This window comes from Pseudosulfitobacter sp. DSM 107133 (genome assembly GCF_022788695.1).
Classification (GTDB): domain Bacteria; phylum Pseudomonadota; class Alphaproteobacteria; order Rhodobacterales; family Rhodobacteraceae; genus Pseudosulfitobacter.
In genome coordinates this window covers 56,334-968,148 of record NZ_CP085154.1, presented here as the reverse complement: position 1 = coordinate 968,148, position 911,815 = coordinate 56,334, and the positions used below count along the sequence as shown (strand labels likewise).

The following is a 911,815-nucleotide window of genomic DNA, read 5'->3' as shown; positions in this document are numbered from 1 at the left end:
CTGCCCCGAAACGGTACAGGCCGCTGCCCTTATAAGACAGCGGCCTGTTTTAACTTGGTTTTTTACCCGCATGACTGTGCGGGTAAAATCAGATCAGAATTCGACAACCGCGCGGATCGACTTGCCCTGATGCATCAGCTCGAAACCGTGGTTGATCTCGTCCAGCGTCAGCTTGTGGGTGATCATCGGGTCGATCTCGATCTTGCCGTCCATGTACCAGTCAACGATTTTCGGCACGTCGGTGCGCCCCTTGGCCCCGCCAAAGGCGGTGCCTTTCCAGACGCGGCCAGTAACCAGCTGGAACGGACGGGTCGAGATTTCGGCCCCCGCAGGCGCCACGCCGATGATGATGCTTTCGCCCCAGCCCTTGTGCGCGGCCTCCAGCGCGGTGCGCATGACCTTGGTGTTGCCGGTCGCGTCAAAGGTATAGTCCGCGCCGCCCTTGGTCAGCTCGACCAGATGGGCAACCATGTCACCTTCAACCTTCGACGGGTTCACAAAGTCTGTCATGCCGAAGTAACGGCCCGTTTCTTCCTTGTCATCGTTCAGGTCGACGCCGACAATCTGGTCCGCTCCGGCCAGACGCAGGCCCTGAATCACGTTCAGACCGATGCCGCCCAGACCAAAGACCACGCAGCGTGCGCCTATCTCGACCTTGGCCGTGTTGATCACCGCACCGATGCCTGTGGTCACACCGCAGCCGATGTAGCAGATCTTGTCAAAGGGCGCGTCCTTGCGGACCTTGGCCAGCGCAATCTCGGGGATCACGGTGTGGTTGGCAAAGGTCGAGCAGCCCATGTAATGGTGGATCGGCGTGCCATCCATCATCGAGAAACGGGTGGTGCCATCCGGCAGCAGGCCCTGGCCCTGCGTGATGCGGATCGCCTGACACAGGTTGGTCTTGCCCGACAGGCAGTATTCGCATTCGCGGCACTCGGGGGTGTAGAGCGGAATGACGTGGTCGCCCACTTCCAGCGTGGTCACGCCTTCACCCACTTCCAGAACAACGCCCGCACCTTCGTGGCCCAGAATGGCCGGAAAGATGCCTTCGGGATCGTCGCCCGAACGGGTGAACTCATCGGTGTGGCACAGGCCTGTTGCCTTGATCTCGATCAGAACCTCGCCCTTGCGGGGGCCTTCCAGGTTCACGTCCATAATTTCCAGCGGTTTGCCTGCCTCGACGGCAACGGCGGCACGGGTTTTCATCATCTTTCTATATTCCTTCGGTTTTCACATTCGGGTTGGTTTTCACATTCCATCGCGCGCATGAACGCGACGCGGGTGGTATTAGTCAAGCAGAACGTAGGCCCAAAAGCGCACGCGCCTGCGCGGGCGTGGCAATGGGGCGGCTGTGTTTCTGCGCAATCTCGACGGTGCGTTTCACCAGTGCCGCGTTCGACGCGGCCAGCGTGTCGCGGTCCAGCCGCACGTTGTCTTCCAATCCGGTGCGCGCGTGGCCACCGGCCGCGATCGACCATTCGTTCAGCACCGCCTGTTGCGCTCCGATCCCCGCTGCACACCACGGCGCGCCGGGCAGCAGACGGTTCACGGTTTCGACGTAATAGTCGAACACATGCTTGTCCGCAGGCATCGCGTTTTTCACACCCATCACAAACTGGATATATGGCGTGTCCTTGATGCGCCCGTCGCCGTGCATTTTCACCGCTTGCAGGATATGTGACAGATCAAAGGCCTCGACCTCGGGCTTGACCCCGTAAGTGACCATCTCGGATGCCAGCCAGTCCACCAGATCAGGTGGATTCTCATAGACGCGGGTGGGGAAATTGTTCGACCCCACCGACAGGGATGCCATATCAGGACGCAACGACAAACTCGCCCCGCGTTCCTGTCCGGCACCAGAGCGGCCACCGGTGGAAAACTGGATAATCAGCCCCGGACAGTGTTTTTCCAGCCCTTCCTTGAGGGCCGCAAACTTGTCGGGATCGCTTGAGGGTGTTTCATCGGCGTTGCGCACATGGGCGTGGCAGATGGTGGCACCGGCCTCAAACGCCTCATGGGTGCTTTCCACCTGTTCCGCTATGCTGATCGGCACGGCGGGATTGTTCGCCTTGGTCGGCAACGATCCGGTAATAGCGCAGCAAATAATCAGTGGATTGGTCATTCGAACGGCCCTTCTGTGACGTAGGGTCGTTTATGCCAAGCCATGCCTTCGGGGGCAATGGGCTCAGCAGCACCAAGCTTCTTGATACACCGGGGAATATTGAAGTCAAAAAATCTGAAAATATGAAAATTTCTGTGCAAGTAATCAAACGCAGTCCCAAAATTGAACCGAAAATCCGCGCAATACTGCGCTATGATGGTCACCTGTTGCCAGCACCGGAGCCCCCCATGAGCAAGCTTGATCCTGCCTTTGACACCTACCAGCTATCCGACCGCTATACCGCGCAAACGGGCCGCGTGTTCCTGACCGGCACGCAGGCGCTGGTGCGCATCATGCTGGATCAGGCCGCCCGCGACCGTGCAGCGGGGATGAACACCGCCGGATTCGTCTCGGGCTATCGTGGCTCACCGCTGGGCGGGGTCGATCTAGAAATGTGGCGGTCGAAGAAACTGCTGGCTGAAAATGCCATCGAATTCCTGCCCGCCGTGAACGAAGATCTGGGCGCCACCGCAGTTCTGGGCGCGCAACAGGCGACGCTGGACCCCGATTGCACCGTCGAGGGCGTGTTTTCCATGTGGTACGGCAAGGGGCCGGGCGTGGACCGCTCGGGCGATGCGCTGAAACACGGCAACGCCTACGGCTCCTCCCCCAAGGGCGGCGTGCTGGTGGTGGCGGGGGACGACCACGGTTGCGTGTCCTCGTCGATGCCGCACCAGTCCGACGTGGCCTTCATGTCGTGGTTCATGCCCACGCTGAACCCCGCATCGGTCGCGGAATATCTGGAGTTCGGCGAATACGGCATCGCCCTGTCGCGCTTCTCGGGCACTTGGGTCGGGTTCAAGGCGGTGTCGGAAACCGTCGAAGCGGCGCAGTCGATTGACCTGAAGCCCGCGCGCGCATTCAACCAACCCGATTACACAGCACCCCAGGGCGGCTTGCACGTCCGCCCCGCCGACCTGCCCAGCCCCGCGATCGAAACCCGTATCGGTGCCAAGCTGGACGCGGTCGAGGCCTTTGTTCAGGCCAACCCGATTGACCGGCACATCTATGACATCAAGGACGCCAAATTCGGCATCGTCACCACCGGCAAGGGCCATCTGGACCTGATGGAGGCCCTGCGCCTGCTGGGCGTGGACGAGGCCGCCTGCCGCCGGTTGGGCATCGACATCTACAAGGTCGGCATGGTCTGGCCACTGGCCCGCCGCGACGCGCTGGATTTTGTGCGCGGCAAGGAAGAGGTGCTGGTGATCGAGGAAAAACGCGGCATCATCGAAAGCCAGTTCAAGGAATATTTCTATGACTGGCCCGGCGACAAACCCGCGCGCATGGTCGGCAAGCACCGCGCGGCGGGTGATCCGCTGATCCCGTGGACCGGCGAATTGTCACCGCTGCTGCTGGCCCCCATCGTGGCCGAGCGGCTGGATGCGTTTTTCCCTGATGAAAACCTCCCCGCCAAGGCCGCCGCCCTGACCGAAACGCCGCCCCCCGTGCTGTCGCGTCCCGGTGCCACGCGCACGCCCTATTTCTGTTCGGGCTGCCCGCACAACACGTCCACCAAAGTGCCCGAAGGCTCGACCGCGGCCAGCGGCATCGGCTGTCATGTGATGGCGTCCTGGATGGACCGCAACACTGTCGGTTACGCCCAGATGGGCGGCGAAGGTGTGCCATGGGCCGCTGCCAGCCGGTTCAACGGCAACAAGCATATCTTCCAGAACCTGGGCGAGGGTACGTGGTATCACTCCGGCTCGCTGGCGATCCGCCAGTCGGTCGCGGCGAAATCGAACATCACCTACAAGATCCTGTACAACGACGCGGTTGCCATGACGGGTGGCCAGCCTGTTGACGGCCCCGTCAGCGTGCTGGGCATCGCCCAGACCTGCCGCGCCGAAGGGGTCGCGCGGATCGCGCTGGTGTCGGACAACATCGAAAAGTTCACTGCGGGCGAATTCCCCCACGGCACCACCTTTCACGACCGCGCCGAGATGGACGGCGTGCAGCGCGAACTGCGCGAGGTGAAAGGCACCAGTGTCCTGATCTATGAACAGACCTGCGCCACCGAAAAACGCCGCCGCCGCAAGCGCGGCACCGCCGAAGACCCGCCGCGATTTGCCTATATCAACGATCTGGTCTGCGAAGGCTGCGGCGACTGTTCGGTCGAAAGCAACTGCCTGAGCGTCGAGCCGAAAGAGACCCCGTTCGGCCGCAAGCGCAAGATCAACCTGTCGTCGTGCAACAAGGATTTCTCGTGCCTGAACGGCTTTTGCCCCAGCTTTGTCACCGTCGAGGGTGCCACCCGGCGCAAGCGCGAGGTCAGCATTGACCTGAGCGGCCCGCTGGCGGCACTGCCGCAACCGCAGGTGCCGCGTCTGGATGCCCCTTACGGCCTGCTGGTCGCCGGCGTCGGCGGCACCGGCGTCGTCACCGTCGGCGCGCTGATCACCATGGCCGCACATCTCGAGGGCAAGGGATCGAGCGTGCTGGACTTCACCGGCTTTGCGCAGAAATTCGGCACCGTTCTGGGCTATGTCCGGCTGGCCCCCACCCCCGCCGACATCCATCAGGTGCGCATCGAAGCAGGCCGTGCCGATGCCATGATCGCCTGCGATGCGGTTGTCGCCTCCTCGCCCAAGGCGTCGGTGCATCTGCGCTCTGGCACCCGCGTCGTGATCAACCGCGCCGAAATGCCCACCGGCGATCTGGTGTTGCGCCGTGATGCCGATCTGGAGATTGACGAACGCGAGGCGATGATGCGCGGCGTTGTGGGCACTGACAACGTGTTGGGCATGGATGCCAACAAACTGTCCGAGGATCTGATGGGCGACGCGGTGTTCGCCAACATCATCCTGCTGGGCGCCGCGTGGCAACAGGGGCTGGTGCCGGTCAGCGAGGTCGCCTTGAAACAGGCAATGCTGCTGAACGGCGTGGCCGTGGACAAGAACAAACAGGCCTTTGACATCGGCCGCGTGCTGGCGGTGAACCCGGATGCGCTGGGTGTGGCGGAGGAAGTAGAGGCTGACGAAACCCTCGAACAGCTCATCGACCGCCGCGCCGATTTCCTGACCGACTATCAGGACGCGAAATACGCCAAACGCTACCGTGACCGGCTGGCGCGTCTGGCCACGGACCTGCCACCCGAAATGGTCGCACTGGCCGCGCGGTCGCTGTTCAAGCTGATGGCCTACAAGGACGAATACGAAGTGGCCCGCCTGATGACCCAGACCGGGTTCGCGGCAAAGCTGGCCGAGGAGTTCGAGGGCGATTACAAGGTGAACTACCACCTTGCCCCGCCGTTGCTGCCGCTGGGCAAGGATGCCCGTGGCCGTCCGAACAAACGCGCCTTTGGCCAGTGGATGACCCCGATGTTGCGCGGCATGGCCCGCTTCAAGGGGCTGCGCGGCACGCCCTTTGATCCGTTCGGATACAGCCACGACCGCAAGCTGGACCGCGCCCTGCTGCGCTGGTTCGACGAAGTCATGGACCGCGTGGCTGCCCGCCACACCCCCGACACCGCCGCGGCCTGTGCCACGCTGCTGGCCCTGCCGATGGATGTGCGCGGCTATGGCCCGGTGCGCGAAAAGGCGGCGGCGGATGTGATGGCGCAGGCAGACAAGGTCTCGCTGTAAGGGGCAGTACCGAGACAAGGGATGATGCCCGATCGTGGTTGGGCATCACGCCCCCAGGATCATCTGAAGTCCGGATTCTACAGGTATATTCACAGGGCGTCAGGCCGCCGAGCATCTTGAGGCGGCGTGCAAGATTGTACGCCGCCATGAACAGAGCCTACCAGATCATAATGCTTGATTGTCCGGGACTCGACCAACTCAGCCTCTGCCGGATCAATATGCGGGCTCTGGTAATCATCCCCGACAAAAGCTTTCAATGCGTCCAGGCTTTCCCACACCATCACAAAGCTGAACTCTCTTGGCGACTCGGCACGCGGCGCACCGGGGAGTACCTGCACGATACCCTTTGTTCCCTTCATCAACGGGATCGCCGTTTCATGAAAGAAGCGTCCAAACTCTTCTTCTTTGCCAGGTCGTGTTACAACCTGAAAAATGCGCATTAACATCTAACCGTCCTCCTTATGGGTCGGCTCTTGGAAGTATGGCTGCCTCACGCCGCATGATCCTAGCACATTCCGGCAGGCTTTTCTGCTTCAGGCTTCGGGTCTGGACCCTAGGACCCGAGGATTTCTTGGGCGCAATGCGGCCACCACGCATGCGCCTGCCATTATCTCCGCCCCAGTTGTTTCCACCAACGCGCCGCCCCCATCCCCAAGCCTGTCAGGTTCGGCGATCTGGCCTTGCAGGTCACACGGGCACTGGACACGCCCCCCGTCTTGCCTTCAAGATGGTATACCAAACACAAACGCGCTGAATCACGCCCCGAAGGAGCCACCAGATGTCCAAGATACGCCCGCAGGATTTACGTTCGCGAAAATGGTTCCTGAACCCGGACAACATGGAAATGACGGCGCTCTACCTGGAACGCTATCTGAACTACGGGCTGACCCGCGAAGAGCTGCAATCGGGCAAGCCGATCATCGGCATCGCCCAGACCGGCAGCGACCTCAGCCCCTGCAACCGCCACCACCTGGAACTGACCAAGCGCGTGCGCGACGGCATCATTGCCGCCGGTGGTGTGCCGATGGAAGTGCCGGTGCACCCCATTCAGGAAACCGGCAAACGCCCCACCGCGATGCTGGACCGCAACCTGGCCTATCTGGGTCTGGTCGAGGCGCTGTACGGCTATCCGCTGGACGGCGTGGTGCTGAACATCGGCTGTGACAAGACCACTCCCGCCCTGCTGATGGCCGCCGCCACGGTGAACATCCCCGCCATTGCCCTCTCGGTCGGCCCCATGCTGAACGGCTGGTTCGAGGGCGAGCGCGCAGGCTCGGGCACCGTGATCTGGAAGGCCCGCGAACGGCTGGCCTCGGGCGAGATCAACGACGAACAATTCATGGAAATCGCCGCCGCATCGGCCCCGTCGGTGGGCTTCTGCAACACCATGGGCACCGCGACCACGATGAATTCGCTGGCCGAGGCGCTGGGGATGCAATTGCCCGGTGCCGCCGCGATCCCCGCGCCCTACCGCGAACGCGGGCAGATCAGCTATGAAACCGGCAAGCGTATCGTCGACATGGTCTGGGACGATCTGCGCCCGTCCGACATCATGACCCGCGAGGCGTTCGAGAATGCCATCGCCGTGAACTCGGCCCTTGGCGGCTCGACCAACGCGCCGATCCACCTGAACGCCGTGGCGCGGCATCTGGGCGTGCCGCTGGACAATGACGACTGGCAGGCACACGGCCACCACATCCCGCTGTTGGTCAACCTGCAACCGGCGGGCACTTATCTGGGCGAGGATTTCCACCGCGCGGGCGGCGTGCCTGCGGTGATCGGTGCGCTGCTGCGCGCGGGCCTGCTGCCCAACCCCGATGCGATCACAGCGAACGGTCAGACCATGGCCACCAACTGCACGCAAAAGGCGTCGGTGAACGACGACGTGATCCGCACGGTCGAGGCACCGCTGATGCAGAACGCGGGCTTTATCAACCTCAAGGGCACGCTGTTCGACAGCGCGATCATGAAAACCAGCGTGATCGACGCGGCCTTTCGCAAGGCATACCTCAGCAACCCCGACGACCCCGAAGCGTTCGAAGGCCGCGTCGTGGTGTTCGACGGACCCGAGGATTATCACCACCGCATCGACGATCCGGCCGAGAACATCGACGCGAATTGCATTCTGGTGATGCGCGGCGCGGGGCCAAAGGGCTATCCCGGCGGCGCCGAAGTCGTGAACATGCGCGCGCCGTCCTATCTGTTGAAACAGGGGATCAAGGCGCTGCCCTGTATCGGTGACGGTCGGCAATCGGGCACCTCCGGTTCGCCCTCGATCCTGAACGCCGCGCCCGAGGCAGCGGACAACGGCGGCCTTGCCCTGCTGCGCAACGGGGACCGGCTGAGGATTGATTTGAATAAATACACCGCTGATATCCTGCTTTCGGAAGAAGAACTGTCAGCCCGACGCGGCGCCCTGATGGCCGATGGCGGGTACAAATACCCCGCCAGCCAGTCGCCGTGGCAGCAATATTTCCGCGAATTGGTCGAGCCTTTCGACAAGGGCATGACCCTGCGCGATGCGGCCAACTATCAGGACATCGCGCGCAGCAAGGGGACGCCGCGCGACAACCACTAAGCGGCGGCGCTAGCGGCGCCTGTGACGCGCGCCGGGCGCGGGCGGATCTTCGGGCGGGCCCGCAAAACACTGCGCCATCGCCATCCACTGGGCCGCCACGGGTCCGGTGGTTTGCAGCGCCGTGTCGGCCACGTTGCGGGTCTGGCAAACAACTTGCGCGAACTCTACTGCCGTGCCTTCGACGCGGTTGTCGGCCTGATCATCACCCCATTCCCATTTGGCACCGGAGGGTCCGGTCAGTTGGACAAAGGGAGCAGGCGTCGGCACCTCAAGCCCGCGATTGGCAAAGGTCCAGCCAAAAGTCGCCACGCCCAGATGCGCAATGCTGCGGACCCGGTCGTGTTCGATGCGGGTCTGGCCCAGCAGGTCGAACACCGCCTGCCCGTGCGCCCATGTTTCCATCAACCGTGCCGTGACTGACGACAGCGCGCTCATATCCGGGCCGGCCCATTTCAGGCGCTTCTTCGGATCGGCTGCGGCAAAGGCATCGGCAGTGGCGTGGGCGGTACGCACCCATTCCTCCATCAACGCGCGACCTCGCAATCCCGCGAGCCAAGGGTATTGCAACTCGCGCAACGAGATACCCTTGGCCATGCCCCGCCCTATGGGGGCAAAGAACTCTGCAAAAGCGGCGTCGCTTTCCAACGACTTGGCGGCGGCCACGTTGAACATGTGCAAATGACCGATGACATCGTCGATAGTCCAGCTCTTGAACAGGGTCGGCTGGTCAAACTCGGCATCCGACAGCGGTTGCAGGATCGCGGCCAATGCGTCGGTTTCGTCGCGGAAATCTTCGGCTTGCTGCATGGGACCTCTGTGGGGTTGGGATGCGGGCAGGTTGGTCAATCTGATTGCCGAAGGCAACCGCGACGGCGCGTCCCCTGCCCGCCCGTTACCGCCAGCGCGTGATCCTGACCGCAGCCGCAGTGACCACGCCGTAAACCACCGTCCCGCAAGCCACCCCGACAAACACCGCCTCCACACCAAGATCGGTCAGGCCGATCAACACCAGTGCCACGCCAAAAGCCACAGCCATGCGAAACAGGCTGGCGATCACCGGCCACGCCATCCGCGCCGCCCCCTGGCTGGCAAAAAACAACGCCAGCCCCAGGCCGAAAAACGCATAGAACGGCGCCACGGTGCGGAAATAGGCGCGCCCGACCTCAAGCGTCGCGGTGTCGGAAGCATCGAGGAAGATGCGCAGCCACAGGTCGGGAAAAACCGCCAGCAGCAGGCCGATGCCTCCGACAATGACAGCGGCCGCACATGCGCCCGTCCACGCCACCCGCAACGCGCGGGGCGTATTGCCCGCGCCAATACTGGCACCCACCATTGCCGTCATGGCGGTGCCAATTCCAAATACGACAGGGATCATCAGAAACTCCAGCCGCGCGCCAAGGCCGTAGCCGGCCAATGCCGCCGTGCCAAACCGTCCGACCAGCGCCACCATCAACACAATGGTCAGAACCGACTGGACCGAGTTTACCGACGCGATGATGCCCACGCGCAGGATGTCGCGGAACATCTCGCCCCGCAGCCGCGACAGTGCGCCGCCCATATCCAACCCGGCACGCCCCGACAGCACCCATCCGATGGCAATCAGTCCTGCCGCACCGTTGGCCGCGATCAACCCCAACGCCAGCCCCGCCATGCCCAGCGCCGGAAAAGGCCCCCAGCCCAGCGCCAACGCGCCCGAGAGCGGGATCGACCCCAGCGAGGCCACGAACAACAACACCGACGGCGTGCCCATGTTGCCTGTGCCCCGGATCACGCTGAGCGTGCCGTTGCACAGCCACAGCGCCAGACAGCCCGGAAAGAACACGCCCGCATAGGACAGCGCCGCCGCCACGGCGGTATCATCGCCACCCAATGCGACAAAGATCGTGCGCCCGAACAGGGCCATCAACACCGCAGATCCCGCGGCAAAGCCGATCCCGATGATCCACGCGGCCACGGTCAGCCCGCTGGCCCGCGATGTGTCACCGCCGCCCAGTGATCGCGCCACCGCCGCCGAAATCGCACCGCCTATGGCCCCTGTCGACAGCATCTGTGTCAGCATCACCAGCGGAAACACCAGCGCCAGACCGGCCAGTGCATTCACCCCCATTTGCCCTGCAAAAAACGCCTCGGCGATGCTGGTGACCGAGGTCACGAACATCGCCAGCACATTGGGGGCCGCCAGCCGCGCCAGCGTACGCCCGATGGGGTCATGCAACAGGCTGTGCGTGCGCGCAGCACGGGCCGCCGCCGTCGGGTCGGGCGGGTTCATCGCGGGACGCAGGGGCGTGGCGGGGACATCGCCCACCGGATCAGCCCTTTCGCAGCGGGAAAATGAAACAGGTGGTCGAGGCATGGGCATACAGCTTTCCATCTTCCACCCCCACCATGCGCGCCTCGGCGGTGGCCATCTGGCGTCCGCGGTGAATCACCGTTCCCGTCGCCCGCATCCGCCCCGCATTGGCAGCCATCGCACGGGTGTAATTCACCTTAAGCTCGGCCGTCGAAAACCCCTCGCCCGCCGACAAGGTACTGTGGACCGCAAGCCCAAGCGCCGAATCCAGCACCGTCGCGGCAAAGCCGCCGTGCACGCCGCCCAACGGGTTCAGCACAAAGTCACCGGGTGTCGCATCCAGCACCACCCGCCCTTCGCCCACCTCATGCGGGATGTGCATGCCCATTGTCGGCCCGATGGACGGCTCGGCCCCGATCCGCCCCGCCGTCAGTGCCTGCAAATAGGCCAGCCCCGAAAGCTCCATCGCCGCAGCGACATCAAACGCAGCGACCGGATAGTCATAGCTGCGCGTCTTTCGCGCAGCCGTTTTCGCCTGGGTCGCAACAGTCATGAAGGAATCCTTTGCAGAAGCAAGTCAGTTCTATTTTAGAACCCATTAGTAAGTTCTCTTTCGGAACCTGTCAACTTGGTGTATGTTCGGCGCATGAAATGGAATGATCTCGGAACCGATCCCTGTCCCGTTGCCCGCAGCCTCTCGGTCATTGGCGACCGCTGGACAATGCTTGTCGTGCGCGAATGTTTCTTTGGCATCCGCCGCTTCGACCAGATGCAACAGCGGCTGGGCATCACCCGCCATGTGCTGGCCGACCGACTGCGCACACTCGAAACCGCAGGCGTGCTGGGCCGCGAAGCCTATCAGGAGCGCCCCGTGCGCTACGAATACCGCCTGACCGAGCGGGGCAAGGCGCTCTATCCGGTGCTCGTGGCGCTGATTGACTGGGCAAACGAGGCCGTACCACTGGACGGCCCGCCCTCTGTCGTGCTGGTCTCACGCGAAACCGGTGCCCCCATCGACCCGCTGTTGATCGACGCCACCACCGGCACGCCCGTCACCACGCGCACGGTCACCGCTCAAGCCAATTGAGACAGACAGGTGTCGCCCCTTCATCTTGCCAGATAAACTCCGGGGGAGGCCAAAGGCCGGGGGCAGCGCCCCCATGTCGTGCCCCTCAATCCGCCCCATGGCGGATATTTAACCATTTACACCTGTTTCCCACCGGCTTGCGCTTTCACAGCGGCGCGGCACCGACTATGATAGCGCCATCATTTCCCAAATCCGCGCCGCCCGAACCGGCCACATAAACCGAGGTGCCATGAAGCCGTTTTCCAAGATTGCCTGTATCGGCGAAGTCATGATCGAAATCGTAGGCCAGCAGGCCGGCGATGCTGCGCTGAACGTGGCGGGCGACAGCTACAACACGGCGGTCTATCTGGCGCAACTGGCGCGGGGGACGGACTGTCGGGTGTCCTATGTCACCGCTCTGGGGCAGGACACGTTTTCGCAACGCGCCGTGGCCCACATGCAGCGGTTCGGCATCGACACACAGCACATCGAACGGCGCGCCGACCGTAACATCGGACTTTACGCCATCGACACCGACGACGCCGGCGAGCGCAGCTTTACCTATTGGCGTTCGGAAAGTGCCGCGCGCACGCTGTTCAGCACGCCCTGCGCCGTGGGTCTGGATCTATTGGCCGATTTTGATCTGGTCTATCTGTCGGGCATCACATTGGCGATCCTGCCGCCTGCCGTGCGCGCCGCCCTGCTGGATGCGCTGGCCACCTACCGGCGCAATGGCGGTACCGTGGCCTATGACAGCAACCACCGCGCCCGCCTGTGGGAGGATGCGCGCACGGCGATCGAGGTGAACAACGCCATGTGGGCCGTTACCGACATTGCGGTGCCTTCGGTCGATGATGAAATGGCCATTCACGGCGACACCTCCGAGGACGCGGTTCTGGCGCGGCTGGCGGCGGCGGGCCTGACCGACGGCGCACTGAAACGCGGGCCATCAGGGCCGTTCGATCTGACACGCAGCACAGCCGGGATAACTTTTGCCCCCGCCACCCGCGTCGTTGACACCACCGCCGCCGGCGACAGTTTCAACGCCGGCTACCTGTTCGAGCGCGCACGCGGCGCGGGACAGGCCGCGGCCTTGAAGGCGGGGCATGATCTGGCGGCACGGGTGATCGGCCACAAGGGCGCGATCATCGACGTTTAGGCTCTGGACCCGAACACCACACCAAGCGGAGGATGCACAGATGAGCAAACCAGGAATCGGATTTATCGGGCTGGGCCTGATGGGCAACGCCATGGTGCAGCGCTTGCTGGATCAGGGTTATGAACTGACCGTCATGGCCAACCGCAGCCGCCCCCACGTCGATGCCGCCATTGCGCGTGGTGCGCGCGAAGTGCAAACCGCACGCGCCGTGGCCCAAGCCAGCGATATCGTGATGCTGTGCATGGACACCTCGGCCTCGGTCGAAAGCCGGATGCGCGGCGATGACGGGGTGATTGCAGGCCTGTCGCGCGACGCGGTGGTGATCGACTTTGGCACCTCGCTGCCCGCATCGACCAAGGCATTGGCCCAGGAGGTCGCGGCCAAGGGCGCGACATACCTCGACGCGCCGCTGGGCCGCACGCCCGCGCACGCTGAAAAGGGGCAACTGAACATCATGGCCGCAGGGGATGAAGCCGCTTTTGCCCGCGTCAAGCCGGTGCTGGCGGATCTGGGCGAGAATGTTTTTCACCTTGGACCCGTCGGCAGCGGCCATACGATCAAGCTGATGAACAACTTTTTCGGCATGACCGTCGCCAGCGCCATGGCCGAGGCCTTTGCCATGGCCGACCTTGCGGGCATCGACCGCAAGGGGCTGTATGATGTGATGTCTGCCGGTCCGCTGCATTCGGGGATGATGGATTTCGTCAAAGGCTATGCCGTGGACGGTGATCCCGACCAACTGGCCTTTGCCATCAAGAACGCGGCCAAGGATGTGGGCTATTACAGCCAGATGACCCGCGATCTGAACGCCGCCAGCGTCATGTCCGGCGCCACCAAAGCAGCGCTGGACAGCGCGGTTGATCAGGGCATGGGCGACCAGATGGTGTCACAGATGACCGACTATTTCGCGCAGCAGTTCAAGCGGGATTAACCCTCAGCCCCGCCCGCGATAGGGCGGCACACCCTGATCGGGAATCCACACATCCGCAGGCATGGCACCCGTTTGCCAGAACACGTCAATCGGGATGCCCCCGCGCGGATACCAATAGCCCCCGATCCGCAGCCAGCGCGGCGCCAGAAAGTCGACCAGCCGCCGCGCAATCGACACGGTGCAATCCTCGTGGAATGCCCCGTGGTTGCGGAATGCGCCCAGAAACAGCTTGAGAGATTTGGATTCGACCAGCCAGCCATCTGGTACATAATCTATCACAATATGTGCAAAATCGGGCTGCCCCGTCATCGGACACAGCGAGGTAAATTCAGGCGCGGTGAAGCGCACGCAATAGGACACATCCGCCTGCGGATTTGCCACACGCTCCAGAACCGCCTGTTCCGGTGAAGCGGGCAATTCGGTCGCACCGCCCAGTTGCGTCAGGTCGCTGTAAATCGTTTCCATAAGTTTTCCTCAGGCGGGTCAAACCCCGCGTTTGTTGCCCCAAAGCAAGACGTGAAGTTGCGGCAGCACGCGCGGTGCGAACCAGCCGTCGGCGGTGACCTTGTCCACCAGCCACAACAGCCGGTCCGACAGGTCTTGGGGATTGACGGGCAGCGCCGGATCAACCTCGGGGTTGCCAGGTTGCAGATACAAGGGCAGCGCGGGATAACGTGCCGCCACCTGCTGCGCCCAGTCATAATCGATGTCGTCAAAGATCACGATTTTCAGAACGCTCTGCCCTGCCCCGGCCCCTGCCGCGATGCAGGCGTCAAAAGCATCCCAATCCACCGTTTCACCGCTGGAGGGTGGCTTGGGACTGAGCACCAGCGTATCAAGGTCGCCAAACCACGGCTTTGCCACCGACCCTTGGGTTTCGCAGGCAAAACGGTAGCCCTCGGTGTGCCCCCGCGCGATCAGGGCGGTGAAATCCTGAATCGCCGGATTGCCCCCCGACAGCGATACCGTCAGCGGCCTGCCCCGCGACAGACGGGTGATTTCGGCCCAGACGTCATCACTGGTCATGCGTGCCCAACTGTGGCGATGCACCGGATCGACCGCGTGCATACTGTCGCACCAGCTGCATCGATAATCACAGCCCCCCGTGCGCACAAAAACTGTCGGCTCTCCGATCAGCGCGCCCTCGCCCTGAATGGTCGGGCCAAAGATTTCCGCAATCCGCAAATTGCTCATGGCCGGTACTCTGCCCATGTCTTGGGCGTCTCGCTGACCTTGACCGCGCTGGTTTCCGGCCAGCGGGCCGCACACCAGTCAAAGAAATGGCGCGCCATGTTCTCTCCGGTCGACGGTTCTTGCATCACGTCGTTCAGATGGCGGTGGTCAAAGTGCGCGTCGATGTATGCCTTGAGCGGTTTCAATTCGCCGTAATCGCGCACGAACCCGTCCGCGTTCAATTCTTGCGCTGCCAGTTCCACAACCACCACATAGTTGTGCCCGTGCAGGCGCGCACATTGGTGCCCCTCGGGCAGATGCGACAGTTGATGCGAAGCCGAGAAATGGAATTCCTTGGTGATCCGGTACATCACGCACCCGCCTTTTGCGCCACGGCCTGCACCCAAAAATCGGGGTCTTCGTATATGGTAGGGTCACTCACCCCCGCCAGATCAAAAGCCTCGCGGCGTTCAACGCAGGTGCCGCAGCGCCCGCAATGATGTTCCCCGCCCTTATAACACGACCATGTCTCGCCAAAGGGCGTGCCAAAGCGCTGGCCTGCGGTGACGATATCCGCCTTGGTCCGGTGTACGAACGGTGTGTACAGCGCCACATCGGCGTAACCGTCCAGCGCCATTTTCTGCATGGTCTCAAAGGCTTGGGTGAACGCCGGACGGCAATCGGGGTAGATGAAGTGATCCCCCCCGTGGACCGCCGTCGCCACCGCGCCGTCGCCGCGCGCGGCCGCCACGCCAAAGGCGACGGTCAGCATGATCGCATTGCGGTTGGGCACGACGGTGACGCGCATAGATTCTTCGGCGTAGTGACCGTCGGGCACATCAATGTCGTCGGTCAGGGCCGATCCCGTCAGGGCCGCCCCAATGGCACGCAAATCAATGATGTCATGCGGCACGCCCAGACGCGTGGCGCACAGGGCGGCATAGTCCAGTTCCTTGCGGTGCCGCTGACCGTAGTCGAATGAAACAAGGCGGGTCAGTTCGTGTTGCTGCGCGACCATGTGCGCCAGCGAAACAGAATCGAGTCCGCCAGAGCAGATAACGATGGTTTTCATTTTGTACCCTTGTTTTGTTACCCGGGTAGGCTGCGACCGGGACCGCCCCTGTAACCGAGCGTGCAGCGGGAGCCAAGGGCAGTCAGGCAGAAAATTGCCAAGGGCCGCGACGGGCGGTCCCCGTCGCGGCCCTGTGGTGCCTGTCGGTTTGAGCAGGTCGGTAGCGTTCAGCGGACGACAAGAACCGACATATGCGCGTGCGAGGCAAGATAGCCTGCATTCGAGGAAAACAGGTGCTCTGCGGCCCCCGGCACATGGCTGGACATCACCACCAGATCAACCTTCAGCGCCTCGGCAGCACGTTCAAGAGCATCATCCAGATCGACAGCCGGATCGTGGCTGACTTCAACATGGGGTACAAATTCCACGCCCAGCGCCTTGGATTTCTCGGCTGCGAATGCGGCCAGCTTTTCCGCAAATTGCGCCGGAGTGCGCGCCACTTCGGTCGGCAGGTTTTGCCCGACACCGACGACGTGCGCGCGGGCACCATAAAGTTTCGCAAGATCTGTCGCCACGCCAAACGCCTTGTCCAACCGGTCGGCGTGGTTCAGGTCTACGGGGATCATGATATTGGTATACATTGCAGTCTCCTTTTGTCTGTCTTGGAAAGTAACAGACACTACACAGGTAGACTTTGCGCTGGATCAATCCAGTGCGGTCGGCTGATCTTGGCTCAGAATCCCAAGCCGCAGTGCAAACGGCCCCGCGCGTTGAACACAGGGCCGTTTCGGTCCGGTTTTGGGTCAGGCGTCCTGCCCGACCTCCTGGCGCTGCACGCCCAGGCCGTCGATGCCCAGTTCCATCACGTCGCCTTTTTCCAGATAGACCGGCGTGGGTTTGATCCCCATGCCGACCCCCGGAGGGGTGCCGGTCGAGATCACGTCACCCGGCTGCAAGGTGAACAATCCGCTGAGATGTTCGATAATCTCGGCCACGGTAAAGATCATCGTGTTGGTGTTGCCGGTCTGCATCCGCTTGCCGTTCACATCCAGATACATCGCCAGCGCCTGCGGGTCCGCAACCTCGTCACGGGTCACCAGCCACGGGCCGGTGGGGCCGAAGGTGTCGCAGCTTTTGCCCTTGGTCCACTGGCCGGTCAGCTGCGTCTGATAGTGCCGTTCGGACACATCGTTGATCACGCAATAGCCCGCGACATAATCCAGCGCGTCCTCTTTCGAGACGTATTTGGCCGCCTTGCCGATGACCACGCCCAGCTCGACCTCCCAATCCGTGTGGGTCGAGCCGCGCGGTTTCATCACCATGTCGTTGGGGCCGACGACGGCGCTGCTGGCCTTCATGAACAGGATCGGATGGTCCGGGATCGCGGCGCCGGTTTCGGCGGCGTGGTCGGAATAGTTCAGACCGATGCAGCAGAATTTGCCGATGTTGCCGACGCAGGGGCCCAGACGGGGATTGCCGTCGACCTTGGGCAGGCTGGCGGGGTCGATGTCGCGCAGCTTGGCCAGACCTTCGTCAGACAGCACATCGCCCGCGATGTCGCTCACAACACCCGACAGATCGCGCAGCGTGCCATCGGCGTCCAGCATCCCCGGCTTCTCGGCGCCCGCGTCACCGTAACGTAGCAGTTTCATATCGTTGTCCTTCTTCCTGTTAGTGTCTGTTTAGCCCGACCAGCCGCCGTCGATGATGTGGGGCTGTCCGGTGGTAAATCCGCTTTCGTCGCTGGCCAGATACACGACCAGTGCGGCAATTTCTTCCGCTTTCGCCACGCGGCCCATGGGCTGACGCGACACGAAGGCTTCGAGGGCGGCCTCGTAGCTGCCCATCTCTTCACCCAATGCCTTGACGCGGTCGTGCCAGCTTGGGCTTTCGACGGTGCCGGGGCAGATGCAATTGCAGCGCACGCCGGTCTTGATGTAATCCACCGCCACCGATTTTGTCAGGCCGATCACTGCCGCCTTGGTGGTGCCATAGATGAACCGGTTCGGCGCGCCGATGATGGACGAGCAGGCCGACGACATGTTCACGATCGACCCCGATCCGCGCTCGACCATGCCGGGCAAGGCCGCGCGGATGGTGCGGAACATCGCCCGTACGTTCAGATCAAAGGCAAAGTCCCATTCGTCGTCGCTGGCATCGAGCACCGTGCCGTGGTGCACAAAGCCCGCGCAGTTGAACAGCACGTCGGGTCGCGACTTGGCCACGCCTGCGTTCACGCTGTCGGTGTCGCGGGCGTCCAGGACCATCGTCTCGATCCCGTCGCCCTTCAGTTCGGCCAGCGCCTCGGCGCTGATGTCGGTGGCAAAGACCTGCGCCCCTTCGGCGGCCATCGCCAATGCGCTGGCGCGGCCAATCCCCTGCCCTGCGGCGGTGATCAATGCGCGTTTCCCGTCCAATCTGCCCATGTTCTCTCTCCCTTGATGAATTCAATGCGGTGCGATGTTGGCGGCCTTGTCCGCCGCGGCGCGCTTGCCCAGAATGCGCTCGCGCTGCCAGATGTAGAAACCTGCGGCGATGATGATCAGCCCGCCCGCCAGCGTCCAAAGCGTGGGCCACTGGTTGAAAAACACGATCCCCGCAATCGAGGCCAGCACGATCTGGATATAGACCACAGGCGCCAGGATCGACGCATCGGCCATGCGGTGCGCCCAAGTGGCCAGAATATGTCCGGTGCCGCCAAAAATGCCGATCAACCCGAAAAACACCCAGTCGGCAGGCGCTTGCGGCCAGACCCACGAGGACAGCGCAAAGGGTGCGATGCACACTGTCGCCAGCCCCGAGGACCAGGTCTGGCTGGTCGCGTTGCTTTCCACCCCCGCCAGCAGGCGCGTCATCAGGAAATAGAGCGACGCGCAGACCAGCGCGCCAAGGTTGAAGAACATCGCGGGATGAAACTCGGCCCCCCAAGGCTGCATCACCACCAGCACGCCGACAAAACCCACACAGACCGCGATGATCCGGTGCATCCCCACCCGCTCGCCCAGCAGGGGGATCGCCAACAGCGTCACGACGATGGGACCGGCGAACATGATCGTCGTGGTCACGGTGATCGGCAGATAATACAGCGCGTTGAAATTCAGCGCCGTGCTGCCCAGCAGGAACGCGGACCGCAGTATCTGCTTGCCCGGTGCCATCGACACCAGCGCCTCGCGGCCTTCACGCGGGACAAAGACAGCAAGCGCCAACAGGAAATGCACCGCATAGCGTACGAACACCACTTGCAGCGCAGGCAGGCCTGCAAGCACCAGCCACTTGGCGGATGTGTCGATCATGGTGAAAAAGACCACAGCGCCAGCCATGGCGGTCAGGCCCATGGCCGTGCGGTCTTCGCGGGGCAGAACGTTATGGGGCATTCAGATCGCCTTGACAGGAGTTGCGCGCATCGACACCGGCAGAGGCGCCAGGGTGTCGACCTGCGCGGCGGTGCAGTCAACCGATGCGTAAGGCGGCGCCACCAATAGGTCCAGAGCACGGCCCCGATCAATGCGGCTTTCGAAGAGGGGCGCACATCTTTGCCGCGCCTGCGCGCAAACGGTCCCGCTTGGCCCGTGCAGGACATGCGGCCCGCGCGCCGCGCCTGGTGAAAAACGGTCGAACATCACACTTCAGGCACAGGCAGACGCATCCGACGAGCAGCGGAACGCATCGGACAGGTTTTGCGGTGTCAGCGGGCGGAAATTCACCGCGCCGCCCGCCTTGACCGCCAGCGGCCGGGCCGCGTCGAGAACCAGAAACCCGACATCGGCAAACTTGCGATGGTCGTCTGCGGTCAATCGCATCGGAAACTCCTGAAGTTATCTGAAACCTCGGATCGGGGCGCGCACGCCCCGGTCCTCTAGAGAAAGATCGTCACGATCGGTGGCCACGCCAGCAAGACCGTCAGCGCCAGCAATTGCAGGGCGATGAATGGCAGGAAGCCGCGGAAGATGTCGGTCAGCGAAATCTCGGGCGGGGCCACGGATTTCAGGTAGAACGCTGCGGGACCAAAGGGCGGCGACAGGAAGCTGACCTGCATGTTCATACAGAACACCACGCCGAACCAGATCGGGATATACCGCGCATCGACGCTGCCGAGAAAACCGATCTCTTCGGCGGGCAGACGCACCACGATGGGCAGGAAGACCGGCATGATCAACAGCACGATGCCGACCCAGTCCATGAACATCCCCATGATCAGGAACACGACCATCATCACCAGAATGATGCCCATGGTCGGCATGTCTGCCCCCACGATCAGGTTGGCCACATAGGTCGGCCCGCCCACCAGCGTATAGGCCGCCGCCAGTGCGGCCGCACCGATGGTCACCCAGATAATCGTGCCGGTTGACCTCAGCGTGCGGATCAGGCTGTCCCAGACGATCTCGAATGTCATCTCGCGGCGCAGCATCCCTATGACGAACACCGCGATCACGCCCATGCCCGCCGCTTCGGTGATACCGGTGATACCGCCATAGATCGACCCCAGCACAACGCCGATGACGATGATCGGAGCCACCAGCCCCTTGCCCATCGCCCATCCCCTGGCGGTGCGCTCGCGCCCCACCACGAAGAAGATCAGGATCAACGCCAGCACGAATGTGCCCGCAATCCACGGAATATCCGACACCATGCCCAGCGGGATCGGGTCCAGCCCTTCGCGAATGGTGTTCTCTCCGGTGATGGTGAAAAACAACGCCCGCACCATCAGAACGCCCGCCAGCCACAGGGTGAACCGTGACAGGAAGCCAAGGAACATCAGCCCCTTGTCGCGTCCTTCCGGCTCTCCGGGAACCGGGGCCGGCAAGGGGGCCAGCGACGGGTTCAGCTGCGTGCGCACCACGATGTAGATCAGGAAGAACGACGCCAGCATGAAACCGGGCAGGAATGACGCGGTGAACAGCGCCTTGATCGAGGTTTCGGTGACCAGCCCGTAAAAGATCAGAACGATCGACGGCGGAATCATCGTCCCCAGCGAGCCCGAGGCGCAGATTGTGCCAATGGCAAGGTTGCGGTCATAGCCCAGCCGCAACATCTGCGGCAGTGCGATCAGACCCAGCAACACGACCTCGCCGCCGATGATGCCGGACATGGCCGCCATGATCACCGCCATGATCGAGGTGACAATCGCGATGCCGCCGCGCACACGGGACAGCCAGACGTTCAGCGACGAATACATGTCGCGCGCAATGCCGGATCGTTCCAGCAGCGCCGCCATAAAGATAAATAACGGGACAGAGATAAGAACATAGTTCGTCATCTGTCGGTACACCGCCTGCCCCAGCACCGACAAGGGGCCGCGCCCGAAGGTGCCGAACAACAGATCGGGCGGAAATTTCAACGCCAGCGTGACAACAGCCAGAAAGGCCGAGGCAAAGCCAAGCGGCATGCCAATCGCCAGCAGCGCAAACATCGCCAGCAGGATGATCAGGGACAGGGTGCCGATATCGACCATTGTCTTCAGTCCTCTTTCAACGTGGCGCGGATGTTTTCGATCTCGGTTTCGTCGATCTCATCCATCGGAGTGTGTGCTTCGGGGTCTTTGTGCCAGTCCGCGATCAGGTTCGACACGGCCTGAATGGCCACCAGAACGATGATCAGCAAAACGGCCGGTTTGATGATGCCGGGAATGGGTGGATCCCAAGCGGTGCCGAATGTCTCCATCCGCAGGAACCGTTTGGCCGCATCCGAATAACCGCCCCAGACCAGCGCAAAGGCAAAGCCCACGATCAACAGCACCGAAACGGAATCCGACGCCTTTTGCGCCCAACGGGGCATCATGTTGTAGATGATATAGATACGGATGTGGCTGCGTTGCTGCATGGCGTAAAGCCCGGCCAGCAGGAACACGAATGCCGCGATCCACAACGACAGCTCGTTCGCCCACAGGGTCGGACGCGCAAAGACATAGCGCGACACCACCTCGTAAAACATGACCAGCACCACGAATGTAGTCATGATCATCGCCAGCCGCCCCAGCACCACAGACACCAGATCGAAATATCCGTCAGGCGGCGTTTCAATCGCGCCTTTGCTGTCGGACAGGAACAAAGAAGCAAACAGCAATGCCGCGACCAGACTGACCAGCATCATCTGCACCAGCGGCCTGCCGGCAGGGCGGATCATCTCGTACATCCCGTAGGACTCTTCCAAAAACAGCCGTTGCCCGACCAGCAGCGCATACAGCACCACCGTCAGCCCGACGCAGCCGATCATTGCCGTCTTGATCGGTGCCCGCATCCGGCCCAGCCAAAGCGAATTTTCCTGCATCACTTGCCTCCCCACACAATATGCCCGAACCTGCCTGTCGGGTGAAAGAAGGCGGGCCAAACAGGCCCGCCCCGATCTCAGCTTCAGACGTCTGCCTGCAACGCGATCACTCGCTCAGCAAACCCAACTGTTTGAGGTATGCCTTGTGGCTGGCCAGCAATGCAGCCGCCTCGGGCGAACGTGTGCCCCAGTCTTCCCATGCCACTTGCGCCGCGCGACGGAATTCGGCGCGGTCTTCAGGCGACCAGTCATACAGTGTCACGCCCTGCGCCTTCAGCGCTGCGGCCGCTTCGGCGTTGGCTTTTTCGTTGGCCAGAGCGACGTGGAACGACAGCTTTTGCCAGGCGGTGTCGATGATGCGACGCTGCTGTTCGGTCAGCCCCTCCCAGACATCCTGATTGCACGCCAGATGGTCGGATGGCATCGAGTGGAAGCCGGGATAGGTGGCATGTTTGACGATGTCATACAGGCCGAGACCCACGTTGTTGGCCAGACCCGAAGCGTCGGCACCGTCAATGATACCGGTTTCAAGTGCGGTGAAAATCTCGGTAAAGTCCATGACGATGGGTGACGCGCCCAGTTCCTGGAAAATCTCCGTCTCCATGCCGGGAGGCGAGCGGAATTTCCAGCCTTTGACGTCTTCAAAACCTGCAATCGGCTTGGACGACGACAGTGATTCCTGACCGTAAATCGACCAGCCAATCAGCTGCATTCCTTGGGCGTTGTACAGTTCTTGGGCGGCGGCATAGCCGTCACCGTAGTACAGCCAGCTGTATTGCTGCCACGGCGTGTCATAGCCGCCCATGATGTCGCCAACAAACTGGAACGCTGGGTTCTTGCCGGTCTGATAGGCACCGCCCGTGGCGTCGCAATCCAGAATACCGTTGATCGCTGCGTCAAATGTCTCGGTGGTTGCAACCACCGAAGAAGAATAGAACATTTCAATCGAAATACCGCCGTCAGACATGGTCTGAACGTCGTCAATCCACTGCGCCAGCAACTTTCCCATGGGGTGCTCGGTGGCATAGTGGGTCTGGATACGCAGAGTCACATCTTCGGCAAAAGCGCTGCCCGCAACCATGGCCGCAGCCGCAGTCGACAGCAAAAGTGTCTTAAGTTTCATCAGTCTTTCCTCCCTAAGCGACATCAGGGCCGCCCTCTTTTTCATGCCAGCTTCTGCAACCAGAAGTTGGTCAGGATGGTATACCATCTGTGCAGACCCTAGCGGGTCGCATATCGACAATCAACAAATTTCGGTATACCAAATTGACAACAGGGTCATGTCGCGCAGAACATGCTATGCGCCCTTTGACCCCTTCAGGTGATGGACCCTTTATGACCGAAAACCCACTGTCCGAGCAGATCGCAAACCAACTGCGCCGCAACATCCTGCGCGGCAAACTGGCGCCCGGCGCCAGCATCAAGGAACGCGACAACGCCACCGAGATGGGGGTCAGCCGCACGCCATTGCGCGAAGCGGTTCGAATACTGGCCAAGGAAGGTCTGGTCGACCTGCGCCCCGCCCGCAGCCCGATCGTGTCGATCCCGTCGATCAAACAGGTCTCGGACGAAGTCGAGGTGTTGCTGGCGGTCGAAAAACTGTCAGGCGAACTGGCCTGCCAGCGCGCCACGGACAAGGACATTACCGAGATCAGCAAAATCGTCGACGTCATGGCCGAACGCTTTGACAGCGCCGACCCGCTGGACCTGTTCGAAATCGACATGAGCTTTCATTCCGCCATTGCGCGGGCGTCGCACAACGCACCGCTGGCCGAAATCCACCGCACCTTTCTGGCGCGTCTGTGGCGTTCGCGGTTTCTGGCGGCGGTCAAACGGCGCAACCGCGAACGGGTCATCACCCACCATTGCCAGATCGTCGCTGCCTTGCGCGCACGCGACCCCGACGCGATCCGCACAGCCATTGGCGTACACCTCGACAATCTCGGTGAGGACATCATCGGCGTGATCCGTCAGGAACTGGAAGCCAACACGCCGACCACCGGCACAGACTGAGCGCGGCCGCCATGAGCCGCGCCCCCAACCTGCACGCCCTGCCCTATTTCGAAGCCGTCGCGCGGCGTGGCAGTCTGGCCCGCGCCGCCGAGGAAATGTCGGTCTCGCCTTCGGCCGTCAGCCAGCAGATCAAGCTGTTGGAGCAGCAACTGGGGGTCAAGCTGTTCCGCCGCACGGGGCGCGTGCTGAGCCTGACACTGGAAGGCGAGTTGCTGGCCCAGACCGCAGGCACCGCCTTGCGGATGCTGAGCGACGCACAGGCCAACCTTGGCCGCACCCGCACGTCGCACCGGCTGAACCTGCGCGTTTCGCCCAGCTTTGGCGTGCGCTGGCTGGGGCCGCGACTGGCCGATTTCCTGACCCGCTATCCCGACTGGGACCTGCGCGTTGACGCCGCCCCCGATCCCACCGATTTCGACCGCGAGATCATGGACATGGACATCCGCTATGGCACCGGCGACTGGCCGGGGCTGTGGTGCAAGCCGCTGGTGTACGATCACATCCTGCCGCTGGCGCATCCTGACTATCTGGCGGGGCTGCCTGCGGGTGATCCCCTGTCACAGGCCCGCCTGATCGACAGCCCGCGCGCCCATGTCCAGTGGGACTATTGGCTGTGGCACAACGACGTGACGGGGGCCAACAACCGCAAGACCTTGCTGATGGACCGTTCGTCGATGGCGATCCAGCTGGCACTGGACGGCGCGGGCGTGGTGCTGGAATCGATGGCGCTGGCGACGGCAGAGATGCAGGCGGGCAACCTGGTCCCCGTCTGCCCCCAGCTCCCCGTCCTGCGCTTTGCCGCCCACTGGGTCCGCTGTCCCGCCCGCTTTGTCAGACGCCGCCCGGTTCAGCTGTTTCTGGGCTGGGCCGAGGCGCAGGCCGCCGCCCATGCCCAGGATATGGCGGTGCTGATGGCGGCACACGGGATGCAGGTGGAAGACATCATTCCACAAGCCGCATGGCAACAGCGTCCGGTTTGACACCGCGACGCGGCGTCTTTCACCCAAGCCCTGTCTCAAGGAGCAAATATGACGGCCCCCTATCATTTACCCAACGCATTCCAGACTGCCCGTTTCAACCTTCGGCGGGTGGTCGAAGGCGATGCACCGGCCCTTTTCGAGGCTTATACAACGGATGCCGAAGTCATGCGATATCTTGGCTGGAAACCGCATCAATGCGTCGATGAAACAGCGGAGTTTCTAAGGGGCGCATCTGCCGAGTGGGACAAGGGAACAGGCTTTGCTGTTGTCGCATCCCGCCGTGATCAACCGACCGACCTGATCGGCATGTTTCACCCTCGATTGATCGGGCATTGCGTGCGGTACGGTTATGTCTTGAAATCGTCTGTATGGGGTCAGGGGATTGCATCGGAAATCATGATTTGGTTGGTAAATCATGCCTTGGCGCATCCCGAAATATTCAGAGCGGAAGCCTTTTGCGATGTCGACAATCCAGCCTCTGCGCGCGTCATGGAAAAGGCAGGAATGACCCAAGAGGGCACCTTGCGGCGCTACTTTCGACATCCGAACATTTCGGACGAACCCCGCGATTGCGTTATTTATTCAAAGGTCTTGTGAGCACGATTCCTGTCCAAGCGAGCCCCTGGCAACGGTCACCTGGTTCTGCATGCGGAGCAGGATGGTGAACGTCAGAGGGATGTAGCCTTTGCGTCACAAGCAGACCCAAAAAGCGGAAAACCGGAACTTCGCGCAGAGTGCAGAGAAAGACGGGTTTGAGCTCAAAGTCCCCGATACTGCAATATGCGCGAAGGTCTGCTAAGCTAAAGAGATCAGACCCAACATCCTGCATAGGAAATCGTTTTGACTGCTAACCAAATAACCTTTCTGCTTGTGCCATTGGTTGCCTGCATTCTCGTTGTCTACACCGTTCTGCATGTTCGAAAGCTCAAGAAAAATCAGCCGCCAAAAGTCCACGGGCCACATACTCCGGGTGCCGGCTATGATGCCAAAGAAATCGCTCGCAGCAAAGGCAATGGCATGGCAGACGGCGGCGTCGGCTGAGCCAACCTGCAGACCTTCGCGCAACTACAGTGAAAGCTCACTTTGTCCGCTCAGCGGACCCTGACCCGCGCCACGTCTAAGGTCCGGTTAAAGCCCTGCCCCCCCTCCCCCCGCGCGTGTTCAAGGCCGAAGGCCGCCGCGCATCATGCCTCCGGCCTGTCTGCGACATGACGGGCCGCGCCACGGCGCGGCGATGCGCGACTTGGCGTATGATGCTGAAAGGCAGAACGAAATGATGCTTTTCTAGACCCTTTGTGGTTCACTGGGGCACAGACCCTAATGGATCAGCGACCCGCCGTTTACATCAACCTCGGACCCCGTGACATAGGCCGACAGCCCAGACGCCAGAAACAGCGCGCAGCCTGCCACATCGTCCGCCGTCCCCGCGCGGCCCATCGGGATGCCTTCCAGCACCTGCGCGCGCATCGCGTCGGTCAGCTTGCCCGCCGTGATATCCGTGGCGATGAACCCCGGACAGATCGCGTTTGAGCGCACGCCCGCAGGGGCCAGTTCACGCGCCATCGCCTTGGTCAGCCCCAGTATCCCCGCTTTTGCGGCAGAATAATGCGGCCCGCCAAAAATCCCGCCGCCCCGCTGCGCCGACACCGACGACAGGTTGACGATGCTGCCCTGCCCACGGGACCGCATATGCGGGATCACGGCCTGGGACATATACAGCGTTCCTCGCAGGTTCACATCCAGCACCGCGTCGTAATTGTGCGGTGTGATCTCCATCAGCTTCAGCGGCTGGGTGATGCCCGCGTTGTTCACCAGAACATCCACCTGCCCCCATTGTGCTATGATGTCCGCCACCACCGTGTCGCAGGCGGCCTTGTCCGTCACGTCGCACACGCCCGAGGTGTGCCCGTCCCCCGGCAGGTCTGCCGCCGCCTCTGCCGCCTCGTCCGCGTCCAGATCCAGTATCGCCACCCGCGCCCCATGCTGCGCAAACAGCCGCGCCGTGGCCTTGCCCAGACCGCGCGGACTGGCAGCCCCCGTAATGATCGCCGTCATGCCATCCAGTAATTTCATCGCCCGTTCCCCCTCACAGCCATGATTTCACCGCAGCCGTGACTGCGCTGACCGAAATCCCGTATTGATCGTGCAGCGTCGGCAGCGCCCCCGCGTCCAGAAACGCATCGGGCAGGCCGATCTGGCGGAACGGCACATGCACACCGGCCCGCATCAGCGTGGCAGCCACCGCCTCGCCCAGACCACCGGTGACCGAATGGTTTTCGGCCGTCACCACCAACCGCCCGCCTTTGGACGCCTCGGCAACAATCGTGTCCGCATCCAGCGGTTTGATCGTCGGCACGTGCAGCACCGCGCAATCCACGCCGTCTTTCTGCAGTGCCTTGGCCGCGTCCAGCGTGCGCATGGTCATCAGCCCAGACGACACGAACAAAACATCGCGCCCGTCGCGGATCACCTGCGCGCGGCCCGGTTGGAACCGATAGCCGTATTCGCCCAGCACATTCGGCACCTGCCCGCGCAGCAGCCGCATATAGACCGGCCCCGGCGTATCCGCGATGGCGCGCGTGGCCTGATCAATCTCGACCGCGTCGCAGGGGTCGATGATCGTCAGGTTCGGCATCCCCCGCATGATCGCCAGATCCTCGGTTGCCTGATGGCTGGGGCCATAGCCCGTGGTCAGGCCTGGCAGCGCACAGACGATCTTGACCGGCAGGTTTTCCTCGGCAATCGCCATGATGATGAAATCATAGGCCCGCCGTGATGCGAACACCGCGTAAGTGGTGGCAAAGGGGGTGAACCCCTCGCGCGCAAGACCGGCGGCGGCGCTGATCATCACCGCCTCGGCCATGCCCATCTGGTAGAACCGGTCGGGGTAGGCTTTGGCAAAGACATGCAGGTCGGTGTATTTCGACAGATCCGCCGTCAGCCCGACAATATCCTCACGGGTTTTGGCGATGTCCACCAGCGCGTGCCCGAACGGGGCCGCAATGGTGTCGCGCCCTTCGGCGTCCAGCGAGGCGATCATCGCCGATGTGGCCACCCGTTCGCCCTGTGGCACGCTGCGGGCAGTGTATTTCGACTGGCGGCGGGACAAATCTTGCGGTTTCATTGTGGTTTCTCCCCGTCCAGTATCTCCAGCGCCTTGGCCCATTCTTCGGGCTCGACCCGCACGAAATGGGTGATCTCGCGGCGTTCCAGAAACGGAATGCCCTTGCACATGGTGGTGTTGCAGATGATCACACGCGGCTGCGCGCCGTCGTGGCTGCGCGCGGCGTCAAAGGCCGCGACGACCGCGTCCAGATCGTTGCCGTCCACCTCTTGCGCGTGCCAGCCGAAAGCCTGCCATTTGGCCGCCTCGGGCACCTGAGCCAGCGCGTCGCGCGTGCGCCCATCCGCCTGCTGGTTGTTGAAATCAACAATGGCAATCAGGTTGTCCAGTTTCCACTGCACCGCCGACATCACCGCCTCCCATGTCGACCCTTCGCCCAGTTCGCCATCGGACAGCATGTTGTAGATGAATGCGGGGTTCTGTTTGCGTTTCAGCCCCAGCGCCATGCCCACCGCGATGCCCAGACCGTGGCCCAGCGAACCGCCGGTGATCTCCATGCCGGGCGTGTAGGCGGCCATGCCCGACATCGGCATCCGGCTGTCGTCCATGCCATAGGTTTCCAGTTCGTCCTCGGGCAATATACCTGCCTCGATCATCGCGGCATAAAGCGCGATGGCATAATGTCCGATCGACAACAGGAACCGGTCGCGGCCCTCCCATTCGGGATCGTCCGCGCGGTAGGTCAGCGCGTGGAAATAGGACACCGCCAGCACATCCGCCACGCCCAGAGCCTGCCCGATGTACCCCTGTCCCTGCACCTCGCCCATGCGCAGCGCATTGCGCCGGATCGCCCAGGCCCGCCGCGCCAGGCTGACGTTCGATCCGTGTTTGGCCGTGCCCGTCGTCATGGCTGTGTCCTCCCCCTTGGTCCGGGATCAGATGGCACCATGCGGGGGCCTCAAACAATTAAATATTCTTAACTATATCATAAGAACAGCTTCAATGTTGTGTCCTGCCCCCCGTGCTAGCGTCGGCGCAAACAGCACGAAAGGACGCACGCCCATGAACCTCAAATCCCTTCTCGCCGCCCGCCACGACGCGGGCCGCCCCGTGCGTGTCGGCCTGATCGGAGCGGGCAAGTTCGGCTCGATGATCCTGGCGCAGGCGCGGTTCATCAAAGGCTACCACATTGTCGGCGTCGCTGATCTGGACGTGGACAAGGCGCGCGGATCGTTCAAACGCACAGGCTAGGATGACAGGCAATACGCCGCCCCCACCATGGCGCAGGCGGTCCTGACCGGCACCACTTGCATCACCGACGACGTGGCCGACCTGCTGGCCTGTGGCGACATCGAATGCATCATCGAGGCCACCGGCCAACCCCTTGCCGGCACACGCCACGCGCTGGCCGCCATCGACGCGGGCAAACATGTCATCATGGTCAATGTCGAGGCCGACGTGCTGTGCGGTGCCGTTCTGGCCAACCGCGCCGCGCAACAGGGCGTGGTTTACTCCATGGCCTACGGCGACCAACCGGCTGCGATCTGCGAGCTGGTGGATTGGGTCCACGCCTGCGGGTTTGAGCTTTGCGCTGCGGGCAAGGGCATGAACTTTGCCCCGCCCTACCGCTATTCCACCCCCGACACGGTCTGGGGTTACTTCGGCTGGAGCGACGAGGAAGTGGCCGCAGGCGACTTTAATCCCAAGATGTACAATTCGTTCACAGACGGCACCAAGGCCGCCATCGAAATGGCCGCCGTCGCCAATGCCACAGGGCTGGACTGCCCCGAGGATGGTTTGGCCTTTCACCCCGCCGGGCTGCACGATCTGGCCACGGTCTTTCGCCCCGAAAGCGAAGGCGGCAGGCTGGCGCGGGCAGGTCTGGTCGACATCGCCTCAAGCCGTGAACCGGACGGGCGCGTGGTGCTGAACAACATCCAGTACGGCATGTTCGTCACCTTCCGCGCCCCCGATGAATACACCCGCGCCTGCTTTCAGCAATACGGGCTGTTGACCGATCCGACGGGCTGGTACGGGTCGATGTGGCGTCCCTTCCATCTGATCGGGCTGGAAACTTCCGTATCGGTTCTGAACGCCTGCCTGCGCGGCGAGGCAACGGGGTCATCCACCCGCTGGCGCGGCGACGCGGTGGCCACCGCCAAGGGCGACTTCGCGGCAGGTGACACTCTGGACGGCGAAGGCGGCTTCAAGGTCTGGGCCAAGGCGATCCCCGCCAGCCAATCCCACCGCCTGAACGCCCTGCCCATCGGGTTGGCGCATCATATCCGGCTGAAACGCCCGATCAAACGCGACCAGATCGTGTGTCTGGATGATGTGGAGATCACGGACGATCAGGACATCTTCGAGATGCGCGAGGCGCAGGTGGCGTTTCTGGAGGGGTGAGAGATGGTGCTGCCGTCTTTTGTCAGATTTACGGCTTCTAAGGCTAACCGTCTGCGCGTGCTGGCAACCTTGCTTCGTTGACACCAATAAGTTTAGCTTTCAGACTTGGATTGTAGCGAAAAGGGGCGCGCGATTGAAAAGCAAGGGAAACTCAAAAAGCGCATTCGCGATGGCGGTTCTGGTTTCTATGGCGCTGACTGCAATAGCTGCAAATTTCGTGCTAAATGACCAGCAAAAGCAGGCCATTAAACATCAAGCCCTGATCCTGAAGAACAAAGCCGCTGATCTGGCCGTATCGGTTGGCTTATCCACATGCCAGATCAAGGGCAACGTCAGCTACAATTCGGGTGAACGTATTTATCATATGCCCGGACAGGAAGACTATCACAGGACCAGGATCAATTGGGTTGAAGGAGAGCGGTGGTTCTGCACGGAAGCGGATGCGCGAGCGGCAGGATGGCGCAGGGCGCGAAACTAGGGTCTGGACCCATTAATCTGTATCACCTTTCTCGAAAACTGGCTTAGGCTCTTCAATGAGGAAGCCCGTAGCAAATCACTGCCTTCTACATAGCTCAATAAACTATAATCAGCACGAATGGCGGGTCTTGGGAAGAAGGCAGGGGATCTGAAAAAACGCTGGATGTCACCTATGGGCCGGTGCCCCTCTCACATCCACCCCAACGTCGCCTCAGTCGGCCCAACGGGCCGATACTCCGCCCCAACGGGCGTATCCCAGCCCAGCCGCGCCAGCACCTCCCAGACATGGGGATAATTCAGCTCCCCATGATCCGGCGCACCGCGGTCGGGGACCGAGGCCACCTGCACATGGCCGATCAGCCCCAACAACCGTTCCAGCCGGTGCGTTACGTCGCCTTCCATCAGTTGCACATGGTAGCAATCGAACATCAGCTTCAGGTTCGCGGCCCCCACTTCGGCCAAAATCGCCTCGGCCTGCGTGGTGGTGCGCAGGAAGTACCCCGGCGCGTCGTAATGGTTCAGCGGCTCGATCAGGATCGTGCGCCCGTCCGCCCTGTCGCAGGCATAGCGCAGGGTCTCGACAAAGGCCGCATGGGCCGCCGGACCTTCGGCAAAGCCTGCCATCACATGCACGGCCCCGGTGTCGGTCGCGTCAGCATAGGCCAGCGCCTCGTCCACCGCCGCGCGGGCATCTGCGCCGCGACCGGGCAGCGCGGACAACCCGTTTTCGCCCGCCGCCCCGCGCCGCGTGTTCAGGCCCAGCATCGGCAGGCCCGTTTCGTGCAGCGCATCCGCCACATCCTGCGCAGGGACATCATAAGGCCAGTGACATTCCACCGCATGAAACCCCGCAGCCGCCGCCGCACGGATCGCATCGGGTAGCGCCAGTTCGGTCCACAGAAACCCCAGGTTTGCCGAAAACCGCATCACATCACCGCCCCGATCTGCCAGGGCACGAATTCATAATCGCCCAGACCCTGCGCCTCGGATTTGCTGGCCTCGCCCGAGGCCATGCGCAGCCACATTTCGTAAATCTCGCGCCCCACCTCTTCGACGCTGCGGCCTTCGGACAGGATGGTGCCGGCGTTCACGTCCATGTCCTCGTGCAGGCGGGTGTACATTTCGGTGTTGGTCGCCACCTTCATCGACGGCGACGGCTTCGCGCCAAAGGCCGAGCCGCGCCCTGTCGTGAAACACACCAGCGTGCAGCCGCTGGCGATCTGGCCGGTGACCGAGGCGGGGTCATATCCGGGGCTGTCCATAAACGTGAACCCGCGCGCCGTCACCGGTTCGGCGTATTTATAGACCCCCATCAACGGAGTCGTGCCCCCCTTGGCCACGGCCCCCAGCGATTTTTCAAGGATGGTGGTCAGCCCGCCCGCCTTGTTGCCGGGGCTGGGGTTGTTGTCCATCGAGCCACGGTTGCGCGCGGTGTAATCCTCCCACCAGTGGATCAGGTCCACCAGCTTGTCGCCTGTGGCGCGGTCATGGGCGCGCGCGGTCAGCAGGTGTTCGGCGCCGTAAACCTCGGGCGTTTCGGCCAGCACGCCGGTGCCCCCCTGCGCCACCAGCAGATCACAGGCGTGGCCCACGGCAGGATTCGCTGTCACCCCCGACCACGCATCCGACCCGCCGCATTGCAGCGCCACCATCAGCTCGGACGCAGGCGCAGGCGCGCGCGTGGCCTTGTTCACCTCGGGCAGCATGGCAGTGATCTTCTTCACCCCCAGCGCGACACAGCGGCGCAAACCGCCCACGTCCTGAATGTTCATCGTCTGGAACAGCGGCCCCGGCGTCAGCCCATAGGCTTCGATCAGCCAGTCGATCTGCATCATCTCGCAGCCCAGCCCCGCCAGCAGCACCCCGCCCACATTCGGGTTGCGCGCATAGCCCCACAGCGTGCGCTGCAACACCTCGAACCCCGTACCGTCACCGCCCATCGCACAGCCGGTGCCGTGGACAAAGGCCACGACGCCGTCGACATTGGGATAATCCGCCAGCTTGTCCGGCGTGAAATGCGCCGCGATCTGGCGCGCGGCGGTGGCCGAACAATTCACCGAAGTCAGCACCGCGATATAGTTGCGCGTGCCCACACGGCCATTGGCGCGGTGATAGCCCTGAAACATGTCCTGCGTTTTCGCAGGGGCCACGGGCCGCAGGTTGGTGGCGAATTCATAGTCTGTGTCGACCGCCCGAAATTCCAGATTGTGCGTGTGCACATGGGCACCCTGCGCGATGTCCTCGGCGGCATAGCCGATCAGGTTGGCGTATTTGCGCACCGCTTCGCCCTTGGCAATCGGCTGCGTCGCCATCTTGTGCCCGCGCGGGATCAGCGTGGTCGCCCCCGCGTCGCCCACTTGCAGGGGCACGATTGCGGTGACGACATTGTCGTCGGCAGACAGGCGGACGGATTTCATGGTCTTACTCCCAGTCCACGTCAAAACGTGTGACGATGTCGTTGATTTGCACATCACTCAGCGGGCGGCGCGGCAGCCCGTGAGTCAGCAGCGCCAGCCGTGCGGTGTCTTCCAACTCCTCGATGGCGTAACAGGCGGCTTCCACATCGCGGCCCGCCACCACCGGTCCGTGATTGGCCAGCATCACCGCCGAGCGTTTGCCCGCCAGCCCGCGCACCGCGTCGCCCATCGCCGGATCGCCGGGCAGGAACACGGGCAACAGCTTGACCTTGCCCAGCTTCATGATCGCATAGGGCGTCAGCGGTGGCAGGAAATTGTCTGGGTCCACGCCCTCAAGCATCGACAGGGCAACGGCATGGCACGAATGCAAATGCACCACCGCGCCCGCCGTGCTGCGTGTCTCGTAGAACGCCGAATGCAGGGGCATTTCCTTGGTCGGCCTGTCCCCGCCCACATGGGTGCCTTGCGCGTCAAACCGCGACAGGCGCGCAGGGTCCAGACGGCCAAAGCTGGACCCCGTGGGCGTCACCAACAGCCCGCCGTCATCGGTACGGGCCGAAATATTCCCCGACGACCCGCCGGTAAGACCGCGATCATACAGGGATTTGGCCAGCGTGCAGATCAGTTCGCGCAGGTCGGTTTCAGCACTCATTGCGCCAGCCTTTCCAATGCGGTGGCAAAGAAATCCTCTGTCCCGAAATTCCCCGACTTCAGCGCCAGCGCCACGTCATGCCCGCCGCTGACCGCCGCGCACCACGGCACACCGGGGGCAATCTCGGGGCCGATGTCCAGCCGCGCAACGCCCAGCGCCTGCGTCACCGCGCCCGAGCTTTCACCGCCCGCCACCACGAACCGGCGCGTGCCTGCGTTGCGTGCGGCAATGGCGATCTGCCCCAAGGCTTCTTCGACCACCGCGCCGGCCCTGTCGCGGCCCAGTCTGTCCTGCGCCGCCCGCACGACCTCGGGGGTGGCCGTCGCGTAAATCATCGGCGCGCCCGATTGTGCGGCCAGCCAGTCCAGCACCGGTTGCACCCCGCCCTGCACCAGCGTCAGCGGGTCCAGCTGATAGCTGGGGTTGGCAGCGCCATAGCGCGCCACCTGTGCCTGCGTCATCGCGGAACATGACCCCGACAGCACCAGCGCAGGACCGTCCGGAGCCGCCCATGCCGCAGCCGCATCGCCGTCCTGCAACAGCCCCGCCGCGCGGTAGAGATCGGGCAGCGGCATCGCCACCGCACTGCCACCGGTCATCAGAACCGCATCGCGGCACGCCTCGGCAATCACATATAAATCGCTGTCGGCCACCGCATCCACCACCACATGTGGCGCCGCCTGCGCAAGCGCCGCGCGCAGCGCGTCGACCCCGCGCGCCACCGTCAAACGGTCGATCAGCCCGACATCCCGCGTCACCTGCGGGGCCAGCAGCCGCATCAGATTGCTGTCGCGCATCGGCGTCAGCGGGTGGTCCTTCATCGGGCTTTCGGCCAGCGGCACCTGCCCCACGAACAGATTGCCCATGAAAATCGTGCGCCCGTTCTCGGGGAAAGCGGGGCAATAGATCGTCTGCTGTGCGCCTGTCGCCTCCATCAACGCCTCGGCCACGGGGCCGATGTTGCCCTGCGCCGTGCTGTCAAAGGTCGAGCAATACTTCCAGAAAAACCGCCCTGCCCCTGCCTGCGCCAGCCATCCCTGCGCCGCGCGCGCCTGTACCACGGCATCAGCCACAGGGGCCGTGCGGATTTTCAGCGCGATCACCTCGAACGGCGCGGCATCTTCTACCGGCCCCTCAGGCACCCCGATGCGCAAAGACACCCGCGCCCCACTGCGCGCCAGCAATCCGGCCAGATCGGTCGCTCCGGTAAAATCGTCGGCAATCGCGCCCAGTATCGTGCTCATGCGTCCCCCGGCAGGGTGATCCCGGCATTGCGGGCGTAAACCTTGGCCACCGCCGCGTCATCCTCGCGGCCCAGACCCGAGCCTGACGCCGCCAGCCATTGCTGCAAGGCCGCCGCCGTGATCGGCGCGCCGAACTTGGCCGATTTGGCAATGTCCATGACAATGCCCAGATCCTTGGGCCAGATGTCCACCGCGCTCAGCGGAGTGTAATCCCCGTCGCGCACATGCGGCCCGCGACTTTCCAGCGCCCAGGACGTTCCAGCACATTGCGAGATCACCTCGAGAAACTGATCCGGCTCAACCCCTTGGGTCATCCCGAATGTCATCGCCTCGGCCATGGCGGCGATGTGAATGCCCACCAGCATCTGGTTCACCGCCTTCATCGACGACCCCGCGCCGACCGTATCGCCCAGCTCGAACACCTTCTCGGCCATCGCCTCCAGCGCGGGCCGCGCACGGGCAAAGGCCGCCTGCGACCCCGACGCCAGTATCGACAACGTGCCCTCTGCCGCACGGATCGTGCCACCGGACACCGGCGCATCCAGATATTCCAGCCCCAGCGCCGCACACCGCGCCGCCATGTCACGCGCAAACTCCGGCGGCACCGTGGCACAGGCAACCACAACCGTGCCCTTGGCCAGCTTGCCCGCGATGCCATTGGACCCGAACAACACATCCTCGGTCTGCGCCGCGTTCACCACCACAACCACAACCGCGTCCAGCGTGCCGGCCACCTCTTCCAGAGCGCCATCCGCCCCACCCGCCGCGCGAAACCGCGCCACGGCGTCAGCGTTCACGTCAAAGCCGTGCGTCACCAGACCGGCGCGCAGCAAGGCCCCCGCCATGCCGCCGCCCATCGCGCCCAGACCAAAAATCGCCACTGTCCCTCGTGTCATCCGACATCCCTTTCCTTGATTTCAGCGCCCGCGCACCGTCAGTAGGTCGCGCGCCCGCCGGACAGATCGAACACCGCTCCGGTGGTAAAACTGTTCTCGGGCGACACCGCCCAGACGATCATCGCCGCCGCCTCGGTCAGTTCCAGAAACCGCCCGCGCGGAATTTTTGACAGCATGTAATCAATATGCTCCTGACTCATCTGATCGAAAATCCGCGTGCGCGCGGCCGCGGGCGTGATGCAGTTCACGGCGATATCCATTCCCGCCAGTTCCTTGCCCAATGACTTGGTCAGCCCGATCACCCCTGCCTTGGAGGCGGAATAGGCCGAAGCATTCGGATTGCCCTCTTTGCCTGCAATCGACGCGATGTTCAGAATGCGGCCATAACCGCGCGTCTTCATGCCCGTCACGCAGACCTTGTTGGTATAGAATGTCCCGTTCAGGTTCAGATCAATCACCCGCCGCCACGCTTCCGGGTCATAGTCTTCCAGCGTGGTGTTCGGGCCGGTAATGCCCGCGCTGTTGATCAATATGGTTGGCACGCCCGCGCTGTCGCAGGTGCGCGCATAGGCCGCCGACACCGACGCCATATCGGACACGTCGCATTCCACCGCCACACCCGGCACCGGCAAAGCGGCCATCGCATCGGCATTGCCCGCGTCGATGTCCCAGCTGACCACCGTCACCCCCTTTTCGGCCAACGCCAGTGCCGCCGCATAGCCAATGCCCTGCGCGCCGCCGGTGATGACCGCAGCCTGCCCCTGCATCTGCATCAGCCGCGCCCGATATAGGGCATGTTCGTCGCCATCACCGTCATGAACTGCACATTCGCATCCAGCGGCAGGCTGGCCATATGCAGCACCGAGGACGCCACATTGGCCACATCCATCACCGGCTCGATCGCGTTCGACCCGTCGGCTTGCGGCACGCCCTTGGTCATTTTCGCGGCCATGTCGGTCAGCGCGTTGCCAATGTCGATCTGCCCGCAGGCAATGTTGAACGGCCGCCCGTCCAGTGAAATCGTGCGTGTCAGCCCGGTGATCGCATGTTTTGACGCCGTATAGGGCGCCGAGCCCCAGCGCGGCACATAGGCGCTGACCGAGCCGTTGTTGATGATGCGCCCGCCCTGCGGGTCCTGTTTGCGCATCTGCCCAAAGGCGGCGCGCGCGGCGATGAACGCGCCCATGATGTTCACATCCAGCAGGGCGCGAATATCCGCCACCTTCAGCTCGTCCAGCGGCGCACCGCCCAGCGACACGCCCGCGTTGTTGAACAGCGCATCAATGCGCCCCCACGTCTGTGCCGCCCTGGCAAAGGCCGCTTCGGTTGCGTCCTCATCTGTCACATCACAGGCCAGCACCAGCGCACCGCTGTCCCCCGCTGTCTCCTCCAGCGGTGCGGTCCGCCGCCCGATCAGTGCAACCTCCCAGCCCGCTCCAATAAAAGCCTGTGCCGTGGCGCGCCCAACGCCGCTGCCGGCGCCTGTGATGATAATGGATGGCATGTTCTCTCTCCCGATGTCCGCAGTGCTTGCCGCACGTTGGCAATTTGGTATACCATTTGCAAGTGGAATGCGCAGGAAAGGCAACACCAATGAAAACTATGATCTGCGCGGCAGCCCTTGGTCTGCTGTCCGCCCCGCTTTGGGCGCAGGTGCCGGGGGCAGAAGCCTGCCTTGCCAGCGCCGTCAGGAACGGCACCGACCCCGCCCTGTGTCTGGACGCTTCGGACGCCGCCTGCATGGACAACGCCCCCGAAACCCCCGCCGTCAGCACCGCCTGTTTTGCCGAAAACCGCGCCCAATGGGGCGCTGCCATCGGCAAGCGTATGAAAATCCTGCCCGATGACACCGCGACAACCATCGCCCGCATCGAAGCCAAATACGACGTGATCGGCGCGATGGTGCAATGTGACCGGATCGAGGCACTGGCCAAGGCCGCCTCCGATCTTGATGGCCCGCAAATCGCCCTGCAAAAGGAACGCTGTCTGGCCCGCGCCACCGCCCTGACCTATGTGCGCCTGTTTGTGCGCACCTACCCTGCCAAAGAGGCTTCTCAATGATCCACGAACCACCCCGCCTGACCATCCGCACCGGCTTTGCCCGTCCGACACCCGCGCAAATCGACGCCTTTCGCGATGTGCCCACTGGCTTTGTCTGTGACGCCATGCAGGGGCGCGGCGCACTGGCCACCGAAATTGCCCCGCTCAGCGCCAGGTTGCCCGGTCATGCGGTGGGTGTCGCTCTGGTGGCCGACAACGGCCCCGAAGAAATCCTCGCCACGATGGGCGCGCTGCATGTGATGCAGCCGGGCGACTTCATCGTCTCGGCGGTGCGCGGTTTCACCCAATGTTCGGCGGCAGGCGACCAGTTCATGGGGATGCTGAACAACAAAGGGGCCGCAGGCTTTGTCACCGACGGCGCCATGCGCGACCTTGAAGGCATCGAAGAGGTCGGATTGCCCGCGTGGTGCGTTGGCCTAAACCCGAACTCGCCTTTCTCGAACGGTCCGGGCTATGTCGGCTTCGGCGCTGTGGTCGGCGGCCAGATGGTCAACAGTGGCGACATTCTGGTGGGTGACAGCAACGGCGTCGTGGTTGTCCCCTTTGCACAGATCGACACGGTTATCGCAGCGCTTGCAGCGGTCAAAGACGCCGAAGAAACCCTTGAGGCCAATGTAAAGGCCGGCGGCGCGGATATGCCCGCAATCGAAGAGATGCTGGCCGACGGTACAGCCGTTATGGTCGACTGACCCCGCCCCTTCTCTGGTTCAAAAAATCCCCGCCGGAGGCTCCTGCCCTTGCAGCGCAGTCCGGCGGGGCGATGGGAACAAAGCCCGGAAACCAAGGTGCACAGCAGCGTCGGCCTCTGGGTGCGCACAAAGCGGACACCTGCCAGGAGGGGCGGACGCTGCCCTGATGAGGGAAGGGCGCGCAGGCCCCCCTCACCCCGCAGGCTTATCATCCTCCAGATAATAGCGGATATTGTCTTCGAACGACGCATCGGCCTCCAGCCCAAGCGCCTCGGCCTTGTCGGCGTGGATGTCCCAGCGCCAGCCCGAGACAATCGCCTGCACGTCGGGCTGGGCCTCCCAACGGATCAGTTTGGCGGGTTCGGGGCCGGCCACGGCGGTCATGGCGGCAATCACCTGATCTATCGACCAGACCTTGCCCGGCATCTGCATGGCGCGGTTTTCGCCGATGGCGGCGGCGTCCAGCTCGGCGGCTTTCACAAGGTTCTCGGCGCATTTGCGGGGGCTGAGGTAGTAGTGCAGGAAATCACCGTCGACGGGGCACACCGCCGGTTGCCCGTTCAGCGGTTCGCGCAGGATCGACGACATGAACGACGAAGCCGCGCGGTTGGGTTTGCCGGGCCGGACCGAGATCGTGGGCAGCCGGAAGGCCCGCCCGTCGATAAAGCCCTTGCGCGAATAGTCGTTGATCAGGATCTCGCCCATCGCCTTTTGCCCGCCATAAGAGGTTTGCGGGTTGGGATAGCTGTGATCACCCAGCGGGTTCTGCGCCTCGCCGCCATAGACGGCGATGGAAGAGGTGAAGACCACGACCGGCGTGTTGCCCAATCTGCGGCAGCGTTCCAGCACGTTGTAGGTGCCGAACAGGTTGATCTGCATCCCGGCGTCAAAGTCCTCTTCGGCGTGGGCCGACACGATGGCGGCCAGCAGGTAGATCACGTCGGTGTCTGCGGTCACGACCTGTGCCACCGAGGCCGCATCAGCGATGTCGCAGCGCGTTGTGTCGACCGTGAACGGGGCATCAACAGGGGCCGGATCGACCACGTCGGCCAGCACAAGGCGGCTGATGGGTTTGCCGCGCAAAGCGCCTTTGGCCGCCAGTGCTTTGGCCAGTTTCTGCCCGACGACACCGCCGCCGCCTATAATCAGAATATTCATCTCTCTCCCTTTTCTCGATCAGTCGTCCTGCGGCAGCATTTTGCCGGGGTTCAATATGTTGTGCGGATCAAACGACGTCTTGATGCGGCGCATCCAGTCCAGCGCGGGGCCGTGTTCGGCGGCCATGTATTTCTGCTTGCCGATGCCGATGCCGTGTTCGCCGCTGACGGTGCCGCCCAGACGCAGGGCGGTTTCGGCCAGCGCGCGTGTGAACCGGGCACCGCGCGCCATTTCGTCGGGGTCGTTGGGATCAACGCTGATGCCCGCGTGAAAGTTGCCATCGCCCACATGGCCGACAATCGTGCTGGTCAGCCCAAGGGCCACGGCATCGTCCTGCGCCTGCACCACGGCCGTCGCCAGTTGCGAGATTGGCACGCAGACGTCCGTGGGCCAGATGTGCTTGCCCTTGCCCAAGGCCGCCGAGGCATAATGCGCCTTGTGCCGCATGGCCCACAGGGCACTGCGTTCCTCGGTGGTGGTGGCCTGTTTCCAGCCGGTCGCGCCAAATTCGTCCGCGATGTCACGAAAGCTGTCCGCCTGTTCGGCGGTGCCTGCGGGGGTGCCGTGGAATTCCAGAAACAGGTGCGGTTTTTCAGGCAGGCCCGCGTCGGCATATTGGTTGAACCCGCGCACCATCATGTGATCCAGCAGCTCGATCCGCGCCATCGGCAGGCCCGACTGGATCGTCAGGATCACACAGTTGACCGCGTCGGCGACACTGTCGAACCGGCAGGTTGCGGCCAGCGTGCTTTCGGGCAGGCCATGCAGGCGCAGGGTCAGTTCGGTGATGATGCCAAGCGTGCCTTCCGAGCCGACCAGCAGGTGCGTCAGGTCATAGCCCGATGACGATTTGCGCGCCTGTGTGCCGGTGCGGATGATGCTGCCGTCGGCCATCACGGCCTCCAGCGCCAGCACGTTTTCGCGCATGGTGCCATAGCGCACGGCGGTGGTGCCGCTGGCGCGGGTGGCGGTCATGCCGCCCAGCGATGCGTCGGCACCGGGGTCGATGGGAAAGAACAGGCCGGTGTCGCGCAACTGCGCGTTCAGCCCCATGCGGGTCAGACCCGGTTGCACGGTCACGTTCAGGTCTTCGGGACGGATCTGTAGCACGCGGTTCATCCGGTTCATGTCCAGACTGATGCCGCCCCGGGTCGCCAGATGCTGCCCTTCAAGCGAGGTGGCAGCGCCCACCGCGACCACGGGGCATTTGTGCTGACCGCAGATGCGGATGATCTGCGCCACCTCTTCGGTGGTTTCGGGATAGGCCACAGCGTCGGGCGGGGCGTCGGGGTAATAGGTTTCGTTGCGGCCATGTTGGGCGCGGTCGGCGTCGGACGTGACGAGCCGGTCGCCCAGCAGGTCGCGCAGGGCGGTGATGGCGGTGGCATGTGCCGTCAGGGTATCGCTCATCGGGAGACTCCGGCAATCAGGGCAAGGGCGACGACACCCAGCATGGCGGCGGCCATCGCATAATTGATGCGGCGCTGGGCGGTGTCGGACAGGTTCAGGCGGTGCAGGCTGGCCCCCGCCCAGAGCCAGCCCAGATGGATTGGTATCCAAAAGGCGTTGACGATCAGCAGCTTGGTCACGGTTTCAAAGATCAGGCTGTCAGGCGCATAGGGAAAGCCTGCGAACAGGGTGGTGTTGACGGCATAGGCCTTGGGGTTGATCGCCTGCAACAGGATGCCCGCACCGATGCCCGGCGCGGTGGCGGCAGCAATAAAGGCCACCTTGCTGCCGGCAAAGGCGATGCGGGCGGCCAGATACAGAAGGTAGAGGATCGACGCCCCCATCAGCACCCAGCGCACCACCGGCACCGCCAGTATCACCGCCGCCAGCCCCGAGATCACGCCGAAGGCCACGATATTGGTGCCGATGAACAACCCCGTCAGATAGCGCAGCCCGGCGCGAAACCCGTGCCCCGCGCCGATGCCCGCCGTGGACAACACGCCGGGGCCGGGGGTGATCAGCAGGAAGAAAACCGCCAGGGCAAAGGTGATCATGCGCCGAACACCAACTGGACCTTCATCGCCTGCGCGCGGTCACCGGCCATGGCAAATGCGGCGGCAAATTCTGCCAGCGGATAACTGTGGGTCAGCAGCGGGGTCACGTCGATCAGCCCCTGTTGCATCATCTGCACCGCAAGGGGAAAGGCCGCGTGAAAGCGAAACGAGCCGTTTATCGACAGCTCTTTGGCGGTGATCTGCATCATCGGCAGGGACATGTCGCCCGACAGACCCAGCTGGATCACCTGACCGCGCGGACGCAGCGCGCCGATGCCCGCGACCAGCGCTGCCTGTGCGCCAGAACATTCGAACAGCACGTCAAGGCAGCCTTTGTCCAGCGTGTAGGGCAGCAGCGCCTCGGGGTGCGTGGCGGTGTTCAGGGTGATGTCGGCGCCGGCGCGGCGGGCGATGTCCAGCACGGGGGCGGCGATGTCGGTGGCGATGATTTCGGCGGCACCGGCGCGGCGTGCGGCCAGGATCACAAGAATGCCGATAGGGCCGCAGCCGGTGACCAGCACCCGTTTGCCCAGCATCTCGCCCGCACGGCCCACGGCGTGCAGCGCGACGGCCAGCGGCTCGGCCATGGCGGCCTGCGCCGCACTCAGACCATGGGCGGGCACGCATTGGCTGGCGTCGGCCACCAGCGTGTCGCGAAACGCGCCCTGAATGTGGGGAAAGGGCATGGCCGAGCCGTAAAACCGCATGTTCAGGCATTGGTTGGGCAGGCCGCGCAGGCATTGTGTGCAAGCTCCACAGGGGCGCGACGGTGACACCGCCACCAGATCGCCCACAGCCAGCCCGTCAACACCATCGCCAAGCGCATCGACCACGCCCGAAACCTCGTGGCCCAAAATCATCGGTTCGCGCAGGCGTACCGCGCCAAAACCGCCGTGATTGTAATAATGCAGATCCGATCCGCAGATGCCCCCGCGCTGCATGGCAATGCGCACCTGACCCGTGCCGGGTGTTTCAACGGGCACCTCGGCCAGCCGCAGATCGCGGGCGGCATGGGCGAACAGGGCGTGGGGCATGGCGGGCCTTTCGGTGGGTTCTTGCAACTGGGGTGGAATGGTATACCATTTCATCAAATGCGGATTCAGGCGGGGTGTCAATGGCACCGGTGTGCCTTTGAGAGGGGATATATGGAACTGTTCGATCTGGGCGGGCGCACGGCGCTGGTTACGGGCGCGTCAATGGGCATTGGCGCGGCGCTGGCGCGTGGTTTGGCCGAAGCGGGCGCGCGGGTGGTGCTGAATGCACGCAATGCCGCGCGGCTGGAAGAAGCGGCGCAGGGGCTGCGGGATGCGGGCCATGATGTGGACACGCTGGCCTTTGACGTGACCGATGCCGATGCGGTGCGCGCGGCGGTTGACGGCTATGTGCAGACGCGGCCCATCGACATCCTGATCAACAACGCAGGGATGCAGCATCGCGGGCCGCTGGAGGATTTCGAGGTCGAAGCCTTTGACCGGCTGATGCGGACCAATGTGAATTCGGCCTTTTATGTGGGTCAGGCCACGGCGCGGCACATGATTGCGCAAGGCCACGGGCGGATCATCAACATCGCTTCCGTGCAGACCGCTTTGGCGCGCCCGGGCATCGCGCCCTACACCGCGTCCAAGGGGGCGATTGCCAACCTGACCAAGGGTATGGCGACCGACTGGGCGCGGCACGGGCTGAACTGCAACGCCATCGCACCGGGCTATTTCGAGACACCGCTGAATGCGGCGCTGGTGGCGGATCCCGCATTCACCGAATGGCTGGAAAAACGCACCCCCGCAGGCCGTTGGGGGCGGGTCGAGGAACTGGTGGGGGCGGCGATATTCCTGTCGTCCAAGGCGTCAAGTTTCGTAAACGGACAAACCATTTTCGTCGACGGCGGGATCACCGCCAGTCTTTGAACAGAGCTTTTGGAGGAGCATCACATGAGCAAGAGCATAATCGGTTTCATCGGCGTCGGGTTCATGGGGCATGGCATGGCCAAGAACCTGCTGCAAAAGGGCTATCCGTTGTGGGTCAAGGGCAACCGCAACCGCACGCCGGTGGACAATCTGGTGGGCATGGGCGCGCAAGAGGCCGCGACGGCGCGCGAGCTGGCGCAGAATTGCGATATCATCCATCTGTGTTTGTCGAATTCCGAACAGGTGGAGGCGACGTTTCGCGGTCCTGACGGAATTCTGGCAGGCGCGCGGGCGGGGTTGATCGTGATCGACACCACCACGGCTGACCCGACCTCGACCGCCGTGCTGGCCGCAGAGCTGGCACAGACGGGCGGCACGCTGGTGGATGCCCCGCTGGGGCGCACGCCCAAAGAGGCCGAGGCCGGCACGCTGGACGCGATGGTGGGCTGTGACAATGCCACCTTTGACAAGATCAAGCCGGTGCTGGACTGCTGGGCGGGCAATATCACCCATGTCGGCAGCACCGGCGCGGGGCACAAGATGAAGCTGCTGATGAACTTTATCTCGATGGGCTATGCGTCGCTTTATGCCGAGGCGACGGTGCTGGGGGCCAGTGTGGGCATTCCGCCCACCAAGGTGCGCGAGGTGATCGGATCGTCACGTCTGACCAACGGGTTTTTCGAGACCTTCATGACCTATGCGGTCGACCGCGAAGAGGTGCACAAGTTCACCATTTCCAATGCCGCCAAAGACCTGCGCTATGTCAATGCAATGGCGGACAGCGCGGGGATCATGACGGTGATGGCGGCGGCGGCCAAACAGTATTTCGCTCATGTCGAGGCCAGCGGGAACGGGCAGGATTATGTGCCCAAAATCACCGACCATGTGGCGGCGCTGAACGGGATGGATATGGAAGAAGAAGCGAAGAAAGGGCGGGGGTAACGGGGCCACGAAGGGCAGTGCCCGCCCGTCCGGGCTTTTGCGCTCCCTTTCCGCTTGCGCCCCGCGCGGAGCCAGGGCCGCAATCCGCCGTGCATCATGCCAGAGGCCTGTCTGCAACATGACGGACCGCCCCAAGGCACGGCCCGTCAATGCGCGGCCAAGCGCGCCAATGCGCATGGCAGTAAAGTCCCGATAGCGGGCCTACCCCGCTCAGTTCACCGGCGTCAGCAGATCATCCCCCGCCAGAAACGCCGCCACGTTGTCGCGTTGCAGCCTGGCCATCGCGGCGCGGGTTTCGTGGGTGGCCGAGCCCTGATGCGGTTGCAGCACCACGTTGTCCAGCGTCAGAAAACGCGGGTTCACCTTGGGCTCTCCCACGAACACATCCAGACCGGCACCGGCCAAAGCGCCGCTTTCCAGCGCGTCCAGCATCGCCTCTTCGTCAATCGTCGTGCCGCGCGAAATGTTGATGATGACGCCGCGCGCGCCCAGCGCCGCAATCACCTCTTTCGAGACGTATTTTTCTGTTGCAGGGCCACCCACCAGCGCGACAAACAGGAAATCGACAGCCTTGGCCAGATCGACCGGGTCGGCGTGATATGTCCAGCCCGGTGTCTCTTTTTCCGAGCGCGCGTGATAGTGAACATCACATCTGAACGCCGCCAGACGGTCGGCAATGTCACGGCCAATGCGTCCCATCCCCATGATCCCGACCGAGCCGCCGCTAAGCTTGCGGTTCAACGGCAAACCGCCCTTTTCCGCCCACGACCCGTCGCGCACCCACGCGTCGCCCTGACGCATGTCGCGGCCCTGCATCAGCCACATGGCAATCGCCATATCGGCCACATCATCGTTCAGCACATCCGGCGTATTCGTCACCTTGATCCCGCGCGCGCCGGCCGCATCCACGTCAATCGCGTCATAGCCCACGCCATAATTCGCAATCACCCCGAGGTTTGCAAACCGGTCCATCTCGACCCCGCCAAAGGGCCGGTGCCCCTTGTAGGCAATCGCCTTGACCGCAGCACAGGCCGCATCGTCCAGCGCGTCCAGTTCGGCGCGTGTGCCGATGAAGGTCGGCTTCAATTCGGCGGCAAAGGCTTCGCGTTCGACGTCGGTGTAGGGGCCGATGGCAAGGGTGGCAGACATGTGGGGCAACTCCTGAAAAATGGTATACCAACGTGTCGCGACATTTCCCGCCCATGTCAACCACGCGTCACCGCCCCTTTGAACGCATCCAGTGCCGCCGCCAGTTCGGGGTGATCCGCCGCATAGGTCCGCACGTCCACGCCTGCCGCCTGCGCTGCGGCTGCCTGCCGGAAACTGGTGATGCCCGCCGCCGGACCTGCGGGGTGGCTCATGATCCCGCCGCCCGCGCAGATCAGGAAATCATCATTGCCCAGCGCATCGGCACTTGGCCCCACCTGCCAGGCTGTCTGCCCCGAGGAGAACACCGGCAGCGCCCCGTGATCGTGGCCGTCCGAGACCGGCGCCTGCACCGCCCGCGCGGCTTCGATCACAACCGCATCCGGTTCGGTGAACTTGCTGGCCAGCCCGTTCACATGCAGATGATCCGCCCCCGCCAGCCGCCACAGCTTTTGCATCGCGGGGTACGCAATCCCGATGTGCGGCGAGCGCGACAGCAGCCCCCAACCGTTGCGATGCGCATGGATCGGCAGGGACGAACGGTCGCGCACCGCGCGCAGCCCCGCCAGCCCGACCGAGTTCAGCGACACCATTGCACAGGTCGCTCCCAGCCCTTCCAGCATTTCAAGATGCCGCCACATATCGGTGATTTCATCCGTGATGTTGAACGCATACATCGCCTTGCGGCCCGTCACCTGCGCCGCTTCATCCAGCGCCTGCATCACCAGCCGCGCGCGCGCGTCCAAGGGGCACGCAGGCCCGTTGCCCTGCAATTCGTCGTCCTTGATGAAATCAATCCCCGCCCGCGCGAGATCACCGGCCAGTGCTGCGGTCTCCGCCGCACTCAGCCCCACGCTGGGCTTGACGATGGTGCCGATCATCGGCCCCGTTTCCACCCCCATCAGCGCCCGCGTGCCCGCCACCCCGAACTGCGGCCCCGGACAGGCGGCGGCGATGCTGTCGGGGATCTCCAGCGACAGCAACCGGATGGCCGAGACTTCGGCCAGTTCGAACAGGTTCCCCGCCACCGTCGCCAGAATGTTCGGCAACGACGGCCCGAACGTGTCCACCGGCCAGCTTAATGTAATACGCCCCTGCTCGTATCGGTCGGCCTTGAGCCGACACGGCAACGCCGGTTGGTCCGAAGCTCCCGTAATCTCGACCATTTCAACCCGCGCTGCCGAACGTGCGCGCAAATCATCCGTCTCCGAGGCCAGCCGGATGAACGTCCCCGTCGACTGCTCCCCCGCGATCACCTCTGCTGCGCGGGCCACGCCCACCGGGCTTTCAATTTCATATGTTGCTTGCAACCGTGTCATCGCGCGCCGCCTCCGTCCCGCACCCATCCAAAATAATCGCGGCTGCCCATCTGCCCGCCCTTCAGCGCCAGATGCAGCCCGTCCATCGCCCCCGTCGCATGGGCACGGCATATCGCGGCGCCCGCAATCGTCGGTGCCACCGCCGTCAGCGCGTCGATGCCCAAAGCGTGGCACACATGCCCCGAGGTGTCGCCGCCCGACACCACGGCGCGGGTCAGCCCGCCCCGTTCGATCAACGCCCGCAACACCCGACCCAGCGCAGCACCAATGCGGTCGTTGACTGCAGGCAGGTCCGCCCCCGCCGCTGTCCGCAAAGCCGCCACCGCCGGATCATCCGGCCCGCGCGCGGTATAGATCAACGGCACCTGCCCTGCGTCCAGCGCGGCCAGCCCAGCCGCCACCGCCGCCGCTTCGGCAGCGGGCAACCCGTCGCCACAGGCCGCCAGCACGTCAAAGGCCACGCCTGCAAATCCGTTCCCGCAAGCCCACGCAATCTGGTCTGCCGTGGTGGGCGAAACCGATCCGCTGACCACCGCCATCCGTTCGACCCGCCCCAACCCGGCAACTGGCGTCGCCTCGGGCAACCATCCCTGCGTGCGGAAATAGGCCACCAGCGCATAGGCCGTCCCTTGCGAGCCCACCACAAACCGGTTGGCCGCGCGGTTTTCCCACAACAGCCGCCCCACGGCGACCTCGTCCGCGGGTCCCATCATGTCCACGGTCACACCATGCCCCGCAACCAGCGCCGCATCGGCACGGCCCGCATCGTGCAACCCTTCCAGATCCAGACAGCGCAACGGCATATCGGTCTGCGCCGCCAGATGCCGCGCCACGTCGGCCTCGTCCATTGGCGTCACAGGATGGCGCGCCATCACCGGATGCCGGTCCAGCCGGAACACGCCCGCATCCGTGCCCGCAAACAACTGCCCAAACGCCTGATACCGGCGCATCTGCGGCGCTGCGACCACCACCGGAACCGCGCCGCCAAAGCGGGCCTGCCCGATGTCCATCGCCCGCCCGATGCTGCCCACATGCGGCGCGGAATCCAGTGTTGAGCAGACCTTGTACTGCACCAGCGCCACCCCCGTGGCGTCCAGCGCGTCGAATAACGCAGGCAATTCCGCGTCCATCCACGCAGGCGACCGTGTTCGCGCCATGCTGGCAATGCCGATCCCCCGCAGCCCCGGAAACTGTGCCAGCCGCGCCGCATCCGGCACCTGCAAGAACAGCGTGGTCGGCAATCCGGCAAAGGCCAGAACCTCCATCACCGCCGCAGCGCCGGTGAAATCATCGCCCAGCCACGCCAGCACAGGTGTATCCAAGTCTTGACCAATCATCGCTTATCTCATCATACCAGTTGCAGCACCCAGAACACCGGAGCCGCCATGTCCACACCCACCGACCCGATCCCGCGCCGCAAGCTTTCGGACGAGGTCTTTGACCGCCTGCACGCCATGATCGTCGAAGGGGCCGTTGCCCCGGGCGATCCGATGCCGTCCGAACGCGCGCTGATGGACCGGTTCGGCGTTGGTCGTCCCGTGGTGCGCGAGGCCTTGCAGACCCTGAACACCATGGGCCTGATCACCGTCAGCCACGGCGAACGCAGCCGCGTCAACGCGATCACCCCGCAAAGCGCGCTGGCGCAGCTGGACGGCATGGCGCAAACGCTGCTGTCCATCGCGCCCGAGAACCTCGGCCACCTCAAGGACGCAAGGCGCATGTTCGAACTGGGCCTTGTCCGCGTCGCCGCCCTGCAACGGACCGAGGACGACCTGACCGCCCTGCACCACCTGATCGCCATGCAGGCCGCCGCCCGTGACCAGCCAGACGACTTCGTCGCCGCCGACATCGCCTTTCACGCGCGCATCATCGCCATTGCGGGCAATCCGGTGATCACCGCGCTGGCCGATGCCATGCTGAAATGGATTTTCCACAACCACGGCACCCTGCTGCGCTGGTCGGGTCACGAGGACACCACCCTTTCCGAACACCGCCAGATCGTCGCTGCCATCGCAGCCCGTGACGCCGACGCGGCGGTGGCCCATATGGCCACCCACCTTGACCGCTCTGCCGGATTGCAACCGCGCGACTGACATTCAGGTGATGCGCTGGATACTGGCGGCAATCTCGTCAGGCTCGAACACCCGCTTCCAGTCGTCGCGCATCAGCATCGGCTTGCCGAATGTGATCGCCTTGTTGCAGGCATCCGAGAACACGCCGTCGATCTCGTCAAAGATCACGGCACCCAGGATATTCATGTGTCCCAGCAGGAAATCGCGTGCGGCCTCTTTCGGCACGCCGCGCCGCACGACCTCGTCCATCGCCTCGCGCATCACGTCCAGCAGCGATGCACAAACGGTTTCGGACAGGCCCGGCTCCAGCAGCGCCATCTGTTCGACCGTCACACGGTGACTGCGCGCGACGGGTGCATAGATCGCACGGCCCACTTTTTCGCCCAAGGCATAGTGTTCTTCCGGCCCCTGCATCAGCGCGTTCACGATGCCCTGCTGCGCGGCAATCCCGCCAAAATAATCCTTGCGGCCTGCCTCGGTCTGTTCATCGTTGTAGATCGGCGGATGGCACGGGTGCGTCACGAAATAGGTCACGTCGTCCCGCTTGGGCAGATGCCCTGCAAAGGGGCCCGCCGCGTCCAGACAGACCACCATCGCGCCCGCTGGCACCATGTCGATGATCGACGCCGCCACCGCGCGGATGGCCGTATCCGGCACCGCCAGCAGCACCACATCGGCACCTTTCAGCGCCTCTTCGACAGGAACGCAGTCGACGCCGATGGCATCCTTCAGCCGCGCGCGGCCTGCCTCGGAAATCTCGACGTGGGCCACGTCAAAGTCTGATTGCAACAGGTTCGTGGCACTGCGCACGCCCATCTTGCCGCCCGCGCCCATCAACGCCAGTTTAGGTGCCATTTGTCGATCCTCATATGCCAAATTCCAACTGGTATGATGAGATGATCTATTGATGGCTGCGAGTCAAGTGGCCACACCTGCGCGGCCCCAGAAGTCAGAGGACAAGGCGTTCAATGTGATCGCTGGATAGGCCGCCCCGCCCGCATCTGCGGCGTACTCTGTGGGGAAAGGTCGCCCTTAGGACCCTACGCCGACCTATTCGTATTTTTCCAGAAACGCCTCGGCAGAGAGGCTTCGGAAATCGTCCAGCGTTTCGCGCAGGCGGGCGTGGGGCCAATCCCACCATGCCAGCGCCATCATCCGGTCGGCTATCTTGCGGGTATGGCGCGCGCGCAAAGGCACCGCCGGAATGCCCGCCACGATCATATAGGGCGGCACGTCGCGGGTGACGATGGCACCGCCTGCCACAACCGCGCCGTGGCCGATGCTGACCTCGGGGCGGACCTGTGCGCCGTGGCCCAGCCATGTGTCGTTGCCAATGCGTGCACGGCGGCTGCGGCGGTGGTCGAACCATGCGGCATCCGGTTCGGCGTCGTCAAAGTAGTCGGCCGAGCGGTAGTGAAAATGGTGCAGGCTGGCCTTGTCCATCGGATGATCGGTGGCCCCGATCCGCACGCAGCTGGCGATATTGCTGAACTTGCCCACTTCGGCATTGGCGATGTCGGCCATCCGGTCGCAATAGGAATAATCCCCGATCACACTGTGCGCCACGCGACTGGCGCGGCCGATCTCGACATAGGCCCCGAATTGCGCATCCGTGATCTCGCAGTCGGGGTGGATAAACGGCGCGTCGGCGTTCAGGCGGGCCATCAGTGCGTGCCTTCGCCGGTGCCCTGGATCAGACGGCGGCGCAGCCAGCCCGAGAAGCTGTCCATCGCCATGACCATCAGGATGATCAGGATGATGTAATAGGACACCTCTTCCCAGTCCTTCTGGGTGATGATCGCCTGTGTCAGCAGCAACCCGATGCCGCCGCCGGTGATGGCACCGATGATGGTGGCGCTGCGGGTGTTGCTTTCCAGATAGTATAATATCTGGCTCAGCAGCACCGGCGTGATCTGCGGGATGACGCCGAAACGGTAGCGTTGCATCGGCTTGGCCCCGGTCGAGGCGATGCCTTCGATCTGTTTGTCGTCGACGTTTTCCAGCGCCTCCGAGAAGATCTTGCCGAAGGTGCCGGTGTCGGTCAGCATGATCGCCAGCGAGCCGGTCAGCGGGCCGGGGCCGAATGCACGGCTGAGCACAATCGTCCAGATCAGCCCGTCGACCCCGCGCAAAAAGTCGAACACGCGCCGCGCGGCAAAGCGCAGGCTGCCCAGAGGGGTAAAGTTCCTGGCCGCGAGAAAGCCCAGCGGCAAGGCAATCATCGCCGCGCCGAATGTGCCAAGGAAGGCCATCAGCACGGTTTCGAACAGCGCCCAGGCCACGTCGGCATGGCGCCACATCTTGTTGCTCCAGAAATCGGACCAGATCGCGCCGTACTGGCCCGAGCCGAGCAGTTCGGTCACGCTTTTGCCGTGGAACGGACTGTCGAGTGTGAAGAAAAACAGCTCCCAACCGTAGAAATAGCGGAACACTTCGGTGTTGTTGCGGGTGATGGTCAGACGGCCCGCATCGGTGGTGATGGCCACACGGTTTTTCGAAGCGTTGATCCAGTCGGGCATCTCGCCCGCCGGAAAGGTCGCGTTGACGCCGCTTTTGCCGGGGGTTGCGGTGATGGTGCCATAGCCGGGCACGTCATAGGTGACAGTCTCGCCCATGGTCACAACCGACCCGTCGCCCAGCGTGACGCGGGTGGCGTCCGACAGGTCGACCCAGTCGGGGCCGGTGCCTGCGGGGTATTCACCCTTGCGCTCGCCCTCGATGGCAACGGTTGTGTCCCCGTCGCGGTTGTCGCGGGTGACGTGCACCTTGTAGCTGTAGGTGTCGGACACCAGCGTCTGCATGTTGCGCAGGCTGATCCGGTCGGCCAGTCCGGCAACGTCGAAAGCGACAAAGACATAAGCGAGATAGGCAAGGATCACCGCGGGTGCTGCCAGCGCGATCAGGCGTTTGCGGGTCAGCGAACGGGTGGCGGTGGCATAGATGGCAGCGTCACTCACAGCACGGCCCCTTTGTCTTTGTACGCCTTCCCATGGGTCAGGCGGTTGCGGAAAGTGCTGGAAAGCTGGTCGACGACGACGATGGCGGCGAACAGCAGCAGGAAGATCGCGGCGGCTTCGTCGAATTTGCCCTGTCCCCAGGACATCGTGTTGCGCAGGTCATAGCCGATGCCGCCCGCCCCCACGAACCCAAGGATGGCCGAGGCGCGGATGTTGATTTCAAAGCGCAGCAAGGCGTAGCTGAGGTAGTTCGGGGCCACTTGCGGCACAACGCCCAGCATCATCTGCTGCATCCACGACCCGCCGGTCGAGGCTAGGCCCTCGACAGGTTTCAGCGAGGCATTTTCGTTCACTTCCGAGAACAGCTTGCCCAATGCGCCGACCGTGTGCAGGGCGATGGCGATCATGGCAGGCACCGGGCCGCCGCCCAGCAGGAAGATCAGCACCAGCGCAATGACGATTTCCGGCACCGCGCGCAGGATATCCAGCAGGCGGCGCACAGGGGCAATCAGCCAGCCCGCAGGGGCCAGACCCCGGGTGGCCAGCATCGACGCCACCAGCGCGAGCATCGCCCCGATCAGGGTGGCAGCGCCCGCAATGTTGATGGTTTCCAGCAGCGAGGGCAGGTATTTCACGAAATACCCCGGCAGCAGGTTGGCACGCTCATAAGCTTCGCCAACCACGTCCGCGGGAAAGTCCAGAATGTGCCGCCAGCCGTTCCAGAACCCGCCGGCGTTGCGCTGGTCGGCGGTGTAGAAACCGGCCACCATCAGGGCGGCGAAGATCAGCAGCAGGATCATGTTCAGCATCCGCTTCTGACGCATCTGCGCGAGATAGTCGGTGCGGATGTCTGCGGGGCTGGGGTCTGTGTCAGCGGCGGATGTCATGGGGTGTCCTTCATGTGGTGCAGGCCCCGACGGGATGTCAGGGCCTGCAAAAGATCATGAGAGCCAAAGGCTTAGTTCGATTTCGCTTTGCGCGCTTCGACGATGGATTCGTAAGCCTCGTGGGTGATCGGATCAAAACCCAGCGTGTCGCCCGAGGCCACGCCATAGGCGCAATCGGGATCAACGTCATACAGACCGTCAACCAGTGCGGTCATCTTGGCCTTGACCTCGGCGGGCAGCGCCTTGCGCAGGACGACGGGGCCTTCGGGGATCGGCTTGGAGCGCCAGATTTCGACCAGATCGTTCATGTCGACCAGACCGGCATCCACAGCCTTGCGCAGCGCGCCCGAGTTGTAACCGTCTTCCCAGTTGCCCTGACCGTCGGCCCAGGTCACGCCTGCGTCGATGTCACCGTTGTTTACTGCAACGATGGTCTGTTCGTGGCCGCCGGTGAATTTGACCTCACCGAAATATTCGCCGCTTTCCATGGTGATGCCGTCGCCCGCTTGCGGGATCTCGATCGAAGGGATCAGGTAGCCGGATGTCGAGTTCGGGTCACCAAAGCCAAATGTCTTGCCCTTCAGGTCGGCCAGCGACGTGATGCCGCTGTCGGCGCGGGCGAAACCGATCGAGTGGTAGCCGTAAGAGCCGTCGAGGTTGATCTTGATCAGCACAGGCTCGACCGCATCGGGGTCTTGCAGGTAGACGGCGGCATAACCCGACGCGCCCAGCCATGCCATGTCCAGCGTGCCGCCCAGCAGGCCCTGGATCACACCGTTGTAGTCGGCGGGGGCAAACAGTTTGGTGGGAACGCCCAGCTCTTCGGTGGTGTAATCGGCCAGACACTGAAAGCTGTTCATGCGGTCCTGGGCGTTTTCGCCACCCAGGATGCCGATGCGGAATTCGGTGATGGGGGTTTCGTCGGCCAGCACGGGTGTGACGAGAGCAGTTGTGGCCAGTGCGGCCGCGAGGATGCGTTTCATGAGATGTCTTCTTTCCTGGTGTGAAACGAAAAGCCCCGACCGTTGAGTGCGGCCGGGGCGGTGATCTGTCAGGCGGGTACCTGTTCGAGGGTCTCGATGGCGGTCGATGTGGCCGCTTCGGAGAACGAGGCGTCCGCGCCATAGATGTCGCGGGCGGCACCCACGGTCAGTTGCTCGGGCGTGCCGTCAAAAACGATACGCCCGTCGCGCATGCCGATCACGCGGTCACAATAGCGGCGTGCGGTGTCCAGCGTGTGCAGGTTGGCGATGACCATGCGGCCGTCTTCTTCGTGGATGCGGCGCAGGGCCTCCATCACGACCTGGGCGTTCATCGGGTCGAGCGAGGCAATAGGCTCGTCCGCGAGAATGATCTTGGGGTCCTGCATCAGGGCACGGGCGATGGCGACACGCTGTTGCTGGCCGCCCGACAGCGCCTCGGCGCGTTTCTGGGCGTGCTGGACGATGCCCAGCCGGTCAAGGATGTCGATGGCGCGGTGCACGTCAGCGGTGGGATACATGTTGAACATGGTCGCCATGGTCGAGCGGCGGTTCAACGTGCCGTGCAGCACGTTCGACACCACGTCCATGCGCGGCACCAGATTGAACTGTTGAAAGATCATCGCGCATTGCGACTGCCAGCGGCGGCGGGCCGCGCCGCGCAGGTGGGTCATGTCGTGACCCTCGACGGTAAAGCTGCCGGACGAGCTGTCGGTCAGCCGGTTCAGCATCCGCAGAAGGGTCGACTTGCCGGCACCTGACCGTCCGATGATCCCGATCATGCACGAGCGCTTGACCGACAGCGTGGCGTTGTCCACGGCGGTGTTCGCGCCGAAGGTTTTTGTCAGGTTGGTGATTTCCAGCATCTATGCCCCCAAGGCTTGTTGAGGGCGACCTACGGTGCGCAGGATTCAGAAATGTTTCAGATTTGCGAAACTTCTGTGACAGGAGGGAAAGTCGGGCACGACGGCGGATGTTGTGCTACTTTTGGTTGAAATTCCTATATTTGGTACTGCGCAAGTGATTGCATTAATCGTCTCAACATGTCCCCAAAGGGCAACTCCCGACCGCGGTGGGCATCGCAACATTTGTGGAGGCCCGTTTATCTATCGTCTTTGGCCTGTGGCTGATGCATCGCGCTACAGTGAGAAAGCGCCCGCCCGTCGAACCTTGTTCCAAGCTTAGCCGAGAGGGTGCAGATGTTCACCTGCCTTGCCCCCGCCGCCCCTTCCCGCCTTGTCCCCGACGCGCCGCCAGCGCCACAAGACGGCGAAATGTGGGGCATTCGCTGTGCGTGGGGGCCGGACAGTCGGCAACATGGCGCAGGATATCGCGCATCGTCTCAAGCTCGACAATCTGACGTTCCAGCGTATCCGCCTTGTGATGCAAGACATCGCGAGGCAGATCGGGCTGCCCGTTCTCGCCGAACATGGATGCGATTTCCTCGAGCGTGAAACCAGCCGATTTGCCCATCGCGATCAGCGCCAGTTGCGTCACCACATAGGGGTCATACTGCCGCCGCAGACCATTGCGCCCAAGGGCCACGATCAGCCCGATTTCTTCGTAATACCGCAGCGCCGAGGGGCGCAATCCGGTGCGGTCGCAGACCTCGCCAATGTCCAGTAACTTCATGCTTGACCTCAAGTCGACTTCAAGTGGCAAAGTGACTCCCTGCTTCGAATTTGACAAGGGTCGCATAGAAAATGAACCACTCTGCAACACGAGACCACTGCGCCAAAACCCCGCTGGCTGTCGCCGCACTGGCGCTGTCGATGGTGTTGGCGTCGCTTGGCACCAGCATCGCGAATATTGCGCTGCCAACGCTTTCGTCAGACCTCGCCATCCCCTTTTACAGGGTCCAATGGGTCGTCACCGCCTATCTGGTGGCGCTGACCCTGTCGGTTGTCGTGGTCGGGCGGCTGGGGGACCGGTTTGGCCTGAAAAAGATGTTGCTGTTCGGGCTGGGGCTGTTCGCGCTGGCCTCGTGTCTATGCGGGCTGGCCCCGTCGTTGCGGGCGCTGGTCGCGGCGCGCGCATTACAGGGCGTGGGGGCGGCGTTTCTGATGACGCTGGCAATTGCGCTGGTGCACGAGGCTGCGCCCGAAAACCGGATCGGGCGGGCAATGGGGCTGCTGGGTACCATGTCGGCGCTTGGCACCGCGCTTGGCCCGTCGCTGGGCGGCGTCCTGATTTCGGTGACCGGCTGGCAGGGGATATTTCTGGCACTGGTCCCGTTCAGCGCGCTGTGTTTCGCGCTGGTCTATCGGGTCTTGCCCGACAGCGGCCGCGCGCCCGCACCGGCGGCGTTGCGCATGAGTGCCCTGCTGCGCCCCGGCCTGCTGCCACGGCTGGTTGCAAATCTGTGCGTGGCCGCCACCATGATGGCAACGCTGGTGGTCGGGCCGTTCTACCTCGGGTTTGCGCTGGGGCTGGGCACGGCGGCGACCGGCATTGTCATGACGGTCGGGCCGGTGATTTCCATTGCCAGCGGCGTCCCCTCTGGCCGGTTGGTCGACGCATGGGGGGCTCCGCGGGTGATACTGGCGGGACTGGGGGCGCTGGTCAGCGGCGCGGTGGCGCTTGTGCTGTTGCCGATGGTTTGGGGCCTGTGGGGCTATCTGGTGGCCATCGCCATCCTGACACCGGGATACCAGCTGTTTCAGGCCGCCAACAATACGGCCATTATGGCCGATGTCGCACAGGCAGAGCGCGGCGTGGTGTCGGGGTTGCTGGGGCTGTTTCGCAATCTGGGGCTGGTGGCGGGCGCGTCGGGTCTTGGGGCGGTGTTTGCCTTTGGCGCAGGCACCGATGTGCTGGAAAGCGCTGCACCTTCCGCAATCGTGGACGGAATGCAGATGACATTCCTGCTGGCAGCCGCGCTGATGGCGGGCGCAACTTGCCTTGTCAGGGCACGCGCAGGTGATGACGCGACGGTCAAATTCGGCCCCAACCCTTGAAAACTCCGCCCCATTGCCGCACTGAAACAGCAAGCCATCAGATCATGCACATCAGGGAGGATACGATGATCAACTTCAACCGCCGCCAGACACTGGGTCTGATCGGGGCCGCAGCCGCCACCGGACTTGCCGCCCCCGCCATCGCGCAGAACAAGAAAATCGTCGTGGGCGCGCTGCGCTTCACCTCGCATTCCGCCAGCTTCGTCGCGGTCGAACGGGGCTATTTCGCCGAGGCCGGACTGGACGTCGAACTGCGGTTCTTCCAGGCCGCGCAGCCCATGGCCGTGGCCATTGCGTCGGGCGATGTGGACTATGCGGTCACGGCTGTATCGGGCGGCCTGATCTCGCTGGCGGACAAGGGCGCGATCAAGGTGATCGGCGGCGGCCTGAGCGAAGAGCCGGGCATTGACGGGCAGAAAATCCTGGCCTCGGATGCGGCGTTTCAGGCCGGTCTGACCACGCCTGCGGGTCTTGCGGGCAAGAAGTTCGGCATTTCCACCGCCGGATCGTCCTTTCACTACATGGGGTCCAAAGTGGCGCAGGCCGAAGGCATCGAGATGTCGTTCACGCCCCTGCAAAAGGTCGGCGCGATCATCGGCGCGCTGAAGTCGGGCCAGATTGACGCATGGTCGATCGTGCCCCACATCGCCAAGCCGCTGGCCGGTTCGGGTGCTGTGCACATCATCGGCAACATCTCGGATTATCTGCCGAACTATCAGGTGACGACAGTCTTTACTTCGACCGACAACGCCGACAACCAGCGTGACCAGACGCAGGCGTTCCTGAACGGTTTCTCGAAAGGGGTGGCCGACTATAACGCTGCAATGATCGAAAAAACCGGCGGCGAAGAAGGCGTAAACGAGATGGTCGAACTGATCCACAAATATGTCTACGCCGACCAGCCCATCGAAAAGGCGTCCAAGTCGATCATCAACGGCACGATGCGGCTGAACGAGGGGGCCAAGATGAACGTGGCTTCACTGCGTGACCAGCTTGAGTGGTTCCAGTCCGAAGGTCTGGTCGATGCGTCGATCACACTCGACACATTTGTCGACACATCCTACGTCGAAACCTACGAGGCCTAACCGCCCGATGCGGCGGGCGTACCAGCCCGCCGCATTCCATTACCCAAGGACAGCCTCATGGACATCCGCCTCGACGCGATCAGCCACAGCTATGGCGACACCGAAGTGTTGCGCGACATCAGCCTGGACATTCCGGCAGGGCGCATCGTCTGTCTGGTTGGTCCCTCGGGCTGTGGCAAATCCACGTTGCTGCGTCTGATCGGCGGGCTGGAACGCGCAGACGCCGGCCGCGTGTTGCAACTGGGCACGCCCCCTGCCGACAGCCTGAACCCGCTGACTTACGTCTTTCAGGACTTTGCCCTGCTGCCCTGGCGCAGCGTGCATGGGAACATCTCGCTGGTGCTCGAGGATCACGGGATACGCGGCAAAGCCGCCGATGCGATCATCGGTGACGTTCTGGCCCGCACCAAGCTGACCGATTTCGCCCGCGCCCTGCCCCGCCAGCTGTCGGGGGGCATGAAACAACGCGTCGCCATTGCACGTGCGCTGGCGGTGAACCCTGCGGTGATGCTGATGGACGAACCGCTGTCCGCGCTCGACAGCCAGACCCGCGAGCTGCTGATGGACGATCTGGTGGCGCTATGGATGCGCCAGCCGTTCACATCCGTCTATGTCACCCACAATCTGGCCGAAGCGGTGCGGCTGGGTCACAAGATCGTGGTGCTGTCGCGCCGTCCGGGGCAAATTTGCGAGGTCGTCGAGATCGACAAGCCGCTGGACCAGCGCGGCTATGGTGATCCCGAACTGGAGCAGGTGCAAAAACACCTGTGGACCCTGATGCGCGACGAAGCCCGCGCAGCCGATGCGGAGCTTTTGAATGTCTGACACCACCACACCCGAGACAGCCGCCCCCCAATCTGCTGTCGAAGTCCGCTTTCGCGGCGGCGGCTTTGCCCCTTCGGCCCGGCGCGGTGTTGGCGTGGCGGTGTTCGTGGTGCTGGTGCTGCTGGTGGAATGGGGCACGCGGGCGGGCTGGATCTCGGCGCTGACGCTGCCCCGCCCCTCGGACGTGGCCGCCACATTTGTCGAGCTGTGGCAAAGCGGGCTGTTGTTCAAACACCTTGCTCCCTCGCTTAGCCGTCTGGCAGTGGGGGCGGCGCTGGGGGCCAGCCTTGGCATCGGCGTCGGAATCCTGATCGGCCTGTTTTCCTATGTGCGCGCGGGGCTGGTGCCGCTGGTCGCCGCGCTGTTCCCGATCCCCAAGATCGCCCTGCTGCCGCTGTTCGTCATCTGGTTCGGCATTGACGAGACATCAAAATACGCGCTGATCGCCTTCGGCACCTTTACCCCCACGGTCGTCGCCACCTATGGCGCGGTGGACAACGTCGACCGCTCGCTGATCCGCATGGGCCAAAGCTTTGGCCTGTCGTGGCTGTCCATCGTGCGCAAGATCGTGTTGCCCGGCGCCATGCCCGGCATCCTGTCGGGTCTGCGGATTTCGCTGGCGATTGCCATCATCCTGCTGGTGGCGGCGGAAATGCTGGGCGCCGAATACGGCATCGGCGCTTATATCCTCGAAGCCGGATCGCTCTATGATCTGGAACGGCTGTTTGCAGGGGTGCTGATCCTGTCGGTGCTGGGCGTGCTGCTGAGCACGGTCATCGGACAGATCGAAAAACGCCTGCTGTCCTGGCGCGGCTAGGGTCGGCTTCGAGCCCAATTGGACCGATGCTGCGCTCTGCGCGAATGTCGGCTTGGCTTTGGTGATCAAAAAGCCTAGACTGCATGTCATCATCTTGGAAGATGAAGCTCCTGCGTGACACCGAAAGCCACGGCAAGGAATGTCCTTCTTCAGTTCAACTGTGGAGGACTCTTTTTGGCCCATAGCCTGAATGTGAAACTCGTTGCCGGGCGCTATGCCGTTTCCCAAGTCGCCACCGATACTGACATTCCGCAGTGGTTTTGTGGGCCGGGCTTCAAGGCTGCTATCTACTCGGACGACGAGACAACCCTGGTCTGCCTCGAAGATCGTGTTCCTGCTGAAATCCCGACAGAAAAGGGTTGGGCCTGCTTGCGTACTGTGGGGCCCTTTCCTTTTGATGCTGCCGGAATTGTCCAATCTCTGATTGCGCCGTTGTCCTCCAATAATATCGGCGTCTTTGTTGTCTGCACATATGACGGCGAGCATGTGCTGATCCCGGCCACAGATACTGACAAGGCAATTCGCTGCTTGAGAGACGCGGGGCACACCATCAACAAGAAGAACCCAACGAAATAACAAACTGAAAAGGTTGAGAGAAAATGTCGACCGGACTTACTGGAAGCTGCCTGTGCGGGAAGGTGACTTACGACACAGGTAGCGATCCGCTGTGGATCACCATATGCTATTGCAAGTATTGCCAACGCGCTACCGGGTCTGATCGAATGATCGAGCCAGTTTTTGAAAGACATCACTTCAACTTCACTGCCGCCTCACCTGCGGTCTTTACGCAACCCTCTGAAGGAAGCGGCAAAGACATTCATGCGCACTTCTGTTCAGATTGCGGCACTAAGTTGGCGCTGACCTTCGAAAGGTGGCCAGACAAAATCGGAATATACATCGGGACGCTGGACGATCCGACCCGGATCAGCGTCAGGCCGGAAAACAGCAAGCACATTTTCGTTTCCGAGGCTCCCTCAGGGACCCTCTTGCCTCCCGATGTCAAAATCTTCCAGCGTCATGCCGCGGAAAATGATGGAACCCCAATCGAGCCAACCATTTATTCCAAGCCAGTGGTCAAATAACGGAAGCGGCCGTTCGCGCAAGCGCGGTGAACGGAAGGTATGAGCCCTAGGTCACCTTGCCACTGAGGGCAGCGCCCGACCGCGGGTGGGCATCGGAACCTCAGTGGGCGCCACTTTATTTCTAATCTTTGGCGTGTGGGTGATAAACCGCAATACGGTGAGAAAGCGCCCGCCCATGGGGCGGTCGGGCGCTGCCCGGCGGTGCTACGCACCTTGTCTCAGACTTTCCGTGGCTCTTCTGCGAAGGTGGAGCCGGTGCCAGCCACCTTTTGGATCGCAGGCACCGGCGACGGGTGGATCGTCTGCGGCCAGGTCTTCGAGGACCGTAATCAAGTGAGATCGCCCGTCGTCTTCGCATGAGGCCTGAACGGATACGCAGCAGCTCACAGGCTCTGCACGACAAGCAAAGGACATGACGAAGATGATCAACGATACCATCGGCATCGACATCTCGAAAGCGCATCTTGACGCGCACCGGCTCAGCACCGCAACCCACGCCCGGTTCGACAATACCGCGACAGGCCTGCGCGCCTTCGAGCGCTGGTTGGGGCAGACAACGCCGGAGCGCGTGGTCTTCGAGCCCACCGGCCCCTACCACCGACGCCTCGAGAGCCATTTCTCAGGCCGCCTGCCGCTCGTCAAGGTGAACCCGCTGCAGGCCCGCCGCTTCGCGCAGGCCCACGGCACACGCGCTAAGACCGACGCGGTCGATGCCCGCATGCTCGCGCTCATGGGGCGCGCGCTGGAGCTGGTTCCGGACCAGCCAACCGACCCCAAACAGCGTGAAATCAAGGAGTTGCATGTCGCCCGCACCGGGCTGGTGCGGGATCGTACCGCGCTGATGAACCGCCTTGGCACGCAACAGCTCGACGTGACCCGCCGCCTGACCCGGGCACGCCTGCGTCAGGTCAACCACCAGATCGACAGGCTTAACGCCGAAATCGAACGGCGAAACCGCGATTGCCCGGAACGCGCCAGGGCAATCGGCATTCTCACCTCGATCCCCGGGATCGGTGCCATCACCGCACGGGCGCTGCTCAGCGAATGCCCCGAGATCGGCACTCTGGGGTCAAAGCAGATCGCGGCGCTCGCAGGTCTCGCGCCGATCACGTGTCAGTCCGGTCAGTGGAGCGGAAAGGCCCACATCCAGGGCGGGCGCAGGCTCCTGCGCGAGAGCCTGTTCATGCCCGCCCTCGTCGCCATGAAGCGAAACCCCGATCTGAGCCAGAAATACGATGCCCTCAGAGCCGCCGGAAAACCCCACAAGGTCGCGCTCGCCGTCCTCATGCGAAAACTCCTGATCCTCGCAAACACTCTCATAAGCGAAAACAGAGAATGGACACCAAAACACCCTTGACCAAGACGGATACTTGATTCCGGGCTTTGGTGGGTGGGTTTGCGCCCGCCCGTCGCACCAAAGGTGCGCCGATACTATCAGGCACGCCTCTGGCGTGACGGGCGGTCGGGCGCTGCCTCTCACACTTTGCAAAGCAATGTGTTGCCGGCAGGTGTTCGCTTTGCGAACACCGAGAGGCCGGCGGTGCTACGCACCTTGATTCCGGGCTTGGTGAACGGCAGCTTCGTCAGCACTGCCGCCGGTCGACCGGGCAACATGCCGCACTCGCGGCGAACGTCAGCTCCTGCGGGTGGCACCGCAGCAAAAATCTGCGGCGGGTCTTGTCCATTCACAGAGCTTGCAAATGGCGCTTCCCGCGCCAAGCGAACCTCTATGCAGATCACGGTGAACGGCAGGTATGAGCCCAAAGTTCCGGATGCCGCGTTGTGTTTGAATGGCGGCTTTCCACTAAGCGCGACCGCTCGCTATACTGAACTTGCCTGAAACCCAGGTCTGCGATCGAAAAGGCTTGCGATGAAAAATCTCACGACTGCCCCCGTGCTGACAAGCCAACGGTTGGTTTTGCGTGGACCCGAACGGAGTGATCTACCGGAGTTTACTCGCTTCATGACCAGTGCCCCGTCGATGGCGGCTCAGGGCGAGACGGTCACAGCGGAACAGGCTTGGTTCGGGTTTCTGACTGGAGTTGGCCACTGGCATTGGCACGGCTTCGGCTTTTTTATCGTCGTTGAACGGCAAACGGGCCACCCGGTCGGCAGAGTGGGCCTGATCAAGCATTCCAACTGGCCGGACGTAGAACTGGCATGGCATCTGTTCGAAGGCGCGGAGGGAAAAGGCTTTGCAACAGAAGCTGCAATGGCCGTCAAAGAATGGGCCCGTGAGGAGTTGGGGTTAGATCGGCTATACAGCTACATTGACCGGGAGAATGCCCGTTCACAGGCTGTGGCGAAGAGGCTTGGTGCCATCACGGACGGAACGCGGGCCCCGCATGAACCAGAGGCGGAGGTATGGGTTCACTCGATGGAAAGCCATTGAGACAAGCCGGGGTGAAGGCGCTGACCCGATGCACCAAAAGCGCCAGCAAAAACTTAGAAACGCGAAGCGCGATCAATCGCCTAAGGTGAAGACGTGCGCAAGATAGCACGACACATGCACGAGGATGCACGTGAACGGGCGCGCGAAATCGCCAAAACTGACACCTATGTCTCTTTCGCTTGCGCCAGGAAGAAAGTCGAGATGCTGTTCGCGCACTTCAAGCGCATTCTAAGGCTCGACCGTTTGCGTCTGAGAGGACCAAACGGCGCGAAGGACGAATTCCTGCTTGCAGCCACCGCCCAAAACCTCCGAAAACTCGCCAAACTGGTTCCCCAACGCCATCAACCGGCGTGAAGGTGAAGAATTGCCGAGTGCGGAGCACATGGCGTCAAGCTCAGAACTAAGCCTTTTTCAACGGTATCTGCGCATTACTGCCGTTCGTCCTGTGCGCAGCGAAAGGCAGCAAAGTCCCGCACAGCGTGTCTTGGAGCCTGGCGCAGAGAACGACCGCTCTCCCCCCATACCCCCCCTCACCCTTCCAGCGTCAGCGTGATCCGGTCCCCCGCAAACCAGGTATTGCCGAACTCCACCGGCACCCCCTCTACATCCACGTTGATGCTGGTCGCGTGCAGCACCGGTGCGCCCTCACTGATGCGCAGGTGCAGGGCTTGGGTTGCTGTGGCCAGTTTCGCCTTTAGCCGGGTCGAGGCACGGGTGTAATCCGCCACGCCGCCGCGTTTGAGGGCGGCGGTGATCGAGCGCAATGCGTGCAGATCGGCAGGCAGGTTGGGAAAGCGTTCGGCGGGAAAAACGCTGCGCACCAGCCCCAGGGGCTGGCCGTCGGCCAGCGACAACCCTTCGTAGTCATGCACCGTGGCCCCCGCCTCCAGCCGCAGCGCCTTGCAATCCGCAGCCGTCGCCGTGCGGGTCTCCAATGACAGGATTTCCTTGGCCGGCACCCGCCCCGCCAGCGTCAGGTTCTGGTGAAAGCGCACCCGCTTGCCGATGGGGTAATCCGTCGGCACCTGTGTCACGAACACGCCCGCGCCGCGCCTTGCATAGACCACGCCGTCCTCGGCCAGTGCGCCCAGCGCGTGGCGCACGGTGTGCCGGTTGACGCCAAAGCGCGCGGCCAGCGCCGCCTCGGTCGGCAGCTTGTCACCCTGGGCGAACTGACCGGCGGCGATTTCGTCGCGCAGATGGGTGGCGATGGATTTCCAGATCGGGGTGCGGGCCATGGGTGTCACCAAAACTTCACAGAAGGGGGGATTGCGGTGCGGAGTGGAATCAGCGATTATTTGTCTAGTTGTATAGGACTCTAGACAAATCGGCAAGGTGTCTACATGAATGAAATGACCGACCCAAACGCTGCCCGCAAAGCCTGGCTGGGCCTGCTCGCCCGCTGCCGCGCGGCGGATCTGGATGCGCTGTGGACAGGGGCCGCGCTGGTCCCCGATCACACCGTCTTGCGCAGCCCCGAAGTGGGCAGCGTGATGGTGCGCGGGCGTGCGGGGGCTGTCGGCAGTGCCTTTAACCTTGGCGAAGTCACCGTCACCCGCGCCTCGGTCCGACTGGCCTCGGGGCAGGACGGGCACGGTTATGTGCAGGGGCGTGACAAGGTCAAGGCGACGCAGGCGGCGTTGATTGATGCGCTGATGCAGACCGATCAGGCCGGTGCGATCCGTGCTGCGGTGCTGGACCCGCTGCAGGACCAGATGGCCCGGACCCGCGCCACCCGCAGCGCCAAGGCAGCGGCCACCAAGGTCGAGTTTTTCACCATGGTCAGAGGAGAAGACTGATGCAGGCCGATGCCCTCTCTGGCGGTTTTGCCAATGCTGCGATCGACGCCGCCCACGCGTTTCGCCACATCATGCAGGTGATGGCGCAGCCGGGGCGGATTGAAACCGTGACCGGCGGCACGCCGCCCGCACCGCTGTCTCGGGCGGCCGGGATCGTGTTGCTGACGCTGTGCGATCCCGAAACGCCAGTGTTCCTGGCGCCCTCCCGCGACACAAAGGCGGTGCGCGACTGGATCACCTTTCACACTGGCGCGCCGTTTTGCGGGGCCGAGGATGCAGCCTTTGCCGCGGGCACATGGGACGAACTCAGCGGCCTGCCCTTTCCCATCGGCACGGCGGAATATCCCGACCGGTCCACCACGCTGATCGTGGAATGTGACGCCCTGAGCAACACCGGTGCGACCCTGCGCGGTCCGGGGATCAAGGACAGCGCCATGCTGTCCCTGCCCGAAACCACAGCCTTTCAGGCCAATACCAAGCTGTTCCCGCTGGGCCTGGACCACTTCCTGACCGCAGGCGACCAAGTGGCCGCCCTGCCCCGAACCACGAAAGTAAGCTGATGTATGTAGCCGTCAAAGGCGGAGAGCGGGCGATTGACAATGCCCACGCATGGCTGGCCGAAGAACGGCGCGGCGATGCGTCGGTCGAGGAACTGTCAGTCCCGCAAATCCGCGAACAGTTGAAGCTGGCCGTGAACCGCGTCATGGCCGAAGGGTCGCTCTATGATCCCGATCTGGCCGCGCTGGCGATCAAACAATCGCGCGGTGATCTGATCGAGGCGATTTTCCTGATCCGCGCCTATCGCACCACCCTGCCGCGTTTCGGTGGCTCGGTCCCCATCGACACCGAGGCCATGGCCTGCGACCGCCGTGTCTCGGCCACGTTCAAGGACGCGCCGGGCGGGCAGATGCTGGGGCCGACATTCGACTACACGCACCGCCTGCTGGATTTCAAACTGGCCGCAGAAGGGGACGTGCCTGCCGCCGAAGAGGCCCCCGCCAGCACCGCGCAGACACCGCATATCATGAGCTTTCTGGACCGCGAGGGGTTGATCCAGCCCGAGACGGACAGCGATGCGACGCCACCCGATCTGACCCGCACACCGCTGGAGCTGCCCGCCACCCGCGATCTGCGGCTGCAATCGCTGACCCGTGGCGATGAAGGGTTCATCCTTGGCATGGCCTATTCCACCCAGCGCGGATACGCGCGCAACCACGCTTTTGTGGCGGAATTGCGCATCGGGGTGGTGCCGGTGGAGATGGACATTCCCGAACTGGGGTTCGCAATCGAAATCGGCGAGATCGAAGTGACCGAATGCGAGACGGTGAACCAGTTTCAGGGCTCAAAAACCCAACCGCCACAGTTCACCCGCGGCTATGGGCTGGTGTTCGGCATGTCGGAACGCAAGGCGATTTCGATGGCGCTGGTGGACCGCGCACTGCGCTGGAAAGAGCTGGGCGAGGACAACCTTGGCGCGCCGGCGCAGGACGAGGAATTCGTGCTGTACCATGCGGACAACATTCAGGCGACAGGGTTTCTGGAGCACATCAAGCTGCCCCATTACGTCGATTTCCAGTCGGAACTGGAGTTGATCCGCAAGTTGCGGCGTGAGGCGCAGGCCAATACTGCCCAGCAAACTGATACCTCAGATGCCTCCGGCGGGAGTTTATCTGGCAAGATGAAGGAGGCGGCAGAATGACTGACTATAACTTTGCCTATCTGGACGAGCAGACCAAGCGGATGATCCGCCGTGCGATCCTCAAGGGGTTGGCGATACCGGGTTATCAGGTGCCCTTTGCCAGCCGTGAGATGCCGATGCCATATGGCTGGGGCACCGGCGGGGTGCAGGTATCTGCCGCCGTGCTAACGCCCGAGGACACGTTCAAGGTGATCGACCAAGGGGCCGATGACACCACCAACGCGGTGTCAATCCGACGGTTTTTCCAGAAAACCGCCGGCGTGGCCGTGACCGAAGCGACGGCAGAGGCCAGCGTGATCCAGACCCGCCACCGCATCCCCGAAGAGGAGCTGCGGGCGGATCAGATATTGGTCTATCAGGTGCCGATCCCCGAGCCGCTGCGCTTTCTGGAACCGTCCGAGGTGGAAACCCGCAAGATGCACAGTCTGGAGGAATACGGCCTGATGCATGTGAAGCTGTACGAGGACATCAGCCAGCACGGCGCGATTGCCACGGCCTATGCCTATCCGGTGAAGGTCGAGGGGCGCTATGTCATGGACCCCTCGCCCATTCCGAAATTCGACAACCCCAAGCTGGAAATGGCCGCGATCCAACTGTTCGGCGCGGGCCGCGAGCAGCGGATTTACGCGGTGCCGCCCTATAGCAAGGTGGTCAGTCTGGATTTCGAGGATTTCCCCTTCGAGGCCAGCAAGGCGGACCACCCTTGCGACCTGTGCGGGGCGACCGACAGCTATCTGGACGAGTTGATTGTCGATGACGACGGCGGGCGTCTGTTCATGTGTTCGGACACCGATTACTGCCAGGGCCGCCGCGCAGCGGGGCATGTGGGCGCGCAGGGCGTCCCGATTGAGGAGGACGCGGCATGACACCGCTTTTGCAGGTAGAAGGCGTGGCCAAGTTCTATGGCGCGCGGGTGGGATGTACGGACGTGTCGTTCGATCTGTACCCCGGCGAAGTCATGGGTATTGTGGGCGAAAGCGGGTCGGGCAAGTCGACCTTGCTGAACTGTCTGGCGGGGCATCTGACGCCCGACGCGGGTGCCGTGCGCTTTGACACCAAGACCGATGGTTTGCGCGACACCGTGACCATGCGCGAGCCGGAACGGCGGATGCTGGGGCGCACCGACTGGGCGTTCGTCCACCAGCACGCCCGCGACGGGCTGCGGATGAATGTCAGTGCGGGCGGCAACGTGGGCGAGCGGCTGATGGCTGTGGGCGCGCGCCATTATGGCAGCATCCGCGACACCGCGACCGACTGGCTGGGCCGTGTCGAGATCAACGCCGACCGCATCGACGACCGCCCCACTGCCTTTTCGGGGGGCATGCAACAGCGGTTGCAGATCGCGCGCAATCTGGTCACCGGGCCACGGCTGGTGTTCATGGACGAACCCACCGGCGGTCTGGACGTCAGCGTGCAGGCGCGGCTGCTGGATCTTTTGCGCGGGCTGGTGCGAGAGATGGGGCTGAGCGCGATTATCGTGACCCATGATCTGGCCGTGGTGCGGTTGCTGGCCGACCGGCTGATGGTGATGAAAGACGGCCATGTGGTCGAGACCGGGCTAACCGATCAGGTTCTGGACGATCCGCAACATGCCTATACGCAGTTGCTGGTGTCTTCGGTGTTGCAGGTATAATGAGAGGTTTCGCGGCGAAGCCTTTTCTGTTTATTAACAATAGGTTAAGAAAATGATCCAAGTTGAAAACCTGTGCAAATCCTTCACCCTGCACAATCAGGGCGGCACGGTTATTCCGGTGATGGAGGGTGCTGCCTTTGATGTGGCGGCGGGCGAATGCGTGGGGCTGATCGGCGCGTCGGGCGCGGGGAAATCCACGCTGATGCGGATGCTTTATGGCAATTATCTGGCGGCCTCGGGGCATATCCGCATTGGTGGGGTGGACGTGGCCACGGCCCAGCCGCGCGAGATACTGGCGCTGCGGCGGGACACGCTGGGCTATGTCAGCCAGTTTCTGCGGGTGGTGCCGCGTGTGTCCACGCTGGACGTGGTGGCCGAGCCGCTGTTGCGCACCGGCCATGACCGCGCCATGGCCGAGGCGCGGGCGCGCAACCTGCTGGCGCGGCTGAACATTCCCGAACGGCTGTGGGGGCTGAGCCCGACCACGTTTTCAGGGGGCGAACAGCAGCGGGTGAACATCGCGCGCGGCTTTGCCTATGATTATCCGGCGTTGTTGCTGGATGAACCCACCGCCAGTCTGGACGCCACCAACCGCGAGGTTGTCCTGTCGCTGATCGAAGGCGCCAAGGCACGGGGGGCGGCGATTGTGGGGATTTTCCACGACGAGGCGGCGCGGGACCGGGTATGCGACCGGGTGATTGATGCGGCCGCCTTTACTCCGGGCATGGCGGCATGAGCGGGCGGATGATCGCCGTGGTCGGCCCGTCCGGTGTGGGCAAGGACACGGTGATGCAGGCGCTGGTCGATGCGGCACCGCAACTGTCGCTGGTGCGCCGTGTGATCACGCGCGAAGCGGATGCGGGCGGCGAGGATTTTGATGCGGTGAGCGTGCCGATGTTCATGGGCATGCAGGCGGCGGGCGAATTTGCGCTGAGCTGGCAGGCGCATGGGCTGCGCTATGGCATTCCGGCCACCGTGGACAAGGAGCTGAAGCAGGGCCGTGACCTGCTGGTGAACCTGTCGCGTTCCGTGCTGCCGGCGGCGCAGGCGCGGTTCGGGGCGATGCCGGTGCTGTTGCTGACCGCCAGCCCCGCCGTGCTGCGCGCCCGTCTGATGGCGCGGGGGCGCGAGGCGGGTGCCGAGATCGACGCACGGCTGGCACGGGCGGGCTTTGCCCTGCCCGGGGGCATCAACGCAATCCATATCGACAATTCGGGTCCGCTGGCAGACACCGTGCAGCGTGCGCTGGCGGCCCTTTACCCACAGAAAGACGTGACACTGACATGACCCAAGAGACCGTATTGACCAACGCCCGCGTGGTGCTGCCTGACGATGTGATCACCGGCACCGTGGTGCTGCGCGATGGCAGGATTGCCGATGTGGCCTCGGGCGGGACCGGCGTTGCGGCGGCGCAGGATTGCGCGGGGGATTTCGTGGCCCCCGGTCTGATCGAGCTGCACACCGACAATCTGGAACGCCATATGGTGCCGCGCCCCAAGGTCGACTGGCCCCACCGCGCCGCCATCCTGGCCCATGACCGCGAGCTGGCGGGCACCGGCATCACCACCGTCTTTGACGCCATCCGCGTGGGGTCGATCCTGTCGGGGGATCACAAACGCTATGGCAAATACGCGCGCCAGATGGCGGATGAGATTCTGGAGATGCGCAACCGGGGCGCGTTGAAGATCAGCCATCACATCCACCTGCGCGCCGAGATTTGTTCGGAGACGCTGGAGGAGGAGCTGGGCGAGTTCGGAACCGACGACAAGGTGGGGATCGTGTCGCTGATGGACCACACTCCGGGGCAGCGGCAGTTCCGCGACGTGTCGAAATTCGAGACCTATGTGCGTGGCAAGCACAACATGCAGGCCGAGGGTTTCGCCGAATATGTCGAATTCCTCTACGGGCTTCAGGCGCAGCTGGGCGCGAAACATGAGGCGGCGGCGGTTGCGGCGGCGGCGCGCTATGGTGCAACGCTGGCCAGCCATGACGACACCACGGCGGAACAGGTCGCGGCCAGCCATGCGCATGGGGTAGCGATTGCCGAATTCCCCACGACGGTCGAGGCCGCAGCGGCCTGCCGCGCGTCGGGCATTGCCAACATCATGGGCGCGCCCAATCTGGTGCGTGGCGGGTCGCATTCGGGCAACGTGGCCGCGCAGGAACTGGCGCAGGCCGGGCTGCTGGATATCCTGTCGTCGGATTATGTCCCTGCGGCGCTGTTGCAGGCGGCGGTGCAGCTGGCGGGTGTCTGGGACGACATGGCGCGCGCGATTGCGACCGTGACGGCCACGCCCGCGCGGTCCGTGGGTCTGGTCGACCGGGGCGAGATTGCGGTGGGCAAACGGGCCGACCTGATCCGCTTTGGCGTACTGGACGGCGCGCCGCTGGTACAGGCGGTGTGGTCGGAAGGGCGGCGGGTGGCCTGAGGCGGGCTGGAGAAGAGTGGACCTTGGTGGCCGTTGAAGGACTGTGCAGCGGCCCAAGGTATCTTTTGTGGCGAACGGCAGGTTCGAGCCCTTGCCGCATTCCACCCGCGCGGAATCAAGTATCCGTCTTGGTCAAGGGTGTTTTGGTGTCCATTCTCTGTTTTCGCTTATGAGAGTGTTTGCGAGGATCAGGAGTTTTCGCATGAGGACGGCGAGCGCGACCTTGTGGGGTTTTCCGGCGGCTCTGAGGGCATCGTATTTCTGGCTCAGATCGGGGTTTCGCTTCATGGCGACGAGGGCGGGCATGAACAGGCTCTCGCGCAGGAGCCTGCGCCCGCCCTGGATGTGGGCCTTTCCGCTCCACTGACCGGACTGACACGTGATCGGCGCGAGACCTGCGAGCGCCGCGATCTGCTTTGACCCCAGAGTGCCGATCTCGGGGCATTCGCTGAGCAGCGCCCGTGCGGTGATGGCACCGATCCCGGGGATCGAGGTGAGAATGCCGATTGCCCTGGCGCGTTCCGGGCAATCGCGGTTTCGCCGTTCGATTTCGGCGTTAAGCCTGTCGATCTGGTGGTTGACCTGACGCAGGCGTGCCCGGGTCAGGCGGCGGGTCACGTCGAGCTGTTGCGTGCCAAGGCGGTTCATCAGCGCGGTACGATCCCGCACCAGCCCGGTGCGGGCGACATGCAACTCCTTGATTTCACGCTGTTTGGGGTCGGTTGGCTGGTCCGGAACCAGCTCCAGCGCGCGCCCCATGAGCGCGAGCATGCGGGCATCGACCGCGTCGGTCTTAGCGCGTGTGCCGTGGGCCTGCGCGAAGCGGCGGGCCTGCAGCGGGTTCACCTTGACGAGCGGCAGGCGGCCTGAGAAATGGCTCTCGAGGCGTCGGTGGTAGGGGCCGGTGGGCTCGAAGACCACGCGCTCCGGCGTTGTCTGCCCCAACCAGCGCTCGAAGGCGCGCAGGCCTGTCGCGGTATTGTCGAACCGGGCGTGGGTTGCGGTGCTGAGCCGGTGCGCGTCAAGATGCGCTTTCGAGATGTCGATGCCGATGGTATCGTTGATCATCTTCGTCATGTCCTTTGCTTGTCGTGCAGAGCCTGTGAGCTGCTGCGTATCCGTTCAGGTCTCATGCGAAGACGACGGGCGATCTCACTTGATTACGGTCCTCGAAGACCTGGCCGCAGACGATCCACCCGTCGCCGGTGCCTGCGATCCAAAAGGTGGCTGGCACCGGCTCCACCTTCGCAGAAGAGCCACGGAAAGTCTGAGACAAGGCCGCAGGCCGCCGCGCATCGCCGGGCCGTCCGCCGGCACGGCGATTTGGCTTCTGTAGTGTCTGACAGATAGTTAGGATGTGCTTGGCTGCCATTAACTGCCAGTCACTGAGGTCGGATCGCCGCACCACGGCCCGACGATGCGCGGCTTCACACTCCATTTCAAACGGCAGCTTCGTCCGTTCAGCGGCCCTTGGTGCAGATCACCGCAAATGTCCGCAATCCAACCGCCGCGCCGCCCCCTCAGTAATTCACCGTCACCACCACATTGTCCGTATAGACCCCGACAAAGGCGTTCTGGCCTGCATGGATGCGCCCGTAAACGGTAAAGACATTGTCGGTGCCGGTGCCATATCCTGCTGCCGTTGTCCCCGAAGTCTCCCCCCACAACGCCGAGCGGGCGGCGTCGCGGTAGAGGCCGTAGGACAGGGTTTCGGTACCATTGCGCAGGATACGGTTGGCGGGGTCGTTGCTTTGGCCGCCGCCCAACGCCACGGAATAGTTGGTGTCGGACGTGCAGCGTACCGTGATCGACGCGGCGGCGTCCTTTGGTTGGGTCAGGCTGCTGGACACGATGCCGAAAGCCAGCGGGGACACCAACAGTTCGCAGCTTGGCACAACCTGGGCGCTGACGCTGAAAGGCGGCACCGTGGCCGTCTGCCCGGGCAGGTTGCAGGCCAGCACACCGTAAACCATCTCGATGTCGGCACTGCCTGAAAAGGTCGAGCTGTAATCACCGCTGCCCACCGATACGCTGCGGCTGATGATGTCGCCATAGATCGGCACCTGTGCGCTGCCCGCGCCCAGCACGATCGGGACCGGCACATAAAGCGTTTCGAGCACGCCAAAGCCGCTGCCATGCCCCAGCGGGCGCAATTGATAGGCCAGCGCCTCGTTCCCCGGACCGCGCATGTAGCGCGGGTTGTTGCCGCTGCCGGCCCCGCCCTGCCCTGCGCCAAAGCGCAGGCAGACGCCCAGCACATTCACCAATGCGCCCCGGCAATTCACCGTCAGCGTGCCCGAGGTGCGGTTCACCGCCCCGCTGCGCACCGAGATTGCACCGAAATTGATATTGCTGACCGAGGCGTCGCAGGTGGCTGCCTGTGCGGTGCGCGCGCCAAACAACGTCAGGGACAGCAGGGCTGCGGCCAGTATGGTCAACAGGCGATTCACTTGCAGGTCACCGGATCGATCATGTCCTGCATCGCCGCCGTGGCGCGGTAGTCAAAGCGCGCGGTGCAGCTTTGGCCCTGATAGCGGGCCTTGACGGTGTTGGAACGCTTCACGTCTTCCAGCCAGACCACGCCGTCATAGCCGACGATGAATTCCTCGTCGGACCCGTTCAGAAAGGCCGCCGCCCCCGTGGGCAGCACCGCGCCGCTGGCATCGCGCAGCACCGCCAGAACCGACGGCGTGTCGTTGCCATCAAAGCTGACCAGTTGCCCCGCGTTGCGCGCCGGTACGATGTCAACAGCTGTGACCCCCACGCTGGTGTCGGCAGGCAGATCGTTGACGTTGATCGACACCCGGCTGCGCTGGTGCGAGGCGGCGCCGGTGATCACCGCGATGCCGTTGCGGTTGGTGCGGGTGACGGGGCGGTTTTGCAGATAGACGGGCACATCCCCCACGCCCACATCGACAATGGCAAAGCCGTCGCTGACGGTGTTGCCGGCCGCAAAGCGTCCGCCGGTATAGACAAGCGACCCTTCGATATCGCCACGAATATAAGTGGTGCTGTCGGACAGTTTGATGTCGGCGCCGGCCTTGCCATAGCGGCCCCGGTAATCGCCCCGCGCGCCTGCAAGGAAGGTGCTGCCGCGATGTTCGAGTTGTCCGGCATAGCCGATGTCGCCCACGTCTTCGCCCAGCGGTTTGGCGATATAGACGCTGGCGGTCTGTGCGCCCGTCTGGTCGCGGCCCACGCCCGCGCGGGCATGGGTGCGGTTGCCCAGCGGCATTGACAGGTTCAGCGACAGTTGCTTGTCATCGGTGTCGAAATTTCGCGACCCCGAGAGGCTGAGTGCGCCGCGTCCGCGTTTCAGCCTGTGACCGACCGAAACCGATACGATCCGGTCGGTCGAGGTGGCACGTTCGGAATGAACATAGTTGATGCCCAGCTTGGAACCGGTGCGCGCCAGTGGCATCGACAGGCTGATGACATCCAGCGCCTTGGGCGTTTCCAGCAGCGGGCTGGCTCCGGCGGCAATCAGGTCGATCCCCGTCACCGAGGCCAGATCGGCAAAGCCGTCTTGCGACCGCAGGGTCGAGGCGTTCAGATCGACGCCTGCAACGGTGGTGCGCAGTGTGGCGTGGACAAATCCTGCGGTAACATCGTTGTACTGGCTGGCCCCTGCGGTCATCGACACTTCGCCCAGCGAGAAGGGCACGAAATTCGCCCCCATCCCCAGCAGGGTCAGCCCGTCGGTGGATTCAAAATGCCCTTCCAGCGTGATTTTGTCGGACAGCCCATAGCGCAGGCTGCCCGAGACGATCAGATCGTCGCCATAGCTGTTGCTGCGCGCGCCGAAGTCCTCGCGGGCATAGCCCACTTCCAATGCATAATCGGCCATGCCGGGTTTGATCAGGTTGCGCGCGGTAAAGAACGACACGCGGCGGCGTTTCTCGCGGCCCTGTTCGTCGCGCACGACGATGGTGGCATCGCCTGCGCCGGTGTGCAGCGGCAGGTCTTCGATGCGAAACGGGCCGCTGTCGACATTGGCGGAATAGGCGCGGTTGTTGTCGATGAACACATCAACGGTCGACGGCACAGCGGCGGCGCCCGAAAAGGTCAGCAGCTGATCCTTGACCAGATCGCTGCGCAGGCTGAAATCACGGCGGACCTGAAAGCCGCCCATGCGGATCGGGCGGCTCCATTGCAGGCCCGAGTTGGTCAGATCGCCAAAGGTATAGGTCAGCGCGCGTTTGGTGTCGGCCACTTCGAAACTGGTTTCGTGACGCACAAAGCTGGTGGGATTGGCGGCCCCATGGGAATATCGGTAAAGTCCGGTGCTGTTCAGCGTACCATAGGGCGAGAAAACGCGTGCATCCAGCGCCGCGCTGATGCTGTTCATGGTCAGCCCCGACAGCCCGTCCACGGCGCTGAGGTCGGTGGCGATGCTGTAGTTCAGAACGCCGCCAAAGCTGCGATCCGGTTCTTCGAACGTGGGGGCGTTGGCGGCCGAGATCACGCTGGGTTCAAGCGCCTGAAACGGCGCTTCGATAAAGATTTTCTGATCGGCAGCCTGATAGTTGAACGACAGCCCCGGAATATCGTCAAGGTAAACCGTCTTGCCCAACCCGGCAGTGGCCTTGATCCCGATCTGCGCCAGTTCACTGCGGGTGGAGGACAGGCGGTTTTCGCCCGGATGTGCGGTAAATTCGGCGACAAGACCCGTTTCATTGCCGTTCACGATGGCAAACAGGAACAGCGGCGTGTCCTGCCCCAGCTCGGAAAACCCGTCTGAAATGACCGCGCTGACATCGACGGATGCCGCCTGTGCCACTACGGCACCGGGCGTGTATCCGTCGATGGTGGGCGCGGTCGCGAGCGCAGGCCCGCAGATCCCGCCCATCATCAGCGCGAGTATAAGGCGTTTTTGCGCCATGACATAGGGTTCCCGTTTGCCTGTGCGGCCTTACCGGCTCTGCGTGATTGGGAGGTCTTGTCGGTGTCGGGGATTCAGCTAAAGCACAAGGGCACCGAATGGCGCACCTGAAGCTTAACCGCCTGACCGCTTTGCTCTTTTCCGGGCAGGCGGTCGACCAGAACGCGGTAGCATTCGCGCCCGCGCACGGCGCGTTTCTTGGTGCGCACCACGCGCACGGTCAGTTCCTGACGCGGGTTCAGACGCGCCGCTGGCGGGCTGATGACCACATCGCGGGTGGCTTGCAGCTTGCCGGGGTCTTGCCCCTCTTTCCACTTCATCACCCGCAGTTGCAGAACCGAGGCCTCTTTGCCGTCGGCCTTGAGCGTCAGGGTGGTCTGGTTCGATGCGGGCACTTCCATGCGTGTCGGAGAGACCGACAGGCTTTCGGCCAGTGCGACGGGGGCGGCGATGGGGCTGAGCGACAGCAGGGCCGCGCCAAAGCCGACTGAGCGCAGGGTGTTTGATTTGATGCTCGAAAGTTTCATGTCCCGTCCTCCTCTTAGTATGTCAGCGTGACAAGGATGGTGTCGGAATACAGACCGGCGTTGTAGCTGCCTGCGGGGATCTGGCCATAGACGGGAATAACCAGCGGCACGGCTGCGGTCACGTCGCCCGAATAGACGTTTTCGGCAGCACCGACAGCGCTGGAATGGCCTGCATCGGAATAGACCGAGTAGGGCAGAAAGTTGCCATCCGTGCTGATCATCCGGCGGGTGCCGCCGCTGGCGTTTTCACCCGCCCCCAACGAGACCGAGATATCGCTGCGCGAGGAAGTGCAGATCACGGCAAGCGAACCGGGTGTCACCTGCGAAGTGGCCGCGCCGGTGTCGATGCTGGCAAAAGACAGCGCGGTGGCTGCGTTCAATGTGCAGGTGTCAAGAACGACAGCCGAAACGCTGAGATTGGAGGTGACGGGATCAGCCGCAAAGGCCGGCGCCGCGGCTGCCAGAAGCACGCCGATCAGCGCGCCGGATTTCAAAGTGGTGGTGTACATATTAACCTCGTTTAACTTGTTCAAGCCCGCCCCTTTCGCAGTGGAAAGGCACGGGCAACTGTTGACGTTTTCGCTGAAGTTTGAGGCAGAACTTTGCCGCCGAGAGGGAAATTACCCGAAGGTTGATCGCACAAATACCCATAAAAACAAGGGGGTTGAACAAATCCCGGCAGCACACCCCTAAGTTGCGAAGATGGTGAAAACTTCCGTAAATTGAGGCAAATTTGCGCATTGTTTCGAAATGCGCTTTGGAAATTCTGCGGTGCACACCGACAGAATAAGGCGGAATTGGTACATTCGGTGCGGATTTTGCCCCATGGTCAGGTTCTGACTCAGGTGTCAGGCGAAACCGGCCTATGTGTCAGATCGCTGCCCGGGTTGCGGTGCCATGAGTCGCTGACGCTTGATTGCGAGCCAAGAGAGCGGCAAAATGCAACCCGCGCGTTCTACCTGAAAAGACCTGACTCAAAGGAATCCCAATCAACAAGGAGCGACGCCATGAAACTTGGCGCTTTTTCAATCAGCCTTCCGGTTAAGGACATCAATGTCTCGATCGCATTCTATGCGAAACTTGGCTTTGTGCCCAAGATGCCGGTGGAGGACGGTGCAAAGTGGGCGATACTGGTCAATCCTGACGACCACATCATCGGTTTGTTCGAGGGAATGTTCGATCAACCTATGCTGACGTTTAATCCCGGATGGAACCAGGAAGCGGGGCCGGTTGATCCGTTTGAAGACGTGCGCACCCTACACGCCCAGATCACAGCGGACGGCGTTGAGGCCATGCAGGAAACTCTCGGTGGCGAGACGGGCCCTGGCAGCTTTGTGGTGATTGACCCGGACGGCAACCCGATCCTGATTGATCAGCACAGGTAGGTTTTATCCAGGGTCTGGACCTTTATTCAGTTTGCGCGTGCTGGGTCCGCCCCCCCCCGGTCTTGCGGCAGCGTCACCCGAGCTGCAAACCCGCGTGTGCTGTCGGGGCGCGGTGAAAAGATTTCAAGTCGGCAGCCCGACTGGCTGCACAGGTCCTGAACAATCGACAGGCCCAGACCATAGCCGTCAGACAGGGTTGCACGGCGGATAAACCGCTGTTTGATCGCATCCAGGTCGGCTGCGGCCAGCGGATCGCAGTCGTTCGACACCACCACGCGGCCCGGTTCGCTGGCGTCGATCACGGTGGGTTCAGGCCCCGAGGCATATTTCAGCGCGTTGTCGAACAGGTTGTTCAGGATGATGCCCAAAGCGTCGGGATCAATGCGGCTGGACCACTGTCCGGTGGGATGTTTCAGCACCAGCGCACCGGCGTCCGCGCGGCGGCCCTGCACTTCGTTCATCAACAGGGAAATCACCGGATTGATGTCTGCCGCAACGGCGTTCAGGCCCAGCCCCGACTGCGCCCGCGACATTTGCAACAGGCGTTCGATCAGGCGCACCAGCCGTTTCAGTCCGGCTTCGATCTCGGCGGCGCTGCTTGCCTGCGTCGGATCACTCAGTTGCGCGCGCAGCCGTTGGGCGTGGGCCAGCGAAATGGCAACCGGCGTGCGCAATTCATGGGCGGCATTGGTGGCAAAGGCCCGTTCCGCCGCCAACACCACATCCAGCCGCGACATCAGCGTATCAAGCGTGTCAATCGCGGGGGTGATTTCGACAAAGGCGTTTTTGCGATCAATCGGAGACAGGTTGTATTCGTTCTTTTGCGCAATGTTGTCACTGAGCTTGGCAATCATCGCGACCGACCGGCGTACCGCCCAGAAGGATGCGGCGGCAAACATCAGACCCAGCAGACCAAAGCCGACAACCACGCCGACCACCACGTCGGTGATGGCCTCGTTGCGTTCGATCATCGGTTCGGCCACGATCACGGTGCCTGCCCGTGGGCTGTCCGAGCCGAGCACCATATAGCGGTTGCCCTGCACCGTGCTTATCCCGTCGGCAAGATCGGGGGGCAACGCCCTGTCGCCCACAGAGGCGGATTGCACACGAATGATGCCCGCACTGTCGAGATACCAGAACAACGTGCGTTCGTCCGGTTGGAGCAGATCATTTTCAAAGGCCAGCAGATTGGCCACGCCGCGTTCGACTGCGCCGGTGCCCTTTTCTGTGGTTTCGATAAACTCAAGCAGCAGATGCGCCTTGCCGACAAGGCTGGCATCGAGCAGTTCGTCGTATTCGTCCTTGAACACATGGTAGACGATGAACACGCTGATCACCATCACCACAAACCCCGGCAAGAGCAGCGAGGAGAACAGCGATTGCAGCAGGCTTTTGCGACGGCTTCTCATGGTGTCAGAGCGTAGCCCATGCCGCGGTGCGTGACGATCAGGTCTTTGCCCAGCTTGGCGCGCAGGCGGCTGATATGCGCTTCGAGCGCGTTGCTTTCGACCTCGTCGCCATAGGCATATATCGCCGCTTCGAGGCTGTCTTTGGGAACGATCTGCGGCTTGCGGCGCAGCAACACCTCGAACACGCCCCATTCCTTGGCCGTCAGGCGCACGGGCTGGCCGTCGCGCATGACGCTGTGGTCGGACAGGTTGATCACAAGGTCGCGGATCAACACCGTTTGCGCGATCTGGTCGGCGCTGCGGCGGCACACGGTGTGAATGCGGGCTTTGACCTCGTCCAGATCAAAGGGCTTGATGACATAGTCATCGGCCCCCCTGTTCAACCCGTCAATGCGGTCTGACACCTTGTCGCGCGCGGTCAGGATGATGATCGGGGTGCGCAGCGCCCTGCCCCGCAGTTTGCTGAGAAACAGCAGCCCGTCGCCATCGGGCAGTTGCAGGTCCAGCAGGACCACGTCGTAGTCCAGCGTGCGCAGGGCTGCGTCGGCCTCGTCCAGCGTGCCGAACCATTCGACAATATTCTGGTCGGCCTCCAGATGCTCTTTAAGCGGTCGCGCCAGCGCCGCTTCGTCTTCAATCAGCAGAATGCGCATGATCCGGCTTTTTCTTTTCCTGCTTCAGATAGGAATAGGGCAAGGACGCCAGATAGAGACAGTTGGCGACAATCAACGTGGGCCACGGGTACACCATCAGGCACACCAAAAGCGCCACCGCTCCAACCAAAGCGAACGACAGGTGCGCGCGTTTGATGCTGGCGTGTTTGATCGAGATCGTGGGGATCGTGCTGATCGCCAGAAAACCGACGCCGATGATATAGGCCGCGCGCAGGAACGGGAAATCGCTGTCGGGCCAGCCGTAGAGGTGGATAAACACCGGCATCAGCGCCAGACAGGCCAGCGCGGGGGCCGGCACACCGACGAAATGGTCGTCTTTTTTCAGGGCGACATCGGTGCTTTTGACCGACAGGTTGAACCGCGCCAGCCGCAGCGCGCAGCAGACCGCCAGAACCAGACAGGCCAGAAAACCCAGATTGGCATCGGGCGTCCCAATATACAGGGTGTTGTACAGCAGCAGGCCCGGCACGATCCCGAAGTTGAAGAAATCCGCCAGCGTGTCCAGTTCGGCCCCGAACGGGCTGGCGGTGTCCAGAAACCGCGCCAGTTTGCCGTCGGCGGCGTCCAGAAACACCGCGATCAGGATGAAATACAGTGCCATTTCGATGCGCCCGTCCAGACTCATGCGGATCGAGGTCATGCCCGCGCAGATGGCAAAGACGGTGACCATGCTGGGCACGATATGGCGCAGTTTCAGTCGGGGGGCGGGTTCGGTCATTCGGCGATACCACCACGCTGGCGTGTGGGGTCGGCCAGATCGGCCAGAATGGTTTCACCGGCCACGGCTGTCTGCCCGACGCTGACCAATGGCGACACGCCCGCGGGCAGGTAGACATCCAGACGGCTGCCAAAACGGATCAGGCCAAAGCGGTGACCGGCCTCAAGGCTGTCGCCCTCTTTCACGAAACAGACGATGCGGCGCGCCACAAGGCCCGCGATCTGCACCACGCCGATGCGGGTGCCGTCGGGCGCTTCGATGGTCAGGCTGTTGCGTTCGTTGTGAATGCTGGCCTTGTCCAGCGAGGCATTCAGGAATTTGCCGTGATGGTAGATGATATGCAGCACCTTGCCCGCGATGGGCGCGCGGTTCACATGACAGTTGAAGACGTTCATGAACACCGACACCCGCGTCAGTGGCTCGGTGCCAAGGCCAAGGCCCTCTTCGGGGACGACATCCTGAATCAGCGACACGATGCCGTCGGCGGGCGACACCACAAGGCCGGGCTGTTGCGGGATCACCCGCACCGGATCGCGGAAGAAGTAATAGCACCAGACGGTCACGCCCGCGCCGATCCAGAACAGGGGGGCCCATAGCAATCCAAGGACCACGGCAATCGCGGCAAAGATGGCCACGAATTTGCGGCCCTCTTTGTGCATGGGAACCGCGACAATCTTAAGCATATTCATCGGTAAACTTTCAGGTCAGAGCATAGGAACGTAAAACCACCGCGCCCAGAAAAACACCATTGGCAAACAGCAGACACATCGTCGCAAGGGACCCAAGGTCTTTTGCATCGCGTGCGAACTCCTCCCATTGGGGGGCCAGATGGTCGACAATACATTCGATTGCCGTGTTCAACGCCTCGACCGCAACGAGGCAGGAAAACAGAATTAACAAGACGCAGTAGTCAACAAGATTTGCGCCCACGACGTACAGCAGCACACCGCAGACGGGCAGAGCCGTCACGATATGCCGAAACGCGGTTTCCTGCCACAGTCTTCGTATGCCCCCGACAGAATAGCCTGCGGCAGCGAACAGATGCGCCACACCGGTGACGCGCGCGGGTTTGGGGCGGGGTGATGTTGTGTCGTTGTTCATTTGGCGGCCAGGGTTTGTGTGGTTTTGCAGGACGCAAAGATATCCAGTTCGGGATTGCGCTCGGTGGTTTCGATGTCAAGCATGCCCAGCAGCGAGTGGAACAGGTTGTCGTGCGACATGCGCTGGTCTTTTTTGTCGGCCACGCAGCTTTCATCAATGGCAAAGCGGGTTTTGAAGTTGTCCGACATCCACAGGATCATCGGTATGTGGGTTTGATAGTCGGGGGCCATGAAATAGGGCGATCCGTGCAGGTACAGCCCGTGTTCACCCAGCGATTCACCGTGGTCGGACATATAGATCAGCGATGTGTCCAGCCGGTCCTGTGCTGCCAGCATGTCGATGGTCTGCGCCAACAGGTGGTCGGTATAGGCAATGGTGTTGTCATAGGCGTTGATGATTTCCTGAGGTGCGCATTTTTTGAACTCGGCGGTGCGGCAGGCCGGTGTGAAACGTTCGAATTCAGCTGGATAGCGCTGGTAGTAGGTTGGCCCGTGGCTGCCCATCTGGTGCAAGACCAGCACCGTGTCCTGAGTGATTGAGGCGATGTAGTCTTTCAGCGGATCCATGAAAATTCCGTCCATACATTCGCCCGAGGCGCAGAATTCGGGGTTTTTCAGGTCGGTAAAGATGCGCGTATCGAAACGCTCGGCCACGCCTTTGTCGCCTGTGTTGTTGTCCCACCAATCCACATGCAGCCCCGCGTGGCCCAGCACGTCCAGCACGTTTTCGTTGGATACACCCTTTTCAAAGGAATAGCTGTCGTGGGTGAATTTCGAGAACATGCAGGGCAGTGACACTGCGGTGGCGGTGCCGCAGGAATGGGCGTCACTGAAGTTGACGATAGGCAGCTTTTCCAGCTCGGGGTTGGTGTCGACGTCATAGCCGTTCAGGCTGAAGTTGGCGGCGCGCGCGGTTTCACCGGCCACCACGATGGTCAGCATCGGCTTGTGCGGCCTGTCATAGGTCGGCCCCTTCTTGGCATCTGCGCCGGTGCTGGCCACCACCACATTGGCCGAATGCGACATCATTCTGGCATAGCGGATCGCCCCCACCAGCGGCGCGCCAGGCTGATAGCTGCTCATGAAATCCTTACGTTCGCGCAGTATCGAGGCGTAGGATTTGAAGTCGCCCATCAGAAAACCGGCGGTCAGGGCAAAGCTGAGTACGCAGGTGACCACGGGCATCATCGCGGCCCTGATCCGCCCCTGCGGTTTGATGCGCACCCAAAGCAGCACAAGTGCGGGCAGGATGCCGAAGATCACAATATGGATGACATAGCCCGACGTGATCAGATGACGCGATTCCGCAAATGTGGTGACCATGATGTTCTGGATCATGTCTCGGTCGATGATCACACCCAGCGTATCAACGTAATAAGAGGTCATCGCAGACAGGATCACGATGAAGATCAGGAAGGGTTTTACTGTCCACGGAAAGGCAAACAGGCTGAAGGCACCCAGCGTCAGAAAGAAAACAGCCGCCATGTAGCCCGCATATGACAACGGGTGCCCCGCGAACACGTCGCTGGCAATGGTCCAGAAGCTGCCGTTGTCGGCGCAAAGGACAAAGGCGATTGTCAGCGCGGTCAGCACGACCGGCGTAACGCTGAACCGTTCGCGCAGTGCAGCGGAACGGTGTTTGAGAGATTGAATTGGGGTCATTATAGGGAATCCGCACAGTTGTTTGTGGGCTCATGACCACCACAAGCTTACGCGAAGCTTACGGTCGGGGATTTTACTGCGACTGTCAGACGTCAGACGAAATTGACCTTCACGTCGGCAACTGCCCTAAATTGGAACGCCGGGCCTTCGCGCATGGTGCAGCGAAGGTCGGCTTCGAGCCGATTTTGTGGAAAAACACCCGTTCGCGACCGCAGCAGATAGCGATCTGAAGAATGCGCAAGCGCCTTTCTGATCAGGCTTTTCGTGTTTGCTGCGGTGCAGGAAGGATCTTGGCTAGTTTGCGGAGATTTTGGGCGGTGGCGGCGAGCAGGAATTCGTCATTTGCGCCGCACGGCCCGCGTAATCGTAGTCGTCCCAGCCCGAGAATGCGTTTGAGGTGGGCGAAGAGCATTTCGACCTTCTTTCTGAGCTTCATCGCGATCTGGTATTCTTCGGTCTTGGCCAGATCCCTGGCGACCTGACGCGCATCTTCGTGCTCTTCGCGGGTGATCTTGCGCGCATCAGCGTTGGGGCAGCATTTTTGCTTGGACGGGCAGACCTGGCAGACTTCTTTCAAGGCGCGATAGCGGGCTGTGCCCTTGCCCGTCGGTCCCCGGTTCGGATCAGAGTAATTCCGGCGGAACTGCTTGAGCGCGTGACCTTCGGGGCAGATGTATTGATCATTCTCGGCGTCCCATTCGAACTCTGCGCGTGTCCAGGTGCCGTCGGGGCGTCCGGCCTTATCCCCTCTCGGCAGATTGCTGCGCAATCGCCTGCCGGGCAATGGATCACCGGGATGTAAGGATCGATCTTGCGATCTACGAGCCAGCCAAGCATTGGGCCTGAGCCATAGGCTGTGTCCACTGCCCGGCAGTGCATTGCGCAGCAATGTCACGAGAGGGGGCGATCATCCAGTCAGGGACCAGACCGAACTTGTCTTTCACCCGTGTCAGCATGGTCTTCGTCGATCCAACCTCGGCTTGCCGGATCGAACGGGTGCCTTCGACGTCCAAAATGACACCGTGATCCGTGTCGATGAGATAATTGTCGGAATAGCTAAAGAATGCAGGGCCTTTGCGGGCTGCTGTCCACTGACTAGCAGGATCGGAATGCGAGGTGAACTTGGGTTGAACATCGCTCGCCGCGCCGAAGGCTGCCTTGTCGAGCGTGTCGAGATACTCTCGGACTGCGCGGGGTGCATCTACGGCATCGATGGACGACGCATCCCATTCTTCCTTCGGTGTTGAGTTTTGCTTGTTCGCATCCGCTTCACCTCTCGGGACATCGCTGCGCAATGCCCTGCCGGTCAGTGGATCAGGCTGGCGTCCACTGCCATGCGCTGCCCGCTGGCAAGTCCTTCTTCGATGCAACGTGCAACTGTCTTCTCGAACAGATGGCGCAGCAGCTCGCTCTCGCGGAAACGGCCATGGCGGTTCTTTGAGAAGGTCGAATGGTCTGGAATGCGATCGTTCAGATCGAGACGGCAGAACCAGCGATAAGCCAGGTTCAAATGCACTTCCTCACAGAGCCGTCGTTCCGACCGGATGCCAAAGCAATATCCGACCAGCAACATGCGGATCAGTAGCTCAGGATCGACGGAAGGGCGGCCCGTGTGGCTGTAGAAATCCGCCAGATGGGCGCGAATGCCGCTCAGGTCAACGAAACGATCAATGGATCGCAGCAGGTGATCTTGTGGGACATGATCTTCCAGCGAAAACTCGTAAAACAGTGCCGCTTGCGCTTCTTGCCTCGGTCCCAACATCGCCAAATCCCCCCACAATACGGGAATTGAATCAGTAGTTCAGGCCGCAATCAAGGAAGAGTTTTTCAACAAAATAAGCCCCAAAGTGACTTAACCACACAGGGCGGCGCCTGACCGCGGGTGGGCATCACCACATGGGTGGATGCCACTTAATTTCTATGCTTTGGTGTGGGGATGAAGAAACGCGCTGCGGTGAGAAAGCGCCCGCCCATGGGGCGGTCGGGCGCTGCCCGGCGGTGCTACGCACCTTGATTCCGGGCTTTGGTGGATAGGGTTGGCGTTTGAGCGCGTTGCGACGGGTGGCTCATCGAGCCTTGACTTCAGGCTTTGGTGAATTGCCACAAAGTCCCGCACTGCCGACCTTGCCCCAAGCTGTTCCGAAGGACCGCTTTAGGTCAGAAATGCTTGGCATTTGGGCCAATCTTACGTGACGCGGCCCCTTGATTGGATACAGAAAATCAGCGGTATCGAGTCAAAGGTTCGCGACGTTCGACAGCGACGCGCGCTTCAGGGCAGTGACATGTTCAAAGCCGACGGAGCAGGCTGGTCTCAAACCCGTTCTACTGCTTGGCAAAGGCGCGGCTTGAAATGGAAACCGAATTTTGCGCCGGATCTTTTGCGTTCGCAAAGCTGTATCCGTCGGCCTGATGGATGGCCCCGAATTGCAAACCCTTTTCGCTGGCCTGACGGCAAAAGGCGGCGACATCCTGGACATCGAAAACCAGTTTCACAAGCGTTTGCCCTTCCTTGCGCCCCTTTGGCAGGGGATGCAAAAGTATATGCGCGCCAGTGCCTTGCGCGACCAGTTCAACGATCCTGTCGCCCTCAAGCTGGCGCCGCTCGAACCCGAAATACCTGCAATAAAAGGCCGCCACCTCATCGAGTTTCCTGGTGTAAATGATGATGCGTCCTAGTTGTGCAGACATGCGGACCTTCGCCTTTGCTGATTGCGTCACCCTAGCGCAGGGGTGCGGCGTCTCCAATGGCGACCCTCGGAAAACACTGGACTTTTCACCGCAGGCTGGAAAAATTGCACCATCCGTTGAAAATACACGCACCGTGTTTGCAACAGATGCAGCAATACTTCGGGGCCGCCATGAAAATTCTTGCCGTCGATGACAATCTTCTGACCCTTGATCTGCTGGGCACATTGGCGGCGCAACTGGGCTTTCGTGACCTGAACACCGCATCCTCGGGACACGAAGCGTTTCAGATATTGCGCAGTGAGGGCGAGATCTATGACTGCCTTCTGTTCGACATCAGCATGGCGGGCATGGACGGGATCGAGCTGTGCAGCCTGGTGCGCGCCCTGCCGGCCTATCAGATGACACCGATCATCATGCTGACCTCGATGGTTGAAAAGGACTATGTCGACCGCGCGTTCAAGGCGGGTGCGACGGATTATGCCACCAAACCGTTCCACATCGCGGAACTGGGCGCGCGATTGCGCATGGCGCAGGAACTGATTGCTGCGCGCCGCAGCAAGGCATTGGCCAGAACGGCCGCCGCCAAACCGGTTTCCAGCCACAGTTTCGGGCTGGCCGACGACATTGCAATCGACGGCTTTGCGGGGCTGATCCGCTACACCGCGTTGGGCAACTACCTGCTGCAACTGTCCAAGGCCAGACTGGCCGGCACGCAAGTGCTGGCGGTGAAGATCGACCAGATCGAGACCATCTATGCGCAGGCCACATCGGCGGAATTTGTCTATGCCATCAGCGAGGTCGCCGACGCGCTGTGTGGCAGGCTTTGCGCGGTCCAGCCGATGATGGCCTATGCGGGCAACGGCGTGTTCCTGATCGTGCTGAGCGGGACCGTCAACGTGTCCCCTGACGTGTTGGAGCTGGACGTGCAGAACTTGCTGGACGAGCGGAACAGCGAACATGATAACGGTACGCCGCTGGATCTGGATGTCTCCTTTGGCAACCCGATCGTGCCCCATATCAACAGCACCCTGCCCGCCTGGAGCATCTTTGACCGCGCCATAGCCCGCGCCGAAAGCCGGTCAGCGCAAAAGCAGAACCAAAGCCCGAAAACGCTGTTGCAGGTTCTCTGAGACCGCAGCGTCAGGCCCTGCTGCCATAAATTTTGCAACTGTCACATTTGTGAAGTCTGACCGCGCTATGACGCGTCCAACAGACACCAGATGTGGACGGTTCAGTGCGACACCGGACGATATTCATTTCCGACGTTCACCTTGGAACGCCCGGCTGTCAGGCAGAAATGCTGCTGGATTTCCTTTCGAAGAATCAGGCCGATACGATCTATCTGATCGGAGATATCATCGACGCATGGCGGCTGCGGCGCGGCTGGTTCTGGCCGCAAAGCCACAATGACGTGGTGCAGGAACTGCTGGCGCGCGCCCATGACGGGGCCAAGATATACTATGTTCCGGGCAACCACGACGAGGTGCTGCGCGGCTATCTGGGCACCCATTTCGGCGGTGTCGAAGTGGTGAAATCTGCCCCGCATGTCACCGCCGACGGGCGGCGGTTGCTGGTCACCCATGGCGACCAGTTCGACAGCATCGTGGTCAATGCCAAATGGCTGGCCCATCTGGGGGACCGTGCCTATGAATTCGCACTGTGGCTGAACACCTGGCTGAACCGCATCAAACGGCTGTGGGGCGGGCAATACTGGTCGCTGTCGAAATGGGCCAAGCATCAGGTCAAACAGGCGGTCAGCTTTATCAGCGAATACGAACATGTGCTGGCCGACGAGGCGCGCCGTCACGGCTTTGACGGGGTGGTGTGCGGGCACATTCACAGTGCCTGCATCCGCAAGATCGACGGGCTGGACTACGTCAACACCGGCGACTGGGTCGAAAGCTGCACCGCCGTTGTCGAGGATATGAACGGCAGGCTGAAACTGATCGACTGGACCGCGGTTATGCGCACCCGCGACGCCCGCGCGCGCAAGCTGAAACAGGCGCGCCGTTCTGAAATTCCGACCAAAGACAAAGAGGTGGCATAAGCCCCATGACCCACACGCCCGACATTGCCAAACAACTGGGTGCCGCCGTGCACCAGAATCATGCAACCAACTCCACAGGGCTGTTAGAGCGGGTGTTCTCGCGGCTGTTTCGCGGGCTGGTCTATCCGCAGATCTGGGAAGATCCGGTAGTGGACATGGCCGCACTTGCGCTTGAGCCGGGACAGGATGTGTTTTGCATCGCATCGGGCGGGTGCAATGCGATGTCTTACCTGACCGCTGCGCCGGGATCGGTGACCGCGGTGGACCTGTCACCGGCCCATGTGGCGCTGGGGCGGCTGAAGGTGGCAGCGGCACAGCATCTGACGCAGGCCGAGTTCTTTGCCTTTTTCGCACGCGGCGACAGTGCCGCGAATGTGGCGCTGTATGATCGCAAACTTGCGCCGCATCTGGACCGCGACACCCGCGCCTTTTGGGAGGGGCGGACCCTGGCCCGCCGCCGGATCACCATATTTGCCAAAGGTGTGCATAAATACGGGCTGTTGGGGCGGTTTCTGGGGCTGGTACACGGCGTGTCGTGGTTGGCCCGTCTGGACTATGCGCCACTGCTGGCGGCAAAAACCATGGCAGAGCAAAAGCAGTTTTTCGACACCCGCATCGCACCGCTGCTTGAGTCGCGCCCGGTGCGCTGGATGGCGCGTCGCCGCGCGTCGCTGTTTGGTCTGGGCATTCCGCCCGCGCAATATGACAAGCTGGCCGCAGACGGGGACGGCGACGTTCTGGTGGTGCTGAAAGAGCGCGTGCGCAAGCTGGCCTGCGATTTTCCGATCCGTGACAATTATTTCGCGTGGCAGGCCTTTGGCCGCGGCTATGAGCCCGGCACGCCGCAATCCCTGCCCCCCTATCTGGAGCCCGCGCAATTCGAGACCGTGTCCAGGGGTGCTGCCAATGTGGCCTTTCTGAACCGTTCGATGACCGATCTTCTGGGCGAACGCGATGCCGCCTCGCTGGACGCTTTTGTGCTGCTGGATGCGCAGGACTGGATGAGCAATGTGCAGCTGAACGCGTTGTGGCAACAGATCACCCGCACCGCCCGTCCCGGCGCGCGGGTGATCTTTCGCACCGGTGGTGCCAGTGACATCCTGCCCGGACGGGTCGCCCCCGAAGTGCTGGGTCTGTGGCGCTACGACCGCGACACCTCGGCCCGCTGCTTTGCGCAGGACCGTTCCGCGATTTACGGCGGGTTTCATCTGTATCGTCTGGAAGGTGTACAGCCATGAGCGGCACGGTGTCCCATGCGGAACTGATGGACAGCACCTATCGCTATCAGCGGCTGATCTATGACGTGACGCGGCGCTATTACCTGTTGGGCCGCGACCGGCTGGTGCGCGATCTGGCACCGCCGCCAGGGGGGCGGGTGCTGGAAATCGGCTGTGGCACGGGGCGCAATCTGGCGCGTATTGCGGCGCAATATCCCGAATGCGCGCTGTTCGGTCTGGATATCTCGCAGGAGATGCTGCGTTCGGCCAGATCCAAGCTGGGCGCGCACGCGACGCTGGTGCGGGCGGATGCCTGTGATTTCGACGGCACCGCATTGTTCGGCGCGGGCGGCTTTGACCGTGTGGTGCTGTCCTATAGCCTGTCGATGATCCCCGACTGGCACCGCGCCCTGCACATGGCCGCTGCACAACTGGCGCCCGGCGGGGAACTGCATGTGCTGGATTTCGGAGACCAAAGCCACCTGCCCCGCGGGTTCAGACATCTGTTGCAGGCGTGGCTGGCGCGATTTCATGTGACCCCACGGGTTGATCTGCACGCGCACATGCAGGCTGTGGCCGCAAAGCAGGGTCAGAAGCTGCGGTTTCAGTCGCTTTATCGCGACTATGCCCGCTATGGGGTTTTGAGCCGTCCGCTGTGAAGATCAGAGGGCTTTGGCCATTGTGTCCTCTGCTCTGGGGTGACATCGCCACACAGGGCACCGCCCGACCGGCTGGGTCGTGATGCAACATTTGGCACTGTACTGAACCGCCCGCTTGGGTGATCCTGCATGCGATAGGAAGGCGTTTCAGGTGGGGATCAAAACTGTGTCCAGAAGAACAACCTTTACACGGCGCGCGGCCCTGTTGGGGGGCGGTGCTGTGGTGGGCGGGCTGGCGACACATGCGCTGTCGCCCGCAAACCCGACGCTGGACGGCACCCGCTTTATCAAGCCGACCGGCGCGGCGGGAATGTTGAACGACGCCAGCGGGCTGAGCGAGACTCCGGTCTTTCGCCACATCATAATGAAGGACGATCCCGGCGACACCATGATCGCCGCCATCCGCGCCGAACTGGCCGAGGCGCGGGCGAACGGGCGGGCGGTGAATGTCGGCGCGGCGCGTCATTCGATGGGCGGACAGGCAATCCCGCGCGACGGCCATGCCATCACCTTTGACAACGCCTTGGTCGAAACTGACACCGCCAACCGGCAAATGCAGGTCCATGCGGGGGCGCGCTGGAGCGATGTGATTGCCACCACCGATCCGCTGGGGCTGGGGCCGCGCGTGATGCAGTCGAACAACGATTTCGGGGTTGCGGCGACGTTTTGCGTGAATGCGCACGGCTGGCCGGTCAGGCAGGGGCCGATGGGCAGCACGGTGCGCGCCTTTGACATGATTCTGCCCGATGGCGAACTGGTAACCTGTTCGCGCACCCAGAATGCCGAACTGTTCGGCCTGACCATGGGCGGCTACGGGCTGACGGGGATCATCACCCGTCTGGACGTTGATCTGGCCCAGAACCAGCGGCTGGAACCGACCTATGAAGAGATGCCTGCCCGGGCCTTCGCAGACCGCTTTATCGCCACCCTTGCCGATGACAGTGTCACGATGGCCTATGGCCGGCTAAGCGTGGATCGGGCCGAGTTTATGGCCAAGGCGCTGATGGTCACCTATCGCCCGACCGGGGATCAAAGCGATTTGCCTGCGGCCAGCGGGTCAGGCGCGGCGGCGCAGATTGCCAGCCGCATTTACCGTGCACAACTGGGCAACGAGCGGATGAAGCGGCTGCGCTGGTGGTTTGAATCCGGTCTGGCCCCGAAACTGGCCAGTGGCCCCGTCACCCGCAACAGCCTGATTAACGAACCCGTCGTCACGCTGGACGACCGCAACCCCGACCGCACCGACATTCTGCACGAATATTTTGTCGCGCCCGACCGCTTTGCGGATTTCGTGGCCCTGTGCCGCGCAGTGATCCCGGCATCGTTTCAGGAATTCCTGAATGTCACCCTGCGCTTTGTCGACAGTGACCCCGACAGCTGGCTGGCCTATGCGCCGGTGCCGCGCATCGCGGCGGTGATGTCGTTCAGTCAGGAAATGACCGCCCGCGCCGAGTCCGACATGCAGCGTATGACCCGGGAACTGATCGACGGGGTTGTCGCCATTGGTGGCACCTATTACCTGCCCTATCGTCCCCACGCGACGGTTGACCAGATGGCGCGCGCCTATCCGCGCGCCGCCGCATTCGCCGCTGCCAAACGGCGCATTGACCCCGACCTGCTGCTGCGCAATGCCCTGTGGGATACATATTTGAGGACGCTATGACTTTGATCCGGAAATTTGCCCTTGGGTATTTCTTTATTTTGCTGGGCGCGGCGGCGCTGAACTATGTGCCGGGGATCACCGACAAGGACGGGCTGGCCTTTGGCATATTCGCGCTGGACCTGTTTGACGACGCGCTGCATCTGGTATCGGCTCTGTGGGCGCTGGCCGCGGCGCTGCTGGGCGCGCGCGCCAGCAAGGTGTTCCTGGTGATATTCGGTGCGCTTTACCTGGGTGACGGGGTGTTCGGGTTTTTCACCGGCTGGGGCTATCTGGATTTCGGGATATTCACCAATCCGTCGGCGGGCCTGTCATTCACCCTGTTCCGGGTGCTGGCCAACCTGCCGCACATTGCCCTTGGCGGTGTGGCACTGGTGGCCGGGCTGCGGCTTGGGCGGGGCTTGTGAAACGGGTTTTCAAATGGCTGGGCGCGTTGGTTCTGCTGGTGGTGGCCGGGTTGTTGGCCCCTGTGGGCTATGTCGAACTGGCCTGCCGCCCCACGGGGGATCTGCGCGCCTATGATCCGATCCTGCCCCCCGCCCATCGCCGCGCCGAGGGGCGCACACTGCTGACCTATCCCGAATGGCATATCGTCCATGCCTATGAGGACTATGCCCGCGTGATCCGTGACGGTGACCCGCACGATTACCGTTATGCGGCGTCCATCGGCGGGTTCTGGTCATCGCTGTGCAGCCTGTCGCGCGGCTCTGGCCCCTATGGCGGCTTTCCGGGTGAGTTCAAATCAACCGCCTATACCATTGGCGTCAGCTTTACTGCCGAACTTGCCGCCAAGGCGCTGTACGAGGAAACGCTGGGGCGCGTGGCGACATGGATACGCGGCGCCGAACATGCGCCGCTGGACGATCTGTCTGCCCAACAGGCCGCGCGCTACAGCCGGTTCCTGCAACAGGTGCCTTGGTATCGCTGGGAGTTTGGCAGCGATGCAGCGGCCCTGACTGCGGCAGCAACCGGCGCTTTTCGCGACCGCGAACGCCGCTGGGCGCTGGGGCTGGAATACGGCGCAAAGGCGCAATATGCCAAGGTGATTGCCGCCGCCGTCGCCGAAATGGAGCCCGACGCGCTGCGGTTGCGGATGATCGTGACGGGGCTGGGCGACGCGCAACTGGCGGATTACACCGATGTCACAGTGATCGCCCGCCACGCCCAAGGCACCGAGGTGGAAACCCCGCGCTATCGCGCGCTGACACATCTGCTGGCGCAAATGGCGCTGGACGGGGGCGATTTTGTCGAAATTGCCGGAAATGACGATATTCTGTTCACCGTGACATCACAGGCACCCAAACTGGACGGCGCGCTTTACAGCGTCGCGCGACAGGGGTTTGACGACACCCGCCATCTGGTCATGGTGCCGGTCAGCACATTGGCCGACAGGCTGCGCGGACTGTCGGCACAGGGCCTGCACCTTGAGCATGTCCATGACTACTAGAGGCTGGATCCTGGCCTTTGCCCTGGCCATTTGCGGCTGGCTTGGCGTGCAATTGCTGCTGGTGCGGTTCAGTGATGCAGCGCCGGGCGCGGTGGCGCTGTTTCCGGCGGCGGATTTTGTGGCGCGCCTGCCGGCAGGGGTGTCGGTGGTCGGGGGCGGGGCACACTGGATCGCAGTGAAATCAGATGCGCCGGACCTGGGCCGTGATCTTTATGCGGCGGGCGCGCGGGTGGTTCTGCCCGCCGGATTGCCCGGATGTTTGCCGCTGCGCGCGCGTGCAGAGGGCGGGTGACAGACAAGGGGCGCGCACGGAATTTACGCCTGTTTTACACCTCAAACCGGACACAGCGATTTGACGTGCTATTTCAGAGGAAGCCATCCATGATTATTGTCGCCAAAACCAAACGAAAGCCCCGTTGATGAAAGCCCTGCGCCAGATAATTCTTTCGCTTGTTCTGCTTGCTGCGGGACTGTTCGTCTGGATCGCCTATGTCCCGGCCGCGCAACCGTTTCTGGCCAAGACCGGCGTGCTGGACCTGCTGGGCGTGGAACCGGCTCCATCGCAAGCGGGTGGCGCCCAACAGGACCGGTCCCGGCGCGGCGGCGCGGTTCCGGTTGTGACGGCCCGCGTTGGCGAACAGAACCGCGCCGACAAGATCACGGCAATCGGTGACGGCCGCGCGCGCCGGTCGGTTACGGTGCGCTCGAACGCCGGGGGCACCATCACCGAACTGGCCATCACCTCGGGGCAATATGTGCAGGCGGGGACTGTGATCGCCCGTCTTCAGGACGAGGCGGAAAAGATCGCGCTGGAGCAGGCGCAGATACAGTTTGAAGACGCCCGCACCGAAGCGGCGCGCATCGGGCAGCTGGAAACCTCGGGCGCTGTGACCGAAGTGCGCCTGCGCGAAAGCGAACTGGCGCTGCGCAGTGCCGAACTGGCGGTGCGGCAGGCCGAATTCGATCTGTCCCAACGCCGGATCGCGGCCCCGATCAGCGGCTGGATCGGGATCATTGATCTGGAAACAGGTGATCGGGTGAACGCGCAGGATGTGCTGGTAACCATCACCGACCGCGCGGACATATTGATTGATTTTCGTGTGCCGGAGCGCGTGGTCGGCATGATCGAAGTCGGCCAGCAGATCAATGCGACCCCGCTGGGGCAACCCGACACGGTGCTGCGCGGCGAGGTCAGCGTGATCGACAGCGTCGTCGACCGTGCCAGCCGCACGCTTCTGGTGCAGGGGCGTGTGGCCAATGACGACGATCTGCTGCGCGCGGGCATGGCGTTTTCGGTCAACCTGTCGTTTCCCGGCGAAACGCTGTTGTCGATTGCACCGCTGGCGGTGCAATGGTCCAGCGATGGCCCCTTTGTCTGGGTGGTGCGCGACGGCAAGGTCAGTCAGGTGGCAGTGTCAATTGCCCAGCGCAACAGCGATGCGGTGCTGGTGCGTGCCGATGGGTTGATGGCCGATGACCTGGTGGTGACCGAAGGCGTTCAGGCCCTGCGTGAGGGGGCCGAGGTGACCCCGCAGGATGATGAAGCCGCCGCATCGGCGCAAGACCGGCCCACGCAGGGCGACACGCTATGAACGGGCAATCCGCTGCCGGCACGGCGCTGTTTGTACGTCGGCCGATTCTGGCCTTCGTCCTGAACGCGTTGATTGTACTGGCTGGCCTTGCCGGACTGTTCGGCGCCGAAATCCGCGAGTTGCCGAATGTGGACCGTCCGGTGGTGACGATCACGACCCGCTTTGACGGCGCCTCGCCCGAGACCGTGGATCAAGAACTGACGGGGCGCATCGAAGGCGCGGTGGGCCGGGTGTCGGGGGTGCGGTCGATCTCGTCGAACTCGCGGTTCGGGCGCTCTCGGGTGACGTTGGAATTCAACGACAGCGTCGACATCGACGTTGCCGCAACAGACGTGCGCGACGCGGTGGCGCGGATCGTCAACCAGCTGCCCGAAAGCGCTGAGCAGCCGGAAATCGTCAAGGCCGACGCAAATGCCCAACCGGTGATGCGCATTGCCGTCACCTCGGCGGGGCGCTCGCCGCAGGAACTGACTGCCATCGTGCAGGACCGCATCGAAGACCGGCTGATTTCGATTGACGGGGTTGCCGATCTGCAAATCTACGGCGACCGCGAGCCGATCTTTCGCGTTGACATCGACCAGCTGAAGCTGGCCAGTCGGGGGCTGACGCTGGGCGACATGCAGCGCGCCCTGTCCAATCTGGCCTTTGACACGCCGGCCGGTGATCTGGCGGGCGACCGCCAGTCGATCAACGTGCGCACCACTGCCACCGTCGCCACCACCGCCGCCTTCGAGGCGCTGGAGATCAAGCCCGACGTCAAGGTCGGTGACGTGGCACAGGTGACACTGGGCCCTGCCCCCGGCGAGACAGTGCTGCGCGCCAACGGCCAGCAAGGGCTGGGCATGGGCATTATCCGGCAGGCCACGTCGAATACGCTGGAAATTTCCGCCAGCGTGCGTGCGGTCGTGGACGAGCTGAACCAGACCCTGCCTGATGACGTCACTGTACGGGTCACTTCGGACGACGCGATTTTCATCTCGGGGTCGATTGAAGAGGTGCTGAAAACGCTGGGCTATGCCGTGGCCATCGTGGTTGCGGTGATTTTCCTGTTCCTGCGCGATTTCCGCGCGACCTTGATCCCCACGCTGACCCTGCCCGTGGCGCTGATCGGCACATTGGCGGCGATCTATCTGGTGGGGTTTTCAATCAATATCCTGACGCTGCTGGCGCTGGTGCTGGCCACGGGGATGGTGGTGGATGACGCCATTGTGGTGCTGGAAAACATCGTGCGCCAGCGCGCGGCGGGCATGGGGCCGCGCGCGGCGGCGGTGAATGGCACGTCGCAGGTGTTCTTTGCGGTCGTGACCACCACGGCGACCCTTGCGGCGGTGTTCGTACCGTTGTCGTTCCTGCCCGGACAGGCAGGCGGGCTGTTCCGCGAGTTCGGCTTTACCCTTGCGATGGCGGTGTTGTTGTCCTCGGTTGTCGCGCTCAGCCTGTGTCCGGTTCTGGCCAGCCGCCTGCTGACCAAGGCCCCGGACCCGAACGCGCGCGGGCCGCTGATCTGGCTGGGCAACCGGCTGATGCGGCTTTACGAAACCTCCCTGCGGGGCGCGCTGGCGATGCCCTTTGTGATCGTGTTGATTGCGGTCTTTGTTGCGGCCACAGCCGCGATGTTGGCAGGCGGTATCCGTCAGGAACTGACCCCGCCCGAAGACCGCGCCGTCGCCTTGCTGAGTGTCACCGCGCCGCAAGGCGTGTCGCTGGATTATACCCGCAGCAAGATGCGCGAGATCGAGGGTATTGTCGCGCCGATGCAAGAGCGCGGCGAAGTCACCAATGTGTTTTCAATCACCGGATTTGGTGCCGACAACCGCGGGTTCATGGTGTTCACGCTGGCCAAATGGGACGAACGTGCGCGCAGCCAGCAGGACATCGTAGGCGAGATCAACGGCAAGCTGCGCGGGATCATCGGCGTGCGGGCCTTTGCCATCCAGCCGAACTCGCTGGGTATTCGCGGCGCGGGGCGCGGGCTGGCATTTGCGATCACCGGTGACAGCTATGACCAGCTGAGCCACGTCGCCGAAGAGATGGTTGCGCGGCTCAGCCAGAACCCCGAGATGGGACAGGTGCGGCTGGAATACGAACGCACGCAGCCGCAACTGTTCGTGCAGATCGACCGTGCGCTGGCTGCCGATCTGGGCATCGACATCACCGGACTGGGTCAGGCGTTGCAGGCAATGCTGGACGGGCGCACCGTGGGGGCGGTGTTTATCGACGACAAAAGCTTTGACGTGAAAATGCTGTCCACGTCAAATCCGGTGAACGATCCCGGCGATCTTGAGAATATCTTTGTCCAGTCGGGCAACGGCCTGATGGTGCCCCTGTCCAGCTTTGTCACGCTGGAAGAACGCGCCGTGGCCCCCGAGCTGGACCGCGAAGGGCAGAACCGGTCGGTCGAGCTGACCGCGGGGCTGACACCCGCGCTGTCGCTGGGCGATGCGCTGGAACAAGTGCGCGCGATTGGCGACGACGTGCTGGCCGAGAACAACCGCATCGTGCCACTGGCCGAAGCGGCAACGCTGGACCAGACAAATGCGGGGATGTTCCTGACTTTCGGCTTTGCCATCGTTGTGGTGTTTCTGGTGCTGGCCGCACAGTTCGAGAGCTTTATTTCGGCGGTGGTGGTCATGGCCACGGTGCCGCTGGGGCTGGCCTGCGCGGTGTTTGCGCTGTTGCTGACAGGGCAAAGCCTGAACGTCTACAGCCAGATCGGGCTGGTGATGCTGATCGGGATCATGGCCAAGAACGGCATCCTGATTGTCGAGTTCGCCAACCAGCTGCGTGACAAGGGGCAGAACGTGCATGATGCCATCCTGAGCGCGTCAACGATCCGCCTGCGGCCTGTGATGATGACAATGACATCAACCGTGGTCGGGGGCGTGCCGCTGATCCTGTCGGCAGGTGCCGGAGCCGAGGCGCGCGAGGCTTTGGGCTGGGTGATTGTGGGCGGCCTGGGCATGGCCACCCTTTCGACCCTGTACCTGACTCCGGTTGCCTATTTGCTGCTGGCCCGTTTTGCCACGCCCAAGGCCCACGAAGAGGCGCGGCTGCAATCCGAGCTGAGCGCGGCGCAGGGGCTTTAACTGCGTTTCTTCGTGAACACGCCCTTTGGGCTGGTGGCCACCAGACGTTCGAACACCCGCGACACAAAGGGCAGCGACGACAGGTTAAAGACCCGGGCCCGCAGCCAGACGCGGAACGGCGAATGCGGCACGATCCAGTCGGCGGCCTTGCGCCCTGCGGCCTGTTTCTTCACCACTTCGGGGCGCAGGATGGTGTCGTATCGGGCAAGCGCGGTTGGAACATCCGCCTGCGATGCAAGCTGTTGCGCCAGAACATGCGCGCCGCCCATGGCAAGCGACGCCCCCTGCCCCGCCAGCAATGACACCGCAAAGGCAGCATCGCCCAGCAAGGCCACGCGCCCGTTGCACCATTGGTCCGCCTCGATCTGGGCGACCACATCATAGTAGATTTCAGCGTTCGGCGGCATCGCCGCCAGTGTTTCGGGCACCAGCCATCCCAGATCGCCAAAGTTCTCCCGGATTGCCGCCGCCGCATCATCCGCGCGTTCAGGTCGCGTATCGCGCCAGATAAAGTAGACCGCAACGCTGTCGCCCTCCATCCGGTAAAGACCCGCCTGCCGGTCGGGCAGCGACAGCATCAAGAACCGGTCCTGCACCGCCTTGGCCACTGCGCCAGAGCGGAAGATATAGGCGGCCGTGTGATAGCCCAGATATCTGAGCACGCGGGGTTCGGGTGTAAACAATTGCGCCCGCAGCGGGGAATGTATCCCGTCGGCACCGATCAGCACATCGCCGTGCAACCGATCCCCTGCCGAGGTGACGATGTCGACCGACGCGGGGCCATTGTCCACGGTTTCGATCCGGGTGCCAAAGCGCAGATCGACATTAGGCCCCAGCGCGTTGAACAGCACCCGCTCAAGATCGCAGCGCATCAGCGAAAACAGACGCCCGCCCAGCGGAGCGGCGAAGGATCTGTAGCTCATGTAACCCTGACGCGACCCGTCAGCATTGACCAGCTCGACGCCTTCGACCTTTCTGGCATGTCGGGCAAAGGCATCCAGCAGCCCGTTGGCTTCGGCGGCGTCATAGCCGGGGCCGAAAAAGTCGATCATATAGCCGCCGTCGCGCAGGCTGTCGGCTTTTTCAAGCACCACGACATCCCACCCCGCGCGGCCCAGCTCATAGGCCGCCGCAAGTCCTGCAATGCCCGCGCCGGAAATAATCGCTTTCATCTGCCTCTCCTTTCCTCAAACAGGCCGACGCGGCGCTGCTTTTCCAATTGGAGCCCTGTGGCAGCGCGCTGTGCCGGTTACAGGGTGATGTGATGACGCAAGGCAGCCGATGCAACGCTGCCCTGCCTGTATCGGCCAAATGCAGCCTGTGCCTATTTCGGACCGCCCTGTCGCTTAAACGCATCGGCAAGGGCCGAGCCAAAAGCACCCTGGTCGGTCCCGCGCGGTCTTGGTGCGGCAGAGGTTGGCGCCTTGCCGCGTGGTTTTGACTGTGCAGCGGGGCTTGGGCGTGCTGCGGGCTTGTCGCCGCCGTCCTTGCGCATGGTCAGACCGATCCGTTTGCGCGGCACGTCCACCTCGGTGACACGCACGCGCACCACGTCGCCGGCCTTGACCACCTCGTGCGGGTCCTTGACGAAACGGTCGGCCAGCTGGCTGACATGCACCAACCCATCCTGATGCACCCCGATGTCCACGAAGGCACCAAAGGCGGCCACGTTGGTCACGGTGCCCTCCAGCGACATGCCGGGTTTCAGATCGGTGATGCTGTCGATGCCTTCGGCAAAGGTGGCGGTCTTGAACGCAGGGCGCGGGTCGCGGCCCGGTTTTTCCAACTCGGACAGGATGTCGCGCACGGTGGGCAGGCCAAAGCTGTCATCGACGAACTGTTCCGCCCGCAGACCGGCCAGCGCGCTGCTGTCGCCCATGATCGCCCGCACATCACGCCCGCAGGCCTGTACGATCTTGCGCGCCACGCCGTAGGCTTCGGGGTGGACGGATGAGGCATCCAGCGGCTCGTCACCCTGCGGAATGCGCAGGAAACCCGCGCATTGCTGGAATGCTTTGGGGCCAAGGCCCGCGACCTTCAACAGCGCCTTGCGGGTGGGAAATGCGCCGTTGGCGTCGCGGTGGCTGACGATGTTTTGCGCCAGCGACGGGCCCAGCCCCGCGATATGCGACAGCAAGGGGGCCGAGGCCATGTTCAGGTCAACCCCAACGGCGTTCACCGCATCCTCGACCACCGCCGCCAGCGATTGCGCCAGTTGCCGCTGGTCGACGTCGTGCTGGTACTGCCCCACGCCAATCGCCTGCGGTTCGATCTTGACCAGTTCGGCCAGCGGGTCCTGCAAGCGCCGCGCAATAGACACCGCCCCGCGAATGGACACGTCGATGTCCGGGAATTCCTGCGAGGCCAGTTCCGACGCCGAATAGACCGACGCGCCGGCTTCGGAGACGATCACCGGCGTCGGGCGTGCAGTGCCTGCGGGCAGACGTTTCAGCACGTCGCCCACCAGCTTTTCGGATTCGCGGCTGGCGGTGCCGTTGCCGATGGCCACCAGCGCCACGTTATGTTTGCGGATCAGGTGCAACAGGGTTTCTTCGGCCCCGCGCAGATCGTTCTTGGGCTGGAACGGATAGATCGTGGCGGTGTCGACCAGCTTGCCGGTTTCGTCCACCACGGCAATCTTGCAGCCGGTGCGAATGCCGGGATCAAGGCCCAGCGTGGCGCGCGCACCCGCCGGCGCGGCCAGTAGCAAATCTTTGAGATTGCGGGCGAAAACCTCGATCGCTGTGGCATGGGCGCGGCGGCGCAGGTCGCTGAGCAGGTCCATGAACATGGTGCCGCTCAGCTTGATTTTCCATGTCCAGGCCGCCGCCTCGCGCAGCCATGCATCACCCGCCCCGTTTCCGGGAATGCCGATTTCAGAGGCAATAATGCCGACAACACGCGCCAGACCGGTGTCGGCGTCGGGGGCCACGTCGATGGAAACGATGTCTTCTTTGGCCGCGCGCAGGATCGCCAGCGCGCGGTGCGACGGGATGGCCGCCCATTTTTCCGAATGGTCGAAGTAATCCGAGAATTTCGCCCCGACCTCTTCCTTGCCCTTGTTCACCTTGGCGGTAATCAGCGCCTCTTGTTGCATGACCTGCCGCAAGCGGCCCAGCAGGGCGGCGCTTTCACCCAGCTCCTCGGCCAGAATATCGCGCGCGCCGGTCAGCGCGTCTTTTTCGGTTGCGACCGCGTCGGACAGATAGCCCCTGGCCAGTTCCGCAGGGTCGGCCGAACGGTTGGCCAGAATGGCGCGCAGCAGCGGTTCCAGCCCGTTTTCGCGGGCAATCATCGCCTTGGTGCGCCGCTTCGGTTTGAACGGCAGATAAAGATCCTCAAGCACCGACTTGGTGTCGGCCTTGGCAATGTCGCGGGCCAGCGCGTCGGTCAGTTTGCCCTGCCCCGTGATCTCGGCCAGAATGCTGGCGCGCCGCTTTTCCAGATCGCGCAGATAGTCCAGCCGCTCGGACAGCTTGCGCAATTGCGCATCGTCCAGTCCGCCGGTGGCCTCTTTGCGATAGCGTGCGACAAAGGGCACCGTGTCGCCCCCGTCCAGCAAGGCGACCGTCGCGCTGACCTGTTCGGGACGCGCCCCGATGTCGGTGGCAATGGTGCGGGCGATACGATCTGCAACAGCGGTCATGGCGGGATTCCCTTGATTGTCGGAGGTCCGTGATAACGCCGCAAAGGCGCGCCGCCAAGCGGCTACCGAGCAATCCCGGCGCGAATAGCGAAAGCATCGAACAGATCGGCCTGCCCCATCTGCCCGCCCTTCAGCAGAACCCGCATACGATCAAGGCGCCCCTGTTGGTGCCGCCCGATGCAAATACAGGCCCCCGCGCCAAGGCTGTGTTCAAATTCCAGTGCATCAAACCCAAGGCGGGTCGCGATCCGGCTTGAGGTGTCCCCCCCCGCCAGCCCCAGATACCCGACATCGGCCCGCGCCAGCACATCGGCCACGAACCGCGCCGAGGCATCCGCCAGCGCATCGGGGGACAGGCCATAATCCAGATCTGGTTGCAAATGGACAAGCACGGGGGTGTTGGCCGCAAGCAAGCCAGCGGTTTGGGTGCGGAATGTATCAGTGTGAAATGCTGCAGGCGTCAGCGGCAGCTTGTGAAACCCTTGCGCATTTTGCACCTGCGTTTGCGTGTTCAGCGACCGGCTTCCGGCAAAGACCAGCACCGCGCCTGCGTCAGGCGGTGCGACGGGGTCCGGTTGAGCGACGGATTGCGCCCCCGTCGTCAGGATTTCCGCCACCGTGCTTGCCCCGATCAGCAATTGCCGCCCGCCCACCGCGCGCAGGGCAGCGGCAATCAGGGATTGATCGTGGGGCGTTGTGACATCGAACAGAACCGGCCCGCGTTTCAGACGGGCGGCAACCTCTGCCGTATCCGCCAGCGCGGTGAACGGGATAAGATCAAGGTCGCTTAGCCCCTGGTCTGCCATATGCAGGCGCAGGTCAGCCTCGGCCATGGGCGTGACCGGATGGCGGCCCATGACCGGATGGCGGTCGATCCGGTACACTCTGCCGTCTGGCCCTGACGCGAACAGGTTGCCGAAAATACAGTAGCGCCGCAGGCTGGGCTGCCCGCCGATCACCGCGACCACGTCGGGTTTGAACCTGCCAATCAGATCAGCGGCCACAGCCCCGATCGAGCCGGTCGCAGGGCTGGAATCAAAGGTCGAGCACACCTTGAAGTGCAACACACGCGGGTTGGCAGCGGCAATCCGGGGCCACAGCCGCGCGATATCGGCAAGGGCGGCCTTGGGCGCGCGCGAGCGCAGGTCAGTGGGCAGGCCCAGCGCGGCCAACCCTTTGGTCGCGCCCGCCGCATTCAGTTCAAGCCGCGCGGGCCAGCCATTCAGCGCATAGGTCGCCAGCGAATCCGAGGCACCGGTGAAATCATCACCCAGAAAGACAACCTCGCTCATCTCAGCGCGGTCCGAAAAACCGCATCGCCGCGGCCAGCGCCGGACGGGTTGCGGCGGCCTGCTCCAGCGCCTCACCGGCTGCCACGGCCTCATAGGCCTCGCGCAGCGATTTGATACCGGCGGCGGGCCCGTCGGGGTGGGCCAGAATGCCACCGCCGCACATGAACATGAAATCCGCCCCTTCGGCGGCTGTGACCGTATGGGGCAAGGTGCCCGCCCATTGCCCCGAGGAAAACGCAGGCATCACCCGGTCATCCGCGCCGCCATAGGACAGCGGACGCAGACAGGCGCGGGCGGCTTCGGTGACTTCAGTTGCGGAATCCACAAACTTGCCGCCGATCCCGTGCACATGCATGTGGTCGATCCCCGCCAGACGGTAAAGCGCGTGATAGGCGGCGAAATCCATGCCCAGCAAGGGGTGGCGGCTCATCGCGCCAAAGCCGTTGCGGTGGGCGTGGATCGCCAGCGGCGTGTGGGCGCGCAGTGTTTCCATGCCCGACAGACCGCACCAGTTCAGGCTGGCCATGACACAGCTGCCGCCCTCGGCGGCCACCAGATCGGCGTGGCGGCGCATGGCGTCGGTTTCATCGGTGATGTTAAAGGCCATCATCACGCGGCGGCCCGTGCGGTCCCGCCACTTGCGGATCACCGCCATGACGGCAGGCACACGTTCGGTCAGCGGCGCGATGTCGGGATTGGCGCACACCTCGTCATCCTTGATGAAATCGACACCGGCGGCGCAAAGCTGGTCGACAAGGTCGGCTATCTGGTCCGGGCGCATGCCCACATTGGGTTTGATGATGGTGCCAAAGATCGGGCCTTCGGGCACGCCAAGACTGTCGCGCGTGCCTTGCAGCCCCACGGCAGGCAACGCATAGCGCAGGCGATAGGCCGCAGGGATATCAAGCGACAGCAGCTTTAGCCCCGTAATCTCGCCAATGTCATAGAGGTTGCCCGACACGGTCGATGCCAGCGTTGCCAGATTGCGCCCGATGTTGCCCGTGGGATAGGCAATGCGCACACGGGCGCGGCGGAACGGACCCGCAGCCCCCTTGCGCGCGACATAGGCCGAGGGCAGCGTTTGTGCGGCAGCTTCGCCCTCTTCCACAATCGAAACCACCTGCGCCGCCGCTCGGGCGCGCAATTCGTCGGTTTCACCGGCAACCCGCACAAAGGTGCCGCTGGATTGCTCGCCCGCCATCATGGCCGCGACTTCGGCCAGCGGAAACGGCGTTTCAAGAAGGTATTCGGCAACTACGTGGTACATGGCGCCCTCAGATGGCCGAAAGATCGGGAAAGGGGCGCACCGGGTCAGAGCCGTCCCAATCGACCGAGGCGTCGCGGATCAGGTCGAACATCTTGCCCTTTGGTCCCAGAACTTCAGAGAGTTCGATGCATGTGCCGGGGTGCTCCTGCTGAGCGAAATAGACAAACCGCCCGTTCTTGCCGACACAACCGCTCATCTGAACGGTGAATCCGCGGCCCAGCATCCTGTCCAGATCGGCCTCGAAATCGGTGGTCCAGAACGCGACGTGCTGCAATCCGCGCAGACCTTTTTCGCGGAAATCACGGTACATCGACGGCACATCGTTGCGGATCTGGATCAGCTCGACCTGCATCGCGCCGGAATTGGCCAGCGCCACCGAATTGTGCGGCTCGTAGCGGGTTCCGTCATAGGTATAGTCTTCGATCGGCACGCGCGGATTGTAGAACCACGGGCCAACGCCCATCACCTGCGCCCAGTGTTTCATACCGGCTTCGATATCGTCGACCACATAGCCAAGCTGGCGGATCGGCCCCAAAAGGTTGCTCATTTCAGTCCTCACTTCATCAGTAATTCAGGCAGCCAGGTCGACAGTGCCGGAACGGCAGAGACCACAAGCAGCGACAGCAAAAGCGGGATAAAGAACGGCATTACCCCGGCAATGACACGCCCGATGGGCATACGGGTAATAATGGTGATCATGTACAGGCTCATGCCGACGGGGGGCGTCAGCAGGCCGATCATCAGGTTCAGCACAAAGACGATGCCCAGTTGCAGCGGATCGACCCCCGCCGCCGTCAGGGCGGGCGCAATGATGGGTGCGATAATCAGGATCGCGGCGATGCTTTCCAGCACCATGCCGACCAGCAAGAGCAGGATGTTCACCAGAAACAGCAGCACCAGCGGATTGTCCGACAGGCCCAGCAGCAGGCCCGACACTTTCATCGGCACCTGATCCAGTGTCAGCACCCATGCAAACAACGCGGCTGTGGACACGACAAACAGGATATTCGCGGTTGATTCAGCGGTTTCGCGCAGCGCACCCAGAATGCCGCGCAGGCTGAGCGAGCGGTAGATGAAAATGCCGATCAGCATGGCATAGGCCACGGTCACGCCCGCCACCTCGGTGGGGCCGAAATAGCCGCTGACCAAGCCGCCAATCAGCAACACAGGGGCCATGAGTGCAGGAAAGGAAATCAGCGCCTTTTGCGCCACCGCGCGCGGGCTGACCCGCACCTCGTCACGCGGCAAACCTTTGACTCGTGCGATGATCGCAACCTGTATCATCAACAGCGCGGTCAGCAGCAGCGCCGGAATAATCCCTGCAATCAACAGTTTCACCGCCGAGACATTGGCAACCGAAGCATAGATGATGATCGGGATCGACGGTGGAAAGATCGGGCCGATGGTGGCGGCGGCAACGGTCAGGCCGGCTGCGAATTCCTCGCGGTAGCCCTGCGCCTTCATCTGGTTGATCTGGATTGCACCCAGCGCGCCGATATCGGCAAGTGCTGCGCCCGAGATGCCCGAAAAGATCAGCGACACAAAGATGCTGACCTGCGCAACGGCACCGCGAATGCGGCCAAACATCATGCGCACCAGTTCGAACAGATGGGTGGTGACACCGGTGGCGTTCAGCAGGCTGGCGGCAAAGATGAACAGCGGCACCGCCAGCAGGGGCGAGCTGTCCAGCGCGTTCAGGCTGCGTTGCGCGACAACCGACACGGGTAACCCATGGGTGACAATGACGATGGCGGATGACAGACCCAGACAGACGGCAATCGGCGCACCGAGGATCAGCAGCATCACAAAAATGGAAACAAGGATCAGGCTCATAGGGGCAATCCGTCCGCGTCGCGCGGGTCTTGGTAAGGGGCGGTCGGGTCGCGGCGTTGCAGCGCATCCAGCACCCGCAGGGCCGCGATCACCGCCAGCAACAGGCATCCGGCAAGGGCAAAGCTGTAGTACACCCAGTTGGGCACACGCATCGCCGGTGTCAGAAACTTGCCCGCGCGGGGCAGAAATTCGGCAAAGCTCCAGATCATCAGCCCGGCAAAACCCAGCGTGGCCAGATCTGCGACCAGTACCAGCCAGCGACGAGGCGCAGGGGGTATCATGTCGGGCAGCATCGACACCGCAACCAGCACCTGACGGCCTGCCAGACAGGGCACCGCAAAGAACACCAGCGCGATGCAACTGAAGCGGGCCAGTTCGTCTGCCCACGGCAGGCCCGCGTCAAAGAAATTCCGCGCCGCGACCTGAAGCACGACCAGACTGGCAATCAGCGCCAGCAGGGCCATCCCGAAACCGACGCCGAAACGGGCGAGCCGCGCAAGAAATGCGCGGCCCGGGCTGACCTGTGGCATCAGGATACAGCCGCAATCTTGGCATAAAGATCGCCGTATTCGGCGCCAAAGCGTTCATCGACCAGCGCCTTGACCGAGGTGCGGAAGGCATCGACATCCAGCCCGTCTTCTGCTCCGATCACGGTCATGCCCAGATCGCGCAATTGCTGGGTTTCGGATTCCTCGTTGTCGAGGATCGCCTTTGTCGCTTTCTCGCGGGTCTGGTTGGCGGCTTCGCGCACCGCGTCCTTGCCCGCATCATCCAGCGCCTGCCATGCGTCTTCGTTCATCACGACAACTTCAGCGTTGGACATATGACCCGTCAGCATCAGGTGCGATTGCACTTCGTACAGCTTCACGTTCAGCACCACGTTGACCGGATTTTCCTGCCCCTGCACCACGCCGGTGGCCAGCGCGGTGGGCACTTCGGACCAGTCGACAGGCACGGCAACCGCGCCCATGCCTTCAACAGCAGTGGTATAGATGGGGAAGGGAACGGCGCGGATTTTGGTGCCGGCCAGATCGGCAGGTGTCATCACCGCCTTGTTGCAGGTCAGGTTGCGGCGGCCAAAGTAGTGGGCATAGATCACCCGCACGTTGGCGGCGGCAATCAGACCCTCGTTCAGTTCCTGCATCACCGGGCTGTCCACATCTGTCACCGCCATCAGGTGATCGACATCACGGTACAGATAGGGCGTATCGAGCGCCGCGAAGGGCTGGTAAAGCGAGCCCAGCGCACCGGCGGTGTTGTGCGAAAATGCGATGGTACCCAGCGAAACCGCTTCGGCCAGTTCCTGTAACTTGCCCAGCTGGCTGTTGGGAAACACCTGTACGTCGATGTTGCCGTTCGAGGTCTGGCCAAGCGCCTCGGCGAACCAGTCGGCCTGCGCGCCTGCAACCGAGGAAACCTCGTTGTTGTGCCCATAACGCAGCTGCGTCGCCGCCCATGCCGGACGCACCAGAAACGGCGCGGCAAGGGCACCGGCCCCGGCGGCCAACATCGTGCGACGGTTCATCAAATTCGATTTTTTCATCTTTTCCCCTCCCAGAGATTTTGATGTATTTTGAGGGTTCGATTGACAGACCTGTCTCGGAAACCCAAGTAAACAATGTATTGACGTAAAGTAGGATTTCGGGTCACCCTTCGTCAAAGCATTAAGCTTGATGGGTTTTGAGGTGCGTCAGAGGTGAATACCCCTAAAGATGACAGTCAGCGGCCACAGCTGGCCGAGGTGGCCCGTCGCGCCGGTGTCTCGCTTGCGACTGTTGACCGCGTGATTAACCGGCGCAAGGGCGTCAAGGACCGCACGCGCCGCCGGGTGCTGGATGCCGCGCGCGATATCGGGTTCCTCAGCCCCGAAGATGCCGCGCGCTATGGCGCGGAACGCCCCCTGAACATCACCGTGTTGCTGCCTGCGGGCACCAATCCCTATCTGCGTCTGCTGGGCGAACGGGTGAAAGAACGGATCGGCCAGTCGGGCGTCGACAATCCGTTCCTGCGCTGTTTTTTCATTGAAAGCTTTAACGCGGCGGCACTGGTCGAAGCACTGCACAAGAATGCTGGATGGTCCGACGCGATCATCTTTTTCGCCATCGAACACCCCGAAGTGCGCAATGCAGCCGCTGAACTGGCCGCCGCCGGAACCCGTCTGGTCACCATCGTATCGGATCTGGGCAACGCGCCCGAGGTTGGCCATCTGGGGCTGGACAACAGGGCGGTGGGGCGCACGGCGGGGCTGTTGATCGGGCGGCTGGCCAAATCCACCTCGGGCTCGGTGGCGCTGGTTGCCGGATCGCGCCATTACCGCGCGCATTCGGAACGCGAGGCGGGGTTTCTCAGCATTCTGGACGAAATGTTTCCCGCCCTGCGGGTCGTCGGGATGCGCGAGGGGCATGATGATGCGGCCGAGAACTACCGGCACGCCCTGGATCTGTTCGAACAGGTTCCCGATCTTGTCGGCATCTACAATGTGGGCGGCTCGTCGGGTGGCATCACCCGCGCCATCCGCGAGCGGCAACGCGAAACGCTGGTGTTCATCGGCCACGGGCTGACCCCCGACACCCGCCGCGCCTTGCTGGACGGAACCGTGGATGCCATTTTTGATCTGGACCCGGATACATTGATCGACAGGGCCATCACCCTGCTGTCACATCCCGGCACCCGCCCCCGTCCGCTGAAGCTGGATATCTATTTTCGTGAAAACCTGCCCTGAAGCGCCAGCCCTGTCCGCAAAACCGACGCGGCACATGGACAGGTCGCGCTGTTTTGTGTTTCCTGAAGCAAATTCAGACAGGCAGGCATGTACAACATCCGACGCGAAATTCTGGCCGCTCTGGCGGCGATCGCCACGGGGTTGATCCTGTGGCGGGCGGCAATGGCCGTCGCGAAGCTGGTGGGGGGCGATGCAACTGCGTTTCTGGCCTTTCCGCTGAGTGTGATGCTGCCCGCGCTGGCCTTCGGGTTTCTTGTGACGCTGCGCGATCTGGCCTCGGATGAAGGGGCGCTGATGCAACTGGGGGCAATTATCCACCTTTTGCTGATCCTCGCCCTGCCCGGCTTTGCGCTGTATCTGGCCCTTGGGTTTCCGGTGGTGTTTCTGGTTGTCGAACTGTTCGAGGTTCACATGCCCAAGCGCCTCCGCGACATGCTAAAGCGCGGCGTTCTTAGATGATTTCCCTAAGCCTGCCCGAACCGTTCATGCTGGCCTTGCGATGGGGGCTGTTGCTGGGACCCATTGCCCTGGTGCTGGTCATTGTGCGCCTGCGCAACCCGTCGCAACGTGCGCGGATCGGCGGGCTGTTCGCATTTCTCTATGGTGTTTCCATGGTGTTTGTGACCCATTCACTCGCCATCTGGCTGGGCTGGTGGACCTATGGCTGGGAGTCCCTGATGCTGAACGGCTTGCCGGCGGATATCGTGATTGGTGGAGCTGTTCTGTTCGGGCCGGGGCTGTATTTTGCCTTTCCCGACACCCGACCAATAATGATTTGCCTGCCCATCGTGATCGGCCTGCACGCAACGATCTTTTCTTCGCTTGAGCCGCTTGTCTCTGCCGGCCCCTATTGGTTCGCGGGTGTTGTGTTTGTCTTTGTCACCGCCCATATCCCGGCCATCTATCTGGCGCAGTGGACAGCAGAAGACCGTTTTTTGCCGCTGCGCTGTATCTTGCTGGCGATCATGACCGGCGGGATGATCTTTGCGATCCTGCCGTCGCTGATCCTGCACGCCATGGGTGGATCGTGGGACCTGTCGGACCGCTCGGTGCTCAGCCTGACGCTGACTGCCGTTTTGCTGTGTGGCACCATTGTGATCGGTCTGTCGGCCAACCAGATGCTGTGCATTCAGGGCGCGGGCACGCCGATCCCGCTGGATCCGACACAGCGATTGGTGCGCACGGGGGTCTATGCCTATGTCTCGAACCCCATGCAGCTTTCTGCGGCGCTGGCCTGGGTGTTTCTGGGGACAATACTGGGCAATATCTGGATCATCCTGGCGGCACTGATGGCTTGGGTCTTTGTGCAGGGCATGGTGCGATGGCATCACCGGCACGACCTGCTGAAACGTTTCCCCGAGGGCTGGCCCGAATACAAGGCCAACGTGCCCGAGTGGATGCCAAGGTGGCAGCCATGGCTGCCCGACACGGCGGTGCTGGTCCTTGCTCCTCGTCACCGCAGGCTGCGCGCGCTGCTGTCGCACGCCACTGCGCTGGAGATCAGAACCGGCGAGGGGCGCGCGCGCTATGACAGCCCTGCCGAAATCCGGGGGTTTGACGGGGCGGCGGCCTGCCTAATGGCGCTGACGCATATCAACTTTGCATGGATGCTGGTGGCACAGACGGGGTTGTTGCTGGTGCTGGGGGTGCAATATTTTCGCAGCCTTCTGCCCAAACGTGCAGGTGCAGTTGCATGAGCGCCCCGCGCAGTACCGGAACCCAACCGGCACCCTGGCTGATTGGTATTGACCATCTGACCCAACTGAAACGCGATCAACTTGGCCTCTATGCCAGATTGCGGGCCACCCACGGCGATGTTGTGCGCCTGCGGCTTGGTCCCTACCGGTCGCATCTGCTGTTTCACCCCGACCACATCGAAGCATTGCTGACCCGGCAATGGGCCGCGTTCATCCGGTTTCGCAAGCTCACAACCGTGATCCGGCAATGGAACGGTGACAGCCTGTTGCTGGCCGAGGGCGATGCATGGCGCGCGCGTCGGCGCAAGGTGATGCCTGCGTTTCAAACCCGACGCCTGCCCGACTACGGCCAGATGGCCGTGCAGCAAACCGAGCAGCTGTGCGCAGAGCTGGCCCGGCGCGCCGAAAACGGCAGGGTCACATTTGACACCGATGCCACGATGGCGCGGCTGACACTTGATATCGCCGCGCGCACGCTTTTTGGCGCAGAGCCACGCGCCAACGGGGCCGAGATTGAACGGGCGATTCAGACGCTTTCGGAAACGGCGTTTCGCGAGTCGACCTCGCCAACAACCTTGCCCGACTGGCTGCCGATGGCCGCCAAACGGCGCAAGCGGTGGGCGATACAGGTGATGGATGATCTGGTGTCGGGGCTGGTGCGGGACCGGATCGAACGGGGCGCCAGCGGCGATCAAAGCGATTTGCTGAGCACTTTGATTGCCGAACATGACGGCGATTTCACCGAAGTGCGCAACGATGTGATGAGCCTGCTGATTGCGGGCCACGAGACCTCTGGCGCGCTGCTGAGCTGGCTTTTTGCGGCGCTTGCCACAGAAGCCGCATGGCTGGATGCTGTTCAGTCAGAGCTGGCGCAGGTGCTGTCGGGTCGGCCACCGAGCTTTGAAGATCTGGCCAAGCTGCCGATCCTGCGGGCGACCATAGACGAAACATTGCGGCTGTATCCGCCGGCCTACACGTTGTTTCTGCGTCAGGCGACAGAGCCTGTCGAATTGTTGGATCTGTCGCTGCGCACCGGCGATCTGGTGCAGATTATTCCCTATCTGACCCAACGCGATCCACGGTTTTTCGACGCGCCCGACCAATTTGACCCCGCGCGCTTTTTGCAGCCGCCAACCTGGCCGCAATTTGCCTATCTCCCGTTCGGGGCCGGACCGCGTGTGTGCATCGGGCAAAACTTTGGACTGATGGAAGCCTGTCTTGTGGCCGCGACCGTCTTGCAGCGGCTCACTCCGATGTCGCTGGAGGCAATGCCCCCGCCACTGGCCCGTTTTTCGTTGCGCCCCGATGGCGGCCTGCCGATGTCGTGGCAGGTGACGCCCTTGCTTTGACGCAGCCTGCTCGCAGCTGAAAAGTAGAGACACAAGGGCCATTCTCTGCAAGCTTTGGCGTTGCAACACGCCAACACAAGAGGGACCACCAGACGCCATACACCGCCCCGTCGGTGACCTCGGTCAAGGCCGCTGACGGGGGTTCTATTGCAAGGTTGAGATACAGGAGGGTCAGGGGGCCGAAGTGGCCAGCATCTCTCCGCCATAGGCATCCATCAACTCTGCTCCGAACTCCTCGGCACCTTCGGTGCGCAGGGCAGAAATATGGGCGATGGCGTCATCGCGCACCTGGCGGCTTGGATACACTGTTACGATGGCAAAACGGTCCAACTCTGCGTCAACAAGCATCGAGTGTTGCGCGCCCAAGGCCAGCAGACCCGGAAAGTACTTTCTTTCCATCAGGCCTTTTACATGTTGCAGGGTCTCAGTCTCGCCTGTGATCCGCCATGTGGTAATTGAAACGAAGCTCATTTGATCTTCCCCCACTGTAAAGATTCATACCACAGAACGGCGGCCTCGTCTTGTAAGACCGTCCTCTGAAAAGCATTTTTCGGAACATGGGCGTCGTTCAGACCTTTTCAACGCACCAAAAGGATGAATCGGATTGACGTATTCGGCCGAAACAACGGCGCATGAACGCCGGATTAATCCGTGGATACAGATCAGACAGAAATCGAATTCATACAAATATATTAAGTGGTTACAAAAAAATCAGGTCACAACACATCAAACCGTGACAGGTCCGGACCAAACTCTCGGCAAGACGTTTCTGAATCAGCGAATTTCTCGGGTTTGAAAGGATTGCCTCTTGCCTCTTGCCAGATTTTTTTTCTAACTTTCGCCAAAGATTTTTCACGGCTTCGAACAGATTAATAGGTGAGGTTTTCGGTATGCCAGTACTTTCTATTTCAAATGCCACGGTCGAAGAAGGCTATAATAACTTTCTGAGTTTTGAAGTTACCCTGTCAGAGCCTGCTCTCGATACCGTCTCGTTCTTCTATCGCGCGCTCGAAGGGACCGGCACCAGCGATGACCTCAATTACGGATTTGACTACAGCGACCGGACCTACGGCACCGTTGTTATGGCGCCGGGCGAGACCAGCGCGACGATCAGGATCGGCGTTACTTCCGATACATTGGATGAACGGGATGAAAGCATCATCCTCCAGCTGACCAATCTAAGCGAGAATGCCGAATTTGATGGCGGCGAGGCTGCGCTGCGGGCCACTGGTGTCATTTTTGATGATGACGGGGCTGGCTCGAACCTTTCGCTTCTTGTCTCGGACCCTGCCATCAAAGAGGGGGATCAGGGGACCAAAGAGGCCGTTTTCGAGGTGCGCCTGTCGCAGCCCGCAACAAGCGCATTCTCCGTCAATTACAGCACGAAGGATATTTCAGCCGCAGCAGGCTCTGACTATGTTGCGCGTTTCGGCACGCTGGATTTTGCGGTTGGCGAACAGGTCAAACTGGTCAGCGTGCAGGTGCTTGGCGATACCACCGCCGAGCAGACAGAAAGTTTCGCGCTTGTCCTCGACAGCCCGTCGTCTCCGTCGGTCGGCACTGACGGCCTTGTGGGCGAAGCAACGATCCGCGACGATGATTCCGGCGCGGGGCCCGTGGTTTCGGTGTCCAACGCGGTCGCGGTCGAAGACCATAACGAGTATCTGAGTTTTGAAGTGACCCTTTCAGAGGCTGCTCTGGACACCGTCACACTTAGCTATCGTGCGTTAGAGGGCACAGCAAACAGCGATGATCTGAACTATGGCTATGATTACAATGGCCGGACATATGGCACGATCGAATTCGCACCGGGTGTCACCAGCAAGATTATCTATATTCAGGTCGAAGGTGACGGTGCCGACGAACGCGACGAAAGCGTTGTCTTGCAACTTACCAACCTGAGTGAAAACGCCAGCTTTGCCGGCGGCGAAGATGTTCTGCGCGCCACAGGCGTTATTCTGGACAACGACGGGACAGGCCCCAACCTGTCTGTTCTGGTGTCTGATCCCGTCCTTGTCGAAGGCGACAGCGGCGCCAAAGAGGCTGTTTTCGAAGTGCGTCTGAGCCGCCCTGCGACCGAGGCTTTTTCCGTCAGCTACGAAACCCGTGATATCACCGCAACGGGCGGCACCGATTATGTCATGCGCAACGGTCTGTTGAACTTTGCCGCCGGTGAAGAGGTGAAAACGGTCAGTGTCTCGGTGCTGGGCGACGCTTTGGCCGAAGCAACCGAAAGCTTTGCGCTGGTGGTTGGTCAACCGTCTACGGGAACCGTCAGTGTTGATGGACTTGGCGGTGTGGCAACGATCAGGGATGATGACACCGGCACCGGGCCCGTCGTTACAGTACACGATGCCGTCGCGGTTGAAGATCACAACGAATATCTGAGCTTTGAAGTCACGCTGTCCGAAGCATCGTTGCAGCCTGTCAGCATGAATTACCGTGCACTCGCAGGGACCGGCAACAGCGACGATCTGAATTGGGGGTTGGATTACAATGATCGAACTTCTGGCACGATCGAATTCGCACCGGGTGTCACCAGCAAGATTATCTATATTCAGGTTGAAGGCGACAACGTCGACGAACGCGACGAGAGCATTTATCTGCGATTGACCGACCTGAGCGAAACCGCACGATTTGCCGGTGGTGAAAGCCGCATTCAGGCCACGGGTATCATCCACGACAATGACGGCGCAGGGTCAAATCTGGCGTTACTGGTGTCTGATCCTGCTTTGATCGAAGGCGACTCAGGGTCCAAATACGCTGTGTTCGATATTCGCCTGTCCAGTGCCCTTTCCGACCCGCTGACCGTCAATTATCAGACCAAGGACATCACCGCCGTGGCGGGGTCGGATTATTTCGCCAGGATCGGATCGGTGAACTTTGCACCGGGCGAGCTTGTAAAATCCGTGCGTGTCGAGGTGATCGGTGATGCGACAGCCGAGTTGAATGAAAGTTTCGCCCTGATCGTCGAAGCCCCCGACACGCTGAGTCTGGATGCAAACGGGTTGGTCGGCGAAGCAACCATTATGGACGATGATACCACGCCCGGACCTGTGATCTCGGTCGCGAATGCGTTCGCCCTTGAAGGGCATAATGAGTATCTGGCTTTTGAGGTGTCCCTGTCCGAAGCCTCGACAAGCGAGGTTACAGTTGACTACCGCGCGCTGGAAGGGACCGGAGAGGGCAGCGATCTGAACTATGGTTTCGACTATTCCGGTCGCACCGTGGGGTCGATCACCATTGCACCGGGTCAGACCACGCGCCGGATTTATATCCAGACCGAAGGCGACAGCGACGACGAACGCGACGAGACCATCATGATGGAATTGTCGAATGCGGTCGGCGCCAGTTTTGCGGACGGAGCCGCGAGCGTGCAGGCGGTGGGCTTTATCCTGGACAATGACGGGCTTGGCCCGAACCGCGCGGTTTCGGTGGCACCGGCCATCACCCGTGAAAAAGGCGGTGACGTTGCCGAGTACGAGATTCCGATCCTGATGTCTCAGGCTGCCTCTGTCGCACTCAGCTTTGATGTTGCGGCCGTCGACCAGACGGCGGTTCTGGGGCAGGATTACCGGCTGCTCGACAGCAGCATCACCTTCCTGCCCGGTGAAACCAGCACTGCCGTGCGCGTTCAAATCCTGGGGGATGCGCTTGACGAAAACACGGAGACATTTGCCCTGTCCGTGACCTTGCAAGAGGGCATGCCCTTTGTCGGCTCTGTCCCAGCGGGCATTGTGACCATTCTGAACGGCCCGAGAATCCCGACCCCCGGCGACGATGTGCTGGAAGGCACCAGTGGCCCGGACGTGATTGATCTGCTTGCCGGAGACGATTTTTACAACGGGCTGGGCAGCGACGACCTGGTGCGTGGTGGCAGCGGCAATGACACGATCATAGGTGGCGAGGGATCAGACACGCTGTACGGTGAGGCCGGAAATGATCTCCTGATTGGCGGGCAGAGCACAAACGCCGTGAGCACGCCGGGTGGTCAGGTTTACCGCATCTACCGCGCCACCCTGGATCGCGCACCCGATACCGGCGGATTCGAAGGCTGGGTAGATCGCCTTGAGAGCGGCACGAACAGCATCGTGGAGATTGCCACCGGCTTTGTCGCCTCGCGTGAATTCCAGAATGTTTATGGCAGTCTGGACAACACCGGCTTCGTCAACCTGCTGTATAACAATGTTCTGGGGCGCGCCGCAGACAGCGCGGGACTGGCGGGTTGGCTGCAACAACTGGATGACGGAACATCTCGACAGCAGGTCGTGATCGGATTCTCGGAAAGCGCCGAATTCAAGGCAGGAACGGCCACCGAAGCCAATACCTATACCAACGCTTTGTCCGGTCGGGCACAGTCGGAATTTCTTGACGATGTGTTCCGTCTGTATCGTGCGACGCTGGACCGTGATCCCGACCAGCGCGGGCTAGAAAGCTGGAGTACGCTGCTTTCTGAAGGTCAGGCATATCCTTCCATTGCGGGCGGTTTCACCAATTCAACCGAGTTCCGCAACACCTATGGGGCGCTCGACAACAACGGATTCGTTGATCTCTTGTATCAGAACGTGCTGGACCGTGCCGCCGATGCAGGCGGTCTGGAGGCGTGGCTTGAACAGATGTCGAATGGGCTGTCACGCGAAGGCGTGGTTCAGGGCTTTGCCCAAAGTCGCGAATTCATCAACAAGACGGCGGCCCCATTCACAGCCTATATGAAAGCTGTTGAGGGCGACGTATTTGATGGCGGCCCGGGGAACGACAGAATGGCAGGTGGCATCGGCGCCGATACCTTTGTCTTTGACGCCAGTGAAAAAGGGTCAAATGTCATTCTTCAACTGGATGATTGGGATACGCTTCAATTCGACAGCTTTGGTTACAGTTCCGCGCAAGACGTGCTTGCCAACACCACCTTCTCTGCGGCCGAGGCGCAGTTTGCCGATCAGGGGGTGGTGATCAAATTTGCAGGCGCTGATCTGGAGACCATGCAAAACGTTGATTATCTCTTTGGGTAAGAGCGTTGCTTGCTTGGGGTGAAAGGAACGGCTGTCAGGGGCCGTTCCAGCACCGATGACCGCAGTCAGCTTGCTTGAACAATGCACAAACTGTTGATTTTCGCCCGACAAGACCTGTTCTGGTGTGATTTGTCTCGTTCAACATGTGTCAGGACGCACCACATCGCCAGGCAAGCGGCAAGGGTGGACGGAAGGATGGATGAAAAAGTCATCGACGCGATAAGCGCCTGAAATTTATCTATTTTTTGAAAAATAGTGGTGCCCGGGGGCGGAATCGAACCACCGACACGAGGATTTTCAATTTTCCTTAGCCTCTGTGCAGACCGAAGCGCAGCACCCCATTCTGACGCAAAAATGGATTGAAGTCATGAAGTTGAGCGTTCCAGCCTATTCTACCTTCTTTCAAGTCGAGGCAATCAAGCGCAGGAATATTTGCCCCCATGAGGCACCCAGGGGCGCGGCTCCCTTCTCAGCTCTTTGGTGAAGTCCACGTATTGATTGGTCCATTTGCCTTTTCCAACAAGGAAATGTTCAAGGCGCTGAGGTATTGGTCCAAAAAGCACTCGATGGACTGAAGGTGGTGCAACTCAACTTGCAAGGGTTCGCCCTCTTTGAAATCGAACGTCATTGCCGTTGGTATGGAGCAGTAATCCGCTAGTTCTGGCGACACGCTTGGCGCGCTGTGCACAATCAGGTTACGTAGCTCCGAGAACATCTTTACCGTGGCACACCAATCGCTCACATCAGTGTGTTTATACGTGCTGGGGCGAAGCAATGAGGCCTCTTTCCAGTAGTGCTCCATCACCGAAAAAAGGCCATTGTAAATCTTCTTTCTGCGCCAGTTCTTGTACCTTTCGTCCCAAGCTGTTTCCCACGCCTCGGGGTTCTTTTCTCGGTCACGAAACAGCTTTCGCATTGGTTTGTTGTCTGGCCCCTTGATGAAATTTTCAGGGTTGTGACGTAGGTAAATTTCGAAAGCCTCGAAGACGATGTCTTCAATTGAACCGACCAAATCCGCGACGCCATACGCAGCAACCAGTTCTGTAGATTGCTGGTAATGAGAAGCAGCTTGTTTGCCGGACCAAACGGCTAGAGGTACGTGAACAGCTTTGCCGTAAACACTTCTCATAGTGACGGTCTGGAGAGCCTTCTCATCTGGCAAAGCACTGTAGTGGTCCTCAGCGATGCACATCGCATTGATGGTGATGGCCCAACGCAAGTAGATGCTTCGTGACAGGTTTTTCCAATCACCGATTTTCGCGGTTGTTTCTTCTATCCACTTTTCTGCTGGGTCATCTGTGCGATGGATGAAGTTGGTGACGCCACCTTCCTCGTCGGAAGGTAGTTTCTCAAAGTGCTTTTGCGGGACAAAAAGTGCTCTCTGTCTAATGCTCGTCATTGGTCACCTAATACTTCCTTTGCGTCAGGTTTGCAGACTGCTTCACACAGTCAAGAGCAGTTTCAGAAAAGGCTATTGCACTTCAAACCATACCCTGACACGCGGATTCTGGGTGTCTTACGATGTCTGCATGAAACAGATGCTGACAACCAAATCGCTCGACGCGATGCCCCCCGCGACCATCAAACGGTACGAGGTCCGCGACCAGAAAGTAAATGGCCTGCATGTGCGTGTGTCGACCACAGGTGCCAAGGTGTTCTACACGTTGGTCCGACCGAACGGTGCGCGCAGACGCGTTAAAATCGGCCCCTATCCTGTGGTCTCCCTTGCCGATGCTAGACGCCGCGCGATGGAAATCGCCCGTGATGTCGAGTTGGGCGAGTTCGACAAGCCCCCCGAAGTTTCCGAGGCATCGGCCCTGACGCTGGGTGAGATGATCCCCAAGTTCATCGAGCTTCATGCCAAGCCCAACACCAAGGACTGGAAGCGCACCGAGACCCGTCGCGAATTCGCGTTCAGGGTGATTTCCTGTCGCTCGACGAGAAGGGGCTGAATGCCCTCATGCGCGAGGTGAAGCGCAAGCCACCGGACCTTCTGATCCTTGACCCCTTGTTCGCCTACATTCCGGCAGGGCAGGATATCTACAAGCCAAATGTGATCCGACAGCTTTTGTCTTTCCTAAAAGACATAGCGGAGGCTGGTGAAACAGCCGTGGTGATCATTCGGCACCTGACGAAGGCCAAGCACAACAAGGCCATATATCAGGGGGGTGGTTCCATGGATGTGATCGGCGCGGCGAGATCGGCGTTTCTGGTGTGCGAACACCCCAACGACAGTTCGACCAAGCTGATAGTGCACATCAAGCACAACATTGCCGTTCGCGGGCAAACGCAGAGTTATGAAATCGTCGGAGAAGATGGCGGCGGGGCATCCATTAATTGGCTGGGGCCGTCAGACATCACGATTGACGACTTGATCTCTTCCGAAGGCGCTCCGCGAATTTCGGCGCTGGACGAAGCGACCCAGTTTCTGCGCGTGTTTCTCAAGAACGGGCCGGAACCGTCAACCAAAGTGGAGAAAGAGGCTGCGGCACGCGACATAGCCCCTAAGACCTTGGAACGCGCAAGGCGCGCTCTAGGAGTCAGATCTAAGAAGAAGGGGAAAGGCTGGTTCCTATCCTTGCCAGACGAAGAATGACCACAGGTAGGAAGTGAAGTGCGCCAAGAACGCCAACATCGCCATCGATAATTTCGGCGCACTTCGCCCCCAAGATCGCCACGATCATGCATGACGCCCTTGGCGATCTTGACGATCTTGATATCGGCTAGGGGCCGAAAATCTCGGCAGTCCGTATGACCGCTTGTCCGTCCACAGGGTGCGCGCTGATAAAAAAAGGCCTCCCCCTATCCCCCTGTGGTCACCTTTCACCAATGCCTCAACAGACGAGGCCAAAAGCGCCCGAGACCGACACGCGGACTATTGATCAGGCTGTTGGATGGGAGACGGACCCAAATAGCTGAGTCTTTTCAATCGGTCCGCATTCGGGTTCATCTGAGTGGGTGCTTTCGGGTGCCGCATGGGTGGGTTTACTCATTGGCTAGACTGTCCACGGCGGCATTTTGCAATTCGTTCGACCACGTGAATGGGCCATGCAGCGTTGGCACTAATTGACGGAATTCTACCATCGAAGTATTGGGTGCTGCTTGGGTGGATCGGCACCCCATGTTTGCGCGCTTGTGACATCAGTTTTGCTCCCAGCCTTTGCGGTGGAAATGGCGCAGTACGATGGCACGGTTGTACAGGGGAAAGCCGATCCACAAACCATTGGCTGTGATTAGCGATAAGATCGACCACAGGAACATCCCTTTGAACAGATAGTAGAGCGGACCGAAAAGTAGACACCACAGCCTGTGCCAGTTGCCGAGAATGACCTTGTCCTGCCCGTTGAATTTCCATGTTGCCCGAATGACCATTGTGGTCTCCTTTGCTGGTTGCGGTTGCAACAGCGCAATAAGATCGAGCAGTGGTGGGCGTCAGGGTAATTCCTAGATCATTGAACGTCTGAGCAGCGCACAGGGGCCAGCACTGGCGTCAGCGGCGCTTTCATCGCAACACGTCGTTCGTCACGGTCACGAGGCCCTCTGGCTCAATGTAACACGGCCACGCGCGCTTATCGCTGTGTATGCTGGGGCTTAGTTAGGGCTGCTGTTCGAACGGTGAAAACTACGAAAACCTATCCGCCACGTACTTTTCTTTTCTGTCATTAATCAAATTGAGACTGTCAAAAATATTCTGGCTAGGTTGTTCAGTACCACAACCAGCGACAAGCAAAATTAGTTGTCCGTAATCGATAGCGGCTACTAACAACCGCTCCGCTTGAAATGAATCTCCACCGTAAACCCCGGCCAAATTCAGTCCAACCATTCCATCGGTACGCTGATCGTCAATTTTCAAGCCGGGTAGGATTGACTTCGGATTGGGATGGGCACCAAAATCAATAGATTGGCTGTATGCCGTATTGATCCAGTCTTCTGTTCCCGACCATACGAAAGAGCGCTTAACAAGATGCTTTGCAGTGTCTTTTACAGCTGATGTGAATGCCCTTCTTGATTTTCGATGCGCCTTCTCTTCCCTATTTCTATCTAACCAGACTTGTTCCAACTCTGGTTGTGCCCAAATGTTGTACGCATAGCAGGCAGCCTCTAGGGATGTCCGAAACAGTGGGAAAGCTGACGCTGAGTGCCCGGTTGTTGCCACACGTATTGAGGTTAGCCATGTCATCAACGACGAGATGTTGAGCAAACCTTGGCTCGGCCCCCAGCCATCGCTGATCGACGGCAATTCAGTGACAAAAATTGTATGTATCTGCTCCAATATTCGCATGGCATCGATGTGGGATGTTAGAGCCAATTGAGTGCTGGCCTCTGCCAGATTGAAATAGCTTTCAAATGACGGTGTGGTTTCAAATTTCACGACGAGTGTACCTTGGTAACCGCGCCATTGGCACCGCCTGCCTGAGGCTGGGGCGATGATCTAAGAGACGTCGTTAAAGACGTCATTAGCGACGTCTCTTATGCGGGGTCTGGAATGCGTGGCGAAATTCTTGGGGCGGAGCGGCGACGCTTTTGGCATGACGACGACAAGCTTGAGATTGTCGGGTCGGTTGGGATTGCCGGGGCGAGCGTGACGCAGGTTGCGCAGCGCCATGAGATTAAGCGACAACAGATTTACGCGTGGCGACATGAACTGAAGAAAAAAGGCTTGTGGTCGCCCGATGCCGGGGCGCTTTTCTTGCCGTTGGACATGCCCGTGACTGCAGGGGTGCCGGTGGCGCAGGCACCGGTCGCTGAACTGCCGCCTCCAGTTGCTGTTGAATTGCGCCTGCGTGGCGGGCGCAGTTTGCATTTTGAAAGCACGGTCGATCCGGCTGCGCTGTCGGGCCTGATCCGCGCGGTGGAAGGGGCATGATCGGCCCGGGCACCGGTGTGCGTGTGTATCTGGCCTGCGGTGTCACGGATATGCGCAAGGGGATCGCAGGGCTGGCGGCGCTGACCCAGGACGTGTTGCGACAAAAGCCTACCAGTGGGGCGGTGTTTGCGTTTCGAGGCCGTCGGGGTGACCGGATCAAGCTTCTGTTCTGGGATGGGCAAGGGTTTTGCCTCTATTACAAGGTGCTCGAACGAGGCCGTTTCCCTTGGCCAAATGCCCAGGATGGGGCGATGCGGCTGACCTCGGCGCAGCTTGCGATGTTGTGGGAAGGGATCGACTGGCGGCGTCCCGATTGGGGTGCTCCGCCGGCGCGCGTGGGGTGATTGTGCGCTAGGATTCACGTTATTTATATGGCGTTTTAACCTGACTTTTGGTAGTCAGGCGCATGTCGAAACACGCCGAAAACCTCCCCGATGACCCCGCTGTGTTGAAGGCGATGATCGCGGCTTTGCAAGCGGAGAATGCCAAGATATCGGCTACGTTGCGGGTTCATGACCAGCTGGTTCAGGCGCTTCGCCTGCGGATCGCCAAGTTGCAGAAACTGGCCTTTGGCAAATCCTCGGAAAAGATCGAGCGCGAGATCGAACAGTTGGAACTGGCGCTGGAAGATTTATTGGTCGCGGTGGCTGAAGGCGATGAAGCCCCCATCGACGAAGGGCAGGATGAACCGTCACCAGACACTGCTGATGCGCCCGCTTTGCGCCGCCGACCACGGGTTTCGGATACGACCCCGCGCGAGCGTCGTGAACTGGACCCCGGCACCTGCTGCCCTGACTGCGGCGGCGACCTGCGCGTGGTAGGCGAGGATGTCAGCGAATTGCTGGACATGATCGCCGCCCAGATGAAGGTGATCCAGATCGCCCGGATCAAGAAATCCTGTCGCCGTTGTGAGCGGATGGTGCAGGAACCGGCCCCCAGCCGTCCGATCCCGGGCAGCATGGCAGGGCCGAACCTGCTCGCACATGTGCTGGTCTCGAAGTTTGACGACCACCTTCCGTTATATCGCCAACACGAGATCTTCGCGCGAATGGGGGCAGACATTCCCGAAAGCACGCTGGTAGGCTGGTGTGGCCGCGCCATGAAAACCCTGTCGCCGCTGATCGAGCGGATCGAGGCTGACATCATGGCCAGCGACCTGCTGCATGCGGACGACACACCCATCCGGGTGCTGGATCGCTCTTTGCGCGACAAGGGGCTTGGCAAAGGGGTTAAACAAGGCCGGATCTGGGCCTATGTGCGCGATCAACGCCCTTGGGCGGGGGCATCGCCACCGGGTGCTGTCTATCGCTTTGCGCCAGACTGGAAGGAAGAGCATGTTCTCGGCCATCTGGCCAACGCCCGCGGCATCCTTCAGGCTGACGGCTACAAGGGTTATGCCAAGCTCTATGAGCCTGACCCCGATGGCACGCGGCGTTTACGCTAGGCGGCCTGTTGGGCTCACCTGCGCCGAGACTTCCACGATTTTTGGGCCTCGACCAAGTCCGAGATCGCCCGCGAGGCACTCGACCGGATCGGCAAGTTCTACGATATTGAACGAGACATCAACGGTCAGCCCGCTGACGTCCGTTATGCGACGCGTCAAAAGCTCAGCCGCCCACAAGTCGAGGCCTTCTTTGTCTGGTCCGAACAACAGCTTCTGCGCATCCCGGGTAAAAGCGACCTGGCCAAAGCCTTCCGCTACGGCCTCAGTCGACAGGAGGCCTTCAGCCTATTTCTGACCGATGGACGTGTGGCCATCGACAACAACCCTGCTGAACGTGCCCTGCGACCGATTGGAATTGGACGTAAGAATTGGTTATTTGCAGGGGCAGATACCGGTGCGGAAACCTTGGCCCGCGCTATGACCATCATCGAAACGGCCAAGCTCAACGGCCTTGACCCGCTGGCCTATCTGGCTGACATCTTCGACCGTATCCACGATCACAAGATCAACCGGCTGGATGAACTGCTGCCGTGGAATTGGGTGCCGCTGGCAACTGCACAATCAAAGGCCGCCTGATGGCTGCGGTGACCCATGTTTGCACTATCGATTACGTCGCCAGAATGTTGGGTGAGGATGCCGAACTTCTTGAAGCGATCATCTACAACGACGACAACCTGACCTATGGAAACATCGTCAGCATCTACGTCGGACCCGACGAAACAATCACCGCACTGACCGATGACGGGATCGAAGAGTTGAAGGAAATGATCCGCGCCGCTCGCATCACCAACAAAACATGGCATGAGTTCCTTGATAACTTCGTGGATGACACCGATCTGGTGACACGCATCAAAGCTAAATCACTGCGGTAGCAATGGGGCGGTTACGTACCTTGGCGTGTTTACGTACGTCCAATTATCGCTTTCTTGAGTTCTTGACCATCCCAACAAGTGCAACATTCAATACCTCAGTATACTCTACGGATTTTGTGGGGTTATCCCTGACATGCCTGCCGACCTCGTCTTATCGATCCGCATCAGAAACCTAGGAGATCGACATGTCCGACATCATCACGCTGAAAACCCTTTGCGAAGAACTCAAAATCGACCCACGAGAAGCTCGCGAAAAGCTACGCGCCGCCGCAAGAGACGCTAAGTCACATCCCGAACTAGCAAAGGCTCGCACGCCACGTTCTCCTTGGCAGTGGTTGAAGGGATCCGCTGCGCACAAGGAAGCGGTTGTAGCGCTAGAAAGATAATGAGAAACGAAACCCACATAGAATTTTTGGTTAGGCGGCTTGGAAAAGCCTCCTGATTTCTTTCGCTGAAGCAGAGGGGATGTCCAGAGCTTCAATATTTTGACGTCTTATCCATATTCGCGCTTCATCCTGAGACATATCCACACGCCTTCCCTTTTTTGCTTTGATAAAGAGGCTGCGAGCGCGCTCATGCAACTGTGTCGAAATTTGATTGACCAAAACGGCATCGCTGTCAGCAAGAGCTCGTTGAATCCTGTCGTGAGCGGATGTGATCTCAGACCGGGGTAGGCAAAAGGAAACGATCTGATGATACAAGACCTCAAGGAACTCGTCGAACGTCTGTTTTCCGTCTTTAAATGCAATGTAACTACAGCGGACGTCAATGTGATCACCAAGTGCATCGGTATCATAGTTCAGATGGCGTATTCGGCTCGATAGCCTATTAAAGTTACCTAAGAAAGTTTCAAGTTGTTCTGTTAATAACATTGCTGCTCAATGGAGCCTGCCTGCAATGAGACTTTCTCCGCTCATGGTTGAATTCCATGTCAACACTTCAACAGTTTCGCTTAGTAATCAAGAGAATAAGCCCAAGCGGCTAACCGTATGAGAAATATTTGGACGGGCCTGCTGAGATGGAGGCACGAAGTTACACCCATACGGCACCCAAGTTTATGAATGCGATAATCAACCCGCAGTCTAGATCTGCAATGTTACTTTAATAACAGGTAGTTAAATGGTGCCCGGGGGCGGAATCGAACCACCGACACGAGGATTTTCAATCCACTGCTCTACCCCTGAGCTACCCGGGCACGGGTGATTGCATTGCAATCTGGGTGAGGCGGTTTCTAGGGGGGTTGGCGCGTGGTGTCCAGAGGCTTTTTGACCAATCTGGTCAATGAGGTTTCCGTGTCTCTTGTTCCAGCGCATCCAGCGCTTTTTCAATGTCCTCAGGGTCGTTTGATGGCAGGGCATAGTCGCCGCTTACCCAGCGGCCCAGGTCGATGTCTGCGCAGCGGCGCGAACAGAAGGGGCGGTATTTGTGGACGGTTTCGGATTTGCAGATCGGACAGGTCATGCGGCCTCGGGTGGCAATGGCGCGCGGGCGCGCTTGCGTTGCAGTTCCATGTGGCCCAGCGGGGTCCATCCCACCAGCGCCGTTTCAATCGTGTCGCCGCGCAGGGCGGCCCGCAGCGCACTTTCAAAGGTGCGGCGGTCTTTCTTGGGCATGGGGGCCAGATCCATCACAATCTGACCACCAAGGCCACGCACCCGCAGCGCTGTGGGCAGGGCGCGGGCCGCGGACAGGTTCGCCTTTAGCCCTCCTGCCAGCGAGGCGTCGTTGCCGGTGTTCACGTCCACTGCGACCAGCGCGCGGGTTTCCTCGACATACATCGACGCACCGCCGCCCAGATCGACCCAGGCCCCACGGGCCGCGTCGATCGCATCCAGCACGCTGTGCGTCTCAAAACCGCCCGCGTCGGTGACCACATCCGCCGGATCGGTCCAGTCGCGCCAGGCCAGAATATGCGGGCCGTCGCCTTCGCTCAGCACTTCGGCTCCGTGGCCATCATCGCCCAGCACGGTTTCGGCCAAATCTGCCATTGCCAGAATATCGTCCGCAATGTCGTCGGCCTCTGCCCCCACGCAGCTTGACCGCAGAATCAGACCCATTTCGCGGCCTTCCATCGCCTCGTGGGCGATTTCCAGCAGCGTGTCACGCAGGTCATCCTCGCGAATCGACCGCGAGATGTTCAGGCCCGGCGCATCGGGCGTGACAATCGCATAGCGGCTTTTGAACAGCAGCTTTTGTGTCACCGGTATCGCCTTGCCCGGCTCGGCATAGCCCGATACCTGCACCAAGATCTCCTGACCCGGTGCCAGCCCCTTGATCTGGCGCAGGTATGCGCTGCCATCCGGGGTTTTCAGGAACATGCCGCCCTGCCCTTTCACGGGCTTGTCGGCAATCGCACGGTACACCGTGCCGGGGCGCGGGGCGTCGCTGTCGATGATCAGGTCGTGCAGCTTGCCATCAACCATCAGCGCGGCGGCTTCGGCCCCGTCCAGATGGTCCAGAATGATCGTATTGCCCTTCATGTGCTCCCCCAGAGCTTGACGCCGGCCGCGGTCAGCAGCCCTGCGGTTTCGGCCAGCGGCAGGCCGACAATGCCGGTGAACGACCCGGAAATCCACGGAATCAGCGCACCGGCCGGTCCCTGGATGCCATAGCCGCCCGCCTTGCCCTGCCAGTCGCCGGTGGCAAGGTATCCGTTCACTTCCTCGTTCGACAGAACCTTCATGCGCACGATGCTGACCACGTCGCGTTCCCACAACCGGTCGCCCCGGCGCACGGCCACAGCGGTAACCACACGGTGGCGGCGGCCCGACATCGCCCACAGGAACGCAGCCGCCTCGGCCGCATCCGCAGGTTTGCCCAGAATGCGCCGCCCCAGCGCCACGGTGGTGTCCGCACACAACACGACGTCATCCGCATCCGCTGTGACGGCGGCGACCTTTTCACGGGCCATCCGCTGACAATACGGGCGCGGCAGTTCGCCAGCCATTGGGGTTTCATCGATATCCGGCGCGCGGATGTCGTCAGGCACAACGCCAATTTGTCCGAGAAGCTCTTTGCGTCTCGGACTGCCTGATCCCAGTACGAAGGCCACGTTGGCCTTACTTGAAGCGGTAGTTGATCCGACCCTTGGTCAGATCGTAGGGGGTCATTTCGACCTGTACCTTGTCGCCAGCCAGAACACGGATGCGGTTCTTGCGCATCTTGCCTGCCGTGTGTGCGATGATCTCATGGCCGTTTTCAAGCTCGACCCGGAACGTCGCATTGGGCAGGAGTTCCTTCACAACACCGGGAAATTCGAGCGTATCTTCCTTGGCCATGGTCTCTCCATATGCAGTCCATCCGCTGAAAATGCGGACATGGGGGTAAATGCGCCGATTGAGCCCTGTTTTCAAGGGCTATTCGCGCAATTTACACTCAGGTGCGGCATCGCTGCGCGAATCCTGGCGTGTCCAGTTGCGCCGGTTCAGCACCACACCGTCGGTTCGGGCGTGCGCAATGGCCTGTAAATCGACCTCGGCATAGGTCCATCCGGGCTGGTTGATCGCGCCCACGGCCAGCACGCCGGTGTCGGGAAACCCCGTGTCGGGCGGGCCGTAGATGCCGCCGGCGCCCACGCTGATGTCCACAGCCGGTGACCAGTCCGCAGGACCAACCACCGATGACATGACGGTAACGCACTGCGTTTCCAACGCACGGGCCATCGCGCCGATGCGCACACGCCAGTAGCCCGACAGCGCCTCGGTCACCGAGGGGATCAGGATCAGGTCGGCATCGCTCAAGGCACGGGCCAGCAAGGGAAATTCGCTGTCATAGCAGATCAGGACGCCCATTTTGCCCAAGGCCGTGTCGAACAGTTGCAACGCGTTGCCCGGCACAACGTCCCACACCTCTTCCTCGAACCGCGTCATGATCTGCTTGTCCTGCACACCCACCTGCCCCGTCGGTGCAAACAGGCGCGCGCGGTTCACCGGGCGCTGGCCGTCGGCGGGCACATAGGGGGCCGAGGCCGCAAGGATATGCACGCCGAAATCTGCCGCCAGCTTCACATGCAGCGCATCGGCTTGGGGCAAGCGTTCAGACACCGCGTGCAGCGATGCCTCCAGATTGCCCGCAACCTCCAAACCGGCCAAAGTCGCCAGCTCCATCGCGCCGTATTCGGGAAACACCAGCAGATCGGCCCCCTGCCCTGCGGCCTCGGACACCCATCGGGTCAGCTTGGCCTCGTAATCGGCCCAGGTCTGGAACACGTCCAGCGGATAGGATGCGGTTGCGATCTTCATAGGGTGCTCCGTGGGCTGTGTGGACAGGTTTCAGCCGAAGTGTCGCGCGATTTAAAGGGCGCTGCAAGGCGATGCAAAAACAGGCCTTACATCACGAAATCCAAAGATATGAATTGTAAAAGTTCTATGAACGCTTGACCTGTGCGCTGTGAAGTTTCACAAAACCGAAAACCGGAGACAATGGCGATGATCAGCAAAGGTGTCACCCTGCGCGGGCTGGAAGTGTTCGAGGCGCTGGCATCAACGGGATCGGTGGCACAGGCCGCCGCGGTCACCGGCCTGAGCCAGCCCGCGGTCAGCCAGCAGTTGCGCAATCTGGAAACGGCGCTGGCGACCGATCTGATCGACCACGGCAAGCGTCCCATGCGCCTGACCCCCGCAGGCCACAGTTTCTTGGGCCGCGCCGAGGCAGCACTGGCGCAGTTGCGGCTGGCACAAAGTGAGCTGGCGGTGATGGATCTTGCGCATCTCAGCGCGCTGAGCATCGGGCTGATCGACGATTTCGACAATGACCTGACCCCGCGTCTGGTAACGATTCTGGCCGACAGCCTGACCCATTGCAAATTCAAGCTGATCACCGCCCCCAGCCACAAGATTTTGGAAGATATCGCGGACAAAAAGCTGCATCTGGCCATTGCCGCCAGCGCGGGCACGGTGATTGACGGCGTACTGGAATATCCGCTGGCGCGCGATCCGTTCATTCTGGTCGCGCCCAAGGGCACGGTTAAGGGCAGCGACGACGTGATGGCGCAATTGGGCACCCTGCCGTTCCTGCGCTACGAGAAGAACCAGATGATCGGACGGCTGATCGAGGCGCATCTGGCGCGGCAAAAGCTGGACCTGCCCGAGCGATTCGAAATCGGCAGTCATCTGGCGCTGATGGCGATGGTGGCACGGCGCATCGGCTGGGCGGTGACGACGCCACTGGGCTATATGCGTGCGGTGCGCTTTCACGACGAGGTCGACGCCTTTACCCTTCCGTTCACCCCCTTTGCGCGGACCATTTCACTGTTTGCCGGCACCGACTGGGTGGGCGAAGTACCCGCCAGCGTGGCGCAGACCATGCGACGGTTGATTGATGCGCATATGATCACGCCCGCGCTGGCGCAGCTGCCGTGGCTGGCGGGCGATTTGCGGGTGCTGGACGGTTGACCGGCGCGGCCTTGCCATTCCAGACTGCGCCGACCCCAAGACGAAAGGTGCCCGCCATGCCGAAAATCGTGATCCTGACAGGTGCCGGCATATCTGCCGAAAGCGGATTGGGCACCTTCCGCGACGAAGGCGGCCTGTGGGCGCAGCACCGCATCGAGGATGTCGCCACCCCGGAAGGATTCGCGCGCAACCCGCAACTGGTTGTCGATTTCTACAACGCCCGCCGCGCACAGGCGGCCGAGGCCACCCCCAATGCCGCCCATATGGCGCTGGCACAGCTTGAGACGGCGATGCCCGGCGATGTGTTGATCGTCACGCAGAACGTCGACGGGCTGCACGAAAAAGCGGGCTCGTCCAATGTGTTACACATGCACGGGCAACTTGATTCGGCGCTCTGCGCCGCTTGCGACCATCGGTGGCAGGCATCGCTGAAAATGACCGCAGGCCAGACATGCCCCGCCTGCACCCAACCCACGGCCCGCCCCGACATCGTCTGGTTCGGTGAAATTCCGTATTACATGGAAGAAATCGAAATGCGCCTGAGCGAGGCCGACATTTTCGCCGCCATCGGCACCAGCGGCAATGTCTACCCCGCCGCAGGTTTTGTGCAGGCTGCGGCGGCATACGGCGCGCTGACGGTCGAGTTGAACCTCGAGCCGTCCCTGGTGGTCTCTCAGTTCGACGAAACCCACTTCGGCCCCGCCAGCGAGACGGTGCCGAAATGGGTCGAGGGCCTGCTGAACGCCTAGTCTGTCTTTTCCGTGCCGTGATCCATTTGGGAATGGTCCATTTGCGAATGGTCCATCGCACCGTGACCCGCCCCTTCGGCTTTGCGTTCGTTGTCAACGGGTATGGTCACCTCGACCTCGCCCGCCTTTTCGAACACCAGCGTGACCTTGACTTCGTCACCCTGCACCAGTGGCCGGTTCAGCCCCATCAGCATCACATGATCCCCGCCACGCGCCAACGCATGTGTGTGTCCGGCAGCGACGGGAATGCCGTCTTCGATCTGCGTCATCGACATGACGCCGCCGCCTTGATCGACATGTGTGTGCAGCTCGACCTTTTTGGCGATGTCGCTGCGCACGTCGATCAAACGGTCGTCGCTGTCGCCGTGGTTCATCAGCGTCATGAACGCCGCAGCCGTCGGCGCATTGGGACGCGAGGTGCGCACATAGGGATCCTGCACCATAATGCCGTCGGCAAAGGCAGCTGTGGACAACAAGGCGGTGACCGCAGCAGTAACTAGGTATTTCGTCAGAGACATGTGGATATGTCCTTTGTTTTGATCAGTGAAAGATAAAAGGGTTTCACAGCAAAACAGGCGGCGCGCGCGACAGATAGGCGGGCGCAGACGCCAAGCGCGTCACAGACACATGGCCCACGGCATATTCGGCGCGCCGGATCTCCACGGCACGCGCGGGCATCCAAACAACCACATCATGCCCCAGCAGCGTCAGCGCGGCATCGGGACAAATGTGTGGCGCGCCAACAGGTTGGCCATCGGCATCAATGTTCACGGTGACGGACCCGGTGCCGATACACAGCACCATCTGCCCCGCAACCGGCGCCGCGCCACGCGCCAGCGCAAAGGCTTGCGCGGTGACAACCAGCGTCAGCATCGCAAGAACAAGGGTGATTTGGCGCAGCACGATCATGGGCGCAGCTTTAAAGCCCGCCCGATCCGCGCGCAACCATCCCGCCCTGCGCCAAAACGCCCTGCACCGCAAACGAAACGACCCCGCCTGCGGATGCAGACGGGGCCAAATTCGTGAACCTCAAAGGCTTCAGGCGGCGTTGGCGGCCAGAGCTTTTGCGATTTCTTTTTTCACTTTCAGCGCGTTGGCCGACAGTTCGTCGTCTTTCGACTTGGCGAAAAACGCGTCCAGACCACCACGGTGGTCAACGGTGCGCAGTGCCGCAGCCGAGATTTTGAATTTGATCGCGCGGCCCAACACTTCGGACTGCAGCGAGACATCGTTCAGGTTCGGCAGAAACCGACGACGTGTTTTGTTGTTGGCGTGGCTGACATTGTTGCCAGACATGGGGCCTTTTCCGGTCAGTTCGCAACGACGCGACATGGGATTATCCTTTTGTTCTGGTCGCTGTCAGGGCGGTCCCCGAAACGACAACAAGCGCCGCTCGCAGCTGCGCCCCTAATTTCGTCTGGTGGCAATAGGGGGAATCGCATCAAGGGTCAAGCGTGATTGCGCAGGTTTCACTGCCTTATTGCGCGATCAGCTGCGTGTGTGGCCCAAGCTGGCCAGCATCTGCCGTGCCGCCAGCGCCGGATCGGTGCGCCCCTGCGCCACCTCGGCCCCCAGCCGCGCCATATCGGCACGCGCCTGCGCCCCGTCCAGCTGCGCCAGCAGGGCCGCGCGCACATCCTGCTCGAACCAGTATTGCGCCTGTTCCGCACGGGTCCTGTCGAAAAACCCGTTCTCGCGCCGCCAGCCTGCCAGCTCCTGCATCGTCTCCCACGCCGCGCTCAGGCCGGTGTCTTCCAGTGCCGAAACCATCATCGCCTTGGGAAAGCCCGCCGGGTCCTGGGGACGTTTGCGCAACAGCCGCAGCGCCCCGGCATAATCGGCACAGGTGCGTGTGGCGGTCGCTTTCAGGTCGCCATCTGCCTTGTTCACCAGAATCACGTCGGCCATTTCCATGATGCCGCGTTTGACACCCTGCAGCTCGTCACCACCCGCCGGCGCCAGCAGCAGCAGGAACAGATCGGCCATCTGCGCCACCACGGTTTCCGACTGGCCCACGCCCACGGTTTCGATCAACACCACGTCAAAGCCTGCCGCCTCGCACAGGGCAACAGCTTCACGGGTGCGCCGCGCGACGCCGCCCAGATGGGTCTGGCTGGGGCTGGGACGAATAAACGCCTTGGGTTCACGCGCCAGCCGGTCCATCCGCGTCTTGTCCCCCAGGATCGAGCCGCCCGAGCGCGCCGAGGACGGATCGACAGCCAGCACCGCCACGCGCAGCCCCTGCCCTGTCAGCATCATCCCGAAGCTTTCGATAAAGGTGCTTTTTCCCACGCCCGGCGTGCCCGACAAACCGATGCGCAAGGCTTGGCGTTCTCGCGGCAAGGCGCCCAGAAGTTCCGCCGCCTGCGCACGGTGATCGGCCCGCCCGCTTTCCACCAGCGTAATCGCGCGGGCCAGCGCGCGGCGGTCGCCCGATGTGATGCGTTGGGCGGTGTCGGTGATGTCCATCTGCGTGCCTTTCGTGCTTGGCCCCGTTTTTCCGGTCTATACGCCGATTTGTCCAGCCTTGGCCTTGGCCTCGGTTTCGCAGATAAGCACAGACATGACAGTTGCCCTGCCCATTGATGACGTGCTGGACGCGGTTTGCACACAGCTTGCCGCGCACAAACGGCTGGTCCTGCAAGCGCCCCCCGGTGCGGGCAAGACCACGCGCGTGCCGCTGGCGCTGATGGAGGCGGGTTTCACGGGGCGCATCGTGATGCTTGAGCCGCGCCGGCTGGCCGCGCGCACCGCCGCCGAGCGTATGGCCGAAACACTGGGCGAGCCTGTGGGCGAAACCGTCGGCTACCGCGTGCGCGGCGAGGCGAAAGTGGGCAAATCCACCCGCATCGAGGTTGTGACCGAAGGCATCCTGACCCGCATGATCCAGTCCGATCCCGACCTGCCCGGCGTCGGCGTGGTGATCTTTGACGAATTTCACGAACGCAGCCTGAATGCCGATCTGGGGCTGGCGCTGTGTCTTGAGGTGGCCGAGGCCTTGCGCGACGACCTGCATCTGGTGGTGATGTCCGCCACGCTGGATGCCGCCCCCGTGGCCGAGATGCTGAATGCGCCGCTGGTCACATCCGAGGGCCGTGCATATGAGGTGACACCCCACTGGTTGGACCGCCCCCGCGGTCAGGCGCGGCTGGAAGGGGCGGTTGCCGATCTGATCCGCGACGCCCTGCGTGCGCAAACCGGCAGCGCGCTGGTCTTCCTGCCGGGTGAGGGCGAGATCCGGCGCGTTCAGGGGCTTCTGGACGGCAGCTTTGGCAGTGACGTGGCGGTGCATCCGCTGTTCGGGGCCATGGACTTTGCCGCCCAGCGCGCCGCGATTGCGCCTGCGAAAACGGGGCGCAAGGTGGTGCTGGCCACGGCCATTGCCGAAACATCACTGACCCTGCCCGACATCCGCATCGTGGTGGACGCCGGATTGGCGCGGCGCGCGCGCTTCGATCCCTCCAGCGGCATGTCGCGGTTGGTGACCGAGCGCGTCACCCGCGCCGAGGCCACCCAGCGGGCCGGCCGTGCGGGGCGTGTGGCGGCGGGACATTGCTACAAACTGTGGACGCGTGGAGAGGACGGGGCGCTGGCCGCTTTCCCCCCCGCCGAGATCGAGGCGGGGGACCTGACCGGCATGGCGCTGGAACTGGCGCTGTGGGGGGCCACGCCGGAGGAGCTGAGCTTTGTCACGCCGCCGCATCCGGGCCGCTACGGCGAAGCGGTCGAGGTGTTGCGGATGCTGGAGGCCTTGGACGCCGCGGGCCGCATCACGGCCCATGGCCGCGCGCTGTCGGGGCTGCCACTGCACCCGCGTCTGGCGCATATGCTGGTGCGCGGCGGTGCGGGTGCTGCGGAACTGGCGGCCCTGCTGGCCGAACGCGACATCCTGCGCGGCATGGGCAGCGACCTGCGGTTGCGGATGCAGGCCCTGCGCAGCCCCGACCGGTTCGGCAACGCGGTGCAGCGCGGCGCGCTGGCAAGGGTGCGGCAAGAGGCGAAACGCCTGAAATCCCGCACCTCGGGCAATGCGCAGTCGATGGGGGCGATGGCGGCGCTGGCCTACCCTGATCGCATCGGTCTGCGCCGCAAGGGCGATGCGCCGCGCTTTGTCCTGTCAGGTGGCAAGGGCGCGGTCCTGCCCGATGGCGACGCGCTGGCTGGCGCGCGGCTGATCGTGGCGACCGATCTGGACGGCGACCCGCGCGAGGCGAAGATCCGGCAGGCGATCGAGATCAGCGACGCCGACCTGCGCGCCACCTTTGGCGATGCGATTGCATGGCATGACGTCTGCCTGTGGTCCAAACGCGAGGGCCGCGTACTGGCGCGCCAGCAGGAACGGCTGGGCGCGCTGGTGCTGGAGGACCGCGCGTGGCGGGATGCGCCGCCCGAGGATATCGCCGTGGCGATGCTGGATGGCATACGGCAACTGGGCCTGCTGCCCTCGGCCAAGGCGGCACGGTTTCTGGCACGGGCGCGGCTGGTGGATGCGGATAACTGGTCTGATGATCACCTCATCACAACACTTAAGGACTGGCTGCTGCCGCATCTTGGCGGCGTGCGGACCGCTGCCGACTGGAAGGCCTTTGATCTGACCCCTGCGTTGAAGGCGCGGCTGGGCTGGGACGAGGCGCAGGCGCTGGACCGCGCGGCCCCCTCGCATTTCACCACACCGCTGGGACGGAATGTGCCGATCGACTACAGCGGCGACGCGCCGGAAATCGCGGTGCGCTTGCAAGAGATGTTCGGCGTCACCCGTCACCCGACCGTGGCGGGCAAGCCGCTGAAGGTCACACTGCTGTCGCCCGCGCACCGGCCCATCCAGATCACCATGGACCTGCCGGGGTTCTGGGCCAGTTCCTATGCCGATGTGCGCAAGGACATGCGCGGACAATACCCCAAGCATCCCTGGCCGGAAGATCCGACGCAGGAAGACCCGACGCTACGCGTCAAACGTCGCCTCTAACGCAACCACTCCCCGTGGTGCGCGCCGTCCTGATCCATCCGCTCGAACCCGTGCGCGCCGAAGTAATCGCGCTGTGCCTGGATCATGTTCGCAGTGCCACGGCCCAAGGCCATCGTGTCATGCCACGCCAGCGCCGCTGACAGTGCCGGCACCGGCTGTCCGCTGAGTGCCGCCGCCGCAACCACACGCCGCAGCCCCGGCAGGGCCGCCGTCAGACGGGTGCGCATCGCGGGGGCAAGGATCAGGTGGCCGTGCGGCAATCCGGCGCGCACTGCGCCCGCAAATTCGTCCAGCAGCGCCGAGCGGATGATGCAGCCCGCCCGCCAGATTTCGGCAATGCGGGCAAGGTCCAGATCCCAGTTGAACTCTTCCGAGGCCGCAGACAAAACGCGGAAGCCCTGCGCATGGCCAAGGATGCGTGCGGCCAGCAGGGCGTTTTCCAAATCATCCATTTCAGGCAAGTCGGCAGCCTGTGTTGCAGGGTCCAGAAGGTCCTGCGCCGCGCGACGCACATCGCCCTCGGACGACCAGCCGCGTGCCCCCACCGCGGCCTCGATGGTCGAGGCGCTTTGACCCATTTTCAAGGCTTCGATCAGGGTCCAGCGGCCTGTGCCCTTTTGCCCCGCCTGATCGCGGATCACGTCCACGATGGGTTGGCCCGTGGCCGCATCGGACGAGGCCAGCGCCTTGGCCGTAATGTCAATCAGATAGGACGCCAGCGGCCCGTCGCGCCAGCCGTCAAAGACCTGACCGATCTGGCCCGCGTCCATCCCCGCCTGATCGCGCATCAGGCCGTAAACCTCGGCGATCATCTGCATATCGGCGTATTCGATGCCATTGTGCACCGTCTTGACGAAATGGCCCGCACCATCGGGGCCAAGGTGGGCTACGCAAGGGTCACCGTGGAACTTGGCGGCAATCGCCTGTGCCATCGGTTTGAGCTGCGCCCAGGAATGATCCGAACCCCCAACCATCATAGACGGACCGTGGCGTGCGCCTTCTTCCCCGCCCGACACGCCCATGCCGACAAAGTGGATGCCCGTGCCGTCCAATGCGGCACTGCGCCGCCGGGTGTCGTTGAAATCGGCGTTGCCACCGTCGATGATCGTGTCGCCCTCGGACAGGTGCGGCGTGATCGCTTCGATCATCATATCCATCGGCCTGGTCGAAGGGATCATGAACAGGATGGTGCGCGGAGCGGCGATGGCGGCGACGAAATCGGCCAGATCGGCGTGGCCGGTGACGGTGCCAGCCAGACCTGCGGCCTCGGGAAGAAAGGTTTCGATCCAGTCAGCCTCGCGGTTTGACACCGCCACATCAAAACCGTGATCCGCCAAATTCAGAGCCAGGGCGCTGCCCATTGTGCCCAGACCGTAAACCCCGATCTGCGCCCGCCTGTCCTGTTGCGCCATATGCCCTGCCTGATGTTATTGAACCTGCCCCGAAACATACCTGCCCGCAGCGTGGGGGCAAGCCATGGCGCCGTGTTTTCGACATGTTCCGGCTTGTTCCGCAGACGCGACGCGGGCTAGATGCCTGCATGAAGATATGTGCAATCACCATGGTTTACCGCGATTACTGGGCGCTGGCGCAGTGGTATCGCCACTATGGCGCGCTGTTGGGGGCTGAACATCTGGTGGTTGTCGCCCATGGGCCCGACCCCAAAATCGCGCAGATCTGCCCTAAGGCCAGCATCCTGACCGTGCCGCGCGACGACCTGTCCGGCTTTGACGGGGTGCGCGGGCGGATGCTGAACGGCATTCAGGCGGGTCTGGCCGAGGTATATGACTGGGTGATCCGCACCGACGCCGACGAATTGATCTGCCTTGATCCGGCCCAACACGCCGGTCTGGAGACCGTGTTTGCAGGCCTGAGCGGACAGGCGTTGTTTGCACTGGGGCTGGAGTTGGTGCAGACCGATGACGGCACCTTTGGCGTGTTTTCAGGACATTACAGCAAAGCATGGGCCGTGCGCGGCGGGGTGGCGATGAAACGTCACGGGGTGCAGGTACGGCCCCGACGTGTGGCGCAGTTCGACTATGTGTTGCCCGACGGGGTGTTTCTGGCCCATCTGAAATTCGCGAACCGCGCGGCACTGTCCGAGGCGAATGTGCACCGCGCCGCGGTGGCAACGGGCCCCGGCAAGGGGCTGCCGGGCAAGGCCTGGGAAGACCCGGCCCATGAAGCGCGCAAGGTGCAGACACAGGTGACGCGCATGGAGGCGGTTGACTGGCAACAGGGCGTGCGTATGGCGCGCACCGAGCTGGCGGCAGGGCCGACGGTGGATGCCAGGATCGGACTGGTGCGGTCGCGCTCGTTCAAGCTGGACAGCAAGTGTGCGCTGCCCGACTGGTTTCCCGATCTGGGCTGAGGGTCTTAGGGGCTTTGCCCCCGACGCTGCGCGTCTCCCCCAGGATATTTCGGGCCAAAAGAAGGCTGTCCCGGGGGAGATTACATTATTTTCCGAGGCACCAGCGCATGACGGCCTTTTGGGCGTGCAGGCGGTTTTCGGCCTCATCAAAAATCACCGAGTTGGGGCCGTCCATGACTTCGGAGGTGGCCTCGTCATCGCGGTGGGCCGGCAGGCAGTGCATGAACAGAGCGTCGGGCTTGGCCTTGGACATCAGTGCGTTGTTCACCTGATAGCCGCGCAGCTGGTTGTGTCGGCGCTCGCGGGCCGATTGCGGATCGTGCATCGACACCCAGGTATCGGTGACCACCAGATCGGCCCCCTGCACCGCTTTGTTGGGGTCGCGCTCGGTGGTGTAGAGACCGTTCAGCGCCGCCTCGGGTTGCAGGGTTTCGGGGCCGGTGAAGACCAGGTCGAAATCAAACTGCTTGGCCGCGTGGGCGAAGGAGGCAAAGACGTTGTTGCCGTCGCCGGACCACACAACCTTGCGGCCCTTGATCGGGCCTGCGTGTTCTTCAAAGGTCATGATGTCGGCCATGATCTGGCAGGGGTGCGTGCGGTTGGTCAGCCCGTTGATCACCGGCACCGTGGCATATTCGGCCATTTCCAGAAGGGTTGCCTCTTCAAAGGTGCGGATCATGATCAGGTCGACATAGCGAGACAGCACGCGGGCGGTGTCGGCGATGGTTTCGCCGTGGCCCAGTTGCATGTCGGCCCCCGACAGTACCATGGTTTGCCCGCCCATCTGGCGCACGCCCACGTCAAAGCTGACGCGGGTGCGGGTGGATGGTTTTTCAAAGATCAGCGCGACCATGTGGCCCGCAAGGGGCTGGTCATCGTCGGGCGTGCCCTTGGGGCGGCCTGCACGGGCGTCCTTGATGGCGCGGCCGGTGTCGATGATGCTGCGCAATTCGGCGGGGTCGGTGGTGTGGATATCAAGAAAGTGTTTCATAAGTCATTTTCTGTATTGGCCGGCGACGGGGGCACTGCCCCCGGACCCCCGGGATATTTAGAGCCAAAAGAGCCCGTCAGGACAGGCTGGCGGCTGCGGCATCGAGACGGGTGACCGCCTCGGCAATGTCCTCGTCGGTGAGGTTGAGCGGGGGCAACAGGCGGATCACATTGTCGGCGGCGGGCACTGTGATCACGTGGTTTTTGTAGCCAGCGGCGACAACATCGGTGTTGGCGGCCTTGCACTTGAGGCCCAGCATCATGCCTGATCCGCGTACGCTTTCGAACACGTCCGGGTGGCTGGCAATCAGCCCTTCCAGCTTTTGGCGCAACAGGCCTGCCTTGCGGTTGACCTCGGCCAGGAAAGTGGGGTCGGACACGATATCCATCACGGCGCAGCCCACGGCACAGCCCAGAGGGTTGCCGCCATAGGTCGAACCGTGTGTGCCTGCGGTCATGCCGGATGCGGCGTCTTCGGTGGCCAGCACCGCGCCCAGGGGGAAGCCGCCGCCGATGCCCTTGGCGACCATCATGATGTCAGGCGTGATGCCCGCCCATTCATGGGCGAACAGCTTGCCGGTGCGGCCGACGCCGCATTGCACTTCGTCCAGGATCAGCAGGATGCCGTGTGCGTCACACAGATCACGCAGAGCCTTGAGGTCCTGATCGGGAAGCGGGCGAATGCCGCCCTCGCCCTGTACAGGTTCGATCAGGATCGCGGCGGTCTGGTCGGTGATGGCCGCCGCCACGGCGTCAATATCGCCCCAGTCAAGGTGGACAAACCCGCCAAGGATCGGGCCGAAGCCTTTGACCATCTTTTCGGAGCCTGCAGCGGCGATGCCGGCCGCGGACCGGCCATGGAAAGAGCCGGAGAAGGTGATGATCTCGACCCGCTCTGGCTGGCCTTTGTCATACCAGTACTTGCGCGCCATCTTGACGGCCAGTTCGCAAGCCTCGGTGCCCGAGTTGGTGAAGAACACCGTATCGGCAAAGGTGGCATCGACCAGCTTGTCGGCCAGCGCCTGCTGTTGCGGAATCTGGTAGAGGTTCGAGGTGTGCCACAGCGCCTGTGCCTGATCGCTCAGCGCCTTGACCAGTGCCGGATTGGCGTGGCCCAGCACGTTCACGGCAATGCCCGCCCCAAGGTCGAGGTATCGCGACCCGTCAGCCTCGATCAGCCAGGCGCCTTCGCCTTTGACAAAGCTCAGCGGAGCGCGGGAATAGGTCGGCAGAACGGAGGGGATCATGGTGATCGTCCTTTGATACGGGCGGTGCGAAGCACTTTGGTGCATGACGCAAGCCGCAGGGTCAACAGATTTGAAGGATTGAGGTGCCGTTTGGCAATGGACAAGCGGGAAAAACCCGCGACACGAGGGACGTTACGCGGTGCGTCGTCGGATTGAATTGATATGTGCCGTTGCTGTCATGGGGCGGTGTTTAGCGCAGGTCTTTTGCGAAAGAAAGAGATTTTAGCGGATGCAGACACTTGTCTTGCCCAAGCCACTGCCGCATTGATCTGCCATGTTCTCACCCCGCGCCCAGAATCCTGCCCTTGCGGCCACGTTGATCTGCACGGCCTGTGCGTTCATCGCGGCAACCATGCTGATTGCCAAGGCGCTGGGATCGGACCAGTTCGGCCCGGCGCTGCACCCGCTACAGATCAGCAACGGGCGCTTTGTGTTTGCCTTTCCTGGCCTGTCACTTGCAGCGGCGGTGGTGCGGCCCAAGGTCACGCGCCCGCATATGCGCTGGCACCTGGCGCGCACCTCGGCGGGTTGGGCCGGGGTGACGCTGATGTTTGCCTCGGTTGCCTATATTCCGCTGGCCGATGCCACGGCGATCACATTTCTCAATCCGGTCTTCGGCATGGTGCTGGCGATTCCGCTGCTGGGTGAACAGGTCGGGCGCATTCGCTGGACAGCGGCGGCCATTGCGCTGGCGGGGGCGATGGTGCTGTTGCGCCCGACGCCGGACAGTTTCCAGCCTGCGGCCCTGCTGGCGCTGGGGGCTGCCGCCATCATGGGGCTGGAGCTGATCTTCATCAAACGCCTGTCAGGGCGCGAGGGGGCATTCCAGATTCTGTTGATAAACAATGCCCTTGGCGTGGCAATCTCGACGCTGGCGGTGATCGCATTCTGGCAGCCGCCCACATTGGCGCAATGGGGATTGATGGGGGCGCTGGGGCTATTGATGGCCTGTGCACAGACCTGTTTTGTAAATGCGATGGCGCGCGCCGATGCCAGCTTTGTTGCGCCGTTCAGCTATTTGACGCTGATCTTTGCCGCATTTTACGACGTGATCTTTTACGATGTGATCCCTGACGGGGTGACAATTGCCGGCGCCTGTATCATCGTTGCGGGCGCTTTGCTGCTGGCCCTGCGCGAGGCGTGGTTGCGGCGCAAAGGCCGACCTGTTGCAGTTTCCGGCACCGGATCAACACCGGTGCCTGCGCCAGATCGGCGGTAAGTGGGTTCTTGCCTTGTAACTCCATGCTGAGTGATTAGAATAGGGGCCTGATTTTGATATTGGAGCGGCCATCAGAGATGCGCCGCTTTTTAGCTAGGAAAAGCCTGCATGTCCTGGACAGACGACCGTGTTGAACTTCTGAAAAAGATGTGGGGCGAGGGCCAGTCGGCCAGCCAGATCGCCAAGGAGCTTGGTGGCGTGACCCGCAACGCCGTGATCGGAAAGGTCCACCGTCTGGGCCTGTCGAACCGCGCAGGCTCGGGTGCGGCCGCGGCCAAGCCCGAACCCAAGGCCAAGCCCGCGACCCCCAAGGCCGAGGTCAAGCCCAAGGCAGAGGCCAAGCCAAAGGTCGAAGCCAAGCCCCAGCCCAAAGAAGAGCCGGTGCCGGAAACCCGCGTTGCGGTGATGCCTGCGCGCGCCAAGATCATTCCCGCCGGTCAGCCGCTGCCACCGCAGCCCTCGGCCAACGAGATCAGCCCCGAGGCCTTGGCCAAGGTCAGCGAAATCGAGAAAAAGGCCAAGCGCCTGAGCCTGATGGAACTGACCGAGCGCACCTGCAAATGGCCGGTGGGAGATCCTGCGACCGAAGATTTCTGGTTCTGCGGCCTGCCGGTGCAAGCGGGCAAACCCTATTGCGAGGCGCATGTGGGCGTGGCGTTCCAGCCAATGTCGTCACGGCGCGACCGCCGCCGCTGAGGCGCGACAGATTGCACGATTTGAAACGGTCCGACAGTGTCGGGCCGTTTTGCGTTTGATGGCTTGCTGTTTTGATGGCTTGCTTTGTTGTGTTGATCCGGTGAACGCTGAGGCGTGACCAAAACCCGCCTCACCCGCATCCCGATTTCAAATCGACGTGGTCAGCCGACTGTCAAAGTCGTTCAGGCGTCCTTTACGGGGTCATTTGCACTGGTCTTTGGCGCGTGTTCCCGCTAGGGGCGCGCCAATGCGAAAAGTCCAAACAGGAGAAGTTTTCATGTCCGAGCGTCCAGCCATTCGTCATGTCGTTTTCTTCAGCGCGAAAGATCCGGCAGATGTCACGCGCATCATCGAAGGATTGTCGTTGCTGGCTGATATCCCGCACGCCGACGTGTTCGAAGTGCGCCGCAATATCCGCGATGATGCGCTTTCGGGCGAAGCGGATGTGGTTGTCTACGCCGAATTTGCAAGTACCGAGGCGCTGACGGCCTACAAGGCCCATCCGCTGTATCAGGAGTCGATCAACCGTGTGCGCCCCCTGCGCGAGCTGAGAATTGCGGCGGATTTCTGAGCTGAACCGCGAAGCCATGCAGCATCAGGTTATCTTTGACGGCGGGCCTTTGGCGGGGGGGACGGCCTTTGCCGATCCGCTTCGCGTCATTCGTGCCGACACCCCCGACGCGGTGCCCGCCGCCTTTGCCGCGATGGAAGCCGCCAAGGCGCAGGGCTGCTGGCTGGCGGGCTATGCCAGTTACGAATTGGGCTATGTGTTCTCGCACAAGCTGCATGACCTTATGCCACCCGACCGCGCCACGCCGTTGCTTGAATTCGGTGTCTTTGACGCACCTGCACCGGCAAGGGCTGCGCGGGCTGGCGGCGGGGCAGTTCTGAGCGCGCCGCAACCGGTTTGGGATCAGGACGCCTATTCAGCCGCATTCGACCAGATCAAAGCCTATATCGCGGCGGGGGATATTTATCAGGCCAATCTGACCTTTCCCATCAACGCCCGCTACGCCGGCACGCCGCTGGAACTGTACGCTGCGCTGTGCAGCAGGCAGCCCGTGCCACATGGTGCCTTTGTCGATCTGGGCGGGCCTGTGCTGTTGTCGCGCTCGCCCGAGCTGTTCTTTGCCATTAACGAAACTGGCGGGATCGAGGTGAAGCCGATGAAAGGCACGGTCGCGCGCGGGCCAACCACGGATGAGGACGCGGCGCAGGTCGAATGGCTGCGCGGGTCTGCGAAAAACCAGGCCGAGAACCTGATGATTGTGGATCTGATGCGCAATGACATCAGCCGGTTGGCACAGGTCGGCAGCGTGCGGGTGCCCGATCTGTTCCAGGTCGAAACCTATGCAACCCTGCACCAGATGACATCGCGCATCGTGGCGCAATTGTTGCCCGATGTTACCTTGCGCGACATCTTCGGAGCGTTGTTTCCCTGCGGGTCGATTACCGGTGCGCCGAAAATCCGGGCGATGCAGATCCTGCGCGCGTTGGAAGCGCAGCCGCGCGGCGCTTATTGCGGGGCAATCGGCTGGATCGCGCCACAGGGTCACATGCAATTCAACGTGGCCATACGCACCGTGCTGTGCCACCCCGACGGCACAGCACAGCTGAATGTCGGGGGCGGCGTCGTGCACGACAGCACCGCGGTCGAGGAATATACCGAGGCGCTTTTGAAATCACGCTTTGCGTTTTAGGGTCTGGACCCTAGGTCAGAACAGACCCGCGGGGCCTTCATCGCCCTGTTCAACTCTTGGCCAACCTGTCGATGATCGGGCAGTCGGGCCTGTCGTCCCCTGCACAGCAGCTCACCAGATTGGCCAGCGTGTCGCGCATCTGGTGCAACTCGGCCAGCTTGCGGTCGATCTCGGCCAGATGATCCATGGCCAGATTGCGCACGTCACCACTGGCGCGGCTGCGGTCTTCCCACAGGGCCAGCAGGGTGCGGCAATCCTCGATGGAAAACCCCAGCGACCGCGCCCGCGACAGAAACGCCAGCTTGTGCGTATCCTGATCGGAAAAGGCACGGTAGCCGTTGGCGCTGCGGGCGGGACGGATCAGGCCGATGTCCTCGTAATAGCGGATCGTTTTGGCGGGCAGGCCCGAGGCGGTGGCGACTTGGGAAATGTTCATGAGGCGGTTCCTTGATAGCCCGGGGGCATTGCCTGACAGATGGGTTCCCAAGACTGGAAGGTCAAGCCCGCCCCTCTGACACAAAGCTGGCGGTATGGTGAATTGCGCCCCTCGCCCGCCCAATGCACTGTTGCGCCAACAAGCGATGAGGGTGTGATGACCAAGACGATCAGGGCCGCCGATGCGGTGGCGCGCAGGCTGTATGACGCCGGGTGCCGGATGGCGTTCGGGATGCCGGGGGGCGAGGTTTTGACCATGGTGGACGCGCTTGAGGCGGCGGGTATCACCTTTGTGCTGTGCAAACACGAAAACGCGGCGGCCTTTATGGCCGAGGGCGCGTGGCACCGCACCGGCGCGCCGGGGGTGCTGGTGGCCACGGTCGGTCCCGGCGTGCTGAACGGGGTCAACGCGGTGGCCAATGCGTTGCAGGACCGCGTGCCGCTGATCGTTCTGGCCGGTGCGGTCGATGCGGACGAGGCGCAGAGCTATACCCATCAGGTGCTGGACCAACGGGCGGTCTTTGCCCCGATCACCAAGGCCACCTTTCTGCTGGACACCGGTGCCGCCCATGTGATCGCGGACAAGGCCGTGAGCATCGCCACCGAGGGCCAGCCCGGTCCGGTGTTCATCGACATCCCCATTCGCGTGGCCGAAGCGCAGGTGCCTGCCGACGCCGCCACGTCCCGCGCCGTGGCCGCCGATGTTGTGCCCGATGCTGCGACGCTGGCGCAGATCGCAGGCTGGCTATCGCAGGCCGCGCGGCCCATCATCATTGCCGGGGTCGATGCGCTGAACGAATGCGCCGATGTGGCCGGGCTTGCACGGCGCTTTGGGGTGCCGGTCATTACCACCTACAAGGCCAAGGGGATGCTGCCCGAGGACGACCCGCTGGCGCTAGGGGGCGCCGGCCTGTCACCGCTGGCGGACAAGACGCTGCTGCCGCTGGTCCAAAACGCCGATCTGGTGCTGTGTCTGGGCTATGATCCCATCGAGATGCGCACCGGCTGGCGCGATGTCTGGGACAGTACGGCCCAGCGTGTGGTCGAGGTGACAGCGGTGCCGAACCACCACTACATGCATCAATCCACGGTCAACATTGTCGGATCAGTGCGCGCCACCGTGGCCGCCCTGATGCTGGCCGCGACACCGCGCGCAACATGGGCGGGTGGCGAAGTGGCCGCCGCGCAAGCCGCATTGGCTGCAGCCTTTCCCACGGATGAGGATTGGGGACCCGCCGCCATCGTCGCCACATGCCGCACCGCCCTGCCCCGCGACACGCTGGCCACCGCAGACAGCGGCGCGCATCGCATCCTGCTCAGCCAGATGTGGCAGTGCTACGCGCCGCGCGGGCTGATGCAATCCTCGGCGCTGTGTACCATGGGCTGTGCCGCGCCGCTGGCCATGGGCGCGGCGCTGGCGTCACCCGACCGCACGGTGGTCAGTTTCAGCGGGGATGCCGGTTTCCTGATGGTCGCGGGCGAACTGGCGACGGCCAGAGAACTGGGTCTGCGCTGTATTTTCGTCGTGTTCGTCGACGCATCGCTGGCGCTGATCGAGTTGAAGCAACGGCAAAGACAGCTTGGGAATCACGGGGTCGACTTTGGCACCCACGACTTTGCCGCGATTGGCCGCGCCTTTGGCGGGGCGGGCGTGGATGTGCGCAGCCGTGCCGAACTGCAGTCAGCGCTGCAAGATGCCCAAAGCGCCGACACCTTTACCGTGATCGCCGCCCATATCGAGAAAGGAGCCTACGATGGCCGAATCTAAGGGCGCGCTCGACGGGTTGTTTGTCCTCGACCTGAGCCGCATTCTGGCCGGTCCCACGGCAACCCAGATGCTGGGTGACTTGGGGGCCACTGTCATCAAGGTCGAGAACCCGAAGACCGGTGGGGATGACACACGGGGATGGGGGCCGAACTATGCCCGCGATGAGGATGGCGCGCCAACGGACCTGTCCGCCTATTTCATGGCCGCCAATCGCAACAAGCTGTCGGTTGCGGTCGATCTGTCCACCGAGGCGGGCCAGCAGACCGTGCGCCAGCTGGCTGCGCGGGCCGATGTGGTGGTTGAGAACTACAAGCCCGACGGGTTGGTCAAATACGGGCTGGACCACGCCACGTTGCTGCAAAAGCACCCCGGACTGGTCTATTGTTCAATCAGCGGCTTTGGTCAGACCGGGCCGAACCGCGCCCAGCCGGGCTATGACCTGATGGCGCAAGGCTATGGCGGGATCATGTCGCTGACCGGCGCGCCAGACGGGGCACCGATGAAGGTGGGCGTCGGCATCGCGGATGTCATGTGCGGCATGTATGCGACGATTGGCATTCTGGCCGCCCTGCGCCACCGCGACAAAACCGGCGAGGGCCAGCACATTGATCTGAGCCTTGTGGATGCGCAAATGGCGTGGCTGGTGAACGAGGGCACCAACTTTCTGACCAGCGGCCAGGTGCCCGAACGGCGCGGCAATGCGCACCCCAACATCGTGCCCTATGACGCCTTTGAATGCAGCGACGGCCATGTGCTGCTGGCCGTGGGCAATGACGCGCAGTTTGCTCGGTTCTGCGACGCGGTGGGGCTGGCGGGGCTGAGCGACGATCCACGCTTTGACACCAACCAGCATCGCATTGAAAACCGTGCGGCGCTGATGCCGCTGATGGCTCCGGCACTCAAGACTCTGAGCCGCGCAGAGGTCATGAACCGTCTGCATGCGGTCAAAGTGCCTGTTGGCCCGATCCACAATGTGGCCGAGGCGCTGACCTCGGATCAGGCGCAGGCGCGGGGCGCTGTGGTCGCGGTGCCCTGTGACGGCGTGGCAGATGGCCATGTGCGCTTGCTGGGCAATCCGCTGAAACTGTCGGCCACGCCGGTCAGCTATCGCCACGCGCCGCCGTCCTTTGGCCAGGACACCGCCGCAGTGTTACAAATGCTGGAGACACCACCCCGCCCCAAGCCGTAGTTGCACGCATGTTGTGCCGTTTTCACCGGATTTGTTGCAAAAACGGCCTGTGTTCTCACGAAAGGCGGCGGCGCGGTCACACCTGCGTGTAGCGCCCCCGTTTTGCGCAATACATGGGTAAATTAGAGGCATCGCACGGGATCGTCCCGTGCCACAACAAAGGTGCCTTTCATGCGCAACGACATATGCGACAGCCCTGTTTCCCTGAACGATCCGGTTCTGGTGGACCACTGGAACGGCGTTATCTCCGGCTTTCTGTCGCACGGCACACAGACACCTGTGCATTTGGGCAAGGTGCTGGAAGGCGCTCCTGATTTCGCCATGGGGCACGCCGCACGCGGGCTGTTTTCGCTGATGATGGGGCGTGCCGAACTGGTGGCCGTGGCGCAGGATGCGCACAAGGCGGCGCGCGCTGCCGCCGCCCGCGCGGGCGCTGCACCGCGCGAAAAGCTGTGGGTTCAGGCGTTGGGCGAATGGCTGCAAGGGCGGCCATCGGGCGCGGTGGCGGCAATGGAGGCCGCGTTGCGCCTGCAACCGCGCGACACGCTGTCGGCCAAGGTCAGCCACGCCATCCGCTTCGTGCTGGGCGATGCTGCCGGGATGCGCGCCTCGGTCGAGGCGGTGATGGATGCACACCGCGACCATCCCATGCGCGGCTATCTGCTGGGCTGTCATGCCTTTACGCTGGAGGAAACCGGCGATTACGCCGCCGCCAAACGCGCCGGCCTGCAAGGGTTGGCCCATGCGCCCGACGATGCATGGGGCCTGCACGCGGTGGCCCATGTTTTTGACATGACAGCGCGCCCCGACGCAGGCATCGCCTTGATCGAAGATCACAAGGCCGCATGGGATCACTGTAACAACTTTCGCTACCATGTCTGGTGGCACAAGGCGCTGCTGCATATGGACCGCGGCGAAATGGATGTGGCGCTGGCGCTGTACGACAGCCAGATTCGCGCCGACAAGACCGATGACTACCGCGATATCGCCAATGCCACGTCGCTGTTAATGCGGCTGGAACTTGACGGTTTGGACGTTGGCCCGCGATGGGAGGAGCTGGCCGCCTTTTCCGAGGCACGGGTCGAGGACGGCTGTCTGGTTTTTGCCGACCTCCATTACATGCTGGCGTTGTCGGGTGCACAGAACGGCGCGGCCGCCGATGCGATGTGCGCCCGCTTTGCACGCGATTCGATCCGCCACGGTGAAGTGGCCCAGCGCATTGCCGAGCCCGGACTTGCCGCAATCGCGGGGCTCAATGCCTTTGCCGAAGGGCGTTGGGATCAGGCCTTTCAAAACCTTGCCGCTGCACGCTCGTCGATGCAGTCGATCGGTGGCAGCCATGCCCAGCGCGATGTCTTTGAACGTATGACGATAGATGCCGGATTGCGCGCCGGTCGGGTTGAGCGTACAGCCCAGATTCTGGCGCAGCGGACGGCCAAGCGGGGCGGTCACGAAGACCGGTTTGCCCAGACCCGCGCGGCGTCGATTTCCCGCGCACGGCGTATTGCCGCCCAATGAGAAAAGTCAATGAAGACAACTGTCACGATGCAGATTAAGAGGCGCGGATGACCTATTCCGAGACCTCACCCGCCCCTATGTTCAAGACCCGCAATAGCTCCTTGACAGCCGCCCCATCCGGCACGCAATCCGTAGCCGCTTCCAAGCCTGCGCGCGTGCGTGATCTGCGTCTTGATTTCTTTCGCGGTATCGCGATGTTCATCATCCTGATCGCCCACACGCCCGGCAACTTTCTGGCCAGCTGGATCCCCGCACGCTGGGGCTTTTCCGATGCAACAGAGATTTTCGTGTTCTGCTCGGGCATGGCCAGCGCCATCGCCTTTGGTGGCGGGTTTGACCGTGTCGGCTGGCGCTTGGGCAGTTCGCGGGTGCTGTTTCGGGTCTGGCAAGTCTATTGGGCCCATGTCGGACTGTTTTGCGCAACCATCGCGCTGACCGTCTGGCTGACCAATCTGGACATCACCGGAATGAACTATTGGGGGCAGCTGAACCTGTGGCCTGTCTTTGTCGAAAGCGAGAAATGGGCAAATCCCGATATTTTTCTCAGCTTCATGACGCTGCGCTATGTGCCTAATTACTTTGACATTTTACCAATGTATATGGTCGTCTTGCTGTTCATGCCGGTCATAATGTTACTGGTGCGTGTGAACCTTTTCGCAGTTGCAGCGTTCGTGCTTTGCGTGTGGCTTTTGGCACAGGAGACGTTGATGCAATCGGTGGGACTTGGTGCATGGCATTTGACTTTGCCGGCAGAGCCGTGGACCGAGCGGAACTGGTTTTTCAACCCCTTTGCCTGGCAGCTGCTCTTTTTTACCGGCTTTGCCTTTATGCGCGGCTGGCTGCCCAAGCCGCCGGTGTCCATGCCGTTGATGATCCTGGCCGCTGTGATCGTGCTGGGCAATGTGCCCTTGTCAAACATCGGCGTGCGCGTGTTCGGGTTGGAGTGGGCGGCAGACTGGCGCACTGCGCATGCAGCGTGGTTCGACAAGTCGTCTTTTGCCCCGCTGCGCTATCTGCATTTTCTGGCGCTGGCCTATCTGGGCTGGGTCATTGCGGGTGACAAGGGCAACCGGCTGCTGGCTTCCGGCACCGGTGCGCTGGCGCGGGGCTGGGGCGTATTGGTGACGATCATCCTGAAGGTCGGGCAGCAATCACTGGCGGTATTCGTGGTCAGCATGTTCACCGCGCGCCTTATGGGCTTTGGCATGGACGTGACCGATCACCAGATCCTGCCGGTTCTTTTGATCAATCTGGCCGGAGGCGCGGTGCTGGTTGCCACCGCTTACGGCGCTGGCTGGTTCAAAGGCCAGCCATGGAAGAAAGAGGCTGTCTAATGTTGCGGCGAGAACTTCTGGCATCTATCGCGGCTTTTGCCGCTGCGACCCCCACCCTTGGCTGGGCGGACGAACCCGGCCTGCAAGTCGGCGCACCTGCGCGCTTTGACGCCCGCAGCCTGATCCAGCGCGCCCGTGAAATGGCTGCTGAAAGCTATACACCACGCCCGAAGATACCCAAAAGCTGGCGCGATCTGACCTATGACCAGTATCGCAAGATCTGGTTCGATTCGCGCAACGCGCTGTGGGAGGGCACCGACGCTCCGCAACGTGTCGATGTGTTCCCGCCGGGTCTGTATTTTCCGCAAGCCGTGGCCATGTTCGAAGTTGAAGACGGCATTGCCCGTCCGCTGCTGTTCGACATGGACGTCTTTGACAAAACCGACAAATTTCCCGACGTCGAAATTGACGATACCCTGGGCTACAGCGGGCTTCGGCTGCGCGCCGAATTGCACAAACCGCGCATTTTCGAAGAATACGCGGTGTTTCAGGGCGCCAGCTATTTCCGTGGCATCGGCGCGGGCGAAAGCTATGGCCTTTCCGCGCGCGGGCTGGCCATCAAAACCGGCGACCCCGAGGGCGAGGAGTTTCCCGACTTTATCGGCCTGTGGCTGGAACGCCCCACCCATGGCGACGATACGATTGTGGTGCATGCCCTGCTGGACAGCCCCTCGGTGACCGGTGCGTATACATTCCACATCACACCCGGCGAGGTGCTGCACATGCACGTCAGCGCGCATCTGTTCGCGCGGACCGAGCTGCGCCACATCGGCATTGCGCCTTTGACCTCGATGTTTCTGTTCGACGACACCAACCGCCAGCGCTTTGACGATTTCCGCCCTGCGGTGCATGACAGCGACGGGCTGTTGATCCACAACGGCGGCGGAGAGATGATCTGGCGGCCGCTGGCCAATCCGAAAACCTTGCAGATCAGCTCCTTTGTCGATGTGAACCCCAAGGGCTTCGGCCTGATGCAGCGCAAGCGCGCGCTGGAAGATTACAACGATCTTGAGGCGCATTACCACAACCGCCCCAGCCTGTGGGTCACCCCCGGCGAAGGCTGGGGAAAAGGGGCGGTCGCGTTGGTCGAAATTCCCGCCGATCTTGAGGTCTATGACAATATCGTCGCCTATTGGCGGCCCGCCGAGGCGATCCCGGCAGGCAGCGAATACCAGATGACCTATCAGCTGGATTGGGGGGCCGACCCTGCGCCGACATCCGAAGCCGAGCCGATGCGCGTGATCAACACCGCCGCCGGTGCGCGTCCCGAAGGCGGTCGCGTCTTCGCCATCGACTTTGCGCCGAATGACCACATGCCCGAAGACCTTGATACGATCACCAAGGTTGTGACGACCAGCGCAGGCACTGTTACCGAGGGCATCTTGCAGCGCAATCCGGCCACGGGCGGGCTGCGCCTGGCCTTCACCTTTATGCCCGAAGAGGCCAAGCTGGCCGAGTTTCGGGTGCAATTGCGGCTGGGCGACGCGGCCCTGACCGAGCTTTGGCTTTACCGTTGGACCACCACATGACCAAGACCGATCTGACCTATATGCCCCCGCGTGCGCCGCTGGCCATGCCCGAACAGGACCTGCACCGCGCCCCCGGCGCACCGCGCGGTGCGCAGGACGGTTTTGGCTGGCGTCTGGCGGTCTTTGCCCCTGCGCTTGTCATCACCGGCCTGCTGTTGTGGGGCTTGCACGGGGTCTTGCAACAGGCCGGAATGAGCTTTGTCGAATGGGCGCTTCTGGCGATGATCGGGATGACCTTTGTCTGGGTTGCCCTTGCAGTCAGCACGGTTGGTGTGGCGCTGGTCGGCCGGTTCGAGGCGCGGGTGCCTGCGCGGCGCGGCGCGCCGCTGGACGTGGCCCTGCTGGTGCCGGTCTATAACGAAGTCACCTGGGATGTGTTCGGCAATGCAGCCGCGATGCTGAACGACGTGGCCGGGCGTGACCCGATGCACCGCTATTCCCTGTTCATCCTCAGCGACACCCAGAACCCCGAGATTGCCCAGCGCGAAGTGCAGGCTTTCGAAGCGCTGCGCCGTGGGGTGCCTGCGGGCATGTCGGTCTATTACCGCCGCCGCGCGCAGAACGTGGACAAAAAGGTGGGCAATCTGGCCGACTGGATCACCGGTTGGGGCGCGGCATATGACGCTATGCTGGTGCTGGATGCCGACAGCCTGATGACAGGCCGCGCCATCGTGCGCCTGTCCGACGAAATGGCCGCCGATCCACAGGCCGGGCTGATCCAGAGCTTTCCGCAGCTGATCGGAGCCGAGACGGTTTTCGCCCGCATCCAGCAATTTTCCAACATGGCCTATGGCTGGTTGCTGGCCGAAGGGCTGGCACGTTGGGCCCGCGCCGAAGGCAACTATTGGGGGCACAATGCGATCATCCGCGTGCGCGCCTTTGCCAGCGCCGCAGGTCTGCCGCACATCCGTGGCGGGCGCGATCTGATCCTGAGCCATGACTTTGTCGAAGCGTCGCTGCTGCGCCGTGCAGGCTGGACCGTGAAATTCCTGCCGCGTGTCGCGGGCAGTTTCGAAGAAACACCCGGCACGCTGGTCGATTATGTCCTGCGCGACCGCCGCTGGTGCCGTGGCAACCTGCAACACCTGCGCTTGCTGGGCACCAAGGGGCTGCATCCGGTCAGCCGCTTTCACCTGTTCCAGGGCGCGATGGCCTATCTGATGAGCCCTGCGTGGTTCGTGCTGCTGGTGTTCTGGACCCTGTTGGGCAAGGACGCGGAAACCAACGTGATCCGCTATTTCAACGAGGCGAACCCGCTGTTCCCGTCGTGGCCGCCCGAGATGAGCCACATCGACAGTGTCGCCTTTCTGGTGATCATGTATGCAATGCTGCTGACGCCCAAGATCACATCAGCGCTGGTCATCGCCATGCGCCCCGGCGCGGTGCGGATGTTCGGCGGCAAGCGCGCCTTTGGCACCGCGTTCCTGACCGAAGTGGCCCTGTCGGTGGCCTATGCCCCGATCCTGATGATCCAGCAAACCAAAGCGGTGCTGCGTGCGTTGTTCACGCGACGTGAAGCCTGGGCACCGCAGAACCGTGAAGGCACCCGCCAGCCGCTCTCGGTCCTGATCAAGTTCCATTGGGTCGAGACCACGCTGGGCGTGCTGTTGTCGGTGGGGCTGATCGCGGGGCTGATTTCTTGGTGGCTGGTGCCGATCGTGGCCAGCCTGTTGCTGGCGGTGCCGCTGTCGGCGCTCAGCTCGCTGAACCTTGCACGTCACGCCCCTGCGGGGCTGCGCATGGACAGCCCGCTGACGCTGCACGAGCCTGCGATTGTGGGCCGCGCACGGGTGCTGCGCGCGGCGCTGCGGGCCGATCTGGAAGGCGGCAGCAAGCTGGCGGCGGAGTAAGCGCACTACAGAGGTCAACGCCAACCGCAGGCGGGCAACGAGACGCCCGAAAAGGCCGCTTGATTTCTGGTCTTTAGCCTGTGGCCGCCGCGTTCCAGAGAAAACCCTGCCGATTGCGACGCTCTTGAACCGTACCCCGATGCCTTCCCTACAGCCCCTCACGCCAGTCCAGCGCCATGTCGATCCAGCCGTCCGGCACCTGATGCCCACCCGTGAACAGCGCGAATTCAAGTGCGGTGCCGGGGGCGCAGCGATCCCATGCGCGGCGCAGGAACGGCCCCTTGGTCACAAAGCGGTCGGCGCGCAGCTGCACGCAACCGTTGACCTGCCGCCACAGTTGCATTGCATAGAACACATCACCCTGCACAAAGGCATTGGGGTCGTTCACGTCCCGCCCCGCGATGACCCGCCCCTCCAGCGGCACGGTGGTGTCGGTCCAGCCATGGGTGTGCAGCAATTTCACCGGCCCCGCGCAGGTTTCGGGATGGGGCCGCCAAAAGGCACCCGCAACGGGCAGATAGGCGGCAAAGGCGTCTGGCGCTGCGCAGGCGGTGTAGTGGGTCATTGATCCACCGATCGAGAAGCCGCCCAGCACCATCTGCGCAGGATCAAGATCAAAGCGGGCCGCAGCGTCATCCCGCACGGCCTTGAGAAAGGCGACATCATCGCGGTCTCTTGGAAAATCGGGATGGAATGACCAGTTGCGCCCATTGCGGCCCGGCATCGGGGTGCCATCGGGGCCGATCACAGCATAGCCGCGCGCCAGCGCGGTGCCCGCCCATCCGCCGGGGCGCAAGGAGGCTGCGCCATTGCCACCATAGCCGTGCAGAAACATGATCGCCCCTTTGGGCGGGCCATCCGGCAGGGTGATGTGATAGCTGCCATTGGCTATTTCGCAAGCTTCGGGCGCGGTGCCGCATCCGGCCTGCGCTGTCTGGGCCGTCACGAACAGCGCGACGGACGCGCACAGGGATTTGAAAACTGTCATTGGATGATGCTGCTCTATCGTGTGTCTGCCGCCAAGAGGTTTTCCGTCACAGCTGCGTGAGAGGCAGGCCGCGCTTGATCCAGCCCGGACCTGCGCCCGAACCCAACATGCCCTCGGGCACGTCCAGGACGTTGTCAAAGCCGGCACGTTGCAGTTTCAAAGTCATCAGCCGCGAGCGAACGCCACGGGCGCAGATCAGGGCGACGGGTCGGTCGGGGTTGCCCTGGACAAGGCTGCCCAGCGCTGCCATGAAATCGGCGCGCCGCATATCCAGCGGATGAGCGCCCTGCCCCACACCCGTCAGCGCCCATTCATCGGGACGCCGGATGTCGATCAGCAGCAGCGTGTTCCCTTGCACCTGCGCATAGGCTTGCGGCGGCGTCAGTGTGCCCGCCCCGTTGCGCGCGGTGATATTGTACCAGCGTGCACCAAAGGCCGCGCCGCCGCCCAGCAGGGCAGCCGCGCCAAGGCCGATCAGGCGGCGGCGGGTCAGACTGGGTTTGGAAACGCGCATGGGGCCTGTTCTGGGTTATGAGGGCATGGGGGCGCTGCCCCCGGCGCTGCGCGCCTCCCCCGGAGTTTATCGGGCAAGATGAAGGATGGGCCTAGTTCTTTTCAGGCGCTGTGGATTTGAACTTGGGAATACGGCTGTGCGAAGCCGGTTTGGGGTCAAGTGACACCCAGTTGGCCTCGCTTGCAGTCAGGTTGCCGGGAATGTCTTCCTCCCAGAAGCCGACCACGTCGGGGGTGATGTTGAGGTACAGCTTGCCATCGACAATACGCCACAGGTTCGGGTTGCCCGGTACCTTGCCGCCCTGAGCCACGCCGTAAGCGCAATGGCCGTCGTACTGCGGCGCGAACGCGGCGGGGTTTTGCTCAAAACGGGCGCGGTTGGCCTCGGTGGCAAAGGCGAAGGTGGCCCCGTTGTAATCGGCCGTGATGTCGGCGCGCCCGGGCATGGCGGGGGGCTGGTCGACCCCGACGGGGTTCTGATCAAGGTCGAAATAGGCGACCACATCATAGCCCGAAGCGGCATAGCCGGTGCCATCGACATATTGCGGCCCGGCAAAGGCTGAAGTGGCCAAGGTCAGGGCGGTGGCGGCGACCGAGATCGCGAGGGTAAAGCGGGTCATGGGAAGCTCCTTTGCGGGACGGGTGCGCAAAGTTAGCCACAGATCGCTGTGCAAATCATCCCGCCTGACGCGGTTGTGAGGCGCGGAGCGGTTTTCGTGAACGAAGTGGGCGATTGTTGCACTTGGGCGCTGTGGGGCGCGCCAGGACACGGGCGATTATTTCAGGATCGGCGGTTTGGTCGGGTCTGAACCGGGTGCAGGGCGGGTGCGCTCGGACAGGTCCTCGGGCTGTGGCAGGTCAAACCGCAGGCCGGTGCGGGCCAGACGTTCTGCCATTGGATCATCCGCGCGGAAGAAAGCAACATCCATGGCCCCCGCTTCGATACCCGAAAACGTCAGCGCCTCGGATGCGACCTGGGCCAGCGCGCTTTCGGCATGGGGCACGGCACCGACAAAGCCCAGCATGTGGCCCGCGCCGCCCCCCGCATAGGTCACACCCACAAGGCAGGCATAGCGGGCCAGACCTGTGGCCGTGGCCAGTTTTTCGTCGATCGCTTCGATCAGGCTGTCGGGAAGCCCCCTGGGCGCGGTCAGGCTTTCGATTTTGGCCTCGACGTCCTGCGGCGCGTTGCCCAGCGTGTTGTCCAGCCATGCCATCGCATCGGCGGGCAGCAGGATCGCCGAGGGCGCGACCTCGATATTCAGCCCCAAACCAAGGCTGTTGGCGGCCAGCAAGCCCGCTGTCACGCGCCCTGACAGGGCGGCATAGGCGGCCGCGGGGCCTGCGAATCCGGCCAGCCGTTCCTCGCGGTCGAAGGCCAGCACATATTGCGCGCCTTCGGCCTCGAACAGTTGGGGGGTGATCTTGTCGCCTTCGGCCTCGCCCTCGAGCAGGACGTAAAGCTCGCTGGCGGCGAGACGTTCATAGAACCGCAGGCGCAGGGTGTCGTCATCCGGCGCAGCGGTCATGGCCGCATAGGCGGCGTCGATGGGGGTATGTTCTGTCATGTCAGCGCCTTTTGAACCGCTTTGCGCAGGGCTGGCAAGAGGTCGGTTTCAAACCACGGGTTTTTGCGGATCCAGCCGGTGTTGCGCCATGACGGGTGCGGCAGGGGGAAGACGGCGGGCGCATGGGCGCGCCAGCCAGCCACGGTGTCGGTGACCGAGGTGCCTGTGCCAAGGTGCCATTTCTGCGCATAGCCGCCGATCAGCAGCGTTAACGGCACAGGTCCGATGTGGTCCATCGCGGCGCTTCGCCATGTTTTGTGGCAAAGCGGCGGCGGCGGCAGGTCGGACCCTTGCGCGTTATAGCCCGGAAAGCAGAAGGCCATCGGCAGGATGGCGATACGGCGCATGTCATAAAAGGTGGCGGGGTCGATCCCCATCCAGTCGCGCAGGCGGTCACCCGACGGATCGTCAAAGGGCTTGCCCGAAGCATGGACCCGCGCGCCGGGGGCCTGCCCTGCAATAAGAATGCGCGGCGCGCTGTCAAACCAGACCACCGGGCGCGGATGGTGTCCGGTGGCGGTGCCTGCGAACCGCTGGGCACACAGGGTGCAGGTGGCAATGTCGTCAGTGATGGCCATGACGCATGGTATAAGGCCAGCAGCCGCGCCGACAAGCGGCAGGCGCTTTCATTTCGCATTTTTTCGAAATAAGACTTGGCAGGATACATTCATTTCTATAATTCTAGAAATATGAAAATAGAATCGCACATCCCCGCTCCCTCTGATGATCTGGACCTGACCCTTGCTGCCAGCAGCTTTGCAGCCCTTGGGTCTGAACAACGCCTGTGCGTGCTGCGCGCGCTGGTACGGGCCGGCCCCGAGGGGCTGAGCATCGGCGCACTGGGCGAACGCGCAGGTGTGACCGGAAGCACGCTGACCCATCATGTCAAAGTTCTGGCACAGGCCGGACTGGTGACACAGGCCCGTCAGGGCCGTTCGATTATTTGCGCCGCCGTGGCCTATGACCAGGTGCGGCACCTGTCTGAATTTCTGCTGAATGCCTGCTGCGCGGACAGCACCGCCCCCTGCGAGGACCACAATCATGGCTGATCTTACACATACGCCCCCCCCTACCCCGCGCCGCTGGCTGAAACCCTTGCGCGGCGCATGGGGGGCGGTGCTGGCCCTGCTGGCATTGGTCGCGCTTCTGGATATGCCGCAGTTTGTGCCAACGGTGCGCTTCGCCGCCCAAGCACTGCTGAACACAGCCCCGTTTATCCTGTTTGCGGTGATGGCCGTGGCCTATCTGAAAGCAAGCGGGGCCGAAACCATCCTTGCCAAGGCGTTCGAAGGCAACACCGCACGCATGATCGTGATGGCGGCGCTGCTGGGCGGGCTGTCGCCGTTTTGCAGCTGCGAGGTGATCCCCTTTATCGCGGCACTGCTGGCCGTGGGCGCGCCGCTGGCGGCGGTCATGGCGTTCTGGCTGGCCTCGCCGTTGATGGACCCGGCGATGTTCGCCATTACCTCGGGCACGCTGGGGTTCGAATTTGCCATGGCCAAGACGCTGGCGGCGGTTGGTCTGGGCATGTTCGGCGGCTTTGGGACATGGGCGCTGGCGCGGTCCCCGATCTTTGCCGAGCCGCTGCGTGAACGCCCTGCGGTTGGCGGGTGCTGTGGTGTGAAAAAACCGTTCTCGGGCGCGCCGGTCTGGAAATTCTGGACCGAAGACTCACGCCGCGAGACCTTTCGTGAAACCGCATTGGACAACGGGCTGTTCCTGCTGAAATGGCTGACACTGGCCTATGTGATCGAGGCGCTGATGCTGACCTATGTGCCTGCATCGCTGATCGCGGGTCTGTTGGGGGGCACCGGTCTGGGGCCGATCCTGATGGGGGCGCTGGTGGGGGCGCCGGCCTATCTGAACGGCTATGCCGCCGTGCCGCTGGTGGATGCGCTGCTGGCGCAGGGCATGTCACAGGGGGCGGCCATGTCCTTTGTGATTGCAGGCGGGGTCAGCTGTATTCCTGCGGCGATAGCGGTCTGGGCGCTGGTCAAGCCGCGCGTCTTCGCGGCCTATCTGGGCTTTGCCATCGTCGGCGCAATGCTGGCCGGTGTGGTCTGGCAGGCGGTGGCCTGACTGACGGCCCTGCACCGCAGCACCGCACTCACCCTTTGATGTGGGTGCGGCCAATTCCCGAATATCTACAGGAAAGACCGAATGCCCCATGACCACAATCACGCGCACGGCAGTGGTGGACACCATCACCACATATCCCCCGACGCAGGCGACGCAAGGGTTGCAGGGGCCATCGCGGTCAACCTGCTGCTGACAGTGGCCCAGATTATCGGCGGGCTTCTGGCTGGCAGCCTGTCGCTGATTGCCGATGCGCTGCACAACCTGTCGGATGCTATTGCGCTGATCATCGCCTTTGGCGCCCGCAAGATCGCGCGCCGACCTGCAGATGCACGGATGACCTTTGGCTATGACCGGATCGAGGTGGTGGCGGCGCTGATCAACTATACGACGCTGATCATCATCGGGTTCTATCTGGTCTACGAAGCGGTGCTGCGGTTTTTCGAACCCACAGCGGTGGCAGGCTGGATCATCGTCTGGGTGGCAGGCTTTGCGCTGCTGGTCGATCTGGTCACGGCAGCACTGGTCTGGCGGATGCAGGCAGGCAGCGTGAACATGCGTGCTGCGTTCCTGCACAACGTGGCAGATGCGCTGGGGTCGGTCGCGGTGATTATCGCAGGCACGGTGATCCTGCTGTTTGGCTGGGTGTGGGTAGACCCGCTCGTCACCTTGATGATTGCGGGATACATCCTGTGGCAATCTGCGACCGAAATGCCCGGCGTGGTGCGCATTCTGATGTTGGGCAGCCCTGCGGAACTGGACACCAACGCGGTGATTGACGCGGTCGAAGCTGCTCCCGGCGTGGCCTCGGCGCACCATGTGCACCTGTGGATGATGGGCGAGAACGCCCCCGCGCTGGATGCGCATCTGGTGCTGGAAGCCGGTGCATCAGCGGCCCCGACCCGCAGGGCGGTGCGCGACGTGCTCGCCGGATTCGGCATCGGGCACAGCACGCTTGAGATCGAAACCGTCGAAACAGCCTGTGCTGACAGCGTTCGGATCGGGCACGGCTAGACAGATCGCAGCCGCGCCCGGCGCTGCCTGCCAGAGGCGTTTGTACAATCGGTGCCCACCGTTTTGGCGCGCACCTTCCCCGCAACACGCTAATCCTGCACCTCGCATTGCCCAACAATTCACAATCGGTTAAGCCATGACGACAAATCTGATGGTGGAGGCCTCATGTACCGCGTCTGGAATTTTCTGACAAACTACTCACTGTTGTTGATATTTGGCGCGCTGATTGCGTTGGTATGGGCGAACATAGACGCGGACAGTTACCATCACTTCATACATTTCGTGATCTGGGACCATGCCCCCATCGGGCACCTGCACGCGGCAACCGACGGGCACGAAGCCTATCGCACACTGACCCTGCACTATCTGATCAACGACCTGCTGATGGCGTTGTTCTTTGCCATCGCGGCCAAGGAAGTCTGGGAAGCGGTGATTTTGCAAAACGGATCGCTGCGCGGCAAAAAGGCCGCCACACCGCTGTTTGCCACACTTGGGGGGATGCTGGGGCCGGTAACGGTCTATCTGGGTCTGGCTGCCATCATCGGGTCATCGACCTATGACGCCGTGGCAAACGGCTGGGCGATTCCCACTGCCACGGACATTGCATTCAGCTATCTGGTCGGGCGCATCGTCTTTGGTGCGGGACACCCCGCGGTGCGTTTCCTGCTGTTGCTGGCGATTGCCGATGATGCGGCGGGGCTGATCATTCTGGCGGTGTTCTACCCCAGTGGCGAACTGGCCCCCGAATGGCTGCTGCTGTCGCTGGCGGCCGCTGTAGGTGTTTTCATGTTCTTCAACTGGCTGCCGCGCAAGCTGGACCGGGGCAATCAGGACCGCCCCGCGTCGACCTGGGTGCGCACCAAGCTGACGTTCTTTCCCTATCTGCTGGCGGGCTGTGCCAGCTGGTACGGCTTTATGGCGGCCGGCTTGCACCCGGCACTGGGCCTGTTGCCGATTGTGCCAACCATCCCCCACGCAGACCGCGCCTTCGGGCTGTTCTCGGAAGCCGAACAATATCTGACCGACCTGCTGAACCAGATAGAACATGCGCTGAAACACCCGGTGGAAATCATCCTGTTCTTCTTTGGCTTGCTGAACGCAGGCGTCGAGATGAGCTCGATCGGCGAGGCCACATGGCTGGTGCTGCTGGGCTTGATCGTGGGCAAACCAGTGGGGATTTTCCTGTTCGGCTGGCTGGCCGCGCGACCGCTGGGCCTGGGCATTCCCGAAGGGATGCGCATTGTTGATCTGATCGTGATCGGCTGTGTCGCCGCCATCGGGTTTACCGTATCGCTGTTTATCGCTGCGGTTGCCTTTGATGCAGGCCCCGTACAGGACGCCGCCAAAATGGGCGCGCTGTTCAGCTTTGCCGCCGCGCTCATCAGCATTGTCGCGGGCAAGCTGCTACGCGTTCAGAAACAAGAGCTGTAAGCCAGGGCTTGCAAGCTATGCCCCACTTTAGACCAAGTTCCCCCGCGCCGACCGCGCGCCGGGGGAACAATCCTTGCCTGAGGTATACTTTTGTTATTGTTCAAGACATAATATGGCCAAAATCTGTGGCTATTTCGCCAACAACCCCTGACAAAAAGGGGCGGGCGTGACCAAATTGGGGACGCTCTCCAACCGGAGCAGCGGGACCGGAGCAGGCGATGCTTGAGTTTGAAAATGTCAGCAAGTCCTTTTGGACGGGCAGTCAACGCAAGGTGATCCTCGACCGCGTGTCGTTTCGCGTCGATCTTGGCAATTCGCTGGGCATTCTTGCCCCGAACGGCACCGGCAAGACCACATTGATCAACATGATGGCCGGACTGGAAAAACCAGACGAAGGCGAAATTCGCCGGGGCTGCAACATCTCGTTCCCGCTGGGTTTCATGGGCGGTGTGGTGCCCAAGGTGTCGGCCATGGAAAACGCGCGCTACATTGCGCGGCTCTACGGGCTTGACCCGGACTATGTCGAAAGTTTCTGCCGCTGGCTGTGCAATCTGGGCGAATATTTCGATCAGCCGCTGGGCACCTATTCGTCGGGCATGCGCGGACGGTTTTCATTTGCACTGATGCTGGCACTGGACTTTGACATCTATCTGATCGACGAAGGTATGCCGGGGTCAACCGACGTCGAGTTTAACCGCAAGGCGGGCGATATCCTGCAAGAACGGCTGCGCACCACGACGATCATCATCGTGTCACACCAGGCACAAACGCTTGAAAAGTTCGCCCGCTCTGCCGCAGTGCTGCTGGACGGACAACTGCATATGTTCGATACGTTGGAAGAGGCGAAAAGGCTTTATGACTACCAAACCAAAAGCTAGAAAGTTCCGCATCAAGCGGACAACGCCGCAGTTCAGTGGCACGTCTGACAGCGTATCGCAACTGGCAAGCGCGGCTGCGCCGCTTGAACGCGACCCCGAGGCGAAAGAAACACCGCGCCCAGCGTCAGAAACGCCAACCGCTCAACCTCGTCCGTCCTCACCATCTCCCGCCGCCCCGGCAAGCGCAGCACAGACCCCGCGCCCGGCGGCTTCGTCTGAACGCCCCCAGCCGACAGCGCAAGCCCAACAGCGGCCCGAACCACAACACTCCGCAGCCCCGCAGCCGCGCCAGGGCGAGGTGTCGTCAGCCGGCGAAGTCGCAGGCGAAAACGACATGGATGCGATCCGCCGCGAAGGGCTGACCGGCCGCCAGTTGCGTATGGCCCGACGCGTCGCGCAAAAACACGGATTGGCCCCGACATCCGATTTCGACGCGGTGCGCCTGTTGCGGGCCAGGGGCATCGACCCGTTCCAGCGCGCAAACATGCTGGATCTGGTTGTGCCCAGCGAAAGCGGCCGCCAGCCAGGCGAGCCGGACGGCTTTGAAAACCTGCCCGCCCGCACCGACCAGAACCGCCACCAGTTGCCCCAAACCGTACCGGCGGGGCGCAACCTGCCGTCCACCGAGCTCAGCCCTGCCGAGCGGCGGGTCAAGGAAATTTCGCAGATCCAGCGCGACATCGGCAAGCGCCGCCGCAAGAAGCTGGGGCTGTTGCTGGTCCGGCTGGCATTCTTCGTGGCGCTGCCGACCTTTCTGGCCGGTTGGTATTTCTACCAGATCGCCACGCCGATGTACGCAACCAAGGCCGACTTTCTGATCATCCAGAACGAAGGCAGCGGGGGTGCCGGTCCCTTGGGCGGCCTGTTGCCTACACAATTCGCCACCAACTCGGATGCCATCGCCACCCAGGGCTACCTTCAATCCAAGGATGCGATGCTGCGGTTGGACGATGATCTGGGATTCAAGGCCCACTTTTCCCAGGACTGGATCGACCCGATCCAGCGCCTGAACCCCGACCCGACCAATGAAGAGGCCTATAAGATTTTCAAAAAGAATGTGAAAATCGGATATGATCCCACCGAAGGCATGATCCGCATGGAAGTGGTCGCCGCCGAACCCGAAGTGTCTGCCGAGTTTGCACGCCGCCTGATCAGCTATGCCGAGCAGCGGGTGAACAATCTGAGCCAGCAAAAGCGCGAAGACCAGATGAAAGACGCCCGCGAAGGTTTCGAAAAAGCCGAAGCCGAACGGCGGGCGGCGCAAGAGGCACTGGTCAAGTTGCAAGTGGAAACCAGCACGCTGGACCCCGAAGCCGTGATTGCTGCCCTGCGCACCCAGATCACCAACTATGAAACACTGAAGCTGGAAAAAGAACTGGAGCTGGCCGCACTTGAAGACAACGCACGTCCCAACCAGGCCAAGGTGGACGGTGTAAAGGGTGATATCCGCCGCTTGAACGACCAACTGGCCAAACTGAACCAGCGCATGAACGATGCCTCCGAAGGTGAGGATTCGCTGGCGCAGATGGCCGTGAACCTGCAATTGGCACAGGCTGACCTTGCCAGCCGCGACATGATGCTGCAATCGGCCCTGCAACAGATGGAACAAAGCCGCGTCGAAGCCTCGCGGCAGGTGCGCTATCTGACGGTTGCGGTAAAACCGGTGGCCAGCCAGGAGCCCAGCTATCCACGCAAGTTCGAGAACACCATTCTGGCGTTCCTGATCTTCTCGGGCATCTATCTGATGATCTCGCTGACCGCCTCGATCCTGCGCGAACAGATCACCTCGTAACGACAGAAGGTCGCCATTCCTGGCAATGGCGACCTGTTCCCGTGACGCACAGAAAGACCATTTCTTTTGGCGAGAAATATCCCCGCCGGAGGCATAATATCTGTTGGGCGCTCCAGAAGGACTTCTTGCCTCCGGCGGGGATATTTGGGGCCAAAAGAAGCCTGCGCTACTCGAATATTTTCAGCAGTTCCTTGGCGATTTTCTCCTTCGCCTTGGCCTTGGCCGCATCCTCGACGCTTTGGCCGTCTTCGGCTTTCACGCCCAGTTTTTTCTCGACCGCTGCTTTCAGCTTGGCCTCGGCGGCGTCTTTCAGCTCTTCCTTTTTCGCGCCCAGGTTCAGGTCGATTGCCGCCTCGATGTCCGGGATAATGCGCAGGTTTGCCCATGGGCCGGTGATGCGCACGGGAATGGCGATGCCGTTGCCCTCGTTTGCGTTCAGGGCGATGGGAGTAAATGTATAGTCCATGTCCTGCTGCCCCAGCCCGATCCGTCCCTTGCCCCGCGCCTGATAGCTGGCCAGTGTGAACAGAAGGTCGTCGTTCTGGACGTTGCCTGCGGCCATCTTGAACGTGGCCCCCAGACTGTCGAACACTGTGGTGCCGCTGCCGGTCGCGCCTGAGCGCATCAGCTTGTCCAGATCAATCCCCTGAATGGTCCCCTTGCCAATCGCGATGGCTCCTGCGCCGGACAGAGACTTCATGATGGCGTCAACCGAATTGCCGGAGCCCAGGAAATTCAACTCGGCATTGGCGCCACCCGTCAGGCGGGTCAGGCCCAGTGCGTCGTTCAGCAAGGGCTGCATCGAGATGTCATTGGCATACAATTTGCCGCCCACGGACAGGCCGGCGCGGTTGTTCATGATGAACTGGCCGGTGATCGTCCCCTCGTATGCATCGACTTCACGCAGTTCAAAAACGGCGCGCGAGTTGTCATTGGTCAGAAGCGCGCGGGTCGCCCCCAGTTTGAAACTGCCCAGATCGACCGACGTGGCCCTGAGCGCAATCTCGCCGTTGAAGGCAGCCAGACCCGACGCATCTATCCTATCCTTCGGCCAGCCGGATGCCGCGCTGTCAGCGCCGCCGCTTGGGCGGTTCTCTCCACTGCCCGTCACGCCAGTCAGGTCCAGCGCGCCCGCGTTCAGTTGGGCGTTCACCTGTGGCGTGCCGTTCAGCGCGATGTCTGCCGCCCCTGTCAGCCGGTTCCCACCAAGGTTCGCGACCAGTTCGCGCAACGACAGGCGGCGGTCCTTGGTCAGGGTGATGTCGGATGCCATGTCGATGCTGCGCCCCAGCCCTTTCGGGAGGTCAACAGCGCCCACGCCCAAAGCCTGCATGAACGCGCCGGTATCGGGCAGGTCCAGCGTCAGCTTGCCCGCAACCTCACCCGCCGTGCTGGCGCGACCGTCCAGCGATACAGTGCCTTTTCCTGCGCTCAGTTGCAGCGTTACCGGTTGCACCTGCCCTGCAAGGAAACCGGCAAAGCTGCCGATCGTGGCATTGACCTTTACCGCTTCGCCCGCCGGGCGCAGGGTGGCACGGATGTCCGCAGAGCCTGCACGCTCGGGCCAGTCCAGCGCCAGATCGACACCCTTATATTGCACAAGGTCAGCGCCTTCGGCGTCATAGATCAGCGTGGCGTCGGTGATGTTCATCTTCTGGATCGAGAACGGACGCGGTGCGGTGTCGGGCGAGGTTTGCGTTTCGATCGTCGCAGCCCCAGAGGCATCGGTGAACTGCCAGCTGGCGCGGCCGTCCTTGCGTTGTTCCAGCCGGATCGTGGGGCTGGTGGCGGCGATGTTGGTGATGCGGATCTCGCCCGACAGCAGGGCTGCGGCGTCAATGCCGATGGCGGCGTTCTGCGCGGTCAGCATCGGTCCCTGTTCTGACCATTTGGCGTTGCCGATCTCGATGCTGCCGACCGAGGCCCCCAGTACCGGCCAGATCGACAGCGATACATCGCCCGAAATCGTCACGTCACGCCCGGTGGCGTTGCGGATCTGGTCCGCGGCAATGCGCGCGATCCGGTCGGCAGGCAGGAAAAACAGCGACACGCCGGCCACAACCACGATCAAAACGATCAAAACGATCAGACGCCCGATCCATTTCATGCTAAAAATCCTTTGCTAATCCACACCCGATTGCTACGCGTCTTGCCGCCCATTCTCAATCAAGAACCCTTTCCGCCGCGCACCGGTTGCACTAAAGGAGCGATCATGAGCACAAACCCACCCAATCTGCGCCCCGACATCGCCCCCGCCGCAAGGCTGGATGGCAAGACACGCCCCGGCCAGCCGTCCATCGGCATGGTCAGTCTGGGCTGCCCCAAGGCGTTGGTGGATTCCGAACGCATCCTGACGCGGCTGCGGGCCGAAGGCTACGGGATTTCGCCCGACTATTCCGGCGCGGATGCGGTGATTGTGAACACCTGCGGATTTCTCGACAGCGCCAAGGCAGAAAGCCTTGAGGCGATTGGCGAGGCCTTGTCCGAAAACGGGCGGGTGATCGTGACGGGATGTCTGGGGGCAGAGCCCGAGTATATCACCGGCGCGCATCCCAAGGTTCTGGCCGTGACCGGTCCGCATCAATACGAACAGGTTCTGGACGCGGTGCATGCCGCCGTGCCGCCGTCGCCCGATCCCTTTGTCGACCTGCTGCCCGCCCGCAGTGTCAGCCTGACGCCCCGGCACTACAGCTATCTGAAGATTTCCGAAGGCTGCAATCACAAGTGCAAGTTCTGCATCATTCCCGACATGCGCGGCCGCCTGGCCAGCCGCCCGCACAAGGCTGTGCTGCGCGAGGCTGAAAAGCTGGTCGAAGCGGGTGTGCAGGAACTGCTGGTGATTTCGCAGGACACATCCGCCTATGGCACCGACTGGGACCGCGAAGTGCGGCGCGGGTTGACCGAACAGCCGATCACCACGCTGGCGCGCGATCTTGGCAGCTTGGGCGCGTGGGTGCGCCTGCATTACGTCTATCCCTATCCGCATGTGCGCGAGATGATCCCGCTGATGGCCGATGGTCTGGTGCTGCCCTATCTGGACGTCCCGTTCCAACACGCCCATCCCGACACACTGAAACGCATGGCCCGCCCCGCCGCCGCCGAGGCGACGCTGGACCGGATCGCCGAATGGCGCGACATCTGCCCCGACATCGTTTTGCGTTCGACCTTTATCGTTGGCTACCCCGGCGAGACCGAGGCCGAATTCCAGACGCTGCTGGACTGGATGGACGAGGCGCAACTGGATCGTGTCGGCTGTTTCCAATACGAAAACGTGGACGGTGCGCGGTCGAACGCCCTGCCCGATCATGTCGCCCCCGAGATCAAGCAAGAGCGCTGGGACCGGTTCATGGAGAAGGCACAGGCCATCTCCGAGGCCAAGCTCGAAGCCAAGGTCGGCACCCGCATCGACGTGATCGTGGACGAGGTGGACGCCGATGCCGCAACCTGCCGGACAAAGGCCGACGCGCCCGAGATCGACGGCAACCTGTTCATCGACGAAGGGTTCGAAGCGTTGACCCCGGGCCAGATCGTCACAGTCGAAGTGGACGAGGCGGGCGAGTACGATTTGTGGGGGCGTTTGGTCTGATCGCGATGACGTGAAGGGGGCAAAATCACGTCCCTCTTGAAAATGTTCCGCATTTGTTCTAATTTGTTCTTAACAGGAACAAAGGAACGCCGTCATGGCCCATGCATCTGTTTATGAACCCGCCCTGCCCGGACTGTTTGTGCCGGTGCAATCCGACCTGCCGCTGAACGCGCCCGAACCTGCAACGGAAAAGCAGGTGGCCTATGCCATGGCAATCGCCAAGCGCGCGGGCAAGGATTTGCCGCAAGGCACATTGCGTGACCGGCGGGCGCTGTCGGCGTGGATTGATGCGCATAAGGTCAAGCCGGTCGAGGGTAAGTTTTCGAACTATCCTTCCGGCAAGCAGGTCGCCTTTGCCGAGCGGATTGCACGGATCAAGCGGCAGGACGTGCCGCGCGAATGCTTCAAGGACAAACAGCTGATGTCGCGCTGGATCGACGGGAACAAGCCGCGCTGAGATGTGCGGCTTTGTCCCATGTTGCGGGGCCGGTTTGCGCCCTATCTTTTAGAGCATGGAACAGAACACCACGGAAGACACCAGCGTTTTGTACAACGGCGAATGCCCTGTCTGCCGGTTCGAGATCGACCATTACGCCGGATACAGCCGTGACAACGCCCTGCCGATCCGCTTTGACGATCTGAACAGCGATGCGCTGGCAGGCTGGGGTGTCAGCGCCGATGACGCGGCCAAACGGTTGCATGTGCGCAAGAACGGTCAGGTCTATTCCGGTATCCCCGCGTTCATTCTGCTGTGGCAGGACATGCCGCGTTTTCGCTGGCTGGCGCGGGTGGTGTCCTGGCCTGTGATGCAACCTGTGGCGGTTGTGTTGTATGATTGGGTGCTGGCCCCCGTTTTGTATCGCTGGCATCTGGCGCGTGGGCGCAAAGCCGCCAAGCTCCAGTAACGTCAACCATATTGTTACACATCTGCCATAGCCTGTGGACTGAAACAGGTTAGTTTGAGCGCATGGCTTATCCACGATCCCTTTCAGAAACGCTTGTCGACGGGTCGGTGCATGTCCTCGGGCTGACCGGATCGCTGATTGGCGCCGCGGTCCTGCTGGGACATGTGACAACCCATGCACCAGCCGCGACCGTGGCTTCGGTCAGCGTTTATCTGGCGGTTCTGGTCTTTGCGTTCGCGGCATCCGCGGCCTATCACCTGCTGCCATGGGACCGCTCGCGGCCCGTGTTGGCGCGGGTGGATCATGCGGCGATTTACCTGAAGATTGCGGGCACCTACACGCCGCTCGTTGTCGTTCTGGGGTCCGTCTCCGGTTATGTGGTGCTGGGGTTCGTCTGGCTGGTGGCCTTGGGCGGGGCGATTGCGAAACTGTCGTTCTGGTCGACGGAAGGACGCGGGTCGCTGGCACTGTATCTGGCGTTGGGCTGGGCCAGCGTGCTGCTGATCTGGCCGATGTGGTCCAGCCTGAGCGGCGCGGCCATGGCATTGGTTGCAGCGGGCGGGCTGACCTATTCGGCGGGGGCGGTGTTCTTTGCCATGCGCGAATTCCGGTTCCAGATGGCGCTGTGGCACGTTTTTGTGCTGGTAGCTTCGGGCTGTTTCTTTGCGGCCATAGCACTCAGCGTCTAAAGCGCGTCCAGATAGGCCCGCACACAGGTCTGCACATGGCGAAAACGATCGCCGCCCAGATGTTTGCCGCCATACCAGCGCGTTACCACAATCAGGTGATCGGCCAGGTCCTCGCGCTCCAGCATGCGGATGATCACCATGCCCGCTCCGGCTTCGCCGTCGTCGCCCTTGATCGGGCCGCCCTCGGTCAACAGCGCCGCCCATGTGTTGTGCGTGGCCTTGGCATAGGTCTTGTCCCGCTTGAGCTGTTTCAACGCGGCATCAATCTCGGCGCGGCTGCTGACGGCCATACCCGACACCGCGTATTTTGACCCGCGGTCGGTCAGGATCTGCCCCAGCAACCGCATCAGCTCAGCACCAGCCTGCGCCGTGCCGCCGCCCATTGTCGGTGGGCGGTCTCTTCATGTGTCATTTGGAAATACACGTAACCGTTCAGACAGTCACAACGCCGCAGCGGTGCGCCGCACGGTTTCCAGACGCGCCGCGTTGGGCGGGTGCGTGCCCAGAAAGCGGTTGCCGGGATCAGGGATGCGCGTAAAGAATTCGGCCCCGCGCAAAGGATCATAACCTGCGCGGTGGGTGATGATGGTGCCGAGCGCGTCCGCCTCCAATTCGAATTCCTTGGAATAGGTGCGCGCGCCCACCTGCTCCCCCAGACGCTGCGCCGATTCAACCGCGCCGGCGTCACCGCCTGTCAAAGTTGCCAGACCGGCAAAAATCACCGCACCGGCCACCGCATTCTGACGTTGCCGTGCCAGATGCCCGGCGATGTGGTGCGCTGCCTCGTGGCCCATGACAAAGGCAATCTCGTCGGCGTTATAGGCGTCCTGAATCAGCTGGAGCGTAAAGAAAATCACCGGACGATTGGTTTTGTCCAATGTCTGATAGGCATTGGCAGGCTGGTTCGGCCTGTCGTCGACAACGATGCGGAAATCACAGTTCACGCCGGTGGTGCGGTTGCGACACTCGCGCTCGGCCACGGGTTCCAGCCGTTGCAGAACCTGCACAAAGGCGCGTTCGGCCTGATCCTTGCCGCGCAGTTCATCGTTTCCGGCGCTGCTGTTGGTAGGCGCATTCGATTGCGACGGGGGGGTTGATACGGTTGTGGGCACGTCACAGGCCGCAAGCAGGGCCAGCGGCAGCAGAACCTGTACCAGTTTCTTCAGCATGCGTCAGTTCCTTGGTCTGTGCGGCCCAAAAACACCGCAAACGTCGCCTTGCAACTTAGCATGTCCACCGCCCGCTTCCAGCCCCGATCCGACCAGATCACAGCACGCAGGTGAAGACGCGCCGATCACCGCTTGCATGTGCAGCCCGTGCGGTTAGGCTCTGGACATGTTTACAATTGAACACGAATTTGACTCGACTGTGATCACCCTGGTGGACGACGGCGGCGTGCCTTTGCAGGAAGATGTGATCGTCAACAGTTTTACCGAATGCGTGACCGTCGAACAGTACGATGCGCGCACCGACACAGTCATGAAAATCACCCTGAGCCATGCACAGGTGCGCGATATGGCCGCCGCACTGGACCTGCCCGAAGGGGTTTATGCCATCCGCGAGCGCGGCGACTGAGACAGGTCACAATTTGGTCTTTGCGACTGGACCCTCCGGCCTATCCTGATAACGTCCCGACAATTCCAGGAGGGTAAGAGATGGCTGTAGGTACGGGAATCAGAACGTTTTTTGACGGCACATGGCACGACGGTGACGTCGCTGTGATGAAGGCCGCCGATCATGGGTCGTGGCTGGGCGGAACCGTGTTCGACGGCGCGCGGTTTTTTGACGGGTACACGCCGGACCTGGCGGCCCATTGCGCGCGCGTGAACCGCTCGGCCAAGGCGCTGATGATCACCCCTACGGTCAGCCCCGAAGACATGATCGCCATCGTGCACGAAGGGCTGAAAGCCTATGACCCTGCGGAACCGGTCTATATCCGCCCGATGTACTGGGCGATTGACGGCGATCCTTCCGGCATCGTGCCGATGCCCGAAAAGACCGGATTTGCCATTTCGCTGGAAAAAATCCCGATGGCGGCCCCCGATGCGTCAACCACGCTGACACGCACCAAATTCCGCCGTCCGGTGCTGGAAGATGCAGTGGTGAACGCCAAGGCGGGCTGCCTGTACCCCAACAACGCGCGGATGCTGGTCGAAGCGAAATCCAAAGGGTTCGGGAACGCGCTGGTGGCCGATGCCCTGGGCAACGTGGCCGAAACAGCCACCGCCAACGTCTTTATGGTGCGCGACGGCGAAGTATTTACGCCGGTGGCCAATGGCACCTTTCTGTCGGGCATCACGCGCGCCCGCCATATCAGCAATCTGCGCGCCGACGGTGTGACGGTGCATGAAACAGTGCTGGGCTTTGATGACTTTCACAACGCCGACGAGGTATTCCTGAGCGGCAATATGATGAAAGTCACGCCGGTCACCGCTTTTGACGACACCCAATACCAGATTGGCCCGGTCACACGCCGGGTACGGCAATTGTATTGGGACTGGGCCGCATCCGAAGGATAACAGCATGACGAAACCATTGGAATTCTGGTTCGAATTCGCCAGCACCTACAGCTATCCCGCCGCGATGCAGATCGAGGCTGCCTGCGTTGCACGCGGGGTGACGCTGGTCTGGCGTCCGTTCCTGCTGGGACCGGTGTTCGGCGCGCAGGGTATGACGGATTCGCCGTTTAACCTTTATCCGATCAAAGGCGCCTATATGTGGCGTGACATGGCGCGCATCTGTGCCGCAGCCGAACTGCCCTTGCAAAAGCCGTCGACGTTTCCGCGTGGCAGCATGCTGGCAGCGCGGATTTGCGCGGCCAATGCCGGTGCGGACTGGATCGGTGATTTTGTCCGCGCGGTCTATTCTGCAAACTTTGCCGAGGATCTGGACATCGGCGCACCCGAGGTAATCGGGCCGGTGTTGCAGGCGCTTGGACAGGATGCCGCTGCGCTTGTCGAACAGGCTGGCACCCCTGAAACCAAACAGGCTTTACGCGCGCTGACCGACGACGCCATCGCACGCGGCATCTTTGGTGCGCCCAGCTTTACCGTCGGTGACGAACTGTTCTGGGGCCATGACCGGATGACCATGGCGCTGGACGAAGCGGCCGCTGGGAACTGAACAACATTGCGCGCTGCCCTGCCTTGGGCCATGCTGCTGCTGAAAACGGAGGAAGTGATGCGCAAATTTCTGGTTGTGCTGGATGACACGCGCGAGTGCCTGAACGCCATGCGCTTTGCCGCCATGCGCGCTGCCAAGACCGGCGGCGGCGTGGCTGTGCTGTCGGTCATTCCGCCGGACGAGTTCAATCACTGGATCGGCGTTGGCGATATCATGCGCGAAGAGGCCCGCGAACGCATCGAAGTGCATTTCGAGGTGTTCGCCAAGTGGATGCGCGACAGGCAGGGGGTGAACCCCGAACTGGTCATCCGCAACGGACAGGTCGCAGACGAGATTATCGCCCTGATTGGCGAAGACCCCGAAATCGGCGTTCTGGTTCTGGGGGCGGGCACCGATAAAAAGGGCCCCGGTCCGCTGGTCACGCAGCTGTCGCGCAACGCGGGATCATTGCCCATTCCGATCACAATCGTCCCAGGCGATCTGAGCAAGGAAAAGCTGGAAGCGATCACCTGACGCCCCCGACAGCGCCCAGTTTAGAATCGTTCCAAACCTTGACTTATAGCGCGCTGATCCGCATATCTGATGCAACAGCCCATCAGGAGCAACTGCCATGTTCATCCAAACCGAATCTACGCCGAACCCCGCCACTTTGAAGTTCCTGCCCGGCCAGACCGTTCTGGACATGGGCACCGCAGATTTCCCCACAGCCGATGCTGCGGCCAAATCGCCCCTGGCGCGCCGCATCTTTGCGGTTTCGGGCGTGACAGGCGTGTTCTTTGGCACCGATTTCGTCACCGTAACCAAGGATGACGCGACCGAATGGGACCACATGAAGCCCGGCGTTCTGGGTGCGATCATGGAACATTACCAATCGGGCGACGCTGTGATGGACGAGGGCCACGCCCCCGCCTCGGGCCATGCCGAGCACAGCGGTGAAGACAGTGCCATCGTTGGCCAGATCAAGGAACTGCTGGACAGCCGCGTGCGTCCCGCCGTGGCTCAGGATGGTGGCGACATTACCTTCCACGGCTTTGACCGCGGTGTTGTATATCTGCACATGCAGGGGGCCTGCGCCGGTTGCCCATCGTCCACGCTGACGCTGAAAATGGGCATCGAAAACCTGCTGCGCCATTACATCCCCGAAGTCACCGAAGTGCGCCCCGTCGCGGTCTGATCTTTGTGACCGATACATCAAGTTTCTACGGGCGCTGCATCTGCGGCGCCTTGCGCATTTCTACGCAACGCGGTGTCCTGATATGAGCATTGTCCTGGGCTTTGATACCGCGGGCGCTTGGTGCGCTGCCGCCTTGTGGTCGGATGGTGCGGTGGTTGAAGCCGTGGCCGAAGAGATGGCACGCGGACAGGCCGAGCGCCTGATGGACCTGCTGCAAGAGCTGCTGGCGCGCCATGATCTGACATGGCGCAATCTGGATGCGCTTGGCGTGGGCGTCGGCCCCGGCAATTTCACCGGCATTCGCATTGGCGTTTCTGCTGCACGGGGTCTGGCCTTGGGGCTGGATGTGCCGGCCTATGGCATCACCGGTTTCGAACAACGTGAAAGCCTGCAAACGCCACCTGTCTGCGTGCCCGCCCCGCGCGAATCGGTCTATGTGATGCAGGCAGATGGCCCCGCGTTGGTCTCCCGTTCCACGCTTGAGGCTGCCGGCACCACCCTGCACCCCGATCCGGCCCCCGCCGATCTGGCCGCCAGCATTGCAACGCAGGCCGCAGCCCGGTTCCCGCAAGCGGCCCCTGCCCCGGCACCCTATTACCTGCGCCCCCCCGATGCCGCGCAAGGCCGTGATGTACCGCCTGTGATCCTGCCCCCAGACACGCCATGACCCGGCAAGACATGCCCCCCTTGGTCATGGCCCAGATCCACGCCGCCGCCTTCACCAACGCACGACCCTGGACAGCCAAAGAATTCGCGTCGCTTCTCGACAGCCCCCACGTCTTTGCCGCCACGCTGCCGCGGGGCTTTGCCCTTGTGCGCGTCGTCGCAGGCGAGGCTGAGTTGCTGACCATCGCCGTTGCCCCCGACCATCAGGGCAAGGGCATCGGGCGGTTGTTGATGGCCAAATGGATGGCGCAGGCAGGCGCAACCGCCAATGAGGCGTTTCTGGAAGTCGCAGCCGACAACGCCTCCGCCTGCGCATTGTACGCAAGTAGCGGTTTTGCCCCCGCCGGACTGCGACGGGCATATTACCCCCGCGCGGGGACCAAAGCCGTTGATGCGGTGCTTATGCGCGCGCCATTGGGTTGACTTCACCCTAGGTAAGCCACGCAAAACCACCCCTCCACACAGAAAAAGCGGTTGACCCGGCACCGACGGTGCGGCCTTATTTGCATCTGATCAATCTGATCTGCCTGTTTTGCACACAGAAATGCACGGGCGTCGGGCCCCACTGCCCCAAAGCGGGCGGCAGGCTCCAAACACGAAAACTGGGAGATATTAAATGACCCTTATGCAAAAATTTCTGGGCGCCGCTGCCGGGCTGGCCCTGACCGCCGGTGCTGCGATGGCCGAACCCGCCCTGATCTTTGACCTGGGCGGCAAATTCGACAAATCCTTTAACGAAGCGGCCTTTAACGGCGCAACGCGTTGGGCCGAAGAAACCGGCGGCACATTCGCCGAAATCGAAATGCAGTCCGAGGCCCAGCGCGAACAGGCCCTGCGCCGCTTTGCCGAATCCGGCGCCAATCCGATTATCACCATGGGTTTTGCCATGGCCGATCCGCTGGCAACAGTGGCCCCCGATTACCCCGACACCAAGTTTGCCGTGATCGACGTAAGCTGGCTCGACATCCCCAACGTGCGCCAGGTCAGCTTTGCTGAACACGAAGGCTCGTATCTTGTGGGCATTATGGCCGCGATGGCGTCGAAAACCGGCACTGTTGGATTTGTCGGCGGCATGGACGTACCGTTGATCCGCCACTTTGGCTGTGGCTATGCCCAAGGTGTCAAATCCGTGAACCCCGACGCCACTGTAATTGCCAATATGACAGGCACCACGCCTGCCGCATGGAACGATCCCGTCAAAGGGTCCGAAATCACCAAGGCGCAGATCAGCCAGGGCGCGGATGTGGTCTTTGCCGCAGCGGGCGGCACTGGCGTGGGCGTGCTGCAAACTGCGGCTGATGAAAACATTCTGTCGATCGGCGTGGACAGCAACCAGAACCACCTGCACCCCGGTCAAGTTCTGACATCCATGCTGAAGCGCGTTGACGTGGCCGTTTATAACGCCATGAAAGCAGGGACAGATCTGGAAACCGGCAAGGTCGTCACATTGGGTCTGGCCGAAGATGGTGTTGGCGTTGCGATCGACGAAAACAACGAAGCCCTGGTCACCGACGAGATGAAGGCTGCCGTGGCAGAGGCACGCCAGAAAATCATTGATGGCGAAATCAAGGTTGTTTCCTACTACGAAAACGACAGCTGCCCCGCTCTGGACTTCTGATCGTTTCTTGAAACCACTCAGGGGCCGCGCTGTTCGATCTGGCGCGGCCCTTTCGCAAGACAAAGGGTTCGCCAGCCATGACAGCAACCACCGTTGCCCCCGCGATTGAACTCAAAGGCATATCCAAGGCCTTTGGACCTGTGCAAGCCAACAAGGACATCTCGATCCGCGTGATGCCCGGCACCATCCACGGGATCATCGGCGAGAACGGCGCAGGCAAATCCACCCTGATGAGCATCCTCTACGGCTTTTACAAAGCCGACGCGGGCGAGATTTTTATCTCGGGCACCAAAACCGACATTCCCGACAGTCAGGCCGCGATTGCGGCGGGCATCGGCATGGTGTTCCAGCATTTCAAGCTGGTCGAAAATTTCACCGTGCTGGAAAACATCATTCTGGGCGCCGAAGACGGCTGGTCGCTGTCCACCTCGCTGGGCAAGGCCCGCAAGGAACTGGTGGCGCTTGAGAAAGAATACGGGCTGAACGTGAACCCCGATGCCGTGATCGAAGACCTTGGCGTGGGGATGCAACAGCGCGTCGAAATCCTCAAGGCGCTGTACCGGCAGGCCGATATCCTGATCCTGGATGAACCCACGGGCGTGCTGACCCCCGCCGAAGCCGACCAGCTGTTCCGCATTCTGGGCCGGCTGCGCGAAGAGGGCAAGACGATCATTCTGATCACCCACAAGCTGCGCGAGATCATGGAGATCACCGACACCGTCAGCGTTATGCGACGCGGGCAAATGACCGCCACGGTCAAAACCGCCGAAACCACGCCCGAGCAGCTGGCAGAGCTGATGGTGGGCCGCAAGGTGCTGTTGCGCGTCGACAAGGCCCCCGCTGCCCCCGGCGATGTGGTGCTGGACATCCAGAACCTGCGGGTCACCGACGACACCGGCGTGGAACGGCTCAAGGGCATCAACCTGCAAGTGCGTGCGGGCGAAATCCTCGGCATTGCAGGGGTCGCAGGCAACGGACAGTCCGAACTGCTGGAACTGCTGGGCGGTTATGCACGCGGCACCGGCACCGTGTTGCTGAACGGAGACCCGATTGACCTTAGCGGCAAACATTCCGACGGCCAGTCGCGCCGTGCCCGCGGCATTGCCCATGTCCCCGAAGACCGCCAGCGCGAAGGGCTGATCATGGATTTCCACGCCTGGGAAAACACCGCCTTTGGCTATCATCACGACCCGTCCTATCGCGCCGGTCCGCTGATGGACAATGCCGCCATCCGCGCCGACACCATCGCAAAAATGGAACGTTTCGACGTGCGCCCACCCGACCCGAAACTGGCCGCCAAAAACTTCTCGGGCGGCAACCAGCAAAAAATCGTCCTCGCCCGCGAAATCGAACGCAACCCCGATCTGTTGCTGGTCGGCCAGCCCACGCGCGGCGTCGACATCGGCGCCATCGAATTCATCCACCAGCAAATCGTCGCCCTGCGCGATCAGGGCAAGGCGATCCTGCTGGTCTCGGTCGAGCTTGAGGAAATCTTTTCGCTGTCAGACCGCATTGCAGTGATGTTCGACGGCCATATCATGGGCGAACGCATGCCCGAGCAGACCGACGAAAAGGAACTGGGCATGTTGATGGCTGGCATGGAGGTCCCACAATGACCCTGCTTTCTTTTGGCCACAAATATCCCGGGGGAGTCCCGCAGGGACGGGGGCAGCGCCCCCACACCCCTGCCCGCCAGACAGGAGCCGCCCCATGGATGTGATGCCCAAATGGGCCGAGGTCATCCTCGTGCCGCTGATTTCGCTGATCCTCGCAGCTATCATTTCGGCACTGGTGATCCTTGCCATCGGCGAAGACCCGGTTGCCGCCGTCAAACTGATGGTCTCGGGGGCACTGGGATCAACCTATGGCTGGGGCTATACGCTGTATTACGCCACAAACTTCATGTTCACCGGCCTTGCCGTTGCCGTGGCCTTTCACGCGCGCCTGTTCAATATCGGCGGCGAGGGTCAGGCGGCCCTGGGCGGCCTGGGCGTTGCGCTGGCCTGTCTTTACGTCCCGTGGCCGCATTGGTCGCTGGCGCTGCTGGGCGCGATTGTGATGGCGGGCCTGTTCGGCGCGATCTGGGCTGCGGTTCCGGCCTATCTGCAAGCCAAACGCGGCAGCCACATCGTGATCACCACGATCATGTTCAACTTTATCGCGGCCTCGCTGCTGAACTACATCCTTGTGAACGTCCTGCGCCCTCGCGGCAGTATGGACCCTGCCACGGCCCGCTTTCCCGAAGGCGTCCACCTGCCGTCGCTGCACGAGGTTCTGGCCCCCATTGGCATCGGCTTTTCCAAGGCCGCACCTGCCAACATCAGCCTGCTGGTGGCCGTTCTGGCCTGCGTGCTGGTCTGGGTGCTGATCTGGCGCACCCGTCTGGGCTATGAGCTGCGCGCCTATGGCCATTCCGAGAGTGCGGCAAAATATGCGGGCATCTCGCCGTTCAAGATCACCATGATCACCATGATCATTTCCGGTGCTCTGGCCGGGCTTATGGCCATCAACAACGTGATGGGCGAGGCCGAGCGTCTGGTGCTGAACGCGGTCGAGGGGGCCGGATTTATCGGCATCGCCGTGGCCCTGATGGGGCGCAGCCACCCCTTTGGTGTCTTCCTTGCCGCGATCCTGTTCGGGTTTCTCTATCAGGGCGGGGCAGAACTGGCACTGTGGACCAAGATCCCGCGCGAACTGATCGTTGTCATTCAGGCGCTGGTGATCCTGTTCACCGGTGCGCTGGACAATATGGTGCGGATGCCGCTGGAACGCATGTTCCTTGCGATGCGCCGCGCCCGCGCGCCCAAACCTGTAGAGCCGGCGGAGTAACGTTATGGATTTCCTGACCCTGATCCAACTGCTCGACAGCACCGTGCGTCTGGCAACCCCGCTGCTGCTGGCCTGCCTTGCCGGCCTTTTCAGCGAACGCGCTGGTATTTTCGACATCGGCCTTGAAGGCAAGATGCTGGCCGCCGCCTTCTTTTCCGCAGCTGTTGCTTCGGTCACAGGCTCGGTCTGGCTGGGCCTGCTGGCGGGCATCGCTGCCTCGCTGGCACTCAGCGCGCTGCACGGTGTCGCCTCGATCACCTTTCGGGGCAACCAGCTGATTTCGGGTGTTGCCGTCAACTTTCTGGCTGCGGGACTGACAGTGTTGATCGCTCAAAGCTGGTTTCAGCAGGGCGGGCGCACCCCTTCGCTGATCGGTGGCGGACGGTTCACCCCGATCACCCTGCCCTTTGCGGATGCGGTGGCTGATGTCCCCTTTCTGGGGCCGATCTACGCCGAACTGATCTCGGGGCATTCCATTCTGGTGTACATCGCCTTTGCCGCCGTTCCGCTGACCTGGTTCATCCTGTTTCGCACCCGTTTTGGCCTGCGTTTGCGCGCTGTGGGTGAAAACCCTGCCGCGGTGGACACCGCAGGCGTTTCGGTCGTGGCGCTGCGCTATGCGGCCGTTGGGATCTGCGGGGTGTTGTGCGGCATCGCGGGGGCCTATCTGTCCACCGCGCTTCAGGCCGGTTTCGTCAAGGATATGTCCGCTGGTCGTGGCTATATCGCGCTGGCCGCACTGATCTTTGCCAAGTGGCGGCCGTGGTATGCGCTGTATGCGACCCTGCTGTTCGGCCTGTTCGGTGCGCTGGAAACGCGGCCCGATGTCATCACCGCACTGACGGGAATGCGGGTCCAGGGTCAGCTGCTGGGCGCGCTGCCCTATATAATGACGGTGATTATTCTGGCAGGCTTTGTCGGCCGCGCCACACCGCCGCGCGCAGGCGGAGAGCCCTACGTCAAGGAACGATAGGTCCAGAAGTTCGAAAAATGTCGCTCCTGACATATTATGCTGCGGTGTAGCATATTGCTTTCGTCCTGTTACGCGGCCTAAGAATAGGGATGCAAATATACCTGCCCATCGCTGAAGTTTCCGTAAACGCGTTCTTGCTGTTGGGGCTGGGCGGTCTGGTTGGCATCTTGTCCGGCATGTTCGGGGTTGGCGGCGGGTTTTTGATGACGCCGCTGTTGTTCTTTATCGGCATCCCCCCCGCCGTGGCCGTTGCCACGGGTGCGAACCAGATCGTCGCCTCGTCCTTTTCCGGTGTCCTTGCCCATTTCCGGCGGCGCACGGTCGACCTGCGCATGGGTGGTGTGCTGCTGATCGGAGGCTTGATCGGCGCGGCCGCCGGTGTCGCCGTGTTCAACTACTTGCGCTCCATCGGACAGGTCGACCTGATGGTGCGTCTTTGCTATGTGGTGTTTCTGGGCATTATCGGCACCCTGATGTTTGTCGAAAGCCTGGCCGCATTGCGCCGGTCTTCCTCGGGGAACAACAAGCCGAAACGGCGCAAACACGGCTGGGTACACAAGATGCCGTTCAAGATGCGGTTTCGCGTCTCGGGACTGTATATTTCAGTGATACCGCCCTTGCTGGTGGGGCTGTGTGTCGGGGTTCTGGCCGCGATCATGGGTGTGGGCGGCGGCTTCATCATGGTGCCAGCGATGATCTATATTCTTGGGATGCCCACCAAGGTGGTGATTGGCACCTCGCTGTTCCAGATCATTTTTGTTGCCGCTTTTACCACCATGCTACATGCCACCACCAACCTTACCGTTGACGTGGTTCTGGCGGTTCTGCTGCTGGTCGGTGGCGTCATCGGCGCGCAGATCGGCACGAACATCGGCATGCGTATGAAAGCCGAGCAACTGCGCGTTCTGCTGGCACTGCTGGTAATGATTGTCTGCGGCAAACTGGCGCTTGAACTGCTACTGCAACCTTCCGAGCTGTATTCCATTGCCGCCACGAGGGCGCGCTGATGCTGGCCCGTCTGCTTGCCCTGCTGACCCTGTGCGCTGCTCTGCCTGCACAAGCCGAAGAGGTGGTGCTGGGCCTGTCCCGGGACGAGGTTGCAATCACGGCCAGCTTTGACGGATCCGAGATCCTGATATTCGGTGCTGTACGCCGCGAAACGCCAATCCCCGACGGCCCTCCGCTTGAGGTGGTCATTACGGTTTCCGGCCCCTCGCTGCCGGTCACGGTACGGCGCAAAGAGCACCGCTATGGCATCTGGATCAACACGGATTCTGTCGAAGTAGACCGCGCGCCCAGCTATTATGCCGTCGCCACCAGCGGCCCCCTGCGCGAGGTTTTGTCAAACATCGAAGACCTGCGGTACCGCATCACTGTCCCACGGGCGATCCGCTCGGTCGGGGCTCCGATGACCATTCAGGACTCGGCAAATTTTACCCGTGCACTGATCCGTATCCGGGGCAATGCAGGCCTGTATCAGGTGCTTGAAGGAAATGTGGCGGTTGACCAGCAAACGCTTTTTCGCACTTCGATTCAGCTGCCCTCGGCGCTGAACGAAGGTGGCTATATCACCCGCATTTTCCTGACCCGCGAAGGCAAGGTCGTGTCGCAATATCAAACCACCATCGACGTGCGCAAAGTGGGGCTTGAGCGTTGGCTGCACGCCCTGTCGCGCAATCAGCCGATGCTGTACGGGCTGATGTCGATTGCCATCGCCATTGCCGCCGGCTGGGGGGCGTCGGCAGCGTTTGCGCTGTTGCGGCGGTAGCTACAGGAACGCTTCGGGTTCGGACAGATTGAGCGGTGCGACCGGCACTGCCTTCAAGTCATCCACACGCAACGGCTCGGTCGGTTTCGACAGCCGGTTGCGCACCACCCAGATCAAACGGTCTTGCGCACGGGTGATCGCCACATAGGCCAGACGCTTCCACAGGGGTTGTCCCGCCTCGACACGCCCCATGCGGGCCGCGACGAACAGATCGGGCGCGAACACCTGCACCGTATCCCACTGGCTGCCCTGCGCCTTGTGAATGGTCACGGCGGCCCCGTGCAGGAACGTCGCCCCCATGCGCGCGGCAAAGGGAATGAACGGCTCTTCTTCGTCCGGCTTTTCGATCTTCACGATCGATGCCGCAGAAATCTGCGGATCTTCTGCGCCCATAACATGCAGACGCGAAAACCCCGGCTTGCGTCCCGCCCCCAAAAACACCACCTGCGCGCCCTTGATCAGGCCGCGCGCCTCAAGGTCCAGCCGCTTTTTGCGGTGTTTCAATGGCAGTTCGATCCCGTCACAAATCAGCGGCTCGCCCTCGATCAGCGCATCTTCGGGCGCGCCGTAGACGGTGCGAAAAGCGTTGATCAGTCGGATGCGCGTGGCGTTGCGCCAGACCAGAACAGGGCTGCGCGCCATCAGGTCGACCTCGACCCGCTGCCCCCAGACCACACGTTCGTCGCGCCTGGAGGCGTCTTCAATCATCTTCTCGAAGTGGTGGAATTCCAGCGCCGGATCGACCAGCGCGTGCGCGAGATCCAGAATCGGGTTGTCGGCGGCCTGACGGTGGACACGGCTGAGGTTCAGCACACGCGGGGCTGGCAGTTTCTCAAAAACCATCGTGCCGGACTGGCCCACGGGGGCCAGCTGTGCGGGGTCGCCGAACAACAGCAAGGTGGGAAAAATTTCCTTGAGATCTTCGAACTGCTTGTCATCCAGCATCGAGGATTCGTCAATAAAACCGATATCCAGCGGCTCTTCGCGGCGTTTCCAGCCGGTGATGAAATCGCTGCCGCGCAGGCCCGCAGCGGCCAGCGCGCCGGGGATGGATTTGTTGTTGGCATAAAACGCCGCAGCGCGGTCCAACGCCAGCTCGGTCAGCTCGGCAATTTCGGGGCGTTCGCCGTTGCCCGCCAGCCATTCGGCGATGCGTTCGTATTCGGGGTCGTAGACCGGCGTATAAAGGATGCGGTGGATCGTCGTCGCCGGCACCCCGCGCAGGCGCAACACGCTGGCCGCCTTGTTGGTCGGAGCAAGGATCGCCAGCGTGCGCTTTTCCTTGCGCTTGCGCGATTCGTAATCGCCCGAGACCACCTCGACCCCCGCTTCCTCAAGCGCCTTGTACAATTCGGCCAGCAACAGGGTTTTGCCTGACCCAGCCTTGCCGGTGACTGCCATCACCGCACTTGCCGAAGATTGCGGAGGCCTCAGCAATTGCGCGTCCAGATCAATGCCCGCGCTGCGCAGCATCTCGGTCACTGCGTCATGGGCAACGGCTTGATCGTCGGAATATGTAAGGGCGGTATCTGTCATTTCGCGACCCTAAAGCCGGGCCGCGACGGGGGCCAGAGGGAAGGCGCGGATTAACCGGTACGGGCCAGATTTTGTCGCCCCGAAACACCAAAGGACTGCTCGAACCACTGACGCGACAGGGCAGACGAAACCCCTGCACGCTGCGCCACCGTGGCCTTGGCCTCGGGATCAAACTGCCACAGTCCCACGCTGATCCGGTCGCGGCCCTGCCCTTCGCTTCCCAAGACCTCGGGCGACGATCCGATCATGCGATAGATCCGCACCATACGCGCATCGAAAACGCCGACAAAATGATCGACGTCAAAGTTTTCCATGATCTCGCCGCCGCCCAGCATCAGCGCAGCCGCCACATGGCTGCCCGCCCCTCGCGCGAGACAAAAGCGTGTGCACTCCCAGATACGAGGGCTGGAAATCGGCGCGCCGCACGTCAGGTGGCCAAAGTGGTCGTTCACCATGACCTGCCCCGTGGTCGGCAAAAACCGCATAGAACCGCCGTGGCTGCCGTCCGGTTCTTCCCAGATCACATAAAGCGGGTTGAGCGTGTCGTAATGATCCCGCTCGGCCCCGGTGTCGTCCACGCTGACCTCCCATCCCAAACGCGCTTTGAACTGGTCGGCCCGGTCGCGGAACATGGTATCGCGCAGTTTGGGAAATGAATGGAGGTCGTTGCCATAGATGTAACGTAGCATGTGTGCGGCTCCCCTGTGGTCTGAATGACCATTGGGGTAACCGCGCAATCGTTAATGTCGTGAAAGCCGGGCGCACGGTCCCAGGGGCGCATACGCAACACTAGACAACAATCAACCCCCGGCTCATGGCGCGGGCGACCGCATGGGTGGTGTTCATCGCGCCCAGCTTGAAACGCGCGCTTTCGATATAGACCCGCAGCGTGTGTTCCGAGATCGACAGCGTTTCGGCCACCTGCGCACGGCTGTAGCCCATCGCCAGCAGCGTCATCGAATCCACTTCGCGCGGGGACAGGCCACATGCCTGTTCCGGCTGACGGTCGGGTTCGAATTCCAGTGCCTTTTGGTTGAATGCATGGGCAATCAGGATCAGTGCGCGCCGGTGGGTTTCAGTGAACTTTGCCCATGTGGCGTCGTCACATGTATGCGACACGGTAAAAAGCGCAAACTGACCGTTCGGTCCGCGGATCGGAACGCTAAACCCCTGATTTCCAACTCCGTATTCAATGGCTTCGGCCTGGAATACCCGCGCGGCCTTGCTGGACCAGTCCAGCCGTTTCCAATCCACGGGATGAAACCGCTGGTAGCACCCGATCACAACCGGGTCGATGCGCAGATAGTTCTGTTCAATGTATCGGTCGCGCCACGCATCGGAATATGTGCCGCAGCCATATTGATCGCCCGCGCTGTCGACCCAATGATAGATCATGTGATCGACTGCAAAAAGGTGGCAAAATTCTTCAATGACAATCTGGAGAACGTCCAGCGTGTCAGACTGCTCCAGCTTCTCCAAACTTGTTTCCATCTGCGCATTCAGCGTCATAGGCCCCGCCCGTTTTAGGGTCTGCTCTTGAGGAAATCTCGGCCATTGCAACGATTGCGGTGTCGTCCAGCTGTTCTGCCAAAAGAGGCAGCCCGTTTTCGTAGGCAAAGGCCCTGAGATCTGTCAGAACATCCAAAATCCATTCACTTTTCATGGTAGGTTCGCCCTCAGTTGGTTAACAGTCGGTTAATTCAACTATAGCATGAGCGATATTTCTTAAGAAATTCGCCTATTGGTACTCCCCCGAAATGGTGAGGGGCGATTTTCCAAGCCTTTGGCAGACAACAACTGTGTTCCAGACAGCAAGACGCCCGCGAACCTATGCATGATTCGCGGGCGTCAGTTTCGCCAAAAACGTGCGCTTTGGTTACTTACCTGCTTCCAAAGCGTCCTCGAACGTGCGCAGGCCGGTCTTGGGCGCCTGTACCAGAACCGACATGTTGCCGGGTTTGTGCTCGTTGCGCATCATTTTCATGTGCGCGTCGGGCAGGTCGTTCCATGTGAACACTTCGGACATGCACGGATCAAGACGGCGCTCCAGCATCAAACGGTTCGCCGCCGAAGCCTGCTTGAGGTGGGCAAAGTGGCTGCCTTGCAGACGCTTCTGGTGCATCCACATATAGCGCACGTCAAAGGTAAGGTTGAAACCCGATGTGCCGGCGCAAATCACGACCATGCCGCCCTTTTTCACCACGAATGTCGACACGGGGAACGTCGCCTCGCCGGGGTGTTCAAACACCATATCGACGTTCACGCCCTTGCCGGTAATATCCCAGATCGCCTTGCCGAATTTGCGGGTTTCGTTGAACCATTCCTTGTATTCAGGCGTGTTGACTGTCGGCAACTGACCCCAGCACTTGAAATCCTTGCGGTTCAGAACGCCCTTGGCGCCCAGATCCATCACGAAATCGCGTTTGCTTTCGTCCGAGATTACACCGATGGCGTTGGCACCGGCGGTGTTGATCAACTGGATCGCGTAAGATCCCAAACCACCCGAAGCGCCCCAGACCAGAACGTTCTGGCCCGGTTTCAGATCGTGCGGCTCGTGACCGAACAACATACGGTAGGCGGTGGCCAGCGTCAGCGTGTAGCACGCGCTTTCTTCCCATGTCAGATGCTTGGGGCGCGGCATAAGCTGTTGCGCCTGCACGCGGGTGAACTGGCTGAACGAACCATCGGGCGTTTCATAGCCCCAGATGCGCTGGCTGGGCGAATACATCGGATCGCCCCCGTTGCATTCCTCGTCGTCGCCGTCGTCCTGATTGCAGTGAATCACAACCTCGTCGCCAACCTTCCAGCGTTTCACCTTGTCGCCCACGGCCCAGATGATGCCAGCGGCGTCAGAGCCTGCGACGTGGTAAGGTTGCTTGTGGCCGTCAAAGGGGCTGATCGGCTGCCCAAGAGCCGCCCAGACGCCGTTATAGTTGATGCCTGCGGCCATCACCAAAACCAGCACATCCTGGCTATCAAGCTCTGGAACATCCACGACTTCTTGCAACATGGCCTTGTCAGGCTCGCCGTGACGTTCACGGCGGATCGCCCATGCGTACATCTGTTTGGGAACATAACCCAACGGGGGCATTTCGCCCACTTCGTACAGGTCTTTTTCGGGTGCGTCGTATTGCGCGATGCCAGTGTCCAAAGCCATGCCAGTCTCCTTAACCATAGATGAAACGCCGCAGTGCAGAATCACGGCTGTTTAGGGTGAAATATTGACCCTTGCGCAATATTGCAACCTCATTTGACCCATTTTTGTAATTTTATGACTTTGCGCGCGCAGAAATTTCGGGCGCATGTGCAGCATTGTTGTAAAAATGCTCGATCGAGTTGGCATAGAACACCAGCAGGTCCCGCTCATCAGGGTTCATCGCGTACAAGCCGTCGGTTTCAACGATCAACCCGCGCAGCAACATATGCTTTTCGGCTTTCAGACTGATTGCCCTGATCGAATCCCGCGAGGCCAGCACGTTGGTCTTGGCGGCGCGGATTTCTTTCTGCATCGCCTGCTGCAACGCTTCGTGGTCCAGCGGCGCCGTGGCCCGCAGCATCACCCGCGCCAACACCGGCACAAAGGACAGCGGCATTTCGCTTTCGATCCGGCGCATCAGATCGGCCCCCAATGTGTCGATATCAGGCTTGGGCGCATAGCTGGACAGGGCAACGGGCTGGCCGAACACCACGGCTGCCTCGCCAAAACGCATGTGTTTGCCAAACAGGCGCAGCCAGCCCTTGCGCATGATATAGAACAAGATCACCGAAATCCGCGCCCGAAACCGGCGACCGCCTTCCTTGTGGGCGGCGATCAGAATGCGGTCTTCCAGCACGCGGTCATAATTGATGGCAACCGGCACAAAGACCACCTCGCGGCCCGATTCTTCCCAGGCCTCGACCACATAGGACAGCAACCCCAGCTTGGCGGGCATCACGCGGCCGGTCAGCGACAGCCCCCCTTCGGGAAAAATCGCCTGCGTGGCCCCACCCGCAGTCGCCATTTGCACATAACGCTGCAAGACACCGCGATAAAGCGAGCCGCGTGATTTGCGCCGGATGAAATAGGCTCCCATCGACTTGATCAGAACACTCAGCGGCCAGACCCGCGCCCATTCGCCCACTGCATAGGACAAGGCCGACGCACGCGCGGCCAGATAGGTCACCAAAACATAGTCCATATTGGACCGATGGTTCATCACGAAGATAACCGTTGCATCGGGAGCGACGTTCTTTAGCGCGGTTTCGTTCAACAGGCCGGTACGCACGTCATAGACGGTGTTGGCCAGAAACCGCGCAGCACGGATGCCAAAGCCGAAATAGGCGAAGGCGGAAAAGCTTGGCACGATTTCGCGGGCATAGCGCTTGGCCTGCTCAAAGGCGACGTTTTCCGGCACACCCTCCTTGCGGGCATGTTCGACAATCGCCTGCGTCACCTTGGGATCGTAGACAAGACGCTGGATCATATCGTGCCTGCGCGCCAGCTTGAACGGTTCGATGGGACGGGTCAGCCGCGTGTTCAACCGCGCCACCGCCTTTTCAAACCGCCGCCGGAAAAACCACCGCACCGAAGGCAACAAAAAATGGCTCAGCGCAGTGACCATTGCGAACACCACAATAACAATGAACAGCCATAAAGGAAGTTGTATGGTTTGGGTCATAGACACACAGTTGCAGTTGGACGCGACCAAGAACAACAACCATCTGCATATTTGCAAGGACGGTATCTTATGGAGTTCACCATTTCAGCCGGGTTTGACCCACAAGAACGCGCGGCGGTCGCTGCGCTGTTCTGGCAGGCGTTCGGCCCCAAACTGCACATTCTCCTGGGCCCACCCGACAAAGCACTGGCGTTTCTGTCAGCACAGGTGAACCCGGACTTTGCACTGGTGGCGCGCACCAATGACGGCAGGCTGGTGGGGCTGGCCGGATTCAAGACCAGCGACGGCGCGTTGGTCGGGGGAGAGTTGGCCGATCTTGCCGCAATCTACGGCTGGCTTTCGACCCTGTGGCGCGCCCCGCTTTTGGCGCTCATCGAACGGGATCTCGACAGCGGCGTTTTGTTGATGGACGGTATTTCTGTTGATGCAACAATGCAGGGGCAGGGTGTGGGCACTGCATTACTGAACGCGATCAAGGTCGAAGCACTCCGCCGGGGGGCAACGGCGATACGGCTGGACGTGATCGACACCAATCCGCGCGCCCGCGCCCTTTACGCACGTCAGGGCTTTGAAGCGACCGGAACCGAACAACTGGGCCCGCTGCGCTGGATCTTTGGCTTTCGCAGCAGCACAAAAATGATCTGTAGGCTGCGTTGACGGCCGCCCAATCAGGCACATGTGGCAAAATCCGGTTACGCCGCGTTGCAGCGAATTGACACTACCCGAAAGTTTCGTATAGCAAGTCCATGACGCAATAATATTGCCCACGCAGATTCACGAGGCCTTTCGATGACACAAAAAGATCGCCCCTGGCTTATCCGTACCTACGCAGGCCACTCGACGGCCAAGGCGTCGAATGCGCTGTACCGCTCGAATCTGGAGAAAGGGCAAACCGGCCTGTCCGTCGCCTTTGATCTGCCCACGCAGACCGGCTACGACAGCGACCACATTCTTGCGCGCGGCGAAGTGGGCAAGGTCGGCGTGCCGGTAGCGCACCTGGGCGACATGCGGGCGCTGTTTCAGGACATTCCGCTGGAACAGATGAACACGTCGATGACCATCAATGCCACCGCCCCCTGGCTGCTGGCGCTGTATATCGCTGTGGCCGAAGAACAAGGCGCGGATGTGGCGGGGCTGCAAGGCACCGTGCAAAACGACCTGATCAAGGAATACCTCAGCCGCGGCACCTATATCTGCCCGCCTGCCCCGTCTCTGAAGATGATCGCGGACGTGGCCGAGTATTGCTATACCAATGTGCCAAAATGGAACCCGATGAACGTGTGTTCCTATCACCTTCAAGAGGCAGGCGCGACGCCCGAGCAGGAGTTGGCTTTTGCCCTGGCCACTGCCACCGCTGTTTTGGATGCTTTGAAACCCCGCGTTCCTGCGAAAGACTTTCCCGTATTGGTTGGGCGTATTTCGTTTTTTGTTAATGCCGGAATCCGGTTTGTGACCGAAATGTGCAAAATGCGCGCCTTTGTCGATTTGTGGGACGAAATCTGCGCAACACGTTATGGCGTGGAAGATGCAAAGTACCGCCGTTTCCGCTATGGCGTGCAGGTCAATTCGCTGGGGCTGACCGAACAGCAACCTGAGAATAACGTTTACCGCATTTTGGTCGAAATGTTGGCTGTCACCCTTTCCAAAAAGGCGCGCGCCCGCGCGGTGCAATTGCCCGCCTGGAACGAAGCGCTGGGCCTGCCCCGCCCCTGGGATCAGCAATGGTCGATGCGGATGCAGCAAATTCTGGCCTTTGAAACCGATCTGCTGGAGTTTGACGATCTATTCGATGGCAACCCTGCGGTTGACGCCAAAGTGGAAGAGCTGAAAGCAGGTGCGCGCGCTGAATTGGACAATCTGGACGGCATGGGCGGCGCGATCGATGCGATCGACTATATGAAGGCGCAGCTGGTGCAATCCAACTCCGACCGTCTGAGCCGGATCGAAGCAGGCGAAACCGTGGTGGTGGGTGTGAACAAATTCACCAATACCGAACCGTCTCCGCTGATGACAGAAGACGGCGGCATCATGGTCGTGGACCCAGCCACCGAAGCCGAGCAAATCAGCCGTCTGCAAGAATGGCGCGACACCCGCGATCAGGCTGCTGTGGACGCGGCGCTGGCCGATCTGCGCGCGGCGGCCGCGGCGGGTGAGAACGTTATGCCTGCGTCGATCACTGCCGCACGGGCCGGCGTGACCACCGGCGAATGGGCTGCGCAGATGCGCAGCGTTTACGGCGAATATCGCGGCCCCACCGGCGTGTCGGCGTCGGTGTCGAACAAGACCGAAGGGCTGGACGATCTGCGCACTGCCGTCGATGCGGTCAGCGACAAATTGGGCCGCCGCCTGAAGTTTCTGGTGGGCAAACCTGGCCTGGACGGCCATTCGAACGGCGCCGAACAAATCGCCGTTCGGGCACGCGACTGCGGCATGGACATCACCTATGACGGTATTCGCCTGACCCCCGAAGAACTGGTGGCCACGGCACTGGAACAAGACGCCCATGTCGTCGGCCTGTCGATTCTTTCGGGCAGCCATGTGCCACTGGTCGAGGACCTGATGGAAAGAATGCGTTCAGCGGGAATTGGCCATATTCCTGTTATCGTCGGCGGAATTATTCCTGAAGACGACGCCAGGCGGCTGAAAGAATTTGGCGTGGCGCGGGTCTATACGCCGAAAGACTTTGAATTGAATACAATAATGAAAGACATCGTTACTTTGGTCGACCCCAAAGCCGTAGCTGCGGAATAATTGCCAATACGCTTCCAGCGGGAATAGCGACAGTTTCCCCAATTACGAGAACGGGTTGATTAATTTTGCTATCTTGCTAAGTGCACGTTTACGCGCAATACAAAAATGTACGCTTCAGAAAGGCACAGCAATGAACATTGACCTCAATACAATGTCGCACAAAGATCTGGAAAAACTTCTGGCTGACGTCAAGTCCGCCATGAAGAACGCCCAGACACGCGACCTTCGCGAGGCCCGTAAGGCCGCCGAAAAAGCGGCTGCCGAATTCGGATTTTCGCTGGACGAGCTGTCTGGCAGTGCCGGCACCAAAAAGTCGGGAAAGGCAAAGCGCCCGTCCGAGCCGAAATACGCAAACCCTAACGATCCATCGCAAACATGGACCGGAAAAGGCCGTCAACCCAAGTGGTATGTCGAAGCAATTGAATCAGGCAAAACACCGGCTGCTCTGGAAATCTGAACCAAACCGCCCGTTACAAGTTTCGCAACTGTATCTCGGCATGCCACGAAATACAGTTGCACGTTACACTCCCTGACTTCCCCAGGGTATGGACCCTAACCTAACGTGTCCTCTTGCCCCTCCGCGCCCATGCGGGCACTCTGCGCAAGACACATATTAGGAGCCCCCCATGACCGTCCACATCGGAGCCAAACCCGGCCAGATCGCTGAAACCGTGCTGATGCCCGGCGACCCCTATCGCGCCAAATGGGCCGCGAACACGTTTCTGGACGGGGCCGAGCTGGTCAACGAGGTGCGCGGGATGCTGGGCTTTACCGGCACCTACAAGGGCAACCGCGTTACCATTCAGGGGTCGGGCATGGGCATGCCGTCGCTGTCGATCTACGCCAACGAGCTGATCCGCGATTACAACGCGCAAACCCTGATCCGCATCGGATCCTGTGGTGGGATGCAACCGCATGTCGGCATCCGCGACGTGATCGTGGCGATGACGGCCAGCACCATCACCTCGCCGTCATCGGGCATCTTCCGCGAAATGAACTTTGCGCCCTGTGCCGACTACGGGTTGCTGGCCGCAGCGGTGAAAGCAGCCGAGGCACGCGGGACCAAGACACATGTGGGCGGCATCTATTCCTCTGATGTGTTCTATGCCGAGCGCCCCGATCTGGACGAACAGATGGTGCGCCACGGGATTCTGGGCGTCGAGATGGAAGCCGCCGAACTCTACACGCTGGCCGCGCGACACGGGCGGCGGGCGCTTGCGGTGCTGACCGTCAGCGACCATCTGCAAACCGGTGAGGCGCTGCCGTCGGAAGACCGCGAGAAGACCTTTGGCGATATGGTCGAGATTGCGCTTGAGGCGGCCTTTGCGTGACGGCCTGAGCGTTTGCGCGGGGGCTTCTGAGGGAGCCTCCGGCGGGGATTTTTTGAACCAGAGAAGCTGGAGCCGGGTGTCCGTTAGCAGCCGTGGGTGCGGTTGTAGCCGTTGGGTTCAGGTGCCTGCCAGTTGGTCAGTGCCTGGGCCCGTGGTTTGAACACTTCGACCAGAAGCGGGTAGCAGGCGGCCGTATCACTGGAGTGTTCCGACGAACAATCGCCGCCCGGGCAGGCGCTGAGCGCGCCCAGCAGGTCGATCTCTGCGAAAAAGTCGATGTGATCGCCAGGGCGCACCGGGCTGGCCTTCATGAAGTATTGGCCGGTATCGCGGGTAAAGCCGGTGCACATGAACACGTTCAGCACGTCGTGGACATGGGGCTCCGCCTCTTGCGGGGATACGCCCAGATGATCCGCTAGGGCGCGCGTCAGATTCGAGTGGCAGCAGTGGTGGTACTGCCCGCCTGCCAGCAGGTTGTGGGTATAGGGGTCGCAGCGGGTGCCGATCACGTCGTGGACCGACCCGCCAAAGCTGTCGATGCCGTACCAGTCCAGCGTGTCGTGGATGACCGTGGCCATGGAGCGCATCGCGGGGAAGCTGGACCACATGCGGTCGCCCGTCGAGATGTGGGTGCCGTGCAGGGCGCGGGTTTTGCCGGAATAGAACCGCTCGGACAGGTCACGGGCGTTCCACAGGTTCAGATCACCAACCTGCGGGCCCTCTACCGATGAAATGCGGAAAATGTGGCCCGCAGGAACAGAAAAGGTCGCCGCATCGCGCGGTGGTACGGTCACCGCGTCTACCTTGGTCATGACTGCGCGCGCACTTGCGTATAGCGCCATGTCGGGCTGCGGCAGGGTTTCAACCGGATAGCAGATCACCGGCGCTATGGCGCGGCGGGCGTCGGCATCATCGGGCGGGTTGGGCATGGGACGCGACCTCGGGTCAGAGGGCAATGGGCGCGCCCGGCAGGGGCGCGCCACAGATGGATCAAACGGCGCGTTCGACCATCATTTTCTTGATGTTGGAAATCGCCGCAGCAGGGTTCAGGCCCTTGGGGCATGTCTTGGCGCAGTTCATGATGGTGTGGCAGCGGTACAGCTTGAAGGGATCCTCAAGGTCGTCCAGACGCTCGCCCGTCGCCTCGTCGCGGCTGTCGATGATCCAGCGGTAGGCGTGCAGCAAGGCGGCTGGCCCAAGATAACGGTCGCCGTTCCACCAGTAGCTGGGGCAGGATGTCGAGCAGCACGCACACATGACGCATTCGTACAGGCCGTCCAGCTTTTCGCGATCCTCGACCGACTGTTTCCACTCTTTCGCGGGGCGGTTGGTCTTGGTTTCCAGCCACGGCATGACCGATGCGTGCTGGGCGTAGAAGTGCGTGAGGTCGGGAATCAGATCCTTGACCACCGGCATGTGCGGCAGCGGATAGATCTTCACGTCGCCCTTCACCTCATCCATGCCATAGATGCAGGCCAGCGTGTTGATGCCGTCGATGTTCATCGCGCAGGACCCGCAAATCCCCTCGCGGCACGAACGGCGGAAGGTCAGCGTCGGGTCAATCTCGTTCTTGATCTTGATCAGCGCGTCCAGGATCATCGGACCGCAGCTGTCCAGATCAATCCAATAGGTGTCAACCTGCGGGTTTTTCCCGTCGTCGGGATTCCAGCGGTAAATCTGGAACTTGCGCAGGTTGGTGGCACCTTCGGGCTTGGGCCATGTCTTACCGGTCTTGATCCGGCTGTTCTTGGGAAGCGTCAGTTGAACCATCTGGTGTCTCCTTTACGCGGTCAGAGCCGAAAGGCCCGCCTTGGTGATGCATTGTTGAGTCTCTGGCCGTTCAAGGACACCCCGAACCAGCACAGCGGTTGTTTCACGAACGCCAATCACGGCGTCCTTGGCGAATTCGCCGATTTCACGGGCCGATGCATTGTCGATGATACAGTCGGTAAAAGGGGTCACATAGGCTTTGGGCACCATCGGGAAACGGGTCACGATGGTTTCAGCCACCGCCGCCTTGGCCGATTTGCGCGCCACACCGTCCACGGCCTGGGTGGTTTCGGCACAGGCGGTCAGCGCCAGCAGCGATACGATCAACAGCGCCCTCATGCCGCCCACCGCGTGAACATCACGTCCATGTGGCGCGGTTGCGCGCGTTTTCCGGGACCGTCCGCGATGGCCAGAATGTCGCGCAGTTCCAGACCGGCCTCGGCCAGCAACGTGATGGCCGACGAGGGAGGTGCAGTGTTGGTGAACCGTTCGGTCACGCTCAGCTCCAATATGACAAATTCGCAGCGTTTCAATGTTTCGGGACCACCCGCCAGCACAGCGGTCTCGAACCCTTCGGTGTCGACTTTCAGACCACAGCGGCCATCATAGCCCGCCGCCACGTCGTCCAGCCGTTTCACCGGCACGTCAATTGTTTCAACCTTGTTGAAGGTATTGGCCAGATTGTCTGTCCGTTCCATCAAAGAGGCCATGGCCCCGCCCTTGCCCCGTGCCGTTTCGGGCAGGTTCAGCCTGGCGGTGCCTGCTTCGGCGCCAAGGGCGACCGCGTGAAAGTCGAAATCATCAAGCTTTCCCGAGGCGCGCACCATATCGCCGCAATCTGCCTGCGGGTCGATCAGCACAAAGCGCGCATCGGCAAAGGATTTGTACAGCCACGGCGTGCCGTCATGCACCCCGACATCAAACACGACATCGGGGGAAAATCCGTATCCTTTCAGATAGAACGCACGCGTCTTGACGGGATGGACAGCCAACCCTTCGGACTTGAGCGTGCGCCGGATTTCACCAAGCATGGTTCAGAACGTCCGTTTCTTCGGCGCGATCTTCTTGGGGTCGATGCCGCCTTCGCTTTCGTTGGTCAGCGGGTCCATGTGCACCGCGCGATAGCCCAGCGTCGCCTTGTTGTCGTCGAACCATGTCAACGAATGCTTGCGCCAGTTCTCGTCATCGCGCTCCGGGTAATCCTCGTGGGCGTGTGCCCCGCGGCTTTCCTTGCGCGCCGCCGCTGCGGTGATCGTTGCCACAGCGTTGGGGATCAGGTTGGCCAGTTCCAGCGTTTCCATCAGGTCCGAGTTCCACACAAGGCTGCGGTCGGTGACCTGGATGTCAGACCACTTGCCCGCGATCTCGTCCATGGCAACCTTGCCCGCCTGCAACGTCTTGTCCTCGCGGAAGACAGCGGCATCTTTTTGCATCGTGTGCTGCATTTCCAGACGCAGTTCTGCGGTGGGTGTATTGCCCTTGGCGTAACGGGTGTTGTCGAACCGGTCCAAGGCCGCCTGAACCGACGCAGGGTTCGGCTTGGGCACGGCGCTGTCGGGGTTCACGATCTTGCCTGCGCGGATCGCCGCAGCACGGCCAAAGACCACAAGGTCGATCAACGAGTTCGAGCCAAGGCGGTTCGCCCCGTGCACCGATGCACAGCCCGCCTCGCCCACAGCCATCAGGCCGGGTGCGACGCGGTCGGGTTCGTCCTCGGTCGGGGACAAGACTTCGCCCCAATAGTTCGTGGGGATACCGCCCATGTTATAGTGCACGGTCGGGATGACCGGGATCGGTTCCTTGTTCAGGTTCACACCGGCAAAGACCCGTGCGCTTTCCGAAATACCCGGCAGGCGCAGTTTCAGCGTCTCGGGCGGCAGGTGCGACAGGTTCAGGTGGATGTGGTCACCGTTCTTGCCAACGCCACGGCCTTCGCGGATTTCCATCGTCATACAGCGGCTGACATAGTCGCGGGGCGCGAGGTCTTTATACTGGGGCGCATAGCGCTCCATGAACCGTTCGCCTTCGGAGTTGGTCAGATAACCACCCTCGCCGCGCGCACCTTCGGTGATCAGGCAGCCCGCACCATAGATGCCGGTGGGGTGGAATTGCACGAACTCCATGTCTTGCAGCGGCAGACCCGCGCGCGCCACCATACCGCCACCGTCGCCGGTGCAGGTGTGGGCGCTGGTTGCGCTGAAATAGGCACGGCCATAACCACCGGTGGCCAGCACGACCATCTTGGCGCTGAACAGGTGCAGCGTGCCGTCATCCAGCTTCCAGCACATCACGCCCTGGCATTCGCCCTCTTCGGACATGATCAGGTCGATAGCGAAATATTCGATGAAGAACTCGGCCTTTTGCTTCAGCGACTGACCGTACAGCGTGTGCAGGATCGCGTGGCCGGTCCGGTCGGCAGCGGCGCATGTGCGCTGCACGGCGGGGCCTTCACCGAATTCGGTGGTGTGGCCGCCGAAGGGACGCTGGTAAATCTTGCCTTCGTCGGTGCGCGAGAACGGCACGCCGTAATGCTCCAGCTCGTAAACCGCCTTGGGCGCTTCGCGGGCCAGATACTCCATCGCGTCCGTATCACCCAGCCAGTCCGACCCTTTGACGGTGTCGTACATGTGCCATTGCCAGTTGTCGGGGCCCATGTTGGACAGCGACGCGGCAATGCCGCCCTGTGCGGCAACGGTGTGCGAGCGGGTCGGGAACACTTTGGTCACGCAAGCGGTGCGCAGGCCCTGTTCGGCCATGCCCAGCGTCGCACGCAGACCAGCGCCACCGGCGCCTACGACGACAACGTCGTATTCGTGTGTTTCATATTCATATGCAGCCATTGAAATGTCTCCTCTGACTGGCGTTTTAAAGTGCGATGCGGGCGATGGCGAAAAGGCCCGTCGCCGCGATGGCGTAGCAGACGCAGATCATCACCACGATCGAGATTTTTTCGGCAACACCGTGGACATAGTCCTCGATCAGCACCTGAACGCCGTCCTTGAAGTGCTTCATGGTCACGGCAAAGGTCAGCGCGGCGACGATGGCCGGGAACGGACGGCTGAAGTATTCCAGCACCTCGGCGTGCGGCTTGCCCAGCATCGGACCAAAGGTAAAGACGAACAGCGGGATCAGGATCAGCAGTGCAAAGGCGCTGACTTTCATTGCCCAGAAGTGGGCCGTGCCGGATTTGGCCGACCCCATGCCAGTGGCGCGCTTGCGGTCTGTAAGATAACGCATCGGTGGCCCCCTTAAATAATGATGATGGTCAGGATGGTCAGAACGACCGATCCACCGATGACGGCCCAGCCGAGTTTCTCGGCGGTGTGGATCTCAAGACCGATGCCGTTGTCCCAGATCAGGTGCCGGACACCGGCCAGCGTGTGATACCAAAGGCCCCACAGCGACAGCGTCATCACCAGATCACCGAACCAGCTGGTCAGGAAACCGTCAGCCGTTGCAAATGCCTCGGGCGATGTTGCGGCGGCGATGAACCACCAAGTGATCAGGAAAGTGGAGACCAGCAATGCGTTGCCTGTGATCCGTGTCAGGATCGACGTCATCGACGTCAGCTGCGGGCGGTAGATGGTCAGATGCGGTGAGAGCGGGCGGTTGCCCCGGTTCACGTCGGCCATGACGACTCCTTTGGCTTGGTGCTTGTTCTCTTACTAAACCGTTTTTTGGCGCTGTCACCTAGATGCGCGGGTTTGTTACCCCTATCAGGGCCGGTTTTTTGGCGGATATTGCCAAAATATGCACTTTGTGATCACAGCTTCTTGCGCTGTGATCACAAGTTAATTCATGAGTGATTTTGTCGGATTTATCGCGCATTTCCGCCCTGAACCTACAGTGGAACCAGCGCCCAATAGTCCAGATCCAGCAGAACGTCCGGCAGATACTTGCCATCTTCGCCGCGCAGTTTGAACGGATCACCGCCCTTGGTCGCCACCAGCCTCAACCGCAGGGCGCCAACCCCGGGAGCACTTGTCTCGGCCTTGTCCAGAACCTCGGACCATGCACGGATCGTGTCGCCCGACAGACACGGGTTGGCATGTGCCCCGCCGTTCAGGCCCACAACCATCTGCGCGTTGGCCAGCCCGTTGAACGACAGCGCCCGTGCCATCGAAATCACATGCCCGCCATAGATCAGGCGGCTGCCATCGGGCCGTGCGGAGGTGTCGAAATGCACCTTGGCCGTGTTCTGCCACAGGCGCGTCGCCATCATATGTTCGGCTTCTTCCACCGTCACACCATCGACATGGTCGATCTGTTCGCCAATCTCGTAATCACCCCAGCGGTGCGGTTCGCCTGCCAGCGTGAAATCATAGTTGGTGAAATCCAGCCCCTTGGGGATCACCAGCGCAGCAGGGGCCACCACATTGGTCAGCTCTGGCACCACGGTCTCGGGCGCAGGTGCATCAACGTCACCTTTGCGCACCATGACCCAGCGCACATACTCCAGCACTTCCTCATCATGCTGGTTCAGGCCGGTGGTGCGCACATAGACCACGCCTGTTTTGCCGTTCGAGTTCTGCTTCAGCCCGATCACTTCCGAGCGCGCGCGCAGCGTATCACCCGGCCACACCGGCATTTTCCAACGCCCCTCGGCATAGCCAAGGTTCGCGACAGCGTTCAGCGATACATCGGGCACGGTTTTGCCAAAGACGATGTGAAAGGCGATCATATCATCCAGCGGCGAGAACGGCAGACCGCTGGCCTGCGCGAACTGGTCGGAGGAATACAGCGCATGTCGCGCCGGATACAGCATGTGATACAGCGCGCGTTCGCCCATCTTGACCGTGCGCGGCACCGCGTGGTCAATCACCTGCCCCACGGCATAATCTTCAAAGAAGCGGCCCGAGTTGGTCTTCATCACTGCGCCCCCAGCTTGATGTCGGGCGTGTAAGTGCCTGGCGCGTCTTTCACCACAGCCTGACCGCAGCGCATGACGCCTGTGGCGTGGTCCCATGTCTGGGTGGGGCTGCCGTGCAGTTCCCACCCCTTGTTCAGTGCGTCGGTCACCTTGTGGCAAAAGGCCGACGTGTCCTCTTCGGACAGAAAACGGTATAATTTCATAACTTTATCCTTACCCGAACGGGTTATAGCCCAGCCATGTGTGGATCGCACCGATCACGCCCAGCAGCACGAAAGAGATACCAAGGAACATGAAGTCCTTGGAAATCGACCCTTTGGCAGGCGGTGTCCATGCAGGTGCGGCACGGTTGATCACCGCCATTTCGGCCAGCGCCCAGACCAGCAGACCGCCGAACAGTACAAACGACGGCACGTCGCCGTTGACCAGCAGGTGCGCAACCGCCCACAGCGAAAAGCCAGTCAGCATCGGGTGGCGCATCTTGTAGAAGATCGCGCCCTTCTTCGGGCCGGGGCTGGTGAAATACAGGGCGGCAACCATCAGCAGGTTGTTGATCCCCGTCGTCGCCGGATGGCGGCCCCAAAAGAACGCACCATCAGCCGCGCGATAGCCGAAAATCATCAGCAGCACAGAGACCACGAGCGCAATCGCGACAACGCCTTTTCCGGCGTTGCCCATGGCGGCGCGCTGTGCAGGCATGGCACGTTGAAAGAAATGGGCCGCTGCCCACAAAAGAACCCCGAGAATAAGCAGTGTCATAGGTTTAGTCCTCTGCCATGGCCGCAATGGCCTCGGCCTGTGCGATCAGTTTGCGTGCGGTTTCAACATGCAGATTCTCGACAATCTTGCCGTCAACCACTGCCACACCCTGCCCCGAGGCTTCGACCGCGTCAAAGGCTGTGATCTGGCGGCGGGCTGTGTCGATCTCGGCCTCGGAGGGCGAATAGGCGGTGTTGGTCACGTCAACCTGCGCGGGGTGGATCAGGGTTTTGCCGTCAAACCCCATGTCGCGCCCCTGTTCACATTCCAGCGCCAGCCCCTCGTCGTCCTTGAAGGCGTTATAAACCCCATCGACAATCGCCAGCCCGTGCGCCTTGGCCGCGAGCAGACACAGGCCCAAGCCGGCCTGCAATGGCAGACGGTCGGCGCGCGCGCGGGTGTTCAGCTCTTTGGCCAGATCGTTGGTGCCCATCACCAGCCCTTGCAGCTTGGGATGGGCTGCGATGGCGGCGGCGTTCAACATGCCGGCGGGCGTCTCCATCATCGCCCACAGCGGCGCATCGCCGGTGATCGCGGCCAGCGCGTCCAGATCGGCCGGGCTGGACACTTTGGGCAGCAGGATCGCATCGGCCCCCATTTCGGCTGCGGCGCGCGCATCATCAGCGCCCCACGGCGTGTCGAACGCGTTGATACGAATGATCTTCATCCGCGCGCCATAGCCGCCCTGGGCCAGCGCATCGGCCAGAATTCCGCGCGCAGTGACCTTTTCTTCGGCTGTGACTGCATCTTCCAGATCGAAAATGATCGCATCGACGGGCAGACCGCGTGCCTTGTCCAACGCGCGCGGTTTGGATGCGGGAATGTACAGAACGGAACGCAACGGACGATCAAGAGCCATGGGCCTGCCTTTCGGGTCGGGTAATATTGTTGCGCGCAAGGAGGCATTTTTTTACGAAAGGTTCAAGGGGAAACACGCCGCAACGCAGCAATACTCAAATTATCGGCAGCTGCGCACGCCAAGTTAACCAATATTTACCCTTCTGGTCGCAAATTTGCAGCGTCCGATATCACCGGGAGGGCCGTTTCGGCAGGGCCGCCGAACCTTTGCGGAAGGGATAGCGAGACAGCATTTGAACCGGGGCTGCCCGATCATCTCCGGGCAACCGGATCAGGCCAGATGACTGCGGGTGACGTCTTTTTGACCAAAGGCTGAACAACATGACACGCAAAAGCAAATTCCTGCATCTGGGCGCGCTGACCATCGCGGCCACTCTGTATCTGGCCATGGCAGGTCAGACCGCGGCCCAGTCAAACCCACGCAATTGCGGCCCGCGCGCACTGGTGGTTGACCGGTTGGCATCGGGCTATGGTGAAACCCGCCAGTCGATGGGGCTTGGGGCAAACAATCAGGTGATCGAGGTCTTTGCCTCGACCGAGACTGGCACATGGACCATTACAGTAACCACACCAGCGGGCGTCACCTGCCTTGTGGCCTCCGGTCAGGCGTTCGAGGAACTGGCCGAGGCGCTGCCAGCCCCCGGCAACGACGCATAAATATCGACGCACAGATATAGCGTAGACAAAATGACAGGCGGCCGCACGGGGCCGCCTTTTTCGACTGATCAAGTCAGGCCATCCCAGATCAATTTCATCCCTGTCAGCACCAGCAGCACATAGGTCAGCGCAAAGAACGCCTGCTCAGGCACCAGCTTGTGGGCCTTTACTCCCAGCCACGCCCCTGCAAGGGCAAAAGGTGCCAACGCCAGGTTTGCCAGCCCGGTTTGCAGCGTGAACATGCCCAGAAAGGCATAGGGCACAAATTTGGCCACGTTAATGGCCCAGAACAGCAAGACCGTACTTGCCTGATACTCGGTCTTGGTCATGCCGCGTGACAGCAGATAGACCGCTGCCGGTGGCCCCCCCGCGTGGCTGACAAAGCTGGTAAAGCCCGCAAACACCCCCACCACAGCTCCGGCGAACAATCCAAGAGGACGCGTCGCCACGCTGATCCAGCCGCGCGCGCGCCCTATCTGCCAGACCACGAACATCACCGAAATCACACCAATCAGCACCCGCAGCACATCCGCATTTGCCACCTGATACAGTGCCGCCCCCAGCGCCACACCGGGCAAGCCGCCAAGGATCAGCAACCGCGTTTCCGGCCAGCGCCATTTGCCCCAGAACGGGCGCAACGTGGCCACATCAATCAGCATCAACAGCGGCAGCATCACCCCCAGCGCCAGCCCCGGCTCGACAACCAAAGCCAGAATCGAAGACGCCGCAAAGGCCGCCCCAGAGCCGAAACCGCCCTTGGAGATCCCGGCAAACACCACAGCAGGACCCGCCACCGCAAAGAAGGCTAAATCCAGTTCCAGCACGTTAACTCCTTGGAAATCTTTGCATTGCACTAAGGGTTAGCGTGTAAATCCGTGCACCACCAGTGGCAGGTTGCCCGCGTGCCGCGCCGCAGCAGCCTTGCGCGCCGCGCAGATAAGGACTAGGCAAACCGCAAATTCACAGCAACCCTGGAGACTACTCATGGCCAGACCCAAGATTGCGCTGATCGGCGCAGGTCAAATCGGCGGGACGCTCGCGCATCTCGCAGCCATCAAGGAATTGGGCGACGTTGTCCTGTTCGACATTTCCGAAGGCACCCCCGAAGGCAAGGCGCTGGATATCGCCGAATCCGGCCCGTCCGAGGGTTTCGACGCCAAGATGAGCGGCACCCAGTCCTATGAGGACATCGCAGGCGCAGACGTGTGCATCGTCACCGCCGGCGTGCCCCGCAAGCCGGGCATGAGCCGTGATGACCTGCTGGGCATCAACCTCAAGGTCATGAAATCCGTTGGCGAAGGCATCCGCGACCACGCGCCGAACGCATTCGTGATCTGCATCACCAACCCGCTGGACGCCATGGTCTGGGCCCTGCGCGAATTCTCGGGCCTGCCCCATGAAAAAGTCTGCGGCATGGCCGGTGTTCTGGACAGCGCCCGCTTCCGTCACTTCCTGGCCGAAGAATTCCAGGTGTCCATGCGCGACGTGACAGCATTCGTGCTGGGCGGCCACGGCGACACCATGGTGCCGCTGACACGCTATTCGACCGTTGCAGGCATCCCTCTGCCCGATCTGGTCAAAATGGGCTGGACCACGCAAGAGAAACTGGACGCCATCGTTCAGCGCACCCGTGACGGCGGCGCCGAAATCGTCGGCCTGCTGAAAACCGGCTCGGCTTTCTATGCGCCTGCGACCTCGGCCATCGAAATGGCCGAAGCGTTCCTGAAAGACCAAAAGCGCGTGCTGCCCTGCGCGGCCTACGTTGACGGCGCGTTGGGTCTGAAAGGCATGTATGTCGGCGTGCCCACAGTGATCGGTGCCGGTGGCGTCGAAAAAGTGGTCGACATCCAGATGAACAAGGACGAACAGGCGATGTTCGACAGCTCGGTTGCAGCTGTTCAGGGTCTTGTTGACGCGTGCAAAGGCATCGACAGCTCGCTGGCATAAGCCGCATCATGCTGTCATGACTAGGGCCGGGCACGCGCGACGTGTCCGGCTTTTTATTGGCCCCGCGCCGGGGTATCCAAGAGGTGCGCCGTGTCCCAGTTGCCTGACATCAAACGCAAGCTGACCACGATTCTGTCAGCCGATGCCGCGAATTATTCGGGCCGTATGGCGCGCAACGAAGTGGACACCGTGCAAGCCCTGCGCCGCGCCCGTCGGGTGATCGACGCCGCCATCCTCATCCGTGGCGGGCGTATCGCCAACACCTCGGGTGACGGGCTGATTGCCGAATTTCCTTCGGTGGTTGAAGGGGTGGCGGCTGCCGTCACCATCCAGCGCGAATTGAACGCCACCGCGGACGCGCTTGACTTTCGCATCGGCCTGCATCTGGGGGACGTCATTGTCGAAGGCGAAGACCTGCTGGGCGACGGTGTAAACCTTGCCGCGCGCTTGCAGGAAAACGCGGTTGTGGGCGGGATATTGGTGTCGCAGCAAATCGTCGATCATGCGCGCGGTCGGCTGGACGTTCAATTTCGCCCCCTGGGCCCCGCCACGCCCAAGAACCTGATCGAAGAGGTCGCCTTGTTTGCCGTGCTGGCCGATGGCGTCACCGCCCCCTCGGATCTGGCGGCCGTTGCCCCCCGTGTCGACCCGTTACAGCCACACCATACTGGCCCCTCCCCCCGCGCATCCTTTCGCAAGTCCTGTCGCCGCGCGGGTCTGGCCTCTGCAGCTCTGGTCATTGCTGACATTGCCAACGGCGGAGGCCCCGGCTGGTCGGCATTGGCCATTGCCGCCATCGGCGTGTCGCTGCTGATCAAGTGGCGCAAGCTGCCCGCTTCGAGCGGCTGAACATTCGGCAGACACAGGAGAATCTGCGTCACGGGTCCTGAAAACCCGTTAGCGCACATAGCCCGCTACATTTGTGATCACACAAAAAATCGTGTGATCACAAATGTAGGATTTTCTGCGCAAATCCCTGCCTGCCGCACCTTTTCAGTTTACCATCCGTTCATGCATGGTCGTATACAGCCAATTGAACCGCAGCTAATCAGGACCGCTTTGTCATGAACATCCACGAATACCAGGCCAAGGCCTTGCTTCGCTCTTACGGTGCCCCAGTTTCCGACGGCCGTGTCGTGCTGAAAGCCGAAGATGCCAAAACCGCAGCCGGCGAAATGGACGGCCCACTGTGGGTGGTCAAAGCGCAGATCCACGCAGGTGGGCGCGGCAAGGGCCACTTCAAAGAGGCCGACGCCGGTGAAAAAGGCGGCGTGCGCCTGACGAAATCGGTCGAAGAAGCTGCCGAAGAAGCCAAGAAGATGCTGGGCCGCACATTGGTCACGCACCAGACCGGCCCCGCTGGCAAACAGGTGAACCGCATCTACATCGAAGACGGCTCGGGCATTGAAACCGAACTGTACCTGGCCCTGCTGGTCGACCGTCAAACCAGCCGCGTCAGCTTTGTCTGCTCGACCGAAGGTGGCATGGACATCGAAGAGGTCGCAGCCTCGACTCCTGAAAAAATCCTCAGCTTCTCGGTTGATCCCGCATCCGGCTATCAGGCCTTCCACGGCCGCCGCATCGCTTTCGCCCTTGGGCTGGAAGGCAAGCAGGTCAAACAATGCGTCGGCCTGATGTCTTTGCTGTACAAGGCGTTTTTGGAAAAAGACATGGAAATGCTGGAAATCAACCCGCTGATCGTCACCGACGGCGGTGATTTGAAAGTGCTGGATGCCAAGGTCAGCTTTGACGGCAACGCCATATACCGCCACGCCGACATCAACGAGCTGCGCGACGAGACCGAGGAAGACCCCAAGGAACTGGCCGCCTCGAAATACGACCTGAACTATATCGCTCTGGACGGCGAGATCGGCTGCATGGTGAACGGTGCGGGTCTGGCGATGGCCACAATGGACATCATCAAGCTGTACGGCGCCGAGCCTGCCAACTTCCTTGACGTGGGCGGCGGTGCCACCAAGGAAAAAGTAACTGAAGCGTTCAAGATCATCACCTCGGACCCGCAGGTCAAAGGCATTCTGGTGAACATCTTCGGCGGCATCATGCGCTGCGATGTGATCGCCGAGGGCGTTGTTGCCGCGGTGAAAGAAGTGGGCCTGAAAGTGCCGTTGGTTGTCCGTCTCGAAGGCACGAACGTGCAACAGGGCAAGGACATCATCAACAACTCCGGCCTTGATGTCATTGCCGCAGAAGACCTGAAAGACGGCGCGCAGAAGATCGTGAAAGCGGTCAAAGGCTAAGGCAAGTGATGCACCAAGCCGCACATGTCTATGACAGCCCCGTGCTGTATGTCGCCTGTGATGCACCGGCGACCCCATCTTTTATCAAAAAGTTGGGGTCACCGGCAGGCGGGCATGTCATTTGTGCCGCAAGGGCTTTCTTTTGATCTGATGCATAGCGTGTCAACATATCGTCCCTGCCCACTGTGCGAGAGCACGCAATGCGTGCCACTGCGGGCCTATTCGCCCGATCCGTGGCAAGTGGTCACTTGCGATGAATGTAGCATGACTTATCTGCGCAATCCTGTGGTCTATGAGGCCTTGGAGCAAGATTTTGCTTGGGAAAAGACCTATGCTGCCAAGGCTGAGGCATCAAAAGGGTCAACCTTTGCAAGCAAGTTCGTGCGCAAGCTGCGCACAAACCTTGGTGTTATACATCGGGACAAGCAGGCGCACTTCCGGCGTTGGTTCTCCGACGGTCATGTGCTTGACATCGGCTGTGGTGCGGGTGCGCGCATTCTGCCGCCAATGACCCCCTTTGGCATCGAACTGAGCACCGCCTTGCATGCGCAGGCCGACGACATCATGCGTTCACGGGGCGGGTATTGTCTCAAGGGTGCAGGAGCAGAGACCATTTGGGAATTTGACGAGGCCCAATTCGATGGCATCGTAATGTTCTCGTATCTGGAACATGAAACCAATGTCATGGGCGTTCTAAATGGTGTGTACCGCGCACTGAAGAACACAGGCGCGGTATTTGTGCGGGTGCCTAATTTCAACAGCCTGAACCGCAAGATCATTGGCCCGAAATGGTGCGGCTTTCGCTACCCTGATCATGTGAACTATTTTAGTTTGCGCACATTGCGCAAAGCTGCCGCTGACGCAGGGTTCACCACAAAACTGGTCAACAGTTTCAGCCTGCCCGTTGACGACAACATATCGGTCTTGTTGCGCAAGGTGGCCGCATGAGACGCGCGATCAATACCCCATCCGCTGTCGCGCGGCCTTTCGGAGAAGCCAGTGCAGGCACCGCCGATACGCAAGCTGTACAGACCGCAAACCTCTTCACTGGGAGCTGGCCCACCCGCGGCAGCCAGTCACCCGTCATTCCAACATCCGAAACAACCGACAGATCGTAAGCAAGGAAACCAAACATGGCCGTTCTTATCGACGAAAACACAAAAGTCATCTGCCAGGGCCTGACCGGCTCGCAGGGGACATTCCACACCGAACAGGCAATCGCTTACGGCACCAAGATGGTCGGAGGCGTGACACCGGGCAAAGGCGGCCAGAAACATCTGGACCTGCCGGTCTTCAACTCGGTCCACGAAGCCATGCATGTCACCGAAGCCAACGCCTCGGTCATCTATGTGCCGCCCCCCTTTGCCGCGGATTCGATCCTGGAAGCGATTGACGCAGAAATGCCGCTGATCGTCTGCATCACCGAAGGGATTCCGGTTCTGGACATGATGCGCGTCAAGCGCGCGCTGGAAGGGTCCAAATCGCGCCTGATCGGCCCCAACTGTCCCGGCGTGATCACGCCGGACGCTTGCAAGATCGGCATTATGCCCGGCCACATCCACAAACGCGGCTCGGTGGGTGTTGTTTCGCGCTCGGGGACGCTTACCTATGAGGCTGTGAAACAGACAACCGACATGGGACTGGGCCAGTCTTCGGCCGTGGGCATCGGCGGCGACCCCATCAAGGGGACCGAGCACATCGACGTGCTGGAAATGTTCCTGGCCGACCCTGAAACACAGTCGATCATCATGATCGGTGAAATCGGCGGCTCTGCCGAGGAAGAGGCGGCACAGTTCCTGGCAGATGAGCGCAAAAAGGGCCGCTGGAAGCCCACCGCCGGTTTTATCGCCGGCCGCACCGCCCCTCCGGGCCGCCGCATGGGCCACGCAGGCGCCATCGTTGCCGGTGGCAAGGGCGACGCAGAAAGCAAGATCAACGCAATGCGCGAAGCCGGTATCGTGGTGGCAGACAGCCCCGCAACACTGGGCGAAGCCGTGCAAGAAGCGATCAACAAAGACTAACCTGTCTCAAGGCGGGGCACCCCCCCGCCTTGGTATCTTTAACCATTATGCGGCCACGTCTCACATCCGAGGTATCTCGCCATGACCGACCACCCAGCCAACGACCAGTTCCACGCCTCGTCCTTCATGCAAGGACACAACGCGGAATACCTTGAACAGATGTATGCCCGCTATGCCAACAATCCCGGCGCGGTAGACGAAGCCTGGCAGGCCTTTTTCAAGGCGATGGGCGACGAGAACAGCAACGTCAAAGCCGAGGCCGCAGGCCCCTCTTGGGCGCGCAGCGACTGGCCGCCGATGCCGGGCGACGACCTGACCCAGGCGCTGACAGGCGAATGGGCCGCTCCGGCTGAGGTCAAAGGGGCTGGCGACAAGATCAAGGCCAAGGCAGAGGCCAAAGGCGTAGAGTTGAGCGACGAGATGGTCAAACGCGCCGTGCTGGACAGCATCCGCGCGCTGATGATCATCCGCGCCTATCGCATCCGTGGTCACCTGGTGGCCGATCTTGACCCGCTGGGCATGCGCGACAAGACCCCCCACCCCGAGCTGGATCCGAAATCCTACGGCTTTACCGACGCCGACATGGATCGTCCGATTTTCATCGACAACGTGTTGGGGCTGGAAATCGCCACCATGCGGCAGATTGTCGAAATCGTGAACCGGACCTATTGCGGCACCTTTGCGCTGCAATACATGCACATTTCCAACCCTGATGAAGCCAGTTGGCTGAAGGAACGGATCGAAGGGCTGGGCAAGGAAATCCAGTTCACCCGTGAGGGCCGCAAGGCGATCCTGAACAAGATGGTCGAGGCCGAAGGATTCGAAAAATTCCTGCACGTCAAATACATGGGCACCAAGCGCTTTGGCCTTGATGGTGGCGAAAGCCTGATCCCCGCGATGGAGCAGATCATCAAGCGTGGCGGCGCCCTGGGCGTCAAGGAAATCGTCATTGGCATGCCGCACCGCGGCCGCCTGTCGGTTCTGGCCAACGTGATGCAAAAACCCTACCGCGCGATCTTCAACGAGTTTCAGGGCGGCAGCTTCAAACCCGAAGACGTCGATGGCTCGGGCGATGTGAAATATCACCTTGGCGCGTCCTCGGACCGTCAGTTTGATGACAACACCGTCCACCTGTCGCTGACCGCCAACCCGTCGCACCTCGAAGCGGTGAACCCTGTGGTTCTGGGCAAGGCACGCGCCAAGCAGGACCAGTGGAACGATGCCGAGCGCACCTGCGTCATGCCGATCCTGCTACACGGCGATGCGGCCTTTGCCGGTCAGGGTGTCGTGGCGGAATGTTTCGCCCTGTCGGGCCTGCGCGGCCACCGCACCGGTGGCACCATACACGTCGTGGTGAACAACCAGATCGGTTTCACCACCGCGCCGCACTTCTCGCGGTCTTCCCCCTATCCCACCGACAACGCGCTGGTGGTCGAGGCGCCCATTTTCCACGTCAACGGTGACGACCCCGAAGCCGTGGTTCACGCCGCGAAAGTGGCCACCGAGTTCCGTCAGAAATTCCACAAGGATGTGGTTATCGACATTTTCTGCTACCGCCGTTTTGGTCACAACGAGGGCGACGAGCCCATGTTCACCAACCCGGTGATGTACAAGAAGATCAAAAAGCAAAAGACCACGCTGACGCTGTACACCGACCGTCTGGTCAAAGACGGGCTGATCCCCGAGGGCGAGATCGAGGACATGAAGGCGGCGTTTCAGGCCAAGCTGAACGAAGAGTTCGAGGCCGGAAAAGAATACCGCCCGAACAAGGCCGACTGGCTGGATGGCAAGTGGTCGCATCTGGATAAGATGAAGCAAAAGAAATACCAGCGCGGCAAGACAGCGATCAAGCCCGAAACGCTGGCCGAAGTTGGCAAGGGGCTGACGACAGCCCCCGCCGGTGTTCCCCTGCACAAAACTGTCGAACGTCTGCTGGACGCCAAAAAGGCGATGTTTGAAACAGGGACCGGATTCGACTGGGCCACTGCCGAGGCCATCGCGTTCGGCTCGCTGCTGACCGAAGGCTATCCTGTGCGTCTGTCCGGTCAGGACAGCGCGCGCGGCACCTTCAGCCAGCGCCATTCCGCCCTGATCAACCAGGACACCGAAGAACGCTACTATCCGCTGAACAACATCCGTGAAGGTCAGGCACAATACGACGTCATCGATTCGATGCTGTCGGAATATGCGGTGCTTGGCTTTGAATACGGGTATTCGATGGCAGAACCCAACGCCCTGACCCTGTGGGAAGCGCAGTTTGGCGATTTCGCCAACGGTGCGCAGATCATGTTCGACCAGTTCATCAGCTCGGGCGAAAGCAAATGGCTGCGGATGTCCGGCCTGACGGTCCTGCTGCCCCACGGCTTCGAGGGGCAAGGCCCCGAACACTCCAGCGCCCGTCTGGAACGGTTCTTGCAGATGTGCGGTCAGGACAACTGGATCGTGGCCAATTGCACCACGCCTGCAAACTACTTTCACATCCTGCGCCGCCAGATCCACCGCGACTTCCGCAAGCCGCTGATCCTGATGACGCCGAAATCGCTGCTGCGTCACAAGCTGGCCGTCAGCAAGGCCGACGAGTTTACCACCGGATCATCCTTCCACCGCGTGCTGTGGGACGATGCCCAGCACGGCAATTCGGACACCACTTTGGTGGCCGATGACAAGATCAAGCGCGTGGTGATGTGTTCGGGCAAGGTCTATTATGACCTGCTGGAAGAACGCGACGCCCGTGGCATCGACGATGTCTATTTGATGCGCTTCGAACAGTTCTACCCTTTCCCCGCGCAATCCGCGGTGAAGGAGCTGGAACGCTTCAAGGATGCCGAGATGATCTGGTGTCAGGAAGAGCCCAAGAACCAGGGCGCCTGGACCTTTATCGAGCCCAACATCGAATGGGTTCTGGGCCGGATCAAGGCCAAACACCTGCGTCCCGAATATGTCGGACGCGCCACATCGGCGTCGCCGGCCACAGGTCTGGCCAGCCAGCACAAAGCACAACAAGCCGCCCTCGTTGACGAGGCGCTGACCATCAAAGGATCGAAATAATGACTGATGTCCGCGTGCCCACCCTGGGCGAATCCGTGACCGAAGCCACCGTTGCCACATGGTTCAAGAAACCGGGCGACACGGTGGCCGTTGACGAAATGCTGTGCGAACTGGAAACCGACAAGGTCACCGTCGAGGTGCCCAGCCCCGTTGCGGGCACCATGGGCGATATCATCGCCGCCGAAGGCGAAACCGTGGGTGTCGATGCCCTGCTGGCGACAATCACGGAAGGTGGCGCAGCCGCAGCAGATGCCCCCAAAGCCGCCGAAGCCAAAGAAACCCCCGCCGCAAAATCGTCGGGGGACGACAGCGTTGACGTGATGGTCCCGACCTTGGGCGAATCCGTGACCGAAGCGACCGTCAGCACCTGGTTCAAAAAGGTTGGTGACACCGTCGCCCAAGACGAAATGCTGTGCGAGCTGGAAACAGACAAGGTCAGCGTCGAAGTGCCCGCGCCCGCCAGCGGTGTCTTGACCGAGATCACAGCGCCCGAAGGCACCACCGTGGACGCCACTGCCAAGCTGGCGGTCATTTCAGGCTCGGCTTCGGGTCAGGCCGCAGCACCGGCCCAAGCCGCCAAAGCGGCACCAGCAGCAAGCACCTCGGGCAAAGACGTGGAAGACGCGCCCTCGGCCAAGAAAGCCATGGCCGAGGCCGGCATCAGCCGCGATCAGGTCTCCGGCTCGGGCCGTGACGGGCGTATCATGAAGGACGACGTGGCCAAGGCCGTGGCTGCCGCTGGTTCGGCCCCTGCCCCGCAGGCCGCCGCAGCCCCGCGCGCGCCGGTCTCTGCCGACGATGCATCGCGCGAAGAACGGGTGAAAATGACCCGTCTGCGCCAGACCATCGCGCGCCGTCTGAAAGACAGCCAGAACACCGCCGCGATGCTGACCACCTATAACGAGGTCGACATGACCGAGGTGATGGCGCTGCGCAAAGAATACAAGGACCTGTTCCTGAAGAAACACGGCGTGAAGCTTGGCTTTATGTCCTTCTTCACCAAGGCCTGCGTGCACGCGCTGAAAGAGGTCCCCGAGGTCAACGCCGAGATCGACGGCACCGACGTGGTCTACAAGAACTTCGTTCACATGGGCATCGCCGCAGGCACGCCCACGGGTCTGGTTGTTCCGGTGATCCGCGATGCCGACGCGATGTCCTTTGCCGAGATCGAAAAGGCGATTGCCGAAAAAGGCGCGCGTGCCCGTGACGGCAAGCTGTCGATGGCGGAAATGCAGGGCGGCACCTTCACCATCTCGAACGGTGGTGTCTACGGCTCGCTGATGTCCTCGCCCATCCTGAACCCGCCGCAATCGGGTATCCTGGGGATGCACAAGATCCAGGACCGCCCGATGGCGATCAACGGTCAGGTGGTGATCCGTCCGATGATGTATCTGGCGCTGTCCTACGATCACCGCATCGTTGACGGCAAGGGCGCGGTGACCTTCCTGGTGCGCGTCAAGGAAGCGCTGGAAGATCCCCGCCGGTTGCTGATGGATCTGTAAACCAAAAACAGGTCAGCGCCCTATGGCTTGGGCGCTGGCCGGCACTCCCGCACTCCTGCATCTTCCGATTTGGACACGATGACATGACGCCCCTCCTCCTCACCCTCGCCCTCGCCGGCCTGTTGCACATCGCGCAATTCGTCACGGCCTCAACAATGGCGAACATGGATGTGGGGCCGGGCTATACCACCAGCCCGCGCGACCGCGCGCCCAGCCGCCCGATGCGCAATGCCACGGCGCGGATGCTGCGGGCCTATGACAACAACGTGCAGATGTTCCCGTTCTTTGCCGCCGCCGTGTTCCTGATCCACCTGACGGATCAGGTCAGCGCAGTGACACTGGGGGCCGCTTGGGTCTATCTGGCCGCCCGTGCGCTTTATATCCCCGCCTATGCGCTGGGATGGCGGCCGTGGCGGTCCTATATCTGGCTGGTGGCCATGGCCTGCGTCACCGTACTTTTCATCGCCGCCCTGATCTAGGAACGCGCCCGCAAAACACATGGCACCCGCGCCATACTGAAAGCCGTCAGCGGTCTGACACAGGCCACAGCGGCGCACACGACCAAGGAGAAGACCTCATGGCATCCTACGACGTTATCATCATCGGCTCCGGCCCCGGCGGCTATGTCTGCGCCATCCGTTGCGCGCAACTGGGCCTGAAAGTGGCCTGCGTCGAAGGGCGTGACACGCTGGGCGGCACCTGCCTGAACGTCGGCTGCATCCCGTCCAAGGCATTGCTGCACGCATCCCACATGCTGCACGAGGCCGAGCACAACTTTGCCGAAATGGGCCTGAAGGGCAAAAGCCCCTCGGTCGACTGGAAGCAGATGCTGACCTACAAACAGTCCACCGTCGACACCAACACCAAAGGCATCGGATTCCTGTTCAAAAAGAACAAGGTCGACTGGCTGAAAGGCTGGGGCTCGATCCCCGAGGCGGGCAAGGTCAAGGTTGGTGACGAGGTCCACGAGGCCAAGAACATCATCATCGCCACCGGCTCCGAGGCGGCGTCGCTGCCCGGCGTCGAAGTGGACGAAAAGGTCGTCGTGACCTCCACCGGCGCGCTGGAGCTGGGCAAGGTGCCGAAATCCCTCGTTGTGATCGGCGCGGGCGTGATCGGGCTGGAACTGGGCAGCGTTTATGCGCGTCTGGGGTCCGAGGTAACCGTCGTGGAATATCTGGACGCGATCACCCCCGGCATGGACCCCGAGGTTCAGAAAACCTTCCAGCGGATGCTGACCAAGCAGGGCCTGAAGTTCATCATGGGCGCTGCCGTGCAAAAGACCGAAGCGACCAAGACCAAGGCAAAGGTGCATTACAAACTGCGCAAGGACGACAGCGAACACGTGCTGGACGCCGATGTGGTTCTGGTGGCAACAGGCCGCAAGCCTTACGTCGACGGGCTGGGCCTCGAGGGTCTGGGCGTCGAGATGACCAAACGCGGTCAGATCAAGGTGGGCAAGGACTGGCAGACCAGCGTGCCGGGCGTCTACGCCATCGGCGACGTGATCGAAGGGCCGATGCTGGCGCACAAGGCCGAGGACGAAGGCATGGCCGCCGCCGAGCAGGTCGCGGGCAAGCATGGGCACGTCAACTATGGCGTGATCCCCGGCGTGATCTACACCCACCCCGAAGTCGCCAATGTCGGCGAAACCGAGGCCACGCTGAAAGAAGCGGGCCGCGCGTACAAGGTCGGCAAGTTCAGCTTCATGGGCAACGCCCGCGCCAAGGCCGTGTTCGCAGGCGACGGTTTTGTGAAGATCCTGGCCGACAAGGAAACCGACCGCATTCTGGGCTGCCACATCATCGGCCCCGGTGCCGGCGACCTGATCCACGAGGTGTGCGTTGCGATGGAATTCGGCGCGTCGGCCGAAGATCTGGCCATGACCTGCCACGCGCATCCAACCTATTCGGAGGCCGTGCGCGAAGCGGCGCTGGCCTGCGGCGACGGTCCGATCCACATGTGATCTGAATCGTCGGCAACAGACAAAAAGATGTGCCCTCTTGCGCACCTCACGCGTGACAGCACAGAATCAGTGATGCACGGCAGGGCTAATTGACGCCCTGCCGTCTCACGATACACAGCCTGTGCTTGCAATACTGGTCCCTATTTCATGTTCCGCAATACGCTTCCGTTGCGGCCGTAAATCCGATCAAAAGGAACGGCTTCGCACAGCGGCAGACGCAAAAAGCGTGAAAACAGGCACAAATTGGCCTTGGTCACAGCCCAAAACACAATTTTCACAACCGGCATCCTGCTTCGGCATTTGCACCACGAGGAGCCGGTTTGCTTGCGTGGCGGCTGCACGAAAGTGAATGAATCCGATTGATGGCATACTAAAGATGTGGTTACATACTTTAGATTGCAACCAATGCCGCCCTCTTTGTGGGGTGCGAAGAGGACATACCCCATGGCCGATACCGTTCTACAAGCCGGACCACAGATCAACATTCGCATCGACGCGGTTCAGTCAGACATCGCACGCTACAGCCGAAAGGGTGATACGCTGACGGTCGAGCTGAAAAATGGCGATAACATCGTCATTAAGGATTATTACAAACCCGCAATGGACGGATCTTTGCACAGCCTGACGCTGGGTGATGATACTGAGAGCGGGGTTCAGGGTGCGGCGCAGACTGATGGTCTGACTGACGAAGAGATGGCGGGTCTTGTGGCAGCCGGTTTGGCTGGCCTGGGTGTGGCGATGTCTGCCGGCGGTGGAAGTGATGATGGGGATGCCGACGCTGATGCTGATGCTGATGCCGACGCGGATGCAGATGCCGACGCCGATGCCGACGCCGATGCTGACGCCGACGCGGATGCCGATGCTGACGCGGATGCAGATGCAGATGCCGACGCCGATGCTGACGCGGATGCTGATGCCGACGCGGATGCTGACGCCGATGCGGATGCTGACGCCGATGCGGATGCCGACGCTGATGCGGATGCCGACGCGGATGCGGATGCTGACGCGGACGCGGACGCCGATGCTGACGCCGACGCGGATGCGGATGCCGACGCTGATGCGGATGCCGATGCTGACGCGGATGCGGATGCGGATGCCGACGCGGATGCCGACGCTGATGCGGATGCGGATGCGGATGCGGATGCGGATGCGGATGCGGATGCGGATGCGGATAGCGAACAAGGGTTTCTTGATCCGCTTATCTCAGACGACGGGCTTCTTGGCGGCCTAACTGGGAATGGCGGGCTTCTTGGCGCAGTCACTGGCTCGGATGGTTTGCTGGGTGACCTGCTCGGTAGCGATGGCGTCCTGGGTGACGCCGGCGAAGAGTTGTTGGGTCAACCGGTAATCGGTGACGGCACAATCTCCGACGACACCGGTCTGCTGGATGGTGTTGTCAACGATGAAGGGCTGCTCGGAGCGGTCACCGGAAACGACGGCATCCTGGGCGATATCACAGGTTCGGACGGCTTGCTTGGCGATCTGGTGGGCAACGAAGGTGCCCTGTCGGATGTGACCGGCGCTGATGGTCTGGTCGGCGATCTGCTGGGAACCGGACTGCTTGGCACCACCGACGGGGACGGCGGCGAGGGTGGCCTGCTGGATGGCGTGATCGGTGAAGACGGCCTCGTTGGTGGCCTCCTCGGTGGCGACACTGGTCTGCTCGATGGTGTCATCGGTGAGGACGGCCTCGTTGACGGCCTCCTCGGCGGCGACACTGGTCTGCTCGACGGTGTGATCGGTGAGGACGGCCTCGTGGGCGGTCTCCTCGGCGGCGACACTGGTCTGCTCGATGGTGTCATCGGTGAGGACGGCCTCGTTGGTGGTCTCCTCGGTGGCGACACTGGTCTGCTCGACGGTGTCATCGGTGAAGACGGCCTCGTGGGCGGACTCCTCGGTGGCGACACTGGTCTGCTCGACGGTGTCATCGGTGAGGATGGCCTCGTGGGCGGACTCCTCGGTGGCGACACTGGTCTGCTCGATGGTGTGATCGGTGAAGACGGCCTCGTTGGCGGCCTCCTCGGCGGCGACACTGGTCTGCTCGACGGTGTGATCGGTGAGGACGGCCTCGTTGGCGGTCTCCTCGGCGGCGACACTGGCTTGCTCGATGGCATTGTCAGCGATGAAGGATTGCTTGGTGATGTCACCGGGAACAATGGCATCCTTGGCGATATCACAGGTTCGGACGGCTTGCTTGGCGATCTGGTGGGCAACGATGGTGTCCTGTCGGATGTGACCGGCGCTGATGGTTTGGTCGGCGATCTGCTGGGAACCGGACTGCTTGGTGATGTCACAGATGGGGACGGCGGAGAGAGTGGTCTTCTGGATGGCCTGCTTGGCGGTGACAGCGGGCTGCTGGATGGCGTCATCGGCGAAGACGGCCTTGTGGGCGGCATCCTCGGCGGCGACAGTGGGCTGCTCGACGGTGTCATCGGTGAGGACGGCCTCGTTGGCGGCATCCTCGGCGGCGACAGTGGGCTGCTCGACGGTGTGATCGGTGAAGACGGCCTCGTTGGCGGCATCCTCGGCGGCGACACTGGGCTGCTCGACGGTGTGATCGGTGAAGACGGCCTCGTTGGCGGCATCCTCGGCGGCGACACTGGGCTGCTCGACGGTGTCATCGGTGAGGGTGGCCTCGTTGGTGGCCTGCTTGGCGGTCTGGGCGGTGTCCAGGACGACATCGTCTGATCACTAGATCAACCAATCAACCGCAAGCCCCACATGCATTGTGGGGCTTGTTTCATTTACAGGCGTCCCTGCCCCGTAGCTGTCGGCAGTCAGGTTAGGGTCTTCTAAACTTCGAAAGGCGTTGAAACAGGCCCGTGCTGTTCGAGCCTTTCACCAGGATGACATCCCCCGGGGAAACCTGTTCGCTCAGGATGGTTCCAAAATCTTCCAGATCCAAGATTTTGAACCTGCCGTCATCGCCGTCCGAAAAAAGGCTCGCCTTCAGCTCTTCCCCTACCAGATAAACGACGTCCAGCGAAGTTTCCTTGAGAAGACTGATAAGCGCATCATGTTGCGCCCGACTTTCTTCGCCAAGCTCTGCCATATCCCCAAGGATCGCCATCCGTTTGCCATTGCAGGGCGTCGCAATCAGTTCGTTCAGCGCCGCCCGCATCGAAGCCGGGTTCGCGTTATAGGAATGGTCCAGTATTTTCGCCGGTCGCCCGGTTGTGGCCAGTTCGACAATCTGGCCGCGCCCGATATCTTTTGCAAAAGTTGTCAGACGCCCTAGCACCGGCGCGATCGGCTGCCCCAACACACTGGCGAGAGCACTGACAGCCATCGTGTTTTCAACCGCGTAGCGCCCCGCACCAGGGATAGGCACGACATGGTGTTCCCCCATAACGCTTAGCGTGACCTCGGTTGCCGTCGGGTCCGGGGATGTCGGAAAAATATCTGAGGCATCCGACCACCCGTAGGTCACAATCTTCAGCCCCCTGGCTTTTGCAGCAGCCTCAACAATCTCATATTCATTCATATCACGATTCAGGATTGCCACGCCGTCGTCAGGCATTGCGGAAAAAATGCGCGCCTTTTTCTCTGCTATCGTGCCCGTATTCTTGTGATGGACCAGATGTGCGGGATGAATGTTGGTGAACACAGCGACATCTGGTCGTGCCAGCCGCGTGTTTTCCTGCATCTGTCCGATGGCCATTTCCAGAACACAATATTGCGCATCCGTGGGGGTGCAACACAGGTTCCAGGCAAGCCCGCGCACCATATTGGCGCTGAACCGGGTTGCGTGAACCTTACCGACCGCGCCAAGACAATGCGCAATCATTGACGTAACACTGGTCTTTCCAGCACTCCCCGTCACACCGATGACCGGCCCGTTGAACGATCTGCGCGCATCTTTCGCCAAAGCAATCAACGCCGCGCGCATATCGGGAACGCGCAAGACTGAATCCGCGTCAACAGAAGCCCCGTCGTTGTGACTCACAATCGCGAGGCGTGGAACAATCTGTTTTTCTTCAAGCTCTTTGTACGGAATGCCGAACCTGTCGTCAGGATGCCGCGCAAACACGATATCATCCGCGCGAAAGCTTGGCGCGAAGGTGGAAACACCGTTCAGTTCCAGCGCGGACGTGGGCGGGCGCAGCCATTCTGCGCCTTGCAGAAGGTCGGTGATGTATGTTGTCGACCATCGGGCATGGCGCACGGTGCTGTCGGCCAGTCGACGTTTTTGCTGATCGCAAAGGTCGATAAAGCTGTCGCGCTCTTTCAGATAGGACCGATAGGCAATCAATCCGGAGAGGTAGTGTTCCACATCGTCGATGCGCACCCGAAACCCGTGATGGCGAATAAAAAAGCTTCCGGTGACAGAGGCCGGGTTTCGGAAGTGCATCGCAACTTCGGGGAAAAAGAAGCCGTTTGTCAGATACTGGGCCCTATGTTCCATCGCCGCGCGGAACCTATCAAGATCCAGCGTGTCAATCACCGGGACCAGCGACGCATCCTGCAAGGATCGTTGAACCAGCAGACGGGTGGCACAACACAGTTCCAGCAGGGTCGGAAAGGTGGTGATCCTTTCGCGGATAAAGGGCAAGTAATCCCGGACGTTGCGTATACCAAAAGCGATGTACTTCGGGTCGGTGTGATGACGCGACAGTTCGTTAATACAATAGCCCAGCCAATGATCGTTGTACTGCCAATAATCCTTGGCAATAAAATAGTCGACGGCGCTGCGGGCCGCATCCAGCCACCGCACATCGCCCGTGGCACCGTACAGACGCATCAGCCCGAACGCGGCCTCTCCGTCATAATATACCGTGCGAAAATCCTGTTTCAGGGTCAGCGTATCGGCATCCAGAATGTGACCAAAGCTGCCGTCCGTTCGTTGCATCGACAGAATGCCGTTGCCCAGCCGACGCGCCAGTTCAAGTACGGTTTTATCCCCCGTCACCTCGAAAAATTTACAGCAGGCCAGAATGGCGACGGCGTTGCCGCCGAGTTTTACCTCTTTGCCTGTGTCCATCAGAAAAGCAGCGACACCGCCCGGCCCCTTGCTGTATTTGACAAGGTTTTTCGCGATCCGCCTTAAAGACCGATCAATGGCCACACGCAGGTCATCGCTTTGGAGCAGTTCATAGGCTTCGCACAGCGCATAGGTGCTGCTGGCATGGCGAAGCGTGTTGTAATGGTCGATCGGACGGTCAAAGCACGGATGCCTGCCATAGTGAAACATCCCGTTCTCGTTTACCTGCGCCGCAAGATAACCGGCGCTTTCACCTATCAGAAAATCGAGATTGCCGGATTGGGCCAGATCAAACATGCGCCGCCCACCATCGGGGCCAGAAGGCATGAGCCTGTGAATTTCATCGCTGTCACGATCACGAAACAGACCATCAGACGAAAAAAGATAAACGGTGTCAGACTCTTTTGGGGTTTCAAAGGTCTTGCCAAAACGTCTTTTCCAATAGAGCTCGATATTCTTGAGATTCATTTCACAGTGCGGAACCTGCGCACCTTTGTAAAACAAAGCACTTCCGTTCAGCTCACCTTCGGTTATCGCGTGCTGAAAATCCGCATCCAGCGATACCCCTTTGCGGCTGTAGTTGCGCTTTACCTTCCGCAACGCGGCTTTGTAGGTGGCAAAGGAAACCGCCTGCACCGAGGTTGCCCAGTCCAGACGCACATGACGCGCGCCAAGCAGTTGCCGGGGCCCCTTTTCCTGTAACCGCGCGCGCAGTTCAGCCAGCGTAGAAGCCGTGACCGTCCTGACACGGGCGCGGCTATTTCCATCAGTCGCGGAAACAAAGACTACAAAACGCGGATAGGGCGCGGGCAATGAAACGACGCGCACAGCGAGCGCATCCAACAATTGAGGCAGGTCGTTGTTTTTCATAAGAATCCAGCCCCTATCGGGTGTGCCGTGTTGCCGGGCGAGCGCAGCGCCAGCAGAGCCGCCTCGTCGAAAGCATGCAAATCGCCCTCAAGCATCTCCGCAGCAATAGCTACAAAGGTCCAGAGCGCAGCAGCGATGAACAAAATGACTATTAGAGTGACGGTCTCAGCCCGACGGAACAGGACTGCAATCGCGGCTGGAAATGGCATCGGACCTCGTCTTTGATGGGATTTTCGGTGTAAACGTGACGTCTTAACGTAGCCAGCTGGCCTGATCAGGCAAGGGAGGGATTGCCAGAAATCCGCGCCCATTCCGGGATGCGCGACCAGCGGTCAAACTGAACTTCCAGGATTCGTGGGTCCAGGGCCTGACTGCGTTGTGATATCGTCGTTTTGAGTCCGATGCCTTGATGTTATCCGTGGACGTCCGGCACCGTCAGTTGGACGGATAACCCAGTGGGTCCCGAGCGGTAGGCGATGGTGCCGTTGACCCGGGCGGTCAGAGTTTCAACAATCCGCAATCCCAAACCCTGTTGTTTAACCGCATCGGGTTGCGTCTTGAGGCCAGGCCCGTTGTCGCAAACCTCGATCACAATCGAGCCCGAGGCGTCATGTCGGCAGGAGACACGCAGGCTCACTTGGCCGGACGGATCCTTGCCGTGCTTGATCGCGTTGGTCATCATCTCGGTGACGATCTGGGATACAGGCAGAAGATAGCTCGGCGGAATCACGCAGGTTCTGTCGAAACTCTCGATGATATCGACATCTCCATCCACCGCTGAACGCAATGCGGCGCAGATCGTCGCCAGATAGGTGCAAAGCTCCATTTTATCGGATGTATCATCCCGCGCCAGAAACCGGTGCAGATGGGATACGGCATCAATCTGCAGGCCGATGGCCTTGACCACAACAAGAGCCTCTTCGGACGTGATCGTTGGTTTGCGCTGAACCAGTTTAGAGCTTTTCAACCGGACATAGCTGGCCAACATCGCGAGATGGTTCGCAATGCGGTGATCGGCTTCTGCGACGCGAAGACAGGCATGGCACTGCGTATCAGTGATTTTTGTATCCACATCCATCTGTTCGTTTCCTGATTGCATCAGATAAACCTTGCCATGCCCTTTTGATCCCGCGTGCCCTGTTGGGTCAGTTGGACCACCGCAGAGTACGCCTATTCTCTTCGCGAAATATGCGCACAGTCCTGAGCGCGCGTGCTGATACAGATCAGGGTCGAAGAATGGAGCTTTCCCGGATTCCATATTATTTAGACCATGCTGATGTGGATCAGTATGCAAAGCCCCCATTTCGTCGGCAAACTGGCCTTTGTCGCTGACAAACATACGCAGACATTTGATGGGACTGCTGGTTTTCGGATTGGGCGCCAGCGCTTCAATGCGCCATCAAGGCCCATCGCTGTCCGGCCTTCCGGCGAGAACATCTCAAGAAGGCCGCTGCGTGCAGCGCTGCAGCGATCTCGTCTGCCTCGTGCTCGGTCACGATCCGGGTAACCGGCAGACCGTCGCGCAACGGCGTCAGCAAAGCCGCGTCGCGCTCTGGCAGATGCTGGGTTCCGGTGGAGCTATGCAGCCGCTCGAGATACCGCATCGCCCGCCGCCTGATCCTGGCCGTATCGGCGCCGACGATCAGGACATGAGAGCTATGCGGTGTCCCGTCGGACATCCTGTGGGGTTCATGACGGTTCTGCTCAATGCGGATCTGCCAGAGCTTCTGCGTGAGCCGTTCGGTCAGATCCGACAGGCGCGGAACTTTGTCGATGAATCTGATCTTGCTGAACGGGATCGTGGTTGTTGCTCGGGTCATTTTGGAGTCCTTTCAAGGCGCGGCACGAGGGCCGCGGCAATGCTCTCGGGCCGGTCAGGCCTGAAAGACTGGGATGAAAGGCTCCGGAACCTTGAAAACACATAGGGAACAAATAGCCCGCGGTTCAAGCCGGTGCTGGACGTCTGCCTGGTCTCAGCTCCAGTCAGATACGATATCTGCGAAAATCTTATAAGTCATTGATAAAAATAGAAAACCACCGAAAGCAGCGCTTCCGGTGGTCATTTGATCTGTGTCGAGAGGTCAAGAAACCCCGGGAATGGACATTATTTCATGGGGCCTATGAAAAAACGGCCTATTGAAGGACATTCCCGGAAAAACGGGCATTGATTTCATTGAGTTTTTTTCATGCCTGACAGACACAGGCGCCACTCGGGTGGGTATAAAACTGCCAAAAAAATTTCGCAAAAAACCAATAAACAAAGCCGCCCGAAGGCGACCTGGATTGATCTGGACTATGTTTTCAGGATCAGAAGATCGGCAAGTCCTTGCGCCGATACCATACTCGACCAAGTTCATATCTGGGTGCCAGGGGCACTACGCCATGAACATCCAATTTCATTTTCATAACCTTAGAAGAAAATGATTGCTGCTCCGCAATCTCTTTCAATGAGACATGATCCAAGCGGAAGCTTTCAAGGCTTTCCAAATCAAACAACCGGATCGTCGTGCCCTTGGAGTTCTCCACGAAGTGCTCAACCACAAAGGGAGACCCATCCACATTGCGCATCTTGGCCAAAGCCGAGAGGCCATGATTTGGCATACCGATGATCCGCGCACCTTCATCAAGACCGCCCCGGCCCTCCGACTTTTCACGCGACAAGGCTTCGCGAACCTCCATGGGGTCAACAAGGATCCCTTTGAATTTCAAACTTGGATCAACGAGCTCAACTGTGCCGAACAACCCTGCCAAGATGCCATTGACGATATCAATGACTGGCCAGCGCGCAATCTCGGATGCCGACACGATATCCATTACCCCCTCGGATGCCAGCTCAGTCTCTGTCGCTGCTCCCATCAAGTCCGCGAGAAATGCGTCTGCATCCTCTAAGGCGACCTGTTTCAGCACGCCGTTAGCGTTTTCGGTGTCGGGAACAAGGCGCGGAATGACCCCCGTACGCACCAGTTGCTCGGCTTGAACCCGATTGCAATTGAAGTATTCTGGCAAGTGTTTGACGGGGATTGACGTCCGAATACGCTCCATCAGGCATTCGCCCGCTTTGGCGTCGAAGACATTGTTTGCTGATGGTCTTTCGGGATCACCGTCCAAGAGCCCGGCCAAGATCATCGCGCGGTTGATGGTCTTATGATGACCTCCGGTCAGTTTTGCGAGGGAGTGAACGGAATGTACACGTTGGCGTACTACAGTTTCCCCAAAAAGATCACTGCCAACTTCGAGTGGAAAGTTGTCCGAGATGAATTCGCGCACAATACCACGGATAGGACCAACCGCCTTGTTGGTCTTACTGAACTGCAGCCACTGATAAAGACGTCCGAACACCTTCTGCGGCCCACCACGAAGACCCGCTTGGTTGAAACGATCCATAGCCAGTTGGAGGGCTTCCATAATCCCTGCCTCCCCGCGCGCAGCATAGCCAAAACCGACATGCCCTGCGTCGTTCCATTCAGGATCGCTCAGCAGTTTCAGGTTCACATGAGTTCCGGCCGAGAAAATAACACCCAACATTTCACAGGCACGCGCGGCCAGATCAATCGGCTGTCCGTCGAGCCACGTCGGCCCTGGCTTCCCTGCCAAACGTTCGGTGATGTAGGTCTGGAGGGCTGACACATTTTGTTTGGGGGCGTTTTTAACCATCGACGACAATGCCTTGTCATCGGGTGCAACGGCGGACATAAGTTGAAACTTCTCTGTGTGATTTGTGTTTTTACGACGCACCAATCCGATCCCGTGCGCTTCGCAAGTGCGGATATGTTCAATCCGCCAATGGATCCGTCCCACCCGAAAACCGCCAGAAGGGCTGTTGGATTTGCCATCTTCGAGCAAGCAGGCAGGGCAATAGCTCGTCTTGTCCAGGTTGGCGAATTCGGAATGAACCTCTTCACCGCAAAAATTGCGCATTCGACCACCCAACGGCACGAAAGTCATTTTCTCAATCTCGCGAGATGGCAACCCGAGCAGAAACGACAAACGTCCCCTTACCTCCGCTTTGGGGGCCATGACCGCTCCCTGAGATAGCTCAATGAAAGCGAGGAACTTGAAAACATCCATATCGGCATGGAAACTTGCGACACGGTTCACATAGGACGTCAGACTTTCACCGGTGATCGTAGGAAGCGCAGGGAGCATCGTCATAATCAGGCAGCCTTCTTCCGATTGATTTTCTTTTTGACGACTGGCATCTCGGTAATCTCTTCACCCTGATCTTCAAGATCGATCGCCATCCAATTGGTTGAAGTGAATACGTTCTGGTCGATGGAACAGCCCTCACGCGTGCCCCATGCATCCTCGAAATGCTTTGCCTCCAGTGTAGGGGCTCCATCGTACAGCGCACACTCAATGGCCTCGATAATGCAAACGACACACCGACCAAACCGATAGCGGCTGCCATGGATCAGCCGGTTGATAGTATCGTCGTCGATGGCGACCTGCAGCCCGGCCTTCTTGGAATAACCCTGAATCAAGCCTTTGATGCGCGCATTATCCACACCGAAAGCCATTGGCGCAGGCCGGATCTTAGAAAACCGGCGGTTTACTTGCGGATCAATGCTCGTAATTGCTGACAGACGTTCCGTCCCACTCAAAACAAGGACTACGGGATGATCACCCTGCATCAGCCCCTTCAGCATTTTGAACATGTTTTCTGTCTCGGCTCCCGATCCGGATTTGAACAAATCATGTGCCTCATCGATCCAGAGCAGGGTTACGCCCGCCACTTTCAAGCGATGACGTACCATGTCCCAAACATCATAGACGCGAGCGCGGTCAGATACCGTGTCCACACCTAACTTCTTGAGCAAATCGACGCCAAGGCTGCGAAGGGTCGCTGGAGACTCCACTTTCACATGAAGATAGCGCGGCGCATCCGTCTCGGGATTGAGGGCCAAAGGCGCAAAATTGCGCAAAACCTCCAGAATCGCCGTGGTCTTGCCACCGCCCGATCCTTCGATGAAGGCGATGCCGCCGGTTTCAGTGCCCCCGGTGACGCGCACAGGTTCGTGGGTGATTTCGCCTTCCTCATCAAGCTCGAACTTGAGACGCAGGTGTTTCTCAAAGGCCTGGTCGCGGTCGGTGACGATGTGGGTGCTGCGCAACGATTTCATTGCCGCGGCGATTTCTTTGCTCGAAAGAGACATAGTCTTACTCCTATTGTGATGGGGTTCAGTCGCGCATGATCCAGCTATCGGCAGGCGCCTCAGTCTGCGCTGTCCCAGCGTCCGTATCCTTCAAAACCGAAGGCTTGGGCTGCGAAACGGGTACCACAGAGCGGCCGAAGCCATCGGAAGCAGGTGTTTTGGTCTCGCGAGGAACAACAATACTGAAGCTGGCCATGGCTTCGTTATCGACAGCCTTGAAGCGATCAGGAGTCCAGCCGTGGTCAATAATCTTGCACGCAGCTTTGCGCTCGGCGTTCAAAGCCTCGATGTCAGCGATCGTCTGAGCGATGACATCCTCTTCCCACTCCATGCGCTTCTCATCTCTCTGACGCAGAGCCCGGCGGGTTGCGACCCAGGTCGTTGCGTCGACCCCCTGAAACTTGTCACAGACCGCTGGAACGGAAATCCATTCGTCACCCAATTCCACCTCGATGGTACCGATGTCCTCTTCGAACCACCGCACATTCACCGGATGCTTGTCATGCTTAAGATACTCGGCCGCCAAGTCGCCGGTCTGGTAACGGACGTTCAGGACGCGGATGCCGTCTTTTTGCAACTCGCGTTGCAGTGGCAGCCCAAAAGCGATACGTTTGCGACGGACCGTAGGGGCAGACATCAGAGGGTAGTTGCCATCCTCAAGATCTTTCTGCCATTGCTCCAACGGTGTGCGCAGACCAAGGGACTCCTGCGGGGTGTTGTGGTAAACATCTACAACCCAGCGGACCAATGCGTAGATCAGATCCTCGATGGCATGGCAGGCGAGCTTTTCCGATGGATGCGTTCCCCGCTCGACGACACTCCCGAAGGTACGACCGGACAAGCGCGGCAGCAGGGTGGTGCTCAGTGTGCCGAAAGTCCGTTCGATCTTGCCCCGCATGGACGGCTGACCAGCAATCGTCTGGATCTTGGTAATTCCGAGGTCAGCACAGACGTTTGTGAAACGAGCTGACCTGAAAGCGCTGCCGTTATCGACATAGAGCGTTTCAGGTGTGCCGAACATCGACCAAGGTTCCAAAGTCCCCATTTCGTCGGCAAACTTACCCTTGTCGCTGACGATCATACGCAGACATTTGATGGCACTGCTGGTTTTCGGATTGGGTGCCAAGGCCAGGCCAACGATGCAGTTGGTCCGGCAGTCAATGGCGCCTACCATCCACCAGCGCTTCAATGCGCCATCAAGGCCCATCGCTGCCAGGTCTTCCGGCGAGAACATTAAGTGAAGCTTGCTTTCTACCAAAATCGTGAGAAGGTCGATTCTCCACTCGTCCATTTCCACACGTTCGAACGGACGAAGGGTTTCCAGTCCCTTGTTTGTCGGGCGCATCTTCTTCATGGCTTCTTCGCGCCCGTGACGTGCAACCAGCATGTGAAATTTGTTCAGTCGCTTGATAAAGTTTCTAAGCGCATCCCGACCTGGAGCGCGAAGTTTGACCTCCCCTTCCTTTTCCCGACGGTCATTTTCCGTTTTGAACGCCGCTTTAACATCAGCCAAAACCACTGGAATGCTTTTCCGCTGGCGAGTCATGTACTCTTTGTTCACCACCTTCGCGAGCAATGCCATTTCGTCCATTGAGAAATAGCTGTTGTGGTTTCCGCGCTTGTTCCAATTATCGATAAGTGCCTTTCTTCCGCCGCGCTTGTACGCAGCCGCCCATTTGCGGAGTGTGCTGGCCGAAACTTTATCCGGGAGTTCGACGCTGCCTTTCGACTTGGGCTTGGGCCCTTCACCGCGCTCATACACAGCCCATTTCTTACTAACTTCCGGATCGGGAAGCGTTTCCGCCAGGTAGACCTCGGCCCTATCACGGATTGTCGGCATCGCTTTATTGATTGCGTCGTCATTCACTTTGAATGCCTTACGCGCTTTCATTTCTTCGTAGGAAAGCACCATTGCCACGCAGTGATTAAGGCGCTTCCGTTTGGCAGGGCTGAGTGCAGAAATAAACACATCATCGAGTGTATTCGCCTGAACCGGGCGAAGGCTTTCCGGCAATAGGGCATAGGGCCGGACTTCGATTTGGCCGCTGGCGTTCATCCGATTTAGCGTGCCATAATCGTAGGTGACCTTTTTGTGGGGATCATCGATGGCATAGAAGGTGACAGTACCATTGGTCTGGTAGGCGTAGCCCCAGTTCGCAGCGCGCATGAGGTACTCATGGTCTTTGTCGAGGCTGAAGACGAGGGAGGTTTGTTCGATTTTAGCCATGGGAATTCTCCTATTCTGGCGAAGGTTGGTGCCCGTCATTGGGCAAGGGGATGCCGGTCCCGCGCACGGAGGTGTGCGCAGGTGGCGAAATCAATCGTTTAGGTTTCGGTTTTAAGCCGCTGTCTGGTACGGCTGCGGTTGCGCGAAAAGCATTGGGCGATCTGGCATGTGGTCGATCATCTTGCTGCCAGCAACGTTCACAATCACTGCTTGGGGACCAATACGCCCCAGTGCTTGAAGACGCGCTTCCCCACTACGAAGAAGTCGGATCAGGGCACGGTAACCGCGTGCGCCCATGCCAATGGCGAGGGTAAGTTCACGCAAGCTCAAGCCGCCTCCCGAGGGCAGTTTTCGCACCTCGTTAATGGCAGCGAGATCCGCATCTGAATCACGCTCCCGAACAGCAGCCAATACTTTCGCATTGTGCAATGCCACTGGGTCGAGATCCGCTTCGGTCAGAATGCGGACATCATCCGCGAAGTCCTTCTCAAAGACCCACCAAGCCACAGCCTGCATGTGCTCTTCGAAATCCTGCTTTTCCTTGTTCGTCGAATTCAGGCGGATTTCCGGCTTGATCGCAAAGGCGATACGTTCCTTGTTTTCGAGAACCGTAAACACATCAAAAATATGCTGCTTTTGCTTCTTGGGATCCCAGCCGAAGTAAAACCGCACCTGCTCTTGCATCTTTACGATGTTCTTCACCGTGTTCAGGACGTAGAAATGATTGATCTCCAAGCCGCTTTCACCTTGCATGCGAAATCCATCATTGTCGCCCAAAACCGTGTGCCCAATGCAATGCGCAGATGAAGCGCGCTGCACATTTCGGCCAGCCTGAGATGCACCTGGCAGAACAATGCCCGAAGGCGTGTCAGGCAGGGCAGCAATCCCATGCTCTTCAGCGGTCTTCCAGTTGAACTCGACACCAAGTGGCTTGTGCTCGAATACAGAAGAGGGTTGAGCCAAATCACCCATGAGATTTTCGTTCAGATCAGTGTTCTTCGACATGGCTCAAAGCCCCTCTTTACGTGCAGTATGGTGTTCACCGGGCGGAACCGAAGCAGCCAATTCCGCCAACAGAAATTCGTCGAACTGAGAGAAGAAACGCTCTACCGTCGCCATATTTTTAAACAGTCTCTTCCCGTCGAAGACGCCATGTTGATCCGAGGCATGAAAAGCCTCGACTAGAGGAGCTTCCGAAGTAGGGTGCGGGCCAATAGCCTGTTGCGGCCGGACGTTGCGAAAATGAATACACATCGTGTTTTTCTTCCGTGATCAGATTGCACTCCCCGGTCGGTCGGAAAGTGTATGACCCTCAAAATCTGCCGTTCGGACCCAAGGTGGGGCGGGACTCCGCATCACCAATTCAAGGACCATTTGGCAAACCTGTCCCATTGGCCATGGAGGATGGCCGGGCAGAAGGTCTGCATGTCTCGGGAAGATCCTTGTCCTTGAAACTGTCGCACACAGGTGCTAAGGTTTCTTTGAGTAAGGGGGGACTGTGGTCTTCCCGTGAGGGGGCGATCTGTTGACGCAGATCGCTCTCTTCGTTTCAGGGCTACATGATCGTGTTCTCCTTCGTTCCGTGGTTGCCGTTTCAGCGATGACCAATACCTAGGCAGGTGTTTCGGTGGTCACCAGATCTTACATAAATTTAGCTACGGGTTATTGTGGTGGGTGGGAAATAGCGCGAAAAGGAAAACCAATGTCCTTTTTCGCAATTCGAATACCGCACTCCCTTGTAGTCGACTGCAGCTTTCACTTCCGGAATACACAAAATACGGTTTAGTCCCTTCTTGTTTTCGCAATGCCATTCGCATCTTGAACCGCCCAAATCTGATTCTGAACACAGCCATTGGCAAACGAACTTCAAAGCCGAAAGGCTTCTAAGATAAAGAATCACCATCCATTTTTGGCAGACTGATTCCGCAGGATGCCAGGCCAGGATTCGTTTCAATCCAAGACACAGCAAGATCACTTCAGGGCAAAATCGGAAAAACGCTTTGGTCGGGTGTTCGACAGTCATAATTACGCTCATCATTCTCGGAATTCGGAGACCAACCGCGTTGCACACAGCTGGACGGGCTCAAGTTATATGAGCGGTATGACCCGAAGCGAGATATGTGAGTGTTTTTGCGTCATTGGACAAAACATAGAGAAGCCCTTAGCCACCCGACAAGGTTAGGTGAGCTGGGAAATCACGCCCGATCCACAGCCGTGGCCCGTGTGCAACAATCTTGAACAGACTGAATTCCGAGGATTGCGCCCTCTTGCAGCGATGGGGCAGAAGTTTCCCTGTCAGGTCGGTCGCTCCCAACCAGTCCCTGGCAGGGAAGTTCGCCAGTTTCTTTTCTTAGGTTTTTGGTTTTGCGAAAAACGGTCGAAAGCTCCGGAAAATTATTTTCCTGAAATTCTTGAAAAGGTTGGGATCTCACCATTTGGGCCGCGAAGTTCTTGTCTGGAAGGACAAGGTCATTGCACGCCCACTTGAGACAAGGATCGTGTCCGTCGAGCTTACAAATTCGCAAGCGCAGCCAAAGCCCTGTCTTCCAGACCGTACCGCGACGGGCGGGATCCATAATTTAAGGCGGCATAGGGTCTGTTGACGGGAGATGGAATCTCAGGCAACCTATCCGTGGCATTCAGTGCATGCCGGTGTGCCCGCCACGCAAAGCTATGCAGCACTTCAACATTGAATGAGCACCCAGACCAATAGCCGGATCTGGTTAGTAGCGGGCACCTAATCGGATCCCTGTTTGGGAACTGAACCATGATCAACAAGAATGAAATCGACAGATTAAAATTGCTGGCAAAGCGATTTGCACATGCCTCGCGTTCAAATCACATCGACGCTCTCAATGTGATTGCGACGAAGCTGAGCTTTCCGCATTGGAAGGCACTTGCCGTCAAGGCCGACCAAGGCTGGAGGCCCGATGAGGACGAGCTCGGAAAGGTTGATGCTTTTGTTCGCGAGCATTTCCCTTCTCTTGAGGGCAGGCCACATTTCATTGAGCAGAGTATGTCGCGGCCAGTTGGAGAGCCGATCCAGGTCGGTGAGATCGACGGTCACCCTTATCAGGTTTTCGAATTCCTCGGTGATATTCGCATGGAAGGCGAAGGGTGGCGCATTCTCATAGGCGAAGCTGATTTATCGCAGCCAGTGGTCGAGATCGAGACAACGCACAAAAAGATCAGTCCAGCCAATGATCCCGGGTTTGTCGGCAAAGCGGTTGAAGTTGCCGGCACACAGGCCGCGAAGGCCCGCGCTGGAATCGCCTCGGATTGGCCGCGGCGCTCTACCAAGCCAAACGCCAAAGGCGAAGTTATTCATCCCCTTTATGGCGATGGCGCAGCAGAGTGGTTTTGCCTTCACTGCGACAGCAAGATCACGGGGGCGCAAATCGCTAAGAATTTGTGGCATTGTCCAAGATGCAATGCGTCACCTATGGATATTTTCTCGTCTCCATGGTGGCTGGACGGCAACGATCAGAAACCGACCGCATTTGAACATGCCAAGGACAGCAAGCTGCCAGAGCCAAAAGTCGAAGTGGTGGACTCTCGGCCAAACCTACGGCTGGATGAGCAGAGCATTTCCTTGCTACTTCGCATCGCCCTGCTTGAAGATGCGAACACGCCAGGGGAGCGTCTCGGTGCCATGCTGGCGGAGATCAATGTCGACGATGATAATGATGCCTGGATCACCTTCGACGAAGACCTTTGGTCTGAAGACAAAGACCCTGAAGCCGCGATTGCAGTTGCAGACAAGCTCGGTGTGAGCTTGGAGTTCGCGGTGACCAGTATGACGTTTCCCTTCGCCTGGCCTGACTTGGGACACATCACGACGAGCACAAGCGAGTATGTGCAGATGATGCTCGATGCCTACGAAGAGCACGGAGTCGTTCTTCGTGCAACCGGGCGCGATCAAAGTAAGTGAGCATTGGGCTTCGCAGCAAACTAGAAGCAGCGAGGCCCATTTGCGGCCCCAATGCCAATGGTGCATTTCGCCTACCTTCACAACATGGCGGAACTTAACTCGAAAGACGGTATCCACAGGCTTGAGAACTTCCTCGCAACAATGCTTTGCAGAATGGAAGTATGAGCCGCAGCTCTCACGGGGCTGCGGCCGATGCCAACTGAGGAGCGGCGGGGTAAGAGGTTGTATTGAGGCTGAAATAGGAGACCCCGTTCCGGGTCTGTTGCGTGATATCGAACCGCAGTTACAGACCCAGCGCGCCGTATCAGCGGGACAGCTTACGCTGCTCAAGTGTCTCGTCGTCGCCATCCGACTTCATGACATCAGCAATTAGGTGATCGACCATATCGCCGAAATATGTGGTAAGTTCCCTGTGCAGTATGCGGAACTCCTCTCCAACGGTGCTCTCGAAGGTTGATTGATTTACTCGGACCATCACTGTTGTGCGTCGTTGCCGAGGATAGCGATAAGGCTTGATGTCATGCTTGCGGCAGAGCGCCACAAATATCCGGACCGACCAGACATCCGGAAGCGAATACTGCAGTTCGGTCTCGGCTTCACCCTCTCCGCCTCGCTCAATGTCGATCCAGGCCTGTAGGCGATCGCGCGCCGCACCCGCCGCCGCGCGTTCGCCTGCTGTAGCACCCCGTGCAAACAGCGTCTCAAGCTTTGCCAGTTTGTCCTGGATGTCTTTTTCTCCGACCATCAATACGTTCTCCTTCTGCTCGCACCTTGAAATCCACGACAGACGGCACGTCAATAGATCCCTTGTGTCAGAGCCGCCTACTGCGACCGGGCAAAGCGGATTCAGTTAACCCGCCGGATCGCGTCAAAGCTGCCCACTCTCGCAGCAAGAACTGCCAGTTTCGGCGCCTACATAATTGCCCTCACAAAATTTAGTTAAATCCTGACTATTGATTTTTGCCTTGACAACAAAGAGAGGTTCGCTTTATACATGCCTCATGAGCCTTGGAGGCACCACATGCACCTGACCCACCACATCACCACCAGGATGAACCAGCGCGGCATCCGCAAGGACCTGATCGACCTAACACTCGACCTCGGCGACATAGATGGCGACAGGTTCGTCCTCTCTTCGAAAATCATCGACAAAGAAATGAGTGACCTTCAGCGCAGGCTGAAGATGCTCTCGGACGCCCGTAAGAAGGGCGGCATCGTTGTGGTGGCAGATGGCGACCACCTGATTACGGCCTACCACAAGAACAGCTTTAACGCTAAGCTCGCCAAAAATAGTTAAGCCCTACCTCTGAGGTAAGCATGAAAATCCAAGACCTACTCCACCAAACGCGTGACGCCATGCGACCCGAAGAGGCCTACGCGCTTCTCGTCGCCATAACCGCTAAACTGAAGTCCGGCGGATCGTTGGACGAAATCACAGTCAGCCAGCCCCGCCACAGGGAGGTTCTGCCGCTCCTCGAAGGGTCCGCGAAGGCCCTCCTGGCCCTGGAGCCGGTGGAACGCTTTCGCACCCTGACCAGCTTCTTCGCGTCTCCCGCGGCGGAGCGAACTGATCTTGGCTGGCTCCGCGAGGAAGCGGTAGAGCAGATCATCGACATGATCGATGGCGCGATGAGCGTGCGTTTCTCCCATGTGGCAAGTTTCGTACCCTGCCTCACCTATGCACACCGCATGTCACTTGCAGGGAAAACCCCGAGCGTCCGGTTCACCTGGATCAATGAGAGAGAATGCCAGTTGATGCGGGACATGGCTACGGCGCTTGACCTGGAGGACATCATCACGGTCGAGCTCGCATGGCCTTGGGAACGCAAGGTATCTGGCGACGCAGATGTTGAGGTCGTGCTTCCCCCATTCATGATGCCGATCAAGCACCTGGCAACCGTTCCCAATCGTACACTCGGGCTTCTGGGGCTCGAAGAAGGGCGGAAAGCTCGTCTCAATGTTGAAACCGTCTCAATTGCAGATGCCATCGAGAACACCCGCGGTCGCGTGATCCTGTGCGTTCCAGAGGGCGAATTGTTCCGCATGGTTGGGACTGAGCCAGTTGCCAGACGCGCCCTTCTCGACAGCGGCCGGTTGCAGGCCGTCATGGGTGTACCGTCGGGCATGATATTTGCCAATACCTGGGTCAAAACCAGCCTTCTTGTCATCTCTGCCGCAGATGCGACTTCCAATGCCGTGCGCTTCATTGATCTGGGGCACGGAACACTGTCTCAGAAAGGCCGGCGCGGTCGCGCAGAAATTCTGGATGACGTCTCGTGGAGCGACATCCTGAAGGGCGAGGCACCGGATGACAGGACACTCGCACGGGATGTGACACGCGACGAGATCATCGAAAACAACACCGTTCTCGTGCCGGAGCGATATCTGAACGTCGGCACGCGTGAACAAATCGATGCGCTGCTCGCCCAATGCGATGTAGCCGAGCTCTCGGAGGCGGTTGACCTGGTCCGCCCAGTCACGATCTCTGCCGACGAGGAGGGAGAATACAAGTTATTCGAGGCCGCACCCGGCGACGTGAATGAACGAGGCTTCATCTCAACTCCCAAGCGAGAAATCACCGTAGATCGGGCGAAGTACAACAAGGCCTTCAATCAACAACTCCGCCCTGGTGATGTGCTCCTGTCGATCAAAGGCACCGTCGGTGTCGTGGGCCTGGTGCCCAATGATGTCCCGCGTGAAGGGGAAAAGACGATCTGGACGGCTGGTCAGTCTCTGATGATCCTCCGCCCGAAGAAGCGCGTGAACATGAGCAGCTTGGCGCTTTACGAGTATCTCTCGAACGACACCGTCCAGGATTACATCAAGTCGATCGCCGGCGGCGCTGCCATCCAGACGATCGCGATGAAGGACCTCAAAAGCTTCGCCATTCCAGTGCCTGATGAGAAAACCGTTCGGGCAATTGAGGAAAGCTTTGCCGAGAGGCAAGCCATCTTCAATCGGATTGATACGCTGAAAATGAAACTGGTGGATGTGCGGGGCCGAGGTTGGCCGCATCGTCTACTGAACCGCTCAAACCCAATAAAGGATTCATAATCCACAGTTTCTTGCAGATGGGGCATTTCAATCTATCAGCGAGTACCCCTACATTGAACATGGAAACGCCGGACTGTGGATTTGGGCCAGCAATAAATTGCAGAAATAAGAAAGACATATAGGTAAAATGGCTGACAAGATCGAAAAGACCCTCTTTGCTGCAGCGGACAAGATGCGCGGTGCCATGGATCCCGGTGAGTATAAGCACGTGGCCCTGGGCCTGATCTTCCTGCGCTACGTCTCGGCGGCCTTCGAAGCGAAACGCGAAGAGTTCTCCAAAGACGAGTATATCGATCTGGAAGACCCCGAGGAATACGCCGCTGAAAACATCTTCTGGGTTCCAGAAAAGGCCCGTTGGTCACGTCTGGCGGCCAATGCCAAGGCAAACGACATCGGCGTGCAGGTCGATGACGCCATGCGCGAGATCGAGAAGTCGAACCCTACGCTGAAGGATGCCCTTCCGAAAGTCTATGGCAAGGCTGATCTCGACCGGTCTATCGTCACTGGCCTGATCGAGATGTTTACCAACCTGCAACTGCATGGCACCCGGTCGGACTTCGACCTGATCGGTCGCATCTACGAATACTTCATCGGCGAGTTCGCGACATCCGAGGGCAAGCGCGGCGGCGAGTTCTACACCCCGCGCTCCATCGTCTCCATCATGGTCGAGATGATGGAACCCACCTATGGCCGCGTCTATGACCCCTGCTGTGGCTCCGGTGGTTTCTTCGTCCAGTCGGAAAAGTTCATCTCTGCCCATCAGGGACGGGTGGATGACATCGCAGTCTACGGGCAGGAACGCAACCCTGCCACCTTCCGCCTGGCACGGATGAACCTCGCCATTCGCGGGATCTTTGGTGATATCCGTTGGAACTCCGAAGGCACGCTGTTGAAAAACGCCTTCCCGGATGATCGTTTCGACTTCATCCTTGCCAATCCGCCGTTCAATATCTCGGATTGGAACGGTGATATGCTGCGCGAGGATCAGCGGTGGGCCTTCGGCTCCCCGCCGGTGGGCAACGCGAACTTCGCATGGATGCAGCATATCCATCATCACCTGTCGGCCAACGGCATTGGCGGTGTGGTCATGGCTAATGGGTCGATGTCGTCCATGCAGTCAGGTGAGGGCGACATCCGTCAGGCCATGGTGCAGGGCGATGCGGTGGATGCCGTGGTGGCTCTGCCAGGGCAACTCTTCTTCGGAACGCAGATCCCCGCCTGTATCTGGATCCTCGCCAAGGACAAATCCAACGGCACCGCCAATGGGGAGAAGCTGCGTGATCGTCGCGGCGAGGTGCTCTTTATCGACGCCCGCAGGATGGGCGCCCTGGTGCCCGGATCGCGCAAGCAAAAAGAGCTTTCCGACGACGAGATCAAGAAGATCGCCGATACCTACCATGCGTGGCGCGGTGAAAAATCGGCCGGAATGTATGTCGATGAGCCGGGGTTCTGTGCCTCGGCTGACATGGAGGAGATCCGCAAACACAACTTCGTCATGACGCCGGGCCGCTATGTTGGCGCGGGGGCGGTCGAGGATGACGGTGAGCCATTTGAGGAAAAGTTCGAGCGTCTGATGGGCGATCTGCGGGAGCAGTTCGCAGAAGGGCGGCGGCTGGAGGCCGAGATCGAGGCGAAGCTGGGGGAAATGGTATGACATACCCCCGCAGCATTCTTGGTGAGCATGTAAATTTCAGCAATGGAAAAACATCTCCAGAACGTGACTTAGAAGGAGGATTTCCGGTCTACGGCTCAAACGGCCTGATTGGATTTTCAGACATCACAAACTCACCCGCACATACTTCAGTCATTGGTCGTGTCGGATCGTATTGCGGGAGCATTCATTTTTCGAAAGAGCCGTGTTGGGTTACTGATAACGCAATCAAAGCGACGGCAAAAACTGAGAACGAGTCCCGTTTCTGGTACTATGCAATGTCATGCCAAGATCTGCATGATCTGCGTTCCGGGTCAGGGCAACCACTGATCAACCAAACCGCACTCAAAGCTGTTGAGTTGCCCGTGCCCAGTCCCAGTGAACGGCTGGTAATCGCCTCCATCCTCGGCGCCCTCGACGACAAGATCGAGCTGAACCGCCGCATGTCGGCCACTCTCGAAGAGATGGCGCGCAGCCTTTATCGGTCTTGGTTTGTCGATTTCGATCCCGTGCATGCCAAAATGGAAGGCCTCCAACCCGCCTTCATGGACGAGGCCACCGCCGCGCTCTTCCCTGATCGGTTTGGGGAGGACGGGCTGCCGGAGGGCTGGGAACGGGGCTGCATAGGCGACATTGCCCAACTTAATCCTGAAAAACACACGAAAAAGAGCCACCCGGATGCTGTCGAATATGTCGACCTCTCAAACACGAAATGGGGCATTATCGAAACGACAACGCAGTATTCTTGGGAGGAAGCACCATCTCGGGCGCGAATGCTACTTCGGGAACAAGATACAATTGTGGGAACGGTAAGACCCGGGAACGGATCGTATTCATATATTGGAAAAGTTGGATTGACGGGTAGTACTGGTTTCGCAGTTCTCCGACCTACGGACACTGCCGATGTTGCATTGGTCTATCTATCTGCAACGGACACTGACACCATCGACGCCTTAGCCAATCTCGCGGATGGAGGGGCGTACCCTGCAGTTAGACCAGATGTTGTTGCGTCCCAGCCGGTGGTATTGTCCAGTCATGATGTGCGCACTGCTTTCCAGGAATTGGTAGCGCCGTTGATAGGGATGATTGAAGCATCAAAGGCACAAAGCCAAACCCTCGCCTACCTCCGTGACACCCTCCTTCCCAAACTCATGTCCGGCGAAATCCGTGTAGGCGAAGCCCGTGAACATATCGAGGAGGTTGCCTGATGGCCTTTGCATCCGAAGACGACCTTGAACAATGGGCCTTGGGCGAACTCCAAGGCCTCGGCTTCACCTATCTTCATGGCTCGGCCCTTTCACCCGAAGCCGACGATCCCGTTCGTGACAGCTTCCATGACGTGCTGATCCTCGGCCGGCTGGAGGCCGCGATCCGCAGCTTGAACCCGCATTTGCCCGATGACGCGGTCCGTACGGCGATCAACGAAATCCGCGACACCAAGTTCGCGGGCGATCTTCTGTCAGAGAACCGCCGTATCCATGATGTGATCGTCGGAGGCGTGCCCGTATCCTGGTTCGAATGGGGAGAGCAGAAGAACGACGTCGCGCGTATCGTGGATTGGGAAAACACCGACAACGACTGGCTTGTGGTCAATCAGTTCGAGGTGGTGGGCAAATCTGCCCGTCGGCCCGACGTGATCATCTTCCTCAACGGCCTGCCGATCATCGTGATCGAGCTGAAAGGGACTGAAACCGGCAGCCTGAAAGGCGCCTTCAACCAGATCGAGACCTACAAGTCCCAGGTGCCGGATCTGTTCCGCACCAACGCGATAAACGTCATCTCCGAGGGGGTGACCGCTCGCTACGCCTCTCTTTCGGCCAACTTCGATCGCTTCATGCGTTGGCGCACCGTCGATGGCGAAACGCTGGTCGAGGATGGAACTGCTCTTGCTCTTCAGACTTTGATGGAGGGCCTGCTCAACCAGGATGTCATCCTCGAGATGATGAGGTTCTGCACTGTATTCGAGGACGAGGGCAAAGGCCCGATCAAGAAGATTGCCGGCTACCATCAGTTCCATGCCGTCAGGAAGGGTATGAAGGCCGTTCTGGGCGCGCGAGGCGAGGATGGGCGCGGTGGTGTCATGTGGCACACCCAGGGCTCTGGAAAGTCGCTTCTGATGTCTTTCCTTGCCGGCCGCCTGATGCGCGATCCCCGGCTCGAGAACCCGACCCTTGTGGTGATCACGGACCGGAACGATCTCGACAACCAGCTCTTCGCGACCTTCTCGCGCTGTGCAGCCCTCTTCGGGGAAGTGCCGGTTCAAGCCGAAGATGTGCCTGACCTTCGCAAGAAGCTTGCCGACCGCCAGGTGGGAGGGGTGATCTTTGCCACCATTCAGAAATTCCGCCCGCCGAAAGGGGAGATTGACTTCGGCGAGCTGACCGATCGCTCCAATGTCATCGTCTTTGCCGACGAGGCCCACCGGTCTCAGTACGGGTTCGACGCCAAGGTGAACAGGGAGACCGGTGAAACCAAATACGGCTTTGCCCACCATCTGAGAACGGCGCTGCCAAATGCGGTCTACGTTGGCTTCACCGGAACGCCCATCGACCTTGTGGGAGCAGACACCCAAGCCGTCTTCGGGGATTACATCGATGTCTATGACATCGCCCAGGCGGTATCGGACGGTGCAACCGTGCCGATTTACTATGAAGGCCGCGTCGCCAAAATCGAATTGGCGGAGGACATCGGCGAGATTGTCGATGCCGAATTCGAAGAGATCATCGAGGAGGCCGAGGCGGACGGTGTCGAGTTCGACGAGGCGAGCCGCGGTGCAATGTCTTCGAAGTGGACACAGCTTGAAAAGCTCGTCGGCGCCGAGCCCCGTCTGGATGCGGTCGTCCAGGACATCCTGACGCATTTCGATGCACGCCTGGAGGCCATGGATGGTGGCAAGGCGATGATCGTCTGCATGTCCCGTCGGATTTGTGTCGAGGTCTATGAACGCATCGTGGCTGCACGCCCTGACTGGCATTCGGATGAAGATGCCAAGGGCGCTGTCAAAGTCGTCATGACTGGTGCTGCCCAGGACCCGGCGGAATTCCAACCTCACATCCGGTCCAAAGCACGTCTTGAAACTCTGCGCACCCGCTATCGCGACCCTTCGGATGAGTTGAAGCTCGTGATCGTGCGCGACATGTGGCTGACCGGCTTTGATGCCCCCTGCATGCACACGCTTTACGTGGACAAGCCGATGAAGGGCCATGGTCTCATGCAGGCCATCACCCGGATCAACAGGGTCTTTGGCTCTAAACCCGCCGGCCTTGTCGTGGATTACATCGGCTTGGCGGCGGATCTGAAGAAGGCATTGAAACACTATTCGAATGCCGATCAGAAGCAAACGGGCGTCAGCCAGGATGAGGCAGTCCATGCCCTGCATACGCAGATCGACATCATGCGCGGAATGTTCTTCGCCGTTCCCTACATGGATGCGGTGAACGGGACGGCGGCCGACCGGATCAAGATCTTGCCCATTGCGATCGAGCATGCCCTCACCTTGAAGGTTGACGGCAAGGAGGCGGTGAACCGCGAGGACTCCAAGAAGCGCTTCATGAAAGCCGTCGCAGGATTGGTTAAAGCCTTCCGTATTGCCGCCGGGACGCACGAAGCCGCGGCTGCCAAGGATGAGGTCGGCTTTTTCGTCGCCATCCAGTCCGCCATTCGCAAAATGGATGCTTCGACCAGGACGGCGCGCACAGCCGAAGACGCAGAATTGGCAATCTCCCAACTGCTGAATCGCGCCGTGGCCTCAACGGAAGTGATCGACATCCTGGAGGCTGCCGGCATCGACAAACCGGATATCAGCGTCCTGTCAGAAGACTTCCTTCTGGGTTTGCAGAATACGCCGCACAAGAACCTGGCTGTAGAAGCCCTGAGAAAGCTTCTGAATGGCGAGATCCGCTCCCGCACCCGGACCAACAGGACGCAGAACGAGGCGTTCTCCAAGCGCCTGCAGGACGCCATGGCGCGGTATCACAACCGCAGCATCGACGCGGTGCAGGTCATCAAGGAAATGATCGATATGGCGCGACAACTCCAGGAGCAGCCAGAGGACGGTCTGACCGCCGAGGAAGTCGCCTTTTACGATGCTCTGGCGCAAAACGAGAGTGCGCGTGATCTTATGGGCAATGAGGAATTGCGAGTGATTGCCCAGGAGTTGGTGAACGCCGTGCAGGCAACGTCATCGGTGGACTGGTGGCGCAAGCAGAATGTCAGGACGAAGATGCGTGTCACGATCCGCAGGATCCTGAAGAAACACGGATTCCCGCCTGATCTTCAGGCAGAATCCGTGAAAAAGGTTCTGCAGCAGGCGGAAGTGTTGGCAAAGGAATTTGCGTGAGCGAGGGGCAGTTATGACGCAAGAGGATAATCCACAAAGTGAGCCGAGCCACGGGCCGGAACATCTTGAAAGCATCAAGATTGCTCACCTTACCATGCTGCAGGGTGTCATTACTCGGATGGGCGCGAACTCATTTACCTTGAAGGCCTTGGCAGCCACCTTCGGTAGTGCAGCCATCGCCGCTTTGGCAAGCTCCAGCGAACCGTCGGTGTTCTACGCTGTCGCAGCCCTGATACCAATCTTTATGTTCTGGCTCATGGACGCCCAGTATCTCCGAATTGAACGAGCCTATCGCAAGCTTTACGACAAGGTCAGAACGGGTGAGCAGGTAGAGCCCTACTCCCTGGACGCAACGGCATTCATGTCCCACTTCGGTGTCGCGCTCAGAATTGCAATCAGCTGGTCCGTTGCCATCTTTTATCTCGCGATTCTGATCTCCCTGGCAGTCGTCGCATCTATTATTTTTTGCGGAGCATAGCACTCACCGATGTTCTCACCCACACCATCCAAGAGAAGAGTATTCTTCTCGTTCCATTACCAAAACGACATCTGGCGTGTGAACCAAGTTAGAAATTCGTGGCGCTACGCAAAACCAGACACTCGTGAAGGGTTCGGATTCTACGACGCAAGCATCTGGGAGAGCGCGAAGCGGACAAGTGATGATTCACTTAAAAATCTCATTCGAAATGGGATTTCCAACACTTCGGTGACATGTGTCTTGGCAGGTGAACAGACCTACGCACGGAGATGGGTTCGCTATGAAATCGCCCGAAGTGTCTTGAAGGGAAATGGCCTTCTGACGGTCAACATATCGAGTCTGCGGGATAGACTTGGATATCAAGCAACACAGGGCCCGAACCCTTTGGACTACATGGGGCTCTACAGGGACAATTTTGGTCAGATCCGCTTGGCAGAATTGAAGACAGGCAAGTGGTACCAGTACCAGGATTATCAGCAGGTAGTCACGCCACCTGAAACTTGGTTTGTCCCCGCAGGAAATGTTGTTCACAAGCTCAGCAATTATGCCCTGCACTATTGTTACGTCGCACACAGGGGGAACGACAACTTCGGAATTTGGGTCAGGAATGCAGCAAGTATAGTGGGGCGGTAAATGGTAAACCAATCGACAATCATGAATTACAAGGCGGAACCAGCGTTCCAAGACCGAAGCCGTGTGATCAACGAAGCCTTGGAAAAGAACCGCCAAACCGCCTTTCTGTCACACAGCCACAAGGACTATGAACTCGTCAGGAGGGTTCAGGCGTTTTTGCGAGATAACGGCTGGAATGTGTACGTCGACTGGCAGGATGAAAGCATGCCTACGAGCACCAACCGCGAGACAGCAAGAAAGATCAAGGACAAGATCCGGAAGTTGGATTGGTTCCTCTTTCTGGCCACCCAGAACTCAATGGTAAGCAGATGGTGCCCCTGGGAGATCGGGTATGCAGACGGCGTGAAACCAATATCCAGCATTATCGTGATCCCAACAACTGATCAGTCCGGAAAAACGCATGGGAGCGAGTATCTGGACCTCTATCGCCGAATTGAGCATGGCTCCTCTCCCACTAAGAGTGCCTACGCCGTCTTCGATCCTCGCGCCCAGAGAGGCACCTTCCTTGAGAGTCTCCAGCGGTGATCAGGCGCATTGGTTGAAAATCTGACTATATCAGATTTTATAGGATTGCACCCGAGCACCCTCGCTGAGCGCGAGTTTTCAGCTAGCGGGCGCAACGTTCCTACGGCCTGGCCAGCGAGGGCCAGGCAAGATAATTTGGAAATGCATAACCATAGTAGACGGAAATTTTTTGACTATACCCTTTCTACCTGCCGCCAAGAGAAAAGTGTGCGACGGTATCAGTTTTTCCACCCCGTATAGCACGCCAACTCGACGCCATTGCGGAAGTTTGCAATTGCCTCTCTCTGATACACTTCGGTCGAGAACCGTGGCTGCTCATAGGCAGTAAGCAAAATCTTGTAGGTTAATGTATTTCTCTGAATGCCAGAGACTTTAAGAAGCCTTGAAAGCGGTATGCCGTCCTGACTCGACCTCATAAAAGTGGCGGCAGCTTCTCCATAGAGCGTAAGCGTTGCCTGGACAACACCTTCCCAGTTTTCGCCTGAGCTGCGACTCCGTTTCTGACGGATATTGGGCGGGAGTTTCGCGATGGCGACTACGGTAGAGTTTCTCATGGACTACGGGGTGGAGATACGGGCCAATGGCCAGAAGCGGTGGCCCAATGAGGTCAAAGCACGGATCGTGGCTGAGAGTTTGCAGCCGGGCGTGAGCGTGAATGCAGTTGCGGCGCGGTATGGGCTTCGGGCGAACCATTTGTCGGAATGGCGGAGTCAAGCACGCGATGGCCGGTTGGTTTTGCCTGCGGGCGATGACGACGCCTTTAGTTTTGCGCCACTCGTAGTCTCGGATGGTGGCGGCTGTGCGCATATGTCGGCCGTTGCGGGGCGGTCCGCGAAGCCTGACGAGTCATCCCATACCTCCATCGAGATTGCGATTGGTCGTGTGACAGTCCGGCTCGATGGCACGACCAGTTCGACCCGGGTTGCCGAGATCGTGCGGGCAATCGAGGGTCAGCCATGATGTTCCCATCAAACCGTGTGCGGGTTCTGGTCTCGACGCAGCCTGTGGACTTCAGGAAAGGTCATGATGGGCTGGCGTCGATCGTGTCGTCGGTGCTGCGCAAGGATCCGTTCACCGGCACGGTTTTTGTGTTCCGCTCGCGCCGGGCGGATCGGCTGAAGCTTTTGTATTGGGACGGCACCGGATTGGTGATGGCTTATAAGCGGCTGGAAGAAGCGACCTTCACCTGGCCGGCGATCAAGGACGGGATGATGGCGCTGAACCACGCCCAGTTCGAGGCCCTGTTTGCCGGTCTGGACTGGCGCAAGGTCAAGGCTCTGGAGATGCGCCCACCTGCTGCGGCAGAGTGAATCAACCGCTGTCTTTTGTGTGTTTTTAATGGGGTTTTATCGTATCCTGATGGCATGATCACGACACCCGCCATTGACCTATCCACCATCCCTGCTGCGCAGCGTGCGGCGGTTTTGGCGTTGATGGAAAAGGTAGCGGCGCTTACGGAAATCACCCAACGGCAAGAGCACCTGATTGCGGAGCTGAACCATGCCCTACATGGCAAACGGTCGGAAAAGCTGACCGAGGATGAGCGGCAGCTGGCGTTCGAGGATCTGTCCATCGCCCTGGCTGAGGTCGAGGTGCAGAAGGACCAACTGGCCGCTCAGACAGGTGACAAGACGACAACCAAATCTGCGCCAAAGCGCACCATCGGCAATCTACCGGCCGCACTGCCGCGCATCGAAGAAGTCATCGAACCTGACAGCCTGAGCTGCCCTTGCGGCTGCGGCGTCATGCACAAGATCGGGGAAGACCGCAGTGAGCGGCTGGACATCGTGCCGGCGCAGTTGCGCGTCATTGTCACCGTGCGCCCGAAATACGCCTGCCGGACCTGCACCGACGGCGTGACCCAGGCTCCCGCACCATCGCATCTGATCATGGGTGCCCTGCCGACCGAGGCCACCATCGCCAATGTGCTGGTCAGCAAGTATGCGGATCATCTGCCATTATACCGCCAAAGCCAGATCCTGGCGCGTGCGGGTCTTGATCTGCACCGCGCTGTGCTGGCGGACTGGGTCGGCAAGGCGGCCTTCCACCTCAAGCCCGTCGTCGACCGGCTGGCCGAACACCTGAAACGATCCAACAAACTGTTCATGGACGAAACCACGGCCCCGGTGCTGGATCCGGGGCGCGGTAAAACCAAAACTGGCTATCTCTGGGCACTGGCCCGCGATGACCGACCATGGGGCGGTGAAGATCCGCCCGGTGTGGTTTACTTCTATGCCCCCGGTCGGGCGGGCGCGAATGCCGAAACCTTCCTGACAGGCTTCGACGGCATCCTGCAGATCGACGGCTATCAGGGCTATAACCGGCTGACCAAACCCACGCGCAAGGGCGGTGCCCCCATTCGGGTGGCCCATTGCTGGGCGCATGCGCGCCGCAAGCTGAAGGAAGTCTTTGACCGCGATGGCTCAGAGATCGCCGCCGAAGGCCTGCGCCGCATCGCTGAAATCTATATCGTCGAAGCTGACATTCGTGGCATCTCCCCCGGCCAGCGATTGTCTGCCCGTCAGGCCCGCAGTGCCCCGCTGGTCGCAGCATTCGGTGAATGGCTGGAGGCTGAGCGCCGCAAGATCTCCGCCAAATCCCGGCTGGGTGAAAAGCTGACTTACATCCACAATCACTGGGACGGACTGCAGACCTTCTTGGCCGATGGGCGCGTCGAGATCGACAACAACCGCGTCGAAAACCTGATCCGCCCCATCACCCTCAATCGGAAAAACGCCCTCTTCGCTGGGCATGACGAGGGTGGTATCGCCTGGGGCCGCATCGCCTCACTGATCGAAACCTGCAAGATCAACGGCGTCGAGCCCTTCGCCTATCTCAAGGCAACCCTCACAGCGATCGCCAATGGTCACCCACAGAGCGCCATCGACGATCTGCTCCCGTGGAACTCCAAGACGTCAAGCTGAACCGACAGTGCCCTCCTGGGAACGCTTACCATAGAGCTCACATGAGATAGCGTCATCTCTACGGTCAGAGGTCACGGCCTGATCAGACTCATCTGCGTTTGATTGCGATGCAATCATAATCGATATTGCGAAGGCTATCATTGTCGCAATCTTTTTCATGCTCTTATCCTCTCGATGTTGACAGGATGATAGCACGGCCCCGATCGTCCACATATATGTCGAAGACATTCAGATGTGGATAACCCATTTGGGTCTAGTGGGTTGCCTGGAAATACTTAATACATAGAAATTACTCTTCAGCCAGCGGCAGCCATGACCTAAGTATCAGTGCTGCGTAGTCTTCCGATCCATTTCATCCGTTTCGAGTCGTAACACCTCGCCCCAAAGCGCCGTCTTGAAACACATCCAGTCCCGCCGACCGCCGCCCTCGACCTCATGGATCGATATCAACCCGGCCCACTCCAGGGGCTTCAGAACGTAGCTGGAGAACGCTGCCAATTCTCGCCACCCGGCATTATCCCAATCCGGCCCATCCCCATAGAACAGACCACACAGCTGTTTTTCCGTCAGCCCCTGCTCCAGTTCGACATTCATCACGTTGAGCCAGACATCCCATGTCCCGAAGGGGCGCTCATCCAGGCGACCGTACGAAGTGTGGTCAACCTCCAGCAGGAAGAACGGGATCAACTGGTCGAACAGTGCCCCTGGGGAATTCAGCAGGTCCTTCCCCTTCTTCGTCAAAAGGAATTTCCCCTTGTAGTGACGCCCCAGCTTCCGATGCAGCAACAGGAAATGCACGACTTGGATCGGCGGAAACTCGTACTCGTTGACCACCTTGCTGACGCTGAACGCCTCCTCGGGCCCATATCCCGGCCAGTCAACGTGCTCGACGGCCCAGTGAACGAACTTGCGCTGAAATGCCTTTGTGGCGGTCAGGCCGATGCCATTGTTCTCGGCGGCATACTGCATGGTGCGGTGCGCAGCCCGGAGCAACGGAGACAACTGTAGGGCGGGTTCGACGTCAGTGAGTTTGCGAAAATCGATCATGGATCGTTTCTCGCATCCTCGACGGAAGCTGACGAGGCACATTTCCATGTAAATCTACCACCCCCAATGGCGACGCACCGCCCCGTCAACAGTTCGGCTTGCATACCGCTCTTCACACCAAGGCTTTGTTTTTTAGAGATTTTAAGCATCCTCACTCCCCGTTTCCCTCCGATGGCCACAAGAATCAACCACATGACGGAGTGACACGAAGGAACCATGCGGCCTTTAAAGGCATCCCCACTTTTCGCAACAAATACAGATACTTAAATGACATAATCTTCGGATTATCACTTGCCACAGGGCACGTCCTATACATACCTTCGAACGTGACTCGACAGACGATCAGCTTCGACCACACACCCAAACGACCACATCCACACCTTAAGAATGTTAGGCTACCCCCCATGAACCTCTCCGATTTCGCCAAGCAACTTCCCCAAGAACTTCACCGAACAGGAGTTCGTCGATTTGATGAACCAGGTGATCGACCTTAAGACAATCGTTGACCTTCCCGCGGAAGAGCGCAGCGCCTTGTTCGATGGCGTTCAGTATCTCGTCGACTACATCATGCTGGCCCAGGAAGTGAATGGGGAACTGCGCACTCATGAAGGCCATCCTGTGTTGGATTACAGCGGCCCCTTCATCCCGCACGTGTTGGCTCGGCCGGAAGGCATGGAGCTGGACCGTGGGGCACTGGAGACCTTCGGCGTCGGAGAGGGTGAGAAGTATTTCGGGAATGAATAAATTCACTGAATGAAAACGCCCATATGGCCGGTGATCCTGACGTCGTCGGCCACAACTTGCGGAGGAGCGCCATGTGCATCAACAATTCAGAACGGCATATCATTCTGTCGGGATGCTCAGGTGGCGGCAAATCAACGCTATTGGTCGAACTGAAACGCAGGGGCTACGAGACCGTTGAAGAGCCAGGCAGGAGAATTGTCGCGACCGAAATGCAAGGTGAAGGGAAGGCCCTTCCCTGGGTCAATCTCGAACTGTTTGCCAGGCGCGCCATCGAGATGGCCGCCCGGGACAGAGAGCGCGCCAAAGACTTGAATGGTTGGGTTTTCTTTGACCGCGGACTCGTCGATGCAGCCGTTGCCCTGGAGCATGCGGCCGGGGTCGCTGTTTCCGAAACCCTCGCCGATCAGGACCGTTTTCACCACCAGGTATTCCTGACTCCGCCGTGGCTGGAAATCTTCCTGAGCCATAAATGCACTGGAGCGCTGCAAATCCAATCTGGCATTCATGCGTAAACCCTGTTCGGGCCTGACAAGTGTTTCGCCGATGCGCAGGCCTATGGCGCTCCGCCAGGTCACCTGCCGTGAAAATGGCTGACAGAGTTGACCTGGTCGCCAAAATCGAGATCATCGCTATAATCGTATTGGTGGCCAAGCTTACCAAGGGGAGGCGACAGACAACTCATGAGTGACCGTCCCACGTTTGAAGACATCCGGCGAGAGCAAGAGAACTTCATAGGCCCTCGTGAACGCCCTCAAGGCCCCAAGATGCAAAGGAAGTTGACGGAGGCTGACGAGATTTATGTTGATACGATTGTCACTGTGTCGATCATCCGCACTGCACTTGAAACGGGGCAGCCTGTCGACCCAGAGCACCTACCCGACAAGATTCTCGAGATCATCGAGGCGACTTGCACGAGCTCGAACATGCCCGTGGTAGATGGGCGGCCGCACTACCATGTTGATGATGTCGTAAAGGCATTGGATATTCGCAACGGGGGCAAGGGCGTACAATAGCGGTGGGCTCATTGGGAACCGGCATGGTTTCAAATGTGGCGGAACGGAACCACCATTGTAAGGTAGGCTACTCTTTTAATGGTAACTATAGGTCTCGACCGAAAAAACGGCGGGGAGCATGCGTAATTGGGCTGACCCTGCACTTTGGTCGAGCTCCCGATAGTATCACAGCATAGCTGTGAACAAGGGAGACAGATGATGGAATACTATGCTGGTTTAGATGTGTCGCTTCGGTCGTGTGCTTTGTGCATCGTCGATAGCAAAGGCAAGGTTTGGCTGGAGCGAGAGCTGCCATGCGAAGTTGCGGACATTGCTGCGTGCCTTGAAGCCTTTGATCACCCCGTTGAGCGCGTCGGTTTTGAAGCCGGTGCCTTGAGCCAGCATCTTTACTTTGGCTTACAATCCTTGGGCTTCGATATCGTCTGTATGGAGGCCCGCCAGGTGAATGCTGCCTTGTCAGCGATGCGGAACAAAACAGATAAGACCGATGCGAAAGGGATTGCGCAGATCCTACGCACTGGGTGGTTCAGTCCAGTACATATGAAAAGCCGCGAAGCTCATGGCCTTCGGGCGCTGCTTAGCACACGCAAGGCATTGCTGAAGAAGACGATCGACCTTGCAAACGAAGTGCGGGGTTTATTGAAGATCTTCGGGGTACGACTGCCCAGAACGGTAAAGCACGGTTCCTTCGACGCCCTCGTTCGACCTATGATTGAGATGGATGAAGTTCTCGCGCACGCGGTTCTTCCTTTACTTGATGCCCGTACGGTCCTCTTTCAAAACTATCTGGAACTGGATCGACGCGTGAAGCGCGCGGCATCGCAAGACGCGGTGTGCATGCGGATGATGACAGTGCCAGGTGTGGGACCTATTGCAGCTTTGACATTCAAAGCCGCAATTGATGACCCCAATAGATTCAAAAAATCCCGCACTGTCGCAGCGCATTTTGGTCTCACGCCGCGAAGATATCAGTCAGGTGAACACGATAACCCCGGCCGAATATCGAAGGCAGGAGACCGAGATGTTCGTGCAACGCTGTATGCTGCAGCCAACGCAATGTTGATGCGAACCATGGCAGGGTCGCAGATCAAATCATGGGGCATGCGATTGATGCGCACCAAAGGTCGCCGTCGCGCTGTAGTCGCTGTCGCACGCAAACTCGCTGTCTTACTGCATCGAATGTGGGCCGATGGCACAGAATTCCGTCAGGAACAGGCAGGAGGCACGGCATGATCTAAAAAACCCCCAACCAACCTGACGGGATCGTCCAATCCGGACGAGGTCTGTGGATGAAGACGAAAATGTCTGCTGCGCAACTTGAAGCGCGCCGGGAAGCAGGGCTCTCCACTACCAATCCGACACATGCATGCAGCGGTGCCATTCGAACACCAAAACAGACTGCGAAGAGAAGCGTGACCCGGATAAGCGATCACCGATCACATAGAACAAGGAAAACGAGCTTGACCCAGACACCCAATTAGAGAAGCGGTCATTCGCTGCGGCTTGAACCAATGTCGGCATTGTAGAGCCTCACACGCCGGGGGGACAACGCGCTCGATCAGAACCTACGCCAGATCGCGACCGTGTCGGCGCGTCCCCACCAACACGTTCATTTCTTTACGACCAATGCCGGATGTCTACCTCGCCAATATCGTGTTACATTGACAATGGAATCACGAGGAGGGGCGGGGTTTTGCTGGAACATGCACTTGTTCTGGATTCGTTAGGGGCGCCGATCAGGCACCGGCAGAAAACCCATTCAGCTGATTGGGACGAAGTGGAGGACTTCTGCCGGTCGGTCTATATGCGATATCGGGTGCGGCCTTTGGATCGCTTGTCCCTGCCGGATGCGACCATGATTTCGGCGAAGGCGGGCTGTGTGACCATGACCCGGTTTGCCTACGGCACCGGCATTCACCTTGACCGTTTCGATCCTGATGCCGGAAACATCCTTGTTCTTAACACCCTGCGCGGGGCATTGGATCATCAAACCGATGGTGGCTCTATTGCAACCGCTGCCGGGGAAAGCTTTGTCGTAGATTGCTCCCGAGCCGAATATTGGCTTGAGGGTGATCCCGACCATATGCAGCTGAACCTCACGATCCCGCATCAGGCGATGGTTGATACGGCCGAGAGGTGGTTCGGTTTCGTGCCGGATGACCGCCTGTGGACGAGCCGTGTCAAGATCGGCGGCCCCAACTCAGCCTGGCCCGCGCTTCTCGATTATGCCACCCGTGCCTTAACGCGCGCGGGCGAAGTCTCATCCGACGCAGTCTTGGTGCGGCATATCGAAGAGATGCTTTGCGTCGAACTTCTGCGACAGTGGGCATCGGCCGCTGGGTTGAGCCTTGAGACCGGGGCCCGCTGTGCAGCCCCCGGTTACGTTCGCGCGGCCGAGGAGATCATGGAAGCCGAAGCGCGCGAAGCACCTTCAATCGGCGATGTGGCCAAGCGTGTCGGCGTTTCTGCAAGGACACTGTCCGGCGGATTTCAGAAGTTTCGAGGTATTTCGCCTCGGGCATTCCTCGTGGCGCGGCGGCTTGACGGCTTTCGCCGGGATCTTGAAACTTTGCCAGCCAATGTGACCGTCACCGTGATCGCCGCAGACTGGGGCTTTTCGAACTTCGGCGCTCTGGCCGGCCGGTATCGAGAAAGGTTCGGAGAAACGCCGTCGCAGACGCGTGGTCGGGTCGCACGACGCGTCCGCCCGCACTGACTTCGTTTCCGAAATCGGACAGAACATACCGGTTGCGAACAGCGCGGCCGATCAGTGTTCCGCATTCTTCTCTTCACATCTTCAAGGGAGGAACCAATGAAGGACATCAACCCAAACGATCTGAAAATCCGGTGTGACGCCGTTCTGAACGGACTGGGCACCGGTCCGTCGCGTGTGCCCGGGGTTGTCGCGATGGCAACGGACCGCAATGGCGATATCTACGCCGGCGCGGCCGGAGAGCGGCGGCTGGACGGCGACGCAATGACGGAGGACACGGTCTTCGCCATCTTCTCGACCACCAAGGCAATCGCTGGCACCACAGCCCTGCAATGTGTCGAGGAGGGTTTGTTGGACCTCGATGCGCCTGCGAAAAACTACGCCCCGGCCATCGGTGAGTTGAAGGTGATCGACGGGTTCGACGCGGACGGCACCCCCAGACTGCGCGCCCCCAAAAGTGATGTCACGACCCGCCAACTGATGCTGCACACGGCCGGTTTTGGCTATGATTTCTTTAACGAGACCTATAAGCGCCTCGCCGAAGAGCAGGGCCAGCCCTCTGTCGTCACCGGCAGCCGCGCCTGCATCGAAACCCCGCTGCTATTCGATCCGGGCACGAAGTGGGAATACGGCACGAACATCGACTGGGTCGGACAGGTCGTCGAAGGCATCCGCGGCAAACGCCTGGGCGAGGTTATGAAAGAGAGGATCTTCGACCAGCTCGGCATGCAGGATATCGCCTTTACCCGGACGCCCGACATGAAGGAGCGGACCGCGACCATCCACGCGCGGGGCGAGGATGGCGGGCTGACCCCGATGGACGACTTCGCACTACCTGATGACCCTGAGGTCCACATGGGCGGCCACGGGCTCTACGCGACTGTGCCGGAATACATGAAGTTTATCCGCATGTGGTTGAACGACGGTGCCGGTCCGAACGGGCGGGTCCTGAAACCCGAAACCGTCGAATGGGCCGTGCAGGGCGCACTTGTCCCACCGCAGAAAGTCACCATGCTGCCCGGCGTCATTCCCTCGCTTTCGAATGATGCAGAGTTCTTTCCGGGCATACCCAAGGACTGGTCCTACACCTTCATGGTCAACACCGAAGACGCGTCCACCGGGCGCCCGGCCGGCGCCATCGGCTGGGCCGGGCTGGCGAACAGCTACTATTGGATAGATCGAAAGAATGGGATCGGCGGCTACTGGGCAACGCAGATCCTGCCGTTCGCAGATGGGGTCTCCTTTCCAGGGTATATGGATTTCGAGAGCGCGGTCTACGCGGCCCTCTCGGGGCAATAACGGCATTTTCCTGCTATGCCAAAGGGCGGGGCGCATGCGCGCCCCGTCGGACTTGCCGGTTTTCACGCCTTAGATAGGTTATGAGATAAAGAAGCCATTGGACGGGTTTGGACCGAACGTCCGCTAAGGGCCGTCTGTGCTGGCGCGATCTGGGTTGATCCGAATGGATGCTGCGAAGCGGAGAATGGCGGCAACGAGCCGATTTTGTGGAAAAACTAACGTTTGCGGGCGCAGAAATATCCGTTCTGAATTCGGCGCGAGCGCCTTTCTTGTCAGGCTTTGCGCATTTGCTGCGGTGCAGGAAGGATCTTGGCCAGTTTGCGGAGGTTTTGGGCGGTGGCGGCGAGGAGGAATTCGTCATTTGCGCCGCACGGCCCGCGTAATCGCAATCGTCCCAAACCGAGAATGCGTTTGAGGTGGGCGAAGAGCATCTCAACCTTCTTTCTGAGCTTCATCGCGATCTCGTATTCTTCGGTCTTGGCCAGATCCCGAGCGACTTGGCGGGCATCTTCGTGCTCCTCGCGGGTGATCTTGCGCGCATCAGCGTTGGGGCAGCATTTTTGCTTGGACGGGCAGACCTGGCAGACGTCTTTCAAGGCGCGATAGCGTGCGGTGCCCTTGCCCGTCGGTCCCCGGTTCGGATCGGAATAATTCCGGCGGAACTGCTTGAGCGCGTGACCCTCGGGGCAGATGTATTGGTCATTCTCAGCATCCCATTCGAAGTCTGTGCGTGTCCAGGTGCCGTCCTCTCGTCCGGCCTTGTCGATCACCGGGATGTAAGGATCGATCTTGCGATCTACGAGCCAGCCGAGCATCGGGCCGGAGCCGTAGGCGGTATCGGCAATCATCCAGTCAGGGACCAGATCGAACTTGTCTTTCACCCGTGTCAGCATGGTCATCGTCGATCCAACCTCGGCTTGCCGGATCGAACGGGTGCCTTCGACGTCCAAAATAACACCGTGATCCGTGTCGATCAGGTAATTGTCGGAATAGCTGAAGAAAGCAGGCCCTTTGCGGGCCGCAGTCCACTGGCTGGCCGGATCGGAATGCGAGGTGAACTTGGGCTGGACATCGCTGGCAGCGCCAAATGCAGCATCGTCGAGCGTGTCGAGATACTCGCGGACCGCGCGACCCGCGTCTGCCGGATCGATGGTCGACGCATCCCATTCTTCCTTCGGGGTTGAGTTCTGCTTGTTCGCATCCGCTTCGATCAGGCTGGCGTCCACTGCCATGCGCTGCCCGCTGGCAAGTCCTTCTTCAATGCAACGTGCAACTGTCGTCTCGAACAGATGGCGCAGCAGCTCGCTCTCGCGGAAACGGCCATGGCGGTTCTTTGAGAAGGTCGAATGGTCTGGAATGCGATCGTTCAGATCGAGACGGCAGAACCAGCGATAAGCCAGGTTCAAATGCACTTCCTCACAGAGCCGTCGTTCCGACCGGATGCCGAAACAGTATCCGACCAGCAGCATCCGGATCAGCAGCTCGGGATCGACGGAGGGACGGCCGGTGTGGCTGTAGAAATCCGCCAAATGGGCACGGATGCTGCTCAGGTCGACAAACCGGTCGATCGATCGCAGCAGGTGGTCTTGCGGGACATGATCCTCAAGCGAGAACTCGTAGAAAAGTGCTGCCTGTGCTTCCTGTCTCGGCCCCATCATCGTCAAACCCTCCCGCTCGTCAGAAGAATTGAATCAGCAACCTACGCTTCGATCAAGCACGAGTTTTTCAACAGAATCAGCCCTTTCAAGACATTCCCGGCGTAAGCACAGTCCCCTGATCAGACGGCGTCCTGGAGCAGCGGACGCAGCGCCACCTCGACCCTTTCGCGGGAGGCAGGCTCGAGCGGCAGGATCGGACGCGGCGGGGTGATGCGCCCGAGACCGAGGATCTCCGCGATGGTAAACATCACGCGGAAGCTGCCGAACTCGCGGAACAGCGCCCAAAGGGGAGCGAAAGCGTGATCGATGCGCTCGGCTTCGGCCGCATTCCCGGCCTGAGACGCGCGGGTGAGCGCGAGAGCGGGTTCCGGCAAGAGGCCGGCCACGACGCTATACCAGCAGGCACCGCCGGCGAGCAGCGCGTCCTTCGCCCCCCAGTCGCCGCTATAGCCCACGGCGAAGCCATCCGGCGTCACGGCCCGCAGGCTCCGCATCTCGCCCGCGTAATCGCTGTCCGCCGGCAAAGGCATCTTGACCGCGGCCACGTTCGAGATTTCGGCCAGACGCGCGATCAGGTCCGGGCTGAAGGTGAATTTGGTGGTGCCCGGGTTGTTGTAGATGCACAGGGGCAGCTCGCCGGCCGCGGCGACGGCCTCGAAATGGCGAAAGACCTCATCATCGGTCAACGGCTGATAGGACATGGGCGCAAGAAGCAGGCCGTCCGCCCCGGCTTTCCGGGCGTCTCGCGCGAGGTCCTCGGCAACATCGGTCGTGAGAGCGCCGACACCGACGACAAGCGGTGTCCGTCCCGCCACGCAATCTACGGCGGCCCGGAGGGTCCGCTTGCGCTCTTCCGGTGTCAGGTAGGCGTATCCACCGGTGCTGCCGAGCAGTCCGATGGAATCCGCTCCCGCAGCCACGATCCGCTCGAGGAACCGTTGCAGAAGCTCGGATTTCAGCTGCCCCTCGTCATCAATGGGCGTGAGCGGGAAGGCCGAGAGGCCGGTGAACAAGGTCATGTGAACATCTCCTTCAAAAGCGTGACATGAGCAGGCGCAGGCCGGCGAACCCGAAGAAGGCGGCCAGAACGCCCTCGATTCCGCGTCGGGCCCGCCGGTAGAGGCGGATCATCGGTTCCGTGGAAAACACGACCGCGTAGCCGGTGAAGATCATCACGCTCAGGATTGCGCAACCTGCCAGAATGGTGGCCACATCATGCCAGGATGGCTCAGCACCGAGGCCAAGCGTGACGAGGGCGATCCAGGCCAACACGGCTTTCGGGTTCGCCAGATGCATGATCAATCCATGACGGTAGAGCGCGGCCGAGGACGGAGGAGTATCGGATCGTGCCGGTCCGGTTGAGGTTGCCGGGTTGGAAGACAGCGCATTCTGGGCTGCGCGCCCCGCGAGGTAGAGCAGGTATAGGCCGCCGCAGATCTTCAGGAAGATCAGGGCCTCGGCATAGCGCGCGAGCAGCGCGGAAACACCGGTGGCCGCAGACAGCCCCCAGAACAGCGATCCGGAGATGACGCCCGCCGCCAGGGCCAGCCCGGCCCGGCGACCATGGTTCATCGCCACGCCCATGATCCGAAGGGTGCTCGGACCGGGGCTCCCGGCCGGGATCACATAGGCGGTGAAGACGACGAGCAGGTGGTTGAAATTCTCCATGACGTGTCCTATCAGGTTCCGGCCAGCAGCTTGAAGGCGATGAGCCACATTACCAGCGCGATGAGCGTCTCCAGGACGCGCCAGGCCGCTGGCCGCTCGAACACCGGTCTCAACTTGGTGGCACCGTAGCCGAGAGCGAAGAAGAACACGAACGACCCCAAAATCGCGCCGATCGCGAAAGACCCTTGGCTGTCGGTGAACTGCGTGGAAATGGTCCCCAGCAGGACGACCGTGTCAAGATACACATGGGGGTTCAGCCAAGTGATCGCGAGGCAGGCGATCAGCGTGCGGAAGAGATCGGTCATCGGCAGCGAGGAATCCGCGGCCAACGCCTCATTCGAGCGCAACGCGGACAGAAGACTCTTCACGCCATACCAGATCAGAAAGGCCGCGCCGCCGTAGCGCATCACCGGCTCGAGCCAGGGCAACCACTCCGAGACGGTGTGGAAGCTGGTCACCCCGACGGTGATCAGGATCGCGTCCGAGACCGCGCAAGTGAGACAGACAGCCAGGACGTGCTCGCCGCGCAACCCCTGTCGCAGCACGAAGGCGTTCTGCGCGCCGATCGCCACGATGAGGCTGAGGCTCATCATCATGCCGGTGAAAAAAACTGCGATATCCATATGTGGGCCTCTGGTTCAAAAAAACTGCCCTTGGACTATTCGGTCGCAGTAGATTAGACAAATTAAAGACGCTAATGCCAATAAAGGAAAACTAAATGGCTGTGGACTATGCAGCTCTTCGCGCCGTCGCCGCGGTCGTCAGGACCGGCAGCTTCGAAAGAGCCGCCGCTTCTCTCAACGTGACCCCGTCGGCTGTCTCGCAGCGCATCAAGCATCTCGAGGAACGCCTCGGCGCGGTGCTCATCGAGCGTGGAACGCCATGCACCGCCACGGACAAAGGCCTTGCGCTTTGCCGGCACATGGACCGCGTGGGGATGCTCGAAAAGGATCTCATGGAACATCTGCCTGAACTTTCCGGGGCGGAAGGTGCCGGACAGGTAACCCTCAACGTGGCGACGAACGCCGACAGCCTCGGGACCTGGTTTCTCGAGGCCATCGCCTCCTTCACCAGGGCCACCGACTATCTCGTGAATGTGGCGATCGACGACGAGGACCATACCGCCGACTGGCTGCGGCGCGGTCGCGTGCTTGCCGCCGTTACCTCGCTGGAACGTCCTGTGCAGGGGTGTCGTGTCACGCCGCTCGGTGCGCTGCGCTACCAGGCGACGGCGAGCCCCGACTTCGTTGCCCGATACTTCCCTGACGGCCTCACGAAGGAGGCGTTCCAACGCGCGCCCGCTCTCACCTTCGACCAGAAGGACCGGCTCCAGAACGTCTGGGCGCGCGAGGTTTTCGGGCAAGACATGTCATTCCCCACGCACTGGCTTCCTTCGACGCAGAGCTTCCTTGAGGGAAGCCTCGCCGGCATGGGGTGGGCGCTCAATCCGGTACAGCTCGCCAGACGCCATCTCGAGCGCGGAGATCTGGTCGAGCTGGCCCCCGGACAGATGCTGGAGCGGCACCTGTTCTGGCAGATCAATCGGCTGGCCGCCGACCAGCTTCACGAGCTGTCCCGGTTAATACTCACGGTAGCGCGGCGGGAGCTCAGCTCGCAAGCATGACGCTCATTGGAAACGACAGCTTGGTCCGCAAAGCAGTCACCCGACCAGCCGAATATGCCGCGCCCAACACGAACGGCAGCTTTCGGGAAGGCAACCTGTTGAATTTTGCTAAGCTCGAATGTCCGGTTAGGGCCGTTCGCTTCAAGCGTTTGGCTTGCTTACCGCACGGATCTGAACCTCGCCTTTGCCTTCGCGGGTCCTAAAATGTGCGAACGCCAATTGAGGTCTGTACGCGGCACCAATATCGAGTGCTACCGTTCGATAGTCATCGACACCGTCACAAATATCCAAATCCCTGGCTTCGACGAGGTCCTGGCGCACCGCTGGCGTGTGGCCATGCACGACGACCGTCGGCTTTTGTGCGCGCCGCTCCGGATCAGGATCGTTGACGTCCCACCCGCCGCGGTGGGTCAAAAAAGTATGACGGATATTCGCCCAGTGATCTTCCATTTTGATGAAGCGGCGGGACAACCCCAGAAAAGCTGTGCGGTTCTGAAATGGGTGTATGCCTGCATGCACAAACAGGAGGTCGCCAAGATAGAGATGTGTCGCCCCCGAAGCCATTGAGTTCAGATATTCAGGGTGCAGATTATCTTTCAGCTTTGCCGCTATCTCGTCCCAGCTGTGCGTTTCTGCCGACAGACCAAGCTCGGCCATGACTTTGTCACCGCCGAGCCTGGCCCAGAAGTCGAGATACTTTGGACCTTCGAGTGCCAGCATCAAAACAAGATCATGATTGCCGGGCAGAACATGTAGATCACCCACATCCGCAAGCTGCCCGGCTCTCATCGCCAGATCAACAGCGCGGATGGATGCAGGTCCCCGATCAATAAGGTCGCCCAAAAAGACAAGATGCCGTTTAGGCGCTTCGCGTGGGGTATTCCTGATTTCGCGGATAACCTGCTCAAGTAGATCTGCCTGCCCATGGACATCGCCGACAGCAAAGATATCGATGTCTTCTGGAAGAGAACCGGGAAGGTCTCGCCATGGCAAGTAGAAGGAATTGAAGGCTGTCAGTCCATCGGGCATGTTGATCTTGTCCATACTGGTTGTAGCTTCATAGCGGCCCCCGGCGATGTCAATCGTAGGCGGAATCCGGTCTCCTTCTCGAACCCAAACTGCGGTCTTTTCATTGAACATTTCAGTCCCCTCCCGTGTCGTCCTGCCGGATACGGTCACGCCAAGCCATCAAAAGCTCGTCGAGCAGCGACAAGTCATCCAGCGGCCGATACCCAGGTACGTCCATCTGTACGAACCCGGGAGGGGCCTCTCCCATCCCGAGACCCTTGGCTATGGTCCTCTCATAGTCGGAGAATGGACGACCCAGCGCATACCACCGTGATGCCGTGCGCGCCCAACCCTGGTCGACGTCAATCGCGACAAGCTGGGATGTCGTGATCCAGCCGCCTTTCAGCCTTGGGTGACCAGACGCGATCCCCCAGAGTATGGGGGCGCCATGGCGAGATACATGTGGACGCCAATATGTCAGGATTGGTGCGCCGGCGAGGTCGGTTTCGGAAGGTCCGGCGTCAGCAGCGGTGATGGCAGTACGTATTTTCTGAGCCCAGAAGTCTCTATTGTTCATGGGGAACTCCATTATGAATCTGATAGTTTGATTGAGGGACGGGCATTAAGGTCATTCGGACGAGACACACCTCGGCCCCGCCGACATTGTTCAATGCAAGGCGGGCCGGTGCATCAACTGATCCACGGCATCCAGCATTCGGATGACCGAACGCAGACTGACGTTGTGCGGGGTCTTGATCGCCATGATGACGTCCTTGACGGTATCAACGGCATCTGGGGGAAGGTCACGTCGTAACCCTTCCCGTTCCGCAAAGCCGAACAGGTGTTCTTGCGTCAGGGCGCGCAGTTCGATGGGAGGGCATCGGCTCAGGAACGGGGCTGGCAGACCGTTCACGCTGTTTGCTGTGAGAATCCACGTGATCCATGACATGTCGAACTGCACCCTGTAATAGGGACAGCTCCAGCTTTGTGCAGTCAATCGCTCGAGGAGCGGCAATAAGCCTTGAGACAAATCATAGGATTGCCCCTTCGTAGAAACCGATGGCCCCGCCTTCTCGATCTCGTCGACCACGACCACAGGATTCGCAATCTGAGACGCCATGATCCCTTCCAGAACCTTTCCCGGGCCCGCCGATCCCCATCCCTTTTGAGACCCCGTGACAACGAATGAGGCGGGCTCACCCGTGGCTTCTATGATTGTCGTCGGCACGGTGAGCTGCGCGCCCAGCAGGCGGGCAAAGTGGCTTTTGCCGATCCCGGGCGGACCGACCAGGAGCATTGGCCGGACAAGGGGCGCAGGATCGCCGTTGCGGACTGAGGCCCGCATGTCGTGCCAAAGACGCTCTGTTGCAGGAGCCATCCACGGCATCTCAGTGTGGAGACAACTGGCGATTTCGTCGGCGCGGTGCTCGGTCTCCACTGGTTGTATCTGTGCGCCATTGCGGAACACCTCGAGTCGCGCACGCTCCTTCGGGTCAAGATGGTCCATGCCTGATCGGCGTGAAACTGCGCTGAGATATGCTGCCGCCCTTCGCCGTACTTTTAGCCGGTCGGCTTCGGACAGCGCGTAGTCAAATTTTGGGCTCCCGATTTGTTCTCTGAAACGATCCAGGAACTTCCTTAGACGAACTTCGATGTCGTGTGCCGAAGGCAGGTTGTGATCCGGGAAAGCGACGTCGGCAAATTTTATGCGTGGCATTTGGTGTCCTCTCTGAACCGGCCCGCCCATCTTTTGGGCGGCCAGCATCTGGCAGCGTGGAGCTGCCATGTTTCAACAAGAGGATCCGGATCCTTGAGAACGTAATGAGAACATTTTGCGGGGTCGGTCAACCTCAGCGCCGGGAGTTCAGCCCTGAAACGAAAATGCCGACCCTCTCGGATCGGCATTTCTCAACGTCAACAATTTCAATGGCTTAGCTATCAGTGGTCACTAAAGCCCCACCCAAAGGTCGTTTTTTTGGGCCAAATGGCTCTCAATTACCCCCCATAACAGCCTACAAAAAAGCCACTTCTACCCATCACCCGCATTTGCTGAACCCGCAGGATGCACAGGTCATGCACCCTTCGACCATACGCAGCTCGTAGCTGCCGCAAGAGGAACAGGCTTTGCCGCGCGGCGCGGCGTTCTCCATTTCGACGACTTCCGCAGTCGGGTCCGATTTCAGCCCCATACCTTCGCCCGCGATAAAGCCGGTGACAACCATATGCTGCTCGATCACGCCGCCAATCGCGGCAAGAATCGACGGAATGTATTTCCCGCGCATCCATGCGCCGCCGCGCGGGTCAAAGACCGCCTTAAGCTCTTCCACTACGAACGACACATCGCCCCCGCGCCGGAACACAGCCGAAATCATCCGTGTCAACGCCACGGTCCATGCAAAATGTTCCATGTTCTTGGAGTTGATGAACACCTCGAACGGACGGCGGCGCCCGCCGATCACCACGTCGTTGATGGTGATATAGATCGCATGTTCGCTGTCGGGCCATTTCACCTTGTAGGTGTTGCCCTCCAGCGTTTCGGGGCGGTCCAGCGGATCGGCCATATAGATCACGTCGCCATGCGGCTGCATCGGTTCGGCGTCGGAATTGGCGATGACTTCGGGGGCCTGCTTGTCTTCCGACACGCTCAGCACGCTGCCGGTCACGTCGTTTGGACGGTAGGTTGTGCAGCCTTTGCAGCCGGTGTCCCACGCCTGCATATACACATCCTTGAACGCATCAAAGCTGATGTCGGCGGGGCAGTTGATGGTTTTCGAGATCGAACTGTCGATCCATTTCTGCGCCGCCGCCTGCATCTTGACGTGGTCTGCGGGGGCCAGCGTCTGGGCGTTCACGAAATAGTCGGGCAGTTCGGCATCGCCTTTCAGGTCGCGCCACATCTGCACGGCGTAATCGACAACCTCTTCCTCGGTGCGCGATCCGTCCTTTTGCAGCACCTTGCGGGTGTAGGCATAGGCAAAGACCGGCTCGATCCCCGAACTGACGTTGCCTGCGTACAGCGAGATGGTGCCGGTGGGCGCAATCGAGGTCAGCAGGGCGTTGCGGATGCCGTGGGTGCGGATCGCGTCGCGCACGTCCTCGTCCATGTTCATCATGTTGCCGGATGCCAGATAGGCATCGGCGTCGAACAGCGGGAAGGCACCCTTTTCCTTGGCCAGGTCGACCGAGGCCAGATAGGACGCCCGCGCAATCGCCTTTAGCCAGGCTTCGGTCTGGGCCGCGGCCTCGTCCGAGCCATAGCGCAGGCCGACCATCAGAAGCGCGTCGGCCAGACCGGTGACACCCAGACCGATACGGCGTTTTTGCTGGGCCTCACGCTGTTGTTCGGGCAGCGGAAACTTCGACGTGTCCACCACGTTGTCCATCATGCGGATGGCGGTGGCAACCAGACGGGTCATCTTGTCCTCATCCAGACCGGCATTCGCGCCGAACGGATCGGCCACCAGCCGTGCCATGTTGATCGACCCCAGCAGGCAGGCGCCATAGGGTGGCAGGGGCTGTTCGCCGCAGGGATTGGTGGCGGCGATGGTTTCGCAATAGCTCAAGTTGTTGGCCGCGTTGATCCGGTCGATAAAGATCACGCCCGGCTCGGCATAGTCATAGGTCGCCTGCATGATCTGGTTCCACAGGTCCTGCGCCTGCACGGTCTTGTAGACCTTGCCATCAAACACCAGATCCCAGGACGCATCGGCCTTCACGGCTTCCATGAACGCATCGGTGATCAGAACGCTGACGTTGAACATGCGCAGACGGGCGGCGTCGGATTTGGCGGTGATGAAATCGCCGATATCGGGGTGATCGCAGCGCATGGTGGCCATCATCGCACCACGACGGCTGCCTGCGGACATGATGGTGCGGCACATCGCGTCCCAGACGTCCATGAATGACAGCGGGCCGGATGCATCCGCCGCTACGCCCTTCACATCCGCACCCTTGGGACGGATGGTGCTGAAATCATAGCCGATGCCACCGCCCTGCTGCATGGTCAGCGCGGCCTCTTTCAACATGTCAAAAATACCGCCCATGCTGTCGGGGACCGTGCCCATGACAAAGCAGTTGAACAGGGTCACCTTGCGCGCGGTGCCGGCCCCTGCGGTGATGCGGCCTGCGGGCAGGTACTGGAAATCCTCCAGTGCGCCATAGAAGTTCTCTTCCCATGTGGACGGGTCCGATTCGACCTGCGCCAGATCGCGCGCAATGCGCCGCCAGGTGTCTTCCACGGTCGCGTCCTTGGGCGTGCCATCGGCCGCCTTGAACCGGTATTTCATATCCCAAATTTGTTCTGCGATCGGGGCAGCAAAGCGTGTCATGGCGTCGATTCTCTGGCTAATGGAAAGATGATCAAGATGCCTCAGTCGGGCTCAGATCACAACCGCAAACACCACCTATTGAAGCCTGACCTGCAAAAGCTACATCATAGAGTGTGGGGGATGTGATTCTGTGGGTAAATCTGTGAACAAACCATGTGTAAACCTGATCAAGCTGAGCGTTGGCACCGAGAACGTCGATGATCTGTTCGCATGGCAGTCTGGCCAACAGGCGCAAATGGCGGATGGCCTGCCGCGCCACGTCACCCGGATGTTTCCCAAAAGGGTCGACGAAATCCTGAACGGCGGCTCGATCTATTGGGTGATAAAGGGCGTGATACAGGCCCGCCAGCGGATCCTGCGCCTTGACGAGGTCACGGGCGGCGACGGTATCCGCCGCTGCGCCATCGTGCTGGACCCGGACCTGACCCGCACCCAAACCAGCCTGCGCCGCCCCTTTCAGGGCTGGCGCTATCTGACGCCCGCCGACGCGCCCCCCGACCTGCCCAAGGGCCGCGAGTCAGAAGAGCCCCTGCCTGTTGAGCTGAACCGCGCACTGGCAGAAATCGGGGTGCTTTAGGGTCCAAACCCTAGACGCGTATTTCTTTTGGCCCTTAAATATCCCCGCCGGAGGCTCCCGCCCCCGCAGCGCGCACAAACCTCATCCCAGGCGCGCCAGAACCTCGGCCATCGCCTTGCGATCCTCATCCACCACGCTGGCCACGCGCGACCGCCACAGCGTCGCCTGCGAGCGCAAGATCAGCCCGTCGGACAATATCTTCAGGTGGTTGGCGCGCAGCGTCTCACCGCTTGAGGTGATGTCGGCAATGGCTTCTGCGGTTTCATTGGCCACGGTGCCTTCTGTGGCGCCCTGACTGTCGACGATGGCATAGTCCGCAACACCTGCGTCGCGCAGGAACTCGCGCACCAGACGGTGATACTTGGTGGCAATCCGCAGCCGGAACCCGTGGGTGGCGCGAAACGCTGCTGCCGCCGCATCCAGATCGTCCAGCGTGTCCACATCGACCCAGGCCTGCGGCACCGCCACGATCAAATCGGCCTCGCCAAAGCCCATCTCTTCCAGCGGTTCCACCTGCTGTTCCCACAGCGGCAGCTTGTCCTGCACCAGATCCGTGCCGGTCACACCCAGATGAATCCGCCCTGCCGCCAGTTCGCGCGGGATCTCGCCCGCGCTCAGCAACACCAGCGACACACCGTCGATGCCGGTCACGGCACCAGCATATTCACGGTCTGATCCTGTTCGGCTGAGCCGGATGTCGCGGGCCGCGAACCAGTCAAATGTCTTTTCCATCAGCCGCCCCTTGGACGGCACACCCAGCTTGATCATGCGCCTGTCTCCAGTTCGGCCATCAGGCCGGGGCGCAGCACGGCCCCCACGGCCGGAATTTCAGCGCCGCCGCCCAGCCTGCGGGTCAGCGCGTCATAGCGCCCGCCGCTGACCACGGCAGGCAGGTCGGCCCGGCCTGCAGCGTAAAAGCCAAAGACGAAACCGTCGTAATATTCCATCGACGTGCGGCCATAGCTGGCCTCGAAATCCAGCCCCTCTACATCCACTCCACGCGCCAGCAACGCATCGGACCGCGCGGCCAAACCGTCAACAGCCCCTGAAATCGACGGCATGTCCACCTCAAGATCGCGCAATTGCGACAGGGCAAAGGGCACCGTTTCACGCACGTTCATCAATGCATCAAGCAACTCCATCTCGGAACCGCTGATCGGCTTTGCAGATGCATCGGCATGCAGCGCGTCAATACGCGTCTCGATCTCGGCGTCCGAACGCAATCCGATCAGCGGGGCCGCGCCCAGCCGGGGTTGCGGGTTGGCCAGCAATGCCTTGCGGCTGGCAGGCACGGGCGCGCGACCCGCGAACCGGTCCAGCAGCGCGCGGAACCGACGCGGCCGCCAGATGTGGCGTAACAGGGCCGCGCGTCGCGCCTCGGTGGTGCGCAACCCGTTGACCGCAGCCGTCAGAATACCGATATCACCGGTGGCTGCGCGCAGATTCAGCCCCGCGACGGCTTCGGCCATCAGCGCGAACACTTCCGCATCCGCCGCTGCCGGATCGGCACGGTCGAACACCTCGAAGCCGACTTGCAGGAATTCATTGGCGCGGTCCGGGTCATCCTCTTGGCGGCGAAACACCTCGCCCGCATAGGTATAGCGCGCGGGATCAGCCCCATGCGCCATGTGCATCTGCACCACAGGCACGGTGAAATCCGGGCGCAGCATCTGTTCGCCGCGCAGCGCGTCGCTGGTGACATAGGCGCGTGCGCGGATGTCTTCGCCGTAGAGGTCCAACAGCAGCTCGGCGCTTTGCAGCATCGGCGGCTCGACCACCTGTGCGCCTGCGGCCTCGAAACGTTCGCGTAGGGCAACCGCCTTGGCGCGGCCTTCGCGGGTGATCATGGTTCTTGTCCTTCGAGGATTTCACGCACCTTGGCCAGCATCTGGTCACGGGGCACTTCGAACTGGCTGGGCCGGTCCTTCCATTCCTCGTGGGTAGCTGTTTCCGCGATCTTGGCGCCAAGGATCAGGTCCTTGATCTGCACCACGCCACGGTCCTTCTCGTCGCCACCTTCGATGATGGCCACGGGGCTGCCGCGTTTGTCGGCGTATTTCAACTGGTTGCCAAAGTTCTTGGGGTTGCCCAGGTAGACCTCGGCGCGAATACCGGCCTGCCGCAGCTCGGCCACCATGGCTTGGTAATCGGCCATGCGCGCGCGGTCCATCACGGTGACGACCACGGGTCCCTGCACGTCGCGTTCCATCCGTCCCTTGGCGGTCAGCGCAGCCAGCAAACGGTCGACGCCAATCGACACGCCTGTCGCGGGCACTTCCTGTCCGGTGAAGCGTTTGACCAGATCGTCATAGCGCCCGCCGCCCGCGACCGACCCGAACTGCCGCTTGCGGCCTTTTTCGTCAAAGATTTCAAAGGTCAGCTCGGCCTCGTAGACGGGGCCGGTGTAGTAGCCAAGGCCACGCACCACCGAAGGATCAATCTCGATCCGGTCGGGGCCATAGCCGCCCGCCGCCAGCAGCGCCGCGATCTCTTCCAGCTCGTCCACGCCGGTCTCGCCGGTTTGCGATCCCGCGACCAGTTCACGCAGCCGCGCCACGGTGGCGGCACCGCTGTCGCGTTTGGCCTCCATGAACCCCATGACCACGTCGGCCTGCGCATCGCTCAGACCCGCGCCATCGGTGAAATCGCCGCTGTCGTCCTTGCGCCCTGCCCCCAGCAGCGCGCGCACGCCGTCCACGCCCAGACGGTCCAGCTTGTCGATGGCGCGCAGGACGATGCCGCGTTCGTGTTCCATGGCTTCGGGGTTGGCGGGGTCCAGAACGCCCGCGACCTCCATCACGCCGTTCAACACTTTGCGGTTGTTGACGCGAATGATGTAATCGCCGCGCGGAATGCCGACTTGTTCGAGCGTGTCGGCCAGCATCGCACAAATTTCGGCGTCGGCGCCCATGCTGGCGCTGCCGACGGTGTCTGCGTCGCATTGATAGAACTGGCGGAACCGGCCCGGTCCCGGCTTTTCATTGCGCCAGACCGGACCCATCGCATAGCGGCGATAGGGGTTGGGCAAATCGTTGCGGTGCTGGGCATAGACCCGTGCCAGCGGCGCGGTCATGTCATAGCGCAGCGCCAGCCAGTCGCCGGGCTTGTCGCCCTCGCCGTCTTCTTGCCAGCCGAAGACGCCCGCGTTGGGGCGGTCCACGTCGGGCAGGAACTTGCCCAGCGCCTCGACCGTCTCGACCGCACTGGTTTCCAGCGCATCAAAGCCATAGCGATGATAGACCCCGGCAATCGCCTGCAACATTTCAGCGCGGGCGGTGACTTCGGTTCCGAAATAGTCGCGGAACCCCTTGGGCGTTTCCGCCTTGGGGCGTGGGGTCTTTTTTGGCTTTGCCATGACAGGCTCCGATCGGATCAGCGTTCGCGCATGGGCTTACGATATGGGCCAGATGGGGGCAAGCACCTCGCGCCCCATTGCATGCGGTGGCATGATGGCCCACATGGGCACCAAAGGAGATCCCGCATGGAACAGCTCGAAGAACAGATCGCCCACCTGATCCGCACCGTCGACGACCTGTCGGATGTCGTCGCCCGTCAGGAGGGGGAAATCGCCACGCTGACACGCCGCGTCCACATGCTGATGCAGCGCGAAGGCGAACGCGAATCCCAGACCACCGGCGGCACGGTGATTGGCGACGAACGCCCGCCCCATTACTGACAGCTCCGGCAGGGTGGCTGCCCGGCCCTTCGGGGAGAGTTTAAGGGCAAGATGAAGCAAAGACCGCGCTTTCATGCGCAGACCCGTCGCTTCTCTGGTTTGAAAAATCCCCCCCCGGAGGGCCCGCAGGCCCCAAGCGGCTCAGGGTGTTTTGATCGCCGCCGCCATCACCTGACCATCATGCAACAGCATATCCGCCCAGCGGGCGTTGTCGCCGAAGTGTTCGTAGGTGCTGATAAAAACCGTGTCGCGTTCCAACCGCCCGATGGCTTTGCCGCAGGGTTTGCGTTTGCCGACGCGACAGACCTGCGATTTCACCTTTTCATAGGCTTTGTCCGTGTCACTATATGGATATTCCTCGGCCGGTTTACCATAGCGCAGCTGTTCGTGCATCGATGGCGCCCCGAACATGGCAAGCGCTGCGGTAAACTGGCGCGGGCAGCCGTCCGAAAAGCCGGTGACGTAGAAGGTGCGGGCTCCGGTGCTTTTCGGGTTGCTGTCGTAGAGGGCAAAGCCGTTGCCCCGCGCGGGTGCCTTGTCAATCCTGGTGCCCAATGCGCGGCGACCTGCATCGCAGACCCTTGCGATGGCCCCATAGGGCAGCACCGCGCCAACGGGCACATCCAGCGTATCGGGGCCGGTGCGTCGACTGGCGTGACCGCCACCAAAGAGGCCGCTGCGCTTGCGTTCCGAAACCCGCGCTTGCGGGGCGCGATCAGGAATATCGGGGGAAAGCGATGCGCTTTGTACGCTTGCATCTGATGCAGTCTGATCTTTGGCGGTTGTGCGCGCACCCAACAGGCCGAACAGCCCGCGCCGCTTTTCCGGTTCGACCAGTGGGGCCTTGTCAAAGGCGGCCTCTGCCGCTTTGGGATCAGCCTGCGCGGGGTCAGGTGTCAGCGCGCCATCACCGGAGCCATCCTCTGCACTGTCGCCCGCATCGGGCGTCGCATCGCCGCTGTTGTTCAGCAACGCACCAAAGAGTCCACCTTCACGGGCCAGCTCTTCGGGGGATGGCAGTGCGGCAGCGACCGGTTGTTCGTCCGCCAGTTCCACATCAGCGATATGTTCGACCTTGTCCAGCGGATCACCGCAGCCTGCCAATGCAAGCGCCATCGCCAATCCTGCCAAAGTCTTGTGCACGCCGCACCTCCTGCGTTTGCGTGCGCAAGTGTTAACGCAAGCAGCGCGCCCCTGTCCACCAAGTTGGCCCCGGCCAGCAAAGCCGTGCCTAGGCGGCGCTGCGCCTCAGACCCACTTGGCCAGCGGCGGCAGGCTCATCAACACCGCGTTTGCGTCATGGCCGGTTTCCAGCCCGAACTTGGTCCCGCGATCATAGACCAGATTGTATTCGGCATAGAGCCCGCGATGCACCAGTTGCGCGTCTTTGTCCGCGTCATCCCACGGCATTGCCCGCCGCGCAGCGACCAGTGGCACAAAGGCCGGCAGAAAGGCGCGGCCGATGTCCCGGGTCAGGGCAAAGTCCGCCTCCCAGTCGCCGGTACAGTGATCGTCCATAAAGACGCCGCCCACGCCCCGCGCCCGTTTGCGGTGGGGGATGTAGAAATAGTCATCCGCCCAGGCCTTGAGACGCGGGTACAGGTCAGCGCCGTGCGGATTCAGATGCGTCTGTTGTGTGGCATGGAAATGGGCGGTGTCCTCGGCATATTCGATGCAGGGGTTCAGATCCGACCCGCCTCCGAACCACCAAGCATGCGGGGTCCAGAACATGCGGGTGTTCATATGCACCGCAGGCGCGTGGGGGTTCTGCATATGCGCCACCAGACTGATTCCAGACGCCCAGAACCGCGGATCGTCCTTCATCCCCGGAATGCCCTTGCGCGCGGCCATCGCCACCTGCGCCCGCTCGCCCAAGGTTCCGTAGACGGTCGAGATGTTCACCCCGACCTTTTCGAACACACGCCCGCCACGCATCACGCTCATCAATCCGCCGCCCGCGTCTGATCCGTCGTCCGAGGCGCGCGTGGTTTCTGTCACCTCGAAGGCGCCGGGGGCTTTGTCGGACAGCGGCCCGGTGTCGTGGCTTTGCTCAAGTCCTTCGAATGCGGCAACGATTTCATCGCGCAAGCTGCGGAACCACGCGCTGGCCTGCGCCTTTCGGGCTGAAAAGTCTTCGGTCATCAGAACGCCTTAATGTGCAGGTGCGCGGACCGGGTCCAACAGGCTGCGCCCGCCGTCGACCGTGATCGTTTCGCCGGTGATAAATCCCGCCCCTTCAGAGGCCAGAAACTGAACCGCGTCCACCAGCTCGCCGGGGCTGGCAATGCGTTCCAGCGGGGTGTGGTTTTCAATGTCCTCGCGCCATTCACGGTGGTCCATGATCGACGACTTGAGCGAGGCCGACATGACCGACCCAAAGGCCACCGCATTGACCCGAATGCGGTCATGCGCCAGTGCCAGCGCCATTGAACGGGTCATCTGTTCCAACGCGGCTGAAGCGATGGAATAGCCCAACAGTTCGGGGCGGGTGTGCCGTGCGGCGATGGACGACAGGTTGATGATCGATCCGACCTGCCCCTCGGTCTTGCCTTCGGCTTGTTTGATCATCCGGCGCGCGACCTGTTGGGTCAGGCGCAGCGATGTCATCAGGTTCTGCTCCAGCAGGATTTCGACGCTGGTATCATCCACGTTCAGCGCGTCGGTTTCCATGACCTGACGCGACGCGTTGACCAGAATGTCGACCTCGTCAAAGGCATCAATCGTGGCCGAGACCAGATTGGCAATGGTCAGACGCTGGCGCAGGTCGCCCGCAAAATAGCGGATGCTGCCCTCGTCCGTCTTGTCGCCATGCTGCTGGATCAGCGCCTTTTCATCCATGTCGGCGCACATCACGTTGGCGCCCTTGTCGGCAAACTGTCGCGCGATGGCCAGACCAATACCGTTGGCCGCCCCCGTCACAATCGCCGTCTTGCCTGAAATCGAAAATGACATCGCCTGATCCTTATGTCCTGCGTTTGGGCTTGGTCGCCCGCGTCAATTTGAATCGTCCGTCCCCGCCCACATCCTCGACGCGGGCAAACTGCTGCTCCAGCGCCGTCTCGTATGGCAGATGACGGTTCGCAACCATCCACAGGGTTCCCTGCGGGGTCAACACCCGTGCCGCCGCGGCGACAAAAGCCTGCCCCAGCGACGGATCGGCATTGCGTGTGGTGTGGAACGGCGGGTTCATCACCACCGTGTCGATACGCCCCTTTGGCGCCCAGCGTGTCGCATCCGCCCAGTGAAACTGCGCGCGCGGATCGGTGACGTTGCGCCTGGCGCATTCCAGCGCAAGATGGTGCGCCTCGACCAGATGCACCGCCTCGACGTCGCTGCGGGTCAGAATGTGAGCTGAAAGAAAGCCCCAGCCCGCCCCCAGATCAGCCACCTGCTTGCCCAGCTTGTCAGGCAGCGCCGCCGCCAGCATTTCCGAAGCGGGATCAATGCCATCTGCCGAAAACACGCCAGGCCCTGTCCAGAACCCGCCATCGGTCAGCGCCGGGCCTTGCGCCCAATCGGCAAACGCATCGCTGGCTTGCATCCAGAACAGCTTGCCATGCGCCTTGTTGATCGCCTCGGTCACATCGGTGCGCTTGCGTGTTTCCTTGCGAATGCTGTCGATCCCGTCGGTTTTCTGCCCGTCGATCACAACCACACCATCCGTCGCGGCACAGGCCTGCGCGATCAGCACATGGGCCTCGGCCTTGGCGCGCGGCACGCAGACCACAGCGGCCGCATAGCGCCCTTCGGCGGCGGTGCGGCAGGTCAGGCCCAACGCTTCAAAATGATCGTGCACTGGGCGCAGGGGCGAGATGACCTCGCAAGGCCCCAACGCGCTGAGGTCTGCACCAGCGGCGGGCGCAAAAACCGCAATCCGCCCGGAAACGTCAAAGCCCACCGCGACCGCCAGCGGCAAACGCGCGCCGATCACAGCGCCGACACCCGAAGTTTTTCCAAAACTCGATATCGTTTCCCCGTCAGGGAAACGTCCCAATGACCCTGCGCGTGCATCGTTGTCAGTCTTCTTTTTCCATGGTGCATTGCAGCGGATGCTGGTGCCGACGCGCAAAATCCATCACCTGCGCCACTTTCGTCTCGGCAATCTCGTGACTGAAGACACCGACCACGGCCAGCCCCTTTTTGTGGACCGTCAGCATGATTTCGAAGGCCTGCGCATGATTCAGCCCGAAGAATCGCTCAAGCACCAAAACGACGAATTCCATCGGCGTATAGTCATCGTTCAACAGCATCACTTTGTACAACGGAGGCCGCTTGGTTTTCGGCTTGGTGTCTGTGATGACAAAGGTATCTCCGTCATCATCTGACTTGCCTGCCATTATATGCGTCTGTCGCAGTATCAAAACGTCACCCAAATCCGTTGTCTGTCTGTCAACCCACTATATAACGCCCGGACGGCCCATGAAAAGAGGCAGACCCTGCGATGCATCAAACCTTAACCACTATTGCCTTCGATGCGGACGACACTTTGTGGCACAACGAACGTTTCTTCAAGCTGACGCAAGAGCGGTTTGCCGATCTGCTGGCACCCCACACCGATTCTGACGCGCTGATGCGCCGTCTTCTGGCGGCGGAACGGCGCAACATCGGCCACTATGGATTCGGCATCAAGGGCTTCGTGCTGTCGATGATCGAAACCGCACTTGAGGTCACGCAGAACGCCGTACCCGGCGCGGTGATTGCCGAGCTGATCGCTGCGGGGCAGGACATGCTGCAACACCCCATCGACCTGTTGCCCCACGCCACCGACGCCCTGCGGGCCGCGCAGGCCGTTGGTCCGGTGTTGTTGATCACCAAGGGCGACCTTTTGGATCAGGAGCGCAAAGTGGCCCAGTCCGGCCTGGGCGATATGTTCGACGCGGTCGAGATTGTGTCAGCCAAAACACCCGCAACCTACACGCAGATTTTTGATGTCTACGACGGTGCCGCGCGCAGCATGATGATCGGCAACTCACTGGCATCAGACGTGCGCCCGATGCTTGAGGCCGGCGGCTGGGGCGTCCATGTGCCCCACGATCTGCTGTGGGATCTGGAACATGCCGAAACGCCCGACAGCCACCCGCGATTTCGCGAGATTTCGGATCTGGGCGGCCTGCCCGACCTGCTGGCGCAGCTCGGCTGAGTCTCGCTGACCAAAGCGCCATATTCCTGACACAATACAGGGTGTGGACAACCTTGACACCTCAACCCCTAAATGTGGCCATGCAGACGCGGTGGATTTCGATATTCCCCTTAGAAATAAGGGTTTATTACACCCACAACCTATGCTAGCCTCGGTCTCATAATCGGCCACTCGAAATAATCGGGGGTCACGAGGCAGATAAAAGGCAGGTTTCCAGTGAAGGTTCGGCGCATTCAGCCGGCCCGTTTCGGGCTATTCGTTTTCGTGGCGCTGTGGATGCTGGTGGTTCTTCCGCTCAGCGCCCTTGCAGCCCCATATGCGGCCTATGTGATCGACGCCCGAACGGGCGAGGTCCTGCATGAACACAATTCCAACGCCCGCCTGCACCCTGCATCGCTGACCAAGATGATGACGCTGTACATCACCTTTGAAGCGGTCAAGAAGGGCGAGATCACGATGGACACGATGGTGACCGTTTCGAAAAACGCTGCCTCGGAAGAACCGTCCAAGCTGGGCCTGCGGCCCGGTCAAAAGATCAAACTGCGCTATCTGGTGCGGGCCGCTGCGGTGAAATCCGCAAACGATGCCGCCACCGCAATTGGCGAGGCCATTGGCGGATCAGAGGCGGCTTTTGCGCGCCGCATGAACCGCACGGCCAAAGCAATGGGTATGACCCGCACAACCTTCAAGAACGCCAACGGGCTGACCGAAGCAGGGCACCTGAGCACCGCCCACGACATGACCATTCTGGGCCGCCACCTGCTGTATGACTATCCAGAATATTACAACCTGTTTTCACGCACCTCGGCCGATGCGGGCGGCAAGACAGTATACCATACCAATCGCCGCTTTCTGGCCTCCTACAAGGGCGCCGACGGGATCAAGACGGGCTATACGCGGGCGGCGGGCTTCAACCTGACAGCCTCGGCCCAGCGCGGCAACGAACGGATCATTGCCACTGTATTCGGCGGAAAATCCACCGCCTCGCGCAATGCCAAAGTGGCCGAACTGCTGGACCTCGGCTTTCGCCGCTCGCCCAGCAATGCTCCGGTCCGCAAACCCGCCAGCCCGTCCTATACTGACGAACCGGTTGTTGTTGCCGGAAACGGGCAAGCCCCGCAAGGCGCAGGCAAAACCATCCGCGTGACTGGCGCTGTTACACGCAGCCTGCGCCCCAGCCTGCGCCCGGGCGAGACAGGGCAGCCGGTTCTTGTCGCCCAGGCGCCGCCACCGATTGTCACTCCCGACGACATCTCGGCAGCGCTGGTCGAGGCGCAGGCCGCATCGCTGGCCGATGCAAAGCCAACTGTCGCACATAAAACCGCGCCCAAATCCACATCGGTACGCCCGGAACCGCGCCCCGAGGATCTTGTGCTGGCCAGCGTCGACACCTCATCTGCCGCCACGACCAGTATCGTCGAGACGCCCGAACCCGAAGTTGTCACCCGTCTGTCCACTTCGGGGGGCCGCCACTGGGGCGTCAACGTGGGCCGGTTCCCCAGCCGGTATCAGGCTGAAAAGGTTCTGCTGAAGACAGCGCTGACCGAAATGGCCACGCTGGATGGCGCACTGCGCAAGGTTGTGCGCCGCCCGCAGGGCTTTGACGCGCATTTCGTCGGCATGACCCGCGACACCGCCGATCTGGCCTGCCGGCGGCTTCAGGCGCGCAACATGACCTGTTTCATGGTCGGCCCTGCGTCATAAATCGCCCAGCGTCGGAACCTGACGCGCCAGCCAGCGCACAAAGGTGCGCAGACCCGGACGCATGACACCAGGCCGTGTGACCAGATGATAGCCCGCTCCGGCCTGCGGCTCTTCGAACAACTGAACCAGCCGCCCCTCTTTGATGTCTGTCGCCACAAAGGCACGCACGGTCACCGCAATGCCCTGCCCGCCCCGCGCCGCATCCAACACCAGATTTCCCGGCATCTGCATATAGGCTCCCACAGCCCCCTGTTCGACACCGTGGCGACGCAGCCATGTTGTGCTTTCGGTGGTGCCAAGCTCTTCGAGCCATGGCAGACAGGCCAGATCGGCGGGGCTGGCCACTGGCCGGCCTGCGATCAGCGCGGGCGCTGCAACCACGACAATCGGTGATTCAAGCAACATCTGACTGTCGTGACGCGGCCATGGCCCGACCCCGTAGCGAATCGCCAGATCAATCCCGCCGGGACTCAGCTCGGCCAGCTTGGGCGTCGGATCGATCAACAGCTTTATCAGCGGGTTATCAGCCTGAAAGGCAGGCAAACGCGGCATCAGCCACGCGGCGGCAAAGGTCGGGGTGGTTGAAACATGCACCGCGCGCGCATCGCTGACGCCGGTGATATCCTCGACCGTGCGCGCGATGTTGCCGAAGCCTTCGCTGCATGCCTGCGCGAGTACAGCGCCTGCCTCGGTCAGTTCCAGATTGCGCCCTGTGCGGTCGACCAATGACACACCCAGGTGGCCCTCAAGACTGCGTATCTGCTGGCTGACGGCCGCGTGGCTGACACCCAACGTGCCCCCTGCGCCCACCAGCGTGCCCCGTTCCGCAAAGGCCGCAAAGGCCCGCAGCGCGGCCAGCGGGGGCATATAGCGCCAATCCATATGAAATCTCAGCTTACATAATGAAAATCCAATTGAGTCGCATGATCAGTCGTTTCTTTCCATATTACAAGGACACAAGCGTAACTTAGAAAGGACACGCCATGTTGAATATCTATGCAGATACTTTCAGAACTGCGACGCGGACCAACACAACACGCGTATACGACGCGCCTGCCAAAGCGCCGCGCAAGCGCTGGCTGCCCAAGGGTCACTGGTTCGTGCGGCCAGCGCGCGACATTGACCTGAACAAACTGTGAGCGCCGCCATGAACACCGTCACTGCCCTGGTCCTCGTCGATATCCAGAACGACTATTTCGACGGGGGCCTGTGGCCGCTGCATGACATGGACGCAGCCGCCGAGGTCGCCGCCAGCGTGCTGGCCCATGCGCGCAGCCGTGGGTGGCCTGTATTCCATGTCTTTCACCACGGTGCCGAGACTGCACCGTTTTTCCGACCCGATACCGCGGGGGCCGAAATTCACCCTTCGGTCACGCCGATCGCGGGCGAAGCAATGATCCTGAAACACCGCCCCAACAGCTTTCTAAACACCGACCTGCACAGGCTATTGCAAACCAAAGGCGTCACCCACCTTCGTCTGATTGGCGCGATGAGCCAGATGTGTATCGACGCCACGGCCCGCGCGGCCCGTGATCTGGGCTATACTGTCGAGATCATCGCCGAGGCTTGCGCATCCCGCGCGATCAACTGGAACGGCACCGAAGTGCCTGCGCCGCTGGTACATGCCGCCTTTATGGCTGCGCTCGACGGCACCTATGCGACTGTCTATCCGACCCTGGATGACGCCGCTTAATGCGTCGCTTGCAGCAGGGTCCGGGTGTATTCCGTTTGCGGGTTGTCGAACATTTCGGCCGCACTGCCATGTTCGACCACGTCGCCCTGCTTCATTACCATCACCTGATGTGACATTGCGCGCACGACCTTCAGGTCGTGGCTGATGAACAGATAGGCCAGCCCGTATTTCTTTTGCAAATCACGCAGCAGTTCGACGATCTGCACCTGCACTGTCATATCCAGCGCGCTTGTCGGTTCGTCCAGTACCACCAGCTTGGGCCGCAAGACCATGGCGCGGGCGATGGCGATGCGCTGGCGCTGCCCGCCGGAAAACTCGTGCGGATAGCGGTCCATCGTGGCCGGATCGAGGCCCACTTCAACCATCACCTCGCTGACCAACTCGCGGCGATCGCGGTGGGCATCGACCTTGTGCACCGTCAGCCCCTCGGCGATGATCTGGGCGCAGGTCATGCGCGGGCTGAGCGACCCGAACGGGTCCTGGAACACGATCTGCATCTCCGACCTCAACCGGCGCAGCTCGCGCGTCGACCATTTGCGCACGTCCTGCCCCATGTAGACGATCCGCCCCTCGGACGAGATCAGCCGCATGATGGCCAGCGCCAGCGTCGTCTTGCCCGAGCCGCTTTCGCCCACAATGCCCACGGTTTCGCCTGCGCGCACCGTCAGGCTGGCGTCGTTCACGGCCTTTACATGGCCGGTGGTGCGGCGCATCAGTCCGGTCTGGATCGGGAACCAGACTTTCAGATGCTCTGTCTCGGCCACCACGCGCGCATCTGCGGCCACGGGGTCCGGCGCGCCCGAGGGTTCGGCGCTGAGCAGCATCTTGGTGTAGTCATGTTGCGGGTTGGCGAAAATTTCTGACGTGGGGCCGCTTTCGACCACTTCGCCGTGGCGCATGACGAACACACGGTCTGCAATGCGGCGCACGATGCCCAGATCGTGGGTGATGAACAGCATCCCCATGTTCTCGGTCTGCTTGAGGTCGGCCAGCAGGTCCAGGATCTGCGCCTGAATTGTCACGTCCAGCGCCGTGGTGGGTTCGTCCGCGATCAGAACGTCGGGCTGGTTGGCCAGTGCCATTGCGATCATCACCCGCTGCCGTTGTCCGCCGGACAGCTGGTGCGGATAGGCGCCCAGACGGCTTTCGGCGTCACGGATGCCGACCTTGTCCATCAGTTCGAGGATACGTTTGCGCGCCGCCTCGCCCGCCAACCCCTGATGCAAGGCAAGGCTTTCGGTCAACTGCTTTTCAATGGTGTGCAGCGGATTGAGCGAGGTCATCGGTTCCTGAAAGATGAAGGAAATGTCGTTGCCCCGCACCTTGCGCAGCAGCGCATCACTGGCGCCGATCATCTCTTGCCCGTCATAGGTGACAGACCCCGAAACCTGCGCGCTGTCCCCCAGCAGCGATACGGTGGAAAGTGCCGACACCGACTTGCCCGACCCACTTTCCCCCACCAGCGCCACGGTTTCACCACGCGCGACGCTGAACGACACGCCCTTGACGGCATCGGTCAGCGCGCCGTCCTGCCGGAAGGACACGCGCAGGTTTTCCACCTTGAGGATGGGATCAGTCATGAAAACGTCTTTCGCGGATCAAAGGCATCGCGGATGCCCTCAAAGATAAAGATCAACAGCGACAGCATCACCGCGAACACGGTGAAGGCGGTAAAGGCCAGCCACGGCGCCTGCAGGTTCTGTTTGGCCTGCAAGGTCAGCTCGCCCAGCGAAGGCGCTGATGAGGGCAGGCCAAAGCCGAGGAAATCAAGGATCGCCAGCGTCGAAATGGTGCCGGTGATGATGAACGGCAGCATCGTCAGCGTCGCAACCATCGCGTTGGGCAGCATGTGGCGGAACATGATGGTCATGTTGCCGACGCCCAAGGCGCGCGCCGCACGCACATATTCCAGGTTGCGGGCACGCAGGAATTCGGCGCGCACCACGCCGACAAGGCCCGTCCAGCTGAACAGCACCAGCAGGAACACAAGCAGCCAGAAACTGCGCCCCAATATCGCGAACATGATGATGATGACATACAGGCTGGGCGTCGAAGACCAGATCTCGATGATGCGCTGAAAGATCAGATCGACCCAGCCCCCAAAGAACCCCTGCACCGCGCCCGCGACGATCCCGATAATGCTGGCCGCACCCGTCACTATCAACGTGAACAGAACCGACAGCCGGAAGCCATGGATGACCCGCGCCAGCACGTCGCGTTTGGTGCCGTCTGTGCCCAGCAGGTTCTGACGGTTGGGCGGCAGCGGCGCCGCGCCGGGGCGGTCCACGGCGGTGTTGAACGAATAGGGGATCAGGGGCCAGATGGCCCAGCCCCGGTTGATCTTCTGCCCGTCAATCTCGCCATCTGCCGCGTCGGCAATCAGCGCGTCGGGATCGTCAAAGCAGGCCTCCATGCCCCCCGTGGCGATCAGACATTTGACCTCGGGGTCGCGGTACACTGCCTCGGTCTGGAAATCACCGCCAAAGTCGGTTTCGGGGTAAAAGTGCCAGATCGGCGTATAGAATTCGCCCTGATAGCGCACGAGTATCGGTTTGTCATAGGCCAGAAATTCGGCAAACAGGCTGAGCCCGAACAGCACCGCGAAAATCCACAGCGACCACAGGGCGCGACGGTTTTTCTTGAAATTGCTCCAGCGGCGTTTGTTCAGCGGCGACAGGGCAAAGATGCGACGGGGCGGGGCCGTCACAACAGCGGAATCATGATCCATCAGCCTTCCCTCCGCTCGAAATCAATGCGCGGATCGACCAGCACATACATCAGGTCCGACAGGATGCCGACCACCAGCCCGATCAGGCCAAAGATGAACAACGTGCCAAACACGATGGGATAATCACGCGCCACCGCCGCCTCGAAGCCCAGACGGCCCAGACCATCCAGCGAAAAGATCGTCTCGATGATCAGCGAACCGCCAAAGAACACGCCGATGAACACCGCAGGAAAACCCGCAATGACGATCAGCATGGCGTTGCGGAAAACGTGGCCATACAGCACACGGCGTTCCGACAACCCCTTGGCGCGGGCGGTCATCACATAGTGTTTCTTGATCTCGTCCAGAAAGCTGTTCTTGGTCAGCAGGGTCAGCGTGGCAAAGGCCCCGATGGTGCTGGCCAGAACCGGAAGGGTGATGTGCCAGGCGTAATCCTTGACCTTACCCCACAGGCTGAGCGTGTCGAAATCGTCCGAGGTCAGGCCGCGCAGGGGGAATATCTGCCAATACGATCCACCGGCGAACAGCACCAGCAGCAAAATCGCGAACAGGAATCCGGGGATGGCATAGGCGGCGATAATCGCCCCCGATGTCCAGGTATCGAATTTCGACCCGTCCCTGACCGCCTTGCGGATGCCCAGCGGGATCGAGATCATATAGGCGATCAGCGTCGACCACAGGCCCAGCGTGATCGAGACGGGCAGCTTTTCGATAATCAGATCAACCACGCTGACCGACCTGAAATAGCTCTCGCCGAAATCAAAGCGCATATAGTTCCAGACCATCCGCAGAAACCGTTCCAGCGGCGGCTTGTCAAAGCCGAACTCTTTCTCAAGCTCTTTGATGAACTCGGGCGGCAGACCACGGGCACCAACATATTTGCTGTCCGACGCGGTGTTCAGCGCGTCCATGCCGCCGGCGTCGTTGTTGCCGCCGGCAAAGCCCTGAAACACATCGCCGCCGCCCTGGGCGCGGGCGATGGCCTGTTCAACCGGCCCTCCGGGCACGAATTGCGTCAGCACGAAGTTGACCAACAGGATACCCAGCAGCGTCGGAATGACCAACGCCAGCCGTCTGAGAATATAGGCGCCCATCTGCTACCTCAGCGCGCCCGACGCGCGCAGGGCGTCGGCTTTGTCCTGATTGTACCACCAGAAATCCATGTAGCCCAATTCAAAGGGCGGGATCGTGTCGGGGTGTTCGTACTGGTCGTAATAGGCAACCCAATGGCTGGGATTGTACCAGACGGGAATCATGAAGAATTCGTACCGCAAGGCACGGTCCAGCGCGATCAGGGCCGTTTTCTCGTCGGCGCTGTTCTGCGCGTTCAGGCCCGCGCTTATGATGGCATCGACCAAGGGGCTGGACAGGCCCGCAGGGTTGAACAGTGAAAACGCCGAAGTTTCCGACCCGTAAGCTTGCTGCAAACCGGTGTGGGCAATCAGGAAGGTCAGGTAGCTGTCATAAACCAGATCATAATCGCGGTCCCGTTCGCGGCTGGTGTATTGTGACGAATCGACTTTTTCCAGGGTGATGTCGACGCCCAACTTTTTCACGTTCGAAACATAGTTCTCCATCACCCCGGACAACGTACCCGACGCCGAAGAGTTGAACAGGAAGTTGAGTTTCAGGACCTCGCCCTCGGCGTTGCGGCGAATGCCGTCATCGCCCACGGCCCAACCCGCATCATCCAGCAATTTCATGGCTGTACGGGTGTTGCGCCGGTCCAGCAAACGTTCGGGGCTCGAGGTGTGGGGCACCAGTGCCGGTTCGCTCAGCATCTCGGGCGGCACCAGATCGCCCAGGCTTTGCAACAGGTCCAGCTCGGCGCCTTCGGGCAGCCCGTTGGCCATCACGTCAGTGTCTTGGGAGAACGAAGCGCGCTGTTTGAACAATCCGTATTGCAGACTTTCGTTGGTCCATTCAAAATTGAACGCAAGTGCCAGTGCCTGACGCACACGACGGTCTTTCAGCGGCTCTGAGTTCAGATTGAACACGATGCCGGCAGGTGTCGGGGGCGCGCCGTCGGGCAGGTCTTCGACCTTGATCGCACCGCTTTTCACCTTGGGGAAATCATAACCCGTCGCCCATTTCTTGGAATCGCTTTCGCGGCGGAACGTGTATTCGCCCGCTTTGAAGGCCTCGAACGATGCGGTGTCGTCACCGAAAAATTCGACGCGGATCTGGTCAAAGTTGTTGCGCCCGACGTTGAACGGCAAATCCTTGCCCCAGTAATCGGGGTTGCGTTTATACACGATCCGGCGGTTCACATCGACGCTGTCGATCACATAGGGGCCGGAACCGGGGGAAACCTCCATGCGGCTTTCGTTCAGGCCTGCGCCGGTTTTTTCGTACCAGGCCTTGGACCATGCAGGCACCGCGCCGACCTGATCAATCAATGTGCGCCGCGAAATGCCGGGGGCGAAATAGAATTTGATGGTGTGATCGTCGAGCACCTCGACCTTGGGGATACGCTTGCGCACCGCGTCTGCATAAGATTTCAGCCCCTCATCCAACAGCAGGTTGTGCGAAAATTCGATGTCATAGGCGGTGACAGGGGTGCCATCCGAGAACTTGGCCTCGGGGCGCATGTGGAAAATCACCCAATTCTTGCCCTCGTCATACTCAAGGCTTTCGGCCAGCAATCCGTAGGATTCGGCATAGACATCGGCAGGCACAGCGGCACCCGTCGGCCCCTCGCCCAGCAGGCTTTCGTACATCATCGACGACAGCGCGCCGGCACGGCCCTTGCGGGTGTAGGGGTTCATCGAATCAAAGGTGCCCACCACTCCAAGCGAGATTTCACCACCCTTGGGGGCGTCAGGATTCACATAGGAAAAGTGTTTGTAATCCTCGGGATAGCTTAGATCGCCATAGAAAGAGTAGCCATAAGTATCGATAATCCTGTCATCCGCCGCAGCGTCGGCATCGGTGGCCGCCGCGTCATCGGCCCAAACCGGCAACGCGAGCATCAGCGCCAACAACAAAGCCAGACCAACGGCCCAGACACCTCTGTCCGGCGTGGTGCTGCGGGCCCTGGCGATAACGCGGGCCTTTTGGCTGCGGTGGTGGCGTGACATCATGATACCTGTCCTCCTTGGTGGGGGTCGTTTTTGGCGTTGGTTTCAACGCAATATGGCACATCTACGCGAAAGGGCCAGCCGCACCAGACACAAGTTGAGTTTCCGTGAACGACGGTGAAACCTCAGCAACAAAAGGCCGGCCGCACAAAAAAGGCCGCCTGCGCGATGCAAGCGGCCTTTTGAAATCTGGAATTGGCGCAGATCAGTTCGTAACGCTTTGAATGTAAGCGATCACGTCGGCGCGCTCTTCCGGTTTTTTCAAACCGGCAAAGCCCATTGCGGTGCCCGAAATAAAGCCGCGCGGGTTTTCGATAAAGTGGCTGATCTCTTCAGGTGTCCAGACGCCACCGTGTCCCGCCATCGCCGCCGAATAGCTGAAGCCTGCAACCGCCCCGACATCGCGGCCTACAAGACCGTCCAGGTGCGGGCCGGTGCCGTTGCTGCCATCAAGCTTGTGACAAGCCGAGCACTTGCGGAAAACCTTGGCGCCTTTTTCAACGTCGGCGTTGGCCATCAGCTCGTCAAAATTGACTTCTTCGGCGGGCGCGGCATCACCACCACCGTCAGCCACTTCGATGACATAGGCCGCCTCGCCGTGGCTTTCGGGATGATACAGCCCCTCGGCTGCCCACTTGCCCAGCAGGAAAATAAGAAGCGCGCCACACAGCGCCCCGGCCACCTTTGTCGTCGTCATAGTGTCGAACATTTGTCTCGCATCCACGTCTATGGGTTTGGCGCGGTTTCTACGGCTTCCCCTTGGCTGTGGCAAGGTGTAGTTACCGCGACCAATCGCCCTGCCCCCGGTAAAGTGCAGCGGGGCCAGTGACAAAGGACCGATCATGCCCGAACGTATTGCATTTCAAGGCGACCTGGGCGCCTACAGTCACGAAGCCTGCCTGAACGCGCGGCCCGGAGCGATTCCCGTGCCTTGCACCACCTTTGACGACGTGATTGACGCCGTGAACAGCGGCGCTGCCGATCTGGCCATGCTACCGGTTGAAAACACGACCTATGGCCGCGTGGCCGACATTCACAGGTTGCTGCCGCAATCCGGCTTGCGCATCGTCGGCGAAGCCTTTGTGCGCGTGCGCATTGCCGTGATGGCAAACCCCGGACAGACGCTGGACGATATCAAACATGTGCGCGCGCATATGGTGCTGATTCCGCAGGCGCGTGCCTTTTTGAATGCCCACGGAATGACCGCCGAAACCGCAGCCGACAGCGCCGGTGCCGCCGCCGATATCGCGGCCTCCGGCGAAATGGGCGTGGGGGCGCTGGCCTCGGCTGTCGCGGCGGAAATTCACGGGCTGACCGTTCTGGCCAATGGCATCGAGGATCAGGGCCACAACACAACGCGGTTCCTGCTGATGGCGCCGCAAGCTGATTACAGCCGCCGCGCCGATCACATGATCACCACCTTTGTGTTCGAGGTGCGCAACATTCCCGCCGCGCTGTACAAGGCGATGGGCGGCTTTGCCACCAACGGCGTCAACATGACCAAACTGGAAAGCTACATGGTGGGCGGCGCGTTTACCGCCACCCAGTTTTATGCAGATATCGAAGGCCACCCGGAAGATCCGGGTGTGGCCCGCGCGTTGGAAGAGCTCGATTATTTCACCAACATGATTGATATTCTTGGCGTCTATCCCGCAGCCCCCGGACGCGACTAGCGTCCGTATCCAATTGCCACCCATAACGGTACATCGTATGTCAATTCACGGGAATTTGCTTTTGCAGCATTTCGTAAGATTTTACGCTGCTGAACCTTCTAAAAACTGAGCGCGTCCAATGCCGGATTCTTTCGAGAAATACAGCCTGACTTGGCATGTCACCCCCGAGCTTTTGGGCGTGCTCAGTGCCAGTGGAAAATTTGAAAATACCAATCCGGCCTGGTACAAAATTCTGGGCTGGCGTGCAGCTGATGTCGAGACAAGACAGTTCTTTGATTTTATCCACCCCGATGATTTCGCAAAAACCGAACGCGCCTTTGAACTTGTCCAAAAGGGCAAGCCGATCATGGGGTTCGAAAACCGCTATCGACACCGTGACGGCAGTTATCGTTGGTTGTCATGGAACTGCGTGCCGGAAGGTGGCCGTTTCTTTTGCTCGGCCCGCGATGTCACCGAAGAAAAACTGAATCGGGCCAATTTGAAAAACCGCGAAGAAGAAGCACGCTTTCGCGAGCAATTCATCGCAATCCTTGGCCACGACCTGCGCAACCCGCTGGCGGCAATCAATGCCGCCACCCGCATGTTGCAGCGGCGCGAAGACGACCCCGAAAAACTTCAACTAATGAGCTCGGTTCAGGATTCAGTCGGACGCATGTCGGCGCTGATCAACGACATGATGGACTTTGCCCGCGCCCGACTGGGCAACGGCATCAATCTTGCGACCCGGTCAGACACAGAGCTGCACGCGGTTCTGGATCAAACTCTGGATGAAATCCGTCTGGCCCACCGCGAAACAGAATTTGAAGCTGATTTCGATTTTTCCGACCCTGTACAGGTTGATGGCCAGCGCATTTCACAGCTGGTGTCGAACCTGCTGTCCAATGCCGCAACCCACGGCGACAACCTGAATCCCGTGCGTTTGCAGGCCCGCGATGAAAACGGGAACCTGGTTATTTCCGTGCAAAACAGCGGCGCGCCGATCCCCCCCGAACGGTTAAGCGGAATTTTCGAACCGTTTTCGGGCTCGGAACCGGACGCAGAACAGCGCGGGCTGGGTTTGGGATTGTACATCGCAGACCAGATTGCGCGCGCGCACAACGGGTCTATGCACGCCACATCGGATGAGACCGGCACCAGCTTTGTTTTCACAATGCCGCGCACGACCGAAGCGGAACATAGCAGCGCCTGATCCTGTCAGGCCAGGCGTTTGTAACGCTCTTCCATCGTTTTTGCATATTCCGCCACACGCAGCTTGAATCGTTTGGTCAGTGAGGTTTTGGCCAGTTTCAGCGACTGGACCAGCAGCCGCGAAGACAGGTTCAACGGCGTGACCTCAAGTGAAATGGCGACGCGCGTGCGACTGCGCGACAAGGACATAAGTTCAACCTGAAACGTCCCCTCAAGACCAGGAGAGCGATAGGCCAGCAGCATATCCTGCGGCCGCTCGAACCGGGTCATTTCCAGCTGCACCTTGCGCATCTTGCCACGCATTGAAAACACTACGTCCCACATCATACCGATGCCGGGGCTTTTCAGCCGGTCCACCCGCTGCACCTCTGCGCCGCGACGCATGGCAGACCGTTCGAACCCCTCGAAATCGCAGAGCATGTCAAACACGGCTTCGATAGGAGCCTCGATATCTTCGCGGGTCGAGAATTTCATGGTGCGGCCTGTGCTCTTTTGCTTTTTTCAGCAGTTTCTTCTTAATCCAGCGTATCCGCAAGCCAGTTCTCTAGCAAAAAATGTGCAATTGCACCTTTGCGGGCGGGCAAAATGTGCGGATGTTCACCGGCAAAGACCTGAACCATGTCTTCACGACTGACCCACATCGCATCCTCGATCTCGACCGGATCAATCTGGATTTCCGCGCTCAGCGCCTCTCCGTGACACCCGAACATCAGCGATGCCGGAAAGGGCCAGGGCTGGCTGGCAAGATAGTCCACCTGCCCCACCCGCACGCCGCTTTCCTCAAACACCTCGCGGCGCACGGCGGCTTCCAGTGTCTCGCCCGGTTCGACAAAACCGGCCAGCAGGGAATACATGCCCTCGGGCCAGCCCGGAGAGCGCCCCATAAGAACCGCATTTCCATGGGTAATCAACATGATAACAACCGGATCGGTGCGCGGAAAGTGGCTGGTGTGGCAGGCCGGACAGTCGCGTTTCCATCCACCGTCTGCAATTTGGCTGGCGACGCCGCATTGGGAACAGAACCCGTGACTGTCATGCCACCCGATGATCGCCTTGGCGGTGGCAGCCAGTTCGGCATCACGCGGGCTGAGCCAGGTCATGATGCGGCGCAACTCGGCAAAGACCTCGATGCCTTCCAACGTCGGGTGGTGCTGTTCGCTGGGGTCCAGAAAACTGCCAAGCGCGGCCATTTCGGCCGGGTCCGGCTCCCAGTTCGACAGATCAAAGGCAAAGCGCGGCGCGCCGTCCTCGCGGCCCAGAAAAACCGGTTCACTCACTGCATCTTGCAAAATCGGGTGATCCATAGGCAAACGCATCAAGATGGCGGGCCGGATACGCACAATCAGGGGCTTGCCCCGCCACAGCACGATAGCGCGGGCATCGGGATGGGCACGCGCGGCGGCAATGGCAGCCGGGTCGGCCCGTATTTCGCCCGCACGGTCCAGTGCCGAACCTCCGAAAGTCACCTGTTCCGCATGTCGCATATCTGCTGTCTCCCTCGTATGTGCTCACCTTTGGCATGCACAACTAAAGTGTTCAATCCCGCGAAAAATCTTGCGGGCCACAGGAATTGCAACCTAAGGTGTGACTTGTGAATTTGTTCCTCCCTTAATGATTGCCCCCAATGGTCTCCAGTTCCCCGTCCGACGCAGACCCGTTTATCACACCCCCTATCACCGCCGGTCTGCGTATTCTGGCCACCACCGACATGCATATGCAGTTGACCGCGCACGACCACATTCAGGCCGTGACCCGCCCCACCGGCGGGCTTGCGCGGGTGGTCACGCTGATGGAACGGGCCCGTACCGAAGCAGGCGATGCACTTGTACTGACCTTTGACAACGGCGATCTGCTGCAAGGGTCTGCAATGGCCGAGGTAATGGCGTCCCCCGCCCATATTGCACAGCACCCCATTGCAGAGTGCCTGACCTTGGCAGGCTACGATGCCATCGGTCTGGGCAATCACGATCTGGACCACGGCCTGTCTGTTGCGCACCGCTTGCTAAGGGGCATTTCCTGTCCTGTTCTTAGCGCCAACTTCGAATCCAGCGCGCTGCCATTCGTGCGCCCCTACACCTTGCTGCATCGCGAGGTGCGCGGCAGTGACGGCGTTTTGTATCCTTTGTGCATTGGTGTCACCTCTGCGCTTCCTGAACAGACAAAACTTTGGAATTATAGACAACTGGGGCAATCATCGCGCTTTGTCAGCCCGGTCCCGCGACTGGCGGAACTGATCCCACGAATGAAAGCCGAAGGAGCAGATCTGATCGTTGTTCTGGCCCACGCAGGAGCAACGGCAGCCAACGCGCCGGACCGGAAAGAGAACTTTGCACTTGCCGCTGCACGTCTGCCCGAAGTGTCGGCAATTGTCTGTGGCCACACCCACCTGAAACTGCCAGGCCCGGATCATCGGGGCATTCCAGGCGTCGACGCCGACGTCGGGCTGTTGCACAATGTGCCTGCTGTGATGCCCGGTTTCGCTGCCAACGCTCTAGGATTGATTGACATCAAGCTAGAGCGCGCGCCCGCAGGCTGGCAGATACGCGACAGCCGCAGTAGCCTGCGTACCGCCGGTGCAGCCGTCCCTGAACACCCTGCCATCCTGCGCACTGTCTCTGACGCCAACAAACTGACCCAATCCCATATGGCCGAACCTGTGGGCCACACAAACATGTACCTGCACAGTTTTTTCGCACATGCGCGCGCAGATCACGCGACGCAAATGCTGGCACTTGGCATGCAGCACGCCATTCGCACAGCCGCGCGTGGCACTGGCTTGGGGCATCTGCCGATCCTGGCGGCCTCCAGCACAGTCGCCAAAGGGGGGATGCCCGGACCACAAAACTATCTGGACGTACCACCCGGCGCGATTTTGCGTCGTGATATGTCACGGATATTTCCCTATTCCGACAGGGTCTGGGCGATTTGCGCAACCGGTGCACAGATACTGGAATGGCTTGAACGCAGCGCTGTCGCCTTTACCCACCTCACCCCGGACAGGCCCGATCAGGCGTTGATACGCCCGGATGTGCCAGGGTTCCAATTCGATGTCATATGCGGCCTGAATGTTACCTTCGACCCCACACAGCCCGCCCGTTATTCGCCAACAGGCCAGCTGATCGCCCCGCGGGCACGCCGCGTTGCCAGTGCCCATTGGAACGGTACACCGCTTGACCCGAAGCAACAGTTTCTGGTCGCGGCCAACAGCTTCCGGCTGTCCGGTGGCAGCGCCTTTCCCGGCCTGTCACCCGACAAGGTCGCAGTGCGCACCGAGGTTTCGGTTATCACCGCCGCAATAAACGCCCTGGCCCACGACCCGATACCCGCAAAGAATCCCGATGCGTGGCGTTTCAAACCGGGACTTGGCGTCACTGCACGGCTTGAAACCGCACCGCAAGCGGAACGCCATCTGGAGCATATCGCCGAACTTGCCCCCATACCCATCGGCCTGACGGACCGCGGATTTCTGAATCTGCGCCTGACCCTGTAGCCAAATGGTTGCCATGGCGCGACACGCCCCCTATATGGGGAATCGAGAGGTTGGCGCGGGCGAGCGCCTCGCCAACCCGGTCAGATCCGGAAGGAAGCAGCCGTAACGAGTCCCGCTTGGGTCGTTGTCCAATCTCTCACCTCAGCCCTTGCGTGGCAAAGCGGCTTTCCCCCTCACAATTATCGCGCGGCGAAGGTATCGCATTGATCCACCAGCCCGCTGTCGTATCCGCGCCGGAACCACCCCGCGCGCTGTTCAGACGTGCCATGGGTAAACGTGTGCGGCTGCGGCACTTGCCCGGCCTGACGTTGCAGGTAATCATCCCCGATCTTGCGCGCCGCATTCAACGCCTCTTGCAGATCGCCCCGCTCCATCAATCCCTGCACCGATTGCGCCCAGACACCTGACAAACAATCCGCCATCAGCTCCAGACGCACCGTCAGCGCATTTGCCTCGGCGGTGTTGGCCTTTTGGCGGGCCGCGTTCACCTGCCCCAGAATGCCCAACTGGTTCTGCACATGGTGCGCAACCTCGTGCGCGATGACATAGGCGGCCGCAAAATCACCCTCGGCACCAAGCTGCTGCGACAACATCGTGAAAAAGGCCGTGTCCAGATAGGCCTTTTGATCCACAGGGCAGTAAAACGGCCCCGTCGCACCTGACGCGCCGCCACAGGGGCTTTGCGTGACACCGTCAAAGACCACCATAACCGGCGGTGTATAGGTGCGGCCCAACTGTTCGGCAAAGATACGGGTCCAGACCTGCTCGGTTGTGGCAAGCACCTGCCCTGCAAATTGCGTGGCTTCGGGATCGGCGGGCTGCGCCTGCGTGGTTTGTTGCGACCGGGGCTGGTTCGTCCCCTCCAACAGTGGCGTCACGTCAATGCCGGTAAAATACCCGATGGCCAGAACCACCAGCAAACCCACAATACCGATGCCACCCGCAGCCCCCGCGCGTCCACGCCCGCGCACCTCGACGTTCCGGCTGCCCTTGATTCCCCGCAAACGCATGATGTCTCTCCCTTTTGGCATCCGGCTGATCTTCAGGCGAACGTTCCTGCCCCAGATTAGTTCAATGCCAAACAGAAATGAATTGGCTGAATATCGCACCAACCGGACGCAAGATTGCGCCGGCATGGGCGTGATCGGCGCTATCCTTTGGTCATTGTCGGCTTGGGCGGTAGACGTTGCCCCCGCCAGCACATAGGTTTACCCGGTCACTCGAATCCAGCAAGGTTGCCATGACCGACACAGCTCCCGCCCAATATCAGGTACTGGCCCGCAAATACCGGCCCGAAACCTTTGCCGATCTTGTCGGTCAGGATGCGATGGTGCGCACGCTGAAAAACGCATTCGATGCCGATCGCATCGCCCAGGCGTTCATCATGACCGGCATTCGCGGCACCGGCAAAACCACCACGGCGCGTATCATCGCCAAGGGCATGAACTGCATCGGCCCCGATGGCAACGGCACGCCGACGACCGAACCCTGCGGCACATGCGAACATTGCATGGCGATCATGGAAGGCCGCCACGTGGATGTGATGGAAATGGACGCCGCTTCGCGCACCGGCGTGGGCGACATCCGGGAAATCATTGACTCGGTCCACTATCGCGCGGCCTCGGCCCGCTACAAGATCTACATCATCGACGAAGTGCACATGCTGTCAACCAGCGCGTTCAACGCGCTGCTGAAGACGCTGGAAGAGCCGCCAGCCCACGTCAAGTTCATCTTCGCCACCACCGAGATCCGTAAGGTGCCCGTAACGGTGCTGTCGCGCTGCCAGCGGTTTGATTTGCGCCGGATCGAACCCGAGGTGATGATCGCCCTGATGCGCAAGATTGCCAGCGCCGAAAGCGCCGAGATTGCCGATGACGCGCTGGCCCTGATCACCCGTGCCGCCGAAGGATCGGCCCGCGATGCGACCTCGTTGCTGGATCAGGCCATTTCCCACGGTGCGGGCGAGACCACCGCCGAACAGGTCCGCGCCATGCTGGGGCTGGCCGACCGGGGCCGTGTGCTGGACCTGCTGGACATGATCCTGCGCGGCGACGCGGCAGCGGCCCTGACCGAATTGGGCGCGCAATATGCCGACGGGGCCGACCCGATGGCCGTGCTGCGCGATCTGGCCGAGATCACCCATTGGGTCAGCGTGGTCAAGATCACGCCCGAGGCCGCCGAAGATCCCACCGTTGCCCCCGATGAGCGGCAGCGCGGGCAGACCATGGCCGAGAACCTGCCGATGCGGGTACTGACGCGCCTGTGGCAGATGCTGCTCAAGGCACTGGACGAGGTCGCCGCCGCCCCCAACGCGATGATGGCCGCCGAAATGGCGATCATTCGCCTGACCCATGTGGCCGACCTGCCCACGCCCGAGGAACTGGTACGCAAGTTGAACAGCAAGCCACCGCCCGCACCGGGCGGAAACAGCGGGTCTGTCGGGGGCAGCGCGTCGGGCGGTGCCACGCAGGCCTATGCCCATGCCGCCCGACCTGCCGCCCAAAGCAGTGGCGGCCCGACAGCGGCATTGGCAATCGACGCCGACAGCGCACTGGCCCGGTTTCCCAGCTTTGAACATGTGATCGAACTGATCCGCACCAACCGCGACGTGAAACTGCTTGTCGAGGTGGAAACCACACTGCGACTGGACGCCTATCAACCGGGCCGCATCGAATTCGTCCCCACAAACGACGCGCCGCGCGATCTGGCGCAACGGCTGGGCGCGCGCCTGCAAACATGGACCGGCAACCGCTGGGCCGTCAGCATCGTCAACGACGGCGGCGGCAAGACCATCGCCGAAGTCCGCGATGCCGCCGAACTGGAACAACGCGCCGAGGCCGAAGCACACCCGCTGGTACAAGCTGTCATGGCCCAGTTCCCCAAGGCACGGATCACCGCGATCCGCACCCCCGAAGACATCGCAGCCGAGGCCCAGGGCGAAGCCTTGCCCGAAGTCGAAGACGAATGGGACCCTTTCGAGGAAGACTGACTCTTGCCCCTAAGGGCACGCGACATCACATAACAGATCAACGACACACCCAAGGAGACACCAATGCTTAAAGGACTGGGCGGGCTGGGCGACATGGCCGGCATGATGAAAAAAGCCAAGGAAATGCAGGACAAGATGGCACAAATGCAGGACGACCTGCAAAATGTCACCGTCACCGGCGAATCCGGCGCGGGTCTGGTCAAGGCGACCGCCACCGCCAAGGGCGAGCTGACCGCTCTGGACATCGACCCCAGCATCTTCAACAGCGACGACAAGGAAGTGGTCGAAGACCTGATCCTCGCAGCCGTCAAGGATGCCCAGGCCAAGGCCGCAGCAAAATCGCAGGAAGAACTTTCGAAAATGACCGAAGGCCTCGGCCTGCCCGCAGGCATGAAACTGCCATTCTGAACAGGCTTCATCTTGCCCCTTAAACTCCCCCCGGAGGGTCGGCCTGCCAAAGGCCCCCACCGGGCAGGAATGCAACCCAAGGACCCCGCGTGAGCTCGACCGACGACATTGACGCCCTGATCGAGATGATGGCGAAACTGCCCGGCCTCGGCCCCCGGTCGGCACGGCGTGCGGTGTTGCATCTGATCCGCAAGCGCGCATTGCTGCTGACACCGCTGGCCGACGTGATGCAGACCGTTGCCGCCACCGCACGCGAATGTCTGAACTGCGGCAATGTCGGCACATCAGATGTCTGCGATATCTGCACCTCGAACAAACGCCAGAACGGTGAACTTTGCGTGGTCGAGGACGTGGCCGACCTGTGGGCCATGGAACGCTCGGGCGTGTTCAAGGGGCGCTATCATGTGCTGGGCGGGACCCTGTCGGCGCTGGATGCCATAGGCCCCGAAGAATTGCGGATTCCCCGTCTGATCGACCGGATCGGCGCCGAAGACGTGCGCGAAGTCATCCTTGCGCTGAACGCCACGATCGACGGCCAGACCACCGCACACTATATCGCAGACCAGCTTGAGGGCAGTGTCACGCTGACCACATTGGCCCAGGGCGTGCCCATCGGCGGCGAGCTGGACTACCTGGACGACGGCACAATCACCGCCGCACTAAACGCCCGCAAACCGGTTTGAACCCGCTGTAATAAAACGAAAAAGGCCGCCTGCTCCTCCCAAAGCAGACGACCCTATTCCGCGCGATCTATCGTTCAGAGAACGATCACATCCAGCGGCGGAAATCCGTTGAACCCGATGGACGCATAGGTGGTGGTATAGGCCCCACAGTTGCGAATCATCACCTTGTCTCCGGCACTCAGACTGACAGGCAACATCATTGGGCGCTTTTCGTAAAGCACATCTGCACTGTCGCAGGACGGGCCGGCCAGAACACAGGGACCCATTTCGTCGCTGTCGCGTCCGGTTTCAAACTGGTAACGAATGGCTTCGTCCATGGTTTCGGCCAGACCCGAGAACTTGCCGATATCCAGATAGACCCAGCGGTGCATGTCGTCATCCGACTTGCGCGACACCAGCAGCACTTCGGCTGCGATGTGACCCGCTTCGGCCACCAGACCGCGACCCGGTTCTGCCATGACATAATCAACCGCGCCAAAACGGGCGCGCACTGCGTGCATCACCTCGGACGCGTAGCTGCGCGGTGCGTCAATGGTTTCACCATAGAACGCAGGGAATCCGCCGCCCAGGTTCAGGACGGTCAGGTCATGGCCTGCTTCTTTCGCCATGGTCCAGACTTTGGCCATTTCATCCAGAACAGGGTTCCAGAACGCCGCACGGCGAGTCTGGCTGCCAACGTGGAACGAGATGCCAACAGGGCGCAGGCCCAGTTGCACAGCCATATCCATCAACGGCACGACCTTCGCCGCAGAGCAGCCGAATTTACGGCTGAGCGGCCAGTCGGCTTGCGAATGCTCGACGATCACGCGGATGTAGACACGCGCGCCGGGGGCATATTCGGCCAGTTTCAGCAGTTCTTCTTCCGCATCGGCGGCAAACAGGTCAATGCCCACGCCATAGGCGAACGCAATGTCCGACACTTTCTTGATGGTGTTGCCGAACGAAATGTCACAGGCTTCGGCGCCCTGGCTCAGGCACAGTTCGATTTCCGCCCGGCTCGCAGCGTCAAAGCGCGATCCACGGGCCACGAGTGTGCCAATAATTTCGGGTTGCGGGTTTGCCTTCACGGCATAGTGGATGCGGGCACCGGACAGGCCCTCGGCCAGCGCATCATACTGTGCTGCCACCCGCATAGGGTCCAGCACCAGTGTCGGGCGATCAAATCGGCGGCTGGCAATGTAATCAGCCGCTCGGTCATGTGAAATAGCATCAGATGCGCGGGCAATGCCGCGGTATGTAACGTTCATGGTCATCTCCAATGGCAACCGCCCATCTAAGGGCGGGGTTGAGTCTCAGAGACGTTACCGTCGCTACATAAACGCGGGTCAGTCAGTTGGACTGACCGGCCAGAGGCGCGTGCGTTGGCGTCTGTGAAGGCGCGTGTATACGCATTGCGGATTCGTGCAATACAGAAAATGCGATACGAGTCATTTTGTTGTTTCCCTCGCATTTTCGCATCAGGGCAAGACAGTAAAAAAGGGCGGCAGGATCACTCCTGCCGCCCAAAAGCCAAAATTTACCAGAAGCTTACGGCTGTTCGTCGTCCTCGCCGCTTTCGGGCAGGTTGAACAGGTTGTCCGCGTCCAGGTGCGCGCTTTTCTTGTGGTCATCGTCGTCATCATCATCGTCATGACCCGACAGGCTGAATGTCTCCAGACCTTCGATTGCCGTCGGGATCTTGGGCTCGGCATCCATACCCAGGCTTTGCTCCGTGCTGACCAGCTTGCGACGTTCGTCGTCGGTCATCACAGCACCCTCGGCTGCCTTTTTGGCAGCGGCCTTTTGCACGGCGGCGTCCAGCTCGGATTGTTTGGTCAGGCCCAGCGCCACCGGATCGACCGGCTGGATGTTGGCAATGTTCCAGTGCGTGCGCTCGCGAATCGCCTGAATGGTCGGTTTGGTTGTCCCCACCAGCTTCGAAATCTGGCTGTCAGCCAACTCGGGGTGGAACTTGACCAGCCAATAGATCGCCGCAGGGCGGTCCTGACGTTTCGACAGGGGCGTGTAACGCGGACCGCGGCGTTTTTCTTCGCCTTGGGCAGCCGCGTTGAATTTCAGCTTCAGCTTGTGCAGCGGGTTCTTTTCCGCCGCGTCGATTTCGTCCTGTGTCAGCTGGTTGTTCGCTACGGGGTCAAAACCTTTGACGCCTGTGGCAACGTCGCCATCTGCGATGCCCTGCACTTCCAGCTCGTGCATTTCAACAAAGTCGGCAATCTGCTTGAAGCTGATTGTCGTATTGTCTACCAGCCAGACGGCTGTCGCCTTGGCCATAATCGGTTTTGCCATTGTCTCGCTCCTTTAAGCATAACTTTCCCGTCGCCTGAAAGAGGCTGTCCTGCGGGGCAGAACGGTTTCCATTGTCGGGGAACTTGGGCGCTATATAATGCCCTGCAGTCCATAAGGAAAGAGGCGAATGCGCGCAGCACTGATCTGGCTATTGTTGGCCCTGCCCGTATGGGCCGGAAATGACCGCGCTGGCACCTTCGACTATTACGTTATGGCGCTGTCCTGGTCGCCCAACTGGTGCGCGCTGGAAGGCGACGCGCGCCACTCGCCGCAATGCGATACCAGCAAGGACCACGGGTGGATCTTGCACGGACTGTGGCCACAATACCATCGCGGCTACCCTTCTTATTGCAACACGGCAGAACGCCCGCCGTCGCAGGGCATGACCGCGCAAATGGCGGATATCATGGGCACATCCGGTCTGGCCTGGCACCAATGGAAGAAACACGGGACCTGTTCGGGGCTGAGCGCTGCCGACTACTATGCTCTGTCCCGCGCGGCCTTTGCCACCGTGGTGCGCCCGCCGGTCTTTCGCAAAATCACCAAACGCATGAAGCTGCCCGCCTCGGTCATCGAAGCGGCCTTCCTGCAAGCCAACCCCGGTTTCGAGCGCGACGGCATCACCATCACATGCCGGGACGGCATGATCCAGGAAGCGCGCATTTGCCTGTCTCGCGACCTGAAACCGGTGCCTTGCGGGCAGGACGTAGTGCGCGATTGCCGGATGAAAGACGCCATTTTCGATCCAGTGCGATAGTGGCGATTGCGGATGCCTCCGGCGGGGATATTTAGGGCCAAAAGAGACATCACGCGAGCACGAAGAAGGGGCGGATCACCGTAACGTCCGCCCCTTCTCTGGTTCTCATAAATCCCCGCCGGAGGCTCCCGCAGGGGCGGCACGCGCTAGAGCGTGAGTATGGTGCTGCCTGTCGTCTTGCGCGCCTCAAGCGCGCGGTGGGCGTCGGCCACGTCGGCAAGGGCAAAGCGCTGGTCGATGCGAATATCCACGTCGCCCGACAGTACCTTGTCATACAGATGCTGCGCCATCTGCTGACAGCTGGCGTGGTCCGCGATGTGGGTAAAGATCGTGGGGCGTGTGATTTTCAGTGATCCTTTGGGCCCCAGAATACCCAGATTAAAGGGCGGCACGGGGCCAGAGGCATTGCCGAAAGAGATCATCATGCCCAGGGGTTTCAGGCTGTCGAGTGACCCATCAAACGTGTCTTTGCCAACTGCGTCCATCACGGCATCAACCCCCTGACCATCGGTCAGCGCCCGCACTTCCGCGACCCAGTCTTGCGTGCGGTAGTTGATGCAATGGGTGGCGCCATGTTCCACTGCCAGCGCACATTTTTCATCTGTTCCAGCGGTGCCGATCAGCTTGATCCCTTCCGAGCGCGCCCATTGGCAGGCGATCAGCCCGACACCACCGGCAGCAGCGTGAAACAACACCGTGTCGTTCATCTGCAAAGGCGTTGTGCGGTTCAGCAGATATTGCGCCGTCAGCCCTTTCAGCATCATCGCGGCGCCCTGTTCAAAGCTGATATCGTCGGGCAGCGGGCAAACCTGCGCGGCCGGCATCACCCGTGCCTCGCAATAGGCACCGGGCGGCTGCGCGGCATAGGCGGCACGATCCCCCGCCCTAAGGTGGGTCACCCCCTCGCCAACCGCTTCGACGATGCCCGCAGCCTCCATCCCCAAGGCGTGCGGCAGTTCCATCGGATAAAGACCGCTGCGCTGGTATACGTCGATAAAGTTCAGGCCGATGGCCTTGTGTGCGATACGCACCTCGCCCGGGCCGGGATTGCCGACAGGACGGTCTTCGAGGAGAAAGTTCTCGGGGCCGCCGTGTTCCTTGATCAGTGCTGTCAGTGCCATGTTCCGCTCCCTCTTATGCGCTGCCGATTTCAAGGACGATCTTGCCGATATGCGTGCTGGTTTCCATGCGCGCATGGGCATCGCTGGCCTGTTCAAAGGCAAAGGTGCTGTCCATCACCGGTGCAATCTTGCCCGCAGCCAACAGCGGCCAGACCGCCTCGCGCAGGTCTTGTGCGATGCGCGCCTTGGCCAGATCGCTTTGCGGGCGCAGGGTGCTGCCTGTCATCGTCAGGCGGCGTGTCATCAGCTGCGCAAAGTTCATCTCGACCTTGGGCCCTTGCAGAAAGGCGATTTGCACCAGCCGCCCGTCATCGGCCAGCGCCGACAGGTTGCGCGGGATGTAATCGCCGCCCACCATATCCAGGATCAGATCGGCACCGCCCGCCTCTTTCATCACTGTGACGAAATCCTCGTCCTTGTAGTTGATCGCCCGCTCGGCGCCCAGATCGACGCAGGCGGTGCATTTTTCGGCCGAACCGGCGGTGACAAAGACCCGTGCCCCAAAATGTTGCGCAAGCTGGATCGCTGTCGTGCCGATCCCGCTGGACCCGCCATGGATCAGGAAACGTTCGCCGCCTTTCAGCCCGCCGCGCGTGAACACGTTGGACCAGACGGTAAAAAAGGTTTCGGGCAGGCAGGCCGCCTGTTTCATATCCATGCCGTCGGGCACCGGCAGGCAATGTGCGGCAGGTGTCGCCACATATTCGGCATAGCCACCGCCGGGCAGCAGGGCGCAAACCTTGTCGCCCACGGCCCAGTCGCTGACACCGGCGCCAACGGCGGAAATCACGCCCGAAGCTTCCAGTCCGGGCAGGTCGCTGGCGGTTTTGGGCGGGGCGTACATGCCTGCGCGTTGCAGGGCATCGGGGCGGTTCACACCAGCAAAGGCCACTTTGATCACAACCTGACCATGGCCGGCCTGCGGCACGGGGCGGTCTGTGGGTTGCAGCACCTCGGGTCCGCCGGGCCTGGTGATCTCAATCGCGCGCATGGTCTGTGTCATAGGGCCTCCTGAATGTCATTTGCACATGCCTAACAGGCCGCAGCCGACGACGGAACCGATACCGTATGGCGCGCCAGACATGGCACGTCGCGTCAGTTGCGCGGCTTGCTCCAGCGACCGGGAAAACCGCCTGTGTCGGAGGGGCGCCTGATCGTCTCCATCAACTTGTTCGGCCCTGCCATCAGCCTGGACAGCACCGGATTGTCACGCACCTGCGCCTTGACCTTTTCGATCTGCATGACGTTGTCGATGCGCCTGTCCAGAAACGCCCATGTCGCCTGATGGTCGACACTGTCATCGCCCAGCCAATACAGAACGGTCGAACCATAGACACCCGACAGCGTGGCCCGCTTGGTGTACCAGTTCACATCGTCCGAGGTGTCCCCCAGCGCGGTCCAGATGGCATCGGCGGTGCCCCAGATCGCCTTGGCCCCGTCGGCGGCATGGTTCGGCAGCGCAAACAGCGTGGTGCCACGGCGCACGGCTTCCTTGTCCTCGACCGCCTCAAGCCGGTAACGGACAGCCGCAGCGATACGGTCACGAAAGCGCAGGGCGCTCAGGTCTTCGGACTGCAACCGCGCGACCATCGCCTGATCGCCCGCCGCGTGATAGGCCAGCGCCAGATCGACCGCACCACGCGGGCACACAGCGCGTGCAACCGCCGGAGCCACGTCCGCGTCGCGGATGGCGGCCTGAAACGTCACATCGGTCCAGCCGTCGAATGCGACATGCGGCAAGGCGGCTTGCAACAGCGCCTCTTTGGTTTCGGCATAGTTGGCGTTCATCTCGATACCTCCTTGTGGCGGGTGCGTCCGGGTACTGGACAAACTAGGGCACAGTTGCTATATGCCCACTTCCTGCAAATCCTTGCAACTCAACTTAGAAAGGTGGTGAAAACCACATGCAGGTTAGTGTTCGCGACAACAACGTCGATCAAGCGCTGCGCGCCCTGAAGAAAAAACTTCAGCGCGAAGGTGTGTTCCGTGAAATGAAGCTCAAGCAGCATTTCGAGAAACCCTCCGAGAAAAAAGCACGCGAGAAAGCCGAAGCGATCCGCCGTGCCCGCAAGCTGGCACGCAAAAAGGCTCAACGCGAAGGTATGATGTAAGTCATCCCCGGCGTAAGCTGCTTTAAGATTACGGACCCCCGCATGGCAGCGCCTGCGGGGGTTTGTTGTTTTCAAGGGCTGGCGAATCGCCCTCAGCCCCGCGCTGCGGCCAGGATCATGTCGCTGGCCTTTTCCGCCATCATGATCGTCGGTGCATTGGTGTTGCCGCTGGGGATCGCTGGCATAGCGCTGGCATCCACCACGCGCAGGCCGCCCACCCCGCGCAGGCGCAACTCGGCGTCCAGCGGTGCATCATCGCCACCCATGCGCACGGTACAGGTGGGATGAAAGATCGTCGTGCCCACATCGCCCGCTGCCTGTGCCAGTTCCGCATCGGTCTGCGCCTGCGCGCCCGGCTTCATCTCCTTGGGCGCATAGCGCTGCATCGGCGTCTGGGCCATGATCGCCCGCACCTGCCGGATGGCATCCCGCGCCACCTGCCGGTCGCCTTCGGTCGACAGGTAGTTGGGCGCGATCTCCGGTGCCTCGTGTGGGTCCGCCGAGGTAATCTGCACCGTTCCACGGCTTTCGGGGCGCAGGTTGCAGACGCTGGCGGTGATGGCGGGGAAATTGTGCAAGGGCTGGCCAAACGCCTCGAGCGACAGCGGCTGCACGTGATATTCCAGATCCGCCGTTGCCAGATCCGGGCGCGACTTGCTGAAGGCCCCCAACTGGCTGGGCGCCATCGACATCGGCCCGCTGCGGCGCAGGGCGTATTCCATGCCGATCATCGCCTTGCCCCACAGGCTGTTGGCCATGGTGTTCAGCGTCTTTGCTCCTGACAGGCGCCACGCGCAGCGCAATTGCAGGTGGTCTTGCAAATTGGCCCCCACTTGCGGCGCGTCCTGCTGGACGGCAATGCCATGATCTTGCAGCAGATCGCCCGGTCCGATGCCCGACAGTTGCAGGATTTGCGGGCTGTTGACCGCACCAGCGCACAGGATCACCTCGGCCCCGGCCCGCGCCTGACGGGTCACACCGGCACGGTCGTATTCCACGCCCACGGCGCGCCCGTCCTCGATCAGGATTCGGCGGGTGTGGGCCTGCGTTTCGACTTTTAGCGTCTTGCCTGTCGCGGTGCGCAGGAAGGCCTTGGCCGTGTTCATCCGCCAGCCGCCCCGCTGGTTGACGCGGAAATATCCCACACCCTCGTTGTCGCCGGTGTTAAAGTCGCTGACCTTGGGCAGCCCCCAAGCCGCCGCCGCCTCCATCCAGTCGTCCAGCAGGTCCCAGTGCAGGCGCTGGTTTTCCACCCGCCATTCGCCGCCTGCCCCGTGCATGTCCGACGGTCCATCAACGTAATCCTCGGATTTCTTGAAATAGGGCAGCACGTCATCCCAGCCCCAGCCGGTCAGCCCCATCTGCCGCCAGCCGTCATAATCCGCCGCCTGCCCGCGCAGGTACAACATGCCGTTGATCGATGAACAGCCGCCCAGAACCTTGCCGCGCGGATAGAGCAGCGACCGCCCGTTCAGACCGTCTACCGGAGCCGTGCGGTACATCCAGTCGGTGCGCGGATTGCCGATGCAATAGAGATAGCCCATCGGGATGTGCACCCAATGGTAATTGTCCTTGCCGCCTGCCTCCAGCAGCAGCACGCGGTGCCCCGCATCGCTCAGCCGTTTGGACACCACACAGCCGGCGCTGCCTGCACCGACGACAATGTAATCCCAATCGCTCATTTTTCCCCCCAGACCGGCAACGCCGTCGTCTTGAACACCGTGCGCAGGGCAAAACTGGACTGCATCTGCGCCACACCGGGCAGACGCGCCAGATGCTGACGATGGATGCGTGCAAAATCCTCGGTGTTCTCGGCCACGACTTTCAGGATGTAATCGGCGGTGCCCGCCATCAGGTGACATTCCAGCACATCAGGAATACGCCGCACGGCCTTCTCGAATGCGTCCAGCACCTCGTCGGCCTGCCCTTGCAAGGTGATTTCGACAAAGACAGTGGTCGACACGCCCATCTTGCGTGCATCCAGCAGAGCAACATAGTCTTTGATGTACCCTTCGGCCTCAAGACGTTGCACACGCCGATGGCAAGCCGAAGCGCTGAGATTGACCTGTTCGGACAGGTCTGCATTCGACATCCGCCCCTTGCGTTGCAGCGCTTCGAGAATACGCCGATCGGTCGCGTCAACTGACATTTGCGCACATTCCTTCGAAATAATAGCGTTTCCACGCCAGACTATTCGACGAAAGGGGCAAATGGCGAGGGGCCTTTCGTGGGTTCTTGCGGACGAAAGGCAATAAACTGTGCGTCATACTGCAATACAGGGAATGGCAGATGAAAATCGGATGTCCAACAGAGATCAAACCACAGGAATTCCGCGTCGGGATCACACCCAACGCCGCACAAGAAGCCGTGGCGCACGGCCACACCGTCCTGATTCAGGCGGGCGCAGGCGTAGGCGCGGGGTTTGAAGACACGGCTTACACGGCTGCGGGCGCGCAGATCGTTGGTACGGCGGAAGAGGTCTTTGCCGCCGCTGACATGATCGTCAAGGTCAAGGAGCCCCAAGCCATCGAGCGCAAGATGCTGCGCGAGGGGCAAATTCTGTTCACCTATCTGCATCTGGCACCGGACCCGGACCAGACCCGCGACCTTATGGCCTCGGGCGCGACCTGCATCGCCTACGAAACCGTCACCGACCGCTCGGGCGGCCTGCCACTGCTGGCGCCGATGTCCGAGGTGGCCGGTCGGCTGGCCCCGCAAGTGGGCGCGTGGACGCTGCAAAAGGCCAACGGCGGGCGCGGCGTGCTGCTGGGCGGTGTGCCGGGTGTCAGCCCCGCCCGTGTGGTCGTGATCGGCGGCGGTGTGGTCGGCACCCATGCGGCACGTGTCGCCGCAGGCATGGGTGCGGATGTGACCGTGCTCGACCGTTCGCTGCCGCGCATGCGCTATCTGGACGATGCCTTTGCCGGTGTGTTCAAGACCAGCTATGCCAGCGCAGGCAACACCATCGAGTTGGCGCGATCCGCCGATATGATCATCGGCGCGGTGCTGGTCCCAGGTGCCGCCGCGCCCAAACTTCTGTCCCGCGCGCAACTGTCCGAGCTGAAGCCCGGTGCGGCGCTGGTGGACGTGGCGATTGACCAGGGCGGGTGCTTCGAGACCTCGAAAGCCACCACTCATCAGGACCCGATCTATGACGTGGACGGGATCATGCATTACTGCGTGGCCAATATGCCGGGGGCCGTGGCGCGGACTTCGACCCTTGCCTTGGGCAATGCGACGATGCCCTTCATGCTGGCGCTTGCGGACAAGGGGTGGAAACAGGCCTGTGCCGACGATCCGCACTTGCTGGCGGGGCTGAACGTCCACGCGGGCAAGCTGACCTATGCCGCCGTGGGCGAGGCTTTGGGGCTGGATGTAATTACGCCCGGGGATGCGCTGAAACTGTAAGCGGCAGAAGGGGCTCTGCCCCTCGGCGCATACGCGCCTTCCCCGGAGTTTATCTGGCAAGATGAAGCGAAAAGGCCCGCGCGGAGCGATCTGCGCGGGCCTTTGCCTGCTTAACGCTTGGCCAACTGGTCGCGGATTTCCAGCAGCACGTCCAGCTCGGACGGGCCTGCGGGCACATCGGGGGCCACCTCTGCGGGTTTTTCCGCGGCAGATTTGATACGATTGACCGTCCTGACCAGCATGAACACCACGAAGGCGATGATCAGAAAGTTAATGACCGCCATCAGGAACGAACCATAGGCAAAGACCGAAGCGCCAGCCTCGCGCGCCGCTTCCAGCGATGCGCCTGTGGGCACGTCGCCGGACAGAACCGCGTAGTTGTTGGTGAAATCGACACCACCGGTGAACAGGCCGATGATCGGGTTGATCAGATCCGCCACCATCGAGCTTACGATGGCGGTAAAGGCAGCGCCCACGATAATACCAACGGCCATGTCCATGACATTGCCCTTGGCGATGAAAGCTTTGAATTCGTTCAGCATGACTGATCCCTCGTTAATGATGGCGCGCTTTTTCGTTTTCCACACACCGACGTTAACCTGTTACCACAGCTTTTTGTGCGCGGCAGTCATTTTTTACGGGGAACGCAGGGCGTTAGCCGAAATTGGAAACAGCCGGTCAGGCTCAGCCCGGCAGTTTGCCGGTAAGGACATAGCGCAGGATGTCGACCACCTGGCGTGGCTCTTGGGCAACGGCCAAAGCCGCAGCGTCGACCTCTTTCAGCGCATGGGCGTGGTCAGGACCGTGCAGGACGATCAGCGATTTGCCCAAGGCCGCCGCCTGCCCCGCGTCAAATGCCGCGTTCCACTGTTTGTATTGGTCACCGAAACGCACCACCACAACGTCGGCATCGGCAATGCCCTTGCGGGTGCGGATGGCGTTGACCAAAGCCCCCTTGCGGTCGTGCCAGAACTTGTCCGGCTCGGCCCCAAGGATTTCCACACCGCAATCGTCACTGGCGGCATGATCGGTGACTGGGCTGTCAAAGGACACGTCCAGACCTTGCGCACCCTGAATGATCTGGTCGCGCCAGTCCGTGTGGATTTCGCCGGATAAGTAGACCTTCAACATAAGAAACTCCCTAGAGACAATTTGGTTTGAGTAGATATAGCCCATCAGCGCCGCGCACCAAGATGTCGGTGCGGTTGGGCAGGTCGCTGACGAACTCTTGCACTTTTACGGCCGTCCCGTCCGTCAGTTGCTTGAAGGTTTCGCCATCAGAGCTGTGCCAGATTTGTCCCTGTGATACGAAGACCAAGCCAAGAGAGTCACTTGCCGTGATCCGCATATCGACCGGCGAGCGACCAAGTGGCACGGGAAACGGGATGTCACGCAAGCTGAGATCAGGCATCAGTTCGGCCCATCCCGTCTCTTTAACCACGAAAACACGGCTTCGCCAGTTCACCCACCGGGCAAATTTGCCCAACGCCTGCATCGAGAGTTGCGGGGACGGAATACGGGACCTACCGTCGAAAAAGAAGGCTTCTGTTCCGATGTGAAAAATCGGCGGGACATGATAGACACTTTGGCGAAACGACCCGTAGCCTAATGTCCAGTTCGTGAGATGTGCCCCGTCAGCGGGCCGGTCTGACAGTGGCAGATCGAAAACCTCCATCGGACCGGACGGCGTGATTACCTGCATGACCTTGCCAAACCGCGACAACCCGCGAACACGCCCCCAAAGGGTTCTGCTTGTCCCATCGGCTTCGATCATAGGCAAAACGACGCCATCCAGCCAGATCGTGCCCACCTCATCGACCCGGTACAAGAACCGTGGCAGCCCGGTATCATCCATCAGGTAGACCAGAACGTACCTGCCAAGTTTGATGGTCAAGGTCGCGGTGTCGCGCTCAAAGTGAAGAGGTGCGAACTCAAGTTGATAAAGCGCCGCGCGGGTTCTCCAGCCCTTTCGAAAGGGGCGCCAGTCCTCCCCAGACTTCGCTATATAAAGCTGCCCCGGTGTCGCTGCCACCCAACTGTCCAGTTCGGGCACAAAACGTGGCATCGCGCCGTTGCGTATATCTGGCAGCTTGCCAAAATTTGCGGGGACAAGCCCATCGTCAGTGACCTCGGAAAAGGACTGATCCGCTTGTTTCCACACCAATATCCGGTCGCTGGCCAAATCATAGTGGATGTCGTCAAAATCCGGCAAATCCAGCTTTTCGAACGCAGCGCCGCCTTCGGGCAGCACAAACAGCTCGCCCGGACGGCTCCCGATCCCGAAAACCTGCCCATTGGGGCGGACAAAATAGTGTCCGTAACTCCACAGGTCTGAGCGCGGCCAGTCCGCCTGCAACCGCTCATAGCGCTCATCCCGGATCGTATAAAGACCGCCCCGGTTGGTGGGATGAATCACCAACCACGGATACCCTGGATAGATCAGTGGGTCAGAGGCCAGCCGATGGGGTTGCCTTATTTCAAGACCTGAACGGGGCGGGTCGTAAGACACCGGCTTCAGGCAGTAGCCCCCCGCGTTTGCACCCCCTCCGGTCAGAAGAGTTGCAAACAGCAGGGCGGCCAGCTGACGCATCACCCCCGCAGAATCCCGCCAGTCGCCTTTGTCACCTTCTCGACCACCTTGGCGCTGACCGCCTCGATGTCGGCCTCTTTCAACGTCTTGTCGGTGGGTTGCAGGCGCACGGTGATGGCCAGCGATTTCTTGCCCTCGCCCAGGCTGCCGCCGATGAACTCGTCGAACACGCGCACGTCTTCGATCAACGCCTTGTCAGCGCCCTGGGCGGCGTTGACCAGCGTCAGCGCCTCGACTTCGGCATCGACCACAAAGGCAAAGTCACGCTCGACCGCCTGCAGGTCGCTGATGGTCAGCGCGCCCTTGCTGGCACCGGATTTGCGCGGCATCGGAACTTCGTCCGGCCACAGGGTAAAGGCCATTGCGGGGCCTTTGACGTCCATGGCTGCCAGAACGCGCGGATGCACCTCGCCAAAGATGCCCAGCACCTTTTTCGGACCCAGGCAGATCTTGCCGTGACGGCCCGGGTGCCACCAATCGGCCGCGCCGCGCAGAATCTGCACCTTGGCAGGCGCGCCCATGGCGGCCAGAATGGCCTCGGCGTCGGCTTTGACATCATAGACATCTACAAGGCGCGAAGCGCCGTGCACGTCCTTGGGGCCGGTGCGTCCGACCAGCAGGCCGCTGACCAGCGTGTGCTGCTCGCCCGGCTCGCCACCGTGGAAGGCAGGCCCGACCTCGAAGAACGCCAGATTGGAAAACCCGCGCGCCTGATTGCGGGCCGCGGCGGCCAGTAGGCCGGGCAGCAGCGCGGGGCGCATATGGCTCATGTCGGTGGAAATCGGGTTTTCCAGCCGCGTCAGGTCATCGCCGCCGCCGAACAGAGCCGCACTGGCCTGATCGATAAAGCTGTAGGTGACCAGCTCATTATAGCCCAGTGCCGCCGTGGTGCGCCGTGCGATCTGCTCGCGGCGCTGGCCGGGGGTCATGACGGGACGCGGCACGCCGGGTGTCAGGCGCGGCAGCGGCTTGCCTTCCAGCTTGGTCAGGGACGCGATGCGCGCAACCTCTTCAACCAGATCGGCCTCGCCCTGAACATCTGGGCGCCAGCTGGGCACATGGGCCATGTCACCGTCAAGCCGGAAGCCCAGCGCCGTCAGAGTCTGGCGCTGCTGGCTTTCGTGGATTTCCATGCCCACCAGCGACTGCACCCGCGCCGCGTCCAGTTTGTAGGCACGCGCGGTGTCGGGGACAGCACCGGCATAGACCGGCTCGGAGGCTTCGCCGCCTGCATGCTCCACGATCATCCGTACGGCATGTTCCAACCCTTCGGGTGTGAACGCTGGGTCAACGCCCCGTTCAAAGCGATAGCGCGCGTCCGAGTTGATTTTCAGCGCACGGCCCGCATAGGCGATCTGCACCGTGTCCCAATAGGCGCTTTCGACGAAAACATTGACCGTCTCGTCAGTACAGCCCGAGGCCGCGCCGCCCATGATGCCCGCGATGCTTTCGACGCCATTGTCGTCGGAAATCACCATCTGGCCCGCTTGCAGGGTATAGTCCTTGTCATCCAGCGCAGTGATGGTTTCACCACCCGCCGCACGGTGCACGCGCAGGTCACCGGCAACCTTGTCCGCGTCAAAGACGTGCAAGGGGCGGTTCAGATCGTAGGTGAAGAAGTTGGTCACATCGACCAGAAAGCTGATCGGACGCAGGCCGATGGCACGCAGACGGTCTTGCAACCACTGCGGGCTGGGGCCGTTTTTCACACCCTTGATCACACGGCCACAGAACAGCGGGCAGCCGTCCAGCGTGTCGTCGTCAATGCTGACCTTGATGTCACTGGCAAACGTGCCCTCGACCACATCGACCGCGCTGGGTTTCAACGTGCCAAGTCCACGCGCCGCCAGATCGCGGGCGATGCCGCGCACGCCCAAGGCGTCGGGGCGGTTGGGGGTAATCGCAATCTCGATCACAGGATCGACCTTGGCGGGATCATTCGCGGCCAACCAGTCGGTGAAGGTTTGCCCGACCTCGCCCGATGCCAGCTCGATAATACCGTCATGCTCTTCCGACAGCTCAAGCTCGCGCTCGGACGCCATCATGCCATAGCTTTCGATGCCACGGATCGTGCCGACACCGATGGTGGTGTCGATGCCCGGCACGTAAACACCCGGCTTGGCCACAACCACGGTGATGCCCTGACGCGCGTTGGGGGCGCCACAAATGATCTGTTTGACGCCCTCGTCGGTCTGCACCTGACAGACGCGCAAACGGTCCGCATCAGGATGTTTTTCCGCGCTTTCCACGTAACCGATGGTAAACGCCGCCAGCGCCGCCCCGCGATCTTCGACGCCTTCAACCTCAAGCCCGAGGTCGGTCAGCGCATATGTGATCTCATCCAGTGTGGCATCGGTTTCCAGATGCGACTTGAGCCAGGACAGCGTGAATTTCATGGTCTTTTACCCCTGCGGAATATGCCGCCCTGCAATGACAAGAAATCCGGCTGGGTGCAACACCTGCGTGGGCGCGTGGCTGACGCAAAGGACCACCGAACAGTTTGCATGTCAGTCTTTTTCGAACCGCTTGCCCAGATCTTTCGCATCCCCTGCCGCCGCCAGCCGCAATTCACGGATCAGGCGCAGCGTGGGCTTGGTGGCAAACAGCACCGATCCCACGATGAACAGCCATGTGCCGGGAGTCTGCCACGCCTCGGACAGGAACATGACCGACCCGATCAGAAACAGGCCCGCCGCCGCAAAGTCGATCAGCGTATAGATGATTTCAAACGCCGCATACCGGCGCAGGTCGTCTTCGCTATAGGTGTGCTGGTCGGGTCTGAAGAGCATGGGGCCTCCGCGTGCGTATTATTTTCTTGTCTCCGTGCGCCCTAACGATACGAGCTTCTTCGTTCGAAACGCGCCAGATATCTGATCTGCCTTGATTTTTGCTGCATGCCTGCGGTGCTGATCCGCGGCGAGTAGACCGGGAAGGCAAAGCCAGCCAAACGGCCAAATCGCAAAGCCCCAATTGCCGACAAGAACCGGCAAAAAGGTCAGGATAAAACCGCCAAAACCAAGCCCGACTTCCCAACGAAATGGGTACTTCCGAGTGCGACGCTGCCACCAATGATAATAGTCAGCGCCCCAACCGCTAAGGCTGTACATCCAGTCCATCAGGCGTTTAGCGGCTCAACCCACCATGCAACGTCGGCACATCCAACGAAGCAAAGCCGTAATGCCGCAGCCAGCGCAGGTCTGAATCAAAGAACGCGCGCAAATCGGGGATGCCGTATTTCAGCATCGCGATCCGGTCGATCCCCATGCCAAAGGCAAAGCCCTGCCATTCGTTCGGGTCGATCCCGCCCGCTTGCAAGACCTTGGGATGCACCATGCCGCTGCCCAGCACTTCGAGCCAGTCGTCGCCTTCGCCCACTTTGACGGTGCCGTTTTCCCACGAACATTGAATGTCCACTTCGGCCGACGGCTCGGTGAAGGGGAAGTGCGACGCGCGGAAGCGGGTCTTGATCGTGTCGACCTCGAAGAAAGCGGCAAAGAATTCCTCAAGCACCCATTTCAGGTTGGCCATCGAGATGTCCTTGTCGATCGCCAGACCTTCGATCTGGTGGAACATCGGCGTGTGCGTCTGGTCGTAATCGGCGCGGTACACACCGCCGGGACAGATGATGCGCAGCGGCGCGCCCTGGGCCTCCATCGTGCGGATCTGCACGGGGCTGGTGTGGGTGCGCAGCACGTTGGGCGCACGGTCATCGCCCTCGGCGCGGTGCATATAGAACGTGTCCATCTCGGCGCGCGCGGGGTGGTGGCCGGGGATGTTCAGCGCGTCGAAGTTGTACCAGTCGGTGTCGATGCGCGGCCCTTCGGCGCTCGCAAAGCCCAACTCGCCAAAAATTGCGGTGACCTCTTCGGTGACCTGGCTGATCGGGTGGATCGTACCAACACGGCGGCCACGCCCCGGCAGCGACACGTCCAGCCATTCCGAGCGCAGACGTTCGTCCAGAGCAGCATCGCCCAGCGCGGCCTTTTTGGCGGCCAGCGCGCTGTTGATCTCGTCCTTGAGCGCGTTCAGCGCAGGACCGGCCACTTGCCGTTCCTCGGGGGTCATCTTGCCCAGCTCGCGCATTTTCAGCGCCACTTCACCCTTTTTGCCGACCGCCGTTACGCGGATGTCTTCCAACGCGGATTCATCGGCCGCATTGGCAATCTGGCCAAGGTATTTTTGCTTGAGATCATCCATCGTCAACCGTCCTTCAAATGTCGCAGCCGTGCTATCAGAAAAGCCGCTGATTACAAGAGAGGCAACGCCATATGCCCCCCGCAACGCAAAAGGCCCCGCCGGATGGCAGGGCCTTTCAAATCGGTTCAAACGTCAAAGGTTACGCGGGCAGCGCGCCTTTGGCCTGATCGACGATGGCTGCGAAAGCCGCCGGTTCGTTCACGGCCAGATCGGCCAGAACCTTACGGTCAACTTCGATGCCTGCCAGGTTCAGACCATTGATGAAACGGCTGTATGTCAGCGATTCATCATGGGCGCGAACGCCGGCGTTGATGCGTTGGATCCACAGTGCGCGGAAGTTGCGCTTGCGATTCTTGCGGTCGCGGGTTGCGTATTGGTTGGCCTTGTCGACGGCCTGCGTTGCAACTTTGAATACCGCTTTGCGACGTCCGTAATAGCCTTTTGCGGCTTTGACGATCTTACGGTGACGTGCGTGGGTGACTGTTCCGCCTTTGGTGCGTGACATGTTTCAGGCTCCTTCTTATCGGTCGTAGGGCATGAAGCCCTTGATGATCTTGGCATCGGGCGCCGACAATGCTGTCGTGCCGCGTGCGTTACGCAGGAATTTGTTGGTCCGCTTGATCATGCCGTGCTGTTTGCCAGCCTGGCTGCCGATGACTTTGCCTGTGGCACTCACCTTGAAGCGCTTTTTGGCGCTCGACTTGGTCTTCATCTTGGGCATTTCCGTCTCCTTCTTGAGTTCGGTAGACGCGCGACTCGGCATGCCACTGTGGGCCGGACGCGCAGAACGAGAGGTGCATATAGGAGGCATCAGCCCACGAGGCAAGCGCTAATTGCCACGCCCGTGCCCGCAGCCGGTTGCACCGGCGCTCAGGGCATAAAGCGCGCGACGACAGACACAAAGGCGTGGGGCACGTCACCAATGCTATAGCCGCCGGGATTGGTTTGAATTGCGTACAGGATCAACCCCCCTGCAATCAGGATCGTCAGCGCCGAGGCGCGTGGCGAGCGGCCGTCTGTCACTGCCGACAGGATCGACGGAATCGACAGCAAGGCAAAGACAACCCCAAGAACCAATGCCAGTTCCGAATCCAGATATTTTGAAAGTTGCCCCATATGGGGCAACGCTATTCCGGATCGGTGCTAAAAATCAAACGTTCATCGCAGGGGGCAACCCGCAGGATGTTTGTGGTTCCCGGCACATTGAACGGCACACCGGCGGTCACGACGATCTGGTCGTTCTCGTCGGCAAAGCCTTCGGACCGCGCCGCCTTGGCCGCGCCGACCACGGCCATCTTGAACCGCTCCATCGTTTCGGTGATCACGCAATTGCACCCCCAGCTCAGCGCCAGCCGCCGCGCGGTGCCCACCAACGGGGTCAGCGCGATGATCGGCACGCGGGGCCGTTCGCGCGCGGTCAGCAGGGCGGTCGTGCCACTGTGGGTAAAACAGCAGATCGCCTTGATATTGGTTGTCTCGGCAATCTCGCGGGCGGCAGCAACGATCCCGTCGGCAACGCTGTTGCGCTTGGCGACGCGGCTGCTTTCGATGATCTGGGTATAGGTCGGGTCGCGTTCGACCTCGGTGGCGACATTGTCCATTGTACGCACGGCTTCGACCGGATAGCTGCCTGCGGCGCTTTCGGCACTGAGCATGACCGCATCGGCCCCCTCGTAAATGGCGGTGGCCACGTCCGACACTTCGGCGCGGGTCGGCATCGGGCTTTCAATCATGCTTTCCAGCATCTGCGTGGCCACGATCACCGGCTTGGCAGCACTGCGGCACTTGCGCACCAGACGTTTCTGGATCGGCGGCACGTTCTGCACCGGCAGTTCGACCCCCAGATCGCCACGGGCCACCATGATACCGTCGCTGACGGCCAGGATTTCATCGAACCGCTCGACGGCACTGGGCTTTTCGATCTTGGACAGGATCGCGGCACGGCCCTTGGCCAGCCCGCGCGCCTCTTCCACATCGCCTGCGCGTTGCACAAAGCTGAGCGCAAGCCAGTCAACACCCAGATCGCACACAAACTCAAGATCGGCGCGGTCCTTGTCACTGAGCGCGGCAAGGGGCAGTTCCACATCGGGCACGTTCACACCCTTGCGGTTGGAAATCACACCACCTGCAACGACTGTGCAATTGGCAAAGTCCGCGCCGCAATCTTCGACCTTCAGACGGATCTTGCCATCATTGACCAGCAGCGAAGCGCCGGGCTTCAAAGCTGCAAAAATCTCGGGGTGCGGCAGGCAGACGCGCGCGGCATCGCCCTCGGCCTTGTCCAGATCCAGACGAAAGGATGCACCCTCTTCCAGCATCTCGCTGTCGCCCGCAAACACGCCGACACGCAGCTTGGGGCCCTGAAGGTCGGCCAGAATGCCGATGGTGCTGCCCAAGTCTTCTTCGACCTGGCGGATAATCTTGTGCTTTACCGCAATCTCTTCGTGGCTGCCGTGGCTCATGTTCAGACGAAATACATCTGCACCGGCTTCGTGCAGGGCACGGATCATGTCATAGCTGTCCGAGGCAGGCCCAAGTGTGGCGACAATCTTAACATTCCGATTACGTCTCATTTTAGCGCTAACCTTTTCTCTCAGTGCATCTGTGCGTCAACCGCAAGCCGTTTCAACCGTTATTGCCCAGTTCGGGCGCAATAACAACTGACCAAGACCTAGAAGCAAAAAATGACGCGCCCGTGAACGCCTGAGCGATGAAGCGAAAGCCATCAGAACGTCCTGCGGCCCATTCAACCGGCACAGTTGCTTGCGCCACACCTTGAAGCCGCGCACAAAGAGGCCAGTCTTTGACCCAAAGCCACGGCACACAGCAGCAGACCACAAAGGATACATACCATGGACGCACAAACCCAGATCGAGCTTGAAGCCGCTGCCTTTCGCCGTTTGCGGCAACACCTGATGCAAGACCGCACCGACGTCCAGAATATCGACATGATGAATCTGGCAGGCTTCTGCCGCAACTGCCTGTCGCGCTGGTACCAGGAGGCCGCCAACGAGCGCGGCATCGACATGACGAAGGACGAAGGCCGCGAGGCGTTCTACGGCATGACCATGGACGAGTGGAAAGCCAACTATCAAACCGATGCCTCCAGCGCCCAGCAGTCCGAGTTCAAGCAAGCCTTTGCCGAGAACGTCACCGGCAAATCCTGATGCAACTTCCGTGGCGGCGGCCCGCGCCTTCGTGACTGGACAAGGGCCGTGCGCCGCGACACCCTCCCCGCACGTCAGGGAGGACATCAATGACCGAAACACGCCGTTACCACGTGGGCACCCGCGCCGACGCGCCGCCCGCGCCCACCCAATACACCCCCAGCCCGTTCAAAAAGGGCCGCCCTCCCGAGCCACTGCACTTCGAGGTAAACCTCGTGGCCGAGGCCACGGGCCGCCAGAAGAAAACCGGCACGGTACAGGTCAACATTCCGGGCTTTTCACCGCTGCGCCTGTACTGCGACGAACAGACACCGGTGGGCGATGACACGGCCCCGCCCCCGCTGGCGTATTTCTGTGCGGGCATCGGCTTTTGCCTGATGACCCACCTGACCGACATTTACACCGCCCGCAAAATCGAAATCACCTCGTTGCGGCTGGAACAAAGGGTGCGTTTCAAAACCAACCTCAGCACCATGCGCGACATGGGCCACACGACCGAGGGCGAAACCGAGATGGTGGAAACCCATGTGCTGATCGACAGCCCCGAGCCGCATGAGCGCATCCAGGAACTGCTGGACGAAGCGGAAAGTGCCTGCATGGCCCACTTTGCCCTGCGCAACCCGATCCCGTGGTCGACCCGGCTGGTTCACAACGGCACCGAAACCATAAACCGCAAAGGGTAACCCATGATCTTTTACGACTGCTCTACCGCCCCCAGCCCGCGCCGGGCACGCATGTTTCTTGCAGAGAAGGGGCTGACGCCCGAGACCCACGACATCTCCATCGCCAAGGGCGAACAGCTGGGCGAGGCCTTTCGCGCGGTGAATCCCCGCGCTACCCTGCCGGTGCTGATCACCGATGCAGGCACCACGCTGACCGAGAACCTGGCCATTGCCATGTATCTTGAGGACACGCACCCTGAACCGCCGCTGATCGGCACCTCACCGGATGAACGCGCGGAAATCCTGCAATGGAATGCAATCTGCGAAAGCCAGGGGGCGGCGGCCGTGGCCGAAGTGCTGCGCAATTCGAACCCCCATATGAAGGACCGCGCGATTCCGGGGCCTGCAAACTTTGAACAGATCCCGCAGCTGGCTGAACGCGGTCGGGTCCGGGTCACCCTGTTCAAGGAAATGCTGGAAAAACGTCTGGGCGAGTGCGCCTATCTGGCCGGTGACACCTTCACTTTTGCCGACATCTCGGCCTTTGTGTTCAGCGACTTTGCCCGCGTGATCAAGATGGGCGTGACGGATGAAACGCCGAACCTGCTGCGCTGGTACGAGGCGATCAAGACCCGCCCCAGCGCCCGCACCTAGGCCTTTTGCCCGGACAGGCAGCAGACCGCCCGTTTCTGGGCGGCTAGGCTCTGGACCCATTAATTCTATATACTCAGTTTGACAGATTTTTTCGCAGACAAGAAGCATTTGCGCAAGAATAGTGGTTCTATTCTAAGCAGATGCGCCGCAGGCTGCGGCAAAATCCGTCAAACCCGAAGGGCGGCGATTTCGCTTCATTTCAACGTCTTGGGTCGCTTGCAAATAGAACCACTATTGGCTGCACGCCCCAAACCTTTGAAATTTCGCGAAATCGCCGCTGAGTATATAGAATTAATGGGTCCAGAGCCTAACTGTCTGCCGACCTTCTATTGCACGCAAATCACAGCTATATCCAAGCGGCCCCTTTAACCGCCAACCAAAGGCCCGCCTCTTGGACTTTACCAGCCTCGCTCGTGAATTTGTCACCCTGTTCGTGGTTATTGACCCCGTCGGCACCATTCCGGTGTTCCTCTATGCTGCGGCCCGCGCACCACGCCACCTGCACCGCCGGATTGCCCTGCGTGCCACGCTGATCGCGGGGCTGGTGTTGCTGGCCTTTCTGGTCGGTGGTCAGTTCCTGCTGGAAGGTCTGGGCCTGCGGTTCGGCTCTTTCCAGATTGCGGGCGGCATTGTGCTGTTCCTGTTCGCGCTCTCGATGATCTTTGGCGATTCCAAATCCGACAACGAAATTACCGCCGCCGGACGCGACCCGATGGCAGGGGCCGTGTTCCCGCTGGCGATGCCCTCGATCGCCTCGCCCGGCGCGATGCTGGCCATCGTTGTCCTGACCGACAACCACAGCCAGACGCTGGCCGAACAGGCCATTACTGCCAGCGTTCTGCTTTTGGTGCTGGCAATCACGCTGGCCCTGCTGTTGGCTGCAACCTACATCCACAAACTGATCGGCAATACCGGCGCCAGCGTCATCAGCCGTGTCATGGGCATCATTCTGGCCACAATCGCTGTGGATTCGATCATGGGCGGGCTGGACGCGTTGGGGGTGCTCAACCTTGCGCCCCCTGTTGCGATATCCGCGCCGCTGGATTAATCTGGCGACATGGTTGGCAGCCACCAAGGCGTCGCAGCCCCGCAAGGGGTGCTAAAGCTGCCGCACCGCCACGACACGCATATGACATTCCGTCCAGTGCCGCGTTCGTCAAGCCTGCGACCCACGGACAGCTTCGCGGCACGCTAGGAATTGCCATGTCGAAAACTCCTATCCCGCTGGTCACAGCGGACATCTCGAAATTTGCGCGCAGCCTGTCGCAGCAACTGACCGGCACCGATGCGCCGCCGTCCCATCTGACTTTGCTCAATATGCTGGCGCGTGCAGCGGGCTTTCGCAACTTCCAGCACCTGAATGCCGCCAAAGCCGCACAGGCACGCCTGCACCCTACCCCGGCCGAAACATGCGACTTTCGCCGCGTCGAACGCGCACTCGCGCAATTCGATGCCACCGGCCGCCTGCGCCAGTGGCCCGCACGCAGGGCCATTCAGGATCTGTGTCTCTGGGTGCTGTGGGCCAACGTGCCGGCCCATGCCACGCTGCACGAACGCGACGTGAACGGTGTGCTGAACCACGGCCACAGCTTTGACGACCCCGCGCAGCTGCGCCGCGGCCTTCTGAGCATGGGCCTGCTGACCCGCAACCGCGACGGGTCCGATTACCGCAGGATCGAACAACGCCCCCCGCCCGAAGCGCGCGCCCTGATCCGCCACATCGCAGAGCGCCGCACCGAGGCACGCAAAGCGCTGTGACAGGACAGGGTCCCGCCTGCCCTTCGGAGAGGTTTTTGCCCCGAAAAGGCATGGACCTGCCTTCATCTTGCCAAGCAAACTCTCCCCGAAGGGTCGCTCTGAAACAGGAGCGAAGGTCGCGGGTTACACCGCGACCTTGCGGCTTTCTTCCAGATAGATCTCGCGCAGACGCGGCGCGACGGTGCCGGGCGTGCCGTCACCGATCTGCGCGCCGTCGATCTCGACCACGGGCATCACGAAGGTGCTGGCCGAGGTGATGAATGCCTCGTCCGCGTCCTGCGCTTCCTCGATGGTAAAGTTGCGCTCTTCCACGGTCATCTGCGCCTCTTGGGCAAAGCGCAGCACGGCGGCGCGGGTGATGCCGTGCAGGATGTCGTTGGTCTTGGGGCGGGTGATGATCTTGCCGCCCTTGACGATATAGGCATTGTTGCTGGTGCCTTCGGTCACGAAACCGTCCTGCACCATCCAAGCGTCATCGACACCCGCAGCCTTGGCCATCATCTTGCCCATAGAGGGGTACAACAGCTGCACCGTCTTGATGTCGCGGCGGCCCCAGCGGATGTCTTCGATGCTGATGACCTTGATGCCCTTTTGCGCCACCGGATTGGCGGCAAGCCCCGGCTTGTTCTGGGTGAACAGAACCACGGTGCAGGGCACGGCTTCAGGGTCAGGAAAGGCAAAGTCGCGGTCATCGGGCGCACCACGGGTGATCTGGAGATAGATCATACCCTCTTCGATCCCGTTCAGACGCACCAGTTCGCGGTGCACTTCCAGCAGGTCGTCCTTGGTGATCGGGTTCTTCATGTCCAACTCGTCCAGCGAGCGTTGCAGGCGCACCGCGTGGCCGTCAAAGTCGATCAGCTTGCCGTCCAGCACGCTGGTCACCTCATAAACGCCGTCGGCCATCAGGAAACCGCGATCAAAAATCGACACTTTCGCTTCGGTCTCGGGCAGGTAGTCGCCGTTCACATAAACAGTACGCATGTGCATCATCCCCATAGTTTCGCACTGGGGGGATGCACCCCAGCGGCGTCAAAAATCAAAGGTTCGTCGCGGTCTTCGGCCAACAGAAGCGGCCCGTCAAGGTCTACAACCTCCGCACCCTGTGCAACCAGGGTTGCCGGGGCCATCGCCAAGGACGATCCGACCATGCAGCCAACCATCACGCGATAGCCTTGCGCCAGCGCCTCGTCGCGCAGGGCAAGGGCTTCGGTCAGCCCGCCGGTCTTGTCCAGCTTGATGTTGACCACATCATATTTGCCCTTCAGATGCGGCAGCGAGGCGCGGTCATGGCAGCTTTCGTCGGCGCACACGGGCACCGGACGGTCCATACCGATCAGGGCATCGTCCTCGCCTGCGGGCAGCGGCTGTTCGACCAACTGCACGCCCAGCCGCACCAGATGCGGTGCCAAATCGGCATAAACATCAGCGGACCAGCCTTCGTTGGCGTCCACGATAATGCGCGCGTCGGGCGCACCTGCGCGCACAGCCTCAAGCCGTGGCATGTCGTCCGGTGTGCCAAGCTTGATCTTCAGCAGTGGACGAAAGGCGTTCTTGGCCGCCTGCGCCTGCATCGCCTCGGGGCTGTCCAATGACAGGGTATAGGCGGTGATTTCCGGTCCCGGCTTCACCAGCCCGGCCAGTTCCCACACCCGCTTGCCTGCGCGCTTGGCTTCCAGATCCCACAATGCGCAATCCACCGCGTTGCGCGCCGCACCGGCGGGCAGCAGATCATAAAGCCCCATCCGCGAAATATCCGCAGGCAATCCGTTAATCTGCTCCGTCACGCTGTCCAGCGTTTCGCCATAGCGGGCATAGGGCACACATTCGCCCACACCCGTCACATCACCGTCGGACACCCGCACGGTCAGCACTTGCGCCTCGGTCCGCGACCCCCGCGCAATGGTGAAAACCTGTGCCAACTGGAACACATCCCGCGTCACATCAATGCGCATACATCACCTTCATCTTGCCAGAAAAACTCCCGCCGGAGGCTCCTGCCCCCGGCAACAGGCGCAGCTTACAAAGCTGCAATCGCATCGGCCAGCCGTTCGGCGCCGTGACGATAGGGATCGACTGCGGGCAGACCGTATTCCGCCTCAACCTCGGCCAGATAGGCGCGCGCTTCGTCGTCGCCCATGTGCTGCGTGTTCACCGAAATGCCCACGACCTTGCAGTCCGCATTCGCCACCTTGGCCAGCGCCAGAGCCAGTTCGCTGACCTGACCGATGCTGGGCGGCGTATAGCTGGGCAGGCCGCGCATGTGTTTGCGGGTCGGCTCGTGGCAGATGATCAGCGCGTCGGGCTGGCCCCCATGGATCAGCGCCAAGGTCACGCCGGAATAGCTGACGTGGAACAGGCTGCCCTGCCCCTCGATGATGTCCCAATGGTCGGCATCGTTGTCGGGCGTCAGGTATTCGATCGAACCGGCCATAAAGTCGGCCACGACCGCGTCCAGCGGCACGCCTTCACCCGTGATCAGGATACCGGTCTGCCCCGTGGCGCGGAAGGTGCTTTTCACACCCTTGGCTCGCAGCGCCTCGTCCAGCGCCAGTGCGGTGTACATCTTGCCGACGGAACAGTCGGTCCCCACGGCCAGCACCCGCTTGCCGGTGCGCTTTTCACCGTTGGCGATGGGATAATCCACGGATGCGACGCGAACGTCGTGCATTTCGCGCCCGAATTTTGTGGCAGCAGCAACCAGTTCGGGTTCGTCCTCCAGCAGGTTGTGCAAACCGCTGGCCAGATCATAACCCGCTTCCAGTGCGGCCAGCAGGACTTCTTTCCACGCCTTGGAGATGATCCCGCCACGGTTCGCCACGCCAATGACCAGCGTTTTGGCGCCGGCGGCCAAACCCTCATCCAGCGTCATATCGGTCAGTTTCAGGTCTGCGCCGCAGCCGTCCATGCGATATTGGCCAACCGCGTTGTCGGGGCGCCAGTCCTTGATGCCTTGTGCCACTTTGGCAGCCAGTTGGTCAGGCGCATCGCCCAGGAAGAGCAAATAGGGGGTCTTGATCATTGTGGCAGTCCTTTGGTCTTGCGTTTCGTCGGCCCAAGCCGCTTTGAACGGATACTGCGCAAAAACCGCTGCAACTTCATACGAAGTCCAGCGCAGAATGCGGGAAATGAACATATTTCTTCGAATAAATGCTGCAAAATTAGAAGAAACTCCCGCCGTCTCTCACTTGAACACACCGCAATTGCTGCACTTGCGAAATCAAGCTTGCGAAGCGCAGCGTAATTTAATACCAGCTAAACCCAGATGTGACGCAACAATATTACCCGAAAGGTTCGCAGATGAGCTTCCGCCTTCAGCCCACGCCCCCCGCACGCCCCAACCGCTGCCAGCTTTTCGGCCCCGGCTCGAACACCAAGCTGTTCGCCAAGATGGCTGCCTCGGCCGCTGACGTAATCAACCTGGATCTCGAAGACAGCGTTGCCCCTTCGGACAAGGACAGCGCGCGCGCCAACATCATTCAGGCAATTTCCGAATACGACTGGGGCACCAAGACGCTGTCGGTACGGATCAACGGTCTGGACACCCCTTACTGGTATCGTGACGTCGTCGATCTGCTGGAGCAGGCAGGCGAGCGTCTGGACCAGATCATGATCCCCAAAGTGGGCTGCGCCGCCGACATCTATGCGGTCGATGCACTGGTCACCGCGATTGAGACTGCCAAGGGGCGCACCAAGAAGATCAACTTCGAGGTCATCATCGAATCGGCCGCAGGCATCGCCCATGTGGAAGAAATCGCCGCATCTTCGCCGCGTCTGGTCGCGATGAGCTTGGGCGCCGCTGATTTTGCCGCCTCGATGGGGATGCAGACCACCGGCATCGGCGGGACGCAGGAAAACTATTACATGCTGCGCGACGGGGCAAAACACTGGTCCGATCCGTGGCACTGGGCACAGGCTGCGATTGTTGCCGCCTGCCGCACCCACGGTGTGCTGCCGGTCGATGGCCCCTTTGGCGACTTTTCCGACGACGAAGGTTTCCGTGCGCAGGCGCTGCGGTCGGCCACGCTGGGCATGGTCGGCAAATGGGCCATCCACCCCAAGCAGATCGCACTGGCCAACGAGGTGTTCACCCCCTCGGAAGAGGCCGTCGCCGAAGCCCGCGAGATTCTGGCCGCGATGGAACAGGCCAAGGCCAACGGCGAGGGTGCCACCGTCTACAAGGGCCGTCTGGTCGACATCGCGTCGATCAAACAGGCCGAGGTTGTCGTCAAACAATACGAGATGATCACCGGCTGACGCGCTCGTGACTGGATTTGCGGGGCGCATTCGTGCCTCAATGGGGCCTCCACCTATCGTGAGAGGCCCCATGCGTTTTCTGATTGCCCTGCTGATGCTGTCCCTGCCCGCCTTCGCCGAGGTCGCGGACATCACCCCGCGTGACGGCTGGACCGTAATCCGCACCGCCAAACCCTATGACCAACTGGTTGCGGACGTGAAAACAGCCGCCAAGGCGCATCAGATGGGTGTCGTCACCGAGGCCGGCCCCACCGGTGCCGCCGCCGCCCGAGGCATCACCATCCCTGGCAACCGTGTGATCGGCCTGTTCAACAATGCGCTGGCCGTGCAGATCCTGAACATCGACTCCCACGCGATGATCGAAGCGCCGATTCGCGTCTATGTCACCGAGAATGCGGACGGCACGGCCACGCTCAGCTATAAACTGCCCTCTGCGATCTATGCGCCCTACAGCAGCAACCTCAAGCCCGTCGCGACAGAGCTGGACGCGACATTTGCCGCCATCGCGGCGCAGGCCAGCAACTGACGCACACTACGCCCGTTCATCCTTGGGCGAGCCGATGACCACATATGACGTGATCGCATTCACCTGCGGCAAGTCGCCCAGCATGTCGGTGTGAAACGCCTTGTAGCTCTGAAGATCGGCACATTCGACACGCAACAGATATTCGTAGGTGCCCGTGGTGTTATGACATTCACGCACCTCGGGCGCGCGGGCGATGGCACGCTCGAACGCCTCTTGCGCCGCCTTGGTGTGATCGCGCAGGCCGACACCGATATAGGCGACAAAACCTGTCCCCAGCGCCGTGCGGTCCAGCACCGCGCGATAGCCTTTGATCAAGCCGTTGCGCTCCATTTCCTGCACCCGCCGCAAACAGGCCGAGGGGGACAGCCCCACGCGGTCGGCCAGTTCCAGATTGCTGATCCGACCATTGCGGCTCAGCTCTTGCAATATCTGTTCGTTTTTTGAATCCAGCTTGGCCATAAATTGCAAAACTCCGTGACTATGCACCAAGTTTGCAATTTCAAACCGCCAATACAACGTCATTCATTGCGCATGACAGTTGATATTCTCCTTGCCCTTGCGGCCTTTGCTCTGGTGAGTTCGATCACGCCGGGGCCGAACAACCTGATGCTGATGGCGTCGGGCGCGAATTTTGGCTTTGCACGCACGGTGCCGCACATGCTGGGTGTGGGGCTGGGCTTTGTCCTGATGGTGGTCGTCGTGGGCATGGGACTGGCGCAGGTGTTTGACGCCTACCCTGTCAGCTACACGGTGCTCAAGGTCGCCTCGATCCTCTATCTTGGCTATCTGGCGTGGAAAATTGCCAATGCCGCACCGATCAAACGGGGCGAGGCGACGGGCACGCCGATGACCTTCCTGCAAGCCGCTGCCTTCCAGTGGGTCAATCCAAAGGCGTGGGCGATGGCCCTGACGGCCATATCCGCCTATACGCCGGACACCACATTTGCGGCCATCGCACTGGTGGCGGTGGTCTTTGGCGCGGTCAACCTGCCCTCGGTCAGCCTGTGGACGGTAATGGGCCAACAGATGGCGCGCGTCCTGACGAACCCCACCCGGCTGAGGGCGTTCAACTGGACCATGGCCGCCTTGCTGATCGCATCGCTTTACCCGGTCCTGTTTCCCTAAGATTGCATTCGCCGCCCACCCCCGCCATATATCGGACAAAGCCGAAGCGGAGCGAGCAGATGACTCAATATATGGATTTCGAGAAGCCACTGGCTGAAATCGAAGGCAAAGCCGAAGAATTGCGCGCCATGGCCCGCAACAATCCCGACACCGACACCAGCGCCGAGGCCGCAGCACTGGACGCCAAGGGCAAGGCGATGATGCAGGATCTGTACGGGTCGCTGACGCCGTGGCGCAAATGTCTGGTGGCGCGCCACCCCGAGCGGCCCCATTGCATCGACTATGTCAAACGCCTGTTCACCGATTACACGCCGCTGGCAGGTGATCGCAACTTTGCCGACGATCATGCGGTGATGGGTGGGCTTGCTCGGTTCAACGACACGCCGGTGATGGTGATCGGCCATGAAAAAGGCAACGACACCAAATCACGCATCGAACGCAATTTCGGAATGGCCCGCCCCGAGGGTTACCGCAAGGCAATCCGCCTGATGGATCTGGCGGGCCGCTTTGGCCTTCCTGTCGTTACGCTGGTGGACACGCCCGGCGCCTATCCCGGCAAGGGTGCGGAAGAACGCGGCCAGTCCGAAGCGATTGCTCGGGCCACCGAGAAATCGCTGCAAATCGGCACGCCGGTTGTCTCTGTGGTGATTGGTGAAGGCGGATCGGGCGGGGCTGTGGCCTTTGCCACGGCGAACCGTGTCGCGATGCTGGAACATGCGGTCTATTCGGTGATCAGCCCCGAAGGCTGCGCGTCGATCCTTTGGAAAGACGCCGAAAAGATGCGCGAAGCGGCCGAAGCCCTGCGGCTGACGGCGCAGGATCTCAAGCAGCTGGGCGTCATCGACAAGATCATCCCCGAGCCGATGGGCGGCGCACACCGCCACGCACACCAGGCGATTGATTCGGTCGGCAAGGCGATTGCAGAGATGCTGAAAGACCTGAAAGGCATGGATGCCAAGGCGCTGATTAACGACCGCCGTCGCAAGTTTCTGGATTTGGGCAGCAAGGGGCTGGCGGCGTAAGGCGTCAGCCACCACCGCAACGGACTGGCTGGCGGCGCGCCTGTCAGCTCAGCGCGCCAGCATCCGCAAGCCCTGCGTCACATCCGTGCGAACGGCCAGCCGCAATCCCGGCTCGTCGCCCGCCCGCAAGGCCGCGATAATCAGCTTGTGGTAATGCGGCGGCTCGGTCCGGCGCAGCCGCCCGTACAGCGCCCGCATTGTCGGCCCCATTTGCAGCCACACGGTTTCGGCCATCGCCAGCATCGCAGGCGCCTGGGCGCGCAGATACAGCGTGCGGTGAAACTCCAGATTGGTGCGAATATAGCCAACCGCATCGCGGTGGGCCACAGCCTCGGACACGGCACCGTTGATGGTCTGCAACCGCTCGATCAGCGCCATATGCGCGCGCGGCAGGGCGCGGCTGGCCAGCTCGACCTCGATCAGGGCGCGCAGGGCGGCCAGCTCCTCGATCCGCTCGGCGGACAGCTCTGGCGTGCCCATGCGCCCCGACGATGACATCGTCAGCGCCCCTTCGGCCACCAGACGGCGCACCGCCTCGCGTACAGGCGTCATGCTGACCTCGTAATCTTTTGCGACCCCGCGCAGGGTCAACGCCTGACCGGGGGGAATATCGCCATGCATGATTCGGCTGCGCAACTGGCGATAGACCCGATCATGGGCGGCTGGCGTAACTTCTGTGGCGCGTGCTGGTGTTGTCATGCCGCCTTGTGATCACAAAATTCGAAACGGTCAATCATCAAAACGAAAGCGGTGATATTCGGACCCGTGCTGACGCAGCCACGCACGCGCTTCGCCGTAGGGGCCGTGGATGCGTGTCACAGCGTCCCAGAACGCCTGTGCGTGGTTCATCTCTTGCAGATGGGCCACCTCGTGCGCTGCGACATAATCCAGCACCGTTTGGGGCATCATGACCAGCCGCCACGAATACATCAGCGTGCCGCGTGTCGAACAGGACCCCCACCGCGAACGGGTGTCGCGAATGCTGATCCGCTGATAGGGCCGCCCCAAACGTGCAGCATAAAAATCAGAGGCCGCCGCCAGTCGCGTCCGCGCCAGCGCCTTCAGATGCGCCTGCAAGCGCGCGCCCACTTGCTCAGGCGCGCCGGGCACAGTGATCGAACTGTCACCCACAACGACGCGCCGCCCGGCTCCCGGCACAATCAGCCGCGACTGACCCAAAAGCGGCACTTCGACCCCGTGGGTGATGACAACGTTCTCAAGACGGCTCTGCAGATGGCCGCGAATCCAGTCTTCCTTGGAACGGGCAAAGGCCATCGCTTCGCGTTCGGCCACGCCTTTGGGCAGCGTCAGGGTCACCCGCCCGTCCAGGGACGACACCCGCAACGAAATCCGCCGCGCCCGCGCCGACCGGCGTAAAACCACCTCGACAGGCGGTCCTTCTTGCAACAGATGCATGGCCATCCTATCTGCTCCTTTACCCACTTATCACGAAGGCTTTGACTCCGGGCACACCATATGGCACTTGCCCTGAATCGCCTAGATGCAACAGAGATTTCAAAGGGGACACCATGCCCAACGAAGAATGGGGTACGAAACGCCTTTGCCCGACCACCGGCAAGCGGTTTTACGACCTGAACAAGAACCCGATCGTCAGCCCCTACACGGGCGAAGTGGTTGAGCTGGACGCCAGCAAATCCCGCATGATTGCCGCCGACGCCGAAGACGCCGTCACGGCCAAGGCAAAAGCAGCGGATAACGACGACGATGACGTGGTACTGGACGATGACGACAGCGATGTTGATGTCGATCTGGATGATGACATCCTCGAAGACGATGACGACGACGATACAGTTCCGCTGGAAGAAATCGCCGACGTGGCGTCGGACGACGACGATTTGTAAAGCTTTTGGCAGGCGTGATCTTTTCGCTTGATCCCGCCCGCCAAACCGCCTAATCAGCGGCGCACGGACCCAAGAGGGTCGCCAAGGATGGGGCATTAGCTCAGCTGGGAGAGCGCCTGCATGGCATGCAGGAGGTCAGCGGTTCGATCCCGCTATGCTCCACCATCCCTTTTTGAAAAGGAGCAGATAGTTCTGCCTTTCTCGTCAGAGCAAATGCCTCTCCTGTGCGGAGAGGTGCTGTTTTCCTTGCGAAAATCTATGCTGCTTTGATCCACGCCCATTGCGTGTTGATCGCCTCGCAGCCCTAACATGTCGTTGGTTATGAAAAGCGCCGCATAGCTCTTCCATTTACGACAATGGTTTTTCCATTTTGTTGAAGATTGGGCGTTATGAGCTAGAGAAAACCCAAACCCGATTGATCTGCCTGCCGACTGAGTTTGAAGAGCTTTATGGCCAGATTGCGCTTCCGCCTAAACCTTGTCCAAATACTCGATCGCATTTCGGACGCCGACTACGGAAGATTTCGTCGCGTAGGGCTTCTCTTCGAACACCTCCAGCTAATCCGACCAATTTGCGAAACAGATGGTCTTCACTCCCAGAGGACATGAACCGCGTCCTCCTTGCCTCCTTGTCGGAGACAGTGACAGCACATATATTAGGGGTACGGGCGGTGGCCTCATGCCACCAACGATAAATGTCCCCGGGGATCCGTCCTCGGTAAGGAACCTGGATCTAAGCCGGGCCTGCATTCTCGCTTTAGCGGGATGTTGGCTCATTCACGAGATCTAGGGCCACGGATGCAGGTCCTCATATCAGAATGGAGACGGCATCATGTCGAACATCATCAACTTCCCCGCCATCCGCCGCCTTAAGCGCCTCAGCGGCGAGGTCTTCCAGATTGCAAAGCATCCGCTTCACGAGGTCAGGCTGCGGATCAACCTGCCTAATAATGGTCGGCCTGAAGCCGAGGATCTGCTTTATGGCCATCTCTTCCGCCTTCTTCAAAAGCTGCATGGCTTCGATCAGACTAAGGGCTTCACTCTGGATGTCCTGCGTGGCGGCGAGTGGCACGAGCTGCCGCACTCGGTGCGTCCGAAGCTTCTCAAGAACTTCTTGATCAATGTTGACTACTATTGCGAGCGCGGTTGGCTCGAGGTCGAGGTTGACGAAGTTCTCTTCGCAAAGTCGAAGCAGGCGTGACCACGAATGGGGCGCTGGAACCAACTCCGGGGCCTTCCTGTGCAGTCCCGGCATCGCACGTAGACTGATCCCACGGCCTATGCCTGTGCGGTGCTGAAGTGGGACCTGCACGCCTACAGCACCGCACAGGCGCTCTCAGGGCCAGCAATCTAGACCGCGGCAATTTCTCCCGACATCATTCGCTGAACATGCACTTGGGGCGACACTAGAGCCTGACAGGGCTACAATGGAGAATGAAGTCTTACACCGGTGGACCTATCGTTGACCGGTCTAATTCAACTAATTGACGGCAACTCGGTAGCTTCTCTACTGCTACCGCACTAAACTCAGTTCGATCTGCCAAGCAGCGAGTCGAGCTTGTTCTTTTAAGGCCGCTGCCAGAACTTTACGCACTTCGTAGTGCGGTTCACTAGGCAACAAGTCTGCCTCCCATTCCTCAACGAACAAAAGAATTTCGTTTTGTGAGTAGCCGGGCTTGGCGGCCTCAAATCGACGTCTAGCCCTGTTGAGCAGAACGTCCTTCTGCTTGCTATACTCCGCCTTGAATTCGCGCGTCCAACGCAAAGACAGGTTTAGTAGGCCGTCTATATTGGCGACTTTGCGTTGATCGACAAGTGTCGCAGCATCGCAGCGGACGGAGCTCCTAGGGTGCAGCTCGTAGGTAATTTGCATAGCCTCATTGCCTGGATTCAGATAGGGGTGAAACCAATCAGTAAAGCTGCCATCTGAATGCACAGGCTTTTGCCCTTTATTCGCCAGTGAATTGCAATCCCCACAAATCGGCAGCAAGTTTTCAGCACAAATACTAAGCAAAGGGAATGCGCTCTTTGCAATCCAATGATCGACTTCCGGAGTCTGTCCTAGCGGGCCACCACACAGCACACAAACCTCGCGGGCCTCGAGATTAGTGCTCTGACGGTGTGCTTCGCGGAACTCGCTCACATAACGGGCATAAGTCACGCCACCTACGGTCGTTGGAGTGCCATCCGGCAGGAATGGCAAGCCATTGCGAAACCCGACTTTGTAAAACGCCTCCATCAGCTCCTTAAATGCTTTCCAATCAGTGTGGCTTGGAATCGGGCACTCGACCGGCCATTGAATTGGCTCTGGCCGAAACTGTGCCGAAAGCGTGGAGACTGCTTGTATCCAAGTAACTAAGACGGCCTTCTGGGGGGGCGGCAGGGCGGCGACAATTTGCGCACGATGTAGCAACGTTTGCCTTGCATCGACACGCTGAAGAAAACTCCACAACCAATCCACTTCGATCTCACTTGCCAGAACTGGGGGCTGCAAGCCTTGTTGGTTGATTTGTGCATCAGCGGTGTCAGGATCACACAACCACAGCGCAAAACGCTGCATCAACCGCTGGCATGCAGCTAGCGCTGGAGAACACTCAACTCGATGGATGGGTTTAAGCATCGTCACCCCGCCAGACATTCAGCAATGTGCGCAACTCGCTGCGATAGAAGCCCGATCCCATTCGAGCAATCAGGCGCTCCAGATCGGCTATTTCGGCACTTGTACCGGTTGTTTTACGCAGCCTGCCCTCAATGAATTCCTGGGCGCGTTTGCCAATGCTGTCATCGGCACCGAACACCGTCATCATCAGTGCACTCGGGTCGGTGGCGAAAGTGAGTTCGTCCACGTTGCGCGCAGTGGAACCTTCATCCGTTTTTTGCACCATCACGATCTCGTTGTTAAAAACATCCGAAAGCACGATGGCCGAATGGGTGGAGATCAAGACATCGTTGGCTGTGTGACCAATGGCGTCATCGATGATATCGACAATTTCTCGCTTCCATTTGTCATTAAAATGGGTTTCCGGCTCATCGAGCAGCAGCAAGGCGTCCTTCTGTCCCTGCAGTAAATGGAACAGCGCCATACGCCCCAATACCATTTGCTCGCCGTCAGATAGTTCTTCGTATCGCAAAACACCAACATCATTTACGCTCTCTTCATCTTCGCGATCTGGCACTGGAGCTCGACGTAAGCGCAATAAAACGTCTTCAAACAAGCCCTCCTGATTCAGTTCAAGCAGGCGGGCAAATAAGTCAAAGGCGCTAGCGTCACTGGCACCGCCCAACAATGTCCACAAAGCTTCGCCCTGCGAGTTGCAAGACTGAAGTTCGTCGCCAGCAACCGAGGCAAAGCTCAATTTCTGCGAATCGAACGGCTGTTTCAAATCGAACAGCAACATTCGGCGCACGTTCACTGGGTGCGGTTCCGCAATGACCTCGCTCGCGCACATCCACCAATCATGGGCTGTTTCAGAGAGTTTCTGATCCCATTGAGGTAATTGGAGACGTGAGCGGAACGCGACCGAAACTAGGTGATGCCAACCGCCACGCTCCAGCAGTCCTTGAAGCGCCTCCTGGTTGTTGTCACTTCGACGCGGTAGTGCGGTTTTGGCTTCTGCTTCAATACGAACTGAATTTTCTGACGCTTCAACATCTGACGCTTCAACAAAGGACTGCTGCAAGGCCACTGCCAACAATGAGCATTTTAGCAGTGTTGCGTCCAACAGCACTGGGCGTCGGAAAAGATCAGTCTCTGCGCTGCCCGTGTCCACGGCTAGTTGAGGAAGGTTATCGCCAGCCTGTCTCGCCGCTTGAATGGCATTTTCTTGGGTTGCAGTCCAACCTGCAGGTCGTTCGTCGTATTGCGAGTCGTCGCCACCTTCCAGTAATCCGTCAGCACGCTGATTTCGGCTCCAAACCGAACGCCAGGGACGCAAGTCGCCGGTGGTGTATGCAAGTACAGTCGACGGAAGCGCGATTTGTGGCGGCGAGCTGTCACGCAGCGGCCAACTGCCAGGGACTATTAGCGGCGAGAAGCCGGGCGGCGAGCTAACACTCTCCGAATTCAGATAGTCGATACAGGTTTCAAATACATCCTGATCGCTGTCATCATCGAAGGCAAAGCGCTCGTTCAGCCACAGGCTGGCCTGTTGGCGGCTGCCCGGGCAGTGCAATAGCAAAGTCCGATGGTTAGACGAACCGCGCACGCCCAACTCGTATACAAGACTAAGCTCGGGGTCGATACCGCAACAATCCGCAACCTGGTGAAAGCAGGATACTTGCGTGCTGCTCCGAAGCCCAAAAGGTCCTCAGAACGCTGGCGGGTGGTCGATGAGGCCTCCGTCGAAGCGTTCGGCGAACAATACATCTCGGCTACCGATCTTGCCCGCGAGTTGCGACGCGATCCCGCCAATCTCTGCCGCGAGCTCTACAAGAACGGCGTTGAACCACTCATTTTCAACGGCGAAAACCGGATCATCTTCCGCCGCCGCGATGTGAACGAGAGATGAGGTCAGGAATGATGGTGGGACTTGCTGCCTGATGGGGCCGCAGCCTGTGCAGTCCATCCCCAGGACCTTCTGACACGATAAGTCTTGAGAAAGCCGACCACTGCGTCGGCTTTTTTCATGTCGTCAGAGAGGCAACCTTATTTGACGAAAAAGGCAGCTTCAGTTCAGCATCGAGATTTCGGGGCACTGAATTCAAAAGGAAGTTCTGACGCTGAGAGGCAAAACTATGTGCCCCTTCCCACTTTTTTTCCAGCGACTTATAGAAGCCTGAGAGCGGTGTGCCCCACAAGGGGAACACTACCGTGCATCTCAGTTCCTACCTGTCTCTCTCAAGACACGGCATTTTCTACTTCCTGAGGCGTGCCAGATAGTTTCCGACTTCTGGCCATCTCTTGAAATGGGACGCATAGATGTTCCATTTTCGAAAGTGGTTTTCCATTTTCTTGAAGATGAAACGCTTGGGTACAAAGTCGCGAACTCAGCTGGTTCGGCGGATTATTTTGACCGGTACGTCTCAGACTAACTGCCTTTCGTCATGATTTGACTAGTTATGAAGAGCTTTTTGCCTTCTCTGAAGCCAAGCGTTCGTTCAATGCCCGCAAGATAATTGTCTCGATCTCGCGCACCCGCAGCCCGTGGACATAAGCGAGCTGATCAACAAGATTCGCAATCTCAGGATCCTTCGGTCCATATATGGGCCAATCGTGCAGTTCATGGCTGTCTGGGTGGTTATTTGGTTCCATCGCATCATCTCCAACCTTAGCGTTAGCCGCCCTAAAGGCATGATTATATAGGCTACCGGCGGCATTCCAGCGCAACGGAACATATCGAGTTCAGCACCTCGTGAGGACATTGAACTTTAATCGAGTGTACTTTCCTGAACCTCTAGCTTCGTGCCCGCAACTCAAAAGCGTAATGATGGGCGGGGAGTTTCCGTTAGCTGCGTCTGCAAAGATTCCGTGCCAGACAGACAAAAGCGACCATCCATACCCTGGAAGACCGAAACTCACATGGTACGCCACTCACCACCTGCACAGGCTTAGTCAAGATAGTCTTCCGCGGGCACTCTCAAAAATCCAAACTGTTGGATGCGGATGAAACGAAACAGATGCATCGGAAATATTCAGGAGCTTATCTCTTTCAGCAGGCGCTGGATGTGTCTTGCCAACCCTACGGACTTGGGTCTTCCGTGAAATTGGTACTCCGTTCAGACCCGGCGGGAGGCTGAAGACATCGCCGCCCGTGACCAAGGGTTCATCGACGCTGACTACTACTGGCGGTGGCTGGCTGACTACATCGCTGGCCGCTGTACATGAGAAAACCTTCGGCTGGCTTCGTGCTGGCCGGGGGTGACCCACTTTGCTTTTTTTTGCCGTTGAGAAATATGCTGGCTTTTTCGAAAAGATGCCCGCTATCGTAGAAGAAACGCGGAGGTCGTCTTCCGGTCTGGAGGCTCACGTTGACCCGGAACAAAGGTGTTTGAGCTTGAAGAAGTTAAAGTATTTGGCCCTCATTCTGGCTTTGACGTCCTCCTTGGTGATGAACGTCGCGACGGTGGCATTCAGCTCATTCGCCTTGGCGGTTTCAGCGGTGTTTGAGGCAGTTACGGGAACATCAGCCGTCGCCTCTGAGCTCCGACGTCGCAGCACAATGAACGAGCGGCAAATCAAAGACCTTAAAGTCGATCTGGATGCAAAAGAGCGGAGGTCCGCGAAACTTACTGGGGAGTTGGCTCAAGTAAAGCAGCGTGCTTCCTCACTCTCCAATGACCTTGCTGTTTCTGAGACAAAGCGGAAGGCGCTGACCGAAGATATGTCGGCTAAGCGAAAGCAGGTTTCCGCGCTAACCGATGATCTCGCGGTGAGGGATCGACGTATCGCCCAGCTATCAGCTACCATCAATAATCCGCAAGTGACTTATCGGAGCCAGCGTCGCCCTCTCAATCAAGCTGTTGAGGACACGGTAGGCCGGATAACGAAGCGGACCGCGTTCGGGGCGAAGAGGAACGTAGCAGCAATATTCGGTGAGGGGTTACCTGTGGTCGGAGTTGGTGTCGCGGTTGCGGTCACGGGTTATGAACTCAAGGACAACTGCGATAACCTCAAAGACCTTCGCGAACTCGAGCTTTCGATCAACCCGTCGCTGGCATCGCCTGAAGGTGTGACGGAGGTCTGTGGTTTGCAGGTGCCATCTAAAGCGGAGGTATGGTCCACCGTGTCCAACTCGCCATCAACAGCATGGGCGACGACTAAGGAATACATGCCTAATCTTGGAGAACTGCACCTTCCAGATATCTCTGGCGGATGGGAAAAAGCCAAGGACGGTGGAGAGTTTCTTTGGACGGCAACTAAGGACACGGGCGCTACGATGAAGCTTGGTTTGGACTACAACATTCGCATGCTGCAAGAATTCTATCGTGGGCATACTGCCCCTGAGTAGGACACCTCGGCTGGCTGACGCTGGCCGGGGGGGGACTACTTCACTTTTTTTATCGACGGCCCCATGCAAGGATGGAGAAGTTATTTCTATTGGACAGGCGAGCAAAGCGGAGGTGACGAACTCGTCCCTTTAGTCCTCGCCCACCAGCAACCTCCACGGCTCAATTTCCAATGGTTCAGCCAGCTTCGCCAACACAGCGATCGTGGGATTCCTGATGCCTCGCTCGACTCCGCTGATGTAGGTTCGGTGCAGGCCGCACTCAAAGGCCAGAACCTCTTGAGAGAGCCCCGCAGCTTCACGATAGTGTTTGAGGTTTCGGCCCACGAGCCGCTGAATGGTCATGCCCGACCTAGGCTTGATTGCAGACTTTCATTCTACAGACTATGGGTCTCATTTGGGGCGCTTCGAAATTACGCGGGGCGGTTGACTGTTCGACAGGTTAGGTTCGTACTTTTGGGAGAAACTTATGAGTCGGTGACCTAGCGTCCTGCGCCTCTGTTTCGATCTGGCGATAGGACGGAAGCCGCCACGTGTTAAGTGAGGCCATGCCGTCGTTCCAGATCAAATCATCGGTCTTTCCAGGTGCGCAACGTTGAGTTCCGTCCCATACCGAAACAGACTCACCCTGAGCTGTGTGCGTATCGTTGATTGCGTGCGCGCAAACCGCTGACCAGAGCTCATCCGTGAGATCAAGGTCAGGATAAGCCGCCGTAACTTGATGGAAGCAGACTCTTTTCAGGTCAGTCGCGGACATACTGACATTTGGGTTTGCTAACCTATAGTACTTACCGTCTCGCCGCACGAAACGTTTGGCTATGAAACGTGCGAGTTCAGACTTTGTAGATTCTGGATCATGAAAGTCCTCTTCAGGTTCTGGAATGAACGTTATTTCTTCAACAGATGACTCCAAGGTTTCGTGAGCAACTTGACGTCTTTGCGGACGACGGCGTTTAGCAGGGTTCGAAAAGTTATCGTTATTGTTCATAGTAATCCTCGTTTCTTGTAAGCGTTCCCAGGAGGGCACTGTCGGTTCAGCTTGACGTCTTGGAGTTCCACGGGAGCAGATCGTCGATGGCGCTCTGTGGGTGACCATTGGCGATCGCTGTGAGGGTTGCCTTGAGATAGGCGAAGGGCTCGACGCCGTTGATCTTGCAGGTTTCGATCAGTGAGGCGATGCGGCCCCAGGCGATACCACCCTCGTCATGCCCAGCGAAGAGGGCGTTTTTCCGATTGAGGGTGATGGGGCGGATCAGGTTTTCGACGCGGTTGTTGTCGATCTCGACGCGCCCATCGGCCAAGAAGGTCTGCAGTCCGTCCCAGTGATTGTGGATGTAAGTCAGCTTTTCACCCAGCCGGGATTTGGCGGAGATCTTGCGGCGCTCAGCCTCCAGCCATTCACCGAATGCTGCGACCAGCGGGGCACTGCGGGCCTGACGGGCAGACAATCGCTGGCCGGGGGAGATGCCACGAATGTCAGCTTCGACGATATAGATTTCAGCGATGCGGCGCAGGCCTTCGGCGGCGATCTCTGAGCCATCGCGGTCAAAGACTTCCTTCAGCTTGCGGCGCGCATGCGCCCAGCAATGGGCCACCCGAATGGGGGCACCGCCCTTGCGCGTGGGTTTGGTCAGCCGGTTATAGCCCTGATAGCCGTCGATCTGCAGGATGCCGTCGAAGCCTGTCAGGAAGGTTTCGGCATTCGCGCCCGCCCGACCGGGGGCATAGAAGTAAACCACACCGGGCGGATCTTCACCGCCCCATGGTCGGTCATCGCGGGCCAGTGCCCAGAGATAGCCAGTTTTGGTTTTACCGCGCCCCGGATCCAGCACCGGGGCCGTGGTTTCGTCCATGAACAGTTTGTTGGATCGTTTCAGGTGTTCGGCCAGCCGGTCGACGACGGGCTTGAGGTGGAAGGCCGCCTTGCCGACCCAGTCCGCCAGCACAGCGCGGTGCAGATCAAGACCCGCACGCGCCAGGATCTGGCTTTGGCGGTATAATGGCAGATGATCCGCATACTTGCTGACCAGCACATTGGCGATGGTGGCCTCGGTCGGCAGGGCACCCATGATCAGATGCGATGGTGCGGGAGCCTGGGTCACGCCGTCGGTGCAGGTCCGGCAGGCGTATTTCGGGCGCACGGTGACAATGACGCGCAACTGCGCCGGCACGATGTCCAGCCGCTCACTGCGGTCTTCCCCGATCTTGTGCATGACGCCGCAGCCGCAAGGGCAGCTCAGGCTGTCAGGTTCGATGACTTCTTCGATGCGCGGCAGTGCGGCCGGTAGATTGCCGATGGTGCGCTTTGGCGCAGATTTGGTTGTCGTCTTGTCACCTGTCTGAGCGGCCAGTTGGTCCTTCTGCACCTCGACCTCAGCCAGGGCGATGGACAGATCCTCGAACGCCAGCTGCCGCTCATCCTCGGTCAGCTTTTCCGACCGTTTGCCATGTAGGGCATGGTTCAGCTCCGCAATCAGGTGCTCTTGCCGTTGGGTGATTTCCGTAAGCGCCGCTACCTTTTCCATCAACGCCAAAACCGCCGCACGCTGCGCAGCAGGGATGGTGGATAGGTCAATGGCGGGTGTCGTGATCATGCCATCAGGATACGATAAAACCCCATTAAAACACACAAAAGACAGCGGTTGATTCACTCTGCCGCAGCAGGTGGGCGCATCTCCAGAGCCTTGACCTTGCGCCAGTCCAGACCGGCAAACAGGGCCTCGAACTGGGCGTGGTTCAGCGCCATCATCCCGTCCTTGATCGCCGGCCAGGTGAAGGTCGCTTCTTCCAGCCGCTTATAAGCCATCACCAATCCGGTGCCGTCCCAATACAAAAGCTTCAGCCGATCCGCCCGGCGCGAGCGGAACACAAAAACCGTGCCGGTGAACGGATCCTTGCGCAGCACCGACGACACGATCGACGCCAGCCCATCATGACCTTTCCTGAAGTCCACAGGCTGCGTCGAGACCAGAACCCGCACACGGTTTGATGGGAACATCATGGCTGACCCTCGATTGCCCGCACGATCTCGGCAACCCGGGTCGAACTGGTCGTGCCATCGAGCCGGACTGTCACACGACCAATCGCAATCTCGATGGAGGTATGGGATGACTCGTCAGGCTTCGCGGACCGCCCCGCAACGGCCGACATATGCGCACAGCCGCCACCATCCGAGACTACGAGTGGCGCAAAACTAAAGGCGTCGTCATCGCCCGCAGGCAAAACCAACCGGCCATCGCGTGCTTGACTCCGCCATTCCGACAAATGGTTCGCCCGAAGCCCATACCGCGCCGCAACTGCATTCACGCTCACGCCCGGCTGCAAACTCTCAGCCACGATCCGTGCTTTGACCTCATTGGGCCACCGCTTCTGGCCATTGGCCCGTATCTCCACCCCGTAGTCCATGAGAAACTCTACCGTAGTCGCCATCGCGAAACTCCCGCCCAATATCCGTCAGAAACGGAGTCGCAGCTCAGGCGAAAACTGGGAAGGTGTTGTCCAGGCAACGCTTACCGTTTCTTGGCCATCATGCATTTAGAGTTGCAAATGCGCGGATGACTATTTGTTCCGCGCCAAAGATTTCGAACGCGGAAGGCTAATTTTTGAGTAAGGATTCAGAAACGGAAAATGACCCCTCACTAAGAGGAGTGGGTTTCATTTTTGAATGGTAATGCGAGATTTGAGCAATCTCAGAGAAGAAAGGCCCTAAGGGACCTCACCAACATACACTGATAATTTGCTCAACTAAGTGTCATGTTTCTCTCTGACGAAAATCTCACAGGGCTTGTAGTCTAGGACAGACTGCGAAGTCAAGTAGCCACCAACCGCCATCAAGTCGTTCGCCACCGCTGTCATAACCGGCGCTGTATCAACCCTGACCATCTCGACATTGGGGACCGGCGGGATAACCTGATTGATGAGCGGGAGAGGCAGGCGAACGGTGTGGACTGGTGTAGAGCGAAGGAAATGCTGGCAGAAACTGGGGTTTAAAGCCGGAAGACCCAAGATAAGCCCGGAAGATGCCGGATGGACGATCAGCCTTAAAAATATGGCGATGTGCGTGGCGCAGGGCCTGACTGTGGCAAATCGGCACTGCCAAATAAACTTCGCACCCCCAAAGGAAAACATCAGGGCTGCAAATCGGCACGCCATAAAAATAAGGGGTTTGAGATTTTAAGGTGGGCGGGAAATCAGACATTTCTCCAAAAAGCGCCCACCTTGGCCAAACACCTTTAAAATATAGGCATGAGGCGATTTTGGGGAAATTGGGCAATCGCCAAGGTGGGCGCTTTAAACTGCGTTGAAATCGGATTTGAACGATAATATCGTGGCTCGTGAAATGCTACCTTTAGCCTAGGTGCCGTCTCCCAAGTCATTCAACATGTCCCATTGATGTCCGAACGGAACTGCTTCCGGAAAAGCTCGATAGAACGCCCGCTCGAACTGCACGCGGTCTCTGGCTGCGGACCCGATGCCGATCACCTGCCATAGATGTTGTCTTAGCGCGTCAATGCCAACTTCATCTGTCAAGAACTGATAAAGTTTGTAACGCCGCGAACCACCAGCGTAAATCACTGGGTTCTTTTCATCCAGCAGTTCCAATATCCCGCCACGACTATGGGCGAGAGGGAAGTACACGAACTTTCTAATGAAGTGGCCGAAGAATTGCGGATGTCGAGAAGATTTAGGGTCCTTCCGTCGCAGGCCGTAGAGGGCATAGATCATGTCGAAAAATTTGCTTGGATACTCATCACTCCACTGCTGAACCTCTTCCGCAATGAAGCTTTGGAAGAGCTGCCTGTATTCATCTTTTCTTTTGTCGACGTAGCCTACGGCCTCATCGACGAGCGCAATTATCCCCAGCTTTGCGCAGGAACGGACTATAAGCTCGGCTTGCAAAGCAAGGAAAACCTGTGAAGTGTGCAGCCGTCCTTCGTTTTTTGCGACGATAAGTGCGTCGCAAACTTCTATAAGATCTTCAACGCTGTACCCATCAACGAAATCGTGGGTCAAGCCTTTAAAATGTATTGGATTTTCGATCCTTTCCACCAGTTTTTCGGGCAAACCGGATCGTATACCTTTGCGGGTCATGGTGCGCATGAACGCATTGCCGCCCTCGGATTTCAGGCCAAGCGCCGCAGCCATACCTTTCTTGCTGATTAGTCGTCGTTCGTCGTTGAGCCGATATACATCCAGTGGAATATCTCCAATTTTCAGCACCCCGTCGCTCATGGCTTCCGGCATTCGATCCGGGTCCTTTAGCTTTGCCCAACGCGCGCGGGCAGCAGCTTTGGCAATATTGCTTCTCTGCTCTGACGTGAGCTTCGCAGCACGAGCATTGCCACCCGCCGATCCAATGTCCTTTGTCAAATCGCTCTCCATGCTTGCATCTTATGGCAACTTACATGCTTGCAATATGCTTGCAAAGTGATTCTTTATGATGCTTGCAATTTTGCGGATGTTTGCACGGGGTCAGCAAATTTCGATCCAACGCAATAGCGGGTGCAGTGTTATTCGCTGTATGCTAAGTTCAACAAAGTAAGGGAATTGTGTTCATGTCGCTAACAGATGTACAGCGGGAAAAGCTGCACCCAGAATGGCAGAAATTCACAGATAGTGAAGAAGAACAACGGCTTATGGTTCTTGATGTACGCATAGAACGTCAGAAACGCATTCTGGCTGACAGCATAGCCGAGCGGCGGAAAATTATGATGCGCGCAATCCGCAGGATGCGCCGATCCAAGGGGAAGACATGATGGCGGGCAAGATCTATGTCGCCGCCCGGGTCTTCAAGTTCTCGATGTCACGTGAGATTTCTTCGATCGACCGTGTTTCCCGCGCTGCTGAGGGTGTGGTGTCCAAACTCGGTTCGATCGCAGGCTGAGTGCCTTTCAACGCATCCTTTATCTCAGTCAGTAGAAAGATCGCGCGGTCGGCAGCGAGAAACAGAACGCCAGAGATCAAAGCTGCAATAGCCGGTGAAATAAGGATCAATGCTTCCGCAGCGATAGCTACAACAATGCAGAGTGCGGCAACTGCAAAAGCGGCCCAAGCGAAGAGGCGAAGAGAAAGCATATCAGGTCTCCAGTGAAGCGGATTGGTTCATTTGTTGGCGAGGTCGCCTCTTAGATAGATTTATCAGCGATTGTGCTCGGGGGCCAGGCGGGCTGCTCACCCCCACTTGTGGCCTGACCAAATAACTTCCCCGACAATGTTCTGCGAGATGTCATTCATGGACTCGGCCGTGATGTATTCGGGCGCGAACTCTTTCTGGTTGGGGTTGTCGGAGCGGATAATGATTGCTGCATTTGGAACAAGTTCAAGACGTTTGATCCGAGTGCCATCGCCAGGGTGGTTATAGACATAAATGCGACCAGATCGGATATCGCGTTTGCGACGATCGATCATCACGAGATCGCCATCATAAATGCTGGGCTCCATGCTCTGGCCGCGCGCATTGATGAGAACGCAGGCGCTAGGCTGGATGCCATTCTGAAGGAGCCAGGCTTTTGAAAAGGCCAGATGATCGATTGGTGGAAGATCCAAGTTGACATAGCCTCCACCTGCGGCAGCCTGCGCTTCGTGGCGTGCCACAGTCGCAAATTTCCGACCATCGATGAGTGTAGTGTCAACTGCATCTAATTCGCTTGGTCCATCCGGGTTTCCGAGAACAAGTGTTTCACCAATCTCAGCGAGAATGGCGTTCAGACGTTCAACCGAAGGCATGCTTCCTTTGCGCAAATTCTTGAAGAGAGCGTTACTACTTCCCACGGCATTTGCGAACTCAGCCTCGCTCTTTCCTGACAAGCTGACATGCTTTTCCATCTTCTGAAGAAGGCTGGAAACGCTGGCAGCTTTGTCTGTTAGGTCAAGTCGCATTCAGACAAGATAAAGTTATCTGGATGATTCGGGAATGGATATTATTATCTTGATTGAGATAAGATTATCCGTATGCTCGGTCTCATGAACACAGAGCCGTATAAATATCTCCTCGACCTGGCCGATGCCTATGCACTGCATGCGAATGTAACACATTGGCGTGTTTCGTTCCTCGTCCGAGGCGACGGGCAGTTCTTTGAGCGTTTGCGCAAAGGAGGCGGGTGCACAGTCAAAACCGCCCAGAAGGTCCACCAATGGTTCTCAGACCACTGGCCCGCCGATCTGACATGGCCCAGCGACATCCCCCGTCCCCGCAAGAAGAAGGACGCGGCATGATGCAGGATTATTCCTATCAGGCACAGCATCCCGCCGACGCAGTGCGGGGAGCCCTCGGTCAATTGAGCGAGGCGCAGCGCCTCGCGTTGGCCATCGAGATCGTAAATGGCGCGGTCGAGACGAACTCTGTTTTCCATCTGATCCGCCTTGAGCGAACGGCTGCCTCAGTCGTGGAGCAATTGACCCGCAGCAAATTCATGGACGAGGAGACGAAGAGATGTCTGTAGCAGAGAAGACCTATCCCTACCAACCCGCTCGCCGTCAGCCAAAGGATGATAAGTGTGTCGCTGGGCTTGAACGGCGGATCAAAAAGCTCGAGGGACGTGTCAGCGACATCACCGCCTGCCTCGCTCTTTTCGTGATCGGCTATGTGCTCGTCGTTTGCGCGGGGGTGCTGTCATGAGCCGCTCTCCCGTACAGTCCTTTGCCGATCTCAAAGACGCGCTTACCCAGATGGTGTCGCTCGACAGCCAGATGGAAGACGACAAGCTGAACCAAGAGGTTGGTCTGGTCAACGAATGGGATGATCAGGCGAACCGGGCGATGGCCGCATTCTCGGAACTGATGCTTCAGGAGGATGCCCTGCGCGACATCGAGGCGCTGATCGCCACCACCTATGGTGGGGAGCCCGACTGATGCATGCAGCCAAGCTTTCCTCTGATCGTCTGAGCCGGGTCAATCGGTTGTTGTCCGATCGCAAGCCGCATTCGACACGCGACATCATGCGGCGCACCCATGTCTGCGCCATCAACACCTGCGTGTCAGAGCTGCGCCAGCTCGGGGCCGACATCAAGTGCGAGCGCAAGCACGTCAATGGCCGGTTCATCTTCTACTACACGATGCTGACACCGCCGGATGACGCCTCCGAAACAGACCAACCTCTTAACTTCACGGATGATGTATGACTGACACGCCCACCCCTCCAGCAGCTTCCCAATCTCACGACCTGCGCAGCATCACTGTCGCCCTGATTGAGGTCGAGGGCCGGATGCGCCCGGCACGCGCCGACCGTGTCGAAGTGCTGAAGCAAGATATCGACTGCAACGGTTTGACGCATCCACTGTTGGTTGTGCGCAAAGGGCAGAAGTATCGCTTGGTGGCTGGCTTGCAGCGCCTTGAGGCCATCCGGGCGCTGCGCTGGGCCGAGGTGCCGGTGACTGTATTGCCCGAAGACACCCCAGCTGCCGATCTGCGGTTTGCCGAGATCATGGAGAACATCAACCGCGAAGAGCTGACCAAGCTTGAGCGGGCTGAGCATCTGGCTGCGCTGAAGGCGACGTGGGAAGAAATGAACCCGGCTGCCCGGCATGGTGGCGACCGGCGCAGTGCAAATGTGCGCTTGGTCAAAGAGGCTGAGAATGCGGATGAAAACCAAAGTCCCATTTTGGGACTTTGGTCTGGGATTGCCGAAAAGACTGGGCTCTCAAGAACGGCATTCTTCCGCGCCATCGAAATTGCCAACGGCCTCTTCCCGTCGATTAAAGACCGCATCCGCGAGACATGGATCGCCGATCATCAAGCCGGGCTGCAAGCCTTGGCCAAGGTGCCCGCAGATGTCCAGGAGCGGGCTTGCGATGCGCTGCTCGCCGATCCACCGCAGGCTAGCTCGGTTGCGGATGCCTTGCTGATGGCACAGGGTCGCGCGCTGCCAAAGAACGACGACAAGCATTACCACCGCGTGACGCGCCTGTCGACCAAAAGCCGCCGTGCCTTCATCGACGAGCACAAGCGCGAAATCCTCGAGCACGCCCGTGCGCAAGGTTGGAGCCTCTGATGCTTTGGGTTTCGGCACAGCAAATCGCAGATGCGGCGGCGGCGGGCCTGATGCCCGGCCTGCCGACTGCCAAGCGGCGGGTGAATGAACTTGCCGTGCGCGAACGCTGGGCTGAAACCGGGCTTAGCCGGGTGCGGGAAGGTCGCGAAGGCGGCGGGGGGCTGGAATACCACATTGATGTGCTGCCGGCACCCGCACGGGCAGCTTGGCTTGCCAGTCACCTGTCCGTCGCCGCGCAGGATTTGCGCCCTGTTGTTACAGATACCGCGATTGATCAGACGGCCGATGCCCGCGCTGTACTCTTGAGCTTGGTTCAGAAGTTCCAACTCGAAAATGCGCTGCCGCAGACCGCAGCCGATGCGATGTTTGCAGAGCTGTTCACGAGCGGTTCAATCGCACTTCCAACATGGATTAAAGAGGCCGTGCCCAGCGTGTCCGCCCGATCAATTGCGCGCTGGCGCAAAGCTTCGATCGAGGGGGGGTCAACATCGCGCCGAGGGCGCCCGAAGGGATCGGGCATATTGGACGTTGCCCATGACGGCGAAGTACGGGCCATGATCCTTGCCGCAATTGCAAAGCAACCTTTCCTGTCAGCCAAACATGTGCGGATCCTTGTGAAGGACAAGTTCGGGAAATCCCTGACCACCGTTTGCGCGAAGACAGGGGATGAGAAGACCGTCGCTCTGCCCACCATTCGGGTATTCCAGACAGTGATCACCCGTTGGAAGGCCGAGTTCCGCAACGAGTTGATGCGGCTGACCAACCCGGACGGTTACCGGTCGCATATCCGGTTCTCTGCGACGGGCAGCCAGACGGCTCAGCGTCTCAATGAAATCTGGCAGGTCGATGCGTCACCGGCGGATGTCATGCTGAAAGGTGGCCGGTATTCGATCTACATGGCGGTCGATGTCTATTCCCGCCGTGCCATCGTTCTGGTCAGCAAGACACCGCGTGCGTCCGCCGTCGGTCTCCTGATCCGTAAATGCATCATGGCGTGGGGTGTGCCCGAGAAAATCCACACCGACAACGGGTCGGATTTTGTGGCCAAACAGACCAAACGATTGTTTGCAGCGTTGCAGATCACGGTCGAACTCAGCGACGCATACGAGCCAACCGACAAGGGTATCGTAGAGCGGACCATCGGCACTTATCAACGCGACATCGCGGTCTGCCCCGGCTTCATCGGTCACTCGGTTGCCGATCGCAAGATCATCGAGCAGCGCAAGGCCTTCGACAAGCGTCTCGGGGCGACGGATGAGACCCTCTACGATGTCGATATGGACTTTGCGGAGTTCCAGGAATGGAGCGATATTTGGGCTGCTGACATGTACGGTCGGGATCAGCACTCGGCCCTCAAGAAACGTACACCATTCGAAGTTGCGGCGTCCTACGCAGGTCCGGTTCGCAAGATCGAGCATGAGGCCGCGCTTGACGTTCTGCTGGCCCCGATCGCGTCGAACGGTGGCCTGCGCCATGTGACCAAACAGGGTGTGCGTGTCGATGGTGCCTATTACCTGCCGATGTCGGCCATGCCTGGCGACGAGGTTCTGGTGCGTATGGACCCCGCCGACATGGGGCGGATCATGCTCTTTGATCCGGAGACCGAAAGCTATCTGGGCGAAGCGTTGAATGCTGATCTCGCGGGGCTGAACCCTGCCGAAGTCATCGCCAAAGCCAAGGCTATGCAGCGCGCCTTTGAGGATGAAAAGCTTACGGACATCCGCCGTGCCAGCCGCAAGATTGGCAAACGGGATGTCGCCGACGCAATGCGCCGCGATGCCGCCGAGAAAGCCGGTGTCATGGTCGCCTTTCCAAAAGCCCGTGAGATCTACACGACGCCCGCGCTGGAGGCGGCTCGGGACGCCTCGCAGCCGCGGCCCGCTGAGGCGCAACAGAGCCGCGTTTCAGACGACGCTTTGGCCGCGATCCGAGCGGAGCACAAGCGCACCGCCGAGGTGCTGGTCAAACCCGAAACACCAAAGGAACGGTTCCGCCGCTTCCTCGTGTTGGAACAGCGCATCAAGGCCGGTGAGCCCGTGCTGCCGGAAGAGCACAAGGCGCTCGAGGCCTATCAGCGCCTGCCCGAATACATCGGGCACATGAAGATTTTTGAAGATTTCAGCTGGGGCATGTTCGGCTGATTTAGGTGTCACCGGCGGCGTTGCAGGCCGACCGGTGACGATAGTGAAGGTGAGGGAAGAATGACAGAAGAAGTGAGGCATAACAACTCTGTTGCACCGCTGCGCAACGTCGTCGCGCTGGTGGAGCTGATCGAGCGGGTCAATCAACGCGGTCCAGGGCTTCCGGGACTGGGGGTATTCTACGGATGGTCCGGGTATGGAAAGACAACGGCAGCGGTCTACGCTGCGAACCGGTTTCGCGCCTATCAGGTCGAAGTCAAATCGGTCTGGACCAAGAAAAAGCTTTGCACAGAAATCCTGCGCGATATGGGCGTCCTGCCTGCAAAGACGATCTCGGACATGGTGGATCAGATCGCCCAAGAGCTTGCGCGCAACAGCCGCCCGCTCATCATCGATGAGATCGACCACCTGGTCGACCGCAACATGATCGAAATCGTGCGCGACATCCACGAAAGTTCCGGAGCCACGATCATCCTGATCGGCGAAGAGAAACTGCCACGCAAGTTGATGGCTTGGGAGCGGGTTCACGGGCGCATCCTTGATTGGGTCGCGGCAGAAGAAGGGCAGATCGACGATGTCGGATACCTGGCCGCAATTTATTGCCCAAACGTCAGCCTGGCCGAGGATCTGAAGCTTCAGGTGCTCGAAGAGTCTCATCGTTCGATCCGGCGGATTTCGATCAACCTTGAGCGGATCAAGGAATTCGCGCTGACACGCGGCCTGAAGTCCATCAGCCGGGCAGACTGGGGCAATCAGCCCCTCTTCACCGGTGAAGCACCAACCCCTCGGAGGGCACCGAAATGAGCCGGATTTCCGCCACAGAAGCTGCCGCCTCGCGAGAACCGCAGGGCCGTCAACCGCTCTGGGAAGAGATGGTCAAGTTCAATGGAGAGCCGTTCACCATAACGGACATTCATGACCAGACCTATGTGAGCCGGCACACCATTCGCAGTTACCTGAAATCGCTGGTTCTGGCTGAATATGTCGAACGGATCGAACCCCCGGAAGGCGCTATACGTGAAGAGGCTGCAATCCGGTTCAAGATCATCGCAGATCCCGTTCCCTATCATGCACCGCGACTGAGCCGCGAGGGCAAGCCGGTTGTTCAAGGTGGTGGCGTCGAGAACATGTGGCGCACGATGCGGATGCTGGGCCAATTCTCTCCCCGCGACCTCGCCGCCCATGCCACCACCGATATTGTCAACGTCAGCGATACGACAGCGAAATCCTATTGCAGCTTGTTGCTACAGGCAGGGTTCTTGAAGGTGGTCAGCAAAGCGCAACCGCCCAAGAAACAGGCCGTCTATCGGTTGATCCGCAACACGGGCCCGAACCCGCCAATGATCCAGCGCACCAAGCAGGTGTTCGACCCGAATACCCAGAAAGCCTATCCGGTTGGGGGGCAGTCATGAGCGGGCCCGTCGAAATCGCAAAAACAGCATGGGGCGAAGATTTGCCCGATTGGGTTCTGGCGTTGGCCGAAGCCTGTGCGCGGACAAGCCAGAACCGCGTTGCCGAAGACCTGGGCCGCTCGGCCTCGCTGGTGAGCAACGTTCTGCGGCGCAAGTACCCTGGGAACATGGCAGCCATCGAAGAGCGCGTGCGCGGTGTCTTCATGTCAGTTGTGATCTCTTGCCCCGTACTGGGCGAACTGCCGACCGACAGGTGCCAGATGTGGCGGCAACGGGCGCAGCATTTGCAGACGCACAACACCCACCGCGTTCGCATGTATCGCGCTTGCCGGAGCTGCCCACGTTACCTCGAGGAGGAACAATTGTGACCAGCCTTACCAACGAAATCGTCGCCATGGCCAAAAAGCGCACACCGCCCAGGCAGATTGCTTCAACGCTGCGCATCCACCCGAACACGGTTTACCAGGCGATCCGGGATGCGCGCCGTCGCGGGCATGACATCCCGCAATTCAAAACGACCCGAAAGCCGAAGGCCGTGGATGTCGTTCTTCCAACAAAGCAGATCGTGCTGCCTCTCCGTTTGCATTCCCTGCTTGCTGCCGAAGCTGAGCGGCGGGGGCAGACGCCAACCGAAGCCGCGCAGCGGCTGCTTGAAAAGGCCCTGCTGGGCACCGTGGTGAAATCATGAAGGACATCCAGCAGCTAACTGAAGCGGAGATCCTACGCCTCGCTGCCAGCGGCGTTGCGAAGGTCGATTTGATGGGCCCGCGCGGTACCACGCTTTGCACGATGGACGAGATCGAAGCCATGGCCGCGCTGATCGTACTGGCGGGCGCGCTGCCGGGCTATCCGACCGACGCAGAGCGGCAACCCAGATTTGCGGCGTTGGAGGCTTCATCATGATGGAGCCGAGCCAACCGCAAGTTTGGAGTGAGATGTATTTCGGGCGCGATCGGGAGGTGGTCGGGCGGATTATCCGCAAGGGCGCGGCCGGGTTTACGCATCAGGACCTCGTCATTGCCGAGGTCAATCCAAAGCTTCCGGACGGCGATCAGATCGCCGCCGATATAGCCACCGCACTCAATTCGAAATTCACATAGGAGACACCTCATGACTGAGTTCACACCCGCACCCATCCCGGACGGCAAGCGCGAGATCGACGGGAAAATCTATATCGGCGACGGCAAAGGGGGCCTGTCGCCAATTGAGATGGTCAAGCCGCAACATCTTCTGGAAGACGAAATGGTCCGCAAAGTGATGGGCTTTCTGGTTGGCGCCAGCGAGCAAATCGGACGCCTCAAGGCACATACGATCGAAGATATCGACAGCTTCGTGGCGATGCTCCAGCAAGAGTACGAAGTCCAGCCAGGCGGCAAGAAAGGCAACATGACCTTTCACTCGCATGACGGCCTTTACAAGATCGAGGTGCGCATCAACGACTTTGTCGATTTTGGGCCTGAGCTTCAGGTCGCCAAGGATCTTGTCGACGAATGCCTCAACGAATGGTCATCCGATGCCCGCCCCGAAATCCGGGCTATCGTCACCAATGCCTTTCACACCGAGCAGGCCGGAAAGGTAAACCGCAGCGAGCTGATCAAGTTGACCCGCTTGCCCATCGATGACCCTCGCTGGCAGCGGGGGATGATGGCAATCCGGGATGCGCAGCGCGTGATCGGAACCAAGCAATATGTGCGCGGCTATCGCCGTGAAACCTTCGATGGCGCATGGCAGGCGGTCAGCATCGATATGGCGAAGGCGTGAATGCGATGAAGAACAAGCTCAGCGATCTCAACAATCACCTGTTTGCCCAACTTGAGCGTTTGTCAGAAGAAGGCATGACAGCCGAGCAAATCGAACAAGAGGTGAAACGGGCCGGCGCCATGGTGGCTGTGGCTGATCAGATCAGCAGCAACGCTGAACTGTCTTTGAAGGCCGCGAGGCTCTATGCCGACCATGGCGACAAAGTCCTGCCCCACCTTCCGCAGATCGGTGGAACATCGGGATGAAGGGCAAGTGCATCACATACAGCGATGCCGAATTGGTTTTCGTCGAGGCACTTCACAAGCTGCCCCGTCGCGATCTGCACAAAGCGTTTGTGGCCTGGTCTGGGCGGACTGATGTCAGCCAGTCGAACCTTACCGCTCTCTGCAAGCGCAAGGGTTGGTTGACGGGGCGGACAGGATGTTTCCAGCCAGGTCAGACGCCACCCAACAAGGGCAAAAAAATGCCGTTCAATCCAAACAACGCGAAGACGCAGTTCAAGAAGGGGCAAGTTCCCCACACCTATCGTGGCCCAGGGCACGAACGGATCGACAGCAAGGACGGATATGTCGTGATGATTGTGGCGGAGACTAACCCGTGGACCGGCGCGAAAACGCGGCCGGTTCAAAAGCACCGGTGGCTTTGGGAACAAAAGAACGGCCCGGTGCCGAAGGGTATGGTCCTGAAATGCCTCGACGGTGACAAGACAAACACCGACCCTTCGAATTGGGAGGCAATCCCCCAAGCAATGCTGCCGCGCCTGAATGGGCGTTTTGGCCGCGGATATGACGCCGCCCCCGCCGAGATCAAACCGACGCTCATGGCAACAGCAAAGCTTGAACATGCAGTCAGGCTGAAAAGGCAGGGCCGAGAATGATCCAGAAATCCATTCCCCGGATCATTGCAGCGGTCGCGGAACATTTTGGCACAACTGCTGCTGAGTTGACTGGCCCGGAGCGGACGCAGACAATTTGCGCCCGCCGGGCGGTGGCGTACCGCCTGTGCAACGAGCTGACGGATGTCCCCTATCTCCAGATCGGCCGACAATTTGGCGGACGGGATCATACCTCCGTGCTGCGCGCAATCGCAAAGCCGTTGGACCTTCAGCACAAGATCGCCTTCGACCGTCTGTCAGCCGACCTGACACGCGGCACCAGCCACGCCCATGACGTGATGATGCGATGGCAGTTCAAATCGCGGCGCGCGGCTCCCACACCCGTTTTCATCCGCCGGCACACCGCCCAGCGAACCGTTCAACAACGATCCCGGAGCTCGTGATATGACCCGTGCGCTACAAAAGCTGATCCACGTTGCATGCCGGGATTTAGGGCTGGACACTGACGCACGCCATGACCTTCAGCTTGCAATCTGTGGCAAATCATCAATGTCGGACATGACGGAAGCTGAGCTGACCCAAGTCCTGGAGCGCCTGAAACAAAGCGGTTTCAAGGCCAGTTCAACCGGGCGACGCCCGGCCGCGCCCCGCGCCGATCTGCGGCTGATCCATGTGCTGTGGCGCAAGCTGGGCGAGGCTGGCGCGTTGGAACGCCCTGATCGGGCCGGTCTCAATGCCTTCATTCGGTCCCGCTTCGGCGAGACCTGGGCATCCGTGCCTGCGGATATCGACATGCTTCGGGATGTTGAGCAGATCGAAGCTGTCGTCGCCGCTTTGAAGGCCTGGGGGCAACGTGCCAACATCGATTTCAACTGGAAGCGAGGCCGTCGATGAAACGCACGCGCCATTCAGTCACCGACCACGCCGTTGTCCGCTACCTTGAGCGTGTCGAAGGCATGGACATCATCGCGCTGCGTACTTTGATCGGGCGGAAGGTCGAAGACGGGCTGGACCAAGGCGCGTCCGGAGTTGTCTCTGAAGGATTTGTCTACAAGCTGCGCGACGGCGTTGTAACGACAGTCACGCCGCACAATACCCCGGATCGACGCACGATGCGCCGCGCCAGGACATCGGAACTTCCCGATGAATGACGGTCCCCGTGTTCCAGCTCAGATTGAAGCGATCGTGGAAGCGCTCGGTGTCGACGACGCCGTCGAGTTCTTGCTCGCCTTTGGCGGTACCGAAGTCTACATTGCCGAGCGCCCGACGGCGAAAAGCATGATCGTGGCACGGCTCGGGATGCAAAAAGCTCAGGCGCTGGCCAAGGTTGCAGACAGGCTTCCCAAGCGGATGCCAATTCAAAAGCCATGGATCGCAAAAGTTCTGAACGCAAAAGGTTTGACCGGCGCCGAGATTGCCCGCAAACTGCACGTCACGGATTTAACGGTGCGCCGGTATCTCGCCGATACTGGCAAACGCAATCCGCCAGACCCCGATCAGCTCAACCTGGACCTCTGAGGTCACCCCGCACACCGTTGCGGGTGAAATCAGTGCCGTCGTTCCGCCAGTTTGACCGGGCGGGACCGCCCTTCCTTTGCCCGCATTCTCGCAGCATCGGAGGCGACATGCGCACCATCACCACGATCATCATCCACTGTTCCGCAACACATCCGAACTGGATGGCTGGCAAACGCACTTCAGAGAAGGTTGCCGAAATCCGCCGCTGGCATGTCGAAGATCGCGGTTGGGCCGACATTGGGTACAACTATGTGATTGATCGCGATGGGACCGTGGCCATCGGACGTGATCGTGACCACGACGGCGACACATTCGAAGAAATCGGTGCTCACACCAAGGGTCACAATTCCAAGAGTCTCGGGATCTGTCTTATCGGTGGCCATGGCTCTTCGGCGACGGATGCCTTCGAGAGTAATTTCACCGAAAAGCAGGAAGCCGCATTGCGCGGCTTGATTGCCCGCATCGAGGATCAGCTGGGCGATCTTGCAATCGCGGGGCACAACGACTTTGCTGCCAAGGCCTGTCCGGGCTTCAAAGTCGACCGCTGGCTGAAAGGTGCTCCCCCCGCGCGCTCATCGCTTATGCAATCTGACATGCTGAAGGCCAGCGCCGCCATCAAAGTCGCTCAGGTTGGGACGCCTCTCGTTGGCATGATCGCAGGCATTCCCTGGCAGACCATTCTGGTTCTCTGCATCTTCTCAGCAATCGCGCTGGCAGCCTCGGGGATCATTGACATCGAGCGCATCCGCAAGTGGCGGCAAGGGGATCGGTGATGCGGTTTCTGAGCCGTTTTCTCGGACGTGAAAGCCTCTGGATCGCATTGCTGACCTTCGTGACGGTCGTCTTTGGGCTGGTGCGCCGTGATGCAACAAAAGACCGGGATCGGGACGCAAGAATTCAGGAGCTTGAACATGCACAGACCATTCGGAGCCGCGTTGAGCGTGCTGGCCGTGATCGCCTTGGCGGGGTGCGAGAGTTCGAGTTGGCGGGGTGGCGAAACGACGATCCCGGCCCCGAGGGAGACGCGGGCTAAGGCCGGTCCTGTCGTTGACGCCTTGTGCCAGTCATGGGGCGAAAGCCTTCCCACCCGTTCACATCAGGACACCGCTCAAACCACCGACGAAATCGAAATTTCCTACACCGCCTTTGGGGCTGCTTGCCCGGAGCATACGGACCTTGTCCCGGAGTAAAGCCTTGCGACGCACACTGACAACCTGCCCTGAGGCGTTCCGCCATGACGCTTGATCCCAAACTGCTGATGGATGGCTTGGCGCTCGTGGTTTCGATCGGGGCGATGGTCTACTCCTTTCTGGTCAACCGCAGGAAAGATGTTGACCAACGGTTTACAGATGGCTCCAGACGCATGGATCGGCTGGACGGTCGGGTGGCGTCGATCGAGCAGGAAGTCAACGCCATGCCCGGCAAGGACGATGTCCATTCATTGCAGATGACGCTGTCTGACGTGCGCGGCGATATGAAGGCGATGGCAGCAACGATGACCGCGATGGCCGAGAGTCTCAAACGTACCGAAAGCATCGTCACCCGCCACGAAGACCACCTGAGAGAGAACCGCTGATGTCTTATGCCGAAACAGTTCGCAAACACCGCCGCCTGGGCATTCTGCGCCATCTCGAGGCGTGTTCCGGTTATACGTCCAATGCGTCGATCCTGACAGACGTGCTCGATGGCGTCGGCATCGCGTCAACGCGCGACCAAATCGTCACCGAACTGACGTGGCTGCGGGAAAACGGGTTTGTCACTTACGATGACAATGTTGCCTTTGTTGTCGTGCGCGCCACCCAGACAGGTGTCGAGATTGCCTTGGGGCGCTCCACCCACCCGGACATTCAACGCCCAAGCCCTCGGGGGGTCTGAACATGCCCCCGCCGCGCAAAGTTGACCTGCTCCCAGAGGAGCAAAAGACCTGGCTTAAAGACGCGCTCAAAGCGGGCGGGTTCGCCGGGTATGAGCAGCTTGCCGACGATTTGAACGCTCGTCTCGAGGATGCAGGGATCACGTTGCGCATTGGCAAGTCGGCGCTGCACACGTTCGGCAAGGAATATAGCGAATTCGTCCGCTACCAGGAAGAAGCCAGCGCATGGGCGGCTGACTGGATGAAAGACAACGGCCTGGAAGAGGAAGCGCAACGCCACAACGTGTTGTTCCAGATGATCACCACCTTGGCCTTCAAGGTGATGCAACATCAGATGACCCAGACCGGCGAAAACATCAGCCCGCAGGAACTGCATTTTCTCGGCCGGATGCTGAAGGATGTGATGTCCAGCTCAGGCATTCGTCAGAAGCTGCTCGCCGATGAGCGCAAGCGCGTGGCTGAAGAAGCGACGAAGGCCGAACGCGACCGGGTTGCTGTTGCCATGGATGGTGCCATTGCGGAAGCCGGTTTGAGCGCCGAGCTGGCCAGCGATTTGCGCGCAAAGGTGCTGGGGGTATCCAGGTGACTGATCCGGATTTCATTGAAGAGCATCTTTGCGGTTTCGATACCATGCGTGACGACCGGCTCGGTCATTTGATGGTGAAACACGATGGCACAATCACCTGGGATCAGCTCGCCGCGATCAAAACTGCCGCCTGGGGGCCAGATGCGCGCGCAATCGAGGTTTATCCAGCCGACGCCAAGATCATCAATCACGCCTCAATTCGCCACCTCTGGCGGCTGGGCGAGAGCGACTTCTGCCCGGACCTCAGCGGGATCGACAGCACCGCGAGCGAAGACAGTCTTGCCGTGCGTCATGCCTTTGCCTGGCAAGGATCTCGCAAATGATCCGGGCCATTCATTTTGTCGATCGTGAGGATCACCGGAAAACCGAGGCTCCGGGGAGTATTTTCGTCAATCACCCGAATGGTGCAGAACTGGCGCAGTTCTGGTTCTACTGCCCCTGTGGCTGCGGGGATATTGCCATGATCGACGTGGGCCACAAATTCAAGCCAAACGGTGACCGGCCGACATGGAATTGGAATGGGGAGCTGTCTCGCCCGACGCTGTCGCCTTCGGTTCACAACCTGAATTGCGGCTGGCACGGCTGGTTGCGTGACGGATACTGGGAGAGCTGCTGATGGGGCATCAGCAAATAGCGGCGGCTCTGCTGGAGGCTGAAGATCGCGCGGGTGATTTCTGTCAATGTGGTGCGCCAAGTGATGATAGTTGGCACCCCCATTGTCACATCTGCGGCAGCTATTGGAAAGATGTGGAAGAAGGGCTGTTCAACCATCCTTCGATGGCAGGTCTGCGAGCAATTTCGAACGCCTTTTTCCCCTATCGAGAAGGCTATCCGGTTGATCTTTCTGACACCGAGGTTGAACGTGATGTCGATAGCCCCTGGTTCATCACGATCAAAGATGTTTTGCCGACGGATGCGCCTGGCTCGGCGAAGCCACTTTGCTGCTATATCAACGAAGTGATCTTTTATGAACATCCACACAGGGTGGTCGACGGCAATTATGCTTCCTATGGATCTGTTCAAACTCGTCTCATTCTTCAGGACATAATTGAGTTCGAGGATGAATCCTTCGTCTGCTTTTCTCAGCGGGTCGCCTATCTAGATGGCTGCTGGGTTTCATTAACGCGCGCGCGCCGCGAGGTGACAGGTGGTGGTCACCATGTCTGAAATCGAGGCAAAACCAGAAGCCGATCAGAATACGGCTGTTCTGGCACGGGATCCAGAGAAACTGCCCAGTGATCTGCTGCGTGGTGCGGATATCCCCGACGATCTTGATCCGTTGGAAGACGGCATTTTGATGCAGCACCAGAAAGACTGGCTCGCTGACAAGGCCAACCTGAAGATTGCGGAAAAGGGCCGTCGAACCGGGATCACCTTTGCGGAGGCGCTGGACGATACGCTGATCGCGGCATCCAAACGCTCTGCGGGTGGTGACAACGTCTTCTACATCGGTGACACCAAAGAAAAGGGCCGTGAATTCATCGGCTATGTCGCCCACTTTGCCAAGGTTATCGCGGGCGAATTGCATCCGGTCGAAGAATACATCTTCAAAGACGAGCGTCCGGACGGCACCTCCAGAGACATCACGGCCTATCGGGTGACGTTCAACAGCGGCTTTCGGGTTGAGGCCCTTTCCTCCAACCCGGCCAACATTCGCGGCCTTCAGGGCGTGGTGGTCATCGATGAGGCGGCCTATCACAAGGATGTCCGCGAAGTTATCGACGCTGTGAACGCGATGCTGATCTGGGGCGGCAAGGTCCGGGTCATTTCCACCCATAAAGGCCATCTGAACGCTTTCAACGAGCTGATCCGGGAAGCGCGGGCGGGCAAGAACCCGTTTGAAGTCCATTTCATCCCCTTCGGCGATGCAGTCAAAAATGGGCTTTACCGGCGTGTCTGTCTGATGCGGGGATGGGACTGGTCGCAAAAGGCGCAGGACGCCTGGGAGGCCAACATCAGGGGCTCTTACGGATCCCGCACAGCCGCCATGCGTCAGGAGCTGGACGCCGTGCCGGCCGAGATGGAAGGCGCTGCCCTCACCCGCGTCCAGATCGAGGCTTGCATGGCCCAAGGCATTCCAGTGTTGAACTGGGCCCAAGGCGACGAGTTCAAGAACGCCCCGGACGAGAAGCGTAAGGGCGAGGCACTCGCTTGGTGTGAAAAGGTTCTCGGCCCGGTTCTGAAAGCTCTGGACGAAAACCTTCAGCACTTCATGGGGGAAGACTTTGCTCGCAACGGCGACGTCACCGACATCGTCATCTATGAGCTCGGCGCGGATCTCGTGCGCAGGACCAAATTCATCGTGGAACTGCGCAACATTCCCTTCGACCAGCAGCGCGACATCTTGTTCTACATCCTTGATCGCATACCGCGCTTCGCCAAAGGGGCGATGGATAAAACCGGCAACGGTGCCTATCTCGCCGAAAAGGCAGTCCAGCGATATGGTGAACGGATCATCGAGGTCAGCTTCAGCCGTGAATGGTATGCGCGCGAAATGCCCCCCTACATCGAGGCGTTTGGCGACAAGACGGTCCTGTTGCCTTCACACGCCGACGTTCTGGCTGATCACCAGGCATTGCAATTCGTCGACGGCATTATCCGCGTGCCTCGAGATTTCCGCTTCAAAGGGTCGGATGGGTTTTTCCGCCACGGTGACAGCGCGGTGGCTGCGGCACTCGGTTACTATGCCAGCCGCCAGGATTTCGTCGAATACGATTATCAAGGTGTTGGAAACCGGCAGCAGGACAACGATTTCGACTACCCCGACGACGATGACAGCGACTGGTCGCGCCCACCCCTTGGAACCCGTATTCGGGGGAGCGTTTTTTGATCGTTTCCACCGCCTTCTTTTCCCAACCCCTCCAGTTCGGGGCAAACTTGAGACACAATAAAGGATCGGCATAATGGCCCGCCTACCTCAACTGCTCGATCACCGTGGTATGCCAGTGCGCCGCGCCGAGCTCCGCGAAGAGATTTCGGCTCCGACAATGCGCGGCGTCCGCTCGCCTCTCGCTGCATACCCTTCAGACGGGTTGAACCCGGAACGCCTGGGCGCGATCCTGCGTGAAGCCGATCAGGGTGATCCGATCCGCTACATGGAGCTGGCCGAAATCATCGAGGAACGCGACCCGCACTATCTGGGCGTGCTCGGCACCCGCAAAAGAAGTGTGACGCAGCTGCCAATCACGGTGAAAGAGGGCGGAGAAGATCAGCTTGATCTGGACATTGCGAAAGAGCTGAGGTCCTGGATTGCCCGAGAGGAGCTGGCGGATGAGCTCTTCGACATCATGGACGCCATCGGCAAAGGTTACTCGCACACAGAGATCATCTGGGATTACTCCAGTGGTCAGTATTGGCCTGCCAAGCTGAAGAACCGAAAACAGGCATGGTTCCGGTTTGACCGGGTCGATCTTGAGACGCCCGTCATGCTCGACGAAAACGGACAGGAGAGGCCTTACCCTGCCTACAAATTCATCTATGCCCAGATGAAATCAAAGACCGGTTTGCCATTGCGATCGGGACTGGCGCGGGTTGCGACGTGGAACTGGCTGTTCAAAGCCTATACCCAGCGCGACTGGACCATCTTCACCCAAACCTACGGCCAGCCGTTGCGACTGGGTAAGTTCGGGCCGGGTGCCAGTGAGAAAGACAAGAGCACCCTTCTGCGCGCGGTCACCAATATCGGCGGCGACCTTGCGGCGATCATTCCTGAAAGCATGATGATCGAGTTCATCGAGGCGTCGAATGTCGGCGCCAGCACTGAGCACTATGAGCGGCGCTCCGACTGGCTGGACAAACAGATTTCGAAGGCGGTGCTGGGGCAGACAGCAACAACTGATGCCGTCACCGGCGGCTTGGGGTCGGGCAAAGAACATCGTCAGGTTCAGGAAGACATTGAAACAGCCGATGCCACACAGCTTGCCGCAATCCTGAACCGCGATCTGGTTATCCCTTGGGTTAAGCTGAACTATGGGCCCCGCCCGAAGTATCCGACAATCAAGCTGTCCCGGCCGGAGGAAGAAGACCTCAAGAACCTCGCAGAGGCACTTGGACCGTTTATCGACCGTGGGCTGCGGGTCAGCGCGGATACGATCTACGGTAAGTTTGGCATCCCTGCGCCGCAGCAGGGCGCGCAGATTTTGCATCCCACGGGGCAAAACACCCCTCCCGCAGGGTCGCCGTCGGCCACAATGCAGACAAAAGCCCCTGAGACTAAATTTGAATACCCTTTTAATACCCTTCCGGATCAATCTGGGGTGGTTGCCGCCGAACAGAGCCAACAGGCCTCAGAGGCGCTAATATCGCCTCAAGCCAAATTGGCTGATGTACTGGCTGATATGATGCAGGCCCCCATGCAGTCGATGATGGATCAGATCGAGGGCATGGTTGAAGCGGCAGGTTCGCTTGAAGAGTTGCGCGAAAGCCTGTTGGCCGGGTTCCCGCACCTTGATGCCGACCGCCTCATCGCCACGCTGGCTGAAGGCATGTCGGCGGCCGATCTTGGCGGGCGCGCGGCATTGGAGGTCGAAAGTGGCTGAACCATTCAGCGCGATTTTCCGCCAACCTTTTCCTGAGCAGGTTGCGGCATTCCGGTTGCGGCTCGGGGATCTGGTCCCGACCACCAGATGGGATGACATCCAGAAATCAGCACATGACCGCGCCTTTATGGTCGCCGGGGCTGCCAAGGCGGATCTTCTGGCGGATCTCGGCAAAGCCGTGGATGCAGCAATCACCGAAGGCGAGAGCCTGGAACAATTCCGGGCCCGGTTTCGCGAGATCGTAAAAACGCGCGGTTGGCACGGCTGGACGGGCGAAGGCACGAAAGGTGGTGAGGCCTGGCGAACAAAGGTCATTTACCGCACCAACATGGCAACCAGCTATGCTGCCGGTCGTCGGGCCCAGCTCATCGCAGGCAATTATCCGTTTTGGGTGTATCGGCACGGCGGCTCCGAAAATCCGCGCCTGACGCATCTGTCGTGGGACGGTCTGGTCTTGCCCCCGGATCACCCATTCTGGATCACACATACGCCGGTGAACGATTGGGGGTGCAGCTGTTACATCTTGGGTGCGCGCTCGGCACGCGCAGCGCGCCGGTTGGGCGGTGATCCTGACAAGAGGCTTCCCGACAATTGGCGGGAGTTGGATCCGAAGACGGGCGAGCCGCTCGGCATCGGCAAAGGCTGGGGCTATGCACCAGGTGATACGGTGTCGGAAACTGTCACGAGACTGGCTGACAAACTGGATGATCTGCCCGCCCGCCCGTCGATCGATCTGATACAGGAATGGCTCAAGTCGTCGGGCTTTGCGGAATGGATTAAAGACCCGATCGGAAACTGGCCTCTCGCACGTCTCCCCGACAGCGCCGCCAAAGCCATCGGCGCACAGACACGGGTGGCGCACCTGTCTCCCCAGACCTTGACAAAGCAGCTGCGCGATCATCCCGAGTTGAGCCCTGCCGAATACGGGCTGGCCCAGGCAACAATTGACGGGGCAACGCATCAGATTCAGGACGGCCCCCGCAATTTGATCTTCGTGCGCGATGTCGAGGATGCACGCGGCTACGTTCTGGTGATCAAAGCAACCCAGACAGGACGGGGTTTGTTGATCACCAGTTTCAGGCGTCTCAGCCAGCAGCAGGCCAAAAAGGATCAGGAGCTGCGCCGTCTGCTCAGAAAAGGGGATTGATACAGGCGGTGGGGCCTCCCATTCCAGAAACTGGCAACCCCACATAGCGCTCCGGTTCGAAAACCGTGCAACGGCCGGGAGAATATCACCGTGTCACGCCTGCAACGAGGAATATAGTGATCATGGACCTAAAACTCAATACGGCGGAGATGGACGCGGCTTTTGCACAGCTCTCTCTGCGGCTCACAGATTTTACCGGTGTCATGCAAGACATCGGCGAGCTGATGATCGAAAGCACCAAACAGAACTTCGTCGACGGAACTGATCCCGATGGCAAAGCCTGGGCGCCGAAATCGCAAGCCACGCTGGATGCCTACGCGGGGCGAAATGAGAGCGTCAGTGTCCGACCGTTGATTGGCCCATCCAAATCACTCTCAACCACCATCTTTGCCCAGCACGATGCGACCAGCGTCTCCTGGGGATCCAATATGATCTATGCGGCCGTCATGCAATTTGGCGCCCAGGCGGGTGAGTTTGGCGCAACGATCGGGCGCGACAAGAATGGGCGGGAGTTCTTTGTCTCAACGCCTTGGGGGAATATTCCGCCACGCCCGTTCATCGGCGTCGGGCCTGACGATCTGGTCGCAATTACCGAAACGGTCAGCGATTGGTTGGAGCGCGCCGATGAAGGTGGTTGACCGAACTGCCTCTTGAAGGCACGTTAAACCAACGTTTGAAGTCATCGCACCCGCACACCGTTGCGGGTGTTTTTGTATCTGCGCCCCGCCGATATTTGGGCCATGACAAACGCAGCACAATCCATCGCATTTATGGCGGCAAACCCGCTCCCCGAGATCGCTGAAGGTGACGATGCGCCCGAGTGGGTCCACGTCTTGCCGCGCGCCAGCGGGTCTTTGCAGACCTATGACGGTCGCGGGCCCTACTTCGTGCGGGACGAAGCTGCGATCATCGCCGCCTCGATGGCTGAAGGTGAAATCGCGATCGACCAGGATCACGCCATCGGCAAAACCGGCAAGACCGGACAACCCGCCCTGGCGCGTGGTTGGATCACCGAGATGCAGTCTCGTGAAGACGGTATCTGGGCGCGTGTAAACTGGACCAAGGCCGGTCGCGAGCTGGTGGCGTCCCGTGCTTACCGCAGGCTCTCGCCGGTGATCATCCTCGACAAAGTCAGCCGTGAAATCTCCAAAATCCGCGAGGTCAGCCTCGTCAATCGACCCAATTTGCGCGGCCTTGCCGTGCTCAACCAGGAAGGCAGCGACATGCTCCACGAAAAACTCATTGAACTACTGGGACTGGCCGAAGGCGCGACCGAGGATGAAGTTCTCGCAGCGCTGGCGAAAGCCATGGCCAAGCCCGAAGACGACGACGCACCGCAAGTTGCCGAGGCGCAATCGGCCCTGGACCAGATCGCGGGTGTCGTCGGCCTTCAAGCGGGTGCATCCCCTGCGGCCATTCTCGCTGCAACACAGGCCGTGAAGGCAACCAGTGCCACGAGCGGCGAGCAGATTGCTGCCATGCAGGCCCGCTTGGATGGGCTGGAAGGCGATGGCAAACGCCGCGAAGCGACCGAGTTCGTCGAAGACGCCAAGCGTCGGAAGGCCGGTATCAGCCCTGAGGTCAGCGAACACCTGGTGTCTCTGCACATGGAGGGCCACGCCGACGCTTGCGAAAGCATCATCACCGCTCTGCCCGATCTGCGCGAGACCCACACCGGTGGCAAGCCGCCCTCGTCGAGCGCTGCCGGCAAGGCCGGGCTGACAGCCACGGAGGCGCAGGTGGCCGCCATGATGGGGCAGGACCCCGCTGAATACGCCAAGTTGCGCGATGCACTTGGCCAGGTAGAGGAGGCGCTCTGATGACCGCACTGACTGAAGGTCGCAACACACCCGAAGCGTTGGGGCAAATGCGTTCAACCGCTGTGGCAGCATCCACCAAGATCTATGCAGGGGCCATGGTGATGGTCAACGCGACGGGTTTCGCTGTCGAAGGCCAGACCGCAACGGGCCTTATCGGCCTGGGGCGTTCGGAAGAAACCGTGGACAACAGCGAAGGTGCCAACGGCGATCTGGACGTCTCGTGGAAGTCCGGTTCGTTCCGCTACGCCAATTCGGCCGGTGCGGACGAGATCACCGCCGCCGATATCGGCAAGCCCTGCTACGCGGTGGATGACCAGACCGTAGCCAAAACCGACGACACCGGTGCCCGCTCCCCGGCTGGGCTAATCGATTTTGTCGACGCGCAAGGTGTGTGGGTCCTGTTCGACCCCAGTCTCACCCGCGCTGCAACCGCTTAACAGGAGAACCCCTGATGCTTATCAATTCGACAAGTCTGAACGCGCTGCGCGTTGGCTTCAATGGCTCGTTTAACCGTGGCCTGGAACAGGCTGATACACAATACGGCCGTGTCGCAACCACTGTGCCGTCGAGCACGAAGGAAAACCGCTACGGCTGGCTGGGCAAAATGCCCAACGTCCGCAAATGGGTTGGCCCGCGCGCTATCCAGGGCATCGCCGAACACGACTACAGCATCAAGAACGAACCTTTTGAGCTGACAATCGGCGTTGACCGCGACGACATCGAAGATGACAATCTGGGCGTCTATGACCCGCTCTTCGTCGAGATGGGCGAAAGCGTGGCCGCGCACCCGGATCAACTGATCTGGGATCTGCTGAAGGCGGGCTTTGCAACCAAATGCTATGACGGCCAGTATTTCTTCGACACCGATCACCCGGTGCTGGATGCCAATGGCCAGCCCACCACCGCATCCAACACCGGTGGCGGCTCCGGTGACCCATGGTTCCTGATGAACACCCGGCGCGCGATCAAACCCCTGATCTATCAGGAACGCAAAAAGCCCCAGTTTGTCGCAAAAGACAAACCCACCGACGACAATGTCTTTGATCGCAAGGAATACGTCTATGGCACCGACCTGCGGTGCAATGTCGGCTTCGGCTTCTGGCAAATGGCCTTCGGATCCAAGCAAACCCTGGACACCGCGAGCTTCAAAGCCGCACGCCAGGGCATGATGTCGCTCAAGGGCGATTACGCCCGCCCTCTGGGCATTGTGCCCGATCTGCTGGTGGTTGGGCCTTCTCTTGAAGGTGCCGCCGAAGAAATCCTGAAGGCTGACCGCAACGCTGCTGGCGCGACCAACACCCAAAAAGGCAAGGTCGAAATGCTGGTGGTGCCGTGGTTGGCGTGAGGGCTGACCGATGACTGAGCGAACAGCAGAACGGATTGCTCTGGAAGCGCGCGCGGTAGAACTGGGCGTGACCTTCCAGGCCAACATTGGCGACACGAAGCTGCAAAAGCGGGTTGATGCGGCCGAGGCAAAGGCGTCGGGCGCGGGAACCGCCCCGAGCGAACAGGGTCCAGCTTCGAACGCCGCAGTGCCTCCGAAGGACGCAACCCAAAAGCCCCAGCGTAAAGCTGACGCCGGGCCGTTCATCAAGGTGCTCGGGCCCGCCAATGGCTTCTGGCGCTGCGGAATGCGCTTTGACGCCAAGCCGACCGCCTTCGGCGTCGGGGATCTGACAGATGACCAGATCGCCGCCCTCGAGGCCGAGCCCGAGCTCACAGTCATTCGGCAGAAGAACGCGAAATAGCGGCCTCGCCGCTATGCCCTTCACTTGGGAGCGAGGGGCCTTCCCGGTGGCCTGCTGCGGGCCACCGGGCTGAATTCAAGGATTGATCGATGACCTATGCCACGCAAGATGATCTGATTGACCGCGTCGGTGAGCGTCTGCTGATCGACCTGACAGATCGTGAAGAGCAGCAATCGCTGACGATCGATGCTGATGCCGTGGCACAAGCTCTGGGTCATGCAGATGCCGAGATCAACGGCTACCTTGCCGATCGCTACGTGTTGCCCCTGTCAGAGGTGCCCCCCACCATTGTTGATCTGGCCTGTGTTCTGGCCATCTGGCGGCTGCACACCTACGAGCCGACCTCCAAGATCAAAGCCGATTATGACGAAGTACAGCGCAAATTGCGCGAGATCGCCCGTGGCATGTTCCGCCTCCCGATTGATGGCGTGGAGCCTGCCAACACGGGCACATCCGGTGCCCAGTTTACCGACCGCGAACGCCCTTTCACAGAAACCAGCATGAAGAGTTTCATCTGATGCAGATCGATCTGATCATCGCGCAGCTGAAAGCCAATGTGCCGGCACTGCAAGACCGCGTGCGCGGTGCCGGTGATTTTGCAGCTCTTCTGCGCAGCGGGTCCGAGCCGCAAGCCCCAACGTTTGCCCACGTCCTCTACGCCGGCATCGTTGGTGTCGGTCGCCCCGCACTTGCCACCGGTGCCTACCGTCAGGAGACCGCAAGCGGCATCAATATCATGTTGTCGATCCGCACGAGCGGTGCAGACGGGCAAAAAGCCCTGGATGATGTCGAAGAGCTGGAGAAGGCGATTTTGGCGGCGCTCTGTGGCTGGGCTCCGAGCGAAGAGACTGGCGTATTCCAACTCGTGCGCTCCGGCATGGTTCAATTCCAAAAAGGCGTGATGCGCTGGCAGATCGACCTGACCATCACCGATCAACTGAGGATTTCCCAATGACCAAGAAACGCCCCGTGCTGCCCGCTTCAGGCGGCAGTTACCTCCGCAAGGGTTCCGAGCTCAAACAGATCGCGGAACCCACGAAAGAGCTGACCCGCCGTGACATCGAAAAAGCGGCTTCAACCACTGTTAAAGACCCCGTCAAAGGGTCTGATAAGGAGACAGATCAATGACCATGCGCTGGCGTGACAAGATCCTCGTGGCCAAGATCGAAAGCATCTACGGGGTCGATCCGGTGCCAACGGGCGGCGATGCAATTCTGGCTCTTGAAGTGGCCCTGACCCCGATGGAAGGCCAGGACAAAAGCCGTGATCTCGATCGCGGATACCTGGGCGGCCAACCGACAATCCCGCTCGATCTGCACACTAAGCTCAGCTTCAAGGTCGAGATCGCCGGATCAGGGGCAAGCGGCACGGCGCCGGGCTGGGGCGCGTTGTTGCGCGCTTGCGCGTTTGCAGAAACGGTCACGGCCAGTACGTCGGTGGTCTACAACCCGGTCTCGGATGGCCACGAAAGTGTCACCATTTATCTGTGGATTGGCAGCACCCGCTATGCGGTGTCCGGCGCACGGGGGAATGTGACGCTGCGCTTCAATGCCTCCGACCTGCCTTATCTGGAGTTTGAATTCACGGGCCTGTTCACCATGCCGTCGGAAGTGGCCCGGATTACCCCGGATTACAGCGCCTTCAAAAAACCCGAAGCCGTCACCAACGCAAACACGCCAGAATTCAGCATCGATGGCACCGATTTTGTTTTGCGCAACCTGAGCCTCGCCGCCGGGAACGATGTCCAACCGCGTTTCCTGATCGGGGCAGAGCAGGTCATCATCGTGGACCGCAGCGAAACGCTGGAATTTCAGATCGAAGCGACACCACTCACAACATTCAACCCTTTCCAACTCGCCAAGGCCCAGACCGCCGTCGACCTCCAGCTCGTGCACGGCATTGGCAGCGGCAATGTCGTGACGCTCGATGTGCCCACGATGCAAATGCAGCGTCCGACAGGTCTGACCGAAGCGCAGGGCATTAAGGAATGGCCCCTGCGTGGCATCCCGCTGCCCGCAAGCGGCAACGACCAGTTCACACTTACCCTCACCTAAGTCAGGAGCAGCTCCCATGTTCACCATCGATAAATCGCCGACATTCACCCACACCGTCCCTGTCAATGTTCCGGTCAATGGCGGGCACGAAAAGCAGAGCATGAAGGTAACGTACCGTCTGCTTGATGACGACACCATGGGCGGACACGACACCCGGACGCTGAACGGCCAGAAGAACCTTCTGCGTGAAGCCGTGGTCGAAATCGGGGACCTGGTCGATGAGGAAAGACAACCATTGCCGTTCAACGACGCAATGAAGGAACACATCCTTGGTCTGCCCTGGGCGCGCAATGCACTGCTCAAGGGCTACACCGACGGGATCGTGCCGGGCCTTTTGGGAAACTGAAATGGGCCGGTGCTGCCTGGATAGATGGCACACTGGCCCAGTCGCAGCAGTCAAACGGTGACGATGCGCTGTCGGATGCAGAGCGCTGGGGTATTCCTTCGGAGATCATTCGCCGCCCCCATCGCGGGATCTGGGAGTTGTGTCTGCCTGCGGTGCAGGCTTTCACCCGGATCTCGTCGCTCTTTCGCACACCAGGCGCATTTGGCGGGGTTTGCGGACTTGACTACGGCGGCGTGCGGGACGGCTTGGAAATGTCCGGTGTGACGATCACGCCAGAGCTTTGGGCGCAGATCCAATGTGTTGAGGCCGGAGCAATTGAAGCAGTGATGAGGAAGTTGCAGTGACATTCACGGTTCAGGGCACAGTTACGATCGACGGCAAGGAGGCCAAGATCACCCTGAAGGGGATCGGGGATGAAGCCAAGAAGGCCGGGGCCGAGGCCGAAGGCTTTGGCCGCAAAGGACGCGGCGCCGGTAAGGGCGCAAAAGAACTAGGTGACCAAACCACCTTTGCCGCCGGGTCTGTTTCGAACCTCACGGCTCAGTTCAATGATATCGGGGTGATGCTCGCTGCGGGTCAGAACCCGCTGCAACTGGCGATCCAGCAAGGCACACAGATCACCCAGGTGTTTGGCAATGCCGGGGCTGCGCAGGCAGGCATGATGCTCAAGCAGGCGCTAGTCAGCATGATCAACCCGCTCAACCTGATCACAATCGGTGCGATCGCGGGTGGGGCCGCATTGGTGCAGTGGGCAACAAGCGCCGCGTCTGCCAACGACAACGCTGGGCAATTTGAGGAGCAGCTTGAGGATCTCGACGCTGCGATATCTGATTACGCCAAGTCTGCTGATCTGGCCTTGATGACAACGGATCAACTGAAAGAGCGGTTCGGTTCCGCCAGTGAGGACCTGCAACTCACAATCAGTCTGCTTGAACAGATATCCAGAAATGAAGCGCAACGTTCGATCGATCAGGTTGCCAGTTCTCTGGGAGAGTTGATGGGGATCGCTGGTGACGGTGATCGCCGCACCGGTATTGCTGATTTCTTCGATTTGAACATCGGTTTGGCGTTTACTGACCAGCAGCGAGAAATGCGCACAGAAGCCAGAGCCCTGACAGCCGAATTTCTCGAGCAACAAACAGCGCTGACCGGTGCGGCGGGTGATTTGGGCCGCCAGATCGAAATCATGCGGCAAATGCTGTCCACGGCTCAGCAATTGGCTGAGGCCCGAGGCGGTATCAGCGCGGCTGAAGAAGCTATACTCAAGCAGATCGCCGAAACACTGCTAAAAATGGAGCAGCAACGGGGGAAAGTTAAAGAGCTAGAAGACGGAATGTCACGGGCGGAGATGAAATCGCGAGCGTTCTATGCGCAAAGTCGTATCGCATCTAACAAGGCACTCAGCTCCGCTCAGCAGCTCATCAAAGAATTGCAAACAGAAGCCAACATTCAACGCCTGATCGCCCAGTACGGCGAAGACAGCCGCCGGGTGGCCGAGGCCCGCGTCGCAGAGGAACGCCGGGTTTACGCTGCCACCAAGCTCACCGCCGACATGTCACAGAACATGAAAGACGAGATCATGCGGGCATGGGATGCGGCCAACGGCATGGCGTCCGTCGATATGGCGACGGCCATCGCGGCCGCTGCGGATCAAGCCAGCCGCATGGCCAATGAACTCGGCCGCGCGGTTTCCAACGCGATCGCACTCGCCAACCAGGGGGTCGGCGATGTTGAGCGTGCCCGGATCAACTACGAATTCCGCGACGATCCGCTCGGTCGCGCTGGTGCGCTCGCCGGTGCGGAGTTCGATAGTCGTACCCGTCCGGCCAGCGGCGCACCGCTGCCTGATGGTGCGGCACGATACATCGAACAGGAACGCGATGCCTTTGTCTCCGCGCGCATCGAGGCGGAGCGCTATAATCAAGAGCTTCAGGCGTGGCGGAAAGAAAAAACCGCTGTGGACCGCAAAGGGAGAGGCAACGACCGCGCGGCAGAGCGGGCCTCGAAACGCGAACAGCAAGCGATTGATGATCTGATCATCTCGCTGGAGGCACAACGTGATCTTCTGGCGGAAACCGACCCGGTGCAGAAGGAAATGATCCAGAACCGCAAGGTTCTGGCCGTTGCCACGGATGCCGAACGCAAAACTGTGCAACAGCTGATCGCGGCACGCATCCAGGAAGAAGCAGCGATCGAGCGCGCGACAGAGATGGCCGATCTGTTCGGGGACATCACCAGCAACGCACTCGATAGCCTTATTGTAAAAGGCGAAAAGCTCGATGACGTGCTGGCAAATATCGCGGGCAGTCTGATTGATGCAGGTATTCAGGCAGCTCTCTTTGGCGAAGGGCCCTTTGGATCGCTGTTTGGCGGCACCAGTATTTTCAGCGCAATTTTCCCGACACAGAAGAAAGCCGACGGCGGAATGATCTATGGCGCCGGTGGCAGCCGCGACGACAAGGTGCCGTTGTGGGGATCCGCCGGTGAATTTGTTGTCAACGCCAGCGCGACGTCGCGCAACCGTGCCCTTTTGGAGGCGATCAACTCAGGTACGTCGACACAACAACATGCGTCTGCCAGTGAGCCTACCGAACAAGGTAGTGCAGTAACGCCCAACCGCATTCTTTTGGAAGCAATCAATCTTGGTGCGTCGACCCAGAAACGCGCAGACGGCGGCATGATCTATGGCACCGGTGGCAGCCGCGATGACAAAGTGCCGTTGTGGGGATCCACTGGTGAATTCGTCGTCAACGCCAGCGCGACATCGCGCAACCGTGCCCTTTTAGAGGCGATCAATGCCGGTACTCCGATGCTGGGTTTGGCGAAGGGCGGCATGATTGGAAACCCCGCCAATGGGCAGGTTGCGCCCATGGGCGGCAACAATGGTCCCGTCACCATCAACGTCGATGTGACCGGCGCGCGCGGCAATACCGAAATCATGGAGGGGGTCCGGGAAGGTATTCGCCGGGGCCTCGAAGAATACGATCGCAATGTGCTGCCTGGTCGCGTGAGCGAGATATCAGATAGCCCACGGAGGGTTGGCTGATGCCTTTGACATTCCCGCTTTCAACCAGCGATTTCATGGACGAATTGCCCATTGCAAGAGTGTCTTTCGAATTGCCCGAAACCGTCGAGATGTCACGGGCAGCAGGCGGCGATCTGCTGACCGGCCGCATCGGGAATGACCTCTGGCAAGGCGAAGTCACGCTGGGCCGCCTGACCCGCGCCGAAGCCCGTGACGCCCTTGCACTGGTCGATGCCGTGCGGGGGCCGGGGCGATCCTTCTGCGCTTATCACGCGGCTTTTGCATACCCGCTTATGGATCCGACCGGTGCGATATTGGGCGCCGCAACGCCCCAGATCGCAACACTGGATACCGACACGCGGCTGCTCAGCCTCAAAGGTCTGCCTTCAGGCTATGTTCTCAGCAGGGGCGATTATCTGTCTTTCGAGTACCGCACTCCGGTTCGATACGCGCTGCATCGCATTCAGGAAATTTCCGTCACGGCAAATGGTTCAGGCGTCACACCCCTTTTTGAAGTGAACCCGAATATCCGGCCCGGAGCGGTGACGGATACGATTGTGCGCCTGATCAAGCCATTCTGCAAAGCAGTGATCGTGCCGGGCAGCGTCTCCAGCGGGCAGCAGACGCGCTTCACCCACGAAGGGCAGAGCTTCATGTTTCAGCAGACTTTGGGGACATAGCCATGCGAACTTTACCATCAAACATCCTGGCGCATCTTCAGGCGCGCGGCGCGCAGCATGCCCACCTCTTGGTCTGGTTTCAGGCGCGAAACCGGACAACCGGGGATGCGGAGACCATCGGCTTCTGGACGGGTGCGGATCACGAAGGCTTCCTTGTGGAGGGGGAGGTGCGTACCTATCTGGCGGCGGGCAATTTGTTGAAAATTCCGCCATTGGTCAGTGAGGTCGGATTGAGTGTCCGCACCACTCGCCTAACCCTATCCTCGATTTCCGAGGCCGTTCAGACGGCGGTTCTGGGCTATGAGCTGCGCCAAGCGCCCTGTCAGATGCACCTGGCCTACTTTGACCCGATCACTCAACAACTGATCGATGAGCCGGTTCGCATATTCAAAGGGTTTGTTGCGGGCGCAGAGATTTCGCGCCCTGAAGTCGGCGGCGAAGGCGTTGCAGAGATCAGCCTGTTAAGTTCGGCCCTTGCGCTCACGCGGACGTTGTCTCTCAAAAAGTCGGATACCGCTCTGCGGAACCGGCAACCGAATGACGCTTTCCGGCAATACACCGACGTCAGTGGATCCATCGAGACAGTCTGGGGTGAGGCTCGCGCAAACCAACCGACACCGACGGCTGCAAAATATGTTCCACGGGAGCCGACACGATGACGCATGGAAGACGCCAGGACTGGCATGCCAACTTGATCCAATACCTCAGCGAGGTCAGCCGCCGCCCATTTGCCGAAGGTCAAAATGACTGCGCTCTGTTTTTGGCAGGTGGGGTCAGGGCGATGACCGGCGTGGATTACGCCACCCTTTATCGCGGTCGTTACACCACTATTCGAGGAGGGCTTCGAATACTGCGTAAAGACGGTTTTAACGACCATGTAGAACTCGCCAAGCACCATCTGAAATCAAAACCGGTGGCCGTCGCGAACGCGGGGGATGGCGCTGTTATCGCAACCGATGAAGGCCAAGCGCTGGGGATCGTCCAGGGGGCGGCGGTCTATGTGCTTCGTCCAGCAGGCCTTGGGCTCGTCCCGCTGACAGACGCCATCTTGGCCTTGGAGGTCTAGATGGGACTCGTTCTTGCCGCTTGGAGCGCCATTTCGTCCACCTTCGTCGCATCTGCTTTCGGGCAGTTTCTGACAACAACCTTCTTGGGAAGGTTGCTGACATCGGTTGCCTTGTCCGCGCTGAAAGCAGCACTGATAAAGCAGCCAAAGGCACAGCAACCGGGGATCCGCACGCAGCAGACCCAAACCGGTGGGATCACACCTGCCTCGTTTGTTCTTGGTCGATATGCGACCGAGGGTCAGCTGGCCGCTCCTACGATGAGCCATACGGGTGAGGGTGGTGGACCAAATGCCTATCTCACCTATGTGATCGAATTGGGAGATATCCCCGGTCAAACCCTCGAGAGCCTCATTCTTGACGGGGAAGAGGTCCCGATCGAGGGCACCGATCACGCTGACTATGGTACGCCAATTGGCGGACGCTTCGGTGGTCAGGCCTGGATCAAATACTATGACGGGACCCAGACCTCCGCAGATCCGATGCTGGTCGACAAATATGGTGCGGACCCTGATCGCCCCTGGACTGTCGAAATGGTCGGGAACGGCATTTGCTACGCGATATTGACTTTCAAGTTCAAACGGGACGTGTTCACCAGCTTTCCCAGCGTCCGTTTCGTGGTCGGGGGCATTCCGCTTTATGACCCGCGCAAAGACACCAGCGTCGGCGGAGATGGCACTCACCGGTGGGGTGATGTCAGTACCTGGGAGGTGTCAGAGAACGTAGCGGTCCAGACCTACAATATCATGCGCGGCATCGATCTCGGCGGCGGGCACAAATGGGGCGGTGATGCAGAAGCGGAAGATCTGCCGCTGGCTGTCTGGTGGGCCGCGATGAACAAGGCAGACCTCGGAGTCGACCTCGAAGCTGGCGGCACTGAGCCTCAGTACCGCGCCTCCTATGAGGTCTTTGTCGATGACGAACCGGGCGGTGTTATCGAGGATATCCTGCGCGGCGCTGTGGGTGAGGTTTCAGAGGTTGGCGGCGTTTGGAAGATCCGCCTTGGTGGGCCCAGCCTTCCGATCTACTTTTTCACCGACGACGATGTGATCATAACCGAGGATGACAAGTTTGCGCCTTTCACTTCTGGCGCGGCACCGATCAATGGCGTGAACGCGACCTACCCGGATCCCGAAAGCCTCTGGGAGCCTCGGGACGCCCCGCCGCGTTTCAATGACACCTATGAGGCCGAAGATGGTGGTCAACGCAACGTGGGGGCATTGACGCTCTCGGCAACGCCCTATCCGACCCAAGTCCAGCGGGTGATGCGCAACTATGTTGAAGATGAGCGCCGGTTCCGTCGCCATACGCTCACATTGCCATCTGATGCGGTCCCGCTGGAACCACTCGATAGCGTATCGTGGGCTTCGGAACGCTTCGGCTATGAGGCCAAGGCATTCGAAATCAATGCCAACGTCGATCCCTTACTCACCGGCACGCCCCGTCTTACTTTGCGAGAAGTCGATCCCGCCGACGAGAACTGGTCCACCGACTATGAGCTGCCCGTCGCCTTGGTGCCGACAATCGTCACCCAGCCCACCCCGCAAACTGTGACCGGTTTTGCGGTCACGAGCTGGGGTGTCCCGAACGCAGACGGAACAGATGTCCGCCCCGCCCTGCGTCTGTCCTGGAACGGTGACCAGCCAGATGTGCGCGGTGTACAATGGGAGATACGCATTCCCGATGCTGCATTGGTGAATGCCGGTAGCACCCAAGATGTCGAAGCAGGGGCCGTCATTATTAGCGAGAGCATTCTGCCCGCGACGAACTACGAGGTGCGCGCTCGGTTTGTTGCTACCCGCAGTACCGCCTGGACACCTTGGCTAGCCGCTTCCACGCCTGATCTGAAACCCAGCCTCGGTGACTTGGGGGACGATGTCGCACAGGCAATTGCGGACGCCCAAGCATTGGCAGATGGGGTGGCGGCTGATCTCGCGGAGACCGAAGCCAAAGCCCAGTCTGTTCGTGATGACCACGATGCTCTTGTGGACGGGTTCACAAAGAACAATCTTGGAGAGCTTGAGGTTGACTATGTTGCTGCTGAATTGGCGGCGACCAATGCAGAGACAGCGCGAGACCAGTCGCAGGCTGCTCGTGATGCCGCCCAGAACGCTCAGTCCGCTGCCGAGGCTAACGCTGACGCTGCAAGTGTCTCCGCAGCCGCTGCTGTCGATGCGAAAGACCTTGCTGAAACAAATGCCACCAATGCGGCGTCTGCTGCGTCCGCCGCTGTCGATGCGAAAGTCCTTGCTGAAACAAATGCCGCCAATGCAGCGTCTGCCGCGTCTGCCGCCAGTAGCTCAGCCAGCGCCGCCGAAGCCGAAGCCATCGCAGCAGCTGCGAGTGCTACAACTTCCGCTGGACATGCTACGACCGCAAGCTCTGAAGCGGACGATGCCGCAGGCAGTGCATCGGCAGCGGCCGCAAGTGCAACGGTCGCTACTACCAAGGCTGGCGAGGCATCGACCTCTGCCAGCAATGCCGCAACCAGCGAAACCAACGCGGCGGGCAGTGCATCGTCAGCGGCGTCTTCAGAGACGGTGGCAGCGCAAGCCGGTACGGTTTCCGAGTCACGCGCTCAACGAAACCTTGTTGGTGATCCGAGCTTCGAGCATGATCTGGCTTTTTGGGCAGCCTCCGCTGGCGCAACGCTGAGCATCGAGCCCCATGGTCAGTCAGAACCAGCGCTGTCTAAAGCCCTGCGTTTTACAGATGCCGATGACGATGCCGGAGCCTATGCACAGCCCTATCCGGTTGGCGACTTCCAAGGTCGGACCCTGCGTTTCAGGTTCAAAGCCCGCAGCTCCGATGCCGGTTCATTTCTGAATGTGGGGATTGCCCGACGCCCTGAAGAAGGGGGGTTCAGCGGATCCCAGTATGTGTCGGTCGGGGCCGTCACGACCACGTTCCAGGATTTTGAAGTTGACGTGATCTATGACGCCCTGCCGACCTATGCCATCGGTCTCCGCTGGTTTCATTCAGGCGCCCCAACAGGGGCCTGGACCGAGATCACAGATGTCCACGTTGAGGATGTGACCGACAGCCTGGCCGCAGAGGCCAGTGCCGCAGCCAGCGCCACCAGTGCGTCCAACGCCGCCGCCAGCGAGACGGCGGCCGGCACGCAGGCATCGGCCGCCCAAACGGCCCGCACTGGGGCAGAGACAGCCCGATCCGGCGCAGAGAGTGCCGAGACGGCAGCAGCCACCAGTGCAAGCAACGCGGCCGGGTCTGAGAGCGCCGCATCCACTTCGGCCAGCAATGCCGCCACCAGCGAAGGGAACGCGGGCAGCAGTGCCACCGCTGCGTCCAATTCGGCAAGCCTGGCGTCTACAAAGGCCACCGAAGCCGGTGAAAGCGCCACAGCCGCGAACAGTAGCGCCAACACCGCCACCACCAAAGCGGGCGAGGCATCGACCTCGGCCAGCAATGCCGCAACCAGCGAGACCAACGCGGCGGGCAGTGCATCGTCCGCGGCGTCTTCGGCAATCGTCGCCGCCGATGCAAAGGACGATGCGGAGACAGCGGCAAGCGCAGCCTCTACCAGCGCCTCGAATGCTTCTGCAAGTGAAACGGCGGCGGGATCTTCTGCCTCAGCCGCTCAAGCTGCCCGCACAGGCGCTGAGACCGCTCGTTCGGGTGCAGAGACAGCTGAAACCAACGCTGCTTCGTCGGAAACGAACGCTGCTGTTTCTGCAAGCGCCGCGTCCACAAGTGCCTCCAACGCTGCTACCAGCGAGAACAATGCTGGGGACAGTGCTGATGCTGCCTCAACCAGTGCTAGTGTGGCGTCTACAAAGGCCACCGAAGCTGGGGTAAGTGCAACCGCAGCAGACAACAGTGCAAATGTGGCGTCCACAAAAGCTGGTGAAGCCTCAACATCAGCCAGCAATGCCGCAACCAGCGAAACCAACGCGGCGGGCAGTGCATCGTCAGCGGCGTCTTCAGAGACGGTGGCAGCGCAAGCCGGTACGGTTTCCGAGTCACGCGCTCAACGAAACCTTGTTGGTGATCCGAGCTTCGAGCATGATCTGGCTTTTTGGGCAGCCTCCGCTGGCGCAACGCTGAGCATCGAGACCCATGGTCAGTCAGAACCAGCGCTGTCTAAAGCCCTGCGTTTTACAGATGCCGATGACGATGCCGGAGCCTATGCACAGCCCTATCCGGTTGGCGACTTCCAAGGTCGGACCCTGCGTTTCAGGTTCAAAGCCCGCAGCTCCGATGCCGGTTCATTTCTGAATGTGGGGATTGCCCGACGCCCTGAAGAAGGGGGGTTCAGCGGATCCCAGTATGTGTCGGTCGGGGCCGTCACGACCACGTTCCAGGATTTTGAAGTTGACGTGACCTATGACGCCCTGCCGACCTATGCCATCGGTCTCCGCTGGTTTCATTTAGGCGCTCCAAACGGCTCTTGGACAGAGATCACTGACATCACTGTTGAAGACGTGACTGAAAGCCTCGCCGCTGAAGTTGCCGCCAGCGCAGCGGCCACCAGCGCCTCGAATGCTTCCGCAAGTGAAACAGCGGCTGGCTCCAGCGCCAGCGCGGCCCAGACAGCCCGTACAGGGGCCGAGACGGCTCGTTCAGGCGCAGAGACAGCCGAGACCAACGCAGCTACCAGCGAAACCAACGCGGCGGGGTCAGCTAGTGCTGCTTCCAACTCCGCTTCTCTAGCTGCCACCAGTGAGGGCAACGCAGGTAACAGCGCCAGCGCTGCTTCGACGTCGGCAGGTATCGCAACAACCAAGGCCAACGAGGCTGGAGAAAGCGCGACTACGGCAACCACCCAGAAGAATCTGGCTGAAACAGCAGCGGGCAACGCTTCCGCCAGTGCGTCCAATGCTGCATCAAGCGAGTCCAACGCGCTGGGTTCGGCCAACAGCGCCAGCAGCAGTGCGAGTGTGGCTGCTTCGGCATCCGATCTGGCAGCAATCAGATCCACAGGTAACATCTATGGTGATCCTTCAGCCATTGATGACACCAAGACATCTGGCTCTTCCGGTGGTGTCGCCACTGTCGTTACCCACGGTCAAACAGAACCCGCGTCCGCAAAAGCGTATCGAGCGACAGGTGATGGTGACAGCTTTGGTTTGTATCTGGATGCGATGGCTCCGTTCATCGTTCCTCCGGTGAACCGTAAGATCAGGCTGACAATGATGATCCGCTCGTCGCATGCAGGCTCCATCTATTTCATCCTTCAGGACGATGGCTCAGAGGTGGATACCAAAATCTCAGCAGTCACTACCGAGTTCAGCAAAGTTAGCGTTACTCAGGACACCACAACTCTGGCCACCACAGGAACCCTGAGATATCGGGTGATGGACTACGCAGGTGGTTCGGGTGACTGGTTTGAGATCACAGATGTCCACGTTGAGGATGTGACCGACAGCCTGGCCGCAGAGGCCAGTGCCGCAGCCAGCGCCACCAGTGCGTCCAACGCCGCCGCCAGCGAGACGGCGGCCGGCACGCAGGCATCGGCCGCCCAAACGGCCCGCACTGGGGCAGAGACAGCCCGATCCGGCGCAGAGAGTGCCGAGACGGCAGCAGCCACCAGTGCAAGCAACGCGGCCGGGTCTGAGAGCGCCGCATCCACTTCGGCCAGCAATGCCGCCACCAGCGAAGGGAATGCGGGCAGCAGTGCCACCGCTGCGTCCAATTCGGCAAGTCTGGCGTCTACAAAGGCCACCGAAGCCGGTGAAAGCGCCACAGCCGCGAACAGTAGCGCCAACACCGCCACCACCAAAGCGGGCGAGGCATCGACCTCGGCCAGCAATGCCGCAACCAGCGAGACCAATGCCGACGGAGCGCGGGCCGAAGCGGTTGTCGCTCAAGGATTGGCGGTGTCAGCAGCAACGACCGCTGGCGTATATGCAACTGGCAACCTTGTTTTTGACCCGGACGTCACGGACGATGCCAATTTCTCAAGCAGCCTCGGGGCGACGGTTTCAGTCGTTACACACGGTCAATCTGGTGTTCCCAGCCCGACCGCTGTGAAGGTCACTGACGATGACAGCAGTGGAGGGTTCTATTCCACTTTTAGACCAGTTGGATACGTTGAAGGACGAACCTATCGGTTAAGTGCTTTGGTTCGGTCGAATACCTCTTCCGGCAACGTCAACCTGGCCCTCTCCACAAACAACGAGGCTGGGGATAACCACATATCATTGACGGTGTCTCTACCCGATACGGTAGGCTCAACTTTCGTGCGGGTCAGCACAGATGTCACAATCACGGGGCGTACTGATCACAACAAAGCACGCCTGCGCGTCGGTTATAGTGGCAAGACTTCGGGCGATTGGGTTGAAGCGACAAACCTGCGGATCGAAGACATTACCGACTACTCGATTGTGTCCGGTGAGATCGACGACATCAAAGCGCTGACCGTTGACGGTGGAACTGCCCTTGGCGTTCTGATGACCCAACTTGACGTCAATGCGGGCGGGGTAAGCGCGACCATCGCCGCCCAAGGATCAGCGATTGCCGATCTCGAAGGCAATGCCTCGGCTGTCTACACATTCCGCGCCAAGGCTGGCGGTTCCGTTGGTGAGCTGGAACTTGTGGCTTGGGACGACGCGACCGGAGGCGGCAGCGTCATCACCATGTCAGCCGACACCATTTTTGCAAAGGGTCTGCTCAGCGCTGACAAGTTTGCGGCCGGAAACTCTAGCAATATGCTGTTCAACACCGACTATGCAGACGGCCTAGAGCACTTTGCCATTGGTAAAAACGGAGACGCTGGCGCTGATACAACCCTGGAAGTGAGAGCTGCTGGCTTGACCTATACAGACGGCGTCCGTCCAACAATCAGGTTGTTCCAAGACAGCGGCGATTCAACAGGCTTCGCCAATGTTTATGCCCGCCCTAAGAAGCAGGACGGCACCCTGTACTATCACGAGGTTGAGCCTGGGCGTACCTATGAGATGTCGGTTTACGTTTCTTCGCAGCGATGCACCGGTACGCTTTACATGATCTGGAGAGATTCTGCGGGAGCCCTGATTTCTTCGGATACATCAGCCTTCGGAAGTTTCTTTGGAAGCACAACAGACCCGTCTAGCTGGCCCCGACGCTGGATGAAGGCAACCGCGCCAGCGACTGCCAAATACGTCGACATCTACATCCAGAAGAGTGCCACCACTTCCAGCACGACCAGCTATATGTATCTGCATAACTGGATGCTGGCTCAGACCCATGGTGACGCCACACAGCCACAGGACTACAAGCCGCGTGGCACAACCTACATCGACGGCCAGAAGATCATCACCGGTTCGATCACAGCAGAATCCGGGGCGATCGGGGACTTGGCGGTTGGAACCTTGCAGATTGCTGGAGACGCCATCACGGTCCCAGCTTCAGCCTACTCCTATGAGTATTTCTACCCTGCCTCGGAGACTGTATGGGATGACTTGGTTTCTGTAACTCTCAACCGCCAAGGTTATCAAACTCACATCGAAGTAAGTGGCGCCATCGGAGCAGACCGCTCAGGAGGTGGTCAGTATGGAGCAATCGCCCAGCTTAGAGTTGTTAGAGGTTCGACATTGGTCTCTCCTACTTGGGGGCAGGGGTCGTGCTTCGGCGGTTCTCGTAATTCTTTCACTTTGAAGGCTCTGGATACAGACACCGGAACTGGGGCAGCCACTTATACCCTACAAGCAAAACGAACCCCTGAGAAAATCAATACGTTTGCGCCGATCATTGTCTGGCCCTCGATCACTGTTCAACAGAGGAAACGCTGATGCCTACTCTCTTTCTAGTTTATGACAACACCCTTGGTACAGCATCAGCACGCCCGATTATTAGATGGGGCGAGGCCGCAGATGCTGATCTTTCTCTGCAAGAACATTCGGCCAGTGAAACGGCGGTTGAGAACACTTCGGGTCTCCCCTTCGACCCGGACGAAACGACTGATTACAAGTATTACTATGATCCCTCTACCGGGGACGTATCATTTTCAGGCCTGCTGGCTGATCCGTGGTTTTACAGTTCGGAGTCGGAAGAATACCGGACGCAAAGAGACACACTTTTGGCAGAGTGCGACTGGACCCAGCTGCCCGACACAGCGCTATCAGCTTCTTGTGTTACTGATTTTGCCACCTATCGGCAGGCACTTCGGGATGTTCCCCAGCAGGGAGGTTTCCCCAGCACGATCACCTGGCCCACTCGACCCACTGAGGTAAACGCATGAAGAACATCCACGCCCACATCGCAACCGCCGACGTATTGGAGACGCATCACACACAGTCCTTTGGTCTGGAAACACCGTGGCCCTTCGGTCTGACGATACTGGCCCTTACAGCCGTCAAGGAGCGCGACAGTCGCACCGTCGATCTGGCGACTGTCGCGGTGCTGTCTCAGGATCAGCTGACCCAAGAGGCAATCCTGACCGAATATGACGTGCCATACGCAGTCAGAACAGCCGTAGAAGCCGGTTTGCCCCCTGAGATCGACCCCCGACCGATCAAAACCTTCGGCGAGGAGCTGGGTCTGACCGAGAATATGCAGGCCGAAATCCTCAACCGAAAGATCACTCAAGAACGGAACAGACGGATCACGGCCGGTTTTGAGTTCCAAGGAAACACCTTCGATTTCGACGAAGTGTCAAAGTCTCGCATCACGGGTGCAGCAACGCTTGCCGGTTTCGCGATTGGGGCAGGGGCTTTGGTTGATGACCTGTACTGGCATGGCGGCGAGGATCCCTTTGCATGGATCGCTCAGGACAACACGTTGGTGACAATGGATGCTCAGACCTGCTTTGCCTTTGGCCAGGCGGCTGCCGAGCATGAGAGCCTGCACATCTTCGCAGCCCGCGCTTTGAAGGATGCAGCAGAGCCGGTTCTCGATTTCGCTGAGGATATCCATTGGCCGGGGTATGTTCCCGTCTAGTTTGCTCGCGACAGCTACTCAACGTTCTGATGCTGTTCACACCCCGTTTAATGGCGCTTAAAAGTGCTGACAAATAAGCTTCGTTTTTCTGCCAACATTTTCTTCGCGCTACAACTGGAGAGCTCTCTAGCCCGTGGCCATGTGGTAACCGGCTCGTAGGTTATGGCTTTCAGCTACCCGTAGCACCCGCATAGGTTGCTGGGGCATAAAACAGGGGCATTCCCGGCGACGGGGGTGCTCCGGGTGCTTGGTTCACTGGTGCAAGAAGAAGTGGCTGGGATGGTAGGATTCGAACCTACGGTACACTGTACCAAAAACAGTTGCCTTACCACTTGGCTACATCCCAACGTGTCGCGCTAATTAATGCCCACTTGCCGCAGGTGCAAGCCCAAAAACCGGCAAATCGTACATGACGTGTTCATTCTTCTTCGCCTTCCCGTGTCAGAAGATCCTTGTCCGCCCGCTCGGCGCGTTCCTGATCCACGATTTTCTCCAATGCCTCGTTCTGCGTCGACTGAACGTCCTCGGTTTCGACCTCCCGAATGACAACCGCGGGCTTGGCAGGGGCGTCGGGCTTGCTGGCAGGGGATACCACGCGGAACGTCGGCTCCGGCATTTCGATTCCCGCGGCATCGAAGGCAATCAGCACCTGCCTGATCGATTCGCCCCGCGCCAGTGCAAAGCCGGTTTCGTGCTGGTCGATCCAGCCGGTGACACGGATACCGATGGTGCTGTCGCCGATGGTCTCGATCCAGATCGCAGGGGCGGGTGTGGCAAGCACAAAGGGCAGCTTGTTCACTGTTTCCAGCGCCAGCGCCTTGGCGGCGGCCAGATCGGTCGCGGGGGCCACCCCCACGTCAAAGACAAAGCGGCGCTCGGCATTTCGGGTGTAGTTGATGATCCGGCTTTTGAAGACCATCGAGTTGGGGATGCGAATCTGGTTGCCGTCAAAGCTGAGCAGGATCGTGGCGCGGCTGGTCAGGCTGATGACCTTGCCCACGTCGCCTTCGATCTCGACGGTGTCATTGGGGCGGAACGGCTGGCGGAACGACAGCATGATCGAGGCAATAAAGTTTTCAACGGTGTCGCGGACTGCAAAACCGATGGCCAGACCGACGATCCCCGCAGCCCCCAGAATGGTGCCCAAAAGCGCGGTGGCGTTCAGAATGTCCAGTGCGATCACAATGCCCGCGACGACAAACACCAGCCGCACGATCTGGCGGTAGATATCCGCGATAAACGCATTGGGTGCGATGCGCTCCCATGGGTATTTCGCACGGGCCAGCAATACGCCTGCCAGCACCACCAGAGCAAAGGCCAGCAGCGCCACGCCCAAGAGCGGCACCATGGCGACGGCCTGCATCATCCGCGTCTTGAACCGCTCGTAGGCCGGGTTCAGCCGTTCGACCACATCTGTGGTCTCTGTCACCTCGTTTTCGATGGCGACGACACCCTTCACCCGGCCGACCAGATCGTTCAGCCGTGTGGCGGTGGCCGCATCCAGCGTCGTACCGCGCAGGGTCACGATCCCCGAAGACACCGTAACCGTGACGTTTGAATAGCCGTCCAGTTCGGCCATGATATCGCGGATGCGCACGGCAATCGCGGCATCCTGTTCGGCGCTGTCCTCGACGGTGATCTCGCCCTGGGGCTGTGACGTTGTCTGGGCGCAGACCGGAGCGCAAAGCACCGTGGCCAGCGTCAGGACTGCAAGCAGATGGCGCAACATGTTCATTTGCCCACCTCGACCAGCACCGCGCCGTGACGCGCGCCTTTTTCCACCGCTTCGTGGGCGGCGGCGGTGTCGGACAGGGCAAAGACCTGTTCAACCGGAATGCGCAATGCGCCGTCGCTCAGCGCAGTGTGCAGGCGTCTGATGATCGCCTGACGCTGGTCCGGTGGCAGCAGGTAGATCAGGATGGCTTCGACGGTTGCCGCTTTGAACATCAATTCGAGAAAGTTGAAATCCGCGCGCGGCTGGGCGGCTGATCCATAGGCCGCGATGGTGCCGCCCTGGGCGATCAGCGCGATGTCCGTGGCGATATTGGTGCCAAACTCGGGCTCGATTATGCGGTCGACCGGCTTGCCATCGCTGGCGGCCAAAACCTTGGCTGTCAGATCGGTGTCGGTGAAATCCACGACTTCGGCGGCACCGGCAGCGCGGGCGCGCTCTGCCCCTGCCCCGCGCGCCGTGGCGATCACATGCGCCCCGCCCCAACGCGCCAGCTGCACCGCAAGCAGCCCCACTGTGCCGGCACCGCCCTGCACCAGCACGGTCTTGCCGCGCACGTCACCGCCGCCGAACACCGCATGGCAGGCCGTCAGCCCCGGAATACCAAGGCTTGCACCCGTCTGCATGTCAACGCCATCGGGCAGTTCAACCGCCTGTTCGGAAGGCACGGCAATCTGTTCGGCGCAGGTGCCAAAAGCGCGCTGCCACTGCCCGTTCCAGATCCAGACCCGTTGACCGATGCGCGCAGGATCAATCCCCGCGCCCACAGCCGAAATCGTACCCGCCCCGTCACTGTGCGGGGTGATCCGGGGAAAGGGTGGTTTGGTCACGCCCGGACGGGTGCCGCCGCGCGCCTTGACGTCAGAAGGGTTTACGCCGGAAAATTTCAGATCGACCAGAACCTCGCCGGCGCCGGGTTCGGGGGTCGGCCTGTCGGTCAGGCTCAGGACGTTGGCCGCCGGGCCAAAGCGGTCATAGAAAATAGAACGCATGAAATTGATTCCCTTCAATGTCTTGACGACAGACTACCCCCGCCGCTGCGAAATGCCAGCGTGGCGCAGGTTGGAATCGGTCTTGGGCAGGTCCATTGCTATGGTTTCGGCGCGCGCCTTTACGGACTGCCGCCGAAAAATCGCGTCGCCCAAGCGGCAAAGATGTCGCCATGTGAGTCCATGCCTGCACGGGCCTCGGCCACTTCTACGTCGGTGGCCGACAGCACATGTTTGGTGGCGTCCAGAACACCCGCCATGAACCGGTCGGTGAACTCGGGGTGACCCTGCGTGGTGATGATATGATCGCCCTTGGCGAAGCCTGCGTTGATACAACCGGGGGAATGCGCGATGCGTCGGCATCCTTCGGGCAGCTGTGTCACCGTGTCGTGGTGAAAGCTGTGCAGGTTCAGATCCTCCTGCGCGGGTTGCATCCAGTCGAACTGCTCAAGAAACGTGTGGGTTTCCACGCCGATGTTCCAGTCTGCCTGCGCGACCGTCCCGCCCAGAGCCACCGCAATCGCCTGATGGCCGAAACAGACCCCCAACAACGGCTTGCGCGCGGTATCGGCCCGCCGGATGAAATCGTAAAGCGGGGCAAGAAAGTCCATCCCGTGCAGCACCGATTCCGGGCTGCCAGTGATCAGATAGGCATCTTGCTCGTCGACATCCTGCGGCACCTCGCCGCCGACAGCCATATAGACGCGATAGCTGAACCGCTGGTCCTGCGCATCAAACAGATCGCGAAAGCGGTGGGAATCGTCGGGAAAGGCGTCTCCCACCTCGATGCTGCGGTCATGGTTGACCTGAAGAATGCCCAGCTTCAGACGGCTCATGCCGAAACCATTGCCTTCAGGCCGGTTTCTGTCGCCAACAGGATCTTTTCCACATGGCTGGCATCAATAACCAGAGGCGGCGAAAAGATCGCGTTGTTGCCCGACACACGGATCATCACGCCGTCGTCATAAGCGGCTTTCTGGAACGCAAGCCCGGCGGCACTGGCCGCCGGTGCCTTGGTCTTGCGGTCGGTCACGAATTCGATGGCGCACATCAGCCCTTCGCCGCGCACGTCACCGATAATCTCGTGATGATCGGCCAGCGCGTGCAAGCCTGCCTTAAGCTTTGCCCCCATGGCCGCCGCGTTTTCCCACGGCTTGATGCGAATGATTTCCTCGACCGCCGCAACGGCAGCCGCTGCGCCGCCGGTGATGATTGCTGGCGGGTTGGCCATGCTGTCGGCGGGGTGCGCCATCGGATGCCACATGTGCCGCGCGTTGTTTTCTTTCAGGAAGTTGCTGTCCTTCATGTCTCGGACCTTTCTGGCTCCCTGTGCCCGTTGTTCCAGATATATGTGATATTTGCCGGCACAATGCCCCCAAGCCGCGCTGTCAGATCAAATCCGTGCGCCACCAGCAGGGCCGCGATGTCTTCGGGCTTGTGGCCCCGTGCCGTGGGAAAGGCGATCGAACAGGCACCCGACACGCTGCCCTGCGCATCAAACACCGGTATCGCAACCGATGACACACCCTGCTCCAGCACATCGCGGGTCTTGGCAAAACCGGCCTGACGCACCGACAGAACGTCTTGCTGCACTGCGTCCATTTGCACCTGCACGCCACGCCTTGCGGAATGATCCGCGGTTGCGGCCTTCACGAAGGCCTCGGATGAAAAGGCAAGAATCACCTTGCCCGAGGACGTATCGAACAGCGGCGGCAGGCTGTTGGCATCAAAGCTGACGCGCACCGGGTGATCGTGTTGTTCGGCGTAGCAGATACTGACCAGATCAAAGCCGCGCAGCTGGGACAGGTGCACCAGTTCGCCCGCCTGCTGCGCGATAGTCTCGACCACCGAAGACACCATATCGCCCGCATCAACGGTGCGCGCCCGCATCGCGGCCAGCCGTGTCAGCGCATGGCCCAGCCGGTAGGCACGCGTGCCTGCGTCTTGTTCCAGAAACCCCGCATCGGCCAAAGCAACCAGATGACGGTGCACCGTTGCCTTGTCACGCCCCGCCAGCCGCTGCACCTCGCCCAACCCCAAGGCCGGGCGCGCAGGCGTGAACAGGTCAAGCAGGTGCAAGGCTTTGGCGATCGTGGACATACGGCGTGCGCCCTCCCTGGCGCGAGATGTGTTGCGCAAAGGTTCGCGCGACTCGCCTTGCAATTCAATATATTTCTGAAACCGCTAGTTCAAATAATGAACCACCCTGAGAGGACACCCCTTGGATCAAGCCACAATCGACGCATTGCGCACCCTCTCCATCCCCGATCAAATGCATCTGATCGACGGCCAGCATGTTGCCGCGCAATCCGGCGCACTGATCGACGTGTTCTCGCCCATCGACGGCACACGGCTGACCGGCATTGCAGCAGGCACCAAAGCCGACGCCGACCGTGCGGTCGCCGCCGCGCGCCGCACCTTCGAGGCAGGGACATGGGCCAAACAGCCCCCGCTGAACGCAAGAAGGTGCTGATGCGACTGGCCGATCTGATCGAAGCCGAAGCCCTTGCGCTGACGGTTCTGGGTGTGCGCGACAACGGCACCGAAATCGCCATGGCACTCAAGGCCGAGGCGATGTCCTGCGCCGCAACTTTCCGGTATTATGCCGAAGCCATCGACAAACAATACGGCGAGATTGCCCCGACAGCCCCCGGTACACTGGGGCTTGCCGCCGGCGTGTTTACCGCTGGATTGTCGCGCGCGCACCGCATGATCGCGGCCATCCGGTCGGGTGTTGTGCATGTGAACACATACGGTGGCGCAGATCTGACCGTGCCGCTGTCAGGGCACAAGCAATCGGGCAACGGGTCAGACAAAAGTCTGCATGCCATAGAAAAGTATCAAGACCTGAAAACAGCCTGGATCGCTTTGTAAGGGGTTATTGCGCTGGATCTTGGTCAGCCAGGTCGGCCAGAAGGTCCAGTAGCAATTCAAAACGGGCCGCTCCCAGATGCGCACGCCAGCTTTCAGCGATTTCGGCGGCGCGCCCTGCGTTGTCAGCGATCAATGCTATTCCCGCCTCGGTAATGGCCACCTCTTGCCGTCTGCGGTCTTGCGCGACCTTGACCTGCGTGACCAGTCCTTTTGCGCTCATCCCGCGCATGATCCGCGTCAACGACGGCTGCAACAATGCCGTGCGCTGCGCCAGCGTCGTGGCATCCAGCGGACCCGCCTCTTCCAGAACCCGCAAAACCCGCCACTGTTGCTCGGTCAGACCAGAGGCCAACAGCATCTCGCGTATCGGCTCCATGACAACTTCGCGCGCGTGCATCAAGGCAATCGGCAAAGAGCGGCTGGTGCTGGGGAGTTTCTGGCTCATAAGAAGAGAATCCTTGACGTGATGGCTGAGATTTACTCGATCTGAAAATAATTGCGATGTTAAGCAAGTCGCTCTATAGATAACAATGCCACGGTTGCCTTCGCGATGGCGAACCACCAGCCTGCGCCCCATGACCCCAACATACAGGACACCAAGACATGAATTGGAACGAATTCGCAACCCACGCCAAAGACGTTGCCGATTGGGGCGCGGATTATCACAAAACCATACGTGATCGTCCGGTACGCGCACAAACCGCCCCCGGAGACGTGGCGGCACAACTGCCCGACAGCCCGCCCGAAAACGGCACCGACATGACCAATATCATGGCCGATTTCGAAAAGGTGGTGATGCCGGGGATCACCCACTGGCAGCACCCGCGTTTCTTTGCCTATTTCAATTCAAACGCCGCCCCCGCGTCGGTGCTGGCGGAATTTGTCGCCTCGATCATCGCGCCGCAATGCATGCTGTGGCAGACCTCTCCGGCAGCAACCGAGATGGAAACCAAGATGATGGACTGGCTGCGCCAGGGTCTGGGTCTGCCGGCCGGTTACCAGGGCGTCATTCAGGACAGCGCCAGCAGCGCCACGCTGGCCGCTGTGCTGACCATGCGCGAACGGGCGCTGAACTGGCAGGGCAATGTACAGGGCCTGTCAGGCCAGCCCAAATTGCGCATCTACTGCTCGGATCAGGTCCACACCTCGGTCGACCGCGCCATCTGGGTGGCAGGTATCGGGCAGGACAATCTGGTCAAGATCCGCAGCACCGGCGACCTGCGCGGAATGGACCCCATCGCCCTGCAAGACGCAATCAACCGTGACCGCGAAGCCGGTTTTGTGCCCGCGGGCATCATCGCCGCCACAGGGGCCACCGGCATGGGCGCCTGCGATGACATCGAAGCGGTGGCCAACATCGCCGAAGCCGAAAACCTGTTTTCCCATCTCGACGCCGCATGGGCCGGCACCGCGATGATCTGCCCCGAATTCCGCACGCTTTGGAAAGGCGCCGAGCGCTTTGACAGCATCGTGTTCAACCCGCACAAATGGCTGGGTGCGCAATTCGACTGTGCCGCCCATTTCCTGCGCAATCCCGACCTGTTGCGTCAAACGCTGGCGATCCAGCCCGAATATCTGAAAACCCACGCGCAGGGCGATATCATCGACTATTCCGAATGGTCGATTCCGCTGGGCCGCCGCTTTCGCGCGCTCAAGCTGTGGTTCCTGATGCGCAGCTATGGCATGGAAGGGCTGCGCAGCCGCATCCGCAACCATGTGGCATGGTCGCAAGCCCTGTGCGAACGCCTGCGCGCCCTGCCCGACTTCGAGATCGTGACCGATCCGATCCTGTCGCTGTGGACGTTCAAGGTAAAAGGCGCCAGCGACGACGAGACGCAAGAGCTGGTCGAGGCGATCAACAGCGACGGGCGCATTTATCTGACCCAGACACTTGTGGACGGGGTCAAGGTTATCCGGTTCACCGCAGGGCAATTCGATTGCGAAGAGCGCGACTTTGACACGGCTTACGAGACCATCATCGAGATTGCCAAGGGCTGATGGCCTCATAGCCCGACACATTCAGAGGCGTGCGGTGCGATGCAATCCATCGCGCGCTTTGGGTGGCTAAACCTGATCCAGACAGGCCGCACAGCCTGCAAGAGCGGCTGCATCATCGGTCACAACCCACATCGGAATTTCCGACAACGTTCCCTCGAACCTGTCCTGAACCCGCGCCGCAGCCAAAAACGCGCCTGCCTCGGGCAATCCGACAACCGCCCGCGCCAGTCCGCCGTTGAAGTAGATGCCCCCAAGCGGCATGAACTGGAACGTCATATCGCGGCACAGGGCAGCCAATGCGGCAAGATACACCTTCATGGTTTCCCGCGCCTCGGCCACAATCTGCTGGCTGGGCATTTCCGCGCCGCCCATCGCCCGATGCAACGCCCGCAAGCCGGCTCCGGCAAACAGCTGTTCGACCGTCTCAAAGGCCAGCGCCTTTTCCCCCAGATGCGCCTGCAGGATCCTGTAGACACCGATGGGCAAACCCGCATGCCCCTCTTCGGACAACATCACGCCGCTGCCGTTGGCCAGACTGATGTTAAACCCGGTCCCCAACCCGACGACCAGCCCCTGCCCGCCAGGGGCCGCGCGCCCCGGAACAACCAAAGCCACAGACTCAGCCGCCAGATAGGGCAGCGCATGACCGACAGCCGCAAGATCATTGATGATCCGCACTGTGGCGCCGCCCAGCACAGCCCCCAGCTCTTCAGCATCAAACGACCAGTCACGGTTGGTCAGGCGCACATGGCCCGGCATAACGGGGCCCGCGATGGCCACACACAGCCGGTCCACCGTTGCCCCCGCACAGAAATCGGCCAGCACATCGGCAAATGTGGGATAATCGTCATTGCGAAACCATTTTACCGAGTCTGCAACCAGAACACCGCCCTGTGCATAGGCCATGCGTGTATTGGTGCCGCCCACATCTGCCACGACTGATTTCATGTTTTACGCTGCCTTTCCGGGCTGTTTGCCAAGAATGATCATACTCAGCAAATCGTCGTCGGTCACATCGGCCACATCAACCGTGCCCACCAGCTTGCCGTTCTTCATCACCGACGCGCGGTCGCACAGTTCCATCACGTCGTGAATGTCGTGACTGATCAGGAAAATCCCGATGCCTTCGGCCTTCAACTGCGTGATCAACTCGCTGACCATTTGCGTCTCGTGCGGACCCAGCGCCGCCGTCGGTTCGTCCATAATCAGGATCTGAGCGTTGAAATAGACCGCACGCGCAATGGCGACCGACTGGCGTTGACCGCCCGACAGCGCACTGACCGGATCCTTGAACTTTTGAAAGTTCGGATTCAGCCGCGCCATGATCTTGCGCGCCTCGCTTTCCATCGCGTCGTCGTCCACCAGCCCCAGCGGCGAGGTCAGCTCGCGCCCCAGAAACAGGTTGCTTGCGGCGTCCAGATTGTCGGCCAGCGCCAGCGTCTGATAGATCGTTTCGATGTTATAGCGCCGCGCGTCACGGGGGCTGCGAATGTCGGCCCGTTCGCCCTTCACATAGATCTCGCCGCTGTCCATCTTGTAGGCACCGGACAGGATCTTGATCAGCGTCGATTTTCCCGCGCCATTGTGGCCCAGCAGGCCCACGACTTCGCCGGGGTACAGATCGACCGACACATGGTCGACAGCATGCACACCGCCGAAGCTGATGCAGATGTCGCGCATGTCGATCAGCGGCGTGCCAGTGTTGGTTTTACTGCTCATTTCGAAGACCTCCGGTAGAGATTGTCCAGATAGACCGCAAGCACCAGAACGCCACCCACGACGACCTGTTGCACCGCGGCGTCAAAGCCGATCAGCACCATGCCTGTTTGCAGCGATTGCATGACAAATGCGCCCAGAACCGCGCCATAGATGGTGCCGACACCACCGCTGAGCGAGGTGCCCCCGATGACGGCGGCGGCGATCACATAAAGTTCGTCCAAGGTGCCCAGCGCGTTGGTTGCCGACCCCAGACGGGCCGAGGCCACCACTGCCGACAGGCCGGTCAGAAAGCCCATGAGGGCGAAAATCTTGACTGTCATCCAGCGGGTATTGATGCCCGCCAATGCCGCCGCTTCGGGGTTGCCGCCGATGGCATAAACATAGCGGCCAAAGCGGGTGCGGTTCATCACCACGGTCATCACCACGATCACCACCAGCAGGATCAGCACCGGAATGGCAAAGCCGTGACTGATGAACAGGCCGCCTTCGGGAATTTGAATGTCGTTTGCCTTGGCATAGCGGCGCACGATGCCCACGGGCCACGGATAGGCATTCACCAGCAGCACCGCGCCAACAACAGCGCCCACGCTGACGATGCCGATAAACCATTCCGCCCAGATCGGACGCAGCCGGAATTCAAACCGCTTGCGCCGCGCGCGCCCCATCACGATCAGCGCAACCACAGCGATGGACGCAATGATGCCCACGATCCAGCTGCCTGTGGCCCCCACGGCCCCGTTCGGCCCGCCACCCATCAGCTTGAACGTGCTGTCGAGGGGCGAAATCGTCTCGCCGCGCGTAATCAGAAAGGCCACACCGCGCCACACCAGCAAACCGCCCAGCGTCACGATAAAGGCCGGGATCGACAGATAGGCAATCAACCAGCCGTGGATGGCCCCCACCAGCATCCCTGCGATCATCCCGACGATACAGGCAATGATCCAGACGCTCCAATGTTCCAGCCCCACCAGATGCGGCAGAAACCAAACCTGGGTAATCCCCATGATCACCGCGCAAAACCCCAGGACCGAACCGACGCTCAGGTCGATATGGCGGGTGATGATGACCAGCACCATGCCACAGGCCATGATCCCGATCGAAGAGGTCTGAACCGAAAGGTTCCACAGGTTGCGCGGCGTCAGGAATGCGCCAAAGCCGTTGTTGACCGCGCCGTAGACGTGAAAGCCCACCCAGATCAGTGCCAATGCGCCCAGCATCCCCAGCAGGCGCGTGTCCAGTTCGGTGTCGCGCATGAAACGCTGTACCAACCCGGGCTGGCTGCGCGCGGCCGCCGCGGTGGGGCTGTGTTCGTTCGTGTCAGTCATATCCGCACCCGTCAGATAAGCCGATCCTGTTTGCGCAGGGTGCGCAGCGGATCCGGCTGAAGTGTCATGAAAAATCAGATTGCGGCACCGGCCGGCCTATTGCCCGCCGGTGCCTTGGGCCTGTGGCCTTAGTTACAGCCGTCCACGCCATCCATGGCGCCGGCACAGACTTTGTCTTTCGCGATGTGACCTGCGTCGATCACAGCCGAAATGTTGTCTTTGGTGATCGGTGTCGGCGCGAGGAAGATCGCGGTCATTTCCACACCTTTTTCGCCGCCAGACCATTTTTCGGCACCGTCGACATCAGACATCGCCGTGCCATCTGCCAGAGACAGGGCGATTTCAGCGGCTTTCTTGCCCAGCTGACGCGCATCTTTCCAGACCGACACGGTTTGCGTGCCACGCGCCACACGGTTCAGCGCCGCATGGTCGCCGTCTTGACCGCCCACAGGAACGCTCAGGCCCTGCGCCTGCAAGGCGGCAATCACGCCACCGGCCATACCGTCGTTTTCGGCCAGAACCGCATCGACGTTGTTGTCATTGGCCGTCAGGATCTGCTCCATATTGCGTTGTGCGTTGTCAGGCTTCCAACCATCACTAAACGCTTCACCGACAATCGTGATCTTGCCTGCTTCAACGTCGGCACCGATGACTTCCATCATGCCTTCCAGCAGGAACAGCGCGTTGGGGTCGCCCTTGTCGCCCTTGATGATGGCAAAGTTGCCTTCGGGCTGTGCGTCTTTAACGGTCTGGGCGATGATCCGGCCAACGCCCTTGTTGTCAAAGGTCAGGTAAAAGGCGCGCGGGTCTTCGATCAGCCGGTCATAGCCGACGACCGGAATGCCTTCGTTGTCGGCCTGATCGATGGCGGGGCCAATCGCGTCTTTGTCGACAGACAGGATGATCAGCGCAGTGGCGCCTTGCGCGATCAGCGCCTCGACGTCGGTCAGCTGCTTGGCAGCCGAGGCTTGCGCGTCAGCCGAGATATATTTGGCGCCCGCAGCTTCGATGGCTGCTTTCATCGCGGCTTCGTCGGTCTTCCAGCGTTCTTCCTGGAAATTCGACCAGCTGACACCAACAGTGATGTCCTGCGCCCAGGCGGCCACGGCCGTCACGGTGATCGTCGCAGCCAAGGCGACCGTTTTCATTAATTTCATTGTGTCCTCCCAAGACTTTGCCCAACTGTTGCACGCAGCACAGTGGCGTGTTCGCATCATTAGGCATTTTAATTCGGAAAGCAAATTAAATTGGACAAGCCCAAAAAATAACGCCATTCTACCGGAACACTTGGCGTGAAGAACCAACTTAACCCCTTGGAATAATATAAATTAAGATGGCATTCGGACACCAAAAAGAAGACAGCCGCCTGATCCTGCTGCGCGAGATTTCTCAAGAGGGACGCATCCCGAGGATCGACCTTGCACAGCGCACGGGAATCAGTCGGGCAACGGTGACAACCATCACCGCCGATCTTCTGCGCGATGGTCTGATCGCGGAGGTTCCCCGCGATGACGGTGCCGCATCAACCCGTGGCCGACCCCGCGTTGACCTCAAGATTGCAGGCTCGGCCCATCTGGTTGCAGGGGTCAAAGTATCGGGCACGCGGATCTCGCTGGTATTGATGGACTTTGAAGGAACCCAGCTGGTCGACCACGAAGCGCCACTTGCCCCGGGGCGGCACAGCCCTGCGGCGCTGGCCGGATTTATCAGCGATGCTGTGGCAACGCTGGCGGCCAAGGCCGGGCACGCAACCGCCGACATCTCGGGGGTTGGCGTTGGTCTGGCCGGAACCATTGATGCCGGCGCGGGCGCGGTGCACTGGTCACCTTCGCTGAACGCGCGCAATGTGGACTTTGCCGCCGATCTGACGGCGCAGATGGGGGTGCCTGCCTATCTGGACAATGACGCGAACCTTGTGGCCATGGCTGAAAAAGCCTTTGGCCTTGGCCGGGGGCGGTCCGATTTCATCGTGGTCACCCTCGAAGCGGGTGTCGGCATGGGCATCATCCTGGGCGGCGAGATCTATCGCGGCACGCGCGGATGCGGTGCAGAGTTCGGCCATACCAAGGTGCAGCTGGAAGGCGCGCTGTGTCGTTGCGGGCAACGGGGCTGCCTGGAAGCCTATGTTGCCGAATATGCGCTGCTGCGCGAAGCCGATACCGCCCTTGGCCCCGATACCTCGGTGGCCAGCCAGATCGCGCGGTTGCTTGAAGCAGCCGAAGCAGGCGACAGCGCGGCGGCGTCGATCGTGGCACGCGCAGGGCGGATGTTTGCGATGGGGCTGGCCAATATCGTCAATATATTCGATCCTGAATTAATCATTCTCGCGGGAGAGCAGATGCAGTTCGATTACCTCTATTCCGACGCGGTCATGGCCGAGATGCGTAAATCCATCGTTCAGGTCGACGCTGCCCCACCCGAAGTGGTCATACACAAATGGGGCAACCTGATGTGGGCGCGCGGGGCGGCCGCCTATGCGCTGGAGTTCGTACAGGAACGCGCCGCGCGCGAGGGGCGTGTCGATGCGGATTAGTGTTGTATTGATCCTCTGCGCAGGTGCCGCGCAGGCCGAACCGCAGTTCACCCCGGTCACCGTGCCGCATCATCAATATGATGGCGGCTGGGAACATTTTGTCGGTGGTGGCCTGACGGCATTCGATTGCAACAGCGACGGGCGCACCGATCTGGTCGCGGCGGGGGGCAGCAATCCGGCGGCTGTCTTTGTCAACGAAAGCGATGAGGCGATCCGTTTGCGCATGACTCCCCTGCCCGTCAGCGACACCACGGGCGTCTATGCGCTGGACATCAACAACGACGCCAAGTTGGATCTGGTGATGCTGCGCGTTGGCCCCGACCAGATATGGCTGGGCGACGGTGCATGCGGCTTTGCCCCCGCTGACATGATCGACTTTCCCGACAAATGGACCACAGCATTCTCGGCCACATGGGAACAGGGGCAGGACCGCCCCACACTCGCGATGGGCCACAATGTCGACCGCACCAACCCCGACGGCCCGTTTCAGGCCTGTGACACCAACAGCCTGTGGCGACCACAGGGGGAGGGCTGGGAGCAGACCGTTCTGGCGCCGGGGTTCTGCCCGCTCTCTGCCCTGTTCACCGACTGGTCGCGCAGCGGGCAGGCCGATCTGCGGCTGTCGAACGACCGGCATTACTATGTCACCGGCGGCGCCGAGCAGCTGTGGCAGATGGCCCCCGAACCGCGTCTGTATACCGAAGCCGACGGCTGGGCCGAACATCACATCTGGGGCATGGGCATCGCCACCCGCGACCTGGACCGCGACGGGCGCGACGAAGTGTTCCTCAGTTCGATGGGCGACCAGCGTTTGCAGCAACCCACGGGCGACGGGCCGGGCTATACCGATGTGCCCTTCGCGCGAGGATCGACCGCGCACCGACCCTATACCGGTGGCGACGGGCGACCCTCGACCGGCTGGCATATTTCGTTTGGCGATGTGCAGAATGACGGGTTTGACGATGCCTTTATCGCCAAGGGCAATGTGCAGCAGATGCCCGGCATGGCAATGGACGACCCCAACAACCTGCTGATCGCACAAGCGGATGGGTCCTTTGTCGAAGCAGGCGGCACCGCCGGTGTCGCCTCGCTGCACCGTGGGCGCGGGGCGGCGCTGGTGGATCTCGACAATGACGGGTTGCTGGATCTGGCCGTGGTCAACCGCCGCGCTCCGCTAGAGGTCTGGCACAACACCAGCACCGACACCGGCAACTGGCTGTCTCTGGACCTGCTCCAGCCCGACATCAACACCCGCGCCATCGGTGCGTGGATCGAGGTGGACGACGGCACATCCGTGCAGTCGCGCGAACTGGTGGTGGGCGGTGGCCATGCGGGTGGATCAGACGCGCCGCAACACTTTGGCCTGGGATCTGCGACATCGGTGCAAGTCCGCGTGCTGTGGCCCAATGCGCCTGCCTCGGGCTGGACCACGGTACAAACCAACGCCCGCTATCACCTGCGTCCGGGCGCCGCGCCTCGGGCCTATTGATCCACGAGCCTATTGATCCACCGGCAGCCCGCTGGGCACGGTGGCAGGCACACCCAGCGGCCCCGTCAGGCTGGCGGTATCAGTCAACGCCCCCAGAAAGGCGATGATCGCCTGCATCTGCCCGTGGCTCAGCGCACTTGGTGCCAGTTCGTTGGCCGCAGCAATGCGCGCCACCTCGGCCGGATCGTCCATCACGGTGGTGTCCACCACCCCACCCAGAGCGGGCAAGACTGCCTGCGCCGGGTCATATTCAGCCAGGTATTTCTGAGGGTTCAGGTGGTGGCGTATCACATCCTCAAGCTGCGCATAGGCCCCGGCGTGCCCGTAAGGTCCTGTATGAACCACATTGCGCAAGGACGGCGTGCGGAATTTGAACGCATCCGCAGGGTCGCCTGTGACCAGCATCCGCCCCTCGTCCGCCGCGCCGCTTTCAAATAGCGCGCGTTTTCCCGGTCCAATCTGCGGCATGGCGATGGCATGAAAGTCGTGATCTGTCTGGAACAGGCCGGAATGACAACTGCTGCACCCAGCCTTGCCATAGAACAAGTCGCGGCCAAAGGCCTCATTCGGCGTCAGCTCAAGCTCGCCGCGCAGCGATTTGTCAAAATCGCTGTCAGTGGCGCGCCATTCAAAGGTGATAAAGGCCGCAATCGCATCGGCGATATCGGTGAAATGCACCGGTTTGTCCCCGATCACCTCCTCAAACCGCGCGCGGTATTCGGGAATACCCTCTACCCGCTGCGCCAGAATATCCCACACCCCGCCCGGTCCGGTCATCAACCCCTGGCGCGTCGCCTTGGACACGTCGCTTTCGGCCAGATGGCCTGCCATTTCGTCGGCGGACAGGACCGGAAACATTGCCTGCGCGCTCAGCAGGCTGGCAAAGCCCTGCTCCATCTCGCGCCCAAGCGGCGTGCGGATGCCACTGTCGCGGGTCTCGTCCAGCTCCAGACGGCCATCATGAAAGAACGTCCGGTACTCCAGCGCACCGACGTTGAACAGCGCGGGCGCATTGCGCGGTATGCGATGGGTGGGCAGGTTCGCCGGATCAGCCTTGCGATCCGGCGCAAGGCCCATGGCCCCGTCCCCCAATCCCAGCGACAGCCCGTCGCCCGTGGCATGGCGCGGATGGTGGCAGGTGGCACAGCTGACCGTCTTGCCCCCCGACAGGATCGGGTCGTAAAACAGCAGCCGCCCCAATTCGATCTGGGGCATGTCCGCCACGGGAAACTCGGCTTCAGGCGCGGGCAAATCACCGGCCAGCGCCGTTCCGGCCCACAGGGCCAGTGCCGCAAGGCCGCCCGTGAAATCAAAAAACCTGTCACTCATGATCATTCCCCCCCGTTACTGCAATGCCTTCAGCCCGGCATAGGCCGCACGATAGGTCTCATGCGCCTCGGCACATGCCTCGACAAGGGAGGTGTCGGGGATGACCGTCCGTGCAATCTCGGGCTTGGTCATCACCTCCACCGGATCGGCGCCGGTCACGCCGCACATGGCCAGACGGGCCGCACCAAGGGCCGCGCCAAATTCGCCGCGTGCCGGAATATCCAGCGGCAGGTTCAGGGTGTTGGCCAGCATCTGCACCCAATGCGACGACGCTGCACCACCGCCAATGGCCAACAGGCTTTGCGGATTGGCCCCTGTGGCCTGCAACGCCTTCAGGCTGTCGGCCTGGGCAAAACAGACACCTTCAAGCACGGCGCGCGTCATGTCGGGCACCTCATGGGCGATGTCCAGCCCGCTAAAGCCACCGCGCACCTGCGCATCATTGTGCGGCGTGCGTTCGCCAGAAAGATAGGGGTAAAACCGCAGTCTGCCCGGCGCGCGCACGTCATTGCCCAGCGCCGCCGTCAGCGCCGCGGGCCCCTGCCCCGTGATCCGCGCCAGCCAGTTCAGGCTGTCGGTACAGGCCAGCGTCACCCCCATCTGATACCACCGTCCCGGCACCGCATGACAGAACGTGTGCACGGCGCTGGCCGCATCCGGTGCAAATCCGTCACGCGCTGCCAGCACCACACCCGAAGTGCCCAGCGAGACAAAACCGTCGCCCTCTTTCAACGCACCGACGCCACAGGCGGCAGCGGCATTGTCCGCCGCGCCCGCAATCACCAGAACCCCGCGCGGCAGGCCCAATTCATCGCCCAAAGCATCGCGCAGCGGGCCGATCACACCGGTGCCCTCGTGCAGCGCGGGCATCTGATCACGGCGCATGCTGCCTGCGTCCAGCAAGCGATCGGACCAGTCGCGCGCGCCCACGTCCAGCCACGCAGTGCCTGCCGCATCAGACATCTCGCTGGCGCAGGTGCCGGTCATCCACAGGCTGACATAATCCTTGGGCAAGACCACCTTGGCCACCCGCGCGAACACATCCGGCTCGTGTTGGGCGACCCAGACCAGCTTGGGCGCGGTAAAGCCCGGAAAGACAATATTGCCGCTGATGCCGCGCACCTCGTCTGCCGCATCCAATGCCGCCGCCTCGGCATGGCTGCGCGTGTCGTTCCACAAGATACAGGGCCGCAACACTTCGTCTGAACTGTCCAGCAGAACCGCCCCGTGCATGTGCCCGGCAATGGCGATCCCCCGCACCGCGGCATATTCGGCAGGATGCGCCGCCTTCAGCGCTGCCAGCGCAGTGCGACAGCCCGCCACCCACATGGCCGGATCCTGCTCGCTCCATCCGGGTGCAGGATGGGCCGCCTGATAATGCGCCTCTTGCGCATCCACGGGCACACCGCCCTCGTCCACCAAAAGTGCGCGCACGCCGGACGTGCCCAAATCCAAACCGATATACATGGCAAATTCTCCTCGACGCATCCTGACCCTGAATAAATTTGCTTGTCAAACTAATCGCACCAACACTGGCCATCCCCGCATTCCTCAGCCAAAGTTGCGCCATGACACGCACCGCACTTATCACCGGCTCGGCCGGCTTCATCGGATACTTCACCGCCCGCCGTCTGCTGGATCAGGGCTGGCGGGTGATCGGGCTGGACGCGATGACCGACTATTACGATGTGACGCTGAAAGAACGGCGTCACGCGATGCTGAACCAAAGCGCTGGCTTCACCGCCCTGACCGAACGGCTGGAAACACCCGGCACCCTGCTGGACCTTTTCGACAAACACCACCCCGACGCGGTCATCCACCTGGCCGCCCAGGCGGGCGTGCGCTATTCCATCGACAACCCGCGCTCTTACGTCGAGGCGAATCTCGTCGGCACCTTCGAACTGCTCGAAGCCGCCCGCGCCTTTCCGCCTGCCCATATGCTGCTGGCCTCAACCTCCTCGGTCTACGGCGCCAACACGCAGATGCCCTATACCGAGGCCGACAAGGTCGACAGCCAGATGTCATTCTACGCCGCCACCAAGAAGGCGACCGAGAACATGGCCCACAGCTATGCGCATCTTTATGATCTGCCGATCACAATGTTCCGCTTTTTCACTGTCTACGGGCCATGGGGCCGCCCCGACATGGCCCACTTCAAATTCACCCGCGCGATCCTGAATGGCGAGGCGATCGACGTCTACAATCACGGCGACATGATGCGCGATTTCACCTATATCGACGATCTGACCGCCGCCATCAGCGCCCTGATCGACGCGGCCCCCGAGCGGGGCAAACCTGTCGCGGGCGACAGCCTCAGCCCCGTGGCACCGCACCGCATTGTCAACATCGGCAACGGCGCGCCGGTCAAGCTGATGGATTTCATCGCCGCCATCGAAACCGCCTGCGGCACGCCTGCACAGATCAATTTCAAGGACATGCAGCCCGGCGATGTTCCCGCCACATGGGCCGATGCAACCCTGCTGGAAACCCTGACCGGCAAACGCCCCGCCACGCCGATCCAGACCGGCATCGACGCCTTCGTCGCGTGGTATCGCGATTATTACCAGATCTGACCCTTCATCTTGCCAAATAAACTCCCGCCGGAGGCTCCCGCACTTTCCACAATGCACATCGCCCGCTATAGACAGCCCGACCCCAACACCCAAAGGCTGCCCTCATGACCTTCGACCGCGCGATCAAAATTGCCCCTTCCATCCTTGCCGCCGATTTCGCCAATTTCGGTGCCGAATGCGCCGCTGCCGAAGCGCAGGGCGCCGATTGGATTCATGTAGACGTGATGGATGGCCATTTCGTGCCCAACATCACCTTTGGCCCCGCCACCTGTGCGGCGATCCGGCCCCACATCAAGGGCGTGATGGACGTGCACCTGATGATCTCGCCGGTTGATGCCTATATCGACGCTTTCGCGCAGGCCGGCGCCGATGTTCTGACCGCCCATATCGAAGCCGGCCCGCACATCCACCGCACCCTGCAAGCGATCCGCGCGGCGGGCTGCAAGGCCGGTGTGGCGCTGAACCCCGGCACGCCTGCATCCGCCGTCGCGGAGCTGATGGACATGGTTGATCTGGTCTGCGTGATGACCGTGAACCCAGGTTTCGGTGGGCAAAAATTCATCGACATGACCACCAAGATCAAAACCCTGCGCAGCATGATCGGTGACCGCCCCATTCACATCGAAATTGACGGTGGCGTTGATCCCAAGACCGCGCCGCTGGTCGCCCAGGCCGGCGCCGATGTGCTGGTGGCAGGCTCTGCCGTGTTCAAGGGCGGCTCGGTCCAGAACCCCGCCCCTTACGGCGAAAACATCCGCGCCATTCGCGCCGCTGCCGAAGGTGTCTGGGCCTAAAAGCCCGCAGTCAAAGCCTCAGCCGATCTGATCGGCAAAGGCTTCCAGCAGTTTATGCTTCAGGATCTTGCCCGTGGGTGCCGCGGGCAAGGACGACGCCAGAATGATCTGGCTGGGGCGTTTATAGCCCGCCAGCCGCTCGGCGGCAAAGGCGCGCAATGCATCAACGCTGACATCGTCGCCATCGGCCACCTGACAAAAAGCCAGCACCTTTTCGTCGCCGTCCACCTTATGCCCGATCACCGCCGCCTGAATCACCTGCGGGTGATCGTTCAGCGCCGCCTCGACCTCGGGCGGATAGACATTGAAACCGCCATGAATAATCAGTTCCTTGGACCGGCCCACGATGTGCAGGTGCCCCTTTTCGTCGATACGCCCCAGATCACCGGTGTGCAGCCAGCCGTCGGCAGACAACACCTTGGCCGTTTCTTCGGGGTTCTTGTAATAGCCCTTCATGATCTGCGGGCCGCGGGTGATCACCTCGCCCACGCCATCGCCCGATCCGGGCGCGTCCATGTCCAGCGCCACTTCGACCCCCGGCAGGGCGGGGCCAACCGAAATATCCGGGTCACCGATCGCATTGGTGGTGGCAGCGGTGCCTGCGCTGGTTTCGGTCATACCGTAACCGTTCTGCAAGGCGACGCCATAGAACGCCTCGGCCTGACGTTTCCACGCCGGGTCCAGCGGGGCCGCGCCGGAGGAGACATAGCGCAACGTCGGGCTGTCCAGCCGCGTGTACCCCATCTTGCGCGTGTAGGCCATCAACAGCGCATGCATCTGCGGCACGGCGGAATAAAGCGTGACGCCGGTTTTCAACGCCTCGTAGGTCGCCGCCACATCGAACCGCGCCGCCAGCCGCACAGGTGCGCCGGTATAGACCGCCGCCGCCATGACCGAGCACATGCCGAACACATGGGTCATCGGCAGCACGCCATAGATCACGTCATCGGGTGTCATATTACGCAGGTTGGACGAGGTCAGCCCGCCAAAGCGCACATTGTCATGGGTCAACATCACGCCCTTGGGCGTGCCGGTGGTACCGGTGGTGTACAGCAGGATCGCGACGTCGGTGGCCGCATCTGGTTCGCCGCCCTCAAGCGCTGCGAAAGATAGCGTGCCATAGAGGCCCGCCACCTCGACCGCGCCGAACCGTGCGCCATGGGCCGCCGCATCCGGCGACGCGGCGCTGGTGCAGACCAGCGCGCTGGGTTCTGCGTGGTCGATGATTTTCTGCACTTCGCCCGCCGTCTGGCGCGCGTTGAACGGCACCACGGTGGCCCCGATCTTCCAAGCGCCGAACAGCAGTGCCACGGCGGCCACGCAGTTTTCGGACAGCATCAGAACACGGTCGCCCGCGACGACGCCCAGACCGGTCAGCCGCGCGCCGATGTCGTCAGCGGCAGCGTCCAGTTCGGCGTAGGTCACACGCACACCGGTGTTGTCCTCGAACGCCAACCCGTCAGGTCGCGTGGCAACCTGATGCGCCAGAAAATCCTCGACCCGCGCGGTCATTTGTCAAACACCGGCGCGCGTTTTTCCAGAAATGCTGCGATGCCCTCGGCGGCCTCGTCAGCCCCCGCAGCCCAGGCCATACCGTCACGCTCGGTATCCAGTTGCGCGGCCTCGTCCTGATCATATGCGCGTGCCACCATCTCGCGGATGCGCCCTTGGGCGACGCGGGGACCTTTGGAAATGCGGTCCACGATGGCCAGCGCCGATGGCACCACATCATCCGCCGCACTCAGCTGGCTGACGACACCCAGGGCCTGCATCCGTTCCGCGGTCACCGGCTGCGCCAGCACGCACATCTCCATCGCCAGCTGGCGCGGGACCATTCGGGCCAGATGCGCGGTCAGGCCGCCATCCGGCACCAGTCCTGCATTGACATAAGAGGCGGTGAATTTCGCACCTTCCTCTGCCACGATCATGTCACAGGCCAGCGCAATGGACGCGCCCGCGCCTGCCGCACCGCCTTTGACGGCAGCGATCACCGGCACGGGGCTGTTGCGGATCAGGCGGATCAGGTTGTGCAGCTCGTCGATTTTTTCGCGCCGCGCATCCTCGGCCATATCACGCCGCGCGATCAGCACGTTCAGGTTACCGCCCGCACAAAAGAACCCACCCTGCGACGTCAGCACCACCGCGCGAATGCGCGGCTCCTGCGCCTTGGCAAAGGCCTCTTCGATCACCGCATACAGCTCGGGCGACAAGGCACCGCGCATATGCACATTGCCGTTCCAGACAATCAGACTGTCGCCCGTATCCTCAAGATATGGATCACTCATCCCCGTCCCTCCGCTACCTTTTTGTAAACGCCGGTGGCCGTCGCCAAGAGACGGCCGTCTTCGTGATGCAATTCGCCTTCGGCAAACATCAGGTTGCGCCCGCCGCCGGTGATCTTGCCGGTGGCGATCACCCGCCCGCCGGGGGCGGGGGCAATGAATTGCGTGTTCATCGAAACAGTCAGGAATTTGGCGCTGCCATCCTCGGACACATGCACCGCCGCGCCATAGCCCATCGCATTGTCGAGAAGACAGGCAATGATACCGCCATGCAGAACACCATGCCGGTTTCCATGCTGCGCGCCGACATCCAGCACGCAGCGTCCTTTTCCATCTTTGGCCGAAATATCAACCACATACCCCAAGAGCGTTTGCGCGCCCGTCTCGTCGCGGATGATGCCCGGCCCGTCCATCATCTCAGGCAGCACTCAGCGCGATAAAGCGTTCCAGATGGTGATCGGTGTCGCCAAAGCGGTGATCGGCCATGGTGATACGCTTGGCGATATGAGCCAGTTCGTATTCCTGCGTCATGGCGATGCCGCCGTGCATCTGGATCGCTTCCTCGGCAATCAGACGACCGGCGCGGCCCAACAGGTTTTTCGCCGCCGAAATGTTGAGATCGCGAATGCGGGTCTCTTCGTTCAGGTTGCCCGCCGCGTTGATGACGGCGCTGCGCGCCTGTTCCATTTCGATCAGCATGTCCGCCATGCGGTGTGCCAGCGCCTGAAAGGTGCCGATGGGGCGGCCGAACTGTTTGCGCGTGCCAAGATAGTCGTTGGTCAGCCGTGTTGCCGTGTCCATCGCGCCCAGAGTTTCAGCACATTGCGCAGTGGTCGCCAGCGCAATCACGTCAGACAGCACGGCAAAGCCGTCTTCGCTCAGCAGTTCGCCCTCGACACCGTCCAGAGTCACCTCGGCGGCGCGGCCACCGGCCAGCAGGGGATAGCCCTGAATGGTCAGACCCGGCGCGTCCTTGGCCACAAGGTACAGCGAAATGCCTGCCTCGTCCGCGACGTCGCCGCTGGTGCGGGCCGAAACGATCAGGTGATCTGCCATTTCGGCGTTCATCACCACCGCCTTGCGCCCGTTCAGCTTGCCCCCGTCCACAGAGGTACGCACATGGCTCAGGTCATAGCGGCTGGTCGGCTCGCCATGGGCCACGGCCAGTTGCAGGCCGCCACCGATCATCTCTTCGACCAGATCGGATTTGTCACAGGCGGCCAGGATGCGGCCCCCGATCAATGCGCTGTCCATGAACGGTTCGACCACGCCCGCGCGGCCCAGTTCCTCGAACACCACGGCGATGTCGAAACCCGCACCGCCAAAGCCGCCCTGCTCTTCGGTGAACAGCGCGCCGATGACGCCCAGTTCGGCCAGCTGCGCCCAGACGTCTGTCGACATGCCGGCCGCGCTTTCGAGAATCTCGTTGCGCGTGGCTGTGGAATATTTGTCCCGCAGGTAGCGCCGCAGGCTGTCTTGCAGCATTTGCCGCTCTTCTGTCAGATCAAAGTTCATTGACCGCCTCCCATCATGACCTTCGCGATGATGCCGCGTTGGATTTCGTTGCTGCCGCCAAAGATCGACAGCTTGCGATTGTTGAAATACTGCGCCGCGACCGGACCGGCCTCGTGCGGATCGGGCAAGGCTTCGTTGCTGCCTTCGATCGCTTCCGAGGCAAAGGGCATCGCGTAGGGGCCAACGGCCCGACGTGCCAGATCGTTGATTTCCTGACGGATGATCGTGCCCTTGACCTTCAGCATCGACGCTTCAACCCCCGGCGCGCCACCGGCAGCAGCCTTCGAAATGATACGCAGGTTGCTGGTCGCCATCGCTTTCAGGTCAATCTCGACCTGCGCGACGCGTGCGGCAAAATGCGGGTTCGCCATCAGCGGCTTGCCTCCGGCCATTTCGGCGCGGGCAATGCGTTTCACGGTGTTCAGACCGGCCTGCGAGAACCCGACGCCCGCGATATTGGTGCGCTCGTGAGTCAGCAGATACTTGGCATAGGTCCAGCCCTTGTTTTCTTCGCCAACAAGGTTTTCGACCGGCACTTTGACGTCGTCAAAGAATACTTCGTTCACCTCGTGCGTGCCATCCAGCAGGATGATCGGGCGCACCTCGATGCCCGGGGTATTCATGTCGATCAGCAGGAACGAAATGCCCTCTTGCTGTTTCACGTCGGGGTCGGTGCGCACCAGGCAGAAGATCATGTTGGCGTGCTGGCCCAGCGTGGTCCATGTCTTTTGCCCGTTGACGATATAGTGGTCGCCATCACGCACGGCGCGGGTTTTCAGCGACGCGAGGTCAGAGCCGGCGCCCGGCTCGGAATAGCCCTGACACCACCAATCCTTGCCCTCAAGCAGACGTGGCAGCCAATAGTCCTGCTGCTCTTTCGAGCCGAACTTTTGCAGCACGGGCGCCAGCATCGACAGACCAAAGGGCACGATGCGCGGCGCGTGGTGTGCGGCGGCCTCTTCCTCGAAAATGTGACGCTGCACGGCGTTCCATTCGGCCCCGCCGAATTTCTTCGGCCAGTTCGGCGCAAGCCAGCCCTTGCTGTTCAGGATGGCATGCCATTTTTCCTGACCTTCCTTGCCCAGCTCTTCGCCAAGGCGGATCTTGTCCGACATCTCCTTGGGAAGCTCGTCACGCATGAATGCGCGAACCTCGTCGCGGAATGCCAGTTCTTCGTCGGTATAGCTCAGGTCCATATCCGGTCTCCTTATCGGGATCAGGCCGCAGCGGCCTTGTTGAGGTCGTCGAATGTCTTGCCTTCGGCCACCAGCTTTTCAAGCAGCGGCGCAATTTGCCAGAAATACGGATCTTCCTTCTGGTACTCTTTCATGTCGGCCAGCAGTTCGGGCAGGCCAACGATATCGGCCCATTTCAGCGGTCCCCCGTGATACCGCGGGAAGCCGTAGCCAAAGAGCAGCGTCATATCCACGTCCAGCGGACGGCGGGCAATGCCCTCGCCCACGACCTTGGCCGCTTCGTTGACCATCGCGGCCATATAGCGGCGCACGATCTCTTCCGAGGTGAAATCACGCGGGGTGATGCCCTGTTTGGCGCGCTCCTCTTCGATCAACGGCATCACGTCCGGGTTCGGCACGCGGGCCTTGGCCCCTGCGGAATAGTCGTAATAGCCCTTGCCGGTTTTCTGGCCAAAGTGGCCGTCTTCGCACAGCTTGTCGGCATAGGAGCTGTCACGCGCGCGCGGGTCGATGCCTTCGGCGCGTTTGCGTTTGCGCACGGCCCAGCCGATGTCCAGACCGGCAAGGTCGGCCACAGCATAGGGGCCCATGGCAAAACCGAAGGCTTCCAGCGCCTTGTCGATTTCATAAGGCGACGCACCGTCCAGGATCATGTGGTCGGCGGCGGTGCGATAGGTCGACAGAATGCGGTTGCCGATGAACCCGTCGCAGACACCGGCGCGCACGCTGATCTTGCTCATGCGTTTGCCCAGCTCGAACCCGGTGGCGACCACATCGGGCGCGGTCTTGTCGGCCACGACGATTTCCAACAGCTTCATCACATGCGCAGGCGAGAAGAAGTGCAACCCGATCACGTCCTCGGGACGGCTGGTGCAGGCGGCAATCTCGTTCACGTCCAGATAGGATGTGTTCGACGCAAGGATCGCGCCCTTTTTGCAAACGCGGTCCAGCTCGGTAAAGACTTTTTTCTTCACCGACATTTCCTCGAACACCGCCTCGATCACCAGATCGACATCGGACAGCGCGTCATAGCTGGTGACGACTGTTAGAATGCTGGTCAGGATCGCGTCATGTTTGTCCTGGCTGATCTTTCCACGTTTCAACGCGCCGCTGAGGTTGCCCGCGATGCGTTTGTGGGCCGCCTCTCCTGCTTCCGGCGTCATCTCCAGCAGCGTCACCTGCAAGCCCGACAGCAGGGCCGAGGTCGCGATACCCGCGCCCATGGTGCCGCCACCGATCACACCGATGTGCTGTAGGCTGCGGGGTTCAACGCCCTTCAGTTCCGGCAGGTTGCCCACGGCACGTTCGCTAAAGAACGCGTGGATCATGCCCTGTCGCTGGTCGGTGGCCATCAGGTCCATGAAGATCTTGCGCTCGGCGGCCAGACCTTCGTCAAAGGGCTTTTCAACACCTGCCTGCACGGCACGCACGCACCAGGCAGGGGAAATCTGGCCGCGGCCACGCGCAAGGATGGCATCGAATGCGCCGTCCCAGTCAATCGCGGCGGGCGGTTCCAATTCCGAAACCGGAAGCCGTGGTTCACCCGAAGACAACAGCATTTCGGTGTATTCAATGCCGTTCTGTTTGGGATCGCCATCTTTGATCTTGTCGATCAGGCCCAGCTTGGCGGCCTCGTCGGCCTTTACCTGACGGCCCGTTGTCATGATATCCAAGGCGGCCTCGACACCGATCAGACGCGGCATGCGCTGCGTACCACCGGCACCGGGGATCAGACCAAGATGTACTTCGGGCAGGCCAACGCGGGCAGAGGGCACTGCGATCCGGTAATGACAGCCCAAAGCCACCTCAAGCCCGCCGCCCAGACTGACACCATGCATCGACGCGACCACCAGCAGAGGCGAAGCCTCGATGCGGTTGATCAAAACGGGCAGATGCGGCTCCATCGGCGGCTTGCCGAATTCGGTGATGTCGGCACCGGCGAAAAACGCGCGCCCCTCACCCACAATCAGCACAGCCTTGACACCCTCATCCGCCTCGGCGCGGTCCATCCCGTCCCACAGGCCCTGACGCACCGCATGGCTCAGCGCGTTGACAGGTGGGTTCTGTACCGTCAGCACGGCAATGTCGCCATGTCGTGAATATGCAATCTTGTCGCTCATGTCTGGGCTCTCCTCCGGTTCGGCCGTCTTGCGTGCTGGCCTCCCGTTTCGGGATGCGAAACTGCATTCCGCACCAGCGCGGCCAGATAGACACAAGGTACATAGCCTCGCAAGAAGAACATAGACCGGATGGCAAAAGCCGCCACGTCACAAACAACCTGTCACCGCATCGCGGTTCGCAGCTATCGCGGTGCCTGGTAAATAAAGCACCGCCCCGGCACCGCCTGATCCGGAAGGGGCAGTTCCTCAAGACCGTCAAAATACATCCGGTCGCTGGACACCATCAGCCCGCCCGGCGCCAGCAACGGCTGCACATAGGGCGAAATGTTGCGGGCAAATTCATCATTCTTGGCACGGTTGTGCCCGCCCAGATCGGCGTGGATCAATGCCGCCGTCGGCCCGAAGCGCACCAATGCCTGAGGCAATGTTTCGAACACGTCACCCAAAATCAGCATATCATCGGGCGGTGTACTGTCAGGATGCGAGGCAACCGCCCGCTCGAACACAAAAATATCGCGCGGGTCCAGCACCTTGCGCATATGATGATAGGTGCGCCCGTTGCCCAGCCCCAGTTCAAACGCAGGACCGTCCATATCGGCCACCATGGCGGCAGCGTGGTCAAGACAGGCGCGCTGGGACACCATCCGGTCAATAAACATATCCAGTCGGCTCATGCGGGCGGTCTCCTTGGTGGGTCATTTGTGATCTACATGGGGCACTATGGTGCGAATGTGTAGGGCAAGGCGCACACAAACGCGCCATCACTGGACCTGAGGCACGAAATCGGGTTTCACTGTGGCAAACACTGCGCGGCAGACAAAGCGCAACAGGGGAAAGCATGACACCACTTCTTGATGTGGCAAACCTAAGCATCGGGTTCGGCACCGCGCCGCCCGTGGTGCATGGCGTCAGCTTTTCCGTGATGCCGGGCGAAACGCTGGCGCTGGTCGGTGAAAGCGGCTCGGGCAAGACGCTGACCTGCCGGTCGGTGCTGCGCATTCTGCCGGGGTCGGCGCAGTTGCGCTCGGGCAGCATTCGCTTTGGCCGCGAAGGCGCAGTGCAAGACCTGCTGACCCTGCCAGACCGCAAGATGCGCGACATTCGCGGCAACCACATTTCGATGATTTTTCAAGAGCCGATGCGCTCGTTGTCGCCCCTGCACAGGATTGGCAATCAGGTGTCCGAAGTGCTGAAACTGCACCGCACGAAAACCGGAGCCAATCCGCGCAAGCAGGTGCTCGAGACATTCGAACAGGTGGGCTTTGCCGATCCCGAACGGGTATACCGCGCTTATCCGTTCGAATTGTCGGGCGGCATGCGGCAGCGGGCGATGATTGCCATGGCGATGGTGGCCAAACCCGACCTGCTGATCGCGGACGAGCCGACAACAGCGCTGGATGTGACCACGCAGGCGCAGGTTCTTGGGCTGATCAAGGATTTGCAGCGCGACACCGGCATGGCGGTGATCCTTGTCACCCACGATCTGGGCGTTGTGGCCAATATGGCCGAAAAAGTCGTTGTGATGAACAAGGGGGCCGTCATGGAAAGCGGCCCCGCAGCCGCCGTGCTGGGCGCGCCGCAACACGGCTATACGCAGAAACTGTTCGCCGCCGCACCGATGATCCCCGAAGTGGCGGCTCCTTCGGACCCCGTACCGCACAATGACCTGATCCTGGACATGCAGAACGTCAACAAGACCTATCAGGTGCGCGCCGGTGGCTGGAAAGCTCCGATAAACGTGCGGGCCTGCATCGACGTGAACCTGTCGCTGCCGCGTGGCCGCACGCTGGCCGTGGTGGGCGAAAGCGGCTCGGGCAAGACGACCTGCGCCCGCATCGCACTGGGCGCGGAAGTGCCCGACGACGGCAGCCGCGTGCTGTTTCGCGCCCAGGGAGCAGAGGACGCCCTGCCCGTTCACGCCATGGACCGCGCCCAGCGCACGCGCTTTCAGCGCGCCGCGCAGATGGTGTTCCAAGACCCCTATTCGTCGCTGTCCCCGCGTATGCGCATTCAGGAGGCGCTGACCGAACCGATGGAGATCCACCAGATCGGCACCCGCGCCGACCGGCGCGACAAGGCCGCCGAAATGCTGCGTTGGGTGGGTTTGTCACCCGACATGCTGGGGCGCTTTCCGCATGCGTTCTCAGGCGGCCAGCGCCAGCGGCTTTCGATCGCCCGTGCCCTGACGCTGGACCCGCAACTTCTGGTCTGTGACGAGCCGACCTCGGCGCTGGATGTGTCCGTGCAGGAACAGATCCTGACCCTGCTTGAGGACATTCAGGGGCGCATGGGGCTGAGCTATCTGTTCATCAGTCACGATCTGGCCGTGGTGTCGCGCATCGCAGACGAGGTGGCCGTGATGCGTCAGGGGGTCATCGTCGAACAGGCCCCGCCCGACACGTTGTTTTACAACCCGCAACATCCCTACACCAAGGCGCTGATCGCCGCCCAACCCGAACCCGACCTGTCGCGCCCCATTGATCTGGCGCTGGTCGCCAAAGGGGCCGGATCGCCTAAATCATGGCCCGAAATGTTTCGCTTTGAGGGTGCAGAGGCTCCCGCGCTGATCGAAGTCCACCCCGGCCATCAGGTGCGCTGCCATGTTTAAGCGATTGCGCCCCTTGCTGCTGGCCGCCGTCATGGGGCTGACCAGCCCGCTCGGTGCCCAGCCGCTGCTGCCCGCCGATGTACAGGAAACCGCATTCTGGGCCGACGACGTTGCCAAAGGCCATATGCCCCCCACTGCACAACGCATCCCTCAAGAGCCGCTGGTGGTTGATCTGGAAGCCAAGGGCCGCAGCTTTGGCAAACAGGGCGGCACGCTGCGCACCATGGTCTCGCGCACCAAGGACGTGCGGCAAATGGTGGTTTACGGCTATGCCCGGCTGGTGGGCTATGACCAGAATTACCAGCTCAAGCCCGACATTCTGCGTGATGTGACTGTCGAAGAGGGGCGCCGCTTTACGCTGCATCTGCGCAAGGGGCACAAATGGTCGGACGGGGCAGACTTTACCTCGGCGGATTTCGCATATTGGTGGAACGACGTCGCCAACAATCCTGAACTCAGCCCCAACGGTCCCCCCGAGGTGATGCGTGTGGGGCAATTTCTGGCCACGATGCGCTTTCCCGACCCGCTGACCGTGGTGATCGAATGGCCCGTGCCCAACCCCGAATTCCTGCAACTGCTGGCGGCGGCAGCGCCTCCGTTTATCTACCGTCCCTCGGCCTATCTCAAGCAGTTTCACGTTGACTATGCCGACCCCGAGGCACTGGAAAAGGAAATCGACAAACGCCGGGTACGCAGTTGGGCGGCGCTGCACAACCGCGTCGACAATATGTACAAATTCGACAATCCACAGCTGCCCACCCTGCAACCGTGGATGAGCGCAACCGCCACCAAATCGTCGCGTCAGCTGTTTGTGCGCAATCCGTATTTTCACCGGATCGACGCGCGCGGTGTACAACTGCCCTATATCGACGTGGTGGAGATGACCGTTGTGGGGGCCGGACTGGTCGCTGCAAAATCCAACGCAGGCGAAGCAGACCTGCAAGCGCGGGGGCTGGATTTCAACGATGTGGCAATCCTGAAAAAGGGCGAAAGCGACGGTGCGAACTATCACACCCTGCTGTGGGGCAATGGTGCTGCCAGCCAGATTGCCATCTATCCCAACCTGAATTTTGCCGATCCTGTCTGGCGCGAGGTGATCCGCGATGTGCGCTTTCGCCGTGCCTTGTCGATGGCGATTGACCGGCACATGATCAACCGCGCCCTGTATTTCGGGCTGGGGCTGGAGGGCGGTATGACCGCCCTGCCCGACAGCGCCTTTTTCAGCGAGGCCAACCTGCACGCCTGGGCCAGCTATGACCCCGCCGCCGCCAATGCGCTGCTGGACGACATGGGGCTGACCGCGCGCACACCGTCGGGGCTGCGCAAGCTGCCAGACGGGCGGCCGATGGAATTCGTGATTGAAACCGCAGGCGAACGCCAGGAGGTGGAAAACGCGCTGGCCATCATCACTGACACATGGCGCGAGATCGGGATCAGGCTGGTGATGCGCCCGCTGGACCGCGACATCCTGCGCAACCGTGTCTATGCGGGCGTGACGATGTCGGCGGTCTGGTACGGCTGGGACAACGGCTTGCCGCAACCCTATACGCCTCCCGGCTATCTGGCCCCCACCCAGCAGGATTTCATGGCATGGCCGATGTGGGGCCAATATTACCAGACACGCGGTGCGGTGGGCCAGCCTGTCGACATGGAACCGGCCAAGCGGCTGCTGGTGCTGTCTGCCCAATGGACCGCCGCCACAGACACCGCCACCCGCAGCGCCATCTGGCGCGAGATGCTGGATATCCACGCCAGCGAACAATACGGCATCGGCATTCTGTCCGAAGCGCCGCAGCCCGTGGTGGTCAACAACGCCCTGCGCAACGTTCCCGAAGTGGCGACATGGGCATGGGATCCGGGGGCGCATTTCGGTGTGCACCGGATAGATGAATTCTGGTTCGATCTGCCTGCGCAGACAGCACAGGTGAGCGAATGATGTTTCTGAAATACGCAGGCTATCGTCTGCTGACCATGCTGCTGACGCTGTGGGTGGTGTCGATCCTGGTCTTTGCCATCATCAACCTGCCTCCTGGCGACTATCTGTCAAACCAGATTGCGGAATTGCGTGCCACGGGTCAGGCCGAAGGTGTCGCCAAGGCAGAGTTCCTGCGCACCGAATACGCGCTGGATCGCCCCCTGTGGATGCAATACCTGATCTGGGTCGGTGCCGCCCCCGGCCCGCAGGGGTTCAGCGGCATGTTACAGGGCGATTTCGGCTGGTCTTTCGAGTTTGACCAGCCGGTGGCTGAAATCGTCGGAGACGCGCTGTGGCTGACGGTGCTGGTGAACCTTGCCGCAGTGCTTTTCGTCTATGTGGTGGCCTTGCCGCTGGGGGTGCTGGCGGCAGCGAAATCCGAAACCTGGGTGGACTATTCAGCGGCCTTTGTCGGCTATCTGGGGCTGGCAACGCCGAACTTTCTGCTCGCACTCATGCTGTTCTATTACGGACACAAATACATGGGCCTGCCTATCGGCGGCCTGATGGCCCCCGAATTCGAAGGCGAACCGATGAGCCCGGCCAAAGTGCAGTCGATCCTTGTTCACCTGATCGTTCCCACCTTTGTCATTGGCACATCGGGCGCGGCGGCAATGATGCAGCGGCTGCGCGCCAATATGCTGGACGAGCTGAGCAAGCCCTATGTCGAGACCGCCAAGGCCAAGGGCTTGGCCCCTGCCCGACTGCTGGCGAAATATCCGCTGCGCATGGCGTTCAACCCCTTTGTCGCTGACATCGGCAACCTGCTGCCCGCGATGGTGTCGGGCTCGGTTCTGGTGTCGGTGGTGCTGGGGCTGCAAACCATCGGGCCGGCCTTGCTGGTTGCGCTGAAAACCCAAGATCAGTTTCTGGCCGGTTTCGTGTTGATGTTCGTGGCCCTGCTGACCCTGATCGGCACGATGATTTCCGATCTGCTGCTGGTGCTGCTTGATCCGCGCATCCGTTACGGAGCGCGCGAAGGATGAGCAATTTGCCCGGTGACCACTACGTCGACGACGCCCCCTATGAACCAGATGTCAATCTGAGCGAGCTGGACCGCAAGGACATGGACGCCCCCGCCTGGCTGCTGGTCTGGCGGCGGTTCCGGCGGCACAAGCTGGGACTGATCTCGGGGCTGTTTCTGCTGTTCAGCTACCTGATGCTGCCCGTCGCGGGGTTTATCGCGCCCTATACGCCCAATGAGCGCAGCGCCGAATATCTGTATCATCCGCCGCAGGCGATCCACTGGTTTCACGACGGCGCGCTGATCGGCCCCTATGTCTATGCCACCACCGGTGCGGCTGATCTGGAAAACTTCCGCTGGCAGTACGAAACCGACACCGACAGGCCGATGCGGCTGGAGATGTTCTGCGAGGGCGGCAGCTATAACCTGCTGGGCTTCATTCCGTCAGACACCCACCTGTTTTGCGCGCCCGAAGGGGCGACGGTGTTCCTGTTCGGGTCCGACAGGCTGGGCCGCGATGTGTTCAGCCGTATCCTGTACGGCGCGCAGCTGTCGCTGACCGTGGGCATCATCGGTATCACCGTGTCGTTTATTCTGGGCATCTTCTTTGGCTCGATCGCGGGCTATTTCGGCGGCAAGACCGACTGGATCATCAACCGTGCCATCGAAATCCTGCGCAGCCTGCCCGAACTGCCCCTGTGGCTGGCGCTGTCGGCGGCGGTGCCGTCGAACTGGGGGCCGGTGGCGGTGTTCTTCATCATCTCGATCATCCTCGGCATCCTTGACTGGCCGGGGCTGGCGCGGGCTGTGCGCTCGAAATTCCTGAGCCTGCGTGAGGAAGAATATGTGCGCGCCGCTGAAATGATGGGCGCGCGGCCGGGGCGGGTGATCCGCCGCCACCTGCTGCCCAATTTCATGTCGCACCTGATCGCCAGTGCAACACTGTCGATCCCTGCGATGATTTTGGGCGAAACCGCGCTGTCGTTTCTGGGGCTGGGGCTGCGTGCGCCTGCGGTCAGCTGGGGCGTGATGCTGAACGATGCGCAAAATCTGGCCAGCATCGAGATCTATCCGTGGACGGCGATCCCGATGCTGCCGATCATTTTCGTGGTACTGGCGTTCAACTTTCTGGGCGACGGGCTGCGGGACAGCCTGGACCCCTACAAGTCTTAACCGCGCGGTTTGCGCGGCGGCTGGCTGCCGCCCGGTCCGGCAAAGCCGCGCTTGCCTGCGGGTTTCCCGGCGGGTTTGCCCGCTGGTTTGCCTTTGAAGCCACCCGCTGGTGCGCCTTTGCCCTTGGGCTTGCCACCGGGCCCCGCACCACGCGGTGTGGTCACGGCGCCATCAGCGCGGGCGTTATCCATGGTCGAGCGCGGCTTTTTCTTGTGCGCGCTGTGCGGGGTCGCGGGCTTGCCGCCTTTCGGCTTCTTGCGGCGCGGGGTCGAAGTATCGTTCCAGTCGATCGGGCCTGCCGATTTGGGCGGGCCTTTGCGCGCGGGCTTGTCGTCGGGGTTATAGTCCGACTTGGGCTTGGGGTCCGCGTTGCCCTTGTACTCGGCCTTGGCCTTGTACTCCGGCTTGGACGCGGATTTATACGCAGGCTTGTCGGATTTCGGCGCGGCATGGGTTTCGGGTGCGCGGCTCAGGGCCGGTTCGGAACGAGGCTTGTCGTCCCACTGTTTCTTGGGTTTGTCGTCCCACTGCTTTTTCGGCTTGTCGTCGCGCGGCGGACGCGGGGCGCGTTCGCCGCCTTCGCGGGCCTTGTAGGGCGGCTTGCCACCCTTGGCCGGACCACGGTCATCGCGCGGCTTGTACGCGGGCTTGGGACGGCTGGCCTCGGCGGGCGGTGTCGCCAGACGCTCCAGCTTCAACCCGCCCTCGACAGTCATGTCATTGCCCAAGGCCGCCATGAACCCGTCGGCGCTGGATTGCAGCAGCTCTACAAAGGACGCATCATCGGAAATGCGGATCGCGCCCAGATCATCCTTGGTCACGTCACCGGCCTTGCACAGGATCGGCAGCAGGCGGCGCACTTCGACACCCTGATTGCGACCACCCGAGACAGAGAACCAGACGCTGGGGCCAAAGGCCTGGCGCGGTTTCGGTGCTTCGTTGGTGGCAGCCGAAAGATCTTCGGGCGCGGTATAGCGTTGGGCCAGCACGCGCACGGTGGCGGCGGCCAGTTGCTCGGGCGTGTACATCTCGGCCAGTTTGGCGACCAGACCGGCTTCGCTTTCCTCGATGGGTTCGTACCACATCGGATCGGCCAGCAGGCGGGCCTCGTCCTCGGCGCGCACGGCGTCGGCACTCGGCGCCTCGCCCCATGTCGCCTCAAGCTGGGCCATCTTCAGGATGCGGGTCGCTTTCGAACGCACCTTGGCGGTGACGATCAGCGCGCTGACGCCCTTGCGGCCCGCGCGGCCGGTCCGGCCCGAGCGGTGCAGCAGCGTTTCGTGGTTCGACGGCAGTTCGGCGTGCACAACCAGATCAAGGTTGGGCAGGTCGATGCCGCGCGCAGCCACATCGGTCGCCACGCAGACACGGGCGCGCCCGTCGCGCATGGCTTGCAGCGCGTGCGAGCGTTCGGCCTGCGTCAACTCGCCCGACAGCGCCACGACCGAGAAACCCCGGTTCGACAGGCGTGTGGTGATCCGGTTGACCATTGCACGGGTGTTGCAGAACACGATGGCGTTGGGCGCCTCGAAGAACCGCAGCGTGTTGATGATGGCGCTTTCGCCATCGTGGTTGGCCACGGACATGGCGCGGTATTCGATATCGGCGTGCTGTGACGTGCCCGACAGGGTCGTGACCCGCTGCGCGTTGCGCTGGTATTTCTGCGCCAGACCGGCGATGGATTTCGGCACCGTGGCCGAGAACATCAGCGTGCGGCGGTCTTCGGGGCATTCGCCCAGGATGTATTCCAGATCGTCGCGGAACCCCAGATCCAGCATTTCGTCGGCTTCGTCCAGAACAACGCCACGGATCGATTCAAGGTTGATCGACCCGCGCATGATGTGGTCGCGCAGACGGCCCGGTGTGGCCACAACGATATGCGCCCCGCGATCCAGCGCACGACGTTCGTCGCGCATGTCCATGCCGCCCACACAGGACGCCATCACGACGCCGGCCTTTTCATACAGCCACGCCAGTTCGCGTTTCACCTGCATCGCAAGCTCGCGGGTCGGTGCGATCACCAACGCCAGCGGCGCGTTTGCAGGATCAAAGCTTTCGCCGTCGCCCAGCAGGGTCGAGCCCAGCGCCAGGCCAAAGCCCACGGTCTTGCCCGATCCGGTCTGGGCGGACACCAGCAAATCCTGCCCTTCAAGGGCCGGATCGGTCACAGCCTCCTGTACGGGCGTGAGGGTTTCATATCCGCGCTGGGTCAGCGCGTCGGCAAGGCTCTGTTTCAAAGGTTTTGGCTTTCGTTTGCGTAAGGGACGCGATCTATGCCTTTTGACAGCACTTGTCGAGGGGCATTCATCGCATCATTCTAGCCTGCTTTCGCAGCCGCATACATCACAAATGTTACCCCTGCACAAAGGGCGGCCCCGTGCGCAGGGGGGCCAGCCGCCCAAAGGGGCTGGCCTATCTGTCATCACCTGTCTCCTGGGCCGCGTCGTGGATATCTTCCTCGATCACGGACTGGGCGGCGGCGGTCACCGCATCGCGCTGTTCCTGGTCCAGTTCCGACACTTTGCCATCCGCCAGACGCACTGTGACCTCGCGGTGGGCAAAATGGATGCCTTCGCGCTCGAACAACGCGCGGATTTCCTCGTAGACCTTTTTGCGCACCAGCCATTGATCGCCCGGTTTGGTCATGAACTTGACCCGGATGATCATGGCGCTGTCTTCCATCTGGATCACCCCCTGTGACTTCAGCGGCTGGATGAAGTTTTCGCCGATCACCGGATCGTCCAGCAGTTCGACGCCCAGTTTCTTGATCAGCTTGCGCACCTTCTCCACGTCGGTGTCATAAGTCACGCGCAGGGGCAGCTTCATGATCACCCAGTCGCGCGAATAGTTGGTCATCACCTGTATCTCGCCAAAGGGCATTGTGTGCAGCGCACCCAGATGGTGACGCAGCTGGAACGACCGCACGCTGATCTTTTCAACCGTGCCCTTGACCCCGCCCACGTCGATGTATTCGCCCTTGCGAAACGCATCGTCGAACAGAAAGAACGCGCCCGAAAACACATCGCGCACCAGCGATTGACTGCCAAAGCCGATGGCAACTCCGACAAAACCCGCACCGGCAAACAGCGGGCCGACGTTCACGCCAACCTCAAGCAGGATAATCAGGATGATCGTCACCACCACCACGATCAGCATCACGTTGCGAAACAGCGGCAGCAAGGTCGCCAGACGGCTGGCGCTGCTGGCACCGCCGCCTTCGTCACCCAGTTCCGCCTCCATCACGTCGCCCTGTTCATCGGCAATCTTGCGGTCGATCCAGATGCGGAACACATGATAGACAATGTAGCCGATGAAAATGATTACCATGATGTCCAGCAGCGACTGGCCCAGAATGTTGCCCTCGACCATGTCGGCAGAGCGGCCCCAGATCACCAAAAGCGCATAGGTGCCCGCGACAAAGGCCAGAATGCCCGACACCCGCCGCGCAAGCTGTTCATAGGTGAACATGACATGGCGTGGCATATACTGCGGCTCGGCCGGTTCATCACCGGCATCACCCCCCTCTGTTTCGCCCCCCTCGGTTGCGCCAGCGCCTTGCGCATCCTCATGCGCGTTTTCGGCCTGCGCGTTCATCAGCTCGATCTGGCGGGCGCGTTCGAAATAGGATTCGATCACATAGTTGATGACCCCGTAGACAACCAGAATGGTCAGAAGCACGCCATAAGCGCCAGCGATCAGCGGAATCGACGTGGGCGTTTCCAGCACCAGATCAAAGGCCAGCTCAAACCAGCCAAAGATGACATAGACAATCATCACCGGCAGCCACCACACCGACACCGCCCGCAAGATCCAGGTAACCTCGGCCTTGGTTCGCCCGTTGCGGATGGCGTTGGAAATCGCCTTTCTGTTGACCACCAACAGCAGGATATTCAACAGCGCCATCGTCAGGCTGAGAAGACCGAAGACAATCGCATAGACGTTGTAGTTCAGCCCGAAATCTTCCAGCCATGTGGCAAATATGACAACGCAGATATCCAGCGACCCAACATAAAACGCCCAGCGGTACAGCCATTTGGCGTCGCGGTCGGACAGACGCGGAATCCGGTACTGCGCAAGGAACGGCGACAGCACCATGCGCCACACGTCCCCCACTGTGCGGCAGGCAAAAAACGCGGCATTGATGGCCAGAATGGTGAATTGCACAGAGGTGTCTGTCACCGGCGGAAAGAACAGCTTGCCCAGGATATAGGCAATGCCCAGCGCAATCAGCGTGCTGACGATGCCCACAAAAAAACGGAACACCAGAAACGGCATTTTCTCGCGATAGCCTTGCGGGTCATCCAGAATGCGACCCGTCACATAGCCTTTGAAAACATAGGGGCCCAGCCCGAGCCGCATTACCAGACCACCGATCAAGATCAACAAGGCGCTGAAAAACAACGTCTCGACATAGGTCATGATGCGCCCGTCGGGGCTGGTGGCGCGCAGAATATAGCGGACCTCGTTCAGCGAATCCGGCAGCGCATCCAGCCGCTCGCGTAGCGTGCTGCGAAATTCGTCACCGCGCTTTTTCGCCTTCATCAGCGTAGACCCCTGCATACCCGCAGGCACCGGTTCGGTGGCAGGCTCTTCGGGTGCGGGGGGTGTGATCACCTTGCCGTCGGCATCCACGACAATCACGCTCAACCCCGCCTCGCGGGCCTTGCGCAGGGTTTCGGCCAGCGCATCGGTGGCAGCCCCGGTCGCGGGCGTCGCTTCGGACGCGGGGTCATCGGCGGCGGGTGAAAACAGACTTTGGGACAGCGCGGGCAGCGGCGCGGCCCCGACGGTCAGCAGCACACAAAGCCACAAGCACAAGATCAACCGCATTACGTCGCCTTTTCGTCATTTTGTTAACGTTCACGCTAGCCGAGGCGTCCATTCATTGCAATTCGCACGCACAGGCCCCAATTGTGGGCACTGGTGATTTGAACACCACAGATTTTGCGGCACCGCCCCTGTAGGGGACGCAGAGATGCCAAAGACCAAAGGACAGACCATGACAGACGCCACCCAGACCGGACCTATTGCCATTCTCGGACTTGGTTATGTCGGCCTGCCGCTGGCGTTGGCGCTGGCGCGTGCGGGGTTCGACGTGCTGGGGCTGGACACCGACCCGGACATGGTCGCCGCCCTCAGCGCGGGCCACGACCCCAACGGCGAGGTCGCCGATGCGTCGCTGGCGCACACCACGGCACGGTTCAGCGCCGATGCCGCCGACCTGAAAGGTGCGCGCAATTTCATCATCGCGGTGCCGACCCCGATCACCGATGCGAAAACCCCCGACCTTGGTCCCGTGCTGGGCGCTTGTGCCACCATCGCGCCGCATCTGACCGATGGCGCGCTGGTGGTGCTGGAAAGCACCGTCTACCCCGGCGTCACCGAAGAGGTTTGCGGCCCCGCCCTGGCGGCGGGCAGCGGTCTGGCGGTCGGCACACAGATCAAGCTGGGCTATTCCCCCGAACGCGTGAACCCCGGTGATGCCGAACATTCGATGGAAAACGTGGTCAAGATCATTGCCGCACAGGACGCCGAAACACTGGACCGTCTGGACGTGATCTATGGCCCCGTGGTCAAGGCCGGGCTGCACCGCGCGTCCTCCATCGCCACCGCCGAGGCTGCCAAGGTGATCGAGAACACCCAGCGCGACCTGAACATCGCGCTGGTCAACGAATTCGCGCTGATCTTCAACCGGCTGGGTCTGGACACGCTGGAAGTGCTGGAGGCGGCCGGCACCAAGTGGAACTTTTTGCCCTTCCGTCCCGGACTGGTGGGCGGGCACTGTATCGGGGTCGATCCCTATTACCTGACCTACAAGGCGCAGCAGGTCGGCTATCACCCCGAGGTGATCCTTGCCGGCCGGCGCATCAACGACCACATGGGCGCGCATGTGGCGCAGACGCTGATCAAGACGATGCTGGGCCGTGGCCACCGCGTGCAGGGCGCGCGGGTTCTGATCATGGGGTATACGTTCAAGGAAAACTGCGCCGACACCCGCAACACCCGTGTGGCCGACATCGTGGCCGAGTTGCAGGACTATTCGGTGCAGGTGGACGTACACGAACCCTGGGTCGACGGCGACGTGATGCGCGCCCGCCACGGGATCGAAACCGTCGCCGCCCCCGAGAAAGGTGCCTATGATGCGGTCATTGTGGCCGTCGGACACCGCGAGTTTGTCGAATTGGGCGCAGATGGCATCCGCGCCTTTGGCAAACCGGGTGCGTTGGTCTATGACATAAAAGGGGTGTTTGGCCGGACCGGAAGCGACTTGCGCCTGTAGCAACAAAAGATCAAAGGTGTCTCATGATGGCGCACGACACGACACTGCCTCCGGCAACCAACCGTTCCCCCGACCGCCCGCGGCGTATCGTTCTTTACAGCCACGATACCTTCGGGCTGGGCCACCTGCGCCGGTCACGCGCGCTGGCCGCGGCGCTGACGCAGGCCAATCCCGATGCATCCGCGATCATCCTGACCGGTTCGCCGGTGGCAGGGCGCTTTACCTTTCCCGAGCGGGTCGACCACATCCGCCTTCCCGGCGTGACCAAGCTGGCCGACGGCTCCTATGTCAGCCAGACGCTGGGGCTGGACATCGACGAGACGACAAACCTGCGCGCCGCGCTGATCCGGTCGGCCATCGAACAATATGACCCCGACCTGCTGATCGTCGACAAGGAACCCACCGGCTTTCGCGGTGAACTGCTGCCGACGCTGGAGCTGATCCAGAAAACCGGCCACACGCGCACCGTTCTGGGCCTGCGCGATGTGCTGGACGAACCCGAAGTGCTGGCCGCCGAATGGGACCGCAAGGGTGCGCTGGATGCGGCCGAGCGGTTCTATGACGAGGTCTGGGTTTACGGCGTGCGCTCGGTCTATGACCCGACCGAAGGGCTGGTATTGTCCGACGACCTGCGGTCGCGCATGTACTGGACCGGCTATCTGCGCCGTGACGGTGTCGAGTCGGACGAGGTGCCCGAGGACCCCTATGTGCTGATTACCCCCGGCGGGGGCGGCGACGGGGCGGCGATGGTCAACCTTGTGCTGGCCGCCTATGAACAGGACCCGACGCTGGCACCGCCCGCAATGCTGGTTTACGGGCCGTTCCTGTCTGGCGAAGTGCGTGAGGATTTCGAGGCACGGGTCAACAAGCTGGGGGACCGCGTGACCGCCCTGGGCTTTGACAGTCGCATCGAGGCGCTGTTTGCCAAGGCCGAGGGCGTCGTCTGCATGGGCGGCTACAACACCTTTTGCGAGGTGCTGTCCTTTGACAAACGCGCGGTGATCGTGCCGCGCACGGTGCCGCGTCTGGAACAGTGGATCCGCGCCAGCCGCGCCGAAGAGCTGGGCCTTGTCCGTATGCTGGACGAAAGCCGCGACGGCATGACCACCCAGTCGATGATCGACGCCATCCGTGCGCTGCCAACTCAGGGCAAGCCGTCGGACGCAGGCGCCGACGGGCTGCTGGACGGGCTGGACTGCGTCAATCAACGCGCCCACATTCTGATGTCGCGCGCCTACAGCCGGTCTGCCGCCGAATGACCCCCGCGCCTGCCCGCCTTGCGGTGGTGGTCAAAGGCTGGCCCCGCCTGTCCGAGACGTTTATCGCGCAGGAACTGGTGGCGCTTGAAGCCAATGGGCTGACGCTGGACATCTGGTCGCTGCGCCACCCAACCGACACCAAAACCCACCCGCTGCACGACCGTTTCAGCGGGCCGGTGCGCTATCTGCCGGAATACCTGCGCGATGAACCTGCCCGCGTGGTGCGCGCAGTGTGGCACGCCCGCAGCCTGCCGGGATGGCGCGCAGCATGGGCCGCCTTTCGCGCCGATTACAAACGCGACCGCACCCGCAACCGCATCCGCCGCTTTGGTCAGGCCTGTGTGATGGCCCGCGAACTGCCCTCTGACACGCAAGCACTGTACGCGCATTTCCTGCACACGCCCGCATCCGTCACCCGCTATGCCGCCATCCTGCGCGGACTGCCGTGGAGCTTTTCGGCCCATGCCAAGGACATCTGGACCTCGCCCGAATGGGACCTGCGCGACAAGCTGTCGCCCGCCACCCACGGTGCGGCCTTTGGTGCCACCTGCACTGCCTTTGGCGCGGACCACCTGAACAGCCTGTCGGCGGGCACCCCTGTCGATCTGGTCTATCACGGGCTGGATCTGAACCGCTTTCCCCCTGCCCCCGACCGCACGCCGCGCGCGCCAGATGCACCGCTGCGCATGATGAGCGTCGGACGGCTGGTCGAGAAAAAGGGCTTTGACCGGCTGATCGCGGCGCTGGCACTGCTGCCGGACGGGATGCAATGGCACTGGACCCACATTGGCGGCGGTGACCTCAAAGACGTGATGCGCGCACAGGCCGAGGCCGCAGGCGTGGCCGACCGGATTACGTGGCGCGGGGCCTGCGACCAGCCCGAGGTGATCGCCGCCATGCGCGAGGCCGACCTGTTCGTGCTGCCCAGCCGCGTGGCCGAGGACGGCGACCGCGACGGGCTGCCCAATGTGCTGATGGAGGCGGCCAGTCAAAAGCTGCCGATCCTGTCGACGCCCGTGTCGGCCATCCCCGAGTTCATCACCGACGGCACCCACGGCATCCTGAGCGATGACGCACCGCAGGCGCTGGCCGATGCGATGCAGCGCGTGGCAAACGATCCCGCGCTGGGGCCGCAAATGGCCGGGGCAGCCCATGCGCGTCTGCACGCCGAATTCACCATGCAACCCGGCATTGACCATCTGGCGAAACGTCTGAACGCACTGCTGTCGGGGGCGGCGTGAGCGTCGCGTTCTATGCGCCGCTCAAGGCACCGGATCATCCCGTGCCGTCGGGGGATCGCGCGATGGCAAGGGCATTGATCGCAGCACTTGAGACAGGTGGATACGCCCCCCAATTGGCATCCGGCCTGCGCATCTATGACGGGCGCGGCGATGCCGGATTGCAGGCCGATCTGATGGGCAAGGCGCAGATGGAAACTGATCGCCTGCTGGGGTCGCAAGAGGCTGCGGGCTGGACCCACTGGCTGACCTATCACAACTATTACAAGGCCCCTGACCTGATTGGCCCTGCGGTCTGTCGCAGCCTTGGCATCCCTTATTTACAAGTGGAATCAACCCGCGCACGCAAGCGGCTGACCGGCCCCTGGGCGGGTTTTGCCGCCGCGTCCGAGGCCGCCTGCGACGCCGCCGACGCTGTGCTGTACCTGACCAAACGCGACAGCGAGGCGTTGCGCCGCGATGCACCCGAAGGACAGCGGCTGATCCACCTGCACCCGTTTCTGGCCCGTCCCGACCTGCCACCGCAATCAGACCTGTCGGGCCCGATTCTGACGGTGGCCATGATGCGCCATGGCGACAAGCTGGCCAGTTACCGGTTGATCGCCGAGACGCTGCGGCTGCTCACATCCGACTGGCATCTGGACATCGTCGGCGACGGCCCTGCGCGCGATGAGGTGGCGGCGCTGATGGCGCCCTTTGGCGACCGCGTGCACCTGCGCGGGATGCAGACCGGTGCCGCGCTGGATGCCTTTTATGCAGAGGCGTCCTTGCTGCTGTGGCCCGGCGTCAACGAAGCCTTTGGCCTGACCTATCTGGAAGCACAGGCCGCCGGCATCCCCGTTGTCGCGCAGGACCGCGACGGCGTGCGCGACGTGGTTGTGGGCGTGCATCCCGCGCCCGAGGACGGACCCGAGGCGCTGGCCCGCAACATCGACGCCCTGCTGGCCGACCCTGTTGCCCGCGCCGCCGCCGGAGCCACCGCCCGTGCGCAAGTGGCCGCACACCACCTCCTGCCCGCGGCCACCCGCACATTGACCCAAGCATTACAGGACTGCGCCAGATGATCCGCCTTGCCCTCTTGCGCCACGGCCACACCGCATGGAACCGCGCCCACCGCATTCAGGGGCGCACCGATATTCCGCTGGACGATCAGGCAGTTGCGGACCTGAGCGCACTGCGCCTGCCTGCCCCGTGGGACGGCGCACAGCTGTGGTCCAGCCCGTTGCAACGGGCCGCCCAAACCGCCGAGTTGGTTGCAGGGCGTCCGCCGTTGACCGATCCGGCGCTGATGGAAATGGACTGGGGCGATTGGGAGGGCCGGCACGGCAGCGCGTTGCGCGCCGATCCGGCCAGTGGGTTTCGGGACATTGAGCACTGGGGCTGGGACTATGCCCCGCCCGGCGGCGAAAGCCCTGCCACCATGCGCGCGCGGCTGATCCCCTGGGCCAACGCGCTGACCCGCGACAGCGTGGCCGTATGCCACATCGGTGTGATGCGCGTGTTGCTGGCCCATGCGACAGGCTGGGATTTCGCCGGCCCCGCCCCCTTTGCCGTAAAACGCAATCGCTTGTTTATCATGGATATTTCCGAAAACGGCTGGTCCTTCGACGCAGCACCCGTCCGGTTGGAGTCACGCACATGAAGGTGATGATCGTTGTCACGCATCTGTTGGGCACCGGCCACCTGACCCGCGCCCTGACGCTGGGCCGCGCCTTTGCTGCGGCGGGTGACCATGTGGTGCTGGTCAGCGGCGGCGTGCCTGTCGGGCATCTGGATTTTGACGGCATCGAACTGGTGCAACTGCCGCCGCTTAGATCCGATGGCGTCGACTTTGGCCGCGTGCTGCAAGCCAATGGGGTGGAGGCCGGTGTAGTGTATCTGGAGACCCGGAAACAGGCGCTGCTGAACGCCTTTGCCGATGCCCGTCCCGATCTGTTGATCACCGAGCTTTTCCCCTTTGGCCGCCGCATCCTGCGTGCCGAATTCACGGCCCTGCTGCAAGCCGCCCAAGCCGCCGACGTGCCGGTGCTGTCATCAATCCGCGACATCCTTGCGCCACCGTCGAAACCGTCCAAGGCAGCGTTGGCCGAGGAGCTGGTCGCCACCTATTACAGCGGCATTCTTGTGCATTCCGTCGAAGAAATCACCCCGCTCGAGCTCAGCTGGCCGGTTTCGGACAGCTTGCGAAAACGCTTGTTTTACACGGGGTTCGTGGCCCCTGCCGCCCCGCAGCCGCACCCTGGCGGGCTGGGGTCCGGCGAGGTTTTGGTCAGCGCAGGCGGCGGCAGCGTGGGCGATGGCCTGTTCGAAACGGCACTGGCCGCCGCGGCCCTTGACGCGGGCCGCAAATGGCGCCTGCTGGTCGGGGGCAGCGCATCCCGCGCCGCTGTCTTGCGTGCCAAAGCGCCCCCGAACTGCACCGTCGACGCCGCCCGCCCGGACTTTCGCCAGATGCTGCGGAGGGCGACCGCTTCGGTGTCGATGTGCGGTTATAATACCGCGCTGGATGCGCTGCAAACCGGCGTGCGGGCGGTCTTTGTACCCTTTGACGCGGGCGACGAGGTTGAGCAGGGATTGCGGGCAGATGCGCTGGCGGTACAGCCCGGCATCGCTGTCCTGCGTGCGGCTGAGTTATCCCCGCAGACCCTGTTGCACGCGTTACAGGACATCCAGGCCGCAGCGCCCCGCGCACCTTTGCGCGAGGGTGTGGCAGGCGCCGCGGAAACCGTGCGGATCGCCCATCAGATCGTGGAGACCCGCCATGCAGGCTGACTGGACCCCGCTGCGTCGGGCCTTGCGGGACAGACAGGATGTGCGGTTCTGGTGGCGCGATGATGATGCGGTTGCCCCGACGCCTGAACTGGAGCGGCTGGAGGCCATCGCGCGCGCTGTGGACATGCCCGTGCATATCGCGGTGATCCCCGCTGGGGCCACGCCACAATTGGCTGAAATATCAACAACTTCTCCCTATCTTGTGCCGCTTGTGCATGGCTGGTCCCATGTCGACAGATCCGCCCCCGAAGCCAAGAAATCCGAGTTCGAACGTGACCGCCCCGAAGCCCCCGCCGAGACCGCGCGCGGGTTTGCACGGATGCGGGACTTGTTCGGCCCTGCGCTGGTGCCGATGTTCGTGCCGCCGTGGAACCGGATCAGCGCGCGACTGGTCGCGCAACTGGCCGCACAGGGTTATCGCGGGCTGTCAACCTTTGGCACCCGCGCGGCACAAACCACCCATGGGCTGACCGTGATCAACACCCATGTCGACCCGATTTTCTGGCGCGGAAACAGAGGCTTGTCCGACACCGGCTGGATCATCGACACCGCTGTACGCCACCTGCGTTCCGGCAGTTCGGAACCGCTGGGCCTGTTGACGCACCATCTGGTTCACACGCCGGAAGTTTGGACATTTACCTCCCGCTTCCTGACCGAAATGCAGGATGGCGGCGCACAACCTTTTGACATCCGTGGAGCCCTGATATGAGCCGCCTTGAATCCTTTCGCCGCCGCCTGTCTGCACAGATCGACGGGCTGAACTGGGCCATCGAGCAAGCTTGTGAAATAAAGGGAGATTTTCTTGATCTTGGACTGGGAAACGGACGCAGCTATGATCATTTGCGCTGCTATTCCAGCCGCCGTATCTGGGTGGTGGACCGGATGCTGCAATGCCATCCGGATTGCGTGCCCCCAAAGCAGGATTTCCTGCAAGGCGAGGCCGACGACATGCTGGACAAGCTCGCGGCCAGGGGTGGGCGCATCGCATTGGCCCATTACGATTTAGGATTTGGTAACAATGAGTTAGACAAATCCGAAGCCGCGCGTCTGTCACCTTTCATTGCCAGCGTCATGGTGCCGGACGGGGTGATCCTGTCGTCGCAACCGCTGGTCGGCTTTACCCAGATCGCAGGCCCCGACACCATCGCGCCCGACAGGTATATGTTCTACCGGATGCCAGGGTGAAGAATTGATTTGCACCCCTGCGGCAAGTGCTTAAGCTAAAGCCGAATTCGCGCGCGAGGGACCGCAAAATGAAACTTATTTTATCAATATTAACAATGGCTTGCCTGTCACTTCCCGCATGGGCCGCACCGCTGGAACTGACGCCTGCAAACCCGCAGCCCAGCGGGTTGAGCGCGGGGTTGGCGGTGCGTTATGCCTATCCGCCCGACGTCAAGACGCTGGCGCAGGCCAAGAAATTCCTGGCCGACGCACAGCCCGGCGCTCCGCTGGAGGGGCTGGATTACCGCGACACGGATGATGGTGACATGACCCTGACATCCACCCGCGCGCACCATGTTGTTGCGGGCATTTCCGGCTATGTCCGTTTTGACGAAGCCGGAAGCTATACCATTGATTTCCTTAGCAATGACGGGCTGCAAGCCAGCATCGGCGGGCAGGAAGTTGTGTTCTTTGACGGGCGCCACCCGTGCGAGGAATCCGAGGCTGTCGAGGTGAATGTCCCGCAGGCCGGATGGTATGAAATCAAGGCGCTGTACTTTCAACGCGTCGGGTCTGCGTGCCTGCATATGCGGGCCGGCCAGACCGAGATGGAATGGATGGAAAACGCGGCCTTCGGACACTGATTTAACGGGGCGCACGGTGGGTTAACCGCGTGCTGGGCGCAGCGCTGTAGGCTGGATTGCGTACATATTCGCCCCGTTTGCGTACAGGACAGCGCGCCGCCAGACCGCCGGTTCCGGCCCGTTTTGGCGGTGTCGTACATATTCGGGGCAAATGCGTACCAAACGCAACAGGCCCGAGAGGTGCGACATTATGCTACCGGCAATTCACCAGGTTTCTTTTTCAGATTTCCGCGCAAACACCGGCCCGCTGCTGCGGTTCGTGACCCACGAGAACGGCAACCTGTGGCTGACCCGCTACCGCCGCCCGGTCTGCGCGGTGATCTCGATGCGCGACGCCCATGTGCTGGGATCGGTGCAGGGGCGGGACGTGAACCAGATCCTGCACCAGTTGCAGGTCGAGGCCAACCGCAAGGTCGCGGCGGCACGGCTGGACAAGGCCTTTGACCGGATGGAGCTGCGTCCCGAGGAGTGGAGCTTGCCGATCATGGAAAAGGCTTACGGGCGGGAGAACCGGTTTGACGAGAAGTGGCCGAAGGAGGGGTGAGGTCCGTCTCCTATCAGGATCGTCGCGCCCGGACCGAGGGGCTGGTGCGAAGCGCCCGCCCCGTGGGGGCGGTTCGGGCGCTGCCAAACCCCTTGGGGGTTTGGCATTTGGGGGATAGCAATTCCACGTTCGGAATATCTAGCTAATACTCTAACTTACAAGGACATAACCAGTTAAGATGCGTAACGCGGCATCGGAAGGCCAAAGATATATGCACCGCAAAGCATCTGACATCCAGTCATACAATGACCTTATGCTAGCTTATCAAGAGCTTCTCAATCTAGGCTACGATTCGCTAATACATAAAAATACTGACGCCGAAGTAAAATTCGCCGTTGAAGCTATGGCCCTTAAGGCAGGACTGTCACTTTCGGCAATAATTCAGCTTGGGACCGTTTATAATGAACTCAATGTGTCCTATCAAATGCTTTCAAGATATCCGTGGCACGGAACCAGAATATCAAAAATTGAGCATCTTGAGCTAACTTGGTTTTTGTTTCAAAATTTGTGCTATAAATTTAAAGAGAAGGTGAAGCTGTGCTTTAATTCTCAAAAATTAGCTTGCGCGTCGCTGAAGTTGGAGCAACCGAATTGGATTAAAGACGAGTTGAGGATTATTGAACGTAAATTTAGCAAAGAAATACAAGACCGTGGAAATTCCGTTCATAGCTGGACAGTGAGAGATCCGAGTCTTGAGGTTCTAGCAACCGCCTCTTTTCTTGATGAAATTAGGTTGATGGGTGTAGAATTTGAAATTCCAACAGGTTTAGAAGACGTAGATAAACACTACCGAAGATCGAAAGAATTTTTGAAGTGGCGCGCCTCTTCTAGCATAAAAGTAGCTGAGAGCACTCTAATAAATATATTGGAGAAAAAAAGTGTAAAGCCGATTGATGTGGTGCTACGATTGAAACAGCTTATTAGCGCAGCAAACAATGGCGAATTCAGAAAGTAATTTAGTAGCTTTAAATACTCACCTCGACAATTGATTTCCTAAAAGAAGAAACTTACCACCACACAACCGTGTGGGGCCGCGCCCCGCTGCGCGGGACTCTCACCCCACCGGCCTTTTTCAGCGCCGAAAATGGATTAAGAATCCATTTTCAGTGCGCTAATGAAAGCTTCTTGCGGAATATCCACCTTACCAAACTGGCGCATCTTCTTTTTCCCCGCCTTCTGCTTGTCCAGCAGCTTGCGTTTGCGCGTGGCGTCGCCGCCGTAGCATTTGGCCGTCACGTCCTTGCGCATGGCCGACAGGGTCTCGCGGGCGATGACCTTGCCGCCGATGGCCGCCTGGATCGGGATCTTGAACATGTGGCGCGGGATCAGGTCCTTGAGCTTTTCGACCATGGCGCGGCCCCGCATTTCGGCGCGGTCGCGGTGGACCATCATCGACAGGGCGTCGACGGGTTCGTCGTTCACCAGCACCGACATTTTCACCAGGTTATCGGTTTGGTAACCCGTCAGCTGGTAGTCAAAGGAGGCATAGCCCTTGGTCACCGATTTCAGGCGGTCGTAGAAGTCGAAGACAACCTCGTTCAGCGGCAGGTCATAGACGACCATGGCGCGGCTGCCCGCATAGGTCAGGTCCTGTTGCACGCCACGACGGTCCTGGCAGAGTTTCAGCACGTCCCCGAGGTAGTCGTCGGGGACAAGGATGGTCGCCTTGATCCGCGGCTCTTCCAGGTGGTCGACCACGCTGAGGTCGGGCATGTCGGCGGGGTTGTGCAGTTCCTGCATGGACCCGTCGCGCATATAGACGTGGTAGACGACCGAGGGGGCCGTGGTGATCAGCTCGATGTCATATTCGCGCTCGATCCGGTCGCGGATGACCTCGAGGTGCAGCAGGCCAAGGAAACCGCAGCGGAAGCCAAAGCCGAGGGCTGCGGAGGTTTCCATCTCGAAGCTGAACGAGGCGTCATTCAGGGCCAGTTTGTCGATGGCGTCGCGCAGGTCCTCGAATTCCGAGGAGTCGACGGGGAAGAGGCCACAGAAGACCACCGGCTGTGCGGGTTTGAAGCCGGGCAGCGGGGTCACGGTTTTCTTGTCGTGGGTCACGGTGTCCCCGACGCGGGTGTCGCGGACCTGTTTGATGGAGGCGGTCAGAAAGCCGATCTCGCCGGGGCCGAGGCTGTCGATGACCTGCATCTGCGGGCGGAACACGCCGATGCGGTCGACGTGGTGCACGGTGCCGTTGGAGACGAATTTGATACGGTCGCCCTTTTTCAGGCGGCCGTCGATGATGCGCACGAGGACGATGACGCCGAGGTAGCTGTCGTACCAGCTGTCGACCAGCATCGCCTTGAGGTCGGCGTTTTCCTCACCCTTGGGCGCGGGCAGGTGGTGCACGATCGCCTCGAGGGTTTCGTGGATACCGATGCCGGTCTTGGCCGACACGCGGATGGCGCCGGAGGCGTCGATGCCGATCACGTCCTCGATCTGTTCGGCCACGCGGTCGCAGTCGGCGGCGGGCAGGTCGATCTTGTTCAGGATCGGCACGATGTCGTGGTCGGCGTCGATGGCCTGATAGACGTTGGCGAGGGTCTGGGCCTCGACGCCCTGGGTGGAGTCGACGACCAGAAGCGAGCCTTCGACCGCGCGCATGGAGCGGGAGACCTCGTAGGCGAAATCGACGTGGCCGGGGGTGTCGATCAGGTTCAGCACATAGGCCTCGCCGTTGTCGGCGACATAGTCGATGCGCACGGTGTTGGCCTTGATGGTGATGCCGCGTTCGCGTTCGATGTCCATGGCGTCAAGCATCTGCGCCTTCATGTCCCGGTCGGCAACCGTATTGGTCGACTGGATCAGACGGTCTGCGAGCGTGGATTTCCCGTGGTCGATGTGCGCGACGATGGAAAAATTGCGGATATGTGAAAGCGGTGTCATGGGCTGGATATGTAGGGGATTTGGGGCTTGGTCAAGTGAGCATGGAGGGGGCGGTGGATTGTTGTGTGCGGTGGGTTTGGGGGGACACGGGGGATGGGGTGGTTTGGGGGTGGTGGTTGGGCCGGAGCCGACCCTAGTGGCTTTGATCTCTCACGACAGATCCCAGCCCGGAGGGGGCATCTGAAATTGTGCTTTGAAGCTTCAGGTTCGCTTGACTTTACCAAGATCTGACGAGCGAAGAACGCCGCCAAAGAAATGCTAGCTAGGAAGCAGTTTCAGCTTAGCGCCAAGAGTTAGACACCGAGCAATTGTCGAACGGTGGCAAGTGGCAGGAACATTCTGAGGTCTTCGGAAGGGAGGGGCTGGAAACCATATTTCTCATATGTCTGCTTACGCTGTTCAACGGCTTTTGGATCGCCACAATCCAGGACATCCAGCAATACTACAGCAACGCCGAACCGCTCTGCACCCAGCGCAATGCGTTTGAGCGCATCTGCCAGAAGGACAGCGCCCATTCCCTTCCCTTTGCAGGTGATATCACGCCCCATCATTGAGATGTAGACTGCTGGGATGGATCCGTGAGCAGGGGCACCGCGCATATATTTTTTTGGTAGATCTTCGTAATATACGGAATGCGCATTGGTGGCGTAAAAGCCTTCGACCTTCGTCTTGTCGTCAGCAGATACCTTTACATATGTGCGGACATTGTCGGCTTTGGACAGTTTGTTGGCTGTTTTTTTGAAATAATTGTCGACCTGCTCAACACCACAAGAAAAAGCCGCTCGATCATGCTTGTGGGGATCGAACGGCTCTGTGACGAACTGCGTTGTCGTCGCGCTTTCATTCATTAAGTGCCTACCGTTTTAGCTCATCTGTGTGCTGCGCAAACGCTGCTTTCAGAGCATCGGTCGGTTCTGGCGGGTTGTCCAGTGCGGCAAAAAACATTTCATGGTCGACATCCTTCAGGAAGGTGTTCTCATGGGTATTGATTACTTTAAGCGCACGGTCATATGCAGCAGACATTGTGAACGTAGAATCATCCACTCCGGAAAGCGCGGCTGCCTTCTGGATTGTCGCTTTGATGCGAGCCTTGGTGCGGAAGTTCATCCGTGCATCTGCACGGCCTTCTGCTTCCAGCGTACGATCAACAAATGTCAACATAATCGCCTCCTGTGACGCATTGAATCTTGAATCTTGAATCTTGAATCTTGAATCTTTATGTACGTCAACTTAACGCACAGGTCAAGTCTTCAGGGAAATTTCTATGTTTGGCAACTAGGGCCTATCGATAATTATGTTTCAGCCCGCGAAATACTCCTCGTAGCAGTACCGGCTATGCTATCGAGACCGTTGCAACTAGAGAAGTAACGCCACATAGAAGCTTTTCTTAAAGCCTTCCCGTCAACCACCCCCGCGCGGATATGATGCCGCCACACTACAGAAGGCACATCCGATCAGGAGCCGTCTTGGCAACGTGGCATAGGCTCGATGGATGCGGTTTTTTACCTGCCTAGGCTACAGCTAGCTTTCCCATAACCGCAGCGTTTGGATGGGGTGCAAATTACATCTCTTAAGCCCCCATGGAACTTTGCAAAGCCCCCTCCCTGCGCACAGCAGACATTGATGTGGCTCGCAGCGAAAATCCGGAAGCCGCCCCTCCCCCACAAAGGGCAGCGCCCGACCGCGGGTGGGCGTTGGAACGTCAGTGGCCGCCACTTTATTTCTGATCTTTGGCGTGCGGCAGAAGAACCGCAAGACGGTGAGGAAGCGCCCGCCCGTCACGCCAGAGGCGTGCCGATTATTCATGGCACGCCTCCGGCGTGACGGGCGGTCGGGCGCTGCCTCTCACACATTGCAAGGCAATGTGTGAGAGGCAGGTGTTCGCTTTGCGAACACCGAGAGGCCGGCGGTGCTGCGCACCTTGATTCCGGGCTTGGTTGCTATGGCCAGCCCTTCATCAAACCACAACGCCACGCACACTCGTGAATTGCCCCCTGCCCCGAATTGCGGCATAATCCGACCCAGCAGTAAGCTGCGGCCAAAGAATGCCGCGATGGTGTGAGGCGAAACCATGATCCGATTGACGGCCCTATTTTCATGTCTGGCCCTTGTGGCCGCCTGTGGTGGCGGGACCAGATATTCCAGTTACAATGCCCAGAACGTGCGACTGTCGCCGGTGGCGTTGGGCCAGCAGGCGCCCAAGCTGTTTGCGTCGGGACCGATTGCCAAAGCCTGTCAGGCGTCGGGGCGCAAACAGGCGGACCGGGCGCGGTGTGGCTGTGTGCAGGCGGTGGCCGACATGTCGCTGAGCGCATCCGACCAGCGCCGCGCGGTCGGGTTCTTTTCCGATCCGCACAGCGCGCAGGAGATTCGCACCTCGAGCAGTGCCAGCAACGAAGCCTTCTGGAAGCGCTGGAAGGCCTTTGGGGATCAGGCCGGACAGCTTTGCAGCTGATTACAAATCCCTGATCCACACTTGCAACGGTTTGGCCGTGGGCGCATCCGCGTCCACGTCTTTCCATGTGAACCGGGCCTGCGCGCCCTCCAGCGGCGCATAGCCGCGTTTGCGCCAGAAGGCGTCCAGCGGGCGGTAATCTGCGGGGCGCAAAGGGTGATCTGCGGGGCGTTGCACGGCGCAAAAGGCGGATTTGGTGTAGCCAAAGGCGCGCGCCGCATCCTCGCGGGCGTCAAAGAAGCCGTGCCCGATCCCCTGCCCGCGATAGTCGTCGAGCAGCACGCTTTCGGCGCAATAGAACACATCCGCGATGTTCACGCCGGTGCCCTCGAAGGCCTGCGCGAAATCGTCGGCGTGATCGCTGAGGGGGGCGGCGGTGGCGGCCCCCACAAGGGTGTTGCCGTCATAGGCGCCAACCACAACGGCCTGCGGCGAGGCGCGGAAGGCGGCCAGATAGCGGCGTTCATAGTCCAGATCACCGTCGTATAGATACGGCCAGTCGCGGAACACCGCGATGCGCAGGCGCGCCACATCGCCAAGGGCCGCATCCAGCGCCGCCCCTGTCAGCACATGGCACCAGGTCACGCGACCTGTGCCGTCCAGTCGGCCAGATTGTAATAGGTGGTGACGCGGGCGATCTTGCCGTCCTTCAGATCAAAGAACGACCCGGCGGGCAGTTTGTAGGTTTGATTGCGCGCCTCGGGCAGGCCTGCATCGGTTTGCAGATAGGTGCCGTTGACCACATATTCGGCCGCGGCGCGGGTGTTGTCGGCATTCACGAAAACCACCATATCGGTCAGGTTTTCACGATAGCAGCGGGTCATATGGGCGCAAAAGTCGGCGAAAAGCGCCTTGCCGGTCCGGATATTGCCTTCGTTGACGTGGTGGGCCACGTCGTCGGTCAGACAGTCCAGCATGGCGGTGGTATCGCCCGCATTGAAGGCGTCGAAATAGCGTTGCACCACGGTCATGGCGGTCTCCTTCAGGTGATTTCGGTGGGTTCGCCCCAGCGGTCGGTAAGGTGGCCGATGATCTGGTCACGCACCCCGCGATAATTGGCCAGCTTTGTCTCGCGGGTTTCGCCCATTCCGGTCGGGTCCATGATCGGCCAATAGGCGATTTCAAGGTGGTAGAAGCGGGTCAGTTCCAGCGCGCGCCGTTGCGAGGCAGGCGACAGGGCGACGACCAGATCGAAGCTGCCCAGATCGTCGCCCCAGTCTTCCATCTGGTCAAAGCTGCGCGAGCGGTGGCGGGACAGTTCGACGTCGATTTCCTGACAGACGGCGACGGAAAACCCGTCGATTTCCATGTCGGCCTTGACCCCGGCGGATTGGACATAGGTGCCGGTGCCATAGAATTTTTTCATGATCGCCTCGGCCATCGGAGAGCGCACTGCGTTGTGATCGCAGCAAAACAGGACCGATTGAGGCAAGGGTGCAACCATTCTAACCGCCGAAGTGCAAAACGCAGATCAGGGTGAACAGGCGGCGGGCGGTGCCTTCGTCGATGTCGGCCTTGCCCGACAGGCGTTCTTGCAGGACGCGGCTGCCCTCGTTGTGGATGCCGCGACGGGCCATGTCGATGGTTTCGATCTGGCTGGGGGGCAGTTTCTTGACCGCCTCGAAATAGCTTTCGCAGATCTGGAAGTAATCCTTGACCACTTGCCGGAACGGCCCCAGCGACAGGTGGAATTCGGCGGCCTTGCCGGCATCTTCGGTGGTGACGTCAAAGACCAGCCGGTTTTCGCGGATCGCAAGGCCAAGGTGATAGGGCCCCGGCGGCACGTCGCGGTCCTCGCGGGCAGGCAGCGCAAAGCTGTTGTCTTCGAGCAGGTCGAACATGGCGACTTTGCGCTCTTGTTCGATTTCAGGCGTTGGCGGTGGCAGGTTGCCATCGTCGAGGGCGATATATGTGATGCGGGACATGTCGCATCCTTTGCGTGTGAGTCTCGTAGGGTTAGACCATGAGTGGCATACAGGTTCAATCGCCCCGCTGCGTCAAGTGTCGCTGTTCAGGCGGTTCAGGCGGGCGGTGACGGACAGGCCGTGGGCTTGCAGGCTTTCGGATGTGGCCAGCGTTTCGGCGGCGGGGCCGATGGCGCGCAGGGCCTCGGGGGTCATCTGCGCCAGCGTGGTGCGTTTGACGAAATCCATCACCGACAGCCCCGACGAGAACCGCGCCGAGCGGGCGGTGGGCAGGACGTGGTTGGGGCCGCCGACATAATCGCCAATGGCCTCGGGCGTCCATGCGCCGAGGAAGATGGCGCCGGCGTGGGTGATCTGTGCGCTGAGTGCGGTGGGGTCGGACACCATCAGTTCGAGGTGTTCGGGGGCGACGCGGTTGCTGAGGGTGGCGGCGGTGGCAAGGTCGGGCACGGTGATGACCGCGCCGAAGTCGCGCCAGCTGGCCCCCGCGATGGCGCGGCGTTCGAGGGTTTGCAGGTGGTTTTCGACGGCCTGCGCGACCTTTTGGCCAAGGGCAGCGTCGGTGGTGATCAGCAGGCTTTGCGCGCTTTCGTCGTGTTCGGCCTGGCTGAGCAGGTCCAGCGCGATCCAGTCGGGATCGTTGTCGGCGTCGGCAATCACCAGAATTTCCGAGGGGCCTGCGATCATGTCGATGCCGACCTTGCCGAACACACGACGTTTGGCGGCGGCGACGAAGGCGTTGCCGGGGCCGGTGATCTTGTCCACCGGCGGGATGGTTTCGGTGCCGTAGGCCAGCGCCGCAATCGCCTGTGCGCCGCCGATGCGGTAGATCTCATCGACGCCGGCCAGCCGCGCCGCCAGCAGCACCAGCGGGTTCAGGATGCCGTCGGGCGTGGGCACGGTGATGGCCAGCCGCTGCACGCCCGCGACCTTGGCGGGGATGGCGTTCATCAGCACCGAGGACGGGTAGGACGCCAGCCCGCCGGGGACGTAAAGGCCCGCAGCCGACACGGGTGTCCAGCGCCAGCCCAGCGTGGCACCAGTGTCGTCGGTCCAGCTGTCGTCGGCGGGCAGTTGCCGCGCGTGGTAAGCGCGGATGCGGTCGGCGGCCAGTTCGAGGGCCGCGCGGTCGGCGGCGTTGACGGTGGCGATGGCGGCGTCAGCCTCGGCATCGGTGATGCGCAGAGTGGCGGGGGTAAGCGTCAGCCGGTCGAATTTCGCGGTCAGGTCGATGACAGCCGCGTCGCCATGGGTGCGGACCTGCGCGATGATGTCGGCCACGGTGGCGTCGACATCGGGGCTGTCCTCGCGCTTGGCATTCAAGAGCGCGGTGAAGCGGGTTTCAAAGTCGGCATCGGCGTGATCGAGGAACTGGGGCATGGCTGGCTCGCTTGCGGTGTCGGTCGTGACATAGCGGGTGGGGGCGGCAGGCTCAAGCGGGGGATGGGGGGGCCGTCTCCCCCCGGAGTTTAGGGGGCGAGATGAAGGGGGGAAGGTGAATGGCGGGTGTGTGGGGCGAAGTTGCCGCTCTCCAAAGTCACCGAATTTCTGCTTTCGCCTTGCGGTCCAGACAGTTAAGCTTAATGGATTGATGAAGCGAAAGTCGAGCGGTAGCTTCGAACATATGGCATCAACTGAAAAAATATTGGCTGAAGTTGTTGAGCACTTCTTGTCAACAGCAGACCGCGACCAATTCAATGGACTAGGTGCTAAGGCACTGCTCAAATTTTCCTCAAACGAACGCGAATTACGTGACGCACTATCTGAACTGATTGCGAACGGCAGCATCAACTGCGTGTTTTCCAAGTTTGAGATTAACATACACATTAAGCGATTTCCGGACATTCCCGTCGGAAAACAACTAGAATGTGTTCTGAACGAAGAGCTCAGCTCGTTTTGTGTGTACCCATCGTCTGCGGAAGTAGCGAAGAATTGCGATCTATCCAAGTGGAGCAGTAGGCCATTCTCTAAAGCTCTGTTGCTCGTAGAACCGCAGCTAAGCTTTCGCTCATTTGAGATGGCCGCACTGGAGCGCTACATCAACGATCCCCGATATCAAGTGCACTTTGCAGACTACATGGGCACAATGTCTATTGGTGATGAAGCGTACCGCGAGGAAGGGTTTCTAGATCGAGACAAGGTTTCTTTACAGACATTTGGCTTGGGGATCGGTAAAAACAGTCTGCCTTATTTGATCGTGTTCTTGAGGTATCTTGCTAACCTCTCACCTGGGCATCAACAATTCTGGCATAGTTACCTTGGGGGCGAGGATGTAAAGATGTTGCCTCCTTACTACGACGCGAGCTTTAGTGGTACGTTCTGGAAGAATAGATCGGTGCGATATGCAATTATTCAAGAAATAAATATTATAAACAAGATTATTTACGCGATATATGGGCAGAAACTTTTTCGTGATTTTGAAGAAGAAGATGTTCCGATCGGAGTTACCGGATTCCTTCGTCCTACCAAAGCAAACTTCGAGGCTTTTGTCTTGACACTAGACAAACTCCTTTCCGATAGAATTGATGCGAACTTCTTTAAAGGTAAGATCTGTCTGCACGAGGAGGTTCCTCGTGGTGAAGGAAGATTTGAAGTAATGCGAAAGGGCACTATCAGTCTCTTGGAAGAGTGGTTGCTCTTCGACTTAGACTGGGAAAACGAGCAGGGTGTTCGGAATGTAATAATCAAACCTTTGCGGGAGGTTCGCCGCCTGCGGCAAAAGCCGGCGCATGAATTCAGTAAAGATAGTTTTGATTTAGAGTTTCACACAGAGCGCCGTCGCTTGCTTGCAGCAGTGTTGAACAGCCTTCAAAGCATGCGCGCTGCGTTCTCTACCCATCGGGACGCCAAAGGGATTCACGTACCTGAGTGGCTCGACGCTGGGCAAATAGATTTTCTCTGACGTCTGATCCCCGACTTTGCAGAGTCCGCTTCCTGCGCATAGGAGTCATCTGAGCATCATGTTGCATCGGTCAAAACGGGCTCAAACCGGACCTCCGCCGCAACCTGACCTAACACCAGCCCCAACCACCAAAGCCCGGAGTCAAGGTGCGTAGCACCGCCGGGCAGCGCCCGACCGCCCCATGGGCGGGCGCTTTTTCACCGTCTTGCGATTCAGCAGCCCCACGCCAAGGCATTGAAATTAAGTGGTATGAACGGGGCTTGCGGCGCCCACCCGCGGTCGGGCGTTGCCCTTTGTTCACAGGTCACGCCCTTGTGGTGGGGTCAATCGGGATGCTTGGGCGTGCTTTTCGACGGGGCGGTGTAGGGGCGTGTGACGTCTTTCAGCGTGGCTTCGATGGCCTCGACGGTCAGGCGGATCACGCCGTCGCCGGCCAGTGTCAGCAGGATGTGGCCCGCGCCGTCGCTGGTAGGTTCGAACGTCACCGACAGCAGCGACAGCACCGTGTCGCGGTCGCTGCGGTCGATGCCCTGGCTGGCGACCTCAAGCACGGTCGAGAAGGACAGCACCGCCTGCACCCGTTCGGTGCGCGCGGCGGTGTCTTCCCAGCGGAAGCGGTTCAGCAGGATGGCAAAGCGGCGCTGGCGGATGGCCCATTTCATCTCGGTGATCGGGAACACGGCGTCCTGCGCCAGTGACGAGATCACCGACAGGTCGTCGGCATCCAGCGCGCCGAGGTTGAGGGGGCATTCGGCGCCGTCCTCGAAGGTTGCGTCGTCGCTCATGCGTCCTTGACCCGTTCGATGTCGGCGCCCACGGCCGAGAGTTTGGCGACGACGTGTTCATAGCCGCGATCCAGGTGGTAGACGCGGCTGACCTTGGTTTCGCCTTCGGCCGCCAGCCCCGCGAGGATCAGCGAGACCGAGGCGCGCAGGTCGGTGGCCATCACCGGCGCGCCTTTGAGGCGTTTGACGCCCTTGACCGTGGCGGTGCCGCCGTGGACCTCGATGTCGGCGCCCATGCGGATCAGCTCGGGGGCGTGCATGAAGCGGTTTTCAAAGATCTTTTCTTCCAGCACCGAGGTGCCGTTCGCGGTGCACAAGAGCGCCATCATCTGCGCCTGCAGGTCGGTGGGGAAGCCGGGGAAGGGTTCGGTGGTGACATCCACGGCGCGCACGTCGCCGCCGTTGCGTTTGACGGTCAGGCCGTTCGCGGTTTCGCTGACGGAAATGCCCGCGGCGTCCAGCTTCTCGCAGAAGGCCTGCACCAGGTTGATGCGCCCGCCCAACAGCTCGACCTCGCCGCCACAGATGGCGGGGGCCAGCATATAGGTGCCCAGTTCGATGCGGTCGGTGACCACGGGGTGCGTGGCTCCGCCCAGCCGGTCGACGCCCTGGATGGTGATGGTCGAGGTGCCCTCGCCCTCGATCTGCGCGCCCATCTTGCGCAGGCATTCGGCCAGATCGACGATCTCCGGTTCGCGCGCGGCGTTGTTGATCACCGTGGTGCCCTTGGCCAGCGTGGCGGCCATCAGGGCGTTTTCGGTGGCCCCGACCGAGGCAAAGGCAAAGTCGATGGTGCCGCCGCGCAGACCCTTGGGGGCCTTGGCGTGGACATAGCCGTCTTTCAGCTCCAACTCGGCGCCCATCGCCTCCAGCGCCTTGAGGTGCAGGTCGACGGGCCGCGCGCCGATGGCACAGCCGCCGGGCAGCGACACGATGGCATGGCCGTCGCGGGCCAGCATCGGGCCCAGCACCAGGATCGAGGCGCGCATCTTGCGCACGATGTCATAGTCGGCGGTGTGGTTGTGGATGTTGTGGCTGGACATGGCCAGCACCTTGCCGTCCTGCAGGCTGGTCACCTCGGCCCCCAGCGAGCCAAGCAGGGCGGTCATTGTCTTGATGTCGCTCAGGCGCGGCGCGTTGGTAAGCGTCAGCGGTTCTTCGCTGAGCAGGGTCGCGGGCATCAGGGTGAGACAGGCGTTCTTGGCGCCGGCGATGGGGATCTGCCCCTTGAGCGCACCGCCGCCCCGTACGAGAATCGAATCCATCAGTCTTTGTCCTTTGCCTGCGCCGTCTGTTGCCCCGTGGTGGCCCGTGCGCGGGCCTGTGCCTTGCGCTTGGCCATATTGGCCTTGAGCGCCGCTTTGAGCCGCGCCTCGCGCGCGTTGGGCTGTTGGGGTTTGCTGCGGTTGTTTTCTGCCATGCGGCCTTGTTAGCGCAGGGGCGCGGGGGCGTCCAGAATGGGTTGCGTTTCTGGTGTCATAAGGGGTTGCGCGGGGGCGCGATTGCGTCTAATCACCCCGCACACTGGCGCTGCTGTAGCTCAGAGGTAGAGCACTCCCTTGGTAAGGGAGAGGTCGAGAGTTCGATTCTCTCCAGCAGCACCATGTGTGATTTCCCATCAGTGATCTTTGCGCGTTTGGCGGCGATGGGCTCTCGACTGACGCGCAGGGCTGCGCCCTACGCTGAGTGCGAGAGTTCAATTCTCTCCAGCAGCACCATGTTTCGCTCCCCGACAGATATGTTTGCGCGTTTGGCAACGGCGGTCTCTCGACTGGCGCGCAGGGCTGCGCCCTGTCAAAAGCTTCTTGGCAGGCCAAGGACATGCTCGGCGATATAGGACAGGATCAGGTTGGTTGAAATCGGCGCGACCTGGTACAGGCGGGTTTCGCGGAATTTGCGTTCTATGTCGTATTCGCAGGCAAATCCGAAGCCGCCGTGGAACTGGATACAGGCATTTGCGGCCTCCCAGCTGGCTTTCGCCGCAAGGTATTTGGCCATGTTCGCCTCGGCACCACAGGGCTGCCCCGCATCATAAAGCGCGCAGGCCTTGTAGCGCATCAGGTTGGCCGCTTCGAGTTCGATGAACGCTTCGGCAATCGGGAATTGCACCCCCTGATTCTGCCCGATGGGGCGGCCAAAGACGTTTCGTTCAGACACATATTGCGTGACCTTTTCAGTGAACCAATAGCCGTCACCGATGCATTCCGCCGCAATCAGGGCGCGTTCGGCGTTCAGCCCCGTCAGGATGTATTTGAACCCTTTGCCCTCTTCCCCGATCAGGTTCTCTTCAGGAATTTCAAGGTTGTCAAAGAACAGCTCGTTGGTTTCGTGATTGACCATGTTCAGGATCGGGCGCACCTCCATGCCCGATGTCATCGCCTGTTTGATGTCGACGATAAAGATCGACAGCCCTTGGGATTTCTTCTGCACCTCGGCCAGCGGCGTGGTGCGGGCCAGCAGGATCATCAGGTCCGAATGCTGTACGCGGCTGATCCAGACCTTTTGACCGTTGATGACATATTTGTCGCCCTTCTTGACGGCCGTGGTCTTGATCCTGGTGGTGTCGGTGCCGGTTGTCGGTTCGGTCACGCCCATGGATTGCAGCCGCAATTCGCCCGATGCGATCCTGGGCAGGTATTTCTGCCGCTGCGCGTCCGACCCGTGCCGCACCAGCGTGTTCATATTGTACATCTGGCCGTGGCAGGCCCCCGAATTGCCCCCCGTGCGGTTGATTTCTTCCATAATCACCGAGGCTTCGGTCAGCCCAAGCCCCGAGCCGCCGTATGCCTCGGGGATCAGCGCCGCCATCCAGCCCGCTTTGGTCAGCGCATCGACAAAAGCCTCGGGGTATCCACGCGCCGCGTCGATCTTGCGATGGTATTCGGGGGGAAACTGCGCACATAGCGCGCGGATGGCGTCGCGGATGTCCTGATAGTGCTCGGTGGAGTCTGAATACATGATGTGTCCTGCGGGTTGGCCGGTGCAATGGTGTGCGCGTGACAGGGAAAGGCATTTGGGGGCATAAATCAAACATGCGATTTGCGCCGGCCCATGCCCGCGCCACCGACGTAGCCCGCGCGTTACTGCGCGAGGCGGTCACGGGATTGCCGGACACCGGCGGCTGGCAAGGGGGGCGCGACGCGGCAGGCAATCGACGACAGGCATATCTGACGAAGGCCGGCCGCAAGGGGCCTTTACACAGGCGCGGGGAATTCGTCTAACCTTCGGGACCGCAACCCGCGCCCACAGGAGCCTATGATGACCTGGCTGATGCCCGCAGAAACCGCCCCCCAAGACCGCATCTGGATGTCCTTCCCCCGCGAAGGGCAAACCCTGGGCGAGACCAGCGCCGCGCGCGCGGCAGGCTATGGCGCATGGGCGCATGTGGCCAATACCATTGCCGGCTTCCAGCCTGTGTCGATCATTGTCGACCCGACCGAAACGGCGCGGGCCAGGGCTATGCTGTCTTCCGAGATTACCATCCACGAACGCACGCTTGATGATTTCTGGCTGCGCGATTCCGGCCCGACATTCGTGCATGGCCCGGATGGCGCACTGGCGGCGGTTGACTGGGTGTTCAACGGCTGGGGCGGCGGCGACTGGACAGCCAGCGGCAACGACCGCGATCTGGCGCGTTTTATCGCCGAACTGGCGGGTGTGCCGGTGGTGCCGTCGCTGCTGGTGAACGAGGGCGGGGGCCTTCATGTGGACGGCGCGGGCACCGTTCTGCTGACCGAGACCGTCCAGCTGGACCCCGACCGCAATCCCAACCTTGACCGCACCCGCGTGGCCGAGGAAATGGCGCGCACGCTGGGTGCGACCAAAACGATCTGGCTGCCGCGCGGGCTTGAGCGTGATTATGAAACATTCGGCACGCGCGGGCATGTCGACATTGTCGCCTGTATGCCGTCGCCCGGCGTGATCCTGTTGCACGACCAGCGCGACCCGGCCCATCCCGACCATAAGGTGATGCAGGACATCCGCGCGCAACTGGCGCAGGAAACCGACGCCCAGGGCCGCAGCTTCGAGATTATCGACCTGCCTGCGCCCGAAACGCTGACCGATGCGCATGGGCCGGTCGACTGGAGCTATGTGAACCATCTGGTGATCAACGATGCGGTCATCGCCTGTGCCTTCAACGAACTGCGCGCCGATGCGCAGGCGCAGGAAATACTGGCCGCGGCCTATCCGGGACGGCAGGTTGTCGGCGTGGATGCCACCGAACTGTTCGCCCGTGGCGGCGGTGTGCATTGCATCACGCAACAGCAGCCCAGGCCACGCACGTCATGAATGTTGTCGAGGCCTCGATCGCCGGGCTGCGCGCCGGTTTGGAAAGCGGTGCGACCACCAGCGTGGCGCTGGTTGAAACCTGTCTGGATCGTATTGCCCGTTTCGACCGCAGCGGCCCGTGCCTGAACGCCGTACCGGTCCTGAACCCCGATGCGCTGGCAGAGGCCCGTGCCTCGGATGCGCGGCGCGCGGCGGGGCAGTTGCGCGGCCCGCTGGACGGCATCCCCTATACGGCCAAGGACAGCTACAAGGCCAGGGGGCTGACTGTCGCCGCCGGATCGCCCGCCTTTGCCGATCTGGTGGCCAGCGATGATGCCTTTGCCATCGCGCAGTTGCGCAAGGCAGGCGCGGTGCTGATCGGGCTGACCAATATGCCGCCGATGGCCAATGGCGGGATGCAGCGCGGTGTCTATGGCCGCGCGGAATCGCCCTATAATGCCGACTATCTGACAGCGGCCTTTGCGTCGGGTTCGTCCAACGGATCAGGCAGCGCGACCGCCGCCAGCTTTGCCGCCTTCGGTCTGGGGGAAGAGACATGGTCAAGCGGGCGCACGCCGGCATCCAACAACGCCCTGTGCGCCTATACGCCCAGCCGTGGCGTGATCTCGGTGCGGGGCAACTGGCCCTTGGTGCCGACGATGGACGTGGTGGTGCCGCAAACCCGCAGCATGGCCGATATGCTGGAGGTGCTGGACGTGATCGTGGCCGATGACCCTGAAACACGCGGCGACTTCTGGCGCGCACAGCCTTGGGTCAGCTTGCCGCGCGCCTCTGAGATCCGCCCTGCGTCCTATCGCGACCTTGCCGCTGCATCGCTGCGCGGAAAACGCTTTGGCGTGCCCGCGATGTATATCAACGCCGACCCCGAAGCGGGCACAGGCAACGATCCGGGCATCGGCGGGCCGACCGGCCGGCGGATCGAAACCCGCGCCTCGGTGATGTCCCTGTGGGAACAGACCCGCAGCGCGCTGGAACAGGCGGGGGCCGAGGTGGTCGTTGTCGATTTTCCGGTGATCTCGAACTATGAAGGCGACCGCCCCGGCTGCCCGAAAATCGGCACGCGCGGGCTGGTGTCGGCGGATTACCTGAAACGGGAAATCGTCGACCTGTCGGTCTGGGGCTGGGACGATTTCCTGCGGGCCAACGACGATCCGTCGCTGAACCGTCTTGCGGATGTGGACGGCGCCCGCATTTTTCCCGCCCCCAAGGGCAGCCTGCCCGACCGCTACACCGGCTTTGACGACGACATCGCCCATTACCCCGCACACGCCCGCGCCCGTCCTGTCGACAGCTTCACAAGCATCCCGACGTTGCCCGAAGGGTTGCAAGGGCTGGAGGACACACGGCGCGTTGATCTTGAGGACTGGATGGACAGGCTTGGTCTGGATGCGGTGGTTTTCCCGGCCGTGGCCGATGTTGGCCCGTCCGATGCCGACACCAACCCGGCTTCGGCGGATCTGGCCTGGCGCAACGGGGTCTGGGTGGCGAATGGCAATCTGGCAATCCGGCACCTGGGCATCCCGACAGTGACCGTACCGATGGGCACCATGTCAGACACCCGCATGCCGGTGGGGCTGACCCTTGCGGGGCGCGCCTATGACGACAGCAACCTGTTGTCCTATGCCTGCGCGTTCGAGGCAACCGGACCCTACAGGACGGCACCGCCACGCACGGCGGGCTGACCTGATCCTTGCCGCACGGTCGTTTGTTGCGATCCTGCCGAGGATCGCAGGCCGCAGGGTCAAGGCAAAGCGACGCCGATACCGGCGGCGCAGGGAGACCCCCACCGGGTTTCGCGCCGCCCGTTTCCGCCCCGCGCCAGGGTCTGGACCCATTAATCTTACGTCGTCAGCGGCAATTTCGCGAAATTTCAGTGGTTTGGGTCGTGCTGCCAATAGTGGTTCTATTTGCAAGCGGCCCAAGACACTGAAATGAAGTGAAATTGCCGCCCGTCGCTCCGTAGGAGCGCTTAATAATATTGGCACGCCTTCGGCGTGACGGGTTTGACGGATTTTCCCGCAGCCCATTGCCCGGCAGGGCATTGCGCAGCAATGTCCCGAGAGGAGGCGGCGCATCTGTTTGAAATAGAACCACTATTCCTGCACAGATGCTGCTTGTCAGCGGAAAAATCTGTCAAACTGACGACGTAAGATTAATGGGTCTGCACCCTACTCAGTCGCGGTCCGCCAGCACCTTGCGGATTGCCAGCATCACGGTGTCGGATGCGGCACTGGCGGTCTGCCCCGCGCGGGTCATCACGCCGATAGGGCCGCGCGTCGGCCCGGTGTCGAACGGCAGGCGCGCCAGTCGTCCCGCCGCCAGCGCAGGGGCCACGACCCCGTGCGAGATGATCCACACCGCATCTGACGCAGGTGTATAGACATGGGCAAAGGCACCCGACACCGTTTCAAGTTTGTCGGGCAGATCCCCGATGCCATTGGCCAGCATGAAGCTTTCCACCAATCCGTAAATCGCACTGTCACGGGGCGGATAGATCACCGGCCAGTCGCGCAGCGATGCCAGACGCGGCGCATGCAGCAACGGATGGTCCGGGCGCACGACCATGTCGACCACTTCGGTATAAAGCTGCGTGAACGACAGCCCTTGCATGGTTTCCACTGCGCCCAACCGTCCGATCACCATGTCCAGCGCGCCCGCCCGCAAGCGCCCCACCAGATCGCCGTGCGCCCCTTCAACGATGTGCATCTGCATGTTGGGGGCCGCCGTCTGAAGATGGGCCACCACCTGCGGCATCAGGCTGGCCGCGACCGAGGGCAAGGCCCCCACCGCCGCCACCGTGCGCCCGCCCCGCACCATCTGGTCAACACCGTCCAGACCCTGTTGCAACGCCGCCATCGACGTTTGGGCGAAATGCCAGAACACCTCGCCCTGCGGTGTCAGGGTCACACCACCCCTGTCACGTTCCAGCAGCGTTGCACCCAAGGTCTCTTCCAGCTCTTTCAGCGTGCGCGACACCGCAGGCTGGGTCAGGTGCAACCGCTCGGATGCGCCCTTGAGGCTGCCCTGCCGGACAATTTCGACAAAACACTGGATGTGGCGGAATTTAATGCGCAGGTCGATCATAGTTACCAGAAATGATAAGTTATACGCCCAACATATCAATTTACTTGCGCAGAAACACCATTAAGTTTGAGGAAAGAGAGAGGAATCCACTATGCGCACACAAGTTGTCATTATCGGTGGCGGGCCATCGGGTCTGCTTTTGGGTCAGTTGTTGCACACACAAGGCGTCGACGCCGTTGTGCTGGAACGCAAAACCCAGTCCTATGTGCTGTCCCGCATCCGTGCGGGCGTGCTGGAACGCGGGCTTGTCGGGCTGATGGAACAGGCCGGTGTTTCCGAGCGTATGCACGCCGAAGGCTATATTCACGACGGGACGATGGTCGGCTACGAGGGCGACATGTTCCGCATCGACTTTGCGGAACATACCGGCAGCTCGGTCATGGTCTACGGCCAGACCGAAGTGACCCGCGACCTGTACGAAGCCCGCGACAAGGCCGGGTTGCAAACGATCTACGAGGTCGAAGACGTGGTGATCCACGACGCCAAGACCGACGCGCCCTATGTGACCTATACCAAGGGTGGACAGCAAAGCCGGATCGACTGCGACTTTATCGCCGGATGCGACGGGTTCCACGGCGTCAGCCGCAAAACCATCCCCGAAGCGCAGCGGCGCGAGTATGAAAAGGTCTATCCCTTTGGTTGGCTTGGCATCCTGTCGGAAACGCCCCCCGTGGACGACGAGCTGATCTATTCCAACTCGGAACGCGGTTTCGCCCTGTGCAGCATGCGCAACGCCCACCTCAGCCGCTATTACATCCAGTGCCCGGTCACCGACAGTGTCGACGCATGGTCGGACGATGCGTTCTGGGAAGAGCTGAAACGCCGCATCCCGCAAAGTGCTGCCGACACCATCGTCACCGGACCCAGCATCGAGAAATCCATCGCGCCGCTGCGGTCCTTTGTGACCGAGCCGATGCGCTGGGGCCGCCTGTTCCTGTGTGGCGACGCCGCCCATATCGTGCCCCCCACAGGTGCCAAGGGGCTGAACACTGCCGCCTCTGACGTGCACTATCTGTTTAACGGGTTGAAACAGTTCTATCTGGACGGCAACAGCGACGGCATCGACCAGTATTCCGAACGCGCCCTTGCGCGTGTGTGGAAGGCCGAGCGGTTCAGCTGGTGGTTCTCGAACCTGATGCACACCTATCCCGGCCAGTCCGAATTCGACAAGAAGATGCAACTGGCCGAGCTGGCCTTTCTGCGCGAAAGCCCCGCCGCCCAAGCCGTCATGGCCCAGAATTACGTCGGCCTGCCCTACTGAGGATATCCCACATGAGCGACAAGACAGATATCGGTATGAAAGTACGCCGCGAAGTGTTGGGCGATGCCCACGTCGACCGTGCCGAAGCCAACAAGACCGAATTTGACGCCCCGTTTCAGGACCTGATCACCGAGACCGCCTGGGGCACGCTTTGGGCCAGTGACGCCATCAGCCGCCGCGAGCGGTCGATGCTGACGCTGGCGCTGCTGGCCGCGACGGGCAACTTTTCCGAAATCCCGATGCATATCCGCGCCACGGCGCGCACGGGTGCCAGCAAACAGGACGTGATCGAGGCCTTTCAGCACGTCGCCGTTTACGCGGGTGTTCCCAAGGCCAATCACGCGATAGCCTTGGCCAAGGCGACCTATGCCGAAATGGAGGAAACACAGTGACCGACAAACCTTCTGGATTGTTCCACCGGGACCGCAACTGGCACCCGCCCGCGCTGACACCGCTGTACAAAACCAGCGTCAAACGGTCGCCTGCTGCCGCCCCGCTGTCGATGCCTTCGACGCTGAGCGAAGACACCGGCCCCGTGTTCACACGCGGCATTCTGGGCCCGCAGGACGGCGACCTGATCCACAACTTTGCCAAAGACGGGCAATCCGCCATCGGGCCGCGCATCATCGTTTATGGCCGCGTGCTGGACGAAAACGGGCGCGGCGTGCCGAATGCGCTGGTCGAGGTCTGGCAGGCCAATGCCGGTGGCCGCTATCGTCACAAGAAAGAAAGCTATCTGGCGCCGCTGGACCCGAATTTTGGCGGTTGCGGGCGTGTCATCACTGACGCGCACGGCAACTACGAATTCCGCACGATCCAGCCCGGCCCCTACCCTTGGCCCAATGGTCCGAACGACTGGCGGCCTGCGCATATCCACTTTTCGATCTTCGGGGCGTCCTTTGGCCAGCGTCTGATCACCCAGATGTATTTCGAAGGCGATCCGATGATCTGGCAATGCCCCATCGTCGGCACCATCCCGTCGCGCGAAGCGATTGAAACGCTGGTGGCGGCGCTGGACATGCGCCGCACCGTGCCGATGGACGCACGCGCCTACAAGTTCGACATCGTGCTGCGCGGCGTGCGCCAGACCATGTTCGAAAACCGGATGGAGGGGCTGTAATGGTACAGAAACTGGACAACCTGAAAGAAAGCCCGTCGCAGACGGCCGGCCCCTATGTTCACATCGGCCTGACGCCGAATTTCAGCGGCATCACCGGCGTTTATGACGCCGATCTGGGCACCACCATGCTGGGCGACGCGCCAAAGGGTGAACGGATCACCATCACGGGCCGCGTATTGGACGGCACCGGCACCCCCCTGCGCGACGCGCTGCTGGAAATCTGGCAGGCGGATGCAAGTGGCATTTATCCCGGTCAGGACGGTGCGGACCCTGACGTATTTGGCTGGGGGCGGTGCGCCACGGATATGGACGACGGCACGTTCCGGTTCGACACCATCAAACCGGGTGCGGTGCAAAACCGCGACGGCACGCTGATGGCCCCGCATGTGACGCTGTGGATCGTGGCGCGCGGCATCAATCTGGGCCTGCACACGCGGATGTATTTCGCGGACGAAGCCGAGGCCAACGCCGCCGATCCGGTGCTGGGGCGCATCGAACATCAGGTGCGCGTGCCGACGCTGATGGGACAGCCGCAGGGCGATGGCACCTATCTGTTCGACATCCACCTGCAAGGGCCGGACGAGACGATCTTTTTCGACATCTAGATGCAACGGGGCGACGGGGCGACGCAACAGCGCCGCCCCGTTCTGCCTTAATCCTCTGACTGGCTGCCGCCCATCTTGCTCAGGTCCACGCCCTGACCAAAGGGGATGGTCGCAAAGGGGCCGCCATGGCGCGTCTGCGCCGGGTCGGACGGATCGGCGGGGGCCGCTTCGGCAAACATCTCTTCGGCGAACTGTTCCGCGTTGTCCTGCGGCCTATACCCCAGAAACGCAGCGCCCGAATTGTCCACGGGGCAGCGGTCGTTGTTGGACACACCATAGATGATGGTGAATTCGGTGGTCGGCGTGTCAATCGCGCGCGTGACCAGATGCACCAGATCCGGCATCGACAGCCATGTGCCCAGCGCCCGCGTGCTGCGCACAGGCGCGGCGGACAGGATGCGCAGACACACCGCTTCGATCCCGTTTTTCTCCCACATCATGCGGCCCAGATTTTCGCCAAAGCATTTGGCCAGCCCGTAGAACGTATCGGGGCGGTGCGGCGTGTCGACGCCGATGTGCTGGTTCTTGGGGTACATGCCGACCGCGTGGATCGACGAGGCATAGACAACCCGCTGCACCCCGTGCCGCCGCGCGGCCTCCCAGATGTTATAGGTGCCACGAAAGTTCGAATGCAGGATCGATTCAAAATCCGATTCATTGGCGATGGCCCCAAAGTGGACAACCATGCTGGCGCCCTCCATCAGCTTCAGCACCGGATCGAAATTGCCCAGATCGGCGGTAATCCATGTTTCATTCGCCAACAGATCGCTTTTCGCCTCGACGATGTCGGTCGACACCAGCTCTCTGGCCATTTTCGACAGCTGTGCACGCAGGGCATCGCCCAGCGCACCCGCAGCACCTGTGAGTACGATTTTATTCAGCATGGATACGTCCTTTAGATGATGGCCGTTTCGACAAAGCCTGCGCCCTGTGCGATGCGGTCAAAGTGGAATGAGGTCAGGTCAAGCGACCGGTATTCCCCGTGTATGATGTGCTCGGCGGTGCCCCGTCCGATGGCGGGCGCTTGTTGCAGGCCGTGGCCCGAAAACCCGTTCACGAAGACAAAGTTGCCGACCTCTGGATGTGGCCCCAGAATGGCATTCTGATCGAGCGTGTTAAAGGCATAGTGGCCAACCCATTCATTCACCAGCTTGATCTGCTCGAACTGGGGAACGCGGTGGGCCAGAACCGGCCAGACCTTGTTTTCCCAAATGCTGTGATCGGCGGCAAAGTCATCGGCATCAACCGCAGCGTCATCATCGGGCGGACAGCCTGCCATGTAATACAGCCCGTCGCTGCGCATGTGCACACCGCTGGGGTCAATGGTCAGCGGCAGGTCGCGGTCCAGCCGCTGTGCGGCGGCAAAGACAAAGGTGAACCGTTTGCGCGGCTCGACCGGCAGCGCGATGCCCGCCATCGCCGCCACCTGTGCCGCACGCGGCCCTGCGGCGTTCACAACGGTGCCACAGGCAATCTGCTGCCCCGTGGCCAGTGTTACGCCGGTGACCTGCGTGCCGGCTGCGTTCAGGGACAGGCCCGTGACCGCGTTGGCGACATATTCCACCCCTTTTGCGCGCGCGCCCTTGCGGAACCAGTCGAACACGGTGCCACCGTCGAAATAGCCCTCGTCGATCAGGTTGTGATTGCCTGCGACAATGTCGTCCATGTTGTAGAACGGATAGGCCGCCTTGATCTCGGCGGCGCTCATGTGGCGCGTGCCGGCCCCGCAGGCCGCCTGAACCTGCTGGGCCTGACGCAGCTTTTCGGCCTGTGCATCGGTCTCGGCCAGATACATATAGCCGAACGACTGGATCGGCAGGTTCGGCACCTGCGGGTCGCCCATATGGTCGCGCATGTTCTGAACGAAATCCGCCCCGAACTGCGATATTTGCACGTTCACCTGATTGCTGAACTGCTGGCGGATGCAGCTGTTGGTATGGGCGGTGGAACACATCGCATAGCTTGGGTCGCGCTCGACCACCAGAATACGGCCGTCAAAGCTCAGATGTGTCAGCCACCAGGCCACAGACGACCCATACATCGCGCCACCGATCAGGATGACATCATAGGTCTCGTGCACAGGCACGGTATAGGCGTCGTAGTCGGGCGAAGCAAAATTGCGAGCGTTCATAGAGAGGTCCCAAGCCAACAGGTTTCCGCCAGACCACACCACGCTTGGTGGCGCTTTGCCAAGGGTCTGCGACACACAAATGCGGCGCAACCCCACTTTGATCCGCCGAACGGCTTTTGCGGGACTTTGGCCGGTACGATCCTTTGGACGCGCGCTGCCGCGTTCCGGTCACGCAGTTTTCAATTCAAGGCGCGGGGCCGTTCAGTCCAGAACATCGCGCCAGGAGTGCTTTGGCCGGAACCCGACCAGCCGCTTGGCCTTCTTGTTGCTAAAGAACGTCTCGGTTGCGCCCATCGTGCCACGCACTTCGACACCTTCATAGAACTGCGCAATCACCTGATCCGTTGTGATGCCGACCGACATGTCGTCGTTCGAGACGTTGAACACCTCAAACCCCAATCCGTCGGTTTTCAGGCAGCAGTCGACCATATGCCCCAGATCGCGTGCATCAATATAGGCGAAGATATTGCGCCGCCGCAAAGCCGGGTTTTCCATGAACGCGGGGAAGTTCTCGGCATATTCATGTGGCTCGATGACGTTGTTGATCCGCAATCCGTAAATGTCGGCACCGGTCCGGGCCTGAAAGGAACGCGCGGTCATTTCGTTGCAGACCTTCGACATGGCGTAGCTGTCGTGGGGCACGGTCGGGTGGGTTTCATCCACCGGCACAAAGTCCGGTTTCAACTCTCCGTCTGCAAAACATATGGCATAGGTCGTCTCAGAGCTGGCGAAGATCACTTTCGGGATGCCCAGCTTCACAGCCGCCTCGATGACGTTGTAAGTGCTCAGGGTATTCTGCCGGAAACATTCGCCGTCAGTGCCGATCATGACGCGGGGAATTGCCGCGAAATGCACCACCGCGTCGTATTTCGGAACACCAGTGCCTGCGTCCAGCTCGGCACCGTCCACGAACTGAGACATCGCGCCAATGACCTGCCCCGCGTCGCAAAGGTCGACCAGCAGTTCGGGGCACTCCAGCCCGGATGGTGACCGGTCCGCATTCACCACATGGTGGCCTTGGTCCTGCAAGTGCCGGATGGCCCATCGGCCGGCCTTGCCGCTGCCACCGGTAAAGAAAACTCTCATGGAACCTTGGGCCTAATGCGTCCAGACACCGCGCCGGTTGGTCGCGAAGTTGTCGCCGTAGCCGCCGGGGCGAATGTTGGCCTTGCGTTTGTTGGGGTCTTGAACCACCGCGTCGATGCCGTTCTCGCGGGCATAGTCTTCGGCCTGCGCGCGGGTGCCGAAACGCAGGCGCACCTGCGCCTGGGTATCATCGGAAGAGGTCCAGCCCATCAGCGGGTCAACCGTGCGCGCGCTGGCGGGGACGAATTCCAGCACCCAGCCCTTGGTGCGCGCCGTGCCCGAGGACATGGCGGTTTTGGCGGGTTGGTAGATTCGTGCGCGCATGGACAGGCTCCTGAAGTTACAGACTGATATATCGGCAATTTTGCCCACTGGGGCAAGATGCGTTTTGACGCGGACACGCGCCGGCCCACCACACGCGTCGGGCGGCCGTGCCCAAAGCGCAATGCGGGGCACTGCGCATTTCCGGTTTTCAGGGGGTGTGGAACGTCACCGGCCTTAGGGTGGGCAGGAAGCGAAACGTATGCGGCTTTGCGTCTTACGGAACTGAAAGCGGTTCAATCTTCAACACCGCGCGCATCAGCGATCACACGGTGGAATGTTGCGCAATCGTTCGACCTGGCTGTCAACTTCTGCACGGGTCCATCTCGTATGCTTGCGTTCTGTCGTGGCGGGGTCGTTCTTTAGTCCAAGCTTCAGGTTGTCGCGATAGGCATGCTTTGGACGAATTGGTCTTGGAACGAACCCACCGCCGCAGGTCGCGCAGACGTTGTGCAAGACGGTTTCCACGCAGTCTGCGCAATATGTGCATTCATAGGTGCAGATCCGGGCATCCGGTGAATCCGGCGGCAGATCACGATCACACCATTCACAGTTGGGTCTGAGAAGTAACATTGCTTTATCCTTGGTTCGCGTTTGCGGAGGGAAGGGCTGTTGCGCGTCTGTCCAGAACCAGGACAGCAAAGGAAAGCGCGACGAACACCAGTGTAATTGCAGAAAGGATGATCCAACCCAGTCCCGCGATCACGGCACCGGATGCGAAGGCGCAGATCGTAGAGACCAGTGCGATCATCGTGTCGTTGACCCCTTGGACGACCGATTTTTCGTCGTCTGTCACGGCCTCGGCCAGCATATCCGTTGCGCCGATATAGCTGAAATTCCACCCAGCCCCCAAGAGCGCCAAAGCCCCGTAAAAGTTGCCAGCCGACAGCCCGGTTGCGCCCGATATCGCCGCCAGTGCAAGCAGGCCCAAGCCGACGGTCACAACCGGTGTCGCGCTAAAACGTTTGATCAGGAACCCGGTGAAAAAACTGGGTGCAAACATCGCGACCACGTGCCAGCGGATGACATCGCCCGCCACGCCTTCGGAAAAGCCGCAGCCGATCATGGCAAGCGTGGTGGGGACCATCATGAACATCATGGCCCCCTGCGAGATTGCACCGATAAGCACAGCCTTGCGCACGGCGCTGCGCCGCAGCACCGCAAGCGAGGCAAATCTTGAGGTTGACGGCACGCGTGGGAGAGTTGGCGGGATGGGAATCCGCAGCGCCAGCAAAGGTAGAATTCCGACGAGAGAAATCCCTGCAATCGCGGCGTAGCCTCCTGCAAGCGGCACCGGTGCCAGAATGTCTTTGGTCATGATGAAAATCTGCGGACCACCAAATGCCGCGATTAGCCCGGACGTCAGTACCAAAGATATCGCAACCGGTCGCCATTCCTTGCTGACAACCTCAGCGGCGGCAAAGCGGAAATACTGATGCGAAGTGAGGCCGATCCCCAGGACCAGATGTGCGGCACACAGCAGGAAGAAGCTGCCTGACATCAACGCCCATGTGCCGACCAAAGCCCCGACAATCGTCAGCACTGCCCCTATGATGAAGCCCGCCTTACGGCCCAGTTTTCCCATCAAGAGTGAGAATGGCGCGGCCGCAAAAAGCCAGGCCAGCGTTTGAAGCGAAGCGGGCAATGTCGCAAGTGCTGTCGTCGGCGCAAGCATCAGCCCTGCAAGCCCCCCCAAGATGATCAGGATCGGCATTGAGGCCGCCAATATGGCATCCGCGACGAGCAGACCTATCAGGTTTCCGTTACGGACAAGTGAGACGACTGACATTCTGGATATCCAAGCAAATTGTTGACTTCCTATCTTTTAGTGGAGATGTAGATTGTCCTATATGTCAAATGAGCATCAAAAATGGACACATCCATAACATTTCGTAAAATCGACGTTTTGCTGTTTGACGGCGTGAACATGCTGGATATTTCTGGTCCGGTGCAGGCATTCAAAACGGCGCGGCTCAACGGGCGGCGAAAATACCGCATGAGATACGTCTCACCGGATGGGAACCCTGTGCAGACATGTTGCGGCATGACGCTGGTTGCGGATGGGGCGCTGGATGCGGCCTCGGAGGCCGATCTGTTGATCCCGGGTGGGCAAGGTGTGGATGACCTGGTTGAAAACCAGACGGTCAAGAAAGGGATCCAACAACGTGCAAGCCATGAGGGCGAAGCCCGCCTGATATCCGTCTGTTCAGGAGCGTTGGTTCTGGCATCGGCGGGCGTTCTGGATGGCCACGCGGCAACGACCCATTGGTCGCGATCCCAGGACACACAGAAATACGACAAGGTGCATTGGGACCTGGACCGCATCTGCGTTTCGAATGGAAGGATATTCACATCAGCCGGCGTCACGACCGGGATTGATCTGGCTCTCGACATTATTCGCCGCGATTGCGGCGCGGCGTTGGCGCTTGCGGTCGCGCGTGAACTTGTCGTTCAACTGCGTCGTACCGGCGGGCAAAGCCAATATGCCATTCACCTCGCCGGGCAATTCACCCGCGACGACAATCTGACGAAACTGATCGAACAGATCGTCACCCTGCCGCATCTCGATTGGACGCTGGAGTCCATGGCAGATACTGCCGGAATGAATGCGCGCACCTTATCGCGCCATTTCAAGCGAAGCTTAAACGAAACGCCAGCGCAGTTCGTTGAAAGGACAAGGGTAGATCATGCACGTGGCCTGTTGGCCGAAAATATGCCGTCGAAACAGGTCGCCGTTGACAGCGGGTTCGGAGACCTGCAGCGCATGCGTCGGGCGTTTCAGCGCAGGTTCGGCGTTGGTGTCAGCGAATACATCAGCGTTTTTGGATGAGGTTAATCCAAAACGCTTATGCGCGGGCGCTTCGCCGGGCTCGCCAAGACAGCTTTGCGAGCCCGGGATCGTGTCACCTATGGCAGATCATAGAACCCCAAGGGCGTTTCCATCAGGATCGGCAAACTCTGAAAACGTGACCACATTGGGAATCCGAATTGCCTCACCTGTCTCAATGCCAGCCTGGGCGCTTTCGCGTTGAGTTGCATCTATGTCATCGACAAGGAAACGAACAATCGCCCCGTCAGCCTGCTGATCATCCGCCTCAAAAATCTGAAACCAGACTCCGGGTGCGACTTTGAATTCCACAACACCGGGAAAGGGCCTTAGAATTTCGACATCGGTGCCCAGCAGATTGATATACCACGCTTCCGCGTCGGAGATCGACGATACCGGCACGCCGACGGTCACTTCCTGAAAAGGTTCGGCAGCGGCCATGCCAGTTGTTAGGGTCTGGACCCTAGGAGACATGCCGCGGAGGTCCCGGTCAACCAACGCATCATTCAGCACCCCCGGTAAGGTCTTCCGCGAGCATCAATGCGTTGCCATCCGGGTCATAGAACGTCGCAGTCTTGACCATGCCTTCGACCACATCGGTTTCGCCGTCAAATCTGACGTTGGCCTGTTCCAGCAACAGCCGTGCGGCATCCAGATCGGCGATCCCGAAAACGGGTACGCAATTTCCGGGAACCGGTTTGGTGTGCTCGCCCAGACCAATTGTCACTCCGACTGTATTTGTCTGAAGCTCCGACCACCCGGCGTCGTCTGCGTGGTAGATCGTCTCGAACCCCAGCATGCTTTCGTACCATGCCGCGCTTGCGTGCCGGTCTTTGACAGACAGCGCGAAGTTGATTGTGTTGTCCAATGAAATGAGCGACATGGTCTTCCCTTTTGATTCTAAGTATACTAACTATACTTTATGGACATCGCATTGTTTGTCAACATCACATCAAGGGCCTGGGCGTTGCCCATATTATCGAACCTGCACGAAGGCGTTGCCGGACGGCAGGCACCCTTGCTGGCCGCGACCGGAGCGAGCAGGACCGCTTTCTCGCAGAGCCTGGATCATCTGATTGCGATCGGGTTGTTGGAACGAAACCCCGGTCACGGGCACCCACTGCGCCCCGAGTTTCGACTGACGCCGCGCGGAAAGACCGCAGCTGCAATCGCCAACAAAATTCAGACTGTTTCGGGTGATGAAGATCAGGATCTGCTGCGCCGGTCATGGACATTGCCGGTGCTGACATCGCTTCACGCGCCAAGCCACTTCAACGAGATCAAGCGAAACCTTCAAACGATTACAGATCGTGCATTGTCGCAGTCGTTGAAATCAATGGAGGTCAGAAACTGGGTCTGCCGCAGCGTTGACGATGCCGCCCGCCCACCCAGATCAATATATCAAGCCGTGAACACCGGGGGCGAGATAAGTAGGATAACTGCGCCTGAAATCAGGTTTGGTTAGAGACATGTGCGGAAAAGCCAAAGCCTGCTAGCCCCCGGACGCGGCCCGCCACAAGTGCCACGCTGCCGCAAAATACCCGTTCCAGCCCCGTCAAGCCCGCGGGCATGACCGGGTCAGTCAAGCGCCTGCCCGTCTGCAAAGACCTGCCCCCCGAGGCTCCCTCCAGACCCAAACATCAGCACAGCGCTGAAAGTGAGAACATAGCATCGGTTCGAATGGCCGTTGTCCGAAGTCGTTGGGACCCTGTTTCTCTGCCGGTGCATTCGTCCGGACAGAGAATAGGAGAGCGGATGCCGCGTGGTGATCAAATGGCCGCTCTTGCGTGAATGCGACGGTGCCAGACAGGTTTGTGCATTTTCGGTGCCAAGCCAATTGACGACCTAGATAAGGGACGTTCACCTCAGCTTCGAACAATCGCTTCTGCATCACCGTCGATGATCTGGCATGATCCGGGTCCTCGATCGTGGTCGGCCATCTCCATGAAGGAAGCGGCCACTGATCCTGTGTATCCCAGCATGGGCACGCAAAGGGTGATCCAGATGGCCTTGCGGGCGTAGCGCCGCCCGACAATCACGAAGAGCGTTATCGCCAACCCGATTTCAAATATTGCGAACACCTGTCCGTAGTAGTTCGGATCCCAATAAGAAAACGGAGACCGAAAAACCCAGTCCGACAATGGCAACAGTTGGCTACGGGCGTCATCATGGTGCAGCATTAAATCAGTGGTGACATGGATAAGTGACGAAAGCGCGAAGGTCGCAACCAACGTGAAGAACAGCTTGCGTGAATGTGGTACGGCCAACCTCGCCATCAATGCGAGCGCCAATAGCCCCACATACAGGGGGATGGAGTTGAGAACCGTTTGCAGGGTCGTCCACGGTTCCTCCCAATAGCGGTAGTGAAACACCTCACAGCCCGTCGCACCGCCTATCCGTTCGATAATGAACATCGCCCAGACGTCCGTATCCGGAACCAAAGCACCCGTCAGCCCAGCCAGCGCAATCGCCCTGTTTCCAGGTCGGGCGAACAATGCCGCACCAACCAGAAGATGTGTCTGCGTGAACATAAGGACTCCCCTATTGACAATATGGTTGTCAAGTTACTATATGACAATATAGTTGTCAAACTGGAGACTCAGGAATGGAAACCCTGGACACCTTTCTAAAAGCTCAGATCGAACCCATCACCTACGCAGTGTTTTTTGGGCTATTGATTGTCTTTGGCTTGCTGGAAACGCGCGCTGAACGCAGCCATAAATCCCCTGCACGCGCTGGTCGCTGGCCTGCAAATGTCGGCCTGACGGTCCTTAACATTGTGGTTTTGGGATCACCTGTTCCGCACCCACCGGTCCAAGGATGCCAATGATCTGGCCGAAATGGAAATCGGGCTGCGAGAGGTCCAGGACAGGCGGGCAAACTCGCTGATCTGGCTTCTTGCGCTGCCTTTCACGCCGATCCGCATCAAACGGCTGAAGCGGGCCAACGAGAAAAATTCAGAAACAAAACAAAAGGAAGCCGCATGACCACCAAAGCCCAGTCCATGACGCAGCTGGTCCGTCAGGTCCGCACCTGTTTCAACCAGTTACGCAGCCTCGCCGAAAACCTCGCGGCCGATCTCGACGTGAACCCGTCGATGCGCGCCATCATGGAAAGCCTGTCGCAAAGGGGTCCATGCACCGTCCCCGATCTGGCACAGGAACGTGGCACCTCCCGCCAGCATGTCCAAAAGGTGATCAACGCCTTGCTGGATCAAGGTCATGTCCAAAGCCAGGACAACCCCGAGCACAAGCGCTCGGTCCTCTACTTACTGACCACACAAGGCGCGGAGACTTTTGCCGAGATCCGGCGGCGGGAAATGGCCCCGATGGGGAAACTGACGGACGCGCTGGATCAGACTGACATCACGGCGGCGGCTGAGGTGTTGGCGCGCCTGAATCTCGAACTCGAATGCATCATTAACAAAGGAGACCCAACTGATGGAACTTGAAAACAAAGGTCACGGGCACACCATCGTGATGTCATTGATCGCGATCATCCTTGGTGGAGTAGCGATCCTCTGGTCCTGGAACACTCTTGCGGTGGACCTGTTCGGCCTGCCGGAAATGACCTTCCGCCACGCGGTCGCTGCGGTTTTGCTGTTGGTCGCCGCCGGATCGCTGGCCGGCCTTCCAAGCTTGTTCAGTGGGTTCAAGGAACGCTGATAAAATGTCAGTCAAAACGGCAATCGTCCGGCAGTTCGGCAAGCCTTCAGGACTTGTCGGGAAATTGGCGGGTCATATCATGGCCCGCCGGTCCTCGAACCGAATCCGGAACCAAAAAACTGTGGAACTGATGAAGCTGCAGCCCGACAGCCGTGTTCTGGAAGTCGGGTGCGGGCCGGGGCTGGCTCTGAAAGGCTGCGTTGAACAGGTCAGCGATGGCAACGTCGTCGGATTGGACCACTCACCTGTGATGATCGCGCAAGCCCGGAACCGGGTCAGCAAGGCAGGTATGGCACCGAAGGTGTCACTGATGGTGGGCGGCATAGAAAAGCTAGACGGCTGGACACTGTTCTTTGACCGCATCTATTCCCTGAACGTCATCCAGTTCATTCCCGACAAAGCCGATTACTTTCGCGCAGTCCACAACGCGCTGGACAACAATGGGATGTGCTTCACGACCTATCAACCACGGATGGATAACGATGACCCGAATGGGGCAGCGGCGATGGCCGATGAGATTGCATCCTTGATGCAGGCCTCCGGATTTCGGAAAATTAAACGCGTCGAGATCGTTGCAGGGCCAACACCGGCAATCTGCGTATCCGGTGTCAAAGTGGCGGAAGTGCTGTCTACATGAGACCAAGCGCCTTGGCAGCATGCGGTGTCTGGCAGCTGGGCCGGACATTTGCGTGGCGTGAATTCACCGAAAAATTGCAAGTCTTCCGCCCTAGGATTAGCATCCTTTTTTGCATTCCCCCGTGATGACGAGGGGACCAGAAGCAGCCACTGGTGCAGACGCAACGAAGGCCCAGTTAGTCCGGCGATGTGTAAATTCGGCCTCTGAGCTATGCTGCGACCTGTATGAATGGCCGCATCGCCCGCTGCAAGGCGGCATCGAATTTTTCGCTCCCGCCGCAATTTTTGTGCTGCGAGCGCACGCAGCGAGAATCTCGAATTTTCAGGTTGGGCTCGCTGCCGACTTTCGCCGCATGGTGCATCGAAGTACGGTGAGCGGGACGAAGCGGACGTCCACCAAAGCCCGGAATCAAGGTGCGTAGCACCGCCGGGCAGCGCCCGACCGCCCCATGGGCGGGCGCTTTCTCACCGTATCGCGTTTCTTCATCCCCACGCCAAAGCATAGAAATTAAGGGGCATCCACCCATGTGGTGATGCCCACCCGCGGTCAGGCACTGCCCTGCGTGGGTAGATCATTCAGGGCTCACTGCCGACTTTCGCCGCATCCTGCACGAATGTCCGGTTTGCGACTTTGGGGCCGTTGATGACGCAACGATCAAAGTCATCTGACGTTCAACAGGGGCCAGTCCTCGCTTTATGCCTCCTTCGGGCGTGCGCCGGTACTGACAATTTCTGACAGCATCGCCGCCTGCCCCCCTTGCGTCCGGCGTCAAACGGGCCAAGTTGGGAACAGAAAGCGAGACTGCCATGCCCTACGCCCATTCCGACCAATCCGCGCCGGTGCTGTCGAACCCTGCGCCCGACGTCAAAAGCCGTGAAAAGCTGGAAGGCGGCAAGCGGTTTGTGCTGAAAACCGAATTCGAAGCCGCAGGCGACCAGCCCACGGCGATCAAAGAGCTGACGGCGGGTGTGCTGGACGGTGACCGCAACCAGGTGCTGTTAGGGGCCACCGGCACCGGCAAGACGTTCACCATGGCCCGCGTGATCGAGGAAACCCAGCGCCCGGCGATTATCCTTGCCCCGAACAAGACGCTGGCGGCGCAGCTATATGGCGAGTTCAAGGGGTTTTTCCCGGACAACGCGGTGGAATATTTCGTCAGCTTCTACGACTATTACCAGCCCGAAGCCTATGTGGCGCGGTCCGACACCTATATCGAGAAAGAAAGCCAGATCAACGAACAGATCGACCGTATGCGCCACTCGGCCACGCGGGCGCTGCTGGAACGCGATGACGTGATTATCGTGGCCTCGGTGTCGTGTATCTACGGCATCGGCTCGGTCGAGACCTATGGCGCGATGACGCAGGATTTGAAGGTCGGGCAGATGTACGACCAGCGTCAGGTGATCGCCGATCTGGTGGCCCAGCAATACAAACGCAACGATCAGGCGTTTTTCCGCGGCACATTCCGCGTGCGCGGCGATGCGCTGGAGATCTTCCCCGCCCACCTTGACGACCGCGCATGGCGGCTGTCCTTCTTTGGCGAAGAGCTGGAAAGCATTACCGAATTCGACCCGCTGACCGGCGAAAAGACCGACAAGATGGACCAGATCCGGGTCTATGCCAACAGCCACTATGTGACCCCGAAACCGGCGATGTCGCAGGCGATTATCGGCATCAAGAAAGAGCTGCGCACACGGCTGGATCAACTGGTGGGCGACGGCAAACTGCTGGAAGCGCAGCGGCTGGAACAGCGCACCAACTTTGATCTGGAAATGCTGGAAGCCACCGGCGTGTGCAACGGGATCGAGAACTATTCGCGTTATCTGACGGGCCGCGCACCGGGCGAGCCGCCCCCCACCCTGTTCGAATTCATCCCCGACAATGCCATCGTCTTTGCCGACGAAAGCCACGTCAGCGTGCCGCAGATCGGCGGCATGTACAAAGGCGACTATCGCCGCAAGTTCACATTGGCCGAACACGGGTTCCGCCTGCCGTCGTGCATGGACAACCGCCCGCTGAAGTTCGAGGAATGGGACGCCATGCGCCCGCAATCGGTGTTCGTCAGCGCCACCCCCGCGGACTGGGAGATCGAGCAGTCCGGCGGTGTGTTCACCGAACAGGTGATCCGCCCCACCGGCCTTGTCGATCCGATGATCGAGATCCGCCCCGTGGACATGCAGGTTGACGATCTGCTGGACGAGGTGCGCAAGGTGGCTGCCGCCGGGATGCGCACGTTGTGCACCACGCTGACCAAGCGCATGGCCGAAGACCTGACCGAATACATGCACGAACAGGGCATTCGCGTGCGATACATGCACAGCGACATCGACACCATCGAGCGCATCGAAATCCTGCGTGATTTGCGGCTGGGCGCCTTTGACGTGCTGATCGGGATCAACCTGCTGCGCGAAGGTCTGGATATCCCCGAATGCGGGCTGGTGGCCATTCTGGACGCGGACAAAGAGGGCTTCTTGCGCTCGGAAACCTCGCTGATCCAGACCATCGGCCGCGCGGCGCGCAACGCCGACGGGCGCGTGATCATGTACGCCGACCGCATCACCGGCAGCATGGAACGCGCCATGGGCGAAACCGAACGCCGCCGCAACAAGCAGCTGGCCTATAACGCGGAACACGGGATCACGCCGCTGACGGTCAAGAAGAACGTCGAGGATATTCTGGCCGGTCTGTACAAGGGCGACACGGATCAGTCCCGCGTCACCGCCAAGATCGACAAGTCGCTAGCGGGCGGCAATCTTCAGGCGGTTCTGGAAGGGCTGCGCTCCGATATGCGCAAGGCTGCCGAAAATCTGGAGTTCGAAGAGGCCGCACGGCTGCGCGACGAGGTCAAGCGGCTGGAAGCGGTCGATCTGGCCGTCGCCGACGACCCGATGGCGCGGCAATATGCGGTGGAAAAGGCCGTGGACGATGCACACAAGGCATCAGGGCGCAGCACCGGCGGGCGCGGCGGCATGCGCGGTGGCAAATCGCGGTACGGGGGCAAGCGGTAGGGGCTGTCAGAGGCCAGGCAAAACCGGCGTTTGCGTCCCGTCGCTGACTCAAAGCTGGTGTAGCTGTTTCCCCATGCCACCCGACGGTCAGATCGACGCAGGCCATGCGAACGGGGAGGATGAGCCTGAGCTAAACCGTCATTCATGGAAAATGCAGCGAAGTCAGGAACGAATCTTTTCCGCTTGTCCTTTTTGCGCGGAATCAAGTATCCGTCTTGGTCAAGGGTGTTTTGGTGTCCATTCTCTGTTTTCGCTTATGAGAGTGTTTGCGAGGATCAGGAGTTTTCGCATGAGGACGGCGAGCGCGACCTTGTGGGGTTTTCCGGCGGCTCTGAGGGCATCGTATTTCTGGCTCAGATCGGGGTTTCGCTTCATGGCGACGAGGGCGGGCATGAACAGGCTCTCGCGCAGGAGCCTGCGCCCGCCCTGGATGTGGGCCTTTCCGCTCCACTGACCGGACTGACACGTGATCGGCGCGAGACCTGCGAGCGCCGCGATCTGCTTTGACCCCAGAGTGCCGATCTCGGGGCATTCGCTGAGCAGCGCCCGTGCGGTGATGGCACCGATCCCGGGGATCGAGGTGAGAATGCCGATTGCCCTGGCGCGTTCCGGGCAATCGCGGTTTCGCCGTTCGATTTCGGCGTTAAGCCTGTCGATCTGGTGGTTGACCTGACGCAGGCGTGCCCGGGTCAGGCGGCGGGTCACGTCGAGCTGTTGCGTGCCAAGGCGGTTCATCAGCGCGGTACGATCCCGCACCAGCCCGGTGCGGGCGACATGCAACTCCTTGATTTCACGCTGTTTGGGGTCGGTTGGCTGGTCCGGAACCAGCTCCAGCGCGCGCCCCATGAGCGCGAGCATGCGGGCATCGACCGCGTCGGTCTTAGCGCGTGTGCCGTGGGCCTGCGCGAAGCGGCGGGCCTGCAGCGGGTTCACCTTGACGAGCGGCAGGCGGCCTGAGAAATGGCTCTCGAGGCGTCGGTGGTAGGGGCCGGTGGGCTCGAAGACCACGCGCTCCGGCGTTGTCTGCCCCAACCAGCGCTCGAAGGCGCGCAGGCCTGTCGCGGTATTGTCGAACCGGGCGTGGGTTGCGGTGCTGAGCCGGTGCGCGTCAAGATGCGCTTTCGAGATGTCGATGCCGATGGTATCGTTGATCATCTTCGTCATGTCCTTTGCTTGTCGTGCAGAGCCTGTGAGCTGCTGCGTATCCGTTCAGGCCTCATGCGAAGACGACGGGCGATCTCACTTGATTACGGTCCTCGAAGACCTGGCCGCAGACGATCCACCCGTCGCCGGTGCCTGCGATCCAAAAGGTGGCTGGCACCGGCTCCACCTTCGCAGAAGAGCCACGGAAAGTCTGAGACAAGGCCGCAGGCCGCCGCGCATCATGCCTCAGGCATGTCTTCGACATGACGGGCCGTCCGCCGGCACGGCGATTTGGCTTCTGTAGTGCCTGACAGGTAGCTCGAATGTGCTAGGCTGCCATAAAGTGCCCAGCACTACGGTCGGATCGCCGCACCACGGCCCGACGCTGCGCGGCTTTGCGAAGGTCGGCTGCGTCCAGCACACCGGACCATCGCACACTTTGCGTCGAAGGACCGGTTCAGGTCAAAAATGCACGACCTTCGCCCTACCCCTGAAACCCCGTCTCCAGCACCACCGGCACGACGATGTCTTCCTCGTCGGTCAGGTGCCGTTCCAGCAGCGTGCCAAAGCCGGTCAGCGTGTCGCGGAACGTGCCGATCTCTCCGCCTTGCAGCACCGCGTTGGCACCGTTTGCCATGCCGTGCAGCAGCCCGTCCATCGCCTGATGGTCGCTTTCCAGCAGATCGAAGGCCTTTTCAATCCGGCGATCCAGCGTGATCAGCTGCGGAAAGTAATGGGCGTCTTCAATGTGGTGGTGCCCGTGCAATTCGTTCAGCAATGCCCCCGCATAGTGTGACAGGCGCGGGGCGTAATCGTTGAACCCGATCTTGCGGTCCATCAGGTTTTCGGCGTCCTTGTTCAACAGCGTCACCAACTGGCGGAACATCATGTGCCGCTGCATCCAGAACTGGATCATCTGGTTGAAGTTCTCGTGCTTTTCCCACTGCCCGCGCGGATAGGCATCGGCCAGCACGCGCAAGCTGTCGGGAAGGCTGTCGCGCTGATCCAGCGCCAAAGGGTCGATCCGGTGTTTCATGGGCGTGATCTAACACGGCGTCAAGGCACGCTCAACGTGCGCCACTGCACTGGCGCCCTGCGTCCACGCAAGACAGATGGCCGCCCCGCTGCTGCGATTAGGGTCTGGACCCCAAGGGAACCATCTGGACGGTTCGGCGGTTGGGTCACCAGAAATCACACCGCTCATCGAAAGGACTATATCATGGGTTATTCATTCGTCGGCTTGCTGGTTCTGATCGCCGATATCTATGCGATTTACCAAACGCTCACCTCCTCGGCATCCACCGGTTCCAAGGTCATCTGGACCATTGTCATCCTGCTGTTGCCGGTGCTTGGCTTTATCGCCTGGCTGATTGCCGGGCCGCGCGGGCGTGCGGCGCAGATCTAGGATCTTAACCGGAACGCGCCCCTCGTAACCTGTTGTTAACCACGTCGCGCCACTCTGATGGTCCAGTAAGAGGACCGTTATGCGTCTGTGGATCGCCATCTGTTTTTGCGCCAGTCTTGCCGCTGCGCCCGCAGGGGCGGGGGCATGGCTGCGTGACAAGGGGCGCGGATTCACGGCCACCTCCTCCATGCTGACAGACCAGATGGAAACCAAAAGCAGTTTCTATTTCGAATACGGGCTGACAGCGCAAACCACCGTCGGGCTGAACCTGGATATGACCATGTCCGGGCTCGGGCAGTCTGGCACCGCTTTCGTATTTGCCCGCCGTGCCCTGCCATTCGGAGGCAAACAGTCGCTTTGGGCCTATGAACTGGCAATGGGCGCAAGGTTCGACGGGGCCAGCCCCCGGCCCTTGGCCGGTCTGGGCCTAAGCTATGGCCGCCCGTTCAAGCTGGGCGCATACGACGGATGGCTGGGGGTCGAAACAGCCCTGCGATGGGATTTTGCCACCACCCGGCGCACGTTAAAGATCGACACCGTTGCGGGCCTGACGTTCAGCGAACGCAGCAAGACAATGGTGCAGGTGTTCTGGAGCGCGGACAGTCTGGGCTATACCTCCACAACTTTTTCACCCTCTTACATCTACACCCCGAAACGCGGCAAATTCAGCTATCTGGTCGGGGTCGAGGCCGCCCGAAGCCACACAACCCGCTATGGCATCAAGCTGGGCCTGTGGCGTGAATTCTGACCGCGCACGTCACAAGGCCCGCACCGGAGGGGGCGCGGGCCTTGTACCTGGATGCGCGATCGGGACTTTTAGTTGTCCATGCGCACAGCCAGATTCACCGTTCCTTTCATCGGCTGGTCCCAGCCCAGATGCACCTGATCCCGGTTCGGACCCTGTTCGGGATCGGTATAGGGCATGTCGAACCGGGTCACGTTGTTGTCGTTGCGCAGCCGACCATGTGCGGCGATGCTGACAACCTGCTTGGCCCACCCTTCAAAGGGCAGTTCGCCATTGGTGTCGATCACCCATGTCTGCGCTGTGTTTGCCTCGCCGTGACGCAGGCGCAGGGGATTGGACACCGGCGTGGTGACATTGTGGAACGAGTTGCCGTGAAATTCGAGATCCTTGAACCGGCTGCGATCCAGATCTGCGAACGAGGTATCGACACGTTCGACCCTGTCGATATTGCCACTGATCGAGCGGAATTTGTTGGCCGTGATTGAAACCCCCGACAGAAAATGCCCCGCTCCATGGGGTTTGACGACGATATAGCTGAACCAGGGAGCCACATTGCCCGACAGGAACGTGTTGCCGGTAATCGACAGCGCACTGAACGAGAATTCGGAACTGAACTCCGGTGCCGGATCGTGCTCGTTGGTCCATTCTATAAAGCAGTTGTCGATATAGTTGGCCGAAATCACCGCCGAGCTGTGCGGTTTCGCCATCACGATGCCGGCGCTGCGGATGCCGCCGTTGACACCGTCACCCTGAAAGAAATGGTTCCCGATAATCACCGAAGACCCGCCGCCGATCACCGCCCAATGACGGAACTTGGTGGCGCGGTTGTTGCGGATTTTCACGTCGTTCGCATTGGTGTTGAACCCGATGGACACGCGGTCGGCCACATCGGCGCCGTCCTCTGAAGACAGGAACTGGCAACGGTCGATGATCATGCCCTGACAACCGCTGGCATGCGAGGTGATGCCGCGATCCTTGGGGCGCGAAATGAAACAATCCTGAACCGTAAAGATCAGCCCTGATTCCGGCAGCAGAATGCCCGAGCAAACGTTGTTGCACTGGAATTCGATCCCATCCAGACCGAATTTGGCAAGGCTGGAGAAGCCGCTGAAATCCAGCAGGTATTTGAACCGCCGGAAGGTAAAGTTTTGCGTGCCGTCCGCATCATACAACGGGTTCGACAGGGTGATGCTTTGCTGGGCCACGTTCTTGGCACGCACATACACCTCGCGGCCCACGCCATTGCCCTCGACCAGACTGCCAACCTGGATGTTGGCAACGTTGACCACATTGTCCAGACGGGTGGCATTGGCAGGGTTATACGTTGCCTGCGAGGTGGTGGTTTCGGTCGCCCACGGCGCGGTGCCAGAGGCTTCAAACTGACCATTGCGGATGATCCGGCGGGTGGCATAGCTGGTCTTGCTGGGCACGGTCGCAATCATGTCGATCGGCGCCGTCACCGCCACCTTGCGCCCGCCCATGTCCAGCGATTCATGATCGGCGTTGTTCAGCAACGCCTGAAAGGCCTTCTTGAACGCTTCCTCTTCGTCCTCGAAGGCGTCGATATAGGCGGGCAGGTGAAAATCACGGCGCAGCAACAGGACCGCCTCGACCGGCATGCTGACCGACCCTTCGAATTTCACATGGGTGTCAAAGGTCACATCGCTGTTCAGCCGGTAGACACCTGCCGGCACCAGAACCTCACGCCCGTTGGCGGCGGCATTGGCCGCATCAAAGGCGGCGCTGTCGTCGGTCGTCCCATCGCCAATCGCGCCATAATCGCGCACGTCCACCTGCGCCAGCATGTCACGCAGAAAGACCGCCGTAATATCCTCGATCACGATGTCATCAATGCGCACCACGCCACCGTTCGGCCCCGTCAGGTCCAGCCCGAAGTGGCCATAGATCGCTTGCGTGCCCCAGACCATATCGACGCCGGTGCGCGCGCCGGTGCCGATGATCGCGCTCACCTCGACAACCTCGCCGTAGGTGGTCAGCGCGACGCTGTCGCCGGTCTGGTCCACCCCCGGTACATTGCCCCCGCCTGCCGCCGCCGCATAGCCCGCCACCCGCACCGAGGGCAGGTTGCCACTGACCGCCTTGACCCGCACGGTAACGCGCAGATAGCACCCCGGCAGCATCGGGGTTTCGCCCATATAGCGCAGCTTGGTCGTCGAGGTGTTTTTCTGAATCTCAAGACAGCCGGCAAAATCCTGATCGGCCGGAACAAAAGCCGCATTGCCTGCACCGGCATATGTGTCGGACCCCGGCGTGCCGTCGCCGCTGGAATATACATCCAGACCGTTTGCAAACGGCGGCGGCATAAACAGCACGCCATCGGTAATTGCCTTATTCATAAATATCACCCTTTCCCGCAGCGCGTCACATGGCCCGAATGACCCTATGCAAACGCCGGTGTTGACCTGACAGGGGCGATGCCACCCGTTCCGGCAGCAGGATGTATCAACACAGGATTAACAGTGCCTCACAGCACCGTCACGGTGGGGGCTGGCTCAGACGGCAACCGCGCTGCTGTCCAGCAGGGTCACACCGTTGATTTTCCAGCCGTCTTCGGTTTGCAGCATCCGGTAATCCAGAACATGCACCCCGCCCTTTTGATCGGTGATCAAGACCTTTTGAAACACCGTTCCATCCTCGGTGCGCTGGTCCAGATATTCAATCTGCGCGGGGCGCCACACCATCGGATAGCCTTGGGTGACCATCTGGCGGAAATTATCCGGCGTCCGGAACATGCTTTGCAGCGACGGGCTGGCGAACCCGAACGCCTGATCAAAGTCATCGGCCTGAAAGGCTTCGATCTGGCGGCTGATCGTGTCTTTGATCCCCGCGTCTTGTGCCGCTGCCGGCAGGGATAAGGTCAGGGCAATCAGGGCAGACAGAATAAATCTCAACATGGCTTACCTCATTATGAACACCCGAGGTAAGGTAGCGCAGATTTTTCAAACGGCAAAATGCGGACAGGATCGACCCCGCCCGCATTTCTGCAATGCTCAGCCTTTGACCAATGCGCCCGCCAGGGCCTGATCAATCAACGTCACGGTTTCTTCGACACCATACAGCGCGATGAACCCGCCAAACCGCGGCCCCTGACTTGCGCCCAGCAACACCTCGTACAGCGCCGTGAACCACGCGCGCAGCGGGTCGAACCGGTCACGGCCTACCGCATAAACGATGGATTGCAGCGCCTCGTCGTCCAGCGCGCCATCATAGGCCTTCAACTCGTCCCGCAACGCCTCCAGCGCCTCGCGCTCAAGGTCGGTGGGCAGGCGGAAGGTGCGCTTGGGTTTCACGAAGTCGTTGAAATAGCGCACGGCAAAGCCTGCGGCCTGATCCATATCCGGGTTGCTTTGCGGCGTCGCATCAGGCGCGTACCGCTGGATAAAGCCCCACAGCTGGTCCTTGTCCTCGGCCTGCGACACCGACGCCAGATTCAACAGCATCGAGAACGGCACCAGCATCTTGGACTCGGGCACGTCCCCGCCGTGGATGTGCCACACGGGGTTGTTCAGCCGCGCCTTGTCGTCCTGATCCACATAGGCCCGCAATTGCTGGTGGTATTCATCCACCGCCTTGGGGATCACGTCGAAATGCATCCGCTTGGCCGTCTTCGGCTTTTGGTACATGAAATACGACAGACTTTCGGCGCTGGCATAGGTCAGCCATGCGTCGATGCTGACACCGTTGCCGGAAGATTTGGAAATCTTCTGACCGTTCTCGTCCAGAAACAGCTCGTAAGTGAAATGCTCGGGCGCTTTCCACCCCAGAATGCGGCAGATGCTGTCATAGATTGGCGTGTTGGTGCTGTGATCCTTGCCATACATCTCGAAATCAACTTCAAGAGCGGCCCAGCGCGCACCAAAATCAGGCTTCCACTGCAACTTCACATTGCCGCCGGTCAGCGGCAGGGTCATTTCGGTGCCGGTTTCAGGATCGTCAAAAGTAATCGTGCCCTCGGCGGCGTTCACATTCTTCATCGGCACATACAGAACCCGCCCCGTTTCCGGGTGGATCGGCAGGAAGATCGAATAGGTCTGCTGACGCTCTTCGCGCAGGCTTTTCAGCATCACCGCCATGATCTCGTCGTACTTCTCGGCGGCGCGCAACAGCACCTCGTCGAACTTGCCCGAGGCATAGAATTCCGTGGCCGAGATGAACTCGTATTCAAACCCGAAGGTGTCCAGAAACCGGCGCAGCATCGCGTTGTTGTGGTGGCCAAAGCTTTCGAATTTCTCGAAGGGGTCCGGCACCGATGTCAGCGGCTTTTGCAGATGTTCCTGCAATGCATCAGGGTTCGGCACGTTGCCCGGCACCTTGCGCATCCCGTCCAGATCGTCCGAAAAACAGATCAGCCGCGTCGGGATGTCGCTGATTTCCTGAAAGGCACGGCGGATCATCGTGGTCCGCGCCACCTCGCCAAAGGTGCCGATATGCGGCAGGCCGCTGGGACCATAGCCGGTTTCAAACAGCACATATCCCTTTTCGGGCGGCGCCTTTTCATAGCGTTTGAGGATGCGGCGCGCTTCTTCGAAAGGCCACGCTTTGCTGGTCATGCCAGCTTCCGTCATTTTCGCCATGTCATATATCCTTAACATCGGTCGCGCATAACCGCGCAATCCCGCCGCTACCTATTGTGCAAAGGCAAGCGCGTCAATATTCTGCACCTGCAACACGCAGACCAAAGGACGGTGCCCGTGCCCCAAGACACCCAGCATTCAATGACCGAACAGGACGCGCTGGTCGCCGTGATGATCGCCGTTTCCGCATCGGATTCGAAAATGGATACCGCCGAACTGATCAAGATCAACTCGGCCATCAACAACCTGCCCGTCTTTGCCGACTATGACGTTGACCGTCTGTCGACCGTCAGTCAGGTCGTGTTGGACCTGTTCGACGAAGAGGACGGGCTGGACGCGCTCTTTGGTCTGGTACGCGAGGCATTGCCCGAGCGTCTGTTCGAAACCTCCTACGCTCTGGCCTGCGATGTTGCGGCCTCGAACGGACACCTCAGCGATGGCGAACTGCGCCTGCTCGAGGAAATCCGCTACGAGCTGAACCTCGACCGCCTGCATGCAGCAGCCATCGAACGCGGTGCACGGGCGCGGCACATGACGTTATAAATCAGCTTCCGTACAGCGCACCCCAGCGTTCGATCAGATCCTGCTGCATGTTCTTGGCACGCCCGTTGTACCACCTTGCCCCTTCGGGCCGCTCGCGCTGCGCCTTTGTCAGCTTGGCGCGGCGCGGCTCATCTGCGGCATAGATCGAAAACGCCATGACCGTTCCGTCATGCGCCGTCATATAGCCCGCCAACCCCGAGACAAAATTCAACGTGCCCGTCTTGGCATGCACCGAAATCGGCCCCGATTTTATTGGCCGCCCCTTGGCATCGCGCAGCGGAATTTCTTTTAACAGCGGGCGCAATTCATTGTTGGCGTAAACTTTGACCAAGGCCCCGACCATGCCGTCAGCCGTTACCCGGCTGTCCTCGCTCAGGCCCGAATGGTCCACCAATGCGATGCCTTGAACGCCCAGAACCTGCTGCGCCCAGTCGTTCATCGCCGCAGCCGAGTCCCTTAGCGTCACCGGCGTGACGCCGCGCTTGACGGTGGCCGCCAGCCCGACCATCTCGGCGGTCAGGTTGGTGGAATATTTCAACATGTCCTTCAACAGCACGCGCAAATCATCGCTGAACAGCCGTGCCACAACCTGCCCCGACGGACGCATGCCAGTCACCTTGGCGGCAGGCACCACGATGCCTTGCGACCGCAACATGGTGCGAAACACATCGCCTGCGTAAAGCCCCGGCTTGCGCACCGGCAGCCAACGCGCGCCCCCAGAGCCCAGCGCGGCCTTGGCCACGGTCCAGTCGTCGCGCCCCTTGCTTTCCGCATAGGTATAGACCGGGGCCGACCGGTCTGCGATGCGCATCTGCGCGACGGCCACAGCGGGGCGGTATTTATCAGACCGCGCATCCATCGTCACGGCGTATTTTCCGCCGCTGCGCTTCCACTCGAAATGCACCCGGTTGTAATTCAGCGCGATGCCCGAAACAGCAGGGCTGTACCCGACATGGGCCGGTTGATCGGGATCAATCGTGGAGACATTCACAAGCCCTCCGTCATAGATCACCAGATCGCCGCGCACCTCGCGGATGCCCGCCGCCTTGACGTTGGCCGCCAGCGTCGCCAGCCCGTTTGTGTCCAGACTGGGATCGCCGCCCCCCAGCAGCACCAGATCGCCCGCAACAACACCATCCGACACGGTGCCCGTCGCAACAACCTGCGTTTCAAACCGGTGATCACCCCCCAGCACGTCCAGCGCATAAAGCGCGGTGATCGCTTTGGCCGTGCTCGCCGGCGGCGTGCCGGTTTGCGGGTTCATCGCCTCCAGCCGCAGGCCGGTCTTGGCATCGGCCACCGCAAAACACACCTGCCCGCCCAGTTTGGCGTCGGCCACAATGACCTCGGGCTGGGCAACTGCCTTTTTGGCAAAGCCCTTGCCCCGCAGGCGCGGGCGCAGCGAACCGTCGGGCGCATCGGCAACCGCCCCTGTGGCAAGGGTTGCCGCGCTCGCGGACAAAAAGAAACGTCTGGAAATCAGATAGGACATGGGCCGCAGAATAGCCTTGGCGCAAAGCGATGGACAAGCCGCAATCAAAGCGTTTCCAATCACAGAAACGTGGTGCATTCCCAATGCCCCGCCCGCGTGTTAGCAGCCGGCCCATGCAACGCGCTGCCCTGATCATGTTTGTCGCCATGTCGTTGATCCCATTGGGAGACAGCGCAGGAAAACTGCTGACCTCCGTCCATGGCGCATCGCCCTTGTGGGTCGCATCCTCGCGGTTTTTTCTGGCCGCAGCGATGATCGCACCCTTTGTGCCACGCAGTGCCTTTGCGCTGCTGGGCAACTGGCGCATCTGGCTGCGGGCCCTGGTGCTGGCGGGTGGTATCACCTGCATCCAGATGGCGCTGCGCACCGAGGACGTGGCCGATGTCTTTGCCGCCTTCTTCATTGGCCCGCTGATCAGCTTTGCCCTGGGTGCGCTGGTGCTGCGCGAGCGGGTCACGGGGCTGCGGGTCGCGCTGATTGCGCTGGGGTTTGCGGGCGTCGTGATCGTGGTGCGCCCCGGTTTCGGCGGCGGTGCGGGGCTGCTTTGGGCGGTTGCGGCGGGCACCTGCTATGGCGTGTTTCTGACCGCATCGCGCTGGTTGGCCGGCCTTGGTGCTCCGGTGGCACTGGCCTTTACCCAATTTGCGATTGCTGCACTGGCGTTGCTGCCCTTCGGTCTGGCAAATTTGCCGCCCGCAAGCGTCACCGTGGCGGGCCTGACAGTGCTCAGCGCGGCGGGGTCGCTTTTGGGCAACCTGCTTCTGCTTTATGCCAACCGCATTGCCCCCGCCACGCAACTGGCGCCGCTGGTCTATTTCCAACTGCTGGCCGCTGTTGGTCTGGGCTGGGCAATATTCGGCGCCCTGCCCGATGTGCTGACATGGCTGGGGCTGGCGCTTATTGTCGGCGCAGGCGTGACGTCAGCCCGCCTACGAAGATGACCAGCCGCCCGCCGCGCGGATCGCGCTGGAGGACTGCGCCACCATGGGCACATTGACGAAACACCATGCAGGCGCATCCGCCCGCCCCAGCAGATGCGAATGCCGTCCCGCAATCCGGTAAGGCGCAAACAACCGCGCCGCCGGACTCATCCGTGCCGAAATCCGGTCACCCGGACGGGCCAGCACCCCAACCGGAACATTTGCCATGATCCACTGCCAGTCCTGCCACAGATGGAACTGCGCCAGATTGTCCGCCCCCATCAGCCAGACAAAACGCACCCCCCGATAGCGGGCCTGCAACGCCTTGAGCGTTTGTGCCGTATAGCGCGTGCCCAGCTGCGCCTCGATGTCGGTTACGCGCACTCGCGGGTGCTGCATGACCCGCCGCGCCTGCGCCATGCGCTTGTCCAGCGGGGCCGGCCCCTGGGTCTTGAGCGGATTGCCCGGGCTGACCAGCCACCACACGCAATCCAGATCAAACCGCTTCAGCGCCTCGCGGGTGATATGCGCATGTCCTGCGTGGGCCGGATCGAATGATCCGCCCAACAATCCGATGGTCTGGCCCGGTCTGGCAAAGGGGTGTGCGCTGTTCATCATTGCTTGTTGCCCGACTGTGCGGGGTCAATCAACCACCAGATACACAGCCCCCCGCGCAGCACGGCGCAAAAACCATTAACGCTTGGCGCGGCTTTGGCTTTACCCTTCGTCCATTGACCCGACCCAAGGACGTTTCATGGCCCCGATAGATTTCCTGCAATCGCTTCTCAAGATCAATCGTGCCGGTGCAATCCTGATCATGACCGGGCTGGGCGTGGTCGCCGCCGGTGCGGTGGCTGTCAGCTGGATGGGGGGCGGACAGAACGTCATAACGCTGGCGATCTATATTCTCGGGTTTGGTCTGATTGCGACAGTGCTGACCTTTGTCGTGTCCAATCCGCTGACCAAAGCCGTTCTGGGCTGGATGTTCGTGGTGGTCTTTGGGCTGATCCTGTTCTGTGCTTTTGACAGCGTCCTGCAAATGACAGGACGCACACCGTCACCGCCGTGTTGGCGCACCATTCTTGAGGAACCCCCGACAGTCTGCAAGGCGCGCTTTGAAAGCGGGCAACACGGCAACAGCTTTTCCGTATCCTCCAATGCGCCCGATCCATCCCACACCCCTGCCCTGCCGACCCCTCAGGATACCGACACCACTGGCGCAACTGTCCCGGACGAGCCTGTCATTGTTGGCGGGCCAGCATCGGCACCGCCATTGGTTCATCTGCAATTCACCCCGCCCGTAACCCGCACCACATCGCGCGCAATCGCCGCTGATCTGGCCGAAAACGGCTGGGACATCGCAGGGGGCGCACAGGGCGGCGAAGAGGTGGCACGCGGCCCTTCCATGACACAGATCCGGTACTACAGCCCCGATTATGCAGAAAATGCCCGCTGGCTGGCCCGCGATCTGTCGGCGCGGCTGGACGGGGCGGATGTGCTGGTAAACGACTTTTCGCAGGCCGGCTTGATAGCGCGCCCCAACCTGCTGGAAATCTGGCTGGCCCCGCAGACCGACTAGATTGCGCGCCCATACATCAAACCTGTTTGCCAAGTCGCGCGCCGCAGCCTAAGACACCAGACAATTCCACGCATCGGCAAGGAGGGTCCCATGGCGGCCTATCAGTACGTTTACCACATGTCCGGGGTCTCCAAGACCTATCCGGGCGGCAAGAAGACATTTGAAAACATCCACCTGAACTTCCTTCCCGGCGTCAAGATCGGCGTTGTCGGGGTCAACGGCGCGGGTAAATCCACCCTGCTGAAGATCATGGCCGGCATGGACAAGGATTTCACCGGCGAGGCCTGGGCCGCCGAAGGCGCGCGCGTGGGTTACCTGCCGCAGGAACCCAAGCTGGACGAAAGCCTGAGCGTGCGTGAAAACGTCATGCTGGGTGTGGCCGGCAAAAAGGCCAAGCTGGACCGCTACAACGAACTGGCGATGAACTACTCGGACGAGACCGCCGACGAAATGGCGGCGCTGCAAGACCAGATCGACGCCGAGAACCTGTGGGATCTGGACAGCCAGATCGACGTGTCGATGGAAGCGCTGCGGTGCCCCGCCGATGATGCGCGCATTCAGGACCTGTCCGGCGGTGAAGCCCGCCGCGTGGCCCTGTGCAAGCTGTTGCTGGAAGCGCCCGACATGCTGCTGCTGGACGAACCGACCAACCACCTGGATGCGGAAACCATCGCCTGGCTGCAACAGCACCTGATCAACTACAAGGGCACGATCCTGATCGTCACCCACGACCGGTACTTTCTGGACGACATCACCAGCTGGATCCTGGAACTGGACCGTGGCCGCGGCGTCCCCTACGAGGGCAACTATTCCGCATGGCTGGAACAGAAAGCCAAACGGCTTGAGCAGGAATCGCGTGAAGACAAATCCAAGCAAAAGACGCTGGAACGCGAATTGCAGTGGATGCGGCAGGGCGCCAAGGCGCGTCAGGCCAAGTCCAAGGCACGGATCAACTCCTACAACGACCTGCTGGAAACCTCCGAGCGCGAAAAACTGGCCTATGCCCAGATCGTCATCCCCAACGGCCCCCGTCTGGGCAACAAGGTGATCGAGGTCAGCGGCCTGAAAAAGCACATGGGTGACAAGCAGCTGATCGACGGGCTGGACTTCTCCCTGCCCCCCGGCGGCATCGTCGGCGTGATCGGCCCCAACGGCGCGGGTAAATCCACCCTGTTCAAGATGCTGACAGGTCAGGAAAAGCCCGACGAAGGCACCATCGAATTCGGCGACACGGTCGAGCTGTCCTATGTCGACCAGTCGCGCGACGACCTGAACGCCGACGACAACGTCTGGCAGGCGATCTCGGGCGGGGCGGAACTGATCTCGCTCGGCAACGCCGAAGTGAACAGCCGTGCCTATTGCTCGTCGTTCAACTTCAAGGGCGGCGACCAGCAGAAAAAAGTCGGCCTGCTCTCGGGCGGTGAACGCAACCGCGTCCACATGGCGCGCCTGCTGAAAGAGGGCGGCAACGTGCTGCTGCTCGACGAACCGACCAACGACCTGGACGTCGAAACCCTGCGCGCGCTCGAAGATGCGCTGGTGGATTTCGGCGGCTGCGCCGCGGTCATCTCGCACGACCGTTTCTTCCTTGACCGGATCTGCACACACATCCTGGCCTTCGAAGGCGAGGCACACGTGGAATGGTTCGAGGGCAACTTCGAAGACTACGAAGAAGACAAGAAACGCCGCCTCGGTGCCGACGCGCTGGAACCCAAGCGCCTGAAGCACAAGAAGTTTTCCCGTTAATTTTTGCCTGTGGCAAAACTCAACGGGTGCAACGCTTATGTAGGGCCTTTTTTGTTTGCGTTTGGGTCCCGGGAAGGCGCTTGGCTGTACTTGGTAAAGATCAATCGCAGCTTCAGAAAGAAAGTAATTGGTTTTCCACTCAAAAATTTTTCCTACGACTTTACTACTAGGGAGAATGGCTAGAACTTGTGGATAACTTTCCGGAAAGGTGCAAAAGCAATTCCCACCCCGCCGTTGTGCCAGCCTGGGGATAAAACACAATATGTTGTGGGTAAGTCCATATGTGTTGCAAAATAGACTCTTGTAAGGCTCACATTTCTGAGTCAATTATCGGGAACACCACATTCGAGGCACCCAGTGACTTGAACGAAAAAGCCTCCGCAACTGCGGAGGTTTTTTTGTGGATAACTTCCACGTAGGAGCCAAACTCGAATATATGGGCGCCCACCGGATATTGGGGTTGCACAACCAACCCACACAATATCCATTGACATGCCGTTTCTACTGCGTCAGTTATAACCGGGAGGGCGGGTGCCTCGAATGTGGTGTTCTTGCATCCGTTCCTCGATCGTTAACCTTAACAGACGAAAGGTCTGATCGATGAATATATTTGCAAAGCAGAAAGCTCCAATTGGAACAACCGCCCGCACAGGCGAGCGCTGCCCGGAAAGTGGTGTTTGGCAAGCAATGTCAACGCCAACGACGACGGCTCCAATCGCCAAAAGCAATGTGATGCCACCGTACAACCGGCAAGCTGTCACGTGGAAGTTGATCCAACACGCATGAAATGAATGGGCGGGCTTCTGGTCCGCCCATTTCACTTTCACACAACGCGAGGCAAGACATGCCATACGTAAATTCGTCTGCGATATCTGCAATCGACTGGAGCGGCGGAACCTTATCAATTTGGTTCCACGACAGTGGTCGTTATGATTACCCCAACGTTCCGAGGGGTGTATATGATGCCTTTCTAAGTGCGCACTCAAAAGGGTCTTTCTATAATGACCACATACGGGATCGGTATTGAGACAACCCCCTGACCGAGGGTCGAATGCCGTCTTGCGATGGTTCCAGAGATGCCAGCACCCTCGTGACCTCTTGAAATCCGTACCAAAACCGACAAAAGTGGTACAATTCTCTATGTGACATTTCAGGAGCCTGCCATGCGCCGCCGTACATTCATTGCCTCTGCCCTTGCCGCCCCGGTCACGGCCCAGCTTGCAGTGCCGGCGATTGCACAGCAGGTCGTGTTCGATCCGACGCCGCAAATCGTGAACATCAAAAAGGAATTCCTGCCCGGTCAACTTCTGATCCTGCCGCGCAGCTATTACCTGTATTGGGTGACCGAACCGCGCACCGCCATCCGCTATGGCGTGGGCGTGGGGCGCGCAGGGCTGGAATTTACCGGCACCGCCACCATCGACGTCAAGAAGGAATGGCCCACCTGGCGCCCCACAGACGAGATGATTGAGCGCAGCCCAAAGACCTATGGCCGGTTCAAGGACAATGACTATGTCCAGCCGGGCGGCGCCGATAACCCGCTTGGCGCGCGGGCGCTGTATTTGTTCCAGAACGGCAAAGACACCTATTTCCGCATTCACGGCACAACCGCACCTGAAACCATCGGACAGTCCGTCAGCAACGGCTGTATCCGCATGTTGAACGAACATGTCATCGACCTGTATGCCCGCGTACCAATCGGAACCGTCGTTACCGTCCTGTAACCGCAACAACCTTGAACCGTGTTGATGCAGAAAACATCAACCTGCGCCAGCGCTGTGCCTGTTTTGGGGGCTGTCGTTCGCCCGATCTTGCGCCCGCTGTAAACTGTCCGGAATGACCCTGTTTACCAGATTGGAAACGGTGCGTTCTGGCAGAAACGGCCAAGTTTGCTGTTTCTTGTTGCGTTAGACACCCAGCAAGCAGACTATCGTACATTAATGCTCATGCTCATTCTGTTAACGCAGGCCAAGAAAGGGTGCCTTTGTCTGTCATAGATCTAAGCAATCTGCCCTTTCCCGGGAACAACTTAAGGTCGTTTCTCGATTCAGTCTGCGATGCCCACGAACTGGACTATGCGGCCTATGCCGGCATGGATCCGATCGCGCAAACCGTCCACGGATTTGTGAACTATCCCGATGAATGGCAACGACAATATGTCAACGAAGGGTTTCAACACCGCGACCCTGCATTGCTGCTGGCCAGCCGCAGCATCGCCCCTGTCGACTGGCAGCGGTTGCGTGGTGAACGAACGTTCCAGGACATCTTTCGCGCCGCGAGTGACCATGGGATTTCCGAACAGGGCCTGACAGTGCCGGTGCGCGGCCCTTATGGCGATGTCGGGCTGTTCAGTGTCACACGCAACTGTTCTGATCGGGAATGGGATCTGCTCAAGGCCAAGATCCTTGGTGAATTACAGACTGCGGCTGTTCACCTGCATGACAACGTCATTCAGTCACATGCGCTGACCCGCAAGCTGACCCATCCCAGCCTTTCCGCGCGCGAGCTTGAGATATTGCAGTGGGTTGCCGCAGGGAAAAGCCAGCAAGACATTGCCGACATTCTGTCGATATCAAACCGCACCGTCGAAGTGCATTTGCGGTCTAGCCGTTCCAAACTGGGCGCATTGACCACGCCGCAGGCCGTCGGGCGCGCGATTGGTCTGGGAATGGTCCATCCCAGCTAAGCCCCCGCTACGGGATTTCCCTTATAGCCGCCAAGCCTTAAAAACATGATGATCTGCTTAACGATTTGGTAGCGGAGAAAATCATGATTATTGTAATCGACGGCCTTAACCGGCATCGCTACAGCCGACTCCTGGACGAAATGTTTGCATTGCGTGCACGGGTGTTCGGTCAGCGGCTGGGATGGGATGTAAACATCACCGACGGCAAGGAAATCGACCAGTTTGACGGACTTGACCCGGCTTATGTCATTGGGCTGAACGACGATGGGCATGTTGTGTCCTGTGTTCGGGCCTTGCAAACCACAGGGCCGCACATGCTGTCCGACGTGTTCCACGACATTCTGGACGGCGAGCCGCCCCTGCGCAGCGCGACGCTGTGGGAATCAACGCGCTTTTGCGTCGACACCGAAATTCTTGACCGCGGAAATTCGCGCAATTCCGTCAGCTATGCGACATGCGAACTGATGGCCGCCTCGCTGGAATATGCGAAGAATTCGGGTATCTCGGACATTGTCACGGTGATTGATCCGGTGATGAACCGGGTGCTGAAACGTTCGGATTGCGCACCATACGGCTATGTCGGTTCGACCAAGCCGATGGGCAAAGTCTCGGCGATGGCCGCGCTGCTGGACTGTTCGGATGAACGTATCGGCAAGATCCGTGCCTTTGCAGGGATCAAAGGAGACATCTTCGTTTCCGATCAACGTGCCTTTGAACTGTCCGACGACCATGTGCCAACCGTCCGCACGCCCAAGGCCGCCACGGTCAGCCAAGAAACGCAGATGCGTCAACTGCTGGAAGAGTATTGCGTTGACCAGATCACCGACGCCACGACCGTGGAAGAACTGGAAGCAGCCAAGCGTCTGACCGGCCTGCTGGTCGAGGCCGGCATGGTAGACAAAAGGAATTCGTCTGGCACTCACGGTTAACGGGTCCGAAGGTCCATTGCCCCCCCTCGATACAATGTGGCCTTTATCGCCTTGCAAGACGTGCAGCTACGGGTTGCAAGGCTGGTTCCCAACTCATCCAACCGGAACCAATCACCCGCTCTCACCAGACGGAAAAAGGGCCAGCGCATCGCGCTGGCCCTTTCAGTTTCAAACCCTAAAGCGGCTTATTGCAGCGCTTTATCCGTGATCGCGTGGGTCCATGCACCTTCGGGGGCCTTGGTGATCATGCCACCTTCCATGGTGATCGCAGCACTCCGGTCAAAGGCCGCCTCGTCCAGCGCGCCATTGCTGCCCTCGGTCAGCTTGGCAATCTCGCCCATCATCCGTTTCTGGTGTTTTTCGGTCTGCGCGCCAGTCTGGTCGTTTTCCAGAACGATTTCTGCCGCCTCATCGGGGTGTTCTTCGGCGTACTTCCAGCCCTTCATTGACGCACGCACAAACCGCACCAGCTTTTCTTCCATCGCCGGATCAGCCAGATTTGCCTCGGTGGTGTAAAGCCCGTCTTCCAGTGTCGAAATGCCTTCGTCTTCGTATTTGAAGACCACCAGATCATCTGGTGTCAGACCGGCATCAATAACCTGCCAGTATTCGTTGTAGGTCATGGTCGTGGCGCATTCGACCTGCTTTTGCAGCAGCGGATCGACGTTAAAGTTGATCTTCTGGATGGTCACGCCACCGTCAGAACCATCGGTGGAATAGCCCAGCTTGCCCATCCAGCTCAGCAACGGAATCTCGTTGCCAAAGAACCATGTGCCCAGCGTGTGACCGGGGAAATCGGCGGGCGAGGTGATGCCGTGCTCTTTCAAGCAGGTCAGCATCAGGCCGGATTTGGCGAAAGGCTGCGCGATGTTCACAATCGGCGCGCCCTTTTCCCGTGCCGCCAGCGCGGAGGGCAGCCAGTCAACCATCACATCGGCACCGCCGCCCAGCAGAACCTGCACCGGGGCGATGTCCGGGCCGCCCGGCTTGATCGTCACGTTCAGGTCCTCTTCTTCGTAGAACCCCTTGTCCAGCGCCACGTAGTAGCCTGCAAACTGGGCCTGCGTGACCCATTTCAGTTGCAGCGTGACATCGTCCGCCGCCATCGCCCCGGTGCCCATCAGGCCCAGTGCAGCGGTTGTGACCGCGTAAGTAAACGTCTTCATTATGATACTCCTTGTTGGTCGTCTTCTTGGTTTATTATTCTCATGTCCGGCCCCTCTGTGAAGGGTGCCAGAATGTCACGAGCCGTTCCAGCAGAGCGATGCCACCATAAAAGGCAGAACCGACGATGGCCGCCACAACGATTTCGGCCCAGACCAGATCCAGCGCCAGTTGCCCCACCGATGTCGAGATGCGAAAGCCCATGCCGTGAATGGGCGAGCCGAAGAATTCGGCCACAATCGCCCCGATCAGCGCCAGCGTCGAGGCGATCTTGAGCCCGTTGAAAATGAACGGCATCGCCGCAGGCAGGCGCAGTTTCAGCAAGGTCTGCCAATAGGACGACGCATATGTGCGCATCAGGTCACGCTGCATATTGTCGGTCGATTGCAGCCCCTGCACGGTGTTCACCAGCATCGGAAAGAACACCATGACCACCACAACCGCCGCCTTGGACTGCCAGTCGAACCCGAACCACATCACCAGAATCGGCGCCATCCCCACAATCGGCAGCGCGGCGACAAAGTTGCCCACCGGCAGCAGCCCCTTTTGCAGGAACGGAAAGCGGTCGATGACCACAGCCAGCACGAACGCGGCACCGCAGCCCATGACAAAACCCGACAGCGCGCCCTTGATCACCGTCTGCACAAAATCCACCCACAGGATGTCCCGCGACAGCCAGAACCGCGCGGCAATCTCGGAGGGTGCCGGCAACAGCACGTCCGAGATTTCGAACAGCCGCTCACCCGTTTCCCACATCGCCAGCAAGGTGATGCCAAAGATCACCGGAATGACATAGCCACCCCAGGTCCATGTGCCGTGCCGCGCAATCAGCGCGTTCAGCATCCAGCCTGCCACCCAGATCGCCAGAACCGGCACCAGCCGCCAGTCCACCACCGCCGCCAGCGCAAGAACCACCGCCAACAGCGCCCAGCCCAGCCACGCGGGCCGTTTCTGTACTACCGCGCTCATGTCGCCATCCCCATCCGTTTCAGCACGATCCGCTGGATCAGCCCGATCAGCGACACCATGACCGCCGCCAGTGCCGCCGCCATGATCAGCGCGCTCCAGATCTGGATGGTCTGGCCGTAATAGCTGCCCGCCAGCAGACGCGCGCCCAGCCCGGCAATCGCCCCTGTTGGCAGCTCACCCACGATGGCCCCCACCAAGGATGCCGCCATCGCCACCTTCAGCGAGGTGAACAGATAGGGCATCGACGCAGGCAGGCGCAGCTTCCAGAACGTCTGGGACGCGCTGGCGTGCCAAGTGTGCATCTGGTCCAGCTGCATCACCTCGGGGCTGCGCAGCCCCTTGACCATGCCCACGGCGACGGGAAAGAACGACAGGTACATGCTGATCACCGCCTTGGGCAACAGGCCCGATATGCCCACCGCGTTCAGCACCACGATGATCATCGGCGCCAGCGCCAGAATCGGAATGGTCTGTGACGCAATGACCCACGGCATCACGCTCATGTCCATCACGCGGTTATAGACAATCCCCACCGCCAGCAGAATGCCCAGCGTCGTGCCCAGCGCAAAGCCCACCAGCGTGGCGCTCAGCGTGATCCACGAATGATAGATCAGCGACCGTTTCGAGGTGATCTTCTTGTCGACGGTGGTCTGCCAGACCTCGACCGCCACTTGGTGCGGTGCGGGCAGCCGGGGTTTCTCCTGGCTCCATGTGTCGGCCACCAGATCGCTGAACGACAGCGTAACATCGGCCCGCGCCGCCCGGTCATAGGCCCATTGCGCATTCATCGGCACGGCAGCCAGATACCACATCACCACAATGGCAGCGACGACCGTAAGAACGGGAAGGATCGACCGCGTCATAAGCACAGCCCCGCTGTCACAGCCTCAAACATCGTTATGCCCCGCCCGCAGCCCTTCGCGCACCCGGTGCGCAATCTCCAGAAACTCCGGTGTCTCGCGGATGTCCAAGGGGCGCTCCTTGGGCAGCGGGCTGTCGATCACGTCCGTAATCCGCCCCGGCCGCGGGCTCATCACCACGATCTTGGTGCTCAGGTACACCGCCTCGGGGATCGAATGGGTGACAAAGGCAATGGTCTTTTCCGTCCGCGCCCACAGCTTCAACAGCTGCTCGTTCAAATGGTCGCGCACGATCTCGTCCAGCGCGCCAAAGGGTTCGTCCATCAGCAGAATATCCGCGTCAAAGGCCAGCGCACGCGCAATCGACGCCCGTTGCTGCATTCCGCCCGACAGTTGCCAGGGGAATTTCTTCTCGAACCCGGCCAGTTCCACTAGTTCCAGAACCCGCGCCACACGGTCGCGCTGGTCGGCCTTGGAATAGCCCATGATCTCCAGCGGCAGGCTGATGTTGCCCCCGATGGTGCGCCACGGATACAGCCCCGCCGCCTGAAACACATAGCCATAGGCCCGCGCCGCCCGCGCCTCGGCGGCGCTGACACCGTTCACGGTAATACTGCCGCCCGTGGGCTGCTCAAGATCGGCCATGCACCGCAGGAACGTCGTCTTGCCACAGCCCGAGGGGCCGATAAAGCTGACGAAATCGCCCTTGTTGATGTCCAGCGACACGCCTTTCAGCGCGTGCACGGGGCCGTCGTTGGTCTGAAACGTCAGGTCGAGATCCTTGGCCGAGATAACGGCCCCGCCATTTGCAGCAGGATTGCCCGCGTCTTTCAGGTTATTCACTTCCACAAATCAGATCCCCGCCGGAATGTTCATCGGATCACGCTTGATCATCTTTGGGCTGGTCAGCTCTTTCCACTTCGACAGCGCCACGTTGGGCGCGGCAAAGGCAGGGCGCGGCACGAACTTGCCCCGTCCGGGCTGCGGCTGGCTGTTCTGCCCCCATGCCCAGATCACCTCGCCCCGGCTCAGGGTATAGCGGCTTTGCGCCGTCACCTCGAAGCCTTCGAATACGTTGTAATCCAGAATGGAATGATGGTTGGCGGGGCTGATCGTCTTGGTGATCTTCGGGTCCCACACCACAATATCGGCATCCGCACCCTCAACAATCGCGCCCTTCTTGGGATAGATGTTCAAGATCTTCGCCACATTGGTCGAGGTCGCGGCGACAAATTCGTTCGGCGTCAGGCGGCCTGTTTCAACCCCTTCGGTCCACAGCACCGCCAACCGCTCCTCCAGCCCGTTCGATCCGTTGGGGATAATGCGGAAATCATTGCGCCCCGCCCGCTTCTGCTCGGTCGAGAATGCTGCATGGTCGGTGGCCACCACCTGCAACGATCCCGCCTGCAAACCGGCCCACAGGCTGTCCTGATGCTGCTTGTTGCGGAACGGCGGCGACATCACGCGGCGCGCGGCGTGATCCCAGTCCTTGTTGAAATATTCGCCCTCGTCCAGCGTCAGGAACTGGATCAACGGCTCGCCATAGACCCGCATTCCCTTTTGCCGCGCACGGCGGATCGCCTCGTGGGTCTGCTCGCAAGACACGTGCACGATATACAGCGGCACACCTGCCGTATCGGCAATGGTGATCGCCCGGTTCGCGGCCTCGCCCTCCAGTTCGGGCGGGCGGGAATAGGCGTGGCCCTCAGGCCCTGTAATCCCCTGATCGAAATACTTCTGCTGCAACTCCGCCACCAGATCGCCGTTCTCGGCATGGACCATCGGCAGCGCACCCAGCTCGGCACAGCGTTTGAACGACGCGAACATCTCGTCATCCTCGATCATCAACGCGCCCTTGTAGGCCATGAAATGCTTGAACGAATTCACCCCCATCTCCACGGCGTCTTTCATCTCGTTGAATACGTTCTCGTTCCAGCCGGTGATCGCCATGTGATAGCCGACATCCGAACAGATCTGCGGCGCAGACTTGCGGTGCCATTCGTTGATCGCGTTCTTGATGCTGCCATCCTCGCCGGGCAGGCAGAAATCCACGATCATCGTGGTCCCGCCCACGGCAGCAGCCCATGTGCCGGTCTCGAATGTCTCGGCGGCGGTGGTGCCCATAAACGGCATTTCCAGATGCGTGTGCGGGTCGATCCCGCCGGGGATCACATAGGCCCCTTCCGCATCAATGTATTCGTCGCCCACCAGATCCTCGCCAATGCGCACGATCTTCTCGCCTTCGATCAGCACATCCGCTTTCCACGTCCGGTCCGCCGTGCAGACCATGCCGCCCTTGATCACCTTGCTCATCTCGTCTCTCCTGTCGTCTCGTTTGTACGGCCTGTTTCTTTTGGCCCTAAATATCCCGGGGTCCGGGGCAGCGCCCCGCGTCACACGCTGGCAAAGCACCCCATCGCCGGCCCGTGCACGCCAATGTCCAGCGGCCCGAAATCGCTCTCCACACACAGCGCGAAATACCCCGCACGCGGCATATAGATCACGCGGTAATCGCCATCGGTCCGCGTCACGGTCCAGCAGGTCTGCGTCAGCCCGCCGGAAAAGTTCACCGTGGTCGCAAAGGGCCGGACCAATGCCGCGCGAAAGGCCGCCAGATAGGCGCGGTCCTTGGGCGTGTCCACCGGCGCGTCCTCCACCTCGGCCTGAACCAGCAGCCCGATCCGGTCCGCAATGCTCAGGTCAGGGTCGATCATGGCAGAGCATCCCTCACCCGACAATCTGCGCCGTCTCGACCACCGCGTGCAACAGCACATCCGCCCCCGCGGCGGCCCATTCCTTGGTGATTTCCTCGGCCTCGTTGTGGCTCAGCCCGTCGACGCAAGGACACATCACCATCGCCGTGGGCGCCACACGGTTGACCCAGCAGGCATCGTGCCCCGCACCGGAAATCAGATCCATATGCGAATAACCCAGCCGCTCGGCCGCAGTGCGCACCGCCGTGACACAGCCCTCGTCAAAGGCGACAGGATCAAACCCGCCCACCTTCTCGAATTCAACCTCCAGCCCCATGTCATCGCAAATCTTCTGCGCTTCGACCTTCAGCTGCGCCTCCATGTCCTCGATCACCGACAGGTCGGGCGAGCGGAAATCGACCGTGAACACCACCCGCCCGGGAATCACGTTGCGCGAGTTCGGGTAGACATCAATATGCCCCGCAGCGCCAACCGCATGCGGCGCATGGCTCCATGCAATCTCGTCCACCTTTTCCAGAATCCGCGCCATCCCCAGCCCCGCATTCTTGCGCATCGGCATCGGCGTCGATCCGGTGTGTGCATCCTTGCCCGTCACCGTGATTTGCGTCCACGACAGACCCTGCCCATGGGTAACAACGCCAATATCCTTGCCCTCGGCCTCCAGAATAGGCCCCTGTTCGATATGCAGCTCGAAAAACGCATGCATCTTGCGCGCGCCCACCTCTTCGTCGCCCCGCCAACCGATCCGCGCCAGCTCGTCGCCAAAGGTTTTGCCCTCGGCGTCGGTCTTGGCATAGGCCCAATCCTGCGTGTGAATGCCCGCAAAAACCCCCGACGACAGCATCGCGGGGGCAAAGCGTGTGCCCTCTTCGTTGGTAAAGTTGGTGACCACGATCGGATGTTTGGTCTTCACGTCCAGATCGTTCAGCGTGCGCAGGATTTCCAAGCCCCCCAGCACGCCCAGAACACCGTCGTATTTCCCGCCCGTGGGCTGCGTGTCCAGATGCGAGCCGACATAGACTGGCAGCGCATCAGGGTCCGTGCCCGCGCGCTGCGCGAACATGTTGCCCATCTGGTCCAGCCCCATGGTGCAGCCCGCGGCCTCGCACCACGACTGGAACAGCGCGCGCCCTTCGGCATCCGCATCGGTCAGCGTCTGGCGGTTGTTGCCTCCCGCCACGCCGGGGCCGATCCTGGCCATGTCCATCAGGCTGTCCCACAGCCGTTGTCCGTCAATCCGCAGGTTTTCCCCAGGTGCTGCCATGTCTCTCCCCTTCGCGCTCTGCGGCGCCTGTTTTTGACCATTTGGTAAATACACGATTGCGCTCTGCACCTTTTGAGTCAAGAACTGTCTGGGAGGCATTGCGCAAGCTTTGCGCAAATGCCCGAATTTGCAGCAACCAAAAGGCGTGTCCATTGGCCGACCAGACCCAGAAAAAACCCAGCCGCATCCAGCAGCGCAACCGGCGCAAAATTCTGGATGCCGCGCTTGATGTTTTCTCGGCCCACGGCTTTCGCGGTGCCACGCTGGACCAGATCGCGGAACAGGCGGGGCTGAGCAAGCCGAACATCCTCTATTACTTTGACGGAAAAGAAGAAATTCACGTTACACTCCTCAGCCAGCTGATGGAGACCTGGCTGGACCCGCTGATCGAACTGGACCCCAACGGCGACCCGCTGACCGAGATTCTGGCCTATGTTCATCGCAAGCTGGAAATGTCGCGCGACCTGCCCCGAGAAAGCCGCCTGTTTGCCAATGAAATCCTGCAAGGTGCGCCGCGCATGGACCCGCATTTGCGTGCCGATCTCAAGCCGCTGTTCGATGCCCGCTGCGCGGTGATTCAGGCGTGGATGGACGCGGGCAAACTGGCGCAGGTCGATCCGCGCCACCTGATTTTCTCGATCTGGGCCACCACACAGCACTATGCCGACTTTCAGGCGCAGATCGCGGTGCTGCTTGAGGGACAAGAGCCGACCGACGCGGCCTCGCAATTCTTGCAGACCATGTTTCGGAACCTGCTGACACCGGGGCAGAACAGCACCCCGGCGTAAGTGTTGACGAAGCCGCCGTTCGAAACAGAACGCAAAGCCGCGCATCGACGGGACGAGGTACGGCGATCCGACCTTAGTGTCTGGCACTTTATGGCAGCCAAGCACATCCGACCGAACTGTCTCGCGCAACAGAAACCAAATCGCCGTGCCGTGGGGCGGCCCGTCATGTCGAAGACATGCCTAAGGCATGATGCGCGGCGGCCTTCGGCCTTGTCCCGCGCGAGGACAGGCGGAAAGGCCTCATTCCCGCCATTCACGGCCATCTCCGCACAGGTCCGGCTGTCCCTTTCAGGACAGCTTTGACGCAAAGGTCAATTTCGCCTGACCTATGACAGCAAGAGTATCGCTTACTCCGCCGCCGTCGCCGACGGGTTGTTGGGGTGCGTCGTCCAGTTGGCATAGGCCGGATCCACCACCTTGCCCGTGCGCGGATCGGTTGTGCCTGCTTCCATCGGCACCATGCTGATGCAATCCTCGACCGGGCAGACATTGACGCACAGGTTGCAGGCCACGCATTCCTCGTCGATCACGGTGAATGTGCGATCCTCGGACATGGCAATCGCCTGATGCGAGGTGTCCTCGCAGGCGGCAAAGCAACGGCCACAGGAAATACAGGCATCCTGATCAATCCTGGCCTTGGCGACATAGTTCAGGTTCAACTGGTTCCAGTCGGTCACATTCGGCACCGCCTTGCGCACCAGCTGGTCAACCGATGTCATTTCCTTGCTGTCCATATATTCGGACAGGCCCGAAATCATTTCCTGCACAATCTTGAACCCATAGGTCATCACGGCCGTGCAGACCTGCACGTTGCCGGCACCCAGCGCCAGGAACTCGGCCGCATCACGCCATGTGGTCACGCCACCAATGCCGCTGATCGGCAGATCGGCTGTGGCGGGGTTGCGGGCGATCTCGGCCACCATGTTCAACGCGATGGGTTTCACCGCAGGGCCGCAATAACCGCCGTGCGTGCCCTTGCCGTCGATCATCGGCTCGGGTGCAAAATTGTCCAGATCCACGGATGTGATCGAATTGATCGTGTTGATCAGCGACACCGCATCGGCCCCGCCGCGCTTGGCCGCTTCGGCCGGGTACAGCACGTTGGTGATGTTCGGCGTCAGCTTCACGATCACCGGCATCCGCGTGTACATCTTGCACCAACGGGTGACCATTTCGATGTATTCCGGCACCTGCCCCACGGCGCTGCCCATGCCGCGTTCGGCCATGCCATGCGGGCAGCCAAAGTTCAGCTCGATCCCGTCCGCGCCGGTTTCCTCGACATGGGGCAGGATCGCCTTCCACGCCTCTTCCTCACAAGGCACCATGATCGACGCGATCAGCGCCCGGTCGGGATAGTCGCGCTTGACCGCTTTCATCTCGCGCAGGTTCACCTCAAGCGGGCGGTCGGTGATCAGCTCGATGTTGTTCAGCCCCAGCAGGCGGCGGTCCGCGCCCCAGATCGCGCCATAGCGCGGGCCGTTGACGTTGACGACGGGCGGGCCTTCCATGCCCAATGTCTTCCACACCACACCACCCCAACCCGCGTCAAAGGCGCGGCGGACGTTGTATTCCTTGTCCGTCGGCGGCGCCGAGGCCAGCCAGAAGGGGTTGGGGGATTTGATGCCTACGAATTCGCTAGTCAGATCAGCCATGTTTCAGGGCCTCCCGTTGTTGGATATGCGGGCACGGTTCGACCGGGCACCATGGGCTTTCGATTAACCCTTTGTTAATAAAGAAGGTTTCGCCACGAAACCTCATGCGGTCAGCGCCGCGTGAATGTCCATCGCCGCGTCGCGGCCTTCGGCAACAGCCGTCACCGTCAGATCGTCCCCGCCCGAGGCACAGTCGCCCCCGGCCCAGACACCCTTGACGCTGGTGCGCCCCGCACCGGTCACGGCGATCTTGCGCCCCTCCAGATCGGGCAGCCCGTCGCCCTGCAGGGTCTGGCCGATAGCCTTGAAGACCTGGTCCGCAGGCAGGCGCAGCATTTCCCCGGTGCCTTTCATCGCGCCATCGACATATTCAAATTCGATCTCGCGGACCGCACCGTTGCCATGCACGGCCACAGGCACCGCATGGGTGACGATACGCACACCCTTGCTGGCGGCCAGATCCTGTTCGAACGGGCTGGCGTTCATCCGGTCACGGCCACGGCGATAGACCAGCGTCACGTTCAGCGCACCCAACAGCTTGGCCTGCACGGCGGCGTCAATCGCGGTCATACCGCCCCCGATCACCACCACGTCGCGCCCGATGGGCAAAGCAGACAGGTCGCTGGACTGGCGCAGCTCGGAAATGAAATCGACCGCATCCGTGACGCCGTCCTTGTCCGCGCCCTGTGCGTCCAATGCGTTCACACCGCCCAGACCGATGGCCAGAAACACCGCGTCAAACTCCGCCTTCAATGCATCCAGCGTCAGACCATCCCCCAGCGCCTTGCCCGTCTCGATGCGGATGCCGCCGATTTTCAGCAGCCAATCCACCTCGTCCTGCGCAAAGCCGTTCGGGGTCTTGTAGGCCGCAATGCCGAATTCGTTCAGCCCGCCCGCCTTGGGCCGCGCGTCATAGACCACAACGTCATGCCCCAGCATCGCCAGCCGGTGCGCACAGGACAGACCCGCGGGGCCAGCACCGACAACCGCGACGGTCTTGCCCGTCGCGTCGGCACGGGTGAAGGGGTGGATGCCCTGCTGTTGCAGATGATCGGTCGCATAGCGTTGCAACTGGCCGATCAGCACCGGCTTGCCTTCGGCCACCTCGCGCACGCAGGACTGTTCGCACAGCTGTTCGGTCGGGCAGACGCGGGCGCACATGCCGCCCATGATGTTCTGCCCCAGGATCGTCTTGGCCGCGGCGTCGGGTGTGCCCGTGGCGATCTGGCGGATGAAAAGCGGGATGTCGATGTCCGTGGGACAGGCGGTGATGCACGGCGCGTCGTGGCAGAAATAGCAGCGATCCGCCGCGACCAGCGCCTCGTGGTGGTCCAACGGCGGGTGCAGGTCTGAAAACTGCGCCGCATAAGCACCCTGTTCCAGCCGTCCGGCCTTGATCCCCGGTGTAAACACATCATCAACCATCTTCACGCTCCCAAGACATTTTGCTGTCATCTTCGCAAAAATGCTCTCATGGAATAATTTTTTTATCAACTGGTAAAAAAATTATCTTGCCAAAGCTCCGGTTTTTACAGGCCAGGCGCCCAAAAACAGGGCAGCGAAACCTATCGGCACAGTCTTGCCCAAAGCCGGTCAGAGTCGAATATTACTTGATTTCGAGCCCAAGAGTGCTCATATGCAACCTGCGACGTTACACCTATCGACCACACTGCTCCTTTTTCGGGCTCAGTCTCTCGATCTGTCTAGACTTTGCCGACCTGCCGCATTCCGTGGGCAGTTTTTTAAAGGAGAATAACGATGGCTACTGGCACCGTTAAATGGTTCAATACAACAAAAGGCTACGGCTTTATCGCACCCGATGGCGGCAGCAAAGATGTGTTCGTGCACATTTCGGCTGTTGAGCGTTCGGGCCTGACCGGTCTGGCCGACAACCAGAAAGTCACTTTCGACATCGAAAATGGCCGCGACAACCGCGAAAGCGCGATCAACATCGCACTGGCATAAGCCTTTTTGTTGATATGATAGATGAAACGGGCGCTTCGGCGTCCGTTTTTGTTTGTGCGATCGGCGATTCGCAGCGCCCCGACGGGCGAACGTGGCGCATCTTTGACATGGCTGGTTTCCTGACTCTGGCCACGGGGCGACGCCACACAATACTGGCCGAAACGTCACGCATTTCTGTCCCAAACCGGTCCTTGGGCAGGGTCTGGGGCAAGGGCAGACGAGCGGACTTTTCTGCCTCTGAAGAACCTCGACTGACTAAGCCAACGGTGTTTTGAGATCATAGAAATCAAACATCTCAGCCGCACGGTTTAAGGCTTCGGTACTTTCCGAATAGAACAGCAAGTTACCTTCCCAAAATTCGACGTAATCGGTTGACCCACACGAAAGCAATTTCGCATCCCATTGTCCAACGCTGAGCAAGATGCAAAGTGTAACCAACGCTTCGGCCTCTACATTTTGCTGAGGTGTTCCAGCCAATTGATCCTCTAAGTCGTCGGAAAGCGGGCCAAAAAGTATGGCTGGGTTCTCAACCAGATGATCAGAAGCCAGATTGTCACCTATAATATTGAGAAAGTGATTTTTCTGGGATGGAAACCCATCCGCAAAATGATCGATCCAAAGCAGCCGATGTGTATTTTTCGGAAGCCACTCCACCATCGACAAAAAGACATAGGTGAGCTGAAACGGATGTGCATCAAGAAAGCGTCCTATCCGCCTTGACTCGTCTTCGCTGTCACCAATTCTGTACAAAAGACGCCGATACCATGCGTTCTCCAAGGAAACCGCGTACTTGTCTTCACCCAAGTACTTTAACGCATCAGTGATACTTAACGACTTCACTTCTATCAGCCCAGCCAAATCCAGGGAGATGTGACGATAAGTTGGACAAGAAATCTAGTCAATTTAGCCTCCAAGCCGACCTTCGCCGCATGGTGCATCGAAGTCCGGTGCGCGGGACAAAGTTAACTTTCGCTGCAGCTGCCCAAAGGACAGCTAATAGTATGAACCAGCTAGCCAAAGACATTCGTTCTTGGGGCGACCCAAACTAGCGACGTTAGCCAGTCTTACAAATTGCTTGGTAATTTCGCTCTGCGTTCGTACCGTGGTCTTCATTACAAATGGCGACTAGTGGAGAATAAGATGGCTCTCAGCTCTGACCAAGAAACTGCATTTTCATTGGCTTTGAGAGCAGCACTGGCTTATCGACGCGACGATCATACTCGACCGGTTTGCCCTTCAGAACCGGCACCTGCCGCCCTGGAACGGTTTCGCGAATGCATGCCCGAACAAGGAATGGCTGCTGATGCGGTCATCGGAGAGCTGATCAACCGAATAGAGCCGGGATTGATGGGCACAACCAACCCTAGATTTCTTGGCTGGGTCATTGGTGCTTCGCATCCTGCAGCCGTCGCAGCAGACTGGTTAACGTCGGCCTGGGGGCAGGTTGCCAGCTTTGCCGACATTGCGCCGGGTGCGTCGGCCGCTGAATAAGTTGCGGCAGAATGGTTGCTCGACCTGCTTGGCTTGCCCGCAGACGCGGGTCTTGGTTTTGCGACAGGCGCGACCATGGCGAACTTTACGGCACTTGCCGCCGCCCGGACCGCACTTCTGGACAGGGCTGGTTGGGATGTCGAAGCGGATGGGTTGTTTGGCGCTCCTCAGGTCAACGTGGTTCTAGGGGGGGAAGCGCATTCGTCGGTCTATCTGACACTTCGAATGCTGGGCTTCGGCTCAAAGCGCGTCCACATTGCAGAGGCCGACACACAAGGCCGAATGCGGCCTGACCGACTTGCCGAAGTATTGGAAAGCCTTGATGGCCCGACCGTAGTGTGCCTGCAGGCGGGCAACGTGAACAGCGGCGCCTTCGATCCGTTCGAGGACCTCATTCCTATCGCTCATAAACACGCGGCATGGGTGCATGTAGATGGAGCATTCGGACTCTGGGCCGCGGCAGCGCCGGGGACCCAACATCTAACAAGAGGGATGGCCGGTGCGGATAGTTGGGCCGCAGATGCCCACAAATGGCTTCAGATACCCTATGATTGTGGAGTTGTCGTGGTTCGTGACCGGGGGGCACAACAGCGTGCAATGGGATCGACTGCCAGCTATTTGCCCCAAGAGGAACGGCGCAACCCTGCGGACTACGCTCCCGAGCTTTCGCGGCGAGCGCGGGGAATTGCCGTCTGGGCTATGCTAAAGACCTTGGGACGATCCGGTGTTGCTGAGATGATCGACCGTCACTGTTCAATTGCAAGACATATTGCGGAGCGTCTCGCGCAAGAGTCGGGACTGACGGTGCTCAATGATGTGGCTCTGAATCAAGTTGTCCTGACGTGTGGAGATGACGGCGACCCAGACGCTGGTCGCAAGACGGAGGCAACGCTTGCTGCCATTCAGGCTGAGGGAATATGTTATCCAAGTGCTGGACATTGGCGTGGACGCACGGCCATGCGGATCTCGGTATGCTCTGGCCCCATGACGTTGGAAGACGGTGCGCGCTCAGCGGAGGCAATCATTTCGGCGTGGCGACGCATCCGTGCTTAGGTTTTGGTTACGATTTTGACCACACCTTGTAGAGCGGCCATTCGTGCCATGCGCAGCATCGCTGAGTCTGGGCTCCAAGCCGACATTCGTCGCATAGTGCATCGAAGTCCGGTGAGCGCGACATAGCTGATGTTCGCTAAGCCGCGCATCGACGGGCCGTGGTGCGGCGATCCGACCGTCGTGCATGCCACTTTATGGCAGCCAAGCACAGCCCAGCTGTCCGTCACGCGCAACAGCAACCAAATCGCCGCGCAGGTGACAAACGGCAAGGGCTCGAACCGCCCCTTCGCGACACCCGGCGCGAACGCCCGCTTCCGTAATGGGGCGGGCCTCTGTCAAGGGTTTCGGGCAAGTCAAAAATCCCGGCGAGGATCTCATTCCTCACCAAGTTTAAGACACAAATTCAAAAGCTTACTTTTCCTTTTTCACTGCAACCGCACATCAGGACTGAGGGACACCCCCTACCCGGGCTTCGTTCTTCCGTCCGTAGTCAGCCTCATAGCTGCCACTCTATGCCTGGTCCAAATCTGGTCCTGGGTGCCCATCTTTCCCGCGTATTCAGCATTTGCTGATAACTTGCGGGCCTTCGGCATCTCCAGGAACCTCGTCCCGGCAAGGGACCTCGACGTACCTGTCATGAGGCGCAGCTCAACCCTCCGCTCTGAATTGTCCTTGAAGCTTCCCGCTCATGCAGTCGCGCCGGAGTTCTGCGTGTAGCGGAACGGCGTGCCGTCTATCCACATGCGGTGCAAGACGACGCCAATGCGTCGAGCAAGTGCAATCATGGCCCTCTTCGCCCCACGCCTGTGCGCTACTTTAAGTGCCCAAGATTGCAGCCAGTTCGGGGCACCACGGTGCATCAGGATCATCGCTGCCTGATACAACGCGGTTCGAAGCCCGCGATCACCGGCTCGCGTGATTTGTCCAACGATGTCCATCTCTCCGGATTGCGTGCGCCTTGGCGTAAGCCCCGCCCACGGTCCGACATCCTTCGACCGCGCAAAGCGGGTCGGATCATCAATCGCAGATTTGACTGTCAGGGCGACGATCGGACCGACACCTGGCATCGTCATCATCAAACGGCAAACATCGTCGTGTTTTGCCAGACCCGCGATTTTGGCATCCAAGTCAGCCAACTCGGCGCGCAACTGGGAACGCGCGCGCAGAAGAGCCTCAGTCGACGCGGACAGGATCTCATTCTGCTCAACCAGTTCCCTCACCCGGGCCTCGTACCTAATCCTGGTGACATGCCCCAGCTTCATGCCAAAGTTTCGCAGAACACCCCGCATCGAAAGCTCAAGGTTGATGATGGCCTGCTGAACTGACTTGCGCGCCGTCAGCAACGCGCGGATTTCCTGGGAGGACACAGATTTGCGGTGCACGGGCCTGTACCATCCCATTTGAAGCAAGCGCGCAATGCCCTGGGCATCGCGCCTGTCGGTCTTGATCGGCATGGCTTTCAAGGCTGCCTTCACCAATCGTGTTTCCATCATGACCACGTCAAAGCCAGCTTCTTCCATTCCCTTGCTCAGCCATTGGGACAAAGGTCCGGCTTCGAGCCCGATCGCATCGATCGAATATGACAATGACGCTATTGCACGTACTAATGCCTCAGGCTCGCTCTCCGCCTGTAATTCTTCAACGATCCTCCCCTGTGGCCCCAGCACACAAATCGCAGTGCTTGCCAGAGATACATCCAATCCGATAAATACATTCATGTCGTTGCCCTTCTATTCTTAGGAATTGAGGCGCATGGAAACATACGACCTCGTAGACGCGCTGCAGGCGCATCAAGGGCAACGGCACTTCAGATCATGCTGACAAACAAGCGAAACGTGCTCGATTCGCCGAAAGCCCCATTACGGCATCTTTCCCACCAAGGGTCATTTACCAACCCAAAGACCAAAGCCATCTGACGCCGAAAATCACGCCGCGCCATCCTCCCCGTCCGGCTTCACATTGAACACGGCCAGATACAGCGCAGGCACAAACAGCAGCGTCACAATCGTGCCGACAATGATCCCGCCCATCATCGCAAAGGCCATCGGCCCCCAGAAAATCTGGCGCGAGATCGGGATCAGCGCAAGGCTCGCCGCCGCCGCCGTCAGCAGGATCGGACGCGCCCGGCTGTCGCTGGCCTCGAACACCGCAGCCCACGCCGTGCGGCCCTTTTCGCGCAGCACTTCGATCTCGTGGACCAGAATGATCGAGTTGCGGATCAGGATGCCGACCAACGCCAGAACGCCCAGGATCGCCACAAACCCCAGAGGCGCCCCCGACAGCAACAGTGCCGCCACCACACCGATCAGCCCCAGCGGCGCGGCGCACAGCACGACAAAGCCGAGGCGGAAGCTTTGCATCTGGATCATGATCAGAACCAGCATCAGCAACATCATCAACGGCATGACCGACGCGATCGGCCCCTGGCTTTCGGCGCTGGATTCAACCGACCCGCCCACAACCACCTTGTAACCCAGCGGCAGATCGGCACGAAAGGCCGCGACCTTGTCGGCCAGATCGTTGACCGCGGTTGCCGGTTGATCGTCGGTGGCAATTGCCGCCATCACCGTCACGGTGGGCATACGGCCACGCTGGTACAAGACCGGCTGTTCGGTGTCGTATTCAAAGGTGGCAACCGATTGCAGCGGGATCGTGACACCGTCCGAGAGGTTCAGCTGCAATTCCTCCAACGCCTCGACCGACTGGCGCGCCGTGTCATCACCACGCGCCACGATGTCGATCAGATAGGCCGCATCCCGCAATTGCGTGACCCGCGCGCCGACATAGACCGCGTTCAGGGCATTGGCGATGTCCGAGGAGGACAGGCCAAGCTGGCGCGCCTTGTCCTGCAACAGGTTCACCCGCACCACCCGCGACGGTTCGTTCCAGTCCATCACGGTGCTTTTGGTGCGCGGGTCCGAGGCGACCAAAGCCGCCAGCCCGCGTGCCAGATCACGCACGCGGTCGCTCTCGGGGCCGCTGATCCGGTATTGCACAGGGCGGCCAACGGGCGGGCCGACTTCCAGCAGTTTCACAAAGATATCGGTGCCGGGAAAGGCGTCGGCGGCATAGGTTTCGATATCGTCGCGCAACGCATTGCGCGCTGCAACCGATGGCGTCTGTATCACGATCTGCGCGGTGTTCGGGCTGGGCGTCAGCACGTCATAGGCCAGAATAAAGCGCGGGGCGCTGCGTCCGACATAGGACGAATGGAACAATATGTTCTCGTTGCCTTGCAGGTGGTTTTCCATCTTTTCGACCTGCGCCTGTGTCTCGGAAATCGACGCGTTCTGTGGCAGGGTCATGTCAACGATCAGCTCGGGGCGGTCCGAGCTGGGGAAGAACTGGTTTTCAACCGAACCCAGCCCCCAGACCGAAATACCAAAGACAACGACAGTGGTCGCAATTGTCACCCAGCGAAACCGCATGGCCCCCCGCAGGATGCGGTGGAAAGCCCCGCGCACGCGCCCCGGTTCACCTGTGTGATGCTTCCACTTTGCGGGCAGGAAAGTGACCCCCAACAAGGGCGCAAACAGAACCGCGACGATCCAGCTGACCAGCAACGACACCGCAATGACGACGAACAGGGAAAAGGTGAATTCCCCCGCCGAAGACGAATTCAACCCGATCGGGATAAAGCCCACCACCGTCACCAGCGTGCCCGACAGCATCGGAAAGGCAATCGAGGTCCACGCGTAAGAGGCGGATTTGGTCAGGCTTTCGCCCCGCTCCAGCCGCGAGATCATGGTTTCGATGGCAATCATCGCATCATCCACCAACAGCCCCAGCGCGATAATCAGCGCCCCCAGCGAAATCCGTTGCAGGGTGAAATCCAGATAGTTCAGGATCACAAAGGTGATCGCCAGCACCAGCGGGATCGTCAGCGCCACCACAAAGCCTGCGCGCATCCCCAGGCTGACAAAGCTGACAGCCAGAACAATCAGCACGGCCTCGACCAGCGCCTGAATGAAATGGCCCACGGCCTCCTCCACCACATGCGGCTGGTCCGCGACCTGCTGGATCTGGATGCCCACGGGCAGATCAGCCTGTGCCTGAGCAATGACCTTGTCCAGCTCCGTGCCAAAATCGACGATATTGGCCCCCGAGCGCATCCCAACGGCAAGGCCAATGGCCTCCTGGCCGTTGTAATGGAACAGTTCCGACGGCGGGTCCTCGTAACCACGGTGAATGTCGGCCACGTCGGTCAGCCGGAAAAACCGCCCGTCGACCCGCAGGTTGATGTCCTGAAGGCTTGCAGCATCGGTAAACTGCCCGCCGATCCGCACCAGAACCCGTTCGGGGCCTGCGTCGATCACACCGCTGGGCACAATCGCGTTCTGGGCGGCCAGTGTCGCCTGTACCGCCTGCTGGTTCAGCCCCAGGGCCGCCAGCCGTTCGGTGGAATATTCCATATAGACCACTTCATCGCGGGTGCCGAAAATCTCGATCTTGCCGGAATCGTCCAGCTGTTGAATCGCGCGGCGGGTCTGTTCGACATAGTCACGCACCTCGCGCGGGCTGAACCCGTCCGAGGTAAAGGCGTAGAGGTTGCCAAAGACATCGCCAAAGTCGTCATTGAACTGAAACCCGGAAAACCCGTCCGGGAAATCGCCGCGAATGTCGTTCATCATGTTGCGGACTTTTTGCCAGGTCTGGCGCAGCTTGTCGCCGCGCACGGTGTCCAGCAGATTGACATAGACAACGGTCTGGCCGGGGCGCGTGACCGAGCGGGTGAAATCCAGTTCAGGCAGGTCTTCCAGCTTTTTCTCGATCCGGTCGGTGACCTGCATGCGCATTTCTTCAACATCCGCGCCGGGCAACGCTGAGGAGATCACCATGGTCTTGATCGCAAAGTTGGGGTCTTCCTCGCGCCCGATGGTGCTATAGGCCAGCGCCCCTGCAACGATCGACACGATCATCAGGAACCACACGAAAGACCGGTGTTGCAGCGCCCAGTCGGACAGGTTGAAACGGTTCATTGGGACACGCCTGGGCCGACAGTCTGGCCCTCCTCTAGAGAATGGATACCTTTGGTGACAACTTCGTCACCGGCTGAGATGCCGCTGGTGATGCGCACGCGCGGGCCAAAGCGCCTGCCCAGACCGACCGGCGTGCGATGGACAGTGCCTGTCGCGCCATCCGCGCTGCGGCTGACCATCCAGACGGCGGGGCTGCCTTCGGGGTCAAGAACGGCGCTGTGGTCCAGTGTGATGTCCAGCGCGGCCGTGGTGGCCGGAGAGACGCGCACCAGCGCGCCCAGACGAAAGCCGTCTGGCGGGTCTTGCAGGGTCAGGTGAACGCGCCGCGTGCGGGTCGATGTGGCGGCCACCGGATCAATGCGCCGCAGCGCGGCCTGTGCGGTCACGTCGGTGTTGGCGGCCAGCGTCACATCGAACAGCAGGCCCACATTCAACGCGGCCGCGTCGCGCTCGGTCACGTCCAGCGTGATTTCGCGCATATCCGTGCTTGCCAGCACCACGACGCGCTGGCCCGCGCTGACCGAAGCCCCTGCTTCCACATCGGTTTCAATAATCACCCCGTCCTGCGGCGCGGTCAGCGTGGCAAAGCTGCGCATGTCGCGCGCCTGGGCAAGGGCGGCGCGGGACTGTTCAACCGTGGCAATGGCCCCGGTCAGGGCGCGTTCCGCGTCTTCCAGACGGGTGGCGCTGTCCGTGCCACGGCTCAGCAGTTCGCGCGCGCGGTTTTCAGCGTCGCGCGCGGCGCGCAACTGCGCCATGGCCACCTGAACACCCGCTTCGGCGGCGCGCACGTCTGCGTCCAGATCTTCGGGATCAAGGCGGGCCAGAACGGCCCCTTTCTGCACCAGGTCGCCGGTTTCCACGGGGCGTTCGGCAAGGGTGCCCGCCAGCAAAAAGCCCAGATCGGTTTCGGTGCGCGCGCCGACAATCCCGACAAAGCGGCTGCGATAGCTTGCGTGCGCGTCCACGATTTCGGAAACCACGGGGCGCGGAGTGTCCGGCGCGGGCGTTGCGTCGTCGCTGGCAAGGGCCGGTGTAACGAGCGCGGCCAGCAAGGTCAGGACAAGTGTCAGTTCAGGGAGCGATTTCATTGGCTGTCTCCTGCGGCACGTACAATGCGGCCGGGGTAAAGCAGTTGCGCCCCGCGTGTGACGACCTCTTCGTTTTCGTCCAATCCGCCCGACAGTATGATCCAGCCGGTCTGATAGCGTTCGACGGTGATGGGACGCAGCGACACCGCCATCGTGTCAGGGTTCACAACCCAGACCGCAGGCCCCGCGGCCGTGGCCGACATCGCGGTATAGGGCACGGCGATGCGGGGTTGATCCGTGACAGTTACCGTGCCGCGAATGGCGTCGCCGTAAGTGATATTGGGGGCGGTGTCCTCTATCGTGATCTTGACCGCAACTGTGCCCGCCCCGGCGTCCACCAGCGGAGAGACCTCGCGCACGGTGCCGCTGAAATGGACGTTGGGCCGGTCGATCAGGGCAAGGTCGATCTCGTCGACAAGTCGCGGCGTGGACATCAACACTTCGGGCATATCAAAGATCGCGTCGATCTGGCTGCCCAGAGCCAGCTCCAGAACCGGCTGTGCGGCGCCGACAACCTGACCGGGTTCGGCCAGCCGCTCGATCACGGTTGCGTCCGTCGGGGCGGCAAGGGTGGTGTCATCCAGCGCCCGTTGCGCGCGTTCCAGATCGGCATTGGCCTGCGTCAGCGCACCTTCGGTGATGCGCAAAGCGTCTTCGGCGCTGTCGCGGCTGATCCGTGTGGTGGCACCGCGTTCCAGCAGCGCATCCTGACGGTCAAGATCTTCGATGGCCTGTGTGTGGTTGGCCTGGGCGGTGGACAGCCCCGCCTGCGCGGCGCGCAGCGCCTGCACCTGCTGCACGCTGTCCATCTGCGCCAGAACGGCCCCCTGTTTCACCTTGTCGCCTTCCTCGGCCTGTAGCTTGGCAATGCGGCCCCCCGACGGGAACGACGCGCGCAGCGTGTCGCGGGCGACCACCTCGCCGGTCAGCGAATAGGTCAGCGTTTGCGCGCTGCGTGTGGTGGTGACAATCTCGACCGCCAGCGGCTCTTCCGCGACTGCGCCTGTGGCGGCCAGCGTCAGAGCTGCCCAGAAAGACAAGGTTTGCAGGGCTTGGCGGCCCCCAAAGACCCGCAGTGTCATGGTTTCATCCCTTCAGAGCAGGTGTCAGAGGTCATATTGTTCATCACTTTTTGCATCATCATGACAAAGGTCTCGATTTCCTGATTGTTCAGTCCGGTCACTTCGCGGAATTCCTGGGCAGCAAATTCACCCAGATGTATCTGCAAGTCGCGCCCGGCGTCGGTCACGTCCAGCAGCCACGCCCGGCGATCCTGCGTGTCGCGCAGGCGGTACACCAGGCCGCCGTGTTCAAGCCGGTCGGCAATCGCCGTCAGCGTTGACGGCAGAATCTGCAACTCCTCGGCCAACGCCCCCATGCGTTTGGCTTCAGTCAGCTGCATGAGGATGTGGAATTCGCGGCGCGACAGGTCCAGTTCATGTTCAAGGCTTTGAACCCGCGTCTCAAAGACCGAGCTCAAGGCGTTGATGCTTTTCATCAGGAAAATCTCGTTCGACATCTCGGCGGTCTCCGGTGCGCGACAGCAGATTCGGGCTGCAAGCGTATAGCGGCTACAAATTTAGTTCGTCAAATGAAACATTTTGAAAGCGAAGTAAAACAGAAATTTCCCGGCGGCGTGAATTGATGCCGCCGGGAGGTCCGGTTTTGGGCAGATTGCCTGTTATCCGCGCAAGGCGTGATGCAGGATCACGGGAACGGCCAGATCTTCTTCGTCGCCCAGATGGCGGTCGAGAAAGGCGCGGATGGCGGCGGTTTGCGTCACCAGTTCCCCCGCTTCCTCGCGTGCGGTGGCCTCGTCCAGTTGCACCAGTTTGATGACACGGCTGCCGGTGCGGCTGAAATTGTCCAGCACGCGGTCCAGCGCCTCGTGGTCTTTCTCCAGAATCTCCAGACCCGTATCAAAGCGCGGATCGGCGGCAGAGAGTTCGGGGAAAAACTCACGGTCCTCAAAGTGGTGGTGCCCGTGCAGATTGCGCACCAAAGCCGTGCCATAGCGGCCCAGATGGTCGGCAAAGTCTTCGGGATCGCGGTTGCGGTCCAGAAAGCCCTTGGTCTGGTCGTGCAGATGGTCCGCCAGCACGCGAAACTTTTCGTGGGCGCGCATCCACTGGCGTGTGGATTTGGCAAAATGCGGATTGGCCGCCCAGGCGTCACGGGGATAGTCGTGCAGCAGCACGCCCATTTCAGCGGGCATATCAGTGGTGCGGATCGGGATGAGATCGGTCATGGCGGTCTCCTTTCCCGACATCAGATAGGCAGGGTATACGGTGATTTGACCTGCGCAAAAACGCACAGAACGCAGGGCTTTGACGCACTGCGGTTCTGCGGCGCTGCGTCTCGCAGGACACGGATACAGACTGTTGCAGGGAAAAAACGCTAAGGGCGTTTTCACCTTTGGCGGCTATGTATTAGATATCCAGCAAGCCGTGGGGGCGCAGATGACGGGACAGAACCATGTTCAAACACGCACTTGCAGCGCTGGTCGCGCTGCTGCCCCTTGGCGCACAGGCGCAAGAGTTCACGCGGTTGGGCTTTGGCTATCTGCTGACCAATGACTTTATCGGTGACGGGCAGGACCGCTGGCGCACCGGCTCTGTCGCCTCGTCCCGTGTCTGGGGCCGGGGTTGGGATGGCGCGCTGCCCACCGGCTTTGGACAGCTGATCGAATTGCGGCTGGGGGCCGAGATTATCGCCCCCGACAATCTGGAAACACCCGCGCCCTCTGACCGGCCCTATGCGGGCGCCGTGTCGGTTGGGGTGCACAGCCATTTTCAGGCGCAGGGGCTGGATATGTCGGTGGGCGGTGACCTGGTGGTGGTCGGACCATCAACCGGACTGGACAGCTTTCATGGTGCACTGCACGACGCTTTTGGCGGGCCCAAAGTGTCGGATGCCACCCGCAGCGCACAGATCGACAACGGGATTTATCCGACGCTGGTGGTCGAAGCAGGGCGCAGCTATGATTTTGGCGGCCACACCCTGCGCCCCTTTGTCGAAGGGCGCGCGGGGGCCGAGACACTGGTCAGGGCCGGTTTTGACATGCATTGGGGCGGACTGGACAGCGCTGCGCTGATGGTGCGTGATCCGGTCAGCGGCCAACAATACCGCGCGATTGACGGAGGCGCGGCCGGCCTTGGTTTTGTGCTGGGGGCCGATGTGGCCCATGTCGCCGACAGCGTGTTTTTGCCCCGGGATCGCGGCTATGCCCTGCGCGATGCGCGGCTGCGCGCCCGTGCCGGCGTGGAATGGCGCGGCGAAAACGGCGGCGGCGTGTTCTACGGGCTCAGCTATCTGGGGCAGGAATTCGAAGGGCAAGGCGAAGGCCAGTTTATCGGCAGTTTTCACGCGCAGTTCCGGTTCTGAATGAGGTTCATCCTGCAACAGTTTGCGGATGCACGAAAATACCCCCTATGCGCAGGGAATCAGTTTTGATAGCCTGACCTCAATAAAAAACGAAGAGGCAGGCAAGCAGGCAATGGGAACGGGCTTTCGTGGCACGTTTGTCATCTCCTGGTCGCAAACAGAAATAGACGGCCTTGAGGCCGCGCCGATGCAGTCCCTCAACGTAGGGGCGGCGTGGTCATGGTATGGCGATCCCGTGCGCGTGGATGGGCCGTCGGATATTTTGCGACTGGACGGTGCGGACGGTTCAGAGAATCTGCGCAAGCGGGCGGCACGCATGGTGCATCGCCTGGTGGGCGCAGCGTTGGATTACACGCCAGCGGATCGGGTGAAATGGGACGAGGAAGCGCCGCTTCTGGACAGCAGTTTTGTTGTCACGGATGGCGCACGCACGTTCACCGTCACCTTGATTGAAGTGGGGCGCGGGACGCAGCCCTTGCTGATGTTCCTGAATGACATCCCCCCGCGCAACAGCGATCTTTGGGTGGTGCATCACACCTTGGGCGCCAATCGCGGCAACCCCACGGGGCGCGATGCGGGCGGCGTGATCTGCTTTACCCCCGGCACATGGATCACAACGCCGGATGGCGCGCGGTTGATCGAGGATCTGCGCGAAGGCGATCTGGTGCAGACCAAGGACAGCGGCGCGCAACCCATCGAATGGGTCGGCAGCCGCCCGATGACCGGCGCACGGCTGTTTGCGATGCCGCACATGCGTCCGATCCGCATCCGCGCCGGCGCACTGGGCGTTGAACGCCCCGATGAATCTCTGCTCGTCTCGCCCGAGCACCGGATGCTGGTCAAGGGCGACGTGGCGCAGGCGCTGTTCAACACGCGTGAAGTTCTGGTCGCGGCCAAGGATCTGATAAACGGGCGCACGATCACCGTGGATTTGCAGATGCCCAATGTCACCTATGTGCATCTGATGTTGCCCAGCCACGAAATCCTGTGGGCCAACGGAGTCGAAACCGAAAGCTTTCATCCGGCCAATACTGCGCTGACCACGCTGGCCTCGGGTGACCGCAAACGGTTGCTGGACCGGTTTCCCAATCTGGACTACGACCCGCATATCTACGGACGCTTTGCGCGACGCAATCTGTCGGGGTCAGAGGCGGCTATTCTGAGGCACGCGGCCTAGGATCAGGACCCAAAAACCAAGGTTTCCGGCAGATATGTTCTGGCGAGGGTTCGCAGAGCGGGCCGCCTATGCCTGTAAGCGAATCGTGTGTTTTAACTGGGAGTCCTACGGAAAACTCGGGGATGCACAGACTTGGCTGATAAGCATTGCGGTGTTTGTAGCATTGCTTCTTATTTCCTTCCTGACTTTCCGCTGAACGGCGGCTCCGTCCGCGCTGCGGACCTTGGTACGGGGCGCGCCGAAGGTTCGGATCGAGCCCTGCGTGACCTTGCCACACAGGGCAGCGCCAGACCGCGGGTGGGCATCATGACGAAAGTGGATGCCACTTTATGTCTAACCTTTGGCGTGGGGATGCAGAAACGCGATACGGTGAAAAAGCGCCCGCCCATGGGGCGGTCGGGCGCTGCCTCTCACACATTGCAAAGCAATGTGTTGCCGGCAGGTGTTCGCTTTGCGAACACCGAGAGGTCGGCGGCACTTCGCGCCTTGATTCCGGGCTTTGGTGGGTGGGTTTGGTGAATGGGCGCTATGTCCCGCATAACTGACACCCAACCTGCCCGGTCTGAGCGTCTGCTATTGGCTGTAATACCACAGGACCATACACCCCTGATGCACCGGTCTGAAACAGCCCCGCCCGATCAGCGCTTGGCAGGCTGATGCGACAAATGTTGCTCGGGGGTTGCGCTGCGGATTGTCTCGCAGGCTTCGCCCGAAAGGCCAAGAAAGGCCGCAGCCTCGTTCAATTCACGAAATGCGGATGCGGTGATAAATTTGCTTTCGCCCAACAGGGTCACAAACATGCGCCCCATACCAAACCCCAGATCGCCAGGCGCCAGCACCGCGATACGCACCGAAAACCCCAGACTCTGACGGCGGTTATTGATGCTTTCGGCCAGCAGGATCACATCGGAATGGGTCAGATCATTCGACTCTGTCCCGCGAAAGTCCTGCAAGACGTCAAAGGAAATATCGTAGTTGGGAACGTTTCTGAAACCTTCGAATGATTCAAAAATCTCCGGTCGGGTCAGGTTGCCCCAATAGCGCAACCAAACCAGTCGGTGTTCGGGTAATATCAGGCACTCGATCGGCACAAGAACACTCGTGAAAAGAGAAGGTTTGGCTCCAAAATAACATAATCGACGACCCTGCCCAAGCGCAAACGACACGGAAATACCGCGCATTGCCTGACGGTATGTACGGGTTCAGTTGCCAGTCGTGTCTTGCCCCGTCAGTTCGGCAATGATCGCCTTGGCGCTGTCCGAGCTCCAGTCGGCATCGCCCCGCAAGCGCGCGACTTCGCGGCCATCAGGGTCGAGAATCACGGTAATCGGCAGGCCGAAAATGCCCATCTGGCTGGCCAGAGCCTGTTGCGGGTCCTGATGGCGGGGCAGGTTGTCGATGCCCGTTTCGGTGAAAAACTTCTTGATACCTTCAGGCGAATTGCGGCCCGTGGCCAGCGTCAGCACCTCGAAAGTGTCGCCGCCGAACTGTTCTTGCAGGGCCGACAACATCGGCATTTCCTTGCGGCAGGGCGCGCACCATGTGGCCCAGAAGTTCAGCAAGACCCATTTGCCGCGATAATCCTCCAGCGTCACCTCGCCGCCGCCGTCTTCCAACTGGAAAGCTGCCGTCGAAGTGGCCTGGGGGCTGTCATGGAACACCAGCTTCTTCATCGACCCGTCGCGCAGGCCCGCTGCGGCCTGAACGTCAGCAAGGGCAGTATTTGCACCCAAGGCAAGGGCCGTATACACGAGCGCAGCAAAGAGTTTCTTCATATTCCCTCCAAAGGTCCAAACCATGACAGACAAGACTGCAAACACCATGTGGGGCGGCCGCTTTGCCGCCGGACCGGACGCGATCATGGAGGCGATCAACGCCTCGATCGGGTTCGACCAGCGGATGGCGGCGCAGGACATTGCAGGCTCGCGCGCCCATGCCGCGATGCTGGGCGCGGTGGGCATCATCAGTCCTAACGATGCCGACACCATTCGGGAAGGGCTGCTCACGGTCTTGTCAGAGATCGAAGGCGGCACCTTCCAGTTTTCCACCGCCCTCGAAGACATCCACATGAACGTCGAGGCGCGGCTGAAAGAGGTGATCGGCGAACCGGCAGGCCGCCTGCACACCGGCCGCAGCCGCAACGACCAGGTGGCGACCGATTTCAAACTGTGGGTCCGTGACCAGTTCGACGCCGCCGAAAGCAGTCTGCTGGCGCTGATCGACGCGCTGCTGGCACAGGCCGAGGCGGGGGCCGATTGGGTCATGCCCGGCTTTACCCACCTGCAAACCGCGCAGCCCGTCACATGGGGCCATCACATGATGGCCTATGTCGAAATGCTGGGCCGCGACCTCAGCCGTGTGCGCGACGCGCGCGCGCGGATGAACGAAAGCCCGCTGGGGGCTGCAGCCCTGGCCGGCACGTCCTTTCCCATCGACCGTGACATGACCGCACAGGCACTGGGCTTTGACCGCCCTGCCGCCAACTCGCTGGACGCGGTCAGCGACCGCGACTTTGCGCTGGAATTTCTCGGCGTGGCCAGCATCTGCGCCATGCACCTCAGCCGCTTTGCCGAAGAGCTGGTGATCTGGTCGTCTGCCCAGTTCCGCTTTGTCACCCTGTCCGACCGGTTCAGCACCGGCTCGTCCATCATGCCGCAAAAGAAAAACCCCGACGCCGCCGAGCTGATCCGCGCCAAGGTGGGCCGGATCATGGGCGCCAACGTCGGCCTGATGATGGTGATGAAAGGGCTGCCGCTGGCCTATTCCAAGGACATGCAGGAAGACAAGGAACAGGTCTTCGACGCCGCCGACAACTGGATGCTGGCGCTGGCCGCGATGGAGGGCATGGTGCGCGACATGACCGCCAACCGCGACAGCCTCGCCGCTGCCGCAGGGGCCGGTTTCAGCACCGCCACCGATCTGGCCGACTGGCTGGTGCGGGTGCCGGGGATTCCGTTCCGCGATGCCCACCACGTCACCGGATCGCTGGTCGCCATGGCCGAAGCCAAGGGCTGCGATCTGCCCGACCTCAGCCTTGCCGACATGCAATCGGTGCACGGCGACATCACCGAAGCTGTCTTTGACGTGTTGGGGGTGCAAAATTCGGTGAATTCGCGTATGTCTTATGGCGGTACGGCCCCCGCGCAGGTGCGCGCGCAGGTCAAACGCTGGCGCGAGGTTTTGAAATGATCCGAACGATTGCTGTTTTGTCGCTGCTGGCCCTTGCGGCCTGCGGTGCCGACGGCGAACCCGTACAGCCGACAATGAACGCAGGTATCAGTCTGGGAACGTCCGGCATCGGAACCCATGTGGGCGTGGGTCTGCGCAAGGGGCCGCTTTCGGTGGGATACCGGGTTCAATGATCCGGGCCATCGCTTTCATGATCGCGCTGGCGGCGCTGGCGGCCTGTGACCCCGCAACACAAGCCGACGCGCCGCATGACCATCAGCAGCCGTCGGCCACCGAACCGGGATTGCGTGTTTCGGGCTTTGCCAAGGTCGGCGTGGTGAAAACGTTTTGATGTCGCCGCTGCGCCTGATGTATCTGGGACTGGCCGTCTGGGGGGCGATGCACCCGATGTATTGGTTTCTGGCATGGTTTCGGGAAAACGGCTTTGATCTTGGCCTGATGGTGGACGCATGGCATGTCAATGCGGCCTCCAGCGGTCTGGTCTGGGATCTGACGATTGCCGCAATTGCCCTGACGGTGTGGATCTGCGCCGAAGTGCGGGTGCGCCGCAACTGGGTGGCGCTGCTGGCGATTCCGGCGACGTTCTGCATCGGGGTAAGCTGCGGGTTGCCGCTGTATCTGTTCCTGCGCACACGGCCGGTGACCTAGGGTCCAGACCCTAAGGCGGCGGTCGGCGGGCGCATGTGGACAGGCCGCGAACCTACCGTTCGCCGCGATCTGCGCGAAGGTTCCGTCTGCCAATTTTGGTTCGTTGATGACGCAAAGGCCAAAGTCATCTGACAACGTATGTCGAACGCCGCACATCTTTGCATCGATGCACCGGATTTTCTGAATCCTATAGACGAGCCGCTTCACGCAATATTGGTCAAAACGTCAAGCATTTCAGACCCAAACCAGACCTTGGGCGCGGTCTGGGACCAAGTCGGCTGTGCGGACGAAGCGGGCGTTCAAACCGGATACCTGAATGTCAGCTTGCGGGATTAAACTCTTACTCTGAAACGGCCTCTATTTTTCAATGCCCCTCAAGCCATGCTTCGACATGTTCAAATCGACTTTTGCGTAAGTCGCTCTCAGAGATAGTTACATAGAGAGCGCCGACATCGCCCCACATCCACCCCATCGCCCGGTCGCTTGCCAATTGAAAAAGTAGCTGATCAATTTGATCAAAGGCGTCACTTTGGATGAGATCGGGCAGTCCTCCCATTCGATGTGGCAGGCCCGGTTCGATGTATTTTGCAGACTCTGCTAAGGTTTCAAGCATATCCCGTGGGAGCGTCTGTGGGGCATTATTGTCATGTGTATACAGGTCAAGGAGATCTTCACGAATTGCCATCTTGACGTGTTTTTCCATGTTAATGCTATGGGAGTTTTTGGCCAAGACTTCGCCGCTCTTGACCCAATACTCAGCGGAGGTTTCACAAAATGCACCGGTCAGCTCTACCCAGTCCAACGCGCTAATGGGCGTCTGAGGATCTTGCGATTCTATTTTCTGCATGGCGGCCTTTGCCCCCTCAGCCATTCGCGTACCCCAGGTCAGATAGGCCCGGCCAAGGCGCTCTATTTCTTCTGTTAACGCCGCCTCAGGATCGGGACCGGGATATTCTGCGAGCGTTTTGTCCAAAGCGTTGCGATATCCCACATAGCGCTCAAGGTTCCATAGCACCCCTTCCAATGGAAGACTGACGCTGCCCTTTCTTGCAAGCGCGTCTGTCCGTCCCTCTGCATGCGCTTGTTCAAGCTCGGCCTTCATGGCAGCGAATTGGGCGATTTCCGCATCAATACACGCGTAAGCCCGTTTGACCCATCCGGTGCAACGTTCGGCACGCACCTCGGTTTCAGTACGTTCGAAAAGAGCGCTGTATCGACCAAATTTATTGATAGGCCCACCTTGGTAGTCCGTGCTTTGCATGGCGCGCTTGCTTATCTCTTCCGTTAACCCGCTATGGTCGAATTCAGGCGCACTCAGTAATCCGCTATTCCCGACAAAACTGCGCTCGAACTCATCAGGTTTCAGATCTCTCAGAATTCCTTCGACAACATAGCGAGCGCCACGCCATGTTAGAGGGCGATTTAATGCGGAAGAAATCTTATTAAAGCCGTTCTGCGCCACAGGTGCTTCGTAAAGGTCTTCACCCTGAATCGCGGAAGGGCCACCCTCTTCAGGGCCAATCTGGGTAAATTCAAACTCTTGTACAACGATGTCGATAGGCCACCTGCGCCAGAACTTCGGGACACCTGGCCTGATCTTGGGCGATGTATAGTCGATATATTCGGACATCGAGTGGCGGACGGTCGGCGTGTCCTTTGGTGGTTGGCGCTCGGAGCCCAAGCGAGGGGTGTGCAAGACCTGCACGGTATTGTTTTCGGCGTGATCTTCAAGTTTCAGGGTCTCCACAAAAAGCAATAGCCATCCTTTGCGCGGCCCCAAACCATTCCAGAGAGTTCGGGGTAAATCACCGCAGCAAATCTGTGCAACAAAGTGCAGTGGAGCACCTTCATCGTCGCGTGGCCACTTGGTGAGCCTTGGCATCATTGGAAGCCCACCCAGCCAAGATCGAGGCGCTTCATCGAAGCGAATGGGAACTTGACGTTTCAGAACAACAGAAGTCTTTTTCAAAGTATGCGCCCTTTGCTCTGAAAATCTATCGTTTCATGGTTCAAAGGCCGACATCGACAGGTCTGCCAAAGCAGACATTCACGCAGCTTGCGGCATTGGTCAAGTTGGGCTCGTTCCTGCCGTTCGCGACGATCTGTGCGAAGGCCCGCTTCCGTAATGGGGCGGGCCTCTGTCAAGGGTTTCGGGCAAGTCAAAAATCCCGGCGAGGATCTCATTCCTCACCAAGTTTAAGACACAAATTCAAAAGCTTACTTTTCCTTTTTCACTGCAACCGCACATCAGGACTGAGGGACACCCCCTACCCGGGCTTCGTTCTTCCGTCCGTAGTCAGCCTCATAGCTGCCACTCTATGCCTGGTCCAAATCTGGTCCTGGGTGCCCATCTTTCCCGCGTATTCAGCATTTGCTGATAACTTGCGGGCCTTCGGCATCTCCAGGAACCTCGTCCCGGCAAGGGACCTCGACGTACCTGTCATGAGGCGCAGCTCAACCCTCCGCTCTGAATTGTCCTTGAAGCTTCCCGCTCATGCAGTCGCGCCGGAGTTCTGCGTGTAGCGGAACGGCGTGCCGTCTATCCACATGCGGTGCAAGACGACGCCAATGCGTCGAGCAAGTGCAATCATGGCCCTCTTCGCCCCACGCCTGTGCGCTACTTTAAGTGCCCAAGATTGCAGCCAGTTCGGGGCACCACGGTGCATCAGGATCATCGCTGCCTGATACAACGCGGTTCGAAGCCCGCGATCACCGGCTCGCGTGATTTGTCCAACGATGTCCATCTCTCCGGATTGCGTGCGCCTTGGCGTAAGCCCCGCCCACGGTCCGACATCCTTCGACCGCGCAAAGCGGGTCGGATCATCAATCGCAGATTTGACTGTCAGGGCGACGATCGGACCGACACCTGGCATCGTCATCATCAAACGGCAAACATCGTCGTGTTTTGCCAGACCCGCGATTTTGGCATCCAAGTCAGCCAACTCGGCGCGCAACTGGGAACGCGCGCGCAGAAGAGCCTCAGTCGACGCGGACAGGATCTCATTCTGCTCAACCAGTTCCCTCACCCGGGCCTCGTACCTAATCCTGGTGACATGCCCCAGCTTCATGCCAAAGTTTCGCAGAACACCCCGCATCGAAAGCTCAAGGTTGATGATGGCCTGCTGAACTGACTTGCGCGCCGTCAGCAACGCGCGGATTTCCTGGGAGGACACAGATTTGCGGTGCACGGGCCTGTACCATCCCATTTGAAGCAAGCGCGCAATGCCCTGGGCATCGCGCCTGTCGGTCTTGATCGGCATGGCTTTCAAGGCTGCCTTCACCAATCGTGTTTCCATCATGACCACGTCAAAGCCAGCTTCTTCCATTCCCTTGCTCAGCCATTGGGACAAAGGTCCGGCTTCGAGCCCGATCGCATCGATCGAATATGACAATGACGCTATTGCACGTACTAATGCCTCAGGCTCGCTCTCCGCCTGTAATTCTTCAACGATCCTCCCCTGTGGCCCCAGCACACAAATCGCAGTGCTTGCCAGAGATACATCCAATCCGATAAATACATTCATGTCGTTGCCCTTCTATTCTTAGGAATTGAGGCGCATGGAAACATACGACCTCGTAGACGCGCTGCAGGCGCATCAAGGGCAACGGCACTTCAGATCATGCTGACAAACAAGCGAAACGTGCTCGATTCGCCGAAAGCCCCATTACGGCATCTTTTCCATTTTGGGTCATTTGATGATGCAAAGGCCAAAGTCATCTGAGGTTCAACGACGTGACAATGTACCATAAGTTTGCACACCCGACCGATCCGGCCCTGATCATGATGTGAAAAGGGATTTTCAAACAGCGACTTAGGGACGACCCGTCTTTCAACATGGGCATAATCTTGCACACTGCACACATAAGCATGCACAGATCGGATGTTTCGGGACATTGATCGTGGTCGTCGTGAATGGCGGCTCAGCGGACTTTGCTGCCGTTCACCAAAGCCCGGAATCAAGGTGCGTAGCACCGCCGGGCAGCGCCCGACCGCCCCATGGGCGGGCGCTTCCTCACCGTGTTTCACCTCTTCTCCCGCACGCCAAAGACGAGAAATAAAGTGGCGGCCACTGGCATTCCGATGCCCACCCGCGGTCAGGCACTGCCCTGTGTTGCACGGTATTTCGGGCTCATTTGAGACTTTCGCTGCACACGGCACGAACGTCAGCTTCGTGCTTCATTCCCAATCTGCGTCGTTGCGAATAAAAATCCGAGCCCCACACTGCGTCGGCGCATAAAGCGCTTGACACAGGGTGTGCATGAAAACCGCCAAATCGTGCAAGCTTATGCTTCATTGGTAACGACGCAGCAGTGGCGATCCCGGGAGGACTCGAACCCCCAACCCCCTGATTAGAAGTCAGGTGCTCTATCCGGTTGAGCTACGGGACCGTTGGACTAGCTTCTGGAGCGAATAGATACGAATGTCAAATTCGGTTTCGGCATTTTCCGACCCTTCACAGATCGCCCGAAAGACGGGGCGCGCCGCAGGGCGTCAAAGATGTCGTGTCATGAAAACACTCAGCGGATCCAGATCATATTTGCCAAACGGTTGGCACTCTTCGAAACCATTGCGGGCATAAAGCGCGCGGGCGGGGGCGAAAAGCTGCGTGGCGCCGGTTTCCAGGCTCAGCCGGGTCAACCCCCTGGTCCGGGCCTGTGCAATCAACGCGCCCAACACCGCCTGCGCAATGCCGCGCCCGCGGGCCTCGGCGGCGGTGTGCATTGATTTCAACTCGCCGTGCTGCGCGTCCAGCGGCTTGAGCGCGCCAACCCCCAGAACCACATCGCTTTCCCGCGCAGCCAGAACAATCGCCCCGGCGTCGAACAGGGATGCGGGGTTCATCACATGGCAGCTTTCGGGGGGCGATTGGGCCTGCATCATCTGCAAATGCCGGACAAGAAGGGCAATGACATCGGCGTCCTGGGCGGTGGCTTGAGCGATGATATAGGGCATGATCCAGACCTTGGGCTTTTGCGCTAACCTGCTTCGGCAACCGCAAGCTGCGCCATCTGCAAAATCGCCGCGCGGCTGTCAGCGACCGCAATAAAGCGCCCGTTGTGGCAAAACTTGGCACCTTTGACGCCGCTCGCCGCTTCCAAAGGCGCATCTGCAAGACCGGCCCAAGCGGCGGGCAGGTCGGCGCGGGTGTCAAAGGTGTCCTCGCCGGTGCGGATCGTGGTCAGCGCCCAGTCGTCGCCGCGCGGGTGGACAACGAACAGCAACTGATCGGCGCCGGCCTTTTCAACACCGGCGCGAAAGGGCATGCCCATCGGCAGTTCCAGTATGCGCCCCGAGCCCGCAGCCTCGATGGCCTGCATCACCATCGCTTCGGCACGGTGTTTGGCGGCTCTGCGGTTGATCTGCGCCTCGACAAAGGTACGCGCCACCGGCAGGGCCGCCATAAAGGCACGGTCGTCAGCGCCTTCGGCACGGTCGTCGAACACGGGCTTGAGGCTTTCCAGCAGCACCGGCAGCGTCAGCCCCGCGAAAGGCCCCGCTTCGGACGCGTTCACCGCGCCGTTGTCGAGCAGGTCAACCGGCAGCACAAAGCCGCGGTCAAAGGAGGCATGAATTGTTTCGACGTCTTGCTGCGGCACGTTCATCGCAACCAGATAATCACGGCCATAATGCGCCCAGACCAGCCCGAACGAGCTGTAGGGCTGGCCATCTTCACGCAGCGGGTTGGGGCGTTGGTGGTGGTCAAAAATCTGCGCGCCGGCATCAAACTGGCCACCCACGTCATAGATGATCCGGTCAGACGCGGGGGTGATCCACGCCTTGTCACGACTGCGCACCAGCTGCGCGTCGGGAAACAGCCGCGTCAGGATGACCGAGGACAAAAGCTCGTCTGCATGAAAACCGCCGGAATGGGTGACGAGGTGCGTGATGGTCATGGCTGTGTCTCACATAAAATCGGGCGACCGTGGGGCCGCCCTTGCGTGGGGTGAACGTGGTCGACCGGTCCGGCCGGTCTGCGATACTGTCTGGGCAGCTTGGCGGGCCTTAGCACGGGCGCGCGCGTGCGGCCAAGGGCGGGCGGCCTTACTTCGCCAAAACATTCAGCATTGTCTGCAAACAAATCTCGGTATGCAAAGGTATACTGTCGACCTTGGCAAAAGGGTCGGCTATGAGAGGGCAAATCCCAGATCAAGGAGATTCCCATGTCCGATATTATCTATACCAAAGTCGACGAAGCCCCCGAACTGGCTTCGGCATCCTTCCTGCCCATCATCCAGAAATTTGCCGCTGCCGCCGGTGTGTCCGTCGGCACCAAGGACATCAGCCTTGCGGGCCGCATTCTGGCGACGTTCCCCGAGCACCTGAAAGAGGACCAGCGCCAGTCCGACGATCTGGCCGAGCTGGGCCAACTGGTGAAAACCGCCGACGCCAACGTCATCAAGCTGCCGAACATCTCGGCCTCGGTGCCGCAGCTTGTCGCCGCCATCAAGGAACTTCAGTCGCAAGGCTTTGCGCTGCCCGACTACCCTGAATCCCCCGCAACCGACGCGGAAAAGGAAGTGCGTGCCAAATACGACACCATCAAAGGCTCTGCCGTGAACCCCGTGCTGCGCGAGGGCAACTCGGACCGCCGCGCCGCCAAAGCGGTGAAAAGCTTTGCCCAGGCCAACCCGCACCGCATGGGCGACTGGACCGCGGACAGCAAGACCAAGGTGTCTGCCATGTCGGGCGGCGACTTCTTTTCCAACGAACGCTCGGCCACGCTGGACAAAGACACCACAGCCAAGATCGTGCTGGTCACCGACGCAGGCGAAACCGTGCTGAAGGACGGCCTGTCCTATCCCGCAGGCACCGTTGTCGATGCGACCTTCATGAGCGCCGACGCCCTGCAAAGCTTCCTTGAAGAGCAGATCGAACAGACCAAAGCCGACGGCACCCTGTTCTCGCTGCACATGAAAGCCACGATGATGAAGGTTTCGGACCCGATCATCTTCGGCCACGCGGTCAAGGCGTTCCTGGCGCCCGTGTTCGAAAAGCACGGCGATGCCATGCGCGATCTGGGCGTGAACCCCAACTCGGGCCTGGGCGACCTGCTGGCACGGGTCAAGGACAACGCCGACATCATGGCCGACATCGACGCCTGCATGGCCGCGCGTCCGCCGATGTATATGGTGAACTCGGACAAGGGCATCACCAACCTGCACGTGTCGTCCGACGTGATCATCGACGCCTCGATGCCCGCGCTGATCCGCGCAGGCGGCAAGGGCTGGGGACCGGATGGCAAGGAACACGACACCAACTGCGTGATCCCCGACAATTCCTACGCGCCAGTCTATGATGAATCGATCAAGTTCTTCAAAGAGAACGGCAAACTGAACCCCGCCACCGCAGGCACCGTGCAAAACGTCGGCCTGATGGCGCAAAAAGCCGAAGAATACGGCAGCCACCCCACCACCTTCGAGATTGCCGAAGCGGGCACCGTCAAGATGATCCTCGACGACGGCACCGTGCTGCACCAGCACACCGTCGAAGCAGGCGACATCTGGCGTTCCGCCTCGGCCCGCAAGGCGCCCATCGAAGACTGGGTGAACCTGGCCATCGACCGCCAGAAGGCCGAAGGTTGCAGCGCCATCTTCTGGCTGGACGCGGCCCGCGCCCATGACGCGGAACTGATCGCCTATGTCAAACCGATCCTCGAGGCCAAAGGCGTCGCCGACAAGTTCGAGATCATGGCCCCCCGCGAAGCCACCCGCCGCTCGCTGGAGATCATCACCGAAGGCAAGAACACCATCGCCATCACCGGCAACGTGCTGCGCGACTACCTGACCGACCTGTTCCCGATCCTCGAACTGGCGACTTCCGCGAAAATGCTGTCCATCGTCAAACTGATGAACGGCGGCGGCCTGTTCGAGACCGGCGCGGGCGGCTCGGCCCCCAAGCACGTCCAGCAGCTGCAAGAGGAAAACCACCTGCGCTGGGACAGCCTTGGCGAATTCTGCGCTCTGGGTGAAAGCCTGACGTTCCTCGCCGACAGCAAGGGCAACGAAAAGGCCCGTGTTCTGGGGCAGGCGGTCGACGCCGCAACCCAGGGCATCCTGGACAACGACCGCTCTCCCTCGCGCAAGGTCGGCGAGCCGGACAACCGCGCCAGCCACTACTGGTTCGCCCGCTACTGGGCCGAGGCACTGGCGCAACAGAACAGCGACGCCGAACTGGCCGCCCATTTCGCCCCGATTGCGAAGGCGCTGAGTGAAGGCGAAGAGGCGATCCTGTCCGAGCTGGCAGACGTGCAAGGCCAGCCCGCGGATCTGGGCGGCTACTACCACGGCGACCCCGCCAAGACCGCTGCTGTGATGCGTCCGTCCAAAACGCTGAACGCGATCATCGGCTAAGCTGCGCTTTACAGTCCAATCCAACGGCCCCCGCATCGCGCGGGGGCCGTTTTCGTTTCAGCCCCTGGATCTGGACCCTGGTCTAGTCTCCACTGATTTGGCGCGTCATGAGCCGAGACAGGTGGGAGTTTCGGTTGAGCAAAAAAGCCCTCAGAAGACTTGGGTATTTTTCAGATACAGCCTGTTTGACCGATGGCCGCGCGGCCAGAACTTCGCGCCACGCCAGAACCTTTTCTTTATCGGTCAGGATGTCGAAATCGCCGATTTCATCGAACGAGTCGAAGTACCGAAAGACCGGTGCAAAGACGGCATCAACAAGAGTGAACTCACTCCCTGCGAAATACGGGCCTTGTCCCAGTTGTCGCTCAAGTTGTGTGAATTTTGCCTCCAGTGCTTGGAGTTTCTTATTGAACGTGTCGGCAGTCGGCGCGTTATAAAGTCCCGCTATGTCGTTGAGGGTGGCCGACCCGAACTCGATCCATCCACGGTGCTGCGCGCGCGTTATCGCAGCCGAAGGGTGGAGAGGCGACGGCCGGGTATCTTCCAGGTACTCCAAGATCGCAGAGGATTCGAATATCGCTTCTTGCCTGTCGGTCAGAACCGGCGTCTTTCCCAGCGGCGAAATGGTTAGAAACCAGTCAGGCTTGTTTGAAAGGTCGATGTCAGTGCGTTCAAAAGAAACGCCTTTTTCCAACATCGAGATCGCGGCTCGCTGAACATATGGGCAAAGTGAATGGCTTATCAGATGCAGGGTCATTCGGAATCTCCATGTAGATGCAGTTGCATCTATATGGGAGCAACCAACGGAACGTCAAGGTTGATGCAGTTGCATCTTTTGCGTTAATGTACCCTATGACCACACTCAGCGCACAAACAACCCGGGCATGGATATCCCTTCTCTCTGTCAGCCAAACGCTGCTTCAAGGGATTGAAATCGAGTTGAAAGAACGCGGCCTGCCAAGACTGAGCTGGTATGATGCTTTGTTGGAAATTGAAAAAGCCGGGGCCGATGGCATACGCCCTTACGAGCTGAAAGAGCGGCTGTTGCTCCCTCAATATGGAACCTCGCGTCTGTTGGATAGACTCACGAAGGCAGGTCTCATCACGCGTGAGGATGTAGCTGGCGATGGTAGAGGGCAGATCATCAGGCTCACCTCGAAAGGACTGGAAACCCGCAGAGCAATTTGGCCGGTCTATGAAGAGATGTTGGTCAAATCGGTTCAGCAATCGCTCAGCGAACCCGAACTCAACGAGCTGGTGCGCCTTCTGGGAAAGCTCGCAAATACCAAGACGTGATGTTGGTGCATCGCGCAGAATCGCTTCAACAAGGATTCTTAGAGTCAGGTCCCTAACTGCCATTCGCTGCAATCTGCGCGAACGCCGGGTTTTCTGGTTCGGGCCAATTGATGACGCAACGGTCATCTGACGTTCGACAACCGCGCGATGGCCCGCTGCCCGATCAGCCCGACGGCACTTGCCCGATCAGCTCCAGCACCTCGGGGCCCAGCCCTTCCACAACCTTTTGAACACCGTCCGCATTCGGGTGAATCCCGTCCGCCTGCATCAGGTCGCGCACAGCCGCGGGATCAGTATCCGCGCCGCCCAAGCCCTCGAAAAAGCTGGGCGCATAAAGCGTGCCGTACTTGGCCGACAACTCGGGATACATCGCATCAAAGGCGGCCTTGTACTCGGGCCCGTAGTTGCCCGGCGCCTGCATTCCCACCAGCAGCACTTTCACATCTGCCTCGGCTGCGGCTTGCAATATCCCGTCCAGATTGGCACGGCTGTTTGCCGGATCAATGCCACGCAACAGGTCGTTGCCGCCCAGCGTGACGATCATCGCGTCCACTTCGGGCGTCAGCGTCCACGCCGCCCGCGACAGGCCACCGGCGGTGGTATCGCCGGACACACCTGCGTTCAGCACCTGCACATCGGCACCGTGTTCGCGCAGCCAGCTTTCCAGTTGCGGCACGAAGCCGTCCTCCTGCGGCAACCCGTACCCCTGGGTCAGGCTGTCACCCAAGGCCGCAATCACCACCGGTTCGGCCAGGGCCGGCCCTGATAAAACTGCGAGAATACCGACTATCGCCTTGCGCATTGTGTTTCAGCCTCCATATCCATGCTTACCCTCTATAAAGGCACCCATGCATGTCCGATCCAGTCCTGACCCTTGAAAATGCAACTTTATCGCTTGAGGGCAATGCCGGACGCATCGAAATTCTGCACGGCATCGACTTGCAGGTGAACGCGGGTGAAACGGTCGGGCTGGTGGGGCCTTCTGGTTCGGGCAAGTCATCGCTGCTGATGCTGATGGGCGGGCTGGAGCGCGCAACGGCCGGCACCGTGATGGCACTGGGCAATGATCTGACGCAGATGGACGAAGACGCGCTGGCCCGCTTTCGCCGCGACAACATGGGGGTGGTGTTCCAGTCGTTCCACCTGATCCCCACGATGACCGCGCTGGAGAACGTGGCCACGCCGCTGGAACTGGCCGGGGTGTCGGACGCCTTTGCGCGGGCCGAGGCGGAACTGGCCACCGTGGGGCTGGCCCATCGCAGCGGGCATTACCCTTCGCAGATGTCGGGCGGCGAACAACAGCGGGTGGCGCTGGCGCGCGCCTCTGTCACGCGGCCCCGTATCCTGCTGGCGGATGAACCGACAGGCAATCTGGATCTGGCCAATGGCGACGCGATCATGGACATGTTGTTCGACCTGCGCGACCGGCACGGGGCGACGCTGGTGCTGGTGACACATTCGAACGCGCTGGCCGGACGCTGTGACCGCGTGGTGCGGCTGGTCGATGGCCGCATCGCCGCGCGGGCCGCTGCATGAGCCTGCGCATTGCCGCCCGTCTGGCCCGCCGCGAGCTGCGCGGCGGCTTGCACGGCTTTCGCATTTTCCTGGCCTGTCTTGCGCTTGGGGTTGCCGCCATCGCCGCCGTCGGCTCGGTCCGGTCGGCCATCGAAGCGGGGCTGGCCCGCGAGGGGGCTGCCCTGTTGGGTGGGCAGGCGGAGATGGATTTCACCTATCGGTTCGCCACCGAGGACGAACGCGCGTGGATGGCGCAAATTGCGCAGAACGTCTCGCAGGTGGTCGACTTTCGGTCGATGGCGGTGGTGGACCACGACGGAGAGTCCGAGCGCGGGCTGACACAGGTCAAGGGCGTCGATGATGCCTATCCGCTGATCGGCAGCGTGGGGCTGTCCCCCGATTTGCCGCTGGCGCAGGCGCTGGGGGAACAGGACGGCCTGCCCGGTGCGATCATGGAACAGGTGCTGGCCGACCGGCTGGGGCTGGCCACGGGCGACACGCTGCGGCTGGGCACGCAGGACTTCCGTCTGAGCGCCCTGCTGACCCGCGAGCCTGACAGTGCCGGAGCAGGCTTTGGTCTGGGGCCGCGCACGATTGTGCGCACACAGGCGCTGGACAATTCGGGGCTGCTGGAAACCGGGACGCTGTTCAACACGAAATACCGCCTGACCCTGCCCCCCACCGCGGACCTTGAGGCGCTGGAACAGGCGGCCGCGACCAAATTCGGCGACGCGGGCATGCGCTGGCGCGATTCGCGCAACGGTGCGCCGGGCGTGGCGCGGTTTGTCGAACGGCTGGGCGCGTTTCTGGTGCTGGTCGGTCTGTCCGGTCTGGCCGTGGGCGGGGTTGGTGTGTCGGCGGCGGTGCGGGCCTATCTGGCAGAGAAAACCAGCGTGATCGCCACCCTGCGCACCCTGGGGGCAGAGCGGTCGACGATCTTTCAGACCTATTTCCTCCAGATCGGTGCGCTGTCGCTGCTGGGCATTTTCATCGGCCTTGTGCTGGGCGCGGTGGCGCCGCTGTTGCTGGCGCCGCTGATCGAGGCGCGTTTGCCGATCCCGGCCAGCATCGCCATATATCCCCGTCCGCTGGTCGAGGCGGGCATTTACGGGTTGCTGACAGCCTTCATATTTACACTCTGGCCGCTGGCCCGTGCCGAAGACGTGCGCGCCGCGACCCTGTTCCGCGATGCGCTTGGCAGTACGGCCCTGCTGCCCAAGGCGCGCTATGTCGTGGCCGTGGGCGCGGGGCTGGCGCTGTTGGTGGGGCTCGCGGGGCTGTTTTCGGGCACATGGCAGCTGACGTTGTGGATGGCGGGCGGCATCACCGGTGCGCTGGTGTTGCTGGCGCTGGCCGCTTGGGTGATCCGCTGGACCTCGCGGCGGGGTGCGCGGCTGGCGCAGGGGCACCCTGCCCTGCGGTGGGCGCTGGCGGCGATTTCCGGTCCGCGTGAGGGGGCCACGTCAACGGTTCTGTCGCTGGGTCTTGGCCTGTCGGTGCTGGCCGCCGTCGGCCAGATCGACGGCAACCTGCGCAATGCCATCGCGGGCAATCTTCCCGAAGTTGCGCCGTCCTACTTTTTCGTCGACATTCAAAAGGACCAGATGGACGGGTTCAACGCGCGTCTGGCGAACGACCCCGCCGTGCGCCGTGTCGACAGCGCACCGATGCTGCGCGGCGTCATCACCCGCATCAACGACCGCCCTGCCCGCGAGGTTGCGGGCGACCACTGGGTCACGCGCGGCGACCGGGGCGTGACCTATGCCACGGAACTGCCCGCGCGCACCAAGATCACCCAGGGCGAATGGTGGGCGCCCGACTATGCAGGCCCGCCCCTGATCAGCTTTGCCGCCGAAGAAGCCGAGGAAATGGGCCTGAAGCTGGGGGACACCATGACCATCAACGTGCTGGGCCGCGAGATCACCGGCACCATCGCGTCCTTCCGCGAGGTCGACTTTTCCAACGCGGGCATCGGCTTTGTCATGACGATGAACCCCGCCGCGCTGTCGGGGGCGCCGCACAGCTATATCTCGACCGTCTATGCCGAACCCGAAGCCGAAGCGGCGATCCTGCGCGATCTGGGAAACGCCTTTCCCAACATCACCGCGATCCGCGTGCGCGATGCCATCGACCGCGTCGCCGAGGTGCTGGCGGGCATTGCCGCCGCCAGCTCATACGGGGCTGCGGCGACGCTGTTGACCGGCTTTCTGGTGCTGATCGGCGCGGCCTCGGCGGGCACCCAGTCGCGGACCTATGAGGCGGCAGTGTTGAAAACGCTGGGTGCGTCGCGCAAGCGCATCCTGATCAGCTTTGCCCTGCGTGCGGCCCTGCTGGGCCTTGCCGCCGGGCTGGTGGCATTGGGGGCCGGTATCGCGGGCGGCTGGGCTGTGTCGCGCTTTGTCATGGAGACGGGGTATCAAGTGATCTGGCCTTCGGCGCTGGCGATCATCGCCGGCGGCATCGTGGCGACGCTGGTGGCGGGGCTGGCCTTTGCCTGGGGGCCACTTGCTGCGCGACCGGCCCATGTGCTGCGGGCGCGGGAGTAGAACTTTTATGCCTCCGGCGGGGATATTTCCTGCCAAAAGAAGACATGAATTATTAACCATTTCCGGGTGAGTATCGGGCACGGCACAGGCGGGGACGCCGATGGCCGTGCCAGAAGAAACGACTTACCGTTTCGGGCGGGGGGTATTGGCATCAACACCCCCCGTCTTTTTTGGCCGTCTTTCTTTTGGCCCCAAATATCCTGGGGGAGCGCCGCACGGCGCGGGGGCAAAGCCCCCTATTCGGCCGCTTCTGCGTAGCTCTCCATCGGCGGGCAAGTGCAGATCAGGTTGCGGTCGCCGTGCACGTTGTCGACGCGGTTCACCGGGGGCCAGTATTTGTCCACACGGAACGCACCGGGGGGGAAGCAGCCCTGTTCGCGGGAATAGGGGCGGTCCCAGTCGCGCACCAGATCTTCCATCGTGTGCGGGGCGTTCTTCAACGGGTTGTTGACCGCATCAATCCGCCCCTCCGTGATGTCGTCGATCTCGGCCCGGATCGCCAGCATCGCGTCGCAGAAACGGTCCAGTTCGGCCTTGGTCTCGCTTTCCGTCGGCTCGACCATCAGCGTGCCTGCCACCGGCCAACTCATCGTGGGCGCGTGGAAACCGCAGTCGACCAGACGTTTGGCGATGTCTTCCACCGTCACACCGGCTGCGTCGTCAAAGGGACGCACGTCCAGGATGCATTCATGCGCCACACGGCCCGAGGGCCCTTTGTACAGCACGTCAAACGCTCCTTCGAGCCGTTTGGCGATGTAATTGGCGTTCAGGATCGCAACCCGCGTCGCCTGGGTCAGACCATCCCCGCCCATCATCAGGCAATAGGCCCAGCTGATCGGCAACAACGACGGCGAGCCGAAGGGGGCGGCGCTGACCGGACCCTCGGTGCCGCCTGTCGACGGATGGCCCGGCAGATGCGGGATCAGGTGGCTTTTGACACCGATCGGACCCATGCCGGGGCCGCCGCCGCCATGCGGGATGCAGAACGTCTTGTGCAGGTTCAGGTGGCTGACGTCACCGCCCAGATCACCGGGACGCGACAGGCCCACCATCGCGTTCATGTTGGCCCCGTCGATATAGACCTGACCGCCATGTTTGTGCGTAATGGCTGTGACTTCGGTCACCGTTTCCTCGAACACGCCGTGGGTCGAGGGATAGGTGATCATGCAGCCCGCAAGGTTGTCGGCGTGCTGTTCGGCCTTGGCCTTGAAGTCGTCCAGATCAATGTCGCCGTTGGCGGCGGATTTGATCGGGACGACCTTCCAGCCGACCATCTGGGCGCTGGCGGGGTTGGTGCCGTGGGCGCTCATCGGGATCAGGCAGATGTTGCGGTGCCCCTGACCGTTCTCGCGGTGATAGGCCGCAATGGTCAGCAGACCCGCATATTCCCCCTGCGCGCCCGAGTTGGGCTGCATCGAGATCGCGTCATAGCCGGTGATCTGGCACAGCTTGGCGCTGAGGTCGCCGATCATCTCGGCATAGCCCGCCGCCTGATCGGCAGGGACAAAAGGATGCAGCAGCGAGAATTCTTCCCACGTCACCGGCATCATCTCGGCGGCCGAGTTCAGCTTCATCGTGCAGGACCCCAGCGGGATCATCGCCCGGTCCAGCGCCAGATCGCGGTCGGCCAGACGGCGCATATAGCGCATCATCTCGGTTTCGGCCCGGTTCATGTGAAAGATCGGGTGGGTCAGGTAGTCGGACGTTCGCACCAGATCGTCGGGCACGCGGTATTCGGGGGCATAGTCGCTGTCCTTGGCGTCCAGACCAAAGGCGCGCCAGACCGCTTCGATGTCTGCGGGGCGGGTGCGTTCGTCCAGGCTGATGCCCACGCGGGTTTCACCGACGCGGCGCAGGTTGATGCCCTCGTCCACCGCCGATTTCATCACTGCCGATTGCAGCGGGCCCACGTCCACAGTCACCGTGTCGAAATAGACCTTGGGATCGACGGCAAAGCCTGCCGCTTCCAGTCCGCGCGCCAAGCGCACGGTCTTGCGGTGGATGCGTTGGGCGATGGCTTTCAGCCCCTGCGGGCCGTGGAACACGGCATACATCGACGCCATCACCGCCAGCAGCGCCTGCGCGGTGCAGACGTTCGACGTGGCCTTTTCGCGGCGGATGTGCTGTTCGCGGGTTTGCAGCGACAGGCGGTAGGCGCGGTTGCCGTGGCTGTCGATGCTGACGCCCACGATCCGGCCCGGCATGGCGCGTTTCATCTCATCGCGACAGGCCATATAGGCGGCGTGCGGGCCGCCATAGCCCACGGGAACGCCAAAGCGCTGGGTGCTGCCGACGGCAATGTCCGCGCCCATAGCACCGGGTTCTTTCAGGATGGTCAGCGACAGGGGATCGGCGCTGACGATGCCGATGGCCTTGGCCGCGTGCAGCGCGTCCATCTGCGCGGTGAAGTCGCGCACGTGGCCGTAGGTGCCGGGGTACTGGAAGATCGCGCCAAAGACGGCCTCGGGGTCCAGATTCTCGGGTTTGCCGACGATCACCTCGATGCCCAGCGGGGCCGCCCGGGTTTTCATCACGGCAATGTTTTGCGGGTGGCAGTCGCGGTCGATGAAGAACCCGCGCGCTTTCGACTTGGACACCCGCTGTGCCATGGTCATCGCTTCAGCGCAGGCAGTGGATTCGTCCAGCAGCGAGGCGTTGGCAACCTCCAGCCCCGTCAGATCGCTGATCATGGTCTGGAAGTTCAGCAACGCCTCGAGCCGCCCTTGGGAAATCTCGGGCTGATAGGGCGTGTAGGCGGTGTACCACGCGGGGTTCTCCAGGATGTTGCGCTGGATCGCGGGGGGCGTCACCGTGCCATAATAGCCCTGCCCGATCAGGCTGGTCAGCACGCGGTTCTTGCCTGCGACCTCGGCCATGTGGTGCAGCAACTCGCGTTCCGATTTGGCCTTGCCGAAATCCAGCGGCTGCTTTTGCCGGATACCCTTGGGCAGCGTGTCGTCGATCAGCGCGTCCAGATCTTTGGCACCGACAACCTTGAGCATTTCGGCCATCTCGTGCGGAGACGGGCCGATATGGCGGCGGTTGGCGAAATCATATGGCAAATACTCGGTCGGCGTGAACGACATGGATGCGTCCCCTGCATTTAGGTTTCAGTCATGGGGCCACCCGGCACGGGCAGCGCATTTGATCTTAGGCGATGAACTTCTGATAGGTGGCCTCGTCCATCAGCTCTTCCAGCTGTGACGGGTCGCTGACAGTCATCTTGAAGAACCAGGCTTCGCCCTGCGGGTCGTCGTTGACCTTGCCGGGGTTGTCGACCAGCATCTCGTTCACTTCGGTGATCTCGCCGTCGACGGGGGCCAGGATGTCCGAGGCCGCCTTGACCGATTCGATCACGACGATCTCGTCGTCCTTGCTGACAGTGGTGCCAACCTCGGGCAGTTCAACGAACACCACGTCGCCCAGCTGTTCGGCGGCATGGATGGTGATGCCCACGACCATTTCGCCGTCTTCCTCGCGCAGCCACTCGTGTTCTTCTGTGAAAATCATTTGGGTCGTCTCCTGAAGGGTTATCTTTTGAAGTTGGCAGGCACAAAGGGCAAAGCCGCCACTTGCACCGGCATCCGTTTGCCGCGCACCTCGCCCCACAGGGGGGTGCCGGTGCCGGTATGATCGACACTGACATAGCCCATGGCCACAGGTCCACCGACCGTGGGGCCAAAGCCGCCGCTGGTCACATGGCCCACGGGATCGGTCGCGGTTTCGCTGGCATAGATGGCCACGCCCTCGCGCATGGGCGCACGCCCTTCGGGCAGCAGGCCGACGCGCTTGCGGGCGGGTGTTTCCAGCGCCTTGTCCGCGCCCGGAAAGCTGCCTGCGCGGTCGCCGCCGGGGCGGCGCACCTTTTGCACCGCCCACATCAGCGCGCCTTCGGCGGGCGTGGTGGTGGTGTCGATGTCGTGGCCATAGAGGCACAAGCCCGCCTCGAGCCGCAGCGAATCGCGTGCGCCGAGGCCAATGGGGGCGACGCCGTCCTGTGCCAGCAGGGTGCGCACCAGTGCCTCGGCCTGGGCCGCGGGCACCGAAATCTCGTAGCCGTCTTCGCCGGTATAGCCCGAGCGCGAGGCCCAGACGTCAACACCGTCCAGCGACAGATCGGCCACATCCATGAACCGCATGTCCACCGCACGCGCGTCCAGCGCCGCGACAGCCGCCTCGGCCCCCGGCCCCTGCACCGCGACCAGCGCGCGGTCGGCCAGTTCGGTGACGGTCACCGATGGCGCCAAGGCGGCCTTCATCCGTGCGATATCCGCGCCCTTGCAGGCGGCATTGACCACCACCAGCAGATCGTCGCCCCGGCGGGCAAACATCAGATCGTCCTCGATCCCGCCTGCGTCATTGGTGAGAAACCCGTAGCGTTGCCGCCCGTCGCCCAGGCCCAGCACGTCCTGTGGCACCAGCGTCTCGAACGCCTGCGCCACCGCCTCCCACGATGAACCCGACAGGATCACCTGCCCCATGTGGCTGACGTCGAACAGGCCAGCCGCGGTGCGTGTGTGATTGTGTTCGCCCATCACGCCCATCGGATATTGCACCGGCATGGCGTAGCCTGCGAAGGGCACCATCCTGGCGCCCAGTTCCACGTGCAGATCATAAAGCGGCGTGCGCAGATCGTCAGACATCGGTCTCTCCTTCGACCGGGTCCGTTTTTGGAAAAACAGGCCGGCATCATATGACGCGCCCCAACGGCTGCGCCTGCGATGCCCCCTCTGTCCTGTCGCCTGAGATCGTTATCCCTTCGGCGGGTGCACGCGGCACCACTCTCCAGAGTCCTCAATATCGCCACGGTCCTGTTGCCTGAGAGTTTCCGGGGCGGTTGCTCCTTCGGCACCGGCACTTGAGGCCGGTTCTCCCATGTCGATGTCGGATAAGTAGCCAAGAGCGTCGGATACAGTCAATAGCCGATGCTGCATCTTGACACTGCGGGCGCAGCGAATGACACCAGTGCCCATGAAAGCACCATACTTTTTTGGCTACGGCAGCCTCGTCAACCGCGCCACGCACGCTTATCCGCAGGCGCAAACCGCAACCCTGTCCGGCTGGCGTCGCGCCTGGGTGCGCGCGCGCGAACGGGACGATCTGGTGTTCCTGACGGCTGTGCCCGATCCGACGGCGCGAATCTCCGGCCTGATCGCAGCGGTGCCGAACGCCGACTGGGCGGCGCTGGACGCGCGCGAAACCGGCTACCGCCGCCGCGAGGCCACAGATGCGGTAACCCACGGGGCGCCCGATGCCGAATCCATCGCCGTCTATGCCATCGACCCCACCGATATGCTCAACGAAGGCCGGCACCACATCCTGCAAAGCTATCTGGATGTGGTCGTGCAGGGGTTTCTCAACGAGTTCGGGGAAGACGGCGTGGCCGAATTCTTTGCCACCACCTCGGGCTGGGACACGCCGATTCTGGATGACCGCGACAAGCCGCTCTATCCCCGCGCGCAAGTGCTGAGCACGGCCGAAATGGCTCTGGTCGATCACCACGTCGCCCGCGTCAAAGCGGATCTGTAATATAAAAAAGGGCCGCGGAGACGCGCAGCCCTCATCTTCATCTTGCCCGAAAACTCCCCCCGGAGGGTCGGCCCGCCGCAAGCGCCTTACTTGCGGGCTTTGACGACCTGCAACAGCGGCATCACGGCGGACATGTCCGGCCCGTGGCTTTGCCCTGTCAGCGCCTTGCGCAGCGGCATGAACAACCCGCGGCCCTTGCGGCCCGTGGCCTCTTTGACGGCAGCGGTCCATGTGCCCCAGGCGGTTTCGTCAAACGGACCCTCGGGCAGCAATGTCATCGCTTGGGCCACGAAATCCGCGTCTTCGGCGTCAATCTCGGGCTCTGCGCCATCGCGGAACATCACCCACCACGCGTCCAGATCGTTCAGCGTGTTGATGTTTTCGCGGGTCACGGCCCAGAACGCCGGAGCCAGGTCCGCAGGCACGCCGAGTGCCTCGATGTCCGCGCGCACGTCTTCCAACGCCAGCGTCTGCAAATAGCGGCCGGTCAGCGGGTACAGGTCCGCCTCGTCGAACTTGGTCGGGGCCGAGCCGAAGCGGTTGATGTCAAAGCCGTCGATCAACGCGCCCATGTCGGTGCGCAGTTCGACCGGATCGGAGGACCCCAGACGCGCCATCAGCGACAGCAACGCCATCGGCTGCACGCCTGCCGCACGCAGGTCGCGCAGCGACAGGGTGCCCAGACGTTTCGACAGCGCCTCGCCCTGCGGGCCGGTCAGCAGCGAGTGGTGTGCAAAGGCAGGCGGTGTGCCGCCCAGCGCCTTGATGATCTGGATTTGCGTCGCGGTATTGGTCACATGGTCCGACCCGCGCACCACGTTGGTCACGCCCATTTCGACGTCATCCACAACCGATGCCAACGTATACAGCATCTGACCGTCGCCCCGGATCAGCACCGGATCAGAGACACTGGCCGCATCGATCGAGATGTCGCCCAGGATGCCGTCGGTCCATTCGATCCGCTCCTGGTCCAGCTTGAACCGCCACACGCCATTGCCCCGCTCGGCCCGCAGGGCGTCGCGTTCTGCATCGCTTAGCGCCAGTGCGGCGCGGTCATAGACGGGCGGTTTGCCCATGTTCAGCTGTTTCTTGCGCTTCAGGTCCAGTTCGGTCGGCGTCTCGAACGCCTCGTAGAACCGACCCGCCGCGCGCAGTTTGTCGGCGGCCTCTTCGTAACGGTCCAGCCGCTCGGACTGGCGCTCGACGCGGTCCCAGTGCAGGCCCAGCCATTCAAGATCCTGTTTGATGGCGTCGACGTATTCCTGTTTCGACCGCTCGGGGTCGGTGTCGTCGATCCGCAGGATGAACGTGCCGCCTGCCTTGCGTGCGATCATGAAATTCATCAACGCCGTGCGCAGGTTGCCGACGTGGATATAGCCAGTGGGCGACGGGGCAAAACGGGTGGTGATCTGATTGGACATGGGCGCTCTCCTGTTAGGCGCCGAAGTGTCACAGGGCGCGGGATTTGTCCAGATCAGCCGCGATTCAGCGGGTCCGGGCAATCGAAAAGGCCCGGACATCAGCCCGGGCCCGGTGGTGCCGCGCTGGCCGGTGCCTAGCGCATGACCTGCACGATGGCATTGGTCTGCGCATCCACCACAACGGTCTGGCCATTGATGGTCAGGTATCGCAGCCCCTCTTGCGGCACCTCATAGGTCGGAACGTTGGCAGGCACGGTCGCGCCCACTGCAACCTCACCGTCCAGATATACAGTCTCGACCGGATTGGTCGTGATATAGGTCACGGTTTCGGTCGTCGGTTCAACAGCCGCCGACCCCGCCGCGCCCCCGATGATGCCACCGGCGATAATGCCCCCGATCGGGCCACCCACAGCATAGGCGGTCAGCGCGCCGATGGTTGCACCGGCGGCGGCTCCGGTGTTCTTGTCCGCTTGTGTCTGTGCGGTGTCTTCATAGGTCACGCTATTCACCTCGACCGTTGCGGGGCGCGTGCTGAGGGCAACGGCCTGTTCGTCAACAGCGACGGCAAGGTAGTCGGACGAAGACCAGCCCGACTTGCCGTCAAAGACAACCTTGCACCACGCGGCGTCGGTCAGACAGCCATCAACCACGGCGGATTCGCCACCGGGGATTACGCCAAGAATGTCATATTGCGGGCCGGGGCCGCTGCGAATGTTCAGATCTGTGGCGGCGACGGCTGCGGTATTCTGGGCAAGGACGGGGGCGGCGGCTGTCAGCACAATGATCGACGCCATTCCAAGTTTGGTGATGCTCATGGTCGTTCCTCCGCAACGGCCGGGCTCCGTTATGGATGCCGCCTGAAAACCGCTGCTTGACTGCGGGAACAACGGTGCAGGAGAGTGGCGGTTCCGTCCCAAATCAGGGGGCCGAGCGAATGCATGACCTGTGCGCAGATTCTTGCCAACCCTCGTGAATGTTTTGGCTATTTTTGACCGAAGACAGATTTTTGGGGAACCGCAGCGCCCCCTAGCTTTTGTCGCGCCAGCGGTTCACGATGGGATAGCGGCGGTCCAGCCAGAACGCGTGTTTGGTCAGCCGCGCCCCCGGTGCCGACTGGAACCGTTTGTATTCGCTCAGGAACAACAGTCGCTCGACCTTTTGCGCTGTCTCGCGTGCAAAGCCTGCGGCGACGCAATCGGCAATGCTGCCGTCCTGATCCACCAGAATGTCCAGTATCGCGTCCAGTTCGGGGTAATCGGGCAGGCTGTCGCTGTCTTTCTGGTCGTCGCGCAGTTCGGCGCTGGGGGGTTTGGTGATGATCCGCTGTGGGATCACCTGCCCCGCATTGCCCATCATCCAGTCGCGGTGGTTGGCGTTGCGCCATGCGCAGGTGGTGAACACGCGCGTCTTGTACATATCCTTGATCGGATTGTACCCACCGGCCATGTCGCCATAGATCGTGGCATAGCCGACCGCGACCTCGGATTTGTTACCAGTCGTCAGCAACATTTCCCCGAACTTGTTGCTCATCGCCATCAGCAAAAGGCCGCGCAGGCGCGACTGGATGTTTTCCTCGGTCAGGCCGGGCTCCATGCCCGCAAACAGTGGCGCAAGCGTGTTGGTGATCGCGGCACGCCCTTCGGCGATGGGGACATAGTCATAGTGGCAGCCCAGCGCCTTGGCGCAACTTTCGGCGTCTTCCAGACTGTCCGGGCTGGTGTATTCCGACGGCAACATCACGCAGCGCACGTTTTCGGGGCCGATGGCATCGGCGGCGATGGTCGCCACCAGCGCGCTGTCGACGCCACCCGACATGCCCAGCAACACCTTTTTGAATCCCGTCTTGGCCATGTAATCGCGCAGCGAGCGCACCATGATGTGATAGTCCTGCTCCCACTCGTCCGGCTGCGGGGCAATCTCGCCCTCGACCACGCGCCAGCCGTCAGGGCCGCGTTCCAGATCGACATGGGCGATGGTTTCGGCCAGCACCGGCAACCGCATGGCCAGCTTGCCACCGGGGTTCAGCGCAAAGGATGCGCCGTCGAACACCTGATCGTCCTGACCGCCCACCATGTTCAGATAGATCAACGGCAGGCCGGTCTCGACCACGCGGGCAACCATATGGTTCAGCCGCGTTTCCATCTTGTCGCGGTAATAGGGCGATCCGTTCGGCACCAGCAGAAATTCCGCGCCGGTCTCTTGCAGGGTCTCGGCCACATCCTCGTGCCATGCATCTTCGCAGATCGGACTGCCGACACGGGCGTTGCCCACGCTATAGGGGCCGCCCAGGGGACCTGCATCAAAGATGCGCACCTCGTCAAAGACGGTCTCGTTCGGCAGGTGATGTTTCAGCACGCGGCTGACAATGCGCCCGCCACGACAGATCAGATAGGCGTTGAACAGTTCGGTGCCTTCGACCCAGGGGCCGCCGATGGCCAGCGTCGGCCCGTCAGCGCAGTCAACCGCCAGCGCCTTGACCGCCTCGATCGCTGCAATGTGAAACGCGGGCTTCATCACCAGATCCTGCGCGTTGTAGCCGGTGATGAACATTTCGGGCAGGGCCACCAGATCGGCACCTGCGTCGCGGCCTGCCTCCCATGCCGCGCGGGCCTTGGCCGCGTTGCCGTCGATGTCACCGACAGTGGGGTTCATCTGTCCCAGGGTGATGCGAAAAGTGTCGGCCATGCCTGCGCTCCGAAAATTGCTCATTGCCCCTATACGGTCTGGCCGCCCGGCGTGAAAGACCCCCGCAGGCAATTCGCGGCAACCACGCGCTTGTGTTGCCCTGAATGGCGGCAAAGCCATTGCGACCCCCTCGCGGTTTCTTTACCCTTTGGCAACGATCCACGGGGGCCACCCCTTCATCGCCAAAGGTGCCAAATGTCCACACGCAGCCTGTTCTTTTGCCTCGCCCTGCTTCCTGCCATTGCCCATGCGCAGGACAGTCAGGTGCTGACCAAGCAATATGACGACGGTGGCATTTACGAAGGCACGTTCAAAAACGGCCTGCAAAACGGCACCGGCACCTATCGGTTGCCCAACGGCTATGAATACACCGGCACCTGGGTCGACGGCGAAATCAAGGGCGAGGGCGTGGCGCGCTTTCCCAACGGGTCTGTCTACGAGGGCAATTTTGAAAAGGGCAAACCCGAAGGTTTCGGCAAGATCACCTTTTCTGATGGCGGCACCTATGAAGGCGACTGGCAAGCCGGCGCAATCATGGGTCAGGGTGTGGCGCTGTATGCCAACGGCGTGCGCTACGAGGGCGCGTTCCGCAATGCCAAACACCACGGCAAAGGCGTGATGCAAAGCCCCGGTGGCTATGAATACAAAGGCGACTGGGTTGATGGCGTCAAACAGGGTGTGGGCACCATCACCTACCCCGACGGCGCGGTTTATGACGGCGAGATTGCCAACGGCGAACGTGACGGCACCGGCACGCTGACCATGCCCGACGGGCTGGTCTATGCAGGCAAATGGGTCAACGGCCAGATCGACGGCAATGGCAAACTGACCCAACCCAACGGCGACATCTACGAAGGCGACCTTGTCGCCGGACGCCGCGAGGGCAAGGGGCGCGTGACCTATGCCAATGGCGATGTCTACGAAGGCGATTTCAAGGACGACCGCCGCGACGGCACCGGCACCTTTATCGGCAACGACGGCTACACCTATATCGGCAACTGGGTCGCGGGCCAGATCGAGGGCAAGGGCCGCGTGACCTACCCTGACGGCTCGGTCTACGAAGGCGACTTCCGCGACGATCTGGCCGATGGCACCGGCAAGATCACCTATGCCGACGGCGCGACCTACGAGGGTGGCTGGACCGCGGGCGTCATCGAAGGGCAAGGCAAGGCGGTCTATCCCAACGGTGTCGTCTACGAAGGCGGTTTCAAGAATGCCAAGAATGACGGTCAAGGCGTTATGACCTATGCCGATGGCTACCGTTACGAAGGCGGCTGGCAGGACGGGCAACGCCACGGCGCGGGCAAGGCCACCTACCCCGATGGCACCGTCTATGAGGGCAACTTTGAAAACGGCCAGCGCCACGGCACCGGCAAAATCGTGATGTCGGACGGGTTTACCTATGAAGGCGAATGGGTGCGCGGCGAGATCAGCGGCACCGGCACAGCGACATATGTGAACGGCGATGTGTACGAAGGCACCTTCCGCGCGGGCAAACGTCAGGGCAACGGCACCATGCGCTATGCCACCGGCGAGGAAGCCTCGGGCGATTGGGACAACGGCGCGCTGAAGCCGGAAGGTTAGGGTCCAGACCCTATGCTATGCCGAAACGGCACGCTGCACAGGCGGGTCCGTCTTCTTTGGTTCAGAAAATCCCCGCCGGAGGCACCGCGCCGCGCGCCAGCGTGGTGCAAATAATAATTCTGCCCCCTTTTCATTCATTCGCAGGCCTGTATAAGATTTCTCCATGATACAGGTCGCACATATCCCTACTGCCCGCGCTTCGCGTGCGATCCTGCGTGACCTACTGATCCTAATTCGCCTCTGAGCGTGCCATTCGGCGCGCCCGCTCAGAGGGGAGTGCCGCGCGCCACTGGCTTTTAGGACAATAAAGAGATCTCACATGACCCAAGAACAAGACCGCGTTGTCATTTTTGACACGACCCTCCGCGACGGTGAACAATCGCCCGGGGCCACCATGACCCACGCCGAGAAGCTGGAAATTGCCGGCCTGCTCGATGAAATGGGCGTCGACATCATCGAAGCAGGCTTTCCCATCGCATCAGAGGGCGACTTTGCCGCCGTTTCCGAGATTGCGAAGAACGCGAAAAACTCGGTGATCTGCGGCCTTGCCCGCGCGCAGCTGCCCGACATCGACCGCTGCTGGGAGGCCGTAAAACACGCGGCCCGCCCGCGCATTCACACCTTTATCGGCACCTCGCCATTGCACCGCGCGATCCCCAACCTGACCATGGACGAAATGGCCGAACGTATCGACCAGACCGTCAGCCACGCGCGCAACCTGTGCGACAACGTGCAATGGTCACCCATGGATGCCACCCGCACCGAGGCGGATTATCTTTGCCGCGTCGTGGAAATCGCGATCAAAGCGGGGGCGACCACGATCAACATCCCCGACACGGTCGGCTATACCGCCCCGCGTGAAAGTGCGGCGTTGATCCGTATGTTGCTGGAACGTGTTCCCGGCGCCGACGAGATCATCTTTGCCACCCATTGCCACAACGATCTGGGCATGGCGACCGCCAACAGCCTGGCCGCTGTCGAGGCCGGCGCGCGCCAGATCGAATGCACCATCAACGGGCTTGGCGAACGCGCGGGCAACACCGCGCTTGAAGAGGTCGTGATGGCCTTGCGGGTGCGCAACGACATCATGCCGTTCCAGACCGGCGTGGACAGCACCAAGCTGATGAACATCTCGCGCCGTGTTGCGACTGTTTCCGGTTTCCCCGTGCAGTTCAACAAGGCCATCGTCGGCAAGAACGCCTTTGCCCACGAAAGCGGCATCCATCAGGACGGCATGTTGAAGAACGCCGAAACCTTCGAGATCATGCGCCCCGAGGATGTGGGCCTGACCGAGACCAACATCGTGATGGGCAAACACTCGGGCCGCGCGGCGCTGCGTTCGAAACTGGAAGACCTCGGGTATGAGTTGGGCGACAACCAGCTGAAGGACGTGTTCGTTCGCTTCAAGGAACTGGCCGACCGCAAAAAGGAAATCTACGAAGACGACCTTATTGCGTTGATGCGCACCACGACCGATCCCGAAGAGGACCGGATCAAGCTGGTGTCGATGCGTGTCATCTGCGGCACCGAGGGCCCGCAGCAGGCCGACATGACGCTGGACGTCGACGGCGTTGAGCACAAGACCAGCCAGACGGGCGACGGCCCTGTGGATGCATCGTTCAACTGCATCAAGGCACTGGTTGCGCACACAGCACGCTTGCAACTGTATCAGGTGCACGCCGTGACCGAAGGCACCGACGCGCAGGCCACTGTTTCTGTGCGGCTTGAGGAAGACGGGCGGATTGTGACCGGTCAGTCAGCCGATACAGACACGGTCGTGGCATCGGTTCGCGCCTATGTCCATGCGTTGAACCGTTTGCTGGTGCGCCGCGAAAAGGGCGGGACTGACAAGCGCGAAATCAACTACAAAGACGTGAGTTGAGCCACACGCAGTTCGTGAAACATGAAAAAGGGGCAGAGGGATCATCCTGTGCTCCTTTTTTCGTGGCCGATGCGCTGAATACCCTGCCTGCCCACGCAAAAGCGGCCGGATGTCTCCACCCGGCCGCTTCAGTCGTTCATGCTTTGTCAGCGCAGATCAGAAGCTGGTCAGACCTGCAACCGAACCTGTCGCGCTGCTGATCACGTTGCCCAATGTGCGACGCGAAGAGGTGCGGCGGCCCAATTCATAGTTCACGCCAAAACTGACCTGGTCGATGTTCGGTGCGCCGTCGATGTTGATGCGGCCCAAAGCCAGCTCGACATTCGCGCCTTCGACGAACTCATATTGGCCTCCAACGGTAACCGATGTGCCGTCTGTACCGGCCAGATCGAAATAGGACACCGAACCGATGGCCGAGAACCCGTTGCCAAAGCTGTAGCCGCCGGCAACCGAGACCAGGTCCAGACCGTCTGTCGAGATCACGTCGGCCTGCACGTTGTAGATGTCCATGTCATAGTCGGCGAAGCCTGCGAACAGTGTTTCACCTTCGATGCGGATGATATCCAGACCGACGGTGCCGGTCGGCGCAACGTCCCACGACCCGAACAGGGTGTAGACAGTGTCGTTCAGATCGGACGACTCGCCAATTGCGGCGCCCAGTGCATAGGTGCCCATATCGTAATAAGCGAAAACCGATGTCAGGCTGGTGTCCGAACCGGCAAGATCCAGCGAGCTGTAATCCAGGCCCAACGACACGCCATTGTTCAGGCGGTATTCTGCGGCAAGCGAGCCATAGTCCAGATCGGTGCCTTCGAGATCGAAGTGCGCCGCCTCGCCCGAGAACGTCCATGCGTTGGCTGTGTACTCAATGCCGACACCCAGAACGGTCAGGTCGGCAGCGCCGGCGCCGTCCGCGTCCAGGCGGTGTTGTTTGATGAATGCGTTGCCGTAGGTCAGTTCACCAGCGGCGGCGACAGATGCCGTTGCGCAGATTGCTGTGGCGATGATTGCGGTGCGGAACATGATGTACCTTCGTTTCTTGTTTGCTACTCGGAAGGTCGGAATACGCCTTTGGTCCGCCGCCGACAGGGTGAACCGCAGGTTGTCCAAAATGTACCGCCGGCTTGTGACCTTCACGCCACAAGCCATAAGGCGCTGTACAATCAGCGCCAAGCTTAACGATTATTTATCAATGGCTTGACTGTCTGCCGCTGTCAGTAGGGGTCTTTCGCCTCCCTATTTTCGCTCAGCGACTCTTGTGACCGCAGCACGATGCGCTCAACGGCGTCGGCCAGATGTACTTCGGCGATGTGGTCATCGCCTGCCGCGACCCGGATCTTGTGCGCTTCCATCAGAACGGCGGCATGGCTGGACCCGCGCGGAGGGATGAATTTGTAGCAGGCCAGTTCGATCAGCAACCCGCAGGGGTCTTTGAAATAGATCGAATCCATGAACCCGCGGTCCTTGACGCCCGAATTGCCGATGCCGCGCGCCTTGAGCCGGTCAGGCACCTGCCCGAATGTGGCGCGGTCCACTTCGAACGCCAGATGGTGTACACAGCCCACTTCCATCGGCGTGCGACGGTTGTCGGCCTTGCGGGCGTCGTTGGTAAAGACTGTTATCAGCCGCCCGTCTCCGGGATCGAAATACAAATGCCCCTGATCGGGATCGTCCAGATTGGGCTGATCGAAAATGAACGGCATACCCAACACACCCTCCCAGAAATCAATCGTGGTCTGCCGGTCGGCACCGGTCAAGGTTATGTGATGAACACCCAGAACCTGAAGTTTGCGCATGATTATTCTCCCTTTTTCATCGCGGAACTTAGCACGCGCAGCCCTGTGCGCCATATCCTGTTGGCCGGAGTACGTTTTTGCGATCTGCGCCCAAAGGCTGCGCATCTATCAAGCTGCGCGGGAACCCGCGTAACCAAGACCCAATCGGCCCTTTCGTCTGGCGCGACACATCCCTATAAGTCGAGCGCCCGCAGCAATCATGACTCGCGGGCCAAAACGTATTGACGAAGGGTACGCGCATGTCGTGGTTTGGAAATTTGGGTGGTCTGTTTTCTTCGGATATGGCCATTGATCTCGGAACGGCTAACACTCTGATATACGTAAAAGGCAAGGGCGTCGTTCTGTCCGAGCCTTCGGTTGTGGCCTATCATATCAAGGATGGCGTCAAGAAAGTGCTCGCCGTGGGTGAAGATGCCAAGCTGATGCTGGGCCGGACGCCCGGCAGCATCGAGGCGATCCGCCCGATGCGCGAAGGCGTGATTGCCGACTTTGACACCGCCGAAGAGATGATCAAACATTTCATCCGCAAGGTGCACAAACGATCGACATTTTCCAAACCCAAGATCATCGTCTGCGTGCCCCATGGCGCGACCCCCGTTGAAAAACGCGCAATCCGCCAGTCGGTTCTGTCCGCAGGCGCCCGCCGCGCCGGGCTGATTGCCGAACCGATTGCGGCGGCCATTGGTGCCGGGATGCCCATCACCGACCCGACCGGCAACATGGTCGTGGACATCGGCGGCGGCACAACCGAAGTTGCCGTTCTGTCGCTGGGTGACATTGTTTATGCCCGCTCGGTCCGTGTCGGTGGCGACCGCATGGACGAGGCGATCATCAGCTATCTGCGCCGCCAGCAAAACCTGCTGGTCGGTGAAACCACTGCCGAACGCATCAAGACATCCATCGGCACCGCCCGTATGCCCGACGACGGGCGCGGCACCTCGATGCAAATCCGTGGCCGCGACCTGTTGAACGGTGTGCCCAAGGAAATCGAAGTGACCCAGGCGCAAATCGCCGAAGCGCTGGCCGAACCCGTGCAGCAGATCTGCGAAGCGGTGATGACCGCGCTGGAAACCACGCCGCCCGATCTGGCGGCGGACATTGTCGACCGTGGCGTGATGCTGACAGGCGGCGGGGCGCTGCTGGGTGATCTGGATCTGGCCCTGCGCGAACAGACCGGTCTGGCGGTGTCGATTGCCGACGAATCGCTGAACTGCGTGGCCTTGGGCACCGGCAAGGCGCTGGAGTTCGAAAAGCAGCTGCGTCACGCCATCGACTACGACAGCTAAGCCTTGGGCCCCTTTGCAAAAAGGGGCCATTTGCGGCACAGTCGATGCATACCTTCGCCGCGCCGATCAAACCGCAGGTGAGATTTTACGTTGGCCAAAGACCGTTCCTCATCATCTGATTATGTCGCTCCGATCCGGCGGCTGCTGACGGCTGTTCTGGTTCTGGCGCTGATTGCCACCTTTGTCGTCTGGCGCATCGACAGCCCGCGCGTCGAACGGTTCCGCGCGCAGGTCACGGACCGGATCGTGCCGAATTTCGACTGGGCGATGGCCCCCGTCACCGGCACCATCAATCTGGTGCGCAACTTCCGCAGCTATCAGCGTATCGCGGAACAAAACGCCGAACTGCGCCGCGAGCTGCGCAAGATGCAGGCGTGGAAAGAGGCCGCCGTTCAGCTGGAACAAGAGAACGCGCGGCTGCTGGACCTGAACAACGTGCGGCTGGACCCGCGTTTGACGGTGATTTCCGGCATGGTCCTGGCAGACAGCGGATCGCCTTTTCGCCAATCCGTGTTGCTGAACGTGGGCGCACGCGACGGGCTGGTTGACGGCTGGGCCACAATGGATGGCATCGGCCTTGTCGGGCGTATTTCAGGCGTGGCCGAGAACACGGCGCGGGTGATCCTGTTAACAGATGCCTCAAGCCGCATTCCCGCGACGATCCAGCCGTCGGGACAGCGTGCCATTGTGGCCGGCGACAACAGCCCCAACCCGCCGGTGGATTTTCTGGAAAACCCCGATCTGGTGCGCCCCGGTGACCGTGTGTTTAGCTCGGGCGATGGCGGTGTGTTTCCGGCGGGCCTGCTGATCGGCGAGATAGCCAAAGACCCCGGCGGGCGCTTGCGCGTGCGTCTGGCGGCCGATTACGAGCGGCTCGAATTCCTGCGGGTGCTGCGCCACTATGGCAACGAACCGGTCAGCGACACAGCCCGGATCATAACCCCGGAGCAGGCTACAGGGGCGGTGAATGAGTGAACAGTCACAACCCCGTCTGTGGCTGATGCGTGCCGCTTTTTGCGGGCTGGTGCTGCTGATTCTTTTCTTTCAACTGCTGCCGTTGCAAACCCAGCCGGGACAATGGGCGCCGCCCGACCTGTTGATGGGCTTTGCCTTTGCCTGGTCGGTGCGCCGGCCCGAATATGTGCCCGCCCTGATGTTGGCCGCGCTGCTGTTGCTGGCGGATCTGCTTTTGCAGCGCCCTCCCGGCCTGTATGCTGCGCTGGTGCTGTTGGCTTGCGAAAACCTCAAGGGTCGTGCCCGTGCCTTGCGCGCGTCGACGCTTGTTGCCGAATTGTTGACCGTGGCCATGTTGATGGTCGGGGTCGCTGTGGCGTATCGTCTGGTTCACAAAGTGATGTTGATTGACACAGCACCGATGGGCCTGTCGCTTTTGCAACTGGGGCTGACCATCCTGAGCTATCCCTTGGTGGTGCTGGTCACCCACAGCATCATGCGGGTCCGCAAAACCGGACCGGGCGATCTGGAAACGACAAGAGGCCGCATATGAAACGCACACGCGCCGAGGCCGAAGCCGGCAACCGCACGATTTCGCGCCGCGCCGCCGTTCTGGGCGGCATGCAACTGGCCTTTGTCGGCGGGTTGGCCGCGCGGATGAACTTTTTGCAGGTCGACCAGGCCGATCAGTTCCGGCTGCTGGCCGAAGACAACCGCATCAAGGACAGCCTGATTCCCCCTGCCCGTGGCGAAGTGTTTGATCGCAACGGCGTGCAACTGGCCAAGAATGTCCCGTCCTACCGCATCGTCGTCAAACGCGAGGACATCGGCGATGTCGACGCCGCGCTCGAACGGCTGTCCCGCGTGGTCAAGCTGGATCCTGACGAGCTGGAACGCGCGATGATCGAGATGAAACGCTCGGCCCCGTTCCATCCGATTACCATTGCCGAAAACGTGTCTTGGGAGGATATCAGCCGCGTCAGCGTCAATGCCCCTGCCCTGCCCGGCGTCACACCCGAAGTCGGGCTCAGCCGCATTTACCCGCTGGGTTCGGACTTTGCCCATGTGCTGGGCTATGTCGGACCGGTCAGCGACTATGACCTTGAACAGATCGAAGCGCCCGACCAATTGCTGCTGATTCCACGCTTTCAGATCGGCAAGGTCGGAGTCGAAGCCAAGCAAGAGGAACGTCTGCGCGGCAAGGCCGGCGTGAAACGTGAAGAGGTCAACGCCACGGGCCGCGTCATGCGCGAACTGGACCGCCGCGAGGGGCGACCGGGGGCAGATATTCAGCTGACCATCGACGCAAATCTGCAAAACTACGTTCAGGCCCGGCTGGGCGAAGAAAGCGCCAGCGCGGTGGTGATCGATTGCGAGACCGGCGATCTGGTGGCCATCGCCTCGTCGCCGTCGTTCGACCCCAACCTGTTCGTGCGCGGCATTTCCGTGGCCAATTACAAGGAACTGACTGAAAACCTTCACCGTCCGCTGGCGTCAAAATCAGTGCAGGGGGTTTATCCTCCGGGGTCAACGTTCAAAATGATGACGGCGCTGGCTGCATTGGAAGAGGGCATGGCCCAGCCTGACGAGACGGTCTATTGCCCCGGCTATCTGGAAGTGGCCGATCGTCGCTTTCACTGCTGGAAGCGGGGCGGGCACGGCTATGTCGATCTGCAAAACAGTCTGAAACAGTCCTGCGATGTCTATTATTACGATCTGGCCCTGAAGGTCGGGATCGAGAAGATTTCGGCCATGGCACAACGCTTTGGTCTTGGGGTGCGTCATGATGTGCCGATGTCGGCCATTTCGCAGGGCCTGACGCCGACAAAGGACTGGAAGCGGCGCGTCCACGGCCAGGACTGGGTGATTGGCGACACGGTCAACGCCTCGATCGGTCAGGGCTATATGCTGGCGTCACCGCTGCAACTGGCGGTCATGACCGCCCGTATTGCAACAGGCCGCACTGTGACGCCCCGTCTAGTGAAGTCGGTGGACGGCATCGAAGAGCCGTCAGGCGCCGGTGAAAGCATGGGATTGAACGAAAACAACCTGCGCAAGATGCGCCGCGCGATGTACGATGTGGTGAACGACCGGCGCGGCACGGGCTATGGCAGCCGGATCATCACCGAAGGCATGCGCATGGCAGGCAAAAGCGGCACCAGCCAGGTTCGCAACATCACCGCCGCCGAACGCGCACGCGGTGTTGTCAACAACAACGACCTGCCGTGGGAGCGGCGCGACCATGCGCTGTTCGTAAGCTTTGCCCCCTTCGAAAACCCCAAATATGCCGTCTCCGTCATCGTCGAACATGGCGGTGGCGGGTCGTCCGCTGCGGCGCCGATTGTACGCGATATCACCTTGCAGGCTCTCTATGGCGGTGAGCCGCCGCTTGATGCCTATCCAACCAAAGACCGGGGCCGGATCAAGACCCAGCAAGAGCACCTGCGCAGCGTGCGTCCCCTGGCCGATCTGGGTGGCTCAGATCAGGCATGAGCTATCTTGAATACTCCGTCAAATCCGTCCCCTCGGGATTTCGCAAAATCCTGTATCTGAACTGGCCGCTGACGATCCTGCTGTCGTCCGTCGCCGGTGTCGGCTTTCTGATGCTTTATTCGGTGGCGGGTGGCTCTTATACGCCATGGGCCGAGCCGCAGATGGAACGCTTTGGTGTGGGTCTGGTCCTGATGGTGCTGGTCGGGATGGTGCCGATCTGGTTCTGGCGTTCGGTGTCATCGGTGGCCTATGGCATTTCTGTGATGCTTCTGGTTGCGGTCGAATTGTTCGGGTCTGTCGGGATGGGGGCGCAACGCTGGATTGATCTGGGCTTTATGCGCTTGCAGCCGTCCGAGCTGATGAAGGTCACGCTGGTGATGTTTCTGGCGGCCTATTACGACTGGCTGCCCCCGGCCAAGAAGTCGCGCCCCGTCTGGGTGCTGATACCGGTGGTGATGATATCGATCCCCACGGCACTGGTGCTGGGCCAGCCCGACCTGGGCACCGCCATCCTGTTGCTGGCGGCGGGTGGCGGCCTGATGTTTCTCGCCGGTGTCCACTGGGCCTATTTCGCGGCTGTTCTGGCGGCCGGAATCGGGCTGATTGCCGCTGTGTTCCAGTCGCGCGGCACGCCCTGGCAGTTGATCAAGGATTACCAGTACCGCCGGATCGACACGTTTCTTGATCCCTCCTCGGACCCGCTGGGCGCCGGATATCACATCACACAGTCCAAAATCGCACTGGGATCGGGTGGCTGGACCGGGCGCGGGTTCATGCAGGGCACGCAATCGCGGCTGAACTTCCTTCCCGAAAAACACACCGACTTTATCTTTACCACGCTGGCTGAAGAGTTCGGCTTTGTCGGCGGGTTTTCCCTGCTGGTGCTCTATGCGCTGATCATCTTTTTCTGCGTCGTATCAGCCATCAACAACCGCGACCGGTTTTCGTCGCTGCTGATCCTGGGACTGGCGCTGAACTTTTTCCTCTTTTTCTCGGTGAATATGTCGATGGTCATGGGATTGGCGCCCGTTGTGGGTGTGCCTTTGCCGCTGGTCAGCTATGGTGGCTCGGCAATGCTTGTGCTCATGCTCGCCTTCGGCTTTGTTCAAAGCGCCCATATCCACCGACCAAGGTAATCTATGATCAACGTACTTTTCGCCGCCCAGCCTGACGGTTGGGACAGCTATGAAACCCCGCTGAAACAGGCCATTGCCAATGCGGGTGTCACGGCATTTCTGGCCAGGGATATTCCGCCCGAAGACGTAGATTACATCGTCTATGCGCCCAGCTCTCCCTTGCAGGACTTTACCCCCTACACGCGGGCCAAGGCGGTGCTGAACCTGTGGGCGGGGGTGGAAAAGATCGTGGGCAATCCGACGCTGAACATTCCGCTGACGCGGATGGTCGACAGCGGGTTGAGCCAGGGCATGTGCGAATGGGTCACCGGCCACACCCTGCGTCACCATCTGGGCATGGACGCGCATATCAACTGCGCGCCCGGGCACTGGGTCAACGTGGCCCCGCCGCTGGCATGGGACCGCAAGGTGACGGTGCTGGGGCTGGGCGAACTGGGCACGGCCTGTGCGCAGATGCTGTCACAGATCGGCTTTGACGTCACCGGCTGGTCGCGCAGTGCCAAGGACATTGACGGCATCCGCTGCCTTTCGGGCGATGCGGGTCTGACACAGGCGCTGACGGGGGCGGAGATCGTCGTGCTGCTGTTGCCCGACACCCCCGCGACCGAAAACACGCTGAACGCCGACACGCTGGCGCTGCTGGCGCAGGGTGCGTGTATCATCAACCCTGGACGCGGTCCCCTGATCGACGACGACGCATTGCTGGCGGCACTGGATTCGGGCCAGATCGGCCATGCGACGCTGGACGTGTTCCGCATCGAACCGCTGCCCGAAGCACACCCTTATTGGCACCACCCGCGCGTGACCGTAACGCCGCATGTGGCGGCAGAAACGCGGGCAAAATATTCGGCCCTGACAGTCGCTGAAAACATCCGGCGCGGCGAAGCGGGCGAGCCGCTGCTGCATCTGGTGGATCGCACGGCAGGGTACTGACCCGCCGCGTTCAGTCGCTTGCCGCGCCATCCGCAAAGCGCTGCAACAGGCGTTGTCTGATCTCTGACGGCTCGGCGCCTATCGCCTGCATCACCTGATCCAGCTGGCCGCGTGCGCCGTGCAGCTGGTCCAGCAGCGACATGATGATCACCAGCGCATCCTCGTTCACCTCGAAATCATCCGTCAGCTCGCACAGCAGGGTGATCCGGCGAATGTCCAGGGTGCGGTAGCGTGGCCCGTCAGGGGTGCTGACCGGGGTCACGATGCTGAGCCGCTCAAAATGGCTGAGGCGCTCGGCCGTCAGCGAGGTGACGCTTTCGATCACCTGCGCGCGGGCGTAGACATGTTTCATGCTGTCTCCTTTCCTGCGCGCGGGTCATAGGGGTGATCTGCCCGCCAGTTTTCCATGAAAGTTTTCAGGGCGGCATCAATCTTGGGCGGGCTGACAATGCGCAGCGTGATCCGTTGGTCACCCTTGCCCGCGCGACCTTTGATGCCGCGCCCTTTCAACCTCAGAACCTGCCCCGAGCTGGCACCGGCCGGCACACTGACCTTGACCGTTCCCGACACCGTGCGCACCGGCACCTTGCCGCCCAGAATGGCCTCGTCAATTGTAATGGGCAACGTGACGACAATATCATCTCCGTCACGCTCGAAAGCGGGGTCCGGGATCACGTCCAGCGTGATAAAAGCATCCCCTGGCTGACCGGCTCCGTAGCCGGGCGCACCCTTGCCGCGCAATCTCAAAATCTGGCCGTCACGCGCGCCTTCGGGAATCGTGACTTCGAGCGCGCCGCCATCCGGCAAGGTGATCCGGGTCTTGGTGCCCAGCACGGCATCCAGAAACGGCACACCCAGACGATACTGTCTGTCTTGCCCCGGCACATCACCGGGCGCACCACGTCCTGCGCCGCGATTGCGGGCAAAGTTGGCAAAGAAATCATTCGGGGCGAAACCGCCCTGAAACGGGTTGCCTCCGGCAGCGGTGCGGCGTTGGGTATAGGGATTTTCCGGCCTGCGCGCATCGTCACGATAAAAGCCGCGCGGCGCGTGTTCCGCACCGGATGCGTCGATTTCTCCGGCGTCAAAACGGCGGCGCTGTTCGGGGTCTTTCAACAGATCATAGGCGCGCCCCGCCGCCTTGAACCGCGCCTCGGCCCTTGGGTCATCGGGGTTCAGATCAGGATGGTCCGTGCGCGCGATCTTGCGATAGGCTTTCTTGATTTCGTCGGCAGTGGCCGTTTTGGTCAGACCAAGCGCGGCATAAGGATCTTGTGACATTATCTTCTCCGCATTTGCTTAGGGTCCGGACCCATTAATCTTACGTCGTCAGCGGCCAACCGATGCCGCCGCCCCGAAAGAGCGGCGGCATAGCGCATCACGCCGCCAGACCGCGTCCTTTCAGCAAGGCCTCGACCCCCGGCAAACGCCCTCGAAACGCGGTGTACAGTTCGGCTGCGTCGCGGCTGCCACCTGTGCTTAGGATATTGTCCTCCAGCGCTTTCGCCACCTCTTTGTCGAATGCCCCGCCCGCCTCTTCAAAGGCGGCGAAAGCATCGGCGTCCATCACTTCGGACCACATGTAGCTGTAATAGCCCGACGAATAGCCATCGCCCGAAAACACATGGGCGAAATGCGGCGTCGCGTGGCGCATCCCGATGGCCTGAGGCATGCCCAACCCTTCCAGAATTTCGGCCTGACGCGCCAACGGATCGGCTGGGGCGTCGCCGTCGTGAAACTCCAGATCGACAAGGGCCGAGGCCACATATTCAACGGTCTGAAAGCCCATGTCATAGGTCGCCGCCGCCAGCACCTTGTCCAGCAACACCTGCGGCATCGCCTGCCCGGTATCGGCATGGATGGCAAATGTGCTCAGCACTTCGGGCACGTCCAGCCAGTGTTCGTACAACTGGCTTGGCAACTCGACAAAGTCACGCGCGACGGATGTGCCCGACACGCTTTCATAGGTCACATCCGACAGCATCTGGTGCAGCGCATGGCCGAATTCGTGAAACAGCGTGCGCGCGTCATCATAAGACAGCAGCGCCGGATCGCCCTTGGCAAAGTTGCAGACGTTGATCACCACCGGTGTCTGCACCTGCGGATGTTTCGCCTGTGACCGCATCGCGGAACACCACGCGCCCGAGCGTTTCGAGCCGCGTGCGAAATAGTCGCCGATGAACACCGCGATATGTTCGCCGCCCCGCGTCACGTTCCACGCGCGGCAATCAGGGTGATAGAGCGGTACGTCCAGCGGTTCGAACGACAGGCCAAACAGCCGCGACGCACAGTCAAACGATGCCTCGATCATCCGGTCGAGTTGGAAGTACGGCTTCAGCTCGGCCTCATCCAGATCATGCAGCTGCTGGCGGCGGCGTTCGGAATAGAACCGCCAGTCCCAGGCTTGCAGATCTCCGTTCACCCCGTCCTGCTGCATCATCTGGCCCAACACCCATGCGTCGGCCTCGGCCTGTGCCTTGGCCGGCTCCCAGACCTGCATCAACAAGGCCCGAACCGATGCCGCGTCGCCCGCCATTTCGGTTTCCAGCTTGTAGGCTGCAAAATTCTGATAACCCAACAGCCTGGCACGCTCTTCGCGCAGTTTCAGGATTTCGGCGGCAATCTCGCGGTTGTCGGTCTTGCCGCCATTGGCACCGCGCGCGGCCCATGCCTTGTAAGCCACTTCTCGCAGGTCACGCCGGGTCGAGAATTGCAAAAACGGCACGATCAGCGACCGCGACAGGGTGATCACGGCCCCATCCGCGCCCTTTTCCTTACCTGCTTCCTGTGCTGTACGGATCACGAAATCCGGCAGGCCCGCCATATCGGTCTCGGGCAGGTCCATATGCCAGTCGCGTTCATCCGCCAGCAGGTTCTGCGTAAACTCGGTGCCCAGAACCGCCAGACGCCCCTTGATCTCTTTCATCCGCGCGGCCTCGGCCCCGGTCAGCGCAGCGCCGGCACGGACAAAGCCGCGATGGGTCAGCATCAGCACCCGCGCCTGCTCGTCGCTCAGGTCCAGACTGTCGCGTTGGCCCCAAACCGCGGCCACGCGGGCAAACAGCGCGGTGTTGGCCGAAATATCGGAAAAATGCGCGGCCAGCCGCGGTGAGAATTCACGCTGCAACGCCTCGCGCGCCGGATTGCTGTCCGCCCCTGCGACGGAAAAGAACACGCCCAGAACCTTGTCCAGATCACGCCCGGCGGCCTCAAGCGCGCCGATTACGTTGTCAAAGGTCGGCGCATCGGCATTGCCGGCAATCGCGTCAATCTCGGCGTTATGCGCCGCCAGCGCCTGATCCAGCGCGGGGGTAAAGTCGTCGTCGGAAATGGTATCAAACGGGGCGATCTGGAACGGCGTATCCCATTCGGCAAGCAAGGGGTTGGTCATGTGGGGTCTCCTTTGACCTCAACCTAAACCTTGCCTCGCCACTTGCAATCGCATCCGCCCGATCTGGCGCAGGAAATCACCCCTTGTCGCCGCAAACCGGACAATCGCCGCGCCGCGCCAAAGTGATCTTGCGGCTCTCGCCATAAAGCGCGTCGTAGATCAGCATTTCGCCCCGCAGCGGTGTGCCAGCATTGGTCAGCAGCTTGACCGCCTCGACCGCCATCATCGCCCCGACCACACCGGGCAATGGCCCTAGCACGCCCGCCTCGGCGCAACTAGGGGCCAGTCCGTCGGTGGGGGCCTGCGGGAAAATACACTGGTAACACGGCGCGCCACGGGCGGGGTCAAAGACGCTCAGCTGTCCCTCCCACTGGCTCAGCGCGCCCGAGATCAACGGCACGCCCGCCGCGACCGCCGTGCGGTTGACCAGATAGCGGGTGTCGAAATTGTCGGTGCCGTCCAGCACCAGATCATATTCCGCGACCAGTTCGGCGGCGATGTCCGCGTCAAAGCGGCGGTGATAGGGGCGCACGGTGATGAAGGGGTTCAACGCCTCCAAAGCGGCTTGGGCCGAAAACACCTTGGGCATGCCGATGCGCGCATCTGTGTGGATCACCTGTCGTTGCAGATTGCTGCCTTCGACGACATCGGCGTCGATCACCCCCAGCGTGCCCACGCCTGCGGCAGCAAGATACTGCAAGGCAGGCGCGCCAAGGCCGCCCGCCCCCACGACCAGCACGCGCGCGTTTTTCAACGCCACCTGACCCGGCCCGCCGATTTCGCGCAGCACGATGTGGCGGGAATAGCGGTTCAGTTCGACCTCGGTCATCGGCCCACCGGATGGCGGGGCCGCCTGTTCGCCCATAGCGCGCGCCTTTAACCGCCGCAGGCCCCAACGATAGGCCAGCACCAGCACGACAAAGCCGCCAAGGATCAACCACAGCGCCGCGCTCTCGCCTGTGGCCAGACGCAAGGGATGCGCATCCGGCAGCACCAGATGCAGCGCCAGAACCGCCACATACAGCAGCAGGACCATATTCAGCCGCACCGCGCGCGGCGCGCCCATCATCGCCCCCACGCCCCACAGCGCCGCAGCAAGGCCCAGAACCAATATCATTGCGCGCCCGTCGACCCAAAGCCGCCGGTGCCGCGCGCTGTGTCGTCCAGCACCTCGACCAGATCAAACCGCGCCTGCACCACGGGGGCCACCACCATCTGCGCGATGCGCATCCCGTGCTCGACCACAAAGTCGGCATCGCCGAGATTGATCATGATCACCCCCAACGGTCCGCGATAATCGCTGTCTATGGTCCCGGGTGTGTTCACCAGAGTCACCCCGTGTTTCAACGCCAGCCCCGAGCGGGGCCGCACCTGCACCTCGAAACCGTCAGGAATCGCCAGCCGCAGCCCCGTCGGCACCAGCGCCCGCGCGCCGGGTTTCAGCACCACAGCCGTTTGATCCACAAAATTCGCCCGCAGGTCTGCACCCGCGGCGCCCGAAGTTTCGTAAGATGGCAAACCCAGATCGGTATCTGCGCCCGCATCCCAGACAAATTGCAACGTCACAGCTTCATTCTTCATCTTGCCCAGAAAACTCCCGCCGGAGGCATAAAAGTTCTATTCCAAGGCGTCCGCAATCCGCGCCGCCAGCTTTTGTGCCACCGCACCCTTGCCCATACGCGGCCAATCCTCGACGCCCGCATCCGAGATCAGATGCACCGCATTTTCACTGCCCCCCATGATCCCCGTCTCGGGCGACACGTCATTGGCCACGATCCAGTCGCAGCCCTTGCGCTTGCGTTTGGCGGTGGCATTTTCGACCACGTCATTGGTCTCGGCGGCAAAGCCCACGACCAGCCCGGGCCGCCCCTGCGTCATTTGCGAGACTGTCGCCAGAATGTCGGGATTCTCGGCAAACTCCAGCTTCGGCATTCCGTCCTTGGTTTTCTTCAGCTTCCGGTCCGACGCAGACGCCACCCGCCAGTCGGCCACAGCCGCCGCGAAAACGGCCGCGTCACAGGGCAGCGCCGCCTGCACGGCCTGCAACATCTGCTGTGCGGTCTGCACCCTGACCACCTGCACCCCCGCAGGCGGGGGTACATCCGCGGGGCCGGTGACAAAGACCACCTCGGCCCCCAAAGCGGCCAGTGCAGCCGCCAGCGCCGTACCTTGGGCACCGGACGAGCGGTTGGCGATATAGCGCACCGGATCAATAGGCTCGTGCGTCGGCCCTGACGTGACCAGCACCCGTTTGCCCGCCAGCGGCCCACCGTCCAGCGCGCCTTCAAGGGCGGCGACAATCTCCAGCGGTTCTGCCATGCGCCCCGGCCCGAATTCGCCGCAAGCCATGTCGCCGTCGTTCGGCCCGATCACCGCAATGCCGTCCCCGCGCAGGGTCGCCAGATTGCGCCGGGTCGCGGGGTGGTCCCACATCCGCACGTTCATCGCGGGCGCGATCATCACGGGCGTGTCGGTGGCCAACAGCAGCGTCGACGCCAGATCATTCGCCAGCCCCTGCGCCATCTTCGCCATCAAATCCGCCGTTGCCGGAGCCACCAGCACCAGATCGGCCGAGCGCGACAGCTGGATATGGCCCATCTCGGCCTCATCCGTCAGGTCGAACAGATCGCGATACACTTTGGTCCCGGCCAGTGCCGAGACAGACAAAGGCGTGACAAATTCGGCCCCGGCCTGCGTCAGCACAGGCGTGACCATCGCGCCGCGTTCACGCAGCCGCCGGATCAGGTCCAGCGACTTGAACGCCGCAATCCCGCCGCCGATGATCAGAAGAATTCTTTTGCCGTTCAGCATCCTGCGTCCCCGCTGCCGTCACTTTCGCCCAACCATATGCCGCACATGCGCATTCTGCCAGCCCGTAAGCGCTGCCCTATTCAAAGGCCGCGCAGGGGTCGGGGCGCGTCTGTGCCGCACTGTCCCACACCGCATCGAACCCGCCATCGGGGACTTCGCCCGCTTCGCCCTGTCCGATGGTGCGCACAGGGGTGCCGGGCGCAACCTGTGCCAGATAGCTTGGCACGCCCCAATCCTTGCGCGCGTGGCCGTTGCCGGTGATCACGACAACCGGCCCGCCGGTGTCGGCCAACGCCTTGACCGCCGCCTGCGCCAGTGTCGCATCGCGCAGCCGCTGAACCTTGACCATTCCGGGCAGCAACTTTTTGGGCAGCGCATCGCAATGGGCGGCCCGCTGTAGCGCCTCGCGCGCACTTTGCTCTGCATCGCTCAGGTCGCGGTCCAGCCCATAGGCCGGGGCCGCGTCAAAGACCGCACCCAACGGCCCTTTTACAGCGCGGCTGGCCATATCACGCGGAACGGCAGCGCCGTAGCTGACAGCGTCAGAGGCCGCTGCAAAAATGGGATGGTACATAGAGAAATCCGGCCATCCCGCCTCGGCCCAGCCCAGTGTTTCGGCCATCTTGTCAGCGTCCGCAATCAATGCGGGCGTGACCATGGCCGCCTGTGCAGGCGTCAGCATTTCCCAGACAATCGCCCTGGGATGCACCTGCGCCACCACTGCGGCCTGTGCCGCGTGATGGGCCGGATTGTCGTGTACCTCGCCAACAATCACAATGTCGGCCTCCGACACATCAGCAGGTTCAAAAGCAAAGGCCGCCCCGGCAAGGACGGCCCACGACAGCAGTGCGGGAATCATATGTCTCATAAGAGGAAGTGATGCACTTCCCGGCTCTGTGTCTCCAGCGATTTCCGCATCTTGGCAAAAGCGGCGGCTTCCAGCTGACGCACCCGCTCTTTGCTCAGCGACAGTTCCTGCCCCAGACTTTCCAGTGTGCGCACCTCATCGCGCAACTTTCGTTCGCGCACGATGAACCGTTCACGCTCGTTCAGCGCATTCATCGCCATCAGCAACCATTCGCGCAACTGCGCCGTATCATGTTCGTTTTCGACCAGCTCGGCGGCTTGCGCGCCATCATCTTCCAGCGCGTCAATCCATTCGCGCCCTTCGTCCTCGGACGATTGCGTGGCGTTCAGCGAATAGTCCGATCCACCCAAACGCCCCTCCATCATTTCCACGTCCCGCAGCGGCACGCCGATCTCGGTCGAAATCATCTGCCGCAACTGGTGCCGGTCCAGCGTTTCCCCCGCCGCGGCGCTTTCACGCTCCAGCCGCGCCTGAACGCGGCGCATATTGAAGAACAGGGATTTCTGGGAAGAGGTCGAGCCCGTGCGCACCATCGACCAGTTACGCATGACGTAATCCTGAATCGACGCCTTGATCCACCAGACCGCATAAGTCGAAAACCGCACCCCACGATCCGGGTCGAATTTGTCAGCGGCTTTCATCAGGCCCAGACCCGCTTCCTGGATCAGGTCGTTCATCGGCGCGCCGTAGCGTTTGAACTTTGATGCCATCGAAATGGCCAGCCGCATATAGGCCGTAATCAGCCGGTGCAGCGCTGCCTCGTCACGTTCGTCGCGCCACGCATAGGCCAGCTTCAATTCGGTTTCCGCGTCCAGTAATTCGGCCTTCATCGCGGTGCGGGACAGTGAAACATCCCTTGCGTTGTCCAGTGCCATAATGACGTCTCCCCGATCGCTGCTTGTTATGCGGTGTTGACTTAATTACGCATCAGCACAGGGTTTGGTTCACTCGAAAGGTGAAAAATATGTTGCCTTCGACAACTTTCGTTTTAGGTGGGGCTGCTTCGGGCAAATCCGTCTTTGCAGAAAACGTAATAGTTAACAGCGGCTTAACTCCTGTCTACCTGGCCACGGCCCGCATATGGGACGCCGAAATAAAGTCGCGTGTGCAAATCCACCGTGACCGGCGCACTTCCGCTTGGATCAATTGCGAAGCCACCCACGATCTGGCCCCTGTCCTGTCCGAGCGCCGCGCGGGCGAGGCCGTTTTGATCGATTGTGCAACCATGTGGCTGACGAACCATTTTATGGATGGCGCCGATCTGCAACTTGCGCAAACGGCCTTGCTGCAAGCGCTTGCAGATTGCGCTGTACCTGTCGTCATGGTTTCCAACGAAGTGGGCCAGGGCATTGTCCCCGCCGATGCCGAAACCCGCGCCTTTCGCGAGGCCCAGGGGCGGCTGAACATCGCGCTGGCCGCACAGGCCGACACCGCAGTTCAAGTCATAGCGGGCCTGCCCAACATCCTGAAAGGCACCCTATGACCACATGGCACTGGGTACGGCACGGCCCGACCCATCAGAAAACATTTGTCGGCTGGCGCGACGTGCCCGCCGATCTGTCCGACAGCGCGCAGATTGCGCGGATACAGGCGTTTTTGCCTGAAGACGCGCTGGTCATCTCGTCCGACCTGATCCGCGCGCATGCCACGGCCGATGCGATTGCGGGCGGTCGCACCCGCCTGCGTTCGGACCCGATGCTGCGCGAATTCCACTTTGGCGCATGGGACAACTGGCATTTCGCCCGCGTCAGCGATGCCTACCCCGACCTCAGCCGCGCCTATTGGGAAGACCCCGGCGACATTCTCCCCCCCGGCGGTGAAAGCTGGAACATGGCCGCCGCCCGCGTCGCCACCGCCGTGCGCCGGATCAGCGCGCAACATCCCGCACAGCACATCATTGCCGTGGCCCACATCGGCGTGATCCTGACGCAGGTTCAGGCGGCGATGGGCTGGACGCCCAAACAGGCGCTGTCCCACAAGATCGACAACCTGTCGGTGACCCGTATCGACGGGCCAGATGCGGCAAACCCTGTCCCGCTGCTTAATCACCTTCCGTGATGGACGTCCGCACAAAACAGCGATTTACCTGTCAGGAATCACGCGGTTAACGTTCACGCCATGACATATGATCTTTATATCGGTGACCGCACTTTTTCGAGCTGGTCCTTACGCGGTTGGCTCATGCTCGAGAAATTCGGCCTGCCCTTCCGCACGCACCTTGTTGGCCTTTATGGCGGCACAATGGCCGCTGATATGGCGCATCTGGCCCCCGCAAAACTGGTGCCCGCCCTGCAACTGCCCGACGGCACGGTGGTGGGCGAAAGCATGGCGATTGCCGAGACACTGGCCGAGCGTCACCCCGACGCAGGCCTGTGGCCCGCCGATCCCGCCGCACGCGCCACCGCACGGATGCTTTGCGCCGAAATGGCCGCAGGCTTTGGTGCATTGCGCAACCAGTGCCCGATGCAACTGCAACACGTCAACACGGGCTTTCAACCCTCCGAGGCGACCCGCGCCGATCTGGCCCGCATCGAAACACTGTGGACCCACGCGCGCAGCTTTGCCTCAGACGGTCCGTGGCTGTTCGGGGCCTACAGCCTGGCCGATGCCTTTTACGCGCCGGTCTGCGCCCGCATCATCGGCTATGATCTGCCCGTGTCCGAGGCCGCCCGCGCCTATTGCGCGACAACCCTTTCCGATCCTGCGTTCAAGGCCTGGCGCGCGGAGGGGCTGAAGACCACATATGATCCCTTCCCCTATGATATGGGCACACCGATCGCAAACTGGCCCTGATCTTTCTTTTGGCCCTAAATATCCAATCCCGATGCCCGCCTCCCCACGGCGGGCATTAACCATTCGTAAACGCCCACCCTCTACCGATTAACCATATCGCAGAGGGATAGAATGGTCGCACGCGCCTATACCGTGGCATTTCAGGGGGTCGAGGCCCGCCCCGTCGAAGTGCAATGCGCCCTGTCGCCGGGGCTGCCTGCGTTCTCAATCGTCGGCCTGCCCGACAAGGCCGTGTCCGAAGCCCGCGACCGCGTGCGCGCGGCGCTGGGGGCAATGGCTATCGCCCTGCCCTCACGGCGGATCACCGTGAACCTGTCGCCTGCGGACCTGCCAAAGGAAGGGTCGCATTTTGACCTGCCCATCGCACTGGCGCTACTGGCCGCACTCGACATCATCCCCAAGGACACCACCGAGGGCGTCGTTGCTTTGGGAGAGCTGTCGCTGGATGGAACGCTGGTTCCTGTCATCGGCGCCCTGCCCGCCGCCATGGCCGCCGCCGCAGACGACCGCACGCTGCTGTGCCCCGCCGCCTCGGGTGCCGAAGCCGCCTGGGTGTCCGCAACCAAAGTGATTGCCGCACCAGATCTGGGCGCAGCCGTACGCCATTTTACGGGCCAGTCCCTGATTGAACCCAGCACGCCCGGAGAAGTCACGCCAGATGATCCCCTGAAAGACATGCGCGACGTCAAAGGGCAGGAACGTGCCAAACGCGCGCTGGAAATCGCCGCCGCAGGGCGGCACCACCTGATCCTTGTCGGTACGCCGGGGTCGGGCAAATCCATGCTGGCCGCGCGGCTGTCGGGTATCCTTCCACCGCTGACCCCCTCCGAGGCGCTGGAGACCTCGATGATCCATTCGCTGGCGGGCCTTCTGGACGCAGGCGGCATTTCCCGCGCACGCCCCTTCCGAGAACCGCACCACACTGCGTCGATGGCCGCGATCATCGGGGGCGGGCGCAGCGCGAAACCGGGCGAGGTGTCGCTGGCCCACAACGGCGTGCTGTTCATGGATGAGTTCCCCGAGTTTCCCCGCACCGTGCTGGAAACCCTGCGCCAGCCCATCGAGACCGGCGAGGTAATGATCGCGCGCGCCAATGCCCATGTGAAATACCCCTGTGCTTTCATGTTGGTCGCCGCCGCCAACCCCTGCAAATGTGGCTATCTGACAGACCCGGATCGCGCCTGTGCACGCGTCCCGATCTGTGGCGAGGATTACATGGGCCGCATTTCCGGCCCGCTTATGGACCGGTTCGACCTGCGCGTGGACGTGCCGCCCGTGCGCTACACCGACCTGGACCTTCCCGCATCGGGCGACACCTCGGCGCAGATTGCCGCACGCGTCAAAGCGGCGCGCGACCTCCAGATCGCGCGGTTCGAAGGGCGCGCCGACATGCGATCCAACGCCGACGCCGAAGGGGAAATCCTAAAGGAAATCGCGACACCCGACGCCGAAGGCAGCGCCCTTCTGAGCCGTGTGGCGGAACGCTTTGCCCTGTCCGCGCGCGGCTATCACCGCGTCCTGCGCGTCGCGCGCACCATCGCCGATCTGGACGGATCAGCGGACGTCTGTCACCGCCACGTTGCCGAAGCGGTCAGCTACCGGGTGCCGCATCCCAACGGGAGTTGATCCAGCCCGCCAGATTATCAAGCGTCGCGCGCGCTTCGGGCAACATGTTGTGAAACATCGGCCAAACGTGAGGCAGGTCATGGGCAATGTGCATCTGTACCCGCACGCCCTGCGCCCGCATGTGCGGCACGATCCGACGGGCATCGTCCAGCAGGATTTCAGTATCGCCGACCGTGATCCAGACAGGTGGTGCGCCCGTGAAATCCGCAAAAAGCGGGCTCACGCGCGGATCGTCGGCAGCTGTGTCTGCCAGATAGCCCGCTGCCAGCTCGGCCACACGGCCCGCGGGCAACACCGCCTCGCGGTCTGCATTCACCCGCAGGCTTGCACCCGAAAACGTCAAGTCTGTCAGCGGCGAAAAGGCAAAAACGCCACGCGGCAAATCAGCCCCGGCAGCGATCAGGCGCGCCAGCAAGGCCAGCACCAGACCACCGCCTGCGCTGTCTCCGCCCATCACAATATGATCGGCCGAAACGCCGGAGGCCAAAAGCGCATGATAAGCATCCTCGGCCCGGTCCAGCGCTGCGGGAAAAGGATGTTCCGGGGCAAGCGGATAGACCGGCAAAACCGCGCGGACGCCCGACGCCTTGGCCAGAACCGAAACCATCGCCGCATGGGTGCGCGGGCTGCCAAAAACATAGCCCCCGCCATGAAAATAAAGCACAATATTGCCGCAGTTCGCCTCTGCCGGTTCCAGCCAAAGCGCCGTGTCCGCGCCCAGATCATGCCATCGCTGGGCAACTTCGCGCGGACCATGAAAGAAGAAACGCGCGTTCCGTTCCAGCCTGCGGCGTATGACCCCGGGCGAGGCGGCATGGGTCAGGCTGCGCTTTTCAACCAGACGCAGCCACCCGTTCAACAGGGGCCGTTGCCAGCTCATGCCCGTTTGGCTTCGATCGCTTCCCAAATCTTGGCGGCGATGTTGACGCCGTCGAACCGTTCCAGTTCCTGAATGCCCGTGGGCGAGGTCACGTTGATCTCGGTCAGATAGTCACCGATCACATCGATGCCGACAAAAACCTGCCCCCGCTCTTTCAGCAAGGGGCCAATCGCCGCGCAAATCTCGTGGTCACGGTCGGTCAGACCCACCTTTTCGGGGCGCCCGCCCACATGCATGTTCGACCGGGTCTCGCCCTCGGCCGGCACCCGGTTGATTGCACCGACAGCCTCGCCATCAACCAGAATCACCCGCTTGTCGCCCTTGCTGACCGCTGGCAGGAATTTCTGCACGATCAACGGCTCGCGGCTGAAGCCGGTGAACAGTTCGTGCAGGCTGCTCAGGTTGCGGTCATTCGCGTCCAGCCGGAACACGCCTGCACCGCCGTTGCCGTAAAGCGGCTTGAGGATGACATCGCCATGCTTGGCCTTGAACGCCTTGATGGTATCCAGATCACGCGCAATCGTGGTGGGCGGCGTCAGCTGCGGGAAATCCAGCACCAGCAGCTTTTCCGGAAAGTTGCGCACCCAGAACGGATCATTCACCACCAGCGTCGTCTCTTTCAGACGATCCAGAAGGTGTGTCGACGTGATGTAGTGCATGTCAAAAGGCGGGTCTTGCCGCAGCCAGACCACGTCAAACTCGGACAGATCGACCTCGCGCATCTCGCCCAGCTGCGCATGGTCGCCTTGCACCCGCTGCACGGTAAAATCCTGCCCCCGTGCGGTGATGCGACCCTCTTGATAGGCCAGGTGGTCCGGCGTGTAGAAAAACAGCGAATGCCCCCGCGCCTGTGCCTCTTCGGCGAGACGGAAACTGCTGTCTGCGTTGATATTCACGTCCCCGATAGGGTCCATCTGAAAGGCGATCTTCATCGCGGCACCTCGCTTTGCTGAGGTTCCTTGATGGATCAGCAACGCCCAAGGCGCAATGGGTCAGTCAAATCCGAAAGCGTTTTCTATGATCCGCGTTTCGCCCCGCCCGTTCACCAGCGCCACATCAAATCGCACCTCGGTCAGGCTGCCGCGCGGCATCCGGGCAAGGTATTCTTCGGCAGATGCATAGATCCGGCGCATCTGCGCTGCGTTTAACCGGGCGGCGGCGCGGTCGAATGTCTTGCTGTGTTTAACCTCGATAAAGACCAAACCATCACCGTCTTGCGCGATCAGATCGATTTCGCCGCTTTTGCCGCGCCAGCGTTGCTGGACAACAGGAAAACCCCGCCGTTCGTAATCGGTCGAAATCCGGCCTTCGGCGGCGGCGCCCGCATGATAGGCCATTTTACCACGCAAGCGTCGCGTATCGGGAACGGATGGTTTGGACATCACAGGCGGCACCTGCGCATGTTCAACGGAAAAATCAAATGCCAGTTGTTCCATGCCATCCCTCAGGAATCCTCGCTGTTCCCCTTGGGCAGGGTCAGCGCCAGTTGGTATACTTTGCGACGGGGCGCACCATGTGCCGTCGATACGGCATCCACCGCATCGCGCATCGACATACGCCCCAGCGCTTCAATCAGGTCTGATTCAATATCATCTTCCCTAATTTTCTCTAAACGGCGGTCGATCAAAACCACGATTTCGCCTTTCACCGCTGCATCGGCATAGTGTTCGGCCAGTTCTGACAGGGTTCCGCTGCGCACTTCCTCGAATTTCTTGGTCAACTCACGACACACAGCTGCCTGACGGTCTCCGCCCAGCACGTCGGCTGCGTCTGCCAGCATGGCCGCCAGCCGCTTGGGTGATTCGTAGAACACCAGAGTCGCCTGCACATTTCCCCAACCTTCGAGCGCACTGCGCCGCGCCGCCTTGGCACTGTGCAGAAAACCGCCGAAAAGAAACGCATCCGTCGGCAAGCCGCCGACCGCCAAAGCGGTCACCACAGCGCTGGGTCCGGGGGCGCAATGCACCGGCACGCCCCCTGTACGGGCCGCGCGGATCAGCTCAAACCCCGGATCGGCAATCAGCGGCATCCCCGCTTCGGAGGCATAGGCCACAGATCCGCCCGCGCCCGTATGAGCCAGCAATTGCGCCACCACCTTGTCAGCACTGTGATCATGCAGGGTGTGGATGCGCCGCCCGCCCAGCGGCACCCCGTGGATATCCATCAGACGGCGCAGGCTGCGAGTGTCTTCTGCGGCCAGTACATCGGCCGACGCCAGCACGTCCAGCGCCCGCAGCGTGATGTCGCGGGCCGTGCCGATCGGGACACCGACAAGGTGAATACCTGACGGTAGAGAAACCTTTTGGAAATTCAACGCTGGACCCGCCTTTCGTGACCTCTATGATCTTCGCCAAATCAAGGTGGCAGATGCGCCGCCCAGACCCGAGGGAGTTCTCTGGACCATGTTCGCGTTTTTACAACCTGCCCGCAAGGCATTGCGCCTGCTGACACTGCCGCTTTTTGCTCTGGCACTGGCCGCCTGCGATACAGGTGTGACCGGGGGCGTTGGCAGTGGCGGCCCGTCAATCAACACCTCGAAACCTGTTCCTGTCGCGCTGCTGGTGCCCCGGGGCTCGGGCTCGGCCTCGGATGATCTGCTGGCCACCAGTCTGGAAAACGCCGCACGACTGGCAATGCGCGATCTGAGCGGAGTGACCATCGACCTGCGGGTCTATGCCACGGCCGGCAATGCCGCCACGGCAGCCAACGTTGCGACACAGGCCGTGAACGACGGCGCCAAGATCATCATCGGCCCGCTTTACGCCGAAGCGGCAAATGCCGCGGGTGTTGCAGCCGCCCGTGCCGGTGTGAACGTATTGGCATTCTCCAACAACACGACCATCGCAGGCGGCAACGTCTATGTGCTTGGGCCAACCTTTCAGACCACGGCCAACCGGCTGGTAAACTTTGCCGCCCGCCAGGGAAAATCGCGCATTGTTGTGGTCAGTGCACAGGACGTTGCAGGCCAGCTGGGCCGCAATGCCATCGAGAACGCCATTGCCGGCAGTGGCGCCACGCTGGCGGGTTCCGTCGATTATCCGCTCTCGCAGCAGGGTGTGATCGACGCGGTACCGCGTATCAAGGCAACGATGGACAGCTCGGGCGCCGACGCGGTTTTCATGACCTCGTCGACCGCTTCAGCCCTGCCCCTGCTGGCACAATTGCTGCCCGAAGCGGGCATCCAGCCGTCGGTCACACAATACATCGGCCTGACCCGCTGGGACATTCCGTCACCAACCCTGACCTTGCCCGGTCTGCAAGGCGGCTGGTTCGCCCTGCCTGACCCAGCACGCAGCGCAGCCTTCCGCGCCAAATACCAGGCGACCTATGGCAGTGCTCCGCACCCGATCGCGGGCCTGGGTTTTGACGGCATTGCCGCTATTGGCGCACTGATCGCCAAGGGCAATTCCAACGCGCTGACCGGCGCGGCGCTGACGCAGGGGGCGGGTTTCCAAGGCGCCTCGGGCATCTTCAGATTGCGCAGTGACGGCACCAACGAACGCGGGCTGGCCATTGCGACCATCCGCAACAATCAGGTCGCAATCATCGACGCGGCACCGCAATCCTTTGGCGGCGCCGGGTTCTGATCCACGATGCTTGAAACGCAACACCTTGAGCCTCTGGCGGCCGACATGATCTGCCCGCCAGAGACCATTTTCGATTCTGCCGCCTTTTCATCAGAACTGATAAAGGCGCGGCAGAATGATGCGGCACCGATGGACGTGCGCAACGCCATGGTTGCCTGGCTGCAACAGGCCCAGAAACAAGGCCGCGCCACCATCGCTGCGGCCTTTGCGGAACGCCCCTTTGCCGCACGCCCGACGACCACGGCCTATACCTACCTGACCGACCAGCTGGTTCAGGCGGCGATGACCCTGGCCACCGAAGTGATCCATCCCAATGTTTCGCCCACCTCGGGCGAGCGGCTGACGCTGATCGCGGTGGGCGGCTATGGCCGCGGTGAAATGGCCCCGTTTTCGGATGTCGACCTGCTGTTTCTGACCCCCTACAAAATCACCGCATGGGCCGAAAGCGTGATCGAGACCATGCTGTACATGCTGTGGGATCTGCGCCTGAAGGTCGGCCATTCCTCGCGCACCGTCAAAGACTGCATCCGCTTGGGCCGCGAGGATTTCACCATTCGCACCGCGCTGCTTGAGCACCGCTTTATCGCGGGCGACAGCGAGCTGGCCGAACGTTTGGACAAACGCCTGTGGGACGATCTGTTTTCGGGCACGGCCCGCGATTTTGTCGAGGCCAAGCTGCACGAGCGCGACGAACGTCACAAGCGCCAGGGCCAGCGCTATGTGGTCGAACCGAACGTCAAGGAAGGCAAGGGCGGCCTGCGCGACCTGCAATCGCTGTTCTGGATTTCAAAGTATATTCACGGGGTCCACGATACGGCCGATCTGGTGCAACTGGGCGTTTTCACCGAAGACGAATTCGCCAGCTTTGCAGCGGCCGAGAGCTTTCTGTGGGCCGTCCGGTGTCATCTGCATCTGCTGACAGGCCGCGCCACGGAACAGCTGACCTTTGACATGCAGGTACAGGTGGCCGAAGCCATGGGCTATGAAGACAAGGCCGGCCGGCGCGCCGTCGAAGTCTTTATGCAGGCCTATTTCCTGCATGCCACCGAAGTGGGCGATCTGACCCGCATCTTCCTGACCGGACTGGAGGCGGTTCACCTCAAGGCAGAACCCCTGCTGGAACGGCTGCTGGGGCGGCGGCGCAAGATCAAAACGGGCTATCGGGTGATTCACAACCGCATCGCCCTGATCGACGACGACGCATTCCTGTCGGATCCGCTGAACATCCTGCGTCTGTTCGAAGAGGCGCTGCGCACCGGCATGTTGATACACCCCAACGCCATGCGTCTGGTGAAGGCGAACCTGAAACTTATTGATGACTCGGTGCGCAACGCCCCCGAAGCACAGCGTATCTTTCTGGACCTGCTGCTGAAACACGGCAACCCCGAGCGCGCCCTGCGGCGGATGAATGAACTGGGAGTGCTGGGGGCGTTTATCCCCGAATTCAAGCCGATCGTGGCGATGATGCAGTTCAACATGTATCATTCCTACACGGTCGACGAGCACATCATTCAGACCATCATGAGCCTGAGCGAGATCGAACATGGTGATCTGATCGAAGATCTGCCCGTGGCGTCGTCGATTCTGAAAGCAGGGGTCAACCGGCGGGTTCTGTACATTGCACTGTTGCTGCACGACATCGCCAAGGGACGCGAAGAAGACCACTCGATCCTTGGCGCACAGATCGCGCGCAAGGTCGCGCCGCGTCTGGGGCTGAAACCCGACGAGGTGGACACGGTCGAATGGCTGGTGCGCTATCACCTGCTGATGTCGGACATGGCGCAGAAACGCGACATTGCCGACCCGCGCACCGTGCGCGACTTTGCCAAGGCCGTGCGCACGGTCGAGCGGCTGGACCTGTTGTGCGTGCTGACCGTCTGCGACATCCGCGGTGTCGGCCCGAACACATGGAACAACTGGAAGGCCGTGCTGATCCGCGCGCTGTATCGCCAGACCCGCACTGCGCTGGAAGACGGCATGGAGGCGCTGAACCGCGAAAACCGCGGGGCCGAGGCCAAGAAGGCCCTGCGCGCCGCATTGGCAGACTGGCCGCGCAAGGATTTGCAGACCGAGACGGGGCGCCATTACGAACCCTATTGGCAGGGCTTGCATCAGACCGCCCATGTGGTCTTTGCCAACCTTCTGCGCGGTATTGGCGATGACGAAATCCGCATAGACCTGCACCCGGACGAAGACCGCGACGCCACGCGCGTCTGTTTCGTGATGCAGGACCATCCGGGCATTTTTGCGCGGCTGGCCGGCGCGCTGGCGCTGGTGGGGGCCAATGTGGTTGACGCGCGCAGTTACACGACCAAGGACGGCTATGTGACCGATGCATTCTGGATTCAGGACGCCGACGACACCCCCTATGACGCCAGCCGCCTGCCGCGCCTGCGCAAGATGATCGAACGCACGCTGCACGGCGAAGTGCTGACCCGCGACGCAATGGTGGACCGCGACAAGGTCAAGAAACGCGAAAAAGTGTTCCGCGTTCCGACCCATATCACCTTCGACAACGACGGGTCGGAAATCTACACGATCATCGAAGTCGACACCCGCGACCGCCCCGGCCTGCTGCACGATCTGGCGCGCACCTTGGCATCGTCAAACGTCTATGTGGCCAATGCGGTCATTGCGACTTACGGCGAACAATGCGTCGACACCTTCTATGTGAAGGACATGTTCGGGCTGAAATACTATACACCAAGCAAGCAAAAGACGCTGGAAAAACGTCTGCGCGCCGCCATTGTCGAAGGGGCACAACGGGCCGAGGGTTGATCCCCGCACCGCTGTCTGCGCGGCCAGAGGCAAGCGGTGTTACGCCGCTTGCAGCATATCCTGCACCAGATGCACCCAGACGTCTGCCCCCGGAACCAGACCGGCATCGTTAAAGTCGTAGCGCGCGGAATGAAGCGGCTGTGCAAATGCATCCTCGGTGCCATTGCCCATCAACAGAAAACATCCCGGACGGGCCATCGCCATGTGGGCAAAATCTTCGGAGAACAGTTTGGGCAGGCAGGCGGGATCGACATTCCCCGCCCCCAGCGCCGCAACGCCTGCGCGGGTGACAGCCGCCACGGCTTCGGCATCGTTGAGCGTGGGGGCAAAGACGGTTGCATAACCGACCTCGCCGCTGACATCGTGGGCCGCACAGGTGCCCGCAACCAGCGAACGCATTTGCGCCTCGATGGCGGTGTTGGTATCGGGCGACAAGGCGCGCGCATCGCCCTTCAGGATCGCACTGCCGGGCAGAATATTGCGCCCGCCATCAGCGATGAATTCGGTGACCGAAACCACACCGTTTTGCGCCGGATCCAGCTTGCGCGATACAATGGTCTGCAAGGCGCCCACGATCTGCGCGCCCACCACGATGGCATCGACGCCCAGATGCGGCATGGCCGCATGGCCTCCGCGCCCGCGCACCTCGATTTCAAACAACGCTTCGGAGGCGGTCATCGGCCCGGCCCGCGTTTCCATCTGCCCCGTGGCCAGCCCCGGCATGTTGTGGATGGCAAAGACCTGATCGACCCCGAACCGCTCGAACAACCCGTCGGCGATCATCGCCTGCGCGCCCTGACCGTGTTCCTCGGCAGGCTGAAAGATAAACACCACCCGCCCGTTAAACTGCCCGTGCGTTGCCAGATGTTTGGCCGCCCCCAACAGCATCGCCATATGACCGTCGTGCCCGCAGGCGTGCATCACACCGCCTGTACGGCTGGCATGTGCCGCGCCGGTGGCTTCGCCGATGGGCAGCGCATCCATATCGGCGCGCAAACCCACCGCGCCTGTGCCATTGCCACGCTGCAACACGCCGACAACGCCGGTCTGCCCGACGCCGCGATGCACTTGCAGGCCAAAACTTTCCAGCAGATCGGCCACCCGTGCGGCGGTGCGCGTCTCGGCAAAACCCAGCTCGGGATGGGCGTGGAAATCATGCCGCCACGCGGTCATTTCTGCGGAAAGATGGTCCGTTTGGGCATCTGGCATGAGGCGTCCCTTTGCAAAGTGATTCCATCCATCAAAACGATCTTGCAAACAAACTCAAGTTTTACCCCCTTTGCGTTCAGCCACTGGCGACAATGACAAGATTGCCCCCCATTTATGCACGCAAAGACAGGATAAGCAGCAATCTGCGCGAAAACTGCCGCACCCCCGCGCCGCATCTACACAACACTTTGCCATCGCAATCACAGGCCCTTGTCAGGCCCCCGTCTGACCCGCTAGGCCCTGATCCAGACCCGCACCAGAAAGGCCCGCCTGTGAAACCCATCCGCCTGATGTCCGGCTTTCTGACCGTAGGGGTCTGGACGTTGTTGTCGCGTATCCTCGGCTTTGCACGCGAAATCCTGATCCTGTCGCTGATCGGGCCGGGCCCGCTGATGGATGCCTTTGTCGCGGCCTTCCGACTGCCCAACATGTTCCGCCGCTTCTTTGCCGAAGGCGCGTTTAACGCGGCCTTTGTGCCGATGTTCTCGGCCAAGCTCGAAGGCGATGATGCACCGCAACGCTTTGCCACCGACGCGCTGAACGGGCTGATGTTTGTCACGCTGGCGCTGACGGCACTGGGACTGGTGTTCATGCCTGCGCTGGTCTGGGCCACGGCGGGCGGCTTTGACGTGCAGCGGTTCGACCTGACGGTGGGATTCGGGCGCATCACCTTCCCATATATCTTCTTCATGTCCCTGTCGGCGCTGTTCTCGGGCGTGCTGAACGCCACAGGCCGCTTTGCCGCGGCGGCGGCGGCGCCTGTGTTGCTGAACATCTTTGTCATTACCGCAATGCTGGTTGCCTCGTATATCGGCGGCGAAGTTGTCCTCTGGCTGATCTGCACCATCCCGCTGGCCGGCATCGCGCAACTGGCCCTGACATGGACCGCCGCCACGCGGGCAGGCTTTGCGCTGAAACCCGGCCTGCCGCGCTGGACACCGGACATGCGCAAGATGCTGATCGTGGCCGTGCCCGCAGCGCTGGCCACCGGCGTCATGCAGATCAACCTTGTGGTGGGTCAGGTCGTCGCCTCGCAATTCGACAAGGCTGTCAGCTGGCTGTTTGCCGCAGACCGCCTGTACCAGCTGCCCCTGGGCGTGGTCGGCATTGCTGTCGGCATCGTGCTGTTGCCTGACCTGTCGCGCCGGCTCAAGGCCGGTGACGACGACGGCGCGCGCAATGCGCTTAGCCGTGCAGCCGAGATTTCACTGGCACTGACCATCCCCTCGGCCGTAGCGCTGATGGTGATTCCGCTGCCGCTGACATCGGTGATGTTCGAACGCGGCGCCACGGGGCCGGATGATGTGGCCGCCATCGCGGTGGCGGTTGCGATCTACGGCCTCGGCCTGCCCGCCTTTGTGATCCAGAAATTCCTGCAACCGCTGTTCTTCGCCCGCTCGGACACCCGCAGCCCGTTTCGCTATGCGCTGTGGACAATGGGGGTGAACGCTGTACTTGCCGTTGTCCTCGCGCCCGTGATCGGCTGGATCGCCCCTGCCTTTGCCACCACCGTTGCCGGCTGGACCATGGTTCTGATGCTGCGCCGTGGCACCCGTTCAATGGGCGATGTCGCCCGTTTCGACGACCGCTTTCGCAAGCGCATCTGGCGAATTATCCTTGCCTCCGCCGTGATGGGCGCCTGCCTGTGGGCCGTCTCCCTGTCACTGTCTGTCGCCTTGGGAACTCCCAGCCTGCGCTACATCGCACTGACGGCATTGATCGTCGCGGGTGTCGTCAGCTACTTCGGCACCGGCCACCTGATCGGCGCCTTCAAACTGTCAGACTTCCGCCGCGCCACCAAACGCAAACCAAGGTAACCCCTGCCTTCATCTTGCCCGATAAACTCCGGGGGAGCGCCGCAAGGCGCGGGGGCAGCGCCCCCGGCAACGCCTCAGCGCCGCTGGATCGTCGCGCGCAGACGCGCCCACCCGCCCGGCACCACGATCAGCGACAGCGCAAAACCGCAGACGAAACCGGCCAGGTCGGCAATCCATTCAACGCCCACGTCAAAGAACACGCCCCACAGCAGTTGCAGCCCCATCAGCACACCGATCAGCGAAAACGCCTGCAATTGCTGCGCACCCGTACCTGCCAGCCGTTGCCACATCAAAAAGGTATAGGCCCCGATCAGCCCGTAAACCGCCGGAAACGCTCCGATCAGCCAGGGCGCATCAGTCAACAGCCCATAGGCCACAGCCCCGAAAATCGCCGAGAAAAAGAACACCACCAGCACCGCCAGTTGTCCCATCACCTCACCCACCAGCTTGCCCAGTGCCAGCAGGATCACGCCCGCGAACAATGTGCTGGAAAAACCGCCGTTCACAAAGGGATAGGTGACAAAGCGCAGCAAGTGCTCCCAGGGAAAAACACCGTTCGCCAGCATCCAGTCAAAGGCGATGCCCGAGAACCCGTAATCGCGCAGCGCTGCCAGCCGCCAGCCCACAGCGCCCGGACCGCCAATCACGCCCGCCGCCCCTAGCGACAGCACGGCCTCGACACCCATGATGGCGGCGAACAGGGCCCAGACAACGGGGGGCAACGGATTTACGGGGGGTTGCATATCGGGGTGCATGGTTGGCTCTCCTTGACGGGACTTTGGCGCATGGGTAAGCCAGCCACGCACGAATGCCCAGAGGGGAACCCAAATGACTGACGCTCCTGCATCGCAATTCACGCCGCGCGTGTTCTCCGGCATCCAGCCGTCGGGCGGTTTGACACTTGGCAACTATCTGGGGGCGCTCAAGCGTTTCTCGGAAATGCAGAACGAAGGCCGCGATTGCATCTATTGCATGGTGGACCTGCACGCGATCACCGTCTGGCAAGACCCCGACAAGCTGCGCCACAACACGCGCGAGTTGACCGCAGGCTTTATCGCCTCGGGCGTCGATCCTGAAAAATCCATTCTGTTCAACCAGTCCGCGGTGCCCGAGCACGCGCAACTGGCGTGGATTTTCAACACCGTGGCCCGCATGGGCTGGATGCAGCGCATGACCCAGTGGAAGGACAAGGCTGGCAAGAACGCCGAAAAAGCCTCGCTCGGGCTATTCGCCTATCCGGCACTGATGGCCGCCGACATTCTGGTCTATCACGCGACCCACGTGCCCGTGGGCGAGGACCAGAAACAGCACATCGAGCTGACCCGCGACGTGGCGGCCAAGTTCAACCACGACTATGGCGTCGATTTCTTCCCGATGACCGAACCGGTGATCGAAGGGGCCGCGACCCGCGTGATGTCCCTGCGCGACGGGTCCAAGAAAATGTCGAAATCGGACCCCTCCGATGCCAGCCGCATCAACCTGACCGATGATGCCGACACCATCGCCAAGAAGATCCGCAAGGCCAAGACAGACCCCGACGCCCTGCCATCGGAGGCAAAGGGGTTGGAAGACCGTCCCGAGGCGCGCAACCTGGTCAATATCTATGCCGCTTTCACCAATCAGACGGTCGATCAGGTGCTCGCCGAGGTGGGCGGCAAGCAGTTCGGAGAGTTCAAGCCGATGCTGGCCGATCTGGCCGTGGCCAAGCTGTCGCCCATCTCGACCGAAATGGCGCGGTTGCTGGATGACACCACCGAGATCGACCGCATTCTGGCACGCGGTGCGGAACAGGCGCGCGAAATCACGGTGCCGATCCTGAAAAAGACCTATGAAATCGTCGGGCTGGTTGGCGCCTAAGCCACCTTCCACGACAGGTCCAAATCACAAAGGGCGGGTGCTGCGGCATCCGCCCTTTGCGCATCTGTGCACCGACCCTGCGCGCGGTCTCGCCTTTTGTGCGGGGAAGGCGCAGTCTATTTGTAGGTCAACCACAGTCTCAGGAGGCACCCATGCCCGGCAAAGTTCCCGCCGACACCCGCGTCGGCCACGTCCATCTCAAAGTCTCCGACCTTGATCGGGCCATTGCCTTCTATGGCGATGTGTTGGGCTTTACACTGACCCAACGCTATGGCGCCGAAGCGGCTTTTCTCGCGGCAGGCGATTATCACCACCACATCGGCCTGAACACATGGCACTCCAAAGGGTCCGGTCCCGCGCCGGACCGCGCGCCGGGTCTTTACCACTCGGCCTTTGTGTTTCCAGACCGGGCCAGTCTGGGGGCAGCGCTGAAGCGTGTTGTCGAGGCGGGAATTCCGCTGGACGGGGCCGCAGACCATGGCGTGTCCGAAGCCGTCTATCTGCGCGATCCCGATGGCAACGGCGTCGAGTTGTACCGCGACCGCGATCCCTCCGACTGGCCGCGTGATTCCGAGGGACGGTTGAAAATGGTGAACAGCCCGCTTGATGTTCACGCCCTGCTGGCCGAAGCCGCCTGAGCGTGCATTTTTCCACGCCAGTGCATCGACAATCCTGACGGTCTCGGCCACCCTGCGGCAAAACAGGAGACAGGTCATGGCCACAGGATTTTTCTGGGACGAACGTACATTCTGGCACGGGGGCGGCAACTATGCCTTTACCCTGCCCGTCGGCGGGCTGATACAGCCGCTGGCCGCCGGCGGCCTGCCCGAAAGCCCCGAGACCAAGCGGCGGCTGGTCAATCTGATGAACGTCACCGGGTTGATGGGCGAACTGGACGTGCGCACCGCACCCGAAGCCCCGACCGAGGCGTTGCTGCGCGTCCATCCGCAAAGCTATCTGGATACGTTCAAGGAGATGTCCGACAACGGCGGCGGTGAGTTGGGCCTGCGCGTGCCGTTCGCCCGTGGCGGGTACGAGCTGGCCGCGCTGTCGGCGGGCCTGTCGATTGCGGCGGTCGAGGCGGTTCTGACGGGCGATGTGCAGAACGCCTATGCGCTCAGCCGCCCGCCCGGCCACCATTGCCTGCCCGATTACCCAAATGGTTTCTGCCTGATGGCCAACATCGCCATCGCCATCGAGGCCGCCAAGGGGCTGGCGGGGCGTGTGGCCGTGCTGGACTGGGACGTGCACCACGGCAACGGCACCGAGGCGATTTTCTATGACCGCGACGACGTGCTGACACTCTCGTTCCACCAGGAGGGCAACTATCCGCTGGACACCGGCGCGCTGGCCGACCGCGGCAAGGGCGCGGGCGAAGGGTATAACATCAACTTGCCACTGCCTGCCGGTGCGGGACATACCGCCTATTTGCACGCGATGGACCGCGTGGCCGTTCCTGCAATCCGCGACTTTGCGCCTGATATCATCATCATCGCCAGCGGCTATGACGCCTCGGCGGTCGATCCGTTGGCACGGATGATTGCGACGGCGGACACCTACCGGCAGATGACCCACAAGGTCAAAGACCTGGCCGCCGAGGTTTGCGATGGCAAGCTGGTTCTGGTCCACGAGGGCGGCTATTCCGAGGTTTACGTCCCCTTCTGCGCCCATGCCGCAATCGAGGCCATGTCAGGCAGTGCCATCAAACTGGCGGACCCCTTCGGCGTGACCTTTGAAGTGCGCCAACCCGGTCCGCGCTTTGATGCGTTTCTGATCGCCGAGATCGACCTTATGGCCGATCAACTTGGCCTATAATACATGTTGGCCCTTGACGGGGCCGCCTGCAATGACGACATGCAACCTGCCCAATGTAAAAGATCGTAACATATGCCTGAACCTGATCCCGCTGCCCTGAATTTCCTGCTGACCCGCCGCAGCCGCCCCGCGAAAACGCTGACAACGCCTGTGCCCGACCGCGCAACGTTGGACCAACTTTTGACGGCAGCGGCCCGCACGCCCGATCATGGCAAGCTTGAGCCGTGGCGGTTTATCGTGATCGAAAAGACCGCGATGCCGCGTCTGGCGGATCTGGCCGAAACCCGTGGCAAGGTGCTGGGGCTGGACGAAGAACAGATCGGCAAGGGCCGCAGCCAGTTCGACATGGGCCATCTGGCCGTCGCCGTGATCGAGGTGCATGTGCCCTCGCCCAAGATTCCGGCGCTGGAACAGACCTACTCTGCCGGGGCCGTGTGTCTGTCGCTGCTGAACGCGGCGCTGGCGGCGGGCTGGGGGGCCAACTGGCTGTCGGGCTGGCCCAGCCATGACCGTGTGTTCATGCAAGAAGCCTTCAAGCTGAAAGACAACGAACGCATCGCGGGGCTGATCCACATTGGCACCGAAACCACCGCACCGCCCGAACGTCCGCGCCCGGATGTTGCGGCCAAAACCACATGGCTGTCCGAATGATTTTCGCGTCTTTCTTTGCCGCTTTGGGCCAGATCGGCGACCCGCGCTTCCGGCGCGTGCTGTTTCTGGGGATTTTGCTGACCATCGTGCTGCTGGTGGCCTTTACCACCGGGCTGGTCTGGCTGGTTGATGCGCTGACCGCGGACAGCGTGGATGCCCCGATCGTGGGCGAGATTACCTGGCTGGACGACATCCTGAGCTGGGGTTCGGTGCTGCTGATGCTGATCCTGTCGGTGTTCCTGATGGTGCCGGTGGCCTCGGCCATCACATCGATGTTTCTCGACGAGGTCGCCCAGGCCGTCGAAGACGAGCATTATCCGAACCTGCCGCCCGCGATGAACGTGCCGTTTGGCGATGCGGTGCGCGATACGGTGAACTTTCTGGGTGTTCTGATCGGGGCCAACCTGCTGGCCATCCTTGTTTACGTCATCCTGACACTGATGCTTATGCCCTTTCTGACGCCGGTTGTATTCTGGGCGCTGAACGGGTTTCTGCTGGGGCGGGAATATTTTACGCTGGCCGCAATGCGCCGCGTCGGACGCGAAGGTGCGCGCGATTTAAGGAGCCACCATCGCGGCACCATATTCATTGCGGGATTCCTGATGGCGATCCCGCTGTCGGTGCCGCTGGTGAACCTGCTGATACCGATCCTTGGCGCGGCGACCTTTACCCACCTGTTCCATCGCTTGCAGATGGCGGGGCCATCCGGTCAAACCAGTCAATATCGCGCAAGGTGATCACGCCTGACAGGATGATCGTCGCAACGATAGCCCAGATCACCGCCGCCACGCCGGTGGTGATCCACGCCTTTTTCTTCAGGTTGTGAACCTCAGGCGCGCCGGCATGGGTGCCGGGCACGATTTCACCCAGATCGCCCTGAGTCTGAACACGAATCGGCAGGATGATCAAAAAGGTCATGAACCAGATCACCGCGAACAGAACCAAACCGGATACAGGGCCCATCAGACCTGTTCCAGTTCTGTCAATGTACCGTTCATATCCTTGGGGTGCAGGAAGATCACCGGTTTGCCATGCGCGCCGATCTTGGGTTCGCCGTCGCCCAATACCCGCAGGCCGCTGGCCTTGAGGTGGTCGCGGGCGGCTATGATGTCATCAACTTCGTAGCAGACGTGGTGAATCCCGCCCGAGGGGTTCTTGTCCAGAAACCCCTGAATCGGACTGTTTTCGCCCAAGGGGTACAGCAATTCGATCTTGGTGTTGGGCAGTTCGATGAACACAACCGTGACGCCGTGGTCGGGTTCGTCTTGCGGGGCGCCAACCTGGGCACCCAGCGCGCTGCGATATTGCTCCGAAGCGGCCGCGAGGTCCGGCACGGCGATGGCAACGTGGTTGAGGCGTCCGATCATGGTCAAATCTCCCGAATAAGGTTTGCGCAGTTATGCGCAGCTTGGGATTGGCGCGCAAGGGACGCACCGCCGCAGGGGGCACGTTAACGCCCTGTTAGGCAACGCGCGCTAGCGTCAGAGTCGAAATCGGAGGGACAGACATGGACAACATCGACCCATTCACACCACATTTGCCAGCGCCCACAACCGCGCGTCCGCTGTTGGGGTTGACCGTTCTTGCAGTCGAAGACAGCCGTTTCGCCTGCGAGGCGCTGCGCCTTTTGTGCCTGCGCAGCGGTGCGCGCATCCGTCGGGCCGACAGCCTGCGCGCGGCGCGGCGGCACCTGCGTGTTTACCGACCTTCGGTGGTGATCATTGATCTGGGCCTGCCCGATGGCAATGGAATTGATCTGATCAGCGGTCTGGTCGCCAGCACACCGCGCCCCGAGGTGATCCTTGGCACCTCGGGTGACAATTTCGGCAGAGAGGCGGCACTCACCGCCGGTGCAGACGGTTTTTTTGAAAAACCGATTACCTCGCTCGGTGTCTTTCAGGGCCAGATCCTGTCCCTGCTGCCCGAAGACCGCCGCCCCGACGGCCCCCGCGATGTGTCTTTTGAAGAAGTGCATCCCGACCCCATCGCGTTTCAGGACGACATGGCACATGTGGCTGACGTCATGGAAGACAACAACGACGACCGCACGCTGGACTATGTGGCACAGTTCCTGTGCGGCGTTGCCCGCAGCGCCAAAGACGGCCCCCTGCAAAAGGCCGCCGAGGCACTGGCCGAAAAACGCGCGGCAGGCCAGCCTGCAATGTCCGAGGCTGCCGTTCTGGCCGGATTGGTGCATGACCGTCTGACGCACCGAATGGCAATTTGAACAGCGTGAATACGACTGCTGCAAACACGCAGCCTGTCCGAAAACAACCCATTTAGTCCCAGCGCGTTACAGCGTGGGGTCACTTGCGACGCGCACCAGCGCGGTCAGGTCTGACAAGCGTTCGACCTGGTTGCCATCATCGTCAAAATTCGACGGGTCCAGCCAGACGCGAAAGGCCTCTTGCAACGCGGGCCATTCCTTGTCGATTGCTGCAAACCAGGCGGTATCACGGTTGCGCCCCTTGTAAACAGTGGCCTGACGGAAAACGCCCTCAAAGCTGAGGCCCAGCCGTTGACCTGCGCGGCGCGACGGCACGTTCAGCGCATCGCATTTCCATTCAAACCGGCGATAGCCGGCCTCGAACGCCCATTGCATCGTCAGAAACAGGGCCTCGGTCGCCACCGAGGTGCGCTGCAAAACCGGCGCGAAGTTGATGTGCCCCACTTCGATCGAACCGGCCGCTGGATCTATGCGCAGCAGGCTCAGAACGCCGTCAAAGTGACCGGATTCCAAATTGCGCACAGCAAAAAAGACCGGGTCGCTTTTGCCCGCAACGCTGTGCACCCAGCGGTGATACTGCGCCGACGATAAAAACGGCCCGTAAGGCAGGTAATCCCAAACGTGATCTTCGCCTTCGTAGGCACGGAACAGCAAGGCCGCGTGCTTGTCCGCGTCCAACGGCTCAAGCGCCGCATAGCGCCCTCGCATGGCCGCACCCTCGGGGGTGGGCGGAGGGGTCCAGTTGTCAACGGGTGCGCCGAATTGCGGGCTGTCTGTGGATCGCGTGTTCATACCCGAATCTATAGGCGGCGTGCGGTCCATCGCCAAGCGGATTTAACCTCTAGGGGATGGACCCTAAAGCACAATGCCAGGATTGCTGCCCATGTCGAGCCCGGGAAAGACCACGCGTTCCAGCGTGGATATGTCCAGCCCCGTCACCGCCTGCATGATCCATGCCGCATAGGCGCGCACATCGCGGGTGGGCATCAGGTCGCGACCTTCGTAGAGGTCGGAAGACTCCAGCCCCGGCCAGTCGCCATAGATCTTGCCACCCCGGATCGCCCCGCCCGCCATCACCACCAGACCACCGGTGCCATGATCGGTGCCCTTGGTCCCGTTCTCGCGCGCTGTGCGGCCGAATTCGGTCATCGCGACCACGGCGGTCTTGTTCCAGACGGGGCCGGTCAGCTCTTGTTTCAGATGCACCAGCGTTTCAGCCAGATCGCCCAGCGCGGCCGTGATCCCGCGCTGTTGCGCGCGGTGGGTGTCCCAGCCGTTCAACGAGAACGAGGCCACCCGCGCATCCTGGCGCAGCCGCTTGGCGGCAAACTCCGCAATTTTCTGATGTTCGTTGCCCTTGCGAACCGCCTGCATGTCTCTGGCCATATCGCCCGCCATCATCGGCGCATCTGCCGCCGAAAGCAGCGCAGCCTCGGCCAGGGCCGCGTGCATGGCCGGATCGCTTTCCGAGATCATTGCCAGCAGACGTTCGGCCTGCGGACTGAGGGCAAGCGATGAGTCAGGGGCCCAGTTGGCCACCGCCGCCTTCCCCTTGAGAACCGGCATCTCGCCCAGACCAATGGCATAGGCAGTATCGGCAGCCACGCCCGGCACCTCTTGCAGCATCCGGTTCAACCAGCCGTCGCGCACGCCGCCCTGCAACGTATCGGTGCCCGCCTCCAGCACGTCCTGCCCGTCGAAATGGCTGCGCTTGTCGCGATAGGGCGTGCTGACCGCATGGGCAAACCCCAACTCTCCGGCCTGCCACATCGGCAAAAGCGGACCCAGCGCCGGATGCAACGAAAAGAACCCGTCCAGATCCAACGCCCCGTTCAGTGGCCCGCCCGCAAGGCTGCTGCGCAGGCCCTTGTAATGCGGATCGCCATAAGGCTGCACCGCGTCCAGCCCGTCCATCGCGCCGCGCAGGATGATGACGATCAGCCGCGTATCCCATGGGGCAGCAGCGAATGTGACCGGCGTCAGCAACGGACTGGCCGCCAGCGAACAGCCCAGAACCGCAGACCGGGTCAGAAAAAAGCGGCGCGAAAGATCGGTCATGGCAGCTACTCCTAGCAGCGCTGGAACGCGGGGGACATCAACACAAGGCCGATGGCTTCGGATTTGCTTTCGGCGGCTGTGGCCGCGAATGTCACCTCGTCAGAGGCACGGCTGCCCAGCGCCGTTTCGACAAATTCGCGCGGGTCCGGCAGATCGGGGCGCAGCACCTGCGGGCCGGACATGGCCCAACGCACCCGTCCCGACAACCCTTGCGGTGACAGCCACGCCTCGTCCTCTTCCGGCCAGCCATCGGGGCCGCTGAACTTTTGCCAAGTTTGCCCCATCAGCACCATCGGCGTCAGCAACAGGTTGCGCGTTTCACGCTCGTCCAGCTGGATGACAGCAGCCGGATCAACCGCCAGGGCACGCATGGACGAGCCGACAAAGTCCACGGGGCGTTTGATATTGGCCCTCTCTTGCGTCCACGCTGCGGGATGTTCAAGCAATGCGGCATACACCTGCATCAGGTCACCATCTGTTTCCAGATATCGCGCACTTACATGGTCAATCAGCGCAGGATCGGGCGTGTCTGACACAAAATGCACCGCCAGTTTCCACGACAGATGCCGCGCGGTGGCCGGATGCACGGCCAGATCTTCCAGCACAGCGCGCACGGGTTTCATCGAATAGGCATCGGCATAGGTTTTGCCCATGACGGTTTCGGCACCCGGTTCGACATAGTCCTTGCGAAACTTGCGGCCTTGTTTGGGCTGGAACGACAGGCCGGTGAACAGCTCGGCCAATTCGCGCACGTCGTCCTGTGTATAGGGGCCATCGACCCCCAGCGTGTGCAGCTCCATCACCTCGCGGGCCAGGTTTTCGTTCAACCCTGCCGCTTTGCCACGTTTCAGCGCCCGCGCGCTGTCCGGTCCCATTGACCGGTCCTGATCCAGATATTGCAGCATCACCGGGTGGGTTACAGCGCTGATCAACAGATCGGCATAGCGGCCACCGACAAAGGGGCGAATGCCGTCTTCGATATAGGGCGAGGTCGCGCGTCTTATCAGGCCCGCCTTGCCCGTGGCGCTGAAATGGTCGCCCCAGAAATACACCAGCCGTTCAAAGAAACCGGTTTCGGTATACGTGCGGCGCAGCATCGACAGGCCCAGCCAGCGGACCATATCAATGCGGGCGGCTTTTTTCAGCAGATTGCGGTCTTTTCGTGCAACTTTGGCTTCGGGTTTGCCCCGTTTGTCGCGCTGGATGCGGCGCAGCCTGTCGCTTTCAACCATGCGGGCACGAAAGCTGTCAAAGGGTTCAATCTCAAACCGGGCAGCCATCGTGTCGGGGGCGGTGATGCCCGCCAACATCGTCTCGACCGACGTAGCAGGGGCAATGACCGGCGACAGCCCGCAGCCAAAGCGGATTTCGGCAAGTTCAGACTCGAATGCGCGCACAGTGAATTCCCCGCCCATGACCACATTCAATATAGCAAGGGGCGCGCCCATTTGCATCGGCGCGCCCCATCACTTTTTCATCTCAGGCGACGGATCGCCCAAACGTGTATCAGTCTTGCGGAATAACCCGCAGGCCCAGCTCCATCAGCTGATCGCTGGTGGGGTCGGACGGCGCGTTCATCATCAGGTCTTCGGCGCGCTGGTTCATCGGGAACAGGATCACTTCGCGGATGTTCTGTTCGTTCGCCAGCAGCATCACGATGCGGTCAATACCCGCGGCACAACCACCGTGGGGCGGGGCGCCGTATTGAAAGGCGTTGACCATACCGCCAAAGCGTTTGCGCACCTCGGCCTCGTCATAGCCTGCGATTTCAAAGGCTTTGAACATGATTTCCGGGCGGTGGTTCCGAATGGCACCCGACACCAGTTCATAGCCGTTGCAGGCCAGATCGTATTGATAACCCAGCACGTCCAGCGGATCGCCTTGCAGGGCGTCCATACCACCCTGGGGCATCGAGAACGGGTTGTGTTCAAAGTCGATCTTGCCGGTGGTCTCGTCCTTTTCATAGATCGGGAAATCGACGATCCACGCAAAGGCAAAGCGATCCTTGTCGGTCAGGTTCAGTTCGTCACCGATGATGTTACGGGCACGTCCCGCGATGGCTTCGAACTGTTTGGGCTTGCCGCCCAGGAAGAACGCCGCATCGCCCATGCCAAGGCCCAGTTGCTGGCGGATGGCTTCGGTGCGCTCGGGGCCGATGTTCTTGGCCAGCGGGCCGGCCGCTTCCATGCCGCCTTCGACTTCGCCGGATTTCAGCTTGGCCTGGGCCTCTTTCACGGTGATGCCCAGTTCTTGCGCCACGGCATCCGCCGTTTTCTCGCGCCAGAAGATATAGCCCATGCCGGGCAGACCTTCCTTTTGCGCAAATGCGTTCATGCGGTCGCAGAACTTGCGCGACCCGCCCGTGGGCGCGGGAATGGCGCGCACTTCGGTGCCGTCCTGCTCCAGCAGCTTGGCAAAGATGGCGAAACCGGAACCAGCAAAATGTTCGGACACGACCTGCATCTTGATCGGGTTGCGCAGGTCGGGCTTGTCGCTGCCATACCACAGGGCCGCGTCGCGATAGCTGATCTGCTCCCATGTCTGGTCGACTTTGCGACCGCCGCCGAATTCCTCGAAAATGCCGCCGATCACGGGCTGGATCGTGTCGAACACGTCCTGCTGGGTGACAAAGCTCATCTCAAGGTCAAGCTGGTAGAAATCGGTGGGCGACCGGTCGGCACGCGGGTCTTCGTCACGGAAACAGGGCGCGATCTGGAAGTATTTGTCAAAGCCCGAGACCATCAACAGCTGTTTGAACTGCTGGGGGGCCTGCGGAAGCGCATAGAACTTGCCGGGGTGCAGACGCGACGGCACCAGAAAGTCGCGCGCGCCCTCGGGCGACGATGCGGTGATGATCGGTGTCTGATATTCGCGGAATTTTGCGTCCCACATGCGGCGGCGGATCGAGGCGACCACGTCCGAGCGCAGTTTCATGTTGGCTTGCATCTTTTCGCGGCGCAGGTCCAGATAACGGTATTTCAGCCGGGTTTCCTCGGGGTATTCCTGATCGCCAAACACCATCAGCGGCAGTTCGGCGGCGGGGCCAAGCACTTCGACCTCGCGCACGAACACTTCGACCTCGCCGGTGGGGATCTTGGCGTTGACCAGTTCGGGCGCGCGGGCCTTCACTTCGCCGTCAATGCGAATGCACCATTCGCTGCGCAGCTTTTCCACGTCGGCAAAGGCGGCGCTGTCGGGGTCGCACAGAACCTGTGTCACGCCGTAATGGTCGCGCAGGTCGACAAACAGGATGCCCCCGTGATCGCGCACGCGATTGACCCAACCGGACAGGCGGACGGTTTTGCCGACGTCGGCGGCGGTCAGTTCGGCGCAGGTGTGGCTGCGATAGGCGTGCATAATAGGCTCCCGCTCTCTGGGCTGATGATCGGGGCAGATACACCGCCCATGGGGTGGGAAGTCAAGCCGCGCAGACCGCCGCGCGTGGGAAAACCGCGCGGCAATGCCGTTTTACAGGTCTTAACCGAGGGATCGCAGCAATTCCTGCGAGGGTACGCCGGTCGCGGGCAGTCCACGGCTGGACTGATAGGCGCTGATCGCGCTCTGGCTTTTCGGCCCCAGAACGCCGTCGGCCCCGTCGGTGTCAAAGCCTGCGGCGGTCAGCTTGCGTTGCAGCGCCATGCGGTCGTCCTTGGTCAGCCCGTTGGCGTCGGGCGGGAACGATCCGCGCAACGGCCCTGCGCCGCCGATACGGTCGGCCAGATGGCCCACCCCAATCGCGTAGCTGTCCGAGTTGTTGTAGCGTTTGATCGCATTGAAATTCGACGTGACAGCAAAGCTTGGACCACCCGGTTGCGGGGTGATGACGCTGCCCGCAGGTGCGCCCGCGCCCACCTCGCCGCCCCAGCGGGTGCCACGGGACCAGCCGTTGCGTTGCAGGTAGGCGGCGGTCGAGGCCAGCGCGTCGCTGGGGTCCGCCGACCAGATATCGCGGCGGCCATCGCCGGTATAGTCGACGGCAAAGGCCTGATAGGATGTGGGGATGAATTGGGTGTGACCCATGGCCCCGGCCCAGCTTCCTACCATACGGTCGGCAGTAATATCGCCGCTTTGAATGATTTTCAGGGCTGCAACCAGTTGCTTTTCAAAGAACGCGCCGCGCCGCCCGTCATAGGCCAGCGTCGACGTGGCCGAGACAACCGGCACATCGCCCTTACGTTCGCCAAAGAAGCTTTCCAGCCCCCAGATCGCGCAGATGATGGTGCTATCGACGCCATATTTCGCCTCAAGCGCGTTCAGCGTGCTGCCGTGACGCGCATAGGCGGCGCGGCCCTTGGTGACGCGCTCGTCGGAGGCCGCGATGGCAAGGTAATCTTCCAGCGTGCGGCTGAACTCGGTCTGGTTGCGGTCGCGTTTGACCACGCCCGGCAGATAGCCCGCGCCGCGAAAGCCTGAGTTCAGCGTGCTGTCGGAAATGCCCTGCGCGCCTGCGCGGTCGCGGAACGATGCGACCCACTGGCTCCACCCGGCATTCGGCACGGGACGCAGGTCATCGGGCAAGCCGCCCGATGCAACCGACGGGATGCCCGGCATCGTCGTGCCACAGCTTGCAAGGCCCAGCCCTGCGGTCAGTCCAAGTGTGAAATTGCGCCGTGTGATGATCATTTTTCTGCCCTGCCCATTCTTGTTTGGGCATCACCCTAACGCAAAGGTGAACACACGCAATCATCCGCGCACCGCATGTCGGGCGGTACGCGGCGTTTTGCTTAGGGACAGGCTTAGCCGATGATATTCAGCAGCAGTTCGCGCGTGTTTTCTTCGGTCATTTTCACCGGATTGCCGCCGGTGCTGGGGTCGATCAGTGCGCCAGCCACGATGCGGTCTACGTCGGGGTTTTCAACGCCCAGACCCTTCAGCGTCTTGGGAATGCCCATCGACGCATTCAGATCGTCGACAAAGGCGCAGAACCCGTCAAAGCCGCCGTCGATGTCCAGATAGCGCGCGGCCTGTGCGATCCTGGCTTCGATCTCGGGGCGGTTGAATTGCAGCACGGCGGGCATACACACGGCGTTCGTGGTGCCGTGGTGCGTGTGGTAAATCGCGCCAATGGGGTGCGACAAGGCGTGGATCGCGCCCAGCCCCTTTTGGAACGCGGTGGCCCCCATGGCCGCCGCCGACATCATCTGCGCGCGCGCTTCGATGTCGGTGCCGTCCTTGTAGGCACGCGGCAGGTAATCCTTGACCAGCCGCATCCCTTCCAGCGCCATGCCCTGGCTCATCGGGTGATAATGCGGCGAACAGAACGCTTCGACGCAATGGGCAAAGGCATCAAGGCCGGTGCCAGCGGTGATGAACGGCGGCATGCCCACGGTCAATTCGGGGTCGCAGATCACGACACGCGGCAGGATCTTGGGGTGGAAGATGATCTTTTTCTCGGCGGTTTCCGAGTTGGTGATAACCGACGCGCGGCCCACTTCGGACCCGGTGCCTGCGGTGGTGGGCACGGCCACGATCGGGGCAATCGCATCGGCGTCGGCGCGGGTCCACCAGTCGCCGATATCCTCGAAATCCCAGATCGGGCGGCTTTGGCCCGCCAGAAACGCCACGACCTTGCCCAGATCCAGGCCCGAGCCGCCGCCAAAAGCGATCACGCCGTCATGGCCGCCCTCACGGTAGACCGCAACGCCCGCCTGCGCGTTCACTTCGGTCGGGTTCGGGTCCACGTCGGAAAACATCGCGCGGCCCAGACCGGCGGCGTCGATCAGGTCCAGCGTGCGCTGGGTGATGTCCATGCCCGCCAGCCCGCGATCTGTGATCAGCAGCGGCTTGGTGATGCCTGCGGCCATGCAGGCCTCGGCGATCTCGGAAATGCGCCCCGCGCCAAAGCGGATTGCGGTGGGGTAGGACCAATTTGCAGTCAGCGTCATGGGATCAGGCTTTCTTCAGGTGGTAGGATTTGGGACGGGTCAGGTTGTGATAGCCGATGACCGACAGACCGCCACCGCGACCGGTGTCCTTGCAGCCGGTCCAGCACAGCGCCGGATCAAGGTAATCGGCGCGGTTCATGAACACGGTGCCGGTTTCGATCTGGTCGGCAATCGCCTCGGCTCGCGCGGCGTCCTGCGTCCAGACGGATGCCGTCAGCCCGTAGTCGCTGTCATTCATCAGGCGGATCGCTTCGGCGTCGTCCTTGACGGCCATGATGCCAACCACGGGACCAAAGCTTTCCTCGCGCATCACGCGCATGTCGTGGGTCACGTTCGTCAGGATCTGCGGCATCAGGTAGGCGCCGCCATCCTGCGGGAAATCTGCGGGGTCGATGTGGGCCGTGGCCCCTGCGGCAATCGCATCGGCAGTCTGTTCGCGCACGGTGTCGGCAAAGCGCATGTGCGCCATCGGGCCAATGGTGGTTTCCGGGTCCAGCGGATTGCCCAGTTTGTAGCCTTTGACGATTGCGACCGCCTTGGCGACAAAATCATCAAACAATGCCTCGGCCACATAGATCCGTTCGATCCCGCAGCAGCATTGCCCCGAGTTGAACATCGCCCCGTCAATCAGCGTGTCGGCAGCGGCCTGCACGTCGGCGTCATCACAGACATATCCCGGGTCCTTGCCGCCCAGCTCCAGCCCGACGCCGGTGAATGTGCCAGCGGCGGCGGTTTCAATGGCGCGGCCCCCGCCGACCGAACCGGTGAAGTTCACGAAACCAAAGGATTTCGCCGCAATCAGGTCCGAAGTGGTCTGGTGGTCCAGAAACACGTTCTGGAACACATCATCGGGGATCCCGGCGGCGTGGAACGCCTCGGCCATACGCTCACCCACAAGCGGGGTTTGGCTGGCGTGTTTCAGCATCACCGCGTTGCCCGCGATCAGCGCGGGCGCGACGGTGTTGATCGCCGTCATATAGGGATAGTTCCACGGTGCCACGACCAGCACGACGCCATGCGGCACCCGCTTGATCACGCGGCGGAATGTATCGCTGTCCTCAACCACAATATCGGCCAGCGCGTCCTGCGCGATGTCGGCCATATAGGTGGCGCGTTCGTTAAAGCCGCCGAATTCCCCGCCATAGCGCACGGGGCGGCCCATCTGGTGCGCCAGCTCCGGTACGATGGCGTCATTCATCGCCCCCACACTGGCCACGCCGTCCTGGACCAGCGCAATGCGCTCGGCCAGCGGGCGTGCAGCCCATGCGGCTTGGGCAGCCTTTGCACGCGCAACAGCAGCCGCAGCGTCAGATGCGCCCAGCGGCGTGCGCTCGGCGTAGACCGATCCGTCGATCGGCGAAATACAGGTAATCATGGTCAGGCCCTTTCAAATCCGCGCGCGATTTCCCAATCGGTCACGACGCGGTCAAACTCTTCCTGCTCCCATTCGGCGCATCGGGTGTAATGGTCAATCACATCGTCCCCGAATGCCTTCCGAAGGAAAGCGGATTTTCGCAAGGTCTCGGTCGCCGCCCGCAGGGTCTGCGGAATGTCGGCGGCCTTGGCGTCTTCGTACACGTCGCCGCGCGTCGGCGGCGACAGTTCCATCTTGTCCTCGATCCCCTTGATCCCTGCGGCCAGCATCGCGGCCTGCGCCAGATAGGGATTCAGATCCGAGCCACCGATACGGCATTCGACCCGCACCCCCTTGGTCTCGGCCCCGCACAGACGGAAACCCGCGGTGCGGTTGTCGATGGACCAGACGGTTTTGGTGGGGGCAAAGGTGCCTTTGGCAAAGCGTTTGTAGCTGTTCACGTAAGGAGCGAGGAAAAACGTGTAATCCGGCGCATAGGCGATCAGCCCGGCCATATAGTTTTTCATCAGTTCAGACATGCCCAGATCGGCATCCTTGTCGAAAAACGCGGGCGTCTCGCCTTGCCACAGCGATTGGTGCACGTGGCTGGAGCTGCCGACGCGGTCATGGTGCCACTTGGGCAGGAAAGACGCGGCACGCCCGTGCTGCCATGCAATTTCCTTGATCGCGTGTTTCGCGATGCTGTGGTGGTCGGCGCAATCCAGCGCGGGAGCATAGCGGATGTTCAGCTCTTCCTGCCCGGCTTCGGCCTCGCCCTTGGAGTTCTCGATGGGCAGACCTGCGGCGTAAAGATGGTTGCGGATCGGGCGCATCACGCCCTCTTCCTTGGTGGTCTGGAAGATGTTGTAATCTTCGTTATAGCCGCTGATCGGGGTCAGGTCGCGGAAGCCGCTGGCGCGGATTTCGTCCAGGCTTTTCTCGAACAGGAAAAACTCCAGCTCGGTCGCCATCTTCGCGTCAAAGCCCAGATCGCGCAGCCGCGCCACCTGCTTCTTCAGGATCGCACGCGGATCGTGGGGCACAGGGGCGTGGGTGTGATGGTCCAGCACATCGCACAGCACCAGCGCGGTGCCTTCCAGCCACGGCACTGTGCGCAGCGTGGTCAGGTCGGGCGCCATGACATAGTCGCCATAGCCGGTTTGCCAGCTGGTCGAGGCATAGCCATCCGGCGTGGCCATTTCCAGATCGGTGGCCAGCAGGTAGTTGCAACAATGGGTCTCTTTGAACGAGGTTTCCACGAAGTTGACCGCATGAAACCGCTTGCCCATCAAACGGCCCTGCATGTCCACAAAACAGGCCAGCACCGTGTCGATGCTGCCGTCGGTGACGCGGGATTTCAGGTCATCAAAGCTAAGGTTGCCGGGCATGTCGGTGTCCTGTGGTTAAAGTGCGTGTGGCGGGCGCCCCGATGGGCCGCCCGCGTGTATTTGGAATAAGATCGACTTAGCCGAAGCTGTAGGGCGGGCCCGCCTTGTCGATCACGTCGTTATAATCGCGGAAGATCTGGACGATCTTGGCGTTCACTTCGCCCTCTTGGGCGACCTCGTCCCAGAAGACCTTGGCCGCGTCTTCGACGACTTTCCATTCCTCTTGCGGGATCGACCGCAGTTGCAGCTTGTCGCCCTTGGCGCGCAGCGACGCCTCGCCGCCCCAATACCACTGGTTGCGATAGGTATGACCGGCTTCGATGCCCGCCATCACGATGGCTTTCAGATGCTCGGGCAGATCCGCCCAGCGGCCTTCGTTGACAAAGAACGACCCGATCCATGCGCCCGAGATGTTGTTGGTCAGGAAATAGTCGGTCACGTTGGCCCAGCCGACGGTGTAATCCTCGGTGATGCCGGACCACGCCATACCGTCCAGCTCGCCCGTCTGAACCGCGACTTCGGCGTCTTCATAGGGGATCGAAACCGGCACAACGCCGAACTGGGTCAGGAAACGGCCCGCTGTGGGGAAGGTGTACAGCTTCAGCCCGTCCAAATCAGCCAGCGATGTGACCTCTTTCTTGGTGTTGAAGTTGCACGGGTCCTGCCCCGCGGCTGACAGCCATGTCACGCCAACCTTGGCGTATTCCTCGCGCCAGATGTCGGCCAGACCGTATTGATTGAACAGCACCGGCACATCCAACGAATGTTTGGTGGCCAGCGGGAAGTAACCGCCGAACTGCTGCAAGGGCGTGGGCGACGCCATGCTGTCGTCGTCCGAATGTACGGCGTCGATGGTGCCGCGTTGCAGGGCCTGGAACAACTCGCCAGTGGGGACGATCTGGTCGGCATAGAACAGCTCGATCTCAAGCTCGCCGTTGGCAGCCGTGTTGATATAGTCGATGACAGGCTTGGTCACATGCTCGCCCAGCGCGGCACCGGCATAGGTCTGGAACCGCCACTTGATGGTGTCCTGCGCCCGGACGATGGCTGGGGCGGCAAGGCTGGCCGCGCCGCCAAGGGCTGCGGTGCGGATGAAATTGCGTCTCGTCGTCATGTCTCTTCTCCTTGTTAAGTTTGGGTGCACCGTTTGCGGTGTCTGTTATCAGTTTGCGTAGACGTAATTGGGCAGCCACAGGGCAATCTGGGGGAAGGCCATGACCATCACCAGCGCCCCCACCATGACCAGCACAAAGGGTGCGATAGACCCGTAAATATCGCGCAACGTGATCTCGGGCGGGGCCATGGCCCGCATCAGGAACAGGTTATAGCCGAAGGGCGGCGTCATGTAAGCGATCTGGCAGGTGATCGTGTACAGGATTCCGTACCAGACCAGATCAAAACCCAATGCCCCCACCAGCGGCACATACAAGGGTGCCACGATCACCAGCATGGCCGTATCATCCAGAAACATGCCCATCAGGATAAAGCTGAGCTGCATCAAAATCAGGATCACCCACGGGCTTAGTCCCAGCCGTTCCGTGAACAGGCTTTCAATCGCCTTGACCGCGCCCAATCCGTCAAACACAGCGCCAAAGGCCAGTGCCGCCAGAATGATCCACATGAACATGCAGGTAATGCCCAGCGTCTTGCGCACCGAATTCTCGAACACCTGACGCGTCATCCGCCCCTTGAGAACGGCCGCCACAAACGCGGCAATCGCCCCGATGGCCGAGCTTTCCACCAGCGAGGTCCAGCCTTTGACAAAGGGGAACATCATCACGCCAAAGATCACCAGCGGCAGCAGCCCCGCACGCAGCAAAGCCAGTTTTTCACGACGCGGCATTGCCCGGTCTTCGGCACTCAGGGTCGGTCCAAGGCTGGGGTTCCACCAGCAGCGGATGGCGATATAGGCGATGAACATCGCCGCCATCATCAGCCCCGGAATTACACCTGCCAGCCACAGCTGGCCCACCGGTTGCCGCGCGATCATCGCATACAGCACCAGCACCACGGATGGCGGCACCAGAATACCCAGCGACGATCCCGCCTGAATAACCCCTGTCACCATGCGTTTGTCATAGCCGCGTTTCAACAGCTCGGGCAGCGCGATCGTGGCGCCGATGGCCATGCCGGCCACGCTGAGACCGTTCATCGCGGAAATCAGCACCATCAGCCCGATGGTGCCCACGGCCAGCCCGCCGCGCAGGCCACCCATCCAGACGTGGAACATCTTGTACAGATCATCGGCGATCTTCGATTCCGACAGAACGTAGCCCATAAAGATGAACATCGGCAGCGTCAGCAGCGGATACCATTTCATCAGCTTCATCGCGGCGGAAAACCCGATGTCATAGCCGCCCTTGTCGCCCCACAACAGCAGGGCCGCAACGACAGCAACAAAACCGATGGCACCGAACACGCGCTGGCCGGTCATCAGCATCAGCATCATCGTCGAGAACATCAGGGTGGCGATCAATTCATATGACATCAGATCGTCTGACCCCTCAGCCGCAGGACATCTTTGCAAAGCTCGGAAAGGCACTGCAAAATCATCAGGAAAAAGCCCACGATCATCACGACCTTGACGGGCCAAAGATAGGGTCGCCAGGCAGACGACGATTGTTCAAGGCGTCCGATTTCTTCCGATCCGGTCAGCAGCCCGGCAAAAAAGGACAGCGGTTCGGTCTTCCAGTAGCCCAGCGAATAGGCGGTTGAACCGATGGCACCATATAGCAACACAACTAGGTAGAAGATCAGAAACAGCACGGTGATCATATCCATCCATGCTTTCTTGCGGTCGGACCATTCGCCATACAGCAGGTCCATGCGCACATGGTCACCCATCTGCATCGAATAGGGGCCGCCCAGCACGTAATAGCCAACCATGACAAATTGGGCCATTTCCAGCGTCCACAGCGACGGCACGAAGAACACCTTGCTAAAGGTCGACCACAGCAGAACCGCCATAAGGGCGAAAATGCCGTACATCATGATGCGGCCCAGCCGGTAATTGAACCCGTCTACCCTGCGGATAAAACCGCGCATCAAGCTGTGCATCTGACACCCTCTGCTTTCATCAGGGCACAGGCATCGGCCAGCCATTCGGCCAGCATATCGCCCATGCGCTGTTGCTGCGTTTTGGTCTGGATAAGATCGTTGCGCACTTCGATCATCACACAGGGATGGCCGTGTGCCGTGCCGTGCACCTGCAAGGTATGGGTCACCCCGTCGGCAGGGCCATAGGGTTCGTTGCGCTGCACGGTGGTGCCGGTGTGCGCCGCTGCCGTGTCCAGCATGGCATCGGCCAGCCGCGTGTCGCTGTCATGCAATACGCCAACCTCGACCACGCGCGGGACGCCGTTGAAGACCGGCGTGAAACTGTGGATCGTGACCAGAACAGGCGCGGGCTTGTCTGCCACCACCTGTGCCAACGCATCACGGAATGGAACGTAATAGGTCGCGGCGCGCTCGGTGCGGTCCTGCGCGCTCAGGTTTGCATTTCCCGGCACATCGAACACTTCGCTTTTGGCTGGCATCGCCCCCGGCGCTTCGGGCGGGCGGTTGCAATCATAGACCAGACGCGACACGCAACTGGCCACCAACGTTGCATCCAGCCGGAACGACATCCGCTCGGCCACGCCCAGTGCGCCCGGATCCCAGGCGGCATGGCTCTCCCTGGCCGCATTCGTCAGGCCCAGCCCCTCCAGCGTTTCGGGGATGAAACAAGATGCATGTTCGCAGACCAGAACGACAGGCGAAGCCCCTGCCGCATTGATTGTCTGTACTGCCGTCACTGAATTCTTGCCTGCGTCTGTCATGGCACCCCCTGCTCACAAAGTGCTTGCCACCGTCGCCATCTGTCAACAGAATTGTGAAAAATATTCCTCAGTCTTCTCTTGTGTGAAAATTTTTCGATCAAAAAGGGGGCGCCAGTGTCGTCAAACGCACATACGATTTCCGACCGCATCCAGCAAAAGCTGGACGATCTGACCCGTGCCGAACGGCAGCTGGCGCATTCAATTCTGGAAAATTACCCGATTTCGGGCCTTGGACCGCTGACCGAACTGGCGCAAGACGCCAACGTGTCGGGCCCCACCGTAGCGCGCATGGTGCAAAAACTGGGGTTCAAAGGGTACGCCGAATTTCAGGCCGAACTGCGCGAGGAACTGCGCGCCAAGGTCAAGGGGCCGATTGCCAAACATGACACCTGGGCCGAAAGCGCGCCTTCGGGGCATATCCTGAACACCTTTACCGATGCCGTGATCGACAACATCCGTCACACGCTGGGCCAGATCGACCCCAAAGCCTTTGACAGTGCCTGTTCCATGGTGGGCGATCCTGCGCACCACCTGTATATCGTCGGCGGGCGGGTGACGCACACGCTGGCCGAATATCTGTTCCTGCACATGCAGGTGATCCGCCCCAACATCACACATGTGCAATCCACATCGAACGCCTGGCCGCACTATCTGCTGGATGTTGAACCCGGCGATGTCTTTGTCATCTTTGACGTGCGGCGCTACGAAAACAACACGTTGAAGCTGGCCGAAATGGCCCACGCGCAGGGCGCGCGGATCGTTCTGTTTACGGATCAATGGCGCTCGCCGGTGCATCAGCTGGCCGACATCAGTTTCAGCAGCCGCATCGAGGTGCCCTCGGCCTGGGATTCGGCGGCGGCCACCATGCTGCTGACCGAAACGATGATTTCAGCCGTGCAAAACCTGCGCTGGGACAGCACCAAGGGCCGCATGGAAGAGCTGGAAGCGATGTTCGACCAGACCAAGCTGTTCCGCAAATTCACCTGACTGCCTGAAAAACAGGCAATGGGACCGTGACGGGTTGCAGGCTTGTCAGCCAGACCGCACACTGGCTGCAAATGCCGCAACCGCTTCCTCTTCTTGTCTTTAGCGATCTCGACGGCACGTTGATTTCGCATGACACATACCGGTGGGACGCCGCCCGCCCGGCGCTGACGCGCCTGCGCAACCTTGGTGCAGGGGTGGTGCTGGCCAGCAGCAAAACGGCGCCTGAAATCATCGGATTGCGGTCTGACATGGGGCTGACCGACTGGCCCGCCATCGTGGAAAACGGCGCGGGAGTTCTGGCAGCCTGTGCCACCGGAACGCCGCCAGACACCGACTACCGGCGGCTGCGCGACATGCTGGGCCAATTGCCCGAAGATCTGCGCGCACCTTTCCAAGGATTTGGCGATCTCAGCACCGAAGGGGTCGCAGACATCACCGGCCTGCCCTCGCCCGATGCACAAAACGCCAGGAAACGTGCCTTTTCCGAACCCGGGCTGTGGCACGGGACCGACGCCCAGCGCGCCGCGTTTCTGGCGGCACTTGGACAACACGGCATATCCGCCCGCGAAGGGGGCCGGTTTCTGACCCTGTCCTTTGGCCAGACCAAGGCCGACCGCATGGCCGAGATCACCGCCACATTCCGCCCGCAGGTCACGCTGGCACTGGGCGACGCCCCGAACGACATCGAAATGCTGCAAACCGCCGATTACGGCGTGATCGTCGCCAATCCGCACCGCACACCACTGCCCCCGCTTGAAACCGAGGCGACCGGGCGCATCCAGCGCAGCACGTTGATCGGCCCCCAAGGCTGGAACCGTGCGGTGCTGGATTTCATTGACCAGTTGAACATCTGAACAAGGACGCCGCGCATGACAGACTTTCACCAGAACGGGAACGTGGCCACGCTGCACAATCTGCGAACACGGTCGCTGGATGAAATGACCTACGAGCTTGAGACCTTTGCCCAGTCGCGCAAGATTTCGTTGATCCTGCCCTGCCTGTATTCCGAGCTGGAAACCGACGCGATGCCGCTGATTTTGGATGAATTGTCCAAGGTCACATATCTGCACCGCATCATCATCGGTCTGGACCGCGCCGACGAGGCGCAGTTTCGCCATGCTCAGCAGTTTTTCAAAGGGCTGAACCAGAACCATATTGTCATCTGGAACGACAGCCCTCGCATGCAAGAGCTGGGCGCGCGCCTTGAGACACTGGGACTTGCGCCGATGGAGCAGGGCAAGGGCAAGAACGTGTGGTCTTCGCTGGGCTATCTGATCGGCTGCGAGGACAGTTCGGTGATGGCGATCCACGATTGCGACATCGTCACCTATACCAATGAAATGCTGGCGCGGCTGGTCTATCCGGTGGCCAATCCGACCTTTCCCTATCAGGTGGCCAAGGGGTTCTATTCCCGCGTCGGTCAGGGCAAGCTGAACGGTCGGGTGACCCGATTGCTGGTCAGCCCGCTGTTGATCGCGCTGAAACGGGTGATCGGGGACCGCGATTATATCGACTACCTGCGCAGCTTTCGTTACCCGCTGTCGGGTGAATTCGCCATGCGCACCAGCATCTTGCCCGATCTGCGCATCCCGTCAGACTGGGGGCTGGAAATAGGCGTGCTGTCCGAAGCCTGGCGCAATCTGGCCCCCAAAGCCGTCTGTCAGGTCGAGATTGCCGACAATTATGACCACAAACATCAGGATATGAGCGCCGAAGACGCCAGTGCCGGCCTGAGCCGTATGTCCACCGACATCTGCAAGGCGATCTTCCGCAAACTGGCCGCCGATGGGACTGTCTTTACGCCCAACGTGTTCCGCACCCTCAAGGCCACTTATTACCGTTGCGCACTGGATCTGCTGGAAGCCTATTACAATGATGCGCAGATGAACGGGCTGACCATCGACAGGCATAAGGAAGAACAGGGGATCGAACTGTTTGCCGAAAACATCATGCGCGCGGGCCAGACGTTTCTGGACAACCCGCACGAGACACCGTTTATCCCCACATGGAACAGGGTCCATGCCGCCGACGCCAGTTTTCTGGCCGACTTGCGCGCCGCCGCCCAGGCAGACGAACGCGAGTTTGACAGCTAGAACCAGGGTGGCCCGACAGGATCAGCGGCCTGTCACTTTTTGCGAAGATACGCCCACGACACATGCCCCTTGAGCGAACGCGCGGCTTTCAGGGACACTTCGCACCAGCGCGTGCCGCCGGTCTGCGTACAGCTGTGAACCCGCAGGATGGTGCCGTTCGGCAAACCCAGAATCACCTTGTAGCCAACCCCCGGCCCCGCGCGCATTTTCAGCATGTCGCTGTCTTCGACACCCGCCACTTCATAGTCTCCGAACCACGCAGCCGCTGCCGGCTGACCGCTTAGAAAGATGCCCAGCACACATGATGCCAGCGCGACAAAGATGGCTTTTCCCATCGTTTTCTCCTGTTTTTGCCTCGGTCTTATTCGTAAACATTCAGGCCGCCAAAAGGAACAGCCCGCAGTGACCCGCTGCGCATTATCAGACACGAACAGCGCGCAATACGCGCCGGAAACCGCTTTCTTTTGCTGCCACCGGGGCCTAGCTTTGCGCAGCTACTATCTGCGTGCCGCGAAAGGAATTTCCGATGGACCAGCGCTTTGACAGACAAACAAAGGTCACGACCAGCCACTGGGGTGCCTTCGAGGTTGATGTCGAAAATGACAGAATCGTCGCGACACGTCCCTTTGCCGCCGATCCCCACCCGTCGGCCATTCCCGACATCCTGCCCGCAGCCGTTCACCACCACACCCGTGTAGCGCGCCCGTCGATCCGGCGTGGCTGGCTGGCGTCACGCGAACGCAGCGGGCGCGGGTCGGATGAATTTGTCGAACTGCCCTGGGACGAGGCCCTGGATATCGCGGCGCAAGAGCTGGAACGCGTGCGCAAGGCCCATGGCAACGAGGCCATCTATGGCGGCTCTTACGGCTGGGGCTCGGCAGGCCGGTTTCATCACGCACAAAGCCAGGTGCACCGGTTTCTGAACACGATGGGCGGCTATGTGGCCTCGTTCGGCAGCTATTCGACGGGCTGCGCGCAGGCGATCATGCCCCATGTCTTTGGCGGGAATTTTCTGACCTTCCAGTATGAAAATCAGGATGGCTGGCAGACGATCCATGACAACACCGAAACGCTGGTGATGTTCGGCGGGGTCAATCCCAAGAACGCGCAGGTCAGCATGGGCGGCGTCACAGAACATGAAACCGCAGGGTGGTTTGACCGCTTTGCGGAAAAGCAGATGCGCTGCGTCAATATCGGTCCGCAACGGGTTGATGCGCCGGCCAGCTGCGAATGGATGCCCCTGCGCCCCGGATCGGACACCGCGCTGATGCTGGCACTGGCCCATGTGATCGAGGTTGAAGGTTTGACGGACCACGCCTTTCTGGCGCGCTGTAGCGTCGGTTTCGACCGGTTCCGCCCCTATCTGCTGGGCGAAAGCGACGGGCAACCCAAGACACCGGAATGGGCCAGCCCGCTGTGTGGCGCCGACGCCGATGCAATCCGCACGCTGGCGCGGCGTATGGCGACGACACGCACGCTGATCACTGTTGCCTGGTCCCTGCAACGGGGAGAACACGGTGAACAGCCTTTTTGGATGTCGGCGGTGCTGGCCGCAATGATTGGCCAGATCGGGCTGCCCGGCGGTGGGGTCGGTTATGGTTACGGTGCCATCGGCGGCGTCGGAAAATCGTTGATCGGGCTGAGCGGCATGACGTTTTCCCAAGGCCAAAATCCGGTGCGTACCGTCATTCCGGTTGCACGGGTTGCCGACATGCTGCGCAATCCCGGACAGCTCTACGATTTCAACGGCGCCCGCGTGCCCTATCCCGATATCCGGCTGGTCTATTGGGCGGGGGGCAATCCGTTCCACCATCACCAGGACCTGAACGCCCTGCACGACGCATGGCAACGCCCCGAGACAATCATCGTCAACGAACCATGGTGGACCGCAACCGCCAAACGCGCCGACATCGTCTTTCCGGCGACAACCCCTTACGAGCGCGAAGACATCGGGCGGTCGAACCTTGACGATTATCTGTTCCATATGCCGCAACTGATCCCGCCGGTGGGCGAGGCCCGCGATGATTATGTAATATTTACAGGTCTCTCCGAGCGGCTTGGACTGGGTAACGCCTTTACCGAAGGGCGCGACGCAGAAAACTGGATCGGCATCCTGTATCAGGAATACCGCGAACTGGCTGCCCAAAAGGGTATCGAGGTTCCCGATCTGGCGACATTGAAAGAGCTGAACTGGTTGCAGCTGCCAATCCAGCGGAAAGGCCCCAACAGAAGCCTGTTTGCGCCGTTCCGCGAGGACCCCGAAGCGGCTCCGCTCAAAACGCCCTCGGGCAAGATCGAGATATTTTCCGAGACGATTGACGGCTTTGGCTATGACGACTGCCCCGGGCATCCGGTGTGGCTGCCCCCGACAGAATGGCTGGGGTCTGCCACCACAGAGACACCGTTGCACATGGTATCGCCACAACCCGGCGACAAACTGCACAGCCAGCTGGAAAGCGCATTGGCGGATGTTGCGGGCGCACGGCCTGAAACGCTGGTTATCCACCCTGGCGACGCAGAACCACGCGACATTCAGTCCGGCGATCTGGTGCGTGTGTTCAACAGCCGCGGCGCGTGTCGCGCGCGTGCATTGGTTTCGGACAGTATCCGCCAGGGCGTCGTGGCCTTGCCAACCGGTGCGTGGTTCGGTGATCCGGGCGAAAATCTCGACCCGCATGGAAACCCGAACACGCTGACCCGCGACAGGGGAACGTCACGGCTGGGTCAGGGATGCAGCGCCCATACGGCTTTGGTAAACGTCAGCAAGCTTCTGTCACCGGCATAGCACCGCAATTTTGCGAACTCGGGCCTGTCAGAGCGGACTGGGCGGGCTATACTCCTTATCAGGCCAATGCCCGTGCGTGTCCGAGTGGCAACGCCCGGATCTTTGCCCCCGAAAATGGAGCGCCCCAACCGGCCATGTCGACGGAAAATACTGCACAAACCACGCCCGATGCGGCGGAAATCGCGGATCTGATTGCCTGCCCGCATTGCGACGCACTGTATGTGGCGCGCATGCCTGCACATGGCGGACGTGCGATATGCACCCATTGTCACACCGTCCTGATCTCGCCGCGCAAAAAGGCCGGCGCCAAGATGATCGCGCTGACGCTGAGCGTGATGATCCTTGTGGTGGCGGCGCTGTTCTTTCCGTTCCTGGACATCAATGCCAGCGGATTTGGCAATTCAACCTCGATCCTCGACGCGGCGTCGAGCTTCCGGTCGGGCTATATGGTGTTTCTGTCATTTCTGGTGGCTGCCGCAATTGTCTTTGTGCCGTTGCTGCGCACCGTGCTGATCCTGTACGTGCTGGTCCCCATCGTGCGCGACCGCCCCGCCCTGCCACATGCCCGCCGGGCCTTTCGCTGGTCACAGGATCTGAAACCCTGGGCCATGGCGGAAATCTTTGCCATTGGCTGTGCGGTGGCACTGGTCAAGGTTCAGGATCTTGCGCATATCGGTTTTGGCCCCGCTTTCTGGATGTTCGCCGCATTGGTCCTGCTTGTCCTCATCAATGATAATTTCTTGTGTACATGGTCTGTATGGAAATCTCTGGAACTGGAAGAAGACTGACAGCACGTGAAGCGGGCCTTGTGGCCTGCCAGCGCTGTGCGCGGGTCTGGCCGATGGGCCAGGCGCGCTGCGGGCGCTGTGGCAGCCACCTTGTTTCACGCGACACCAAAAGCCTGCAAAAAGTCTGGGCGTGGTGGATCGCGGGTGTCATCGCCTATATTCCTGCCAACTATTATCCGATGTTGAAAACCAACACACTGGTTTCGCACTCGGAAAACACAATCATCGGCGGCGCGGTCGAACTTGCCCACCACGGCAATTACGGCGTGGCCGCAATCATCCTGATTGCAAGCGTTCTGATCCCGGTTGGCAAGTTTCTGGCGATTGCCTTTCTTGCCGTCTCGTCACAGCGCGGCACCCGCATCGCGCCCCGCGCACGCACGCATATGTACGAGATCGTCGAATTCATCGGCCGCTGGTCGATGATCGACGTCTTTGTCGTCGCCATCCTGTCCTCACTGGTCCAGCTTTCAGTCGTAGCATCCATTCGCCCTGGCCCTGCGGCGATGACCTTTGCTTTGTCTGTGATTTGCACCATGCTCTCGGCCCAGGCCTTTGATCCCCGATTGATCTGGGATGCCATGCGCCGCCCCCAAACCCGAAAGTCCTCCTGATTCATGTCCGATCTGCGCACACCCAGCCCCGAACCCGTTCCCGTCGAAGAGGGCAAACCCGCCTTCTGGGAGCGCATTTCGCTTATCTGGCTGATCCCCGTTCTGGCGCTTGCGGTTGCATTGGGTGCGGCCTGGAAGAATTACAGCGATCAGGGGCCGATTGTTGAGATCACATTTGCAAACGCCGCAGGCGTCAAAGCGGGTGAGACAGAGCTGCGTTTTCGCGATATCCGCGTGGGTCTTGTCGAAAAAGTGGGCTTTACCGAAGACCTTGAACAGGTGCGGGTCAGTGTCCGCATCGAGAAGGAACTGACCGATTTCGTTGACCGCGACGCGGTCTTTTGGATCGTGCGCCCCGAGGTTTCGGCACAAGGCGTGACCGGTCTCGATACTGTGCTGTCGGGGGTCTATATTCAGGGTTCCTGGGATGGCACGCCCGGCGGATACAACGGGTTATTCGAAGGGCTTGCGACAGCGCCGCTTCTGGGCGTCGACCACAAGGGCATCACCTTCACCCTGCGCTCGGCCGACAGCCTGCCCACCGCGAACACGCCAATCCTGTACAAGGGCCTGCAAGTCGGTCAGGTTGCCACCGCCGAAATCAACGCCGACGGCACCGGCGTCAGGGCCTCGGCGGTGATCTATGAACCCTATACCACGCTGGTCACAACCGGCACGCGCTTTTGGGACGTGTCCGGCTTTTCGTTCTCGCTGGGGGCCGCCGGAGCACAGCTGAACTTTGACAGCTTTGCCTCGCTTATTTCGGGCGGCATCACCTTTGAAACGATGGGATCCGGCGGAGAGGCCTTGTCGGAAGATGCCGTATTCGAACTGTTTCCAGGCGAAGACAGCGCCCGCGATGACTTTCTTGTTGAAGGGGACGGAAGCAGCGCAAGTGTGACGCTGACCATGGTCTTTGAACAGAACCTTTCAGGCCTCAGTGTCGGCGCCCCTGTGGAGCTGGGCGGGCTGCGCGTCGGAGAGGTGGTGTCATTGACCGGCCTTGTCGACCCCGCGCGATTTGGCGATGACAATGTGCGCTTGCTGTGTACCTTGCGGATCAATGCCAGCCGCATCGGCCTGGGTGAAAGCGCAAAGGGCGGCGACCTGCTCGACTTCCTCGAACGGCGTGTAAGCGCAGGGCTGCGCGGACAGCTGACCAATGCCTCGATCCTGACCGGCGCATTGAAAATCAGGCTGATCGACGTGGCGGACGCGGGTGACGCAACGCTGGACCGCACGGCCGAGCCCTACCCCATCCTGCCAACGACCGGTGCGAGTATCACCGACGTCGCAACCTCGGCACAGGGCGTGTTGCAGCGCGTCAATGACCTGCCCATCGAAGAGGTCATGCAATCAGCCATCAGCTTCCTGAACAACGCGACGACCCTTGTCGGCTCGCAGGCCTTGCAAGACGCCCCTGAAGAGCTGCGCGGTATCCTTGCTGCAACGCGGGACGTTGTCGAAAGCAAGGACGTCCAGGCGATACCGGGACAGGTTGCGGGCGTGCTGAAGGACCTTGAACAGATCACGGGCAAGCTGAATACAATCGTAACCGACATTGAACGCAAGCGCGTGGTCGATCAGCTGATATCGGCCATTGCAAGTGTCGAAACCGCTTCGAACGGCCTGCCTGCCATTGTCGATCAGGCCAGTGCCATTCTGGACGACGCAAGCGAAGTATCACTGAAGACACTGGCAGACCGGACATCGACATTGCTGGCCTCGGCTGAGGCATTGGTCAACCAGCCCTCGACCCGCGCCCTGCCGCAAGAGCTGAATGACGCACTTGGGCAATTGACCCTGACATTGGAGGAACTGCGCAAGGGCGGGCTGGTTGAAAATGCCAACACGACCCTTGCGTCGGCGCGCGATGCAGCAGCAGCCGTTGAAGAAGCAACCAAACTGTTGCCCGGAATAGCTGAACAGTTGCGCAACGTTGCCACGCAAGCCGGTGCAACGCTTGGCAACTACGGGCGTGACTCCGCAATCTCTCGCGAAACCAGTGCCGCGCTGCGCCAGATCGAGGCCGCGGCCTCGGCCATCGAGCGTCTGGCACGGGCCATCGAACGCAATCCTAACTCGCTCATTCTGGGACGGTAACATTATGATAACGATCAAAACAGGCAGGACCGCTGCTCTTGGCCTCGTCGCATTGCTGGCAGCTTGCGCTTCTGAGGTACGGGTCGCCACACCGGTGATAACGCCACAGACACGGATCGCGTCCAGCTTTTCCAGCCTTGAGGTCAGCGAGGTCACATTGCCCAGCTACGCCGCCGCCGAAGACATCTATTTTCGCGACGCGGACGGGGCAATCTCTCCGATGGGGACGCTATGGGCTGATCTGCCCGCGCGCGCGATCACGCTGCAACTTGCCCGTGATCTGGGTGCAATCACCGGCGTGACAGTGGCACCCGAACCCTGGCCCTTCCGCGCCTATGCGGCCGCCAAGGTAGATGTGCGAATCGAAGAACTGCTTGCGACTGCAGAAGGCGTTTTTCATCTGTCGGGGCAATATTTTGTGGCCCCCGAAGCGGGCGGGCGGGCAACCTCTGGCTCCTTTGCCATCCAGGAACCTATCGAGGGCACCCCCACCTCGGCCTCAGCCATTGCAAGCGCCAGAGGGCGGGCCGTATCGAAGCTGGCCGAAGCCATCGCGCGGCGGGGTCTGTAAGACAAAACGCACATATCGCAGCACCGCAAGTGAACATCCGGCGGCGATTGGGGGCGATGACATAGCCCCTGGTTCGGGCTGCGCTTCAAAACAATGTAAGCGTTGCCTGGACAACACCTTCCCAGTTTTCGCCTGAGCTGCGACTCCGTTTCTGACGGATATTGGGCGGGAGTTTCGCGATGGCGACTACGGTAGAGTTTCTCATGGACTACGGGGTGGAGATACGGGCCAATGGCCAGAAGCGGTGGCCCAATGAGGTCAAAGCACGGATCGTGGCTGAGAGTTTGCAGCCGGGCGTGAGCGTGAATGCAGTTGCGGCGCGGTATGGGCTTCGGGCGAACCATTTGTCGGAATGGCGGAGTCAAGCACGCGATGGCCGGTTGGTTTTGCCTGCGGGCGATGACGACGCCTTTAGTTTTGCGCCACTCGTAGTCTCGGATGGTGGCGGCTGTGCGCATATGTCGGCCGTTGCGGGGCGGTCCGCGAAGCCTGACGAGTCATCCCATACCTCCATCGAGATTGCGATTGGTCGTGTGACAGTCCGGCTCGATGGCACGACCAGTTCGACCCGGGTTGCCGAGATCGTGCGGGCAATCGAGGGTCAGCCATGATGTTCCCATCAAACCGTGTGCGGGTTCTGGTCTCGACGCAGCCTGTGGACTTCAGGAAAGGTCATGATGGGCTGGCGTCGATCGTGTCGTCGGTGCTGCGCAAGGATCCGTTCACCGGCACGGTTTTTGTGTTCCGCTCGCGCCGGGCGGATCGGCTGAAGCTTTTGTATTGGGACGGCACCGGATTGGTGATGGCTTATAAGCGGCTGGAAGAAGCGACCTTCACCTGGCCGGCGATCAAGGACGGGATGATGGCGCTGAACCACGCCCAGTTCGAGGCCCTGTTTGCCGGTCTGGACTGGCGCAAGGTCAAGGCTCTGGAGATGCGCCCACCTGCTGCGGCAGAGTGAATCAACCGCTGTCTTTTGTGTGTTTTTAATGGGGTTTTATCGTATCCTGATGGCATGATCACGACACCCGCCATTGACCTATCCACCATCCCTGCTGCGCAGCGTGCGGCGGTTTTGGCGTTGATGGAAAAGGTAGCGGCGCTTACGGAAATCACCCAACGGCAAGAGCACCTGATTGCGGAGCTGAACCATGCCCTACATGGCAAACGGTCGGAAAAGCTGACCGAGGATGAGCGGCAGCTGGCGTTCGAGGATCTGTCCATCGCCCTGGCTGAGGTCGAGGTGCAGAAGGACCAACTGGCCGCTCAGACAGGTGACAAGACGACAACCAAATCTGCGCCAAAGCGCACCATCGGCAATCTACCGGCCGCACTGCCGCGCATCGAAGAAGTCATCGAACCTGACAGCCTGAGCTGCCCTTGCGGCTGCGGCGTCATGCACAAGATCGGGGAAGACCGCAGTGAGCGGCTGGACATCGTGCCGGCGCAGTTGCGCGTCATTGTCACCGTGCGCCCGAAATACGCCTGCCGGACCTGCACCGACGGCGTGACCCAGGCTCCCGCACCATCGCATCTGATCATGGGTGCCCTGCCGACCGAGGCCACCATCGCCAATGTGCTGGTCAGCAAGTATGCGGATCATCTGCCATTATACCGCCAAAGCCAGATCCTGGCGCGTGCGGGTCTTGATCTGCACCGCGCTGTGCTGGCGGACTGGGTCGGCAAGGCGGCCTTCCACCTCAAGCCCGTCGTCGACCGGCTGGCCGAACACCTGAAACGATCCAACAAACTGTTCATGGACGAAACCACGGCCCCGGTGCTGGATCCGGGGCGCGGTAAAACCAAAACTGGCTATCTCTGGGCACTGGCCCGCGATGACCGACCATGGGGCGGTGAAGATCCGCCCGGTGTGGTTTACTTCTATGCCCCCGGTCGGGCGGGCGCGAATGCCGAAACCTTCCTGACAGGCTTCGACGGCATCCTGCAGATCGACGGCTATCAGGGCTATAACCGGCTGACCAAACCCACGCGCAAGGGCGGTGCCCCCATTCGGGTGGCCCATTGCTGGGCGCATGCGCGCCGCAAGCTGAAGGAAGTCTTTGACCGCGATGGCTCAGAGATCGCCGCCGAAGGCCTGCGCCGCATCGCTGAAATCTATATCGTCGAAGCTGACATTCGTGGCATCTCCCCCGGCCAGCGATTGTCTGCCCGTCAGGCCCGCAGTGCCCCGCTGGTCGCAGCATTCGGTGAATGGCTGGAGGCTGAGCGCCGCAAGATCTCCGCCAAATCCCGGCTGGGTGAAAAGCTGACTTACATCCACAATCACTGGGACGGACTGCAGACCTTCTTGGCCGATGGGCGCGTCGAGATCGACAACAACCGCGTCGAAAACCTGATCCGCCCCATCACCCTCAATCGGAAAAACGCCCTCTTCGCTGGGCATGACGAGGGTGGTATCGCCTGGGGCCGCATCGCCTCACTGATCGAAACCTGCAAGATCAACGGCGTCGAGCCCTTCGCCTATCTCAAGGCAACCCTCACAGCGATCGCCAATGGTCACCCACAGAGCGCCATCGACGATCTGCTCCCGTGGAACTCCAAGACGTCAAGCTGAACCGACAGTGCCCTCCTGGGAACGCTTACAAAACAATGACGGCAGATGGCTTCCGAAAGCATGGCCTGAGGCAGGCAGCAGGACAGTCAGATTGACGCTGGATCCCGTTGGCAACAGCGCCTGCACGTGGTGTTGATTTAGGTTACCAACGCAAGAAGCCCCGCGCGATGCGAGGCCTAAGGCTTTGGTATTGTTTGTTAATTTTGGTTGCGGGAGTAGGATTTGAACCTACGACCTTCAGGTTATGAGCCTGACGAGCTACCGGGCTGCTCCATCCCGCGCCAGATGGTTTTTGGTTGGATCGTTTAGAGAGATACGATTTGTAGAGGTTTTACTAGGTTTGGCAATGACCTACTCTCCCACGTCTTAAGACGCAGTACCATCGGCGCTACAGCACTTAACTGCCAGGTTCGGGATGGGGCTGGGTGTTTTGCTTGCGCTATGATCACCAAACCAAGAAAAACCTCTACGTTGTGATTTTACCGAAGGTAAAATCACAACATCTGTCCAAGTCCAAGTACATCTATTCTGATGTGTATGCTTTTGATTGTCGTTCGAAGTTTCATTCACAGTGTTATGTGTGAAGTCTTTCTTCTACTGGATCAAATCAAGCCTATCGAGCAATTAGTACCAGTCAACTGAATGCGTTACCGCACTTACATCTCTGGCCTATCGACGAGGTGGTCTACCTCGGCTCTCAGGGATACCTTGTTTTGAGGGGGGCTTCCCGCTTAGATGCCTTCAGCGGTTATCCTGTCCGATCATAGCTACCCAGCACTGCCGTTGGCACGACAACTGGTCCACCAGTGGATCGTTCACCCCGGTCCTCTCGTACTAGGGGCAACTCCTCTCAAGTATCCTACACCCACGGAAGATAGGGACCGAACTGTCTCACGACGTTCTAAACCCAGCTCACGTACCTCTTTAAACGGCGAACAGCCGTACCCTTGGGACCTGCTCCAGCCCCAGGATGAGATGAGCCGACATCGAGGTGCCAAACACTGCCGTCGATATGGACTCTTGGGCAGTATCAGCCTGTTATCCCCGGCGTACCTTTTATCCGTTGAGCGATGGCCCTCCCACTTGGGACCACCGGATCACTATGGCCGTCTTTCGACTCTGCTCGACTTGTCAGTCTCGCAGTCAGGCTGGCTTCTGCCATTGCACTCAACGAGCGATTTCCGACCGCTCTGAGCCAACCTTCGCGCGCCTCCGTTACGCTTTAGGAGGCGACCGCCCCAGTCAAACTACCCGCCACACAGGGTCCCGGATCCGGATAACGGACCGCGGTTAGACAACAAGCGAGGCAAGGGTGGTATCTCAAGGGTGGCTCCACAAGGACTAGCGTCCCTGCTTCAAAGCCTACCACCTATCCTGCACATGCCTGACCTATTGCCAGTGTGAAGCTGTAGTAAAGGTGCACGGGGTCTTTCCGTCTAACCGCGGGAAACCTGCATCTTGACAGGTAATTCAATTTCGCTGAGTCTATGTTGGAGACAGCGGGGAAGTCGTTACGCCATTCGTGCAGGTCGGAACTTACCCGACAAGGAATTTCGCTACCTTAGGACCGTTATAGTTACGGCCGCCGTTTACCTGGGCTTCAATTCAGAGCTCTCACCCCTCCTTTTAACCTTCAGGCACCGGGCAGGCGTCAGACCCTATACGTCGTCTTACGACTTCGCAGAGCCCTGTGTTTTTAATAAACAGTCGCCACCCCCTGGTTTGTGCCCCCAGCCTCTAGTTGCCTAGAAACCGGGCCTCCTTCTCGCGAACTTACGGAGGTATTTTGCCGAGTTCCTTCAACATAGTTCTCTCAAGCGCCTTGGTATTCTCTACCAGTCCACCTGTGTCGGTTTAGGGTACGATCTAGCGATGGAGCTATTTCCAGGAACCTCTCAGCAGCCCATTCAATCCGATAAGGATGAACTACCTTCGAGATCCGTCACTTCCATCTGGCCCAGGAATATTAACCTGGTTCCCATCGACTACGCCTTTCGGCCTCGCCTTAGGGGTCGGCTTACCCTGCTCAGATTAGCTTTAAGCAGGAACCCTTGGACTTTCGGCGAGGGAGTCTCTCACTCCCTTTGTCGCTACTCATGTCATCATTCTCACTAGTGATCTCTCCACCGGATCGCTCACGCGCCGGCTTCACAGAAAACTCCGCGTCTCCAATCCCACCGAAGTGGTTAAGGAGACATGGAGTTATGTCACACTACGCTCTGCTACCATGCACTAAGTGCATCCTAAGCTTCGGCTCATGGCTTGAGCCCCGTTACATCTTCGCCGCAGGACAACTTGATTAGACCAGTGAGCTGTTACGCTATCTTTAAAAGATGGCTGCTTCTAAGCCAACTTCCTGGTTGTTTTGGTCGTCCCACCTGCTTTCCCACTTAGCCATGAATTAGGGGCCTTAGCTGTAGGTCAGGGTTGTTTCCCTCTTCACGACGGACGTTAGCATTCGCCGTGTGTCTGCCATCTAGTACTCCTCGGTATTCGGAGTTTGGTTAGGATCAGTAAGCCTGTGGGGCCCCATTACCCATCCAGTGCTCTACCCCCGAGGGTATTCGGATGACGCTCTACCTAAATAGATTTCGCAGAGAACCAGCTATCTCCGAGTTTGATTGGCCTTTCACCCCTAGGCACAACTCATCCCGACCTTTTTCAACAGGTGTGGGTTCGGACCTCCAGTAAGTGTTACCTTACCTTCATCCTGGTCATGCCTAGATCACTCGGTTTCGGGTCTGATCCCACGAACTCGACGCCCTATTAAGACTCGCTTTCGCTGCGCCTACACCTAACGGCTTAAGCTTGCTCGTGAGACCAAGTCGATGACCCATTATACAAAAGGTACGCTGTCAGGCCTCAAGGGCCCTCCAACTGATTGTAGGCGTTCGGTTTCAGGTACTGTTTCACTCCCCTCGTCGGGGTGCTTTTCACCTTTCCCTCACGGTACTGGTTCACTATCGGTCAGTAAGGAGTACTTAGCCTTCGAAGGTGGTCCTCCGATCTTCAGACAGAATTTCACGTGTTCCGCCCTACTTAATACGTCCTATCGTGCTTCATATACGGGACTGTCACCCACTATGGTTGGCCTTTCCAGACCATTCTATTCACATTCAAGGCTCGGCTGGTCCCCGTTCGCTCGCCGCTACTAGGGGAGTATCAATTGATTTCCTTTCCTCCGGGTACTTAGATGTTTCAGTTCCCCGGGTTTGCTTTTCTAAACCTATGTATTCAGTCTAGAAATACCTGGTTTACCGTATTATTTTGTCCTACCGCCCGGAGGGCTACTTGAGGACGAACCCCGCATAACCATTCTTCTGGTAGGATAAATAACACAGTATCAGGTGGGTTGCCCCATTCAGAAATTCATGGATCAAAGCTTATTCTCAGCTCCCCATGACTTATCGCAGAGTATCACGTCTTTCATCGCCTCTTACTGCCAAGGCATTCACCAAACGCCCTTTTCGCGCTTGATTTGATCCAGAAAAAGAAAGACTTGAAGGCCGACCCGTAGCCTTGCGGCGACTTGAGGACCTTTGCGTCAATCGCGACCGGGCAGCTGGTAACTAAACCCGATCTTCTCCTGGGATCAAAAGTATACTTTTTCCCGCCAGCATGTTTGTGGCATGCTGACAATGAACGGCTCTTGGTTGCTCACGATCCGTGCAGGACATGAGCAGAACCGTTCTGGTTAGTGTACTTGACTTGGACAACATCGTTCGTTTCGGATGGCAGACGCCTGGGGGACCGAGGAAACAGTCCATGCAAACGCTCGCTTGAACCCGAAGGCGCAAGCACCAACCCGAGATCATCCACTTACTTATGGCGATCAAACGGTGTTGTTGTTACTTCAAGATTGCTCTCAAAGTAACTTGTATCTCTCTATACGATGTCAATCGGATGCAATTCCTGTTGGAATTGGCATCCTCGTCTGCAGAACAGACGTTCAAACATTCAACGAATGCTTGAAGATGTGTTCTACCAAGTAATGGTGGAGCCTAGGAGGATCGAACTCCTGACCTCCTGAATGCAAATCAGGCGCTCTCCCAGCTGAGCTAAGGCCCCATCTAACCCTTTCGGGATACTGGTGGGTCGAGGAGGACTTGAACCTCCGACCTCACGCTTATCAGGCGTGCGCTCTAACCACCTGAGCTACCGACCCGGTTTTCGTTTTGCAGAGCAAAACAAAACCCGTGTGCGACAGGGTATTGCAACGCAATGCCCGTAAGCAGCACTCAGTGGTTATGTCACCTGACAGCTGCCGGTAACGGCTGCTGCCGCGATTTCCTGAAGAGATATGAGGACGGCTCGGTCCGAAAGGTCATCTTGCGATGCCTTCAATGTGGACAGCTTTGTTTGCTGTCCTGCTAAGTGTTTCACGATCAAGAGCAAGCTCGAGATACTAGAAACATCCTTAGAAAGGAGGTGATCCAGCCGCAGGTTCCCCTACGGCTACCTTGTTACGACTTCACCCCAGTCGCTGATCCTACCGTGGTCCGCTGCCTCCTCGAAAGGTTGGCGCACGGCCGTCGGGTAGAACCAACTCCCATGGTGTGACGGGCGGTGTGTACAAGGCCCGGGAACGTATTCACCGCGTCATGCTGTTACGCGATTACTAGCGATTCCGACTTCATGGGGTCGAGTTGCAGACCCCAATCCGAACTGAGACATCTTTTGGGGATTAACCCACTGTAGATGCCATTGTAGCACGTGTGTAGCCCAACCCGTAAGGGCCATGAGGACTTGACGTCATCCACACCTTCCTCCCGCTTATCACGGGCAGTTTCTTTAGAGTGCCCAGCCGAACTGCTGGCAACTAAAGATGTGGGTTGCGCTCGTTGCCGGACTTAACCGAACATCTCACGACACGAGCTGACGACAGCCATGCAGCACCTGTCACTAGGTCCCGAAGGAAGGCTCCATCTCTGGAGTTGTCCTAGGATGTCAAGGGTTGGTAAGGTTCTGCGCGTTGCTTCGAATTAAACCACATGCTCCACCGCTTGTGCGGGCCCCCGTCAATTCCTTTGAGTTTTAATCTTGCGACCGTACTCCCCAGGCGGAATGCTTAATCCGTTAGGTGTGTCACCGAACAGTATACTGCCCGACGACTGGCATTCATCGTTTACGGTGTGGACTACCAGGGTATCTAATCCTGTTTGCTCCCCACACTTTCGCACCTCAGCGTCAGTATCGAGCCAGTGAGCCGCCTTCGCCACTGGTGTTCCTCCGAATATCTACGAATTTCACCTCTACACTCGGAATTCCACTCACCTCTCTCGAACTCAAGACCAGGAGTTTTGGAGGCAGTTCCAGGGTTGAGCCCTGGGATTTCACCCCCAACTTTCTGATCCGCCTACGTGCGCTTTACGCCCAGTAATTCCGAACAACGCTAACCCCCTCCGTATTACCGCGGCTGCTGGCACGGAGTTAGCCGGGGTTTCTTTACCAGGTACTGTCATTATCATCCCTGGCGAAAGTGCTTTACGACCCTAAGGCCTTCATCACACACGCGGCATGGCTAGATCAGGCTTGCGCCCATTGTCTAAGATTCCCCACTGCTGCCTCCCGTAGGAGTCTGGGCCGTGTCTCAGTCCCAGTGTTGCTGATCATCCTCTAAAACCAGCTAAAGATCGTAGACTTGGTAGGCCATTACCCCACCAACTATCTAATCTTACGCGGGCTGATCCTTCTCCGATAAATCTTTCCCCCGAAGGGCGTATATGGTATTACTCTCAGTTTCCCGAGGCTATTCCATAGAGAAGGGTACATTCCCACGCGTTACTAACCCGTCCGCCGCTCGCCCCGAAGGGTGCGCTCGACTTGCATGTGTTAGGCCTGCCGCCAGCGTTCGTTCTGAGCCAGGATCAAACTCTCAAGTTGAAAAGCAATTGCTTGCTTATCCTTGACGTCGAACCTCTGCACATCGACCTGCACCACTTACTGAATGATACAGGCGTCTTTTCTGTTTGTTGTGCTTCAGTTACCAAAGTAACCAGAAGCCGTACAAACAGTGAAGCTGACACTCTATAATCGGTAGCGAGATAAATCCCATTCCCTAAGAGCGCGATATACAGACGTTGATCCATCGAATGAACCAAACCGCCCACATATCTCTTCAGATATTATCAATTTCAAAGAGCGTAGAGACAAAAACAAACCGTGATGCGCCCTAACTTCTTGGCGCGCCCCGCCTGCTCTATCTCTGTTTTTACTTCCGCCTCGTTGCCACCGCGTCTCCGCTCCGGCCCGTCTGGCGCCCCGTTGGTGCATCACTGCGCCGCCGGTGAAGGGGGTTCTAAGTCTAACTCCCAATACCCGCAACCCCTTTTTTCAACAATATGACAGTTTTCTGAAAAAAACCGAATTTCCCAGGAAAATCAGGGTATTGGGTTCGCAATATTTCGCAGACCCCGGGTCAGATGTGTTGATTATTACCCAAGACAGTCCGATCCGTTAGCGCAAGACAGGCCCAGACCCGACTTATCCACAGACTCGCACCCAGGATTGGCCCGAGTCACGCCAAAGGAATCGCAATTCTGGTGGATTTGGGCGACCCGCTGCGCGTGTTTTGGCGCCTTCGAGTCGCCTTGCCCCGCGATTCACCTGAAGAATCGACGGTGATTCCGGCAAATTCGGGACGGAATCGCAAAAATCGGGCGGGTCCTGCCTTCCATAACTGCGATTCTTTGCAGCTTTGGGGCATTTCAGGTGCCTGCGCTTTGGGCGAAGTGAAAAGAATTCGCCCGATTCCCCGAAATCGCGGCAATTTCGGCCCCGTTCAGGCTGTGACGCGTTTGGGCCAGCGCAGCCGCAACACCAGCAAACCCATAATGATGGCCATATAGACCAGTGGTTCGATCTGGATGCCTTTGACCAGCCAGATGTAATGCACGCCGCCCAGTACCGCCGCCACATAGGACAGCTTGTGCAGCTTGCGCCAAGCAGGTCCCAGTTTGCGCACGGACCAGTTGTTTGATGTCATCGCCAAGGGGATCAGCAGCACAAAGGCGGCAAAGCCGATGGTCACATAGGGACGTTTGACAATGTCCGCCCAGATCTGGCTCCAGATCTGCACATCAAGGAACAGCCAGACGGCAAAGTGCAGACAGACATAGACAAAGGCCATGATCCCCACGGCCCGACGAAAGCGGATCAGGTTCAGCCCGACAAAGCGGCGCAGCGGGGTAACAGACAGCCCTGCGACAATCAGCTTGAGCGCCCACAGGCCCAGCGCGTGCTCAAGCCCTTTGACCGGGTCACGCCCCAGGCCCCCCGCGAAGCCTTGATAGAGCAGGGACAAGGCCGGCAGCAGCAACACTATATATACGACCCATGTGGGGATGCGCCGTGCCGCGCTGTTGATACGATTCACAATGGCTGTCATCACAAGCTCAACTCTTTTCATGCGGGGCATGTCGCGCCGCTATACCAATAGGTGTGTTATGACCATCAGTGTGCAGCCCTTGTCTCAGACTTTCCGTGGCTCTTCTGCGAAGGTGGAGCCGGTGCCAGCCACCTTTTGGATCGCAGGCACCGGCGACGGGTGGATCGTCTGCGGCCAGGTCTTCGAGGACCGTAATCAAGTGAGATCGCCCGTCGTCTTCGCATGAGGCCTGAACGGATACGCAGCAGCTCACAGGCTCTGCACGACAAGCAAAGGACATGACGAAGATGATCAACGATACCATCGGCATCGACATCTCGAAAGCGCATCTTGACGCGCACCGGCTCAGCACCGCAACCCACGCCCGGTTCGACAATACCGCGACAGGCCTGCGCGCCTTCGAGCGCTGGTTGGGGCAGACAACGCCGGAGCGCGTGGTCTTCGAGCCCACCGGCCCCTACCACCGACGCCTCGAGAGCCATTTCTCAGGCCGCCTGCCGCTCGTCAAGGTGAACCCGCTGCAGGCCCGCCGCTTCGCGCAGGCCCACGGCACACGCGCTAAGACCGACGCGGTCGATGCCCGCATGCTCGCGCTCATGGGGCGCGCGCTGGAGCTGGTTCCGGACCAGCCAACCGACCCCAAACAGCGTGAAATCAAGGAGTTGCATGTCGCCCGCACCGGGCTGGTGCGGGATCGTACCGCGCTGATGAACCGCCTTGGCACGCAACAGCTCGACGTGACCCGCCGCCTGACCCGGGCACGCCTGCGTCAGGTCAACCACCAGATCGACAGGCTTAACGCCGAAATCGAACGGCGAAACCGCGATTGCCCGGAACGCGCCAGGGCAATCGGCATTCTCACCTCGATCCCCGGGATCGGTGCCATCACCGCACGGGCGCTGCTCAGCGAATGCCCCGAGATCGGCACTCTGGGGTCAAAGCAGATCGCGGCGCTCGCAGGTCTCGCGCCGATCACGTGTCAGTCCGGTCAGTGGAGCGGAAAGGCCCACATCCAGGGCGGGCGCAGGCTCCTGCGCGAGAGCCTGTTCATGCCCGCCCTCGTCGCCATGAAGCGAAACCCCGATCTGAGCCAGAAATACGATGCCCTCAGAGCCGCCGGAAAACCCCACAAGGTCGCGCTCGCCGTCCTCATGCGAAAACTCCTGATCCTCGCAAACACTCTCATAAGCGAAAACAGAGAATGGACACCAAAACACCCTTGACCAAGACGGATACTTGATTCAGGCAGGCCCCACGATCTTTGTCCATGCGGCCCTTGCGACCTGCGCGTTGGCTTTGGGCCTGTGGCAGATACTGGCCGCCAAGGGCACACCGCTGCATCGCGGACTTGGGCGCGTCTGGGTGGGCCTCATGGCCATTGTCGCACTGTCCAGTTTCTGGATTCATGAATTCCGCCTGTTCGGCCCGTTCAGCCCCATACACATTCTGTCTGCAATCACGCTGGTCAGCCTGCCCTTTGCCATACGCGCCGCGCGCCAGGGCAACATCGCCAAGCACCGCCGCATGATGCGCATCCTGTTCTTCATAGGCGTCCTTGTACCCGGCGCCTTCACCTTGCTGCCGGGGCGGGCGATGCATGCTGTGTTTTTTGGCGGCTGACAGGATCAGTAGTTCGCCTTCAGGTCCATGCCCGCGTACAGGCTGGCCACCTCGTCCTCGTAGCCGTTGAACATCAACGTCGGGACACGGCGGGCAAACAACCCGCCGCCCAGGGGGCGTTCGGTGGCCTGTGACCAGCGCGGATGGCTGACCTCGGGGTTCACGTTGCTGTAGAACCCGTATTCCCGCGCGTTTGCCTTGTTCCAGCTGGTCGGCGGCTCCTTGTCGGTCAATGTAATGCGCACGATCGACTTGATCGACTTGAACCCGTATTTCCATGGCACCACCAGACGCATCGGCGCGCCGTTCTGGTTCGGGATGTCCTTGCCATAAATACCGGTCGCCATGATCGTCAGCGGGTGCATCGCCTCGTCCAGACGCAAACCTTCGACATAGGGCCAGTCGAGAACGGGGTAGCGCACACCGGGCATTTCATCGGGGCGCAACACGGTTTCAAAGGCCACGTATTTCGCGCCCGACTGCACGCCTGCCATGTTCAAAAGGTCAGCCAGCTCGAAGCCGTTCCACGGCACCACCATCGACCATGCCTCGACACAGCGGAAGCGATAGAGGCGTTCCTCGATGGTCATCGCCTTGAGGATGTCTTCCAGCGCATAGTCGGCGGGCTTGTCGACCATGCCGTCGATCTTGACGGTCCAGGGTTTGGTGGTCAAAGCGCCCGCGTATTCTGCGGGGTCTTCCTTGCCGGTGCCGAATTCATAATAGTTGTTGTACTGGGTGATGTCCTCCCAGGGGTTCGGCGTCAGCGCATCTTGCGCCTGTGCAGCGCCCGCCATGCCGACCAACCCAAGGCCCGCCGCTCCGGCCATCAGCTGCCGGCGGTTCAGGAACGCCGCCTCGGGCGTGACATCCCGATCCGTTAATGTGTTGGTCCAGCGATTTGCCATTTGGGTCGTCTCCTCATCCGTTTCACAACGTTATGCACAGAATATGGAGGGAACAAACGCCAGGACCAGCCAGTTCACGCGAAGTTGGCCCTGTGTAACAATTGCCTTTTCAAGCGGACGCTATCCCGCGACATGCAGACCCGGATGGATTTCATTCATCGGAACAGAGCGACCATTGTCTTGCATGATCCGCACATGACGGCGCCGCAACAGGCGCGGCTCGGCCACCCCCACCGAATGAGCGATGATCTCGACCTCGTGGATGATTTCCTGCGCATAAAGCGCGACGCGCCGGTCCTTGTCTTCGACCACCAGCCCCTTTTGCAGGCGCGGATCGTGGGTGGTGATGCCTGTGGGGCATGTGTTCTTGTTGCACTTGAGCGACTGGATACAGCCCAGCGAAAACATAAAGCCCCGCGCCGAGGTGACAAAATCGGCCCCCGCAGCCAGCGCCCATGCCACATCGCCGGGATTGACCAGCTTGCCGCTGGCGACCAGCCGGATGCGGTCCTTTAATCCGGCTTCGTTGCGCAGATCGGCCGCCAGCGGCAGCGATTCACGCACCGACATGCCCACCAGATCAATCAGCGGCATCGGGGCCGCCCCTGTGCCCCCTTCGCCACCGTCGATGGTGATGAAATCGGGTGCGCAATCCGCCCCGCGCGTCTTGATGGTCTGCATCAGGTCGCGAAACGACTCCCTGTCGCCCACCACTGTCTTGATCCCCACCGGTTTGCCGGTGATGTCGCGCAGGCGCACGATCATATCCAGCAGGTCGTCCCAATCGTCGATTTCAACGTGCCGGTTGGGCGAGATGGCATCAACCCCCGCCACAAGCCCGCGAATTTCGGCAATCTCGGCGGTCACCTTGGCACCGGGCAGAATGCCCCCCTTGCCCGGTTTGGCCCCTTGGGCCAGCTTCAGCTCGAACATCTTGACGCAGGCGTGCGCCGCAATCTGGCGCAGCTTGTCTTCGTTCAGCGAGCCGTCAGGATTGCGCACGCCGAATTTGGCCGTGCCGATCTGGAAAACGATGTCACAACCGCCCTCAAGGTGAAACGGGCTGAGCCCGCCCTCGCCCGTGTTCATCCAGATGCCTGCCTTGGCCGCGCCACGGCTGAGCGCGCGCACCGCAGGGCGCGACAGCGCACCATAGCTCATGCCCGAAATGTTGAAGAACGACTGCGCCAAATAGGGCATACGCGCACCTGCCCCGATCAGCATCGGTTCGGAACTGGCGAACTGGTCATCCAGCGGCGGAAAGGCCGCGTTCACAAATATCGGGGTGCCCACAATCGACAGATTGCGGGTCGACCCGAAGGCGACCGTGTTGCTGTGCGGCTCTCCGGTGCGTTTGACCCAGTCGCGTTGGGCGCGATTGAACGGCAGTTCTTCGCGGTCCATCGCGAAAAAATACTGGCGAAAGAACTCTCCGAGGGCGGAAAAGATATGCCGAAACCGCCCGATCACCGGATAGTTGCGCCGGATCGCATCCGCGGTCTGAAGACGGTCGATCACGAACAGTACAAACACAAACACCAGGGCAGCCCCAACCAGCCCGATGAATACAAACGCAAGGAGTTCCAGTACTGTCAGCGTCGTCCCCATGTCTCTGTCTTCCTGTTTGTCAGCCTATACGCAAAGTGTGGCCACTTGATCGTCAACGCAAGGGCACATCGCTGCCTTCATCTGGCGCGGATTCGCAGGCCGCACAGCGCTGTTGGCGACAAAGTCGCCCGGCACGCGCGCATTGTCACCCCTGAGGAGACAGTGCCGAATATCCGTCCGCCAAGAGCGCGGTAAAACCTTGGACAAAACTTGGTTTTTACACACGGGTGATCACCCGCCATGCTAGTATCGTTCGAAATTCAATAGTTATTTCTGCCACAAAAACAATAAGCCAGAACCTGGGGACACACATGCCAACCACCTACACAGAACTGAATGAAACGCTTGAAAACACCGTTTCAGAGAGCTTCAACAGTGGCGCGCCGATCGCGGTGAACCTGGGCGACCAGTTGCTGGGCTCGCTTGGCATGACCTACGCGCTTTGGGAAGATACCTCTGACAGTGTCGAGCTGCATCTGATCGAAGGTTTGACATATACGTTCACGCTGACCGGAACATCCACCGCCGGGACGCTGGATTTTTCCATCGGGGGCGAAAGCATATCAGTTGCCAACCCCGGTGACGGATTCTCGGTCGCGCTGACCTATACCGCCCAAACCACCGGCGATGTCACGTTCACGCTTGGACAAGATGCCAACCTGACCGACTATTCCCTTGGCGTCACCGCCATCAGCTATCGCGACCCCACTGAGGGCGATGATTACATCGTGGCCAACATGACCTCTGACCGCGCCTCGCTCTTGGGGGGCAACGACACCTATATTGCTCTGGGTGGATCGGATCAGGTGTGGGGCGGTCTGGGCAACGACTTTATCGACGGCGTCTGCGGCAACGACAAGCTGTGGGGCGAAGAAGGCAATGACACCATCCTGGGCGGCAACGGGCGCGACAGCATGTGGGGCGGCATCGGGAGTGACAGCCTGAACGGCCAGAATCAGGAAGATCAAATCTGGGGCAATGACGGAGACGATACGCTGGTCGGTGAAAAGGGCAATGACACCATCGACGGCGGCAACGGCAATGATGACATCACCGGCGGCAAAGAAGACGATCTGCTGACCGGCGGCGCGGGCAATGACATCTTCCGCTATGCCAGCGATATGGGGCGCGACACCATCACCGACTTTACCAGCGGCCAAGACCTGATTGACCTCAAAAAGCTGAGCATCTCGGACATTGGCGACCTGACCATCAGCCAGGTGGGCGACAATGCCCGCATCAACTTTGGTGATTTCCAGTACGTCGAGCTGACCGGTGTCATGGCCACGGACCTGACCAACGCCGACTTCATTCTGGATGTCGCGCCTGTGGTGGCGCCCTCGGAAGGCGGCGACGATCTGCAAGGCACGAATGCCGCTGAGCTGTTCGATTTGCTGGGTGGCAGCGACCGTGTCCGCGCAAGCGGCGGCGATGACACCATTTGGGGCGGCACCGGCATCGACACGATCGAAGGCGGCGACGGCAACGACAGTATCCTTGGCGGGTCGGGCGCGGATCGCATCTATGGCGATGCGGGCAACGACACGATCTACGGCGAGGCCGATAATGACGTGATCTATGGCGGTACTGGCAATGATTACATCAACGGCGGAAACGCAAACGACCGCATCTATGGTCAGGACGGCGACGACACGCTGATCGGTGACAACGGCAACGACAAACTGTGGGGCGGCGCCGGAAACGATCTGATCGACGGCGGCGCGGGCAAGGACCTGATCGAAGCCGGAGACGGCAACGATACCATCGTCGGCGGCTATGGCGATGACAATATGACCGGTGGCGCCGGGGCGGACATCTTCGTGTTCGACGACCGTATGCGCGCCGACACCGTGACCGACTTTACCGACGGCGAGGATCTGCTGGATATGTCCGCATGGGGCTTTGCCAGTGTCGCCGATATGACCTTCCAACAACTGGGCGCGGATGTGTTCATTCAGTTCAGCGACCGCGACAGCCTGCTTTTGCAGAATGTCGATGTCGCCGATCTGGACACCAGCGACTTTATCTTCGACCTGGGCCCGATACTCTGATGACCTCCAAAGTCTGACTGCGAAAAGGGGTGCCCGTTACCGGGTGCCCTTTTTTGTGTCTGCCCGCAGGTGCTTGCAGCCGTCCCGTTTCAGAACAGATACCCTTTGGCCAGTCTGCGCGCGCGCAGGTACAGCGCCTGCACATCTGTCTCGCCCGACAGGCTTGCGCCATCAATCATGCCGCGCAGCGCAAAGACCAGATCACGGGCCGCGACCTCTGGATTCCCGATGCCATGATGGGTCAGAAACGCCACGATGGTGTCATTGATCTGCGCGTTCAACGTGTTGGTTTCCTGCGCCAGCGGCAAATAGTTTTCAACATATTCCAGGGTTTTCGACAGTTTCGGGAAATGCAGCTGGCTGCTGACCGCCGCGTGCAACAGTTTGGCCAGCGTGTCGTCAAAGGCTTCGGACTGCATGGACGCCGTCGCCGCTTGCAGCTCTTGCAACAGCAAGGCGCGCTTCTCGCGGATCAGTTGCGTCAGGATCGCATCTTTGGACGGAAAGTATTGATACAGCGTTCCGATGCTGACGCCCGCCACCTCGGCCACGCGGTTGGTGGTCAGATGATCCAGCCCGCCGGTCTGCAAAATATGAGCAGCCCCTTGCAGGATGGCCTCGACCGACGCCTTGGCACGCGCCTGTTTGGGCGTCTTTCTAGGGTTGATCTGCGCTTGGGTCATGGCGGCCGGAATGCGAGTTGTGAAATGTGAGCAGTCGCTCGATTATTGTGGAAAGCCTGATAAACATAAAGGGGTTTCCCGATGACCTGGACGATTTTCATGCTGTTGCGCGCAACCCCGCACTGGCTGGGCCACAGCATCACCGAACGCGACAGCATTGCCGTTGACTGTCTGGCGCAGGCCGGTCTGAACGATCATGTGTCGATGCGGTTTTATGACGCCGAGGCGTTTTCCGGCACCTGTTCGGATGTGGCGGTTTTCGAGACCACCGATCTGGCGGCCTATTACTTTGTCATCGAACGGCTGCGCAACACGCCGCTGTTCGCCAAACCCTATTTCGACGTCATCGACATTATCCCGGCTTTGGAAAACGGGCATCAGGCCTTTCAGCAGGCGGAACGGGCATGAGCATTTCACTGGCAGGACGCACCGCGCTGGTAACAGGAGGCGCGCGCGGGATCGGTTTGGAAATCTCGCGCCAGCTGATCGCGCAGGGCTGCCGCGTCGTTGCGGTGGGGCGGAACACGCGCCATCTGGACGCGCTCAAGGCCGAAGGTGGCAAGCAGGTTGCGGTGATTCAGGCCGACCTGTCCCAACAGACCGAAATTGACAGGCTGATCACCCGGCTCACAGCCGAGCACCCGGACATCAGCATTCTGATCAACAACGCAGGCATCCAGCGGGAAATGGATCTGTTCCACGATCCCCTGACCGAGACCATCCCCGGCACCCGCCGCGAAATTGCGCTGAATCTGGACGGGCTGATCTGTCTGACCCTGGGCTTGTTGCCGGTCTTGTCGGCGCAGAAATCTGCGCATATCGTCAATATCACCTCGGCACTTGCCGTGGTCCCCAAGGCCGCCTCGCCGGTCTATTGCGCAACCAAGGCTGCGGCGCGTTCGTTCACCACAACGCTGCGCTATCAATGCGAGGACCACGCCCCGCACGTCAAGGTAAGCGAGGCGATCATGGCACTGGTCGACACCGACATGACCGCAGGGCGCGGCACCAGGAAGATCTCGGCCCATGTCGCGGCCAAAGAGGTGATTGCCGGACTGGCGCGCGGGCGTCGTGAAATCTGGGTGGGCAAGACCAAAATCCTGCGCATCCTGCACCGCGCCCTGCCCGCGGTGGCCGCGTCGATCATGCGCTAGGGTCTGGCCCCCAAGGGGCGCCCGGCGTCGCGCGCCCCTTGCGTTCGATCAGGCCAAGGCCGCCGACACAGCTGTCGACAGCGGTGTGGTGGGCCGCCCGATCAGGGTCGACAGATCCTTGCCGTCGTGAAACAGCGCGCCTTGCGATGCATCCACGTCAAAACTGGCCAGCGCAGCGGCAAAGCCTTCGGGCAGGCCGACCGACACCAGAATCTTGGCGTATTCGTCTTGCGGCAGGTTTTGGTAGGGGATCGTCTTGCCGGTCTGGGCGCTGATTTCAGCAGCCAGGTCTGCCAGCGTATAGGCGCTGTCGCCTGCCAGTTCATAGGTCTTGCCAGCGTGATCGCCCGCCGTCAGAACAGCCACCGCGGCCGCTGCATAATCTGCACGGGCGGCCGAGCTGATGCGCCCGTCGCCAGCCGAACCGACAAAGGCACCGGCCTGCACCGCGCCCGGCACCGAGCCGGTGTAGTTTTCAGTGTACCAGCCATTGCGCAGGATCGTGTAGGTCAGGCCCGATGCCTTGATCATCGCCTCGGTCGCGCGGTGTTCTTCGGCCAGCGACAGGGGCGAGGTGTCGGCCGCAAGCAAGCTGGTGTAGACAATATTTTGAACGCCAGCCGCCTTGGCCGCGTCGATGACAGCTCGGTGCTGTGCGGTGCGCTGGCCAATCTCGCTGCCCGAAATCAGCAGCAGCGTGTCCACGCCTTCCAGCGCGGGGGCCAGTGTTTCGGATGCATCGTAATCCGCCTTGCGCACGGCCACACCAAGGTCGGCAGCTTTTTCAGGGCTGCGCACCAAAGCGACGATATCGCCTGCGTCCATCTTGTCCTTGAGGCCGGCGATGACCAACCGGCCCAATTGTCCGGTGGCGCCTGTGACTGCGAGTGTCATGTGATTTCCTTCCAGTGTTTTACGTTACTGCAAGAGAGCTAACCCCTTTACTTACGATTAGTAAGTACCTACATAAATGTTAGTATGAAGTTTCTTGAATCCTGAGGGCACCATGACCAAACAAAGCCCCGTTCTGACGCAGGAGCCCCTGTCGGACCGCGTCCGTCGCGGTGATCTGATGGCGGCGCAATGCCCGTCGCGCGACGTGCTGAAACATGTGACCAGCCGCTGGGCTGTCCTGGTGCTGATGGCGCTGGAGGATGGCACGCTGCGTTTCAGCGCCCTGCGCCAGCAGATCGGTGGCGTCAGCGAACGGATGCTGGCACAGACGCTGCAAGCGCTGACCGCCGACGGCTTTGTCAACCGCGTGTCCTTTGACGTGGTGCCCCCGCATGTGGAATACAGCCTGACGCCTCTGGGCCGCGAAGTGGCCGAGAAAGTGCGCGGGCTGGCCGACTGGATCGAAGTGTCGATGCCGCGCATTGCCGCCGCACAACTGGAGCGTCTACAAGGTTAGTCTACGTCTCGGGAGTCCAGTGGGCGGCGATTGTAATGGGTGTCCCGTCCGGCGTGCGTGCCCAGATCTCGCGCATTTCGCTGTTGGTCACGGCAATGCACCCGTCCGTCCAGTTCGCCGACAGATGCAACGCTCCGATGGCCCCCCAGCCGTTCGGCAGTCCGTGGATCATGATATTGCCACCCGGATCAAAACCACCCTGCACCGCGCGCGCCTGATCTGCTGCATCGGGGTAAGAGATGTGCAGGCTGAGATGCGCCACCGATTGCGGGTTGCGCCAGTCAATCCGGTAGTCGCCCTCGGGTGTCCGCTCGTCGCCTTCGCTTTGTTTCGCGCCTTCGTCCCAGCGTGCGCCCATGGCAATGTCATAGGACCGCATCACCTGACCGTCCTGCATCAGGTACAGCTTTCTGTCAGCCTTGGAGACGACAAGATGATCCGCCAGCAACGCTTGTGCTGCCTGCGCTGGCGGCCGGGCCAGGGGTAGCCGCGCCATCACCTTGGTATAGCCAAAGAGCGCAACCGCAATCAGAGGCAGCAACACAAGAATACGCAATATTCCGCGGCGGCTCAAAAGGCGTCCTCCTACCCTGTCCGGCAGGTTTACCAAACGCCGCTCCCTCTTCAAGTCTTCCATTGACGAAAAAGGGGCGCCCGATCCGGACGCCCCTTTCAGGTTTCAATCTATGGCCTAGTGAACCACGGCATCGTCCGGTCTGGGGCGGTTGGTGCCCGCGACACGGTCACCGATAATCAACCCCTCGCTGCCCGCAGTTACAGAAATGGTATCTCCGTCCATCACATCGCCCGACAGCAACATTTCGGCCAGCGGGTTTTGCAGTGTGTTCTGGATCACCCGTTTCAACGGACGCGCCCCGAACACCGGATCATAGCCTTCGTCGGCCAGCCATTTGCGGGCGCTGTCGTCCAGATCCAGCGTGATCTTGCGCGCTTGCAGACGTTTCAGCAAACGGGCCATCTGGATATCGACAATGCCATCCATGTTGTCGCGGCTGAGGCGATCAAAGATGATCGTCTCGTCCAGACGGTTCAGGAACTCGGGGCGGAAATGCGCCCGCACCGCGTCCATCACATCGCGTTTCGCACCGGCCATGTCGCCGCCCTCGGGCAGCTGGCTCAGCGCCTGTGCGCCGAGGTTGCTGGTCAGCACGATCAGCGTCTGCTTGAAGTCGACCTTGCGACCCTGACCATCGGTCAGCACACCGTCGTCCAGCACCTGCAACAGCACGTTGAACACATCGGGGTGTGCCTTTTCGACCTCGTCGAACAGCACAACCTGATAGGGCCTGCGCCGCACCGCTTCGGTCAGAACGCCACCCTCGTCATAGCCGACATAGCCCGGAGGCGCGCCGATCAGACGGGCAACGCTGTGCTTTTCCATGAACTCGGACATATCCAGACGCACCATCGCGTTGTCGTCGTCGAACAGGAAATTCGCCACCGCCTTGGTCAGTTCGGTCTTGCCGACGCCGGTTGGTCCAAGGAACAGAAAACTGCCCAGGGGACGGTTTTCGTCGTTCAGACCGGCCCGCGCGCGGCGCACCGCGTTGGCCACCGCATGCACGGCACTGTCCTGCCCAACCACTCGGCTGTGCAGCTGGTCTTCCATGCGCAGCAATTTGTCCCGCTCACCTTCCAGCATCCGCGAGGTCGGAATACCCGTCCAGCGTTCGACCACACTGGCGATCTGTTCGGGACGCACGGTGTCCGCCATCTTGGCATCGGCCTCGGTCGCATCCAGAGTCTCAAGCTGCCGTTCCAGCTGCGGGATCACGCCATAAGACAGCTCGCCGGCCCGTGCCAGATTGCCCTCGCGCTTGGCGATGTCCAGATCGGCCCGCGCACGGTCCAGCTGTTCCTTGAGCCCCTGCGCCGAGGCGATGGCATCGCGGTTGGTCTGCCATTGCGCCGTCATTTCGGCACTGCGGTCCTGCAGGTCCGCCAGATCCACTTCGAGCGTGGCCAGCCGGTCCTTGCTGGCCGCGTCATCCTCGACGCGCAGGGCTTCGGCCTCGATCTGCAATTGCAGAATCTGGCGGTCAAGCGCATCCAGCTCTTCGGGTTTGCTGTCCACTTCCATGCGCAAACGGCTGGCGGCCTCGTCCACAAGGTCGATGGCCTTGTCGGGCAGGAAACGGTCGGTGATATAGCGGTGGCTCAGCGTTGCCGCTGCAACCAGCGCGCTGTCACTCACACGCACCCCGTGGTGCATCTCGTATTTTTCCTTGATGCCGCGCAGAATGCTGATCGTGTCCTCGACCGTGGGTTCCTGCACCATCACGGGCTGGAACCGGCGGGCCAAAGCCGCGTCTTTCTCGACGTATTTGCGATACTCGTCCAGCGTTGTGGCCCCGATACAGTGCAATTCACCCCGCGCCAGCGCCGGTTTGATCAGGTTCGCCGCATCCATGGCACCATCAGCCTTGCCCGCGCCCACAAGCGTGTGCATTTCGTCGATGAACAGGATGATTTCACCTGCCGCCGCCGTCACTTCGTTCAGAACCGCCTTGAGCCTTTCCTCGAACTCGCCCCGGTATTTCGCACCGGCAATCAACGCGCCCATGTCCAGCGCCAGCAGCTTTTTATTGCGCAGGCTTTCGGGCACATCACGGTTGATGATGCGCAGCGCAAGCCCTTCGGCAATCGCGGTTTTACCCACGCCCGGCTCCCCGATCAGAACGGGGTTGTTCTTGGTCCGGCGGCTCAGCACCTGCATGGTGCGGCGGATTTCCTCGTCGCGGCCGATGATCGGGTCGATCTTGCCCTGTTCCGCGCGCTCGGTCAGATCGACACTGTATTTCTTCAGCGCTTCATAGCTGTCCTCGGCACTGGCGGAATCTGCCGTGCGCCCCTTGCGGATGTCGTTGATGGCCGCGTTCAGCGCCTGCGCGGTGACCTCGCCCGCCTCCAGCGCGGTTTTGGCACCGGACTTGACCATGCAAAGCGCCATCAGAATACGCTCGACAGGCACAAAGCTGTCGCCGGCCTTTTTCGCCAGCGCTTCCGCCTCGGCCAGAACCTTGGCGGTGGTATTGTCCAGATAGACCTGCGCCGCATCGCCCGAAACCTGTGGCATCTTGCCCAGCGACAGGGCCAACGCTTCGGTCACGCGCGCGGGCTTGCCGCCTGCGCGTGATATCAGGTTGCTGGCCAGCCCCTGATCATCGTCCATCAATGCTTTCAATATGTGCTCGGGGGCCAAACGCTGATGGCTTTCCCGTGTTGCGATCGTCTGCGCTGCTTGCACGAAGCCGCGCGACCGCTCTGTGAACTTGGACAAGTCCATAGATAGTCTCCTTTTCAAAAGCGCCCCGATGGTGTCGCGCGCCTGATTTTGCAGCACACACGACGGGTAGGGCCTTGGTTATGATTTGGGCACCGCCACAGCACAGTTCAAGTTTCCGCCGCGTTGAAATCGCATTGAACGCACCGATTTTTCGACACAGCCGGACGAGTCTGTGCCGCCTGCCCCGCACGAGACTCACTATTCTCCGCAACCGCCGGAACCACATGCCGACGCGCGCCCGATTCGCAGCGCGGGCCGATGGCAGGACCGAAACAGGCCAAAAACCCGTTTAAAAACAATGCGTCAAAAAAACGTCAAAGAACTATGAAACCGTACAAGCACGTCAAACGTTTATCCCGCAGATGGCAACAAACAGGTGTCAAAATGCAACAATACCCGGTTGAGCTGAACAGCGTGATCTACAATGCGACGACCCAAAGCTTCGAAGCGTTGGTGACAGTCCACGCAGCACAGGGTGCGCGCAAGTATGCATGCGCCTTTGAAGCGCCCATTACAATGTCATATGCGGACGCGGCCTCGGGCCTCGCCACACAGGCGTTGCGGCGTCATGCAGGGCGCGGCGGGTTGTCGTCATCGCTAAACCTTGCCGACGCCCAGTCCCGCGCCCGCGCGGGCACGTCCAAGACGCGTCGCAAGCCGAACAAGGATCCTATTGCTATGTTGCGTAACCTCGCAGCCTAGCATCGCGGCCCGCTCTGAGGTGCAATCTGTCCCCGCGCCTTATGATGCCGCACTGCCAGAGACATGTGCCTGCCTGCTAGGTCTCTGATGCTCTGCCCGGATGTGCCTTTGTGCCATCCGGGCCTTTTTTTGCCCGCAGGCACCCGTTGCACAGACTTGCCGCAACAGGCCCATTCGCGCTAAGCGCATCGCAGCGCAAAGGAGCCCGCACATGACCCAGTCCCCAAATGACCGCCTGATCGTTGCCCTTGATGTCCCCAATGCTGTTGCCGGTTTGAAACTGGCCGAGGATCTGGGCGATGCCGTCACCTTTTACAAAATCGGACTGGGGATGCTGACCGGCGGCGGGCTGGGGCTGGCCAACGAGTTGAAGCAGGAACAGGGCAAGCGCATCTTTCTGGACATGAAACTGTTCGACATCGGTGCCACGGTCGAGGCAGCGGTGCGCGGGCTGGCGCAGTTCGATCTGGATTTCCTGACGGTCCACGGCGACCCGCATGTTGTCCGCGCCGCCAAAGAGGGTGCATCAGGGTCCAACATGAAAATCCTCGCTGTGACCATCCTGACCTCTCTCGACCGCGCCGATCTGGACGCCAGCCTGATCAAACCGGGCGACACTGCCGATCTGGTGGTCGAACGCGCAGGCCGTGCCTTTGATGCAGGGGCCGACGGCATCATCGCCTCGCCGCAAGAGGCCGCGATGATCCGCGCCCTGCCCGAAGCGGTAAACCGTCTGATCGTCACCCCCGGCGTGCGCCCTGCCGGGGCCGATCTGGGCGACCAGAAACGGGTGGCAACACCGGCCCAGGCGATCACCGACGGGGCGGATCACATCGTTGTCGGGCGTCCGATCTGGGCCGCCGCCAACCCCACCCAAGCAGCAAAAGACATACTTTCCAGCCTGCCCTAAACCGTTTCCCGAATGCTATGATCGCACGGAATGTGGGAAATTTGGCACATACCACTGCATATAGGGCGGGTCGGGTTTTCCCTACTCGCCCAAAACGCGAAATTCAGTTATGTTAAATGACAGGTGATACTCCCCGACGAACTGGTTCTTCCTGAAGTTCGTCACCTCCCCCCGCTCGTTTTGCGGGGGGCCTTTCTTTTGAGACACCGGTTTTCACACCTCGACCGCATCCCCTGACACCCCGGACATGTACAATGCCAGCCGCGCCTGAAATTGCGGCACCGCCTTGGGATGGGCAATAAACATCTGCGGCGCCATCAACTGCCAGCTTTGCCCCTCGTCTCCCAGAACAATCTTGGCTTCGTCCGTTTCCGGCAGGTGAGCGGCAAAAAACCATTTATTCCCATCGCTTTCGACAAACCGCTTGCCCCAGACGACCGCGTCCGGCGGCACCGTCAGGCCCAGTTCCTCCTGCGTTTCGCGCAAGGCACAGGCCAGGGGGCTTTCGCGGCCTTCGCGCCCGCCACCCGGCAGGTCCAGATAGTCCGGCCAGGGGATATCGGCGATGTCATCACGCCGGATCACCGCCAACCGCGCGCCAATGAAAAGCGCCAGCTTGGCACCCGCAAATGGCATGTTCATTTCGACTTCCCCGCGCTAGACTGAGGCCCACTCTAGCACAGTTGCAAAGCCATGCCTGCCCTCTGCCGAGACTGCCTGCACCAATTTGACACCGCGCGCCGCTGCCCGGCCTGCGCCAGCCCGCGTGTCATTTCGCATCCCGAACTGAACGACCTGTCCATTGCCCATATGGATTGCGACGCCTTTTATGCCTCGGTTGAAAAGCGCGACAATCCCGAACTGGAGGGCAAACCGGTGATCATCGGTGGCGGGCGGCGCGGGGTTGTCTCCACGGCCTGCTACGTTGCGCGGATTCGCGGCGTGCGTTCGGCTATGCCGATGTTTCAGGCGCTGAAACTGTGCCCCGACGCCATCATCGTCAAACCACGCATGTCCGCCTATGTCGACGCCTCGCGCGCCATCCGCGCGATGATGCAACAGCTGACCCCCGCCATCCAGCCGCTGTCGCTGGACGAGGCCTTCATGGACCTCAGCGGAACCCAACGGATGCACGGCGCCCCGCCCGCCGTGATGCTGGCGCGGCTGATCCAGCGCATGCGCAGCGAGCTGGGGCTGACCGGATCAATCGGGCTGTCCCACAACAAGTTTCTGGCCAAGATCGCCTCGGATCTCGACAAACCACACGGGTTCTCGGTGATCGGCAAGGCCGAAACCGAACGCTTTCTGCATGACAAGCCCGTGCGCCTGATCTGGGGCGTCGGGCACGCGGCGCAGGCATCTCTGGACAAGGCCGGGATTCGCAGCTTTGCCGACCTCAAACGCTGGGACAAACAGGACCTGATCGCCCGCTTTGGCGCGATGGGTGACCGGTTGTGGCATCTGGCGCGCGGCATCGACGCGCGGCGGGTGACGGCACACGAGCCGATGAAATCCATCTCGAATGAAACCACATTCAACGACGACACCGCCGACCCCGACATTCTGGACGGCCACCTGTGGCGCATGGCCGAAAAAGTATCGGACCGCGCCAAGGCCAAGGATCTGGCAGGCCGGGTCGTCACCCTGAAACTCAAGCGTGCCAACCACACCACGCTGACGCGACGGCTGTCCCTGCACAGCCCGACGCAAATGGCGGACACCATCTACCGTACCGCCCGCGCCCTGTTCGATCAGGTCGGCAACGAAGGGCCCTACCGTTTGCTGGGGTGCGGCATTTCCGATCTGACAGATGCCGACAAGGCCGACACCGAGGGCGATCTTCTGGACCCGGACAAGACCAAACGCACACAGGCCGAACGCGCCACAGACAAAATCCGCAGCCGCTTTGGCCCCGATGCCATCGTCAAGGGGCGCGCGCTGCGATAGGCTCTGGACCCGCAATCGTGCAAAATCATGATTTTGACGCGCGTGCAGACATTGGATGCTCAGGGCAATCCCGAAACACTCTACCGCTTCTCTGGTTCAAAAAATCCCGGGGGGAGGCGCGCCAGCGCCGGGGGCAGAGCCCCCTATAGCACTTTCGAAAAAACCTGAATCACTTAACGCTGCCTGAAATCATAGATTTCAACGCGTTAAGTGATAGCTTGTGTATCACGTTTTCCGGGAAGTGCTTTAAATAAGAACCAGCGGCAACGCCCCCACCAACACCCTCAGTCAAACCCGACGAATCGCGCCGTTTCGCTGACATCCCGACGCCGCGACACAACCGAATTGGCCGAAAATTCCTCATCCGGCCAGCCCAGCGCCACACAGGTCAGAATCACCTGGTCGTCGGGAATACCCGCATGTTCGCGCACCACCGGCGACTGCATGATGCCCTGACCGTTGATGACAGCACCCAATCCACGGCTCCAGGCCGCCAGCACCAGCCCATAGGTCACCGCGCCCAGATCAAAATGCGCAATCGTGCCGCCTTGCAGTTCCTTGTCAAAAGTCACCACAACCGACACCGGCGCATCAAACTGGCGAAAACCGCGCATCACCCAATCCTGCCGTTTTTCCTTGTTGTCGCGCTCGATCCCCATCGCCTCGAACAGCTGGATCGCAATCTCGACCTGCCGGTCGCGGTGCACGCCCTGATAGGCACCGTGATCCACAATCTCGCGTTGCGGCGGCACGCCCGACAGCATCCGTTCGGAATTGCCCCTGCGCACGGCTTCCAGCGGCGCACCGGTCAGAACGTGAAAATGCCAGGGCTGGGTGTTCATCGACGACGGCGCACGGTTGGCCAGTTCGATAATCTCTTCCAACAGCGCACGCGGCACAGGTTCGGGTTTGAATCCCCTGATGCTGCGCCGCTCGGAAATTGCCTGATCCAGATCCATCGCCGTCTCTCCCCTGAAATCTATCGGGGCAAAGCTACCTGCAATTCGCACAGGGACCAGCGTAACGACACGTCAGATCATTCGGCGGCCAGTGGAATCCGTCCCTGACCGATCTGCGTGATCTCGCCCACCACCGCCATCAGCCGCGCCCGCACGTCGTCAAACGCCCCGTTGGGGCGCACCAGTGCCTCGTTCATATACAAGGACCGGTCAATCTCGACCTGAACCGCATGCTGCCCCCGCGAAGGACGCCCGTAGGCCTGCGTGATATAGGCCCCTGCAAAGGGCGCATTGCGCGTCACAACAAACCCCGCCGCGGCAAAGGCCGCCTCGATCCGGTCCACCACCTCGCCCCCGGCGGCAGCGCCAAACCGGTCGCCCAGCACGATATCGGGTCGCTTCATCCCGCCGCGCACGACACTGTCCATCGCTTCATGCGGCATCGAATGGCAATCAATCAGCACCGCCTGCCCGTGCCGGCGGTGCGCACCATCCAGCAATTGCTGCAACATCGCGTGATAGGGACGCCAATACAGGTCAATGCGCCGCTCGGCTTCTTCCAAACTCAGCTTGCCCCGATAAATCGCCCGCCCGTTGGCCACCACACGCGGCACCACGCCCAGCCCCGAGGCCACGCGCGGATTGTGCCCCTTGGGACGCACGCCCTCGATCAGCGCAGGGTCCAATTCATCCGCCGCCCGGTTCAAATCCACAAAAGCGCGCGGCGCCCCCGCCTTGAGAAAGCTCGCGCCGAATCGCGGCGCGCAATCAAACAGCTTGTCGACAAAAGCATCCTCGGACGAACGCACCTGATGTTCGTTCAAAACGGTCGTGCGCAAGAATCGCCACGGATAATCCCGCCCGGAATGCGGAGAAGCAAACACGACACAAGACGTGTTTTTGTCAGGATGGATGACTTCATAGGCAAGCTTGGGCATCATGTCTCCTCGTGATAATATCATAGAGCACAAAATACACTTATCAAAAGCCCTTGATCCCGCTTCCGACTCCTTTTATACGCCCCCCTACCGGCGCGAAATCTCGCGCCCCATTTTTGTTTTGGGGCAGTGTTTCGTGAAGGCCAGAGTGGGCGATTAGCTCAGCGGTAGAGCACTTCGTTGACATCGAAGGGGTCACAAGTTCGATCCTTGTATCGCCCACCATTCTATTCACAGTTCGGGCACCCTGCCCGGACACCCGCAACCCCGGCGCTGCTTCGCGCCATGAAACATGAGGAAGAAGCGCCATGAAGGTTCGCAACTCGCTCCGCTCGCTCAAAAACCGGCACCGTGACTGCCGCGTTGTGCGTCGCAAAGGCCGTGTGTACGTCATCAACAAGACGCAACGCCGGTTCAAAGCCCGCCAGGGCTAAGGCTTACGCCAGATCAATTTCAAAAAGGCCGTCCTTCGGGGCGGCTTTTTTATTGCCTGAAATCCCGGCCCCACTGTTCTTTTGGCCCCAAATATCCCGGGGGAGGCGCCTGCGCCGGGGGCAGCGCCCCCGACATCCTTTCGACACAGCCTTGCGCCTTCCGTCCAAGACCATAAGTTGTCACCAAACCCCTGACCGAAAGGCCTTCAGAATGACCGACACCTATACGCCACCCGACGTCTGGACCTGGGACACCGAAAGCGGCGGGCGATTCGCCAACATCAACCGCCCCATCGCCGGCCCGACCCACGACAAAGAGCTGCCTGTCGGCAAACACCCGATGCAATTGCACTCGCTCGCCACGCCCAACGGCGTCAAAGCGACCGTGATGCTGGAAGAGCTTTTGGAAAAGGGCCACAAAGGTGCGGAATACGACGCCTATCTGATCAACATCGGCGAAGGTGACCAGTTTTCCTCGGGCTTTGTCGAAATCAACCCCAACTCGAAAATCCCCGCCCTGATGGACCGCTCGGGCGATACGCCGGTGCGCGTGTTCGAAAGCGCGTCGATACTGTTCCATCTGGCCGAAAAATTCGGCGAATTCCTGCCCGCTTCCGGCCCCGCCCGCACCGAAGTGATGAACTGGGTGATGTGGCAAATGGGCAGTGCGCCCTATCTGGGCGGCGGCTTTGGCCACTTCTACGCCTATGCGCCGGAAAAATGGGAATACCCGATCAACCGCTTCAGCATGGAAGCCAAGCGCCAGCTTGACGTGCTGGAACGGCAACTGGCCGACCACCCCTATATCGCCGGCGACGACTACACGATTGCCGACATCGCGATCTGGCCGTGGTATGGCCAGCTGGTTCTGGGCCGTCTGTACGACGCCGCGACCTTCCTTGACGTGGAAAGCTATACCAACGTGGTGGCCTGGGCGAAAAAGATCGACGAACGCCCTGCCGTCAAACGCGGCCGCATGGTCAACCGTGCCTTTGGCGAACCGCAATTCCAGCTGCGTGAACGCCACGATGCATCGGACTTCGAAACCCGGACCTGGGACAAGATCGGCGACGACAGCGAAAGCTGAAGCGCCACGCTGCGGGTGGCCCTTTGCGGGCCGCCCGTGTCTACCGGCTGCGCCCGACCTGACGACAGATCAGAATCACCGGCAGCACGCCCACTGCGACAATCACCAACGACGGCACCGCCGCCCCGTCCAACCGCTCGTCGCTGGCCAGACGAAAGGCCTGTACCGCCAGCGTATCATAGTTGAACGGCCGCATGATCAGTGTCGCAGGCAGCTCTTTCATCACATCGACGAAGACAATCAGCACCGCCGTCATCAGGCTGGGGGTCAGGATCGGCAGGTGTACACGGCGCAGCGTCGCCATCGGCCCTTTGCCCAGCGACCGGCTGGCGGCGTCCATGTTCACATGCACCAGCGCCTGCCCGCCCTCATAGGCCCCCAGCGCCGCCGCCAGAAACCGCACCATATAGGCCGCGATCAGCAGCCAGATCGACCCGGTGATCAGCAGCCCCGTGGACACGTCAAACGTGGCCCGCATCCAGGCATCCAGCTGGTTGTCAAAGGCCGCAAAGGGCACCATCAACCCGACCGCAATCACACCGCCCGGCACCGCATAGCCCAACCGCGCCACATAGGCGGCCCCGCGCGCCAGTCGCCCCGGCTGGATGCGGTTGTAAAAGCCCACCGCAATCGCAGCCCCCAGCGTCAAAACCGCCGCAATCGCCGCCAGGGTCAGCGAGTTCTTGACGAACCCCACATAGCGCGCGCTGGTCAGATCCTGTTCGGACCCCAGCCCCATGATCACCAGCACCACGATGGGCAGCACCGCCCCCAGCACAACCGGCACGCCACACAGCAAAATTGCCAGAACAGCGCGCAGGCCCTTCAACTGAACCGGAGGATTGCCCCCTTTGTTACCCCGCGACGGATCGTGATATTTCGCCCGCCCCCGCTGCGCGCGTTCCAGCATCGCCAGCAACAGCGCAAACCCCAGCAGACACAGCGCCAGCTGCGCCGCCCCCGTGCGGTCCCCCATGCTGAACCAGCTGGTGTAAATCCCCGTGGCAAAGGTCTGCACGCCAAAATAGGCCACCGTGCCAAAATCCGCGATGGTCTCCATCACCGTCAGCAACACCCCCGCCGCAATGGCAGGCCGCGCCAGCGGCAGGCTGACCTTGAAAAACGCGCCCCAGACCGAGCTGCCCAAAGCGCGCGCCGCCAGAAACGTGGTGCCCGATTGCTGCATGAACGACGCCCGCGCCAGCAGATAGACATAAGGGTACAACACCAGCACCAGCATCGTCGCCGCACCACCAAGGCTGCGGATCTCGGGGAACCAGTAATCCCGCGGCCCCCACCCCATCACCGCGCGCAACGTTGACTGCACAACGCCGGGGTGATCCAGAATATGGGTATAGGCATAGGCCAGAACATAGGCCGGAAAGGCAAGCGGCAGCACCAGCGCAATCTCGAACATCCGCACACCGGGGAACCGCGTCATCGTCACCAGCCATGCCGCCCCGACACCGATCATGAACGTGCCGACCGACACCAGCAGCACCAGCGCCAGCGTATTGCCCGCATAGCGCGGCAACACCGTCTGCATCAAATGGCGCACCGTGTCGAACCCGCCGCCAAATGACGCCAGCAACACCGCAACCATCGGCAACAGGCACAACCCCGCAGCCAGCAACGCTGCCGTTGCCAGCCCGCGTGGCGCCAGACGCACCCGTGCGGGCCGCCCCGCTGTATTCGATACTTGATCGCTCATAGCCCTTATGTCGACCATTTCACTCGGAATGACCAGACCATGCCCCGCGCCTCAGCCCTGCTCGAAAAAGGCAAGAATATCGTCAAAGACACGCGGTTCTGCCACATACAGCAAATGCCCCAGACCGGGGTAAAAGGTGATCGGCGCACCGCCGATTTCGCGGGCAAACCGTCGCACCTGTCGGGGCCGGAACACCGTGTCGGCGGTGCCTGCATACAGATGCACCTGTTCGGGGGGCAGCGTGAACCCTTCGGGCATTTGCCAGCCGACCAGGGCCATGGTGTGCGCCTTGAAGACATTGAACGACGGTTCAACCACAACCTTTTTCGGGCGGCTGGTAATGCGGGCAATATCCTCGGCCCGCGCGGGCGAACGCGCGCCATCGCGCCCGAACAGCAGAACGGGAAAGTAGTTTTCCCAAACCTTGCGCGTGTTCACCGACCGCGCCCGTGCCGCCGCGACCAGAATGTCATCAACGCCGCGCAGCGCCGTCTGCGCACCGCCGCCAAACTCGACCGCGCTCGACATGCCGGCGACCTGCGCGCGCGGCCCGATCTGCTTGGCCGCCAGCATCGCAATCGGCGCACCGGTGGAAAAGCCCAGCAGCTTGATCTGCTTGTCGGGAAAGCGGTTTGCCAGCGTCACAATGGTCTGCGCGGCACGGGCAATGTCCAGCGGCCCGTCCAGCGGACGCCCGTCCATGCCGGGAAACCGGTAAGCCGCAAAGGCATAGCCCTTGGGCCGCCACGCCACCACAGGGTCAAAAATACCCAACGGCGTCATAGATCCGGGGATCAGGATCAGCAGCTTGTCCTGTTTTTCAATATCCGCCGCATTGAACAACAGCGGCGTTACCGGGACATCCGATGCCTCGGGCTTTGTCCCGCACGCCGCCAACAGGGCGCACGCCGCCAACACCAACAGCCGTATCATCCACATGCGCGGGCCTGCCCCTGAAATGCACCACAATCCTGCAAGCAGTCCTAGCTGCCGCGCGCGTCCTTCACCAGCCCGCCCGCGATCACAAATTCTCTGCGGCGCACAAACGGTCGGGATCAGCCGCTCAGGCAGATCCTTCATCTTGCCGGATAAACTCCGGGGGAGCGCCGCAGGCGCGGGGGCAGAGCCCCCGCACGGCAAGAAACTTGGGCACAGCCCCCACTGTCAGTCGTAGGTCCGCTGATCCTCGATCAAGACCCCGTCGCGCGGCAGGCTGCCCACCGGCACGATCTCGACCGTGCCTTTCAGCTTCAGCGTCTCGATAATACTGGACGCATAGGCTTGCGCATCTCCGCCATCGGCTTCTATCCGCACCGTCATCGCATCCTGTTGCCCCTCACGCTGGGCAATCACCCGCGCGCGGGCGATGTCGGGGTGTTTTGCGACCAAAGCGGCCACCTGCTCGGGGCGCACGAACATCCCCTTGATCTTGGTTGTCTGGTCCGCGCGCCCCATCCAGCCCTTGATACGCATGTTGGTGCGCCCGCAAGGGCTTTGCCCGTCCATCACGGCGCTCATGTCGCCGGTGGCAAAACGGATCAGCGGATAGTCGGGGTTCAGCGACGTCACCACCACTTCACCCACCTCGCCCGGCGCCACCGGCGTGCCTGTGCCCGGGGTCAGGATTTCAACAATCACGCCCTCATCCACGATCATCCCCTCCATCGCCGCGCTTTCATAGGCGATGTTGCCCAGATCGGCGGTGGCATAGGATTGCAGGCAGGCGATGCCGCGATCTGCATACTCCTGACGCAGGCTGGGGAACAACGCGCCACCGCCCACAACCGCGCGGGTCATCTTCAGCGCCACGCCCATCTCGTCGGCCTTGTCCAGAATAACCTTCAGATAGTCGGGCGTACCCGCATAAGCCGTGGTGCCGATGTCGCGCGCCGCAATCACCTGCAATTCGGTCTGCCCCGTGCCCGCAGGCAGCACCGCCGCGCCAACGGCCCTTGCACCAGATTCAAAAATCATCCCCGCAGGCGTCAGGTGATAGCCAAAGCAGTTGTGAACGATGTCGCCCCTGCCAATGCCAGCCGCGTGCAGGAAACGACCCATCCGCCACCAGTCGTGGCTGATCCCGCCGGGTTCATAGATCGGTCCGGGCGACTGAAATACATGGGCCAGATTGCTGACGGCGATGCCGCCAAAGGGCGGGTTTTGCTTTTGCCACGCGGACAGCTCGGATTTGCGCAGCACCGGCAGCTTCACCAGATCCGCGGGGCCCTGCACCTGAGCAGCCGCCGCGCGCCAGTCCTCAGGCGCGTGGGTGATTGCCGCCAGACGTGTGCGCAGCAGCGCAGCCTGTTCGGCTTGTCTCTGGTCCGCACTGCGGGTTTCGAGATCGTCAAAATGCGCTGTATCCGGCATCGGAAATATCCTGTTGGTCAGTTGAATATGCGTGCTGTCACCCCGGTCCGGGCCAATCAGCTCAGCCAGCGTTTGCGGCGGCGGTACGACCGCACATCGCGGAACGATTTGCGCCCCTCGTCGGACATGCCCAGATAGAATTCCTTTACATCGGGGTTCTCGCGCAGCTCGGCGGCAGGGCCGTCCATCACCACGCGGCCCGATTCCAGAATGTAACCGTAATGGGCAAAGCGCAGCGCCACGTTGGTGTTCTGCTCGGCCAGCAGGAACGACACGCCCTCGTTCTCGTTCACGGATTTCACAATCGAGAAAATCTGTTCCACCAGTTGCGGCGCCAGACCCATGCTCGGCTCGTCCAGCAGGATCGTTTCGGGGCGGCTCATCAGGGCGCGCCCGATGGCACACATCTGCTGTTCCCCCCCCGAGGTATATCCGGCCTGAGATTTGCGCCGCTCGCGCAGGCGCGGAAAATAGTTGTAAACCATCTCAAGGTCCGCCGCTGTGGCGCCCTTGCCGTCGGTGCGCGTATAGGCCCCGGTCAGCAGGTTTTCCTCGATGGTCAGGTGTTCAAAGCAGTGACGGCCTTCCATCACCTGCACCACACCACGCTTCACTGTCTCGGCAGGGTCGGTGTGCTGGATCATGTCGCCACGATATTTGATTGACCCTTTGGTGACTTCGCCCCGTTCCGAGGCCAGCAAGCCGCTGATTGCTTTCAACGTCGTGGTCTTGCCCGCGCCGTTGCCGCCCAGCAAGGCCGTGATCCCGCCCTTGGGCACGGACAGGCTGACGCCTTTCAGCACCAGAATGACGTGATTGTAGATCACCTCGATATTGTTGACCTCCAGCAAGGTCTCGTCAGTTTTTCCGGCGTCCAGCATGATCAACGTATCCCGATGGCAATGTTCAAGAAAATCTCCGGCGACGCGGCGCGCCGCCGGAGAAGGCCGGCTTAGTTGCAGCCGGGTTCGATGTTGTTTTCAGCGGCATAGGCAGCCGAATCTTCGGCCACCAGACGGCCGATCAACTCGCGGTCGGTGGGTTTATAGTCAGAGATGACATTCCACTTGCCCGAAGCTGCATCCCATTGGGTCACCCCCACCAGGCCAGGACCACCGTGCTGTTCGCAGGACACTTTGAACTCGGGGCCAAAGTTGGGAAGGCCCAGTGCGGCCATCTTCGCTTCGGTGATCTCAAGCGCTTCCATGCCGTCACGCATCATTGCGGCGGTGATGTCCGGCGTGCCGTGGATTTCCTGTGCGGTTTTTGCAGCTTCGGCGGCCAGCATCGCAGCATACATGCCACGGTTGTACTGAACCGTACCGATCTGATCGCCCGCACCGGCGGCTTTACCAGCGTCGACGACAAACTTCTGGATGTCGTCATAGACCGGATAGTCGCTTCCCACACCGTGGAACGTCAGCGCCTTGTAGCCGTTGGCCGCCGCACCAGCGGGGATCACGTCGTTTTCCGACCCAGACCACCACACACCAATGAAGTTCTCCATCGGAAAGCGGATGTTCACGGCTTCTTGCACTGCAACCTGGTTCATAACGCCCCAGCCCCACATGATCACATAGTCGGGCTTTTCACGACGGATTTGCAGCCACTGCGATTTCTGCTCCTGACCGGGGTGGTCCACAGGCAGCAATGTCAGCTCGAAACCGTGTTGCTTTTGCAGTTCTTCCAGCGTGCGGATCGGTTCCTTTCCATAGGCCGAGTTGTGGTAGACCAAGGCGATCTTCTTGCCATTGATGTCGCCACCGTTCTCGTCCAGCAGATAGTTGATCGCGCCCGATGCACCATCCCAGTAGTTGGCCGGATAGTTGAACACGTCACGGAACACTGTGCCGTTCGCTGCCGAGGTCCGCCCATAGCCCATCGAGTGGATCGGAATACCGTCAGCGGTTGCTTTTGGGATCAGCTGATAGGTGATGCCGGTGGACAGCGGTTGATAGACCAACGCGCCTTCACCCTTGGTCGACTCGTAGCATTCCACACCTTTTTCGGTGTTATAGCCGGTCTCGCATTCCAGCAGGCGGGTTTTGACACCACCAATGCCGCCATCCCGCTCGTTCAGCAGGGTGAAGTAATCGGCATAGCCATCCGCAAAGGGAATTCCGCTGGCCGCATAGGGACCCGTCCGGTAGCTCAGCGACGGGAACACGAGGTCCGCCATCACCGGGCCCGCAGCCATAACAGCCGCGACAGCCATTGTTGCAAACTTCATCTTCATCGGTGTTTCCTCCCTTGGTTTTTCCGATGCGGCCCCTTGCAGGGCCAGCGCAGGGCGGGGTGTTACCCGCCAGTCTTGGCAACCGCCCCCGTTAATGCGGGAACGGCCACAATCTCAGTTTTTCCTTGGCCACGCGCCACAGTTGCGCGATGCCATGCGGCTCTGCGATCAGGAACACGATAATCAGCGCCCCCACGATCACCAGCTGCAAATGTGCCACGATGTCCGTCGGCCAGCCCAGCCAGTCAACGCCCACAACCTTCAGCGCCACGGGCAGCAACACCAGGAACGCGGCCCCGGCAAAGCTGCCGAAAATGCTGCCCAACCCGCCGATGATAATCATGAACAGCACCAGGAACGACTTGTTGATGCCAAAGGCCTCGCCCACTTCGACAGCCCCCAGATAGACGCTGAAGAACAGCGCCCCCGAGATACCGACAAAGAACGACGACACGGCAAAGGCACTCAGCTTGGCGGTCAGCGGGTTTACCCCGATGATCTCTGCGGCAATGTCCATATCCCGGATGGCCATCCATTTACGCCCCACCGATCCGCGCGTCAGATTGCGCGCGATGATGGCGCTGGCCAGCGTAAAGATCAGACAGAACAGATAGGTGGCCCAGGCTTCGGTGTTCGGCCCCGTGATCAGAATGCCAAAGGTGTCACGTTCGGGCGCATTGATCTGGCCGGAGGCCGAATAGTTGTAGAACCACGGCACACGGTTGAACAGCCACACCAGAAAGAACTGCGCCGCCAGCGTCGCCACGGCCAGGTAAAACCCCTTGATCCGCAGCGATGGCAGGCCAAACAACATGCCCACGCCTGCCGTGATCACCCCGGCAAGGATCACATGAATGAACATGCTCACGTCAGGAAAGGCCGTCATCAGCTTGTAGCAGGCATAGGCCCCCACCGCCATGAACCCGCCCGTGCCCAGCGACACCTGCCCGCAATAGCCCACCAGAATGTTTAGCCCGATCGCCGCAATCGCATAGATCAGGAAGGGCAGGAAAATCGAGTTCACCCAATAGTCGTTGACCATGAACGGAATGACACAGATCGCCACGAACAGCACAAAGTAATAGCGCCACCGGTCGAACCGGATCGGAAAGGTCTGGCTGTCTTCCTTGTAGGTCGTGCGAAATTCGCCCGCTTCACGATAAAACATCAGAGTACTCCCACAGCCCGCAGGCTTTTCATTCTTTTGGCTGTCAATATCCCGGGGGTGCGGGGGCTGGCCCCCGCTTCGACGGCACGGATTGGATCAAACACGCTCAATGATCTTCTCCCCGAACAGACCCTGCGGGCGGAACACCAGAAACAGCAGCGCCAGCATATAGGCGAACCAGTTCTCGGTTGCGCCGCCAAGGAAGGGCGCACCGATCAGAAACTCGAACAGCTTCTCACCCACGCCGATGATCAACCCGCCCACAATGGCACCGGGGATCGAGGTGAACCCGCCCAGCATCAGCACCGGCAACGCCTTGAGCGCAATCAGCGACAGCGAGAACTGAACCCCCGACTTCGCACCCCACATGATGCCCGCCACAAGGGCGACAAAGCCCGCCAGCGACCACACAAGGATCCAGATAAAGTTCAGCGATACGCCAACGGACAGCGCCGCCTGGTGGTCATCCGCCACAGCGCGCATCGCGCGCCCCTGCTTGGTGTATTGGGCAAAGGCCACCAGGGCCGCCACCAGCACCATCGCCACAACCGCCGCAACAATGTCCAGACTGTCGATAAAGAAACCATAGAAGCCTTCACCACCCAGACCGGCGGTCATATCCTCGATCCAGAAGTTCCCGCCCTGCGGCAGACAGGCACCCACAGCCCAGCACAGATCAAGCGTCTTGATCTCGGACCCCCACATCAGATCGGCAAACCCTTCAAGGAAATAGGCCAGACCGATGGTCGCCATGAACAGAATGATCGGTTCCTGCCCCACAAGATGCCGGAACACGAACCGCTGCACAGCCCAGGCCAGCGCGATCATCACCAGAACCGTCAGGAACACCGCGACAACCGAATGCAGGTTCCACCCGAAGGTCGACACATGCACACCAAAGGTCGCGTTGATCAGATGCGCGAACGGCACCTGCCCGTTCTGGAAACCCACCAGCGTCATCGCCGCAAACAACGCCATGACCCCCTGGGCAAAGTTGAAAATACCCGAAGCCTTGTAAATCAACACAAAGCCCAGCGCGACCAGCGCATAAAGCACACCGGCCATCAGCCCGTTCAGGAACACCTCGACCGTATAGAGAAAAGTCTCAGACATCGCGCAGTTCCTTCACATTCCACATCGTCACATCAGTCATGAGCCACCCCCAGATAGGCGTCGATCACGTCCTGATTGTTGCGCACCTCGTCGGGGGTGCCGTCACCGATCTTTTTGCCGTAATCCATCACGACCACACGGTCGCTCAGGTCCATCACCACGCCCATGTCGTGTTCGATCAGGGCAATCGTGGTGCCAAATTCGTCGTTCACATCCAGGATAAAGCGGCTCATGTCCTCTTTTTCCTCGACGTTCATGCCCGCCATCGGCTCGTCCAGCAGCAGCAGCGACGGCTCGGCGGCCAGCGCGCGCGCCAGTTCGACCCGCTTTTTCAAACCATAGGGCAGACGTGCCACGGGCGTCTTGCGGATCGCCTGAATTTCCAGAAAGTCGATGATTTTCTCGGCAACTTCCCGGTTGGCGGTCTCTTCTTCCTCGGCGCGGCCCTTCCACATCGACTGCCAGAACAGGCCGGTCTGCATGTGGGTCAATCGGCCTGTCATGACGTTGTCCAGCACGCTCATGCCCTCGAACAGCGCAATGTTCTGGAAGGTGCGCGCAATGCCCTGCCGTGCCACCTGAAACGGCTTCATCGGCGGGCGCGGCGCACCGCGATACAGAACCTGCCCCTCTTGCGGTACATAGAACCCCGAGATCACGTTCAACATCGACGATTTTCCCGCGCCGTTGGGGCCGATAATCGCGCGGATCTCGCCCTCGCGGATGTCAAAGGAAATGTCCTTGATCGCCTCGACGCCGCCAAAGCGCAGGGTGATGTTCTTCATTTCCATCACCACGGGGCCAATCCTGCGCCCGTCCGCGGTTGTGTAGCCTTCTGCCTGATCCAGCATCACACGTCCCCCTGCTTCTCTGGTTCAAAAAAATCCCCCCCGGAGGGTCGGCTTGCCACGGCCCCGGGGCTCACAGATGCAAACCCCGTCATTCCGCCGCCATCCGCGTGGTGACCTGCTGAACCGCCGCACTGCGGATCTCCAGCGTCGCGCTGATCGACCCTTTGCGGCCATCCTCATAGGTCACTTCGGTTACCGTGCTGATCTGCTCGGACCCGTCATACAGCGCCGTGATGATGTCGTGGAATTTCTCCTCGATCTTCTTGCGGCGCACCTTGCGGGTGCGGGTCAGTTCGCCGTCGTCGGCGTCCAGTTCCTTGTGCAGCACGACAAAACGGTGGACCTGACAGCCCGACAGCATCTCGTCCTCTGCCACCGAACGGTTCACCGCTTCCACATGGTTCTGGATCGTCGCCAGCACCTGTGGATGCCCGGCAAGCTCCTGATAGGACGCATAGGCAATGTTATTACGCTCGGCCCAGTTGCTGACCGCCGTCAGGTCGATGTTGATAAACGCCGTGCATTCTTCACGCCCGTTGCCGAACACGACGGCTTCCAGAATGTTGGGATAGAACTTCAGCTTGTTCTCGACGTATTTCGGCGCAAACAGCGACCCGTCCGCCATCTTGCCCACATCCTTGGCACGGTCGATGATGCGCAAATGGCCCGTGTCAGGCTCGATAAAGCCCGCATCCCCCGTGGCCACCCAGCCTTCGGCGTCCTTGGTGTCGGCGGTGCTTTCGGGGTTCTTGTAGTATTCGACGAACACGCCCGGCGAGCGGTAATAGACTTCGCCGGTGTCGTTGATCTTCAACTCCACGCCGGGGCAGACCACGCCCACCGTGTCACTGCGCACCTGCCCGTCGGGCTGTGCGGTGATGTAAACGGTGGCTTCGGTCTGGCCGTAAAGCTGTTTCAGGTTGATCCCCAGCGAGCGGTAGAAATCAAAGATTTCCGGCCCGATCGCCTCACCCGCCGTGTAGCCGATGCGCACGCGGCTGAACCCCAGCGTGTTTTTCAGCGGGCCATAGACCAGCAGGTCGCCCAGGGCATATTTCAGCCGGTCCATGAACCCGACCGGCTTGCCATCCAGAAGATCCGGCCCGACCTTGCGCGCATGGGCCATAAAATGGTCGAACATCCATTTTTTCAGCTTACTGGCGTCCTCCATGCGGATCATCACATTGGTCAGCTGGGTTTCAAAGACGCGCGGCGGGGCAAAATAATAGGTCGGCCCGATCTCGCGCAGGTCGGTCATCATCGTTTCGGCGCTTTCGGGACAGTTGGTGCAATACCCTGTCCACAAAGCCTGACCCACGGAAAAGATGAAATCGCCCACCCATGCCATCGGCAGATAGGCCAGAATGTCATCGCTTTGGCGCAGATGGTCGAATTCCGAACTGGTGCGCGAGGTCTCGATCACGTTGCGGTTGCTCAGCACCACGCCCTTGGGGTTTCCGGTGGTGCCGGATGTGTACAGCATCACGGCGGTGCTGTCGTAATCCAGCTTGGCAATGCGGGCCTTCATCTCGGCAATCAGCGTGTCGCGTTTGGCGCGTCCGCTCTCTTGCACCTGCTCGTAGGACCGCAGCTTTTCGTGATCGTATTTGCGCAGGCCGCGCGCATCAAGATAGATCATCTCTTCGAAATCGGGCAGCCGGTCCTGGATTTCCATGACCTTGTCGACCTGTTCCTGATCGCCGGCCACAACGTATTTCGCGCCGCAATGTCCCATGGTATAGGCCATCTCTTCGGCAGCGGCGTCGTTGTACAAAGGCACCGGAACTGCGCCGCACATCTGCGCCGACATCATCGCCCAGTACAGCCGGGGCCGGTTGCGTCCGATCACGGCAACAAAGTCGCCCTCGGCCACGCCAAGGTCGATCATCCCCAGCGCCAGCGCCTCGATTTCCTCAAGCGCCTGCGACCAGCTCCAGCTTTGCCAGATGCCAAATTCTTTTTCGCGATAAGCAGGCGCATCCGCGAACTCGGTCGCATTGCGATGCAGCAACGCCGGTATGGACCTCAGTCCAGCGGCGCCTTCCAGCGTCTTGGTCAATGTATTCTCCTCCCAAACCCGCCACGTTTGCCGCGACAGGCCCTTATTCGCATGACACGCGAATCCTCCCCGCAAATCATGCTGGTCGCACACTCGCGGTCAACTTTTTCCTGATGTTTGCCAGATTCTTACGAATTGTTACAAAGCGCGGAAAAGCAATCCGCCCGCGCCGGTCAACACCAGCGCGCCGGCGCCAATCTCGACCAAGGGCAGCATGCCAACGGCCCATCGTCCGCCCGCCACGCTGGCCAGCAACCCGCTGCGCAGGCCCACGGAACCGGTGCCCACGGCCACCGTGACCACCGCCGTGCCGATGGCCATGGCGAAGACACCTGCGATGCCTGCGCCGATAATTCCCATGCCATGCGTGATCACCAGCACGAACAACGCCCCGGTGCAGGGCCGGATCGCAACTCCGGCAATCAGCACCAGCGCCTCGCGCAGCGAGCGCAGGCCTGCGACCTCTTCCACGCTTGGGGCGTGACGATGCCCGCAATGGGCGCAGGTGTCGTGGGAATGATCGTCATGGTCATGCCCCCCGTGATCCTGCCCCCTGTGATCCTGCACCACAGGGCGGCGCAGCAACCGGCGCAGCCCGCGTCCCAGCAACCACAGCCCGATCAGCACAATCGCGCCATAGCTGGCCGGGGCCATCACGTCTTCGGCCGCTCCGACCATCTGGTCGCGGGTCAGCGCAAACAGCCACAGCCCGCCCTGCACCAGCACAATCGCGGTCACCGCCTGCCCCAGCGACGACAGCAACGCAATCACCCCCAGCCGCAGCACCGTCACCCGACGCCCCAAGCCATATCCGCCAATCAGCACCTTGCCATGCCCCGGCCCCACCGCGTGCACAAACCCATAGGCAAAACACACGCCCAGCAGCGTCCAGAACGCACCGGGATTGCCCGCCCGCGTGGCCCGCAAGGTCAATGCCATCTCGTTCTGGAAAGACCGCTGGTAACCCGCCGCCACCTGCCCGATCTGTCCCAGCCCGCCGCCCGGCCACAACCACCAGCCGACCGCAGCCAGCACCGCCAGCAGCACAATCAGCGGGGCGCGCATGTGATCTCGACATCGGTGGCAAAGGCTTCGCCCACTTCGGGAAAGCCTTCCTCGATCGCATCCTGATCGCGCCCCAGCTTGGACAACGCGCCCTGTAACGTCTTCATCCCCGCATCCAGATCGGGCAGATTGCGCGCAATGGTGCAGCCCTCCATCCCCTCGACCTTCACGTTCAACGTGACATCGTAGGATGTGTAATAGGTCGCATCATAGGGTTTCAGCGACAGGGTGTGTCCCGCCAACATCGGCGTGCCCGCCACATCGCGCACATGGGTCGTCACCAGCCGCCCCTCGCGCATCACCAGGGTTGCATCGCGCGGCCCTGACAGCTCCAGTGGCGCACCGTCCAGCCGAGCGACCAGATCACCGTTGTAGCCTTCGATCCACTGCATATCAAAGCCGCGCAACTGCGCTTCTTCTTCCTTGGTCAGCACCGCGTTGCCGTCCGGGTCCAGACCGTAATCTTCGGTGATCAACAGAGAATAGAACGCATCATAGGCCCAGGTCACCTTGATCGCCTGCAATGCACCGTCCTTGTCCACGATCGTCGTCAGACCCGCATCTATAAAGATATGCGGGTGCGCTTGCGGGGCCGTGGCGGTGCAGATCAGGGCGATTGCAGCAAGGGTTCTCATGGGTCAAGCTCTAGCCACCTTCGCGGCGCGGCGCAAACCAACCCTTTGCGAACGCGCCCCGCGGTGCTACCTCAATCGGCGGAGGATCGCCAAGTGCAACGCAATGATGACAAAAGCCGCGCCCTGACCACAGCAGGGCTGAACCTGATCGCCCAGGCGCTGTCGATCTATGACAACGACTTGCGGTTGTCCGTGTGCAACGTGGCCTTCCAGCAGATGTTCAACCTGCCCGATGCGCTGGTCGCACCCGGCGCAACCTTCGAAGACACGATCCGTCATATTGCGACCAATGGCGAATACGGCCCCATCGACAACATCGAAGACTTTGTTGCAGAGCGCGTCAGGACCGCCCGCGCATTCGAGCCGCATTATATGGAGCGCACCCGCGCCAACGGACGCACCATTTCGGTCGAAGGCGCGCCATTGCCACAGGGCGGCTGGGTCACGGTCTATACCGACATCACCCGCACCAAAGACCAAGAGCACATGCTGCGCACGCGTTCGGATGCGCTGTCGGATATGGTGCTGTCCCGCTCGGAAGAGCTGGCGGCCACCAACCGCGAACTGTCCGCCACCGTCGCGGCACTGAAAGAAGCCAAGCGCGAACTGACCGAAATGGAAGCGCGCACCCGCATGGTTACCGAAATGATGCCGGCCCACATCGCACATGTGGATGAAACCGGACATTACACCTATACCAATCGGCGTCTGGCCAGCGTCATTCCCGACCGCCCGAACGAACTGATGGGCCTGCACATCTCGCAGGCCCTTGGCGACGCCAATTATGCGCTGATCAAGCCGCACCTTCAGGCCGCTTACGACGGGCGCGCTTCGGTGTTTGAGTTTACCGACGCCCCCAGTGCCCATCGGATTCGTGCCGCCTTTACCCCCGACACCGCGCAGGGGGCCTATATCCTGTCGATGGACGTCACCGAAGAGACCCAGGCCCGTGTCGCATTGCAACAAAACCGCAAGCGCGCGCTGGCGGCGCAGATGACGTCGGGGCTGGCCCATGACTTTTCCAACCTTCTGACGATCATTCTGGGCCTGCAAAGCAAACTTGAACGCATGGACAACCTGCCCGAGGACGCCGTGCCCCTGATCGAAGGCACGCGCGCCGCCGCCCGGCGCGGCGGTGATCTTCTGGATGGTATCGCCAATGCCACCGCCGCCCGCGTGCTGCGGCCCGGCCCGGTCGAGGTGGCGGGCCTGCTGGCCGATGTCGCCACGCTGGCCTCGCCCACATTGCCCGCCGGTCAGTCCCTGCGCGTCGATTGCACCCTGCCTGCGGGGCCGCTGCTCTTGGACACCGGCATGGTACAAGACAGCCTGCTGAACCTGATCCTGAACGCCCGCGACGCATGCGGCTCCAAAGGCACGATCACTCTGACCGCCGCCGCGCTTGGCGACACATGGGTGGAATTCACCGTCACCGACACCGGCCCCGGCTTTTCCGAAGAGGCGCTGCACAAGGCCTGCGATCCGTTCTTTACCACCAAGGGCGGCGAAGGCACGGGGCTGGGGTTGCCAATGGTCTATGACATGACCAAGACCGCCGGCGGCCATCTGAGCCTGAACAACACCCGCACAGGTGCCGAAGTACGCTTGCGCCTGCCCCTGAACCGCCCTGCGCCTGTGACCGGCGGCATGGTCCTGCTGGTCGAAGACCGCGACGATCTGCGCGCACTGTACCGCGACATGCTGATGGGTCTGGGACATTCCGTCGTCGAAGCCGCCAGCGTCGACGAGGCCACGGCCCTGACCGCCGACCTGCCCGATATCGACCTGATCCTCAGCGACATACGGCTGGGCGCAGCCTCGGGGATTGATCTGGTGGACCGTCTGCAAGGCGCCGGAACACCGGTCATCCTGATGACCTCGCTGCCGGTCTCCGATCCGATGCACCGCGCCGCCCTGACGCGCGCACCGGTGCTGCAAAAACCCTTTTCAGCGGACGACCTTGCCGCACTTCTGATGCCGCAGGCCGCCCAATGACCAAAGCAAACAATCCCCCCCTCGTCACCATCCTTGACGACGAACCCGCCATCCGCACCATGCTGGCCGACGCGCTGGAAGAGGCCGGGTTTCGCACCCTCAGCTTTTCGCGCGCCTCGGCCTTCGAAGCGGCGCTGAAAATCCACCAGCCCGATGTCTGCCTTGTCGATCTGGGCCTGCCCGACACCGACGGGCTGACCATCGTACACCGGCTGGCGCTGGAGCAGGGGGCCACGGTCATTATCATTTCCGGCCGCGCACAGGTGCAGGACAAGGTGACAGGGCTGGAACTGGGCGCTGACGATTATATCATCAAACCCTTCGACCCCGCCGAAGTCGTCGCCCGCGTGCGCGCGCGCCTGCGCTCTACCCAGCAACCGGCCCACACCGGCAACACCGCACGGTTTCAGGGCTGGACCGCCCATTTTGACCGCTACGCGCTGGTCGACGAGGCCGGTGCGGAAACCACCTTCTCCCATGCCGAGGGCGAAGTATTGCGCCTGTTCCTGTCCAGCCCGCGCCGCCTGATCTCACGCGCGCAAATGCAGGAATCTCTGGGCGGTGGCGCCGGCGAAAGTTTTGACCGCGCGATGGACGTGCGCATCTCGCGCCTGCGCACAAAACTGCGCGAAGACCCGAAAAACCCACAATTGATCAAGACAATCTACGGCGCAGGCTATATCTTTCTCGGAGACGTCCACTGGAGCTGACCATGCTGCAAGCCCTTCTGTACCGCACCGGCAAGGCCCGCCCGCTGTTCTACCGCGTCGAAATCTCGCGCAACCTGTTTGAAGAAGCCTCGGTCACCCGCGAATGGGGGGCTGTCGGCGGCACGCCGCGCACGATCACCTCGTGCCACACCGACCTGCGCGCCGCCTCTCAGGTGGCCGATACCTACCGCCAGCGCGCCCTGCAACGCGGATACATACGCGACACCGCCCCTCTTCATCTTGCCAAGTAAACTCCGGGGTGAGGCCGCAGGCCGAGGGGCAGCGCCCCTTAACCCGCCCGCACCTGATCCACGGCCTGCGCCATCACACGCAAGCCCGCCACCAGATCGTCCTCGGCGGTGTCTTCCTCGAACGCATGGCTGATCCCGCCAATCGACGGCACGAACAGCATCGCCACCGGCATCAACTTGGAGACGTTGGTCGCGTCATGCAGCGCGCCCGAGGGCATGATACGCCACTTGCCCGGCGCTTGCGCCTCGGCCGCCGCCTCCAACGCACCCCGCAGCCGGGCATCCATCTGCACCGGCTCCAGCCCCAGCATCGGCCCGAAGGCCAGCGTCATGTTCCGCTCTGCCGCGATCTCTTCGGCCAGATCGCGAATGATCTTCTCCATCCGCACCAGCCGGTCGCTCTCACCATCCCGCCATTGCATCGAGAACCGTACCTGTCCGGGCACGATGGACGAGGCATTGGGCGACAGCGACACATGGCCGATGGTCCAGACCGTGCTGGGCGTCACCACATTGCGCAGCCGGTCGTTCAGCGCGGTGTTAAACGCACTCAGCGCCTGAAAGGCATCCTGACGCAGGTGCATCGGCGTGGTGCCTGCATGGTTCTGCTGGCCGGTCATCGTGATGACCATATCGCGGATGCCCACGATATGTTCCACCACGCCGATCTGTTCGTTGTTGGCCTCCAGATAGGGCCCCTGCTCGATGTGCATCTCGATATATCCGGTGAACTGCGCCGGATCGACGGGGCCGGTGACCATCTCGGCCATGGCCTGCCGCGCCTCGGCCAGCGACTGGCCTGCGTGGTCCACCAGCCCGTCTGCCTTGTCCTGTGCCAGATTGCCCGACCACACCGCGCTGCCGGTGGTCACGCCGAACCGGCCCTCTTCGTCCTGAAACGACACCACCGACACACCGCCGCCCGCCGCGCGGGCAATTTCCAACGCCGCGATCACACCCAGCGCACCATCCAGCCAGCCGCCCGTCGGCTGGCTGTCGCTGTGCGAGCCCAGCAGCATCGAAGGCCCATCCGCCAGTCCAAACAGGTTGCCCATTGCGTCCATCTCGACCCGCAGACCCGCATCGCGCATCTGCTCGGCCAGCCATACACGCCCCGCCACATCCGGCTCGGAATAGGCAGGGCGCACCACGCCCACCCCTTGCGCGCCAAAACGGCGCAATGCGTGCAAATCCTTCAGAAACCGCTGACCGTCTACCTGCATATCCATCCCCTCGCGGTTGACCACCGCCCTTGCCCACGAAATAACGTGGGCAAGATGCCCTGCCACAAGGTAAAAAGTCCATGGCCCAGCCCATCATCGGTATTGATCTTGGCACCACCAATTCCCTGATCTCCGTGTTCGAGGATGGCGCGCCGCGCCTGCTGGCCAATGCGCTGGGGCATTTGCTGACGCCCTCCGTGGTCTCACTGGACGGAGACAAGGTGCTGGTGGGCGAGGCCGCGCGCGACCGCCAGACCACCCACCCCAAGGACACCGCCGCCGCGTTCAAACGCGCCATGGGGACGGACACGAGATTTCAGCTGGGCCGCAAGAAATTGCGGGCCGAGGAACTGTCCTCGCTGGTGCTGCGCAAGCTCAAGGACGACGCCGAGGCGACCCTTGGCCAGACCATCCGCGATGTGGTCGTGTCCGTGCCTGCCTATTTCAATCAGGGCCAGCGTCAGGCCACCATGGCTGCCTGCGCCATGGCCGGCCTGAACGCGGTGCGGCTGGTCAACGAACCGACTGCGGCGGCGCTGGCATACGGCTTGCAGGACCGCGACGGCGAAAGCCAGTTTCTGGTCTTCGACCTTGGCGGCGGCACCTTTGACGTGACCGTGCTGGAGCATTTCGACGGTGTGATGGAGGTCAAGGCCTCGTCCGGCGATGCCTTTCTGGGCGGCGAGGATTTCTCGGAAGCATTGGCCAAGGCGATGGCGGACAAGATCGGGACCCCGTGGGCCAAGCTGGGCAAGGACGCCCAGCAACAGCTGCGCTTGCAAGCCGATGTGGCCAAACGGCATCTGAGCGGCAAGGATGACTTCGAAGCCCGCCTGAAACTTGACGGCGCGCACCACACCCTCAGCCTCAGCCGCGCCGATTTCGAGACCGCCTGCGCCCCGCTGATCAAACGCCTGCACCGCCCGATCGAGCGGTGTTTCTACGACACCGGCCTTGATACCGACGCGCTGGACCGCGTCATTCTGGTGGGCGGTGCCACCCGTATGCCGATGATCCGCCAGATGGTCGCGCGCCAGTTCAAGCGGCTGCCCGAAATGACCATCGACCCGGATCATGCCGTGGCGCTTGGCGCTGCCGTGCAGGCCGCCCTTGTGGCCGAAGACCGCGCACTCGAAGACGTGGTGATGACCGATGTTTCGCCCTTTTCCGTCGGCATCGAAACCGCAACCAAGCTGAAGAACGGCACCGTCATCGGCGGCTTCTTCCAACCGATCATCGAACGCAACACACCCCTGCCCGCGTCGCGGCAGGACAGCTTTTCAACGATGGACGACAACCAGACCCAACTGCGCGTCGACATCTATCAGGGCGAGGCCCCCAAGGTCGGCGACAACGTGCATCTGGGCCAGTTCAATCTGGACGTCCCCAAGGGCAAGGCCGGCCACGAAGGCATGTTCGTGCGCATCACCTATGATCCCTCGGGCCTGATCGAGGTCGAGGCCACGTCGATCACCACCGCCAAAAAGGCCAGTCTGGTCATCCGCGACAACGTGTCGAACCTGACCGAGGCGGACATCGCCAAGCGCCTGAAACAGATGCAGGCGTTCAAGATGCACCCGCGCGAGGACGAGGAAAACACCGCCTTTCTGGCCCGCATCCGGCGGCTGTACGAAATGGCCAGCGGCGACGACCGGCATCTGCTGCAAGGTATGCTGATGGAGTTCGAAGGCGCGCTCGAAGGGCAGGACCCCGCCGAGATTTCACGGATGCGCGGGGATATGGGCGGAACACTGGACCGGATCGACGACTATTATGTCTCCTAGGTGGCCGTGGTCCGAACTGGGCCTTGAGAAACGCGCGACCGAACGCGAGGTCAAACGCGCCTATGCCGCTCGGCTGAAACAGATCGACCGCAACGATCCCGCCGCCTTTGGCGCGCTGCGCGATGCCTTTGCCGCGGCCAAGAACGGCGCGCTGAAAGACAAGGCTGCCCCCAAGCGCCGCGCATGGCTGACATTGCACAAGGGCGCACCGGAGTGGATTCCGCACCGGATGACGCACCGCCCATACGCCTGCAAGAGCCGCTCAGGCCGCCACCCGTCCAACCCGAAACCCACGTGCCGGACACCGCAGCAGAACCCGACACGCCGGTCGATCCAAGCCAAAACCCTGAACCCGATGTTCAGGACCTCTTCGCCGACCTCCCCCCGCCGCCCCCCGAACCCGCGCAGCCCAAACCCGCGCGACCGTGGGGTATCGCCATTGGCCAGCTCGACGCCTTGGCCCAGGAGGACCCGGCCAAGGCACAGTCGATATTCCAGACCAAATTCAATGACGCGCTGCGCAACACGTACTGGGATACCAAAGCTCTGGATGCGCTGCTGTCTTTGGACATGGCCCATGACCTGACGCTACGCCGCTCTCTTGAAGCGCAACTTTATGATACGCTTCAAACGCGGCTAAACGATCCGGAAACGGGCTATCCCACCGAAATGGCCCTTGTAATCGAAACCCATTTCCAATGGGCCACCGACGGTGTCGGCGCCAGCAAACGGCTGGGCTGGCAACGAGACTATCAATTGCTGATGTACGGCCATGCGCGGTCTGTGCCGCAGGATGCTAAACCTGCAGTTGCCAAGACCCGGAAAGACCAGCGTACATACCTCTGGCACAAGGCCGGTATTTTTGCCGTACTTTGGTTGCTGTCGCTGAGCGTTCAAAGAATGCGCGGGCCGGAGGATTACATCATCCAGCTTATCGCGCTGGCGATCCTGTTCATGTTCCTGCGCTGGCTGACCATGCTGGGCGTTGCCGTCGTTGCCAAACTGGCGCGCATACTCCGGCTGTCCGGCCCCGCGGTACGCTTGGCCGCTTGGGCCTTTCCCGCGACCACGCAGAAACTGAACACCAGCGCAGAGTTCCGCAAGCTGGGCCTTTTTGCCCTGACTGCGGTTGTGCCGGTGGTTCTGTACCTGCTCGACAAATACGCCTGACGACGCCGCAGCTGCCTATTCGGCGGCCACGGCCTCCGCCGCCTCGACCCTAACTGCCGAGAATTTGAACTCGGGGATTTTCCCATAGGGGTCCACCGCCGGATTGGTCAGGATGTTCGCCGCCGCCTCGACATAGGCAAAGGGCAGGAACACCATATCCGGGGCAACGGCACGATCCTCGCGGGCCATCACCGTGATGCTGCCCCGCTTGGTGGTCAGCCGCACGTGCCCGCCCGCAGCCACGCCCAGCTTGCGCAAGGTGGACGGATGCAGCGAACAGTTTGCCTCGGGTTCGATCCCGTCCAGAACCGTGGCGCGGCGGGTCATCGACCCGGTGTGCCAATGCTCCAACTGCCGCCCCGTGGTCAGGATCATCGGATATTCCGCATCCGGCACATCATCGGGCGCGATCACCGCCGCAGGGGTGAATTTCGCCCGCCCGTCCGCTCGCGGGAACCCGTCGCCAAAGACGATGGCCTGCCCCGGATCCGTCGGAGACAGCGACGGATAGGTCACGACATTCTGCGCCTCAAGCCGGTCCCATGTGATGTTGGCCAGCGACGGCATGTTCAGCGCCATCTCTGCAAAAACTTCAGCCGGTCCGGTATAGGTCCAGCCCAGTCCCAGCCGCTTGGCCAGCTCGACCTCGACCCACCAGTCCTCGCGCGCCTCGCCCGGAGGCGTCACCGCCGCGCGGCCCATCTGCACCTGACGGTTGGTGTTGGTCACGGTGCCCGATTTCTCGGCAAAGGCGGATGCGGGCAGGATCACGTCGGCATAGTTCGCGGTTTCGGTGATGAAAATATCCTGCACCACCAGATGGTCCAGCTTGGCCAGCGCGTCGCGGGCGTGTTCCACGTCGGGGTCGGACATGGCGGGGTTTTCGCCCAGCACATACATCGCCTTGATGTCGCCCGCGTGCACCGCATCCATGATCTCGGTCACGGTCAGTCCCTTTTCGCCGGAAAAGTCTTCGGTGCCCCAAACCTCGGTGAACGCACGGCGCACGCCTTCGTCGGTCACGTCCTGATAGTCGGGCAGGAACATCGGGATCAGCCCGGCATCCGACGCGCCCTGCACGTTGTTCTGTCCGCGCAGCGGGTGCAGACCCGAACCGGGCCGCCCCACCTGTCCCGTCATCAGCGCCAGCGAGATCAGGCAGCGGCTGTTGTCGGTCCCGTGGATGTGTTGCGACACCCCCATGCCCCAGAAGATCATCGCGGCCTTGGCCCCGGCAAAGGTCCGCGCCACATCACGCAGCACTTCGGCGTCGATGCCGCACATCGGCGCCATCTTCTCGGGGCTGAAATCTTTCAGGTGCGCCTTTTCGGCCTCCCAGTTCTCGGTATAGGCGTCAATATATTGCTGGTCGTACAGCCCTTCCTCGACAATCGTATGCATGATCGCGTTCAGCATCGACACATCGGAACCGGGGCGGAATTGCAGCATATGGCTGGCGAAACGCCGCAGCCCGACTCCGCGCGGGTCCATCACGATCAGCTTGCCGCCGCGTTTGGTGAACTGTTTGAAATAGGTCGCCGCAACGGGGTGGTTTTCAATCGGGTTGGCCCCGATCACGATGGCCACATCGGCGTTTTCGATCTCGTTGAACGTGGCCGTTACAGCCCCCGAACCCACGTTCTCCATCAGCGCCGCCACCGACGACGCGTGGCACAGCCGCGTGCAATGATCGACGTTGTTGTGGCCAAAACCCTGACGGATCATCTTCTGGAACAGGTAGGCCTCTTCATTGGTGCATTTCGCACTGCCGAAACCGGCCACTTCGCGGCCCCGCCCCTTCATGCCGGCGGCGGCAAAATCCAGCGCCTCGTCCCATGAGGCCTCGCGGAAATGGGTCTGCCAGTTGGCGGGGTCCACGTTCAGCCCCTTGGCAGGCGCATCGTCGCGGCGGATCAGCGGTTTGGTCAGGCGGTGGTCGTGGTGGATATAGTCAAAGCCAAAACGGCCCTTGACGCACAGGCGGCCTTCGTTCGCGGGGCCGTTGATGCCCTCGACGTATTTCACCTTGCCGTCCTTGACCTTCAGGCTGATCTGGCAGCCGACGCCGCAGAAGGGGCAAATGCTGTCAACTTCGGAATCAAAGTCGGCACTGTCGCCCACCTGATCCGCATCCACCACGCTTGCGGGCATCAGGGCCCCCGTCGGACAGGCCTGCACGCATTCGCCGCAGGCCACACAGGTGCTGTCGCCCATCGGGTCGGCCATGTCAAAAACGGGATAGGCATCATGCCCGCGCCCCGCCATGCCGATCACGTCGTTCACCTGCACTTCACGGCACGCGCGCACGCACAGCCCGCATTGAATACAGGCATCCAGGTTCACGCGCATCGCGACATGGCTGTCGTCCAGCAGGGGAATGCGGCCCTCTTCCAGCTTCGGGAAACGGCTTTCGCTGACACCGTTCAGCGCGGCCATGTCCCACAAGTGAGCGGACTTGTCGTGGGCGACGTCCTGGGCGGGCTGGTCGGTCACCAGCATCTCGACCACCATCTTGCGCGCGGTTTCGGCGCGGGCCGAATTGGTGGTGACAACCATGCCCTCGCTGGGTTCGCGGATGCAGGATGCCGCCAGAGTCCGTTCGCCCTCGATTTCCACCATGCAGGCACGACAGTTGCCGTCGGGGCGATAGCCGGGGGCCGGTTTGTGGCACAAATGCGGGATCACAAGACCGCGGCCATGGGCCACTTCCCAGATGGTCAGACCGGCCTCGGCTTCAACCTCTTGGCCATCCAGCACAAACTTTACTACGTCCGACATCGCTCTTGCCTCCCAAAACGTTCTTCCTTTTAGCAAAGGCTGCGCCCGAACGGGACTCCCATTCCCGACCCCCGAACCCGAATTTGCGCCACTGGTGTTTCCGATTGTGGGCGCGACGTTCACTTGCGCACGAAAAACCCCGTTGCCAGCAGCCCAAGTGCGGCCAGCGGCAGACAGGCGATATAGACCCATTCGGCCACCTGAATGGCGCTTGGCCCCGTGGTCATCGTCAGAATGCCCGCCGCATTCGCCACCAACCCGACAAAAACCGCGCCCAAAGCGTAGCCCAGACGCTGAACTGTCGGGATCGCACCTGCGATGCGCTGCACGTCAGCGGGCTGGGCCAGCGCCTCGGTCCGCCGCAGCACAAAGGTCCACGCCATGCCAAAGCCGCCGCCTTCGATCAACGCTATCAGGGCGATCAGCCACACCGGCCCGTGGGGTACGGCGTACAGAAACGCGGGCACACTGGCCGCCACCAGCCCCATGCCCAGCGCAATCATCAGACGGTCGGTCCGTTCCGACAAGCCGCTGGCAAGGATCGCCGTCAGGGTCCAACCGACCGAGCCGCAACTGACGACATAGCCCACGGTCAGCGCGGGCGCGTCATGGATTGCCGTAATCAGCAAGGGGCCAAAGGCCGCAATGGCGATGGTGGCCATCGACAGGGTGACGATCATCACCAGCGCCGCCCCGATAGGGGTGCGCAGATCAAAGGGGCGCTGCGGCAGCATCCGGCTGTCGCCCGCCCGCGCATCCAGGTGCACGAACATCGCCAAAGCGGCCAGCCCGCACAAGATCAACAGGCCGCTGCGCACAGGCGCAATATTCACACCGCTTGCCGCGATCAGAAGGATCGCAAGGCACAGCAAGACCAACCGGCGGAAGGGGAACACATTGCCCGTGTCCTGCTGCGATGCCGGTGCCCCCTGCGGGCGCAGGAAAATCCACAAACCCAGACCAAAAGCCACCGCGCCAAAGCAGGCAAAACCCCAGCGCCATGTGGCATAGGCAACAAAAACCCCGCCGATAAGCGGCCCTAAAAAGGCGGAAATACCCCAGATGGTCGACACCACCGCCAGCGCCCGTGCCGCGTAGCGTCGGGGGAACAGCACGCCGATGGCGATAAAACACATCGCCACCAATCCGCCGCCACCCAGCCCTTGCAGCGTGCGCCCGGCCAGAAACAACGTCATCGTCGGGCTGACAGCGCTGACCAGACAGCCCAGCCCGAACACCCCCGCGGCCGCGGCCATCGGATGACGCAGCCCGATGCGCATGGTCAGGATGGCACTTGCCGCCCCCGCCACAATCGACCCCATTTCATACAGCGACACCGACAGCCCCACCAGCGCCGCGCCGTTGATGTCGGCCACAATCGACGGCAGCATGGTGGCCACGATCAGACTGTCGGCGGCGTGCAACATCACGGCAAGGCTGACCAACATCAGCGACGCGGTGTGCCCGCTGGTCAGAAATTCCCGCCATGAAACATAGGCATCCGGCGCAGATGTGGTGACTATATCGGGGGCTTGGGTCATCGTCTTCTCCTGTTGACGATACCCTTTGTATTTCCTCAACCATGGTTGAGATCAAGCACCTATTTTGCACCGCTCCTCAGGTGGAATCCATGATGATATTGCACCCGGCGTCCGGCTGCGTGGCGGGGCTTGTAGAGCATTTCAGATGTGTTGATGGCGGGGCGCTTGGCATTTCAACTGTTGCTCGTGGCAGGTGAACCCTTAAATTGAGCCTTCTTGTCATCGCCAACGGAAGCCACATTGAAACACGAAATCCTCTTTGTACGACTGTCCGAGGTCGCCCCGCACGAAATCATCGCGCACATGTCCGATCCGCGTGTTGCAGAGCACATGCCACTGCTGACATTTGAATGGGATGATGCCGCTGTGACCAAATTTGTAACGGCCAAGGAAGATTGCTGGAGACGCGATGGACTTGGGCATTGGGCTATTTTGTCAAACGGCAAATATGTCGGTTGGGGAGGCTTTCAAAAAGAGGGCGGCGAATGGGACTATGGCTTGGTCCTAAGGCCGGAAGCATTCGGGTTGGGCACGCAGATTACAAGAAAGGCAATCGCGTTCGCCATTGCGGATGAACGCATTCCTTTCGTGACTTTTCTATTGCCGCCCTCACGCAAGAACCTGAGTGCGCTTACGCGGCTTGGGGCAACATTTGTCGACGAGATCGACTATGACGGGTCAACTTTTCTCAAGTATCGGTTGGAGACCGAATGACCGCATAATCCTGCGAAAAAACACCCCGTTGCGCGCGCTGCACTTTCCACCCCTGCACCCCTCGCCTACAACGGCGGCAAAGCGCGAAAGGCTGCCCATGTCCCACATCACTCTGATCCGTCACGGTCAGGCCAATTCCGGTGCCACCGACGAGGCCTCTTATGACCGCCTGTCCCCTCTGGGCTTTCAGCAAGCCGCATGGCTTGGTGCCCATATGCGCGACACCGGGCAGCACCATGTACGGCTCTATACAGGCACATTGCGCCGCCACATCGAAACCGCCGACGCGATGGACACCGGCCTGACCGCCACCCGCGACGCGCGCCTGAACGAACTGGAATATTTCAACCTTGCCGCCGCCCTGCGCGACGAACAGGGCGTTCCGATTCCCACCGAGCAAACCGAGTTCACCGCCCATTTGCCACGGGTCTTTGCCGCATGGCAGAATGGCGAGATCATCAACGTCCCCGAGACATTCCAGCAATTCGAAACCCGCGTCAGCGCCGCCCTGAGCGAAATCGCGGCAGGTGATGGCCCGGCGCTGGTCATTACCTCGGGCGGGTTGATTTCGATGGCGATGCGTCAGCACATGGGTCTGGATATCCGCGCCATGGCCAATCTGGCGCTGGCGATCATGAACACCTCTTTGCACCGGCTGTTTCCGGTCGGGGGCACATGGTCTCCGGTGTTGTTCAACGCCGTCCCGCATCTGGAACAGCCCGACCGGCATCACGCCCAAACCCACGTTTGACCCGACCCTCGAAAGGCCACCGCATGCATCTTTATTACACCCCTGGCACCATCTCGATTGTCGTTGCGATCACGCTTGAAGAGGCGGGACTGGATTACACCACAACCAAGGTCAACTTTGCCGAAGCCGAGCAGACCAAAGCCCCCTATCTGGCCAAGAACCCCAAGGGCCGCGTGCCGACGCTGGAGGTGCAGGGCCAGCTTCTGACCGAAACCGGCGCGCTGCTGGAGTACATCGCCGCCAGCGCCCCGCAAGCGGGCCTTGTGCCGGCCGATCCGCTGGCCGCCGCGCAGATGCGCGGTGTGATGTACTATCTGGCCTCGACCATGCACATCAATCACGCCCACAAGATGCGCGGCAGCCGGTGGGCAGACCTGCAATCCAGCTTTGACGACATGACAGCCAAGGTGCCGCAAACCATGGCAGCCTCGGCGCGCTATATCGAAGATCACGCGCTGCAAGGCCCCTTTGTCATGGGCGACACGCTCAGCCTTGCCGATCCCTATCTGTTTGTCGTGTGCAACTGGCTGAAAGGCGACGGTGTCGATCCATCCGACTATCCGCGCATTTCCAGGTTCATGGCCGCAATGGAAACCCGCGCCTCGGTCAAGGCCGTGCGTGCAAACGGAATGCTGCCATGACACATCTGTGGGTCCGCGCCGAACAACGCGACAACGAGGAACGCGTGGGGCTGACGCCCGACGGGGTGCGCCAGCTGATCGCCACCGGAATCAAGGTGACAGTGGAAGACAGCCCGACGCGCTGTATGCCCATCGACGGCTTTGCCGCTGCGGGCGCTGACATTGCAACGGCCTTTAGCTGGCCCGACGCACCGCGCGATGCGATTGTCTTCGGGCTCAAGGAACTGCCCGAAGACGGCACACCACTGCCGCACCGCCACATCATGTTCGGCCACGCCTACAAGGGGCAACCCGCAGGCCTGCGCCTGTTGCAGCGCTTCCGGGCGGGGGGTGGCACGCTCTATGATCTGGAATATCTGGTCACGCCCGAAGGACGGCGCGTTGCCGCGTTCGGCTATTGGGCAGGCTATGCGGGGGCTGCCGTTGCGCTGAAATGCTGGGCGGCGCAGCAGCAGGGGGCCTTGTGCGGCCCCGTGGGCACTTACCCCTCGGCGCAGGCCCTGCGCGCCGATCTGCTGGACCAACTGGGCGACGCACCCCGCCCCAATGCGCTGGTTATCGGCGCGCTGGGACGTGTGGGCACCGGTGCTGCGGATCTGTGTGCGGCGATGGGCGTTGACGTGACCAAATGGGACATGGCCGAAACCCGATCAGGCGGCCCCTTCCCCGAAGTGTTGCAGCACGCGCTGTTCTTCAACTGCATCCTCGCGCGCCCCGGCACGCCGGTGTTTGTCCCTGCCTCGGCCAAGACCGATGCGCGCACCCTGCGGGTGATCGGAGACATCGCCTGCGACCCCGACAGCGATTTTTCCCCGATCAAGGTCTATGACCGCACCACGACCTGGGATGCCCCGGCACTGCGTGTACACGACGCGCCACCGCTGGACGTGACCGCCATCGACAACCTGCCGTCAATGCTGCCGCTGGAAAGTTCCGAAGATTACGCCGACCAATTGCTCCCGAGCCTTGCCACCCTGGGCGGACTGGACAGCGGTGTCTGGGGCCGCGCCAAGGCCACCTTCGATCACCACATGGCCAGGCTTTAACTGTGGAACGGCGCGGAGCGTGACTCAATACAACACATTTCCTGTGCCTTTTCAGTGGGCGGCATCACGCAAGATAGGCCCGAACCTCATGCATTTCTGACCTGAACCGGACCTTCACCACGACCGGTGCCAAGGTCGGCTGAGCGGACGGAGCTGCCGTTCACCAAAGCCCGGAATCAAGGTGCGTAGCACCGCCCGTCGCAACACCCTCAAACGCCAACCCCATCCACCAAAGCCCGGAATCGAGGCACGCAGTGCCGCCGGGCAGCGCCCGACCGTCCGTCACGCCAGAGGCGTGCCTGATAATATCGGCGCACCTTTGGTGCGACGGGCGGGCGCTTTCTCTCCGTATTGCAGTTCTTTAGCCACACGCCAAAGCATTGAAATTAAGTGGCCCCCGCCTGCGTAGCGATGCCCACCCGCGGTCGGGCGTTGCCCTGTGTTGTGAGGTAAATCTGGCCTCTTTTGAAACCTTCGCGGCCTCCTGCGCGAAGGTCTGGCTCCCCATCTTGAGCCCGTTGATGACGTAGGATCAGGACCCATTCATCCTGATCCTAGCTGAAAATCCGGTAGTACAGCCAGTCGGGTAGAAAATTCGCCCCGCGAAACACCAGCGAGAACAGCCAGGGAAAGCTGGTCTTGAAACGGTCGGTTTCCATGTGCTCGACCATATGCTGGGCGGCCTGTTCGGGCTGCATGATCATCGGCATACGAAAATCGTTCTTGTCGGTCAGCTGGGTCTTGATGAAACCCGGATTGCACACCTGCACCGTCACGCCGGTCTTGCGCAAATCGGCGTACATGCATTCGGCCAGCGACATGGTTGCGGCCTTGCTGGCGGTGTAACCGATAGACCCCGGCAGCCCGCGAAAGCCTGTCAGGCTTGAGGTGATGACAACATGCCCCGCGTCGCGCGCGACGAAATCGGGCACCACCTGTCCCAGCACCCGCACAAAGCCGGTAAAGTTGATGTCGGCCATTGCAACCGCCTGATCGGCATCCCACGCCTTGGCCCCGAACGGCCAGTAGACCCCCGCCAACAGCACCAGCCCGTCGATCTGCCCCACTGCTTTGGCGGCTTGTTTGACACTGTCGCTGTCCGCAATATCAACCGTCTGGATCGACGCCTTGCCCGGCAGCTCATCCGCCAGCGCACTCAGCTTGTCTTGCGAACGCGCGGACAGGATCACCTCGACCCCGCGCGCACTCAGCTTGCGCGCCAGTGCCGCGCCCAATCCGTCGCTTGCACCCACCAGCCAATAGCGTTTGCCCTGCCAATTCATGTCGTACTCCCTGTCAGTTCCCTCTGCGCCGCGCCGTCGGCGGGCCGGATGGTGGCGACCAGTTCGGCCACGCATATTCCCAGTTTGTAAAACTGCGAACGGTTGGTGATGGTTCCGCTTGGCGTCAGATACATCCAGTCGACGGCGCGCAGCACATGGCCACCCAGATCTTCGGCCAGCCTGATCCGATAGCGCATCTGAAAGGTCGGCCCGCTGGTGATGCCATGGGCCGCGCCGACCACATCATCGGCTGTGGCGCTGACACCCCCGCCGTCATGGCAGCGCAACGCCCAGGCACGCGCTTGCGTGCTGCCATCGGAATAGGTGAACAATTCGTCCATCATGCCGGTATCGCCATCCCATGTGCAATTGATCCGCGCATGAAAGCGGCTGGTGACGCGCCCAAACGGGCCATAAATCACGCCTTCGCACACCAGCGGACCGTCAAGGTGCCTGCGGAGGTCAAAGACGGGGCCGTCTGCGCCTGCATAATCGCCGGGCCGCTGCGCCGTGAACCCGCCCCACTGCCTGCGTGCCCAGACCAGTGCCAGGATCAGAAGTGTGGCGATCAGAACCGTTGTCATGCCAAGGCCCCCTTCATCGGTGTGGCCGCCAGCAAGGCCATTGCGAACAGTTTCAAACCGCAAGGCACCAGCGCATAAAGCACCGCCAGCAGCGTCAAGGCAGCGGCGGGGCTGGCCCCCGTGCTGTTGAACCCCGCCGCCTGCAAGGCGGGCAACAGGGTGACGGCGGCAAAGGCCAGCGTGAATTTTGACACGAAAGACCACAATCCAAACCCGTCCGTCGCCCCCGGCGAAATCTGCGCCATGCGCGCCGCGAAGATCGCGGGCAGCAATGTCAGATCCGCGCCCAGCGCCGCGCCGGATGCCAGACAGATCACCGCGAACCACGCCCAGTCGCCCGCGCCCAGAAACACCGCACCGCCCAGCGACAGGATCGACAGCGCCATCGCCGCCAGCAGCACGTTTTTGGGACCGTGACGTTCAGCCAGAACGCCCCAGACGGGGGCGGCACAGGCAGCGGCCAGAAAAAACAGCAACAGCAACGGCCCCGCTTTGCCGCCCGACTCAAGCCGCGCTTCGACAAAGAACAGAAACAGCGTGCTTGTCACCGCCACCGGCGCTGCATTCAGCATGGCAATCAACAAAAGCCGTCGCGCCAGTGCGTCCCGCAGCACCGCACGCAGTCCGGTCGACGCAGGCAACCCCGCGCCCGACCATTCACCACGCATCATCAGCACCGCCACCAGCGCCAGCACCGCAAACCCCGCCGCAAATCCGGCAAAGGGCGCTTGCATCCACAGCCCCAGACCCACCGGTGCGATCGACGCAACGCAGACCCCCAGCAACGCGCCCGTCTCGCGCCAGCGGGCCAGATACAAATGGCCCTGCCCCGCCAGCCGGTCAGCGCTCAGAACACCCTGGGCATAGAACACAATCGTCAGAAAGCTGAAGCCCGAGAACACCAGCGTCAGCATCACCGCGAACCACACCAGCGGCGGCCCCATAGGCGGCACGGCAAACAGGCCCAGCATCGCCAGCGCCATCACCGCAGCCGCCACTGCAACAGCCACCCCGCGCCGGTTGCGCAGACGGTCGCCCAGCCGCCCGAACAGCGGATCCTGGACCACGTCCAGCAACCGCAATCCAAACAGAACCGCGCCCAACGCCCCCAGCGAAACACCGTATTCGTCCACATAGAATTTGGGCGCATGAATATAGATCGGCAAACCCGCCGCCGCCAACAGTGCCGCAAAGACAGCAAAGGCCGGAAGTCGGGGCGCGCGGGTCATCCCCGCGACACGTCTTTTACAGGGGGGGCAGGGCGCGACCGGAATGTGGCGCGCTTGATCCACAACTTAAACGCCTGCCAGTGGATCAACGCCAGCACACGCCGCGAGCCGAACGGACGACGCAACAGCGCCCGCAGGATCGAACGGTTGCTCATCGGAACGCGCTGGCCCGTCAGCGTGGCGATCAGCCCGCCCTGACCACGGCTGTAATCAATCCAGATGCCAATCCGCTGATCCGTGATGTCAAAGCGAAACTCGTAGCCCCCCTCGACGGGCTGGAACGGCGAGACGTGGAAAATCTTGGTCGCCAGCAACCTGTCGCCGGGCAGAATCGGCCGGTGATCGGCGTGGTGAACCAAATAGCTGTGACGGTCGCCAAAGGTGTTCGACACCTCGGCGATCACCGCCAGCAGCGCGCCGTCACCACCGCGGCACAGCCAGAAGCTGACCGGATTGAACACATGCCCCAGCAGTTTCGGCTGGGCCAGCAATTCAATTCTGGCCACATTCGGCACCTGCCAGTCACGCAACACATCGCGCACCCAGGCCGCGCCGCGCCCGTCTTTGGGGGCACCACCGTGGTCTACGTCATTCAGCGCAGCCACACCGCGCCCGTTGCGGGTGAACAGCGCGGGGCCTGTCACCTCTGCCTCGGCATCCAGCAGCACATAGTCCAGCGAGTAGCGAAAGGCGTTCTCTACCGCGCCCTTGCGCCCGTGAAAGGTTTGCGCCGCGATATGGTCGATGCCCCTGCTCATTCTGCCGCCAGCACCTGCGGCTCTGCCAGCAGGGCCTGCACCACATCCACAGCCGACGACAGCCCGTCCTCGTGAAAGCCGTTCTTCATCCACGCGCCACAGAACCATGTGTTGTTGGTCCCGTTCATCCGCGCCGCCTGTTTCTGGGCGGCCAGTGCCGCCAGATCATAGACCGGATGGCGCAAGGTCACCTGATCCCAGATCAGATCCGGGTTGATGTCGCGGCGGCTGTTGAGAGTGACAAAGAACTGTTCACCCTTCAGCCAGGGTTGCAACGAATTCATCCAATAGGTCAGGTCGATGCGCTCTGACCCGGCCTCGGCATCTTCGGTGTAAACCCACGACGACCAAGTCTGGCGACGGCGCGGCATGATGCTTTCGTCAGAATGCAGCACGATGTCGTTCGGCTGATAGCTGACCGCCCCCAGCACCGACCGCTCCTGGTCCGACGGGTCGGCCAGCAGCGTCAGCGTGTCATCGGAATGGGTGGCAAAAATCACCTCGTCGAACACTTCCCAGTCGCCGCCCCATGCTTTGACATGCGCGCCGCCAGCGCTGCGGCGCACGGATTGCACCGGCGCATTCAGGCGGATGTCGATGCCCTCGCGTACCATGGCGGTTTCCAGACGGTTGACATATTCGCGGCTGCCACCTTGCACCGTATACCACTGGTGCTGGCCGGTGTGATGCAGCAAGGCATGGTTCTCGAAAAACCGGATCATCGCATGGGCCGGGAAATCCATGATTTTTTCCGTGGGCGTCGACCAGATCGCACCGGACAACGGCAGCAGGTAATAGTCGCGGAACCAGTTTCCTGTACCTAAAAGCCTGAGAAATGTACCAACTGTCATCTGCGGGTCGCCCTCGGCCAGCCGCAGGGCACGCTTGTTAAAGCGAAACACATCCCGCACCATGCCCAGAAACCGCGGGTCCAGCGCGTTGCGCCGCTGTGCAAACAGCGCGCCAAGACTGGCCAGGCCGTATTCCAGACGCCCGCCGCCGATCGAGGCTCCAAAACTCATGTTCGACGGCACGACAGGCACGTCCAGTTCGTCAAACAACCGTGTCAGGTGCGGATAGTTGGCGTAGTTGAACACGATAAACCCCGTGTCCACCGGCGTATCGCCACCCCGTCCTGCCATACGGGTGCGGGCATGGCCGCCAAGTTGTGGTTCGGATTCGAACAGCGTCACTGCGTGTTGGCTGCCCAGCATATGGGCCGCCCCCATGCCTGAAATACCTGCTCCGATAATGGCGATTTTCTTGTGGCCTTGGGCGCTTTGGGCGCCGGGGTCTTCAAAAGGCATTGTTTTCTTGCTTCCTTGGCCGTCGTTGTTCTTATGCAATACCTACGGGCCAGTTTGCATTTCGGATGCAAATGATCTCAAAAATAATATTTTGATCCAACTGGCGACCGGACCCGTAACACGGTTATGTTCGCAGGTCTTAACACCACAACGCCCGCCGTTCCGGCTGGCCTAAACTACAGCAAAACGGGGGTTCCCCCTGCGACAGGACGTTCAAACGTGAGCAAGCGTACCAAGGCCGATACACGCGCCCTGTGGGTGGACCATATGGTGCGCATTCACACGTCGAGGGACCGCGCCGCCTTTGCCGAGCTTTACGGCCACTTCGCGCCGCGGGTGAAGGGATTTTTGATCAAGTCGGGGGCCGATGCGTCTCTGGCCGAGGAATGCGCACAGGAGGTCATGGTGACCGTCTGGAACAAGGCGCACATGTTTGACGCCTCGCGGGCGTCGGTGGCGACGTGGATTTTCACGATCGCCCGAAACCGCAAGATTGACGCGCTGCGCAAGCAGCGCCGCCCCGAGCCGGAAGAGCTGACATGGGGCCCCGAAGAAGAACCGGCGCAGGCAGATGTCATTGCCATGCAGCAGGAAAGCGAAATTCTGGTTCGCGCCATTGCGGACCTGCCAGCGCGACAGCGCGCATTGATAGAACAGGCGTATTTCGGGGATCTGACCCACAGCGAAATCGCCGAACAGACCGGTCTGCCATTGGGCACGATCAAATCAAGGATACGTCTGGCGCTGGATCGACTGCGTCACACAATGAAGTAAGAGCGATGAACAAACACATCAAACACCACATCACGGACCAGATGCTGATGGGCTATTCGGCAGGCACCCTGCCCGAGGCGTTCAACATCCTCGTGGCCTCCCATATTTCGCTGTGCGACGAATGCCGCGCACAGCTGGCCAGCTTTGACAGCATCGGCGGCGCAATACTGAGCGAAGACAGCGATGCAATGGCGACGCTGGACACAGGCAGCCTTGCCGCGGTCATGGACCGGCTTGAGGATTGCCCGTCAGGCGCGACAGAGCGCGCGCCATCGACCCGCAGCAAAACCGTACCTGTCCCGCTAAGCGATTATATCGGCGATGACCTGACAGGCGTGAAATGGCGCAACATCGGCATGGGTGTGCGTCAGGCAATTCTGCCCACCTCGGCGGGTGCAACGGCGCGCCTGTTACACATTCCCGCAGGTGTCGCGATGCCTGACCACGGCCACAACGGCATTGAAATGACGATGGTTCTGCAAGGGGCGTTTCAGGACGAAGACGGCTATTTCGCGCGCGGCGATGTGGAAACGGCAGACACAAATGTGAACCACACGCCCGTGGCCGACATCCACGAAGACTGCATCTGTCTGGCCGTCACCGATGCGCCCTTGCGGTTCAAGGGTCTGTTGTTGAAGATCGCACAGCGGTTCATTCGAATCTGATCCACCCAAGGCAGCGCCTTATTGCGCGGCGCTGCCGACTGTCATGCGACAGAGGATCAATCCTATTTCTTCTTCGCCGCGGCAGCCGCCTTCATACGCGCCAGCAAGGCCGCCTTGTCGGTGCCCTTGCCAAAGGGATTCTTGTCGCTGCCCTTGGCGTTGTGTTCGCTGTGACGGGGCGCGTTCTTGCCAACCTTGGCATTGCCTGACTTCTTGTAATCCACGGGGGTCGCCTTTCTCGGCTGGGGGATGGCTGCCTATGGCGCAAACCGTGGTGCTTCACAAGCCTGCGTTCATGTCTCGGGTGTGGTCAGCGGCACGACCGTGCCGGGGGCCTCGTCGATTTCCTCGAAATCAAAGTTGTCCAGCCGCGCCGCCCGCTTGCCAGCCCGTTCGGCGGCGGTGCTGATCCCGTCCAGATCCTTGCGAGCCTGACCAAAGTGCAGGTTCAGCTTGTCCACCCGTTCCACCACGATTTCCACGTCGCGGTGCAACTGGCGCAGCGTCGTGCGGATGGCCCCCGCCTGCTCGCGCATCCGCGCGTCTTTCAGGATCGCGCGCATGGTGTTCAGCGTGGCCATGCAGGTGGTGGGCGACACGATCCACACCCGCGCATCGAACCCGGCCCGCACCAGTTCGGGAAAATTCGCGTGCAATTCGGCATAGACAGCCTCGGAGGGCAGGAACATCAGCGCACCGTCAGCGGTTTCACCTTCGAGGATATACTTGGTGGAAATATCGTTGATGTGCTTCCTGACCGCGACACGCATCGCCTTGGCCGCCTCGTTCAGATCCCACTCGGTCTTGGCCTTGCGCAGCGCCTCGTAAGCTTCCAGCGGGAATTTGCTGTCGATGACGATGGGGCCGGGCGGGTTCGGCAGGTGGATCAGACAATCGGCCCGCCGCCCGTTCGAAAGCGTCGCCTGCATCTGGTAGCTGTCACGCGGCAGCGCCTTGCTGACGATGTCGGTCAGCTGGATTTCGCCAAACGCGCCACGCGTCTGCTTGTTCGACAGGATGTCCTGCAAGGACAGCACGTCCCCCGACAGCTTGGTGATATTGTCCTGTGCCTTGTCGATCGAGGCCAGCCGCTCCTGCAACTGCGTCAGGCTGGTGGTGGTCTGTTTCGACGAGCCGTGCAGCGTCTCGCGCATCCGCTCCTGCATCTCGGTCAGCGCACGTTGGCTGCGCATGGCGTTGTCGGCCAACCGGTCTTGCATCTGTTGCTGCACATGGGCCAGCCGCGCCTCGACGGTCTGGATCATCTGGGCCTGGGCGTGTGCCTGCGTGTCGCTGACGGTCTGCAAACCACCCTGCAGCTGCGCCTGCCCCATGCCCAGCTGATGCACGTTCTGCCCCAACACCTGCATTTGCTGCGACAGCGGCATCGCCATCCGCGCAGAACGCCCCGCCGCGCGCACCGTGGCGATCAGCAGCACCACGATCAGCAGCAACAACAGCCCCGCCCCCGCAGCGGCCAACACCAGCGGATCGCTCAGCGCATAGGACTGCCCCGCAATCTCGATCATGTGCGCCCGAACAGCCGTTCGATATCGGCCAGCTTCAGCTCCACATAGGTCGGCCGCCCGTGGTTGCACTGCCCCGAATGCGGCGTTGCCTCCATTTCGCGCAGCAGAGCGTTCATCTCTTCGGCGCGCATCCAGCGCCCCGAGCGGATCGACCCGTGACAGGCCACGCGGCTCAGGATCGCCTCGATCCGCGCCTGCACGGTCTGGCTGCTGCCCATGTCGTCCAGTTCGTCCAGAATATCCTTGATCATCGCTTCGGCGTTGACCTCGCCCAGAATGGCCGGGGTTTCCCGCACGGCAATCGCACCGCCGCCAAAGGCTTCGATGCCCAGCCCCAGCCGTGCCAGATCGTCGGCCAACTCCAGCAAACGGGCGCAATCGCCATTGCTCAGCTCGACAATCTCGGGGATCAGCAGCGCCTGCGCCGCGACACCATTCTCGGCCATCTGGCGTTTCAGCTTTTCATAGACCAGCCGTTCATGCGCCGCATGCTGGTCGACAATCACCATGCCCGTGGCGGTCTGCGCGATGATGTAATTCTCGTGCACCTGCCCCCGCGCGGTGCCCAGCGGCAAGTCTTGCGGATCGCTTTCGGCCACGGGTTCGGGCGCGGCCACCTGCCCGCTGTAGTCCCGCGCCATCTCGGCAAAGCCGGTGGTCTGCTGCGGTGTCTGATATGGGGCTGCCCGCAACCCAAGGCTGGGCCGGTCCATCTGATAAACGCGCGGCGCACCCGCGTCGACGCTTGCCCCTTCAGGCCGCATCGCCTCGATCACGCCCCCCGCCACAGTGGACGACGCGCGGTGCCCCGCCCCCGCCAGCGCATGACGCAGCGCCGAGACAATCAGCCCCCGCGCCAGCGCCGGATCGCGAAAGCGCACCTCGGATTTCGCAGGGTGCACGTTCACGTCCACCAGCGTCGGGTCGCAATCCAGAAACAGCGCCGCCGCCGGATGCCGGTCACGGCTGAGGAAATCGAAATAGGCCCCGCGCAGCGCCCCCACCAACAGCTTGTCGCGCACGGGCCGCCCGTTCACGAACAGATACTGCGCCACGGCAGAACCGCGCGAATAGGTCGGCAGGGCCGCATAGCCGGTCAGGTGCAAGCCCTCCCGCTCGGCATCAATCGCCAGTGAATTGTCCGCAAACTCGCGCCCCAGCACCGTCGCCAGCCGCCCGTGCAACGCATCGAACATATCGCCGGTTTGCGCCTCGGCCACGAACACCGTGCGCGGGCTGTCGTTGCTGATGTCGCGCAACTCGAACCGCACAAAGGGCTCGGCCATCGCCAGCCGCTTGATGATGTCGGTGATCGCCTGCGCCTCGGCGCGGTCGGTGCGCATGAACTTCAGCCGCGCAGGCGTGGCATAGAACAGATCGCCCAGCGTCACCACCGTGCCCGCATTCAGCGCCACGGGCCGCACCTTGCCCATTGCGCCGCCTTCCACCTTGATCTGGAACGCCTCGGCCCCCGGCACGCGGCTGGCAATACTCAGCCGACCCACCGCCCCCAGACTGGGCAACGCCTCGCCGCGAAAGCCGAATGTGTGGATGTTCAACAGGTCCGATCCGTCGATTTTCGACGTGGCATGACGGCTCAGCGCCAGCGCCAGATCGTGCCCGGCAATCCCGCAACCGTCATCGGTCACACGGATCAGCGTCTTGCCGCCATCGGCAATGTCGATGGTTACCCGCCGCGCGCCCGCATCCAGCGCGTTTTCCACCAGTTCCTTGACCGCCGAGGCAGGGCGTTCAACAACCTCGCCCGCCGCAATGCGGTTGATCGCGCCCTCGTCCAGTTGCCGGATCACCGGGCGTGAATCGTTGATATTGTTGTCTGCTGTGGCCATGCCGCCATATCTAGCATGGCCGCGCCCGATTCTGAAAGCGTGAAGCCTGAGTTATCCACTGCCCTTTTCCAGGCCCCACCCTGTCAAAAAGGGGCAAGCCGCCCGCTGCGCCCTGCCCCTTCTCTGGTCCTAAAAATCCACCGCGAAGGGCCGACTTACGGAACGCTGTCAGATCTCCTCAGGCAGAACCAGATTCAGCACAACCGCCACCAGCGCCGTCGGCGCCACCGCACTTGTGGCCAGCGTCAGCACCACGCCGGGCAGATATTGCACCGCCGTCGGCACCAGGTTCAGACCCAAGCCCGCCGTCAGCGACACAGCAATAATCACCATGTTGCGGCGGTTCATCCTGACCTCGGTCAGCACGTTCAGACCGGCCGCCGCCACCATGCCGAACATCACGATCACCCCGCCGCCCAGCACCGGCAACGGCATCGACGCGATCACCGCGCCGATCTTGGGCAGCAGCCCGCAGACGATCAGCACCAGCCCGCCAATGGTCACCACATGGCGCGACATCACACCGGTCATGCCGACGATGCCCACGTTCTGGCTGAACGATGTGTTGGGCAGCCCGCCAAACACAGCCGCCACCGCCGTGCCCAGCCCGTCGGCATATGTGGCACCGGCAATCTCGTCATCCGTCGCATCGCGCCCCGCGCCCGCCTTGGTGGTGGCCGAGGTGTCACCCACAGTCTCAATCGCAGAGACCACACAAACCAGCGTCACCGCGATCACGGCACCCAGATTGAACTCGAACCCGAAAGGCATCGGCGTGATGCCGGTGATCCACGCTGCCCTGCCCACAGCGGCAAAGTTGACCATCCCCAGAACAAAGGCCAGCACATAGCCCGCAAGCAACCCGATCAGGATGCCCGAGTTGCCAAGCGACCCCTTGGCAAAGAACTTGAACGCCAGCGCCACCACAACCACGGTCAGCGCCACGGCCCAGTGTTTCAGCGAACCAAAGCTTTCCGCCGCCATCTGGAAATCCGCCGCGCCGCCTGCGGCGTATTTGATCGCGGTCGGGATCAGGTACAGACCAATCGCCAGAATGACCAACCCCGTGACCAGCGGCGGGAACAGCCAGCGCAGTTTTTTGATGAACGCCCCCAGACAGAAATGCAGAATCCCCCCAATCAGGCAGGCGCTTAGTGCCACGCCCATCCCTTGCGTCGCGGCAACACCAGCCAGCACACCCACAAAGGCAAAGCTGGTGCCCTGCATGATCGGCAACCGCGCGCCCACAGGGCCAAAGCCGATGGTCTGGAACAGCGTCGCAATCCCTGCAAACAGCATCGCCATCTGGATCAGATAGACCTGCTCGGCCCCGCCAAAGGCCAGCCCCGCCGCCCCTGCGACGATAATCGACGGTGTGACGTTCGACGCAAACATCGCCAGAACGTGTTGCAACCCCAGCGCAATCGCCTGCGGCATCGGGGGTGTTTCGTTGGGGTCCGCATAGGCACCCGGTGCAATATCAGTCATAAGCTGTTGTCCCTCATTGGTTCCAAGACCGTCTTCCTGCGGCTCTCGAAAACTATGCAGCCGGGGATCATCACCCATCAAGCAAAACCTCTTGCAGACAGACGCCACTGACGAACCTGCCAGCAAATCGGGCGCCCGGGGTCTGGACTCGCGGGGCGGGAAACCCTTTGCGCCCGCGGCGCGGCTGTGGTCAGTTGGAGCAACGTCGGGAGAGAACGCTATGGCCTCGGGATATTTGACAACGCATGTACTGGACACCAGCACCGGCCAGCCCGCCGCCGGCCTGTCGATCACGCTCTATCGTTATGACGCAACGGCCAAGGTCAAAGTGTCCCACATGGTCACCAACGCCGACGGCCGCACCGACAGCCCGATTCTGCCCGCCGAAGGCTTTCGCGAAGGCCAATACGAGCTGGAATTCGAAGCAGGCACCTATTTCGACACCATCGGCGTGCCCCCCGAAAGCCCACGGTTCCTGAACCGCATCCCGATCCGCTTTGGCATCTCGGACATCGACGCACACTACCACGTTCCGCTGCTGCTTTCGCCCTTCGGCTATTCCACCTATCGCGGCAGCTAAACCGCTTCATCTTGCCGGATAAACTCCAGGGGAGGCGCGCAGCGCCGGGGGCAGAGCCCCAACCGCACCTGCGCCAAAACCGGTCGTTCAGTCAAAAGAGATCACAAAAGCTGCCCCGTCGGCCGTCGCCTGATCGTCCAGCGCAATCCGTGCGCCATGTGCGGACAGCAAGGTTTGCACGATGGTCAGCCCCATGCCCGTGCCGCCCGCGTCGCGACGGGTGGTAAAGAACGGATCGAAAATGCGCGCGGCGTTGCCCGTGCCGATTCCCGTTCCGTCGTCTGCGACACGCAGCGCCTGCCCCTGCCATTCCAGCACCAGCCGCGCGGCCCCGTGCGCCGCGGCGTTCTGCGCCAGCTGGTCAATCACCACGGTCAGATCGGCCAAAGACAGCGGCACGCTGCCTTCCCGCTCGACCACAATCTGCACATGTCCAACCGATGCGGGCAAAGCCGACAGATGCGTCTGCCCCGGCCCACTGCTTTGACTGGCTGCCGCGTGTCGCTGCAACTGCGTCAACAATGTCTGCATCCGCGCCGCCGAAGCTTCGATGGTCTCGACCAGCTTGGCCTGATCCTGTGCGGGCAGGTCCGATTGCAGCAGCTCTGCCGCACCGCGCAGGCTGGTCAGGGGGGATTTCAGCTCGTGCGTGACATGGTCGGCATAGGCGCGCAGGCTGGCCGCGCGCGATTGCAGCGTGTCACCCATGGCAATCACACTGGCCCCCAGCGCGCCGAATTCGGGCGTGCCGAAATGCGTGGGCGGGGTGGCGTCGCTGCGCCCTTCGCGCACCGCGCGTGCATAGGCGGTCAGCCGCGCCACGGGCCGCAGCACCAGCCGCCACAGCAAGAACGCCAACACACCCGTCGACACAACCGCCATCCAGAAGATCAGCCAGCCGGTCTCGCCCCAGCCCAGAATATTGCCCGCCAGCCGGAACCACACGATCCCGATCAGCGGCAGACACAGAACCGCCGCCAGCGTCCCGCCGATGACAAAGGCCAGCGGCGGACGCCACTTTGCCTTTATCCGCGACATGGGCCCATCCGCACGCCAACGCCATGCACCGTCTCGACGGCATCGGCACAGCCTGCTTCGGACAGCTTGGACCGCAGATTGCGCAGGTGGCTGTCCACGGTCCGGTCGCTGACATGGATGTTGGCCCCATACATCGCATCGGTCAGCGCGGGCCGCGAGGCGACCTGCTCGGGCCTTTGCATCAGGTGGTCCAGCAGCGCCATCTCGCGGTTGGTCAGCGCCAGCGGCACGCCGGCAACGGCGCAGTGGTGGCGGGCCGCGTCCACCTCCAGAACACCCCGCGTGCGTGTCGTCCCCTGTTGCACAACGCTGCTGCGGCGCAGGATGGCACGCACGCGGGCCACCAGTTCGCGGGGCGAGAACGGCTTGGTCACATAATCATCGCCACCCAGTTCAAAGGCCAGCACGCGGTCGATCTCGTCCTCGCGCGCGGTCAGGAACAGCACCGGCGTCTGATCCGTGGTGCGCAGTTCGCGGCACATTGCCAGCCCGTCCATCTCGGGCAGGCCGATGTCCAGCACGATCAGGTCAAACCGCCCGGTGCGCCCCTTGGCCAGCCCTTCGGCCCCGTCGCCTGCAGCCTCGGTGCGGAAGCCGGCCTGTTCCAGCGCGATGCGCAGCACATCGCGGATTTGCGCGTCATCATCGACAATCAGAATGGTCTGGGCGCTCATTGGGTCATCTGCCTTGCTTCAATGGCCTGCAAGCTACGGCGCAGCCGCGCGTTGCGAAAGCCCCATTCCCGCCAGTCCGCAGGTTCGAACAGCTCCGGCCCGATGCCCGGCTGCAGCATCGGACACAAGGGATACCCTGTTTTTGCCTCGTGTCTGGTGACGGCGGGCAAGGCCCCTTCACCCAGGTAGCGGCAGATGTACCAGGAATCCTTTACCACCTCTTGCGTCAGATTGTGGCGCGCGATGATCCCGTCAAAGTTGATGAAAGCACAGACATAGATGGTCACCACGCCAATGCCGCCCGAACGCAGCAGCATCCAGCCGTTGTGCTTGCGCGCCGCCACCTGCCAGACCACCACGCCCAGCCCTGCGGCCACCATGCCCATCCAGACAAAGGCTGCCAGCCGCAGCCGCGTCAGCCCGTAGACATCCACATAGGTGTCCAGCCGCACCACCGAGGCCAGCACCAACGCCAGCGTCTGCGCCAGCCACGCCAGCAGCAACACCCGCAACAGCGGCTTCTCCTCGGCAAAGGGACGCGCCAGCACCGCAAACAACCCCGCCAGCAGCGCCGTCACCAGCAACGGATAAGCGCCGCGATGGGCATATGTCGCATGGCTCATCCCCTCGGGCAGGCCCGCGTCACCATACAGCATGACGATATCCATCACCGTCTGCACCGCGAACATCGCGTTGAACAGCACCAGCGACCGCGCGACCGAACCTGCGTTGATCACACCGACACGCCGCACCGTCTGACGCGCGGGGGCGGGCATCAGCCTGCTGTGCAGGCGCGCAGTCACCAGACAGGGCCAGATCAGCAGCGCCATCAATCCCCAGAACATCCCGCGCCACAGGTTCACCTCGGGCAGGCGCAGATCGTTCAGGCTTTGCGACCAGCGATCCAGAACCGGATTCGCTTCCAGCAGCAGCAAGGCAAAGACACCGCCCAAGATCACCGGCACCGCCCAGGCCTTGACCAGTCGCTCCAGATCCCAGCCAGACGGCTTTACCGACACCATTTGCCGCGCGGCCTGCGCCCCGTCGCGCACCGCGGCCACGGGACCGACCCACCACAACCGCAGCGCACTGCGGATCACCGCGGCACGCCTGATCCCCGCGACAAAGACCACAACCAGCGACAGGCCGACCATGCTGATCACCACCGACAGCGGCTGCACCAGCTCGACCAGCGGCAGCACCGCCAACGCCACGCCACCGCCTGCCTGCGATGCGACCCGCGCAGGCACATCCGCCAGCCAAATCGCCACACCGCCCAAAATCGCACAGAACAGCGCCAGCGACACACCCGCCGACACCTGCCAGACCAGCGCATCCGACAGCGCGATCAGCGCCACCAGCAGCGCCAGCCGCACCGGCCCCGTGCGGTCGCCCTGTCGCTCGGTCCGCTTGCGTTGCGACGGCTGGTCTATCCCGCCCAGCCACCAGCCATCGTGCTGCATCGCCAGCGGCACGCCGCGCATGATTGCCGTTTTCATATCAACTGCCTCTCAAGTCATTTTTTCTGCCCCCTCAATGCCAAAGCATTCGCGCAAGCCCCGCGCTCCGTTTGTGCAGTTTTTGCGCAAAGGCTGACGCCGCGCCGCGTCTTGCGCTTGTCGCCTGCCCGTGCCAGTTTTCAGACCTTGTTCCTTTGAAGGTGACCCCATGCTTCAACCCGCCACCACATCGCAGGACGCCCACCTGCCGCAGCTGACCCTGACCCGAAATCCGGGCATGGATCTGGACATGAACTGGGTCCGCGCCGTGCAGGCCAACACCTCGGCCATCGAACGCCGCGCCGCGACACTGCCCGCCCGCCGATCGGTCAAGAAGGACTATCAGGCGGCATGGCTGCTCAAGGCGGTGACCTGCATCGACCTGACCACCCTGTCCGGCGACGACACCGCCGCCCGCGTCCGCCGCCTGTGCGCCAAGGCGCGCCAGCCGGTGAACGCTCAAGTGCTGGCGGCGCTGGACATGCCGGGCATCACAACCGGCGCGGTCTGTGTCTATCACGAGATGGTCGAAACTGCTGTGGCCGCGCTGGAGGGGTCGGGCATTCCGGTCGCTGCCGTTTCCACCGGCTTTCCCGCGGGCCTGTCGCCCTTTGACCTGCGCATCGAGGAAATCCGCCGCAGCGTCGCCGCAGGGGCATCCGAAATCGACATCGTCATTTCCCGTCGGCACGTTCTGGAAGGCAACTGGCAGGCGCTCTACGACGAAATGCGCGAAATGCGCGCCGCCTGCGGCGATGCCCACGTCAAGGCGATCCTTGCCACCGGCGAATTGGGCACCCTGCGCAACGTCGCCCGCGCATCACTGGTGTGCATGATGGCCGGTGCCGATTTCATCAAGACATCCACCGGCAAGGAAAGCGTGAACGCCACCCTGCCCGTCAGCCTGACCATGATCCGCGCGATCCGCGACTATTACACCGCCACCGGCATCCACGTCGGCTACAAACCTGCGGGTGGCATTTCCAAGGCCAAGGACGCGATCACCTACCTTGCCCTGATCAAGGAAGAGCTCGGCGCACGCTGGCTGCAACCCGACCTGTTCCGCTTTGGCGCGTCGTCCCTGCTGGGCGACATCGAACGCCAGCTCGAACACCACGTCACCGGCAACTATTCCGCCGCTCACCGCCATCCGATGGGATAAATCATGACCGTGAAAGAGATTTTTCAGACGATGGACTATGGCCCCGCCCCCGAATCCGCCGAAGAAGCCCTGACATGGCTTGTCGATCAGGGCAGCCGTTTCGGCCATTTCATCGACGGCCAGTTCACCAAGCCCGCCACAGGCTTTGACAGCACCAACCCCGCCACGGGCGAGGCACTGGCGACCCTGACGCAGGCCACACAGGCCGATGTGGACAAGGCCGTGGCCGCCGCCCGCAAGGCACAGCCCAAGTGGGAAAAACTGGGCGGTCCGGGCCGCGCACGCTCCCTTTATGCTATCGCGCGTCTGCTGCAAAAACACAGCCGCCTGTTCGCGGTGCTGGAAACGCTCGACAACGGCAAACCGATCCGCGAAAGCCGCGACATCGACATTCCACTGGCGCAGCGGCATTTCTACTATCACGCGGGCATGGCCCAGCTGATGGAAGACGCCCTGCCCGACCGCGCGGCACTGGGCGTCTGCGGCCAGATCATCCCGTGGAACTTCCCGCTGCTGATGCTGGCCTGGAAAATCGCGCCCGCACTGGCGATGGGCAACACCGTGGTGCTGAAACCTGCCGAATACACCTCGCTGACCGCCATCCTGTTCGCCGACATCTGCCGTCAGGCCGGCCTGCCTGCGGGGGTGGTCAACATCGTCACCGGCGACGGGGCGGTGGGCGAAATGATCGTGAACGCCGACGTGGACAAAATCGCCTTTACCGGCTCGACCGCCGTGGGCCGCCGCATCCGCGAGGCCACCGCAGGCACCGACAAGGAACTGACGCTGGAGCTGGGCGGCAAGTCCCCCTACATCGTCTTTGACGACGCCGATCTGGATTCAGCTGTCGAGGGGCTGGTTGATGCCATCTGGTTCAATCAGGGACAGGTCTGCTGCGCAGGATCGCGCCTGTTGGTGCATGAACCCGTGGCGGAACGGTTCTATACCAAACTGCGCGCCCGCATGGACAAGCTGCGCATCGGCAACCCGCTGGACAAAAGCATCGACGTGGGCGCCATCGTGGATGCGACCCAACTGAAAACCATCACCGACATGGTCGCCGCCAACGGCGATGGCGACATGCACCAGACGGTGTGCGACATGCCCGCGCGCGGCTGTTTCTACCCGCCGACGCTGATCACCGGCCTCGATACCGCGCATCCCTTGATGCAAGAGGAAATCTTTGGCCCGGTTCTGGTCGCCACCACCTTCCGCACACCTGCGGAAGCGGTCGAGCTGGCCAACAACACCCGCTACGGGCTGGCGGCAACGCTGTGGACCGAAAACATCAACCTTGCGCTGGACGTGGCCCCCAAACTGGCCGCCGGTGTGGTCTGGACCAATGCCACCAACCTGTTCGATGCCGCCGCAGGGTTCGGCGGCGTGCGCGAAAGCGGCTTTGGCCGCGAGGGCGGCTGGGAAGGGCTGGCCGCTTACACCAAGCCAAAAGATGCAAAGAAACCCCTGCCTCTGATCGCGCCGTTCGAGGGTGACAAAGGCCCCGCCGAGGGTATCGACCGCACCGCCAAGCTGTACATCGGCGGCAAACAGGCGCGCCCCGACGGCGGCTATTCGGCGCCGGTCTATGGCAAGAACGGCACCCTGCTGGGGCACGCTTCCCAATCGGGCCGCAAGGACGTGCGCAACGCGGTTGAGGCAGCGCAGGCGGCCAAGGGCTGGGGCAAGACCACCGGCCACCTGCGGGCGCAAATCTTGTACTACATTGCCGAAAATCTGTACGCACGTGCGGACGAATTCGAAGCCCGCCTGAACGCCCTGCAAGGCGGGCGCACCGGCGCGCAAGAGGTCAGCGACAGCATCAACACCCTGTTCACCGCAGCAGCCTGGGCCGACAAATACGATGGCCAGGCCCACGGGGTTCCGATCCGTGGCGTGGCGCTGGCAATGAAAGAACCCACCGGCGTGATCGCGGCACTCTGCCCCGATACACACCCTCTGCTGGGTCTGGTGTCGCTGATGGCCCCCGCCATCGCCATGGGCAACCGCATCATTCTGGGCGCGTCGCAACCCTTTCCGCTGGTGGCCACCGATTTTTACCAGATCCTCGATACGTCGGACGTACCTGCCGGCGTGGTCAACATCCTGACCGGCCCGCACGAGGCACTGGCCGGCACAATGGCCCGCCACATGGACATCGACGCGGTCTGGTCCTTCTCGGATCCGGCCCTGTCGGAAACCATTCGCAAGGGTTCGGCCAGCAACCTCAAACGCACATGGATCGCCGCCAGCCTGCCCGCAACAAAAGACGCGCTTGCCGCCGCGACGGAGATCAAGAACATCTGGATTCCCTACGGCGAATAACCCGCTTTCTTTTGGCCTGAAATATCCCGGAGTTTGAGGCAGAGCCTCAACAAGAAGCGCCCGCCAAAGGCGGGCGCAAACATCGCATGACCCGTCAGGGTCTCATTTTCCGATCACTGCGCGGGTATCACTCAGGCAGCGGGCCGGTTTCCAGCCCGACAGGCTTGCCCACAACGACAAACTGCAACCCGTCCGGGTCCAGCAATTCGCCCGCGACCCGTTTCACATCCGCCAGGGTGACCGCTTCGACCTTTTCGTTGCGTGTGGCAATATAGTCGATCGGCAGGCCCAGCATCTGCATCCCCACCATGATCCGCGCAATCGGCGCATTGCCGTCAAAACGCAACGGATAGGCCCCGGTCAAAAAGGTCTTGGCGTCGCGCAGCTCGTCCTCCGTCACCCCTTCCGAGGCGGCCTTGGCCCACTCTTCGCGGATCACCGAAATCGCCTCGGCAATCCGGTCGTTGGCCGAAGCCACGCGCCCCATGTAAACAGCAGCGAAATCGCGCGGAACCAGATAGGAATACACCCCGTAGGTCAGCCCGCGCTTTTCACGCACCTCGGTCATCAGCCGGCTTTCAAACGACCCGCCGCCAAGGATCTGGTTCAACACGGTGGCCGCAAAGAAATCGGGATCGTCCTGCGCCATGCCGCGCTGGCCAAACAGCGCCACGGATTGCGGCGTGTCAAAGTCGATAACGGTCACGCCCGCCGGAATGTCCACATCCGCCATCTGCGGTTCTGGCGCACCTGTGTCGGGCAGATCGCCCAGCAGGTGGTCCAGCAGCGGCCCCAGCTCTTCGGGGGTGATGTCGCCCACCACTCCGACATACATCCGGTCCTTGGCCAGCACCGCGTGCTGCGCCGCCACCAGATCATCGCGCGTCAGGGCCGAAACACTCTCGATCGTGCCACGATAGGGCGTTGCATAGGGGTGATCGCCATAGGCCAGCTTGTCGAACTCACGGCTGGCCAATTCGTCGGGGTCCTTGTCGTCCGAGGCAAGCCCGGTCAATACCTGCTGGCGCACGCGCTCGACCGCGTCCGGCGCAAAGCTCGGCTCAAGCAACGAGGCCCGCAGAAGATCGACCGCCTGATCACGGTTCTCGGTCAGAAAGCGCGCCGACACGGCCAGCGCGTCGTCGCCAACGTCATAGCTGAACGACGCGGCCAGACCTTCCAGCGCACGGGCAAAGGCGCGGGCATCCATGTCGCCCGCCCCTTCTTCCAGCAGCCCCGTCATCAGGTTGGTTGCCCCCCGTTTGCCGGGCGCATCCAGCGAGGCACCGCCGCGAAACCGCAGTTCCATTGCCGTGAACGGAATCGACGGTTCCTGCACCAGCCATGCAGTGATCCCGCCGGGGCTGACAACTTCGGTGATCTCGACCTCGGCGCGGGCCGGCAGCGCCAGCACCACGGTCATCATCAATGCAAGGATATATCTCATTGGCCTGCCTCCACGGGTTTCGCCAGCCATCCGGTGACCGATCCTTCGATGCGCAGCACCTTTTTCGCCACGGCCATGATGTCGTCAGCCGTCACCGCCTGCAGCACATCGGGCCAGTCCTGCACATCCGCCACCGTCAACCCCGAGGCCAGCGCCGCGCCATAGCGGTTCGCCACGCCGTCGGCGTCATCGCGGGCATAGATCTGCTGCGCCCGCAATTGCAGCTTGATCCGCTCCAACTGCTCGGCATCCACGCCGTCCTTCATGAAGCTGGCCAGCGCCGCGTCCATCGCATCCTCGGCCTGTTGCAAGCTGACATCCGGGCCGGGCACCACGATCAGGTCAAAGGTCGTGTCATCCAGCGAAACGCCGCTGTAGAAGGCGCCCGAATAGACCGCCACCTGCGTGTCGAATTGCAGCTTTTCCGCCAGATAGGACGTGGTGCCGCCTCCGAGGATCTCGGCAAGGATGGTCAGCGCTGCCGCGTCTTTCTGGTCACCCGCGTCCCGTTCAGGGGCCAGATAGGACCGGTTCACATAGGGCTGTGCCACGCGCGGATCGCGAAAGATCACCCGGCGTGCAGCGGTTTGCGGCGGCTCTTCGGTGCGGAAACGTTCGGGCAGGTCCGGCTCGGCCGGGATCACCCCGTAATAGGTTTCGGCCAAGGTCTTGACCTCGGCAGGGTCCACATCGCCCGCCACCACAAGGATCGCGTTATTGGGCGAATAATAGATGTCGTAAAAGCTCAGCGCATCCTCCAGATCCAGCGTCTGCATCTCGTGCATCCAGCCGATCACCGGAACCCCGTAGCGGTGGTTCAGGTATTGCGCCGCGTTCATCTGCTCGCCAAACAGGGCACGCGGATTGTTCTCGGTGCGCATGTTGCGTTCTTCGATGATCACATCGCGTTCTGTTTCGATGTTTTCGGGGGTCAGACGCAGGTTTTCCATCCGGTCCGCTTCCATCTTCATCATCAGACCCAGCCGGTCCGAGGCGACGCGCTGGTAATAAGCGGTGTAATCATAGCTGGTAAAGGCGTTGTCACGCCCGCCATTGGCCGCGACCGTCGCAGAAAGCTCTCCGGCTTCCATGTTGTCGGTGGCCTTGAACAGCAGGTGTTCCAGGAAATGCGCCACGCCTGACGATCCCTTGGGCTCGTCTGCCGATCCGGCCTTGTACCAGACCATCTGTGTGACAACCGGAGCGCGATGGTCTTCGACCACCACGACCTGCATGCCATTGTCCAATTCGAATGTGGTGACGTTTTCGTTTGCTGCCAAGGCTGCCATTGGCAACAGGGCTGCGATCAATGCCAGTACGGCGCGCAAATGGGTCATGCGGAATCCTATGTCGGTCGCTGATACAAAGTCAGATGGTCATGCAACCGCCAGGTTCAAGCGTGGTGCCGCCTTTGTGACCTAGTTGCGGAAACCGGTGTTGATCGGGGGGGATGATGGGGTTGGTACGCCCGCACGGCGATAGGCTCTGGCCACTTTGCCCGCATCAATCGCCTGACGCTTGTAGGCCTGGTTGTAGCGGTCGACCGGCACGATGCGATATTGCGTCAGGCGGCCCCGACGTTTGCGGAACGCTTCATCCTCGGCGGCCAGTGTCGCGCGGATATCGGCGGTGCGGCCAAAGCGGCTGGCGTGGTTGACAACCGCGCCGTCGCTGGCGGGAATGGCAGCCGTAGGCGACCCACGGCGGCCCCCCAGTTTGTCCACGCTTTCGTCAAGCGGGCGCAGATCGACAAGGTTCGCCTGCCCCGGGGTCGGGCTGGGCAGCGCCGAATAGCTTTCAGGCTCTTGCAGCGGCTTGGACGGCGTCACGATAAATTCATCCGGCCCGTCCGAGGTGCCACGCAGATCGCGCAAACCCGTGTTGGCGCAAGCGCCCAAAGCCAGCGTCACCGTCAATGCCATCAGTCCGCGTATCAGGCGCATCGCCGTCTCCCACCAATTGCCCAAACAGGCCCTTGCCCACTGACTTATCGCAGCAGGCGGGGCAATGTCACGCCCGCTTTTTGTCCTGCGCGAAAATCACCAGGCCGATTGCGCCAGCAAAAATAAAGATATCGCCGACATTGAACACAAACGGGTTATTGATGGTACAGCATGACATGTTCAGAAAATCCAGAACATAGCCATAGATCAGACGGTCAACAACATTGCCCAGCGCGCCGCCAATCAGCAGGCCGGCGCTGACAAACACGATGGGGCGCTGCTGCGCGCCGCGCAGCCACCACAGAACGGCACTACAGATCAGCAGCGCGATGACAATCAACGCCCAACGCGCCAGATCGCCATCACCGTTCATCAGGCCAAAGTTGATGCCCCGGTTCTCGCCATAGCGAAAGTTCAGCAGTGGCGGCAGCACGTCAATCGCGCGCACCCGCGCCAGTTCCATGCCGTGCACCACGGCATATTTGCTGGCCTGATCCAGCACCAGGGCGACCAGCGCCCATATGGCAATCAGACGCATCCGCTTAGTGCCGGAAGTGGCGCATGCCAGTCAACACCATCGCCAGACCCGCCTCGTCCGCTGCCGCGATCACTTCGTCATCGCGCATCGAACCACCGGGCTGGATGATCGCCGTGGCGCCGGCTTCGGCAGCGGTGATCAGACCGTCGGCAAAGGGAAAGAACGCGTCAGAGGCAACCACGGACCCTTGCGTCAGCGGCTGGGACAGACCCAGCGCCTCGGCCATGTCCTGCGCCTTGCGCGCGGCGATGCGCGTGCTGTCCACGCGGCTCATCTGGCCGGCACCGACGCCCACGGTCGCGCCGTCCTTGACGTAGATGATGGCGTTGGATTTGACGTGTTTCGCAACGGTCCATGCAAACAGCAGGTCGTTCAGCTCCTGCTCGGAGGGCGCGCGTTTGGTCACCACTTTCAGATCTTCGCGGGTGATCCGGCCGATGTCCTTGTCCTGCACCAGAAATCCGCCTGCCACCTGACGCACGGCCAATGCGGCGGCGTCAGCGGGTGCCAGACCGTCGGTGGTCAGCAAACGCAGGTTTTTCTTTTGGCTGAAAATATCCATGGCCTCGGCGCTGGCACCGGGCGCGATCACAACTTCGGTAAAGATTCCGGTGATCTCGCGCGCCGTGTCGGCGTCCAGCGGCTGGTTCAGGGCGATGATGCCCCCAAACGCGCTGGTGCGGTCACAGTCGAACGCACGGTTGTAGGCCTCTTTCAACGTGGCCCCACGCGACACGCCGCAGGGGTTGGCGTGTTTGATGATGGCGCAGGCGGGGCCTTGGGCCGGATCAAACTCGCTGACCAGCTCGAACGCCGCGTCGGTGTCGTTGATGTTGTTATAGGACAGTTCCTTGCCCTGATGCTGCTTGGCGGTGGCGACACCGGGGCGCGCGCTGCCATCGGTGTAGAACGCCGCACCCTGATGCGGGTTCTCGCCGTAGCGCAGACCCTGCGCCAGCGTCCCTGCAAAGCTGCGGCGGCGGGGTGTGCCACCGACTTGCGCCGCCATCCATGTGCTGACGGCGGTGTCATAGGCCGCCGTGCGCCCGTAAGCCGTCTGTGCCAGACGCTGCCGCAGGGCATAGGTGGTCTGACCGTCGTTGGCCTCAAGCTCGGCCAGCACCACGTCATAATCCTCGACATCCACCACGATGTTCACAAACCCGTGGTTCTTGGCCGCAGAGCGGATCATCGCAGGGCCGCCGATGTCGATGTTCTCGATCACCTCGTCATAGGCCGCGCCCTTGGCGACGGCTTCCTCGAAGGGGTAGAGGTTGACCACCACCAGATCAATCGCACCGATGTTGTGGGCGTCCATCGCCGCGCGGTGGTCGGCATTGTCACGCAGGGCCAGCAGACCGCCGTGCACCACAGGGTGTAAAGTCTTGACCCGCCCGTCCATCATCTCGGGATAGCCGGTGACATCCGCCACGTCCTTGACCTCCAGACCAGCCGCCCGCAGCGCCGCCGCGGTGCCGCCGGTGCTCAGCAATTCGACCCCCCGCGCGGCCAGGGCCTGACCGAATGGCACTAGGCCGGTCTTGTCAGATACGGAAATCAGCGCGCGGCGCACGGGATAGAGGTCGGTGGTCATGGTGTTCAGCAGCCTTTTTGCGGCCTAATCGGCCAAATCAAGTTCATCTCGGGACAGGTCCCTGATGCCAATGGCAGTCTCCTGCGCCTTGGACAAGGACCAGCGAATGCGCGTGGCATACTGCATTGCGCGCCCCTTGAGAACGATCTGTTGTGTCGCACGTGGCTTTAATCGGCCTTTTTCCAGGTAAACGCTTGGATCAAGGGCCAAATCAAAATTTCCATCATGCCGGAAAACCCAGATTTCACCGCTTTTCAGCGCCATCGAGATGGCAGCACCACCCAAATCAAGGGTCGCGTCGACCTCGGGATGCAAATGAAACCGGATGGCAAAGGGCACGCCTTGCAACTTGCTGGCGTCCAGCGCGCGATCAAACCGGCGCTTGTCGGTGTCATCCAGCGCCAGCAACATATCCTCGCCCGCCATGCCGCGCCCGTCAAAGGTCAGCTCGAGCGTGCGCGCATGGGTCAGGCCGTGGGTGCTGACGAAACCGTCATGGCCGCCCTGAAAGCGGATGCCGTCGTTGACCTGGCTCATTTCGATGGGCACCGACTGCGGCGTGTCCACCAGCATCTCTGTCGGCCCCGAACTGTCGGCATCGCCCAGCCGTGCGCTGGAATAACCGTCCAGAACCAGTGTGCTGTGCGAGGGCGTTGCGCGCCCCGCCCGCCGCCATTCCGCACCGAACGATCCGCCGGGACCGCAGTTCACGATCAACGGTCGCCGCCCCGAGGTCAGCTCGAAGGCCAGCGTCGAGGCATGGGCATTGCGGCTGGCCTTGCCACTGGCGGGCGGGCTGGCATCCACGATCACGCTGGTGCGCCCCGCGCTCAGCCGTGCATAGCCCATCGACAGCCCGTCCGGTTGCCGTGTCTTGATACCGCTGGCGGCCAATGCGTGATCCAGCCAGCCTTCTTGCCCGCGTCCGCCGCCATGGAACCGCGCCAGCGCGCCGTCGGAATGGCGCAAGGTGCGCAAGGTCGGGGCCACGCGTTCGATGGCGTCCAGATGGGCGGCGGGGGCTTCGCGCCCTGCCTCGCTCAGCGTGGCAGCGGCCCATGTCAGCAGGGTGAACACATCCAGCAGTTCTTCGGGATTGCGGGTGGGCAGGCCGCCCTGATCGTCGATCTGAAGCGCGCATTCACGCGCCAGCGCCTTGATCGCGGGTTCCGCCAGCACCTCCATGCCTTCCAGCGACAGCCCCGCATAAATCAACCCCGTCAAGGCTTCGAAACGCGGCAGGCCGGGGGCGGCGGATTGCCAGCGTTTCGACAAGAACCGCGTTTGCTGGGCCAGCGACAGATAGAACGCATCCCCCAGCGCCTTGTCCTGCCCGCGCAGAACAAACAGCGCATGGTTGATCCACCGGATCAGCCGCCGTCCTGTCAGATCCGGTGTCCAGCCCGCGCCCGATCCGCGACCAAAGCGGTCGATCCAGCCCCACAGCCACCGCTGCGCCGCTTCGCGCGTCGTGATGTCTCCGACTGCGGCCAGATCGTCCAGCCACGCAAAACCGTGCAATTCATCGGAAAATGCCGCGTCCGGCACCGTCAGATCCCACAATCCGACATCGGGTGCCGCAATCAAGTGGCCCGCAAACAGGTAGTTGCCCGCCGACAATTGCCGCCCACGGGCATAGCTGCCGATGGTCTTGGGTTCGGGAGAAGACACAAATGCCGTCGCCGCCCGCGCGCGCGTCGCCAACCGTGCATGCAGCCGGTTGAGAAAGCGCGCTTTTCGCGCGGTGAACCCGATGGGTTCAGACATGTGTGTATCCCGTCATGGGGTCTGTCTCGCTGCCTCGTGCACTGTGGCGGTGCGCTCTGATGGCGCTTGCAGCAGATGATAACCCGTATGATGGGTCAAGTCACCGTTCTTTGCGCAGCACCGCGATGTAAAATCCGTCCATCCCGCCAAGGTCGGCCCAATAGTCGGGCCGCAATCGCAATCCGCCCTCTTCGGTGATCCAGCCCGTGTCGATGCCCGCCACCTCCAGCGCAGCGCGATCCACGGCCATATCGCCATGCCGTTCCAGCGCCTCGATCACCTGCACCTCGCCCTCGTCCGGCAACAGGCTGCATGTGCAATAGACCATGCGCCCGCCCGCTTCGAGCAGCCCCCAGGCGTGGTCGATCATCTGCGCTTGCAGGTCGATCAGCCCGCCGAATTCGCTGCCGTCCTTGGCATGGGGCAAGTCGGGGTGCCGCCGGATCGTGCCCGTGGCGGAACAGGGCGCATCCAGCAGGATCGCGGGCCAGCTGCCTTGCAACTCCAGCACATCGCCAGCCTGCACCGTCGCTTTCAGCCCCGTGCGTGTCAGGTTTTCGCGCAAGCGGCCCAGACGGCTTTCGGAAATATCCACCGCCGTCACATCAGCGCCGGTTGCAGCCAGTTGCAGCGTCTTGCCGCCCGGAGCCGCGCACAGGTCCAGCACGCGGGTGCCGGATTGCGCCTGCAACAACCGCGCGGGAATGGCGGCAGCGGCATCCTGCACCCACCAGTCGCCGGCCTCGAACCCTGCCAGAGCCGACACCTGCCCGGCATCCGCCACGCGCACCGATCCGGTTGGCAGAACTGTGCCACCAACGGCTTTCGCAACGGCCTCGGCATCACCCTTCACGCTCAGATCCAGCGGCGCGCCCGCGAAATGCGCGGCCTCCATTGCCAGCATCGCCTCGTTGCCCCAAGCCTCTGCCAACGGACCACGCAGCCATTTCGGCAGACGCGGCACCCGCAGGGCCTCCCATTGCGCGGGGCCGGTGTCGGCCACCTTGCGCAGGACCGCGTTCACCAGCCCCTTGAGGTGGCCATAGCGTTTGTGGCGGCTGATGATCTGCACCAGATCATTCACCACCCCATGCGCCGCACCGCCGTTGCACAGCTCGACCGCGCCCAGCCGCAGCGCGTTCAGCACTGTCAGCGGCGGCACCTTGTTCAGGTGTTTCTTTAGCACGCGGTCCGCGCGTTCCAGCCCGCGCAGCGTATCCGTGGCCAGCCGCTGCGCGCGGGCACGGTCGGGTGCGTCCAGCCGGTCCAACTGTCCCGCGCCGATCAGTTCGGCCATCAGGCGGCCGTCTTCCTGAATCTGGTCCAGCAGCCAGATGGCACTGCGCCGTGCGGGAATGCCCGACTGCGGTTTGCTCGTCTGCGGTTTGCCCGCTTCTGGTGTGCTCTTGTCTGCCATATCGCGCCCTCGCGGGTTGTTCTGTTCCCCAAGGGGCGTATATCAAGGGGTGAGACAGGGAAAGCACCCATACGATGACAGACGAACCGAAATCCGACCTGCCCACCGATTTGCCCCCCGCCGCCCGGCGCGCCTTGGCCGAGGCCGAAGCCCGCCGCAAGGCTGCCGAACCACTGGACCTGCCCACCGAACACGGCGGGCGGATCAACGGGCTGGAGCCTGTGCGCTATGGCGATTGGGAGAAGAAGGGTCTGGCGATAGATTTCTGAGGCGCGTGCGGCGAATGCCGACTTTGACCTCGCAGTGACACTGTTAAAGGGAATGGCAGGCACTTCGGAAATGACCGCCCAAACAGTTCATTCCTATTGGATCACCGCCTCTGGCCGCGAAGGGTTCTGCGGTTCTGCCGATGCTTGCTTTCCCTATTGGAGCTTTACCAAAACCGTTATCTCGATCTGCGCCTTGAAGTTGGTCGAAAGCGGCAGGCTTGATCTGGACGCCACGCTGACAGGCACGCCTTACACGCTTCGACAGTTGCTTGGGCATACTTCAGGCTTGGGGGACTATGGGCAATTTCCTGAATATCATGCGGCCGTCGCGGCTGGGGAAACGCCATGGACCCGCGACAGGCTAATTGATGTGGCGCTTGCCAATGGCATGTTGTTCGCGCCAGCACAGGGCTGGTCATATTCCAACATCGGTTACATGTTCGTGGTCGAGTTGATCGAAGCGACCTTGGAAATGCCATTTCGTGAGGTCATTGCCGATATGGTGTGCAAGCCGTTGGGGCTGACCAGTATCGAGCTTGCAGAAACACGTGAACAGTTTCAGCGGGTGCATTGGCAGGCGGCGACCGGATACGATCCAAAGTGGGTCTACCATGGCTGTCTGATCGGAAACGCCCCCGACGCCGCGCGGCTGCTGCACGCGCTTTTGGCGGGTCGACTGTTGCAGCCCGCGATCTTGCGCGAAATGTTGGATGCAAAATACCTTGGCGGTGCTCTTCCTGACCGCCCATGGACAGAATGCGGATATGCGCTTGGCCTGATGTCTGGCGCAATGAAACAGGCGGGCAAGGCTGTCGGACACTCTGGTGGCGGACCGTTCTGCGTGAATGCGGTCTATCATTTTCCAGACGTCAGTGACCCTGTCACTGTCGCTTCGTTCACCGAGGGAACCGCCGAGGGTGTTGCCGAATTTGCAAACATGAGGCTGGCCACAAGTCAATGACCGGCAGAGGGGCCTGCTGATCGGGTTCCGCAAATCCGTCTTGTCCGGTCACATCTGCCGAACATCCGCCTCCAGCGCCGCGGCCAGCAGATCATAGACCAGCCTGATCCGGCGATTCGTCTGCACTTCGCGGTGAACGGTCAGCCATGTGGACACCATCACGGGCGCGATCTGCGGCATGATCCGCACCACGTCCGGCGTGTTGCGGGCCACGGTTTCGACCATGACCGTCACGCCCAACCCCTGACGCACCATTTCCCAGACCGCGACACCGCTGGCCGAGGTCGCCCGTATCATCGCCGCTGTCACCGGCAGGCCGTGCCGGTTCAGCACATCGACCCCCGCCGCATCCGCGTCAAAGCCGATGAAGTCGAGGCGCTGGAAATCGGCCAGCGTTTGCGGGGTGCCGTTCTTGTACAGATAATCGCGAGATGCGTACAAATATGCTGGCACATCTGGCAGCTTGCGGGCGATCAGCTCGGGCTGTTTCGGGGCCACATGACGAATGGCAATGTCCGCCTCGCGACGTTGCAGGTCGCGCACCGCGTTGCTGGCGATCACGTCGACTATGATGCCGGGGGCGGTCTTGCGCAGGTCGGCCAGAACGGCGGGCAACCAATAGGCGGACATCGCATCGCTTGCAGTGATGCTGACGCGCCCCTCCAGATTATCGGCGCGGCCCGCGGCGGCCATAGCCAACGCATCCGCCGCCGCGCCCATCCTGCGCACATGGGCCAGCATGTCCTGCCCCGCAGGGGTCAGCACCAGCGAACGGCCGACGCGCTCGAACAACACCACGCCCAGCGCCGCCTCAAGTGCCGCGACCTGCCGCCCCAAAGTCGGTTGTGTCAGCCCCAGCGCCCGTGCGCCCGCCGACAGCGACCCGTGTTCCGCCGTCGCCAGAAATCCGCGCGCCTGTGTCCAGTCGATGTTCTTATCCATGCATTTATGCATAATCAAAGTACGGATTCAGGCAATTTCTTTTTAAGCAGCGCCCCGCTAGCTCTGCGTCAACCTGAACAGAAAGACCGACCATGCCCAGCTCTGCCGCCTTTTGGACCAAAGCCGCCCCGAAATACGCCAAGTCGCCCATCAGTGACTTGGCAACCTATGAACACACGCTTGCGCGCACCCGTGCGTTTCTGCCACCCGATGCCAAGGCGCTGGAAATCGGCTGTGGTACGGGCACCACGGCGTTGAAACTGGCGGGGGACGTGAAAAGCCTGCTGGCCACGGACATCGCCGAGGGCATGATCGCGGTGGCACAGACGAAACCCGCGCCCGCCAATCTGCGATTTGCCACTGGCATCCCCGGCGATGCCGCACTTGCGGGCGAAGCCCCCTTTGACGTCGTGCTGGCGTTCAACCTGCTGCATCTGGTGCCCGACCTGCCGCAAACCTTGCGGACCGTGCATGGGTTGCTACGCCCCGGTGGCCGGTTCATCAGCAAATCGGCCTGTCTGCGCGATGGCAGCATGTTTTTGCCGCCACTGATCTGGGTGATGCAACGCATTGGCAAAGCGCCCTATGTGGGCAATTTCAACGCCGCCCATCTGGAACAGGCCATCGCACAGGCGGGGTTTCGGATCGAGGTGGCCGAAACGCACGGCAAGGGGTTCAGCCGTTGTGTCGTTGCCACAAAGGTCTAGCTCCGGTGTCAGATGCCAAGCGCGCCGACTTTTGGGTCACACCGCTGCCCCATAGCGCGTAGCTATGTCCGAAGGACCGGACGGGGGCCAAGCGGTCATTCGTGAAAAATGTAGCGAACGGCTGGAATGAGCCCTGAATGATCTACCCACACAGGGCAGTGCCTGACCGCGGGTGGGCATCGGGACGTTGGTTAGTGCCACTTTATGTCTCGTCTTTGGCGTGGGGGAGAATAGGTGAAACACGGTGAGGAAGCGCCCGCCCATGGGGCGGTCGGGCGCTGCCCGGCGGTGCTACGCACCTTGATTCCGGGCTTTGGTGAAGTGCGGCTCTGTCCCGCCCACGAGACTTTGGCGTCGACTGTGCCGAAGGGCCGGTCTGGACCCTAGTTCAGGCGAAACGCCGCGCTGTCGCCCTGCCCCTTGTCCGAGGTGAAACGGATGCGTCCGGGTTCGACCCGGACCTCCTGACAATTGTAACCCAGCGCATCGCCGCCCCAGTACAGGTCGCGGCAAAAATAGCTGCCCTGCCATTTCCATGTGCCGGTCACGTCCCAGGCCGCACCTTTGCCCGCGATGCTGCCATCGGGGCGCACTTCGATCCTGACCAGCGGACGGGTCAGGGTCTTGCCGCTGACCAGCTTGACGAAATCGGTCTGCGAGGTCACCACGTTTGACTCTGCCCAGACAGGCAGCGCAACACTCAACGCCGCGAAGATCGCACTGATACTGAGTTTGGAGGGCATCGCTGAACTCTCGGCTGCATTCGGGTACACCAAGAGATACGGACGCCATCGCCGTTTGGTTCAAAAATTCCGAAATGTCGGCGTCAGACCCGCAGGCCTCAGTCGTTCAGCCCCAGAACGTCCATCATGTCGTAGGCCCCCGGTGCCTTGTCCTGCGCCCACTTCGCGGCCCGAATCGCGCCACGGGCAAACAGAACGCGGTCGGTCGCCATGTGGCGCAGCACGATACGCTCGCCGGCGCCTGCGAACATCACGTCATGTTCGCCCACAATATCGCCGCCGCGAATCGCGCTAAAGCCGATGTCGCCGCGTTTGCGTGCGCCGGTGATGCCGTCGCGCCCGCTGTCGCGCACATCGTTCAGCACCACGCCACGGCCTGCGGCGGCGGCCTCGCCCAGCATCAGCGCGGTGCCGGATGGCGCGTCGACCTTGTGGTGGTGGTGCGCTTCGATCACTTCGATGTCGAAATCTTCGTCCAGGGCCGCGGCCACGCGTTTGGTCAGCTGCACCAGCAGGTTGACCCCCAGGCTCATATTGCCCGCGCGCACGATGGCGCAGTTTTTCGAGGCCGGTTCCAGCGCCGCAATCTGGGCGTCGGTCATGCCCGTGGTGCCGATGACATGGGCCACACCTGCGTCGGCGCACAGGGCCGAAAACGCCAAAGTCGCTTCGGGGGCGGTGAAATCAATCACCACCTGCGCCGCCGCAATGGCTTTGGCCGCGTCATCCGTCGCAACCACACCGCTGGCCGCGCCGCCCATCGCCTGCCCCACATCCTGCCCGACCCAGTCGTGGCCCGCACGTTCAATGGCGGCGGCCAGATGCACACCATCCGTTTCGGCAATGGTGCGGATCAGCATCTGGCCCATGCGGCCAGAAGCTCCGGTGACGGCAATTCCTATCGTGTCGGCCATGGTCGTATTCCCTGAATAAGCGGTTTGTCGCAGGTCTAGCCTGTGCGGTGCCGCTTGGCAAAGTGTCTGGGCTGTCCTAGATGGGGTATATGGCAAAGAACAAGTCCCCTGACGGAGCCGGTCCGTCCCAGCGTCAACTTCGGGTTGGTGAATTGATCCGCCGCACCTTGTCCGAGGTGCTGGCACGCGGTGACGTGCACGACCCCGATCTGAACCGCATGTCGATCACCGTGGGCGAGGTGCGTACCTCGCCCGACCTGAGAATCGCAACGGCCTATGTGCTGCCCTTGGGTGGTGAAGGAAAAGACGAGGTGCTGAAGCTGCTGGCCCGCAACAAGGGCGAGCTGCGGCATGTCGTCGGCAAAAAGCTGGCGCTGAAGTTTGCGCCCGATCTGCGGTTCCAGCTGGATCAGACATTTGACCAGATGGACGACACCCGCCGGATGCTTGCGCAGGATGCGGTGCGTCGGGACACCGACACCTGATGCGCGCGGCACTGATCGGTGCGTTGGTCTGGCTGGCCTGCGGGCCGGTCTGGGCGACAACCTGCGAAAACCGCAGCCATCTGGGCAACTCCTATACGGTGTGCACGGTCGATCTGACGCAGGAAAAGCTGCACCTGTTCCTGCGCGATGACAACGACAAGGTTTATGGCGGGTTCAACGCGATCAATCAGGCCCTGGGCGCAGATGGCAAGACGCTGGGTTTCGCGATGAATGCGGGCATGTACCACGAAGACCGCGCGCCCGTGGGCCTGTATCTGGAAGACGGCCACCAAGAGATGGGGCTGGTGACATCCGCCGGACCGGGCAACTTTGGCCTGTTGCCCAACGGTGTGCTGTGTTTGCGCGACGGGCGGGCCGATGTGATCGAGACCTTGCGTTTCGCGCGCGAGAAACCGGCCTGCACCGATGCGTCGCAATCCGGCCCCATGCTGGTGATCGACGGTGAGTTGCACCCGCGCTTTCTGGTTGATGCCACCTCGCGCTATGTGCGCAACGGGGTTGGCACCACGGCGGACGGGCACATAGCGCAATTCGTGATTTCCAACGGCCTTGTCACCTTTTACGAATTCGGCAGTTTCTTTCGCGATGTGCTGAACCTGCCGCAAGCGCTGTATTTCGATGGCAACGTGTCGCGGCTGTATGCCCCCGATCTGGGGCGGCACGATCCGGGCCGCCGTTTGGGGCCAATCATCGGCACCGTGGCGCGCAAAGCGCCGTAAGCGTCACGAATTGACAGCACAGACGCGCTCGGCTAGGCCGCACGCTCTGATTTTCACGTTGATCCGACACGACAGACCAAGGGGGCACCATGGGCCGCAGATCCAAAGGACGCGACATTTCCGGCTGGCTGGTCATCGACAAGCCCGCAGGCCCGACATCGACCACCGTGGTGAACAAGGTGCGCTGGGCGCTGAATGCCAAGAAGGCCGGCCATGCGGGCACGCTGGACCCTGACGCCACCGGCGTGCTGGCGATTGCGCTGGGCGAGGCGACCAAGACGGTCCCCTACATCACCGACGCGCTCAAGGCGTATACATTCACCGTGCGGCTGGGTCAGGCCACCAACACCGACGACGCCGAGGGCGAAGTGATCGCGCAATCGGACATGCGCCCGACTGACGACCAGATCAAGGATGCGCTGGGCACATTCGTGGGCGACATCATGCAGGTGCCGCCGCAGTTCTCGGCGGTCAAGATCGACGGGCAGCGCGCCTACAAGCGGGCCCGCGACGGCGAGGAAATGGAGATTGCGGCGCGGCCCCTGTGGGTCGAGGAGCTGCTGATGGTGGGCCGCCCCGATGCGGATCATGTGACGCTGGAAATGACCTGTGGCAAGGGCGGCTATGTGCGGTCGATCGCGCGCGATCTGGGTGCGGCGCTGGGGTGTTTCGGCCATGTGCGCGAACTGCGCCGCATCTGGTCGGGGCCGTTTGATGCTGCTGATGGGCTGACCATGGAGCAGGTCGAGGCGATGGCGCACGACCCCGCGCTGGACGCCCATCTGCGCCCGGTCGAGGAAGGGCTGGCCGATCTGCCGGAACTGAAAGCCACCGCCGAGGGTGCAGTGCGCTTGCGCAATGGCAATCCCGGCATGGTGCTGCCGTCGGACGTGGAATATGGCGACGAGGTCTGGGTGTCTTTCGAAGGCAAGGCCGTGGCTGTGGGCCGCTATAAGGCGGGCGAGGTGCATCCGGCGCGTGTGTTCAACCACTGACGGCGCAGGTCGCTAGGGGCAGGAGCCTCCGGCGGGGATTTTTTGAACCAGAGAAGCCGGGCCGGTTGATTGACCTTCAACCCGCCAGGGCACCATAACGGCGGCATGATTACACGCACACATACCAAGGGCGACGCGCCGTCGACGGCGGTTTATTCGGACTGCGAGCGGTATCGCTATAGCCTGACGCGGGTTTGGGATGACAGCGCCACGCGGGTGACCTTTGTCATGCTGAACCCGTCAACCGCGACCGAGGTTCAGAACGACCCCACGGTCGAGCGTTGCGAGCGGCGGGCGCGCACGCTGGGCTATGGCGGGTTTTGCGTGACCAACATCTTTGCCTGGCGGGACACCGACCCGCGCAAGATGCGGGCCGCTGCGGATCCGGTCGGGCCGCAGAATGATGCCGCGATTGCACAGGCCGCCGGTTGGGCCGATGCGGTGATTGCCGCATGGGGCACGCACGGGGCGCATCTGGAACGAGGAGCGGCCGTGGCGCGGCTGCTGGACGGCGTGGGGAAACCGTTGTTTCATCTGGGTCTTTCCAAAGCCGGACATCCGCGCCATCCACTGTATCTGCCCTATTCCCAGGCACCCGAAACCTGGCATCCAGACACCCCGACATTATCGCGCGGTTAACCATAGGTTTGAAATGGCTTTGAAATTTACCCCCATCTGTGGCCTTATTTCCAAGGGATTTTCCATAGAGAGTTTGGGCGCAGATGTTGTGGTTGGCGGGATTGATGGGCTTGATGACTGTGGGCGCGGTCAGCTTTGTGGACATGTCCACACATGGCGATGATGCCGATGCGGATATGCCCGAGGACCAAGCGGTTCCAGACAATGCACCGCGCATTGGCGATGACATCGACCTGACGGCATCTGGCCCTGACGATACCGACGCTTTTGAAACCGCAACCGCTTCGATCCTCGCAGGGGTCGCTGACACCGAAACCATGACCGGCACCGAGGACGACGACCAGATCGGCGGCTATGAGGGGGACGACACCATTCACGGCGGCAGCGGCGACGACGACATTTACGGCATGGACGGCGACGATACGCTGGACGGCGATGCGGGCGACGACACTTTGCATGGCGGTGCCGGACGCGATCTGGTGCATGGCGGGTCCGACGATGATGTCTTGTACGGCCACAATGACGACGACAGCCTGATCGGTGACGACGGCAACGACACACTTCAGGGATCACAGGGCAATGACCTGCTGATGGGCGACGATGGCGACGACGCGCTGCATGGCGGGCTGGATGATGACACGCTGGACGGTGGAGCGGGCGCGGACACGCTGTTTGGCGGCTGGGGCAATGACGTGGTGATCGGACTGAATCACGACGAAGACACCGGCGCAATCACCGACGGCAGCGACAAGGATTTCCTGAATGGCGGCGGCGGCGACGATCTGATCGTGGCCGGTGCCGAGGACGTTGTCACTGCGGGTGACGGGGCGGATACGGTCGTGACGGGCGATTGGGTCGCGGACGGGCTTTCGGTTGAAATTCTGGATTTCAACACGGGCGACGACAGCCTTGTGCTGGTCTGGAATGACGACGATGCCGCGACCGAGCCCGACATCGCACTGCACCCTGACCCGGATGATTCTGACATCATGCATGTCACGATGGATGGCGTGGTTGTGGCGAACATCAGCGGTGGCGGCGATCTGACCCTGGGCGACATCGCGTTGATCCCGCTGAGCGCGGCACAGGGCAGCGGTATCGCCAGCCTTTGACCCAGACAAAATTTGCGGCGCGAATAATTCTTTGCCTTCGCGCGGGAATCCCCCTATACGCCCCCATCGCCGTTGCGCATTGGTGCAACTGCGTCTTTCTCCATGGGCCCTGCTGGACGACATCCCGGCTTGCGCCATCACCTTAACCTTTTGAAAAGGAGACCCCGATGTCGATTACTGCTGAAGAAAAGCAACGCGTCATGAAAGAATTCGCAACTGCTGAAGGCGACACTGGTTCGCCCGAAGTGCAGGTTGCCATCCTGACAAGCCGCATCTCTACCCTGACAGAGCACTTCAAGACCCACAAAAAAGACAATCACGGTCGTCGTGGTCTGCTGAAAATGGTTGCCCTGCGCCGCAAGCTGCTGGACTACCTGAAGGGCAAAGACGAAGCACGCTATCAGGACCTGATCAAACGTCTGGGCATCCGCCGCTAAGTTTGAGATTTCATCCTGACGCTGCTCAAGAGCCGCGTCGGATCAGAACGCCCGCCCTAACCGGCGGGCGTTTTTGCGTTCCTGAAAGCGCATTCACAAGATGAGCAATTCACAGGCCACCCGCGTCAATCAGTCCAGTTTTGTTGCAATTTCATCGTAACTTGGGCGGTTTTCCTGCCATTGCACCAGGATTTGGTCCCTTTGTCTTTCATTCGCGCAGTATCATTCCGTGTCATGGGGCCGCAATCAACAACCCTGGCGCGAAATCGGCTACATCACGTGGACCGGCCCCTCCGAATAAGAAAATCGCCAGGCACAGGGACAGAAGGATGCCCTTATGACGACGAAACTGTTGATCGGGCTCGACGGCAAAAGTTCGGGTGACCGCGCTTTGACCTTCGCCGAAAACCTCGCAAAGCTGATCGGAGACGCTGAACTGCTGGTCGTTTATGTGATCGAATGGTCGCCCTATTCGTTCCAGACGCCTGAAGAAAACGCGGAACGGCACAAACGTCGCGAAGAGGAAATCTCGACCGCGATGGAACGGGTGGTGACGCCGGCGCTGGAGCGGCTGGAAGCGGCTGGCATCAAAGCGCAAGGCATGGTGCGCCACGGCAATGTCGCAGACACGCTGGATTCGACCGCGGCCAAACAGAACGCCGCGCAAATCATTGTCGGACGGTCCACCGAATCCGGGTTGAGCAAGCGCATTTTCGGCAGCTCCACCGCCAATCTGGTTATGGGTGCAAATGTGCCTGTGACGGTCGTGAGCTAAGGAGAGACATCATGAACATTCTTCACAAACTGGCGCTGTCTTTGGCGGCGCTGTCGGCCTCTGCGGTTCCGGCTTTGGCGCAAGAGGCCGACAGCCTAGACGCGAAAGTGAACGAGGCCTTTGCTGCCTTTACCGGCCCCTTCGTCAACCTGATCTTCGCCCCATTCCCCGGCACCAGTTTCCCGTGGATCGTGATGTGGCTGGTGGTCGCGGCCACGGTTTTCACCCTGTATTTCGGTTTCGTTCAGTTCCGGTTCTTCGGTCACGCCATCGCGCTGGTCAAAGGCGACTATTCCGACCCGAATGACGCGGGCGAGGTCAGCCATTTTCAGGCGCTGGCCACCGCGCTGTCAGGCACGGTCGGTCTGGGCAACATCGCTGGTGTTGCCGTGGCGGTTGGCATTGGCGGCCCCGGCGCGACGTTCTGGATGATCCTTGCCGGCCTTCTGGGCATGGCGTCCAAATTCACCGAATGTACCTTGGGCGTGAAATACCGCAACGAATACCCCGATGGTACGGTTTCGGGCGGTCCGATGTACTATATCTCGAAAGGCTTCGACGAACTGGGCCTGCCGGGGGGCAAGATCCTGGCGGTGCTGTTCTCGATCTTTTGTATCCTTGGTGCGTTTGGCGGGGGCAATATGTTCCAGGCCAATCAGGCACATGCACAAATTTCGGGGATTGTCGGGGATTATCCGGGCTGGATCACCGGCATCATCTTTGCGGCCATCGTTTTTGCCGTGATCGTGGGTGGTATCAAATCCATCGCCAATGTCACCGAAAAGATCGTGCCCTTCATGGGCATCCTCTATGTCGGTGCGGCGTTGATCATTCTGGCGGTGAACTATGACAAGATCGGCTGGGCATTTGGCCAGATCTTCGAAGGGGCCTTTAGCGGGCTTGGCGTTGCGGGCGGTCTGGTCGGTGCGTTGATCCAGGGCTTTAAACGTGCGGCTTTCTCGAACGAGGCGGGCGTCGGTTCGGCGGCCATCGCCCACTCGGCGGTGCGCACCAAAGAGCCGATTACCGAAGGGTTCGTATCCCTGCTGGAACCGCTGATCGACACCGTTGTGATCTGTACGATGACCGCGCTGGTCATCACCATTTCGCAGCAGTTGATCGTAGACCCGGACACGGGACGGTTCGTGCTGAACGAAGCGGGCACGGCGATTGCCACTGTTGATGGCAACACCGGCGTGGCGCTGACATCGGCGGCCTTTGCGTCGGGCATCAGCTGGTTCCCCTATGTTCTGGCGGTTGCGGTGATCCTGTTCGCCTTCTCCACCATGATCTCGTGGTCGTATTACGGGCTGAAGGCGTGGACCTATCTGTTTGGCGAAGGCAAGACATCCGAGCTGACCTTCAAGCTGATCTTCTGCGTGTTCATCGTGATCGGTGCGGCGGCCAGCCTGGGCCCTGTCATCGACTTTTCGGACGCGGCGATCTTTGCCATGGCGGTGGTCAACATCTTTGCGCTGTACTTCCTGATGCGGATCGTGCGGGCCGAGTTGAACTCTTATGCCAGCCGCCTGAAATCGGGCGTGATTGCCAAGTTCCACTAAACGCAGTTCTCGTGCAGACGGCGCACCTGCCGTCTGCCCCGTGAACACCGCAACCGCGCCCTGCAATCCGGGGCGCGGTTGTTTCGTTTTGGACGGCACAGGCCACGTTGCGCCATAGCAGCAAAGGCTTTCCATATAGGGCAAAACACTGTATGCCCCGCCAATCTGAGATCGGCGCCCGGACTCCAGCGCCCGAAAAGAAGATACCGGAGTCAGGGGCAATACGGCCCCTAAGCAAATGGCCGATGTGGCCAACCTGAGGAACGTAGATGTTTAACGTAACGACGAAATCAATGCAGTGGGGCGAAGAAACGCTGACACTGGAAACCGGAAAAGTGGCCCGTCAGGCGGACGGGTCGGTGATCGCCACGCTGGGCGAGACTTCGGTCATGGCAAACGTAACCTTTGCCAAGAAACAAAAACCCGGTCAGGACTTTTTCCCGCTGACCGTCCACTACCAGGAAAAATACTATGCTGCGGGCAAAGTGCCCGGCGGCTTTTTCAAACGTGAGGCCCGCCCCACCGAGAAAGAAACCCTGACCGCGCGTCTGATCGACCGTCCGATCCGCCCGCTGTTCGTCCCCGGCTTCAAAAACGAAGTTCTGGTGATGTGTACCGTTCTGTCGCACGACCTGGTCAACGACCCGGACATGGTTGCGATGATCGCCGCAAGCGCCGCGCTGACCATTTCGGGCGCGCCTTTCATGGGCCCGATCGCCGGTTGCCGCGTGGGCTTTGAAGGTGGCGATTACGTCCTGAACCCCACAGTCGACGACATGCAGGACCTGCGTCTGAACCCCGAACAACGTCTTGATCTGGTTGTTGCCGGCACCAAAGACGCCGTGATGATGGTTGAATCCGAAGCTTACGAACTGTCGGAAGCCGAAATGCTGGGTGCGGTGAAATTCGCCCACGAGCAGATCCAGCCGGTCATCGACCTGATTATCGAACTGGCTGAAAGCGCGGCCAAAGAGCCGTTCGATTTCCAACCTGCCGATTATTCCGAGCTGTCCGCAGCCGTGAAAGCCGCAGGCGAGACCGAGATGCGCGCCGCTTTTGCGATCAGCGACAAGCAAGAGCGTACAACAGCCGTTGCCGCCGCCCGCGAGACCATCATGGCCGCGCTGTCGGACGAGCAAAAAGAAGATGCGAACCTTGGGTCCGCTCTGAAAAAGCTGGAAGCGTCCATCCTGCGCGGTGACGTTGTGAAAACCGGCAAGCGTATCGACGGCCGTCAAACCGACGAGATCCGCGACATCGTGTGCGAAACCGGCTTTTTGCCGCGGACCCACGGTTCGGCTCTGTTCACCCGTGGTGAAACACAGGGTCTGGTCGTGACCACGCTGGGCACCGGCGACGACGAACAATTCATCGACGCGCTGCACGGCAACTTCAAATCCAACTTCCTGCTGCACTACAACTTCCCTCCCTATTCGGTTGGTGAAGTGGGTCGTGTCGCAGGTCCGGGCCGCCGCGAGATCGGCCACGGCAAGCTGGCATGGCGTGCGTTGCAGGCGGTTCTGCCCGCATCCACCGACTTCCCCTATACCATCCGTGTTGTGTCCGAGATCACTGAATCGAACGGCTCCAGCTCGATGGCCTCTGTCTGCGGCGGTTCGCTGTCGATGATGGACGCGGGCGTTCCGCTGAAATCGGCCGTGGCCGGTGTTGCGATGGGTCTGATCCTGGAAGAAGACGGATCATATGCGATCCTGTCGGACATCCTGGGTGACGAAGACCACCTGGGCGACATGGATTTCAAAGTGGCAGGCACCGAAAACGGGATCACCTCGCTGCAAATGGACATCAAGATCGCAGGCATCACGCCCGAGATCATGGAAAAAGCGCTGGCTCAGGCCAAAGCGGGCCGGATGCACATTCTGGGCGAGATGAACAAAGCACTGACCGGCGCGTCGGACTTCTCGGTGCACGCACCGCGCATCGAAACCATGCAGGTGCCTACGGATAAAATCCGCGAAGTCATCGGTTCGGGCGGTAAAGTGATCCGTGAAATCGTCGAAGTGTCGGGCGCCAAGGTCGACATCAACGACGACGGCATCATCAAGATTGCGTCGCCCAACGGCGAAGCGATCAAGAAAGCCTATGACATGATCTGGTCGATCGTGGCCGAGCCGGAAGAAGGTGCCGTTTACACCGGGACCGTTGTGAAAATCGTCGATTTCGGCGCTTTCGTGAACTTCTTTGGCAAGCGCGATGGTCTGGTGCACGTCAGCCAGATCGAAAACCGCCGCCTGAACCATCCGTCGGATGTGCTGAAGGAAGGCCAGGAGGTCAAAGTGAAGCTTTTGGGCTTTGATGACCGTGGCAAGGTGCGCCTGTCGATGAAAGTCGTCGATCAGGAAACCGGCGAAGAAATCAAGAAAGAAGAAGACGCCGAATAAGGCGCTTCGTTCTTTGTGAAAATACCAAAAGGCCCCGGTAGCGAAACCGGGGCCTTTTTTCATTTGTGGTTCGTGTTACTCGGCGGCTTGGGCCGTGTCGTTCAGGGTGGGATAGTCGGTATAGCCTTTGGCCCCTCCGCCATAGAATGTATCCGGGTTTGGCTGGTTATACGGGCCATCCCTGGAAATGCGTTTGGTCAGATCGGGGTTGGCGATATACATCCGGCCAAAAGCCACCGCATCCGCGCGGCCCTCGTTGATCCACTGCGCCGCCTCGGCGGGTTCAAAGCCGCCGTTGACGATGAATGGACCGTCGAACGCCTTGCGCATGGCATCTACGATCTTGGTATTCTCGGGTTCCCCCGAGCGGACGACGTGCAGATAGGCCAGCCCCTTGCCCGACAGCGCCTTGGCGGCGGCGACGTAGGTCTCCATCGGATTTTCGTCATGCGACCCGCCGGGACCACCCGCTGGCGACAGGCGCACGCCCACACGATCTGCGCCCAGAACGTCGATCACCGCGTCGACACCTTCGACCAGCAGACGCACGCGGTTCTCGACCGAGCCGCCGTATTTGTCATCGCGTGTGTTGACGGAGGTGCGCAGGAACTGGTCGATCAGATACCCGTTGGCACCATGGAATTCGACACCGTCAAACCCCGCCTTGTCGGCGCATTTGGCCGCATGGCGATAATCTTCGATCAGACGCGGGATTTCCTCCAGCGTCAGCGCGCGTGCTTCGGGGTGGGGCACCATCGGGCCGTCGGGGTGCAGATCGCCGACAAAGGCATCGCCTTTGGGGGTCCATACGCTTGACGACACGGGTGCAGCGCCGTCGTGAAACACGCTGTGGCTGATCGCGCCGACGTGCCACAGCTGACAAAAGATATGCCCGCCCGCCGCATGAACCGAGTCGGTCACGGCCTTCCAGCCGTTCACTTGCGCGTCGGTGAAAATGCCGGGGGTCCAGACATAGCCCTGCCCTTCCGTGCTGATTTGCGTGGCCTCGGTCACGATCAGCCCGGCACCGGCGCGTTGGGTGTAATAGGTCACGTGCAAATCGGTCTGCGCGTTTTCGTCGGGCGTCGAGCGGGACCGCGTCAGCGGGGCCATAACAATGCGGTTGGGGGCAGCGACGCGGCCCAGATTAACCGTGTTGAACAGTGGTTCATGTGCCGGGATATCAGCCATGTCGGGATTTCCTTTTCATTACGTCTTTTATATCTCAGCAGCCCAACGCCCCCTTACAAGAGCAGTTCCGTTCGGCGGCGCACAACGGGGACTTCCCTTTCGCACAGGGGCTCTTGTATAAGCACGAAAATCCACGGAACGGGCTGAGAATGAATTATTCCAATACGGAAAAAGCGCTATTACGGGAACTGCAACGCGATTGCAGTCAATCGCTGGCACAAATTGCCGATCGTTGCGGCATGGCGCAAAGCACGGTCTGGCGCAAGGTTCAGGAATTCGACGCGTCGGGGGCCATCCTGCGCCGGGTGGCGTTGCTGTCGCCGTCGCATGCGGGTTGCAAGCTGACCGTTCTGGCCACCATCATCCTGCGCGACCATGCCGAGGCCACGGTTTCGGGCTTTGCCGCGTTGATCGCAGGCCATCCCGAAGTGGTTGAATGTCTGGCCACATCGGGCACCGCCGATTACCAGATGAAAGTGCGTGTGGCAGATGTCGAGGCCTATGAGCATTTCATGACCAACACGCTGCTGCGCAGCCCCTATGTGCGCGAGGTACATTCGTCATTCGTGCTAAAAGAACTGAAATCGACGACCGAGTTGCCGCTGTGACCGCTGGCGCGGGGCGGACATTCACATTAGCCATGCCGCCATGCATTCGCTGATTATCCATATGTCCAGCGCCACCCGGCGCCGCGCCAACGTCGCGACGTTGGTCCAGCGCCTGCCCGATGCGCAAGTGATCGAGGCCGTGCGCGGGGCTGATGCGGGAGTAACGCCTGCGCGCGGTGACATCCACCATCCACGCTACCCATTTCCCATCGGCGCGGGCGAAGTCGGCTGTTTCCTGTCGCACCGCACCTGTTGGCAACGGATCGTGGACGCTGGCTGGGACTATGCCCTGGTTGCCGAGGATGATCTGGCGCTGGACACCGAACATTGGCCGCATGTGGAGAAGCTGGTCAACACCCATGCCACTGCCGACAGCTTTATCCGCATTCCGGCCAAGACCCGCGAGACCCCCGCACAGGTGGTGGCCCGCGACGGCCCTTGCTCGCTTATGCTGCCCCGCGTGATCGGCCTGCAAACGGTGTTTCAGGTGGTGGGCCGCAACGCGGCGCAACGCTTGCTGGCGACCACCGAAACGCTGGACCGGCCTGTAGACACGTTCCTGCAAATGCACTGGGTTCATGGCCAGCGCGTCCATACCATCCTGCCCAACGGCGTGCGGGAACTGACGGCGGATCTGGGCGGATCGACCATCCAGAAGAAAACCCGCACCAGCGGCAAGCTGATGCGGGAGATCAATCGCTGGCGGTATCGCCGCGCCGTCGCGGCGCGCCCGCAGGTCTCGTTTACTTAGGCAGCGCGGCCTTGCGCAGATAAGGCAGAACGGTTTCAAACTCACCGAAACGGGCTTTGGCATCTTCGTTCGACACAGTTGCCGGAATGATCACGTCATCGCCCACGTTCCAGTTGGCGGGTGTGGCTACGCCATGGCCTGTCGAGGTTTGCAACGCGTCCAGCGCACGCAGCACTTCGGCAAAGTTGCGGCCCACGGTCATCGGATAGGTCATCGACAGCTTCAGTTTCTTATCGGGGCCGATGATGAACACAGAGCGCACGGTGGCGCTGTCGTTGGGCGTGCGACCGTCGGGCAGGTAAGCTTCGGCCGGCAGCATGTCAAAGGCTTTGGACACCTCAAGACCGCTGTCTGCGATAATCGGAAAGCCGGCCTTTGCACCCGAAGAGGATTCGATATCACCCTTCCACTTCTTGTGGTCTTCCACGCCATCGACGCTGACGCCGATCACCTTGGTGCCCCGCTTGGCCCATTCGTCAGCCAATTGTGCAACTGCGCCGAATTCGGTGGTGCAGACGGGGGTGAAATCCTTGGGGTGGGAAAACAGGATGGCCCAGCTTTCACCAATCCAGTCATGCAGGCCAAAGCTGCCTTGGTCGGTTTCGACGGTCAGGTCGGGAATCGTATCGTTGATGCGCAGGGACATGAATGGTCCTCCTATTTTGAATTCTACTGCACAATGTAGTGTGGCTTTGGACGCGTTGCATCCCCTGACTTGCGTGTCATTTGGTCCGGTGACACAGTGCGCGCAAATCATGATCCGCAATGGAGGCATTATCATGCTGGAGAAACGCGACTTTTACATCAATGGCAAATGGGTTGCTCCGATTGAGGGCAAGGACCACAACGTCATCGACCCGTCGACCGAAGAACCCTGTGCCGTGATCTCGCTGGGCGGTCAGGCCGATGCCGACGCCGCTGTTGCCGCAGCCAAGGCGGCTTTGCCGGGCTGGATGGCCACGCCTGCATCCGAGCGGATCGCACTGGTTGAAAAGCTGGTCGAGGTTTACAAGGCCCGCGCCGACGATCTGGCCGCCGCCATGAGCACCGAAATGGGCGCGCCCATTTCCATGTCGAAAACATCGCAAGTGGGTTCAGGCACCTGGCACCTGTCCAACTTTATCGCTGCGGCGAAAAAGTTCGATTTTGTCCGCCCGCTGGGCGATCACGCGCCGAACGACCGGATCATCTATGAAGCGGTTGGCGTTGCGGCGTTGATTACACCGTGGAACTGGCCGATGAACCAGGTCACCCTGAAAGTTGGCGCAGCAGCCATCGCAGGCTGCACGATGGCTCTGAAACCGTCGGAAGAGAGCCCGCTGAACGCGATGATCTTTGCCGAGTTGATGGACGAGGCAGGCTTTCCTGCCGGTGTGTTCAACCTGGTCAACGGCGACGGCGCCGGTGTCGGCAACACACTGAGCGGCCACAAGGACGTGGATATGGTCAGCTTTACCGGCTCGACCCGCGCAGGCACGCTGATTTCGAAGAACGCCGCCGACACGCTGAAACGTGTGCATCTTGAGCTGGGTGGCAAGGGCGCCAACCTGATCTTTGACGATGCCGACAACAAGGCAGTGAAACGCGGTGTTCTGCACATGATGAACAACACCGGCCAATCGTGCAACGCGCCCAGCCGTATGCTGGTCCAGCGCGGCGTTTACGACCGCGCGGTTGAAGAGGCTGCTGCCGTGGCCAATCAGGTCACAGTCGGTCCCGCCTCGGAAGAGGGCAAGCACATCGGTCCCGTGGTGAACGAAGTGCAGTGGAACAAGATCCAGGACCTGATCCAGAAGGGCATCGACGAAGGCGCCCGCCTGATCGCCGGTGGCACGGGCCGTCCCGAAGGGATGAACCGCGGGTTTTATGTCAAACCGACCGTCTTTGCCGACGTGAACCCCGACATGACCATCGCGCGCGAGGAAATCTTTGGCCCTGTGCTGTCGATCATCCCCTTCGACACCGAGGAAGAGGCGGTCGAGATTGCCAACGACACGGTCTATGGTCTGACCAACTACGTCCAGACCCAGGACGGCACGCGCGCCAACCGTCTGGCCAAACAGTTGCGGTCGGGCATGGTCGAAATGAACGGCACCAGCCGCGCGGCGGGTTCACCCTTTGGCGGCATGAAGCAATCGGGCAATGGCCGTGAAGGCGGCGTCTGGGGCATCGAGGATTTCCTCGAGGTCAAGGCAGTCTCTGGCTGGGCGGCTGAATAAGATCAGGTTCACCTGCTAAGAATCAAACAAGGGGCGAAGTGTTTTCTTCGCCCTTTTTTAATCTGGTCCGGTTCCGCTATTGCGCGTATCCAATGTGAACACAGACCCGAGGATCAAAACCATCCATGATTTTTTCCCGCCTGCACGGACGTCTGGGCAACCAGATGTTTCAATATGCCGCCGCGCGCGCGTTGGCGGAACGGCAGTGCACGCGCGTGGTGCTGGACGATCGCACGGCGCTGCATAAGGGTGACGGCACGCTTTTGCGGGTGTTCGACCTGCCCGATCTGGCTGAGGCACCGTTGCCCCCTGTGAAACACCAGCAACCGCTCGCCTACGCGGCGTGGCGCGGGTTGGGCAAGCGGCCGCGCATTCGACGTGAGAAGGGACTGGGCTATAACCCGGACTTCGCACATTGGGCAGACGACAGCTATTTGCACGGCTACTGGCAGTCGGAGCAGTACTTTGCCGACATCGCTGACACGCTGCGCAGCGCCTTTGTCTTTCGAACGCCCATGTCGGCGCAGAACGCGGACATGGCCGCGCGTATCGCCCGTGGGCCGTCGGTGGCATTGCACGTGCGGCGTGGGGACTATGTTAAGGTCAACACCATGGCGCTGTGCGATCAGGCTTATTACGACGCGGCCCTTGCTGCCATTCGCATGCGTATGGATGCCGACCCCACCGTCTACGTCTTCTCGGACGATCCCGACTGGGCCAAGGCCAACTTGCCGCTGCCCTTCGACAAGGTTGTGGTGGATTTCAACGGACCCGACGCCGACTACGAAGACCTGCGCCTGATGACCCTGTGCCAGCACAACATCATCGCCAATTCTTCCTTCAGCTGGTGGGCGGCATGGTTGGGCGAGACGCCAGACAGCATCGTGGCAGGCCCCTCAAGGTGGTTTGCCGATACGTCCATGTCCAACCCCGACATTCTGCCCCCGCGCTGGATCAGCGTCGGCACAACAGCTTAAAACGGCGCCTTGGCGCGAAAGCGGATCGATTTCCCGTTCTCGGGGTGCTTCACGCGCAGTTCCTCGGCGTGCAGCATCATGCGTGGGTAATCGGCGGCGGCCCCATGGGCATAGAACGGATCACCCAGGATCGGATGCCCCAGCGCCAGCATATGCACCCGCAACTGATGGGTGCGGCCCGTGTGCGGAACCAGCCGCATACGCGCGCTGTCGCCGTGCCGTTTGACCACGCGCCAGTCGGTCACGGCGGGCTTTCCCGTCTCGTGGCAGACCTTTTGCAGCGGGCGGTTCGGCCAGTCCACAATCACCGGCAGGTCGATGGTGCCTTTGTCTTCTTCGGGTTCGCCCTGCACCAGCGCCACATAGGCCTTTTGCGTCTTACGTTCGGCGAACTGTGTCGACAGGGTGCGCTGCGCGTGGGGCGACAGGGCAAAGATCATGACGCCGCTGGTATCGCGGTCCAGCCGATGCACCACCAGCGCCGTTGGAAACACGGCCTGAACGCGGGTGATCAGGCAATCCGCCAGATGGTCACCCCGCCCCGGCACGCTGAGCAGGCCCGCAGGTTTGTCGACGACGACGATGTCCGCATCGTCGTGCAAAAAGACCAGCGGATCGGTCGGGGGCGCATAAACAGTTTCCATGCCGCTGCTTTCCAGATGTAGGCTGTGGTTTCAACCCATGATGAAAGGGCCCCCCAAATGCACGCTACCGTCCAAGCCTTCCACGACGCGGTTCTGGCCAAGAACGACGACGCGATCCTGCCGCTGTTTGCCGAGGACATCCGGTTCATGCCGCCGACCTATTGGAAGACGTGGACCGGGCGTGCGGCCGTGGCGGCGGTGCTTGGGCATGTGAATGCGGTTTTCACCGATTTCTCCTATCGCCGCGTGCTGGGCGAAGGGCGCGACTGGATGCTGGAGTTCCAGTGCAAGGTCGAAGGGTTGGATGCGGTGGGTGTCGATCTGATCACGCTGAATGACGACGGGCTGGTGCAGGAGTTCGAAGTGGTCATGCGCCCGTACAAGACGGTCGGTGCGCTGCGCGAGGCGATGATGGCGCGGATCGCCAAGGACCCCAGCTTTGCCACCTTTCGCGAGGCGATCAGCTAGGCGCGGCGGCCGCGCATCTGCCTGATCATCGAGATGGTATAAAGCACCAGTGCGCCCCAGATCATCGGGAACGCGATCATCCGCGCCTGGCCAAAGGGTTCTTTGAAGACAAAGACCGCCACCAGAAAGATCATCGTCGGCGCCACGTATTGCAGCACGCCGATGGTGGTCAGGCGCAGTTGCTTGGCCCCGTTGGCATACAGGATCAGCGGCACTGCCGTCACCACGCCACAGCCCATCAGCAGCCATGTGTCGTGGCTGTCGCCTGCCATGAAATGGCTTTGGCCGGTGGTGGTCAGATAGCCGACATAGCCCAGCGCCGGCAGCAGCAGGATCAGAACTTCCAGCAAGAACCCCTGATTGGGACCGATGGGCAGTTGTTTCTTGGCCAGCGCGTAAAACCCCCAACTGACGGTAATGGCAATGGCCGCCCACGGCACCGTTCCCAGCGTGGTGGCCAGAACCACCACCGCGCACAGCGCCAGCGCCACGGCGGCCAGTTGCAGCTTGTCCAGCTTTTCGCCCAGAAGCAAAGCGCCAAGTGCCACGCTGAACAGCGGGTTGATGTAATAACCCAATGCCGCATCCAGCGCGCGATTCTCCGCGATGGCCCAGACGTAGATGCCCCAGTTGATCGTGATCAACGCCGCGGTGACACAGCCCATCGCCAGCGTGCGCGGACTGCGCAGAGCGGCGCGAATGTCGCGGGTGCGGCCGAGTGCGATCAGCAGGCCTGCCGCAATCGGCACCGCCCAGATGATCCTGTGCGCCACGACTTCGGCAGCGGGCACATGGCTGACGGCCTTTAGATATAGTGGCAGAAAGCCCCAAAGAATATAGGCACCCAGCGCGAAACCCAGCCCTTGGGCCGTGTCCCCGCTGGCAGGGTTTACATTCGGAGCGGGGGGCGTGCGCATGGGGGTCTGTCCTGATGGTGTGCCTGTTGCCTAGCACCCGCCTTCAGGGTGCACCAGAGCCGTCAGACCTTGGTACGCGCGCCTGTCGGATCATAGAAGGGTTTCAGCGATACTTCCGCAGCGTAACGGTGGCCCGCCACGTCTATCTCATAAGACGAAGCCAGCACATCCGCCACGCTTTGCCCCGCACAGGGTACATAGCCCAAGCCCACCGCCGCGCCCAGGTGATGACCATACGCACCCGAACTGAGAAAGCCGACGATCTTGCCGTCCCGCAACACCGGTTCGTTGTGATACAGCAGCGGTTCGGGATCGGTCAGGCGGAACTGCGCCAGACGACGCTCCAGCCCGGCCTCTTTCTTGCGCAGCACCGCGTCGCGCCCGATAAAGGCCGGCTTGTCCAGCTTGACCGCAAAGCCAAGGCCCGCTTCCAGAACATGATCCTCGGCGGTGATGTCATGGCCGAAATGGCGGAAACCCTTTTCGATCCGGCAGGTGTCCATCATGTGCATCCCGCACAGCTTGGCCCCCATCTGCTGACCTGCGGCGTGCAGCACCTCGAACACGTGGCCTGCCATATCGGCGCTGATGTACACCTCCCAACCCAGTTCGCCCACATAGGTCACGCGGTGCACACGGGCCAGCGCCATGCCGATCTCGATCTCTTGTGCGGTGCCGAAGGGGTTGATGTCGTTGCCGAAATCGGCAGGCGACACCATCTGCAACAGCTTGCGGGCGTTGGGGCCCATGACGGCCAGCACCGCCTCGGCGGCCGTCACGTCGGTCAGCACCACGTTGTGATCCCCCTTGTGGCGCATCATCCATGTCTGGTCGGCCAGCCGCGTGGCGGCAGGGGTCACGACCAGATAGGCTGTTTCGCTCAGACGGGTCACGGTCACATCCGCCTCGATCCCGCCGCGCGGGTTCAGGAACTGGGTGTAGACGATGCGGCCCACGGGCACGTCATACTGCCCGCCGCCGATGTGGTTGAGAAAGGCGCAGGCGTCCGGCCCTTCGACGCGGATCTTGCCAAAGGACGACATGTCGTAAATGCCGACATTTTCGCGCACGGCACGGTGTTCGGCAGCGATGTTGTCAAAGAAGGTCTGGCGTTTCCAGCTGTAGGCATATTCCGGCGTCTGGCCGGGGTTGGCGTACCAGTTGGCCCGTTCCCACCCGGCCAGTTCGCCCATGACAGCGCCCTGTTCCAGCAGGTGATGGTGGAACGGCGTGCGGCGGATACCGCGTGCGGTGGCCTTCTGGCGATAGGGGAAGTGATCGGCATAGAGCAGCCCCAGCGTTTCCGAAGCGCGAGCGGCAAGGTAAGTCTTGTTGCCCTGAAACGGCTGCATCCGCGCGATGTCGACATCGCCCAGATCGAACGGCTTTTCGCCCGCCTCCATCCACTGTGCCAGCGCCATGCCCGCGCCGCCCGCCGACTGGATACCGATCGAGTTGAACCCCGCCGCGACCCAGACGTTGTCCATCTCTGGTGCAAGGCCGAGGTGGTAGGCATCATCGGGCGTAAAGCTTTCGGGGCCGTTGAAGAATGTATGAATACCCGCATCGGCCAGCATCGGCATCCGGTTGACGGCGGCCTCAAGGATTGGTTCGAAGTGGTCGAAATCTTCGGGCAGCTGGTCAAATTCGAAATCCGGCGGAATGCCGTTCACGGCCCAGGGTTTGCTGACAGGCTCGAAGGCGCCCAGCAGGATCTTGCCCGCGTCTTCCTTGTAATAGGCGCATTCGTCAGGCACCCGCAGCACCGGCATCTGGGTCAGGCCGGGGATCGCTTCGGAGACGATGTAGAAGTGTTCGCAGGCTTGCAGCGGCACGTTCACCCCTGCCATGCGGCCCACTTGATGACCCCACATGCCCGCACAGTTCACGATCATGTCGCAGGCGATATGCCCGTTGCTGCCATCCGCGCCCCGCCAGTCCACGCCCGTCACGCGGCGGCCCGCGCGGGTGATGTTGGTGACGGCAGCGCGTTCCTGGATGTGCGCCCCGCGCTGTCGCGCGCCCTTGGCCAGCGCCAGTGCGATGTTGGACGGATCACCCTGCCCGTCCAGCGGCAGATAGACACCGCCCGTGACACCGTCGATGTTCAGGTGTTCGTATTTCGCCTTGACCTCGGAGGGGCTGATTTCCTGCACCTCGACACCAAAGGCGCGAGCCATGGCAGCCTGCCGGTGCAGCTCTTCCAGGCGCTCGGTCGTCAGGGCGGCGGTGATCGAGCCGACCCGTTTGAAGCCCGTTGCCACACCTGTTTCGGCTTCCAGATTGCCGTAAAGCTCCTGCGAATATTTCGCCAGTTTGGTCATGTTGGCCGACGCCCGCAGTTGGGCGATCAACCCTGCGGCGTGCCATGTGGTGCCCGAGGTCAGCTGCTTGCGTTCCAGCAGCACGACATCGCGCCACCCCAGTTGCGTCAGGTGGTAGGCGACGGAGCAACCGATGACACCGCCACCGATGATGACGACGCGGGCATGTGTGGGCAGGTCGGGCATGGCGGTCTCCGTGGTTGGGCGGGTTCAGCGGGGGCCAGCCCCCGCACCCCCGGGATATTTGGGGCCAAAAGAAATTAGGGGCGGGTGAGGGTGTGACCTGATGCTGTCAGGCGGCGGGCAATTTCAGCGATATGGGCGGGGCTGACTTCGCAGCAACCACCGACGATGGTGGCCCCTGCGTCGACCCATGCCATGACGTGATCGGCATAAGCTGCAGGGGTGAAATCGTGGCGGGTTTGCAGGTCAGCGACGGTGGGGCGCGATTGCAGGAATTCTTCGGTGATGCGCTGAAAGCCGTTGGCATAGGCACCGTAGGGCAGCGCGCCCTGCGACAGGACCGAGAGGGCTGCGGGAATGACCTCGGGAGCCGAGCAATTGATGAGGACGGCAGCAGCTGTTTCTGCTGCAATCGGCAGAATGTCTGCGACCGCTTCACCAGAGCGCAATGTGGTGCCGTCAGTGTCGTCAACAGTGACCGCCAGCCAGACAGGTTTTCCGGTTGTGGCGGCTCCGGCCAGAGCGCTGCGCGCGTGATCGAGCGATGCCACGGTTTCGCAGATCAACAGGTCGCAGGACGGTGCCAGCAAGTTTGCCACTTCGGCGTAAAGCGGAATGGCGGTGTCGACGTCGGGATGCAGGTCCGGGCGGTAGGAAGCAACGAGCGGGCCCATCGAACCGGCAATGCAATCCGCGTCACTGTTTCGGGCTTCGGCCAAGGCACGGGCAAGCAGGCTTTCGAACTGACCGTCCATCTCGGTGCCGACAAAACGGTCGCGGATAATCGCATAGGTGTTGGCGGTTGCGACCGTGGCCCCCGCTGCGGTGAAATCACGGTGGACACCTTCGACCATGCCGGGGTGTTCAACCATCACCTGTGTGGACCACAACGGCGTGGGCCGGTCGCCCGCGCGGTGGATCAGTTCCTGCCCCATGCCGCCGTCGAGAAGAATAATCTGAGTCATTGATCTGTTCCTGTTCCGGATTGAATGCCGGATGCGTTAGCAGCCATCTGCTCAGGCTCGCAAGCGGTTGTTCTGCGGGTCCCAAAGGGGTTCGTCCGGTTGCACCACGGCGCGGTGTCTGGTGCCGAAGATGTCGACCTGAACCTCGGTTCCCGCCACCGCCAGATCGGCGCGCAGCATGCCCAGCGCGATTGACGCATTCACCCGGTAACCCCAGTCACCGCTTGTCACTTCGCCCGCAACCGCACCGTCGTGCCAGAGCGTCGACATATAGGGCGCATCCGCGTCGTCGGCATCGACGATCAATGTGACAAAGCGTTTGGCGGGACCCTGCTGGTGTTCAGCCAGCAGCGCTTGCTTGCCGGGGAAATCCTGTGGCTTGTCCAGCTTGATGAAACGCTCAAGGCCGCCCTCGAACAGGGTGTAATCGGTGCTGAGGTCGCCCTTCCACGTGCGATAGCCCTTTTCGATGCGCATGGCGTTCAGCGCATACATGCCAAAGGGTTTGGCGCCTGCTTCGGTCACGGCCCGGTACAACGGAGCGACGTCCGCGTTGGCCGCGTGGATTTCCCAGCCCAACTCGCCCGCAAAGGACACCCTTGCCAGCGCACAGGGCCTGCCCGCGACGGTTGCGACCTGATGGGTGAGCCAGGGGGCATTCAGGTCGGCCTGGGTCTCCAGACGTTCAAACAAGGCGCGGCTGTTGGGGCCGGTGACGATCAGAGTTCCATACTCTTTCGTATGGTCGGTCAGTGTCAGCCCCTCGGGCAGGTCGCCGTGCAACACATCCCAATCGTGCCACTGCGCCGTGGCTGCGGTGATCAGGGTAAAGGCGTCTTCATCGTGCCGCAGGATCGACATTTCGGTCAGGATGCGCCCCCGGCTGTCGGGGAAATAGCCAAGGTTCATGCGCCCGACCTTGGGCAGGCCGCCCGAGATCTTGCCGCGCAGGTATTCGGCGGCACCAGCCCCTGACAGGTTGAACCGCGAGAACCCCGGCAGGTCCAGCACGCCCACATCGTCGCGCACCGCTTCGACCTCTTCGCGCACGCGCAGCGCCCACGGGCCGTTGCGATCCCACGTCTGGGTCGCTGCTTCGCTGGTGTCGTCGCCGGGTGCCGCGAACCAGTTGGCGCGTTCCCAGCCGTTATAGGCACCCATGACGCCGCCCTTGGCCAGCACCTGATCGTGGGCAGGTGACAGCTTGCGGTCGCGGCCGGCGGGCCATGCGTGGTGCGGGAAGTGCATGGCGTATTCGTGGCCGTAGGTTTCCATCGCCTTTTGATTGCAATAGTCCTGATCGGTGTAATCGGTGAAGCGGCGCGGGTCGCAGGACCACATGTCCCATTCGGTCTGCCCCTCGGTCACCCATTCGGCCAGCACCTTGCCCGCACCGCCGCCCTGGGTGATGCCAAAGGTGAACACGCAAGCCTCGAACGCATTGGGTACGCCGGGCATCGGTCCGATCAGGGGCAGGCCGTCGGGCGCATAGGGAATGGGGCCGTTGATCACCCGGCCAACGCCGGCGGTGCCAAGAATGGGCACACGGGCCATCGCGTCCTCGATGTACCACTCCAGCCGTTCCAGATCGTCGGGATAAAGCTGAAAGCTGAAATCCTCGGGCATCGGATCTTCGGGGGTGATCCAGTGGGCGCGGCAGTTCCGCTCGTAGGGGCCAAGGTTCAGGCCGTTCTTGTCCTGACGCAGGTAATACGAGCTGTCCACGTCGCGCAGCAGCGGCACCTTGCGGCCATTGTCGCGGGTCCATTCGGCCAGCGCGGGGATTTCTTCGGTCAGGAAATACTGGTGGCTCATCACCGTCATCGGCACAGTGCGCCCGCCGTAGGGTTTGAACCATTCACCGACACGCTGGGCGTAATATCCGGCGGCATTGACCACTTTTTCGCAGCGGATGTCGCCCTTGTCGGTGTGGACGATCCATTCGTTGCCCTGACGGCTGACGCCGGTGGCTGGACAGAACCGTTCGATGCGCGCGCCCATGGCACGCGCCCCTTTGGCCAGTGCCTGCGTCAATTGCGCGGGGTCGATGTCACCATCATCGGGGTCCCACAGCGCCCCTGCCAGATCATGCGTTTCGATGAAAGGATAGCGATCCTTGATGTCCGCCACCGCCATCATTTCAAGGTCCAGCCCCTGATAACGGCCCATGGCGCGGGCGCGTTCAAACTCTTGCATCCGTTCGCGGGAATGGCCCAGGCGCACCGACCCCGTGACGTGATAATTCATCGGATAATCCACCGCCTCGGCCAGCCCCGCATACAGGCCCAGCGAATAGCGCTGCATGTTCATCACCGCCCACGACGTGCTGAAGCTGGGACAGTTTCCGGCGGCGTGCCACGTGCTGCCTGCGGTCAGTTCGTTCTTTTCCAGCAGAACGCAATCACTCCACCCTGCCTTGGCCAGATGGTACAGCGACGAGGTGCCGACCACCCCGCCGCCGATGATGACAACGCGGGCTGTAGTGGGAAATGTGCTCATGCGCGTTGATCCTGATCCGGGGTGATCTGGTAGTAATCCCCCTTGTCCTCGGTAAAGATGTGGCGGGTCAGGGTCAGCCCTGTCGGCGCCTCAAGCGCGCCCAGCGCAATGCCGATTTCATCCTCGGCATGGCTTTTCCAGAACAAGGACGACCCGCAGGTGGGGCAAAAGCCGCGTTTGGCGGTTTCGCTGGCTTCGAACCAGCGCACGTCGCCTTGCACCGCGAAGGCAGACAGCGGCACCTGAACCGAAGCCCAGACATGCCCCGACTGTTTGCGGCACTGTGTGCAGTGGCAGGCGGCGGGATCTTTGGCGGTTGCAGTGGCGGTAAAGGCCACGCTGCCACACAGACAGCTTCCGGTCAGCATTTTGGGCACTCCTGCGGCTTGGTCCTCAGTAAACGGGGGGGGCGATGACCCAGATCGCCATGGCGGGCGCGTCATGGGGGTTCATCCAGCGGAATGGCTCACCCCGGATACGGAAGCTGTCGCCGGGGTGGATGGTGTAGAGGGTACCTGCGATTTCCAGCTCAAGCGTGCCGGAAACCAGATAGCCAACCTCTTGGGTGGGGCGGGTGACCGGTTCGGCAATCTCGGACTGCGGGGCAAAGGTGGAATGCACCATCTCGAAATCGTCCGTCAGGTCGGGCGACAGCAGTTCCTCGACCAGACCCGCCACGGCTGACCCGATAGGCCGACGCGCGCCTTTGCGCACGATATAGCCGGCCTCGTGGGCAGGGGCGGCGGCGTGGCGGAACAACATCGACACCGATACACCCAGGTGCGCTGCAATATGGCGCAGATCGGTGATCGAAGGCTCGGACAGGTCACGCTCGACCTGACTGAGCCAACCGACAGAGCGGCCCAGCGCATCGGCCATATCCTGCAAGGTGACCCCTCGCGCCTTGCGCAAGGCGCGCAGGTCGGCGCCCAGCGTTTTGGCCGTATCGGGGGAAGATTGCAGCATATGCGTCTCGCGGTGAAAAATTGCGCCTGAATTTCACGGTGCGCTGCCGCAAGTGAAAAATCAAGACAAAATTTCACGGGAGTGCGCGCACAGCCGAACAAAAAGGAGCAAAGGCAGCGACGGCCTTGCAAGCCGGATAGCGGTTAAAGTGACTGCGCCTTGTGCGCTGCCGCCGTCAGCCCGTCGCTGATTGTTTTCGACAGATCAGCGTCGATCATTGCGTTCAGTCCGGCAGCCGTTGTGCCCGCATAGTCAATCATCCACCTGACATGATCGGCAGGCCGCGCGCTGCCCTGTGCCAGCATGGTTCCCCCCGCAAGGAAAAGCTGGCGCACAGCGCGGTCCGCCACCTGCCTGTCGATGCCCTGTCGTTCGGCGTGGTCGACCATGCATTGCGCGAACAGGGCCACAAAGCCGGGTACAGGGCCGGTCATTGCCGTGAAATGATCTATCTGGCCTTCGTCGAACACCTGGTCTGTCAGGCCGCAGGCCCCCAGCAGCAGGCCGACAATGTCACGATCCTGTGCCGTCACGGCGGCGCTTGCGAACCACGGGGAGAAGGCCAGCGCCAAAGACGCGGCCGGGCTGCTCATGGCGCGGATGACACGCGCGGCCCCGGTTTGCGACGCAATCTTGTCCAAGGTCATACCGGCCATCACCGAGAGCACCAGCTTGTCAGCGGCGTGAATGCGGATGTCGGGAAAACTGGCAGGTGGCACGCACAGGATAATCGTATCGCATGCATCCACCAGGTGCTGGTTGTCCGTGGTGACATTGATACCGGACGTCTGGCCAAAGTCCGGCGTGGTGCCGGTACGGTTCGAAACCCAGAACCGTTGGGGATCAACCACTCTGCTGGCAAGCAGTGCGGTGGAGATCGCGGCACCCAACATGCCCGAACCGCCAATAATGCCAACGCTGCTGTCCAATGGTCCCATTTCCATGCTCCTGTTCCGCTTCGCGGAAAGCACCGCGCCCTGCCTACTCTAACACAGAACGCGGCCCGTTCAGGGCGATATTCAGATTGTCGGCCCGTGGTACCGGGCCGACCGCGCGAAGCTGGTCAGATACGTTCGATTGCGATAGCCGTACCTTCGCCACCCCCGATGCAAATGGCCGCAATCCCGCGCTTGAGGTTGCGTTTTTCCAGCGCGTTCAGAAGCGTCACGATGATACGTGCGCCCGAGGCACCGATGGGGTGTCCCAAAGCACAGGCGCCACCGTTGACGTTCACGATGTCATGGCTCAGCCCCATTTCGTGCATGAACGCCATGGGCACCACGGCAAAAGCTTCGTTCACCTCCCACAGATCAACGTCGTCCTTGCTCCAGCCGATGCGCGCCAGCAGTTTCTGTGCGGCAGGCACCGGGGCCGTGGTGAACAGGCCGGGTTCCTGTGCGTGGCTGGCGTGGCCCAGTATGCGCGCGCGCACCGTCAGACCACGCGCCTTGGCCGCTTCGGCCGAGCTGAGAACCAGCGCCGCAGCGCCGTCCGAGATCGACGACGAATTGGCCGCCGTCACGGTGCCGCCCTCGCGGAAGGCCGGTTTGAGTTGGGGGATCTTCTCGGGGCGGGCGTTGGCGGGCTGTTCGTCGGCGCTGACCGTGACCGCGCCCTTGCGCGACTTCACGTCGATGGCAGCGATTTCATCGGCAAAGGCACCGCTGCTTTGCGCCTCAAGCGCGCGGCTTAGCGAGGCCAGCGCGAATTCATCCTGCCGTTCGCGGGTAAACTGGTAGGTTTCGGCGCAATCTTCGGCAAAGGTGCCCATCAGACGGCCCTTGTCATAGGCGTCTTCGAGACCGTCAAGGAACATGTGATCAATCACCTGCCCGTGTCCCAACCGTGCGCCATCACGCATTTTGGGCAGCAGATAGGGGGCCTGTGTCATGCTTTCCATGCCGCCTGCGATCATCAGGTCGGTGTGACCCAATGCGATCTGGTCAAAGGCGATCATCGCCGCTTTCATGCCCGAACCGCACATCTTGTTCAGCGTTGTCGCGGGCACTTCCTTGCCCAGACCGCCGGCAAAACCGGCCTGACGCGCGGGAGCCTGGCCCTGACCTGCGGGCAACACACAACCCATCAGGACTTCGTCTACCGTATCGGTGCCGGCACCGGCCAGTGCTGCGCGAATGGCGGCGCCCCCCAGTTCCGAGGCTGTCAGACCGGAAAGAGCGCCCTGAAAACCACCCATCGGAGTGCGGGATGCGCCGCAAATGATTACTTCAGTCATAGTTCACCTTCTGATTCTTCTACCCGTGGTTACGAGTTGGTAAGACTTGCGGCCTAATCATGGTCGCGAGCGTGAGACGTGAGGGATTAGTATGGAACTCTCGAGTAAAACAGAAGGCCAAGTGCGCATTGTGACGGTGCGGAACGCGCGAATCGACGCCGCGGGGGCCATCGAATTCAAGGACGCGATGCGCGCCGAGACAGACAATGGCCCCGATCTGGTGGTGCTGGATCTGTCGGCAGTGGATTTCATCGACTCCAGCGGACTGGGTGCGATTGTCGCCGCGATGAAGCACCTTGCACCCCAACGCAAGCTGGCGCTGGCGGGTCTGACACCGACTGTCGACAAGGTGTTCAAACTCACACGGATGGATTCTGTGTTCAGCCTGTTCGCCACACTTGATGACGCGCGCAGCGCGCTGGCAGCGTGACATGGTCCTGCACGACAACAAAATGCGCACCCTGCCCGAGGTACATGTCCATGTGGACAGCGGGCCACAGGCCGCGCGGCAAGCTTTTGAAATCCTGAAGGGAAATCTTGAAGAACTGTCCCTTGATATCGAAGAACTGGGCGCGGTCGAACTGGTGCTGGCCGAGGCGATGAACAACATCTGCGAACACGCTTATGCCAACGGCATACAGTCGGGGCCCATCGACTTGCGATGCCAGCACCGGCGCGACGGTTTGCACTTTAAAATCACGGACGAAGGGCAGCCGATGCCCGACGGGCGCACCCCGCTTGGGCTGGCCGTGAATGTCGATGTCGACCTGCTGGACATGCCAGAGGGGGGGTTTGGCTGGTTTCTGATACAGAATCTGGCCAAAGAGGTTACCTATCGCCGCCGCAACGGGACCAATCATCTTTCGCTGCGCATGGCAGTGGCATTGGGCACCCCGGTGTCTTGAGAATACGGGCATTTCCGCCGCTGCGGGCGCTACTGTTGACACAGACCCCAAAAGCGCCCGATTCGTTCCTCAATCCTGCCTTGTTCCACCGGCAAATATAGACCTGTAGCTGCATATAGCTTCCCTCGGTGTCGTGTGTAACAGCCCCCACCCAGTGCACGGCACCGAGGATCTTATTCCCGAACATTGTCATAAGCTTGGCCTTTGGCCAGCACCCCGCTAGGTATCCTTTGTCTGACACCAAAAGGAGCCCCCATGCGCGACTTTCATTTTCCGGGCCGCTCGCCCGTCCTGGCCACAAATGGCATGTGCGCGACATCGCATCCCTTGGCCGCTTCCACCGCCATCGACATCCTCAAACGCGGTGGCAACGCTATGGACGCCGCCATTGCAGGAGCCGTTCTGCTGGGCATTTGCGAACCGCAAATGACAGGCATTGGCGGCGATTGTTTCGTGCTGTGGTCGATGCCCGGCGAGACCAAGGTGAACGCTCTGAACGGATCGGGCCGCGCGCCTGCCGGGTTGGATGCCGCCATGCTGCGCGACGCAGGCCACGACACCGTGCCGCTGGGCAGCCCCCATGCGGTAACGATCCCCGGTGCGATCGACGCCTTTTGCACCCTCTCCCAGCGCGTCGGCAAACTGGGCATTGATGCGCTGCTGGCGCCGTCGATTCACTATGCCGAAGCCGGTGTACCCGTCGCCCCGCGTGTGGCGTCTGACTGGATTTCCAATTCCGAAGCGCTGCAAGGCGTCGCGCGCGAAACCTATATGGTGAACGGCCAGATCCCGAAAACCGGCCAGATCTTTCGCGCCCCCAAACAGGCCGAAGTGCTGCGCCGTATCGCCAGGGACGGACGCGATGCGTTTCACACCGGCGAAGTCGCTGACGATATGATCGCTGCGCTAAACGCGTTGGGCGGGGTGCATACGGCAGAGGATTTTGCCAATGCCGCCTGCACCGACACGACTCCGGTGGCGGGGGCTTACAAAGACATCGAAGTGGTCGAACATCCGCCTAACGGCCAGGGGGCTGTGGCGCTCTTGCTGTTGAATATCCTCAAACATTTCGACATCGCCGCGATGGACCCTTTTGGCGCAGAGCGCGCGCATATCGAGGCCGAGGCGGCCAAGCTGGCCTATGACACGCGCAACCGTTTTCTGGCGGACGCCGACCATATGACCCGGCTTGATTATCTGCTGTCCGAAGACACCGCCGCCAAACTGGCCGCCCTGATCGACCCCAAACGCGCGATGGCCAGCGCCACCGAGATTTCGGAAGCGGTGCACAAGGACACCATCTATATCACCGTGGTCGACGGCGATGGCATGATCGTATCGCTGATCTATTCGATTTTTCACGGCTTCGGGTCCGGCATCGCTTCGGACAAATTCGGCATCCTGTTCCAGAACCGCGGCGCAGGTTTTTCCCTGACCGAAGGACATCCGAACGAGTTGAAAGGCGGCAAACGCCCGATGCACACGATCATTCCGGGCATCATCCGCGCAAACGGCAAGCCGGTGATGCCTTTTGGCGTGATGGGCGGACAATACCAGCCAGCTGGCCACGCGCGGTTTACGACCAACCTGACCGATTTCGGCATGGACCCCCAGACCGCCATCGACGCGCCCCGCAGCTTTCCCGAAAAGGGCGTGTTGCAGGTCGAACGTGGATACTCCGACGCCGTGCGTCAGGAACTGGCCGATATGGGGCACAGCGTACAGATCCCTGATTCGCCCCTTGGCGGGGCACAGGCGATCAAGCTGCATGACAGCGGCGTGTTGGAAGGCGCGAGCGATCCGCGCAAGGACGGTTGCGCGCTGGGATACTGATGCAATCAGGGTGCGCAGGTCAAACTGCGCACCCGACTCCCACTTAGTTCATTTGGAAGTGAAGCGGATAGGACCCGTCCTCAAACGGACCGAACAGATCGGGGATGTCAGGGTGATCCACCGGCTCGCCGGAATAGTCTGCCACAAGGTTCTGCTCGGACACATAAGCCACATAATAGCTTTGATCGTTTTCCGCGAGCAGGTGGTAAAACGGCTGTTCCTTGCGCGGACGGCTGTCTTCGGGAATCGCCTCGTACCATTCGTCGGTATTTGAAAATTGTGGATCCACGTCAAAGACCACCCCGCGAAAGGGGTGCTTTTTGTGACGGACAACTTGTCCAAGATGGTATTTGGCGCGCAATCTCAACATAATCTCCAGCCCCTATCCTTGGATCGTACTCTTTTCAAGCGGGTTATGTCCATAAAACAGCGCCATACGGCACAGAAACAGTCTGTCTTCCCGCTGTAACAGTGGCCAGGTCGCAAAGCCCCGCCCATGATAGCAAAGAGGATTTCCACGAACGGTAAAATCGGCTATGCTCTGTGCAAAACAATCCACCCGCTGAATGTGGTGGAACCTTTAGGCAGAGTGACAGTAAAATGAGCAGAACCTTGCGAGCTTTGATCGCGCTGTTGGTGTTGGCATCGTGTGGCGGTGGTCAGTCGACCGCGCCGCGCGGTCTGGACGATGCCTGTGTCATCGTACAACAGCGCCCCGAATACCTGCGTGCCTTTCGCGCCACCGAACGTCGCTGGGGCGTTCCGGTGCATGTACAGATGGCCACCATCCATCAGGAAAGCAAATTCATCTCCAATGCGCGCACCCCCTTCCGCTATGCGGCGGGGGTGATTCCCATGGGCCGCCAAAGCAGCGCCTATGGCTATGCGCAGGCATTGGATGCGACCTGGGAAGAATACCAGCGTGAAACAGGCCATCACCGTGCCCGCCGCGACCGGATCAGGGACGCGTCGGATTTTATGGGCTGGTACATGAATACGACCAACCAACGCAACAGCGTGGCCTTGACCGACGCGCGGAACCAGTATCTGGCATATCACGAGGGGCAGACCGGATTTGCGCGCGGCAGCTATAACAGCAAAACCTGGTTGGTGCAGGTCGCGGGCAAGGTTGATGCCCGCGCCAATATGTATGCCACTCAGCTGTCGGGATGCCGCACGCGCGGCTAAGGAGTCACTCGCCCCTTAGCGGGGCGGGGCCTGCCCCGGACTACCAGTGTCGAACATGCTGTTGGCCAATTTTCCCCCGATCTTGAGATCCCCAAGCACAACCGTGGTGCTGGACCCGCTGCTGTCGTTGATAACCCATTGACGCAGCTGCACCGGATTGCCGGTAAACTTTAGCTGGATGTTGCCATAGTCGGGATGTTCAGGATCCTGGGCTGTCACGGTGGTTGCCGTGCCGTCATAGTCGTGCCCTGTGACCATACGCGCCTGCCCCAGATTGACATTGTCCGCCAGAATGATCGACAGCGGCGTTTTGGCCAGCGGATAGGTTTCGGGCGGGGCGTTCGATTTCGAATCATAGATCACCACAGCGCCGGCACCCGCAACAACCAGCGCGGTTTCAGGAGCGTTGTATTCAAACCGCACACGGCCGGGGCGTTTGATAAAGATCTGGCCCGTGCTGATCGACCCGTCATCGTTGATCTGGGTAAAATCGCCCTGCACAGTGCGCAGCGTGTTCAGGTACTTTGAAATCTCGTTCAGCGGCAATTTGTCGGCAGCCGCCGCCCCTGCGACGCTCAGCGCGATGGCGCATGCGGGGAGGAATGTTCTCAAGCTCAGCATGATGTTTTGCCTCGTAGTTCCATGTGTTCGTTGCTGACAGATATAGGGGGGCAGCGATTGATATGCGATAACATGCGCGCGCATTCGCCACGGCGCAGGCCACAGGCCGCCACGTCGTGCACGGTTTCAGAAAATAGAGCGATGTCTGTCGCATCGGAGCGGCCCCTGGCTTTGGTGTCAGACACCAAACCCCGCACAGGCCGCCCGGGTTCCGGTTGCTGTTCAGCTTATTGTTCGGGCACCAGAATTTCGCGCTTACCGACATGGTTGGCCGCGCTGACAACGCCCTGATCTTCCATCTGCTCAACCAGACGCGCGGCCTTGTTATAGCCGATGGCCAGCTTGCGCTGGATGTAGCTGGTGGAACATTTGCGGTCCTTGATCACAATCGCCACCGCCGTGTCATACAGCGCGTCTTCGCCGTCGGTATTGCCACCCAGACCCAGAACCGCGTCGATGTTGCTTTCCTTGTCTTCGTCCGGCCCTTCGACCACGCCGCTGACATAGTCCGGCGCGCCATAAGCCTTGAGGTGGTTGACGATTTCCTCGACCTCTTCATCGCTGACGAACGGACCGTGACAACGGGTGATCTTGGCACCGCCTGCCATGTACAGCATGTCGCCCATGCCCAGCAGTTGCTCGGCGCCCATTTCACCCAAGATGGTGCGGCTGTCGATTTTCGAGGTCACCTGGAACGAGATCCGCGTGGGGAAGTTCGCCTTGATCGTGCCGGTGATCACATCGACCGAAGGCCGCTGAGTCGCCATGATCAGGTGAATACCGGACGCCCGCGCCATCTGCGCCAGACGCTGGATGCACGCCTCGATCTCTTTGCCCGCGACCATCATCAGGTCAGCCATCTCGTCCACGACCACAACAATGTACGGCAGTGCGACGGGCTGGAATTCCTCCGTCTCGAACATCGGCTCGCCGGTGTCGTCGTCAAAGCCGGTCTGGACCGTGCGGCTGAACATCTCGCCCTTGGCAAGTGCCTCGCGGACGCGACCGTTATAGCCTTCGATATTGCGCACGCCCATCTTGGACATCTTGCGATAGCGCTCTTCCATCTCGCCCACGGTCCATTTCAGCGCGACAACGGCCTTTTTCGGGTCGGTCACAACTGGGGACAGAAGGTGCGGGATGCCGTCATAGACGGACAGTTCCAGCATCTTGGGGTCGATCATGATCAGGCGGCATTCATCCGGCGTCAGCTTGTACAGCAACGACAGGATCATCGTGTTGATGGCCACGGATTTACCCGATCCGGTGGTCCCCGCGATCAGCAGGTGGGGCATTTTGGCAAGGTTCGCCACCACGCTGTCGCCACCGATATCCTTGCCCAGGGCCAGCGGCAGGCGCATGTTGCTGTCGCCAAAATCACGACTCGACAGGATTTCACGCAAGACCACCTTTTCGCGGTGTTCGTTGGGCAGTTCGATCCCGATGACCGACCGGCCCGGCACCGTCGACACACGCGCAGACAGCGCCGCCATCGAACGGGCGATGTCATCGGCCAGACCGATCACGCGGCTGGCTTTCAACCCCGGAGCAGGCTCCAGTTCATACATGGTGACCACGGGACCGGGGCGCACGCTGACGATCTCGCCCTTGACGCCATAATCATCCAGCACGCTTTCAAGCATCCGCGCGTTTTCTTCCAGCGCCTCGTCCGACAGGTGCAGACGCTGCACGGTTTCAGGGCTTTCCAACAGGCTCAGCGGCGGCAACTCAAAGCCCGGGTGCGTGTCTTCAAACGAAAGCGCGGGCTGGGCCTCGGCACGGGCCTGTTTGCTGGGCTGCACAATCTTGCGGGCGGGTTGCTGCACAACCTTACGCGGCTCGGCCACGGGAATCACCGGCGCTTGCGGTTCCGGCTGGTGCAGGGCCAGCGCCTCGACCTCGTCCTCGTCGGCCTCAAGGTACTGATCCTCGTAGGCGTCGGGTTCGGCATATGCCATCGGTTCCGGCGCGGGTGCTGGCGCAGGTGTTTGCATGGCAACCGGCGCACGCACAGGGGTCACAACAGGCGCCGCAACCGGTTTCGAGAAATAGTCAGGCGCCGCACGCGATGCGGTCAGCGGCGGCTCGGCGCGCATCGCAGGGGTTGCAACTGCGGCCGCCGTCAACGGCGGCTCGGCGGGCAGTTCGGCGGGGCGCGCGGTGTTCAACACCAAAGGTTTCGGGCGGCGATCCTGCCCCAGCCCCCCTGTCAGCGGCATTGATTTCTCGGCCTGCAACACAGGTGCCTGACGCACGCGGCTTTTGATCACGTCCGCGATCTTGGCCCTGATACGGTCATCTCCGGGGCCTTCGTCCACTTCGGCCGTGCTATAGCTCTCGATCAGCTCAGGTTCGGGCATCTCTTCTTCTGGATACACGTCAGGGCGTTTGATCAGCCCCGGCATCCGCGCCAGCAGCCCGCTTTTGGGTGCGGCTTCGGTCTGGAACATGCCATGCGCAGGGGCCTGCGGCACAATCGGTTCGGCAAAAGCCTGTTGCGCATGAAAGGCGGCGTTTTCTTCCGCCTCGATGCGCTTTTGTTCACGACGCTCGGCAGTCTTCGCCTGAAGCGCACGCGCACCCTGCACCGCGCCGCTGGCACCTCGGCCCAGCAGCGTCATCGTCCACGCATAGACCATGATAAGACCGATCAGCAAAAACCGCCCGATCCGTTTCAGCTCGGGCATGGTAAAGCCCAGCACAAAGGCCGACAACACCACGATACCCACACCCATCAGGAACGACATCGTTTTGACCGCAAAAGCAGAACCCAGCGGCAGGATCGTCAGGATCGCGCCCATAACCGTGTCGCCAAACAGCCCGCCCAGGCCAAAGGAATGGGTCCGCAGCCATTGCGCGTCGGGTTCCAGCGTTGCCGCATAGATTGCGCCAAAGGCCACCACGATCGGCGCAAAAATCAACCGCCCCACGGCACGCTCGTCACCTGCATGCAGCGCAAAGCGCACGCCCCAGACCAGCAGCACAGCGGCAATGCCCCACGCCCCCCAGCCTGCAATCATGAACAACGGTGCCGCAATCGACGCCCCTGTGCGCCCCAGCCAGTTCTGCACCGGCGCATCGGTCGACACCATCCAGTTGGGATCATCCGGGGTATAGGACGCAATCATCGCAGCGGCCATCAGACCGGCCACCAGCAGGGCGATGCCAATCAGCTCCTTGCCCCGTTTCTCGATGGCCTCGGCCATGTTGGTGTCCAACAGTGGGTCGCGCCCGCGTGTCTGATATGCCATTGCTTTCGTCCCTCGTTATTTCACGCCGTAAATGTGGTCGCGAATGGCCGTCAGGCCACGCTCCACATCCGGCTTTGGGGCCACCAAGGCGACCCTGATATATCCTTTTCCGGGGTTCACACCCGATGCATCATTCTGGCTCAGGTAGGCACCGGGCAGCACCCGCACACCCGTCGCCTGCCACAGGCTCAGCGCGGCGGCTTCGCCGTCTTCAACCGGCAGCCACAGGAAAAATCCGGCCTCTGGCCCCTTGTAGCCCGCAACATTGCCCAAAATGCGGTCTGCCAAGTCGTATTTCTCGCGATACAGCGCGCGGTTTTCGTCCACATGCGCCTCGTCCGCCCAAACGGCCGCTGCCGCAGCTTGCAGCGGCAAGGGCAGCGGCGCGCCTGTGTACATGCGCAATTGACGCATCCGCGCAATGCTTTCGGGGCCAGCCGCCGCAAATCCCGACCGCAGCCCCGGCAGATTTGACCGCTTCGACAACGAATGAAACGTCACAAGCCGTTCGGGATCAGCGCCCAGGTTCCGTGCCACCTGCATGGCACCCACGGGCGGTGCATCGCGGTAGATATCGCAATAGCATTCATCCGCGAAAATCTGGAAATCATACTTTTCGGCCAAAGTGATCAGATCAGACCAATAGCCATAATCCGCCACCGCGCCCTGCGGGTTGGCAGGCGAGCAGATATAGCAGGCCACGGTCCGCTCCAACACATCCACAGTCAGGCCCGTGTAATCCGGAAGGTGGCCCGACTCGGCCGTCGCGTTCACAAACACCGGCTCGGCCCCGACGGATGTCGCCGCCAGCATATAGACCTGATAAAACGGGTTCGGCATCAGCACGACGGGCCGCTGACCGTTCTTCTGCTCGGGGCACAGCGCCATCGCGACGTTGTACAGCCCCTCGCGGCTGCCGTTCAGCGGCAGAACATTGGTTTCAGGGTCCAGCGCAACATTGTAACGCCGCGCCACCCAGTCACAGAACGCCGCGCGCAATTCCGGCGTGCCTTCGTTCGGCGGATAAGAGTTAAAACCGACAGTGTTCCGCGAAATCACATCCGTAACCCAGGCCGGAAACGCATGTTTCGGCTCGCCAATGGTCATATGCACCACGTCCCCGCCGGGGGTGTGATGGTCCAACAGCGCCCGCAAACGCGGAAACGCATAGGCCGGAAGGTTCGAAAACCGCTCGGGAAAATTCATAAAGCTGCCTCGGATCGGGATCGTTATCGCCCCGTTTGCCAAAGGATAGCGCAAGCCCCCCCAACTCGTCCACCAAAACCACGCCAAAGCGGCAACTTGTGGCATTCGCGCACTGCGCTGGATTCTTTTGGCAATAAATATCCTGGGGGTGCCCGAAGGGCGGGGGCAAAGCCCCCAAATCACCCGTGCCGGATTACGCCAGCGCTGCCTCGGCTGCGGCCCCCAGCCGCAACAATGCCTCTTCGCAATCGGGTGGCATCATCAGCATCACGCCACAGCTTGGCACACCCGTGGGCAGGGTCAGCGCACACAGACCCAAAAGGTTGCCAATGCGCGTGTTGCGCAGGGTCAGCAGGTTTTCGGTGCGGTAATAATCGTCCTCGGTGTTCAACCGCTCCAGATTCGGCGGCAGGTTTGCCCCTGTCGGCACAATCACCGCATCATAGCCTGCAACCGCCGCGTCATAACCGAACCGCGCGGCTTCCAAAGCTGCCCATGCCGCCACATAATCCGGCCCGCTGATATCCGCCCCCAACCGGAACCGTTTCAACACCTCGGAGAACATCGCCTCGGGGTTCGCCTCGATCACGTCGCGCCACAACCCGTAGGCCTCGGTCGGGATCAGCGGCCCGGCACAATCCAGCGCCTCTTGCACCGCGTCCACCTCGATCCGCTCGACAATCGCCCCCGCGGCCTGCATCCGTTCAACCGCGCTTTCAAATGCCGCCAGCGGCGCTGCGCGCACGTCCTGCATGAACACGGTTTTCACAACCGCGAAACGCCGCCCTTTCAGGCTGGCCCCTTCCAGATCCGCCGGTTTCCCGCCTTCGAGAATTGCCAGCAATTGCGCGCAATCCTCGACGCTGCGGGCCAGCGGGCCAATGGTGTCGAACTTCAGCGCCAACGGCACAACACCTTCCAGCGTCAACCGCCCCGAAGTGGTTTTCAGCCCCACCAGATCGTTCCACGCCGACGGAATCCGCACCGATCCGCCGGTGTCTGACCCGATCCCCGCAGCCGCGAGACCAAAGGCAACCGACGCTGCCGCCCCTGAGGACGATCCGCCCGGCACCGCATCGGCATCGTTCACGCAAGGGGGGGTCGCGGTGGAGGGGTTATAGCCCAGTCCCGAGAACGCCAGCTCGCTCATATGCGTTTTGCCCAGACAGACCAGCCCCGCCGCCGTCGCCGCCTCGAGCACAACCGCATCGCGATCCGGCACGCGGCCCGCCAACAGTTTCGAACCCGCTTCGGTCGCCACACCGGCGGTGTCGAACAGATCTTTCCAGCTGACCGGCACCCCGTCCAGCAAGGAACGCCGCTGCCCTGTTGTCGCCCTTTCAGCCGCAGCACCCGCTTCGGTCAGCGCACGTTCACGGGTAACGCGCGCATAGATGCGGTCGCGCAATTCGTGGCCTTCGATGGCGTCGAGATAGACCTGGGTCAACGCCACCGGATCAATCTCGCCCGCGCCGATCCCGCGCCCCAGATCGCTTGCCGTCATCCACAACCAGTCTTGCATCGCGCCACTCCTTTTGCGTTTTCGCGACGGTAGCGACGCCTCGGCGCATGGACAATCCCCGCCGCGCGTTCATATTGAGCGACATGAACACTGATACCGATATCGCCGTCATCGGCGGCGGGCTGAACGGCCCCCTTCTGGCGCTTGCCATGGCGTCCCAAGGTCACCGCGTCACCGTGATCGACGCCACGGCGCAGTCCGTGCGCAAGAATGCGGCCTTTGACGGGCGGTCCTATGCGGTGGCCCTCACCTCGCAGCGGTTGCTGGCGGGGTTGGGACTATGGCGCCAACTGGCGGACAACGCGCAGCCGATGCTGGAGATCAAGGTGACGGACGGGCGCGCGGGCGAAGGTCCGTCGCCGTTTTTCATGCACTTCGATCACGCGGAAATCGAAGAAGGGCCAATGGGTTACATGGTTCAGGACCGGCACCTGCGCCGCGCCCTGATCGACGCGATGGATGCCAGCGACCATATCACCCAACTGTCCGGCCATGCTGTCACCGGCCAGCGCGCCCATGCCGCCGGCATCACGCTGACCTTGGACAATGGCAAACTGCTGACCGCCCGGCTGGCCGTCGGTGCCGATGGCCGCACCAGCGGCACGGCGCAGCGTGCGGGCATCAAGCGGATCGCGTGGTCCTACGACCAAACCGCGCTGGTCTGCGCCATAGAACACGACCTGCCGCACCACGGCATTGCACACCAGTTTTTCATGCCTCAGGGGCCGCTTGCGATCCTGCCTTTGCCCGGCAATGTCAGTTCCATCGTCTGGTCGGAAACCGACGCGAACGCGCGCGCTTTCAACGCGCTGCCGGATGCGGACTATATCGACATGCTGCGCCCGCGCTTTGGCGATTTTCTGGGCGACATCCGACTGACCGGAAAACGCTGGACCTATCCGCTGGGCCTGTCACTGACGACCGAAATGGTGGCCGACCGTGTCGCGCTGATCGGCGATGCAGCACATGGCGTGCACCCGATTGCAGGTCAGGGCCTGAACGCTGGTATGCGCGACATCGCCGCACTGGCCGAGGTGCTGACCGACGCCACACGGCGCGGCGAAGACATCGGCAGCGTGGCAACATTGGCCCGCTATCAGGAATGGCGAAGGTTCGACAACACCGCTCTGGCGATGGCGACAGATGCATTCAACCGCCTGTTTTCAAACGACAATCCGATCCTCAGGATCGGACGCGACATTGGCATGGGGGTGATCGGTGCGCTGCCCGGCCTGCGCCGTGGCGCCATCCGCGAGGCTGCGGGACTGACCGGAGAACTGCCGCGGCTGATGCAGGGCAAGCCGCTATGACGCCCCCCTGCCCTACTGAAAATCAGTCGATCACGCGCGCTTCGCTGTCCAGCATGATCGGAATGCCGTTGCGGATCGGATAGGCCAGCTTGGTTGCGACCGAAATCAGCTCTTGCGCTTCGGCGTCATAACGCAACGTGCCCTGGGTGCGCGGACACACCAGCGCTTCCAGCATTTTGCGGTCGGCTTCGATGCTCGTTCCACTCATTGCAACAAATCTCCTTCGGCACCGCCACGCAGCGCATATTCGATCAGGGTCACCAGCGTTTCACGCCGCGTGTCCAGCGATGGCGCTTCCAGCAGCGCCTGTTTGTCCTCGGGCTGGAAATCCAGCATCATCGACAGAGAATTAACCAGCAATTCGTCGTCCGCCTCTTTCAGCGTGTCCCAGTCCGCGGACAGGTCGCGCGCTTCGAAATACCGGCCCAGCAGCGACAAAAACGGGCCGCGATCCAGCGTCGCATCGGTTTCGCTGTCCCCCAGATCGCGATCAAAGCCCGCCCACGACGCCTTGCAGCGGCGATAGGGGGTAAAACCCTCGATCTCCTCGACCATTCGAAAGCGCGACAAGCCCGTCAACGTGACCATGTAGCGTCCGTCTTCGGTTTCTGAAAACTGGGTGACACGGCCGGCACAGCCAATGGTGTGCAATCCCTTTTCAGACCGTCCCGGAACCGGATTGGGCTGGATCATACCAATGATCCGCCCGTCGGTTTTCAGCGCGTCGGTCAGCATCTGAAGATAGCGTGGCTCGAAGATATGCAACGGCAAATGGGCACGCGGCAAAAGCAACGCCCCCGGCAAGGGGAACACAGGGATCGTCTCGGGAAGATCAACGGCGTGGCGCATAACCCTTACCTAGTCCGCTGTGCGGCTCAGACAAATATCATCGAGCTCAATTTCCGCCGTCCGTTCAGAACCACAGGATCATTCGGTTTGAGCGCATCAAAAATGGTAAACAACTGCGTCTTGGCCGCGCCGTCGTTCCAGTCACGATCCCGCTTGAACAGTTCCAGCAATTCCGCAACCGCCCCTTCGGTATCACCGCTTGCATGCAGCGCCTGCGCCAGATCAAAGCGGGCCTGATGGTCATCTGCATTGGCTTCGACTGCCGCGCGGTATTCATCCACTGGGCCCGCGTTCGCCGCCTGTCGCGCCAGTTCCAGTTGCGCGTGGGCCGCTTCCAGCTCGGGGCTTTTTGAAATCTCGACCGGCGCACCGTTCAGAACCGCCTCGGCCTGATCCAGATCGCCCATCGCAATGTGAACCCGCACCAAGCCGCCATAGGCGCCGGCATGCGCCGGGTCTTCTTCCAAAATCGCCTGAAAGGTCTGCGCCGCATCTTCGAACGCGCCCTCGGCCAGCATCTCGTCCGCGGCGTCGACCGCATCGTTCAACGTGTCGCTGGGGGCCTCGCCGCCGCCCGCCTTGATCACACGCTCGACAAATGCCGTAACTTCAGATGGGGGCACAGCGCCCTGAAACCCGTCAACTGGCTGGCCCTTGTAAAAGGCATAGACCGTCGGGATCGACTGGATTTGCAACTGCCCGGCAATGCCTTGCGCCTCGTCCACGTTGACCTTGGCCATTTTCACGGCCCCCTTTGCCGCGCGCACGGCGTCTTCCAGCAGCGGGCCCAGCGTTTTGCACGGGCCGCACCATGGGGCCCAGAAATCCACGATCACCGGCACTGTCTGGCTGGCTTCGACCACATCGGCCATGAAAGTCGCCTCGGACACGTCCTTGATCAGATCCGCCGCTTCGGGCGCTGCACTCAAGTTCAATTCCATTTGATCCGTCCTTGCATCAGTGTTTGTCGTCTATATGCGCATTTCAGCGCGAAATTCAAAGGTCGAAGGTTGCGAAGACCGGGGCGTGGTCGCTGGGTTTTTCCCATCCGCGCGCTTCGCGCAGGACGCGGCTGGAATGACCCGCCTGTGCGATGTCGCCCGTGGCCCAGACGTGATCCAACCGGCGCCCTTTGTCGGCGGCATCCCAATCCTTGGCACGGTATGACCACCACGAATACAACAATCCGTCGGGGATATCCTGCCGCGTGATGTCCACCCAGTTGCCTGAATCCTGCACCTGCGCCAGATGCTCGACCTCGACAGGCGTGTGGCTGACGATCTTCAACAGCTTCTTGTGATCCCACACGTCATCTTCGCGCGGGGCGATGTTCAGATCACCCACCAGAATCGACTTTTCCGGCTTTTGTGCGTGGAACCAGTCGCGCATGTCGGTCAGGTAATCCAGCTTTTGGCCGAATTTTACATTGCGCTCGCGGTTTGGCTCGTCTCCGCCTGCGGGCACATAAAAATTGTGCACCGTCACACCGTTTTCCAGCCGCGCCGACACATGCCGTGCGTGGCCCAGTTCCGCAAAATCTTCTGCGCCAACCTCTTCCATTGGCAACCGGCTGAGGATCGCCACCCCGTTATAGCCCTTGTCGCCCCGCGCAACCATGTGGGTGTAACCGGCCGCGTTGAACGCCTCGCGCGGGATCTTGTCCACGGGGCTTTTGCATTCTTGCAAACACAGCACGTCCGGCCCGTGTTCGGCCAGCAGTTTCAGCACGATCGGCTCGCGCAGACGGACCGAGTTGATGTTCCAGGTTGCCAGAGAAAATGCCATGTCGATGCCCCCATATTTGCAGTGGCTGGACCCTATGCCGACCAAAGCGCCGCCGCCACCGAAAAACCCCTGTCTTTTGTCGGGTACAGTAAACACAGCGGCCGGGCGCGCCGCCTCTGGCAGCTGTAACCACCAGCCTCCAAACAAAAAAGGGCCGGGCACAAAGGCCCGGCCAAGTCCAACAGGGAGGTGCATGTTTGACCCGGACATGCAGCGGGATGACTTGGGAACGTCGCACAGCGCGCAAAGTTCCCTCTTAGGTAGAATATAGCACTACGCCATCAAACGATAGCCCCCAGATTCCGTCACCAGCAAACGCGCATTGGACGGATCGGGTTCAATTTTTTGACGCAGGCGATAGATGTGTGTTTCCAGCGTGTGCGTGGTCACGCCGGCGTTGTATCCCCAGACCTCGTGCAGCAACACATCACGCGCCACCACACCTTCAGTGCTGCGGTACAGAAACTTCAGAATGTTGGTTTCCTTTTCGGTCAGACGCACTTTTTTGTCGTCCTCGGTCACCAGCATCTTCATCGACGGCTTGAAAGTATACGGCCCCAGCTGGAACACAGCATCTTCCGACTGCTCGTGCTGGCGCAACTGTGCGCGAATGCGGGCCAGCAGAACGGGAAACTTGAACGGTTTGGTCACATAATCATTGGCCCCGGCATCCAGACCCAGAATGGTATCGGCGTCGCTGTCGTGGCCGGTCAACATCAGCACCGGCGCTTTCACCCCTTGCTTGCGCATCAGGCGGCACAGCTCGCGGCCATCTGTATCGGGCAGGCCCACGTCCAGAATCACGAGATCATACAGCGCTTCCTTGGCCCTGGTCATCGCCTCGGCGCCGTTACATGCCTCGAAAACATCAAAGTCTTCGGTCATCACCAGTTGCTCGCTCAGGGCCTCGCGCAGGTCTTCGTCATCATCGACCAGCAGAATTTTCTTCAGTTGTGCCATCATGGGCCTCCTGTGTTCTTCTCTACCAGATGCGCCTGCATCACGATCCTGACAAGATTTGCTGCAATTTTCTCACGCGGTCGTGTGCCAAACGGTGCAAATGTTTCATTTCCGGTTCGCATGGCTTACATCACAAGTCGACAAACATCAGGACGCGGCACATGGCCTTTACCCCGGATATCATCGAACAACTGGCCCGCGCGCGCGCCGATCTGCGCATGGGCGTTCCCGTGGTGCTGACCGGCGACGGTGCGGCACTGATGCTGGCAGCAGAAACGCTTTCACCGCAACGGCTTGCCGATGTTCTGGCGCTTGGTGGAACACCGGTTTTGGCGATCACGGCGCGGCGGGCCGAAACGCTGAAGGCGCGCGCCTATGACCGGGATCTGGCGCGACTGACCCTGCCCGATGATGCATCACTGGCATGGGTTCAGGCCATTGCTGACCCCGCCGACGACCTGCGCAGCCCGATGAAGGGGCCGCTGGTTTCCGCCCGTGGCGGTAACACTTTGGCGCATCGTGCAGCGCTTGCCCTGTGCAAATCCGCGCGTTTGCTGCCCGCTGCCGTGGTGCTGCCGCTGGAGGAATCACATAATTTTGCCGCGCAGCATTCTTTGACCACACTGCCGTTGGCACAGCTGGCCGACCACATCGCCGCCGCCAGCCCGCTGCATCCGATCGTCGCAGCGCGGCTGCCGATGGAGGCATCGGAAGCGGGACGCTTGCACATCTTCCGTCCCGAGGATGGTGGCGAAGAGCATTATGCCATCGAAATAGGCCGCCCCGACCGCAGCAAACCGGTGCTGGCGCGGCTGCATTCAGCCTGTTTCACCGGAGATCTTCTGGGGTCGCTGAAATGCGACTGTGGCCCGCAACTGCGCGGCGCACTGGCCCAGATGGGAAGCGAAGGTGCAGGCGTTCTGCTCTATCTGAACCAAGAGGGGCGCGGCATTGGCCTTGCCAACAAGATGCGCGCCTATTCCTTGCAAGATCAGGGCTTTGACACCGTCGAGGCGAACCATCGCCTGGGTTTTGAGGACGACGAGCGCGATTTTCGTCTGGGTGCGGACATCCTGAAATCCATGGGATTTTCGGCGGTACGGCTGCTGACCAACAACCCCAAAAAGGTCGACATGATGACCACCTGCGGCATTACCGTGGCCGAACGGGTGCCGCTGAAAGTAGGCGAAAACCGCCACAACACCGCCTATCTGGCCACCAAGGCGCGCAAATCGGGGCACCTGCTGTGACCCCCGCCGACATGGTCCTGACACCGCGCGGGCTGCGCTTTGGTGGTCAGACCTATCCCTGCACCATCGGCAAGGGTGGCCTGTCGCACGACAAGCGCGAGGGTGACGGGGCGACTCCGGTAGGCGTTCACAGGGTTGTCGGTATGCTTTTCCGCCCCGACCGCATTGCCGCGCCCGCGCCGTGGGCCACGCCCATCGGGCCACGCGATCTGTGGTCGGATGCTTCGGGCCAGCCCGATTACAACCACCATGTCCGCGCACCCTATGCGCACAGTCACGAGGCGCTGCGCCGCGCCGATCCGCTATATGATCTGGTGATCGTGCTTGACTGGAACTGGCCCGACGCAGTGGCCGGCGCGGGTTCTGCCATCTTTATGCATCGCTGGCGCAGGCCGGGCTATCCGACCGAAGGCTGCGTTGCCCTGCGCCCCGACCATCTGGCGCGGGTCGCGGCGCGCATCACCATCGGGACGCGCCTGATCGTTCCGTCCTAGGTCGGGACGCGGTCACCGAATATCGCCGACCCCACGCGAATATGCGTCGCACCCAGTGCTACAGCGCGTTCGAAATCGCTGCTCATGCCCATGCTCAGGCCACTTAGACCGTTGCGTTCAGCTATCTTGGCCAACAATGCGAAATGCAGCGCCGGTTCTTCGTCGACCGGCGGAATGCACATCAACCCGCGCACCGGCAGGTCCATTGCGCGACATTCGGCCACGAAATCATCGGCCTGCGCAGGCATGACGCCCGCTTTCTGGTCCTCTTCTCCGGTGTTCACCTGAATGAACAGGTCGGGGCAATGCCCTTCCTCTTGGGCAATTCGCGCTATGGCTGTCGCCAGCTTGGGACGGTCGACGGAATGAATGGACTGGAACAGCCCGAATGCGGGCCGCACCTTGTTGCTTTGCAACGGGCCGATCAGGTGCAGATCGATTCCGTCAAAGCTTTCGCGGAAATCAGGCCACTTGCCTTGCGCCTCTTGCACGCGATTCTCGCCGAAACAGCGATGGCCCTGTTCGAGCACAGCGCGCACACGGTCGTTTGGCTGCACCTTGCTGACCGCAATCAACTGAACCGACCCCGCCGCGCGACGTGCGTCGGCCTCGGCCTTGGCAATCCGGTCCTGAATATCCTGAAGTCCCATGCGTCTCTCCTTGCGTTGCCCCCAGATACCAAGTCAGGGGGCAGAAAGAAAAGGGTGCACAAAAGAAAAGGGGCAGCCCGAAGGACTGCCCCAAATCGTCAGATGTCGATCAACTTAGAAGTTGAAGCGAACACCCAGGTCGGCGCGTGTGTCGCCGGTACCCATGCTTGCAACACCACCGCGGATCGATGTGCCGCCACCCAGGTCGTGGTGGACGCCAATACCGTAGGATGTGTCCATGAAGTAGTCTGCATCAGAAACATAGACTTCAACTTTGGTGGCTGCGCCTGCGTCGAACGCACCGGCCAGAACCCAGTGGTCGCCAGCTGTGCCGTTGTCAGCATATGTCAGTGTCACGTCTGCGATACCGAAGCTGCCGCCTGCCGAAACAGTCCAGTCAGTGTCGGTTGTAACGTTCGAGTCTTGAGCGCCCAGAGCGAATGTCCAGCCGTTCCATGTGTAGGCGATGTGGCCCGCGATGCGGTCGTTCACGTCCGAAGCCGAAACGTGCACCGACAGGTCGCCTGCCGAGTACATCACTTCGATACCATTCTGACCAGCAGCACCGCTACCGCCGGACGAGTATGCATCGCCGCGGAAGTTGTAGGCTGTGTACTGGTAACCCAGACCGGTCAGACCCAGATCGATGGGGTACTGGCCAGGCATGAATTCCAGAGCGCCGAAGATGTTGCCAACGCCGACTTCCAGACCGCCCGAACGTGCGAAGAAGCGAACGCCGTTGATGCCGGTACCTGCGGGGTTGTTAGCGTTGTCGGTGTTGTTCTGCTGGATACGTGCACGTGCACCGAAGACAACGCCGCCATCCGATTCAGCTGTCGCGTCGATTTGCAGACGGAAACGGCTGGTGATGTTGGTTTCGTTGCCAACATTGGCTTCGTTGTACAGGATACCAAAACGACCGTAACCGCCGAATGTAACGTCTGCAGCTGCGACACCAGCGGTGGCGACCAGGGCAGTCGTGGCGAAGAGAACTTTTTTCATGAGTTGTCCCTCGAGTTTCAAATTTCACATGCCCACGTCGGGGAATCCGATGAGGGTATGAAGGGTGTTTCCCTCTTTTGCCCCCGTCTTGGCAAGCAATGTGCGGGGCACGGATACAATGTGTTCGGTTAATGATGCAGCTTTGCCACACCCTGTTTTCAGGCAATGCCGTCAAACGCCGGACCAGAGCGCGCGCTGCCGCTTTTCCATTATAGTGTATACACGCCCGAATTCGCTTCAAACAGGGCGCTTTCCGACATAGACCTTGCCCCGACACGGTCGCTTGGGTAGACCAAGTGCCAAACAGGCATAGGTGTGCGGGTATGCGGCTCAAATCCTTTTTCAATCTTGCGGTGGCCTTTGCTGCTGTGGGCGCGCTGACAGCGTGTGGTTCGATTGGTCGGCTTGGAAAGCCGGCAACTGAACGTCCGGCGCAATATTCGAATCCGAACATCCCCAGCAACATCGACACCGAGAACACGATCTGGAATGCGTTCAACCGCAAATCCAGCGAAACCACGGTGCTGGTGAACCGCTATATCTGGCAGGCCTCGCTGGAAGTACTGGATTTCCTGCCGGTTCAGACGGTTGACCCGTTCACTGGTGTCATCGTGACCGGCTATGGCACTCCACCCGGCGGTGGGAGCGCCTATCGCGCCACCGTTTTGATCAAAGACCCTGCGCTGGATGCACGGTCGCTGAACGTGGCACTGCAAACGCGCGGCGGTCCCGCCAGCGCCGCCACCACACGGGCCATCGAGGATGCAATCCTGACGCGGGCCCGCCAGCTGCGGATCTCCGACAACAGGCTTTAAGCGCCGGACAAATCACTTTAACAGTTGCGCCGGGCCATTCGCCCGGCGTTTTCGTGTCAGACAGGACAGTTGCACATGCCCAGTTATACCCCCTCCGATCTTGAAGCCCGCTGGCAGGATGCCTGGGACAAGGCCGGAATATTCCAGGCCAAACGCGACGAAAGCCGCCCCAAGTATTACGTGCTGGAAATGTTCCCCTATCCGTCGGGCCGCATCCACATGGGCCATGTGCGCAATTACACGCTGGGCGACGTGGTGGCGCGCTACAAGATGGCGACGGGGCACAACGTGCTGCATCCGATGGGCTGGGACGCCTTCGGGATGCCGGCGGAAAACGCGGCCATGGCCATCGGCGGCCACCCGCGCGACTGGACTTACAACAACATCAAGGACATGCGCGGCCAGATGAAGCCGCTGGGCCTGTCGATCGACTGGTCACGCGAATTCGCCACCTGCGATCCTGAATACTATGGCCAGCAGCAGGCGCTGTTCCTTGATTTCCTCGACGCCGGACTGGTGCATCGCAAGAACGCACAGGTGAACTGGGACCCTGTCGATATGACCGTTCTGGCCAACGAACAGGTGATCGACGGCAAGGGCTGGCGCTCGGGTGCCGAGGTCGAGCGACGCGAACTGACGCAGTGGTTCTTCAAGATTTCCGACATGGCCGGAGAGCTGAAGGACGCGCTGGACGGTCTGGACAACTGGCCCGCCAAGGTGCGGCTGATGCAGGAAAACTGGATCGGCGAATCGCGCGGGCTGCAATTCGCCTTTTCGCTGATCGGAGAGCCGGACGAAGGCGCGCCCGCGCCTGATGGGTTTGACCGCGTCGAAGTCTACACCACCCGCCCCGACACGCTGGCCGGGGCGTCGTTCGTGGGCATCTCGCCCGATCACCCGCTGGCCAAGACGCTGGAACGTGACAACGCCGATGTGGCTGCGTTCAACGCCGAATGTCGCAAGGGCGGCACCACCGCCGCCGAGATCGAGACCGCCGAAAAGATGGGCTTTGACACCGGTCTGCGCGTGCGCCACCCCTTTGACACATCGTGGGAACTGCCCGTCTACATCGCCAACTTTATCCTGATGGATTACGGCACCGGCGCGATCTTTGGCTGCCCCGCGCATGACGAGCGTGATCTGGAATTTGCCCGCAAATACGACCTGCCGGTAACCTCCACCTTTGTCCCCGCCAACACCGAAGGATTCACCGCCCCCGAAGACGGCGGCGCTGCCTTTGTCCCCGGCAAGGACGTGACCGTGCACTTTGTCCGCCCCCTGGGCGGCGAGCCGCGCAAGATGACCGGTGATGCCGCCATTATCGAGGCCATTGAAACCTGCGAAACCAACGGCGTGGGTCAGGGCGTGACCAAATACCGCCTGCGTGACTGGGGCCTGTCGCGGCAACGCTATTGGGGCTGCCCGATTCCGGTCGTGCATTGCGCAGACTGCGGCGTGGTTCCCGAGAAGAAAGAGAACCTGCCCGTCGAGCTGCCCTATGACGTCAGCTTTGACACCCCCGGCAACCCGCTGGACCGTCACCCCACCTGGCGCGATTGTGCCTGCCCGAAATGCGGCGCACCGGCACAGCGCGAAACCGACACGATGGACACCTTTGTTGATTCGTCGTGGTATTTCGCCCGCTTCACCGCGCCCCGCGCCGATACGCCCACGGTGGCCGAGGATGCGGCATACTGGATGAACGTCGATCAATATATCGGCGGGGTTGAGCACGCGATTTTGCACCTGCTCTACTCGCGTTTCTTTGCCCGTGCGATGCAGATCACCGGCCACCTGCCTGCGACTGCGGTTGAACCCTTTGACGCGCTGTTCACACAAGGGATGGTAACCCATGCGATCTATCAGAGCGTCGGAGACAATGGCCGACCGGTGTACCACTATCCCGAAGCGGTCGAGCTGAAGGGGGACAAGGCGTTCCTGATCGACGGCGGCGGCGAGGTCGAGATCGTCCCATCGGCCAAAATGTCCAAGTCGAAGAACAACGTGGTCGATCCGCTGAACATCATTTCATCCTTCGGCGCCGACACCGCGCGCTGGTTCGTGCTGTCCGACAGCCCGCCCGAGCGTGACGTGGAATGGACCGCCTCGGGGGCCGAGGCCGCGTACAAGCACCTCAGCCGGGTCTGGAACATCTCGCACCGGATCACCGACATGGATCACGACGCGCCCGGCGAAGGCGACGACGACCTGCTGCGCGCCATGCACAAATGCATTCACGACGTGACCGTCGCGATTGAATCCTTTGGCTTCAACGCGGCGATTGCCAAGCTCTACGCCTTTACCGCCACCTTGCAGAAATCCAAGGCAGGCCACACGGCGCAACGCACTGCCGTGATGACGCTGGCGCAGCTGATGGCCCCGATGACGCCACACCTGGCCGAGGCGATCTGGTCGCATCAGGGCGGCGCGGGCCTGATCACGCTGGCCGACTGGCCGAAAGCGGACGAAGCGATGATGGTGGACGACACCGTGACCCTGCCGATCCAGATCAACGGCAAACGGCGTGGCGAAATCACGGTTCCCGCCGACATGTCGAAGGAAGAGGTTGAAAAGCTGGCGCTGGCCAGCCAACCTGTTCAAAAGGCCCTGGACGGGGGCCAGCCGAAAAAGGTGATCGTGGTGCCGGGACGGATCGTCAATGTCGTTGTATAAAACGCTTCTTGCGCTGCCCCTGCTGGCCGCCTGCGGCTTTGCGCCGGTTTACGGGCCGCAAGGGGCAGGCACGGCGTTACAGGGGCGCGTTCTGGTCGAAGCGCCTGACACCCGCGACGACCAGCTGATGCTGCAACAGATCGAACGCCGCCTTGGCCGCGCGGGCGACCCCGCCTATGGTCTGGCGATTGATCTGATCGTGACACGGGAAGGTCTGGCGATTGACGCCGATGGCGACATCGACCGCTATAACCTGTTGGGGACGGCCACATATACGCTGACCAGCAGCGCCAACAGCGCGGTTGTCAGCACCGGAACCGTCACCAATTTTACCGGCTATTCCTCAACCGGATCCACCGTGGCAACGCTGGCCGCCGAACGCGATGCGCGTCAGCGGTTGATGACAGCGCTGGGTGACATGGTCGTTGACCGGCTGGTCGCCACCAAACTATGAAGCTGGCCGGTGCACAGGCGAACGGCTATTTCGCCAAACCCGATCCGGACAGCACCGGCATTCTGATCTACGGGGCCGACGCCATGCGCGTGGCGCTGAAACGCCAGCAACTGCTGAAGGCATTGATCGGCGACAAGGGCGAAGAGGAAATGCGCCTGACCCGCATCCCCGCCGCCGAGTTGCGCAAATACCCCGCAATGCTGCTGGACGCGATCAAGGCCATCGGGTTCTTTCCCGGCCCCCGCGCTGCCTTTGTCGAGGATGCAAACGAAAACACCGCCGCGACGATCATCGCCGCACTTGCCGACTGGCAGGCGGGTGATGCGCAAATCATCGTATCAGCCGGAGCGCTGAAACCCACATCAAAGCTGCGCAAGGCCTTTGAAGGCCACAAATCCGCTCTGGCGGTGGGCATCTATGACAATCCACCCACCCGCGACGAAATCGAAGCCGCCCTGCGCGCGGCGGGTGTCACAGCGCCGGACCGCGCGGTGATGGACATGCTGAACGATCTGGCCCGCGCGCTGGACCCGGGCGATTTCCGCCAGACACTGGAAAAGATCAGCCTGTATAAACACGGCGACGCCACGCCGCTGACCGCCGAAGACATCGTCGCCAACGCACCCACCTCGACCGAGGCCGATGTGGACGACGTGTTGCTGGTGGTGGGCGATGGCCGCGCGGCCGATATCGGGCCGGTGATGCGCAAATTGCAGGCGCAGGGCGTGACCGCCGTCACCCTGTGCATCGGTGCGATGCGCCACTTCCGCAACCTGCACCGCGCTGCGGTGGACACGTCGGGACGCCCGCAAATCTGGGGATCGAATCGCGACCGGATGCTGGCGCAGGCCCGCAACTGGGGCCCTGCCAAGCTGGAAACCGCGCTGACCGTACTGACCGATACCGATCTTGCCCTGCGCTCGGCCGGACAGCACGCGCCCGCCATGGCGCTGGTGGAACGCGCCTTTATCCGTCTGGCGATGTTGGGCGCGCGCTAGTCCGGGCCAAACATCGCCATCACCTCGGCCTCGGTCATCTTGTGCGTATCGCCGGCAAAGGCATAGCCCGGCGGCTTGCGGTCAATGAAAATCTCTCCGTTCAACGTGATACCGCCCGCGTCGTCCAGCGTGCCCAATCCGACGTGATAGGTGCCCTGATGCGGGCCAGGGGCGGTGACGCGGTAATAGATGCTGCACCCGCAGGTGCCGCAAAAGGCCCGCTCGGCCCAGGGCGATGACGTGTAGATGGTCAGTTTGTCCTGTCCCTCTATCGTGATGTCGTCGGGGGCAACCTCGACCCCAAGATAGACGCCACCCGACCACTTGCGGCACATGCCGCAGTGACATGCACCGGTGTGGCGGACATCTGCCGTGATGCTGTAGCGGACCGAACCGCAATTGCAGGACCCAGTTCGTGCCATTTCATTTCTCCTGAACAATGTGGATGCAGATTAGCAAGGCATGGTGACAGATAATGTCAGCATGCCTTGAACCGCCCCACCGGCGACGCTGCCGCGCCTGTCAAACGTCAGATGACGAGTTAATCTAACGTTGCAAACCGGGCCGAATTTGGCAAAGCCGTCGCTGGTACAGCGCGCAGTGCGCCGCAGGACCGCGCCGTTGTTGACGAAACAAGCGTATGCCACTCAAGAAGAAGGACACCCGAGACATCAAAACCAATGTGGAAAAGCCCCGAACGCCCGCCGAAAACGGCAAACTTCATATCGTCCTTCAATGGGAGAAAGTGGTGAGCCGTGTTGGGTTCGAACCAACGACCTACTGATTAAAAGTCAGTTGCTCTACCAACTGAGCTAACGGCCCACTAGGCGGCTAACTAGAAAGAGTTGGCGGGGTGGTCAAGCCCTATTCACCAACTTTATTGGCTCAGTACTGGATTCGTCTTCGGGGCGGCGTTATATGCGCGCCATGGCACAGGATTCTCGAACAAATTTGCCCTTCATGAAGATGCACGGGCTGGGCAACGACTTTGTCGTCGTCGATGCACGTCTGAAGGGTGTTGCGATTACACCTGCGCTGGCACAGGCATTGGGCGACCGTCACCGTGGTGTGGGATTCGATCAGCTTGCTGTCATCACCAAGGGCGCGGCAGACGCGCATCTGACGTTTTACAATTCAGACGGATCGCTGTCCGCCGCCTGTGGCAATGCCACCCGCTGTATTGCGCGCTATCTGATGGACGAAAGCGGGGCCGATGCACTGCATCTGACCACCGATCGCGGTGATCTGGCAGCGCGCGACATGGGCGATGGAATCACCTCGGTCAACATGGGCCACCCACAACTGGATTGGGACGAGATTCCACTGGCCCACGAGATGGACACGCTGGAGCTGCCCATTGACGGCGCGCCCACCGCAACCGGCATGGGCAATCCGCACTGCACCTTTTTCGTGGACGACGCCGAAGCCGTCGACCTGAGCGACCTTGGCCCCCGCATTGAACACCATCCGCTGTACCCTCAGCGCACCAACGTGCAGGTGGCGCAGATCACCGGACCCGACCGCATCCGTATGCGCGTGTGGGAGCGTGGCGTGGGGCTGACACTGGCGTCTGGCTCGTCGTCGTGCGCCACGGCTGTCGCAGCGGCGCGGCGTGGTCTGACGGGGCGCGATGTGGTGATTGATCTGGACGGCGGGCAACTGCGCGTGGAATGGCGCGACGATGGCGTCTGGATGACCGGTGCTACCATGCACGTCTTTTCAGGCCATCTGACGCAGGCGTTTCTGGACAGCCTGACATGAGCGCCCCGATCTTCTCGAATCACGGCTGCCGCCTGAACGCTTACGAGCTTGAGGCGATGAAGGAACTGGCCGAGGGCGCGGGCCTGCAAGACGCCGTGGTGGTCAACACCTGCGCCGTCACCGCCGAGGCCGTGCGCAAGGCCCGTCAGGACATCCGCAAGCTGCGCAAGGCCAATCCGAACGCCCGCCTGATCGTGACCGGCTGCGCCGCGCAGACCGAGCCGGACACCTTTGCCAATATGGCCGAGGTCGACGCGGTGATCGGCAACACCGAAAAGATGCAGGCCAACACATGGTCCGGCCTTGCCGGCAACTTTGGCACCGAGCCTGTGCAGGTTGACGACATCATGTCGGTGACCGAAACCGCTGGCCACCTGATCGACGGTTTCGGCACCCGCAGCCGCGCCTATGTGCAGGTCCAGAACGGCTGTGACCACCGCTGTACCTTCTGCATCATTCCCTACGGTCGCGGCAACTCGCGCTCGGTCCCTGCGGGGGTCGTGGTGGATCAGATCAAACGGCTGGTGGACCGTGGCTATAACGAGGTGGTGCTGACCGGTGTCGACCTGACGTCCTGGGGGGCCGACCTGCCCGCCGCGCCACGTCTGGGCGATCTGGTGATGCGTATTCTCAAACTGGTGCCCGACCTGCCGCGCCTGCGAATCAGTTCGATTGATTCGATCGAGGTGGACGAGGCGCTGATGCAGGCAATTGCCACCGAACAGCGGTTGATGCCGCATCTGCACCTGTCACTGCAACACGGCGACGACCTGATCCTGAAACGGATGAAACGGCGGCACCTGCGCGGCGATGCCATCCGCTTTGCCCAAGAGGCGCGCGCGTTGCGGCCGGATATGACGTTCGGGGCCGACATCATCGCAGGCTTCCCGACCGAGACCGAGGCGCATTTTGAAAACGCGCTGGCGCTGGTCGAGGAATGCGACCTGACGTGGCTGCACGTCTTTCCCTATTCGCCCCGTCCCGGAACCCCTGCGGCGCGCATGCCGCAAGTGAACGGCCGCGCGATCAAGGAACGCGCCGCACGGCTGCGGGCGGCGGGCGCAGCACAGGTTCAGCGCCACCTGAACGCACAGGTGGGCCGCACACACCAGATCCTCATGGAAAGCCCGCATATGGGCCGCACGGCGCAATTTACCGAAGTGCATTTCGACGCGCCCCGGACCGAAGGCAGCATCGTCACCGCCAGCATCACGGGTATGGCGGACAGTCATCTGCTGGCCTGAAACCACCCGCCAATCACCAGACAACGAAAAACCCCCGCCCTGTTGCCAGCGCGGGGGTTTATCATGTCGTTCGATGCGTCAGGATCAATCCTTGCGCTTGTACTTTTTCTTGACCGGCGCCCAGATGCGCTTGTTGGTCAGGTACAGCAGAACCGACAGCAGAGTCAGGAACAGCACGCCGACAAAACCGGCCTGTTTGCGCTGCGACAGCTTGGGTTCAGCTGTCCACATCAGGAACGCTGCAACGTCCTGCGCTTCGTGGTGCAGCTCGTTCGAGTGACCATCGGCAAACTCGACGTCCTCACCACCCAGCGGCGGTGCCATAGCGATCCAGCTGCCGGGGTACATGTGGTGACCGTGTTCGTCCTTGCATTCCTCGGGGAAACCGCCGGCTGCGAAGGCCACGTTGTAATAACCCGGAAAATCTTCGGGCGCACAGCTGGGGGCCTCTTCATAGCTGCTCAGCAGGGTGGCGATATACTCAGGACCACCGATGCCTTTCATCAGCTGGTTGATCCCCAGACCATAAGGACCATGGAAACCCGCACGCGCCTTGGCCATCAGGCTAAGATCGGGTGCGTTTTCCAATGCCGAATGGGGGAAGTGATCCACCGGCTTGCCAGGGCGCGTGTCGTCCAGCTCGGGGTCGAAAACCTCGAATTGTTCGGCATAGGCGCGAACCTGATCTTCGGGCAGGTGTGGCCCGCCTTCGTCACCCAGCGTGCGCAGCGGTACGAATTTCAGACCGTGACAGGCCGAGCAAACCTCGGTGTAGATCTGAAGGCCGCGTTGCAGCTGGTTGGTGTCATAGGTGCCGAACGGACCGTCGAAGGGGAAGTCGAAGTTTTCGACATGCACTTCTCCGCCAGCGGCATAAGCGCCTCCAGCCAGACCAACGGCCACAGCAGCGCCAAGTACGATTTTCTTGAACATGGTGCTCATCCTCTTATTCCGCAGGCTGCGACGCAGCGTCGGCCTTGGCCGAACCGGTCTTGGCCACTTTTGCGGCAAAGTCTTCTTCGATCGTTGCGGGCTGCGCATCCGGCTTCTCGATCACGCCCAGAATCGGCAGGATGATCAGGAAGTAGGCAAACCAGTATGTCGCGCCGATCAGCGAGAAGGTGGCATAGGGTTCTTCCGCAGGCATCGCCCCCAGCCACATCAATGCGACAAAGTCGATAACCAGCAGGGCAAACCACATCTTGAACATCGGACGATAGCGGCCCGAACGTACCGAAGATGTGTCCAGCCACGGCACCAGTGCCATCACCGCAATCGCGCCGAACATCGCCAGAACACCAAAGAATTTCGCGTCAACGATACCGCCGGTCAGGAACGATGCGATCTGCACCACCCAAACCTCGGACGTGAAGGCACGCAGGATCGCATAGAAGGGCAGATAATACCATTCGGGCACGATGTGCGCGGGTGTCGAAAGCGGGTTTGCTTCGATGTAGTTGTCCGGGTGGCCCAGATAGTTGGGCATAAAGCCGACAACCGCAAAGAACACCACAAGGATAACGGACAGTGCGAACAGGTCCTTGATCACGAAGTAGGGCCAGAACGGAAGCGTGTCTTTCTCGGCTTCTACTTTCGACCCTTTGCGCACATCAACGCCCGTGGGGTTGTTGTTGCCGGTCGAGTGGAAGGCCCAGACGTGTACGATCACAAGACCTGCAATCAGGAAAGGCAGCAGATAGTGCAGGCTGAAGAAACGGTTCAGCGTGGCGTTATCAACAGCAGGCCCGCCCAGCAGGAAGGTTTGCAGGCTGTCGCCGATGAACGGGATCGCGCCGAACAGACCGGTGATAACCGTGGCACCCCAGAACGACATCTGACCCCAGGGCAGAACATAGCCCATAAAGCCGGTCGCCATCATCAGCAGATAGATCAACATGCCGATAATCCACGTGATCTCACGCGGGGCCTTGTAGGACCCGTAGTACAGACCACGGAAGATGTGGGCGTAAACAGCAACAAAGAACAGCGAAGCGCCGTTTGCGTGCATGTAACGCAGCATATAGCCGCCGTTCACGTCGCGCATGATGTGTTCGACACTGGCAAATGCCATATCAACGTGCGGTGTATAGTGCATAACCAGCACAACACCGGTGGCAATTTGCAAGACCAGGCAGAACACCAGAACGATGCCCCAGATCCACATCCAGTTCAGGTTCTTGGGTGTGGGGATCATCAATGTGTCGTACAGCAAACCGACAACGGGCAGACGGCTGTGAAGCCATTTTTCTGCACCAGTTTTCGGTTCGTAATGGTCGTGAGGAATTCCAGACATTGCGTTCCCTTCCCTTAACCCAGTTTAATCGTGGTTTCGTCCACGAATTCAGCCACAGGAACCGGAAGGTTCTGCGGTGCTGGCCCTTTGCGGATACGGCCCGCAGTGTCGTAGTGTGAACCGTGGCAGGGGCAGAACCAGCCGCCAAAGTCGCCTGCGTCGCCCAGGGGCACGCAGCCCAGGTGCGTACAAACGCCCATCATCACCAGCCAGTCGCTGTCCGCACCGGCTTCGCCGCCAGCAGGAACCAAAGACCGGTTCGGATCTGTCGCAGGCGCGTCGCCCGCAATATTCGCGTTGCGTGCGATCGGATCGGGCAACGTATCCGTATCAACCGCATTCGCAGCGGCGACTTCGGCTTCGGTCCGGCGCCGGATGAACACGGGCTTGCCCAGCCATTTCACGGTCAACTGTGTGCCCGGTTCAACGCCGGACACGTCCACGCGGATCGACGACTGCGCCTTCACGTCCGCCGAGGGGTTCATCTGATTGACCAGCGGCCAGACGGCAGCACCTACTGCAACAGCACCTGCACCCGCCGTTGCGTAGTACAGGAAGTCGCGCCGGTTGCCGTCGTGTTCATCTGTGTGGGACACGGGGTTTTCTCCAACTCTCTTGACCCTCGGGGGTCATTCGCCAATGGGGCCACGCAACAAAGCGCGGCCTTCCTCGGGGCGTATCTAACGGGGTGAACCTGTCCAGTCCAGCATCATTGATGTCGCACGTCGTCGCATGTGGGAACTTTATCAACCCCTGCGGCAAAAAATCACGAAATTCTCCCGTTCCGCCTTAGGGTACAGTCGCTTGCATCGAATCGCGTTCAGCGAATTTGGCGGCCCAAGCGGCCAGCGCATCGTGGCCCTTGCGCCAGTTGCGGTCTTCGTGCCGGAAATCAAGGTATCCCAGCGCGCAGCCCACCGCGATATGGCCGATATCAAGCGGCCCGTACAAATGGCCCATCCAGCGGCTGTCAAGCGCGTTCAGCGCCCGCGAAACCTTTTCCCACTGGTTTTCGACCCATGTGTCGGATTGAAGCGCCTCGTCGCGCAGACGCCGTTCATATACCATGGCAACGGCCGCCTCCATGATCGCGTCGCCCGTCGCCTCAAGCGTCAGCGTTTCCCAGGGGCTTGTCACGGGATACAGGCCCGACTTGGCGCGGTCGTCCAGAAACCGGGTGATCACCCGGCTGTCATACAGCGTCGCCCCTTCGTTGCGCACCAGTGCGGGGATCTTGCCAATGGGGTTCGCCGCCGCCAGATCGGCAGGGGTCGCACCGGGGGCAGTGGTGACAGTGACAATCTCGACGTCATCCAGTTGCTGCGTCTCGTGCAACACCACCAGAACTTTACGCACAAAGGGCGAGGCCCCGGACATCATCAGCTTCATTCAGGTCACTCCTATGGGTTCGTCGTCACCCTAACGCCGTACAACAAACAGTCAAACGCGTACCTATGGATTCGATCCCGCACCGCGCATCAAAGCAGCCAGAACCGCCAGATCACTGCCCAGCCCGAAAGCCGCAACCCCGTCTGCCGCGCTTTCACGCACCGCATCGGGTTTGTTCTGGCTCAGCTTCCATGTGCCATCGACACCGGTCACTGTCATCCGGCAGGGCACGATCTGGCGCATCAGCCGGTCCAGCGCCGCGGCGTCCATCTTGTCAGTCGTCCACGGAGTCTTGGGCCGCAACTGATCCTCGAAATGCGCCGACTGCGCATCCAGAAGCGCGCGCAGCTCGTCCTGCGGGCACAGTTCCAGCGTTCCGGTCAGATGCACGGCGACATAGTTCCACGTCGGCACCTGATCGGGCACTTCGTACCAGTCGGGCGACACATAGCTGTCGCCACCACTGACCGCCAGTCGCACCGGCTGCGGGCTCCCCAGCGACCGCGCAATCGGATTGGACCGCACCAGATGCAGCGCCACGCTGGCCCCATCGTCAGACAGCACAAAGGGCACGTGACTGATCAACGGCCCGTCGGGCGCATTCATCGCCAGCACGCCAAAGCCGCGATCACGGGCAAAGGCCAGATTGCGCGCCGTGTCGGCGTCGTGAAAAACCGGATTTGGATGCATGAATAACGTCCCGTTCAGAAGCTACTATTTCTATTGCAGGCTTTGCGCGCTTTTGACAATCTGGCAAAGTTCTCAGGGCGGGGTGCAATTCCCCACCGGCGGTATGCGGGCATGACCCGTAAGCCCGCGAGCGGCGCTTGCCTTGCAGGCGTGTCAGCAGATCCGGTGAGATGCCGGAGCCGACGGTCATAGTCCGGATGAAAGAGAACGTGTCATGTCTGTGCTCTGTGGCGCAGCTATGGCATGTAATCGCCTTGGGTGACGTGTCTGTTACGATAGGAGATTACATATGACACACACCCGCATTGCTTATGTCCAGGCCCGCTGGCACGCCGATATCGTCGACCGCGCGCTGGACGGATTTTCCGAGGTTATCCCCCGCACCCAGATCGACGTGATCGACGTGCCGGGCGCGTTTGAAATGCCGCTGATGGCGCGCGATCTGGCCGCGACCGGACGCTACGACGCTGTGGTCTGCGCGGCGCTGGTTGTGGACGGTGGTATATATCGTCACGACTTTGTCGCCAGCGCTGTGGTCGACGGGCTGATGCGCGCAGGCATGGACACCGGTGTGCCGGTTCTGTCTGTGTCACTGACACCGCACCACTTCCAGGAAACCGATCACCACATGGCGATCTATTCCGAACACTTCGTGACCAAGGGCCGCGAGGCCGCCCATGCCGCACTTGGCATCCTTCAGGCGCGCGCCAGCCTGCGCAGCGTCGCGGCGGCATAGGGGCAGCCTAACCCAGATAGGCCTTCAAAGCAGGCGGCGGGTTGTCCATCAACGCCTCCGCCGCCTGTGGTGCATGGGCCCTGCCTCCTTCGACAAAGATCACATCGTCGGCAAAACGGCGCACGTCCTGCGGGGCGTGGGTGACCATCAGCACCGCAGCGCCGGTGTCGGCGGCGACGGAGGCGACCAGATCCAGCATTTCATCGCGCAACGCAGGCCCGAGGGCGGCAAAGGGTTCGTCCAGCAGCATCAGCGGCTTCCCCTGCACCAACATCCGCGCCAACGCCGCGCGGCTTTGCTGACCACCGGAGAGGTTGGCGGGCGTCCGGTCCTCGAACCCCGCCAGCCCGACCCGCGCCAGCGCATCACGCACCCGCCCCTGCTCGTCCGCCGTCAGGCGCAGCGCGGGGCGCAGGCCCAGCCCCACATTCTGCGCCGCCGTCAGATGCGGGAACAGGTTGCCGTCCTGAAACAACATCGCCATGCCGCGCTGGTCGGGGGCGACATGCGTAATGTCCTTCCCCTGCATCGTCACCGTGCCCCGCGCCAGCGGCACGAACCCGGCCACGGCCCCCACCAGCGTCGACTTGCCTGCGCCCGATGGCCCGATGATCGCCACCTTGCGCCCCGCAGGCACCGACAAATCCGCGCGCAGGGTAAAATCGCCCAGCTCGATCAACACGTCATTCAGATATAGCACCACGTCGCCCCCAAGCATCACAGATCCAGAACGCCCCGAAGGCGAGGATTATCAATAACAGCGCTGCACCCGCCGCCGCCTGCATCTGATAGGCCCCCATCAGACGGTACATCTGCAAGGGCAGCGTCGCATGGTCCTGATCGGCAAACAGGGCGATCACACCCAGATCGCCCATCGACAGCGCCGCCGCCAGCCCGGCGGCAAAGCCCACTTGCGGGCGCACCCCCGGCAGGATCACCCACAGCCACAGCCGCCAGCCGCGCAGGCCCAGCGCCGCGCTCAGCCGCCCTTGGGCCGCCACAACGTCACGCACCCCCGGCACCAGAATCCTTAGAGCAAAAGGCAGCGCCATCAGCGCGTTGACCAAGGCCGTGACTGGCAAGGCCAGCGCCGACGGTGGGGCAAAGGGATAGATCAGGATAAACCACCCCGTCCCGATCATCAGTGGCGACGCGGCAAACCCCAACAGCCCCGCCGCTTCGACCCCGCCGCGACGGCTAGTGCCGATCCAGCCCGCCATCGGCAGGGCCAGCGCCAGCAGCACACAGACACTGACGCAGGACACCCAGACCGACGACCACGCCGCGCGAAACACATTCGCGGGCAATGCCGTGATCCCCGGCAAACCGGACAGCACGACCGACAGCAGCGGCACCAGCAGGAACGCCGCCGCCAGAGCGATCAGCGCGGCATCGACCCAGCGCAGCACGCCCGTCGGTGCATCCCAACGCCGCACCATCCGGCCCATACCCCCCGTCAGCGACACCTGCGGCACCAGCCACAGCGCCAACACCGCCGCAGCGCCCGCCATACCAAGCTGCATCAGCGACAACATCGCCGCACGGCCAAGATCGAAATCGAACAGAAACGCCTGATAGATTGCCAGCTCGATCGTGGTCGCCCTTGGCCCCCCGCCCAGCGTCAGCGCCACGGCGAAACTCGCCAGACAAATCACGAATATCAAAGCCAGCGCGCCCGGCACCACGCGCAACAGTACGGGCCATTCCAGCACGCGAAACACCATGCGCGGCGTCAGGCCCAACTGCGCGGCCAGCCGGAAGCGTTCCGCCGGAATGCCTTGCCAACCTTGCAGGATCAGCCGCGTCGCCAGCGGCAGATTGAAAAACACATGGGCCAGCAGCACGCCGCCCAACCCGTAGATCGACAGCGGTACGAACCCCCAGTACCCCAGCAGCTGGTTCACCCAGCCGCCACGACCAAAGACCGCCAGAATCCCCAGCACCGCGACAATCACCGGCAGGATAAACGGCGCACCCAACAGGGCAATCAGCGCGCTGCGCCCCGCAAACCGCCGCCGCGCCAGTGCACGCGCCACCGGCACCGCCAGCGCGACCGATATCAACGCAGACAGAAACGCCTGCCACAGGGTAAAGCGTACCGCAGCCCAATCGGCAGGCCCAAGGGAATATCCCCCCTCGGCCCGCCACGCCACCGCGCCCAGCGCGGCAGCGATCAGCGCCACGACCAATGTCGCAGCGCCAATACCGCCTAAGCGGCTTATTTGGACAGGGCTTGCAGCCATTCCTGCAACGCTTCATCCCGCAGTGCGGGCGCATCCTCCGACGGCACCAGCAGCGCCGTTTCGGGGGTGATCAGTGTTTCGAACCCTTCGGGCAGACCGTCCTTGGGCGTTACGGCGGGATACATCCAGTTGGTCGTGGGAATGGCCGACTGGAACGCATCCGTCACCATGAAATCCAGAAACTTGTCCGCAAGCTCGGGCTGGTCGCTTGCTGCCAGTTTGCCAGCGACTTCGACCTGCAAATAATGTCCTTCCGAGAAGGGAGCTGCCTTTTTGGTGGCGTCCTCTTCGGCAATCAGGTGATAGGCGGGCGAAGTGGTATAGGACAACGCCATATCGGCCTCGCCCTCAAGGAACAGACCATAGGATTCGGACCAGCCTTTGGTCACTGTCACGATGTTGTCCGCCAGATCGGCCCAGATCGCAGGCGCCTCGTCGCCATAAGCCGCCTTGACCCACATCAGCAGGCCCAGACCGGGTGTGGACGACCGCGGGTCCTGAATGACGATCTTCAAATCGCTGTCCGCCAGTTCGCGGAAATTCTTGGGCGGCGTGATGCCGTCGTTGTAGACAAAGGCAAAATAGCCCCAGTCAAAAGGCACGAAATTCGGGTCGCTCCATTCCATCGGCACGTCATAGGCCACATCGACCGAATGCGGCGCGAACAGGCCCGTGGCGGTGGCGGCAGCGGTCAGGTTGGTGTCGAGCCCCAGCACGACATCAGCGTCCGAGCGCGCGCCCTCCAGCTTCACCCGCGCCAACAGCGCGGCCCCGTCGCCCGTGCCCACGAACTGCAAATCGCAGTCGCACACCTCTTCAAAGGCTTTCTCGATCACCGGACCGGGGCCCCAGTCGGATACAAAGCTGTCATAGGTATATACGGTCAGAACAGGCGTTTCGGCCTGCGCTGTGGTGGCAACGGTTGCTGCAAGAACTCCCGCTGCAAGATGGATCGGCTTCATGGCATCCTCCAATTTGCTGGCGAAAGGGCAAAGCGTGGAGAGATGTCCAGACCTTCCCTCCGCCGGTGTTAACCGGTTCAGGTTCAACGGGTCCGCGATCATTCGCATCTCAGCCATTAGGCCCCCCGAGGTGTTGCAATAGCTAGGGTGTGTGGGCTGCCGAGGCAAGCCGTATTCAGGTTTCGTCCAGAATGCTGCGCGCGTGGTCCACCGTAATGTCATCTGCTGCAACGATGGCACGGGCGACACGGTCAATGTCGGCACCTGTCGCGCCTGCGGTGATCGCGATGTTGCGCGCGTGCAGCGCCATGTGGCCACGCTGGATGCCCTCGGTTGCCAGGGCGCGCAGCGCCGCCATGTTCTGCGCCAGGCCCACGGCGGCAACCACCTGCGCCAGTTCGGTTGCCGTCTCGACGCGCAGCAACCGCAACGCCGCCTGCGCCGCCGGGTGAGTGCGGGTCGCCCCACCCACAAGGCCCAGCGCCATCGGCAGTTCGATACTCCCACTCAGCCCACCGCTGGCGGTGCGCTCCCACCGCGTCAGCGCGGTATAGCGTCCGCAGCGCGCGGCAAAGGCATGTGCCCCCGCCTCGACCGCGCGCCAGTCGTTGCCGGTGGCGATCACCACCGGATCAATGCCGTTCATGATCCCCTTGTTGTGCGTCGCCGCGCGATACGGGTCAATCACCGCCAAGGCGCAGGCCTCGACGATGCCCTGCGCCACATCCGTGCCGTTCAAAGTATCGGTATCCAGCGCCGCCGCCTCCAGATCCACACGCGCCCGCACCAGCCGCAGATCGGCCAGATTGGAAAGGATGCGCAGCCGCACGGTGCCGCCCGCGATCGCCTCGACCTTTGGGGCCAGCAGTTCGGCCATCGTGTTGACCGTGTTCGCCCCCATCGCATCGCGCACGTCCACAATCAGATGCAGCACCACCATCGGCCCCACCGGCGTGTCGTCAAACACATGCACCTCGATGTCCTTGCAGCCGCCACCCAGACCGGTCAGCACCTTGTCCCTTGAATTGGCCAGCGCCATCAACGCGCCGCGGTGTTCCAGTATCCGCAGCCGCGCCGCCGCAGGATCGCTAACGCCCAGCACCTGCACCTGCGCGCGCATCACCGGATCATCCGCCGAGGCATGAAAGCCGCCCCCGGCCCGCGCAATCCGCGCCATATAGGACGCCGCCGCCACCACAGAAGGCTCCTCGACCACCATCGGGATCAGGTAATCCTTGCCGTTGACGCAAAAGTTGGTCGCCACGCCCATCGGCATCTCGAACTTGCCCACCACGTTCTCGATCATCCCGTTGGCCGTGGCCAACGGCAACGCCCCCTCGCCCGCCAGCAACGCGCGGTCGCTCTGATCCAGCCCCGCCGCCGCACAGACCGCGTCCAGCCGCGCTGCGGGTTCAAGATCACGCAGCCCCGCAATGCGGGCATTCACAGGTGTGGGTTTTGTCATTGTGTCCTCCTGATGCCGTTTCAGGACGGTACAGGCTGAACCGCACCGGTCAATCACTCTTGAGCCGATGGGCCTGTGCCGTTATGGCCTTGGGCCAAAGGAGACCGCGATGTCGATCAACAGCTTTGGCCACCTCTTCCGCGTCACCACATGGGGTGAAAGCCACGGACCCGCCTTGGGTGCGACGGTCGACGGCTGCCCTCCGGGCGTGCCCGTGACCGAGGCGATGATCCAACACTGGCTGGACCGCCGCAAACCGGGTCAGAACAAATACACCACCCAGCGCCGCGAGGCCGACGAGGTCCGCATCCTGTCGGGCGTGTTCGAAGGCCAGACCACAGGCACACCCGTGCAACTGATGATCGAAAACACAGACCAGCGCTCCAAGGACTACGGCGACATCATGGACAAGTTCCGGCCCGGTCACGCCGACATCACCTATTGGCAGAAATACGGTATCCGCGACTATCGCGGTGGCGGCCGGTCCTCGGCCCGCGAAACCGCGTCACGCGTGGCGGCGGGCGGTCTGGCGCGCGAGGCGATCCGCGCGATTGCCCCAGACGTGCAGATCACCGGCTACATGACCCGTATGGGCGCCCACGAGATCGACCGCACCCGCTTCGACTGGGACCAGATCGAACAAAACCCGTTCTGGTCTCCCGATGCCCAGACCGCCGCTGATTGGGCCGACTACCTTGACGACCTGCGCAAATCCGGCAGCAGCGTCGGCGCGATCATCGAAGTGGTGGCGCGCGGTGTGCCCGCCGGCCTTGGCGCTCCTGTCTACGGCAAGCTGGACACCGACCTTGCTGCCGCCATGATGTCGATCAACGCGGTCAAAGGTGTCGAGATCGGCGAAGGCATGTCCGCCGCGATGCTGACCGGCGAATTGAACGCCGACGAGATTTTCATGGGCAACGACGGCAAGCCGTCATACTCCAGCAACCACGCGGGCGGTATTCTGGGCGGTATCAGCACCGGACAGGACATTGTCGTGCGTTTTGCCGTCAAACCAACCTCGTCGATCCTGAAAACCCGCAAGACCATCACCAAGACGGGTGCGGAAACCGAGATTATCACCAAGGGCCGCCACGACCCCTGCGTCGGCATCCGCGCCGTGCCCGTGGGCGAGGCGATGATGGCCTGCGTTCTTCTGGACCACATGCTGCTGCATCGCGGTCAGGTTGGCGGGCAGATCGGCGAAAACCGCGGGCGCATCGGCTGAAATGTCACAATAGGCACGATTTAGCAGAGGTCTGTGGGAAATACCCCGTCGCGCCCTAGATTACAGGGCATGCTGTGTCGAAAGGATGCATTATGACCCGTCGCATGATATTCAACGCTCTTGTTCTCGGTGCGCTGCTGCCTGCGCTTCCTGCCTTTGCGCAAGATACGCTTGGGCGTGAAGGCACGTTTCATGGACACAACGGCGCCTCTGCCAGCGGCGATGTGGTTGTGACCGATGCAGGCATTTCCCTGATGCGAAACTTCAAACTTCAAGGCGCAGAAAACGCACATGTAGGCTTGGGGTCAAACGGCGTTGTCGCGGTCGAAACAGACATGGGCGCACTGCAAGCCACCGAAGGATCGCAGGATTATCCAGCGGGCCAGTCGTACAATGTCTCGGACTATAACGAGGTCTGGATATGGAACCCCTCTGACAACTCTGCATTGGCGGTCGCAAAACTAAACTGACGCTTGCAACTTGATCGCTGAACGATCAAGTGTCGGGCATGCCTTTGCCCCTGATCGAAAATCGTCCCGGCACAGCTGTCACGCTCAAGCTGGTGGCAGTGTTTTTGTTTATGGTCATGTCCGCCATGATCAAGGTGGCCGTGGCCGAAGTGCCCTCGGGCGAGGCCGTTTTCTTTCGCTCATTCTTTTGTATTCCTGTCATTCTGATCTGGCTCTGGCAAACCAAAGAGCTGCGCCACGGGCTGTCGACCAAAAACCCGATGGGCCATGTGTGGCGCGGGCTGTTCGGCACCGCCGCAATGACGCTGACCTTTATGGGCCTTGGCCTGCTGCCGCTGCCCGAGGTCACCGCCATCGGCTATGCCACGCCTATGTTCACCGTGATTTTTGCGGTGTTTCTGCTGGGCGAAAAGGTGCGCGCTATCCGCATGACCGCCGTGGGGCTTGGGCTGATCGGCGTCTTGATCGTTATCTGGCCCAACCTGACATTGGGCGCGGGCAACATGAGCACGGCCGCTACGATGGGTGTGCTTGCCATTCTGGGCGCATCGCTGGTGCGCGGGCTGGTTCAGATCCACATCCGCCGCCTTGTGCAGACCGAACACACCGCCGCCATTGTGTTCTACTTCTCAGTGACCGCCACGGTGCTGTCCCTGCTGACCCTGCCCTTTGGCTGGGTCATGCCGTCGCCTGAAAACACTGTGCTGCTGGTCGGCGCGGGCGTGATCGGCGGCATCGCGCAAATCCTGATGACCAGCGCGTTCCGCTTCGGGGCAGCCTCGATGCTGGCCCCGTTCGACTACGCCTCATTGATCTTTGCCACCGCAATCGGTTTTGTGGTGTTCAGCGAAATCCCGACATGGTCCACGGTGGCCGGTGCAACGCTGGTGGTGGCCGGCGGCGTGCTGATCATCTGGCGAGAACGTCAACTGGGTCTCGAACGTGGCCGTGTCCGCGCCGTGACCGATCCAAAAGGTTAAGACATGACAGAAGACCACAAATCCAAGATGCAGGACCTGCAAGCCAAGCAGCGCGAAAAGATCGCCCAGACCGAAGACCCGGGCCGCGGTCTGATTCTGGTCCATACGGGCGATGGCAAGGGCAAGTCGTCTTCCGCCTTCGGCGTTGCACTTCGTGCTTTGGGGTGGGGCCAGAAAGTTGGCGTCGTTCAGTTCATCAAAGGCAAATGGATCACCGGCGAGCGCCGCTTTTTCAAGAACCTGCCCGAAGTCACATGGCACACGATGGGCGAAGGCTTTACCTGGGACACACAGGACCGCGACCGAGACATTGCCGCCGCCACTGCCGCCTATGCAAAGGCCTGCGAGATGATGCAGTCGGGCGACTATGACCTGATCCTGCTGGACGAAATCAACATCGCCTTGCGCTATGATTATCTGGACATCGCGGCGGTCATCGACGGGCTGAAGGCGCGCAACGAACGTACCAGCGTGATCCTGACAGGGCGCGACGCCAAGCCGGAATTGATGGACTACGCCGACCTTGTGACGGAAATGACCGAGGTCAAACACCCCTTCCAGGCGGGCATTAAGGCACAGCGCGGCGTCGACTACTGACGCCGCGTCACGCGCCGACCTCCTCAACCTGTGGTAGTCTTCCCCTGCGTCACGCGATTCTCGTGGCGCATCAGGGAGGAACTATAAATGACTTTCAAAACCACTTTCGCCGCCGTAACAGCGCTTGCGCTGACGGCCACAACAGCGTTGGCTGATGCACATTCCGCCTGCATATCGTCGAAATGGGGCGCCGATGACACCATCGGTGCCGCCAACCACGTCAGTACCGAACGCACGCTGGCAGCTGCCAAGCTGATCAAACAGGGCAAATCCATGCCGCTTGGCATCACCATCGACGCCAAAACCCCTGCCTTTCCGCCCCGCTCGCTCAGCCTGCAAGTGGTGCAGCCGAACCAACAGGGCGGCGTCAAGCTTGAGGCCTTCGGCTATCCCGGCAACTATAACGATGACATCCTGTACACATGGATCGGCATCGGCTCGCAACTCGACGGCCTTGGCCACCTGGGTGAAAACGGGCTGTACTATAACTGTCTGGATGAAAAAGACATCAGCGTGATCACGGGCCTCGCCAAACTTGGCACCCATGACGTGCCGCCACTGGTCGGGCGCGCGGTGATCGTCGACATGGCCAAACACTTTGGCACCGATGTGATGGACGCGGGTCAGGGCTTTGGCTCCGAAGACATCAAAGCCGCGATGGAGGCGCAAAACGTCACCATGAACCCCGGCGACATCATCCTGTTCCACACCGGCTGGACACAGGGCAAATTCACCCAGGACCCCACCGCATGGGTGTCCGGCGAACCCGGCCTGACCAACGAAGGCGCCGAATATGTCGCCTCGCTCGACCCGATGGCTGTGGGCGCCGACACATGGGGGCTTGAAGCCGTGCCCGCCGTCGAAGGCGACGGCACCTTTTACGGGCACGTCATTTTCCTGCAACAAAACGGTATCTACATCCTTGAAACGATGAATACCGGCCCGATCCTGGATGACGGCGTGAACGAATTCATGTTCGTGCTGGGCCAGGCCCGCATTCGCGGCACCGTACAGGCGATGATCAACCCCGTCGCCCTGTACTGAACCAACGTACCAAACCAAAAAAACGGGCGCGGCCAAACCTATGGCGCGCGCCCGTCTCTTCATCTTGCCCGATAAACTCCGGGGGAGGCGCGAAAGCGCCGGGGGCAGAGCCCCCTCCGACCCTTAGGCGCGCACCAGCTTTTCATAACCTTCCGCGATCTCGCGCGTCAGCGCCCCGACCTCGAAATTGAAATCACCGATCTGGCCCACCGGCGTCACTTCCGCCGCCGATCCGGTCAGAAAACATTGTTCGAACCCTTCCAGCTCTTCGGGCATGATGTGGCGCTCGTGTACCTTGATCTGGCGGTCTTTCAACATGCCGATCACCGTCTGACGGGTCAGACCGTTCAGGATCGAATCCGGCAGCGGCGTATGCACTTCACCGTCTTTGACAAAGAAGATATTGGCGCCGGTCGCTTCCGCCACATAGCCACGGTAATCCAGGAACATCGCGTCCGAGCATCCTTTGGCTTCGGCCGCATGTTTGGACATGGTGCAGATCATATACAGACCCGCAGCCTTGGCTGCGACGGGGATGGTCTCGGGGCTGGGGCGCTTCCACTTGGCGATGTCCAGCTTGGCGCCTTTCATCTTGGCGTCACCGTAATAGTTGCCCCACTCCCAGCAGGTCACAGCCATGCGGACAGGGTTGCGCGATGCGGCAACGCCCATGTCCTCGCCCGCACCGCGGAACGCCACAACCCGCAGGTAGGCATTGGTCAGACCGTTGGCATCCAGTGTCGCGCGTTTGGCGGCTTCGATCTCGTCGACGGAATAGGGAATCTCCATGTCCATCAACTCGCCCGACTTCAGCAGGCGTTGCGAATGTTCCCGGCTTTTGAACACCTTGCCGTCATAGCAGCGTTCGCCTTCAAATACCGACGAGGCATAGTGCAGAGCGTGTGTCAGAATATGAACGTTTGCGTCGCGCCAGTCGACCAGTTTACCATCCATCCAGATCTTGCCGTCACGATCATCATATGCGCCAGACATCGGTCACATCCCTCTGTTTGTTTTCCCAATATTGCGCATTTATGACCGGTGCGGACATTTTGTTGCGCAAAACCTTTGATTCGATAGCCCTTGGCTCTTGGAATGTCAACAACACTGACGTAAGCTCTTGGTCACACAAGACGAGCGAGGCCACGAGAAATGCGTGACACCGGCATGGGTTCGGGACTGGGCGGCGAAAGCCTGCTGTTTCTGACTGACGAACAACTGCGGCAGGGCATCGAGGCGATGTTCTTTGCCTATCGCGGGTTTACCGCCGATCCAGACCGTATTCTGGCGGATATGGCTTACGGGCGTGCGCACCATCGCGCGGTGCACTTTATCAACCGTGCTCCGGGCACGACGGTGAACAACCTGCTGAACATTCTGGGCGTGACCAAACAATCGCTGAACCGCGTGCTGCGCACCCTTATCGCTGACGGGCTGGTGGAAAGCCGAGTGGGCCAAACCGACAAACGCGAGCGTCACCTGCACCTGACCGATGCGGGCCGCGCGTTGGAACAGCAATTGTCCGATGCCCAACGCGCCCGTATGCGCGCCGCCTTTCGCGAGGCCGGGCCAGACGCCGTTGGCGGTTTCCGCCGCGTGCTCGAAGCGATGATGGACCCGGAAATGCGCCGCGCCTATGCGCGCCTGAAGGAAAACGGCGCATGAGCGATTTCGACGTCCACCTGCTGGTTGTTGACGACGACGAGCGTATTCGTACCCTGTTGCAGAAATTCCTGATACGGAACGGATTTCTGGTAACCGCTGCCCGCGACGCGCAGCACGCGCGGCGCATCCTGACGGGGCTGGATTTCGACATGATCATTCTGGACGTGATGATGCCCGGCGAAGACGGCCTCAGCCTGTGCCGGTCGTTGCGCGAAACCAAGACCACACCGATCCTGCTGCTGACCGCGCGCGGCGAAACCGATGCCCGCATCGAGGGTTTCGAGGCCGGGGCAGACGATTACCTGCCCAAACCCTTCGAGCCCAAGGAGCTGCTGCTGCGCATCAATGCCGTGCTGCGGCGTATGCCCGAAACCCCCGCAGAAGACAGCATGCCCAAGATCCTGCATCTTGGCGACATCCGCTATGACCTTGAACGCGGCGAGATGTGGCAAGGTCAGGACATCGTGCGCCTGACCGGCACCGAAATGTTGCTGATGAAGATTTTTTCCGCCCAACCGGGCAATCCGATCAGCCGCGCCAAGCTGGTCGAGGAACTGGGCCGTGACCGCGGACAGGCACAGGAACGCGCGGTTGACGTGCAGATCACCCGCCTGCGCCGCAAGATCGAAAGCGATCCGAAACAGCCGCGATATCTGCAAACCGTGCGCGGGGCGGGCTATATGCTGGCCCCCGACTAACTGCGCAAAAACTGCGGCTTGTGCGTCTGGCATCGGGATACGAAGACCGCTATGTTGACCCAGAAATAACAAGAGGCGCGGCGCGATGACCGATACACCCGTGAACGAGATGAGCTTTGAACAGGCGATGGCCGAGCTGGAGCAGGTTCTGGGCCAGCTTGAGCGCGGTGACGTGGCGCTGGATCAGTCGATCACGCTGTATGAACGCGGCGCGGCGCTGAAAGCCCGCTGCGAAGCCAAGCTGAAAGAGGCCGAGGAAAAGGTCGCCGCCATCACGCTGGACAGCGACGGCAATCCCACCGGCACCACGCCCGCCGACATTCAATAGGCTCATGTTTTCCGACCGGCTGGCACAGGCCACCACGCAGATCCAATCGCAATTCGACACCGTTCTGAACAGTCTGGACGATGTGCCCGTCACCCATGCGATGGCGCACGCCACCCAAGGCGGCAAACGGCTGCGCGGCTTTCTGGTGCTGGAATCGGCGCGGCTGCACGGGCTGGACCCGGCCACGGCGATATGGCCCGCGACGGGGATCGAGGCGATGCACGCCTATTCGCTGGTCCACGACGATCTGCCCTGCATGGACAACGACGACATGCGCCGGGGCCAGCCCACCGTTCACGTCAAATGGGACGAGGCGACGGCCATGCTGGCCGGTGACGCGCTGCATGCGCTCAGCTTCGAGCTGGTTACCCACGACTCAGTCGGCCCCGCCCGCGCCGATCTGGCGCACACGCTGGCGCTGGCCGCAGGGCAACGGGGCATGGTGCTGGGTCAGGCGCTGGACATCGCCGCCGAAACCGCCGACGTGCCGCTGACCCTTGCGCAAATCGAATATCTGCAACGCGGCAAGACCGGCGCGCTGATCGAATGGTCGGCCTGTGCCGGTGCACGCATGGCCGGTGCAGACACCACCCCGCTGCGGACCTATGCACAGGCGATGGGGCTGGCGTTCCAGATTGCCGACGATGTGCTGGACATAACCGGCGATGCCAGCACCGTCGGCAAGGCCACCGGCAAGGATGCCGAGGCAGGCAAGGCCACCTTTGTTTCGCTGCTGGGTCTGGACGGGGCGAAACGCCGCGCATCCGAACTGGTGCAATCTGCCTGCGACGCCCTAGATACTTATGGACCAGATGCCGACGTGCTGCGCGAAACCGCCGCATTTGTCATCCGCCGCGAGAAATGACAGAAGGCCGCCCTATGACGGACCGCCCAAACACCCCCCTGCTGGATACAATCCAGCGCCCCGCTGACATGAAACACCTCAGCGACGCCCAGTTGCATCAACTGGCCGACGAGGTGCGCCGTGAAACCGTGTCAGCCGTATCGGTCACCGGCGGGCATCTGGGTGCAGGTCTGGGCGTGGTCGAGCTGACCGTGGCCCTGCACGCCGTGTTCGACACCCCCCGCGACAAGATCGTCTGGGATGTGGGCCACCAATGCTATCCACACAAGATCCTGACCGAACGCCGTGACCGCATCCGCACCCTGCGCCAAAAAGACGGGCTTTCGGGTTTCACCAAGCGCAGCGAATCCCCTTATGACCCCTTTGGCGCGGCCCATTCCAGCACCTCGATCAGTGCGGCCCTCGGCTTTGCCGTTGCGCGCGATCTGGGCGGTGTCACGCCCGAGGGGTTGGGCGACGCGATTGCCGTGATCGGTGACGGCAGCATGAGCGCGGGCATGGCCTATGAGGCGATGAACAACGCGGGCGATCTGGGCGAACGTCTGATCGTCATTCTGAACGACAACGAAATGTCCATCGCCCCGCCCGTTGGCGCAATGTCGTCCTATCTGTCGCGCCTGTATGCCGAAGAACCGTTTCAAGACCTGAAAGCCGCCGCCAAGGGCGCTGTCAGCCTGCTGCCGCCCCCCTTCCGCGAAGGCGCGCGTCGGGCCAAGGACATGCTCAAGGGCATGACCGTGGGCGGCACCCTGTTCGAACAGCTTGGGTTTTCCTATCTCGGGCCGATCGACGGCCACGACATGGATCAATTGCTGCCCGTTTTGCGCACCGTCAAGGCCCGCGCCACCGGCCCGATCCTGATCCATGTGCTGACCAAAAAGGGCAAGGGATACGCCCCCGCAGAACATTCTGCCGACAGGGGCCACGCCCGCGCCAAGTTCGACGTGATCACCGGCGAACAGAAAAAAGCCCCCAGCAACGCGCCCAGCTATACCAGCGTCTTTGCCCAGCATCTGCTGAAAGAGGCCGCAGCGGATGACAAGATTTGCGCGGTCACGGCCGCGATGCCCGACGGCACCGGCCTGAACCTGTTTGCCGAACGCTATCCCAGCCGCTGCTTTGACGTGGGCATAGCCGAACAGCATGGCGTGACCTTTTCGGCGGCGCTGGCTGCCGGCGGGATGAAACCGTTTTGCGCGATGTATTCAACCTTTCTGCAACGTGGCTACGATCAGGTGGTACACGACGTGGCGATCCAGCGCCTGCCGGTGCGCTTTGCCATCGACCGCGCGGGCCTTGTCGGGGCAGACGGTGCCACACATGCGGGGGCGTTTGACGTGGCTTTCCTTGCCAACCTGCCCGGTTTCGTGGTGATGGCCGCCGCCGACGAGGCCGAGCTGGCCCATATGGTCGCCACCGCCGCTGCCCATAACGACGGCCCTATTGCGTTCCGTTTTCCGCGCGGCGAAGGCACCGGCGTTGAAATGCCCGAACGCGGCACCCCGCTGGAAATCGGCAAGGGCCGCATGATCCGCGAAGGGTCGCGCGTGGCGATCCTGTCCTTTGGCACCCGTCTGAGCGAAGTCGAAGCCGCCTGCGAAAGTCTGGCTGCCAAAGGGATCACACCCACCATCGCTGACGCCCGTTTCGCCAAGCCGCTGGACCGCGACATGATCCTGCAACTGGCTGCCGACCACGAGGCGCTGATCACCATCGAAGAAGGCGCCGTTGGCGGCTTTGGCAGCCATGTGGCGCAACTGCTGGCCGATGAGGGCGTGTTTGACGATGGCCTGAAGTTCCGCTCGATGGTGTTGCCTGACATCTTTATCGACCAGTCCAGCCCTGCCGACATGTACGCCACCGCGCAACTGAGTGCAGCGGACATCGAGGCCAAGGTGCTGAGCGTTCTGGGTGTGTCACAGATCGGCGTGGAACGGGCCTGAACAGGCTCTAACCCGGCCAGACCCAGACCGCGAGACCGGCCAGAACGGCAACCTGCACATAGCCTGCCAGCACCCACAGACCGTCGCGGGTAATCACGCCAAAGGCGATCATCGCAATCGCACCAGCGCTGAACGACGACACGAAGGGCAGGATTTCGAAAAACGGCAACGTAGCCGCCGTCACCATGCACACCACCAGCGTCAGCGGTCGCAACACGCCAGAGGTCAGCACCCTAAGCCGTGGACGCGCATGTGCGTCCAGCCACGCGCAGGGCCGCCTCAGCCAGCCCGTCGCCGTCTTGACCCGCGGTGCCAACAGTTCGCGACGCAGCAGAAAGTCAGGCAACCACAAATGCCGCCGCCGCCCGAAGGCCTGCCCCATCAGAACCAGCAAAATGACCGACGACAAGGTCGGAACCGTCGGAATACCGGACAAGGGTGAGACAATCAGGATCGACACTGCCAGAACAAGGGGCATGATCGACCGATCTCCAATCGCACCCAAAATCTCGCGCACCGACACCACCGTGCCGTCTGCAGCGTTGTCAATCGCATCCAGCAGATGCGTCAGCGTCTTGTCGTCAAAACTGGGCATTCTCGGATCAGCCGTCTTTCAAAAGGGCGGCCAGTCCTTCGCGGTAAGTTGGGTAACGCAGCCGAACACCCAACGCTTCTTTGATCCGTTCGTTCCGAACCCGTTTGCTTTCGGCATAAAAACTGCGCGCCATAGGCGTCATATCCGCCTGCTCGATCGGAATGGCCGGTGGCACCGGCATCCCCAGCAATGTCGCGGCATGGGCAATCACCTCTTGCGGCGGGGCAGGATCATCGTCGCAGACGTTATAGGCAGTTCCGGGGTCCGGCTGGGCAATTGACGCCGCCAGAACCTGCGCGATGTCCTCGACATGGGTGCGCGAGAACACCTGACCCTCTTTGATGATCCGCCGCGCCGTGCCCTGGCGCACCTTTTCAAAAGGTCCGCGACCGGGGCCATAAATGCCCGCAAGCCGGAAAATATGCAGGGGCAGGCCGGGAATGGCGCGCCAGTCCGTTTCGGCCTGCTTGCGCCATTGTCCGCGTTGGGTTGTCGGGGTCAGGGGCGTGGCTTCGTCCACCCAATCGCCACCGTGATCCCCATAGACACCCGTGGTCGACAGATACCCCAGCCATTGCAAGTCACCTGCCTTGGCGGCAATCGCACCGTGCAGCGCATTCAACACCGGATCGCCCTGTGCCGTCGGCCCTGCCGAAATCAACACATGCGTCGCCTCGGCCAGCGCGGGCATCACGTCCCCGCCCGGCCAGACCAGCGGTGTAACACCGGTTTGGCCGATCTCGCCGACCCTGTCCGCACTGCGCGTGGTGCCAATCACCCGCCATCCCTGCGGGATCAGCACCGCCGCCAAAGCCTGCGCCGAATAGCCATGTCCGAAGGAAAGCAATGTCTTGTTCATAACCCATAGGTGCCCCGCCGCGGCATCATGTTCAAGCCCCTTGCCCTATGAACGAGGGTCGCAATCTGGATCGAACGTTAGCGCCCCTTCCAGACCGGATCACGTTTCTCGGCAAAGGCGCGCGCGCCCTCCAGTTGATCCTCGGAGGCATAAAGCGCATCGACAGTTGGCAACTGCCGCCCGGTAATCCGGTTCATCGCATCCTGAAACTTGGCATCCTCGGCATCACGCACGATTTCCTTGATTGCGGCATAGACCAGCGGCGGTCCCGATGCGAGCAGTCGCGCCAGCTCCCATGCCCGCGAATCCAGCGCATCTGCGGGCAACACTTCGTTCACGATCCCCCAACGGTGCGCCTCGGCCGCATCGAACCAGCGCCCGGTCAGCAGCAGTTCCATGGCGATATGATAGGGAATCCGCTTGGGCAGCTTCACGCTGGCCGCATCCGCCACCGTACCCGAACGGATCTCGGGCAGGGCAAATTGCGCGTGATCTGCCGCCAGAATCATATCGGCGCTCAGCGCCAGCTCCAGCCCGCCACCGCAGCAAATCCCGTTCACGGCGGCAATCACCGGCTTGTTCATTCCGCGCAGTTCCTGCAATCCGCCAAAACCACCGACACCATAATCGGCATCTACTTCGTCGCCATCGGCCGCCGCCTTCAGATCCCAGCCCGGGCAAAAGAACTTGTCGCCCCCGCCTGTGACAATCGCCACCCGCAGATCGGGGTCATCACGGAAACCGGCAAAGACGTCTCCCATGATCCGGCTGGTCGCCAGATCAATCGCATTGGCTTTGGGGCGGTCCAGTGTCACATGAAAAATTGCACCGTCGCGGCGGGTCTTGATCGGGTCCATCTGTCAGTCCTTTGCAATTCGGATCAGCGCGTCGGCAGCGACGGCGCGTGTCGGGGTACATATCAGCGGATTGATCTCAACCTCGCTGATCACATCGGCCTGTGCAATCACATAGGATTGCACCGCCATGACCGCGGCCACGATGCTGTCGATGTCAGCGGCAGGTTTGGCACGATATCCGGACAGCAACGGGGCGCATTTCAGCCTTGCCAGAGCCTGTTTTATTGCGGCTTCATCCGCGGGAACCAAAAGCGAAACAGTGTCTGCGAGTATCTCGGTCAGCACCCCGCCAGCGCCCAGTGTCAAAACGAATCCGTGCGCCGGATCACGGGTGACACCCACCAGTATTTCCGCGACGCCATCGGTTACCATCTCTTCGACAATGGCCCCGTCGCCCGGCAACCCTGCCAGAATTCCCGGCACCTGATCCAAGGCGACGTTTAACCGTACAGCATTCGCTTCGGTTTTATGTGCCAACCCCAGCCTCTTGACCGCAAGGGGAGGACTCAATCCGGTCAATTCAGGAACAAAATTCGCTTTAACAGAGACTGATTTCGGGATTATCACCCCATATTCTGACAGGGCCGCTTTCGCCTCCGTCTCGCTCAGCATCACGCCATCGCGGGCCTCACCAGACGGCAACGGCGCTTGCTCCACAGGCGCACCCAGATGCGCAGCAACTTCGGCTGCGGCAATCGCTTCGGTCAGCCCGTTCATCGGCACCACACCGCCCGCTATCAGTCTCTGGGCGACAGCCAAGGGCATCAACTCGGGCAATGTCGCAACAACCGCTACGGGTCGTCCGGTCTGCGCGCGCACGTCCAGTGCCGCCAGCGTCGCACATTCCCAATCCGTCGCATCGGTGTGTGGATAATCCACAATCAGCAGGGTCAACCCGATATGATCCGCAGCCATCGGCGCCCAGGCCCGCGCCATTGCCGCCGCATCACGCCAGATATAGGTGTTGTAATCCAGCGGGTTCGACAACGCGACCATCGGGCCCAGCGCCTCGCTTAAAACAGCCCTCTGTACCTGTGTTAGAGCCGGAAATGTCACCGCCCGCCCATGCGCCGTATCTGCCGCCAGACTCGCCTCGCCGCCCGAACAGCTCACCGACGACAGCGTCGGCGCATCCAGCGGTCCGGCCACATGCAGCAGCTTCAGCGTTTCGACAAAGGTCGGCAAATCCCGCACGCGACCGATCCCCAGACGCGCAAGCAAGGCAGCGGCACCTGCATCGCCGCCTGCCAGTGACGCCGTATGCGACACCGTCGCCCGCTGCGCCTGTTCCGATGCGCCAACCTTCAGCGCAATCAACGGAACGCCACGCTCGGTGGCCCGCACCGCCAGCCGGTGCCAGGCACCCGTATCGCCGAACCCTTCGATATGCATCCCGATGGCCGTCACACGCGGATCATCCAGCAACCCCAGCGCGATATCCGCCTGCGCCGTCTGCGCCATATTCCCACATGCCACAACATAGGCGATCGGCAGCCCGCGCAGCTGCATTGTCACATTGATCGCGATGTTCGAGCTTTGCGTCAAAATCGCCACGCCCGCCCCGACCCGCGCGCACCCATGCGTGTCGGGCCACAACAGCGCCCCGTCCAACGCATTGATGTACCCGTAGCAGTTCGGCCCTAACAAAGGCATATCGGCCGCCGCAGCCAGCAGTTGCGCCTGTAAATCCGTCGCAGCGGCATCTTCTGCCACCGCTTCGGCAAAGCCGGACGCAAAGCAAACCGCCCCTCCGGCCCCCATCCGCGCCAGACGCGCAACCACATCAATCGCCAGGTGCCTGTTCACCCCGACAAAGACCGCGTCAGGCACCTGTGGCAACGCCTCTACCGTCGGCACCGACGCGATCCCCTCGACCACCACGCCTCTTGGGTGAACAATATGGATATCGCCCGAAAATCCCATAAGCAGAGACTGTTTCACGACCTGCGCACACCATGCGCCGCCACCCACCACGGCAATCGACCGTGGCCGCAACAACCGCGATAGATCACGCGCCATACTGCACCTTCTTTTGGCCAGAAATATCCCGGGGGGAGGCCGCAGGCCGGGGGGCTGGCCCCCGCCTATGCGCCCAGGGCACGCAACAACTCGCGGCTGATAATGTGACGCTGGATCTCGCTGGTCCCGTCCCAGATCCGTTCGACCCGCGCATCCCGCCAGAACCGTTCCAGCGGATAGTCGTCCATCAACCCCATCCCGCCGTGCACCTGTATCGCCGCATCCGTCACGCGCCCCAACATCTCGCTGGCAAACAGCTTTGCCGAGGCGATCTCGCGGTTCGCAGGCAGCCCCTTGTCCAGCCGGTCGGCGCTGGCGAGTGTCAGCAGGTCGGCGGCGTCAATCTCGGTGATCATGTCGGCAAGTTGAAAGGACACGCCCTGAAACTTGCCGATCTTCTGCCCGAACTGTTCACGTTCGGCGGCGTAGTTCAGCGCATAGTCAAACACCCGCCGCGCACGGCCCACGGACATGGTCGCAACCGTGATCCGCGTGGCATAGAGCCATGTGTTCATCACCTCGAACCCGCCATGCACCTCGCCCAACACCTGCGCGTCTGGCAGGCGGCAGTCGTCAAACTCAAGGATCATGTTCTTGTAACCGCGATGCGAGACTGATTTGTAGCCATCGCGAATGGTGAACCCCGGCGTGCCCCGATCCACCAAAAAGGCCGTAATCCGCTTTTTAGGGCCTTTTGGCGTCTGGTCCTCGCCCGTGGCGATGAACACGATGATGAAATCCGCATGGTCCGCGCCCGAGATGAAATGTTTGGTGCCATTCACCACCCAGTCACCGCCGTCGCGCACCGCGTTGCACTTCATGCCGCGCACGTCCGATCCGGCACCTGGTTCGGTCATCGCCAACGCATCCATGCGCTCGCCGCGCACGGCCGGCATTAGGTAACGGTCGATCTGTTCGCCCTCGCAGGCCATCAGGATATTCTGGGGCCGCCCGAAGAAATGGTTGAGCGCCATCGATCCGCGCCCCAGTTCGCGCTCGACCAGCGCGAATTCAACGTGGTTCAGCCCCGCACAGCCGACGCTTTCAGGGAAGTTGCAGGCGTAAAAACCCAGATCCAGTGTCTTTTTCTTGATCTCCTGCGCAATCTCCGCAGGCACTTCGCCGGTGCGCTCGACCAGCTCCTCGTGCGGGTAAATCTCGTGCTCGACAAAGCTGCGGACAGTGTCCGCAATCATCGTCTGCTCGTCCGTCAGACCGTAAATCATGTGTGTATTCCTATCAGCTCGCGTAGTTCGAGCCTTCTTCGTCAAGGATGGCTTTCAGCTCGGCCAGATGGCGCAAGTCCTGCTCGGGATAGTCTTCGACCTCTTGTGCAGTCTTTTCCGCGACCTCGTCCGACAGCACCCGCAAGGGCTGTCCGGTTTGCAGCGCGCGGATATATGTCTCGGCCGCGCGTTCGAAATAATAGAGCCTGTTAAAGGTTTCTGCGACCGTATCGCCAATGATCATCACACCGTGGTTGCCCATGATCATGACCTTTTTCTTCGGATCATCGAACAGCCGCGCACAGCGTTCGCCCTCGTCCTCGAAGGCCAGCCCGTTATAGCCGTCATCGATCACATAGCGGTTGAAGAAGGTGGCACAGTTCTGATCGATGGGCGGCAGACGGCTGTCGGCCAATGATGCCAGCACCGTGGCGTGGATCGAATGGACGTGCATCGCGCAGCGTGCGTGCGGGCAATGACGGTGGATGCCGCCGTGCAGGCCCCAGGCGGTCGGGTCCGCGTCGACGCCGACCATACTGTCCGGGTCATTCGCATCCATCTCGATCAGGTCCGACGCCTTGATCCGCGAGAAATGCATCTGGTTGGGGTTCATCAGAAACTTTGTCCCGTCGTCGTTCACTGCCAGCGAAAAATGGTTTGCCACCGCTTCGTGCAGGTTCAGCCGCGCGGTCCAGCGAAAGGCGGCGGCGAGGTCCACGCGCTCCTGCATGTGGTCCATATTGGGGCGGATCTGGGTGACGGACATGGGTCAGCTCTCCGGTTGTGGCTTTTGCGTATGGTGGCGAGGGCGGGACCGGATAGCCAACGAAAAAACTGTCGCCATTGCATAAGCAATGCTAATGACTGATTTATGAATACCCGCGCCCTGCCCCCGCTGAACCAGCTGCGCGCCTTCGAGGCGGCGGCGCGGCATCTGTCGTTCACCGCAGCGGCGGGGGAGCTGAACATGACGCAAAGCGCGGTCAGCCAGCAGATCAAATCGCTTGAGGGCTATCTGGGACAGCCGCTGTTTTACCGCCGCCCACGGGCGCTGGAACTGACGGTGACGGGGCTGAATTACCTGCCCGTTGTGCGCGACGCCTTTCAGACGCTCAGCCGGGGCACGCGGATGCTGGTCGATGGCGATGCGCGGGATGCCCTGAAGGTACAGTGCAACCTGACCTTTGCGACCTGCTGGCTGGCACCGCGCCTGCCGCGCCTGTACGCCCGCCATCCCGATCTGCATTTGCAGATCAACACTGCCATCTGGGATCCGATGGAGCGGGGCGACATGGCAGATATCGAAATCCGCTTTCTGATGGCCCCCGCCCGCGATCGTCCAGCCGAGCGGTTGACCTGGGACAGGTTCTATCCCGTCTGTGCGTCCGACTATCAGGTTTCACTGGCCGATATTGCCCGCCACCGCCTGTACTATTGCACCGCGATGCTGACCACCTGGGACGCATGGGCCGAGGGTGTTGGCCTGCCTCCGGTCCCGGTTCCGCGCGTTACCCATACGCAGGTTCTGGCCACCGCAATGGCCGCTGCCGAGGCTGGCGCGGGGCTGGCGATGACCCATGATTGCGCTGCACGCCATGCGATTGCGGCGGGCCGTCTGGTACGCCCCTTTGCGGGGTCCGCCCAGATGCAAGAGGCTTACTATCTGTCCGTGGGCCCACAGGCCGAAGACAACCCTCAGGCCCGCGCCTTTGCCAGATGGATCAAAGAGGAAATGGCCGCAGATTATCCGGCAGCAGGCTATGATTTGGGGCGCGACGGCGCCCAGACATAGCCATCGGCGCACAGGATGCTGGCCTCGCGCAGGCCATGCGGCTTGTCCATCGGTTCTTGCAGGATGGTGCCGCCAGCCGCTTCCGCGCGCTGCGTAGCCACGTCCGGGTCGGTTTCATACAGCCTGATTTCCAGTCCCGCCCCCCGTGGTGGATTTTCGGGCAACAGACCCAAAAGCGGATGGGTGCCATAGGTGCCATCGCTGTGCAGCTGGAACAGCTGGTCGCCATAAACCATGATTGCGAAATCATCCGACACACGATGCGCAGACATGTCAAAAACAGTCTCTAAAAAGGCAACATGCGCGCGGACATTGCGCACCAGAAGGTTCAGGCCCATGCCCCGCAGAGTGCGGCCAAAAGAGTCGGGGGAAATCGTTTCATAATCCATGCCGCACCGTTGCCAAACTGGTGCGTATCGTCAAGTCATTCCGGCAAACGGTTGCCATCGGCATCAATCAACAGATCTCCGTTTTCCTTGACGTAGGGTGCGGGCGGCCATTCGGGTAGCAGGTCCAGCACAGCGCCCGACGGTCGGCACAGCCGCACCCCCTGTACGCAGGCCACGACGGGACGGTTCACAAGGATCGGATGGGCGACCATTGCATCCAGCAGCGCATCATCGCTGACCCCGTCCTCAAGCAGCCCCAATTCAGCCGCCGGAGATTTGGAAACGCGCAACGCATCACGCGGTGTCATCCCTGCAGCCGCGAACAACACCAAAAGCTGCGAGCGGGTCCATCCGGCATCAAGATATTCGATGACGGTCGGATCATAGCCCGCGTCACGAACAATCTGCACCACATTGCGCGAGGTGCCACAGGCGGGGTTGTGAAAGATGACAATATCCATGCACAGCCCTTGCCGCAGTTTCATGACGTTTTCAAGAATGCGCAGACAGCCCCTTGCACCCGCCAGCGACTTTGGAACAAATGGGGCATGGAACATATCCCCTTCCCCTCGTGGCCCGATGTGGCCGCCGACCTGATCGCCGTGGCCACGGGCCGCACCCCTGCGCAGACCGTCATCAAGGGTGGCAAATGGGTCAACGTCCACACCCGCGAGGTGCTGGATGGTCATGACATCGCCATCACCCACGGCCGCATCGCCTGTGTGGTGCCCGACGCCAGCTATTGCACCGGGCCCGACACCGAGGTGATCGAGGCACAGGGCCGCTACATGATCCCCGGTCTGTGTGACGCGCATATGCACATCGAAAGCGGTATGCTGACGCCTGCGGAATTCGCCCGCGCGGTCATTCCGCACGGCACGACCAGCATGTTCACCGATCCGCACGAGATCGCCAACGTGCTGGGGCTGGACGGCGTGCGGATGATGCATGACGAGGCGCTGTTGCAGCCGGTGAACATCTTTACCCAAATGCCCAGCTGCGCGCCCAGCGCGCCCGGCATGGAAACCACCGGCTTTGAAATCTCGCCCGAGGACGTGGCCGAGGCGATGGCGTGGCCCGGCATCATCGGTCTGGGTGAAATGATGAACTTTCCCGGTGTCAGCAACGCCGACCCCAAGATGCTGGCCGAGATCGCGGCGACACAGCGGGCGGGCAAGACCGTGGGCGGGCACTATGCCTCGCCCGATCTGGGTCCTGCCTTTGCGGGTTATGTGGCGGGCGGCCCTGCGGACGATCACGAAGGCACCTGCGAGGCGGACGCGATTGCGCGGATGCGTCAGGGGATGCGGTCGATGATCCGGCTGGGCAGCGCGTGGTATGATGTACAAAGCCAGATCACCGCGATCACCGAAAAAGGGCTGGACCCGCGCAACATGATCCTGTGCACCGACGATTGCCATTCCGGCACGCTGGTGAATGACGGACACATGAACCGCGTGGTGCGTCATGCCATCGACTGCGGCTGTGATCCGCTGGTGGCCTTGCAGATGGCGACGATCAACACCGCCACCCACTTTGGTCTGGAGCGCGAAATCGGCTCGTTGACCCCTGGACGGCGGGCGGATGTGATCCTGACCTCGGATCTGAAGACGCTGCCCATTGAACATGTGATTGCGCGGGGCAAAACAGTCTCTATCAACGGCGAAATCTGCGTTGATTGCCCGCATTACGACTGGCCCGATACCGCACGGCAGACTGTGAACATGGCGCGTGATCTGCGTGCGGATGACTTCCGCATTGCTGCGCCCAAGGGCGCCAATGCTGTCACTGCCAACGTGATCGGCGTGGTCGAAAACCAGGCCCCCACCAAGGCATTGCAATTCGAATTGCCCGTCACCGAAGGTCGGGTTCAGGCCACGGGTGAAGTGTGTCAGATCGCGCTGGTCGAACGGCATCAGGCCACGGGTGGTGTGGTGAACGCCTTTGTCTCAGGGTTTGGATACGAGGGTCAGATGGCGATGGCCTCGACCGTGGCACATGACAGTCACCATATGATCGTGGTGGGCACTGACGCCGACAACATGGCGCTGGCCGCCAACCGCTTGCGCGAGGTCGGGGGGGGTATCACCGTGTTCAAGGACGGCGTGGAACTGGCGCTGGTCAACCTGCCGATTGCCGGCCTGATGTCCGACAGCCCCGCCCAAGAAGTCGCCGCCAAGGCCGATGCGATGATGGAGGCCATGCGTGCCTGCGGCTGCACGCTGAACAACGCCTATATGCAGCATTCGCTGCTGGCGCTGGTGGTGATCCCCGAACTGCGCATCTCGGACCTTGGCCTGGTCGATGTGCGTACCTTTGAATTCAAGCCCGTGATAGAGACACATACATGACCCGCATTCTGACACCGGACGACGGCCACCCACGCAGCTTTACCGATGCGACGGCCGCAGTGGATTACCTGCAAGAGCTGTACACCGCCGCCACCACATTCCTGCGCACGCAGTTCCTGAGCGCGATGTCCGAAGGCGCCCCCGACGCGCGCGTGCGGGCGTTCTATCCCGAGGTGCGCGTCACCACGTTGAGCTATGCGCAGGTCGACACCCGTCTCAGCTTTGGTCACGTTCCAACACCCGGTATTTATGCAGCAACGATCACGCGGCCAGACCTGTTTCGCAACTATCTGATCCAGCAGATCGGCCTGTTGATCGACCACCACGGGCAGCCGGTGCACATCGGCGCATCGGACACCCCGATTCCGGTGCATTTTGCCGTAGGATCGGACGCCGCCATTCAGGTGCCGCAACAGGGCGCTGCCGACTTTACCCTGCGCGATGTCTTTGACGTGCCGGACCTGTCGACCACCAACGATGACATCGTGAACGGCACCTACACCTCGGCGGATGGCGTCGGCCCACTGGCCCCGTTCACCGCCCAGCGTGTCGACTATTCGCTGGCGCGGCTGGCCCATTACACCGCCACCGATCCCGAGCATTTCCAGAACTTTGTGCTGTTCACCAACTACCAGTTCTATGTCTCGGAGTTTGAGGCATTTGCCCGCGCGCAACTGGATGATCCCGACAGCGGCTATACTGCCTTTGTCTCGACCGGCAACGCGGTGATCACGGCAGGTGACCAGCCGCTGACAGAGCCGGTGAAGATGCCGCAAATGCCGACCTACCACCTCAAGCGGAAGGACGGCAGCGGCATCACGCTGGTGAACATCGGCATCGGTCCGTCCAACGCCAAAACCGCAACCGACCATATCGCGGTGCTGCGCCCCCACGCGTGGCTGATGGTCGGACACTGTGCCGGCCTGCGCAATTCGCAGGCCTTGGGCGACTTTGTGCTGGCCCACGCCTATCTGCGCGAAGATCACGTTCTGGACGACGACCTGCCAGTGTGGATTCCGATCCCCGCACTGGCTGAAATCCAGATCGCGCTGGAACAAGCGGTGGGCGAGGTGACGGCGCTGGAAGGATTCGACCTGAAGCGGATCATGCGAACGGGCACTGTCGCCACCATCGACAACCGGAACTGGGAACTGCGCGACCAGTCCGGCCCCGTCGCCCGCCTGTCGCAATCGCGCGCGGTCGCGTTGGACATGGAAAGCGCCACGATTGCCGCCAACGGTTACCGGTTCCGCGTGCCATATGGCACCTTGCTGTGCGTCTCTGACAAGCCATTGCACGGCGAATTGAAGCTGCCCGGCATGGCGTCAGAGTTCTATACCACGCAGGTGCAACGCCATCTGATGATCGGAATTCGCGCCATGGAGCGGTTGCGCAAGATGCCACTGGAACGTATCCACAGCCGGAAATTGCGGTCTTTTGACGAGACGGCCTTCCTCTGATCGGCAAAATCTTAGAAAAATCGGCAGGAATAAGCGGAAAATGAACGATTACCGCTTGTCTTGGACCACTATTCGTTGTGTTCATATACAACATTCCGTTACTCTACGGGCGTGAGGCCCTATAATTCGGGCGGACGAAGGAGACCATAAAATGGCAAAACCAATGACAAAGACCCAACTCGTCGCCGCACTGGCCGAGGACATGGGGACAGACAAGAAATCCGCAGGCGCAGCGCTGGATGCAGTTTGCGCGCTGATCACTCGTGAAGTGTCCGGCGGCGGTGCCGTTACCCTGCCCGGCGTTGGCAAAATCTATTGCCGCGAGCGCCCCGAGCGCATGGTGCGCAACCCTGCCACCGGCGAGCAGTTCAAGAAAGAAGCCGACAAGGTTGTCAAAATGACAATCGCCAAAGCGCTGAAAGACAGCGTGAACGGCTAACCTTGTCTGTGACTTGAGTTATGCAAAGGGTCGCCCTGGGGCGGCCCTTTGTTGTTTCGGGATGACGCCCTGCGCGCGGCCGATCCGGCTGCATTATCCTGCCAGCACCTTGCCCCTTGGCACCAATTGCGAAAAGGTCGCCAGATCCGGCAACCTCAGGACGCCCTACCGACATGGACATCAAAGCAATCTTTATGGGCGTCATCTTTGCCCTGATCTGGTCGTCGGCCTTTACCTCGGCACGGATCATCGTGGCCGATGCATCGCCGCTGGCCTCGTTGTCATTGCGGTTCTTTCTGACCGGCATGATCGGCGTCGCCCTTGCGCGTATGATGGGCCAAAGCTGGAACCTGACGCGCGACCAATGGCGGGCAACCTTTGTGTTTGGACTGTGCCAGAACGCCATCTATCTGGGCCTGAACTTTTTCGCGATGCAGACCGTACAAGCCTCGCTGGCGTCGATCATCGCCTCGACCATGCCGCTGATGGTGGCCGCAGCGGGCTGGATCGTGTTTCGCGACCGGTTGCCGTTGGCCGGCATGATCGGGCTGCTGATGGGGATTGTCGGCGTCATCATCATCATGTCGGCGCGGATGGATGCAGGCGTGGACATGCGCGGTGTGGCCCTGTGCCTGATCGGAGCCGGTTCGCTGACCGTGGCCACGCTGTCGATGCGCGGGGCATCGTCGGGCGGCAATCTGATGATGGTCGTCGGGCTGCAAATGTTCGTGGGCGCCGCGTTTCTGGCCGTTGCTTCGGCGCTGACCGAAACCGTGCGTGTGACCCTGACACCGGAACTGGTTGTCGCCTTTGTTTACACCATGCTGGCCCCCGGCCTGCTGGCCACTTACATCTGGTTTGCGCTGGTCCAGCGCATCGGCGCGGTCAAGGCTGCGACCTTCCACTTTCTCAATCCGTTCTTTGGCGTGGCCATCGCGGCCGCTTTGCTGGGCGAGAAACTGGGCGCGCATGACATTCTGGGCGTCGCGATCATCGGGTTGGGCATCCTTGCGGTACAACTGTCACGCGCCGCAAAAACCTGACCCCTGCGCCGCGCAAACCATTGAGACCCGCGCGCGACACCCGTTAGACTGGGCCTGTATTTCAAACGGAGCCTTTGATGAACCGCCGCGCTTTTTTAACCGCCACCGCTGCCGCCCTCGTCCTGCCCCATATGGCCTCTGCCTTTCAGGTCCGCACATTCTCGCCCGCGCTTTGGGATGAAGTGCGCGTGACCGATCAGGTCGTGATCCTGAACTTTCGCACCAACTGGTCGCTGACCTGCCAGATCAAACAAGAGCTGATCGCCCAGGCCATTTCTGAAAACCCCAAATACGGCAGCTTGCAATTCATCGACGTGAACTGGGACACCTATGGCCGCTCGCGCATGGCCGAACGGCTGAAAGTCGCGCGCCGGTCGACCCTGTTGGTGATGAAAAACGGCACCGAAGTTGCCCGTCTGGTGAACGCTCCCGAAGCGCGCAAGATCCGCAGCCTGATGGACGCCGCATTGGCCGCAAGCTGAACCGCAGGTCGTTTTCAGAACAGCCAGCGCGAAACAGCGCACGCTAGCCTGCGTTCATGAAAATTGTTCCGCGTCGCTATGTGTTCCTGTTGATCCCCGGATACAGCCAGTTGGGCTTTGCCTGCGCGCTCGAAGCGCTGAGCCTTGCCAACCTGCACCCTTCGGATCAGACCTATTACAGCTGGACCGTGCTGAGCGAAGATGGCGCCCCCGTGGCGGCCTATAACGGCATCACCACTGTCGTCGACGGCCCCCTCACCGAGCTGCGGCGCGACGACACGCTTGTGGTTTGCGCCGGTGACAAGGCGGGCGCCGGCAGCACCAAACCCATCCTGAACTGGCTGCGTCGCGAAACCCGGCGCGGCATTGATTTTGGCGCGTTATCGTCAGGGGCCTATACGTTGGCGCTGGCCGGTTTGCTGGCAGGCAAACGGGTGGTTACACACTGGCAATACCGCGATGCGCTGAGCGAACTGCTGCCGGATGTGATTGTCGAAAAGGGACTGTTCACCATTGACGGGCGGGTGTTCACCACAGCGGGCGGCGCCGCGTCCATGGACATGATGCTGGCCCGCATCCGTGACGAAAACGGGCAGGATCTGGCAACATGGGTGGCCGACCAGATGGTGTACACCCACCCGCGCCAAAAGGAACATGCGCAACGGATGTCGGCAGGCGGCCCTGTCGAGGCGCGCAATCCGAAACTGGCACTGGCGCTACAGGCGATGGCCAACAACCTGGAAGACCCGCTGCGCCCCGATGAAATTGCCGATCTGGTCGGGCTGTCCACCCGCCAGATGGAACGTCTTTTTGCCAGATACCTCGCCGTGTCGCCCAAGCGTCACTATCTCAGCCTGCGACTGGAAAAGGCGCGCGGCCTTTTGCGGCAAACCGCGATGAGCGTGACCGACATTTGTGTGGCCTGCGGGTTCCAATCTCTGTCCCATTTCTCGAAATGCTACCGGGCCAATTTCGGCCTGAGCCCGGGTCAGGAAATACGCGGAACCCATTTATTGTGGACCACCTAGACCTACGCTAGACTTGGCCGATCAGTCCCAAGGTATTTCAATGAAACTTCTTTTTGTGCACCAGAACATGCCCGGCCAATATCGCGAATTTGTGCAATGGCTGGCCGACACCAACGATCACGACATCATTTTTCTGACCCAACGCAAGAAACCTCCGGTGATGAAAGGCGTGCGAACCGTTATCTACCAACCCCATCATCGTGCCGCCGACGACGCCTATGAACTCGTGAAAACATGGGAAAACGCCGCGGGCTCGGGCTTTGGATGCGCCATGGCCGCCCAAACATTGCGCGACAAGGAAGGCTGGATACCCGACATCATCATTGGCCACGTCGGTTGGGGCGAATTGACTTTTATGAAGGAAATCCTTCCCGACGTGCCGGTCATCGGATTTTTTGAATATTATTACAGCGTCACCGGCGGCCCTGTGGGCTTTGAACCTTCAAGCCCGCCCAGCGCCCATTCTCCGTTCATCATGCAGGCCCATAACACGGTGCCGGACGTCAATATTGATCGGGTCGAGCTGGCACAATGCCCGACCGAGTGGCAAAAGAACCGCTTTCCGGCACGGTTTCATGACAAGATGTATGTCTGCCATGATGGTATCCGCACCGACAAATTGCTGCCCGATCCTGATGTCCAATTGGGGTTGGGCCGGCTCGACCGCCCTCTGACACGGGCCGATGAAATCGTCACCTTCGTGTCCCGAAATCTTGAGACCACGCGCGGCTTTCATCAATTCATGCGAGCCTTGCCTGACATTCTGGCCGCACGGCCCCAAGCCCGTGTTCTGGTGGTGGGTGGCAATGACACCTCCTATGGCGGCAAATCAAAACACCCCAGCGGCCTGCGCGGCCAGATGGAGGCCGAAGTGGGGGACCGCGTCGATTGGTCCCGCGTGCATTTTCTGGGTCAGGTGCCTTATGAATCCTATCAAAAGCTGATCCAGATCAGCCGGTGCCATATCTATCTGACCATGCCCTTTGTGCTGTCGTGGTCGCTACTGGAATCGATGTCGATGCAGGCCACCGTCGTCGCCAGTGATGTGGCCCCCGTGCAAGAAGCCATTACGCATGGTGAAACCGGATTGCTGGTGGATTTCTTCGACCCTGCGGCCCTTGCCGCCCAGGTCGTCGATGTTCTGGCCCGCCCCGATGCCTATGCGCATATCGGGCCGAATGCGCGCGCGCATGTGGTGAAAACCTATGATTTCCTGACGGTCTGCCTGCCCGAACATCTGCGCCAGATCAACGCGCTGGTGCCGGCAGACAAAGCGATTGCCCTGCCCGCCTAGGCTATCAGTTGCCGAGGTTGTTGGCCGTGTTGAAGACCCCGAACACCGATCCGACAAGGCCCAGAACCGTCCGGGCGCTGTTCAGGCGGCTTTCGGTAACCAGCACGACATCGCCCGAGTTGACCATGAAGTTGCGCGCCGAAAACAGGCCGTCTGCCGTGGTCAGGTCCAGCGTGAACACCACCCGCTGCTGACGCGGACCGCGCACACCGGGGCGCACGGCGCTGGCCGGATATTCACGCAGGATCAAAATACCCTTTGGATTGGCCCGCGCCGCGTTCACACCGCCCAGAATGGCCACCGCGTCCGTTGCTGTGATCTGGTCCTTGGTGAAGGGATGCAGCGACTGGCTGCCCGCCGCGCCCAGCGATACGAAATAGCGCTCGTCGGCTTCGACAATCACCTTGTCACCGCCCCGCAACCGCGTGTCGCGGTTCGGGTTTTCATATAGACGGTCCACCGAAGTGCCATAGATCTTGCCACCGCGCACCAGACGGATTTGCGGGTTTTTCAGACCAGTGTCGACCCCGCCCCCTGCCGCAATCAGCGACAGCACCGAAAAGTTCTGATCCGGCATCGGGAACGATCCGGGCGCACGGACACCGCCCACCAGATCGACCGCATTCATCCGGCCTTCGGCCATCGTCACCTGAACCTGGGCCGACGGAACCACTTCGGAGAGGCTGTTTTGAATCGCAGCGCGCGCGCTGTCGGGTGTGCGACCTGCGACATTGATCTTGCCCACATAGGGAATAAAAACAGTGCCCGCACCGGTCACACGCACGCCGGACAGATCGGCCACCGGCGACCCGGGCCCCGTCAACAACGAATTTTCGCCCGCATCCCAGATGCGGATGTTCAGCGTATCCCCAGCCGAAATCACCTGCGAGTTGTGCCCTTTGGAGGCGCCAATCCAACTGTACTGTTCATCTCCAACCGAAGGCCAGCTTTGCACCGACGGCAAAAACGCCCGCGTCACAGGATAAATCGCAAAGTCTGCGTCAACATCGCTGGATGTTTTCAAGATTTCCTTGTCAACGGCAGCGCCGCGCGGCAACTCTGCGCAGGCGGCCATAAACACCATGACACAAAGCCATCCGATAACCCGCATTGGTCCTGTCATGCTGTTATTGCCCCCCGGCAGTTAATATCCGGATCATGGGGTCTGCAAAATGCTGCAAACCCGTTGGAATTATTATTGCGGCAAGATACTGAATGGGGTCATGCCGTCAACGTCAACAAGCAATGATTTAAAGAATAAGAAGCATGTGGTCCTGGGGGCCACAGGGCGTTTGGGCGGTATTCTGCGCAAGCACTGGCCGGAAGCCGCCGTCCGGTGGCAGTCGCGGGCCGGAATGGCCGGTTTTCATGTTGTTGATATTCTGAACGACCCCACGGGGCTAAGTAACCTTTGTGCCGGCGCTGACAGCATCTTGTGCCTTGCGGGCGTGATCGGTCATGACCCACAAGCCCTGCGACGGAACACCGACCTTGCGCTGGCTGCGATCAAGGCCGCACAGGGGGCGCGTGTGTTTCTGGCCTCGTCCGCCGCAGTTTGTGGCTCTGGTGGAGAAGATTTGCGCGAAACCGACGCCTGCAAACCGGTCGCGCCCTATGGGCAGGCCAAACTGGAAATGGAACAGGCTGCCTTGTCGACCGGAGCGCCCGTGACCTGTCTGCGCATCGGCAATGTCGCCGGAGCCGATGCGATATTGGGTGGATGGCACGATCAGATGTCACTGGATGCGCACCCTGATGGAACGACGCCACGGCGCAGTTATATCGGACCACAAGTCTTTGCCCGGACACTGGCGCATCTTATGGCAACCGATACCCTGCCGCCGGTTCTGAACGTGACAGCGCCGGGTGCTGTCCAGATGGGAGCATTGCTGGACGCCGCCCGCCTGCCATGGCGCACCCGCGTGCCGGACGGTCCGGTGATCTGGGATGTGACATTAAACACCGAAACGCTTGCCTTGTTGGCCCCCTTTGCACCACAAGACAGCACCGCCACAGGCATCGTCGCCGACTGGCTTGAGTCACGAGATTTACCATGACGTTGCGCAAGCGCATTTTCGATCTGTTTTTTGCCAGCCTTCTGGTGATCATCCTTGGCCCCATCATCCTGTGGCTGGTCTGCTATATTCTGATCAAGCAGGGCCGACCGCTGTTCTATGTGGCCGAACGTATGAAAACACCGACGCAATCCTTTGGCCTGTGGAAATTCCGCACCATGTCGGTTGTGGATGAAGACGCAGGCGTTTCAGGTGGCGACAAACAAAGCCGGATCACCCCGGTCGGGGCGAAACTGCGCGCCAAACGGCTGGACGAGTTCCCGCAGCTTTGGAACATTCTCAAGGGAGACCTCAGCTTTGTTGGCCCGCGCCCGCCGCTGCGCGAGTATGTCGAACGCTTTCCCGATATCTATGACAAGGTCCTGCAATCACGTCCCGGTGTAACTGGGCTGGCGACCATCCGGTTCCACAAACACGAAGACCGACTGCTGTCGCGCTGCATCACCCCCGAGCAAACCGACGACATCTACACCCGTATCTGTGTCCCGCGCAAAGCGCGTCTTGACCTAATCTACCAACGCAACCAATCAACCTGCCACGATTTTGACTTGGTTTTTCAGACGATTGGGAACCTTTTCCGCAGGCGGTCCTCCGCCTCAAAGTCGACAGGGCAATAACGCAAGGTGCGAATCACTTTTTTCTATCGTACAGTTCACAATGTTGTTCGTTTTTTGGGCAACGGTGAGGAATTTTGTTGTTTTATGAAGCTGCGAACCATTTCGCTGCCGCAGCATTTCTAATTTGGATCGAACTCTTAGGATCTGTTTTACGGTGTCAGACATGTCGAAGGTCTGGTTCTAGATGGGGGCGTTAAGTGCTGAATTTCATTAAGTCGCTGTCGCGAGCCAAAAAACGCAACATCATGCTGGTGATCGATTCGATCCTTGTGCCGCTTGCTTTGCTTTTTGCATTTTCGCTGCACGCGAACGGTGGCGACGCATTCGCGATGTTGCTGTCCTATTTGCCGGTGCTGCCCTATCTGCTGCTTATTTCCGGTGCCCTGTCGGTTCTGCTGGGTGTCTCAACCATCCAGTTGAACGCTTACGAATCCGGCGCCATCGGTCTGACCGGGGCCTATTCTGTGGCTCTTGTTCTTGTTTCCTTCTTGCTGACCACTGCCGCGCGCATTCCGGTAAACATTTCTACGCATATTATCTTTGGCATCAGTTTCTTTATCTTTTCGATCATCACCCGCGCCATAATGTTGCAGGTCGTTCTGGCGATCTATCGCCGCTCGTCCGTGCGGTGCCGCGTGCTGATCTATGGCGCGGGAACAACCGGCACCCAGCTGGTGTCAGCGCTGCGCAGCCACGAAAACATTGAACCCGTCGCCTTTGTCGATGACAGCAAGGCCCTGCACGGACTGATTGTGGCGCGACTGCCGGTCTATTCGCCGGTGCGTATTGCCCAGATCGCTGCCGAGAAAAACATCGACCGCGTCTTGCTGGCCCTGCCATCTCTGAGCCTGCCGAAGCAGGCACAAATCTCGCGGCGGCTGCAAAAGATGGGACTTGAGGTGCAATCGCTGCCCTCTTTTGCCCAATTGGTCGGAGAAGAGGCGCTGGTTGACAAGCTGACCGACGTCGAACCGAACCTGTTCCTGAACCGTGATGAAGTTTCATCGGCCACCGGCGAGGGCGGTGTCGAAAGCTATCAGGGCAAAACCGTCCTGATTTCAGGCGCGGGCGGCTCGATCGGGTCGGAACTGTGCCGTCAGATCATGGAATGCCGCCCGGCCAAGATGGTGCTTTTCGAACTCAGCGAAGTGGCCTTGTACAAGGTCGAGATGGAACTGCGCCAGATTGCCGAAGACTCTAAAATCGAGATCATTCCCGTGCTGGGATCGGTCACCGATGACCGTCAGGTTCGACGTGTCTTGTCAGACCATCAAATTCAGGTGGTTCTGCACGCCGCTGCCTACAAACATGTGCCGTTGGTCGAAACCAACCCGCTGACAGGGCTGGCCAACAATGTTCTGGGCACGCAAACCCTTGCCTCAGAGTCGGCAAAAGCCGGTGTTGAACGGTTCATTCTGATCAGCTCCGACAAGGCTGTGCGGCCTTCCAACGTGATGGGCGCATCCAAGCGGCTGGCAGAGCTTGTGGTTCAGGATCTGGCCTCGCGCGTGCCGCTGGGCGAAGGGCCGATTTACACCATGGTCCGCTTTGGCAATGTGTTGGGGTCGTCCGGTTCGGTTGTGCCACTGTTTCAGGAACAGTTGCGCCGCGGCGGTCCGGTTACCGTGACCCACCGCGAAGTTTCGCGCTACTTCATGACCGTGCAAGAAGCCGTGCATCTGGTGCTGCGCGCCGGTTCTATGGCCAAAGGGGGCGAAGTCTTTGTTCTGGACATGGGCAAACCTGTGCATATTGAAAAACTGGCGCGTCAGATTATCGAAAGCGCGGGTTATACCGTGCGCGACGCCAAGAACCCCGAAGGTGATATCGAAATCGAATTCACTGGTTTGCGCCCGGGTGAAAAGATGACCGAAGAGCTGACCCTGACCGGCAATCTGGTTGGCACCACGCACCGCAAGATTTTCTCGGCGGACGAAGTCGCCCTGTCGGAAATCGAAATCGCAAGCGCGCTGCGGGCCTTGCGTGCGGCCCTTGCAGCCAGCGATGAAGAGGCCGCAAAGGCCGTGGCGATGCGTTGGGTCGAAGGGTACTCGCTGGCCGTTCAGGACCAGATCGCAAACGCAGCGCAATACACACCGCTGTCTTGATCCCGCAAGCTGATTGTCGCCCGAATGCCGCGGTTGCTGCGCAAGCCCGATGATCTGAGCCATTGCGGTTGATCTGACCGCCTGTCGCGTGGTCTATTCAGCCGGACACTTCTTTAACAGATCGGGTGCAGTGTGCTGCGTTTCCTCTTCCGCAAAACCATCTTTGCAACCGCCACCATTGCGCTGGGCACAGCCGGTGCAGCGCAAAGCGAAGAAGGCACCCCGCATTTTTCGATGCCTGTGCAACCAACGCTGAATCTATACGGCAGCCCCGGTGTGATCGACATGCCAGGAGGCGAAGCGATGCCCGACGGGCAGTTCGCCGTCAGCTATTCGTATTTTGGCGGCATCAGCCGCACGGCCATGACATTCCAGTTCTCGCCACGCATTTCGGCCACGTTCCGGTATGTCGGCATTCAAAACTGGAACTCGGACGGGTTTGACACCTATCGTGACCGCAACTTTGATGTCCGCTTTTTGCTGCACCGTGAAACAATGTACTGGCCCGCGATTACCCTTGGTCTTCAGGATTTCGCAGGCACGGGTATCAATGCCGCTGAATATGTCGTCGCCACCAAGAATTTTGATCAGCCTTTCAGTTTGCCCGGGACCATCAAGGTAACCGCGGGTCTTGGTTGGGGACGTCTGGGCTCTTCTGGCTCGATCGGCGCACCCTTCGGCAGCAATCGTCCAACCTTTGACCCCAACAGCAAGGGTGGCACACTGGCCACAGACCAATGGTTCCGCGGCCCCGCCGCACCTTTTGCAGGCCTTGAATGGCAGGTCGATGATCGTTTGGCGCTCAAGGCAGAATACTCCACAGACGCCTATCAGCCTGAAACCTCGCGCGGTGTGTTCACCCGCAAAAGCAGGCTGAACTTTGGCGCCGAATACCAGTATTCGCAAAACCTGCGGCTGGGCGCCTATTGGATGTACGGATCAGAATTCGGCATCAGTGCACAGCTGCAAGTCAACCCCAGACGCGCCATTACGCCCCTAAGTATCCCCGGTCCCCGCGCCATCCAGCAACGCCCGTCGCGCACTGCGAACCCCGCAGTCTGGTCCGAAGACTGGAGCCAGAGCGCAACAGCCCCCGCATCCATACGCGATGCGATGCGCCCGCTGCTTGAGACCGAAGGCATGACCATCGAACAGCTTTCGGTCAGCGCCAACAGTGCAGAACTGCGGTTCCTCAATCATCGCTATCCTTCTGATGCAGCCGCTATTGGCCGTGCCGCGCGCGTGATGGCGCAAATTCTGCCGGCCTCGGTTGAAACCTTCCGGCTTGTGGTCGTGCAGAACAACCTTGCGCTCAGCACGGTAACCCTGCGCCGCTCGGACCTTGAGGCCCTGGAATTCGAACCCGACAACGTTGATGCGCTGCTGTCCGTCACCGGCTTTAGCGAGGCAACGCCCAACCTGCCCCATTCAGTGCAAAACCCAGACCTGTACCCGACCTTCCACTATTCCTTTGGTCCCTATGTCGCGCCCAGCTATTTCGACCCCGACAGCCCGGTGCGCGCCGACGCAGGTGTCAGCGCCGAATTCCGCTATCGGTTTGCTCCCGGCTGGCTGGTTGCCGGTGAACTGCGGCACCGCCTGGTTGGCAACGTTGCAGACAGCGACAGGTATTCAAACTCGGTTCTGCAACGCGTAAGAACCGACGGCCTGCGATATGCCCAAGCAACTGACACTGCCTTGCGTAATCTTTATGTCAGCAAACAGTGGAAGCCGGGCGCCAACACCTATGCCCGCGTCACCGCCGGTTATCTGGAACAGATGTTTGGTGGTGTCTCGGCCGAACTGTTGTGGAAGCCGGTAAACAGCCGCCTCGCTTTGGGTATCGAAGCGAACTATGTCAAACAGCGCGAATTCGAACAACGCTTCGGCTTTCAAGATTACACGGTCGCGACCGGCCACGTCTCTGCCTACTACGAACTTGGCGGCGGCTATTACGGGCAACTGGATGTGGGCCGCTATCTGGCCGGCGACACAGGCGCAACCGCGACACTGACCCGCGAGTTTGCAAATGGATGGAGCGTTGGCGGCTTCTTTACGCTGACCAACGTCTCTGCCGCCGACTTTGGCGAGGGGTCGTTCGACAAGGGCATCATTCTGAAAATACCGGCCAGCTGGTTCACCGGTCAGCCATCGAAACGCGTCATTGCGACAACGATCCGCCCGATCCAGCGCGACGGCGGCGCACGGCTGAACGTGCCGGGGCGCCTGTATGAGCAGGTTCGTCGCGGGCATCGCAATGACATTGTTGCTGACTTCGGGAGAGTCTGGGAATGAGAACGCTGGGAACCTATGCGGCACTCGCCGCAATTGCACTGCTCTCGGCTTGCTCTGGCGGCACAGAAACAGCAACGACGCAAGCTGCCTCCTTGGGAGACATGGCCAAACTTGCCATCGCCCAACGCAAGGCAAAGCGAAACCCGCCAGCGCTGCCGACACTGACACGGCCATTGCTGGACGGGCTGCGCACACCTTCGCTTGAGGTCATTTCAGCCAAACGCGGGCAGACCGCCTATCTGATTCCCACACAAGTGCGCGATGGCGACGGCACCGTCGTTGTTTGGAGCACACGCGGAAACAACCAGGTTATCCTGCGCGATGGTATCCTGATCGGCACCCGCGGATTGGGCAACGACATCGCCTCGGCAGAGGTCACGCCCGCCCTTACTGCCGTGCGCACGCGCAACGCCAGCGCGGGCCAGCGGGTCATGTATTTTCGCAACGATGTAAACGGGGTAAACCGCATGTCGCTCAGCTGCGAGGTTCACAACCTTGGCGCAGAGAGCCTTGAAATTGTCGGGCGCAGCTTTCCCACCGTCCATTTGCGCGAAGATTGCATCAACGGTTCCGGCCGGTTCGCAAACCACTATTGGGTAGATCGCCGGGACGGCACTGTCTGGAAATCGCGTCAATGGGGCGGCACCGCTTCGGGTTATTTCGATCTGCGTTTGCTAAAGAAATAGTGCCCGCAGTTCGCTGATCGTCGGCCTGTCAATCCAGCAGCGCTTCGATTGCCTGGATCACAGGCGGGGACAGCGGCCTGGTGCCCGACCCCCATGTCGCGGCGACCTGCCCTTCGGGGCCGATCAACACCTTGTGGAAATTCCAGCGGGGTTCAAAACCGGTTTCGTCGCGTACCTGCGCATAGAATGGATGCGCCAGGGCCCCTGTGACATGGGTGATGTCGGTCATCGGCATATCCAGACCAAAAGTCAGCTCGCAAAACTCTTTGACCTCGGCAGCACTGCCCAGCTCTTGCCGGAAATCATCCGACGGTACGGCCAGCACCACCAACCCGCGCGCCTTGTAACGGTCATACAGGGTCTGAAGCTGGGCATATTGCGGTGTATAGGCACATTGCGATGCAGTGTTCACAACCAGCACGGGGCGTCCCGCCCAATCGTCCATCGCCAGCTGCCCGCCGTCGATATTGGAAAACCGGTGCCCGCTGACACCAGCCCAAGCAACCGCAACAAAGGCAAGACTGACACTAAGGCCGGCGAACAGTTGGGCAAGGCGTTTCATGGCATGGCTCCTGTGGCGTCTGTTTGTGTATACGCGACATAACGGCTGCCGGATCACCTTTCCTTTCCGTGACCAGATTGTAACATCCCTTTGAATTGCACAGGCACACCCCATCTTATGACCAAGGCAATCCAATCCGCAGGAGGCACTATGACCAGATACACCAAAGACCCCGACGCAATCGCGCGCCTGTCCCCCGAGGAATATCATGTAACCCAACAGAACGGCACCGAGCGTCCCGGCACGGGCAAGCTGTTGGACAACAAGGCGCCCGGCATATACGTCGATATCGTATCGGGTGAGCCGCTGTTTGCCTCTGCCGACAAATACGAAAGCGGCTGCGGCTGGCCAAGCTTTACCAAACCGATCGAGCCCGCCCATGTAACCGAATTGCGCGACGCAAGCCTGGGCATGATCCGCACCGAAGTGCGCAGCGCCCATGGCGACAGCCACCTGGGCCACGTTTTCCCTGACGGCCCCCGCGACCGTGGCGGCCTGCGCTATTGCATCAACTCGGCATCGTTGCGGTTTGTGCATCGCGATGACATGCAGGCCGAAGGCTATGGAGACTACCTTGACCAGGTAGAGGACGTGGCATGAGCACCGCACGCGCAGTTCTGGCCGGTGGGTGTTTCTGGGGCATGGAAGACCTGATCCGCAAGCGTCCCGGCGTGAAATCCACCCGCGTCGGATACACCGGCGGTAACGTGCCCAACGCGACCTACCGCAACCACGGCACCCATGCCGAAGGCATCGAGATCATCTATGATCCTGCTGTCGTTTCTTATCGCGCCTTGCTGGAGTTCTTTTTCCAGATCCACGACCCGACCACGCCCAACCGTCAGGGCAACGATGTGGGCCTGAGCTATCGTTCGGCAATCTACTATGTCGACGAAGACCAGAAAGCCGTGGCACTGGACACAATCGCCGATGTCGAAGCATCCGGCCTGTGGCCCGGCAAGGTGGTGACAGAGGTGGAACCCGTCGGAGATTTCTGGGAAGCAGAGCCAGAGCATCAGGACTATCTGGAACGTATTCCCAACGGGTACACCTGTCACTTTGTGCGCCCGGACTGGGTGCTGCCCAGGCGCGCCGCAGAATAGACCCTGGTACGCAATATCAGCCGTCCGCGACACGCGGGCGGCCCGACGCCTCGACCGTCAGTGTCGCCTCGACAAACACTTGCCGCGCCTCTGCTTCGGCGGTGCGCACGTCCCGCTCGACCCTTATCTGGATATCCCCCGCGCCTGCGGCCTCGGCATCCGCAACCGCTGCCGTGCGCAGGGCCGATTCAAGCCGTGTCAGTGCCACATCTGACGCCTGAAAATCCTCAGGACCGCTGTCCAAATGCACGCGGAACCGCCCTTCACTTGGCGATGTAATCGTGCCGCTGCGCCGCATGGTCACCCGCCCGACAACCGCCCCTATGGCGTTGGCAACCCCTGCATGTTCCGGCAGGATCATCTCGCAGCCCATCAACGCCCCTACCGCCGGGTAATAGCTGGCCGCTGACGCCCCCAGTCCGACAACAGGCACGTTCAGACCGGTATCAATGCGCAGGACCCCTGCGTATTTCCCGAGCCCGCGTTGCATCAAAACATGACGCGCCAACACATCCGGCGGAAGGCCGAAATCCTGGGGGTCTTCATCAAAAGCAGTCTCTAACAAGGCCAGGCCGGTTTGATGGGTCAACCGATCCACGATGATCTGCGCCATAACCTGCGGGTCCCGTGCCAAGGTTACCCCTGCCCCGGTGCGTCGCCTGCCGAACAGTTCCAAGGCCATCCGCGCCGCATCTCTATGCCATGCCGCGACACGTCCCAGAACATGCGCCGCATCCGAAGGCGTAACCCCCGCGATCTGCACCAACCCACGCTCGACCAACCGTTTGAGAGAGGCGATTTCCATGCGCGACCGCAGAACCTTGCCCATCGGCCAGACCTCGACACCGATCCGTGCCAACAGGTCCGCGTCCCGCGCCGCCAGCCCGTGTGCCTCGATCCCCGGCACCGCACGCACAAAACGCGCGTCATATTCGCCCGGTGTCGTTCTGCGCAATTGTTGCTCTAACACGGGCAACACCGCGTCTTCTGCCGCGTGTGCGAGCAGCGAAACCGGCAACAGCCTGCGCGGCCCCAGGGTCACGCCCCCCAGCAACCCGTCAACGGTAAAATGCACCTCGCTATCACCGCCCAGCCCCGTCGTCCGCATCGCTACCGCCTCGACCATGGTGCGATAGGGACCCACGCGCGCGCCCGCCGGATCAATCGCAGGACGGCCATTCTTCAGCATCGCCACATCTGTTGTGGTCCCGCCGATATCACTGACCAAAGCTGTCTCTGCGCCTGTCATCCAGCGCGCGCCGACGATTGATGCCGCAGGCCCGCTCAGGATCGTTTCAATGGGGCGCGCCCGCGCCTGCGCCGCGCTCATCAGCGCTCCGTCGCCACGCACAACCATCATCGGCGCGGTGATCCCCAGATCAGCCAGCACCTGCTCGGCGCGCCCGATCAATCGCAAGGTCAGCCCGATCAACCGCCCATTCAGCACGGCAGTCAGCGCCCGCTTGGGCCCGTTCAATTTGGCTGACAACTGGTGCGACGCCGAAACCGGTCGCCCGGTGATCTGCGTCACTAACTCCGCCGCCCGCACTTCATGCGCCGTATTGCGCGTGCCAAATTGCGCCGCGACGGCAAAGCCGCTTACATCCGCTTTATGTGTCTCTAAAAAGGCAATCAGCGATGTTTCATCCAGCGACGCCACTTCGACGCCCGCATGATCATGGCCCCCGCCCAGCACAATATACGGATCCCCCTTCAGGGCATCGCGCAGGCCGTGCGCGTCAAGGTCCCGCTCGCGAAAGCCGATATACACCAGCGCCACGCGCCCGCCTTGCCCCTCGACCAGCGCATTTGTGGCCAATGTCGTCGACAGCGACGCCATCGTCACCTGATCCGCCGTCACACCCGACTGCGAGAGCACCGCGCGCACTGCGGCACCCACACCAATCGCCAGATCCTGCCGCGTTGTCAGCGCCTTGGCACTGGCGATCACCACCTGTTCATCCCGGATCAACACCGCATCGGTATAGGTTCCGCCCGTATCCACGCCCAACAAGATCGCCATCAGGCTGTTCCCTTCAATTGCGCCACTGCCCAGCGTGCCGCATCGGCCACCGTAGCATCCGTATCTTCACACAGTCCGCAGGCCACCGGCAGCAGGTCTGCGACACCTGAATTCCCGATCGCGTACAACACGTTGCGCACAAACCGATTGCGACCGATGCGCTTGACCGGAGAACCGGAGAACCGCGCACGAAACCCGGCATCATCCAATGCAGCCAGCTCTGCCAAGGGCGGCGCACCGACACCCCCGTGATAACGCATATCGCTGGCTGCGACGGCAAACTTGTTCCAGGGACAGACGGCCAGACAGTCATCACATCCGTAAATGCGGTTGCCCATCAAGGCCCGCAGCTCTGCGTCGACCGGACCCGCATGTTCAATCGTCAGATAGGAAATGCACCGCCGTGCGTCCATTTGATAGGGCGCGGGAAAGGCATTGGTCGGACAGATGTCCAGACAGGCGGTACAAGACCCGCAATGCCCCACTTCGGGCGCATCCGGCGCAAGCTTTAGCGTGGTAAAAACAGAGCCTAAAAAGGCCCAATTGCCCCATTCCCGGCTGAGCAAGCTGGTGTGTTTCCCCTGCCAGCCCAACCCTGCCGCCTGCCCCAGCGCCTTTTCAGGCACAGGTGCTGTATCGACAAACACCTTGATCTCGCCCCCGGCGGTCTCAATCAACCAGCGCCCCAACCGCTTGAGCCGCTTCTTGACGACATCATGGTAATCACGCCCCTGCGCATAGGCCGAAATTACACCTTGCCCGCGCGCCTCCAGCAATGGCAGCGGGTCATAGTCCGGCGCATAGCTTTCGGCCAACATGATCACCGATTGCGCCTCGGGCCACAGCGCCGCCGGGTTGCCCCGCCAGTGCATCCGTTCAGTCATCCAGCCCATCTGCCCGTGATAGCCCGCGTTGACAAACTCTTGCAGCCGCTCCGCTGCCTGCGGCACCGAATCCGGCCGACACACGCGCGCCATGACAAAACCCTCTTCAAGGGCCCGCGCGACTACCTGTTGCTTCAGGTCCATATCTTCTCTGGTTCAAAAAATCCCGGGGTGAGGCCATAGGCCGAGGGGCAGAGCCCCTGCGCCAGGGCAGCCTTAAAAATCCAGGTCATTGTAATGTCGTGGCGGTGGGAAGCCGGGCACCTGATCGGCCAGAATGTTGCGAAATGCGGGGCGGCTCTTGATCTTGGCGTACCAGTCCTTGACCACCGCCGACCGGTTCCAGTCCACGTCCGAGATATAGTCCAAAGACGAAAGATGCGCCGCAGCCGCAAAATCAGCCAGCGTCATCTGGTCCCCCGCCAGCCAGCGGCGGTGATCCAGCAGCCAGGTCATGTAATCCAGATGATATTTGATCGCCTTGGCCCCGGCTTTCACATTCTTCGAATCGGGATAGCCCTGACCCATCATCTTCTTGTTCACCCGCTCGTACAGCAACTTTGACGTGACCTCGTTGTGAAACTTGTCGTCGAACCAGCCGACCAGCCGCCGCACCTCCAGCCGGGCAACCGGATCCTTGGGCAGCAAGGATGGTTCGGGCCGCGTCTCTTCAAGGTATTCGCAAATCGGACCGCTCTCAGACATGATCAGCCCGTCCAGTTGCAAAACAGGCACCTTGGCAGCAGGATTGCGGCGCAGAAAATCCGCGTCGCCTTCCCAATATTTCTCTTCAACCAGATCAACCCCGATCTTCTTCTCGGCAAGGCTGAGACGCACCTTGCGGCAGAAGGGGGACAGGGGGACGTGAAACATTTTGGCCATGGGACATCCGCTATAAGGGGAACGAAACGTTCACCTTCCTTGCACGGGGCGACGGGCCTTTTCAACTCTGGAAACAGGTTGCGCGCCCATCCGCGTCAATTGTTGCCGCCCCGTCCAGTATCGCGGCGGCGCGCCGCCGGACGGATTTGCTGGGATTGCTGGCGGATCGCTCTTTTGGCAGCGGCAGGATCGCCGCCAGACGGGCGGCCTGCACAGCGGTCAGTTCTTCGGGCCCCACACCAAAGTAATGGCGCGCTGCAGCTTCAACGCCGAAAACGCCCTCGTCAAACTCGGCCACATTCAGATAGATTTCGACGATCCGGCGCTTGGACCAAAGCGCCTCGATCAGCGGGGTCATCACAGCCTCGAGTGCTTTGCGCGACCAGTTGCGCCCGTGCCAGAGAAAGACGTTTTTCACGACCTGCTGGCTGATCGTTGACGCGCCGCGCCCCGACCCTTCCTCGATGGCAGTGCGAATGGCCACCAGATCAAAGCCCCAATGATTGCAAAAATTCGCATCCTCAGCGGCCACAACCGAGCGGGCCATCACGGGGGCAATATTTTTCAATGGCACCCACTGACGATCCAGCCCGCCCAACCGGCGCGATTCCTGAAACATGTAGATAGTCGTTGGCGGGTTTACGACCGAATACAGCAGCACCACCGCAACCATCAACAGAAAGACCACGCTGACGACACGCAACCACCATCTAAACAGCCAGCGGCCCAGACGCGGGCGCTTTGCTGTCTTGGTCTTGGTCGTTTTTTTCGTCGCTTTCCGGGCCATCCAACAGCTATAGACGTCCCCTCGCGGGCTCGCAATCATTGGCTGTTCACAGACGAAACAAGTCGAACCGGGTAAAGTTCGAGAGATTTCCTTTACCCCTTGGGCCAATTCAGAAACCCAAGATGGGCTGACTCTCTCAAGAAATGCCACAAGATATGGATGCCGAACCCAAGCCAACCGCAAGATACCAGAGACAGCTTTCGCGCAACACGCAAAATTCAGAGAAATTTAATAAATATCAAAATGTTAAGAGGTCGGGTTGCGCACTGTGTCGTGGTAACATCAGTCAACGGCAATTGCGCCGTTCGCGCAACTCCCGCAACGCAACATGGAGACCTCGGGATGATTACTGCAATCAGTGCCTCCGGCAGCGCCGGATTGGCAACAACACCACAACCTGCCGTGCTCAGCTATGCCGATGCTGCCACGGTCTGGCTTCTCAGCTGGACGGGCAACGATGACAATGTCATTGCCGCGAAGATGGGAACCAATGTCGGCCGCGTGGCCGACATTCTTGCTGAAAACACCTATGTCGGCTCGCGCGTTAACGCAGAACGTATGCGAAATGCGCGTGCCGCGATGATGCAAAGATAGGGCCAAAAGGCCCCATCTGTTATTACTCCGCCGGGATCGCTGTTTCCTCGATCGACAAGGGCGCGGGCAGATGCACAAGCATCTCTTTCGGGCAGACCTGCATGAAATGCTTCTGCTCGATATCCCAATGCTGAAGTATATCTGCCGCCTTCTGGCTACCGGTCTCCTCAAGATGCCGTTCCAGCAGGGTTTCAAGCTGGTTCTGCCAATGGTCGACAGTCACGGGGCATGTCACCAGGGTTTCCATATTCATCATGGCGGAAGCCTGACCAACAGGATTGTAAAGATATGCCATGCCGCCGGTCATGCCCGCGCCAAAGTTGGCTCCGATATCGCCCAGAATCACCGCAACACCGCCGGTCATATATTCACAGCCGTTGCTGCCACAGCCTTCGATCACCACCGACGCGCCCGAGTTGCGCACCGCAAACCGTTCGCCGGCACGACCTGCTGCGAACAGATAGCCCGCAGTCGCACCGTACAACACGGTGTTGCCGATGATGGTGTTTTCAGATGCAACAATACCCGAGGACATCGGCGGACGCACCACGATGGTGCCGCCCGACAGCCCCTTGCCGACATAGTCGTTGGCGTCGCCCGACACTTCCAGCTTTAGCCCCGGCGCCGCAAAAGCACCCAGCGATTGACCCGCCGAGCCGGTCAGTTTCACTGTCAGGTGGTCGGGCTGCAACGAATTGCGCATCCCGAACTTGCGCACGATATGGCTGGAAGTGCGTGTGCCCACGGTACGGTGCGTGTTCTGCACCGCATAAGACAGCTGCATCTTCTCGCCGTCTTCCAGGAACCGCGCGGCGTCGCGCACGATCTTGGCGTCCAGCGTGTCCAGCACCGCGTTGCGCGGCTTGTCACGGTCATAGACGATTTCCGACGCGCCATCGACGGTGATCAACAGCGGGTTCAGGTCAAGATCGTCCAGATGTGCCGACCCGCGGGACACCTGCGCCAGCAGGTCCGCGCGACCAATCACATCGTCCAGGCTGCGCGCACCAATCGACGCCAGCAGCTCGCGCACTTCTTGCGCATAGAAGGTGATCAGGTTCACGACCTTGTCCGCGTTGCCGGTGAACTTGCCACGCAGCGACTCGTCCTGGGTACACACGCCGACAGGGCAGGTGTTCGACTGGCACTGACGCACCATGATGCAGCCCATCGCGATCAATGCGGCGGTGCCGATGCCGTATTCCTCGGCTCCCATCATCGCAGCCATGACAACGTCACGCCCCGTGCGCAGCCCGCCATCGGTCCGCAGGGTCACGCGGCCACGCAAGTTGTTCATCGCCAGAACCTGATGCGCCTCGGTCAGGCCCATTTCCCACGGCAGACCGGCATATTTGATCGAAGTTGCAGGCGACGCACCTGTGCCGCCATTGTGACCCGAGATCAGGATGATGTCCGCCTTGGCCTTGGCCACGCCTGCCGCAATCGTGCCGACGCCGCTGGACGCCACCAGTTTCACGGTGACTTTGCAGCGCGGGTTGATCTGCTTCAGGTCATAGATCAGCTGCGCCAGATCTTCGATTGAATAGATATCGTGGTGCGGCGGCGGCGAGATCAGGGTCACACCCTTGGTCGAATGCCGCAGCCGCGCGATCAGGTCGGTGACCTTCATGCCGGGCAGCTGGCCGCCTTCGCCGGGCTTGGCACCCTGCGCCACTTTGATCTCAAGCTCTTCACACTGGTTCAGGTATTCGGCAGTGACCCCAAAGCGGCCCGATGCGACCTGTTTGATCTTGGCCGACGGGTTGTCGCCGTTCGCTTCGGGTACAAAGTGCGCCGGATCTTCGCCACCCTCACCGCTGTCGGATTTTGCGCCGATACGGTTCATTGCAACGTTCAGGGTCTTGTGCGCCTCGGGCGACAAGGCCCCCAGCGACATGCCCGGTGTCACGAAGCGCTTGCGGATCGAGGTGATGCTTTCGACCTCTTCCAGCGGCACGGGCTTGCCCAGCGGTTTGATGTCCAGCAGGTCGCGCAAGTGAATTGGCGGGTTGCTCCGCATCTTGGCGCTGTATTGCTTCCACAGCTCGAACGACGCGCGGTTGCAGGCCATTTGCAGCATGTGCATCGACGTGGCTTCCCAGGCGTGAGTCTCGCCGGATTTGCGCGCCTTGTAGAAGCCGCCGATGGGCAGGACCGCATCGCTCAGCCAGCCACGGGCGTGCACGTCTTCGACCTTGGACTGGATGCCGGTGACACCGATCCCGCTGATGCGGCTGGTCATGCCGGGGAAATACTCGGCACACATGGCACGGCTCAGGCCAACAGCCTCAAAATTCAGACCGCCGCGATAGGACGACACAACGCTGATGCCCATCTTGGCCAGAATTTTCAGCAGACCCTGATCAATCGCCTCGCGGTAACGCGCGATGGCGTCGGTCAGGTTGCCGTCCAGCAGGCCGCGTTCGATGCGGTCGGCGATGGAATCCTCGGCCAGATAGGCGTTGACGATGGTCGCGCCGCAACCCACCAGCACCGCGAAATAATGCGCGTCCATGCATTCGGCACAGCGCACGTTCAGCGAACAGAAGGTGCGCAGTCCCTTGCGGGTCAGATGCGAGTGTACAGCAGAGGTTGCCAGAATCATCGGCATCGCCACTTTGTCGGCGTTGCTGTGCTGATCGGTCAGCACAATATGGCCGGCGCCCGAACGCACGGCATCCTCGGCCTCGGCGCGGATGCGGGCCAGACCGGCGCTGAGCGTGTTTTCACCCGCCACAAAGGTACAGTCGATCTCGACCAGGTTCGCGTTGAAATGCGTGGTCAGCTCGTCCCATTGCGCGTTGCCGACAAAGGGGCTGTCCAGCGTCAGAATCTCGGTCTGGCTGCTGTCTTCGTCCAACACGTTCTTGAGGTTGCCGAACCGTGTTTTCAGGCTCATCACGCGGAATTCGCGCAACGAGTCGATCGGCGGGTTGGTCACCTGGCTGAAGTTCTGGCGGAAGAAATGGCTGAGCGGGCGGTACATTTTCGACAGCACGGCAGAAGGCGTATCATCGCCCATCGAGGCCAGCGCCTCTTTGCCGTCTTCGGCCATCGGGGCCAGAACCTGTTCCAGATCCTCGACACTGAAACCGGCGGCGATCTGACGGCGGCGCAATTCACCACCCGAAAACAGCGCCTTTTCGGTCACCGCACCAAAGCTGTCGCCCAGTTCCTTGATCTTGCCAACCCAATCGCCAAAGGGCTGCGAGGCGGCCATCTGATCCTTGATCTGCGAGTCGTCGAACAGCTTGCCTTCGGTCATGTCCACGGCCAGCAACTGACCCGGACCCAGCGCGCCCTTGCGCACGATGCGGGATTCGTCCAGCGGCACCATGCCTGCTTCGGACCCTGCAATGACCATCCCGTCATTGGTCACGACATAGCGCATGGGGCGCAGACCGTTGCGGTCGAGACCGGCGCAGACCCAGCGGCCATCGGTCATCGCCAGTGCGGCGGGACCGTCCCAGGGTTCGATGACCGAGTTGCAATAGGAATACATATCGCGCCACGCCTGCGGCAGCTCGACCGCCTGCTTGGACCATGATTCAGGCACCAGCATCGTTTTCGCCATGGGCGCGTTGCGCCCTGCACGCACCAGAACCTCGAACACTGCATCCAGTGCTGCGCTGTCGGACGAACCGCTGGCCACGATGGGTTTGATGTCTTCGGCCATTTCACCAAAGGTGCTGGATGCCATGCGGATCTCGTGGCTTTTCATCCAGTTCAGGTTGCCCTTCAGCGTGTTGATCTCGCCGTTGTGGGCCAACATGCGGAACGGCTGGGCCAGCCACCACTGCGGGAAGGTGTTGGTGGAATAGCGCTGGTGATAGATCGCGAATGCGCTTTCAAAGCGTTCGTCCATCAGGTCGGGGTAGAATTCGGCAACCTGTTCGGCCAGCATCATACCCTTGTAGATGATGCTGCGGCACGACAGCGACGCGATATACAGCTGCGGCGCCTGCGCGGCCAGCGCGGCTTTTTCGATGCGACGGCGGATCACATACAGCTCGCGCTCAAAGGTCTCTTCGTCCACGCCCTTGCTGTTCGAAATCAGAATCTGCTCGATTTCGGGGCGGGTCGCGTTGGCCTTTTCACCCAGACAGGCGATGTTCACCGGAACGTGGCGCCAGCCATAGATGTTATAGCCCATGCGCAGCACTTCGGATTCGACGATTGTGCGGCAGGTTTCCTGCGCGGCAAAGTTGGTACGCGGCAGAAAAACCTGACCGACGGCAATCAGCTGGTCCTTGCGCGGGCGGTGGCCGGTGCGTTCGATCTGGTCATAGAAGAACGGCACCGGAATTTGCACATGAATGCCTGCGCCGTCGCCGGTTTTACCGTCGGCATCAACCGCACCACGGTGCCAGATCGCTTTCAGCGCGGCGATACCGTTTTCAACAACAGCACGGCTTTTTGAGCCATCAATGTTGACCACGAGGCCGACGCCGCAGGACGAATGCTCTTCTTCCTCGGTATACAGGCCGTTTTCGGCCATGTATTTGCGTTTGGCTTCCTCGGCCCGGACCCAGTCTGCATCATATTTGGTCATTGGTCGTCTCCTTCTACGGGCGCGAACATCGCGATTGTCTGAGGCGTGCTCAGTCGACGATGATCGCCGGCCAGCGCATAGCCCTGCGGACACATGTCCGCAAAAAATTCCAGTACCAGCGGCGCGTTTGCCGCATTCTTGAACAGTCCCGCCGCGACATTGCGTTCACCGGCAGCGGGAATCTCGTAAAACAGTGTCGACCCGCAGGTCGCGCAAAAGCCGCGATTGGACCAGTCGGACGAGGCATATGTCGTCACGGGGCCATCAAAGCGCAGGCTGCCCGCGTCGGTGGTCAACGACACGAACATGCCGCTGGTGTGGGCGCGGCACATGTCACAATGGCAGGCCCGCAGCACGGGATCGGTCACGGTCGCATTCACCGTCACCGCACCGCAAAGGCAGTGCCCCTTGATCTGATCGGCCTGTGTCTGAGTCATGTCCTGTCTCGCCTGGGTAAAGGCCGCCGGTCGTGACGGCCCTGTGCCTACTCTGCTGCAACCTGTTGCGGCGCAGCCAACTGCTCCAGAATGGCGTTGGCGCAGTCGCGTCCGTCACGAATGGCCCAAACCACCAGCGACGCGCCGCGCACGATGTCACCAACCGCATAGACGCCATCCATCGCGGTCTTGCCGGTGGTGAATTCGGCCATGACAGTGCCCCAGCGGGTCACTTCCAGGTCGGGCAGGTCCCACAGCGTCGGCAGGGCTTCGGGCTCGAAGCCCAGCGCCATGATAACGATGTCCGCGTCTTCGACGTAATCCGCGCCTTCGATGATCTCGGGCGATTGACGGCCTGTGGCATCAGCAGCGCCCAGACGCATCTTTTGCACCATGACACCGGTGACGTTGCCGTCCTTTTCGGTAAAGCCCTTGGGCGCGCTCAGCCATTCGAACACCACGCCTTCTTCCTCGGCGTTCTGCACTTCACGCTGGCTGCCCGGCATGTTGGCACGGTCGCGGCGATACAGACATTTGACCGAAGTGGCCCCCTGACGGATCGAGGTGCGGACGCAGTCCATTGCGGTGTCGCCGCCGCCGATCACGACAATACGCTTGCCTTTCGCGTTCAGTTCGCCGCTGTCAAACTCAGGCACATCGTCGCCAAAGCTCTTGCGGTTGCTGGCGGTCAGGAAATCAATCGCACGCACCACGCCCTTGGAGGTGCTGTTGGGCGCGGTCAGATCGCGGCTTTTGTAGACGCCCGTGGCGATAATGATCGCGTCATGTTTCGCCCGCAGATCGGCAAAGCTGATGTCTTCGCCCACGTTGCAATTCAGTTCGAATGCCACCCCGCCCTGCGCCAGTTGATCGTTGCGGCGCATGACCACGTCTTTTTCCAGCTTGAAACCGGGAATGCCATAGGTCAGCAATCCGCCTGCACGGTCGTAGCGGTCATAGACCGTGACCTGCACACCGGCCCGGCGCAGCACGTCCGCAGCGGCCAGGCCGCCGGGGCCCGCGCCGATGATGCCAACGCTTTCGGCGCGCTCGGTCGATGGTTTGATCGGCAGAACCCAGCCTTCGTCCCACGCAGTGTCGGTAATGTATTTTTCGACTGCACCAATAGTGACGGTGCCGTGGCCCGATTGTTCGATCACGCAGTTGCCTTCGCACAGACGATCCTGCGGGCAGATGCGGCCACAAATCTCCGGGAAGGTGTTGGTGGCCTGCGACATCTCGTAGGCTTCTTTCAAACGACCCTCGGCTGTCATGCGCAGCCAGTCGGGGATGTTGTTGTGCAACGGGCAATGGGTCTGACAATAGGGCACGCCGCACTGGCTGCACCGGCTGGACTGCTCCTTGGCCTTGGCCTGCGCAAATTCGGCATAGATTTCATTGAAATCCTCGCGGCGCTCTTGGGCTTCACGCTTTTGCGGCATGTCCCGCTCGACGGATACGAATTTCAGCATCGGCTGCTTGGCCATGGATTACCTACCTTGCTTGGGGTCCTCTGCGCGCCTGATACTTGAACCGTGCGCATATTAAAAGGCAGCAATACTGGCCTATATTAATCTTTTTCACTCCCCCACTGCGCAATTTTACAAAATCCACTCATTAATATGTCCGAATCGGACATATATTGGCGCTTTCAATTTGATTCGCGAGAATCTAACCAGCATCAGCGGACCATTGGGGGCAACCATGTCATTGTATTATCTGCTGATCGCGGCCATCATTCAGGGCATCACCGAATTCCTTCCCATCAGCAGTTCTGGCCACCTGATCTTGCTACCGGCGCTGACCGGCGCTGACGATCAGGGCCTGGCGATTGATGTTGCGGTGCATGTGGGCACTTTGCTGGCAGTCATCCTGTATTTCTGGGCCGATGTCCGCAGCGCCCTGATTGGCCTGGGCCGGTTGGCGCGCGGCAAGGTAGACACCCCCGGCGCGACTCTCGCCTTTTTCCTGATTATCTCGACCATTCCGGTCATGATCGCGGGCCTGGTTATCAAACTGACGGGCCTTGACGAGGCGCTGCGGTCGGTTGCCGTCATTGGATGGACGATGCTGGGCTTTGGCATTGTGCTGTATTGGGCGGATCGCACCGGCACGACGACCAAGACCAAAGAAGACTGGACCTTGTCTGACGCCGTTGCCATGGGCCTGGCGCAGGTGATCGCGCTGGTTCCCGGCACATCGCGCTCGGGCATCACTATCACCGCAGCACGCAAACTGGGGTATGACCGCGAATCTGCCGCGACCCTGTCGATGCTGATGTCGATCCCGACAATTATCGCGTCCGGCGTGCTTTTGAGTGCCGATGTAGTGGGTCATGCAGACTGGGCACTGGCCCGCGACGGCGGCATCGCAGCCGCCTTTGCCTTTGGTGCTGCCCTGCTGGCGCTGAAGCTGATGATGCGCCTGCTGAAAAGCGTCGACTTCACACCCTACGTTATCTACCGCGCAGTGCTCGGGCTGTTCCTGCTGTGGTGGGCGTATAGTTAAGCGCGCAGGTTCTTCGCGCTTTCCTTGATTGCATCGTACTGACCCGACGGGCGGAAACGCCACAAATAGTCGGGCAACACCGATTCCATCGCAACAGGGTCAATCCCAAGATCAGCAAGACCGCGTGCGCCGTCGCTGACCACGTTGTCATGACGCAGGTTCTTAACCTGATCGGCCGTGATCGGCGCCTTGACGATACCCAGCGAAAGCGTCTGCCCCAGTTCCGCAAAGAACGCGACGATGCGCGCAATGCCAAACGGGATGTTCAGCACCAGACGGCGACGGCGGACAACGGCAAGCATTTGCCCCATCAGCGCGCGAAAGGTTTCCACATCCGGCCCGCCCAGTTCGTACACACCAGCCACATCGGCGCGGGTCACGGCAGCCTCGGCGGCGCGGGCGACATCCTCGACATAGACCGGCTGGAATTTGGTGTCGGCCCCCACCACGGGCAGGACCGGCCCCAAACGGGTCATACCCGCAAAGCGGTTAAAAAACGTATCCTCGGGACCGAAAACAATTGACGGACGCAAGATAACCGCCTGCGGCATATGCTCCAGCACACCCGCCTCGCCTTCGGCCTTGGTGCGGGCGTAATCGCTGCCTGCCTCTGCATCGGCACCGATGGCCGAGATATGCACCATCTTGGCAACACCCTGCTGCGCCGCAATCCGTGCCACGCGGGACGCGCCGTCGGCCTGAACGCTTTCAAAGGTATTCTTGCCATTCTCTGCCAGCAGACCAACACAGTTGATCACCGCATCGGCACCCCTCATGACTTCTGCCACCGAGGCATCATCCCGAATGTTGCACAGCACCGGCTCGACCTGACCGACCACCCCGTAAGGCTTTACAAAGATCGCTTCGTTCGGGCGACGCACGGCGACGCGCACGCGCCAACCCGCCTTGGCCATCCGGCGCGCAATATAACGCCCGACAAATCCGGACCCGCCGTAGATAGTGACCAGCTTGGACATCGCAAAAGCTCCTTGGGGCAATTCGTTGCATTCGGGTCTAACGGGCGGACCCGCGCCAGACAAGACGGCAATTTGGCACGGTTTCGCTGTCTCCGGGCAAAATTTGCAAAAACTTCCGACCCGAACGTGAAATTCTGACGAGAATCTGTTTGACACCCCCCGCCAGCTTGCCTAAACGACGCGACACCACCCGTGCCCAGATGGCGGAATGGTAGACGCGCTGGCTTCAGGTGCCAGTGGCCGCAAGGCCGTGGAGGTTCGAGTCCTCTTCTGGGCACCACTTTCCCCTGACAGTCCCACCCTCTCTGATCGTCGCGCATTCGCGCGCCGTTTTGCAGCGCGGTCGGCTGAGACTGTGCATGTGCGTTTACCCCCAATTCCGCGCGCATCCTCCCTATGGAACTGCCGTTTTGGACACATCCAGCATCACAGCGGTCATGCTTTACCTCAATACGTTACAAATTTCCGAAAGAGTGACATGATCGGTAACATTTACATTGCCCCGAATCGCCGATTTGGTTAAGGTGAATTCAACACCTCAGGAGACTTCCATGACTGCTTTCATCTGCGACGCACAGCGTACCCCTATCGGACGATACGGCGGCGCCTTGTCGTCCGTGCGGGCCGACGATCTGGCGGCGGCACCGATTGCCGCGCTGATGGCGCGCAACCCCAGTGTGGATTGGGCCAGCGTCGATGATGTGATCTTTGGCTGCGCCAACCAGGCGGGCGAAGACAACCGCAACGTGGCGCGTATGGCGGCGTTGCTGGCGGGGCTGCCCGTGGATGTGCCCGGCTCTACCATCAACCGTCTGTGTGCCTCGGGCATGGACGCCGTGGGCCTGGCCGCGCGCGGGATCAAGGCCGGCGATCTGGACATGGCCATTGCCGGCGGCGTCGAAAGCATGAGCCGCGCGCCCTTTGTCATGGGCAAGGCCACCAGCGCATTCAGCCGTGCCGCCGAGATTTTCGACACCACCATCGGCTGGCGCTTTGTGAACCCGAAGATGAAGGAGCAATATGGCGTCGATTCCATGCCGGAAACCGCTGACAATGTTGCCGCCGACCACGATGTGAACCGCGCCGATCAGGATGCCTTTGCCGCCCGGTCACAGGAACGCTGGGCCGCCGCGCACAAGGCCGGTCTGTTCGCAGAGGAAATCAGCCCCGTCACCATCCCCCAGCGAAAGGGTGATCCTATTGTCGTCGACACCGACGAACACCCCCGCCCCGGCACCACGCTGGACGCACTGGGCAAGCTGCGGGCCATCAACGGCCCCGACCTGACCGTGACGGCGGGCAATGCCTCGGGCGTGAATGACGGTGCTGCGGCGCTGCTGCTGGCCTCCGAAGCGGCTGCGGCCAAGAACGGCCTGACACCGATGGCGCGCGTCGTGGCGATGAATGCCGCGGGCGTTGAACCCCGTGTCATGGGCATCGGCCCGATCCCGGCCTGCGAAAAGGTGCTGAAACGCGCCGGCCTGACCATCGACCAGATGGACGTGATCGAACTGAACGAAGCCTTTGCCTCGCAAGGTCTGGCGACCCTGCGTGCGCTGGGTGTGGCCGACGACGATCCGCGCGTGAACGCCCAAGGCGGCGCGATTGCAATCGGCCACCCGCTGGGCATGTCGGGCGCGCGTCTGGTGATGACGGCCGCCTATCAACTGAAACGTACAGGTGGGCGCTATGCGCTGTGCACCATGTGCGTGGGCGTCGGCCAGGGTGTCGCGCTTATCCTCGAGCGGGTCTGACAACGCCCCGCCCTTCTGACCGACGAAAGGTTTGAACGATGTATGCACAGATGGTGAAATCCACCGGCGAAGGGGTCCGCTCCCTCGACGAGATGGACCCGCAGGAACGCGCCTTTCAGGAGCGTATTGATGCTGGCGGCAAGATCGAACCGAAGGACTGGATGCCGGACGGCTATCGCAAGACGCTGATCCGCCAGATCGGGCAACATGCCCATTCCGAAATCGTCGGTCAGCTGCCCGAGGGCAACTGGATCACCCGCGCGCCCACGCTTGAGCGCAAGGCGATCCTGCTGGCAAAAGTACAGGACGAGGCCGGCCACGGCCTCTACCTCTATTGCGCGGCGGAAACGCTGGGTGTCACCCGCGACCAGATGACCCGCGACCTGCTGTCGGGCAAGATGAAGTATTCGTCGATCTTCAACTATCCGACCCTGACATGGGCCGACATGGGTGCCGTGGGCTGGCTGGTCGACGGTGCCGCGATCATGAACCAGGTGCCGCTACAACGCACGTCTTATGGCCCCTATGCCCGCGCGATGGTGCGTATCTGCAAGGAAGAATCGTTCCACCAGCGTCAGGGCTTTGACATCATGATGAAGATGGCCCGCGGCACGCCCGAACAGAAGCGTATGGCACAGGATGCGCTGAACCGCTTCTGGTATCCCTCGCTGATGATGTTTGGCCCGTCCGATGCCGAAAGCGTCCATTCGGCGCAGTCGATGGCGTGGAAGATCAAGATGAACTCGAACGACGAGCTGCGTCAGAAGTTTGTCGATCTGACCGCACCGCAGGCCGACTACCTGGGCCTGACCATTCCCGACGAAAATCTGAAGTGGAACGAGGAAAAAGGCGGCTACGACTTTTCCGAACCCGATTGGGACGAATTCTTTGATGTGCTCAAGGGCAATGGCCCCTGCTCGATCGAACGTCTGGAAGACCGCAACCGCGCGTGGGACGAGGGCCGTTGGGTCCGCGAGGCCATGCTGGCCCATGCCGACAAGAAACGCGCAGCCAAACTTGCAGCGGAGTGATTGAAATGAGCAGCCCTGAATCCAGTGCCTACGAAAACACCGAAGCCGCCCCGCACGGCGGTCCTCGGCGCACCGAATGGCCCCTGTTTGAAATCTTTATCCGTGGTCAGCATGGCCTGAGCCACCGCCACGTCGGCTCGTTGCACGCGCCCGACGCGGAACGCGCCATGCAGAACGCCCGCGACGTCTATACCCGCCGCAAGGAAGGCGTCAGCATCTGGGTCGTCGAGGCCAGCAAGATCACCGCATCGTCGCCCGACGACAAGGGGCACATGTACGATCCTGCGGATGACAAAGTGTACCGTCACCCGACCTTCTTCGACATCCCCGAAGAAGTGGGGACCATGTGATGGCCACCGACGCGCAATTGTTCGAATGGCTGTGCCGCATGGGCGACAACGCCTTGGTGCTGGGCCACCGCGTGTCCGAATGGTGCGGCCATGCGCCCGTGCTGGAAGAAGACATCGCCTTGGCCAACACGGCGCTTGACCTGATCGGCCAGACACAACTGTGGCTTGGTCTGGCAGCCGAGGTCGAAGGCGCGGGCCGTGACGCCGACGCGCTGGCCTATCGCCGCGACGTGATGGATTTCCGCAACCTGCTGTTGGTCGAACAGCCCAACCGCGACTTTGGCCACACGATGATGCGCCAGTTCCTGTTCGACGCATGGCACATCGAAATGCTGCGCGCGCTCAAGGGGCATGACCACGAACAGATCTCTGCCATTGCCGAAAAGTCTCTGAAAGAGGTCACCTATCACGCGGAACGTTCTGCCGACACGGTGATCGCACTGGGCGACGGCACCGAAGAAAGCCACAAACGAATGCAAGCGGCGCTGGACCGTCTGTGGCCCTATGTGGGCGAAATGTTCTTGTCGGATGACGTGGACCGTGCCGTCTGCGACCCCGCCCCGCTGCGCGAACCGTTTGATGCGCGCATCAACGCCGTGCTGACCGAGGCGACCCTGACCCGCCCCGACAGCGATTTTGCTCACAAGGGCGGCAAGACGGGCGTGCGCCATACAGAACATCTGGGCCACATGCTGGCGGTGATGCAGTTCCTGCCGCGCGCCTACCCGGATGCGCAATGGTAACTGTCCGCCCTTCTGTCGCGGATGTCTGGGACTGGCTTGATGCCGTCCCCGACCCCGAGATTCCGGTGATCTCACTGGTGGATCTCGGGATCATCCGCGATGTGGCATGGCACGACGACACCCTGATCGTCACCGTCACACCCACCTATTCGGGATGCCCCGCGACGACGATCATCAATCTGGACATCGAAACGGCCCTGCGCGGCCATGGCATCGAAAAGCTGGAATTGAAACGCCAGCTTTCGCCAGCATGGACCACCGACTGGCTGACCGACAAGGGCCGCGCCAAACTGGAAGACTACGGCATCGCGCCGCCCCAGCCCGCAGGTGGCCCGCAGCAATGCCCGCACTGCAAATCGCAGGCGGTCGAGCGGATCAGCCAGTTCGGCTCGACCCCGTGCAAGGCGCAATGGCGCTGCACCGACTGTCTTGAACCCTTCGACTATTTCAAATGCATCTAGGCTGACCCAATGGCGCAATTCCTTCCCCTGACTGTCACCGACATTCATCACACAATCCGTGACGCGGTGGTGCTGACCTTGCAACCGCAGGACCCCGGCGCATTTGCCTTTACCCAAGGCCAATACCTGACGTTCAAACAGGATTTCGACGGCACCGAGCTGCGCCGCAACTATTCGATCTGCACCGGTCTGGACGATGGCAAACTGCAAGTGGGCATCAAACGGGTGGATGGCGGGGCGTTTTCAACCTTTGCCAACACCCAGTTGAAGGTCGGCGACACCCTGCACGCCATGCCGCCCTCGGGCAGCTTCAACACCCCGATCGAGCCGGAGAAGGCCAAGAATTACCTCGGCTTTGCGGGTGGCTCCGGCGTGACCCCCGTGCTGTCGATCCTGCGCACGGTGATGACCCGCGAACCCGACAGCACCTTTACCCTGATCTATGCCAACCGCGCGGTGGGCACGATCATGTTCCGCGAGGAACTGGAAGACCTGAAAAACCGCTACATGGGTCGTCTGACCCTGATCCACGTTCTGGAAACCGGCCAGGACATCGACCTGTTCACAGGCCGCGTCGATCAGGACAAATGCGCCGCCCTGTTCAAAAGCTGGATCGACATCGCCAGCATTGACACCGCCTTCATCTGCGGCCCGGAACCGATGATGCTGGCCATTGCCGATGCGCTGAAAACACACGGGCTGGCCGATGGTCAGATCAAGTTCGAACTGTTCAGCGAAAGCCAGAAAGGCCAGCTGGCCAAGCAGGAAATCAAGGAACGCGCCAAAGGTCAGGCGGGCACCAAAACCACCGTCATCATCGACGGCACCGGCCACCAGTTCGAAATGCCTAAGGATCAGTCTGTGCTGGAAACCGCATTGGCCAACGATCTGGACGCGCCGTTTTCATGCAAGGCGGGCGTCTGTTCCACCTGCAAGGCCAAGGTGACCGAGGGCGAATATGAAATGCTGACCAACCACGCGCTGGAAGACTACGAGGTCGAGGCAGGCTTTGTCCTGACCTGCCAGTGCTATGCGCTCAGCGATACATTGGTCGTGGACTACGATCAGCACTAACAGGGGTTCCCCATGCAAAATGTTCATTCTTTTGCCGCCGGTCAGTGGATCGCACCGGGTGTCGGTGCGCGCGCCATCGCATCCGCCATCACCGGAGATGTCATCGCAGACGCAGGCAACGACGCGCTGGATGTGCAGGCGATGCTGGCCTATGGCCGCGAGGTGGGTGGCCCCGCCTTGCGCGCGATGACGTTCCACGACCGCGCCAGAATGCTCAAGGCGCTGGCGCTGCGCCTGCGCGAACATCGGACCGCGCTCTATGATCTGAGCTACGACACTGGCGCAACAAAGTCCGACCATCAGATCGATGTGGACGGCGGCATTGGCACGATGATGGTCTATGCATCGAAAGGGCGGCGCGAGCTACCCGATGCGCATGTCTATCTGGACGGCGCGCCCGAACAACTGGGCCGCTCTGGTGCCTTTATGGGGCAACACATCTGCACCCCGTTGCAAGGCGTCGCGGTGCATATCAACGCCTTCAACTTCCCCGTCTGGGGCATGTTGGAAAAGCTGGCCCCGACCCTGCTGGCCGGTCTGCCCGCGATCATCAAACCCGCCACCGCCACCTGTTATGTCACCGAAGCCTGCGTGCGCCTGATGCTGGACAGCGGTCTGCTGCCTGCGGGCGCGTTGCAACTGGTGTCGGGCGGTCTGGGCGACATGCTGGACCATGTGGATTGTCAGGACGTGGTGACGTTCACCGGCTCTGCCGACACCGCGTTAAAGCTGCGTGGCAATGCCAACATCCTGTCCAACAGCGTCCGGTTCACTGCCGAACAGGACAGCCTGAACGCCTCGGTCCTTGGCCCCGACGCCGCGCCCGGAACGCCCGAATTCGACCTGTTCGTCAAGGAAGTGCAGCGCGAGATGACCGCCAAGGCGGGTCAGAAATGCACCGCCATCCGCCGCATCATGGTCCCGCAAGCGCAGGAACAAGCCGTGATCGAAGCAATCTCGGCACGGCTGGCCAAAGTCACCATTGGCGATCCGCGTAATGAAGCAACCCGCATGGGCGCGCTGGTCTCTGCCGCGCAAAAACGCGATGTGCTGGACAAGGCCGCCGCCATCGGCGCGGAAGCAACCCGTGTGTTTGGTGACCCAGACGATTTCGCAATGGCCGACAGCAAGGGCGCGTTTGTGCCGCCGATGCTGTTCCACTGCGCCGACCCCGACACCGCCAGCCGCGTACACGATACCGAAGCATTCGGGCCCGTCTCGACCGTCATGGGCTACCGCGATCTGGATCATGCGATTGCGCTGCTGAACCGCGGCCAGGGCTCGCTTGTCGCTTCGGTCATCACCCATGACGGCGACGTGGCCCGCGCCGTGGCGATGGGTGCGGGTGCGTTCCACGGACGACTATACTTCAACAACCGTGACAGCATGGCCGAGGCAACAGGCCACGGTGCGCCCCTGCCGCATATGGTGCACGGCGGACCGGGCCGCGCGGGCGGCGGCGAGGAACTGGGCGGCAGCCGCGCCGTCATGCACTATATGCAGCGCACCGCTGTACAGGGCAGCCCCGACATTCTGACCGCCGTTGGCAGGCGCTGGGTGCCCGGTGCAACCGAACATGCGGACAAACCGCACCCGTTCACCCGCGTTTACGGCGATCTGGAACTGGGCGACACGTTCAACTCGCCGTCGCGCGAGATCACGCTGGACGACATCGAAACCTTTGCCCATTTCACCGGTGATACGTTCTATGCCCACATGGACGACGCGGCGGCCAAGGCGAACCCGTTCTTTCCCGGACGCGTCGCGCACGGCTATCTGCTGCTGAGCTTTGCGGCAGGCCTGTTCGTGCAACCCGACCCCGGCCCAGTTCTGGCCAACACCGGGCTGGACAACCTGCGTTTCATGAAACCCGTGCAGGCAGGCGACAGCATCAAGGTACGCCTGAGCGTCAAAGCCAAAACCCCTCGCAATGAGGAATACGGCGAGGTACGCTGGCATGTGACCCTGACCAATCAGGACGACGAACAAGTGGCGGAATACGAACTGCTGACAATGAATGCCTTCTGATCCCTACACCGACGCACTGAACATACTGACCGCAGCCGCCACCCAGCGGGTGTGGTCGGTGCTGGTCAGCGTGTTCGGTGATCTGGCCCGCCACGAAGGCGAAGGGATTGACGGCCCCGTGCTGACCGCGCTGATGGCCGAGGCACAGATCAAACCCGAAGCGACCCGTGTCGCCCTGCACCGGTTGCGCAATGACGACTGGATCACCTCGACCAAATCGGGGCGCACCAGCCACCACAGCCTGACCCGAACGGGCCGACGGTTGAGCCTTGCCGCCAGCGCGCGCATCTACAGCGCTCCCGCCGAGGCCGCCCAGGGCTGGCAACTGGTGCTGCTGGAAACCGCCACATCGGAATCCCGCGAACACATGGAAAAGCTGGGTTTTGCCCCGCTTGCGCCGCGCCTGTATATCGGTGCCGAGACATCACAAGCCCCCGCCGGAACGCTGGCGCTGCCCGCAAGCACCGCGCCGCATTGGCTGGGTGCGCAGTTCGAACCCAAGGACCTGAGTCAGGATTACGCCGCCCTGCATGAACGTCTGGTGGCACTTGATGCACTGAAACTGGATGCTGCCGCCCTCAATCCGGTGCAGATCGGGGTGCTTAGGTCGCTGATCGTGCATGGATGGCGACGGCTGGTGCTGAAACATCCTGATCTGCCGCCGCAGGTCTACTCCGACGCATGGCGCGGCCACGACTGCCGCGCGCTGGTCACCGGCCTGCTGGCCCGTCTGCCACGCCCCGCGCTGAACGACCTGCACGACTAGGGTCCAGACCCTAAGGCGCAAACTGGCGCAAATGCGCGGCATATACTTTCCCGCGACCGAATGCGGCGCTATAGCAATGGCATGACAAACCATTTGTACAAATCCGATCTGCCCGACGGGCTGAACCTTGGGCCAGTCGTGGCCATTGATTGCGAAACCATGGGCCTGAACCCGCACCGTGACCGCCTGTGCGTGGTGCAGCTGTCGGGTGGTGACGGCAACGCCCACATGGTGCAGATCGCAAGGGGCCAGACCGAGGCGCCAAACCTGTGTGCGCTGCTGGAAAACCCCGACGTGCTGAAACTGTTCCACTATGGCCGCTTTGACATCGCCGCGATGTTGAACGCATTCGGCGCGGTTACTGCACCCGTCTATTGCACCAAGATCGCCAGCAAACTGGTGCGCACCTATACCGACCGGCACGGGCTGAAGAACCTGTTGCAGGAATTGCTGAGCGTCGACATTTCGAAACACCAGCAAAGCAGCGACTGGGGAGCCGACAAGCTGACCGATGCGCAACTGGATTACGCTGCCTCTGATGTTTTGTACCTGCACCGCCTGCGCGAGGCACTGAACAAACGTCTGCTGCGCGAAGACCGCATGGAAATTGCCCAATCCTGTTTCGACTTCCTGCCAACCCGCGCCAAGCTGGACCTTGCAGGCTGGCCTGACTCGGACATATTTGCCCACCTATGAGCAACAAACGCCCCTTTGCAGGCAATGCCCTGCGTACCAGCCGCGCGCCCGATCTCGCCGGTCAGGGCTGAGGCAGGGCGATGGATTGGTATTCAAAACTGGTCGCTACGCTAAAGGTGTTGTTGCCGCTGGCCGCACTGGCGCTGCTGTCTACGCTGTTCCTGTTGTCGCGCACGATTGATCCGGTCAGCACCATTCCGTTTGCCGACGAAGACATACGCGACCGCATGGAAAGCCAGCAAATCACCGGCCCGTTCTTTTCCGGCGCGACCGAAGCGGGTGACAACCTGTCATTTTCCGCAGCCGTACTGACCACGGGGGCCGACAACCGCAACGAAGCCAATGACGTCACCGCAAAGGTCGATCTTGTCGGCGGCACGCATATTGATCTGGTCGCCGATGTGGCTCGACTGGATCTGCGCGCGTCCAAGATGAACTTGTCCGGCAACGTTGTCATCACCACATCTACAGGGTTCACGATCGCGTCGGATGTCTTGTTGGCCAATCTGGAAACGGCCACGCTGACATCCCCCGGTCAGGTGCACGCAGGCAGCGGTTTTGGCGACCTCACCGCGGGACAAATGGTATTGTCGGGCAGCCGCAACAATGGCCCTGCCCAATTGATTTTCACAAACGGCGTGAAGCTGGTATACGATCCGAAACAAACAGATGAGTAATCTATCGTGAACATCCTTCGTGCCCTGATGACCGCCCTGTTGCTCGCCAGCCCCGCGCCCATTCTGGCGCAAGGGACGAATGTCACTTTTGGCACCATACAGCAGGACACAACCCTGCCTGTCGAGGTCACGGCTGACAATCTGTCAGTGGACCAATCTTCTGGGACGGCCGTATTTACCGGCAACGTTCTGATCGGTCAGGGCGACATGCGCCTGTCGGCGGCACGGGTGCTGGTGACATACAGATCGCAAAACGCAGGCATCGCCAAGCTTCAGGCCACCGGCGGCGTCACATTGGTAACCGGCGCAGATGCTGCCGAAGCCGAGCGTGCCGATTACAACATTGATTCGGGTGAAATCGAGATGACAGGCAATGTGCTTTTGACCCAGGGGCAAAGCGCACTGACGGCTGAGAAAATGTTTGTGAACCTGCGCACCGGCACCGCGCGCATGTCTGGCCGGGTCAAAACGATCCTGCAAACCGGAAACAACTAATGTCTGCACCCGATCTGTCAATCGCAGCCACAAACGCCGGGCTGCACATCTCGCACTTGCGCAAATCCTATCGCAAGAAGGTCGTCATTCGCGACTTTTCCATGCACCTTGATCGCGGCGAGGTTGTCGCGCTGCTGGGCCCGAACGGGTCGGGTAAGACCACAACGTTCTACGCGATTGCCGGTCTGGTCACCCCCGAGGGTGGCAGTGTCAAGGTCGACGGCACCGACGTGACGACCCTGCCCATGTACCGTCGCGCCCAGATGGGCATCGGATACTTGCCGCAGGAGATGAGCATTTTTCGCGGCCTCAGCGTTCAGGACAACATCTCGGCCATCCTCGATATCACCGAAACGCACCGCCACAAGCGACGCGAACGGCTGGAAGAATTGCTGTCCGAATTCTCGATCGAACACTTGCGCCGTGCCCCCGCGCTGGCCCTGTCGGGGGGCGAACGCCGCCGCGTCGAAATTGCCCGCTGTCTGGCCGCGAATCCCAAGTTCCTGCTGCTGGACGAACCTTTTGCCGGCGTCGATCCGATCAGCGTGGGCGACATTCGCCATTTGGTCGCGGATCTGAAAAAGCGTGGCATCGGCGTGCTGATTACGGACCATAACGTGCGGGAAACACTGGAAATTGTCGACCGCGCCTATATCCTGCACGAAGGCAAGGTTCTGATGTCGGGCACCCCCGCCGAGGTGGTCGAGAACCAGAATGTGCGGCGCGTTTACCTTGGCGAGAATTTCCGCGTTTCTTAGGGTCTGGACCCATTGATCTTACGTCGCCAGCGGCAATTTCGCGAAATTTCAGTGGTTTGGGTCGTGCTGCCAATAGTGGTTCTATTTGCAAGCGGCCCAAGACGCTGAAATGAAGTGAAATAGCCGCCCTGCGGGTTTGACGGATTTTCCCGCAGCCTGCGGCGCATCTGTTTGAAATAGAACCACTATTCCTGCACAGATGCTGCTTTTCAGCGGAAAAATCTGTCAAACTGACGACGTAAGATCAATGGGTCCAGACCCTAGCCGATTAAAATGACTTGTCGGCAAAACTTGACCCATCGGGCAGCGCTTTTGATTGACAGACCGGCATGTTTGAGCGCTGAATAGGGCATGGCAAAAGCGCGTAAGAAGACTGCTGTGACATCCGCCTTGAGCAATCAAGCGATGACACTGCATCTTAACGCTTTGCCTTTTCCAGAGATCCTGACCTAGGACCACGACAGGTCCCGTGTGACCTGTCGCAATCCGTCCGGATCCTTAACCGTGAGGAGAGACAATGCGGTACCAAATCAGCGGCAAACAGATCGACATCGGCTCAGCACTGCAAACACATGTCCAGACCGAACTGGGCACGGCAGTCGGAAAATACGCCGACCGCCCGACAGATGCTCAGGTGGTGTTTTCAAAGTCTGGTCACGAATTTGTCTGCGAGGCGACCGTTCACCTGTCTACGGGACTAACCGCCACGGCCAAGGCACGCGGCACGGAAATCTATGCCGCTTTTGAAGCCTGCTGTGAAAAAATGGAAAAACAATTGCGGCGTTACAAGCGGCGATTGAAAGACCACCACAAGGATCGACCCGAGCCGGTTGAACTCTTCGGCGCTTCCTCTTATATCCTCGCCTCCGAGGCCGATGAAACCGTGCCTGAACCGGATTCGCTGCAACCGATGATCGTGGCGGAGATGGAAACCAAGATTCAATCGCTGAGTGTCGGCGAGGCCGTGATGCAAATGGAACTGGCAGGTGCGCCGGTTCTTGTGTTTCGGAAAGAAGGACAGGATGGTTTGAACGTCGTGTATCGTCGCGAAGACGGCAATATCGGCTGGATCGACCCATAAGGATTTAACGGCGCCGAGGCGCCAGAGCAGTGCGAGCCAGAATGGAATTTGCAAAGCTTCTGAAGCCGGAAGCCGTCAAGGTGTTAACCTCGGCCTCTAGCAAGAAACGTCTGCTGCACGAGATCTCTGATCTCGCGCACAGCGCCTATGGCTTGGATGCCGGTCAGGTGATCGAAGCGCTGATGGCCCGCGAAGCGCTGGGACCGACCGGCGTTGGCCGTGGCGTTGCGCTGCCGCATGCGCGACTGGACGGCGTGGACGAAGTCATTGGCGTTTTTGTCGTTCTGGACAAACCCATCGACTTCAGCTCGGTTGACCGCCAGCCCGTCGATATTGCCTTTGCGCTGTTTGCTCCCGAGGACGCCGGCGTCGAACACCTCAAGGCGCTGGCGCTGGTGTCACGCACCCTGCGCGACACATCTATCTGCACCAAACTGCGCGCCAACCATGACGCCGGCACGCTGTATACCATCCTGTCAGAAGGACAGTCGGCCCAAGCGGCCTGATTACGCCCAGCGCGAAAAGCCGAACATCATGTAATCCCGCTGATAGACGTCCGAAACCAGCGATTCGATGCTGTCGTCGTAGATGTCTTTCAGCGTGAACGGACCGGGGTCCGACACCGGCGGCAACGCGGGCACGGTCTGCACCCCGATCTGTGCTGCCAGTTGCCCCAGCTCTTCCTCCAGATTTTCCTCGCGGATCATCCGGTCAGGCAGCACGAAGTCACCAAACCCCTGCACGGCCTGCGACTGGGTACACCATGCCGCATCAACCCGAATGGCTGTCTGACCTGACAGGTTGCCCTTGAGAAAGGTCAGGAAAGCCGAAAACGCCCGATGGTGCGCCGCGCGGTCATAGCTGGCGTCAGGCGCCTCTTGCGGGATCGGCAGGGCATAGCGACGGATCAGCGTCTGGCGCAGTGCATCGTAACAGTCAGGCCCCGGGATCAGGATGCGATGGCAAAACGCATGGTGCGCCCGCGCCGCAGGGTGGCGCAGCACGGTAAAGCTGCGATGCCCGCGATTGCGGCGCTTCCACTGGCGCAGGCTCTTCTGGGACATCTTGCGCAGCAACTCGTCCGGGCTGACACCGTCCAACGCGGCCATCCAGGCGTATATCTGGTCTTCGGGGCCGCTGCGCATGGGCAGGTACAGCAACGGCGCCTTGGCCGCCGCCACATAGGTCGGGATCACCGCCCCGCGGCGCGGCTCAAAGTTGGGCGTGCGGGTCAGGTTAAAGCGGTCTAAACCGTTCAACGCCTCTGCCATCTCTTCGGCATTGATCACTTTTTCGGTGATCGGGCTGGGGTTCTGCTTTTTCAGGCTCTTGTCCAAACCTTCCAGCCGGCTTTCCACCCCCAGATAGGCCGCCAGCCCGTTCATCACCTCGACGCTTTGCAGATCTTCATAGGCAACGTAGAACGCGGTTTGCCCCGACACTTGCAAACGGTTCATCAGCGTCACCTGAAAGCTTTGCAGCGCCTCGAGATGGGCCTCAAACTCGGCCGCATCAAAAGCGGCCGCGCCTTCCTTGCGACGTTTGACATCCGTCAGCTTCCATTGCCCCGTAGCCTGCGCGATCTTCCATGACACATAGCTGTCCACCGGATTGCGGGTCAGCACGATTTTGGCGCATCTGGGGTCGTCCATCACTGCATCGAACACACGCGGATCGTGGTCGTGGAAATACCGGAAACCACCCAAACCGTCGGTTTCCTTACGGATCACCTTGAGCAACCCCTTGGGATCGGCGTCACGCGCGGCCTGGGTCACGCCCAGAACTTCGGTGACATTCGGATAACCGATGAAATGCGGATTAAACGCCTCGCCGTGGCAGGTGATGCCATCAAAGGCGTTCAGGTTGGTTTCAAGAAAGTTCGAACCGGTGCGCATTTCGGCAAACACCACGAAATAGTCAAAGTTCTGCGGCATCGTTTATCTTACCAAATAGGGTTTTCGCGGCGCTTCGGATTGCGCCTCAATGCCGCGTTCCACGGGGAAATCGCCCATCAAATATGGGTGCATCCCCTGATTTTTCAGGTTTTGCAAAAACTGGCCAAAGCCGCTGAGGTCCACCATCTTGGGCACCTCTGACAGGCGGCGCTGCTGGGTGGGGCCGATTTCGTCCAGAATGCCCTGAAGCGGCTCCATCGGTGCCTCGATGAATTCAGCCATCATCCAGATGCGCACCCGCGCCTTGGTATAGGGCGAGCGCAGCACATTCAGGAAATCGCTTTCGATCTTTTGCAGGGCGGCCGCCTCTTTGCGGATGTCCATAAAGTTGCGGTTCGACCGGAACAACGGCACCGCCCAGGCCCCGCTGATCACCGAAATCTGCGCGTTTGGATCTTTGGCCATACGCCAGTTGATCGCCTGATTGTCTGCGGGACCGAACTGGAAACACTGCCGTTCGCCGCGCGTGTTCCAGATCAGATTGGTCAGGAACGCCGCAGCGTTATAATCGCGCAATTCCGGTGCTTCGCTCAGCGCACCGTGAATCGTGGTTTGCCCTTCGGCAAAATGGGCGCGGTCTGGTGCAAACAAATGGCCATGCACCCGCGCCCCCGTCGACTTTGCCAGCCACGGGTCGAAATTTTCAAACACTTCGGAAAAGCCGCAAAACACGGAATAGGGCGCGGCGGTGACACCGTTTTCCCAGTCTTCGTTGGGAAAGCGGCTTTGCATATACAGGCCGGGGCGTCCGCGCGTTCGCCGGTCGACGGCCTTGGCAAAGATGCGGTCGATCTTGCCGGGGTTCGGCTCGGTCCGCTTCATGGCACCAGCGGGGTCGGTCAGAAACGCCTCGTACAGACGGTCGGCAAAGGGCCAGATCTTGCGGGCGACAAAACAGTCGGACCGGCGCAGCAATTGCAGGTGGTCATCATAAAAGATGTGCGGCTTGCCCTGAAAGTCGAACTTGGACAGGGTCAGCGACCGGCTTTCGATCTTGATCGCATATTGGCGCGCCAGCGTCTGGAAATAGCTTTCGTCAGGGATCCAGACCTGACGAAAAAACCTGTCGTATTCGGCGCGGTCGGGGTCTTGCAGAATGGCAGACAGGGTCTGGCGCGTCAGACACCACCACTGTGACCCCATATGCGGCGTCAATCCGTTGGGCATCGAGCGCCGCATTCGGAACCTGCGCTGAAATTCCACATATTTGTCGAACAAGAAGCGGTTGCGCTTCCACGAGAACGGAAACCGCAGGGTAAAGCGTTCATGGTCCAGACCGCCCACCGTCCACGGCACATCGGCGGTTGTCGCGCTTTCGATAAAATCGGTTTGCGGGCGCGCTTCGAGGTATTCAATCAGCTCTTCCACAGGGCGCAGCGGCAGACACGACCCCGACGCCAGATAAACGTGGCGCACATGCCGGAACCGGTCCAGCATCAGTTCAGAGGCAGCCTGCGAAGCGGCAACAATACCCCAGGTGCCCCACTCACAGCGATAGCGCGCGCTGAACTCAAGATTCTTCACATCCGACAACGACGCCACGAACCGCTCGTAGGTGGCGCGGGGCACCCCCTTGTCAACGTGAATCACCACCGGACAGCCCGCCGCCGACCAATGGCGCGCGGCCTGTTCTGCCCGCCCCAGCGCCGTGTGCACCAGCATGATGATCCCGACGCTCACGCCCAGTTGCCTTTCGACATCAGACCCAGAATCTCAAGCTGTCGCCAGTTGATGTATTTTTCAGACCATTTGCACCACAGGTCGGGATCGTCTTTCAGACTTTCTGCATAGGCTTTGTATTCGACCGACGCGCTGTAGTGCTGGCCACGGCTCAGCTCTTCGGCGGCTTTGGCGGTAAACGTGTCCAGGAACTTGGCGTGCAGCAAAACCCCGCTGGCCTTTTCGCCGCCCCATTCGTCATAGACCTGATTCAACCCGCGCGGCAGCAGCATGTGGGTCGAGCTGACATAGGCATATTTCTTGTCCCATTTGACCAGCGGCACCTTGTTCAGGGCCGGCGCATTTTCGGGCTGGTCGGGGAAAAAGACGCGGGCGCGCGGGCCGCCCTGAATCCAAAGGTTCCCGAACAGACGGTTGCGCGACATCGTATAGTTGCCGCTGTCAAACCAGCCTGCAATCTCGATCGGGTTTTGTCCCGGCTGATAGGGATGTGCGTCCAGCCGCCCCTTGGGGTACATGTCCAGCAGCATGGCACTGAAAGATTTGATCGACGACGCGTCCAGCCAGTCGGTCAGCGCCCGCAGGGGGCGCGTGTCGCAGAACGGATAAATCAGGAATTCATCAGGATCGACCGTCAGGCACCAGTGTCCATGTGCATATTTCATCTGTAACCAGTTCAGCCAGTCAACGCCGAACCGCGATTTCTTGTAACTTGCCTTACTGCTCCAGACAGAGACATCCGGTTGATCGGCCAGATAGTCCGCCGATCCGTCAGTGCTGTCATTGTCGACGATCAGGAAATGGTTAACCCCTTGATCCCGATAGTAATCCAGAAAATACGGCAGGCGAATTTTTTCGTTCCGCTGGGTCGAGAACAACAGGATGTCATTGGGATGAATGATGCCGGTGCGATCCGCCACACGGGTCAGTTCACGGCGTTTGCGAAAGGCACGGATGCGCCAACGCTTACGCTGCAACCGAAGCCTGTATGACTGCCAGACGCCCAAACTGTTGGCCCTTTCCCCGCCGGAATAGATCCGGCCCTTAACCGCTTATCAAATCAACCTTAACACGGTGTTGAAGTGATCTGACCAGTTCGCTGGCTGAAATGCCATGTTATTCCGAACCTGTGGCCCCGCTTCAGCCATGCCTATTATTGTGTTTTCCCACAGATACCGATCATCGGCTTGCGCGTAAACGGGAATATTTCCAAGGATTTCCCGAAGAACCGGCAAATCATTCGCCACCACCGGCACCCCCAGCGCCGCCGCTTCAACCGGCGGCAGGCCATAGCCCTCGGCAAAGCTGGGAAACAACAGCCCGCACGACCCTGCCATCAACGCCGCCACCGCGCCATCAGGCAGGCCCGCGCGTTCGATCACCTTGCCATCGGTGCGGGCGTCCAGACGGTCGAACACCGCCTGATTGTTCCATCCGCGCGCACCGCAAATCAGCAGCGTCGGGGCGTCGGGGCTCATTGCGTCCCACAGATCCAGCAGCAGCGCATGGTTCTTGCGCGGCTCGATAGTGCCGACACTGATGAAATAAGGGCCTGCGGGCGGCAGATCGGCAGGCACCAGATCAGGCTGCGCTGTTGTCAGATCAGTTCCCAGATGGGCGACAATCCCTGCAGGCACAGGGCCCCACTGGCCCATCAGCCGCCCCGCGCGCTCCAGCGTGTCGGCAGAGTTGCAGATAATCACATCGGCAAAGGCCTGCACCCGCCGCATCTTGGCGCGAAAGGGTTCGACGGTTTCAGGACGTTGATACTGTGGAAATTCCAGCGGGATCACATCGTGAACAAATACGCCCGTGCGCCCGCCCAAACCGGCAACCGCCTGCAAAACGCGGTCGGTCAGATTGGAATGGCCGGTATTCAGATAATTGGTGCCCTGCGGCAGATGCCGGCGCAGCATGGCGGCCAGCCCGCGCGGCAGGGTGCGTGCCACTGCCAGCTTGCGCACATCCGTCTGTGCCGCCTGTTGTACCGCCGTCTGTCCCCGCGCCAGACGCGACAGAAGATCTGGCGCAGACCACGCCAGCGCACCATCCAGACGTTTTACCAGTGCGGACATGCCTGCGCGGTCCAACAGTACATATCCCAGCGGAGTACGTACAAGACCAAAGGCCGCAACATCATCCGCCACCAGCCGGCGCAAATAGGCCATCTCGACCCGGTCCACCCCCGTCAGAACTCGCCCGGCCCGACGCACAAGCCGTGTCAGGTCCAGCAGCCGCGAGGGCGGGTTATTTGTCAAACTGGCCAGTTTGGTGCCATCTCCATGCATCCGCGATCATGGTTTTCAGGTTCGACCGTTCAGGTGTCCAGCCCAGTTCGGTTTCGGCGCGGGTCGAGCCTGATACCAGCTTGGTTGCATCACCCGCACGGCGCGCCCCCTCGTTGAAGGGCACAGCGCGGTTGGTCACGGCGCGCGACTGGTCGATCACCTCGCGCACGGAAAAACCGCTGCCGGTGCCCAGATTGAACACCCGGCTGCCCTTGCCGTCTTGCAGCCATTTCAGACCCAACACATGCGCATCGACAAGATCGCAGACATGCACATAGTCGCGAATGCAGGTGCCATCGGGCGTGTCGTAATCGGTGCCAAAAATGGTCAGCGCGTCACGCTTGCCTTCAATCGCTTCCAGCATCAGCGGGATCAGATGCGTTTCGGGCTGATGAAACTCGCCCACCTCGGCCTCGGGGTCGGCGCCGGCCACGTTGAAATAGCGAAAGATCACATGTCGCAACCCGTGCGCTGCCTCGAAATCGCGCAGCATGTCTTCGATGGCACGTTTGGACGCCCCATAGGCGTTGATCGGATGCTGGGCGCTGTTTTCATCCAGCACCACATTGTCCTGATCGCCATAGGTGGCGCAGGTGGACGAAAACACAAAGTTCATGCAAGCCGCATCGACCGCGGCCTCGATCAGGTTCAGTGACCCGCTGACATTGTTGTGCCAGTACCTGCCCGGCTGCGACATGCTTTCGCCAACCTGGCTGAGGGCAGCAAAGTGCATGACAGCAACAGGTTCGTATTGGGCAAACACCAGATCCAGACGGGACCGGTCCAGCAGGTCTCCCTGCTCGAAAGGACCGAATTTGACCGCATCCTGCCAGCCGGTTACCAGATTGTCATAGGTGACCGGCACATAGCCTGCCGTGCGCAGCGCCTTGCAGGCGTGCGCGCCGATATAGCCCGCACCGCCTGTGACCAACACATGATTGTCCACTTATTCCTCCGGTCCGCGTTATTCTGCGGCCTTCTCCATATTCACGATATCGTGGATATAGGCGGACAGATCATCCCGCAACTCTTCGCGCGCCAGACCAAAGGACACCGTGGCCTGAAGAAAACCGGACTTGGACCCGCAATCAAACCGCTGCCCGCGGAAGCGGTAGCCATAGACGGGATGGTCTTGCGCGATTTCGTCCGCAATGGCGTCGGTCAGCTGAATTTCACCACCGGCGCCGGACTTGATTTTGTTAAGGTTGGACAAGACATTCGGTGACAGGATGTAGCGGCCGATCACAGCCAGGTTTGACGGAGCCGTACCCGGAGCAGGTTTTTCGACCATGCTTTTGACCCGAACCAGGTTGCCCATGTCCTCGCTGACTTCCAGAACACCATAGGACGACGCCTTTTCAGGTGGCACTTCCATGGCAGCGACCATGCTGCCGCCTGTTTCTTCATAGGCTTCGACCATCTGTTGCAGACACGGCTTTTCGGCAGCGATCACATCGTCTGGCAGGATCACGGCAAAGGGTTCGTTGCCCACCAGACGGCGCGCGCACCAGACCGCGTGGCCCAGGCCCAGCGCCTTGTGCTGTCGGATATAGGCGATTGCACCCGAATCCATGTTGGTGTCCTTGAGGGTCTCCAACAGCTCGGTCTTGCCTTTCTTGCGCAGCTCTTGTTCCAGCTGCGGGGCGTGGTCGAAATAATCTTCAAGCGCACCTTTGCCGCGCGAAGTGACAAAGATAAATTCCTTGATACCCGCAGCGCGCGCCTCGTCGATCGCATATTGGATCAATGGACGATCAACCAATGTCATAATCTCTTTTGGCACCGATTTGGTCGCTGGCAAAAACCGCGTCCCCAAACCTGCCACCGGAAAAATGGCTTTCGTAACTTTCTTACGCATACTTACTTCCTATACTGTCGGCGTTAGCTGCTCTCGCGCGTAGCTAACCACAAAATCATGCCCAAATCATGCAGAGATTTCGTGTTTTTCGTTAACGCGCGTGACATCAACATCGTGCAGGCCACCTGCTAATCAAAATACGCCCGAATGAATACCTATATTAACCCACACCGCCCCGGATTGCAGAAATTCTGGCCTTTTCCGCAACAACCCGCTCATGAAAGCGCCAGAACCGCAGCATCGGCTGGCTGCGCTCGCTTTTGCCAAACAAGCCGCCACATTGCTCCCAGTAACCGCCGGGATGAAATCTGGCCTGATGATAAAGCGCCGTCAGCGACAGGATAATCAAGGTGACGACCTCGCCATTTTTCACCCTGCGCGCAGCTTCAGCGCGCGCACTGGCGGCATCCGACCGGCGCACCATGATGTAGCCCGCCGGCAATATCCACGGCACGACCCGCTTGAAGGGCGCATTCGATGTTTCCGTAACAAGACTGTCGCCCATGCGCCGCGAGATTCCCTGCCCATAGCCCTGATCCAGACGATCAATCAGGCCGGTGACAGCGCGCGGTTCGATATGACCACTGACCATCAGCCGCACGGCGCGCCTGCGCTCTGACACGCGAAGGGCACGCCAGTGGTCGCGCCGTTTCTCCTGCGGGATGAACTTGCGCTGGAACACGGCCCAGCTGGCACCAATGTCAAACAGGTCGGTGGGCGCGCGGTCTGCGCGGCGCAACTTGTTTGCGGCAAAGCCATGATGCACCTGCGCGCGCGGAACGATAGCACAGGCATATCCGGCCCGGCCAAGGCGCATGTTCAAATCGGTTTCATCCAGAAAATAGTGATAGGCCGGATCAAACCCGCCCAAGGCCACCAGCACATCGCGTCGCACCGCCATGTTGGTGCCTTCGGTCTTGGCCACCCGGTCCGGTGTGGGCTGCACCACGACGGGATCCATGCCCGCGATGGGCAACTCTGCCGCATCGCCCATCGCGTCCAGGGTGCGGCCCTGCCATTGATATGATATCCCGTTGCGCCCGCGCACAAAGCCCCCTGCGACGGCAACATCGTTCTGCTGCATCGCCTGCACCAGATGGGTCAGCCATGTGGGCTCGGGCACCGCATCGTCGTCGATAAAGGCGACGACGTCACCGGCCGCGGCACTGATCCCGATATTGCGCGCCAACGATATGTTCGCCTCGTCAAAACCGATAATCTTGATCTGGCTCGCAAACGGCAAAGCCTGCGCTGCGGCAACCCCGGCGGGGTCGGCCACAACCACGATCTCGAACGGATCATAATGCAATTGCATGCACCCCGTCAGACACAGGCCCAACGCTTCGGGCCTGCCCCGGCTGACGATCACCACACTGGCAGATAGCTGAGTCATCTCAGACAGCTTTCTATCATCAGGCCGGCTTGAGTCCGACAGCTGGCGAGTAGGCGATAAAGAACGGATTGGCATAGTCTGCCTTGCCGTAGGTCAGGTCGGTATGGTCGTCAAAGCGCACAACCTTGCCGCCCGCGCCCAGCAGAACCGCATGACCGGCAGCGGTATCCCACTCCATCGTGCGACCGACGCGGGGGTAAATATCGGCCTCGCCGGTGGCAATCAGACAGAACTTCAGCGAAGAGCCTGCGGATTTCATGTCTTTGACGGCATATTTGTTGATGTAGTCGTCGGTCGCCTGATCGCGGTGTGATTTGGACGCCACAACCATCAGCGCGTCATTGTCCGGTGTCGACACGCTCAGCGGGGTCAGCGCGCCGATCATGTCTTTTTGAAACGGGCCTGTTTCCTCTACGGTCTGGCCGTCGGCCTGTGTGAAAAACATACGATTCTTGGCGGGCGCATAGACCACGCCACGGGTCGGCTTTCCGCCTTCGACCAGCGCAATGTTCACGGTGAAGTCGCCGCGACGATGCACGAATTCCTTGGTGCCATCCAGCGGATCGACGATCAGGAATGTATCGCCCGTCGTGCTGTGAGTGGCCGACTGTTCCTCGGTTACCAGCATCATTTCAGGGAACGCTGTACGCAGACCATCCGAGATAATCGCATCGGCAGCTTCATCCGCAGCGGTGACGGGGCTGTCGTCCGATTTGGTTTTCACCTCGAAATCATCGGCGTCATAGATCTCCATGATCTTGTCACCGGCTTCCAGCGCCAAACGGCGCATGACAGGCACCAAAGTCTCGTAATTCATTAAATAATCCCCTTGCTCTGCCAAGATTGAAAAGCGTGCAGGATCACCTTATGATGCCGCATTAACGGAACGGCAAGATTTCCCTGCGACTTTCGCACCACCAGAGGCACAACCGCACATGTTCCAAACCACGCGCAAGCCAAAGTCGGGCATCGGCACCGCGATGCTGATATTCGAACTGGTCTATCATTCGGTCGTCCGAAATGTCCGCAAGACACATAACAACGCGTTTATGGCGATCGGTCTGAACATGCTTCAGGTTGCGATTTTTGTGCTGGCTTTTTATGTGATGTTCTCGGTGCTTGGCCTGCGCGGTGCGGCATTGCGCGGCGATTTTCTGATATACATCATGTCGGGGATCTTCCTGTACATGACCCACACCAAGACATTGGGCGCTGTTGTCGGTTCAGAAGGACCAGCCAGCCCGATGATGCAGCACGCCCCAATGAACACAATCATCTCGATCGCATCGGCAGCGGTAGGCACGCTGTATATCCAGCTGCTGTCGCTGTTCGTGATCCTGTTCGGCTATCATGTGGCCGTAACCCCGCTGGAAATCGACAGGCCGATTGCGGCGTTCGGGATGTTGCTGATTGCGTGGTTTACCGGGCTGGCGCTGGGTTTGGTATTGCTGTCGATCAAACCGTGGTTTCCCACATTCGTGAACGTTTTCACCACCATCTACCAGCGTGCAAACATGATCGCCTCGGGCAAGATGTTTGTGGCCAACACATTGCCCGGTTTCATGCTGGCGATGTTCGACTGGAACCCGCTGTTCCACTGCATTGACCAGGCGCGCGGCTTTGCCTTTATCAATTATGCGCCGCACCACTCGTCGGTCACATATCCGATCTATGTGGGGATGGTGCTGATCATGCTGGGTCTGATGGGCGAATTTTACACCCGCCGTCATGCGTCGCTTAGCTGGGGTGCGCGGCGATGATCCGGGCGCTGGTTGCAGGACTGGCTTTCACGTTCTGGGCGGCGCAAGCGTGCTGGGCCTTTGATCTGCCCGCACTCTACCGCGTGATCGACGTGGCTGCCGACGACGTGCTGAACGTGCGTGCGGCCCCCACCACGCAAAGCCCCATCGTCGGCACATTCCTGCACAACGAAGCAGGGATCGAGGTGATGGCCCTGTCCGAGGATGGCAAATGGGGGCTGGTCAACGCGGGCGAAACCGCTGGCTGGGCCGCGCTGCGATTCTTGCAGCGCAGCGAACGCCCCGACCACCCGTTGCGCGCCGAATGCGGGGGGACAGAACCGTTCTGGAACCTGTCACTGGGCGCCACCCATGTTTTTCGCGCTCCAGAAGACGGACCGCACCCCTTCCAACCAACAGCAGAACTGTCATCACCCAACACCACCAACAGCATTGCTGTTCTGGGTCAGGGTTCGAACACTCAGATGATTGCGACCGTGAATGCCGCCGCGTGCTCTGACGGCATGTCGGACCGCACCTATGGCTTGTCCATCGGGTTGGTTCTGACCGGTGCAGATGGCCCCCGCTACCTCACCGGATGCTGTTCGCTTGGGCCCTAGGGTCTGGACCCATTAATCTTACGTCGTCAGCGGCAATTTCGCGAAATTTCAGTGGTTTGGGTCGTGCTGCCAATAGTGGTTCTATTTGCAAGCGGCCCAAGACACTGAAATGAAGTGAAATTGCCGCCCGTCGCTCCGAAGGAGCGCCTAATAATATTGGCACGCCTTCGGCGTGACGGGTTTGACGGATTTTCCCGCAGCCCATTGCCCGGCAGGGCATTGCGCAGCAATGTCCCGAGAGGAGGCGGCGCATCCGTTTGAAATAGAACCACTATTCCTGCACAGATGCTGCTTGTCTGCGGAAAAATCTGTCAAACTGACAACGTAAGATTAATGGGTCCAGACCCTTCTGTATCTCCGATCTGTTATTGTTCCCCCGTCAGCGACCTTGGCCGAGGTCACTGACGGGACGTTGTATGGCGTCAGAGCCTTGTGGCCCAAGTTGAACTGGGACCACGTTTGCTAGCGAGCCAGCACTGTCTCTCTTCATCCATCTCGAACAGTTGCTTGTGGCCAGCTTGGACCACGGATCAGAAGGAAGAGAACATGAACAGGATAACACGAGACGCAATCCTTGGCATAGATGTCAGCCGCGATTGGCTGGACATTCATTGCCTGCCAAGCAATCAGAGACTTCGATTGCCCAATTCCGAGGACGGGCGTGCGCGCGTGGGCGCCCTGGCAAAGTCAGCCTGTGCGCTGGTTTGTTTTGAGGCCACAGGGGGGCAGGAATGGCGTCTGTGGTCGGCCCTCGACGTTGCAGGGGTCGCGACCAGGCAACTGCCGCCCGCGCAAATCAAAGCCTTTGCCGCCAGCCGGGGCACGCGGGCGAAAACGGATAGGATCGACGCGGAGCTTATCGCGCGGTTCATGGCCTTTCGGCCTGATGCAGGGCGGACCTTGCCGCATGAAAAGATACGTCTTCTCAGGGCTTTGGTGTCCAAGCGTGGTCAGCTCGTCGAAACACGCAAACGGCTTTTGGCGCAAATCAAGGCGCATGCGAAACTGGGTTCGGATGATCTGTTCGACGTCATGGATGGTGACCTGAAAGACCTACTGGATCGCCAGATTGCAGGACTTGAGGTCCGGATCGAACAGATCATCGCCTCAGAGGAAGGCCTTGCCACGACTGCTGCCATCTTGCGTTCAGTTCCCGGCATTGGCCCGGTCGCCAGCACGATGTTGATCGCTGAAATGCCGGAACTCGGCCAGATCACGGGCGAACAAGCCGCCGCGCTGACAGGCCTTGCGCCCATTGCCCATGACAGCGGCGCGATGCGGGGCAAGCGCGCTATCGGAGGCGGCCGGCGCCCGCTGCGACACGTTATGTTCCAGGCGGCGCTCGTCGCCAGTCACCACAATCCCGTCCTGAAGCCGTTCGCAGACCGCCTTCGCGAAGCCGGAAAACCACACAAAGTGATAATCACCGCCGTCGCAAGAAAGCTTGTGACAATCGTGAACGCCCTTTGCAAAAGTCGACAGAAATGGACTACTCAACTCGCTTGAGAAATACAGTTGCTAGTCCACCACCCGCAGCGTCAGATTGATCCGCCCGCCCCGGGGCAGCAACGTACCTGCGCCGAATTTGATCCGGTCCACCCCGTGATAGACCAGCCGCGCAGGACCACCCAGCACCACCACATCACCGCTTTCCAGCCAGATCGATTCGGTTTTGCCCCCGCGGGTCTGGTTGCCGACACGAAACAGCCCCGGGTCGCCCAGCGACACCGAAACCACGGGCCAGGTAAAATCCGCCTCGTCGCGATCCTGATGAAGCCCCATGCGGGCACCTTCTCCGTAATAATTGATCAGACAGCAATCGGGTTGGCGCTGGAGACCTGTCAATTTGCCCCAAATATCCAGCACTTGCTGTGGCACAGGCGGCCAAGCGCATCCTGACGGGTGCCGACCGGCATAGCGATAGCCCCGTTTATCCGAAAACCAGCCATAGCGCCCTGCCGATGTCATACGCACCGACATCGGCTTGCCATAAGGCGTGTCAGGCCGGAACAATGGCGCATCACGCACCACCGAACGCAGCGCCGTCAACATGTCCGTCTGCGCCGCGCGATCCAGAAAACCCTTGTGAATTTCGACATCCCGCAGGATCAACTTCGTCATATCGGCACCAAACAGTGAAAATTCGCCCTAATGCCGCCTCAAGAGCGGTTGCAGGGTGCTTTTTCGCTCCTTATATACCCTTCGAACCGCACGGAGCACTCCGCTTCGTGACATATCATTCGGGGCTTGGGTGCCGAAACGGGCCCACGTCTCGTGTCATCGCCTTGAGTAGAAAAAGGGATCGAAAATATGGCTAAAGTCATCGGTATTGACCTTGGAACAACAAACAGCTGCATCGCCATCATGGATGGCAGCCAACCGCGCGTCATCGAAAACGCCGAAGGTGCGCGCACAACACCTTCCATCGTTGCGTTCACAGACGACGAGCGTCTGGTCGGCCAGCCCGCCAAACGGCAGGCCGTGACCAACCCCGACAACACCATCTTTGGCGTCAAGCGCCTGATCGGCCGTCGCAATGACGACGCGGATCTGGCAAAGGACAAAAAGAACCTGCCGTTCACCGTCATCGACGGCGGCAACGGCGACGCATGGGTTCAGGCCAAAGGCGAGAAATATTCGCCCAGCCAGATCTCGGCCTTTATTCTGGGCAAGATGAAAGAAACAGCCGAGAGCTACCTTGGCGAGGAAGTGACTCAGGCGGTCATCACCGTTCCGGCATACTTCAACGACGCCCAGCGTCAGGCCACCAAGGACGCAGGCAAAATCGCCGGTCTGGAAGTGCTGCGGATCATCAACGAACCGACAGCCGCCGCGCTGGCCTATGGTCTGGACAAAGAGAACACACAAACCATCGCGGTCTATGACCTTGGCGGCGGTACATTCGACGTGACTATTCTGGAAATCGACGACGGTCTGTTCGAAGTGAAATCGACCAACGGCGACACCTTCCTGGGTGGTGAAGACTTTGACATGCGCATCGTCAACTATCTGGCGGGCGAATTCAAAAAAGAACACAACGTCGACCTGACACAGGACAAGATGGCGTTGCAGCGTCTGAAAGAAGCTGCCGAAAAAGCCAAGATCGAACTGTCCTCGTCCTCGCAAACCGAGATCAACCAGCCGTTCATCTCGATGGGCGCCAACGGCCAGCCGCTGCACATGGTCATGAAACTGACCCGTGCCAAGCTGGAATCGCTGGTCAGCGACCTGATCAAGGCGTCGATGAAACCCTGCGCCGCTGCGTTGAAAGACGCGGGCCTGTCCGCATCCGACATCGACGAAGTCGTGTTGGTCGGCGGTATGACCCGTATGCCGCGCGTCATCGAAGAAGTGACCAAGTTCTTTGGCAAAGAGCCGCACAAGGGTGTGAACCCTGACGAAGTCGTGGCCCTGGGCGCCGCCATTCAGGCCGGTGTTCTGCAAGGCGACGTCAAGGACGTGGTTCTGCTGGACGTGACACCGCTGTCGCTGGGCATCGAAACGCTGGGTGGCGTGTTCACCCGTCTGATCGACCGCAACACCACGATCCCGACGAAAAAGTCGCAGGTGTTCTCGACCGCCGAAGACAACCAGAACGCCGTGACCATCCGTGTGTTCCAGGGTGAACGCGAAATGGCTGCCGACAACAAAATCCTCGGTGCCTTCAACCTTGAAAACATCCCGCCTGCTCCGCGCGGTATGCCCCAGATCGAAGTGACCTTCGACATCGACGCCAACGGCATCGTGTCGGTCGGCGCTTTGGACAAAGGCACCGGCAAAGAGCAGAAGATCACCATCCAGGCCTCGGGCGGTCTGTCCGAAGCCGACATCGAGAAAATGGTCAAGGACGCCGAAGAAAACGCCGAGTCGGACAAGGAACGCCGCAGCCTGATCGAAGCGAAAAACCAGGCCGAAAGCCTGATCCACTCGACCGAAAAGTCGGTAGAAGAGCATTCGGACAAGGTTGACCCGACCACGGTTGAAGCCATCGAACTGGCCATCGCCGCGCTGAAAGACGAGCTGGAAACCGACAACGCCGAGAAGATCAAATCGGGCATCCAGAACGTGACAGAAGCGGCAATGAAACTGGGCGAAGCGATCTATAAAGCGGCCCAAGACGAAGGTGACGACGCACCGCACGCTGCGGACGAGCCCCGCCGCGATGACGATGACATTGTCGATGCCGAGTTCGAAGATCTCGACGACGACAAGCGCGCGTAATCATTCGTACGGAACCACTCAGAGGGCCGGTCCGATCTCCGGGCCGGCCCTCGACGTTCCAGACAAGGACATGACACATGGCAAAACGTGACTATTACGAGATCCTCGGGGTCGCGAAGGGCGCGTCTGCAGACGAGATCAAAAAGGGCTATCGCACCAAGGCCAAGGAACTGCACCCCGACCGAAATGCCGACAATCCCACGGCAGAAGCGCAGTTCAAAGAGGCCAACGAAGCCTACGAAGTTCTGAAGGATGCCGACAAGAAGGCAGCCTATGATCGCTATGGTCACGCCGCATTCGAAGGCGGCATGGGGGGCGGTGGACGCCCCGGTGGCGGCTTCGGTGGCGGCGGCCAGGGCGATTTCGGTTCGGCTTTTTCCGATGTCTTTGACGACCTGTTCGGCGACTTTATGGGCGGCCAGCGCGGCGGTGGCGGACGCCGTGCCGCGCGCGGGTCTGACCTGCGTTACAACCTGCGTGTGACGCTGGAAGACGCCTTTGCCGGTCTGCAAAAAACCATCAATGTGCCCACCTCAGTCTCCTGTAATGCGTGCAGCGGCTCGGGCGCTGAAAACGGGGCAGAACCCAGCACTTGCCCCACATGTTCGGGCATGGGCAAGGTCCGCGCGCAGCAGGGCTTTTTCACCGTTGAACGCACCTGCCCCACCTGTTCGGGGCTGGGCCAGATCATCAAGAACCCGTGCAAGTCCTGTCAGGGTGCGGGCCGTGTCGAAAAAGACCGCGCGCTGTCGGTGAACATCCCCGCCGGCGTCGAAACCGGCACCCGTATCCGTCTGGCCGGCGAAGGCGAAGCCGGTATGCGTGGCGGCCCAACCGGTGATCTCTATATCTTTATCGAGGTGATGGAGCACAAACTGTTCGAACGCGACGGCAACAACCTGTATTGCCGCGTTCCGGTCAGCATGGGCACCGCCGCATTGGGCGGCAGCATCGAAGTGCCCACCATCGACGGAGGCCGTGGCCGCGTGCAGATCCCCGCAGGGTCGCAATCGGGCCGCCAGATGCGCCTGCGCAGCAAGGGCATGCCCGCCCTGCGAGGCGGTGGACCGGGCGATATGTTCATTGAACTGGCGGTGGAAACGCCCGTCAACCTGACCAGCCGCCAAAAGGAACTGCTGAAAGAATTCGAAAACCTCTCGGAAGAGAACAATCCCGAATCCAGCAGCTTTTTCTCTTCTGTCAAATCCTTCTGGGATTCGATGAAGGGCTAGGAAACACGCGTTGGGGTGCGCAAGGCGCGCGCCCCTCGCACTTCCGCTCCTGCGTGATATACCCCGTTCAACGACATGGGGGTGCAGATGGACTATTCCGAATTCCGGCAGGACGAAATCAACGGCTGGTCGCAGCGTGCGGGTGGCTATGGCAAGGCGACCGCACTGGCCACCGTCCAGACCATCCCCGCGCTGCTGGCCGCTGTGCGGCTGTATCCCGGCGCACGGATGCTGGATGCGGGCTGTGGCCCCGGCTATGCCGCTGGCGCCGCAATGGCCCTGGGTGCGTCCTGTGTGGGCGTGGACAACGCCCCCGCGATGATCGACGCCGCCCACACCCGCTATCCCGGAAGCGAATTCAAAACCGGCGACATCGAGGCGCTGGATTTCCCCGATCACAGCTTTGACGTTGTGGTGGCCAATATCGTGCTGTTCCACGTCACCAATCCGCGCAGATCCATCACCGAAGCCTTTCGCGTGCTGCGCCCCGGCGGGCGGTTTGCGTTCAGCCAGTGGTGCGGGCCGGACCAGTCTGACTGTTACCGGATGATCTATGATGTCATCTCGGCCCATGCCGACATGACACTGGCCAGCCCTGCCCCGAACGCCTTTGATCTGTCGCAGCCCGATCATGCCAGATCTGTGCTGGAACAGGCCGGTTTTACCGATACGGCCACCGCCCATGTACCAAATGTTCTGCGCACCGGTGCCGCCAGCTTTTACGATTTCTTCATGCAATTCGGGGTACGCATCCCGCTGATCATGCAACGTCAAAGCGCCGAGGTGCAGGCCGCCGTGCGCGCCGAGATTGACGCCCGCGCGGAAGATTTCAGGGTGGGCGACGCATTGCATGTTCCGATGCCCAGCATCGTGGTGTCAGGCCAGCGTCCCGCCTGAGACGTTAACCGCATGGTAACCTTCGGCACGCCAATCTGGCGGCATGTCCAGCTTTGCCGAACAGCCCCTGCCCTTCGACTTTGACGAGGCGACCCCCGCGGCGCTGCCTGCGGGCCCGCGTCCGTCGTATATTGCCGATCATCGGGCCCGCTTGCGCGCCCGCTTCATGGCCGGTGGTGCGCAGGCGATGCCCGATTACGAAATGCTGGAACTGGTGCTGTTTCGCGCCATCCCGCGGCGCGATGTGAAACCGCTGGCCCATGCATTGATGGAAAAGTTTGGCGACTTTAACCGCGTCATTACTGCCCCCGAACCCCGCCTGCGCGAGGTCAAGGGCGTGGGCGATGCCGTGGTGGTCGAGTTGAAGGTTGTCGAGGCGGCTGCACATCGTATGGTGCGGGCCAAAGTGTTGAACCAACACGCGATTTCCAGTTGGGATGCGCTGGTTGACTATTGTCACACGACGATGGCCCACCGCGAGACAGAGCAATTCCGCGTGCTGTATCTGGACCGCAAAAACGTGTTGATCGCTGACGAGGAACAGGCCAAAGGCACCGTTGATCACGTTCCGGTCTACCCGCGCGAAGTGGCCAAAAGGGCGCTGGAGCTGAACGCATCGGCGCTGATTCTGGTGCACAATCACCCCTCGGGCGACCCGACCCCCAGCCAGTCTGACATTGCCATGACCCAACAGATCGAAGCCGCCTGTATCGCCCTGGGTCTGTCGCTGCACGATCACCTGATCGTCGGCAAATCACGCGAGCTGAGCTTTAAGTCAGAAGGGTTTCTTTAACGCACCCAAACCTCGACACGGCGGTTGGCCTGCCGACCCCACCCGCTGTCGTCACAGGCCATTGGCAAAGCCTCGCCAAAAGCATCGACGTCCAGCGTGACCCGTTTGGTGTCTTCACTCTGGGCCGCTTCCATAATCGCGCGGCGCACCGCGTCGGCACGACGCAAGGCAATGTTGCGATTCGCGGCAGCGGGTCCTTCTCCATCGCTGAACCCCACGAACAGAATGCGCCGCGCGTCATAGGTGCCTACCTCCATCGAGCGGGCCAGTTGCTGCACGTTGCTGCGCGATTGCGCGTCCAGCCGGATGGATCCCGCTTCGAACCGGAAGGACGTGGTCAGCCGTGCCATACCGTCCAGCGTGCGCACCATGCGTTGTAGTTCTTCCAGCGACACTTCGGGGCCCGCGATGCTGATGGCATTGGCAAAGCGGTTGCCTTGCATATCAATCGGCACCTCTTCGGGCGACTGGTCGACAAAACCGGCGCGCCGGATCACCACCTGCGCGGTGGGACCACGGGTAAAGGCCAGAAATTCGCGCGCGATCTTGGGCAAGCGTCGTGCGGGCAGATACAGAAACATCGGCGCGGTCAGCGGATAATCTTCGGTCTTGATGGTGCGCCGCTCCGCCTCAAGCGAAAACCCGCAGCCGCCGGTCAGCACAAGCGGCACCGTATTGCCCACCTCGGCATAGCTGGCAATGCCGATGGCAAAAGGGTCATCCATCACCGCATTGGCAAGCTCGGTGCCGATAGGGTGGCGCACAACGCTGTCAGCGAACTCCAGGCGCACGGGTTGCATCACCTGGTCGGCCACAGCCTGTGCCAGCCCTGTGCCGGCCTGTGGCAGATGCAGTGAAATCGGCGCATCCACGCCGCCCAGATCCTGCCAGTTGGTCACCTGCCCCGCAAACACCTGCGCCAGATTTGAGGGCGAAATGCTGCGCACGGGATTTCCCGGTGCCACCACGGGCACAACGGCATCCAGCGCCAACACACGGCTGCGGTGCAAACCGGTCATATCGCCCATTCCGGCCTCGCGCGCGCGCTGCCGCTCGCCCGGGCGGATCTCGCGCAGGGCCATGACAATGTCGGCCTCGTTGGCCAGCAGATCGGCGAATCCTTCGTCGGTGGTGGTAACGCGGAAATTGAACCGCGCCGCCAGTTTGCCTGTTTCGGTGTTGGTCAGAAGATAGCTGAACCGGTTGTCGTCCACGGGTTCGCGCGTGGCCTCATATCCGGCGCGCTGCGCAAAACCTTCGACCAGCGCGGGCATCAGAACCGCCCCCATCGTGGTCGAGCCGGACACAGCCAGATTGGCGACAAAATCCTGAAGGTTGGGGCAGGCAGGACCCTCGCACAGCACGCCAGAGCTGTCGACGGTCAGTTCCCCGTATTCGGTTTCAAGCCGGTAGAACTCACCGTCAAAGCCCAGCAACGTGCCGCTCAGTTCGACCCCGCCATCGCGCGAGGTCAGCGTGACATCCTGCGCAAACGCAGAAAATGGCAAACCGAAAAGGAAAAGTGCGGCGAAGGCCGCCGCACGTTTCATAGTCATGATGAAACCCCGTGACGCGAATTACTTTTGCGCGACTGTCAGGTCTTGGATCAGATTGTTCAATACCAGAAAGCTACCGATTGTGTCACAACCGGGCATCGCCAACGTCAGGTTGCGGCTGGTAATGTCACCGTTGTTCACCTCAAGCGACTGGGCTTCGATTTCCAGACCGCAGTTGAACAGGCTCACTTCCGCCTCGACACTCAGGTCGACGATCCCGTTGTGACGGGACGTGCCGGATGGATAAGTATAGACGTCGGCCATCAGGGCATCCGGAGCAGTTTCGTCGCCCAGCCGCATCAGGAAGCCTCCTTCGCCACTGATCGCCTCGACCGGATCACCCGGCGCGCCTGCCCAGATATCGTGCTGGCTGCCGTAATCTGCGCCGAATTCGCGCGCGTGAATTTCAAAACCCGCATCGCCTTTCCATTGCAGGGCGACGCGGTCGAACTGGTCCAGGCTGGGCACAGGTGTCTGCACCACGGCGCCATCGCCATTGGCAAAGGCCACGACAATCACCGCCGGGTCGACCAGCACAGGCATCGACATTTCAAGATTGCCCGCCGCGTCGGTTGTTTCCGAGAATTTCAGGCCACTGTGATGGACGACCAGACGTTCATTTGGAAAGCAGGGCGCTGCCAGTGACAGTTCAACCAGACCAAGGCCAGAGGGAATCGCGGTGGCCGCGACCTTGCAATCCTGGCTCGCGACCAGATCAGCGGGGTCTGCCGGATCTTCGCCCAGGGCAGATGTCAGCGTGATGTCATGTACGTCCAGAATCGGGCCATCCAGCGCCGAAGTATCGACATCTTCAACAGGCAACTGAACCTGAACCGGTGCTTCTGCCGGCGTTTCCGACCCATAAAGCACCTTGGCGGTTTCGCTGCTTTGCATGACAAAACCGATACCTACAGCACACGCCAGTGTACCAGCCGCAGTCGCGATCTTCTTAGTATAGGCCATAGATCCTTCCCCTCACAATATTGGGTCAGAATCGTATTTGGCAGAAAAACGCGGCCAAGTTATGGCCGGCTAGCCGGGTTTAAGGCGCAACTATGTCATTGTCGCAGGGTGTCGCGCGGGGCGCCTGTCAGGTCAGGCGCCCGTGGCAATGTTTGAATTTCTTGCCTGATCCACAGGGGCACGCCTCGTTCCGGCCGGGGTTACCCCATGTGGTCGGATCGTTTTCGTCAAAGCCTGTTGCAGCGGCCTCGGCTGTTGGTGCGGGCGTTTGCGCGTCTTGTGCGCTTTGGGCGGCCTGTTGCAGCTCTGCCTGCTGCGCGGCGGCCTGTGCCAGCATCTCGGCACGCTCTTCTTCCGTCATCGGACGGATTTGCGCCAGCTTCTGTGTCACGTCCTCGCGCAACGAATCCAGCATCACTTCGAACAGCTGGAAGGCTTCGTTCTTGTATTCGTTCAGCGGGTCGCGTTGGGCATAGCCGCGGAACCCGACAACCGAGCGCAAGTGATCCAGCGTCAGCAGGTGTTCGCGCCACTTGCCATCAATGGCCTGCAACAAAATCTGTTTCTCGATCAGGCGCATGTTTTCAGGACCGAACTGTTCGGCCTTTTGCACCATAAGCTTGTTCGTGGCTTCGACCAGACGCTCACGCACCTGCTCGTCGTCTACGCCATCCTCTTCGGCCCATGCCATCACCGGCACGTCGACGCCCAGATTTTCGATCACGGCGGCGTACAGCCCTTCGGTGTTCCACTGATCCGCATAGGTGCCCTGAGGCATGTATTGGTCGATCAGATCGTCAATCACCTGTTCACGCATGTCCGAGGCGATTTCCGACAGGTCCTCGGCCTCCATGATGTCGCGGCGCTGGCTAAAGACCACCTTGCGCTGGTCGTTCATCACGTCATCGAATTTCAGCAACTGCTTGCGCATGTCAAAGTTGCGGCCTTCGACCTTGGCCTGTGCGCGCTCCAGCGATTTGTTCACCCAGGGGTGAATGATCGCCTCGCCTTCTTCCATGCCAAGGGTCTTCAGAACCTTGTCCAGCCGTTCCGAGCCGAAAATACGCATCAGGTCATCTTCGAGCGACAGATAGAACGACGTGCGCCCTGGGTCGCCCTGACGGCCCGAACGGCCACGCAGCTGGTTGTCGATCCGGCGGCTTTCGTGACGCTCGGATGCCAGAACGAACAGGCCGCCTGCCGCCAGAACCTTTTGTTTCTCGTCCTCGTGCTCGGCTTCGATCCGCGCGCGGATCGCTTCGGGGTCGGCGTCAGGGTCGGCGGTCAGCGCCTCTAGCACCTTCAGATCGACGTTGCCGCCCAGCTGAATGTCGGTGCCGCGTCCGGCCATGTTGGTGGCGATGGTCACAGCGCCGAACTTGCCCGCATCCGCGATAATCTGCGCTTCCTGCTCGTGCTGGCGCGCGTTCAGAACGTTGTGCGGAATACCCTTTTCGGTCAGCAGGGCGCTGAACATCTCGGATTTTTCGATCGACGTGGTGCCAACCAGAACCGGCTGGCCTTTTTCATGCGCTGTTTTGATCTCTTCGATCATCGCCGCATATTTCTCGGTCGCGGTGCGGTACACGCGGTCGTCTTCGTCGACACGGGCAATGGGGCGGTTGGTGGGCACTTCAATCACGCCCAGACCGTAGATTTCGCCAAACTCTTCGGCTTCGGTCAGCGCTGTGCCGGTCATGCCCGCCAGTTTGCTGTACAGGCGGAAATAGTTCTGAAAGGTCACGCTGGCCAGCGTCACGTTCTCGGGCTGGATCTTGACGCCTTCCTTGGCCTCAATCGCCTGATGCAGACCCTCGGACAGACGACGCCCGGCCATCATGCGGCCGGTAAATTCATCAATCAGCACGACCTCGTCGTCGCGCACGATGTAATCCTTGTCTTTCTGGAACAGGGTGTGCGCGCGCAGACCCTGGTTAACGTGGTGCACAATCGACGTGCTTTCGGGATCGTACAGGGTCATCCCTTCTTCGATCAGACCGCGCGCCAGCAGTTGCTGTTCCAGAAACTCGTTACCTTCTTCGGTGAAGGACACGTTGCGGGTTTTCTCGTCGACCGCATAGTGGCTTTCGTCCAGCAGCGGAATCACCGCGTCGATGGTCTGGTACAGTTCCGAGCGGTCATCCAACGGACCCGAAATAATCAGCGGTGTGCGCGCTTCGTCGATCAGAATGCTGTCGACTTCGTCCACAATCGCGAAATTGTGACCACGCTGGACCATCTGGCCCAGCTCGCTTTTCATATTGTCGCGCAGATAGTCGAAACCAAGCTCGTTGTTGGTGGCATAGGTCACGTCACAGGCATAGGCCGCCCGCTTGTTGTCCTCGCCCATACCGTTCCAGGCACAGCCACTGGTCAGACCAAGGTGGGCGAACACTTTGCCCATCCATTCGGCATCCCGTTTGGCCAGATATTCGTTAACCGTGACCACATGCACGCCCTTGCCCGTCAAGGCATTCAGGTAGGCAGCGAATGTGGCCGTCAGGGTCTTGCCCTCACCGGTTTTTTGTTCGGCAATATTGCCCCGATGCAGGAAAATCGCACCCATCAGCTGGGTATCGAACGCCCGCAGGCCCAGCGCACGGCGGGCGGCTTCGCGGCAGTTTGCAAAGGCTTCCGGCAACAAATCATCAAGGCTTTCACCTTCGAGCGCCCGTTTGGCCAGCTCTTCGGTTTTGTCTTTCAAACCGATGTCGCTCAGCGCCTCGAATTCGGGCTCCAGCGCGTTGATTTGCGCGACCAGCGGGCGCACCGCTTTGATCGTGCGATCATTAGGGGTCCCAAAGACTTTTTTGGCGAGTGTTCCGATACCGAGCATGCGTTCTCCAGCCGATCTTGTGTCAGGTTGCGCAGCATCTGCTTGTCGGCGCCACGTGCAGCCCATAGATACAGGGTCAAGCCGATCCTGGCCGCGCCCATAGGGCGATGTAAGGGTCACATGAAACCGTGTCAATGTCGCGTCCGGCCACGAGGGGCCGCAGGATGCGCGGCAGCAACTGAACAGGACCAATCCATGCTTAAACGTCTCGCCATTCTGCCCGCTGTTGCGGTTGCTCTTACCTTGTCCCAGCCGCTGTATGCGCAGGATGAAACACCCCAGCTGTCCACCGTTGTTGCCACTGTGAACGGGGTCGACATCACACTGGGCCACATGCTGGTGGCCAAGGCGACCCTGCCCCAGCAATACCAGCAGCTGCCCGACGAAGTGCTGTTTCCGGGGATCCTTGACCAGTTGGTCCAGCAAACCGCGCTGCAACAAAGCTATTCGGGCGAACTGCCCAAACGCGTTGAATTGTCGATGGAAAACGAGCAGCGGTCGCTGGTCGCGGGCGAAGCCATCGAAAAGATTCTGGCCACAGCCGTGACAGACGAGGCTTTGCAGGCCGCTTATGACGCGACCTATGCCAACGCCGAGCCGACCAAGGAATTCAACGCGAGCCACATTCTTGTTGAAACCGAAGACGAAGCCAAAGCCATCGTTGAAGAGCTGAAAGGCGGCGCAGATTTCGCAGCCACCGCGCGCGAAAAATCCACGGGCCCGTCCGGCCCCGGAGGCGGTTCGCTGGGGTGGTTCGGTCCCGGCGCCATGGTCCCCGAATTTGAAACTGCCGTTGCGACAATGGAGCCCGGCGACATTTCCGATCCGGTTCAAACCCAGTTCGGATGGCATGTCATCAAACTGAACGAGGTGCGCAACGCCGAAGCCCCCGCACTGGAAGACGTGCGCGCCGAGCTTGAGCAGCAAGTGCGCTCGGAAGCCGTGGCCGCAGCCGTTGACGCGCTGGTGGCCGACGCTGACGTAAACCGTGACGGTGCCGAAGGGATGGATCCCTCGGTGCTGAGCACTGTCAAACTGGGCGAATAAACATGGCTGGCAAAATCGCACTCTCTCCGCTGGCGCCCGAACGCTTTCCCGATCTGCCTGTGGTGGACGGTGTGACTTTTGCCACCATCGCCGCCGGCGTCCGCTATGCCGGGCGCACCGACGTGATGCTGGCCAAACTGGTCCCGGGCACGGCCATCGCGGGCGTGTTCACACGCTCGTCGACCCGTGCGGCACCGGTCCTGGACTGTCAGGCCAAGCTGGGCGGTGACCCGGCCGGCGGCGCGGCCTTCCTTGTGAACTCGGGCAACGCCAATGCCTTTACCGGCAAACACGGTGTCGACTCCGTCCACGAAATCGTCGAGGCGGTGTCGATCAACTGCGGCGTGCCCTCTGCCCGCGTGTTTACATCGTCGACTGGTGTGATTGGCGAACCGCTGCCGCACAACCGTGTAGTGGCCAAGCTGGGGGAACTGAACAGCGCCCTGCGCGAAGACGGCATTGCCGACGCCGCCCGCGCCATCATGACCACTGATACATACCCCAAGGGCGCAGTAGAGACTGTAGACGTCGACGGCAAGACCATCACCATCGCAGGCATTGCCAAAGGATCGGGCATGATCGCGCCGGACATGGCAACGATGCTGGTCTATATCTTTACCGACGCCCGCATCGCGCAGGACAACCTGCAAGCCATCGTATCCACCGCAGCCGATATGACCTTTAACTGCATCACCGTCGACAGCGATACGTCGACTTCGGACAGCGTGCTGATGGCCGCCACTGGTGCTTCTGACGTCGATGTCACGGGCGATGCCACCTTTGCCGATGCGGTCCACCGCTTGATGCAGGATCTGGCCTTTCAGGTCGTGCGCGATGGTGAAGGGGCGACGAAGTTTGTTGAAATCACGGTTTCCGGTGCGGATACCGCCGCCAATGCCAAGGTTCACGCGATGGCCATTGCCAATTCGCCGCTGGTGAAAACCGCTATCGCCGGGCAGGATCCCAACTGGGGTCGTGTTGTCATGGCCATCGGGAAATCCGGTGCCCCGGCCGACCGCGATTTGCTGAGCATCCGATTTGGCGATGTGGTCGTGGCCGAAAACGGCTGGGTCAGCCCCAATTACTCCGAAGCCGAAGCTGCCGCGCACATGAAGGGTGAAGAGATCAACATTACAGTCGATCTGGGGTTGGGCGAAGCCACGGCGACCGTGTGGACCTGTGACCTGACCCACGCCTACATCGACATCAACGCCGACTACCGGTCGTAAGATGAAGGTTGTTCTGGTCTCTGCCGTCGCTTTGATTGATGTGGACGGGCGCGTGCTTTTGGCACAGCGCCCCGAAGGCAAGTCGATGGCCGGCCTGTGGGAGTTCCCCGGCGGCAAGGTCGAAACGGGCGAAACCCCCGAAGCGGCCCTGATTCGCGAATTACACGAAGAACTGGGTATAGATACATGGCAAAGTTGTCTCGCGCCCCTGACCTTTGCCAGCCACAGTTATGATGATTTTCACCTTCTGATGCCGCTGTTTGCCTGCCGGAAATGGGCCGGGACACCTATGTCGAAGGAAAATCAAGACCTTAAATGGGTCAGGCCAAATGATCTGAAGAACTATCCCATGCCCGCAGCAGACGTTCCGTTAATTCCGGTTTTGCGCGACTGGCTGTAACAATCGGGTTTGATTGTCATAGTTTTAGAAAAAATCATCTTTTTTTTCGTTTTTTGTAATTTTTTTATGACTTGTTCAGAAAGTTGCCGCTTAAAGCATTTCTAATTTAACCTGAGGCATATCCGGCAGCCTGAAAGTAGTTTGTACACTCCTGCGGGGAGTACATTGCGCAGATTTCGCCAAGGGCTTCGAACACCGAGGTGAATGATCGCGCACTGATGCGTCTGAGGTGAGCCTTCAATTTGGAGAAAGCCAACTCAATCGGGTTCAGGTCTGGCGAATATGGCGGCAGATAGAGGAACCAGCATCCATGAGCCTTGAGCGCCGCAGCGGCTTCTTTGTTGTGATGCGTCGCGAGGTTGTCGAGAACCACGGCTGTGCCTGGCGCGATCTCAGGGATCAGGACCTTTTGCACATAGGCCGCGAAGGCAGGACCATCCATCGCGCCTTTGATCACCCAAGGTGCGATCAGAGACTCATGTGTTAGCCCCGCAATCAGGGTTTGGGTTCCCCAACTGCCGAAGGGCGCATCCATCGTCAGGCGTTCGCCACGCGGGGCCCAGCCGCGCAGCCGGGCGAGGTTCGTTTTGACCGCTGTTTCATCAAGAAAGACAACGCGTTCCGGCATCCGCGCAATGGCTGGCAAACGGTGTGTGAACCAGTCCTCACGTCGTCGCCTCACCTTGGCACGGTGACGTTCGGTAGCGACCAGTGACTTTTTTTGTGCGTGAACCCGAGACGCTTTAGCAGATGCCCGATAGCAGAGTGCTGGACCTGCAGTCCGGTTGCATCAGCAAGCGCATCACGCAGCTCAAACAGTGTGATATCAGGGTCTTGAGCAATCAACTCTTCGAAAAAACCAACATGGGGTGCCAATTTTCCTGACCCTTTTGGACGACCCTGTACGGCAGGATCAGCCCGGCCCGTCGTTTGGATCTGATGCCGCCACCGGGCGCCCGTTGCTGGCGACAGCTTCAAGCGTGCTGCCGCCGCTCGCCCGCTTAACCCTTCCTCAATATATCTCTGAAACCGCGCACGTAGCGCTGATGGCAAAGGTGCTGACATTGTTCATCCTCCCAAACAGGATGAATCACAATCAGGCCAGTTTGGGAATCCCCAGCGATTCAGGTTTTGTTAGAAACGCTTTAATAGGGCTATGAACGTCTTTGGGGAGAGATAAATATGCTGAAAACAATCTTGCTGGGCAGTTGCGTATTCGTTCAAGGCACCTTTGTACGGATGCTGCCAGACGGCCGTATGAGTGTGAATCTCGATGGTCGGATCTATTCGGGTGCGCCGGTCAAAGCGGCCTGAAGTTAGGGTCTGGACCCATTGATCTTACGTCGTCAGTTTGACAGATTTTTCCGCTGACAAGCAGCATCTGTGCAGGAATAGTGGTTCTATTTCAAACAGATGCGCCGCAGGCTGCGGGAAAATCCGTCAAACCCGCAGGGCGGAAATTTCACTTCATTTCAGTGGCTTGGGCCGCTTGCAAATAGAACCACTATTGGCAGCACGACCCAAACCACTGAAATTTCGTGAAATTGCCGCTGACAACGTAAGATCAATGGGTCCAGACCCTAACTCACGGAAAAGAAAAAGGGACGGCTCCTTGCGGGGCCGTCCCTTTTCTATTTCTGATCAGACGGATCACGCCAGCGTGCGTGTCACCTCTTCGCGTTCGAAAATCTCGATCACATCGCCTTCGCGAATGTCGTCATAGTTCTCGAACGCCATACCGCATTCCTGACCCGACTGAACATCCGACACTTCGTCTTTGAAGCGTTTCAGCGTTTTCAGCGTGCCTTCGTGGATCACAACGTTGTCACGCAGCAGACGCACACCAGCGCTGCGGCGTGCGACGCCTTCGGTCACCAGACAGCCTGCGACCTTGCCGACACCTGTGACCTTGAAGACCTCTTTGATATTGGCGTAACCAATGAAGTTTTCTTTGATCTCGTTGCTCAGCAGACCCGAAGCAGCCGCTTTCACGTCATCCACAAGGTCATAAATCACCGAATAATACCGGATCTCGACGCCCTTCTGGTTGGCAGTGTTGCGCGCGGATGCGTTCGCACGGACGTTAAAGCCCATGATCGGCGCGCCCGAAGCCTCGGCCAGACCCACATCGGTTTCGGTAATGGCACCAACACCCGAGTGCAGCACGCGCACGCGCACCTCGTCGTTGCCGATTTTCTCCATCGCCTGAACAATCGCTTCCGCAGAACCCTGAACATCGGCTTTGACCAGAATCGGCAGTTCGCTGACGTTTTCGTTTTCCTTGGCGTTCGCCATCAGCTGTTCCAGCGTCGTGGCGGCACCGGCAGCGGCGCGTTTGTCCTTGGCGGCTTTTTCGCGGTATTCAGCGATTTCGCGCGCCTGCGCTTCGGTTTCGGTCACGTTCAGCACGTCGCCCGCTTCGGGCGTGCCGTTCAGACCCAGAACCTCGACCGGAACCGACGGACCGGCTTCCTTGATACGCTCGCCCTTGTCGTTGATCAGCGCACGGACCTTGCCGTACTGCTCGCCCACAACAAAGATGTCGCCCTGACGCAAAGTGCCGTTCTGGATCAGAACCGTGGCCACAGGACCGCGACCCACGTCAAGCTGCGCCTCGATCACGGCGCCCTGGGCGGCGCGATTCGGGTTAGCTTTCAGTTCCAACAGTTCGGATTGCAGCGCGATGGCTTCCAACAGATCGTCCAGGCCGTCACCATTGATGGCCGACACTTCAACGTCCTGCACTTCGCCCGACATTTTTTCGACGATAACTTCGTGCTGCAACAGGTCGGTGCGCACTTTGTCAGGGTTTGCACCCGGTTTGTCGATCTTGTTGATCGCGACAATCATCGGAACCTTGGCGGCCTTGGCGTGGTTGATCGCCTCGACCGTCTGCGGCATCACGGCATCATCCGCTGCAACCACCAGAACCACGATGTCCGTCACCTGCGCACCGCGCGAGCGCATCGACGTAAACGCCGCGTGGCCCGGAGTATCAAGGAACGACAGAACGGCACCCGTATCGGTCACAACCTGATAGGCACCGATGTGCTGGGTGATGCCACCGGCCTCGCCCGCAACAACCTTGGCGTTGCGGATTGCGTCCAGCAGCGATGTTTTGCCGTGGTCAACGTGGCCCATGATCGTGATGACCGGAGGACGCGGTTGCAGATCTTCGGGTTTGTCTTCGACTTCGTGGATTACCTGTTCGACGTCAGCGTCGGACACGCGGTTCACGGTGTGGCCGAATTCTTCGATGATCAGCTCGGCTGTGTCGGCGTCGATGGTCTGGTTTTGCGTAACCATCATGCCCATTTGCATCAGCGATTTGACGACATCGCCCACGCGCTCGGCCATACGGTTGGCCAGTTCCGACACAACAATGGCTTCGGGCAGGTTGACGGTGCGCGTGACCTTTTCACGCTCGACCGAACCACCCATCGCTTTTTGGCGCGCACGCTCTTGCTTGCGCTTCATTGCGGCCATCGAACGCTGACGGCCCCCTTCGCCACCAGACAAAGCCTGGTTCAGCGTCAGTTTACCGGAACGGCGGCCATCGTCAGCACCCTTGTTACGGGCGTTGCGTTGATCGGCATCGCGATCCTTCTTGCGCGCGGCGTTCGCATCCTGCGGCGCAGGGCGCGACGGCGCGGCACGCTGGGGTTGGTCCACATCGGCAGGCGGCGGCGGTGCAGCAGCAGCCTGGGCAGCAGCCTCGGCTTCACGCTTCTTGCGCTCTTCCTCTTCGGCTTTCGCCTTCAGGCTTTCCTCGCGCTCGCGCTCTTCCTGCTCTTTGGCTTCCTGCTCGGCGCGGCGACGCTCGCGATCTTCGGCGCGTGCTTTTTCTTCCGCTTCGCGCGCGGCGGCCTCTTCGGCCTCACGCGACCGTGCAGCCTGAACGGCCTTCAGGCGACGTTCCATTTCCGCATCGGTAATCCCTGCGGGACGTTTGGCCGGATCACCCAGCGATGGATTGCCAGACCCACCTTTGGCCGCACCTGTCTTGGGCACCACAACGCGTTTGCGTTTGGTTTCGACGACGACGTTCTTGGTCCGCCCGTGGCTGAAACTCTGTTTCACATTCCCCGGACGCGCGCCACCGCGCAAACCCAATGTCTTTTTACCGTCTGTATCGCTCATCTAGCTCGTCTATCCTTCCAGATGGCCCCTGCCATCTATGCGTTTGGGCGCAAACCCTTCAGCCTTTGGGCTTCCTCTACAACACGTTGCGTGAGTCCACCAGAGGCGAGCGCCCCATGTATCACAGTTTGACGTCCGAATGCCAAACCCAATTCATCCGCGCTGAGCCAGCCGATGTAGCTGCCATAGTGCGGAGTGCTCAGTTTTGTCTTACCGCGGGCAGAACCGTCCACAGCCTGGATCAACACTTCGGCCTCTTCGGTCTGAAGCCAGGTCTTGACCTTTTCATAGCCCGCCACGGCGCGCCCCGATTTACGGGACAGTGCTATCAGGTCGACAACACGGCGCGCCAACTGCCGCTCCACTTCGTCCACCAGATCTTCTTGTACCGTGACCTGCATTTTCGCACCGCGCGAAAACAGCTTTTTGGTCACGGCCTTTTGTATCGCATCCCGATCCGCCGCGACATAAATGCCCCGGCCCGGCAGTTTTCCTGCAATATCAGGGAAAATCTGCATATCAGGGCCCACCACGAACCGGACCAACCCATATTTAGGCTGGACCTCGCCCGTGGCAATGCACTTGCGTTCTGGACCGTCTTCACGGTCTTTGGTGGCGCCACCGCGTGCCATCAGCGTCCTCCGAAGCCCCCGATCAGGCCTCGGCTTCCTCCGACTCTTCGCCGTCCTCGTCGCCAAGATCTTCATCGTCGGCTTCCAGCTCGGTCGGATCGACCCAACCCAGCAGAACGCGCGCGGTCATGATCAAGGTCTGCGCTTCTTCCAGGCTTACGTCGAAGGGCTCCAGCACACCGTCGTCCTTGACGCGTTCGCCATTGACCGTGGTCCAGCCGCCGGCCAGTTCCCAGTCAGCGCAGGTGGCAAAGTCTTCCAGCGTTTTGACGTCGTCCTTGGCCAGTGCCTCGATCATTTGGGGTGTCAGACCCTCAAATTCAACCAGGCTGTCTTCAACACCCAGTTCACGGGCGGCGGCAAGGGCAGCTTTGTTCTGCTCGGACAGCACGTCACGGGCGCGGGCTTGCAGTTCGTTCGCAGTGTCCGAATCAACCCCGTCAATGACCAGCAGTTCGTCCTGCTCGACATAGGCGACCTCTTCAAGGCTGGTGAACCCTTCGGCAACCAGCAACTGTGCAAAGAATTCGTCCAGATCCAGATTGTCCATGAACAGCTTGGTGCGCAGTTCGAATTCGGCCTGACGACGGGCCGATTCTTCGGCTTCGGTCATGATGTCGATGTCCAGACCGGTCAACTGCGACGCCAGACGCACGTTCTGGCCACGACGGCCAATCGCCAGCGACAGCTGCTCTTCGGGAACCACAACTTCGATCTTGCCCGCTTCTTCGTCCAGAACAACCTTGGTCACTTCTGCCGGTTGCAGCGCGTTCACAAGGAACGTGGGCTGGTCGTCGTTCCACGGGATAATGTCGATCTTTTCACCCTGAAGCTCGTTCACAACGGCCTGAACCCGGCTGCCGCGCATACCGACGCAGGCGCCGACGGGGTCAATCGAGTTGTCATAGCTGATCACGGCAATCTTGGCGCGCGAACCGGGGTCACGGGCAACGGCCTTGATCTCGATGATGCCGTCATAAATCTCGGGCACTTCCATCTTGAACAGCTCGGCCATGAATTCCGGCGCGGTACGCGACAGGAAAATCTGCGGGCCGCGCTGCTCGCGGCGCACGTCCTTGATATAGACGCGGATACGGTCGTTCGGGCGATAGCTTTCGCGGCCGATTTTCTCGTTGCGACGCAGGATCGCCTCACCCGCGCCCACATCGACGATGACGTTGCCGTATTCCTCGCGTTTGACCAGACCGTTGATGATCGTGCCTGCGCGATCCTTGAATTCTTCGTACTGGCGGTCACGCTCGGCCTCGCGGACCTTTTGCAGGATCACCTGCTTGGCCGACTGCGCAGCGATGCGGCCCATTTCCACGGGCGGCACTTCTTCGACCAGCGTATCGCCAATCACGGGATCGGCCATGTACTGTTTGGCCTGCTCGACAGTGAACTCGGCCTGATAGTTTTCCAGCTCGTCATCTGCAACCACGGTGCGCACGCGCGTAAACGTGGCGCGGCCGGTCTTGCGGTCGATGGCGACACGAATGTCCATTTCAGCGCCGTAGCGGCTTTTGGCGGCACGGGCGAGCGACTCTTCCATCGCCTCGATGACCAGACCGGGGTCGATCATCTTTTCACGCGCAACGGCCTCGGCGGTTTGCAACAGCTCAAGCTGGTTTGCAGATGTAATTGCCATCAGTCTTTCTCCTCATCGGACCCTTCGGTCTCAATATCGTCAAATGCGTCTTCGTTCAGAACACCGGCCTGTTTGCGCTGGCGCAGCATTTCCTTGATCAGGTCGTCGGTCAGCACCAGTTTGGCATCGCTGAGCCATTCGAATTTCAGGCCGATCGTGCCTTCGTCGATGTTGATCAACACCTCGTCGTCCTCGACACCGGCCAACTCGCCCTTGAACCGGCGGCGACCGTCGATCAGCTCGTCGGTTTCCAGCTTGGCCTCGTAACCCTCGAAGGTCGCAAAATCCTTCAGCCGGGTCAGCGGACGGTCGATGCCGGGGCTGGACACTTCCAGCGTATAGGCATCCAGAATCGGGTCTTCGACGTCCAGCGTGGCGCTGACGGCGGTCGAAATCTCGGCCAGATCATCCACCTCGATCCCGCCATCGGGACGTTCGGCCATGATCTGAAGGATCGATTCCTTGCCGCTCATCAGGCGGACACGCACCAGCTCGAAGCCCAGATCCTCGATCACCGGTGTGATGATCTCGGCCATGCGGCGGTCGATGGCAGCTTTGGCAATCAGGTCGTTTACGGTCACGTTCTTATTTCCAAGCAGTTTCTGGCAGACACAAAAAAACGGGCGCGCGGCCCGTTGCTCTTTCTCGGTGGAGCGTCGGGTTTGGACCCCAGCGCGCCGCTGTTAAGGGCGTATACGCCGACAGGCCTGCAACTACAAGCCCCCTTGGATTACACCCGCCACCAGCGTTCCGCCATACGCAGATCGTCCAGCGCCTGCCGTGTGCCAATTTCCGCCGGAACGCCGATGTCGCGGTGTACGATCTGCTGGCAGCGGGCGGCGTCAGGCAGGTACATGAACGCACGGTCATCGGCCAACGCCTCGGCGCCCGAGACATCAGCGGCATCCACCAATCCGGCGCGCAACGCCTCGGCGCGCACCTCTTGCGCGGGAATCGATACGAATTCGACCGTGTCAAACCAACCCGCCCTGTCGTTCTTATAATGGTCCGTTACGCGCACGCCGATAAACTGGCGACCCGAATCGAATTTCTGAACACGATAAAGACCCGTTCCAACCCCTTGCGCCCAGGCTTTTGTATCCGCCGGACGGATCAGCACACCCGACAACAGATAGGGCAGATCGGCCTGCGCCTGCGTCAGTTGCACCACCACACGTCCCATACCGTCAGCGCGCACGGTGCCGTCTATGTGGCCAGACAGGCTGGCGACAACATCCTGCGCGCGCAGCGTGGTGTCATCGTGAAACATCACGCCATTGCGCAGATCAAAGGCCCAGGTATGGCCGCCATCGGTGCCCGACCATCCCGTCGCCAGCGCCCCGCGCAAACTGCCATCTGCGGCCACTTCGGTCAGCGCCTCGAACACCGTGTGCTGGGCCGCCATCATGAACAGCCCGTTCGGCGCCCGATTCCATCCGTCGTCGCGTGACGCCCCCGACAGTGCCGCACGCAACCGCCCGCCCGAACGCGGCACCATCTGTGCCTGCACGCCGGTGGCCGCCAGCAAGGCCGCAGCCGCACCCGAAGCAAACAATGCACGCCGGTCCATCCGCTTCATCCCATCAACTCCGTCTGGCCGATGCGGTCCATGGTGCGCACCAGTTCCGAACTGATCCCAGGTTCGGACAGCGCATGGCCCGCATTGCGCACCATTTTCAGCGTGCCACGGGGCCAGCGTTGCACGATGGCATAGGCGCTGTCGGGTGGGCAGATCATGTCATAACGGCCCTGCACCACGGTCCCCGGAATATCAGCAATGCGGTCCATGTTGGCCAGAATCTGGCCGTCAAACTCAAGAAAGCCGCCATTGATGAAATAGTGGCTCTCGAGCCGCGAAAAGGCCCGCGCATATTCACCCGGCGCTTCGCCGCCCATGCCGTTGCTGTGGATCGAAGCCAATGCATTTTCCCACGACGCCCAGGCGCGGCCGTATTTGGTTTCTTCCATCCGGTCGCCGCTGAACAGCCGCTTGTGGTAGGCCGCCACCAGATCGCCACGCTCGTCCTCGGGGATCAAAGCGACAAAGCGCGCCCAGACCTCGGGCCAGAACTTGCCCGCGCCGCCGCCATAGAACCAGTCGATCTCGGCCTTGGTCATGGTAAACACGCCGCGCAACACCAGCTCGCGCACGCGGTCGGGATGGGTCTGGGCATAGATCAACGCCAGCGTGGCCCCCCAGCTGCCACCGAACGCGATCCACCTGTCGATGCCCAGCGCCTCGCGGATCATCTCGATATCATGCACCAGATGCCAGGTTGTGTTGTTGTCGATCACCGCATGGGGGCGCGACCGTCCGCAGCCGCGCTGATCGAACAGCACCACGCGAAACAAAGCTGGATCGAAATACCGCCGCATCGTCGGGCTGCACCCGCCGCCGGGGCCACCGTGCAAAACCACCACAGGAATCCCTGACGGATTGCCGCACTGTTCGACATAAATCTTGTGCCCGTCGCCCACATCCATCATCCGCTGGTCGAAAGGGTCGATCGGCGGGTACAGATATTGCACTGCGCGTTTTTGATCCGGGTACTTGTCCATGACCGTCCTATATAGGGTGCAAGGAACAATTGAGCATATGGAGAGCAGAATGCAAGCGCATCACGGCACCGTTGATCCCGCAGAGGTCGCTAAATTCGAAGCGATGGCCGCCGAATGGTGGGATCCCACGGGGAAATTCAAGCCGCTGCACATGCTCAACCCCTGTCGGCTGGACTATATCACCACGCAGATCGCCGCCGAGTTTGACCGGGATCTGAAAGCGCCCGATGCCTTTGCGGGCCTGCGCATTCTGGACATCGGCTGTGGCGGTGGGCTGCTGGCCGAACCGATGGCGCGACTGGGCGCCGATGTTGTGGGGGCCGATGCCGCGGCGGGCAACATTCCGGTGGCGCAGGTTCATGCGCAGCAATCCGGGCTCGAGATCGACTATCGCCACACCACAGCCGAAGACATGGCCGCAGCGGGCGAACAGTTCGACGTGGTGCTGAACATGGAAGTCGTCGAGCACGTGTCCGACCCTCTGGCCTATCTGACCGCCTGTCGCGAGTTGCTGAAACCGGGCGGGCTGCACATCTGTTCAACCCTGAACCGCAACCCGAAATCCTTTGCCATGGCCATTATCGGTGCCGAACACATCATGCGCTGGCTGCCCAAGGGCACCCATGAATGGTCAAAGTTCATTACCCCGGACGAGCTGTTTGACTTGCTCGCACGCGCGGGGCTGGAACCGGTCGACCGGCAGGGATTCGTGTTCAATCCGCTGACATGGGCGTGGCGTCTGTCGGATCGGGATCTGAGCGTGAACTATGTCACAGCCAGCCTGAAACCGCGCTAGGGCTTATCCGCCAATTGGTTGCGCAACTCGCGCAGCGTCGGAATCGCCGCACGCACCTGATCTTCGCCAACCTTGTCGACCAGATCGCGGAACAGCGGCGCAATGGCCGACACGGCAGCGTCGCGGGCCTGTGCGCCTGCGGGGCTGATCGCCACGAGCTTGCGCCTTGCATCATCCCAATCGGGCCGGATGTGGATGTAACCCTGCCATTGCAGCTTGCGCAGCGTGTTGGTCATCGCGCCGCGCGTCACGTTGAATGTCTCGGCGAGTTGCGCAGGCGTGCGTTCGCCGTGATGCCACGCCAGGCTGTTCAGAACCGAAAAGTGCGAAATTTCCATGCCTTTGGGCAGCACCCGCCCCAATCGGGTGCGCACAGTTTGATCGGCGGCCAGAACCTCGCTGAACAGCGTGATGGCCAATGCGTCCTTTTCCTGTGTCATATGCCTTTCGGGCTCATGGTCCGTCAAATTCACGTGCGTTTTCCAGCGCCGGAATGCGGCGGCGGGCGTCCGTGACCCTGTCAATATCCAGATCGAACACCGAAAATCCCGGCTCCGTACCTGCGTCGACTATTACATCGCCCCACGGGTCAACCACAAGGGAATGCCCAAAAGTTGTGCGCCTCTGACCCGACGTCGCGGGATGTGTACCCGTCTGTGCCGGCGCCAGAACCCAAGCGCCGCTTTCGATGGCCCGCGCCCGCAACAGGCTGTGCCAGTGCGCGGCCCCGGTGACGGGCGAAAACGCCGATGGATAGACCAGAACCTGCGATCCCGACTGCACCAACGCCCGCGACAAATGACCAAAGCGCATGTCATAGCAGGTGGCCATACCCAACCGGAAACCCGGCATATCGGCCACCACCGCACGGGTGCCGGGCCGATAGCCTGCGGATTCGCGATAGGTTTCGCCATCGCCAATCTGCACATCGAACATATGGATCTTGTCATAGCGCGCGCGAATGCCGCCATCCGGCCCGATCAGGAACTGACGGTTGGCAAAGCGTCCGTCCGCATCGTCGGTCTTGACCGCAAGCGACCCGATCAGCAGCCAGATGCCAAGTGCAGCCGCCTCGGCCCGCAGTCCTGCCAGCGTTATATCTGACGATTCGTCCTGCAACACCGACCGCTGGTGGTCACGGTTCATCGAAATGCAGTTGGTGACCTCGGGCGTCAGCACAAACTGCGCGCCCGCCTTCACCGCGGCGCGCAGCAGCGCCTTGGTCTGCTCCAGATTGGCCGCCGGATCATCCCCGACGTTCAGTTGTAGCAGCGCAGCCTTCATCAGGCAGCCAGCAGCGCGTCCAGCTTGCCCTGACGCTCCAACGCAAACAGATCGTCACAACCGCCCACATGGTCGTTGCCGACAAAGATTTGCGGCACAGTGCGGCCCCCGTTGGCGCGCTGGATCATCTCGGCCTTGCGCTCGGGGTTGGACATGACGTCGACTTCGACAAAATCCACGCCCTTCTGATTCAACAGCTGCTTGGCACGATGACAAAAGCCGCAGATCGGCGTGGTGTAAATTTCGACAGGTTTCATGGCGGTTTCCTGGATAAAGGTCGTTTTCCTTTATCTAGGGGTCTTTTGTCACGCGCGCCAGTACCACAACGCAGACCCGCCCTGCACCTGCGTCCTTCAGGGTGCGCGTTGCTTCCCCCAAAGTGGCCCCCGACGTCATAACATCATCAACCAGCAGCACCGGACGGCCGGCGACAATGCGGTGCGCCCGCCTGGAGTTCAGGCCCAGCACGCCGTCCAGCGTCGCCTGTCGCTGTACACGGTCCATGCCGTCCAGACTGCGGGTGCGGCGCTTGCGCACCAGCAGGTCAAGACAGACCGGCAGTTGCAACCGCTCAGCCATCGCCCGTGCCAACAGAGCCGACTGATTGTAACGGCGCATCAACAGGCGTGTCCAATGCAGCGGCACCGGAACCACCAGTGTGTCAGGCGTCACAATATCCTGCACCGCCCGCGCCATCCATCCGCCCGCAGGCACAACCACCTCTTGCTTGTCGGCGTGCTTCAGCCCCAGAACAAGGCTGCGTGCCCGATCGCGATAGACCAGCGCCGCGCGCCCCTGATTCCAGGGTGGCGGATGGGACAAACAACCATCACAGTGCGCCGCATCCGCGCCCTGCTGTCCGGGCAAGGGGCCGCCGCAGGAATCACATATGGCACCGCCCACAAATGGTGTGTCGCGCCAGCAACTGCCGCACAAGCCAAAGTCGTCATTCACCACAGTCCCGCATCCCAGACATCGCGCCGGATAAACAATGGAAAGGGCCGTTTGTAACCGCGTCGCAACCATTCTATCTAAGCTCCATGAACGCACCTGCACCCTTGACCGACACCGCCGCCCTGACCGCCCGCCGCCGCCGGGCGCGGGCCGATGCCATGTTCCTGCACCACACGGCGCGGGAGGAAATTCAGGATCGTCTGGAACTGGTTAACAGGGCGTTTAAACACGCTGTGGTTGTCACAGGATTTCCGCAGCTGTGGGAAAACCTGTCCGCTGACTGCGCTATTGTTTCCGAACAGGAAACGCTGCCCTTGCAGCCAGCCGCGCATGATCTGGTTGTACATGCCATGGGATTGCACTGGGCCAATGATCCGGTTGGACAACTGATCCAGTGCCACCGCGCGCTAAAGCCGGACGGTCTGTTTCTGGGCGTGTGTTTCGGTGGTCAAACCCTGCACGAATTGCGCGCCTGTCTGGCAGAAGCCGAAGTGGCGCAGACCGGCGGGCTGAGCCCGCGCATCGCCCCGATGGGCGAAGTGCGCGATCTGGGCGCTTTGCTGCAACGGGCCGGCTTTGCCCTGCCGGTCGCAGACGTGCTGACGCAACGGGTCGAATACAAATCCCCCCTGCACCTGATGCATGACCTGCGCGCCATGGGCGAGACCAACGCGCTGACAGGACGTCTGCGCAGACCCACGCGAAAGGCAGTGATGACGGACGCGATGGCGCGCTATCAGTCAGCATTCGGCACCGACACGGGCCGCGTCACAGCCACCTTCGATCTGGTGTTCCTGGCCGGATGGGCGCCCGATGCCAGCCAGCCAAAGGCGCTGCGCCCCGGATCAGCCCAACAAAGACTGGCGGATGCGCTCAATGTCGCAGAGCGGCCCTTGCCAGATTGAACTCGTGACAAAACCCGCTATGTCTCTGGCGACCCGAACAGCGGAAAATCTCATGCCCGATACCCAGCCCGTCGCCCAAAGCCCTGCCCACGCAACGCCAGATCATCCGGCCATCCCCGCCGAGCGAGTCGGCGTTCTGCTGGCCAATCTGGGCACGCCGGACGGCTATGACTATTGGTCGATGCGCCGCTATCTCAGCGAATTCCTGTCCGACCGCCGCGTGATCGATTACTCACCCTGGCTGTGGCAACCGCTGTTGCAGACCGTGATTCTGACAAAGCGGCCCTTTAGTTCGGGCAAAGCCTATAAATCCATCTGGAACGAGGCCGAGAACGAAAGCCCCCTGCTGACCATCACCAAGGCGCAAACCGCAGCAATCGCGAAATCCATGCAAGACCGTTTTGGCGATAGCGTGATGGTCGATTACTGCATGCGGTACGGCAATCCGTCGACAGCCTCCAAAGTGCGCGCACTGACCGAAGCAGGCTGTCGCAAGATCCTGTTTTTCCCGCTGTATCCGCAATACGCAGGCGCGACATCGGCCACCGCCAACGATGCGTTCTTTGACGCATTGCAAAAGGAAACCTGGCAGCCCGTGGCCCGCACGGTTGCGCCCTATTTCGACCGGGCCGATTACATAGACGCGCTTGCCCAGTCGATCGAACGCGGCTACGCGCAGGCCGCCAAACGGCCCGATATTCTGCTGTGTTCCTATCATGGTGTGCCCCAGCGGTATCTGACGCAGGGCGATCCCTATCACTGCCAATGCCACAAAACGACGCGACTGCTGAAAGAGCGGCTGGGCTGGGACGATACCGAGATCATGACCACTTTCCAGTCCAAGTTCGGCCCCGAAGAGTGGCTGCAACCTTACACCGTGGAAGAAGTCGCGCGGCAGGCCAAGGCGGGCAAGAAATCAATCGCCGTGTGTGCGCCAGCATTCTCGGCGGATTGCATCGAAACACTGGAAGAGATCAACGAAGAAATTCGTGAAAGCTTTGAACATGCAGGTGGCGAAAGCTTTACCTATATTCCCTGCCTGAACGACGAACCGGCGCATATTCAGGCACTGTCGAACGTGATTGCGGAGAACCTGCGCGGCTGGCTGGTCTAGCGGCGTCCGCGCGGCCCCGCCGACAAACCAATCACGGGACAAAAAAAAGGCGGCACCGAAGCACCGCCTTTTCTATTGGTGCGAAGCGTCGCTTAGTCAGCAACAGCTGCAGCCACCAGTGCCAGAAGCAGCAGGGGCAGCAGGATGCCGGAGGACGAAGAAGTAGCTTCTTCAACCACGACGGGTGCTTCGATGATCGGATCGGCAGGAGCGCCGGCGAATGCGGTAGTTGCAGCAGCTGTCAGAGCGGCGGCGAGAACGAGTTTTTTCATGTTAACCTCCAGAAAAAGCGCGCCAGCAAATGTGCAGACGCGCACCCAAGACTTACCTCGTATCTCTTTGTAAACAGCAATCTAAGGCGATTGCAAACCCACTTTGCCGTGCAACCCGTGCTAATCAATCCGATGTCGTCAAATTAGCAACACTTGTGTGCCCACTTTGGCCATGGCGAACAATTCCTGAATATGTTCGTTGTAAAGACCGATGCATCCGTTGGAAGATTTACGGCCAATCTTGCGCGTGTCATGGGTTCCGTGGATCCGGTAATAGGTCCAGCTCAGATACAAAGCATGTGTTCCCAAGGGGTTGTCTGGGCCGGGACCGATATAGTCAGGCCACTCGGGGTTGCGCTGTTGCATCGACGGTGTCGGGCGCCAGCTGGGCCCCTCGACCTTTTGCACAACACTTGTGCGACCGCGGCGGGTCAGGTCATCGGTCAGCGGTACGCTGGAGGGATACAGTTTATAGACGGAACGGTCTTCGTTCCAGAAATGCACGGCACGGCTGTCAATATCGACAAGAATAGCGCCCTTTTTCAGGTTATCGAAATAAGGCTGCCAGTCGAGCGTGCGAAAGCTCGAAATGTTGCGACGTACAGATTGCGTAGGATCACGCTCGGCCTGACCCGCAGGAATCTGTGCAAGTGCGGGCGTTGCAAGCAACGCAGCAGACCCCGCCAAAAAGGCGCGACGGTTCTTGAATTCAAAACGCTTGCTGGACATTTTATGTCTTCCTGTTCTGCGAATAATGCATTTACCCTTGTATATATGGCCCGAAAGACGCAGTCGCAATTCAAACAACCGTCATCTGGCAAGCTCACGCCGATGTGCGTTTGAATTGCCACGCACAGCACTGTATCCCATTGCAAAACCAATCGACTGGAGCCTGTTATGATCCGTATTGTCTCCCTGCTTCTTGCAGGCCTTCTGGTGCTGAGCGCTTGCGCTGCTCCACCCTCGCAGCCAACACTCACATCGGACGGACGTCCGGCGCCAAAACTCTACCGCATCCGCGCGGGGGACACGTCAAAACTGCAATACCGTATGCTTGATTCGGTCAACGCAATGCGTCAGGCCCAAGGGGCCGCACCTGTCGAGCTGAACCCGCAGTTGAACGCCGCCGCCGCGACCCATTCGCGCGACATGTCGGTGCAAAACCGCCCCTGGCACTTTGGTTCGGACGGATCTTCGCCCATTGATCGCCTGCAACGCGTTGGCTACCCGGGGCGTCTTGTCGGCGAAAACATCTCGGAAACATACGAATCAGAGCTGGAAACGCTGGCTGCATGGATGGACCAGCAAGACACCCGTCGCACGATTCTGGCGCGTGACGCCAGCCAGATGGGCTTTGCGTGGTATCAGGAAAACAACGGCAAAATCTGGTGGACGCTGGTCATGGCCAACCCCAACAGCACTGCAATCGTACCGTTGGCCAACCCGACCGCGTCGCGTCGGGTCCCTGCGCGCGTGGATCAAACCACAACGTCTCAGGACGATGCCGCAGGCATTGTTGCAACAACCGAATAAACGGCTGATCTCGCGGCGGGCCACCGGCCCGTCGCCACCGCGCGCTTAAGGATTGATCTGGATCGGTGTCCCGTCGCCAACCATGGCATAGATATCTTCAATCTCTTTGTCGGTCACAGCGATACAACCCCAGGTCCAGTCGTTCTGCCCCTTTTTCCGCTTCTCCGAATTTCCGTGAATAAAGATGTCGCCGCCAGGGCTTTTACCCATGGCTTCGGCCGCTGCGCGGTCGGCTTGGTTCGGATAGGAAATGCCGACAGACAGGTGGAACTTGCTGTTCGGATTGCGCCGGTCAATCAGATACACGCCCTCGGGGGTGCGTCCGTCGCCCTCAAAGAACTTGTGGCCAATTGGCGCAAATCCCAAATCAATGGTATAGGCTTTCAGCACCCGGTCCTTGTGCAGCAGGAACATCTCGCGCTTGGACTTGTTCACCACCACAAATGTCACGGCAGGACCGTTGTAGCGTTTGAATTTGCTGGGGGTACACGCGGGCACAATCGCCGCCGCAACGCCGCCAAGGATCAGTGCCCTGCGTTTCATCGTAATCGTCCTGCCTTGTGTGCCCGTTATCAGGCTACCATTTACTGCGCGGTATTCGTACACCGAATCCGCGTATTCACCAAGCCGTTATCGCTTAAAAACAGGTCAGGCCCGCGTCAACTTGCCGACCAGTTCCACATGTGACGACCAGCGAAACTGGTCCACCGGCTGCACCCATTCCAGCACAAAGCCTGCCGCGACCAACTGTGCTGTGTCTCGCGCAAATGTCACCGGATTACACGAGACATAAGCCACGGTTTTCACGCTGCTTTCGATGATCTGCGCGACCTGAGCGGCAGCCCCTGCCCGCGGCGGGTCGATCACCACGGCATCAAATCGTTTCAACTCATCCGGCAGCAAGGGACGCCGGAACAGGTCGCGCGCCTCGGAGGTCAGGGGGCGCAAACCGCCCGCCGCGCGCCAGCCTGCCGCCAGCGCAGCCGTCATTTCGGCGTCGCCTTCAACCGCGTGCACTTCGGCATGGGCCAGCAAGGGAAAGCTGAAGGTGCCGCAGCCTGCGAACAGGTCCGCGACCGACTTGGCCCCTGCACAAATTTCCATCACCAACGCCTGCAAGGCATGTTCGCCGTGCACCGTGGCCTGCAGGAATGTGCCGGGTGGAGGCACGACCCGCGCCGCGCCAAAGGTCTGGAACGCCTGCCCGCGTGCGGCAATCACTTCGCCGTCCCACGCCAGACGGCACAACCCGTGCGTCTCGGTTGCCTGCGCCAATTGAATGCGCAGCGGACCGTCCAGCGGCTTGCCGCCCTGCACCGAAATGTCCAGCCCCTCGCCCGACAGGGTTGCGGCGACCGACATCTCGGCCTTGCGGCTGGAGCCGACCAGCGCCAGCGCCTTGGCCACCTCAAGCGCGGGCAACAGCGCGGGGTCGACCAGCAGGCAATCGGTCACTTCGACAATCACACCGGACGCACGGCCGTGAAACCCTGCGGTTGCGCCCTTTTTGGTGCGTTTCACCGAAAACGTCGCCCGTCTGCGCGACTGCGCGGGCGAGGTCAGCGTCGGGCGCACCTCGGTTTCCAGACGGTGGGCAGACAGCGCCGCCTTGACCACATCCGCCTTGAAATCCGCCACCAGCGCATCGCTGGCGTGCTGCAACTGGCAGCCGCCGCAGCTTTTGTAATGGCGACAGGGGGCCGCGACGCGGTCGTCCGACGGCACTTCGATGCGCACGTCGGTCAGTTGCGAGTCATTCAGCGTCCCGCTGACCACTTCGCCGGGCAACGTGCGGGGAACAAAAACCGGGCCTTCGGCAATGCCGTCGCCCTGATGTCCAAGGCGTATGATTGTGTGTTGTGTCATAGCGCGTTCCTTAGCGCGAAGCGTCGCCACACAGAAGCCCCATCGAACAGTTGCACCCGTCGCGAATTTGGCAGACCAATACGCGACACCCCAAAGGACATCAAAATGCCGTCACCGCTTGCCCCCCTGCTGGAAGACATCCGCGCCCGATTTGCCCATGTCGACGAATGCCCCTTTGCCGGGCCGCGCATCTTTTTCGAAAACGCAGGCGGCGCGCTGACGCTGAAATCGGCCGTCGAGACCTCGGCCAAGTTTGCAGCCATCCCCGACAACCAGGGACGCGACAACCCGGCGGCCAAGGCGCTGGTCGGGATCATCCAGACGGCCAAGGCGGATATGGCCACATTCTTCAACGCGCCCTCGGGCCAGTTCTTTGTCGGTGAAAGCGGCACCGAACTGTTGTTTCGACTGATCCGCACGGCGGTGATGGGTGCAAAGGGCACGGTGATCGGGTCCACCATCGAACACCCTGCCTCGCGCAGTGCCGCGCAGATCTGGGCGAAAAACGCCGGTGTAGACTATATCAGCGTGCCCCATGACGCCGCACGCGGGCTGGTCACCGCACAGGATTACGCCGCCGCGATGACGCCGGATGTGCGCGTCGCCACGATCCTGCACACCTCGCCCGTGACCGGCATGGGCATGGACATTGCAGCGATTTCACAAACCATTCGCGCCGTGTCGCCCGATTGCCTGATCATCGTGGACGGTATTCAGCACGCCAGCCACGGCGGCATCGACATCGCAGCCGCAGGCATCGACGGCTATGTGGTCAGCCCATACAAAGTCTTCTCGCGCCACGGTTATGGCGTGGCATGGGCATCCGACCGGCTGAGCCAGCAACCGCTTGAGGCGTTGATGGGCGGGCCATCGGAAAACTGGGAAATGGGCACCCGCGACACCGGCGCCTATGCGACATTTTCGGATGTGGTTGCCTATTTCGACTGGCTGGGCGGACAGGTGTCCGACGCCACCGACCGCCGCGCGCGGATCGAGGCGGCAGGCCAGGCCATCCACGCCCACGAAAAACACCTGACCGACACCATGCTGAACGGCACCGGCAATCTGCCCGGTCTGACCGACCTGCCCGGCGTGCAGATCATCGGCGGCAACGACAATCCGGCGCGCGAGGGTCTGGTTTGCTTTGCCATGGACGGAATGCCCGCTACGGATATCGTCGCCCGCCTGAACGATCAGGGCATTCGCACCCATGTGCGCAAGGCTGACCACTATTCCGGCAACGTGCTGGACCCGCTGGGTCTGCCCGCTGCGGTGCGCGTGTCCCTGTGCCATTACAACTCAGAGGCTGAAGTCACCGCCTTTCTGTCAGCCATGAAAAAAATGTCCGACGAGGCCTGAGCGAACTGCGCGCCTTGCCATTCCCGCGCATAGGTTCAAAACTATCACCATGACACTTTCCCGACGCATCACCGCCAAACGCGATGACCTGATCCAGCTGACGCAGGACCTGATCCGCATTCCCACGCTGAACCCTCCAGGTGAGAATTACCGCGAGATCTGCGAATTTCTGGAAAAACGCCTGAGCAAACACGGATTTCAGACTCAATTGATCCGCGCCCATGGCACACCCGGCGACAGTGATCGTTACCCTCGCTGGAACATCGTGGCGCGCCGCGAGGGGACGCAAACAGGCGAGTGCATACACTTCAACAGCCACACCGATGTGGTCGAGGTCGGTCAGGGCTGGACCTTTGATCCCTTTGGCGGCGACATCTCGGACGGCAAGATCTACGGGCGCGGGGCCTGCGACATGAAGGGCGGGCTGGCCGCGTCGATCATCGCCGCCGAAGCCTTCATCGAAGAGCATCCGAATTTTCAGGGTGCCATCGAAATCTCGGGCACGGCGGACGAGGAATCGGGCGGTTATGGCGGTGTTGCCTATCTCGCAGAGCAGGGATTTTTCGACCCTAACAAGGTGCAACACGTCATTATCCCCGAGCCCTTGCAAAAGGATCGCATCTGTCTGGGCCACCGCGGCGGCTGGTGGGCCGAGATCGAAACCAAGGGAGAGATTGCCCACGGTTCGATGCCGTTCCTAGGGGACTGCGCCGTGCGCCACATGGGCGCCGTCCTGTCCGAATTTGAAACCAAACTGTACCCGGCGATGGCCGCACGGTTCACCGAAATGCCCGTGGTGCCCGAAGGCGCGCGGCAGTCGACGATGAACATCAACTCGATCCACGGCGGACAAAAGGAACAGACCGACGATTTCACCGGCCTGCCCGCGCATTGCGTCCCCGACAGCTGCCGCATCGTGATCGACCGGCGCTATCTGGTCGAGGAAACGCTGGATCAGGTCCGTGACGAGGTAAAGGCGCTGCTGGAAGGTTTGCGCGAAACCCGGCCCGATTTTGAATATGAACTGACCGAGCTGAACAGCGTGATCCCGTCGATGACGGACAAGAGTGCCCCCGTTGTAGAGACTGTTGCGAAAGCAATCGAGGATGTGATGGGCAAGCCGCCGACCTATGTGGCGTCGCCCGGGTCCTACGACCAGAAACACATCGACCGCATCGGCAAGCTGAAGAACTGTATCGCCTATGGTCCCGGCCTGCTGGAACTGGCGCACAAGCCCGACGAATACATCGGAATCGACGACATGGTGGACAGCGCCAAGGTCATGGGCGCCGCGTTAGAGACGCTTTTGCTGCCCAAGGGCTAGCCTTCGGCCGACACCCCGAAGATCGCGATGGCAATGCCCAGCACGGCAAGGGCGGCAAAGCCCACGGCCTTGGGCCGCCCGCCAGCGTTTTGCCACGCTCCAATCGCCGCAATCGCGGACTGTATCGCGTAGTACAGCGCAAAAGCGCGCGAGGCGTAGCTGATGATTTCGAACACGCTGGCGGCCCATGTCAGCACCAGCCCGATGGCCACCAGCACGGCATAGCCCACACGGGTCGTCACACGTCCGCCGGTCAGTTCGGCAATCAAACCGCCGGAACCACCCGTATCGGCCACCGCCGCGCTGAACTGGGCGCTGATCGCCGCCGCGATCAGCAACAGCGGCAGGATTGGCGCGACAACGGCCATCAAGTCGATAATAGCCGTTTCGCTCAGCTGTATGGTGCCGGGTTCCATCGCATAGGTCAGAAGCAGGATGTAGATCATATAAATTGCCGTCGACAGCCACTGCGCCAGCTTCATCGACCGTATCCGCTCGGGTGCGCTGTAATCCGCACCCAGATACCGCGATGTTTCAAACCCCTGAACAGTCACCAGCAGCCCCGCAAAGAGCGTCAGCGCATGGATGCCACCCACCTGTGCAGGCTTGGCAATCAGATCACCGGCGACAGCCGTGTTGACAAAATACCAGCCCAGCCCGAACAACAGCCCCGCGATAATGGCCAGCTTTACCCCGACCGAAATCTGTTCGACCCGTTCAAGTGCGTGAAACCCTTTGGTCCAGCCAATCATCAGGATCACCGCAAAAACACCGCTGGTCACCAGCTTGGCGTCAACAGGTGTGTTCAACGGCGTCATGCTGACGGCAAAAGAGCCCAGCAAATTAAGATAGTAAGCCACGGAAATCACATAAGAAAAAGCCAGTGCCCATGATGCAAGTGTCTCAAGCGCATTTTCTGTGGTGTTGCGCGCGCTCACCTCGTCGGCCCTGCGTGCAATGTTGAACCGGATCGCCGCGCCGAAACAGTAGGCCATCAGACACAAGACCAGCATGACCAACGGCGCGTATTTGCCATAGGACGAATCAAGGATCGGCCCCAGCACCAGAAACCCGCTGCCGATGATTGACGCCAGGGGGGTGATCGCGGCGCGCCACAGGCGGGCCTGCGCCAGTTTGGGATACAGCAGCAATGCCCCTGCGCCGACAGTCACCAGAACAATAAATGCGTTCAACATGAAACGTACCTCTTTACCCCACACAGCGCATGACTGTTTTTCAGCACATGCGCCAGCCCGACTTTTGCAACCTGCGCGTCATATGCACCGTCAAAACGCCGTTTCGGATGCCAGCGCCAGACCTTCGACAATGCCGGTCAACGCAGCCCCGTGATGAACCCCGGCCTTGGGAAAGCGTTGCGTCAGGGCGCCCTGTATTACTGCCATCAGACTGGAACCCCCGACAAAGATCAGCCGGTCGATGGCCTCTGGCGCGACCTGCGCCTGCACCACCGCCTGCATCGCGGCCTCGCCCACCTGATCTGCCATATCGGCCAATCCGGCCCACATCATCGCGGCGGGCAGTGGAACCGACAAACCAGACTCTAACAAGGACAGTTTGATCTCTGGCAACGAGGTCGCGCCGGGATCATTCGCCGCGATCTTGCCCGCTTCGACCGCAAAGGCCAGATCGTGACCCAGCTCTTCCTCCAGCACCCGCACCAACCGGTTCAGCAAATTGGGCTGCACCGCGTATTTCGCCAGATCCTGCGCCGCGCGACGGCTTTCGGGCGCATAGAGAAAGGGGATCTTTTGCCATGTCGCCAGATCGGCAAACAACGCGCGGGGCGCGGTATGCACCTGATCGCCAAAGGCGTGGCGGATGTCGCTGCCCAACCCCAGATGCGGCATCACATGATCCAACGACAGCCGCCGGTCGAAATCGGTGCCGCCCAGACGCACACCATGACTGGCAAGAATATCAATGCCCGACGCCGCCCCGTGGCGGAACACGGTAAAATCCGAGGTCCCGCCGCCAATGTCGACGACCAACCCCAGATCACCGGCCTGCAACGCCGCGCGGCTGGCCAATGCGGCGGCCTCGGGTTCAGGCATGAACCTGACCGCTTCAAATCCCGCCTTGTGATAGCATTCGCTCAGGTCCACCAACGCCTGCGCATTGCGCGCCGCATCGGCGCTGTGAAACAACACCGGACGCCCCGACAATGCCCTGTCAAAGCGCAGCCCGCTTTCCGCTTCGGCGCGCGCCTTCATTGTGGCCAGAAACCGCGCCACGATGGTGATGAAATCCTGCCGTTCGTTCAGCAGCATCCGGCTTTCGCGCATCAATGGCGTGCCCAGCAGGCTTTTGAGGGCACGCATGTACCGCCCCTCGTCGCCCGCAATCAGCGCATCATTGGCCGGCCGCCCGTACACGGCCTTGCGCGCATCAAAATCAAAGAACACCGCCGTGGGTAGGGTCTGTTCGCCGGATTCAAGCGCAACCAGATGCGGCTGGCCGTCAATCGCATAGCCCGCTGCCGAATTCGATGTGCCAAAATCAATACCAAGGGTCGCCATGTCACCACTGCCTGAAAATATGCGAAAGCCGCCGCCATAACCGCTTGGCCTTACATGCGCAACACGGCACGCTGGCCAAAGCCCAAGGAACTGGCTAGCCTTTCAAAAAAACCAACCGGGAGTCTTCGACATGTTTCACATCCGTTCGCTTTTACTGGGGGTTGCATCGGCTGCGCTGATCGCCGGATCGGCTTTGGCCAAAGACGACATCACCGTCGCCCTGCAACTTGAACCACCGCACCTTGATCCCACCAGCGCCGCCGCCGGTGCGATCGATTCGGTTCTGTATTCCAACGTCTTCGAAGGGCTGACACGCTTTATGGGCGACGGGTCCATCGTGCCCGGTCTGGCCGAAAGCTGGGAGATTTCCGACGACGGGCTGACCTATACGTTCAAACTGCATGACGGCGTGACGTTCCACGACGGCACCACGATGGACGCCGAAGATGTGAAGTTCAGCCTGGATCGTGCCCGTGCCGAAGACAGCGTAAACGCGCAAAAGGGCCTGTTCGCGGGAATCGCGGATGTGGCGGTGGTTGATCCGCTGACGGTCAAGGTCACCCTGTCCGAGCCGAACGGCAACTTCCTGTTCAACATGGCATGGGGCGACGCGGTGATCGTGGCACCCGAAAGCATCGAGAACATCAAACAGACGCCCATCGGCACCGGCGCGTTCAAATTCGTGAACTGGGTGCAGGGCGACAAGATCGAACTGGAACGCAACGACGCCTATTGGGGGGATGCGCCGGCACTGGCCAAGGCGACGTTCAAATTCATCTCGGACCCAACCGCCGCCTTTGCCGCTGTGATGGCCGAGGACGTGGACGTGTTCTCGGGCTTTCCCGCCCCCGAAAACCTGCCACAATTCGAGGCCGACCCACGCTTTCAGGTGCTGGTCGGAAGCACCGAGGGCGAAACGATTCTGTCGACCAACAACGCCCAGCCGCCCTTTGACAACGTCAAGGTCCGCGAGGCACTGGCCCATGCCATCGACCGTCAGGCGATTATCGACGGGGCAATGTTCGGTTACGGCACGCCCATCGGCACGCATTTCGCACCGCACAACCCTGCCTATGTCGATCTGACCGGCCTGAGCGAATATGACCCCGAGAAATCCAGGGCACTGCTGGCCGAGGCTGGCTTTGCCGACGGGTTCGAAACCACGCTGCACCTGCCGCCCCCGTCCTATGCCCGTCGCGGCGGCGAGATTGTCGCGGCACAGCTGGCCGAGGTCGGCATCAAGGCCGAGATCATCAACGTCGAATGGGCGCAGTGGCTGGAAACCGTGTTCAAGGGCAAGAACTTTGGCCTGACCATCATTTCGCACACCGAACCGATGGACATCGGCATTTACGCCAACCCGGATTACTATTTCCAATACAACAACCCGGATTTCCAGGCGCTGATGACCAAGCTGAACAGCACCACCGATCCCGACATGCGCACGCAACTGCTGGGCGACGCCCAGCGCATGATTTCCGAGGATTACGTGAACGGCTACCTGTTCCAGCTCGCGGCGCTGTCGGTGGCCAAGGCCGAAGTGCAGGGCCTGTGGGCGAACGCACCAACACAGGCCACCGACCTGACCGGCGTCAGCTGGGCGGACTGAGCGGTGTTACCATTTTGACAAAGGGCGGCGGCAACGTCGCCCTTTTTGCTTTTCCTCAAAGGAGATCACCGATGGACATCCACAAATACGGCGCACGACCCCGCACACAGGCACCGGCAGAGTATTTTACCGGCGATGTCTGGCAAGACCCCGTTGTCACCGCGCCCGAGCCTGCACGTCTGCGCGCGCTGATCGTCACCTTTTCTGCGGGCGCACGCACCGCATGGCACACGCATCCGCTGGGCCAGACCCTGCATGTGATGTCAGGCGAAGGGCGCATTGCCCTGCGCGGGCAGCCGCCGCGCGTCATTTCGGCCGGCGATACGGTCTGGATACCCCCGCACGAGGAGCATTGGCACGGCGCCGCGCCTGACAGCGAGATGGTGCATATGGCGATGCAGGAGGCGCTGGATGGCACCGCCGCCGACTGGCTGGAACATGTCAGTGACGCCGACTATGCCATTGCGCCTGCAGGCTAAAACCGCGCTGCCAGCCGCGCCACATCGGCCCGCACGCTGTCGCGTATTGGCCCGCCGCGCGGGGTGTCGCGCAGGGTGGTGAACCACGCAGGATCAGGATTGCGCCCCCGCGCGTTGCCCTGAAACACCAGACCGCGCAGCACCTGTTGCGCGGGTTCGGGCAACAGAGGCGGAATCGCATGGCTGTTCAGCGTGGCCCAGACCCCCGTCCACAGGCGCCCCGCCGACCACGGATTGTAACCGCCACCGCCCAGCACCAGCAGGCGCGGTGCCATGCCCATCAGCCCCGCCACAATCTGCCAATGCGCGTTGTTCGACAAAGACAGATGCGACAACGGATCATCCGCCACCGCATCGGCACCGCATTGCAGCACAATTGCATCAGGACGGAATGCGGCCACGGCGGGCAGGATCAACCCATCGCGGATCAGCGCCATTTCATCGTCGTTCAGCAACCGCGGCACCGGCAGATTGAACACTTTGCCCGCGCCCTGATCCTCAAGCGCACCGGTGCGCGGCCACAGACCCGCCTCGTGCACGGACAGCACCAGCGTGTCGGGATCATCTGCAAACCCGTGCTGGACCCCGTCGCCATGATGGGCGTCGATATCAATATAGGCGATACGCGCCGCCCCGCTGGCCCGCAGCGACCGGATTGCCAGCACCGGATCATTGAGAAAGCAAAACCCGCTGGCACGATCCGGCATCCCGTGATGGGTGCCGCCTGCGGGGTGAAACACCGCGCCGCCGCCCGACAGCAGCTCGCCCGCCAGCAACGACCCGCCCGCCGCTGTCGCCGGACGGCGGAACATTTCGGGGAATACCGGATTTGACGGCGTGCCCAGATGGTGCCGCGCGCGCACTGCGTCACTGACGGCCTGTTCTGCCTCGGCACGCAAAAGGGCGGCGATGTATTCGGGGCTGTGCCATCCGGTCAGTGCCGCAGGTTTGGCGCGCGGGCTGGTGACATAGGCCGCGCGCGGCAGCCAGCCCAGCGCCCGCGACAGATCTATCACCGTGGACACGCGCGGCACCCGCAGCGGATGCCAGCGCCCGTAGGTCGAGGCGCGGTAAATCTCGTGTCCGATGAACAGCGGACGCGGCAAGGGGACTATGGCAGACATCCGCCCCATTACACCACGTTTGCGCACAGAGAGGACAGCCGACAAAACAGCCCGCCACCAATTTTCGCAGCGTCCTATGGCCTGCGATGCTGACAGCGCTAGACCCTGCCGCGATCCGCGCCTAACGTGCCGGCAATGCTACGCTATACCCTCAAACGCCTTCTGTCGCTTTGCATCAGCCTCGCCGTTGCGTCGCTGGTTATCTTCTTTGTGATCGAAGTGGCGCCGGGCGATCCGGCAACCTTTATGCTGGGGATCAATTCGCAACCCGACACCATCGCCGCCCTGCGTACCGAGCTGGGGCTGGACGTGCCCAAATGGCAGCGTTACCTGACATGGGTCGGCGGGCTGCTGACCGGTGATTTCGGCACCTCCTACACCTATCGCACCCCAGTCGCGCAGATGATTGCCGACCGTTTGTGGGTGTCGCTGCCGCTGGCGGTCTATGCGCTGACACTGAGCACGCTGATTGCCTTTCCCACCGGCATCTATGCCGCGTCGCGCCGGGGCAAGGCGGGCGATGTGGCCGTGATGGGGGCCACACAACTGGGTGTCGCGATCCCGAATTTCTGGTTTGCCATGATGATGGTGCTGCTGTTCGCCATCAACCTGCGCTGGTTCAGTGCGGGTGGCTTTGTCGGCTGGGACAAGGGGCTGGGCGCGGGCCTGTGGTCGCTGACCCTGCCCGCGATTTCGCTGGCGCTGCCACAGGCGGCGATCCTGTCGCGGGTCATGCGCTCGGCGCTGCTGGACGTGCTGGGCGAGGATTTCATGCGCACCGCACGGGCCAAGGGACTGACGCGCGGACAGGCGCTGTGGCGGCACGGGCTGCGCAACGCAATGATTCCTGTGCTGACCATCATCGGGCTGCAATTCTCGTTCCTGCTGGCGGGCGCAATCATCATCGAACAGGTGTTCTATCTGCCCGGACTGGGACGGCTGGTGTTCCAGTCGATCAGCGCCCGCGACCTGATCGTGGTGGAAAGCGTGGTCATGCTGCTGGTGTTTTCCGTCATCTTGGTGAATTTTGCGGTTGATCTGGCCTATGCGCTTGTCGATCCCCGCCTGAGGAACCGCACATGAGCCGCAACCTGATCATCGGAGGGCTGCTGACATCGCTGGTCGTGCTGGCCGCCTTGCTCAGCTTTGTCTGGACGCCCTTTGCCCACACCGCGATGGACATCCCGCAAAAGCTGCAAACCCCCAATGCCCTGCACTGGCTGGGCACCGATCATTTCGGGCGCGACATCCTGTCGATGATCATGGTTGGTGCGCGCACCTCCATCGCCGTGGCCTTTGTCGCGGTGGGCATCGGTATGCTGATCGGCGTGCCGCTGGGGCTGTGGGCCGCCGCGCGCAAGGGCAGCTGGGTGGACGAACTGATTATGCGTGGCAACGATCTGGTCTTTGCCTTTCCCAGTCTGGTCATTGCCATCCTGATCACTGCCATCTTTGGCGCCGGTGCGATCAATGCGATCATCGCCATCGGCATCTTCAACATTCCGGTCTTTGCCCGCGTCACCCGCGGCGGTGCCCTACCCATTCTGGCGCGCGAATTCATCATGGCGGCGCGCGTTTCCGGCAAGGGCGACGCGCGGATCGCGTTTGAACATGTGCTGGGCAATGTCGCCAACCTGCTGATCGTGCAGGCGACGATCCAGTTCAGTTTGGGTATTCTGGCCGAGGCGGCGCTGTCCTATGTGGGTCTGGGTGCGCAACCGCCCACGCCCAGTTGGGGCCGGATGCTGGCCGATGCACAAACGCTGGTCAGTATCGCACCGCACATGGCGCTGATCCCCGGTTGTGCAATCATCATCACCGTTTTGGGCCTGAACCTGCTGGGCGACGGGCTGCGCGACATGCTGGACCCGAAACTGCGGGTGTCACGGATATGAGCCTGCTGAGCGTTCAAAACCTGACAATGGGCATCCACAGCCATCCGGTGCTGCACGATGTAACTTTCGAGGTCGCCAAGGGCGAGGTTGTGGCAATCACCGGCGAAAGCGGGTCGGGCAAGTCGATGACCGCCTTTTCTGTGATGGGGCTGGCCCCTGATGGCGCGCGCGCCACGGGTCGGATTATGCTGGGCGACACCGACCTGCTGACCCGGACCGAGGCGCAGATGTGCGCCCTGCGCGGCAATGCCATCGGCATGGTGTTTCAGGAACCCATGACCGCGCTGAATCCGGTGAAAACCATCGGTGATCAGGTGGCCGAAACCATCCTGATCCATGGTGCCGGCACCCGCGCCGAGGCGATGCAGATCGCCGCCGACACCCTGACCCGCGTCGGCCTGCCACAAGACCGCTTTCCGCTGGGGCGGTTCCCGCACGAACTGTCCGGTGGCCAACGCCAGCGGGTTGTCATCGCCATGGCCATCGCCCTGCGCCCCGCGCTGCTGATCGCGGATGAACCGACAACCGCACTGGATGTCACGACACAGGCCCAAATCCTGCAACTGCTGGCCAAGCTGGCGCGCGAGGATGACATGGGGCTGCTGATGATCACCCATGATCTGGCCGTGGTGTCGGAAATGGCCGACCGTATTGTGGTCATGCAACATGGCAAGATCGTCGAACAGGGCGACACCGCCCACCTGCTGCGCAACATGCGCCACCCCTATACGCGATTGCTGTTTGCCGCCTCGACCCATCAGGTTGATCTGCCGCCGCTGAAATCCGATGCGCCCCTGTTGCGTGTCGATGGAGTTAGCCGCGATTACCGAACACCGCGCAAGTCGCTGTTCGGTGCGCCCGGCACCTTTCGCGCCGTGAACAACGTCAGCTTTGACATCAAAAAGGGCGAACGCCTTGGCCTTGTCGGGGAAAGCGGATGCGGAAAATCGACCCTGACACGGGCGATTCTGGGTCTGGAGGATGTGCAAGGCGGCAGCATCACCCTGAACGGCGCGCCGGTGTTTTCGGCGGGCCGCGCCAACCTTGCCGTGCGCCGCAACATGCAGGTGGTGTTCCAGGACCCCTACGGCAGCTTCAACCCGCGCCATCGCGTATCACGGCTGATCACCGAACCGTTCTATCTGCTGGACGACCCGCCCAAGGGGCAGGCCCGCACCGACCTGATCGCCGAAACGCTCGAGGCTGTGGGCCTGTCCGCGGCGGATGCCGACAAATACCCCCACCAGTTTTCGGGCGGGCAACGCCAGCGCATCGCCATCGCGCGGGCACTGATCATCCGCCCCGAAATCATCGTCTTTGACGAGGCGGTCAGCGCACTGGATGTTTCGGTGCGCGCGCAGATACTTGATTTGCTGGCCGATCTCTGCCGCCAATACGATCTGACCTATCTGTTCATCAGCCATGACCTGAGCGTGGTGCGCACGGTCAGCGACCGTGTGCTGGTGATGCAATCGGGCCAGATCGTTGAACATGGACCCACCGAACAGGTCTTTTCCGACCCGCAACACCCCTACACTCAAACCCTGATCGCCGCCGCACCGTCGCTGCCCGATCTGACAAACAAGGCCACCGCACATGTCTAACCCTCTTTGGTTTGATCCCACCGAAATTCTGATCGGTGGCACATGGCGACCCTGCGCCAGCGGTGAAACGATCCCGCTGGTCAACCCGTCGGATGGCAGCGCACTGGCGCAAATCGCGCGCGGCACCAGCGCTGACATCGACGCTGCTGTGACTGCGGCACAGGCCGCCTTGGACGGGGATTGGGGCCGTATGACGGCGCTGGAACGGGGCCGCATCCTGACCGAGATTGGCCGCCGCGTGCTGGAACACGTCGACGCTTTGGCCACGCTTGAGGCCTGCGACGTGGGCAAACCACTGACCCAGGCCCGTGCCGATGCAGTCGCACTGGCCCGTTACATGGAATTCTACGGCGGGGCCGCCGACAAGGTGCATGGCGCGACCATTCCCTATCTGGACGGCTACACCGTCTATACGTTGCGCGAGCCGCACGGGGTCACGGGGCATATCGTGCCGTGGAACTATCCGATGCAGATCATCGGGCGCAGCGTCGGGGCCGCCCTGACCATGGGCAACGCCTGTGTGCTGAAACCGGCGGAAGAGGCATGTCTGACCGCGCTGGCCTTTGCCCGCATCTGTCAGGACGCGGGCCTGCCCGATGGCGCGCTGAACGTCGTCACGGGCATTGGCGTCGAGGCCGGTGCCGCCCTGACCAGCCACCCCGGCATTCACCACATCAGCTTTACCGGATCGGTGCGCACCGGCGCGCTGGTGCAACAGGCAGCGGGTGCCAACGTGGTGCCCGTGACGCTGGAACTGGGCGGCAAGTCCCCGCAGCTGGTCTTTGACGATGCCGATCTGGATGCAGCGCTGCCGTTTCTGGTCAACGCGGGCATCCAGAATGCGGGCCAGACCTGTTCGGCGTCTTCGCGCATTCTGGTGCAGCGCGGTGTCTATGACGCCGTGCGCAACCGCATGGCCGAGGCCTATCGCGCGCTGACTGTCGGCCCCGCAATGGACGATTTGCGCGTGGGTCCGGTGATCTCCAACCGCCAGCGCGACATCGTGCAGGGCTTTCTGGACAAGGGCGCGGACCTGACCATCGCCGCCACCGGACAATTGCAAAACGCCCATGCCGACGGGGCCTATGTGCTGCCGACACTGTTTGCAGATGTGCCGCCCGATCACACATTAGCCCGCGACGAGATTTTCGGCCCGGTTCAGGTGCTGATCCCCTTCGACACCGAAGAGGAAGCGGTGCAGATTGCCAACAGCACCGACTACGGCCTTGTCGCCGCCATCTGGACCGCCAACGGCGCGCGCCAGATGCGGCTGGCCAAGGCGCTGCGTGCCGGTCAGGTGTTCATCAACAACTATGGCGCAGGTGGCGGTGTTGAACTGCCGTTCGGCGGCAGCGGCAAGTCCGGCCATGGGCGGGAAAAAGGGTTCGAGGCCCTCTACGGCTTTTCCACACTCAAAACGGTCGCCGCGCATCACGGCTGACCGCGCACCCACAATACCGACATCAGGGAGAACACCATGCGACTAAACGGAAAAACAGCGATCGTGACAGGTGCCGCCTCAGGCTTTGGCGAAGGCATCGTGCGCCGCTTTGCCGCTGAAGGTGCGCGTGTTCTGGTGGCTGACATCAACGGGGACGGCGCGGCCAAGGTCGCTGCCGATCTGGGCGCGGAATACTGTCAGGTTGACGTGGGCAAGGGCGCATCGGTGCAGGCCATGGCCGATGTTGCGCTGAAAACGCTGGGTCATGTGGATATTCTGGTGAACAACGCCGGCATCACCCATCTGCCGCAACCGATGGAAGACGTAACCGAGGACGAGTTTGACCGCGTGTTCAACGTCAACATGAAATCGGTCTATCTGACCGCCCGCAGCCTTGTGCCGCATATGAAGCAACGCGGCACCGGTGCGATCCTGAACATCGCGTCCACCGCAGGCGTGTCGCCGCGTCCGAACCTGAACTGGTACAACGCATCAAAGGGCTGGATGATCACCGCGACCCGCACGATGGCCGTCGAACTGGCCCCCAGCAGCGTGCGCGTCAACGCCCTGAACCCGGTGGCGGGGGAAACGCCATTGTTGAAATCCTTCATGGGCGAGGACACACCGGAAATACGCGCCAAGTTCCTGTCGACGATCCCGCTGGGCCGTTTTTCGCAACCCGAAGATCTGGCAAATGCCGCGCTGTTCCTGTGCTCGGACGAGGCCAGCATGATCACCGGCGTTGCCATGGAAGTGGACGGAGGGCGCTGCATATGAGGACAGTCAATCTGGCGGCCAAGCTGGCACAGTTCAGCACCCATTGGGACCCGCATGTGGTCGCTGATTACAACGACAATGACGTGATGGTGGTCAAATTTCAGGGCGCGTTCCCCTTTCACCTGCACGAGGACACCGATGATTTCTTTCTGGTGCTCGAAGGCGAGATGGTGATGGAGCTGGAAGACGCCCAGCACCGTGTCGGCGCGGGGGAATTGTTTATCGTGCCGCGTGGCGTCACCCACCGGCCCCGCGCCGCAGCCGAATGCAAGGTGCTGCTGATCGAACCCAAGGGCGTGCCGAACACCGGCGATCCGGCCACAGCCGCCCCGAAACCACGGATCTGACATGATGACACCCGGCCCCCGCAACCTGCTGACCGACGTGCCCGGCCTGCGTGTCGGCAACGCCACCGACCAAGTGCTGAAATCGGGGGCGACCATCGTCACCGCCGATACGCCGTTCACCGCATCCGTGGCCGTTATGGGCGGCGCGCCCGGCACGCGCGAGACGGACCTGCTGCAACCCGACAAATCGGTGGCGGCGGTCGATGCGCTGGTGCTGTCGGGCGGCTCGGCCTATGGGCTGGATGCCTGTTCGGGTGTGGTTGACGGGCTGCGGGCGATGGGGCGCGGTTACCGGATTGCCGATGCCGTGATCCCGCTGGTGCCGGGCGCGATCATCTTTGACCTGCTGTCGGGCGGCGACAAGGATTGGGACGAAAACCCCTATCGCAAGCTGGGCCGCGCAGCACTTGAAGCCGCCAGCGACAGCTTTGATCTGGGCAGCGTTGGTGCGGGCACCGGGGCGATTACGGCGATGATGAAAGGCGGGCTGGGTTCGGCATCGCTGGTGTTGCCGGATGGTACGACCGTGGCCGCGCTGGTGGCGGCGAACCCGATGGGGGCCGTGACCACACCGGGCGACACACATTTCTGGGCCGCCCCCTTCGAGATTGATGGTGAATTCGGCGGCCTTGGCCCCGACCCCGCCAGCGGGCTGGGACGTACGCTGGACAGCCGCAAGGTCAGTGCGGTGATCGAACGCGCCAACACCACCATCGCCATTGTCGCCACCGATGCCGCCCTGACAAAGGCGCAATGCCAGCGTGTTGCATGGGCCGCGCATGACGGCATCGGCCGCGCCTGCGTGCCTGCGCACAGCCCCGGCGACGGCGATCTGGTCTTTGCCCTGTCCACCGGCGCGCGGCCCATGCAGGATGATCACCGCGACCTGTCGGTGATCGGCCATGCCGCTGCGGTCTGCCTGTCACGGGCCATTGCACGCGGCGTCTATCTGGCCCACGCTGAGCCGGACGACCTTTTGCCGTGCTGGAGGGATTTGAATGCCTGAGATGACCGACCTCTATGGCCTACCCGTCACCGGTGCCGATAATGCCGCCCTGCAAGGCATCGAAGACTTTGTGCACGGTTTCATCAGCTTTCAGACCAAGGCCACCAACGTGCTGAAGGCCGCAGAAGCCGCGCCCGATTGCGCGCTGATCAACGCCTATGCCGCGATCCTGTATATGCTGCTGGAAGCCCCCGTTGCCCCGAAACTGGCCGCGCCCTTTCTGAAGGCTGCCGAAGCTGCCGCCCCGAACGCCACCCCGCGCGAACAGGCCACGGTGAACGCCGCGCGGTTGTTCCACGACGGTCGGATTCCAGAACTGATTGCCCTGTGCGAGGAAACCATCCGCCGCTATCCGCGCGACATGGTGATGCTGAAACTGGGCCAGTACCACACGTTCAACACCGGCGACTTTCCCGCGATGCTGCGCATTGCCACCCGCGCCTTTCCAGGGGCTGACGACATCGCCTATGCCCACGGGATGCTGGCCTTCGGATACGAGGAATGTCACCTGCTGGATCAGGCCGAAGCCGCCGCGCGCCGCGCCATGCAACTGCGCCATGACGAGCCATGGGCGCATCACGCGCTGGCGCATATCTATCTGACGCGCGGCGACGTGACCGGCGGCATTGTCTTTCTGGAAAGCGTCGCGGACACATGGCGCGATCTGAACAGCTTTATGCACAGCCACAACTGGTGGCATCTGGCGCTGTTCTACATCAGCCAGGGGCGGCACGCCGATGTACTGCAAGCCTATGATGAACACGTCTGGGGGCTGGCCAAGGACTACAGTCAGGATCAGGTCGGGGCCGTGTCGCTGCTGGCGCGGCTGGACTTCGCGGGCATCGACGTGGGCGACCGCTGGGCCGATGTGGTGGCCCATGTGGCGCAGCGCGGGGCCGATACGGTCAGCCCGTTCCTGACGCTGCAATACCTGTATGGGCTGGGGCGCACCGATGATCGTGCAGCGATGAATGTGCTGATGCAGGCGATCACGGACCGCGCCGCCGACAGCACGCTGCACGATTACCGCGCATGGGCCGAAGTGGCGCTGCCCGCAGCCCAAGGGATCGTGGCACATGCCAACCGCGACTGGGCCGAAGCCGCGCGGCTGATGGGCATCGCCCTGCCCCGGCTGGCTGAATGTGGCGGCAGCCACGCCCAGCGCGACCTGTTTGACCAGATCCATCTGGATGCGTTGATGGAAAACGGCGACGTGGCGCGGGCGCAGCAGGTGCTGGAAATGCGGCGCACCTATGATCCTGACGGGGTGCCGCTGAACCGGATGCTGGCCGAGGTCTATGCCCGCAATGGCCTGCCGGAACTGGCAGCGCAGGCACAGGGCCGCGCCACCCGTTAGATCTTAGCTGTCGTTGTCGGCAGGCGCCGTTTCGGCATCGGCTGGAGCAACCTCGGGGCCGACGCGTGCAAGATAGGCTGCAACATCTGCGCCGCCTTTCTTCAGCTTGTATGTCATGCCTGACTTGGCCTTGGAATCGTCCAGAAACCCGCGCAGGAATTCACGCGGATCAACGACATATTCCGCCAGCGACTCTTCTGACCAGACCAGACCGGCCTCGCCCGCAGCAACGATGTCTTTCTGATACTTATAGCCCTCGGCGGTGCCGGCCTGACGACCGATCACACCATACAGGTTCGGGCCGGTGCGCCCGCCCTTTTCAATCACCTCATCGCCGTTTGCGATCATGTGACAGCTTTTGCATTTCTTGAAGGTTTTGGCCCCCGCATCCGCATCGCCCATGGCGTGACTGTCTGCATAGGCAGGCGTGGCAAGGGCAAGGATGGCGAGAACACGGAACATGGGTTTCATTCGGCAACTCCGATCAACTGGGTTCAGGTTTGGCTGACCCAAGAATAACACACGCCCCCGCAAAGGCCGCGTGCCACGGTGTCGCATCATACGGCGTCCGGCTGATTGGCCGGGGCCGCACGTTCGAATGCGGGCAGCGCCATGCAGGCGTCGTGAATGCGTGTGATGGTGGGATAAGCGCCCATTTCCACGCCAAAGCGGGAATTGTTCAGCACCTGCGCGAACAGGCACAGATCGGCCAGACCGGGAGTATCACCATGACAAAACGTGCCGGTCTCGGGCTCGGACGACAAACGCGCCTCGAGACTTTCCATACCCGCCTGCGCCCACTTGCGGAACCACGCCGCCTTGCCTTCGGCATCAACGCCGTATTCGGTTTCAAGATGCTTGAGAATGCGCAGGTTGTTCACAGGATGTACATCTAACGCGATAATATGTGCAAGACTGCGCACCCGCGCACGGCCCCATGCATCGGCGGGCAGCAATGGCGGCTGCGGGTGGACCTCGTCCAGCCACTCGATGATCGCCAGCGACTGCGGCAGCGCACCGTCATCCGTCACCAATGTCGGCACCAGCCCTTGCGGGTTCAGCGCCAGATGCGCCGCCCCGCGCTGTTCGTCCTTGAGCAGCGCATAGGACACATAGTCATAGTCCAGCCCCTTGAGGTTCAGTGCCGCCCGCACCCGTGTCGAGGTGGACGAGCGAAAATAGTTGTGCAGAACAAGGGTCATGCGGGTTCTCCAATGGTTACTTGCAATTCGCCAATGCCATCAACGCCACCTGTTATCACGTCGCCGGGCGTAACCGCCCCCACGCCGGCCGGGGTGCCTGTCATGACGATGTCGCCGGGGGCCAGTGTCATCGCCTGGCTCAGCGTGGCGATATGGTCGGCTACAGGCCAGATCAGGTCGGCAATGTCTGCGTCCTGCTTGATCTCGCCGTTCACGGCCAGCCAGATACGCCCTTGGGTCAGGCTGGGGACATCGGCCATCGGCACAATGGGGGCAATCGGCGCGGACTGGTCAAAGGCCTTGCTCCAGTCCCACGGACGGCTCATCTTTTTGGCCTCGTTCTGCAAATCGCGGCGGGTCAGGTCAATGCCAACAGACGCCCCCCAGATGTGGTTTGGCACGTCGGCAACCGCGATGTTGGCGCCACCTTTTCCGATGGCAATGACCAGCTCGATCTCGAAGTGCAGGTCCTCGGTCAGCGGCGGATAGGGCACCGTGCAGGGTGTATCCACCACCGCATCCGCAGGTTTGGTGAAAAAGAACGGCGGATCGCGGTCGGGATCATTGCCAAATTCGCGGGCGTGGGCGGCATAGTTGCGCCCCACACAGAAAACACGGCGCACCGGAAAGCGGTCGGTGCGGCCTGCAACAGCCAAAGCGGCCTGAGGGGCGGGCGGGAAGACAAAGCTCATGGCAGGGGCCTTTCGAACATCATTGCCCTGTTGTGGGCCAAGCCGCCCGGTTTGGCAAACGTCTGCGCTCAGTCCCCTGAAAAATCCTTGAGCAGCGCGGCAACGGTCTTTTTATGATCGCCCGTGGCCGCATCCAGCAGGCTGCGCAGGCAGAACATCCAGTGGTCGCGCGCCATTTTATCCGCCATGCAATAGGGCGCCGCCGCGCGGAAACTGATGTCCAGCAAATGCTTCAGCGTCAGGCTGCGGTACTGTACGCGCGGGCGCGACACGGGGTTCAGGCCACCCTTGTGCTGCAACGCAACGCTGATGCCATTGCGCAGCCAGTTCAGGCAATTGATTGCGGTAAACGGATCATTCACCCCCGGTGACAAGGCGCGCGCGGCCATTTCAACCAGCTGGTCGATCATAAACGTGATGTCCTGCGCCTCGGTCTGCTCTTCACCAACCGCAAAGCTGGAACACAGCTTGTCACATTGCTCGGCAGTGGGGGCGCTGGCTGAATGGATCGTCAGAACAGTCTCGTGGACGCTGACAAAACTGCCGATTTCAACGGCGACATCTATAACCCAATCGTTTTCCTCGGCCAGAGTGCACAGGCCCGCCAGATCAAGCTGCTGGATATAGCCCGCCTGCCCAAGGCTCAACTCGGTCGCCGTCGCGTCTTTGGCGGGGACTTCGACTGGTTCCGCTGTTCGGTCTGCATGGTTGTCAATGATCCGTTCGATTCCGCCTGCAAGCCTGCGACCCAAAGCGGCAGAGATGTTCGACACGTTGATGGTTTCGGGAATGTGGTGCAGGAAATAGATCAGTGTCGACACCGACAGCAGCGTCAGCAACAAGGCCACCAGCATCGAATATTGCGGAACAAAGGACTCCAGCCCGTCCGCGCCGGAACTTTGCACGGCACGCAAGATCATCAACGCATAGACAAAAGACGAAATCAGAATGCCAAGGCTGACCTGATTGCCCCGGTCGCGCATGAAATTGCCAATCAGACGCGGCCCGAAATTGCCCGACGCAAAAGACACGGCCACCATTGTGATCGAAAACATGACGCCGGTCACACCGATGATCGACTGCGCGATTACCGCCAAAGTCTGGCGCGCGCCGTCAACCTGCGTATCCAGAAAATCATCCGGCAGGGCCAGCGGCAGAACATCGGGATTATGGTCGATAAACTGGGTCAGCTCGGACAACAGCAGCGCTGCAAACACAAGCGTCGAGGGAATGAACCAATAGCTCGACCGCACGTCCTGTGCGATTTTCAGAACATAGGCGCGCGATCCGAACATATATCTCTCCAAACTTTCATGCCTCAATGTGGGGCTGAACAGCTGCACGGCAATGGCGGCAATTTTGCAGGGAACCAAACAGGACCTCGGCGGGTTAACTGCTGATGGTCAACGGGAACGCGCAATAATGGTATCTATCCACGAAAACGATCCTGGTGCAGTGCCGCTGGAAGAAGAGACCGAACGCGAGTCGGTCGAGGCAGCGGCCAAACTGTCGTCAAAACTGATCTACGAAGTGATCCGCCGCGACGGCGAGGAAGAACTTGCGCGCACCAAGCGGTCCTTGTTCTGGTCCGGCACCGCTGCGGGCATCATGATCAGCTTTTCGGTACTGGGCGAAGCCATCCTGCGCACCTACCTGCCCGATGCCCCATGGTCATTCCTGATCGAGAACTTTGGCTATTCTCTGGGTTTCCTGCTGGTGATTATGGGCCGGATGCAGCTGTTCACCGAAAACACAATCACGACGGTCCTGCCATTGATGGTCAAGCCAACGGCGCATAACATGGCCTGCGTTGCACGGCTGTGGACGATCGTGCTGGGAGCAAATGTGCTGGGCGCGTTCTGTATTGCCACACTTTATGCCTATACACCCGCGATCCCCGACAATCTTGCCCCCGCACTTCTGTCCCTGTCGGAACACGCAATCCACATGCCGCCCGGCGAAAGCTTTTTTCGCGCCATTCCTGCGGGTATTCTGGTGGCCGCAATTGTCTGGATGTTGCCACAGGCCGATGAAGCCGGTTTTTTCATCATCCTGACGTTCACATGGCTGATTGCAGCAGGTGATTTCACCCACATCGTCGCGGGATCGGTCGAAATGGCCTATCTTGCGGTGCAGGGATTGGTGGGTGCCGGCGAGGCCCTGTTCGGGTTCTTCATCCCGGTTTTGGCGGGCAATATTATTGGCGGCACAGTCGTGTTCGCGTTGATTGCATGGGGTCAGGTCAAGGACGACGTGCTGGAACATCCGTAAACAAGCGGAGCCGCTACATGATCGGACGCTTCATCATCGGTTCCAGCGTCATCTCGGCAGCACCAGCCAATGCACCCAGATCATGCACGATCAACATGTCGTCACTCCAGTTTGCCAGTTGAGAATTGCGCAGCTTGCTGAGGGTTTTGTTGGTGTGGACCAGCGAAAGGCCCAAAGCATCGGCCAGATCCTGTTGGCGAAAAGGCATCGGCATCACATGATCCTTGGCCAGTCCCAGCGCCTGCCCGCGCAACATGATCTTGCACAGCGCCCACGCGACCGCTTCATAAGCCGTACGCTGACCAACCGAGGCCAACGCCTCGCCCAGAAAATGTTCCTCTGCTGCGGCCATCCACGTCAGATCAAAAGCACGCTCGGGGTGATTTTTGAAGAAACTCCAGAATTCATTGCGGTCGAATACACACAGGGTCATGGATGAGGTCGCTTCGACCGAATGCTGCATCTCGCCCATGATCCCGGCCTGAAGGCCGATGAAATCGCCGGGAAAAACGAAGTTGATCACCTGACGGTTGCCGTTTTCCAATGTCTTGTAACGTAGCCCCATGCCGCGCAACGCCGTATACAACTGTGGGCTGTTCGATCCTTCCATCAACAGGGTCGTTCCGGGGTTCACGGCCAGCTCGCCCACCTTGAACTTTTGCATAAAGCGGATTTCATCTTCGCTGAGGTCAACGAACACATCGCTGCGCTGCAACGGGCAGTTTGCGCATTTTGTTGCCATGATGGGAAATCCCTTATTCACTATGTCATAGTTTAATGCGCCAAATTCCAGAATGTTCCATAATGCCGGTCTGTCATAAGCGTGGGGGCAGAGAATGACGACGAAATTCCTGATTGTGCAGGGCGATGTGCTGATCGCAGAGGATCTTTCGCAGATTCTGGATGACTGCATTCCAGCAGCAACGATTAACCATGTAGATGACGTGCCCCTGGCAATTGACGCGCTGAAACAGATCGGCACACCAGAGGTGGCTTTTTTGTTGGGCAATGCTGCAAATTCAACCGATCCAACGCTGATGGACCTGCTGCGCGACCGCTGCATCACGACCGTGCGCGTGGGAGTTGATGACGAAAACTTTGCCGAAGTCCTGCACGACGGCTATCGCGTTGCAGCACCGTTCAGCACCGGCGACATTGAACGCATCCTGCAAAACATCGGCCTGTCGCCCCTCGCCGAAAGCTAGCAACTGTATTTCTCAAGCGAGTTGAGTAGTCCATTTCTGTCGACTTTTGCAAAGGGCGTTCACGATTGTCACAAGCTTTCTTGCGACGGCGGTGATTATCACTTTGTGTGGTTTTCCGGCTTCGCGAAGGCGGTCTGCGAACGGCTTCAGGACGGGATTGTGGTGACTGGCGACGAGCGCCGCCTGGAACATAACGTGTCGCAGCGGGCGCCGGCCGCCTCCGATAGCGCGCTTGCCCCGCATCGCGCCGCTGTCATGGGCAATGGGCGCAAGGCCTGTCAGCGCGGCGGCTTGTTCGCCCGTGATCTGGCCGAGTTCCGGCATTTCAGCGATCAACATCGTGCTGGCGACCGGGCCAATGCCGGGAACTGAACGCAAGATGGCAGCAGTCGTGGCAAGGCCTTCCTCTGAGGCGATGATCTGTTCGATCCGGACCTCAAGTCCTGCAATCTGGCGATCCAGTAGGTCTTTCAGGTCACCATCCATGACGTCGAACAGATCATCCGAACCCAGTTTCGCATGCGCCTTGATTTGCGCCAAAAGCCGTTTGCGTGTTTCGACGAGCTGACCACGCTTGGACACCAAAGCCCTGAGAAGACGTATCTTTTCATGCGGCAAGGTCCGCCCTGCATCAGGCCGAAAGGCCATGAACCGCGCGATAAGCTCCGCGTCGATCCTATCCGTTTTCGCCCGCGTGCCCCGGCTGGCGGCAAAGGCTTTGATTTGCGCGGGCGGCAGTTGCCTGGTCGCGACCCCTGCAACGTCGAGGGCCGACCACAGACGCCATTCCTGCCCCCCTGTGGCCTCAAAACAAACCAGCGCACAGGCTGACTTTGCCAGGGCGCCCACGCGCGCATGCCCGTCCTCGGAATTGGGCAATCGAAGTCTCTGATTGCTTGGCAGGCAATGAATGTCCAGCCAATCGCGGCTGACATCTATGCCAAGGATTGCGTCTCGTGTTATCCTGTTCATGTTCTCTTCCTTCTGATCCGTGGTCCAAGCTGGCCACAAGCAACTGTTCGAGATGGATGAAGAGAGACAGTGCTGGCTCGCTAGCAAACGTGGTCCCAATTCAACTTGGGCCACAAGGCTCTGACGCCATACACCGTCCCGTCAGTGACCTCGGCCAAGGTCGCTGACGGGGGAACAATAACAGATCGGAGATACAGAAGGCTCTGGACCCATTAATTCTATATACTCAGTTTGACAGATTTTTTCGCAGACAAGAAGCATTTGCGCAAGAATAGTGGTTCTATTTTAAGCAGATGCGCCGCAGGCTGCGGGAAAATCCGTCAAACCCGAAGGGCGGCGATTTCGCTTCATTTCAACGTCTTGGGTCGCTTGCAAATAGAACCACTATTGGCTGCACGCCCCAAACCTTTGAAATTTCGCGAAATCGCCGCTGAGTATATAGAATTAATGGGTCCAGAGCCTAAGTCATACCCCCAGATGAGTCAGATAGGCTTGCAGCGGTTCGACGTCACCCTTTGGCACAGCGCAGCCCACATAGGTGTCGGGACGCAGCAAATAGGCAGCGTCGCGCATGAGCCCTGCGGCTTCACAACCTTTGCCCCATGCAAAGACATGCAGTGGAATGTCACGGTCTGCGCACCATGAGCGCAAAGCACCGGATGGCTGGCCATAGACATGCACCTGCCATGTGATGTCTGCCAACGGGCCATAGTTGTCGCCCCCGTCCAAATGCACGAACGGCAACCTGTCGCCACCCGACACCGATCCTGCCGTGCCGGTGCCCAGCGGACCGTCCGAATAGCTGATCGCAACCTGCGAAATCGCCCGGAACATCGCCGCCCGCGCTGACGCCAGCCCAAAGGCCAGCTTGGCCACGTTCGGCACCACATAGGTGCGCATAAAGCCAAACAGGCTGCCCTTACGCGAGGCCAGATTGAACGCCTGATCGGTGGTTCTTATCAATGTCCGTGCAAAGGCTGCGCGTTCATCGTGATAGCTGTCCAGCAAAGCCTGATTGCCGCGCCCGTTCACCACCGCCGCCAGTTTCCATGCCAGGTTGACCGCATCACCGATGCCGGTGTTCATCCCCTGCCCGCCCGCGGGGCTGTGTATATGCGCGGCATCCCCGGCCAAAAAGATGTTGCCCTGCCGGAACCGGTCGGTCATGCGGTGGTGCGATTTGTAGGTCGAAAACCAGTTCAGGTGCGTTACCGTAATACCCATCGCATGCAGACTTTCGTGGCCCACATCCTCAAAGTTCAGCTCGCCGGATTGCGCCACCCGTTCAGACCGCACGCTTCCCACCAGCCGCATCTTGCCTTCGGTGCCGTATGGGAACACCAGCAGAAAGTCGGTCTCATCAAAGGAAAGGTGGACGTTGCCGTTGAACGTGTCCTGCGCCACCTCAACGTCGGCCACATACAGCAGCGCCTGATAGGTGCCCCCGTCGAAACTGCCACCCAATCCCTTGCGCACTGTCGATGCGGCCCCGTCAGCACCAACCATGAAACGGGCTGTGCAAACCTCGGTGGTGCCATCAGGTCCGCGCAGCGTCGCTGTCACCTGATCGCCCGTGTCTTCGGCCTCCAACAGTTCGGTGTTGCGCTCGATCGTCAGGCCGCGCCTGGCGATCTGGTCGCACAGGAAAGCCTCGTGTTGGTCCTGTGGAAAAATCAGAAGATAGGGATAGGGCGTGATATCGCCGCCAAAGTCGCGCATGTCGATCCGCGCGCGCCGCTTGCCGCGCGCCCACATGTTCACCACGCGGCTGGGATGCCCCGCGGCGACCACGGCGTCGGCCATACCCATCTGCCGGTACAGTTCCAGCGTGCGGGCGTGGATCACCATCGCCCGCGACGTTGTGCCCGGTCCGCCGGCCTTGTCGATGATCCGAACCCCGACACCCTGCGCCTGCAACCATAGCGCAAGCACCAGACCTGTCGGACCTGCGCCGACAATAAGAACGTCGCTCTGCTTCATGTGGAACGCCTTTCTGTTCCGTCAACATGTTCCAGCCGCGCGCCGTTTTCAATGCCCGCACATACAAAGACCCGCCGCATATCTGCGACGGGCCATTGGAAACAGTTGCGCAATCCGGTTCTGAAACTCAGACCTTCAGCGTCGCGGTTGTTGAAAAGAACATCGCCTGACTGACCGCCGATTTTACCTGATCTTCCTTATAGGGTTTCGAAATCAAAAAGGCAGGTTCAGGACGTTCGCCCGTCAACAGACGTTCCGGGTAAGCGGTGATAAAGATCACTGGCAGATTGCCAAACTGCCCCAACAGATCGTTCACCGCATCGATGCCAGACGAGTTGTCCGCCAGACGGATATCGGCAAGGATCAGATCGGGCTTGTCCGCTGTGCCCAGTTTTACGGCCTCGTCACGGGTGCGTGCGATACCGGTGATCCGGTGCCCCAGGTCACCCACCAGGTTTTCCAGATCCATCGCGATGATCGGTTCGTCTTCGATAATCAGAACACGGCCTGCGATGCTGTCGGCCATCTCGCGGTGTGCGACTTTGACCAGGTGCTCGGCCTCGTCGCGGTCAACACCCATAATGTCGGCAACCGCGCCAAAATCGAATTCTTCGATTGTGTGCAACAACAGCGCTTCGCGTGTGTTGTCTGTCAGTTTCGACAGATGCTTTTGCGCAGCGCCCTCCATGATATCATCGGAAGAATCCATCGCATCGACCTTGCTGGCCTGCCAGATCACATGCAGCACTTTGAACAGGGCGGTTTTGATATGCAGCCCCGGATCCAGCGCACTGCTGTCGGCAAGGATCGCTTCAAGCGAGGCCGCCGCATAGCGGTCGCCGCCCGTTTGCGAACCAGTCAGCGCGCGCGCATAGCGGCGCAGATAAGGCAGTACCGAACCAATCTCGGCTGTACGGTCTTGGCCTGTATTCTCAGAAGTCATAATATTTCCCCGAATTTCGAATTTCTTGGGAACCAAACGCGGCATACTGTGTTTTGTTCCCAACCAAGTGCGCAAAAGTATACTTCTGATATTGGGCGAATTTAACAATGGCAAACACTGAACCGAATTCTGGAACACGCAAGCAGATCGACGACAACCTGCGACGCGTCTTTCAGGAAAAGGTCGAGGAAGAGATTCCCGATCGCTTCAAGGAGTTGCTTGCGCAGCTTCAGGAGCAAGACGCCAAAAAGGGGTCAGGTGACCATAAATGAGCGATTCAGATCCAAGAAACGAGCTGGTAGACCACCTGCCGGCCTTGCGGGCGTTCGCCCTGAGTTTGACACGCAACGGTGCCGTGGCCGACGACATGGTCCAGGATACCGTGGTCAAGGCATGGACAAACATCGACAAGTTCCAGCAGGGCACCAACATGCGGGCATGGTTGTTCACCATTCTGCGCAACACCTATTATTCCAGCCGCCGCAAGGTGAAACGCGAAGTCGCGGATGTTGACGGAATCCACACGGGCAAGATGGCCGAAAAGCCCGCCCATGACGGACGTTTGCAAATGACCGATTTCCGCAAGGCTTTTGCGCAATTGCCAGATGAACAACGCGAGACACTCGTGCTTGTGGGCGCGTCGGGATTTTCCTACGAAGAAGCTGCCGAAATGTGTGGCGTTGCCGTCGGTACGATCAAAAGCCGTGCCAATCGCGGACGCAAACGTCTGGCTGAACTGATGCACCTTGAAGACGAGGATTCAATGATCATGACCGACAGCGCAACGGTCGCAGTGGTGGCAGCGAACGGCTCCTCTGCGTTCTGATGGCAAACCCGGGACGCGCCAGATCGTCGACCTGGACGTTTTCGCGCGGCCTGAGATTTTGGGTCGCGGCCTTTCTGGCGTTGGCGCTGTTGCCGATTGGCGCCATGGGCGTATTGCAAACCCGCGATCTGTCGCGCGAGGTCGACAACCGTTCGGAACTGGCGCTGCTGGCGCTGACCAACACTGCGGCTGTCTCTGAAAGACAGGTTTTCGAGCGTGCATTTGGTGCGGCGCAGGCACTGACAGCCGTCTTGCAGTTGATGCTGGTCGAGCCGGAACGCTGCGGCGATTACCTGAGCCAGTATATCAAAGAGACCGGAGCCTATTCTTTTGTCGGCTTCCTTGATCCCGGCGGCACAATGGTCTGCTCATCCGGCGGGTCTAATACGGATCTTAGCAGTTGGTCCGACCTGACCCAACAATTCGCAACCCCGCGCATGTGGATCGACCCGACCCACAACAGTGACACGGGCAGTGGCGCGGCCATTGATGTGCTGTTTCCATCCTATCAGGACGATACCTTTCGCGGCTATATCGCGATGTCGCTGCCCCGTTCCGAACTGGGTGTGCCGTGGCTGCCGTCAAACACGCGCCGCCCGCTCAGCCTGACCACTTACAACGAACGTGGCGACATTCTGACCACGGTGTCGTCGACAGCCGACCAAACCATCTATGTGCCCCAGAATTTCAAATTCGAGGCGCTGAACGGCAACTGGACCCAGACCTTTATCGCCCACAACCAATTTGATCAGGAGCAGGCCTTTGCCGTGGTGCCGGTTGTGCCGGGACTGGTCTACGCGCTGGCTGCATGGCCTGTCGAATATCGCAGGCCTGCTATTGGCTGGTTCTCCAGCGCGCCCCTGTTGTTTCCACTATTGATGTTCGTGGCCAGCCTGGCTGTCGCCTATTATGCCGTTGACCGGCTGGTTGTGCGCCACGTCAAAAATCTGCGCAACAAGGTGCAGGCGTTTTCGCGCACGCGTCGGCTGCCATCGGCTTCGGATCAGTTTTCGCTGTCTGCCGAATTGCAGGACCTGGAAGATGCGCTTGCCGAAATGGCATTTCACCTGCTGGACGACGAAGCGCAAATGGAAGACGCGCTGCGTGAAAAGAACGTTCTGCTCAAAGAAATACACCACCGGGTGCGCAACAACCTGCAACTGATTTCGTCGATCATGAACATGCAGATCCGCAAGGCCACAGAGCCAGAGACCCGCGATATCCTGCGCCGGCTGCAAGAGCGGGTGATGAGCCTGTCCTCGGTCCACAAAAGCCTGTACCAGACCGAAAACCTGAGCCGCACCAATGCCGGCGCCCTGCTGCCAGACCTGTTTGAACGTCTGGTGCTGTCAAACAATATCAGCGGTCTCGACTATAAACACGATTTCGACGAGGTCGTGCTGTTCCCCGATCAGGCAGTTCCGTTGACCTTGCTGGCCTCGGAACTGGGCACCAATGCGCTAAAGTTTATCGGCGCTGAGGATGGTCAAAGACCCTATCTTTTTGTCTCGCTCAAGCAGCTGGACGGCGGGTCTGCGCGTTTGATCTGTGAAAACTCGATTGGTGCAAACTTCAAGGACATCGAACCCAACGAAGCAGGATTGGGCGCGCAACTGATCCGCGCGTTTGCGACGCAATTGAACGGCAAGATCGAGACCACCTCGACAGACCATCTGTACCGCACCGAGGTGACATTTGACGTCGAGGATGTTTTCCACGAGCCCGCCGACCATTGATGGCGCGCGATGGCCGCTGAATAGCTGTCCAACCTCTGCATTTTTAACAGCCACCAGTGCGTATCTGCCGCATTACACCCTGTTTCTGGATTTCAAGAGCGATCCATAGGTCGGCTTTCATGTGCTTGCCTGTGCTCTGCGCGGACCACCCGCGCATGCGAATCAAAGCAAATAGCGGCAATTTGTAAATAGTTGCAATCTTTAGTTTGTAGTTAATATCATTAGTATAAGTATACAACATACTAACGGATGTAGATATTCGACATAATTCCCAAGAAGCCGCCAAAAGATAACGATTTGCATCCCTTTTCACTATTCGATGTTGCGCGACCGTTTAAGTTGTGCGTATATTTTTCTTAGGCGGGTTTCTGCCTATGAGTGTGCGCGGCATCAGAATAGAAATGCTGCGAATTATTAATAATAAACAACGAGGCTAAGTGAAAATCATGACACTGAAGTTTATCAAAAGATTCGCTCGTGACGAAGATGGCGCGACGGCGATTGAATATGGTTTGTTTGCGGCTCTTATTGCGGCCGTAATCGTGGGAACGGTTGCAACTCTTGGTACGAACGTACACACCGGCTTTCAGACTGTGAACACCGCACTTACTTCCGAATAGTCCCGACGGCTAAGGTGGACAAATGGAGTTCTCATCGCGCACAATCCTTGTGATTATGACCTCCTTGGTGCTTGCAGGAGGCGTGGCTTGGGTCGGCGTTCAGGCGAACAGCGTGCCCGAGCCTTTGCCCCCAAGCCAGCCGATGATTGCAACGGTGGTGCCAAAAGAAGCCTATCTATTCGCCGGTTCTACAATTGATTCCGGCGGGCAGATTTCCAGCCATGAATTATTGTCTGTTGAGATGAATTCAGGGCAGGCAGGCGAAAATTTAATTGCCGATACCGAAGAAAACAGGATGGCGCTAATTCAATTAAGCGCCCGTCGTATGATTCCGGCGAATACGCCGTTTGTAAGCTCTGACATACAACCTGTAGTTTATTCCATTCCAGAACCTGAAGTTCCACCTGTGGCGGAAACCCCAACTTTTGCCGGTATTGCCACACTGCTGCGTCCCGGAATGCGGGCGATTGCCCTGCCTTTGACTGGTGAAACCGCAGCTGCCGGCCTGATTGATTTGGGCGACAGAATTGATGTGCTGCTGTCCTATGACGATCAAAGCGGCGTGCGTGCCGTGCGCACGGTTCTTCAGAATGTTCAGGTGATCGCAACAGACCAGTCGAACGGTTCCGCCGGTGTGACCAATACAGCGGCACCACGGACAATCACGCTGGAACTGCATCCCGAGGGCGCCAAGGTGCTGGCGCTGGCGCGCCATACGGGTGATCTGGTTCTGGTGCTAAGCCAGAAGACCGATGACGACATGCCGGTGATCGCCAACGATCCGCCCGTCCTGGCCACGCAGATTTCCGGCTTGCCTGCGCCCAGTGCGAAGCCGGTCGCGCCCTCCGGGGTACGCGTTGTCCGGGGCAGCTCATCCTCGCGCAGCCAAAGCATTCTACCTCAACCCGTTCCTGCGCCTGACAGCGCTGTTGCCAGTTCACCACCAGATACCACGGGGTCAAACCCGTAATCTGACAGTCAATAGGATCGCCATGTTATCTCGATTGCTGCCCCCCCCCGTTTCTTTTGTGACTGTTTTTCTGCTGGGGGCCAATCTGCTGGGCCTGTCGGCAACCAGCCACGCCCAAACCTACATCGAAAGCACCGGACGTCCGGTTCAGCTGTTCGCAGGCGAAGGCAAGCTGCTGAAACTGGACAGCCCGTCCGAAACGGTATTCCTGGCCAATCCTGAAATCGCGGATGTCGAGATCAAGTCACCAACGCTGTTGTATATCTACGGCAAGTCGATGGGCGAAACGACGCTGTTTGTAATCGACTCTTCGGACGAGGTGTCGGTGGCCAGTTCGGTCAAGGTCACGACCAATATCGACGCGCTGAACGGTGCCGCGCGCGCCTCGGTTCAAGGCGGAAGGTTTTCGATTGTCGAGGTAGACGGCGCACTGGTGATGACGGGCCGTGTGGCCACGATCCGCGACGCTGAACAGGTTCAATCCATCGTCCAGACATTGGCAGGTGAATCGGTTCCGGTGGTCAACAGCCTGTCGCTGGACACGCCTGCGCAGATCAATCTTCAGGTCAAGATCGCCGAAGTTTCGCGTACAGTCACCGAGGATCTCGGCACGAACTGGACCGCGCTGTCGGGCAACGGGCTGACAGGGGGCGGCTCGGTGACGGGCGGCTATGCGCTGGGGGCTGACTTCAGCGTCGGAAACTCGCTTCAGGGGGTCACGCTTGAGGCGCTCAAGAACGAGGGACTGGTTACCATCCTGTCCGAACCGAACCTGACGGCGCGGTCGGGTGACAAGGCAACCTTTCTGGCCGGTGGCCGCTTTCCCTATCAAACCCAGTCCTCGAATGGCGAGGTTCGGGTTGTATTTGAACCCTTTGGCGTCGAACTGGATTTTGAACCCGAGGTTCTGCGGTCGGACAAGATCAAGCTGATGGTCAACACCAAGATCCGCGAGCTTGATTTTTCCAAAGGCAGCACCACCGATCTGCAAAACCTGCCCCTGATCCTTGAACGCAGCGCGGCCACCACCATCGAGGTCAGCAGCGGGCAAAGCTTTGCCATTGCCGGGCTGTTCAAGGCGACATCGCAGCAGAATATCAAAGCGATCCCCGGCCTGGGCGAAATTCCCCTGCTGGGCGCGCTGTTCCGGTCAACCAGCTTCCAACAGGGCGAGACAGAGTTGGTCATCATCGTGACCCCCTATCTTGTAGAGCCCAGCGCCCCCGGCAAGTTCAAAACACCGGTGGACAAATTCAGACCCGCAGACCGGCTGAGCCGCAATTTCCTGGGTGAACTGACCTTTGGCACACCGGATGAAGGTGGCCCGGTCTCAGTCAAAAGCATCAACGGCAAAGCGGGGCTTATCCTTCAATGATTATGCATTTTCTCAAGGCGCGCGGCGCAATCGCCATCTTTGCACTTGGTACAGCTCTCTCCGGTTGCAGCGTACCGCAAATGGGTGTCGGCGCGGTTGACCGGATGTCGGCAGCCTATGTCGAGACCCAACACACCTATCGCTTTGGTGCCAAGTCTTCGGGGCTTTCGAAATCGGAACGTGCCGGGATCAACCATTTTCTGCGACAGAATGCCCTGCGCAAGGGCGACGTGCTGATCGTAACCATTCCCACCAGCGGTTCGCCCCGCACAGATGCGGGACGTCAGGAAACCATGCATGCTGCGCTGTCATTCGTGCCATCGCGGGTCCGCATCGGAATGGATCAAAGCTTTACCACCTATCCGTCGGTGCCCCGTCAAACCGGGCTTATCCGGCTTGTTCGCGCCAGCGGCGTGCGGGTCGAATGCACGCCCGGAGTTGAAGATCTGGGCTGTGCCAGCGCCATCAACCTTGCTGTCATGGTCCATGAACCGGGCGACGTGTTGGCCCCTGCCGAAACAGCACGGACAGCGCGAAAATGACACTGCTGACAAGGAGACCGATGTGAACCGCCCCCTTTCCACCGCGAACATGCGCACCGGCACAGTGCGGGTCGAGGCATTTGTCACCTCTGAAGAAGCCAAGACCGCCGTCGACCAGATCGCGCGCCAGCTTGGTCGTGACGGCAGCGTCAATTTCCACGCGGGAACACTGGCAACCGCAGCCCGTCTGACCGGCATGACATCGCTGGGTGATGTGCTGGTGGTCGAGTTGGGATCCGAAGACATGGACGCAAGCCTGTCGATGGTGAACGAGCTGGTGCTTGAAGGCGTCCGGCTGGTTCTGTTGGGACGGCAAAACAGTGTCGAAACCTATCGCCGTTTCATCTCGGCGGGTGCGCGCGATTATCTGGTGCTGCCGTTGGAAAACGACACCGAAGTGGCGCTTGGGCTGGACGGGACACCCGCACCGGCAGCACCGCTTGTGGCCAGTGCGCGCACCATTGGCATTTGCGGTGTCAGCGGCGGTGTCGGCGCCAGCGTTCTGGCGGCAAATCTGGCGGTCGCCTATTTGGGACAAGCGCGCGCGGGCAAACTGGCGCGTGACAGTCTGGGCAGTGTTGCGCTGGTCGATGCCGACCTCAGCTTTGGCTCGCTGGCGATTGATTTTGACATGGACACCACCTCGGGCCTGCTTGAGGCGCTGATGGCACCAGAGCGGGTGGACCGCACTTTTTTGAACGCAACAATGGCCACGCCAATGGCCGGTCTGGCGCTGTATTCAGCCGAGTCCAGCGAACAGGGCCGCATCGGATCGTACGAGGCCGGCTTTCCTGCCTTGCTGTCACAGATCAGGGCTGATTACCCGACATTGATCGTGGATTTGCCACGCACCCTGCTGGTCGAGTCTCCGGCAATCGTCGATGGTATGGACGAATTGGTGCTGGTTCTGGGCCAGGGGTTCACATCGATCCGCAGTTGCAGCCGGTTGCTGCACCGCATCGGGGATCGCAAATCAGGGCCGCGAATAACCTGTATCATGTCGCAGGTTCGGCGCGATGCAGGGCTGCGCAAATCCGAAATCTCGACCGCGCTGGACCGTGACATCGACATGATACTGCCCCAATGCGGGGCCGATCTGGCACGGGCCGCCGTCAAAGGGGTTCCGCTGCAGAAACTGTCACCACGCAGCGGATATGGCCGCAAGGTCTCGCAGCTGGTGGCGCAACTGGAAACGCCGTTGGCAGTGGGAAAATCGGCGCGGCGCGGCTTCTGGAGCTGGAAGAAAGTAGCAAGCGATGTCTGAAGTTGCGATCCTGCCCCAAGAGAGTCTGGACCGCTTGCAGGTCGTGATCGAGACCCGCCTGGCGCAGGTCGCGCAGGCGGGCGAGACAATTGGCTGGCACGAGATCAGCAGCGCGATCGACTGGTATGAAGCACAGACCGGCCAAAGCGTGCCGCGTGCCGACCAGCGCGCGTTGATGCAGCATTTCGCCCCCCCGACCCAGCCCGCACCCGCTGCGGCATCCCCGCGTGCCGAACGCGTCGCGCCAAACAGCTATATGCCGGGCTTTGCCAAACGGCTGAACGCGCTGAGCCGCAAAATCCTGCCCGAAGCACTGACGCTGCTGGATCTTCAAGCGCTGTCAGCCCTGCCGCCCGAGGCACAGCGCGACACCATCCGCGATGCGGTGCTTAGCGCCTGCGCTGCCCAAAAGCTTGACCTGAACGGGGCCGAAAGCGCCGATCTGGTCAGCTATGTGGTCGATGACATGATGGGCTTTGGCCCGCTTGAACGGTTGCTGGCTGACGATGACGTCTCTGATATTTTGGTCAACGGCCCGCAAAAGGTCTATGTCGAACGAGCGGGCCAGCTTGAGCTGACGGACGTGTCCTTTCGGGACGATCAGCATGTAATGAACATTGCAAGCCGCATCGTATCGCAAGCAGGCAGGCGCGTCGACGAGAGCACCCCGCTGGTCGATACCCGTTTGGCCGATGGCAGCCGGATCAACGTGACCATCCCGCCGCTGGCGGTGGATGGGCCAACCATCACCATCCGCAAATTTCCCAAGGACGAACTGACCCTTGCCGATCTGACCAGCCGCAACACCCTGTCCCCACAAATGGCCGAACTGTTGCGGATTGCGGCCCACTTGCGACTGAACATCCTGTTCTCGGGCGGTACGGGTGCTGGTAAAACAACCATGTTGAACGCCGTATCGCGCGAAATTCCTGCAAACGAACGGATTGTCACCATCGAGGATGCCGCGGAACTGCGGCTGCAACAGCCCCATGTGGTGCGCCTGGAAACCCGTCCCCCGACAATTGAGGGCACCGGTGAAGTGTCCATGCGCCACCTGTTCCGCAATGCATTGCGGATGCGCCCCGACCGGATCATCATTGGCGAGGTTCGCGGTGACGAGGCATTGGACATGCTGCAAGCCATGAACACCGGCCATGACGGGTCGATGAGCACGGTACACGCCAACAGCCCCCGCGAGGCCCTGACGCGGATGGAAAACCTGATTGCGATGTCCGGTGTGCCCTTGTCCGCAGATTTTGTCCGCGACCAGCTGAAGGATGCACTACATCTGATCGTGCAGATTTCACGAATGCATGATGGTGTGCGGCGCGTGACCTCGATTGCCGAAGTGGTCGGGATGGAAGGCAAAGTCATCAGCATGCAAGACCTGTTCCGCTTTGACCGCGTGCAGGGACGTGTCGGTGAAGAAATCACGGGCACATTCCAAAGCTGCGGAACCCTGCCCCATTTTATCGACCGCGCGAAAGAACACGGGCTGGATAACTCTGTGCGCGATCTGTTGGTGGACCGCTCATGACCCCGATCATTGTCTATTTCGTGCTGAGCTTTCTAACCTGCCTGATCCTGGGGTTTTCAGGCCTTATGTTGCTCGATCGTTCGCGTCGCTTGCGTCGCGCGCGGCTTGTGCGTTTCAGCTCGGATCATCCGGGGCGGGCCACGGCCCGAGTAATGCGCCGCCTGGACGCCTTGCAAAACACAGAAAAGGACGGGTTGCGCCATACAAAGGGCGGGGTGGTTGGCCTGCTTCAGGTCCGGTTGAAAGAGGCCGGGCTGGAGATTTCGCCGCTGGCCGCGTTGATCGTGATGCTGCTGATCGCGTCGGCTGTTGGGCTGGGCCTTTGGTATGCGCGGCTGCTTGTCTGGCCTTTGGCCGTTGCTGTCGGAGCCGGATCCGGGTGGGTATTGTTCAATGTGACGCTTGGCGGCTTGCGGGCCCGTCGGGTGCGGGCCTTTAACAATGCCCTGCCCGATTGCCTGGATATTCTGGCGCGCGGCCTGCGTGCAGGTCAGCCGATTCCGGCAGCGCTTGCGGTCGTGGCGCAGCATGCGCGTGGGATCGCGCAGGAGGAATTCCGGCGGTGCTGTGAAGAGCTGAAGCTGGGCGTGCCGTTGATCCGGGCGCTGGCGGGTGTTGCCACGCGGATCGGTTCGCCCGAGGCGCATTTCGTGACTGTGGCCACCAACCTACAGTCCGAAACCGGCGGGAACCTTGTCGAGACCTTGGAAAACCTGGCCGAACAGCTGCGTGACAGAAAGAAACTGCGCAAAAAGGCCGCCGCCATGTCCGCCGAAATCCGCGTGAGCGCGGTGATCCTGTCCAGCCTGCCGTTTGTGGTGGCCATTGTGCTGTACATCATGAACCCCGGCTATCTGAACCCGCTGGTGATCGACCCCCGCGGCCAGGTGATGGCTGGTGCCGCATTGTTCAGCCTGTGCCTGGGAATTTTCAGCATGTACAAGTTGTCACGTCTCGATGTTTAGCGATCTCTCCTTTGTGGCACAGCTTGCCATCGCCTTGCCGGTGCTGATCCTGTTCCAGTTGTCCGTGCTAAGCATACTCGACCGGCGCGTCCGGCTGGGCCGTATCAACCGCAGCCTCGGGCGGATGCCCGTGCGCAGCGCCGCACAGCGCCGTTCCCTGCTTCAGAAGATTGCACAGGTATTTCGCAAGCTTGCCACGGAAACCTTCGAACGCGTGTCGATTATGCGCGGAGGCGAGGCGGAAACCTCGACCGTACTGTTGCGTACCGCCGGGTTTCGCAGCCGCGATGCGGTCTTGATCTATGCCTTTCTCAAGCTTGTGCTGCCGGCCACGGGCGCTTTGCTGGCGGTGTTGTGGTTCGTGGTGGCACGGGGCGACAGGGCTGACAACTGGTTGGTTGTCGTGATGTGGTGCTGCGGCGCTGCGCTTGTTTTGTCCAAGGCCCCGGACGTCGTGCTGGTCCAGATCCGCAACCGCCGTTTCAAACAGGTGCGCAAAAGCTTTCCCGATATGCTGGAACTGCTGGTCATCGCCAGCGAATCCGGCCTTAGCGCCAACCCCTCGCTCAGCCGCGTCGCCGCCGAAATCCGCATGTTCTGTCAGCCTCTGGCCTTCGAAATGCAGCAACTGGTGGCCGAGCTGAATATCCTGCCCAGCCGCGACGACGCCTGGCGCAATTTCAGCACCCGCCTGCCGCTCAGCGAGATCACCATCTTTGCCAATGCGCTGATGCAAGCCGAACGCTACGGCACGCCCTTTGCCGGTGCCATGCGCACCCTGATGCGCGACGAACGGGCCGGGCGTTTGCTGAAAATCGAGGAACAGGCCGGACGCGCACCGGCGTTGATGACGATGCCGCTGATCCTGTTCATCATGCCACCGCTGTTCATTGTGCTGGTCGGCCCGGCAGCGCTGAGCATTCTGGACAACATCATGAATGGTGGATTCGGATGAAAACCTTCACCCGTCATTTCCTGAAGACCGAAGACGGTGCCACGGCGGTCGAATTTGTGCTGGTCCTGCCGATCCTGTTGTCGATGGTGTTCGGGATCATCTGCTTTGGCCAGTATTTCGCCATTGCCAACAGCCTGCAACAACTGGCCGCAGAGGCAGCGCGGTATTCGGCAATCGAGTTCCAGCAAGACGACAGAGTGGCTGCGGCCAATACTTTCATCACCGAAGCCGACGCGCGTTTCACTTTTCTGGCGCAGGACAAGGTAACCTACACCACCGTACCCCTTTCGGACCCGGACGGGATTCAGGTGTCGCTGACCTATGACCTGCAAGGTTCGGCGGTTGCGCTGGCGGGCGGGTTTATCGGTATCGATTTCGTCACACTGACGCGGAGCAGCTACATTGCCTATTAAGCACAAGCTTTGGCGGTTTTGCGCAGACGAACGCGGGGCGGCGGCGATCATTTTCGCACTGGTGCTGACGATGCTGCTGGGGTTCGTCGCATTGGGGGTTGATCTAAGTTCGCTCTATTTCCAGCAAAAAACGCTGCAAACGCGTGCCGATCTTGCCGCCGTCAGCGCCGTGAAAAATCTGCACGACAGCCCTGCCGATTGGGCGCTGACCACGCTTGATGGCAACGGTCTGGACCCAAGCACGATGACCTCGATCACCTATGCCCGCTACCGGCGCGACGCATCACTGACCCCGGACGCCAGGCTGACAGACCGGAACCTGGAGGATGATGATGTGAATGCCGCCACCGTCCAGTTGCACCAGGCATCACCGCTGTATTTCGCCCGCACCTTTCTTAGCCAGGATTCGACGCGACTGGGTGCCAGGGCGACCGCAGCGCGGTTTGATCTGGCAAGCTTCAGTTTGGGGTCGCGCTTGCTGTCGCTGAACGAAGGCCTGCTGAACGCGCTGCTGTCGGAAGCGACAGGCAGCAACATTTCCCTGACACTGCTGGACTATCAGGCGCTGGCCGATGCCGATATCGACCTGTTGACCTTTTCCGATGCGCTGGCCACCCGCGCGGGGCTGACGGCGCTGACCTACGCCGACCTGCTGAGCAGTGACATCGAACTGCCGCATGTGGCAGGCGCGCTTTTGGACACAGGCGCGGTGGCTGGGTCGACAGCGGTGTTGCAGGCAGTACTGAACTCGGGCGCGAGCGCGCTGCTGGATGCCGAAAAGCTGATCGGGGTCGAAGGCGGCAACGTGGCGGCGCAGCTTGAGGACGTGCTGCCCACGGTTACCGTTTCGGTGCTGGATGTGCTGATGTCCTCGGTCGATGTGATCACGGCCGACCGCTATATCGACACCTCGCTGAACCTGGCGATCCCCGACCTGACCGCGACGCGGCTGCAACTGGTGGTGGGCGAACGCCCGGCCTGGATCATGTTCGGAGAAAAAGGCGCCACCGCGCACACCGCGCAGGTGCGCATGAAACTGGACCTGACGCTTAGCACCGACATTCTGTCCGGCGTGGCCACCACGCTGGATATCGTTGATATCGAGGTCCCGATCTACCTTGAGATTGCCAGCGCCACGGCCACCCTGACAGAGATTGATTGCGGAGCCGGTGACGCCGAACCCCTGGTGACTTTCGACACCGGGATCGACCCGCTGACAGGAGAGACCGGCACCCACGTCGCCGAACTGTTTCTGGGCAACTTTCCTGCCCCCGACTTTGCCGACAACACGACACCGCTAAGTACCGACAACCTGACACATGCAAAGCTGCTGGGCCTGAACATCAACGTCAGCATACTGCTTAGCGTTGGGGCTGATGTCATGATCAAGTCCCATGCAGCGATCGGTGTTTCAGAATCCTCGCAAACCCAGTTCACCCGCGCAGAACAGGGCCAGACCAAAACCTTCGGGTCCGAATCGCTGCTGAGTTCCGGCGTTAGCACCTTGCTTGCCGATGCCGACATCCGGCTGGACGCCTCGGTCGGGCTGCTCTCGACGCTCGTGACCAGCATTCTGTCGCTGGTCACCAACCTGCTGGAACCGCTGCCGGCCCTGATCCTTGTGCCGCTGGACGCGGTGCTGGATTCAATTCTGGAAACGCTTGGCATCGGCATCGGCGAAGCTGACCTGACCCTTCACGCGGCCCATTGCGGGCAGATCATGCTGGTCAGGTGACCACATTGCGCATTACAGATTACAACAGGGGCGCATAATGCCGACCCAAACAGACCGGAGCTTTACATTGACTTTGCTTGTTGCCCATTTTCGCCGCCTATGTCTGATTGTCGCCGCAGCCAGCCTGTCCGCCTGTGCGGTGCAAACAGTGCCAAATGCCGGACCGGACCAAACCACCGCAGCCGGATCAAGCACATTGCGGCTGGCGCAGGCTACGGCAGAGTCAGGCGATTATACCAATGCCGCCAGATTGTTCGAAAAGGAACTGGCCAGTAATCCGGATTCGGTGGATGCCCTGAAAGGCGCCGGTGACGCCTATTCGCGCATGGGCCAGCATGGCAGGGCCGAAACCGTCCTGTTGCGGGCACATGAACTGGCGCCCAGCAATGACGATGTTCTGGCAATCTTGGGCCGCGTCTACCTGTCGCAAAAACGCCCGGACGAGGCGATCAAATATTACGACAAGGCGCTGCGCAACAACCGCAGCAATATCTCGGCAATCACCGGCAAGGGTGTGGCGCTGGATACGATGTCGCAACATCTTAAGGCGCAAAAGGTCTATCAGGACGGTTTGTCCGCCTATCCCACGAATTTCATCCTGCGCAGCAACTATGCGCTGTCGCTGGCGCTGACTGGTCATTCCGCCAAATCCATCAGTATCCTGCAAGAACTGGTGCGCGACCCGAACGCAGCGCCCTATGTGCGCGCCAATCTTGCGTTGGTCTATGGTCTGGCCGGCCAGGAAAACGAAGCCCGCGCCACTCTGTCGCTGGATATGAGCGCCAAGGAAATCGAAGAAAACATTGCGATTTATCGGGCCCTGCGCCGTTCAATGAATGACGGCAACCCCATCGGATCTCTGGTTTTCGCCTGATCTGTAGCGCGCGCAAAGCAACTCAGCATGCCCGTGTTGGCGTGCTGGGCTTGGCAGGTTAACCACTGTTCCAGATGCCACCTGCCGGTGGTGTCGAATGGGCGGTTCAAGGCCAGCACCCGTTAAATCCACTGTTACCTGCACGAACTGTGAAAATTTGAATCTGATTCAGGTCCCGATTCATGGAACCTTGACCTTTCGCCAGTGTTGAGCCCCCGAGACACGCTTGAGGAAAGGAAAGGATCATGAGTCTCGATATGCTTGCTTTTGGGCTTCTTGCCCTCATCCTGGTCGCCGCAATCATCTTTGCCGCGACCGGCAAACGCAACACACAAGAACACACGTCAGATTACAAACCGTCGCAGAAATACGGACAGGTGCGGGACGACGGACGCAACAACTTCGGCTGACAACCGTTCTTCTTACATCACGACACCAAACGCGCACCGCTTTCTTGACCAAGGCCGGGCACCCGATCGAATGGGCCGCCTGACCAGATCAAGGGAGCGGTTCGCGTTTTGTCATGTGCCACGATGAGCCTGGCAGCACATTCAAACCTGACGTCATACAGGTTTCGTATTTCTGTCGTCTGACCATCACCCCACTGTTACCAAATCGGCGCATCGCTCCGGCTATCAATTAATCACGGAGCATCCGATGCCACGCATTACCTTTACCCGCCGCCAGACCCTGCTGGGCACCGCCGCCCTTGGCGTTTCCATGTCCATGCCGTCCCTGTCACGCGCCCAATCGCGCCCGATGATCACCCACGGCGTGATGTCCGGCGATGTCGCCCATGATGGTGCTGTGATCTGGAGCCGCGCCGACCGCGAGGCCAAGATGCTGGTAGAATGGGCCACAACCGAAAGCATGACCGACGCACGCGCCGTACCCGCACTGGCCGTGGGCACGCCTACGGATTACACGGGCAAGATGGCCCTGACCGGCCTGCCCAGCGATCAGGACATCTTTTACCGCGTGACCATGGCCGATCTGGCCGACGGCACCCTGTCCGAACCCACCACAGGCACGTTCCGCACCGCGCCCATGGGCAACCGCGACATCAGCTTTGTCTGGTCGGGCGACACCGCAGGTCAGGGCTGGGGCATCGACGAGGACCGCGGCGGCATGACCACCTATGCCACCATGCTGGGCCACAACCCCGACTTTTTCCTGCACTCGGGCGACACCGTCTATGCCGACGGTCCGCTGAAAGAAGAGGTCGAACTGGCTGACGGCACCTTCTGGAAAAACATCGTCACCCCCGCCAAGACCAAAGTGGCCGAGACGCTGGAAGAATTCCGCGGTCAGCACCTGTACAACTACATGGACAAGAACGTGAAGGCGCTGAACGCCGCCGTTCCGATCATCGCCCAGTGGGACGACCACGAAGTTACGAACAACTGGTACCCCGATGAAGTGCTGGCCGAAGACGACCGTTACACCGTCAAATCCATGCAAACGCTGTCTGCCCGTGCCCACCGCGCATTCCACGAAATGATGCCGACACGGCAATCGCTGGCCGAACCGATGCGCGTCTATCGCAAGGTGTCCTACGGCCCGTTGCTGGACATCTTTGTCATCGACATGCGCACCTATCGCGGCGACAACACTGCCAACACCGAAGCCGAAGGCACGCCGTTCCTTGGCGCCGATCAGCTGGCATGGCTGAAGCGGGAAATGGTGAATTCCACGGCCACATGGAAGGTCATCGCCTCGGACATGCCGATCGGCATGATGGTGCGCGATGGCGACAACATGGAAAACGGGGCAAACGGTGACGGTCCCGTGCTGGGCCGCGAAAAAGACATCGCGGCGGTTCTGTCGTTCATCAAGGCGGCTGAAATCACCAACACCGTCTGGCTGACCGCCGATGTGCACTACACCGCAGCCCACCACTACTCGCCCGACCGCGCGGTGTTTCAGGAGTTTGAACCGTTTTGGGAGTTCGTATCGGGTCCGCTGCACGCGGGCACCTTCGGCCCCAGCGATTACGACAACACATTCGGCCCCGAGGTCCGCTATGCCAAGCACCCCGAGCCGGGTCAGGCCAACCTGCCGCCCAGCGACGGTATGCAGTTCTTCGGCAAGGTCGACATTGCCGCCGACACCGGCGTGATGACCGTGCGCCTGATGGACAGCGCCGATGTCGAGCTGTGGTCGGTCGAACTGGAACCCAAGCTGGCCTAAGCTTTGCCGCCTGAAACACCAAAGCCGCCCGTATCATCGGGCGGCTTTTGCATGTGCGGTCCTACTCTGCCGCTTCGGTCCGCAGGAACCCGCCCGACTGAAGGTTCCAATACTGCGCGTACAGCCCGCCCTCTTTCAACAGCGCCTCGTGGCTGCCGTCCTCGACGATCCGGCCCTGATCCATCACGATGATCCGGTCCATTTCGGTCAGCGTCGACAGACGGTGGGCGATGGCCAGCACGGTCTTGCCCTGCATCACTCGGTCCAGCGCCGATTGAATCGCCGCCTCGACCTCGCTGTCCAGCGCGCTGGTTGCCTCGTCCAGGATCAGGATCGGCGCGTTTTTCAGAATGGCGCGCGCCAATGCGATCCGCTGCCGCTGACCACCCGACAGCTTCACCCCGCGCTCGCCCAGATGGGCGTGATAGCCGGCGCGGCCCTTGTGGTCTTCCAGATCCAGAATGAAGCTGTGCGCCTCGGCCTCGCGGGCGGCCTGAAACACCTCTTCGTCCGTCGCCTCGGGGCGGCCGTATCGGATGTTGTCCATGGCCGAGCGGTTGAACATCGCGGTTTCCTGCGTGACCATGCTGATGCTGCGCCGCAGGCTTTCCTGCGTCACGGTGCTGGTGTCGGTACCATCAATGCTGATCGTGCCGCCTTCGGTCTCGTACAGCCGCAGCAGCAACGCCACGAGGGTCGACTTCCCCGCGCCCGATGCGCCGACGATGCCGATCTTTTGCCCCGGCTCGATGTGCAGGTTCACGCCCGAGATCCCGCCCACGTCGCGTCCATAGGCAAAATCCAGGTCCTTGATAACGATGCCGCCCCGTCCCACGTCCAGATCACGCGCGTCGGGGTTGTTTTCGGTCCGGTTGCGCGGCGTCAGTGTGTGAATACCATCCTCGATCTCGCCCACGCTGGAATAGATCGCCATCAGCGTGAAACTGACCCAACCTGTCATCTGCGCAATACGGATGGCCACGGCACCGGCGGCGACGATGTCGCCCTGTGTGGCAATGCCCTGTTTCCACAGGATCAGCGTCCAGCCCAGCAGCAGCACCGGCAACAGCCCCGCCAGCGTCATCAGGCAAAACCGGAAGCCCGCCGAAAGATAGCCAAAATCCAGCGCGGTCCGGCGGAAATTGCCCATGGCGCCCAGCGCCGCGCGGTCTTCGTGGTCGTCGTGGGCGAACAGCTTGACCGTCTTGATGTTGGTGATCGTATCCACGATCTGCCCCGACACCATCGCCCGCGCGCCCGCCCGCGCCGCAGAGCGATGGCGGATGCGCGGCAGGAACCAGCGGATCATCAGGAAATACCCCATCAGCCAGACCAGAAAGCCCAGCCCGATCTTCCAGTCAATCGCCACCAGCAACAGCATGGACCCCGCCAGCGACGCCAGCGCAAAGGCGACGACGTTGATCACCTCGACTACCACATCCGTCACCGCCCGCGCGGTCTGCATCTGCTTTTGCGCGATACGGCCGGCGAAATCGTTGTCAAAGAACCGCACCGATTGCCCCAGCGTCCAGCGGTGCAGACGCGACAGCACCAGCGGGTTCAGGTTCGGCTGAACGATGATCGCATTCGCCGAAGAGGACAGACCAAACAACAAGGGCCGCGCCAGCAGAAAGAACGCAACCGCGCCCAGGATCAGGACAAGGTTGTCCGGCGCAAAGAACCCGTCAGGACCCAGCGCCGAACTGGCGTCAATCACCTTGCCCAGAATCCACGCCGTCCCCGCCTCGACCGTGCCCGCTGCCGCCGAGAAAAACGCAGCGATCCACAACGCAGGCCACGCCCCCGACAGCGCCCAGCGCATGAAGGGGGTCAGGGTCTGTGGTGGCGGTCCGTCTGCGGGACGAAAGGCGTGTATCCATTTGGCAATGTTCATGCCGGGTCCTCTGGGTTCAGGAAACCGCCCGACTGGCGGGTCCAGAACTGGCTATATAGTCCGCCCTTGGCCAAAAGCGCGTCGTGGCTGCCGTCTTCGATGATCTTTCCGGCGTCCAGCACCAGAATGCGATCCATTTCGGCAATGGTCGACAGACGGTGCGCAATGGCGATCACCGTTTTGCCCTCCATCATCTTGTACAGCGTGCCTTGAATCGCTTCCTCGACCTCGCTGTCCAGCGCGCTTGTCGCCTCGTCCAGCAACAGGATCGGCGCGTTCTTCAGGATCACCCGCGCCAGCGTCACCCGCTGACGCTGACCACCCGACAGCTTTACACCGCGTTCGCCGACCTGCGCGTCATAGCCGACGTTGCCGGCCGGATCGGTCAGCGTGGTGATGAAATCATGCGCCTCGGCCTGTTTGGCGGCGGCGATCATCTCGGCCTCGGTCGCATCGGGTTTGCCGTACAGGATGTTTTCGCGCACCGACCGATGCAACAGGCTGCTTTCCTGCTGCACCATACCGACACTCAGCCGCAGACTGTCCTGCGTCACCTTGGTGATGTCCTGACCGTCAATCTCGATCCGCCCGCTTTCGGGGTCGTAAAACCGCAACAGCAGCTTGACCAGCGTGGACTTGCCCGCGCCCGACCGTCCGATCAGCCCGACCTTTTCGCCGGGTTGGATCGTCAGATCAATCGCCTCAAGCCCACCGGACGCGCGGCCATAGTGATGCGTCAACGCCTTCAGCTCGATCCGCCCGTCGGTCAGCGCCAGCGGCTTCGCCTTGGGCGCGTCTACCAGCGTCACCGGCTGGGCAATGGTTTCCATGCCTTCGGCCACGACACCCAGTTCGCGGAAGAACGTAGTCAGCGCCCACATGATCCAGCCGGTCATCGCGTTCAGCCGCAGCGCCAGCGCCGTGGCCGCCGCAACCGTGCCGACCGACGCCTGCCCCTGAACCCACAGCGCAATCGCCCAACCGACAACGCCGACAATCAGCAGACCGTTCAGCACCACCAGCGAGAAATCCATCGTGGTGAAAATCCGCATCTCGGTCTGGAACGTCTTGCGCGTGTGTTCGATCGCCTCCTTGGCATAGTTCAGCTCGCTGTCGTGGTGGGCGAACATCTTGACCGAATGAATGTTGGTATAGGCATCGACCACACGGCCCGTGACCGCGCTGCGCGCATCCGATGCCGCCTTGGACGCGGGACCGACGCGCCGGGTCGTCCAGTTGATCAGCAATCCGTACAGCACCATCCAGATCACCAACGGCAGCAACAGCCGTGCGTCGGACGTGGACAGCAGGATCGCCGCGCCGATCATATAGGCCAGCGAATAGGAAATCGCGTCAAACACCTGAAACACCACCTCGCCGGCGGCGGGAGGCGTTTGCATGATGCGGTTGGCGATGCGTCCGGCAAAGTCGTTCTCGAACCAGCCGACGGACTGCCGCAGGACATGCTTGTGCGACCGCCAGCGGATCAACGTGCCAAAGTTCACGATGATCGTGTTGTTCAGCAACATCACGTCCAGCAACTGGATCAACGGCCGCAACGTCAGGATAAAAATGGCTACCGCGATCAGCTCGACCTTGTGCGCCGCCCAGACTTCGGAAGGCGTACCTTGCAGCAGGTCAACGACCCGCCCCATGTAATAGATCAGCCCGATTTCAATCGCGGCTATGACGATGGACAGAATGCCCGTCAGGACAAACACTGTTTTGAACGGCTTGGCATACTCGCGCATGAACGGCCACAACCGCGTGGGCGGTGTGTTGGTTTCGGCAAAAGGCGCATAGGGATCGACGAGGTTTTCGAAAAATTTGAACATGAGGGACCTGTAGGAAAGACGGAATTCAACTGGGGCTTGCGCTCGATTGCAGCCCGTTCAATCAGCTGTGGTTATGAAAACCAAATCCCGCGGTACATGTCGCACTCTCCTCGTGTCTTGCATCCAGATAGCCCGAAACGCGGGGAATGTCAGCCCAAAAGCTGCGCGCGGGTCAGCTTAAAGTCCGAAGCGATCCAACGCGCCTCCAACTCTTTCAGCTTTGCACCCAGTTCCGGGCCATGCAGCGCGGGCATCAGATCACCCGCAGCGATTGGAAACTTTGCCGCATCACCCCGGGCCGCGGCTGCCGCATCGCCCACGTTTACAGGCGTTTCGAACAACGCAGACCGCAGTGCAATCACATCCAGCGCGACGTTCCGTCCGTGGCGATAACCCAGTTCGGCGGCTCCTTCGCCGGTGCCCGCAAGCTCACGCAGAACCGCGAGTTTCCGCGCATCCGCCCGTGACAAACGCAACCGGTCGGCCACATCCTCGCCCCCCAGAACCGCCAGACGGCGCATCGGATCGGGTGACAGGTCAAGCATGGATTCGGCGTGGATCAGCGGCGCCAGCCACCGCACCTGTGCGCCGGTCAACACCTGTGCCAACACGCCCACGCGCTCCATCACCGCCACGGCAGGTGCGGGATCGGGCGCGCCCAGCAGCTTGGTCATCTCGGCCCCGACCCGTTCGGCGGACAGCTGCGCCAGCCCGTCTAGATGGTCCGCTATTGCGGCCAGCGCATCGGCGTCAAAACCATGCGCGGGGTCCGCGTACCATGCGGAGAACCGGAAGAACCGCAAAATGCGCAGATAATCTTCGCGGATGCGGTCGGTGGCATCGTCAATGAACACCACCCGCCGCGCCAGCGCATCGGGCAAACCGCCCAGCGGGTCAACCACCGTGCCATCCGCGCGGGCATAGAGCGCGTTCATCGTGAAATCACGCCGCCGCGCATCCTCGGTCACATCGGTGGAAAAGGCGACGACCGCACGCCGTCCATCGGTTTCAACGTCATTGCGGAAGGTGGTGACCTCATAGGGTTCGCCCCCGATCACCACCGTCAGCGTGCCGTGATCAATCCCGGTCGGGATCGTCCGGAACCCGGCGTCTTTGCAGACCTTTTGCACCTGATCCGGTGTTGCATCGGTGGCAATGTCGATGTCACTGGCCTGAACGCCCAGAACCGCGTTACGCACGCAGCCGCCGACAAACAACGCCTGAAACCCCGCACCCTCAAGTGCGGCACACAGCGCCAGCGCCCCGGCATCGTTCAGCCAGGGCACATCGGCAGACAGTTTCATGTCATCCGTTCGGTCCATGCCCGCAACATACGCGCGGTTGCGCCCCAAATGTAATAGGGACCGTAGGGCACCGTGTAATAGGTGCGCATCACCCCGCGCCAGCGCCGTGATTGGGTGATGTAATTGTCAGGGTTCAGCACATGGCTCAGCGGCACCCGGAACACCTCGGCCACTTCGCCGGTTTCGGGCAAGACCTGAAACGGCTCGCCGACATAGGCCAGAACCGGTGTGACCAGAAATCCGGTGCCGGTTTCATGCGGCGGCAGCGTGCCCAGCACCTGCACCAGTTCCGGCGGCAGGCCGATCTCCTCATGCGCCTCGCGCAGGGCAGCGGCGGTCACATCGGTATCGGTGTCATCCTGTTTGCCACCGGGAAAGGCGATCTGCCCCGGGTGATGTTTCAGCGCCGACGACCGCGTAGTCAGGATCAGCTCCAGCCCCGCCGCGCCGTCAACCATCGCTGCCAGCACACCCGCCGGGCGCAGCTTACGCCCCTCGGGCAGCACCGTACCAGGGTTCAGGTCAAAATCGGACGAAGGCCGCCCCGGACGGTCCAGCGCGGCCTTGATGGCGTTCAGATCAATCGTCACCGGGCGCCTTTTCTGCATCAAAACCAACTGTTTTCGGGTCCAGATCGTAATGCGCGCCGCAGAACTGGCAATCGGCGGTCACGCGGCCATCGTCTGTTGTCATCGTTTCGATGTCGCGCGCCGAATAGATCGACAGGCTTTGGCGTACACGCTCTTCCGAACAGGTGCAGCCAAAACGCACCGCTTGCGTATCGAACACGCGCGGCAGTTCCTCGTGGAAGAGACGCAGCAGCAAATCATTTGGCGGGACTTGCGGGCCGATCAGCTCAAGCTCTTCGACCGTGTCCAGCAGGATGTTCACGCGGTTCCAGTTCTCATGCTTGTCGCCATGCAGCAGGTCGGACGGCTTGAGAACATCGCCCTCGCCTTCCGATTTCGCCATCAGCGGCGATGCTCCGGGCATGTGCTGCAACATCACGCCCCCGGCACGCCAATGTTCCGCCCCGCTGCCTTCGGTGCTTTTGCCAAAGTTCAGCTGGAACCGTGTCGGCAATTGCTCGGACTGCGCAAAATACGCCTCGGCACTGGCCGCCAGCGACGTTCCCGCCAGCGGCGAAATACCCTGATAGGGTGCCATGTCCTGGCCCTGGTCGATAATGACGGCAAAATAACCCTCGCCGACGTTATCGATGGGCGCGCCATCGGTCAGCCGGTCGGCGTCATAGCTGGCATAGGCGCGGATGCGGGCAGGCTCGCCCTCTTCGGACGGACCATAGTAATCGGTCGCGATCATCCGCACCGGACCTTTGGATTGCACTTGCAGCGACAGCTTCCAGCGCAGTTTAATGGTTTGACCGATCAAAGCCGTCAGAAGCGCCATCTCGGCGACCAGGGCTTCGACCTGCGTGGGATAGTCATGTTGTTTGAGAATACCGCCCAACACACCGTCCAGCCGCGCCACGCGGCCACGAATGTCCGAGGCATCAAGCTGAAAAGGCAGGACCGTGTCGTCCCACACGAGTTGGTTTCCGAGTGTCATTGGGGTTTCCTTATGCGCCGGTCGTTGGCATATCGCGTCAATATAGGCGACGCAATCCGCAGTAAAAGGGGCAAGCCATGATCCGACGCGTGGGACCGCCCCCGATCAAAGGTCAGAAATACACCCAACGCGCAGGCGCCTATGCGATTTTGCCGGTTCCGGGCGGCGTGCTTTTGACGGGTCAGCAAGGCGACTGGCTGGACATCCAGCTGCCCGGTGGGGGCATTGATCCGGGCGAATCCCCCCTGCAAACACTGCACCGCGAGGTGATGGAGGAAACCGGCTGGGCGATCTCGCAACCGCTGCGGTTGGGCGCATTCCGGCGGTTTGTCTACATGCCCGAGTATGATCTTTGCGCCGAAAAGCTGTGTACCGTGTTTGTCGCGCACCCGACGCGGCGCATTTGCGATCCGATTGAACCGGACCACATTACGCTGGTGTTGCCGTGGGCCGAGGCAATCGAAAGCATCGGCAACGCCGGCGACCGGATGTTCTTGCAGCGCTACGTTGCGGGGCTGGCCTGATATTCGAACAACACCCCCGACACGTCGTCGGGAAAATCCTGATTGCCCGCAAATTCACTCAGCTTCCAGATCAGCGCCTCGAAAAATGTGGGGCCGGTGACACCATGAAGACTGTGCATGATGTGTCCCAGCCCGTCCTCGTCCAGCAGATCACCTGCATCGTTCGGGCATTCCGTGACTCCATCGGAACACAGCAAAAGCCTGTCGCCGGAACGCAATTGCAGATCAAACTGCGAAAACTCGGCGTCATGAACCAGCCCCACGGGAAATCCACCGGGGCCGACCTGCTCGATCCGCCCATCACTGCGCTGCACCAAAGGATGCGGATGGCCCGCCTGTGCCAGGGTAACATTGCCCGTGTTCAGATCAACATCGGCAAGAAGCATGGTAAAATAGTGCTCTGTGTCCATCTCGTTCAGAACCAGATTGTTGATCGCCCGCATGACCTCAAGCGGCGGGCGAATGCGATAGATACCGTCAGAGTTTGCCGTCAACGCCACGTTCTGATCCGGTGCCGTCGACGACAGATAGCCCGCGAGCCGTGCCGTCATCAGCGCCGAGCTGATCCCGTGGCCCGACACATCAATGGCATACAGCCCCAGATGGTTGTCGCCCGAACGAAAGAACCCGACCAGATCACCACCGACATGACCGCTGGGACGCAGCAGCAACGACACATGCCCCTGTTCAAAGGCAACCGCGCGTTCCCGCACCAGAGACTGTTGTAATTTTTTCGCCTCAAGCAGATCCTTGTCGATACTGTCGTACAGGCGTTGCAATTCGCGTAAAGTTTGCGAAATCAGTTGGTTCTTGCCTGTCAGTTCGCGTTGCATCTGCAAAATGCGGTCGCCCGCCGTGATCCGCGCGCGCAATTCATTCAGATCCACCGGCTTGCTGACAAAATCATCGGCCCCGGCCTCAAGGCCGCGTGCCACTTCCTCTTTTTCCGATTTCGATGTCAGCAGGATGAAATAGCCGTATTCGTCGCCTTCCAGCTTGCGAAAGGCATCGCAGAATTCCAGCCCGTTCATGCCCGGCATCATCCAGTCGCTGAGCACCAGATCAGGGGTCACATCCCGACAGATTTCCAGCGCCGCATCGCCCGAGGCCGCCTCGACAACGTCGAACCCCCAGCCGCGCACCGTTTTACACAGGATGTGACGCTGCAAACGGCTGTCATCCACGATCAACGCGATACGCCGCCGTCGCCGGTCTGGCCCGTCGCTGTGCTGCTGCTCTGTCTGAATCGGGACGGTTGCCTGCATCAAAGTATTTCCGCGTCAAATTCTGTCCCGTACTTGTGGCCCACCACCGTTAACGAATGGTCATCAGATTGCGATAACTGCCTAAAAATCGAATGACTCACGCAATATTTACCTCTGTCAGACATGCTATCCCCACGACCCAAGAGGGAGGCTGCGATGATTGACTGGACTCAGGTAACAGCGCTGCGTGACCAGATTGGCGCGGAAGAAATGGATGAGGTGGTCAACCTGTTTATCGAAGAGGTTGAAGAGGTGACCGAGCGGATGCGCCAGTCCCCGCATACCGCCGATCTGAAACACGACCTGCATTTCCTGAAAAGCTGTGCGCTTAACCTCGGCTTTTCAGATTTCTCTGACCTGTGCCAAAAAGGCGAGAAAATGGCCCGACAGGGTCAGGCCGATCAGGTCGACATCGCGCAGATGTTGCACAGCTATGATGCCTCAAAAAGCTGCTTTCTGGATCAAAAAAACAGTGTTCTGGAGGCCTAGCATCAGTCTTCGCCAAGGTCGATGGTGCACACATTCCAGCAGATCAGAGCCTAAACCAGCTTGTAGAAATCCCTGATCCCGGCCTGACCCAGCTCGCGTTCCGCCTTGGCTTTGAGCCTGCGCATGCCTTCCAGCCAGGCGTCGGGATCATTGGAACGCACCTTGACGTATTCGCCGACCGCAGGGTGCGACAGAATGCGAAACTGCTTGCGCGCAATCCCGTCGATCGTAGCCTGCGCCACATCATCCGCCGTCATCAACGATGGATGGTTGGCGGCATCTGCATCGGCCAGATCAATCAGCGGCGTCGCCACATACTGCGGACACAGCACAGATACGCCGATTCCGTCATGGCCATGGCTGATTGCCAGCGATTCAGCAAAGCTGACAGCAGCGTGTTTCGTCGCGGAATAGGCCGCATCACCGATCTGGTTCAGCAATCCCGCTGCCGAAGCGACATTGACGAAATACCCCGACCCGCGTTCAATCATCTGCGGCAGCAACGCCCGCGCGGCGTAAACATGCGCCATCACATGCACGTTCCAGTTCAGCATCCATGTTTCATTCGACGCCGACGCCGCATGATCCGGCTGGCCACGCCCCAACCCTGCATTCGAGACAAACATATCAATCGGCCCCAACGTCGCGGTAACCCCGTCACACAACGCCACGATGTCGGCTTCGGACGTCACATCGCAAAGCATCGCCATGCCGCCCACCTGATCGGCCAGCCCCTGCGCTGCGTCCATGTTCAGATCGGCCACGCAGACCCGCGCACCCAAGGCCGCAAACTTGCGCACCATCGCGGCACCGATGCCGCTGGCCCCGCCGGTGACGACAATAACCTTGTCCTGATAATCCATGTCTCTCTCCCTAGATGACAAATTGCGCGACGGTCTCGTTGTTGGTGATGTCCGTATAGGCAAAGCCGCCCGCATCCAGCCGCGCGAAAAATCCGGTAAAGTTCTCGGGCGCACTGGTTTCGATCCCGATCAGGACCGAACCAAAGTTGCGGGCCGATTTCTTCAGATACTCAAACCGCGCGATGTCGTCGTTGGGCCCCAGCAGCGACAGGAAGTCCTTGAGCGCACCGGGGCGCTGCGGCAGCCGCAGGATGAAGTATTTTTTGACGCCGGAATAGCGCAGCGCGCGTTCCTTAACCTCGGGCAGACGTTCGAAATCAAAGTTCCCGCCCGAAGCGACACAAACCACTGTCTTACCGCGAATATGGTCCCGCAAATCGCCCAGCGCCTCGATGCTCAGGGCGCCGGCAGGCTCCAGAACAATCCCCTCGACGTTCAGCATTTCCAGTATGGTTGTGCAAATGCGATCTTCGGACAGGTCGATCACATCGCTGCGGGCAATGCCGCGCAACCGGTCAAAGGTGCGCACGCCAATGGTTGCCACCGCAGCACCGTCCACGAACGTGTTGACCGACTTCACCTCGGTCGGCTGGCCCGCCTCGACTGCCGCTGCCAGACTTTTGGCACCGGAGGGTTCAACGAAGGTATAGTGCGTGTCCGCCCCGAAATAACTGTAAACCCCCGACGACAACCCGCCGCCGCCCACAGGCAGCACAATACGGTCCGGCACGCGGCCCAGCTGTTCTTCGATCTCGACGGCGACAGACGCCTGCCCTTCGATCACGTCCTCATCATCGAAAGGCGACAGGAAATGCGCGCCTTCTTGCGCGCAAAATGCCTGTGCCGAGGCGAGGGTGTCGTCGAAATAGTCACCGATCAGCCGCACTTCGACGGCGTCCCCACCGAACATGCGCGTTTTCTGCACCTTCTGCTGCGGCGTCGTCACCGGCATGAAGATCACCCCACGCACGCCAAAGTGCCGGCACATGAACGCCACGCCCTGCGCGTGGTTGCCCGCCGAAGCGCAGACAAAAACCGACTGTCCCGGAATGACCTTGCGCATGGCATTGAACGCTCCGCGCAATTTGTAGGACCGCACCGGGCTCAGGTCCTCGCGTTTCAGCCAGATGTCAGCGTCATAGCGCGCCGACAGCAGATCGTTGCGCAACAGCGGGGTCGCTGGGAAAACCGCGCGCATTTCGGCGGTGGCGGTCCGGGCATCATCTTTGAACGTCATGGCAGTCCTTTCAGGTCATTCCAGCCCTAAGCGCCCTGTGTGCAAGGGTCAATCTTGCCCCGAGGGCCGAAACCTTATATCGCGGCCAGCAAAACCCTAATGTGGAAAGAACCAATGAGCGCGCCAAAGAAAGTAGTGCTGGCCTATTCCGGCGGCCTCGACACCTCGATCATCCTGAAATGGCTGCAAACCGAATACGGTTGCGAAGTCGTCACATTCACCGCCGACCTGGGTCAGGGCGAAGAGCTGGAGCCCGCGCGGGCCAAGGCCGAAATGATGGGCGCGTCGTCGATCTATATCGAAGACGTCCGTGAAGAATTCGTGCGCGATTTCGTGTTCCCGATGTTCCGCGCCAACGCGCTGTACGAAGGGTTGTACTTGCTGGGCACCTCGATCGCGCGCCCGCTGATTTCCAAACGTCTGGTGGAAATCGCCGCCATCGAAGGCGCCGATGCCGTCGCCCACGGTGCCACCGGCAAGGGCAACGATCAGGTGCGCTTCGAACTGGCCGCCTATGCGCTGAACCCCGACATCAAGGTGATCGCGCCATGGCGTGAATGGGATCTGTCCAGCCGCACCAAGCTGCTGGAATTTGCCGAAAAGAACCAGATTCCCGTGGCCAAGGACAAACGCGGCGAAGCGCCGTTCTCGGTCGATGCGAACCTTCTGCACACCTCGTCCGAGGGCAAAGTGCTGGAAGACCCCGCGCAGGACGCGCCCGATTACGTCTATCAACGCACCGTCGCGCCCGAGGATGCACCAAACACGCCCGAATACATCGAAGTCGGGTTTGAGAAGGGCGATGCAGTCTCTGTCAACGGCGAAGCGATGTCGCCTGCGACTGTGCTGACCAAGCTGAACGAACTGGGCGGCAAGCACGGCATTGGCCGTCTTGACCTGGTCGAGGGTCGTTTTGTCGGCATGAAATCACGCGGCATCTATGAAACGCCCGGCGGCACCATCCTGTTGGAAGCGCACCGTGGCATCGAACAGATCACGCTGGACCGGGGTGCGGCGCACCTGAAAGACGAGCTGATGCCGAAATATGCCGAGCTGATCTACAACGGCTTCTGGTTCTCGCCCGAGCGTGAAATGCTGCAGGCGTTGATCGACCGCAGCCAGGAACATGTGACAGGCACCGTGCGTCTGAAACTGTACAAAGGTCTGGCGCGCACCGTGGGCCGTTGGTCCGAACACTCGCTGTATTCAGAGGCACACGTGACCTTCGAAGACGACGCAGGCGCCTATGACCAGAAAGACGCCGCAGGGTTCATTCAACTGAACGCCCTGCGCCTGAAACTGCTGGCCGCGCGCAACCGTCGCCTTAAAGGCTAAGTTTTTTCTCTGCCATCCGCGTATAATAGGGCATCGCCGCATCGGCGATGTCCTGATATTCGGGCGGCAATTCCGGCAACGGGCCTTCGGCCCCTGCGAACCCCGTTGACCGGTGCACCGCGTTGTACCAATGGGACGCCCATACGCCGTCGTCGGCGTGGCCACCGGCAGGCCAGTTCAACATGCCCGCATCCCAATCGATTCCAATCGCATCACACAATGCGCGCAGCATCCCCTCGGGGTTGTCACGAATGTCGGCGGAATCGATGACAACAGGTGCCTCGGTTGCATCGAACAGCGCCGCCTGCTGGACAAACCCGATGTCGCTCAGGCTCGGCCCCTCGCGTTTCTGCGCATAGCTGGCCAGAACGCGGGCCGGGTGGCGGATCAGGAACACGTTGGTCATCTGGTCCATCCAGTCGCGCGAGATGCCGTCAATCATGTGGTGCGCCATGTGCTTTTGATAGAAAACAGGCTCTGACACAGGGGAAATCAGCGTTTCAGCGACTTTTTCCCCGTCAGTAGGCTGCGCCGCCAAAATCTCATCACGCATCGGATGGTCGATGCCCGACGCTTTCAGATAGGCAGCATAGAATGGCTCGTCCACCACCTTGGAATCGCTGCGCGCGCCAAAGCTGTACATCATCGCCGTCGACAGGTTGCGCGGTCCCGACCACATTGCGATCCGTTTGGTGTTCATGCGCTGCTCCTTGTCTTGCGGCTTCACCTTGGCGTGACCGGTGTGTCAATTGCTTGAGCAAAACGGTCTTTCCCCTACATGCTGAACCAAAGGGAGTTTGTCATGATTTTTCAACGTTTGTTTTTGATCGCCGCCGCCTGTGTCGGCACCGCCACCGCTGTTCAGGCCGCAGATATGAAAACACTTACCGTCGCCGGCGGCTGTTTCTGGTGTGTCGAGGCTGACTTTGAAAAGGTCAAAGGCGTGAAAGAAGCCGTATCAGGCTTTGCCGGGGGCACCGTGGCCAACCCGAACTACAAGCAGGTCGTGTCAGGCGGAACTGGCCATTACGAAGCGGTGCAAATCACCTATGACGCGGATATTGTTACAGCAGGCACATTGCTGAACCTTTTCTTCCGCTCTGTCGATCCGCTGGATGCGGGTGGCCAGTTCTGCGACCGTGGCGACAGCTATCGCACAGCGATCTTCGCCGCCAATCCTGCGCAAAAGCAAGCAGCACAACAAGCCAAGACCGAGGCCCAAGCCGCCTTGGGCAAGACCGTGGTTACGCCCATCCTGTCCGCACAGCCGTTTTATCCAGCTGACGCCTATCATCAGGATTACTATAAGCAATCCGGTCTGGTGCTGACCCGCTTTGGCCCCAAATCCAAAGCGAGTGCCTACAAGGCCTATCGGGAAGCCTGCGGGCGCGACAAGCGGGTCAAAGAGCTGTGGGGCGATGACGCCCCGTTTGTTCCGGGCAGCTAGCAACTGTATTTCTCAAGCGAGTTGAGTAGTCCATTTCTGCCGACTTTTGCAAAGGGCGTTCACGATTGTCACAAGCTTTCTTGCGACGGCGGTGATTATCACTTTGTGTGGTTTTCCGGCTTCGCGAAGGCGGTCTGCGAACGGCTTCAGGACGGGATTGTGGTGACTGGCGACGAGCGCCGCCTGGAACATAACGTGTCGCAGCGGGCGCCGGCCGCCTCCGATAGCGCGCTTGCCCCGCATCGCGCCGCTGTCATGGGCAATGGGCGCAAGGCCTGTCAGCGCGGCGGCTTGTTCGCCCGTGATCTGGCCGAGTTCCGGCATTTCAGCGATCAACATCGTGCTGGCGACCGGGCCAATGCCGGGAACTGAACGCAAGATGGCAGCAGTCGTGGCAAGGCCTTCCTCTGAGGCGATGATCTGTTCGATCCGGACCTCAAGTCCTGCAATCTGGCGATCCAGTAGGTCTTTCAGGTCACCATCCATGACGTCGAACAGATCATCCGAACCCAGTTTCGCATGCGCCTTGATTTGCGCCAAAAGCCGTTTGCGTGTTTCGACGAGCTGACCACGCTTGGACACCAAAGCCCTGAGAAGACGTATCTTTTCATGCGGCAAGGTCCGCCCTGCATCAGGCCGAAAGGCCATGAACCGCGCGATAAGCTCCGCGTCGATCCTATCCGTTTTCGCCCGCGTGCCCCGGCTGGCGGCAAAGGCTTTGATTTGCGCGGGCGGCAGTTGCCTGGTCGCGACCCCTGCAACGTCGAGGGCCGACCACAGACGCCATTCCTGCCCCCCTGTGGCCTCAAAACAAACCAGCGCACAGGCTGACTTTGCCAGGGCGCCCACGCGCGCATGCCCGTCCTCGGAATTGGGCAATCGAAGTCTCTGATTGCTTGGCAGGCAATGAATGTCCAGCCAATCGCGGCTGACATCTATGCCAAGGATTGCGTCTCGTGTTATCCTGTTCATGTTCTCTTCCTTCTGATCCGTGGTCCAAGCTGGCCACAAGCAACTGTTCGAGATGGATGAAGAGAGACAGTGCTGGCTCGCTAGCAAACGTGGTCCCAATTCAACTTGGGCCACAAGGCTCTGACGCCATACACCGTCCCGTCAGTGACCTCGGCCAAGGTCGCTGACGGGGGAACAATAACAGATCGGAGATACAGAAGGGTCTGGACCCTAAGCCAAGCTTATACTGCCATCGATTCAGACGCATATGTGTCGAACTTGGCTTTCTCGCGGGTCGCGGCCCGTTTGATCGCCCGTTCGAATGTCATTTTCACCCGCTGATTCCGGCTGGCGTTGGGGTGAACCGGCATACCAACTGTCACGGCAACCGGCATTTCACGGCCATCCTCATAGGTCAGGGACAAGCTGTCGACCTCGTCCTGAACCAGATCTTCGATCTCGGGCCAGTCGGGGACGTTGTCGCCGTTAAGAACACACAGCAAGGTGCCATTTCCATAATGCGTCATCAACAGCTCGGGGCAATTCACAACCCGCGAAACAGACCGCGCAACGGCTGCCATCACTTGTGCGAACTCGCGGCTGGTAGCGTGGATATAGATGTTTTGAATATCTTCGACCCGAACCGCAAAAATATGACAGCTGTCCAGATGGTTACGCGAAAGCTGCGATACATAATTGCCCAGTGAAAACGGCTGAACGATCTGTTTGACACCTTCGATAAACGCAGGACTTCTCAGCGCAAACTTGTGCAGGCCCGGCTGGCTGTCAGACTGCATGTCATATGGGTTAAGACGTGGTGCAACATCGGTTTTCTCCCACATACGCTTGGCGACACGCAGCCGGCCGACGATATCTTTTACCGAAAACGGCTTGGTAATATAGTCATTGGCCCCGGCCACAAAGGCCTGTTCGATTGACACCGCATCGGTGTTCAAAGTCAGCATTATGATCGGCGTGTTGCGATAGGCCGCAAGTTTGCGGATTTCGCGGCATAGGGTAATGCCGTCCATATCGGGCATCACGATATCCAGTAGCAGACAGTCAAAAGGCCTGTCTGTCGCCGCCAGTATGTCCAACGCTTCACGACCGGACGGGGCGACGCTGATATCGGTAAAATTTGCCTGCCGCAGGACCGCCGGCAGAAAGTCCAAAATAAACGGGTTATCATCAACTGCTAGAATCTTCATTTCACGCAACCACCTTGTTTGGTTCCAGTAAGACGTAAGGCCCCCGCCTCACATACTAAAGTTACATACTTTGCGTGGGAAATCTACCTACTTTTCAGCAGAGGTCCGTCAACCTTGACGTGACGGCGCCAGAACCTAGCGCAGCCTGAAATCTTCAATGTCTTTCAGATCAGGAATGACATCGGCCGTTCCGTGACGCGTTACCATGATGGCCGCTGCGGTTGTGGCCAGCTCGATGGCTTGTGCAATTGGCAAATCACGGTCCAGACCGGCCACCAGATAACCGGTGAACGTGTCACCGGCCCCGGTGGTGTCAAGTGCGTCAACCTTGACCGACGGATAATGCACCTTGGTTTTGCGAATGTTGTCATAGTGATCGCAGCCGTCAGCCCCGCGCGTCACCACGATCTGGGAGATGTGCAAATCTTCTAGCTTCGCCTCCAGACTGTCGGCGAGCTGCGCAGCCTCGACCGCGTTCAACACCAGAAGGTCCAGATAGGGCAAAACCTTTTGCACCGCATCTGCGTCAAAGGGTGCCGCGGCATAAACCACCTTCAGGCCCAATTGGCTGGCAATCTGCGCTGCCTCGGCCTGACCGTTGGTTTCGTTCTGCATCAGCAGCGTGTCGCCAAAGTCGGCAGAGGACAGCGCAGCCGCGATCATATCGCCGGCCAGAACGCGATTTGCCCCTGAATAGAGAATAATACTGTTCTCGCCCGAGTCATCCACCGCGATAATGGCATGGCCCGTTTCGCCGGTCAGGCGCGCGACATAACGCACGTCGACGCCGTATTCCATCAGCCGGTCCACGGTCCAGCCGCCATCTGCCCCAACGGCGCCAATATGGGCAACGCGGGCGGCAGCACGGGCAGCGGCGACCGACATGTTCGCCCCCTTGCCGCCCAGACCGCGCATCACCTCGGTCGCGGCCAGGGTTTCACCGGGTGCCGGCAAATGCGGCACCCGGTAGACCACGTCGATGTTGATCGACCCGAGGTTCCAGATTGCCATCAGCCGACCTTGCAGGCGGCCAGAACAGCCATGTTCAGGATGTCGTTGGCGGTCGAAACCGTCGAACAGATTTGAATCGACCGGTCCACGCCGGACAGGATCGGCCCGATCACCGTGGCCCCGCCCATTTCCTGCATCAGCTTGACCGAAATGCTGGCCGAATGCCGTGCCGGCACCACCAGAATGTTCGCAGGCCCGGTCAGACGCGAGAACGGATAGGCCTGTTGTGATTTGGCGTTCATGGCGACGTCGACGGTCATTTCACCTTCGTATTCGAAATCAACGCCACGCCGGTCCAGAACCTTGGGTGCCATCGCCATTTTCTCGGCCCGCTCGGACACCGGATAGCCAAAGGTCGAGAAGCTGACAAAGGCCACACGCGGTTCGATCCCCAGATGGCGCGCCACGACAGCGCCGCGTTCTGCGATATTGGCCAGATCTTCCTCGTCCGGCCATTCGTGCACCAGCGTGTCGGCAATCAGCACGATCCGCCCCTTGTGCAACAGCGCGGTGATCCCTGCCGCACCATGTTCGGCGTCGGCATCAAAGACATTGTTGATACGTTCCAGAACATGCGCCGATTTGCGCGTGGCCCCTGTCACCAGACCATCGCCATGTCCATGCGCCAGCATCAACGAGGAAAATACATGCCGGTCGCGCGCGGCCAGCCGGTGGATGTCCGACCGGTCGAACCCGCGTCGCTTCAGCCGATCATACAGAAACGTCTTGTAGGTTCCGAGATGCTGGGTGTTCGCCGCGTTTACGACCTCGATCTCGCGCACAGCGTCGCCCAGACCTGCGGCTTCCAGCTTGGCTTTGACGTCGTCCGAACGCCCGACAACCAGCGCCTTGCCCAGACCAGACCGTTGATACATCACCGCTGCGCGCAAAACGCGTGGGTCGTCGCCCTCGGCAAAGATCATCCGCGCCTGTGCCGCACGCGCCCGGGCGTTGATGCCGCGCAGGATGTTCGCGGTGGGGTCCATCCGCGATTTCAATGACAGCTCATAGGCTTCCATGTCGATGATCGGGCGACGCGCGGCACCGGTGTCCATCCCTGCCTTGGCCACAGCCGTCGGGATACGGTGGATCAGGCGCGGGTCGAACGGCGTCGGGATGATGTAATCGCGCCCGAAGGTCAGGTTCTTTCCATAGGCCAGCGCCACCTCGTCCGGTACGTCCTCGCGCGCGAGTTGCGCCAGCGCGTGCGCACAGGCAATCTTCATCTCGTCGTTGATGGCGCGTGCGTTGATGTCCAGCGCCCCGCGGAACAGATAGGGAAAGCCCAGGACGTTGTTCACCTGGTTGGGGTAATCGCTGCGCCCTGTGGCCACGATGGCGTCCATCCGCACCTCGTGTGCCTCTTCGGGCGTGATCTCGGGGTCGGGGTTTGCCATGGCGAAAATCACCGGATTGTCCGCCATCGACGCGACCATCTGCGGTGTCACGGCACCTTTGGCCGACACCCCCAGAAACACGTCGCAATTCACCATCGCCTCTTCCAGCGTGCGCAGTTCGGTCGTGACCGCATGGGCCGATTTCCACTGGTTCATGCCCTCGGTGCGGCCTTGGAAAATCACGCCCTTGGTGTCGCACATGATACAGTTTTCGTGCCGCGCACCCATCGACTTGAGCAGCTCAAGACAGGCAATGCCCGCGGCCCCTGCGCCGTTCAGCACAATTTTGACGTCTTCGATTTTCTTGTTCGACAGATGCAGCGCGTTGATCAGACCGGCCGCACAGATCACAGCGGTGCCATGCTGGTCGTCGTGGAAAACGGGAATGTCCATTTCCTCTTTCAGACGCTGCTCGATGATAAAGCATTCGGGTGCCTTGATGTCCTCAAGGTTGATACCGCCGAATGTCGGCCCCATCAGCCGCACCGCACGACAAAATTCGTCTGCGTCCTCGGTGTCCAGTTCGATGTCGATGCTGTTCACATCGGCAAAGCGTTTGAACAGAACCGCCTTGCCCTCCATCACCGGCTTGGACGCCAGCGCGCCAAGGTTGCCCAGACCCAGAACCGCCGTACCGTTGGAAATCACTGCCACAAGGTTGCCCTTGTTGGTGTAATCATAGGCCGTCTCGGGGTTCGCGGCGATGGCTTCGCAAGGCACCGCAACGCCCGGCGAATAGGCCAGGCTCAGGTCGCGCTGGGTGGTCATCGGGACCGTGGCGGTGATCTCGAACTTGCCTGGCGTGGGTTCAAGATGGAAGGCCAACGCCTCTTCTGCTGTGACTTTGGTCTTCGACATGTGCAACATTCCTCCAATGTGTTGACCCCTCATAGCCGAGCGATCTGTCGCGCTCAATCAGCTTTGGCTTTCGCTCCGCCGCTGGCGTTTGTAAGGTCGCGCTGGTTTGCATGGGGGCAGGTATGACGGTCACGCCGATGATGGCGCAATTTCTGGAGATCAAGCAGGCGCACCCCGGGTCGCTGCTGTTCTACCGGATGGGCGATTTCTACGAGATGTTCTTTGACGACGCGGTCGCCGCCGCCGAGGCGTTGGACATTGCCCTGACCAAACGCGGCAAACATGACGGCGAAGACATCCCCATGTGCGGCGTGCCGGTGCATTCCGCCGAAGGCTATTTGCTGACGCTGATCCGCAAAGGGTTTCGCGTGGCCGTTTGCGAGCAATTGGAAAACCCCGCCGAGGCCAAGAAACGCGGCAATAAATCCGTGGTGAAACGGGGCGTTGTGCGGCTGGTGACTCCCGGCACGCTGACCGAGGATTCCCTGTTGAACGCACGGCAGCACAATTTTCTGGCGGCCTTTGCCCAGGTCCGCGATGCCGCCGCGCTGGCGTGGCTGGACATGTCGACAGGTGCGTTTCGCGTGATGCCGCTGGACCAGATGCGGCTGGGGCCGGAACTGGCGCGGCTGGCACCATCGGAACTGATCGTTATGGACGCATCAGAGGCTGATTTGGCAGAATTAGTGTCTGATTTCGGGATTTCGATGACACCGCTGTCGCGTGCGACATTCGACAGCACGGGTGGCGAAAAGCGGCTGTGCGAGCTGTTTGCGGTTCAGACGCTAGATGCCTTCGGCAGCTTTGACCGCGCGCAGATTTCCGCGATGGGCGCGATAGTCGAGTATCTGAACATCACGCAAAAGGGCAAACTGCCGCTGGTGCGTCCGCCACAGCAAGAGAACCAGTTGGGACAGGTCCAGATCGACGCCGCAACACGGCGCAATCTGGAGCTGACCCATGCCCTGTCAGGTGGCCGTGCCGGATCGCTGCTGGCTTCAATCGACAAGACCCTGACCGCAGGCGGCGCGCGGTTGTTGGAACGACGCCTCTCCAGCCCTTCGCGCAATGTACGGATCATTCAGGATCGGCTGGATGCGGTCAGTTTTTTCCTTGATAACAGTCTCTTACTCGGGTTGACCGAGCGGTTGCGCCATGTGCCAGATCTGGACCGCGCCCTGTCGCGTCTGTCGCTGGACCGCGGCGGTCCGCGGGACCTGACCGCCATCCGCGACGGCCTGACCCAAGCCGCATCCATCGCGCAGGACGGGCTGGGACCGGATGCGCCACAGGCCGTGGCCGATGCGCTGACCCGTATGGGCGGCATGGATGATCTGATTGACCTGCTGGACGACGCGCTGGTGGCTGAACCGCCCCTGCTGGCCCGAGACGGAGGTTTCATCGCGCCGGGGTATAACGCCGAGCTGGACGAGGCCCGCACGCTGCGCGACGAGGGCCGGTCTGTGATCGCTGCGATGCAACAGGAGTTCGCCAAGGTTACGGGCATTTCGTCGCTGAAGATCAAGCACAACAACGTGCTGGGCTATTTCATCGAAACCACGGCCACCCATGCCGAAAAGATGCTTTCGCCGCCGCTGTCCGAAACCTTTATCCACCGTCAGACCACAGCCAATCAGGTGCGGTTCACCACCGTTGAGTTGTCCGAGATGGAGACCAAGATCCTGAACGCGGGCAATCGGGCGATTGAGACGGAAAAGCGGCTCTATCAAATGCTTTCCGACACGGTTTTGGCAAAGGCGGCCGAGATTTTTCAGACCGCCACCGCGCTGGCCGAACTGGATGTGTCCTGTGCCCTTGCCCGTCTGGCGCGGTCCGAAGATTGGTGCCGTCCGCAGGTGGACGACAGCCGCGCGTTTGACATCGTCGGCGGGCGACATCCTGTCGTGGAAAAATCCCTGCGCGATGGATCGGGTGCGCCGTTCATCGCCAACGACTGCAACCTGACCGCCGAAGACGGGTCGAACATCTGGCTGCTGACCGGTCCGAACATGGCTGGTAAATCAACATTCCTGCGGCAAAACGCGCTGATCGCGCTGCTGGCGCAAATGGGCAGCTATGTGCCGGCAACCTCGGCGCGAATCGGTGTGATCAGCCAACTGTTCAGCCGTGTGGGCGCTGCCGACGATCTGGCGCGCGGGCGATCGACGTTCATGGTGGAAATGGTCGAAACCGCCGCGATCCTGAATCAGGCAGACGACCGGGCGCTGGTGATCCTGGACGAGATTGGCCGCGGCACTGCCACCTATGACGGCCTGTCGATTGCCTGGGCCACGCTGGAACATCTGCACGATGGCAACAAAAGCCGCGCGCTGTTCGCCACGCACTACCACGAGCTGACCGCACTGGCCGGCAAGCTGGACCATGTCGACAATGCCACTGTCGCGGTCAAGGAATTTGATGGCGAAGTCGTGTTCCTGCACGAGGTGCAAAAAGGCGCGGCTGACCGGTCTTATGGTGTGCAGGTCGCGCAACTGGCCGGCCTGCCCTCGTCGGTCATCGCCCGCGCCCGCACGGTGCTGGAAGCATTGGAAAAAGGCGAGCGCGAGGGCGGCGCCACGCAAAAGGCGATTATCGACGATCTGCCACTATTCAGCATGCAGGCAGCCCCACCCGCGCCAAAAATTGCGAAAAGCCCCGTGTTAGAGATGATAGGCGATCTGCATCCTGACGAGATGACACCGAAACAGGCGCTTGAGGCGCTGTATAAACTGAAAGAGGCGGCCAAAATCTGACCGCCCCTTACAAACATGAATTTTACCAGACTTACGATGCAGGCATCGACGACACGCCCACCTGCGCCGGGCGCAACAAACGGTCGTGCAGCATGAATCCTTCGGCGGCAACCTGAATGATGTCGCCGGCTTTGGTGCCGGGCACCGGGGCCTCGAACATCGCCTGATGGTGCTGCGGGTCGAACCTGTCTCCCACCTCGGGCGAGATCATGTCGATGCCGTGTTTTTTGAACACGCTCAGCAATTCGCGCATGGTCAGCTCGATGCCTTCCAGCAACGGACCCGCGACACTGCGCTGGTCCTCGGTCACGGCCTCAAGCGCACGTTTCATATTGTCATACACCGGCAACATATCGCGCGCCAACTTTGACCCGCCATAATTCTCGGCCTCGCGCCGGTCTTTCTCGGACCGCTTGCGCGCGTTTTCCGCATCTGCCAGCGCCCGCATAAAGCGGTCTTTCAGTTGATCCCGTTCGGCACGCAACTGGTCCAGCTCCAACGCTTCGTCATCAATCTCGGCCATTTCGTCCGCGTATTCGTCCGCTTCGGCCGCGTCGATGTCGTCCAGAAAATCGTTCTCTTTCGGCTCCGCCATTCTTCACCTCTAACTTTTATCGGTCAGCAATTTGCCCACCAATTGCGCCGTATAATCCACAATCGGAACGATGCGCCCGTAATTCAATCGCGTGGGTCCGATGACCCCCACCGCTCCGATGATCTTTCGATCTGCGTTCATATATGGGGAAACCACCAGAGAGGAACCCGAAAGTGAGAAAAGTTTGTTCTCTGAACCAATAAAAATGCGCACACCGTGGCCTTCGTCGGTCAATTCGAGGAATTCGGCGATATCACGCTTGCGTTCAAGGTCGTCAAACAGCGTGCGGATTCGGTCAAGATCCTCACCCTCACCTGCAGCGCCCAACAGATTCGACCGGCCCCGCACGATCAGACGCTGATTGCTGTCGTCGTCACCATCCCAAACGGCCAGGCCCTGTTGCACCAGTTCTGCGGCCAGACTGTCAATCTCGCGACGGCGTTTCTTGATTTCACTTTGAATTACCGACTGCACTTCGCTCAGGGTCTTGCCCTCGATCAGCGCGTTCAGAAAGTTCGCCGCCTCGCGCATCGAACTTGGCGTTTGGCCGGGCGAAGGCGTGAACAGTCGGTTTTCGACATGCCCGTCAGCCAGCACCAGCACGCCCAACGCCCGGTCATGCCCGAGCGACACGAATTCGATATGTTTGATCGGCGCCTCGTGTTTGGGGGCCAACACCAGCGACGCCCCCTGCGTGACGCCGGAAAGGGCCGAGCCCACACGATCCAGCAACCCCGCAACATCACGTTCGTTGCCACCGCGCGTCGCGTCGATCTTTTCGCGGTCTGCGGAATCAGGAATGCCAACTTCCATCAGCCCATCCACGAACATCCGCAATCCACGCTGGGTCGGAATGCGCCCTGCGCTGACATGCGGACTGTCCAGCAGCCCCATGAACTCAAGATCCTGCATCACATTGCGGATTGTCGCCGCACTGACCTTTTCGCTGAAATCACGGGTCAGCGTGCGCGACCCCACCGGATCGCCATTCGCAAGATAGCCTTCGACAACGCGGCGAAACACCTCGCGCGATCTGTCATTCAGCTCTTCAAGAATATTCGGTGTATCTGTCATATTTTGCCTCGGCGTCGCCACTAGACGGGCTGGATAACAAAAGGTCAATCGCACTTGCGCCGCAACCCCGCGGGGCGTTATCTCGGCCCCAACAGAGAAAAGGATGTATCATGCGACCCTCGGGAAGAAAACTGGACGAAATGCGCGCTGTTTCCATTGAAACAGGCTTTACCAAACACGCCGAAGGGTCCGCCTTGATCAAGATTGGTCACACACATGTGCTGTGTACCGCCACCATTGAAGACCGCGTGCCGCCGTTTATCAAGGGGTCAGGTCTGGGCTGGGTCACCGCCGAATA

The 911,815-nt window shown here is 60.9% G+C and carries 885 protein-coding genes, 11 tRNA genes, 3 rRNA genes, 1 other RNA gene, 8 pseudogenes and 3 riboswitches (1 of these 911 running past the window's edge); of the genes and pseudogenes, 454 read left to right on the top strand and 454 right to left on the bottom strand.

Going from position 1 to position 911,815, the window contains the following annotated elements; genetic code table 11:
• Positions 1-93 precede the first annotated feature (93 nt).
• Both DSM107133_RS04805 and DSM107133_RS04800 read right to left on the bottom strand, forming a co-directional pair.
• Positions 94-1,206 carry an S-(hydroxymethyl)glutathione dehydrogenase/class III alcohol dehydrogenase gene (locus DSM107133_RS04805; protein WP_114293352.1) on the bottom strand — a complete coding sequence of 371 codons (1,113 nt, stop codon included), beginning with the start codon at positions 1,204-1,206 and terminating at the stop codon, positions 94-96.
• An 85-nt stretch (positions 1,207-1,291) separates the two neighbouring features.
• Positions 1,292-2,122, bottom strand: a complete 831-nt coding sequence (locus tag DSM107133_RS04800) for a 3-keto-5-aminohexanoate cleavage protein (protein WP_114293260.1) — start codon at positions 2,120-2,122, stop codon at positions 1,292-1,294.
• A gap of 227 nt (positions 2,123-2,349) precedes the next feature.
• On the opposite strand from DSM107133_RS04800, the gene DSM107133_RS04795 reads away from it, so the two are divergent.
• A complete protein-coding gene (locus DSM107133_RS04795; protein WP_114293353.1) occupies positions 2,350-5,745 on the top strand; it encodes an indolepyruvate ferredoxin oxidoreductase family protein in 3,396 nt (1,131 codons plus the stop codon).
• 158 nt (positions 5,746-5,903) lie between these two features.
• On the opposite strand, the pseudogene DSM107133_RS04790 reads toward DSM107133_RS04795, so the two are convergent.
• Positions 5,904-6,191, bottom strand: a pseudogene (locus DSM107133_RS04790) (hypothetical protein); the annotation flags it as partial.
• 332 nt (positions 6,192-6,523) lie between these two features.
• Between DSM107133_RS04790 and DSM107133_RS04785 the strand changes: the two are divergent.
• Positions 6,524-8,323, top strand: coding sequence for an IlvD/Edd family dehydratase (locus DSM107133_RS04785; RefSeq protein ID WP_114293261.1), 1,800 nt, complete (start codon positions 6,524-6,526; stop codon positions 8,321-8,323).
• Positions 8,324-8,332: 9 nt separating this feature from the next.
• On the opposite strand, the gene DSM107133_RS04780 is transcribed toward DSM107133_RS04785, so the two are convergent.
• The 3 genes from DSM107133_RS04780 to DSM107133_RS04765 all read right to left on the bottom strand — a co-directional run bounded on the left by DSM107133_RS04780 (position 8,333) and on the right by DSM107133_RS04765 (position 11,166).
• Positions 8,333-9,130 carry a TIGR03084 family metal-binding protein gene (locus DSM107133_RS04780; protein WP_114293262.1) on the bottom strand — a complete coding sequence of 266 codons (798 nt, stop codon included), beginning with the start codon at positions 9,128-9,130 and terminating at the stop codon, positions 8,333-8,335.
• An 85-nt stretch (positions 9,131-9,215) separates the two neighbouring features.
• Positions 9,216-10,628: an MATE family efflux transporter gene (locus DSM107133_RS24975; protein ID WP_275890935.1), complete on the bottom strand. Its 1,413-nt coding sequence runs from the start codon at positions 10,626-10,628 to the stop codon at positions 9,216-9,218.
• 4 nt (positions 10,629-10,632) lie between these two features.
• On the bottom strand, positions 10,633-11,166 hold the full coding sequence (locus DSM107133_RS04765; protein ID WP_205387805.1) for a PaaI family thioesterase: 534 nt from the start codon (positions 11,164-11,166) through the stop codon (positions 10,633-10,635).
• A 93-nt stretch (positions 11,167-11,259) separates the two neighbouring features.
• On the opposite strand from DSM107133_RS04765, the gene DSM107133_RS04760 reads away from it, so the two are divergent.
• The 3 genes from DSM107133_RS04760 to DSM107133_RS04750 all read left to right on the top strand — a co-directional run bounded on the left by DSM107133_RS04760 (position 11,260) and on the right by DSM107133_RS04750 (position 13,769).
• Positions 11,260-11,700, top strand: a complete 441-nt coding sequence (locus tag DSM107133_RS04760; protein WP_114293263.1) for a helix-turn-helix domain-containing protein — start codon at positions 11,260-11,262, stop codon at positions 11,698-11,700.
• 229 nt (positions 11,701-11,929) lie between these two features.
• Complete coding sequence (locus tag DSM107133_RS04755; protein WP_114293264.1) at positions 11,930-12,838, top strand: sugar kinase; 909 nt, start codon at positions 11,930-11,932, stop codon at positions 12,836-12,838.
• A 40-nt stretch (positions 12,839-12,878) separates the two neighbouring features.
• A complete protein-coding gene (locus DSM107133_RS04750; RefSeq protein WP_114293265.1) occupies positions 12,879-13,769 on the top strand; it encodes an NAD(P)-dependent oxidoreductase in 891 nt (296 codons plus the stop codon).
• Between the two features lie 3 nt (positions 13,770-13,772).
• Here the strand turns inward: DSM107133_RS04750 and queF are convergent, their stop codons facing one another.
• From queF to DSM107133_RS04690, 12 genes are all read right to left on the bottom strand, one after another.
• Positions 13,773-14,234 carry a preQ(1) synthase gene (gene queF / locus DSM107133_RS04745; RefSeq protein ID WP_114293266.1) on the bottom strand — a complete coding sequence of 154 codons (462 nt, stop codon included), beginning with the start codon at positions 14,232-14,234 and terminating at the stop codon, positions 13,773-13,775.
• 18 nt (positions 14,235-14,252) lie between these two features.
• Positions 14,253-14,963: a 7-carboxy-7-deazaguanine synthase QueE gene (gene queE / locus DSM107133_RS04740; protein WP_114293267.1), complete on the bottom strand. Its 711-nt coding sequence runs from the start codon at positions 14,961-14,963 to the stop codon at positions 14,253-14,255.
• Positions 14,960-15,313 carry a 6-carboxytetrahydropterin synthase QueD gene (gene queD / locus DSM107133_RS04735; protein ID WP_114293268.1) on the bottom strand — a complete coding sequence of 118 codons (354 nt, stop codon included), beginning with the start codon at positions 15,311-15,313 and terminating at the stop codon, positions 14,960-14,962. The genes queE and queD overlap by 4 nt, the downstream gene beginning before the upstream one ends.
• Positions 15,313-16,014, bottom strand: a complete 702-nt coding sequence (gene queC / locus DSM107133_RS04730; protein ID WP_114293269.1) for a 7-cyano-7-deazaguanine synthase QueC — start codon at positions 16,012-16,014, stop codon at positions 15,313-15,315. Before queC ends, queD begins: the two co-directional genes overlap by 1 nt.
• Before the next feature lie 167 nt (positions 16,015-16,181).
• Positions 16,182-16,595: a universal stress protein gene (locus DSM107133_RS04725; RefSeq protein ID WP_114293270.1), complete on the bottom strand. Its 414-nt coding sequence runs from the start codon at positions 16,593-16,595 to the stop codon at positions 16,182-16,184.
• A 162-nt stretch (positions 16,596-16,757) separates the two neighbouring features.
• Positions 16,758-17,606 carry a fumarylacetoacetate hydrolase family protein gene (locus DSM107133_RS04720; RefSeq protein WP_114293271.1) on the bottom strand — a complete coding sequence of 283 codons (849 nt, stop codon included), beginning with the start codon at positions 17,604-17,606 and terminating at the stop codon, positions 16,758-16,760.
• Between the two features lie 30 nt (positions 17,607-17,636).
• Positions 17,637-18,380 (bottom strand): SDR family oxidoreductase, encoded by a 744-nt coding sequence (locus DSM107133_RS04715; RefSeq protein ID WP_114293272.1) that lies wholly within the window; start codon positions 18,378-18,380, stop codon positions 17,637-17,639.
• Positions 18,381-18,401: 21 nt separating this feature from the next.
• The gene (locus DSM107133_RS04710) at positions 18,402-19,328 is read right to left on the bottom strand and encodes a DMT family transporter (protein ID WP_114293273.1); all 927 of its coding nucleotides are present in this window, start codon (positions 19,326-19,328) and stop codon (positions 18,402-18,404) included.
• A gap of 252 nt (positions 19,329-19,580) precedes the next feature.
• Positions 19,581-19,754, bottom strand: coding sequence for a hypothetical protein (locus tag DSM107133_RS04705; protein ID WP_162792009.1), 174 nt, complete (start codon positions 19,752-19,754; stop codon positions 19,581-19,583).
• Positions 19,755-19,810: 56 nt separating this feature from the next.
• Positions 19,811-21,406 (bottom strand): TRAP transporter large permease subunit, encoded by a 1,596-nt coding sequence (locus tag DSM107133_RS04700; RefSeq protein WP_114293275.1) that lies wholly within the window; start codon positions 21,404-21,406, stop codon positions 19,811-19,813.
• 5 nt (positions 21,407-21,411) lie between these two features.
• Positions 21,412-22,221 carry a TRAP transporter small permease gene (locus tag DSM107133_RS04695; protein WP_114293276.1) on the bottom strand — a complete coding sequence of 270 codons (810 nt, stop codon included), beginning with the start codon at positions 22,219-22,221 and terminating at the stop codon, positions 21,412-21,414.
• 106 nt (positions 22,222-22,327) lie between these two features.
• Positions 22,328-23,344, bottom strand: a complete 1,017-nt coding sequence (locus DSM107133_RS04690; protein WP_114293277.1) for a TRAP transporter substrate-binding protein — start codon at positions 23,342-23,344, stop codon at positions 22,328-22,330.
• Positions 23,345-23,556: 212 nt separating this feature from the next.
• Here DSM107133_RS04690 and DSM107133_RS04685 point away from each other — a divergent pair, with 212 nt between their 5' ends.
• The 4 genes from DSM107133_RS04685 (at position 23,557) to DSM107133_RS04670 (ending at position 26,255) form a co-directional block, all read left to right on the top strand.
• The gene (locus tag DSM107133_RS04685; protein ID WP_114293278.1) at positions 23,557-24,234 is read left to right on the top strand and encodes a GntR family transcriptional regulator; all 678 of its coding nucleotides are present in this window, start codon (positions 23,557-23,559) and stop codon (positions 24,232-24,234) included.
• An 11-nt stretch (positions 24,235-24,245) separates the two neighbouring features.
• Positions 24,246-25,214, top strand: a complete 969-nt coding sequence (locus DSM107133_RS04680; RefSeq protein WP_114293279.1) for a LysR family transcriptional regulator — start codon at positions 24,246-24,248, stop codon at positions 25,212-25,214.
• A 48-nt stretch (positions 25,215-25,262) separates the two neighbouring features.
• Positions 25,263-25,811: a GNAT family N-acetyltransferase gene (locus tag DSM107133_RS04675; RefSeq protein ID WP_114293280.1), complete on the top strand. Its 549-nt coding sequence runs from the start codon at positions 25,263-25,265 to the stop codon at positions 25,809-25,811.
• A 243-nt stretch (positions 25,812-26,054) separates the two neighbouring features.
• Complete coding sequence (locus DSM107133_RS04670) at positions 26,055-26,255, top strand: hypothetical protein (protein ID WP_243253584.1); 201 nt, start codon at positions 26,055-26,057, stop codon at positions 26,253-26,255.
• A 276-nt stretch (positions 26,256-26,531) separates the two neighbouring features.
• Here the strand turns inward: DSM107133_RS04670 and DSM107133_RS04665 are convergent, their stop codons facing one another.
• The 3 genes from DSM107133_RS04665 to DSM107133_RS04655 are packed head-to-tail and all read right to left on the bottom strand — an operon-like array spanning position 26,532 to position 29,186.
• Positions 26,532-27,287 carry an SDR family oxidoreductase gene (locus DSM107133_RS04665; RefSeq protein ID WP_114291922.1) on the bottom strand — a complete coding sequence of 252 codons (756 nt, stop codon included), beginning with the start codon at positions 27,285-27,287 and terminating at the stop codon, positions 26,532-26,534.
• 13 nt (positions 27,288-27,300) lie between these two features.
• Entirely contained in the window at positions 27,301-28,338 is a 1,038-nt protein-coding gene (locus tag DSM107133_RS04660) for a transketolase family protein (RefSeq protein ID WP_114291923.1), read from the bottom strand.
• Positions 28,335-29,186: a transketolase gene (locus DSM107133_RS04655; RefSeq protein ID WP_114291924.1), complete on the bottom strand. Its 852-nt coding sequence runs from the start codon at positions 29,184-29,186 to the stop codon at positions 28,335-28,337. Before DSM107133_RS04655 ends, DSM107133_RS04660 begins: the two co-directional genes overlap by 4 nt.
• Positions 29,187-29,340: 154 nt before the next feature.
• Here DSM107133_RS04655 and DSM107133_RS04650 point away from each other — a divergent pair, with 154 nt between their 5' ends.
• The 3 genes and pseudogenes from DSM107133_RS04650 to DSM107133_RS04640 form a co-directional block, all read left to right on the top strand.
• On the top strand, positions 29,341-29,529 hold the full coding sequence (locus DSM107133_RS04650; protein WP_240310376.1) for a hypothetical protein: 189 nt from the start codon (positions 29,341-29,343) through the stop codon (positions 29,527-29,529).
• Between the two features lie 27 nt (positions 29,530-29,556).
• Complete coding sequence (locus tag DSM107133_RS04645; RefSeq protein ID WP_240310378.1) at positions 29,557-30,681, top strand: flagellar biosynthesis protein FlgA; 1,125 nt, start codon at positions 29,557-29,559, stop codon at positions 30,679-30,681.
• 310 nt (positions 30,682-30,991) lie between these two features.
• Positions 30,992-31,159: pseudogene (locus DSM107133_RS04640) on the top strand (thermonuclease family protein); the annotation flags it as partial.
• Between the two features lie 188 nt (positions 31,160-31,347).
• Here DSM107133_RS04640 and DSM107133_RS04635 read toward each other — a convergent pair.
• The 7 genes from DSM107133_RS04635 to DSM107133_RS04605 are packed head-to-tail and all read right to left on the bottom strand — an operon-like array spanning position 31,348 to position 37,871.
• Positions 31,348-32,085: a TIM barrel protein gene (locus DSM107133_RS04635; protein WP_114291925.1), complete on the bottom strand. Its 738-nt coding sequence runs from the start codon at positions 32,083-32,085 to the stop codon at positions 31,348-31,350.
• Entirely contained in the window at positions 32,085-33,575 is a 1,491-nt protein-coding gene (locus tag DSM107133_RS04630) for an altronate dehydratase family protein (protein ID WP_114291926.1), read from the bottom strand. The genes DSM107133_RS04635 and DSM107133_RS04630 overlap by 1 nt, the downstream gene beginning before the upstream one ends.
• 4 nt (positions 33,576-33,579) lie before the next feature.
• On the bottom strand, positions 33,580-34,227 hold the full coding sequence (locus DSM107133_RS04625; RefSeq protein WP_114291927.1) for an aldolase: 648 nt from the start codon (positions 34,225-34,227) through the stop codon (positions 33,580-33,582).
• Positions 34,224-35,471 carry a 3-oxo-tetronate kinase gene (otnK, locus tag DSM107133_RS04620; protein ID WP_114291928.1) on the bottom strand — a complete coding sequence of 416 codons (1,248 nt, stop codon included), beginning with the start codon at positions 35,469-35,471 and terminating at the stop codon, positions 34,224-34,226. The genes DSM107133_RS04625 and otnK overlap by 4 nt, the downstream gene beginning before the upstream one ends.
• Positions 35,468-36,367 carry an L-threonate dehydrogenase gene (gene ltnD, locus DSM107133_RS04615; RefSeq protein WP_114291929.1) on the bottom strand — a complete coding sequence of 300 codons (900 nt, stop codon included), beginning with the start codon at positions 36,365-36,367 and terminating at the stop codon, positions 35,468-35,470. The genes otnK and ltnD overlap by 4 nt, the downstream gene beginning before the upstream one ends.
• 38 nt (positions 36,368-36,405) lie before the next feature.
• The gene (locus DSM107133_RS04610) at positions 36,406-37,140 is read right to left on the bottom strand and encodes an SDR family NAD(P)-dependent oxidoreductase (protein ID WP_114291930.1); all 735 of its coding nucleotides are present in this window, start codon (positions 37,138-37,140) and stop codon (positions 36,406-36,408) included.
• Entirely contained in the window at positions 37,140-37,871 is a 732-nt protein-coding gene (locus DSM107133_RS04605; protein ID WP_114291931.1) for an SDR family oxidoreductase, read from the bottom strand. Before DSM107133_RS04605 ends, DSM107133_RS04610 begins: the two co-directional genes overlap by 1 nt.
• An 89-nt stretch (positions 37,872-37,960) precedes the next feature.
• Here DSM107133_RS04605 and DSM107133_RS04600 point away from each other — a divergent pair, with 89 nt between their 5' ends.
• Positions 37,961-38,428: a hypothetical protein gene (locus DSM107133_RS04600; RefSeq protein ID WP_114291932.1), complete on the top strand. Its 468-nt coding sequence runs from the start codon at positions 37,961-37,963 to the stop codon at positions 38,426-38,428.
• On the top strand, positions 38,425-39,117 hold the full coding sequence (locus DSM107133_RS04595; RefSeq protein WP_114291933.1) for an RraA family protein: 693 nt from the start codon (positions 38,425-38,427) through the stop codon (positions 39,115-39,117). The genes DSM107133_RS04600 and DSM107133_RS04595 overlap by 4 nt, the downstream gene beginning before the upstream one ends.
• A 192-nt stretch (positions 39,118-39,309) precedes the next feature.
• Here the strand turns inward: DSM107133_RS04595 and denD are convergent, their stop codons facing one another.
• From denD to DSM107133_RS04575, 4 genes are read right to left on the bottom strand one after another with little or no spacing between them, the layout of a single operon-like run.
• Entirely contained in the window at positions 39,310-40,275 is a 966-nt protein-coding gene (gene denD, locus DSM107133_RS04590; protein WP_114291934.1) for a D-erythronate dehydrogenase, read from the bottom strand.
• An 18-nt stretch (positions 40,276-40,293) separates the two neighbouring features.
• A complete protein-coding gene (locus DSM107133_RS04585) occupies positions 40,294-41,685 on the bottom strand; it encodes an FAD-linked oxidase C-terminal domain-containing protein (RefSeq protein ID WP_114291935.1) in 1,392 nt (463 codons plus the stop codon).
• Complete coding sequence (locus tag DSM107133_RS04580; protein ID WP_114291936.1) at positions 41,682-42,278, bottom strand: LysE family transporter; 597 nt, start codon at positions 42,276-42,278, stop codon at positions 41,682-41,684. The genes DSM107133_RS04585 and DSM107133_RS04580 overlap by 4 nt, the downstream gene beginning before the upstream one ends.
• Positions 42,275-43,312 (bottom strand): L-idonate 5-dehydrogenase, encoded by a 1,038-nt coding sequence (locus tag DSM107133_RS04575; protein WP_114291956.1) that lies wholly within the window; start codon positions 43,310-43,312, stop codon positions 42,275-42,277. The genes DSM107133_RS04580 and DSM107133_RS04575 overlap by 4 nt, the downstream gene beginning before the upstream one ends.
• 111 nt (positions 43,313-43,423) lie before the next feature.
• On the opposite strand from DSM107133_RS04575, the gene DSM107133_RS04570 reads away from it, so the two are divergent.
• A complete protein-coding gene (locus DSM107133_RS04570; RefSeq protein WP_114291937.1) occupies positions 43,424-44,182 on the top strand; it encodes an SDR family oxidoreductase in 759 nt (252 codons plus the stop codon).
• Between the two features lie 24 nt (positions 44,183-44,206).
• On the top strand, positions 44,207-45,124 hold the full coding sequence (locus DSM107133_RS04565) for an NAD(P)-dependent oxidoreductase (RefSeq protein WP_114291938.1): 918 nt from the start codon (positions 44,207-44,209) through the stop codon (positions 45,122-45,124).
• A gap of 210 nt (positions 45,125-45,334) precedes the next feature.
• Here the strand turns inward: DSM107133_RS04565 and DSM107133_RS04560 are convergent, their stop codons facing one another.
• Genes DSM107133_RS04560 through DSM107133_RS04550 form a run of 3 tightly spaced genes read right to left on the bottom strand, consistent with a single transcriptional unit; the run spans position 45,335 to position 48,926 of the window.
• Entirely contained in the window at positions 45,335-46,273 is a 939-nt protein-coding gene (locus tag DSM107133_RS04560; protein WP_114291939.1) for a 2-hydroxyacid dehydrogenase, read from the bottom strand.
• A gap of 56 nt (positions 46,274-46,329) precedes the next feature.
• A complete protein-coding gene (locus DSM107133_RS04555; protein ID WP_114291940.1) occupies positions 46,330-47,589 on the bottom strand; it encodes a ribulose-bisphosphate carboxylase large subunit family protein in 1,260 nt (419 codons plus the stop codon).
• Positions 47,586-48,926 carry a four-carbon acid sugar kinase family protein gene (locus DSM107133_RS04550; protein WP_114291941.1) on the bottom strand — a complete coding sequence of 447 codons (1,341 nt, stop codon included), beginning with the start codon at positions 48,924-48,926 and terminating at the stop codon, positions 47,586-47,588. Before DSM107133_RS04550 ends, DSM107133_RS04555 begins: the two co-directional genes overlap by 4 nt.
• Positions 48,927-48,974: 48 nt before the next feature.
• Here DSM107133_RS04550 and nanR point away from each other — a divergent pair, with 48 nt between their 5' ends.
• The gene (gene nanR / locus DSM107133_RS04545) at positions 48,975-49,682 is read left to right on the top strand and encodes a transcriptional regulator NanR (protein WP_114291942.1); all 708 of its coding nucleotides are present in this window, start codon (positions 48,975-48,977) and stop codon (positions 49,680-49,682) included.
• 3 nt (positions 49,683-49,685) lie between these two features.
• On the opposite strand, the gene DSM107133_RS04540 is transcribed toward nanR, so the two are convergent.
• The 7 genes from DSM107133_RS04540 to DSM107133_RS04510 all read right to left on the bottom strand — a co-directional run bounded on the left by DSM107133_RS04540 (position 49,686) and on the right by DSM107133_RS04510 (position 56,117).
• Positions 49,686-50,516: a phosphogluconate dehydrogenase C-terminal domain-containing protein gene (locus DSM107133_RS04540; protein ID WP_114291943.1), complete on the bottom strand. Its 831-nt coding sequence runs from the start codon at positions 50,514-50,516 to the stop codon at positions 49,686-49,688.
• Positions 50,517-50,711: 195 nt separating this feature from the next.
• Positions 50,712-51,326 carry a chloramphenicol acetyltransferase gene (locus tag DSM107133_RS04535; RefSeq protein WP_114291944.1) on the bottom strand — a complete coding sequence of 205 codons (615 nt, stop codon included), beginning with the start codon at positions 51,324-51,326 and terminating at the stop codon, positions 50,712-50,714.
• Positions 51,326-52,618, bottom strand: coding sequence for a phosphonate ABC transporter, permease protein PhnE (gene phnE / locus DSM107133_RS04530; RefSeq protein ID WP_114291945.1), 1,293 nt, complete (start codon positions 52,616-52,618; stop codon positions 51,326-51,328). The genes DSM107133_RS04535 and phnE (DSM107133_RS04530) overlap by 1 nt, the downstream gene beginning before the upstream one ends.
• Positions 52,615-53,505, bottom strand: a complete 891-nt coding sequence (gene phnE, locus DSM107133_RS04525) for a phosphonate ABC transporter, permease protein PhnE (RefSeq protein WP_114291946.1) — start codon at positions 53,503-53,505, stop codon at positions 52,615-52,617. Before phnE (DSM107133_RS04525) ends, phnE (DSM107133_RS04530) begins: the two co-directional genes overlap by 4 nt.
• A 71-nt stretch (positions 53,506-53,576) precedes the next feature.
• Positions 53,577-54,488: a phosphonate ABC transporter substrate-binding protein gene (gene phnD, locus DSM107133_RS04520; protein WP_114291947.1), complete on the bottom strand. Its 912-nt coding sequence runs from the start codon at positions 54,486-54,488 to the stop codon at positions 53,577-53,579.
• 68 nt (positions 54,489-54,556) lie between these two features.
• On the bottom strand, positions 54,557-55,351 hold the full coding sequence (gene phnC / locus DSM107133_RS04515; protein ID WP_114291948.1) for a phosphonate ABC transporter ATP-binding protein: 795 nt from the start codon (positions 55,349-55,351) through the stop codon (positions 54,557-54,559).
• A gap of 337 nt (positions 55,352-55,688) precedes the next feature.
• Positions 55,689-56,117, bottom strand: a complete 429-nt coding sequence (locus DSM107133_RS04510; protein ID WP_114291949.1) for a helix-turn-helix domain-containing protein — start codon at positions 56,115-56,117, stop codon at positions 55,689-55,691.
• A 71-nt stretch (positions 56,118-56,188) separates the two neighbouring features.
• Here DSM107133_RS04510 and DSM107133_RS04505 point away from each other — a divergent pair, with 71 nt between their 5' ends.
• The 9 genes and pseudogenes from DSM107133_RS04505 to DSM107133_RS04465 form a co-directional block, all read left to right on the top strand.
• The gene (locus DSM107133_RS04505) at positions 56,189-57,442 is read left to right on the top strand and encodes an MFS transporter (protein WP_114291950.1); all 1,254 of its coding nucleotides are present in this window, start codon (positions 56,189-56,191) and stop codon (positions 57,440-57,442) included.
• A gap of 65 nt (positions 57,443-57,507) precedes the next feature.
• A complete protein-coding gene (locus DSM107133_RS04500) occupies positions 57,508-58,527 on the top strand; it encodes an ABC transporter substrate-binding protein (RefSeq protein WP_205387748.1) in 1,020 nt (339 codons plus the stop codon).
• A 57-nt stretch (positions 58,528-58,584) separates the two neighbouring features.
• Complete coding sequence (locus tag DSM107133_RS04495) at positions 58,585-59,352, top strand: ABC transporter ATP-binding protein (protein WP_114291951.1); 768 nt, start codon at positions 58,585-58,587, stop codon at positions 59,350-59,352.
• Positions 59,345-60,169 (top strand): ABC transporter permease, encoded by an 825-nt coding sequence (locus tag DSM107133_RS04490; protein WP_114291952.1) that lies wholly within the window; start codon positions 59,345-59,347, stop codon positions 60,167-60,169. Before DSM107133_RS04495 ends, DSM107133_RS04490 begins: the two co-directional genes overlap by 8 nt.
• Positions 60,170-60,283: 114 nt before the next feature.
• Positions 60,284-60,745: an ACT domain-containing protein gene (locus DSM107133_RS04485; RefSeq protein WP_114291953.1), complete on the top strand. Its 462-nt coding sequence runs from the start codon at positions 60,284-60,286 to the stop codon at positions 60,743-60,745.
• A 146-nt stretch (positions 60,746-60,891) separates the two neighbouring features.
• Positions 60,892-61,251, top strand: coding sequence for a GFA family protein (locus DSM107133_RS04480; RefSeq protein WP_240310381.1), 360 nt, complete (start codon positions 60,892-60,894; stop codon positions 61,249-61,251).
• A gap of 412 nt (positions 61,252-61,663) precedes the next feature.
• Positions 61,664-62,608 (top strand): IS110 family transposase, encoded by a 945-nt coding sequence (locus DSM107133_RS04475; RefSeq protein ID WP_114291353.1) that lies wholly within the window; start codon positions 61,664-61,666, stop codon positions 62,606-62,608.
• A 513-nt stretch (positions 62,609-63,121) separates the two neighbouring features.
• On the top strand, positions 63,122-63,643 hold the full coding sequence (locus tag DSM107133_RS04470) for a GNAT family N-acetyltransferase (protein ID WP_114293415.1): 522 nt from the start codon (positions 63,122-63,124) through the stop codon (positions 63,641-63,643).
• Positions 63,644-63,739: 96 nt separating this feature from the next.
• Positions 63,740-63,997 (top strand): annotated as a pseudogene (locus tag DSM107133_RS04465) (transposase); the annotation flags it as partial.
• A gap of 176 nt (positions 63,998-64,173) precedes the next feature.
• Here the strand turns inward: DSM107133_RS04465 and phnF are convergent.
• A complete protein-coding gene (phnF, locus tag DSM107133_RS04460) occupies positions 64,174-64,881 on the bottom strand; it encodes a phosphonate metabolism transcriptional regulator PhnF (protein ID WP_114293414.1) in 708 nt (235 codons plus the stop codon).
• A gap of 105 nt (positions 64,882-64,986) precedes the next feature.
• Between phnF and phnG the strand changes: the two genes are divergently transcribed.
• The 8 genes from phnG to DSM107133_RS04420 are packed head-to-tail and all read left to right on the top strand — an operon-like array spanning position 64,987 to position 71,203.
• Positions 64,987-65,442, top strand: coding sequence for a phosphonate C-P lyase system protein PhnG (gene phnG, locus DSM107133_RS04455; protein ID WP_114293413.1), 456 nt, complete (start codon positions 64,987-64,989; stop codon positions 65,440-65,442).
• A complete protein-coding gene (gene phnH / locus DSM107133_RS04450; protein ID WP_114293412.1) occupies positions 65,442-66,002 on the top strand; it encodes a phosphonate C-P lyase system protein PhnH in 561 nt (186 codons plus the stop codon). The genes phnG and phnH overlap by 1 nt, the downstream gene beginning before the upstream one ends.
• Positions 66,002-67,141, top strand: a complete 1,140-nt coding sequence (locus DSM107133_RS04445; RefSeq protein ID WP_114293411.1) for a carbon-phosphorus lyase complex subunit PhnI — start codon at positions 66,002-66,004, stop codon at positions 67,139-67,141. The genes phnH and DSM107133_RS04445 overlap by 1 nt, the downstream gene beginning before the upstream one ends.
• A complete protein-coding gene (locus tag DSM107133_RS04440) occupies positions 67,138-68,007 on the top strand; it encodes an alpha-D-ribose 1-methylphosphonate 5-phosphate C-P-lyase PhnJ (RefSeq protein ID WP_114293410.1) in 870 nt (289 codons plus the stop codon). The genes DSM107133_RS04445 and DSM107133_RS04440 overlap by 4 nt, the downstream gene beginning before the upstream one ends.
• A complete protein-coding gene (gene phnK / locus DSM107133_RS04435) occupies positions 68,004-68,774 on the top strand; it encodes a phosphonate C-P lyase system protein PhnK (RefSeq protein WP_028958398.1) in 771 nt (256 codons plus the stop codon). Before DSM107133_RS04440 ends, phnK begins: the two co-directional genes overlap by 4 nt.
• A 52-nt stretch (positions 68,775-68,826) precedes the next feature.
• Complete coding sequence (phnL, locus tag DSM107133_RS04430) at positions 68,827-69,510, top strand: phosphonate C-P lyase system protein PhnL (RefSeq protein ID WP_114293409.1); 684 nt, start codon at positions 68,827-68,829, stop codon at positions 69,508-69,510.
• Positions 69,507-70,061, top strand: a complete 555-nt coding sequence (gene phnN, locus DSM107133_RS04425; protein WP_114293408.1) for a phosphonate metabolism protein/1,5-bisphosphokinase (PRPP-forming) PhnN — start codon at positions 69,507-69,509, stop codon at positions 70,059-70,061. The genes phnL and phnN overlap by 4 nt, the downstream gene beginning before the upstream one ends.
• Positions 70,058-71,203 (top strand): alpha-D-ribose 1-methylphosphonate 5-triphosphate diphosphatase, encoded by a 1,146-nt coding sequence (locus DSM107133_RS04420; RefSeq protein ID WP_114293407.1) that lies wholly within the window; start codon positions 70,058-70,060, stop codon positions 71,201-71,203. Before phnN ends, DSM107133_RS04420 begins: the two co-directional genes overlap by 4 nt.
• A 132-nt stretch (positions 71,204-71,335) precedes the next feature.
• Here DSM107133_RS04420 and DSM107133_RS04415 read toward each other — a convergent pair whose 3' ends face one another.
• From DSM107133_RS04415 to DSM107133_RS04395, 5 genes are all read right to left on the bottom strand, one after another.
• Entirely contained in the window at positions 71,336-72,280 is a 945-nt protein-coding gene (locus DSM107133_RS04415; protein WP_114291353.1) for an IS110 family transposase, read from the bottom strand.
• 443 nt (positions 72,281-72,723) lie between these two features.
• A complete protein-coding gene (locus tag DSM107133_RS04410; protein ID WP_205387819.1) occupies positions 72,724-73,641 on the bottom strand; it encodes a spore coat U domain-containing protein in 918 nt (305 codons plus the stop codon).
• 8 nt (positions 73,642-73,649) lie between these two features.
• On the bottom strand, positions 73,650-76,085 hold the full coding sequence (locus DSM107133_RS04405) for a fimbria/pilus outer membrane usher protein (protein WP_114293575.1): 2,436 nt from the start codon (positions 76,083-76,085) through the stop codon (positions 73,650-73,652).
• Between the two features lie 74 nt (positions 76,086-76,159).
• A complete protein-coding gene (locus DSM107133_RS04400) occupies positions 76,160-76,612 on the bottom strand; it encodes a fimbria/pilus periplasmic chaperone (protein ID WP_114293574.1) in 453 nt (150 codons plus the stop codon).
• Positions 76,613-76,626: 14 nt separating this feature from the next.
• Positions 76,627-77,145: a spore coat U domain-containing protein gene (locus DSM107133_RS04395; protein ID WP_162792033.1), complete on the bottom strand. Its 519-nt coding sequence runs from the start codon at positions 77,143-77,145 to the stop codon at positions 76,627-76,629.
• A gap of 474 nt (positions 77,146-77,619) precedes the next feature.
• Here DSM107133_RS04395 and DSM107133_RS04390 point away from each other — a divergent pair, with 474 nt between their 5' ends.
• Entirely contained in the window at positions 77,620-77,997 is a 378-nt protein-coding gene (locus DSM107133_RS04390; protein WP_114293572.1) for a VOC family protein, read from the top strand.
• Positions 77,998-78,023: 26 nt separating this feature from the next.
• On the opposite strand, the gene DSM107133_RS04385 is transcribed toward DSM107133_RS04390, so the two are convergent.
• The 8 genes and pseudogenes from DSM107133_RS04385 to DSM107133_RS04350 form a co-directional block, all read right to left on the bottom strand.
• Positions 78,024-79,406 carry a HAMP domain-containing sensor histidine kinase gene (locus DSM107133_RS04385; RefSeq protein ID WP_114293571.1) on the bottom strand — a complete coding sequence of 461 codons (1,383 nt, stop codon included), beginning with the start codon at positions 79,404-79,406 and terminating at the stop codon, positions 78,024-78,026.
• Entirely contained in the window at positions 79,403-80,059 is a 657-nt protein-coding gene (locus DSM107133_RS04380; RefSeq protein ID WP_114293588.1) for a response regulator transcription factor, read from the bottom strand. Before DSM107133_RS04380 ends, DSM107133_RS04385 begins: the two co-directional genes overlap by 4 nt.
• Positions 80,040-80,798 (bottom strand): phosphatidylcholine/phosphatidylserine synthase, encoded by a 759-nt coding sequence (locus DSM107133_RS04375; RefSeq protein WP_114293570.1) that lies wholly within the window; start codon positions 80,796-80,798, stop codon positions 80,040-80,042. Before DSM107133_RS04375 ends, DSM107133_RS04380 begins: the two co-directional genes overlap by 20 nt.
• Positions 80,795-81,487 carry a phosphatidylserine decarboxylase gene (locus DSM107133_RS04370; protein ID WP_114293569.1) on the bottom strand — a complete coding sequence of 231 codons (693 nt, stop codon included), beginning with the start codon at positions 81,485-81,487 and terminating at the stop codon, positions 80,795-80,797. Before DSM107133_RS04370 ends, DSM107133_RS04375 begins: the two co-directional genes overlap by 4 nt.
• Before the next feature lie 10 nt (positions 81,488-81,497).
• Positions 81,498-81,899, bottom strand: a complete 402-nt coding sequence (locus DSM107133_RS04365; RefSeq protein WP_114293568.1) for a diacylglycerol kinase — start codon at positions 81,897-81,899, stop codon at positions 81,498-81,500.
• Entirely contained in the window at positions 81,896-83,560 is a 1,665-nt protein-coding gene (locus DSM107133_RS04360; protein WP_114293567.1) for a phosphoethanolamine--lipid A transferase, read from the bottom strand. Before DSM107133_RS04360 ends, DSM107133_RS04365 begins: the two co-directional genes overlap by 4 nt.
• A gap of 253 nt (positions 83,561-83,813) precedes the next feature.
• Positions 83,814-85,322 (bottom strand): annotated as a pseudogene (locus tag DSM107133_RS04355) (IS1182 family transposase).
• A 560-nt stretch (positions 85,323-85,882) separates the two neighbouring features.
• Complete coding sequence (locus DSM107133_RS04350) at positions 85,883-86,380, bottom strand: VOC family protein (RefSeq protein WP_240310522.1); 498 nt, start codon at positions 86,378-86,380, stop codon at positions 85,883-85,885.
• A 38-nt stretch (positions 86,381-86,418) separates the two neighbouring features.
• Between DSM107133_RS04350 and DSM107133_RS04345 the strand changes: the two genes are divergently transcribed.
• From DSM107133_RS04345 to DSM107133_RS04300, 10 genes are all read left to right on the top strand, one after another.
• Positions 86,419-87,378, top strand: coding sequence for a response regulator (locus tag DSM107133_RS04345; RefSeq protein WP_162792032.1), 960 nt, complete (start codon positions 86,419-86,421; stop codon positions 87,376-87,378).
• Between the two features lie 167 nt (positions 87,379-87,545).
• The gene (locus DSM107133_RS04340) at positions 87,546-88,295 is read left to right on the top strand and encodes a UDP-2,3-diacylglucosamine diphosphatase (RefSeq protein WP_240310521.1); all 750 of its coding nucleotides are present in this window, start codon (positions 87,546-87,548) and stop codon (positions 88,293-88,295) included.
• Between the two features lie 5 nt (positions 88,296-88,300).
• Entirely contained in the window at positions 88,301-89,533 is a 1,233-nt protein-coding gene (locus DSM107133_RS04335) for a DUF3419 family protein (protein WP_114293564.1), read from the top strand.
• A complete protein-coding gene (locus DSM107133_RS04330; protein ID WP_114293563.1) occupies positions 89,530-90,171 on the top strand; it encodes a class I SAM-dependent methyltransferase in 642 nt (213 codons plus the stop codon). Before DSM107133_RS04335 ends, DSM107133_RS04330 begins: the two co-directional genes overlap by 4 nt.
• A gap of 166 nt (positions 90,172-90,337) precedes the next feature.
• A complete protein-coding gene (locus DSM107133_RS04325; protein WP_114293586.1) occupies positions 90,338-91,834 on the top strand; it encodes an FAD-binding oxidoreductase in 1,497 nt (498 codons plus the stop codon).
• Complete coding sequence (locus DSM107133_RS04320) at positions 91,831-92,238, top strand: hypothetical protein (protein ID WP_114293562.1); 408 nt, start codon at positions 91,831-91,833, stop codon at positions 92,236-92,238. The genes DSM107133_RS04325 and DSM107133_RS04320 overlap by 4 nt, the downstream gene beginning before the upstream one ends.
• The gene (locus DSM107133_RS04315; protein WP_114293561.1) at positions 92,235-93,278 is read left to right on the top strand and encodes a hypothetical protein; all 1,044 of its coding nucleotides are present in this window, start codon (positions 92,235-92,237) and stop codon (positions 93,276-93,278) included. The genes DSM107133_RS04320 and DSM107133_RS04315 overlap by 4 nt, the downstream gene beginning before the upstream one ends.
• Positions 93,268-93,570 (top strand): hypothetical protein, encoded by a 303-nt coding sequence (locus tag DSM107133_RS04310; protein WP_240310520.1) that lies wholly within the window; start codon positions 93,268-93,270, stop codon positions 93,568-93,570. Before DSM107133_RS04315 ends, DSM107133_RS04310 begins: the two co-directional genes overlap by 11 nt.
• Positions 93,571-93,697: 127 nt before the next feature.
• The gene (locus DSM107133_RS04305; RefSeq protein WP_114293560.1) at positions 93,698-94,870 is read left to right on the top strand and encodes an efflux RND transporter periplasmic adaptor subunit; all 1,173 of its coding nucleotides are present in this window, start codon (positions 93,698-93,700) and stop codon (positions 94,868-94,870) included.
• Entirely contained in the window at positions 94,867-97,956 is a 3,090-nt protein-coding gene (locus DSM107133_RS04300) for an efflux RND transporter permease subunit (protein ID WP_114293559.1), read from the top strand. The genes DSM107133_RS04305 and DSM107133_RS04300 overlap by 4 nt, the downstream gene beginning before the upstream one ends.
• On the opposite strand, the gene DSM107133_RS04295 is transcribed toward DSM107133_RS04300, so the two are convergent.
• The 8 genes from DSM107133_RS04295 to DSM107133_RS04260 all read right to left on the bottom strand — a co-directional run bounded on the left by DSM107133_RS04295 (position 97,953) and on the right by DSM107133_RS04260 (position 107,537).
• Complete coding sequence (locus tag DSM107133_RS04295) at positions 97,953-99,128, bottom strand: FAD-dependent oxidoreductase (protein WP_114293558.1); 1,176 nt, start codon at positions 99,126-99,128, stop codon at positions 97,953-97,955. The two genes, DSM107133_RS04300 and DSM107133_RS04295, sit on opposite strands and share 4 nt — an antisense overlap.
• A gap of 152 nt (positions 99,129-99,280) precedes the next feature.
• On the bottom strand, positions 99,281-101,602 hold the full coding sequence (locus DSM107133_RS04290) for a Tex family protein (RefSeq protein ID WP_114293557.1): 2,322 nt from the start codon (positions 101,600-101,602) through the stop codon (positions 99,281-99,283).
• Positions 101,603-101,664: 62 nt separating this feature from the next.
• On the bottom strand, positions 101,665-102,894 hold the full coding sequence (locus DSM107133_RS04285) for a four-carbon acid sugar kinase family protein (protein ID WP_114293556.1): 1,230 nt from the start codon (positions 102,892-102,894) through the stop codon (positions 101,665-101,667).
• 1 nt (position 102,895) lies between these two features.
• Entirely contained in the window at positions 102,896-104,161 is a 1,266-nt protein-coding gene (locus DSM107133_RS04280) for a RuBisCO large subunit C-terminal-like domain-containing protein (RefSeq protein WP_114293555.1), read from the bottom strand.
• Between the two features lie 7 nt (positions 104,162-104,168).
• Positions 104,169-104,708, bottom strand: a complete 540-nt coding sequence (locus tag DSM107133_RS04275; RefSeq protein WP_114293554.1) for a VOC family protein — start codon at positions 104,706-104,708, stop codon at positions 104,169-104,171.
• Between the two features lie 8 nt (positions 104,709-104,716).
• Positions 104,717-105,994, bottom strand: a complete 1,278-nt coding sequence (locus DSM107133_RS04270) for a TRAP transporter large permease (RefSeq protein ID WP_114293553.1) — start codon at positions 105,992-105,994, stop codon at positions 104,717-104,719.
• Entirely contained in the window at positions 105,991-106,524 is a 534-nt protein-coding gene (locus DSM107133_RS04265) for a TRAP transporter small permease (protein WP_114293552.1), read from the bottom strand. Before DSM107133_RS04265 ends, DSM107133_RS04270 begins: the two co-directional genes overlap by 4 nt.
• Positions 106,524-107,537: a TRAP transporter substrate-binding protein gene (locus DSM107133_RS04260; protein ID WP_114293551.1), complete on the bottom strand. Its 1,014-nt coding sequence runs from the start codon at positions 107,535-107,537 to the stop codon at positions 106,524-106,526. Before DSM107133_RS04260 ends, DSM107133_RS04265 begins: the two co-directional genes overlap by 1 nt.
• 153 nt (positions 107,538-107,690) lie before the next feature.
• Between DSM107133_RS04260 and DSM107133_RS04255 the strand changes: the two genes are divergently transcribed.
• The 4 genes from DSM107133_RS04255 to DSM107133_RS04240 all read left to right on the top strand — a co-directional run bounded on the left by DSM107133_RS04255 (position 107,691) and on the right by DSM107133_RS04240 (position 111,762).
• Positions 107,691-108,716 carry a LacI family DNA-binding transcriptional regulator gene (locus DSM107133_RS04255; RefSeq protein WP_205387818.1) on the top strand — a complete coding sequence of 342 codons (1,026 nt, stop codon included), beginning with the start codon at positions 107,691-107,693 and terminating at the stop codon, positions 108,714-108,716.
• 87 nt (positions 108,717-108,803) lie between these two features.
• A complete protein-coding gene (locus DSM107133_RS04250; RefSeq protein ID WP_114293550.1) occupies positions 108,804-109,175 on the top strand; it encodes a hypothetical protein in 372 nt (123 codons plus the stop codon).
• Entirely contained in the window at positions 109,172-110,413 is a 1,242-nt protein-coding gene (locus tag DSM107133_RS04245) for a methyltransferase (RefSeq protein WP_114293549.1), read from the top strand. The genes DSM107133_RS04250 and DSM107133_RS04245 overlap by 4 nt, the downstream gene beginning before the upstream one ends.
• On the top strand, positions 110,410-111,762 hold the full coding sequence (locus tag DSM107133_RS04240) for a cytochrome P450 (RefSeq protein WP_162792031.1): 1,353 nt from the start codon (positions 110,410-110,412) through the stop codon (positions 111,760-111,762). Before DSM107133_RS04245 ends, DSM107133_RS04240 begins: the two co-directional genes overlap by 4 nt.
• Positions 111,763-111,933: 171 nt before the next feature.
• Here the strand turns inward: DSM107133_RS04240 and DSM107133_RS04235 are convergent, their stop codons facing one another.
• On the bottom strand, positions 111,934-112,233 hold the full coding sequence (locus DSM107133_RS04235) for a hypothetical protein (RefSeq protein ID WP_114293547.1): 300 nt from the start codon (positions 112,231-112,233) through the stop codon (positions 111,934-111,936).
• 419 nt (positions 112,234-112,652) lie between these two features.
• Between DSM107133_RS04235 and DSM107133_RS04230 the strand changes: the two genes are divergently transcribed.
• Complete coding sequence (locus DSM107133_RS04230) at positions 112,653-116,771, top strand: Calx-beta domain-containing protein (RefSeq protein WP_114293546.1); 4,119 nt, start codon at positions 112,653-112,655, stop codon at positions 116,769-116,771.
• A 469-nt stretch (positions 116,772-117,240) separates the two neighbouring features.
• On the opposite strand, the gene DSM107133_RS04225 is transcribed toward DSM107133_RS04230, so the two are convergent.
• The gene (locus DSM107133_RS04225; protein WP_114293545.1) at positions 117,241-118,170 is read right to left on the bottom strand and encodes a hypothetical protein; all 930 of its coding nucleotides are present in this window, start codon (positions 118,168-118,170) and stop codon (positions 117,241-117,243) included.
• A 130-nt stretch (positions 118,171-118,300) separates the two neighbouring features.
• On the opposite strand from DSM107133_RS04225, the gene DSM107133_RS04220 reads away from it, so the two are divergent.
• Entirely contained in the window at positions 118,301-118,723 is a 423-nt protein-coding gene (locus DSM107133_RS04220; protein ID WP_240310519.1) for an Arm DNA-binding domain-containing protein, read from the top strand.
• 8 nt (positions 118,724-118,731) lie between these two features.
• Entirely contained in the window at positions 118,732-119,367 is a 636-nt protein-coding gene (locus DSM107133_RS04215) for a hypothetical protein (protein ID WP_240310518.1), read from the top strand.
• A gap of 545 nt (positions 119,368-119,912) precedes the next feature.
• Here the strand turns inward: DSM107133_RS04215 and DSM107133_RS04210 are convergent.
• Both DSM107133_RS04210 and DSM107133_RS04205 read right to left on the bottom strand, forming a co-directional pair.
• The gene (locus DSM107133_RS04210) at positions 119,913-120,143 is read right to left on the bottom strand and encodes a hypothetical protein (RefSeq protein ID WP_114293544.1); all 231 of its coding nucleotides are present in this window, start codon (positions 120,141-120,143) and stop codon (positions 119,913-119,915) included.
• A 250-nt stretch (positions 120,144-120,393) separates the two neighbouring features.
• Entirely contained in the window at positions 120,394-121,143 is a 750-nt protein-coding gene (locus DSM107133_RS04205; RefSeq protein WP_162792030.1) for a hypothetical protein, read from the bottom strand.
• A 114-nt stretch (positions 121,144-121,257) separates the two neighbouring features.
• On the opposite strand from DSM107133_RS04205, the gene DSM107133_RS04200 reads away from it, so the two are divergent.
• The 5 genes and pseudogenes from DSM107133_RS04200 to DSM107133_RS04180 all read left to right on the top strand — a co-directional run bounded on the left by DSM107133_RS04200 (position 121,258) and on the right by DSM107133_RS04180 (position 124,340).
• A complete protein-coding gene (locus DSM107133_RS04200) occupies positions 121,258-121,638 on the top strand; it encodes a transposase (RefSeq protein WP_114293543.1) in 381 nt (126 codons plus the stop codon).
• Complete coding sequence (tnpB, locus tag DSM107133_RS04195; protein WP_108693086.1) at positions 121,635-121,982, top strand: IS66 family insertion sequence element accessory protein TnpB; 348 nt, start codon at positions 121,635-121,637, stop codon at positions 121,980-121,982. The genes DSM107133_RS04200 and tnpB (DSM107133_RS04195) overlap by 4 nt, the downstream gene beginning before the upstream one ends.
• Positions 121,983-122,044: 62 nt before the next feature.
• Positions 122,045-123,658: pseudogene (locus DSM107133_RS04190) on the top strand (IS66 family transposase).
• A complete protein-coding gene (locus tag DSM107133_RS04185) occupies positions 123,658-123,954 on the top strand; it encodes a hypothetical protein (RefSeq protein WP_114293541.1) in 297 nt (98 codons plus the stop codon). Before DSM107133_RS04190 ends, DSM107133_RS04185 begins: the two are co-directional and overlap by 1 nt.
• 185 nt (positions 123,955-124,139) lie before the next feature.
• Positions 124,140-124,340 (top strand): hypothetical protein, encoded by a 201-nt coding sequence (locus DSM107133_RS04180; protein ID WP_114293540.1) that lies wholly within the window; start codon positions 124,140-124,142, stop codon positions 124,338-124,340.
• Between the two features lie 30 nt (positions 124,341-124,370).
• Here DSM107133_RS04180 and DSM107133_RS04175 read toward each other — a convergent pair whose 3' ends face one another.
• From DSM107133_RS04175 to DSM107133_RS04145, 7 genes are all read right to left on the bottom strand, one after another.
• Entirely contained in the window at positions 124,371-124,826 is a 456-nt protein-coding gene (locus DSM107133_RS04175) for a hypothetical protein (RefSeq protein WP_162792029.1), read from the bottom strand.
• Positions 124,827-125,074: 248 nt separating this feature from the next.
• Positions 125,075-125,149, bottom strand: a tRNA-Phe gene (locus DSM107133_RS04170).
• Between the two features lie 83 nt (positions 125,150-125,232).
• Positions 125,233-125,415, bottom strand: a complete 183-nt coding sequence (gene yacG / locus DSM107133_RS04165; protein WP_114293539.1) for a DNA gyrase inhibitor YacG — start codon at positions 125,413-125,415, stop codon at positions 125,233-125,235.
• A complete protein-coding gene (locus tag DSM107133_RS04160; RefSeq protein ID WP_114293538.1) occupies positions 125,412-126,434 on the bottom strand; it encodes a ribonuclease E/G in 1,023 nt (340 codons plus the stop codon). Before DSM107133_RS04160 ends, yacG begins: the two co-directional genes overlap by 4 nt.
• Positions 126,431-127,006 (bottom strand): nucleoside triphosphate pyrophosphatase, encoded by a 576-nt coding sequence (locus tag DSM107133_RS04155; RefSeq protein ID WP_114293537.1) that lies wholly within the window; start codon positions 127,004-127,006, stop codon positions 126,431-126,433. The genes DSM107133_RS04160 and DSM107133_RS04155 overlap by 4 nt, the downstream gene beginning before the upstream one ends.
• Positions 127,007-127,013: 7 nt before the next feature.
• Entirely contained in the window at positions 127,014-127,232 is a 219-nt protein-coding gene (gene infA, locus DSM107133_RS04150; RefSeq protein WP_005978431.1) for a translation initiation factor IF-1, read from the bottom strand.
• Between the two features lie 78 nt (positions 127,233-127,310).
• A complete protein-coding gene (locus DSM107133_RS04145; RefSeq protein ID WP_114293536.1) occupies positions 127,311-128,195 on the bottom strand; it encodes a carbon-nitrogen hydrolase family protein in 885 nt (294 codons plus the stop codon).
• A gap of 186 nt (positions 128,196-128,381) precedes the next feature.
• Here DSM107133_RS04145 and DSM107133_RS04140 point away from each other — a divergent pair, with 186 nt between their 5' ends.
• A complete protein-coding gene (locus DSM107133_RS04140) occupies positions 128,382-129,347 on the top strand; it encodes a LysR family transcriptional regulator (protein ID WP_114293583.1) in 966 nt (321 codons plus the stop codon).
• 56 nt (positions 129,348-129,403) lie between these two features.
• Complete coding sequence (locus DSM107133_RS04135; RefSeq protein WP_114293535.1) at positions 129,404-130,096, top strand: NAD-dependent deacylase; 693 nt, start codon at positions 129,404-129,406, stop codon at positions 130,094-130,096.
• On the opposite strand, the gene DSM107133_RS04130 is transcribed toward DSM107133_RS04135, so the two are convergent.
• From DSM107133_RS04130 to meaB, 4 genes are all read right to left on the bottom strand, one after another.
• Entirely contained in the window at positions 130,093-130,614 is a 522-nt protein-coding gene (locus tag DSM107133_RS04130) for a copper chaperone PCu(A)C (protein WP_114293534.1), read from the bottom strand. The two genes, DSM107133_RS04135 and DSM107133_RS04130, sit on opposite strands and share 4 nt — an antisense overlap.
• A gap of 43 nt (positions 130,615-130,657) precedes the next feature.
• Entirely contained in the window at positions 130,658-131,005 is a 348-nt protein-coding gene (locus DSM107133_RS04125; RefSeq protein WP_114293533.1) for a hypothetical protein, read from the bottom strand.
• 129 nt (positions 131,006-131,134) lie between these two features.
• The gene (gene rpmB, locus DSM107133_RS04120) at positions 131,135-131,428 is read right to left on the bottom strand and encodes a 50S ribosomal protein L28 (protein WP_114293532.1); all 294 of its coding nucleotides are present in this window, start codon (positions 131,426-131,428) and stop codon (positions 131,135-131,137) included.
• Positions 131,429-131,584: 156 nt separating this feature from the next.
• Positions 131,585-132,565 carry a methylmalonyl Co-A mutase-associated GTPase MeaB gene (gene meaB / locus DSM107133_RS04115; RefSeq protein ID WP_114293531.1) on the bottom strand — a complete coding sequence of 327 codons (981 nt, stop codon included), beginning with the start codon at positions 132,563-132,565 and terminating at the stop codon, positions 131,585-131,587.
• 94 nt (positions 132,566-132,659) lie between these two features.
• Between meaB and hrpB the strand changes: the two genes are divergently transcribed.
• Positions 132,660-135,062, top strand: coding sequence for an ATP-dependent helicase HrpB (hrpB, locus tag DSM107133_RS04110; protein WP_114293530.1), 2,403 nt, complete (start codon positions 132,660-132,662; stop codon positions 135,060-135,062).
• Here hrpB and gndA read toward each other — a convergent pair.
• Positions 135,059-136,474 (bottom strand): NADP-dependent phosphogluconate dehydrogenase, encoded by a 1,416-nt coding sequence (gene gndA / locus DSM107133_RS04105; protein WP_114293529.1) that lies wholly within the window; start codon positions 136,472-136,474, stop codon positions 135,059-135,061. The two genes, hrpB and gndA, sit on opposite strands and share 4 nt — an antisense overlap.
• Before the next feature lie 128 nt (positions 136,475-136,602).
• On the opposite strand from gndA, the gene DSM107133_RS04100 reads away from it, so the two are divergent.
• Positions 136,603-137,433, top strand: a complete 831-nt coding sequence (locus DSM107133_RS04100; RefSeq protein WP_114293528.1) for a glycosyltransferase family 2 protein — start codon at positions 136,603-136,605, stop codon at positions 137,431-137,433.
• Between the two features lie 85 nt (positions 137,434-137,518).
• Here the strand turns inward: DSM107133_RS04100 and argF are convergent, their stop codons facing one another.
• Positions 137,519-138,424, bottom strand: coding sequence for an ornithine carbamoyltransferase (argF, locus tag DSM107133_RS04095; protein ID WP_114293527.1), 906 nt, complete (start codon positions 138,422-138,424; stop codon positions 137,519-137,521).
• 76 nt (positions 138,425-138,500) lie between these two features.
• Positions 138,501-139,670 carry an aspartate aminotransferase family protein gene (locus tag DSM107133_RS04090; RefSeq protein WP_114293526.1) on the bottom strand — a complete coding sequence of 390 codons (1,170 nt, stop codon included), beginning with the start codon at positions 139,668-139,670 and terminating at the stop codon, positions 138,501-138,503.
• Between the two features lie 274 nt (positions 139,671-139,944).
• Between DSM107133_RS04090 and DSM107133_RS04085 the strand changes: the two genes are divergently transcribed.
• From DSM107133_RS04085 to DSM107133_RS04070, 4 genes are all read left to right on the top strand, one after another.
• The gene (locus DSM107133_RS04085; RefSeq protein WP_114293525.1) at positions 139,945-140,889 is read left to right on the top strand and encodes a DMT family transporter; all 945 of its coding nucleotides are present in this window, start codon (positions 139,945-139,947) and stop codon (positions 140,887-140,889) included.
• Between the two features lie 108 nt (positions 140,890-140,997).
• Entirely contained in the window at positions 140,998-141,585 is a 588-nt protein-coding gene (locus tag DSM107133_RS04080; protein WP_114293524.1) for a GcrA family cell cycle regulator, read from the top strand.
• A 277-nt stretch (positions 141,586-141,862) separates the two neighbouring features.
• The gene (locus tag DSM107133_RS04075; protein WP_114293523.1) at positions 141,863-142,156 is read left to right on the top strand and encodes a Dabb family protein; all 294 of its coding nucleotides are present in this window, start codon (positions 141,863-141,865) and stop codon (positions 142,154-142,156) included.
• A 16-nt stretch (positions 142,157-142,172) separates the two neighbouring features.
• On the top strand, positions 142,173-143,285 hold the full coding sequence (locus DSM107133_RS04070; RefSeq protein ID WP_114293522.1) for an aminodeoxychorismate synthase component I: 1,113 nt from the start codon (positions 142,173-142,175) through the stop codon (positions 143,283-143,285).
• 49 nt (positions 143,286-143,334) lie between these two features.
• Here DSM107133_RS04070 and cueR read toward each other — a convergent pair whose 3' ends face one another.
• A complete protein-coding gene (gene cueR, locus DSM107133_RS04065; protein ID WP_114293521.1) occupies positions 143,335-143,721 on the bottom strand; it encodes a Cu(I)-responsive transcriptional regulator in 387 nt (128 codons plus the stop codon).
• Between the two features lie 156 nt (positions 143,722-143,877).
• On the opposite strand from cueR, the gene DSM107133_RS04060 reads away from it, so the two are divergent.
• From DSM107133_RS04060 to mdoH, 6 genes are all read left to right on the top strand, one after another.
• A complete protein-coding gene (locus DSM107133_RS04060; protein ID WP_205387817.1) occupies positions 143,878-145,488 on the top strand; it encodes a thiamine pyrophosphate-binding protein in 1,611 nt (536 codons plus the stop codon).
• Positions 145,475-146,677: a CoA transferase gene (locus DSM107133_RS04055; RefSeq protein ID WP_114293519.1), complete on the top strand. Its 1,203-nt coding sequence runs from the start codon at positions 145,475-145,477 to the stop codon at positions 146,675-146,677. Before DSM107133_RS04060 ends, DSM107133_RS04055 begins: the two co-directional genes overlap by 14 nt.
• Positions 146,678-146,848: 171 nt before the next feature.
• Positions 146,849-148,195, top strand: coding sequence for a tetratricopeptide repeat protein (locus DSM107133_RS04050; protein ID WP_114293518.1), 1,347 nt, complete (start codon positions 146,849-146,851; stop codon positions 148,193-148,195).
• Between the two features lie 47 nt (positions 148,196-148,242).
• On the top strand, positions 148,243-149,529 hold the full coding sequence (locus DSM107133_RS04045; protein WP_114293517.1) for an OpgC domain-containing protein: 1,287 nt from the start codon (positions 148,243-148,245) through the stop codon (positions 149,527-149,529).
• Positions 149,529-151,058 (top strand): glucan biosynthesis protein G, encoded by a 1,530-nt coding sequence (locus tag DSM107133_RS04040; RefSeq protein ID WP_114293516.1) that lies wholly within the window; start codon positions 149,529-149,531, stop codon positions 151,056-151,058. Before DSM107133_RS04045 ends, DSM107133_RS04040 begins: the two co-directional genes overlap by 1 nt.
• A complete protein-coding gene (mdoH, locus tag DSM107133_RS04035; protein WP_114293515.1) occupies positions 151,055-152,908 on the top strand; it encodes a glucans biosynthesis glucosyltransferase MdoH in 1,854 nt (617 codons plus the stop codon). The genes DSM107133_RS04040 and mdoH overlap by 4 nt, the downstream gene beginning before the upstream one ends.
• A gap of 148 nt (positions 152,909-153,056) precedes the next feature.
• Here mdoH and DSM107133_RS04030 read toward each other — a convergent pair whose 3' ends face one another.
• The 5 genes from DSM107133_RS04030 to DSM107133_RS04010 form a co-directional block, all read right to left on the bottom strand.
• Positions 153,057-153,896, bottom strand: a complete 840-nt coding sequence (locus tag DSM107133_RS04030; RefSeq protein ID WP_114293514.1) for a prolyl oligopeptidase family serine peptidase — start codon at positions 153,894-153,896, stop codon at positions 153,057-153,059.
• 46 nt (positions 153,897-153,942) lie between these two features.
• Positions 153,943-154,410, bottom strand: coding sequence for a rhodanese-like domain-containing protein (locus DSM107133_RS04025; protein ID WP_114293513.1), 468 nt, complete (start codon positions 154,408-154,410; stop codon positions 153,943-153,945).
• 91 nt (positions 154,411-154,501) lie between these two features.
• Positions 154,502-155,029, bottom strand: a complete 528-nt coding sequence (locus tag DSM107133_RS04020) for a YHS domain-containing (seleno)protein (protein WP_114293512.1) — start codon at positions 155,027-155,029, stop codon at positions 154,502-154,504.
• Between the two features lie 156 nt (positions 155,030-155,185).
• Positions 155,186-155,977, bottom strand: coding sequence for an SseB family protein (locus DSM107133_RS04015; protein ID WP_114293511.1), 792 nt, complete (start codon positions 155,975-155,977; stop codon positions 155,186-155,188).
• The gene (locus DSM107133_RS04010; RefSeq protein WP_114293510.1) at positions 155,974-156,555 is read right to left on the bottom strand and encodes a uracil-DNA glycosylase family protein; all 582 of its coding nucleotides are present in this window, start codon (positions 156,553-156,555) and stop codon (positions 155,974-155,976) included. The genes DSM107133_RS04015 and DSM107133_RS04010 overlap by 4 nt, the downstream gene beginning before the upstream one ends.
• Positions 156,556-156,666: 111 nt before the next feature.
• Here DSM107133_RS04010 and DSM107133_RS04005 point away from each other — a divergent pair, with 111 nt between their 5' ends.
• The 6 genes from DSM107133_RS04005 (at position 156,667) to DSM107133_RS03980 (ending at position 163,168) form a co-directional block, all read left to right on the top strand.
• The gene (locus DSM107133_RS04005; protein ID WP_114293509.1) at positions 156,667-157,026 is read left to right on the top strand and encodes a helix-turn-helix transcriptional regulator; all 360 of its coding nucleotides are present in this window, start codon (positions 156,667-156,669) and stop codon (positions 157,024-157,026) included.
• The gene (locus DSM107133_RS04000) at positions 157,019-158,056 is read left to right on the top strand and encodes a permease (protein ID WP_114293508.1); all 1,038 of its coding nucleotides are present in this window, start codon (positions 157,019-157,021) and stop codon (positions 158,054-158,056) included. The genes DSM107133_RS04005 and DSM107133_RS04000 overlap by 8 nt, the downstream gene beginning before the upstream one ends.
• A gap of 81 nt (positions 158,057-158,137) precedes the next feature.
• Positions 158,138-159,067, top strand: coding sequence for a cation diffusion facilitator family transporter (locus tag DSM107133_RS03995; protein ID WP_114293507.1), 930 nt, complete (start codon positions 158,138-158,140; stop codon positions 159,065-159,067).
• Positions 159,068-159,232: 165 nt separating this feature from the next.
• Entirely contained in the window at positions 159,233-160,498 is a 1,266-nt protein-coding gene (locus tag DSM107133_RS03990) for a Na+/H+ antiporter NhaA (protein WP_114293506.1), read from the top strand.
• A gap of 218 nt (positions 160,499-160,716) precedes the next feature.
• Positions 160,717-161,376, top strand: coding sequence for an ATP-binding cassette domain-containing protein (locus DSM107133_RS03985; protein WP_114293505.1), 660 nt, complete (start codon positions 160,717-160,719; stop codon positions 161,374-161,376).
• Positions 161,354-163,168: a capsule biosynthesis protein gene (locus DSM107133_RS03980; protein ID WP_114293504.1), complete on the top strand. Its 1,815-nt coding sequence runs from the start codon at positions 161,354-161,356 to the stop codon at positions 163,166-163,168. Before DSM107133_RS03985 ends, DSM107133_RS03980 begins: the two co-directional genes overlap by 23 nt.
• Positions 163,169-163,334: 166 nt before the next feature.
• Here the strand turns inward: DSM107133_RS03980 and DSM107133_RS03975 are convergent, their stop codons facing one another.
• A complete protein-coding gene (locus DSM107133_RS03975) occupies positions 163,335-165,275 on the bottom strand; it encodes an AsmA family protein (RefSeq protein ID WP_114293503.1) in 1,941 nt (646 codons plus the stop codon).
• A gap of 105 nt (positions 165,276-165,380) precedes the next feature.
• Between DSM107133_RS03975 and rimO the strand changes: the two genes are divergently transcribed.
• From rimO to DSM107133_RS03955, 4 genes are all read left to right on the top strand, one after another.
• Entirely contained in the window at positions 165,381-166,754 is a 1,374-nt protein-coding gene (rimO, locus tag DSM107133_RS03970) for a 30S ribosomal protein S12 methylthiotransferase RimO (protein ID WP_114293502.1), read from the top strand.
• A 94-nt stretch (positions 166,755-166,848) separates the two neighbouring features.
• On the top strand, positions 166,849-167,211 hold the full coding sequence (locus DSM107133_RS03965; RefSeq protein ID WP_240310517.1) for a hypothetical protein: 363 nt from the start codon (positions 166,849-166,851) through the stop codon (positions 167,209-167,211).
• Between the two features lie 55 nt (positions 167,212-167,266).
• On the top strand, positions 167,267-167,659 hold the full coding sequence (locus DSM107133_RS03960) for a DUF393 domain-containing protein (RefSeq protein ID WP_114293501.1): 393 nt from the start codon (positions 167,267-167,269) through the stop codon (positions 167,657-167,659).
• A gap of 62 nt (positions 167,660-167,721) precedes the next feature.
• A complete protein-coding gene (locus DSM107133_RS03955; RefSeq protein ID WP_114293500.1) occupies positions 167,722-168,348 on the top strand; it encodes a hemolysin III family protein in 627 nt (208 codons plus the stop codon).
• On the opposite strand, the gene DSM107133_RS03950 is transcribed toward DSM107133_RS03955, so the two are convergent.
• Together DSM107133_RS03950 and DSM107133_RS03945 are read right to left on the bottom strand one after the other, a co-directional pair.
• Positions 168,345-168,695: a YigZ family protein gene (locus DSM107133_RS03950; RefSeq protein ID WP_114293581.1), complete on the bottom strand. Its 351-nt coding sequence runs from the start codon at positions 168,693-168,695 to the stop codon at positions 168,345-168,347. The genes DSM107133_RS03955 and DSM107133_RS03950 overlap by 4 nt on opposite strands.
• A gap of 93 nt (positions 168,696-168,788) precedes the next feature.
• The gene (locus tag DSM107133_RS03945; protein ID WP_114293499.1) at positions 168,789-169,517 is read right to left on the bottom strand and encodes a M48 family metallopeptidase; all 729 of its coding nucleotides are present in this window, start codon (positions 169,515-169,517) and stop codon (positions 168,789-168,791) included.
• Positions 169,518-169,683: 166 nt separating this feature from the next.
• On the opposite strand from DSM107133_RS03945, the gene DSM107133_RS03940 reads away from it, so the two are divergent.
• From DSM107133_RS03940 to DSM107133_RS03880, 13 genes are all read left to right on the top strand, one after another.
• Positions 169,684-169,923: a hypothetical protein gene (locus DSM107133_RS03940; protein WP_114293498.1), complete on the top strand. Its 240-nt coding sequence runs from the start codon at positions 169,684-169,686 to the stop codon at positions 169,921-169,923.
• Positions 169,924-170,003: 80 nt separating this feature from the next.
• On the top strand, positions 170,004-170,867 hold the full coding sequence (locus tag DSM107133_RS03935; protein ID WP_114293497.1) for a branched-chain amino acid aminotransferase: 864 nt from the start codon (positions 170,004-170,006) through the stop codon (positions 170,865-170,867).
• A gap of 4 nt (positions 170,868-170,871) precedes the next feature.
• The gene (locus DSM107133_RS03930; protein ID WP_114293496.1) at positions 170,872-171,471 is read left to right on the top strand and encodes a 2-hydroxychromene-2-carboxylate isomerase; all 600 of its coding nucleotides are present in this window, start codon (positions 170,872-170,874) and stop codon (positions 171,469-171,471) included.
• Between the two features lie 57 nt (positions 171,472-171,528).
• The gene (locus DSM107133_RS03925; protein ID WP_114293580.1) at positions 171,529-171,984 is read left to right on the top strand and encodes a universal stress protein; all 456 of its coding nucleotides are present in this window, start codon (positions 171,529-171,531) and stop codon (positions 171,982-171,984) included.
• Between the two features lie 97 nt (positions 171,985-172,081).
• Complete coding sequence (locus DSM107133_RS03920) at positions 172,082-172,645, top strand: NifU family protein (protein WP_114293495.1); 564 nt, start codon at positions 172,082-172,084, stop codon at positions 172,643-172,645.
• Positions 172,646-172,727: 82 nt separating this feature from the next.
• Positions 172,728-173,312, top strand: a complete 585-nt coding sequence (gene tsaB / locus DSM107133_RS03915) for a tRNA (adenosine(37)-N6)-threonylcarbamoyltransferase complex dimerization subunit type 1 TsaB (protein WP_114293494.1) — start codon at positions 172,728-172,730, stop codon at positions 173,310-173,312.
• Complete coding sequence (gene rimI, locus DSM107133_RS03910) at positions 173,309-173,734, top strand: ribosomal protein S18-alanine N-acetyltransferase (protein ID WP_240310516.1); 426 nt, start codon at positions 173,309-173,311, stop codon at positions 173,732-173,734. Before tsaB ends, rimI begins: the two co-directional genes overlap by 4 nt.
• Before the next feature lie 193 nt (positions 173,735-173,927).
• On the top strand, positions 173,928-174,929 hold the full coding sequence (locus tag DSM107133_RS03905) for a BMP family ABC transporter substrate-binding protein (protein ID WP_114293493.1): 1,002 nt from the start codon (positions 173,928-173,930) through the stop codon (positions 174,927-174,929).
• 77 nt (positions 174,930-175,006) lie between these two features.
• Positions 175,007-176,545, top strand: coding sequence for an ABC transporter ATP-binding protein (locus DSM107133_RS03900; protein WP_114293492.1), 1,539 nt, complete (start codon positions 175,007-175,009; stop codon positions 176,543-176,545).
• Positions 176,546-176,639: 94 nt separating this feature from the next.
• Entirely contained in the window at positions 176,640-177,758 is a 1,119-nt protein-coding gene (locus tag DSM107133_RS03895; RefSeq protein WP_114293491.1) for an ABC transporter permease, read from the top strand.
• Between the two features lie 4 nt (positions 177,759-177,762).
• Entirely contained in the window at positions 177,763-178,731 is a 969-nt protein-coding gene (locus DSM107133_RS03890) for an ABC transporter permease (protein WP_114293490.1), read from the top strand.
• An 89-nt stretch (positions 178,732-178,820) separates the two neighbouring features.
• Entirely contained in the window at positions 178,821-179,738 is a 918-nt protein-coding gene (locus DSM107133_RS03885; protein ID WP_114293489.1) for a sulfite exporter TauE/SafE family protein, read from the top strand.
• Positions 179,738-180,499, top strand: coding sequence for a TIGR02186 family protein (locus DSM107133_RS03880; RefSeq protein WP_114293488.1), 762 nt, complete (start codon positions 179,738-179,740; stop codon positions 180,497-180,499). The genes DSM107133_RS03885 and DSM107133_RS03880 overlap by 1 nt, the downstream gene beginning before the upstream one ends.
• Here DSM107133_RS03880 and DSM107133_RS03875 read toward each other — a convergent pair whose 3' ends face one another.
• The 6 genes from DSM107133_RS03875 to DSM107133_RS03850 form a co-directional block, all read right to left on the bottom strand.
• The gene (locus DSM107133_RS03875) at positions 180,500-182,035 is read right to left on the bottom strand and encodes an AAA family ATPase (RefSeq protein WP_114293487.1); all 1,536 of its coding nucleotides are present in this window, start codon (positions 182,033-182,035) and stop codon (positions 180,500-180,502) included. It abuts the gene before it with no gap.
• Between the two features lie 50 nt (positions 182,036-182,085).
• The gene (locus DSM107133_RS03870; protein ID WP_114293486.1) at positions 182,086-182,724 is read right to left on the bottom strand and encodes an acyl-homoserine-lactone synthase; all 639 of its coding nucleotides are present in this window, start codon (positions 182,722-182,724) and stop codon (positions 182,086-182,088) included.
• A gap of 100 nt (positions 182,725-182,824) precedes the next feature.
• Positions 182,825-183,544 (bottom strand): LuxR family transcriptional regulator, encoded by a 720-nt coding sequence (locus DSM107133_RS03865; protein ID WP_114293485.1) that lies wholly within the window; start codon positions 183,542-183,544, stop codon positions 182,825-182,827.
• Positions 183,492-183,698 (bottom strand): hypothetical protein, encoded by a 207-nt coding sequence (locus DSM107133_RS03860; RefSeq protein ID WP_114293484.1) that lies wholly within the window; start codon positions 183,696-183,698, stop codon positions 183,492-183,494. Before DSM107133_RS03860 ends, DSM107133_RS03865 begins: the two co-directional genes overlap by 53 nt.
• 213 nt (positions 183,699-183,911) lie before the next feature.
• A complete protein-coding gene (gene ccrA, locus DSM107133_RS03855) occupies positions 183,912-185,192 on the bottom strand; it encodes a crotonyl-CoA carboxylase/reductase (RefSeq protein ID WP_114293483.1) in 1,281 nt (426 codons plus the stop codon).
• Positions 185,193-185,304: 112 nt separating this feature from the next.
• A complete protein-coding gene (locus DSM107133_RS03850) occupies positions 185,305-186,693 on the bottom strand; it encodes a 1-acyl-sn-glycerol-3-phosphate acyltransferase (protein WP_114293482.1) in 1,389 nt (462 codons plus the stop codon).
• A 69-nt stretch (positions 186,694-186,762) separates the two neighbouring features.
• On the opposite strand from DSM107133_RS03850, the gene DSM107133_RS03845 reads away from it, so the two are divergent.
• The 4 genes from DSM107133_RS03845 (at position 186,763) to deoD (ending at position 190,775) form a co-directional block, all read left to right on the top strand.
• Positions 186,763-187,350: a GNAT family N-acetyltransferase gene (locus tag DSM107133_RS03845; protein ID WP_114293481.1), complete on the top strand. Its 588-nt coding sequence runs from the start codon at positions 186,763-186,765 to the stop codon at positions 187,348-187,350.
• A gap of 132 nt (positions 187,351-187,482) precedes the next feature.
• On the top strand, positions 187,483-189,444 hold the full coding sequence (locus DSM107133_RS03840; protein WP_114293480.1) for a protein meaA: 1,962 nt from the start codon (positions 187,483-187,485) through the stop codon (positions 189,442-189,444).
• Between the two features lie 130 nt (positions 189,445-189,574).
• The gene (locus tag DSM107133_RS03835) at positions 189,575-189,901 is read left to right on the top strand and encodes an H-NS histone family protein (RefSeq protein WP_114293479.1); all 327 of its coding nucleotides are present in this window, start codon (positions 189,575-189,577) and stop codon (positions 189,899-189,901) included.
• Between the two features lie 169 nt (positions 189,902-190,070).
• Positions 190,071-190,775, top strand: a complete 705-nt coding sequence (gene deoD / locus DSM107133_RS03830; protein ID WP_114293478.1) for a purine-nucleoside phosphorylase — start codon at positions 190,071-190,073, stop codon at positions 190,773-190,775.
• Positions 190,776-190,858: 83 nt separating this feature from the next.
• On the opposite strand, the gene DSM107133_RS03825 is transcribed toward deoD, so the two are convergent.
• The 11 genes from DSM107133_RS03825 to DSM107133_RS03775 all read right to left on the bottom strand — a co-directional run bounded on the left by DSM107133_RS03825 (position 190,859) and on the right by DSM107133_RS03775 (position 199,033).
• Entirely contained in the window at positions 190,859-191,704 is an 846-nt protein-coding gene (locus DSM107133_RS03825; protein ID WP_114293477.1) for a DUF1989 domain-containing protein, read from the bottom strand.
• A gap of 61 nt (positions 191,705-191,765) precedes the next feature.
• Positions 191,766-192,545, bottom strand: coding sequence for a succinate dehydrogenase iron-sulfur subunit (locus tag DSM107133_RS03820; protein WP_114293476.1), 780 nt, complete (start codon positions 192,543-192,545; stop codon positions 191,766-191,768).
• 12 nt (positions 192,546-192,557) lie between these two features.
• Entirely contained in the window at positions 192,558-192,884 is a 327-nt protein-coding gene (locus DSM107133_RS03815; protein ID WP_114293475.1) for a hypothetical protein, read from the bottom strand.
• The gene (locus DSM107133_RS03810; protein ID WP_114293474.1) at positions 192,881-193,576 is read right to left on the bottom strand and encodes an FkbM family methyltransferase; all 696 of its coding nucleotides are present in this window, start codon (positions 193,574-193,576) and stop codon (positions 192,881-192,883) included. The genes DSM107133_RS03815 and DSM107133_RS03810 overlap by 4 nt, the downstream gene beginning before the upstream one ends.
• Positions 193,577-193,579: 3 nt before the next feature.
• Complete coding sequence (gene sdhA, locus DSM107133_RS03805; RefSeq protein ID WP_028954847.1) at positions 193,580-195,385, bottom strand: succinate dehydrogenase flavoprotein subunit; 1,806 nt, start codon at positions 195,383-195,385, stop codon at positions 193,580-193,582.
• Positions 195,386-195,410: 25 nt separating this feature from the next.
• The gene (gene sdhD / locus DSM107133_RS03800) at positions 195,411-195,782 is read right to left on the bottom strand and encodes a succinate dehydrogenase, hydrophobic membrane anchor protein (protein ID WP_114293473.1); all 372 of its coding nucleotides are present in this window, start codon (positions 195,780-195,782) and stop codon (positions 195,411-195,413) included.
• A gap of 11 nt (positions 195,783-195,793) precedes the next feature.
• Complete coding sequence (gene sdhC, locus DSM107133_RS03795; protein ID WP_114293472.1) at positions 195,794-196,177, bottom strand: succinate dehydrogenase, cytochrome b556 subunit; 384 nt, start codon at positions 196,175-196,177, stop codon at positions 195,794-195,796.
• A 209-nt stretch (positions 196,178-196,386) separates the two neighbouring features.
• Positions 196,387-197,415: a MaoC family dehydratase gene (locus DSM107133_RS03790; protein ID WP_205387816.1), complete on the bottom strand. Its 1,029-nt coding sequence runs from the start codon at positions 197,413-197,415 to the stop codon at positions 196,387-196,389.
• Complete coding sequence (locus DSM107133_RS03785) at positions 197,415-197,618, bottom strand: DUF1737 domain-containing protein (protein WP_114293470.1); 204 nt, start codon at positions 197,616-197,618, stop codon at positions 197,415-197,417. Before DSM107133_RS03785 ends, DSM107133_RS03790 begins: the two co-directional genes overlap by 1 nt.
• A 10-nt stretch (positions 197,619-197,628) precedes the next feature.
• Positions 197,629-198,174, bottom strand: a complete 546-nt coding sequence (locus DSM107133_RS03780) for an NnrU family protein (protein ID WP_114293469.1) — start codon at positions 198,172-198,174, stop codon at positions 197,629-197,631.
• A 4-nt stretch (positions 198,175-198,178) separates the two neighbouring features.
• Complete coding sequence (locus tag DSM107133_RS03775) at positions 198,179-199,033, bottom strand: CoA ester lyase (protein ID WP_114293468.1); 855 nt, start codon at positions 199,031-199,033, stop codon at positions 198,179-198,181.
• Positions 199,034-199,353: 320 nt separating this feature from the next.
• Between DSM107133_RS03775 and DSM107133_RS03770 the strand changes: the two genes are divergently transcribed.
• Positions 199,354-199,689: a hypothetical protein gene (locus DSM107133_RS03770; RefSeq protein WP_114293467.1), complete on the top strand. Its 336-nt coding sequence runs from the start codon at positions 199,354-199,356 to the stop codon at positions 199,687-199,689.
• Positions 199,690-199,757: 68 nt separating this feature from the next.
• On the opposite strand, the gene DSM107133_RS03765 is transcribed toward DSM107133_RS03770, so the two are convergent.
• The gene (locus DSM107133_RS03765) at positions 199,758-200,513 is read right to left on the bottom strand and encodes a sulfite exporter TauE/SafE family protein (protein ID WP_114293466.1); all 756 of its coding nucleotides are present in this window, start codon (positions 200,511-200,513) and stop codon (positions 199,758-199,760) included.
• Positions 200,514-200,673: 160 nt separating this feature from the next.
• Here DSM107133_RS03765 and mdh point away from each other — a divergent pair, with 160 nt between their 5' ends.
• The 10 genes from mdh (at position 200,674) to DSM107133_RS03715 (ending at position 215,119) form a co-directional block, all read left to right on the top strand.
• Positions 200,674-201,636, top strand: a complete 963-nt coding sequence (gene mdh / locus DSM107133_RS03760; protein WP_114293465.1) for a malate dehydrogenase — start codon at positions 200,674-200,676, stop codon at positions 201,634-201,636.
• 90 nt (positions 201,637-201,726) lie between these two features.
• Positions 201,727-202,485, top strand: a complete 759-nt coding sequence (locus tag DSM107133_RS03755; protein WP_114293464.1) for an adenylate/guanylate cyclase domain-containing protein — start codon at positions 201,727-201,729, stop codon at positions 202,483-202,485.
• A 215-nt stretch (positions 202,486-202,700) separates the two neighbouring features.
• On the top strand, positions 202,701-203,894 hold the full coding sequence (sucC, locus tag DSM107133_RS03750) for an ADP-forming succinate--CoA ligase subunit beta (protein WP_114293463.1): 1,194 nt from the start codon (positions 202,701-202,703) through the stop codon (positions 203,892-203,894).
• Between the two features lie 264 nt (positions 203,895-204,158).
• On the top strand, positions 204,159-204,842 hold the full coding sequence (locus DSM107133_RS03745; RefSeq protein ID WP_162792028.1) for a class I SAM-dependent methyltransferase: 684 nt from the start codon (positions 204,159-204,161) through the stop codon (positions 204,840-204,842).
• Between the two features lie 185 nt (positions 204,843-205,027).
• Complete coding sequence (sucD, locus tag DSM107133_RS03740) at positions 205,028-205,915, top strand: succinate--CoA ligase subunit alpha (RefSeq protein WP_114293461.1); 888 nt, start codon at positions 205,028-205,030, stop codon at positions 205,913-205,915.
• A gap of 81 nt (positions 205,916-205,996) precedes the next feature.
• On the top strand, positions 205,997-208,963 hold the full coding sequence (locus tag DSM107133_RS03735) for a 2-oxoglutarate dehydrogenase E1 component (protein ID WP_114293460.1): 2,967 nt from the start codon (positions 205,997-205,999) through the stop codon (positions 208,961-208,963).
• On the top strand, positions 208,960-210,465 hold the full coding sequence (gene odhB, locus DSM107133_RS03730) for a 2-oxoglutarate dehydrogenase complex dihydrolipoyllysine-residue succinyltransferase (protein ID WP_114293459.1): 1,506 nt from the start codon (positions 208,960-208,962) through the stop codon (positions 210,463-210,465). Before DSM107133_RS03735 ends, odhB begins: the two co-directional genes overlap by 4 nt.
• Before the next feature lie 83 nt (positions 210,466-210,548).
• On the top strand, positions 210,549-210,944 hold the full coding sequence (locus DSM107133_RS03725; RefSeq protein ID WP_114293458.1) for an MAPEG family protein: 396 nt from the start codon (positions 210,549-210,551) through the stop codon (positions 210,942-210,944).
• A 98-nt stretch (positions 210,945-211,042) separates the two neighbouring features.
• Positions 211,043-212,431 (top strand): dihydrolipoyl dehydrogenase, encoded by a 1,389-nt coding sequence (lpdA, locus tag DSM107133_RS03720; protein WP_114293457.1) that lies wholly within the window; start codon positions 211,043-211,045, stop codon positions 212,429-212,431.
• A gap of 444 nt (positions 212,432-212,875) precedes the next feature.
• Positions 212,876-215,119: a BapA prefix-like domain-containing protein gene (locus DSM107133_RS03715; RefSeq protein ID WP_243253583.1), complete on the top strand. Its 2,244-nt coding sequence runs from the start codon at positions 212,876-212,878 to the stop codon at positions 215,117-215,119.
• A gap of 94 nt (positions 215,120-215,213) precedes the next feature.
• Here the strand turns inward: DSM107133_RS03715 and DSM107133_RS03710 are convergent, their stop codons facing one another.
• Positions 215,214-217,622, bottom strand: a complete 2,409-nt coding sequence (locus DSM107133_RS03710; RefSeq protein WP_243253582.1) for a Mur ligase family protein — start codon at positions 217,620-217,622, stop codon at positions 215,214-215,216.
• Here DSM107133_RS03710 and DSM107133_RS03705 point away from each other — a divergent pair.
• Entirely contained in the window at positions 217,614-218,114 is a 501-nt protein-coding gene (locus tag DSM107133_RS03705; RefSeq protein ID WP_243253581.1) for a hypothetical protein, read from the top strand. The genes DSM107133_RS03710 and DSM107133_RS03705 overlap by 9 nt on opposite strands.
• Before the next feature lie 164 nt (positions 218,115-218,278).
• On the opposite strand, the gene DSM107133_RS03700 is transcribed toward DSM107133_RS03705, so the two are convergent.
• The 8 genes from DSM107133_RS03700 to DSM107133_RS03665 all read right to left on the bottom strand — a co-directional run bounded on the left by DSM107133_RS03700 (position 218,279) and on the right by DSM107133_RS03665 (position 226,916).
• Positions 218,279-218,491 (bottom strand): hypothetical protein, encoded by a 213-nt coding sequence (locus DSM107133_RS03700; protein WP_114293455.1) that lies wholly within the window; start codon positions 218,489-218,491, stop codon positions 218,279-218,281.
• Positions 218,492-218,694: 203 nt separating this feature from the next.
• Positions 218,695-219,621, bottom strand: coding sequence for a sensor histidine kinase (locus DSM107133_RS03695; RefSeq protein ID WP_114293454.1), 927 nt, complete (start codon positions 219,619-219,621; stop codon positions 218,695-218,697).
• A gap of 49 nt (positions 219,622-219,670) precedes the next feature.
• The gene (locus DSM107133_RS03690) at positions 219,671-220,102 is read right to left on the bottom strand and encodes a hypothetical protein (protein ID WP_114293453.1); all 432 of its coding nucleotides are present in this window, start codon (positions 220,100-220,102) and stop codon (positions 219,671-219,673) included.
• Between the two features lie 487 nt (positions 220,103-220,589).
• Positions 220,590-222,434 carry a TniQ family protein gene (locus DSM107133_RS03685; RefSeq protein WP_114293452.1) on the bottom strand — a complete coding sequence of 615 codons (1,845 nt, stop codon included), beginning with the start codon at positions 222,432-222,434 and terminating at the stop codon, positions 220,590-220,592.
• Positions 222,435-222,436: 2 nt separating this feature from the next.
• A complete protein-coding gene (locus DSM107133_RS03680) occupies positions 222,437-223,435 on the bottom strand; it encodes a TniB family NTP-binding protein (protein WP_114293451.1) in 999 nt (332 codons plus the stop codon).
• 25 nt (positions 223,436-223,460) lie between these two features.
• Complete coding sequence (locus DSM107133_RS03675) at positions 223,461-225,662, bottom strand: Mu transposase C-terminal domain-containing protein (RefSeq protein ID WP_162792024.1); 2,202 nt, start codon at positions 225,660-225,662, stop codon at positions 223,461-223,463.
• 111 nt (positions 225,663-225,773) lie between these two features.
• Positions 225,774-226,667, bottom strand: a complete 894-nt coding sequence (locus tag DSM107133_RS03670) for a hypothetical protein (protein WP_162792023.1) — start codon at positions 226,665-226,667, stop codon at positions 225,774-225,776.
• 3 nt (positions 226,668-226,670) lie between these two features.
• Entirely contained in the window at positions 226,671-226,916 is a 246-nt protein-coding gene (locus DSM107133_RS03665) for a hypothetical protein (protein WP_162792022.1), read from the bottom strand.
• A 1,513-nt stretch (positions 226,917-228,429) separates the two neighbouring features.
• On the opposite strand from DSM107133_RS03665, the gene DSM107133_RS03660 reads away from it, so the two are divergent.
• Positions 228,430-229,593 carry a hypothetical protein gene (locus tag DSM107133_RS03660; RefSeq protein ID WP_114293447.1) on the top strand — a complete coding sequence of 388 codons (1,164 nt, stop codon included), beginning with the start codon at positions 228,430-228,432 and terminating at the stop codon, positions 229,591-229,593.
• A 304-nt stretch (positions 229,594-229,897) separates the two neighbouring features.
• Here DSM107133_RS03660 and DSM107133_RS03655 read toward each other — a convergent pair whose 3' ends face one another.
• Positions 229,898-230,338 carry a hypothetical protein gene (locus DSM107133_RS03655; RefSeq protein WP_114293446.1) on the bottom strand — a complete coding sequence of 147 codons (441 nt, stop codon included), beginning with the start codon at positions 230,336-230,338 and terminating at the stop codon, positions 229,898-229,900.
• Positions 230,339-230,614: 276 nt separating this feature from the next.
• Here DSM107133_RS03655 and DSM107133_RS03650 point away from each other — a divergent pair, with 276 nt between their 5' ends.
• The 11 genes from DSM107133_RS03650 to DSM107133_RS03600 all read left to right on the top strand — a co-directional run bounded on the left by DSM107133_RS03650 (position 230,615) and on the right by DSM107133_RS03600 (position 243,197).
• Positions 230,615-230,890 carry a hypothetical protein gene (locus tag DSM107133_RS03650; RefSeq protein ID WP_114293578.1) on the top strand — a complete coding sequence of 92 codons (276 nt, stop codon included), beginning with the start codon at positions 230,615-230,617 and terminating at the stop codon, positions 230,888-230,890.
• A gap of 20 nt (positions 230,891-230,910) precedes the next feature.
• Positions 230,911-232,647, top strand: coding sequence for an N-6 DNA methylase (locus DSM107133_RS03645; RefSeq protein ID WP_114293445.1), 1,737 nt, complete (start codon positions 230,911-230,913; stop codon positions 232,645-232,647).
• 127 nt (positions 232,648-232,774) lie between these two features.
• Positions 232,775-234,301, top strand: a complete 1,527-nt coding sequence (locus DSM107133_RS03640; RefSeq protein WP_114293444.1) for a class I SAM-dependent DNA methyltransferase — start codon at positions 232,775-232,777, stop codon at positions 234,299-234,301.
• Positions 234,298-235,506 (top strand): restriction endonuclease subunit S, encoded by a 1,209-nt coding sequence (locus tag DSM107133_RS03635; protein WP_114293443.1) that lies wholly within the window; start codon positions 234,298-234,300, stop codon positions 235,504-235,506. The genes DSM107133_RS03640 and DSM107133_RS03635 overlap by 4 nt, the downstream gene beginning before the upstream one ends.
• The gene (locus DSM107133_RS03630; RefSeq protein ID WP_114293442.1) at positions 235,506-238,637 is read left to right on the top strand and encodes a type I restriction endonuclease subunit R; all 3,132 of its coding nucleotides are present in this window, start codon (positions 235,506-235,508) and stop codon (positions 238,635-238,637) included. The genes DSM107133_RS03635 and DSM107133_RS03630 overlap by 1 nt, the downstream gene beginning before the upstream one ends.
• Positions 238,638-238,650: 13 nt before the next feature.
• Positions 238,651-239,115 carry a hypothetical protein gene (locus DSM107133_RS03625; RefSeq protein ID WP_114293441.1) on the top strand — a complete coding sequence of 155 codons (465 nt, stop codon included), beginning with the start codon at positions 238,651-238,653 and terminating at the stop codon, positions 239,113-239,115.
• Between the two features lie 9 nt (positions 239,116-239,124).
• Complete coding sequence (locus DSM107133_RS03620) at positions 239,125-239,748, top strand: TIR domain-containing protein (protein WP_114293440.1); 624 nt, start codon at positions 239,125-239,127, stop codon at positions 239,746-239,748.
• Positions 239,749-240,273, top strand: coding sequence for a toll/interleukin-1 receptor domain-containing protein (locus DSM107133_RS03615; protein ID WP_205387815.1), 525 nt, complete (start codon positions 239,749-239,751; stop codon positions 240,271-240,273). It abuts the gene before it with no gap.
• A gap of 528 nt (positions 240,274-240,801) precedes the next feature.
• Positions 240,802-241,233, top strand: coding sequence for a transposase (locus DSM107133_RS03610; RefSeq protein WP_114294068.1), 432 nt, complete (start codon positions 240,802-240,804; stop codon positions 241,231-241,233).
• Entirely contained in the window at positions 241,230-241,583 is a 354-nt protein-coding gene (tnpB, locus tag DSM107133_RS03605) for an IS66 family insertion sequence element accessory protein TnpB (RefSeq protein ID WP_067629907.1), read from the top strand. The genes DSM107133_RS03610 and tnpB (DSM107133_RS03605) overlap by 4 nt, the downstream gene beginning before the upstream one ends.
• Positions 241,584-241,637: 54 nt before the next feature.
• On the top strand, positions 241,638-243,197 hold the full coding sequence (locus tag DSM107133_RS03600; protein ID WP_114294069.1) for an IS66 family transposase: 1,560 nt from the start codon (positions 241,638-241,640) through the stop codon (positions 243,195-243,197).
• 324 nt (positions 243,198-243,521) lie between these two features.
• Here the strand turns inward: DSM107133_RS03600 and DSM107133_RS03595 are convergent, their stop codons facing one another.
• Positions 243,522-244,244 (bottom strand): hypothetical protein, encoded by a 723-nt coding sequence (locus tag DSM107133_RS03595; protein WP_114293192.1) that lies wholly within the window; start codon positions 244,242-244,244, stop codon positions 243,522-243,524.
• Between the two features lie 471 nt (positions 244,245-244,715).
• Between DSM107133_RS03595 and DSM107133_RS03590 the strand changes: the two genes are divergently transcribed.
• From DSM107133_RS03590 to DSM107133_RS03565, 6 genes are all read left to right on the top strand, one after another.
• A complete protein-coding gene (locus tag DSM107133_RS03590) occupies positions 244,716-244,988 on the top strand; it encodes a hypothetical protein (RefSeq protein ID WP_240310497.1) in 273 nt (90 codons plus the stop codon).
• 23 nt (positions 244,989-245,011) lie between these two features.
• The gene (locus DSM107133_RS03585) at positions 245,012-245,500 is read left to right on the top strand and encodes an AAA family ATPase (protein ID WP_240310498.1); all 489 of its coding nucleotides are present in this window, start codon (positions 245,012-245,014) and stop codon (positions 245,498-245,500) included.
• A 168-nt stretch (positions 245,501-245,668) separates the two neighbouring features.
• A complete protein-coding gene (locus tag DSM107133_RS03580; protein WP_114293193.1) occupies positions 245,669-246,001 on the top strand; it encodes a hypothetical protein in 333 nt (110 codons plus the stop codon).
• 195 nt (positions 246,002-246,196) lie between these two features.
• Positions 246,197-247,234, top strand: a complete 1,038-nt coding sequence (locus DSM107133_RS03575; RefSeq protein ID WP_240310469.1) for an IS110 family transposase — start codon at positions 246,197-246,199, stop codon at positions 247,232-247,234.
• A 460-nt stretch (positions 247,235-247,694) separates the two neighbouring features.
• Entirely contained in the window at positions 247,695-248,717 is a 1,023-nt protein-coding gene (locus DSM107133_RS03570) for an AraC family transcriptional regulator (RefSeq protein WP_009807931.1), read from the top strand.
• A 96-nt stretch (positions 248,718-248,813) separates the two neighbouring features.
• The gene (locus tag DSM107133_RS03565; RefSeq protein ID WP_009807932.1) at positions 248,814-250,013 is read left to right on the top strand and encodes a serine hydrolase domain-containing protein; all 1,200 of its coding nucleotides are present in this window, start codon (positions 248,814-248,816) and stop codon (positions 250,011-250,013) included.
• A gap of 272 nt (positions 250,014-250,285) precedes the next feature.
• Here DSM107133_RS03565 and DSM107133_RS03560 read toward each other — a convergent pair whose 3' ends face one another.
• The 4 genes from DSM107133_RS03560 to DSM107133_RS03545 all read right to left on the bottom strand — a co-directional run bounded on the left by DSM107133_RS03560 (position 250,286) and on the right by DSM107133_RS03545 (position 253,962).
• Positions 250,286-251,671: an IS1182 family transposase gene (locus tag DSM107133_RS03560; RefSeq protein ID WP_114291564.1), complete on the bottom strand. Its 1,386-nt coding sequence runs from the start codon at positions 251,669-251,671 to the stop codon at positions 250,286-250,288.
• 119 nt (positions 251,672-251,790) lie between these two features.
• Positions 251,791-252,690, bottom strand: a complete 900-nt coding sequence (locus DSM107133_RS03555) for a dihydrodipicolinate synthase family protein (protein ID WP_072629730.1) — start codon at positions 252,688-252,690, stop codon at positions 251,791-251,793.
• Between the two features lie 13 nt (positions 252,691-252,703).
• A complete protein-coding gene (locus DSM107133_RS03550; RefSeq protein WP_114291563.1) occupies positions 252,704-253,339 on the bottom strand; it encodes a LysE family translocator in 636 nt (211 codons plus the stop codon).
• An 11-nt stretch (positions 253,340-253,350) separates the two neighbouring features.
• A complete protein-coding gene (locus tag DSM107133_RS03545; RefSeq protein ID WP_114291562.1) occupies positions 253,351-253,962 on the bottom strand; it encodes a LysE/ArgO family amino acid transporter in 612 nt (203 codons plus the stop codon).
• Positions 253,963-254,057: 95 nt separating this feature from the next.
• Between DSM107133_RS03545 and DSM107133_RS03540 the strand changes: the two genes are divergently transcribed.
• Positions 254,058-254,963, top strand: a complete 906-nt coding sequence (locus DSM107133_RS03540) for a LysR family transcriptional regulator ArgP (protein WP_114291561.1) — start codon at positions 254,058-254,060, stop codon at positions 254,961-254,963.
• A gap of 141 nt (positions 254,964-255,104) precedes the next feature.
• Here DSM107133_RS03540 and DSM107133_RS03535 read toward each other — a convergent pair whose 3' ends face one another.
• The 4 genes from DSM107133_RS03535 to DSM107133_RS03520 all read right to left on the bottom strand — a co-directional run bounded on the left by DSM107133_RS03535 (position 255,105) and on the right by DSM107133_RS03520 (position 260,299).
• The gene (locus DSM107133_RS03535) at positions 255,105-256,103 is read right to left on the bottom strand and encodes a metallophosphoesterase (protein WP_114291560.1); all 999 of its coding nucleotides are present in this window, start codon (positions 256,101-256,103) and stop codon (positions 255,105-255,107) included.
• 1 nt (position 256,104) lies between these two features.
• A complete protein-coding gene (locus DSM107133_RS03530; protein WP_114291576.1) occupies positions 256,105-256,548 on the bottom strand; it encodes a DUF6634 family protein in 444 nt (147 codons plus the stop codon).
• Positions 256,549-256,638: 90 nt separating this feature from the next.
• A complete protein-coding gene (locus DSM107133_RS03525) occupies positions 256,639-257,688 on the bottom strand; it encodes an AAA family ATPase (RefSeq protein ID WP_114291575.1) in 1,050 nt (349 codons plus the stop codon).
• 319 nt (positions 257,689-258,007) lie between these two features.
• The gene (locus DSM107133_RS03520) at positions 258,008-260,299 is read right to left on the bottom strand and encodes an adenosylcobalamin-dependent ribonucleoside-diphosphate reductase (protein WP_114291559.1); all 2,292 of its coding nucleotides are present in this window, start codon (positions 260,297-260,299) and stop codon (positions 258,008-258,010) included.
• Between the two features lie 142 nt (positions 260,300-260,441).
• On the opposite strand from DSM107133_RS03520, the gene DSM107133_RS03515 reads away from it, so the two are divergent.
• Positions 260,442-260,876, top strand: a complete 435-nt coding sequence (locus DSM107133_RS03515; protein WP_240310335.1) for a DUF1489 domain-containing protein — start codon at positions 260,442-260,444, stop codon at positions 260,874-260,876.
• An 81-nt stretch (positions 260,877-260,957) separates the two neighbouring features.
• On the opposite strand, the gene hisG is transcribed toward DSM107133_RS03515, so the two are convergent.
• Genes hisG through hisS form a run of 3 tightly spaced genes read right to left on the bottom strand, consistent with a single transcriptional unit; the run spans position 260,958 to position 264,231 of the window.
• Positions 260,958-261,644, bottom strand: coding sequence for an ATP phosphoribosyltransferase (gene hisG, locus DSM107133_RS03510; protein WP_114291558.1), 687 nt, complete (start codon positions 261,642-261,644; stop codon positions 260,958-260,960).
• Complete coding sequence (locus tag DSM107133_RS03505; RefSeq protein WP_114291557.1) at positions 261,641-262,723, bottom strand: ATP phosphoribosyltransferase regulatory subunit; 1,083 nt, start codon at positions 262,721-262,723, stop codon at positions 261,641-261,643. Before DSM107133_RS03505 ends, hisG begins: the two co-directional genes overlap by 4 nt.
• Positions 262,720-264,231, bottom strand: a complete 1,512-nt coding sequence (gene hisS / locus DSM107133_RS03500) for a histidine--tRNA ligase (RefSeq protein WP_114291556.1) — start codon at positions 264,229-264,231, stop codon at positions 262,720-262,722. Before hisS ends, DSM107133_RS03505 begins: the two co-directional genes overlap by 4 nt.
• A 126-nt stretch (positions 264,232-264,357) precedes the next feature.
• Between hisS and DSM107133_RS03495 the strand changes: the two genes are divergently transcribed.
• Complete coding sequence (locus DSM107133_RS03495; protein ID WP_028954929.1) at positions 264,358-264,552, top strand: SlyX family protein; 195 nt, start codon at positions 264,358-264,360, stop codon at positions 264,550-264,552.
• Positions 264,553-264,693: 141 nt separating this feature from the next.
• Here DSM107133_RS03495 and DSM107133_RS03490 read toward each other — a convergent pair whose 3' ends face one another.
• From DSM107133_RS03490 to clpS, 5 genes are all read right to left on the bottom strand, one after another.
• A complete protein-coding gene (locus DSM107133_RS03490; RefSeq protein ID WP_162791934.1) occupies positions 264,694-265,695 on the bottom strand; it encodes a hypothetical protein in 1,002 nt (333 codons plus the stop codon).
• Between the two features lie 105 nt (positions 265,696-265,800).
• Positions 265,801-266,694: an oxygen-dependent coproporphyrinogen oxidase gene (gene hemF, locus DSM107133_RS03485; protein ID WP_114291554.1), complete on the bottom strand. Its 894-nt coding sequence runs from the start codon at positions 266,692-266,694 to the stop codon at positions 265,801-265,803.
• A 9-nt stretch (positions 266,695-266,703) separates the two neighbouring features.
• A complete protein-coding gene (locus DSM107133_RS03480; protein WP_114291553.1) occupies positions 266,704-267,504 on the bottom strand; it encodes an SDR family oxidoreductase in 801 nt (266 codons plus the stop codon).
• Positions 267,505-267,514: 10 nt separating this feature from the next.
• The gene (locus DSM107133_RS03475; protein ID WP_114291573.1) at positions 267,515-268,480 is read right to left on the bottom strand and encodes a class I SAM-dependent methyltransferase; all 966 of its coding nucleotides are present in this window, start codon (positions 268,478-268,480) and stop codon (positions 267,515-267,517) included.
• A gap of 88 nt (positions 268,481-268,568) precedes the next feature.
• Entirely contained in the window at positions 268,569-268,889 is a 321-nt protein-coding gene (clpS, locus tag DSM107133_RS03470) for an ATP-dependent Clp protease adapter ClpS (RefSeq protein ID WP_240310333.1), read from the bottom strand.
• Positions 268,890-268,993: 104 nt separating this feature from the next.
• On the opposite strand from clpS, the gene DSM107133_RS03465 reads away from it, so the two are divergent.
• Positions 268,994-269,692 (top strand): HAD family hydrolase, encoded by a 699-nt coding sequence (locus tag DSM107133_RS03465; RefSeq protein ID WP_114291552.1) that lies wholly within the window; start codon positions 268,994-268,996, stop codon positions 269,690-269,692.
• A gap of 216 nt (positions 269,693-269,908) precedes the next feature.
• Positions 269,909-271,396: a serine hydrolase gene (locus DSM107133_RS03460; protein WP_240310331.1), complete on the top strand. Its 1,488-nt coding sequence runs from the start codon at positions 269,909-269,911 to the stop codon at positions 271,394-271,396.
• Here the strand turns inward: DSM107133_RS03460 and DSM107133_RS03455 are convergent.
• Entirely contained in the window at positions 271,391-272,278 is an 888-nt protein-coding gene (locus DSM107133_RS03455) for a LysR family transcriptional regulator (RefSeq protein WP_114291551.1), read from the bottom strand. The two genes, DSM107133_RS03460 and DSM107133_RS03455, sit on opposite strands and share 6 nt — an antisense overlap.
• Before the next feature lie 101 nt (positions 272,279-272,379).
• Between DSM107133_RS03455 and DSM107133_RS03450 the strand changes: the two genes are divergently transcribed.
• Complete coding sequence (locus tag DSM107133_RS03450; RefSeq protein WP_162791933.1) at positions 272,380-272,535, top strand: hypothetical protein; 156 nt, start codon at positions 272,380-272,382, stop codon at positions 272,533-272,535.
• Between the two features lie 8 nt (positions 272,536-272,543).
• The gene (locus tag DSM107133_RS03445) at positions 272,544-273,089 is read left to right on the top strand and encodes a cysteine hydrolase family protein (protein ID WP_114291570.1); all 546 of its coding nucleotides are present in this window, start codon (positions 272,544-272,546) and stop codon (positions 273,087-273,089) included.
• Here DSM107133_RS03445 and DSM107133_RS03440 read toward each other — a convergent pair.
• From DSM107133_RS03440 to DSM107133_RS03420, 5 genes are all read right to left on the bottom strand, one after another.
• Positions 273,086-274,669, bottom strand: a complete 1,584-nt coding sequence (locus DSM107133_RS03440) for an ABC transporter ATP-binding protein (RefSeq protein ID WP_114291550.1) — start codon at positions 274,667-274,669, stop codon at positions 273,086-273,088. The genes DSM107133_RS03445 and DSM107133_RS03440 overlap by 4 nt on opposite strands.
• Complete coding sequence (locus DSM107133_RS03435) at positions 274,666-275,817, bottom strand: ABC transporter permease (protein ID WP_114291549.1); 1,152 nt, start codon at positions 275,815-275,817, stop codon at positions 274,666-274,668. Before DSM107133_RS03435 ends, DSM107133_RS03440 begins: the two co-directional genes overlap by 4 nt.
• Entirely contained in the window at positions 275,817-276,911 is a 1,095-nt protein-coding gene (locus DSM107133_RS03430; RefSeq protein WP_114291548.1) for a microcin C ABC transporter permease YejB, read from the bottom strand. The genes DSM107133_RS03435 and DSM107133_RS03430 overlap by 1 nt, the downstream gene beginning before the upstream one ends.
• Positions 276,912-276,914: 3 nt before the next feature.
• Positions 276,915-278,900 (bottom strand): extracellular solute-binding protein, encoded by a 1,986-nt coding sequence (locus DSM107133_RS03425; RefSeq protein ID WP_114291547.1) that lies wholly within the window; start codon positions 278,898-278,900, stop codon positions 276,915-276,917.
• A gap of 202 nt (positions 278,901-279,102) precedes the next feature.
• On the bottom strand, positions 279,103-279,606 hold the full coding sequence (locus tag DSM107133_RS03420; RefSeq protein WP_114291546.1) for a cytochrome c family protein: 504 nt from the start codon (positions 279,604-279,606) through the stop codon (positions 279,103-279,105).
• Positions 279,607-279,739: 133 nt separating this feature from the next.
• On the opposite strand from DSM107133_RS03420, the gene DSM107133_RS03415 reads away from it, so the two are divergent.
• Positions 279,740-280,570, top strand: coding sequence for a prephenate dehydratase (locus DSM107133_RS03415; RefSeq protein ID WP_114291545.1), 831 nt, complete (start codon positions 279,740-279,742; stop codon positions 280,568-280,570).
• A 118-nt stretch (positions 280,571-280,688) separates the two neighbouring features.
• Positions 280,689-281,759, top strand: coding sequence for a PAS domain-containing sensor histidine kinase (locus DSM107133_RS03410; protein WP_114291544.1), 1,071 nt, complete (start codon positions 280,689-280,691; stop codon positions 281,757-281,759).
• Positions 281,760-281,764: 5 nt separating this feature from the next.
• On the opposite strand, the gene DSM107133_RS03405 is transcribed toward DSM107133_RS03410, so the two are convergent.
• A complete protein-coding gene (locus DSM107133_RS03405; RefSeq protein WP_114291543.1) occupies positions 281,765-282,232 on the bottom strand; it encodes an SRPBCC family protein in 468 nt (155 codons plus the stop codon).
• Between the two features lie 41 nt (positions 282,233-282,273).
• Positions 282,274-283,242, bottom strand: a complete 969-nt coding sequence (gene nudC, locus DSM107133_RS03400) for an NAD(+) diphosphatase (RefSeq protein WP_114291542.1) — start codon at positions 283,240-283,242, stop codon at positions 282,274-282,276.
• A 140-nt stretch (positions 283,243-283,382) separates the two neighbouring features.
• Here nudC and DSM107133_RS03395 point away from each other — a divergent pair, with 140 nt between their 5' ends.
• Both DSM107133_RS03395 and ffs read left to right on the top strand, forming a co-directional pair.
• A complete protein-coding gene (locus DSM107133_RS03395) occupies positions 283,383-285,248 on the top strand; it encodes a 5'-nucleotidase C-terminal domain-containing protein (RefSeq protein WP_114291541.1) in 1,866 nt (621 codons plus the stop codon).
• A gap of 43 nt (positions 285,249-285,291) precedes the next feature.
• Positions 285,292-285,390, top strand: an RNA gene (gene ffs, locus DSM107133_RS03390) — signal recognition particle sRNA small type.
• 37 nt (positions 285,391-285,427) lie between these two features.
• On the opposite strand, the gene DSM107133_RS03385 is transcribed toward ffs, so the two are convergent.
• Complete coding sequence (locus DSM107133_RS03385) at positions 285,428-286,258, bottom strand: neutral zinc metallopeptidase (protein ID WP_114291540.1); 831 nt, start codon at positions 286,256-286,258, stop codon at positions 285,428-285,430.
• Positions 286,259-286,488: 230 nt separating this feature from the next.
• Between DSM107133_RS03385 and DSM107133_RS03380 the strand changes: the two genes are divergently transcribed.
• From DSM107133_RS03380 to recR, 3 genes are all read left to right on the top strand, one after another.
• Positions 286,489-288,237, top strand: coding sequence for a DNA polymerase III subunit gamma/tau (locus tag DSM107133_RS03380; protein ID WP_114291539.1), 1,749 nt, complete (start codon positions 286,489-286,491; stop codon positions 288,235-288,237).
• A 63-nt stretch (positions 288,238-288,300) separates the two neighbouring features.
• Positions 288,301-288,645 (top strand): YbaB/EbfC family nucleoid-associated protein, encoded by a 345-nt coding sequence (locus tag DSM107133_RS03375; RefSeq protein ID WP_114291538.1) that lies wholly within the window; start codon positions 288,301-288,303, stop codon positions 288,643-288,645.
• A gap of 89 nt (positions 288,646-288,734) precedes the next feature.
• On the top strand, positions 288,735-289,328 hold the full coding sequence (recR, locus tag DSM107133_RS03370; RefSeq protein WP_114291537.1) for a recombination mediator RecR: 594 nt from the start codon (positions 288,735-288,737) through the stop codon (positions 289,326-289,328).
• 74 nt (positions 289,329-289,402) lie between these two features.
• On the opposite strand, the gene DSM107133_RS03365 is transcribed toward recR, so the two are convergent.
• Both DSM107133_RS03365 and DSM107133_RS03360 read right to left on the bottom strand, forming a co-directional pair.
• Entirely contained in the window at positions 289,403-290,581 is a 1,179-nt protein-coding gene (locus DSM107133_RS03365; protein WP_114291536.1) for a type III PLP-dependent enzyme, read from the bottom strand.
• Between the two features lie 274 nt (positions 290,582-290,855).
• Positions 290,856-291,614, bottom strand: a complete 759-nt coding sequence (locus tag DSM107133_RS03360; RefSeq protein ID WP_114291535.1) for a DUF1013 domain-containing protein — start codon at positions 291,612-291,614, stop codon at positions 290,856-290,858.
• A 127-nt stretch (positions 291,615-291,741) separates the two neighbouring features.
• Here DSM107133_RS03360 and DSM107133_RS03355 point away from each other — a divergent pair, with 127 nt between their 5' ends.
• On the top strand, positions 291,742-292,371 hold the full coding sequence (locus DSM107133_RS03355) for a ribonuclease T2 (protein ID WP_114291534.1): 630 nt from the start codon (positions 291,742-291,744) through the stop codon (positions 292,369-292,371).
• Between the two features lie 146 nt (positions 292,372-292,517).
• Here the strand turns inward: DSM107133_RS03355 and DSM107133_RS03350 are convergent, their stop codons facing one another.
• The 3 genes from DSM107133_RS03350 to DSM107133_RS03340 all read right to left on the bottom strand — a co-directional run bounded on the left by DSM107133_RS03350 (position 292,518) and on the right by DSM107133_RS03340 (position 295,280).
• A complete protein-coding gene (locus DSM107133_RS03350) occupies positions 292,518-293,492 on the bottom strand; it encodes a quinone oxidoreductase (RefSeq protein ID WP_114291533.1) in 975 nt (324 codons plus the stop codon).
• Between the two features lie 13 nt (positions 293,493-293,505).
• Positions 293,506-294,495 carry an NAD(P)H-quinone oxidoreductase gene (locus DSM107133_RS03345; RefSeq protein ID WP_114291532.1) on the bottom strand — a complete coding sequence of 330 codons (990 nt, stop codon included), beginning with the start codon at positions 294,493-294,495 and terminating at the stop codon, positions 293,506-293,508.
• Between the two features lie 92 nt (positions 294,496-294,587).
• Entirely contained in the window at positions 294,588-295,280 is a 693-nt protein-coding gene (locus tag DSM107133_RS03340) for a COQ9 family protein (RefSeq protein ID WP_114291531.1), read from the bottom strand.
• A 116-nt stretch (positions 295,281-295,396) separates the two neighbouring features.
• Between DSM107133_RS03340 and rpsU the strand changes: the two genes are divergently transcribed.
• On the top strand, positions 295,397-295,603 hold the full coding sequence (gene rpsU, locus DSM107133_RS03335) for a 30S ribosomal protein S21 (protein ID WP_007118112.1): 207 nt from the start codon (positions 295,397-295,399) through the stop codon (positions 295,601-295,603).
• A gap of 92 nt (positions 295,604-295,695) precedes the next feature.
• Here the strand turns inward: rpsU and DSM107133_RS03330 are convergent, their stop codons facing one another.
• Positions 295,696-297,285, bottom strand: a complete 1,590-nt coding sequence (locus DSM107133_RS03330) for a GMC family oxidoreductase N-terminal domain-containing protein (protein WP_114291530.1) — start codon at positions 297,283-297,285, stop codon at positions 295,696-295,698.
• Entirely contained in the window at positions 297,282-297,752 is a 471-nt protein-coding gene (locus DSM107133_RS03325; protein WP_114291529.1) for an Lrp/AsnC family transcriptional regulator, read from the bottom strand. Before DSM107133_RS03325 ends, DSM107133_RS03330 begins: the two co-directional genes overlap by 4 nt.
• A gap of 140 nt (positions 297,753-297,892) precedes the next feature.
• Here DSM107133_RS03325 and ald point away from each other — a divergent pair, with 140 nt between their 5' ends.
• Positions 297,893-299,011, top strand: a complete 1,119-nt coding sequence (ald, locus tag DSM107133_RS03320; RefSeq protein ID WP_114291528.1) for an alanine dehydrogenase — start codon at positions 297,893-297,895, stop codon at positions 299,009-299,011.
• Positions 299,012-299,121: 110 nt separating this feature from the next.
• Here ald and mscL read toward each other — a convergent pair whose 3' ends face one another.
• The 11 genes from mscL to pyk form a co-directional block, all read right to left on the bottom strand.
• On the bottom strand, positions 299,122-299,553 hold the full coding sequence (mscL, locus tag DSM107133_RS03315; protein ID WP_114291527.1) for a large conductance mechanosensitive channel protein MscL: 432 nt from the start codon (positions 299,551-299,553) through the stop codon (positions 299,122-299,124).
• A gap of 142 nt (positions 299,554-299,695) precedes the next feature.
• A complete protein-coding gene (locus DSM107133_RS03310; RefSeq protein WP_114291526.1) occupies positions 299,696-300,142 on the bottom strand; it encodes a YtoQ family protein in 447 nt (148 codons plus the stop codon).
• A 10-nt stretch (positions 300,143-300,152) separates the two neighbouring features.
• Positions 300,153-301,601, bottom strand: a complete 1,449-nt coding sequence (locus tag DSM107133_RS03305; protein WP_114291525.1) for a hypothetical protein — start codon at positions 301,599-301,601, stop codon at positions 300,153-300,155.
• Positions 301,601-303,997 (bottom strand): phenylalanine--tRNA ligase subunit beta, encoded by a 2,397-nt coding sequence (pheT, locus tag DSM107133_RS03300; protein ID WP_114291524.1) that lies wholly within the window; start codon positions 303,995-303,997, stop codon positions 301,601-301,603. Before pheT ends, DSM107133_RS03305 begins: the two co-directional genes overlap by 1 nt.
• A 111-nt stretch (positions 303,998-304,108) precedes the next feature.
• A complete protein-coding gene (locus tag DSM107133_RS03295) occupies positions 304,109-304,390 on the bottom strand; it encodes a YrhK family protein (RefSeq protein WP_114291523.1) in 282 nt (93 codons plus the stop codon).
• 18 nt (positions 304,391-304,408) lie between these two features.
• On the bottom strand, positions 304,409-304,717 hold the full coding sequence (locus DSM107133_RS03290; protein ID WP_162791932.1) for a hypothetical protein: 309 nt from the start codon (positions 304,715-304,717) through the stop codon (positions 304,409-304,411).
• A gap of 7 nt (positions 304,718-304,724) precedes the next feature.
• Positions 304,725-305,798: a phenylalanine--tRNA ligase subunit alpha gene (pheS, locus tag DSM107133_RS03285; protein ID WP_114291522.1), complete on the bottom strand. Its 1,074-nt coding sequence runs from the start codon at positions 305,796-305,798 to the stop codon at positions 304,725-304,727.
• A 139-nt stretch (positions 305,799-305,937) separates the two neighbouring features.
• A complete protein-coding gene (rplT, locus tag DSM107133_RS03280; RefSeq protein WP_028957079.1) occupies positions 305,938-306,303 on the bottom strand; it encodes a 50S ribosomal protein L20 in 366 nt (121 codons plus the stop codon).
• 15 nt (positions 306,304-306,318) lie between these two features.
• Positions 306,319-306,519 carry a 50S ribosomal protein L35 gene (gene rpmI / locus DSM107133_RS03275; protein ID WP_114291521.1) on the bottom strand — a complete coding sequence of 67 codons (201 nt, stop codon included), beginning with the start codon at positions 306,517-306,519 and terminating at the stop codon, positions 306,319-306,321.
• Between the two features lie 149 nt (positions 306,520-306,668).
• Entirely contained in the window at positions 306,669-306,914 is a 246-nt protein-coding gene (locus tag DSM107133_RS03270) for a hypothetical protein (RefSeq protein WP_240310329.1), read from the bottom strand.
• Positions 306,915-306,925: 11 nt separating this feature from the next.
• Entirely contained in the window at positions 306,926-308,371 is a 1,446-nt protein-coding gene (gene pyk, locus DSM107133_RS03265) for a pyruvate kinase (RefSeq protein ID WP_114291520.1), read from the bottom strand.
• A 279-nt stretch (positions 308,372-308,650) separates the two neighbouring features.
• On the opposite strand from pyk, the gene DSM107133_RS03260 reads away from it, so the two are divergent.
• The 5 genes from DSM107133_RS03260 (at position 308,651) to DSM107133_RS03240 (ending at position 312,039) form a co-directional block, all read left to right on the top strand.
• Positions 308,651-308,965, top strand: coding sequence for a DUF1244 domain-containing protein (locus tag DSM107133_RS03260; RefSeq protein WP_114291519.1), 315 nt, complete (start codon positions 308,651-308,653; stop codon positions 308,963-308,965).
• An 89-nt stretch (positions 308,966-309,054) separates the two neighbouring features.
• Positions 309,055-309,648 carry an OsmC family protein gene (locus tag DSM107133_RS03255; RefSeq protein ID WP_114291518.1) on the top strand — a complete coding sequence of 198 codons (594 nt, stop codon included), beginning with the start codon at positions 309,055-309,057 and terminating at the stop codon, positions 309,646-309,648.
• 3 nt (positions 309,649-309,651) lie between these two features.
• A complete protein-coding gene (locus DSM107133_RS03250; RefSeq protein ID WP_114291517.1) occupies positions 309,652-310,281 on the top strand; it encodes a glutathione S-transferase family protein in 630 nt (209 codons plus the stop codon).
• 391 nt (positions 310,282-310,672) lie between these two features.
• The gene (locus tag DSM107133_RS03245) at positions 310,673-311,329 is read left to right on the top strand and encodes a MarC family protein (RefSeq protein WP_114292541.1); all 657 of its coding nucleotides are present in this window, start codon (positions 310,673-310,675) and stop codon (positions 311,327-311,329) included.
• Between the two features lie 155 nt (positions 311,330-311,484).
• Entirely contained in the window at positions 311,485-312,039 is a 555-nt protein-coding gene (locus tag DSM107133_RS03240) for a DUF2087 domain-containing protein (protein WP_114292542.1), read from the top strand.
• 123 nt (positions 312,040-312,162) lie between these two features.
• On the opposite strand, the gene DSM107133_RS03235 is transcribed toward DSM107133_RS03240, so the two are convergent.
• The 3 genes from DSM107133_RS03235 to dgcN form a co-directional block, all read right to left on the bottom strand.
• Entirely contained in the window at positions 312,163-313,029 is an 867-nt protein-coding gene (locus tag DSM107133_RS03235; RefSeq protein WP_114292558.1) for a D-amino-acid transaminase, read from the bottom strand.
• Complete coding sequence (gene dgcA, locus DSM107133_RS03230) at positions 313,029-313,994, bottom strand: N-acetyl-D-Glu racemase DgcA (RefSeq protein WP_114292543.1); 966 nt, start codon at positions 313,992-313,994, stop codon at positions 313,029-313,031. The genes DSM107133_RS03235 and dgcA overlap by 1 nt, the downstream gene beginning before the upstream one ends.
• Before the next feature lie 65 nt (positions 313,995-314,059).
• Positions 314,060-315,061 (bottom strand): N-acetyltransferase DgcN, encoded by a 1,002-nt coding sequence (gene dgcN, locus DSM107133_RS03225; RefSeq protein WP_114292559.1) that lies wholly within the window; start codon positions 315,059-315,061, stop codon positions 314,060-314,062.
• 278 nt (positions 315,062-315,339) lie between these two features.
• Between dgcN and DSM107133_RS03220 the strand changes: the two genes are divergently transcribed.
• Positions 315,340-316,296 (top strand): L-malyl-CoA/beta-methylmalyl-CoA lyase, encoded by a 957-nt coding sequence (locus DSM107133_RS03220; RefSeq protein ID WP_114292544.1) that lies wholly within the window; start codon positions 315,340-315,342, stop codon positions 316,294-316,296.
• A 70-nt stretch (positions 316,297-316,366) separates the two neighbouring features.
• On the top strand, positions 316,367-316,822 hold the full coding sequence (locus DSM107133_RS03215; RefSeq protein ID WP_114292545.1) for a DUF302 domain-containing protein: 456 nt from the start codon (positions 316,367-316,369) through the stop codon (positions 316,820-316,822).
• Positions 316,823-316,828: 6 nt separating this feature from the next.
• Here DSM107133_RS03215 and DSM107133_RS03210 read toward each other — a convergent pair whose 3' ends face one another.
• Complete coding sequence (locus tag DSM107133_RS03210) at positions 316,829-317,281, bottom strand: Lrp/AsnC family transcriptional regulator (RefSeq protein WP_114292560.1); 453 nt, start codon at positions 317,279-317,281, stop codon at positions 316,829-316,831.
• 72 nt (positions 317,282-317,353) lie between these two features.
• On the opposite strand from DSM107133_RS03210, the gene DSM107133_RS03205 reads away from it, so the two are divergent.
• Positions 317,354-317,947 carry a LysE family translocator gene (locus tag DSM107133_RS03205; RefSeq protein ID WP_114292546.1) on the top strand — a complete coding sequence of 198 codons (594 nt, stop codon included), beginning with the start codon at positions 317,354-317,356 and terminating at the stop codon, positions 317,945-317,947.
• Positions 317,948-318,006: 59 nt separating this feature from the next.
• Positions 318,007-318,969: an acetyl-CoA carboxylase carboxyltransferase subunit alpha gene (locus tag DSM107133_RS03200; protein ID WP_114292547.1), complete on the top strand. Its 963-nt coding sequence runs from the start codon at positions 318,007-318,009 to the stop codon at positions 318,967-318,969.
• A gap of 48 nt (positions 318,970-319,017) precedes the next feature.
• On the opposite strand, the gene DSM107133_RS03195 is transcribed toward DSM107133_RS03200, so the two are convergent.
• A complete protein-coding gene (locus DSM107133_RS03195) occupies positions 319,018-319,668 on the bottom strand; it encodes a GntR family transcriptional regulator (protein WP_114292548.1) in 651 nt (216 codons plus the stop codon).
• A gap of 30 nt (positions 319,669-319,698) precedes the next feature.
• Positions 319,699-320,391: a SprT family zinc-dependent metalloprotease gene (locus DSM107133_RS03190; protein WP_114292549.1), complete on the bottom strand. Its 693-nt coding sequence runs from the start codon at positions 320,389-320,391 to the stop codon at positions 319,699-319,701.
• Between the two features lie 107 nt (positions 320,392-320,498).
• Between DSM107133_RS03190 and DSM107133_RS03185 the strand changes: the two genes are divergently transcribed.
• From DSM107133_RS03185 to DSM107133_RS03175, 3 genes are all read left to right on the top strand, one after another.
• Complete coding sequence (locus DSM107133_RS03185; protein ID WP_114292550.1) at positions 320,499-320,831, top strand: TIGR02300 family protein; 333 nt, start codon at positions 320,499-320,501, stop codon at positions 320,829-320,831.
• A gap of 89 nt (positions 320,832-320,920) precedes the next feature.
• A tRNA-Ala gene (locus tag DSM107133_RS03180) sits at positions 320,921-320,996 on the top strand.
• 666 nt (positions 320,997-321,662) lie between these two features.
• Positions 321,663-322,031 carry a hypothetical protein gene (locus DSM107133_RS03175; protein WP_162791984.1) on the top strand — a complete coding sequence of 123 codons (369 nt, stop codon included), beginning with the start codon at positions 321,663-321,665 and terminating at the stop codon, positions 322,029-322,031.
• Positions 322,032-322,343: 312 nt separating this feature from the next.
• Here DSM107133_RS03175 and DSM107133_RS03170 read toward each other — a convergent pair whose 3' ends face one another.
• A complete protein-coding gene (locus DSM107133_RS03170; protein WP_243253580.1) occupies positions 322,344-323,390 on the bottom strand; it encodes a hypothetical protein in 1,047 nt (348 codons plus the stop codon).
• Between the two features lie 52 nt (positions 323,391-323,442).
• On the bottom strand, positions 323,443-325,035 hold the full coding sequence (locus tag DSM107133_RS03165) for an AAA family ATPase (protein WP_205387771.1): 1,593 nt from the start codon (positions 325,033-325,035) through the stop codon (positions 323,443-323,445).
• Here DSM107133_RS03165 and DSM107133_RS03160 point away from each other — a divergent pair.
• Positions 325,015-325,338, top strand: a complete 324-nt coding sequence (locus DSM107133_RS03160) for a hypothetical protein (RefSeq protein WP_162791985.1) — start codon at positions 325,015-325,017, stop codon at positions 325,336-325,338. The genes DSM107133_RS03165 and DSM107133_RS03160 overlap by 21 nt on opposite strands.
• Positions 325,339-325,886: 548 nt before the next feature.
• Here DSM107133_RS03160 and DSM107133_RS03155 read toward each other — a convergent pair.
• Entirely contained in the window at positions 325,887-326,081 is a 195-nt protein-coding gene (locus DSM107133_RS03155; protein WP_114292555.1) for a hypothetical protein, read from the bottom strand.
• 742 nt (positions 326,082-326,823) lie between these two features.
• On the opposite strand from DSM107133_RS03155, the gene DSM107133_RS03150 reads away from it, so the two are divergent.
• Positions 326,824-327,777, top strand: a complete 954-nt coding sequence (locus DSM107133_RS03150) for a hypothetical protein (RefSeq protein ID WP_162791986.1) — start codon at positions 326,824-326,826, stop codon at positions 327,775-327,777.
• A 129-nt stretch (positions 327,778-327,906) separates the two neighbouring features.
• Here the strand turns inward: DSM107133_RS03150 and DSM107133_RS03145 are convergent, their stop codons facing one another.
• The 7 genes from DSM107133_RS03145 to DSM107133_RS03115 all read right to left on the bottom strand — a co-directional run bounded on the left by DSM107133_RS03145 (position 327,907) and on the right by DSM107133_RS03115 (position 333,156).
• Entirely contained in the window at positions 327,907-328,119 is a 213-nt protein-coding gene (locus tag DSM107133_RS03145) for a helix-turn-helix transcriptional regulator (protein ID WP_114292557.1), read from the bottom strand.
• Positions 328,120-328,216: 97 nt separating this feature from the next.
• Positions 328,217-328,762 (bottom strand): hypothetical protein, encoded by a 546-nt coding sequence (locus tag DSM107133_RS03140; RefSeq protein ID WP_162791987.1) that lies wholly within the window; start codon positions 328,760-328,762, stop codon positions 328,217-328,219.
• Positions 328,763-328,808: 46 nt separating this feature from the next.
• On the bottom strand, positions 328,809-330,368 hold the full coding sequence (locus tag DSM107133_RS03135) for an IS66 family transposase (RefSeq protein ID WP_114294069.1): 1,560 nt from the start codon (positions 330,366-330,368) through the stop codon (positions 328,809-328,811).
• A 53-nt stretch (positions 330,369-330,421) separates the two neighbouring features.
• Entirely contained in the window at positions 330,422-330,775 is a 354-nt protein-coding gene (tnpB, locus tag DSM107133_RS03130; RefSeq protein ID WP_067629907.1) for an IS66 family insertion sequence element accessory protein TnpB, read from the bottom strand.
• Complete coding sequence (locus DSM107133_RS03125) at positions 330,772-331,203, bottom strand: transposase (protein ID WP_114294068.1); 432 nt, start codon at positions 331,201-331,203, stop codon at positions 330,772-330,774. Before DSM107133_RS03125 ends, tnpB (DSM107133_RS03130) begins: the two co-directional genes overlap by 4 nt.
• Before the next feature lie 439 nt (positions 331,204-331,642).
• Positions 331,643-331,972: a hypothetical protein gene (locus DSM107133_RS03120; RefSeq protein ID WP_240310440.1), complete on the bottom strand. Its 330-nt coding sequence runs from the start codon at positions 331,970-331,972 to the stop codon at positions 331,643-331,645.
• Positions 331,973-332,127: 155 nt separating this feature from the next.
• Positions 332,128-333,156 carry a P63C domain-containing protein gene (locus DSM107133_RS03115; RefSeq protein ID WP_114292447.1) on the bottom strand — a complete coding sequence of 343 codons (1,029 nt, stop codon included), beginning with the start codon at positions 333,154-333,156 and terminating at the stop codon, positions 332,128-332,130.
• 173 nt (positions 333,157-333,329) lie between these two features.
• Between DSM107133_RS03115 and DSM107133_RS03110 the strand changes: the two genes are divergently transcribed.
• Entirely contained in the window at positions 333,330-333,530 is a 201-nt protein-coding gene (locus DSM107133_RS03110) for a hypothetical protein (RefSeq protein ID WP_114292446.1), read from the top strand.
• Positions 333,531-333,543: 13 nt separating this feature from the next.
• Here the strand turns inward: DSM107133_RS03110 and DSM107133_RS03105 are convergent, their stop codons facing one another.
• Together DSM107133_RS03105 and DSM107133_RS03100 are read right to left on the bottom strand one after the other, a co-directional pair.
• Positions 333,544-333,849 carry a hypothetical protein gene (locus DSM107133_RS03105; protein WP_114292445.1) on the bottom strand — a complete coding sequence of 102 codons (306 nt, stop codon included), beginning with the start codon at positions 333,847-333,849 and terminating at the stop codon, positions 333,544-333,546.
• Between the two features lie 96 nt (positions 333,850-333,945).
• Entirely contained in the window at positions 333,946-334,653 is a 708-nt protein-coding gene (locus tag DSM107133_RS03100) for a S24/S26 family peptidase (RefSeq protein WP_114292444.1), read from the bottom strand.
• Between the two features lie 332 nt (positions 334,654-334,985).
• Between DSM107133_RS03100 and DSM107133_RS03095 the strand changes: the two genes are divergently transcribed.
• The 48 genes from DSM107133_RS03095 to DSM107133_RS02860 all read left to right on the top strand — a co-directional run bounded on the left by DSM107133_RS03095 (position 334,986) and on the right by DSM107133_RS02860 (position 372,188).
• Entirely contained in the window at positions 334,986-335,216 is a 231-nt protein-coding gene (locus DSM107133_RS03095; protein WP_114292442.1) for a hypothetical protein, read from the top strand.
• Positions 335,207-335,392, top strand: a complete 186-nt coding sequence (locus DSM107133_RS03090; RefSeq protein ID WP_114292441.1) for a hypothetical protein — start codon at positions 335,207-335,209, stop codon at positions 335,390-335,392. Before DSM107133_RS03095 ends, DSM107133_RS03090 begins: the two co-directional genes overlap by 10 nt.
• Positions 335,389-335,625 carry a hypothetical protein gene (locus DSM107133_RS03085; protein WP_162791975.1) on the top strand — a complete coding sequence of 79 codons (237 nt, stop codon included), beginning with the start codon at positions 335,389-335,391 and terminating at the stop codon, positions 335,623-335,625. Before DSM107133_RS03090 ends, DSM107133_RS03085 begins: the two co-directional genes overlap by 4 nt.
• The gene (locus tag DSM107133_RS03080) at positions 335,625-335,894 is read left to right on the top strand and encodes a hypothetical protein (protein WP_114292439.1); all 270 of its coding nucleotides are present in this window, start codon (positions 335,625-335,627) and stop codon (positions 335,892-335,894) included. The genes DSM107133_RS03085 and DSM107133_RS03080 overlap by 1 nt, the downstream gene beginning before the upstream one ends.
• Positions 335,891-336,763: a ParB N-terminal domain-containing protein gene (locus DSM107133_RS03075; RefSeq protein ID WP_114292438.1), complete on the top strand. Its 873-nt coding sequence runs from the start codon at positions 335,891-335,893 to the stop codon at positions 336,761-336,763. Before DSM107133_RS03080 ends, DSM107133_RS03075 begins: the two co-directional genes overlap by 4 nt.
• Positions 336,763-338,904 carry a DDE-type integrase/transposase/recombinase gene (locus DSM107133_RS03070; RefSeq protein ID WP_114292437.1) on the top strand — a complete coding sequence of 714 codons (2,142 nt, stop codon included), beginning with the start codon at positions 336,763-336,765 and terminating at the stop codon, positions 338,902-338,904. Before DSM107133_RS03075 ends, DSM107133_RS03070 begins: the two co-directional genes overlap by 1 nt.
• Positions 338,905-338,964: 60 nt before the next feature.
• The gene (locus DSM107133_RS03065; RefSeq protein ID WP_114292436.1) at positions 338,965-339,708 is read left to right on the top strand and encodes an ATP-binding protein; all 744 of its coding nucleotides are present in this window, start codon (positions 338,965-338,967) and stop codon (positions 339,706-339,708) included.
• Complete coding sequence (locus DSM107133_RS03060; protein WP_114292435.1) at positions 339,705-340,316, top strand: hypothetical protein; 612 nt, start codon at positions 339,705-339,707, stop codon at positions 340,314-340,316. Before DSM107133_RS03065 ends, DSM107133_RS03060 begins: the two co-directional genes overlap by 4 nt.
• Entirely contained in the window at positions 340,313-340,684 is a 372-nt protein-coding gene (locus DSM107133_RS03055) for a hypothetical protein (protein ID WP_114292434.1), read from the top strand. Before DSM107133_RS03060 ends, DSM107133_RS03055 begins: the two co-directional genes overlap by 4 nt.
• Positions 340,681-341,004 carry a helix-turn-helix domain-containing protein gene (locus DSM107133_RS03050; RefSeq protein ID WP_114292433.1) on the top strand — a complete coding sequence of 108 codons (324 nt, stop codon included), beginning with the start codon at positions 340,681-340,683 and terminating at the stop codon, positions 341,002-341,004. The genes DSM107133_RS03055 and DSM107133_RS03050 overlap by 4 nt, the downstream gene beginning before the upstream one ends.
• Positions 341,001-341,219 (top strand): hypothetical protein, encoded by a 219-nt coding sequence (locus DSM107133_RS03045; RefSeq protein WP_114292432.1) that lies wholly within the window; start codon positions 341,001-341,003, stop codon positions 341,217-341,219. The genes DSM107133_RS03050 and DSM107133_RS03045 overlap by 4 nt, the downstream gene beginning before the upstream one ends.
• Positions 341,216-341,416, top strand: a complete 201-nt coding sequence (locus DSM107133_RS03040; protein WP_114292431.1) for a hypothetical protein — start codon at positions 341,216-341,218, stop codon at positions 341,414-341,416. Before DSM107133_RS03045 ends, DSM107133_RS03040 begins: the two co-directional genes overlap by 4 nt.
• A gap of 10 nt (positions 341,417-341,426) precedes the next feature.
• Positions 341,427-342,077, top strand: a complete 651-nt coding sequence (locus tag DSM107133_RS03035) for a DUF3164 family protein (protein ID WP_114292430.1) — start codon at positions 341,427-341,429, stop codon at positions 342,075-342,077.
• A gap of 5 nt (positions 342,078-342,082) precedes the next feature.
• Entirely contained in the window at positions 342,083-342,322 is a 240-nt protein-coding gene (locus tag DSM107133_RS03030; protein ID WP_114292429.1) for a hypothetical protein, read from the top strand.
• Positions 342,319-342,954, top strand: a complete 636-nt coding sequence (locus tag DSM107133_RS03025; RefSeq protein WP_114292428.1) for an HNH endonuclease signature motif containing protein — start codon at positions 342,319-342,321, stop codon at positions 342,952-342,954. Before DSM107133_RS03030 ends, DSM107133_RS03025 begins: the two co-directional genes overlap by 4 nt.
• Complete coding sequence (locus tag DSM107133_RS03020; protein ID WP_114292427.1) at positions 342,951-343,355, top strand: helix-turn-helix domain-containing protein; 405 nt, start codon at positions 342,951-342,953, stop codon at positions 343,353-343,355. Before DSM107133_RS03025 ends, DSM107133_RS03020 begins: the two co-directional genes overlap by 4 nt.
• 1 nt (position 343,356) lies before the next feature.
• The gene (locus DSM107133_RS03015) at positions 343,357-343,806 is read left to right on the top strand and encodes a regulatory protein GemA (RefSeq protein ID WP_114292426.1); all 450 of its coding nucleotides are present in this window, start codon (positions 343,357-343,359) and stop codon (positions 343,804-343,806) included.
• Positions 343,803-344,063, top strand: coding sequence for a hypothetical protein (locus DSM107133_RS03010; protein WP_205387768.1), 261 nt, complete (start codon positions 343,803-343,805; stop codon positions 344,061-344,063). Before DSM107133_RS03015 ends, DSM107133_RS03010 begins: the two co-directional genes overlap by 4 nt.
• A complete protein-coding gene (locus tag DSM107133_RS03005; RefSeq protein WP_114292425.1) occupies positions 344,056-344,430 on the top strand; it encodes an HTH domain-containing protein in 375 nt (124 codons plus the stop codon). The genes DSM107133_RS03010 and DSM107133_RS03005 overlap by 8 nt, the downstream gene beginning before the upstream one ends.
• 107 nt (positions 344,431-344,537) lie before the next feature.
• On the top strand, positions 344,538-345,203 hold the full coding sequence (locus DSM107133_RS03000; protein WP_114292424.1) for an N-acetylmuramoyl-L-alanine amidase: 666 nt from the start codon (positions 344,538-344,540) through the stop codon (positions 345,201-345,203).
• On the top strand, positions 345,203-345,463 hold the full coding sequence (locus DSM107133_RS02995; RefSeq protein ID WP_114292423.1) for a hypothetical protein: 261 nt from the start codon (positions 345,203-345,205) through the stop codon (positions 345,461-345,463). Before DSM107133_RS03000 ends, DSM107133_RS02995 begins: the two co-directional genes overlap by 1 nt.
• A gap of 201 nt (positions 345,464-345,664) precedes the next feature.
• A complete protein-coding gene (locus DSM107133_RS02990) occupies positions 345,665-346,006 on the top strand; it encodes a DUF2730 family protein (protein WP_114292422.1) in 342 nt (113 codons plus the stop codon).
• A complete protein-coding gene (locus DSM107133_RS02985; protein WP_114292421.1) occupies positions 346,006-346,305 on the top strand; it encodes a hypothetical protein in 300 nt (99 codons plus the stop codon). Before DSM107133_RS02990 ends, DSM107133_RS02985 begins: the two co-directional genes overlap by 1 nt.
• Positions 346,306-346,307: 2 nt before the next feature.
• On the top strand, positions 346,308-346,889 hold the full coding sequence (locus DSM107133_RS02980) for a phage protein Gp27 family protein (RefSeq protein WP_114292420.1): 582 nt from the start codon (positions 346,308-346,310) through the stop codon (positions 346,887-346,889).
• Entirely contained in the window at positions 346,886-347,212 is a 327-nt protein-coding gene (locus tag DSM107133_RS02975; protein ID WP_205387767.1) for a hypothetical protein, read from the top strand. Before DSM107133_RS02980 ends, DSM107133_RS02975 begins: the two co-directional genes overlap by 4 nt.
• The gene (locus tag DSM107133_RS02970; protein WP_114292419.1) at positions 347,209-347,505 is read left to right on the top strand and encodes a DUF6527 family protein; all 297 of its coding nucleotides are present in this window, start codon (positions 347,209-347,211) and stop codon (positions 347,503-347,505) included. Before DSM107133_RS02975 ends, DSM107133_RS02970 begins: the two co-directional genes overlap by 4 nt.
• Positions 347,505-348,056, top strand: a complete 552-nt coding sequence (locus tag DSM107133_RS02965) for a hypothetical protein (RefSeq protein ID WP_162791974.1) — start codon at positions 347,505-347,507, stop codon at positions 348,054-348,056. The genes DSM107133_RS02970 and DSM107133_RS02965 overlap by 1 nt, the downstream gene beginning before the upstream one ends.
• Positions 348,049-349,719 carry a hypothetical protein gene (locus tag DSM107133_RS02960; protein ID WP_243253579.1) on the top strand — a complete coding sequence of 557 codons (1,671 nt, stop codon included), beginning with the start codon at positions 348,049-348,051 and terminating at the stop codon, positions 349,717-349,719. The genes DSM107133_RS02965 and DSM107133_RS02960 overlap by 8 nt, the downstream gene beginning before the upstream one ends.
• Positions 349,720-349,792: 73 nt before the next feature.
• Positions 349,793-351,427, top strand: coding sequence for a DUF935 domain-containing protein (locus DSM107133_RS02955; protein WP_114292417.1), 1,635 nt, complete (start codon positions 349,793-349,795; stop codon positions 351,425-351,427).
• Positions 351,420-352,574 carry a phage minor head protein gene (locus tag DSM107133_RS02950; RefSeq protein ID WP_240310438.1) on the top strand — a complete coding sequence of 385 codons (1,155 nt, stop codon included), beginning with the start codon at positions 351,420-351,422 and terminating at the stop codon, positions 352,572-352,574. Before DSM107133_RS02955 ends, DSM107133_RS02950 begins: the two co-directional genes overlap by 8 nt.
• 122 nt (positions 352,575-352,696) lie before the next feature.
• A complete protein-coding gene (locus DSM107133_RS02945) occupies positions 352,697-353,212 on the top strand; it encodes a phage virion morphogenesis protein (RefSeq protein ID WP_114292415.1) in 516 nt (171 codons plus the stop codon).
• Positions 353,213-353,278: 66 nt separating this feature from the next.
• Entirely contained in the window at positions 353,279-354,394 is a 1,116-nt protein-coding gene (locus tag DSM107133_RS02940; RefSeq protein ID WP_162791973.1) for a phage protease, read from the top strand.
• Complete coding sequence (locus tag DSM107133_RS02935; protein ID WP_114292413.1) at positions 354,394-354,831, top strand: hypothetical protein; 438 nt, start codon at positions 354,394-354,396, stop codon at positions 354,829-354,831. The genes DSM107133_RS02940 and DSM107133_RS02935 overlap by 1 nt, the downstream gene beginning before the upstream one ends.
• 14 nt (positions 354,832-354,845) lie before the next feature.
• The gene (locus tag DSM107133_RS02930; protein WP_114292412.1) at positions 354,846-355,739 is read left to right on the top strand and encodes a Mu-like prophage major head subunit gpT family protein; all 894 of its coding nucleotides are present in this window, start codon (positions 354,846-354,848) and stop codon (positions 355,737-355,739) included.
• Positions 355,740-355,749: 10 nt separating this feature from the next.
• Positions 355,750-356,142, top strand: coding sequence for an HI1506-related protein (locus tag DSM107133_RS02925; RefSeq protein ID WP_114292411.1), 393 nt, complete (start codon positions 355,750-355,752; stop codon positions 356,140-356,142).
• A gap of 89 nt (positions 356,143-356,231) precedes the next feature.
• Positions 356,232-356,660 carry a DUF1320 domain-containing protein gene (locus tag DSM107133_RS02920; RefSeq protein ID WP_114292410.1) on the top strand — a complete coding sequence of 143 codons (429 nt, stop codon included), beginning with the start codon at positions 356,232-356,234 and terminating at the stop codon, positions 356,658-356,660.
• Complete coding sequence (locus DSM107133_RS02915; protein WP_114292409.1) at positions 356,660-357,097, top strand: hypothetical protein; 438 nt, start codon at positions 356,660-356,662, stop codon at positions 357,095-357,097. Before DSM107133_RS02920 ends, DSM107133_RS02915 begins: the two co-directional genes overlap by 1 nt.
• Positions 357,094-357,270 (top strand): hypothetical protein, encoded by a 177-nt coding sequence (locus tag DSM107133_RS02910; protein ID WP_162791972.1) that lies wholly within the window; start codon positions 357,094-357,096, stop codon positions 357,268-357,270. The genes DSM107133_RS02915 and DSM107133_RS02910 overlap by 4 nt, the downstream gene beginning before the upstream one ends.
• Positions 357,267-358,196 (top strand): phage tail tube protein, encoded by a 930-nt coding sequence (locus tag DSM107133_RS02905; protein WP_114292408.1) that lies wholly within the window; start codon positions 357,267-357,269, stop codon positions 358,194-358,196. The genes DSM107133_RS02910 and DSM107133_RS02905 overlap by 4 nt, the downstream gene beginning before the upstream one ends.
• A gap of 16 nt (positions 358,197-358,212) precedes the next feature.
• Complete coding sequence (locus DSM107133_RS02900) at positions 358,213-358,542, top strand: hypothetical protein (protein ID WP_114292407.1); 330 nt, start codon at positions 358,213-358,215, stop codon at positions 358,540-358,542.
• A 152-nt stretch (positions 358,543-358,694) separates the two neighbouring features.
• Entirely contained in the window at positions 358,695-358,886 is a 192-nt protein-coding gene (locus DSM107133_RS02895; RefSeq protein ID WP_240310437.1) for a DUF1799 domain-containing protein, read from the top strand.
• The gene (locus DSM107133_RS02890) at positions 358,883-361,588 is read left to right on the top strand and encodes a phage tail length tape measure family protein (RefSeq protein ID WP_114292405.1); all 2,706 of its coding nucleotides are present in this window, start codon (positions 358,883-358,885) and stop codon (positions 361,586-361,588) included. The genes DSM107133_RS02895 and DSM107133_RS02890 overlap by 4 nt, the downstream gene beginning before the upstream one ends.
• Positions 361,589-361,659: 71 nt before the next feature.
• Complete coding sequence (locus DSM107133_RS02885) at positions 361,660-362,247, top strand: hypothetical protein (RefSeq protein ID WP_162791971.1); 588 nt, start codon at positions 361,660-361,662, stop codon at positions 362,245-362,247.
• A 2-nt stretch (positions 362,248-362,249) separates the two neighbouring features.
• Positions 362,250-362,906: a hypothetical protein gene (locus DSM107133_RS02880; RefSeq protein ID WP_114292403.1), complete on the top strand. Its 657-nt coding sequence runs from the start codon at positions 362,250-362,252 to the stop codon at positions 362,904-362,906.
• Positions 362,903-363,313, top strand: a complete 411-nt coding sequence (locus DSM107133_RS02875) for a hypothetical protein (protein WP_114292402.1) — start codon at positions 362,903-362,905, stop codon at positions 363,311-363,313. Before DSM107133_RS02880 ends, DSM107133_RS02875 begins: the two co-directional genes overlap by 4 nt.
• Entirely contained in the window at positions 363,314-371,041 is a 7,728-nt protein-coding gene (locus DSM107133_RS02870) for a phage tail protein (protein ID WP_243253578.1), read from the top strand.
• On the top strand, positions 371,041-371,490 hold the full coding sequence (locus DSM107133_RS02865; protein WP_114292400.1) for a tail fiber assembly protein: 450 nt from the start codon (positions 371,041-371,043) through the stop codon (positions 371,488-371,490). Before DSM107133_RS02870 ends, DSM107133_RS02865 begins: the two co-directional genes overlap by 1 nt.
• On the top strand, positions 371,487-372,188 hold the full coding sequence (locus DSM107133_RS02860; protein WP_114292399.1) for a DUF4376 domain-containing protein: 702 nt from the start codon (positions 371,487-371,489) through the stop codon (positions 372,186-372,188). Before DSM107133_RS02865 ends, DSM107133_RS02860 begins: the two co-directional genes overlap by 4 nt.
• A gap of 271 nt (positions 372,189-372,459) precedes the next feature.
• On the opposite strand, the gene DSM107133_RS02855 is transcribed toward DSM107133_RS02860, so the two are convergent.
• The 6 genes from DSM107133_RS02855 to DSM107133_RS02830 form a co-directional block, all read right to left on the bottom strand.
• Positions 372,460-372,534: transfer RNA gene (locus DSM107133_RS02855), tRNA-Gln, on the bottom strand.
• A gap of 72 nt (positions 372,535-372,606) precedes the next feature.
• Positions 372,607-373,923, bottom strand: coding sequence for a mechanosensitive ion channel family protein (locus DSM107133_RS02850; RefSeq protein WP_114292398.1), 1,317 nt, complete (start codon positions 373,921-373,923; stop codon positions 372,607-372,609).
• Entirely contained in the window at positions 373,920-374,912 is a 993-nt protein-coding gene (locus DSM107133_RS02845) for an NADPH:quinone reductase (RefSeq protein ID WP_114292397.1), read from the bottom strand. Before DSM107133_RS02845 ends, DSM107133_RS02850 begins: the two co-directional genes overlap by 4 nt.
• 119 nt (positions 374,913-375,031) lie before the next feature.
• Positions 375,032-375,745 (bottom strand): type 1 glutamine amidotransferase, encoded by a 714-nt coding sequence (locus DSM107133_RS02840; RefSeq protein WP_114292396.1) that lies wholly within the window; start codon positions 375,743-375,745, stop codon positions 375,032-375,034.
• Positions 375,742-376,215 carry an aminotransferase class III-fold pyridoxal phosphate-dependent enzyme gene (locus DSM107133_RS02835; RefSeq protein ID WP_114292395.1) on the bottom strand — a complete coding sequence of 158 codons (474 nt, stop codon included), beginning with the start codon at positions 376,213-376,215 and terminating at the stop codon, positions 375,742-375,744. The genes DSM107133_RS02840 and DSM107133_RS02835 overlap by 4 nt, the downstream gene beginning before the upstream one ends.
• On the bottom strand, positions 376,212-377,009 hold the full coding sequence (locus tag DSM107133_RS02830; protein WP_114292394.1) for an IclR family transcriptional regulator: 798 nt from the start codon (positions 377,007-377,009) through the stop codon (positions 376,212-376,214). The genes DSM107133_RS02835 and DSM107133_RS02830 overlap by 4 nt, the downstream gene beginning before the upstream one ends.
• A gap of 121 nt (positions 377,010-377,130) precedes the next feature.
• Between DSM107133_RS02830 and DSM107133_RS02825 the strand changes: the two genes are divergently transcribed.
• Positions 377,131-377,382, top strand: a complete 252-nt coding sequence (locus DSM107133_RS02825; protein WP_240310436.1) for an aldehyde dehydrogenase family protein — start codon at positions 377,131-377,133, stop codon at positions 377,380-377,382.
• A complete protein-coding gene (locus DSM107133_RS02820; protein ID WP_240310435.1) occupies positions 377,343-377,783 on the top strand; it encodes an aldehyde dehydrogenase family protein in 441 nt (146 codons plus the stop codon). The genes DSM107133_RS02825 and DSM107133_RS02820 overlap by 40 nt, the downstream gene beginning before the upstream one ends.
• A 4-nt stretch (positions 377,784-377,787) precedes the next feature.
• On the opposite strand, the gene hpaR is transcribed toward DSM107133_RS02820, so the two are convergent.
• Positions 377,788-378,228 carry a homoprotocatechuate degradation operon regulator HpaR gene (gene hpaR, locus DSM107133_RS02815; protein ID WP_114292393.1) on the bottom strand — a complete coding sequence of 147 codons (441 nt, stop codon included), beginning with the start codon at positions 378,226-378,228 and terminating at the stop codon, positions 377,788-377,790.
• A 158-nt stretch (positions 378,229-378,386) separates the two neighbouring features.
• Here hpaR and DSM107133_RS02810 point away from each other — a divergent pair, with 158 nt between their 5' ends.
• Positions 378,387-379,781, top strand: a complete 1,395-nt coding sequence (locus DSM107133_RS02810; protein ID WP_114292392.1) for a pyridoxal-dependent decarboxylase — start codon at positions 378,387-378,389, stop codon at positions 379,779-379,781.
• A gap of 66 nt (positions 379,782-379,847) precedes the next feature.
• Here the strand turns inward: DSM107133_RS02810 and DSM107133_RS02805 are convergent, their stop codons facing one another.
• The 4 genes from DSM107133_RS02805 to DSM107133_RS02790 all read right to left on the bottom strand — a co-directional run bounded on the left by DSM107133_RS02805 (position 379,848) and on the right by DSM107133_RS02790 (position 383,973).
• Positions 379,848-380,729 (bottom strand): glucokinase, encoded by an 882-nt coding sequence (locus DSM107133_RS02805; RefSeq protein WP_114292391.1) that lies wholly within the window; start codon positions 380,727-380,729, stop codon positions 379,848-379,850.
• Between the two features lie 3 nt (positions 380,730-380,732).
• The gene (locus tag DSM107133_RS02800) at positions 380,733-381,500 is read right to left on the bottom strand and encodes an ATP-binding cassette domain-containing protein (protein WP_114292390.1); all 768 of its coding nucleotides are present in this window, start codon (positions 381,498-381,500) and stop codon (positions 380,733-380,735) included.
• Positions 381,497-382,825, bottom strand: a complete 1,329-nt coding sequence (locus DSM107133_RS02795) for a sugar ABC transporter permease (protein ID WP_114292389.1) — start codon at positions 382,823-382,825, stop codon at positions 381,497-381,499. Before DSM107133_RS02795 ends, DSM107133_RS02800 begins: the two co-directional genes overlap by 4 nt.
• Before the next feature lie 128 nt (positions 382,826-382,953).
• Positions 382,954-383,973, bottom strand: coding sequence for a substrate-binding domain-containing protein (locus DSM107133_RS02790; RefSeq protein WP_205387770.1), 1,020 nt, complete (start codon positions 383,971-383,973; stop codon positions 382,954-382,956).
• A gap of 185 nt (positions 383,974-384,158) precedes the next feature.
• Between DSM107133_RS02790 and DSM107133_RS02785 the strand changes: the two genes are divergently transcribed.
• Positions 384,159-385,358: an ROK family transcriptional regulator gene (locus DSM107133_RS02785; protein WP_114292387.1), complete on the top strand. Its 1,200-nt coding sequence runs from the start codon at positions 384,159-384,161 to the stop codon at positions 385,356-385,358.
• Positions 385,348-386,847 (top strand): CRTAC1 family protein, encoded by a 1,500-nt coding sequence (locus tag DSM107133_RS02780; RefSeq protein ID WP_114292386.1) that lies wholly within the window; start codon positions 385,348-385,350, stop codon positions 386,845-386,847. Before DSM107133_RS02785 ends, DSM107133_RS02780 begins: the two co-directional genes overlap by 11 nt.
• Before the next feature lie 9 nt (positions 386,848-386,856).
• Here DSM107133_RS02780 and DSM107133_RS02775 read toward each other — a convergent pair whose 3' ends face one another.
• Both DSM107133_RS02775 and xylB read right to left on the bottom strand, forming a co-directional pair.
• Positions 386,857-388,176 (bottom strand): cytochrome c peroxidase, encoded by a 1,320-nt coding sequence (locus DSM107133_RS02775; RefSeq protein ID WP_114292451.1) that lies wholly within the window; start codon positions 388,174-388,176, stop codon positions 386,857-386,859.
• A gap of 15 nt (positions 388,177-388,191) precedes the next feature.
• Entirely contained in the window at positions 388,192-389,643 is a 1,452-nt protein-coding gene (gene xylB / locus DSM107133_RS02770) for a xylulokinase (RefSeq protein ID WP_114292385.1), read from the bottom strand.
• 101 nt (positions 389,644-389,744) lie between these two features.
• On the opposite strand from xylB, the gene DSM107133_RS02765 reads away from it, so the two are divergent.
• Positions 389,745-390,749 carry an SDR family NAD(P)-dependent oxidoreductase gene (locus DSM107133_RS02765; protein ID WP_114292384.1) on the top strand — a complete coding sequence of 335 codons (1,005 nt, stop codon included), beginning with the start codon at positions 389,745-389,747 and terminating at the stop codon, positions 390,747-390,749.
• A 104-nt stretch (positions 390,750-390,853) separates the two neighbouring features.
• Positions 390,854-391,543, top strand: a complete 690-nt coding sequence (gene rpe / locus DSM107133_RS02760; RefSeq protein WP_114292383.1) for a ribulose-phosphate 3-epimerase — start codon at positions 390,854-390,856, stop codon at positions 391,541-391,543.
• Positions 391,544-391,561: 18 nt separating this feature from the next.
• Here the strand turns inward: rpe and DSM107133_RS02755 are convergent, their stop codons facing one another.
• The 7 genes from DSM107133_RS02755 to DSM107133_RS02725 all read right to left on the bottom strand — a co-directional run bounded on the left by DSM107133_RS02755 (position 391,562) and on the right by DSM107133_RS02725 (position 399,330).
• Positions 391,562-393,055: a class I adenylate-forming enzyme family protein gene (locus DSM107133_RS02755; protein ID WP_114292382.1), complete on the bottom strand. Its 1,494-nt coding sequence runs from the start codon at positions 393,053-393,055 to the stop codon at positions 391,562-391,564.
• Positions 393,052-393,828 (bottom strand): enoyl-CoA hydratase family protein, encoded by a 777-nt coding sequence (locus DSM107133_RS02750; RefSeq protein WP_114292381.1) that lies wholly within the window; start codon positions 393,826-393,828, stop codon positions 393,052-393,054. The genes DSM107133_RS02755 and DSM107133_RS02750 overlap by 4 nt, the downstream gene beginning before the upstream one ends.
• Entirely contained in the window at positions 393,825-394,241 is a 417-nt protein-coding gene (locus DSM107133_RS02745; protein WP_114292380.1) for a PaaI family thioesterase, read from the bottom strand. The genes DSM107133_RS02750 and DSM107133_RS02745 overlap by 4 nt, the downstream gene beginning before the upstream one ends.
• Before the next feature lies 1 nt (position 394,242).
• The gene (locus DSM107133_RS02740; protein WP_114292379.1) at positions 394,243-395,340 is read right to left on the bottom strand and encodes an acyl-CoA dehydrogenase; all 1,098 of its coding nucleotides are present in this window, start codon (positions 395,338-395,340) and stop codon (positions 394,243-394,245) included.
• Positions 395,337-396,536 carry an acyl-CoA dehydrogenase family protein gene (locus DSM107133_RS02735; RefSeq protein ID WP_114292378.1) on the bottom strand — a complete coding sequence of 400 codons (1,200 nt, stop codon included), beginning with the start codon at positions 396,534-396,536 and terminating at the stop codon, positions 395,337-395,339. Before DSM107133_RS02735 ends, DSM107133_RS02740 begins: the two co-directional genes overlap by 4 nt.
• Before the next feature lie 20 nt (positions 396,537-396,556).
• Positions 396,557-398,656: an FAD-dependent oxidoreductase gene (locus DSM107133_RS02730; RefSeq protein ID WP_114292377.1), complete on the bottom strand. Its 2,100-nt coding sequence runs from the start codon at positions 398,654-398,656 to the stop codon at positions 396,557-396,559.
• A 182-nt stretch (positions 398,657-398,838) separates the two neighbouring features.
• Complete coding sequence (locus DSM107133_RS02725) at positions 398,839-399,330, bottom strand: class I SAM-dependent methyltransferase (RefSeq protein WP_114292376.1); 492 nt, start codon at positions 399,328-399,330, stop codon at positions 398,839-398,841.
• Between the two features lie 164 nt (positions 399,331-399,494).
• Between DSM107133_RS02725 and DSM107133_RS02720 the strand changes: the two genes are divergently transcribed.
• From DSM107133_RS02720 to DSM107133_RS02705, 4 genes are read left to right on the top strand one after another with little or no spacing between them, the layout of a single operon-like run.
• Positions 399,495-401,264, top strand: coding sequence for an ABC transporter ATP-binding protein (locus tag DSM107133_RS02720; protein WP_114292375.1), 1,770 nt, complete (start codon positions 399,495-399,497; stop codon positions 401,262-401,264).
• 31 nt (positions 401,265-401,295) lie between these two features.
• On the top strand, positions 401,296-403,200 hold the full coding sequence (locus tag DSM107133_RS02715; protein ID WP_240310441.1) for an ABC transporter substrate-binding protein: 1,905 nt from the start codon (positions 401,296-401,298) through the stop codon (positions 403,198-403,200).
• The gene (locus DSM107133_RS02710; protein ID WP_114292373.1) at positions 403,197-404,225 is read left to right on the top strand and encodes an ABC transporter permease; all 1,029 of its coding nucleotides are present in this window, start codon (positions 403,197-403,199) and stop codon (positions 404,223-404,225) included. Before DSM107133_RS02715 ends, DSM107133_RS02710 begins: the two co-directional genes overlap by 4 nt.
• Entirely contained in the window at positions 404,222-405,376 is a 1,155-nt protein-coding gene (locus tag DSM107133_RS02705) for an ABC transporter permease (protein ID WP_114292372.1), read from the top strand. The genes DSM107133_RS02710 and DSM107133_RS02705 overlap by 4 nt, the downstream gene beginning before the upstream one ends.
• Here DSM107133_RS02705 and DSM107133_RS02700 read toward each other — a convergent pair.
• Both DSM107133_RS02700 and DSM107133_RS02695 read right to left on the bottom strand, forming a co-directional pair.
• Positions 405,373-407,613: a DEAD/DEAH box helicase gene (locus tag DSM107133_RS02700; protein ID WP_114292371.1), complete on the bottom strand. Its 2,241-nt coding sequence runs from the start codon at positions 407,611-407,613 to the stop codon at positions 405,373-405,375. The genes DSM107133_RS02705 and DSM107133_RS02700 overlap by 4 nt on opposite strands.
• A gap of 175 nt (positions 407,614-407,788) precedes the next feature.
• The gene (locus DSM107133_RS02695; protein WP_114292370.1) at positions 407,789-410,206 is read right to left on the bottom strand and encodes a mechanosensitive ion channel family protein; all 2,418 of its coding nucleotides are present in this window, start codon (positions 410,204-410,206) and stop codon (positions 407,789-407,791) included.
• A gap of 169 nt (positions 410,207-410,375) precedes the next feature.
• Between DSM107133_RS02695 and DSM107133_RS02690 the strand changes: the two genes are divergently transcribed.
• From DSM107133_RS02690 to DSM107133_RS02640, 11 genes are all read left to right on the top strand, one after another.
• Positions 410,376-411,656 (top strand): nucleotide sugar dehydrogenase, encoded by a 1,281-nt coding sequence (locus DSM107133_RS02690; protein WP_114292369.1) that lies wholly within the window; start codon positions 410,376-410,378, stop codon positions 411,654-411,656.
• A 23-nt stretch (positions 411,657-411,679) separates the two neighbouring features.
• Positions 411,680-412,915 carry a glycosyltransferase gene (locus DSM107133_RS02685; RefSeq protein ID WP_240310434.1) on the top strand — a complete coding sequence of 412 codons (1,236 nt, stop codon included), beginning with the start codon at positions 411,680-411,682 and terminating at the stop codon, positions 412,913-412,915.
• On the top strand, positions 412,912-414,156 hold the full coding sequence (locus DSM107133_RS02680) for a glycosyltransferase family 4 protein (protein ID WP_114292368.1): 1,245 nt from the start codon (positions 412,912-412,914) through the stop codon (positions 414,154-414,156). The genes DSM107133_RS02685 and DSM107133_RS02680 overlap by 4 nt, the downstream gene beginning before the upstream one ends.
• Positions 414,153-415,217 carry a glycosyltransferase family 4 protein gene (locus DSM107133_RS02675; protein ID WP_345889583.1) on the top strand — a complete coding sequence of 355 codons (1,065 nt, stop codon included), beginning with the start codon at positions 414,153-414,155 and terminating at the stop codon, positions 415,215-415,217. Before DSM107133_RS02680 ends, DSM107133_RS02675 begins: the two co-directional genes overlap by 4 nt.
• Positions 415,214-415,795 carry a histidine phosphatase family protein gene (locus tag DSM107133_RS02670; RefSeq protein WP_114292367.1) on the top strand — a complete coding sequence of 194 codons (582 nt, stop codon included), beginning with the start codon at positions 415,214-415,216 and terminating at the stop codon, positions 415,793-415,795. Before DSM107133_RS02675 ends, DSM107133_RS02670 begins: the two co-directional genes overlap by 4 nt.
• Positions 415,792-416,925, top strand: coding sequence for a glycosyltransferase (locus DSM107133_RS02665; protein ID WP_114292366.1), 1,134 nt, complete (start codon positions 415,792-415,794; stop codon positions 416,923-416,925). Before DSM107133_RS02670 ends, DSM107133_RS02665 begins: the two co-directional genes overlap by 4 nt.
• Positions 416,915-417,634, top strand: coding sequence for a polysaccharide deacetylase family protein (locus DSM107133_RS02660; RefSeq protein WP_114292365.1), 720 nt, complete (start codon positions 416,915-416,917; stop codon positions 417,632-417,634). The genes DSM107133_RS02665 and DSM107133_RS02660 overlap by 11 nt, the downstream gene beginning before the upstream one ends.
• Positions 417,631-418,110, top strand: coding sequence for a class I SAM-dependent methyltransferase (locus tag DSM107133_RS02655; RefSeq protein ID WP_114292364.1), 480 nt, complete (start codon positions 417,631-417,633; stop codon positions 418,108-418,110). Before DSM107133_RS02660 ends, DSM107133_RS02655 begins: the two co-directional genes overlap by 4 nt.
• 68 nt (positions 418,111-418,178) lie before the next feature.
• Positions 418,179-418,733, top strand: a complete 555-nt coding sequence (locus DSM107133_RS02650; RefSeq protein WP_114292363.1) for a PA14 domain-containing protein — start codon at positions 418,179-418,181, stop codon at positions 418,731-418,733.
• Positions 418,734-418,923: 190 nt separating this feature from the next.
• Complete coding sequence (locus DSM107133_RS02645) at positions 418,924-419,277, top strand: hypothetical protein (RefSeq protein ID WP_114292362.1); 354 nt, start codon at positions 418,924-418,926, stop codon at positions 419,275-419,277.
• A 178-nt stretch (positions 419,278-419,455) separates the two neighbouring features.
• The gene (locus DSM107133_RS02640) at positions 419,456-420,232 is read left to right on the top strand and encodes a hypothetical protein (RefSeq protein ID WP_114292361.1); all 777 of its coding nucleotides are present in this window, start codon (positions 419,456-419,458) and stop codon (positions 420,230-420,232) included.
• A 134-nt stretch (positions 420,233-420,366) separates the two neighbouring features.
• Here the strand turns inward: DSM107133_RS02640 and lepA are convergent, their stop codons facing one another.
• The 3 genes from lepA to DSM107133_RS02625 form a co-directional block, all read right to left on the bottom strand.
• A complete protein-coding gene (gene lepA / locus DSM107133_RS02635; protein ID WP_114292360.1) occupies positions 420,367-422,163 on the bottom strand; it encodes a translation elongation factor 4 in 1,797 nt (598 codons plus the stop codon).
• 293 nt (positions 422,164-422,456) lie between these two features.
• Positions 422,457-423,011, bottom strand: a complete 555-nt coding sequence (locus tag DSM107133_RS02630; RefSeq protein ID WP_114292359.1) for a GNAT family N-acetyltransferase — start codon at positions 423,009-423,011, stop codon at positions 422,457-422,459.
• 7 nt (positions 423,012-423,018) lie between these two features.
• Positions 423,019-423,324 (bottom strand): DUF1778 domain-containing protein, encoded by a 306-nt coding sequence (locus tag DSM107133_RS02625; protein ID WP_114292358.1) that lies wholly within the window; start codon positions 423,322-423,324, stop codon positions 423,019-423,021.
• 910 nt (positions 423,325-424,234) lie between these two features.
• On the opposite strand from DSM107133_RS02625, the gene DSM107133_RS02620 reads away from it, so the two are divergent.
• Complete coding sequence (locus DSM107133_RS02620) at positions 424,235-424,618, top strand: hypothetical protein (protein WP_205387766.1); 384 nt, start codon at positions 424,235-424,237, stop codon at positions 424,616-424,618.
• Here the strand turns inward: DSM107133_RS02620 and DSM107133_RS02615 are convergent, their stop codons facing one another.
• The 5 genes from DSM107133_RS02615 to hisD form a co-directional block, all read right to left on the bottom strand.
• On the bottom strand, positions 424,619-425,203 hold the full coding sequence (locus DSM107133_RS02615) for a GNAT family N-acetyltransferase (protein ID WP_114292357.1): 585 nt from the start codon (positions 425,201-425,203) through the stop codon (positions 424,619-424,621).
• A complete protein-coding gene (locus tag DSM107133_RS02610) occupies positions 425,200-425,589 on the bottom strand; it encodes a ketosteroid isomerase-related protein (RefSeq protein WP_114292356.1) in 390 nt (129 codons plus the stop codon). The genes DSM107133_RS02615 and DSM107133_RS02610 overlap by 4 nt, the downstream gene beginning before the upstream one ends.
• Before the next feature lie 11 nt (positions 425,590-425,600).
• On the bottom strand, positions 425,601-426,062 hold the full coding sequence (locus DSM107133_RS02605) for a low molecular weight phosphatase family protein (protein ID WP_114292355.1): 462 nt from the start codon (positions 426,060-426,062) through the stop codon (positions 425,601-425,603).
• A gap of 1 nt (position 426,063) precedes the next feature.
• Positions 426,064-426,543 carry a UPF0262 family protein gene (locus tag DSM107133_RS02600; RefSeq protein WP_114292354.1) on the bottom strand — a complete coding sequence of 160 codons (480 nt, stop codon included), beginning with the start codon at positions 426,541-426,543 and terminating at the stop codon, positions 426,064-426,066.
• Between the two features lie 72 nt (positions 426,544-426,615).
• Positions 426,616-427,923, bottom strand: a complete 1,308-nt coding sequence (hisD, locus tag DSM107133_RS02595; protein ID WP_114292353.1) for a histidinol dehydrogenase — start codon at positions 427,921-427,923, stop codon at positions 426,616-426,618.
• Positions 427,924-428,167: 244 nt separating this feature from the next.
• On the opposite strand from hisD, the gene DSM107133_RS02590 reads away from it, so the two are divergent.
• Complete coding sequence (locus DSM107133_RS02590) at positions 428,168-429,445, top strand: hypothetical protein (protein ID WP_162791969.1); 1,278 nt, start codon at positions 428,168-428,170, stop codon at positions 429,443-429,445.
• Between the two features lie 323 nt (positions 429,446-429,768).
• Here DSM107133_RS02590 and DSM107133_RS02585 read toward each other — a convergent pair whose 3' ends face one another.
• Genes DSM107133_RS02585 through DSM107133_RS02575 form a run of 3 tightly spaced genes read right to left on the bottom strand, consistent with a single transcriptional unit; the run spans position 429,769 to position 431,650 of the window.
• Positions 429,769-430,230, bottom strand: coding sequence for a DUF2948 family protein (locus DSM107133_RS02585; RefSeq protein ID WP_114292351.1), 462 nt, complete (start codon positions 430,228-430,230; stop codon positions 429,769-429,771).
• Positions 430,227-431,495 (bottom strand): UDP-N-acetylglucosamine 1-carboxyvinyltransferase, encoded by a 1,269-nt coding sequence (gene murA / locus DSM107133_RS02580; protein ID WP_114292350.1) that lies wholly within the window; start codon positions 431,493-431,495, stop codon positions 430,227-430,229. Before murA ends, DSM107133_RS02585 begins: the two co-directional genes overlap by 4 nt.
• Positions 431,495-431,650, bottom strand: a complete 156-nt coding sequence (locus tag DSM107133_RS02575) for a hypothetical protein (protein WP_205387765.1) — start codon at positions 431,648-431,650, stop codon at positions 431,495-431,497. The genes murA and DSM107133_RS02575 overlap by 1 nt, the downstream gene beginning before the upstream one ends.
• Before the next feature lie 109 nt (positions 431,651-431,759).
• Between DSM107133_RS02575 and DSM107133_RS02570 the strand changes: the two genes are divergently transcribed.
• Positions 431,760-431,834, top strand: a tRNA-Thr gene (locus DSM107133_RS02570).
• A 190-nt stretch (positions 431,835-432,024) separates the two neighbouring features.
• On the opposite strand, the gene DSM107133_RS02565 is transcribed toward DSM107133_RS02570, so the two are convergent.
• Entirely contained in the window at positions 432,025-433,188 is a 1,164-nt protein-coding gene (locus DSM107133_RS02565; protein ID WP_114292349.1) for an acyl-CoA dehydrogenase family protein, read from the bottom strand.
• Between the two features lie 300 nt (positions 433,189-433,488).
• Between DSM107133_RS02565 and DSM107133_RS02560 the strand changes: the two genes are divergently transcribed.
• On the top strand, positions 433,489-434,520 hold the full coding sequence (locus DSM107133_RS02560) for an agmatine deiminase family protein (protein WP_114292347.1): 1,032 nt from the start codon (positions 433,489-433,491) through the stop codon (positions 434,518-434,520).
• On the top strand, positions 434,517-436,202 hold the full coding sequence (locus DSM107133_RS02555; RefSeq protein WP_114292346.1) for an amidase: 1,686 nt from the start codon (positions 434,517-434,519) through the stop codon (positions 436,200-436,202). The genes DSM107133_RS02560 and DSM107133_RS02555 overlap by 4 nt, the downstream gene beginning before the upstream one ends.
• Positions 436,203-436,692: 490 nt before the next feature.
• Here the strand turns inward: DSM107133_RS02555 and pcaQ are convergent, their stop codons facing one another.
• Positions 436,693-437,604 carry a pca operon transcription factor PcaQ gene (pcaQ, locus tag DSM107133_RS02550; protein ID WP_114292345.1) on the bottom strand — a complete coding sequence of 304 codons (912 nt, stop codon included), beginning with the start codon at positions 437,602-437,604 and terminating at the stop codon, positions 436,693-436,695.
• A gap of 91 nt (positions 437,605-437,695) precedes the next feature.
• Between pcaQ and pobA the strand changes: the two genes are divergently transcribed.
• Genes pobA through pcaG form a run of 4 tightly spaced genes read left to right on the top strand, consistent with a single transcriptional unit; the run spans position 437,696 to position 440,590 of the window.
• On the top strand, positions 437,696-438,865 hold the full coding sequence (gene pobA / locus DSM107133_RS02545) for a 4-hydroxybenzoate 3-monooxygenase (RefSeq protein ID WP_114292344.1): 1,170 nt from the start codon (positions 437,696-437,698) through the stop codon (positions 438,863-438,865).
• Between the two features lie 11 nt (positions 438,866-438,876).
• A complete protein-coding gene (gene pcaC / locus DSM107133_RS02540; RefSeq protein ID WP_114292343.1) occupies positions 438,877-439,257 on the top strand; it encodes a 4-carboxymuconolactone decarboxylase in 381 nt (126 codons plus the stop codon).
• The gene (gene pcaH / locus DSM107133_RS02535; protein ID WP_114292342.1) at positions 439,254-439,985 is read left to right on the top strand and encodes a protocatechuate 3,4-dioxygenase subunit beta; all 732 of its coding nucleotides are present in this window, start codon (positions 439,254-439,256) and stop codon (positions 439,983-439,985) included. Before pcaC ends, pcaH begins: the two co-directional genes overlap by 4 nt.
• Positions 439,985-440,590 carry a protocatechuate 3,4-dioxygenase subunit alpha gene (pcaG, locus tag DSM107133_RS02530; RefSeq protein WP_114292341.1) on the top strand — a complete coding sequence of 202 codons (606 nt, stop codon included), beginning with the start codon at positions 439,985-439,987 and terminating at the stop codon, positions 440,588-440,590. The genes pcaH and pcaG overlap by 1 nt, the downstream gene beginning before the upstream one ends.
• A 47-nt stretch (positions 440,591-440,637) precedes the next feature.
• Here the strand turns inward: pcaG and DSM107133_RS02525 are convergent, their stop codons facing one another.
• The 6 genes from DSM107133_RS02525 to DSM107133_RS02500 all read right to left on the bottom strand — a co-directional run bounded on the left by DSM107133_RS02525 (position 440,638) and on the right by DSM107133_RS02500 (position 445,917).
• Positions 440,638-441,474 (bottom strand): NAD(P)-dependent oxidoreductase, encoded by an 837-nt coding sequence (locus DSM107133_RS02525; RefSeq protein WP_114292340.1) that lies wholly within the window; start codon positions 441,472-441,474, stop codon positions 440,638-440,640.
• An 11-nt stretch (positions 441,475-441,485) separates the two neighbouring features.
• Positions 441,486-442,721: an FAD-binding oxidoreductase gene (locus tag DSM107133_RS02520; RefSeq protein ID WP_114292339.1), complete on the bottom strand. Its 1,236-nt coding sequence runs from the start codon at positions 442,719-442,721 to the stop codon at positions 441,486-441,488.
• Positions 442,722-442,922: 201 nt separating this feature from the next.
• Complete coding sequence (locus DSM107133_RS02515; RefSeq protein WP_114292338.1) at positions 442,923-443,807, bottom strand: NAD(P)-dependent oxidoreductase; 885 nt, start codon at positions 443,805-443,807, stop codon at positions 442,923-442,925.
• 12 nt (positions 443,808-443,819) lie between these two features.
• Positions 443,820-444,131, bottom strand: a complete 312-nt coding sequence (locus tag DSM107133_RS02510; RefSeq protein WP_114292337.1) for an ETC complex I subunit — start codon at positions 444,129-444,131, stop codon at positions 443,820-443,822.
• 255 nt (positions 444,132-444,386) lie between these two features.
• Positions 444,387-444,701 (bottom strand): DUF1272 domain-containing protein, encoded by a 315-nt coding sequence (locus tag DSM107133_RS02505; protein WP_114292336.1) that lies wholly within the window; start codon positions 444,699-444,701, stop codon positions 444,387-444,389.
• Positions 444,702-444,705: 4 nt separating this feature from the next.
• Positions 444,706-445,917 (bottom strand): MFS transporter, encoded by a 1,212-nt coding sequence (locus tag DSM107133_RS02500; protein WP_114292335.1) that lies wholly within the window; start codon positions 445,915-445,917, stop codon positions 444,706-444,708.
• An 81-nt stretch (positions 445,918-445,998) separates the two neighbouring features.
• Between DSM107133_RS02500 and DSM107133_RS02495 the strand changes: the two genes are divergently transcribed.
• A complete protein-coding gene (locus DSM107133_RS02495; protein WP_114292334.1) occupies positions 445,999-446,958 on the top strand; it encodes a DJ-1/PfpI family protein in 960 nt (319 codons plus the stop codon).
• A gap of 87 nt (positions 446,959-447,045) precedes the next feature.
• On the opposite strand, the gene DSM107133_RS02490 is transcribed toward DSM107133_RS02495, so the two are convergent.
• Both DSM107133_RS02490 and DSM107133_RS02485 read right to left on the bottom strand, forming a co-directional pair.
• The gene (locus DSM107133_RS02490; protein ID WP_240310430.1) at positions 447,046-447,396 is read right to left on the bottom strand and encodes a VOC family protein; all 351 of its coding nucleotides are present in this window, start codon (positions 447,394-447,396) and stop codon (positions 447,046-447,048) included.
• A gap of 61 nt (positions 447,397-447,457) precedes the next feature.
• Positions 447,458-447,838: a VOC family protein gene (locus DSM107133_RS02485; protein ID WP_114292332.1), complete on the bottom strand. Its 381-nt coding sequence runs from the start codon at positions 447,836-447,838 to the stop codon at positions 447,458-447,460.
• Positions 447,839-447,877: 39 nt separating this feature from the next.
• Here DSM107133_RS02485 and DSM107133_RS02480 point away from each other — a divergent pair, with 39 nt between their 5' ends.
• Positions 447,878-448,420 carry a winged helix-turn-helix transcriptional regulator gene (locus tag DSM107133_RS02480; protein WP_114292331.1) on the top strand — a complete coding sequence of 181 codons (543 nt, stop codon included), beginning with the start codon at positions 447,878-447,880 and terminating at the stop codon, positions 448,418-448,420.
• A gap of 400 nt (positions 448,421-448,820) precedes the next feature.
• Here DSM107133_RS02480 and DSM107133_RS02475 read toward each other — a convergent pair whose 3' ends face one another.
• Positions 448,821-449,486 carry a hypothetical protein gene (locus DSM107133_RS02475; RefSeq protein WP_114292330.1) on the bottom strand — a complete coding sequence of 222 codons (666 nt, stop codon included), beginning with the start codon at positions 449,484-449,486 and terminating at the stop codon, positions 448,821-448,823.
• 74 nt (positions 449,487-449,560) lie between these two features.
• On the opposite strand from DSM107133_RS02475, the gene DSM107133_RS02470 reads away from it, so the two are divergent.
• From DSM107133_RS02470 to uvrB, 6 genes are all read left to right on the top strand, one after another.
• Positions 449,561-449,785, top strand: a complete 225-nt coding sequence (locus DSM107133_RS02470; RefSeq protein WP_162791968.1) for a hypothetical protein — start codon at positions 449,561-449,563, stop codon at positions 449,783-449,785.
• Between the two features lie 10 nt (positions 449,786-449,795).
• On the top strand, positions 449,796-449,942 hold the full coding sequence (locus DSM107133_RS02465) for a hypothetical protein (RefSeq protein WP_162791967.1): 147 nt from the start codon (positions 449,796-449,798) through the stop codon (positions 449,940-449,942).
• Positions 449,939-450,406 (top strand): MarR family transcriptional regulator, encoded by a 468-nt coding sequence (locus DSM107133_RS02460; RefSeq protein ID WP_114292328.1) that lies wholly within the window; start codon positions 449,939-449,941, stop codon positions 450,404-450,406. Before DSM107133_RS02465 ends, DSM107133_RS02460 begins: the two co-directional genes overlap by 4 nt.
• Positions 450,396-450,620, top strand: a complete 225-nt coding sequence (locus DSM107133_RS02455) for a hypothetical protein (RefSeq protein ID WP_114292327.1) — start codon at positions 450,396-450,398, stop codon at positions 450,618-450,620. The genes DSM107133_RS02460 and DSM107133_RS02455 overlap by 11 nt, the downstream gene beginning before the upstream one ends.
• Before the next feature lie 4 nt (positions 450,621-450,624).
• Entirely contained in the window at positions 450,625-451,257 is a 633-nt protein-coding gene (locus DSM107133_RS02450) for a class I SAM-dependent methyltransferase (RefSeq protein ID WP_114292326.1), read from the top strand.
• Between the two features lie 806 nt (positions 451,258-452,063).
• On the top strand, positions 452,064-454,265 hold the full coding sequence (gene uvrB / locus DSM107133_RS02445; RefSeq protein WP_114292325.1) for an excinuclease ABC subunit UvrB: 2,202 nt from the start codon (positions 452,064-452,066) through the stop codon (positions 454,263-454,265).
• 219 nt (positions 454,266-454,484) lie between these two features.
• Here uvrB and DSM107133_RS02440 read toward each other — a convergent pair whose 3' ends face one another.
• The gene (locus tag DSM107133_RS02440; protein ID WP_114291353.1) at positions 454,485-455,429 is read right to left on the bottom strand and encodes an IS110 family transposase; all 945 of its coding nucleotides are present in this window, start codon (positions 455,427-455,429) and stop codon (positions 454,485-454,487) included.
• A 463-nt stretch (positions 455,430-455,892) separates the two neighbouring features.
• Entirely contained in the window at positions 455,893-456,444 is a 552-nt protein-coding gene (locus DSM107133_RS02435; RefSeq protein ID WP_114294402.1) for a hemerythrin domain-containing protein, read from the bottom strand.
• A 183-nt stretch (positions 456,445-456,627) separates the two neighbouring features.
• Here DSM107133_RS02435 and DSM107133_RS02430 point away from each other — a divergent pair, with 183 nt between their 5' ends.
• On the top strand, positions 456,628-456,813 hold the full coding sequence (locus tag DSM107133_RS02430; RefSeq protein WP_114294404.1) for a PLD nuclease N-terminal domain-containing protein: 186 nt from the start codon (positions 456,628-456,630) through the stop codon (positions 456,811-456,813).
• A gap of 79 nt (positions 456,814-456,892) precedes the next feature.
• Positions 456,893-457,561 carry a hypothetical protein gene (locus DSM107133_RS02425; protein WP_114294406.1) on the top strand — a complete coding sequence of 223 codons (669 nt, stop codon included), beginning with the start codon at positions 456,893-456,895 and terminating at the stop codon, positions 457,559-457,561.
• Between the two features lie 68 nt (positions 457,562-457,629).
• On the opposite strand, the gene DSM107133_RS02420 is transcribed toward DSM107133_RS02425, so the two are convergent.
• The 3 genes from DSM107133_RS02420 to DSM107133_RS02410 all read right to left on the bottom strand — a co-directional run bounded on the left by DSM107133_RS02420 (position 457,630) and on the right by DSM107133_RS02410 (position 462,153).
• Positions 457,630-459,915, bottom strand: coding sequence for a glycosyl hydrolase family 28-related protein (locus tag DSM107133_RS02420; RefSeq protein ID WP_114294408.1), 2,286 nt, complete (start codon positions 459,913-459,915; stop codon positions 457,630-457,632).
• A 156-nt stretch (positions 459,916-460,071) separates the two neighbouring features.
• Positions 460,072-460,473, bottom strand: a complete 402-nt coding sequence (locus DSM107133_RS02415) for a DUF4864 domain-containing protein (protein WP_114294410.1) — start codon at positions 460,471-460,473, stop codon at positions 460,072-460,074.
• Between the two features lie 96 nt (positions 460,474-460,569).
• Positions 460,570-462,153 carry a lysine--tRNA ligase gene (locus DSM107133_RS02410; RefSeq protein ID WP_114294411.1) on the bottom strand — a complete coding sequence of 528 codons (1,584 nt, stop codon included), beginning with the start codon at positions 462,151-462,153 and terminating at the stop codon, positions 460,570-460,572.
• Between the two features lie 141 nt (positions 462,154-462,294).
• Here DSM107133_RS02410 and DSM107133_RS02405 point away from each other — a divergent pair, with 141 nt between their 5' ends.
• The gene (locus tag DSM107133_RS02405; protein WP_114294413.1) at positions 462,295-462,696 is read left to right on the top strand and encodes a tellurite resistance TerB family protein; all 402 of its coding nucleotides are present in this window, start codon (positions 462,295-462,297) and stop codon (positions 462,694-462,696) included.
• A gap of 1 nt (position 462,697) precedes the next feature.
• On the opposite strand, the gene dacB is transcribed toward DSM107133_RS02405, so the two are convergent.
• Positions 462,698-464,188 carry a D-alanyl-D-alanine carboxypeptidase/D-alanyl-D-alanine-endopeptidase gene (dacB, locus tag DSM107133_RS02400; protein ID WP_114294415.1) on the bottom strand — a complete coding sequence of 497 codons (1,491 nt, stop codon included), beginning with the start codon at positions 464,186-464,188 and terminating at the stop codon, positions 462,698-462,700.
• Positions 464,189-464,301: 113 nt separating this feature from the next.
• Here dacB and DSM107133_RS02395 point away from each other — a divergent pair, with 113 nt between their 5' ends.
• On the top strand, positions 464,302-465,129 hold the full coding sequence (locus DSM107133_RS02395; protein WP_114294416.1) for a DMT family transporter: 828 nt from the start codon (positions 464,302-464,304) through the stop codon (positions 465,127-465,129).
• Here the strand turns inward: DSM107133_RS02395 and DSM107133_RS02390 are convergent.
• Positions 465,118-465,723 (bottom strand): nicotinate-nucleotide adenylyltransferase, encoded by a 606-nt coding sequence (locus DSM107133_RS02390; RefSeq protein ID WP_114294418.1) that lies wholly within the window; start codon positions 465,721-465,723, stop codon positions 465,118-465,120. The two genes, DSM107133_RS02395 and DSM107133_RS02390, sit on opposite strands and share 12 nt — an antisense overlap.
• Before the next feature lie 139 nt (positions 465,724-465,862).
• Between DSM107133_RS02390 and DSM107133_RS02385 the strand changes: the two genes are divergently transcribed.
• The 5 genes from DSM107133_RS02385 to DSM107133_RS02365 all read left to right on the top strand — a co-directional run bounded on the left by DSM107133_RS02385 (position 465,863) and on the right by DSM107133_RS02365 (position 472,048).
• On the top strand, positions 465,863-466,687 hold the full coding sequence (locus DSM107133_RS02385) for a hypothetical protein (protein WP_114294419.1): 825 nt from the start codon (positions 465,863-465,865) through the stop codon (positions 466,685-466,687).
• A 90-nt stretch (positions 466,688-466,777) separates the two neighbouring features.
• On the top strand, positions 466,778-468,433 hold the full coding sequence (gene ettA, locus DSM107133_RS02380) for an energy-dependent translational throttle protein EttA (RefSeq protein ID WP_114294421.1): 1,656 nt from the start codon (positions 466,778-466,780) through the stop codon (positions 468,431-468,433).
• A 1,163-nt stretch (positions 468,434-469,596) separates the two neighbouring features.
• Positions 469,597-470,157, top strand: coding sequence for a L,D-transpeptidase (locus DSM107133_RS02375; RefSeq protein WP_114294426.1), 561 nt, complete (start codon positions 469,597-469,599; stop codon positions 470,155-470,157).
• 254 nt (positions 470,158-470,411) lie between these two features.
• Positions 470,412-471,119 (top strand): autoinducer binding domain-containing protein, encoded by a 708-nt coding sequence (locus DSM107133_RS02370; protein ID WP_345889597.1) that lies wholly within the window; start codon positions 470,412-470,414, stop codon positions 471,117-471,119.
• 83 nt (positions 471,120-471,202) lie between these two features.
• Entirely contained in the window at positions 471,203-472,048 is an 846-nt protein-coding gene (locus DSM107133_RS02365; protein ID WP_114294429.1) for an acyl-homoserine-lactone synthase, read from the top strand.
• A 185-nt stretch (positions 472,049-472,233) separates the two neighbouring features.
• Here DSM107133_RS02365 and DSM107133_RS02360 read toward each other — a convergent pair whose 3' ends face one another.
• The 7 genes from DSM107133_RS02360 to DSM107133_RS02330 all read right to left on the bottom strand — a co-directional run bounded on the left by DSM107133_RS02360 (position 472,234) and on the right by DSM107133_RS02330 (position 479,019).
• On the bottom strand, positions 472,234-473,169 hold the full coding sequence (locus tag DSM107133_RS02360; protein ID WP_162792081.1) for an ABC transporter substrate-binding protein: 936 nt from the start codon (positions 473,167-473,169) through the stop codon (positions 472,234-472,236).
• An 85-nt stretch (positions 473,170-473,254) separates the two neighbouring features.
• A complete protein-coding gene (locus DSM107133_RS02355) occupies positions 473,255-474,055 on the bottom strand; it encodes an ABC transporter permease (protein WP_114294468.1) in 801 nt (266 codons plus the stop codon).
• A gap of 122 nt (positions 474,056-474,177) precedes the next feature.
• Complete coding sequence (locus tag DSM107133_RS02350) at positions 474,178-475,044, bottom strand: ABC transporter permease (RefSeq protein WP_114294432.1); 867 nt, start codon at positions 475,042-475,044, stop codon at positions 474,178-474,180.
• A 24-nt stretch (positions 475,045-475,068) separates the two neighbouring features.
• Positions 475,069-475,890 carry an ABC transporter ATP-binding protein gene (locus DSM107133_RS02345; RefSeq protein WP_240310602.1) on the bottom strand — a complete coding sequence of 274 codons (822 nt, stop codon included), beginning with the start codon at positions 475,888-475,890 and terminating at the stop codon, positions 475,069-475,071.
• A gap of 3 nt (positions 475,891-475,893) precedes the next feature.
• Positions 475,894-477,354, bottom strand: coding sequence for a dihydropyrimidinase (gene hydA, locus DSM107133_RS02340; RefSeq protein ID WP_114294434.1), 1,461 nt, complete (start codon positions 477,352-477,354; stop codon positions 475,894-475,896).
• An 80-nt stretch (positions 477,355-477,434) separates the two neighbouring features.
• Complete coding sequence (locus tag DSM107133_RS02335; protein ID WP_028955119.1) at positions 477,435-477,755, bottom strand: hypothetical protein; 321 nt, start codon at positions 477,753-477,755, stop codon at positions 477,435-477,437.
• A gap of 13 nt (positions 477,756-477,768) precedes the next feature.
• A complete protein-coding gene (locus DSM107133_RS02330) occupies positions 477,769-479,019 on the bottom strand; it encodes a Zn-dependent hydrolase (RefSeq protein WP_114294436.1) in 1,251 nt (416 codons plus the stop codon).
• Between the two features lie 152 nt (positions 479,020-479,171).
• On the opposite strand from DSM107133_RS02330, the gene DSM107133_RS02325 reads away from it, so the two are divergent.
• Positions 479,172-479,807, top strand: a complete 636-nt coding sequence (locus tag DSM107133_RS02325) for a TetR family transcriptional regulator C-terminal domain-containing protein (RefSeq protein WP_114294438.1) — start codon at positions 479,172-479,174, stop codon at positions 479,805-479,807.
• Between the two features lie 347 nt (positions 479,808-480,154).
• Here DSM107133_RS02325 and preA read toward each other — a convergent pair whose 3' ends face one another.
• Positions 480,155-481,459: an NAD-dependent dihydropyrimidine dehydrogenase subunit PreA gene (gene preA, locus DSM107133_RS02320; protein WP_114294439.1), complete on the bottom strand. Its 1,305-nt coding sequence runs from the start codon at positions 481,457-481,459 to the stop codon at positions 480,155-480,157.
• A 102-nt stretch (positions 481,460-481,561) separates the two neighbouring features.
• Positions 481,562-482,884 carry an NAD(P)-dependent oxidoreductase gene (locus tag DSM107133_RS02315; protein WP_114294441.1) on the bottom strand — a complete coding sequence of 441 codons (1,323 nt, stop codon included), beginning with the start codon at positions 482,882-482,884 and terminating at the stop codon, positions 481,562-481,564.
• A 333-nt stretch (positions 482,885-483,217) separates the two neighbouring features.
• On the opposite strand from DSM107133_RS02315, the gene DSM107133_RS02310 reads away from it, so the two are divergent.
• On the top strand, positions 483,218-483,424 hold the full coding sequence (locus DSM107133_RS02310; protein ID WP_028955124.1) for a cold-shock protein: 207 nt from the start codon (positions 483,218-483,220) through the stop codon (positions 483,422-483,424).
• A gap of 255 nt (positions 483,425-483,679) precedes the next feature.
• Here DSM107133_RS02310 and DSM107133_RS02305 read toward each other — a convergent pair whose 3' ends face one another.
• Positions 483,680-484,282, bottom strand: coding sequence for a hypothetical protein (locus DSM107133_RS02305; RefSeq protein ID WP_114294443.1), 603 nt, complete (start codon positions 484,280-484,282; stop codon positions 483,680-483,682).
• 282 nt (positions 484,283-484,564) lie between these two features.
• On the opposite strand from DSM107133_RS02305, the gene DSM107133_RS02300 reads away from it, so the two are divergent.
• Positions 484,565-484,915 carry a hypothetical protein gene (locus tag DSM107133_RS02300; RefSeq protein ID WP_162792079.1) on the top strand — a complete coding sequence of 117 codons (351 nt, stop codon included), beginning with the start codon at positions 484,565-484,567 and terminating at the stop codon, positions 484,913-484,915.
• A 15-nt stretch (positions 484,916-484,930) separates the two neighbouring features.
• Entirely contained in the window at positions 484,931-485,968 is a 1,038-nt protein-coding gene (locus DSM107133_RS02295) for an aminotransferase class V-fold PLP-dependent enzyme (protein WP_114294446.1), read from the top strand.
• A gap of 686 nt (positions 485,969-486,654) precedes the next feature.
• On the opposite strand, the gene DSM107133_RS02290 is transcribed toward DSM107133_RS02295, so the two are convergent.
• From DSM107133_RS02290 to DSM107133_RS02265, 6 genes are all read right to left on the bottom strand, one after another.
• Entirely contained in the window at positions 486,655-487,686 is a 1,032-nt protein-coding gene (locus DSM107133_RS02290) for an IS110 family transposase (RefSeq protein WP_055296358.1), read from the bottom strand.
• Positions 487,687-487,893: 207 nt separating this feature from the next.
• Entirely contained in the window at positions 487,894-490,947 is a 3,054-nt protein-coding gene (locus tag DSM107133_RS02285; RefSeq protein WP_114294448.1) for an efflux RND transporter permease subunit, read from the bottom strand.
• The gene (locus DSM107133_RS02280) at positions 490,944-492,038 is read right to left on the bottom strand and encodes an efflux RND transporter periplasmic adaptor subunit (protein WP_114294450.1); all 1,095 of its coding nucleotides are present in this window, start codon (positions 492,036-492,038) and stop codon (positions 490,944-490,946) included. The genes DSM107133_RS02285 and DSM107133_RS02280 overlap by 4 nt, the downstream gene beginning before the upstream one ends.
• Positions 492,035-493,120, bottom strand: a complete 1,086-nt coding sequence (locus DSM107133_RS02275; RefSeq protein ID WP_114294452.1) for an efflux RND transporter periplasmic adaptor subunit — start codon at positions 493,118-493,120, stop codon at positions 492,035-492,037. The genes DSM107133_RS02280 and DSM107133_RS02275 overlap by 4 nt, the downstream gene beginning before the upstream one ends.
• A complete protein-coding gene (locus DSM107133_RS02270) occupies positions 493,117-493,557 on the bottom strand; it encodes a MarR family transcriptional regulator (RefSeq protein WP_114294453.1) in 441 nt (146 codons plus the stop codon). The genes DSM107133_RS02275 and DSM107133_RS02270 overlap by 4 nt, the downstream gene beginning before the upstream one ends.
• 162 nt (positions 493,558-493,719) lie before the next feature.
• Entirely contained in the window at positions 493,720-494,286 is a 567-nt protein-coding gene (locus DSM107133_RS02265) for a hemerythrin domain-containing protein (protein WP_114294455.1), read from the bottom strand.
• Between the two features lie 227 nt (positions 494,287-494,513).
• Between DSM107133_RS02265 and DSM107133_RS02260 the strand changes: the two genes are divergently transcribed.
• Together DSM107133_RS02260 and DSM107133_RS02255 are read left to right on the top strand one after the other, a co-directional pair.
• Positions 494,514-495,422, top strand: a complete 909-nt coding sequence (locus DSM107133_RS02260) for a lipid A-modifier LpxR family protein (protein ID WP_114294457.1) — start codon at positions 494,514-494,516, stop codon at positions 495,420-495,422.
• Between the two features lie 112 nt (positions 495,423-495,534).
• Positions 495,535-496,599, top strand: coding sequence for a Hint domain-containing protein (locus DSM107133_RS02255; RefSeq protein ID WP_114294471.1), 1,065 nt, complete (start codon positions 495,535-495,537; stop codon positions 496,597-496,599).
• A 638-nt stretch (positions 496,600-497,237) separates the two neighbouring features.
• On the opposite strand, the gene DSM107133_RS02250 is transcribed toward DSM107133_RS02255, so the two are convergent.
• Positions 497,238-497,780 carry a hypothetical protein gene (locus tag DSM107133_RS02250; protein WP_162792080.1) on the bottom strand — a complete coding sequence of 181 codons (543 nt, stop codon included), beginning with the start codon at positions 497,778-497,780 and terminating at the stop codon, positions 497,238-497,240.
• A gap of 21 nt (positions 497,781-497,801) precedes the next feature.
• A complete protein-coding gene (locus DSM107133_RS02245) occupies positions 497,802-498,374 on the bottom strand; it encodes a TlpA disulfide reductase family protein (protein ID WP_114294472.1) in 573 nt (190 codons plus the stop codon).
• Between the two features lie 22 nt (positions 498,375-498,396).
• Between DSM107133_RS02245 and argH the strand changes: the two genes are divergently transcribed.
• From argH to DSM107133_RS02225, 4 genes are read left to right on the top strand one after another with little or no spacing between them, the layout of a single operon-like run.
• Entirely contained in the window at positions 498,397-499,788 is a 1,392-nt protein-coding gene (gene argH / locus DSM107133_RS02240; protein ID WP_114294460.1) for an argininosuccinate lyase, read from the top strand.
• Complete coding sequence (locus tag DSM107133_RS02235) at positions 499,785-499,961, top strand: hypothetical protein (protein WP_205387853.1); 177 nt, start codon at positions 499,785-499,787, stop codon at positions 499,959-499,961. Before argH ends, DSM107133_RS02235 begins: the two co-directional genes overlap by 4 nt.
• Complete coding sequence (locus tag DSM107133_RS02230; protein WP_205387854.1) at positions 499,958-500,119, top strand: hypothetical protein; 162 nt, start codon at positions 499,958-499,960, stop codon at positions 500,117-500,119. The genes DSM107133_RS02235 and DSM107133_RS02230 overlap by 4 nt, the downstream gene beginning before the upstream one ends.
• On the top strand, positions 500,119-500,436 hold the full coding sequence (locus DSM107133_RS02225; RefSeq protein ID WP_114294462.1) for a DUF2834 domain-containing protein: 318 nt from the start codon (positions 500,119-500,121) through the stop codon (positions 500,434-500,436). Before DSM107133_RS02230 ends, DSM107133_RS02225 begins: the two co-directional genes overlap by 1 nt.
• Before the next feature lie 364 nt (positions 500,437-500,800).
• On the opposite strand, the gene DSM107133_RS02220 is transcribed toward DSM107133_RS02225, so the two are convergent.
• From DSM107133_RS02220 to DSM107133_RS02200, 5 genes are all read right to left on the bottom strand, one after another.
• The gene (locus DSM107133_RS02220; protein WP_114294466.1) at positions 500,801-502,405 is read right to left on the bottom strand and encodes a DUF1963 domain-containing protein; all 1,605 of its coding nucleotides are present in this window, start codon (positions 502,403-502,405) and stop codon (positions 500,801-500,803) included.
• Between the two features lie 523 nt (positions 502,406-502,928).
• Positions 502,929-503,960: an IS110 family transposase gene (locus tag DSM107133_RS02215; RefSeq protein ID WP_055296358.1), complete on the bottom strand. Its 1,032-nt coding sequence runs from the start codon at positions 503,958-503,960 to the stop codon at positions 502,929-502,931.
• A 788-nt stretch (positions 503,961-504,748) separates the two neighbouring features.
• Positions 504,749-504,825 (bottom strand) — tRNA-Arg (locus tag DSM107133_RS02210).
• Positions 504,826-504,928: 103 nt separating this feature from the next.
• Positions 504,929-505,390, bottom strand: coding sequence for a GNAT family N-acetyltransferase (locus tag DSM107133_RS02205; protein WP_114293999.1), 462 nt, complete (start codon positions 505,388-505,390; stop codon positions 504,929-504,931).
• A 23-nt stretch (positions 505,391-505,413) separates the two neighbouring features.
• Positions 505,414-506,331 carry an MYG1 family protein gene (locus DSM107133_RS02200; RefSeq protein WP_114294000.1) on the bottom strand — a complete coding sequence of 306 codons (918 nt, stop codon included), beginning with the start codon at positions 506,329-506,331 and terminating at the stop codon, positions 505,414-505,416.
• Positions 506,332-506,598: 267 nt separating this feature from the next.
• Here DSM107133_RS02200 and DSM107133_RS02195 point away from each other — a divergent pair, with 267 nt between their 5' ends.
• Positions 506,599-508,788 (top strand): NADP-dependent isocitrate dehydrogenase, encoded by a 2,190-nt coding sequence (locus DSM107133_RS02195; protein WP_114294001.1) that lies wholly within the window; start codon positions 506,599-506,601, stop codon positions 508,786-508,788.
• 82 nt (positions 508,789-508,870) lie between these two features.
• Here the strand turns inward: DSM107133_RS02195 and DSM107133_RS02190 are convergent, their stop codons facing one another.
• Entirely contained in the window at positions 508,871-509,545 is a 675-nt protein-coding gene (locus DSM107133_RS02190; protein ID WP_114294002.1) for a glutathione S-transferase family protein, read from the bottom strand.
• Positions 509,546-509,640: 95 nt separating this feature from the next.
• On the opposite strand from DSM107133_RS02190, the gene DSM107133_RS02185 reads away from it, so the two are divergent.
• The gene (locus DSM107133_RS02185; protein WP_114294169.1) at positions 509,641-510,084 is read left to right on the top strand and encodes a MarR family transcriptional regulator; all 444 of its coding nucleotides are present in this window, start codon (positions 509,641-509,643) and stop codon (positions 510,082-510,084) included.
• A 163-nt stretch (positions 510,085-510,247) separates the two neighbouring features.
• Here the strand turns inward: DSM107133_RS02185 and DSM107133_RS02180 are convergent, their stop codons facing one another.
• The gene (locus tag DSM107133_RS02180) at positions 510,248-510,886 is read right to left on the bottom strand and encodes an arylesterase (protein WP_114294003.1); all 639 of its coding nucleotides are present in this window, start codon (positions 510,884-510,886) and stop codon (positions 510,248-510,250) included.
• A gap of 50 nt (positions 510,887-510,936) precedes the next feature.
• Here DSM107133_RS02180 and DSM107133_RS02175 point away from each other — a divergent pair, with 50 nt between their 5' ends.
• Both DSM107133_RS02175 and DSM107133_RS02170 read left to right on the top strand, forming a co-directional pair.
• Complete coding sequence (locus tag DSM107133_RS02175) at positions 510,937-511,620, top strand: ABC transporter ATP-binding protein (RefSeq protein ID WP_114294004.1); 684 nt, start codon at positions 510,937-510,939, stop codon at positions 511,618-511,620.
• On the top strand, positions 511,617-514,145 hold the full coding sequence (locus DSM107133_RS02170) for an FtsX-like permease family protein (RefSeq protein ID WP_114294005.1): 2,529 nt from the start codon (positions 511,617-511,619) through the stop codon (positions 514,143-514,145). The genes DSM107133_RS02175 and DSM107133_RS02170 overlap by 4 nt, the downstream gene beginning before the upstream one ends.
• A gap of 236 nt (positions 514,146-514,381) precedes the next feature.
• Here DSM107133_RS02170 and gcvP read toward each other — a convergent pair whose 3' ends face one another.
• The 3 genes from gcvP to gcvT all read right to left on the bottom strand — a co-directional run bounded on the left by gcvP (position 514,382) and on the right by gcvT (position 518,788).
• Positions 514,382-517,231, bottom strand: coding sequence for an aminomethyl-transferring glycine dehydrogenase (gene gcvP / locus DSM107133_RS02165; protein WP_114294006.1), 2,850 nt, complete (start codon positions 517,229-517,231; stop codon positions 514,382-514,384).
• Between the two features lie 64 nt (positions 517,232-517,295).
• Positions 517,296-517,655 carry a glycine cleavage system protein GcvH gene (gene gcvH, locus DSM107133_RS02160; protein WP_114294007.1) on the bottom strand — a complete coding sequence of 120 codons (360 nt, stop codon included), beginning with the start codon at positions 517,653-517,655 and terminating at the stop codon, positions 517,296-517,298.
• A gap of 20 nt (positions 517,656-517,675) precedes the next feature.
• The gene (gcvT, locus tag DSM107133_RS02155; RefSeq protein ID WP_114294008.1) at positions 517,676-518,788 is read right to left on the bottom strand and encodes a glycine cleavage system aminomethyltransferase GcvT; all 1,113 of its coding nucleotides are present in this window, start codon (positions 518,786-518,788) and stop codon (positions 517,676-517,678) included.
• A gap of 153 nt (positions 518,789-518,941) precedes the next feature.
• A riboswitch (glycine riboswitch) is annotated at positions 518,942-519,031 on the bottom strand.
• 85 nt (positions 519,032-519,116) lie between these two features.
• Here gcvT and DSM107133_RS02150 point away from each other — a divergent pair.
• Positions 519,117-519,674: a gamma-glutamylcyclotransferase family protein gene (locus DSM107133_RS02150; protein WP_028955132.1), complete on the top strand. Its 558-nt coding sequence runs from the start codon at positions 519,117-519,119 to the stop codon at positions 519,672-519,674.
• A gap of 86 nt (positions 519,675-519,760) precedes the next feature.
• Here DSM107133_RS02150 and gltX read toward each other — a convergent pair whose 3' ends face one another.
• From gltX to DSM107133_RS02135, 3 genes are all read right to left on the bottom strand, one after another.
• On the bottom strand, positions 519,761-521,095 hold the full coding sequence (gene gltX, locus DSM107133_RS02145; protein WP_114294009.1) for a glutamate--tRNA ligase: 1,335 nt from the start codon (positions 521,093-521,095) through the stop codon (positions 519,761-519,763).
• Positions 521,096-521,229: 134 nt separating this feature from the next.
• A complete protein-coding gene (locus DSM107133_RS02140; RefSeq protein ID WP_114294010.1) occupies positions 521,230-521,910 on the bottom strand; it encodes a DUF1236 domain-containing protein in 681 nt (226 codons plus the stop codon).
• Positions 521,911-522,121: 211 nt separating this feature from the next.
• The gene (locus tag DSM107133_RS02135; protein WP_114294011.1) at positions 522,122-523,780 is read right to left on the bottom strand and encodes an NAD+ synthase; all 1,659 of its coding nucleotides are present in this window, start codon (positions 523,778-523,780) and stop codon (positions 522,122-522,124) included.
• Between the two features lie 195 nt (positions 523,781-523,975).
• On the opposite strand from DSM107133_RS02135, the gene DSM107133_RS02130 reads away from it, so the two are divergent.
• Both DSM107133_RS02130 and DSM107133_RS02125 read left to right on the top strand, forming a co-directional pair.
• Positions 523,976-525,364, top strand: a complete 1,389-nt coding sequence (locus DSM107133_RS02130; RefSeq protein WP_114294012.1) for a 2-isopropylmalate synthase — start codon at positions 523,976-523,978, stop codon at positions 525,362-525,364.
• 319 nt (positions 525,365-525,683) lie between these two features.
• Positions 525,684-527,246 (top strand): 2-isopropylmalate synthase, encoded by a 1,563-nt coding sequence (locus DSM107133_RS02125; protein WP_114294013.1) that lies wholly within the window; start codon positions 525,684-525,686, stop codon positions 527,244-527,246.
• Between the two features lie 156 nt (positions 527,247-527,402).
• Here the strand turns inward: DSM107133_RS02125 and DSM107133_RS02120 are convergent, their stop codons facing one another.
• Positions 527,403-528,269, bottom strand: a complete 867-nt coding sequence (locus tag DSM107133_RS02120; protein ID WP_114294014.1) for a 2-isopropylmalate synthase — start codon at positions 528,267-528,269, stop codon at positions 527,403-527,405.
• A gap of 191 nt (positions 528,270-528,460) precedes the next feature.
• Positions 528,461-529,042: a VOC family protein gene (locus DSM107133_RS02115; protein ID WP_114294015.1), complete on the bottom strand. Its 582-nt coding sequence runs from the start codon at positions 529,040-529,042 to the stop codon at positions 528,461-528,463.
• 239 nt (positions 529,043-529,281) lie between these two features.
• Between DSM107133_RS02115 and DSM107133_RS02110 the strand changes: the two genes are divergently transcribed.
• The 6 genes from DSM107133_RS02110 to DSM107133_RS02085 all read left to right on the top strand — a co-directional run bounded on the left by DSM107133_RS02110 (position 529,282) and on the right by DSM107133_RS02085 (position 535,844).
• Positions 529,282-530,328, top strand: coding sequence for a rod shape-determining protein (locus DSM107133_RS02110; RefSeq protein ID WP_089419045.1), 1,047 nt, complete (start codon positions 529,282-529,284; stop codon positions 530,326-530,328).
• 90 nt (positions 530,329-530,418) lie between these two features.
• Positions 530,419-531,303 (top strand): rod shape-determining protein MreC, encoded by an 885-nt coding sequence (mreC, locus tag DSM107133_RS02105; RefSeq protein WP_114294016.1) that lies wholly within the window; start codon positions 530,419-530,421, stop codon positions 531,301-531,303.
• Entirely contained in the window at positions 531,296-531,835 is a 540-nt protein-coding gene (locus DSM107133_RS02100; RefSeq protein WP_114294017.1) for a rod shape-determining protein MreD, read from the top strand. Before mreC ends, DSM107133_RS02100 begins: the two co-directional genes overlap by 8 nt.
• Positions 531,832-533,775, top strand: coding sequence for a penicillin-binding protein 2 (gene mrdA / locus DSM107133_RS02095; RefSeq protein WP_114294018.1), 1,944 nt, complete (start codon positions 531,832-531,834; stop codon positions 533,773-533,775). The genes DSM107133_RS02100 and mrdA overlap by 4 nt, the downstream gene beginning before the upstream one ends.
• Positions 533,772-534,911 carry a rod shape-determining protein RodA gene (gene rodA / locus DSM107133_RS02090; RefSeq protein WP_114294019.1) on the top strand — a complete coding sequence of 380 codons (1,140 nt, stop codon included), beginning with the start codon at positions 533,772-533,774 and terminating at the stop codon, positions 534,909-534,911. Before mrdA ends, rodA begins: the two co-directional genes overlap by 4 nt.
• Before the next feature lie 3 nt (positions 534,912-534,914).
• A complete protein-coding gene (locus DSM107133_RS02085; protein ID WP_114294020.1) occupies positions 534,915-535,844 on the top strand; it encodes a glyoxylate/hydroxypyruvate reductase A in 930 nt (309 codons plus the stop codon).
• 10 nt (positions 535,845-535,854) lie between these two features.
• Here DSM107133_RS02085 and DSM107133_RS02080 read toward each other — a convergent pair whose 3' ends face one another.
• The 8 genes from DSM107133_RS02080 to DSM107133_RS02045 form a co-directional block, all read right to left on the bottom strand.
• Positions 535,855-536,196: a hypothetical protein gene (locus DSM107133_RS02080; RefSeq protein ID WP_114294021.1), complete on the bottom strand. Its 342-nt coding sequence runs from the start codon at positions 536,194-536,196 to the stop codon at positions 535,855-535,857.
• Positions 536,193-537,125 carry a DnaJ C-terminal domain-containing protein gene (locus DSM107133_RS02075; RefSeq protein WP_114294022.1) on the bottom strand — a complete coding sequence of 311 codons (933 nt, stop codon included), beginning with the start codon at positions 537,123-537,125 and terminating at the stop codon, positions 536,193-536,195. Before DSM107133_RS02075 ends, DSM107133_RS02080 begins: the two co-directional genes overlap by 4 nt.
• 97 nt (positions 537,126-537,222) lie before the next feature.
• Entirely contained in the window at positions 537,223-539,235 is a 2,013-nt protein-coding gene (locus DSM107133_RS02070; RefSeq protein WP_114294023.1) for a M3 family metallopeptidase, read from the bottom strand.
• A gap of 76 nt (positions 539,236-539,311) precedes the next feature.
• The gene (gene moeB, locus DSM107133_RS02065) at positions 539,312-540,352 is read right to left on the bottom strand and encodes a molybdopterin-synthase adenylyltransferase MoeB (RefSeq protein ID WP_114294024.1); all 1,041 of its coding nucleotides are present in this window, start codon (positions 540,350-540,352) and stop codon (positions 539,312-539,314) included.
• A complete protein-coding gene (dut, locus tag DSM107133_RS02060) occupies positions 540,349-540,816 on the bottom strand; it encodes a dUTP diphosphatase (RefSeq protein ID WP_114294025.1) in 468 nt (155 codons plus the stop codon). Before dut ends, moeB begins: the two co-directional genes overlap by 4 nt.
• Positions 540,817-540,852: 36 nt before the next feature.
• Positions 540,853-542,046: a bifunctional phosphopantothenoylcysteine decarboxylase/phosphopantothenate--cysteine ligase CoaBC gene (coaBC, locus tag DSM107133_RS02055; protein ID WP_114294026.1), complete on the bottom strand. Its 1,194-nt coding sequence runs from the start codon at positions 542,044-542,046 to the stop codon at positions 540,853-540,855.
• A gap of 76 nt (positions 542,047-542,122) precedes the next feature.
• A complete protein-coding gene (locus tag DSM107133_RS02050) occupies positions 542,123-542,914 on the bottom strand; it encodes a ChaN family lipoprotein (RefSeq protein ID WP_345889595.1) in 792 nt (263 codons plus the stop codon).
• A complete protein-coding gene (locus tag DSM107133_RS02045) occupies positions 542,911-543,789 on the bottom strand; it encodes an RNA polymerase factor sigma-32 (RefSeq protein WP_114294028.1) in 879 nt (292 codons plus the stop codon). Before DSM107133_RS02045 ends, DSM107133_RS02050 begins: the two co-directional genes overlap by 4 nt.
• An 89-nt stretch (positions 543,790-543,878) precedes the next feature.
• Here DSM107133_RS02045 and cobU point away from each other — a divergent pair, with 89 nt between their 5' ends.
• The 4 genes from cobU (at position 543,879) to DSM107133_RS02025 (ending at position 547,333) form a co-directional block, all read left to right on the top strand.
• Positions 543,879-544,397, top strand: coding sequence for a bifunctional adenosylcobinamide kinase/adenosylcobinamide-phosphate guanylyltransferase (gene cobU, locus DSM107133_RS02040; RefSeq protein WP_114294029.1), 519 nt, complete (start codon positions 543,879-543,881; stop codon positions 544,395-544,397).
• Positions 544,394-544,972: a histidine phosphatase family protein gene (locus DSM107133_RS02035; RefSeq protein WP_114294030.1), complete on the top strand. Its 579-nt coding sequence runs from the start codon at positions 544,394-544,396 to the stop codon at positions 544,970-544,972. Before cobU ends, DSM107133_RS02035 begins: the two co-directional genes overlap by 4 nt.
• A 60-nt stretch (positions 544,973-545,032) precedes the next feature.
• Positions 545,033-545,707, top strand: a complete 675-nt coding sequence (locus DSM107133_RS02030; RefSeq protein ID WP_114294031.1) for a glutathione S-transferase — start codon at positions 545,033-545,035, stop codon at positions 545,705-545,707.
• A 111-nt stretch (positions 545,708-545,818) separates the two neighbouring features.
• Complete coding sequence (locus DSM107133_RS02025; RefSeq protein ID WP_114294032.1) at positions 545,819-547,333, top strand: YifB family Mg chelatase-like AAA ATPase; 1,515 nt, start codon at positions 545,819-545,821, stop codon at positions 547,331-547,333.
• Here DSM107133_RS02025 and DSM107133_RS02020 read toward each other — a convergent pair.
• From DSM107133_RS02020 to rsmI, 4 genes are read right to left on the bottom strand one after another with little or no spacing between them, the layout of a single operon-like run.
• The gene (locus DSM107133_RS02020; protein WP_114294033.1) at positions 547,299-548,213 is read right to left on the bottom strand and encodes an alpha/beta hydrolase; all 915 of its coding nucleotides are present in this window, start codon (positions 548,211-548,213) and stop codon (positions 547,299-547,301) included. The two genes, DSM107133_RS02025 and DSM107133_RS02020, sit on opposite strands and share 35 nt — an antisense overlap.
• On the bottom strand, positions 548,210-549,145 hold the full coding sequence (gene gshB, locus DSM107133_RS02015; protein WP_114294034.1) for a glutathione synthase: 936 nt from the start codon (positions 549,143-549,145) through the stop codon (positions 548,210-548,212). Before gshB ends, DSM107133_RS02020 begins: the two co-directional genes overlap by 4 nt.
• 60 nt (positions 549,146-549,205) lie before the next feature.
• A complete protein-coding gene (locus DSM107133_RS02010; RefSeq protein ID WP_114294035.1) occupies positions 549,206-549,649 on the bottom strand; it encodes a YraN family protein in 444 nt (147 codons plus the stop codon).
• A gap of 8 nt (positions 549,650-549,657) precedes the next feature.
• Positions 549,658-550,527: a 16S rRNA (cytidine(1402)-2'-O)-methyltransferase gene (gene rsmI, locus DSM107133_RS02005; protein ID WP_114294036.1), complete on the bottom strand. Its 870-nt coding sequence runs from the start codon at positions 550,525-550,527 to the stop codon at positions 549,658-549,660.
• An 88-nt stretch (positions 550,528-550,615) separates the two neighbouring features.
• Between rsmI and DSM107133_RS02000 the strand changes: the two genes are divergently transcribed.
• Both DSM107133_RS02000 and DSM107133_RS01995 read left to right on the top strand, forming a co-directional pair.
• A complete protein-coding gene (locus DSM107133_RS02000) occupies positions 550,616-551,800 on the top strand; it encodes a penicillin-binding protein activator (protein ID WP_114294037.1) in 1,185 nt (394 codons plus the stop codon).
• Positions 551,801-551,806: 6 nt separating this feature from the next.
• Positions 551,807-554,578, top strand: coding sequence for a [protein-PII] uridylyltransferase (locus DSM107133_RS01995; RefSeq protein ID WP_114294038.1), 2,772 nt, complete (start codon positions 551,807-551,809; stop codon positions 554,576-554,578).
• A gap of 39 nt (positions 554,579-554,617) precedes the next feature.
• Here DSM107133_RS01995 and DSM107133_RS01990 read toward each other — a convergent pair whose 3' ends face one another.
• Positions 554,618-555,787, bottom strand: a complete 1,170-nt coding sequence (locus tag DSM107133_RS01990) for an amidohydrolase (protein ID WP_240310566.1) — start codon at positions 555,785-555,787, stop codon at positions 554,618-554,620.
• Positions 555,788-556,059: 272 nt separating this feature from the next.
• Between DSM107133_RS01990 and murJ the strand changes: the two genes are divergently transcribed.
• On the top strand, positions 556,060-557,604 hold the full coding sequence (gene murJ, locus DSM107133_RS01985) for a murein biosynthesis integral membrane protein MurJ (RefSeq protein WP_114294039.1): 1,545 nt from the start codon (positions 556,060-556,062) through the stop codon (positions 557,602-557,604).
• 74 nt (positions 557,605-557,678) lie between these two features.
• On the opposite strand, the gene DSM107133_RS01980 is transcribed toward murJ, so the two are convergent.
• Positions 557,679-558,359 (bottom strand): rhomboid family intramembrane serine protease, encoded by a 681-nt coding sequence (locus DSM107133_RS01980; protein WP_114294040.1) that lies wholly within the window; start codon positions 558,357-558,359, stop codon positions 557,679-557,681.
• 73 nt (positions 558,360-558,432) lie between these two features.
• Between DSM107133_RS01980 and trpS the strand changes: the two genes are divergently transcribed.
• The 5 genes from trpS (at position 558,433) to DSM107133_RS01955 (ending at position 562,664) form a co-directional block, all read left to right on the top strand.
• Positions 558,433-559,461: a tryptophan--tRNA ligase gene (gene trpS / locus DSM107133_RS01975; protein WP_114294041.1), complete on the top strand. Its 1,029-nt coding sequence runs from the start codon at positions 558,433-558,435 to the stop codon at positions 559,459-559,461.
• A gap of 152 nt (positions 559,462-559,613) precedes the next feature.
• Complete coding sequence (locus tag DSM107133_RS01970; protein ID WP_114294042.1) at positions 559,614-560,099, top strand: VOC family protein; 486 nt, start codon at positions 559,614-559,616, stop codon at positions 560,097-560,099.
• 76 nt (positions 560,100-560,175) lie between these two features.
• Entirely contained in the window at positions 560,176-561,276 is a 1,101-nt protein-coding gene (locus tag DSM107133_RS01965; protein ID WP_114294043.1) for a class II histone deacetylase, read from the top strand.
• A 72-nt stretch (positions 561,277-561,348) separates the two neighbouring features.
• Positions 561,349-561,927 carry a nitroreductase gene (locus DSM107133_RS01960; protein WP_114294044.1) on the top strand — a complete coding sequence of 193 codons (579 nt, stop codon included), beginning with the start codon at positions 561,349-561,351 and terminating at the stop codon, positions 561,925-561,927.
• Entirely contained in the window at positions 561,924-562,664 is a 741-nt protein-coding gene (locus DSM107133_RS01955; protein ID WP_114294045.1) for an EI24 domain-containing protein, read from the top strand. Before DSM107133_RS01960 ends, DSM107133_RS01955 begins: the two co-directional genes overlap by 4 nt.
• Here the strand turns inward: DSM107133_RS01955 and DSM107133_RS01950 are convergent.
• Both DSM107133_RS01950 and mce read right to left on the bottom strand, forming a co-directional pair.
• Positions 562,594-562,890 (bottom strand): DUF1467 family protein, encoded by a 297-nt coding sequence (locus DSM107133_RS01950; protein WP_114294046.1) that lies wholly within the window; start codon positions 562,888-562,890, stop codon positions 562,594-562,596. The two genes, DSM107133_RS01955 and DSM107133_RS01950, sit on opposite strands and share 71 nt — an antisense overlap.
• The gene (gene mce, locus DSM107133_RS01945; RefSeq protein ID WP_114294047.1) at positions 562,890-563,294 is read right to left on the bottom strand and encodes a methylmalonyl-CoA epimerase; all 405 of its coding nucleotides are present in this window, start codon (positions 563,292-563,294) and stop codon (positions 562,890-562,892) included. The genes DSM107133_RS01950 and mce overlap by 1 nt, the downstream gene beginning before the upstream one ends.
• 140 nt (positions 563,295-563,434) lie before the next feature.
• Here mce and DSM107133_RS01940 point away from each other — a divergent pair, with 140 nt between their 5' ends.
• Positions 563,435-564,154 (top strand): response regulator, encoded by a 720-nt coding sequence (locus DSM107133_RS01940; RefSeq protein WP_114294048.1) that lies wholly within the window; start codon positions 563,435-563,437, stop codon positions 564,152-564,154.
• Between the two features lie 66 nt (positions 564,155-564,220).
• Here DSM107133_RS01940 and DSM107133_RS01935 read toward each other — a convergent pair whose 3' ends face one another.
• The 12 genes from DSM107133_RS01935 to DSM107133_RS01880 form a co-directional block, all read right to left on the bottom strand.
• Positions 564,221-564,946 (bottom strand): GNAT family protein, encoded by a 726-nt coding sequence (locus DSM107133_RS01935; RefSeq protein ID WP_114294049.1) that lies wholly within the window; start codon positions 564,944-564,946, stop codon positions 564,221-564,223.
• 63 nt (positions 564,947-565,009) lie between these two features.
• Positions 565,010-566,212: a DUF1501 domain-containing protein gene (locus DSM107133_RS01930; RefSeq protein WP_114294050.1), complete on the bottom strand. Its 1,203-nt coding sequence runs from the start codon at positions 566,210-566,212 to the stop codon at positions 565,010-565,012.
• Positions 566,213-566,223: 11 nt separating this feature from the next.
• Positions 566,224-567,660: a DUF1800 domain-containing protein gene (locus DSM107133_RS01925; RefSeq protein ID WP_240310567.1), complete on the bottom strand. Its 1,437-nt coding sequence runs from the start codon at positions 567,658-567,660 to the stop codon at positions 566,224-566,226.
• Between the two features lie 58 nt (positions 567,661-567,718).
• Positions 567,719-569,569 carry an aspartate--tRNA ligase gene (aspS, locus tag DSM107133_RS01920; RefSeq protein WP_114294052.1) on the bottom strand — a complete coding sequence of 617 codons (1,851 nt, stop codon included), beginning with the start codon at positions 569,567-569,569 and terminating at the stop codon, positions 567,719-567,721.
• Between the two features lie 120 nt (positions 569,570-569,689).
• A complete protein-coding gene (locus tag DSM107133_RS01915; protein ID WP_114294053.1) occupies positions 569,690-570,835 on the bottom strand; it encodes a lytic murein transglycosylase in 1,146 nt (381 codons plus the stop codon).
• Positions 570,836-570,948: 113 nt separating this feature from the next.
• On the bottom strand, positions 570,949-572,097 hold the full coding sequence (locus DSM107133_RS01910; protein ID WP_114294054.1) for an iron-containing alcohol dehydrogenase: 1,149 nt from the start codon (positions 572,095-572,097) through the stop codon (positions 570,949-570,951).
• Between the two features lie 4 nt (positions 572,098-572,101).
• Positions 572,102-573,472 carry an aldehyde dehydrogenase family protein gene (locus tag DSM107133_RS01905; RefSeq protein ID WP_114294055.1) on the bottom strand — a complete coding sequence of 457 codons (1,371 nt, stop codon included), beginning with the start codon at positions 573,470-573,472 and terminating at the stop codon, positions 572,102-572,104.
• A gap of 2 nt (positions 573,473-573,474) precedes the next feature.
• Positions 573,475-574,839 carry a glutamine synthetase family protein gene (locus tag DSM107133_RS01900; protein WP_114294056.1) on the bottom strand — a complete coding sequence of 455 codons (1,365 nt, stop codon included), beginning with the start codon at positions 574,837-574,839 and terminating at the stop codon, positions 573,475-573,477.
• Positions 574,840-574,915: 76 nt separating this feature from the next.
• The gene (locus DSM107133_RS01895; RefSeq protein WP_028955184.1) at positions 574,916-575,953 is read right to left on the bottom strand and encodes a TRAP transporter substrate-binding protein; all 1,038 of its coding nucleotides are present in this window, start codon (positions 575,951-575,953) and stop codon (positions 574,916-574,918) included.
• A gap of 48 nt (positions 575,954-576,001) precedes the next feature.
• Positions 576,002-577,327, bottom strand: a complete 1,326-nt coding sequence (locus tag DSM107133_RS01890) for a TRAP transporter large permease subunit (protein ID WP_114294057.1) — start codon at positions 577,325-577,327, stop codon at positions 576,002-576,004.
• Positions 577,327-577,896 (bottom strand): TRAP transporter small permease subunit, encoded by a 570-nt coding sequence (locus DSM107133_RS01885; RefSeq protein WP_114294058.1) that lies wholly within the window; start codon positions 577,894-577,896, stop codon positions 577,327-577,329. The genes DSM107133_RS01890 and DSM107133_RS01885 overlap by 1 nt, the downstream gene beginning before the upstream one ends.
• The gene (locus DSM107133_RS01880) at positions 577,884-578,657 is read right to left on the bottom strand and encodes an N-formylglutamate amidohydrolase (protein WP_114294059.1); all 774 of its coding nucleotides are present in this window, start codon (positions 578,655-578,657) and stop codon (positions 577,884-577,886) included. Before DSM107133_RS01880 ends, DSM107133_RS01885 begins: the two co-directional genes overlap by 13 nt.
• Positions 578,658-578,771: 114 nt before the next feature.
• Between DSM107133_RS01880 and DSM107133_RS01875 the strand changes: the two genes are divergently transcribed.
• From DSM107133_RS01875 to DSM107133_RS01865, 3 genes are all read left to right on the top strand, one after another.
• On the top strand, positions 578,772-579,644 hold the full coding sequence (locus DSM107133_RS01875) for a MurR/RpiR family transcriptional regulator (RefSeq protein WP_114294171.1): 873 nt from the start codon (positions 578,772-578,774) through the stop codon (positions 579,642-579,644).
• Between the two features lie 71 nt (positions 579,645-579,715).
• A complete protein-coding gene (locus DSM107133_RS01870; protein ID WP_114294060.1) occupies positions 579,716-580,498 on the top strand; it encodes an HAD-IIB family hydrolase in 783 nt (260 codons plus the stop codon).
• Between the two features lie 15 nt (positions 580,499-580,513).
• Positions 580,514-581,737 carry a glycosyl transferase gene (locus tag DSM107133_RS01865; protein ID WP_114294061.1) on the top strand — a complete coding sequence of 408 codons (1,224 nt, stop codon included), beginning with the start codon at positions 580,514-580,516 and terminating at the stop codon, positions 581,735-581,737.
• 32 nt (positions 581,738-581,769) lie between these two features.
• Here the strand turns inward: DSM107133_RS01865 and DSM107133_RS01860 are convergent, their stop codons facing one another.
• Positions 581,770-582,072: an SH3 domain-containing protein gene (locus DSM107133_RS01860; RefSeq protein WP_114294062.1), complete on the bottom strand. Its 303-nt coding sequence runs from the start codon at positions 582,070-582,072 to the stop codon at positions 581,770-581,772.
• A 191-nt stretch (positions 582,073-582,263) separates the two neighbouring features.
• Between DSM107133_RS01860 and DSM107133_RS01855 the strand changes: the two genes are divergently transcribed.
• The 8 genes from DSM107133_RS01855 to DSM107133_RS01820 all read left to right on the top strand — a co-directional run bounded on the left by DSM107133_RS01855 (position 582,264) and on the right by DSM107133_RS01820 (position 591,173).
• Positions 582,264-584,522 carry a molybdopterin-dependent oxidoreductase gene (locus tag DSM107133_RS01855; protein WP_114294063.1) on the top strand — a complete coding sequence of 753 codons (2,259 nt, stop codon included), beginning with the start codon at positions 582,264-582,266 and terminating at the stop codon, positions 584,520-584,522.
• Positions 584,523-584,656: 134 nt separating this feature from the next.
• The gene (locus DSM107133_RS01850) at positions 584,657-585,310 is read left to right on the top strand and encodes a paraquat-inducible protein A (protein ID WP_114294064.1); all 654 of its coding nucleotides are present in this window, start codon (positions 584,657-584,659) and stop codon (positions 585,308-585,310) included.
• Positions 585,311-585,363: 53 nt separating this feature from the next.
• Positions 585,364-585,924, top strand: a complete 561-nt coding sequence (locus tag DSM107133_RS01845) for a paraquat-inducible protein A (protein WP_240310568.1) — start codon at positions 585,364-585,366, stop codon at positions 585,922-585,924.
• 3 nt (positions 585,925-585,927) lie between these two features.
• The gene (locus DSM107133_RS01840) at positions 585,928-588,027 is read left to right on the top strand and encodes an MlaD family protein (protein ID WP_114294066.1); all 2,100 of its coding nucleotides are present in this window, start codon (positions 585,928-585,930) and stop codon (positions 588,025-588,027) included.
• Between the two features lie 4 nt (positions 588,028-588,031).
• Positions 588,032-588,598 (top strand): ABC-type transport auxiliary lipoprotein family protein, encoded by a 567-nt coding sequence (locus tag DSM107133_RS01835; RefSeq protein ID WP_114294067.1) that lies wholly within the window; start codon positions 588,032-588,034, stop codon positions 588,596-588,598.
• 179 nt (positions 588,599-588,777) lie between these two features.
• The gene (locus DSM107133_RS01830; protein WP_114294068.1) at positions 588,778-589,209 is read left to right on the top strand and encodes a transposase; all 432 of its coding nucleotides are present in this window, start codon (positions 588,778-588,780) and stop codon (positions 589,207-589,209) included.
• Complete coding sequence (gene tnpB, locus DSM107133_RS01825) at positions 589,206-589,559, top strand: IS66 family insertion sequence element accessory protein TnpB (protein WP_067629907.1); 354 nt, start codon at positions 589,206-589,208, stop codon at positions 589,557-589,559. Before DSM107133_RS01830 ends, tnpB (DSM107133_RS01825) begins: the two co-directional genes overlap by 4 nt.
• 54 nt (positions 589,560-589,613) lie before the next feature.
• A complete protein-coding gene (locus DSM107133_RS01820; RefSeq protein ID WP_114294069.1) occupies positions 589,614-591,173 on the top strand; it encodes an IS66 family transposase in 1,560 nt (519 codons plus the stop codon).
• 204 nt (positions 591,174-591,377) lie between these two features.
• On the opposite strand, the gene DSM107133_RS01815 is transcribed toward DSM107133_RS01820, so the two are convergent.
• The 7 genes from DSM107133_RS01815 to msrQ form a co-directional block, all read right to left on the bottom strand.
• Positions 591,378-591,454, bottom strand: a tRNA-Met gene (locus tag DSM107133_RS01815).
• Between the two features lie 57 nt (positions 591,455-591,511).
• A 5S ribosomal RNA gene (rrf, locus tag DSM107133_RS01810) occupies positions 591,512-591,626 on the bottom strand.
• A 150-nt stretch (positions 591,627-591,776) separates the two neighbouring features.
• A 23S ribosomal RNA gene (locus tag DSM107133_RS01805) occupies positions 591,777-594,652 on the bottom strand.
• Positions 594,653-595,165: 513 nt separating this feature from the next.
• A tRNA-Ala gene (locus DSM107133_RS01800) sits at positions 595,166-595,241 on the bottom strand.
• Positions 595,242-595,261: 20 nt separating this feature from the next.
• Positions 595,262-595,338: transfer RNA gene (locus tag DSM107133_RS01795), tRNA-Ile, on the bottom strand.
• 256 nt (positions 595,339-595,594) lie between these two features.
• Positions 595,595-597,056 (bottom strand): 16S ribosomal RNA (locus tag DSM107133_RS01790).
• The 16S, 23S and 5S rRNA genes sit together here with 3 tRNA genes alongside, the layout of an rRNA operon.
• An 898-nt stretch (positions 597,057-597,954) precedes the next feature.
• Entirely contained in the window at positions 597,955-598,560 is a 606-nt protein-coding gene (gene msrQ / locus DSM107133_RS01785; RefSeq protein WP_205387838.1) for a protein-methionine-sulfoxide reductase heme-binding subunit MsrQ, read from the bottom strand.
• Positions 598,561-598,838: 278 nt separating this feature from the next.
• Between msrQ and DSM107133_RS01780 the strand changes: the two genes are divergently transcribed.
• Positions 598,839-599,783 carry an IS110 family transposase gene (locus DSM107133_RS01780; RefSeq protein ID WP_114291353.1) on the top strand — a complete coding sequence of 315 codons (945 nt, stop codon included), beginning with the start codon at positions 598,839-598,841 and terminating at the stop codon, positions 599,781-599,783.
• Between the two features lie 13 nt (positions 599,784-599,796).
• On the top strand, positions 599,797-600,180 hold the full coding sequence (locus DSM107133_RS01775; RefSeq protein ID WP_114293094.1) for a DUF2306 domain-containing protein: 384 nt from the start codon (positions 599,797-599,799) through the stop codon (positions 600,178-600,180).
• 5 nt (positions 600,181-600,185) lie between these two features.
• Here DSM107133_RS01775 and msrP read toward each other — a convergent pair whose 3' ends face one another.
• Together msrP and DSM107133_RS01765 are read right to left on the bottom strand one after the other, a co-directional pair.
• Positions 600,186-601,088: a protein-methionine-sulfoxide reductase catalytic subunit MsrP gene (msrP, locus tag DSM107133_RS01770; RefSeq protein ID WP_114293093.1), complete on the bottom strand. Its 903-nt coding sequence runs from the start codon at positions 601,086-601,088 to the stop codon at positions 600,186-600,188.
• Between the two features lie 120 nt (positions 601,089-601,208).
• Positions 601,209-602,696 (bottom strand): FMN-binding glutamate synthase family protein, encoded by a 1,488-nt coding sequence (locus tag DSM107133_RS01765; RefSeq protein ID WP_114293092.1) that lies wholly within the window; start codon positions 602,694-602,696, stop codon positions 601,209-601,211.
• Between the two features lie 311 nt (positions 602,697-603,007).
• Here DSM107133_RS01765 and DSM107133_RS01760 point away from each other — a divergent pair, with 311 nt between their 5' ends.
• Positions 603,008-604,747 (top strand): calcium-binding protein, encoded by a 1,740-nt coding sequence (locus tag DSM107133_RS01760; protein ID WP_114293091.1) that lies wholly within the window; start codon positions 603,008-603,010, stop codon positions 604,745-604,747.
• Positions 604,748-604,836: 89 nt separating this feature from the next.
• Here DSM107133_RS01760 and DSM107133_RS01755 read toward each other — a convergent pair whose 3' ends face one another.
• A complete protein-coding gene (locus DSM107133_RS01755; protein WP_114293090.1) occupies positions 604,837-605,430 on the bottom strand; it encodes a TetR/AcrR family transcriptional regulator in 594 nt (197 codons plus the stop codon).
• An 81-nt stretch (positions 605,431-605,511) separates the two neighbouring features.
• Between DSM107133_RS01755 and DSM107133_RS01750 the strand changes: the two genes are divergently transcribed.
• Positions 605,512-605,838, top strand: a complete 327-nt coding sequence (locus tag DSM107133_RS01750) for a darcynin family protein (RefSeq protein WP_114293089.1) — start codon at positions 605,512-605,514, stop codon at positions 605,836-605,838.
• Positions 605,835-606,584, top strand: coding sequence for an SDR family NAD(P)-dependent oxidoreductase (locus DSM107133_RS01745; RefSeq protein WP_114293088.1), 750 nt, complete (start codon positions 605,835-605,837; stop codon positions 606,582-606,584). Before DSM107133_RS01750 ends, DSM107133_RS01745 begins: the two co-directional genes overlap by 4 nt.
• 48 nt (positions 606,585-606,632) lie before the next feature.
• Here DSM107133_RS01745 and DSM107133_RS01740 read toward each other — a convergent pair whose 3' ends face one another.
• Entirely contained in the window at positions 606,633-607,478 is an 846-nt protein-coding gene (locus DSM107133_RS01740) for an SDR family oxidoreductase (protein ID WP_114293087.1), read from the bottom strand.
• Between the two features lie 112 nt (positions 607,479-607,590).
• Here DSM107133_RS01740 and DSM107133_RS01735 point away from each other — a divergent pair, with 112 nt between their 5' ends.
• Positions 607,591-607,995 carry a helix-turn-helix domain-containing protein gene (locus DSM107133_RS01735; RefSeq protein ID WP_114293086.1) on the top strand — a complete coding sequence of 135 codons (405 nt, stop codon included), beginning with the start codon at positions 607,591-607,593 and terminating at the stop codon, positions 607,993-607,995.
• Position 607,996: 1 nt separating this feature from the next.
• Here DSM107133_RS01735 and DSM107133_RS01730 read toward each other — a convergent pair whose 3' ends face one another.
• Together DSM107133_RS01730 and clpB are read right to left on the bottom strand one after the other, a co-directional pair.
• The gene (locus DSM107133_RS01730) at positions 607,997-608,491 is read right to left on the bottom strand and encodes a L,D-transpeptidase family protein (protein WP_243253577.1); all 495 of its coding nucleotides are present in this window, start codon (positions 608,489-608,491) and stop codon (positions 607,997-607,999) included.
• Between the two features lie 195 nt (positions 608,492-608,686).
• On the bottom strand, positions 608,687-611,302 hold the full coding sequence (gene clpB, locus DSM107133_RS01725; protein WP_114293084.1) for an ATP-dependent chaperone ClpB: 2,616 nt from the start codon (positions 611,300-611,302) through the stop codon (positions 608,687-608,689).
• Positions 611,303-611,626: 324 nt separating this feature from the next.
• Between clpB and DSM107133_RS01720 the strand changes: the two genes are divergently transcribed.
• Positions 611,627-612,004, top strand: a complete 378-nt coding sequence (locus DSM107133_RS01720; protein ID WP_243253576.1) for an orotidine 5-phosphate decarboxylase — start codon at positions 611,627-611,629, stop codon at positions 612,002-612,004.
• Between the two features lie 211 nt (positions 612,005-612,215).
• Complete coding sequence (gene pyrF / locus DSM107133_RS01715; protein ID WP_114293082.1) at positions 612,216-612,914, top strand: orotidine-5'-phosphate decarboxylase; 699 nt, start codon at positions 612,216-612,218, stop codon at positions 612,912-612,914.
• A 213-nt stretch (positions 612,915-613,127) separates the two neighbouring features.
• Here pyrF and DSM107133_RS01710 read toward each other — a convergent pair whose 3' ends face one another.
• Positions 613,128-613,556 carry an NUDIX hydrolase gene (locus tag DSM107133_RS01710; protein WP_345889588.1) on the bottom strand — a complete coding sequence of 143 codons (429 nt, stop codon included), beginning with the start codon at positions 613,554-613,556 and terminating at the stop codon, positions 613,128-613,130.
• A gap of 51 nt (positions 613,557-613,607) precedes the next feature.
• Between DSM107133_RS01710 and DSM107133_RS01705 the strand changes: the two genes are divergently transcribed.
• The gene (locus DSM107133_RS01705) at positions 613,608-614,861 is read left to right on the top strand and encodes a DNA polymerase IV (protein WP_114293080.1); all 1,254 of its coding nucleotides are present in this window, start codon (positions 613,608-613,610) and stop codon (positions 614,859-614,861) included.
• Positions 614,862-615,145: 284 nt separating this feature from the next.
• Here DSM107133_RS01705 and DSM107133_RS01700 read toward each other — a convergent pair whose 3' ends face one another.
• Together DSM107133_RS01700 and DSM107133_RS01695 are read right to left on the bottom strand one after the other, a co-directional pair.
• Positions 615,146-615,820, bottom strand: coding sequence for a nitroreductase (locus DSM107133_RS01700; RefSeq protein WP_114293079.1), 675 nt, complete (start codon positions 615,818-615,820; stop codon positions 615,146-615,148).
• 77 nt (positions 615,821-615,897) lie between these two features.
• Positions 615,898-616,758, bottom strand: coding sequence for an N-formylglutamate amidohydrolase (locus DSM107133_RS01695; RefSeq protein WP_114293115.1), 861 nt, complete (start codon positions 616,756-616,758; stop codon positions 615,898-615,900).
• Between the two features lie 150 nt (positions 616,759-616,908).
• Here DSM107133_RS01695 and DSM107133_RS01690 point away from each other — a divergent pair.
• The 3 genes from DSM107133_RS01690 to yghU all read left to right on the top strand — a co-directional run bounded on the left by DSM107133_RS01690 (position 616,909) and on the right by yghU (position 618,279).
• Positions 616,909-616,983 (top strand) — tRNA-Val (locus DSM107133_RS01690).
• A gap of 83 nt (positions 616,984-617,066) precedes the next feature.
• Entirely contained in the window at positions 617,067-617,192 is a 126-nt protein-coding gene (gene ykgO, locus DSM107133_RS01685; protein ID WP_005850168.1) for a type B 50S ribosomal protein L36, read from the top strand.
• A gap of 211 nt (positions 617,193-617,403) precedes the next feature.
• Positions 617,404-618,279 (top strand): glutathione-dependent disulfide-bond oxidoreductase, encoded by an 876-nt coding sequence (yghU, locus tag DSM107133_RS01680; protein ID WP_114293078.1) that lies wholly within the window; start codon positions 617,404-617,406, stop codon positions 618,277-618,279.
• A 40-nt stretch (positions 618,280-618,319) separates the two neighbouring features.
• Here the strand turns inward: yghU and DSM107133_RS01675 are convergent, their stop codons facing one another.
• The 11 genes from DSM107133_RS01675 to DSM107133_RS01625 form a co-directional block, all read right to left on the bottom strand.
• Positions 618,320-619,990, bottom strand: a complete 1,671-nt coding sequence (locus tag DSM107133_RS01675) for an iron ABC transporter permease (RefSeq protein WP_114293077.1) — start codon at positions 619,988-619,990, stop codon at positions 618,320-618,322.
• A 51-nt stretch (positions 619,991-620,041) separates the two neighbouring features.
• Positions 620,042-620,929, bottom strand: coding sequence for an alpha/beta hydrolase (locus DSM107133_RS01670; protein ID WP_205387795.1), 888 nt, complete (start codon positions 620,927-620,929; stop codon positions 620,042-620,044).
• Between the two features lie 225 nt (positions 620,930-621,154).
• Positions 621,155-622,360 carry an AMP-binding protein gene (locus DSM107133_RS01665; protein WP_114293075.1) on the bottom strand — a complete coding sequence of 402 codons (1,206 nt, stop codon included), beginning with the start codon at positions 622,358-622,360 and terminating at the stop codon, positions 621,155-621,157.
• A gap of 56 nt (positions 622,361-622,416) precedes the next feature.
• Positions 622,417-623,241 (bottom strand): ABC transporter ATP-binding protein, encoded by an 825-nt coding sequence (locus DSM107133_RS01660; RefSeq protein WP_114293114.1) that lies wholly within the window; start codon positions 623,239-623,241, stop codon positions 622,417-622,419.
• A 71-nt stretch (positions 623,242-623,312) separates the two neighbouring features.
• The gene (locus DSM107133_RS01655) at positions 623,313-624,596 is read right to left on the bottom strand and encodes an ABC transporter substrate-binding protein (protein ID WP_114293074.1); all 1,284 of its coding nucleotides are present in this window, start codon (positions 624,594-624,596) and stop codon (positions 623,313-623,315) included.
• Positions 624,597-624,687: 91 nt separating this feature from the next.
• Positions 624,688-625,764 carry a branched-chain amino acid ABC transporter permease gene (locus tag DSM107133_RS01650; protein WP_114293073.1) on the bottom strand — a complete coding sequence of 359 codons (1,077 nt, stop codon included), beginning with the start codon at positions 625,762-625,764 and terminating at the stop codon, positions 624,688-624,690.
• A gap of 96 nt (positions 625,765-625,860) precedes the next feature.
• Positions 625,861-626,877 carry a branched-chain amino acid ABC transporter permease gene (locus tag DSM107133_RS01645; protein ID WP_114293072.1) on the bottom strand — a complete coding sequence of 339 codons (1,017 nt, stop codon included), beginning with the start codon at positions 626,875-626,877 and terminating at the stop codon, positions 625,861-625,863.
• A 32-nt stretch (positions 626,878-626,909) separates the two neighbouring features.
• A complete protein-coding gene (locus DSM107133_RS01640; RefSeq protein ID WP_114293071.1) occupies positions 626,910-627,728 on the bottom strand; it encodes an ABC transporter ATP-binding protein in 819 nt (272 codons plus the stop codon).
• Between the two features lie 88 nt (positions 627,729-627,816).
• Positions 627,817-629,787, bottom strand: a complete 1,971-nt coding sequence (locus DSM107133_RS01635; RefSeq protein ID WP_114293070.1) for an AMP-binding protein — start codon at positions 629,785-629,787, stop codon at positions 627,817-627,819.
• A gap of 138 nt (positions 629,788-629,925) precedes the next feature.
• Positions 629,926-630,852, bottom strand: coding sequence for a hypothetical protein (locus DSM107133_RS01630; protein ID WP_114293069.1), 927 nt, complete (start codon positions 630,850-630,852; stop codon positions 629,926-629,928).
• On the bottom strand, positions 630,837-631,487 hold the full coding sequence (locus DSM107133_RS01625) for a DUF1007 family protein (RefSeq protein ID WP_114293068.1): 651 nt from the start codon (positions 631,485-631,487) through the stop codon (positions 630,837-630,839). Before DSM107133_RS01625 ends, DSM107133_RS01630 begins: the two co-directional genes overlap by 16 nt.
• Positions 631,488-631,580: 93 nt before the next feature.
• On the opposite strand from DSM107133_RS01625, the gene DSM107133_RS01620 reads away from it, so the two are divergent.
• From DSM107133_RS01620 to DSM107133_RS01610, 3 genes are read left to right on the top strand one after another with little or no spacing between them, the layout of a single operon-like run.
• Entirely contained in the window at positions 631,581-633,482 is a 1,902-nt protein-coding gene (locus DSM107133_RS01620; RefSeq protein ID WP_114293067.1) for a PAS-domain containing protein, read from the top strand.
• Positions 633,479-634,192 carry a response regulator transcription factor gene (locus DSM107133_RS01615; protein ID WP_114293066.1) on the top strand — a complete coding sequence of 238 codons (714 nt, stop codon included), beginning with the start codon at positions 633,479-633,481 and terminating at the stop codon, positions 634,190-634,192. Before DSM107133_RS01620 ends, DSM107133_RS01615 begins: the two co-directional genes overlap by 4 nt.
• A gap of 2 nt (positions 634,193-634,194) precedes the next feature.
• Positions 634,195-634,443: a WGR domain-containing protein gene (locus DSM107133_RS01610; RefSeq protein WP_114293065.1), complete on the top strand. Its 249-nt coding sequence runs from the start codon at positions 634,195-634,197 to the stop codon at positions 634,441-634,443.
• A 38-nt stretch (positions 634,444-634,481) separates the two neighbouring features.
• On the opposite strand, the gene DSM107133_RS01605 is transcribed toward DSM107133_RS01610, so the two are convergent.
• Complete coding sequence (locus DSM107133_RS01605) at positions 634,482-635,666, bottom strand: hydantoinase/carbamoylase family amidase (protein ID WP_114293113.1); 1,185 nt, start codon at positions 635,664-635,666, stop codon at positions 634,482-634,484.
• An 80-nt stretch (positions 635,667-635,746) separates the two neighbouring features.
• Between DSM107133_RS01605 and DSM107133_RS01600 the strand changes: the two genes are divergently transcribed.
• Positions 635,747-637,450: a molecular chaperone HscC gene (locus DSM107133_RS01600; RefSeq protein WP_114293064.1), complete on the top strand. Its 1,704-nt coding sequence runs from the start codon at positions 635,747-635,749 to the stop codon at positions 637,448-637,450.
• A gap of 183 nt (positions 637,451-637,633) precedes the next feature.
• Entirely contained in the window at positions 637,634-638,620 is a 987-nt protein-coding gene (locus DSM107133_RS01595) for a hypothetical protein (protein WP_114293063.1), read from the top strand.
• Positions 638,621-638,635: 15 nt separating this feature from the next.
• Here DSM107133_RS01595 and fdhF read toward each other — a convergent pair whose 3' ends face one another.
• A complete protein-coding gene (gene fdhF, locus DSM107133_RS01590; protein ID WP_114293062.1) occupies positions 638,636-641,398 on the bottom strand; it encodes a formate dehydrogenase subunit alpha in 2,763 nt (920 codons plus the stop codon).
• A gap of 119 nt (positions 641,399-641,517) precedes the next feature.
• Complete coding sequence (locus DSM107133_RS01585; protein WP_114293061.1) at positions 641,518-642,939, bottom strand: MFS transporter; 1,422 nt, start codon at positions 642,937-642,939, stop codon at positions 641,518-641,520.
• 240 nt (positions 642,940-643,179) lie between these two features.
• On the opposite strand from DSM107133_RS01585, the gene DSM107133_RS01580 reads away from it, so the two are divergent.
• The 4 genes from DSM107133_RS01580 to DSM107133_RS01565 all read left to right on the top strand — a co-directional run bounded on the left by DSM107133_RS01580 (position 643,180) and on the right by DSM107133_RS01565 (position 646,091).
• Entirely contained in the window at positions 643,180-643,653 is a 474-nt protein-coding gene (locus DSM107133_RS01580; protein ID WP_240310484.1) for a GNAT family N-acetyltransferase, read from the top strand.
• Between the two features lie 97 nt (positions 643,654-643,750).
• Positions 643,751-644,404, top strand: a complete 654-nt coding sequence (locus DSM107133_RS01575; protein WP_114293060.1) for a histidine phosphatase family protein — start codon at positions 643,751-643,753, stop codon at positions 644,402-644,404.
• 23 nt (positions 644,405-644,427) lie between these two features.
• Positions 644,428-645,045 (top strand): glutathione S-transferase family protein, encoded by a 618-nt coding sequence (locus DSM107133_RS01570; protein WP_114293059.1) that lies wholly within the window; start codon positions 644,428-644,430, stop codon positions 645,043-645,045.
• Positions 645,042-646,091, top strand: coding sequence for a saccharopine dehydrogenase (locus DSM107133_RS01565; RefSeq protein ID WP_114293058.1), 1,050 nt, complete (start codon positions 645,042-645,044; stop codon positions 646,089-646,091). The genes DSM107133_RS01570 and DSM107133_RS01565 overlap by 4 nt, the downstream gene beginning before the upstream one ends.
• Positions 646,092-646,645: 554 nt before the next feature.
• Here DSM107133_RS01565 and DSM107133_RS01560 read toward each other — a convergent pair.
• From DSM107133_RS01560 to DSM107133_RS01540, 5 genes are read right to left on the bottom strand one after another with little or no spacing between them, the layout of a single operon-like run.
• A complete protein-coding gene (locus DSM107133_RS01560) occupies positions 646,646-647,374 on the bottom strand; it encodes an SDR family NAD(P)-dependent oxidoreductase (RefSeq protein WP_114293057.1) in 729 nt (242 codons plus the stop codon).
• Positions 647,371-647,958 (bottom strand): DUF3833 family protein, encoded by a 588-nt coding sequence (locus tag DSM107133_RS01555; RefSeq protein ID WP_114293056.1) that lies wholly within the window; start codon positions 647,956-647,958, stop codon positions 647,371-647,373. The genes DSM107133_RS01560 and DSM107133_RS01555 overlap by 4 nt, the downstream gene beginning before the upstream one ends.
• On the bottom strand, positions 647,955-649,187 hold the full coding sequence (locus DSM107133_RS01550) for an MFS transporter (protein WP_114293055.1): 1,233 nt from the start codon (positions 649,185-649,187) through the stop codon (positions 647,955-647,957). Before DSM107133_RS01550 ends, DSM107133_RS01555 begins: the two co-directional genes overlap by 4 nt.
• Complete coding sequence (locus tag DSM107133_RS01545; protein WP_114293054.1) at positions 649,184-649,945, bottom strand: DUF1365 domain-containing protein; 762 nt, start codon at positions 649,943-649,945, stop codon at positions 649,184-649,186. The genes DSM107133_RS01550 and DSM107133_RS01545 overlap by 4 nt, the downstream gene beginning before the upstream one ends.
• A complete protein-coding gene (locus DSM107133_RS01540) occupies positions 649,942-651,252 on the bottom strand; it encodes an FAD-dependent oxidoreductase (RefSeq protein ID WP_114293053.1) in 1,311 nt (436 codons plus the stop codon). Before DSM107133_RS01540 ends, DSM107133_RS01545 begins: the two co-directional genes overlap by 4 nt.
• Positions 651,253-651,519: 267 nt before the next feature.
• Between DSM107133_RS01540 and DSM107133_RS01535 the strand changes: the two genes are divergently transcribed.
• The gene (locus tag DSM107133_RS01535) at positions 651,520-652,026 is read left to right on the top strand and encodes a sigma-70 family RNA polymerase sigma factor (RefSeq protein WP_205387798.1); all 507 of its coding nucleotides are present in this window, start codon (positions 651,520-651,522) and stop codon (positions 652,024-652,026) included.
• Positions 652,027-652,031: 5 nt separating this feature from the next.
• Positions 652,032-652,691: a ChrR family anti-sigma-E factor gene (locus tag DSM107133_RS01530; protein WP_114293051.1), complete on the top strand. Its 660-nt coding sequence runs from the start codon at positions 652,032-652,034 to the stop codon at positions 652,689-652,691.
• A 62-nt stretch (positions 652,692-652,753) separates the two neighbouring features.
• Here the strand turns inward: DSM107133_RS01530 and DSM107133_RS01525 are convergent, their stop codons facing one another.
• The 4 genes from DSM107133_RS01525 to DSM107133_RS01510 all read right to left on the bottom strand — a co-directional run bounded on the left by DSM107133_RS01525 (position 652,754) and on the right by DSM107133_RS01510 (position 657,558).
• Positions 652,754-652,915 carry a hypothetical protein gene (locus DSM107133_RS01525; protein ID WP_205387793.1) on the bottom strand — a complete coding sequence of 54 codons (162 nt, stop codon included), beginning with the start codon at positions 652,913-652,915 and terminating at the stop codon, positions 652,754-652,756.
• A gap of 69 nt (positions 652,916-652,984) precedes the next feature.
• Positions 652,985-654,220 (bottom strand): DNA recombination protein RmuC, encoded by a 1,236-nt coding sequence (gene rmuC, locus DSM107133_RS01520; protein WP_114293050.1) that lies wholly within the window; start codon positions 654,218-654,220, stop codon positions 652,985-652,987.
• Entirely contained in the window at positions 654,217-656,070 is a 1,854-nt protein-coding gene (gene mutL / locus DSM107133_RS01515; RefSeq protein WP_114293049.1) for a DNA mismatch repair endonuclease MutL, read from the bottom strand. The genes rmuC and mutL overlap by 4 nt, the downstream gene beginning before the upstream one ends.
• Positions 656,071-656,238: 168 nt before the next feature.
• The gene (locus tag DSM107133_RS01510) at positions 656,239-657,558 is read right to left on the bottom strand and encodes a nucleobase:cation symporter-2 family protein (RefSeq protein ID WP_114293048.1); all 1,320 of its coding nucleotides are present in this window, start codon (positions 657,556-657,558) and stop codon (positions 656,239-656,241) included.
• Positions 657,559-657,778: 220 nt separating this feature from the next.
• Between DSM107133_RS01510 and uraH the strand changes: the two genes are divergently transcribed.
• Positions 657,779-658,138 (top strand): hydroxyisourate hydrolase, encoded by a 360-nt coding sequence (gene uraH / locus DSM107133_RS01505; protein ID WP_114293111.1) that lies wholly within the window; start codon positions 657,779-657,781, stop codon positions 658,136-658,138.
• An 87-nt stretch (positions 658,139-658,225) separates the two neighbouring features.
• Here the strand turns inward: uraH and DSM107133_RS01500 are convergent, their stop codons facing one another.
• Genes DSM107133_RS01500 through DSM107133_RS01490 form a run of 3 tightly spaced genes read right to left on the bottom strand, consistent with a single transcriptional unit; the run spans position 658,226 to position 661,349 of the window.
• The gene (locus tag DSM107133_RS01500) at positions 658,226-659,176 is read right to left on the bottom strand and encodes an ATP-binding protein (protein WP_114293047.1); all 951 of its coding nucleotides are present in this window, start codon (positions 659,174-659,176) and stop codon (positions 658,226-658,228) included.
• Entirely contained in the window at positions 659,164-659,850 is a 687-nt protein-coding gene (locus DSM107133_RS01495) for a response regulator transcription factor (RefSeq protein ID WP_114293046.1), read from the bottom strand. The genes DSM107133_RS01500 and DSM107133_RS01495 overlap by 13 nt, the downstream gene beginning before the upstream one ends.
• Complete coding sequence (locus DSM107133_RS01490) at positions 659,847-661,349, bottom strand: DUF4173 domain-containing protein (protein ID WP_114293045.1); 1,503 nt, start codon at positions 661,347-661,349, stop codon at positions 659,847-659,849. Before DSM107133_RS01490 ends, DSM107133_RS01495 begins: the two co-directional genes overlap by 4 nt.
• A gap of 169 nt (positions 661,350-661,518) precedes the next feature.
• On the opposite strand from DSM107133_RS01490, the gene deoC reads away from it, so the two are divergent.
• Positions 661,519-662,511, top strand: coding sequence for a deoxyribose-phosphate aldolase (gene deoC, locus DSM107133_RS01485; protein WP_114293044.1), 993 nt, complete (start codon positions 661,519-661,521; stop codon positions 662,509-662,511).
• A 3-nt stretch (positions 662,512-662,514) separates the two neighbouring features.
• Positions 662,515-664,833 carry an aldehyde dehydrogenase family protein gene (locus DSM107133_RS01480; RefSeq protein ID WP_114293043.1) on the top strand — a complete coding sequence of 773 codons (2,319 nt, stop codon included), beginning with the start codon at positions 662,515-662,517 and terminating at the stop codon, positions 664,831-664,833.
• 127 nt (positions 664,834-664,960) lie between these two features.
• On the opposite strand, the gene DSM107133_RS01475 is transcribed toward DSM107133_RS01480, so the two are convergent.
• The 7 genes from DSM107133_RS01475 to DSM107133_RS01445 form a co-directional block, all read right to left on the bottom strand.
• The gene (locus DSM107133_RS01475) at positions 664,961-666,280 is read right to left on the bottom strand and encodes a pitrilysin family protein (RefSeq protein ID WP_114293042.1); all 1,320 of its coding nucleotides are present in this window, start codon (positions 666,278-666,280) and stop codon (positions 664,961-664,963) included.
• On the bottom strand, positions 666,277-667,617 hold the full coding sequence (locus tag DSM107133_RS01470) for a pitrilysin family protein (protein WP_114293041.1): 1,341 nt from the start codon (positions 667,615-667,617) through the stop codon (positions 666,277-666,279). Before DSM107133_RS01470 ends, DSM107133_RS01475 begins: the two co-directional genes overlap by 4 nt.
• Before the next feature lie 81 nt (positions 667,618-667,698).
• Entirely contained in the window at positions 667,699-668,223 is a 525-nt protein-coding gene (locus tag DSM107133_RS01465; RefSeq protein WP_114293040.1) for a DUF3035 domain-containing protein, read from the bottom strand.
• A gap of 67 nt (positions 668,224-668,290) precedes the next feature.
• Complete coding sequence (gene lspA, locus DSM107133_RS01460) at positions 668,291-668,761, bottom strand: signal peptidase II (RefSeq protein WP_114293039.1); 471 nt, start codon at positions 668,759-668,761, stop codon at positions 668,291-668,293.
• Between the two features lie 4 nt (positions 668,762-668,765).
• Positions 668,766-670,355, bottom strand: coding sequence for a bifunctional phosphoribosylaminoimidazolecarboxamide formyltransferase/IMP cyclohydrolase (purH, locus tag DSM107133_RS01455; protein WP_114293038.1), 1,590 nt, complete (start codon positions 670,353-670,355; stop codon positions 668,766-668,768).
• Between the two features lie 24 nt (positions 670,356-670,379).
• Positions 670,380-672,122: a heparinase II/III family protein gene (locus tag DSM107133_RS01450; protein WP_114293037.1), complete on the bottom strand. Its 1,743-nt coding sequence runs from the start codon at positions 672,120-672,122 to the stop codon at positions 670,380-670,382.
• A 100-nt stretch (positions 672,123-672,222) separates the two neighbouring features.
• On the bottom strand, positions 672,223-673,539 hold the full coding sequence (locus DSM107133_RS01445) for an RsmB/NOP family class I SAM-dependent RNA methyltransferase (RefSeq protein ID WP_114293036.1): 1,317 nt from the start codon (positions 673,537-673,539) through the stop codon (positions 672,223-672,225).
• A gap of 74 nt (positions 673,540-673,613) precedes the next feature.
• Here DSM107133_RS01445 and DSM107133_RS01440 point away from each other — a divergent pair, with 74 nt between their 5' ends.
• Positions 673,614-673,808: a DUF1674 domain-containing protein gene (locus DSM107133_RS01440; RefSeq protein ID WP_114293035.1), complete on the top strand. Its 195-nt coding sequence runs from the start codon at positions 673,614-673,616 to the stop codon at positions 673,806-673,808.
• Between the two features lie 70 nt (positions 673,809-673,878).
• Complete coding sequence (locus DSM107133_RS01435; RefSeq protein WP_114293110.1) at positions 673,879-674,769, top strand: serine hydrolase domain-containing protein; 891 nt, start codon at positions 673,879-673,881, stop codon at positions 674,767-674,769.
• Between the two features lie 48 nt (positions 674,770-674,817).
• Here DSM107133_RS01435 and DSM107133_RS01430 read toward each other — a convergent pair whose 3' ends face one another.
• Complete coding sequence (locus DSM107133_RS01430; RefSeq protein WP_114293109.1) at positions 674,818-675,711, bottom strand: LysR family transcriptional regulator; 894 nt, start codon at positions 675,709-675,711, stop codon at positions 674,818-674,820.
• A 92-nt stretch (positions 675,712-675,803) separates the two neighbouring features.
• Here DSM107133_RS01430 and DSM107133_RS01425 point away from each other — a divergent pair, with 92 nt between their 5' ends.
• The gene (locus DSM107133_RS01425) at positions 675,804-676,418 is read left to right on the top strand and encodes a class I SAM-dependent methyltransferase (protein ID WP_114293034.1); all 615 of its coding nucleotides are present in this window, start codon (positions 675,804-675,806) and stop codon (positions 676,416-676,418) included.
• A 383-nt stretch (positions 676,419-676,801) separates the two neighbouring features.
• Here DSM107133_RS01425 and DSM107133_RS01420 read toward each other — a convergent pair whose 3' ends face one another.
• Together DSM107133_RS01420 and dapB are read right to left on the bottom strand one after the other, a co-directional pair.
• Positions 676,802-677,191 (bottom strand): dihydrodipicolinate reductase, encoded by a 390-nt coding sequence (locus DSM107133_RS01420; RefSeq protein WP_243253575.1) that lies wholly within the window; start codon positions 677,189-677,191, stop codon positions 676,802-676,804.
• A 68-nt stretch (positions 677,192-677,259) separates the two neighbouring features.
• A complete protein-coding gene (gene dapB, locus DSM107133_RS01415) occupies positions 677,260-678,075 on the bottom strand; it encodes a 4-hydroxy-tetrahydrodipicolinate reductase (protein ID WP_114293032.1) in 816 nt (271 codons plus the stop codon).
• A gap of 89 nt (positions 678,076-678,164) precedes the next feature.
• Here dapB and rbfA point away from each other — a divergent pair, with 89 nt between their 5' ends.
• From rbfA to pnp, 9 genes are all read left to right on the top strand, one after another.
• Positions 678,165-678,560, top strand: coding sequence for a 30S ribosome-binding factor RbfA (gene rbfA / locus DSM107133_RS01410; RefSeq protein ID WP_114293031.1), 396 nt, complete (start codon positions 678,165-678,167; stop codon positions 678,558-678,560).
• Complete coding sequence (locus DSM107133_RS01405) at positions 678,560-679,300, top strand: phosphodiester glycosidase family protein (protein ID WP_114293030.1); 741 nt, start codon at positions 678,560-678,562, stop codon at positions 679,298-679,300. Before rbfA ends, DSM107133_RS01405 begins: the two co-directional genes overlap by 1 nt.
• Before the next feature lie 89 nt (positions 679,301-679,389).
• Entirely contained in the window at positions 679,390-680,295 is a 906-nt protein-coding gene (gene truB / locus DSM107133_RS01400) for a tRNA pseudouridine(55) synthase TruB (protein WP_114293029.1), read from the top strand.
• A gap of 105 nt (positions 680,296-680,400) precedes the next feature.
• The gene (locus DSM107133_RS01395; protein ID WP_114293028.1) at positions 680,401-680,934 is read left to right on the top strand and encodes a DUF1643 domain-containing protein; all 534 of its coding nucleotides are present in this window, start codon (positions 680,401-680,403) and stop codon (positions 680,932-680,934) included.
• A gap of 104 nt (positions 680,935-681,038) precedes the next feature.
• Positions 681,039-682,046 carry a calcium-binding protein gene (locus DSM107133_RS01390; RefSeq protein WP_240310483.1) on the top strand — a complete coding sequence of 336 codons (1,008 nt, stop codon included), beginning with the start codon at positions 681,039-681,041 and terminating at the stop codon, positions 682,044-682,046.
• A 167-nt stretch (positions 682,047-682,213) separates the two neighbouring features.
• Positions 682,214-682,483, top strand: a complete 270-nt coding sequence (gene rpsO / locus DSM107133_RS01385; RefSeq protein WP_114293026.1) for a 30S ribosomal protein S15 — start codon at positions 682,214-682,216, stop codon at positions 682,481-682,483.
• A gap of 337 nt (positions 682,484-682,820) precedes the next feature.
• Positions 682,821-683,258 carry a universal stress protein gene (locus DSM107133_RS01380; RefSeq protein WP_114293025.1) on the top strand — a complete coding sequence of 146 codons (438 nt, stop codon included), beginning with the start codon at positions 682,821-682,823 and terminating at the stop codon, positions 683,256-683,258.
• Positions 683,259-683,269: 11 nt separating this feature from the next.
• Positions 683,270-684,820 (top strand): alanine/glycine:cation symporter family protein, encoded by a 1,551-nt coding sequence (locus DSM107133_RS01375; RefSeq protein WP_114293024.1) that lies wholly within the window; start codon positions 683,270-683,272, stop codon positions 684,818-684,820.
• A 269-nt stretch (positions 684,821-685,089) separates the two neighbouring features.
• Complete coding sequence (pnp, locus tag DSM107133_RS01370; RefSeq protein ID WP_114293023.1) at positions 685,090-687,222, top strand: polyribonucleotide nucleotidyltransferase; 2,133 nt, start codon at positions 685,090-685,092, stop codon at positions 687,220-687,222.
• Between the two features lie 75 nt (positions 687,223-687,297).
• Here pnp and DSM107133_RS01365 read toward each other — a convergent pair whose 3' ends face one another.
• Positions 687,298-688,413, bottom strand: a complete 1,116-nt coding sequence (locus DSM107133_RS01365) for an alkene reductase (RefSeq protein WP_114293022.1) — start codon at positions 688,411-688,413, stop codon at positions 687,298-687,300.
• Positions 688,414-688,562: 149 nt separating this feature from the next.
• Here DSM107133_RS01365 and DSM107133_RS01360 point away from each other — a divergent pair, with 149 nt between their 5' ends.
• Together DSM107133_RS01360 and DSM107133_RS01355 are read left to right on the top strand one after the other, a co-directional pair.
• The gene (locus DSM107133_RS01360) at positions 688,563-689,021 is read left to right on the top strand and encodes an Lrp/AsnC family transcriptional regulator (RefSeq protein ID WP_114293021.1); all 459 of its coding nucleotides are present in this window, start codon (positions 688,563-688,565) and stop codon (positions 689,019-689,021) included.
• A 40-nt stretch (positions 689,022-689,061) separates the two neighbouring features.
• Positions 689,062-689,772: a glycosyltransferase family 25 protein gene (locus DSM107133_RS01355; protein ID WP_114293020.1), complete on the top strand. Its 711-nt coding sequence runs from the start codon at positions 689,062-689,064 to the stop codon at positions 689,770-689,772.
• Here DSM107133_RS01355 and DSM107133_RS01350 read toward each other — a convergent pair.
• Positions 689,765-690,418 (bottom strand): peroxiredoxin, encoded by a 654-nt coding sequence (locus DSM107133_RS01350; protein WP_114293019.1) that lies wholly within the window; start codon positions 690,416-690,418, stop codon positions 689,765-689,767. The two genes, DSM107133_RS01355 and DSM107133_RS01350, sit on opposite strands and share 8 nt — an antisense overlap.
• A gap of 133 nt (positions 690,419-690,551) precedes the next feature.
• On the opposite strand from DSM107133_RS01350, the gene DSM107133_RS01345 reads away from it, so the two are divergent.
• Together DSM107133_RS01345 and DSM107133_RS01340 are read left to right on the top strand one after the other, a co-directional pair.
• Positions 690,552-691,991: an aldehyde dehydrogenase family protein gene (locus tag DSM107133_RS01345; protein WP_114293018.1), complete on the top strand. Its 1,440-nt coding sequence runs from the start codon at positions 690,552-690,554 to the stop codon at positions 691,989-691,991.
• 125 nt (positions 691,992-692,116) lie between these two features.
• Positions 692,117-692,968, top strand: coding sequence for an alpha-1,2-fucosyltransferase (locus DSM107133_RS01340; protein ID WP_114293017.1), 852 nt, complete (start codon positions 692,117-692,119; stop codon positions 692,966-692,968).
• On the opposite strand, the gene DSM107133_RS01335 is transcribed toward DSM107133_RS01340, so the two are convergent.
• Positions 692,965-693,612 carry an RluA family pseudouridine synthase gene (locus tag DSM107133_RS01335; RefSeq protein WP_114293016.1) on the bottom strand — a complete coding sequence of 216 codons (648 nt, stop codon included), beginning with the start codon at positions 693,610-693,612 and terminating at the stop codon, positions 692,965-692,967. The two genes, DSM107133_RS01340 and DSM107133_RS01335, sit on opposite strands and share 4 nt — an antisense overlap.
• Before the next feature lie 57 nt (positions 693,613-693,669).
• On the opposite strand from DSM107133_RS01335, the gene DSM107133_RS01330 reads away from it, so the two are divergent.
• Positions 693,670-694,080 (top strand): nuclear transport factor 2 family protein, encoded by a 411-nt coding sequence (locus DSM107133_RS01330; RefSeq protein WP_114293015.1) that lies wholly within the window; start codon positions 693,670-693,672, stop codon positions 694,078-694,080.
• On the opposite strand, the gene rarD is transcribed toward DSM107133_RS01330, so the two are convergent.
• The 8 genes from rarD to DSM107133_RS01290 form a co-directional block, all read right to left on the bottom strand.
• Positions 694,077-694,997: an EamA family transporter RarD gene (rarD, locus tag DSM107133_RS01325; RefSeq protein ID WP_114293014.1), complete on the bottom strand. Its 921-nt coding sequence runs from the start codon at positions 694,995-694,997 to the stop codon at positions 694,077-694,079. The two genes, DSM107133_RS01330 and rarD, sit on opposite strands and share 4 nt — an antisense overlap.
• A 62-nt stretch (positions 694,998-695,059) precedes the next feature.
• Positions 695,060-697,507, bottom strand: a complete 2,448-nt coding sequence (locus tag DSM107133_RS01320; RefSeq protein ID WP_114293013.1) for an FAD-dependent oxidoreductase — start codon at positions 697,505-697,507, stop codon at positions 695,060-695,062.
• Positions 697,508-697,581: 74 nt separating this feature from the next.
• Positions 697,582-698,469 carry a homocysteine S-methyltransferase family protein gene (locus DSM107133_RS01315; protein ID WP_114293012.1) on the bottom strand — a complete coding sequence of 296 codons (888 nt, stop codon included), beginning with the start codon at positions 698,467-698,469 and terminating at the stop codon, positions 697,582-697,584.
• Between the two features lie 51 nt (positions 698,470-698,520).
• A complete protein-coding gene (locus DSM107133_RS01310) occupies positions 698,521-700,968 on the bottom strand; it encodes an FAD-dependent oxidoreductase (RefSeq protein ID WP_114293011.1) in 2,448 nt (815 codons plus the stop codon).
• The gene (locus DSM107133_RS01305; RefSeq protein ID WP_114293010.1) at positions 700,965-701,336 is read right to left on the bottom strand and encodes a GFA family protein; all 372 of its coding nucleotides are present in this window, start codon (positions 701,334-701,336) and stop codon (positions 700,965-700,967) included. The genes DSM107133_RS01310 and DSM107133_RS01305 overlap by 4 nt, the downstream gene beginning before the upstream one ends.
• A gap of 25 nt (positions 701,337-701,361) precedes the next feature.
• Positions 701,362-701,934, bottom strand: coding sequence for an XRE family transcriptional regulator (locus tag DSM107133_RS01300; RefSeq protein ID WP_114293009.1), 573 nt, complete (start codon positions 701,932-701,934; stop codon positions 701,362-701,364).
• Between the two features lie 143 nt (positions 701,935-702,077).
• Complete coding sequence (locus DSM107133_RS01295; RefSeq protein WP_114293008.1) at positions 702,078-702,872, bottom strand: pyrroline-5-carboxylate reductase dimerization domain-containing protein; 795 nt, start codon at positions 702,870-702,872, stop codon at positions 702,078-702,080.
• 125 nt (positions 702,873-702,997) lie between these two features.
• Positions 702,998-704,170 carry an acetyl-CoA C-acyltransferase gene (locus tag DSM107133_RS01290; protein ID WP_114293007.1) on the bottom strand — a complete coding sequence of 391 codons (1,173 nt, stop codon included), beginning with the start codon at positions 704,168-704,170 and terminating at the stop codon, positions 702,998-703,000.
• Positions 704,171-704,261: 91 nt separating this feature from the next.
• On the opposite strand from DSM107133_RS01290, the gene DSM107133_RS01285 reads away from it, so the two are divergent.
• The 3 genes from DSM107133_RS01285 to DSM107133_RS01275 all read left to right on the top strand — a co-directional run bounded on the left by DSM107133_RS01285 (position 704,262) and on the right by DSM107133_RS01275 (position 706,908).
• Positions 704,262-704,600, top strand: a complete 339-nt coding sequence (locus DSM107133_RS01285; RefSeq protein ID WP_114293006.1) for an STAS domain-containing protein — start codon at positions 704,262-704,264, stop codon at positions 704,598-704,600.
• Positions 704,572-705,075: an ATP-binding protein gene (locus tag DSM107133_RS01280; protein WP_243253574.1), complete on the top strand. Its 504-nt coding sequence runs from the start codon at positions 704,572-704,574 to the stop codon at positions 705,073-705,075. Before DSM107133_RS01285 ends, DSM107133_RS01280 begins: the two co-directional genes overlap by 29 nt.
• A 255-nt stretch (positions 705,076-705,330) precedes the next feature.
• Positions 705,331-706,908: a gamma-glutamyltransferase family protein gene (locus DSM107133_RS01275; RefSeq protein ID WP_114293005.1), complete on the top strand. Its 1,578-nt coding sequence runs from the start codon at positions 705,331-705,333 to the stop codon at positions 706,906-706,908.
• Positions 706,909-706,951: 43 nt separating this feature from the next.
• Here the strand turns inward: DSM107133_RS01275 and hspQ are convergent, their stop codons facing one another.
• Positions 706,952-707,278, bottom strand: a complete 327-nt coding sequence (gene hspQ, locus DSM107133_RS01270) for a heat shock protein HspQ (protein WP_114293004.1) — start codon at positions 707,276-707,278, stop codon at positions 706,952-706,954.
• A gap of 230 nt (positions 707,279-707,508) precedes the next feature.
• Here hspQ and DSM107133_RS01265 point away from each other — a divergent pair, with 230 nt between their 5' ends.
• The gene (locus DSM107133_RS01265) at positions 707,509-708,096 is read left to right on the top strand and encodes a lytic transglycosylase (protein ID WP_114293003.1); all 588 of its coding nucleotides are present in this window, start codon (positions 707,509-707,511) and stop codon (positions 708,094-708,096) included.
• A 15-nt stretch (positions 708,097-708,111) separates the two neighbouring features.
• Here the strand turns inward: DSM107133_RS01265 and DSM107133_RS01260 are convergent, their stop codons facing one another.
• The 4 genes from DSM107133_RS01260 to DSM107133_RS01245 all read right to left on the bottom strand — a co-directional run bounded on the left by DSM107133_RS01260 (position 708,112) and on the right by DSM107133_RS01245 (position 714,696).
• A complete protein-coding gene (locus tag DSM107133_RS01260; protein WP_114293002.1) occupies positions 708,112-708,717 on the bottom strand; it encodes an outer membrane lipoprotein carrier protein LolA in 606 nt (201 codons plus the stop codon).
• 227 nt (positions 708,718-708,944) lie between these two features.
• Entirely contained in the window at positions 708,945-711,968 is a 3,024-nt protein-coding gene (locus tag DSM107133_RS01255) for a DNA translocase FtsK (protein WP_114293001.1), read from the bottom strand.
• A gap of 15 nt (positions 711,969-711,983) precedes the next feature.
• On the bottom strand, positions 711,984-713,174 hold the full coding sequence (locus tag DSM107133_RS01250) for an aminotransferase class I/II-fold pyridoxal phosphate-dependent enzyme (protein WP_114293000.1): 1,191 nt from the start codon (positions 713,172-713,174) through the stop codon (positions 711,984-711,986).
• 193 nt (positions 713,175-713,367) lie between these two features.
• Positions 713,368-714,696 (bottom strand): amidase family protein, encoded by a 1,329-nt coding sequence (locus tag DSM107133_RS01245; protein ID WP_114292999.1) that lies wholly within the window; start codon positions 714,694-714,696, stop codon positions 713,368-713,370.
• 83 nt (positions 714,697-714,779) lie between these two features.
• On the opposite strand from DSM107133_RS01245, the gene DSM107133_RS01240 reads away from it, so the two are divergent.
• Positions 714,780-716,006: a UbiH/UbiF/VisC/COQ6 family ubiquinone biosynthesis hydroxylase gene (locus DSM107133_RS01240; protein ID WP_240310481.1), complete on the top strand. Its 1,227-nt coding sequence runs from the start codon at positions 714,780-714,782 to the stop codon at positions 716,004-716,006.
• Between the two features lie 22 nt (positions 716,007-716,028).
• On the opposite strand, the gene DSM107133_RS01235 is transcribed toward DSM107133_RS01240, so the two are convergent.
• From DSM107133_RS01235 to DSM107133_RS01215, 5 genes are all read right to left on the bottom strand, one after another.
• Positions 716,029-716,214: a Trm112 family protein gene (locus tag DSM107133_RS01235; RefSeq protein ID WP_114292997.1), complete on the bottom strand. Its 186-nt coding sequence runs from the start codon at positions 716,212-716,214 to the stop codon at positions 716,029-716,031.
• Entirely contained in the window at positions 716,211-716,855 is a 645-nt protein-coding gene (locus tag DSM107133_RS01230) for an LON peptidase substrate-binding domain-containing protein (RefSeq protein ID WP_114292996.1), read from the bottom strand. The genes DSM107133_RS01235 and DSM107133_RS01230 overlap by 4 nt, the downstream gene beginning before the upstream one ends.
• A gap of 26 nt (positions 716,856-716,881) precedes the next feature.
• The gene (locus DSM107133_RS01225) at positions 716,882-717,796 is read right to left on the bottom strand and encodes a co-chaperone YbbN (RefSeq protein WP_114292995.1); all 915 of its coding nucleotides are present in this window, start codon (positions 717,794-717,796) and stop codon (positions 716,882-716,884) included.
• Positions 717,797-717,851: 55 nt separating this feature from the next.
• On the bottom strand, positions 717,852-718,640 hold the full coding sequence (locus DSM107133_RS01220; protein ID WP_114293107.1) for an exodeoxyribonuclease III: 789 nt from the start codon (positions 718,638-718,640) through the stop codon (positions 717,852-717,854).
• A 273-nt stretch (positions 718,641-718,913) separates the two neighbouring features.
• Positions 718,914-719,600: a response regulator transcription factor gene (locus DSM107133_RS01215; RefSeq protein WP_114293106.1), complete on the bottom strand. Its 687-nt coding sequence runs from the start codon at positions 719,598-719,600 to the stop codon at positions 718,914-718,916.
• Between the two features lie 161 nt (positions 719,601-719,761).
• On the opposite strand from DSM107133_RS01215, the gene ribA reads away from it, so the two are divergent.
• Both ribA and DSM107133_RS01205 read left to right on the top strand, forming a co-directional pair.
• The gene (gene ribA, locus DSM107133_RS01210) at positions 719,762-720,850 is read left to right on the top strand and encodes a GTP cyclohydrolase II (RefSeq protein WP_114292994.1); all 1,089 of its coding nucleotides are present in this window, start codon (positions 719,762-719,764) and stop codon (positions 720,848-720,850) included.
• On the top strand, positions 720,847-721,344 hold the full coding sequence (locus DSM107133_RS01205; protein WP_114292993.1) for a L,D-transpeptidase family protein: 498 nt from the start codon (positions 720,847-720,849) through the stop codon (positions 721,342-721,344). The genes ribA and DSM107133_RS01205 overlap by 4 nt, the downstream gene beginning before the upstream one ends.
• On the opposite strand, the gene DSM107133_RS01200 is transcribed toward DSM107133_RS01205, so the two are convergent.
• Complete coding sequence (locus DSM107133_RS01200; RefSeq protein ID WP_114292992.1) at positions 721,341-721,994, bottom strand: YggS family pyridoxal phosphate-dependent enzyme; 654 nt, start codon at positions 721,992-721,994, stop codon at positions 721,341-721,343. The two genes, DSM107133_RS01205 and DSM107133_RS01200, sit on opposite strands and share 4 nt — an antisense overlap.
• A gap of 114 nt (positions 721,995-722,108) precedes the next feature.
• Positions 722,109-722,996: a porin gene (locus tag DSM107133_RS01195; RefSeq protein WP_114292991.1), complete on the bottom strand. Its 888-nt coding sequence runs from the start codon at positions 722,994-722,996 to the stop codon at positions 722,109-722,111.
• A gap of 323 nt (positions 722,997-723,319) precedes the next feature.
• Here DSM107133_RS01195 and DSM107133_RS01190 point away from each other — a divergent pair, with 323 nt between their 5' ends.
• From DSM107133_RS01190 to holA, 4 genes are all read left to right on the top strand, one after another.
• Complete coding sequence (locus DSM107133_RS01190) at positions 723,320-723,811, top strand: DUF3576 domain-containing protein (RefSeq protein ID WP_114292990.1); 492 nt, start codon at positions 723,320-723,322, stop codon at positions 723,809-723,811.
• A 75-nt stretch (positions 723,812-723,886) separates the two neighbouring features.
• Positions 723,887-726,484: a leucine--tRNA ligase gene (leuS, locus tag DSM107133_RS01185; protein WP_114292989.1), complete on the top strand. Its 2,598-nt coding sequence runs from the start codon at positions 723,887-723,889 to the stop codon at positions 726,482-726,484.
• Positions 726,471-726,938, top strand: coding sequence for an LPS assembly lipoprotein LptE (gene lptE, locus DSM107133_RS01180; RefSeq protein WP_114292988.1), 468 nt, complete (start codon positions 726,471-726,473; stop codon positions 726,936-726,938). Before leuS ends, lptE begins: the two co-directional genes overlap by 14 nt.
• Positions 726,935-727,936: a DNA polymerase III subunit delta gene (gene holA, locus DSM107133_RS01175; protein ID WP_114292987.1), complete on the top strand. Its 1,002-nt coding sequence runs from the start codon at positions 726,935-726,937 to the stop codon at positions 727,934-727,936. The genes lptE and holA overlap by 4 nt, the downstream gene beginning before the upstream one ends.
• On the opposite strand, the gene DSM107133_RS01170 is transcribed toward holA, so the two are convergent.
• Together DSM107133_RS01170 and DSM107133_RS01165 are read right to left on the bottom strand one after the other, a co-directional pair.
• Complete coding sequence (locus tag DSM107133_RS01170) at positions 727,933-728,358, bottom strand: GFA family protein (RefSeq protein WP_114292986.1); 426 nt, start codon at positions 728,356-728,358, stop codon at positions 727,933-727,935. The genes holA and DSM107133_RS01170 overlap by 4 nt on opposite strands.
• Positions 728,359-728,682: 324 nt before the next feature.
• Positions 728,683-728,758, bottom strand: a tRNA-Lys gene (locus tag DSM107133_RS01165).
• Positions 728,759-728,854: 96 nt separating this feature from the next.
• Here DSM107133_RS01165 and dapF point away from each other — a divergent pair.
• Both dapF and mtaB read left to right on the top strand, forming a co-directional pair.
• Positions 728,855-729,697 carry a diaminopimelate epimerase gene (gene dapF / locus DSM107133_RS01160; protein WP_114292985.1) on the top strand — a complete coding sequence of 281 codons (843 nt, stop codon included), beginning with the start codon at positions 728,855-728,857 and terminating at the stop codon, positions 729,695-729,697.
• Positions 729,694-730,941, top strand: coding sequence for a tRNA (N(6)-L-threonylcarbamoyladenosine(37)-C(2))-methylthiotransferase MtaB (gene mtaB / locus DSM107133_RS01155; RefSeq protein WP_114292984.1), 1,248 nt, complete (start codon positions 729,694-729,696; stop codon positions 730,939-730,941). The genes dapF and mtaB overlap by 4 nt, the downstream gene beginning before the upstream one ends.
• An 84-nt stretch (positions 730,942-731,025) precedes the next feature.
• On the opposite strand, the gene DSM107133_RS01150 is transcribed toward mtaB, so the two are convergent.
• The 5 genes from DSM107133_RS01150 to DSM107133_RS01130 all read right to left on the bottom strand — a co-directional run bounded on the left by DSM107133_RS01150 (position 731,026) and on the right by DSM107133_RS01130 (position 735,313).
• On the bottom strand, positions 731,026-731,874 hold the full coding sequence (locus DSM107133_RS01150; protein ID WP_114292983.1) for a cytochrome c1: 849 nt from the start codon (positions 731,872-731,874) through the stop codon (positions 731,026-731,028).
• 13 nt (positions 731,875-731,887) lie between these two features.
• Complete coding sequence (gene petB / locus DSM107133_RS01145) at positions 731,888-733,234, bottom strand: cytochrome b (RefSeq protein WP_114292982.1); 1,347 nt, start codon at positions 733,232-733,234, stop codon at positions 731,888-731,890.
• Positions 733,235-733,248: 14 nt separating this feature from the next.
• The gene (petA, locus tag DSM107133_RS01140) at positions 733,249-733,830 is read right to left on the bottom strand and encodes a ubiquinol-cytochrome c reductase iron-sulfur subunit (RefSeq protein WP_114292981.1); all 582 of its coding nucleotides are present in this window, start codon (positions 733,828-733,830) and stop codon (positions 733,249-733,251) included.
• Between the two features lie 193 nt (positions 733,831-734,023).
• Positions 734,024-734,623 carry a glutathione S-transferase gene (locus DSM107133_RS01135; RefSeq protein ID WP_114292980.1) on the bottom strand — a complete coding sequence of 200 codons (600 nt, stop codon included), beginning with the start codon at positions 734,621-734,623 and terminating at the stop codon, positions 734,024-734,026.
• Between the two features lie 63 nt (positions 734,624-734,686).
• A complete protein-coding gene (locus DSM107133_RS01130) occupies positions 734,687-735,313 on the bottom strand; it encodes an FMN-binding negative transcriptional regulator (protein ID WP_114292979.1) in 627 nt (208 codons plus the stop codon).
• A gap of 64 nt (positions 735,314-735,377) precedes the next feature.
• Positions 735,378-735,526: riboswitch (FMN riboswitch) on the top strand.
• Between the two features lie 76 nt (positions 735,527-735,602).
• Between DSM107133_RS01130 and DSM107133_RS01125 the strand changes: the two genes are divergently transcribed.
• Positions 735,603-736,049: a 6,7-dimethyl-8-ribityllumazine synthase gene (locus DSM107133_RS01125; protein WP_114292978.1), complete on the top strand. Its 447-nt coding sequence runs from the start codon at positions 735,603-735,605 to the stop codon at positions 736,047-736,049.
• A gap of 7 nt (positions 736,050-736,056) precedes the next feature.
• Here the strand turns inward: DSM107133_RS01125 and DSM107133_RS01120 are convergent, their stop codons facing one another.
• The 4 genes from DSM107133_RS01120 to DSM107133_RS01105 all read right to left on the bottom strand — a co-directional run bounded on the left by DSM107133_RS01120 (position 736,057) and on the right by DSM107133_RS01105 (position 740,719).
• Positions 736,057-736,767: an ATP-binding cassette domain-containing protein gene (locus DSM107133_RS01120; RefSeq protein WP_114292977.1), complete on the bottom strand. Its 711-nt coding sequence runs from the start codon at positions 736,765-736,767 to the stop codon at positions 736,057-736,059.
• Positions 736,733-738,292, bottom strand: a complete 1,560-nt coding sequence (locus DSM107133_RS01115) for a thiamine/thiamine pyrophosphate ABC transporter permease ThiP (RefSeq protein WP_114292976.1) — start codon at positions 738,290-738,292, stop codon at positions 736,733-736,735. The genes DSM107133_RS01120 and DSM107133_RS01115 overlap by 35 nt, the downstream gene beginning before the upstream one ends.
• Entirely contained in the window at positions 738,268-739,254 is a 987-nt protein-coding gene (thiB, locus tag DSM107133_RS01110) for a thiamine ABC transporter substrate binding subunit (RefSeq protein WP_114292975.1), read from the bottom strand. Before thiB ends, DSM107133_RS01115 begins: the two co-directional genes overlap by 25 nt.
• Before the next feature lie 37 nt (positions 739,255-739,291).
• Positions 739,292-739,392, bottom strand: a riboswitch (TPP riboswitch).
• Between the two features lie 37 nt (positions 739,393-739,429).
• Complete coding sequence (locus DSM107133_RS01105; RefSeq protein WP_114292974.1) at positions 739,430-740,719, bottom strand: hydroxymethylglutaryl-CoA reductase, degradative; 1,290 nt, start codon at positions 740,717-740,719, stop codon at positions 739,430-739,432.
• A gap of 109 nt (positions 740,720-740,828) precedes the next feature.
• Here DSM107133_RS01105 and aroC point away from each other — a divergent pair, with 109 nt between their 5' ends.
• The 5 genes from aroC to DSM107133_RS01080 all read left to right on the top strand — a co-directional run bounded on the left by aroC (position 740,829) and on the right by DSM107133_RS01080 (position 745,035).
• Positions 740,829-741,944 (top strand): chorismate synthase, encoded by a 1,116-nt coding sequence (gene aroC, locus DSM107133_RS01100; RefSeq protein ID WP_114292973.1) that lies wholly within the window; start codon positions 740,829-740,831, stop codon positions 741,942-741,944.
• A 92-nt stretch (positions 741,945-742,036) separates the two neighbouring features.
• The gene (locus DSM107133_RS01095; RefSeq protein WP_114292972.1) at positions 742,037-742,414 is read left to right on the top strand and encodes a hypothetical protein; all 378 of its coding nucleotides are present in this window, start codon (positions 742,037-742,039) and stop codon (positions 742,412-742,414) included.
• Positions 742,415-742,452: 38 nt separating this feature from the next.
• On the top strand, positions 742,453-743,394 hold the full coding sequence (locus tag DSM107133_RS01090) for a DMT family transporter (RefSeq protein ID WP_114293105.1): 942 nt from the start codon (positions 742,453-742,455) through the stop codon (positions 743,392-743,394).
• A 3-nt stretch (positions 743,395-743,397) separates the two neighbouring features.
• On the top strand, positions 743,398-743,991 hold the full coding sequence (cobO, locus tag DSM107133_RS01085) for a cob(I)yrinic acid a,c-diamide adenosyltransferase (protein ID WP_114292971.1): 594 nt from the start codon (positions 743,398-743,400) through the stop codon (positions 743,989-743,991).
• A gap of 87 nt (positions 743,992-744,078) precedes the next feature.
• Complete coding sequence (locus DSM107133_RS01080; protein WP_114292970.1) at positions 744,079-745,035, top strand: cyclase family protein; 957 nt, start codon at positions 744,079-744,081, stop codon at positions 745,033-745,035.
• 123 nt (positions 745,036-745,158) lie between these two features.
• Here DSM107133_RS01080 and DSM107133_RS01075 read toward each other — a convergent pair whose 3' ends face one another.
• Entirely contained in the window at positions 745,159-746,028 is an 870-nt protein-coding gene (locus tag DSM107133_RS01075) for a branched-chain amino acid aminotransferase (protein ID WP_114292969.1), read from the bottom strand.
• A gap of 159 nt (positions 746,029-746,187) precedes the next feature.
• On the opposite strand from DSM107133_RS01075, the gene DSM107133_RS01070 reads away from it, so the two are divergent.
• The 5 genes from DSM107133_RS01070 to dxs all read left to right on the top strand — a co-directional run bounded on the left by DSM107133_RS01070 (position 746,188) and on the right by dxs (position 750,534).
• Positions 746,188-746,700 (top strand): MarR family transcriptional regulator, encoded by a 513-nt coding sequence (locus DSM107133_RS01070; protein WP_114292968.1) that lies wholly within the window; start codon positions 746,188-746,190, stop codon positions 746,698-746,700.
• Entirely contained in the window at positions 746,697-747,398 is a 702-nt protein-coding gene (locus tag DSM107133_RS01065) for a response regulator (protein WP_114292967.1), read from the top strand. Before DSM107133_RS01070 ends, DSM107133_RS01065 begins: the two co-directional genes overlap by 4 nt.
• 85 nt (positions 747,399-747,483) lie before the next feature.
• Complete coding sequence (locus DSM107133_RS01060; RefSeq protein ID WP_114292966.1) at positions 747,484-747,726, top strand: exodeoxyribonuclease VII small subunit; 243 nt, start codon at positions 747,484-747,486, stop codon at positions 747,724-747,726.
• A gap of 4 nt (positions 747,727-747,730) precedes the next feature.
• The gene (locus DSM107133_RS01055) at positions 747,731-748,591 is read left to right on the top strand and encodes a polyprenyl synthetase family protein (RefSeq protein ID WP_114292965.1); all 861 of its coding nucleotides are present in this window, start codon (positions 747,731-747,733) and stop codon (positions 748,589-748,591) included.
• Between the two features lie 14 nt (positions 748,592-748,605).
• Complete coding sequence (gene dxs, locus DSM107133_RS01050) at positions 748,606-750,534, top strand: 1-deoxy-D-xylulose-5-phosphate synthase (RefSeq protein WP_114292964.1); 1,929 nt, start codon at positions 748,606-748,608, stop codon at positions 750,532-750,534.
• Between the two features lie 7 nt (positions 750,535-750,541).
• On the opposite strand, the gene DSM107133_RS01045 is transcribed toward dxs, so the two are convergent.
• The 6 genes from DSM107133_RS01045 to DSM107133_RS01020 form a co-directional block, all read right to left on the bottom strand.
• Positions 750,542-751,129, bottom strand: coding sequence for an exopolysaccharide biosynthesis protein (locus tag DSM107133_RS01045; protein WP_114292963.1), 588 nt, complete (start codon positions 751,127-751,129; stop codon positions 750,542-750,544).
• 7 nt (positions 751,130-751,136) lie between these two features.
• The gene (locus DSM107133_RS01040; protein ID WP_162792000.1) at positions 751,137-751,988 is read right to left on the bottom strand and encodes an SDR family oxidoreductase; all 852 of its coding nucleotides are present in this window, start codon (positions 751,986-751,988) and stop codon (positions 751,137-751,139) included.
• A 77-nt stretch (positions 751,989-752,065) separates the two neighbouring features.
• A complete protein-coding gene (locus DSM107133_RS01035) occupies positions 752,066-752,845 on the bottom strand; it encodes a carnitinyl-CoA dehydratase (RefSeq protein WP_114292960.1) in 780 nt (259 codons plus the stop codon).
• 3 nt (positions 752,846-752,848) lie between these two features.
• Positions 752,849-754,864, bottom strand: coding sequence for an acetate--CoA ligase family protein (locus tag DSM107133_RS01030; RefSeq protein WP_114292959.1), 2,016 nt, complete (start codon positions 754,862-754,864; stop codon positions 752,849-752,851).
• A 65-nt stretch (positions 754,865-754,929) separates the two neighbouring features.
• Positions 754,930-756,090, bottom strand: coding sequence for an acyl-CoA dehydrogenase family protein (locus DSM107133_RS01025; protein ID WP_114292958.1), 1,161 nt, complete (start codon positions 756,088-756,090; stop codon positions 754,930-754,932).
• A gap of 13 nt (positions 756,091-756,103) precedes the next feature.
• Entirely contained in the window at positions 756,104-756,856 is a 753-nt protein-coding gene (locus tag DSM107133_RS01020; protein WP_114292957.1) for a class II aldolase and adducin N-terminal domain-containing protein, read from the bottom strand.
• Between the two features lie 105 nt (positions 756,857-756,961).
• Here DSM107133_RS01020 and DSM107133_RS01015 point away from each other — a divergent pair, with 105 nt between their 5' ends.
• A complete protein-coding gene (locus DSM107133_RS01015) occupies positions 756,962-757,882 on the top strand; it encodes a LysR substrate-binding domain-containing protein (protein ID WP_114292956.1) in 921 nt (306 codons plus the stop codon).
• On the opposite strand, the gene DSM107133_RS01010 is transcribed toward DSM107133_RS01015, so the two are convergent.
• The gene (locus tag DSM107133_RS01010; RefSeq protein ID WP_114292955.1) at positions 757,849-758,271 is read right to left on the bottom strand and encodes a glyoxalase; all 423 of its coding nucleotides are present in this window, start codon (positions 758,269-758,271) and stop codon (positions 757,849-757,851) included. The genes DSM107133_RS01015 and DSM107133_RS01010 overlap by 34 nt on opposite strands.
• A 35-nt stretch (positions 758,272-758,306) precedes the next feature.
• On the bottom strand, positions 758,307-758,732 hold the full coding sequence (arsC, locus tag DSM107133_RS01005) for an arsenate reductase (glutaredoxin) (protein ID WP_114293104.1): 426 nt from the start codon (positions 758,730-758,732) through the stop codon (positions 758,307-758,309).
• Positions 758,733-758,819: 87 nt separating this feature from the next.
• Between arsC and ade the strand changes: the two genes are divergently transcribed.
• From ade to DSM107133_RS00970, 7 genes are all read left to right on the top strand, one after another.
• The gene (gene ade / locus DSM107133_RS01000) at positions 758,820-760,622 is read left to right on the top strand and encodes an adenine deaminase (RefSeq protein WP_114292954.1); all 1,803 of its coding nucleotides are present in this window, start codon (positions 758,820-758,822) and stop codon (positions 760,620-760,622) included.
• On the top strand, positions 760,619-762,082 hold the full coding sequence (locus DSM107133_RS00995) for an AMP nucleosidase (protein WP_114292953.1): 1,464 nt from the start codon (positions 760,619-760,621) through the stop codon (positions 762,080-762,082). The genes ade and DSM107133_RS00995 overlap by 4 nt, the downstream gene beginning before the upstream one ends.
• A gap of 151 nt (positions 762,083-762,233) precedes the next feature.
• Positions 762,234-762,521 (top strand): HU family DNA-binding protein, encoded by a 288-nt coding sequence (locus DSM107133_RS00990; protein WP_028955749.1) that lies wholly within the window; start codon positions 762,234-762,236, stop codon positions 762,519-762,521.
• Positions 762,522-762,694: 173 nt separating this feature from the next.
• Positions 762,695-763,564: a DMT family transporter gene (locus DSM107133_RS00985; RefSeq protein WP_114292952.1), complete on the top strand. Its 870-nt coding sequence runs from the start codon at positions 762,695-762,697 to the stop codon at positions 763,562-763,564.
• Positions 763,565-763,641: 77 nt separating this feature from the next.
• Entirely contained in the window at positions 763,642-764,046 is a 405-nt protein-coding gene (locus DSM107133_RS00980) for a thioredoxin family protein (RefSeq protein ID WP_114292951.1), read from the top strand.
• Positions 764,047-764,102: 56 nt separating this feature from the next.
• The gene (locus DSM107133_RS00975) at positions 764,103-765,074 is read left to right on the top strand and encodes a GlxA family transcriptional regulator (RefSeq protein WP_114292950.1); all 972 of its coding nucleotides are present in this window, start codon (positions 764,103-764,105) and stop codon (positions 765,072-765,074) included.
• 40 nt (positions 765,075-765,114) lie between these two features.
• Complete coding sequence (locus tag DSM107133_RS00970) at positions 765,115-766,368, top strand: glycosyltransferase family 4 protein (protein WP_114292949.1); 1,254 nt, start codon at positions 765,115-765,117, stop codon at positions 766,366-766,368.
• A gap of 4 nt (positions 766,369-766,372) precedes the next feature.
• Here the strand turns inward: DSM107133_RS00970 and DSM107133_RS00965 are convergent, their stop codons facing one another.
• A complete protein-coding gene (locus tag DSM107133_RS00965; RefSeq protein ID WP_240310480.1) occupies positions 766,373-767,479 on the bottom strand; it encodes a polysaccharide biosynthesis/export family protein in 1,107 nt (368 codons plus the stop codon).
• 61 nt (positions 767,480-767,540) lie between these two features.
• Between DSM107133_RS00965 and DSM107133_RS00960 the strand changes: the two genes are divergently transcribed.
• From DSM107133_RS00960 to DSM107133_RS00940, 5 genes are all read left to right on the top strand, one after another.
• Complete coding sequence (locus DSM107133_RS00960) at positions 767,541-768,425, top strand: NAD-dependent epimerase/dehydratase family protein (RefSeq protein WP_114292947.1); 885 nt, start codon at positions 767,541-767,543, stop codon at positions 768,423-768,425.
• Entirely contained in the window at positions 768,422-769,060 is a 639-nt protein-coding gene (locus DSM107133_RS00955) for a sugar transferase (protein WP_114292946.1), read from the top strand. Before DSM107133_RS00960 ends, DSM107133_RS00955 begins: the two co-directional genes overlap by 4 nt.
• 197 nt (positions 769,061-769,257) lie before the next feature.
• A complete protein-coding gene (locus tag DSM107133_RS00950; RefSeq protein WP_114292945.1) occupies positions 769,258-771,168 on the top strand; it encodes a nucleoside-diphosphate sugar epimerase/dehydratase in 1,911 nt (636 codons plus the stop codon).
• Between the two features lie 132 nt (positions 771,169-771,300).
• Positions 771,301-773,463 carry a YjbH domain-containing protein gene (locus tag DSM107133_RS00945; RefSeq protein WP_114292944.1) on the top strand — a complete coding sequence of 721 codons (2,163 nt, stop codon included), beginning with the start codon at positions 771,301-771,303 and terminating at the stop codon, positions 773,461-773,463.
• Entirely contained in the window at positions 773,460-774,149 is a 690-nt protein-coding gene (locus DSM107133_RS00940) for a YjbF family lipoprotein (protein ID WP_114292943.1), read from the top strand. Before DSM107133_RS00945 ends, DSM107133_RS00940 begins: the two co-directional genes overlap by 4 nt.
• Positions 774,150-774,177: 28 nt before the next feature.
• Here DSM107133_RS00940 and DSM107133_RS00935 read toward each other — a convergent pair whose 3' ends face one another.
• A complete protein-coding gene (locus tag DSM107133_RS00935; RefSeq protein ID WP_114292942.1) occupies positions 774,178-774,711 on the bottom strand; it encodes a glutathione peroxidase in 534 nt (177 codons plus the stop codon).
• Between the two features lie 150 nt (positions 774,712-774,861).
• On the opposite strand from DSM107133_RS00935, the gene msrB reads away from it, so the two are divergent.
• Positions 774,862-775,311, top strand: a complete 450-nt coding sequence (msrB, locus tag DSM107133_RS00930; RefSeq protein WP_114292941.1) for a peptide-methionine (R)-S-oxide reductase MsrB — start codon at positions 774,862-774,864, stop codon at positions 775,309-775,311.
• Positions 775,308-775,814 (top strand): peptide-methionine (S)-S-oxide reductase MsrA, encoded by a 507-nt coding sequence (msrA, locus tag DSM107133_RS00925; RefSeq protein WP_114292940.1) that lies wholly within the window; start codon positions 775,308-775,310, stop codon positions 775,812-775,814. Before msrB ends, msrA (DSM107133_RS00925) begins: the two co-directional genes overlap by 4 nt.
• 16 nt (positions 775,815-775,830) lie before the next feature.
• On the opposite strand, the gene DSM107133_RS00920 is transcribed toward msrA (DSM107133_RS00925), so the two are convergent.
• From DSM107133_RS00920 to mtgA, 4 genes are all read right to left on the bottom strand, one after another.
• The gene (locus DSM107133_RS00920) at positions 775,831-777,837 is read right to left on the bottom strand and encodes a hydantoinase/oxoprolinase family protein (protein WP_114292939.1); all 2,007 of its coding nucleotides are present in this window, start codon (positions 777,835-777,837) and stop codon (positions 775,831-775,833) included.
• A complete protein-coding gene (gene queG / locus DSM107133_RS00915) occupies positions 777,837-778,865 on the bottom strand; it encodes a tRNA epoxyqueuosine(34) reductase QueG (RefSeq protein WP_114292938.1) in 1,029 nt (342 codons plus the stop codon). Before queG ends, DSM107133_RS00920 begins: the two co-directional genes overlap by 1 nt.
• Before the next feature lie 72 nt (positions 778,866-778,937).
• The gene (locus DSM107133_RS00910) at positions 778,938-779,603 is read right to left on the bottom strand and encodes a glutathione S-transferase family protein (protein WP_114292937.1); all 666 of its coding nucleotides are present in this window, start codon (positions 779,601-779,603) and stop codon (positions 778,938-778,940) included.
• A 61-nt stretch (positions 779,604-779,664) separates the two neighbouring features.
• A complete protein-coding gene (gene mtgA, locus DSM107133_RS00905) occupies positions 779,665-780,390 on the bottom strand; it encodes a monofunctional biosynthetic peptidoglycan transglycosylase (RefSeq protein WP_114292936.1) in 726 nt (241 codons plus the stop codon).
• A 342-nt stretch (positions 780,391-780,732) separates the two neighbouring features.
• Between mtgA and DSM107133_RS00900 the strand changes: the two genes are divergently transcribed.
• Positions 780,733-780,984: a hypothetical protein gene (locus DSM107133_RS00900; RefSeq protein WP_114292935.1), complete on the top strand. Its 252-nt coding sequence runs from the start codon at positions 780,733-780,735 to the stop codon at positions 780,982-780,984.
• Positions 780,985-781,006: 22 nt separating this feature from the next.
• On the opposite strand, the gene gltB is transcribed toward DSM107133_RS00900, so the two are convergent.
• From gltB to DSM107133_RS00885, 3 genes are read right to left on the bottom strand one after another with little or no spacing between them, the layout of a single operon-like run.
• A complete protein-coding gene (gene gltB, locus DSM107133_RS00895) occupies positions 781,007-785,536 on the bottom strand; it encodes a glutamate synthase large subunit (protein ID WP_114292934.1) in 4,530 nt (1,509 codons plus the stop codon).
• A complete protein-coding gene (locus DSM107133_RS00890; protein WP_114292933.1) occupies positions 785,533-785,973 on the bottom strand; it encodes a GFA family protein in 441 nt (146 codons plus the stop codon). Before DSM107133_RS00890 ends, gltB begins: the two co-directional genes overlap by 4 nt.
• A gap of 47 nt (positions 785,974-786,020) precedes the next feature.
• On the bottom strand, positions 786,021-787,460 hold the full coding sequence (locus DSM107133_RS00885; RefSeq protein ID WP_114292932.1) for an NAD(P)-dependent oxidoreductase: 1,440 nt from the start codon (positions 787,458-787,460) through the stop codon (positions 786,021-786,023).
• A 217-nt stretch (positions 787,461-787,677) separates the two neighbouring features.
• Here DSM107133_RS00885 and DSM107133_RS00880 point away from each other — a divergent pair, with 217 nt between their 5' ends.
• Positions 787,678-788,481, top strand: a complete 804-nt coding sequence (locus DSM107133_RS00880; RefSeq protein ID WP_114292931.1) for an undecaprenyl-diphosphate phosphatase — start codon at positions 787,678-787,680, stop codon at positions 788,479-788,481.
• On the opposite strand, the gene DSM107133_RS00875 is transcribed toward DSM107133_RS00880, so the two are convergent.
• Positions 788,478-789,458 carry a complex I NDUFA9 subunit family protein gene (locus tag DSM107133_RS00875; protein WP_114292930.1) on the bottom strand — a complete coding sequence of 327 codons (981 nt, stop codon included), beginning with the start codon at positions 789,456-789,458 and terminating at the stop codon, positions 788,478-788,480. The two genes, DSM107133_RS00880 and DSM107133_RS00875, sit on opposite strands and share 4 nt — an antisense overlap.
• Before the next feature lie 194 nt (positions 789,459-789,652).
• Here DSM107133_RS00875 and DSM107133_RS00870 point away from each other — a divergent pair.
• From DSM107133_RS00870 to DSM107133_RS00800, 15 genes are all read left to right on the top strand, one after another.
• Positions 789,653-789,738 (top strand) — tRNA-Leu (locus tag DSM107133_RS00870).
• A gap of 271 nt (positions 789,739-790,009) precedes the next feature.
• The gene (gene pcaF, locus DSM107133_RS00865; RefSeq protein ID WP_114292929.1) at positions 790,010-791,212 is read left to right on the top strand and encodes a 3-oxoadipyl-CoA thiolase; all 1,203 of its coding nucleotides are present in this window, start codon (positions 790,010-790,012) and stop codon (positions 791,210-791,212) included.
• Positions 791,213-791,250: 38 nt separating this feature from the next.
• Positions 791,251-792,243 carry a 1,2-phenylacetyl-CoA epoxidase subunit PaaA gene (gene paaA, locus DSM107133_RS00860; RefSeq protein WP_114292928.1) on the top strand — a complete coding sequence of 331 codons (993 nt, stop codon included), beginning with the start codon at positions 791,251-791,253 and terminating at the stop codon, positions 792,241-792,243.
• A gap of 5 nt (positions 792,244-792,248) precedes the next feature.
• Positions 792,249-792,593 carry a 1,2-phenylacetyl-CoA epoxidase subunit PaaB gene (paaB, locus tag DSM107133_RS00855; protein WP_081780509.1) on the top strand — a complete coding sequence of 115 codons (345 nt, stop codon included), beginning with the start codon at positions 792,249-792,251 and terminating at the stop codon, positions 792,591-792,593.
• Complete coding sequence (paaC, locus tag DSM107133_RS00850; protein WP_114292927.1) at positions 792,593-793,336, top strand: 1,2-phenylacetyl-CoA epoxidase subunit PaaC; 744 nt, start codon at positions 792,593-792,595, stop codon at positions 793,334-793,336. Before paaB ends, paaC begins: the two co-directional genes overlap by 1 nt.
• Positions 793,330-793,797 (top strand): 1,2-phenylacetyl-CoA epoxidase subunit PaaD, encoded by a 468-nt coding sequence (gene paaD, locus DSM107133_RS00845; RefSeq protein ID WP_114292926.1) that lies wholly within the window; start codon positions 793,330-793,332, stop codon positions 793,795-793,797. The genes paaC and paaD overlap by 7 nt, the downstream gene beginning before the upstream one ends.
• 9 nt (positions 793,798-793,806) lie before the next feature.
• Entirely contained in the window at positions 793,807-794,871 is a 1,065-nt protein-coding gene (locus tag DSM107133_RS00840; RefSeq protein WP_114292925.1) for a 2Fe-2S iron-sulfur cluster-binding protein, read from the top strand.
• A 12-nt stretch (positions 794,872-794,883) separates the two neighbouring features.
• Positions 794,884-796,899 (top strand): phenylacetic acid degradation bifunctional protein PaaZ, encoded by a 2,016-nt coding sequence (paaZ, locus tag DSM107133_RS00835; RefSeq protein ID WP_114292924.1) that lies wholly within the window; start codon positions 794,884-794,886, stop codon positions 796,897-796,899.
• Entirely contained in the window at positions 796,889-797,665 is a 777-nt protein-coding gene (locus DSM107133_RS00830; RefSeq protein WP_114292923.1) for a PaaX family transcriptional regulator C-terminal domain-containing protein, read from the top strand. The genes paaZ and DSM107133_RS00830 overlap by 11 nt, the downstream gene beginning before the upstream one ends.
• An 81-nt stretch (positions 797,666-797,746) precedes the next feature.
• The gene (locus DSM107133_RS00825; RefSeq protein ID WP_114293103.1) at positions 797,747-798,361 is read left to right on the top strand and encodes a ribonuclease D; all 615 of its coding nucleotides are present in this window, start codon (positions 797,747-797,749) and stop codon (positions 798,359-798,361) included.
• Positions 798,362-798,441: 80 nt separating this feature from the next.
• Positions 798,442-799,038, top strand: a complete 597-nt coding sequence (locus DSM107133_RS00820; RefSeq protein ID WP_114292922.1) for a hypothetical protein — start codon at positions 798,442-798,444, stop codon at positions 799,036-799,038.
• Positions 799,039-799,065: 27 nt separating this feature from the next.
• Positions 799,066-799,533, top strand: a complete 468-nt coding sequence (lptA, locus tag DSM107133_RS00815) for a lipopolysaccharide transport periplasmic protein LptA (protein ID WP_114293102.1) — start codon at positions 799,066-799,068, stop codon at positions 799,531-799,533.
• Complete coding sequence (gene lptB, locus DSM107133_RS00810; RefSeq protein ID WP_114292921.1) at positions 799,533-800,291, top strand: LPS export ABC transporter ATP-binding protein; 759 nt, start codon at positions 799,533-799,535, stop codon at positions 800,289-800,291. The genes lptA and lptB overlap by 1 nt, the downstream gene beginning before the upstream one ends.
• A 517-nt stretch (positions 800,292-800,808) precedes the next feature.
• Positions 800,809-801,372: a ribosome-associated translation inhibitor RaiA gene (raiA, locus tag DSM107133_RS00805; RefSeq protein ID WP_114292920.1), complete on the top strand. Its 564-nt coding sequence runs from the start codon at positions 800,809-800,811 to the stop codon at positions 801,370-801,372.
• Positions 801,373-801,413: 41 nt separating this feature from the next.
• Positions 801,414-801,878: a PTS sugar transporter subunit IIA gene (locus DSM107133_RS00800; RefSeq protein ID WP_114292919.1), complete on the top strand. Its 465-nt coding sequence runs from the start codon at positions 801,414-801,416 to the stop codon at positions 801,876-801,878.
• Here the strand turns inward: DSM107133_RS00800 and DSM107133_RS00795 are convergent, their stop codons facing one another.
• From DSM107133_RS00795 to cysQ, 8 genes are all read right to left on the bottom strand, one after another.
• Positions 801,879-803,306 (bottom strand): sulfotransferase family 2 domain-containing protein, encoded by a 1,428-nt coding sequence (locus DSM107133_RS00795; RefSeq protein WP_114292918.1) that lies wholly within the window; start codon positions 803,304-803,306, stop codon positions 801,879-801,881.
• 3 nt (positions 803,307-803,309) lie between these two features.
• Complete coding sequence (locus DSM107133_RS00790; protein WP_114292917.1) at positions 803,310-805,007, bottom strand: beta-1,6-N-acetylglucosaminyltransferase; 1,698 nt, start codon at positions 805,005-805,007, stop codon at positions 803,310-803,312.
• Positions 805,004-806,014, bottom strand: coding sequence for a glycosyltransferase family 2 protein (locus DSM107133_RS00785; RefSeq protein WP_114292916.1), 1,011 nt, complete (start codon positions 806,012-806,014; stop codon positions 805,004-805,006). The genes DSM107133_RS00790 and DSM107133_RS00785 overlap by 4 nt, the downstream gene beginning before the upstream one ends.
• Before the next feature lie 48 nt (positions 806,015-806,062).
• Positions 806,063-807,295: a glycosyltransferase gene (locus DSM107133_RS00780; protein ID WP_114292915.1), complete on the bottom strand. Its 1,233-nt coding sequence runs from the start codon at positions 807,293-807,295 to the stop codon at positions 806,063-806,065.
• Positions 807,255-808,241: a UDP-glucose 4-epimerase GalE gene (gene galE, locus DSM107133_RS00775; protein ID WP_114292914.1), complete on the bottom strand. Its 987-nt coding sequence runs from the start codon at positions 808,239-808,241 to the stop codon at positions 807,255-807,257. Before galE ends, DSM107133_RS00780 begins: the two co-directional genes overlap by 41 nt.
• 18 nt (positions 808,242-808,259) lie before the next feature.
• Positions 808,260-809,153: a UTP--glucose-1-phosphate uridylyltransferase GalU gene (gene galU, locus DSM107133_RS00770; RefSeq protein ID WP_114292913.1), complete on the bottom strand. Its 894-nt coding sequence runs from the start codon at positions 809,151-809,153 to the stop codon at positions 808,260-808,262.
• A gap of 160 nt (positions 809,154-809,313) precedes the next feature.
• On the bottom strand, positions 809,314-810,546 hold the full coding sequence (locus tag DSM107133_RS00765) for a glycosyltransferase (protein WP_114292912.1): 1,233 nt from the start codon (positions 810,544-810,546) through the stop codon (positions 809,314-809,316).
• A gap of 19 nt (positions 810,547-810,565) precedes the next feature.
• Positions 810,566-811,363 carry a 3'(2'),5'-bisphosphate nucleotidase CysQ gene (cysQ, locus tag DSM107133_RS00760; RefSeq protein WP_114292911.1) on the bottom strand — a complete coding sequence of 266 codons (798 nt, stop codon included), beginning with the start codon at positions 811,361-811,363 and terminating at the stop codon, positions 810,566-810,568.
• Positions 811,364-811,481: 118 nt separating this feature from the next.
• Here cysQ and DSM107133_RS00755 point away from each other — a divergent pair, with 118 nt between their 5' ends.
• From DSM107133_RS00755 to DSM107133_RS00745, 3 genes are all read left to right on the top strand, one after another.
• Entirely contained in the window at positions 811,482-812,306 is an 825-nt protein-coding gene (locus DSM107133_RS00755) for an ABC transporter permease (RefSeq protein WP_114292910.1), read from the top strand.
• On the top strand, positions 812,303-812,905 hold the full coding sequence (locus DSM107133_RS00750; protein WP_205387792.1) for an SH3 domain-containing protein: 603 nt from the start codon (positions 812,303-812,305) through the stop codon (positions 812,903-812,905). Before DSM107133_RS00755 ends, DSM107133_RS00750 begins: the two co-directional genes overlap by 4 nt.
• A gap of 546 nt (positions 812,906-813,451) precedes the next feature.
• Positions 813,452-814,411 carry an IS110 family transposase gene (locus tag DSM107133_RS00745; protein WP_243253573.1) on the top strand — a complete coding sequence of 320 codons (960 nt, stop codon included), beginning with the start codon at positions 813,452-813,454 and terminating at the stop codon, positions 814,409-814,411.
• A gap of 12 nt (positions 814,412-814,423) precedes the next feature.
• Here DSM107133_RS00745 and DSM107133_RS00740 read toward each other — a convergent pair whose 3' ends face one another.
• Positions 814,424-815,026, bottom strand: a complete 603-nt coding sequence (locus DSM107133_RS00740; RefSeq protein WP_114292463.1) for an alpha-ketoglutarate-dependent dioxygenase AlkB — start codon at positions 815,024-815,026, stop codon at positions 814,424-814,426.
• A 189-nt stretch (positions 815,027-815,215) separates the two neighbouring features.
• Here DSM107133_RS00740 and dnaK point away from each other — a divergent pair, with 189 nt between their 5' ends.
• From dnaK to radC, 4 genes are all read left to right on the top strand, one after another.
• A complete protein-coding gene (gene dnaK, locus DSM107133_RS00735) occupies positions 815,216-817,126 on the top strand; it encodes a molecular chaperone DnaK (RefSeq protein WP_114292462.1) in 1,911 nt (636 codons plus the stop codon).
• Positions 817,127-817,203: 77 nt separating this feature from the next.
• A complete protein-coding gene (gene dnaJ / locus DSM107133_RS00730) occupies positions 817,204-818,358 on the top strand; it encodes a molecular chaperone DnaJ (RefSeq protein WP_114292461.1) in 1,155 nt (384 codons plus the stop codon).
• A gap of 87 nt (positions 818,359-818,445) precedes the next feature.
• On the top strand, positions 818,446-819,255 hold the full coding sequence (locus DSM107133_RS00725; RefSeq protein ID WP_162791977.1) for a class I SAM-dependent methyltransferase: 810 nt from the start codon (positions 818,446-818,448) through the stop codon (positions 819,253-819,255).
• A 43-nt stretch (positions 819,256-819,298) separates the two neighbouring features.
• Complete coding sequence (gene radC, locus DSM107133_RS00720; RefSeq protein WP_114292459.1) at positions 819,299-820,048, top strand: DNA repair protein RadC; 750 nt, start codon at positions 819,299-819,301, stop codon at positions 820,046-820,048.
• Here the strand turns inward: radC and DSM107133_RS00715 are convergent.
• The 3 genes from DSM107133_RS00715 to secA all read right to left on the bottom strand — a co-directional run bounded on the left by DSM107133_RS00715 (position 820,045) and on the right by secA (position 825,403).
• Positions 820,045-821,604: a phosphate ABC transporter substrate-binding/OmpA family protein gene (locus tag DSM107133_RS00715; RefSeq protein WP_114292458.1), complete on the bottom strand. Its 1,560-nt coding sequence runs from the start codon at positions 821,602-821,604 to the stop codon at positions 820,045-820,047. The genes radC and DSM107133_RS00715 overlap by 4 nt on opposite strands.
• A 21-nt stretch (positions 821,605-821,625) precedes the next feature.
• Positions 821,626-822,567: a hypothetical protein gene (locus tag DSM107133_RS00710; protein ID WP_114292457.1), complete on the bottom strand. Its 942-nt coding sequence runs from the start codon at positions 822,565-822,567 to the stop codon at positions 821,626-821,628.
• A gap of 127 nt (positions 822,568-822,694) precedes the next feature.
• Entirely contained in the window at positions 822,695-825,403 is a 2,709-nt protein-coding gene (gene secA, locus DSM107133_RS00705) for a preprotein translocase subunit SecA (protein WP_114292456.1), read from the bottom strand.
• 195 nt (positions 825,404-825,598) lie between these two features.
• On the opposite strand from secA, the gene DSM107133_RS00700 reads away from it, so the two are divergent.
• From DSM107133_RS00700 to DSM107133_RS00690, 3 genes are read left to right on the top strand one after another with little or no spacing between them, the layout of a single operon-like run.
• Entirely contained in the window at positions 825,599-826,450 is an 852-nt protein-coding gene (locus DSM107133_RS00700) for a peptidylprolyl isomerase (protein WP_114292455.1), read from the top strand.
• 2 nt (positions 826,451-826,452) lie between these two features.
• Entirely contained in the window at positions 826,453-827,679 is a 1,227-nt protein-coding gene (argJ, locus tag DSM107133_RS00695; RefSeq protein WP_114292454.1) for a bifunctional glutamate N-acetyltransferase/amino-acid acetyltransferase ArgJ, read from the top strand.
• 1 nt (position 827,680) lies between these two features.
• A complete protein-coding gene (locus DSM107133_RS00690) occupies positions 827,681-828,079 on the top strand; it encodes a (deoxy)nucleoside triphosphate pyrophosphohydrolase (RefSeq protein ID WP_114292453.1) in 399 nt (132 codons plus the stop codon).
• A gap of 106 nt (positions 828,080-828,185) precedes the next feature.
• Here DSM107133_RS00690 and DSM107133_RS00685 read toward each other — a convergent pair whose 3' ends face one another.
• Positions 828,186-828,761, bottom strand: coding sequence for an IS630 family transposase (locus tag DSM107133_RS00685; RefSeq protein ID WP_243253569.1), 576 nt, complete (start codon positions 828,759-828,761; stop codon positions 828,186-828,188).
• Complete coding sequence (locus DSM107133_RS00680; protein WP_114294110.1) at positions 828,758-828,955, bottom strand: hypothetical protein; 198 nt, start codon at positions 828,953-828,955, stop codon at positions 828,758-828,760. Before DSM107133_RS00680 ends, DSM107133_RS00685 begins: the two co-directional genes overlap by 4 nt.
• On the opposite strand from DSM107133_RS00680, the gene DSM107133_RS00675 reads away from it, so the two are divergent.
• A complete protein-coding gene (locus DSM107133_RS00675; RefSeq protein ID WP_243253572.1) occupies positions 828,949-829,239 on the top strand; it encodes a hypothetical protein in 291 nt (96 codons plus the stop codon). The genes DSM107133_RS00680 and DSM107133_RS00675 overlap by 7 nt on opposite strands.
• A 22-nt stretch (positions 829,240-829,261) precedes the next feature.
• Positions 829,262-829,393 carry a hypothetical protein gene (locus DSM107133_RS24970; RefSeq protein ID WP_275890966.1) on the top strand — a complete coding sequence of 44 codons (132 nt, stop codon included), beginning with the start codon at positions 829,262-829,264 and terminating at the stop codon, positions 829,391-829,393.
• 336 nt (positions 829,394-829,729) lie between these two features.
• Here the strand turns inward: DSM107133_RS24970 and infB are convergent, their stop codons facing one another.
• From infB to pip, 6 genes and pseudogenes are all read right to left on the bottom strand, one after another.
• Positions 829,730-832,219, bottom strand: coding sequence for a translation initiation factor IF-2 (infB, locus tag DSM107133_RS00670; RefSeq protein WP_114293952.1), 2,490 nt, complete (start codon positions 832,217-832,219; stop codon positions 829,730-829,732).
• 9 nt (positions 832,220-832,228) lie between these two features.
• A pseudogene (locus DSM107133_RS00665) lies at positions 832,229-832,851 on the bottom strand (RNA-binding protein).
• Between the two features lie 22 nt (positions 832,852-832,873).
• The gene (gene nusA, locus DSM107133_RS00660) at positions 832,874-834,499 is read right to left on the bottom strand and encodes a transcription termination factor NusA (protein WP_243253571.1); all 1,626 of its coding nucleotides are present in this window, start codon (positions 834,497-834,499) and stop codon (positions 832,874-832,876) included.
• Entirely contained in the window at positions 834,499-835,035 is a 537-nt protein-coding gene (gene rimP / locus DSM107133_RS00655) for a ribosome maturation factor RimP (RefSeq protein ID WP_114293982.1), read from the bottom strand. The genes nusA and rimP overlap by 1 nt, the downstream gene beginning before the upstream one ends.
• 194 nt (positions 835,036-835,229) lie before the next feature.
• Positions 835,230-836,078 (bottom strand): ABC transporter substrate-binding protein, encoded by an 849-nt coding sequence (locus DSM107133_RS00650; RefSeq protein WP_240310557.1) that lies wholly within the window; start codon positions 836,076-836,078, stop codon positions 835,230-835,232.
• Entirely contained in the window at positions 836,075-837,058 is a 984-nt protein-coding gene (gene pip, locus DSM107133_RS00645; RefSeq protein ID WP_114293951.1) for a prolyl aminopeptidase, read from the bottom strand. The genes DSM107133_RS00650 and pip overlap by 4 nt, the downstream gene beginning before the upstream one ends.
• Positions 837,059-837,107: 49 nt before the next feature.
• Between pip and ubiG the strand changes: the two genes are divergently transcribed.
• On the top strand, positions 837,108-837,854 hold the full coding sequence (gene ubiG / locus DSM107133_RS00640; protein WP_114293950.1) for a bifunctional 2-polyprenyl-6-hydroxyphenol methylase/3-demethylubiquinol 3-O-methyltransferase UbiG: 747 nt from the start codon (positions 837,108-837,110) through the stop codon (positions 837,852-837,854).
• Here ubiG and DSM107133_RS00635 read toward each other — a convergent pair.
• The 5 genes and pseudogenes from DSM107133_RS00635 to DSM107133_RS25035 form a co-directional block, all read right to left on the bottom strand.
• Positions 837,851-838,294, bottom strand: coding sequence for a MarR family transcriptional regulator (locus tag DSM107133_RS00635; protein WP_114293949.1), 444 nt, complete (start codon positions 838,292-838,294; stop codon positions 837,851-837,853). The two genes, ubiG and DSM107133_RS00635, sit on opposite strands and share 4 nt — an antisense overlap.
• 13 nt (positions 838,295-838,307) lie before the next feature.
• The gene (locus tag DSM107133_RS00630) at positions 838,308-839,138 is read right to left on the bottom strand and encodes a carbon-nitrogen hydrolase family protein (protein ID WP_114293948.1); all 831 of its coding nucleotides are present in this window, start codon (positions 839,136-839,138) and stop codon (positions 838,308-838,310) included.
• Positions 839,138-839,395 (bottom strand): glutaredoxin 3, encoded by a 258-nt coding sequence (gene grxC / locus DSM107133_RS00625; protein ID WP_114293947.1) that lies wholly within the window; start codon positions 839,393-839,395, stop codon positions 839,138-839,140. Before grxC ends, DSM107133_RS00630 begins: the two co-directional genes overlap by 1 nt.
• Positions 839,396-839,429: 34 nt before the next feature.
• Entirely contained in the window at positions 839,430-839,960 is a 531-nt protein-coding gene (locus DSM107133_RS00620) for a phosphoribosyltransferase family protein (RefSeq protein ID WP_345889594.1), read from the bottom strand.
• A 57-nt stretch (positions 839,961-840,017) separates the two neighbouring features.
• Positions 840,018-840,164, bottom strand: a pseudogene (locus DSM107133_RS25035) (double zinc ribbon domain-containing protein); the annotation flags it as partial.
• Positions 840,165-840,178: 14 nt separating this feature from the next.
• Between DSM107133_RS25035 and DSM107133_RS00615 the strand changes: the two are divergent.
• Both DSM107133_RS00615 and hemH read left to right on the top strand, forming a co-directional pair.
• Positions 840,179-840,997 (top strand): methyltransferase domain-containing protein, encoded by an 819-nt coding sequence (locus tag DSM107133_RS00615; RefSeq protein WP_114293945.1) that lies wholly within the window; start codon positions 840,179-840,181, stop codon positions 840,995-840,997.
• Positions 840,998-841,049: 52 nt separating this feature from the next.
• Positions 841,050-842,111 (top strand): ferrochelatase, encoded by a 1,062-nt coding sequence (hemH, locus tag DSM107133_RS00610; protein ID WP_114293944.1) that lies wholly within the window; start codon positions 841,050-841,052, stop codon positions 842,109-842,111.
• Positions 842,112-842,203: 92 nt separating this feature from the next.
• Here the strand turns inward: hemH and DSM107133_RS00605 are convergent, their stop codons facing one another.
• Positions 842,204-842,383 carry a hypothetical protein gene (locus DSM107133_RS00605; RefSeq protein ID WP_028955657.1) on the bottom strand — a complete coding sequence of 60 codons (180 nt, stop codon included), beginning with the start codon at positions 842,381-842,383 and terminating at the stop codon, positions 842,204-842,206.
• A 138-nt stretch (positions 842,384-842,521) separates the two neighbouring features.
• Entirely contained in the window at positions 842,522-843,112 is a 591-nt protein-coding gene (locus DSM107133_RS00600) for a L,D-transpeptidase (protein ID WP_114293943.1), read from the bottom strand.
• 168 nt (positions 843,113-843,280) lie between these two features.
• On the opposite strand from DSM107133_RS00600, the pseudogene DSM107133_RS00595 reads away from it, so the two are divergent.
• Positions 843,281-843,787, top strand: a pseudogene (locus DSM107133_RS00595) (CAP domain-containing protein); the annotation flags it as partial.
• A gap of 174 nt (positions 843,788-843,961) precedes the next feature.
• Here the strand turns inward: DSM107133_RS00595 and DSM107133_RS00590 are convergent.
• Together DSM107133_RS00590 and DSM107133_RS00585 are read right to left on the bottom strand one after the other, a co-directional pair.
• On the bottom strand, positions 843,962-844,459 hold the full coding sequence (locus DSM107133_RS00590) for a L,D-transpeptidase family protein (protein WP_114293941.1): 498 nt from the start codon (positions 844,457-844,459) through the stop codon (positions 843,962-843,964).
• 105 nt (positions 844,460-844,564) lie between these two features.
• Positions 844,565-845,782 carry a class I SAM-dependent RNA methyltransferase gene (locus DSM107133_RS00585; protein WP_114293940.1) on the bottom strand — a complete coding sequence of 406 codons (1,218 nt, stop codon included), beginning with the start codon at positions 845,780-845,782 and terminating at the stop codon, positions 844,565-844,567.
• Positions 845,783-845,887: 105 nt separating this feature from the next.
• On the opposite strand from DSM107133_RS00585, the gene DSM107133_RS00580 reads away from it, so the two are divergent.
• Positions 845,888-847,141, top strand: coding sequence for an aminotransferase class V-fold PLP-dependent enzyme (locus DSM107133_RS00580; protein ID WP_114293939.1), 1,254 nt, complete (start codon positions 845,888-845,890; stop codon positions 847,139-847,141).
• A gap of 49 nt (positions 847,142-847,190) precedes the next feature.
• The gene (locus DSM107133_RS00575) at positions 847,191-848,465 is read left to right on the top strand and encodes an acetylornithine deacetylase/succinyl-diaminopimelate desuccinylase family protein (RefSeq protein ID WP_205387841.1); all 1,275 of its coding nucleotides are present in this window, start codon (positions 847,191-847,193) and stop codon (positions 848,463-848,465) included.
• Here the strand turns inward: DSM107133_RS00575 and DSM107133_RS00570 are convergent.
• Both DSM107133_RS00570 and DSM107133_RS00565 read right to left on the bottom strand, forming a co-directional pair.
• Positions 848,462-849,661, bottom strand: coding sequence for a hypothetical protein (locus tag DSM107133_RS00570; protein WP_114293937.1), 1,200 nt, complete (start codon positions 849,659-849,661; stop codon positions 848,462-848,464). The two genes, DSM107133_RS00575 and DSM107133_RS00570, sit on opposite strands and share 4 nt — an antisense overlap.
• 90 nt (positions 849,662-849,751) lie before the next feature.
• On the bottom strand, positions 849,752-851,002 hold the full coding sequence (locus tag DSM107133_RS00565) for an Hsp70 family protein (RefSeq protein ID WP_114293936.1): 1,251 nt from the start codon (positions 851,000-851,002) through the stop codon (positions 849,752-849,754).
• Between the two features lie 130 nt (positions 851,003-851,132).
• On the opposite strand from DSM107133_RS00565, the gene DSM107133_RS00560 reads away from it, so the two are divergent.
• Together DSM107133_RS00560 and DSM107133_RS00555 are read left to right on the top strand one after the other, a co-directional pair.
• Entirely contained in the window at positions 851,133-852,611 is a 1,479-nt protein-coding gene (locus DSM107133_RS00560; RefSeq protein WP_114293935.1) for an ABC transporter substrate-binding protein, read from the top strand.
• Positions 852,612-852,682: 71 nt separating this feature from the next.
• Complete coding sequence (locus tag DSM107133_RS00555; RefSeq protein WP_114293934.1) at positions 852,683-853,090, top strand: cupin domain-containing protein; 408 nt, start codon at positions 852,683-852,685, stop codon at positions 853,088-853,090.
• On the opposite strand, the gene DSM107133_RS00550 is transcribed toward DSM107133_RS00555, so the two are convergent.
• Positions 853,087-854,214, bottom strand: a complete 1,128-nt coding sequence (locus tag DSM107133_RS00550; RefSeq protein WP_240310556.1) for an acetoin utilization protein AcuC — start codon at positions 854,212-854,214, stop codon at positions 853,087-853,089. The two genes, DSM107133_RS00555 and DSM107133_RS00550, sit on opposite strands and share 4 nt — an antisense overlap.
• A gap of 135 nt (positions 854,215-854,349) precedes the next feature.
• On the opposite strand from DSM107133_RS00550, the gene DSM107133_RS00545 reads away from it, so the two are divergent.
• From DSM107133_RS00545 to DSM107133_RS00510, 8 genes are read left to right on the top strand one after another with little or no spacing between them, the layout of a single operon-like run.
• Positions 854,350-855,297, top strand: coding sequence for an ABC transporter permease (locus tag DSM107133_RS00545; protein WP_114293932.1), 948 nt, complete (start codon positions 854,350-854,352; stop codon positions 855,295-855,297).
• Positions 855,294-856,109: an ABC transporter permease gene (locus DSM107133_RS00540; RefSeq protein WP_114293931.1), complete on the top strand. Its 816-nt coding sequence runs from the start codon at positions 855,294-855,296 to the stop codon at positions 856,107-856,109. Before DSM107133_RS00545 ends, DSM107133_RS00540 begins: the two co-directional genes overlap by 4 nt.
• Complete coding sequence (locus DSM107133_RS00535) at positions 856,106-857,713, top strand: ABC transporter ATP-binding protein (protein ID WP_114293930.1); 1,608 nt, start codon at positions 856,106-856,108, stop codon at positions 857,711-857,713. The genes DSM107133_RS00540 and DSM107133_RS00535 overlap by 4 nt, the downstream gene beginning before the upstream one ends.
• Entirely contained in the window at positions 857,706-859,154 is a 1,449-nt protein-coding gene (locus DSM107133_RS00530; RefSeq protein WP_114293929.1) for an aldehyde dehydrogenase family protein, read from the top strand. Before DSM107133_RS00535 ends, DSM107133_RS00530 begins: the two co-directional genes overlap by 8 nt.
• Positions 859,155-859,190: 36 nt before the next feature.
• Positions 859,191-859,931 (top strand): SDR family oxidoreductase, encoded by a 741-nt coding sequence (locus tag DSM107133_RS00525; RefSeq protein ID WP_114293928.1) that lies wholly within the window; start codon positions 859,191-859,193, stop codon positions 859,929-859,931.
• Complete coding sequence (locus tag DSM107133_RS00520; RefSeq protein ID WP_114293927.1) at positions 859,928-860,278, top strand: cupin domain-containing protein; 351 nt, start codon at positions 859,928-859,930, stop codon at positions 860,276-860,278. The genes DSM107133_RS00525 and DSM107133_RS00520 overlap by 4 nt, the downstream gene beginning before the upstream one ends.
• Positions 860,279-860,282: 4 nt before the next feature.
• Positions 860,283-861,284, top strand: a complete 1,002-nt coding sequence (locus tag DSM107133_RS00515) for a P1 family peptidase (RefSeq protein ID WP_114293980.1) — start codon at positions 860,283-860,285, stop codon at positions 861,282-861,284.
• Positions 861,277-862,641: a tetratricopeptide repeat protein gene (locus DSM107133_RS00510; RefSeq protein ID WP_240310555.1), complete on the top strand. Its 1,365-nt coding sequence runs from the start codon at positions 861,277-861,279 to the stop codon at positions 862,639-862,641. Before DSM107133_RS00515 ends, DSM107133_RS00510 begins: the two co-directional genes overlap by 8 nt.
• A 3-nt stretch (positions 862,642-862,644) precedes the next feature.
• Here the strand turns inward: DSM107133_RS00510 and DSM107133_RS00505 are convergent, their stop codons facing one another.
• The 4 genes from DSM107133_RS00505 to DSM107133_RS00490 all read right to left on the bottom strand — a co-directional run bounded on the left by DSM107133_RS00505 (position 862,645) and on the right by DSM107133_RS00490 (position 865,830).
• Positions 862,645-863,112, bottom strand: a complete 468-nt coding sequence (locus DSM107133_RS00505; RefSeq protein WP_114293925.1) for a c-type cytochrome — start codon at positions 863,110-863,112, stop codon at positions 862,645-862,647.
• An 86-nt stretch (positions 863,113-863,198) separates the two neighbouring features.
• On the bottom strand, positions 863,199-863,843 hold the full coding sequence (gene maiA / locus DSM107133_RS00500) for a maleylacetoacetate isomerase (RefSeq protein WP_114293924.1): 645 nt from the start codon (positions 863,841-863,843) through the stop codon (positions 863,199-863,201).
• Positions 863,840-864,535, bottom strand: a complete 696-nt coding sequence (locus DSM107133_RS00495) for a fumarylacetoacetate hydrolase family protein (RefSeq protein ID WP_114293923.1) — start codon at positions 864,533-864,535, stop codon at positions 863,840-863,842. Before DSM107133_RS00495 ends, maiA begins: the two co-directional genes overlap by 4 nt.
• Before the next feature lie 68 nt (positions 864,536-864,603).
• On the bottom strand, positions 864,604-865,830 hold the full coding sequence (locus DSM107133_RS00490) for a DUF2254 domain-containing protein (RefSeq protein WP_114293922.1): 1,227 nt from the start codon (positions 865,828-865,830) through the stop codon (positions 864,604-864,606).
• A gap of 127 nt (positions 865,831-865,957) precedes the next feature.
• On the opposite strand from DSM107133_RS00490, the gene DSM107133_RS00485 reads away from it, so the two are divergent.
• The gene (locus tag DSM107133_RS00485) at positions 865,958-866,806 is read left to right on the top strand and encodes a formate/nitrite transporter family protein (RefSeq protein WP_114293921.1); all 849 of its coding nucleotides are present in this window, start codon (positions 865,958-865,960) and stop codon (positions 866,804-866,806) included.
• 13 nt (positions 866,807-866,819) lie between these two features.
• Here DSM107133_RS00485 and DSM107133_RS00480 read toward each other — a convergent pair whose 3' ends face one another.
• Positions 866,820-867,548 carry a Crp/Fnr family transcriptional regulator gene (locus DSM107133_RS00480; protein WP_114293920.1) on the bottom strand — a complete coding sequence of 243 codons (729 nt, stop codon included), beginning with the start codon at positions 867,546-867,548 and terminating at the stop codon, positions 866,820-866,822.
• Positions 867,549-867,642: 94 nt separating this feature from the next.
• Here DSM107133_RS00480 and DSM107133_RS00475 point away from each other — a divergent pair, with 94 nt between their 5' ends.
• Positions 867,643-868,011, top strand: a complete 369-nt coding sequence (locus tag DSM107133_RS00475) for a hypothetical protein (RefSeq protein ID WP_114293919.1) — start codon at positions 867,643-867,645, stop codon at positions 868,009-868,011.
• Positions 868,012-868,023: 12 nt separating this feature from the next.
• Here the strand turns inward: DSM107133_RS00475 and DSM107133_RS00470 are convergent, their stop codons facing one another.
• The 3 genes from DSM107133_RS00470 to DSM107133_RS00460 all read right to left on the bottom strand — a co-directional run bounded on the left by DSM107133_RS00470 (position 868,024) and on the right by DSM107133_RS00460 (position 871,906).
• Positions 868,024-868,983: an IS110 family transposase gene (locus tag DSM107133_RS00470; protein ID WP_243253540.1), complete on the bottom strand. Its 960-nt coding sequence runs from the start codon at positions 868,981-868,983 to the stop codon at positions 868,024-868,026.
• A 465-nt stretch (positions 868,984-869,448) separates the two neighbouring features.
• Positions 869,449-870,963 carry an FAD-dependent monooxygenase gene (locus DSM107133_RS00465; RefSeq protein WP_114292295.1) on the bottom strand — a complete coding sequence of 505 codons (1,515 nt, stop codon included), beginning with the start codon at positions 870,961-870,963 and terminating at the stop codon, positions 869,449-869,451.
• Positions 870,964-871,090: 127 nt separating this feature from the next.
• Entirely contained in the window at positions 871,091-871,906 is an 816-nt protein-coding gene (locus tag DSM107133_RS00460; protein ID WP_114292321.1) for a response regulator, read from the bottom strand.
• Positions 871,907-872,013: 107 nt separating this feature from the next.
• Here DSM107133_RS00460 and DSM107133_RS00455 point away from each other — a divergent pair, with 107 nt between their 5' ends.
• The 16 genes from DSM107133_RS00455 (at position 872,014) to DSM107133_RS00380 (ending at position 887,908) form a co-directional block, all read left to right on the top strand.
• Positions 872,014-872,178 carry a NepR family anti-sigma factor gene (locus DSM107133_RS00455; RefSeq protein WP_114292296.1) on the top strand — a complete coding sequence of 55 codons (165 nt, stop codon included), beginning with the start codon at positions 872,014-872,016 and terminating at the stop codon, positions 872,176-872,178.
• Positions 872,175-872,732 carry an RNA polymerase sigma factor gene (locus DSM107133_RS00450; protein WP_114292297.1) on the top strand — a complete coding sequence of 186 codons (558 nt, stop codon included), beginning with the start codon at positions 872,175-872,177 and terminating at the stop codon, positions 872,730-872,732. The genes DSM107133_RS00455 and DSM107133_RS00450 overlap by 4 nt, the downstream gene beginning before the upstream one ends.
• On the top strand, positions 872,732-874,468 hold the full coding sequence (locus tag DSM107133_RS00445; RefSeq protein WP_114292298.1) for a sensor histidine kinase: 1,737 nt from the start codon (positions 872,732-872,734) through the stop codon (positions 874,466-874,468). The genes DSM107133_RS00450 and DSM107133_RS00445 overlap by 1 nt, the downstream gene beginning before the upstream one ends.
• A 446-nt stretch (positions 874,469-874,914) precedes the next feature.
• Positions 874,915-875,088 carry a Flp family type IVb pilin gene (locus tag DSM107133_RS00440; RefSeq protein WP_114292322.1) on the top strand — a complete coding sequence of 58 codons (174 nt, stop codon included), beginning with the start codon at positions 874,915-874,917 and terminating at the stop codon, positions 875,086-875,088.
• A gap of 22 nt (positions 875,089-875,110) precedes the next feature.
• A complete protein-coding gene (cpaB, locus tag DSM107133_RS00435; protein ID WP_114292300.1) occupies positions 875,111-876,058 on the top strand; it encodes a Flp pilus assembly protein CpaB in 948 nt (315 codons plus the stop codon).
• Between the two features lie 58 nt (positions 876,059-876,116).
• Positions 876,117-877,433 (top strand): type II and III secretion system protein family protein, encoded by a 1,317-nt coding sequence (locus tag DSM107133_RS00430; protein WP_240310423.1) that lies wholly within the window; start codon positions 876,117-876,119, stop codon positions 877,431-877,433.
• The gene (locus DSM107133_RS00425) at positions 877,430-877,975 is read left to right on the top strand and encodes a CpaD family pilus assembly lipoprotein (protein WP_114292302.1); all 546 of its coding nucleotides are present in this window, start codon (positions 877,430-877,432) and stop codon (positions 877,973-877,975) included. The genes DSM107133_RS00430 and DSM107133_RS00425 overlap by 4 nt, the downstream gene beginning before the upstream one ends.
• Before the next feature lie 22 nt (positions 877,976-877,997).
• On the top strand, positions 877,998-879,239 hold the full coding sequence (locus tag DSM107133_RS00420; protein ID WP_114292303.1) for a hypothetical protein: 1,242 nt from the start codon (positions 877,998-878,000) through the stop codon (positions 879,237-879,239).
• Positions 879,232-880,776, top strand: a complete 1,545-nt coding sequence (locus DSM107133_RS00415; RefSeq protein WP_114292304.1) for a CpaF family protein — start codon at positions 879,232-879,234, stop codon at positions 880,774-880,776. The genes DSM107133_RS00420 and DSM107133_RS00415 overlap by 8 nt, the downstream gene beginning before the upstream one ends.
• Entirely contained in the window at positions 880,773-881,741 is a 969-nt protein-coding gene (locus DSM107133_RS00410; RefSeq protein WP_114292305.1) for a type II secretion system F family protein, read from the top strand. Before DSM107133_RS00415 ends, DSM107133_RS00410 begins: the two co-directional genes overlap by 4 nt.
• Positions 881,734-882,696 carry a type II secretion system F family protein gene (locus DSM107133_RS00405; RefSeq protein WP_114292306.1) on the top strand — a complete coding sequence of 321 codons (963 nt, stop codon included), beginning with the start codon at positions 881,734-881,736 and terminating at the stop codon, positions 882,694-882,696. Before DSM107133_RS00410 ends, DSM107133_RS00405 begins: the two co-directional genes overlap by 8 nt.
• Positions 882,693-883,109, top strand: a complete 417-nt coding sequence (locus tag DSM107133_RS00400; RefSeq protein ID WP_114292307.1) for a TadE/TadG family type IV pilus assembly protein — start codon at positions 882,693-882,695, stop codon at positions 883,107-883,109. The genes DSM107133_RS00405 and DSM107133_RS00400 overlap by 4 nt, the downstream gene beginning before the upstream one ends.
• Positions 883,099-884,844: a pilus assembly protein TadG-related protein gene (locus tag DSM107133_RS00395; protein ID WP_114292308.1), complete on the top strand. Its 1,746-nt coding sequence runs from the start codon at positions 883,099-883,101 to the stop codon at positions 884,842-884,844. The genes DSM107133_RS00400 and DSM107133_RS00395 overlap by 11 nt, the downstream gene beginning before the upstream one ends.
• 37 nt (positions 884,845-884,881) lie before the next feature.
• Positions 884,882-885,718 (top strand): tetratricopeptide repeat protein, encoded by an 837-nt coding sequence (locus DSM107133_RS00390; RefSeq protein ID WP_114292309.1) that lies wholly within the window; start codon positions 884,882-884,884, stop codon positions 885,716-885,718.
• 245 nt (positions 885,719-885,963) lie between these two features.
• Positions 885,964-886,128 carry a hypothetical protein gene (locus DSM107133_RS00385; RefSeq protein WP_162791965.1) on the top strand — a complete coding sequence of 55 codons (165 nt, stop codon included), beginning with the start codon at positions 885,964-885,966 and terminating at the stop codon, positions 886,126-886,128.
• A gap of 247 nt (positions 886,129-886,375) precedes the next feature.
• On the top strand, positions 886,376-887,908 hold the full coding sequence (locus tag DSM107133_RS00380) for an alkaline phosphatase D family protein (RefSeq protein ID WP_162791966.1): 1,533 nt from the start codon (positions 886,376-886,378) through the stop codon (positions 887,906-887,908).
• 61 nt (positions 887,909-887,969) lie between these two features.
• Here the strand turns inward: DSM107133_RS00380 and DSM107133_RS00375 are convergent, their stop codons facing one another.
• From DSM107133_RS00375 to DSM107133_RS00355, 5 genes are all read right to left on the bottom strand, one after another.
• Complete coding sequence (locus tag DSM107133_RS00375) at positions 887,970-889,802, bottom strand: ABC transporter ATP-binding protein (protein WP_114292310.1); 1,833 nt, start codon at positions 889,800-889,802, stop codon at positions 887,970-887,972.
• Positions 889,799-891,637, bottom strand: a complete 1,839-nt coding sequence (locus tag DSM107133_RS00370) for an ABC transporter ATP-binding protein (RefSeq protein ID WP_114292311.1) — start codon at positions 891,635-891,637, stop codon at positions 889,799-889,801. Before DSM107133_RS00370 ends, DSM107133_RS00375 begins: the two co-directional genes overlap by 4 nt.
• A gap of 149 nt (positions 891,638-891,786) precedes the next feature.
• Positions 891,787-892,941, bottom strand: a complete 1,155-nt coding sequence (locus DSM107133_RS00365) for a CCA tRNA nucleotidyltransferase (protein ID WP_114292312.1) — start codon at positions 892,939-892,941, stop codon at positions 891,787-891,789.
• Positions 892,938-893,531, bottom strand: a complete 594-nt coding sequence (locus tag DSM107133_RS00360) for a CoA pyrophosphatase (protein WP_240310425.1) — start codon at positions 893,529-893,531, stop codon at positions 892,938-892,940. Before DSM107133_RS00360 ends, DSM107133_RS00365 begins: the two co-directional genes overlap by 4 nt.
• Positions 893,521-894,510, bottom strand: a complete 990-nt coding sequence (locus tag DSM107133_RS00355; protein WP_114292314.1) for an Hsp33 family molecular chaperone HslO — start codon at positions 894,508-894,510, stop codon at positions 893,521-893,523. Before DSM107133_RS00355 ends, DSM107133_RS00360 begins: the two co-directional genes overlap by 11 nt.
• A gap of 77 nt (positions 894,511-894,587) precedes the next feature.
• On the opposite strand from DSM107133_RS00355, the gene DSM107133_RS00350 reads away from it, so the two are divergent.
• Entirely contained in the window at positions 894,588-895,034 is a 447-nt protein-coding gene (locus DSM107133_RS00350; protein WP_114292315.1) for an NUDIX hydrolase, read from the top strand.
• Here the strand turns inward: DSM107133_RS00350 and DSM107133_RS00345 are convergent.
• Complete coding sequence (locus DSM107133_RS00345; protein ID WP_114292316.1) at positions 895,013-896,299, bottom strand: fused response regulator/phosphatase; 1,287 nt, start codon at positions 896,297-896,299, stop codon at positions 895,013-895,015. The two genes, DSM107133_RS00350 and DSM107133_RS00345, sit on opposite strands and share 22 nt — an antisense overlap.
• A 156-nt stretch (positions 896,300-896,455) precedes the next feature.
• Between DSM107133_RS00345 and DSM107133_RS00340 the strand changes: the two genes are divergently transcribed.
• Positions 896,456-896,788, top strand: coding sequence for an Hpt domain-containing protein (locus DSM107133_RS00340; protein ID WP_114292317.1), 333 nt, complete (start codon positions 896,456-896,458; stop codon positions 896,786-896,788).
• 50 nt (positions 896,789-896,838) lie between these two features.
• On the opposite strand, the gene DSM107133_RS00335 is transcribed toward DSM107133_RS00340, so the two are convergent.
• Positions 896,839-897,651, bottom strand: coding sequence for an SDR family oxidoreductase (locus tag DSM107133_RS00335; RefSeq protein ID WP_114292318.1), 813 nt, complete (start codon positions 897,649-897,651; stop codon positions 896,839-896,841).
• Between the two features lie 10 nt (positions 897,652-897,661).
• Positions 897,662-898,888: a threonine ammonia-lyase IlvA gene (gene ilvA / locus DSM107133_RS00330; protein WP_114292319.1), complete on the bottom strand. Its 1,227-nt coding sequence runs from the start codon at positions 898,886-898,888 to the stop codon at positions 897,662-897,664.
• Positions 898,889-899,002: 114 nt separating this feature from the next.
• On the opposite strand from ilvA, the gene DSM107133_RS00325 reads away from it, so the two are divergent.
• Positions 899,003-900,223 (top strand): argininosuccinate synthase, encoded by a 1,221-nt coding sequence (locus tag DSM107133_RS00325; protein ID WP_028955590.1) that lies wholly within the window; start codon positions 899,003-899,005, stop codon positions 900,221-900,223.
• Here the strand turns inward: DSM107133_RS00325 and DSM107133_RS00320 are convergent.
• Complete coding sequence (locus DSM107133_RS00320; RefSeq protein WP_240310428.1) at positions 900,213-900,923, bottom strand: HAD family hydrolase; 711 nt, start codon at positions 900,921-900,923, stop codon at positions 900,213-900,215. The genes DSM107133_RS00325 and DSM107133_RS00320 overlap by 11 nt on opposite strands.
• A gap of 102 nt (positions 900,924-901,025) precedes the next feature.
• Between DSM107133_RS00320 and msrA (DSM107133_RS00315) the strand changes: the two genes are divergently transcribed.
• Positions 901,026-901,670: a peptide-methionine (S)-S-oxide reductase MsrA gene (gene msrA, locus DSM107133_RS00315; RefSeq protein WP_205387764.1), complete on the top strand. Its 645-nt coding sequence runs from the start codon at positions 901,026-901,028 to the stop codon at positions 901,668-901,670.
• 12 nt (positions 901,671-901,682) lie between these two features.
• Here the strand turns inward: msrA (DSM107133_RS00315) and DSM107133_RS00310 are convergent, their stop codons facing one another.
• From DSM107133_RS00310 to DSM107133_RS00295, 4 genes are all read right to left on the bottom strand, one after another.
• A complete protein-coding gene (locus tag DSM107133_RS00310; protein WP_243253540.1) occupies positions 901,683-902,642 on the bottom strand; it encodes an IS110 family transposase in 960 nt (319 codons plus the stop codon).
• A 221-nt stretch (positions 902,643-902,863) separates the two neighbouring features.
• Entirely contained in the window at positions 902,864-903,829 is a 966-nt protein-coding gene (locus DSM107133_RS00305; RefSeq protein ID WP_114291849.1) for a response regulator, read from the bottom strand.
• Between the two features lie 135 nt (positions 903,830-903,964).
• Positions 903,965-904,840 (bottom strand): ribokinase, encoded by an 876-nt coding sequence (locus DSM107133_RS00300; protein ID WP_114291848.1) that lies wholly within the window; start codon positions 904,838-904,840, stop codon positions 903,965-903,967.
• Positions 904,840-907,095, bottom strand: a complete 2,256-nt coding sequence (locus DSM107133_RS00295; protein ID WP_114291864.1) for an NADP-dependent malic enzyme — start codon at positions 907,093-907,095, stop codon at positions 904,840-904,842. The genes DSM107133_RS00300 and DSM107133_RS00295 overlap by 1 nt, the downstream gene beginning before the upstream one ends.
• A gap of 122 nt (positions 907,096-907,217) precedes the next feature.
• Here DSM107133_RS00295 and mutS point away from each other — a divergent pair, with 122 nt between their 5' ends.
• On the top strand, positions 907,218-909,848 hold the full coding sequence (gene mutS, locus DSM107133_RS00290; RefSeq protein WP_240310361.1) for a DNA mismatch repair protein MutS: 2,631 nt from the start codon (positions 907,218-907,220) through the stop codon (positions 909,846-909,848).
• 31 nt (positions 909,849-909,879) lie between these two features.
• Here the strand turns inward: mutS and DSM107133_RS00285 are convergent, their stop codons facing one another.
• The gene (locus DSM107133_RS00285; protein ID WP_114291847.1) at positions 909,880-910,443 is read right to left on the bottom strand and encodes a nucleotide exchange factor GrpE; all 564 of its coding nucleotides are present in this window, start codon (positions 910,441-910,443) and stop codon (positions 909,880-909,882) included.
• A 9-nt stretch (positions 910,444-910,452) separates the two neighbouring features.
• Complete coding sequence (gene hrcA / locus DSM107133_RS00280; protein WP_114291846.1) at positions 910,453-911,517, bottom strand: heat-inducible transcriptional repressor HrcA; 1,065 nt, start codon at positions 911,515-911,517, stop codon at positions 910,453-910,455.
• A 110-nt stretch (positions 911,518-911,627) separates the two neighbouring features.
• Between hrcA and rph the strand changes: the two genes are divergently transcribed.
• Positions 911,628-911,815: the start of a ribonuclease PH gene (gene rph / locus DSM107133_RS00275; RefSeq protein ID WP_114291845.1), read on the top strand. The gene runs 526 nt beyond the window's last position; 188 of the gene's 714 nt are visible here — the first part of the coding sequence; the start codon lies at positions 911,628-911,630; the stop codon falls past the right edge of the window.

Coding starts and splice junctions, on each gene's coding strand:
- DSM107133_RS04805 (WP_114293352.1), bottom strand. CDS start 1,206: ATGAAAACCCGTGCCGCCGTTGCCGTCGAGGCAGGCAAACCGCTGGAA.
- DSM107133_RS04800 (WP_114293260.1), bottom strand. CDS start 2,122: ATGACCAATCCACTGATTATTTGCTGCGCTATTACCGGATCGTTGCCG.
- DSM107133_RS04795 (WP_114293353.1), top strand. CDS start 2,350: ATGAGCAAGCTTGATCCTGCCTTTGACACCTACCAGCTATCCGACCGC.
- DSM107133_RS04785 (WP_114293261.1), top strand. CDS start 6,524: ATGTCCAAGATACGCCCGCAGGATTTACGTTCGCGAAAATGGTTCCTG.
- DSM107133_RS04780 (WP_114293262.1), bottom strand. CDS start 9,130: ATGCAGCAAGCCGAAGATTTCCGCGACGAAACCGACGCATTGGCCGCG.
- DSM107133_RS04765 (WP_205387805.1), bottom strand. CDS start 11,166: ATGACTGTTGCGACCCAGGCGAAAACGGCTGCGCGAAAGACGCGCAGC.
- DSM107133_RS04760 (WP_114293263.1), top strand. CDS start 11,260: ATGAAATGGAATGATCTCGGAACCGATCCCTGTCCCGTTGCCCGCAGC.
- DSM107133_RS04755 (WP_114293264.1), top strand. CDS start 11,930: ATGAAGCCGTTTTCCAAGATTGCCTGTATCGGCGAAGTCATGATCGAA.
- DSM107133_RS04750 (WP_114293265.1), top strand. CDS start 12,879: ATGAGCAAACCAGGAATCGGATTTATCGGGCTGGGCCTGATGGGCAAC.
- queF (WP_114293266.1), bottom strand. CDS start 14,234: ATGGAAACGATTTACAGCGACCTGACGCAACTGGGCGGTGCGACCGAA.
- queE (WP_114293267.1), bottom strand. CDS start 14,963: ATGAGCAATTTGCGGATTGCGGAAATCTTTGGCCCGACCATTCAGGGC.
- queD (WP_114293268.1), bottom strand. CDS start 15,313: ATGTACCGGATCACCAAGGAATTCCATTTCTCGGCTTCGCATCAACTG.
- queC (WP_114293269.1), bottom strand. CDS start 16,014: ATGAAAACCATCGTTATCTGCTCTGGCGGACTCGATTCTGTTTCGCTG.
- DSM107133_RS04725 (WP_114293270.1), bottom strand. CDS start 16,595: ATGTATACCAATATCATGATCCCCGTAGACCTGAACCACGCCGACCGG.
- DSM107133_RS04720 (WP_114293271.1), bottom strand. CDS start 17,606: ATGAAACTGCTACGTTACGGTGACGCGGGCGCCGAGAAGCCGGGGATG.
- DSM107133_RS04715 (WP_114293272.1), bottom strand. CDS start 18,380: ATGGGCAGATTGGACGGGAAACGCGCATTGATCACCGCCGCAGGGCAG.
- DSM107133_RS04710 (WP_114293273.1), bottom strand. CDS start 19,328: ATGCCCCATAACGTTCTGCCCCGCGAAGACCGCACGGCCATGGGCCTG.
- DSM107133_RS04705 (WP_162792009.1), bottom strand. CDS start 19,754: ATGCGATTGACCGCAGACGACCATCGCAAGTTTGCCGATGTCGGGTTT.
- DSM107133_RS04700 (WP_114293275.1), bottom strand. CDS start 21,406: ATGGTCGATATCGGCACCCTGTCCCTGATCATCCTGCTGGCGATGTTT.
- DSM107133_RS04695 (WP_114293276.1), bottom strand. CDS start 22,221: ATGCAGGAAAATTCGCTTTGGCTGGGCCGGATGCGGGCACCGATCAAG.
- DSM107133_RS04690 (WP_114293277.1), bottom strand. CDS start 23,344: ATGAAACTTAAGACACTTTTGCTGTCGACTGCGGCTGCGGCCATGGTT.
- DSM107133_RS04685 (WP_114293278.1), top strand. CDS start 23,557: ATGACCGAAAACCCACTGTCCGAGCAGATCGCAAACCAACTGCGCCGC.
- DSM107133_RS04680 (WP_114293279.1), top strand. CDS start 24,246: ATGAGCCGCGCCCCCAACCTGCACGCCCTGCCCTATTTCGAAGCCGTC.
- DSM107133_RS04675 (WP_114293280.1), top strand. CDS start 25,263: ATGACGGCCCCCTATCATTTACCCAACGCATTCCAGACTGCCCGTTTC.
- DSM107133_RS04665 (WP_114291922.1), bottom strand. CDS start 27,287: ATGAAATTACTGGATGGCATGACGGCGATCATTACGGGGGCTGCCAGT.
- DSM107133_RS04660 (WP_114291923.1), bottom strand. CDS start 28,338: ATGAAACCGCAAGATTTGTCCCGCCGCCAGTCGAAATACACTGCCCGC.
- DSM107133_RS04655 (WP_114291924.1), bottom strand. CDS start 29,186: ATGACGACGGGCACGGCCAAACACGGATCGAACGTCAGCCTGGCGCGG.
- DSM107133_RS04650 (WP_240310376.1), top strand. CDS start 29,341: ATGAACCTCAAATCCCTTCTCGCCGCCCGCCACGACGCGGGCCGCCCC.
- DSM107133_RS04645 (WP_240310378.1), top strand. CDS start 29,557: ATGGCGCAGGCGGTCCTGACCGGCACCACTTGCATCACCGACGACGTG.
- DSM107133_RS04635 (WP_114291925.1), bottom strand. CDS start 32,085: ATGCGGTTTTCGGCAAACCTGGGGTTTCTGTGGACCGAACTGGCGCTA.
- DSM107133_RS04630 (WP_114291926.1), bottom strand. CDS start 33,575: ATGAAATCCGTCCGCCTGTCTGCCGACGACAATGTCGTCACCGCAATC.
- DSM107133_RS04625 (WP_114291927.1), bottom strand. CDS start 34,227: ATGAGTGCTGAAACCGACCTGCGCGAACTGATCTGCACGCTGGCCAAA.
- otnK (WP_114291928.1), bottom strand. CDS start 35,471: ATGAGCACGATACTGGGCGCGATTGCCGACGATTTTACCGGAGCGACC.
- ltnD (WP_114291929.1), bottom strand. CDS start 36,367: ATGACACGAGGGACAGTGGCGATTTTTGGTCTGGGCGCGATGGGCGGC.
- DSM107133_RS04610 (WP_114291930.1), bottom strand. CDS start 37,140: ATGCAGATGCAGGGGCAGGCTGCGGTCATCACCGGCGGCGCGCAGGGC.
- DSM107133_RS04605 (WP_114291931.1), bottom strand. CDS start 37,871: ATGCCATCCATTATCATCACAGGCGCCGGCAGCGGCGTTGGGCGCGCC.
- DSM107133_RS04600 (WP_114291932.1), top strand. CDS start 37,961: ATGAAAACTATGATCTGCGCGGCAGCCCTTGGTCTGCTGTCCGCCCCG.
- DSM107133_RS04595 (WP_114291933.1), top strand. CDS start 38,425: ATGATCCACGAACCACCCCGCCTGACCATCCGCACCGGCTTTGCCCGT.
- denD (WP_114291934.1), bottom strand. CDS start 40,275: ATGAATATTCTGATTATAGGCGGCGGCGGTGTCGTCGGGCAGAAACTG.
- DSM107133_RS04585 (WP_114291935.1), bottom strand. CDS start 41,685: ATGAGCGATACCCTGACGGCACATGCCACCGCCATCACCGCCCTGCGC.
- DSM107133_RS04580 (WP_114291936.1), bottom strand. CDS start 42,278: ATGATCACCTTTGCCCTGGCGGTTTTCTTCCTGCTGATCACCCCCGGC.
- DSM107133_RS04575 (WP_114291956.1), bottom strand. CDS start 43,312: ATGCCCCACGCCCTGTTCGCCCATGCCGCCCGCGATCTGCGGCTGGCC.
- DSM107133_RS04570 (WP_114291937.1), top strand. CDS start 43,424: ATGGAACTGTTCGATCTGGGCGGGCGCACGGCGCTGGTTACGGGCGCG.
- DSM107133_RS04565 (WP_114291938.1), top strand. CDS start 44,207: ATGAGCAAGAGCATAATCGGTTTCATCGGCGTCGGGTTCATGGGGCAT.
- DSM107133_RS04560 (WP_114291939.1), bottom strand. CDS start 46,273: ATGTCTGCCACCCTTGCCATCGGCCCCTACACCGACGTCGAACGCGAA.
- DSM107133_RS04555 (WP_114291940.1), bottom strand. CDS start 47,589: ATGACACGGTTGCAAGCAACATATGAAATTGAAAGCCCGGTGGGCGTG.
- DSM107133_RS04550 (WP_114291941.1), bottom strand. CDS start 48,926: ATGATTGGTCAAGACTTGGATACACCTGTGCTGGCGTGGCTGGGCGAT.
- nanR (WP_114291942.1), top strand. CDS start 48,975: ATGTCCACACCCACCGACCCGATCCCGCGCCGCAAGCTTTCGGACGAG.
- DSM107133_RS04540 (WP_114291943.1), bottom strand. CDS start 50,516: ATGGCACCTAAACTGGCGTTGATGGGCGCGGGCGGCAAGATGGGCGTG.
- DSM107133_RS04535 (WP_114291944.1), bottom strand. CDS start 51,326: ATGGCCCGCCTGAACGCCGACGCGCCGTTTATCCACCCCGACTGCGAG.
- phnE (WP_114291946.1), bottom strand. CDS start 53,505: ATGACATCCGCCGCTGACACAGACCCCAGCCCCGCAGACATCCGCACC.
- phnD (WP_114291947.1), bottom strand. CDS start 54,488: ATGAAACGCATCCTCGCGGCCGCACTGGCCACAACTGCTCTCGTCACA.
- phnC (WP_114291948.1), bottom strand. CDS start 55,351: ATGCTGGAAATCACCAACCTGACAAAAACCTTCGGCGCGAACACCGCC.
- DSM107133_RS04510 (WP_114291949.1), bottom strand. CDS start 56,117: ATGAAGTTACTGGACATTGGCGAGGTCTGCGACCGCACCGGATTGCGC.
- DSM107133_RS04505 (WP_114291950.1), top strand. CDS start 56,189: ATGAACCACTCTGCAACACGAGACCACTGCGCCAAAACCCCGCTGGCT.
- DSM107133_RS04500 (WP_205387748.1), top strand. CDS start 57,508: ATGATCAACTTCAACCGCCGCCAGACACTGGGTCTGATCGGGGCCGCA.
- DSM107133_RS04495 (WP_114291951.1), top strand. CDS start 58,585: ATGGACATCCGCCTCGACGCGATCAGCCACAGCTATGGCGACACCGAA.
- DSM107133_RS04490 (WP_114291952.1), top strand. CDS start 59,345: ATGTCTGACACCACCACACCCGAGACAGCCGCCCCCCAATCTGCTGTC.
- DSM107133_RS04480 (WP_240310381.1), top strand. CDS start 60,892: ATGATCGAGCCAGTTTTTGAAAGACATCACTTCAACTTCACTGCCGCC.
- DSM107133_RS04475 (WP_114291353.1), top strand. CDS start 61,664: ATGACGAAGATGATCAACGATACCATCGGCATCGACATCTCGAAAGCG.
- DSM107133_RS04470 (WP_114293415.1), top strand. CDS start 63,122: ATGAAAAATCTCACGACTGCCCCCGTGCTGACAAGCCAACGGTTGGTT.
- phnF (WP_114293414.1), bottom strand. CDS start 64,881: ATGGCCCGCACCCCGATCTGGAAATCCATCGCCACCCATCTGCGCGAC.
- phnG (WP_114293413.1), top strand. CDS start 64,987: ATGAATGAAATGACCGACCCAAACGCTGCCCGCAAAGCCTGGCTGGGC.
- phnH (WP_114293412.1), top strand. CDS start 65,442: ATGCAGGCCGATGCCCTCTCTGGCGGTTTTGCCAATGCTGCGATCGAC.
- DSM107133_RS04445 (WP_114293411.1), top strand. CDS start 66,002: ATGTATGTAGCCGTCAAAGGCGGAGAGCGGGCGATTGACAATGCCCAC.
- DSM107133_RS04440 (WP_114293410.1), top strand. CDS start 67,138: ATGACTGACTATAACTTTGCCTATCTGGACGAGCAGACCAAGCGGATG.
- phnK (WP_028958398.1), top strand. CDS start 68,004: ATGACACCGCTTTTGCAGGTAGAAGGCGTGGCCAAGTTCTATGGCGCG.
- phnL (WP_114293409.1), top strand. CDS start 68,827: ATGATCCAAGTTGAAAACCTGTGCAAATCCTTCACCCTGCACAATCAG.
- phnN (WP_114293408.1), top strand. CDS start 69,507: ATGAGCGGGCGGATGATCGCCGTGGTCGGCCCGTCCGGTGTGGGCAAG.
- DSM107133_RS04420 (WP_114293407.1), top strand. CDS start 70,058: ATGACCCAAGAGACCGTATTGACCAACGCCCGCGTGGTGCTGCCTGAC.
- DSM107133_RS04415 (WP_114291353.1), bottom strand. CDS start 72,280: ATGACGAAGATGATCAACGATACCATCGGCATCGACATCTCGAAAGCG.
- DSM107133_RS04405 (WP_114293575.1), bottom strand. CDS start 76,085: ATGGCGCAAAAACGCCTTATACTCGCGCTGATGATGGGCGGGATCTGC.
- DSM107133_RS04400 (WP_114293574.1), bottom strand. CDS start 76,612: ATGAAACTTTCGAGCATCAAATCAAACACCCTGCGCTCAGTCGGCTTT.
- DSM107133_RS04390 (WP_114293572.1), top strand. CDS start 77,620: ATGAAACTTGGCGCTTTTTCAATCAGCCTTCCGGTTAAGGACATCAAT.
- DSM107133_RS04385 (WP_114293571.1), bottom strand. CDS start 79,406: ATGAGAAGCCGTCGCAAAAGCCTGCTGCAATCGCTGTTCTCCTCGCTG.
- DSM107133_RS04380 (WP_114293588.1), bottom strand. CDS start 80,059: ATGCGCATTCTGCTGATTGAAGACGAAGCGGCGCTGGCGCGACCGCTT.
- DSM107133_RS04375 (WP_114293570.1), bottom strand. CDS start 80,798: ATGACCGAACCCGCCCCCCGACTGAAACTGCGCCATATCGTGCCCAGC.
- DSM107133_RS04370 (WP_114293569.1), bottom strand. CDS start 81,487: ATGAATATGCTTAAGATTGTCGCGGTTCCCATGCACAAAGAGGGCCGC.
- DSM107133_RS04365 (WP_114293568.1), bottom strand. CDS start 81,899: ATGAACAACGACACAACATCACCCCGCCCCAAACCCGCGCGCGTCACC.
- DSM107133_RS04360 (WP_114293567.1), bottom strand. CDS start 83,560: ATGACCCCAATTCAATCTCTCAAACACCGTTCCGCTGCACTGCGCGAA.
- DSM107133_RS04345 (WP_162792032.1), top strand. CDS start 86,419: ATGAAAATTCTTGCCGTCGATGACAATCTTCTGACCCTTGATCTGCTG.
- DSM107133_RS04340 (WP_240310521.1), top strand. CDS start 87,546: ATGCTGCTGGATTTCCTTTCGAAGAATCAGGCCGATACGATCTATCTG.
- DSM107133_RS04335 (WP_114293564.1), top strand. CDS start 88,301: ATGACCCACACGCCCGACATTGCCAAACAACTGGGTGCCGCCGTGCAC.
- DSM107133_RS04330 (WP_114293563.1), top strand. CDS start 89,530: ATGAGCGGCACGGTGTCCCATGCGGAACTGATGGACAGCACCTATCGC.
- DSM107133_RS04320 (WP_114293562.1), top strand. CDS start 91,831: ATGACTTTGATCCGGAAATTTGCCCTTGGGTATTTCTTTATTTTGCTG.
- DSM107133_RS04310 (WP_240310520.1), top strand. CDS start 93,268: ATGACTACTAGAGGCTGGATCCTGGCCTTTGCCCTGGCCATTTGCGGC.
- DSM107133_RS04305 (WP_114293560.1), top strand. CDS start 93,698: ATGAAAGCCCTGCGCCAGATAATTCTTTCGCTTGTTCTGCTTGCTGCG.
- DSM107133_RS04300 (WP_114293559.1), top strand. CDS start 94,867: ATGAACGGGCAATCCGCTGCCGGCACGGCGCTGTTTGTACGTCGGCCG.
- DSM107133_RS04295 (WP_114293558.1), bottom strand. CDS start 99,128: ATGAAAGCGATTATTTCCGGCGCGGGCATTGCAGGACTTGCGGCGGCC.
- DSM107133_RS04290 (WP_114293557.1), bottom strand. CDS start 101,602: ATGACCGCTGTTGCAGATCGTATCGCCCGCACCATTGCCACCGACATC.
- DSM107133_RS04285 (WP_114293556.1), bottom strand. CDS start 102,894: ATGAGCGAGGTTGTCTTTCTGGGTGATGATTTCACCGGTGCCTCGGAT.
- DSM107133_RS04280 (WP_114293555.1), bottom strand. CDS start 104,161: ATGTACCACGTAGTTGCCGAATACCTTCTTGAAACGCCGTTTCCGCTG.
- DSM107133_RS04275 (WP_114293554.1), bottom strand. CDS start 104,708: ATGAGCAACCTTTTGGGGCCGATCCGCCAGCTTGGCTATGTGGTCGAC.
- DSM107133_RS04270 (WP_114293553.1), bottom strand. CDS start 105,994: ATGAGCCTGATCCTTGTTTCCATTTTTGTGATGCTGCTGATCCTCGGT.
- DSM107133_RS04265 (WP_114293552.1), bottom strand. CDS start 106,524: ATGCCACAGGTCAGCCCGGGCCGCGCATTTCTTGCGCGGCTCGCCCGT.
- DSM107133_RS04260 (WP_114293551.1), bottom strand. CDS start 107,537: ATGAAAAAATCGAATTTGATGAACCGTCGCACGATGTTGGCCGCCGGG.
- DSM107133_RS04250 (WP_114293550.1), top strand. CDS start 108,804: ATGTACAACATCCGACGCGAAATTCTGGCCGCTCTGGCGGCGATCGCC.
- DSM107133_RS04245 (WP_114293549.1), top strand. CDS start 109,172: ATGATTTCCCTAAGCCTGCCCGAACCGTTCATGCTGGCCTTGCGATGG.
- DSM107133_RS04240 (WP_162792031.1), top strand. CDS start 110,410: ATGAGCGCCCCGCGCAGTACCGGAACCCAACCGGCACCCTGGCTGATT.
- DSM107133_RS04235 (WP_114293547.1), bottom strand. CDS start 112,233: ATGAGCTTCGTTTCAATTACCACATGGCGGATCACAGGCGAGACTGAG.
- DSM107133_RS04230 (WP_114293546.1), top strand. CDS start 112,653: ATGCCAGTACTTTCTATTTCAAATGCCACGGTCGAAGAAGGCTATAAT.
- DSM107133_RS04225 (WP_114293545.1), bottom strand. CDS start 118,170: ATGACGAGCATTAGACAGAGAGCACTTTTTGTCCCGCAAAAGCACTTT.
- DSM107133_RS04220 (WP_240310519.1), top strand. CDS start 118,301: ATGAAACAGATGCTGACAACCAAATCGCTCGACGCGATGCCCCCCGCG.
- DSM107133_RS04215 (WP_240310518.1), top strand. CDS start 118,732: ATGCGCGAGGTGAAGCGCAAGCCACCGGACCTTCTGATCCTTGACCCC.
- DSM107133_RS04210 (WP_114293544.1), bottom strand. CDS start 120,143: ATGGTCATTCGGGCAACATGGAAATTCAACGGGCAGGACAAGGTCATT.
- DSM107133_RS04200 (WP_114293543.1), top strand. CDS start 121,258: ATGCGTGGCGAAATTCTTGGGGCGGAGCGGCGACGCTTTTGGCATGAC.
- tnpB (WP_108693086.1), top strand. CDS start 121,635: ATGATCGGCCCGGGCACCGGTGTGCGTGTGTATCTGGCCTGCGGTGTC.
- DSM107133_RS04185 (WP_114293541.1), top strand. CDS start 123,658: ATGGCTGCGGTGACCCATGTTTGCACTATCGATTACGTCGCCAGAATG.
- DSM107133_RS04180 (WP_114293540.1), top strand. CDS start 124,140: ATGTCCGACATCATCACGCTGAAAACCCTTTGCGAAGAACTCAAAATC.
- DSM107133_RS04175 (WP_162792029.1), bottom strand. CDS start 124,826: ATGTTATTAACAGAACAACTTGAAACTTTCTTAGGTAACTTTAATAGG.
- yacG (WP_114293539.1), bottom strand. CDS start 125,415: ATGACCTGTCCGATCTGCAAATCCGAAACCGTCCACAAATACCGCCCC.
- DSM107133_RS04160 (WP_114293538.1), bottom strand. CDS start 126,434: ATGAAGGGCAATACGATCATTCTGGACCATCTGGACGGGGCCGAAGCC.
- infA (WP_005978431.1), bottom strand. CDS start 127,232: ATGGCCAAGGAAGATACGCTCGAATTTCCCGGTGTTGTGAAGGAACTC.
- DSM107133_RS04145 (WP_114293536.1), bottom strand. CDS start 128,195: ATGAAGATCGCAACCGCATCCTATCCGCTGGACGTGTTCCAGACCTGG.
- DSM107133_RS04140 (WP_114293583.1), top strand. CDS start 128,382: ATGATCAGCAAAGGTGTCACCCTGCGCGGGCTGGAAGTGTTCGAGGCG.
- DSM107133_RS04135 (WP_114293535.1), top strand. CDS start 129,404: ATGCCGAAAATCGTGATCCTGACAGGTGCCGGCATATCTGCCGAAAGC.
- DSM107133_RS04130 (WP_114293534.1), bottom strand. CDS start 130,614: ATGTCTCTGACGAAATACCTAGTTACTGCTGCGGTCACCGCCTTGTTG.
- DSM107133_RS04125 (WP_114293533.1), bottom strand. CDS start 131,005: ATGATCGTGCTGCGCCAAATCACCCTTGTTCTTGCGATGCTGACGCTG.
- rpmB (WP_114293532.1), bottom strand. CDS start 131,428: ATGTCGCGTCGTTGCGAACTGACCGGAAAAGGCCCCATGTCTGGCAAC.
- meaB (WP_114293531.1), bottom strand. CDS start 132,565: ATGGACATCACCGACACCGCCCAACGCATCACATCGGGCGACCGCCGC.
- hrpB (WP_114293530.1), top strand. CDS start 132,660: ATGACAGTTGCCCTGCCCATTGATGACGTGCTGGACGCGGTTTGCACA.
- gndA (WP_114293529.1), bottom strand. CDS start 136,474: ATGGCGCAACAGGACAGGCGGGCGCAGATCGGGGTTTACGGTCTGGGC.
- DSM107133_RS04100 (WP_114293528.1), top strand. CDS start 136,603: ATGAAGATATGTGCAATCACCATGGTTTACCGCGATTACTGGGCGCTG.
- argF (WP_114293527.1), bottom strand. CDS start 138,424: ATGAAACACTTTCTTGATATCCACACCACCGACCCCGCCGAATTGCGC.
- DSM107133_RS04090 (WP_114293526.1), bottom strand. CDS start 139,670: ATGATCCCCTCCGTTCTGCCGACCTATTCCCGCGCTCCGCTGAGCTTT.
- DSM107133_RS04085 (WP_114293525.1), top strand. CDS start 139,945: ATGTTCTCACCCCGCGCCCAGAATCCTGCCCTTGCGGCCACGTTGATC.
- DSM107133_RS04080 (WP_114293524.1), top strand. CDS start 140,998: ATGTCCTGGACAGACGACCGTGTTGAACTTCTGAAAAAGATGTGGGGC.
- DSM107133_RS04075 (WP_114293523.1), top strand. CDS start 141,863: ATGTCCGAGCGTCCAGCCATTCGTCATGTCGTTTTCTTCAGCGCGAAA.
- DSM107133_RS04070 (WP_114293522.1), top strand. CDS start 142,173: ATGCAGCATCAGGTTATCTTTGACGGCGGGCCTTTGGCGGGGGGGACG.
- cueR (WP_114293521.1), bottom strand. CDS start 143,721: ATGAACATTTCCCAAGTCGCCACCGCCTCGGGCCTGCCCGCCAAAACG.
- DSM107133_RS04060 (WP_205387817.1), top strand. CDS start 143,878: ATGACCAAGACGATCAGGGCCGCCGATGCGGTGGCGCGCAGGCTGTAT.
- DSM107133_RS04055 (WP_114293519.1), top strand. CDS start 145,475: ATGGCCGAATCTAAGGGCGCGCTCGACGGGTTGTTTGTCCTCGACCTG.
- DSM107133_RS04050 (WP_114293518.1), top strand. CDS start 146,849: ATGCGCAACGACATATGCGACAGCCCTGTTTCCCTGAACGATCCGGTT.
- DSM107133_RS04045 (WP_114293517.1), top strand. CDS start 148,243: ATGACCTATTCCGAGACCTCACCCGCCCCTATGTTCAAGACCCGCAAT.
- DSM107133_RS04040 (WP_114293516.1), top strand. CDS start 149,529: ATGTTGCGGCGAGAACTTCTGGCATCTATCGCGGCTTTTGCCGCTGCG.
- mdoH (WP_114293515.1), top strand. CDS start 151,055: ATGACCAAGACCGATCTGACCTATATGCCCCCGCGTGCGCCGCTGGCC.
- DSM107133_RS04030 (WP_114293514.1), bottom strand. CDS start 153,896: ATGACAGTTTTCAAATCCCTGTGCGCGTCCGTCGCGCTGTTCGTGACG.
- DSM107133_RS04025 (WP_114293513.1), bottom strand. CDS start 154,410: ATGCGCGTTTCCAAACCCAGTCTGACCCGCCGCCGCCTGATCGGCCTT.
- DSM107133_RS04020 (WP_114293512.1), bottom strand. CDS start 155,029: ATGACCCGCTTTACCCTCGCGATCTCGGTCGCCGCCACCGCCCTGACC.
- DSM107133_RS04015 (WP_114293511.1), bottom strand. CDS start 155,977: ATGACAGAACATACCCCCATCGACGCCGCCTATGCGGCCATGACCGCT.
- DSM107133_RS04010 (WP_114293510.1), bottom strand. CDS start 156,555: ATGGCCATCACTGACGACATTGCCACCTGCACCCTGTGTGCCCAGCGG.
- DSM107133_RS04005 (WP_114293509.1), top strand. CDS start 156,667: ATGAAAATAGAATCGCACATCCCCGCTCCCTCTGATGATCTGGACCTG.
- DSM107133_RS04000 (WP_114293508.1), top strand. CDS start 157,019: ATGGCTGATCTTACACATACGCCCCCCCCTACCCCGCGCCGCTGGCTG.
- DSM107133_RS03995 (WP_114293507.1), top strand. CDS start 158,138: ATGCCCCATGACCACAATCACGCGCACGGCAGTGGTGGACACCATCAC.
- DSM107133_RS03990 (WP_114293506.1), top strand. CDS start 159,233: ATGTACCGCGTCTGGAATTTTCTGACAAACTACTCACTGTTGTTGATA.
- DSM107133_RS03985 (WP_114293505.1), top strand. CDS start 160,717: ATGCTTGAGTTTGAAAATGTCAGCAAGTCCTTTTGGACGGGCAGTCAA.
- DSM107133_RS03980 (WP_114293504.1), top strand. CDS start 161,354: ATGACTACCAAACCAAAAGCTAGAAAGTTCCGCATCAAGCGGACAACG.
- DSM107133_RS03975 (WP_114293503.1), bottom strand. CDS start 165,275: ATGAAATGGATCGGGCGTCTGATCGTTTTGATCGTTTTGATCGTGGTT.
- rimO (WP_114293502.1), top strand. CDS start 165,381: ATGAGCACAAACCCACCCAATCTGCGCCCCGACATCGCCCCCGCCGCA.
- DSM107133_RS03965 (WP_240310517.1), top strand. CDS start 166,849: ATGGCCCATGCATCTGTTTATGAACCCGCCCTGCCCGGACTGTTTGTG.
- DSM107133_RS03960 (WP_114293501.1), top strand. CDS start 167,267: ATGGAACAGAACACCACGGAAGACACCAGCGTTTTGTACAACGGCGAA.
- DSM107133_RS03955 (WP_114293500.1), top strand. CDS start 167,722: ATGGCTTATCCACGATCCCTTTCAGAAACGCTTGTCGACGGGTCGGTG.
- DSM107133_RS03950 (WP_114293581.1), bottom strand. CDS start 168,695: ATGCGGTTGCTGGGGCAGATCCTGACCGACCGCGGGTCAAAATACGCG.
- DSM107133_RS03945 (WP_114293499.1), bottom strand. CDS start 169,517: ATGCTGAAGAAACTGGTACAGGTTCTGCTGCCGCTGGCCCTGCTTGCG.
- DSM107133_RS03940 (WP_114293498.1), top strand. CDS start 169,684: ATGTTTACAATTGAACACGAATTTGACTCGACTGTGATCACCCTGGTG.
- DSM107133_RS03935 (WP_114293497.1), top strand. CDS start 170,004: ATGGCTGTAGGTACGGGAATCAGAACGTTTTTTGACGGCACATGGCAC.
- DSM107133_RS03930 (WP_114293496.1), top strand. CDS start 170,872: ATGACGAAACCATTGGAATTCTGGTTCGAATTCGCCAGCACCTACAGC.
- DSM107133_RS03925 (WP_114293580.1), top strand. CDS start 171,529: ATGCGCAAATTTCTGGTTGTGCTGGATGACACGCGCGAGTGCCTGAAC.
- DSM107133_RS03920 (WP_114293495.1), top strand. CDS start 172,082: ATGTTCATCCAAACCGAATCTACGCCGAACCCCGCCACTTTGAAGTTC.
- tsaB (WP_114293494.1), top strand. CDS start 172,728: ATGAGCATTGTCCTGGGCTTTGATACCGCGGGCGCTTGGTGCGCTGCC.
- rimI (WP_240310516.1), top strand. CDS start 173,309: ATGACCCGGCAAGACATGCCCCCCTTGGTCATGGCCCAGATCCACGCC.
- DSM107133_RS03905 (WP_114293493.1), top strand. CDS start 173,928: ATGACCCTTATGCAAAAATTTCTGGGCGCCGCTGCCGGGCTGGCCCTG.
- DSM107133_RS03900 (WP_114293492.1), top strand. CDS start 175,007: ATGACAGCAACCACCGTTGCCCCCGCGATTGAACTCAAAGGCATATCC.
- DSM107133_RS03895 (WP_114293491.1), top strand. CDS start 176,640: ATGGATGTGATGCCCAAATGGGCCGAGGTCATCCTCGTGCCGCTGATT.
- DSM107133_RS03890 (WP_114293490.1), top strand. CDS start 177,763: ATGGATTTCCTGACCCTGATCCAACTGCTCGACAGCACCGTGCGTCTG.
- DSM107133_RS03885 (WP_114293489.1), top strand. CDS start 178,821: ATGCAAATATACCTGCCCATCGCTGAAGTTTCCGTAAACGCGTTCTTG.
- DSM107133_RS03880 (WP_114293488.1), top strand. CDS start 179,738: ATGCTGGCCCGTCTGCTTGCCCTGCTGACCCTGTGCGCTGCTCTGCCT.
- DSM107133_RS03875 (WP_114293487.1), bottom strand. CDS start 182,035: ATGACAGATACCGCCCTTACATATTCCGACGATCAAGCCGTTGCCCAT.
- DSM107133_RS03870 (WP_114293486.1), bottom strand. CDS start 182,724: ATGCTACGTTACATCTATGGCAACGACCTCCATTCATTTCCCAAACTG.
- DSM107133_RS03865 (WP_114293485.1), bottom strand. CDS start 183,544: ATGACGCTGAATGCGCAGATGGAAACAAGTTTGGAGAAGCTGGAGCAG.
- DSM107133_RS03860 (WP_114293484.1), bottom strand. CDS start 183,698: ATGAAAAGTGAATGGATTTTGGATGTTCTGACAGATCTCAGGGCCTTT.
- ccrA (WP_114293483.1), bottom strand. CDS start 185,192: ATGGCTTTGGACACTGGCATCGCGCAATACGACGCACCCGAAAAAGAC.
- DSM107133_RS03850 (WP_114293482.1), bottom strand. CDS start 186,693: ATGACCCAAACCATACAACTTCCTTTATGGCTGTTCATTGTTATTGTG.
- DSM107133_RS03845 (WP_114293481.1), top strand. CDS start 186,763: ATGGAGTTCACCATTTCAGCCGGGTTTGACCCACAAGAACGCGCGGCG.
- DSM107133_RS03840 (WP_114293480.1), top strand. CDS start 187,483: ATGACACAAAAAGATCGCCCCTGGCTTATCCGTACCTACGCAGGCCAC.
- DSM107133_RS03835 (WP_114293479.1), top strand. CDS start 189,575: ATGAACATTGACCTCAATACAATGTCGCACAAAGATCTGGAAAAACTT.
- deoD (WP_114293478.1), top strand. CDS start 190,071: ATGACCGTCCACATCGGAGCCAAACCCGGCCAGATCGCTGAAACCGTG.
- DSM107133_RS03825 (WP_114293477.1), bottom strand. CDS start 191,704: ATGCCCAACCCGCCCGATGATGCCGACGCCCGCCGCGCCATAGCGCCG.
- DSM107133_RS03820 (WP_114293476.1), bottom strand. CDS start 192,545: ATGGTTCAACTGACGCTTCCCAAGAACAGCCGGATCAAGACCGGTAAG.
- DSM107133_RS03815 (WP_114293475.1), bottom strand. CDS start 192,884: ATGAGGGCGCTGTTGATCGTATCGCTGCTGGCGCTGACCGCCTGTGCC.
- DSM107133_RS03810 (WP_114293474.1), bottom strand. CDS start 193,576: ATGCTTGGTGAAATCCGGCGCACGCTCAAGTCCGAAGGGTTGGCTGTC.
- sdhA (WP_028954847.1), bottom strand. CDS start 195,385: ATGGCTGCATATGAATATGAAACACACGAATACGACGTTGTCGTCGTA.
- sdhD (WP_114293473.1), bottom strand. CDS start 195,782: ATGCGTTATCTTACAGACCGCAAGCGCGCCACTGGCATGGGGTCGGCC.
- sdhC (WP_114293472.1), bottom strand. CDS start 196,177: ATGGCCGACGTGAACCGGGGCAACCGCCCGCTCTCACCGCATCTGACC.
- DSM107133_RS03790 (WP_205387816.1), bottom strand. CDS start 197,415: ATGAAGACCAACTCGGGCCGCTTCTTTGAAGATTATGCCGTGGGGCAG.
- DSM107133_RS03785 (WP_114293470.1), bottom strand. CDS start 197,618: ATGAAATTATACCGTTTTCTGTCCGAAGAGGACACGTCGGCCTTTTGC.
- DSM107133_RS03780 (WP_114293469.1), bottom strand. CDS start 198,174: ATGACACTGCTTATTCTCGGGGTTCTTTTGTGGGCAGCGGCCCATTTC.
- DSM107133_RS03775 (WP_114293468.1), bottom strand. CDS start 199,033: ATGGCTCTTGATCGTCCGTTGCGTTCCGTTCTGTACATTCCCGCATCC.
- DSM107133_RS03770 (WP_114293467.1), top strand. CDS start 199,354: ATGACACGCAAAAGCAAATTCCTGCATCTGGGCGCGCTGACCATCGCG.
- mdh (WP_114293465.1), top strand. CDS start 200,674: ATGGCCAGACCCAAGATTGCGCTGATCGGCGCAGGTCAAATCGGCGGG.
- sucC (WP_114293463.1), top strand. CDS start 202,701: ATGAACATCCACGAATACCAGGCCAAGGCCTTGCTTCGCTCTTACGGT.
- DSM107133_RS03745 (WP_162792028.1), top strand. CDS start 204,159: ATGACTTATCTGCGCAATCCTGTGGTCTATGAGGCCTTGGAGCAAGAT.
- sucD (WP_114293461.1), top strand. CDS start 205,028: ATGGCCGTTCTTATCGACGAAAACACAAAAGTCATCTGCCAGGGCCTG.
- DSM107133_RS03735 (WP_114293460.1), top strand. CDS start 205,997: ATGACCGACCACCCAGCCAACGACCAGTTCCACGCCTCGTCCTTCATG.
- DSM107133_RS03725 (WP_114293458.1), top strand. CDS start 210,549: ATGACGCCCCTCCTCCTCACCCTCGCCCTCGCCGGCCTGTTGCACATC.
- lpdA (WP_114293457.1), top strand. CDS start 211,043: ATGGCATCCTACGACGTTATCATCATCGGCTCCGGCCCCGGCGGCTAT.
- DSM107133_RS03715 (WP_243253583.1), top strand. CDS start 212,876: ATGGCCGATACCGTTCTACAAGCCGGACCACAGATCAACATTCGCATC.
- DSM107133_RS03710 (WP_243253582.1), bottom strand. CDS start 217,622: ATGTTTCACTATGGCAGGCATCCGTGCTTTGACCGTCCGATCGACCAT.
- DSM107133_RS03700 (WP_114293455.1), bottom strand. CDS start 218,491: ATGCCATTTCCAGCCGCGATTGCAGTCCTGTTCCGTCGGGCTGAGACC.
- DSM107133_RS03695 (WP_114293454.1), bottom strand. CDS start 219,621: ATGTTTGTCAGCGACAAAGGCCAGTTTGCCGACGAAATGGGGGCTTTG.
- DSM107133_RS03690 (WP_114293453.1), bottom strand. CDS start 220,102: ATGACCCGAGCAACAACCACGATCCCGTTCAGCAAGATCAGATTCATC.
- DSM107133_RS03685 (WP_114293452.1), bottom strand. CDS start 222,434: ATGACGATGCTCCCTGCGCTTCCTACGATCACCGGTGAAAGTCTGACG.
- DSM107133_RS03680 (WP_114293451.1), bottom strand. CDS start 223,435: ATGTCTCTTTCGAGCAAAGAAATCGCCGCGGCAATGAAATCGTTGCGC.
- DSM107133_RS03675 (WP_162792024.1), bottom strand. CDS start 225,662: ATGGCTAAAATCGAACAAACCTCCCTCGTCTTCAGCCTCGACAAAGAC.
- DSM107133_RS03670 (WP_162792023.1), bottom strand. CDS start 226,667: ATGTCGAAGAACACTGATCTGAACGAAAATCTCATGGGTGATTTGGCT.
- DSM107133_RS03665 (WP_162792022.1), bottom strand. CDS start 226,916: ATGTGTATTCATTTTCGCAACGTCCGGCCGCAACAGGCTATTGGCCCG.
- DSM107133_RS03660 (WP_114293447.1), top strand. CDS start 228,430: ATGATCAACAAGAATGAAATCGACAGATTAAAATTGCTGGCAAAGCGA.
- DSM107133_RS03655 (WP_114293446.1), bottom strand. CDS start 230,338: ATGGTCGGAGAAAAAGACATCCAGGACAAACTGGCAAAGCTTGAGACG.
- DSM107133_RS03650 (WP_114293578.1), top strand. CDS start 230,615: ATGCACCTGACCCACCACATCACCACCAGGATGAACCAGCGCGGCATC.
- DSM107133_RS03645 (WP_114293445.1), top strand. CDS start 230,911: ATGAAAATCCAAGACCTACTCCACCAAACGCGTGACGCCATGCGACCC.
- DSM107133_RS03640 (WP_114293444.1), top strand. CDS start 232,775: ATGGCTGACAAGATCGAAAAGACCCTCTTTGCTGCAGCGGACAAGATG.
- DSM107133_RS03635 (WP_114293443.1), top strand. CDS start 234,298: ATGACATACCCCCGCAGCATTCTTGGTGAGCATGTAAATTTCAGCAAT.
- DSM107133_RS03630 (WP_114293442.1), top strand. CDS start 235,506: ATGGCCTTTGCATCCGAAGACGACCTTGAACAATGGGCCTTGGGCGAA.
- DSM107133_RS03625 (WP_114293441.1), top strand. CDS start 238,651: ATGACGCAAGAGGATAATCCACAAAGTGAGCCGAGCCACGGGCCGGAA.
- DSM107133_RS03620 (WP_114293440.1), top strand. CDS start 239,125: ATGTTCTCACCCACACCATCCAAGAGAAGAGTATTCTTCTCGTTCCAT.
- DSM107133_RS03615 (WP_205387815.1), top strand. CDS start 239,749: ATGGTAAACCAATCGACAATCATGAATTACAAGGCGGAACCAGCGTTC.
- DSM107133_RS03610 (WP_114294068.1), top strand. CDS start 240,802: ATGGCGACTACGGTAGAGTTTCTCATGGACTACGGGGTGGAGATACGG.
- tnpB (WP_067629907.1), top strand. CDS start 241,230: ATGATGTTCCCATCAAACCGTGTGCGGGTTCTGGTCTCGACGCAGCCT.
- DSM107133_RS03600 (WP_114294069.1), top strand. CDS start 241,638: ATGATCACGACACCCGCCATTGACCTATCCACCATCCCTGCTGCGCAG.
- DSM107133_RS03595 (WP_114293192.1), bottom strand. CDS start 244,244: ATGATCGATTTTCGCAAACTCACTGACGTCGAACCCGCCCTACAGTTG.
- DSM107133_RS03590 (WP_240310497.1), top strand. CDS start 244,716: ATGAACCAGGTGATCGACCTTAAGACAATCGTTGACCTTCCCGCGGAA.
- DSM107133_RS03585 (WP_240310498.1), top strand. CDS start 245,012: ATGGCCGGTGATCCTGACGTCGTCGGCCACAACTTGCGGAGGAGCGCC.
- DSM107133_RS03580 (WP_114293193.1), top strand. CDS start 245,669: ATGAGTGACCGTCCCACGTTTGAAGACATCCGGCGAGAGCAAGAGAAC.
- DSM107133_RS03575 (WP_240310469.1), top strand. CDS start 246,197: ATGATGGAATACTATGCTGGTTTAGATGTGTCGCTTCGGTCGTGTGCT.
- DSM107133_RS03565 (WP_009807932.1), top strand. CDS start 248,814: ATGAAGGACATCAACCCAAACGATCTGAAAATCCGGTGTGACGCCGTT.
- DSM107133_RS03560 (WP_114291564.1), bottom strand. CDS start 251,671: ATGATGGGGCCGAGACAGGAAGCACAGGCAGCACTTTTCTACGAGTTC.
- DSM107133_RS03555 (WP_072629730.1), bottom strand. CDS start 252,690: ATGACCTTGTTCACCGGCCTCTCGGCCTTCCCGCTCACGCCCATTGAT.
- DSM107133_RS03550 (WP_114291563.1), bottom strand. CDS start 253,339: ATGGAGAATTTCAACCACCTGCTCGTCGTCTTCACCGCCTATGTGATC.
- DSM107133_RS03545 (WP_114291562.1), bottom strand. CDS start 253,962: ATGGATATCGCAGTTTTTTTCACCGGCATGATGATGAGCCTCAGCCTC.
- DSM107133_RS03540 (WP_114291561.1), top strand. CDS start 254,058: ATGGCTGTGGACTATGCAGCTCTTCGCGCCGTCGCCGCGGTCGTCAGG.
- DSM107133_RS03535 (WP_114291560.1), bottom strand. CDS start 256,103: ATGTTCAATGAAAAGACCGCAGTTTGGGTTCGAGAAGGAGACCGGATT.
- DSM107133_RS03530 (WP_114291576.1), bottom strand. CDS start 256,548: ATGAACAATAGAGACTTCTGGGCTCAGAAAATACGTACTGCCATCACC.
- DSM107133_RS03525 (WP_114291575.1), bottom strand. CDS start 257,688: ATGCCACGCATAAAATTTGCCGACGTCGCTTTCCCGGATCACAACCTG.
- DSM107133_RS03520 (WP_114291559.1), bottom strand. CDS start 260,299: ATGACACGCTTTGCTGCCCCGATCGCAGAACAAATTTGGGATATGAAA.
- hisG (WP_114291558.1), bottom strand. CDS start 261,644: ATGATCAAGCTGGGTGTGCCGTCCAAGGGGCGGCTGATGGAAAAGACA.
- DSM107133_RS03505 (WP_114291557.1), bottom strand. CDS start 262,723: ATGATCACCCGCGAAGGCCGCGCCAAGGCGGTTGCCCTACGCGAACGT.
- hisS (WP_114291556.1), bottom strand. CDS start 264,231: ATGGCAAAGCCAAAAAAGACCCCACGCCCCAAGGCGGAAACGCCCAAG.
- DSM107133_RS03495 (WP_028954929.1), top strand. CDS start 264,358: ATGGAACAGCTCGAAGAACAGATCGCCCACCTGATCCGCACCGTCGAC.
- hemF (WP_114291554.1), bottom strand. CDS start 266,694: ATGACCGAAGACTTTTCAGCCCGAAAGGCGCAGGCCAGCGCGTGGTTC.
- DSM107133_RS03480 (WP_114291553.1), bottom strand. CDS start 267,504: ATGTCATTTTCGATTTCAGGCAAGACGGCGATTGTGACGGGGGCGGCC.
- clpS (WP_240310333.1), bottom strand. CDS start 268,889: ATGGCAGGCAAGTCAGATGATGACGGAGATACCTTTGTCATCACAGAC.
- DSM107133_RS03465 (WP_114291552.1), top strand. CDS start 268,994: ATGCATCAAACCTTAACCACTATTGCCTTCGATGCGGACGACACTTTG.
- DSM107133_RS03455 (WP_114291551.1), bottom strand. CDS start 272,278: ATGGATTGGCGCTATATGCCCCCGCTGGCCGCGCTGCGGGCCTTTGCG.
- DSM107133_RS03450 (WP_162791933.1), top strand. CDS start 272,380: ATGTTGAATATCTATGCAGATACTTTCAGAACTGCGACGCGGACCAAC.
- DSM107133_RS03445 (WP_114291570.1), top strand. CDS start 272,544: ATGAACACCGTCACTGCCCTGGTCCTCGTCGATATCCAGAACGACTAT.
- DSM107133_RS03440 (WP_114291550.1), bottom strand. CDS start 274,669: ATGACTGATCCCATCCTCAAGGTGGAAAACCTGCGCGTGTCCTTCCGG.
- DSM107133_RS03435 (WP_114291549.1), bottom strand. CDS start 275,817: ATGGATCATGATTCCGCTGTTGTGACGGCCCCGCCCCGTCGCATCTTT.
- DSM107133_RS03430 (WP_114291548.1), bottom strand. CDS start 276,911: ATGGGCGCCTATATTCTCAGACGGCTGGCGTTGGTCATTCCGACGCTG.
- DSM107133_RS03425 (WP_114291547.1), bottom strand. CDS start 278,900: ATGATGTCACGCCACCACCGCAGCCAAAAGGCCCGCGTTATCGCCAGG.
- DSM107133_RS03420 (WP_114291546.1), bottom strand. CDS start 279,606: ATGTTCGACACTATGACGACGACAAAGGTGGCCGGGGCGCTGTGTGGC.
- DSM107133_RS03415 (WP_114291545.1), top strand. CDS start 279,740: ATGCCCGAACGTATTGCATTTCAAGGCGACCTGGGCGCCTACAGTCAC.
- DSM107133_RS03410 (WP_114291544.1), top strand. CDS start 280,689: ATGCCGGATTCTTTCGAGAAATACAGCCTGACTTGGCATGTCACCCCC.
- DSM107133_RS03405 (WP_114291543.1), bottom strand. CDS start 282,232: ATGAAATTCTCGACCCGCGAAGATATCGAGGCTCCTATCGAAGCCGTG.
- nudC (WP_114291542.1), bottom strand. CDS start 283,242: ATGCGACATGCGGAACAGGTGACTTTCGGAGGTTCGGCACTGGACCGT.
- DSM107133_RS03395 (WP_114291541.1), top strand. CDS start 283,383: ATGGTCTCCAGTTCCCCGTCCGACGCAGACCCGTTTATCACACCCCCT.
- DSM107133_RS03385 (WP_114291540.1), bottom strand. CDS start 286,258: ATGCGTTTGCGGGGAATCAAGGGCAGCCGGAACGTCGAGGTGCGCGGG.
- DSM107133_RS03380 (WP_114291539.1), top strand. CDS start 286,489: ATGACCGACACAGCTCCCGCCCAATATCAGGTACTGGCCCGCAAATAC.
- DSM107133_RS03375 (WP_114291538.1), top strand. CDS start 288,301: ATGCTTAAAGGACTGGGCGGGCTGGGCGACATGGCCGGCATGATGAAA.
- DSM107133_RS03365 (WP_114291536.1), bottom strand. CDS start 290,581: ATGACCATGAACGTTACATACCGCGGCATTGCCCGCGCATCTGATGCT.
- DSM107133_RS03360 (WP_114291535.1), bottom strand. CDS start 291,614: ATGGCAAAACCGATTATGGCCAAGGCGACAGCCGTCTGGCTGGTAGAC.
- DSM107133_RS03355 (WP_114291534.1), top strand. CDS start 291,742: ATGCGCGCAGCACTGATCTGGCTATTGTTGGCCCTGCCCGTATGGGCC.
- DSM107133_RS03350 (WP_114291533.1), bottom strand. CDS start 293,492: ATGGCACTGACAGCACTGATCAAGGAACACGGCGGCCCCGAGAACTTT.
- DSM107133_RS03345 (WP_114291532.1), bottom strand. CDS start 294,495: ATGACACAGACCATGCGCGCGATTGAGATCACCAGGCCCGGCGGACCC.
- DSM107133_RS03340 (WP_114291531.1), bottom strand. CDS start 295,280: ATGAACGCCAACTATGCCGAAACCAAAGAGGCGCTGTTGCAAGCCGCC.
- rpsU (WP_007118112.1), top strand. CDS start 295,397: ATGCAGGTTAGTGTTCGCGACAACAACGTCGATCAAGCGCTGCGCGCC.
- DSM107133_RS03330 (WP_114291530.1), bottom strand. CDS start 297,285: ATGAGCGATTGGGATTACATTGTCGTCGGTGCAGGCAGCGCCGGCTGT.
- DSM107133_RS03325 (WP_114291529.1), bottom strand. CDS start 297,752: ATGTCAGTTGACGCGACCGATCGGCGTATTCTCGAAGCGCTGCAACGC.
- ald (WP_114291528.1), top strand. CDS start 297,893: ATGAAAATCGGATGTCCAACAGAGATCAAACCACAGGAATTCCGCGTC.
- mscL (WP_114291527.1), bottom strand. CDS start 299,553: ATGCTGAACGAATTCAAAGCTTTCATCGCCAAGGGCAATGTCATGGAC.
- DSM107133_RS03310 (WP_114291526.1), bottom strand. CDS start 300,142: ATGTTGAAGGTCTACTTATCCGGCGAAATCCACACGGACTGGCGCGAC.
- DSM107133_RS03305 (WP_114291525.1), bottom strand. CDS start 301,601: ATGCGTCAGCTGGCCGCCCTGCTGTTTGCAACTCTTCTGACCGGAGGG.
- pheT (WP_114291524.1), bottom strand. CDS start 303,997: ATGAAATTCACGCTGTCCTGGCTCAAGTCGCATCTGGAAACCGATGCC.
- DSM107133_RS03295 (WP_114291523.1), bottom strand. CDS start 304,390: ATGCTCTTCAGACCCGACCAGCACACCTATAGCGAAGACGACCTGCGC.
- DSM107133_RS03290 (WP_162791932.1), bottom strand. CDS start 304,717: ATGGACTGGATGTACAGCCTTAGCGGTTGGGGCGCTGACTATTATCAT.
- pheS (WP_114291522.1), bottom strand. CDS start 305,798: ATGGATGATCTCAAGCAAAAATACCTTGGCCAGATTGCCAATGCGGCC.
- rplT (WP_028957079.1), bottom strand. CDS start 306,303: ATGTCACGCACCAAAGGCGGAACAGTCACCCACGCACGTCACCGTAAG.
- rpmI (WP_114291521.1), bottom strand. CDS start 306,519: ATGCCCAAGATGAAGACCAAGTCGAGCGCCAAAAAGCGCTTCAAGGTG.
- DSM107133_RS03270 (WP_240310329.1), bottom strand. CDS start 306,914: ATGGGGCAACTTTCAAAATATCTGGATTCGGAACTGGCATTGGTTCTT.
- pyk (WP_114291520.1), bottom strand. CDS start 308,371: ATGAGACGTAATCGGAATGTTAAGATTGTCGCCACACTTGGGCCTGCC.
- DSM107133_RS03260 (WP_114291519.1), top strand. CDS start 308,651: ATGGACGCACAAACCCAGATCGAGCTTGAAGCCGCTGCCTTTCGCCGT.
- DSM107133_RS03255 (WP_114291518.1), top strand. CDS start 309,055: ATGACCGAAACACGCCGTTACCACGTGGGCACCCGCGCCGACGCGCCG.
- DSM107133_RS03250 (WP_114291517.1), top strand. CDS start 309,652: ATGATCTTTTACGACTGCTCTACCGCCCCCAGCCCGCGCCGGGCACGC.
- DSM107133_RS03240 (WP_114292542.1), top strand. CDS start 311,485: ATGTCGAAAACTCCTATCCCGCTGGTCACAGCGGACATCTCGAAATTT.
- DSM107133_RS03235 (WP_114292558.1), bottom strand. CDS start 313,029: ATGCACATGCGTACTGTTTATGTGAACGGCGACTACCTGCCCGAGACC.
- dgcA (WP_114292543.1), bottom strand. CDS start 313,994: ATGCGCATTGATGTGACGCGGGATGTGTTCCAGTTGGCACAGGTTTTC.
- dgcN (WP_114292559.1), bottom strand. CDS start 315,061: ATGATCAAGACCCCCTATTTGCTCTTCCTGGGCGATGCGCCTGACCAA.
- DSM107133_RS03220 (WP_114292544.1), top strand. CDS start 315,340: ATGAGCTTCCGCCTTCAGCCCACGCCCCCCGCACGCCCCAACCGCTGC.
- DSM107133_RS03215 (WP_114292545.1), top strand. CDS start 316,367: ATGCGTTTTCTGATTGCCCTGCTGATGCTGTCCCTGCCCGCCTTCGCC.
- DSM107133_RS03210 (WP_114292560.1), bottom strand. CDS start 317,281: ATGGCCAAGCTGGATTCAAAAAACGAACAGATATTGCAAGAGCTGAGC.
- DSM107133_RS03205 (WP_114292546.1), top strand. CDS start 317,354: ATGACAGTTGATATTCTCCTTGCCCTTGCGGCCTTTGCTCTGGTGAGT.
- DSM107133_RS03200 (WP_114292547.1), top strand. CDS start 318,007: ATGACTCAATATATGGATTTCGAGAAGCCACTGGCTGAAATCGAAGGC.
- DSM107133_RS03195 (WP_114292548.1), bottom strand. CDS start 319,668: ATGACAACACCAGCACGCGCCACAGAAGTTACGCCAGCCGCCCATGAT.
- DSM107133_RS03190 (WP_114292549.1), bottom strand. CDS start 320,391: ATGGCCATGCATCTGTTGCAAGAAGGACCGCCTGTCGAGGTGGTTTTA.
- DSM107133_RS03185 (WP_114292550.1), top strand. CDS start 320,499: ATGCCCAACGAAGAATGGGGTACGAAACGCCTTTGCCCGACCACCGGC.
- DSM107133_RS03175 (WP_162791984.1), top strand. CDS start 321,663: ATGTCGAACATCATCAACTTCCCCGCCATCCGCCGCCTTAAGCGCCTC.
- DSM107133_RS03170 (WP_243253580.1), bottom strand. CDS start 323,390: ATGCAGCGTTTTGCGCTGTGGTTGTGTGATCCTGACACCGCTGATGCA.
- DSM107133_RS03160 (WP_162791985.1), top strand. CDS start 325,015: ATGGTTAGACGAACCGCGCACGCCCAACTCGTATACAAGACTAAGCTC.
- DSM107133_RS03155 (WP_114292555.1), bottom strand. CDS start 326,081: ATGGAACCAAATAACCACCCAGACAGCCATGAACTGCACGATTGGCCC.
- DSM107133_RS03145 (WP_114292557.1), bottom strand. CDS start 328,119: ATGACCATTCAGCGGCTCGTGGGCCGAAACCTCAAACACTATCGTGAA.
- DSM107133_RS03140 (WP_162791987.1), bottom strand. CDS start 328,762: ATGAACAATAACGATAACTTTTCGAACCCTGCTAAACGCCGTCGTCCG.
- DSM107133_RS03135 (WP_114294069.1), bottom strand. CDS start 330,368: ATGATCACGACACCCGCCATTGACCTATCCACCATCCCTGCTGCGCAG.
- tnpB (WP_067629907.1), bottom strand. CDS start 330,775: ATGATGTTCCCATCAAACCGTGTGCGGGTTCTGGTCTCGACGCAGCCT.
- DSM107133_RS03125 (WP_114294068.1), bottom strand. CDS start 331,203: ATGGCGACTACGGTAGAGTTTCTCATGGACTACGGGGTGGAGATACGG.
- DSM107133_RS03120 (WP_240310440.1), bottom strand. CDS start 331,972: ATGTCTGATTTCCCGCCCACCTTAAAATCTCAAACCCCTTATTTTTAT.
- DSM107133_RS03115 (WP_114292447.1), bottom strand. CDS start 333,156: ATGGAGAGCGATTTGACAAAGGACATTGGATCGGCGGGTGGCAATGCT.
- DSM107133_RS03110 (WP_114292446.1), top strand. CDS start 333,330: ATGTCGCTAACAGATGTACAGCGGGAAAAGCTGCACCCAGAATGGCAG.
- DSM107133_RS03105 (WP_114292445.1), bottom strand. CDS start 333,849: ATGCTTTCTCTTCGCCTCTTCGCTTGGGCCGCTTTTGCAGTTGCCGCA.
- DSM107133_RS03100 (WP_114292444.1), bottom strand. CDS start 334,653: ATGCGACTTGACCTAACAGACAAAGCTGCCAGCGTTTCCAGCCTTCTT.
- DSM107133_RS03095 (WP_114292442.1), top strand. CDS start 334,986: ATGATGCAGGATTATTCCTATCAGGCACAGCATCCCGCCGACGCAGTG.
- DSM107133_RS03090 (WP_114292441.1), top strand. CDS start 335,207: ATGTCTGTAGCAGAGAAGACCTATCCCTACCAACCCGCTCGCCGTCAG.
- DSM107133_RS03085 (WP_162791975.1), top strand. CDS start 335,389: ATGAGCCGCTCTCCCGTACAGTCCTTTGCCGATCTCAAAGACGCGCTT.
- DSM107133_RS03080 (WP_114292439.1), top strand. CDS start 335,625: ATGCATGCAGCCAAGCTTTCCTCTGATCGTCTGAGCCGGGTCAATCGG.
- DSM107133_RS03075 (WP_114292438.1), top strand. CDS start 335,891: ATGACTGACACGCCCACCCCTCCAGCAGCTTCCCAATCTCACGACCTG.
- DSM107133_RS03070 (WP_114292437.1), top strand. CDS start 336,763: ATGCTTTGGGTTTCGGCACAGCAAATCGCAGATGCGGCGGCGGCGGGC.
- DSM107133_RS03065 (WP_114292436.1), top strand. CDS start 338,965: ATGACAGAAGAAGTGAGGCATAACAACTCTGTTGCACCGCTGCGCAAC.
- DSM107133_RS03060 (WP_114292435.1), top strand. CDS start 339,705: ATGAGCCGGATTTCCGCCACAGAAGCTGCCGCCTCGCGAGAACCGCAG.
- DSM107133_RS03055 (WP_114292434.1), top strand. CDS start 340,313: ATGAGCGGGCCCGTCGAAATCGCAAAAACAGCATGGGGCGAAGATTTG.
- DSM107133_RS03045 (WP_114292432.1), top strand. CDS start 341,001: ATGAAGGACATCCAGCAGCTAACTGAAGCGGAGATCCTACGCCTCGCT.
- DSM107133_RS03040 (WP_114292431.1), top strand. CDS start 341,216: ATGATGGAGCCGAGCCAACCGCAAGTTTGGAGTGAGATGTATTTCGGG.
- DSM107133_RS03035 (WP_114292430.1), top strand. CDS start 341,427: ATGACTGAGTTCACACCCGCACCCATCCCGGACGGCAAGCGCGAGATC.
- DSM107133_RS03030 (WP_114292429.1), top strand. CDS start 342,083: ATGAAGAACAAGCTCAGCGATCTCAACAATCACCTGTTTGCCCAACTT.
- DSM107133_RS03025 (WP_114292428.1), top strand. CDS start 342,319: ATGAAGGGCAAGTGCATCACATACAGCGATGCCGAATTGGTTTTCGTC.
- DSM107133_RS03020 (WP_114292427.1), top strand. CDS start 342,951: ATGATCCAGAAATCCATTCCCCGGATCATTGCAGCGGTCGCGGAACAT.
- DSM107133_RS03015 (WP_114292426.1), top strand. CDS start 343,357: ATGACCCGTGCGCTACAAAAGCTGATCCACGTTGCATGCCGGGATTTA.
- DSM107133_RS03010 (WP_205387768.1), top strand. CDS start 343,803: ATGAAACGCACGCGCCATTCAGTCACCGACCACGCCGTTGTCCGCTAC.
- DSM107133_RS03005 (WP_114292425.1), top strand. CDS start 344,056: ATGAATGACGGTCCCCGTGTTCCAGCTCAGATTGAAGCGATCGTGGAA.
- DSM107133_RS03000 (WP_114292424.1), top strand. CDS start 344,538: ATGCGCACCATCACCACGATCATCATCCACTGTTCCGCAACACATCCG.
- DSM107133_RS02995 (WP_114292423.1), top strand. CDS start 345,203: ATGCGGTTTCTGAGCCGTTTTCTCGGACGTGAAAGCCTCTGGATCGCA.
- DSM107133_RS02990 (WP_114292422.1), top strand. CDS start 345,665: ATGACGCTTGATCCCAAACTGCTGATGGATGGCTTGGCGCTCGTGGTT.
- DSM107133_RS02985 (WP_114292421.1), top strand. CDS start 346,006: ATGTCTTATGCCGAAACAGTTCGCAAACACCGCCGCCTGGGCATTCTG.
- DSM107133_RS02980 (WP_114292420.1), top strand. CDS start 346,308: ATGCCCCCGCCGCGCAAAGTTGACCTGCTCCCAGAGGAGCAAAAGACC.
- DSM107133_RS02970 (WP_114292419.1), top strand. CDS start 347,209: ATGATCCGGGCCATTCATTTTGTCGATCGTGAGGATCACCGGAAAACC.
- DSM107133_RS02965 (WP_162791974.1), top strand. CDS start 347,505: ATGGGGCATCAGCAAATAGCGGCGGCTCTGCTGGAGGCTGAAGATCGC.
- DSM107133_RS02960 (WP_243253579.1), top strand. CDS start 348,049: ATGTCTGAAATCGAGGCAAAACCAGAAGCCGATCAGAATACGGCTGTT.
- DSM107133_RS02955 (WP_114292417.1), top strand. CDS start 349,793: ATGGCCCGCCTACCTCAACTGCTCGATCACCGTGGTATGCCAGTGCGC.
- DSM107133_RS02945 (WP_114292415.1), top strand. CDS start 352,697: ATGGACCTAAAACTCAATACGGCGGAGATGGACGCGGCTTTTGCACAG.
- DSM107133_RS02935 (WP_114292413.1), top strand. CDS start 354,394: ATGACCGCACTGACTGAAGGTCGCAACACACCCGAAGCGTTGGGGCAA.
- DSM107133_RS02930 (WP_114292412.1), top strand. CDS start 354,846: ATGCTTATCAATTCGACAAGTCTGAACGCGCTGCGCGTTGGCTTCAAT.
- DSM107133_RS02925 (WP_114292411.1), top strand. CDS start 355,750: ATGACTGAGCGAACAGCAGAACGGATTGCTCTGGAAGCGCGCGCGGTA.
- DSM107133_RS02920 (WP_114292410.1), top strand. CDS start 356,232: ATGACCTATGCCACGCAAGATGATCTGATTGACCGCGTCGGTGAGCGT.
- DSM107133_RS02915 (WP_114292409.1), top strand. CDS start 356,660: ATGCAGATCGATCTGATCATCGCGCAGCTGAAAGCCAATGTGCCGGCA.
- DSM107133_RS02910 (WP_162791972.1), top strand. CDS start 357,094: ATGACCAAGAAACGCCCCGTGCTGCCCGCTTCAGGCGGCAGTTACCTC.
- DSM107133_RS02905 (WP_114292408.1), top strand. CDS start 357,267: ATGACCATGCGCTGGCGTGACAAGATCCTCGTGGCCAAGATCGAAAGC.
- DSM107133_RS02900 (WP_114292407.1), top strand. CDS start 358,213: ATGTTCACCATCGATAAATCGCCGACATTCACCCACACCGTCCCTGTC.
- DSM107133_RS02880 (WP_114292403.1), top strand. CDS start 362,250: ATGCGAACTTTACCATCAAACATCCTGGCGCATCTTCAGGCGCGCGGC.
- DSM107133_RS02875 (WP_114292402.1), top strand. CDS start 362,903: ATGACGCATGGAAGACGCCAGGACTGGCATGCCAACTTGATCCAATAC.
- DSM107133_RS02870 (WP_243253578.1), top strand. CDS start 363,314: ATGGGACTCGTTCTTGCCGCTTGGAGCGCCATTTCGTCCACCTTCGTC.
- DSM107133_RS02865 (WP_114292400.1), top strand. CDS start 371,041: ATGCCTACTCTCTTTCTAGTTTATGACAACACCCTTGGTACAGCATCA.
- DSM107133_RS02860 (WP_114292399.1), top strand. CDS start 371,487: ATGAAGAACATCCACGCCCACATCGCAACCGCCGACGTATTGGAGACG.
- DSM107133_RS02850 (WP_114292398.1), bottom strand. CDS start 373,923: ATGAACATGTTGCGCCATCTGCTTGCAGTCCTGACGCTGGCCACGGTG.
- DSM107133_RS02845 (WP_114292397.1), bottom strand. CDS start 374,912: ATGCGTTCTATTTTCTATGACCGCTTTGGCCCGGCGGCCAACGTCCTG.
- DSM107133_RS02840 (WP_114292396.1), bottom strand. CDS start 375,745: ATGAGCCGTCTGAAGCTGGGCATTCTTCAGGTCAACCATGACCGCAGC.
- DSM107133_RS02835 (WP_114292395.1), bottom strand. CDS start 376,215: ATGAAGGACAGCAACTTCCTGAAAGAAAACAACGCGCGGCACATGTGG.
- DSM107133_RS02830 (WP_114292394.1), bottom strand. CDS start 377,009: ATGTCCACGATCGCCAAAGCCTTGCACCTGCTTGACCTGTTCACGCCT.
- DSM107133_RS02820 (WP_240310435.1), top strand. CDS start 377,343: ATGGGCCAAACAGCCCCCGCTGAACGCAAGAAGGTGCTGATGCGACTG.
- hpaR (WP_114292393.1), bottom strand. CDS start 378,228: ATGAGCCAGAAACTCCCCAGCACCAGCCGCTCTTTGCCGATTGCCTTG.
- DSM107133_RS02810 (WP_114292392.1), top strand. CDS start 378,387: ATGAATTGGAACGAATTCGCAACCCACGCCAAAGACGTTGCCGATTGG.
- DSM107133_RS02805 (WP_114292391.1), bottom strand. CDS start 380,729: ATGAAATCAGTCGTGGCAGATGTGGGCGGCACCAATACACGCATGGCC.
- DSM107133_RS02800 (WP_114292390.1), bottom strand. CDS start 381,500: ATGAGCAGTAAAACCAACACTGGCACGCCGCTGATCGACATGCGCGAC.
- DSM107133_RS02795 (WP_114292389.1), bottom strand. CDS start 382,825: ATGACTGACACGAACGAACACAGCCCCACCGCGGCGGCCGCGCGCAGC.
- DSM107133_RS02790 (WP_205387770.1), bottom strand. CDS start 383,973: ATGAAAACGGTCGCCTTGGCTGCGACGATCACCGTGACGGCCGTGGCC.
- DSM107133_RS02785 (WP_114292387.1), top strand. CDS start 384,159: ATGGCATTCGGACACCAAAAAGAAGACAGCCGCCTGATCCTGCTGCGC.
- DSM107133_RS02780 (WP_114292386.1), top strand. CDS start 385,348: ATGCGGATTAGTGTTGTATTGATCCTCTGCGCAGGTGCCGCGCAGGCC.
- DSM107133_RS02775 (WP_114292451.1), bottom strand. CDS start 388,176: ATGAGTGACAGGTTTTTTGATTTCACGGGCGGCCTTGCGGCACTGGCC.
- xylB (WP_114292385.1), bottom strand. CDS start 389,643: ATGTATATCGGTTTGGATTTGGGCACGTCCGGCGTGCGCGCACTTTTG.
- DSM107133_RS02765 (WP_114292384.1), top strand. CDS start 389,745: ATGACACGCACCGCACTTATCACCGGCTCGGCCGGCTTCATCGGATAC.
- rpe (WP_114292383.1), top strand. CDS start 390,854: ATGACCTTCGACCGCGCGATCAAAATTGCCCCTTCCATCCTTGCCGCC.
- DSM107133_RS02755 (WP_114292382.1), bottom strand. CDS start 393,055: ATGACCGCGCGGGTCGAGGATTTTCTGGCGCATCAGGTTGCCACGCGA.
- DSM107133_RS02750 (WP_114292381.1), bottom strand. CDS start 393,828: ATGAGTGATCCATATCTTGAGGATACGGGCGACAGTCTGATTGTCTGG.
- DSM107133_RS02745 (WP_114292380.1), bottom strand. CDS start 394,241: ATGATGGACGGGCCGGGCATCATCCGCGACGAGACGGGCGCGCAAACG.
- DSM107133_RS02740 (WP_114292379.1), bottom strand. CDS start 395,340: ATGAACTTTGATCTGACAGAAGAGCGGCAAATGCTGCAAGACAGCCTG.
- DSM107133_RS02735 (WP_114292378.1), bottom strand. CDS start 396,536: ATGGACCTGAGCTATACCGACGAAGAACTGGCATTCCGCGACGAGGTT.
- DSM107133_RS02730 (WP_114292377.1), bottom strand. CDS start 398,656: ATGAGCGACAAGATTGCATATTCACGACATGGCGACATTGCCGTGCTG.
- DSM107133_RS02725 (WP_114292376.1), bottom strand. CDS start 399,330: ATGAGCCGACTGGATATGTTTATTGACCGGATGGTGTCCCAGCGCGCC.
- DSM107133_RS02720 (WP_114292375.1), top strand. CDS start 399,495: ATGACACCACTTCTTGATGTGGCAAACCTAAGCATCGGGTTCGGCACC.
- DSM107133_RS02715 (WP_240310441.1), top strand. CDS start 401,296: ATGGGGCTGACCAGCCCGCTCGGTGCCCAGCCGCTGCTGCCCGCCGAT.
- DSM107133_RS02710 (WP_114292373.1), top strand. CDS start 403,197: ATGATGTTTCTGAAATACGCAGGCTATCGTCTGCTGACCATGCTGCTG.
- DSM107133_RS02705 (WP_114292372.1), top strand. CDS start 404,222: ATGAGCAATTTGCCCGGTGACCACTACGTCGACGACGCCCCCTATGAA.
- DSM107133_RS02695 (WP_114292370.1), bottom strand. CDS start 410,206: ATGCGGTTGATCTTGTGCTTGTGGCTTTGTGTGCTGCTGACCGTCGGG.
- DSM107133_RS02690 (WP_114292369.1), top strand. CDS start 410,376: ATGACAGACGCCACCCAGACCGGACCTATTGCCATTCTCGGACTTGGT.
- DSM107133_RS02685 (WP_240310434.1), top strand. CDS start 411,680: ATGATGGCGCACGACACGACACTGCCTCCGGCAACCAACCGTTCCCCC.
- DSM107133_RS02680 (WP_114292368.1), top strand. CDS start 412,912: ATGACCCCCGCGCCTGCCCGCCTTGCGGTGGTGGTCAAAGGCTGGCCC.
- DSM107133_RS02670 (WP_114292367.1), top strand. CDS start 415,214: ATGATCCGCCTTGCCCTCTTGCGCCACGGCCACACCGCATGGAACCGC.
- DSM107133_RS02665 (WP_114292366.1), top strand. CDS start 415,792: ATGAAGGTGATGATCGTTGTCACGCATCTGTTGGGCACCGGCCACCTG.
- DSM107133_RS02660 (WP_114292365.1), top strand. CDS start 416,915: ATGCAGGCTGACTGGACCCCGCTGCGTCGGGCCTTGCGGGACAGACAG.
- DSM107133_RS02655 (WP_114292364.1), top strand. CDS start 417,631: ATGAGCCGCCTTGAATCCTTTCGCCGCCGCCTGTCTGCACAGATCGAC.
- DSM107133_RS02650 (WP_114292363.1), top strand. CDS start 418,179: ATGAAACTTATTTTATCAATATTAACAATGGCTTGCCTGTCACTTCCC.
- DSM107133_RS02645 (WP_114292362.1), top strand. CDS start 418,924: ATGCTACCGGCAATTCACCAGGTTTCTTTTTCAGATTTCCGCGCAAAC.
- DSM107133_RS02640 (WP_114292361.1), top strand. CDS start 419,456: ATGCGTAACGCGGCATCGGAAGGCCAAAGATATATGCACCGCAAAGCA.
- lepA (WP_114292360.1), bottom strand. CDS start 422,163: ATGACACCGCTTTCACATATCCGCAATTTTTCCATCGTCGCGCACATC.
- DSM107133_RS02630 (WP_114292359.1), bottom strand. CDS start 423,011: ATGAATGAAAGCGCGACGACAACGCAGTTCGTCACAGAGCCGTTCGAT.
- DSM107133_RS02625 (WP_114292358.1), bottom strand. CDS start 423,324: ATGTTGACATTTGTTGATCGTACGCTGGAAGCAGAAGGCCGTGCAGAT.
- DSM107133_RS02620 (WP_205387766.1), top strand. CDS start 424,235: ATGATCCGATTGACGGCCCTATTTTCATGTCTGGCCCTTGTGGCCGCC.
- DSM107133_RS02610 (WP_114292356.1), bottom strand. CDS start 425,589: ATGACCGTGGTGCAACGCTATTTCGACGCCTTCAATGCGGGCGATACC.
- DSM107133_RS02605 (WP_114292355.1), bottom strand. CDS start 426,062: ATGGTTGCACCCTTGCCTCAATCGGTCCTGTTTTGCTGCGATCACAAC.
- DSM107133_RS02600 (WP_114292354.1), bottom strand. CDS start 426,543: ATGTCCCGCATCACATATATCGCCCTCGACGATGGCAACCTGCCACCG.
- hisD (WP_114292353.1), bottom strand. CDS start 427,923: ATGCCCCAGTTCCTCGATCACGCCGATGCCGACTTTGAAACCCGCTTC.
- DSM107133_RS02590 (WP_162791969.1), top strand. CDS start 428,168: ATGGCATCAACTGAAAAAATATTGGCTGAAGTTGTTGAGCACTTCTTG.
- DSM107133_RS02585 (WP_114292351.1), bottom strand. CDS start 430,230: ATGAGCGACGACGCAACCTTCGAGGACGGCGCCGAATGCCCCCTCAAC.
- murA (WP_114292350.1), bottom strand. CDS start 431,495: ATGGATTCGATTCTCGTACGGGGCGGCGGTGCGCTCAAGGGGCAGATC.
- DSM107133_RS02575 (WP_205387765.1), bottom strand. CDS start 431,650: ATGGCAGAAAACAACCGCAGCAAACCCCAACAGCCCAACGCGCGCGAG.
- DSM107133_RS02565 (WP_114292349.1), bottom strand. CDS start 433,188: ATGTATTCAGACTCCACCGAGCACTATCAGGACATCCGCGACGCCATC.
- DSM107133_RS02560 (WP_114292347.1), top strand. CDS start 433,489: ATGACCTGGCTGATGCCCGCAGAAACCGCCCCCCAAGACCGCATCTGG.
- DSM107133_RS02555 (WP_114292346.1), top strand. CDS start 434,517: ATGAATGTTGTCGAGGCCTCGATCGCCGGGCTGCGCGCCGGTTTGGAA.
- pcaQ (WP_114292345.1), bottom strand. CDS start 437,604: ATGATCGACCTGCGCATTAAATTCCGCCACATCCAGTGTTTTGTCGAA.
- pobA (WP_114292344.1), top strand. CDS start 437,696: ATGCGCACACAAGTTGTCATTATCGGTGGCGGGCCATCGGGTCTGCTT.
- pcaC (WP_114292343.1), top strand. CDS start 438,877: ATGAGCGACAAGACAGATATCGGTATGAAAGTACGCCGCGAAGTGTTG.
- pcaG (WP_114292341.1), top strand. CDS start 439,985: ATGGTACAGAAACTGGACAACCTGAAAGAAAGCCCGTCGCAGACGGCC.
- DSM107133_RS02525 (WP_114292340.1), bottom strand. CDS start 441,474: ATGCTGAATAAAATCGTACTCACAGGTGCTGCGGGTGCGCTGGGCGAT.
- DSM107133_RS02520 (WP_114292339.1), bottom strand. CDS start 442,721: ATGAACGCTCGCAATTTTGCTTCGCCCGACTACGACGCCTATACCGTG.
- DSM107133_RS02515 (WP_114292338.1), bottom strand. CDS start 443,807: ATGAGAGTTTTCTTTACCGGTGGCAGCGGCAAGGCCGGCCGATGGGCC.
- DSM107133_RS02510 (WP_114292337.1), bottom strand. CDS start 444,131: ATGCGCGCACGAATCTACCAACCCGCCAAAACCGCCATGTCCTCGGGC.
- DSM107133_RS02505 (WP_114292336.1), bottom strand. CDS start 444,701: ATGTTACTTCTCAGACCCAACTGTGAATGGTGTGATCGTGATCTGCCG.
- DSM107133_RS02500 (WP_114292335.1), bottom strand. CDS start 445,917: ATGTCAGTCGTCTCACTTGTCCGTAACGGAAACCTGATAGGTCTGCTC.
- DSM107133_RS02495 (WP_114292334.1), top strand. CDS start 445,999: ATGGACACATCCATAACATTTCGTAAAATCGACGTTTTGCTGTTTGAC.
- DSM107133_RS02490 (WP_240310430.1), bottom strand. CDS start 447,396: ATGGCCGCTGCCGAACCTTTTCAGGAAGTGACCGTCGGCGTGCCGGTA.
- DSM107133_RS02485 (WP_114292332.1), bottom strand. CDS start 447,838: ATGTCGCTCATTTCATTGGACAACACAATCAACTTCGCGCTGTCTGTC.
- DSM107133_RS02480 (WP_114292331.1), top strand. CDS start 447,878: ATGGACATCGCATTGTTTGTCAACATCACATCAAGGGCCTGGGCGTTG.
- DSM107133_RS02475 (WP_114292330.1), bottom strand. CDS start 449,486: ATGTTCACGCAGACACATCTTCTGGTTGGTGCGGCATTGTTCGCCCGA.
- DSM107133_RS02470 (WP_162791968.1), top strand. CDS start 449,561: ATGGAAACCCTGGACACCTTTCTAAAAGCTCAGATCGAACCCATCACC.
- DSM107133_RS02465 (WP_162791967.1), top strand. CDS start 449,796: ATGGAAATCGGGCTGCGAGAGGTCCAGGACAGGCGGGCAAACTCGCTG.
- DSM107133_RS02460 (WP_114292328.1), top strand. CDS start 449,939: ATGACCACCAAAGCCCAGTCCATGACGCAGCTGGTCCGTCAGGTCCGC.
- DSM107133_RS02455 (WP_114292327.1), top strand. CDS start 450,396: ATGGAACTTGAAAACAAAGGTCACGGGCACACCATCGTGATGTCATTG.
- DSM107133_RS02450 (WP_114292326.1), top strand. CDS start 450,625: ATGTCAGTCAAAACGGCAATCGTCCGGCAGTTCGGCAAGCCTTCAGGA.
- uvrB (WP_114292325.1), top strand. CDS start 452,064: ATGCCCTACGCCCATTCCGACCAATCCGCGCCGGTGCTGTCGAACCCT.
- DSM107133_RS02440 (WP_114291353.1), bottom strand. CDS start 455,429: ATGACGAAGATGATCAACGATACCATCGGCATCGACATCTCGAAAGCG.
- DSM107133_RS02435 (WP_114294402.1), bottom strand. CDS start 456,444: ATGAAACACCGGATCGACCCTTTGGCGCTGGATCAGCGCGACAGCCTT.
- DSM107133_RS02430 (WP_114294404.1), top strand. CDS start 456,628: ATGGGTTATTCATTCGTCGGCTTGCTGGTTCTGATCGCCGATATCTAT.
- DSM107133_RS02425 (WP_114294406.1), top strand. CDS start 456,893: ATGCGTCTGTGGATCGCCATCTGTTTTTGCGCCAGTCTTGCCGCTGCG.
- DSM107133_RS02420 (WP_114294408.1), bottom strand. CDS start 459,915: ATGAATAAGGCAATTACCGATGGCGTGCTGTTTATGCCGCCGCCGTTT.
- DSM107133_RS02415 (WP_114294410.1), bottom strand. CDS start 460,473: ATGTTGAGATTTATTCTGTCTGCCCTGATTGCCCTGACCTTATCCCTG.
- DSM107133_RS02410 (WP_114294411.1), bottom strand. CDS start 462,153: ATGGCGAAAATGACGGAAGCTGGCATGACCAGCAAAGCGTGGCCTTTC.
- DSM107133_RS02405 (WP_114294413.1), top strand. CDS start 462,295: ATGACCGAACAGGACGCGCTGGTCGCCGTGATGATCGCCGTTTCCGCA.
- dacB (WP_114294415.1), bottom strand. CDS start 464,188: ATGTCCTATCTGATTTCCAGACGTTTCTTTTTGTCCGCGAGCGCGGCA.
- DSM107133_RS02395 (WP_114294416.1), top strand. CDS start 464,302: ATGCAACGCGCTGCCCTGATCATGTTTGTCGCCATGTCGTTGATCCCA.
- DSM107133_RS02390 (WP_114294418.1), bottom strand. CDS start 465,723: ATGAACAGCGCACACCCCTTTGCCAGACCGGGCCAGACCATCGGATTG.
- DSM107133_RS02385 (WP_114294419.1), top strand. CDS start 465,863: ATGGCCCCGATAGATTTCCTGCAATCGCTTCTCAAGATCAATCGTGCC.
- ettA (WP_114294421.1), top strand. CDS start 466,778: ATGGCGGCCTATCAGTACGTTTACCACATGTCCGGGGTCTCCAAGACC.
- DSM107133_RS02375 (WP_114294426.1), top strand. CDS start 469,597: ATGCGCCGCCGTACATTCATTGCCTCTGCCCTTGCCGCCCCGGTCACG.
- DSM107133_RS02365 (WP_114294429.1), top strand. CDS start 471,203: ATGATTATTGTAATCGACGGCCTTAACCGGCATCGCTACAGCCGACTC.
- DSM107133_RS02360 (WP_162792081.1), bottom strand. CDS start 473,169: ATGGGCACCGGGGCGATGGCGGCGGACGATGTCACGCTGCAACTGAAA.
- DSM107133_RS02355 (WP_114294468.1), bottom strand. CDS start 474,055: ATGCTGAACGCGCTGATTGCGCGGCACGGCACATGGACCTGGGGTGGC.
- DSM107133_RS02350 (WP_114294432.1), bottom strand. CDS start 475,044: ATGACGCGGTCGATCCTTCCCGTTCTTACGGTCGTCGCTGCCATTGTG.
- hydA (WP_114294434.1), bottom strand. CDS start 477,354: ATGAGCAAGGTGATCAAGGGCGGCATGGTCTGCACGGCGGACCGGACG.
- DSM107133_RS02335 (WP_028955119.1), bottom strand. CDS start 477,755: ATGATCGACCCTGACCTGAGCATTGCGGACCGGATCGGGCTGCTGGTT.
- DSM107133_RS02330 (WP_114294436.1), bottom strand. CDS start 479,019: ATGGCAGCACCTGGGGAAAACCTGCGGATTGACGGACAACGGCTGTGG.
- preA (WP_114294439.1), bottom strand. CDS start 481,459: ATGGCTGATCTGACTAGCGAATTCGTAGGCATCAAATCCCCCAACCCC.
- DSM107133_RS02315 (WP_114294441.1), bottom strand. CDS start 482,884: ATGGTTGATGATGTGTTTACACCGGGGATCAAGGCCGGACGGCTGGAA.
- DSM107133_RS02310 (WP_028955124.1), top strand. CDS start 483,218: ATGGCTACTGGCACCGTTAAATGGTTCAATACAACAAAAGGCTACGGC.
- DSM107133_RS02300 (WP_162792079.1), top strand. CDS start 484,565: ATGGCTCTCAGCTCTGACCAAGAAACTGCATTTTCATTGGCTTTGAGA.
- DSM107133_RS02290 (WP_055296358.1), bottom strand. CDS start 487,686: ATGAATGTATTTATCGGATTGGATGTATCTCTGGCAAGCACTGCGATT.
- DSM107133_RS02285 (WP_114294448.1), bottom strand. CDS start 490,947: ATGAACCGTTTCAACCTGTCCGACTGGGCGCTGCAACACCGGTCTTTC.
- DSM107133_RS02280 (WP_114294450.1), bottom strand. CDS start 492,038: ATGAAATCGCTCCCTGAACTGACACTTGTCCTGACCTTGCTGGCCGCG.
- DSM107133_RS02275 (WP_114294452.1), bottom strand. CDS start 493,120: ATGACACTGCGGGTCTTTGGGGGCCGCCAAGCCCTGCAAACCTTGTCT.
- DSM107133_RS02270 (WP_114294453.1), bottom strand. CDS start 493,557: ATGTCGAACGAGATTTTCCTGATGAAAAGCATCAACGCCTTGAGCTCG.
- DSM107133_RS02265 (WP_114294455.1), bottom strand. CDS start 494,286: ATGACCGATCTCATCCCGATCCGCACCACTGATATGCCCGCTGAAATG.
- DSM107133_RS02260 (WP_114294457.1), top strand. CDS start 494,514: ATGTTCAAACACGCACTTGCAGCGCTGGTCGCGCTGCTGCCCCTTGGC.
- DSM107133_RS02255 (WP_114294471.1), top strand. CDS start 495,535: ATGGGAACGGGCTTTCGTGGCACGTTTGTCATCTCCTGGTCGCAAACA.
- DSM107133_RS02250 (WP_162792080.1), bottom strand. CDS start 497,780: ATGCGCGGTATTTCCGTGTCGTTTGCGCTTGGGCAGGGTCGTCGATTA.
- DSM107133_RS02245 (WP_114294472.1), bottom strand. CDS start 498,374: ATGAAGAAACTCTTTGCTGCGCTCGTGTATACGGCCCTTGCCTTGGGT.
- argH (WP_114294460.1), top strand. CDS start 498,397: ATGACAGACAAGACTGCAAACACCATGTGGGGCGGCCGCTTTGCCGCC.
- DSM107133_RS02235 (WP_205387853.1), top strand. CDS start 499,785: ATGATCCGAACGATTGCTGTTTTGTCGCTGCTGGCCCTTGCGGCCTGC.
- DSM107133_RS02230 (WP_205387854.1), top strand. CDS start 499,958: ATGATCCGGGCCATCGCTTTCATGATCGCGCTGGCGGCGCTGGCGGCC.
- DSM107133_RS02225 (WP_114294462.1), top strand. CDS start 500,119: ATGTCGCCGCTGCGCCTGATGTATCTGGGACTGGCCGTCTGGGGGGCG.
- DSM107133_RS02215 (WP_055296358.1), bottom strand. CDS start 503,960: ATGAATGTATTTATCGGATTGGATGTATCTCTGGCAAGCACTGCGATT.
- DSM107133_RS02205 (WP_114293999.1), bottom strand. CDS start 505,390: ATGCCCTATATCATCGCTCAAGCCACCGCCCAGGACGCCGATGTCATT.
- DSM107133_RS02200 (WP_114294000.1), bottom strand. CDS start 506,331: ATGACCATCACGCACCTCGTCACCCATTCCGGCGGTTTTCATGCAGAC.
- DSM107133_RS02195 (WP_114294001.1), top strand. CDS start 506,599: ATGTCCGATATTATCTATACCAAAGTCGACGAAGCCCCCGAACTGGCT.
- DSM107133_RS02190 (WP_114294002.1), bottom strand. CDS start 509,545: ATGACCCTGCATCTGATAAGCCATTCACTTTGCCCATATGTTCAGCGA.
- DSM107133_RS02185 (WP_114294169.1), top strand. CDS start 509,641: ATGACCACACTCAGCGCACAAACAACCCGGGCATGGATATCCCTTCTC.
- DSM107133_RS02180 (WP_114294003.1), bottom strand. CDS start 510,886: ATGCGCAAGGCGATAGTCGGTATTCTCGCAGTTTTATCAGGGCCGGCC.
- DSM107133_RS02175 (WP_114294004.1), top strand. CDS start 510,937: ATGTCCGATCCAGTCCTGACCCTTGAAAATGCAACTTTATCGCTTGAG.
- DSM107133_RS02170 (WP_114294005.1), top strand. CDS start 511,617: ATGAGCCTGCGCATTGCCGCCCGTCTGGCCCGCCGCGAGCTGCGCGGC.
- gcvP (WP_114294006.1), bottom strand. CDS start 517,231: ATGTCGTTCACGCCGACCGAGTATTTGCCATATGATTTCGCCAACCGC.
- gcvH (WP_114294007.1), bottom strand. CDS start 517,655: ATGATTTTCACAGAAGAACACGAGTGGCTGCGCGAGGAAGACGGCGAA.
- gcvT (WP_114294008.1), bottom strand. CDS start 518,788: ATGTCTGACGATCTGCGCACGCCGCTTTATGATCTGCACGTGGAACTG.
- DSM107133_RS02150 (WP_028955132.1), top strand. CDS start 519,117: ATGAAAGCACCATACTTTTTTGGCTACGGCAGCCTCGTCAACCGCGCC.
- gltX (WP_114294009.1), bottom strand. CDS start 521,095: ATGTCCAATCAGATCACCACCCGTTTTGCCCCGTCGCCCACTGGCTAT.
- DSM107133_RS02140 (WP_114294010.1), bottom strand. CDS start 521,910: ATGAGCATCACCAAACTTGGAATGGCGTCGATCATTGTGCTGACAGCC.
- DSM107133_RS02135 (WP_114294011.1), bottom strand. CDS start 523,780: ATGGCCGACACTTTTCGCATCACCCTGGGACAGATGAACCCCACTGTC.
- DSM107133_RS02130 (WP_114294012.1), top strand. CDS start 523,976: ATGTCCACACGCAGCCTGTTCTTTTGCCTCGCCCTGCTTCCTGCCATT.
- DSM107133_RS02125 (WP_114294013.1), top strand. CDS start 525,684: ATGACCCAAGAACAAGACCGCGTTGTCATTTTTGACACGACCCTCCGC.
- DSM107133_RS02120 (WP_114294014.1), bottom strand. CDS start 528,269: ATGTTCCGCACCGCAATCATCGCCACAGCAATCTGCGCAACGGCATCT.
- DSM107133_RS02115 (WP_114294015.1), bottom strand. CDS start 529,042: ATGCGCAAACTTCAGGTTCTGGGTGTTCATCACATAACCTTGACCGGT.
- DSM107133_RS02110 (WP_089419045.1), top strand. CDS start 529,282: ATGTCGTGGTTTGGAAATTTGGGTGGTCTGTTTTCTTCGGATATGGCC.
- DSM107133_RS02100 (WP_114294017.1), top strand. CDS start 531,296: ATGAGTGAACAGTCACAACCCCGTCTGTGGCTGATGCGTGCCGCTTTT.
- mrdA (WP_114294018.1), top strand. CDS start 531,832: ATGAAACGCACACGCGCCGAGGCCGAAGCCGGCAACCGCACGATTTCG.
- rodA (WP_114294019.1), top strand. CDS start 533,772: ATGAGCTATCTTGAATACTCCGTCAAATCCGTCCCCTCGGGATTTCGC.
- DSM107133_RS02085 (WP_114294020.1), top strand. CDS start 534,915: ATGATCAACGTACTTTTCGCCGCCCAGCCTGACGGTTGGGACAGCTAT.
- DSM107133_RS02080 (WP_114294021.1), bottom strand. CDS start 536,196: ATGAAACATGTCTACGCCCGCGCGCAGGTGATCGAAAGCGTCACCTCG.
- DSM107133_RS02075 (WP_114294022.1), bottom strand. CDS start 537,125: ATGTCACAAGATCCTTATGCCGCGCTTGGTCTGACCAAAACGGCCACT.
- DSM107133_RS02070 (WP_114294023.1), bottom strand. CDS start 539,235: ATGACCAACCCCTTGCTTGCCGAATGGGATACGCCGTTCCAGATCGCC.
- moeB (WP_114294024.1), bottom strand. CDS start 540,352: ATGATATTGGTTCTGGGCCTTGCTGCGGCGCTGTGGGGCGTGGGGGCG.
- dut (WP_114294025.1), bottom strand. CDS start 540,816: ATGAAGAATGAAGCTGTGACGTTGCAATTTGTCTGGGATGCGGGCGCA.
- coaBC (WP_114294026.1), bottom strand. CDS start 542,046: ATGCTGAACGGCAAAAGAATTCTTCTGATCATCGGCGGCGGGATTGCG.
- DSM107133_RS02050 (WP_345889595.1), bottom strand. CDS start 542,914: ATGAGACATATGATTCCCGCACTGCTGTCGTGGGCCGTCCTTGCCGGG.
- DSM107133_RS02045 (WP_114294028.1), bottom strand. CDS start 543,789: ATGGCACTGGACAACGCAAGGGATGTTTCACTGTCCCGCACCGCGATG.
- cobU (WP_114294029.1), top strand. CDS start 543,879: ATGTTGCCTTCGACAACTTTCGTTTTAGGTGGGGCTGCTTCGGGCAAA.
- DSM107133_RS02035 (WP_114294030.1), top strand. CDS start 544,394: ATGACCACATGGCACTGGGTACGGCACGGCCCGACCCATCAGAAAACA.
- DSM107133_RS02030 (WP_114294031.1), top strand. CDS start 545,033: ATGACATATGATCTTTATATCGGTGACCGCACTTTTTCGAGCTGGTCC.
- DSM107133_RS02025 (WP_114294032.1), top strand. CDS start 545,819: ATGGTCGCACGCGCCTATACCGTGGCATTTCAGGGGGTCGAGGCCCGC.
- DSM107133_RS02020 (WP_114294033.1), bottom strand. CDS start 548,213: ATGAGCTGGCAACGGCCCCTGTTGAACGGGTGGCTGCGTCTGGTTGAA.
- gshB (WP_114294034.1), bottom strand. CDS start 549,145: ATGAAGATCGCCTTTCAGATGGACCCTATCGGGGACGTGAATATCAAC.
- DSM107133_RS02010 (WP_114294035.1), bottom strand. CDS start 549,649: ATGGAACAACTGGCATTTGATTTTTCCGTTGAACATGCGCAGGTGCCG.
- DSM107133_RS02000 (WP_114294037.1), top strand. CDS start 550,616: ATGTTCGCGTTTTTACAACCTGCCCGCAAGGCATTGCGCCTGCTGACA.
- DSM107133_RS01995 (WP_114294038.1), top strand. CDS start 551,807: ATGCTTGAAACGCAACACCTTGAGCCTCTGGCGGCCGACATGATCTGC.
- DSM107133_RS01990 (WP_240310566.1), bottom strand. CDS start 555,787: ATGCCAGATGCCCAAACGGACCATCTTTCCGCAGAAATGACCGCGTGG.
- DSM107133_RS01980 (WP_114294040.1), bottom strand. CDS start 558,359: ATGCACCCCGATATGCAACCCCCCGTAAATCCGTTGCCCCCCGTTGTC.
- trpS (WP_114294041.1), top strand. CDS start 558,433: ATGACTGACGCTCCTGCATCGCAATTCACGCCGCGCGTGTTCTCCGGC.
- DSM107133_RS01970 (WP_114294042.1), top strand. CDS start 559,614: ATGCCCGGCAAAGTTCCCGCCGACACCCGCGTCGGCCACGTCCATCTC.
- DSM107133_RS01965 (WP_114294043.1), top strand. CDS start 560,176: ATGGCCACAGGATTTTTCTGGGACGAACGTACATTCTGGCACGGGGGC.
- DSM107133_RS01960 (WP_114294044.1), top strand. CDS start 561,349: ATGCCTGAACCTGATCCCGCTGCCCTGAATTTCCTGCTGACCCGCCGC.
- DSM107133_RS01955 (WP_114294045.1), top strand. CDS start 561,924: ATGATTTTCGCGTCTTTCTTTGCCGCTTTGGGCCAGATCGGCGACCCG.
- DSM107133_RS01950 (WP_114294046.1), bottom strand. CDS start 562,890: ATGGGCCCTGTATCCGGTTTGGTTCTGTTCGCGGTGATCTGGTTCATG.
- mce (WP_114294047.1), bottom strand. CDS start 563,294: ATGATCGGACGCCTCAACCACGTTGCCATCGCCGTGCCGGACCTCGCG.
- DSM107133_RS01940 (WP_114294048.1), top strand. CDS start 563,435: ATGGACAACATCGACCCATTCACACCACATTTGCCAGCGCCCACAACC.
- DSM107133_RS01935 (WP_114294049.1), bottom strand. CDS start 564,946: ATGAACACGCGATCCACAGACAGCCCGCAATTCGGCGCACCCGTTGAC.
- DSM107133_RS01930 (WP_114294050.1), bottom strand. CDS start 566,212: ATGACCGATCTTTCGCGCCGCTTTTTTCTGACCCGGTCTGCGGTTCTG.
- DSM107133_RS01925 (WP_240310567.1), bottom strand. CDS start 567,660: ATGGGCGCGCCCCTTGCTATATTGAATGTGGTCATGGGCGGGGAATTC.
- aspS (WP_114294052.1), bottom strand. CDS start 569,569: ATGCACGCCTATCGCAGCCACACCTGCGCCGAACTGACCGCCGCCGAC.
- DSM107133_RS01915 (WP_114294053.1), bottom strand. CDS start 570,835: ATGATCATCACACGGCGCAATTTCACACTTGGACTGACCGCAGGGCTG.
- DSM107133_RS01910 (WP_114294054.1), bottom strand. CDS start 572,097: ATGACGCTGACTGCAAATTGGTCCTACCCCACCGCAATCCGCTTTGGC.
- DSM107133_RS01905 (WP_114294055.1), bottom strand. CDS start 573,472: ATGATTACCTGTATTTCGCCGATCGACGGATCGGTCTACGCCGAGCGC.
- DSM107133_RS01900 (WP_114294056.1), bottom strand. CDS start 574,839: ATGCCCGGCAACCTTAGCTTTGATGACCTGAAATCCCGCGTCACCGAC.
- DSM107133_RS01895 (WP_028955184.1), bottom strand. CDS start 575,953: ATGACGACGAGACGCAATTTCATCCGCACCGCAGCCCTTGGCGGCGCG.
- DSM107133_RS01890 (WP_114294057.1), bottom strand. CDS start 577,327: ATGTCATATGAATTGATCGCCACCCTGATGTTCTCGACGATGATGCTG.
- DSM107133_RS01885 (WP_114294058.1), bottom strand. CDS start 577,896: ATGCACAGCTTGATGCGCGGTTTTATCCGCAGGGTAGACGGGTTCAAT.
- DSM107133_RS01880 (WP_114294059.1), bottom strand. CDS start 578,657: ATGACAGACGCAGGCAAGAATTCAGTGACGGCAGTACAGACAATCAAT.
- DSM107133_RS01870 (WP_114294060.1), top strand. CDS start 579,716: ATGCCGCAACCGCTTCCTCTTCTTGTCTTTAGCGATCTCGACGGCACG.
- DSM107133_RS01865 (WP_114294061.1), top strand. CDS start 580,514: ATGACAGACTTTCACCAGAACGGGAACGTGGCCACGCTGCACAATCTG.
- DSM107133_RS01860 (WP_114294062.1), bottom strand. CDS start 582,072: ATGGGAAAAGCCATCTTTGTCGCGCTGGCATCATGTGTGCTGGGCATC.
- DSM107133_RS01855 (WP_114294063.1), top strand. CDS start 582,264: ATGGACCAGCGCTTTGACAGACAAACAAAGGTCACGACCAGCCACTGG.
- DSM107133_RS01850 (WP_114294064.1), top strand. CDS start 584,657: ATGTCGACGGAAAATACTGCACAAACCACGCCCGATGCGGCGGAAATC.
- DSM107133_RS01845 (WP_240310568.1), top strand. CDS start 585,364: ATGGGCCAGGCGCGCTGCGGGCGCTGTGGCAGCCACCTTGTTTCACGC.
- DSM107133_RS01840 (WP_114294066.1), top strand. CDS start 585,928: ATGTCCGATCTGCGCACACCCAGCCCCGAACCCGTTCCCGTCGAAGAG.
- DSM107133_RS01835 (WP_114294067.1), top strand. CDS start 588,032: ATGATAACGATCAAAACAGGCAGGACCGCTGCTCTTGGCCTCGTCGCA.
- DSM107133_RS01830 (WP_114294068.1), top strand. CDS start 588,778: ATGGCGACTACGGTAGAGTTTCTCATGGACTACGGGGTGGAGATACGG.
- tnpB (WP_067629907.1), top strand. CDS start 589,206: ATGATGTTCCCATCAAACCGTGTGCGGGTTCTGGTCTCGACGCAGCCT.
- DSM107133_RS01820 (WP_114294069.1), top strand. CDS start 589,614: ATGATCACGACACCCGCCATTGACCTATCCACCATCCCTGCTGCGCAG.
- msrQ (WP_205387838.1), bottom strand. CDS start 598,560: ATGACAGCCATTGTGAATCGTATCAACAGCGCGGCACGGCGCATCCCC.
- DSM107133_RS01780 (WP_114291353.1), top strand. CDS start 598,839: ATGACGAAGATGATCAACGATACCATCGGCATCGACATCTCGAAAGCG.
- msrP (WP_114293093.1), bottom strand. CDS start 601,088: ATGGCAAATCGCTGGACCAACACATTAACGGATCGGGATGTCACGCCC.
- DSM107133_RS01765 (WP_114293092.1), bottom strand. CDS start 602,696: ATGGGGACGACGCTGACAGTACTGGAACTCCTTGCGTTTGTATTCATC.
- DSM107133_RS01760 (WP_114293091.1), top strand. CDS start 603,008: ATGCCAACCACCTACACAGAACTGAATGAAACGCTTGAAAACACCGTT.
- DSM107133_RS01755 (WP_114293090.1), bottom strand. CDS start 605,430: ATGACCCAAGCGCAGATCAACCCTAGAAAGACGCCCAAACAGGCGCGT.
- DSM107133_RS01750 (WP_114293089.1), top strand. CDS start 605,512: ATGACCTGGACGATTTTCATGCTGTTGCGCGCAACCCCGCACTGGCTG.
- DSM107133_RS01745 (WP_114293088.1), top strand. CDS start 605,835: ATGAGCATTTCACTGGCAGGACGCACCGCGCTGGTAACAGGAGGCGCG.
- DSM107133_RS01740 (WP_114293087.1), bottom strand. CDS start 607,478: ATGACACTCGCAGTCACAGGCGCCACCGGACAATTGGGCCGGTTGGTC.
- DSM107133_RS01735 (WP_114293086.1), top strand. CDS start 607,591: ATGACCAAACAAAGCCCCGTTCTGACGCAGGAGCCCCTGTCGGACCGC.
- DSM107133_RS01730 (WP_243253577.1), bottom strand. CDS start 608,491: ATGGCGCGGCTACCCCTGGCCCGGCCGCCAGCGCAGGCAGCACAAGCG.
- clpB (WP_114293084.1), bottom strand. CDS start 611,302: ATGGACTTGTCCAAGTTCACAGAGCGGTCGCGCGGCTTCGTGCAAGCA.
- DSM107133_RS01720 (WP_243253576.1), top strand. CDS start 611,627: ATGAAACCGTACAAGCACGTCAAACGTTTATCCCGCAGATGGCAACAA.
- pyrF (WP_114293082.1), top strand. CDS start 612,216: ATGACCCAGTCCCCAAATGACCGCCTGATCGTTGCCCTTGATGTCCCC.
- DSM107133_RS01710 (WP_345889588.1), bottom strand. CDS start 613,556: ATGAACATGCCATTTGCGGGTGCCAAGCTGGCGCTTTTCATTGGCGCG.
- DSM107133_RS01705 (WP_114293080.1), top strand. CDS start 613,608: ATGCCTGCCCTCTGCCGAGACTGCCTGCACCAATTTGACACCGCGCGC.
- DSM107133_RS01700 (WP_114293079.1), bottom strand. CDS start 615,820: ATGGATCTGGATCAGGCAATTTCCGAGCGGCGCAGCATCAGGGGATTC.
- DSM107133_RS01695 (WP_114293115.1), bottom strand. CDS start 616,758: ATGCCCAAGCTTGCCTATGAAGTCATCCATCCTGACAAAAACACGTCT.
- ykgO (WP_005850168.1), top strand. CDS start 617,067: ATGAAGGTTCGCAACTCGCTCCGCTCGCTCAAAAACCGGCACCGTGAC.
- yghU (WP_114293078.1), top strand. CDS start 617,404: ATGACCGACACCTATACGCCACCCGACGTCTGGACCTGGGACACCGAA.
- DSM107133_RS01675 (WP_114293077.1), bottom strand. CDS start 619,990: ATGAGCGATCAAGTATCGAATACAGCGGGGCGGCCCGCACGGGTGCGT.
- DSM107133_RS01670 (WP_205387795.1), bottom strand. CDS start 620,929: ATGTGGATGATACGGCTGTTGGTGTTGGCGGCGTGCGCCCTGTTGGCG.
- DSM107133_RS01665 (WP_114293075.1), bottom strand. CDS start 622,360: ATGCCGGATACAGCGCATTTTGACGATCTCGAAACCCGCAGTGCGGAC.
- DSM107133_RS01660 (WP_114293114.1), bottom strand. CDS start 623,241: ATGCTGGACGCCGGAAAAACTGACGAGACCTTGCTGGAGGTCAACAAT.
- DSM107133_RS01655 (WP_114293074.1), bottom strand. CDS start 624,596: ATGAAGATGAAGTTTGCAACAATGGCTGTCGCGGCTGTTATGGCTGCG.
- DSM107133_RS01650 (WP_114293073.1), bottom strand. CDS start 625,764: ATGTTTTATCGTGAAGCGGGCGAATTTCGCACGACCTACAAGGAAGAC.
- DSM107133_RS01645 (WP_114293072.1), bottom strand. CDS start 626,877: ATGTCTGAGACTTTTCTCTATACGGTCGAGGTGTTCCTGAACGGGCTG.
- DSM107133_RS01640 (WP_114293071.1), bottom strand. CDS start 627,728: ATGCTGGATCAGGCAGAAGGCTACACAACCGCGGACGGGCGCAGGATT.
- DSM107133_RS01630 (WP_114293069.1), bottom strand. CDS start 630,852: ATGCGCGCCCCGCTGATTGTGCTGCTGGCGGTGCTGGCTGCGGTCGGC.
- DSM107133_RS01625 (WP_114293068.1), bottom strand. CDS start 631,487: ATGAGAACCCTTGCTGCAATCGCCCTGATCTGCACCGCCACGGCCCCG.
- DSM107133_RS01615 (WP_114293066.1), top strand. CDS start 633,479: ATGACCAAAGCAAACAATCCCCCCCTCGTCACCATCCTTGACGACGAA.
- DSM107133_RS01610 (WP_114293065.1), top strand. CDS start 634,195: ATGCTGCAAGCCCTTCTGTACCGCACCGGCAAGGCCCGCCCGCTGTTC.
- DSM107133_RS01605 (WP_114293113.1), bottom strand. CDS start 635,666: ATGCAGGTAGACGGTCAGCGGTTTCTGAAGGATTTGCACGCATTGCGC.
- DSM107133_RS01600 (WP_114293064.1), top strand. CDS start 635,747: ATGGCCCAGCCCATCATCGGTATTGATCTTGGCACCACCAATTCCCTG.
- DSM107133_RS01595 (WP_114293063.1), top strand. CDS start 637,634: ATGGCTGACATTGCACAAGGGCGCACCGGAGTGGATTCCGCACCGGAT.
- fdhF (WP_114293062.1), bottom strand. CDS start 641,398: ATGTCGGACGTAGTAAAGTTTGTGCTGGATGGCCAAGAGGTTGAAGCC.
- DSM107133_RS01585 (WP_114293061.1), bottom strand. CDS start 642,939: ATGACCCAAGCCCCCGATATAGTCACCACATCTGCGCCGGATGCCTAT.
- DSM107133_RS01575 (WP_114293060.1), top strand. CDS start 643,751: ATGTCCCACATCACTCTGATCCGTCACGGTCAGGCCAATTCCGGTGCC.
- DSM107133_RS01570 (WP_114293059.1), top strand. CDS start 644,428: ATGCATCTTTATTACACCCCTGGCACCATCTCGATTGTCGTTGCGATC.
- DSM107133_RS01565 (WP_114293058.1), top strand. CDS start 645,042: ATGACACATCTGTGGGTCCGCGCCGAACAACGCGACAACGAGGAACGC.
- DSM107133_RS01560 (WP_114293057.1), bottom strand. CDS start 647,374: ATGAATTGGCAGGGCAAACGCTATTGGCTGGTGGGTGCAAGCGACGGA.
- DSM107133_RS01555 (WP_114293056.1), bottom strand. CDS start 647,958: ATGACAACGGTTCTGATCGCCACACTTCTGATCCTGGCACTGGTCTGG.
- DSM107133_RS01550 (WP_114293055.1), bottom strand. CDS start 649,187: ATGACCCGCGCGCCCCGACTTCCGGCCTTTGCTGTCTTTGCGGCACTG.
- DSM107133_RS01545 (WP_114293054.1), bottom strand. CDS start 649,945: ATGAGCAGGGGCATCGACCATATCGCGGCGCAAACCTTTCACGGGCGC.
- DSM107133_RS01540 (WP_114293053.1), bottom strand. CDS start 651,252: ATGCCTTTTGAAGACCCCGGCGCCCAAAGCGCCCAAGGCCACAAGAAA.
- DSM107133_RS01535 (WP_205387798.1), top strand. CDS start 651,520: ATGGTGCGCATTCACACGTCGAGGGACCGCGCCGCCTTTGCCGAGCTT.
- DSM107133_RS01530 (WP_114293051.1), top strand. CDS start 652,032: ATGAACAAACACATCAAACACCACATCACGGACCAGATGCTGATGGGC.
- rmuC (WP_114293050.1), bottom strand. CDS start 654,220: ATGATCGAGATTGCGGGGCAGTCCTATGCGCTGAGCGATCCGCTGGTG.
- mutL (WP_114293049.1), bottom strand. CDS start 656,070: ATGGCCACAGCAGACAACAATATCAACGATTCACGCCCGGTGATCCGG.
- DSM107133_RS01510 (WP_114293048.1), bottom strand. CDS start 657,558: ATGACTGATATTGCACCGGGTGCCTATGCGGACCCCAACGAAACACCC.
- uraH (WP_114293111.1), top strand. CDS start 657,779: ATGGCCTCGGGATATTTGACAACGCATGTACTGGACACCAGCACCGGC.
- DSM107133_RS01500 (WP_114293047.1), bottom strand. CDS start 659,176: ATGTCGCGGATAAAGGCAAAGTGGCGTCCGCCGCTGGCCTTTGTCATC.
- DSM107133_RS01495 (WP_114293046.1), bottom strand. CDS start 659,850: ATGAGCGCCCAGACCATTCTGATTGTCGATGATGACGCGCAAATCCGC.
- DSM107133_RS01490 (WP_114293045.1), bottom strand. CDS start 661,349: ATGAAAACGGCAATCATGCGCGGCGTGCCGCTGGCGATGCAGCACGAT.
- deoC (WP_114293044.1), top strand. CDS start 661,519: ATGCTTCAACCCGCCACCACATCGCAGGACGCCCACCTGCCGCAGCTG.
- DSM107133_RS01480 (WP_114293043.1), top strand. CDS start 662,515: ATGACCGTGAAAGAGATTTTTCAGACGATGGACTATGGCCCCGCCCCC.
- DSM107133_RS01475 (WP_114293042.1), bottom strand. CDS start 666,280: ATGAGATATATCCTTGCATTGATGATGACCGTGGTGCTGGCGCTGCCG.
- DSM107133_RS01470 (WP_114293041.1), bottom strand. CDS start 667,617: ATGACCCATTTGCGCGCCGTACTGGCATTGATCGCAGCCCTGTTGCCA.
- DSM107133_RS01465 (WP_114293040.1), bottom strand. CDS start 668,223: ATGCGCCTGATACGCGGACTGATGGCATTGACGGTGACGCTGGCTTTG.
- lspA (WP_114293039.1), bottom strand. CDS start 668,761: ATGCGTCTGATTGCCATATGGGCGCTGGTCGCCCTGGTGCTGGATCAG.
- purH (WP_114293038.1), bottom strand. CDS start 670,355: ATGACCACCGACCTCTATCCCGTGCGCCGCGCGCTGATTTCCGTATCT.
- DSM107133_RS01450 (WP_114293037.1), bottom strand. CDS start 672,122: ATGTCTGAACCCATCGGGTTCACCGCGCGAAAAGCGCGCTTTCTCAAC.
- DSM107133_RS01445 (WP_114293036.1), bottom strand. CDS start 673,539: ATGGCAGACAAGAGCACACCAGAAGCGGGCAAACCGCAGACGAGCAAA.
- DSM107133_RS01440 (WP_114293035.1), top strand. CDS start 673,614: ATGACAGACGAACCGAAATCCGACCTGCCCACCGATTTGCCCCCCGCC.
- DSM107133_RS01435 (WP_114293110.1), top strand. CDS start 673,879: ATGACCGCCCAAACAGTTCATTCCTATTGGATCACCGCCTCTGGCCGC.
- DSM107133_RS01430 (WP_114293109.1), bottom strand. CDS start 675,711: ATGGATAAGAACATCGACTGGACACAGGCGCGCGGATTTCTGGCGACG.
- DSM107133_RS01425 (WP_114293034.1), top strand. CDS start 675,804: ATGCCCAGCTCTGCCGCCTTTTGGACCAAAGCCGCCCCGAAATACGCC.
- dapB (WP_114293032.1), bottom strand. CDS start 678,075: ATGGCCGACACGATAGGAATTGCCGTCACCGGAGCTTCTGGCCGCATG.
- rbfA (WP_114293031.1), top strand. CDS start 678,165: ATGGCAAAGAACAAGTCCCCTGACGGAGCCGGTCCGTCCCAGCGTCAA.
- DSM107133_RS01405 (WP_114293030.1), top strand. CDS start 678,560: ATGCGCGCGGCACTGATCGGTGCGTTGGTCTGGCTGGCCTGCGGGCCG.
- truB (WP_114293029.1), top strand. CDS start 679,390: ATGGGCCGCAGATCCAAAGGACGCGACATTTCCGGCTGGCTGGTCATC.
- DSM107133_RS01395 (WP_114293028.1), top strand. CDS start 680,401: ATGATTACACGCACACATACCAAGGGCGACGCGCCGTCGACGGCGGTT.
- DSM107133_RS01390 (WP_240310483.1), top strand. CDS start 681,039: ATGGGCTTGATGACTGTGGGCGCGGTCAGCTTTGTGGACATGTCCACA.
- rpsO (WP_114293026.1), top strand. CDS start 682,214: ATGTCGATTACTGCTGAAGAAAAGCAACGCGTCATGAAAGAATTCGCA.
- DSM107133_RS01380 (WP_114293025.1), top strand. CDS start 682,821: ATGACGACGAAACTGTTGATCGGGCTCGACGGCAAAAGTTCGGGTGAC.
- DSM107133_RS01375 (WP_114293024.1), top strand. CDS start 683,270: ATGAACATTCTTCACAAACTGGCGCTGTCTTTGGCGGCGCTGTCGGCC.
- pnp (WP_114293023.1), top strand. CDS start 685,090: ATGTTTAACGTAACGACGAAATCAATGCAGTGGGGCGAAGAAACGCTG.
- DSM107133_RS01365 (WP_114293022.1), bottom strand. CDS start 688,413: ATGGCTGATATCCCGGCACATGAACCACTGTTCAACACGGTTAATCTG.
- DSM107133_RS01360 (WP_114293021.1), top strand. CDS start 688,563: ATGAATTATTCCAATACGGAAAAAGCGCTATTACGGGAACTGCAACGC.
- DSM107133_RS01355 (WP_114293020.1), top strand. CDS start 689,062: ATGCATTCGCTGATTATCCATATGTCCAGCGCCACCCGGCGCCGCGCC.
- DSM107133_RS01350 (WP_114293019.1), bottom strand. CDS start 690,418: ATGTCCCTGCGCATCAACGATACGATTCCCGACCTGACCGTCGAAACC.
- DSM107133_RS01345 (WP_114293018.1), top strand. CDS start 690,552: ATGCTGGAGAAACGCGACTTTTACATCAATGGCAAATGGGTTGCTCCG.
- DSM107133_RS01340 (WP_114293017.1), top strand. CDS start 692,117: ATGATTTTTTCCCGCCTGCACGGACGTCTGGGCAACCAGATGTTTCAA.
- DSM107133_RS01335 (WP_114293016.1), bottom strand. CDS start 693,612: ATGGAAACTGTTTATGCGCCCCCGACCGATCCGCTGGTCTTTTTGCAC.
- DSM107133_RS01330 (WP_114293015.1), top strand. CDS start 693,670: ATGCACGCTACCGTCCAAGCCTTCCACGACGCGGTTCTGGCCAAGAAC.
- rarD (WP_114293014.1), bottom strand. CDS start 694,997: ATGCGCACGCCCCCCGCTCCGAATGTAAACCCTGCCAGCGGGGACACG.
- DSM107133_RS01320 (WP_114293013.1), bottom strand. CDS start 697,507: ATGCCCGACCTGCCCACACATGCCCGCGTCGTCATCATCGGTGGCGGT.
- DSM107133_RS01315 (WP_114293012.1), bottom strand. CDS start 698,469: ATGACTCAGATTATTCTTCTCGACGGCGGCATGGGGCAGGAACTGATC.
- DSM107133_RS01310 (WP_114293011.1), bottom strand. CDS start 700,968: ATGAGCACATTTCCCACTACAGCCCGCGTTGTCATCATCGGCGGCGGG.
- DSM107133_RS01305 (WP_114293010.1), bottom strand. CDS start 701,336: ATGCTGACCGGAAGCTGTCTGTGTGGCAGCGTGGCCTTTACCGCCACT.
- DSM107133_RS01300 (WP_114293009.1), bottom strand. CDS start 701,934: ATGCTGCAATCTTCCCCCGATACGGCCAAAACGCTGGGCGCCGACCTG.
- DSM107133_RS01295 (WP_114293008.1), bottom strand. CDS start 702,872: ATGGGACCATTGGACAGCAGCGTTGGCATTATTGGCGGTTCGGGCATG.
- DSM107133_RS01290 (WP_114293007.1), bottom strand. CDS start 704,170: ATGACTGAAGTAATCATTTGCGGCGCATCCCGCACTCCGATGGGTGGT.
- DSM107133_RS01285 (WP_114293006.1), top strand. CDS start 704,262: ATGGAACTCTCGAGTAAAACAGAAGGCCAAGTGCGCATTGTGACGGTG.
- DSM107133_RS01280 (WP_243253574.1), top strand. CDS start 704,572: ATGACGCGCGCAGCGCGCTGGCAGCGTGACATGGTCCTGCACGACAAC.
- DSM107133_RS01275 (WP_114293005.1), top strand. CDS start 705,331: ATGCGCGACTTTCATTTTCCGGGCCGCTCGCCCGTCCTGGCCACAAAT.
- hspQ (WP_114293004.1), bottom strand. CDS start 707,278: ATGTTGAGATTGCGCGCCAAATACCATCTTGGACAAGTTGTCCGTCAC.
- DSM107133_RS01265 (WP_114293003.1), top strand. CDS start 707,509: ATGAGCAGAACCTTGCGAGCTTTGATCGCGCTGTTGGTGTTGGCATCG.
- DSM107133_RS01260 (WP_114293002.1), bottom strand. CDS start 708,717: ATGCTGAGCTTGAGAACATTCCTCCCCGCATGCGCCATCGCGCTGAGC.
- DSM107133_RS01255 (WP_114293001.1), bottom strand. CDS start 711,968: ATGGCATATCAGACACGCGGGCGCGACCCACTGTTGGACACCAACATG.
- DSM107133_RS01250 (WP_114293000.1), bottom strand. CDS start 713,174: ATGAATTTTCCCGAGCGGTTTTCGAACCTTCCGGCCTATGCGTTTCCG.
- DSM107133_RS01245 (WP_114292999.1), bottom strand. CDS start 714,696: ATGCAAGACTGGTTGTGGATGACGGCAAGCGATCTGGGGCGCGGGATC.
- DSM107133_RS01240 (WP_240310481.1), top strand. CDS start 714,780: ATGAACACTGATACCGATATCGCCGTCATCGGCGGCGGGCTGAACGGC.
- DSM107133_RS01235 (WP_114292997.1), bottom strand. CDS start 716,214: ATGAGTGGAACGAGCATCGAAGCCGACCGCAAAATGCTGGAAGCGCTG.
- DSM107133_RS01230 (WP_114292996.1), bottom strand. CDS start 716,855: ATGCGCCACGCCGTTGATCTTCCCGAGACGATCCCTGTGTTCCCCTTG.
- DSM107133_RS01225 (WP_114292995.1), bottom strand. CDS start 717,796: ATGGAATTGAACTTGAGTGCAGCGCCCGAAGCGGCGGATCTGATCAAG.
- DSM107133_RS01220 (WP_114293107.1), bottom strand. CDS start 718,640: ATGGCATTTTCTCTGGCAACCTGGAACATCAACTCGGTCCGTCTGCGC.
- DSM107133_RS01215 (WP_114293106.1), bottom strand. CDS start 719,600: ATGGCACAACTGAAGAAAATTCTGCTGGTCGATGATGACGAAGACCTG.
- ribA (WP_114292994.1), top strand. CDS start 719,762: ATGGCCTTTACCCCGGATATCATCGAACAACTGGCCCGCGCGCGCGCC.
- DSM107133_RS01200 (WP_114292992.1), bottom strand. CDS start 721,994: ATGGGACTTCAGGATATTCAGGACCGGATTGCCAAGGCCGAGGCCGAC.
- DSM107133_RS01195 (WP_114292991.1), bottom strand. CDS start 722,996: ATGAAAAAAGTTCTCTTCGCCACGACTGCCCTGGTCGCCACCGCTGGT.
- DSM107133_RS01190 (WP_114292990.1), top strand. CDS start 723,320: ATGCGGCTCAAATCCTTTTTCAATCTTGCGGTGGCCTTTGCTGCTGTG.
- leuS (WP_114292989.1), top strand. CDS start 723,887: ATGCCCAGTTATACCCCCTCCGATCTTGAAGCCCGCTGGCAGGATGCC.
- lptE (WP_114292988.1), top strand. CDS start 726,471: ATGTCGTTGTATAAAACGCTTCTTGCGCTGCCCCTGCTGGCCGCCTGC.
- holA (WP_114292987.1), top strand. CDS start 726,935: ATGAAGCTGGCCGGTGCACAGGCGAACGGCTATTTCGCCAAACCCGAT.
- DSM107133_RS01170 (WP_114292986.1), bottom strand. CDS start 728,358: ATGGCACGAACTGGGTCCTGCAATTGCGGTTCGGTCCGCTACAGCATC.
- dapF (WP_114292985.1), top strand. CDS start 728,855: ATGCGCGCCATGGCACAGGATTCTCGAACAAATTTGCCCTTCATGAAG.
- mtaB (WP_114292984.1), top strand. CDS start 729,694: ATGAGCGCCCCGATCTTCTCGAATCACGGCTGCCGCCTGAACGCTTAC.
- DSM107133_RS01150 (WP_114292983.1), bottom strand. CDS start 731,874: ATGTTCAAGAAAATCGTACTTGGCGCTGCTGTGGCCGTTGGTCTGGCT.
- petB (WP_114292982.1), bottom strand. CDS start 733,234: ATGTCTGGAATTCCTCACGACCATTACGAACCGAAAACTGGTGCAGAA.
- DSM107133_RS01135 (WP_114292980.1), bottom strand. CDS start 734,623: ATGAAGCTGATGATGTCCGGGGCCTCGCCCTTTGTGCGTAAAGTTCTG.
- DSM107133_RS01130 (WP_114292979.1), bottom strand. CDS start 735,313: ATGCATCCAAATCCGGTTTTTCACGACGCCGACACGGCGCGCAATCTG.
- DSM107133_RS01125 (WP_114292978.1), top strand. CDS start 735,603: ATGACACACACCCGCATTGCTTATGTCCAGGCCCGCTGGCACGCCGAT.
- DSM107133_RS01120 (WP_114292977.1), bottom strand. CDS start 736,767: ATGCTTGGGGGCGACGTGGTGCTATATCTGAATGACGTGTTGATCGAG.
- DSM107133_RS01115 (WP_114292976.1), bottom strand. CDS start 738,292: ATGGCTGCAAGCCCTGTCCAAATAAGCCGCTTAGGCGGTATTGGCGCT.
- thiB (WP_114292975.1), bottom strand. CDS start 739,254: ATGAAGCCGATCCATCTTGCAGCGGGAGTTCTTGCAGCAACCGTTGCC.
- DSM107133_RS01105 (WP_114292974.1), bottom strand. CDS start 740,719: ATGACAAAACCCACACCTGTGAATGCCCGCATTGCGGGGCTGCGTGAT.
- aroC (WP_114292973.1), top strand. CDS start 740,829: ATGTCGATCAACAGCTTTGGCCACCTCTTCCGCGTCACCACATGGGGT.
- DSM107133_RS01095 (WP_114292972.1), top strand. CDS start 742,037: ATGACCCGTCGCATGATATTCAACGCTCTTGTTCTCGGTGCGCTGCTG.
- DSM107133_RS01090 (WP_114293105.1), top strand. CDS start 742,453: ATGCCTTTGCCCCTGATCGAAAATCGTCCCGGCACAGCTGTCACGCTC.
- cobO (WP_114292971.1), top strand. CDS start 743,398: ATGACAGAAGACCACAAATCCAAGATGCAGGACCTGCAAGCCAAGCAG.
- DSM107133_RS01080 (WP_114292970.1), top strand. CDS start 744,079: ATGACTTTCAAAACCACTTTCGCCGCCGTAACAGCGCTTGCGCTGACG.
- DSM107133_RS01075 (WP_114292969.1), bottom strand. CDS start 746,028: ATGTCTGGCGCATATGATGATCGTGACGGCAAGATCTGGATGGATGGT.
- DSM107133_RS01070 (WP_114292968.1), top strand. CDS start 746,188: ATGCGTGACACCGGCATGGGTTCGGGACTGGGCGGCGAAAGCCTGCTG.
- DSM107133_RS01065 (WP_114292967.1), top strand. CDS start 746,697: ATGAGCGATTTCGACGTCCACCTGCTGGTTGTTGACGACGACGAGCGT.
- DSM107133_RS01060 (WP_114292966.1), top strand. CDS start 747,484: ATGACCGATACACCCGTGAACGAGATGAGCTTTGAACAGGCGATGGCC.
- DSM107133_RS01055 (WP_114292965.1), top strand. CDS start 747,731: ATGTTTTCCGACCGGCTGGCACAGGCCACCACGCAGATCCAATCGCAA.
- dxs (WP_114292964.1), top strand. CDS start 748,606: ATGACGGACCGCCCAAACACCCCCCTGCTGGATACAATCCAGCGCCCC.
- DSM107133_RS01045 (WP_114292963.1), bottom strand. CDS start 751,129: ATGCCCAGTTTTGACGACAAGACGCTGACGCATCTGCTGGATGCGATT.
- DSM107133_RS01040 (WP_162792000.1), bottom strand. CDS start 751,988: ATGAACAAGACATTGCTTTCCTTCGGACATGGCTATTCGGCGCAGGCT.
- DSM107133_RS01035 (WP_114292960.1), bottom strand. CDS start 752,845: ATGGACCCGATCAAGACCCGCCGCGACGGTGCAATTTTTCATGTGACA.
- DSM107133_RS01030 (WP_114292959.1), bottom strand. CDS start 754,864: ATGGCGCGTGATCTATCGCGGTTGTTGCGGCCACGGTCGATTGCCGTG.
- DSM107133_RS01025 (WP_114292958.1), bottom strand. CDS start 756,090: ATGATTTACGGTCTGACGGACGAGCAGACGATGATTGCGGACACTGTC.
- DSM107133_RS01020 (WP_114292957.1), bottom strand. CDS start 756,856: ATGTCCGTCACCCAGATCCGCCCCAATATGGACCACATGCAGGAGCGC.
- DSM107133_RS01015 (WP_114292956.1), top strand. CDS start 756,962: ATGAATACCCGCGCCCTGCCCCCGCTGAACCAGCTGCGCGCCTTCGAG.
- DSM107133_RS01010 (WP_114292955.1), bottom strand. CDS start 758,271: ATGGATTATGAAACGATTTCCCCCGACTCTTTTGGCCGCACTCTGCGG.
- arsC (WP_114293104.1), bottom strand. CDS start 758,732: ATGGATATTGTCATCTTTCACAACCCCGCCTGTGGCACCTCGCGCAAT.
- ade (WP_114292954.1), top strand. CDS start 758,820: ATGGAACATATCCCCTTCCCCTCGTGGCCCGATGTGGCCGCCGACCTG.
- DSM107133_RS00995 (WP_114292953.1), top strand. CDS start 760,619: ATGACCCGCATTCTGACACCGGACGACGGCCACCCACGCAGCTTTACC.
- DSM107133_RS00990 (WP_028955749.1), top strand. CDS start 762,234: ATGGCAAAACCAATGACAAAGACCCAACTCGTCGCCGCACTGGCCGAG.
- DSM107133_RS00985 (WP_114292952.1), top strand. CDS start 762,695: ATGGACATCAAAGCAATCTTTATGGGCGTCATCTTTGCCCTGATCTGG.
- DSM107133_RS00980 (WP_114292951.1), top strand. CDS start 763,642: ATGAACCGCCGCGCTTTTTTAACCGCCACCGCTGCCGCCCTCGTCCTG.
- DSM107133_RS00975 (WP_114292950.1), top strand. CDS start 764,103: ATGAAAATTGTTCCGCGTCGCTATGTGTTCCTGTTGATCCCCGGATAC.
- DSM107133_RS00970 (WP_114292949.1), top strand. CDS start 765,115: ATGAAACTTCTTTTTGTGCACCAGAACATGCCCGGCCAATATCGCGAA.
- DSM107133_RS00965 (WP_240310480.1), bottom strand. CDS start 767,479: ATGCGGGTTATCGGATGGCTTTGTGTCATGGTGTTTATGGCCGCCTGC.
- DSM107133_RS00960 (WP_114292947.1), top strand. CDS start 767,541: ATGCTGCAAACCCGTTGGAATTATTATTGCGGCAAGATACTGAATGGG.
- DSM107133_RS00955 (WP_114292946.1), top strand. CDS start 768,422: ATGACGTTGCGCAAGCGCATTTTCGATCTGTTTTTTGCCAGCCTTCTG.
- DSM107133_RS00940 (WP_114292943.1), top strand. CDS start 773,460: ATGAGAACGCTGGGAACCTATGCGGCACTCGCCGCAATTGCACTGCTC.
- DSM107133_RS00935 (WP_114292942.1), bottom strand. CDS start 774,711: ATGAAACGCCTTGCCCAACTGTTCGCCGGCCTTAGTGTCAGTCTTGCC.
- msrB (WP_114292941.1), top strand. CDS start 774,862: ATGACCAGATACACCAAAGACCCCGACGCAATCGCGCGCCTGTCCCCC.
- msrA (WP_114292940.1), top strand. CDS start 775,308: ATGAGCACCGCACGCGCAGTTCTGGCCGGTGGGTGTTTCTGGGGCATG.
- DSM107133_RS00920 (WP_114292939.1), bottom strand. CDS start 777,837: ATGGCGATCTTGTTGGGCGTGGATACGGGCGGAACCTATACCGATGCG.
- queG (WP_114292938.1), bottom strand. CDS start 778,865: ATGGACCTGAAGCAACAGGTAGTCGCGCGGGCCCTTGAAGAGGGTTTT.
- DSM107133_RS00910 (WP_114292937.1), bottom strand. CDS start 779,603: ATGGCCAAAATGTTTCACGTCCCCCTGTCCCCCTTCTGCCGCAAGGTG.
- mtgA (WP_114292936.1), bottom strand. CDS start 780,390: ATGGCCCGGAAAGCGACGAAAAAAACGACCAAGACCAAGACAGCAAAG.
- DSM107133_RS00900 (WP_114292935.1), top strand. CDS start 780,733: ATGATTACTGCAATCAGTGCCTCCGGCAGCGCCGGATTGGCAACAACA.
- gltB (WP_114292934.1), bottom strand. CDS start 785,536: ATGACCAAATATGATGCAGACTGGGTCCGGGCCGAGGAAGCCAAACGC.
- DSM107133_RS00890 (WP_114292933.1), bottom strand. CDS start 785,973: ATGACTCAGACACAGGCCGATCAGATCAAGGGGCACTGCCTTTGCGGT.
- DSM107133_RS00885 (WP_114292932.1), bottom strand. CDS start 787,460: ATGGCCAAGCAGCCGATGCTGAAATTCGTATCCGTCGAGCGGGACATG.
- DSM107133_RS00880 (WP_114292931.1), top strand. CDS start 787,678: ATGTCATTGTATTATCTGCTGATCGCGGCCATCATTCAGGGCATCACC.
- DSM107133_RS00875 (WP_114292930.1), bottom strand. CDS start 789,458: ATGTCCAAGCTGGTCACTATCTACGGCGGGTCCGGATTTGTCGGGCGT.
- pcaF (WP_114292929.1), top strand. CDS start 790,010: ATGACTGCTTTCATCTGCGACGCACAGCGTACCCCTATCGGACGATAC.
- paaA (WP_114292928.1), top strand. CDS start 791,251: ATGTATGCACAGATGGTGAAATCCACCGGCGAAGGGGTCCGCTCCCTC.
- paaB (WP_081780509.1), top strand. CDS start 792,249: ATGAGCAGCCCTGAATCCAGTGCCTACGAAAACACCGAAGCCGCCCCG.
- paaC (WP_114292927.1), top strand. CDS start 792,593: ATGGCCACCGACGCGCAATTGTTCGAATGGCTGTGCCGCATGGGCGAC.
- paaD (WP_114292926.1), top strand. CDS start 793,330: ATGGTAACTGTCCGCCCTTCTGTCGCGGATGTCTGGGACTGGCTTGAT.
- DSM107133_RS00840 (WP_114292925.1), top strand. CDS start 793,807: ATGGCGCAATTCCTTCCCCTGACTGTCACCGACATTCATCACACAATC.
- paaZ (WP_114292924.1), top strand. CDS start 794,884: ATGCAAAATGTTCATTCTTTTGCCGCCGGTCAGTGGATCGCACCGGGT.
- DSM107133_RS00830 (WP_114292923.1), top strand. CDS start 796,889: ATGCCTTCTGATCCCTACACCGACGCACTGAACATACTGACCGCAGCC.
- DSM107133_RS00825 (WP_114293103.1), top strand. CDS start 797,747: ATGACAAACCATTTGTACAAATCCGATCTGCCCGACGGGCTGAACCTT.
- DSM107133_RS00820 (WP_114292922.1), top strand. CDS start 798,442: ATGGATTGGTATTCAAAACTGGTCGCTACGCTAAAGGTGTTGTTGCCG.
- lptA (WP_114293102.1), top strand. CDS start 799,066: ATGACCGCCCTGTTGCTCGCCAGCCCCGCGCCCATTCTGGCGCAAGGG.
- lptB (WP_114292921.1), top strand. CDS start 799,533: ATGTCTGCACCCGATCTGTCAATCGCAGCCACAAACGCCGGGCTGCAC.
- raiA (WP_114292920.1), top strand. CDS start 800,809: ATGCGGTACCAAATCAGCGGCAAACAGATCGACATCGGCTCAGCACTG.
- DSM107133_RS00800 (WP_114292919.1), top strand. CDS start 801,414: ATGGAATTTGCAAAGCTTCTGAAGCCGGAAGCCGTCAAGGTGTTAACC.
- DSM107133_RS00795 (WP_114292918.1), bottom strand. CDS start 803,306: ATGCCGCAGAACTTTGACTATTTCGTGGTGTTTGCCGAAATGCGCACC.
- DSM107133_RS00780 (WP_114292915.1), bottom strand. CDS start 807,295: ATGCATGGAGATGGCACCAAACTGGCCAGTTTGACAAATAACCCGCCC.
- galU (WP_114292913.1), bottom strand. CDS start 809,153: ATGCGTAAGAAAGTTACGAAAGCCATTTTTCCGGTGGCAGGTTTGGGG.
- DSM107133_RS00765 (WP_114292912.1), bottom strand. CDS start 810,546: ATGACTCAGCTATCTGCCAGTGTGGTGATCGTCAGCCGGGGCAGGCCC.
- cysQ (WP_114292911.1), bottom strand. CDS start 811,363: ATGAATTACGAGACTTTGGTGCCTGTCATGCGCCGTTTGGCGCTGGAA.
- DSM107133_RS00755 (WP_114292910.1), top strand. CDS start 811,482: ATGTTCCAAACCACGCGCAAGCCAAAGTCGGGCATCGGCACCGCGATG.
- DSM107133_RS00750 (WP_205387792.1), top strand. CDS start 812,303: ATGATCCGGGCGCTGGTTGCAGGACTGGCTTTCACGTTCTGGGCGGCG.
- DSM107133_RS00745 (WP_243253573.1), top strand. CDS start 813,452: ATGAACAGGATAACACGAGACGCAATCCTTGGCATAGATGTCAGCCGC.
- DSM107133_RS00740 (WP_114292463.1), bottom strand. CDS start 815,026: ATGACGAAGTTGATCCTGCGGGATGTCGAAATTCACAAGGGTTTTCTG.
- dnaK (WP_114292462.1), top strand. CDS start 815,216: ATGGCTAAAGTCATCGGTATTGACCTTGGAACAACAAACAGCTGCATC.
- dnaJ (WP_114292461.1), top strand. CDS start 817,204: ATGGCAAAACGTGACTATTACGAGATCCTCGGGGTCGCGAAGGGCGCG.
- DSM107133_RS00725 (WP_162791977.1), top strand. CDS start 818,446: ATGGACTATTCCGAATTCCGGCAGGACGAAATCAACGGCTGGTCGCAG.
- radC (WP_114292459.1), top strand. CDS start 819,299: ATGTCCAGCTTTGCCGAACAGCCCCTGCCCTTCGACTTTGACGAGGCG.
- DSM107133_RS00715 (WP_114292458.1), bottom strand. CDS start 821,604: ATGACTATGAAACGTGCGGCGGCCTTCGCCGCACTTTTCCTTTTCGGT.
- DSM107133_RS00710 (WP_114292457.1), bottom strand. CDS start 822,567: ATGGCCTATACTAAGAAGATCGCGACTGCGGCTGGTACACTGGCGTGT.
- secA (WP_114292456.1), bottom strand. CDS start 825,403: ATGCTCGGTATCGGAACACTCGCCAAAAAAGTCTTTGGGACCCCTAAT.
- DSM107133_RS00700 (WP_114292455.1), top strand. CDS start 825,599: ATGCTTAAACGTCTCGCCATTCTGCCCGCTGTTGCGGTTGCTCTTACC.
- argJ (WP_114292454.1), top strand. CDS start 826,453: ATGGCTGGCAAAATCGCACTCTCTCCGCTGGCGCCCGAACGCTTTCCC.
- DSM107133_RS00690 (WP_114292453.1), top strand. CDS start 827,681: ATGAAGGTTGTTCTGGTCTCTGCCGTCGCTTTGATTGATGTGGACGGG.
- DSM107133_RS24970 (WP_275890966.1), top strand. CDS start 829,262: ATGCTGAAAACAATCTTGCTGGGCAGTTGCGTATTCGTTCAAGGCACC.
- infB (WP_114293952.1), bottom strand. CDS start 832,219: ATGAGCGATACAGACGGTAAAAAGACATTGGGTTTGCGCGGTGGCGCG.
- nusA (WP_243253571.1), bottom strand. CDS start 834,499: ATGGCAATTACATCTGCAAACCAGCTTGAGCTGTTGCAAACCGCCGAG.
- rimP (WP_114293982.1), bottom strand. CDS start 835,035: ATGGCCGAGATCATCACACCGGTGATCGAGGATCTGGGCTTCGAGCTG.
- DSM107133_RS00650 (WP_240310557.1), bottom strand. CDS start 836,078: ATGAAGCGGATGGACCGGCGTGCATTGTTTGCTTCGGGTGCGGCTGCG.
- pip (WP_114293951.1), bottom strand. CDS start 837,058: ATGGACAAGTACCCGGATCAAAAACGCGCAGTGCAATATCTGTACCCG.
- ubiG (WP_114293950.1), top strand. CDS start 837,108: ATGCAAGCGCATCACGGCACCGTTGATCCCGCAGAGGTCGCTAAATTC.
- DSM107133_RS00635 (WP_114293949.1), bottom strand. CDS start 838,294: ATGACACAGGAAAAGGACGCATTGGCCATCACGCTGTTCAGCGAGGTT.
- DSM107133_RS00630 (WP_114293948.1), bottom strand. CDS start 839,138: ATGAAGGCTGCGCTGCTACAACTGAACGTCGGGGATGATCCGGCGGCC.
- grxC (WP_114293947.1), bottom strand. CDS start 839,395: ATGAAACCTGTCGAAATTTACACCACGCCGATCTGCGGCTTTTGTCAT.
- DSM107133_RS00615 (WP_114293945.1), top strand. CDS start 840,179: ATGAACGCACCTGCACCCTTGACCGACACCGCCGCCCTGACCGCCCGC.
- hemH (WP_114293944.1), top strand. CDS start 841,050: ATGCCCGATACCCAGCCCGTCGCCCAAAGCCCTGCCCACGCAACGCCA.
- DSM107133_RS00605 (WP_028955657.1), bottom strand. CDS start 842,383: ATGAAAAAACTCGTTCTCGCCGCCGCTCTGACAGCTGCTGCAACTACC.
- DSM107133_RS00600 (WP_114293943.1), bottom strand. CDS start 843,112: ATGTCCAGCAAGCGTTTTGAATTCAAGAACCGTCGCGCCTTTTTGGCG.
- DSM107133_RS00590 (WP_114293941.1), bottom strand. CDS start 844,459: ATGAAACGCAGGGCACTGATCCTTGGCGGCGTTGCGGCGGCGATTGTG.
- DSM107133_RS00585 (WP_114293940.1), bottom strand. CDS start 845,782: ATGACACAACACACAATCATACGCCTTGGACATCAGGGCGACGGCATT.
- DSM107133_RS00580 (WP_114293939.1), top strand. CDS start 845,888: ATGCCGTCACCGCTTGCCCCCCTGCTGGAAGACATCCGCGCCCGATTT.
- DSM107133_RS00575 (WP_205387841.1), top strand. CDS start 847,191: ATGACACTTTCCCGACGCATCACCGCCAAACGCGATGACCTGATCCAG.
- DSM107133_RS00570 (WP_114293937.1), bottom strand. CDS start 849,661: ATGTTGAACGCATTTATTGTTCTGGTGACTGTCGGCGCAGGGGCATTG.
- DSM107133_RS00565 (WP_114293936.1), bottom strand. CDS start 851,002: ATGGCGACCCTTGGTATTGATTTTGGCACATCGAATTCGGCAGCGGGC.
- DSM107133_RS00560 (WP_114293935.1), top strand. CDS start 851,133: ATGTTTCACATCCGTTCGCTTTTACTGGGGGTTGCATCGGCTGCGCTG.
- DSM107133_RS00555 (WP_114293934.1), top strand. CDS start 852,683: ATGGACATCCACAAATACGGCGCACGACCCCGCACACAGGCACCGGCA.
- DSM107133_RS00550 (WP_240310556.1), bottom strand. CDS start 854,214: ATGTCTGCCATAGTCCCCTTGCCGCGTCCGCTGTTCATCGGACACGAG.
- DSM107133_RS00545 (WP_114293932.1), top strand. CDS start 854,350: ATGCTACGCTATACCCTCAAACGCCTTCTGTCGCTTTGCATCAGCCTC.
- DSM107133_RS00540 (WP_114293931.1), top strand. CDS start 855,294: ATGAGCCGCAACCTGATCATCGGAGGGCTGCTGACATCGCTGGTCGTG.
- DSM107133_RS00535 (WP_114293930.1), top strand. CDS start 856,106: ATGAGCCTGCTGAGCGTTCAAAACCTGACAATGGGCATCCACAGCCAT.
- DSM107133_RS00530 (WP_114293929.1), top strand. CDS start 857,706: ATGTCTAACCCTCTTTGGTTTGATCCCACCGAAATTCTGATCGGTGGC.
- DSM107133_RS00525 (WP_114293928.1), top strand. CDS start 859,191: ATGCGACTAAACGGAAAAACAGCGATCGTGACAGGTGCCGCCTCAGGC.
- DSM107133_RS00520 (WP_114293927.1), top strand. CDS start 859,928: ATGAGGACAGTCAATCTGGCGGCCAAGCTGGCACAGTTCAGCACCCAT.
- DSM107133_RS00515 (WP_114293980.1), top strand. CDS start 860,283: ATGACACCCGGCCCCCGCAACCTGCTGACCGACGTGCCCGGCCTGCGT.
- DSM107133_RS00510 (WP_240310555.1), top strand. CDS start 861,277: ATGCCTGAGATGACCGACCTCTATGGCCTACCCGTCACCGGTGCCGAT.
- DSM107133_RS00505 (WP_114293925.1), bottom strand. CDS start 863,112: ATGAAACCCATGTTCCGTGTTCTCGCCATCCTTGCCCTTGCCACGCCT.
- maiA (WP_114293924.1), bottom strand. CDS start 863,843: ATGACCCTTGTTCTGCACAACTATTTTCGCTCGTCCACCTCGACACGG.
- DSM107133_RS00495 (WP_114293923.1), bottom strand. CDS start 864,535: ATGAGCTTTGTCTTCCCGCCCGCCCCTCAGGCCGCTTTGGCTGTTGCA.
- DSM107133_RS00490 (WP_114293922.1), bottom strand. CDS start 865,830: ATGTTCGGATCGCGCGCCTATGTTCTGAAAATCGCACAGGACGTGCGG.
- DSM107133_RS00485 (WP_114293921.1), top strand. CDS start 865,958: ATGGTATCTATCCACGAAAACGATCCTGGTGCAGTGCCGCTGGAAGAA.
- DSM107133_RS00480 (WP_114293920.1), bottom strand. CDS start 867,548: ATGGCAACAAAATGCGCAAACTGCCCGTTGCAGCGCAGCGATGTGTTC.
- DSM107133_RS00475 (WP_114293919.1), top strand. CDS start 867,643: ATGACGACGAAATTCCTGATTGTGCAGGGCGATGTGCTGATCGCAGAG.
- DSM107133_RS00470 (WP_243253540.1), bottom strand. CDS start 868,983: ATGAACAGGATAACACGAGACGCAATCCTTGGCATAGATGTCAGCCGC.
- DSM107133_RS00465 (WP_114292295.1), bottom strand. CDS start 870,963: ATGAAGCAGAGCGACGTTCTTATTGTCGGCGCAGGTCCGACAGGTCTG.
- DSM107133_RS00460 (WP_114292321.1), bottom strand. CDS start 871,906: ATGACTTCTGAGAATACAGGCCAAGACCGTACAGCCGAGATTGGTTCG.
- DSM107133_RS00455 (WP_114292296.1), top strand. CDS start 872,014: ATGGCAAACACTGAACCGAATTCTGGAACACGCAAGCAGATCGACGAC.
- DSM107133_RS00450 (WP_114292297.1), top strand. CDS start 872,175: ATGAGCGATTCAGATCCAAGAAACGAGCTGGTAGACCACCTGCCGGCC.
- DSM107133_RS00445 (WP_114292298.1), top strand. CDS start 872,732: ATGGCAAACCCGGGACGCGCCAGATCGTCGACCTGGACGTTTTCGCGC.
- DSM107133_RS00440 (WP_114292322.1), top strand. CDS start 874,915: ATGACACTGAAGTTTATCAAAAGATTCGCTCGTGACGAAGATGGCGCG.
- cpaB (WP_114292300.1), top strand. CDS start 875,111: ATGGAGTTCTCATCGCGCACAATCCTTGTGATTATGACCTCCTTGGTG.
- DSM107133_RS00425 (WP_114292302.1), top strand. CDS start 877,430: ATGATTATGCATTTTCTCAAGGCGCGCGGCGCAATCGCCATCTTTGCA.
- DSM107133_RS00415 (WP_114292304.1), top strand. CDS start 879,232: ATGTCTGAAGTTGCGATCCTGCCCCAAGAGAGTCTGGACCGCTTGCAG.
- DSM107133_RS00410 (WP_114292305.1), top strand. CDS start 880,773: ATGACCCCGATCATTGTCTATTTCGTGCTGAGCTTTCTAACCTGCCTG.
- DSM107133_RS00405 (WP_114292306.1), top strand. CDS start 881,734: ATGTTTAGCGATCTCTCCTTTGTGGCACAGCTTGCCATCGCCTTGCCG.
- DSM107133_RS00400 (WP_114292307.1), top strand. CDS start 882,693: ATGAAAACCTTCACCCGTCATTTCCTGAAGACCGAAGACGGTGCCACG.
- DSM107133_RS00390 (WP_114292309.1), top strand. CDS start 884,882: ATGCCGACCCAAACAGACCGGAGCTTTACATTGACTTTGCTTGTTGCC.
- DSM107133_RS00385 (WP_162791965.1), top strand. CDS start 885,964: ATGAGTCTCGATATGCTTGCTTTTGGGCTTCTTGCCCTCATCCTGGTC.
- DSM107133_RS00380 (WP_162791966.1), top strand. CDS start 886,376: ATGCCACGCATTACCTTTACCCGCCGCCAGACCCTGCTGGGCACCGCC.
- DSM107133_RS00375 (WP_114292310.1), bottom strand. CDS start 889,802: ATGAACATTGCCAAATGGATACACGCCTTTCGTCCCGCAGACGGACCG.
- DSM107133_RS00370 (WP_114292311.1), bottom strand. CDS start 891,637: ATGTTCAAATTTTTCGAAAACCTCGTCGATCCCTATGCGCCTTTTGCC.
- DSM107133_RS00365 (WP_114292312.1), bottom strand. CDS start 892,941: ATGAAACTGTCTGCCGATGTGCCCTGGCTGAACGATGCCGGGGCGCTG.
- DSM107133_RS00355 (WP_114292314.1), bottom strand. CDS start 894,510: ATGACACTCGGAAACCAACTCGTGTGGGACGACACGGTCCTGCCTTTT.
- DSM107133_RS00350 (WP_114292315.1), top strand. CDS start 894,588: ATGATCCGACGCGTGGGACCGCCCCCGATCAAAGGTCAGAAATACACC.
- DSM107133_RS00345 (WP_114292316.1), bottom strand. CDS start 896,299: ATGCAGGCAACCGTCCCGATTCAGACAGAGCAGCAGCACAGCGACGGG.
- DSM107133_RS00340 (WP_114292317.1), top strand. CDS start 896,456: ATGATTGACTGGACTCAGGTAACAGCGCTGCGTGACCAGATTGGCGCG.
- DSM107133_RS00335 (WP_114292318.1), bottom strand. CDS start 897,651: ATGGATTATCAGGACAAGGTTATTGTCGTCACCGGCGGGGCCAGCGGC.
- ilvA (WP_114292319.1), bottom strand. CDS start 898,888: ATGACGTTCAAAGATGATGCCCGGACCGCCACCGCCGAAATGCGCGCG.
- DSM107133_RS00325 (WP_028955590.1), top strand. CDS start 899,003: ATGAGCGCGCCAAAGAAAGTAGTGCTGGCCTATTCCGGCGGCCTCGAC.
- DSM107133_RS00320 (WP_240310428.1), bottom strand. CDS start 900,923: ATGAACACCAAACGGATCGCAATGTGGTCGGGACCGCGCAACCTGTCG.
- msrA (WP_205387764.1), top strand. CDS start 901,026: ATGATTTTTCAACGTTTGTTTTTGATCGCCGCCGCCTGTGTCGGCACC.
- DSM107133_RS00310 (WP_243253540.1), bottom strand. CDS start 902,642: ATGAACAGGATAACACGAGACGCAATCCTTGGCATAGATGTCAGCCGC.
- DSM107133_RS00305 (WP_114291849.1), bottom strand. CDS start 903,829: ATGAAGATTCTAGCAGTTGATGATAACCCGTTTATTTTGGACTTTCTG.
- DSM107133_RS00300 (WP_114291848.1), bottom strand. CDS start 904,840: ATGGCAATCTGGAACCTCGGGTCGATCAACATCGACGTGGTCTACCGG.
- DSM107133_RS00295 (WP_114291864.1), bottom strand. CDS start 907,095: ATGTCGAAGACCAAAGTCACAGCAGAAGAGGCGTTGGCCTTCCATCTT.
- mutS (WP_240310361.1), top strand. CDS start 907,218: ATGACGGTCACGCCGATGATGGCGCAATTTCTGGAGATCAAGCAGGCG.
- DSM107133_RS00285 (WP_114291847.1), bottom strand. CDS start 910,443: ATGGCGGAGCCGAAAGAGAACGATTTTCTGGACGACATCGACGCGGCC.
- hrcA (WP_114291846.1), bottom strand. CDS start 911,517: ATGACAGATACACCGAATATTCTTGAAGAGCTGAATGACAGATCGCGC.